The sequence below is a fragment of the Streptomyces sp. NBC_00019 genome, assembly GCF_045041015.1.
Taxonomy (GTDB): Bacteria; Actinomycetota; Actinomycetes; order Streptomycetales; family Streptomycetaceae; genus Streptomyces.
This window is the reverse complement of the sequence record NZ_CP108302.1, coordinates 1356672-2262930: the sequence shown is the minus strand read 5'-3', so window position 1 is coordinate 2262930 and position 906259 is coordinate 1356672. Positions and strand designations below refer to the sequence as shown.

The following is a 906259-nucleotide window of genomic DNA, read 5'->3' as shown; positions in this document are numbered from 1 at the left end:
TCCTCGCGGGCCGCCCCCGCCTGGAATCGGCCCTGGAGGGCGCTCCTCTGGAAGCGCTGCTGGTGGTCTGAGTCCGACACAGTGCTTCAGGTCTCACAAAAACGGCCGTCCCGGTAGATCCGGGGCGGCCGTTTTCGTTGCCCACAGCGGCGCCGAGCCCCCTCCGGAATGCCGGCGGCAGCCCCTCATGTTTCTCCGGTAGACGGTCCTCACATCGGCCTGAAGGCGATCCTGAGCCGCAGGATCGCTACCATGGGGTCTCCGGAGCCTGATCGGGGGACCCGGATCGCGCACGAGGAGTCCTCTTGCCAGACGAGGCCCAGCCACTGACCGCCGCCAAGCCCGAGCCTTCGGCAGGCGCCGCGGCCACGCCCGCGCCGAGCGCGAAGAACGCCGCGCAGGGCTCGGTCGAGCACGCCCAGTCCGCGCCCGTCGACAAGTCGGCCGAGCAGCCGCGCCCCAAGCCGGCCGCGCCCGAGCGCCCCGCGCCCGCGTCCACGCCCGCCGCGGTCCGCCCGCCGGCCGGCCAGCCCGCCCGCTCCGGCTCCTCCAACCGCGTCCGCGCCCGTCTGGCCCGCCTCGGCGTCCAGCGCTCCAACCCGTACAACCCGGTCCTGGAGCCGCTGCTGCGGATAGTGCGCAGCAACGACCCGAAGATCGAGACCGCGACCCTCCGCAAGATCGAGACGGCCTACCAGGTCGCCGAGCGCTGGCACCGCGGCCAGAAGCGCAAGAGCGGCGACCCGTACATCACGCACCCCCTCGCGGTGACCACCATCCTCGCCGAGCTCGGCATGGACCCCGCCACGCTCATGGCGGGCCTGCTGCACGACACCGTCGAGGACACCGAGTACGGCCTGGACCAGCTCCGCCGCGACTTCGGCGACTCGGTCGCCCTGCTCGTCGACGGCGTCACCAAGCTCGACAAGGTCAAGTTCGGCGAGGCCGCCCAGGCCGAGACCGTGCGCAAGATGGTCGTCGCCATGGCCAAGGACCCGCGCGTCCTGGTCATCAAGCTCGCCGACCGCCTGCACAACATGCGCACCATGCGCTATCTCAAGCGCGAGAAGCAGGAGAAGAAGGCGCGCGAGACCCTCGAGATCTACGCGCCACTCGCCCACCGCCTGGGCATGAACACCATCAAATGGGAACTGGAGGACCTCGCCTTCGCGATCCTCTACCCCAAGATGTACGACGAGATCGTCCGGCTCGTCGCCGAGCGCGCCCCCAAGCGCGACGAGTACCTCGCCATAGTGACCGACGAGGTGCAGCAGGACCTGCGCGCGGCCCGCATCAAGGCGACCGTCACCGGCCGCCCGAAGCACTACTACAGCGTCTACCAGAAGATGATCGTCCGCGGCCGTGACTTCGCGGAGATCTACGACCTGGTGGGCATCCGCGTCCTCGTGGACACGGTCAGGGACTGCTACGCGGCCCTGGGCACCGTCCACGCCCGCTGGAACCCGGTTCCGGGGCGGTTCAAGGACTACATCGCGATGCCCAAGTTCAACATGTACCAGTCGCTGCACACCACGGTCATCGGCCCCAACGGCAAGCCCGTCGAGCTCCAGATCCGGACCTTCGACATGCACCGCCGCGCCGAGTACGGCATCGCCGCGCACTGGAAGTACAAGCAGGAGGCCGTCGCCGGAACCTCCAAGGTGCGTTCGGACCAGCCGAGGACCACCGGCAAGGACGACCACCTCAACGACATGGCGTGGCTGCGCCAGTTGCTCGACTGGCAGAAGGAGACCGAGGACCCCGGGGAGTTCCTGGAGTCCCTGCGCTTCGACCTGTCGCGCAACGAGGTCTTCGTCTTCACCCCCAAGGGCGACGTGATAGCGCTGCCCGCGGGCGCGACACCCGTGGACTTCTCGTACGCGGTCCACACCGAGGTCGGCCACCGCACCATAGGGGCGAGGGTCAACGGCCGCCTCGTACCGCTCGAATCCACCCTGGACAACGGCGACTTGGTGGAGGTCTTCACCTCCAAGGCGGCCGGCGCGGGCCCGTCCCGCGACTGGCTCGGGTTCGTCAAGTCCCCGCGGGCCCGCAACAAGATCCGGGCCTGGTTCTCCAAGGAACGCCGCGACGAGGCGATCGAGCAGGGCAAGGACGCCATCGTCCGCGCGATGCGCAAGCAGAACCTGCCGATCCAGCGCATCCTGACCGGCGACTCCCTCGTGACGCTCGCCCACGAGATGCGCTACCCCGACATCTCCGCGCTCTACGCGGCGATCGGCGAGGGCCATGTCTCCGCGCAGAACGTCGTGCAGAAACTGGTCTCCGCGCTCGGCGGCGAGGAGGCGGCCACCGAGGAGATCGACGAGTCGGTCCCGCCGTCCCGCGGCCGTGGCCGCAAGCGCCGTTCCAGCGCCGACCCCGGCGTCGTGGTCAAGGGCGTCGACGACGTGTGGGTCAAGCTCGCCCGCTGCTGCACCCCCGTACCCGGCGACCCCATCATCGGTTTCGTCACACGCGGTAGCGGCGTATCGGTTCACCGCAGCGACTGTGTGAACGTGGACTCACTGTCCCGCGAGCCCGAGCGCATCCTCGAGGTCGAGTGGGCGCCCACCCAGTCCTCGGTCTTCCTGGTCGCCATCCAGGTCGAGGCCCTGGACCGCTCCCGGCTCCTCTCCGACGTCACCCGCGTCCTGTCCGACCAGCACGTCAACATCCTCTCCGCGGCCGTCCAGACCTCCCGCGACCGCGTCGCCACCTCCCGCTTCACCTTCGAGATGGGCGACCCGAAGCACCTCGGCCACGTCCTGAAGGCGGTACGCGGCGTGGAGGGCGTCTACGACGTCTACCGCGTGACGTCGGCGCGCGCCCGGGCGTAGGGCAGACCACGAGAAGGGCCCCGTACCGAGGTACGGGGCCCTTCTCGTGGTAGCAGCAGTCGAACCGCGCCTGGTGTCAGCCGCCGAACTCCTGCAGACCCTTCAGCGCCTGGTCCAGAAGCGCCTGGCGGCCCTCCAGCTCGCGCTCGAGCTTGTCGGCGCGGGCGTTGTTGCCCTGGGCGCGGGCCTGCTCGATCTGGCCCTGGAGCTTGGCCACGGCGTCCTGGAGCTGGCCGGTGAGACCCGCGGCACGCGCGCGTGCCTCCGGGTTCGTCCGGCGCCACTCGGTCTCCTCGGCCTCCTGGATGGCCCGCTCGACGGCGTGCATCCGGCCCTCGACCTTGGGACGCGCGTCGCGCGGGACGTGGCCGATGGCCTCCCAGCGCTCGTTGAGCTGGCGGAACGCGGACCGCGCCGCCTTGAGGTCGGTGACCGGGAGGATCTTCTCGGCCTCCCCGGCCAGCTCCTCCTTGAGCTTCAGGTTCTCCGTCTGCTCGGCGTCGCGCTCGGCGAAGACCGAGCTGCGGGCGGCGAAGAAGACGTCCTGGGCGCCGCGGAAGCGGTTCCACAGGTCGTCCTCGTGCTCGCGCTGGGCACGGCCCGCGGCCTTCCACTCCGCCATCAGCTCGCGGTAGCGGGCGGCCGTCGGACCCCAGTCGGAGGAGTTGGACAGCGCCTCGGCCTCGGAGACCAGCCGTTCCTTGGTCTTACGGGCCTCCTCGCGCTGTGCGTCGAGCGAGGCGAAGTGGGCCTTGCGACGCTTGGAGAACGCCGACCGGGCGTGCGAGAAGCGGTGCCACAGTTCGTCGTCGGACTTGCGGTCCAGCCGCGGCAGACCCTTCCAGGTGTCCACCAGGGCCCGCAGCCGCTCACCGGCCGCCCGCCACTGGTCGGACTGCGCCAGCTCCTCCGCCTCGACGACCAGCGCCTCCTTGGAGTGCCGGGCCTCGTCGGACTGCTTGGCGCGCTGCTGCTTGCGCTCCTCGCGACGCTTCTCGACCGTCTCCACGAGCTTGTCCAGACGCACCTTGAGGGCGTCCAGGTCACCGACCGCGTGGTGCGCGTCCACCTGCTCGCGAATGTGGTCGATGGCGACCTGTGCGTCCTTCGCCGACAGATCGGTGGTCTTCACTCGCTTCTCGAGGAGGCCGATCTCGACAACCAGGCCCTCGTACTTGCGCTCGAAGTAGGCCAGCGCCTCCTCAGGGGAGCCGGCCTGCCAGGAACCGACGACCTGCTCGCCGTCGGCCGTACGCACGTACACGGTCCCCGTCTCGTCGACGCGGCCCCACGGGTCGCTGCTCACAGCGCCTCCTCCACATGATGCCTGCATGGGGCTTCAGCACCCCCGGGCATCGTCCACAGTTTCGTCACGGCCAACATAGGCGACCGGCGGGTTGCCTGTCCGCATCCCGCGCGACCGAAATTTCGCTGTTGGGGGTCAGGATTTGGTGACAGTCGCCTTGTTGATCACGACCGTTGCGTTGGGAGCGCCATCGCCCGCTCCGGTGCTCTCACCCGCGGCCGCGATCTTCTTCAGGACCGTCATACCGGATTCGGAAACGGTACCGAACGGCGTGTAGCTCGGCGGCAGCTGACTGTCCTGGTAGACGAGGAAGAACTGGCTGCCTCCGGTGTGCGCCTTCCCGGTGTTCGCCATCGCGATGGTGCCCGCCGGGTAGATGTTGTCCTTGAGGCTTTTGTCCTTCAGGTTCTCGTCCGGGATCGTGTAGCCGGGACCACCGCTGCCGCTGCCCGTCGGGTCGCCGCACTGGAGCACGTAGATGCCGTTGGTGGTGAGCCGGTGGCACTTGGTGTGGTCGAAGTAGCCCTTGGCCGCGAGGAAGTCGAACGAGTTGACGGTGTGCGGGGCCGCCTTCGTCTTGAGCGCGATGTCTATGTCACCGCACGTCGTCGCCAGCTTCATCGTGTACTTCGCCGACTTGTCGATCGTCATCGACGGCTCCTTCTTCCAGGTCGCCGTCTTGACCTTGCCCTCCGCGGCCTTCTTGCACGGGTCGGCGATCGCGCTGGGCGTCGGCGACGGCGTGGCCGCGGCGGCGTCGGACTTGTCGTCGTCGCCCTTGAGGACGTCCGACGTATAGAGCGCCAGACTGCCCACCAGGATCACGCCGAGCACCGACGCGATCACGGAGTTGCGCATGCGGGCCTTGCGCCGCGCGGCCGTGCGCCGCTGCTGCTGCCGCAAGAACTTCTCCCGGGCGAGCTGCCGCTTCCGCTGTTCCTGGGTGACCACCGGGTTCTCTCCTCATGCGTCTCGTATGTCTGCTGGGACGCCTGCGTCTTGTGAGCCGACCGCGTGCGTGTGCCCCGTACCGTATATGGGTTCGCTGAGGAAACGGCAGCGCCGGTAGGCTCTGACCACAGGCGCAGCCGTTTTTTAAGCCCACCCTTATCGACACAACGAAGGACGATCGTGCTCATTGCCGGGTTCCCCGCCGGGGCCTGGGGGACGAACTGTTATCTCGTCGCCCCCGCCGCCGGTGAGGAGTGCGTGATCATCGACCCGGGCCATCAGGCCGCCCAGGGAGTCGAAGAGGCACTGAAGAAGCATCGGCTCAAGCCCGTCGCCGTCGTCCTCACCCATGGCCACATCGACCATGTGGCCTCGGTCGTCCCGGTCTGCGGAGCGCACGACGTACCCGCGTGGATCCACCCCGAGGACCGGTTCATGATGAGCGACCCGGAGAAGGCGCTCGGCCGCTCCATCGGGATGCCGCTCATGGGCGAACTGACCGTGGGGGAGCCGGACGACGTCAAGGAACTGACCGACGGCGTGAAGCTGGAACTGGCGGGACTGGAGCTCACCGTGGCGCACGCGCCCGGCCATACCAGGGGGTCGGTGACCTTCGGCCTGCCCGAGGTGGCGGACATTCCTCCGCTTCTCTTCTCGGGCGACCTGCTGTTCGCCGGCTCCATCGGACGCACCGATTTCCCCGGTGGCTCCATGGACGACATGCTCGAGTCCCTGGCCCGCGTGGTCCTGCCTCTCGACGACTCGACCGTGGTGCTGCCCGGCCACAACGAGCACACGACCATCGGCCGTGAGCGTGCCACCAACCCGTATCTGCGGCAAGTGGCCGCAGGCCGCCAGGATCACAGCGCGCATGTCGACGCTCCCCGACGAGGAATGTGACGAGACTTTCCGTGAGCACCTTCAAGGCCCCCAAGGGCACGTACGACCTCATCCCGCCGGACAGCGCGAAGTTCCTCGCGGTGCGCGAGGCGATCGCGGCTCCGCTGCGCAACTCCGGCTACGGCTACATCGAGACGCCCGGTTTCGAGAGCGTCGAGCTCTTCGCGCGCGGTGTCGGTGAGTCCACCGACATCGTGACCAAGGAGATGTACGCCTTCGAGACCAAGGGCGGCGACAAGCTGGCCCTGCGCCCCGAGGGCACGGCCTCCGTGCTGCGCGCGGCGCTGGAGGCCAACCTCCACAAGGCGGGCAACCTCCCCGTCAAGCTCTGGTACTCGGGCTCGTACTACCGCTACGAGCGCCCGCAGAAGGGCCGTTACCGCCACTTCTCCCAGGTGGGCGCCGAGGCGATCGGTGCCGAGGACCCGGCGCTGGACGCCGAGCTGATCATCCTGGCCGACCAGGCGTACCGCTCGCTGGGGCTGCGCGACTTCCGGATCCTCCTCAACAGCCTGGGCGACAAGGAGTGCCGTCCGGTGTACCGGGAGGCGCTGCAGAACTTCCTCCGGGGGCTCGACCTCGACGAGGAGACGCTGCGCCGCGCGGAGATCAACCCGCTGCGCGTCCTGGACGACAAGCGCGAGGCGGTCCAGCAGCAGCTCGGGGACGCCCCGCTCCTGCGCGACTACCTCTGCGATGCCTGCAAGGCGTACCACGAGGAGGTCCGCGAACTGATCACCGCGGCGGGCGTCGCCTTCGAGGACGACCCCAAGCTGGTGCGCGGCCTGGACTACTACACCCGGACGACCTTCGAGTTCGTCCACGACGGTCTGGGCTCGCAGTCCGCGGTGGGCGGCGGTGGCCGCTACGACGGCCTGTCCGAGATGATCGGCGGCCCCGCGCTGCCGTCGGTGGGCTGGGCGCTGGGCGTCGACCGCACCGTGCTGGCGCTGGAGGCGGAGGGCGTGGAGCTCGAACTCCCCTCCACGACCAGTGTCTTCGCGGTCCCGCTGGGCGAGGAGGCCCGTCGCGTCCTCTTCGCCAAGGTGACGGAGCTCCGGAAGGTCGGTATCGCGGCCGACTTCTCCTACGGTGCCAAGGGCCTCAAGGGCGCCATGAAGAACGCCAACCGCAGCGGCGCCCGCTACACGGTCGTCGCCGGCGAACGCGACCTCGCCGAGGGCGTCGTCCAGCTCAAGGACATGGAGTCCGGTGAGCAGACGGCGATCGGCGTGAACGAGATCGTGGCGGAGCTGGAAGCACGGCTGGGCTGAGTGTTTCTCGCCCCCGCCGCCCCTACCCGTCCCATCTCTGGGGGCTGCGCCCCCAGACCCCTGCTTCGGCCCTGAAGGGGCCTCGTCCTCAAACGCCGGGCGGGCTGGTTGGTCAGCCCTTCCGGCGTTTGAGGAGCGGGGGTCCAAGGGGGAGCCCCCGTGGGTGCGGGGTTGAAGGGGCGGCAGCCCCTGGGGATGGGAATGGGTAGGGGCGGCGGGGGCGAAGACCTCAGTCCAGCAGCCCGAACCGCATCGCACTCGTCACCGCCGCCGTCCGGTCGTCCACCCCCAACTTGCCGAAGACCCGCAGCAAGTGCGTCTTCACCGTGGACTCCCCGATGTACAGCCGTCGCCCGATCTCCGCGTTCGTGCACCCCTCCGCCACCAGCCGCAGTACAGCCGTCTCGCGCTCGGACAGATGTGGACGTTCCGGCCTGGTCCGCAGTTGGTCCACCAGGCGAGCCGCCACCGACGGCGCCAGTACGGTCTCGCCGCGCGCGGCCGCCCGTACCGCTTCCGCCAACTCCCCGCGGGGCAGGTCCTTGAGCAGGTAGCCCGCCGCTCCCGCCTCCACGGCCCGCAGGATGTCGCGGTCCGTCTCGTAGGTGGTCAGCACGATCACCCGGCAGCCCAGTCCGGCCGCGGTCATCCGCTCGATCGAGTCCACGCCCCCGCCACCGGGCATCCGCAGGTCCATCAGCACGATGTCGGGGCGGAGCTCCGCCGCCAGCGCCTCCGCCTGGGGGCCGCTGGACGCGTCGGCGACCACCTCCAGGTCCGGCTCCGCGCTCAGCATGGCCCGCAACCCCTCCCGTACGACGGGGTGGTCGTCGGCCAGGATGATCCGGATCACGATGAGCTCCTCACAGGCGGTACAGGCAGCCGGACGGTGACCGTCGTGCCGGTGCCGGGGGCGCTGTCCACCCGGGCGGTCCCGCCGACCTCGGCGGCCCGGGCGCGCAACCCCGCCAGCCCGTAGCCGTCGGTCACGGTCGAGGGGTCGAAACCGCAGCCGTCGTCCCGTACGAACACGGTCAGTGTCTCCTCGGCGTACGCCAGGGCGATCCCGACGGCCGCCGAACTCCCGGCGTGCTTACGGGCGTTCGACAACGCCTCCTGGCAGGAGCGCAGGGCCACCACCTCCGCCCCGGCAGGCGACGGCCGCACCGGTCCCGTCACCTCCAGCGTCGCCGCATGGCGGGCGGCGAGCCGACGCAGCGCGTCGGGGAGCGCGGCGCCGTCCAGGTCCACCGGTGCCGCCCCGGCGACCAGGGCGCGTGCCTCGGCGAGATTCTGCCGGGCCGTCCCCTCCATGAGCGCCAGATGCCGGCGGGCCTGCGGCACGTCGCACTCCAGCTCGGCCTCGACCGCCTGGACGAGCATCAGCAGGCTGGTGAAGCCCTGGGCGAGCGTGTCGTGGATCTCCCGGGCCATCCGCTCCCGTTCGGCCAGCGCCCCGTGCGCCGCCGACAGCCGCGACACCTCGTGCCGGCTCGCGTCCAGCTCCGCGATCAGCTCGGCCCGGTCCTGGCTCTGCTCGATGATCCGGATGATCCAACTGCCGATGGCCGCCGAGAAGACGAAGGTGACGACCGCGAACGTCGAGTTGAAGAAGACGTCCTGGTCGCTCGGCCACCACAGAAGAGCCCAGCCCACCACGGGCACGAGGTTGATGACGGCCACGGCCCCCATCGCCCACCGGACGCGCAGCGTCATGAAGCACGGCGGTACCAGCGCGAACGTCATCAGCCGTGTCTCGCCGACCAGCACCGCCGACGGCAGGAACAACGCCATCATGGCCGCCAGAAAGCCCAGCGCCCGGCGCTCGTCCGGCGGATCGCCCCGAAGGATGGGGCGGCCGACGACGACGTACAGCGGGATCAACGGTACGAGCAGCGCCGCCGCCGTGACCCGGACCGGCCACCCCGGGAAGTCCGTGCCCAGCACGAACACCAGGGTGGCCAGCCAGATCAGCGCGAAGTACGTGTCCCAGAGCCGGAACGAACGGTCCCAGGTGTACGCGCCGACGAGCCCTGCGGGGATCCTCATCCGTCGCGCCGGTTCTTCCACCGGAAGGTCAGCAGGCACAGCACCAATCCTCCGATGCACCAGGCCCCCAGGACCAGCGCGATACGGCCGAACTCCCAGCCGCCGGCCTGTTCGAGGACCTGCGCCGAGTCCGGCAGGAACACCCCGCGCAGACCCTGGCACATCCACTTCAGCGGGAACAGGGCACCGATGTTCAGCATCCAGTCGGGGATGGTGTCGATCGCGATGTACACCCCGGAGATGAACTGCAGGACCAGGAAGGGCAGTACGACCACGGAGGTCGCGCTCTTGCCGGACTTCGGGACCGAGCTGATCGCGATGCCGAGCAGGGCGCACGCCGTCAGTCCGAGGACGAAGATCCAGGTGAAGCGGAACCAGTGCGTGGCGTCCGAGGGCAGATCGACGTCGTACAGCGTCGTGCCGACGAGCAGCAGGATCGCCGTCTCCATCAGGCCGGTGACCAGAACCAGCCAGATCTTCCCGAGGAAGTACGAGGCCGGCGGCATGGGGGTGCCCCGGAGCCTGCGCAGCACCTTCTCGTCGCGCTCGATGGCGATCGAGATGCCGAGGGACTGGAAGCTCGTCGACATGATGCCGGCGGCCATCATCGCGGGGACGTAGAGCTGCGAGGCCGTGATGCCGGCGCCCTTCACGTCGTCGCTGAAGATCGACGCGAACAGGAACAGGAAGACGACCGGGAAGGCGAAGGTGAACACCACCTGGTCGCGCTGGCGGAAGAACTGCCTGAGTTCCAGGGCGCCCCGCTGGAGGCCGATGCCGAACGCGCCGGGCAGCCGCTCGGCGACCGCGTCCGCGCGTGTCCGTACGACAGTCGTGGTCATCGTGCGTCCTCCTGTCCGGTCAGCCGGAGGTAGACGTCCTCCAGCGTGGGGCGACTGACCCGCAGCCCCGGGATCTCGCCGTCGAAGCGGTGGGTGAGCTCGGCGACCGTGCGGGTCGGAGTGAGTGTCCGCTCGGTGCGCGGGGTGCCGTCCGGCTCGGTCCACGCGACGGTGGCCTCGGTGCCGTACCGGTCCCGCAGGGCGGCCGGGCGGCCCTCGGCGACGATCCGCCCCGCGGTCACCACGGCGAGGCGGTCGGCCAGGGCCTCCGCCTCCTCCAGGTAGTGCGTGGTGAGGAGGATGGTCGTGCCCTCGTCCGCCAGGGAGCGGATCAGGTCCCAGAACTGGCGTCGGGCCGCCGGGTCGAAGCCGGTCGTCGGTTCGTCCAGGAGCAGCAGCTCGGGACCGCCGATCACGCCGAGCGCCACATCGAGGCGGCGGCGCTGCCCGCCCGACAGGGCCTTGATCCGGCTGCCCGCCTTCGCCTGAAGACCCACCAGACCGATGACCTCCTCAGGGTCACGCGGCTTCGGGTAGTAGCGGGCGAAGTGCCGTACGGTCTCGCGGACCGTCAACTCCGCGGGTGCCGATTCGTCCTGCCAGACGATTCCGACATGTGAGCGCCACGCACGCGTGCCCTTCGCCGGATCCGCGCCGAGCACCCGGACCTCGCCCGCGTCCCGGCTCCGGTTGCCCTGGAGGATCTCCAACGTCGTGCTCTTGCCCGCGCCATTGGGCCCCAGCAGGCCGAACACCTCGCCCCTGCCGATGCCGAGATCGATACCGTCGACCGCGATCACGTCGCCGTACTGCTTGCGCAGCCCCCGTACGTCCACCGCGAGTTCGTTCGCGTGTGTTGTCATGCCCTCGAGCTTCGACCGGAACCGAACGCTCAGGGACGACCAGGCGTACTTCCTTATGTCCACCGAACGGTGGACACGGGCCCGTGTACGGCACAATGGCCCCTGCCCGAAGAAGGTCCAACTCCCAAGCAGACGGAATCGGCGTGATGAGCAAGACCACAGTCAAAGACGTCTCCACCGAGCCCGAGCCCGAGCCGGAGCGGACGGCCGCTGAGCCACGGCTGGTGGGTGGCAGTCGTGCCTTCGCCATCATGCTGCTGCTCACCGGAGCGGCCGGCCTGCTCGCCGCGTGGGTCATCACGATCGACAAGTTCAAGCTGCTCGAGGCCAAGGTCGCGGGCACGAGCTACACCCCGGGTTGCAGTCTGAACCCCGTCGTCTCCTGCGGCAGCGTCATGGAGTCCAAGCAGGCCGCCGTCTTCGGGTTCCCCAACCCGGTGCTCGGCCTCGTCGCCTACGGCATCGTCATCGGCGTCGGCATGAGCCTGCTGGCCAGGGCCCGCTTCCCGCGCTGGTACTGGCTGACCTTCAACGCCGGCACCCTCTTCGGCGTCTCTTTCTGCGCCTGGCTGATGTTCCAGTCGCTGTACCGGATCAACGCGCTGTGCCTGTGGTGCTCCCTGGCCTGGGTCGCGACGATCATCATGTTCTGGTACGTGACCTCGTTCAACGTGCGCAACGGCTTCCTGCCCGCCCCGCGCTGGCTGAAGAGCTTCTTCGGCGAGTTCACCTGGGTGCTGCCGGTTCTGCACATCGGGATCATCGGCATGCTGATCCTGACGCGCTGGTGGGACTTCTGGACCAGCTGACCCGGCCTGCACAGGCGCCGGCGGGATTGTCAGTGCGGTGAATTAGGGTTCTTGACGTGGAGCCCGACCTGTTCACCGCAGCCGCCGAAGAGCGCCAGGAGAAGGACCCCGCCGCGAGTCCCCTGGCGGTGCGGATGCGCCCGCGCACCCTCGACGAGGTGGTGGGCCAGCAGCATCTGCTGAAGCCCGGCTCGCCCCTGCGCCGCTTGGTCGGCGAGGGCACGGGCGGCCCGGCGGGCCCGTCCTCGGTGATCCTGTGGGGTCCGCCCGGCACCGGCAAGACAACCCTCGCCTACGTCGTCTCCAAGGCCACCAACAAGCGCTTCGTCGAACTGTCGGCGATCACCGCGGGCGTCAAGGAGGTCCGCGCGGTCATCGAGGGAGCCCGCCGCGCCACCGGTGGGTACGGCAAGGAGACCGTCCTCTTCCTCGACGAGATCCACCGCTTCAGCAAGGCCCAGCAGGACTCCCTCCTCCCGGCCGTCGAGAACCGCTGGGTCACCCTGATCGCGGCGACCACCGAGAACCCGTACTTCTCGGTGATCTCCCCGCTGCTGTCCCGCTCGCTCCTGCTGACCCTCGAACCCCTCACGGACGACGATCTGCGCGGGCTGCTGCGAAGGGCGCTCGGCGACGAGCGCGGCCTCAAGGACGCCGTCACCCTTCCCGAGGACACCGAGGACCACCTCCTGCGGATCGCCGGTGGCGACGCCCGCCGGGCCCTGACGGCCCTCGAGGCCGCTGCCGGGGCCGCGCTCGACAAGGGCGAGGCGGAGGTCTCCCTCACCACGCTCGAGGAGACGGTCGACCGCGCGGCCGTGAAGTACGACCGCGACGGCGACCAGCACTACGACGTCGCCAGCGCCCTCATCAAGTCCATCCGGGGCTCGGATGTCGACGCCGCGCTGCACTACCTGGCCCGGATGATCGAGGCCGGCGAGGACCCCCGCTTCATCGCCCGCCGCCTGATGATCTCCGCCAGCGAGGACATCGGCCTGGCCGATCCCCAGGCCCTGCCGATCGCGGTCGCGGCCGCCCAGGCCGTCGCCATGATCGGCTTCCCCGAGGCCGCCCTGACCCTCAGCCACGCCACCATCGCCCTCGCGCTGGCCCCCAAGTCCAACGCCGCGACGATGGCGATCGGCGCCGCCATGGAGGACGTACGCAAGGGACTGGCCGGATCCGTGCCGCCCCACCTGCGCGACGGGCACTACAAGGGCGCCGCCAAGCTCGGCCACGCGCAGGGGTACGTGTATCCGCACGATCTGCCCGAGGGCATCGCCGAGCAGCAGTACGCCCCGGACGCCCTCAAGGACCGCGAGTACTACGCGCCGACCAGGCACGGCGCCGAGGCGCGGTACGCGGACGCGGTGGAGTGGACGAGGAACCACCTCGGTCGCAAGCGGTCCTGAGCGCCCTGTAGAATCCCTCGCAGTGCTGCGTCCTGTGCAGTCAGAACAGGACAGTCAGCCGGAGCCAGTCAGAGGACCCAGTCCTCGGATCGGCTCCAGGAGCGTCGCGCACCGTTCGATTGGTGTCGCGGGCAGCCCACCACCACTCGTCGTATGACGGGACCGGTCGGTGGGCCACTCGCGTGCTGCACGTATGTGCCCAGACCAGGGGAGCGGCTGCCCATCAGGCCCGGCAACGGACCCGGAGGGTTTCCCCGGCTGCGGATGCGACCTCCCTCAACCCTGACAAGCCGAACACTGAGAAATGAGAGATTGTGGCGAACCAGTCCCGCCCCAAGGTCAAGAAGTCGCGTGCCCTCGGCATCGCGCTGACCCCGAAGGCCGTCAAGTACTTCGAGGCCCGTCCCTACCCCCCGGGTGAGCACGGCCGTGGCCGCAAGCAGAACTCGGACTACAAGGTCCGTCTGCTCGAGAAGCAGCGGCTGCGTGCGCAGTACGACGTGTCCGAGCGCCAGCTCGTCCGCGCCTACGAGCGTGCCTCCAAGGTGCAGGGCAAGACCGGTGAGGCCCTGATCATCGAGCTCGAGCGCCGTCTCGACGCGCTGGTCCTGCGTTCGGGCATCGCCCGCACGATCTACCAGGCCCGCCAGATGGTCGTCCACGGCCACATCGAGGTCAACGGCGGCAAGGTCGACAAGCCGTCGTTCCGCGTCCGTCCCGACGACGTCGTGATGGTCCGCGAGCGCAGCCGCAGCAAGACGCTGTTCGAGGTATCCCGTGCCGGTGGGTTCGCCCCCGACGGCGAGACCCCGCGCTACCTCCAGGTGAACCTCGGCGCCCTGGCGTTCCGCCTGGACCGCGAGCCGAACCGCAAGGAGATCCCGGTGATCTGCGACGAGCAGCTCGTCGTCGAGTACTACGCCCGCTGATCACCAGCCGGACGTAGGACACGCACCACCTCAGCCCGCCGTCTCCCCACCCTTCCGGGTGGGCGAGGCGGCGGGTTGCTGCATGGCGACGCCACCCTGAGCGTGCCGAGCCGCTCCGCGCGGTGCGGGCAGTGCCTTTGGACTCCGCCCCAGCGCCCGGGCCACGGCCGCGTCCCGACCGAGCCGGCCCCCTGTCCGCACGCACTCCGCGTACCGCTCGCCGCCCAGGTTCTCGCGGGCCGTCGCCTCGCACAGCTCGTGCGGCGCGTTGTAGTAGGCGGAGCCGAACAGCGGCAGGCCCACCGAGGGCCACATCGAGGCGGCTGCGCCCTGCAGGACCGCGGCCTCCGCCGAGTCGCCCTGGGCCGCCGTGACCAGGGCCAGCAGTTCGATCGTCAGCACCGAGCCGAGCAGATCGTGAAAGGCGTGGGCGGCGCCGAGACAGTCGGTCAGCAGCGTGCGAGCCGCCGCCGGATCGCCCTCGCTCCAGGCCGCGTACGCCAGCACATACAGCGCATACGACCTGGTCCAGCCCTCGCCGTGGTCCTCGCAGACCCGACGGACGTCCTGGCACAGCCGCACCGCCTCCGGCAGGTCGCCCTGGAACGCCCGCGTCATCGCCAGCTCGACCTGACCCATCAGGACGTTGCTGTTGAGCTCGCCGATCTCCCGGTAACGCTCCAGCGCCGAGCGCAGCAGCGTCTCCGCGCGGGCCATGTCGTCGCTGACCAGGGCCAGACAGCCGGTGCGGTGCTCGGCGTACGCCACCGCCGTTGGGTTCGCGGAGCGCTCCGCCTCCTCCCGGCACTCGTGGAGCGCGGCCAGCGCCGGCACCGTGTCGCCCTGCAGGATCGCGACGTAGCCGAGCACCCACAGGGCCTTGAGCCGGGACAGTTCGTTGTCGGACTCCAGCCGCACGGCCTGCTCCACCCAGTGCCGCCCCTCCGACAGCCGTCCGCAGCCGACCCAGTAGAACCAGAGCGAACCCGCCAGGTACTGGCCCAGATGCGCCTCGTCCGGATCGCCGAGGCAGTGCTCCAGAGCGCTGCGCAGATTCGGCAGCTCCGCGTCGATGCGGGCGGCCACCTCGGCCTGCCGCGGGGAGAACCAGTCCAGCTCGCACCAGGTCGCCAGGCCCAGATACCAGTCGCGGTGCCGTCGCCGCAGCCGCTCCGCGTCCCCGGTCGCCTCCAGCCACTCGGCGCCGTACGCCCGGACCGTGTCCAGCATCCGGTAGCGCACACCCGTCGCGGTCTCCTCCCGGCCGACCACGGACTCAGTGAGCAGCTCCGTCAGCACGTCGAGAACGTCCTGCTCGGCCAGCCCGTTTCCGCTGCACACGTACTCCACGGCCTCCAGGTCGAACGGCCCGGCGAACACCGAGAGGCGTGACCACAGCAGCCGCTCCCGCGGCGTGCACAGCTCATGGCTCCAGCCGATCGCCGTACGCAGCGTCCGATGCCGGGGCAGAGTGTCCCGCCCACCGCCGGTCAGCAGCCGGAACCGGTCGTCGAGCCGCTCCAGCAACTGACCGGGGGACAGGGCCCGCAGCCGCCCGGCGGCCAGTTCGACGGCGAGCGGGATGCCGTCGAGGCGCCGGCACAGTTCCCGTACGTCGGGATCGGCGGCGACGGACACGCCCTGCCGGCCCGCCCGGTCCACGAAGAGCTCCACGGCCTCGGCCTCGGCGAGCGGCTCCAGCGCGAACACCCGCTCGCCCGCCACGGACAGCGGACGGCGGCCCACGGCGAGCACCCTGAGCCCCGGCGCCCGGTGCAGCAGATCGGTCACCAGCTCGGCGCAGACGTCCACCAGGTGCTCGAACCCGTCGAGAACCAGCAGGAGTTCACGCCCAGGCCGCGCCAGGTGCGCGAGCAGGATCTCGCGCGGCAGCCGTGTGGTGTGGTCGGCCAGCCCCAGCGCCTCCACGACCGCGAAGTCGACGAACTCCGGATCGCGCACCGACGCCAGCTCGACCCGCCACGCCCCGTCCCGCAGCGCCGCCCGTGCCGCCAGCCGGGACTTGCCGATGCCGCCGGCGCCGGTCACGGTCACCAGCCGAGAGCTCTCCAGAGCCAGCGAGAGTGCGGCGAGTTCGGCCGAGCGGCCCACGAACGCGTCCAGTTCGAGGGGGAGGTTGCCGTCGCAGAGCCGATCGTCACGCATGGAACACGGAGCGTACTGAAGCGTGTTCGGTCCGTACAATCGCCCCGTGCGACGCGGCCCTCGCGCGCACGGTAATCCGGTGCTGAGGCCCGCCCGCGGCGCGATAGGCTCACCGCACGACTTTTTCGATGTTCAGGCACGTACAGGGAGCGGGTGCGCGGTGTCCGGTGGCGAGGTGGCCGGGATCCTGGTGGCCGTCTTCTGGGCGATCCTGGTCTCCTTCCTCGCCGTCGCGCTGGCGAGGCTGGCCCAGACGCTCAGGGCGACCACCAAGCTGGTGGCGGACGTGACCGACCAGGCCGTCCCGCTCCTGGCGGACGCCTCCTCGGCGGTCCGCTCCGCGCAGACCCAGATCGACCGGGTGGACGCGATCGCCTCGGACGTCCAGGAGGTCACCTCCAACGCCTCCGCGCTGTCCACCACCGTCGCCTCCACCTTCGGCGGCCCCCTGGTCAAGGTCGCGGCCTTCGGGTACGGCGTGCGCAGGGCGATCAGCGGCCGCAAGGACGACGTGCCCGCCGAGGCACCCCGGCGTACCGTGATCGTGGGCCGCACCGTTCCGGCGTCACGACGGAGCAAGCGGAAGAAGGACTGAGACCTAGCGATGTTCCGCCGTACGTTCTGGTTCAGCACGGGCGTCGCCGCCGGTGTGTGGGCCACCACCAAGGTCAACCGCAAGCTGAGGCAGCTGACCCCCGAGAGCCTCGCCGCGACCGCGGCGAACAAGGCGCTCGAGGCCGGTCACCGCATCAAGGACCGCGCGGTGGGCTTCGCGCTCGACGTCCGCGACAACATGGCCCAGCGCGAGGAAGAACTGGGTGACGCACTCGGGCTGAACGCCCCGGTCGACCCCGAACTCCCCGCACCCCGGCGGCACGCCGCCATCGAGAACCGCAACAACCCGAAGTACGTCGAGGGATCGACGTACCGGACGTACCCGTACAACCGAAACGAGGACCACTGATGGAGTCGGCCGAGATCCGCCGCCGCTGGCTGAGCTTCTACGAGGAGCGCGGTCACACCGTCGTCCCTTCGGCGTCGCTCATCGCGGACGACCCGACTCTGCTCCTGGTCCCCGCCGGCATGGTCCCCTTCAAGCCCTACTTCCTCGGTGAGGTCAAGCCGCCATGGGCGCGCGCGACCAGCGTGCAGAAGTGCGTGCGCACGCCCGACATCGAAGAGGTCGGCAAGACCACCCGACACGGCACGTTCTTCCAGATGTGCGGCAACTTCTCCTTCGGCGACTACTTCAAGGAAGGCGCCATCAAGTACGCCTGGGAGCTGCTCACCAGCCCCCAGGACAAGGGTGGTTACGGCCTGGAGCCGGAGAAACTCTGGATCACCGTCTACCTCGAGGACGACGAGGCCGAGCGCATCTGGCACGAGGTCGTCGGGGTGCCGAAGGAGCGCATCCAGCGCCTCGGCATGAAGGACAACTACTGGTCCATGGGCGTCCCCGGACCCTGTGGCCCCTGTTCCGAGATCAACTACGACCGCGGCCCCGAGTTCGGCGTCGAGGGCGGCCCCGCCGTCAACGACGAGCGGTACGTGGAGATCTGGAACCTCGTCTTCATGCAGTACGAGCGTGGCGAGGGCATCGGCAAGGACAACTTCGAGATCCTCGGCGAGCTCCCCAGCAAGAACATCGACACGGGCCTCGGCCTCGAGCGACTCGCGATGATTCTGCAGGGCGTGCAGAACATGTACGAGATCGACACCTCCATGGCCGTCATCAAGAAGGCCACCGAGCTGACCGGCGTGGCCTACGGCGACGCCCACGACTCGGACGTCTCCCTGCGCGTGGTCACCGACCACATGCGGACGTCCGTGATGCTCATCGGCGACGGCGTGACCCCCGGCAACGAGGGCCGCGGTTACGTCCTGCGCCGCATCATGCGCCGCGCCATCCGCAACATGCGCCTCCTCGGTGCCACGGGTCTGGTTGTCAAGGACCTGATCGACGTGGTGATCGAGATGATGGGCCAGCAGTACCCGGAGCTCGTCTCCGACCGCGAGCGCATCGAGAAGGTCGCCCTGGCCGAGGAGAACGCCTTCGTCAAGACGCTGAAGGCCGGCACCAACATCCTCGACACCGCCGTCACCGAGACCAAGGCCTCCGGTGGCAGGGTCCTCGCCGGCGACAAGGCGTTCCTGCTCCACGACACCTGGGGCTTCCCGATCGACCTCACCCTCGAGATGGCCGCCGAGCAGGGGCTGTCCGTGGACGAGGACGGCTTCCGCCGTCTGATGAAGGAGCAGCGGGAGCGCGCCAAGGCCGACGCGCAGGCCAAGAAGACCGGCCACGCCGGCGCCGGCGCCTACCGCGCGATCGCGGACAAGGCCGGCGAGACCGAGTTCATCGGCTACGCGGACACCGAGAGCGAGTCCACGATCGTCGGCATCCTCGTCGACGGCGCCTCCTCCCCGGCCGCCACCGAGGGCGACGAGGTCGAGATCGTCCTCGACCGCACCCCGTTCTACGCCGAGGGCGGCGGCCAGATCGGTGACACCGGCAAGATCAAGGTCGACTCCGGTGCCGTCATCGAGATCCGCGACTGTCAGAAGCCGGTCCCGGGGGTGTACGTCCACAAGGGCGTCGTGCAGTTCGGCGAGGTCACCGTCGGTGCCAAGGCCCAGGCCTCGATCGACTTCCGCCGCCGCACGGCCATCGCCCGCGCCCACTCGGCCACCCACCTCACCCACCAGGCCCTGCGCGACGCGCTCGGCCCGACGGCCGCCCAGGCCGGTTCCGAGAACCAGCCCGGCCGTTTCCGCTTCGACTTCGGCTCCCCGTCCGCCGTTCCCACGGCCGTGATGACCGACGTCGAGCAGAAGATCAACGAGGTGCTCGCCCGCGACCTCGATGTGCACGCCGAGATCCTGAGCCTCGACGAGGCCAAGAAGCAGGGCGCCATCGCCGAGTTCGGCGAGAAGTACGGCGAGCGCGTCCGCGTCGTCACCATCGGCGACTTCTCCAAGGAGCTGTGCGGCGGCACCCACGTGCACAACACCTCGCAGCTCGGCCTGGTCAAGCTGCTCGGTGAGTCGTCGATCGGCTCGGGTGTGCGCCGTATCGAGGCCCTCGTCGGCGTCGACGCCTACAACTTCCTCGCCCGTGAGCACACCGTCGTCGCCCAGCTCCAGGAGCTGATCAAGGGGCGCCCGGAGGAGCTCCCGGAGAAGGTCTCCGCCATGCTCGGCAAGCTGAAGGACGCCGAGAAGGAGATCGAGAAGTTCCGCGCCGAGAAGGTCCTGCAGGCCGCGGGCGGTCTCGCCGAGTCCGCCAAGGACATCCGCGGTATCGCCCTCGTCACCGGTCAGGTCCCGGACGGCACCACCGCCGACGACCTGCGCAAGCTGGTCCTCGACGTACGCGGCCGCATCCAGGGCGGCCGGGCCGCGGTCGTGGCGCTGTTCACCACGGTCAACGGCAAGCCGCTCACGGTCATCGCCACCAACGAGGCCGCCCGTGAGCGTGGCCTCAAGGCCGGCGACCTGGTCCGTACGGCCGCCAAGACCCTCGGTGGCGGCGGTGGCGGCAAGCCGGACGTCGCCCAGGGCGGCGGCCAGAACGCGGCCGCGATCGGCGAGGCCGTCGAGGCCGTCGAGCGTCTGGTCACGGACACCGCGAAGTGACGATGCGCAGAGGCCGCCGACTCGCCATCGACGTCGGGGACGCCCGGATCGGGGTCGCCTCGTGCGACCCCGACGGGATCCTCGCCACTCCGGTGGAGACGGTCCCCGGCCGGGATGTCCCGGCCGCCCATCGAAGGCTGAAGCAGATCGTCGAGGAGTACGAGCCGATCGAGGTCGTGGTCGGACTCCCTCGCTCCCTCAAGGGGGGCGAGGGCCCGGCCGCGGTCAAGGTCAGGGCCTTCGCCCAGGAGTTCGCCAAGGGCATCGCGCCGATACCGATTCGCCTGGTCGACGAGCGGATGACGACCGTGACGGCCAGCCAGGGACTGCGCGCCTCGGGCGTGAAATCCAAGAAGGGCCGCTCCGTCATCGACCAGGCCGCCGCTGTGATCATCCTCCAGCAGGCGCTCGAATCCGAACGGGTGTCAGGTAAAGCACCCGGAGAGAGCGTCGAAGTGGTCATCTGATCGCGATACGGTAACGTTCCGCGCGACTGCGGCGCTGTTCGAACAGATGCCGCACAGAGAGAGGCGGAACTGATGCCGGGCCACAAGCCGCGCGACCGCCGCCTCGCGGCTCTAGGGGATCGATGACTGAGTATGGCCGGGGCCAGGAAGGCTCCGAACCGTGGCATCCGCAGGACCCGTATTACGGGGACGGCGGATGGGAAGGGCAGCAGGGCCACGTCGGCCATCAAGCTGCCTACGGCGGCCAGCCGCAGCACTATCCGCAGCAGCCGCAGCAGCAGTCGGAGTACGGCGACTGGGGCACGGGCCAGCAGGGCGATTACGGTCAGGCGCAGCAGCAGTACCCGCAGCAGTACGACCAGCAGCAGTACGACCCGAACCAGAATTACGACCAGCAGCAGTACACGCCGCAGCAGCACCAGCAGCAGTACGACAACAACGGCTGGGGCACCGGGACGCACACGCACGTCCAGTACACGGACCCGTCGGACCCCTACGGTCAGCAGGCCGCCGCGTACGGCACCGGGGAGCAGCCGGACTACTACGGCGCCCCCGACGCCTACCCGCCGCCGGAGCCGCCGAGTCGCCGCCGCACCGAGCCGGAACCGCAGCGGGCGGACTGGGATCCCGGCCCCGACCAGGGCGAACACGCCTTCTTCGCGGGCGGCGGTGACGACGAGGACGATGCCGAGGACACCGACGAGGGCGGACGCGGCGACCGCAGGGGCCGCGGCGGCAAGAAACCGAAGAAGCGGCGCAGTGGGTGCGCCTGCCTGGTGGTCCTGCTGGTGTTCGGCGGCGGAGTCGGCGGAGTCGGATATTTCGGCTACCAGTTCTACCAGGATCGTTTCTCCTCGGCTCCGGACTTCGCGGGCGACGGAACGAGTGCGACGGTGGCCGTCAGCGTCCCGAAGGGTGCCAACGGCGCGGAGATCGGGCGGCTCCTCGAGAAGGCCGGCGTCGTGAAGAGCGTGGACGCGTTCGTGTCCGCGTTCACCCAGAACGACAACTCGGGCAGCATCCAGGCCGGCTCCTACCTCCTGAACAAGGAGATGTCCGCCGAGAGCGCCGTGGCGCTGATGCTCGACCCCAAGAGCAAGAACAACCTGATCGTCACCGAGGGCCAGCGCAATTCAAAGGTCTACGAGGCGATCGACAAGCGCCTCGACCTCGACAAGGGCACCACGGCGAAGGTCGCGAAGCAGAAGTACAAGGAGTTCGGGCTCCCCGACTGGGCGCTCGGCCACTCCGAACTGAAGGACCCGCTCGAAGGGTTCCTCTACCCCTCCGCCTACGCGGCCAGCAAGGGGCAGAAGCCGGAGACCGTCCTCAAGGAGATGGTCTCCCGGGCGAACGACACGTACGAGGCCCTCGGCCTGGAGAAGAAGGCCGAGGGCCTGGGCCTCGACGGTCCCTGGGAGCTGCTCACCGTGGCGAGTCTCGCGCAGGCCGAGGGCACCAGCCACGACGACTTCCGCAAGATGGCCGAGGTCGTCTACAACCGGCTCAAGCCCGGGAACCCGCAGACGTACGGCTCCCTGGAGTTCGACTCCACGTACAACTACGTCAAGAACCAGAGCAAGATCGACCTGACGATCGCCGAGCTGAAGCAGTACAACAACCCGTACAACACGTACTACGTCAAGGGACTGCCCCCCGGGCCCATCGACAACCCCGGTGCGGAGGCCCTCAAGGGAGCGCTCAACCCGACGAAGCAGGGCTGGTACTACTTCATCTCGCTGGACGGCAAGACCAGCAAGTTCACCAAGACGCTCGCGGAGCACGACAAGCTGGTCCAGCAGTTCAACGCGTCGAGGAACGAGGACTGACAACGGTCGGGCCCCGCGGCGGAAGTCCGCCCTGGGGCCCGACCGTTCGGCCGATCCGTCAGCCGCACCAGCACAGCGGGCTCGTGTACGTGTCGGTGTACGGAGACGAAGAGCTCCACCAGCGGGTCGACTCCATGTACTGGACGCACTTGCCCGCGGCCTTCACGCGCACGGGACCGGCGTAGGAGTTGTAGAGCAGGTAGACGATCGCCTGTGGACCGCCCGTCTCCAGGTAGAGGCCCAGTTCGTGGGAGGACTGGTGCCCAGGGCGGCGCAGATCGCCACGACCGCTCTCAGAACGTGTCTCATGGTGGTGTGGGGTGTCCTCACCGACAAAGGATCAAGACGCGAGGGACGATACGATCCCGAAGGGTCGTCAGACAGCGGGTTTCCGGATGCCGAGTGGCGATTTCCGGATAATTGTTCGACTGAGGGCCGATGTCGGGACACGGACCGAATCCGCAGGCGCCGCAGGGCGGATTCGCGAGGCTCAAGGACAGGTTCAATGACAGCTCGGGCCACTGACGCCCGCCGGGCCGCCGTGCTCGGTTCGCCCATCGACCATTCCCTCTCGCCGGTGCTGCACCGCGCCGCGTACGAGAAGCTGGGGCTTACGGACTGGTCGTACGACCGGTTCGACGTCGATGAGGCCGCGCTGCCCGGGTTCGTCGCGGAACTGGGGCCTGAGTGGGCCGGGCTGTCGCTGACCATGCCGCTGAAGCGGGCCGTCATCCCGCTGCTCGACGAGGTCAGCGAGACCGCCGCCTCGGTCGAGGCGGTCAACACCCTCGTGTTCACCGAGGACGGCCGCCGCGTCGGCGACAACACCGACATCCCCGGGATGGTCGCCGCCCTGCGTGAGCACGGCATCGAGCAGGTGGACTCCGCCGCGATCCTCGGCGCGGGCGCCACCGCGTCCTCCGCGCTGGCCGCGCTGGCCCGCGTCTGCACCGGTGAGGTCGTCGTCTACGTCCGCAGCGAGGCCCGGGCCGCCGAGATGCGGCAGTGGGGCGAACGTCTCGACGTCGAGGTGCGTACCGAGGACTGGACCGACGCCGCCGACGCGCTGCACCACCCCCTGGTGATCGCCACCACCCCGGCCGGCACGACGGACGCCCTGGCCGCCGCCGTACCCGAGCGGCCCACCACCCTCTTCGACGTGCTCTACGAGCCATGGCCCACTGAGCTCGCGGCCCGCTGGTCCATGTTCGGCGGCGCCGTGGTCGGTGGACTCGACCTGCTGGTGCACCAGGCGGTGCTGCAGGTCGAGCAGATGACGGGCTGTGCCCGGGCCCCGCTGGCGGCCATGCGAAAAGCGGGCGAGCACGCGCTGTCCGGCCGCTAGGATCCTGCGGGTTCCGCAGGGGGCGGAACCGGGAGGGGAGCACAGACGTGTCCGCAGGCATGCAGCTGGCATCTGGCAAGAGCGAGATATTCGAGGCCGTACTGAAGTTCATGCCCGACTGGGTGCAGATCACGGTGATCGCCCTGGTCGTGCTCGTGGTGCTCGTGTCCTGGGGCGTCAAGCTCAAGCGCAAGATCGACTACCGGCGTGCCGTGCGCAACGGGCAGCCGGTCCACGCGGCGGCGCAGTACGGGCAGCGCAGCGGCGCCGACTATCTCGGTGCGTACGCGCCCCAGCAGCCGCCTGCCCCGCCTCAGCCGGCGCCCGTCCAGCAGAGCGGTGCCGACTTCCTGGGGGCCTACGCGCCGCAGAACCGGCAGGGGAACGGTTCAGTCTGAGCCGTTCCGGTGTGCATCCGTCCGTCCGCCTGATGGACCAGCGGCGGGAGGAGCGTGCCGGGCATGGGAGGATCGAAGGTGGCGGGCCGGGGCCGCGCACCCGGTCGCGCCATTGCCGTACGCGAGGACGCGTGTACGCAGGGCAGTACGAGGGCGCGAGCACTGAGGAGCACCGTTGAGCAGGTTGCGCTGGCTGACCGCGGGGGAGTCCCACGGTCCCGCACTCGTGGCGACGCTGGAGGGCCTTCCCGCCGGTGTGCCGATCACCACGGAGATGGTGGCGGATCACCTGGCCCGGCGCCGGCTCGGTTATGGCCGCGGTGCGCGGATGAAGTTCGAGCAGGACCAGGTCACCTTCCTCGGCGGCGTCCGGCACGGTCTCACTCTCGGCTCGCCGGTCGCGATCATGGTGGGTAACACCGAGTGGCCCAAGTGGGAGCAGGTCATGGCTCCCGACCCCGTCGACCCGGAGATCCTGGCCGGACTCGCGCGCAACGCCCCGCTGACCCGGCCGCGGCCCGGCCACGCCGACCTGGCGGGCATGCAGAAGTACGGCTTCGACGAGGCCCGCCCGATCCTGGAGCGTGCCTCCGCCCGCGAGACCGCGGCGCGTGTGGCGCTGGGCGCGGTGGCCCGGTCCTACCTCAAGGAGACGGCCGGTATCGAGATCGTCTCGCACGTCGTGGAGCTGTGCTCCGTGAAGGCCCCGCAGGGTGTGTACCCCACGCCGGCCGACGTCGAGAAGCTGGACGCCGACCCGCTGCGCTGCCTCGACGCGGATGCGTCGAAGGCGATGGTCGCCGAGGTGGACCAGGCTCACAAGGACGGCGACACCCTCGGTGGTGTGGTCGAGATCCTGGCCTACGGCGTCCCGGTGGGCCTTGGCTCGCATGTGCACTGGGACCGCAAGCTGGACGCCCGTCTGGCCGGTGCGCTCATGGGGATCCAGGCCATCAAGGGCGTCGAGCTCGGTGACGGTTTCGAGCTGGCGCGGGTGCCCGGCTCCCAGGCGCACGACGAGATCGTCAACACGCCCGAGGGCATCCGCCGCGTCTCCGGCCGCTCCGGCGGCACCGAGGGCGGTCTGAGCACGGGCGAGCTGCTGCGCGTACGTGCCGCGATGAAGCCGATCGCGACCGTCCCGCGCGCCCTGCAGACCGTGGACGTCACCACCGGCGAGGCCGCCCAGGCCCACCACCAGCGCTCCGACGTCTCCGCGGTGCCCGCCGCGGGCATCGTCGCCGAGGCCATGGTCGCCCTGGTCCTCGCGGACGCCGTGGCGGAGAAGTTCGGCGGCGACTCGGTGCCCGAGACCCGTCGGAACGTCCGGTCGTACCTCGAGAACCTGGCCATCCGATGACCCGTCCGCAGGTGGTGCTGGTCGGCCCGATGGGCGTGGGCAAGTCCACCGTCGGACAGCTGCTGGCCGCACGGCTGGGTGTCGGCTACCGGGACACCGACGACGACATCGTCGCCGCGCAGGGCCGGACCATCGCCGAGATCTTCGTCGACGAGGGCGAGCCGGTCTTCCGGGCGATCGAGAAGGCCGCCGTGCGCCGGGCGCTCGCCGAGCACGACGGTGTTCTCGCCCTGGGCGGCGGCTCGATCCTGGACGCGGACACACGGGCGCTCCTGGCCGGGGAGCGGGTCGTCTACCTCTCGATGGACGTCGAGGAGGCGGTCCAGCGCACCGGCCTGAACGCTGCCCGTCCGCTGCTCGCGGTCAATCCGCGCAAGCAGTGGCGCGAGCTGATGGAGGCACGGCGGCACCTGTATGAGGGGGTCGCCACGGCGGTGGTCGCCACGGACGGCCGTACGCCCGAAGAAGTCACCCAAGCCGCCCTGGACGCACTGGAGTTGAAGGAAGCATGAGCGAGGCAGCGACGCGGATCCAGGTCGGCGGCACCGCGGGCAGTGAGCCGTACGAGGTCCTGGTGGGCCGTCAGCTCCTGGGTGAGCTCGGTGCGTTGATCGGTCCCAGGGCCATGCGGGTCGCGGTCGTCCATCCCGAGGCGCTCGCCGAGACCGGTGAGGCGCTGCGGGCCGACCTTGCCGAGCAGGGCTTCGAGACGGTCGCCATCCAGGTGCCCAACGCCGAGGAGGCCAAGACCGCCGAGGTCGCCGCCTACTGCTGGAAGGCGCTGGGCCAGTCCGGCTTCACCCGTACCGACGTCGTCGTGGGCGTCGGCGGCGGCTCGACCACCGACCTGGCCGGTTTCGTGGCCGCGACCTGGCTGCGCGGCGTGCGCTGGATCGCGATCCCCACCACCGTCCTGGCGATGGTGGACGCGGCCGTCGGCGGCAAGACCGGCATCAACACCGCCGAGGGCAAGAACCTCGTCGGTGCCTTCCACCCGCCGGCCGGTGTGCTGTGCGACCTGGCCGCGCTGGACTCCCTGCCGGTCAACGACTACGTCTCCGGACTCGCCGAGATCATCAAGGCCGGTTTCATCGCCGATCCGGTGATCCTGGACCTCATCGAGTCCGACCCCGAGGCCGCGCGCACCCCGGCGGGCCCGCACACGTCCGAGCTGATCGAGCGTGCCATCCGGGTCAAGGCCGAGGTCGTCTCCGCGGACCTGAAGGAGTCGGGGCTGCGGGAGATCCTCAACTACGGTCACACGCTGGCCCATGCCATCGAGAAGAACGAGCGGTACAAGTGGCGGCACGGCGCCGCCGTCGCCGTGGGCATGCACTTCGCGGCCGAACTCGGCCGTGTCGCGGGCCGGTTGGACGACGCCACGGCGGACCGTCACCGCACGGTCCTGGAGTCGGTCGGCCTGCCGCTGCACTACCGCTACGACCAGTGGCCCAAGCTGCTCGAGAACATGAAGGTCGACAAGAAGTCCCGCGGCGACCTGCTGCGCTTCATCGTCCTGGACGGACTGGGCAAGCCCACCGTCCTGGAGGGCCCCGACCCGGCCGTGCTGCTCGCCGCGTACGGCGAGGTGGGCGAGTAGTCCGTACAGGAGCCATCCGTCCGATTTGCCTTACGGGCACGGGCACTTAGGGCCGTCCCCGGCCGTTCACCAAACGGCGGCCGGGGACGGTACCGTTCGGTAAGGAGCGGGGTTCGAACCCTGCTGCCAGCGCCAATTGCCTGTACGAGACGGAGTGGCACCGGATGCAGCACGCAGTGGGTTCTCCGCTGCCGCCGCCCCACCAGCCGGGGCACGGACCGGCCGTCGGCTGGTCGCCGGCCGCACACCACCCGGGTTCCCACCACCCGGGTGCGCACCAGGCTTCCGCCTCGGTGCCCCCACCGCCCCCGGCCCCGGGCTTCGCCCCACAGCCTCCCCACCCGCCGGTCCCTCCGCCCCCGGACACCACCGGCCATGTGCCGCTGCCCCCCGGCGGCCCCGTCGGATTCCCCGCGACCCCGCCCGCCACGGTCGCGCCCGACCCCGCCGGCACGACCCTCGCGGTGCTGCTGATCGGCCCGGCGGGCGCCGGCAAGACGAGCGTCGCCAAGTACTGGGCGGACCACCGCCGGGTTCCCACCGCCCACATCAGCCTCGACGACGTCCGCGAATGGGTCCGCTCGGGCTTCGCCGACCCTCAGTCCGGCTGGAACGACCACTCCGAGGCCCAGTACCGCCTCGCCCGCCGCACCTGCGGCTTCGCCGCCCGCAACTTCCTCGCCAACGGCATCTCCTGCATCCTCGACGACGCCGTCTTCCCCGACCGCCCGGTCGTGGGCCTCGGCGGCTGGAAGCGGCACGTGGGTCCGGGGCTGCTGCCGGTGGTCCTGCTGCCGGGCCTGGAGATCGTCCTGGAACGCAACGCGGAACGCTCCGGCAACCGCCGCCTCACCGACGAGGAGGTCGCCCGCATCCACGGCCGCATGGCGGGCTGGTACGGCTCGGGCCTGCCGATCATCGACAATTCACAGTTGGACGTACCGCAGACGGCGCAGGTGCTGGACGACGTACTGGCACGATCGATCGCAAGCCCCCCGAGCTGGTAATCAGGGGTGCCCGGACCCACCCAGGGGGCGCGGGGAACTGCGCGACCAGCCCCCACGCACCGTCGGTCGGCACACAACCTGTAGAGGCACCCCGTCCCCCGAACGGCACCCTCCCAACCGGCACAAACCAGACACGGCTCCTACGCTCGTGTCATGTCAGAGGTCTACGCGGCCCGCCGCACCAGGCTGAGGGAACGCTGCAACGCGGTCGGCAGCACGTCGGCCCTCATCTCCCGCCCCGCCAACGTGCGCTACCTCGCGGGCGCAGCCCCGCATGGCGCCGTCCTGCTCCTCGGCAAGACCGAGGACCTGCTGGTGTGCTCCGGCCCACCGGACGACCGTCCCTCGGACGGCCGCCCGGACGAGGCGCTGAGGTTGCACACACTCACCGGCGCCGGAGGCGATCCCGCCGTCGCGGCCGGTGACCTCGCCGCCGCTCAGGGCGGCGACTCCCTCGCGGTGGAGGAGCACCATCTCACCGTCGCCCGGCACAGAGCCCTCCGCTCGGTCGTCCCGCGCCTGCGGCTCAACGACCTCGGCGGAGCCGTCGAGCAGCTCCGGATCATCAAGGACGAGGAGGAGATCTCATGCCTCCGGATCGGCGCGGAGATCGCCGACCAGGCCCTGGGGGAGCTCCTGGAGTCCATCCTCGTCGGCCGCACCGAACGGCACCTGGCTCTGGAACTGGAACGGCGCCTCGTGGATCACGGCGCCGACGGCCCCGCTTTCCCCACCTCCGTCGCCACCGGCCCGAACTCCGGCCGACGGGCTCACCGCCCCACCGACCGCCGCGTCGAGGAAGGCGACTTTCTCTCCGTGTGCCTCGGGGCGACGTACCGTGGCTACCGCTGTGAGATCGGCCGTACGTTCGTGATCGGTACGTCGCCGGCGGACTGGCAGATCGAGCTGTACGACCTCGTCTTCGCTGCCCAGCGGGCCGGACGGGAGGCTCTCGCACCCGGCGCGGCCTACCGCGAAGTGGACCGTGCGGCACGGCAGGTACTGGACTCCGCGGGGTACGCGGAGGCCCTTCCGGTCCTGACCGGACACGGCGTGGGACTCGAAATCGACGAGGACCCGCAGCTGGCCCCCGCAGCCATGGGTAAACTGGACGCTTGCGTGCCGGTCACCGTCGAACCGGGGGTCCACCTCCCGGGCCGGGGCGGTGTCCGGATCGATGACACGCTCGTCGTACGCCCCGAGGCGGACGGCGGACCCGAGCTACTCACCATCACGACCAAGGAGCTGCTCGCCCTCTAGTCAGGTGCGTGCGCCGGGGTCGTCCACGTCAGTCCAGGAGATTCCGCAACCGTGGCTTCCACGAACGACCTCAAGAACGGCCTTGTGCTCAAGCTCGAAGGCGGCCAGCTCTGGTCCGTCGTCGAGTTCCAGCACGTCAAGCCCGGCAAGGGCCCGGCCTTCGTGCGCACCAAGCTCAAGAACGTGCTGTCCGGCAAGGTCGTCGACAAGACGTTCAACGCCGGCGTCAAGGTCGAGACGGCCACTGTCGACAAGCGCGACATGCAGTTCTCGTACATGGACGGCGAGTACTTCGTCTTCATGGACATGGAGACCTACGACCAGCTCATGGTCGACCGCAAGGCCGTCGGCGACGCCGCCAACTTCCTGATCGAGGGCTTCACGGCGACCGTCGCGCAGCACGAGGGCGAGGTGCTCTTCGTCGAGCTGCCGGCCGCCGTCGAGCTCGTCGTCCAGGAGACCGAGCCGGGCCTGCAGGGTGACCGCTCCACCGGTGGCACCAAGCCCGCCACCCTGGAGACCGGTCACCAGATCAACGTGCCGCTCTTCATCACCACCGGTGAGAAGATCAAGGTCGACACCCGCACGAGCGACTACCTCGGCCGGGTGAACAGCTAACCGTGGCTGCCCGCAACACGGCCCGCAAGCGCGCCTTCCAGATCCTCTTCGAGGGCGACCAGCGCGGCGTCGATGTCCTGACGGTCCTCGCGGACTGGATCCGGCTGTCCCGGGACGACACCCGGCAGCCGCCGGTCAGCGAGTACACGATGCAGTTGGTCGAGGGCTACGCGGAGCACGCGAAGCGCATCGACGAGCTGATCGCGCAGTACTCGGTCGGCTGGACGCTCGACCGGATGCCGGTCGTGGACCGCAACATCCTGCGCCTCGGCGCGCACGAGCTGATCTGGGTCGACGCGACCCCTGACGCCGTCGTGCTGGACGAGATGGTGCAGCTGGCGAAGGAGTTCTCCACGGACGAGTCGCCGGCGTTCGTGAACGGCCTGCTGGGCCGTTTCAAGGACCTGAAGCCGTCTCTGCGTCGCGACGAGGCGTAGGAGCCGCCAGGTCGCCAGAGGTACGACATGCCAGAGGGCCCGCAGCGTGACTGCTGCGGGCCCTCTGGCATCCCGGTGCCCCTGAGGCCCCCGAGGGCCGCAGAAAGCCGCCGGGGTGGCCGGAACCGTGAAGTTCCGGCCACCCCGGCGGCACGTTTCTGCTGAGGCTGGAAGCGGCTCAGCCCTCGTCGTGGGAGACCGCGCGACGCGCGTCGGCGTCCAGGACGCCCCAGCTGATCAGCTGCTCGGTGAGGACCGAGGGCGACTGGTCGTAGATGACGGCGAGTGTGCGCAGGTCGTCCTGGCGAATCGAGAGCACCTTGCCGTTGTAGTCACCGCGCTGCGACTGGATAGTCGCGGCGTAGCGCTGCAGGGGGCCCGCCTTCTCGGCCGGCACATGGGCCAGCCGCTCCAGGTCGAGGACCAGCTTCGGCGGCGGCTCGGCGGCTCCGCCCGGCGTGGTGCCCGGCAGCAGCTCCTGGACGGGTACGCCGTAGAAATCCGCCAGCTCGGCGAGACGCTGCACGGTCACGGCACGGTCGCCACGTTCGTACGAACCGACCACGACCGCCTTCCAGCGTCCCTGGGACTTCTCCTCGACACCGTGGAGGGAAAGGCCCTGCTGGGTGCGGATGGCCCGGAGCTTGGCCCCGAGCTGTTTGGCGTATTCGCTGGACATATAGCTCCCCGGACACTGGATCAACGCGACTGGGGTTGTTTCCTGCCGCGCGTCTGGTAACTCACTGTGAGGTTACGCAGCGTGACTCTTGTGCGTCAAGCCGAATGGTCCACACCGACTCTTCCGTGCGCGTGGTGGCTGATTAGGCCAAGGGGGTGAACGGGGTGGTCGTCCCGGCCTGCTACCGTGGATGGCGCAATTCCGACGTCCTTTAAGGTCCGTCCCGTGAGGCGGAGAAGGAGGTCCGTTTCATATGGACAACCAGCACGACAACCAGCAGGACGCACCGTCCGATGCCGCCCGGCCCGTTCTCGAAGGCCCCGACATCGCACGCGTGTTGACCCGCATCGCCCACGAGATCGTCGAACGCGCCAAGGGCGCTGACGACGTGGTGCTCCTCGGCATCCCGACCCGCGGCGTCTTCCTCGCCCAGCGGCTCGCCGCCAAGCTCGAGGAGATCACCGAGCGCAAGATTCCGGTCGGTTCGCTCGACATCACCATGTACCGGGACGATCTGCGCATGCACCCGCCGCGTGCGCTGGCCCGCACCGAGATCCCCGGTGACGGCATCGACGGCCGTCTCGTCGTCCTCGTCGACGACGTGCTCTTCTCCGGCCGCACCATCCGCGCCGCCCTCGACGCCCTGAACGACATCGGGCGTCCGCGCGCGGTGCAGCTCGCGGTCCTCGTCGACCGCGGCCACCGCGAACTGCCCATCCGCGCCGACTACGTCGGCAAGAACCTCCCCACGTCGTTGCGGGAGACGGTCAAGGTCCTGCTCGCCGAGGAGGACGGTCGCGACACCGTGCTGCTCGGCGCCAAGCAGACCCCGTAGCGAGACGGCGAGGGACGCCTGACTTCGGCGTGCCCGCACTTGCCCGTAATCTCCCGAACTTTCCTACGGAGCCTGACAGATGCAGCGTCATCTCATCTCGGCCGCCGACCTCACCCGCGACGACGCCGTCCTGATCCTCGACACCGCCGAGGAGATGGCCCGGGTCGCCGACCGGCCGATCAAGAAGCTGCCGACCCTGCGCGGCCGCACGATCGTCAACCTGTTCTTCGAGGACTCCACGCGCACGCGTATCTCCTTCGAAGCCGCGGAGAAGCGCCTGTCCGCGGACGTCATCAACTTCACGGCCAAGGGGTCGAGCGTGTCCAAGGGCGAGTCCCTCAAGGACACCGCCCAGACCCTGGAGGCCATGGGCGTCGACGCCGTCGTCATCCGGCACGGCGCCTCCGGAGCCCCGTACCGGCTCGCCACCTCCGGCTGGATCGACGCCGTCGTGATCAACGCCGGCGACGGCACCCACCAGCACCCCACCCAGGCCTTGTTGGACGCCTTCACCATGCGCCGCCGCCTCATCGGCAGGGACGCCGGCCTCGGCCAGGACCTGTCCGGCAAGCGCATCACGCTCGTCGGCGACGTCCTGCACAGCCGGGTCGCCCGCTCCAACGTCGACCTGCTCCACACCCTCGGCGCCGAGGTCACCCTCGTCGCCCCGCCCACCCTGGTGCCGGTCGGCGTCGGGTCCTGGCCGTGCGAGGTGTCGTACGACCTGGACAGCACGCTCTCCAAGTCCGACGCGGTGATGATGCTGCGCGTGCAGCGCGAGCGTATGAACGCCGCGTTCTTCCCGACCGAGCGCGAGTACTCGCGGCGCTACGGCCTCGACGGCGAGCGCATGGCGAAGCTGCCCGAGCACGCCATCGTGATGCACCCCGGGCCGATGGTCCGCGGCATGGAGATCACCGCCGAGGTCGCCGACTCCGACCGCTGCACCGTCGTGGAGCAGGTCGCAAACGGAGTCTCCATCCGGATGGCCGTTCTGTACCTGCTGCTGGGTGGCAACGAGCCCGCCGTCAGCCACACCCGTATCGAGGAGAAGTAAGAGACATGAGCAAGATCCTGATCCGTGGTGCGAAGCTGCTCGGCGGCGAGCCGCAGGACGTCCTGATCGACGGTGGCGTCATCGCCGAGGTGGGCAGCGGTCTGTCGGACGAGGGCGCCGAGGTCGTCGAGGCGGCCGGCAAGGTCCTCCTGCCGGGCCTCGTCGACCTGCACACCCATCTGCGCGAGCCCGGTCGCGAGGACTCCGAGACCGTCCTGACCGGCACGCGCGCGGCGGCCACCGGTGGCTACACGGCCGTCTTCGCCATGGCCAACACCTTCCCGGTCGCCGACACCGCCGGCGTGGTCGAGCAGGTCTACCGGCTCGGCCAGGAGCACGGGTACTGCGATGTGCAGCCCATCGGTGCCGTCACCGTCGGCCTGGAGGGCCGCAAGCTCGCCGAGCTGGGAGCCATGTACGAGTCGGCGGCCGGTGTGACCGTGTTCTCCGACGACGGCAAGTGCGTCGACGACGCGGTGATCATGCGCCGGGCGCTGGAGTACGTGAAGGCCTTCGGCGGGGTCGTCGCCCAGCACGCGCAGGAGCCGCGGCTGACCGAGGGCGCCCAGATGAACGAGGGCGTCGTCTCGGCCGAGCTGGGGCTCGGCGGCTGGCCCGCGGTGGCCGAAGAATCGATCATCGCCCGGGATGTCCTGCTCGCCGAGCACGTCGGCTCCCGCGTCCACATCTGCCACCTGTCGACCGCCGGCTCCGTCGAGATCGTCCGCTGGGCCAAGTCCCGCGGCATCGACGTCACCGCCGAGGTCACCCCGCATCACCTGCTCCTCACCGACGAGCTGGTGCGCACCTACAACCCGGTCTACAAGGTCAACCCGCCGCTGCGCACCGAGCGCGACGTGTTCGCCCTGCGCGAGGCGCTGGCCGACGGCACGATCGACATCGTCGCCACCGACCACGCCCCGCACCCGCACGAGGACAAGGACTGCGAGTGGGCCGCGGCCGCCATGGGGATGGTCGGCCTGGAGACCGCGTTGTCAGTGGTGCAGGAGACCATGGTGGACACCGGGCTCCTCACCTGGGCCGGAGTCGCCGACCGCATGTCCTTCAAGCCCGCGCAGATCGGGCGGGCCACCGGGCACGGCCGCCCCGTCTCGGCAGGTGAGCCCGCCAACCTCACGCTCGTCGACACGGAATACCGTGGGGACGTGGACCCCGCAGGCTTCGCCTCGCGCAGCCGGAACACCCCGTACGAGGGGCGTGAGCTGCCGGGCCGTGTGACGCACACCTGGCTGCGGGGCAAGGCCACGCTCGTCGACGGGAAGCTCACGTGACACCTGTAATCCTGCTGGCCGCCGAGCAGAAATCGGCTGAGGTCACCGACTGGGCCGCCCGGGTCGGGTGGCTCGTCGGACTCGCGCTGTTCGTCGCGCTCATCTACTGGCTGATGCGCGAGGGCTGGAAGTGGCGCGGCACGCTCCAGGGCGACCTGCCCGAGCTGCCCGCCGCGCCGTCCGAGCCCGGTGCGGCGAAACTGACGATGAGCGGCCGCTACCACGGCTCCACCACCGCCGGGCAGTGGCTCGACCGCATCGTGGCGCACGGCCTCGGCACCCGCAGCCGGGTCGAGCTCACGCTGACGGACGCGGGACTGGACGTCGTACGCCCCGGCGCGGCCGACTTCTTCGTCCCCACCGCCGCACTGCGCGAGGCCCGGCTCGACAAGGGCATCGCCGGCAAGGTCCTCACCGAGGGCGGGCTGCTGGTCGTGACCTGGGAGCACGGCGACCGGCTGCTCGACTCCGGGTTCCGCTCCGACCGCGCGGCCGAGCACAACGAGTGGGTCGACACCATTAACTCCATGATCAACAAGACGGAAACGGAAGGCGCACGATGACGACCTCCACGAAGGGGACCGCCTCGCAGAGGAAAGAGGTGTCTCCCGCGGTACTCGTCCTGGAGGACGGCCGGATCTTCCGTGGCCGTGCCTACGGGGCCGTGGGGGAGACCTTCGGCGAGGCGGTGTTCTCCACCGGCATGACCGGCTACCAGGAGACCCTCACCGACCCGTCGTACCACCGCCAGGTCGTCGTGATGACCGCCCCGCACGTCGGCAACACCGGCGTCAACGACGAGGACGCCGAGTCGCAGCGGATCTGGGTCGCCGGCTACGTCGTGCGCGACCCCGCGCGCGTGCCCTCCAACTGGCGCTCGCGCCGCTCCCTGGACGAGGAGCTCGTCCGGCAGGGTGTCGTCGGGATCTCCGGCATCGACACGCGCGCGTTGACGCGCCACCTGCGTGAGCGCGGCGCCATGCGCGTCGGCATCTTCTCCGGCAACGCGCTGCCCGACGACGGCACCATGCTCGCCGAGGTCCGCCAGGCCCCCGAGATGAAGGGCGCGAACCTCTCCGCCGAGGTCGCCACCAAGGAGACGTACGTCGTCCCCGCGATCGGCGAGAAGAAGTTCACCGTCGCCGCCGTCGACCTCGGCATCAAGGGCATGACCCCGCACCGCATGGCCGAGCGCGGCATCGAGGTGCATGTGCTGCCCGCCACAGCGACCGTCGAGGACGTGTACGCCGTGAACCCGGACGGCGTGTTCTTCTCCAACGGCCCCGGCGACCCGGCCACCGCCGACCACCCGGTCTCCGTCATGCAGGCGGTCCTGGAGCGCAAGACCCCGCTCTTCGGCATCTGCTTCGGCAACCAGATCCTGGGCCGCGCCCTCGGCTTCGGCACCTACAAGCTGAAGTACGGCCACCGCGGCATCAACCAGCCGGTGCAGGACCGTACGACCGGCAAGGTCGAGGTCACCGCGCACAACCACGGCTTCGCCGTCGACGCCCCGCTCGACAAGGTGTCCGACACCCCCTACGGCCGCGCCGAGGTCTCCCACGTCTGCCTCAACGACAACGTGGTGGAGGGCCTCCAGCTGCTCGACCAGCCGGCCTTCAGCGTGCAGTACCACCCCGAAGCGGCAGCGGGCCCGCACGACGCCGCCTACCTGTTCGACCGCTTCGTATCTCTGTTGGAGGGCCAGCGTGCCTAAGCGCACCGATATCCAGTCCGTCCTGGTCATCGGCTCCGGCCCGATCGTCATCGGCCAGGCCGCCGAGTTCGACTACTCCGGCACCCAGGCGTGCCGCATCCTGCGCGCTGAGGGCATCAGGGTCATCCTGGTCAACTCCAACCCGGCGACGATCATGACCGACCCGGAGATCGCCGACGCCACCTACGTCGAGCCGATCACCCCGGAGTTCGTCGAGAAGATCATCGCCAAGGAGCGCCCCGACGCCCTGCTGCCCACCCTGGGCGGTCAGACGGCCCTCAACACGGCGATCTCGCTGCACGAGTCCGGGACGCTGGAGAAGTACGGCGTCGAGCTGATCGGCGCCAACGTCGAGGCCATCAACAAGGGTGAGGACCGCGACCTCTTCAAGGGCGTCGTCGAAGCGGTGAACGCGAAGATTGGGCACGGCGAGTCCGCCCGCTCGGTCATCTGCCACTCCATGGACGACGTCCTCAAGGGCGTCGAGACGCTCGGCGGCTACCCGGTCGTCGTCCGCCCGTCCTTCACCATGGGCGGCGCCGGCTCCGGCTTCGCCCACGACGAGGAGGAGCTGCGCCGCATCGCGGGCCAGGGCCTCACGCTCTCCCCGACCACCGAGGTGCTCCTGGAGGAGTCCATCCTCGGCTGGAAGGAGTACGAGCTGGAGCTGATGCGCGACAAGAACGACAACGTCGTGGTCGTCTGCTCCATCGAGAACTTCGACCCCATGGGCGTCCACACCGGCGACTCGATCACCGTCGCGCCCGCGATGACGCTGACCGACCGCGAGTACCAGCGCCTTCGTGACGTCGGTATCGCGATCATCCGCGAGGTCGGCGTCGACACCGGCGGCTGCAACATCCAGTTCGCGATCGACCCGGTCGACGGCCGCGTCATCGTCATCGAGATGAACCCGCGCGTGTCGCGCTCCTCGGCCCTCGCCTCCAAGGCGACCGGCTTCCCGATCGCCAAGATCGCGGCCAAGCTCGCCGTCGGCTACACCCTCGACGAGATCCCCAACGACATCACGCAGGAGACCCCGGCCTCCTTCGAGCCGACGCTCGACTACGTGGTCGTGAAGGCCCCGCGCTTCGCCTTCGAGAAGTTCCCGCAGGCCGACTCCACGCTGACCACGACCATGAAGTCGGTCGGCGAGGCCATGGCCATCGGCCGCAACTTCACCGAGGCCTTCCAGAAGGCGCTGCGCTCGCTGGAGAAGAAGGGCAGCCAGTTCACCTTCGTCGGCGAGCCCGGCGACAAGGAGGCGCTGCTGACGGAGGCCGTCCGTCCCACCGACGGCCGGATCAACACCGTCATGCAGGCCATCCGCGCGGGCGCCACGCCGGAGGAGATCTTCGAGTACACGAAGATCGACCCCTGGTTCGTCGACCAGCTCTTCCTCATCAAGGAGCTCGCCGACGAGCTCGCCGAGGCGCCGAAGCTGGACCCCGACCTGCTGGCCGAGGCCAAGCGGCACGGCTTCTCCGACCAGCAGATCGGCGAGATCCGCGGTCTGCGCGAGGACGTCGTCCGCGAGGTCCGGCACGCGCTCGGCATCCGCCCGGTCTACAAGACGGTCGACACCTGCGCCGCCGAGTTCGCCGCGAAGACGCCGTACTTCTACTCCTCCTACGACGAGGAGACGGAGGTCGCCCCCCGCGAGAAGCCGGCCGTCATCATCCTCGGCTCCGGCCCCAACCGCATCGGCCAGGGCATCGAGTTCGACTACTCCTGCGTCCACGCCTCCTTCGCGCTGAGCGAGGCCGGGTACGAGACCGTGATGGTCAACTGCAACCCGGAGACCGTCTCCACGGACTACGACACCTCCGACCGCCTGTACTTCGAGCCGCTGACGCTGGAAGACGTGCTGGAGATCGTCCACGCGGAGTCCCTCGCGGGCCCGATCGCCGGTGTCATCGTCCAGCTGGGCGGCCAGACCCCGCTGGGCCTGGCCCAGGCGCTGAAGGACAACGGCGTCCCGATCGTGGGCACCCCGCCGGAGGCCATCCACGCCGCCGAGGACCGCGGCGCCTTCGGCCGCGTGCTCGCCGAGGCGGGCCTCCCTGCCCCCAAGCACGGCACCGCGACCACCTTCGCCGAGGCCAAGGCCATCGCCGACGAGATCGGCTACCCGGTCCTGGTGCGGCCGTCGTACGTCCTCGGCGGACGCGGCATGGAGATCGTCTACGACGAGAGCCGCCTCGCGTCCTACATCGCCGAGTCGACCGAGATCAGCCCCTCCCGGCCGGTCCTGGTCGACCGCTTCCTCGACGACGCCATCGAGATCGACGTCGACGCCCTCTACGACGGCGAGGAGCTCTACCTCGGCGGCGTCATGGAGCACATCGAGGAGGCCGGCATCCACTCCGGCGACTCGGCGTGCGCGCTGCCTCCGATCACGCTGGGCGGCTTCGACATCAAGCGCCTGCGGGCCTCCACCGAGGCGATCGCCAAGGGCGTGGGCGTCCGCGGCCTGATCAACATCCAGTTCGCGATGGCCGGCGACATCCTCTACGTCCTGGAGGCCAACCCGCGCGCGTCCCGCACCGTCCCCTTCACCTCGAAGGCGACCGCGGTACCGCTGGCCAAGGCCGCCGCCCGGATCTCGCTCGGCGCGACCGTCGCCGAACTGCGGGCCGAGGGGCTGCTTCCGGCCAACGGCGACGGTGGCGAGCTGCCGTTCGACGCGCCGATCTCCGTCAAGGAGGCCGTCATGCCGTGGTCGCGCTTCCGCGACATCCACGGACGCGGCGTCGACACCGTCCTCGGCCCGGAGATGCGCTCCACCGGCGAGGTCATGGGCATCGACTCCGTCTTCGGCACGGCGTACGCCAAGTCGCAGGCGGGCGCCTACGGTCCGCTGCCCACCAAGGGCCGCGCGTTCATCTCGGTCGCCAACCGTGACAAGCGCTCGATGATCTTCCCGGCACGTGAGCTGGTCGCCCACGGCTTCGAGCTGCTCGCCACCTCCGGCACCGCCGAGGTCCTCAAGCGCAACGGCATCAACGCCAGGATCGTGCGCAAGCAGTCCGAGGGCACCGGCCCGAACGGCGAGAAGACCATCGTCCAGCTCATCCACGACGGCGAGGTCGACCTCATCGTCAACACCCCGTACGGCACCGGTGGCCGCCTCGACGGCTACGAGATCCGTACGGCGGCCGTGGCACGGTCGGTCCCGTGCCTGACGACGGTCCAGGCGCTCGCCGCCGCCGTCCAGGGCATCGACGCCCTCAACCACGGTGATGTGGGCGTCCGCTCACTGCAGGAACACGCGGAACACCTGACCGCCGCCCGCGACTAGCAGCCCTGAGGGGGACACCGGAAACGGTGTCCCCCTCTTCATGAGGACACCATGTACAAGATCTTCTTCCAGCTCGTCTTCAAACGCATGGACCCCGAGAAGGCCCACTACCTCGCCTTCCGCTGGATCCGCCTCGCCGTCCGCGTCCCGGTGCTCCGCACCTTCGTCGCCGCCGCGCTCGCCCCCCGCCACGAGGAGCTGCGCACCGAGGCCTTCGGACTGCGCATGCACGGCCCCTTCGGGCTCGCCGCCGGCTTCGACAAGAACGCGGTCGCCGTCGACGGCATGTCGATGCTCGGCTTCGACCATGTCGAGATCGGCACGGTCACCGGGGAGCCGCAGCCCGGCAACCCCAAGCAGCGGCTGTTCCGGCTCGTGAAGGACCGCGCGCTGATCAACCGCATGGGCTTCAACAACGAGGGCTCGCTGGCCGTGGCGGCCCGCCTGGCCTCCCGTACGCCCGTCTTCAGGACCGTCGTGGGCGTCAACATCGGCAAGACCAAGGTCGTACCGGAGGCCGAGGCCACCGCCGACTACGTGAAGTCGACCGAGCGGCTCGCGCCGTACGCCGACTACCTGGTCGTGAACGTGTCGTCGCCGAACACGCCCGGGCTGCGCAATCTGCAGGCCACCGAGGCGCTGCGGCCGCTCCTGAGCGCCGTGCGCGAGGCCGCCGACCGTACGGTCACCGGCCGCCGCGTCCCGCTCCTGGTGAAGATCGCGCCGGACCTCGCCGACGATGACGTCGACGCCGTCGCGGACCTGGCCGTGGAGCTCGGCCTGGACGGGATCATCGCCACGAACACCACCATCGCGCGCGAGGGGCTCGGCCTGAAATCCGAACCCTCACTGGTGAAGGAGACCGGAGGCCTGTCCGGCGCCCCGCTGAAGGCGCGCTCCCTGGAGGTCCTCAGGCGCCTCTACGCGCGCGTGGGCGACCGCATCACCCTCGTGGGCGTCGGCGGCATCGAGGACGCCGAGGACGCCTGGCAGCGCATTCTCGCCGGTGCCACGCTCGTCCAGGGCTACAGCGCGTTCGTCTACGAGGGGCCCTTCTGGGCCCGAGCGATCCACAAGGGGCTCGCCGCCCGCCTCCGTACGAGCCCGTACGCCACTCTCGCCGACGCGGTCGGCGCCGACGTAAGGAAGCCGGCATGAGCTCTCTCGCACCCTTCGGCGCACGTCTTCGTCACGTCATGGACGAGCGCGGCCCGCTGTGCGTTGGCATCGACCCGCACGCGTCCCTGCTCAGCGAGTGGGGTCTGAACGACGACGTGGCCGGACTGGAGCGGTTCAGCCGCACGGTCGTCGAGGCCGTGGCCGACCGGGTCGCTGTCCTCAAGCCGCAGAGCGCGTTCTTCGAGCGCTTCGGGTCGCGCGGTGTCGCCGTCCTGGAGAAGTCGGTCGAGGAGGCGCGGGCCGCCGGCGCTCTGGTCGTCATGGACGCCAAGCGCGGCGACATCGGCTCGACCATGGCCGCGTACGCCGAGGCCTTCCTGCACAAGGACTCCCCGCTGTTCTCCGACGCGCTCACGGTCTCGCCGTACCTCGGCTACGGCTCGCTCTCGCCGGCGGTCGCGCTGGCGCGGGAGAGCGGCGCCGGCCTGTTCGTGCTGGCGCTGACGTCCAACCCTGAGGGCGGCGAGGTGCAGCACGCGATCCGCGCGGACGGCCGTGACGTCGGTGCGACGATGCTGGCGCATCTGGCGGCCGAGAACACGGGGGAGGAGCCCCTGGGGTCCTTCGGCGCCGTCGTGGGTGCCACGCTGGGCGATCTGTCGTCCTACGACCTGGACATCAACGGTCCGCTCCTCGCGCCCGGCATCGGCGCCCAGGGGGCCACTCCGGCCGACCTGCCGAAGGTGTTCGGCTCCGTGGTGCGCAATGTCGTCCCCAACGTCAGCCGGGGGGTCCTGCGGCACGGTCCCGACGTCGGCGCGCTGCGGGCGGCCGCGGAGCGGTTCGCGGAGGAGACCAGGGCCGCCGTGGCGTGAGACCGACGGCGCCATGGCGGTCGTATGACGGTCGTCCGAGGCGTTCGAGACGCTCGTGCGAGACCTCCGATGAGTGTTTCCAGGACGACTTGAGGCTGAATACATTCTCAAATCCAGGGCAGTATGCCTTAAATGTCCGGCCTGACGGAGGCTGACCAGGACTTTTCCGCTGTTCTCGCTGACTCTGGCGGAGTTGGCCGCTAGTCTCCGACGCAGAGTGAACGGGCAAGCGTGTTGCTCGTGGCTCCCCAGGTGTGGGGCGACTAGGTTCCTCACCGGTCCGTATCCGACAGTTCAACATCCGAGGTGACGTAGGCGTGGCTCTTCCGCCCCTTACCCCTGAACAGCGCGCAGCCGCGCTCGAAAAGGCCGCCGCGGCTCGCCGGGAGCGGGCCGAGGTCAAGAATCGACTCAAGCACTCCGGCGCCTCTCTTCACGAGGTCATCAAGCAAGGCCAGGAGAACGACGTCATCGGCAAGATGAAGGTCTCCGCCCTGCTCGAGTCGCTACCCGGCGTGGGCAAGGTCCGCGCCAAGCAGATCATGGAGCGTCTGGGCATCTCCGAGAGCCGCCGTGTGCGTGGTCTCGGTTCGAACCAGATCGCTTCTCTGGAGCGTGAGTTCGGCAGCACCGGTTCCTGAGTCCGGCACAGTCCGGACCGGGAGTCCCGGGCACTCCGGGATTGCTGGAATAATCGCTGCATGAGTGAACGTCCGCGGCTGACCGTGCTCTCCGGCCCCTCAGGGGTCGGCAAGAGCACGGTCGTCGCCCATATGCGCAAGGAACACCCCGAGGTCTGGCTCTCGGTGTCGGCGACGACCCGCAAGCCCCGCCCCGGCGAGAAGCACGGTGTCCACTACTTCTTCGTCAATGACGAGGAGATGGACAAGCTGATCGCCAACAGTGAGCTGCTGGAGTGGGCCGAGTTCGCCGGCAATCGCTACGGCACCCCGCGCAACGCGGTGCTGGAGCGGCTGGAAGCGGGCGAGCCGGTTCTTCTGGAGATCGATCTCCAGGGCGCCCGGCAGGTCCGCGAGTCCATGTCGGAGGCCCAGCTGGTGTTCCTGGCTCCTCCCTCCTGGGAGGAGCTCGTGCGCAGGCTCACGGGACGTGGCACCGAGCCGCCCGCAGTGATCGAACGCCGTCTTGAGGCGGCGAAGGTCGAGCTGGCGGCCGAGCCCGAGTTCGATGTGACCTTGGTCAACACCTCCGTCGAGGACGTGGCGCGTGAGCTGCTAGCCTTGATGGAAGTTGTGTGATCGTGCCTGATCGTTGAGGCTTGATCGTTCACACTGATTCTTTCCCACCCATCGGAAGGCAGAGCGTGTCCTCTTCCATCACCGCGCCCGAGGGCATCATCAACCCTCCGATCGACGAGCTTCTCGAGGCCACCGACTCGAAGTACAGCCTCGTGATCTACGCGGCCAAGCGTGCGCGCCAGATCAACGCGTACTACTCGCAGCTCGGCGAGGGCCTCCTCGAGTACGTCGGTCCGCTCGTCGACACCCACGTGCACGAGAAGCCGCTCTCGATCGCGCTCCGCGAGATCAACGCGGGTCTGCTGACGTCCGAGGCCATCGAGGGCCCCGCGCAGTAATCCAGCATTTTCGGCTTTGAGCTGGCTTGTCCACAGGCCCGGCAGCGCGACTGTCGGGCCTGTGGTGTGTCATGGAGTCGTCGGTTCGAGGGATGGGAGACCTGGTGGACAAGCCGAGGGTCGTGCTGGGGGTCAGCGGTGGCATCGCCGCCTACAAGGCCTGTGAGCTGCTGCGCAGACTGACGGAGTCGGGCCACGACGTACGCGTGGTGCCCACCGCCTCCGCGCTGCACTTCGTCGGTGCCGCCACCTGGTCGGCCCTCTCCGGCAATCCCGTCTCGACCGAGGTGTGGGACGACGTCCACGAGGTGCCGCACGTCCGCATCGGGCAGCACGCCGACCTGGTGATCGTCGCCCCGGCCACGGCCGACATGCTCGCGAAGGCGGCCCACGGCCTCGCGGACGACCTGCTCACCAACACGCTGCTGACCGCCCGCTGTCCGGTCGTCTTCGCCCCCGCGATGCACACCGAGATGTGGGAGCACCCGGCCACCCAGGAGAACGTGGCGACGCTGCGCCGCCGGGGCGCGGTCGTCATCGAGCCGGCCGTCGGGCGCCTCACCGGCGTCGACACCGGCAAGGGCCGGCTGCCCGACCCGGGGGAGATCTTCGAGGTCTGCCGCCGCGTCCTCGCCCGGGGCGTCACCGAGCCGGACCTGAAGGGACGGCACGTCGTCGTCAGCGCCGGCGGCACCCGTGAGCCCCTCGACCCGGTCCGCTTCCTCGGCAACCGCTCCTCCGGCAAGCAGGGCTACGCCCTCGCCCGCACCGCCGCCGCCCGCGGCGCCCGCGTCACGCTCATCGCCGCGAACACCGGGCTGCCGGACCCGGCGGGGGTGGACATCGTCCCGGTCGGCACGGCCGTACAACTGCGTGAAGCCGTCCTGAAGGCGGCCGAGGACGCCGACGCGGTCGTCATGGCCGCCGCGGTCGCGGACTTCCGGCCGGAGACATACGCCGCCGGGAAGATCAAGAAGAAGGACGGCCAGGATCCGGAACCCATCGTTCTGGTGCGGAATCCGGACATCCTGGCGGAGATCTCGGCCGACCGGGCCCGCCTCGGGCAGGTGGTCGTCGGGTTCGCCGCCGAGACGGACGACGTGCTGGCCAACGGCCGTACGAAGCTCGCCCGGAAGGGCTGCGACCTCCTCGTCGTCAACGAGGTGGGGGAGCGTAAGACTTTCGGGGCGGAGGAGAACGAGGCGGTGGTGCTGGGGGCCGACGGCACCGAGACGCCGGTCCCGCACGGACCGAAGGAAGCATTGGCCGAAATCGTGTGGGACCTGGTGGCTCGGCGCATGAAGTGAATGTTTCATTCGCTTCACTGCGCTCTGTCACCTCGGTAATAGAGGCGTGGCGGGCCTGGCCAAGCCCGCTCGGGATTGGGCAGAATGCCCGTGCCGCAGGTCACAGGGCTCCCGACCAGCGAGACGGGTGAGCCTGTGACGGAGCACGACCGATAAACTGTTCTCGGACGATGCCGGGCGCAGCCCCCGAGCCCGTCCGCCCATGATCAGCCAGCAGCCGCTGCAACCCCAGGGAGCGTTGTGTCCCGTCGTCTGTTCACCTCGGAGTCTGTGACCGAGGGTCACCCCGACAAGATCGCTGACCAGATCAGCGACACCATTCTCGACGCGCTCCTGCGCGAGGACCCGACGTCCCGGGTCGCGGTCGAGACCCTGATCACGACCGGCCTGGTGCACGTGGCCGGTGAGGTCACCACCAAGGCCTACGCCCCGATCCCCCAGCTCGTACGGGACAAGATCCTCGCGATCGGTTACGACTCCTCGAAGAAGGGCTTCGACGGCGCCTCCTGCGGCGTCTCGGTGTCCATCGGCTCGCAGTCCCCGGACATCGCGCAGGGTGTCGACACCGCCTACGAGAAGCGGGTCGAGGGCGACGAGGACGAGCTCGACAAGCAGGGCGCCGGCGACCAGGGCCTGATGTTCGGCTACGCGACGGACGAGACGCCGACGCTGATGCCGCTGCCGATCTTCCTGGCGCACCGACTGTCGAGCCGCCTGTCCGAGGTCCGCAAGAACGGGACGATCCCCTACCTGCGCCCCGACGGCAAGACCCAGGTCACCATCGAGTACGACGGCGACAAGGCCGTCCGTCTCGACACCGTCGTGGTCTCGTCGCAGCACGCCTCCGACATCGACCTCGAGTCGCTGCTCGCCCCCGACATCCGCGAGTTCGTCGTGGAGCCGGAGCTGAAGGCGCTCCTCGACGAGGGCATCAAGCTGGAGACCGAGGGCTACCGCCTCCTGGTCAACCCGACCGGCCGCTTCGAGATCGGCGGCCCGATGGGTGACGCGGGTCTGACCGGCCGCAAGATCATCATCGACACGTACGGCGGCATGGCCCGCCACGGTGGCGGCGCCTTCTCGGGCAAGGACCCGTCCAAGGTGGACCGTTCGGCCGCGTACGCGATGCGCTGGGTCGCCAAGAACGTCGTCGCCGCGGGCCTTGCCTCCCGCTGCGAGGTGCAGGTCGCGTACGCGATCGGCAAGGCCGAGCCCGTCGGCCTGTTCGTCGAGACCTTCGGCACCGCCAAGGTCGACGCTGAGAAGATCGAGAAGGCCATCGACGAGGTCTTCGACCTCCGCCCGGCCGCGATCATCCGCGACCTCGACCTGCTGCGCCCGATCTACGCCCAGACCGCCGCGTACGGCCACTTCGGCCGTGAGCTGCCCGACTTCACGTGGGAGCGCACGGACCGCGTGGACGCGCTGCGCAGGGCGGCGGGGTTGTAAGGCCAGGCTCCACGGTTCTTTCCGAAGCCCGGCGTCCCTTGGGGGATGCCGGGCTTCGGTGCGTTCGGGCGGCTTCGGATGTCAGTGGGGTTTGGTAAGAATGCAAGGGTGAGCAGCGAGGATGAGCAGGTCGGTGGTGGGGGCGAGGGGGCGCCGCCCGAGCAGCTTGCGTTCATTCGGGAGAGTGTGCGGAAGGCGAAGGTGCCGCGGGCGAAGCCGCGGACCTGGCGGGGGGCTGCGCTGGCCAAGGAGTTGCCCGTCGCGCGGGTGCTCGTGGACAAGGGCGTGCTGCACCTTGATCGGTACTTCGACTACGCCGTGCCCGAGGAGCTCGATGCCGAGGCTCAGCCCGGGGTGCGGGTTCGGGTGCGCTTCGGCGCCGGGCGTGGTCGGGTGCGGGACGGGCGGCGTGAGGGTGGCGGGCTGATCGACGGGTTTCTCGTCGAGCGGCTGGCCGAGTCCGACTACTCCGGGCCGCTGGCCGCGCTGGCCCAGGTCGTGTCGCCCGAACCGGTGCTCGGCCAGGAGCTGTTGGCGCTCACCCGGGCTGTGGCCGACCGGTATGCCGGGAGCCTTGCCGATGTGCTGCAGCTTGCCGTGCCGCCGCGGAGTGCCCGGGCCGAGCAGCGGGCTTCGACGGAGCCGCTTCCGCCGCCCGGGGTGCCTGAGGCCGGGTCCTGGAGCCGGTACGAGCGGGGGGCCGGCTTTCTTGAGGCGCTCGCCTCGGGTGGGGCGCCGAGGGCCGTCTGGAACGCGTTGCCCGGGCCCGAGTGGTGTGACGAACTGGCTCGGGCCGTCGCCGCCACGCTGGCCTCCGGTCGCGGGGCGCTGGTCGTGGTGCCGGACGGGCGGGCCGTCACGCGGGTCGATGCCGCGCTGACCTCCTTGCTGGGGGAGGGGCGGCATGCCGTGCTCACCGCCGACGCGGGGCCGGAGAAGCGGTATCGGGAGTGGCTGGCCGTGCGGCGGGGGGCCGTGCGGGCCGTGGTGGGGACTCGGGCGGCCATGTTCGCGCCCGTACGGGATCTCGGGCTGGTCGCCATCTGGGACGACGGGGACGACAGCCACAGCGAGCCGCACGCGCCGCAGCCGCATGCCCGTGAGGTGCTGTTGCTGCGGGCCGCCCAGGACAAGTGCGGCTTCCTGCTGGGGAGCTGGAGTTGCACCGTGGAGGCCGCGCAACTCGTCGAGAGCGGGTGGGCGGGGCCGATCGTCGCCGCGCGTGAGCAGGTGCGGGGTGCCGCGCCGCTCGTACGGACCGTGGGGGACGGGGATCTGGCCAGGGACGAGGCCGCGCGGGCCGCTCGGCTGCCGACCCTTGCCTGGCAGGCCGTCAGGGAGGGGCTGAAGCAGGGACCCGTGCTCGTGCAGGTTCCGCGCCGCGGCTATGTGCCTCGGATGGCGTGTGCCAACTGCCGGGCGCCCGCGCGGTGTCGGCACTGTTCCGGACCGCTGGAGGCCCAGGAGGGTGTGGATGCCCTGCGGTGCGGGTGGTGTGCGCGTGAGGACGGCGCCTGGCACTGTCCGGAGTGTGGCGGCTTTCGGCTGCGGGCCCAGGTCGTGGGTGCCCGGCGGACCGCGGAGGAGTTGGGGCGGGCGTTTCCTGCCGTCCCGGTGCGGACCTCCGGGCGGGAGCATGTGCTGGACACCGTGCCGGGGGCGCCCGCGCTCGTCGTGAGCACGCCGGGGGCCGAGCCGGTGGCCGAGGGCGGGTATGCGGCCGCGCTGTTGCTGGACGGCTGGGCCATGCTCGGGCGGCCCGACCTGCGTGCCGGTGAGGATGCGTTGCGCAGGTGGATCGCCGCAGCGGCGCTCGTGCGGCCGCAGGGGGCAGGAGGCACCGTGGTCGTCGTTGCCGAGCCGACGTTGCGGCCCGTGCAGGCGTTGGTGCGGTGGGATCCCGTGGGGCATGCGGTGCGGGAGCTTTCCGAGCGGGCCGAGTTGGGGTTTCCGCCGGTGTCGCGGATGGCGGCCGTGTCGGGGGTGGGGGAGGCCGTCGCGGCGTTTCTCGGGGCTGTGGAACTGCCGGGGGAGTCGGAGGTGTTGGGGCCGGTGCCGATGGCTGTCACGGGTGTGCAGGGGCCGCGGCGGGTGGGGGCGCCGCCGCCGGGGGAGCAGTGGGAGCGGGTGTTGATCCGGGTGCCGCCGGGGAAGGGGGCGGTGCTTGCGTCCGCGCTCAAGGCTGCGCAGGCCGCGCGGATGGCTCGGGGGAGTGGTGAGCCGGTGGTGCGGGTGCGGATCGATCCGCCTGATATCGGGTGACGGGTTCGTTGTCCGGTGCGGGTGGCCCCCCTGTGGGGGGCTGAGCGCCGTCGGCGGCCGACGGTGGCTGTAGTCGGGCGCATGCGCATGCGGATGCCCTCCCAGGGGTCCCGGGAGGGCATGAGGTGGGATCGGTCAGCCGTTGCGCGGGCCGGGGAAGGCGGTGGGGCGTACCTCTTCGCGTAGGGCCGGGCTGCCCGCCGTCGGCTGGGTCGGCATGGAGCGGGCCGCGGGGACCGTCGGTACCGAGGGGATACCGGTGTTGACGCTGACCGTGTGGGTGCTCGGCGCTTCGGCGGTGCGCTCGGCCTCGGCGGCCGCCTGGGTCACGGCACGGCGTGCGCCGTAGCGACGGTGGACCGCCTGCTTGGTGACCCCGAGCGCGGAGCCCACCGCGTCCCACGAGAAGCCGAGCGAGCGGTCGAAGTCGACCGCGGCCGTCACCAGGGTCTCGACGCTGTCCCGCAGCTCCTGCGCGAGACGGACCGTCGGCGCGGGGGCGCGTCCGTAGACGACGAAGCCCGTGGAGGGGCCGGAGCGGCGCGGGCGGTAGACGTTCCCCAACTGGGCGGTGAGCGTGCGCAGTGCGTCCACCTGCCGGCGGACCCGCTCGATGTCCCGCACCAGCAAGTGCAGGCTGGCCCGAGCCTGGGCGTCGTGGGTTGCGTGGTCGGCCATGAACAAGCCTCTCGAACCGGCGATGAAAAGGATCGGGCCGCTACAGCGGCCCGTTGTGGTCAACTCTTTCTTGACCAACGCGTGGACGCTCCGCTGGTCACGCAGTGGGGGCGTAGCGGCATATGCGTGCGCCCCGGGAGGGGGGTTCGCGCCTCGATTCCCACACGGTCCACTCCGTCGGCGGTATTTCTTTCCGTGGTCATAGACTTGTGCGTTGCCCGCACAACCCCCGCCCGAGAGGCCCGAACCCACCCATGAAGCTCGTCTTCGCCGGTACCCCCGAGGTCGCCGTTCCCGCTCTGGACGCTCTGATCGCCTCCGGGCGGCACGAGGTGGCCGCCGTCGTCACGCGGCCCGACGCGCCGGCCGGGCGTGGGCGCAGGCTCGTCGCGAGCCCGGTGGCCGAGCGGGCCGTGGAGGCGGGCATCGAGGTGCTGAAGCCCCTCAAGCCGCGGGACCCGGAGTTTCTGGAGCGGCTGCGGGAGATCGCCCCCGACTGCTGTCCCGTCGTCGCCTACGGGGCGCTGCTGCCCCGCGTGGCCCTCGACATCCCTGCCCACGGCTGGGTCAACCTGCACTTCTCGCTGCTGCCCGCCTGGCGTGGGGCCGCGCCCGTGCAGCACTCCATCATGGCGGGCGACGAGATCACCGGGGCCTCCACCTTCCTCATCGAGGAAGGCCTCGACTCAGGGCCCGTCTACGGCACCGTGACCGAGGAGATCCGGCACACCGACACCAGCGGCGACCTGCTGACCCGGCTCGCCTTCGCCGGCTCCGGACTGCTCGCCGCGACCATGGACGGGATCGAGGACGGCACCCTGAAGGCCGTACCGCAGCCCGCCGACGGCATCACCCTCGCTCCGAAGATCACCGTCGAGGACGCACAGGTCGACTGGCGCACCCCGGCTCTCCGGGTCGACCGGGTGGTGCGCGGCTGCACGCCCGCGCCCGGCGCCTGGACGGTCTTCCGCGGTGAGCGGCTCAAGCTCATCCAGGTGCAGCCCGCGCCCGAGCGCACCGACCTCGCCCCCGGACAGCTCGCCGTCGGCAAGAACAACGTCCACGTGGGCACCGGCTCCCACGGCGTGGAGCTGCTGTGGGTGCAGGCCCAGGGCAAGAAGCCGATGAGGGCCGCCGACTGGGCGCGCGGGGTGCGGATCGGCGAGAGCGAGAGCCTGGGCGAGTAGCACGGGTGCCGACGGCGGGGCCCCTCGGCGGGTAACGCGCGCACAGGTGGGACGTACGCTTGGTGCGTATCCCGCCAACACATCCGGAGCACCTTTTTCGTGAGCGACCAGTCCCGTGGGCCCCGCCCGTCCGGCAAGCCCTACCGTCGGCCCAAGAAGGACCCCGTCCGCTTCCTCGCCTTCGAGGCCCTGCGGGCCGTGGACGAGCGGGACGCGTACGCCAACCTCGTGCTGCCGCCGCTGCTGCGCAAGGCGCGGGAGAAGGAGGGGCCCGACAAGTTCGACGGACGGGACGCCGCGCTGGCCACCGAACTCGTCTACGGGACGCTCCGGCGCCAGGGGACGTACGACGCCGTCATCTCCGCCTGTGTCGACCGGCCGCTCCGGGAGGTCGACCCGCCGGTCCTCGATGTGCTGAGCCTCGGGGTCCATCAGCTGCTCGGGACGCGGATCCCCACGCATGCCGCGGTGTCCGCCTCCGTCGAGCTCGCGCGTGTGGTGCTCGGGGACGGGCGGGCCAAGTTCGTGAACGCCGTGCTGCGGAAGGTCGCGCAGGACGATCTGGACGGATGGATCGCGCGCGTGGCTCCGCCGTACGAGGACGACCCCGAGGAGCATCTCGCCGTCGTGCACTCGCACCCCCGCTGGGTCGTCTCGGCGCTGTGGGACTCGCTCGGCGGCCCGCGGGCCGGGATCGAGGAGTTGCTGGCGGCGGACAACGAGCGGCCCGAGGTGACGCTGGTCGCCCGGCCCGGACGGTCCGGCACCGACGAACTGCTGCGGGAGGAGGCCGCCGTCGCCGGGCGCTGGTCGCCGTACGCCGTGCGGCTGGCCGAGGGCGGCGAGCCCGGGGCCATCGAGGCCGTACGGGAAGGCCGTGCCGGCGTGCAGGACGAGGGCAGCCAGCTGGTGGCCCTGGCGCTCGCCAACGCGCCTCTGGAGGGGCCGGACGGGAAGTGGCTCGACGGGTGTGCGGGGCCCGGTGGCAAGGCCGCGCTGCTCGCCGCGCTGGCCGCGGAGCGGGGTGCCGTGTTGCTGGCCTCCGAGAAGCAGCCGCATCGGGCCGGGCTCGTGGCGAAGGCGCTGCACGGGAATCCGGGGCCGTATCAGGTGATCGCCGCGGACGGGATCAAGCCGCCGTGGCGGTCGGGCAGCTTCGACCGGGTGCTGATGGATGTGCCGTGTACCGGGCTGGGGGCGTTGCGGCGGCGGCCCGAGGCGCGGTGGCGGAGGCGGCCGGAGGATCTTGAGGGGTTCGGGCCGTTGCAGCGGGGGCTGCTGAAGACCGCGCTGGACTCCGTCCGGGTGGGCGGGGTCGTGGGGTATGCGACCTGTTCGCCGCATCTTGCCGAGACGCGGGCGGTGGTTGAGGACGTGCTCAAGCAGTGGCCGGAGGCCGAGTTGATCGACGCGCGGCCGTTGCTGCCCGGTGTGCCGGCGCTCGGTGAGGGGCCGGATGTGCAGTTGTGGCCGCATGTGCATGGGACGGACGCGATGTATCTGGCGTTGATTCGTCGGACGGGGTGAGGCTCGCCTCTTCGCCGTAGGGGTTCGGGTTGTGGCGCGAGTGCCGGTGAGTTGTGGCTGGTCGCGCAGTTCCCCGCGCCCCTAGCGGCGTTGGCCTGCCGTCGGCTGTTCAGCGACCTGGGTCGCCGTGCCGTCCTCCCGCGCCAGCTTGTGCGGCCACCACATCTTCGGGCCCACGTCCAGGAACAGGGCCGGCACCAGTACCGAGCGGACGATGAACGTGTCCAGGAGTACGCCCAGCGCCACCGCGAAGCCGATCTCGGCGAAGGCGACCATCGGCAGCGTGCCCAGGGCGGCGAAGGTGCCGGCCAGGACCAGGCCCGCGGACGTGATGACCGCGCCCGTCGCCGCCAGGCCCATGACCACGCCTGGGCGGGTGCCTTGGCGGGCCGCCTCCTCGCGGATGCGGGTGGTCAGGAAGATGTTGTAGTCGATGCCGAGGGCCACCAGGAAGACGAAGACGAAGAGGGGGAAGTCCGTCGTCTCTCCCGCGTAGTCGAACAGATACCTGAACGCGAGCGCGCTGATTCCCAGGGCCGCCGCGAACGACAGGATCACCGTCCCGATCAGCAGCAGCGGTGCGATCAGGGCGCGCAGCAGGGCGCACAGGATCAGCATGACGACGATCAGGACCAGCGGGATGATCAGCATGTTGTCGTGCGTGGTCGCCTCGTCCATGTCGAGCAGGGAGGCCGTACCGCCGCCGACCTGGGCGTCGGCGTCGGGTACCTCGTGGACGGCGTCCCGGACCCGTTCGACGGTCTGCTTCGCCGCCTCGCTGTCGGCCGGGTCGGTCATGGTCGCCTCGAAGAGGACCTTGCCTTCGTACGACGGTTTCGTGCCCGGTGGCAGGCCCAGCGACTCGGGGACGACGCCGTCGGTGGCGGCCACCGCCTCGCCCACCTGCTGCGCCTGCGCCTGGTTGCTGATGATGACCAGGGGATCGCCGCTGCCCGCCGGGAAGTAGCGTGCGGAGACCTCCTGGCCGACGATCGAGTCCGGTTTCCCGGTGAACGCGTCCGCGTTGCTGATGCCCTCGGCGCGCAGCTGGATCAGGCCCAGCGAGCAGATGGCGAGGATCAGTGCGGTGGCGGCCCACACCATGCGCGGGCGGCGGGCGATACGGCGGCCCATCCGGGCCCACAGGCCCCGCTCGATGCGGTCGGGGTCGCCGAAGTGCGGGATCGCGGGCCAGAAGATCCAGCGGCCGCAGATCACCAGCAGAGCGGGGAAGAGGGTCATCATCGCCAGCAGGGCCACCGCCACGCCGATCGCCGCCACCGGGCCGAGGCCGCTCGTCGAGTTCATCTCCGCGGCCAGCAGCACCAGCATGCTCAGCACCACGGTCGCGCCGGACGCGACCACGGCCGGGCCCGCGCGGTGCAGGGCCAGGGCCATCGCCTCGTGCCGGTCCTCGTGGTGGTGCAGTTCCTCGCGGTAGCGGGCGACCAGCAACAGGGCGTAGTCCGTCCCCGCGCCGAAGACGAGGACCGTGAGGATGCCCGCGCTCTGGCCGTTGACCGTCAGGCCCGCGTGCTCCGCGAGCAGGTAGATGAGGGCCTGCGCGGTGAACAGGGCGGCGATGACCGAGAGCAGGGGGACCAGGAGCAGGCTGGGGCTGCGATAGGTGATCAGCAGCATCACGATGACGACGCCCATCGCGGACACCAGCAGGGTCGAGTCGATGCCCTCGAAGGCCTCGGAGAAGTCGGCGGAGGTGCCGCCCGGGCCCGTGATGTGCACGGCGAGACCGTCGCCGCCCTCGCCGACATCGTCCCGGATGGCGTCGACCGCGGGGGCGATCTCCTCCCAGCCCTTCTCGTCCATCGTGATCGGTACGAGGATCTGGGCCGCACGCGGATCCGTCTCACGGTCGAAGACCGGGCCGCGGGTCTCCGCGCCGCGGATGCCGTGGTCGCGCAGTTCCTTGAGCTGCCGTGCGTCCTCCTCGATCTGCGCCCGGTCCTGGGCGGTCAGACCGTCGGGACGGGCGTAGACGACGACCGCGGGGATCTGCTCGGGCCTGAAGTCCTCGGAGAGCTTGAGGACTTGGGTGGATTCGGCGGAGCCGGGCAGCCAGGAGGCGGCGTCGTTGTCCTGGGCGTCGGTGAGTTTCTGGGCGAAGGGCGCGGTCAGGAACAGCCCGACGACCCACAGCGCCAGGACGACCCACTTGGCGCGCCGTCCGCACACCAGATGCCCGATGCCTTGCTTCCCGGTCATGGCCACCCCCGCAGCCCCGATGCCTCACGGTCGGCCGCCCAATATGGCACGTACCGTCCCGGAACAACATCCGATGAACGGCTGAGGTCTGGACCGGCGCGAACATTCATGGCCGGACATGGCAGGCTTGGGCTATGGCCGCGCAGATCAACCCCAGCATTCTGTCCGCAGACTTCGCTCGCCTCGCGGACGAGGCGAAGGCGGTGGAGGGAGCCGACTGGCTCCACGTCGACGTCATGGACAACCATTTCGTCCCGAACCTCACGCTCGGTGTGCCGGTCGTAGAGTCCCTCGCCCGCGCGACGGACACCCCGCTGGACTGCCATCTGATGATCGAGGCCCCCGATCGGTGGGCGCCCCAGTACGTAGAGGCGGGGGCCGGTTCCGTCACCTTCCACGTCGAGGCGGCCGCCGCTCCGGTCCGGCTCGCCCGCGAGATCCGGGCCAAGGGCGCCCGCGCCTCCATGGCGCTCAGGCCCGCGACGCCCATCGAGCCGTACGAGGATCTGCTCCCCGAGCTCGACATGCTCCTGATCATGACGGTCGAGCCGGGCTTCGGGGGACAGGCGTTCCTCGACATCATGCTCCCGAAGATTCGCCGCACCCGCGAGTTGATCAGCAAGCACGGCCTCGAACTCTGGCTCCAGGTCGACGGCGGAGTCTCGGCCTCCACCATCGAGCAGTGCGCCGACGCCGGCGCCGATGTGTTCGTCGCCGGCTCGGCCGTCTACGGCGCATCCGACCCGGCCGAGGCGGTACGTGCACTGCGCACCCAAGCCGAGGAGGCGACCGCCAAGGCGAGCTGGGCATGCGGCCACTGAGCCACAGGAACGTGAACGGCTCCCATCAGGGCTGATCAAGTCCGCCGGATCTGCAAGGATGAACGGCGAATCCAGAGTGTGAACAGCAGTGAGGAGATGGCCGTGTCGGGTATGTCGGCGGGCCGGTCAGCCATGCGGATGGGACCCGCTGAGCTGGTGCAGGCGGCGGCCATGGCCCGCCGCTTCTACCTCGAGGGCAAGTCCAAGATCCAGATCGCCGAGGAGTTCGGCGTGAGCCGCTTCAAGGTGGCCCGGGTTCTGGAGACCGCCCTCGAGAGGGATCTCGTACGCATCGAGATCCGTGTGCCTGCCGAACTGGACGCCGAGCGCTCGGACGCGCTGCGCGCCCGGTACGGACTCAGGCATGCCGTCGTGGTGGAGTCGCCTGCCGAGGCGGAGGACTCGCCCGACCCCGAGAACCTCGGGGAGACGGCCGCCGACCTGCTCGGCGAACTGGTCAACGAGGGCGACGTCCTGGGCCTGGCCTGGGGCCGGTCCACGATTCACATGGCGGCGGCCCTCGACCGGCTGCCACCGTGCACGGTGGTGCAGCTGACGGGGGTGTACGACGCCGGGACCGCCGAGCGCGGTTCGGTGGAGGCGGTACGGCGGGCCGCGCAGGTCTCGGGCGGCGACGCCCACCCGATCTACGCCCCGATGCTGCTGCCGGACGCGGCCACCGCGGCGGCGCTGCGCAACCAGACGGGGATCGCCCGGGCCTTCGAGTACTTCGACAAGGTCACGGTCGCCTGTGTCTCCATCGGCTCCTGGGGGCCGGGTGTCTCCACGGTGTACGACATGCTCAGCGAGGAGGAGCGGGCGCACTACTCGACCCTCGGCGTCGCCGCGGAGACCTCCGCGCACCTCTTCGACGCCGACGGGCGCCGGGTGGGCCGGGATCTGGGCGAGCGGTGCATCACGGTCAAGGCGGACCAGCTCCGCCGTATCCCCGAGGTCGTCGCGATCGCGGGCGGGGCGCGCAAGGCGATGGCGATCGACGCCGTGCTGCGGTCCGGGCTCGTCACCAGCCTGGTGACGGACACCTCGGCGGCGGACGTGCTGCTGACGGCAGGTCAGACGCCGAAGCCGGCGCTGAACCGCTCTGACCCGGACGGCCCCTGACCGAAGGTCATGAGGGGGCGGCCGTGGCAGCGTGGACAGCATGCTGCTGCGGTTCGTCCCCCGGGTGCTGGCCTGTCTCCTCGTCGTCCTGCTCACGGGGTGTGCGTCGAGCGAGGCCGGTGAGGCCACTCCGTCGTGGGCCGAGGGCATGGCCACCGTCCAGGAGTCGCGGCTGCCCGCCCAGGCCCGCCGGACGCTCGACCTCATCGATGCCGGTGGCCCCTTCCCGTACGAGAAGGACGGCAGTGTCTTCGGGAACTTCGAGCGGCGGCTGCCCGCCCACAAGCGCGGTTACTACCACGAATACACCGTCCCCACGCCGGGCTCGCGCGATCGCGGGGCCCGGCGCATTGTCACCGGGCAGGGCGACGAGATCTACTACACCGATGATCACTACGACTCGTTCAGGGCGGTACTGAGATGACGGCGGTCGTGGCCACGCTGGACCTCGACGGGGTCACGGACAAGGCGAGCCTGATGGAGCGCTGTGTCCGGGACCTGCGGTTGCCGGACTACTTCGGGCGCAACTGGGACGCGCTGGCCGACGTCCTCTCCGACCCGGGACTGTGGCCCGAGGACACCGTCGGGGACAGATTCGTCGTCGTACGGAACTGGGAGCGGTACGCCGAGGCGCGGCCGGGCGAGTGGGCGACCGCCCGTGAGGTGTTCTCGCAGGCGTCCGCGCTCACGGTGACGCTCGCGCTCGGAGGATCCTCCTAACGCGCCTCTGACCTGCCTGGATGATCTGCCCGGGCATCGCATTCCGGTGGACATGGGACAATGAAGTACGTGCTCTTCCCCCTGGCTGTCCTGTCCGGGGGCCACCTCTGATCGACTGGGATGTGCAGCACGTGCGTTTCCTCAATGGCATCCAGCCCGCGTACGACCTGACGTACGACGACGTCTTCATGGTCCCGAGCCGCAGCGCGGTCGGCTCGCGTCAGGGTGTGGACCTCAGCGCCCCCGACGGCACGGGCACCACGATCCCGCTGGTCGTCGCCAACATGACCGCCATCGCCGGGCGCCGTATGGCCGAGACGATGGCCCGGCGCGGTGGCCTGGTGGTCATTCCGCAGGACATCCCGATCGAGGTCGTCACCGAGGTCGTCTCCTGGGTGAAGAGCCGCCACCACGTCCTGGACACCCCGATCGTGCTGGCCCCACACCAGACCGTCGCCGACGCGCTGGCCCTGCTGCCCAAGCGGGCGCACAACGCCGGTGTGGTCGTCGACGAGGAGGGCCGGCCCGTCGGTGTCGTCACCGACCAGGACCTGACCGGCGTCGACCGCTTCACGCAGCTCGAGGTCGTCATGTCCAAGGACCTGCTGCTCATCGACGCGGACATCGACCCGCGCGAGGCCTTCAACCGTCTGGACGCGGCCAACCGCCGCTATGCCCCCGCCGTGGACAAGGACGGCCGTCTCGCCGGCATCCTCACCCGCAAGGGCGCGCTGCGGGCGACGCTGTACGCGCCGGCCGTCGACGCTCAGGGCAAGCTGCGCATCGCCGCCGCCGTCGGTATCAACGGCGATGTCGCGGGCAAGGCCAAGCAGCTGCTCGACGCGGGCGTGGACACGCTCGTCATCGACACGGCGCACGGCCACCAGGAGTCGATGATCAGCGCGATCAAGGTCGTGCGGGCCCTCGACCCGCAGGTGCCGATCGTCGCCGGCAACATCGTGGCCGCCGAGGGTGTGCGGGATCTGATCGAGGCCGGTGCCGACATCATCAAGGTCGGTGTGGGCCCCGGCGCCATGTGCACCACCCGCATGATGACCGGGGTGGGCCGGCCGCAGTTCTCGGCCGTGCTGGAGTGCGCCGCCGAGGCGAAGAAGTACGGCAAGCACGTGTGGGCCGACGGCGGTGTCCGGCACCCGCGTGACGTCGCCATGGCACTGGCGGCCGGTGCGTCCAACGTGATGGTCGGCTCGTGGTTCGCGGGCACGTACGAGTCCCCGGGCGACCTTCAGCAGGACGCCAACGGGCGGCTCTACAAGGAGTCGTTCGGCATGGCGTCCGCGCGGGCCGTGGCCAACCGTACGTCCGACGAGTCGTCGTACGACCGGGCCCGCAAGGCGCTGTTCGAGGAGGGCATCTCCACCTCCCGCATGTTCCTCGACCCGTCCCGTCCCGGCGTCGAGGACCTGATCGACTCGATCATCGCGGGCGTCCGCTCCTCCTGCACCTACGCCGGTGCGGGCTCCCTGGAGGAGTTCGCCGAGAAGGCGGTCGTGGGCATCCAGAGCGCGGCCGGCTACGCGGAGGGCCAGCCGCTGCACGCCAGCTGGAGCTGAGTCGCCCGTGCACGGCCTCCGTGGAAAATCGGGGGCCGTTCGCGTTCCCGCGCCCTACCGTCGGGTGCATGGAGATCACCGTCTGCCGGGCCGCCGATGTGGCACTGCTCGACCGTTACATGGGCTCACCCGGAGCCACGTCCTTCCACGCCCGGAGGTTCGCGCGTCAGGAGGCGGGGGAGTGCACGTATCTCGTCGCGTGGCTGGACGGGCGGCCTGTGGGGCACACGGAGATGCGCTGGATCGGCTGTGCGGCGCCCGAGGTCGCTCTGGAGTGCCCGGAGATCGGCGGGCTCGCCGTCTGGCCGACGGAGCTGCGCTCGCGAGGGATCGGTACGGCGTTGATCCAGGCCGCCGAGGTGCTGGCGGGGCAGCGGGGGCTGGCAGCCGTCGGTATCGGTGTCGGGCGCGACAATCTGCGCGCCGCCGCCCTGTACGCCCGGCTCGGGTACCGGCCGGTGGCGCACTACCTCGACCGGTACTCGTACGAGGAGCACGACGGCACGACCCGGGAGTGCGTGGACGCGTGCACATTCCTCACCAAAGAACTGCAGGTGGAGCGCTGATCCAGGCATGCGCAACGAACATCCGCCCCCTTGCGATGAACGCAACGATCTTGCGGATACGCGCAAGGTTGCTGCATTACGACCGTGATGCCCTGACTCATAGGGTGCTGCGCTGTACTCGATTGCCATGACGAAGGAGTCAGCGCGTGCTCGACCAAGGCGCACCCCCGCAACAGCGCACATCACGGTCCCCGGGAGTCGGTGCGCGTCTTGTGCGGCGCAAGCCGGTGGAACGCCTGGTCGCCGAGGGAGGGCAGGGCGAGGGCGGCAGTCTTCGGCGCTCCCTCGGGCTCTGGCAGCTGACCATGATCAGCATCGGTGCCACGCTCGGCACCGGCATCTTCGTCGTCCTCGGCGAGGCCGTGCCCAAGGCCGGTCCGGCCGTCACCCTGTCCTTCGTGATCGCGGGTCTGACGGCACTGTTCTCGGCCCTGTCCTACGCCGAGCTCGCGGGCACGATCCCGGTCGCCGGGTCCTCGTACTCGTATGCGTACGCGACGATGGGCGAGCTGGTCGCCTGGGTCTGCGGATGGTGTCTGATCCTGGAGTACGGCGTCTCGGTCGCGGCCGTCGCCGTCGGCTGGGGCGAGTACCTCAACGAGCTGCTCGACGGGACCATCGGTGTCACCATCCCGGACGCCCTGTCCGCCCCGCCCGGCGACGGCGGAATCTTCAACCTGCCGGCGCTGATCGTCGTACTCCTGGCCATGGCCTTCCTGCTCGGCGGAGCGAAGGAGTCCGCGCGGGCCAACACCGTCATGGTCGTCGTGAAGATCGCCGCGCTGGTGCTGTTCTGCGCCATCGGCGTCCAGGGCTTCCGCTCCGGCAACTACGAGCACTTCATGCCGCTCGGCATGGCGGGCGTGAGCGCGGCCGGGGCGACGCTGTTCTTCTCGTACATCGGCTTCGACGCCGCCTCCACCGCCGGTGAGGAGGCCAAGAACGCGCAGCGTGACCTGCCGCGCGCGATCATGCTGTCGCTGGTCATCGTGACGGCCCTGTACGTCCTCGTCGCGGCCGTCGCCGTCGGTGCGAAGCCCTGGCAGCGGTTCGGGGACTCGGAGGCGGCACTGGCCCAGATCATGCGCGAGGTGACCGGACAGACCTTCTGGGGGACGCTGCTGGCCGGCTGTGCCGTCATCGCCATCGCGAGCGTCGTGCTGACCGTGCTCTACGGCCAGACGCGCATCCTCTTCGCGATGTCCCGGGACGGGCTCGTGCCGAAGGTGTTCTCGCGCGTGCACCCCAAGACCGGCGCGCCCCGTGTCAACACGGTCATCGTGTCCCTGTTCTGCGGTGTCCTCGCCGCCGCGATCCCGCTGGGCCAGCTCGCCGACGCCACCAGCATCGGCACGCTCTTCGCCTTCGCGCTGGTCAACATCGCCGTCGTGGTGCTGCGCCGGAGCCGTCCGGACATGCCGCGTACCTTCCGGGTGCCGCTGTCGCCGGTGCTGCCCGCGCTGGGGCTCGGGTTCTGCCTCTGGATGATGGGCAGCCTGTCGTCCGTCACCTGGGTGGTCTTCGGAGTCTGGATGGCCGTCGGGCTCGTGTTCTACTTCGTATACGGCTATCGCCGCTCCCGACTCGCAACACCTGAGAGCTGATCCACCCCCGTGCTCAACGATCTCGACGAACGCATCGTCCACGCCCTCGCCGAGGACGCCCGCCGCTCCTACGCGGACATCGGGCAGATCGTCGGCCTCTCCGCGCCCGCCGTGAAACGGCGCGTGGACCGGCTCCGCGCCACCGGAGCCATCACCGGCTTCACGGTACGGGTCGACCCGTCGGCCCTCGGCTGGGAGACCGAGGGGTTCGTCGAGATCTACTGCCGGCACAACACCTCGCCGGACACCATCCGGCGGGGCCTGGAGCGCTACCAGGAGGTCGTCGCCGCGTCCACCGTCACCGGGGACGCGGACGCGGTCGTCCAGGTCTTCGCCTCCGACATGCGGCACTTCGAGCGGGTCCTGGAGCGGATCGCGGGGGAGCCGTTCGTGGAGCGCACCAAGTCCGTGCTGGTGCTGTCGCCGCTGCTGCGGAGGTTTTCTTCGGGGGCGCCCGGGTGAGGGGTGGTGCGGTCGTGGTGCGGGTGCGGGTGCGTCGTGGCCGTTCGCGCAGTTCCCCGCGCCCCTAAGAGCACGTCACCTGGTCCCACCTCAAGGGGCGCGGGGAACTGCGCGACCAGCCGAAGACGGCCCGCACCCGGCAATGGCCCCTGCCCCCGAGCTCTACTCCGCGGTCTTGCGGGCCAGCGCGTTGTTGTCCATCGAGTTGTGCACGCTGAAGCTCACCGCGTCCGAGCGGTAGCGGTCGTCCGACCACTCCACCGGGCGCCCTTCGCGGGTCGTCGTCACCCGGCGCACGCGCAACAACGGACTGGTACGGCGCACGAGCAGCAGCTCCGCATCCTGCGCGCCCGCCGCGACCGCGTCGATGACGTGCTCGCCGTACGCGAAGACCAACCCCCTGTCGTCGTACAGGCGTTGGGTCACCGACGGACAGTCCGGCTCGATGGGCTCGACGGCGGGGGAGATCCAGTCCGCGTACACGGTCCGCTCCAGCAACACCGGTTCGCCGTCCAGGCCGCGCACCCGCAGGACGTGCAACACCTGCGTGCCGGCGCGTAGTTGGAGACGTATCGCGTCCTCCTGGGTCGCCGGACGGTACTCCTGGGCGACCACCCGCCCCGTCGCCTCGCGGCCCATCGCCCGCGCCCACTGCGCGAAGCTGCGCAACTCGGCGAAGCTCTGGCTGCGACGGCTGGCCAGGACCACGCGGCGGGCGCCCTGGCGGGAGCCGATGAGGCCCTCGGCGGTCAGCGCGGCGACCGCCTGGCGGACCGTGCCGCGCGAGACGTCGTACTGGGCCGCGAGGTCCGTCTCGGCGGGGAGTCGACTGCCGACTGTGTACTCCTCGCGGTCGATCGCCCGGCGCAGTGCGTCGGCGATCTCCTCGTGTCGCGCCGGCATGCTTCCCCTCCGAGTCGACTGCTGTGCACAGCGTGACCAGCCTAGACGACATCCGGCAGGGATCCGAGGGGCGCGTGATCGTCAGGGAACACAGGGGTCACTGTTTCGCCAGTGTTTACGGAATCGATACCGGCAGCAGCCTTACTGAGGCCAACTTGTTCAGACAAGTTATCTGACACAAGTTCTCTCGCTCCTTCTCTCCTCCTCTCCGTTCGACTCCTGCACCCTCGCGCGTCCCCTGGAGAAGCCGTGACCGTGTCCCTGCCGAGAACCGCCGCCCTCGGCGTCCTCGCCGCCCTCGCCCTGAGCGCCTGTGGCGCCGCCCCCGAGAACTCCTCGACCACCGCCGACGGCAAGAACGCCGCCACCGCCACCTCCGCCGCCGACTTCGGCGGACTCGACGCCCTGGTGAAGGCGGCCAAGAAGGAGGGCAAGCTCAACGCCATCGCGCTGCCCCGCGACTGGGCCAACTACGGCGCCCTCATCGACGGCTTCGAGAAGAAGTACGGCATCAAGGTCGCCGTCGAGAACCCCGACGGCGCCAGCCAGGACGAGATCAACGCCGTCACCTCGCGCAAGGGGCAGGACCGGGCCCCCGACGTGCTCGACCTCGGCAGCTCCTTCGCCATCAGCGCGGCCGAGCAGGGGCTGCTCGCGCCGTACAAGGTGGCGTCCTTCGCCGACATCCCCGGCGAGCAGAAGGACACACAGGCACGCTGGTACAACGACTACGGCGGCTACATCTCCATCGGCTGCGACGCCAAGCGCGTCAAGACCTGCCCCACCACCTTCGCCGATCTCCTCAAGCCCCAGTACAAGGGCCAGGTCGCCCTCAACGGCAACCCCACCAAGTCCGGTTCGGCCTTCGGCGGCGTCTGGGCGGCCTCGCTCGCGAGCGGCGGTTCCTTCGACGACATCCAGCCCGGCCTCGACTTCTTCAAGAAGCTCAAGAGCAACGGCAACTACACGCCCGTCGAGTCGACGCCGGCCACCGTCGAGAAGGGCGAGACGCCCATCAGCATCGACTGGGACTACCTGAACGCCGGGTACGCCGAGGAGTTCAAGTCCAAGGGCGTCGACTGGACGGTGTCGGTCCCCGGCGACGGCAAGTTCTCGCAGTACTACTCCCAGGCGATCAACAAGGACGCCCCGCACCCGGCGACCGCCCGCCTGTGGCAGGAGTACCTCTACAGCGCCGAGGGCCAGAACCTGTGGCTCAAGGGGTACGCCCGCCCGGCCCTGATGACCGCCATGGAGAAGGCCGGCACCCTCGACAAGACCGCCGCGGCCAAGCTGCCCGAGGTCTCCGGCACGCCGAGCTTCCCGACCGAGGCCCAGCAGAACAAGGCCAAGACGGTGCTCGGACAGGGCTGGGCGAAGGCCGTCTCCGGATGACGGCCACCGCCGTACGAGTGGACTCGGCGCCGACCGTCGCGGTGAAGCGGCGGCGCCGGTCCCTCGGCTGGCTCGCCGTCGTCCCGCTGCTCGCCTTCACCGCGGTGGCCTTCGGGCTGCCGGCCTGGGCCATCCTGGACGGGGCGTTCACGGTGAAGACCACCGGCGGGTTCGGCACGGCCAACCTGACCGCCTCGTTGCAGGGCGCCTACCTCACCGCTCTCCTCGGCAGCGTCAAACTGTCCGCGGTGTCGGCCGTGCTGGCCGCCCTGTTCGGGCTGCCGCTCGCCCAGGCCGTGGTGACATCCCGGCACCGGGCGCTCCGCGAGGCCGTCCTCACCGCCTCCGGCGTCCTCGCCAACTTCGGCGGCGTCCCGCTGGCCTTCGCCTTCGTCGCCACCCTCGGCAACGCCGGGGTGCTGACCCGGCACCTGGGCCTCACGGACAAGGGCTGGGACCTCTACAGCTTCTGGGGACTGGTGATCGTCTACCTGTACTTCCTGATCCCGCTGATGGTCCTCACCATCACCCCGGCCCTGGAGGGGCTGCGCGTCCAGTGGCGCGAGGCCGCGCAGAACAACGGGGCGACGACCACGCAGTACTGGCGCCATGTCGCCCTGCCCGTCCTCGCGCCCTCACTGCTCGGCGGGCTCGTGCTGCTCTTCGGCACCGCCTTCGCCGCGTACGCCACCGCCGCCGCGATCGTGGGCAGCTCCATCCCGCTGATCACCCTGCAGATCGCCGACGCGCTCTCCGGCAACGTGCTCGTGGGCCAGGAGAACGTGGCGCTCGCCCTCAGCCTCGACATGGTCCTCATCGCGGGCCTGGTCATGGCCGTGTACCTGCCCCTGCAACGACGGAGCGCGCGATGGCTCGCCTGAACCTGTGGCGGTGGGGCGTCTACGGCCTCGCCGGGCTGTACTTCCTGGTGCCGCTCGCCGCGTCGATCGTCTTCACGGTCGACGTGCCCGGGCAGGGCCTCACCTTCGACGCTTACACCCAGATCTTCTCCACCGGCGGCTTCGTCAGCAGCCTGCTGCTCTCGCTGGAACTGGCCCTCGCGACGATCGTCGTCGTGCTGCTCCTGATGGTGCCCGCGACGGTGGCGCTGCGGCTGGGGTCGCCCCGGCTGCGGCCGGTCGTCGAGGTGGTGTGTCAACTGCCCTTGGTGGTACCGCCGATCGCACTTGTCGCCGGCATCATCACGGTCCTGAAGTGGGGGCCCGAACACCTCTCCCGCACCCCGCTGTTCCAGACGTTCGTGGCGATCCAGAACCCCGACTTCCCCGTCATCCTCGTCCTGGCGTACGTCGTGATGGCCCTGCCGTTCGTGCATCGCGCCCTGGACGCCGGACTGCGCGCGGTCGACGTCCGCACCCTCGTCGAGGCCGCCCGCAGCTGCGGGGCGAGCTGGCCGCAGGCGCTGGTCCGGGCCGTACTGCCCAATCTGCGGGGCGCTCTCCTCAACTCCTCCTTCCTCACGCTGGCGTTGGTGCTCGGTGAGTTCACGGTCGCCCAGCTGCTCGGCTTCCAGCCCTTCGCCGTGTGGATCGTGAACGTCAGCGGCTCGCAGGCCCAGCTCTCCGTCGCCGTGTCCGTGCTCAGCCTGCTCGTGACGTGGGTGCTGCTCCTCGTCCTGGCCGGCTTCGGCGGACGCGCCCGTACTACTTCCCGGGGATGACCATGAAGACGCTCGAGAAAGCGGCCACCGTCGAATTCCGGGGCCTGCGCAGGGAGTTCGGTCCGACCGTCGCCCTCGACGGACTCGACCTGACCGTCCGGCCCGGTGAGCTCCTCGCCCTGCTCGGCCCGTCCGGCTGCGGCAAGACCACCGCGCTGCGCATGCTCGCGGGCTTCGAACACCCCGACTCCGGCGAGGTGCTGGTGGACGGCGAGGACGTCACCCGGGTGCCGGCCCACCGCCGTGACGCCGGGATGGTCTTCCAGTCGTACAGCCTCTTCCCGCATCTCGACGCGATCGACAACGTGGCCTTCGGACTGCGGATGCGGAAGGTGCGCACGGCCGAACGACGGGCGCGTGCCGTCGAGTTGCTGGAGCTGGTCGGCCTCGCCGACAAGGGCGGGCGCTTCCCGCACGAGCTCTCCGGCGGTCAGCAGCAGCGCGTCGCCCTGGCCCGTGCACTCGCCCTGCGGCCGCGGGTGCTGCTCCTCGACGAGCCGCTGTCGGCGCTCGACGCCAAGGTGCGGCTCAGCCTGCGCGAGGAGATCCGGCGGCTCCAGCAGGAGCTCGGGATCACCACGCTCTTCGTGACCCACGACCAGGAGGAGGCCCTGTCGATGGCGGACCGGGTCGCGGTGATGCACGCCGGGCGGCTCGAACAGTGCGCGGCCCCGGCCGAGTTGTACGGCCGTCCGGCCACCGCCTTCGTCGCGGAGTTCGTCGGGACGATGAGCCGGATACCGGGACGGCTGGCCGACGGGTCCGTCGATGTGCTCGGGCAGCGGCTGCCCGTGGACGGCCCGGTGCCCTCTGCGGCCGAGGTGGACGTGCTGGTGCGGCCCGAGGCCGTACGCGTGCGGGCCGACGACGAGGGGAAGGCGAGCGTCGTCGCCACCTCCTTCCTGGGCGCCGCCGTCCGTGTCACCGTCCGGCTCGCCGACGGCACCGACGTGAAGGCCGACCTGCCCGCCCACGAGGCGGCCGGGCTCGGGGCGGGGGCCACGGTGAGCGTGGCCTTGCCGGAGCGGCCGGTGCTCGTCGCCGAGCGGAGCGCGCCGTGAGCCGACTCCCGCTCCAGGCCGTCCTGTTCGACATGGACGGCACGCTCGTCGACACCGAGCGGCTGTGGTGGGGGACGGTGGAACAGGTGGCCGGCCGGACCCTGACCGAGGCGGACCAGCCGGAGGTGCTCGGCCGCGCGGTCGAGGACACCGCCGCTTGGCTGTCCGCGGCCACGGGCACCCCGGCCGGCGACCTGGCCGACGCACTCCACCAGGAGTTCGCCGACCGCGTCCGCACCGGCATCGTGCCCCGCCCCGGTGCGCTCGACCTGCTGGGTGCCCTGGCCCGCGAGGGAGTGCCCACGGCCCTGGTGACCGCGTCCCCGAGGGCGGTCGCCGACACGGTGCTCGAAGCGCTCGGGGCCGAACGCTTCGCCGTCTCCGTGACCGCCGACGACACACCCCGCACCAAGCCGGCCCCCGATCCCTACCTCGCCGCCTGCCGGGCCCTGGGCGTCGACCCCGCCGCCTGCGTGGCCGTCGAGGACACGGAGACCGGGGTCGCCTCCGCCGAGGCCGCCGGGTGCGCGGTGCTCGCCGTGCCCTCCCTCGCGCCGATCGAGGCCGCGCCGGGCCGTACCGTCCTGGCCGGCCTGGAGGGGGTCACCGTCGACAGGCTCCGCTCCCTGCTGCCGTACCGGCTCCGCGTCATGACCTGGAACCTCTGGTACGGCGGCACCGAGGTCCATGACCACCGGGCCAAACAGCTCAAGGTCATCGCCGAGACCGAGGTGGACGTGGTCGGTCTCCAGGAGACGTACGGCACCGCCGCGCAGGAGCTCGCCGAGGCCCTCGGCTGGTACCACCACCGGGCCGGAGTGAACCTCGGCGTCATCAGCCGCCACCCGATCACGGACACCTTCGGGGACCCGGAGGTGGGCTTCTACGGCGCGGCGGGTGTCCGGGTCCGTGTCGCCGAGGGCGCCGAGGCGGACGTATGGACGGTCCACCTGGACTACGAGTCGTACGGGCCCTATGTGCCGTCGGCCGCCCACGAGGGGGTGCGGCTCGCCCAGCTGAGAGATGCGCTGGGCAGGATCGACGAGACCGTGCCCGTCGCGCTCGTCGGTGACTTCAACACTCCCTCGCACCTGGACTGGCCGGACATCGAGTGGCCGGTCACGAAGGCGGCCGAGGAAGCGGGCTTCGTCGACTCCTACCGTCAGGCCCACCCCGACCCCGTGGCGGAGCCCGGTCACACCTGGTCGCCGGTCCAGGCCGCGCCGGAGCCGCAGGACCGGATCGACTTCGTTCTGCACCGAGGGCTGCGGGTGCTCGACTCCCGGACGTACGTCAGCGGCACCCCCCGGACCTGGCCGGACGTCGCGGACAACGACTGGCCGTCCGACCACGCGGCGGTGATCACCACATTTTCGCTGGGCAGCGGGGCCGGGACTGTCTAGCATCGGTGTCATGACCTGGCGACATTGATCCACCAGCCGTGCCTCCCGAGGGCCGCCTCGGACGCCGTACCCACGACGTCCGAATCGCCCTTCCGGGAAGGCCTCATGACACTCTCACCCACACGTGTGTCCACGACCGGCATCCGCCGGCTGACGACCACGCTGTACGGCTACGCGTTCCTCGACGACTTCGTCCTGCTCTACCCGGTGTACGCGCTGCTCTTCGCCGACACCGGGATGTCGCTGTGGCAGATCTCCTCCCTGTTCGCCCTGTGGTCGATCACCGCGGTCGTGCTGGAGGTCCCCTCCGGCGCCCTGGCCGACGCGGTCTCCCGACGGCTGCTGCTGTGGATCGGCCCGTTGTTCAACGCGGTCGGCTTCGCCCTCTGGGTGATCGTCCCCGCGTACTGGGCCTTCGCGCTCGGGTTCGTGCTGTGGGGCGTCGGCGGCGCACTCTGCTCCGGTTCCTTCGAGGCGCTGGCCTACGACGAGTTGGACCGGCTCGGCGCCGCCGACCGGTACGCGCGCGTGATGGGACGGGTACGCGCGGCGCGGCTGGTGGCCACCATGGCGGCGATCGGTCTCGCCGGGCCGGTGTTCGCGCTGGGCGGCTACCCGATGGTGGGCGCGGGCAGTGTGCTGGCCTGTCTGCTGGCCGCCGCGGTGGCGACCCGGCTGCCGGAGCACCGGACGCGGCCGGAGACCGGGGGCGACGGCTGGTGGACGACCCTGCGGACCGGACTTGCCGTGGTCCGAAAGGACCGTTCCGTACGTGGAGCCCTGCTGCTGGTCCCGGCCGTCGCCGCGGTGTGGGGCGCGCTCGACGAGTACACGCCCCTGCTGGCCCGCGACACCGGTGTGGCGGAGACGACGGTGCCCTACCTGATCCTGCTCGTGTGGACGCTCGTCACGGCGGCGAGCCTGCTGACCGGACCGGCCGAACGCCTGAGCACCACCGGGACGGCGTGGCTGCTGGCGGGCTCCGCGCTCGCCCTGGCCGTCGGTGCCTCGTCCGGGACCCCGGCCGGCATCGCGCTCGTCGGCCTCGCCTTCGGCGGGTTCCAGCTGGCCGAGGTGCTCGCCGACGTCCGCCTCCAGCACCGTATCGACGAGTCCCGCCGGGCCACCCTCACCTCGGTCGCGAGCCTGGGCACGGAGCTGGTCACGGTCGCCACGTTCGGCGCGTACGCGCTGCTGGGCACGACCGCGGCCCACAGCACGGTCTTCGCGGTGCTGGCGGTGCCGTACCTGGTGACGGCGCTGGTGCTGGCCAGAAGCCGGGCAGCCACGGCACGACCGTGAAGTCCTCCGCCCCTTTTTTGACCTTCTTGAAGGGGGCGGAGGTGACGCACTTCGGCAGGTCCTTCGGGCCCAGGTCCTCGGTCCCGCACCGCGTACGCCTCCAGGTGGACAGGAGGCGCGCAACGAATCACCGCTCCGCCCGGCACGGACGCAACAAACCGCTTACCGGCACGCAACGGCTCCTTCTTGTCCGCCTTGGTCAGCCCGCCGTACCGTCTAGGTGGCCCCCACATCCACCCTTTCGCCCCGGTGAGGACACGCATGCGTACCGCCCTGCTCCAGAGCTCCGGTCGCCCCGGCTCGGTCGTCGAGAACCTCAAGGTCCTCGACGAGGCCGCGGGCCGTGCCGCCGCCGCGGGCGCCGGGCTGCTGGCCGCGCCGGAGATGTTCCTGACCGGGTACGCGATCGGCGACGACATCGCCCGCCTCGCGGAGCCGGCCGACGGGGACAGCGCGGACGCGGTCGCGGAGATCGCGGCGAGGCACTTTCTCGCCATCGCGTACGGCTATCCGGAGCGCTCCGGGGACGCGGTCTTCAACTCCGCCCAGCTGATCTCCGCCACGGGCGACCGCCGGGCCAACTACCGCAAGACCCATCTCTTCGGCTGCTTCGAGCGGGACCACTTCACACCGGGGGAGCAGCCGGTCGTCCAGGCCGAGCTCGGCGGACTGACCGTCGGCCTCATGATCTGCTACGACGTCGAGTTCCCGGAGAACGTCCGCGCCCACGCCCTCGCCGGCACCGACCTCCTGGTCGTGCCGACCGCGCAGATGCACCCCTTCCAGTTCGTCGCCGAGTCGGTGATCCCGGTGCGCGCCTTCGAGAACCAGATGTACGTCGCGTACGTCAACAGGGTCGGCCAGGAAGGGGAGTTCGAGTTCGTCGGGCTCTCCACCCTCGCCGGTCCCGACGGGGTCGCCCGCACCCGCGCCGGACGCGGCGAGGAGCTGGTGTTCGCGGACGCCGACCCCGTCTCCCTCGCCGCCTCCCGCGAGGCGAACCCGTATCTGCACGACCGCCGCCCCGGGCTCTACGGGTCCCTGGTCTGAGCTTCCCCCTTCTTTCGCAGTCGCTAGGAGTCCGTACCCCATGACGTCCACGGTGCCCAACGCCGTCCAGCACGCCGACGAGCAGCAGCCGCCGATCACCATGTTCGGCCCGGACTTCCCGTACGCGTACGACGACTTCCTCGCCCATCCGGCGGGCCTCGGCCAGATACCGGCGACCGAGCTCGGCACCGAGGTCGCGGTGATCGGCGGCGGGCTGTCCGGCCTCGTGGCCGCGTACGAGCTGATGAAGATGGGCCTGAAGCCGGTCGTGTACGAGGCCGACCAGATCGGCGGACGGCTGCGGACCGTGGGCTTCGACGGCCCGGGCACCGACGGCCTCACCGCCGAGATGGGAGCGATGCGCTTCCCGCCGTCCTCCACGGCGCTCCAGCACTACATCGACCTGGTGGACCTGAAGACGCAGCCCTTCCCCAACCCCCTTGCGGAGGCGACCCCTTCGACGGTCGTCGACCTCAAGGGCGAGTCGCACTACGCCGAGACGATCGACGACCTGCCGCAGGTCTACCGTGATGTCGCCGCGGCCTGGAACAAGTGCCTCGAAGAGGGCGCCGACTTCTCCGACATGAACCAGGCCATGCGGGAGCGGGACGTCCCGCGCATCCGCGAGATCTGGGCGAAGCTCGTCGAGAAGCTCGACAACCAGACCTTCTACGGCTTCCTCTGCGACTCCGAGTCCTTCAGGTCCTTCCGGCACCGTGAGATCTTCGGCCAGGTCGGCTTCGGCACCGGCGGCTGGGACACCGACTTCCCCAACTCCATCCTGGAGATCCTGCGGGTCGTCTACACCGAGGCCGACGACCACCACCGCGGCATCGTCGGCGGCTCCCAGCAACTGCCGCTCAGGCTCTGGGAGCGCGCGCCCGAGAAGATCGTCCACTGGCCCTACGGGACCTCGCTGGCGCGGCTGCACGTGAACGGCGAGCCGCGTCCCGCGGTCACCCGTCTGCACCGCACCGCCGGCAACCGGATCACGGTGACCGACGCCGACGGCGACATCCGCACCTACCGGGCGGCGATCTTCACCGCCCAGTCCTGGATGCTGCTGTCGAAGATCGCCTGCGACGACTCGCTCTTCCCGATCGACCACTGGACGGCGATCGAGCGCACCCACTACATGGAGAGCTCCAAGCTCTTCGTGCCCGTGGACCGGCCGTTCTGGCTGGACAGGGACGAGGAGACGGGGCGGGACGTCATGTCGATGACCCTCACCGACCGTATGACGCGCGGGACTTACCTCCTCGACGACGGTCCCGACAAGCCGGCCGTCATCTGCCTCTCGTACACCTGGTGCGACGACAGCCTGAAGTGGCTGCCGCTGTCCGCGAACGAGCGGATGGAGGTCATGCTGAAGTCGCTCGGCGAGATCTACCCGAAGGTCGACATCAGGAAGCACATCATCGGCAACCCGGTGACGGTGTCGTGGGAGAACGAGCCCTACTTCATGGGCGCGTTCAAGGCCAACCTGCCCGGCCACTACCGCTACCAGCGGCGCCTGTTCACGCACTTCATGCAGGACCGGCTGCCCGAGGACAAGCGGGGCATCTTCCTCGCGGGCGACGACATCTCCTGGACGGCCGGCTGGGCCGAGGGCGCGATCCAGACCGCGCTGAACGCGGTGTGGGGGGTCATGCACCACTTCGGCGGGGCGACCGACGCGACGAACCCGGGCCCGGGGGACGTCTACGACGAGATCGCGCCGGTGGAACTGCCGGAGGACTGAGCCGGTCGACGGCGCAGGCCCGAGGAGACCGCCGTCCCGAGGGCCAGTACGCAGAGCACCAGGCCGCCGTACACGACCGGGTTCACCCAGCCCGGCACCAGTTCGGTTCCCTCGCCCTTCCAGGTGACGCACTGCACGCTGACCGGCAGGGTCGGCCGCGTGACCACGTGGTCGCCGCGCGCTCCGGCGGCCGCGCACATCTGGTCCGGGTCCAGGATGTAGAAGCCGCGCGTCACGCCGTACGCGTACGCGCCGAAGGCGGCCGCGCCGCCGAGCACGGCCACCGGGGCGCACGACGCGGCATCGGGCAGACGCGGCCCGCTGCCGAGCTCCCGGTCGTAGGTCCGCTTGGCCAGTGCCAGGGCGGCGCCCGCGACCACGAACGACGTCACGAGTGGTGCGAGGGTCAGGGCAAGGAGGAGGAGAACCGCCACGTGTGCCCAGACAGACTCGGGGGACGTTCGGTTCCTCGGGTGTCGGTGCGGGCGGGCCGGTTCAGTCCGGCAGCGGTGTGAGCAGCATCCGTCCCGCGAACCCCACCGCCGTGTCCAGCCGCTCCGTGAACTCCCCGGCGACATCGGGCAGTCCGCGCAGCGCCCACAGTGCGCGAGCCGCCGTCCAGGTGGCGTCCCGGGCCCGCTCCAGACTCCACGCGCCGAGCAGATGGGTCAGCGGGTCGGCGATCTGGAGGAGGTCGGGGCCCGGCATCAGATCTTCGCGGATGCGTTCCTCCAGCGAGACGAGGAGATCGCCCACGCGGTCGAACTCGTCCTCCACGTCGACGGGTTCGCAGTCGAGCGTACGACAGGTGTCCACGACGGCCAGTGCGAGATCGTGCCCGATGTGCGCGTTGATGCCCGCGAGCGCGAACTGCAGCGGACGTACGCCCGGATGGCGGCGGTACTGGAACAGGGGCCGCCAGCACGCGGGTGGGCGGCGCTCGTCGGTCACCGTCTCGACCGCCCGCAGGTACCGCTCGGCGAACCGCACGTCCAGCGTGATCGCGGCGCGTGCGTCCGTGAACCGGCCCGCGTCGATGCCCCGGTCGACGGCCTCCGTGACGGCGAGGTAGACACGGTTGAAGACCGCGATCCCGTCCCGTTCCGGAAGCGCCTCGTCCAGGGCGCGCATCCGTGAGACGACGGCGTCGACGGGGGTGACGAACTGTTCCAACTGGGGCATGGAGGCAGGGTCCCAGGCCTAGGCTGGCCGAGGTGTCGGCGGGCCCGGTGCTTCCCCAGAACGGGGGAACGCCGCCGCCGAAGGGGGAGGGGATCAGCAGGTGCCAGGCCAACGCGCCCATCGCCTGGCCGAACGCAGGGCCGAGCGCAGACGTGCCGCCCGGCGGGGCGGCATGGTCGCGGCGGCCTCCGTCGTGGTCGCCGTGGGCACCGCGACCGGGATGATGTCCGCGCTCGACGACGGGCGGGGCTCCGACGAGGCCCGCCCCGAGGTGACGGACTCCCCGACCCTGGATCTCCGGCCTCCCGCACCCTCGCCGTCCCCCTCGGCCACCGAGTCGGCTTCTCCGTCCGCCTCTCCGAAGAAGAAGTCGGCGAGCCCGACGCCCTCGCCGACGAAGACCGAGAAGAAGCAGGAGGCCGCAGCCGTCTCCACCCGTCTCTACCGCCACCCCGACTCGCAGGTCCTCGAATGGGTCCGCGACAACCCCGGCGACGCACGCCAGGACGTCATACAGGACCGTATCGCCGACCAGCCGGCGGCCGTGTGGTTCGCCGACTACACGCCGGACACCATCACGGCACGCGTGCGTGCGGTCACCTCCGGGGGCGCGGCGCAGGGCCGGGTGCCGGTGGTCGTGGCGTACGGGATCCCGGACCGCGACTGCGGCGGGGCCTCCCAGGGCGGGGCGCCGGACCTCGACGCCTACGACGCCTGGATCGACCGGTTCGCCGCCGGGCTCGGCTCCGGCGAGGTCGTCGTGATCCTGGAGCCCGACTCGATAGCGCAGACCGACTGTCTCTCCGCCGGCCAACGGGCCGACCGTTTCGCCTCGTTGGCCCGTGCCGGGCGGACCTTCAAGGACGCGAACCCGAAGGCCCGGGTCTACTTCGACGCCGGCCACTCCGGCTGGCACCCGGCGGCCAAACAGGCCGATCTGCTACGACAGGCGGGCGCCGGCTCGACCGCCTCCTCCGACGGAGTCTTCAGCAACGTCTCCAACTTCCACCGCACCGCCGACGAGATCGCCTACGACCGACGGGTCCTCGACGCCCTCGGCGGCCCGGCGGGCCTCGGCGCCGTCATCGACACCAGCCGCAACGGCAACGGCGCCCCGCCCGACGGCGAGTGGTGCGACCCCGACGGCCGCAAGCTCGGCCGGGCCCCGACCCTGAACACCGGCGAGGCACGCATCGACGGCTATCTGTGGGTGAAGCTGCCGGGGGAGTCGGACGGCTGCAAGGGCTCGCCCGGCACGTTCACACCGTCGTACGCCTACGACTTGGCGCGCTGAGCCGCTTCGGCCTCGACGTACGAGGACGTGCCCTCGTCCAGCAGCGGCTCCTGCGTCTTCAGGTGGGCCGGTGCGAACGCCCGCAGCGCGTGATAGCCGGTGATGACTCCACTTCGACGATCTGGACGCCCTCGGACTGCTGCACAACGCCCGCTACCCGCTCAAGGTCGAGCAGGCCTGGACCGAGCTGTGGCAGGAGCACGGCATCCACTTCGACGGCGACTGGGTCGCGGCCGGCGACGCCTGCAACGCGGTCAAGGAGCTGAGGGTCGGCTACGAGGCCCCGGTCACCAGGACCGGCACCTACGCCGTCCACCTGTGGCTGGAGCGGCTCGGCACCACCGGTCTGACGTACGGCTTCCGCTTCTGCTCGCAGGACGGCTCGGTGACCTACGCGCGGGGCGCCCGTGTTCTGGTGCGGCTGGACTTCGAGACGATGCGCCCCGCGCCGTGGAGCGAGCGGTTCAGGGCTGCCGGTCGGGAACTGCTGCGGCCGGCCGGCTGACCTTCGGACGGTCGCGGTCGCCGGCGCGCAGCACTCCGGCGAAGGCCACGAGTCCGCTCGCCAGCACGGTCACCAGGACGAACGACACCAGCAGGCTGGTCGCCTGGGCGATGGTGCCGATCGCGCTCGGGGCGATCAGGCCTGAGGTGTACGTGATGGTCGCGACACCCGCGATGGCCAGACTGGGGTTGGACCCGCTGCGGCCCGCGGCGGCGAAGCACAGTGGCACGACCACCGCGATCCCCAGCCCCATCAGCGCGAACCCGGCCATCGCCACCGCCGGATGGTTCGCCACGACGATGAGCAGCCCGCCGAGCACGGCGAGGACACCGCTGCTCCGGACCGTGCGCACGGAGCCGAAACGGTCCACGATCCGGTCGCCGGCGAGCCGGGCGATCGCCATGGTGAACGTGAAGCCCGTCGTGCAGGCGGCCGCAAGCCCCGCCGAGGCCTCCAACTGGTCCCGCAGATACACCGCCGACCAGTCCAGGCTGGCGCCCTCCGCGAACACCGCGCAGAAGCCGACGGCACCGATGAGCAGGGCCGACTTCGGGGGCAGCGCGAACCGCGGCGGCGGCTCCTCGTCCTCGGTGGGCTGCAGGTCCAGCACCCAACGGCAGGCCAGCAGGCCGAGGAAGGTGAGCACGGCCGCAGCCAGCGCGTGGTGCAGACGCGCGTCCGAGCCCAGATGGGCGGCGAGTGTGCCGGCCGCCGAGCCGACCAGGGCGCCCGCGCTCCACATGCCGTGCAGGCCGGACATGATCGAGCGGTGGAGGCGGTTCTCGATCTCGACGCCGAGCGCGTTCATCGCCACGTCCGCCATGCCGGCGGTGGCGCCGTAGACGAAGAGGGACAGGCACAGGGTCAGCAGATTCGGGGACAGGGCGGGCAGCACCAGGGCCAGCGTCCACAGGGAGATGAGGCCGCGCAGGGCGTTCCGCGCACCGAAGCGGTGGCTGATACTCCCCGCCAGCGGCATGGCCACGGACGCGCCGAGCGCGGGGAACGCGAGGGCGAGGCCCAACTGGCCGGCGCTCACCGAGGCGTGGTCCTGGATCCATGGCACACGGGTGGCGAACGAACCGGTGACGGCGCCGTGCACGGCGAAGACCGCGGCCACGGCGTACCGGGCGCGCTTCACCTGGCCCTGGTCGTACTCCACTTCGCTCATTCTCCCGCCCCTTCGCGGTCTCCGATCCCCACCGGCGACGTAAACTATCAGGGTCCCTGCCTGATAGATAGTCGATTGAAGGCCGCCCTCGCGCCGACCTGAGGGCCCGGCCGATCTGGAAGGATCCCGGCATGCCCGCATCCCCCAGCACCGCCCGGGCCATCAACGACCGGCTCGCCCTGCGACTGCTCCAGCAGGAAGGCCCGTTGACGGCAGGACAGCTGAAGCAGCTGACCGGTCTGTCCCGCCCCACCATCGCCGACCTGGTGGAACGCCTCATCGCCGCCGATCTGATCGAGGTGGTCGGGGAGTCGGGCGAGCAGCGCCGCGGACCGAACGCGAAGCTGTACGGCATCGTCGCGGACCTCGCGTATCTGGCGGCGCTCGACGTCCGCACGGAAGGCGTCTCCGTCCTCGTCTCCGACCTGCTGGGGCGTGTGCTGGCCGAGGCGTCCGTGCCGATCGGCGACGACACGGGGACGGGGCCGGCGGTCGAGCAGGCGGTGACGCTGGTCGAGCGCACGGCCAAGGAGGCGGGCGTGGACCGGCTCCACACCATGGGTATCGGCGCGCCCGGCCTGATCGACCCGGTCACGAGCGAACTCCGCAACTCCACCGGCCTGCCCGAATGGCACCGCCGTCTGGTCGCCGCCCTCCAGGAACGCCTCCCGGAGGCCCGTGTCCACGTCGAGAACGAGACCAACCTCGCGGCGCTGGCGGAACAGCGGGACGGGGCGGCGCGGGACCGGGACACGTTCGTGCTGCTGTGGCTGGGGCACGGGACGGGGGCGGCGGTGGTGCTGGACGGTTCGTTGCGCCGGGGCGCCTCCGGGGGGACGGGGGAGATCGGGTTCCTGCCGGTGCCCGGGACGCGGGGGCTGCCCTCGGCGACGGGGTGCGACGGGGGGTTCCACTCGCTGGCGGGGTCGGCGGCGATCGTGGAGCTGGCGGGGGAGTACGGGGTGGTGGGCGCCGCGTCCGGGGCCGAGCCGGTGGCGGCGGTGCTGGTGGGAAGGGCGGTGGCGGAGGGGGCGGACGGCTTCCTGGGTGCGCTGGCGGACCGGCTCGCTGTCGGCGTCGCGTCCGTCGTGGCCGTCCTGGACCCCGGGTGTGTGGTTCTCGGTGGGGAGGTCGGGCAGGCGGGCGGGGAGGAACTCGCCGCGCGCGTGGAGCGGCGAGTCCGCCGGATGTCACCCCTGCCGACCGAGGTACGTCCCAGTGGTCTCGGCGGTGGGGCTGTCCTGCGCGGTGCTCTGCTGACGGCACGGGACCGGGCGCAGGACGACCTCTTCGCGCCCCGATAGGGGCAAGGGCTGTGTCAGCCGTACTCAGCCCTTGCCGCCGGACCTCCGCGCCAGATACTCCTCGAACGTCCTCTTCCCCACGGCCTGTTCCGGCGCCAGATGCCCACCCGCCCGGAAGCCGCGGTACGCCTTCCCCGCCAACGGCACGTTCACCACAGCCCGCCGGCGCCCCGTCGCCTTCACATAAGCCCGAGCCAGCGACTCGAACGACCGCACCTCGGGCCCACCCAGGTCCGCCACCCGCCCCGCGGGCGACCCGGCCGCCAACTCGGCCAGCCGGTCCGCGACTTCGGCCACCTCGACCGGCTGGTCGCTCACACCCGCGGGAAGCATCATGACCGGGGACTTGGCCATCGCCCGGAACACCCTCACCAGCAGATCGTGGAACTGGGTCGCCCGCAGCACGGTCCACCCCAGCCCCGACTCCTCGACCTGCTTCTCCACGGCGAGCTTGGTCCGGTAGTAGGCGAACGGCACCCGGTCGATGCCGACGATCGAGATGTAGACCAGATGTCCCACCCCGGCCCGCCGCGCCGCGGCGATCAGGTTCGCGGCCGCCTTCTCGTCCCCGCCGGTCGGTGTGGTCGCACAGTGCACGACCGTGTCCACGCCCTCGACGGCCACGTCCAGCGCGGCACCCCCCTCGCGCAGGTCGACGGCGTACGGCTGGGTGTGCCGGCTGAGCACCCGCACCTCGTGTCCGTCCGCCCGCAGCCGTTCGGTGACGAGCCGGCCGAGCGTTCCGGTACCGCCGGTCACCAGGATCGTGGTCATGCTGTTCCGTCCCTTCGGAGGCCGGACGCTCCCTGGTGGAGCGCCCCTCGCCAGCTGAGACCACGTACCCCCGGCGAAATGTGACAGGCCACTACGGGTGGGCGAGCTGACCGCGTACGAATTCCAGTTTGTCCGGGTTCAATACGGCCCGCATGTCGCTGATCAGTCCGTCCCGCACGTCGAAGGTCACCAGGGCGGCGAGCGCCTCGCCCGCCCACATGGCGACCCCGGTCCCGCCGTTGACCTCAACCGTCGTGAACCGCAGGGTCCGGCCCCACTTCTCGAACGCGCCCAGCAGGAAGCGGATGACCTTCTCCCGCCCTTCGACCGGCCGCAGGGCCGCAGACACCTTGCCGCCGCCGTCGCTCCACCAGGTCGCGTCGGCCGCGAGCAGTTTCTCCAGAGCGGAGAGATCGCCCTCCCGGGCCGCGGCGACGAACGAGGCGACCAGTTCCTCCCGCCGCTCGGGCGCGGCCTCGAACCGCGACTCGGGCTCGCCCACCCGCTGTGCCGCCCTGCGGTGCAACTGGCGGCAGTTGGCCTCGCTCAGATCGAGTACGTCGGCGATCGCCCGGTATCCGTAGGCGAACGCCTCCCGCAGCACGTACACCGCTCGCTCGGTCGGCGTGAGCCGCTCCAGCAGGACCAGCACCGCCATCGACACCGCGTCGCGCTGTTCGGCGGACTCCAGCGGGCCGAGCGTGCCGTCCGAGGTGACGACGGGCTCCGGCAGCCAGCTCCCGACGTAGGTCTCGCGCCGCGCCCTGGCCGAGGTCAGCCGGGTCAGACAGAGATTGGTGACGACCTTCGCCAGCCAGGCCCCGAGGCGCTCGATGCCGTCCCGGTCGGCGCCGGTGAAGCGCAGATAGGCGTCCTGGACGGCGTCCTCGGCCTCTTCCGCCGAGCCCAGCAGGCGATAGGCCAGGCCGAACAGCCGCGGACGATGGCTCTCGAACTCGTCGGCGATCGCACTCGTCATGCCTGTCACCCTGCCATGCCCGGGTGGTGAGGGACCCGGCGGCGGGCAAGGGCCGTCGTCACCGCCGCCGGGCCGTCTGTGGAGATCCAAAAAGGACTAGACCAGAGGGTCCAACAGGTCGGGCGGGTTGAGAAGTCCAGCGACACCACCTGTGAGCCACTCCACATCACTCACCCGTATGGACCTCGATCAGCCGTGGCACACTGGCTCTGTACCTTAAAGCAGCGCACTCCGGGGTCGGTGAAAGTCCGAACCGGCGGTTACAGTCCGCGACCCGGTCACTTCCAGTGACCGGTTGACCAGGTGAAATTCCTGGACCGACGGTTAGAGTCCGGATGGGAGGCAGTGCGCGGCGGGCGGGCATTCGTGCGCGCCGCCGTATCTACTCGTCCGTCTGGGCGGGTCTGTCCGGCGTCGCCCCCAGTGCTCCTGCTCGTTCATTCTGTCGTCATCGACAGCCCCGGAGTCCGTGCCCCGATGTGGCAGGAGGACCCGGGAAGTGTTCACCGGAATCGTCGAAGAGCTGGGCGAGATCACCGCCGTCGAGAACCTCGGCGATGCGTGTCGCTTCCGCCTGCGAGGCCCCGTCGTCACCGAGGGCGCGAAGCACGGTGACTCGATCGCCGTCAACGGCGTCTGCCTCACCGTCGTCGAGCACGAGGGCGACGAGTTCACCGCGGACGTCATGGCCGAGACCCTCGACCGCTCCAGCCTCGGCGCCCTCGCCGTCGGCTCCCGCGTCAACCTCGAACGCCCCACCGCCGTGGGCGCCCGTCTCGGCGGACACATCGTGCAGGGCCATGTCGACGGCACCGGCCGGGTCCTGGAGCGCAAGCCGTCCGAGAACTGGGAGATCGTCAAGGTCTCCCTCCCCGCGGACCTCTCGCGCTACGTCGTGGAGAAGGGCTCCATCACCGTCGACGGCATCAGCCTCACCGTCGTCGACGCCGGCCCCGACTACTTCACCGTCAGCCTCATCCCGACCACCCTCGACCTGACCACGCTCGGCCACAAGCAGCCCGGCGACCCGGTCAACCTCGAGGTCGACGTCGTCGCCAAGTACGTCGAGCGGCTGCTCGCGAGCACCCAGGGAGCGGGCCGGTGAACTGGCTGAACTCCGAGGCGTTCACCGCCTTCGACCAGCACATCCTCTGGTCGGACATGATCGGCAACATCACCGGCCTGGTCGCCCTCGCCCTCGGCTGGCGGCGCTCCATCTGGAGCTGGCCCGTGCAGTTCCTGGCCGGCCTCATCCTCTTCGGCGCCTTCTACGGCCATCTGACCGGCAGCGCGGGCAAGCAGGCGATCGTCATGGTCGTCGCCCTGTACGGCTGGTGGCAGTGGAACCGGAACAAGGGCCACGGCGGCGACGGACACATCGCCCCGCGGTTCGCCACCTGGACCGAGCGCGCGGTGATGGTCGGCGCGGCCGCCGCAGGCACCGTCGCGGTCGCCCTGATCTTCCAGGCGTACCCGAGTCTGTCCTGGGATCCTTGGCCGGACGCCTACATCTTCGTCGGCACCATCGTCGCCATGTACGCCCAGGCGCGCGGCATGGTCGAGTTCTGGTTCGCCTGGCTCCTGGTCGACCTGGTCGGCGTCCCCCTCAACTTCGCCAACGGCTACGCCTTCTCCGGCTTCGTCTACGTCATCTACGGCGCGCTCGTCCTGTGGGGCATGCGCGACTGGTGGCTGCGCTCCCGCCAGGGCACGCGGCCCGCTCTGGAAGGAGCGCCGGCATGAGCACGGCACCGATCCTGTACAGCACCGACGGTCTGGAAGACCTCACGCTCGACCCGATCGAGCAGGCCATCGCCGACATCGCCGCCGGCCGCCCGATCGTCGTGGTCGACGACGAGGACCGGGAGAACGAGGGCGACCTCGTCATCGCCGCCGAGAAGGCGACCCCCGAGATCGTCGCCTTCATGATGAGCGAGTGCCGTGGCCTGATCTGCGCCCCCATGGAGAGCGAGGAGCTGGAGCGCCTCGAACTGCCGCAGATGGTCGCGGACAACACCGAGTCGATGAAGACCGCGTTCACCGTCTCCGTGGACGCCTCCGCCGCCCACGGGGTGAGCACCGGCATCTCGGCCGCCGACCGCGCGACCACGCTCCGGCTGCTGGCGGGCGGTGACGCCGAGCCCACCGACTTCGTGCGCCCCGGCCACGTCTTCCCGCTCCGCGCCAAGGCCGGCGGGGTCCTGACGCGCAACGGCCACACCGAGGCCGCCGTCGACCTCGCCCGGCTCGCCGGCCTGCGTCCGGCCGGCGCCATCGTAGAGATCGCCGGCGAGGACGGCCGTATGCTCCGGCTGCCCGAGCTGATTCCGTTCGCCCGCAAGCACGGCCTGACGATCATCTCCATCGAGGACCTGATCGCCTACCGCCGGACCGCCGAGCCCACCGTCCGCCGCGAGGCCGAGGTCCACCTTCCCACCTCCCACGGCGAGTTCACGGCGTACGGCTACCGCTCCACCGTCGACGGCGTCGAGCACGTCGCCCTCGTCCACGGCGAGATCGGCGACGGCGAGGACGTCCTGGTGCGCATCCACTCCGAATGCCTGACCGGCGACATCTTCGGCTCCGCGCGCTGCGACTGCGGACCCCAGCTGGACGCCTCCCTGGCGCGCATACAGGACGAGGGCAGGGGAGTGGTGGTCTATCTGCGCGGCCATGAGGGGCGCGGCATCGGCCTGGTCTCCAAGCTGCGCGCGTACGAGCTCCAGGAGCGCGGCCGCGACACCCTCGACGCCAACCTGGAGCTCGGCCTGCCCGCCGACGCCCGGGACTACGGCGCGGGCGCCCAGATCCTCGAGGACCTCGGCGTGCGCAGTGTGCGTCTGATGACCAACAACCCCGACAAGTCCGAAGCCCTTCTGCGCCACGGCCTCAAGGTCAACGGACGGGAGCCGATGCCGGTACAGGCGGGCGAGCACAACCTCACCTACCTGCGGACCAAGCGGGACCGGATGGGACACGACCTGCCCTGGCTGGACACGGCCGCGGCGGCATCGACGTCCACCTGCAGCAACCAGTAACGAGGAGATCAGAGAACGTGAGCGGCAAGGGTGCACCGGAGCTGTCCGTACGCAACGTGGGTGACCTGCGGGTCGCCGTCATCGCGGCGCAGTGGCACGAGAAGGTGATGGACGGTCTGGTGGACGGCGCCCTGCGCGCCCTGCACGACCTGGGGATCGACGAGCCGACCCTGCTCCGGGTCCCCGGCAGCTGGGAGCTCCCGGTCGTCGCCAAGGTCCTCGCGGGCCGCGGCTACGACGCGATCGTCGCCCTCGGCGTCGTGATCCGCGGCGGCACTCCCCACTTCGAGTACGTGTGCCAGGGCGTGACCCAGGGCCTCACCCAGGTCTCCGTCGACACCGGGGTCCCCATCGGCATGGGCGTGCTGACCTGCGACACCGAGGAGCAGGCCCTGGACCGGGCGGGCATCGAGGGCTCCAACGAGGACAAGGGGCACGAGGCGGTGACGGCGGCCGTGGCGACGGCGGCCACCCTCCGCTCAGTATCTGAACCGTGGCGCTGACGGAACCCGGGTGTGGCATAGGCTGAGCGTCACCATGTCCAATAAGACGTTCGAGGAGCTCTTCACCGAGCTCCAGCAGAAGGCCGCCACCGGCGACCCCGCCACTTCCCGCACCGCAGAGCTGGTCGGCAAGGGCGTCCATGCCATCGGCAAGAAGGTCGTCGAAGAGGCCGCAGAGGTCTGGATGGCCGCCGAGTACGAGGGCAAGGAGGCGGCCGCCGAGGAGATCTCGCAGCTGCTGTACCACGTCCAGGTGATGATGGTCGCCCGCGGCATCTCCCTGGACGACGTCTACGCCCACCTGTGAATCCGTCAGTTCCGCACCCACCCCGTCACGCGAAGGAAGCCGACCTCATGCTGCGCATCGCCGTCCCCAACAAGGGTTCCCTGTCAGGCCCTGCGGCGGAGATGCTGCATGAGGCCGGGTACCAGCAGCGCCGGGAGTCCAAGGAGCTGCGGATCGTCGACCCGGTGAACGAGGTCGAGTTCTTCTACCTCCGCCCCCGCGACATCGCGATCTACGTCTCCTCCGGCCGCCTCGACATCGGCATCACCGGCCGTGACCTGCTGATCGACTCCGGCGCCAAGGCCGAGGAGATCCTCCCGCTCGGCTTCGCCCGCTCCACGTTCCGCTTCGCCGCCAAGCCGGGCACGGCCGGCGGCGTCGAGGACCTCAAGGGCAAGACGGTCGCCACCTCCTACGAGGGCATCGTCGAGGGCCACCTCGCCGACAGCGGCGTCGACGCCTCCGTCGTCCACCTCGACGGCGCCGTCGAGACCGCCATCGAACTCGGTGTCGCCGAGGTCATCGCGGACGTCGTCGAGACCGGCACCTCGCTGCGCAACGCGGGCCTGGAGGTCTTCGGCGAGCCGATCATGAAGTCCGAGGCGGTCGTGATCCGCCGCGTGGGCGCCGACACCTCCTCGGAGAACGAGCCCAAGGTGCAGCAGTTCCTGCGCCGCCTTCAGGGCGTTCTCGTGGCCCGGACGTACGTGATGATGGACTACGACTGCCGGGTCGAGCAGCTCGAGAAGGCCGTGGCGCTCACGCCGGGCCTGGAGTCCCCGACCGTCTCCCCGCTGCACAACGAGGGCTGGGTCGCCGTCCGTGCGATGGTCCCGGCCAAGGAAGCGCAGCGGATCATGGACGACCTGTACGACATCGGCGCGCGGGCCATCCTGACGACGTCCATCCACGCCTGCCGTCTCTGAGGGGCCGCGCAGCCATGTCCGACGTTCCCACCCTCCCCGTCACCTTCCGGCCGGGCCGCACCAGGGCCGTCCTGCTCACCGCCGCCGTCGCGCTCTTCGTGGTCATCACGGCGATCGCGCTGCTGCTGGAGAAGCTCGGCCCGGGCGAGCGCCTGAGCTTCATCTTCACCGCGGCGCTCCTGGCCGGTGTGCTGGCCCTGCTCGCCCGAGTGAAGGTGGTCGCCGACGATTCCGGCGTCACCGTCGTGAACATCGCCGGCAAGCGGCATCTCGACTGGGCCGAGATCGTCCAGGTCAATCTCCGGCCGGGCGACCCCTGGGTGTTCCTCAACCTCACCGACGGCACCAGCCTGCCCGCTCTTGGCATCCAGCCCGGTATCGCCAAGCAGCAGGCCATCGCCGACGCCCGCGCACTGCGGTCGCTCGTCGAGTCCCACGGCCCGGGGGATCTGCCGTAGAGGGCCATGTCTTGATTAATCTGTTGGCGGAGGCGTTTTCGTGGCGCCTCCGCCGCTGATGTTCCCCCCGGTCTTCAGAGGCCCACTGCTATCCGAGGAGTGATTCCCTCCAGCGATGGACGGATCGTCCTGTAGTACCTGCGCCGCCCCCTCCCGGCATACCGAGGCGGCGGCATGACCATCCCCCTGCTGCTCCTGGCAGCTGCCTTCCTGCTGATTCTCGCCAACGGCTTCTTCGTGGCCGCCGAGTTCGGCCTCGTGACGGTCGAGCGACCGGACGCCGAGAAGGCCGCCGCCGAGGGCGACAAGCGAGCCCGTACGGTCGTCGAGTCGCTCAAGGAGCTCTCCTTCCAGCTCTCCGGCACCCAGCTCGGCATCACCATCACCTCCCTCGTCGTCGGCATGCTCGCCGAACCGGCGCTCGCGGAGCTGCTGCACGGTCCGTTCACCGCGGTCGGTGTCCCCGAGGGGGCCGTCTCCGGTGTGACCGTGGTCGTCGGCATGCTGCTGGCCTCCGCCGTGCAGATGGTGATCGGCGAACTCGTGCCCAAGAACTGGGCGGTGTCCAAGCCCCTGCAGGTCGCGCGTTTCGTGGCCGGCCCGCAGCACGCCTTCGCGCGTCTGTTCCGCCCGGTCATCGCCGCGCTGAACGCCGTCGCCAACCGTCTCGTCCGCGCCATGGGTGTCGAGCCCACCGCGGAGCTGGCCTCCGCCCGCACCCCCGGCGAGCTCGTCTCCCTGGCCCGGCACTCGGCGCAGGCCGGCGCCCTGGAACAGGACACGGCCGACCTCTTCGTACGGACCCTGTCGCTGGCCGAGCTGACCGCGCAGCACGTCATGACCCCGCGCGTGAAGGTCAGTTCTCTCCAGGCGTCCGCGACCGCCGAGGACGTGGTCAACCTGACCCGCGCCACCGGCCTGTCCCGCTTCCCCGTCTACCGCGAGAAGATCGACGAGATCGTCGGCATGGCCCACCTCAAGGACGCGCTGGCCGTCCCGACCCACGACCGGCTGCGCACCCCGGTCGTCAGGATCGCCCGCCCGGCCCTGCTCGTGCCGGAGACCCTTCCGGTCCAGCCGCTGCTGGCCCGGCTGCGCAGCGAGCAGCCCATCGCCGTCGTCGTCGACGAGTACGGCGGCACGGCCGGTGTGGTCACCCTGGAGGACATCGTCGAGGAGATCGTCGGCGAGGTCCGCGACGAGCACGACGGTCTGGACGTGCCCGAACTCGCCGCCGCCCCGTCGGAGGACGGCAGGCCCGCCTGGGACGCCGACGGCAGCTGCCGTGTCGACATCCTCCAGCGCATAGGCCTCGACGTGCCCGAGGGACCGTACGAGACGGTCGCAGGGCTCGTCGCCGACCTGCTCGGCCGGATCCCGGCCGTCGGCGACCGGGCCGAACTTCCCGGCTGGCGGCTCTCGGTACGCCAGGTCGGGCACTACCGCGCCGAACGCGTACGACTGGTCAGGACGGCCCCCGCGGTTGTGGAGGCCGCCCGATGAGCGTGCTCCAACTCCTGTTCGCCGCGCTGCTCGTGCTCGCCAACGGCTTCTTCGTCGGCGCCGAGTTCGCCCTCGTGTCCGTCCGGCGCAGCCAGATCGAGCCGCTCGGCACGGCCCGGTCCCGGCAGGTGCTGTACGGCCTGGAGCGGCTGCCGCAGATGATGGCCGCGGCCCAGTTCGGCATCACCATCTGCTCGTTGACCCTGGGCGCGGTCGCCGAGCCGACCGTCGCCAAGCTGCTGGAGCCGGTCTTCGAGTGGATCCGCATGCCGCACGGCGTGATCCACCCGCTCGGCTATGTCATCGCCCTCGCCGCGGTGGTCTTCTTCCACCTCGTCATCGGCGAGATGGTCCCGAAGAACCTCGCGATGGCTGCCCCGGAGAAGGCCGCGCTGTGGCTGAGCCCCGGGCTGGTCGCCTTCGCCCGCGTCTGCAGGCCGATCACCATCGCCCTCGGCGCCTGCGCCCAGGGCATCCTGCGCCTCTTCCGCGTCGAGCCCAAGGACGAGGTCGAGGCGGTCTTCACCAGCGAGCAGCTCAACCGGCTCGTGGAGGACGCCGGCCAGGCCGGCCTCCTGGACCCCGAGGAGCAGGAGCGCCTGGAGGACGCCCTGGAACTGGGCTCCCGCCCGGTCACGGACGTCCTGCTGAAGCGCGAGTCACTGGTGACGGTGGGGCCCTCGGTCACACCCGGCCAGGTCGTGGAGCTCACGGCCCGCACCGGCTACTCCCGCTTCCCGGTCGTGGCCGACAACGGCGCCTTCATGGGCTACCTGCATGTGAAGGACGTACTGGACCTGGAGGAATCGGAGCGGGCGGTACCCCAGCAGCTCTGGCGCCCGATGACGACCCTGCGGTCCGAACTCCCCCTGGACGACGCCCTGACGGTCATGCGCCGAGCGGCGACGCACCTCGCCCAGGTGACGGACGCGTCGGGCAAGGTCCTGGGCCTGGCGGCGCTGGAGGACGTACTGGAACTCCTGGTGGGCGAGGTGACGGACCCGGCACACCGGGAGACGCCGCCGCTGCCGAGGGCGGCCGAGCAGAAGGAAACGGTACCGAGCTGACGCAGGCCGCACCCCGCGCCCCTCAGGGGCGCGGGGCTGTATTGATTTGCGGCTCCGCCGCGTGGGCGCGAGCAACCACGAATTACTCGCACCCGCCGACGAACCACGAGCTCCCGGGTTCGTGGGCATCCCCTACATCGCCGACGGATCCTGGGGCCCGCGCCCGGACAGCACTTCCCCGTACGCCTGCATCAGATCCGGCAGCCGCACTGTCGACAAGTCGTCCCGCGTCAGCATCCCCGGATAGGTCGACAACCGCAGATCCCGGTACGCGCAGCTCTTCTCGTACAGCGTCCGCAGGAACCGCCCGTTCCCCAGCTCGTCGATCCACCCCTGGTCCACCACGTGCCCGGCGATCGACCGCAGCTCGTCGAGGGCCTCCTCGTCCCACACGTCACCGTTCTCATGGGCCAACACCTCGCCGATGGAGGTGAGTTCGAGGGGGCGGTACGAGGGGAAGTCCACCCGGGTCGTGAAGCGCGACGACAGTCCGGGGTTGGCGGCCAGCAGCCGGTCCATGCCCTCGGGATAGCCGGCGAGGATCACCACGAGGTGGTCCCGGTTGTCCTCCGCCCGCTTCAGGAGCACCTGGAGGGCCTCGTCGCCGTACGCGTCGCCCTTGCCGTAACCGGAGTTGGAGAGCGAGTACGCCTCGTCCACGAAGAGCACCCCGCCGATCGCGGAGTCGATGAGCTCGTTGGCCTTCACGGCGGTCTGCCCGAGGTACTCGCCGACGAGGTCGGCGCGCTGGGCCTCCACGAGGTGGTCGCCGCCGAGCAGCCCGAGGGCGTAGAAGACGCGGCCCAGGATGCGGGCGACCGTGGTCTTGCCCGTGCCCGAGGGGCCGGAGAACACGAAGTGCCGCTTGGGCGGCTGGACCGGCAGGCCCTGCCCGGCGCGCAGCCGCGCCATGTTCAGCTGGGCCGACAACGCCTTGACCTGGCGTTTCACGGGTTCCAGGCCCACCATGCGCTCGAGTTCGGTGAGCGCCTCCTCCAGTAAGACGGGGTCGGTGGGGCCGGCCGGCAGCGCCTGCGTCGGGACGATCTTCTCGCGCACCGAAGGGTCGGTCACCGAGGGCAGCGGGCCGACGGGCGGCAGGTCGGGGTCGGAGAACTTGAGGTCACGTCCGTCGGTGCCGCCGAAGAGCGGGTCGAGGCCGTCCGGTCCCTCCAGGACGTCCTGGGCGCCGGAGAGCGCGATCGAGGCGAGGTCCGCCGCGGCGTCGTCGTAGCCGTCGCCCTCGGCGATCGCGGCGAGCCGGGCCGAGGTGTCCATGAACGCCGGGTCGACGCGGTGCACGGCCCGGTAGAGGGGGAGGGCGGCGGCGGAGCGGCCGGTGCCCTCGTGCGCACGGGCGAGCCAGTAGCGCAGCTCCTTGCGCTGGGGCTGTTCGCTGCGACAGCGCATCAGGGCCGCCGAGAGAAGTGGCTCGGCCTGTCCGAACATCTCCAGGCGCACCCGGGCCATGCCGCCGAACAGACCCGCCTCGATGCCCAGCAGGGAATCGTCGATCAGCGGGTCGGTGTGCCGGACGAGCTGGTCCCAGTCCTTGACCAGATAGGAGCGACAGGCGTGCAGGAAGCGCACCTGGGCGTCGGTGTCCACGGGCGGCAGGCTCGCGAGGGCCCGGTCCAGCTCCGGGACATGGCGTCCGTCCAGCCAGTGCGAGGCGTGCGCGAGCAGCAGGTCGCGCGGGCTCTCCAGCACGGGCTGCACCCACCAGCCCAGCCAGTACCAGGAGTTGAGGGTGCGACGATGCCGGGCCCGCTGTTCCCCGAACCGCTCCCGGTGCCGGAACATCCGCAGCAGCGCGGTCGTCGTGTCGACGCGCAACGCGTGCAGCCCGAGCCAGCCGTCGGCCATCCCCGGGTCCATCCGCACCGCGGCGCGGAACTCCTCCTCCGCCTGCGGATAGGCGCCCATCGTGTAGGCATCCACACCTCGCAGCCAGGCGAGGTCGGCCGGGGCCTGCGGGCCCTGCGTGCCGAAGTCCATCACGTCCCCCACAAACCGTGCCCCCGTTGGTTGGTCACCGGGCCGTCGCCCGCCGACCGCCTTGATCGAACCGCCTTGCTGCGGACCGGAGTTGCAACGGTGCGCAGAGCTGCCCGTCCGTAGGTCGCACCGAGGGCATCGTACCTGCGGGGGTGCGGCCGCCGAAGGGTGCCGCACAGGCCGTTTGGCGAGGTGGGAGCAGACGGGGCGCACACGGAATGGTGACCGAGGGTGAGCGAATCACGGCTCGTAGCGCCGGGAAAAGGAGCTGAGGGCAGAACGAAGCCCCCGATCACGGGGGAACAACCGGGGGCTTCGCGTCTGAGGGCGGCTGCGAAAGGCCGCACATTCAGAACGTAAGTCCTGTACGGCCCCCCGGTCAAGCCGAGTTGAGGCACTCCAGGAAGTTCGGAAGCAAGGGTCTTCACAAGTTCAGCACACAGCGGATGGCCCGTCACCCAGAGTGATTTTGTGGTCCGGTCCAACCGTCCCGGCAGGCCCCGGGAGTACCTCGTACCCCTTCTGTCCCTGCCGAACCAGAAGGTCGGCGTAGGGGCGCGAAGGGTCCCCGGCGAAGTGTTCGGCCTCGGCCCGGACCCACCCGGCCCAGAACTCCCGCTGTTCCTCCCCGTCCCGCGACCGGCCACGCGTCCAGGACTCCTCGCGGGGCAACTCCATCCACAGCAGCCGCGCCAGGTGCGGGCGCAGTGCGCGGCGGCCCGCGCCGACGCCCTCGACGAGGACCACGGGTGCCGCCGGGAGGGCACGGGGCGGGCCGAAGCGGCGGGTCTGCCAGTCGTAGGGGGCGTAGTGCGCGCTCTCGCCGCGGCTGAGCGGCTCGATCACCTGGGTCAGCAGTCGGCCGGTCCAGCCGAACAGCTCGTCGTGGCTCGCGATGTCGTCGAGGTGCATTACCGGCGCGTCACCCAGCGCGGCGGCCAGCTGTCCGGCGAACGTGGACTTTCCGGAGCCGGCGTGACCGTCGACGGCGATCAGGCGGACCGGGCCGCAGGACGGCGGGAGGGCGCGGAGGCGGTCGGCGAGGGCGCGCATGGCCGATTCCTGGAGCTTTCACGAGTCCGACAGGGAGCGATCAGTACTCTAGCGGCGGTGCGGGGGTACGCCGTCGCAGGTCATGTCAGTGGTCCAGTCCCATATTCGTGGGCGTGCCATGGCCCGAAGTGCTGGCAGGACGGTGCGGCTTTGGCCATAGTTGGCGCACAACCGTGCAGTGGACCTGCCCAGACTCGGACAACTTGGGGGTCATTCCGCCCATGAGCAGAGCCGAACAGCCGTCCCGCAGAACCGTCCTGGCCGCCGCGGTCGCCGCAGCGGTGGCCGGCGCGGCGAGCCCGGCGGCCGCCGCCGACGGCGCGACCGACGCAGCGGACACCGACCGGGCGCAACGCCGCCTCGTCGACAACCGTTTCTGGACCACATACGCCGACTGGCGCGGCGGCAGCGCGAAGGGCGCCCGTGCCGTCGCCGGTCCCCGGCCGGGCGTGGTGATCGGCGCCGCCGCAGGCAGCGTCGACTACACGGACCCGCACACCGGGAAGACGGCGGCCTGGGAGTACGCCACCTGGACGTCCCCCGTCCACAAGCTCGCCGTCCCCTCCACCGAGGCGATCGCCTCCTGGAACGCGCACACCCCCGACGGCACCTGGCTCCAGGTCGAGCTGAAGGGCACCTACTCCGACGGCACGGACACCCCCTGGTACGTCATGGGCCGCTGGGCCGCCGGCGACCAGGACATCAGGCGGACCTCGGTCGACGACCAGACCGACGACAAGAGCAGCATCTGGACGGACACCTTCGCCGTCGACGACCCGGCGACGGGCCTGCGCCTCACCTCGTACCGTCTGCGGCTGACCCTCTACCGCAAGCCGGGCACCAAGAAGACCCCCACCGTGTGGCGGCTCGGCGCGATGGGCTCCGACATCCCGGACCGCTTCACCGTCCCGGCCTCCACGCCCGGCCTCGCCCAGGAGCTGATCGTCCCGCGCTACTCGCAGGAGATCCACGCCGGCCAGTACCCGGAGTACGACAACGGCGGCGAGGCCTGGTGCAGCCCCACCTCCTCGCAGATGATCATCGAGTACTGGGGCGGCCGGCTCACCCCGGAGCAGCTCGCCTGGGTCGACCCGACCTACGCCGATCCGCAGGTGTGCCACGCGGCCCGGTACACGTTCGACCACCAATACGCGGGCTGCGGAAACTGGCCGTTCAACGCGGCCTATGCGGCCACCTTCAAGGACCTCCAGGGCGTGGTCACCCGGCTCGGCTCCCTCACCGACCTGGAGACGCTGATCGCGGCCGGTATCCCGGCCATAACGTCCCAGTCCTTCCTCAAGGAGGAGCTGACGGGCGCGGGTTACGGCACCTCCGGCCACTTGATGACCGTGATCGGCTTCACCGCCGACGGCGACGTGATCGCCAACGACCCGGCCTCGCCCAGCGACGAGGCGGTGCGACGGGTCTACAAGCGGGCCGAGTGGGAGAACATCTGGCTCCGTACCAAGCGGTACAACGCCAGTGGCAAGGTCGTCTCCGGCACCGGCGGCGTCTGCTACCTCTACTTCCCGGCGAAGCCGACCGCACGGCAGTGCAAGGCCCTCGCGGCGGTGGGTGTGCGCTGAGTCACACACCAAGCGGGTCAAGGCCCCGGGAAACCGGGGCCTTTCCCCTGTGACCGACGTCTCTGCCGCAAAAGCCCTGGTCGGTGGCAAGGTGGACACATGACTGCGAACTCAGCCACCGCCACCCGTGTCCGCACCGGCGGGCCCAAGGAAGACGGCCCGAAGGCCCTCGAGCACGTCATGGGCTGGACCCTCGTCGTGGTGGTCGCGATGCTCGTGACCCAGCTCGGCCTGCTGTGACCTGATCCATAGTTGACCTGACATACTGCGGGTGTCCCGCCCCGTTGAGACCAGGGTCGAAATTGAATATCAGCCAGCAGCGTGACGGCGCTCGTCCCAAGGCGCGCGGAACTGATCGTTCGGTTGCGCGCCGAGCCGAACTCATCGCGATCGGGCGGAGGTTGTTCGCCGACACGTCCTACGACGCGCTCTCGATGGACGACATCGCCCGTCAGGCGCATGTCGCCAAAGGGCTGATCTACTACTACTTCCAGTCCAAGCGCGGCTACTACCTGGCCATCATCCAGGACTCCGTCGCCGACCTGGTCACCTTCGCTGCGAGCGGCCTCCAGCTGCCCCAGGTGGACCGGGTCCAGCGCACGATCGACAGCTATCTGCGTTTCGCCGAGCACAACCAGGCCGCGTACCGCACCGTCGTCAGCGGGGGAGTCGGCTTCGACGCCGAGGTGCACGCTATCCGGGACAGTGTGCGTGAGGCGATCGTCGCGACCATCGCCGACGGGGCGTACGGCCGTACCGACATCTCACCGCTGGCCCGCATGGGCCTGTTCGCCTGGGTCTGCAGCGTCGAGGGCGCCACACTCGACTGGATCGACCGCCCGGCCCAGCTCACCCGCGACACCATGCGCGAACTCCTGGTGAAGACGCTCGGCGCCACCATGCGCGCGATCGAGGAGCTGGACCCCTCCTTCCCGGCCCCCGCCCCGGCCCGCCGCGACACCTGACGCCGGACGACGCAGAGGGGCGGAGGGCTCGTGGTCCCCCCGCCCCAAGTCCCGCTCGGGCCCGACTAGTTGATCGCCTTGATCAGCTCACCGCCCGTGGTGTCCCCGCTCAGCTCCCAGAAGAACGTGCCGCCCAGCCCCTGCTGGTTCTTGTACGTCATCTTCGTGGCGATGGTCGACGGGGTGTCGTAACTCCACCAGTTGTTCCCGCACTTGGCGTACGCCGTGCCACCCACCGTGCCGGTCGCCGGGCACTTCGACTTGAGCACCTTGTAGTCCTCGAAGCCCGCCTCGTACGTCCCCGCCGCCGGGCCGGTCGCCGTGCCGCCCGGTGCCGACTGGGTGACGCCGGTCCAGCCCCGCCCGTAGAAGCCGAGGCCGAGCAGCAGCTTCGAGGCCGGGATGCCGAGGCCCTTGAGCTTCGCGATGGTCGCCGACGTGTAGTAGCCCGCCTGGGGGATACCGCTGTACGAGTTGAGCGGCGAGTGCGGGGCCGTCGGCCCGGTCGCCGCCCAGGCGCCGAAGTAGTCGTACGTCATCGGGTTGTACCAGTTGACGTACTGCGCCGCTCCCGCGTAGTCCGCCGCGTCGATCTTGCCGCCCGGGGTGGCGTCGGCAGTGATCGCCGCGGTGACCAGGTTGCCGGAGCCGAACTTGGCCCGCAGCGCCGACATCAGGTTCTTGAAGGCCGCCCGGCCGCTGGTGTCGCAGGTGTTGCCGCAGGCGTTCGGGTACTCCCAGTCGATGTCGATGCCGTCGAAGACATCGGCCCACTTGGAGTTCTCGACCAGGTCGTAGCAGGACTGCGCGAACGCGGCCGGGTTCTTCGCGGCCTCCCCGAAACCGCTCGACCAGGTCCAGCCGCCGAAGGACCAGATGACCTTCAGGCCCGGGTGCTTCTTCTTCAGTTCCCGCAGCTGGTTGAAGTTGCCGCGCAGCGGCTGGTCCCAGGTGTCGGCGACACCGTCCACGGACTCGGCGGCGGTGTAGGTCCGTTCGGTCGCCGCGTAGGAGTCGCCCATCGCGCACTTGCCGCCGGTGACGTTGCCGAAGGCGTAGTTGATGTGCGTGAGCCTCGCCGCGGAGCCGGAGGTCTCGATGTTCTTGACGTAGTACTTGCGGTCGTAGGTGCCCCATTCGGTGAAGTAGCCGACGACCTTGGAGCCGGCCTTCACTGCGGGCTTCGCCGCCGGTTCGGCGGTCGCGGTGCCCGCGCCGACGAGCAGTCCGGCACCGAGGACCGCGCAACACGCGGCGGACATAAGCGCCCGGAACCGGGCGCGGGGACGAGGGGAGTCGTGCATCGAGTGTCTCCTCGTGGGGGGTGAGGGAACGGTCGCCGATTGGCATGGACGCGGTAAAGCGTTGGTTCGGAACAGTAGGAGGACTAGACCAGTCCGTCAATGGTTCGGACCAATTTCGAGGAGCGCTGGATTCCGGGTAGGTTTCCTGAAGTAAGCGGTCGTTAACTGGTGACTCGATGGCTCCGATCGGGCATACTCACAGCGCAGAGCCGCTGGTCAACAGCTTCCGAGACCCGAAAGTGCGACCATCGGCCAAGCCCTCAGCAAGACCCGGCGGAGCCGCCCCCATCCAAAGGCGCACGCCGATGTGCCCTACACAGGGAGGAGAGCGTCCCCATGCCTGACCGCGCCCCGCAGCCGGTGGATCGTCAACTGCCCACGGACGAGGCCCGGGAGCTGATCTCGCTCGTCCGCGACATCGCGCAGCAGGAGATCGCCCCGAAGGCGGCCGAGGAGGAGGACGCCGGACGTTTCCCGCGCGAGGTGTTCACCCTGCTCTCGCGGTCCGGACTGCTCGGACTGCCCTACGACTCCGAGTACGGTGGCGGCGACCAGCCCTACGAGGTCTACCTCCAGGTCCTCGAGGAACTCGCCGCGGCCCGTCTCACCGTCGGCCTCGGTGTCAGCGTGCACACGCTCGCCTCCTACGCACTCGCCGCCTACGGCTCCAAGGAGCAGCAGATCGAGCATCTGCCCGCCATGCTCGGCGGCGGACTCCTCGGCGCGTACTGCCTCTCCGAGGCCTCGTCCGGCTCGGACGCCGCGAGCCTGCGCACCAAGGCCGTGCGGGAGGGTGACGACTGGGTCATCACCGGTACCAAGGCCTGGATCACCCACGGCGGTATCGCCGACTTCTACACCGTCATGGCGCGGACCGGCGAGGAGGGCGCCCGCGGGATCACCGCGTTCCTCGTGCCCGGTGACGCCGAGGGGCTGAGCGGGGCGGTGCCGGAGAAGAAGATGGGCATGAAGGGCTCGCCCACCGCCCAGGTCCACCTCGACGGCGTCCGGGTCTCCGACGACCGGCGCATCGGCGAGGAGGGTCAGGGCTTCGCGATCGCCCTGTCCGCGCTCGACTCCGGGCGGCTCGGCATCGCGGCCTGCGCGATCGGTGTGGCTCAGGCGGCGCTGGACCACGCGGTGGCGTACGCGACCGAGCGACGGCAGTTCGGCAAGCCGATCGCCGACTTCCAGGGGCTGCGCTTCATGCTCGCCGACATGGCGACCCAGATCGAGGCGGGCCGCGCGCTGTACCTGGCGGCGGCGCGGCTGCGGGACGCCGGCCGGCCCTTCGCCAAGCAGGCCGCGATGGCCAAGCTGCACTGCACCGACACCGCGATGAAGGTCGCCATCGACGCCGTCCAGGTCCTCGGCGGATACGGCTACACCGCGGACTTCCCGGTCGAGCGCTACATGCGCGAGGCCAAGGTCCTCCAGATCGTCGAGGGCACCAATCAGATCCAGCGGATGGTCATCGCCCGTCACCTAGCGGGTCCGGAGACGCGCTGAACTGACCCGGCCTGACCTGCGGTGCCGCGAGCCGGACCCACTCCGGGTCGTGGCGCCCGGGCAGGGTCCGGCCCCGGTCGGCCCAGGTGCGCATCAGATCCCGGTAGATGGGCGGGTCCTGCGGCGGCGGAACCGATTCTGCGGGCGGCGGGACGAACACTCGGCGCTGACGCCCGGTCGCCGTATATGTGGGGGTCATACCAGGGCAACGCGGTGACGGCCGGACAGGTCACCCGCCGACGGAATCGACCGTGAGTTCGCGGACGTCGTGCAGCACGGTATCTGGCCACCTACCGCGGTCTGACGTACCGTCAGCCCAGCCGCCTGCAGGGAGGTTTGCCGTGGCCGACGACCGTCCCGTACCGCTCGACGAGTACCCGGTGCACCAGGTGCCGCTCTCCATGAAGCACGTGGCGACGGGGGACCGGAATGCCTACGACCGCTGCATCTTCCATGTCCTCGACCACGAGGGGCGGGCGCTGCTGATCGTGGGGCTCGGGGTGTACCCGAACCTGGGGGTGATCGACGCGTACGCGACGCTGCGGGTGGGGGACACCCTGCACGCGGTGCGGGCCTCGGACGCCCTCGGCGAGGACCGGATGCGGCTCACGGTGGGGCCGCTGAGGATCGAGGTCGAGCAGCCGCTGCACCGTCTGCGCCTCGTCTGTGACGACGACTCGCTGTCGTACGACCTGACCTGGACCGCCGCCTTCCCCGCACTGTGGGAACCCCACCATGTGCAGCGCCGGGGCGGTCGACTCACCCTGGAAGGGCGTCGCTTCGTACAGGCGGGCGACGTGGCGGGCACTGTGCGCGCCGGAGGCGAGGAGTTCCACGTCACCGCCACGGAGTGGACCGGCACCCGCGACCGCAGCTGGGGTGTGCGCCCCGTCCCCGGCGAGGAAGGCGGCCGCCTCGCCGAGGAGCACCCCACCGAGGGCTTCCACTGGCTCTGGTGCCCCGTCCGCTTCGAGGACCGCTTCCTGATGGTGATCGTCCAGGAGGACGCCGACGGCTACCGCGTCCTCAACGACGCCACCCTCGTCCGCCCCGGCCACCCCGACCGCCAACTCGGCTGGCCCCAGCCCGAGATCACCTACCGCCCCGGTACCCGCCACCCCGAACGCGCCCTCGTCCACCTCGGCGACGTGCGCAAACCGCAGGAGCTCGAGGTCGAGATCCTCACCTCCTCCCCGCTGGCGATCGGCGCCGGCTACCCGCCCGCCGACGACTGGCAGCACGGCACCTGGCGCGGCCACGGCTGGACCGACCGGCGCACCTACGACCTCACGCAGCCGCACACCCTGGCCGCGTACGGGGTCACCGACCACGCCGCCCGCTTCCGCCTCGACGGCCGGATCGGCCACGGCATCTTCGAGCACGGCTCGTTCGGACGGCACGACCCGAGCGGGTTCACCGGCTTCGACTCGGTCGCACCGTAAGTCGGGTGCACCACAAGGGGGTTGACCACATGACGACGGCGCCTCGTCCGCGCACCAGCACCCGCGACCCGGAGGACATCGCCCGCCGCCTCACCGCCTGGCTCGGCACCCGCCTGCCCGGCGCCAAGGCCGTCGGCGTCACCGCCCCCGCGTCCAACGGCATGTCCAGCGAGACCCTGCTCTTCGACATCGAGCACCCCGAACCCCCACTGCGCGCCTGCGCGTTGCGGCTCGCGGCGGACCCGGCGGCGTACACGGTCTTCCCGGTGTACGACATGGTCCGCCAATACCGCACGATGCGCGTCGTGGGCGAGCACTCGGACCTGCCCGTGCCGAAGGTGCTGTGGCTGGAGGAGGACCCGGGCCCGCTCGGCGCGCCCTTCTTCGTCATGGAGCGCGTCGAGGGGCGGGTGCCGCCGGACGTCATGCCCTACACGTACGAGGGCAACTGGCTGCACGCGGCGAACGACGCGGAGCGCGAGCACCTGGAGGCGGCCTCGGTGGGCCTGTTGGCCCGGCTTCACGAACAAGTGCCGCTGCGGGACGCCGAGTTCCTCGCCCTCCCCGGCGAGGGTGACGCCCTGCGCCGTCACGTCGCCGCCCAACGCGCCTACTACGAATGGGTCGTTGACGGCGTCGCCCGCTCACCCCTCATCGAGGACGCCTTCGACCGGCTGGAGCACCTCTGGCCCGCCGATCCGGGCACGCCCGTCCTCAACTGGGGTGACGCGCGCATCGGGAACGTCGTCTACGACGGATTCGAACCCGCGGCCGTCCTCGACTGGGAGATGGCGGCACTCGCCCCGCGCGAGGTGGACCTCGGCTGGACGATCTACCTGCACCGCTTCTTCCAGGACCTGACGGTCGGCTTCGGACAGCGCGGCCTGCCGGACTTCTTCCGCCGCGACCGGGTCGAGACACGCTACGCCCGACTGACCGGCCACACACCGCGGGACATGGACTTCCACACGCTGTACGCCGCCCTGCGGCACGCCGTCGTCATGCTGCGTGTCGCCTATCGGCAGGTGTACTTCGGCGAAGCCGTCGTCCCGGCGGACCCGGACACACTGATCCTGCACCACGACAGCCTGCGAGCCATGGTGCAGGGCAGCTACTGGGATTGAGCGACGCGGTCCGCGCTACTGGGATGCGCTCAGGCGGCGTGGCGCCGCATGACGGGGACCCTCATCGGGCGCGAGCCCGGTCCGCCGACGTGCGAGAAGGGCTGGGTCCTCCAGTCGAGCCCCTGAGGGAGTGTCAACAGCAGGGCGGTGTCCTGCTCCTGGGGCTCCAGGTCCTCGTCCGCGGCACGCGCGTCGGAGGCGCGGCGGCCGGTGCCGGCGCAGACCGTGAGCCCGAACGGGTTCCAGGGCGAGATGCACAGCGCGTGCTCCGGCAGGACCTCCTCGTCCGCCAGCAGCGCGATGGGCTGCGCACAGTCCGGGCAGACCACCCGGAACATCTCGAAGGTGTCGTACGCGTCGAGTTCGTCGTCGAGAGCGTCGGGTTCGACGCCCTCCGGCTCGGGCTCGACGACCGCCTGGAGTCGCTTGGGTGCGGTACGACCAGGGCGCTTAAGACTCTGCATTGGGTTCTCCCCCTCGGGCTGGGCCGTGAAGGCGCTGCGGCCTCGACCACAGCAAGCACTTCCCGCCCCGTCTCGGCGGTAATCACGAGAACATCACGGAGAGCGTTCGGGCGCTGTGGCGTTCGTCACATGCCGCTTGCAGATGCCCGGGGCGGCCGCTTTGTCCCTCAGATGGCTCACAGGTCGCTCTCGGCCACATCACGAACCGGGTATGACCTGCGCCGCTCAGGTATCCGAGGAGATCAAGGGCACTGTAGGTTCTTGCGCCATGGAGGAGCTGGACCGTCAGATCGTGCAGCTGCTCGTCAAGGACGGGCGGATGAGCTACACAGACCTCGGCAAGGCCACGGGCCTGTCCACGTCGGCCGTGCACCAGCGGGTGCGCCGGCTGGAGCAGCGTGGCGTCATCCGTGGGTACGCCGCCGTCGTCGACCCCGAGGCCGTCGGGCTGCCCATGACCGCGTTCATCTCGGTGAAACCGTTCGATCCCAGTGCGCCGGACGACATCGCCGAGCGCCTCGCGGGCGTGCCGGAGATCGAGGCCTGTCACAGCGTTGCGGGCGACGAGAACTACATCCTCAAGGTCCGGGTGGCCACGCCGCACGAGCTGGAGGAGTTGCTGGCTCGGCTGCGGTCGCTGGCGGGGGTGTCGACGCGGACGACTGTGGTGCTGTCGACCCCGTACGAGGCTCGCCCTCCGAGGATCTGAGTGGTGTTCCGTCGGCGGGTGCGGGTCGGTTGTGGCTGGTCGCGCCCACGCGGCGGTAGCCGCAAATCGACACGGCCCCGCGCCCCTGAGGGGCGCTGAAGGCGCCCCCTGTCCCAGACCGTCCGGACAACACGCGAGACTGTTCCCCATGAGTGAGTCCAGCCCCGCGCCCAAGACTGTCCTGCTCCGTCGAGGAGAGGTCCACAGCCCCGCCGATCCCTTCGCCACCGCGATGGTCGTCGAGCGTGGCCAAGTCGCCTGGGTCGGTTCGGAAGGGGCCGCCGACGCCTTCTCGGACGGGGTCGACGAGGTCGTCGATCTGGACGGTGCCCTGGTCACGCCCGCGTTCACCGACGCGCATGTGCACACCACCTCCACCGGGCTCGCCCTGACCGGCCTGGACCTGTCCGACGCACCCTCCCTCGAAGCGGCCCTCGCCCTTGTACGGGACTTTGCCGCGGACCGCCCCGGCGACCGGGTCCTGCTCGGTCACGGCTGGGACGCCGCCCGCTGGCCCGGCGGACGGCCGCCCACGCGCGCGGAGCTGGACGAGGCCACCGGAGGCCGCCCGCTCTATCTGTCCCGTATCGACGTCCACTCGGCGGTCGTGACCACGGCCCTGCTCGACATGACGTCCCTGGGGCGCCCCGACGGCCCGCTCACCGCCGACGCCCACCACGCCGTACGCGCCACCGCCCTGGCCGCGATCACCCCGGCCCAGCGCATCGGGGCGCAGCGCACCGCGCTCGCCCGGGCCGCCTCCCTCGGCGTCGGCTCGGTCCACGAGTGTGCCGGCCCCGAGATCTCCTCCGAGGACGACTTCACCGGCCTGCTGCGGCTCGCCGCCGAGGAGGCCGGGCCGCGGGTCGTGGGCTACTGGGCGGAGCAGGATGTCGACAAGGTGCGGGAGCTGGGCGCTCTGGGCGCGGCCGGCGACCTCTTCGTCGACGGCGCCCTCGGCTCCCACACCGCCTGTCTGCACCAGCCGTACACCGACGCCGGGCACACCGGCACCGCCTACCTGGACGCGGCCGCCGTGGCCGCACATGTCGTCGCCTGCACCGAGGCGGGCCTCCAGGCGGGCTTCCACGCGATCGGCGACGCCGCCGTGACCGCCGTGGTCGAGGGCATGCGCGCCGCCGCAGAGAAGGTCGGCCTGGCCCGTGTCCGCGGCGCCCGGCACCGCGTCGAGCACGCCGAGATGCTCACCCCCGAGACCATCGCCGCCTTCGCCGACCTGGGCCTGACCGCCTCCGTGCAGCCCGCCTTCGACGCGCTGTGGGGCGGCGAGGACGGCATGTACGCTCAGCGCCTGGGCGTGGAGCGGGCGCGCGCCCTGAACCCCTTCGCGGCCCTCCTGAAGGCCGGCGTGCCGCTCGCCTTCGGCTCCGACAGCCCCGTCACCCCGCTCGACCCGTGGGGCACGGTCCGCGCCGCCGCCTTCCACCGCACGCCCGAGCACCGCGTCTCCGTGCGCGCCGCGTTCACGGCCCACACGCGGGGCGGCTGGCGGGCGATCGGCCGAGACGACGCGGGTGTCCTGGTGCCGGGTGCGCCCGCCGACTACGCGGTGTGGCGCACGGACGAGCTCGTCGTCCAGGCTCCCGACGACCGGGTCGCCCGCTGGTCGACCGACCCTCGCTCCGGCACCCCCGGCCTGCCCGACCTGTCGCCGGGCGCCGACCTCCCGGTCTGCCTGCGCACCGTGGTGGGCGGCCGGACCGTGTTCGTACGGCCGGGCGAGTGATCTCCCGGGGTGGCGCGGCTCCGATCGGGCGCCGCCGCCCGTCGCGCGACCTGCGTATCCTCCCCACTGACCAGGGCTTTGAGTGAAGATGCGCAGGTCAAACAGCTGTTGACAGCCGACGGCAGGGGGCCGGTAGGTTCGGCCCAGTCCACCACCGGACGCCCGACCGGGGAACGTCCGTCAACTCGTCGCCGCGCCGCTGGGTCAGGGACGGTGTGCCGCACCGGGCACCGCCACTGGCAGCCAGGCTCAGCGCCCGCGCTGCCGCGAGGGAACGTTCCGGCCGGTCGGGGAGGTGTGACCCGGGTGGGGCCCGGGCGCTCAGTAGACAACGGCTTTCGGTCGATCCGCAGCCAGCGGGTCCCAGGTCGGCCCGAAGGGCGCCGGGCCCCCATCCGCAGTACGCACAGCTGCCGAGAAGCGCATTCTTACCCCGCTTTTGTTAAAACGACACCACCATACGAACGTCCTGTCACGTCGGCCCAGGCGGCGACCACTATGGTGGACGCCTGCGTACGAACCTGAAGGGGCAGCAGTGAACGACGGCGACGGGACCCTCGCGGCACAGGGCCACGGGAGGCAGTTCGGCCCGCTCGGCACCGCCTTGGTGATCATTCCGACCTACAACGAGGCGGAGAACATCAAGGCGATCGTCGGCCGGGTGCGCAAGGCCGTCCCCGAGGCGCACGTCCTCGTCGCCGACGACAACAGCCCCGACGGCACCGGCAAGCTCGCCGACGAGCTGGCGGCCACCGACGATCATGTCCAGATCCTGCACCGCAAGGGCAAGGAGGGCCTCGGCGCCGCCTACCTCGCGGGCTTCGCCTGGGGCCTGGAGCACGGTTACGGCGTCCTGGTCGAGATGGACGCCGACGGCTCCCACCAGCCCGAGGAACTGCCCCGCCTGCTGACCGCCCTCAAGGGCGCCGACCTGGTCCTCGGCTCCCGCTGGGTGCCAGGCGGCCGGGTCGTGAACTGGCCCAAGTCCCGCGAGTTCATCTCCCGCGGCGGCAGCCTCTACTCGCGCGTCCTGCTCGACGTTCCGATCCGGGATGTCACCGGCGGCTACCGCGCCTTCCGCCGCGAGACCCTCGAAGGCCTCGGCCTCGGTGAGGTCGCCTCGCAGGGCTACTGCTTCCAGGTCGACCTGGCCCGCCGAGCGATCAGGGCCGGCTACCACGTCGTCGAGGTCCCCATCACCTTCGTCGAGCGCGAGCACGGCGACTCCAAGATGAGCCGCGACATCCTCGTGGAGGCCCTGTGGCGGGTCACCACGTGGGGCGTGGGGGAGCGGGTCGGCAAGGTGCTGGGCCGCGACAAGAAGGCCTGACGGCAGCCGTACGGCCGCACAGGCCCCGCTGATCGTCCCCTTATCCCGCGCTGAGCCGTGCCCAGGCACACTGGACACATGACGACTGGCGCTCCGACCCCGACGTACCCCGCCCGGCCCCCGCGCTCCCGGCTGCGCACCTTCCTGCCGCTGGGGATCGCCGCGTGGCTGGTGCTGGAGATCTGGCTGCTGACCGTGGTGGCAGGCGCCACGAGCGGGTTCCTGGTGTTCCTGCTGCTGCTCGGCGGCCTCGTGCTCGGCGCGGTGGTCATCAAGCGGGCCGGCCGACGGGCCTTCCAGAACCTCAACGAGGCCCTGCAGCGTGGCACGGCCCCCTCCGGCGGCGGTGGCAACGGTCTGCTGATGCTGGGCGGGCTGCTTCTCATGCTCCCCGGTCTGGTCTCGGACGCGGTGGGCCTGGTTCTGCTGATCCCGCCGGTCCAGAAGGTCATCGCCCGCCGTGCGGAGCGCACCTTCGAGCGCAAGCTCCGCGAGGCCGGCCCGGGCACCCTGGGCGACGCCTTCCAGCAGGCCCGTATGCAACGCCCCGACGGCAAGGTCGTCCAGGGCGAGGTCATCCGGGACGAGCCCCGGGACGCGCCCCAGGAGCCGCGTCCTCCGCTGATGGGCTGAGCCCCGCTCGGCTCGCGCCGAACGCACGAGACCGCGGGCGCCGTACAGGAAGTACGGCGCCCGCGGTCTCGATATTGCGTTGTGTTCCGCCCAAACCGCGGCGGGACTACGCGGACTTGCGGCTGTCCCTGGGGTGAATCGCGATGTTCATCGCCCCTGAGCGCAGAACGGCCAGGCGCTCCTCGAGGACCTCTTCGAGTTCCTCGCGGGTGCGCCGCTCCATCAGCATGTCCCAATGCGTACGCGCGGGCTTGGCCTTCTTTTCTTCAGGGCCGTCGCCGTCCACGAGGAGTGCTTGGGCCCCGCAGACCTTGCACTCCCACTCCGGCGGGATCTCCGCCTCGACCGAGAAGGGCATCTCAAAGCGATGTCCCTTCTCGCATGCGTACTCCACGGCCTGGCGCGGGGCCAGGTCGATGCCGCGGTCCGTCTCGTAGCTGGTCACCACGAGGCGCGTGCCGCGAAGAGCTCGCTCACTCATGAATCGTGCCTCCCGGGCTTGTCGCCCACAGGACAGGTGTCGCTGTCGTCGTCATCCGGTCAACGTCCGGTCGGCAGTAAAGATTCCCGTTCCGGGTCATGCGTCGCCGTCGTAGCCGCCCCTTGTTGTACCCACCTGCGCCCGGTTTGTCACATCTGCTAGCAGGTGTCACCCAGCGTTTCGCCATCTTTGACGCGCAGTAACGGTACGCCTGGCAGGCCAAACGCGTACACTACCGCCCTTTCGCGCTGAACGCTAAATCTTCTCAGGAACGGGATTGCCCGCGTCGCTGATCGCCTGGCGCACCGGAACCCGTGCGAGCAGGCAGAACCCCAGAATGAAGAAGATCACCAGCGAGATGATCGCGTCCCGATAACTTCCGGTCAGCTGGTAGGTGAGCCCGAACAGAAGCGGGCCCAGCCAGCTCATGCCGCGGTCGCTCATCTCGTACGCCGAGAAGTACTCGGCCTCCTTGCCCGGCGGGACGAGGTGGGAGAACAGGGAGCGGGACAGGGCCTGGCTGCCACCGAGGACCAGACCGATTCCGGCAGCCAGTACGAAGAACCACACCGGTGCCCCGGCGGGCAGGAAGTAGCCCGCCGCCAGGGTCAGCGTCCAGGCCACCAGTGAACCGAGGATCGTGCGTTTCGCACCGTACACGCGGGCCAGCCGGCCCATGCCCAGTGCGCCCGCCACCGCCAGCACCTGGACGAGCAGGACGGCACCGATGAGCGTCGACTGGCCGAGGCCGAGTTCCTCGGAGCCGTAGACGGACGCCTGGGAGATCACGGTCTGGATGCCGTCGTTGTAGACGAGGTACGCCAGGAGGAAGGAGAGCGTCAGCGGATGGCGGCGCATGTCGCGGACGGTGGCCGCCAGTTGGCGGAAGCCGGGCGCGGTCGCCTCCTGCTGCGGCATCCGGCGGTCGTGCAGCCTTCGGAGCGGTACGAGGGTGAAGGCACCCCACCACAGCCCCGCCGACGCCAGGCAGATCCGTACGGCCATGCCCTCGGAGAGCCCGAAGGAGTCGTGGGTGGTGTAGAGGACCAGGTTCACCACCAGCACCAGCGAGCCCGCCGCGTAGCCGAAGGCCCAGCCCCGGGAGGAGACCGCGTCGCGTTCCTCGGGCGGGGCGATCTGCGGGAGGTAGGAGTTGTAGAGCATCGCCCCGACGGCCGACGCGGCGTTCGCGACGATGAGCAGGACGCCGCCCAGCAGATAGCGGTCGCCGCCGAGGAAGAACATGGCCGCCGTCGCCGTGGCCCCGGTGTAGGCGGCAGCCGCCAACAGAGGTTTCTTGCGGCCCGTGCGGTCGGCTGCCACGCCGACCAGGGGCATCACCAGCACGGCCACGATCACGGACAGGGACACCGAGTACGCGAAGAAGGCACCGGCCCGCACCGGAATGCCCAGGGGGTGGACGTATCCGTCCGCGTCGGCGGCCTTCTCCGCCACCGAGGTCAGATACGGGCCGAGGAACACGGTGAGCACGCTCGTCGAGTAGACGGAGCACGCCCAGTCGTAGAAGTACCAGCCGCGCTGTTCGCGCCGTCGCTCGGCGGCCTCGTCGGCGTCCGTTGTCCGTATGGCGTCGGTGCCCAACCCGGCCCCCTTGGTGGTCCCGCGCCCAGTCCGCGGTTCCAGGGGAGCGAGGGCTGTCAGACCCAGACGCCCCGGTCCTCCATGACCTTGCGCAACGTGTCGATGTGATCGGTCATGATGCCATCCACTCCCAGGTCCAGGAGCCGGTGCATGGCATCGGGATCATTGATGGTCCACACGTGCACCTGCAGCCCGCGCGCGTGGGCGGTCCGCACGAAGCGGTGGTCGACGACCTGGATGCCGTTCTGGGCCTCGGGCACCTGGGCGGCGACCGCGGAGCCGCGCAGCACGGCCGGCACACCCCAGGAGCGCAGCCGCAGATTGAGGACGCCCCGGGTGCCGTACGAGGTCGCCAGACGCGGGCCGGCCAGGCGCTGGGCGCGAAGGACCCGGGCCTCGGAGAAGGAGCCGACGCAGATCCGGTCCCAGGTGCCGGTGCGCTCGATCAGCTCCAGGAGAGGGTGGAGCGCCGGCTCGTCCTTGATGTCGACGTTCCAGCGGGCCTCGGGGAACGTCTCCAGGAGCTCCTCGAAGAGCGGCACCGGCTCCTTGCCCGCCACGCGCGCGTGCCGCACGTCCGCCCAGGGCAGGTCCGTGATCCGGCCCGCCCCGTCGGTCATCCGGTCCAGGGTGCTGTCGTGGAAGGCGACGAGCTTCCCGTCCGCCGTGGCGTGGACGTCGGTCTCCAGGTACCGATAGCCGGTCTCGACCGCCCGCTGAAACTGGAGCAGGGTGTTCTCCAGACCGTCCGCCGCCCCGCCCCGATGGGCGAAGGGGATCGGGCCGGGGTGGTCGAGGTAGGGGTGGCGTATCCGGGTGCTCACCGACGCAGTATCGCGCGCCGGGGTTGCCCGGTGGCAACGATCGTGCTGCTGTCCGATGCCGAAGGGACGTCGAACAGCCGGAGGAAGAGCTGGGCGAGCGGGCCGATGGACACCGCGTAGAGCACCGTGCCGATGCCGATGGTGCCGCCGAGGGCGAAGCCGGTGGCCACGACCGCGATCTCGACGGCCGTCCGCATCAGTCGGATCGAGCGGCCGGTGCGCTGATGCAGGCCGGTCATCAGACCGTCCCGGGGTCCCGGCCCGAAACGGGCGGAGATGTAGAGACCGGTGGCCACTCCGTTGAGGAGGATGCCCGCCAGCAGAAGGGGGATCCGCACGGTCAAAGTGTGGGCATCGGGGATCGCTGCGAGCGTTCCGTCCATGGCGATGCCGACCACGAAGACGTTGGAGACCGTGCCGAGGCCCGGGCGCTGGCGCAACGGGATCCACAACAGGAGTACCGCCGCGCCCACGAAGATCGACACGACGCCGATCGTGAGGCCCGTCAGCTCGGCGAGGCCCTGGTGCAGCACGTTCCAGGGCTCCAGTCCCAGGCCCGCCTCGACGAGCAGTGCGGAACTCGTTCCGTAGAGGGCGAGACCGACGTACAGCTGGATCAGCCGACGCCCGAGCCGGCTCTGTGCGGACAAGTGGTGCCCCCTGTGGTCGTGGTGGCCTGGTGCATGACACCCTGTGGCTTGGGTGGAAGCATCATCCATGGCCAATTCGGGGAAGGTGGACTGATTTTCATGGCGCAGTGGACCTCGGCGGTGGGAGCGGCGCAGCTCGCCCGGCTGCTCAACTCTCAGCAGGACCGTCCCGCGGGCCCCGGCACGCGCCGCCCGCCCGCCTACCGGGCGCTCGCCGACGGTATCCGGCTGCTGGTGCTCGAGGGCCGTGTCCCGGTGGCCGCGCGGCTGCCCGCCGAACGCGAGTTGGCCCTGTCCCTGTCCGTCAGTCGTACGACGGTGGCGGCGGCGTACGAGGCGTTGCGCGCCGAGGGCTTCCTGGAGTCGCGGCGCGGAGCCGGCAGCTGGACCGCCGTTCCGGCCGGCAACCCGCTGCCGGCGCGTGGCTTGGAGCCGCTTCCGCCCGAGGCGCTCGGCTCGATGATCGACCTGGGCTGCGCGGCGCTTCCCGCGCCCGAGCCGTGGCTGACCCGTGCCGTCCAGGGCGCGCTCGAGGAGCTGCCGCCGTACGCCCACACCCATGGCGACTACCCGGCGGGGCTGCCCGCGCTGCGCTCGATGATCGCCGACCGGTACACCGCGCGCGGGATCCCGACGATGCCCGAGCAGATCATGGTGACGACCGGGGCGATGGGCGCCATCGACGCGATCTGCCATCTCTTCGGTGGCCGCGGCGAGCGCATCGCCGTCGAGTCGCCGTCATACGCCAACATCCTCCAGCTGATGCGTGAGGCCGGCGCGCGGCTCGTGCCCGTCGCGATGGCCGAGGGGCTGGCCGGCTGGGACATGGACCGCTGGCGGCAAGTGCTGCGGGACGCGGCGCCGCGGCTCGCGTACATCGTCGCCGACTTCCACAACCCGACCGGCGCCCTCGCCGACGACGACCAGCGGCGCCAACTGGTGGACGCGGCCCGGTCGGCGGGGACGGTACTGGTCGCCGACGAGACGATGAGTGAACTGTGGCTGGACGAGGGGGTCGAGATGCCGCGGCCCGTGTGTGGGTTCGATCCCGCCGGGTCCACGGTGATCACGGTCGGCTCGGCCAGCAAGGCCTTCTGGGCGGGCATGCGCATCGGATGGGTGCGCGCGGCTCCGGACATCATCCGCAGCCTGGTCGCGGCACGCGCGTACGCCGATCTCGGGACGCCCGTGGTCGAGCAGCTGGCCGTGAACTGGCTGTTCAGCACGGGGGGCTGGGCGCAGGCCGTGGACATTCGGCGTGGACAGGCACGGGAGAACCGGGACGCCCTGGTCGCGGCGGTGCGCCGGGAACTGCCGACGTGGGAGTTCGAGGTGCCCAGGGGTGGGCTGACGTTGTGGGTGCGCGCCGGAGGTCTGTCCGGGTCCCGCATTGCCGAGGCCGGCGAGCGGGTGGGGGTTCGGGTGCCGTCCGGGCCCCGGTTCGGGGTGGACGGCGCCTTTGAGGGGTATGTGCGGCTACCGTTCACCGTGGGGGGAGCGGTGGCGGAGGAGGCGGCGGCGAGGCTGGCTGCCGCGGCTCGGATTGTGGAGAGCGGGGGGACCGGAGGCGGCGAAGTGCCGCGCACATTTGTGGCATGACGGCGCCTGGATCCGCCTAGGGGCGCGGGGCTGTATCGATTTGCGGCTACCGCCGCGGGGGCGCGATCAGCCCCCATGCACCCGCAGTCGCACGACTACCGCAACCACCTACGGCGCGTCGGCGACCACCGCTTCCACGGGGACCGAATCCGCCGGCGTCGTCCGCGGCGGCAGCAACGCCAGCACCGCCTGCCGGGCCGCGTCGCTCGTCGCCTCGTCGTGCGGGTCGGGCGTCGCCGGTACCTGAAGGCGATGGACGGGCCCCGTGCCCAGGCGGGCGTAACCACGGCCGGGCGGGACGTCGGCGGCCGGAGTCGTGCGCGGGGGAGCGCCCAGGACCGCGGCCAGCTGCTCCGGCGTCGCCGGGCCCAGGACGACACGCGCGCGTGTGTGCTGGCGTACCGCGTCGCTCAGCGCGTCCGCGCTGTCGAACTGGTCGGCCACGACCACCGTGACACCCGCCGCCCGGCCGTGCCGCAGGGGGACCTGGAGGAGGGACTGCGGGTCGCGATGGCCGTCGCCGGCGGCCAGGTGTGTGAACGCGCTCGGGCGGTCCAGGAGGATCCACAGCGGACGCTTCGTGTCGTCCGGTGGCTGGTGGCCCGCCTGGCGCGCCTGGTTCATGGCGATCAGGCGCCGCTCCGTCTCGGTGGCGGCCCACTCCAGGCTCGCCAGCGCCCCGGTCAGCCCGCACTCGACCGCCAGGACGCCGTCCCGGCCGGTGAGACAGGCGTACTCACCGGTGCCGCCGCCCTCGACGATCACCACGTCGCCGTGGAGGAGCGCCTGGAGCGCGATGGAGCGCAGCAGGGTCGAGGTACCGCTGCCCGGCTGGCCCATGACCAGCAGGTGCGGCTCGGTGGAGCGGACGCCGGTGCGCCAGACGACCGGGGGTACGTCGCGCTGCTCCTCGCCGTAGGTGAGCGGGAGCGTGCGCTGGACCTCGGTGGGATCGGTGAAGCCGAGGACCGTCTCGCCGGGGGACGTGACGAAACGCTGGGCGGCGATGTCGGTCGGCAGCGGCGGCAGGACGGTGACGGAGAGCTGGTTGCCCTCCTCGTCCCATGCGAAGCGGTACTCACGGCCGCGGCCCGACTTGGCGTGCAACAACTGCTCGATCCGCGCGCGGGAGTCGGCCTCGCCGTCCGTGAAGTACGCGGGGTAGCGGATCACGAGCTGTGTGATCCGCCCCGTCTCGTCGAACTCGTACACCGGGAACGCCTTGTCCCACTCGCCGCCGTGGGTGAAGAGGGGATCCGGGTCCTCGGCGGTCGAGAAGTACGGCACCAGAGCCTCGTACAGAGACCGCAGACGCTGTGTCTGCGACTCGTCGGGGCCCTCCGGGGCCGCTGGGGTGCGGTCCCGGCCCTGCCAGGCTGCCGCCGCCATCAGGGTGATGACGGCGAGCAGCGGCCCGTACGGCACGAGTGCCACGACCAGGACCACCGACGCCACCAGGAAAAGCAGCGGGCCGCGCTTGTCCTTGGGGGTGTCGGCCCACCTGCGCCGCCCGGCCGAAGCCAGCCGGCGCAGACCGCGAGTGATCGTGATCAGCGGGTGGAGGACGTCGGTGGCGCTGTCGGCCGCCGTCCGGGCCAGCTCCCGGCTCCGGGCGATCTGCGCGCTGCCTGTGCTCAGGATGCGGGGGAGGGGGCGCCGGACCACTGCTGTCTCCTGGAGGTGCGTACGGACGGGAGGAACGGCGTCAGAACTTGATGCCGCCGAGGAGGCTCGCGAGGCTCTCGCCGCCTGCCTTGATGCTGGGGGCGATGGCCGTGCTTGCCAGGTAGAAGCCGAACAGGGCGGCGACCAGGGCGTGCGACGCCTTGAGGCCGTCCTTGCGGAAGAAGATGAAGACGACGATGCCGAGCAGCACGACGCCCGAGATGGAGAAGATCATGTGAGTGCTCCTGGTTCAGGTGGGGACAGTCACCATGAGTACTTCCAGGCTCACAGCATGTATCCATACGATAAAAGGTGCAACTGGGTGAATTTCTATTGATTTCACTCGCTCGGCGGGGTCGGCTTCGGCCGGATGAGCAGGGGACTTGCGTCCGACCGGGTCAGTGGTGATCTTTACCTCCGGCACATCGGGTCATGTGCCGCGCGAGCCAGTACCCTGGCGATTCACCTGAACGGTTGTATGAGAGGCGGTCCGGCCGATGACTGAAGCCCCCGACCCCGAGGTCGTGGAGCTGGCGACCAAGATCTTCGATCTGGCCCGCCGGGGTCAGACCGAGGCGCTCGTGGCGTATGTCGACGCGGGTGTTCCGGCCAACCTCACCAACGACCGTGGCGACTCCCTCGTGATGCTCGCCGCCTATCACGGCCACGCCGACGCGGTCCGCGCGCTGCTCGACCGGGGTGCCGAGGCCGACCGGATCAACGACCGGGGCCAGACCCCGCTCGCCGGGGCCGTCTTCAAGGGTGAGACGGAAGTCATCAAGGCTCTCCTGGAGAGCGGTGCCGATCCGGCCGCGGGGACCCCGTCGGCGCTCGACACCGCTCGGATGTTCGCCAAGACGGAACTGCTCGACTTGTTCGGCGCACACTGATCCGTATGTTCTGACCAGTAAAAACACGGAAAACGGGGGAGGCGGTACAGGGCCGCCGAAATTTCGGTCGCGGCAGATGTAAGTGCCGAGTCATCATGACGTCGTGATTCACGGACGCGATGGCTGGGCAGGTGTTGCCGCACCGCGCGGGCCGTGATGCGGTCCGCATGGGCCACCGACGAGAGGCAGAGGAAGATGGTCTACAGCAAGCAGGAAACGGCGGGCGCCCCGACGTGTTGTCACGCGGCCAGGTAAAGCAAGATCCCGGTTGCGTCGACGCTTGATGTGAGGCTGTTTCCCATGTTCGAACCGGTCATAGCGCCCAGCGGTACGCTGCTCGGCCTCCTCCAGAGGGGCCGCGGCGACGGCACACTGCACGCGCTCACCGCACCGCGCGCCGAGGCGCTCGCGGCTCTGAACCACTGTGTGCTGCGGGACCCCCGCCACGACTGGCAGGTGGAGAACCGCTCCCTTTACTACGCCCGTCTCTACCTCGATCTGAGCGGCGAGCTGGACGAGATCGAGGCCCATCTCTTCGACGTCGAGGACCACTTCGACGACGACGAGTGCCGTACGGGGCTCGCCCTGGCGGTCCTCGGGCACCTCGCCTCCTACGGCAGGCGGGACGCGCTCGAACTGCTGCGCAGGTACGCCGCCTCGGGCTCCAACTGGGCCTGGGCCCTGGACGAGCTCGCACTCAGGGACGACGACGCCGGGCTGCGCGCCCTGGCCGCCCCCGTGCTGGCCCGCTTCGGCACCGACGCCGAGGGCGAGGCCGAGCTGGCCGCCACCGTGCGCGATGCCTTCGAACCACGGCCGTGGCGGCTGTGGGCCGAGGATCCGCGCGAATCCATCGCCACACGCGTGCGTGCCGCGCAGGAGACCGGCTGCTTCGACCGCTGGCAACGCCAGATGCGACCTACCGGGCCCCGTCCGGGGTGGAGCGTGCAGGCGGTCTTCGAGTGGGCCGAGCAGGGCGTCGAACGCGGCGTCGCGCGCCATGTGCCCGCCGCCCGCTGCCTCATGGCCGTCGCCGGACCCGAGGGCCGGGCCGAGATCGTCGCCGCCGCCAAGGACGGCACCGAGGGAGCCCGCTGCACCGCGCTGCGCTACCTCGCCGACGGCAATGATCCGGATGCCCTCGATCTGATCGAGGCGGCCGTGGTCACCGGCTCGGCGCCGGTCGTGGAGGCCGCCGTCGACGCCTTCGAACGTATGCGCAGTGTCGCCGCCGTCGACCGGGCCCGCGGCTGGGTCCACCGCCCCGATCCGCTGGGCGCCGCCGCCGGACGCATGCTCGCCTGCCGCGGTGGCATGCAGGACACGGACCTGGTGCTCGCGGCCCTGCGCGAGGCCGTACGAGGCGAAGGGCCGGACGCACCGACCCTGTGGACCCTCGTCGACGGCACCGGACGGCTCGGCATCGCCTGCGCCGCCCCCGTGCTCCGCCACATCTACCGGGAGACGGCCTCCTCCCATCTGCGCGGCCGGGCCGCCCGGGCCCTCGCCGCCACCGACCCCTCCTACCCCACCGGCTTCGCCGTCGAATGCCTCTGGGACTGCGAGGAGACCACCCGCGAGATCGCCGCCCGGCACGCCGAGACCGGTGACGCCAGGGTCGTCGAACAGCTTCGCCGCCTCGCCGCCGATCCGGCCGAGGAAGCAGAGGTCCAGACAGCCGTACGCAGCCGGATCGGACCGGACGCCACCATGATGTGAAGGCCTGCCCTCAGGGTGAACTCGGGGTGACCCGCGGGTCAGGCGCGCATGGACACGGCCTGACCTGCACGGGGGCGCGAGGGAACGCTCATGGGACGTTCCTCGTTCGGAAAGATCGACGTTGACGCGAGCACGTCCAGCACGGCGACAACACCCTTATGCGTGTCGTCATCGTGACCGAATCCTTTCCCCCCGACGTGAACGGCGTGGCCCACTGCGCGCTCCAGACCGCCCGGCACCTCGTAGATCGCGGTCACTCTCCGCTCGTCGTCGCACCGGCCACCGCGGCCGGCAGCGGGCCCGGCGCGGACACCCTCGCGCCCTGCCCCGTCATCCGTGTCCCCTCCCTCCCCCTCCCCGGCTACCCCCAGGTACGCGTCGCCCTCCCCAGCCGACGCGTCGCCGCGGCCCTCGCCGAGCACCGCGCCGACATCGTCCACCTGGCCAGTCCCTTCGTCCTCGGCGTCCGCGGCATGGCCGCCGCCGCCCGGCTCGGCATCCCCGCCGTGGCTGTCTACCAGACCGACCTCGCCGGATACGCCCGTACCTATGTGCACGCGGGCGAGGCGGCCGCCTGGCGCCGCATCCGCTCCGTCCACGCCGCCGCGAACCTCACCCTCGCCCCGTCCAGCGCCGCCCTGCACGATTTGGAGACCCACGGCGTCCCCCGGGTGAAGCTGTGGCCGCGTGGTGTGGACACCGTCCGCTTCCGCCCCGAGCACCGGGACGAGGCGCTGCGCCGCGAACTCGCCCCGAACGGTGAGCTGATCGTTGGCTACGTCGGGCGGCTCGCCCCCGAGAAGCAGGTCGAACTGCTCGCCGGTGTGTGTGGCCTGGAGGGCGTGCGGGTCGTGGTTGTGGGCGACGGGCCGAGTCAGCCCGGGTTGACGGAGGCGCTCCCGGGCGCGGTCTTCCTCGGCCGTCGGACCGGCGACGAACTCGCCCGGATCTTCGCCTCGTTCGACGTCTTCGCGCACACCGGCCCCTTCGAGACCTTCTGCCAGACCGTGCAGGAGGCCATGGCCAGCGGGGTGCCCGTGGTCGCGCCCGCCGCCGGCGGCCCGCTGGACCTGGTCGCCCACGGGCGCACCGGCCTGCTGGTCCCGCCGCGCGACGCGGCCGCCGTACGGGACGCCGTGTGGGCCCTGGCCGCCGACCCCGGGCTGCGGGCCGCGTACGGCACCGCCGCGCGCGCCATGGTCGAGGGGCGCACCTGGGCGGCTGTCGGCGATCAGTTGATCGGCCACTACGCGAGCGTGCTCGCCACGCGGCGGACGGCGGTGGCGGCATGAGTGTGTCGCGTATCGACGGTGGCGTGGGCGCTGCCCCGTTGCGGATCGTCCGCCTCGCCAACTTCGTGGCGCCCGCCTCGGGAGGCCTGCGCACCGCGCTGCGCGAGCTGGGCAAGGGATACCGGGCGGCCGGACACGAGTCCGTGCTCGTCGTGCCGGGCGAGCGGGTCAGTGACGTCGAGACCGAACAGGGACGCGTGATCACCCTGCCCGGCCCGCTGCTGCCCGGCACCGGCGGCTACCGCGTGCTCGCCGACAAGCGGCGGGTGGCCCGGCTGCTGGAGGAACTGGCCCCCGACCGCCTTGAGGTCTCCGACCGTACGACGCTCAGGTGGACCGGCAGGTGGGCGCGGCGGGCCCGGGTACCCGCCGTGATGGTCTCCCACGAGACCGCCGACGGTGTCCTGCGCACCTGGGGTGTCCCGGAGGGCGCGGCCAGGCGAGCAGCGGACGCCCTGAACGTCCGGACGGCACACATGTACGCGCGCGTGGTGTGCACCACCGAGTTCGCCGAGCGGGAGTTCGTGCGCATCGGGGCGCGCAATGTCGTACGGGCGCCGCTGGGTGTCGATCTGGTGGAGCGGCACCCCGCGCTGCGCGACCCGGGGGTGCGTTCCCGGTACGCGCGCGTGGACGAGACGCTGCTCGTGACGTGCACCCGGCTCTCCGTGGAGAAGCGGCCCGGCACGGCGCTGGACGCCCTGGAGGCGCTCGTACGGCGTGGGCGGCGGGCGGTGCTGGTGGTGGCCGGGGACGGTCCGCTGCGGGCGCGGCTCGAACAGCGTGCGCGCGGGCTGCCGGTCGTCTTCCTCGGGCATGTCTCCGACCGTGGGTTGCTCGGGGCACTCCAGGCCTCCGCCGACGTGTGCCTGGCGCCCGGACCGGCCGAGACCTTCGGGCTGGCCGCGCTGGAGGCGATGGCGTGCGGGACGCCGGTCGTGGCGAGTGCGTCATCGGCGCTGCCCGAGGTGATCGGTTCCGCGGGGGCCGTCGCGGCGGACCACGGGGGTGCCTTCGCGGACGCCGTGGAGATGCTGCTGGAGCGGCCCTCCGCCGCGCGCCGGGAAGCCGCACGCACGCGTGCGGAGTGCTTCGGATGGCGTACGGCGGTGGAGGCGTTCCTCGCCGCGCATGACGCGCCTGTCTCCGTGCCCGGGGGCGTCCGATGAGACCGGTCCGGTTGGTCGCTCTCGGTGACTCGCTGACCGAGGGCGTCGGCGATCCCGTCGGCGAGGGGTGGCGCGGCTGGGCCGCGCTGCTCGCCGGCGGGCTCGGCGAGTGCGTGGAATTCACCAACCTCGCGGTCAGCGGTTCGCAGACGCGGGACGTGCTGGAACGGCAGCTGCCCGCCGGGCTCGCGCTGCGTCCCGACGTCGTGTCCGTCGTCGTCGGCGTCAATGACACCCTTCGCTGCACCTTCGACATCCATGCCGTGGCCTCGCGGCTCGACGCCGTGTACGCCGCCTTCGCCTCACAGGGTGCGGTGGTGCTCACGGCGTGTCTGCCCGACCCCGGCGCGATGTTGGGGCTGCCGGGGGCGTTGGCGCGTCCGCTGGCTCGACGGCAACGGGCGGTCAACACCGTGGTGCACGCGCTGTCCGAGCGGTACGGGGCGGTGCATCTGCATGCTGCCGAGGGGGCGTGGCTCATGGATCGGGCGATGTGGAGCGCGGATCGGCTCCACCCGGGGGAGCGGGGGCATCGGCAACTGGCCGTGCGGTTCCATGCGTTGCTGGCGGAGGCGGGACTGGCGACGGGGGGCGCGCCCTCGCCCGAGCCGGAGTTTCCGGTGCCGACCAAGTCGGCGAGTCTGTGGTGGCTGGCCACGGCGGGTACGGGGTGGGTGGCTCGGCGGTGCACCGATCTGTTGCCGCAGTTGTTGAGGCTTGCGGCCGACGAGGTCGGGCACCGGGCTCGGGGGACGAGTGGGCGGCTTGATCTTCGGGCCGCGCATGCGGTGTCGATGGCGTTGTCCGCGTTGTCTGCGGACATTGCTTAGCGCGGCCGTCATCTGCGGGTTCGTTGTGGCTGGTCGCGCCCACGCGGCGGAGCCGCAAATTGATACAGCCCCGCGCCCCTTACGGGGCGCTCAGCGGCGGCGTACTTCCAGGAAGCGGACCGGCGTGCCCGGCACTGCCTGGGCCGCCGCCGCCAGGTCCTCGGTGCGGACGACCGCGATCACTGGGTAGCCCCCCGTCGTCGGGTGGTCCGCCAGGAACACCACCGGGCGGCCGTCCGGCGGGACCTGGACCGCGCCCAGGACCATGCCCTCGCTCGGGAGTTCGCCCGGGACGGCTCGTTCCAAAGGCGGCCCCTCCGTGCGCAGGCCGATGCGGTTGCTCGCGGAGGACACCCGGTACGTGCGGGACGTGAAGGTCTGTACGGCCTCCCGGGTGAACCAGTCGTCGCGCGGGCCCGGCGTCACTCGCAGGACCAGTTCCGCCGGAGGCGCCGGCTGCGGGGCGGCGTCCACGCGTGTGTGGAGGTGTGTCGGGGTGCCCAGGGGGAGGACCGCGCCGTCCGTGAGCGGGGGTGGGCCGAGGCCCGACAGGAGGTCCGTGGAGCGGCTGCCGAGGACCGGGTCGACGGTGATGCCGCCGGAGACGGCCACATAGGTGCGCAGACCGGCGACGGCCGTGCCGACGTTCAGGAGGGCGCCCGCGGGGACCGGTACCGGGGCGCCCCAGGGGACCGGGCGGCCGTCCACCGTCACCGGGCAGGGGGCGCCGCCGACGGCCACGAGGATCGCCGAACGGGGGCGTACGGCACAGCCGTTGAGCGTGGTCTCCAGGACGGCCGCGTCCCGGGCATTGCCGACCAGGCGGTTGACGAGGGCCGCGGCGGGGCCGTCCAGCGCCCCCGAGAGGGGCACGCCCAGGTGGGCGTGGCCCGGACGGCCCAGGTCCTGCACGGTGGTCAGCGCCCCGGACCGGACGACGGCGAGTGCGCGGTCGGTCATGCCGCGCCCACCGGCACGAACCTCACGCACGTGCCCGGCGACAGCAGTGCCGCCGGCACGCGCGCGTGGTCCCACAGAACCGTGTCCGTCGTGCCGATCAGCTGCCAGCCGCCCGGCGACGAGCGCGGGTACACGCCCGTGTACGGGCCCGCGAGCGCCACCGAACCGGGCGGGACGGCCGTGCGCGGGGTCGCTCTGCGCGGGACGTCGTACTCCGGCGGAAGGCCGGTGAGGTAGCCGAAGCCGGGGGCGAACCCGCAGAACGCGACGGTGAACTCGGTGGCCGCGTGGATGCGGGCCACCTCGTCCGGTGCGACGCCCCAGTGCGCGGCCACGTCGGTCAGGTCCGGACCGTCGTAGCGCACGGGGAGCTCGACGACGTCACGCGCGCGTGGGGGAGACGGCGGTACGGCGGAGGCGGTCAGCTCGGAGGCCAGCCGGGCCGGGTCGGCCAGGCCGTCCAGGAGGACGGTGCGGGCCGCGGGGACGATCTCGGCCACGGTCAGCGAGCCCTCCGCGCGGCGGCGCAGCAGCTCCGCGTGGAGCGACTGCGCCTCCTCGCCCGAGGAGACCTCGACGAGCAGCGCGCCGTCGCCGACGGGCAGCGCCCTCATGCGAAGGCCGCCACGAGGACGCCCGACGCCGTCAGCCGCTCCCGGACCCGGCGGGCCAGCTCCACGGCGCCCGGGGTGTCCCCGTGCAGGCACAGCGAGCGTGCCCGCACCTCGATGCGCGCGCCGGAGTGCGCGGTGACCGCGCCGTCCCGGGCCAGCCCCACCGACCGCTCCACGACGGTGTCCGGATCGGTGACGACCGCGCCCTCCTCGCCACGCGGCACGAGCGTGCCGACGTCGGTGTACGCGCGGTCCGCGAACGCCTCCGTGACCGTAGGCAGGCCCGCCTTCGCGGCCAGTTCCAGCAGACGCGAGCCCGGCAGACCGAGGACGGGCAGGGTCGCGTCCGCGAGGAGTACACCGTCGACGACCGCGCCGGCCTGCTCGTCGTCGTGCACGACCCGGTTGTAGAGCGCGCCGTGCGGCTTGACGTACGACACGCGCGTGCCCGCCGCGCGCGCGAAGACCTCCAGGGCACCGATCTGGTACGCCACCTCGGCCGCCAGTTCGGCGGGCGGCACGTCCATCGCGCGCCGCCCGAACCCGGCCAGGTCCCGATAGGAGACCTGGGCGCCGATCCGTACGCCGCGCTCGGCCGCCTGCTCGCACACCCGCCGCATGGTCGCCGCGTCCCCGGCGTGGAACCCGCAGGCCACGTTGGCGCTCGTGACGACGGACAGCAGCTGTTCGTCGTCGGTGAGCTGCCAGCGGCCGAAGCCCTCACCGAGGTCGGCGTTCAGATCGATCGAGGTCATGGAATTTCCGAGTCTCCTTCCGAGGCCACTTCTCAGGCCACTCGGTACTGCTGGTCGCGGGCGTCCGTGAGGAACATCTGGCCGGGCGCGTGGGTGATGGCGAACGGCGGGCGCGAGGCCATCACCGCGGCCTGCGGGGTCACGCCACAGGCCCAGAACACCGGGATGTCGTCCGGCTCGATGTCGACCGGGTCCCCGAAATCGGGGCGATCGAGGTCATCGATGCCGAGGGTCGACGGGTCGCCGCAGTGTACGGGGCCGCCGTGCACCGCCGGGAGCAGACTGCTCTCCCGGATCGCCGCCGACAGGTGCTCCGGCGGCACGGGACGCATCGACACCACCATCGGGCCGTGCAGCCGTCCCGCCGGCCGGCACTGCCAGCTGGTCTCGTACATCGGGACGTTGCGGCCCTGCTCCAGATGACGGATCGGGACGCCGGCCTCGGTCAAGGCCCACTCGAAGGTGAAGCTGCAGCCGATCAGGAACGACACCAGGTCGTCGCGCCAGTGCGCGCGCACGTCGGTCGGCTCGTCCACCAGCAGGCCGTCCTGCCACACCCGGTAGCGCGGCAGATCGGTGCGCAGGTCGGCGCCGTCGGCCAGGACGGTCGTGGGGGAACCGGCGTCCGTGACGTCGAGCACCGGACACGGCTTCGGATTGCGCTGGCAGAACAGCAGCATGTCGTACGCCCAGTCCGCGGGCACCGAGATCAGGTTGACCTGGGTGTGGCCCGCGGAGACCCCGGAGGTGGGGCCGGTCAGGCCCGCGCGGAAGCGCATCCGGGCGTTGCGCGGGCTCCACGCGTGCGCGTGCTCGTCGACGAGGGTCAGGGGGCGGTCTTCCGTGCGGTTCACTCCAGTTCCTTCCCGCGGGTCTCCGGCAGGCCGAAGAGCGCCAGTGCGGCGATGCCGTAGCCGATCGCGCCGAAGACCAGCGCGCCGCCCACACCCCAGCTGTCGGCCAGGAAGCCGACCGTGGTCGGGAAGACGGCGCCCACCGCGCGCCCGGCGTTGTACGTGAAGCCCTGTCCCGTGCCGCGCACCGCCGTCGGGTACAGCTCGGCCAGGAACGACCCGAAGCCGCTGAAGATCGCCGACATGCAGAACCCGAGCGGGAAACCGAGCACGAGGAGCAGGGTGTTGGAGCCCTCCGGGATGTTGCCGTACGCCAGGATGCAGACGGCCGACAGGAGCGCGAAGAGCCAGATGTTGCGGCGGCGGCCGAGACGGTCGGTGAGGTAGCCGCCGGTGAGATAGCCGAGGAAGGCGCCGGAGATCAGGAACGTGAGGTATCCGCCGGTGCCGACGACTGACAGGCCGCGATCGCTCTTCAGATACGTCGGAACCCAGGTGGCGAGGGTGTAGTAGCCGCCCTGGACACCGGTGGAGAGCAGGCCCGCGAAGATCGTCGTACGCAGCAGGCCGGGCTTGAAGATCGCCGTGAAGGAGGTCTGCCCGGCGCTCTTCTCGCGGACCGCGATGGCCTCGGGCGCGTCCTGCACCCGGCGTCGCATCCAGACGACGAGCAGCGCGGGCAGCGCGCCCGTCCAGAACATCACGCGCCAGGCCACGTCGTCGTCGAAGACCGAGAAGACCAGCGTGTACACGATCACGGCCAGGCCCCAGCCGACGGCCCACGAGCTCTGGATCGCGCCGAGCGTGCGGCCCCGGTGCTTCGCGCTCGCGTACTCGGCGACCAGGATCGCGCCGACCGCCCACTCGCCGCCGAAGCCGATCCCCTGCAGGGCACGGAAGACCAGCAGTGATTCGAAGTTCGGGGCGAAGCCGCAGGCCACGGTGAAGACCGCGTAGGTGATCACCGTGATCATCAGGGCCCGGACCCGGCCGACGCGGTCGGCCAGCACGCCCGCGAGGGCGCCGCCGAGCCCGGAGGCCAGCAGCGTGACGGTGGTGAAGAGGCCGGTCTGGCCGCTGTCCAGGCCGAAGTACGCGGCCAGCGCGACCATGCTCAGCGGGAGCGTGAAGTAGTCGTAGGAGTCGAGGGCGTAGCCGCCGAACGCGCCGGCGAAGGCGCGGCGGCCGCGCGGACCGAGGGCGCGGAACCAGCCCAACGCCCCGTCGTCGGCGGGGCGTTCGGTCGTCGTGGGCTCAGCGGTCATGGCCTGTGGTGGGGGAGTTGTGCTCATGTGCACCTCGCAGTGGGAGGACGGAGGGTGCGGGATTGAGCCGTGCGGTGAGCAGCAAGGTAGAGGATTGTTCAACGATCCTTCAATACCCGTGTTGTTTCGTTCTCGTGTCTGCGGTTGAATTCCGGGCATGGCAGAGCAGCTGACCGGCCTGGCCGACGACCGTGCCCTCCTGGGCCGCACCAGCACGGCGGAGCGGGTCTCGGACATCCTCAGAAGCCGTATCGCCGAGGGCTACTTCCCACCCGGCACCCGGCTGTCGGAGGACAGCATCGGAGGCGCGCTCGGGGTGTCCCGCAACACCCTGCGGGAGGCGTTCCGCCTGCTCACCCATGAACGTCTGCTCGTCCACGAGCTGAACCGGGGCGTCTTCGTCCGGGTCCTGACGGTGGAGGACGTCGAGGACATCTACCGCACCCGCCGCCTCGTCGAGTGCGCCGTCGTGCGCGGGCTGGGTGAGCCGCCGTACGCCAAGGAAGGGCTCGCCGAGGCCGTCGCCGCCGGGCAGCGGGCGGTGCGTGAAGGTGACTGGAAAGCGCTGGGCACCGCCAACATCCACTTCCACCGGGAACTGGTCGCGCTCGCGGGCAGTGAGCGCACCGACGAACTGATGCGCAGCGTCTTCGCCGAACTGCGGCTCGCCTTCCACGTGGTGGACGACCCGAAGGCGCTCCACGAGCCGTACCTGGCCCGCAACCGCCAGATCCTCGGGGCCCTGCAGGCCGGGGACCGCCAGGAGGCCGAGAAGCTGCTCGCCGTGTACCTGGACGACTCGCTGGAGCGGGTGGTCGAGGTGTACCGGCGACGGGTCGGCGAGGACGGCTAGCGTCCCGCTCGCTGTGACGCGGGGTCGCTTCTGTGACGTTTGGGCCGTTGTCAGACCGAGGGCCTAGTCTGTGCACCGTGACTTCGCCTGCAACGACGGACAGCGTTCCGCCCCAGCTCAGCGCGGGGCCGCGCCCGGCACCGGGCCCGGCCGCCGACGAGGGGCTGGCGCGGCGGCTGCGCGCGCTCGCCTGCACCGCGCCGCTGCACGACCTCGACGCGCGCAAGGCCAACCTGGCAGGCGAGTACTCGGTGTACGGCATGGCGGAGGTGGCCCTCTCGGCCATCGACCTGGTCACCCTGAACATGGACTTCGACACGGGCGCCGACCACGACCAGATAGTCGCCCGCCTCATCCCGCGCATCGCCGCCCAGGCCCCGCAGCGGCCCGTCGTCGAGCACGAGCGGGTGGCCCGTTGGGTCCTGGAGAACCTGATCAACGTCGGCAGCGTGGACCGTGGATTCCGGGCGGTCTACGGCACTTTCGCGACGGATGGCACCTATGTCCGGCGTGACTACGACTTCAAGCTGATCGAGGAGGTCCCCGGCCCCGGCGGCTCGGTATATCTCCGTACGACGGACGAGGCCGTCAACGTCCTGGTCGGCGCCCTCGACACCGACGTCACCAGCGCCCAGATCGCCGCCGAGGTCAAGCTGGAGGTGCTGATCAGCCGCGGCCGCCTGGCCGACGCCCAACTCGCCGCCGAGCAGGCCCGCTACCGGACCGTGCAGTACTCGGAGACGCTGCGCCGAGCCCTGGACGCCACCCGGCGCAACGTCCGCGCGGTGGACTGGCTCAACGCCGTGCCCGACATGATCACCGAGGCGCTCGACCACGTCGCCGACCGCTACCGCCACGAGAACGCGATTCTCACCAACATCCGCAAGGCCCGGGACGAGTCCGAGGACCCGGAGCAGAAGCGGCGGGCCGCCGAGCTGGTCGACATCGTCAAGGACTGCATCCGCCGCCACACGCAGCTGCAGTCCCGGCTGCTGGAGGCGGGACCGCTGTTCCGCGCCGAGCAGGACCGGCAGGCCTTCGCCACACCCATGACGACGTCGGGGATCGACCTCTACGGGCATCTGGTCGCGCCCGTGCTCCCGCTGCCCCTGGAGCAGGCGGTCCGGGTCACCGACGCGTTCTTCGCCCGCGGGACCGGACTGCGTACGCCGGTGTCCGTGCGGGTCGGTGACCTCGTCGACATACTGCTGACGCCGCCGGTGGAGCGTGAGCACCTCGGCGCGGAGATGCCCGAGCCGGACCTCATCGCCACGCCGGACGACAGCCGGTTCAGCGAGGAGCAGCTGGCCTCGGCGATGGAGCTGCTGGATCTGCCCGCCGACGCGCCGCGTCGGTTGTCGGGGCTACTCGCGGAGGCTCGGCGACAGGATCCCGAGCTGCCTTATCTGGTGGCCCTGTTGGCGGTTCACGCGGCCAGTCCGGCGGTGGGGACCGCGTATCGGCAGGGCGAGGAGAAGTTGTTGTTCGCCGTGGACGACGGGGCCGAACTGGACGATCCCGAGTTCGGCGGGGCCGACCTGATCGTGGGGACGGCCCTGCTGGACGCGGCGGGGATGGCCGCGGACAGGACAGAAGCAGCATGAGCCGAGTGACAGTGCAGCAAGGAGACCGACCGTGACCGAGCACGTCGAGTGGAGTGAGCCGGAAACCGGACCAGCGCCGGTCGCCGCCGCCATCACGCCCGCCGACGCCGCCGACGCCGCTCGGCTGGTCGCCTTCGGGCTGCAGCCCAAGCTGCAGCCCGCGCGGGACCAGGAGTACACCGAGCTGCTGCGGCGCTACCGCGAGGACCCGGCGTTCGCGCGGCTCGCCGACGCGGTGGCCGCCGGGCTCGGGCTGGTCGTGCTGGAGGTCTCCCCGCGCGCGGGGATGGCGGTGACCGCTGCCGAGGACTCCGTGTTCGCCGTGCGGATGGGCGACTACGCGCGACGCACGTCCGCCGACGGCTCGGACCGGTTCCTGCACGGGCTGGCCCATCTCGCCGTCGCCGCCATGGCGTTCCCGCGGCCCGAGGACCTCGCCGACGACGGATACATCGGGCGGGTGAGCGTCAACGGCGTCGACGCGTTCGTCCGGCAGACCTGCCGGCGCCTGGAGGAGCGAGCCGACGAGCTGGGCGAGAACACCGACCCCGCCACCGACGCGCCCGGGCTCGAGGCCGCCTGGCGGATCTGGGTGAGACGCAGCGCGACCGGTGCGACGAAGGACGCGCGCAGACTCGCGGGTTCCACGACCGGCATCGTCGGCAAGGCCGTCGCCTTCCTCACCGACTCCGGGTTCCTCCAGCGCACCGGCGACGACAACGGCGGCACGTACCGCACGACGGCCCGCTACCAGCTCCAGGTGCGGGACATGGCCGGCAGCGCCGCCATGGCCGAGCTGCTGGAACTGGGCGTCGTCCCGGTCACCGACGGCACGCCGACGCTGCTGCCCGCCGAGGACACCGCCGACGAGCTGGTGGCCGACGCCGGACTGCCGTTCCACTCCTGAACTCCCCCCGCCTGCCGAAGACTTACGAGAGTCCGCCATGTACGAGCTGTCCCGGGTCCGCCTCTACTCCATCGGCCCTGCCGGTGCGCGCTATGCCGACACCGTGCTTGACCTGCGCGGTGTCGGCGCGGAAGTGCCCGACCCCGCCCCCACCCAGGCGGAGTTCTTCGAAGACGAGCCCGTCGGGCCGCCGCGCCGCCCCGCGCCCGCCGGCGTGCTCTTCCTGGAGAACGGCGGCGGCAAGTCCGTACTGCTCAAGCTGATCTTCTCCGTCATGCTGCCGGGCCACCGCAACACCCTCGGCGGCGCCAGCTCCGGTGTGCTGCGCAAGTTCCTGCTCGCCGACGACTGCGGGCACGTCGCGCTGGAGTGGCAGCACACGCTGACCGGCGAGTGTGTCGTCGTCGGCAAGGTGAGCGAGTGGCGGGGGCGGCAGGTCTCCAACGACCCGCGGAAGTTCGCCGAGGCCTGGTACTCCTTCCGGCCCGGGCCCGGACTGTCCCTGGACAACCTGCCCGTCGCCGAGTCCACCGCCGTACGGCCGGCCGTCGAGGGCGTCTCCGGAGCACTGGGCCGACGCCGCACCATGAAGGGCTTCCGGGACGCCATCACCGAGGCGGGCAAGGCGTATCCGCACCTGGAGGTGCACTGGGAGGAGATCCACGACCGCTGGATCGAGCACCTCGGCGACCTCGGCCTCGACCCCGAACTCTTCCGCTACCAGCGGGAGATGAACGCCGACGAGGGTGAGGCCGCCGGCCTCTTCGCGGTCAAGAAGGACTCCGACTTCACCGACCTGCTGCTGCGGGCCGTGACCGACACCCGGGACACCGACGGGCTCGCCGACCTCGTCAGCGGCTTCGGCAACAAGCTGGGCCGCCGGGCCGAGCTGATCGCCGAACGGGACTTCACCGCCGGGTCGGTGGACCTCCTCGGGCGGATCGTCGAGGCCGCCGAGGCACGCTCACGCGCGCGTGACATCCACACCGGTGCCGAACGCCGTACGCGGACACTGGCCCGCAGACTCTCCGCTCGCGGCGGCCGGGAGCGGGTGCGCGCCGCCGACCTCGCGCAGCGGGTCACGGCCGCCGCGTACGCGGTCACGCATGCCGAGGGCTCGCGGGAGCGCAGTGCGCTGATCGCGGCCGAACTCGCCTTCCGGCACGCCTCGTTGGCGCTGGCCGCCACCGAGAAGTCCGCCGCCGCGCAGAAGCGTGAACTCGCCGATGCCCGCACCCTGCACTCGGCCTGGCAGGCCGCCGAGGCCGTACTGCGGCATCGTGCCGCCGCCGACCGCGTCGCGCGCGTGTCCGCCGCGATCCAGGAGGCCGAGCGGGACGCGGCCCCCGCGCTGGCCGCCCGGGCCAGGGCCGCCGTCGATCTCGTACGGGCCCTGCACGCGGCCGCGGAGAGCGCCGAGACCCTCGCCAACGAGGGAGAGGAGCGGTCCGCCGCCCTTCAGGAGGTCGGCGAGGCCGCGCACCGGGACGCCACCGTCGCCGCCACCGAGGCGCAGCGCGCCCGCAGCGAGGTCGGGCACCTGCGGCAGCGGCTGACCGAGGTCGAGCAGGAGACCACCGAGGCCGTACGGGCCGGCTGGCTCGACGACAGTGCGCCCGACGCCGACCCGGCGCGCGCCGCCCTCGCGGCCAGCGACGCCGAGAAGACGGCCGTCGCCGCCTGGGACACCGCGCGCGAGGCCTCGCACCGTGCCGGCGAGCACGCGCGCGAAGCGGGCTCCGCGGAGTCCCGCGCCGAGCTGACGGCAGCACGGGCCGCGGACGCGGCCACGGCAGCCGAGCGGTCCTACGAGGCCGAGAAGCGGCTCGCCGAGGCGCTGGCGGCGGAGCCTCGACTCGCGGAGCTGCTCAGCCTGACCGGGGCCTCCGATGCCGGGCACGGGGGAGTGCCGATGCCCCGGGCGGGCGCCGACGGTGCGCAGAAGGACGGTCCGGCCGGGCGCGACGGGGCTGGGGAAACCCTCACCCCCGAGGAACTCGACCGGTTCGCCGACGAGTTGCGCGAGCTGCTCGACGACGCCGTCTCCGCCGCCGAGCGCCACCTCTTCGAGCTGCGCACCGCCGCCGCCGACGACTCCCGGATCCTCGGCGCCCTCGGTGACGGCGGACTGCTGCCGCCGGGCCCGGACGTGCTGGCCACCGTGGAGTTCCTCGGGGAGCACGGCATCCCGGCGCTCCCCGGCTGGCGCTATCTCGCCCAGGCTGTCGACCCCGCCGACCACGCACGCGTGCTGGCCGCCCGGCCCGAGCTGGTCGACGGCGTGATCATCACCGACCCGGACACGCACGCACGGGCCCGCGAGACGCTCAGCGAGGCGGCACTGCTCCCGCGGTCCGCAGTCGCCGTCGGTACGGCCGCCGCCCTGCTCGCCCCGACTCCGGCGCCCGGCACCGGGAGCGAGGCCGTCTTCCTCGTACCGCCGAACCCGGCCATGCACGACGAGCACGCCGCCGACGAGGAGCGACAGACACTGCGGGCCCGGGCGACCGAGCGCGACGAGGAGATCCGCTCGCTCGCGGCGCGGCTTGCCAAGGACCGGGAACTGGCCGCACGGCTGGCCTCCTGGCGTACCGGCTGTCCGGCCGGGCGCCTGGTCGAACTGGCGCAGACCGCACACGACACGCGCGCGTTCGCCGAGGAGTCGGAGGCCGAGCTGGCCGAGGCGCGGACCGTACGGGCCGAGGCCGACGAGACCGCGGCCGAGTGCCTGCAGGTGCGCGACGAGCGCCAGGAGGCCGCCCAGAAGGCCCGGCGTGCCGCCGACGCCCTCGCCGGGCTCGCCTTCCGGCTGCGTGAGCGGGCCGGCTGGCAGGTCAAGCTGCGCGAACTCGCTGACGAGGCCACCGAGTCGGAGGCCCGCGCCCAGACCTGCCTGGAGCGCGCCCGGGCCGCCGACGAGGACCGGCGTGCCGCTCAGCGGGCCGCCGACGACGCCCGGCGCACCGCGCGTGCGCTGCGCGCCGAGCGCTCGGAGATCGCGGGCGCCCCCGACGACGTGCCGGAGAGCGACGCCGACGATCCGAAGACCTCGCTGCCCGCCCTGAGAGAGGCCTATCGGGCCGCCTCACAGCTGTACGAGAAGGTCGGCGTCGGCGCCGACCTGCGGGCCGAGCAGGCAAGGGCGGAGAGCGAGTCCAGCGCGGCCCTGGCCGACCTGGACCGGCTGAGCAACAAGGTCCGCACCCGCGCCGAGCAGCTCCTGCAGTCGCCCGACGGTTCCGACGGGCCGTCCCGGCAGGCCGCCGCCGCCCGCGCCGAGGAGCTGGTGCAGCTTCTCGAGACGCGGATGTCCACCGCGAGCGAGCAGCTCGGACGGTTGCGCGGTGAGGCCGAGCGGCACGCGCCCGAGGACGGTGAGACGCACACCGAGCTGTCCGAGGAGCTGGAGCCCCGCAACGCCGAGCACGCACAGGCACTGCTGCGCACGGCGACCGCCGAACTCGCCTCCCGCACCGAGGCGTTGACGCAGGCCAGGGAGGCGCACGCCGAGCTCCTGGACGCCCACCGTGCCGCCGAGGACGCGGCCGGCGGCTTCGACGAGATCGCCGCGATGCTGCGCGACCTGCTGCGCGAGCACACCCCCGACGAGGACCAGGAGGAGCCGGAGGCGTACCCGGGCAGCCCGGAGGAGGCCCGGCAGTCCGCCGCCGAGGCCCGCCGGTCGCTGCGCGGCTGCGCCGCCGACCTGTCCGCCGCCGAGGCCGCCGTACGCGAGGCGAGCGACATCCTCGTCCGGCACGCCAACTCCACGCGCTACGAGCAGGTCCGCACCCCCGCGCGCCAGCAGATCCGCGAACTGCCCGCGTCCGCGCTGCCCGAGCACGCCCAGAAGTGGGCGGACGCCTTCGCGCCCCGACTGCGGGTCCTCACGGACGAGTTGGCGCAGCTGGAGCGGAACCGGGACTCGATCGTCGACCGGTTGCGCGGGCTCGTCGAGTCGGCGCTCGCGACCCTGCGATCCGCCCAGCGGCTGTCCCGGCTGCCCGAGGGGCTCGGCGAGTGGTCCGGGCAGGAGTTCCTGCGGATCCGCTTCGAGGAGCCCGACCAGGCGACGCTGACCGAGCGACTGGGCGAGGTCATCGACGAGGCCACGCGCGCGGCGGTGAAGAAGAACTCCGATCTGCGGCGCGACGGAATGTCCCTGCTGCTGCGGGGAGTCGGGGCCGCACTGCAGCCCAAGGGGATCGCCGTCGAGATCCTCAAGCCGGATGCCGTGCTGAGGGCCGAGCGCGTGCCGGTCGGGCAGATGGGCGACGTGTTCTCCGGTGGCCAGCTGCTCACGGCGGCCATCGCGCTGTACTGCACCATGGCCGCGCTGCGGTCGAACGACCGGGGCCGCGACAAGCACCGGCACGCGGGCACGCTCTTCCTGGACAACCCGATCGGTCGTGCCAACGCGACCTATCTGCTGGAGCTCCAGCGGGCGGTCTCGGATGCGCTGGGTGTCCAACTCCTGTACACCACGGGCCTGTTCGACACCACGGCACTCGCCGAGTTCCCGCTGGTCATCAGGTTGCGCAATGACGCCGACCTCAGGGCGGGCCTGAAGTACATCAGCGTGGAGGAGCACCTCCGCCCGGGACTGCCGCAGCAGACTCGGTCGGAGGAAGCGGGCCACAGCGAGATCACGGCGACACGGATGTTCAAGCGGCCGACGCCGACGACGTCCTGAGGGCAGGGCCGGTGCGTGGGCCGGTGTCGCCTCTCAGGAGTGCGACAACTGCCCCGCGCCGCCCCGCCGCTGTATCCGGGCCTGTGCCCGCTCCGCGGACCGCGCCTGGCGCCGGGCCCTGCGCCGCTCGCGTCGCAGGGCCCGGGCGGTGCTGCTCGGGGCCGACACGACGCCGTTGCGCTGGTTCCACACCTGACGGGTCACCCAGATGTCCAGGGCGCCCCACGTGGCCACCACGGTGCTCGCCACGCTGCTGAGGACCATCGGGAACGCCAGCCAGGATCCGGCCAGTGTGCACAGGAACGCCACCATCGCCTGGACCAGCGTCACGGCGATGATCAGGACCGCTCGCACCGCCGACCTGCGCACGGGATCGGGCATCCGACGCCGCGGCGCGGCCTCGTCGATCCACAACGGCCGGTAGTACGGCTCCTCTTCCGGCGTGGCATGTTCGGTGGTCCCGGACCCGGTCCGGCCCTCGTGCGCTGGAATGTCGCGATCCAGTGCCTCGGGACTCCGCTCCTCCGCCAAGTGCGCCGCAGCGCCGTCCACGAGCGCCTCTTGCCGCTCCGCCGTGCCCATCAACGTGTCACTCCCCACCGCCAGCAGACCCCTCGCTCCGTGTGCGAACACACGTCTCCCCAGTGGCTGCCCGGCTTGCGCTGTTTTACGCCGCCCGGGTGCGGGATGCGGCTCGTGTGGCCGATTCTGCACCCATTTCCCGAAGAGTAGGACGAACGAGACGCTCTGAAGATTCCCAAGAAACGAAAAATTCTGGCCAACTGGTCAGCCGTTACGGCCGGATCCGTATGAGCCGTCGACGCGTGTTTCGGGGAGGCAATCTCCCGCAATGCCCGGACAACTCACCATCTCGCTTCACCGGTGCGGAAGTTCGCCTTCCGGACGGGTCTTCGAGTTAACTGCGTGACGGTAGTAGGCTCGCGCCGTTTGTTGACGTACATGTGTACCCCCGGCCGGCGGGGGTCGAGCTGGGGGAGGCCATGCGCTTTCGCGGGAAGTCGATCCGCCGGAAGATCGTGGCGCTGCTTCTCGTGCCGCTGGTGTCCCTGACAGCGATCTGGGGCTTCGCCACGGTACTCACGGGACGGGCGGTCGCCCAGCTTTTCCAGGTGTCGACGACTGTCGAGGACCTCGGCTATCCCACCGAGGACACCGTCCGTGTCCTGCAGCAGGAACGCCGCCAGACCCTCGTCTATCTGGCCGACCCACGGGCCTCGGACGCGCTCGCCGCGCTCCGCGAGACCCGCACGGCCACCGACGACGCCATCGCCAAGATCCGTCAGAGCGCGAAGGACCCCGACGTCCGCGACGGCATGGACCAGGACGACGAGGAACGTCTCACCGCTGTACTGGACGGCTTCGACGGCGTGGACTCCCTGCGGCGCAGCGTCGAGGAGGACGCGGTGAACCGGGCCCAGGCCCTCGAGCGCTACAACCGCCTCGTGGACCCCTGCTACGCCCTGCTGGCCTCCATCGACGGGGTGGACAGCGTGGAGATGGACAAGCAGGCCCGCGCCCTCGTCAACATCACCCGTGCTCGCGAACTCCTCTCCCGCGAGGACGCCCTGCTCGGCTCCGCCCTCGTGGTCGGCGATCTGACGCATGGAGAGATTCGCGAGGTCTCCGACCTGATCGCGCAGCGCACCGTGCTGTACGACATCAGCGTGCCGGTGCTGCCCGCGGCGGAACGCGAGCGCTACGACCGATTCTGGAAGAACGCGTCCACCGCGTCGCTGCGCTCCGCCGAGAAGATCGTCGTCGACTCCGAGCCCGGCACCCCCCGCTTCATCACCGCCAAGAGCTGGGACGCCACCGCCGCCAGCGTGCTCGAATCACTCGCCACCCTCAACGACCAGGCGGGCGACCGCTATCAGGACCGGGTGCAGCCCGTCGCGATGGGCGTCATCATCAAGGCGGCCGTCGCCGGCGTCCTCGGGCTGCTCGCCCTGCTCTTCTCGGTCGTCCTCTCCGTGCGCATCGGCCGCGGTCTCATCCGCGACCTGCGGCAGCTGCGCCTCGAGGCCCACGAGGCGTCCGGCGTACGGCTCCCGAGCGTCATGCGCAGGCTGTCCGCGGGTGAACAGGTCGACGTGGAGACCGAGGTCCCGCGTCTGGAGTACGACAAGAACGAGATGGGCGAGGTCGGTCAGGCCCTCAACACCCTGCAGCGCGCCGCCGTCGAGGCCGCCGTCAAGCAGGCCGAACTCCGCGCCGGGGTCTCCGAGGTCTTCGTGAACCTCGCCCGCCGCAGCCAGGTACTCCTGCACAAGCAGCTCACCCTGCTCGACACCATGGAGCGCCGGACCGAGGACACCGACGAACTCGCCGACCTGTTCCGCCTCGACCACCTGACCACCCGTATGCGCCGCCATGCCGAGGGCCTGGTGATCCTCTCCGGCGCCGCCCCCTCCCGGCAGTGGCGCAAGCCCGTCCAGCTCATGGACGTCGTACGCGCCGCCGTCGCCGAGGTCGAGGACTACGAGCGCATCGAGGTCCGCCGGCTGCCGCGGGTCGCCGTCACCGGTCCGGCCGTCGCGGACCTCACCCATCTGGTCGCCGAACTCCTGGAGAACGCGACGGTGTTCTCCCCGCCGCACACCGCCGTCCAGGTGCTGGGCGAGCGCGTCGCCAACGGCTTCACCCTGGAGATCCACGACCGCGGCCTCGGCATGGCGGCCGACGCCCTCCTGGACGCCAACCTCCGGCTCGCGGAGACACCGGAGTTCGAGCTGTCCGACACCGACCGGCTGGGCCTGTTCGTGGTCAGCCGGCTCGCCCAGCGGCAGAACGTCCGGGTCTCGCTCCAGCCGTCGCCCTACGGCGGCACGACGGCCGTCGTGTTCATCCCGAACACCCTGCTGACGGACGACATCCCGGACACCAACGGCCTCGGCTTCCGCCTGGACCGCCCCCAGCCCTCCAAGGAGGCCGAGCTGGAGGAAGCCCGCCGGGCCCAGCTCGCCCACGTGGCGGTGCCGCTGCCCGGCCTCACGGGAGGGCTCCTGGACGGTCCCGTCGAGCTGGAGGCGCCCGTCGACCTGGACGCCATCGACGAGTTCCCCGGCGCGCTCGACGACGAGGACAGCGAACGCGGCGGACTGTTCCGCCCGCGCCGCTCCCTGGTCCCCACGGACGCCACCCAGGGCGAGGACCGCCACGACGCCCCCGACCACGACCTGAACGCCCCGGTGCCGCTGTCCCGCCGCCACACGCCCAAGCTGGTCAGCTCGCACGGCCGTCCGGTGACCGAGCAGCGGGAGCAGAGCGACGACGAGGCCCCTGCGGGCCCGAACCGGTCGCTCCCCCAGGAGGATCCGCCGCTGCCCGCCCGCAGGCGCACGACGGGGCCGCAGCGCCGCGCCACCGGTGTCGCCGACCGCCTGGACGAGCAGCGCGCCGAAGCCCCGACGACCACGGGGCGCGAACTCGGCGGAGCGCCGCAAGGCACTCCCGCCCTCCCCAGGCGCACCCGGCGCGCCGAGATCGCGTCGAGCGGCGCGAGCGAGTCCTTCACGGCCGCTCCAGAAGGCGTCGCACCCCACCAGGGCGGCCCCGGCGCCGCCCTGGAGCGGACCGGCTCCCGCCCCGCGCCACAGGAGACCGGTGCCGAGGCCACGCCCCAGCCGATCGGACGCGGCGCCACGCCACGGGAGACCGCCCCGGGCACCGGCCCGCTGCCCCGCCGCGTACGCCAGGCCAACCTGGCCCCGCAGCTGAAGCAGAGTCCGGCCGGGCGCCGCACCGACGACAGCACGGGGGTCGACGAGAGGGACGCCGACCAGGTACGCAGCCGTATGGCATCGCTCCAGCGCGGCTGGCAGCGCGGCCGTGCGGAGAACGACGCCGCGGGCGATGACACCCACAGCGGCACAGCACCACGAGGAACTAAGGGGGACGGTCGATGACCGGCCACAGCACAACCAACTCCGGCGAGCTCAACTGGCTCCTGGACGATCTGGTCGACCGCGTCGCAAGCATCCGCAAGGCCGTCGTGCTCTCCGGCGACGGACTGGCGACGGGGGTGTCCAAGGACCTGACGCGGGAGGACGGCGAACACCTGGCCGCCGTCGCCTCCGGCTTCCACAGCCTCGCCAAGGGCGTGGGCCGCCACTTCGAGGCGGGCAACGTCCGGCAGACGGTCGTCGAGCTCGACGACGCCTTCCTGTTCGTGACGGCCGCCGGCGACGGCAGCTGCCTCGCCGTCCTCTCCGACGCGGACTCCGACGTCGGCCTGGTCGCCTACGAGATGACGCTCCTGGTCAAGCGGGTCGGTGTACATCTGGCATCCACTCCGCGCACCGATCTGCCTCAGGGCGGGTAGTGAGATGACATGAGCACAGACGGTCAGGGAAGAAGTCACTGGTTCGACGACGAGGCCGGACCGGTCGTCCGTCCGTACGCCATGACGCGTGGCCGCACGACCAGTGCGGCCCAGCACCGCCTCGACCTCATCGCGGTGGTCGTCGCGGAGGCCCAGGCGGACGACCCTGAAGGCGACCACACGCTGTCCCCGGAGCACGTGGACATCGTCGACCTGTGCCGCGACGCCCCGCAGTCGGTCGCCGAACTGTCCTCCGAACTCGACCTGCCCATCGGCGTGGTACGGGTCCTCGTGGGCGACCTCGTGGATGCGGAGTTCGTCCATGTGAACCGGCCTGTGCCGCCCGCCGAGCTGCCGGACGAGAGCATTCTGCGCGATGTGATCAACGGCCTCCGGGCGCTCTGACCGAGTGCCCCGCCCACGAAGGCGGCCGTTCCCCCGGCGCCGCGAGCCGCTCACGGACGGCCCTGGGGAACGCGGCCGCATGCCCGCCTTCCGGCCGAGCGGACCGGGCGACGCAACTGTGCTCCCGATATGATCTGACTGATCGTCGACCACCATCCGCAGACGGTCTGCCGCCACTCTGCGGATACGGTGCCGAACAGCGCGATCGGGGAGACGGACGTGACGACAGGCTGGCAGTTCTGGGTCGACCGGGGCGGCACCTTCACGGACATCGTCGCGCGTCGCCCGGACGGCCGACTGCTCACGCACAAACTGCTCTCCGACAACCCGGCCCGCTATGCCGACGCGGCGGTCACCGGAGTCCGTGAACTGCTGAACGGCTCCCAGGACCCCGTGGAAGCCGTCCGCATGGGCACCACCGTCGCCACCAACGCCCTCCTGGAACGCAAGGGCGAGCGGACCCTCCTGATCGTCACCCGCGGCTTCCGCGACGCCCTGCGCATCGCCTACCAGAACCGCCCCCACATCTTCGCCCGCCGCATCGAACTCCCCGAGCTGCTCCACGAGCGGGTCGTGGAGGTCGACGAGCGCATCGCCGCCGACGGCACGGTCCTGCGCGCCCCCGACCTGGACGCCCTCACCGGCCCTCTCCAGGAGGCGTACGACGACGGGATCCGCGCGGTCGCCGTCGTCTTTATGCACAGCCACCTCCACCCTGCCCACGAACAGGCCGTGGGACAGCTGGCCGCCCGGATCGGCTTCCCGCAGATCTCGCTGTCCAGCGAGGTCAGCCCGCTCATGAAGCTGGTCCCGCGCGGGGACACCGCCGTCGTCGACGCCTACCTCTCGCCCGTGCTGCGCCGGTACGTCCAGCACGTCGCCGACGAACTCCACGGCGTACGGCTGATGTTCATGCAGTCCAACGGCGGTCTCGCCGAGGCCGGTCAGTTCCGAGGCAAGGACGCCATCCTGTCCGGTCCCGCCGGCGGGATCGTCGGCATGGCCCGGATGTCGCAACTCGCCGGCTTCGACCGCGTCATCGGCTTCGACATGGGCGGCACCTCCACCGACGTCTCCCACTTCGCCGGCGAGTACGAACGCGTCTTCACCACACAGATCGCCGGCGTCCGGCTGCGCGCCCCCATGCTCGACATCCACACCGTCGCGGCGGGCGGCGGCTCGGTCCTCCACTTCGACGGCTCCCGCTACCGCGTAGGGCCGGACTCGGCGGGCGCGGACCCGGGCCCCGCCTGCTACCGCGGAGGCGGCCCGCTGGCCGTCACCGACGCCAACGTCATGCTCGGCCGCATCCAACCCGCCCACTTCCCCATGGTGTTCGGGCCCGACGGCGACCAGCGGCTCGACGCGGAACTCGTCCGCGACCGCTTCGCCGCCCTCGCACGCGAGATCCGCGAGCGGACCGGCGACGAGCGCACGCCCGAGCAGGTCGCCGAGGGCTACCTCCAGATCGCGGTCGCCAGCATCGCCAACGCCGTGAAGCGGATCTCCGTCCAGAAGGGCCACGACGTCACCCGCTACGCCCTCACCACCTTCGGTGGCGCCGGCGGCCAGCACGCGTGCATGGTCGCCGAGTCGCTGGGCATCCGCACCGTCCTCGTGCCGCCCATGGCCGGTGTCCTGTCCGCACTCGGCATCGGCCTCGCCGACACCACCGCCATGCGGGAACAGTCCGTCGAGGCCCCCCTGGAGGCCGCCGCGATGCCGGGCGTCCTCAAGACCGCCGACGACCTGGAGAGCGCCGCCCGCGCCGAACTCCTCGCCGAGGACGTCCCCGACGACCGCATCCGCATCACCCGACGCGCCCAACTCCGCTACGACGGCACCGACACCACCCTCACCGTCGAGTTGACCGAGCCCGGCGAGATGCACCAGATCTTCGAAGCACGTCATCGCGCTACGTACTCCTTCACGCTCGACCGCCCGATCGTCGTCGAAGCCCTCTCCGTCGAAGCCACCGGCATCACACAACCCCCCGATCTCTCGGCCCTGACCCCGTACCAAGGCCGCACCGCCGCTCCCGGAACCGTCCGCCTCCACACGGGCGGCGCCTGGCGCGACGTACCCCTCCACCGCCGCGAGGACCTGCCGCCCGGCGAGATGGTCACCGGCCCCGCGATCATCACCGAGGCCGGCACGACGACCGTCGTCGACGACGGCTGGCAGGCCGTTTCGCGAGACGACGGGCATCTGGTCATGGAACGCACGGCGGTTACGGAGAGTTCCGATCTCGACACGAAAGCCGACCCGGTTCGTCTCGAGGTCTTCAACAACCTCTTCATGTCCATCGCCGAACAGATGGGCGCCCGCCTCGAGTCCACGGCCCAGTCCGTCAACATCAAGGAGCGCCTGGACTTCTCCTGCGCCCTCTTCGACCCGGACGGAAACCTGGTGGCCAACGCCCCGCACATCCCCGTCCACCTGGGCTCGATGGGTACCAGCGTCAAGGAGGTCATCCGGCGGAGGGGCGCGGGGATGCGGCCGGGGGACACCTACGCGGTCAACGACCCGTACCACGGCGGAACCCATCTGCCGGACGTCACGGTGATCACCCCGGTCTTCGACACCGAAGACACGGAGAGTGACCGGGAGCTCCTCTTCTACGTGGCCTCCCGAGGCCACCACGCCGAGATCGGCGGCATCGCTCCGGGCTCCATGCCCGCGAACAGCCGCACCATCGAGGAGGAGGGAATCCTCTTCGACAACTGGCTGCTCGCCGAGAACGGCCGCTTCCGCGAGGACGAGACGCGCCGCCTCCTCACCGAGGCGCGTTATCCCTCCCGCAACCCGCGGACCAACCTCGCCGACCTGCGCGCCCAGATCGCCGCCAACCAGAAGGGCGTCGACGAAGTCGCCCGCATGATCGAGAACTTCGGCCTCGACGTCGTCCAGGCGTACATGCGACACGTCCAGGACAACGCCGAGGAAGCCGTACGCCGGGTCATCGACGCCCTCGACGACGGCGAGTACGCCTACGAGACCGACTCGGGCGCTGTCATCCGCGTACGCGTGCGCGTGGACCGCGACAGCCGCTCCGCCACCGTCGACTTCACCGGCACGTCGGGCCAGCTGGACAGCAACTTCAACGCCCCGTTCGCGGTGGTCAACGCGGCTGTCCTGTATGTCTTCCGGACCCTCGTCGCCGACGACATCCCCCTCAACGACGGCTGTCTGCGCCCCCTGAGGATCGTCGTGCCGCCCGGCTCCATGCTCGCTCCGCAGCCGCCGGCCGCCGTCGTCGCCGGCAACGTCGAGACCTCTCAGGCCATCACCGGCGCCCTCTACGCGGCGCTCGGCGTCCAGGCCGAGGGCTCCGGCACCATGAACAACGTCACGTTCGGCAACGCCCGCCACCAGTACTACGAGACCGTCGCCTCCGGATCCGGCGCGGGCGACGGCTTCCCCGGAGCGCCCGTCGTCCAGACCCATATGACCAACTCGCGCCTCACCGACCCCGAGGTCCTGGAGTGGCGACTGCCGGTCCGGCTCGACGAGTTCGCCGTACGGCAGGACAGCGGAGGCGCCGGGCGGTGGCGCGGCGGGGACGGTGCGGTACGCCGCATCCGGTTCCTGGAGCCCATGACCGTCTCCACCCTCTCCCAGCACCGCCGGGTGCCGCCGTACGGGATGGCGGGCGGCGCACCCGGCGCGCTGGGCGCCAACCGCGTGGAGCGCGCGGACGGCACGGTCACCGACCTCGGCGGCAGCGACACGGCCGACGTCGGCCCCGGCGACGTACTCGTCATCGAGACCCCCGGCGGCGGGGGCTACGGCCCCCCGTCGCCCCACCCCCACCAAGCAGGAGAAGAGACCGATGATCTTCGGGCGTTCTGAGCGCGGCAAGCCCCCGGTCGAGCCCGTCACGTTCAAGATTTTGGTGGCCGGCGGCTTCGGCGTGGGCAAGACCACGCTCGTGGGCGCGGTCAGCGAGATCCGGCCGCTGCGCACCGAGGAACTGCTCACCGAGGCCGGACGCCCGGTCGACGACATCAGCGGTGTCGAGAGCAAGAGCACCACCACCGTGGCCATGGACTTCGGGCGCATCACGCTCCGCGAGGACCTGGTGCTGTACCTCTTCGGGACGCCCGGGCAGGAACGGTTCTGGTTCATGTGGGACGAGCTCTCCGAGGGCGCGCTCGGTGCCGTCGTGCTCGCCGACACCCGTCGCCTGGAGGACTGCTTCGCCGCCGTCGACTACTTCGAGCGGCGCTCCATCCCCTTCGTGATCGGCGTCAACTGCTTCGAGGGCTCTGCCCGTTACCCCGTCGAGGAGGTCCGCCAGGCTCTCGACCTCGACGAGGACGTACCGCTCCTGCTGACCGACGCCCGCGACCGCGCGTCGGTCAAGGAGGTCCTCATCGGCGTGGTCCGGCACGCGATGGCCTACGCGGCGGAGCGTCGCCAGACCGCCGTCACGACCTGACCCACGGGTACGGCCCGTACCCCCGCCGACCGGGGTACGGGCCGCGTTTCATGAGCACCACGCGCGCGTGCGGTCGTTGCAGCGCACGCACGCGTGCCGCTAGTTCTCCCCGTCCTCCTGCCAGCCGAAGCTCTTCTCCACGGCCTTGCGCCAGTTGTGGTACTCACGGTCCCGCACCGAGGACTCCATGGCGGGCGTCCACTCGACGTCCTTCTGCCAGTGCGACTTGAGCTGGTCCAGGTCGTTCCACACGCCCGTGGCCAGCCCGGCCGCGTAGGCCGCGCCCAGGCAGGTCGTCTCGGAGACCTTCGGACGGACCACCGGCACATCGAGTACGTCCGCCTGGTGCTGCATCAGCAGGTTGTTCTTGGTCATGCCGCCGTCGACCTTCAGGGTCGTGATGTGCACCCCGGAGTCCTGGAACATGGCGTCCACGACCTCCCGCGTCTGCCAGCTCGTCGCCTCCAGCACCGCGCGCGCGAGGTGTGCCTTCGTCACGTACCGGGTGAGCCCGGTGATGACACCGCGCGCGTCGGAGCGCCAGTAGGGCGCGAACAGACCGGAGAACGCGGGCACGATGTACGCCCCGCCGTTGTCCTCGACCCCGGCCGCCAGCGACTCGATCTCGTCGGCGGTGCGGATGATGCCGAGCTGGTCCCGGAACCACTGGACGAGCGCGCCCGTTATGGCGATAGACCCCTCCAGGCAGTAGACCGGCGCCTCACTGCCGATCTTGTACCCCATCGTCGTCAGCAGTCCGCTCTTCGACGGCACCGGGCGGTTGCCGGTGTTGAGCAGCAGGAAGCTGCCCGTGCCGTAGGTGTTCTTCGCCGTGCCCACGTCGTAGCAGGCCTGTCCGAACACGGCCGCCTGCTGGTCGCCGAGGGCCGAAGCGACCGGCACACCGGCGAGTTGGCCGACAGCGGTGCCGTACACCTCGGCCGAGGACCTGATCTCGGGCAGCACCGCCTCGGGGATGTTCATCGCGGAGAGGATGGACTGGTCCCACTGGAGGGTCTCGAGGTTCATCAGCATGGTGCGGCCGGCGTTCGTGACGTCCGTGACGTGCCGTCCGCCGTCCGTGCCGCCGGTGAGGTTCCAGATCAGCCAGGAGTCGACGGTGCCGAAGGCGATCTCGCCGTTCTCGGCACGCGCGCGGAGGCCGGGCACGTTGTCGAGCAGCCAGGCCGCCTTCGGGCCGGAGAAGTACGTGGCCAGCGGCAGCCCGGTCTGCTCACGGAAGCGGTCCTGCCCGTCCGAGCCGCCGAGTTGTTTGGTCAGCGCCGCGGTGCGGGTGTCCTGCCACACGATCGCGTTGTGCACGGGCTTGCCGGTGGCGCGGTCCCACAGGACCGTCGTCTCGCGTTGGTTGGTGATGCCGAGCGCGCTGAGCTGGTCGGCGCGCAGCCCGGCCTTGGCGATCGCCCCGGCCACCACGGCCTGCACCTTGGACCAGATCTCGGTGGCGTCGTGCTCCACCCAGCCGGGCTTGGGGAAGATCTGCCGGTGCTCGCGCTGGTCGACGGCGACGATGGCGCCGTCCTGGTTGAAGATGATGCAACGGCTGGAGGTGGTGCCCTGATCGATCGCGGCGACGAACTTGTCCGTCATGACGTCCCCTTCGTCGGATGCTTCAGAACGCTGCGTTGAAGATGACCCCGGACAGAGCTCCGCCGATCAGCGGCCCCACCACCGGGATCCACGCGTAACCCCAGTCCGAGGTGCCCTTGTTGGGGATCGGGAGCAAGGCGTGGGTGATGCGCGGGCCCAGGTCACGGGCCGGGTTGATGGCGTACCCCGTCGGCCCGCCGAGCGACAGACCGATGCCGACCACCAGGAACGCGACGATCAGGACCGTGGTGCCCGACGTCCCCAGACCCTCGGTCAGACCGAAGGCGAGGATCGGCAGCACCAGGCCGACGGTCGCGATGATCTCCGTGATGAGGTTTGCCACGGGATTGCGGATCGCGGGTGCGGTCGAGAAGATCCCCAGCGTCGGCTGCGCCTTGTCCTCCTCGGCGTTGGCCTGGAACTGCGCGTAGTAGACCAGCCAGCACAGCACCGCGCCGAGAACGGCGCCGACCATCTGTCCGGCGATGTAGATGTGGACCTGGTCCCAGTCGCCCGTGTCGATGGCGATCCCCAGCGTCACCGCCGGATTGAGGTGGCCGCCGGACAGCGGCGCGGCGGTGTAGGCCCCGGCCAGCACGCCGAAACCCCACCCGAACGCGATGACCACCCACCCCGCGTCCTTCGCCTTCGAATAGTTCAGTACGACGGCGGCGACCACTCCCGCGCCGAAGAGGATCAGGATCGCGGTCCCGATGATCTCACCGAGAAATACGTCTCCGTTGCTCATGGCGGCTCCTAGGCCCTGGCCCGGGGTGATCGACCCCGGTCCTCCGTGCAGGGTGCGTTTCCCATGGCGACTTCAGCCGAAGGCAGGGAGATCCCGCGCCCCGCTCGGCGTCCGTGACGAGCGTGCCGTTGCAGCCGAATCGCCCGTGGGGGAACGGACCTTGACTTCTGGGGGCCCGCGCAGCGCAGTGCGTGGATACGCCGAGAATGTACGACGATGTCGACTGACATCGGAAGTGTTCACCGGTGTCCAGGGGGCGTCAAGGATGCGGACGGCAACGGTTGGAGGCACGAGCCCTCTTCGTGGCGAGCCGCTCAGCCCGGGCCGGGCTCCGCCGCCCCGCATCCCGCGGTCGCGGCGGACGCCTCCGCCCCACGCCGGACCTCGTGCCCGGGCAGGCCCGCACGGCCCAGCACCCAACTCGCCCCACCGATCGACTTCGCGGCCTTCTTCAGCGGCGCCAGCCAGGCCGCCGCCTGCCGGTGGTCCGTGACACTGCCCGGCGCACACAACACCGTGGCCAGGGACAACGACACCGGACGCCCGCCCGCGGACCAGGGCGCGTCCAGCACCGAGGCGGCCACCGGATCCAGCCCGTCCGGATCGGCCAGCACGAGGAAGTCGTCCCCACCGATGTGACCCACGTGAGTGCTGCCCGAGGCCGCATGCTGCAGCGCCCGCCCCACCGACCGGATCAACTCGTCGCCCGCCGCGAACCCGGCCCCGTCGTTGACCTGCTTGAAGTGGTCCACGTCCAGCCAACTGAGCGCGAACGTCCGCCCGTCCGCGATCCGCCGGTCCACCTCACCGGTGATCGCGTCCGAACCGGGCAGCCGCGTCAGCGGATTCAGACCGGCGGCCTCCTCCACCCGGGACTCGGCCAACGCCCGTACGAGGTCGGCGAGACGTACGACGCCGACGCACCGGCCGTAACGGTCGACGACGGCCACGTCGTCCGAGGTGCGGTCCCGGTCACCGACCGCCACCACGTCCAGCACCTCCCACGCGGTGGCGTCGATGCCCACCGTGCGCGGCGGATCGCCCAGCTTGGCGGCGGGGCGATCGGCGTAGAGGGCGTGCCCGTAGCGCCCCGACATCGACAGCAGGAACCGGGAGCGGTGCACCGACCGGACCGGAACCCCGTGCGGGTCCACGAGCAGTACCCCGGACACCTCCGGCGACCCGGTCAGCAGCGCCCGCACACGGCCCGCGGACGCGGTGGCGGCCAGCAGCGCGGCGGGCCGTACGAACTGCCGAACCGACGGCCCCGACCGTGACGGTGCGGCGGCGCCGGCGGAGCGGGGCGGAACGTACACGTGCGCGGCGGGCAACCGGGCCGGGGGAGCGAACAGGTTGCCCTGTGCCAGCTGCGCGCCCGCCGACACCGCGGCCGCACACTGGAGTTCGGTCTCCACGCCCTCGACCGACAGCAGCGCCCCCAACTGGTCGCACAGCGTCCGCATCGCCCGCACCGCCGCGGGCCGGGCCAGCAGCGAGGCGTCGAGCTTCACCAGGTCGGGCGCCAGATCGGTGAGCAGTCGCAGGGGTACGTCCCCGTCGCCGACGCCGTCCGCGCCGATGCGGAAACCCTGGCCGCGCAGCGCGCCCACCCCCTCCAGCAGCGCCTGCTGCGGCACATGCGTGTACGGCGGCCCGACGTCGATCGTCACCTCCCAGGGGAGCCTGCCCGCCGCACGCACCGCGGAGTGCAGCGGGGTGAGCCCGCCGAGGTCGGCGAGGGTGCCGGCGAACACGTTGAGGTGCAACGGCAGCAGCGTTTCCCTGCGCGCCGCCGCCCGGACCGCCGACACGGCCAGCCTGCCGTCGAGCTCCGGATCGCGGCGGGCCTCGGCCAGGATGTCGCCGGTCTCCGGTCGGGCGAGTATCTCCAGCGCCGCGACCCCTCCCGTCGTCAGGTTGACCACCGGCTGGAAGGCGAAGCGGAGAGTGTCCGTCCAGGAGTGCACGGCAGCATGATGGCGCCGCGGACGCCCGCCCGAGCGCAGTTCATGAGACGTTCACGCAGGATTCCCGAGCGGTCACGGAGCGTACGGGAAAGCCCTTGCCCCGCCCGGAGGCCCGATGAGCCTCACCGCACCGCGACCACGGCCGAACCGTGCCCGAACAGCCCCTGGTTCGCGGAGATCCCCACCCGCGCCCCGGCCACCTGCCGGTCACCCGCCGCACCTCTCAACTGCCAGGTGAGCTCGCACACCTGGGCGATCGCCTGCGCCGGCACCGCCTCCCCGAAGGAGGCGAGCCCGCCACTCGCGTTCACGGGTATGCGGCCGCCCAGAGCCGTTGCGCCCTCCCGCAGCACCTTCGCCCCCTCACCCTCGCCGCACAGCCCGAGGTCCTCGTACCACTGCAACTCCAGGGCGGTGGACAGGTCGTAGACCTCGGCGAGGGATACGTCCTCGGGCCCGACACCCGCCTCCTCGTAGGCGGCCCGGGCGATCGACTCCCGGAATGTGTCGTCGCCGGGCTCCACCGCCACCGCGGAGTCCGTGGCGATGTCGGGCAGGTCCAGCACCGTGCTCGGGTATCGCGGCGTCACCGTCGACACCGCCCGGATCCGCACCGGCTCCGCCGTCCCGTGCCGCCGCGCGAACTCCATGCTGGAGAGCACCACAGCCGCCCCGCCGTCCGAGGTCGCGCAGATGTCGAGCAGCCGGAGCGGATCGGCGACCACGGCGGAGGCGGCGACCTCCTCGGCGGTGACCCGCTTGCGGTAGCGCGCGTTCGGATTCAGCGCTCCCATGGCGGCGTTCTTCACCTTGACCTGCGCGAAGTCCTCCGGTGTATCCCCGTGCACAGCCATCCGCCTGCGCGCGTACAGGCCGAAGTACGTCGGATTGGTGGCTCCGAGGACGCGGAACCGGAGCCAGTCCGGATCGTCGGGCCGGTCGCCGCCCGCCGGCCGGAAGAATCCCTTGGGCGCCGCGTCGGCACCCACCACGAGCACCACGTCCGCGAGCCCCGAAAGGATCTGTGCCCGCGCGGTGCTGACGGCCTGCGCCCCCGACGCGCACGCCGCGTACACGCTCGTGACCCGGGCCCCCTGCCAGCCCAGCGCCTTCGCGAAGGTCGCCCCGGCCACATACCCCGGATAGCCACCGCGCACCGTGCCAGCCCCGACGATCGAACCGACGTCCCGCCATTCCAGCCCGGCATCGGTGAGCGCCGCGCGGGCGGCCGCCACTCCGTACGCGACGAAGCTCCGACCCCACTTGCCCCACGGGTGCATGCCCGCTCCGAGCACCGCCACCTCACCCGTCATGCCGTCACCCCCGTCGTCGGCCGCCACTGCCACGTCGTCCACACCGTCTCCGCGTCCTCATGGAGCACACCGGGAACGATCTCCACCTCCATGCCCACCGCCAGATCGGCGACAGAGAGCCCCGGAACACCCTGTCCCAGCACCACGATCCGCTCGGCCTCCAGCTCCACAGCGATCAACGCGTACGGCTCCCACGGAAGTTCCGGATCGGTCACATAGGGTGACGGAGGCCGGTACCGGCCGTCCGTGTAGGACCACACCCGCCCGCGCCGCGACAGCGGAAGCTCCTCCAGCTCGCCCCCGGGGCACGCGGGATTGCGGCAATTGGTGTCCTCGCGAGGGAAGAAGACCGAGGCGCAGGCCGAACAGCGGGTGCCGAGGAGATGGAAGTCGCCCTCCTCGCCGGCGAACCAACCAGCCACCACGGGCGTTCGCGCACGTGACACAGTTCCTCCCGGGCATAGGATCTGACGGAACGTCAGAAGTGTGTCACGGGAGGCCGGGGATGGGCAGAGGCAGAGGCATGACAAGACTCTCCAGCGCAGTACGCGGCCTGGTCACCACGCTCGCCGCCCTGCTGACCGTGACCACCGCCGCCACGGCCGCCCGGGCGACACCGGAACCCAAGGCGCCGAAGGACTTCGTCGCGCTGAGAACCGTGGACCCCACGATCGTCCAGGAGATGCGCTACTTCACCCCGCACAACTTCGTGGGGGAACGCATCGACGGCTACGCGCAGCCGATCTGCATCCTGACCAAACCCGCCGCCGAGGCCCTCCACCGAGCCCAGATGAAGCTGCTCCGGCAGGGCTACACCCTCAAGGTCTACGACTGCTACCGACCCCAGCGCGCGGTCGATCACTTCGTCCGCTGGGCCAAGGACCTCGACGACCAGGCCATGAAGGCCGAGTTCTACCCGAACGTCGACAAGACCCGTCTCTTCACGGACGGTTACATCGCCGAGAAGTCCGGCCACAGCCGCGGCTCGACCATGGACCTCACCATCGTGAAGCTCCCCGCGAAGCCGACGCGGCCCTATCGTCCTGGCGAAACCCTCGTCCCCTGCTACGCGCCCCAGGACGAGCGCTTCCCCGACAGCTCCGTCGACATGGGCACCGGATTCGACTGCTTCGACACCCTCTCCCACACCCTCGACCCCCGCATCCAGGGCGCACAACGAGACAACCGGCTCCTGCTCAAGACCACCCTGGAAGACCTCGGCTTCGTGAACCTGGCCGAGGAATGGTGGCACTACACGTTCAAGCCGGAGCCCTACCCGGACACCTTCTTCGACTTCCCGGTGTCCTGGAAGTCCCTCACGAGCAAACACTGAGCAGCCCCCGGAAGACGCCCTTCCTGTGATCGGATACAGTCCGCCGCGTGTCCGAAACCCAACACCCCACCCCCAACTCCGCGCCCGACTCCCACTGTTCGAGCTGCGGAGCGCCCTACGGAGAGGGCGTCTCCGGTTGGCCCCGCACCTGTCCCGCCTGCGCCACCGTGGCCTACCGCAACCCGCTGCCCGTCGCGGTGGCACTCCAGCCGGTGTACGACACCAAGGGCGCCGCCCTTGTCGTCGTCACCCGAACCATCGCTCCCGCGCGCGGGGGCATCGCACTGCCCGGCGGTTACATCGACGACCGGGAGGACTGGCGCCAGGCCGTCGTCCGTGAACTCAAGGAGGAGACCGGCATCGACGCGGCGAGCCGCGACGTACGCCTCGTCGACGCCATGAGCTCCCCCGACGGCCACCTCCTGCTGTTCGGGTCCCTTCCGGAACGCCCGGCGGAGGGCCTGGCCGCTTCCGTCGCGACGGACGAGACGGAGGGCTGGCATCTCCTGCGCAGGCCCGAGGAGCTTGCCTTCCCCCTGCACACACGTGCCGTACGGGCCTGGTTCGAGGGCCGGTACATCTGACCTAGCGCTCCCCGAGCCCCCGCACACGCACCGGGTGAGGCGGCGCACTCACGCCGTCCTCACCCTCCCTCTCGACGACCACCCGCCGGCCCTGCCAGCGGGCCACGTACCGCTCGATCTCAGGCTCGTCCCACCCGTCACCCGCGTCGTGCACGACCAGCCCCCCGCCGGTCCGTCCCCGGGCCGGCGCCCACACCTCCAGCTCCAGCCCGCCGTCCTCCCCGCGCACGGGAAGGACGGCACCCGCGCGCGCGAGCACCGGGATCCGCGACAAGGGGGCGTCCACGAGGACCTGCCCCGGCCCCTGATACGCCCGCTCCGTCACGGTGTCGTACCAGCGCCCCCGCGGCAGCTGCACCGCACGCCGGTCCGCTCCCGGGTCGAGCACCGGCGCCACCAGCAGACTGTCGCCCAGCAGAAACGCGTCCTCGCAGTCACGCAGCGCCCGGTCCTCGGGCGCCCCCCACCACAACGGCCGCACATACGGCGTTCCCGTACGCCTCGCAAGATGCGCCAGCGTCACGAAGTACGGCAGCAGCCGCCGGCGTTCCAGAAGCGCCACGCGCGCGTGCTCCAGCACCTCGGGACCGAACTCCCACGGCTCCCGGCGCCCCGCCCGCAGACTCGCGTGCGTACGGAACAACGGCAGATACGCGCCCAGCTGGAACCAGCGCAGATACAGCTCGGGCGACGGACTCCCGTCGAAGCCGCCCACGTCCGGCCCCGAATAGGGCACCCCGCACAGGCCGAGCCCCATCACCAGCGACAGCGACGCCCGCAGCCCCGGCCAGCCCGTGGCCACGTCACCCGACCACGTTCCCCCATAGCGCTGCATGCCGGCCCACCCGGAGCGCGAGAATACGAACGGGCGCTCCTGGGGAGCCAGTTCCCGCACGCCTTCGTGCCCCGCACGGGCCATGCAGAGCGCGTACAGGTTGTGCGCCTCGCGATGGTCACCGCCCTGCCCGTCCAGCTGATGCCGGGCCGAACGCGGCAAGGTCGACTCCCCGAAGGCCGCGAACGAGGTGGGCTCGTTCATGTCGTGCCAGAAGCCCGAGAACCCCTGAGCGAGCCGCTCCTCATAGAGGCGACCCCACCACTCACGCACACGCGGGTGCGTGAAATCCGGGAAGACCGCCTCGCCGGGCCAGACGACTCCCCGTACGAGCCGCCCAGAAGCGTCCCGTACGAACGCGTCCTCGGCGACACCACTGTCGAACACGGCATTGCCCGGCTCGGCCCTGACCGCCGGGTCGACGATCGACACCAGCCGGATCCCGTCCCGCCGCAGCTCTTCGGCGAGCTGGGGCAGCTTGGGGAAACGCTCCTGGTCGACAGTGAACACCTGGTGCTCGTCATAGTGGTCGATGTCCAAGTGGACCGCGTCCAGAGGCAGGCCGCGCTCCTGATAGCCCGCGACGATCCGCCGCACCTCCTGCTCGCTCCCGAACCCCCACCGCGCGTGATGGTGGCCCAGCGCCCACGCAGGCGGCAGCGCGGGCGCACCGGTGAGCGAGGCCCACGCGAGCAGCACGCGCGCGGGGGTGCCCACCATCACCCAGCAGCGCAGCGGACCACCGGTCATCCGCAGCTCGCACGTACCGGCCCGGTCGTGCCCGGAACCGGCACCCTCCTCGCCCTCCCGCAACGTCACCGTGCCGTCCCACGAGGTGTCGTGGAATGCCAGATGCGTGGCCGCGTCGGACACCACGAACTGCACCGGCATCGTGATGTACAGCGGATCGTCGGCGGGACCGAAGGACCTTCCGGGATCGGTGTTCCACAGCCGGTACGTCCCGTTCCTCAGCCGGGGCCCCGAAGCCCGCCCGCCGAGCCCGAAGAAGCGCGCGTCCGCAGGCACTTCCGACCGCTGCATCCAGCGCGCCGCACCACTGCCCACCGGCTCCCACCACCGCGGCGGCAGATCCCGGCGCACGGTCACTCCTCCGGGCGTACGCACCTCGATCGCACCGTGCCGCGAGACGACGACCGTCGCCCGTTCGGCCACCACCCGCCAGCCGCCGTCCTTGTCCGGCTCCAGCACCGCGCGTGGATCCGGCTCAGGACAGCGCCCCGCCAGCGCGTACGACGGCTCGGGACCCGCGCCGTCCCAGCCCCAGAAGACCGCCCCGTTCACCATGACCGTGATCCGCAGCTCGGAACGGCTGAACCGGACGACCCCGCCGCCGGGCCCCGGCTCCACATCCCGCACCGGCCCGGGCACCCGAGCCCGCTCGGCCCCCCGCGGCGGCAGCCCGGCGGCATCCGCTCGCCGCATACGCCACGAGGCCCGTACGGAACGCAACCCCTGGGCCGCCCCCGCCGAACCGACCGTCTTTATCGAACGCACCAGGTCACGACCGTTCATGCTGCTCACCCTGCCACTGACCGCCCCACACGCGTGTGTCGTTCAACTGCCGTTCACCCGTGCCGGGACCACATCTTCACGACACGGACTATGTGGGGCGCGCCCTGGTGTGGAAGTCGATCACATGGCATCGTCCGTGTCATCCGCGTCGCGCGCACACCCCAGCCCGTGCGCGGGAGACGCACACGACGCGCACAGTCCGGGAGCCGCCCCATGTCGACCGTGAACCCCCAGCCGCTCTGGCAGCCAGATCCGGAACGCATCGCACAGGCGCAGGTCACCAGGTTCCACGCCTGGGCGGCCGAGCACCACGGCGCCCCGGCCGAAGGCGGCTACCCCGCCCTGCACCGCTGGTCCGTCGACGAGCTGGACACCTTCTGGAAAGCCGTCACGGAATGGTTCGACGTACGCTTCTCGACCCCCTACGCGCGCGTACTGGGCGACCGCTCGATGCCCGGCGCCCAGTGGTTCCCCGGGGCGACCCTGAACTACGCCGAACACGCTCTGCGCGCGGCCGCCACCCGCGCGGACGAACCGGCCCTCCTGCACGTCGACGAGACCCACGAACCACGCCCCGTCACCTGGTCCGAACTGCGCCGCCAGGTCGGTTCCCTCGCCGCCGAGCTGCGCACCCTCGGCGTACGCCCCGGCGACCGCGTCAGCGGCTACCTCCCCAACATCCCGCAGGCCGTCGTCGCCCTCCTCGCCACGGCCGCGGTGGGCGGCGTCTGGACGTCCTGTGCCCCCGACTTCGGCGCCCGCAGCGTCCTGGACCGCTTCCAGCAGGTCGAACCCGTCGTCCTGTTCACCGTCGACGGCTACCGCTACGGCGGCAAGGAGCACGACCGTCGCGACACCGTCGCCGAACTCCGCCGCGAACTGCCCACCCTGCGTGCCGTCGTCCACATCCCCCTCCTCGGCACCGACGCCCCGGAAGGCGCCCTGGACTGGGAGGCCCTCACGAGCGGAGACGTCGAACCCGCCTTCGAGCAGGTGCCGTTCGACCACCCCTTGTGGGTGCTCTACTCCTCCGGCACGACCGGCCTCCCCAAGGCCATCGTCCAGTCGCAGGGCGGCATCCTCGTCGAGCACCTCAAGCAACTCGGCCTGCACTGCGACCTCGGCCCCGACGACCGCTTCTTCTGGTACACGTCGACCGGCTGGATGATGTGGAACTTCCTTGTCTCAGGCCTCCTCACCGGCACCACGATCGTCCTCTACGACGGCAGCCCCGGGTACCCGGACACCGGCGCCCAATGGCGCATCGCCGAACGCACCCGGGCCACCCTCTACGGCACCTCGGCCGCGTACGTCATGGCCTGCCGCAAGGGGGGCGTGCACCCCGGCCGCGACTTCGACCTCTCCTCGGTGCAGTGCGTGGCCACCACCGGATCACCGCTGCCGCCCGACGGCTTTCGCTGGCTCCACGACGAGGTCCACGACGACCTCTGGATCGCCTCGGTCAGCGGTGGCACGGACGTCTGCTCCTGCTTCGCGGGCGCCGTACCCACCCTCCCCGTCCACATCGGCGAACTCCAGGCCCCCGGCCTCGGCACCGACCTGCAGTCCTGGGACCCCAGCGGCAAGCCCCTCACCGACGAGGTCGGCGAACTCGTGGTCACCAACCCCATGCCGTCGATGCCGATCCACTTCTGGAACGACCCCGACGGCAGCCGTTACCACGACAGCTACTTCGACACCTACCCCGGCGTATGGCGCCACGGTGACTGGATCACCGTCACCTCCCGCGGCTCCGTCGTGATCCACGGCCGCTCCGACTCGACGCTCAACCGCCAGGGCGTACGCATGGGGTCCGCCGACATCTACGAAGCGGTCGAACGCCTCCCCGAGATCAAGGAATCCCTCGTCATCGGCATCGAACAGCCCGACGGCGGCTACTGGATGCCCCTCTTCGTACACCTGGCCCCCGGGGCCGTCCTCGACGAGACCCTGCTCGGCCGCATCAAGCAGATCATCCGCGAGCAGCTCTCCCCACGGCACATCCCCGACGAGATCATCGAAGTCCCCGGCATCCCGCACACGCTCACCGGCAAGCGCATCGAAGTCCCCGTCAAGCGCCTCCTGCAGGGCACCCCCCTCGACAAGGCCGTCAACCCGGGCTCCATCGACAACCTCGACCTGCTCCACTTCTACGAGGACCTGGCCCGCAAGCGCGCCTGACCGGCTCGGCCGCCGACGCAGTCAGCGTCCCCATCACACTGCGTCGGCATCGCCCACCACTCTGCCCAGCCCCCGTTGTCAGTGCCCCCGGTTACTGTGAGTGAGCATTGATCGACAGCGCACAGGGGGAAACATGGCGCACACCGACCACCAGACCATGCGACGCGTTCTGCGCCGCGAGATCGCCGGCACCATCGGCCTGCTCACCGACGAGCACGACTTCCGGAGCATGCGGAGCTACCGCAGCTTCACCTTCGACGACCACTCCCTCTATCTCCAGCAGGTGGAGGAGCTCCTCAAAACCCGCGCATCCCAGGGCACTCACACCGCGGTAGCCCTCTTCGACCCACAGGAGTACGCCGACTACTGCGCCGACACCGGCCTCGAACCCGACATCCCATCCAGTCGCACCCGCTTCACCGCCGAACTCGCCACCACTGGCCCGACCATCCCGTACGACGGACGCCCCTTGGCGGAACTCGTCCCCGACCTGATCGACGAAGCAGTACGGCAAGCCACCTGGGAGTACGCCTCCACACTCCTGGCACGCCTCGGCGCCTGCGCCTCCTGCGGGGAGGACATCGGCCGAGCCGCCTTCGCCCGAGCCTCCGGCCTTCTCGTCCGCATCCTCGACACGGCCCATCCAGGCAACCGGCACCTCGTCTGCAGCGTCACGGCAACACCGGAAACACTCGTCTCGGTCCTCCACGCCGAGATCAACGCTGACGGCACCACGCAACTCGACGACGCCGAAGCCCTCGAATTCGCCACGGTCCTGGCTCTCGGACTGGCGACCCAAGCCCCCGGCGGACTCGTCATGCGGACCAGCGTTCCCGGAACCACCGACCGCATCTACGGCTGGCGCCTGCGCGGAGAAGGACTGGAACCCCTCACCGCGGGCGAGGTCTTCGACGCGTACTGCACCGACATCGAATCCGGAGACCTCATCTCACCGGAATCCGGCGTCGACTACTGCGTACCGCCCGACCTCGGGCCGGACGGCCCGACGCCGGGACACCACCACTGAACGCAGGAGGGGCGCCCCACCCGCAGGTGGAGCGCCCCTCAAGAAGCACCGACGACCGGTACGGCCGACTACTCGCCGGACAGCACCGCCTGAGCGGCGCTGCGCGCCTCATCGGCACTGTCCGCCGCCCGAGCGGCCGCCGCGGCACGCTCGCACTGCGCCAGCGTGTACTTCGCCAGAGTCGCCCGCACATAAGGAATCGACGCCGCACCCATGGAAAGGGAGGTGACACCCAGACCGGTCAGCACACACGCCAGCAGCGGGTCGGACGCGGCTTCACCGCAGACACCACAGCTCTTGCCCTCGGCCTTCGCCGCCTCGGCGGACAGCGAGACCAGGTCGAGCAGAGCCGGCTGCCAAGGATCCTGCAGTCGGGACACCGCACCCACCTGACGGTCCGCAGCGAAGGTGTACTGCGCGAGGTCGTTCGTCCCCAGCGACAAGAACTCGACCTCCTGCAGAACCGAACGCGCCCGCAGGGCGGCCGACGGAATCTCGACCATCGCGCCGAACTTCGCCCGCAGTCCCGCCTCACGGCACGCGTCGGCGAACGCCTTGGCATCCGCACGGTCCGCCACCATCGGAGCCATGACCTCGAGGTAGACCGGCAGCCCCTCAGCGGCCTTCGCCAGGGCCGTCAGCTGCGTACGCAGCACGTCCGGGTGGTCGAGCAGCGTCCGCAGACCCCGCACACCCAGCGCCGGGTTCGGCTCGTCGCCCGGCGTCAGGAAGTCGAGCGGCTTGTCCGCACCCGCGTCCAGCACACGTACGACGACACGACCCTCGGGGAACGCCTCGAGAACCTGTCGGTAGGCCTCGATCTGCTTCTCCTCGGAGGGAGCGTTCTTGCTGTCGTCGAGAAAGAGGAACTCGGTACGGAAGAGACCGACACCCTCCGCACCAGCCTCGACAGCGGCCGGAACGTCCGCAGGACCGCCGACATTCGCGAGCAGCGGCACCTTGTGGCCGTCGGCCGTGGCACCCGGCCCGGTCGACGCCGAGAGCGCGGCCTTGCGCTCGGCGGCGGCAGCCTCCAGCTGTGCCTTCTTCTCCTCGCTCGGATTCACGAAGATGTCGCCGGTGCTGCCGTCCACGGCGATCACGGTGCCTTCGGCGAGCTCACCGGCACCCGGCAGCGCCACCACAGCGGGGACACCGAGTGCTCGCGCCAGGATCGCGCTGTGGCTGGTCGGCCCGCCCTCCTCGGTCACGAAGCCGAGCACCAGAGTGGGGTCCAACAGAGCCGTGTCAGCGGGCGCGAGGTCACGCGCCACAAGGACGTACGGCTCGTCGCTGTCCGGAATGCCCGGCATAGGCACCCCGAGCAGCCGGGCGACGATACGATTCCGCACGTCGTCGAGGTCCGCGACGCGTCCTGCGAGGTACTCACCGGCACCCGCCAGGAGCTCGCGGTACGCGGCGAACGCGTCGTACACAGCCCGCTCGGCCGTGCTGCCGACGGCGATGCGCCGGTCCACATCTGCCATCAACTCGGGGTCCTGGGCCATCAAGGCCTGCGCCTCGAGCACCGCCTGTGCCTCGCCGCCGGCCAGATTGCCGCGCGCCATCAGGTCGGCCGCCACAGCTTCCACTGCCTTACGGGCGTTCCCCTGTTCACGCTCCGCGTCCTGAGCCGGGATCTGCTTGGCAGGCGGCTCCAGGACCGCCGTCCCCATGTGCCGAACCTCGCCGATCGCCACACCATGGCTCACGCCGACGCCTCGCAGCGTTGTCTCCATCTCACCCGTCTCCGATAGTGCGGCGGGTCCCGCCGCCGCGATGGTTGCCACTACTTGCCGTCCCAGGACGGAGTTGAACTCACTTCCAGGCGAAGAGACTGTCGCCGGCCTTCACATCGCCGTCGTCAAGCAGTTCGGAGAGTGCTTCGACCGTGGCTTCGAGTGCCACGATCGGGCAGACCGGGGACTTGCCGGCAGCCTCCACGGCGGCCGGGTTCCAGCGCACGATGCTCTGACCGCGCGTCACGGTGTCGCCCTTGTTCACCAGCAGCTCGAAACCCTCGCCGTTGAGCTGGACGGTGTCGATACCCAGGTGAGTGAGCACACCGTGACCCTGATCGTCGACAACGACGAAGGCGTGGGGGTGGAGCGAGACGATGACGCCGTCAACGGGCGCGACAGCCTCAGAGGCCTCGCGCACCGGGTCGATCGCCGTACCCGGGCCGACCATGGCCCCGGAGAAGACCGGATCGGGCACAGCTGCCAGTCCGATGGCGCGTCCTGCCAGCGGGGACGTCACGGTGGTCATGGGAAACCTCCCAGGGGTGGAGATCGATATGCGTCGTCACTGCCTGTCCTGGACGGCGCACTGTGAGCAGCGTATGTCATATGAACTGACGGTTCCGCATGGAAGATACCGCGTAGTGGTCTAGACCACCAGTCCAATCGATTTGCACGCTCTTCAGGGCCGCGTGTACAGTCGTACTCCTGCTTGAGGCCGAGCGGCGCTAGTAAGCGTCCTTGCTCAGCAGCACCCAAACTCGTCAGATCTTATCTCGGGGTCACCTTCTGCATGTCCGCAGGAGAGTGGTCAGGGAGTCGGAAAAACACTGATAGAGTTTGGAACACCGAAGGGAAGCGCCCGGAGGAAAGCCCGAGAGGGTGAGTACAAAGGAAGCGTCCGTTCCTTGAGAACTCAACAGCGTGCCAAAAATCAACGCCAGATTAGTTGATACCCCGTCTCCGGCCGTCATGGTCGTAGATGAGGTTCCTTTGAAGAAATACACAGCGAGGACGCTGTGAACCATCGGCTTATTCCGCCGGTGGTTCCGCTCTCGTGATGTGTGCACCCGATTACGGGTAAACATTCACGGAGAGTTTGATCCTGGCTCAGGACGAACGCTGGCGGCGTGCTTAACACATGCAAGTCGAACGATGAACCACTTCGGTGGGGATTAGTGGCGAACGGGTGAGTAACACGTGGGCAATCTGCCCTTCACTCTGGGACAAGCCCTGGAAACGGGGTCTAATACCGGATACCACTACCGCAGGCATCTGTGGTGGTTGAAAGCTCCGGCGGTGAAGGATGAGCCCGCGGCCTATCAGCTTGTTGGTGAGGTAATGGCTCACCAAGGCGACGACGGGTAGCCGGCCTGAGAGGGCGACCGGCCACACTGGGACTGAGACACGGCCCAGACTCCTACGGGAGGCAGCAGTGGGGAATATTGCACAATGGGCGAAAGCCTGATGCAGCGACGCCGCGTGAGGGATGACGGCCTTCGGGTTGTAAACCTCTTTCAGCAGGGAAGAAGCGAAAGTGACGGTACCTGCAGAAGAAGCGCCGGCTAACTACGTGCCAGCAGCCGCGGTAATACGTAGGGCGCAAGCGTTGTCCGGAATTATTGGGCGTAAAGAGCTCGTAGGCGGCTTGTCACGTCGGGTGTGAAAGCCCGGGGCTTAACCCCGGGTCTGCATTCGATACGGGCTAGCTAGAGTGTGGTAGGGGAGATCGGAATTCCTGGTGTAGCGGTGAAATGCGCAGATATCAGGAGGAACACCGGTGGCGAAGGCGGATCTCTGGGCCATTACTGACGCTGAGGAGCGAAAGCGTGGGGAGCGAACAGGATTAGATACCCTGGTAGTCCACGCCGTAAACGGTGGGAACTAGGTGTTGGCGACATTCCACGTCGTCGGTGCCGCAGCTAACGCATTAAGTTCCCCGCCTGGGGAGTACGGCCGCAAGGCTAAAACTCAAAGGAATTGACGGGGGCCCGCACAAGCAGCGGAGCATGTGGCTTAATTCGACGCAACGCGAAGAACCTTACCAAGGCTTGACATACGCCGGAAAGCATCAGAGATGGTGCCCCCCTTGTGGTCGGTGTACAGGTGGTGCATGGCTGTCGTCAGCTCGTGTCGTGAGATGTTGGGTTAAGTCCCGCAACGAGCGCAACCCTTGTCCTGTGTTGCCAGCATGCCCTTCGGGGTGATGGGGACTCACAGGAGACCGCCGGGGTCAACTCGGAGGAAGGTGGGGACGACGTCAAGTCATCATGCCCCTTATGTCTTGGGCTGCACACGTGCTACAATGGCAGGTACAATGAGCTGCGATACCGTGAGGTGGAGCGAATCTCAAAAAGCCTGTCTCAGTTCGGATTGGGGTCTGCAACTCGACCCCATGAAGTCGGAGTTGCTAGTAATCGCAGATCAGCATTGCTGCGGTGAATACGTTCCCGGGCCTTGTACACACCGCCCGTCACGTCACGAAAGTCGGTAACACCCGAAGCCGGTGGCCCAACCCCTTGTGGGAGGGAGCTGTCGAAGGTGGGACTGGCGATTGGGACGAAGTCGTAACAAGGTAGCCGTACCGGAAGGTGCGGCTGGATCACCTCCTTTCTAAGGAGCACTTCTTACCGGGTTCGCTCGGTCAGAGGCCAGTACATCGGCGAATGTCTGATGCTGGTTGCTCATGGGTGGAACGTTGATTATTCGGCACTCTCAGTCATCTCGGGCTGCAAGTACTGCTCTTCGGAGCGTGGAAAGCTGATCACGAGTGGCGAGGGTGCCGGGCACGCTGTTGGGTGTCTGAGGGTATGGCCGTATCGGCTGCCTTCAGTGCCGGCCCCAGTGCACTCGAACCGGATGGTTCGGGGTGATGGGTGGCTGGTCGTTGTTTGAGAACTGCACAGTGGACGCGAGCATCTGTGGCCAAGTTTTTAAGGGCGCACGGTGGATGCCTTGGCACCAGGAACCGATGAAGGACGTGGGAGGCCACGATAGTCCCCGGGGAGCCGTCAACCAGGCTTTGATCCGGGGGTTTCCGAATGGGGAAACCCGGCAGTCGTCATGGGCTGTCACCCATACCTGAACACATAGGGTATGTGGAGGGAACGCGGGGAAGTGAAACATCTCAGTACCCGCAGGAAGAGAAAACAACCGTGATTCCGGGAGTAGTGGCGAGCGAAACCGGATGAGGCCAAACCGTATGCGTGTGAGACCCGGCAGGGGTTGCGCATTCGGGGTTGTGGGATCTCTCTTTCACAGTCTGCCGGCTGTGAGACGAGTCAGAAACCGTATGGATAGGCGAAGGACATGCGAAAGGTCCGGCGTAGAGGGTAAGACCCCCGTAGCTGAAATCTGTACGGCTCGTTTGAGAGACACCCAAGTAGCACGGGGCCCGAGAAATCCCGTGTGAATCTGGCGGGACCACCCGCTAAGCCTAAATATTCCCTGGTGACCGATAGCGGATAGTACCGTGAGGGAATGGTGAAAAGTACCGCGGGAGCGGAGTGAAATAGTACCTGAAACCGTGTGCCTACAAGCCGTGGGAGCGTCGCGCATTGAGTTTACTCAATGCGTCGTGACTGCGTGCCTTTTGAAGAATGAGCCTGCGAGTTTGCGGTGTGTTGCGAGGTTAACCCGTGTGGGGAAGCCGTAGCGAAAGCGAGTCCGAATAGGGCGGTATAGTAGCGCGCTCAAGACCCGAAGCGGAGTGATCTAGCCATGGGCAGGTTGAAGCGGAGGTAAGACTTCGTGGAGGACCGAACCCACCAGGGTTGAAAACCTGGGGGATGACCTGTGGTTAGGGGTGAAAGGCCAATCAAACTCCGTGATAGCTGGTTCTCCCCGAAATGCATTTAGGTGCAGCGTCGTGTGTTTCTTGCCGGAGGTAGAGCACTGGATAGGCGATGGGCCCTACCGGGTTACTGACCTTAGCCAAACTCCGAATGCCGGTAAGTGAGAGCACGGCAGTGAGACTGTGGGGGATAAGCTCCATGGTCGAGAGGGAAACAGCCCAGAGCATCGACTAAGGCCCCTAAGCGTACGCTAAGTGGGAAAGGATGTGGAGTCGCAGAGACAACCAGGAGGTTGGCTTAGAAGCAGCCACCCTTGAAAGAGTGCGTAATAGCTCACTGGTCTAGTGATTCCGCGCCGACAATGTAGCGGGGCTCAAGCGTACCGCCGAAGTCGTGTCATTCCAGCATGAGGGCCAACGCCCGCTGGGATGGGTAGGGGAGCGTCGTGTGCCGGGTGAAGCCGCGCCGGAAGGCAGTGGTGGACGGTTCACGAGTGAGAATGCAGGCATGAGTAGCGATACACACGTGAGAAACGTGTGCGCCGATTGACTAAGGGTTCCTGGGTCAAGCTGATCTGCCCAGGGTAAGTCGGGACCTAAGGCGAGGCCGACAGGCGTAGTCGATGGATAACCGGTTGATATTCCGGTACCCGCTGTGAAGCGTCAAACATCGAACCCATTAATGCTAAGGCCGTGAAGCCGTTCCGGACCCTTCGGGGAAAGGAAAGTGGTGGAGCCGCCGAACCAAGGTGGTAGTAGGTGAGTGATGGGGTGACGCAGGAAGGTAGTCCAGCCCGGGCGGTGGTTGTCCCGGGGTAAGGGTGTAGGCCGAGTGGTAGGCAAATCCGCCACTCACTAGGGCTGAGACCTGATGCCGAGCCGATTGTGGTGAAGTGGATGATCCTATGCTGTCGAGAAAAGCCTCTAGCGAGTTTCATGGCGGCCCGTACCCTAAACCGACTCAGGTGGTCAGGTAGAGAATACCGAGGCGTTCGGGTGAACTATGGTTAAGGAACTCGGCAAAATGCCCCCGTAACTTCGGGAGAAGGGGGGCCATCACTGGTGATCCGATTTACTCGGTGAGCTGGGGGTGGCCGCAGAGACCAGCGAGAAGCGACTGTTTACTAAAAACACAGGTCCGTGCGAAGCCGTAAGGCGATGTATACGGACTGACGCCTGCCCGGTGCTGGAACGTTAAGGGGACCGGTTAGTCCGATTTCGGTCGGGCGAAGCTGAGAACTTAAGCGCCAGTAAACGGCGGTGGTAACTATAACCATCCTAAGGTAGCGAAATTCCTTGTCGGGTAAGTTCCGACCTGCACGAATGGCGTAACGACTTCTCGACTGTCTCAACCATAGGCCCGGTGAAATTGCACTACGAGTAAAGATGCTCGTTTCGCGCAGCAGGACGGAAAGACCCCGGGACCTTTACTACAGTTTGATATTGGTGTTCGGTTCGGCTTGTGTAGGATAGCTGGGAGACTGTGAACTCTGGACGCCAGTTCAGGGGGAGTCGTCGTTGAAATACCAGTCTGGTCGTGCTGGATGTCTAACCTGGGTCCGTGATCCGGATCAGGGACAGTGTCTGATGGGTAGTTTAACTGGGGCGGTTGCCTCCTAAAGAGTAACGGAGGCGCCCAAAGGTTCCCTCAGCCTGGTTGGCAATCAGGTGTTGAGTGTAAGTGCACAAGGGAGCTTGACTGTGAGACCGACGGGTCGAGCAGGGACGAAAGTCGGGACTAGTGATCCGGCGGTGGCTTGTGGAAGCGCCGTCGCTCAACGGATAAAAGGTACCCCGGGGATAACAGGCTGATCTTCCCCAAGAGTCCATATCGACGGGATGGTTTGGCACCTCGATGTCGGCTCGTCGCATCCTGGGGCTGGAGTCGGTCCCAAGGGTTGGGCTGTTCGCCCATTAAAGCGGTACGCGAGCTGGGTTTAGAACGTCGTGAGACAGTTCGGTCCCTATCCGCTGCGCGCGCAGGAATATTGAGAAGGGCTGTCCCTAGTACGAGAGGACCGGGACGGACGAACCTCTGGTGTGCCAGTTGTTCTGCCAAGGGCATGGCTGGTTGGCTACGTTCGGGAGGGATAACCGCTGAAAGCATCTAAGCGGGAAGCCTGCTTCGAGATGAGTATTCCCACCCCCTTGAGGGGTTAAGGCTCCCAGTAGACGACTGGGTTGATAGGCCGGATCTGGAAGCACGGTAACGTGCGGAGGTGACCGGTACTAATAGGCCGAGGGCTTGTCCTCAGTTGCTCGCGTCCACTGTGTTGGTTCTGAAACCACGAACAGCCCCATACCCGTAAACCGGGTGTGGTGCGGCATAGTTCGACAGTTTCATAGTGTTTCGGTGGTCATAGCGTGAGGGAAACGCCCGGTTACATTCCGAACCCGGAAGCTAAGCCTTACAGCGCCGATGGTACTGCAGGGGGGACCCTGTGGGAGAGTAGGACACCGCCGAACTCCTTTTATAGCTCTGGCTCTTGGGTATACCGCCCAGGAGTCAGAGCTTTTTTGCGTTGAGGTAGGGTCAGGGGGCATCGTTGGCACGTTTCCCACAGGAGGCCCCCGGGTGGAGGTCCAGGAGACTCGCGTCCAGACGGAACGAGTCCTCACCATCCCCAACATCCTCAGCATGGCGCGCCTCGTTGGCGTGCCTGTCTTCCTGTGGCTGATTCTCAGGCCCGAGTTCGGAGGCCCCGAGAGTGACGGCTGGGCTCTTCTGGTGCTCGCCTTCAGCGGAGTCAGCGACTACCTGGACGGCAAGCTCGCGCGGCGTTGGAACCAGATCAGCAGCCTCGGCCGGCTCTTGGATCCCGCGGCAGACCGGCTCTACATTCTCTCGACTTTGGTCGGGCTCACCTGGCGTGAGATTCTGCCAATTTGGTTGACCGCTGCACTTCTGGCGCGTGAGCTGGTCCTGCTGGTGATGGTGGGTATCCTCAGGCGCCATGGCTATCCGCCTCCGCAGGTGAACTTCCTCGGCAAGGCTGCCACGTTCAACCTGATGTACGCCTTCCCGCTCCTGCTGCTCAGTGACGGACATGGCTGGCTCCCGTCACTCGCTGCTATTTTCGGATGGGCGTTCGCCGGATGGGGTACAACGCTGTACTGGTGGGCAGGAGTCCTCTACGTGGTACAAGTCCGCCGCCTCGTCCGTGCGGACACCATGGCCGATTGAACTCGTCGATAGGCGCGGCCGACAGCGGCTCGATGGCCCGTGGCGAGAAAGTGCGGGACAATCAGTGCGGGTGAAGTCGGCTAGACCGTCGTCTCTTAGAGGAGGACGCTTCCGACATGAAGGCCGTCGTGATGGCCGGAGGTGAAGGCACACGCCTTCGCCCTATGACCTCAAGCATGCCCAAGCCGCTCCTGCCGGTGGTGAACCGCCCGATCATGGAGCACGTGCTACGGCTGCTCAAAAGGCATGGTCTCAACGAGACCGTCGTAACTGTCCAGTTCCTGGCCTCTCTGGTCAAGAACTACTTCGGTGACGGCGAAGAGCTCGGAATGGAGCTCTCGTATGCCAATGAGGAGAAGCCACTCGGTACCGCCGGAAGCGTCAAGAACGCCGAAGAGGCGTTGAAGGACGATGCTTTCCTTGTTATTTCCGGCGATGCCCTGACCGACTTCGACCTCACCGAGCTGATCAATTTTCACAAGGAGAAGGGCGCGCTGGTCACTGTCTGCCTGACGCGCGTACCCAATCCTCTGGAATTCGGCATCACCATCGTCGATGAGGAAGGAAAGGTCGAGCGTTTCCTTGAGAAGCCGACCTGGGGTCAGGTTTTCTCCGACACGGTGAACACCGGCATCTATGTGATGGAGCCCGAAGTCTTCGACTATGTCGAAGCCGATGTGCCCGTCGATTGGTCCGGCGATGTCTTCCCGCAGCTGATGAAGGAAGGCAAGCCGATCTACGGCTTCGTGGCCGAGGGGTACTGGGAGGACGTGGGTACCCACGAGAGCTATGTGAAGGCGCAGGCCGATGTCCTGGAGGGCAAGGTCGACGTTGAGATCGACGGCTTTGAGCTCTCGCCGGGGGTGTGGGTGGCCGAGGGTGCCGAGGTGCATCCGGATGCCGTTCTCCGTGGTCCCCTCTACATCGGGGACTACGCCAAGGTCGAGGCGGGCGCCGAAATTCGCGAACACACCGTCGTGGGCTCCAACGTGGTCGTGAAGAGCGGGGCCTTCCTGCACAAGGCGGTTGTGCACGACAACGTGTACGTCGGGCAGCAGAGCAATCTGCGGGGCTGTGTCGTCGGTAAGAACACCGACGTCATGCGCGCGGCCCGGATCGAGGACGGCGCCGTCATCGGCGACGAGTGCCTCATCGGTGAAGAATCGATCGTGCAGGGCAATGTAAAGGTCTACCCGTTCAAGACCATCGAGGCCGGCGCCTTCGTCAACACCTCGGTCATCTGGGAGTCCAGGGGCCAGGCGCATCTCTTCGGCGCCCGTGGGGTGTCCGGCATCCTGAATGTGGAGATCACGCCCGAACTCGCCGTACGCCTTGCCGGGGCCTATGCGACGACGTTGAAGAAGGGCTCCACCGTCACCACGGCCCGCGACCACTCCCGTGGTGCGCGTGCGCTGAAGCGGGCGGTCATCTCGGCGCTGCAGGCCAGCGCCATCGATGTACGGGATCTGGAGAACGTACCGCTGCCCGTTGCCCGGCAGCAGACCGCGCGGGGCAGTGCGGGCGGGATCATGATCCGGACCACGCCTGGGGTGCCGGACTCCGTCGACATCATGTTCTTCGACGGGCGCGGTGCCGACCTGTCGCAGGGCAGTCAGCGGAAGCTGGACCGGGTGTTCGCGCGGCAGGAGTACCGACGTGCGTTCCCCGGCGAGATCGGGGATCTGCACTTCCCGGCCAGTGTCTTCGACTCGTACACCGGATCGCTGCTGCGGAATGTCGATACGACGGGGATCGCCGAGTCCGGTCTGAAGGTCGTCGTCGATGCGTCGAACGGCAGTGCCGGGCTGGTGCTGCCCAGTCTGCTCGGGAAGCTCGGTGTGGACTCGCTGACCGTCAATCCCGGTCTGGACGAGTCGCGGCCGACGGAGACCGCGGATGTGCGGCGGTCGGGGCTGGTGCGGCTCGGTGAGATCGTGGCGTCGTCGCGGGCCGCGTTCGGTGTGCGCTTCGACCCGGTGGGTGAGCGGCTGTCGTTGGTCGACGAGAAGGGGCGGATCGTCGAGGACGATCGGGCGCTGCTCGTCATGCTGGATCTCGTGGCGGCGGAGCGTCGTAGTGGACGCGTGGCGTTGCCGGTGACCACCACGAGGATCGCCGAGCAGGTGGCGGCCTACCACGGCACGCAGGTGGAGTGGACGACCACGTCGCCCGACGACCTGACACGGGTCGGGCGGGACGAATCGACCATTTTCGGCGGTGATGGCAAGGGTGCCTTCATCGTGCCGGAGTTCAGCAGTGTGTTTGACGGCACGGCGGCGTTCGTACGGCTCATCGGGCTGGTGGCGCGGACGCAGTTGACCCTCAGCCAGATCGATGCGCGGATTCCGCGGGCGCATGTGCTCAAGCGGGATCTGGCGACTCCGTGGGCGGTCAAGGGTCTTGTGATGCGGCGGGTCGTGGAGGCCGCCGGGGATCGCTTTGTCGACACGACTGATGGTGTGCGGGTCGTGGAGACCGACGGGCGGTGGGTGATGGTGTTGCCCGACCCCGCCGAAGCCGTCACCCATTTGTGGGCTGAAGGGCCGGACGACGTGTCCGCGCAGGCGCTGCTCGACGAGTGGGCGGCGGTCGTGGACAGCGCCGGCCGCTGAAAGACGCAGCACGCGTGCGTGCCGGACAGGTGTCCCCAAGGGGGCCTGTCCGGCACGTCGGTGGGGCCATTCGGAGGTAGTGGGCGCGACGTGCGACGATGTGCGGCATGCCGCAGCAGCCCCCCGTTCGGAGCGCCCCTACGCGCCCCTCACGCCCGGACGCGTCCATGTCGCTGCTCACCAACGTCATGGACCACAGCCTCGACGACGGGTACGCCGAGGCGGCCGCCCGGAAGAAGGCCGCGGGCGACAGTGGTATGCCGAAGACGCTCCGGGCGAAGCTCGGGCTGGCCGGCGGGCTGGTACTCGCCGCGCTGGTCGTGACCGTCGGGGCGGCGCAGGCGCGGGTGGCGGCGCCCGTCGTGGCCAAGGAGCGTGAAGAGCTCATCGACCGCATCGACCGTGAGACGGACGCGGCGGACAAGCTCGAGGACAGCGTGGACGAGTTGCGCGACGACGTGAGCGCGCGCCAGCGCGAGGCGCTCAGGGACAGCGGCGGCAGCGGCCAGGCGGACCTGGTGGGCATCCTGTCGGGGGCCACCGCGGTGCACGGCCCCGGAGTGAAGCTGGTCGTGAACGACGCCAAGGAAGCCACCACCGGCGGCGACGGCGACCCGCGCGAGACCTCCGGGTTCTCCGACACCGGCCGGGTGCGGGACCGGGACCTGCAGCGCGTGGTCAACGGACTGTGGGAGTCGGGCGCCGAGGCCGTCTCCATCAACGGGCAGCGGCTGACGGCGCTGTCGGCGATCAGGGCCGCGGGTGACGCGATACTGGTCGACAACAAGCCGCTGGTACCGCCGTACACGGTGCTCGCGGTGGGGGACGGGCAGCGGCTGAGCACCAAGTTCCAGAACAGCGCCGACGGGCTGTATCTGCACGCCCTGCAGGAGAACTACGGCATCCGGACGAGCATCTCCACGGAGGGCGACCTCCGGCTGCCCGCGGCGCCGAGTGTGATCGTACGTACAGCACAGCCGAGCATCGAGAAAAGCGAGAAGGGCACATCGTGATCGCCGTACTGGGCCTCGTCGTGGGAGTCGTGGCCGGCCTGTTGGTCCGGCCCGAGGTTCCGGCGGTCGTCGAGCCTTATCTGCCGATCGCCGTCGTGGCGGCGCTGGATGCCGTCTTCGGCGGGCTGCGGGCCATGCTCGACGGCATCTTCGACGACAAGGTCTTCGTGGTGTCGTTCCTGTCCAACGTGGTCGTCGCCGCGCTCATCGTGTTCCTGGGCGACAAGTTGGGCGTGGGGGCCCAGCTGTCCACGGGTGTCGTGGTCGTCCTCGGTATCCGCATCTTCTCCAACGCCGCGGCCATCCGCCGACACGTGTTCCGGGCGTGAGGCCGATGAGCAACCAGGATGAGACGTCGGAGAACAGGCTGCGCAAGGAGCTGCCTGAGGAGGTGCCCTCGACGGACACCGAGGCCGCCGAACCGGCCGGGAAGCAGGAACCCGGGCTCACCGGCCGCCAGCGGCTGGCGCAGGGCCTGTGGCCGCCGCGGCTGACCCGGGCCCAACTCATCGTCGCCGTGCTGCTGTTCGGCCTCGGCTTCGGTCTGGCCGTGCAGGTGGCGTCGAACAGTGACGGTGACAGCGCTCTGCGTGGTGCGCGTCAGGAAGATCTTGTTCGCATCCTCGATGAACTGGATGACCGCACTCAGCGTCTTGAAGACGAGAAGGCGGGCCTCGAGAAGCAGCGTGACGAACTGGAGAACAGTTCGGACCAGGCCGAGGAGGCCCGCAAGCAGACGCTGGAGAAGGAGAGGCAGCTCGGGATCCTGGCGGGCACGGTGGCCGCGCAGGGGCCCGGTATCACGATGACCATCGACGACGCGAAGGGGACGGTCGAGGCGGACATGCTGCTCGATGCGATCCAGGAGCTGCGTGCGGCCGGTGCCGAGGCGATCCAGGTGAACGGCGTACGCGTGGTCGCGGGCACGTATCTGACCGACTCGGGCAAGAGCGTGAGTGTCGATGGGAACAAGATCAACGCTCCCTATCGTTTCAAGGTCATCGGCAAGCCGCAGGATCTCGAACCGGCGCTCAACATTCCTGGAGGCGTGGTGCAGACTCTTGAGAAGGAGCAGGCCACCGTTACCGTCGAGCGGTCGACCAAGATCGTCGTGGACGCCTTGCGAGCGGCGAAGCAGCCTGACTACGCTCGGTCGTCCTCCCAGTGAACCGCGGGTGCATGGGGGACGTCCGGCCAGGGCATGAGGTTGCGGGGGGTCGGCGCACCGATTGGGTGGTGCGTGGTGGAAACTGTCAGGTGGATACGGACGTTGTGAGGATGTCCGGGTCGGCCGGTGTATGCAATCAGGGTTCGTCCTGCCCCACGGGCGGGTCTGTTTCGGTCAAGGGGAATCGCCCGTGAAGTTGTTTGCGAAGTTGTTCGGCAAGAGCGCGCGAGAGGGTAGCGACAATGCGAACGCGACCGCTCGTCATCGCGCACAGCCAGACGCGGAGGGCCAGCGCCCGCTGTTCCGGGACCAGCTGGGCGGCGACGTTCCCGGAGGTCAGGGCGCGCCGTCTGTTGACCCTGCCCAGTCCGGCGGCATAGGTTTCGGGCAACCGTCAACCTCGAGTACGGGTGGAGAGTTTTCCATGTCGGCCCTGGTCTGTACGAGGTGCGGTAACCGCAACGCGGAGAACAGCCGCTTCTGCTCCAACTGTGGTGCGCCGCTGCGGGGTACGCCCGAGCGCCCGTCGGAGACGACCTCCACGATCTCCATCTCCGGCCTCGAGGCCTACGACGCCGAGGTCACCGGCCAGACGCAGATGCCCATGCTCTCCCCGGAGGCACAGGCGGCCGTCGACGCGCTGCCGCTGGGCTCCGCGCTCCTGGTGGTGCGCCGCGGGCCGAACTCGGGCAGCCGCTTCCTGCTGGACGGCGAGCTGACCACGGCCGGACGTCATCCGCAGAGCGACATCTTCCTGGACGACGTGACGGTGTCTCGCCGGCATGTGGAGTTCCGTCGCCAGCCGGACGGCTCGTTCACCGTCGCCGACGTCGGCAGCCTCAACGGCACGTACGTGAACCGTGAGCGGATCGACTCGGTGCCGCTGCACAACGGCGACGAGGTGCAGATCGGCAAGTACCGGCTGGTCTTCTACGCGAGCCAGCGGGGCTACTGACCCGCCCCCGGGCTCCGTCCGGGGGGACACCCCCAGGGAAGGTCCATGCTTCAAACACCGAGCGGCGGTGCCCGGGACGGTGCCGCCGCCGCGGACAGTGGGCTGATGAGCATCGGCACGGTGCTGAACGCGCTGCGTGACGAGTTCCCCGAAGTCACCATCTCCAAGATCCGCTTCCTGGAGTCGGAGGGGCTCATCGAGCCGCAGCGGACCCCCTCGGGGTATCGCAAGTTCAGCCCGGAGGATGTCGAGCGCCTCGGACACGTGCTGAGGATGCAGCGGGACCACTATCTGCCGCTGAAGGTGATCCGCGAGCACCTGGACGCGATGGGGCGGGGCGAGGCCGTCGCGCTGCCCGTCGTGGGGCGTCAGCGCGACGGTGAGGCGCTGCCCGACCCCTTCGAGGCGCCCACCGCCGTACGGATCGGGCGGGCCGAGCTGCTTGTCGCGGCCGAGATCGGCGAGCGGGAGCTCGAGGAGTGGGAGTCGTACGGGCTGATCGCCGCGCTGCCGGACGGGGCGTACGACGCCGAGACGGTCACCGTGGCGGCGCTCGTCGTCGAGCTGGGGCGGTTCGGGATCGAGCCGAGGCATCTGCGGGTGATGAAGGCCGCCGCCGACCGGGAGGCCGGCCTGGTGGACCAGGTGGTGGCCCCGTTGAGGCGGCACCGCAATCCGCAGACGCGGGCGCACGCGGAAGCCCGTACGAAGGAACTGGCGGGGCTCACGGTGAAGCTGCATGCGGCGCTGGTGCAGACCGCTCTCGGTGTGCGGCTGCCCTGAGGGCCTCGTACGCCGGATCCGTCCCCCGTTTCCTGCCCGACTACCCAAACGTCCCGGGCACGGCCTAGGGTTGCTGTGTGAACGAGCTCGATGTCGTAGGTGTCCGGGTCGAAATGCCCTCCAACCAACCGATCGTGCTCCTGCGTGAAGTGGGAGGCGACCGCTACCTCCCGATCTGGATCGGGCCGGGGGAGGCGACGGCGATCGCCTTCGCCCAGCAGGGCATGGCCCCCGCGCGACCGCTGACCCACGACCTGTTCAAGGACGTGCTGGAAGCCGTCGGTCAGGAGCTCACCGAAGTACGCATCACGGATCTGCGTGAGGGCGTCTTCTACGCGGAGTTGGTCTTCGCCAGCGGAGTCGAGGTGAGTGCCCGGCCTTCCGATGCCATAGCGCTGGCGCTGCGTACCGGGACGCCGATCTACGGCAGCGACGGTGTGCTCGACGACGCGGGCATCGCCATCCCGGACGAGCAGGAGGACGAGGTGGAGAAGTTCCGCGAGTTCCTCGACCAGATCTCGCCCGAGGACTTCGGTACCAGCAGCCAGTGAGGCATGGGCGGACTCGCGGTCCAAGACGGGGCGGCCGTGTCCGGTGACCACTGAAATGCTGGCATTTGCCAGCGGCGAGTGAGAGCGTCCTGCGGCCCGTCCCGAGCGCATTCGGCTAGCCTTTCCCCGCGGTGGGGTACGGCAAACCACTCCTAGGGTGATTATCACTCGGCGTGCCGAGTGTGGCGATCGTTGACGCACCCCGGGTGACTGCCTACCGTCGAGAAGGCAGGTCAAGGACGGAGGTCGGCGTGAGAAGCAGCGGCGACGGTACGGCTGGGGGTGCTCCCGGACGCAGTCCGGGGGCGAGCGGCCCGTACCCGCTTCACAGCAGCGCGGCCGATCACGCTCCGCAGCGACCGGCGGTCGTGCCGAGCAGCGGCGGAGGGGCGACGTCCATGGCGTCCGAGGAGATCGGCTACCGCGGTCCGACGGCCTGTGCGGCTGCCGGCATCACCTACCGGCAACTGGACTACTGGGCGCGCACCGGGCTCGTGGAGCCGAGCGTGCGGCCCGCCCACGGGTCGGGGACGCAGCGCCTGTACAGCTTCCGGGATATCGTCGTCCTGAAGATCGTCAAGCGGTTCCTCGACACCGGGGTGTCGCTGCAGAACATCCGCACCGCCGTGCTGCACCTGCGTGAGCGCGGGTTCCGGGACCTGGAACGCATGACGCTCATGAGCGACGGCGCCACGGTCTACGAGTGCACCTCGCCGGACGAGGTCCATGCGCTGCTCCAGGGCGGTCAGGGGATCTTCGGCATCGCCGTGGGCGTCGTGTGGCGGGACGTCGAGAGCGCCCTGTCGCAGCTGCACGGGGAGCGGATCGACACCGGCGAGACCCTCGTCGGGCACAACCCGGCGGACGAGCTGGCGCGGCGGCGCAACCGGGCGGTCTGAGGGCCGCTCCACGCTTGCGGCGGGGCATTGTCAGTGGCGTAGGGCAGCATCGGAGATGTGAGAACCGCGCCCACGATCCTGCATCTCGACATGGATGCCTTCTTCGCCTCGGCGGAGCAGGCGTCCAAGCCGAGCCTGCGAGGGAAGGCCGTCGTGGTGGGCGGGCTCGGGCCGCGTGGGGTGGTGGCCACGGCGTCGTACGAGGCCCGGGTGTTCGGTGTTCATTCCGCGATGCCCATGGCCCAGGCGCGGCGGCTGGTGCCGAACGCCGCGTATCTTGTGCCGCGCTTCGGGTTCTACCGGTCGATCAGTGAGCAGGTGATGGGACTGCTGCGGGCGCTGTCGCCCCTTGTGGAGCCGCTCAGCCTCGACGAGGCGTTCGTGGATCTGGAGGCCGGGGGAACAGCCTGGGACGAGGAGTCGGCGCGGCTGGCCGGAGTGAAGCTGCGCACCGAAATACGTGCCGTCACGGGGCTCACGGGGTCGGTGGGGCTCGCCGCGTCCAAGATGCTCGCGAAGATCGCCTCCGAGCAGGCCAAGCCGGACGGGCTGGTGCTGATCGAGCCGGGGACCGAGCGGGCGCTGCTGGGGCCCAAGTCGGTGCGGATCCTGCCGGGGGTGGGGCCGGCGACGGGGGACCATCTGCGGCGGGCCGGGATCCACACGGTCGAGGAGATCGCGGAGGCGGGGGAGGACGAGCTCGTACGGCTGTTGGGGAAGGCCCATGGGCACGGGCTGTACGCGATGGCGATGGCGTACGACGAGCGGCCCGTGGTGGCCGAGCGGGAGACCAAGTCCGTGTCGGTCGAGGACACGTACGACGTGGACATCCATGACCGGATGCGGGTCGGGTTGGAGGTGCAACGGCTGGCGGATCGGTGTGTGCGGAGATTGCGGGGGGCCGGGCTGTCGGGGCGGACCATTGTGCTGAAGGTGCGGCGGTACGACTTCTCCACGTTGACCCGGTCCGAGACCTTGCGGGGGCCTACCGATGACGTGGCGGTGGTGCGGGAGGCCGCGGCGCGGTTGTTGGACTCCGTGGACACGACGGGTGGGGTGCGGTTGCTGGGGGTCGGGGTGAGTGGGCTTGCTGATTACACGCAGGAGGATCTGTTCGCTCAGGCTGCGGGGGAGCGTGCCGAGCTTGCGGAGGAGGAGCACCGGGTCGAGGTGGCTGAGGAGTCGCCAGTGGTTCCTGTCGAGCGGCGGTGGGTCTCGGGGCACGATGTGCGGCATGACGAGTTCGGGCATGGGTGGGTGCAGGGGAGTGGGCTGGGGAGGGTGACCGTGAGGTTCGAGACGCCGGATTCCGCGCCGGGGCGGGTGCGGACGTTTTCGGTGGAGGACCCTGCGTTGGTGGTGGCTGAGCCGTTGCCGTTGGTGCCGGTCGTGTGTGCGGGTGGCCCCGGTGGGGGCTGAGCGCCGTCGGCGGCTGTCGGTTTCGTGAGCCTGCGGCGCGTGCTTACCCCGCCTGTCGTTCGCCGCTGTGTCAGGTTTCCGCGTCCTCCGTGCCTGCCAGCTTGCCGAAGTCGCGGTCCGGGAAGGGGGGCGGTGGGGCCACGTCCAGGCCGTAGTGGTGGTAGAGCTGGAGTTCCTGTTCGGGGGACAAGTGGCGGCCTACGCCGAAGTCCGGGGCGTCCTTGATCAGGGCTCGTTCGAAGGGGACTCGGAGGGCGCCTTCGAGGAGTTCGCTGGGCTCCAGGGGGACGAAGGCGTCCCTGCTGAAGAGGCCGGTGCGTATGGCCGCCCATTCCGGTACGCCGGTCGCGTCGTCGAGGTAGACCTCGTCGATCGTGCCGATCTTGGTGCCGTTGCGGTCGAAGGCCTTGCGGCCGATCAGGTTCCGAGGATCGATATCGGTCTGCACGGGCCCTCCACTAGGTCGCGACTCGCAACTCATCCGTAAGCACTACGAAAGAGCACATTGGGGGAGGTGGCCACTCGAGGGGATCTCGAGGGATCCGCGTCGACCTCGCTGCTAGGCTGACAAGCGGCTGCCGACCCTGTGCGGGAGAGTCCTCCGAACACCGTTCGGAGGCGCCGAAGGAGCAAATCCTCCCCGGAATCTCTCAGGCACACGTACCGCATGGACGAGGCCACTCTGGAAAGCAGGGCGGGAGTACGGCTTCCGCTCTCACCGACGGTGAAAGCCGGGAGCCCTCGGGCGCCCCGGTGAAGCTCTCAGGTTGAGATGACAGAGGGGGAGGCCGTCCGGGTACCCGTGCCGTGGTGCCCCTCGCAGGTCGTGTCAGACCAGGAGGCCTCCGTAATGACCGCCCACCGCACTCCGCTCACAGAGCTCGAGCAGGGGATCCCCTTCGAGCAGCGCCACATCGGGCCCGACCAGGAGGCGCGGGCCAAGATGCTCGCGCAGGTCGGCTATGGCTCGCTGGACGAGCTCACCGCCGCCGCGGTGCCGGATGTGATCAAGAACGCCGATGACCTTGACCTGCCGGGTGCTCGCACCGAGGCCGAGGTGCTTGCCGAGCTTCGCTCGCTCGCCGATCGGAACCAGGTGCTCGGCTCCATGATCGGACTCGGGTACTACGGGACCTTCACGCCGCCCGTCATCCTGCGCAATGTCATGGAGAACCCGGCCTGGTACACCGCCTACACGCCGTACCAGCCCGAGATCTCCCAGGGACGGCTCGAGGCCCTGCTCAACTTCCAGACCATGGTCGCCGAACTGACCGGACTGCCCACCTCCGGTGCCTCGCTGCTCGACGAGGGCACGGCGGCCGCCGAGGCGATGTCCCTGTCCCGGCGCATGGGCAAGAACAAGAAGGGGCTGTTCCTGGTCGACGCGGACGCGCTTCCGCAGACCATCGCCGTGATCGAGACCCGTGCCGAGCCGGCGGGCGTGGAGGTCGTGGTCGCCGACCTCAGCGACGGCATTCCGGCCGACGTCGCCGGTCGTGAGATCAACGGCGTGCTCGTCCAGTACCCCGGCGCCTCCGGTGTCGTACGGGACATAAAGCCGCTGATCGAGCAGGCCCACGAGCTCGGAGCGCTCGTCACCGTCGCCGCGGATCTGCTCGCGCTGACGCTGCTGAAGTCGCCCGGTGAGCTCGGGGCCGACATCGCGGTCGGAACCACACAGCGCTTCGGTGTGCCGATGGGCTTCGGCGGGCCGCACGCCGGCTACATGGCGGTGCGCGAGAAGTTCGCGCGCAGCCTGCCCGGGCGGCTCGTGGGTGTGTCCGTGGACGCCGACGGGCACAAGGCGTACCGGCTGGCCCTGCAGACCCGTGAGCAGCACATCCGCCGGGAGAAGGCGACCAGCAACATCTGTACCGCGCAGGTGCTGCTCGCCGTGATGGCCGGGATGTACGCCGTCTACCACGGGCCCGAGGGGCTGAAGGACATCGCGCGGCGGACCCACCGCTACGCGGGCATCCTCGCCGCGGGGCTCACCGCCGGTGGTGTCGAGGTCGTGCACGGCACCTACTTCGACACGGTGACCGCCCGGGTGCCGGGCAGGGCCGCCGAGATCGTCGCCGCCGCGCGCGAGAACGGCGTCAACCTGCACCTCGTGGACGCCGACCGGGTCTCCGCCTCCTGCGACGAGACGACCACGCGGGCCCAGCTGAGCGCCGTATGGTCGGCGTTCGGGGTCGGTGGCGACATCGAGGCGCTCGACGCCGCCACCGAGGACGCCGTGCCGGCCGCGCTGCTGCGGAGCGACGAGTTCCTCGCGCACCCGGTCTTCCACCAGTACCGCTCCGAGACGGCGATGCTGCGCTACCTGCGCCGGCTCGCCGACCGGGACTACGCGCTCGACCGCGGCATGATCCCGCTGGGTTCCTGCACCATGAAGCTCAACGCGACCACCGAGATGGAGCCGGTCACCTGGCCCGAGTTCGGTCAGCTGCACCCCTTCGCGCCCGCCGAGCAGGCGCAGGGCTATCTCACGCTCATCCGTGAGCTGGAGGAGCGGCTCGCCGAGGTCACCGGATACGACAAGGTGTCGCTGCAGCCCAACGCCGGTTCGCAGGGCGAGCTGGCCGGACTGCTCGCCGTACGCGGATACCACCGGGCCAACGGGGACGAGCAGCGGACCGTGTGTCTGATCCCGTCCTCCGCCCACGGGACCAACGCCGCCAGCGCGGTCATGGCCGGGATGAAGGTCGTCGTCGTGAAGACCGCCGAGGACGGCGAGATCGACGTCGAGGATCTGCGGGCGAAGATCGAGCAGTACCGCGACGAGCTGTCGGTGCTGATGATCACGTACCCGTCGACGCACGGTGTGTTCGAGGAGCATGTCGCCGACATCTGCGCGCAGGTGCACGAGGCCGGCGGGCAGGTGTACGTCGACGGTGCCAACCTCAACGCCCTGGTGGGGCTTGCCAAGCCGGGCCACTTCGGCGGGGACGTCTCGCACCTGAACCTGCACAAGACCTTCTGCATCCCGCACGGCGGTGGCGGTCCGGGCGTCGGGCCGGTCGGTGTGCGTGCGCACCTGGCGCCGTATCTGCCCAACCACCCGCTGCAGCCGGCCGCCGGGCCGGAGACGGGTGTCGGGCCGATCTCGGCCGCGCCGTGGGGATCCGCCGGGATACTGCCGATCTCGTGGACGTACGTCCGGCTCATGGGCGGTGAAGGACTCAAGCGCGCCACGCAGGTTGCGGTCCTCGGTGCCAACTACATCGCCAAGCGGCTCGAACCGCACTACCCCGTGCTCTACACCGGCCCCGGAGGGCTGGTCGCGCACGAGTGCATCATCGATCTGCGGCCGCTGACCAAGGCGACCGGAGTGAGCGTCGACGACGTCGCCAAGCGGCTCATCGACTACGGGTTCCACGCGCCGACGATGTCGTTCCCGGTGGCGGGGACGCTGATGATCGAGCCGACCGAGTCCGAGGACCTGATCGAGCTCGACCGGTTCTGCGACGCGATGATCGCGATCCGCGGGGAGATCGAGAAGGTCGGCGCCGGCAAGTGGCCCGCGGACGACAACCCGCTGCGGAACGCGCCGCACACCGCCCGGGCGCTCGGCGGGGAGTGGGAGCACGCGTACACGCGCGAAGAGGCCGTGTTCCCGGCCGGAGTGTCGGTCGCGGACAAGTACTGGCCGCCGGTGCGCCGGATCGACCAGGCCTTCGGTGACCGGAATCTGGTGTGCTCCTGCCCGCCGCTGGACGCCTACGAGGACTGAGCCGGCTGTTGAAGATGGGCCCCGCTTTCGGTGGGGCCCTTCTTCATGTCCCGGGTGGCTCACTCGGTCGCGAGGGAGACCTCGGTCGACTTGATCAGGGCCACGACGGGGGTGCCGGCGGCGAGGGCCAGGTCCTCGGCGGCGTCCTTGGTGATGGCGGCGGTCAGGTCGGTGCCGTCGACCGTCACCTTGACGGCTGCCATGGCGGGGCCGGTGGTGACGCCGGTGACCGTGCCGGGGAGCCGGTTGCGGATCGAGAGGCCCTCGACGGGGCCCGTGGCCAGGGAGATCTCCGTCGACTTCACGAGGGCGCGTACGGCGGAGCCCGCCGTGAGGGCCAGCTCCTCGGCCGCTTCCCTGGTGATCGCGGCGGTGAGGTCCTGGCCGCCGGAGAGCCGGACCTTGACCGTGGCCATCACCTCGCCGGGGGTGACCTCGGTGACGGTGCCAGGGAGTTGGTTGCGGATGCTCAGAGTCATGGCATCAAACTTAGAGCTGCGTACGGCTTACGCCGGGTATGCATGCGTTTGCGTCGCCTTCACCGTGGCCCAGACCTCCGCGCCCGGGTGTAGATCGAGTTCGGCCGCGGCGACCGTGGTGAGGTCCGCGGCGAGGGGGAGCTCGCCGGTGAGGTCGGCGCGGATCTGATTGCCGTGGGTCTCCAGGCCGGCCACCTCGCAGCGCCAGAGATTACGGGCGCTGGAGCCGGTGGGGCGGTCGCCGTAGAGGGTCACGGCGGACGGCGGGAACGCGACGAAGGCCTCTCCCGTGAGGTCCTCGGTGGTGGTGATGTCGGGGCCGGCCTCCAGGTGGACCGTGTGGCCTTCTGACCGGCCCTTGTAGAGGTTCAGGCCCACGAGCTGGGCGATGTAGTCCGTACGGGGATGGCGGGCGATGTCGGACGGGGTGCCCTCCTGCACGACCCGGCCGTGCTCGATCACGACCAGGCGGTCGGCCAGGACCATCGCGTCCAGGGGGTCGTGGGTGACCAGGACGGCGACCGCCTCGAAGTCGGCCAGGTGGCGGCGGAGTTGGGAGCGGACCTCCAGGCGGGTGCGGGCGTCCAGGGCGGCGAGGGGTTCGTCGAGGAGGAGCAGGCGGGGGTGGGTGGCCAGGGCGCGGGCCAGGGCGACGCGTTGGGCCTGGCCGCCGGAGAGTCTGCGGGGTTTGGCTGTGGCGTGGTCGCTGAGACCCATGCGGGTCAGCCACTCCGTTGCCTGTTGGCGGGCCTCTGCCTTTGTCGAGCCCTGGCAGCGGGGGCCGAACGCGACGTTGTCCAGGGCTGTGAGGTGGGGGAAGAGGAGGTAGTCCTGGAAGACGACGCCGACGGGGCGGGATTCGGGGGGTGTGCGGTCCAGGTCGGTGCCGTCGAGGCGGAGGTGGCCGGCGGTGAGGGGGGTGAGACCGGCGAGGGCGCGTAGGGCGGTGGTCTTGCCTGCGCCGTTGGGGCCGAGGAGGGCCACCACCTCGCCGGGGGCTGCCGTGAGGGTGATGTCGAGGTGGAAGGTGGGGTGGGTGACGATCAGGTGGGCGTGGAGGCCGTTGGTCGGGTGCGGGGGTGTTGTGGGCATCCGGCCTTCGGCCGGATTTGTTTTCCCACCCGCACCATCCGTGGCGCTTTCGTTGTCAGGTGCGGATGGCCCCTGTGGGGGCTGAGCGCCGGCGGCGGCTGCGCGGCGAGTGTTCGTCATGACGCCGTCATCCAGCGGTCCCGCAAGCCCGCCAGTACCGCGATCGATACCGCCAGGAGCACCAGGCTCAGGGCGATCGCCGCTGCAGGGTCGCTCTGGAGGGCCAGGTAGACCGCGAGGGGCATGGTCTGGGTGCGGCCGGGGAAGTTGCCGGCGAAGGTGATCGTGGCGCCGAACTCGCCCAGGGCTCGGGCCCAGGCGAGGACGGCGCCGGCGGCGATGCCCGGGGCGATCAGCGGGAGGGTCACGCGGCGGAAGGCCGTGAAGCGGGAGGCGCCCAGGGTGGTGGCCGCCTCCTCGTAGCGAGGGTCAGCCGCGCGCAGGGTGCCCTCCACGCTGATGACCAGGAACGGCATCGCCACGAAGGTCTCCGCGACGATGACGCCTGCCGTGGTGAAGGGGAGCGTGACGCCGAACCAGGAGTCCAGCCAGCGGCCCACGATGCCGTTGCGGCCCAGTGCCATCAGGAGGGCCACGCCGCCCACCACCGGAGGGAGGACCAGGGGGAGGGTCACCAGGGCGCGGACCAGGCCCCGGCCGGGGAACTCGGTGCGGGCCAGGAGCCAGGCCAGGGGGACGCCGATCAGGAGACTGAGGGCGGTCGCGGCCGTGGCGCACACCAGGGACAGACGTAGCGCCTGCCATACCTCGGCGCTGGTCAGCTGTTCCGGGAGGGTGCTCCAAGGGGCCCGGACCAGCAGGGCGACCAGGGGGAGGATCAGGAACGCCAGGCCCAGCAGGGCCGGGAGGAGCAAAGGAAGCGGTACACCCTTGAACGGCTGCCGGGCGCGGCGGCGCCGCGGACCGCCCTTGAGGGTGTCCGCGGCGCCGGTCCTGTCGAGGGACGTCACGGCTTGAGGAACCCGGCCGAGGTCAGGACCTTCTGGCCCTCGGCGGACTGGACCAGCTCGATGAACGCCTTCGCCGTGGCGGCGTTGGGGGCGTCCTTGAGCAGGGCGATCGGGTAGTCGTTGACGGCGTCGGCCGACTCGGGGAAGTCCACGCCCTCCACCTTCTCACCCGCGGCCTTCACATCGGTCTTGTAGACCACCGCGGCGTCGGCCTCCTTGAGCTCCACCTTCGTCAGAGCGCTCTTGACGTCCTGCTCGTAGGAGACCGGGGTGAGCTTGAGGCCGCCGGCGTCGAGGGCCTTCTGGGCGGCGGCGCCGCAGGGGACCTCCTCGTCGCACAGCACGACCTTCAGGCCGGACTTGGTGAGGTCCTTGAGGGAGGAGATCTTGTCCGGGTTGCCCGGCAGGGTGGCGATCTCCAGCTGGTTGCGGACGAAGGTGGCGGGCGTGCCCGTGGCGCCCCCCGCGTCCGTGACGATCTTCATCGTCTTGGGGCTGGCCGCGGCGAACACGTCGGCGCCGGCGCCGCTCGTGATGCTGGCGGCCAGGGTGTCGCTGCCGCCGAAGTTGAAGGTGACCTCGGTGCCGGGATGCGTCTTCTCGAACTCCTTGCCCAGGGTCGTGAAGCTCTCCTTCAGGGAGGCCGCGGCGAAGACGTTCACCGTGCCGGACAGCTTCGCCGACGCGGAGGCCGAGGTGTCGGAGCCCGCGGAGTCGGAGTCCGAGTCTGAGTCGGAGGAGGAGCAGGCGGTCAGGGCCAGCAACGCGGCGGTTCCGGCACCGGCCAGCTGCAGGGTCCGGCGGGTGCGACGGGTCCGGCGAGCGGAACGGGTCATCACGGTCTACTCCTTCATGTCTTCGGGCTTGGGCCGCTGGGGCCCGGCAGCGGCCTCTCGAGGACCCTGCGGCGATGATACTGCCGCATATGCAAGGCGTAAGTCTCCTGTTGCATCGCATGATCCGGCCCCATGGCGGGGTGGGGTGCGCATGTGCGTTTGTACGGGACTGCCTTGCGGGTGCGGTCCTGCCGGAGGTGGTGTCCCATGAAGCAGCTGGTTGCCGAACTGGCCCTGAGCGGGGATCTCGCCCGTCCGGCCCGGCTGACCATGCCGGACCTGCTGCGCTGGCTGAAGCACCGGGCGTTCTCCGGTGGCCGACGCGGACGGGCATCGCGCGCTGTTGTCCTGGGCCGAGATCGACCCGGACTTCGCCCATGCGCCCGTGCTGTTGGCGGTGAGCATCGACGAGGCCCCGCTCGACCGGGCCGGACCTCAGCTCGTGTTGCCGCAGGACCGGTGCGGGGCGCGCCATGTCGGCGGGGTCACCGGGATACGGGTGGACGGTGGGTACGAGGGCTGGGCCGGTCAGACCCGGGTCTGACCGGCCCTGGTCTGAGCGGTCTGTGGGCTTCTCAGGTGCGGTCGATGTGTACGTTTGTCGACTTCACGCGGGCCGTGGCCTCCATTCCGACCTCCAGGCCCAGTTCCTCGACGGCCTCGCGGGTCAGCAGGGAGACCAGGCGGTGCGGGCCGGCCTGGATCTCGACCTGGGCGGCGACGTCGCCGAGCTTGATCGCGGTGACGATGCCGGGGAAGGCGTTGCGGACCGAGGTGTACGACGGCTCTTCGTCGCCGGTGTCGCTCCTGGCCAGCTCGACGGAGAACGCGGCCAGGTCCCGGCCGTCGATGAGCCGGCGCCCGCCCTCGTCGCGGTGGGTGGCCATCCGGCCCGCGTCAGCCCAGCGGCGCGCGGTGTCGGGGCTCACGCCCAGGAGTCGGGCCGCCTGGCCGATCGTGTACGACTGCATGCGGATCACGATAGGGGCATCAACGGTGAACGGAGGGTGCGGGGTTGAGCGTTGGGTATAACGCGATATAGCTTTTGGTTCGGCACCTGGGATCGGAGTGAGGGCATGTCGGGTGAGTTGGCGCGGGGTGGCGGGGACGCACCGGTCGAGCTGAGGGCCTCGCATGCGGACCGGGACCGGGTCGTGGACATGCTGCGTATCGCGGCGGGGGACGGCCGGCTGACCGCTGAGGAACTCGACGAGCGCCTGGAGACGGCCCTGTCCGCCCGCACCCTGGGGGAGCTGGCCGGGCTGACGGCGGACCTTCCGGTGGACGGGGTCGGCGAGGTCAAGGACGTCGTCCGGATCGAGCAGCAGGGCGGGTCGGCCGTGCGCGGCGACGGGTGGGCGGTACCCCGGCGGCTGGAGGTCCAGTCCACCTGGGGTGACGTGACGCTCGACTTCACCGACGCGGTGATCACGTACGACACGCTCTACGTCGACCTCGACATGCGGGGCGGGACGCTGCGGCTGGTGACGCGGCCCGGCGTCGTGGTGGAGACCGACTCGCTCGTCGTCGAGTACGCCCAGGTGAAAACGCGTCCTGCCGGCGACTCGGGCACACCTGTCGTGCTGCGGGTGGAGGTCGGCGGGCGGCTGAGGTACGGCAAGGTCGTGGCCCGGGGGCGGCGGGGGTTCCTCAGGAGATCCCGGACGCCCTGAGCACCGACAGGGCGGCCTCGTCTTCGATCTCCTGGCCGAGGTGGCGTAGGGCGTCCGTGCTCTGGCGCAGAGTGCCGTGTGCGAGCGAGTGGCGTACGCCCGTGTCCAGTTCGTGCCAGAGAAAAGGATTGGCGATCAGGACACGGGGGTCGCATTCCAGGCGGTTGCCGTGGGTGTCGCGGAGGATCAGGTGCGAGGAGATCTGGCCGTAGAGCTGTACTGAAACCAGGGCGTCCGTGTGGACCCGGTGGTGGCCTGCGAGGCCCTGTACTTCCAGCCAGCCCGGTCCTGCGGTGATGCGTTGGGGGAAGAGGACCGCGAAGACCGTGGCGGACAGGGTGAGCCAGAGCAGGGCGCGGGTGAGGGTCAGGGTGCCCATGTCCCAGTCGACGAACAGGGTCAGGGCGCCGAAGGTGAGGGCGAGGCCTGCCGCCAGCCGGACGGTGCCGCGCCAGTGGCGGTCGCCGGTGGGGTGTGGGGGGTTGCTCCGTCCGCTCGGTCGCATGAGTCGACGGTAGGGCGAGACGGGGGTGGGGGTGCTGCCACTGACAGTGCTCTGACGTCGTTCCGTTGAAGATTGACGCGATTTCTACGGCGGTCCGTCTGCGGGCGCGGGTAGGCCCTGTGGGGGCTTGGAGCCGTCGACGGGTCGGATGCGCGTGCGGCCTGTTCGTCCGTCAGCCCGTGTGCACCCGCGGGCGGCGGGCTCTGTCCGGTTCTGCCTCGCGGAGGACCTCTCGGGTGACCGGGGCCACCTCGCCCTGGCCGAAGAGGAAGAAGCGGAGGAAGTTGGTGAACGGGTTGCCCTCGGTCCACTCGAAATAGATGTGGGGAGTGCAGCCCGTGGTGTCGCGGACGTGGAGCAGCAGCGCGGCCAGGGCGTTGGGGATGGAGGAGGATTCCAGGGTCAGGACGCGGTAGCGGTTGTGGAGGACCTCACCGCGCACCGTCAGGCCCGCCTCGAACTCCGAGGGGTCCAGGACCGTGACCTCTACGAAGACGAAGTCCTCCTGGCCGGGGATGTCGTTGTCCTCGCGGATCTGCTCGATCTTGTCGCGGTACTCGGCTTTGTCGCGCTGGTCGGGCTCGTTGGCGATGAAGCGGATCTTGCGGCTGGCGATGTCCCTGATGAAACGTTCCGCCATGGGGTCGAGGGTCACGCTCGTCACGCGGAGCTCGAAGGCTCGGGCCAGGCGGGAGAGCAGGGAGACCAGGATGATGCCGGCGATGAAGCAGGCGCCGATCTTCACGCCGTCCGGGCGCTCGATGACGTTGACGACCGTCGTGTAGAGGAACACCGCCGAGATGACGGCGAAGCCGACGGTCCAGTTGCGCTGGCCGGCCTTGCGGGCGGCGATGGTCACCGCGATCGCGGCGGAGCTGATCAGGACCAGAACGCCGGTGGCGTACGCGCCGCCCTGGGCGTCCACGTCGGCGTCGAAGATCCAGGTGACCAGGAAGGCGATCAGGGTGAAGACGATGACCATCGGGCGGACGGCCCTGGCCCAGTGCGGGGCCATGCCGTAGCGGGGCAGGTAGCGGGGCATCAGGTTCAGCAGGCCGGCCATCGCGGAGGCGCCGGCGAACCACAGGATGGCGATCGTCGAGACGTCGTAGACCGTGCCGAAGGCGCCGCCCAGGTACTCGTGGGAGAGGAAGGCGAGGGCGCGGCCGTTGGCCTGGCCGCCGGACTCGAACTCCTTCTCCGGGATCAGGAGGGTGGTGATGAAGCTGGTGGCGATCAGGAAGCAGCTCATGATCACGGCGGCGGTGGTGAGCAGCTTCTTCGTGTCGCGGATCCGGCCGGCCGGGTTCTGATCGGTCTCGCCGGGCTCACCCTTGACGTGCGGCATGACGGCGACGCCGGTCTCGAAGCCGGAGAGGCCGAGGGCGAGCTTGGGGAAGACGATCAGGGCCACGCCGATCATCACGAAGACGTTGCCGTGCTCGTTGGTCAGGGCGGTCGACCAGTCGGTGACCACGTGTCCGGCGGTGACGACGTGCCAGAGGCCGACGATCACGACGACGACGTTCAGCGCGAGGTAGATGCCCACCAGGACGACCGCGACGCCGATCGCCTCCAGGAAGCCCTTGAGGAACACCGCGCCGAGCAGGGCGACCAGGATGAGGGTGATCAGGAGCTGCTTGTCGTGCAGGGCGCTGTTCAGGTGCGGGTTCTCGACGAGGTGGGTCGAGGCGTCGGCGGCCGACAGGGTGATGGTGATCAGGAAGTCGGTGGCGGCGAAGCCGAGCAGGGTCAGGACGAAGAGCTTGCCCTTCCAGAAGGTGAGCAGGCGCTCCAGCATCGCGATCGAGCCCTGGCCGTGGGGGCTCTCCTCGGCCACGCGGCGGTACACGGGCAGTGCGCCCGCCAGGGTCACGATCACCAGGACGATGGTCGCGATCGGGGAGAGCAGGCCGGCCGCGAGCGCCGCGATGCCGGGCTGGTAGCCGAGGGTCGAGAAATAGTCGACGCCGGTGAGACACATGACCCGCCACCACGGCTGGCCCTCCGGCTCCGGCTTGGACTCGGTCGGCTGGGCCGGCCGGCCGTGGTTGCCCTTGCCCATGTCGGACAGGCCTTCCAGCATCCATGCGCGCAGCCGACTGGGCGGCGCGTGTTCGGTGGTGGCCATCGGGGCTCCTGTGTGCGGCTCAGCGTGTGTTTCCGGCCATCGCCTGGACGGCCGCATCAGCGTAAGCGGAGAGTGACGTCAGGGCCCACGGATGAGGGGGCTGGGGGCGTCAAGCTTCCGTTAAGACTCGCTTTGGGGATGTCCGCGGCACGGCAAGTGGGGAGTGTAGGGACTGATTCGGGGTGGATCGCGTCGGAGTGGGGACTGAGGGGGCGGGGCGGCGGCAGTGGACACCCAGCGTCATGTCGTACGTCGGTGCGCGGAGCGATTCTTGGCGGCACGGCAGCGGCGTCGGCCGCCGACGTCCCGTACGCCGTGAGGCCCTGGACGGCATCCGCGGCCGGGGCGTGGGTCTGTGGCCCCGGTGTCTTGTCGCCGGCCCCCTGGCCACCTACAGTGCGACTCCGTAACGTTCGCCAGATCATCCGAAAGTTTCGCCAAGGTGCTGCTGGAGGGCCCGCTTCCGGTGTGGTCCGGGTCGGGCATGCAGGACCCTGAGGCGCCGCACCTCTACCGCATCGGTGAGTGGTGGTACCTCCTGGTCGCCGAGGGCGGTACGGCCCATGGGCACAGCGTCTCGATCGCCCGGGCGAGGTCGCCGCGCGGGCCCTATGAACCGGCCCCGGACAACCCGATCCTGACCCACCGCAGCACCGGTCTGCCCATCCAGTGCACCGGTCACGCCGACCTGGTGGAGGCGGCCGACGGCAGCTGGTGGATGGTGCTCCTCGGTACCCGTCCGCGCGGGTACTTCCCGTCCTTCCATGTGCTGGGCCGCGAGACGTTCCTGACCCCGGTGGAGTGGGTCGACGGCTGGCCGAGGGCGGGGCTGGTACGGGAGCGACACCCGGCGCCGGCCGCCTGGCACGCCGTCGAAATACCGCCCGCACGGGACGACTTCGACGCCGCCGACCTGGCCCCGCACTGGATCTCCCCGCGCCGCAGGCCGGACGGCTCGTGGTCGCTGGGGGAGCGGCCGGGATGGCTGACCCTGCGGGCGACGGGGACCAGCCTCGACCGGCCCGGGCACACCTTCGTGGGGCGCCGTCAGCAGCACCACGACTGCCGGTTCGCGGCCCGGCTGGACCCCGGGGCGGGGCGCTCCGGACTCTCCGTCCGCCTCGACGAGGCGCATCACTACGACATCGAGGTGGCTGGGGGAGAAGCGGCCGTGTTCGCCCGGATCGGCCCGGTGCGGCAGTGCCTCGCGCGACGGACGGTGGAGTCGGGGCCGGTCACGCTCACCGTGGAGGTCCGTACGGACTCGCCGGTGTCCCCAACCGGGCAGGAGGAGCCGGGAGTTCGCGCAGGAGGCCCCGACGTGGTGGCGCTCGGGGTCGACGGCGTACGGCTCGCCGAGCTCGACGGCCGTTATCTGTCCACGCAGGTCGCCGGTGGCTTCACCGGGCGGGTGGTCGGAATGTACGTCACCGAGGGCAGCGCGGCCTTCGACTGGTTCGAGTATGTGCCCGAGCCGCAGGCGTAGTTCCGGAAAGCGTCGGAAACTCTCGGTCCGGGCCGATCGGTGCCAACCGGCCCGGACACCGGGGAAGTCGGCCGCAGATTCACCGCGTACAAGGGGTTGCCACCGTTTGGCAGCTGTCTCTAGGGTGCGGCATCAACGAACCTTTCTGGATCAACTCCGAAACTTTCGGTCCAGCGGACGGGCGTAGACGCCCCGTCCCGTACCCAAGGAGCACACCATGGGCGACCCGGCACTGTCCCGCCGCGGCTTCCTGGCGGCGTCCGCCGCGGCCGGTCTGGGCATGACCGCACTGAGTGGCTGCGGTGACTCGGATGATGAGGGGTCGTCCGACGGGACGACCACCATCGAATGGTGGAACATCTCCACCACCGAGCCGGCCAAGAGCGTCTGGGCGGCCCTCGCCAAGAAGTTCGAGGCCCAGAACCCCAAGGTCAAACTGAAGATCGTGCAGCTGGAGAACGACGCCTACAAGTCGAAGATGACGGCACTGATCGCCTCCGGGAAGCTCCCCGACATCTTCCACACCTGGGGTGGCGGCGTCCTCAAGCAGCAGGTCGACGCGGGTCTCGTCGAGGACCTCACCGACCGGACGAAGCCATGGGCCGACAGCCTGCTGAAGGTGTCGAAGGAGGCCTACCTCCTCGACGACAAGGTGTACGGCATCCCGTTCGACATCGGCATGATCGGCTTCTGGTACAACAAGGCGCTCTTCAAGCAGGCCGGCATCAGCGAACCCCCCACCACCTGGGGCGCGTTCCTCGAAGCCGTCAGCAAGCTGAAGTCGAAGAACATCACCCCCATCGCCCTCGCGGGCAAGGAGAAGTGGCCCGGCATGTACTACTGGGCCTACCTCGCGATGCGCACCGCCGGTGCGAGCGCCCTGCAGAAGGCCTATGACGACAAGGACTTCACCGGCGCCGAGTTCATCCAGGCGGGCGCCCACCTCAAGACCCTCGTCGATCTCGAGCCGTTCCAGAAGGGCTACCTCAACGCCGCCTACTCCACCCCGACCGGCCAGGCGGCCTCCGTCGGCAATGGCAAGGCGGCGATGGAGCTCATGGGCCAGTGGGCCCCGAGCGTGCAGGCCGACTCCGGCAAGGGCCTCGGCAAGGACCTGGGCTTCTTCCCGTTCCCCGCGGTCGAGGGCGGCAAGGGCACCATCACCGAGGTGTTCGGCGGCGGCGGTGGGCACGCCCTGCGCCGGGGCGCCCCGCAGGCGGCCGTCGACTTCCTGAAGTTCTTCGCCTCCGAGGCCACCGACCTGGAACTGGTCAAGAAGACCGGCACCCTCCCGGTGGTCCCCGGCGCCGAGAGCGCGATCGCCGACCCCAACATCAAGGCCGTACAGACGCAGCTGAACGCCGCCACCGGCTTCCAGCTCTACCTCGACCAGGCGTACGCCCCCGCGGTCGGCCAGGAGGTCAACGACAGCGTGGCCGCGCTCATCGCCGGCTCCAAGTCTCCCGAACAGGTCGCCCAGTCGATCACGAAGTCCGCGAAGGAAGAGCAGTAGCAGGCGATGACCTCCACGTTCCTCGCAGACAAGCGGAGCGGCCCCGGTGCCGATGCCCCGCCCCCGGACACCGTCAGGGCCCGGGGGCGGGCCCGGCGGCGCGTCCTCAACTGGCTCACGGCGATGGGCTTCCAGCTGCCCGCCCTGGTCCTCTTCACCGGGCTCGTGCTGCTGCCGATGCTGTTCGCGCTGTACGCCGCCTTCTTCCGCTGGGGCGGCTTCGGGATGCCCGAGGACTACGTCGGTGTCGACAACTTCACCGACCTCTTCGACAACCCGGTCTTCCTGGGCGACCTGTGGCGCTGCCTCGTCCTGGTCGTCCTCACGCTCGCGCTCCAGCTGCCGTTCGCGCTCGCCATGGCGGTCCTGCTCAACCAGCGGCTGCGCGGCCGGGCCGTCTACCGGATGCTGTTCTTCGCGCCCTACGTGCTGTCCGAGGCCATCACCGGCGTGCTCTTCAGCATGGTGTTCGCCCCGGACGACGGACTGGCCGACCATCTCCTCGGCAGCATCGGCCTCGACAGCCTCGGCGGCGAGTGGTTCGCCGATCAGTCGTATGTGATGGCGACCCTGTTCATCGTCATGACCTGGAAGTACTTCGGCTTCCACATGATGCTCCTGCTGGCCGGACTCCAGTCCGTCCCCCGGGAGCTGACCGAGGCGGCGCTGATCGACGGTGCGGGCGCCTGGCAGCGCTTCCGCAGCGTCACCCTGCCGCTGCTCGCGCCCACCATCCGCATCAGCATCTTCCTGGCCGTCATCGGCTCGATCCAGCTCTTCGACCTGGTGTGGGTGATCACCCAGGGCGGCCCCGACCACCACTCCGAGACCATGGCCGTGACCATGTTCCAGTACGGCTTCAAGCGCTACCAGGTCGGCTACGCCAGCGCGATCAGCGTGGTCATGTTCGGGATCTGCCTCGTCTTCGCCCTCGCCTACCAGCGGTTCGTGCTGCGCCGCGACCTCGAAGGGGCCACCACCACGATGAGGGGGGCCGGGAAATGAGCCGCAGGAACGCCCGCACGTTGCCCTTGCACCTCATCCTCGTCGCCGTCGGCGTCGTCATGCTCGTACCCCTGGTGTACGCCGTCCTGTCCGGCTTCAAGTCCACCGACGAGCTCTCCAGCAACCCCTTCGGACTGCCGAAGCGCTGGCTGGGGAGCAACTACACCGACATCCTCGGCGGAAGCGACTTCTGGAAGCTGCTCGGCAACAGCACGCTGATCGCGGTCGCCACGACCGTGCTCGTCGTCGCGGTGTCCGCGCTCGCGGCCTTCTCCTTCGCCCGGTTCGCCTTCCGGGGCCGGGAGGTGCTGTTCACCTTCTTCACGATGGGGCTGATGTTCCCCTTCGCGGTGGCCGCCCTGCCCCTGTTCCTGCTGCTGCGCTATCTCGATCTGCTCGACAACCCGCTGGGCGTGATCCTGCCGCAGGCCGCGTTCGGGCTGCCGATGACCATCATCATCCTGCGCGCCTTCTTCCGGGAGATCCCGGGCGAACTGGAGGAGGCGGCCACCCTCGACGGGTGCAGCTCCTTCGGCTTCTTCTGGCGGGTGCTGCTGCCCATGGCCCGGCCCGCTCTCGGCACCGTCTCGGTGCTCGCCGTCGTCACCAGCTGGAACAACTTCATGCTGCCGCTGCTGGTGTTCACCGACAACACCTGGTGGACGCTGCCCATCGGCGTCCAGCAGTTCCAGGGCCAGTACTCCGCGGAGTACGCCCGCGTCTTCGCCTATCTCGTCCTCGCGATGGTTCCCGCCCTCGCCTTCTACTCGGTCGCCGAGCGCCAGCTCGTCGGCGGCCTCACCGCCGGCGCGACGAAGGGATGACCAGCGCCGGACGTTCGTACGGCTCGCCCACACACCCGCACGTGAGGAGTCGCACCATGCGCAAGAACCGTCTCAGACTCGTCGGCGCCCTCGCCGTCGCCCTGATGGCTGCCGGAGTCGGTACCGGTGTGCCCGCCCAGGCGCACGACAAGCCGACCACACTCGCCGACCTCGCCCAGCGGCACGGCCGCTACTACGGCAGCGCCACCGACAACCCCGAACTCGTCGACGAGCCCTACAAGGCGGTCCTCGGCAGCGAGTTCGACATGATCACCCCCGGCAACGGCCAGAAGTGGTACGCCACCGAGCCGCAGCAGGGTGTCTTCGACTTCTCCAAGGGCGACGAGATCGTGAACCTCGCTCGCGCCAACCACCAGCGGGTACGCGGCCACACCCTGGTCTGGCACAGCCAGCTGCCCGACTGGCTGACCAGCCGCGAGTGGACGGCGACCGAGCTGCGGGCCGTGCTGAAGAAGCACATCCAGACCGAGGTACGGCACTACCGCGGCAAGATCTACGCCTGGGACGTCGTCAACGAGGCCTTCAACGAGGACGGCACCTACCGCGAGACGGTCTTCTACAAGACGCTCGGCCCCGGCTACATCGCCGACGCGCTGCGCTGGGCCCACCAGGCCGACCCGAAGGCCAAGCTCTACCTCAACGACTACAACGTGGAGGCGGTCGGCCCCAAGAGCGACGCCTACTACAAGCTGGCCAAGGAACTGAAGGCACAGGGCGTCCCCCTGCACGGCTTCGGCCTCCAGGCGCACCTCGCGCTCCAGTACGGCTATCCGACCACCCTCGAGGACAACCTGCGGCGCTTCGCCAGGCTCGGCCTGGACACCGCGCTCACCGAGGTCGACATCCGGATGATCCTGCCCGCGGACGAGACCAAACTGGCCACACAGGCCCAGTGGTACCGGGACCTGACCGAGGACTGCCTCGCGGTGCGCCGCTGCGTCGGCATCACGCTCTGGGACTACACCGACAAGTACTCCTGGATCCCGGCGTTCTTCGAGGGCCAGGGCGCGGCGCTGCCGTGGGACGAGCAACTGCAGCCCAAGCCCGCCTACTTCGCGATCAAGGAGGCGCTCAAGAAGTAGCGGTACGGCGGTGAGACGCCCGGCGGCTGGGCAAGGAGGGGAGTCCGCCGGGGTGCGGCCCGGCCCGGCGGTGTGGCTCACCGCCGGGCCGGTGCCGGGTCAGCGCGCCGGGGGTGCGGTGCTCGCGCGGACCACCAGTTCCGTGCCGAGCTCCACCCTCGGCGAGTCCGGCTGCTCGTCGCGGGCCAGCTTGAGCACCGTGCGGACGGCCAGCTTGCCCATGTCGGCGAGCGGTTGACGGACCGTGGTGAGCGGCGGGGCGGACCAGCGGACTTCCGGAAGGTCGTCGAAACCGACCAGGCTCATGTCCTCCGGGACCCGGAGCCCGCGTCTGCGCAGTGCCTCGATCGCGCCGAGCGCCATCTGGTCGCTGGCCGCGAAGATCGCCGTCGGCGGTTCGGGCAGGTCCAGCAGCGCGTTGCAGCCCTCGAAGCCGGACTCGGGGTGGAAGTCGCCGGGGACGACGAGGGAGTCGTCGACGGTGAGCCCCGTGCCCTCCAGGGCGGCGCGGTAGCCGTCGAAGCGGGCTCGGGAGCACAGCAGCCGGGGCGGGCCCGAGATCAGACCGATCCTGCGGTGGCCCAGCGACAGCAGATGCTCGGTGGCCGCCATGCCGCCCGACCAGTTCGCGGCGCCGATGGTGGGGGCGTCCAGCGCGGGGGAGCCCGCCGGGTCGACGACGACCAGCGGGACGCCGAGGATGCGCAACTCCTCGTGCAGCACCGGCTCCAGGACCGACGTGACCAGGATGACGCCGTCGGAGGCGCGGGCCCGCAGATTGCGCATCCACTCGCGGGCGTCGCCGGAGCGGCCGTGGATCGCCGAGACCACGGTGCCGACGCCGGCCGCGTGCGCCACCTCCTCGACCCCGCGGATGATCTCCACCGCCCAGGGGCTGTCGAGGTCGTTGAAGACCAGGTCGAGCAGGGCCGCACCGCTGGCGGAGGTGCTCGGGCGCTTGCGGTAGCCGTACTGGCGGAGCAGTTCCTCCACGCGGGCCCGGGTCCTGGGCGACACGTCGGAGCGGCCGTTGACGACCCGGGAGACGGTCGGCACGGAGACGCCGGCCTGTCGGGCGATCTCGGTGATCGTGACCCGGCCCCCGGTCTCGGGCGCCCCCTCGGTGTCGACCTCGTGTGCTGCCAACTCCCCACCTCCGTCGACGGATCGAAACTTCCAGAAGTCTTCCGGAAAACCGGTGCCCATGGGAAGTGCGTCAGGGAGAAGAGCGCATTCCGCATGGGGAACTACAGGGAGTGATCGCCCCCGGACATGCGTCGGGGCCGGTTCGCAGCGCAGGTCTGCGGGCCGGCCCCTCAAGTCACCGGGCGGTCGGTCCCACCGCCCGGTAGTGCCTCAGGCGGCGGTCATCACCTGTTCGGTGCCCATGGGGCGGTGCGGGGCGATGATCTTGCCGTCGGGCAGGAGCTCACCGGTGTCCTCGAATTGCAGAACGCCGTTGCACAGCAGGCTCCATCCCTGCTCCGGGTGGTGCGCCATGAGGCGGGCGGACTCCCGGTCGGCGGATTCGGCTGTCGGACACGGCGGCTGGTGCTGGCACATTGGTGGGATCTTTCGCTTTGTCGTGGTTTTCATCGCTGCCCCCGTTGTGATAAGTCGGTCGGCACCAGTGTTGCCCCACGGGCGTCAATCCGCAGGGATTTGGCAGCACCGCTACTCACAGGTTCATGACGCATCACCCGCGCGGACGGTTCATTCCAACTGCACTGTCTCTTCGGGTGGTTCGGGATGGTCGGATGGGGCTAGTCCGGACGGGGTGCGGGCATGAAAAGGGCTCGTACGAGCTGCAATTCGCTCGTACGAGCCCCATAATCGAAGATGTCAGGCGAGCTGTCCCAGAAGCGGGGCCGGAGTCGCCCGGTGGGTCAGGACCGGGAGCAGTTCGGCGACGCGGTGCGGCCGGTGGGCCGCGATACCGGGCGGGGCGGGCGCCAGCGGGACGAGTAGATCGGTGGCGGCGGGGTGGCCGGTGGCGCCGTCCGCCGTGATGTCGCCGTGCAGCCAGAGGGTGAGCATGTAGAGGCCCGGGACCGACAGCAGGCGGGGCTGATAGGGCTGTTGCATGGTCTCGGCCTGGCGCAGCGCACGCTCGGTGGAGGCGATGTAGGGGCCCTCGAAGAAGTGCGAGAAGGCCCAGCCGTCCGGGGTCAGCCGGGTCTCGGCGGCGGCCACCGCGCGCTCCTGGCAGCGGATCAGGAAACGCCACCCGGTCAGTCGGGTGGCGGAGGCGCCCGCGGCGGTGATCTCGTCAAGTACGTGTACAGGCAGTGGGAGTTCGGGTGTCGCGGGTCCCTGGGCGGTGCGGAGGGAGGGAGTCCGGGCCTCGCGGACGGCGGTGGGCGAACCGAGCGCGGTGAGGACGGAGCGAAGTGCGGGCGCGGGAGCCGGGGGGACATGCAGCGGCATGGTGGGTCGCCTCTCATTCGACAGGCACAGTGGCGCGAGGGCGTGGGCGGACGGCGCTGTCAGCTCGCGGGGTCAGAGAGGCGGGGGCCGGGTCATGGATGCGTGGGCTGTGCGTGAGACCTGCCGTACGTCACCTCGACGACAGGATCAACAGACCGTCGGCGCCAACCTTCTGCCTCGTTCGCGGAGTTTATACGACACGTGTTCAGACGGTGTTTCATCTACCCGTTTCCGACGTGAACAGCAAGGGGTCATTCAGTCGGCGATACGTGGGAATCATCCCGATTTTCGGCGACGGTACGGCGATGACCTCGATGAATACCGTGGGTGCGGTCGGCCAATTCTCGTCGGCGTTTTTCACGAGGCGTGTGGGGAACCCGAAACTGCACAGTGCCGCATGCCCGGTGAATGTGCCGCCGGTCTCCTCCAACAGCGTAGCGGGCACCGAGGCCGCGCGGGACGTTATCGATCGTCTCCACTGGGCATCATCCCACGTGACCCGACACCGGCGGCCGGATCTTCGGTCCGCACATCCAAGGAGGGACGCTCGATGGGGGAGAAGGTCGCGGCAGGTCGGTTCGACCTGTCCGATCGGCAGCTCTACCGCGGCAAGCTCCGCAAGTGCCTGACGGGACTGGAGCGGCTGCTGGCGGAGAAGCGGTTCGATCGCCCGAAGAACCTCATGGGGCTCGAGATCGAATTGAATCTCGCCGGTGCCGACGGTATGCCGAAAATGTTGAATGCGCAGGTTCTCGAGCGTATCGCAAGCCGAGATTTCCAAACAGAACTCGCCATGTTCAACCTGGAAGTAAACATAGCCCCACATCCGTTGGGGGGCCGGGTATTCGATCGGCTCGCCGAAGAACTCCGCACCTCGCTGGCATATGCCCATCGAAAAGCGGGAGAGCTCGACGCGGGAATCGTGATGATCGGCATTCTGCCGACGCTCGACCGGGACGACCTGGTTTCCTCCAACCTCTCGGACGTCGACCGTTACGCGCTGCTCAACGAACAGATCGTGGCCGCCCGGGGCGAGGACTTCGTCCTGGACATCGACGGCGTCGAGCATCTCGTCTGCACCTCGAAGTCCATAGCCCCGGAAGCCGCCTGCACCTCCGTGCAGTTGCATCTCCAGGTCACCCCGGGCCGCTTCGCCGACGTGTGGAACGCGGCGCAGGCCGTCGCCGCCGCGCAGATCGCCGTAGGAGCCAACTCCCCCTTCCTGTTCGGGCGTGAGCTGTGGCGCGAGTCGCGGCCGCCGCTGTTCCAGCAGTCCACGGACACCCGGCCGCCGGAGCTCCAGGCGCAGGGTGTGCGGCCGCGGACCTGGTTCGGGGAGCGGTGGATCTCCTCGGCGCACGACCTGTTCGAGGAGAACCTGCGCTACTTCCCGGCGCTGCTGCCGATCTGCGACGACGAGGATCCGCTGCGGGTCCTGGACGAGGGGGGCGTCCCCTCGCTCGCCGAACTCGTCCTGCACAACGGCACCGTGTACCGCTGGAACCGGCCGGTGTACGGCATCGCCGACGGTGTCCCGCACCTGCGGGTGGAGAACCGGGTCCTGCCCGCGGGGCCCACCGTCACCGACGTCATCGCCAACGCGGCCTTCTACTACGGCGTGGTCCGCGCCCTCGCCGAGGACTCCCGGCCGGTGTGGACCCGGCTGCCCTTCGAGGCAGCCGCCGCCAACTTCGACGCGGCCTGCAAGCACGGCATCGAGGCCCGCTTCGACTGGCCGCGGCGCGGACGGTACGGCGGCGGGCTGACCCAGGTCGACGCCGTCACCCTGGTACGCGACGAACTGCTGCCGCTCGCGTCGGCGGGCCTGGACGCGTGGGGGGTCGAACCCGCGGACCGGGACCTGTACCTGGGTGTGATCGACGAGCGGTGCCGGCGGCGGGCCAACGGGGCGACCTGGCAGGCCTCGACGTTCCACCGGGCCCTGGAGTCGGGCCTCGACCGCGACGCCGCACTCGCCGCGACGACCCGCCGGTACGCCGAGCTGATGCACCTCGGTGAGCCGGTGCACACCTGGCCGGTGGGGTTGCCGGAGCCGGTGCCGCTGGGGTGAGCGGCGAGGGAAGGTACTCGGGGAAGGGCACGGCCGGATGGGCCCCCTTCGCCCGCTCAGCCCTGCCCGCTCCCCTCCGCCCCCGCCGCCACGATCGCCTTGAGGATCACCTCGTGGATCTGGGAGGGGTCGGAGACCTCCTGGCCGGTGCCGCCGGTGGACTTCGCTATCTGCTGGGCCTCCTCGCGGTCGGCGTCGGGGCCGACGGCGATCATGATGAGCGGGACCGGGCGGTCGGGGTCGGTGAGTTCCTGCAGACGCCTGATGAGCGTGGAGCGGGAGATGCTGCCGGGGTCCTGGTTGACGCCGTCGGTCAGCACGACCAGGGCGTTGAACTTGCCCTTGGCGTAGGAGGCGGTGGCCTCCGTGTACGCGGCGAGCGTGGTGTCGTACAGGCCCGTCGCGCCGTTCGGGACCGGAGCCAGTTCGCTGAAGGCCGCCGACAGCTTGTCCCGTTGGGTTCCGCCGTCCTTGCTGTCGCCGAGGCGTCCGGTCGGGACGAGGACGCGGTAGTCCTTGTCGCCGTCCAGCTTGGTGGAGAACTGCCACAGACCGATCTCGTCCTCCGGCGTGAACGTGGCGAGCGCCTGGAGGAGAGATGCCTTGGTCACGTCCATGCGTGACCGGTTCGTGCCCGGGACCAGCTCGGACATGGAGGAGGACGCGTCGACGACCGTGGTGACCCGTGCGTTCTGCACCGTGATCGTCCATGTGCCGAGGGCTTCCTGGAGGGCCGCCTCCGAGGCCGGCTTGAGGGCGTCCTGCGCGTACGGCTGCGGCTTGCTGCCGCCGGCCCGCGTCACCAGCGTCTGCGCGACCTCGTCGGTGGAGGTGCGGAACCCGTACTTCTCCATGAGCCGGCGCTGCTCGGGCTTGCGCAGATAGTTCATGAACTTCAGCGCCGCCCGGCTCTCGTCGGTGCTCAGCGCCGTCTGGTCGACCAGCGAGTACGGGTAGTCGAGCCGGGGCGAGCCGTCCTTCGGGTAGAAGAGGTCGAGGCCCTCGCCGTCGGCCGCGGTGTTGTAGGTGAACGCCGCCTGCTCGCTGAGGATCAGCGCCTGGTTGCGCTTCGGGTTGCCCTTCTCGGTGCCCGAGGCGTCGCGCGGCAGGGTGTCCAGGACCTGGGTGTCGCTGTCCGAGGTGCGCTGCGACAGGGTCTTCATCATGGCCGCGGCCTGGGTGTCCCCGCCCTTGATCTCGGCGGCGCCGGAGCCCAGCTGGGTGAGGGCGAGCAGTCCGGTGGCGCTGCGCGAGGGGTCGGCCGCGCCGAGCTTGAGGGAGTCGTCCTGCATCGTGGCGCCGACCAGCTCGATCCAGCTGTACGACTTCTTCGGCCACCCCAGCGACTTGGCGGCCTCCGGGACCATGGCCACGCCGACCGGGCTGGAGGCGAAGCTGCCGACCGGGGTCACCTCCGTCGCCTTGGTGTCCGCCGCGATCCGCTGGACCCACAGCTCCGAGTCCGGTACCCACACCTGGACGTCGGTCTGCCTACCTGCCAGCAGTGTGTCCGTGAGCTTGTACGAGTCGTGCGCGGTCACCTCGACGTCGACGCAGTGCCCGTCGGAGGTGAGGCTGATGTCACGGGCCCGCTTCGCGGCGGCGCGCAGGGCAGGGGCCATGTCGGGCGAGGCGGCGAGCTGCAGGTCCACCGCGTCGTCCTGACAGGTGGAACCGAAGGAGAGCAGTCCGCTCTGGACGGCGGCCGCGGTGCCGCCCGCGACGGTCAGGACGAGCACGGTCGCGATGGCCACCGTACGGCGGCGGGTGTGTGGGCGGGGGTCGCTGCCGCCCGCCCCATACTGATCGGGCAAGCTGTGACGTCCCATGACTGTGGTGCCCCTCCCTGTTGTTACCTTCTGCCGGTCTCACGGCCGTATGGCATGCAGAGGGGAGGTCAGCCCCGTACGGTGTCCGTCCCCCAACGGCCAGTCGCGCACGATCTTCGCAACTTCTTTCGAGACCCTAGCGGGGCGGCGATGGGGATGGGACGGGATTACTGAATTGGAGTCAGGTGTGCAGGGAGAGGCGGGCCGCGTGGCCGATTCTTTTCCAGAGGAGGGGTCTTCGCGGCGGATCTTCCGGGATGAGACGATGCTCGTTCTGGGGCTTTCGCTCGGTGCGAGCGGAGTGTCCGCCCTGATCAGCTTTGTCGGATCGGTCACCAAACCGGGCGGCCTCAAGGACCAGGCGGCCACCCTCAACGCCTCGGCCGCGCCGGGCCGCCCCTGGCTCGATCTGGCCTGGCAGCTCTTCGGGATCGCCTCGTCCCTCGTGCCCGTCCTGCTCGTCGCGCACTTCCTGCTGCGTGAGGGCGGAAGCCTGCGCACCCTCGGCTTCGACCGCACCAGACCGTGGCCCGACCTCGGCCGCGGGGCGGCGGTCGCCGCGGTGATCGGCAGTACCGGCATCGCCTTCTACCTGGCCGCACGCGGGCTGGGGTTCAACCTCACGGTGGTGCCGGAGGCGCTGCCCGAGGTGTGGTGGAAGTACCCGGTGCTGATCATGTCCGCGATGCAGAACGCGATCCTCGAAGAGGTCATCGTCGTCGGGTATCTGCTGCGTCGGCTGGGCCAGTTGGGCTGGACGCCCGGGTCCGCGCTGATGGCCAGTTCCGTACTGCGTGGCTCGTACCACCTCTACCAGGGCATCGGTGGCTTCATCGGCAACATGGTGATGGGCGTGGTGTTCGTCTACCTCTACCGCCGGTGGGGGCGGGTGGGCCCCCTGGTGGTGGCGCATTCGCTGCTCGACATCGGGGCGTTCGTCGGCTACGCGCTGCTGGCCGGGAAGGTGGGCTGGCTACCGACGGCGTGAGCCGCCGACAGCCGGCCCGCGAGGGTCATACGAGCAACTCGCCCTCGATCGTCGTGACCGCCCGGCCGGTGAGGAGCGTGCGGTCGCCGGCCAGCCGGGTGCGGACGCGGCCGGAGCGGGGCGAGGCCTGCAGACCGGTGAGTTCGGTACGGCCCAGCCGCTCGGACCAGAAGGGCGCCAGGGCGGTGTGGGCACTGCCGGTGACCGGGTCCTCGTCGATGCCGACGTTGGGGAAGAAGCAGCGGGAGACGAAGTCGTGGCCGAGCGCCGGGTTCTCGGCGCGGGCGGTGGCGATGATGCCGCGCTCCGAGTAGGCGCCGAGGGCCTTGTGGTCGGGGGTGAGGGCGTGGACGGTCTTCTCGTCGGCGAGCTCGACGAGGAGGTCGCCGACGTTCGGACCGGTGTCGAAGGCGATGAGCGGCTCGGCGCCGAGGGCTGTCGCGACCCCCTCCGGAGGCTCGACCGGGGTCAGCGGCGCGGTCGGGAAGTCCAGGGTGATCGACCCGTCCGCACCGGGCGTCGCGATGAGCACACCGCTCCGCGTGGCGAACCGCACCGGCCCCTCGTGGGCGCCGGTGGTGTGCAGCACATGGGCCGTGGCCAGCGTCGCGTGCCCGCACATGTTGACCTCGGCGGCCGGCGTGAACCACCGCAGCGCCCAGTCTGCCTCGCCGCCCTCGGGAAGACGGTGGGCGAACGCCGTCTCGGCGTGATTGACCTCGACGGCGATGTTCTGCAGCCGGTTGTCGTCCGGGAAGGCGTCCAGCAGCAGGACCCCGGCCGGGTTGCCGGCGAAGGGCCGGTCGGTGAAGGCGTCGACTATTCGGATACGCATGACGCCGACGCTAGGCCGACCACGAAGCCGCAGGCCAAGGCCAATTCCGGGTCACTGGACCGATTTGGCGACATACGGGGAGCCGCGGCCTCTGGACGAGCTCGTCGATGCGGTGCGACTGTCGTCAACGCGTCTCGCGCACACGACAGTTCAGGAGGCCGTCATGTCCCAGCCGTCCGTCCTCGCCGCGCTGATGTCCGGGCTGCGGAGCGGTGCGATCGAAGTTGTCGATCTCACGTCGCCCCTGTCGTCGCAGACGCCGGTGATCCGGTTGCCCGAAGGGTTCGGGCAGACGCAGGTGTTCGAGTTGGAGGAGATCAGCCGGTACGACGACCGGGGCCCGGCCTGGTACTGGAACAACTTCCGTACGGGTGAGCACACCGGTACGCACTTCGACGCGCCCAACCACTGGGTGACCGGCAAGGACCTCGCGGACGTGGCCTCCGTACCGGCGAGCCGGCTCATCGCGCCCGCCGCCGTGCTGGACTTCTCCGCACTCGCCGCCAAGGACCCGGACTTCCTCGTCGAGGTGGACCACATCAAGGCCTGGGAGGCGGAGAACGGCCCGTTGCCCGAGGGCGGGTGGCTGCTGCTGCGCACCGGCTGGGACGCGCGCTCGCACTCGCAGGAGGAGTTCCTCAACGCCGACGACAACGGCCCGCACACCCCGGGCCTGTCCGCGGAGTGCGCCCGCTGGGTCGCCGAGGAGTCACCGGTGATCGGCCTCGGCACCGAGACGGTCGGCACCGACGCCGGAGGCGCCCACTCCTTCGACCCGGCCTTCCCGTGCCACTCCCACCTGATGGGCAACGACAAGTACGGCCTGACCCAGCTGCAGAACCTCGCGGAACTGCCCGCCACCGGTGCCGTCGTCATCGCCGGCCCGCTGCCGATCCTCAACGGCTCCGGCTCACCCGCCCGTGTCCTCGCCCTCGTGGAGCGGTCATGAAGGTCGCCGAAGCCGTCGGCCGGGCACTGACCGCGGCCGGCGTGGACCATGTGTTCGGCGTGGTCGGCTCCGGCAACTTCCACCTCACCAACGCCATGGTGGCCACCGGGGCCCGCTACGTCGCCGCCCGCCACGAGGGCGGAGCGGCCACCATGGCCGACGCCCACACACGGATGACCGGGAAGGTCGCCGCACTGAGCGTGCATCAGGGGCCCGGGCTGACCAACGCCCTGACCGGCATCGCGGAAGCCGCCAAGAGCCGCACGCCCCTCCTCGTGCTCGCGGCCGAGGCGACCCGGCCCACCTCCAACTTCTACGTCGACCAGGAGGCGTTGGCCCAGGCCGTCGGCGCGGTCACCGAGCGCGTGGCGTCCCCTCACTCCGCGGTCGAGCAGGCCTGCGACGCCGTACGACGTGCCCTGCACGAGCGCCGTACGGTACTGCTCAACCTCCCACTGGACGTGCAGGCCCTGGACCTGCCCGACACCGCCGCCATCGCCGCCGCCCCGCCACCCGCGCGGGCCGCCGTCGAGCCGTCCGAGTCCGATGTGGCGGCCCTGGTGGCGGCCCTCGAACGCGCCCACCGCCCCGTCTTCGTGGCAGGGCGGGGCGCCCGCTCACCCGGCGGCCGCGACGCCCTCACCGCGCTCGCCGAGCACCACGGCGCGCTGCTCGCCACGTCGGCCGTGGCCCACGGTCTGTTCCACGGCGACCCCTGGTCGCTCGGCATCTCCGGCGGCTTCGCGTCCGACCTGACGGCCGAACTGATCCAGGGCGCCGACCTGATCGTCGGCTGGGGCTGCGCCCTGAACATGTGGACCATGCGGCACGGCCGCCTCATCGGCCCGGACGCCACCGTCGTCCAGGTCGACGACGACGCGTCCGCCCTCGGCGCCCACCGCGAGGTCCACCTCGGTGTCGTCGGCGACGTGGCCCGCACCGCCCGGCGCGCACTCGACGCGGGCGGCGCGCGGCGGAAGGGGTACCGCGCGGAAGGCCTCGGCGTGGGGGTGCGCCGACGGGACGTGCCGTACGAGGACGAGAGCACCCGGGACCGCATCGACCCGAGGACGCTGAGCATCGCGCTCGACGACATCCTCCCGGCGGAGCGGGTCGTCGGCGTGGACTCCGGGAACTTCATGGGTTACCCGAGCGCCTATCTGTCGGTGCCCGACCAGGACGGCTTCTGCTTCACGCAGGCCTTCCAGTCCATCGGCCTGGGCCTGGCGACCACGATCGGCGCGGCCCTGGCCCGGCCCGACCGGCTGCCGGTGGCCGTGCTCGGCGACGGCGGCGCGCTGATGGGCGCGGCCGAGCTGGACACCGTACGCAGGCTGGGGCTGCCGATGGTGGTGGTCGTCTACAACGACGAGGGCTACGGGGCGGAGGTGCACCACTTCGGGCCGGACGGTTTCCCGCTCGACACGGTCACCTTCCCGCCGACCGACATCGCCGCCATCGCCCGCGGCTACGGCTTCGAAGCGGTGACCGTGCGGACGCGCGCCGATCTCAAGGCGGTCGAGGACTGGGTGGCGGGGCCGCGGTCGGCGCCGCTGCTGGTCGACGCCAAGGTGGCGGGCGAGCACGGGGCCTGGTGGCTGGAGGAGGCCTTCCGAGGGCACTGAGGGCCGGCCGAACTGTTCGGGGCCGTCAGTCGAGCTGGATGAGTCCGCGGCGCGCGGCCTCCGTCACGGCGGCCGCGCGGTTCTCCACCTTCAACTTGCGGTAGACGCGCACCAGGTGGGTCTTGACGGTCGCCTCGCTGAGGAACAGGGCCTGGGCGATGGCCCGGTTGCTCAGACCCTCCGCCGCCAGCCGTACGACCTCGACCTCGCGCCCGGTCAGATCCACGTCGGGGCTGACCACCTGGCCGACGAGCTCGCCGACGACCTCGGGGGCGAGGGCCAGGGCGCCGGCGGCGGCGCCACGGACCGCCCGGAAGAGCTCCTCGGGCGGCCCGGCCTTGAGGACGTATCCCCGGGCGCCCGCCTCCAGTGCCCGCACGACGTCGGTCCGCCCGGAGAAGCTCGTCAGCATCAGCGCGGGCACGGCCGGGGCCTCGACGGTCAACCGACGGACCGCCTCGATGCCGTCGACGGCGGAACCGGCGAACCGGAGGTCCATCAGCACGACGTCCGGCTTCAGCTCCGCGGCGAGCCGTACGGCCTCCTCGCCGCTGCCCGCCTCCGCGATCACCTCGAGATCCGGTTCCCCGTCCAACAGGGCCCGCAGCCCTGCGCGTACGACGGCGTGGTCGTCCGCGATCACCAGCCGTACGGTCATCCGGCGGTCGCCGGGGTCAGACGGGGAGCCGCCGCCGGCAGCACGGCCCGGACCCGGGTGCCCCGGCCGGGCGCGCTGGTGACCCGCAGGTCGCCGCCGCACTCGCGGAGCCGGGCGCGCGCGGCGGGCAGGCCGAAGCCGCGGGTCGGACGGGCGAGAGCCCCTGCGCCCGCCGGGTCGAAGCCCACTCCGTCGTCCTGTACGTCGAGTTCGATCCGGTCCGCCTCGTGGTGAAGGGTGACCAGGACGTTCACCGCGCGGGCGTGCTCGCGGACATTGGCCAGCGTGCCCTGCGCGATCCGGAACAGGGTGGCGGCCGCCTGCTCGTCCAGGACGGGACGGGGCTCGCCCGCGGACCGGAACCGCACCTGGGCGGCCGACCCCTCCCGCTCCGCCTGGGCGCACAGCAGCCGCAGCGAGCCTTCGAGCCCCTCCTCGGCGACGGCGGACGGTGTGAGGTCGTGGATGATCCGGCGGGTCTCGGCGAGATTGCCGTCCAGGCCGTCGGCCACCGCGCGCACCCGGGTGCGGGCCGCGTCCGGCCGCCGGTCCCAGTCCCGCTCGGCCGCCTGGAGCAGCATCAGGCTGCCCGCGAGTTCCTGGGCCAGGGTGTCGTGCAGGTCGCGGGCGATCCGGGTGCGTTCGGCCAGCACGCCGGCCTGGCGCTGCTGTTCGGCGAGGTTGTCGCGGGTGCTCCGCAACTCGTCGAGGAGGCGCTGGCGTTCGGCGGCGTCCCGCTGCTGTGTCCGGTAGAGGGCCACGGTGCCCCAGACCGCCGCGACCGGGATCAGCGCCATCTCCAGGTCGAGCCGGCCGGTCGAGCCGACCAGCCGCCAGCCCAGTACGACGGAGATCGCGGCCACCGCGACCAGCGCCGCCCGCTTCCCCAGAGCCCGCAGGGCCGCGCACGCCAGCGGTACGCCGCACCAGGCGTACGCCCAGGTCACCGGCGCCTCGACGAGGAACAGGAGGAAGCTCCAGAGACCGATCAGCGTCGTGATCCAGGCGAGCCGGAGGGCGGGGCCGAGCCGGCTCCACAGGCCCAGACCCGCCCCGTACACGACGGCCAGCAGCCCGCTGAGGCTGACCATGTGCCAGCACAGCGGGCTGTTGAGATCGACGAGCCGCACGGCGGCGGCGCCGACCACCAGGAAGAACACGAAGTGCGGGGCGTGTTGCAGGGCGTGTCGGGTGCCGCGGACGGGAGCGCGGTCGGTCACGGCAGATCCCCTTGGACTCACTGATCCACTTGGACAGGGCGTCCGAGTCTATCCGGGGGCTGTATGACCGATGTGAACGGCTGGGCGCGCTGTCCGCCCCTACGCGCCGGGGTGCAGGCCCGGCCAGCCGGGCGTGGGGTCGCCCTTCACCTCGCCGAAGTACAGGGCGAAGGTCTGCTTCCAGCGCTCGATCGCGGCACGGTCGGCCATGAAGCGGGGGAAGCCGTCGAGGTGCGCGTTCGGGTACTCCCAGACCGGCTTCAGGCCTGCCGGGGGAGTGACGTCGGTGCGCACGGACCAGCCGTTGAAGGACCCCTGCTGGGTGGCGAGCGACAGCTGCCAGTTGAGGTACAGCTTGGCCGCGGTCGGGTTCGCGGCCTGCTTCAGGATCGCCGCGCGCTGGCCCCACGCCATGAACGGGGCGCTGTCCGGGACGACCCACTTCACGGGCCCGGTGGCGAGCGGGGCGCCCGAGCCGCCGACGCCGATCGCGTGGGTGCCGGCGCGGACCGCGTCGCCGGGGGAGTTGCTGCCGCGCGCGAAGCGCACGTCCTGGGCGGCGAGTTTGGCCACCCACTCCCAGCCGTACTTCTGGACGTAGAGCGAGTAGAGGTAGAGGACCGCGTCGTCGTCGTGCGGGTAGGAGGAGGCGATCCGGCCCTTCCACTTCGGGTCGACCAGGTCCAGCGGGGTGCGCGGGGCGCCCGAGCCGACCGCCGAGGTGTCGTACATGAAGCTGAAGCCGATCGCCCCGATGGCGACCCAGGCACCGTGCGGGTCCTTGAACTTGTCGTACACCTTGGAGAACCCGGCCGGCTTGTAGCGCAGGAGCCTGCCCTGCTCCTTCCAGCGCGTGAAGTCCTGGAGGGTCTGCAGTTGTACGACGTCGGGGACGAGGGTGTCGGTCGCGAACTGGTTGTCGACGCGGACGTCGTGGTACTTGCTGTAGTCCACGACCAGGGTCAGGTCGATGTCCGGGAACCGCTTGAGGAACGCGGCCTTGGTGAAGTCCTGCTGGGTGGGGGTGTCCCCGCCGGCGTAGAGGACGAGCTTCCCGCCCTCCGCGAGGGCCGCCTTGTAGAGCTCGTCGAGGGTCCTGGTCTCCTCGGATCCGGTGGTACGCGCGGCGGGGGCGGCCTGGGCCGGGTTGGCGCCGAGCGCACCGATACCGATGGCCGCACCGGCGCCGGTGGCGAGGACACGTCGTCTGCTGGGGAAGCTGGACATGCTGCGGGGGCCTCTCTGCTGGGGGGTGAGGTACGCAGCTTGTTCGTTCAGGGCGGGTGTTCGCGTCCGCCGGGCGGAGCGAGGGGCGCGCTGGAGTGGTATCCGCGATTCAACCGAACGGTTGACCAGGCCTTTCGGCAGAGGCTTGCTATGCGAAGTATTCCGATATATCGTTGACGCATCGCGACAGATCAACGATGGATGGAGTGATTGCGATGCGTTCCCATGGATTCGAACGTGGACACGGTGGACCCGGCCCCCGCGGCGGCCGAGGCGGCTTCGACGGACGGCGTGGTGCCTTCGGCCCCTTCGGGCCGGGCGGCGGCCCCGGTGGTTTCGGCGGACCGGGCCCCTGGGGGCCTCGAGGGCGTGGCGGACCGAGGGGGAGGGCGCGGCGCGGCGATGTACGTGCGTCGATCCTGGCCCTGCTCAGGGACCGGCCCATGCACGGGTACGAGATGATCCAGGAGATCGCCGAACGCAGCGGCGGGGCGTGGAAGCCCAGCCCGGGTTCGGTGTACCCCACCCTCCAGCTGCTGGAGGACGAGGGCCTGATCGCCAGTGAGAGCGAGGGCGGCAAGAAGCTGTTCGCGCTCACCGAGGCGGGCCGCACCGCGGCCGAGGAAGGTCCGGACGCGCCCTGGGAGGAAGCCTCCCGCGGCGTCGACTTCGAGGCGCTGAACGAGATCCGCCAGGCCGGTTTCGGGCTGATGGAGGCTTTCGGCCAGGTCTGGAAGACCGGTAGCAAGGAGCAGCGCGAGAAGGCCCTCGCGGTCATCACCGATGCCCGCAAGAAGCTGTACCTGATCCTCGCCGACGAGGACTGACGGTCGCAGAGCCGTGAAAAGGCGCCCCGCGGAGCGATCCGCGGGGCGCCTTCGTGTCTGCTGCCGGGCTGTTGTCAGGTCACCAGCCCGGCCAGCTTGCGCAGCGACTCGTTTAGCGCGGCGGTCGCAGAGTCCTTGAGCTTGCCCGCCATCAGCGCCACCGCGGCGCCCGTGAACTCGCCGTCCATACGGACCGTCGTCGCGTCGCCGTCCGGGGTGAGGGTGTAGCGGTTGGCGACGGTCACCGCCATCGGGCCCTTGCCGCGGATGGCCAGCACCCGAGCCGGCTCCAGTTCCTCGATGGTCCACTCGACCTCGGCCGGGAAGCCCATCAGCTTCATGTTCTCCTGGAACGTGGCGCCCACCTCGAGAGCCGTGGGGCCGCCCTGCGGGAAGCTGGTGTGGGTGGCGTTCCACTCCCCGTACGCGGGCCAGTCCGTGAGCTGCGCCCACACCTTCTCGGCCGGTGCCTCGATGTGTGCCTCCGCGCTGACTTCGGCCATGCGACCACCCCTTCGACTCGGGCTACGGTGTCGCGGAACGTAGCCGCAGGGCCTGAAACATTCAATGCTGATGAACCGTCAGAAAGTGTGGAGACCCCGGAGCCGGGGTGCCGCTCAGGCCACGAGCCGTATCACCGCCGCGTCGAACAGGTCCCACGCCCGGGGGAAGGCGCTCTCGTCGTGGCAGTGCCACGCCTCCCAGAACAGGTCGGCGAGCAGCGCGTCCTCCGGGGCGTACACCCGGTACACGTACTCCCTGCCGTCGATGGCCGGCAGAGCCACCAGCCAGTACCTGCTCTCCATGTCCGTGTTGGACGAACGAGGGAGCACGGTGGTTGCGTGCGGGGCGCGGGGCAAGGAGGCACGCGCCGCTGCGGGGTGAACGGCCTGATCTCATCCGTAAGGAGGAGATTCCGGCCACCGGGGTCCACTCTGTGTGGGACGCGAAAATGGTTCCCTCCGGGGATGACCCGGGTCGGCGTGGCTGATGAGGTGGGGGATGTGCCACCCCGTATCCCCCGGCAATCCGTGAACGAGCCGGGCAGCAACCGCGCGGACATCGATGCCAGGCTCGGCGAAGAGCTGGCGACGGTGGTCTCCGGAGCGCGCCGCCGATCGGTCCGGGACGGGGACCGGCAGATCGACACGGCCCATCTGCTGCACTCGCTCCTGGAGTACGACCCCGAGGTGCGCGCCGTCTTCGAGGACGGCCCGCAGCTCGCGCGGTTGCTCGGCTATCTCGTGCAGCGCAGCATCGGCTACGGACTGCGCTGGCAGGGCAGCGTCGAGGACTCCGGCGCGGTCCCCGTGGTGACCGAGGCGGACGGCCTCTCACCGCTGGCCGCGGGGGCGATGGAGTACGCCGGTGAGCGCGCCGTCCACCGCGGCGCCGACCGTGCGAACGGGATGGACCTGCTGACGGCCCTCGTCATCGACCCGCAGGCCCGCGCTGTCGAGGTCCTCACCCGCGCGGGCATCGACGCGGGTGCGGTGCTGGGCCGGATCGAGAGCCGGGCGCAGAGCCCTTCCTGAGCTCGACGCGGCACCCCCTCGGTGTGCCCGCGGGCGCCCCCTCGTCCCACCCGCGCGCCACCCCCTTGCCCCAGGGTGTGCCGGTCCAGCCGCTGAGACAGGTGTCATCGGGGGTGACGCTCCTGTCATCGCCTGTCATCATGTGTCGGTGCATACGACTGACAGCAGGGGCGGCAACCGCGGAAAGGGCGTCGGGCTCGGACTCGCGCTCGCGTCGGCGGTCGCCTTCGGAGGATCCGGTGTCGCGGCCAAGCCGCTGATCGAGGCGGGGCTCGACCCGCTCCATGTGGTGTGGCTGCGCGTGACCGGCGCGGCGCTCGTGATGCTGCCGCTCGCCGTCCGGCACCGTGCGCTGCTGCGCAGTCGCCCCGCGCTGCTCGCCGGGTTCGGCCTGCTGGGCGTGGCCGGCGTCCAGGCGTTCTACTTCGCCTCGATCTCCCGCATACCCGTCGGCGTCGCCCTGCTCGTCGAGTACCTCGCCCCCGCCCTCGTCCTCGGCTGGGTCCGCTTCGTGCAGCGGCGGCCGGTCACGCGGGCCGCCGCGCTCGGGGTGGTCCTCGCGGTCGGCGGGCTCGCCTGTGTCGTGGAGGTCTGGTCGGGGCTGAGCTTCGATGCCGTGGGCCTGCTCCTGGCACTGGGTGCCGCCTGCTGCCAGGTCGGCTACTTCGTCCTGTCCGACCAGGGCAGCGACTCCGGTGCCGACGCCCCCGATCCGCTCGGCGTCATCGCGTACGGCCTCCTCGTCGGCGCCGCCGTGCTCACCGTCGTCGCCCGCCCCTGGACGATGGACTGGTCCGTCCTCGGCGGCACCGGGGACATGAACGGCACCCCGGTCGCCGCCGCCCTGCTGCTGTCCTGGATCGTCCTCATCGCCACGGTCGTCGCCTACGTCACCGGCGTGGTCTCCGTGCGCCGCCTCTCCCCGCAGGTCGCCGGCGTCGTCGCCTGCCTCGAAGCGGTCATCGCGACCGTCCTGGCCTGGGTCCTGCTCGGCGAGCATCTGTCCGCCCCGCAGATCATCGGTGGCGCGGTCGTCCTGGCCGGTGCCTTCATCGCGCAGTCCTCGGCCCCCGCGCATCCCACCCCGGAACCGGTGGCGAGCGGCGGCCCGGAAAGGGAGTTGTCGGCTCGGTCGAGCGCCTCCTAGGCTGCCGATCATGCATTCGCACCGCGTCATCCTCGCGCCGCCCGCCGCCTGAGGCGGGCCCTCCGGAGATCACGCCCGGCTGTGCGCCGGGCGGAACGGTGCTGCCCGCGGACGAAGTCCACGGATCCCGCTGAGCCGGGTTCCTCACTTCTCCATGTCTGCGGAGACGACAAGTGTCGAATGCTGCTTCCGGCCTGCCCATCGGGCGAGGCCTTCTCTATCTGATCATCGCCGGTGCCGCCTGGGGCACCGCGGGCGCGGTCGCCGCGCTGGCCTACGGGGTCAGCGACCTGGGACCGGTCGCCCTGTCCTTCTGGCGCTGCGCTTCCGGGCTCGTACTGCTCACCGCCGTACGCCTGGTGCGCCCGCGGCCCCGGACCGCCGTACGGGAACCGCTCCGTCGCAAGGGACTGCGGGCGGGTGCCACGGGTCTTGGGCTCGCCGTGTTCCAGACCGGCTATTTCGCGGCGGTGGAGTCCACCGGACTCGCCGTGGCCACGGTCGTCACGCTCGGCGCGGGTCCCGTCCTCGTCGCGCTCGGCGCACGACTGACCCTGGGGGAGCGGCTCGGGCGCGGCGGGGCCGTCGCCGTCGTCGGCGCGCTCGCCGGTCTCGGGGTGCTGATGCTCGGCGGCGAGGGTTCCACCGTCCGCCCGTCGGGCGTTCTGCTCGGGCTGGTGTCGGCGGCCGGAGGGTCGTCGATGACGCTGCTCACGCGCCGCTGGGGTCGTGACGGCGGGGCGGACGCCGCCAGCACGTCCGTCGGGGTGTTCGCCGTCACCAGCGTGCTGCTGCTGCCGTTCGCCCTGGCCGAGGGCCTGGTGCCGCACACCGCGCGACCCGGCCTGCTGCTCCTGCTGCTGGTCTACCTCGCGGCCGTTCCCACGGCCCTCGCCTACGGCCTCTACTTCGCGGGCGCGGCCGCCGTACGGTCGGCCACCGTGTCCGTGATCATGCTGCTCGAGCCGGTCGGCGCGGCGGTACTCGCCGTCGTCCTGCTCGGCGAGCGGCTGACGACGCCGACCCTCGCCGGCACTCTGCTCATGCTCGGGGCTGTCACGGGGCTCGCGGTGACGGAGGCGCGCGGAGCGCAACGGCCGGTGGTCTGACGCCGGGGGGCCCTCACCTTGTGGTGAGGGCCCCTTCGCTCAGACTCCGCGGCGGCGGAGCAGATGCTCGCGCGCCGCCGCGTCACCCGGCCCGGACCGTTCCGTCAGCCTCTCCACGATCCGGTCCTGCACCTGCGGCGTCCGATGGTTCGCGTACTTGAACTTCGCGCGTACACCGGTGACTTCGAGCCGCACACCCCGCAGACCGGAGAGCAGTCGGCCGTACGGCGCCTCGCCGGCCGCCACCTCGGCGGAGCCACCTTCCGGCTGGAAGTGGCCGACCTGGCGGTTGAGCAGCGCGGCCTTCTCCGCCGGGTCGTCCACGACATGGGCCCGGCAACGGAGTTGGACCGCCGCGTAGAAGCTGGTCGGTGTGCCGTGCTCGGGTGGGCTGTCCGGGGGCGCCTGCCAGGGGCCGGGGATGTACGCGTAGTCGTCGACCACGCTCAGCACGACCTCCGGGTCCGCCAGCAGCGCGGCCCACATCGGGTTCGGCCGGGCCAGATGTGTCAGGACCACTCCGCGCGGGGCGTCGTACGTGAAGTGCAGCGGCTGGGCGTACGGCGGCTCGCCGTCCAGGCCGTTGACGACCAGCGTGCCGAAGTCGTGCACGGCCAGCCACTGTTGCCATTCGGCGTCGTCGTGGGGCGCGTCCCAGGGGTGGATCAGCATCACAGTGCCCCGAGGTAGTCGGGCAGTTCGGTCCCGGGGGCCAGGAGCGGGTCGGCGACCGGGGTCTCGTAGCCCTTGCGCAGCGGGACCACTCCGGCCCAGTGCGGGAGGTCGAGGTCCTCGGGCTCGTCGTTGACGCCACCCGTGCGGATCTTCGCGGAGACCTGGTCCAGGTCGAGCCGGATCACGGCGGTGGCGGCCAGCTCCTTCTTGTTGGCGGGCCGGGAGTCCTTGGAGCGGCCGGCCACGACCTGGTCGACGAGCGCGTCCAGGGCGAGGAGCTTCTCCTCGGGGTCCGTCACGTCGTACGCGGTGCCGTGCACCACCACGGACCGGTAGTTCATCGAGTGATGGAAGCCCGAGCGGGCCAGGATCAGCGCGTCGACATGGGTCACCGTCAGGCACACCGGCAGCCCCGGGTCGGCCTGGCCGGTCATCCGCAGCGGACGCGAGCCCGTCGAGCCGTGCACATAGAGCCGTTCGCCGATCCGGCCGAAGAGCGTGGGCAGCACGACCGGCGCTCCGTCCCGGACGAAGCCGAGATGGCAGACGCAGGCCTCGTCGAGTATCGCGTGCACGACCTCCTTGTCGTACGAGGCCCGGTCCGCGGAGCGGGTGGGGACCGTGCGGTCGGTCGCCGGGTAGGCGGTCGGCTGAGGCGTCGGCTGCTGGGTCCCCTGCATGACTCTCTCCATTTGCGGTCCGTGTTGCACTAGTGCATAATCTGCTTTGTGCTAGGAGGATACAAGATCCAGGGGCGTCGCGCAGCTGAGATCGCGGCGAGCGTCGAGCGTGCGGTGGGTTCCGGCGAGCTGGAACCTGGCCAACTGCTGCCGCCCATGAGGGAGTTGGCGGTCGAGCTGGAGGTGAATCCCAATACCGTCGCGGCCGCCTACCGGATCCTGCGGGAGCGCGGGGTCATCGAGACCGCGGGGCGCCGGGGCAGCAGAGTGCGGCCCCGACCGGCCACGACCGGGCGCGAGGCCGTCCGGGTGGATGTGCCCGAGGGGGTGCGCGACGTGGCGAACGGCAACCCGGACCCGGGGCTGCTGCCACAGCTGGGGAAGGTGTTCGCGGCGGCGGCCGAGCGGAACGACCGGGAGCCGGTCCTGTACGGCGACGCCGCCGTCGAGCCGGAGCTGGCGCGCCTGGCGCGGGCCGCGCTGGACGCCGACGGCGTTCCGGACGGGCCTGTCCATGTCGCCTCCGGTTCGCTCGACGTGGTCGAGCGCGTCCTCGCCGTCCACCTCAAGCCCGGCGACACCGTCGCCGTCGAGGATCCCGGCTGGGGCAGCCTGCTCGACCTCGTCCCGGCGGTCGGGCTGCGCACGGCTCCCGTCCGCGTCGACGACGAGGGGCCGCTCCCGGACGATGTGCGTCGGGTGCTGGGAGCGGGGGCGCGGGCGCTGATCGTGACCGACCGGGCGCAGAATCCGACCGGGGCGGCGGTGAGTGCTGGGCGGGCGAAGGCGTTGCGGGCGGTACTCAAGGAGTACCCGCAGGTGCTGCTCATCGAGGACGACCATGGGCACGGCATCGTGGATCTGCCACTGCATCCCTTGGCGGGTGTCACTCACAGCTGGGTGTTCGTGCGGTCGGCGGCCAAGGCGTACGGGCCGGATCTGCGGTTGGCCGTGTTCACCGGCGACGCCGTGACGGTCGACCGGGTGCGGGGGCGGCAGCGGGTGGGGCCCGGTTGGGTGAGCCGGATCGGTCAGCGGGCCCTGGCGGGGTTGTGGGCCGAGGGCGCGGTGGACACCAGGGCCGTGTCGGCGGCGTATGCCGGGCGGCGGGACGTGCTGATCGGGGCTCTGGCGGATCGTGGGATCGCCGCGCACGGCCGCAGTGGCATGAACGTGTGGATTCCGGTGCCGGACGAGACCGGAGCGGTGGCGCGGCTGCTGCACGCGGGGTGGGCGGTGGCCCCCGGGGCCCGCTTCCGGATGGGTGCGGGCCCCGGGATCCGGGTCACGGTGTCGACGTTGACGCAGCGGGAGGCGGTGTCGCTGGCGGAGGCCATCGCCGCGGCCGTCGAGGCCGGGCCGGTGCGGGGGTATGCCTAGCGGGCCGCGAGGTCGTGACGGGGGTGCGACTCGGCGTGGGCCGGTCGCGCCCCGCGGCGGAGCCGCGCGACGATACGGCCCCGCGCCCCTGACGGGGCGCTGTGGCGCACCTGGGTCAGAGCCGCGCCCGCCAGGACGATCACCGCTCCCACCGGTGTCGACCAGCTCAGCGACTCGCCGAGGATCGCGACGCCCGCGGCGGTGGCGATGACCGGGATGAAGTACGTGACCATCTGAGCGGTCGTGGGGCCGACCTCCGCGACCAGGCCGTACTGGATGAGGAGGGCCAGACCCGTCCCCAGGGCGCCCAGGGCGGCGATCGCCAGCAGGGGCGTCACGGCGAAGCGGCTGGGCAGGTCGGTGAACAGCGGGGTCACGACCGCCAGTTGCAGTGTCGCCAGCAGCAACTGGGCGCCGGCCATGGAGAGATGGGAATGGCCGACGCCGGCCAGCGTGCGACGGAGGTAGATCCAGCCGATCGGGTAGCTCAGCGAGGCCAGCAGGGCCATCGCGGTGCCTCGCGCGTCCAGACCGTGGAAGCCCTGCCACGCGCCCAGGACCGTCAGGACGCCGAGGAAGCCGAGGCCGAGACCGGCGACCCGGGTGCGCGTGGGGCGGTCCTCCGACAGGGCGACCAGCGACAGGGCCATCCCCCACAGCGGCGAGGTCGCGTTGCAGATGCCCGCGAGCGTGGACGGGATCGTCAGCTCCGCGTAGGCGAAGAGCGAGAAGGGCAGGGCGTTCAGCAGGAACGCGGCCACCGTCAGATGGCCCCAGGTGCGCGCCCCGCGCGGCAGCCGCTCCCGCTTCACCGCCATCGCCGCCGCCAGTACCGCCGTCCCGAACAGCAGCCGGCCCAGCGTGACCTGGAAGGGCGCGTACCCCTCGGTACCCACCTTGATGAGCAGGAAGCTGAAGCCCCAGATCAGCGAGAGGGCGGCGAAGCGCAGACGCCAGTCGAGGGTGCGGGTCCCGGTGTGGATGGCGGTGGTCATGGGACAACCCTGGCGCCGAACACCGCGTAGCACAATCGAGATTTTTGCCCCGGTATCTCGTAGCATTGCTTACATGTTGAACCTGGAGCGCCTGCGCACCCTCGACGCCCTCGCCAGGCACGGCTCGGTGAGCGGCGCCGCCGAGGGGCTGCACATCACGACCTCGGCCGTCTCGCAGCAGATGTCCAAGCTGGAGCGTGAGGTCGGCCAGCAGCTCCTCGCCAAGAACGGCCGGGGGGTGCGGCTCACGGACGCCGGCCGGCTGCTCGCCGAGCACGCGGCCCGCATTCTGTCTCAGGTCGAGCTCGCCCAGTCCGATCTGGAGGCCCAACGCGGGCAGGTCGTCGGTGAGTTGAGGCTCTCGGCGTTCCCGACCGCCGCGCGCGGACTGTTCCCCGCCGCACTCGCCGCCCTCAAGGCGGAGCACTCCGCGCTGCGGGTCCGCTCGTGCGAGCTGGAGCCGGAGCTCGGCATCGCGGGGGTGGTCCGCGGCGACCTCGACCTCGCCGTGGTCCTGGACTGGTACAACAAGCCGATGCCGCTGCCGGACGGCCTGGTCAAGGCGTCCGTCCTGGACGACCCGGCGGATGTCGCGATGCCGGTCGGGCACCGGCTCGCCGACCGTGACGAGGTGGACCTCGCCGAGTTCGCCGGCGACGAGTGGATCACCTGGGGACAGGGCGAGTTCTGCCACGAATGGCTGATGTTCACCCTGCGCTCCAAGGGCATCGAGCCCATCGTCGGCCACCGAGCCGCCGAGACCCACACCCAACTCGGGCTCGTCGCCGCCGGGTTGGGCATCTGTATCGCCCCGCTGCTGGGCCGGCACCCGATGCCCGACGGAGTCGTCACCGTCCCGCTCAAGCAGCGGGTCCGCCGGCATGTGTACGTCGTCTGGCGCGCGGACGCCGACCGCCGCCCGTCGATCAGGGCGGCGGTCGAGGCACTGCGCGAGGCCGCGGCGAAGGTCGGCTGAACTGCCCTACAGGACGGCGAGCTTGCGGAAGTCCCAGGACACGATCTTGTCCGGCGTCAGCCGCATCCACGCATGCCGTCCGTCGTGCGGCATCTCGTCCAGCCCGAAGTTCTTGCGCGCGAACAGCGTCTCCGGGACGTCGAGTTCGGCGTACAGATCCCCGACGCGCGGGGCCTCGCCCACGAAGTCCACGGCCCCGGACAGCTCGACGCCGCGCAGCTCGTCGTACTCCTCACCGGTGTCGATCACGATCGCGACCCGAGGATCGCGGCGCAGATCGGTCCAGCGCTTGCTCTTCAGCACCGAGTACAGCCACAACGAGGTGCCGTCCCAGGCGAACCAGAGCGTGCTGACATGCGGGGCGCCACCCGTCGACACGGTGGCGACTCGGCAGGTGCGCTGGCTGGTGAGGAACTCGTCCAGCTCGCCCGGCGTCATCATGATCTTCCGGCCCCGGCGCTGAGTGACGGTCATGCGGCCCCCTCTTCCTTCTCCCACGTCGTGCCAGAGGAGAGATCCTCTGACATCACGTCAGAAAAGGATGCGGCGTCTTCCGTCCCCACGCAATGGTGGCTACGCTCCCGGCTCCACCGCCGGCGACCAGGGGGCGACCGTGCCGTCGAACGAACAGCTCAGCGAGCTCCTCGAACCGCACTCCACGGTGCTGCTCACCGTCGAGTGCCAGCAGGGTGTCGTGGGCCCGGACAGCGCACTGCCCGAACTCGCCAAGGAGGCACGGTCGTCGGGCGCCCTCGCCAACGTCGCCCGGCTGGTGGCCGCCGCCCACGAGAGCGGGATCCAGGTGATCCACGCCCTCGCCGAACGCCGCCCCGACGGCCGCGGCGCCAACCGCAACGCCCGGCTGTTCCGCGCCGCCGAACGGCTCCCCGTCCAGCAGCTGTCCGGCACCACCGCGGTCCGGATCGCGGCCCCGATCGAGGTCACCGAGGAGGACTTCGTCGTACGACGACTGCACGGGCTGTCGCCGATCCAGGGCACCGACGTCGACCCGCTGCTGCGCAACCTGGGCTGCCGCACCCTCGTCGTCACCGGTGTCTCCGCCAACGTGGCGATCCCCAACGCCGTGTTCGACGCGGTCAACCGCGGCTACACCGTGGTCGTCCCGACGGACGCGATCGCCGGGGTGCCCTCCGACTACACCCCCGCGATGATCCGCAACACCCTCGCCCTGGTGGCGACCCTGGCGACCACGGCCGACGTGGTGGCCTGTCTCACGCGAGCGCGATCGAGTCGCCGCTCACCGTGATCTTCTGCTCGGGCAGCGGCTGGGTGGCGGGCCCCTTCTGCACGCTGCCGTCGGACACCGAGAACTCGCTCTTGTGGCACGGACAGGTGATGACCCCGTCGGAGATCCCCGTCACCGCGCATCCCTGATGGGTGCACTTCGACGAGAAGGCCTTGAACTCGCCCGCCGCGGGCTGGGTGACCACCACGCCCGCGTCCTTGAAGATCTTGCCGCCGCCCTCGGGTATGTCCGACGTCTTCGCGAGCGCGGTGCCGGAGGCGGCGGCGGACCCGTCGTCGTCCGACCCGCACGCGTTCAGCGTGAGGGCGAGCCCCGCCGCCCCCACCGCCGCCACGACGGTGCGCCGACTCGGTGCCGAGGTGGGATGAAGCGATTCGCTGGACATGGTCACGTCCCCTTCCACGGATATCTCGTGAACTGCCCAGGGGTACGGACCCGGCGTGCCCGTTGTTCAGACACCCCTCGGTAACCTGGGGCGATGCTCAAGGAAGCCATCGCGACCCGCTTCATCACGCCCCTGCGTGAGGGCGGCTCGCTGCCGGGGCTCGTCGAGGCCGACGATCTCGGGACCTACGTCATCAAGTTCACCGGCGCCGGGCAGGGCCGCAAGACGCTCGTCGCCGAGGTCGTCGTCGGTGAACTCGCCCGCCGTCTAGGCTTCCGGGTACCCCGGTTGGTGACGCTCGCCCTGGACCCGGTGCTCGGCCTCGGTGAGCCCGAGCAGCAGGTCCAGGACCTGCTCCGCGGCAGCGGCGGCGCCAACCTCGGCATGGACTTCCTCTCCGGCGCCCTCGGCTTCGACCCGCTCGCCTTCACGGTGGACCCGGAGGAGGCCGGCCGGATCGTCTGGTTCGACGCGCTGGTCAACAACGTCGACCGCTCCTGGCGCAACCCCAACCTGCTGATGTGGCACGGCGATCTGTGGCTCATCGACCATGGCGCGACCATGATCTGGCACCACAACTGGCCCGGGGCCGAGGCCTCCGCGGCCCGCCCCTACGACGCCTCCGACCACGCCCTCGCACGCTTCGGGCCGGACGTCGAGGCCGCCGCCGCGCACCTGGCACCCCTCGTCACCGAGGACCTCCTCGCCGAGGTCACCGCCGAGATCCCGGACGTCTGGCTGGCCGACGAGCCCGGCTTCGACACCCCGGAAGACCTCCGCCGCGCCTACGCCCGCCCGCTGCACGCCCGTGCCGCCGTCATCCACGACCGCATCAACGGCATCGAGGGAACCAAGTGACCGAGCGCCACATCATCCGGGGGAGCGAGCGCAACGACCGGGACGTCTACGAGTACGCGCTGCTGAGGGTCGTCCCCCGCATCGAGCGCGGCGAGTGCATCAACGCCGGGGTGCTCGTGTACTGCCGTGCCAAGGCGTACGTCGGCGTCCGCACCCACCTCGACGAGGCCAAGCTGCTGATCCTCGACCCGGACGCGGACGTGGCCGGCGTGCGGGCCGCACTGCGTGCCGTCGAGAGCGTGGGTGCCGGCGGCGAAGAGGCGGGTCAGGCCGCGTCCGACGACGCCGGGCGGCGCTTCCGCTGGCTGATCGCGCCCCGCTCGACGGTTGTCCAGCCCGGCCCCGTGCACACCGGACTCACCGCCGATCCGACGGCCGAGCCGGAGCGCCTGCTCAACCTCCTGGTGAGGTAATGGATCACACTCGGCTCATGTGACGTTGACACCGGGTGCCAGGGCTTCTAGCGTCACGTCTGCTGAAGGTACTAAGCGGTCGCTCACCAGATGGGCGTCCTTCTCGAGGGCGAGGAGAACCAGCAATGTCCACCACTGAGCAGCGGGTCGCCGTGGTCACCGGCGGAGCGCGGGGCATCGGCGCCGCCACCGCCGTACGACTGGCCGCCGAGGGCCGCGCGGTCGCCGTGATCGACCTCGACGAGGCCGCCTGCAAGGACACCGTGGAGAAGATCACCGCGGCGGGCGGCAAGGCGATCGCGGTCGGCGCGGACGTCTCCGACGAGGCCCAGGTCGAGGCGGCCGTCGCCCGGGTCGTCGCCGAACTCGGCGCCCCGACGATCCTCGTCAACAACGCGGGCGTGCTCCGCGACAACCTGCTGTTCAAGATGAGCGTCGCGGACTGGGACACCGTCCTCGGCGTCCACCTGCGTGGCTCCTTCCTGATGACGAAGGCCGTTCAGAAGCACATGGTCGACGCCGGCTTCGGCCGCGTGGTCAACCTGTCCTCCTCCTCGGCGCTCGGCAACCGCGGCCAGGCCAACTACTCCGCGGCCAAGGCCGGTCTCCAGGGCTTCACCAAGACCCTCGCCATCGAGCTCGGCAAGTTCGGCATCACCGCCAACGCCGTCGCCCCCGGCTTCATCGCCACTGACATGACCGCCGCCACCGCGGCCCGCGTCGGCATGGGCTTCGAGGAGTTCAAGGCCGCGGCCGCCACCCAGATCCCCGTCGCCCGTGTCGGCTACCCCGAGGACATCGCCAACGCGATCGCCTTCTTCACCGACGAGGCCGCCGGCTTCGTCTCCGGCCAGGTGCTGTACGTGGCCGGCGGACCGCTCGACTAGGGATCACGGACATGACTGAACTTCCTGAGCTCTCCGGCAAGGTCGCCCTCGTCACGGGCGCCAGCCGCGGTATCGGCTACGGCGTCGCCGAGGCGTTCGTCGCCCGCGGCGACCGCGTGATCATCACCGGCCGCAACGAGGACGCCCTGAAGGAGGCCGTCGAGCAGCTCGGCGCTGACCGGGTCGTCGGCGTCGCCGGCAAGGCCCACGACGAGGAGCACCAGGCCGTCGCCGTCGCGCGTGCCATGGAGGCCTTCGGCCGCGTCGACTACCTGATCAACAACGCCGGTACCAACCCGGTGTTCGGGCCGATCGCCGACCTCGACCTGAACGTGGCCCGCAAGGTGTTCGAGACCAACGTGATCTCGGCGCTCGGCTTCGCGCAGAAGACCTGGCACGCCTGGCAGAAGGACAACGGCGGCGCGATCGTCAACATCGCCTCCGTCGCGGGTGTCGCGCCCTCGCCCTTCATCGCCGCGTACGGCGTCAGCAAGGCCGCCATGATCAACCTGACCGCGCAGCTCGCCCACGAGTTCGCGCCCAAGGTGCGGGTCAACGCGATCGCCCCGGCGGTCGTGAAGACCAAGTTCGCGCAGGCCCTGTACGAGGGCCGGGAGGCCGAGGCCGCCGCGTCCTACCCGCTGGGCCGGCTCGGTGTGCCCTCCGACATCGGCGGCGCCGCGGCGTTCCTGACCTCCGCGCAGTCCGACTGGATCACCGGCCAGACGCTCGTCGTCGACGGCGGCATCTTCCTCAACGCCGGCGTCGGCTGACCGGCCTCGCACGCATCACGGGCGCCACTGGACACCAGTGGCGCCCGTGTCCATGTACACCACGTGCACAGGCCCTCGACAACGCCGACACAGCAGCGCCTCCTGTCCACACGCCGGAGGACCCGGTTCAGGTCGGGTAAAGCTGCGGTATGGTCTGCCAACCCTTGGTATGGCAGCTCGAGGAGCGTGCGCGTGTTCAACCGGATCAGAGGCCTTCGGCGGATAGCAGCCATCGCATCCATATCGTCGCTGGTGGCCGGATGTGGTGTGTTCTCCTCGGATTCCTCCGATGGCGGGGACCCGATCGTCGTCGGAACCACCAGTGCCCCGGCCACGCTGGACCCCGCGGCTTCCTGGGACAACTCCTGGGAGCTGTTCCGCAACGTCTATCAGACGCTCCTGAACTATTCCCCCGGTGGCACCGACCCCGAGCCCGACGCCGCCGAGAGCTGCGAGTTCACGGACACGTCGAGCACCGAGTACAGCTGCACGCTGCGCGAGGGCCTGAAGTTCTCCAACGGGCACAGACTGGACGCCAAGGCCGTCAAGTACTCGATCGACCGGATCAAGAAGATCAACGTCAACGGCGGCCCCGCGGGCCTGCTGGGCACTCTCTCCCGTGTGCAGGTGAAGAGCGATCTCGAGGTCGTCTTCCATCTCAGCCAGCCCGACGCCACGTTCCCCCTGGTGCTCACCACGCCCGCCATGTCGATCGTGGACCCCGAGGAGTACTCCGCGACCGAGATCCGTAAGGACGGCGAGATCAGCGGCTCGGGGCCCTACACCCTCGACGCCTACGACGAGGGCAAGAAGGCCGAACTCGTCGGCAACGACAACTACAAGGGCATTGCGGATCCCAAGAACAGCGCCGTCACCATCCGCTACTTCCCGCAGTCGGACGACATGGTCGACGCCCTCAGGAGCAAGGAGATCTCGGTCGTCTACCGCGGTCTCGCCGCCTCCGACACCGTGGACATCGAGGAGAACCAGCGCAAGGAAGGGCTCCAGCTGGTTGAGAACGCCACCTCCGAGATCAGTTACCTGGTGTTCAACCCCAGCGACCCGTGGGCCGCGAAGCCCGCGGTCCGCAAGGCCGTCGCCCAGATCGTCGACCGCGCGGCGCTCGTGCACAAGGTCTACAAGGACACCGTCCAGCCGCTGTACTCGATGGTCCCGGCCGGACTCACCGGCCACACGACGGGCTTCTTCGACGACTTCGGAAGCCCCAGCGTGGCCAAGGCCAAGCGGCTCCTCACACAGGCGGGGATCACCGAGCAGGTCCCGCTGATCCTCTGGTACACCACCGACCGCTACGGCTCGACGACCAAGCCCGCCTTCGAGGAGCTGAAGAAGCAGCTGGAGGCCTCCGGCCTGTTCACGATCACCCTCAAGAGCCGCCCGTGGAAGACCTATGTCGAGGGCTACCAGAAGGGCGAGTACCCGGTGTTCGGGCGCGGTTGGTTCCCCGACTTCAACGACGCCGACAACTTCATCGCACCCTTCGTGGGTGAGCAGAACGCGCTCGGCACCCCGTACGACGCCCCCGAGATCACCGGGAAGCTGCTGCCGGAGTCGCGCGCGGAGAGCGACCGCGGGGCCGTGACCCAGCAGATCGAGGACGCTCAGCAGATCCTCGTGGACGACGCACGGCTGCTGCCGCTGTGGCAGGGCAAGCAGTACGTGGCCGCGGACGAGGAGGTCGGCGGTCTGGAGAACGTCATCGACCCGGCGACCATGATGACGATGTGGGAGCTGTACCGGAAGACCAGCTGGTAGCGGCGCGATGTCAGTGGTCGCCTGTAGGTTCTGAGACCTGAAGTGACCGCACGACATAAGGACGTTGACGTGACCGACATCGCCATGCTGCCCGAGTCCTGGCGCGGGGTCCTGGGCGACGAGCTCCAGCAGCCCTATTTCAAGGAGCTGACCGAGTTCGTCGAGGAGGAGCGGGCGAAGGGTCCCGTCTATCCGCCGCGCGAGGAGGTCTTCGCCGCGCTGGACGCGACGCCGTACGACGGGGTGAAGGTCCTGATCCTCGGTCAGGACCCTTACCACGGCGAGGGCCAGGGTCACGGTCTGTGCTTCTCGGTGCGCCCCGGGGTGAAGACCCCGCCCTCGCTCCGGAACATCTACAAGGAGATGAAGGAGGAGCTGGGCACGCCGATCCCGGACAACGGCTATCTGCTGCCGTGGGCCGAGCAGGGTGTCCTGCTGCTCAACGCGGTGCTCACCGTCCGGGCCGGCGAGGCGAACTCGCACAAGGCCAAGGGCTGGGAGAAGTTCACCGACGCGGTCATCCGCGCGGTGGCCGACCGGCCCGACCCGGCGGTCTTCGTGCTGTGGGGCAACTACGCCCAGAAGAAGCTCCCGCTGATCGACGAGAGCCGGCACATCGTGGTCAAGGGCGCGCACCCCTCGCCGCTGTCGGCGAAGAAGTTCTTCGGCTCCCGTCCGTTCACGCAGATCAACGAGGCGGTGGCGCTCCAGGGCCACGAGGCGATCGACTGGACGATCCCGAACCTGGGCTGACTGCCGCCGGGCCGGTTCCCCGCCGGACCGGCCCGGTGCCGCCTGACCGGGATTGTCGGTGGGGGCCGTTAGCGTCGGGTGGTATTGACCGACGAGTGCCCGGAGGACGCGGTGGCGGAGCGACAGGAGCAGACGGCGCCCGATGCCGTGATGACGCGGATCGGGCAGGTCGTCATGCTGCATCACGCGGGGGACCGCGAAGAGGCCCGGCACCGCTTCCTGGACCTGTGGGCGGAGATCGGCGAGGACGGCGACCCGCTGCACCGCTGCACCCTCGCCCACTACATGGCCGACGCCCACGACGACCCCTCGGACGAACTCGCGTGGGACCTGAGGGCGTTGACGGCCGCCGAGGAACTCACGGACGACCGTCTCGCCGAGCACGAGAGCGCGCTCGCGGTCAGGGCGCTGTACCCCTCGCTGCATCTGAACCTGGCGGCCGACTATGTGAAGCTCGGCCGCTCCGACGCCGCCCGCACGCATCTGCGCCGGGCGCGAGGGGCGGCGGAATCACTCGCCGACGACAGCTACGGCGACGGGGTACGGGCGGCCATCAGCCGACTGGAGCTGCGGCTCGGGGAAGACGGTTCCTCCGGCACCGGAGGGTGGCGGCCGCCGCGACAGCGGCCCTGAGACGGGGACTGGGCGGCGTGGCCGGTGGGGCGGCTGAGGGCGTGGCCGGTGAGGCAGCAAGCCGATGGGTCGGCACCCCCACGACCCTCGCCCGGCACCCCCACGCCCCCTTGCCCGGCACCTCGCGGCGCCCAGGCCAGCACCGTCGCGTGGCTCGGCAGATGCCCGCCGGCACGTCTGGCGGGGACGCCCGCCACGCGGCCTCGGCTAACGTCCGCCACGCGGCTGACGTCCGCCACGCAGGCCCGGCTAACGCCCGTACGTCCGTTCGCAGATCACCGCCTCCGGGCTGTCCTTGCGCCACCCGCCGTACTGCTTGCCGAGCTTGCAGACGTCCGGGTGCTTCGGGACCTGGGCGGTGACGTCGGGAATCTCGACGTGCGGGCGCGGGGCCTCGGGGTGTCCGGTATGGGGATGGGCCGGCCGGGCGTGCGGCTGTGCGCGCGGCGCCTGTTGCCCGGGCGCCGGTGCGGCGGCGGAGGAGGAGGGTGCCTCCTTCGGTCGGGGCGCACTCCGTCTCGACTTGCGGGACGACTCGATCAGCTGCAGGGCCTCCTGGGCCGGTGCCTGCACGACCTGCGGCTCCGCCCGGCCGTCGGGCCGGGGCGCCGCCGGCTGGGACGGCACCACCGGCGGGCCCGGGGCGACGGATGGGTGCTGGACGGTCACACAGCCGGAGAGGGCCGAGACGGCCACGGTGACCAGGAGCGTTGCGGTCGTCGTCGTTCGATGCACCCGCGCAACTCTGCTGGGTCGCAGCGGGTTTGGGACAGCGGACGAGCGGAGGTTGCCCCGCACGGGTGATCTCCGGCCCCGTACGGAGGGCGGGCCCTCCGCGAGGGTGACGTCAGTCGCCGGTCGCGCCGTCGAGGCGCTCGCGGATCAGGTCGGCGTGGCCGTTGTGCCGGGCGTACTCCTCGATCATGTGGGTGTAGATCCACCGCAGGTTGAAGCGCTCGCCGGTGCGCCGGTGCTTGCCCGCGGACATGTCGTCCAGCCCGAAGCCGGCCGCGTTGCGCCGGGCGACCTCGATCTCGGCCTGCCAGGTGGCGTGGGCCTCCTCCCAGGTGTCCGCCTCGGTGAGATGGAACTCGCCGTCCGGGTCCTCGTCGCTGTAGTAGAGCGGCCCCTGATCGTCGTCGGCCAACACCTTGCGGAACCAGCCCCGCTCGCACTCCGCCAGATGGCGCACCAGTCCCATCAGGGACAGCTCCGAGGGCTCCACGGCGGCGGTCCTGAGCTGTGCGTCGGTCAGGCCCTCGCACTTCCAGGCCAGGGTCTGCCGGTGGTAGTCGAGCCAGCCCTCCAGCATGGTCCGCTCGTCGGCGTCGGTCGCGGGTTCACTTCGCTGCGTCGTCATGCCCGCATCGTGTCCCAATCCACCAGGTCCGGCCACGTATTTCAGGCGCCGAGCATCCCGTCGAGCAGTTCCCGCAGCCCCGCCCGCACCTCCTCCGGCCCCGGCACCCGCGTACTGAACGACCCGGCCACGCAGGAGAACATCAGCCCGTCCGCCCAGGCCACCAGGGACAGCACATGCCGGTCCGGTGCGGTGGAGCCCATGGCCGTGAGGAGGACGGCGAGCTGGTCCCGGAAGCGGGCGCCGGTGGCGTCGAAGTAGGCCCGCAGCTCGGGGCGGCGCGTGGCCTCCAGGGCCAGTTCGTAGCGGGCGAGGGTCAGTTCGCGGTGGTGGGTGAGGGCGCGGTGCGTCGCCAGCGCCAGCGCCTCGACCAGCGCGGGGAGGCCGGCCTGCGGGTCCGGCATCTCGTCGAGCGCCAGCACCTTCGCCTCGCGGTCGGCCAGCCGGCGCACCGCCAGCTCCAGCAGCGCCTGTCGGGTGCGGGCGAGATTCGACGTGGAGCCCTGGGGCAGCGCGGCCACCTCGTCGACGGCCCGGTGGGTGAGCCCGCGCATTCCGCGCTCGGCGAGCAGGGCGAGCGCGGTGTCGGCGACGAGGTCGGTACGGGAGGCCGGGGCCGGTTCGGTGCGTACGGGCATGGAGCTCAATCTACCCGGCGCACTACAGCTGTAGTACGGTTGGTGTGGAACTACACCTGTAGTGAGGAATGGTCATGACACAGACCCGGCGCGTAGTCGTCATCGGCGGCGGCATAGGCGGCCTGGCCGCGGCCGCCGCCCTGCACCTGAGCGGCCGGCAGGTCACCGTCCTGGAGCGGGCCCGCTCCCTGGAGCCGGTCGGTGCCGCGATCTCCCTGGCCCCCAACTCCCTGCGCGCCCTGGACGTCATCGGCATCGGCGACGAGATCCGCGACCTCGCCGCCTGGACGGGCGACGGCGGCCTGCGCACCCCCGGGGGGCGCTGGCTCTCCCGATCCAGCGCCGCCGCAGCGGCCGAGCGCTTCGGCGGCCCGCTCGTGCTGCTGCACCGGGCCACCCTCATCAACAGCCTGGCCGCACTGCTCCCACCCGACGCCATCCGCACGGCAGCCGAGAGCACCCTCGTCGACCCCGGCGACGCCCGCCGCCCGGCCCGTGTGCGGACGCCCGACGGCGAGCTGGAGGCCGACCTCGTCGTCGCCGCCGACGGCGTCCGCTCCGCCGTACGCGCCACGCTGTTCCCGGACCACCCCGGCGCCGTCTACTCCGGATTCACCACCTGGCGCGTGGTGATCCCCGTGCCCGCCACGGAGTTCGCCTCGCACGAGACCTGGGGCCGGGGCCGCATCTGGGGCACCCACCCGCTCAAGGACGGCCGGGTCTACGCGTACGCCGCCGCCCTGGCGCCCGCGGGGGAGCGGGCCCCGGACGAGAGGGCCGAACTCGTCCGCCTATACGGCGACTGGCACGACCCCATCCCCGCCGTGCTCGTCGCCGCCCGCCCCGAGGACGTCCTGCGCCACGACGTCCACCACATCGCCGAACCCCTGCCCGCCTTCCACCGCGGCCGGGTCGTCCTCCTCGGCGACGCCGCGCACGCCATGCCCCCGACCCTCGGCCAGGGCGGCAACCAGGCCATCGAGGACGCGGTCGTTCTGGCACACCATGCGGACGACCTGGCCGCCTATTCGGCGGCACGCCTTCCCCGTACCACCGCCATGGCCCGCCAGGCCGTCAGGATCGGACGCCTCAACATGACGCCGAGCCGCGCCCTCGTGGCCGTACGCAACTCCGCGATCGCCGCACTCTCCCTGGCCGGCCCGGCCCTCTTCCTGCGCGGATTCGACGGCATCGCCGACTGGCGGCCGCCGCAGCCGCCGTATGCTTCGGTCGTGTCGGACGCGGGCAAGCGGTAGGGAGAACCCAGTAGTGAAGGTCGGCTGCATCGGACTCGGCGACATCGCCCGGAAGGCCTATCTGCCGGTGCTCGGCGGTCTGCCCGGCGCCGAACTCCATCTGCAGACCCGCACCCCGGCCACGCTGGCCCGGGTCGCCGACGGCCTCCATCTGCCCGGGGCCCGGCGCCATCAGGACCTCGACTCACTTCTCGCCGTCGGGCTCGACGCGGCCTTCGTGCACGCGCCCACCGTCGTGCACCCCGAGATCGTGACGCGGCTGCTGGAGGCGGGCGTACCGACGTACGTCGACAAGCCGCTTGCGTACGAACTCGCCGACTCGGAGCGGCTGGTGGCCCTCGCGGAGGAGCGGGAGGTGTCTCTCGCGGTCGGCTTCAACCGGCGCTACGCGCCCGGGTACGCACAGTGCGCCGACCATCCGCGCGAGCTGATCCTCATGCAGAAGAACCGGATCGGGCTGCCGGAGGAGCCGCGGTCCATGATCCTCGACGACTTCATCCATGTCGTCGACACCCTGCGCTTCCTCGCTCCGGGCCAGGTCGACGACGTCACCGTGCGCGCCCGCGTCCAGGACGGGCTGCTCCATCACCTGGTGCTCCAGCTCTCCGGCGACGGCTTCACCGCGCTCGGCGTGATGAACCGGCTCAGTGGCTCGGCCGAGGAGATCCTGGAGGTGTCCGGGCAGGACACCAAGCGTCAGGTGGTCAACCTCGCCGAGGTCATCGACCACAAGGGGCAGCCGACCGTGCGGCGGCGCGGGGACTGGGTTCCGGTCGCCCGGCAGCGGGGCATCGAGCAGGTCGTCATGGCCTTCCTGGACGCGGTGCGCGCGGGGAAGGTGGTCAGCGCCCGGGATGCGCTGGCGACCCATGAGCTGTGCGAGCGGGTGGTACGCGCGGTCCAGGAGCGGGCCACCTGAGCCGCAGGGCCCGGGCTCCCTGCCCCGCGCACCAGACGGCGACGATGAGCAGCGCCGCGTGGGGCATCCAGTCGCCGAAGCGGACGTACGGCGTGACACCCGTGGCCAGCGGTACCTCATAGACCGTCGTCGCGCTCGCGCTCGTACCGAGCCATGAGCCGATCCGCTCTCCCTCCGGGCCGTAGACGGCCGAGACACCGGTCAGGGTCGAGTGGACCATCGGGCGGCCCGTCTCGGCGGCGCGCAGGGCGGCGAGCGAGGCGTGCTGGTCGGGGGCCCAGCTGTGCTGGAAGGTCGACGTCGACGACTGGGCGATCAGCACCTCCGCACCGTCCTCGGCGAGATGCCGGCTCATGTCGGGGAACGCGGACTCGAAGCAGACCATCGGACCGACCCTCAGCCCGTGGCCGACGTCCATCACGACCTGTTCGGAGCCCTGCCTGCGGTTCTCGCCCGCCGCCTTGCCGACCGAGGTCGCCCAGCCGAGCAGTGAGCGGAAGGGGATGTACTCACCGAAGGGCACGAGCCGCATCTTGTCGTAGCGATCGCCGGTGAGGCCGTCGGGGCCGACGAGCACCGAGCTCTTGTAGATGCCGGGCTTGTCGGAGCGCCGGGCGTCCACGTTGACGAGGATGTCGGCGCCGGTCTCGCTCGAGAGCGCGGCGAGCCTGCGGGCGAGGTCGGGCCGGTCGACGAGGTCGAAGCCGACACTGCTCTCGCCCCACACGACCAGGTCGACGTCCTGCCCGGCCAGTTGACGGGTGAGCTGTTCCTCGCGGACGAAGCGCCGGTCGCCGCCCTCGATGACACCCGGCTGTACGACGGCGATCCGTACGCCGCCGTCGGCGTCCGGGCGCGGCGACCACAGCCAGGCCGCCGAGGTGGCGGCGGCCGTGGCCACGAGAGCGGCCAGCGCGGGAACGCGGGACTGCCGGACGGTGATCAGCACGGCGACCGCGACGTTCACGGCCACCACCAGGAAACTGATCAGCCACACCCCGCCCACCGAGGCCAGCCGCAGCGCCGGCTCCACCTCCCACTGACTGGCGCCGAGCATCCCCCACGGCCCGCCGAGGCCCTGCCAGGAACGGACGAGCTCCACCAACAGCCAGCCCGAGGGCAGGACGAGAAGGGCGCCGCAGATCCGGCCGCGCGAGGGCGTCCCGGCGAGGAAGCGGCGGACCAGCCATCCCCAGGGCGCCCACAGTGCGCCGAGGAGGGCCGCGATGACGAACGTGAACACATGCAGGCTCGGCAGCAGCCAGTGGTGCATGGCCAGCATGAAGCCGAGCCCGCCGAACCAGCCGTCGTACGCCGCCCTCTTCGCGGTCGGAGCGGAGCGGACCAGGGCGATCCAGGGGACCAGGGCGACGTAGGCGAACCACCACAGGGACGGGGCGGGAAAGGCGAGCACGGGCAGGGCGCCGGACAGCGCGACGACGGTGGAACGCCGCCAGGGGGAGGTGAGCCAGTGGCCGAGCGTCTTCATACGGCGCCTCCTACCCCGTGCGTCCCTCCAGTGTGCGTGGTGCGGACGCCCCGGGGACAGAGGGCGTCGGATCAGTTGATCATGGACGTGGGGCGGGGGCAGGGAGGCGCCGCCACTTCTCCTGCACGACGACCTCGCGGAGCCGCCAGCCGTCGTGCGTGCGCAGCAGCCCGAAGGCGTAGCGGCCGCCGCAGATGAAGTCCGGGGCCGCACCGGCTCCGTCGCCGTCCCGGTCGATGCGCATCGGATTGACGTAGTCGGCCTGCACGCGGGCCGTGTCGCCCGTGTCGTGGTCCCACTGGCCGAAGGTGATACGCCGGTTGACGATCAGATGCTGCCGCATCGAGAACACCCGCAGGCTCTCCGTGAGCCAGGTGGCGACCTGCCCGGCGTCTCCCTCGACACCGCCGGCCGAGCGGTAGTCCGCACGTCCGTCCGGGGTGAACAGCTTTCGGTACCCCTCCCAGTCGCCGTCGTCCACGGCCACCGCGTACTCGGTGATCAGTTCGTCGACGGCCAGCCGGTCCATCACGGTGGCGAGCTCCACACGCTGAGTCATCGGCTCAGTGTTGGGCATGGGGCGGGCGGGGCCAAGAGGCGTGCGGTGACATTCGGGTGGTGGGCCGGATGACGACTCACTGCGCCGCCTGCTCGTCGAGGACGTCGGCCGCCCATGCGGTCGCCACCGGCAGGAACTCGTGTTCGGCAGCGTGCGCCGCCATCCGGGCGTTCCGCGCCCCGGCCTCGGGCCCGTCCGGCAGGTGGAACTCGTTGCCCGCGTGCGCGGAACGGGCCTGCATCCGCGTGGCGGTGGCCAGCCGGCGGCGTACGTACCGGTCGAGCGCGGCGGGTACGTCGGCGGGGTCCGTGTCCGTGAGGCAGTCGCCGAGCACGGCCGCGTCGAGGATCGCCTGGGCCGCACCCTGGGCCTGGAACGGCACCATCGCGTGGGCGCTGTCGCCGAGCAGGGTCACCCGTCCGGAGTTCCAACGGGCGAGCGGGGTACGGGTGTAGATGCCCCAGCGGTACATCCGCCCCGCGCGTTCGAGGACCCGGACGATCCGGGGATCCCACCCCTCGAAGGCGTGCAGCGGCTCTCCGGGCTCCGCGAGGGCGGTCCACGACTCCCGTGCCGTCTCCGTCCCGAACACGGCCACGATGTTGAGGAGTTCGCCGCGGCGCACCCGGTAGTGGACGAAGTGCCGGCCGGGGCCGAGCCAGATCCCGGTGTCGGGCAGGTCCAGATCGGCGACCTGCTCGGCCGGGAGGAGCGCACGGTACGCGGCGGTCCTGGAGAACACCGCCTCGTCCGCGCCGAAGAGCCACTGGCGGGCCGCGGAGCGGATGCCGTCCGCGGCCACGACGAGGTCCGCGGTCAGTCGCTCGCCGCCGGCCGTGATCACCTGGGCGGACCTGTCGTCCTGGAAGATTCCCACGACCTGGGTGCCGAGCCGCACCGACTCGGGCGGCACGGCGGCGGCCAGGGCCTGTTGCAGATCGGCCCGGTGCAGTTGCAGATAGGGCGCCCCGAACGCGTCGTCGACCTCGCGGCCCAGCGCGTAGTGGCAGATCTCCGTCCCGTCGGACCAGGTGCGGAAGCTCAGCGGACCGGGCGGGGCGGCCTGCGCGGCGACCGCGTCGAGCCGGTCCAGACGGCGCAGCACCCGCGTGGCGTTGGGCGCGAGCTGGATCCCGGCGCCGGCCTCGGTGAACCGCGGCAACTGCTCGACCAGCGTGACCTCGTGCCCGGCCCGGCGCAGACTCAGTGTCGCGGCCAGCCCTCCGATGCCTGCGCCTATGACGATGGCTCGCATGGCACGACGGTAGCGAAGAGAACTCCGGTGCCGTACGAGGGATTTCGGGCGTTGGTGCGACCACGGCCGAGGGCCCGCGGTACGCCGGCCTCCTGCCCCCAGCGGCGAAGCCGTCTCCATCATCACAGGTCGGAGGACCGGTGACCCGGCAGGTCAGAGGAGCACACGCAACCGCTCGAACGCCGTCGGTGCCGGGCGGTCCGGCAGGAACTCCTTGATGCGCAGGGCGCATTCCCGCGGGGTGGCGCTGTCGGTGTCGCACTCGATGTCGTAGATCCCGTGGGAGTGCACCTGCTCCAGTTGGCCGGCCGCGAGCCCGGGTGGCCGGTCGCCCCGCTCACGCTCCCGGCGCGCCAGCTCCAGGGGCGGGCAGTGCACGCCGACGAACACCACGTCCCGGGGTGCGAACAGCGACAGGCAGTCGTGGAGCCGCCACTGGGCGCTCAGCACATGGTCGACGACGACGTTGTTCCCCGCGGCCGCCATCCCCGCGACCGCGCGGTGGAAGCCCTGCCAGGTGCGGTGCAGCAGGGTGCCCTCCTGGTCCGGCGGCACGGGGACACTCGACCGCATCGCGTGGAACGCGTCCACGGGCATGTGGAACCAGGGTTCGTCGAGGATCGACAGCAGCTCGGTCGCGATGCTCGACTTGCCCGAACTGGAGGTGCCGTTCAGGAAGATGACGAGGCCCTGGCGCGGGGGGACGCTGTCGAGATGTTCCATGGGGTGGATCTTAGGAGGCGCTTCGGCGACCGGTGAGGGATCATCGTGCGATGACGCATGCCGCTGACTTCCGCCACCAGTTCTGGTCCGGCGGCTCCTACGAGTTGGGCATCGAGGTCGGTTCGACGGACGACGCCGGTCTTCAGGCCGTCCTGGGCGCGGTGTGGGCCGCGGCAGGCGTGCAGGGGTGCTACGGGCATGGGGACCGGGAGCCGGCGGAGCAGGAGGTCGTGTCCTGCACGGTCGCCTCGCTGGAGGAGTTCGGGCATCTCCTCGGGCGGGTGCGGCTGCCCTCGGGCGACCTCGTCGCATGCGGGGTCATGGCGGTGCGTGGTGGTGACGACAGCAGTGACTGGCTGGACTTCTATGTGCCGGAGAGTGCGCTGGACGCCGCCGGAGTCGCCTACTGGGACGGTCGGCCCTTCTACCGCTCTGCCCTGATCGACGACTGGCTGGCCGCCATCGCCATCGAGGCATTCCGCAGCGTGCCCTTCAGCTGTGCCGCCGTCGGATGGGAGGTCTCCGGATGCATCGACGCGGCGTCACTGGCCGGTGAGCTGCCGGAGAAGCGGGGCATCGGGTATCTGGTGCCCCGCGACGGTGTCCTCCGCTACGGCCCCGCCAACGACTGAGCCGCAGGCCTTGGTTCAGGCCGCCTTGATGACGGCCCCACGGATCGCGGCCGCCCACTCGACCACCAACAACTCGTATTCCTTGCGCTCCTGGGCCGACAGGGATCCGCCTGCTCGCATCCACAGCGCACGGATCTGCTCGTTCACTTCGGCAGCAGACCGCACGGAACCAGAGGCCACGGAATAGGGGGGCATGCGGACAAGCCTAAGCGCAGGAACTGACACTGCGCTACCGAACGGCTACACACAACGTATGTGATGGGTCACGGTGTTCGCTGTGTGAACGTGTTGACTCCGCTGTCGTGGGTGTCAGCCGGCCGACTCCGCCGCGTGCGGGCTCAGCCCGCCGAACGTCACCAGCAGGATGATCACGATGCCGAGTGCGATGCGGTACCAGACGAACGGCATGAAGCTCTTGGTCGAGATGAACTTCATGAACCATGCGATGACCACGTATCCGACGACGAACGCGATGATCGTCGCGAAGATCGTCTGGGGCCAGTCGACGTGGCCGCCCTCCATCGCATCCTTGGTCTCGAAGAGGCCGGACGCGAGGACCGCGGGGATGGCGAGGAGGAAGGAGTAGCGGGCCGCGGACTCGCGCTTGTAGCCCATGAAGAGGCCGCCGCTGATCGTGGCGCCGGAGCGGGAGACGCCCGGGACGAGGGCGCAGGCCTGGCAGAGGCCGAAGATCAGGCCGTCCCGTACGCCCAGGTCCTCCAGGCCCTTGCGCTGCTTGGCGGCCCGGTGCTTGCCGCCGCTCTCGTCGCGGGCCGCCATCCGGTCGGCGATGCCGATGATGATGCCCACCACGATCAGCATGGTCGCCGTGATCCGCAGATCGCGGAACGGCCCCTCGATCTGGTCCTTGAGCGTCACGCCGAGCACCCCGATGGGGATCGAGCCGACGATGACCAGCCAGCCCATCTGGGCGTCGTGGTTGCTCCGCATCTCCTTGTTGAACAGTGACCTGGTCCACGCCGAGATGATCCGCCCGATGTCCTTGCGGAAGTAGATCAGTACGGCCGCCTCGGTGCCGATCTGCGTGATCGCCGTGAAGGCCGCGCCCGGGTCCTCCCATTCGGCGAACGCCGCGGTCAGGCGCAGATGCGCGCTGGAGGACACGGGGAGGAACTCGGTCAGCCCCTGGACGAGTCCGAGGATGAAGGATTCAAACCAAGACATGAAGGTAGGGAGTCCAAGCGCTGATCGGAGGAGGAGCGACGGGCACACCGAGCCGTCCGGGCGCGGTGATCACAGGTGTGGGGGGCAGCCTAGCGGCCTCGGATGACAGGCCTGGCACAGGGTGCGGGCCGAGCGCCGGTGAGCAGGGCATCCGCGCTGTTGACCGGCCAGGGTGCGGCCGCTTAGGTTGCTGCGGAGAGAAAGCGCTTGCTGCTCCTATGGCAGGTGTCGGCGCTGTCCGCCGTTCGTTCGAGGAGTGCTGATCGCGTCCATGTCACCCACCACTCCCTACGACGGCCGTCGCATCCGGGCAGCCGTCATCGGTACCGGCGCCATCGCCCGGGGCTCCCACCTGACCGCGCTCGGCGTGCTCGCCGAGGAGGGCGAGGTCGAGGTGGTCGCGGCGGTTGACATCGATGCCAAGGCCGTTGAGGAGTTCTGTGCGGCGGGCGGTGTCCCGCACGGGTACACCGACCTGGACCGCATGCTGCGCGAGCAGCGCCCCGACCTCGTCAGCATCTGCACCCCGCCGACCCTGCACCGCGACCAGACCGTCGCCGCGCTGCGCGCCGGGGCCTGGGTGTGGTGCGAGAAGCCGCCGGTGCCGACGCTCGCCGACTTCGACGCCGTGGAGGCGGAGGAGGGCAAGGAAGGCGGCCCGTACGCCTCGATCGTCTTCCAGCACCGCTTCGGCTCCGGCACCCGGCATGTGCGCCGGCTGCTCGACGGGCAGGACCTGGGCCGCCCGCTCGTCGCGCACTGCCAGACCACCTGGTACCGCGACACCGCGTACTACGCCGTGCCCTGGCGCGGTCGCTGGGAGACCGAGGGCGGTGGCCCGGCGATGGGCCACGGCATCCATCAGATGGATCTCCTCCTCGACCTGCTCGGTCCGTGGAGCGAGGTGCGCGCCATGGCCGGGCGGCTGGTGCACGACGTACAGACCGAGGACGTCTCCACCGCGCTGGTCCGCTTCGAGAACGGTGCGCTGGCCACCGTCGTGAACAGCGTGCTGAGCCCCGACGAGGTCAGCCGCATCCGCATCGACTGCGAGCGCGCGACCGTCGAGCTCACCCATCTGTACGGTCACAGCAACGAGAACTGGGCCATCACCCCGGCGCCCGGCGTACCGGACGAGCAGGTCGCCGCCTGGCGGGACTTCGGCGCGGACGTGCCCAGTTCCCACACGGAGCAGCTGCGCGAGCTGGTCGCCGGCATGCGCGCCGGGGAGCGGCCGCGCAGCAGCGGTGCCGACGGACGTGGCAGCCTGGAGCTGGTCGCCGCGCTGTACAAGTCGGCCTTCACGGACGTCACGGTGAGGGCGGGCGAGATCGGCCCGGGCGACCCGTTCTACACGGCCATGCACGGGAACGCGCCCGGCTGGGCCCCCGTCGTCAGCGAGGAGGTGCCCGTATGACCGGGCTGCGCATCGTCCACGCGCACGGCGACCGCATCACCGTGACCGACCCGGCCACCGGCGTGGAGCTGCTCTCCTACGTCTACCGGCCGGAGTCGGCCTGGGAGGCCCCCAAGCCGTACATCCACCCGCTGCGGACCCTGGCGGGCGACGTCGTCACCGACTACCGGCCCAACGACCACCGCTGGCACAAGGGCCTGTCCCTGACCGCCTCGCACCTGTCGGGCGCCAACCTGTGGGGCGGCAACTCGTACGTGCACGGCGAGGGCTACCTCGAACTCCCCGAGCGCGTCGGCTCGATGGCCCACGTCGGCTTCGACGAGGTCTCCGCGGACGGCGACCGGGTCGTCATCGCCGAGCGGCTCACCTGGCACCCGTACAGCGGCGAGCTGTGGGCCGACGAAGTGCGCCGGATCGAGATCCACGACGTCGACCAGGAGTCCCGCTCCTGGGCGCTGACCTGGACGAGCGCCATCACCAACCGGCGCGACGAGCCGCTGGTCTTCGGCAGCCCCACCACCGCCGGGCGTGAACTCGCCGGGTACACGGGCCTGTTCTGGCGCGGCCCGCGCGCCTTCCGCGACGGCCGGATCCTCGCGCCGGACGCCGAGGGCCCCGGCCTCCTGGGCAAGCAGGCCCCCTGGCTGGCCCTCTCCGGCGAGCACGACGGCACGGACGGCCACGCCACCCTGGTCTTCGAGCACGCCCCGGAGAACGACCAACTCGGCACCGAAGGCGCCCACCCGGCCCACTGGTTCGTCCGCAACGAACCGTGGGCCGGCGTGGCCCCCTCCTGGGCCTTCTACGACGAACTAGTACTCGCCCCCGGCGACACCCTCACCCGCCGCTACCGCGTCGTCGTCGCCGACGGTGCCTGGGAGCGGGAGGAGATCGCCAAGTACCTGGAGGCACACCCGTGGTGACCGCCTTCGAGGGACTGCCCGGCGGGGTCGCCGTCTCGCATCTGTGCGTGTACGACTGGCCCGCCGCCGACGGCGTCTCCGGCGGAACACCCCATATGCACCTGACCTGTTCGGAGGCGTACGTCGTCACCGGCGGCCGGGGTTCGGTGCAGACCCTCACGACGTCCGGGTACGAGGTCACGCCCCTCGTACCCGGCACGGTCGCCCGGTTCACGCCGGGCACCGTCCACCGGCTGGTCAACGAGGACGATCTGCGCGTCACCGTCCTGATGCAGAACAGCGGGCTGCCGGAGGCGGGGGACGCGGTGCTCACGCTGCCCCCGGAGTACCTGAGCGACCCGCGGACGTACGCCGCCGCGACCGCCATCCCCGCGGACGCGCCCGAGGCCGAACGGGAGCGTGCCGCACGAGCCCGCCGCGACCTCGCCCTGGAGGGCTATCGGACGCTGCGGGAGGCTCCCGAGGGGCTGGCCGACTTCCATCGCGCGGCCGCCGCGCTCGTACGGCCGCGACTGGCCGAGTGGCGGGAGCGCTGGCGCAACGGTGCGGCGGCCGCCGCCGCGGCGACGGGGGAGCAGCTCGACCGCCTCGAACAGGGCGATCTCTCCCACCTCACCGACGCCGTCGTGCGGTCCGAACAGCCCTCGGAGCACGGCAGGTTCGGGATGTGCGGGCGGCTGGACGTCTACCAGGGGGTCTGACCCGGCTGTTCCGCCGCGACACCAGGGGCGGAGGCGCCTAGCCTGGAGCCATGGCCACGGTGCAGGTGGGCGACCTCGAGATCGCCTACGAGCGCGTCGGACAGGGGCCACCGTTGGTCCTCGTGCACGGCGCGGCCGTCTACGCGCGCATGTGGCAGCCGCAACTCTCCGGGCTGGCCGATGAGTTCACGGTCGTGGCCTGGGACGAGCCGGGGTCCGGACGGTCCTCGGGCATCCCTCCCGGGTTCGGCCTCGCGGACTACGCCGACTGTCTCGCCGCGCTCATCGACGGGCTGCGGCTCGGCCCGGCCCACGTCGCCGGTCTCTCCTGGGGCGGGACGGTCGTGCTGGAGCTGTACCGCCGTCATCCGGCACTCGTCAGGACGCTGCTCCTGGTCGACACCTACGCCGGCTGGAAGGGCTCCCTGCCCCCGGAAGAGGTGGCGGCCCGCGTCGCGGGGGCGAAGCGGATGCTCGCCGTGCCCCGGGATCAGTTCGATCCGACGCTGCCGGGACTGTTCGCCGGGGACCCGCCCGCCGAGTTCGTGCCGCTCCTCGACGCCATGGCGCGGGACGCGCGCCCGGAGACGCTCGGGGCGCAGCTCGCCATGATGGCCGAGACCGATCAGAACGACCTGCTGCCCGGGATCACGGTGCCGACGCTGCTGCTCTGGGGCGAACTGGACGCGCGCTCACCGCTGAGCGTCGCCCACGCGTTCCACACGGCGATTCCGGGCGCCGAGCTGGTGGTGCTGCCCGGCGCCGGGCATGTCAGCAACCTGGAGCGCCCGCAGGACTTCAACCGGGAGGTTCGCGCGTTCTGCCGCGCGCACGGCTGACCGGCCCGCATACCCTTACGCCGCCGAAGGCCCCGCAACCGTCCAGCCGGGTGTCTGCGGATGGGCCGTGAGGTCCTCGTGGCGGACCTGGTCGCCGCATGCCGTGCAGGTGACGAGCGGGGCCAGTTCGTTGCCGCAGGCGTGCTCGACCACCATGGGGCGGTCGTCGTCCTTGCGGAGGTGGCGGTCGCCCCAGGCCATGAGGGTGATCAGGACCGGCTCCAGTTCGAGTCCCGCCGGGGTGGGCCGGTACTCGAAGCGCTGCGGCCGCTCGCTGTAGGCCCTCTTGGTGAGGATCCCGGCGTCGACGAGCCGGCGCAGACGCGTGGCGAGGACGTCGCGCGGGGCGCCGATGTTGCGCACCAGCTGGTCGAAGCGACCGTTGCCCAGGCAGACCTCGCGCAGGACGAGCAGGGAGTACTTCTCGCCGACGAGCGCCAGGGTGTCGGCGATGGAGCAGGGGCGCGGGTCTTTGGTGGCGGCCATGGGGCTAATCCTAGGGGAGGGTTTGAATTTCCAACCTACGGAGCTATGGTGAGTTTGGATTTCCTACTGACCGGTAGCGCCCGGATTCCTAGTGTTGGAGGCCGTCCATGCGTGACGCAGTCATCGTCGAAGCCGTACGCACCCCGATAGGCAAGGGCAAGCCGAACGGTGCCCTCGCGCACGTCCACCCCGTCGAACTCCTCGCCCACACCCTGCGGACCCTCGTCGAGCGGTCCGGCGTCGACCCGGCCCTCATCGACGACGTCATCGGCGGCACCGTCGACCAGGTCGGCGAACAGGCCATGAACACCACCCGCTACGCCCTCCTGTCGGCAGGCTTCCCGGAGACGGTCCCGGCGACCACCGTGGACCGCCAGTGCGGCTCCTCCCAGCAGGCCGTGCACTTCGCGGCCCAGGGCGTCATGTCCGGCGCGTACGACCTCGTCGTGGCCTGTGGCGTCGAGTCGATGAGCCGGGTCCCGATGTGGTCCAACGTGCCGCCCGGCAAGGACCCCTTCGGCCCCGGCGTCGCCGAGCGCTACCCGGAGGGGCTCGTCCCGCAGGGCATCAGCGCCGAGCTCATCGCGGCGAAGTGGTCGATCGCGCGCGAGCAGATGGACGCGTTCGCGGTGTCGTCACATCTCAAGGCGGCCGAGGCCTGGGAGAAGGGACTGTTCGACGCGGAGGTCGCGCCGTTGGAGGGTGTGGTGCGCGACGAGTGCGTACGGCCGTCCAGCACGGCCGAGGTCCTCGCCGGGCTCAAGCCCGCTTACTACGACCCGGCCTTCGCCGAGCGCTTCCCGCAGATCGAGTGGAACGTCACGGCGGGCAACGCGAGCCCGATCAACGACGGTGCGTCGGCTGTGCTGATCACGTCGAGCGAGACCGCGGCCCGGCTCGGACTGCGGCCGCTGGCCCGGCTCCACAGTTTCGCCGTCACCGGGTCCGATCCGATGCTCATGCTGACCGGCGTCATCCCGGCCACGGAGAAGGTGCTGCGGAGGGCTTCACTGACCCTGGACGACATCGACCTGTTCGAGGTCAACGAGGCGTTCTCCAGCGTGGTCCTGGCGTGGCGGCAGGAGACCGGTGCGGACCTCGACAAGGTCAATGTGCACGGGGGTGCCATCGCAATCGGGCATCCGCTGGGGGCGAGCGGTACGCGACTGACGACGACACTGGTGCATGCCATGCGGGAGCGCGGGGCGCGGTATGCGTTGCAGACCATGTGCGAGGCGGGTGGGCTCGCCAACGCCATGGTGCTTGAGCGTGTGTGAGCGGCCGCGGGCCGGTGGGGGCTGGTCGCGCCACGCGGCGGAGCCGCAAATCGATACAGCCCCGCGCCCCTTCGGGGCGCGTCCCTAACCGGCGTTTTTCAGCGTGCCCGGAGGTGGTGGCGCTTGCGCCAGGCCACCACCGCTCCCACCAGCGCCGGGACCGCGATCGCCGCCATCGCGATCAGGAACGCCGGGGACGTCGGTGTCGACGCACGGGCCCCTGCCACGACGTACGCGGCGGTGTTCGGGATCGAGCCGAGCGCCGTCGCCAGCAGGAACGGCACGTAGCCCATGCGTGAGACCGCGGCGCAGTAGTTGGCGGCGGCGAACGGGACGCCTGGGAACAGCCGGATCGCCAGCATCGAGCGGAAACCGTGGCGGCTGAGCTGGCCGTCCGCGCCCTGCAGCAGACGACCGCGCAGCAGCGGGCGGAGGGCGTCCTGGCCCAGCACCCGGCCCAGCGTGAAGGCCATGCCGGCGCCGAGCACCGTGCCCGCCAGCGCGGCGCCGAGACCCAGCTGCGAGCCGAAGAGAGCGCCTGCGGCCAGGTTCAGCAGCGGGCGCGGCACGAACGCCACCGAGCACAGCCCGTACGCCACCGCGTACACCAGGGCGGCCGCGGCCCCGCCGAGCTCCGGTGGCCAGCCGTCGGCCAGCAGCCGCTGTGGCTCAAGGAGCAGCACGGTCGCCCCGGCCGCCACGAGGAGCGCGACGAGCAGGGACAGCCGTGACCAGGGCGAGAGCAGCACTCTCGAGAAGCGGGCGGCGAGACCGACCGTGACGGGTGCCGCGAGGGCGAGCTCCGTGGCGGTGGCCGGGGGAGCGGCCGTGGCGGTGCCCCCAGAGCGGGTGGTGGCATCGAGCATCCGGTGACACTAACCGACCAATGTGTGTGATCGCCGTATGGTTCGTCTCATGAGCGTCACAGGTGTGGGATCTCCCTCACTGCCGCAGAGCACCCTTGCGGACACCGTCCTGGATCGGCTCACCGCCGTCTACGGCGCCGCGGCCGACCCCGGGCGGGCCGAGCCCATGCGCGCGTACATGAAGGACGTCGCCCCCTTCCTCGGCCTCACCACGCCCGTGCGTCGCGCTCTGTCCCGCACCGTCCTGGAGGGCACGCCCCGCCCCGACGAGGCCGACTGCACCGCGATCGCCCTCCGCTGCTGGGAGCTGCCCGAGCGCGAGTACCAGTACTTCGCCGTCGACTACTTGCGCCGCCACGCGCGCGTGCTCCCGTCCGGCTTCCTGCCGGTGGCCCGGCACCTCGTCTCCACGGTCCCCTGGTGGGACACCGTCGACCTGCTCGCCGCGCACGTCGTCGGCGCGAGGGTGACCGCCGACCCGAAGCTCACGGCCGACATGGACGCCTGGATCGTGGACGACGACCTGTGGATCGCCCGCACCGCCCTGCTCCACCAACTGCGTTACAAAGAACACACCGACGCCGACCGCCTCTTCACCTACTGCCTGCGCCAGTCCGGGCACGCCGACTTCTTCATCCGCAAGGCGATCGGCTGGGCGCTGCGCGAGTACGCCAAGACCGACCCGGAGGCCGTACGGGCCTTCCTCGCCCGGGAGAAGGGCCGCTTCGCGCCGCTGTCGGTGCGGGAAGCACTCAGGAACATCGGCGCCTGACGTCCCGTAGCTCGAAAAACCATTCGACGCAGGGCGGGGCGTCGGCAATGATCGGCCTCATGTTCCGGCACGCCTTCCTCTTCGCAGCATCCGCAGTCGCGGATGCACCGAAGGCTGCCGTTGAAATCTTCCTGGCTGCTGTCGACGGCGCCCGAAGCTGACCCTCTCCGGATTGTCCGGCGGACCCCGCAGGGGGAGGGTCGGCCAGTTCCCCGGGGTCCCCGCCACCAACGAAGAGGCTTCGAGGAATCGCCATGCCCAAGACGGCATACGTGCGCACCAAACCGCATCTCAACATCGGCACCATGGGCCACGTCGACCACGGCAAGACCACCCTGACCGCCGCCATCACCAAGGTCCTCGCCGACCGCGGCACCGGCACCTTCGTCCCGTTCGACCGCATCGACCGGGCCCCCGAGGAGGCCGCGCGCGGCATCACCATCAACATCGCGCACGTCGAGTACGAGACCGACACCCGGCACTACGCGCACGTGGACATGCCGGGCCACGCCGACTACGTCAAGAACATGGTCACCGGCGCCGCGCAGCTCGACGGGGCGATCCTCGTCGTCTCCGCGCTCGACGGGATCATGCCGCAGACCGCCGAACACGTGCTGCTCGCCCGGCAGGTGGGCGTGGACCACGTGGTCGTCGCGCTGAACAAGGCGGACGCGGCGGACGACGAGCTCGTGGAACTCGTCGAGCTGGAGGTCCGTGACCTGCTCACCACGCACGGGTACGGCGGCGACGCGGTGCCTGTCGTACGGGTCTCCGGGCTCAAGGCGCTCCAGGGCGACCCGCGGTGGACGGCGTCCATCGACGCGCTGCTCGACGCCGTGGACACGTATGTGCCCATGCCGGAGCGGTACTTGGACGCGCCGTTCCTGTTGCCGGTGGAGAACGTGCTCACCATCACCGGCCGCGGGACGGTCGTCACCGGTGCGGTGGAGCGGGGCACGGTCCGGGTGGGCGACCGGGTCGAAGTGCTCGGGGCGGAGGTCGAGACCGTCGTCACCGGGCTCGAGACCTTCGGCAAGCCCATGGACGAGGCGCAGGCCGGGGACAACGTGGCGCTGCTGCTGCGGGGCGTTCCCCGGGACGCCGTACGGCGTGGGCATGTGGTGGCCGCGCCGGGCAGCGTGGAGCCGCGACGGCGGTTCTCGGCGCAGGTGTACGTGCTGTCCTCGCGTGAGGGCGGTCGGACGACGCCGGTGTCGACGGGGTATCGGCCCCAGTTCTACATCCGTACGGCGGATGTGGTCGGGGACGTCGACCTGGGTGAGGTGGCTGTCGCGCGGCCGGGGGAGACGGTCGGGATGACCGTTGAGCTGGGCCGTGAGGTGCCTCTGGAGCCCGGGCTCGGATTCGCCATCCGTGAGGGTGGCCGGACCGTCGGTGCGGGGACCGTGACAGCCGTCCAGTGAGGGTGGCTGATGTGTGTGGGGGACTGCGGGGCCGTTGTGGCCGGCCGCGCAGTTCCCCGCGCCCCCTTCGGGGCACGTCCCTGCCGGCGCGGGACGGAAAGGTCACCGGCACAATGACGGGGTGACCGAGCCAATCCCCGTCGCCCGTGCCGTCGATCACGGGTTCGCCAAGCTCATGCCCGACGTCGACCGTGCGCGGGCCTGGCTGCTCACCGTCGACGGGGCGCCCCAGTCGTACGTCGATCTGGACGAGCCGACGCACCTGGAGTTCGAGTACGCCCGTCGGCTCGGGCATGTGCTGGACACCGTCGCGGAGGCGGGGCGGCCCTTGGACGTGCTGCACCTCGGGGGCGGGGCGCTGACCCTGCCGCGCTACCTCGCCGCCACCCGGCCCGGGTCCCGGCAGGATGTCGTGGAGGCCGATCAGGAGCTGTTGCGGTTGGTCGCGGAGCATCTGCCGCTGCCCGACGGGGCCTCGATCGCCCTGCACGGGGCCGATGCGCGGGCGTGGCTGGAGGCGGCTCCGGCCGACTCCGCGGACGTGCTGGTCGCCGATGTCTTCGGAGGCTCGCGGGTCCCCGCGCACCTCACGTCCCTGGGATACGTCCGGGAGGCCGACCGGGTGCTGCGCGACGGGGGCGTCTATCTGGCCAACCTCGCCGACGCGGCGCCCTTCGCCTTCCTGCGGTCCCAACTGGCCACCCTGGGCACGGTGTTCCCGGAGCTCGCGCTGATCGCCGAGCCGGGGGTGCTGCGGGGCCGGCGGTTCGGGAACGCCGTGGTGGTCGCCGCCCGGGAGCCCTTCGACACGGCCGCGCTCGCCCGGCTCACCGCCTCCGACGCCTTCCCCGCCCGTGTCGAGCACGGGGCCGCCCTGCGGGACTTCACCGGCGGTGCGCGGCCTGTGCGGGACGAGGACGCCGTGCCGTCACCCGAGCCCCCCGACGGGGCGTTCGGTATCGGCTGAGCCGACTGCGGCGGACCGTGCCACCGGTTTGCTGCGCCGCCTGAGGTTCCGCACGTCCGGTACGCACAGCACCGCCGCGGTCACCACCACGACCAGCGCCGCGCAGCCCCACAGCGCGTTGGAGCGGCCGAACGCCGACTCCGCCGGACCGGCCAGCGCGGTCGCCAGCGGCACCATGGCGACGGAGCCGAACCAGTCGTAGGCCGAGACCCGGGAGAGCTTGTCCTCCGGGATCTCCTGATGGAGGGATGTCATCCAGCTCACCCCGAAGACCTCCACCGTCACGCCGGTCAGGAACATCACCGCGCACAGGACCCCGGCCGACGTGGGCACCGCGAGGGCGGCCGAGGGGAGGGCCAGGGGGAAGATTCCGAGGGTGCCCCAGAGCAGCAGGCGGCGTGGCTTCCAGCGGGTCATCAGCAGGGCACCGGCGACCGTGCCCGCGCCGAAGAAGCCCAGGGCCAGGCCCCAGGGGCCCGCCCCGCCCAGATGGTCGCGGGCGACCAGCGGGCCGTAGACCGCGTCGGCGGCGGCCACGACCGCGTTCGCGATCGAGAACTGTACGACGATGCCCCACAGCCACGGCCGGCTGCTGAACTCCTGCCAGCCCTCCCGGAGGTCGGCGAGCAGGCCGTCGCCCGGTGTGCGTGGCGCGATATGGCTCACGTCCAGGAAGGAGCGCAGGGCTCCGGCCACCGCGAACGCCACCGCGTCCGCCGCCAGCACCCAGCCCGGGCCGATCGCGGCGACCATCGCGCCGCCCAGCGCGGCCCCGCCCACGGTCGCACCCTGCATCGCCATCCGGAACACCGCGAAGGCCCGGCTCACCTGCTCGCCGGAGACCGAGGACATCAGCATGCCCTCGGCCGCCGGGCTGAAGAACGCCTGGCCGGTGCCGCCCAGCGCGGTGAGCAGCATCATCTGCCACAGCTGCGGATCCCCGGCGAGGACGAGCACCGCGAAGACGCCCTGCGACACGCAGTTGAGGGCGTTCGCCGCGACCATCACCCGGTGCCGGGGGAGCCGGTCCGCGATCGCGCCGCCGATCAGCAGGAACACCACCAGCGGCAGCGTCCGCGCGGCGGCCACGAGTCCCACGTCACCGCCGTCGCCACCGGTCTCCAGGACGGCGAACGCGGCGGCGATCAGCGCGCCGTGGCTGCCGAGGTTGGTGACGACCGCCGAGGCGGTCAGCAGGCTGTAGTTGCGGCCGGCCCAGTCGGGTCTGCGGCGGCGTATCGGGGCGTCGGCGGAGGTCACCGGCCGACTATCCCCGTACCGCCCACGACTTGCCAAACCGATTCCGGCCTTTGACCTGCTGGTCAGCCCGTGGGTTCGCCGTGCAGCCGGACCGTGCTGAGGATCTTCTGGACGGTCGCGTCCGGCACCTCGTCACCGGTGCCCTTGACCCCGTGGAAAGTCCAGGAGACGAAGTCACCCGTGGAGTTCTTGAACGCGAACGTCGTCGCCTTGCCGTTCGTGTCGCACTTGTCCGTCTTCGGCACGCCCGTCGAGTAGGTCGTGGCGACGCTGCCCTCGATGCCCGAGGCCGTGGTGTACGCCTTCGCCTTGCCGATGGTGAGCAGTTTCTTGGAGGCGTCCTTCTGGTCGGTGTATCCGCCGAACACCCACCAGGCCGAGTCGTTGCGGGCGACGTCGGCGGTGTTCTTGGCGCCGTTCTGGCCCTTGGTGCCGGCCGTGCCGAGCGCCTTGTCGCTGGTGGTGCCGTCCTTGTCGGAGTCGGAGGTGCACCACTTCTCCTGGACGTAGGCCGGTGCGGACATGCCGATGAGGGCCGAGCCGTCGCCCTTCTTCTCGTCCTCGTAGCCGATGAACACGCCGGGCGACTCGACCTGCCAGTCCGCCGGGACGTCGAAGGCGGTGCCCCACTTCGGGTTGACCACGACCTTCCAGCCGTCGACGGTCGCCTTCGCCCCGTCACCGCCCCGCGGATCGTCCTCGGTGCTCGGGCTCGCCGAGGTGGGCGCCGGGGTCGTGGCGGTCGGGGTCGGGTCGCCGCCCTCGTCCGCCTTGTCGTCCTTGTCACCGCCCAGGACGAGGAAGCCGGTCACACCGGCGGCCACGACGACGGCCAGGGCGGCCACGATCGCCGTGATCTTCGTACGGTTGCCACCGCCGCCACCGGGGCCTCCGGGCTGCGGTGGCTGGGGTATGTCCCACTGGGGCTGCTGCCCGTAAGGGGTGGGTTGCTGATAGCCGGGCTGTTGGTACGGATTCGGTTGCTGGTACCCGGGCTGCTGGTACGGGTTGTGCGGGTTCTGCTCGCCCCCGGGCGGCTGCTGTTCTGGCCACATGGCCGACAACCTTAGGGGGGCGGGGAGGCCGGTGCCGTGCACATCCGGCAAGCGGCCGGCCTCCCCACGGCTCAGCCCGTCGGCTCGCCGTGCAGCCGGACCGTGCTCAGGATCTTCGTGATCGTGGCGTCCGGGAGCTCCTCGTCGACGCCCGTGGCCCCGTACAGGCTGAACGCCACGAAGTCACCGGCGGAGTTCTTGAACCCGAACGTGACCGCCTTGCCGTCGCTCGCGCACTTGCCCTTCTGGGGCGTGTTCTTCGAACGGGCCCAGGCGATGCTGCCCTTGACGCCCGACGTCGTCGTGAACGCCTTGGCCTTCTCGTCGAGGGTGATGCTCTTCTTGTCCGGCTGCGTGTAGCCGCCGTACACCCACCACGCGACCTGGTTGAGGGCGACCTCGTCGGTGTCCTTGGCGCCGTTCGCACCCTTGGTGCCCGCGGTGGCGAGGGAGGTCTCCTCCTTGTCACCGTCCTTGTCGTCGTCGGAGGTGCACCACTGTTCCTTGAGGTACGCCGGCGCCGACATGGTGATGATGGGCTTGTCGCCGGCCTTGGCGTCGTCCTCCTCGAAGCCGATGAGCATGCCCGGCGACTCGACCTGCCAGTCCGCCGGGACGTCGAAGGCGGTGCCCCACTTGGGGTTGATGACGACCTTCCAGCCGTCGATCGTCGCCTTCTCCTCCTCGCCGCCCCGCGGGTTGTCGTCCGAGCCGGAGGCCGACGCGGACGGATCGGTCGAGGCGGACTTCGACGGAGGCGCGGACCGGCCGGTCTGCTTGTCCGAGCCGCCGTCCGCCTCGTCGTCCTTGTCACCGCCCAGGACGAGGAAGCCGGTCACACCGGCGGCCACGACGACGGCCAGGGCGGCCACGATCGCCGTGATCTTCGTACGGCTGCCACCGCCGCCGCCACCGGGACCTCCGGGCTGCGGCGGCTGGGGCGTGTCCCACTGGGGCTGCTGCCCGTAGGGGCTGGCCTGCTGATAGCCGGGCTGTTGGTACGGATTGGGTTGCTGGTACCCCGGCTGCTGGTACGGATTGTTCTGGTCCTGCGGGTTCTGCTCGCCCCCGGGCGGCTGCTGTCCTGGCCACATGGGCAGTCACCTTAGTGGCGTCGGTGCATCGATTCGGTCACCGCCCCTTGTCAGGGACGTAGCAAGTCAGGACTCCTCGGGCGTGAACACGCGTACCGTGCTCAGGATCTCCTCGACCGTGGCCTGCGGAACCTCCTCGTCGACGCCCGCGGCGCCGAAGAACGACCACGACGCGAAGTCGCCCTCGGCGTTCTTGAAGGCGAAGGTCGTCGCCTTGCCGTCCGTGTCGCACTTGTCCTGCCGCTCGACCCCGGAGGACTCCGACGTGGCGACGCTGCCGGTCAGGCCCGACGCGGTGGTGAAGGAGGTGGCTTTCGCGGTGGTCACCTTCTTCTTGTCCGGCTGGGTGTACATGCCGTAGACCCAGGCCGCGGAGTCGGCGCGGGCGATCTCCTCGGTGCTCCGCGCGCCGTTGTTGCCCCGTGATCCGGCGCTCGCCAACGGGGTGTCGTCGGTCGTGCCGTCCTTGTCGTCGTCGGAGGTGCACCACTGCGCCTTGAGGACGGCGGGTCCCTTCATGGCGACCAGCGGTGTCTCGCCGGGATCGTCGTCCTCCGCTACGTAGGACACCCAGTCCCTCGACTCCAGCGCCCAGTCCGCCGGAACGTCGAAGGCGACGCCGAGGTCCGTGTTCACCACGACCTTCCAGCCGTCCACGGTCGGCTTCTGGCCGTCGGCCGTGCGCGGGTTGCCGGACGCGGACGGCGATGCCGAGGAACGCGTCGGGTCCGGTGCCGCCTCGTCGTCGCTGCCGCCCCGGAGGAACACGGCGCCGGTCACCAGGGCGGCGACCACGACGGCCGCGGTCGCGGCGAGGGCGACGGTTCTCGTACGCCGGTTCCCGCCGTCCGGCGCGGGCGGCGGTTGCGCGGTGTACGGGTTGGGCTGCTGATATCCCGGCTGCTGATAGGGGTTCGCGTCCTGCTGCGGATTAGTTCCGCCCCCCGGCGGTCGCTCTCCTGGCCACATGGGCGGTAAGGATACGACGATCACCACACCGACCTGGCCATGCGAGGCTACTCGTGGGTAACATGCCCGTCATGAGCGCAGACCAGATGTCGATCGGCGAGATGCTGTCCGCCACCGTCCCCATGGCCCGGACCCTGCACCTCGAGTTCCTGGAGACCACGCCGGAGAAGGCCGTGGTGTCCCTGCCGGACCAGGGCGAGTACCACAACCACGTGGGCGGCCCGCACGCCGGCGCGATGTTCACGCTCGGCGAGACCGCCAGCGGCACCATCGTTCTCGCCGCGTTCGGGGACCAGCTCTCGCGAGCCGTGCCGCTCGCCGTCAAGGCCGAGATCGCGTACAAGAAGCTCGCGATGGGAGCCGTCACCGCCACCGCGACCCTGGGCCGCCCTGCCGCCGACGTGGTCGCCGAACTGGACGCGGGGGAGCGCCCCGAGTTCCCGGTGACGATCGAGATCCGCCGTGCCGACGGGGCGGTGACCGGTGAGATGACCGTGGTCTGGACCCTGCGTCCCAACGGCTGAGCCGCGCGTCCTGACGAGGCCCCGGCCGTCGGTCGGGGCCATGGTGTGTGATCAGGCCGCGAGCCGCCGGCGTTCGGCTCCGCCGTTCTCGGCCGCCGTGACGAACTCCTTGAGCCAGGCGAGGAATTCGGGCCCCAGGTCGGGCCGGTCGCAGGCCAGCCGGACCACCGTGCGCAGATAGTCCGCCTTGTCGCCGGTGTCGTAGCGCAGTCCTTCGAAGACGACCCCGTGCACCGTGCCGCCCATGGCGAGTTCCTGGAGGGCGTCGGTCAGTTGGATCTCGCCGCCGCGGCCGGGAGGGGTGCGCTCCAGGGTGTCGAAGACCGCGGGGTCGAGGACATAGCGGCCGATGACCGCGTAGGTGCTGGGCGCGTTCTCGGGCGACGGCTTCTCCACGAGCCCGGTCACGCGGACGACATCCTCGGCACCCGTTTTTTCCACGGCGGTGCAGCCGTAGAGATGGATCTGTTCGCGGGGTACCTCCATCAGCGCGACGACGCTCCCGCCGTGCTCGTCACGGACGTCGAGCATCCGGCTGAGCAGTGTCTCGCGCGGGTCGATGAGGTCGTCGCCGAGCAGGACGGCGAACGGCTCGGCGCCGACGTGCCGACGGGCGCACAGCACCGCGTGGCCGAGGCCGAGGGGTTCGCCCTGCCGGATGTGGTGGATGTTGGCGAGGCGGGCCGGGTCGCGCACGGCGTCGAGGCGGACCGTGTCGCCCTTCGCCGCGAGGGCCTGCTCCAGCTCGAAGGCGTGGTCGAAGTGGTCCTCGATGGCCCGTTTGTGGCGACCGGTGATCATCAGCACGTCGTCGAGACCGGCCGCGGCCGCCTCCTCCACGACGTACTGGATGGCCGGCTTGTCGACGACCGGCAGCATCTCTTTCGGCGTCGCCTTGGTCGCGGGCAGGAAGCGCGTGCCGAGCCCTGCGGCCGGGACGACCGCCTTGCGTACGGGGCCGCCGGGGGAGGAGGGCGCGGGGTCGATGGGGTTGTGGGGGACGATCATGCGGCCCATGCTGGCCGACGGGAATGAGAGCTTCCAGGGAGAGACATGGGAGCGCGCTGTGTGTCGGGCCCGAGGTCGCGAAAGTTGGAGATTTCGTGTGTCAACTGTCTTTGGTTGCACACAACTTGGGGTCGGCCGGTTCGGGGCTTCGAATGCGGGTGCGGATACCGCCGGTAACTTATCTGAATTCATTGCGTTTTGAACCTTGGTCACTCGAACTTCTTGTTTCCCATGATTCACGTGTGCGAAAGTGACCGCCCCGAATGACCGCACCGTACCTGACGCGGCATAGGTATGCACCAATCACGCACCTGCTTTCCGGCGGACGCGCAATAGCCATGCCGTCCTGCGGCTTGGAAGGAAATGGTTCAGTGCAATCCCCTTACCCCCCAAGGCCCCCCTATCAGCCGCGACCCGGAGCCACTCCGGGGGAGACCGACCGAAATCTCGTCGCCCAATTGGGCGGTGCCGAGGGCGGTGAACGGGCTGTCGCGCTGCTGATGGCCCGGCACTGGCGGGCCACCCATGACTACGCCGTCATCTGTCTGGCCTCCTCGTCCGGTTCGGCGGAGCTCGTGGCCGCCGCGGCGTTCCACCGGGTGCTCGGACGGGCGGGCGGGGGTGCGGTGCGGCCCCAACTCCTGACCGCCGTACGGGACACGGTGAAGGAGTGGGCCGCACAGGACCGCATTTCCGCGGCGCTGCCGGAGCTGGGCAAAACCACCGGCGGCCGCGGACTGCGCGCCGCACGGGGTGCCACCCCCGAAAGGCGACAGCTCGCCGAGCGCGCATTCCAGGCCCTTCCGGGTGCCTCCCAATGCCTGTTGTGGCATGTCGAGGTCGAGGCCGAGCACATATCCGTACCGGCCGGTCTGCTGGGGGTCGACATCCCCCAGGCGGCGGACGGGTTGGAACGGGCACGCGACCAATTCCGGGAGGGCTGTGTACGAGCCCACCGGGAACTCGCGCCCTCCAAGGACTGCCGCTTCTACAACCGCCTCCTCGACGTCCCGATTCGCCGTGGCGGCGCCCTGCTCCCCGATGTGCAGCAGCATCTGATGGAGTGCCGCCACTGCCGGCACGCCGCCGAACAGCTCAGCCATTTCGAGGGCGGCCTCGAGGCGCTGCTCGCCGAGACGGTGCTCGGCTGGGGCGCCCGGCGCTATCTCGACTCCCGGCCCGGGCGCGGTGGTTCGAGCCAGTCTTCGGCCGCCCGTCCGCGCGGCGGCCGGCACCGGCCCACTCGTGTCGCCGCACCGAGACGGCACACCAAGGCGGCGATGGTCGTGGGCCTGACCTCCTTCGCCCTGCTCGCGACCGTCCTCGTCGCCAAGGGCTGGTCCGATGACAACGGTGTCCCCGACCCCGGTGTCACCTGGGGTGCGCCCAGCGGCAACAACATCGTGCCCAGCCCCGACTCGGTGCCCTCGTCCGACGGCTCCCCGTCGGCCGCCTCCGCGAGCGAACCCGTGGAGATCGGCCAGGGCCGACTCCGCAGCCGCGCCGCCGACCTCTGCCTCGACATCCGTGGGAACAAGGCCGAGGCCGGCTCCGCGACGGTGCTCGCGGCCTGCTCCCCGGCGCTGTCCCAGCAGTGGTCGTACCAGGACGACGGTCTGCTGCGCAGCCTCGCCGATCCCACACTCTGTCTCGGCGCCGACACCGATGACGGTTCGGTCGTCCTCGCCGGATGCCTGGTGCACGCCGGGGAGGTCCAGTACGACCTCACCGTCCGCGGTGAACTCCTGCTGCGCTGGGGCAAGGGGCTGGTCGTCGCACCCGACAAGGACCTCGACGTCGTAGTGGTCGAGCGCGACGGATCCGCGGACCAGGGGTGGCTGTTCGAGACGGCGGACACGCCCACCGCGGAGACGCGGAAGAAGGGCGAGACGGAAGAGAGGGAAGACGGGACGGAGAAGACGGAGAAGGGCGGGACGAAGGAGAAGGGGGAGAAGGAGGAGGGCGAGGATCGCCAACTCCCGGACACCACCTCGAAGTCACCCACCGCCGCGCCGGTGCTCCCCGAGGAGCCCGACGGCCACGCTCCGGGCGAGGCGGGTGAGTACGAGCCGCGCGCGGCCCAGGTCGACCACCGGGACGGACCCGAGGATCCGGGCGTCCTCCAGGACGTGCCGGTCGAGGGAACCGTCGTCACCGCGGTCGGATTCCTCCTTCACTGACCCTGGGGCCGCCTCGTCGAGGCGGCCCCTCCTTCGGTTCTTGTCGGCATCCGGCCGCTTCTTGTTCAACTCATTGACACGAGTCACCAACGGTCATAGTTTTCCCGCCGCGCCCATGGCGTTTCCCACCGGATGTGTTCACAAAGTCGTGCCCGCACACCGAAGGAGTGACGGCTCATGACCGACACCGTCTCCCGGCGACCGGCCCTGCGTCCGCTGGGCGGGGCGATCGCCGTCGCCCTGACGGCACTCGCGGCCGCGCTGACCCCCGCACCCGCTCGGGCGGTCGGCACGTCCGACCCCGTCGTCCGTACGGAAGCGGGTCTCGTACGAGGTGAAGTCACCGCCGAGGGACGGCAGTTCCTCGGCATCCCGTACGCCGAGCCGCCCGTCGGCGCGCTCCGCTGGAAGGAACCGAGAGCGGTCCGGCCGTGGCACGGGGCGCGTACAGCACAGGACTTCGGCAACAAGTGCGTCCAGGCGTCGAGTTGGGACCCGGGGTACGAGCAGCCCTCGCACACCGAGGACTGCCTCGACCTCAATGTGTACGTCCCCGAGGGCGCCGGACACCGCCCGGTCATGGTCTGGTTCCACGGCGGCGGGCTCACCGCCGGGGCCGGACAGGACATCGTCCCCGACACCTTCGCCCGGCAGACCGGCACGGTCGTGGTCACCATCAACTACCGCCTGGGCGCGATGGGTTTCCTCGCCACCGCAGGTCTCGACGATGAGGCCCGCGACGGGGTCTCCGGCAACTTCGGCATGCTCGACCAGCAGACGGCGCTGCGCTGGGTCCGAGCCAACATCGGCCGCTTCGGCGGCGATGCGGGCCGTGTCACCATCGCCGGAGAGTCCGCGGGCGGCCGCTCGGTCTGCACCCAGCTCGCCTCGCCCACGGCGAAGGGGCTGTTCCGGGCGGGCGTCATCGAGAGCGGGGCGTACGACGACTGCGCCGCCCGGACGCGGGAGACGGCCGTGAGCCAGGGAGCCGCGTTCGCACGGCAGCTCGGGTGCGAGACGGTCGCCTGTCTGCGCGGCAAGACGGCCGCCGAAGTCCTCGCCGCACAAGGGGAGTTCGACTGGGGGCCGGTGGCCGGCGGACGCTTCCTGCCCACCCAGCCCTCGGACGCCTTCGCCCGGGGGGCCGCCGCCGGGGTGCCGGTGATGAACGGGGCGAACCAGGACGAGGGCCGGCTCTTCGCCTTCGCCCGCTTCGACCTCGGCGGGAAGCCCCTCACGGCCGAGCAGTATCCGACGGTCATGCGGGAAGAATTCGGCGAGCAGGCGCTGCGGCGCTACCCGGTCTCGGCGTACCCGACCCCCACGATCGGCTATGCCACGGCCCTCGGCGACCGGCTCTTCGCGTGCAGCGCGCTACGGCTCGACGGCGTGCTCGCCGGTCGCGGACCGGTCTACGGGTACGAGTTCGCCGACCGCACCTCCCCGCCGTTCGCCTCACTGCGCAATCTGGGGACCGACTTCGACTTCGGGGCCACCCATGTCAACGAGTTGCAGTACCTCTTCAAGCACTTCGGCCTCCGGTCCCCGCTGAACACCGAGCAGAAGGTGCTGGCGCGGCAGATGGTCCAGTACTGGGGATCCTTCATCCGCGGAGGAGCGCCGCGGGCGGACGGACAGCCCTCGATGCCCGGCGGGACGGGGACCGTGCTCTCGCTGCGGACGGCGTCCGCCGGGGGTAACGCCTTGAGTGCGACCGTGCACCGTGAGCACCGGTGCAACCTGTGGGACTCCGCCACCGTCCCACTCAACGGGTAGGCTGCCCCGGCGCACGCTCGCGTGGAGCGTGCGCCGGAAACACAGGACAACGGGAGGAACCGGCGGTGCACGTCCAGGAGTGGCTCGAGACCGTACCCGCGGTCAGCATCTATCTGCTGGTGGGCCTGGTCATCGGCCTGGAGAGCCTGGGCATTCCGCTGCCCGGCGAGATCATCCTCGTCTCGTCCGCGCTGCTCGCCTCCCAGCACGGTGAGATCGACCCGTTCATCCTCGGTGCCTGCGCCAGCGCGGGAGCGATCATCGGCGACTCGATCGGCTACGCGATCGGCCGCAAGGGTGGTCGGCCGCTGCTGGCCTGGCTGGGCAGGAAATTCCCCAGGCACTTCAGCGAGGGGCACATCGCCACGGCGGAGCGGTCCTTCGAGAAGTGGGGCATGTGGGCCGTCTTCTTCGGCCGGTTCGTCGCCCTGCTGCGGATCTTCGCGGGGCCGCTGGCGGGTGTGCTGCGGATGCCGTACTGGAAGTTCCTGATCGCCAACGTTCTCGGTGGGATCCTGTGGGCGGGCGGTACGACGGCCGTCATCTACTACGTGGGGATCGTCGCGGAGTCGTGGCTGAAGCGGTTCTCGTGGCTGGGGCTGGTGCTCGCCGTGCTGATCGGGCTCACGTCGATGCTGGTGCTCAAGCGCAAGGCCGCGAAGGCGCAGAGTGCGGTGCGTGAGGCTGAGACCGTAGGGGCTTCTGACTGACGTCGGGCGCGGGTGGTCTGTGGCCGGTCGCGCCCACGCGGCGGTAGCCGCAAATCGACGCAGCCCCGCGCCCCTCAGGGCGTCGGTCTAGCCGTGGATTTCTCCGTGAGCCTTCGCCAGGTCCGAGTACAGGGTGCCGTTGAGCGTCACTCCCTGCTTCTCCTCTTCCGTCAGCTCACGCCGCACCTTCGCCGGTACGCCCGCCACCAGTGAACCCGGCGGTACCTGCATCCCCTGCGGGACCAGTGCCTGTGCCGCCACCAGCGATCCCGCGCCGATCACCGCGCCGTTCAGCACGGTCGCGCCCATGCCGATCAGACAGTCGTCCTCGACCGTCGCCCCGTGCACCACCGCGTTGTGCCCCACCGACACCCGCTCGCCGATCGTCACGGGGAATCCCGGGTCGGCGTGCAGGGTGCAGTTGTCCTGGATGTTGCTCTGCGCGCCGACGGAGATCCGCTCGACGTCGCCGCGGACCACGGCCCCGTACCAGAGGCTCGCCCCCGCCTCCAGCGTCACGTCGCCGATCACCGAGGCGGTGGGGGCCACGAAGGCCTCGCCGTCGATCTTCGGTTCCCGGCCGCCGATGCCCGTGATCAACGCCTTGTGCGTCATCGCCTTCTCCTCGTCGTCGTTGACACCGGCACCGTACGCCACGCGCGTGGGGCGAAGATCACAGGCCCGGTCGACCAGCGCCCCACCTCACCCTGAGTACGGTGACCTCGTGCCGAAGAAGAACACGTTCTCATCCTGGTGTCGCAGCCTCACCCAGCGTGCCGTCCACGCGGGCTGGGCCTGGGTGCAGCGCACGGGTTCCGTGACCGCCGAGCACCCGGGACGGTTCCGCTTCGGCGCGCTGGGCGAGCACTCGCGGCTCGCTTTTCCGCTCGGCACGGTCTTCGGGGAGCCGTGGATCACGCTGGGTTCGCACTGCATCGTCGGTGAGCAGGTCACCCTGACCGCCGGTCTGATGCCCGACCTGGACCTCGGTCCGGAGCCGATCCTGCGGATCGGGGACGGTGTCGTCCTCGGCCGTGGCAGCCATGTCATCGCCGACACGACGGTCACCATCGGCAGCGACTGCTACTTCGGGCCCTATGTGTACGTCACGTCCACGAACCACTCCTACGACGATCCCCACGAGCCCATCGGCAAGCAGTGGCCGCGGATGGAGCCGGTGGAGATCGGCCCGGGCTGCTGGATCGGCACCGGTGCCGTGATCCTGCCGGGGGCGCGGATCGGGCGGAACGTCGTCGTGGCGGCCGGCGCGGTGGTGCGCGGTGCGGTGCCCGACCACGCCGTGGTGGCGGGGGCGCCCGCCAGGGTCGTACGGCGATGGACTCCCGAGGACGGCTGGCAGCCGCCGCTGCGGACCCCGGCGCCCCGGCCGATCCCCGAGGGGGTCACACCGGAGCAGCTCAACGCGCTGGCCGGGATGGACGAGGCGACCGCGGCGAAACTCGCCGAGCTGGACTGACCCGGGACGGCTCAGCCGGTCGCCAGCAGCAGGGTGCCCACCAGGGCCAGGCCGGCGCCGGCCGCCTGGACCGTCCGCAGCCGTTCGCTGAGGAAGCCGCGTGCGGCGAGGGCGGTCACCACGGGGTAGAGGGAGGCGAGCACCGCCGCCACGGTGACCGGGCCCAGCCGGGCGGCGATCGCGTAGGTACCGTTCGCCGCGACGTCCGCGAGGCCGACGAAGGCCAGCGCCGGGAGCGAGGCCCAGGGGAAACCGCCCGCCGGGAGCGCGGGGACGCCCTTGCGGACCGAGACGTACAGGGCGCCGCCGCCCACGGCGACATTCACCACGCGCTGCACGAAGAGGGCGAGGAACAGGCCGGTGACCGTCGTGGACGCCTCCGCGATCAGGGCGAACACCGTGCCGAAGCCGAAGGCCGCGACCAGGGTGAGCAGGATGGTCTGCCGCTGCACGGGGGCGCCCCTCAGCTGCGGGCCGCCCGCGAGGACGACACCGAGGACGGCGACCCCGATCCCCGCGAACTGCACCAGACCGGGGCGCTCACCGAGGAAGAGACCCACACCGACCGGGACGGCCACGCCGAGGGTGCCGAGCGGGGAGACCACGCCCATCGGGCCCAGGGCGAGCGCCTTGTAGAAGCAGATCAGGGCGACGGGGCCGACGAGTCCGGCGGCGACCGCGAACCACAGCCGCGGCCCGGCCTCGCTCCAGCCGCCGGTGGCGACCACGATCACACCGAGCACGACCGTCGCGATCGCCTGCGAGACGACCACCACCGTGAGCGCGGGGGTGCGCCGGGTCAGCAGTCCGCCGCCGAAGTCGGCCAGCCCCCACAGGAGGCTGGTGGCCAGGGCGAAGAATGCTGTCACGGGGTGCCTCGCAGTACAGTTCGGTGAACGATCGGGTGCACCTCACCGTAGTTCAATCGGGTGCACTGTGTCATACAGAATATTGGACGTGATGTGTCGGACCTCGATCTGCTGACCCAGTCCCTGGCGCGCAATGTCAAGCGCTGGCGGACCGAACGCGGCTTCACCCTGGACGCGCTCGCCGCACGCGCCGGAGTCAGCCGCGGCATGCTCATCCAGATCGAACAGGCCCGGACCAATCCGAGCATCGGCACGGTCGTGAAGATCGGCGACGCCCTCGGCGTCAGCGTCACCACCCTGCTCGACTACGAGCAGGGCCCGAAGGTGCGTATCGTCCCGCCCGAGCAGGTCGTCCGTCTGTGGCACACCGACGCGGGCAGCTACAGCAAGCTCCTCGCGGGCACGGAGGCACCCGGCCCACTGGAGATGTGGGGGTGGAAGCTGATGCCGGGTGAGAGCAGCTCCTCCGACCCGCACCCGGTCGGCACGGTCGAGATCGTGCATGTCACGGTCGGCGAACTGACCCTCACCGTCGACGGCGTCGAGTACCGCGTCCCGGCCGGCTCCAGCGTCACCTTCGAGGCCAACGCCTCGCACACCTACGGCAATCAGGGTGACGTCCCGATGGAACTGCTGCTGGCCATCTCGGTGCCGGCCGCGCCCTGAGCGGCTGTTAGCGTGCGGCCATGGACGCACCCATCGGACACTTCGACAACGCCCGGCCCGCCCCCGACTGCCTCGACGAACTGACCGCCCCCGTCGCGGACGCCGTACGCCGCTGGAGCGGCAGCGTCCCCGCCGAGCAGATCGTCTACGTCGAGACCGACCCGCAGTGGGCCGACACGGCCGTCTTCGTGCAGCACTACGGGCAGGAGCTGCTCGAACAGTCCGCGAACTGCGTCGTCGTCGCGGGCAAGCGCGGCGGAGAGTCCCAACTGGCCGCCTGTGTCGTCCTGTCCACCACCCGCGTCGACGTCAACGGCGTGGTGCGCCGCCAACTCGGCGCCCGCAAGGCCTCGTTCGCCTCGATGGACACGGCGACGGGGGAGAGCGGCATGGAGTACGGCGGCATCACCCCCGTGGGACTCCCCGCCGACTGGCCCGTGCTGGTGGACTCGGCCGTCGTCGACCTGCCCTACGTCCTGGTGGGCAGCGGACGGCGGCGCGGCAAGCTGCTGGTGCCGGGGAAGGCGTTCGCGGAGCTGCCGGGTGCGGTGGTGCTGGAGGGGCTCGGGATCGTCTGAGCCCTTGAGCTCAGGCCGCGGTGTGATGGGCGAGGGTGTGATGCGCGACGACCGGCCGGTTCGCGACTGAGAGGGCTCAGTACCCGGATCCCTTGCCCAGGTACTGCTCCGCGAAGGCCGACGCCGCGGACGGGGAGCCGAAGAGGCGGCGGAGGCGGGCCAGGGTGGTGCCCGCGCGGTAGGGGTCGTCGGAGGAGGTGCCGTGGTAGATGTCGGAGAGCCACTGGGAGAACTCCTGGTAGTCCCAGACCCGGCCCAGGCACGCGGCCGAGTAGCCGGACAGGCCCGTGCCGTCGCCCTTGCCGAGTTGTGCGATCAGCGCGTCGCCGAGCAGGAACGCGTCGTGCAGGGCGAGGTTCATGCCCTTCGCCGCGATGGGCGCCGTGAGGTGGGCGGCGTCGCCGGCGAGGAAGAGGCGGCCGAAGACCATCGGTTCGACGACATAGCTGTGCATGTCGAGGACGCGCTTCTCGATCAGCCGGCCCTCCGTGAGGGGCGGTGCGCCCGCCGCTCCCAGGCGCTCCCGCAGCTCCGACCAGACGCGGTCGTGCGACCAGTTCCCCGGGTCGTCGCCCGGCGGGCACTCCAGGTAGTAGCGGGTCACCTCGGGGCTGCGGGCCATGTGGCCGGCGAAGCCGTTCGGGTGCATGCCGAACACCATGCAGTCGTTGGAGGGCGGGGCCTCGGCGAGCAACGCCAGCCAGCCGATGCCGTAGTCGTAGCGGGAGATGTGCGCGCGGTCCGGCGTCAGCACGGCGCGGGTCGCGCCGCGCGCGCCGTCGCAGCCCGCGACGAAGCCGCAGTGGATCAGCACGCGTTCGCCCGACTCCGGGTCCGTGTACGACACCGACGGGCGGTCCGTGTCCAGGTCGTGCAGCTCCACGTCCCGCACGCCGAACCGTATGTCGCCGCCGCGCACGTCCGCGTACTCGCGCACCAGGTCGGTCACCAGCAACTGCTGTGGGTAGATCCAGTGATGATGTCCCGTCAGCTCGGCGTACTCGAACCGGTACCGCTCCCCGCCGAACCGGAACTCGCACTCGGCGTGCCGCTGCGCCCGCTCCAGCAGGTTCACCGCGAGGCCCCGCTGCTCGAGACCGCGTACCGCCCACTCCTCCAGAACCCCGGCCCGGGGCCGCTGTTCGATGAACTCACGCGTCTCGATCTCCAGGACCACGCAGTCGACGGAGGCGGCCCGCAGAATGTTCCCGATGGTCAGCCCCGCGGGCCCGGCGCCGATGACGACGACCGGACTGCGCTGCGCAGCACCGGAGTTGGAGTGGGGGGTGGGGGAAGTCATCCGAGCATTATGTCCGCGCCCTGTGGCAGCCGGGAACCGAGTACCGTGGAAATCCGGGTGACCGTGCGGTGCTCGTGAGCGGGGTGATGGGTTGGACGGGGCGATCGCTTGGGTACCGGCCGACTTCTACCGTCCCGTCGACGGTGGCCTTCAGTGCACCCTCTGCCCCTTCCGCTGCCGGCTGCGCGACGGTGACACCGGCGCCTGCAAGGTGCGCCGGCGGGAGGGCGACCGGGTCCTGACCGCCACCCGGGGCACCACCGTCGAGCACTGGTCGTCGGTCGAGCGCAAGCCTCTCTACCACTTCCGGCCCGGCCTGCCGCTGCTGACGCTGGCCCCGCCGGGCTGCTCGTTCCGCTGCGACTACTGCGTCAACCACCGTGTCTCCCAGTACGGCAGGGACCCCGCCAGCCGCGTCGCCCCGCGCGACACCGACCCCGAGGCACTGGTGCGGACCGCGGCCGAGCGGGGCGGCGGCATCGCCCTGTCGTACTCCGAGCCCTCCCTCGCGGCCGAGCTGACCCTCGAACTCGGGGCGCACGCGCGGACGTCGGGGGTCCCGGTGGTCTGGAAGAGCAACGGCTTCCTCACCCCCGAAGCCGTGGAGCGCGTCGCGCCGGTCCTCGCCGCCGTCAACATCGACCTCAAGGCGGCCGACGAGGAGGAGCACCGACGGCTCACGGGCGCACCGCTCGCCCCGGTCCTGGAGACGGTGCGGTCGATGAAGGCCGCGGGGGTGTGGGTCGAGGTCAGCACACCGCTGATCCCCGGGACCAGCGCCGAGGACGAACAGCTCGCGAGGATCGCCGAGTTCGTCGCCGGGATCGGCCCCGACACCCCCTGGCATCTGCTGCGCTTCACCCCGACCTACCGGATGCACCGCCAACGGCCCACCTCACCGGAGCGGTTGGGGCGAGCGGCGCGTATCGGACGGGACGCGGGACTGCGGTACGTGTACGTCGAGCGGGCGCTGGGCGCCGACGGACGCGCCACCCGATGCCCGGGGTGCGGTGCCGAGGTGGTGTCGCGCGGGGTGTGGGGGCAGGCCGAGAGCCGCCTGCGCGACGGGGGCTGTCCCGGGTGCGGGGAACGGATCGCGGGTGTGTGGAATGACGTCGAGGAGAGCGAGGGGAGCCGAGGATGAGTACCGAGTACCGCTTCGTGGAGGACCTGCCGGACCTGATCGACGCGTCCGAGTACGACGAGCACCCCGAGGGACGGCTCGTACGGCTGCGGATCACCTGGGACGAGCAGGGCGTTCAGGTGCTGGGCGACGCCTTCCGACCGGACCTGCTGGAGGCCCTGCTGGAGAAGATGGGGCCGGACGAGGTGGAGCAGATGCTCTGCGGGTGACCTGGGGCCTGCTCCACCGGACAGACCCTAGAGCCGGCCCAGGATCTGCGTGAGCACCCGCTGCAGCTCCTCCCCGCCCGGTTCCGGCGCCAGCACCCACGCGTCCGGGCCCTCGGGCGGCACCGGGTGGTGCGGATAGTGGACCCGCAGGGTCAGCGGACCGGGCACGGGCAGCGGGGGCTCGTGGGCATGGGTCAGCAGCAGGGTGCGGGGCTCGCCCGAGTCCACCGCGGCAAGGCCGCGCGCCGCCTCGCGGGCCAGGGCCGTCGCACGCACCGGGGCGGCGGGTTCGGGCATGACCGGCGTCCACAGCCGGCGCAGATCCGCCGCCGACGTCAGCCGGTCGGGCGGGCCGAGCCCGTCGAGACGTACCAGCGCCACCGCCCGCTCGGCCTCCAGCAGCGCCGCCGCCAACAGGTGGGCGCACAGCCGCAGACAGCTGCCGACCTGCCCCAGCGCAGCGGCCCCCGTGTCGAGGACGAGCACGGCGTCCCGCTCGGTCCACGGCAGCCGGCCGCGCCGCGTCCGGTACAGCAGGGCGTCCTGGGCCCACAGGGCGTTCAACAGGGGTGCCGGGAGCGCCATCTGACCCGGCACCATACGGTCCGGCGGGCCGTGCCGGGCCCACTGGGCCGGGGCCCCGGCGGTGGTCGGGCCGGGCACGTCGTCGCCCAGCGGCACCGGCAACCGCGACGGCAGGCCGGGCAGCCGGGCGGCGGCCTCCGCGGCCGAGGCCCACGGCCCTTCCGCGAGCCGCAGCGGCAGCGCCGGGTCCTGGCACACCGCGTCCGGACCCAACAGGGCCAGCAGCGGCAGGAGTTCGCGGTGCACCCGGTCGAGGGCCGCGGCCAGTCCGTCCGCCGTCACCGAGCGCCGCTCCGGCTGCTCACCGCTGCCGCGCAGCCCCCACTCCAGCGTCGTCCGCAGCTCCTGCAGCGGGATGCCCGGCGGTGGGACGTACCGCGGGTCCGGCGGCAGACGCGACGCCACCACCGCGCTCAGCGCCGGATGCGCGGCCCGCGGCCAGCCGAGCTCGCGCAGGGCGCGGGCGGCCCGCCCCTGGTGCAGGAGCCGCCGTCCCGCGGGCGCCGCCGGTCGCAGCAGTGCCGAGATGTCGGCGAGCGCGTCCAGCGGGACGGCGGCGTCGACCGCGGCGGCCATGGTGCCCAACTCGGCGAGATACTCGGGTGATTCGGGCAGCGTCGGGCCGGGCTCCGTGGTCTCCTCGGAGGTCAGCACGTCCCACAGGACCGCGCGGCCGCCGCTGTACGTCGTCGCCAGGCGGCGTCCGTCGGGGGACCACCGCACGGACCACACGGGACCCGGCGGAGGGCCGTCGGGTTCCAGGGCCATCGCGACCGTGCCCCGGGCCACGTCCCACACCTCGACCACCGAGGTCGCCTCACCGGGACCCGGTGCGGCGAGCAGCGATCCGTCCGGCGACCAGGCCAGGGCCGGCGCCCAGCCGCGACCGCCGGGCGTGCCGAACTCCCGCTGCACCCGCCAGGTCAGCGTCGACCACACCACCGACGGCCCCTGGCCCGCGGGCGGTGTCGCGGCCAGCCGGCTGCCGTCCGGCGACCAGGCGACCCGGGTGGCGAACGCGCCGGAGGGCAGGGCCAGTCGGCGGGCACGCTCCAGACGCGGCATGTGCCACAGCACCACCGCGCCCGCGGTGCCGGCCGCGAGCAGCGTCCCGTCGGGGGACCAGGCGGGGCGGCCCGTGCCCTGGGGCAGATGCACACTCCTGGGCCGCTGCGCGGGGGCGCCCCGGGCGTCGAGGGTGTGCACGTAGAGGTGGGTGGGCGCGAGCCCGGGCTCGGGCACCGCGAGCGTCGCCGTACCGTCGCGGGGCGCCGGGCACCACGCTGGCGCCTGGCCGCCCTGGAGTACGGCACGCGTCTCACCGCTGTCCGGGTCGAGGACCGTCAGTCCCGTCTGCCCGTCGCGAGAGGCGCAGGCGAGCAACTCGGGGGACCCTGGGGAGAGTTCGAGGTCGTGGGCGCCGCCCGGTCCGGTGGCCGCAGTAGCTGTCCAGTCGGTGCCGGGCCGACCCGGGGTCCGGGCGGCGAGGGTGCCCGGTTCCGTCTCCAGTACGCAGCGGCCGTCGCGCGCCGACCAGGCGACCGCGGGGGCCCACAGCCGGTCCCCGCCGTCGTGGAGCAGCGTCGGCCCGGCGATCCGGGGCGCGCGGTCGCGCAGCGACGGCAGCGCACGGCCGACGGACCGGCACATCGCCGCGGCCCAACTGCGCAGCAGCACCCCGACCCGGCGCTCCGCGGGGTACGGGGCCGCGTCCGGCAGCTCCCACAACTCCGGTCCCGCCAGCACCCGGCCGGTGGGCGACACGCTCAGGTCGCGGGCCGAGCCCGCCCGCGCGGGGAGGTGGGCGACGGGTTCCAGCGCACGGTCCAGGACGAGCAGCGCCCCCTGGTCCGTGGCGGTCACCAGGAACCGTCCGGTACGGCTGAAGCCCAGCCCGAGCACGGCACCGGACACCGCGGCGTCCGCGAGCGCACGGCCCGTGGCGCGGTCGACCAGGTGGACGCCGGTCGCGTCCGCGAAGGCGAGCGCGTCCCGGTCGGGGGACCAGGCGAGGGCGGTGACGGCCGTGCGGCCGGTGCAGGGGGCGAAGTCCATCCGGACCGGGGAGACGCTCCACAACTGCAGCGCGGTGGCGGTGGCCAGACAGAGCTGACGGCCCTGTGGATCCCAGGCCAGCGCGACCACGGGGTCCACGGTCGGCAGCGCGGACGAGGCGAGGGTGCCCCGGTGATGGAGCAGCACTCCGCTGCCGGCGCAGGCCACCCACAGCCCGTCGGGCGACACCGCGAGCGTGTGCGCGCCCGCCGGCACCGCGAACCCGTCGTCGGCGAGGGCCCCGCTGTCCCCGTCGTACACCTCCACCCGTCCGCCCCGCAGCACGAACACCTCACCACCGTCAGGGCCCCACGCCACCGCCTCCGGCACCCCCTCGCCGGGCGCCGACCACAGCACCCGCCCGGTGTCGTCACGGCAGGTCAGCGCACGATCCGTGAGCTGGAGGAACGCGGTCCCGTCACGGGAGAGCCCGGCACACGGCCCGTCGCCGGTGAGGGCGAGGAGACGGCGGGGGGTGGGCGGCGCGGGGGCGTCGGGGGCCGCGGTCATGTCCGCCCCGGGGCGCGGTGAGGGGCTGGTCGACGTCGTACGGTCCCGGCTCGGCGCGGCGCGTCCGGTGCGTCCGGTGCGGACGTGCCGGACGGACGGCGTTCTTCCGGTACGACGGTGAGGGCGCCCGGCGTGGCGCCGTCCCGGGACGCCGACGCGGCATCCCTCAGGTCCGGCGCGACCGCGCTCACTGTTCCTCCGTCGCGTCCAGCGCCGCCGCCTCGTACAGTCTCGCCGCCTCCAGGAGGTCCCCCGCGGAGCGGTACGCCTCGGCCGCGCCCTCGTGGTCGCCGAGGGCGCGCAGGCGGGTGGCGCGTTCCAGGGCCTCGCCGGGATCGTGGAGGGTGGTCGGGTCGGTGGGGTGGGGCGAGGTGGTCGTGCCCGCCAATGTCTCCAGGGCGTCCAGGAGTTCGCGGCCCGCTTTGGAGAGGCCGCTCGACACCTCGACCGGGTCCGGTGGGGTCCACAGGGTCCAGACGGGAACCATCGGGGTCAGGGGGAAACGGTGTCGGCCGCCGTGCCAGCAGACCACCGCGGACATGCCGTCCAGGGCGAAGAGGCGGGCGCGGGCCGACGGCGGCAGCGGGGGTGCCAGGGTGTGGCCGGACTCCAGGAACAGGCTGCCGGGGCCGAGTCGGCGCAACGGTGTGCCGAAGGGCAGATCCCGGGCCAGGCCCGCCGGTTCGAGGAGCAGGTGGCAGCCGGGGCCCGGCAGCAGGAACCCGGCCTCGCCCAGCGGGCGGCCCGGCAAGTAGCGGCGCAGCAGGGGGAGTTCGTCGTCGTGCAGCAGCACCGCGTCGACCGCGGTCTCCGCCCCCGCATCGGCCACGACCCGGACCTCCACCGAGGGTTCCCGCGCACCCTCCGGCAACTCCCGGGTGGAAGCGAGCGGTTCGGGCGGGACCCCCACCAGTTGCGCCGGCACCGGTGCGGGCGAGCCGAGCGGCTCCAGCCGCAGCGGAGGCCACTCCTCCCGGTCGCCGACCAGCCACAACTCCCCTTCCGGCACCGGGGAGTACAACAGCGCGTCGGACACGGGAGGGTGCAGTCGTACGTCCAACAGCAGCCGCTCGCAGGACACGACCGGGCGGCAGACCGCGGTCCGGGGGAGGGCCGACAGTGCCACGGTCAGGGCGTGCGGGAGCGCGTCGGAACCCTCCAGGGACACCAGCGTCGTCTCCCGTTCCGTCGGGTCCGCCTCCAGGGAACGCACGCGTACGGCGAGCGTCGACACCTCCACGCCGAACGCGAGCGCCTGGCGGACGACCGAGGGGAGCAACTGCGGGGCGGTGAGCACATGGAGCGTGCGGCGGACCGTGCTGCCGGGTGGGGCGAGCGGCAGCCGGGAGACCAGGTCCACCACGTCGAGCCGGGGCCAGGACAGAACGTTGCCCAGCTGTCCCGGGCCGCCCCCGAGCGCGCCGTGCGGGAGGACCGGCAGGGCCTCCGCGCCGTGCAGGGTCAGCAGTTCGGCGCCGACGGCCGGTCCGATGACGCTGAGCAGCCAGACCGCCCCGCCGCCGGGCTCCGCGTGGCAGCTCCACTCCGCGGCCCCCGCGCTCTGCAGCGCCTCGAGCGCGCCGAGCGCGCCGAGCGCCCGGTGCGCGGCGGGGAAACGGCCGGCGACCCGCCAGTCGACGGCCGGGGGCGGTGAGTACGGCACCGGCGGCACCGGTGCCGGGGCGTCCTCGTCCGGGGGGCGTGCCGGACGCACGCTGAAGCGGATGCCGTGGTCGGAGCCACCGCCCGGCTGACGCGGCGGATACGCCGGGGGATGGGCGGGCGGTGTCGGCGGGGGAGCGCCACGGGTCGCGGGCCGGGCCACGAACGGGGTCGGCGGGCTGCCGGCGGTGCCGTTCTCCGAGCTGATGCGGTTGAGCAGACGGCGCAGCGGGCTCTCGGGGCGGTCCATCGGTCAGGGGCCCTCCGCCCGGCCGGTGTCCGTCTCCGCGGGCGGTCCCAGCGGCGGTCGGGTCGTGGGGGCGAGGCGGTTCGCCGTTCGGTTCTGCGTCCGGTCGGCGTCCGTGCCGGTGGTGGGTTCCGACGGGAGCCAGGCCGCGGAGCCGAGGCGGTCCGTGGCCCAGTTCCGCCAGCGGTTCAGGACATCGGCGCCGCCCGGGGCGTCGTACGCCGCGCGGAACAGCCGCGCGCCCCAGTCGAACCGCTCGACACGGTCCGCGGCCTCCACGGCCCAGTCCAGCATCAGCCGGCGCTCCGTGCGGGCGGCCAGTGACGGCAGCCGGGCCTCGATGCGGGGGAGGAGGTCGAGCAGTGGGCCCGCGGGGCCGCCGTCGAGGCGGTCGGTGAGGGCGCGGGCGAGTTCGAGACGCAGCTGCTGCGGACCCTTGCCGATGGCGTCGGCGCCGGCCAGCAGCTGCCGGGCCGGGGTGATCTCACCCGCGAGGAGCAGCTCCCAGGCGGCCTCCAGGCGGCGGCCCCGCTCCTGCCAGCAGCGGGCGGCGAGTTCGGGCCGGCCGAGGAGGCGGTAGCAGCGGGCCGCCTGCTCCGGGTGCCCGGCCTGGCGGTAGGTGCGGGCCGCGTGCTCCAGGTCGCCCGCCCGCTGGTAGGCGTCGGCCGCCGACCACTGCCAGCCCAGGAGGTCGTAGCAGCGGGCGGCCTCGGTGTGGGCCTGGGCCTCGGAGTAGCAGCGCGCGGCCTTGAGCAGCAGCCGGGTGCGCCGGCTCATGATCTCTCCTGTTCACCCGAGGTCTCGGTCTCCTCGTCCTCGGATCGCAGCTGGGCCGTCGGCTGCGGGTCGTGCCGCCACCGCGGCGGTTCCTCGAACGGAGTGACCTCCTCGACATCGGGCCTGCGGGCCAGTACCTGCCCCAGTTCGGCGCTGATCCGGTCGTGCTCGGCATCGTGCTCGGGGCCGGAGCCTGAGCCGATGTCGTCCACCTGGAACAGCTCGACCTCTCCGGTCTCCGTGTTGAACCGGAACCGCACACGCACCCGCATCGGTCAGTTCTCCATCCCGAGATCGAGCTCGAACTCGATGTCGATGCCGTCCTCGGATTCCTGCTGGCGGACACCGGTGGCGCCGTGCTGCCGGGCGAAGTCGAGCAGGGCCCTCTGATAGGCGGTGGCCAGGACGCCGTTGACCGCGCGGAGTCCGTCCCGGCCGAGTGCGGTGATGCGTTCCCGGTTGCGGGTGTCCAGGTCGGCGCGCACCCGTTCCCGCTCCTCGGCCAGCCGGGTCCGCGCGTCGGCGTCGGCGGCCTCCTGCAGCCGGGCCTCCGCGGCGGCGGCGGCCGTCGCCGACTCCCGGTCCGCCTGCATCCGCAGCCGGCCGGCCAGCTCGAGGGCCCGCTGTACCGCGTCGGCCTCGGCCGCCACGTGTGCCTCGCGCTCGGCCACCTCGCGGGTCCGCCCGGCGAACCCGTCGGCGTAGTACCGCCCTTCGGCGCTGCCGGTGGCCTGCTCCCGCACCGCGCCCCGCAGCGTCTCGGAAGCGCGGCCCTCGGCGGTCACCGAGTCCTCGAGGCGTGCGGTGACGACGAGTTCGCCGGTGCCGGGGTCGTAGCGGACCTGACCGTCCGGCAGGGTCAGCACATGGCCGCCCTGTTCCACGTGCCATTCCTCGGCCGTGGCGAGCGTGCGCTCGAAGACGAGGCGGGTGGCCTGTCCCAGGGTGCCGCCGAAGGGATGGCGCACCTCCAGCTCGCTGACCACGGAGTCGCTCGCGCTGGCGCGGCGTTCCAGGGCGAGTTCCCACGCCTCGACGACGTCCCGGGTGGCCTCGACACGGACCCTGCGCGGATTGCACATGTAGCTGGTGTCCCCCTCATTCCGCAGCGGGGCGCGCGCGGAGCGCGCCCTTCGGTGTGCGTCAGCCCTGGTCCAGCAATTTCAGAGTCTCGTCAATGATACGCGCGACCTCCCCTTCGCCCTCTCGGTTGCCGGGAACCGCGCGCCTCAACTCCAGTCTCAGGGCGTTGAGTTGCCGCAACACCCGTTCGACCGCGGCGGGCGGCGAACCGGCGTCGACCTGGCGCCTGAGGATCCGGGCCTCGGAGACCAGGCGCTGCATGGTGCGGGCCGGCTCGTCGGGGTCCTCGCCAGGCCGGCCGGTGCGGCGCCGCACCGCGTCCCGCACCACCGTCGCGTGGGCCGGGTCGGACCAGAAGTGCTCCAGCGGCCACAGGTCGGCGGGTTCGGCCCGTACCCGCTCGGCACGCAGGGCGGCGGCCGCCACCAGGCGCTGTCCGCGGATGATCCGGCGGTCCGACAACGTCACGCCCTGGCCCAGGAGTTCACGGACCAGCTCGGCGTACTCGGGGGTGACCGCGCTCAGATCGGTGTGCGCCAGCTGACGGCCGAGCCGGCCCAGCGCGGCGGGGTCGATCCAGCTGTGCCCGTCGCCTTCGGCCGGGGTGCCACGTGCGGCCCCCTTCGCCAGCAGCTCGTCCAGCCGGTTGCCGGCCACCGGCGGGATCGTCAGCCGCAGCAGGAACCGGTCGGCGAAGGCCAGCAGCGACGGGTCCTGCGGCAGGCTGTTGGCGGCGCCGACGAGGGTGATGAGCGGGACGGACTCGATGTCGTGGCCGTTGTGGAAGACCCGCTCGTTCATCACCGTCAGCAGGGTGTTGAGGATCGGGCTGCCGCTCTGGAAGATCTCGTCGAGGAAGGCGACCTGTGCCGTGGGCAGCATGCCCTCGGTGCGGAACCGGTACTGGGCGCCGCTCTGGAAGGCGGGCACGTCCACCGGACCGAACAGCTCGGCCGGCTCGGTGAACCGGGTCAGCAGCCGCACGAAGGGACGGCCGCCGAGGCCCGCGGCGAACCGGCTGACCAGGTCCGTCTTGCCGGTGCCGGGCGGGCCGAGCAACAGCACGTGCTCATGCGCGATCACCGCGACCTCCAGCAGATCCAGAGCGAGCCGCCGCCCCACGAAGTGCTGCTCCACACTGCGGCCGAGCGCCTTGAGCCGCCGCACGGCCGAGAGGTCCTCGTCGCTCCATGTGGTGGTGGCGGTGGTCATCGGCGCTCCGGGGAAGTCGCGAGGGTCATCGGCGCTCCGAGATCATTTCCAGGCGCCCCTGCTGGAGTCGGCCCACCAGCCAGCCCAGCCGGCGCGCGTCCGGTTCGATGCCGTGCATGTGGCGGCCGACGAACGCGTCCCGCATGAGCGAGCGCAGTTCGTCGCCGTTGCGGCCCGCGGTGGCCTCGGCGATCAGTTCCAGGACCTCGTCGTCCAGGGAGATGTGATAGCGGCCGGCGTGGTGGCGCAGGATCGCCCGGCGCGCTGTGACGTCGGGCAGCGAGATGGCGATCGAGCGGAACCGGCTCGGCCGCAGCAGCGCCTTGTCGATGATGTCGATGCGGTTGGTGGTGCCGATCACCAGCATCGGCACCTCGGGCCGGAAGCCGTCCATCTCGGTGAGGATCTGCGCGACCACGCTGTTGCCGGCCCGGGTGCCACCGTCGGGGCGGCTGCTGCGCTCCATGGTGATCGCGTCGATCTCGTCGAAGACGATGACGGAGGGTGCGCTGCGCCGCGCCGACGCGAAGATCTCCCGCACCTTGCGCTCGCTCTCGCCGACGTACATGTCGGTGACCTCGGGCCCCGACACCACCTGGATGGTGGCGTTCATGCCGTTGGCGATGGCCTTGGCGAACAGGGTCTTACCGGTGCCGGGCGGGCCGTAGAAGATGATGCCGCGCGGGACGAGTTCGGAGCGCACCTCCTCCATGTCGTCCGGCAGGCTCTGGGCCCCGCTGATGATGGCCAGGGTCCGCCGGATCTCGTCCTTGACCTCCTCGTAGCCGCCGATGTCGTCCAGCGTCACGTTGGGCACCTCGAAGTGGGAGGACTGCTGTGCCTTGAAGGTCAGCAGGGTCTCCCGCAGGTCCTGGAGCGTGGCCCGGTTCGACTGCTCGCGGTGCTGTTCGTGGGCGTACCGCATGGCCTGCCGCAGCCGTACGGGGTTCATGCCGGCCACGTGCTTGTAGAACTCGCGCGGCTGGAACCCCTCGAAGGTCCCGGCCTCCTCCCGGGTCACCAGGGCGACCCCCAGCAGGCTCTCCTCGTGCTCCGGTGTCCGGACCTTCGGCGGCAGACCGCTGAGGGTGACCCGGGCGCTGAACCGCTCGGCCAGCACGTCCGGCAGCGGCAGGGTCGGGTCGGCGAAGGCCAGGACCAGCTGGTCCGGGAAGGCGTACAGCAGCTCGACCAGCTCGCGGGCCTCGGCGTGCCGGCCCAGGTCGGCGCTGCCGGCCAGCAGGTCGAGATGGGTGAGGACGATGACGTCGCCCTCCTTCAACTCCTCCAGCTGGGCGCGGAGTCGGGCCAGCCGCCGCTGGCGGGTGTTCATCGACGCGCCGGACATGTCCGCGACCGGATCGTCGGAGGGGCGGCCGCCACTGTCCTCGGGGGAGTCGTCGTCGAGGCGGATGCCGCGGCACTCGGCGAGGGTGACCATCTCCTGCCACAGATGGGTCACGACGAGCTTCTCGCTGATGACGAGGACGGGCAGTCCGCTGCGCAGCAGGGAGGCGACGGCCTCGATGTGCGGGTAGTAGGCGAGCCGGACGGCCTCGGCGTCGGTGATCTTCTCCGGGTGGGCGGCCGGTTCGGGGCCGGTGGGGGACTCGACGCCGGTGGCCGGGCCGGAGCCGGCGGGGGACTCGACCCCCGTGGCCGGCGGTGGCGGTTCGTCCTTGACGAGTGACGGTACCCCCGGCGGCGCGAACAGCGGTGTCTCCGGGGCGAGTTCGGTCCGCAGCCAGACGTCCGGACCGAACTCCGACCAGGGCCGCTCCAGCAGCTCCGTGTCCAGCGGATCGAGGAGCCACACCTCGCACGAGGCCAGCACCTCCCGCAGTGTGCGGTCGCCCGGGGCGCCGAGCAGGTCCATCCGGCCGTCGTGGTCCGCGGCGGCCAGGCGCAGGGGTCGGGTCATCGGTCCAGCACCTCGCGCAGTCCCTCGAACTCCCGCACCCGGCCGTAGACACGGTGCAGTCCCACGCCCGCGCGATACCCCTCGAGCATCCTGCGGCGGCGCAGTTCCTCGGGGTGGCGCCGGGCCAGGACGGCCAGGGGTTCCCACCAGTCGAGCGTGGCCCGCGCCCACTGTCCGCGCGTGTCGTCCTCCAGCAGCCGGGCCGGGCTGTCGCGCACCAACTGCCGTATGTCGTCGGTGAGTCGGTGGTAGTGCGCACCGTGGTGCAGCAGCGCCGTCTCGTACACCTCGTACACGACTGTTCTCTCCCCCGGGGTGAAGCGGAACCGGCGCAGCAGCGCCGCGCGGTGGCGGGCGGTCTCGGGTGAGGACGGCGGTGCCGCGAGGGCCGCGACCGCCGTGCGCCGGCCCTCGGGGTGGTCGAGGAACCGGTCGAGGAGCTGCCCGCACTGCTCCCGCATGCCCGGCGGAGGAAGGTCGAAGAGCGCGGTGACCGGGGAGGCGCGCAGCAGCTCCGCCCGCAGCTCGGCGTCGACCGGTGTCGCCGACAGCGCACGCCCCACCAGGCCGTGACGGCACATCAGATCACGTGCGGTTCCTGTGCCGTTCACCCCGAACACCGCCTGGCGGGCGGTCGCCGGGTCGTCCCTCAGGGCCAGCGCGGCGGCGACCATCAGCGGCTCCAGACCGGTCGGCCCGGGGTCGCCGAGCGGCGGGTCGGACAGCCGCAGCCGGGCCGCCGTGACCCGGGCCAGCCGCTCCAGCAGGGCGACGGGATCGTCCGCGGTCCCGTGCGGCCGGGCCGAGGTCGTCGGGGGCGGTGCGGGTGTGCCGCCGGGCGCCGGCTCAGTGATGGCCCAGTGAAGGATGCGTACTACGGTGCTTGTCAGCGTCGTCATCGAGGTTCCGGATCGGACAGGGGGCCATCCAGTCGTCGGAGGAGGCGTAGCAGGTCAGCACCCGCCGGCGCGAGGTGAGGTTGATGAGGGCGGCCACCTGCCAGGGGCGCCGGAAGGTGTCCCGGTGCAGGTCGATGTCGGTGCGGGAGAGGCCGATGGTGCGTTCGGTCTGGAACAGGTGCGTGTGGTACCAGCCGACCAGCTGCCGGTCACCGAGGGTCCGGTTCATCGCGCCGAACGAGTCCCCGGTGAACGTGAAGTGCATCAGCGAGGCCCCCGAGTGCTCGGCCGGGAGCACCTCGTCGACGATCACCGCGTGCAACTCCGGGACGTCCGCCCGCCGGAAGGCCCGACCGACCAGGAACCCGCCCTCCTCGATCTCGGTCGACAGCTCCATCTCCATCAGCCGCCGCTGCACTCCGGAGCCGAGCAGCACGGTCACCGGCGCCTCGGTGTCGGTCAGTTCGATCCCGTACTCGGTCAGGTCGAGCAGCGGGATCTGGGGTTCGGCCGCCGGGCGGATGCCGAACGCCAGCCGGGTGGAGCGGGAGGTGTCGATGTCGTCCGTGCCGTCCACCACCGGGGGCAGCCGCTGGGCCGAATCGTCGTCCTCGGGCGAGGGCAGCCCCGCGATACGGAACGCCCACCGGCGCTCCTCGGGGGCGAGTTCGCGGGCCAGCCGGGTGAGGATCGGGCCGACGAGACTGTTCACGGAGTAGGGCTTCTGGTGGACCACGCGTCCCTCCATGTGGATCTTGACATGGATGTACCCGAAGTCGGCACGGAGATTGGTGAGGCGCGGGTCTCCCTCGTAGGTGTCGGGGCCCGGGTCGTTGCGCAGCATCAGGGTGAAGCGCGCGCTGCCCTTGAAAGGTGCCGTCTCCGCCGCGAAGGCCGGCTTCAGCAGCGAGATCAGGGACTCGGTGCGCACCAGTTGCCGTGACTCGCCCTGGAACAGCTCGACGTCAAGTGCCATCGGCCACCCCGTCCGTGGGCCTTATCCGCAGGGCGCCGACGCGCAGGGCGCCGTCCTCGGGAGGCGGCGCCGCCACCGGCGGCTTGCCCCCGATGGCCTCGATCATGGCCGCACCCTCCTCGGTCTGGGCCCAATATGCCGCGATCGGGTTGAAACTGTCCGTGATCTCGTAATTACGATACCCAGCCATGTCCACGAGCATCTGGCACAGCTGGCCGAAGTCCAGGGCCGGACGCCAGGAGTGGGCCAGCACGCCCAGGCACACGGCCCCTTCGGCCTGGGGGTACTGCGGATCGGGCCCCTTGATGTTCGGGTGGAAGATCGGGCTCAGCCAGAAGACGGCCGGGGCGACCAGCGGGAAGTCCGGGCCCAGCAGGATCAGCGCGTTGTGCCTGTCCTGCCGATCCGGGCGCGGGAAGGTGTTCGCGCTCTGCTGGTCGGGGAGGCGCAGACCGGATCCCTTGAAGCGGATCTCGTAGTCGGTGGGGAACTCCGGGTCGTCCGTGTCGACGATCTCGAAGTCCGCGTGCTGGTCCGCGTAGCGCTGCATCTCCTCCCGGACCCGGATGATCGCCTGCATCCGCAACTGGGCGTTGCCGGCGGTGGCTTCGGGATAGACGTTGAGGGTCTCGCCCTCGCGCACCCCCGCTTCGTGCAGGGACTGCGCCGGGTCGAGGCGGCGGAAGCTGCCGTCCGGCTGCTGGTGGTCGACGACGGTACGCGGGCGGCGCCCCATGCGGCCCTCGTAGTGGGCCAGCACGGCGGCGGCGATGTCCCGCACCGGCGTGATCGAGGGCACGCCCGCCAGGTCGTAGGGCTGCTGGTCGGGGCCGTTGACCCGGAGCGCCTCCAGCAGATAGGGGCGGTGGTCGTAGACCTCCTGCAGGAGTTCCAGGTCGGCCGGCGCGCCCGCGTCCACCAACCGCCTGTGCAGCTCGTCGATCTGACCGGGCGCCAGTTCGTACGTCAGCGACATCGCGATCTGCCCGACCTGGGCCTCCTCGCCCTGACTGACGAAGAACATCTCTGCCTGGGGGTCGACTTCGCGCACCTCATGGATGAACGCGGCGTGATGTGTGCTGCACACGAAGACCAGCGTGGGATACCGCTCCGCAGCGGACGGGCCCGCCGAGCCCGAGTGCGTGGCGTGCGGCTCGGCGCGGGGCGGCGTCGGCGGTTCGGTGACGGGCTCCAGCGCCTCGACGGAGGCCCGGAACAGGGCGTTGCCCGGGTACTCGTTGTGCACCGCGCGGGCCAGCTGGGCCTCGCCTTCCACGAGCACGCCCGCGTCGATCAGACGGCGCGCCTCGGACCAGTAGACCCGTGAGGTCGCGTCCACCGACGGCAGCCGGCTCTCCGGGAAGCCGATGGTCCGCAGGATGATCTCGCCCTCCCGGGGGTTGATCACCCGCTCCAGCTCGTTGTACAGCTCGTCCCTCACCGGGCACCCTCCGTTGTCGCGCGGCGTTCCTGGGCCGACTCGCCCGGTGCACCCACCGGTTCACCCGCTTTCGCGGCCAACTCGACGTACCGCAGCCCCGATCCGTCCCGCCGGGCCACGGGCAGCACTTCGCGCGGCGCCACCCCCAGTGCGCTCAGCCGCGCCGAGGCGGGCGCGGACCGCAGCCGTGAGGTGACGGCGGGCACCGCCGCCCGCCGCCGCACCGGCCTGCTGAATCCTGCCCAGGTGAGAGGCTCTTCGCCCATGTCCACGTGGTCCAACAGCTCGGCCACCGTGGCCCCGTGGTCCAGCGGCAGCACCGGGACCCCGTCGGGAAGCCGCTCGTGCAGCGGGCAGTCGGGGTCGGGCCGGTCGCGCGGCGCGGTCCCGGACAGCGGTACGGCGAGACCGGCGGCGTCGATCCGCAGCGGCGCGTCCGGCACGGACAGCCCGAGCAGCAGTCGTACGGCGAAGTCGGCCAGCCAGGTGCCGACCAGCGCGGACACCGGGGCCGAGGCGCCCACGGCACCGGCCGGATCGGGTGCCGCGCACGACCAGGGGTCGTCCTGCACCGCCCGCTCGGCCGGCCCGAGGCCGCACGCCCAGCAGCGTCCGCCGGGCGGGAACCAGGAGACCTCGCCGCCCCACGCGTGCGTGCCGCCGTCGAGCATGCCCGTCCCGGCGAGCGTGCACCGCCCGGCCAGCGCGATCCGGGCCGCCCGGCTGTCCAGCGCGCCCACCACCAGGTCGGCCGCGCGCAGTTCGGCCAGCCCGGCACCCGAGAGGTGCGGCGCCTCGCGTGCGTCCACCACCGTGTCGGGAGCCAGGTCCGTCAGCGCCTCAGCGAGGACGCGCGCCTTGGGCCGGCCCACGTCCGCCGCGCGGAACAGCGGACAGCGGCTGAGGTTGCTGACGGCGACCGTGTCCGGGTCGCACACCACCAGCCGGCCCAGACCGGACAGGGCGAGCGTCTGAGCCACCGTGTTGCCCAGCGCCCCGGCGCCCGCCAGCACGACCGTCGCCCCGGCGAGCCGCTTCTGGTCCCAGCCGGGGATCAGGGCGTGCCGCGCGAACCGGTCCCCGGTCACCGGGTGTCCCGCAGGGAGTTGAGCATCAGACAGGGGACCCCCGGATGCTGCGCCTTCCAGTCGTCGTAGCAGACCAGGCCGTGGTCGGGGTCCCGGTGGACGGCGCTGGCGCAGGTCGGCGCGTGCGGCGAGCAGGTGCAGTGGATGACCACCTCGTCCGGGCGGAAGGTGTGGCCGCACACCCAGCACCGGTGGCGGCTGGGCGCCCCGTCGCGCGGACCGGGGTGGAGCCGCAGCAGGGGGTGGTCGCTCTGCAGCCGTACGGTGGACAGCTCCGGTGGCGGCGGGTTGGCCTCGTCGAGCCCCGAGTGGAACAGCGCGGCCGTCGCGGTGGTCTGCGCGCCGGCCTCGGGGTTGAGGCAGTCGAGCAGTCGGCTGCGGTGCTTGAGCACGACCCCGGGGCCGGTCTCCGCCCGCTCGATGGAGATCTGCTCGCCCAGCCGGAAGGAGTGATGGCAGACGGGGCAGGTGGTGCCCGCCGAGCCGAGTTTGCGCAGCAGTTGCGAGGTGACGACGGTGATCTCCTCGCCGGGCTCGTCGTCCCAGCCCGGCAGGGCGTCCGACTCGCGGCTCCCGCCCGCCTGGCCGAGCAGGAAGTCGTACGCCGCCGGGCTCGGTCCGCCGACGGTCTCCGCCTGCGTCTGGGCGCGCTCCCGTTCCTGGCTGCGGCGGCGCCGCTCGGCTACGTTCACGCCCTGGGGGACGTGCACGCTCACGGTGCGGGGCCGCGGGTCCGTCATACCGTGTCGCCCTCCCGGGCTCGTACCTCGCGTCGCAGGTCCGGCAGCCCTCGCGGGCCCAGGCCGACGCCCGCCCGGCCCCGGTCGAAGGCGTCCTCCCAGGACGCACCGAGGGCCAGCGCCGCGTAGTAGTCCCGGCAGAAGGCCAGCGCGTCCTGGTCCGCGAGCCGCTCCGGGGAGCCGATGACCTCCTGTGCGTGCGGGGCGAGCACCTCCGCGTAGCGGCCCAGATGACAGGCGTTGAGCACGACCACGGTCACTCCGCCCACGGCGTCCAGGACCGCGGCGAGGGCCTCGGCGCCGACCGGGACGACCGAGCCGTCGTCCTCCTCGAGGAGCAGCTGGCCGCTCGGCGCGCCGTGCCCGCCGAAGTGCAGGACGTCCGGCTTGTGTTCGGTGAGCGCCGGGATCACGTCCCGGCGCCGGGTCGCCGCCGACAGCCGGATGTCGAGAGCGCGTCGGCTGCCCCGGCGGGCGGCCTCCTCGATGGTGCGGTATTCCAGGCGCAGTTGGAGCCGCGACGCCTCCTTCGGCCCCGCGAGCAGGCAGAGGACCGTGAGTTCGTCCGGCGGGGCGAGGAGGACCGACTCGTCCGGTGGGGTACCGGGACCGGCCGTCACCGAGCGCAGGACCGGGTTGCCCGGATAGTCCTGCGCGGCTTCCGCGAGCAGGTCCTCCAGGGTGAACCGGAACGCCCCGTTCTCGATCATCTGGCAGACCGCGAACCAGGTGTTGAGCGGTGCCTGGGCGCCACCGAACGGCGGCAGCCGCGACGGGTCCGCGCCCAGGCGGTACAGGAGCTGTTTGGCCTCAGTGGCGTCGTCGTAGAGGGTGGCGACGACACGCAGCACCCCGTCGCGGTGCAACTGCACAGCCGTCAGTGCCGCCATGGACGCCCCCTCCCGTCGTGCAACGACTGTACCGGCCGGGTGCGATCTCCGACTTGGCTTCTGCCAACCGAAGTTGATCAGCCGTCAGGAAGGTGTGGAGGGCTGGTGCACTCATTCAGATGCTCTGCCTGAAGCAGGGCCCGACCGGGCAACGTTCTGTGATAGTTGGTCTTCCACGCGGTTCAACGGGGAGGAGACGCGGGGGTGGTGGAGTTCCGGGGGCGACGGCCCGGCTCCGGAGACGGAGAAGAGGCGGTCTTCGACCTCGAGGCGGGTACGGGGGAACACGCCCGGTTCGAGCTGCCTCCCTTCCGGGTGCGGCGCTACCGCCGGATGCCCGGCCGGCATCCGGTCATGGTGCAGGAGGCGATAGGGCCCGAGGCCGAGCGGCAGATGCGCCGCCACGCCGAACTCTTCGGCAGCGTGGTCGACTTCCACGGGCCGCAGGTGCCCCGGCAGCTCGCCCACGTCCTCGCCCATGACGACTCCGAGCGCCCGCACAAGCTGATCCTCGACTGCCGCGGTGAACGCCTGGCCGACTTCGCCTCCCCGGACCGGCTGCACGGACCGAGACTGCGCATGGTCGTCCGGGACCTGTTCGAGGCCGTCGCCGCGCTGCACAAGGCCCGGCTCGTGCACGGCCGGATCAGCCCCGAACACCTGTGGTGGGACGAGGCCGAGGGTCTCCAACTGGCCGGTCTGGAGGGCGCGGTGTACGCCACCGAACCCCTGCCCGACCGACCGGTGACCGACTGGGACGCGCCCGGCTTCCGGCCCGGTGTGCTCGCCGCCGCCGACCAGGACGTGCTCAGTGCCGCACTGGTGGCGTTCTGGATGGCCACCGGCGAGACCCTGCCGCGCGGAGTCTCCAACGCGCGCGTCCACAACATGGTCGCGCAGGGCCACGAGGACTGGCTCCAGGGCCTGCTCCGCTCGGCGTTCCCCCTGGGCTCCACGGTGACCCCGCCCGCCCGCGAGCTGGCCCGCCGGCTGGCCGAAGGCGACGCCCCGCAAGGACTGCTGGAGCGGCCGCTCGCGGAGCGGGAGCGGGCGCGCGAGATTCACGCCCGCGAGGAGTTCCGCGCCCTGCGCGCCCGCCAGGGGACCGGCGCCGGAAGCCTGCGGGCCAAACGGCATGCCACCGCCGCCGCAGGCCCACCGGTGTGGTGGCGCCGGGTGGGGCAGCGCCTGCGGATCCTGCCGGACCGCCCGCACCTCGCCCTCGGCGCCGTCGAATGCCCGATGTGCCTGCGAGCGCTGAACTGGGACACGGCCGAGCGGGTGGTCCTCGACGCATCCGGTGAGATGGTGCCCGAGCGGGATCTGCCCGTCCACTCGGACGCCGAACGCAACGCCCAGCTCGCCCGCACCTACGTGGTCTGCCCGGGCAACGACGACGTACCGCAGCACGAACTCCCCGACCGCTACCCGATGTTCGGCACCGAGCCGGTACGCATCGGGCTGGTCGGCGCCTCCTCCACCGGCAAGTCCCACCTGCTCGCCGCCATCATCGACCAGGCGCGCAAGACCACCGTGATGCGGCGCTACGGGCTGCGCGTCGAGGCGCTGGACCCCCAGCGCTACCACCACTATCTCAACGAGGTCGTCGCGCCCTTCATCGACCGCCGCGAGGAACTCCGGGCCACCGCCGACCGGCCCGAACTGCGCTATGCCACCGGCCTCGTCGTCACCGACGAGCACTCCGGCAGATCGCACAGCGTGATCTTCTTCGACGTGGCCGGCGGCCGGCTGGAACGCCCCGGCCGGGAGGCGGACTTCCTCAACCGGCTCAGCGCCCTGCTGTGCGTCGTCGACCCCACCCGCATCCCCGGACTGACCTCGCACGGCGGCGCGACCGGTCGCGACCCGGCGTTCGAGCACGTCCGCCAGCGGCTGCGCCAGCAGGCCGACCCGTCCGTCCCCTTCCTGCCGGTCCCGTGCGCGCTGGCCGTGACCAAGAGCGATCTGCTGCGCTTTCGCGGATATAAGGAGATCGACGACTGGCTGCACGAGAAGCCGGACGCCGAAGGCGACTTGAGCACAGTTCAGCAGGAGAGCGAGGACGTGTACGCCTTCCTCGCCGCCCGCGGGGGCGGCGACTGGCTGCAACTCGCCGGCGAATGCCTGGGCTCCACCCTGCACCTCGCCTCCGCCACCGGCACCGGACCCCGCGAACAGGGCGACCGGGCCGCCGCGCGCCGCTTCGACGAGACGCTGTTCCGTCAACACCGGGTGCTGCGACCGCTGTTGGCGCTGTTCGCGATGAAGGGCGTCATGACCGGACCGGCCGCGGACGCCCTGCTGCGCGGAGGGGGCCACGGCACATGAGCCTGCCCGCGCACGGCGGTCCGCTCGCCGACATCACCGTCTACCGCTGGTCCGAGCGCTCACTGACCGGACGCGGCGACGTCGGCCCGGTCACCACCTCCCTCGACCGCGAGGCGCTGCTGCGCTGGAACAGCCGTATAGAGAACATGGTGTGGGCCACCCAGGAGCACCCCGGGGACACCGCCCCCGGCTACGTCTACCTCCGCTACGGCCCCGAGGCCGCCGTCCTGCGCAAGCTCCCGGTGCGTGACCCGCACGGCCGCGCCGGCTCCACCCTCACCCACGTCCTGACCGGCCCGGCCGCCGGCATCGACCTCCACCTCGCGCTCGCCGCGTGCCGCAGCGACTGGGACGACTGGCTGCCCCCGCAGGTCCGCCAGGACGCCCTCCTCGACGGGAAGGCACCGCGGGAGACCGCCTCGGAACCACCTCAGCGGGTTCCCCTGGACCTGGTCCGCCGGCTGCTCCTGGAGGAGAAGCGGCTCCTCGACGCCCTCGACACGGCCGCCGCCGACCTTCCCGACGAGTTCCTCCTCCGGCTCGCCGAGGCGCTGATGGAGGAGCCCGGAGCGCCCCTCACCGTGCTCGGCTCGCCCGTCGACGGCGAGGTCGTCATCCACGTCCTGGCCGGGCTGCTGGGCCGGGTCGTCGCGGGCAGCTGGAGCTTCGCCACCCGCGAGGAGAACGACGGGGCCAAGGACCTGCCCCAGTTCGTCTTCGTACGACGTGACAGTGCCGGCTCTCTCCAGTCGGCGCGGCGCCGCATCGACGCCGAAACCGCCCCGGGACCCGGCGGCCCCCTGCGCGACCAGGCCGCTCGGCTGGTCGCCTTCCACCGGCGCCGCGGCGCGGACGCGCTGACCCGGCTGGTGCCCGCGCAGCCGATGGGCACCTCGGCGCAGATCCGCGACTGGGCGGCGGGACACCAGGTGGCCCCCGGGCTGATGAGCGACGTCACGAGTCTGCTGGAGGCCGCCCCACGCGGCGACCTGTCGCAGAAGGAGGACGCGTATCTGCGCAGCCCGACCTCGCTGCCGCGGGTGCAGCTGGAACTGGACCGGTTGACCGACGGTCAGCTGGCCCACCTGGTGGCCCTGTGGCGGACGGACACCCCTGAGGCCGGGCCCTACCGGCACCTGAGGCCCGAGATCCACACCTGGGCACTGCACCGCTGCCTCGACGCGGGAGCCCACGGCGGCGCCCCCGACCTGGCGCGCGAGCTCGCCGTGCGGCCGCCCGAGGATCAGGTGGTGCTGCGCGTGCTGCACGAACGGATGGAGCGCGCCGCGCACCGGCGCGCCAGTTTCGACGTGCTGCCCCTGCTGCGGACCGCGCAGGAGATCGGCGTCACCCGGAAGGCGCTGGACGACCTGATGAGGGTGATGGTGGAGCGCTTCGCGATGGCCGACCTGCTCAGCGAGGTCGACCGGATCAGCCGGATCGCACCGGACCAGGCCCGCACCCTGCTGGAGAACTGCATCCGGCGCCGCGACGCCGGCCGGGAACGCCGCGACCCCTTCGACGTACTGCGCCGCACGGGGTTCCTCGCCGAGGCCGTGGACCGGATGGCGCCCCAGAGCCCCTGGCGGGCGGTGCATCTGTACCGGCTCCTTCTGCTGTGCACGGTGGGGGAGTCGGTGGGCCAGCGCGAGGTGCTGGACGTCCTGGACGCGGCGGGCCGCACGCCGTCGCCGTATCTGCTCCAGGCGTTGGCGGACAGCTGCCGCCGGGGCAAGGCACAGGACACCGTCTTCGCCGCCGTCGTCCAGCAGTACTTCCGGGAGCATCTGCCCGCCCGGCCGGACGACGGGCACGACCGCGATTCGTCCCGCCGCGACACCTGGTACTGAGGAGAGGTTTTGGCCAGCAGGAAACCCATCCGGCACCAGCCCGCGCCACCCGTCCCGGAGCCCTCGCCCGATTCCCCCGCCCCGGAACCCGCGCCGCCCGCCCCCGAGCCCTCGGACACGCTGCGCACGGCCGCCGACCGGCTGGCGGAGCTGGCCGGCGAGTGCCCCGAGGACAGCGCCGGGCGCTCCGTGCTGACCTGGATCGCCGACGATGCCCGGGCCGGCGGGCGTGCCCTGTCCGGCGTCAATCTGCTGCACGCCTATCCGCCCGACACACTGGTGCCGGACGAGCCGGCGAGCAAGAGCGGGCTCATAGCCATCGTGTCCACGCTGCGGGACGTGGCGGTCTTCCTGCCCATCGTCCTGACGTGGTTGTCCCTCTGGTTCGCGTTCCGGGACTTCGAGGACGCGCCGGAGGGCACCAACTTCCTGACGCTGTGGTCCTCGGGCCTCGGCGGTACCGCGGTGCTCCTCGTCGTCGTCCTCATCGGCGGGGTCGTCCTCGCGACCCTGTGGCTGCAACGCCTCGAATGGGCGGCCGAGCGCGACGCCTCCCACGAGCGGCTGCGCGGGCGGGTCGCCGGACAGCTGGCCGTCCTCACCATGGAGCTCGCCAAGTACGCCGTCCTGGAGGCGCAGGCGGTACCCGCGGGCCAACTCGTCGGCATCGCACGGGACATCACCCGCAGCACCGCCGAACTCTCCCGCACGATGTCGGACAGCGCCGACCGGATGGAGAAGATCTTCGAGCCCGGCCCGGAGAGCAGATTCGTCACCGCGATCGACAAGTGGACCGAGTCGGCGAGCGAGTTGGGCGCGATGGGCCGCTCCCTGACCGTGCCGCACCAGCTGCTGCGCGACTTCGCCCGGATGCGCGATGACCTGCGCGCCGACGAGACGGCGACCCGCGAGGCCCTCACCCGGCTGCTCGCCGAACTGCGCAAGGCGGCCGGCAGCTCCCAGGAGGCCAACCGGGTGCACGCCACGGTCGCCGACGAGGTCTCGGAGACCACCCGCAAGGTCGGCGTGGCCATGCAGCTCCTGAGCGACAACAGCGAGCGGATGTACTCCTACATGGACGCCCTGGAACGGGTCCTCGCCCTGCTCCAGAACGACCGGCCGGGCGGCTACGGCCCCCTGCCGATGTCGAACTCCGACGGCCTGTCGAACGGCGCCTACAACGGCGGACGGGGGAACGGCCATGGCGGCGGCCCGCAGCCCCCGTCCGAGACTCCCCGGCCGGACGGCGGGGCCGGGACACCGCCGCCCCGCCGTCCCGGCGACGACTGGTACGGACAGGACCAGGGATGAGGAGGCGCCCGAGGGGCACCGGCGTCGCCCCGCGCCACCTCGCGGGCTGGCTCTTCGCGGACCTGTTCCTGGTGCTGTTCCTCGTCGTGCTCGGCATGGTCGCCTCCGACGGCACGGACGAGGCGTCCGGCACCGGCAAGAGCCCGAAGCCGTCCGTCTCGCCCTCCGGCGCCTCGCCCTCCCCGTCCCGAACCGCCAAGGGCCCGCTGGGACTCGACCCCCAACGGCACACCTTCGCCGTGTCCCTGTCCTCGGGGGCGACCGGGCGCGCCTCCGGCAAGGGCACCCTGAACGCGGCCGACCGGAAGAAGGTCGTCGCGGCCCTGGACAAGGAGATCCGCAAGAGCGGCGACGATCGCCGCATCGGCATGGTCATCACCTTCGGAGTGGCCCCGCAGGCCCAGCTGGGGGCGGCGACGGACCTCGCGGAGGACGTGAACCGCATCCTCAAGTCCGAGCGCCCACAGGCCTTTTGCGGGGGGAACGTCGGCACGCGACCGTTCTGGTCCGGGGGTTCGGCGGACCGGGTGGAGATCGAGCTGTACTACATCAACGCGTGTGAGGGGCAGGGGTAGTCAGGAACTCCGTGCGCAACGGAAACCCGTGTGACCACTAGAGCTGTCCGGGGTGTTGGCGCTGCGGGCGGCGACCCGGTAGCGGTTGCAGTAGGACTTGTGGCACATGTACGAGCCACCGCGGATGACCCGGGCGGCGTTTTCACGGCTCCACCGGTCGGCGCACCATTCCCACACGTTCCCGGACACGTTGTGGAGCCCGAACCCGTTCGGTTCGAAGGCGTCCACCGGAGCCGTGCCGCGATAACCGTCGGCGGCCGTGTTCCTGGTGGGAAAGGTGCCCCGCCAGATGTTGCAGCGGTACTCGCCGCCGGGGTCGAGTTCATCGCCCCAGGGATACCGCCGCTGCTCCAGTCCGCCCCGGGCCGCGTACTCCCACTCCACCTCCGTGGGCAGCCGCTTGCCGGCCCAGGCCGCGTAGGCCGCGGCGTCATGCCATGACACATGGACGACCGGATGGCCGGCCCGTTCCCCGACCGAACTGCCGGGGCCCTCCGGCCGGTTCCAGAACGCTCCCTCGACCCCGCACCACCAGGGCGTGTGCTCGGGCCGCGCTGCGCCGCGGCGCAGCGCGGCGGGCAGGAAGCCGGCGAAGACGTACGACCATCCGAGGCGCTCGGCGTCGGTGGCGTACCCGGTGTCGGCGACGAACTCGGCGTACTGCTCATTGGTCACCGCGAACGCGTCGATCCGGAAGGGCTCGACCCGCACCGCCCGCACCGGCCCCTCCCCGTCGGCGGGGAACCCTTCCACATCCTGCGCGCCCATCAGGAACTCGCCACCGGGCAGCGCCACCATGGCGCCGTCCGGACCCCGGGGAGCCCGCGACGGCGGTACGACTCGCGGCTCCTCGCTCGGGCCGCCTCCCGACGGCATGCAGCAGCGGGCGGGCGACGGCGACTCGTGCATCCCGCGAGGCTAGGCGACGTTCCTGTGCGGCCGGTCAGCCGAGCCGGGGGATCTCGATGGCCGGGCAGCGGTCCATGACCATCTCCAGACCGGCGGCCCGGGTGCGCTCGTACGCGGCCTCGTCGATCACTCCGAGCTGGTACCAGACGGCCTTGGCGCCCCTCGCGACGGCCTCGTCGGCGACGGCACCGGCGAGGTCGCTGTTGACGAACACGTCCACGACGTCGACCTCGAAGGGGATCGCCTCCAGCGAGGGGTAGCCCTGCTCGCCGTGGACGGTCTCCGCCTTGGGGTGCACGGGCACGATGCGCTTGCCGTACCGCTGCAGCACGTCCGCGACGCCGTAGGCCGCGCGCCGCTGGTTCGACGACAGGCCCACGATCGCCCAGGTGTCGCCGCTCTCGGTGAGGATCTTGCGGATCGTTGCTGGGTCGCCGTACACGCTCGGCCTCCTTGAAAGTCCTGCCAGGGCTGATGTGCGCGACAACAGCGGGCCGGGCACCGGGATTCCCACGGCTCTCCCGGAACGCCGAGGGGCAGCGACCGGGCCGATGGTTCATGACCACGAGACGCACTCCACGACGGGAGGGGCGGACCTCCACCAGCTGGACCTGCTGGACCTCGTCGCCGGGCTCCCCGTCACCACAGTCGTCGCCCTGCACACCGGCCGCGTGCACTCCCGCGGTGCGTCCGGGGACGTGCTGACGGAGGAGCTCATCGCCGAGGTGTACGGCGTGCGGGCGGCCGTGAGCAGGGAGGGAGCGGAGGGGCGGCCGCGCGTACGGTTCCTGGGGACGCTGCTCTGAACACCTGTTCGGCCGACCGGTCGCGAGGTACCGTGCGGGCAGTCCGCGCACAGGGGGTGGCCGATGTCCGGACACGTCACGCGCGCCGTGCCTGCCGTCCGGCTCCGCCATCCTGACCGGAATCCGCGCCACCTGCCTGCGCACGACCCCGACCCCGCCTACGCTCACCTCGTGCTGCACATCATCGACGCCCGAACCGGCGACCCCGTCCCTGCCCGCCGTGGCCCGACCCGCGTCGAGGCACATGTGCCGGGGTACGACGGCACCGCCCTGCGCGTGCTGCTCGTCGCCGACCTCCTCGCACGCGCCCTGGAAATCGGTGGCACACCCGTCTGGTCACTGCTCAGCGCCGAACGGGACCGGGCGGAGCTTCGGGCCGGTGCCGCGGCCCTCGGCATCCGGCCCTTCGAGGACGGCCGGGACAGCGGCCCGGGGACAGGCGGGTCCCAGGTCGTCCACGTGGCCGGCGAGGGCGGGGCGACACCCGACGGGGTGCGGGTCGCCGTCGCGCCGGTCGCGGGTGCCCCGGAAGGAGCCGACCCCGGTGTGCTCCGTCTGGCGTTGCTCTCCAGCCGCCATGGCCTGCCCGTACGGCTCGACGCGGCCGCCCTGTCGGAGGCCCACGACACGCTCGCACGCTGGCGCCGAGCCGTCGCCGCATGGGCGCGCGAACCGTCGAAGCCGGTCCCCGAGGACGTGCGCGGAGAGCTGCGTACCGCCTGGGAGGACGATCTGGACGTCCCCGGGGTGCTGCGCGTCCTGCGCCGGGTCGAGACCTCCGACCTCCCGGAGGGCGCCCGCTTCGAGACGTACGCCTACGCCGACCGGCTCCTCGGCCTGGAACTGACCCGCGACCTGGGGACCTTCGCGTGATCGCGCGCGCCGGAGCGGGCCCGCTGCGCCGCCTGGTCGTGCTGCGGCACGCCAAGTCCGCCTGGCCCGAGGGCGTCCCCGACCACCAGCGCCCACTGGCCCCGCGCGGCCGCCGGGACGCACCCGCCGCGGGCCGCGCGCTCGTCGAGGCCGACTTCCTGCCCGACCTCGCGCTGTGCTCCACCGCCGTCCGTGCCCGTCAGACCTGGGACCTGGTCTCCGCCCAGTGGGGCACGCCGCCGCCGGTCCGGCACGACGGGCGCCTCTACGGTGCCGACGTGGCCGAACTCCTCGAGGTCGTGCACGAGGTGCCCGCCGAGGTCGAGACGCTGCTGCTGGTCGGCCACAACCCCGGTCTGGAGGAGCTCGTGGTCGATCTGGCGGGCGACGGCCTCGACGACACCCTGGAGCGGGTCCACGTGAAGTTCCCGACCGCGGCCGTCGCCGTGCTGACCTGGCGCGGCACCGGGTGGGAGGCCCTGCTCCCCGGCGCGGCACTGCTGACCGCGGTGACGGTGGCGAGGGGCAAGAAGGAGTGAGCGCGGCCAAGCGGTACGTCTTCCTCGACCCCGACGGCACCGGAACCGATCAGGGCTGGATGTTCGTGGTCGTCGCGGCGCCGACCGGCGTGATCTACCAGACCCAGGGCGGGGGTCACGGCTGCGTGCCCTACGAGCAGGAGGGCTATCTGCTCCCCGTGTTCGGGCGGGACCTCGACGACGAGCTGAAGCAGATCTTCGTGCGGGAGCTGAAGGGATGGGGTTCGCGCGGCCTGGACTGGCCGGAGGAGCTCCTGGCCAGGCTCAGGAAGGCGGTCGCCGTCCACCTCTACGGCTCCGCCGACCGCGAGGACACCTGGCCCAGCCCCCTCGTCCTGGACGAGTCCCGCCTCGCCGAGGCCGACGAGGCGTGGGTCCCCGTGCTCACCCCCGACGGACCCGGCTTCCTGGCCTGGGAGAACTCCGACTAGCCGACGTGCACCCGCGGCCGTAGTTCCGGGTCCGGCTCGGCCCGCCGCAGCACCTCGCGGGTGACCGGGGCGACCTCGCTGTCACCGGAGACCAGGAACCGGACGAGGTGGCTGACCAGGAGCCCGGCCGCGAGCGCGGCGATGCCGGGCTGGTAGCCGAGGGTGGAGAAGTAGTCGACGCCGGTGAGACACATGGCCCGCCACCACCTGTGCCCCTTGTCCCCCTCCTCGGGGGTGGCGTGCGGCCCGGGTGCCGGGCCGTCTGCTCGCTCAGCCCCTCCAGCAGCCACTGCCGGCAACGGGCCCTGGCATGGCCCTCCGAGCCCACCGCCTGCGTGCCGGTCATGCGGTGATCTCCCTGCGGCGCGATCTTCACCACATCGTCGCCCGCACCTCCTGGTCGGGCGAGCCGGGACGGTACGCATAGGGTGGCCGGATGCCGGACGAGTACCGCACAGTCGCCCACGCGGGCGTGCACGAGACCGAGGTCAACCGCTCCCGCTTCCTGTGCGCCCTCGCCCCCGCGGCCACGGAGCAGGAGGCCCAGGACTTCATCGCGTCCGTCCGCAAGGAGCACACCGACGCCACCCACAACTGCTTCGCCTACGTCATCGGCGCCGACGCCGCGATCCAGAAGGCGAGCGACGACGGCGAACCCGGCGGCACCGCCGGCGTCCCCATGCTCCAGATGCTGCTGCGCCGCGACATGCGGTACGCCGTCGCCGTCGTCACCCGCTACTACGGCGGCGTCAAACTCGGCGCGGGCGGCCTCATCCGCGCGTACGGCGGAGCGGTCGGCGAAGCCCTGGACGTCCTCGGCACGATCACCCGCCGCCGCTTCCGCCTCGCCACGGTCACCGTCGACCACCAGCGCGCAGGCAAGCTCCAGAACGACCTCCGCTCGACCGGCCGCGAGGTACGCGACGTGCGCTACGCCGAGGCGGTCACGATCGAGATCGGCCTGCCGGACACGGACGTCCCGGCCTTCGAGGCCTGGCTCGCCGATGTCACCGCCGGGACGGCCGGGTTCGAACTGGGTGGAGAGGCCTATGGCGATGCCTGAAAGGCCGGTAACCGCCCGTGATGTCAGACCCGGCCGTTAGTCTCGGGGATCATGCGACTGCTGCACACTTCCGACTGGCATCTCGGCCGGGCGTTCCACCGGGTCAACATGCTCGGGGCGCAGGCCGAGTTCATCGGCCATCTCGTCACCACCGTGCGTGAGCACGCCGTGGACGCCGTGGTCGTGTCGGGAGACGTGTACGACCGGGCGGTGCCGCCGCTCGCCGCGGTCGAGCTGTTCGACGACGCCCTGCACCGGCTGGCCGACCTCGGTGTGCCCACGGTGATGATCTCCGGGAACCACGACTCCGCCCGTCGACTGGGCGTGGGAGCCGGCCTCATCGACCGCGCGGGCATCCATCTGCGGACCGAGCCCGCGGTGTGCGGGACACCGGTGGTCCTGGCGGACGCCTTCGGTGACGTGGCCTTCTACGGGCTGCCGTATCTGGAACCCGCTCTGGTGAAGGACCAGTTCGGCGTGGACAAGGCCGGTCACGAGGCCGTGCTCGCCGCCGCCATGGACCGCGTCCGCGCCGACCTCGCCGCACGCGCGCGTGGAGAGAAGAAGACGCGGTCCGTCGTCCTCGCCCACGCCTTCGTCACCGGCGGCGAGGCCAGCGACAGCGAGCGGGACATCACGGTCGGCGGAGTGGCCGCCGTACCGGCCGGGGTCTTCGACGGCGTCGACTACGCGGCGCTGGGACATCTGCACGGCTGCCAGACCATCACCGAGCGCGTGCGCTACTCCGGCTCCCCGCTGCCGTACTCCTTCTCGGAGGCCGACCACCGCAAGAGCATGTGGCTGATCGACCTGGACGCCGAGGGCGCGGTGAGCGCCGAGCGCATCGGCTGCCCGGTGCCCCGCGCGCTGGCCCGCATCCGCGGAACGCTGGAGGACCTGCTCGCCGACCCCGAACTCACCCGCCACGAGGATGCGTGGGTCGAGGCGACCCTCACCGACGCGGTGCGCCCCGCCGACCCCATGGCCCGGCTCACCGAGCGCTTCCCGCACACCCTCAGCCTCGCCTTCGACCCCGAGCGGGCCCCGGACGACCCCGACGTGTCCTACGCCCAGCGGCTCGCGGACCGCAGCGACCAGGAGATCGCCGAGGACTTCGTCGCCCATGTGCGCGGCGCGGGGCCCGACGAACACGAACAGAGTGTGCTGCGGGACGCGTTCGACGCGGTCCGGGCGGACGAGGCGGTACGGGAGGTGGCGCGGTGACTCCGCGCGCGACGCAGACAGAGGAGGGCGCCCGGTGAGGCTGCACCGTCTGGACATCACCGCGTTCGGGCCCTTCGGCGACTCCCAGAGAGTCGACTTCGACGCACTGTCGACCGCCGGTCTCTTCCTTCTGCACGGACCGACCGGCGCGGGCAAGACCTCCGTCCTCGACGCCGTCTGCTACGCGCTCTACGGCTCCGTGCCGGGCGCCCGTCAGTCCGGCCAGGGCATGACCCTGCGCAGCGACCACGCCGCTGCCGCCACCCGCACCGAGGTCCGCCTCGAACTGACCGTCGCCGAACGCAGGTTGGAGATCACCCGCCAGCCGCCGTGGGCACGGCCCAAGAAGCGTGGTTCGGGCAGCACCCTGGACAAGGCACAGAGCTGGCTGCGCGAGTACGACGCCCAGGCCGGCACCTGGAAGGACCTCAGCCGCTCCCACCAGGAGATCGGCGAGGAGATCACCCAGTTGCTCGGCATGAGCCGCGAGCAGTTCTGCCAGGTCGTGCTGTTGCCCCAGGGCGACTTCGCCCGCTTCCTGCGCGCCGACGCCGAGGCGCGCGGCCGGCTGCTGGGCCGGCTCTTCGACACCCACCGCTTCGCCGAGGTCGAGAAGCGCCTCGCCGAACGCCGCCGCGCCACCGAGACCCAGGTGCGCGACGGTGACACCGAACTCCTCGCCGACGCCCACCGCATGCAGCAGGCGGCCGGTGACGCCATGCGACTCCCCGACACTGCACCGGGCGAACCGGGCCTCGCCGACGCCGTCATGGGCGCCGCCGCGATCGCCCGCAGCACCGCCCGTGAACAGCTGACCATCGCCCACAGCCGCCTCACGGCCGCCGAGTCCGCCCAGGCCGCCGCCGAACACACGCTGGCCGATGTACGCGAACTGGCGCGACTGCAACAGCGGTTCACACAGGCGCGGGACCGGGCCGCCCTGATGGAGGAGCGCTCCGACGGCTACCGGCAGGCGCAGGCCCGCATGGAGCGGGCGCGCAAGGCGGAGGCAGTGGCGCCCGCGCTGGAGCTGCGGGAGGCCGCCGACGCCGAGCACGGCAGAGCGGCCGTCGCACAGTCACGCGCGCGTGCCCTGCTGCCGGAGACCTTCGCGGGCGCCGGTGCGGCCGGGCTCGCGGCCGCCGCCCGCCGGGCCGCGGAGGAGCTGGGCGGGCTGGAGTCGGCGCGCCGCGGCGAGCAGCGGCTGGCCGAACTCGTCGCCGAGCGGGCAGGGCTGGACCGTCAGGAGCGTGCGGACGAGGACGTTCTCCAGGAGGCGGAGGCGTGGCTCGCCGGGTGGGAGACGATCCGCGCCGGGCTTCAGTCCCGCATCGACTCCGCGCAGGAGGCCGCGACGCGGGCCGAGCAGTTCGGCGTGCAGCGCGAGCCCGCGCAGAAGCGGCTCAACGCCGCACGGATGCGGGACGAGTTGGCCGGCGACACCGACACGATCGCCGATCGCGTCCGCCTCGCCCAGGAGGATGCGCTCGCGGCCAAGGCGCACTGGCTAGACGTCAAGGAACAGCGGCTGAACGGCATCGCCGCCGAGCTCGCCGCGCAACTCGCGGACGGTGAACCCTGTGCCGTCTGCGGTTCGACCGACCACCCGGCCCCGGCCCGCAAGGACGCCGGGCACGTCGACCGGGAGGCCGAGGAGCGCGCGCTGGCCGCCTACCAGCAGGCGGACGAACGGCACATCGAGCAGGAACGGCGCCTGGGCACCGTACGCGAGGCGCTGGCGGCCGCCACGGCAGAGGCGGGGGACACCCCCACCGAGCAACTCGCCGTAACGTCCGAGGAGTTGGAGCGACTGTACGCCCAGGCCCACCGGGACGCCTCGGATCTGCACCCCGCGCGCGAGGAGCTCCGCCGTGCCGAGGTCGAGCAGGGGCAGCGGACCACCGCACGGCAGCAGGCCGAGGTCCGGGCGGCCTCGCGGGTGGGGCACCGGGAGCGGTTGGACCAGGAACGGGTCCTGCTGGAGAAGGAGTTGACCCAGGCGCGCGGCCCCGCCGACAGCGTGGCCGCGCGGGCCGCGCAGCTGGAGCGGCAGACCGCCCTGCTCACCGACGCCGCCGACGCCGCCCGCGCCGCCGAGGACACCGCCCAGCGGCTCAAGGACGCCGACGCCCGGCTCGCCGACGCCGCCTTCCGGGCCGGTTTCGAGACACCGCAGGCCGCGGCTGACGCCCTCCTCGACGACGCCGCCCACCGTGACCTCCAACGGCGGCTCGACGCCTGGCAGTCCGAGGAGGCCGCAGTGCGGGCCGTCCTCGCGGAGCCCGAGACCGTGGATGCCGCCCGGCAACCGTCCGCCGACCTCGCGTCGGCCGAGCGGGGAGCCTCCCTCGCGGCCCAGCGGGTGCGCGACGCCGCCTCCGCGCGCGACGCCGCGGCCCGGCGCTGCACCGACCTCGACCGGCTCTCCGCGCGTGCGACCGGCTCGGTGCGACGGCTCGCACCGCTGCGCGAGGAGTACGACCGCGTCGCCCGCCTCGCCTCGCTCGCCGCGGGCACCTCGGCGGACAACGAGCGCAAGATGCGCCTGGAGTCGTACGTCCTGGCGGCCCGTCTGGAGCAGGTCGCCGCGGCCGCGACCGTACGGCTGCTGCGGATGTCCTCCGGCCGCTACACCCTTGTCCATTCCGACGACCGGGCAGGACGCGGCCGCAGCGGGCTCGGGCTGCATGTCGTCGACGCCTGGACCGGCCGTGAGCGGGACACCGCCACGCTGTCCGGCGGCGAGACGTTCTTCGCCTCCCTCGCCCTCGCCCTCGGGCTCGCGGACGTCGTCACCGACGAGGCCGGCGGGGTCCGTCTGGACACCCTCTTCATCGACGAGGGGTTCGGCAGCCTCGACGACCAGACCCTCGACGAGGTCCTCGACGTCCTCGACTCGCTGCGCGAACGCGACCGCAGCGTCGGCATCGTGAGCCATGTCGCGGACCTGCGGCGCCGCATCCACGCGCAGCTGGAGGTCGTGAAGGGACGGGCCGGGTCGGCGCTGCGGCAGCGCGGCGCGGGGTGAGTCAGCGGCCCAGCGGGCGGCGGGGGAGCGGCGAGGAGTAGACGACGCTCGTGGTCACCGAGCCCAGCGAGCCGATCTTGCCCGACACCTCCTCCAGATGCCGCATCGAGCGGGCGGCGACCTTGATGACAAAGCAGTCGTCGCCCGTGACGTGGTGCGCCTCCAGGATCTCCGGAGTCACCTCGACGAGGTCGTGGAACGGCTTGTAGTTCCCGTTCGGGTACCGCAGCCGCACGAACGCCAGGATCGGCAGCCCCAGCCGGTCCGGGTCGACCACCGCGGAGTACCCCCGGATCACCCCCGCCTCCTCCAGCCGGCGCACCCGCTCGGTCACCGCGCTCGGGGACATGGAGACGGCACGGGCGAGCTCGGCGAAGCTGGCCCGGCCTTCCCGCTGGAGGACTTCGAGAATGCGCCAGTCGGTGGCGTCCGGGGAAAACGCGGTCATGTCCGAGAGATAGCAGGGGATTCACCGGCCGATCAAGCCGAAGGCCGGGGATCGACACTTCTGGATCATGATCGTCGGCCGTAGATTTCTGGTCGTGGAGCCACACCACGAGAACCGCCAGGGAAAGGCCAGAGCATGAGCACCAGCACCGCCGTCGTCAACCCCGTCCTGCGGGTCGCCCCCGCGGCTCCGGCCGAGGCCGCCGCCTACTTCCGTGCGAGCCTCGTCTTCCACGCCGACGTGTCCGACGTCGCGGCCGCCCTCGCCGCCGACGGCGACCCCGGCTTCGTCGTCCTCGACTCCCGTTCCACCGAGGCCTGGGACCAGGGACACATCCCGGGCGCCGTCCACCTGCCGACCGCGCTCATCCCCGAGCAGGCCGAACAGCTCCTCGACAGGAACGTGCCGGTCGTGACGTACTGCTGGGGCCCGGGCTGCAACGGCGCCACCCGCTCGGCCCTCGCCCTCGCCGAACTCGGCTACCAGGTCAAGGAGATGCTCGGGGGCTTCGAGTACTGGGCGCGCGAGGGCTTCGAGTTCGAGACCTGGGAGGGCGCGGAGCGCCGGGACGCCGACCCGCTGACGGCGCCGGTGGGCGCGGAGAACTGCGGGTGCTGAGCCTGGCGCTCCGCCGCAGGGTCAGGTTGCTGAGCCTGGCGTTACGCCGTGGGTCCGTGGTGCTGAACCGGATGCTCCGTGGAGCGGGGCGATAGCTGAATCCGATGTTCCGCTTTTTGGTATCCGCCGACGCGAGCTGTCATGCACGCGGTAGATTCCGCGCCATGGTGCGATACGCGGAGCCGGGCGCGGCGGAGTGGGTCGAGTCGGGCGGCGGGCCGCTGATAGCGGTGCCGGAGACGGTGCTTCCGTTCTGGGCGGGCGCCGACGGCGACGAACTGGCCTCGGACTACGACCGGGCCTGCGAGGTGGACGGATACGTCGGGCTGCTGCCCGTCGGGGACAGCGCGGCGCTCGTGCTCGGCGACGAACCCGCCTCCACCACGTACCTGCCGGACCGCGGCATCTTCGTACGGTGGTCCGCGGGGGAGTCCGAGGAGCGGCTGCTGGCCGAGGTGCCGGCGGCGCTCGACACCGCGGTGTGGGGGCCCGAGGTCACCTGGAACGTGCCAGGACCGGTGCTGCTGTTCGACGCCGCGTGGCCCGGGAACGACTCGCTGCGCACCGATCATGTGTGGATCGCGCTGGACCCCGGCCGTTACGCGGTGCGTGCGGCGCATGTGCGGCCCGGTCCGGAGACGTGGCTGGGACTCGTACAACTGAGGCCGCTGGCGCACGAATAATCACGTGCGCCGCAGAAGCGCCCTGACCATCATGGTCGCCCATGCCCCGACTTCCGCACCCCGCACCCGAATCGCTCCGCCGCGACCCGCTGCCCCTGCGTGGTCGCACCGCCCTGGTCACCGGCGCCAGCAGACGCGGCGGCATCGGGCACGCGGTGGCCCGCCGGCTGGCCGCGTACGGGGCGAGCGTCTATCTGCACCACCATGTGCCGCACGACGCCGCCCAGCCGTGGGGCGCCGACCGCCCCGAGGACGTGCTCGCCTCCGTGCGCGCGGCACAAGGCGATCCACAGGCCCGGATCGCGGCGGGCCCCGGTGACCTGTCCGACCCGGCCGCCCCCGCCGAACTGATCGACACCGCGGTCTCCGCGCTCGGCGGCCGCCTCGACATCCTGGTCGCCAACCACGCCCTCAGCGGCAGTGACGGCACCCTCGACGAGATCGACGCGACCATGCTCGACGCGCACTGGGCGGTCGACACCCGCTCGGTACTGCTGCTCGTGCAGGCCTACGCGCGCCGCCGCTCGGACACCCCGGGCGGCCGGATCGTGATGATGACCTCCGGCCAGGACATCGCCGGCGGCATGCCGGGCGAGATCGCCTACGCCCTCCAGAAGGGCGCCCTGGCCTCCGTCACCCGCTCGCTGTCGACGACCCTCGCCGAGCAGGCGATCACGGTGAACACCGTCAACCCCGGCCCTGTGGACACGGATTACCTGACCGGCGAGGTGTACGAGGCCGTCGCGGCCCGCTTCCCCGCCGGCCGCTGGGGCATGCCGGACGACCCCGCCCGCCTCATCGCCTGGCTGGCGACGGACGAGGCGGGCTGGGTCACCGGGCAGGTGATCGACTCGGAGGGCGGATTCCGGCGCTGACTCCGAGCGCGTTCCCGCGCTGGCTCAGAGCGCGGAGAGCTCGTCGACCAGGTCGTCCAGGCCGAGGGAGCCCTGCGAGAGCGCCGCCATGTGCCACGCCTTGAGGTCGAAGGCGTCGCCGTGGCGGCGCTGCGCGTTCTCCCGGCCCAGCAACCAGGCCCGCTCGCCCAGCTTGTAGCCGATCGCCTGCCCCGGGATCGTCAGATAGCGGGTCAGCTCGCTCTCCACGAAGTCCGCCGGACGGCTGCTGTGCGCCCCGAAGAACTCCTGCGCCAGATCCGGGGTCCACGGCTCACCCGGGTGGAACGGCGAGTCGGCCGGGATCTCCAGCTCCAGATGCATGCCGATGTCCACGATGACCCGCGCGGCCCGCATCATCTGCGCGTCGAGATAGCCGAGCCGCTGCTCCGCGTCCGTGAGGAACCCGAGCTCGTCCATCAGCCGCTCCGCGTACAGCGCCCAGCCCTCGGCGTTGGCACTGACGATGCCGACCGTGGCCTGGTAACGGGAGAGGCTGTCGGCGACGTGCACCCACTGCGCGAGCTGGAGGTGATGGCCCGGGACGCCCTCGTGGTACCAGGTCGACACCAGGTCGTACGCCGGGAAGCGGGTCTGGCCCATCGTCGGCAGCCAGGTGCGGCCAGGACGGGAGAAGTCCTCCGACGGGGGCGTGTAGTACGGGGCCGCCGCGCCGCCGGGCGGCGCGATGCAGGACTCCACCTTCCGTACCCGCTCGGCCAGTTCGAAGTGCGTGCCGTCCAGCGACTCGATCGCCTGGGTCATCAGAGCCTGGAGCCAGTCCCGGACCTCGTCTACGCCCTCGATGTGCTTGCCGTGCTCGTCGAGGTGCGCGAGCGCCACCCACGGCGTCTCGGCGCCGGGGAGGATCTTCTCGGCCTCCTTCTTCATCTCGCCGAGCAGCCGGTGGTACTCGGACCAGCCGTACGCGTACGCCTCGTCCAGGTCGAGGTCCGTGCCGTTGAAGTAACGCGACCAGTGGGCGTAGCGCTCACGGCCCACCGTGTTCGGCGCGCCCTCGATCGCCGGCACGTACACGTCCCGCATCCAGTCCCGCAGCTCGGCGACGGAGGCGGTCGCGGCGCGGGCCGCCTCGTCGAGATCGGCGCGCAGGGCCTCGGGACCGTCCGCCGCGAAGTCCTCGAACCAGCCGCGGCCCTCACCCGTGTCCGCCCACTCGGTGAGCTGCTCCACGAAGGTGGCCGTGGGGCGCGGGGACGCGTACAGCTTGCGTTCCAGACCGAGCGCGAGGGACTCGCGGTACCCGGCGTACGCGGCCGGCACGGCCCGCAGCCGCTCGGCGATCGCCGCCCACTCCTCCTCGGTCCCGTTCGGCGTCACGGTGAACACCTCGCGCACCGAGTGCGCCGCCGTCGCCATGTTGCCGACCGAGCGCAGCCCCTCGTCCGCCTGGTGCACCGCGAGCTCCGCGGTGAGCCGCTCGCGCAGCAGCCGGGCGCAGCGGCGCTCGATGTCACTGTCCGCACCGGGTTGCCGCTCGGCCTCGTCGAGCCTGGCGAGCGTGGCCCGCTGCAACTGCGCGAGCGCCTCCTGGCCCGCCGGCGAGGTGTCGGGCAGCCTGCTCGAACTCTCCTTCACACCGAGGTACGTACCGGTGATCGGATCGAGGGCGATGAGGTCGTCGACGTAGGTGTCGGCGACCTCACGGGGCAGCGGGCTCTTGGTCTCTGACATGCGGTCCATCCTCATACGAGGGGCCGCGCGCGTCACGCGGATTGAGCCGAGGGCGTAGGCGGCAGCAGCGGTCCGCAGTCCCACTGCTGGAAGATCAGACGCGTCTCCACCCGGGCCACTTCACGATGAGCGGTGAACTCGTCCAGGACCAGCCGCTGCAGATCCGTCATGTCCGCGACCGCGACATGAACCAGATAGTCGTCCGGGCCGGTCAGATGGAAGACGGTCCGCGACTCCGGAAGCGCCCGGATGCGCTCCACGAACGGCCCCACCAGCTCCCGCCGATGCGGCCTGACCTGCACGGACAGCAGCGCTTCCAGGCCGCGCCCCAGCTTCGTCGGGTCCAGTCGCAGCTGATGGCCGAGGATCACGCCGGCGCGCCGCAGCCGGGTCACCCGGTCCAGACAGGTCGACGCCGCGACCCCGACCTGGGCGGCGAGGTCGCGATAGGTGGTCCGGGCGTCGTTCTGCAGCAGCCGCAGAAGATGAAGGTCCACCGGATCCAGTACGACAGATTCGGCCATTGGCCGAACGTAGCACGGTGTTCGCCTTCCTCAGTCCGGTCGGTGTTCACTCTTGCCCGCATGGAGACGACGCCTGTGCCCATGAGAGCCCTGGCCACCGAAGCCGTTCACGCCGGCCGCGACGACCTCGCCCGGCAGGGACTGCACGCCCCGCCCATCGACCTGTCGACCACCTACCCCTCGTACGACAGCCGAGGCGAGGCCGCCCGTATCGACGCCTTCGCCACCACCGGCGCCGACCCGGACGGCCCGCCCGTCTACGGTCGTCTGGGCAACCCGACCGTCGCCCGCTTCGAGACGGCCCTGGCTTGTCTGGAGGGCACCGAGTCCGCGGTGGCCTTCGCCAGCGGCATGGCCGCGCTGAGCGCGGTACTTCTCGTACGGGCCTCCCTCGGCCTGCACCATGTCGTCGCCGTCCGCCCGCTGTACGGCTGCAGCGACCACCTGCTCACCGCCGGACTCCTCGGCTCCGAGGTGACCTGGACCGACCCGGCGGGCATCGCGGACGCGCTGCGCCCCGACACCGGCCTGGTCATGGTCGAGTCCCCGGCGAACCCCACGCTGGCCGAGGTGGACCTGCGGGCGGTGGCCCATGCCTGCGGCTCGGTCCCGCTGCTCGCGGACAACACCTTCGCCACGCCCGTGCTCCAGCGCCCTGTGGAACAGGGCGCACGGCTGGTGCTGCACAGCGCCACCAAGTACCTCGGCGGGCACGGTGACGTGATGGCGGGGGTGGTGGCCTGCGACGAGGAGTTCGCCGGACGGCTGAGGCAGGTCCGTTTCGCCACGGGTGGCGTACTGCACCCGCTGGCCGGTTATCTGCTACTGCGCGGCCTCTCCACCCTGCCGGTCCGCGTCCGCGCCGCCTCCGCCAACGCCGCCGAACTGGCCCGCCGCCTTGCCGCCGACCCCCGGATCGCCCGTGTCCACTACCCGCGCATCGGCGGCGCGATGATCGCCTTCGAGGTCCACGGCGACCCGCACGAGGTGATCGCGGGTGTCCGCCTGATCACCCCGGCGGTGAGCCTGGGCAGCGTGGACACCCTGATCCAGCACCCGGCGTCCATCAGCCACCGCATCGTGAACGAGGGTGACCGACGGAACGCCGGGGTGAGTGACGGCTTGCTGCGGATGTCGGTGGGGCTGGAGGACGTGGAGGACCTCTGGACGGATCTGGACAACGCGCTGGGCAGGACGCCGCCCGGGGGCGCGGGGAACTGCGCGACCAGCCACAGAGCGCCCGCACCCGCCGACGGTCCTGCGGTAGCTACGGCGCTTCTGCGTTCGTCACGCTGACCATGCCCTCCGCCGACGCGGCGACCCCGTCCAGCCGCGCAGTGATCACCAGGGTCCCCTCCTCGATCTGATAGTCGAGGGGGAGCCCCAGCCCCCGCATCGCCGCGACCATCCCCGTGTTGGACGCCTGCGTCACGGCGTACACACTGTCGCACCCGGCCTCAAGAGCCATCCCCACCAACCTGCGGAGCAACTCCGCACCGATACCGCGCCGCTGCCACTCGTCCTCGACGAGCAGCGCGACCTCCGTCTCGTCCCCGTCCCACAGCAGATGACCCAGGCCGACCAGTCGACCCGACGTCGTCTGAACGGCCACGGTCCGCCCGAAGCGCGGGCTGAGCAGGTGGTTCAAGTACCGGTCCGCGTCGCCCACCGGCCCGTGATAGCGCAACGACAACGTCCGCTGCGAGCAGCGCTCGTGCATCGCCTTCGCCGCCTCCAGGTCGCCGACGTCAGCCCGGCGCACGGTGATGTCGTTGCCCTCGGGCAGCGTCAGTACGTCCTCGCTGCGCGGCACCCGGGGACCGAGCACCGCGTCCAGCTCCACCAGGGCCCGCGCCCGCGCGAACTCGGTCGGGGTGAACGGCAGATAGGGCCGCTCCACGGTGATCACTCCGCCTTCCGGCGCCCGCAGCCTCATCACGGTGTCCTCCAGCGCGCCTTCAGTGGGCACGGTCTCGGGCCCCGCACCCGCGGGTGACTGCCGGATCGTGCACCGGCCCAGCAACTGCCGCAGCGTCAGCGGAAGTTCCGCCGCGTCCAGCGCGGTACGGGTCGCGAGGCCGAGCACCCGGGTCGGCGCGTCGACCAGGTCATGGGCGTCGGCCCGCTCGATCCAGGTACCGGAACCGCCGGCCAGCGAGACCGCCCGGGTGATGCCGGACGCCTCGAGCGCGCCGGGCGCCCGCAGCAGGAACTCGTCCACCGTGCCCTCGGCCAGCGGATGCGTCTGCAGGCTGAGGATGTCGACCCGGTGACCGGCGAGCGCCGTGCACAGCGCGGCCAGCGATCCCGGCTCGTCCTTCACCGTCGTCCGCATCCGCCACAGCGTGCTCACCCCGGCCTCGGCCGGCGACTGCTCGGACGGCCCGGCCTGCTCCGGGGAGAGCGGCCGGGCGTCGATATCGGTATCGCCGACCGGCGGTGCGTGACCGTGGTGTCGTGCCCACCATGTGTGGAACGCCGCCGTGGCGACCAGCGCGACCGCCGAGATCAACAGCAGCACCGGACCGTCGGGACCGTGCCCGACCAGGTTCGCGACGGCGTCCGCCACCGCGACCGCCGTGAAGAGTGCGGCGAGTTCGATGACGTCCCGCCGCCAGTGGTGGACCGGACGACCATGCCTCGCACGCGTCACATCAGACATTTCTCGTTTCATACCGCCACTGTGAAGGAACGGTGTTGCGTGATCACGAACGCTTTGTGACCGGGCGGTAAAGACTAGATCTGCACTATTTGTGGCTGTTCTTACGTTTGCGTTGCGGCAGACGGTGCAGTGGGGCGAGCGTCAAGCGGCCACCTCCAGAGCCAGCGCGCTGTGCAACCGCCGGGCCTGCGTGACCAGTCGGGACGAGCCACGCCGGTCCGCTGTCCGTGCCAGATGCGGCACCTCGCCCCGTGCCCCGGACCGCTCGGCGCACTCCGCGGCCACGGCGAGCAGTTCACCGAGGCCCCGGACCTTCGCGGCCTGTCCGTCCGGCCCGCCGGTGGCGAGGTCGGCGAGCAGCACGGGCAGGGTGTGCCGCAGCAGTCCCCAGATGGTGGCGTTCGCCCCGGTCGCTGCCGCCGCTCGCACCGACTCCGCCAGCCGCAACGGCTTCACGGCCCCGCGCCGCACCAGCTGCCCGAGATCCGCGCCCAGCAGAGATGTGTCGAGCTGCCCGCGCGCCGCGAGCACCAGCAGGGCGTCCACGGCGGCGAGTCGATCCTCCTCGTGCCGGGCCCCGAGCCCGTACGCCAGGCACAGATGCACGGCGTCATCCGCCTCGCCGCCGGACTCGGCGAGCAGCGGAAGTATGGCGGCGGCTCCTCGGGTGTCGTCGACGGCGACCGTCGAGATGTCACGCAGGAGGCGGGCCGCGATGAGTTCGCGGAGCTCGGGGAGCAGAGCGAGCCAGTGCCGGCGAGGGGCGTCGTCCCAGTGGTAGCAGTGCCAGCGGTCCTTGTACACACTTACCGGCCGGCCCAGGTGACGGAACTCGCGGCCGAAGTCCTCCTGCAGCTCCGGGAGTTCACCGAGCTCGACCAGCAGGCGCGCTCCCGCGGTCCGCCGCCGGTACGTGGGCAGCGCCGACGGCCCCGCGGCGAGCCACCGGGCCAGGCGCTTCCCCTCCGACGTGCCGAGCCCTGCCGCCTTCTCGGCCGCCGCCGCGGACGCCGACTCGTCCGTGCGGCGCACGCGGAGCAGCGCCTGGTCGAAGTCCGCCGCCGACACCCGCGCACCGAGGCGCCGGTACTCGTCGAGGCGGGCCACCAGCTCGTCGGGCTCCAGCAGCCCCGTGCTCCAGGTGGGTGCGGACAGCAGGAAGGGCAGCGGGTCGGTGGCGAGCCGGTACGCGACCTCCGCGACGCGGGCGTTGAAGGCCTGCGCCAGTGGGCTGTGTACGCAGGCGTGCGCCGACGTCCCGTGCTGGACCGCGCTGTGGAGCGTGTCTGTACGCACCTTGCCCAGCAACGTCGCCAGCACCACTTCGAGGGAGGACAGACGGCCGCCGAAGGCGTACTGCCCCTCATGCCCGGGGTCTCCGACGACCCACCACAGGCGTGCCACCACCGGCCCGAGCGCCCCGATCAGGGACTCCCGGTCCTGGTGGGCATGGCGCACGAGCCCGTCCAGGGTGCGCTCGAACGTCGCCACATCCCCACCGGACGCCAGCAACACCCCGACCTCCTCGGCGAGTTCGGCGGCCGCCTCGGGCGCAGGAGCGAGACGCACCGGCTCCGGCACCGGCGGCAGCACCTCCTCGTGGACCACGGTCTGCGATGCCGCCGGTGCCGCACCCAGCACGGCGACCGCCCGGGCGCGCAACGCCGGGATCAACTGCTCCGCCGCGAAGCCCAGTTCGTCGCGCACCCCGGCGCCGGCCTTCTCGACGTGCCGCTCGACCAGCTTCAGCGCCCGCTCCTGCACATCCGAGTCCTCGTGCCCGAACGCATGGGCGGCGCCCGGCAGCAGCTCGTCGACCGTGCCGGCGTCCCGTGCGAGCACCTTGCCCAGCAGGACGAGCTGGGCCCGTACCAGCTTCTTCTCCGTACGGAACAGCACCGCGCCCGACATCTCGGCGAGCCGGCGCACGGGCAGGTCGCCGTCCAGGGCCAGCGCGCCCAGCACCGACTGTGCGTGCGAGGCGACCGTCGACGTGGCGTCCGCGGCGAGGGCCAGCCAGTCCGCCGTCCGTTCGCGCTCTTCGTCGCGAGCGAGGTCCAGTGTCTTGAGGAGGCGGAGGAACACCCGGTGATCGGCGGGCCGGCCGCCCCGCAGGAGCCGGGCGACACACGCGTCGACCATCGTCCGCCGGTCGAGCGTGCCCTCGGCCGTGAGCCCGGCCAGAGCCCCGGTCCAGCTGTTCGGCCCGTCACCGGACAACCACCCCAGCAGGGAGCCCACGTCGTCCGTCTCGAAGACTGCGGCCACCAGCTGCGCGAGATGCGGCTCCCGACGCAGCCGGTCCTGCACGGTGCCCTCTCGATGCCAGGTGGTGCCGATGTGGAGCAGCCAGCCCCGGACGTACGCGTCCGTCGTCGGCACCGGACAGCCCGAGAGACGCACCAGGCCGGACATCAGCTCGTACGCCACGTCGGCACCGGCCGGACGCTGTGCCAGCCGGTGCGCCACGTCCGCCAGCCATGCGGGATCGCGGTCGCCCAGCACATCGATCAGTACCGCCGGCTGCGCCTGCCACCAGCTCATGTCGGAGGCCCCGAGCCAGCTCGCCACCGCCGCCGCACCGGTCTGGCAGGCCGCGCCCGCCACATGCAGGGCGGGGTGCGCGCGCCGCGTGGCCGCGCCCCAGCGATCCGCCCGGAGCTCCTTGCGCAGCTCCTTCAACTCGGGGAAGGCCGCCCGCCGTTCCGCGTCCGTCATCCCGTCCAGCAGACTCAGCACCTCGGCCGTCCGCCCGCCCCGCACCGCATCGATGAGCTCGCTCATCGCACACCCCCGTCGACCCGAACCGTCTCCCGCTCCACCGCGGCACCCCGCCGCACCATGCGCACCGCCAGCGCGTGCTTGCACGGCCCGCGCCCGCCCCGGTACTTCGCCCACCACAGGCAACTGCAGCTGAGCACCCCCGCCTCGTCCCGCACCCGGTGCACATGTCCGTCCTCGGCCGTGACCGTGCCGTCCAGGGCGACCGCGCCCGCCGCCACCAGCGCCCGGGCCGACCGCAGCCGCGGGTTGTGGCGCTCCACGCGCTCGGCGTCGTAGGGCAGCTCCCGGTGGAAGTAGGCCGCCTCCGCCGTGTCGTACCCGACGCGGCCCGAGGTGCCCAGGCGGACCAGGGCCGCCCGGACCCGGTCGGCCGTGAGGCCCGCCGCGGCCGCGAGGTCGGCGACGTCGACGCGGGGCTCCCATGCCAGGAGCACAGAGATCAGCTCGGCATCCTCCGCGGCCTCGTCGGTCGCGAGCGCGTCGAGGACACCGCCCTCGCCGGAGAACCCGCGCGAGGCGTCGGGCGACAGCGTCAGGGTGAGCCGCATGCCCGGCAGGACGGCCTCCCAGGCGCCGGCCGTGGCGGCGCTGCCGGAGCCCGGGGCGACCGCCGGGCCGTACACCCGCAGGGCCGTCGCGTGCCGCAGCACCCGCTGGAGCGCGACCAGCCGCTCCGGCCCCGGCAGACACACCGCGCCCGGCACCGCGCGGGTGGTCGGCCGCAGCGTGCCGCCCGCCGGCACCACCCACCGCGGGGCGCCGCGCCCTCCGCCGCGAGGCAGCGCCCGCAGGAACCGCACGGCCTCGGCGGCGGGCAACTCGGCCCGCAGGTCGAAGCCCGCCGCGATCACCTGGGCCTCCGCGAAGCCGCGCAGCCAGCGGTCGGGGAGCGGCACCTTCTTCTCCACGACCGGGCCGTCGAGCGTGGTCACGGCCAGCTCCTCGGGGCCGACCCGCAGATGGAGCGGGTCGTCCGCGCCGATCCGCGAGAGCGCCTCGCGCAGCGGGTTGTTGACGTCGACGTTCGTCGTGCCGTGCCCCACCTCGCCGCCGTCCAGGCCGGGCGCCAGCACGTCGAGGCGGGCGTAGACCCCGCCGCAGCCGGAGAAGGACTCGAAGCGCAGCCGGTCGCCGTTGCCCGTCACCACCGGGTCCAGCGAGGCGCGCAGCTGCGGCTGGAAGTAGCGCGCGGCCGCGACGTCGGCCACCGCGAGCAGTCCGGCGGAGGCCACCTGAGGAGACGTCAGGAAGCCCGCGAAGAACCGCGGATGGTCCTCGGCGCCCGAGGGCGTCGCACCCCGTGAGGTCTCGAGCCCCAGGCGCTGTGAGCCCGCTGCGGACTCCAGCACGGAGGGTCGGCGATAGGCCACGGCCTGCAGAGATCGCGTCATGGAAAAACCGTAGAGGCGACCACTGACAATCGACCTTGACCTGCGAAAACACCCTGGGTGAGGGGGAGTTCGCAGGGTCATCGGCCAGAAAATACGCAGGCCGCGCACCGGGGGATGACGCCGGGACGCGGCCCGCCTACGAGGGTACGGGAGTCACTGGCCCACGCGGCCCGGTTGGAGCACCTGCGTGAACAGCACGGTGCCGTCCGACTCCCGCAGCCGGACCGTCAGCTCCCCGCTGCCGCCGTCGATGTCGACCTCGCCGAAGAACTGGTAGCCGCCGGCGGGCGAGACGTTCGCGGTCGGCGGCGCCTTGACGAACACCCGCTCCGGGCCGAACGTGCCGTCCAGCGTGTTGGCCTGGAAGGCGCCGGCGTTGAGCGGCCCGGACACGAACTCCCAGAACGGCTCGAAGTCGGTGAAGGCGGCCCGGGACGGCTGGTAGTGCTGGGCCGAGGTGTAGTGCACGTCGGCGGTCAGCCACACCGTGCCGGTGATCCGCCGGTGCTTGATGAACCGCAGCAGCTCCGCGATCTGCAGCTCACGCCCGAGCGGCGCGCCCGGGTCGCCCTGGGCGACGGCCTCGATGTTGGGCTTGCCGTCCGTGCCGTCGGGCACGACCAGACCGAGCGGCATGTCCGAGGCGATCACCTTCCAGACCGCCCGGGAGCGTGCCAGCTCGCGCTTGAGCCACGCCAGCTGCTCGGCGCCGAGGATGCCCTGCGGGTCGGTGGCCTGGTCGTCCGGCGAGTTGGCGTTGCGGTAGGTGCGCATGTCCAGCACGAACACGTCGAGGAGCGGCCCGTGGTTGACCACCCGGTACACCCGGCCGTCGGGGCGGCGCAGGGTCGAGACCGGGAAGTACTCGGAGAACGCCTGCCGGGCGCGCGCGGCCAGCACGTCGATGTTCTTCTCGGTGTAGCGGGAGTCGGCGAGGATCTCGCCGGGGAACCAGTTGTTGGTCACCTCGTGGTCGTCCCACTGGACGATCGAGGGGACCTGGGCGTTGAACCGCCGGAGGTTGTCGTCGAGCAGGTTGTAGCGGAAGTTGCCGCGGAACTCGGTCAGGGTCTCGGCGACCTTGGATTTCTCCTCGGTGGTGACATTCCGCCAGGTGCTGCCGTCGGGCAGGGTGACGGACGCCGAGAGCGGGCCATCGGCGTAGATGTTGTCGCCGCTGCAGACGAAGAAGTCGGGGTCCAGGGCGGCCATCGCGTCATAGATCCGGTATCCGCCGCGGTCCGGGTTGATGCCCCAGCCCTGCCCGGCCAGATCGCCCGACCAGACGAAACGCACGCCGTCGCGCCTCCTGGCCGAGGCCGTGCGGAACGTGCCGGGGACCGGCTCGCCGTTACGGCGCGGGTCGTCGGGGTCGGCCAGCAGCACGCGGTAGTGGATCTGCTCGCCGGGCGGGAGGCCGCGCAGCCGGGTCGTGCCGGTGAAGTCGGTGTCCGCGCCGAGCAGCGGGCCGTGCCAGCGGCGCGGGTTGCGGAACGACTCGGTCGCCGACGTCTCGACGATCATGCGCGCCGGACGGTCGGACCGCACCCACACCAGCCCCGAGTTCGAGGTCACGTCGCCCGTCTGTACACCCCACCCCGCCGCGGGGCGCCCGGACAGGGCGAACGCCGGTGCCGAACCGGCAGCGGCGGGCAGGGCCAGGGCCGCCGACGCGACCAGGGAGCCGCGCAGGACGGTGCGGCGGTCGGGGAGCGGACGATGTGACATGGATGCGCCTCCAAGGACGGGATCCGGCCAGTGTGCGATGCCACAACTACTCGTGCGCCGCAGCGCACACGCAAACCACAAGTGAACAACTGACCGCGGGCGTAAGGGAACCGGTGTGCGATTCGCGGACACGACGAGGTACGGCGTCCCTCATCCGGAGCCCGCCTCGGCCATCAGCCGTACGCCCGAACGGATCCGCGCGGGGGACAGATGCGCGTATCCGACCACGAGCCGGGTCTCCGCCGGGCCCTCGGCACGCGCGTGCGTGCAGTCCGACAGCGGACGGACCGCCACCCCGGCCGCGGCAACGCGCGCGAGGAAGCGCTCCTCGGGCCCGTAGCGCTCCGGCAGTGTGGCGATGACGTGCAGCCCCGCGGCGATCCCGGACACCTTCGCGCCGGGGAAGTACTCCTCCAGAGCTGCTACGAGTGTGTCGCGCCGCTCGCGGTAGGCGCGCTGGCAGCGGCGCAGCTGGCGGTCGTAGTCGCCGCGCTCCACGAAACGGGCGAACAGCGCCTGGTCGAGGGCGGGATGGCCGAGGTCCATGGTCCGTTTGCGCTCGATCACCTCGTCGGCGAGCGACTCCGGTACGAGCAGCCAGCCCAGCCGCAGCCCCGGGGCGAGGGACTTGCTGACGGAGCCCGCGTAGGCCACACGGTCGGGATCGAGACCCTGGAGCGCGCCGACCGGGGCCCGGTCGTAGCGGAAGTCGCCGTCGTAGTCGTCCTCCAGGACGAACCCGTCCACGGACCGCGCCCAGTCGAGCAGTTCGGCACGGCGGCGCGCGGAGTACGCGATCCCGGTGGGGTACTGGTGGGCGGGCGTGGTCACGACGGCCCGCACGCCCGACGCCCGCAGGGGCCCGACGGCCAGCCCGTCCTCGTCCAGCGGCACGGGTACCGCGGTGACGCCCGCCGCGGCGTACAGGCCGTCGTGCTGCGGACTGCCCGGATCCTCCACGCCCACCTCGCGCAGCCCGCGCGCGTGGAGGGCGAAGCCGAGCAGGGTCGACGCCTGGGCCACCCCGGACACCACCACGATCCGCTCCGGGTCGGCCACCACCCCACGGCGGCGGGCGAGGAGTTCGGCCAGGGCGGTGCGCAGCCGGGGCAGCCCGCGCGGATCGGGATAGCCGAGCTCGTGGTGCGGCAGCTCCGCCAGCACCCCGCGCTGTGCCGCGGCCCAGGCGGCGCGCGGGAACAGGGACAGGTCGGGCGTCCCGGGCACGAAGTCCGCGCGGGCGCCGGGGGGACGCGGCGCGAGATCGCGCGCGCGTGGCTCGGCGGAACGCACGGCGCCGCCCACCCAGGTCCCCGCCCCCCGCCCGCTGCGCAGATACCCCTCGGCCGTCAGCTGCTCGTACGCCTCCGTCACGAGCCCGCGCGACACACCGAGGTCACCGGCCAGGTCCCGGCTCGACGGCAACCGGGTCCCCGGCGGGAGCCTCCCCGACCGGACCGCCGCCCGCAGCGCCGCCTGCAGCGAACGTCCACGCGTGCGTGCGGGCGCGGAGCCGAGCGGGAGAAGCAACTCCCAGGCAGCGGAGCCGGCCCGATCACCCGAGGCGAGGGCCGCCCTCCGACCGCCGGACGCGGAGCCTGCCAGCTCCTTCGGCGCGGACGTCCCCCGATTGCCCGACGCGGTGCCGGCCCCGTCCTCCGACGCGGACACCCTCCGACCGCTGGGCGCGGAGCCGCTCCGATCCTCCGGCGCCGAGCCTGCCCCCTCGCCCGACGTCCTGGCTCGCTTCCGATTGGTCTCCGATGACGTCATGGGAATGGACCTTAATGCGGGCCACCCCGCTCCCTAGCGTCGTTCCCATGAACGCCACCACCACCCGCGGAGCGCTCCTCGCCGCATTCGCCTGCGTCCTCGTCGGCGCGTCCTTCACCGCCAACAGCGTCCTGGGCGACTACCCGTACGCGGGCGGCCAGTTCCTGCGCTACGGCCTCGCCTGCCTGCTGCTCGTGCCGCTGGTGGGGCGCGGCGCGGCGGCCCGGCTGCGGACACTCGCGCCCCGGCAGTGGGCCCGCCTCGCGCTGCTCGCGGCCGTCGGCATGGTCGGCTTCAACATGGCCGTCATCGCGGCGGAACGTACGGCCGAGCCCGCCGTCCCCGGTGTCCTCGTCGGCTGCGCGCCGGTCGTGGTGGCCGTTGTCGTGCCCCTCGTCGACGGGCGTCGCCCCCAACGTGCGGTCCTGTACGGGGCGTTGCTGGTGGCCCTGGGCGCCTTCACGGTCCAGGGCTGGGGGCGGACGGACGGCGCGGGCCTGGCGTTCTCCGTGTGCGCGCTGGCCGGAGAGGTCGGTTTCGCGGTTCTCGCCGTGCCCGTGCTGCGGCCCCTGGGGCCACGGCTGCTGTCGGCGACGGTGTGCGGGATCGCCGCGCTCGAGTCCCTGGCGGCCGGACTGGTCGTGGACGGCACTGCGTGGCTGCGCCCGCCCGACCGGACCGAGGCCGCCGCGCTGCTGTGGCAGGCGGCGGTCGTCACGGTCGTCGGGTTCGTGTGCTGGTACATGGGCATGCAGCGGATCGGCGCGGAGCGCGCCACGCTGTTCTCCGGTCTCATCCCGGTCGCCGCCGCCTGCACCGCCCCGCTCGTCGGAACGGGCTCCTACGGCGTCGCCCAGGCCGTCGGGAGCGCCGTCGTCGGCGCCGGAGTCGCCCTCGGGTCCCGCGCGTCGAACAGGTCAGCGGCTGCCGTCGAGGATCACGCGCGCGACAAGCGCCGGGTCGTCGCTCATCGGGCAGTGGCCGCAGCCGGGCAGCCGCACGAGGCGGGCCTTGGGGATGATCTGCTTGGCGCGGACCCCCTGCCGGCGCAGGAGCAGACGGTCCTTGCTGCCCCAGGCCACGGTGACCGGAACACCGGGGATGTCGTCGACGAACCGCACGGAGCCACCCGCGCGGAGGGTCTCGGCGAAGCCGGTCGCGTTCACCAGCGCGAGCGTCTCGGCGACGACGGCCTCGGGTGAACGGCGGGCCGGGCGGGCGTAGATGGTGCTGGTGAGCGCGGTGCGGCCGGCCGCCGAGCGGGACAGTCGCTCGACCATCGGCCGGGGCATCCGCAGGGCTATGCCGCGCATCGTGAGCAGCACGGCGAACGCGTAACGCCGCTCCGCCTCCGACCAGAACCCCGCAGGGGAGAGGGCGGTGACGGACCGTACGAGCTTCTCCCGGCCCAGTTCCAGGGCGAGCAGGCCGCCGAGCGAATTGCCCGCGACATGCGGCCGGTCGAGCTCCAATGCCTCACAGAAGGCGCCGAACACGGCGGTCGTGGTGGCGAGGTCGTAGGTCAGTCCGTCCGGCAGCCCCGGGGACGCCCCGAAGCCGGGCAGGTCCACGGCGATGACCTCGCGCTCGGTCGCCAGGATGTCCACGACCGGGTCCCAGGCCTGGCGGTGGTGACCGATGCCGTGCAACAGGAGCAGCGGTTCGCCGCTGCCCACGCGCGCGTAGTCGACGGTCACGGTCCGCGGGCCGTGCGGGGAAGGGACCTTGAACGAGACGGTGGCGGCCATGTACGTGTGCTCCTCGTCTGGGACTCGCAGCCGGACGGCGTGTAGACAGCTTGTCAGCAATTGCTACCGGCGGGTAGCCCCCTTTGTGCGGCACGTGCCGGACTCGCCTGGACAGCACGCGGCACGTCGGCTGGGATGGTGTCGTGAGCACCGACACCGTGACCGACGTATTCGAAGAGCACCGCCCCGTCCTGGTGGGCGTCGCCTACCGCATGCTGGGGCGGGTGGCCGACGCGGAGGACGTGGTCCAGGAGGCCTGGCTGCGCTGGTCCGGCGCGGACCGCAGCGAGGTGCGCGAACCGCGCGGCTATCTGGTGCGTGTCACGACCCGCCTGGCCATCGACCGGCTGCGCCAGGTCAAGGCGCGCAACGAGGCGTATGTCGGCCCGTGGCTGCCGGAGCCGTACGTCACGGACTTCGGGGAGATGGTCCCGGACACCGCGGAGCGCGCCGTCCTCGCCGACTCGGTCTCCCTCGCCGTCCTTGTCGTCATGGAGTCCCTGTCGCCGCTGGAGCGGGCGGTGTTCGTGCTGAGGGAGGCCTTCGGCTACCCGTACGCGGAGATCGCCGCCATGCTCGACCGCGGTGAAGCGGCCGTGCGCCAGCTCTCCGGGCGGGCCCGCAAGCATGTCGAGGAACGACGGCCCCGCCACGACGTCGACCCCGTCCAGCGCCGGGATCTCACCGAGCGCTTCCTCGCCGCCGCCGCGGAGGGCGACCTCCAGGGGCTCATGTCGATGCTGGCCCCGGACGTCCGCCTCGTCGGCGACAGCGGCGGCAAGTCCAGGGCGCCGCTGCGCGTCATCGAGACGGCGGACAAGGTGGGCCGTTTCCTCGTCGGCGCCGCACGCAAGGGCGTCCCGGACATGTCCTTCCGCTTCCTGGAGCTCAACGGCGGCCCCGCGTTGCTGTTCCTGTCGGGCGACAAGCCCGACTCGGTCTTCCAGCTGGACGTCGTCGACGGCCGGATCCAGTCGGTCTACGTCGTACGCAACCCCGACAAACTGCAGTCGCTCGCCGCGTAGCGAACTCCAGCGCGAAGCCCCCGTCCCGCGACGGGGGCTTTGTCGTCATCAAGGATTGGTCTTGACCAAGGGTGGGGGCCGCCCTATGGTCGCAGAGAAGTGAAACAACCTTTAATAAACAAGGGCGCTAAAACGCCGCCGGACCACGGCGATTGCGGAGGACAGGGTGGGGACCACGCAGCTGGAAACGGTGCCGGAACCGAAATATTGGCATCTCAAGACCGTGCTCACTGAGGCGCTGGACTCCGAGTTCTCGGTGGGGGAGATCCTGCCCAACGAGCGCGACCTCGCCGCCCGGTTCGGCGTCGCGCGCGCCACGCTCCGCCAGGCACTGGAGCAACTCGAACTGGAAGGCCGGCTGCAGCGCCGCCGCGGTGTCGGTACGACCGTCGCCCCGCCCCGCGTGGGTGTCGCCGTCGGCACGGAACAGCATGTCTGGCCGGGCACGGCCCCGGACGCCTGGCAGTCCGTCGACAGCACGCTGGACGTCCCGTCGGCAGCCGTCGCCGGGGCACTGGAAACCGGCCACGACGAAGCCGTGCACATCGTCCGCCGCTCCCGTATGACGCACGGCCAGCCCGTCGCCGCGGAACTGCTCTACATCCCGCAGTCCTCGGTGCCCGACCTCTCCGCCATAGACGCCCCGTCCGGTGCGGCACGCGCGCGTGCCGTGCTGCGCGAGCTGCAGCGCCTGGGGCTGGAGGGTCAGGACAGCGCCGTGGAACTGGGCTCGGCCCGCGCCGACGACGCCAAGCAGCTGGACCGGCTGCCCGGGGCGCCCGTCCTCGTGGTGACGACCCGCTTCTTCTCGCAGGGCCGCACCGCCGCGCTGTCCGTCGCCACGTACCGCGCCGACACCTGCCGGCTGACCTTCGGCGACTCCGGCGGCGTGGAGATCCACGAGGACCCGGAGCGCCGGGCGTCCTGACCGCCGCAGCGCCCCACGCCTCGCGCCCCGGAGCGACTCCGGGGCGCGAGGCGTTTCAGCAACAGCAGCAACATGAGCAGCAGCAGCCCCTCAACGCCGCGCCGTCACCGTGCCCTCCACCGCGAAGAGCTGCTCCTCCACATGGTCCAGCGCCAGCCGCAGCGCCCCCGTCGCCACGGCGGCCTCGCCGAGGAGCGACAGCGTCACCTTCGGCGGCCGCAGACAGTAGCGCGCCAACTCCAGCCGCAGCGGCTCCAGTACGTCGACGAGACCGGTCGCCCAGCCGCCGATGACGACCAGCTCGGGGTCGAGGGCGAGGGACAGGGCGGCCACGTCGTGGACGAGCCGCTGGATGAAACGGTCGACGGCCGCCCGGGCCCGCTGGTCGCCCTCGCGTGCCTGCGCGAAGACCTCGGCGACGGCCTGCTCGTCGAGCGGGTGCAGCGGCTCGTCCGTGGTAGACAGCAGCTTCTCCGGCGTCACCTCGCGTCCGAGCAGATGCAGCGCGCCGATCTCGCCCGCCGCCCCGCCGTACCCCCGGTGTAGCCGCCCGCCGATCAGCGCCCCCGCGCCCGGACTCAGCCCCGCCAGCACGAACACGACGTCGTCGGACTCGGTGGCGGCACCCTTCCAGTGCTCGGCGACCGCCGCGGCGTTGGCGTCGTTCTCCACCAGGACCGGGCACTTGAAGGAACGGCTCAGCCGCTCACCGAGGCGCAGCCCCGTCCACTGGGGCAGCGCGGCGCACAGCCGCACGGTGCCGTCCGCCTCGACGATCCCGGGCGAGGCGACCCCCACCGCCCGCAGCGACTCGCGTGCGACGCCGGCCCGGCGCAGCAGCTCGGCCACCGCGGTGCGCAGTCGCTCCAGGCGCTCGTCGGCCGACGCCGTCTCGGAGACGTCCTTGGCGACGGCGCCGAGCACCCGGCCGTCCAGGTCCGACAGAAGCGCGGCGACCCGGTGGGGCCCGATGTCGAGGCCCAGCAGATGCCCGGCCTCGGCCCGGAACCTGAACCGCCGCGCGGGCCGCCCCTGCCGTCGTACGACACTCTCGTCGGCCGCCTTCTCGACGACGTACCCCGCCTCGATGAGCCCCTCGACCACGCCCTCGACGGTCGGCCGGGACAGGCCGGTCACCCGCGTGATCTCGGTCAGCGTCGCGCAGTCCGTGGCGCGCAGCGCGTGCAGCACCACCGCGGAATTGATCCTTCGCAGCAGCGAGGGATCCCCGCCGGTCAGCCGCCCCAACGTCCGTCCTCCCAGCTCGTGCGCGTGTTGGCCGGATCGTACTCGTAGGGACGGTGCCGGGCGAGTGCGGGGACCCGAGAGATCGTGAGCGGGTCCCGGTCAGCCGGGCGCCACGAATCCCGACTCGTACGCCGCGATCACCGCCTGCGTGCGATCCCGCACCCCGAGCTTGGCCAGTACGCCGCTGACGTGGGACTTCACCGTCTCCGTCCCGACGATCAGCCGCTCGGCGATCTCCGCGTTGGACAGCCCGCGGGCCATCAGCCGCAGCACCTCGGCCTCCCGCTCGGTCAGCTGGGCCCGCTCCATCGCCGCCCGGGCCGCACGATTCCCGCCACCCTCGCCGTACTCGGCGGCGAGCTGCCGCACCGACGCCGGGAACAGCAGCGACTCACCCTCGGCCACCAGCCGTACCGCGTGCACGATCTCGGCCGGCCGGGCCCGCTTCAGCAGGAACCCGTCGGCTCCGGCCCGCAGCGCCTCGTACACGTACTCGTCGTTCTCGAACGTCGTCACCACCAGGATCTTCGGCGGCACGTCGATCGTCCGCAGCACCGCGCGCGTGGCCTCGATCCCGTCCATCAGCGGCATCCGTACGTCCATGGCGACCACGTCGGGCCGCAGTTGCCGCACCAGCGGGATCACCGCGGCCCCGTCCGCCGCCTCCCCGACGACCTCGATGTCGGGCTGCGCCTCCAACACGGCCCGCAGACCCGCGCGTACGAGGGGTTCGTCGTCGACGAGGAGAACGGTGACCGGCATCCGGCCAGCGTAGATCAGCGCAGCGGCAGCTCCACCCGCACCTGCCAGTCGCCCCGGTCGGGGCCGGTGTGCGCGCTGCCGCCCAGCAGGGCCGCGCGCTCGCGGATGCCGCGCAGACCGCTGCCCCGGCCCGGGCCGGGTATGTCGGCCGTCAGTGGATTGCGGACCTCCAGAGCGAGGCTGTCCTCCACGACCGCGATGCGCACCCGGACGGGGACGGCCCCCGCGTGCCGCAGCACATTGGTCAGCGACTCCTGGAGGATGCGGTACCCCTCGCGGGAGACCGGTGCGGGCAGCGTGTCGACGGGCCCGGTCAGCTCGGCGTCGACCTTCGCGCCGGAGGCGCGGGCGGACTCCAGCAGACGGTCGCAGTCCGTCAGCGTCGGCCGGCCGCTGACCGGCCGCTCGGACTCGCGCAGGATCCCGAGGACCCGTTCCAGGTCCTCCAGGGCCGCCCGGCCGGTCTCCTCGATCGCGCCCAGGGCACGGTCGGTGAATTCGGGATCACCGGCCGCGCGGGCGGCGCCCGCCTGGACGACGGCCACGGTCAGCGCGTGGCCGATGGAGTCGTGGAGCTCGCGGGCGATGCGGGTGCGCTCCAGGAGCTGCTCGGTGCGCTCCTCCAGGGCGGCCATGCGATCGGCCGGAGAGGGGCCCAGGAGACGGCGGGCGAGCGCGGTGATGAGCCGGCCCGAGCCGACCACCGTCACCGCCAGCGTGATCAGCGCCGGGGGCACGAGCAGGACGTGCCACCAGGCGTGGCCGTGGAGCGGGACCAGCAGGCCCTCCCCGACGTCACGGCCGAACGCCGACGCCACCAGGTCGACGGAGGCGATGAGCAGCTGGACGGTGAACACCGAGGTCGCGCAGCCGATCAGCAGCCGCGCCTCCAGCCATACGACGACCCGCCCCCGGTCGCCCCAGGTGGCGGACGGCGAGACGACGATGTCGGTGCCCGCGCTGTCATGCCGGTGACCGGTCAGCAACAGCCGGGCCTGCAGACCCTCCACGGTGCGCATCGCGGGCACCAGCCCGGCCGGAGCGAGGACCACGGCCGCCATCACCCAGGTCCACCACGCCTCCTGGATGAACAGCCACATGCTCGGCCACACGATCGCGATGAACAGATGCAGCAACCGTGTGTACGTCACCGCCCGGCCGAACGGGCGCAGCAAACGGACCATTCCGTCATCGTGCCAGCCGCCACTGACAGCGAGCCTCCCCCGCACGGGGGAGACGATCTCCACCCGCGGGGGAGGCCCCGCCCCCGCCCCACCGGCCAGGCTGCAGCCATGACCAGCATCGAAGTCCAGAACCTGACCAAGGAGTTCGGCACCCGACGAGCCGTGGACGACCTCACCTTCACCGTCCTCCCCGGCCGTGTCACCGGCTTCCTGGGCCCCAACGGAGCCGGAAAGTCCACCACCATGCGGCTCGTGCTCGGCCTCGACCGGCCGACGTCCGGCACCGCCACGATCGGCGGCCGCGCCTACGCCGGCCTCGGCGAACCCCTGCGCCACGTCGGCGCCCTGCTCGACGCACAGGCCGCGCACGGCTCCCGCACCGGCCGCGACCACCTGCGCACGCTGGCCGCGAGCAACCGCATCCCGGACAGCCGCGTCGACGAACTGCTGGAGGAGACCGGCCTCGCCCCGGTGGCCCGGCGCCGGGTGAAGACGTACTCCCTGGGCATGCGCCAGCGGCTCGGCATCGCGGCCGCGCTGCTCGGCGACCCCGAGGTGGTCATGCTGGACGAGCCCTCCAACGGCCTGGACCCCGAAGGCATCATCTGGATCCGCGGCCTGCTGCGCCGGCTCGCGGGGGAGGGGCGCACCGTCCTGGTCTCCAGCCACCTCATGAACGAGACCGCGTCCTTCGCCGACCACCTCGTGGTCCTCGGCCGGGGCAGGCTCCTCGCCGACACCCCGATGCGCGGGTTCATCCACGCACGCGTGCAGCCGCGGGTACGGATCCGCACCACGGACCCCACCACCCTCAAGGCCGTCCTGGCCGAACACGGTCACGACGCCGCCGAGCACGAGGACGGGCACTGGACCGTGCACCACGCGCGCGTGGACGAGATCGGCCGCCTCGCGTCCGCCGCGGGCATCCCGATCCTCGAACTGACCGCGGAGGAGGGCACGTTGGAGCAGGCCTATCTGGACCTCACCTCCACCGAAGCCGAGTTCACCGCACAGCCGCAGGAGGCCTGACATGTCCTACGCACCCGTTCTGCACGCCGAGTGGCTGAAGATCCGTACGCTCCGCTCGCTCCTCGGGGCGCTGTTGGCGCTGTTCGCGGCGACCACGGCGTTCTCCGCGCTCGCCGGCGCCTCAGAGACGTCCGACCCCGACTTCGACCCGCTGTTCACGGCGTTGTCCGGGGTCGCGCCCGGTCAGATCGCCGCGATCTCCTTCGGCGCCATGGCCGTGTCCTCGGAGTTCCACGGGGGCGCACTGCGGCTATCGCTCGCCGCGGTGCCGCGGCGCGGACGGTGGTACGCGGCCAAGCTGACCGCGATCGCCGTACCGACCCTGGTCGTCGGGCTGATCACCGCCCTGGCCGCGCTCCTGGTCGCGAAGGCGGGCCTGGGCGACGCGGCGAGCGGTCTGACCGCCGGTGAGCAGACACGCGGCGTAGTGGGCTGCGGCCTCTACCTCATGCTGATGGCGCTGCTCGCGGCCGGCCTCACGGCCCTGCTGCGCAGCGGGGTGGGCGCGCTCTCCCTGCTGATCCCGTTCGTCCTCGTCGTCTCGTTCGTGATCGGGGACGCGGTGGGCGGCGCGACGGACTTCCTGCCGGACCGGGCGGGGCAGGTGGTCCTGTACGAGACCTACGACGGTCGGATGGGGCCGTGGGCGGGGCTGGGGGTGACCGTGCTGTGGACGGCGGCGGTACTGGTGGCGGGCGCGTGGAGCGTGCGGCACAGGGACGCCTGACGGCACGCCAGTTGTCAGTGGGACCCGGTTTACTGGATCACATGGACATCGCGAAGGACCTCGCCCTGATCGACGCGCTGTGCGCCCGGGACTTTCCCGCGGGGCACAGTGGCTACCACGCCGCGTGGTTAGGGCCCGGGGACTGGCCGGACGCGAGTGATTGCTACGCCTACGAGGCGGCTGTCGTCGAACGGTTGACGCACAGGTGGGGGGAGCCGTCCCGCTGGGGGTCGGTCACACTCCAGGAGCGCATCGCACGGGGTGAGGTCATACCCGAGCCCTGGGCGAGGCTCGCTGCCCTGGCGGTCGACCTGCGTACGTGGGACATACCCGGCAGCGACCGCCGGGTCACCTTGGCGGTGGCCGACCGGAACGGCGAGGATCAGCCTCAACTCCGGGTGTTCGTCACAGACATCGACCCACCGTGACCCATCAGGCCTGCGCCGCCACCCGCAACCGCCCGAACTCCTCCGCCATCGTCGCCGCCGTCCAATGCGCGTTCAGTCCGCTCGGATTCGGCAGCACCCACACACGCGTGTCCCCGAACGTCCGCTCCTGGGGACCCACCTGGGCCTTCTTGTCGTCGAACGCCGCCCGGTACGCGGTGACCCCGACCACCGCCAGCCAGCGGGGCCGCAACCCCGCCACCTTGAGCGCCAGTTGCCGCCCGCCCTCGCGATACTCCTCCGCGCTCAGCTCGTCCGCCCGCGCGGTCGCCCGTGCCACGACGTTCGTGATGCCGAGCCCGTACGACAGCAACTCCTCCTGCTCCGACGGCTTCATCAGGCGGGGCGTGAACCCGGACAGGTGCAGGACCGGCCAGAAGCGGTTGCCGGGGCGGGCGAAGTGATGACCCGTGGCGGCAGTCATCAGACCCGGGTTGATGCCGCAGAACAGCACGTGGAGACCGTCCGCGACGACGTCCGGTACCAGACGGTCGCGGGCGGCCTCCAGCTCCGCGGGGGTGAAGCGCGTCATGCCGTGCGGCGGATCAGAGGATCGCGCCGGGCGTGTATCCGGCGGCCTCCGGGTGCTGCTTCACGATCTCCTCGATCCGGCCGACGACCACACCGACCTGGTCGGCCGCGGCGCCCGTGAAGGACAGCTTGTCCGCCATCAACGCGTCCAGCTGCGCCCGGTCGAGCGGGATGCGCTCGTCCGCGGCCAGCTTGTCGAGGAGCTCGTTGCGCTCGGCGCCCTGCTCGCGCATCGCGAGCGCGGAGGCGACGGCGTTCTCCTTGATCGCCTCGTGCGCGACCTCACGGCCGACGCCGGCACGCACCGCGCCCATGAGTACCTTGGTGGTGGCGAGGAACGGCAGGTAGCGGTCCAGCTCGCGGGCGACGACCGCCGGGAAGGCGCCGAACTCGTCGAGGACCGTCAGGAACGTCTCCAGCAGACCGTCGAGCGCGAAGAACGCGTCCGGCAGCGCGACCCGGCGCACCACCGAGCAGGACACGTCGCCCTCGTTCCACTGGTCGCCCGCCAGTTCGCCGGTCATGGACGCGTAGCCGCGCAGGATGACCATGAGGCCGTTGACGCGCTCGCAGGACCGGGTGTTCATCTTGTGCGGCATCGCGGAGGAGCCGACCTGGCCCGGCTTGAAGCCCTCGGTCACCAGCTCGTGCCCGGCCATCAGCCGGACCGTCTTGGCCAGCGAGGACGGCGCCGCCGCCAGCTGCACCAGCGCGGTCACGACCTCGTAGTCCAGGGAGCGCGGGTAGACCTGGCCGACCGAGGTGAACGCCTGCGAGAAGCCCAGGTGCCGGGCGATCCGCTGCTCCAGGTCCGCCAGCTTCGCCGCGTCGCCGCCGAGCAGGTCGAGCATGTCCTGCGCGGTGCCGACCGGGCCCTTGATCCCGCGCAGCGGGTAGCGGCCGAGCAGCTCCTCGACCCGGCCGTGGGCGACGAGCAGCTCGTCGGCGGCGGTCGCGAAACGCTTGCCGAGGGTCGTGGCCTGCGCGGCGACGTTGTGTGAGCGGCCGGCCATGACCAGCTCGCCGTACTCGCCGGCCAGCTTGGCCAGACGGGCCAGGACGGCCACCGTACGGTCGCGCATCAGCTCCAGCGAGAGCCGGATCTGCAGCTGCTCGACGTTCTCGGTGAGGTCGCGCGAGGTCATGCCCTTGTGGACGTGCTCGTGCCCGGCGAGGTCGTTGAATTCCTCGATCCGCGCCTTCACGTCGTGCCGCGTGACCTTCTCGCGCTCGGCGATGGAGGCCAGGTCGACGGTGTCCAGGACACGCTCGTAGTCGGCGATCGCCGCGTCCGGCACCTCGATGCCGAGGTCCTTCTGGGCCCGCAGCACGGCGAGCCAGAGCTGCCGCTCCAGCTTCACCTTCTGCTCGGGCGACCAGAGCGTGGCGAGCTCGGCGGAGGCGTAGCGTCCGGCGAGGACGTTCGGGATGCGGGGCTTGGCGGGAGCGGAAGTCACGTGTACGGATTCTACTGGCGATTCGTGCAGGCCAGCGCCACGGATAACTTCGGCGGAACCTACGAGACCTGCGTCACGCCGAGTTACGCGGCCGGCCCCTCGTAGGGCAGCAGGTCGGGCCGCTTCGCCGGCAGTCCGTCGCCCGAGGAGCGGCCCGTGAGACGGCGGCCGATCCAGGGGAGCAGGTACTGCCGGGCGAACCGGGCGTCCGCGACCCGTCGCGCGGCCCAGCCCGGCGGCAGCGTGGCCGGCATCGGCGTACGCCACTCGGTGTCCTCGGGGTCGTAGCCCAGTGTCTGCCAGACGGCCTCGGCGACGCGGCGGTGGCCCTCGGCCGTGAGGTGCAGCCGGTCCACGTCCCACAGGCGCGGATCGCCGAGGGACGGCGCCCCGTACAGGTCGACGACGATCGCGCCGTGCTTCTCGGCCAGCCCGTCGACGCACTCGAAGAGCTCTTCCATGCGCGGCCGGAAGCGTGCCAGGACCGGCCCCTGGCGGCCCGGGCTGCGCATCAGCACGAGCTGCTCGCAGGACGGGGCGAGCCGCTCCACGGCCTCGGTCAGCAGAGCGCGTACACGCCCCATGTCGCACTTGGGCCGCAGGGTGTCGTTCAGCCCGCCCACCAGCGTGATCACGTCGGGCCGCATGGCCACTGCTACATCGACCTGCTCCTCGACGATCTGCTGGATGAGCTTGCCGCGCACCGCGAGGTTGGCGTACCGGAAGCCGGGCGTCACCGCGGCCATCCGGCTGGCCAGGACATCGGCCCAGCCCCGGTAGGAGCCGTTCGGGAGCCGGTCCGACATGCCCTCGGTGAAGGAGTCGCCGAGGGCGACGAGGCTGGTGTGTGTGGGGTTCTTCTCCATGGCGGAGAAAATGCTAACCCGTTCACATACCCGGCGGTCGGTCGGCCTCCCCGGACCTCCGACCGGGCCCCGCCCGGACCCCCGCCCAGACCCCCGGCCGGGCCCTCACGCCCGCTGCCCGAACAGCTCCCGCAGCACGTCCTCCATCGTCACCAGCCCCGCCAGCCGCCCGTCGCCCCCCAGCACCGCCGCGACATGCGTACGACTGCCCCGCATCGCCGTCAGGACGTCGTCCAGCGGCGTGCTCTCCCGCACGCGCGCGATGGGCCGCATGTCCCGGACCTGGAACGCCAGATCCCGCGGGGAGGCGTCCAGCGCGTCCTTCACATGCAGATAGCCGAGGATGCGCCGTCCGTCGTCCACCACCGGGAACCGGGAGAACCCGGACTCGGCCGACAGTCGCTCCAGCTGCTCCGGAGTGACGCCCACGCGCGCGTAGACGACCCGCTCCAGCGGGAGGACGACATCGCGCACCGGTCGGCGGCCCAGTTCCAGGGCGTCGTGCAGCCGCTCCCGGGTCCGGTCGTCGATCAGGCCCGCCTCGTCGGAGTCCTTGACCAGCCGGGCCAGCTCGGCGTCCGAGAAGGTCGCCGTGACCTCGTCCTTGGTCTCGACCCGCAACAGCTTCAGCAGGGCGTTGGCGAAGGCGTTGATCGCGAAGATCACCGGGCGCAGGCCCCGGGACAGGGTGACCAGCGGCGGGCCGAGCACCAGCGCGCTGCGCACCGGCTCCGCGAGCGCGATGTTCTTCGGCACCATCTCGCCGAGCAGCATGTGCAGATACGTCGCCGCGGCGAGCGCGATCACGAACGACACCGCGTGCCCGGCGCCCGTCGGCACACCGAGCGCGTGGAACACCGGCTCCAGCAGGTGCGCGATCGCCGGTTCGGCGACCACACCGAGGATCAGCGTGCACAGGGTGATGCCGAGCTGCGCCGCCGCCATCAGCGCGGACACATGCTCCAGACCCCACAGCACGCTCTTGGCGCGCCGGTCGCCCTCCTCGGCATAGGGCTCGATCTGTGAGCGCCGTACGGAGATCAGCGCGAACTCGGCGCCCACGAAGAAGGCGTTGACGACGAGGGTCGCCAGACCGATCAGCAACTGGATCGCGGTCACTTCCCGGCCTCCCCTTCGAAGGATTCGGATGTGTCGTCGAGCGGAGCGTGCAGCAGCACGCGCGCGGCCCTGCGCCCGGAGGCGTCCACCACGTCCAGCCGCCATCCGGCGACCTCCGCGGTGTCGCCGACGACCGGGATACGGCCGAGCTCGGTCGCCACGAGGCCGGCCAGGGTCTCGTAGGGGCCCTCGGGTGCCCGCAGGCCCACGCGCGCGAGGTGGTCGATGCGTGCCGAGCCGTCGGCCGAGTACAGGACGCGGCCCTCGTCGTCGGTTCCGGCCGTGGCCAGGTCGGGTGTCTCGTGCGGGTCGTGCTCGTCACGGACCTCGCCGACGACCTCCTCGACGATGTCCTCCAGCGTGGCCACTCCGGCCGTACCGCCGTATTCGTCGATCACCACGGCCATCGTGCGTTTGCCGGACAGCCGGTCGAGCAGCCGGTCCACGGTCAGCGACTCGGGGACGAGCAGCGGCTCGCGCATCAGCTCGGAGACGGGGACGCGGGCCCGGCGTTCGGCCGGGACCGCCAGGACGTCCTTGATGTGCGCGGTGCCCACGACCGAGTCGAGGTTGCCGCGGTAGACCGGGAACCGGGACAGGCCCGTCGCGCGCGTGACGTTCGCGACGTCCTCGCAGGTCGCCTGGGCGTCCAGGGCGATGACCTGCACGCGCGGCGTCATCACGTTCTCCGCGGTCAGGTCGGAGAGGTTCAGGGTGCGTACGAAGAGTTCGGCGGTGTCGGCCTCCAGCGCGCCCTCCTTGGCGGAGTGCCGGGCCAGGGCGGCGAGCTCCTGCGGCCCGCGCGCGGCGGCCAGCTCCTCCGTCGGCTCCACGCCGAAGAGACGCACGATCCGGTTCGCCGTGTTGTTGAGGTGGGTGATGAAGGGCCGGAACGCCGCGCTGAACCAGCGCTGTGCGTTGCCCACCCGCTTGGCCACGGCCAGCGGCGAGGAGATCGCCCAGTTCTTCGGCACCAGCTCGCCGACGACCATCAGGACGACGGTCGACAGAGCCGTACCGAGCACCAGCGCGACCGACGAGGCCGCCGAGCTGGAGATGCCCAGCGACTCCAGCGGACCGGCGATCAGTTTGGCGATCGACGGCTCGGCGAGCATGCCGACCACCAGGTTGGTGACGGTGATGCCGAGCTGTGCCCCGGAGAGCTGGAAGGTCAGATTGCGTACGGCCTTCAGGGCGCCCGACGCGCCCCGCTCGCCGCGCTCCGCGGCCCTTTCCAGGGCGCCCCGCTCGACCGTGGTCAGCGAGAACTCGGCGGCGACGAAGGCACCGCAGGCGAGCGAGAGCAGGATCGCCACGAGCAGGAGGAGCACTTCGGTCATCGGGTCACCTCCGTCCCATGATCGGACAGGGTGCGGGGTATCGCGCGATCTCGCGTACTACTGGGAGGCTCGCCCATGGGCGGACGCTCACACCTTTCATCGGAGGACCGAGTGGTCCCCCAATGTTAAAGGACCGGCAAAGGGGGGGGGCGGACGGTGAGGCGCCGCTCCGACCAGGCGTGGGGCGCGTTCCCCGATCAGGCGGTGAGGTGCTTCACCCAGCGCCGCCACTTCTCCTCGGGCGCGTACCCGGAGGCCCGCCACGCATGCTGCCCCGTCTCGTTGCGCACCAGCACCATCGCGTCCGCCCGGCGCCCGCCGAGCCGTACGAACCGCTCCTCCGCGGCCGTGAGCAGCGCCGAGCCGATGCCCTGGCGGCGCCGCTCCGGGTGCACCGCCAGCCGGTACAGATGGCAGCGCCAGCCGTCGAAGCCCGCGATCACCGTGCCGACCAGCTCCCCGTCCCGCTCGGCCAGGATCAGCGCCTCGGGGTCACGCGCCACGAGCCGCTCCACGCCGTCCCGGTCGTCGCTGATGCTCGTGCCCTCGGCGGCGGTCTTCCAGAAGGCCAGTACGGCGTCGAGGTCCGCGGGCGCGGCGGCGCGAATGTGCAGTGCAGTCATACGGCGATCCCATCACGCACGCCGGACGGATATGCGCCGAATTTCAGCATGCGGACGGTCACTTGCCGCCGAGCTCCGCGACGACCGGAGCGAACGCCTCCATGTACGGCTCCAGGACGGTCAGGTAGGTGAAGCCGTACGCCTCGCGCTGGGCCAGCACCTGCGCGGTGATCTGTTCCAGGGTGCCGACCAGGAGGATGGGCAGCTCCAGCGCCTGCTCCACGGTCGCGTCCGGCACCCGTTCCACGAGCGGTGCCACGGCGGCCGCGCGGTCGTCGGTGACGGCCACCAGCTGGATGAGGAGGTTCAGCTCGGCCGGTTCCTTGCGGTCGGACGCCAGCTCCTTGTACCGGGCGAGACGTGCCGCGAAGTCCGCGTTGGCCATCGGCACCAGCTTTCCCTCGGTGCTTCCCGGCACCAGGATCGCTCCCGTGAAGGCCGCGATGTCGGCGTGCTCGGCGGCGAGCCCCAGCATCCGCTCGCCGTTGCCGCCGAGCATCAGCGGCACCTCCGAGTCCAGCAGCCGCCCCAACTCCTCGACGGTGCGCTGAAGATGGTCCACGCGCGCGCGTGGCGAGCCGAAGGGCAGCCCGGCCGCGTCGTGCTCCGCCTGTACGTACCCGGTGCCGAGCCCGAGTTCGAGGCGCCCGCCCGTCAGCGCGTCGGTCGTGGCCACCTCGCGCGCGAGCAACGCCGGGTTCCAGAAACCCGCGTTGAGCACGAACGTGCCCAGCCGCGGCCGTTCGGTCGCCCCGGCCGCCGCGACCAGCGCCGGGAACGGGGCGGGCATGCCCAGATGGTCGGGGACCAGGATCACGTCGTACCCGAGCTCCTCGGCCCGGCGGCACTTGGCCCGCCACTCCTCGGCGGGCGCGGGATCGGTGAAGCTGACACCGAAGCGGAACGGACGCGGCATGAACTCTCCTCGTTCGCGGGCGACTTGAGATCACACCGATTCCATCACCCGCCGGCGACGGCCGCCACCGCGCTCCTCACTCGTGCGCGATGGCCGCCAGCACGTTCATCCGTGACGCCCGCAGCGCCGGCAACAGCGCCGCCACGACACCCACCACCGCCGAGCCGACCACGACCGCGACGATCGTGCCCCAGGGGATCGCCAGCGCCGACATGCCCTGCAACGCCAGCACCTGCTGGACGCACACCCCCCACACCAGGCCCAGCGTCAGCCCGAGGACCGCGCCGAACACCGCGATCACCACCGACTCCAGACGGATCATCCGGCGCAGCTGACGCCGGGCGAGCCCGATGGCGCGCAGCAGCCCGATCTCCCGGGTGCGCTCCACCACCGACAGGGCGAGGGTGTTGACCACGCCGAGCACGGCGATCACGATCGCGAGCCCGAGCAGTGCGTACACGAGGTAGAGCAGGACGGCGATCTGGTCGTGGACCAGGTCCTTGTAGTCGGCGATGTCACGCACCTGGACCTGCGGATACGGGTCGAGCGTCTTCTCCAGGTTCGCGCGCAGCTTGTCCGAGCCGGTGCCGGAGGCGGCGTTCACGTAGAGCCCCGAGTCCTGCCCGCCGGGCGCGTACCGCTGGAGCGTGTCCAGGCCGAAGTAGATGCCGCCCTGCGTCCCGAAGCCCTCGGCGGACTCCTGGTCGGTGAGGGCGCCCACGGTCAGCTCGGCCGTCTTCCGGTTCTGGAACTCCACGGGGATCGTGGAGCCGATCCGCACGTCGTGGTCGCGCGCGAAGTCCGCGTCCATGGCGATGCTTCCGGAAGCGAGCGCGGCCGCGGTGTCGCCCTGTGCGTACTTGATGTTGGCCACGTCGTCGAGCTGCGGGTCGTAGGCCGCCGCGGTCGTCTTGACGCGGTCGCCGTCCGGCAGGCGTACGGCGACCGGGGCGAACTGCGAGCGGACCACGAGCCCCACGCCGTCCGTGTCGCGGACCCTTTCGGTGACCTCCTGCGGGAAGGGCACGAAGTTGCTGTTCTGGATGACGAAGTCGGCGCCCAGCGTGTCGTCGATCTGCTGGTCGAAGGACTTGGTCATGGAGGCGCTGGCGACGGACATCCCGCCGACCAGGGCGAGTCCGACCATCAGCGCGGCCGCGGTGGCGCCGGTGCGGCGAGGGTTGCGCAAGGCGTTGCGCTGGCTCATCCGGCCGATCGAGCCGAACAGCGCGGGGAACGCCCCGCCGAGGACACGGATCACCGGGCGCACGAGCAGCGGTCCCGCGATCACGGTGCCGATCAGCGTCAGAACGACACCGAGGCCCAGCAGGGACGCCGCCGACGACGTGTCCGAGGAGAGGACACAGCCCAGCAGGGCTGCCGCGCCGGCCCCGAAGACGACGCCGCCCACCAGGGCGCGCACCTTCAACGGCCGTCCCACGCCCGCGATCTCGGCGTCCGCCAGCGCGGCCATGGGCGAGACACCGGCCGCGCGCCGGGCGGGAAGGTACGCCGCCACGAAGGTGACGCCCACGCCGACGACGTACGCGGCGACCGGGGTACCCCAACCGATCACCATCTCGCTCGACTTGATGTTCATACCGAGCGTGTTCATCAGCGCGATGAGCCCGGCGGCGAGCCCGATGCCGGTCGCGAGCCCCAGCGTCGAGCCGACCACACCGAGCAGCATCGCCTCGGTCAGCACCGAGCGGCGCACCTGACGCCGATCGGCGCCCAGCGCCCGCAACAGGCCCAGTTCCCGGGTCCGTTGGGCGATGAGCATCGAGAAGGTGTTGACGATCAGGAAGACACCGACGAGGACGGCGATGCCCGCGAAGCCGAGCATGACGTACTTGATGACGTCGAGGAATCCGCCCAGCGACTCGACATCGGACTTGGCCTGCTCGTCGGCGGTCCGGATCTCGTAGTCTCCGGTGCCGACCGCGGCGGCCACGCGCTGCTTCAGCTGCGCGTCGCTCACGCCGTCCTTCGCGTCCACGGAGATGCCGGTGGCCGCGTCCGCGTCGCCCAGCAGCTTGGTCTGCGCGGTCGGGGTGTCCAGGAAGAGCAGGGTCGCCCCGGGGTTGGTGGTGGTGAACGTGGCGATACCGACGAGCCGGACCTTGAAGGTGCCCTGCGGTCCGATGACACTGAGCGTGTCACCGATCTTCAGGTCCTTGCGATCGGCGGACTCCGAGTCGAGCAGGGCCTCGCCCGCGCCGTGCGGGGCATGACCCGAGGTGAGCTCGACCGGACTGCGCGGACCCGGGCTCCAGTCGGTGCCGATGGTGGGGGCGCCGGTGGTCGAGCCGACCGCCTCGTTCTTGCTGTCGGCGACGGTGATGTTCTGGACCTCGGCCTCCAGACGCGCGTCGGCGACCCCGTCGATCCGGGACACCCGGTCCAGGAGCGAGGCGGGCAGGGTGGCCGTCATGCCGGAGGGGATCGCCTCGTCCAGCTCCTCGCGCGGGCTGACCGTGACATCGGGCGCGGTCGAGGCGAAGAGCCGGTCGAAGGTGCGGCTGAGCGTGTCCGAGAAGATCAGGCTGCCCGCGACGAACGCCACGGACAGGACGACGGCCAGCGCGGACAGCAGCAGCCGTCCCTTGTGGGCGAGGAAGCTGCGGAGCGTCGCCTTCAGCACGGCCTCAGTCCTTGTCGAGGGAAGGGGCGTCCGAGGGCGCGGCTCCCGGTGGCGGGCTCTCCTCGTGGTGCCCGCGGATCCCGTCGAACCGCTTCATGCGTTCCAGGACCGCCTCCGCCGTGGGCCGCACCATTTCGTCCACGATCCGTCCGTCCCCGAGGAAGAGGACCAGGTCGGAGTGGGCGGCGGCGCCCGGGTCATGGGTGACCATGACGACGGTCTGGCCCAGTTCGTCGACGGCCTCGCGCAGGAAGCCGAGGACCTCCAGACCGGCCCGCGAGTCCAGGTTGCCGGTCGGCTCGTCCGCGAAGATCAGCTCGGGCCGGGAGGCCAGTGCCCGGGCACACGCCACGCGCTGCTGCTGGCCGCCGGAGAGCTGGGCGGGTCGGTGCTTGAGCCGGTCCCGCAGCCCCAGGCTGTCGATGACCTGGTCCAGCCACTTCTCGTCGGGCTTCTTGCCCGCGATGTCCATGGGCAGGGTGATGTTCTCGGCCGCGTTCAGGGTGGGGATCAGGTTGAACGACTGGAACATGAACCCGATCCGGTCCCGGCGCAGCCGCGTCAGATCACGTTCCTTCAGCCCCGTGATCTCGGTGTCGCCGAGCCAGACCTGGCCGGCCGAAACGGTGTCCAGCCCGGCCAGGCAGTGCATCAGCGTGGACTTCCCGGACCCCGACGGACCCATGACCGCGGTGAACCGGCCGCGCGCGATCTCCACGTCCACCGAGTCCAGGGCGATCACCGATGTCTCGCCCGAGCCGTACGCCTTGGTCAGACCGTGGGCGCGGGCCGCGATCCCGTCGGCCGACGCACGGCCCGGGGCGTGCTCCGCAGCAGGTGTGGACAAGGCCGCCTCCTCAAGGACATGCCGACTCCTCGGTCCCGGCCGAGGATAGTGTGATCCACCCCACATCCGAAATCCTCCTGGGGTGCCGGTCGCTCTCCATCGCAGGTCGGGTCCTTGATTTCCGTGTAAGGGGCATACTTAAGGGGTGGGCTCCGGCGGACGTGCCCTTGCCGTTGCTAGCGCTCCGGCGCTAGCGTCGAGGTATGGCGAAGACCCAGCTGAACGTACGAGTGGACGAGGGCACCGCCCGCGCCGCTCGCGAACGCGCCCTGGCCCGCGGGATGAGCGTCAACCGCTACATCGAAGAACTCGTCAAGCAGGACACCGGGGAGGTCGGCCACACCTTCGTGGAGGCCGCCGCCGACTTCATGAAGCAGTACGAGAACGTCTTCGCCGAGGAACTGGGCGGGGAACGCGAGGGCTCGCGCGAGGGTCGTCACTGAACCGTTGAGCCACCTCAGGATCGACCTCGCCTGGCTTCTCATGCTCGCCGACCAGAAGACCCCGGGAGACCCCCAGGTCACCGACTGGGGCGCCCTCGTCGCCGCCGTCGCGCGCCACGAGGCCGAGATCTTCGACGTCCCGGTCTACGACAGCCCGCACGCCCGGGCCGCCGCCCTGCTCCAACTCCTGATCCACGTCCCGGCGTTGGAGCGCTCCAACGCCCTGTTCGCCTCCGCCGTCGCCTACGCGTATCTCGTGGCGAGCGGCCTCAAGGTCGTCACCTCGCCCGAACAGGTCCGGGAACTGGCCCGACTGGTCAAGAGCGGTGAGGCGTCCGTGCACGACATCGCGCAGGAACTGCGCCAGTGGAGTCTGTGATCAGCTCTCGGCGGGGCGCCAAGCGGTGCCCAGCACGCAGTAGGAGGAGGGGAGCTTCGGCCCCTTCTCCGGCATCAACACCTGCCGATAGGGGCCGAGTTCGAAGCCGGCCTCCCGCAGGGCCGCGATCGGATCGCGGGACAGATGGCAGCCCCCGCTGAGGGGCGGCCACACGGTCCGGTCCAGGGTGCGCTGGGTGAGACGCATCGCCTGCCCGCCGCCCCGGCCGTGCTCGAAGAACCGCACGACACCGCCGGGCCGCAGCACCCGCCGTATCTCCGCCAGGGCCCGTGGCAGGTCCCGCACGCTGCACAGCACGAGCGAGACCACGACGGCGTCGAAGGCCTCGCTCTTGACCGGCAGCGCCTCCGCCGCACCCGGTACGACGTCGACGGGCACCCCGGAGCGCAGGGCGGCGTCCACCGCCAACCTGCGCAGCGTGCGTTCCGGTTCGATCGCCACGACCTCCGAGACCGTCCCCGGATAGTGGGCGAAGTTCAGCCCGTTGCCCGCGCCGATCTCGATGACCCGCCCGGACAGTCCGGCGAGCAGTCGTTCCCGCACGCCGGCCATGCCGACGCGGGTCTCGGCGGCGACGCTGACACGGGCGTAGTAGCGGGCGAAGAGCGGGTGGTGCACGGGATCGCGCGGCAGCTTGCCGGAACCGGCGGACCGTAGCGGCATGACGACCTCCCGGACGGGACAGGGTCTACCTCGATTGTCCCCCGGATACGCCCCGCGCACCCTCGCTCGCGCGCTACGCGACGAAGTTGCGCACCTGCTCGTACACGCCGTGGTCGTTGTTCATGTCGGTGTGCGAGACGCACCCGACCTCGACGTTGGTCGCACCGCTCAGGATCGCCGTGGTGTCCGGGGTGAGCGCGTCGTCGCAGTTCGACCAGTAGCTCGCGTACGAGACGCTGCCCGGAGTCTCGTCACCGGAGTTGAGCGAGGTCAGGAACGAACTGCCCGTGTACATCTGGGCACACGACGTGTACAGCCACGAGCACCAGGAGGCGGTCGTCGTGCCGTGGTTGACGCCCGCGGTCGACACGAAGTCGTCCACGTACGACGTCCCGCCGAGGTTCTTGAGGTAGTAGCGGGAGTTGAGCGCGCCCATGGAGTGGACGACCAGGTCGACCTTCGAGGCGCCGGTCTGGGAGAGCACGCTCTGGATCTTGGCGGACAGTTGCTGGGCGGTGGTGACGTTCGACTGCGTCCAGTCGTACGACCACGCGAACAACTCGGACGAGGAGTAGCCGTCGGCCTTGAAGTCGGCGATCCAGTCGTCCCAACTGCTCGCGTCACTGCTCAAGCCGTGGACGAAGACGATCGGATTGTGGGTCGCGGCCTGAGCGGGGGCCGCGGAGAGGGGGAGCGCCAGAAGGAGCGATGACACGACGGCCGAGACGGCCGCTGAAATGCGACGCTGGGAGCGTTGCATGATGCCTCCTGAAACGGGTGGGGTTGTCAGGAGTGTCAGGCGGGGTCTACGCGCGCCGCATCGGCGAACTCGCCGGTCTTTACGTGTCAATTAACTCGCCAGTAACGTCAAAGGTGTGCTGACTCCTGTAACCCCACCGCCCCTCGAGGGCACTTCGTCACCGCAGCTCGCGGAGGCGTGGCAGGACCTGGCCGCCGGGCTCCCGGAGGGCGTCCGGGTGCGGCTGCTGCATGCGGTGCACGGCGATCCGCGCGCGGCCGCCGAAGCCGTACGGCTGCTCGGCGCACGTCAGTCGGCGGGCCTGGACCCGCTGCCGGCGGAACCGGCGGAACTGGCCCCGGCGTTGCTGCGCGCACACCGTGCGCAGATCAGGAAGCTGCCGGACGACACCCGGCTGTTGCTGCTCCTGGCCGCGGCCGACCAGTACCCCGTCGCCACCCACGCCTTCCTGCGTGCCGTCGCCGCCGCCCGGCTCGACACCCGGCCCCTGGAGGCCGCCGAGGCGGCCGGGATCGCGCACGCCTCGGCGACCGGGGTCGTCTTCCGCGACACATGGACGAGGATCGCCGCGTACGAGTCGGGGTCCCCGGCGGACCGCCGCGATGTCCACCGGCTGCTGGCCCGGGTCCTGCGCACCGGTGGTGAAACGTCTCTGCGCTCCTGGCACCGCGGCGCGGGAGCGCTCGGTCCGAGCACCCGGCTGGCGGCGGAACTGGGAGCGGCCGCGACCAGGTCCCGCGACGCGGGCCGCCTCCAGCAGGCCCGCGCCCTCGCCGAACGCGCCGCCGCGCTGAGCCCCGGCCGCTCCGAACAGACCCTTCTGCTGGCCCGCGCGGCGGCGTACGCCTGGCAGGCCGGGGACGGGGACCGGGCCCGCAGGCTGGCCGCACCGGCCGACGGCGACGCGCTCACCGGGGTGCTCGCGCTGCGGGCCGGCAACGCGGCGGAGGCGTTCGACGCACTGCTGACGGCCGTGATGGCGGAAGAGGACGGGGGCGGCGGAGAGCCCGGGGCGCAGGAGACCATCCCCCGAGGCGCGGGGCATGTCACTCGCGCGGCGCCCTACCCGATGCCCGTGCGGACACCGGGCCGGCCGAACGTCCCGGCCTCGCCGTCCGCCGATCCTTCGGCCCTCTCGCCCGCACCGCGCCCCCGCATCGCGGTCCTCGACGTCCCCGACCCCGCCCTCCATCTCCTCGCCCGCGCCACCGAGGCCGCCATCTACACCGGTGACCTGCGCCGATGTCGGGACGCGGCCCTGGTCGCCCGGCGGATGGGGATCGTGCCGCCGGGCACGCTCGGCGGGCTCGCGGCGGCGTTCGAGGGGCGGTACGAGGACGCGCGGGACCTTCTCGCGGCGGCGGCCGGACGGTGCGGGCCCGGCGGCGACCCCACCCTCCTCGTCCACGCCGGCATCGCCGCACTCCTGCTCGGCGACCACACCCTCGCCGCCGCCGCGACCGTCCGCGCGGCCGCCTCGGCCCGGGTGCGCGGCGCGACGGTCGTCGTGGCGCAGGCCATGGAGTTCCGTGCCTACGCCGACTTCTGGACCGGACGCCCGCGCGCCGGAGAGGCCGCCGCGACGGACGCCCTCTGGCAGGCGTACGCCACCGGCCAGGACAACGGCGCCTGCCATCTGCAGGCCGCCCTCGCCATGTTCGCGGCGCTGACCGGCGACGCCGAGGTCTGCCGTGAACGCGCCGCCACCGCACGGTCGTACGCCCGCTCCCACGGCCTCGGCCTGCCCGCCGCCCTCGCCCAGTGGGCGCTCGCCTATCTCGACCTCAGCAGTGGCCGGTTCGCCGCCGCGGCGGCCCGGCTGCGCGCCCTCGCCGGCTTCGGCCCGGGCCACGGCCACCGGGCGATCCGCCACATGGCCACCCCGCACTACGTCGAGGCGGCCGTCCGCACCGACGACACCCGGGTCGCCCGTGCCGCCCACGCCGACTACCACCGCTGGGCGAGCGCCGTACGCAGCCCCGACGACCTGGCGCTCAGCGCCCGCTGCCGCGCCCTGCTCGCACCCGGCGCCGAAGCGATCGAGCACTACCGCACCGCACTCGACCTCCACGCCCGTGGCACCCGCGACTTCGAACGCGCCCGCACCGAGCTGCTGTTCGGCAGCGCACTGCGCCGACTGCGCCACCGCACGGAGGCCCGCGACCGCCTGCACAGCGCCCTGGAGGCCTTCGAGCACTTCGGCTCCCCGCACTGCGCCGCCCAGGCCCGCACCGAACTCCGCGCCCTCGGCGCCCCCGCGACCCCCGCGCCGGGCGCCCCGGACGACCCCACCGTCCGCCTCACGGCCCAGCAGCTCATGGTCGCCCGCATGGCCGCCGAGGGCGCCACCAACCGCGAGATCGCCACCCGCCTCGCCCTGAGCCCGCGCACCATCGACCACCATCTGCGGGGTGTGTTCACGCGGTTGGGGATCCGGTCGCGGATCGAGCTGGTGCGGTTGCTGGGCGAAGGGGAGGGGCGGTGACGACGGAGGGACCGGCGGCGATGCGGGAGTCGACGCAGAAAGCCGGACCCCGCTGACGCCGACCGCATCCGGTCAGTCGGCCGCGTGCTCCCGGAGCACCTGCGCGTCCCACACCCCGTCCAGCCGCGGCGCCAGCCAACTCGGCGCCGTCGCACGGAAGTCGGCGGGGGCCAGCGACCCCGCGCCCACGGGCAGCGCGCCGAGCAGCGGCGCCCCCGACACCTCCGGCAGATCCGCCACGTTGCAACGCGACGCCAGATCAGGGGAGTCGGGCCAGCTGCCGATCAGGACACCGAGGAAGTCCAGGTGCCGGGCGCGGAGTTCACGGGCCGTCAGTTCCGTCGTGTTCAGGGTGCCCAGGCCCGCCGACGCCACCACGAGTACCGGCGCCCGCAGCAGTTCCGCCGCGTCCGCCAGTGTGCCGCCCTGCTCGTCGAACCGTACGAGCAGTCCGCCGGCCCCCTCGACCAGCACCAGGTCGTGCTCGGTGGCCAGCTTGGCGGCGGCCTCGGCGACCTCCCGCGGGTGCACCGGCGGGAGCCCGGCCCGCCGGGCCGCCGTCGCGGGGGCCAACGGCTCCGGGTAGCGGGCGACTTCGGCGGTCGTCACCGGCCCGGCCAGCCGCGCGACCTCCTGCGCGTCCCCGGGCTCGTCCGGCCGTACGCCGGTCTGGGCCGCCTTGAGCACGGCCACGGACCGCCCTGCCGCCACCGCGGCGGCAGCGATCGCGGCGGTGGCGACGGTCTTGCCGACCTCCGTGCCCGTACCCGTGATCACCAGTACCGACATGTCATCCTTCCCGGGCCGCCGCGCACACCGCGCGCGCGATCCGTGCCACATCCGCGTCCCCCGTGACATACGGGGGCATCGTGTAGACCAGGTCGCGGAACGGCCGCAGCCACACGCCCTCGCGCACCGCCGCCTCCGTGGCGGCCTTCATGTCCACCGGGTGGTCGAGCTGGACCACGCCGATCGCCCCGAGGACCCGTACGTCCCGCACCCCCGGCAGCTCCCGGGCCGGCGCCAGCCCCTCCCGCAGGCCCGCCTCGATCCGCTTGACCTCGGCGAGCCAGTCCTGGCCGAGCAGCAGCTCGATCGAGGCACAGGCCACGGCCGCGGCGAGCGGATTGCCCATGAACGTGGGGCCGTGCGCGAGCACCGGGACCTCGCCCTGCGAGATGCCGTCGGCCACCTTCGATGTGCACAGCGTCGCCGCCATCGTCAGATAGCCGCCGGTCAGCGCCTTGCCCACGCACATCACATCCGGCGTCACCGCCGCGTGCTCCGCCGCGAACAGCGCGCCCGTACGCCCGAAGCCGGTCGCGATCTCGTCGAACACCAGCAGTACGTCGTGCGCGTCGCACGCCTCCCGCAGCACCCGCAGATACGCGGGGGAGTGGAACCGCATCCCGCCCGCGCCCTGCACGACGGGCTCCACGATCACCGCGGCCAGCTCGTCGGCATGCCGTGCGATCGCCGAGCGAAGCTCCTCGGCGTACGACTCCTCGTACTCGACCGGCGGAGGCCCCACGAACACCTGGCGCTGGAGCACGCCGGTCCACAGCTCGTGCATCCCGCCCTCGGGATCGCACACCGACATCGGCTGCCAGGTGTCGCCGTGATAGCCGCCGCGCCAGGTCAGCAGCCGTTGCTTGCCGGGGCGGCCCAGCGACCGCCAGTACTGCAGGCACATCTTCACCGCGACCTCGACCGACACCGATCCGGAGTCGGCGAGGAAGACATGCTCCAGACCGTCGGGCGACATGTCGACAAGGAGCTTCGTGAGCCGTACGGCGGGCTCATGGGTGAGCCCGCCGAACATCACATGACTCATGCGCCCCAGCTGCTCGCGCGCGGCCTCGTTGAGCACCGGGTGGTTGTAGCCGTGGATGGCCGACCACCAGGACGACATGCCGTCGACGAGTTCGTCCAAGCCGTCCGCCATGCGCAGCCGCACCCCGCTCGCCGACTCCACGACGAGCGGCTCGGCGCGGCCGGGCATCGGGCCGTACGGATGCCAGACATGCCGCCGGTCGAGCTCCAACAGCTCGGACACGGGCAGCTCAGGCATTGGGCGCGAGATCCGTTCCGGCACCACGACGGCGTACGGCGACCAGGTCCGTACGGGGCTCACTCACCGCAGGCTCGCTCACGGTCGGCTCGGGAGCCGAACCGCAGACGGAGCCGCACCCGGCACTCTCGTGGGAGCCGCACCCGGCGCCCTCGTGCGATCCGCAGCCCGCGCTCTCGTGCGATCCGCACCCGCCCGCGGCGGCGGCCACGTCCGCCCGGTGCTGCGGCAGCGTCACCTCGCCCGCGCCCTCCACCTCGAACCCGGCGTCCGCGATCATGTCCAGGTCGGCCTTGCCGGCCTGGCCCTCGCTGGTGAGGTAGTCGCCGAGGAAGATCGAGTTGGCCAGGTTCAGCGCGAGGGGCTGCATGCTGCGCAGATGGACCTCGCGGCCGCCCGCGATGCGCACCTCGACGTCCGGGCAGACGAACCGGACCATCGCCAGGATGCGCAGACAGCGCTGCGGGGTGAGGTTCCACTCCTTGGCCAGCGGGGTGCCCTCGAAGGGGATCAGGAAGTTGACCGGCACCGAGTCCGGGTCCAGTTCGCGCAGCGAGAAGACCACGTCGATCAGGTCCTCGTCCGACTCGCCCATACCGGCGATGAGACCCGAGCACGCCGACAGACCGGCCGCGTGCGCCTTCTGCACGGTGTCCACGCGGTCGGCGTAGGTGTGCGTGGTCGTGATCTCGCCGTACGTCGCCTCGGACGTGTTCAGGTTGTGGTTGTAGGCGTCGGCGCCCGCGTCGCGCAGCCGCTCGGCCTGGCCGTCGGAGAGCAGACCGAGGCAGGCGCACACCTCGACGTCCTCGTTCTGGTCCTTGATCGCCTTGATGGTGTCGGAGACCCGGTCCACGTCCCGGTCCGTCGGCCCGCGGCCGCTCGCCACCAGACAGACCCGCTTGGCGCCGCCCGCGAGTCCGGCCGCGGCGGCCTTGGAGGCCTCGTCCGGTTTGAGCCAGGTGTACTTCAGGATCCCGGCCTTCGAGCCGAGGCGCTGTGAGCAGTAGGAGCAGTCCTCGGGACACAAGCCGGACTTGAGGTTGACGAGGTAATTCAGTTTCACCCGTCGGCCGAACCAGTGGCGGCGCACCTTTCCGGCCGCGGCCACCACATCGAGCAGGTCGTCGTCGGAGGTGGCGAGGACGGAAAGTGCTTCCTCGCGGGTCGGCAGCTCGCGCCGAAGCCCTTTGTCCACCAGCGTGTTCAGCAGGTCCATGAAAACTGATCCTGTCCTAAGGAGCCGTCTCGGGCCAAGGAGAGTTCGCACAACAGAGGCCATTCACTGTGTGGGTATTGCCACACAGTGGGTGGCTGCTCATCCCATTAGTGTCTGTTCGCTGCCTACAAAACCTTCGGAGGACCCATGGCGTTCGGCTGGATCGACGAGCAGGCGCTGCTGCGCCGTCGCGCCGGACTCGTACGCACCCTCAGGCCCCGCCCCGCCGACTCGCCGCTCCTGGACCTGGCGAGCAACGACTACCTGGGGCTGGCCCGCCACCCCGAGGTCACCGAAGGCGCCGCGCGGGCAGCTCGGACCTGGGGCGGAGGCTCGACCGGATCCCGACTCGTCACCGGCACCACCGAGCTCCACAGTCAGCTGGAACTCGAGCTGGCCGAATACTGCGGTTTCGAGGCGGCCCTCGTCTTCTCCTCCGGCTATGCGGCCAACCTCGCCGCGGTCACCGCACTGGCTCCGCACGGCTCGCTGATCGTCTCCGACGCCGGCAACCACGCCTCACTGATCGACGGCTGCCGGCTGGCCCGCGGCACGACACAGGTCGTCGGCCATGCCGATCCCGAGGCCGTGCACAAGGCACTCCAGACGCACGAGGGCCCCGCGGTCGTCGTGTCCGACACCGTCTTCTCGGTGGACGGCGACGCCGCACCCCTGGCCGGGCTCGCCGAGGCATGCCGGGAGCACGGCGCGGGACTGCTGGTCGACGACGCCCACGGCCTCGGTGTGCTCGGCGACGGTGGCCGCGGCGCCCCGCACGCGGTGGGACTCGCGGGCGCCGACGACGTCGTCGTGACGGTCACGCTGTCCAAGTCGCTCGGCAGCCAGGGCGGCGCCGTCCTCGGCCCCGCCCGGGTGATCGACCACCTGGTCAACGCGGCCCGGACCTTCATCTTCGACACCGGACTCGCCCCCGCCGCGGCGGGAGCGGCCCTCGCGGCATTGCACCTGCTGCGCCGCGAGCCCGCGCGCGCGACGCGGGCCCGCGAGGTGGCCGCCGAACTGCACGCACGGCTGACCGCCGCGGGTCACGAGGCGGTACGCCCGGACGCCGCGGTCGTCTCCGTGCGCGCGCCGTCCCCGGAGGAGGCCGTGCAGTGGGCGGCGGACTGCCGTACCGCGGGTCTGGCCGTGGGCTGCTTCCGTCCCCCTTCCGTGCCCGACGGCATCTCACGGCTCAGGCTGACCGCCCGCGCGGACCTCTCCGAGGCGCAGATCGAACGCGCTGTACGTGTGATCGGTGAGACACGACCATGAGTCGGCGTGACACGGCCGTGCCCGGGGCGGAAGGGATCAGAACGCGGCCGTGAACTCCGCCCAGCTCCCGGGGGAGAAGAGCAGCGCGGGTCCGGACGGGTTCTTGGAGTCGCGCACGGCGAGCAGCCCGGTCCCTGGACCGGTGTGCGGCCGAGCCGTCTCGACACAGTTGTTGGCTCCTGTGCTGTAGCTGCTGCGCAGCCACCGCACAGTGTGCAGATCAGTACTGGAAAGTACGTTCCGAGGCATTGCGGACATGGTGCCTCCTTACGCGCCGTCACCTATCCCGGCGATGTAATCCAACGAGTCCTCGGGCGAAAGGGCGTGGATCTGAAGAGCGTTGAAGGCCTCGGTATAGGCCTGGAGGTCTTCTTTCCGCTCGAGGTAGAGGCTACTCGTCAAGTGGTCGAGAACAACCACGTCCAGATCAGATGTGTTCGAAAATGAGAAGATTACGAAAGGCCCTGTGATGCCGATGTGGGCTCCTGCGGCGAACGGCAGCACCTGAATCCGGACTTGGGGCAGCTGGGCCGCCTCCATGAGCCGCCGCAGTTGTCGCGCCATGACGTCGGGCCCGCCGATGTCCCGGCGCAGTACCGCCTCGTCCAGCACCGCGCTCAGCTTCAGCGGCGGCTCCGCCCGCAGCACGTCCTGCCTGGCCAGCCGGACCTCCACCAGCGCGTCGAGCCGCTCGTCCGGCTCCGTGCCGAGCCCGTTCACCGCGGCCCGGGTCACCGCACGCGCGTACTCGGGCGTCTGCAACAGCCCGGGCACCACGGAGGTCTCCAGCGTGCGCATCGCGCCGGCCTGGGACTCCAGACTGATGAAGTCGCGATACGTCGGTGGCAGTACCCCGCGGTACTGGTGCCACCAGTGGTGCCGTCCGCCGCCCTCGTCGGAGCCCGCCAACACCAGGAGCAACTCCCGCAGTTGGGTATCGTGCACCGCGTAGGCGTCCAGCAGTAACCGCACGTCGGCCGGTTTCACGCCGCTGGCGCCGGTCTCGATCCGGCTCACCTTCGACTGGTGCCAGCCCACCAGCCGGGCCGCCTCACCACTGGTGAGCCCCGCACTGGTGCGCAACGCACGAAGTTCGGCGCCCAGTTTCCGGCGGCGTACCGCGGGACCGTGCTGCATGGGCTACTCCTTACTCCTTCCGGGCCACCCAAATACGGTCTTCCGTCGGAGAGTTCACCGCTTCGAGCGACAGATATATGCATATCTTGGTGGATCGGCACCGTGACCGGCCGGGTAATGGCAGTCTGGCGATGAAGCACCAGTCCGGGACCGTACTCGAACCATCCGCTCCGTGTCGGACTGCGGTCCCGTGGGAAAGGGACGACGTCGCCATGGCAGACCATCTGGAAGCATCCGTCACTCTGCCGAGCGATCCCGCCTCGGTCTCCACGGCCCGCACCTATGTCATCGCCACGCTGGCGGAATGGGGTCTGCCGGCGGACACGGAGGCAGCCGAGACGATCCGGCTCATCGTCTCCGAACTCGCCACCAACGCCGTGCAGCACACTTTCGGGCAGTCACCCACCTTCACGGTGGACATCCAGCTCGACCGTGACGAACAACTGCGCATCGGGGTCACCGACAGCCATCCGCGGTTCCCGAAGCGGCTGCCGGCCGCCGTCCAGCAGGACAACGGCCGTGGCATGGTCATCATTCGCTGGCTGACCGCGGAGTGCGGCGGCAAGCTGAGAGTCCGGCCCACCCGTGAGGGCGGCAAGACCGTCTCCATCGAACTCCCGTGGACGGTACCGGCCGAGCCGGTCTCCGCGGCGGGGCAGCAGGAGCCGTAGAGAGGCGCCTCCGAAGTCGGAGGCGCCTCTCAGGGCGTCACGGCCGGACCCGCGAGGGTGACGGCAGGTCAGGTCGCCATCACCCGCACGGGGTGGGTCACTTGACCCGGCCGTACCAGACGCTCTTGGTCCAGATCTTCTGCAGCTTCACGACCTCCCCGCTCTTCGGGGAGTGCCAGATCTTCCCCTTCCCGGCATAGATGCCGACGTGGTACACGCTGGAGCCGGAGTGGAAGAACACGAGGTCTCCGGACTTGCGGTTCCCCGCGGAGATGTGGCGGGTCTTGTTGTACTGCTGGGCCGCCGTACGAGGCAGGCTTTTGCCCGCCTTCTTGAACGAGTACAGCGTGAGCCCGGAGCAGTCGAACCGGTGCGGCCCCGCGGCGCCCCACTTGTAAGGGGAGCCCTTTTTGGAGGCAGCGACCTGGAGTGCCTTCGTCGCCGGTGTCGCGGCCTCGGCGTCGGATGCGACGCCCGGGACCACGAGAGAGCCGCCCACTGCGGCGATGGTGAGAGCCGAGGCCGTACCGGCCCGGGCCATCAGCGACGGGACACGATTGAGCGCAGACATGCGCAACCCTTCGTCAGCCGCCTGTGAAGGATGACCTGTCGGATTCGGGCTGGCGAAGTTGCCCGGCCGCGTACTGCGGCTTCACCCCAAGGGCTGCTCGGAACGGCTGTTGACGGCCGATCCGGCGACCCGTCGTGCCTGGGTCCTCCACTCCTGCCGATCCACTCCTGTCGACCGGTCATCCGGACGGCGGCAGGACTCGGCGTCCGCCCGGATCGCCCCGCCGCTGCGGCGGGGTCTTGTCGTCAGAAAGGGATCTTCACGTACTCCACGCCGAAAAACCCAATGGAATCGGGGATTTGTGGCGTTACTCACCACTCACCCGTTCGGGTGGACACTCGTCTGTTCGAGGGAGCGTCGACAGGGTCGAGGACCCCCGGACCAGCGACGGAGGTACTCATTCCGGAGTCGGGCTACGCGCGTTGCGCAACCTTGGCGGCCCTGTCAAAGGAGAGGTGTCTACTCCAAACGGGGGTACGCCGTTTGGTCCGTTTGAACGCCGGTCCGGACGCCTCGCCACGCGGTCGGGCGCGCCGGGCCGGTTGCCGTCACGTCAACTGTCGGAGTGCGGCGGCACCGTGACCCGGGCCGTGCGCCGCTCGCCGTCGAGCACCCGCAGCGCCCGCGCCAGGGTCATGGCGTGCACCTCGGTCTCGCCGCGCTGATGCATGGTCGCCAGCGCGTCGCGCAGCTCGGCGGCCTTCGCCACCAGCGCCTGGGCGGCCCGCAGTCCGCGGTAGGTGTCACCGTGGTGCGCCGGGTTGATACGGCCGAGCAGGTCGACGGCCTCGAGATAACGGTCGATCAACTCGCCCTCGGCGCGCGTCAGGGCGGGCAGCGGCGGAAGCTCCGGTGGCAGCATCGCTTGCTCACCGGGCGCCGGGCGCGGTGAGCGACGCCTTGCGGCTGGGGATGATCTGGTCCACCAGGCCGTACTCCACGGCTCCTTGCGCGTCCAGGATCTTGTCCCGCTCGATGTCCGCGGTGACTTGCTCGTGGGTGCGTCCGGTGTGCCGTACGAGCATCTCCTCCAGGCGGGACCGGATGCGCCCCAACTCCTCCGCCTGGATGGCCAGGTCGCTGGCCTGCCCCTCCACCGGCTGGGGCAGGGACGGCTGGTGGATCACCACGCGTGCGCCGGGCAGGGCGAACCGCCTGCCCGGGGTGCCCGCCGCCAGCAGCACCGCGGCGGACGAGCCGGCCTGCCCCAGGCAGATCGTCTCCACGTCGCAGGTGACGAACTGCATCGTGTCGTAGATCGCCGACATCGCGCTGAACGAGCCGCCGGGGGAGTTGATGTAGAGGGAGATGTCCCGGTCCGGATCCTGGTACTCGAGGTGCATGAACTGGGCCATCACATCGTTCGCCGACGTGTCGTCGACCTGTGTCCCGAGAAAGACGATCCGCTCCTCCAGGAGCTTCGAGTACGGGTCCATCGTCTTCGAGCCGGAGCTCGTGCGCTCCGTGAACTCGGGCAGCACATAGCGGGCGGACGGTCGGGTCATGAGGCACCCCTCCTTCGTGTCTGTAAAAAATGTACAGGATGTACGTGACGCTAGAATGGGGTCATGGCCTACGAGATTCCGGTGACGCAAGCCAGAGCTGAACTCGCCGACCTGATCAACCGCGTGGTGTACGGCGGTGAGCGCGTCGTCGTGACCCGCCACGGCAAGCCCCTCGTCGCCCTTGTCTCCGCCGCTGACCTGGAACGACTGGAGCTGCTCGCGGAGCCCGTCGGGCCGGCCGAGCTCGCCGAGGAGCAGGTGATCACCGCGGTCTCCGCCGTCCGGGAGGTCGCGTCCGCTCCCCGCGAACAGCAGCGCTTCGGCATCACGGCGCACCACCGGGGGACCGGGGCCTCCTGAGGCACGGAAAAGACCGTGCACCCACAGGGGTGCACGGTCATGGTCGCGGGGCGGTCCGTCAGCCGACCGGCGCGAGCTCTCGCTCCGACACCAGGGGCTCGACGCTCTTCTTTCGGTCCTTGAGCGCGCTTCCGAGCAGGACCGCGCCGAGGCCGAGCGCCGCCCACCAGGCCAGGGTCAGCGCGGGGCCCGTCGCTGCCGCGCCGTCGAGGTACGCCACCGAGCGGGTCAGGGTCGCGCTGGCGCCCGGCGGCAGCCACTGGCCGATCATGCCGGCCGGCTCGGGCAGCATCTGCGGCGCCGAGGCCGCGCCGGACCACGGGTTGCCGAACAGCATGACCACGCCGGCGACGATGCCCACGCCGGCGGTGCCGAACAGGGCGGCGAGACCTGCGACGGCGCCGCACACGGCCAGCGCCGCCAGTGCGAACACCCCGGCCTCCGCCCACCAGTCGCCCGCGATCACTCCGAGCCAGCTGTCCGCGACACCGGCGGCGGCCACGCCGACCAGCGCGGAGGTGCCGACCAGGACGATCACGGCACGCGCCCCGCGCAGCCCGCTGAAGGTCACCACCCCGCCCGCCGCCATACCGGCCAGGGCCAGCGGCAGCACGCTCGCGGTGAGGGCGGCGCCGCGCGGGTCCGCGGCCGGGGCGGCCACGACGTCGACCGTCCTGACCTGTGTGCCGTCGGCGGCGGCCTGCTCCGCCACCGCCTGCTGGAGCAGCTGGGCGACGACCGGGCTCGCGGCCGAGGCGGTCAGCAGCCGGGGACCGTCGGCGGTGACGACGACCGCCCCGTATACGGTCCGGTCCTCGATGGCGTCCCGGGCCGCGGCCTCGTCCTTGTAGTGGTGGAGCTCGAACGCTCCGTCGTGCTGTGCCAGTTGCTTCTCCACCTGGGCGGTCGCGGCGGCGGGCCCGGCCACGCCGAGCGGCAGGTCGCGGGGCGCGGTGCGGGCGGCGGGCCAGGCGAAGGCCCACAGGGCGAGCGCCGCGATGACCGGGACGAGGAGGGCGACCGCGATCATGCGGCGGGCGTTCCCGGTGGGGGCGGTGGACATGGCGTGTTCCTTCCGAGCGGAATTCAAAAAGAAGGATCGTTCGTTTTAGTTGTGTCACCACCGTCCTGCCGTCGCCGCCTCTTGTCAAGAAGGAACGTTCGTTTTAAGTTGGGGACCATGGCCCGCGTATCCCAGGAACACCTCGACGCCCGTCGCCGGCAGATCCTCGACGGCGCCGCGGTCTGCTTCGCCCGCAACGGCTTCCACGCCACGTCCATGCAGGACGTGCTGAAGGAGGTCGACCTGTCGGCCGGAGCGGTGTACCGCTACTTCAGCGGCAAGGAGGAGCTGATCGCCGCGGTCGTCGGAGAGGTGCTCGACTCGGTCCGCACGGCCTTCGAGGAGGCGTCGCACCAGAGCCCGCCCCCGCCGCCGGATGACCTCATCACCCTGGTCATGGGCCGGACCCTGGCCGCCCGGGAGAACCTGACCGTCGACGGCGAGCCCGCCTTCCCGCGGCTCGTCATCCAGGTGTGGGGGGAAACGCTGCGCAACAAGGAACTGGCGGTCGTGCTGCACGACGGATACGCCGGGGTGCGTCAGGCCTGGACGCGGATCGTCGAGGGCTACCAGGACGCCGGGATGATGAGAGCCGACGTACCGTCGGACCACGTGGCCCGCACGATGATCGCGGTCGCGGTCGGATTCCTCGCCCAGCAGTCCCTCTTCGGGCCCGCCCCGGTCGAGGTCCTCCGCGACGGTCTACGGGCGTTGATGAGCATGCCGGACCCGCGCACCGCAACCGGTGGATCACAGCTCGGTTAACTTGCTTGAAATGCGGTCCAACTAGCCTGCCGCCACGCCACCAGGGACTTTGCCCCGGGGCTGAGGCAACCGGACCCCGCACGGTCCGGAGCGAGGACTGTGAGGTGGGACGTGCAACTGACCCCGCACGAGCAAGAGAGGCTGCTCATCCACGTGGCGGCCGACGTGGCCGAGAAGCGCCGGGCCCGGGGGCTCAAGCTCAACCACCCCGAGGCGGTCGCCCTCATCACGTCGCACATCCTCGAAGGCGCCCGTGACGGCCGTACGGTCGCCGAACTGATGGCCTCCGGACGCAAGCTGCTCACCCGGGACGACGTCATGGAGGGCATCCCCGAGATGATCCACGACGTCCAGGTCGAGGCGACCTTCCCGGACGGCACCAAGCTCGTCACCGTCCACGACCCGATCGTCTGACGGGGGCTGCCGTGATTCCCGGAGAGATCCTTTTCGCCGAGGGCCCGATCGTCTACAACGAGGGCCGTGAGGTCACCCGCCTCACCGTCCTCAACGCCGCCGACCGGCCCGTCCAGGTCGGCTCCCACTACCACTTCGCCGAGGCCAACCCCGGCCTGGAGTTCGACCGTGCCGCCGCGCGCGGCATGCGGCTGAACGTCGCCGCCGGCACCGCCGTGCGCTTCGAGCCCGGGATCCCCGTCGACGTCGAACTCGTCCTGCTCGCCGGCGCCCGGATCGTGCCCGGACTGCGCGGGGAGACCGGAGGTGCCCTCGATGCCTGAGATCTCGCGTGCCGCGTACGCCGACCTGTTCGGCCCGACGACCGGCGACCGCATCCGGCTCGCCGACACCGACCTGATCGTCGAGATCGAGGAGGACCGTTCCGGCGGACCCGGACTCGCCGGTGACGAGGCGGTGTTCGGCGGTGGCAAGGTCATCCGTGAGTCCATGGGGCAGTCGCGTGCTACGCGCGCAGACGGCACCCCGGACACCGTCATCACGGGCGCGGTGATCATCGACCACTGGGGGATCGTCAAGGCCGACGTCGGCATCCGCGACGGCCGGATCACCGCGATCGGCAAGGCCGGCAACCCGGACACGATGGACGGCGTCCACCCCGACCTGGTCCTCGGCCCCGAGACCGAGATCATCGCGGGCAACGGGCGGATCCTCACCGCCGGCGCGGTCGACGCGCACGTCCACTTCATCTGCCCGCAGATCGCCGACGAGGCGCTGTCCGCCGGTGTCACCACGCTCGTCGGCGGCGGCACCGGACCCGCCGAGGGTTCGAAGGCGACCACCGTCACCCCCGGCCCCTGGCACCTCGCCCGCATGATGGAGGCGATGGAGCAGTACCCCCTCAACATCGGCTTCCTCGGCAAGGGCAACACCGTCTCGCACGAGGCGATGCTCTCCCAGATCCGCGGCGGAGCACTGGGGCTGAAGCTCCACGAGGACTGGGGCTCGACCCCGGCCGTCATCGACGCCTCGCTGACGGTGGCGGACCGGACGGGTGTCCAGGTCGCCATCCACACGGACACCCTCAACGAGGCCGGATTCGTCGGCGACACGCTCGCCGCGATCGCCGGACGCGGCATCCACGCCTACCACACCGAGGGTGCGGGCGGCGGGCACGCGCCGGACATCATGACCGTCGTCTCCGAGCCGCACGTCCTGCCCAGCTCGACCAACCCGACGCGGCCCTTCACCGTCAACACCGCCGAGGAACACCTCGACATGCTGATGGTCTGCCACCACCTCAACCCGGCGGTACCGGAGGACCTGGCCTTCGCCGAGTCCCGGATCCGGCCGACGACGATCGGCGCGGAGGACATCCTCCACGACCTCGGCGCGATCTCGATCATCTCGTCCGACGCCCAGGCCATGGGCCGCGTCGGCGAGGTCATCATGCGGACCTGGCAGACCGCCCACGTCATGAAGCGCAAGCGGGGCGCGCTGCCCGGGGACGGCCGCGCGGACAACCACCGGGTGCGCCGGTACGTCGCCAAGTACACGATCAACCCGGCGATCGCGCAGGGCCTGGCCCGGGAGGTCGGGTCGGTGGAGACCGGCAAGCTCGCCGACCTCGTGCTGTGGGAGCCCGCGTTCTTCGGGGTCAAGCCGCATCTGGTCGTCAAGGGCGGGCAGATCGCCTATGCGCAGATGGGCGACGCCAACGCGTCGATCCCCACCCCCCAGCCGATCCTGCCGCGGCCGATGTTCGGCGCGATCGGGCGTGCGCCGGCCTCCAACTCGTTCAACTTCGTCGCCCCGCTGGCGATCGAGGACGGGCTGCCGGAGCGGCTTCAGCTCGGGAAGCGGTTCGTGGCGATCGAGTCGACGCGCGGGGTCACCAAGGCGGACATGCGCGAGAACGACGCGCGGCCTCGGGTGCAGGTCGATCCCGACAGCTTCGCCGTGCACATCGACGGGGAGCTGGTCGAGGCCACGCCCGCCGCCGAACTGCCCATGGCCCAGCGTTACTTCCTGTTCTGATGTCCAGGGGAGCACTTCTCGTCCTGGCCGACGGCCGCTTTCCCGCCGGGGGGCATGCGCACTCCGGCGGGGCCGAGGCGGCCGTCAAGGCCGGGCGGATCACCGGGGCGGCGAGCCTGGAGGCGTTCTGCCAGGGGCGGCTGCAGACGGCGGGGCTGGTCTCCGCGTCGCTGGCTGCTGCGGCCGTACTGGGAGTGGATCCCGTGGAGTTGGACGCGGCCGCGGATGCCCGTACGCCGTCGCCCGCGCTGCGGGTTGCCGCGCGGAAGCTGGGGCGGCAGTTGATGCGGGCCGCGCGGGCCACCTGGCCGTCGAATGAACTCGACGCCCTGGCACGGGAGTTCCCCAAGGGGGCGCACCAGCCCGTGGTGTTGGGTGTCACGGCTCGGGCGGCCGGGCTCGATGCGGTCGACGCGGCCTACTGCGCGGCGTACGAGAGTGTGAGTGGGCCGGCTTCGGCGACGGTGCGGTTGCTGAGTCTCGATCCGTTCGACGCCACGGGGGTGCTGGCCCGGTTGGCGCCGGAGCTGGACCGTGTCGCGGATCAGGCGGTGGAGGCCGGTCGCAGGGCGCGGGATGAGGGTGTGGGTGCCTTGCCCGCGGCTTCCGCGCCGTTGCTGGAGATCTCGGCGGAGTTGCATGCGGCTTGGCCGGTGCGGCTGTTCGCGTCGTAGGGGTTTGGTTTGATCGCCCCCGCCGCCCTTACCCGTTCCCATCCCCAGGGGCGCTGCCCCTTCGACCCCGCTGCCCCTTCGACCCCGCCGGGGCTCCGCCCCAGACCCCGATCGGCCCTGAAGGGGCCTCGTCCTCAAACGCCGGACGGGCTGAATTGCCCAGACCCGCCGCTGACCTGTGAAACGCGTCCAGGTCACCCACCCAGGGGCGCGGGGAACTGCCTGACCAGCCCCCACGAACCCGCACCCGACCACTACGTGTAGGAGCCGTACATGCACCTCGACCACCACCACGACGGCCCCGCCGCCCTCAGCGCGGACGCGCACCGTCCCGACGGCTCGCGGCGTGCTCTGCGTATCGGGCTCGGTGGGCCCGTCGGATCGGGCAAGACCGCCACCGTCGCCGCGCTCTGCCGTGCCCTGCGTGACGAGTTGTCCCTCGCGGTCGTCACCAATGACATCTACACGCGCGAGGACGCCGAGTTCCTGCTGCGTGAGGCCGTGCTGCCGCCCGAGCGGATCACCGCCGTGGAGACGGGCGCCTGTCCGCACACCGCGATCCGGGACGACATCTCGGCGAACCTCGAAGCGGTGGAGGATCTGGAGGACGAGATCGGGCCGTTGGATCTCGTGCTGGTCGAGAGCGGTGGCGACAACCTCACCGCGACCTTCTCCAAGGGGCTCGTGGACGCACAGATCTTCGTGATCGACGTCGCCGGCGGGGACGACATCCCGCGCAAGGGCGGCCCTGGTGTGACCACCGCCGATCTCCTCATCGTCAACAAGACCGACCTCGCCCCCTACGTCGGCTCGGATCTCGCGCGGATGGCGGCGGACGCGAAGGCGCAGCGGGCCGAACTGCCGGTCGTCTTCCAGTCGCTCAGGAGCGAGGCCGGGGTGGCGGACGTCGCCGCGTGGGTGCGTGCGCGGCTGGCCGCGTGGACCGCATGACGGCGGGCGTGAAGGCCACCGCGCGGATCGGGGCGCGGGACGACGGACGCGGCGGTACGTCGCTGCCGGTGCTGGAGGGCGACGGGCCGCTGGCGTTGCGGCGGACCCGGGGGAGTGCCGACGAGGCACGGGTCATGCTCGTCGGTGCGATGAGCGGGCCGCTCGGTGGGGATCACTTCACCGTCGAGGCCGATGTGGCGGACGGGGCCCGGCTGCGGGTCGGGTCGGCCGCCGCCACCATCGCACTGCCGGGACAGGCCAAGGGGGAGGCCCGGTACGACGTACGGCTCACCGTCGCCGACCGGGGCGAACTGCACTGGCTGCCGGAGCAGTTGATCTCCGCGCAGGGCAGCGAGCTGTACGTCACCACACGGGCCGACGTGGCGGCGACCGGGCGGCTCGTCCTGCGTGAGGAGCAGGTTTTGGGGAGGGCCGCCGAGCAACCCGGCCGGCTCACCAGCCGTCTCACCCTGTGTGTGGCCGGGCGTACCGTCCTCGACCAGGAGTTGGCCTGCGGGCCCGGGGCGCCGGCCGGCTGGGACGGTCCCGCCCTGCTGGCGGGTCATCGGGCCGTGGGGCAACTGATCGTCGTACGGCCGGAGTTCGCCGTGGAGCCGGTCGCCGCGCGCGTGCTCGGGGACGGTGCCGTGGTCGTGCCGCTCGCCGGGCCGGCCGTTCTGGTGAGCGCAGTGGCGCCGGACGCGCTGAGGCTGCGCAGGCTTTTGGACGAGGCGCTGGCCTCGCTCGGGTAGCGAACGCCCCTCTCCGTTTATCGGATTGGTAAAGAAGAGGCGGCCACCCCTGTTCTCAGGCAACGCACAGCCGCGAGGATCCCCTTGTCATCAACGACATAGGGGAGTTCCAGTTGAGGCACCACAGATCGACAAGGCGGGCCGCGGCGTTCGGCTCGGCCGGAGTGCTGGTCACGGCGACCCTGATAGCGGGGGCCGTCACGGCACCCACCGCCAGCGCGAGTGCGGCCGGCCGCCACGGCCAGGACCGTGAGGCGCGTGGCGCCGCCATCGCCGCCGCCCGCGCCGAGAAGGCCGGGATCGACTGGCAGGACTGTCCCGCCGACTGGGGGCTCGAGAAGCCGATCCAGTGCGGCTGGGTCAGCGTGCCGCTGGACTACGCGAAGCCGGGCGGCAAGCAGATCAAGCTCGCCGTCGACCGGATCGGCAACACCGGGACCAAGGCCGAGCGCCAGGGCGCGCTCATCTACAACCCGGGCGGTCCCGGCGGCTCCGGCCTGCGCTTCCCGCGCCGGGTCACCACCAAGGCCCCGGTGTGGGTCAACACGTCCAAGGCGTACGACTTCGTGGGCTTCGACCCGCGAGGCGTGGGCCATTCGGCGCCGATCTCCTGCATCGACCCGCAGGAGTTCGTGAAGGCGCCCAAGGCGGACCCGGTGCCCGGCTCCGAGGCCGACAAGCTCGCCCAGCGCAAGCTCGCCCGTGAGTACGCGGAGGGCTGTGCCGAGCGCAGCGGCGAGATGCTGCCGCACATGACCACGCCGAACACCGCGCGCGACCTGGACGTCATCCGCGCCGCGCTCGGCGAGAAGAAGCTCAACTACCTCGGCGTCTCTTACGGCACGTACCTCGGCGCCGTCTACGGCACGCTGTTCCCGGGCCACGTCCGCCGCATGGTCGTCGACAGCGTCGTCAGCCCGTCGCGGGAGAAGATCTGGTACGAGGCCAACCTCGACCAGGACGTCGCCTTCGAGATGCGCTGGAAGGACTGGCAGGACTGGGTCGCCGCCAACGACGCCGCCTTCCACCTCGGCACCACCCGTGCCGAAGTCCAGGCGAAGTGGCTGGAGTTGCGTGCCACGGCCAAGAAAAGCCCCATCGGTGGCGTCGTCGGCCCCGCCGAGCTGATCGGCTTCTTCCAGAGCGCCCCGTACTACGACTCCGCGTGGGTCTCGACGGCCACCGTGCTCAGCAAGTACTTCGCCGGTGACACCCAGGCGGTCGTCGACGCGGCCGCGCCCGACCTGTCGGACACCGCGGGCAACGCCACCTCGGAGAACGGCAACGCCGTCTACACGGCCGTCGAGTGCACCGACGCCAAGTGGCCCACCAGCTGGAAGAAGTGGGACCGCGACAACACCCGGCTGCACAAGGACTACCCGTTCCTCACCTGGGCCAACGCCTGGATGAACCTGCCCTGCGCGACCTGGCCGGTCAAGCAGCAGACCCCGGTGGACGTCAGGACCGGCAAGGGACTGCCCGGTGTGCTGATCGTCCAGTCCGAGCGTGACGCGGCGACCCCGTACGGCGGTGCGGTCGAGCTGCACAAGCGGTTCAAGGGCTCCCGCCTGATCACCGAGAAGAACGCCGGCTCCCACGGCGTGACCAGCCTGGTCAACCCGTGCATCAACGAGCGGGTGGACTCCTACCTGCTCAGCGGCAAGCTGGACGCCTCCGACGTCACGTGCGGACCGCACGCGACGCCGAAGCCGTAACACCCGAGGGGCGGCCCCGGTCGGGCCGCCCCTCTTTCATGCCGTGAACCAGGCGTCCTCCGCCGCGTAGTCGAAGAGGTCGCCGTACGACTGGGCCATCTTCGGGTAGGCCTCCCGCCAGTCCCGCCCGGCCAGGTGTCCCTCGATCCAGGCGACGGTCTCGGGCAGCGTCTGCGCGTACCGGACCACCGCCCGGTACCCCAACTCCCGTTCGGCGGCGGTCATGTCGCAGACGACGGGCACCGGCACCGACCACGGGGTGCCCCCGACCGTGGGCGAGGGCGGTGGCCCGTCGACGAGCACGTCCTCCCGCTCCACGCCCATCACGGCGTCGATGGCCCGGGCGATCTCCGCCACCGTCGGCGCGTCCGGGTCCACGGCGTTGAGCACCCGGGTCCCGGGCCGCGTGGCGGCCAGCCGGACCAGCTCGGCGATGTTGTGGACGCTCGCCGGATGGAACCGGCTCCGGCCGCCGTAGGCGAGGACGCGCCGGGCCCTCCCGTCCAGGTTCCGCTTGACGAACCAGAGCTCGCGCGGTGTCCGGCAGTGCGGCCCGTGGATGGCACCCGCCCGCAGCAGTGTGGTGGGCAACCGCTCGCCGGCGCCCAGCAGTTCGCGCTCCAGCGCGGCCTTGCGGGTGCTGTACGACAGGTCTCCCGGTTGAACGGTTCGCTGGTCCTCGGTGATCCACACCGGGTACTCGGGAAAGCCGTCCGGCTCGTCCTGGGTGTCGAAGTTACGGCCCTTGTCGTCCTCGTACACCGACACGCTGGAGATGACGACGGCGGACCCGACGCGATCGGCGAGGCCGGTCAACTGCCGGGCGTGCGCGGCCCCGTAGGCCACCATGTCGACCAGCACATCGCATCCGTCACCCACCGCGGCGGCGAGCGCGGTGTCGTCCTCGCGATCGGCGCGGGCGACCCGTACCTCCCCGGGCCAGCTCTCGTCCCGCCCGCCGCCCCTGGAGACGGCGGTCACCTCCCACCCGTCGCGGGCCAGCGCACCCACCGCCGCCCGGCCGATCTGCCCGGTCGCCCCGATCACCACAGCACGTCGCGTCATACGGCGACAGTACGACCGTCGACTCGGGGCGTTCCAGGGCCTTCTGCCGACAGCAGAGGTCAGCGCAGGGGGATCCGCGGGAACCGGCGTTCCTTCTCGGAGCGCTTCGCGGCTTCCGCGGCCTTCGCGACGGCCGCGTACTCGTCGACGTACTCCTGCCCGGAGAGGTTGAGGATGGCGTAGATGATCTCGTCGGTGATGGCGCGCAGGATCGCCTTCTCGTTCTCCATGCCTTCGTAGCGGGAGAAGTCGAGGGGTTCGCCGAAGCGGATGGTCACGGGGTGGATGTTGGGGATGACCTTGCCGGGCGGCTGGGCCTCGAAGGTGCCGATCATCGCGCAGGGGATGACGGGCACCCCGGCCTTCAGCGCCATCACCGCCACACCGACCTTGCCCTTGTAGAGCCGGCCGTCGTGCGACCGCGTGCCCTCCGGGTAGATCCCGAGCAGCTCGTCCTTGCCCAGCACCCCGAGACCCTCACGGATGGCGGCCTGGCCGGCCTCCTTGCCGGTGCGGTCGACGGGGATCTGCCCGGCGCTGCGGAAGAAGAACGCGGTGAGCCGGCCCTTCACACCCGGGCCCGTGAAGTACTCCTTCTTCGCGAGGAAGGTGATGCGGCGCTTGAGGATCGCCGGCATCAGGAAGTGGTCCGCGAAGGACAGGTGATTACCGGCGACGATGGCAGCCCCGCTCGCCGGCACGTGCTCGAGCCCCTCGATCCGTGGCCGGAAAACCAGCCTCAGCAGGGGTCCCAACAACACGTATTTGAGCAGGTAGTAGAACAACTGGACGCTCCTCACTCCGGCATATCGGCTCAACCGCCGCGTTCCAGCAGGTCAACCGGCGTGTCGTGGGGGTGCCAGTGTATGTGCATGCGGGGGCGCGCGGAACTGGGTCGCGAACGGCGGGGAGGCGACCGCGGGATCAGCCTGGTGCTACTGGCGGGTAGGCGGCAGTGAGATCGCTCAGCATGACGGATTCCCGAGCATGGGTGGCGGAGAGGGAGGTCTTGCGTCCCGGCGCGATGAGGGGCGTGTGCTTCGACCGGGGACAAGGACGGGGCAGGCTCCCCGTGACCGTCCGGGAACGGTCGCGGGGAGCCTGCCCCTCGCCGGGTACTCAGCCCCGCGTCAGCACCTTCTCCAACGTCCCGAGCGCACCGGAGAGTTCATCCCCCGTGATCGTCAACGGCGGCGCCAGCCGGATCGTCGACCCGTGGGTGTCCTTGACCAACACGCCTTCCCGCATCAGCCGTTCACTGATCTCCCGCCCGGTCCCGAACACCGGGTCGATGTCGACGCCCGCCCACAGCCCGCGGGCACGGAAGCCGAGGACGCCCTTGCCGACCAGCTCCGAAAGACCGTCCCGCAGCACCACGCCCAACTCGGTGGCCCGGCGCTGGAATTCGCCCGTCTCCAGGAGCTCGACCACGGCCGTGCCGACCGCGGCCGCGAGCGGGTTGCCGCCGAACGTGGAGCCGTGCTCACCCGGTCGCAGCACGCCCAGCACATCCCGGCGGGCCACCACCGCGGACACCGGGACGATGCCGCCGCCGAGCGCCTTGCCGAGGAGCAGCATGTCCGGGACGACCGACTCGTGCTCGACGGCCAGCGTGCGGCCCGTGCGGCCGAGACCGGACTGGATCTCGTCCGCGATGAAGAGACAGCCCTTGCGGCGGGTCAGTTCGCGTACGCCGGTGAGGTAGCCCTCGTCCGGGATCACGACCCCCGCCTCGCCCTGGATGGGCTCCAGGAGCACCGCCGCCGTCGTGTCGTCGACCGCCGCCTCCAGCGCCGCCAGGTCGTTGTACGGCACGATCCGGAAACCGGGGGTGAACGGACCGAAGCCCGCGCGGGCCGTCTCGTCGGTGGAGAACGACACGATCGTCGTCGTACGGCCGTGGAAGTTCTCCGCGGCGACCACGATCGTCGCCCGGTCCGCGGGGACGCCCTTCACCTCGTACGCCCACTTGCGGGCCACCTTGATGGCGCTCTCGACCGCTTCGGCGCCGGTGTTCATCGGCAGCACCATGTCGAGACCCGTCAACCGGGTCAGGCGCTGGGCGAACTCGGCCAGCTTGTCGTTGTGGAAGGCCCGTGAGGTGAGCGTCAGACGGTCCAGCTGGCGGTGGGCCGCCTCGATCAGTGCCGGGTGGCGGTGGCCGAAGTTGAGGGCCGAGTAGCCGGCCAGCATGTCCAGGTAGCGGCGGCCCTCGACGTCCTCCACCCAGGTGCCCTCGGCGCGGGCGACGACCACGGGCAGGGGGTGGTAGTTGTGCGCCAGGACCGGTTCCTCGGCGCTGATCAGATCGGCGGAGGAGCGCGTGTGTACGGCAGCGGTCATGAGCGGATCTCCTGGGTGCAGCACTTGATGCCGCCGCCGGCCTTGTGGAACTCGGAGAGGTCGACGGGGACGGGGACATAGCCGTGGTCGTCGAGGCGCGCGGCCAGCGCCTCGGCCTGCGGTGCGATGAAGACATGACGGCCGTCGGACAGCGAGTTCAGTCCGAAAGCCATCGCGTCGTTCCGGGTCGCGAGCACCGCGCGGGGGTACAGCCGTGCGAGTACCTCGCGGCTGCCCGGTGAGAACGCCTCCGGGTAGTACACGATGTTGTTCTCGCCCTCGGAGTCGTCCAGGACGAACAGTGCGGTGTCCAGGTGGTAGAAGTGCGGGTCCACCAGCGTCAGGCTGATCACCGGGTGGCCGAAGAACTCCTGCACCTCGCGGTGGGCCTCCCGGGTCGTCCGGAAGCCGGTGCCGGCCAGTACGTACCGGCCCGTCCAGACGAGGTCGCCCTCGCCCTCGCAGACGGACGCCGGGCGGTGGACCTCGTAGCCCGCCGTCTTGAACCACAGGTCGTAGTGCGTGGACTCGGGGCGCCGCTCGGGCGCGTGGAACAGCGAGCCGAAGACACGGCCGCCGACGACGACCGCCGAGTTCGCGGCGAAGACCATGTCCGGGAGACCGGGGACCGGGTCCAGGGCGTCGACGGCGTGGCCGTGGGAGCGGTAGGCGCCGATCAGCGCCTGCCACTGCTCCTGGGCCAGGTCCACGTCGACGTGCGTGTCGGGATGCATCCAGGGATTGATCGCGTACTGCACGGCGAAGTGTCTGGGTTCGCAGACGAGGAAACGCCGTCGGCGCTGCACACGGGAGTCGGACACAGAGGGGTTCCTCCGCTTCCTGCGGTGTCTACTGAGGGTTGACACCAAGGTAAGAAGTGGCGGTCACGCCCGACAAGCAACAAGAATTGCGTGTCTGCGCAGGAATGCTGCGTCTTTCTCCGGTTCAACGCAGCTCTGATGCGCGCTGCGAGGTTTCGGCCGGTGCGGGCTGGCTCGCCCCCGCCTCCGGGCTCTCCGGGATCAGATGGGACAGCACCATCACACTGATCGTCTTGCGGATGAAGGGCTCGATCCGGATCCGCTCCAGCACCTCCTCGAAGTGCTCCACGTCCCGCGCCCGCACATGCAGCAGCGCGTCCGCACCGCCCGTCACGGTCATCGCCGCGGTGATCTCCGGATGGTTGCGCACCACCTCCGCGAGCCGCCGCGGCGGCGCCGCACCCTCGCAGTACACCTCGACGTACGCCTCCGTGCGCCAGCCCAGCGCCGACGGCTGCACCGTGGCCGTGAACCCGGTGATCACGCCGGTCTCGCGCAACCGGTCCACGCGCCGCTTGACCGCCGTGGAGGACAGCCCCACGGCCGTGCCGATCTCGGCGAAGCTCGTCCTGGCGTTCGCCATCAGAGCGGCGATGATCTTCCGGTCGAGCTCGTCGAACGGTGCGGGCGCGCTGTGCATGTCGGCACTGTATCCAGCGGGAACGTCCATACCTCGGCACGTGTGCAGACGTGCGAATTGCTCCTACACTCCGGGTTCATGCTGCGCGCCCTGGCTGTCGACGACGAACGCCCCTCGCTGGAGGAACTTCTCTACCTCCTGAACGCCGACCCCCGGATCGGTACCGCGGAGGGCGCCGGCGACGCGACCGAGGCGCTGCGCCGCATCAACCGGGCCCTGGAATCCGGGCCGCACGGCCCCGAGGCGATCGACGTCGTCTTCCTCGACATCAACATGCCCGGCCTAGACGGCCTCGACCTGGCCCGGCTGCTCACCGGATTCGCCCGGCCGCCGCTGGTCGTGTTCGTCACCGCCCACGAGGACTTCGCCGTACAGGCCTTCGACCTCAAGGCGGTGGACTACGTCCTCAAGCCCGTCCGCAAGGAACGCCTCGCGGAGGCGGTCCGTCGCGTCGTCGAACTGCGCGCCGCCGAGATCCGCGGCACCACCCCGCGCATCCCCGTCAGCGAGCCCGACCCCGACCACATGCCCGTGGAACTGGGGGGCGTGACCCGTTTCGTCAGCGTCGAGGACATCACCCACGTCGAGGCCCAGGGCGACTACGCCCGGCTGCACACGACCAAGGGCAGCCACCTCGTCCGCATCCCCCTGTCCACCCTGGAGGAGCGCTGGCGCTCCCGCGGATTCGTCCGAATCCACCGCCGCCACCTCGTCGCCCTGCGCCACGTCGGCGAACTGCGCCTCGACGCCGGCACCGTCAGCGTCCTGGTCGGCTCCGAGGAACTCCAGGTCAGCCGCCGCCACACCCGCGAACTGCGGGACCTGCTGATGAGGAGGCCGTGACGGTGCCCCAGAACCAGAACCCCGCCGAACGCCGGGTCGTCGTCACCGGCCCGCCCCGGCAGACCCGCCGCGTCCCCGGCTACTACCGGCCCCGCACCGAGATCGACGAGCAGACCACCCTCGGCCACACCTACGTCCGCTCCCTCATGCGCACCCAACTGCGCGCCGCCCTCACCGTGTTCGCCGTCCTCGGCCTGCTCGTCGGCCCGCTCCCGCTGCTCTTCGCCGCGATGCCGGACACCCGCCGCGTGGAGTGGGCGGTCCTCGGCTTCGGCCTGTACGTCCCGCTGGTGCTCCTCGCCCGCTGGTACGTGCGGCGGGCGGAGCGCAACGAACGCGACTTCGTACGCCTAGTAGAAGACCGATGAACTCCAGCTACGCCGTTCCGGCCGTCGCCCTCGTCGTGGTCGCCACCGTCCTCGTCGGCGCCTTCGGCCTGCGGATCTCCCGCACCACGTCCGACTTCTACGTCGCCTCGCGCACCGTCGGCCCCCGTCTCAACGCCGCCGCCATCAGCGGTGAGTACCTCTCCGCCGCCTCCTTCCTCGGCATCGCGGGCCTGGTCCTGGTCCAGGGCCCCGACATGCTCTGGTACCCGGTCGGCTACACCGCCGGCTACCTCGTCCTGCTGATCTTCGTCGCCGCCCCGCTGCGCCGCTCCGGCGCCTACACGCTGCCCGACTTCGCCGAGGCCCGGCTCGCCTCCCAGGCGGTACGACGGCTCGCGGGGGCCTTCGTCGTCGGCGTCGGCTGGCTGTATCTGCTGCCCCAACTCCAGGGCGCCGGGCTCACGCTGACGGTCCTGACCGGGGCACCCGACGGGCTCGGCGGAGTGATCGTCGCCGTCGTCGTGGTCGCGACCGTCGCCGCGGGCGGCATGCGCAGCATCACCTTCGTGCAGGCCTTCCAGTACTGGCTCAAGCTCACCGCCCTGCTCGTCCCCGCCCTCTTCCTCGTCCTCGCCTGGCAGGGCGACGGCGCCCCCACCCACGCCTTCGAGGAACCGGCCACCTTCCGCGAACAGCGGGTTGTCCGCGTCGACGACAGCCTCGACCTGAAACTCGACCGCCCGCTGACCGTCACGGTCGACGGCACCGTCGACGGCCGCGCCCACGAGGACACCGAACTCCGCCTCCCCGCCGGCACCCGCCACATCGACGCCGGCACCCGGCTGACCTTCGCCCAGGGCGCCCCCGTCCCCGAGGCCGACCGCAACGGCGGAGCCGGCCTGTCGCCCTCCCAGGCCGAGACCCGCGGCGAACGCCCGCTGTACGCCACGTACGGACTGATCCTCGCGACCTTCCTCGGCACCATGGGCCTGCCGCACGTGGTGGTCCGCTTCTACACCAGCCCGCACGGCGTCGCCGCCCGCCGCACCACCGTCGCGGTCCTCGGCCTGATCGGCGCCTTCTACCTCCTGCCGCCGGTCTACGGCGCCCTCGGCCGCCTGTACGCCCCCGAACTCACCCTCACCTCGAACGCGGACGCCGCCGTCCTGCTGCTGCCCGACCGGATGATCGGCGGCCTCGGCGGCGACCTCCTCGGCGCACTGGTCGCCGGGGGAGCCTTCGCCGCGTTCCTGTCGACCGCCTCGGGGCTGACCATGGCGGTGGCCGGCGTGCTCACCCAGGACGTCCTCCCCTCCCGCGGCGTACGACACTTCAGGCTCGGCACGGTCCTCGCCATGGCCGTGCCGCTGGCGGCGAGCGTTCTGGTCGGCGGCCTGCCGGTCGCCGACGCGGTCGGGCTCGCCTTCGCGGTGTCGGCCTCCTCCTTCTGCCCGCTGCTCGTCCTCGGCATCTGGTGGCGCCGTCTGACCCCGCCGGGCGCGGCCGCCGGGATGCTGGTGGGCGGCGGCTCCGCCCTGGTCGCCGTGGCCGCGACGATGGCCGGTTTCCCCGGCACCGGAGCACTCCACGCCCTGCTCGCCTGGCCCGCCCTCTGGTCGGTACCGCTGGCCTTCCTCACCATGGTCCTGGTGTCCCTGGCCACCCCGGGCCGGGTCCCGGCCGGAACGGCGGCGATCCTGGCGCGTTTCCATCTGCCGGAGGAACTGCGGGCGGAGGCGAAGGCATGAGGACATCCCTGACGAGCCTGAACGGGGCGGTCGTATGAGCGGCTTCCTCGCCGGCCTCTGTGTCGCCATCCTCCCCCTGCTCGCCGCCGGCTTCTGGCTGGGCCGCCGGACCGCGCGCCCCGAGAGTCTGCGTGGCCTCGGCACCCCCGTCGAGCACGCCACCTTCGAGACCCTGCACACCGCCTCCCTCGCCGCGCCCCCGCTCAGGGCGGGCCTCACCGAGGAGACCGCCGGCAAGTCGGCCCGCCGGCTGCGCACGCTCCTCGGCACGGACGCCCTGTGTCTGACCGACCAGAAGGCGGTACTGGTCTGGGACGGCATCGGCGGCCACCACCGCGCCCAGATCATGGAGCGACTCGCCGGACCCCTGGAGACCGGCCGCGGCGAGGCCTTCCCGCTGACCTGCGACCACCTCGACTGCACGGTCCGCTGGGCCGTCGTGGCACCACTCACCGTCGACGACCGGATCCACGGAACCCTCGTCGCCTTCGGGCCCCACGAGTCCGCCGTCCTCGTCCGGGCCGCCGGGGAGGTCGCCCGCTGGATCTCCGTCCAGCTCGAACTCGCCGACCTCGACCAGTCCCGCACCCGCCTCATCGAAGCCGAGATCAAGGCCCTGCGCGCCCAGATATCCCCGCACTTCATCTTCAACTCGCTCGCGGTGATCGCGAGTTTCGTCCGCACCGACCCCGAGCGCGCCCGCGAACTGCTCCTGGAGTTCGCCGACTTCACCCGCTACTCGTTCCGCAGGCACGGCGACTTCACCACCCTCGCCGACGAACTCCACGCCATCGACCACTACTTGGCGCTGGTACGGGCCCGCTTCGGCGACCGCCTCTCCGTCACCCTCCAGATCGCCCCCGAGGTGCTGCCGGTCGCCCTGCCCTTCCTCTGCCTGCAACCGCTCGTCGAGAACGCCGTCAAGCACGGCCTGGAAGGAAAGGCTGTGTCCGCCGGCAAGGCCCACATCAGCATCACCGCACAGGACGCCGGCGCCGAGGCGCTCGTCGTCATCGAGGACGACGGCACGGGAATGGACCCCGCCGTGCTGCGCCGCATCCTCGCCGGAGAGGTCAGCCCCTCGGGCGGCATCGGACTGTCCAACGTCGACGACCGGCTCCGCCAGGTCTACGGCGACGACCACGGCCTCGTCATCGAGACCGCCGTAGGGGCGGGAATGAAGATCACCGCCCGGCTGCCGAAGTACCAGCCGGGCGTGCACTCCGCCGGGCGCCTGAGTCGCGAATAGGGCTCAGGTACCGCGCGTGGCCCTCAGGTACTGCGCGTGACGACCATCCCGAGGGTGATCAGGCCCAGCACGACCCAGCCGAACCACAGCCAGCCGTTGCTGCCGAGCGCCACCGTGTAGGCGGTCACCACGACGAGACCGCCGACGGTGAGCACCCCCATCGTTCTGGTCGAGCCATCCGTAGAACCGGTACCGGGCATCGCAACACCCTCCTCAGGATTGGTCTCCCTCCATGGTGCCCCCGTTCTGCTTCCTGACGGTGCAGACGACGAAATGAGTGCCCGCCTTCCAGGGACCTTCGCTCGTCCATGAGCCCGCCGTGTACACCGACGGATCGAAGCCGTAGTCCCGTGGCGGCACCTCCCGCCCACACGCCACGTCCGACTCGGTACGCGCCTCATCGAGCGTGACATCGGCACCCAACCGGGTGAACCCGAGCACCTCCTCGTCGTGTGCCCCCGCACAGGACACCAGCCGGGCGGACCGGTTGGACCGCACGTCCAGACAGTCCCGCTTCTGCATGTTCGACACGTCGGAGAACGCGGAGCCGGGCTCGCGGTGGTCGCCGAGCGGCCCGTACACCGGCCCGTGCGCGCCCAGCACCAGACAGGCCGTGCGCCTCCCGGCGGCCACGAAACCCGCCTCGGTCGGTACGACGGCGACGCTCCGCACGTCCGCCAGCCGCCCGCGGAGCTCCGCGGTCCGCTCCTCGCACCCCGCCGGGCCCTTCTCCCGGGCCTCGGCGGCGGACGCGGCCCCGACGAAGGCCAGCACCTGCCCGTCGGCCCCGCTGCCGCAGCCGGACTCCAGACGCAGCCGCGGAGAGCCCTTGAAGGCGCCTGTGTCCCCCCAGTCGGCCAGCACGCAGTCGCCGTCCTTGAGGGGCTGGGAGAGCCCGATCCGGGTGCCGTACGGCTGTGCGCTCCCGCCCTCCTTCCCGTCGGCGGGCGGCTGCTGGGCCACGGCGTACCAGACCCCGCCCCCGGCGATGGCCAGCCCCAGCAGACCGGCGAGGGCGGAGTGCAGGGCCCGGGGGCGGGTGCGCCGCCTGCTGCCGCCCGACGTGACCAGGGGCCCGAAGTCCTCGGGGACGGCCGGCGGCGACGGCACGGGTACGGGCGGTGGCGGCATCGGCCGGGCCCAGGGCGGCTGTGATCCGAGGTCGGTCTGGGTCCGGGCGTGGGCCTCCGCCTGCGACGCGACGAGCTGCGACAGCGCCGCCTCCGTCTGGGCCGCGGTGATCCGCCGTCCCGGGTCCTTGACCAGCATCGCTTCGAGTACGGGGCCCAGGGCGCCGGCCCGCTGCGGTGGCCGCGGCTCGTCCATGACGACCGCGGTGATCTCCGCGAAGTGCGACTCACGGTCGAACGGACCGCGGCCCTCCACGGCGTGGTACAGCGTGCAGCCGAGCGAGAACAGGTCCGCGGCCGGGGTGGGCGACCCGCCTGTGGCGCGCTCCGGCGCCAGATAGCCCGCTGTGCCCACGAGCACGGACGTCAGCGTGTACCGCGTCTCGCCGGCGTCCGGCTGCACGGAGATGCCGTAGTCGGTGAGCAGGACACGGCCGTACGGCGCCCCGGAGCGGTCCGGTGCGAGCAGGATGTTCGCCGGTTTCACGTCCCGGTGCATGACGCCCCGCTGGTGCCCGGCGGTCAGCGCGTCCAGCACGGCCAGGCCGACACGGGCGCACTCCGCGGGCTGCAGCGAGCCACGCCGGGCGACCAGGTCGCGCAGGTCCACCGCGCCCGCCACGTACTCCATGACGATCCATGGCAGCCCTTCGTGCTCCAGCACGTCGTGCACGGTGACCACGTGCGGATGGCCGCGCAGCCCCGCCGCGTACCGGGCCTCCGCGCGGGCCCGCGCCACCCGGGCCTCCCGCTCGTGGCCGGCTTCCACGGCGTCCCGGAAGACGATCTCCTTGAGCGCGACCTCACAGGCGAGTCTCTGGTCGTGGGCGAGCCAGACATGGCCCATGCCGCCGCTGCCGAGCTGGTTCAGCAGCAGATAGCGGCCGGCGACGACCCGGCCCACTCCCGACGTCGATGGTCCTGAAGGCATCCGGTGACTCCCGGGGTCTGCGGGGCGCGGCGGAGCCGCACTGGACTTCGGCGGCCCCGCTCAGACGGTGGCGCTTTCCGTGGGCTCCTCGGTGGCGGGCTCGCTGGTGGGCGGCCCGCTCGTGGCCGGGGCGCTGGCGGTCTCCGGCGGCGGTGGCGCGCTGCTCGTCGTCTCCGGGGGCGCGCTCGTGGTCACCGGGGGAGGCGGTGATGTGCTGGTCGTCACCGGAGGCGACGTGGTCACGGCCGGGGGCGAGTTCGTCGCCGGTGGTGACGGGCTGCCGCTCGACGGCGGGGGCGAGGAGCTGGGCGGCGGACTGGACGAGGGCGGGGCGGACGACGGCGGTGGTGGTGAGCCGCTGCCGGAACCGGAGCCCGGAGTCGACGGCTCGGAGGTCGACGACTGCGGGGGTGTGGTGGTCGTGGGCGGGGGAGTGGTCGTGGACCCGCCCGAGGAGCCGGAGTCCCCGGCCACGCTCAGCATCACGTACTGCCCGAACCCCAGCGCGGTCCCGGCCGGCGGATCGGTCGCCGTGACCCGGGCGTCGTCCGGCGGCAGCCCCTTGCTGTCATAGCCGACCGCGAGCCCCTTGTCGGTCAGCGAGCGCCGCGCCTGGCCGAACGTCGCCCCGGCGAGGTTCGGCACCGCGCGCTTCTCCCGCGTGTCGAACGCGGCGTCCTTCGCTCCCGAGGTGCCGACCGGCCGGTTGATACCGCGGTCGGTGTCCTCGACGTCGACGAGGGCGATCTTCTCCAGGGGCCGGGGCGCGGGCCGCACCGCGACGACGGAGGAACGGTCGTAGCCCTTCCACTCCTGGTTCCCGTCCTCGAACTTGACCGAGATACGGCTCGTGTCACCCGCGAAGGGCCGCAGCGGATTTCCGCACGAGCACTTCACGGCGGGCCGGCCTTGCGCATCGACCAGAATCGCGATTCCGGCCTGGAGCAAGGAGTCGTAGGGAACAGCCGTTCCCTTTTTGTAGTCGTGGTTCTTCACGAGAGTGTCGTGACGCAACAGGACGGGTGTGAGCCGGTCGAGATAATCCGGTATCCGATCCGTGGAGATTTTGAGGGCACGCGCCCATGCCTGTGCCTTCTGGTCGTTCCTGGGATCGGTGAGGAATTGCTCGAGCCTGTCGACGTCACAGACGGTCGGCTGCTTCGAACCCCCGTACAGACCTGGGGTGTCGCCCTGCTGCAGACTGCCCCGCACGGGCCGCGACGCGACCTGCGCGTCCTTCCCCAGCCCGCTGTTCTCGTCGAAGAAGGGATCGAGCGCGGGCACACCCGCGGCGATCGCCTTCACCAGCGTCAAAGGCGTCTCGCGGTCGCAGCCGCTGAGCGCCAGTACACAGACCAGCAGCACCGCGATCCGGTGGATCGAGGATTTCCCGGCCCTTTGCAGAAAAACGCGAATTGTCATCACCGCTCCCCCCGGCGGTTACCCAACGCGTTTCATGCTAACGAACGGAAATGCATTCCCGACGGATTGAGGACAAAGAGCGGACTGAGGGGAAAGAGGTGTCAGCGGCCCTGTGCGTTGAGTGAGGCCAAATAGGCGTTGTACGCCTCGAGTTCCTTGTCCCCGTCCCGGTCGGCGGCCCGGTCCTGGCGCTTGGCCTGCCGCTGCTCGGAGCCGTACCACTGGAACAGCAGCGCGATCAGCACCAGCACGGACGGGATCTCGCTGAACGCCCAGGCGATACCGCCCGCGGCGTTCTGGTCGGAGAGCGCGTCGATACCGAGTGAGGCGGGCGGGTTCTCGAACGTCTTGACCATCGGGGTGGACGCCATCATCAGCGCGATCCCGAAGAACGCGTGGAACGGCATGCCGGCGAACAGCTCCAGCATCCGCATCAGATAGCCGGGCCGGGCGGGCCCGGGATCGACACCGATGATCGGCCAGAAGAACACCACGCCCACGGCGAGGAAGTGCACCATCATCGCGACGTGCCCCGTCTTCGATCCCATCAGGAAGTCGAAGATCGGCGTGAAGTACAGCGCGTACAGGCTCGCGATGAACAGCGGGATGGTGAACGCCGGGTGCGTGATGATCCGCATGTACCGGCTGTGCAGCAGGGCGAGGAGCAGCTCACGCGGCCCCTTGCGCCCCCTGCCCGCGACCGGCAGCGCACGCAGCGCCAGGGTCATCGGGGCGCCGAGCAGGATGAGGATCGGCGACAGCATGCTGATGATCATGTGCTGCACCATGTGCACGCTGAACATGACCATCCCGTAGTCGTTCAGCCTGGTGCACATCACCAGCCCGATGGACAGCACACCGGCGACATACGACACGGTCCGCCACACCGACCAGGCGTCCCCCCGCCGCCTGAGCCGCACGACCCCCCACACGTACAGCACCAGCCCCACGAGGCAGGCGACCAGAAAGAACGGGTCGGCCGACCACTGGAGACCCCGCCCCAGCGTGAACGGCGGCAGATCCATGGTCATGCCGTGCCCGCTGTGATCCATACCGCCGGCTCCTGATTCGTGGGGGTTGTGCAAGTCTGTCCGTCACAGACTAGAACCGCCCCCGGCGAACATTGTCACCGGGGGCAAGTGCCACCCACCCAGGGGCGCGGGGAACTGCGCGAGCAACCACGAACGACCCGCACCCGCCAGACGGCTAAAGCACGCACTCCGCTTCGGCGTACCGCTCCTCAGGCACCGTCTTCAGCGTCTCCACGGCCTCCGCGAGCGGCACCATCACGATGTCCGTCCCCTGGAGAGCGGTCATGTGACCGAACTCGCCCCGGTGCACGGCCTCGACGGCGTGCCAGCCGAATCGCGTCGCGAGAACACGGTCGTACGCCGTCGGCGTACCGCCCCGCTGCACATGCCCCAGGATGACCGGCCGCGCTTCCTTCCCCAGCCGCTGCTCCAGCTCGATGGAGAGCTGCCGGGCGATCCCGGCGAACCGCTCGTGCCCGTAGATGTCCTTCGCGCCCTCGTCGAACTCCATGGACCCGGCGGCCGGCTTGGCCCCCTCCGCGGCGACGACGATCGCGAACCGCTTGCCCGCCTCGAACCGTTCGCCGACCCGCTTGGCCAACTCCTCGATGTCGAAGGGCCGTTCCGGTACGACGATGGCGTGCGCGCCGGCCGCCATGCCCGAGTGCAGCGCGATCCAGCCGGTGTGCCGCCCCATGACCTCGACGACGAGCACCCGCTGGTGCGACTCGGCGGTGGTCTTGAGCCGGTCCAGGGCCTCCGTGGCCACACCCACGGCCGTGTCGAAGCCGAAGGTGACGTCCGTGACCGCGATGTCGTTGTCGATGGTCTTGGGCACGCCCACGATGGGCAGACCGGCGTCCGACATCAGCCGGGCCGCCTTCAGCGTGCCCTCGCCGCCGATCGGGATGATCGCGTCGAGACCGAGGTCCTGGACATGCCCCCTGGCCCGCTCGACCCCGTCACGCAGATGGGAGGGCTGGACCCGGGAGGAGCCGAGGATGGTGCCGCCGCGGGCGAGGATGCCGCCCACCGCGTCGAGGTCGAGCTTGATGTAGTCGCACTCCAGGAGGCCCTTCCAGCCGTCCCGGAAGCCGATGACCTCGTCGCCGTGGTCGACGACGGCACGGTGCACGACGGACCGGATGACGGCGTTCAGGCCGGGGCAGTCGCCGCCGGACGTGAGGACACCAATGCGCATAGCCCGAAACAACCTTCTCAACGTGGGCCGGGGACCGGACCACGCTGTCCGGCTCGATCCCCGCCACCCTAGCGGCAGGAGGGGGCGGGGCCGTACCGTGCGTCCGCCTGCTGGACGACCCCGCTCAGGTGTGCGGACCCATCGTCAGACGGGCTGGTAAAAGCTGCCTGGAGCGCAGGTGAACTCGCAGCTCAGGCAGGTTGCTGGGCAGCGGCGATGCGCTCGGTGCGCAGCGCCTCGTACCACCGGTCGTCGGTGGGCGGCAGCGCGTTCACGTCGAGCGCCAGCTTCAGCAGCAGGTCGGCGATGAGCGGGTTGCGCGCCAGCACCGGGCCGTGCATGTACGTACCGAAGACGGTGTCGTTGTACGCGCCCTCCGTGCCGTCGCCCGTGCCGTTGCCGTTGCCGAACTTGACCCGGGCGAGCGGGCGGGCCGTCGGTCCGAGGTGGGTGATGCCCTGGTGGTTCTCGAAGCCGGTCAGCGGGGGCAGGCCGAGCCGCGGGTCGATGTCGCCGAGTACGTCGCCGACGCACCGCGCGCCCTCGCCGCGTACCGAGACCACGTCCAGCAGCCCGAGGCCGGGCTCCCGCTGGCCGAGGTCGTTGATGAACTCGTGGCCGAGGATCTGGTAACCGGCGCACACCGAGAAGACGATCGCGCCGTTCTCCACGGCCCGGTGCAGTCCGCCGTCCCGGCGCAGCCGCTCGGCCGCGAGCCGCTGCGGACGGTCCTCGCCGCCGCCGATGAGATAGATGTCCCCGGAGGTCGGGATCGGCTGGTCGCTGCGTACGTCGAGACGGGCCACGTCGAGGCCGCGCTGTCGCGCCCGGCGCTCCACGACCAGGACGTTGCCCTGGTCGCCGTACGTGCTGAGCAGGTCGGGATAGATCCAGACGATCCGCAGCTGGTTGTCGCTCACAAAAGTCCCCTGAGTGTCAGTTGCCGACGCGGCGGCGGAGGTCCTGGAAGGCGGTGTAGTTCGCGATGACCTCGATGCGGCCGGGCGGGCACATCTGGACGGCCTGGTCGAGGTTCTCGCAGACCTGGAAGTGCTGGTTCGCGACTTCCAGGCGCACCGCGAGGTCCAGCTTCCGGTCGCCGACGACGCAGATCGGGTGCCCCGTCAGCCGCGTGTAGTCGACGTCCCACAGCCAGGAGGTGTCGGTGCCGTCGGCGCCGCGCGCGTTCACGGAAAGGATCACCGGGGTGGGCGGCGGATCGATCAGGCTGAACGTTTCGAGCCAGCCCGCGGGGTTCTTCGCGAGCAGCAGTCGCAGGTCCCGCTCCTGGAACTGCACGACGTCGTAGCGTCCGGCCACGGCCTGCACCTGGTACATGCGTTCCAGGGCGACCTGCGGCGGCACCCCGAAGACGGCGGCGACGGCGGCCGAGGAGGCGGCGTTGGCCTTGTTGGCGCGGCCGGGCAGCTGGAGATGGATGGGCCACGCGGAGCCGTGCGGGTCGAGCACATGGTCCCCGGACAGCGCCCAGCTCGGCGTGGGCCGGCGGAAGCCGCACTCACCGCAGAACCAGTCGTCGCCCGGCCGCTGCATCACACCACCGCAGGACGGGCAGGACCAGGCGTCGTCCTTCCACATCTGTCCCGCGGCGACCCAGATCACATTGGGGGAGGAGGAGGCCGCCCACACGACGAGCGGGTCGTCGGCGTTGGCGATGATGACGGCCTTGCTGCCGGCCAGTCCCTCGCGCCAGTTCTCGGCGAGCATGCGGGTCTCGGCGGCCCGGTCCAGCTGGTCTCGGGAGAGGTTGAGCAGGGCGATGCACTTCGGGTCGGTGTCGCGGGCGACACCGGCGAGGTACTTCTCGTCGACCTCGATCACGCCGTACCGCGCCTCTGAGCTGCCGGCGAGGGCCGAGGTGATGCCGGCCGGCATGTTGGCGCCGAGCGCGTTGGAGACGACGGGCCCGGCGGCGCGCAGTGCCTCCGCGATGAGCCGGGTGGTCGTGGTCTTGCCGTTGGTCGCCGACACCAGGACGACGTCCAGGTTCTGGGCGAGCCGGGCGAGAAGGTCGGGGTCGAGTTTGAGTGCCACCCGGCCGCCGATCACCGAACCGCTGCCGCGCCCCGCGGCGCGCGATGCCGCTGCGACCGCCTTACCGGCGGTCACGGCGATCTTGGCCCGCGGCGTGAGCGGGTCCGAGTTGCCTGCCATCAGTTCTCGATCCTCCTTGCGTACGCGCCGCGCCTGACGGCAACGTGGTGGTGGTCAGCCTATCGAGATCCATTCGCACTCCCGAATCCGTACCCTTGCCGACATGCGACACGGTTTGATTCCGGGCACCCGCGGACGCGTGCGGCCGATGACTCTCTTCGGCGATCCGGTACTGCACTCCCCCTGCGAGGACGTCACCGACTTCGGTCCCGAACTGGCGTCCCTGGTCGAGGATCTGTTCGCCACGATGTACGCCGCCCAGGGCGTCGGCCTGGCCGCGAACCAGGTGGGCGAGTCCCTGCGGGTCTTCGTCTACGACTGTCCGGACGACGATGACGTACGACACCTGGGTCATGTGGTGAACCCACGGCTGGTCGAGGCCGACGGTGTGGTGCTGCGGGGCCCGGAGGGCTGCCTGTCGCTACCGGACCTGGAGGCGGGAACAGAACGGTACGACCACGCGGTGGTCGAGGGCTTCACGGTCACGGGGGACCGGGTACGGGTCCACGGCACAGGGTTCTTCGCGAGGTGCTTGCAGCACGAGTGCGACCACCTGGAGGGCCGGGTGTACGCGGACCACCTGACGGGCTGGCGCCGACGACGCTTGATGAGACAGGTGTCCCGAGCATCTTGGCGCCGGAGCAGCTGACCCGCCTCAGGGGCGCGGGGCTGTATCGATGTGCGGCTCCGCCGCGTGGGCGCGACCAGCCCCCACCGGCCGGTGGCCGACATACGGCCGTCAGAACCCCGGACCGCCCACTTTGTCCCCAGCCGCCGCAAGCCGCCCCCACAAGAGGTCGGCCAGACTCCGCACCAACTCGGCCCGGGAGCACGGCCGTTCCCCGAGCCACCAGTCCCCGGCCGCGTGCATCATCCCGACGATCCCGTGCCCCCACACCCGAGCCAACTGCTGCCCCCCGGGCCCGAGATCCAGCCGGTCCTCGATGACCTGAGCCAACTCCTCGCCCATCCGTCGAAGCAACGGCACGGAGTGCTTCCCGACGTCGAACCCGGGGTCTCCGACCTGCCCACCGTCCGCCGGATGCATCAGGAACCGGTACACCTGAGGCCGCGCCTCGATCGCCGCGAGATACGTGTCGAGCGTGGCCTCCACCCGCTCCCGCCGTTCCGCCGGAGCGTCCAGCGCGGCCCGCAGAGAATCCAGCAACGCATCCGTATGCCTCTTGGCCAAAGCCGCGTAAAGTCCCCCCTTGTCACCGAAGTGACGGTAGAGGATCGGCTTGGTGATGCCCGCTTCCGCGGCGATCGCGTTCATGGAGGCCTGTGGTCCGTCACGCAGGACTACTCTGTCCGCGGCCTCCAGCAGCTCGCGGCGACGGCGGTCGGCGGACCTTTGCTGATCGGTCCGCTGCGTGGTGTCCATGAGCTCTCCCCACCCGTGCTGATTCGGTGACGCCTGCGCAAACTAACACTCAACATGCCCCACGCATCGAACGGGCTGCCGAGCGGTCATCAGGAGTTGACTTTTCCTACCGACCGGTAACAGACTCGGGTTACCGCTAGTAACATGCACGTGCGCCGCCGCTGGAGGGGACATGGCCGAGTTCACCATGGAGCTCAACGACGAACAGAAGGAGGTCCGGGACTGGTTGCACGGCTTCGCGGCCGATGTGATCCGGCCTGCGGCCGCCGAATGGGACGAGCGTGAGGAGACCCCCTGGCCGGTCATTCAGGAGGCCGCCAAGGTCGGGATCTACTCACTCGACTTCTACGCCCAGCAGTACTTCGACTCCACCGGCCTCGGTATTCCGATGGCCATGGAGGAGCTGTTCTGGGGTGACGCGGGCATCGCCCTGTCGATCGTCGGCACCGGTCTGGCCGCCGTGGGCGTCCTCGCCAACGGCACCGAGGAGCAGATCGGCACCTGGATCCCGCAGATGTACGGCGACGCGAACGACGTCAAGGTCGCCGCGTTCTGCTCCTCCGAGCCCGACGCCGGCTCGGACGTGGCCTCGATGCGCACCCGCGCGGTGTACGACGAGGCCAAGGACGAGTGGGTGCTCAACGGCACGAAGACCTGGGCGACCAACGGCGGTATCGCCAACGTCCACGTCGTCGTCGCGGTCATCGACTCCGAGCTCGGCTCCAAGGGCCACGCGTCCTTCATCATCCCGCCGAACACGCCCGGCCTGTCCCAGGGCCAGAAGTTCAAGAAGCACGGCATCCGCGCCTCCCACACCGCCGAGGTGGTGCTGGAGAACGTCCGCGTCCCGGGCTCCTGCCTCCTCGGCGGCAAGGAGAAACTGGACGAGCGTCTGGCCCGGGCCCGTGAGCGCGCGAAGGCGGGCGGCGAGCGCGTGAAGAACGCGGCGATGGCCACGTTCGAGGCCTCCCGCCCGGCCGTCGGCGCGATGGCGGTGGGCACCGCCCGAGCCGCGTACGAGGTCGCCCTCGACTACGCCAAGACCCGTGAGCAGTTCGGCCGCCCGATCATCGACAACCAGGGCGTCGCCTTCCAGATCGCCGACATGCGCACCTCCATCGACGCCGCCCGTCTCCTGGTCTGGCGCGCCTCCTGGATGGCCGTCAACGGCAAGCCGTTCACCGCGGCCGAGGGCTCGATGTCGAAGCTCTTCGCGAGCGAGACGGCGAAGAAGGTCACGGCCCAGGCGGTCCAGATACTCGGCGGCAACGGCTACACCCGGGAGTACCCGGTGGAGCGGATGCACCGCGACGCCGCGATCTACACGATCTTCGAGGGTACGAGCGAGATCCAGCGCCTGGTGATCGCCCGCACCCTGTCGGGGATGCCGATCCGATAGCGCCACAGGGGGCGTCGGCACGTCAGTCGGCGCCCCTACCCGATGTTCACCACCCGGGCCCAGTCGGGCGGGGAGTCCGGCACGTAGTCGGGATCGTCCTCGTCCCAGGAAGCGGACCGGGGGAAGAGTCCCACCACCGTCCGGCACGGTGGCCGGGTGTCCGGCCAGGGTGTCTGGCCGTCGGTCAGGACCACGACGACATCGGGCTTGGGACGCGCCCGCAGCGCCCTGGCGAAGCCCGTACGCAGATCCGTGCCCCCACCGCCCATCAGCGGGATGCCCTCGCCGCGGCAGAGCGGATGGATGAACTGGGCCGCCGCGTCGCACGGCAGCACCGAGACCAGGTCGCGCCGGCCGCCCACGGCACGCGCGATGGCGGCGACCTCCAACAGCGCACTGCCCAGTTCGGCATCGCTGACCGACCCGGACGTGTCGATCACCACGGAGACCCGGGGCGGTCTGCGCCGCAGGCTCGGCAGCACGGCGCCGGGCACGGAGGCCGAGCGCCGCGAAGGGCGGCCGTACGTGTAGTCCTCGCCCACGCCGGGGCCGGAGGCAGCCGAGCGGACCGCCGCGCCCAGCAACTCCCGCCACCGCTGCGGCGGATGGAACGCGTCCTCCGCCCACCGCTGCCAGCCCTGCGGGGCCGTCCCCGGACGCGCGGTGATGCCCTGGGCCACCCGGAACCGGACCGCGTCCCGTTCCTGCTCGCTCAGGCCGTGCGCGCCCTTCGGCCCCAGGTCCCACTCCCGGTCCAGTCCGTCGGCGCCGCTGCCGCGGTCCAGCCAGGAGAGATCCTGCGTCAGCGGCCCGAGCCGGAACTGGCGCAGGTAGTCCTCCATGAGCTGCCCTGCGGGCAGGCGCAGGGACTCCGGGTGGACCGCACCCTCGGGCCGGACCAGGCCGTCGCCGAAGGCGTCGTCGTTGATCTCGCAGTCCGCGGCGATGTTCATCCGCAGCCGTTCCCCGGCTCCGGTCAGCCCGCGTTCCCGTGCCACCCGGTCCCCGCGCCCGTGATGGTCGCGCAGCAGGTGCGACACCTCGTGCACCCACACCCCGGCCAACTCCTCGACGGGCGTCCGGTCCACGAACCCCGGTGAGACATAGCACCGCCAGTGCCGGTCGACGGCCATGGTCGGCACCCTTGCTGACTCGACGGTGTGCAGGGCGAACAGGGCCGTCGCGAGATAGGGCCGGGCCCGCGCGGCCTGCAGCCGGGCCGCGAAGAGCTTGTCGAGATCCAGCGCCCCGCGCGCGTCCCCGCTCAACGGCCCGCCCTCACCGCGGCCTTGGCGCGCGACGCAGCCTCGTCGGCCCGCCGGGACAGGGTCACCACCCCGGCGAGCTGCTCGATCGACGGAGGCACGTCCCAGTCCTCCTGCCGCAGCGAGGCGAGCGTGCTCGCGGGCACGACCACCAGGTCGGGCGCCCCGGTCTCCACCGCCCGGACCAGCAGCGCCCACGCGGCGTCCCAGCGGGCCCGGTCCGGACGTGCGCGGACCGCCGCCACCACCCCGTCGAGCGCGGCCTGCCGCAGATCACCCCGCTCGGGCAGCACGGCCCCCGTCGGATCGGCGAGCAGCAGCTCGGGGTCGGGCAGATCCATCCGGTCGATGCTCGCCAGCAGTTCGAGCCCCGGCCCGTCCCCCACGGTCCCCCGGACCAGCAGGGACAGCACATCCCGGGAGGAGCCGGCCGCGGTCGCGAAGGCGATCAGGCTCAGCGTCATGTCCCAGCTGCGGGGCGAGGGCCAGGGGCCGCCCCGGCGGGTCTCGCTGTTGGGCAGCCGGTGCACGAGCCCGGGGCGGGCGGTGAGGAGCCCGCACACCGCACGCCGTGCGAAGTCCACGGCCTCCGGCAGCTTCTCCGGGGCGAGTCGCGGCAGAGTCGCCCGGGGCCAGGTCCCGCCGAGACCGCGTACGACGACCTCGTGGTCGTGGGTCCACTGCAGATGGACGAACCGGTTGGCCAGCGGCGGGCTCAGCTCCCAGCCGTCGGCCGCCGAGGACCGCGGGTTGGCGGCGGCCACGATCCGGACCCCGGGCGGCAGCCGGAGGGCGCCGATCCGCCGTTCCAGCACGAGCCGGAGCAGGGCGGCCTGCACGGCCGGCGGCGCGGTGGACAGCTCGTCCAGGAACAGCAGGCCCCGGCCGGCCCGGACCAGGCGTACGGCCCAGTCCGGCGGGGCCATCGGGACGCCCTGTTCCGCGGGGTCGTCGCCTACGACGGGCAGCCCCGAGAAGTCGGAAGGCTCGTGCACGCTGGCGATCACCGTGGTCAGCGGCAGCTCCAGGGCCGTGGCGAGCTGGGTCAGGGCCGCGGTCTTGCCGATGCCGGGCTCGCCCCACAACAGCACGGGCAGATCCGCGGCCACGGCCAGGGTCAGGGCCTCCAGCTGGATGTCCGGGCGCGGCTCGGTGGTGGTGTCGCGGAGCAGGGTCAACAGGTCGCCGGCGACGTCGAGTTGGGAGACAGAAGTACAAGTGGGCATATGTCATCACCTTTGGTGGCAGAGAGAAGTGCGAGGAAGGGGGTGCGGCGGTCAGCCGCGGGTGGTGAGGCGCGGGCGCGAGCGATGGGCGCGCGGACGAGGCTCGGCCCGGGGGAGGCGACGGGGTCCGGGGCCGATGAGGTCGGCCCTGAACAGCCCGTACACGATCCGCTGTTGTGCGGCCGCCTCCAGCTCGTCCCGCAGCGCACCGCCGCGCAGCACCGCGTCAGGGCCGAGCAGCCCCTCCACGACGGCCAGCGCACCGGAGACGTCCCCGTGGGCGAGGCGTTCTCGGACGTCGTCGAGGCACTCCGGATGCCGGTGCGTCTCGTCGATGACCCGCAGACAGGGCAGCGGCGTGCCGCTCAGCGCGGCCAGCAGTTCCTCCCGCCGGACCTCGGCCGGATCGTGGTCCAGCGGGGCCAGCACCCCGTCGACCAGGCCGATCCGGTGCAGGGCGCCCCGGCAGTCGACGAGCCGAGGCTGTCCCGCCGGATCCGGCACCGCAGCCGCGGCATCCGGCACATATCCCGGTACGAGGGCGGCGGCGACCAGCGGATGCAGCCGGTCGGCCTCGATGGCACCGGTGCGGAGCAGCTCCAGGTCGGGCAGCACCCAGGTCGCCGCGTCGGGCAGGAGCGGCAGCGCGGAGGCGCCGCCAGATGCGGACGCCTCGGTGATCCGCATCGTCGGCGGCCCGTCCCGGTTCGCGACCAGGTCCAGGACCAGCCGATGCCGGGCTCCGCACCGCACGCCCACGCGACCGTCGGACCGGCCCTCGGCGCGGAGCAGGATCGCGGCCTCGGCCGCCCACCGGTCGACGGCACAGCGGCGCTGCGGCACCAGCGCCAGGACAGCCGGATCCGTGACGGGAGGGTCGTCGACGCCTGAGCGGACGCGCAGCTCATCGGCCCTGCGCGCGTCCCACAGGTGACGGTGCAGGTCGAGCCGGTACCGCCGGTGGGGCGGGGGATGCGGATGGCGGCCGCCACCGGCTCCGGAGCCGGACGATCCGTCCCACAGCGCGAGACTGATCCGCTGCCCGGAATCCGCCCAGGCGGGCGGGGTCCGCACCACGAGGTGCACCGGCCGCTTGCCGTCACTGTCGTAGCGGGCCAGCGTGAGGGTCACGCCCGGGCGCAACAGCCCGTCGGGAGCGATCCTCGGCATGTGCCAGCGCAGCAGGTCGGGAGCCAGATGCCGGAGATCGGCCCGGACCCGGGCGGCGAGCTCCGCGCCATGGACACGCGCCACGGAACGCAGCTGGAGATCGACATCGAAACCCGCGGCGGCACAGGCCCCGCCCCAGTCACCGGCGCGGCGACGAGCGGTCGCGGTCTCGATCATGGAGGGCGGCACGGCGAACTCGCGCACGCGCAGCCAGAAGGAAAGGCGGGAATCCCCGGTCACGGGCGAAGTGAGCATCAGCACTCACCTTGCGCGGACGGGTCCCCCAATCTGTGAACGGAGTGAATGGTCATCGAGCCGATCGTAGCTTCAACTCCCACCGTGTCAACGGTGTTTCAGCGGCGTCAGCTGCTCGATGTCGTACCGTCCGCGCAGTTCCTCGATCGCCGCGTCGTCCGGCGGACCCCCGTCGCCGAGGATCTCCAGGAGCTCCTCGAAGTACCGCTCGTGGTCCGGCGGCGGGGACGCCTGGAAGAACATCTTGGCGGGGGAGTCCGTCGGGTTCGCGAACGCGTGAGGACAGCCGGGCGGTACGACGATGACCGTCCCCGGCGTCGCGCGTACCACCCGACCGCCCGAACTCGACTCCCAGCGCTGCCAGTTGTCGGAGGTGCGGATCCGCGGCTCGAAGGCGAGGACGTCCAGCTCGCCCTCGAGGACGTAGAACAACTCCTCGCTGCGGGTGTGCACATGGGCACCCACATCGAAGCCGGGCGGCACGATCACCTCGAAGGTGGACGCCGCCCGGGAGTGCGAGCCCGTCACCTTGAAGGTCACGTGCTGGGCCGGGGTCCGGACGACCCGGCCGTGCCCCGGCGGCACCAGGAGCCCTTCGGTAGCCGTCACCACGTCACCGGAAGGGCCTCGGGACCACGGATCAGCGCGCCCTTCTTGAAGGGGACCTGCTCCCGTGGCACCGCCAGCCTCAGACCCGGAACACGGTCCAGCAGAGCGTCGACCAGCAGCTCGGACTCCAGCCGGGCCAGCATGCCGCCGGGGCAGTAGTGCGGGCCGAAGCCGAAGGACACATGGGGGTTGGGGCTGCGGGAGAAGTCGATCGTCTCCGGGTAGGGGAAGACACTCGGGTCGCGGTTCGCGGACAGGTACGACACGTAGACCGCGTCGCCCGCCCGGATCCGTACGCCCCGGATCCCGACGTCCTCCAGGGCGATCCGGGACAGACCGACCGCGTTGCGGTGCGGGATGTAGCGCAGCAGTTCGTCGATGGCCTGGGGGCGGATGTCCGGCTCGGTGCGCAGCCGGTCGGCGAGGTCCGGGCGGGTGAGCAGCAGGTAGAACATCTGGCCGCTGTTGTTGGTCACCGCCTCGCCGCCGATCTGGAGCAGGACCGCGAGGCCAACCGCCTCCTCCAGGGTCACCTCGCCGCGTCCCACGGCCGCCCCGAGCAGGGACGCCACGTCCTCGCCGGTGCTGCCCTCCCGGAGCCCGATGAGGTCGGCGAAGTAGGCGCCCATCTCGTTCCTGGCCTTCTCGCTGACGTTCTTGCCGTGCGAGGAGGACAGGATCAGCTGGGTCCAGGTGTGCATGCCGTGCCGGTCGGCGGCCGGGACGCCCATCAGCTCGCAGATCACCGCGATGGGGAACGGCGTCAGGACGGTGGCGGTCAGATCGGCCGGCGGGCCGTCCTGCAGCAGTTCGTCGACCAGCTCGTCCAGCATCCGCCGGGACTTCTCGCGGATCCGCTCCACGCCCTTCGCGGTGAACGCGGCGGCCACCGAGCGCCGCAGCCGGGTGTGGTCCGGCGGATCCAGGAAGCCCACCGCGCCGCGGGCCGGGATGAAGTGCGGGGCGAGCCGGGTGACCTCGGGCTGGTCCATGACGGCCTCACGGCTGAAGCGGGGGTCGTTGGTCACCATCCGTACGTCCTCGTACCGGGTGACCAGCCAGGCCCAGCCCTCGCCGTTGGGCAGCTGGATCCGGGTGACGGGGCCCTCGCGCATCAGCTCGGTGAGCACCGGGTCGAAGTCCACGCCGTTCAGGTCGAGCGCGGGCCAGTGCCGGATGGGGGGCAGGATCTCGGTGATCGTCTCTTCGGTCATCTCATGCCGTCTCTGCGTAGCGCTGCCAGCGGCCCAGGGCCATTTCCGCGGTGATGCCGCCGAACCCGGCGAGCAGCCCGCGCGCCCGGTCGTGCGCACCGCCCTCGTCGAACAGCCGGCGCAGCGCGTCCAGTACGACGGCGCTGGCGATGTTGCCGTACTCGGTGAGGGTGGCCCGGCTGAAGCGGAAGGCGTCCGGGTCGACCTGAAGGAACTTGCTGAGGTCGTCGAGTATGCGGGGTCCGCCCGCGTGGACGATGTAGAAGTCCAGGTCGGCGGCGTCCCAGCCGTGCAGCCCCGCGAGGTCCCGGAGCGCGGGCGCGAGCGGCTCCATGGTGGTCGGCACCCGCTTGTCCAGCTGGAAGTGGAATCCGGTGGCCCGGACGTCGTACATGATCCACTCCTCGGTCTTGGGGATCAGATACGACCCGTTGCGCTCCAGCGAGATCCCCTCGCCGCCCCGTCCGCGCACCACGGCGGCGGCGATCCCGTCCCCGAACAGTCCGTTGGAGAGCAGGTTCCCGATGCCGAGGTCGGTGGGCTGGTAGCACAGCGAGCAGAACTCACAGGCCACGATGAGGGCGTTGGCCTCGGGGTAGGTCGTGCAGAAGTCGTGCGCCCGGTTGATCGCGGCCCCGCCGGCCGCGCAGCCCAGCTGGGCTATGGGGAGCTGCCGGGTGGTGCTCTCGAAGCCCATCTCGTTGATCAGCCAGGCCGTCAGCGAGGGCATCATGAAGCCCGTGCAGGACACGTAGATGATGACATCGATGTCGCTGGTCAGAAGCTCGGCGTCGTCGAGCGCCCGCTGCACCACGGCGGGCACCCGCGCCTTCGCCTCGGCCACGTAGACCTTGTTGCGCTCCTCGAAGCCCGGGTGCTTCAGCGTCTCCTCGATGGGCTGCACGACGTGGCGGGTGCGCACCCCGGTGTTCTCGATCAGCCGGAGGGCCAGAGCCAGTTGGGGATGGTCGGAGTGCCGGGAGCGAGCCAGCTCCAGCGTCTCCTCCATCGTGATCACATACTCCGGGACGGACACCGAGGATCTGCACAACGTCGCCATGAACCGTGCCTGCCTTCACCTCAGGAGGTGGTCCAGTCCACGATCACCTGAGAGTCCGACGACTTCGCGCGGGACTACTCCAAACGCGCGACCACTGGACGCGCCCCAAAGGGGCGCGGGGAACTGCGCGAGCAACCACGGACAACCCGCACTCGGCAACGAAACAGGAACCCCTACGGCGCGCTTCCGCTGCTGTGCGCAATGCACGCCACATCAATACGGTCGGCAAGCTTCGCAAGCTCGATCGTCAGTGTGGCAACCGTATCCTCGTCCAGCCCTTCCTCACCGGCCTCGACCAAGTGCAGCCATCGTCCGCCAACCGTGCGGAGCAGCTTGCTCACATCGGCCGCGGACACCTGCAAGGTGCCCCGGTCATCGACGATCAGAGGCAGAGTCACTTCACGGTTCACACCCGGGATCGTAGCTGCGCAAGTGTCACGCTCCGTGCCAAACCGTCGTGATGTTGCAGAACTCGCGGATTCCGTGCCCGGACAGCTCACGCCCGTACCCGGACCGCTTCACCCCGCCGAACGGGAACGCCGGATGGGAGGCGGTCATGCCGTTGAAGAACACGCCGCCCGCCTCCAGATCCCGTACGAACCGGTCGACCTCGGCCTCGTCCCGGGTCCACACGTTCGAACTCAGCCCGAACGGTGAGTCGTTGGCGATGAGCACGGCCTCGTCGAGGTCGCCCGCGCGGTACAGCGTGGCGACCGGCCCGAAGGCCTCCTCGCGGTGGATCCGCATCTCGCGGGTGATGTCGGCGAGCACGGTCGGCGGGTAGTACCAGCCGTCCCCGTCGGGCCGCTCTCCGCCACACAGCACGCTCGCGCCACTGCGCCTGGCGTCGTCGACCAGCTCCTCCAGGTCCGCCCGCCCCTGCTCGCTCGACAGCGGACCGACGTCCGTCTCCTCCTCCAGCGGATCGCCGACCTTCAGCGCCTTCATGCCCTCGACGAACCGTTCGGCGAAGGCGTCGTACACGTCCGTGTGGACGATGAACCGCTTGGCGGCGATGCAGGACTGCCCGTTGTTCTGGACACGCGCCGTGACCGCGATCTGCGCGGCCCGGTCGATGTCGGCGGACGGCATGACCACGTACGGGTCGCTGCCGCCGAGCTCCAGCACGGTCTTCTTCACCATGTCCCCGCACACCGACGCGACCGCCCGTCCGGCGGGCTCGCTGCCGGTGAGCGTGGCCGCCTTGACGCGTTCGTCGCGCAGGATCTCCTCGACCTCGCCGGAGCCGATGAGGAGGGTCTGGAAGGTGCCCTCCGAGTAGCCCGCCTGGTGGAAGAGGTCCTCCAGGAAGAGGGCGGTCTGGGGGACGTTGGAGGCGTGCTTGAGGAGACCGACGTTGCCGGCCATGAGCGCGGGCGCGGCGAACCGGATCACCTGCCAGAGCGGGAAGTTCCACGGCATCACCGCGAGCACCGGGCCCAGTGGGCGGTAGCGCACGTGGGCCCGGGACGCGCCCGAGTCCTTGACGTCGTCGTCGGCCGGCTCCTCGTCGGCCAGCAGCGACTCGGCGTGCTCGGCGTACCAGCGCATCGCCTTGGCGCACTTGGCGGCCTCCGCGCGGGCCTGCTTGACCGGCTTGCCCATCTCGGTGGTCATGACCCGGGCGATCTCCGGCTGGATCTCGTCGAGCAGACCGGCGGCCCGGTGCAGCAGACGGGCGCGTTCGGCGAAGGGCGTCGTCCGATAGGTGCGGAACGTGGCCTCCGCGAGCTGGAGCCTGCGCTCGATCTCCTCGGGGCCCATGGCCTCGTATGTCTTGAGCGTCTCGCCGTTCGCCGGGTTCACCGTCGCGATGGGCATGGCCGACCTCCTGGGCAGCGGACTGTGTTCCGACCTTCCCGCGCGGCGGCGCCCGCCGCAACGTGTCAGGGCGAGTGCTCCGCCAGCCGGTCGAGAAACGTGGTCTGCGCCTTGACGATCACGGTCCGGGCCCGGTCCAGGGCGAACCACTCGACGCGGTCCAGTTCGGGGAACTCCTGCTCCTGGCCCGACTTCGGCGGCCACTCCATCCGGAAGGTGCCCGGCACGACGGTCGCCGGATCGAGGTCCGCCTCGATCGCCCACGCCGTGACGACCTTGCCGTTGGTCTGTTTCACCTCGCCGAGGGCCAGGGCCTCCCCGGCGGGCGGCGGCAGGCCGAGCTCCTCCTGGAACTCGCGCCGGGCGGCGTCCCAGGCCGGTTCCTCGTCGGCTACGTACTCGCCCTTCGGGACGGTCCAGGCCCCGGCGTCGCGGCGCGAGAAAAACGGGCCGCCCATATGGCCCAGCAACACCTCGAGGCCGTCGTCGGTGTGCCGGAACAACAGCAGGCCGGCGCTCGTCCTCACGGCCTCACCTCGGGATGCTTCACGGCTTCATTCCAGGGTGTGCGGCCAGCAGCGTCTCCACCGTGTCGGCCTCCTCCGGCCGTTTGTCCTCCCGGTAGCGGACCACGCGGGCGAAACGGAGCGTGACACCGGCCGGGTAGCGGGTGGACCTCTGGAGACCGTCGTAGGCGATCTCCACGACGAGTTCGGGGCGTACGGTCACTACGTAGCCGTCGGTGTCGACGGCCAGCTCCTGGAGCCGCTCGGTCTGCCAGGTCAGCATCGCGTCGGTCATGCCCTTGAAGGTCTTGCCGAGCATCGCGAAGCCGCCGTCGGCGGTGCGGGCGCCGAGGTGGAGGTTGGAGAGCCTGCCGGTGCGGCGGCCGTGGCCCCACTCGGCCGCCAGGACGACCAGGTCGAGCGTGTGCACGGGCTTGACCTTCAGCCAGGACGCGCCCCGGCGGCCCGCGCTGTACGGGGCGTCGAGGGACTTCACCACCGCCCCCTCGTGGCCGCGCTCCAGCGTCTCGGCGAGGAAGGCCTCGGCCGCGCCGACGTCCTCCGGACCGGACACCAATGTCCGGCGCACCCGCATCGGCTCGGGGACCAGCCGTGCCAGCTCCGCGTGCCGCTCGACGAAGGGGAGGTCCAGCAGGTCGCGGTCGTCGACGGACAGGGCGTCGAAGAAGACGGGGGAGACGGGGACCTCGGCGGCGGCCGTCGTCACGTCCACCCGGGAGCCGACGCGGCCGGCCGTCTCCTGGAAGGAACGCGGTCGCCCTTGCGCGTCGAAGGAGATGACCTCCCCGTCCAGAATGAAACGCCCGCCCCTCAACTCCAGGGCGGCAGCCGCCAGTTCGGGCAGTCGGTCGGTGATCTCGTCGAGGGTGCGGGTGTAGATGCGTACGTCGTCGCCGCTGCGGTGCACCTGGACACGGATGCCGTCCAGCTTCTCCTCGACCACGCACGCGCCCAGCTTCTCGACCGCCTCGGCCACCGAGGACGCGCTGTGCGCCAGCATCGGCAGGACCGGGCGGCCGACGGTGAGCCGGAAGCGGTCCAGGGCGGCGGGGCCGTCCGCGAGCAGGGCCTCGGCGACCCTCTGGAGGGAACCCGCGAGCATCACCGCCCGGCGGACGTCGGCCGGTGGTGCCTGCGTCGCCTGCGCGAGCCCCTCCGTGGCGACCGCGTCCAGCGCGCCCTGCCGTACCTCGCCGCTGATCAGCCCGAACAGGAACCGCTGCTCGTCCTCGGTGGCCGCGCCCATCAACTCCCCGACCAGCCGCGCCCGTTCGGCCTGCGAGCCGGTGCCCGAGACCTTGCCCAGCTCGGTGAACAGGGCGTCCACGTCACGGACGGCCAGGCTCGGCGCGGCGGCCGGGGCGACCGGGCGGCTCAGCACCTTCCAGCCCACCCCGAGCCGCCCCTGCGGCAGCCGTCCCGCCAGATACGGGATGACGACCGGTACGTCGTCCGGCTCGGCCTCCCGGAACAGCTCGGCGAGCAGCGCGATCTTCTTCGAGCGCGCCGAGGTCGCGGCGACCTCCTGGGACACCTGGGCCAGCCGGGCAAGCAGCATGCATCCAGGGTGCGACACGCTTTGCCGGATTACACGCCGAGTGATGGGTTGCGTTTCGTCCGCGGGCTCGTTGTGGCTGGTCGCGCCCCGCGGCGGAGCCGCTGATCGACACAGCCTCGCGCCCCTAGGGCGTTGCGTCGAGGTCCGCCATGAGCAGGTCGCCGTTGATCGTGGCTCCGGCACGGTAACCGCCCGCCGCCGCGTTGATCACCTGTTCCCCGAAGCCCATCGCGTTGCCGACGGCCCAGACGCCGGGCACGGTCGTCTGGCCGGTCGGGTCGACGACGGGGTACGAACCGAAGGGGGTCTCGTTCAGCTTCGCGCCGAGCCGCGCGAGGAGATCCGTCTGGGGGACGGCCCGGGGGGCGGTGAAGACGATCTCGCGCGCGAACGTCTTGCCGTCCTTCAGTCGTACGGCCGTGAGGCGGTCCTCGGCCACCACCAGCTCGGCGACCTCGCCGGGCACGACCTTCACGCTCGCGGCGGCGAGCCTGCGCAGGTCCTCGGCCGACAGGTCGGTCTCCGGGAGCTCGTGCAGGAAGAACGTCACGTCCTTCGACCACTGCGACACCATCAGCGCCTGGTGGACGCTCAGCGGGGTGGTCGCGAGCACGCCGAAGGCCTGGTCGCGGACCTCCCAGCCGTGGCAGTACGGACAGTGCAGCACGTCCCGGCCGAAGCGCTCGGCGACGCCGGGCACGGGCGGGAGCTCGTCCTTGAGGCCGGTCGCGATCACGAGGCGACGGGCCTGGACCGTGCGGCCGCTCGCCAGTGTCACGGTGAAGTCCGCGGTGACATCCACCGCGCTGTCCTCCACGAGCTCCACGCCGTACCGCGCGATCTCCTCCCGGCCGAGCGCCAGGAACTCGGCGGGCGGCATGCCGTCCCGCGTCAGATAGCCCTGCATGTGCGCGGCGGGCGCGTTGCGCGGCTCGCCCGCGTCGATGACGAGGGTGCGGCGCCGGGCCCGGCCCAGGACGAGAGCCGCGGACAGGCCCGCCGCGCCGCCGCCGATCACGATCACTTCGTAGGTCTCGCTTGTCTCCGTCATACCGACACGGTCGTCCCGTGGGTGCGGTATTGACAAACTTCTTTGCTGATTCTGCAATACGTGACATGACTACGGATGACGTTCTCGCGGAGGTCGGGCCCCGGCTGCGACGGATCCGGAAGGACCGGGAGGTGACGCTCGCGGCGCTCTCCGAGTCGACCGGGATCTCCGTGAGCACCTTGTCCCGGCTGGAGTCCGGCCTGCGCAAGCCCAGCCTGGAGCTGCTGCTGCCGATCGCGCAGGCCCATCAGGTGCCGCTGGACGAGCTGATCGGGACACCCCCGGTGGGGGATCCGAGGGTCCGGTCCAAGCCGCTCGTGCGGCACGGGCGCACCTACTGGCCGCTCACCCGGCAGCCCGGCGGCCTCCAGGCGTACAAGGTGCTGGTGCCACAGGGCCGGGAGGAGCCCGAGCCGCGTACCCATGAGGGCTACGAGTGGCTGTACGTGCTGGCGGGCCGGCTGCGGATGGTGCTGGGCGAGCACGACGTGGTGCTCGCGGCCGGGGAGGTGGTCGAGTTCGACACGCGCGTGCCGCACTGGTTCGGGTCGACGGGGGAGGGGCCGGTGGAGTTCCTGAGCCTCTTCGGTCCGCAGGGGGAGCGGATGCACGTACGGGCGCAGCCCCGGAGGTCGTGACGCCCGCGTGATGCCCGCTACTGTTCCGCGGCGGGCTGTTCCCTGATGGGCAAGCGACCGCTTAGTATGCGATGGACCCCGTCAGACGATGCAGTCGCGTGGAGGCACCGCATGCAGGCATGGCAAGTGCACGAGAACGGCGAGCCGAGCGAGGTGATGCGCCTCGAGGAGGTGGCGACACCGACGCCCGGCGACGGCCAGGTCCTGCTGAAGGTGCGTGCCGCGAACATCAACTTCCCCGATGTGCTGATGTGCCGCGGCCACTATCAGGTGCAGCCGCCGCTGCCCTTCACGCCGGGCGTGGAGGTCTGCGGCGAGACCGAGGACGGGCGCCGCGTGCTCGCCAACCCCGCGCTGCCGTACGGCGGTTTCGCCGAGTACGCCGTCGCCGATGCCGCCGGGCTGCTGCCCGCGCCGGAGTCGCTGGACGACGCGGAGGCCGCCGCGCTGCACATCGGGTACCAGACGGGCTGGTTCGGTCTGCACCGGCGGGCCCGTCTGGAGGCCGGTGAGACGCTGCTCGTCCACGCCGCCGCCGGTGGGGTCGGCAGCGCCGCCGTGCAGCTCGGGAAGGCGGCCGGAGCCACCGTGATCGGTGTCGTCGGCGGTGCCGACAAGGCCGCGGTGGCGCGGGAGCTGGGCTGCGACGTCGTGATCGACCGGCGTGCGGAGAACGTCATCGGCGCCGTGAAGGAGGCCACCGGCGGCCGGGGCGCCGACGTCATCTACGACCCGGTCGGCGGCGAGGCCTACACGCAGTCCACCAAGGTCGTCGCCTTCGAGGGCCGGATCGTGGTGGTCGGCTTCGCCAGCGGGACCATCCCCAGCCCGGGCCTCAACCACGCGCTGGTGAAGAACTACGCGATCCTCGGCCTGCACTGGGGCCTGTACAACACCAAGAACCCGAAGCTGATCCAGCACTGCCACGAGCAGCTCACCGAACTCGCCGCCCGGGGCGCCATCAAGCCGCTGGTCAGCGAGCGGGTGCCGCTGAGCGAGGCCGCGGCCGCGGTCCAGCGGGTCGGTGACGGGGTCACGACCGGCCGGGTCGCCGTCGTCCCGTCTCTCCGGAACGGAGCCGCCGCATGACCGACGCAGCCGAACTCAAGCGCCGCACAGCGCAGTTGCTGGCCGCACACCCGCCGGCCACCACGGACCGCCTCGACTTCCTGAGGGCCCGCTTCGACGCCGGCCTCGCATGGGTGCACTACCCCGAGGGCCTCGGCGGCCTCGGCGCCGCGCGCTCCCTCCAGGCCGTCGTGGACGCCGAGCTGGAGGCCGCGGGCGCCCCCGACAACGATCCGCGGCGCAACGGCATCGGCCTCGGCATGGCCGCGCCGACCATCCTCAAGTACGGCACCGACGAGCAGAAGCAGCGCTTCCTGCGCCCCCTGTGGACCGGTGAGGAGGTCTGGTGCCAGCTCTTCAGCGAGCCCGGCGCCGGCTCCGACCTGGCCGGACTCGGTACGCGGGCCGTCCAGGAGGGCGACGGGTGGGTGGTGAACGGCCAGAAGGTGTGGACGTCCAGCGCGCACAACGCCCGCTGGGCCATCCTCATCGCCCGCACCGACCCGGACGTGCCCAAGCACGCGGGCATCACGTACTTCCTGTGCGACATGACCGACCCCGGCGTCGATGTGCGGCCGCTGCGCCAGATCACCGGCGAGGCCGAGTTCAACGAGGTCTTCCTCACCGACGTCCGCATCCCCGACTCCCGCCGCCTCGGCGAGATCGGCGACGGCTGGCGGGTCGCGCAGACCACGCTCAACAACGAGCGCGTCGCCATCGGCGGTATGCGGCTGCCCCGCGAAGGAGGCATGATCGGCCCGGTCTCCAAGACCTGGCGCGAGCGCCCCGAACTGCGCACCCACGATCTGCACCAGCGCCTGCTGAAGCTGTGGGTCGAGGCCGAGGTCGCCCGTCTCACCGGCGAACGCCTGCGCCAGCAGCTCGCCCTGGGCCAGCCCGGGCCCGAGGGCGCCGGCATGAAGCTCGCCTTCGCCCGCCTCAACCAGGAGATCAGCGGCCTGGAGGTGGAACTCCGCGGCGAGGAAGGCCTGTTGTACGACGACTGGACCATGCGCCGGCCCGAGCTGGTGGACTTCACCGGCCGGGACGCCGGCTACCGCTACCTCCGCTCCAAGGGCAACAGCATCGAGGGCGGGACCAGCGAGGTCCTGCTGAACATCGTCGCCGAGCGCGTCCTGGGCCTGCCCTCGGAACCGCGCACCGACAAGGACGTCGCCTGGAAGGACCTGGCCCGATGACCGACCTGCTGTACTCGGAGGAGGAAGACGCGCTGCGGTCCGCCGTACGGGACCTGCTCGCCGACCACTGCGACGCCCCCGGCGTCATCGCCCGCACCGAGTCCGACGCCCCGCATGACATGGCGGCCTGGAAGGCCCTCGCGGACGGCATGGGCCTCGCCGGACTCCTGGTGCCGGAGGCGCAGGGCGGCCAGGGTGCCACGCACCGCGAAGTCGCTGTCGTGATGGAGGAGTTGGGGCGCGCGGTCGCCCCGGTGCCGTACCTCACCAGCGCCGTCGTCGCGACCGAGGCGCTGCTGGCCTGTGGCACCGAGGACCTGCTGGCCGAGCTGGCGTCGGGACGGAGGATCGGCGCCCTCGCCGTCTCGCTGCACGTCGCCGCGGGCGGCGCCTACAAGGTCGTACGCCATGAAGACGGCTCCCTGCACGGGGAGTTGACCGGCATCGCGGACGCCGTGGCCGCCGATGTGCTGCTGATTCCGGCGGACGACGGCGGGCTGTACGCGGTGGACGCTTCCAGCGCGACCGTCACTCCGCAGGTGTCCCTGGACCTGACCCGGCCGCTCGCGACCGTGACCCTGGACGGTGCGCCCGGTCGTCTCCTGGGCGACGCCGAACCCGCCGTACGGCGGGCGTTGCGGTCCGGTGCCGGGCTGCTCGCCTCCGAGCAACTCGGGCTAGCCGAATGGACGTTGACCGAGACCGTGCGCTACCTGAAGGAACGCAAGCAGTTCAACCGGTCCGTCGGCGGGTTCCAGGCACTCAAGCACCGGCTCGCCCAGCTGTGGCTGGAGGTCGTCAACCTGCGCGCCGCGGCCCGCAACGCGGCCGACGCGCTGGCGACCGGTGAGGAGGCCGATGTGGCGGTCGCCGTCGCTCAGGCCTACGCCGCCTCCGTCGCCGTGCACGCCGCCGAGGAGGCCCTGCAGCTGCACGCCGGCATCGGTATGACGTGGGAGCACCCGATCCACCTGTACCTCAAGCGGGCGAAGGCCGACTCCATCGCCTACGGCACCGCGGGCGCCCACCGTGCCGCACTGGCCGAACTCGTGGACCTCCAGGCCCCCTGACGTTCACCAGGAAAAGCCCGTCCCACCTGGGGCGGGCTTTTTCGTGCGCCCCGCGCGGAGGCGATGAACAGACGGCGGCAGTCCGGCCAACTCCTGTCACGAGCATGCCCTTTGAGGGACCGGCGACCCCATACTCGCCGGTGTCCCGTACCGCCCTCAAAGGGAGGCAGGCATGGCCCTCACCACCCGCCGCAGAGCCCTCACCACCCTCGGCGCCGCCCTCGCGGGCGCCGTCGCCCTGCCCGCCACCGACGCGTTCGCGGGTGAACACAAGCACCGCCCGCGGCCGTTGTGGCGGGCCCACGCCCACAACGACTACGAGCACCCCCGCCCCCTCCTCGACGCCCTCGACCACCGCTTCGGCAGCGTCGAGGCCGACATCTTCCTCGTCGGCGACCAGCTCCTCATCGGCCACACCGCGGACGACCTCGACCCGACCCGCACCCTGGAGTCCCTCTACCTCGACCCGCTGGCCGCCCAGGTGAGGGCCAACCACGGCTCGGTGTACCGGGGCCACCGCAAGCCCCTCCAGCTGCTCATCGACATCAAGACCGAGGGCTCCTCGACGTACCTCGAACTGGACCGGCATCTGCGGCGCTACAAGCACCTGTTCACCACGTACGCCCACGGCCGTGTCCTGCCCGGCCCGGTCACCGCCGTCATCTCCGGCGACCGAGCCGCCCGTGCGCCCATGGAGGCGCAGACCGTACGACGGGCCTTCTACGACGGTCGCCTCGCCGACCTCGGCAGTTCGGCGCCCGCCTCCCTCATCTCGCTGATCAGCGACAACTGGACGCTCAACTTCACCTGGCAGGGCGTGGGGGCCTTCCCCGACGTCGAGCGGCAGAAGCTGCGCGGCATCGTCCGGGCCGCCCATGCGCGTGGGCAGAAGGTGCGCTTCTGGGCCACGCCGGATCTGGCGGGTCCCGCGCGTGACGCGCTGTGGGGCGAGCTGCTCGCCGCCGACGTCGACCACCTCAACACCGACGACCTCGCCGGCCTCGAAGCCTTCCTGGACGCTCACCGGCCGGCGTAGACACCACACGTTCGGCGGACAGGTCAGCCGCCCGGACGAACCCTCCGCTACGCCACACTTGCGGCCGAACGCCGTGAACCGGGCGTACTGGCGTGGCGGAGGAGGCCGACGATGGCGATTTCCATCTCTGTGGTGATGTTGCTGCTGCTCCTGGCGGTGATCTTCCTGCGCAACGGCGGGCTGAAGGTCTCGCACGCACTGGTGTGCGCACTGCTCGGCTTCTACATGGCCAGTACGAGCATCGCCCCGACCATCCACAGCGGCCTCACGGCGACGGCGGACATCGTCAGCAGCCTCCGGCCCTGAGGTTCATCCGGTCGAGAAGACCCCGATGCCGTTCGGCACCGGGCGTTCGGCGCCGCCGGTGGGGTGGTTGCGCACCGAGACGGCGCTCGTCCCGGGATCGCGGGCGACCAGCGTCGACGATCCGCCGCCGTCCAGGCTGAAGGCGTCGACCATGCCCAACCCCTTCATGGTGTCCGCCACTTCGGCGACGGTCAGACCCGTGCGGTACGCGGCCGCGCCGTCCACCGTGAGCAGCAGCACCCGCCGGCCGTCGTCCGCGATCCCCACGGCGGTGCGCACGGCAGCGGTCGTGCCGTCCAGGCCGGGCAGCGGCTGTCCGTTGTCGAGGACCGGGTAGCCGCCGACGGCGAAGCGGTACGGGATCCGGGTCGCGGAGGGGACCAGGCCGTGCCGGATCCGTACGTGCTCGCCGACGGAGAGCTTCCGTAACTGCCGCGCGCCCTCCTCCCGGCCGACGAGGACGGTGGTGCCCGCGGCGACGGGGCCGCCGCCCGGGCTGTCGGCGGCCGCCACGACCCGGCCTTGGCGGACCGTCACCTCGTAGGTGTCCGTGCTGCACGGGGCGGCCCGGTCGGTGTCCGTGCCGCAGGTGGCCCGTACCCGGGAGGCGCTTCCCCAGGCGCTGGTGAAGGCGCCGACGGAGTTCACCGGCAGCGCGTACTGATTGAGCCCGCCCAGCGGCAGCCGCGTCCAGGGAGTGCGGACGGATCCGGCCAGGGACAGGCTGTCGAGCCGGGCCCGTCGGTCGACCCCCATGCCGAGCACGTTCCTCGTGGACGTGCCAGGTGGCATCGCGGGGCCGAAACGCTGGCCGTCGGGCACCGCCGCCTTGAGCGTGCGGCCGCCCGCGATCGCCGGGCCCACGCTCGCGCCGGTCGCCTCGACGCCCGGGTGCTGGGTCTCGGTGATGTTGAAGAAGTCGCCGTTGACGCCCGCGACCGCGCCCTGGGTGTCCGCCAGTTGCGAGACGGGCGCCCGCGCGGCGACCGCTCCCGGATGCAGCAGGTCGAGCCGGACGTGCGGATCGCGCAGGTCGACGGTGAGGACATGGATGCGCGTGGGGCCCTTGGCGGCCTGGATGTCGTACTGCTGGTACGTGACGCCCGACGCGATCGGGACGGCGGCCTGCGCGGCGCCGGCCGGTGCCGCCCCCGTCAGGGCCGCACCGGCCAGCGCACCGCATGCCGTGAGGAACGTCAGTACCGCTCTGCCTGCTCGGAACCTGTTCTGACGAAGCGTCACAGCCCCCCCCTGAGGTCTCGTCAACTGTCCCAGGACTCAGAGGAAGTGCACCAGACGGCAGTCTGTCTAGGAGCCGAGAAGACGGGAACGGATCAGGAAACGCACTCCTTCGGGTGCTTCGAGCGAGAAGCCGCTGCCCCGCCCCTCGACGACGTCGACGATCAACCGGGTGTGGCTCCACACCTCGAACTGGCTGCGCGACATCCAGAACGTCACCGCCTCCCCGACGCCCTCGACCTCCAGCTCCGCGAGCAGCACGTCCGAGCCGCCGGTGCGGAACTCGCCCGCCGGGTAGCACATGGGGGCGCTGCCGTCGCAGCAGCCGCCGGACTGATGGAACATCAGCGGGCCGTGCGCCTCGTGCAGCCGGCGCAGCAGATCGGCGGCCGCGGGGGTGAGCTCGACGCGCGGGGTCTCCTCATACATGCGCCCCAGCGCAGCACGCGCCACGTTGCGAGAAGGTTGCACCCCGGAGCAGGGTGGGGCCATGTACTCGACCCGCGTCTCCTGTCGTGTGAACGCCCCGCGTGCGGCCGTCTACCGGATGCTCGTGGACGCCGACGCGCTGGCCAGGTGGCGGGTGCCCGAGGGGATGAGCAGCGAGGTGCACGCCTTCGACGCCCGGGAGGGCGGCGCGTTCCGTATCTCGCTCACCTACGACCTGCCGACCGGCACCGGCAAGTCCGGCTCGCACACCGACACGTACCACGGCCGGTTCCTGCAGCTCGTGCCGGACGAGCGGGTGGTCGAGGAGTTCGAGTTCGAGACCGGGGACCCCGCCCTGCGCGGCACGATGACGATGACGACCACGCTCACCGACGTGGCGGGCGGGACCGAGGTCGTCGTCCTGCACGAAGGGATTCCCGACGCCGTGCCGGCGGACCAGAACGAGGAGGGTACTCGGATGGCGCTGGCCCATCTCGCGCGGCTGGTCGAGGGCTGAGCGTCAGACCTCGCCGACGTTGGCGGTGAGCAGGCGGAGCAGCTGCTTGGCCGTGGCGTCCTGTTCGGGGGTCAGGCCCATGGCGTCCCCGATGGCCCCCGGAACCGTATGCGCCCGCTCGCGCAGTTCGGCTCCCGCGTCGGTGAGGGTGAGGGAGACCGAGCGCTCGTCCTCCGGGCGGCGTTCACGGCGCAGCAGGCCGTTCGCCTCCAGGCGCTTCAGCAGCGGGGAGAGGGTGCTGGACTCCAGCTGGAGCGCGGTGCCCAGATCGCGTACCGAGATCGAGTCCTGCTCCCACAGCACGAGCATCACCAGGTACTGCGGGTAGGTCAGCTGCAGCGCGTCCAGCAGGGGCCGGTAGCGGGCGGTGACCGCGCGGGAGGCGGCGTAGAGGGCGAAGCACAGCTGATCGTCGAGGAGCAGGGAACCGTCGCGCTCGGGTTCGGCAGTGCTCATGGCCTGGCTCCTTTGATTGAGTCCTCTCGATTCTATCGAGCCATAAACAGTCGCGAAATAGATAGTCGTGCTTGATTAAGTTGTGCACGACTAAATCGAGCGCTACAGTCATGGGTGTGCCGCCGCTCCTGACGAACAGCGTCGACGGAGCGCGCCCGCGGCCACCCCTTCCGAGGAGATCGCCATGTCCGACCAGACCGGCACCCGCCCCGTCCTCGAGCCCGCAGCCCAGGCCTTCGTCGAGGCGACCGCGAACCCGCCGTACCTCTTCGATCTCGGCCCGGTCGAGGGCCGTAAGACGGTCGACGAGGTGCAGTCCGGGGACATCGCCAAGCCCGCCGTCGACGAGGAGTGGATCACCGTGTCCGGCGGACCCACCGGCAGCGTCCGCGCCCGGATCGTCCGCCCGGCCGGCGCCCAGGGCACCCTCCCCGTGATCCTCTACATCCACGGCGCCGGCTGGGTCTTCGGCAACGCCCACACCCACGACCGCCTGGTACGCGAACTCGCCGTCGGCGCCAACGCCGCGGTCGTCTTCCCCGAGTACGACCTCTCGCCCGAGGCCCGCTACCCGGTCGCCATCGAACAGAACTACACCGTCGCCCAGTGGATCGTGCAGGAAGGCGCGTCCAAGGACCTGGACGCCTCCCGGATCGCCGTCGCCGGGGACTCCGTCGGCGGCAACATGGCCGCCGCACTCACCCTGATGGCCAAGCAGCGCGGGGATGTCCCCCTGGTCCAGCAGGTGCTCTTCTACCCGGTCACCGACGCCGCCTTCGACACCGCCTCCTACCACCAGTTCGCCACCGGCTACTTCCTGCGCCGCGACGCCATGCAGTGGTTCTGGAACCAGTACACGACCGACGAGGCCGAACGCGCCCAGATCACCGCGTCCCCGCTGCGGGCCACCACCGAGCAGCTCACCGGCCTGCCCCCGGCCCTGGTCATCACCGGCGAGGCCGACGTCCTGCGCGACGAGGGCGAGGCCTACGCCAGCAAGCTCCGCGAGGCCGGCGTCCCCGTCACCGCCGTCCGCTACCAGGGCATCATCCACGACTTCGTCATGCTCAACGCCCTGCGCGAAACCCACGCCGCCCAAGCCGCGATCAACCAGGCCATCACCATCCTGCGCACCACGCTCGGTACGGCGTGACCGTGTGACCCGCCGCCGGCGTCGTGGCCCGTCTCAGGCGGGCTGCGGCGTCAGGCGGCCGTGGCCCTTGCGGTCGTAGTAGGCGGTCATCGCGAAGCCGAAGAGGATGGCAAGGGCGGCGCCGATCGCGGTCATCGTCCAGGCGCGGGTGAGGCCCGCGTCGCCCCGTGCATCGAAGTAGAGGATCGCGCGGACGCCGTCGCCGAGCTGGCGCATGGGCTCGAAGTGGGACAGGAAGCGGTAGAAGGCCGGCACCGCCTGGAGCGGGACGGTGGCGCCCGAGGACGGCAGGCCCAGGACGATGAACACGAACATCGACACGAGCTGTCCGATGCCGCCGAACGCGGCGTTGATCGCCTGCACACCCAGGCCGACCGCGAGCGACGCGCAGTACGAGTAGATCCACAGCAGCGGGAGATGGGTGGCGTCCATGCCCAGGATCGTGACGCAGGCGAGCATCACCAGGGAGACGGTGAGCACGGTGATGCCCGCGGTCATCGCCATCTTCAGCAGCAGCGTCTGGGTGCGGCTGATCGGCACGGTGGGCAGCCGGGTGTGCCAGGGGCCGATCTCGTTGTCGGCGTAGCCGAGTGCGGTGTCGACGCCGTTGCTGACGATGTTGCCGCCCATGAAACCGGCCAGGACGAGCAGCAGCGTGTAGTAGAAGGCGGTCAGCCCCAGGCCGCTGTGGATGCCGACGGGGTGGCCCACCTCGGTGGCGACGGCCACGGGGTCGGCGAGCAGCAGCTTCTGCGTGGCGTCGGCCCGCGGGGTCGACCGGGTGAGCTGCTTGCCGATGGTCTGCGAGGCCTGGTGTGCCGTCTGCGTGCTGATCTGACTGGCGAGGGAGGAGCCGAGGCTGCCCTTGCCGGGGTTGGTGAGCACGGTGAGCGTGGGCCGTGCGGTGGCGCCGGTGCCGGTGAGCGCGCCGACGGAGGCGGTGAAGTCGGCGGGGATGACGAGGGCGCCGTAGACCTTGCCCGAGTCCAGCTCGTCCTGGGCCTGCGTCCGGGTGAGTTGTCGCCAGTCGGCCTTGTCGCTCGACGTGTCCGACATGATCGCCGCGGCGATCTGCGTCCCCAGGTTCTGCTCCTGCCCGGCCGGCGGCTTGCCGGTGTCGGAGTTGACGAGCGCGATCGGCAGGTCCTTGAGGTCGCCCTGCGGATTGACGATGCCGCCCATGTACAGCAGCGACAGCAGCAGGGCGAGCAGTCCGCTCAGGAGTGTGGGCACCACCCACAGCTTGGGGCGGCCGAGCAGCGCGGAGGCACGGGCCTGGGGAGCGGGGTCGGTCATGGCTCTCCCTGGGGTGGGCGGCGACGCGTTCCTCCCAGTCGTACGCGACCCCCGCCCATCCCGCACGCAGAGCGGCTCACGCGGCCAGGCGCGCCAACGTCTCCCGGAACGACACCGCGCCCACGGCCCGCCGGTTGTACGGCAGCCGGCCCAGCAGGGATGCCATGCCGCAGGTGTTGGTCACGGCGGAGAAGAACAGGCCGCCGCCGATCAGCCCGGACAGCCAGTGGGCGGGCGGCCAGCCAGACCTGCGACGAAGCCGGCCGCGCGCCGGGTGCGTGACCGGCCCGGAACTCGGCGCCGGTGCAGCTGGTGGACGGGGAGGTGGACGCTGCCCTCGATCCAGCCGTCCGCGCGTTCGCCGTCCCGGCGCACGTCGACCACGACCACGTCCTCACCGCGCGCCCGGGCGGCGGCCAGGTCGGCGAACGTGCCGCGCGGGAAGGAGGCCGGACGGGCCCCGTCCGCGAGCCAGTCGGCCGGGCCGCCCACGGCCGCCGCGGCCGGGCGGTCGATGCCCACCCGGGTCAGCTCCCGCTGGGCGCGCCCGACGACCTCGGCGCTCTCCGCGAGCAGCGTCACGGGCCTGCCCCACGGGATCATCCACGCGAGATACGTGGCCAGCTGTCCGTCGGCCTCGAAGTTGAGCGACCCGGCCACATGCCCGGCGGCGAAGGCCACCCGGTTGCGCAGGTCCACGACCCACTCGCCGGCCGCGAGCCGCCGGGCGATCTCGTCGGCGTCGGCGGGCCGCGGGGCCGTGAGGTCCACCGGAGCGGGGCCGCCGGCGTTGGCCGGACCCATGTGGGCGTAGTACGCGGGGACGTCGTCGAGCCCGGCCAGCAGGTCCTTGACGAAGCTGTCGACGTCCTGGACGAGCGCGGGGTTGGAGGCCTTCTCGGTGCCGATGGTGCTGTGTGTCCCGTCCGCCCGGGACGAGGAGCAGAAGCTGCCGAAGCCGTGCGTCGGCATGACCGCCACCTCGTCGTCCAGCTCCGTGGCCAGCCGGTGCACGGAGGCGTGCTGCGCTCGGGCGAACTCCTCGGTGAGCCGGGGTTCGACGAGGTCGGGCCGGCCCACGCTGCCGATCAGCAGCGAACCGCCGGTGAAGGCGGCCACCGCGCGTCCCGCTTCCTCCAGCACGTACGAGGTGTGGTGCGGGGTGTGCCCGGGAGTGGCCACGGCCCGCAGCACGAGACCCTCGTCGACGGGCTCCACGTGTCCGTCGGCGACCGGCACGCGCGCGTACGCCACCTCGGCCCCCGCCGGCACCAGATAGCGGGCCCGGTGAGCCGGGCCAGCTCCAGACCACCGCTCACGTAGTCGTTGTGCACATGCGTCTCGGCGACGGCCACGATCCGCACTCCGCGCCGGGCCGCCTCCGCGAGCACGCGGTCGATGTCCCGCGGCGGATCCACGACCACCGCGGCGCGGGTCCCGCCGGCCAGGTGGCTGCGGTTGCCCAACCCCGCCGTCTCCAGGGCGTCGACAAAGAACACGGCTGACTCCTTCGTAGAAATTACCCCCGGGGGTATCTGACTTTTACGGTAACAGAGATACCCCGGGGGGTATTTTGCGGCGTGTTTCGTGCGCTCCCGTGTATGAGGACGGCAGGTCAGGCAGTTGACGTAGGAATCGACGAAGAGGTGAACTCCGCGCGGTTCAGCCGGAGTCCGGCCCGCCGGGCAGCGGCAGTTCGAACCAGACCACCTTGCCCGTGCTCACCCTGGTCGCCCCCCAGCGCTGTGACATCTGGTCGACCAGGAACAACCCCCGGCCGCCCTCGTCGCTCAGCTGCGCGTGCCGCATTCTCGGTACCACGGTCGAGTCGTCCTCCACCTCGCAGCGGAGCACGTGCGTGCGCAGCAGGCGCAGGGTGATCGGCCGGCCGGCGAACCGCACGGCGTTGGCCACCACCTCGCTGACCAGGAGCTCGGTGGACTCCAGCAGGGACTCCAGGCCCCATTGGCGCAGTGTCCTGCGGGTCAGCCGCCGGGCCTGGCCCGCGGTCTGCGGACGCGGAGCCAGGTACCAGTACGCGACGGTGTCCGGCAGGATGCCCTCGAACCGGGCGGCGAGCAGCGCGATGTCGTCGTCCCGGTCGCCCGCCCCCAGTGTCCCGAGTGCCTGGTCGCACAGCTCCTCGAGCGACGGGGCCGTGGTTCCCGAGGCGCCCGCCCGCAGCCGCGCGCACAGCTGCTCCACCCCGGTCATCACATCCGAGTCGCGGTCCTCCACCAGACCGTCCGTGTACAGCAGCAGGGTCGCGCCGGCCGGTGCGTGCATCTCGACGGACTCGAAGCCACCGCTGCCGACACCGATCGGCGCCCCGGGCGGCACCTGCACGACCTCCGTGCTGCCGTCGGGATGCAGGAGCACGGGCGGCGGATGGCCGGCGTTGGACATCAGCAACCGGTGCAGCACGGGGTCGTACATGGCGTACAGGCAGGTCGCCGTGTGCTCGCTGCCCAGCCGCTCGGCCTGCTCGTCGAGGTGGTGAAGGATCTCGTCGGGGGAGAGGTCGAGTCCGGCGAGGGTCTGCACGATGGTGCGCAGCTGGCCCATGATCGCGGCCGACGTCATGGAATGGCCCATCACGTCGCCGATGACCAGTGCGACACGGTTGCCGGGCAGCGGGATCGCGTCGTACCAGTCGCCGCCGACCTGCGCGGTCCGTGAGGACGGCAGATAGCGGCTGGCCAGCCCGACTCCCGTCGGCTCGGGCAGGGACGCCGGGAGCATGGTGCGCTGCAACGCGTCCGCGACGGCCGCCTCGCGCGCGTAGAGCACCGCCTTGTGGATGCCGAGAGCGGTGTGGGTGGCGAGCTGGGAGGCGACGAGGAGGTCGTCGTAGGTGAAATCCGGCCGCCCGGGGCCGCGGATGAGGACCACGCTGCCCATGACATGGCTACGACCGTGCAGCGGAGCGATGATCAGCCGCCGTCCGGGCGGCACCGCGCCCGGCGCGTTCGCCACCCCCAGCAGCTCGGCCACCACGGAACGCAGCCCCGGAGTGTTCCCGAACACCGGCCGCCCGGCTTGGAGCAGCTTGGTGAGCAGACCGTCCGCGGCCGGCTGTACGGCATCGGCCGCCTGGACGGTGGCGGCGTCCGGGGCGGGTGCCGTGGTGTGCAGCCGCAGGACGCCGGGGTCGGCGGTGCTCTCGTCGCCCACCGGAAGCGGCGCGTACAGATGGACGAACGCCGTGTCGGCGAAGGCCGGGACTGCCGCCCGGCACAGTTCGCCCAGGGTCTCGTCGAGGTTCATGCCGCGGGCGATCTGCCGGGTCGCCGCGTCGAGATAGCGGAGCCTGTCGGTCTGCGGCGCGGAGGCGATCGGGCGTCCGGCGGGCGCTTCCGGGGGCGGTGGGCGCATGGCTGTGCCACCCGCCGCGCCACCCTCCTCGGAGCCCTTGGCCGCGTGTGCTTTGCCGGACTTCGAGGAGGAAGCGGGAGGCTCGGGCCGACGCGGGGCACCGGAAGGCTCGTGCACGCCGGCCGCCTGCCCTCCGGTGCCGCCATCGGCTCCGAGCTGCTTCGTCACGCGTGTCCTTCCGGCCGTGCGGGCCCGCGCGGAGCGGGCTGATCAGTAGCGGTCAGCTACGTCGTCGGCAGCGCAGGAAGATCTGCACCTCGGGCGGCACGTCCACGGACGCCGGAGCGTACGAGAACGAGGACTCCTCGGCGATCTCGAAGCCCTCCGCCTCCACGACCTCGCGCAGCTCGTCCCGGAGATAGCCGGAGACCCGGATGGTGCTGCCGATGAACGGGATCGAGAAGTCGTCCACATCGGCCTCCACCATCGACAGGGCGAACAGGCCGCCCGGAACGAGCAGGTGGTGGATGGTCCGCACGGCGAGGGGGATCTCGGCCCGCGGCAGCATGAGCAGGGAGAAGAAGGCGGCCACCGCGTCGAAACGACCGAGGTCCCGGGGGCCGTCGGGCCGCAGGTCCGCGATGTCGGCACGGTGGAACGTCCCGGTGGGCACCTGCTGCTGGGCGAGCGTGACCATCCGGTCCGACAGGTCGACCCCGACGACGTCCAGGCCGCCCTGCGCCAGCTGGCGTGCGGTCGGGATCCCGGTGCCGCAGCCGAGGTCCAGCACGCGTGACCCGGCCGGCAGGGACCTGATGAGCCACTCGGCGGACGCGACCTGGCCCTCCTTGTGCGGGAAGGCCTCGTCGTAGCGGTCGCCGATGGCGTCGAAGGCCTCGGCCTGGCCGGTGCGGTCGAGCCGCATGCTCCCGTAGCCGAGCTCGTCGGCGGGGCTGCTCACGAGGGTTCTCCTTTGATGTCGTATGGGTAATTTTTTCACAGTTATGCAGACTGGGGCGCGGCCTGGCAGCTGATCACACCGGCCGCGATGGTCATGATGCCCCGCACCCCCGCCGACGGGCGGTGGTTCGGCGGAGGTGCGGGGCGGATTCCCGGTCCCTCTCGGCCTTCTCAGTCGCAGGAGCCGGTGAAGACGTCGATCCGGTCGTCGGCGCTGCTCGCCACCACGAGGTCCTGAGTGCCGTCGGAGGTCAGGTCGGCGACGTTCACGGAGACCGGCAGGGCGGACGTGGTGTAGGCGACGGAGGCCTCGAAGGTGCCGTCGCCGTTGCCCGTGAAGATCTCCAGGATGTTGGAGCCGTTGCTGACGGTGGCCAGGTCGGTCTCGCCGTCCCCGTCGATGTCGCCGGGAGTGATGGAGTACAGCCAGGCGACGCTGGCGTACTGCGTGACGTCGCCGAAGGTGCCGTCGCCGTTGCCCAGCAGGACCGGCACCGCGTCGGCCTCGTTGTCCCCCGCGCCGACGTCCGCGTTCCCGTCGCCGTCGAGGTCGCCGGTCACCACGTGCCGGGGGTTGTCACCGACCGCCGCCGGCGTGTCCGACCCGGTGAAGGTGATGGCGGACGAGCAGACGGCGACGGCGGTCGTGCTCGGTCCGGTCGCCGAGGCCATGGCCGCGACGCTCGCCCCGAAGGCTAAGGCGCCGACCGTACCCACAGCGCCGGTTCGGCGCGCCGCGTCAGGGTCCCTTCGAAGTACGTCCAGTCGGTCGCCCCGGGGTCGGAGACGTGGAGCAGGTTCTCCAGGGCGTCGTAGTGCGTGGTGGGGTAGCGGACGACGCGGCGGACCACCTCCTTGAGGATGTGCAGGCTGCTCAGGTTCTCCTCCCCCGTGAGCAGAAGGATCTCTCCCTCGCCGCCGGTGAGGTAGGCGGTCAGATCGCCGGCGAGCCGGGTGTAGTGGGTGTTGTACGCGTAGAGGCCGAGGACGTCCCGGTGGGTGAAGCGGCGCCGGGCGCGCTCGGCGACGGTGAAGCCGAGCGCGCCCGCCATCCCGAGGATCAGCCCGGCCGTCTCCGTGGGACCGTGTCCGGTGAGCGCGGGGGAGTGCAGGAGGTCGGTCAGCCGGCTCAGGCGTTCCTGCCGGGACCGCAGCTCCTTGTCGTACCAGCCCCGGGCCGCGGTCTTGCGGTCCACGTTGCGCCGGGCCCAGCGGACGGCGCCGTCGGATGTCTCCACTTCGTACGGTCCGGGCGGCCGCCCGGCGTACAGGTCGACGAGTCCGCGGACGGCGTCCCTGGCGAGGGGACGCGGGCACACGGCGAACGGGCCGTCCAGCACGTCCGGCTTGAGGATCATGAGGGCGTCGGAGCGGGGGGTCATCGGCCCTCCTGGTCAGGGTCCGTGGCGTGCGCCATGCGGGCCACGAGGAAGTCGAGCAGGCCGAGCAGGCGCTCGATGTCGGCGGTGCGCAGGGAGTCGTACAGGCCGATGCGGAGTGCGCACGGGTCGGCGGGGTCCGTGAGGCCGTACGCCAGATGGGCGGACTCCAGGAACCGGCCGAGCTCGGCGACGGTGCCCGGCGGCAGGGCGGTGACCAGTCTGACCGTCAGCGCGTCGCCCGCCCCAGCCGTGGGGGCGGTGACCCAGTCGCGGGTGGCCGCCCACTCGGCGACCAGGGCGCGGCGGGCCTCGCGTCCGGCTGCCGCGCGCTCGGCGTCGCTCTCCGCCATGGCCCGCACCGCGTGCGCGAACATCACCAGGTCACCGGTGCCGACGGCGGCGCCGGCCACGTCGAGTGCGCGGGTCAGCCCCGGTGACGCGGACACGGCCCGCGGCGAGAGCACGGCCACGGTGAGGCCGACGCCGACACCGAGCAGTCCGCTCGGACAGAGGAACGCGACGTCGGCGTCGCGGACACCCCGGCCGGTGAGCACCTCGGCGGTACCGGTGAGCTCCGCGACCCGCCAGGCGCCTGCCGGGGCCGCCTCGAGCCGCTCCCGCCAGGCGGGATCCTCGTCGGCCACCACGGCGAGGGGGGTGGGGGCGGGGGTGTGTGGACCGAGGGTTTCCCACGCACCTGCCGGATTGGCCGGGTCGGTGGCGCTCCGCGGACCCGGCCCGGTGGCTGGACCGGGAGTTTCCCGTGCACCTGTCGTGGTGACCGGGAGGGCGGCGGCGCCCCATTCGGCTGTGGTGGTGGCCAGGTCGGCCGTCGTGGTGGCCGGGCTGCCGGTCTTCGGCGTACCCGGTGCGGCGGCTTCTCGCACCGCCGCTGTGGCGGTCCGCCAGTCGGTGGCGCGTGGGCCGGTCCCTGTCACCTTCAGGCCCGTGGCCCAGGATTGGGCGGCGGCGAGGTGGCAGAGTTCCGCCGGTCGGGCCGCCACGACGGTGAGGGCGTGGTCGTCCGGGACCTGGAACAGGGCGCGGGTCTCGGCGATCACCGACGCCCGGAACTCCCTGAGGTGGAGGTCGTCCGGCCGTCGGCCCAGGAGCACCGTGCCGGTGCTGCTCAGCGCCGCGAGTCGCGCCGCGGGTACGGGCACCGCCGCGCCGCCGAGCCGGGGTTCCTCCGGGACGAACGCCTCCGGTATCTCGTGCAGGGCCAGGCCCGGAAGTCCGAGGACAACGGTCATGTCAGCCCAGCTTCCGGATCACGCGCCACGTGTACGGCCCGACGACCGTGCCGGGGGCGAGGTCGACCGTGCTCCGCAACAGCCCCTTGACCTCGGCGACCGCCGCGGGCAGGTCCTCCTCGGACTCGGTGAGCAGCTGGGCCAGACGGGACCGCAGCCGGGGGTCGGGGCCACCGAGCTCCAGCAGTCTGACCAGCCACTTGGGCGCCGGGTTGGTCTCTCCGTCGAGGGCGAGCACCAGCCGGGCGAAATGGGCGACGGCCTCCCGGAACATCCAGCACGCCGACGCGTCGTTGCTCTCGGCGAGTTCCCCCTCCACATCGGTGAGCCGGTTGACGGCGGCCACCGCCTGGACGTTGACGTGGTACTCGGCCAACCGGTGCGTGCCCGTCGACGCCCGCAGCTTCTCGAGCCGCTCGGCACCGCGCAGCGGGACGCCCGTACGGATGCGGTGCAGCACCTTGAGATCGTTCTGGCTCTCCAGCTGGACGATCCCGCCGCCGTCGGACAGCGCGGCCAGACAGTCCTGGAAGGAGCGCGTCAGCTCCTCGACACCGGCGGGCTCCAGGATCGAGAGGCTCACCTCGCGCCCGTCGAGCTCGCCGATGGTGCCGCTCTTCTCGCCCTTGCGGACGGTGGTGTCGGCCCCGACGACCGCGGCCCCGTCGCCGCCCAGGAAGTAGACGTCCAGGTCGGAGTTGCGGTTGGCCAGTCCGTCGACGACCGACCCGGCGACGAACAGCACGCCGTCCGCCGGGTCCGCGACGGCGCCGAGCGCCAGCTCGGCCACGGAGTCGAGGAAGGGCCCGGACAGGTTCAGCACGACTTTCTCTTCTCTCTGCGCAGACGACAGTGCCGCCCGAAGGATTCCAGGATGGTCCGGTTCAGCGTGCTGTCCCCGGTGTGCTGCTCGAAGTGCCACTGGATACCGAGGACATACCGTGCGGGATGGCCGACACTGATCGCCTCGGGCACACCGTCGGGCGCCACGGCCTCGACGCGTACGTCGTCCGGGAGCGCGCAGACCACCTGAGAGTGCTGGGAGTTGACGGGTACGGCGGTCCCGGCGAGCTCCCCGGGGAGCCCGGCGAGCAGTCCGCCCGGCCGGATGTGCACGGGGTGCGCGTCGGCCCAGCGGTCGCCGCCCGCCGGACGCGGCGTGAAACGGTGGACGGCGGTCTCGGCGCCCTCGGTGTCCCGCAGCGCCGCCCCGGCCGCCACCCCGATCTCCTGCATGCCCCGGCAACTGCCGAGCACTGGCAGATCCGGCAGCTCACGGGCCCGGCGCAGCAGGGCGAGCGCGGCGGCGTCGCGGTCGGTGTCGTACTCCCGCCCCTCGGTCTCCGCGCCGGCCTCCGCGGTGAAACGGGGGTGGACGAAGGAGCCGCTGCCGGGAAGGACCAGCCCGTCGAGATCGTCCAGGGCCGCGGCACCAGCCTCGTCGGGCGGAACGACGAGCGGCAGCACGCGCGCGTACCGCAGCAGGCTGTCGGTGAGGACGTCGTTGACCCGGGAGTAACTGGTGCCGTTGGCGCGCTGCTTGCGGCAGGCCAGGACGCCGACGACCGGGAGGTCCGGCGGGTGCGCGGAGTTCGCACGGTCCGGCACGCGGGCCTACCGTCCCGTCCGGCGGCGCAGGTCCTCGAGGATCGCCGGGATGGTGTCCGGGTCCTGTGCCGTCACCACCACGACGACCTCGTCCTCGGGGGAGGGCCACTCGGCGGCGACCCGCACGGCCGGGTGCTCCGCGAGACGGGACAGCAGCGCCGGGAGGTCGGCGTCGGTGGGCACCGGCAGCAGGTGCATCGCCGCGGTGGTCACGAAGGGGGCGGGGCGGGGCAGTTCGCCGTCCGCGAGGGTCTCGACGAGCGAGCGGTACGGGTCTGCCGCGCCGTCGGTGGCGAGGGGCACGAGATGGGAGTTGATCAGGTCGCCGCCGAGCCGTGCGCCGATCTCCAGGACGATGGGTCCCTCGGCGGCGTAGCGCAGGTCCACGTGGAAGCCGCCGGTCTCGATGCCCACGGCGCGCACCGCGCGCTCGGCCGCCTCATGGACCCGCACGACCTGCTCCGCGGTGAGCGCGGAGGGGACGACCGTGGTGGTCGTACGGAGTTCCCCGGGGGCCAGGTACTTGTCGGACACGGCGAGGATCACCACCTCGTTCCCGTGTACCAGCCCGGAGACCGAGTGCTCGCTGCCGTCGACGAGCTCCTCGACGAGGAAGGCGTCGGAGTCCTCGTAGTTGAGGGACGTCAGCTTCATCAGCTCGCCCGGTTCCGTGTCCGCGTCGAGCACGACGGAACCGCGGCCGCCCGAGGAGTGGGCGAGCTTGAAGATCAGGGGAAGGCCGAGCTCGCCGACCGCGGCCTTCAGCTCGTCGGCCGTGGTGCCGGTGCGCCAGCGGGGGTTGAGACCGTGCGGTTCCAGCGCCCGGCGCTGCGCCGCCTTGTCCAGGCACACGGCGGCCGCGGCGACCGAGGGCCCGCGCAGACCGAGCGCCTGCGACACCCTGGCGGCGATGTCCACGTACCGGTCGCCCCAGCACAGCACCGCCGAGGGCCGGTGCCCGGCGTCCTGTGCCTGCCGCAGGGCGCGGGCCGCCACGTCCTCGGCGGGCTCCGTCCGGGTGAAGGCGGCGATCCGGTCGTCGGGCAGCCCGAGATGGCCGAGACCGGTGTCGGAGTGGACGTAGACGGCGTGGCCCAGCTGTGCGGCGGCGTCGATCTCGGGCTGCCACTCCAGGGGGGAGCGGCGCAGGCCGAGGTGGAGGACGGAACGGTCGGGGGACATGGGAGGGCCTTCCTGGGGTCGGTGTGCGGGCGGGAGGTGGGAGGGGACGGGAGCGGAGGCGGGGGTCACAGCGCGGCCGCGGCGGGCGCGTGGCGCCGCTGGTACCAGGTGTTGCCGAAGTCCGAGACGACCAGGGCGGGTCCGGTGCGCTCCGAGCGGTCCGCGTGCGCCTGGTAGACGCTCTGCAGGACACGTCCGATGGCGATGGCCGCGCGCAGCTCCGGGACGCCGTACGTCTCGCCGTCCGTGCGCATCAGACGGAAGTCGTGGATTCCCGGCCGGTGGACGCCGGCCAGGGTCAGGCCCAGCGGGACCCGGATGGCGTGCCGGACTCCGTTCGCGACATGGCCCTGGTGATGGTGCGAGGTCCACTCGGTCATGTCGGGCATGGTGGGAGCGTAGAACCAGTCCCGGTCCGCGAAGCTCGGGTGGTCGCTCACACCGCTGGCGTGCGGCATGAAGTGCCAGCCGTTCCAGCGCATCCGGGCGGCGATCGCCCTGACGACCTGCGGCAGTTCCTCCGGGGCCCGGTCGAAGCGCCGGGTGAAGTCCTGGCCGGGCACCACACAGCAGTAGTAGTCGCTGGTCTTCCAGTGTCCGGGGTTCGGGCTGCCGGCGGCGACGAGTGCGGACAGGGTCGTGATGTCGCGGGGGCCGCGGGACATGCCGACATGGGACCCGGTGGACTCCGTGCCCGCCTCGACCAGCCCGTGGATCACTTCCTCGAGGCCGGTGGTGAACGCGTCATCGGTCGTGGGGCCGTGCAGTGCGGGCATCAACTGCGCCCAGGCCGCCACCAGGTGGTCCCGACGGTCGAGGTCCGCCGCCGGCAGCAGCTCCGTCACCTTCGCGGTGAAGGCGGCGGGCAGATCGGCGGAGGTCACCGGGCGATCGAGGAACTGCTCCTGCTTGTTGATCGTCATGGCCTGGACCGTGCGGTAGATCTGCGGCCCCCGTTCGAGCTTGCCGGGGCGCAGCCGCCTGGCGTGCGCCGCGAGCGCGAAGAGCCGTTCCACGAGCGGAAGTTGCTCCGTCGCGGCAGTCACCTCACCGTCGTAGGAGGTGATCTTGGCGCGTATGAAGGCCTCCAGGCGTCCGGCGGTCAGCTGGGTGCCGCTGAACTCCTCGGTCCTGGAAGGGGTTCCCGAGGCGATGAGCGCGGACATGCAGACGACGAAGACGGCGTCGTGGGCCGTCCAGCGCTCGACCGGCACTCCGTCGATCCCGTTGAGTCGGCACTGCTCGGAGCCGGCGGAGAGCGACTTGCCCACCAGATTGCTGTGTTCCCGGCCGAGGTTCGTGTAGCAGCGGTCGCCGATGTACACACGCATCGGCCCGACATGGGTCAGGGTCCGGCGCAGGTCCGCGACCATGGTGTCCACCGTGTCGGCCGGGCGGGCGCGCAGCCATGCGTGCAGGCTCAGCGACTCGGCGCCCTCGGCGTGCTGTTGCTCGTCCCAGCGCCGGTCGAGGTCCGCGGGGCGGCCGCCGGCCCAGTCGACGCGGCCGATCTCCAGCACACCTTCCGGCGCCGGCTCGCCGTCGCGGAGAACACGCAGGCGTCCGGTGCCGGTCAGCACCAGGCGCTCGCCCACCGTGTCCTGCACCAGGGGGAGATGGCGGCGGGCGCCGGTGTTCCGCAGCTCATCGAGCGCGACCGACTCGCCGCGGCTCAGGGCGCCGAGGCCGACCTCGGCCTTGAGCCGGCCGCCGAGCGTCGCGGCGTGCAGGGCCGCGGTGTACGCCGAATCCAGCGTGTCGGACTCCTCCGCGACGAGCTCCAGAAGCTTCGTGAATCCCTCTGTACGAAGGAGACCCAACGTAAGACACCTCGTTCCAGTGCGGTGACAAACAGTAAGAAAAGTGGAGATAAGGGGTGGTGAGAGGCAGTCGTGTGCCCGGGGTTGTGGGGTGTGGTCAGGACTGCGGGGCTCTCGACCGCGTCAGCGCGCGACCGGGACCGAGGCCGGGGCCGGGGCCGGGACCGGGGTTCGGGAGGCGAGGAACGGCAGGGCCGCACCGGTGGCGGAGAGCAGGACGGCGAGCCCGGCCCAGCCGGCCCAACCGCCCTCCAGACAGGCGACGACAAGGACGTACGGGGCGACGATCTCGGCCACTCCCATGCCGAGCCCGAACACGCCCTGGTACTCGGTCATCCGCTCCTCCGGGGCCAGCCCGTAGCTGAGCTCGGAGGCGCCCGCGGCGTGATACAGCTCGCCGACCGTGTGCAGCCCGACGCCCGCCACCAGCAGGAGCACGGCGGGCACCGCGGCCACCTGCCCGGCGAGCAGCAGTGCGGTCAGGCTGACCAGGAAGAGAGCCCCGGAGACCCGTACCGCGCGGGCGGCCGTCGCGATCGTGCGGGCCCGCCGGCTGACCCGGATCTGGAAGAGCGCCACCAGCAGCATGTTGAGCGCGAAGAGGACGGGCACGACGGCTCGGGGCGCCGAGGTGTGCTCGACGACCCACAGCGGGAGGACCAGCGTGATGACGAAGTACTCCAGGCACATCACGCCGTCGGCCAGCGTGACCGCCCCGTAGCGGGAGTCCCGCAGCGCCGAGCCGTAGCGGCTCCGCCCGGCCGCGGCCAGCCGGCCCGCGCTCCGTACCGCAGGCACCAGTGCGGCGGCGAGCAGAAAGGTCACCGCGTCGGCGTAGACGAGGAGTTCGTAGGCCCGGTCGGTGCCGCTGACCACGGCCGCCGAGGACAGCAGGGCCCCGCCGGCGGTTCCCAGGTTGTTCACGGACCGCGAGACGGCCCGTACGTCGGCCCGGCGGGCGCCCGCCACCTGCCCGATGAGCGCGTTGTTCACCGCGCGGGCGCTCTTCTGCCCGGCGGCTCCCAGGGCGAGGACGGCGACGAGGACCACGAACGACCGGGCCGTCGGCAACAGGGCCATGGCCACGGCCTGGACCATCAGCAGCGCACCGTAGGCGGCGCGCAGTGAGCGGCCGTCCAGGGCCCGGGTCACCGGCACGCTGGCGGCGAGCCCGAAGGCGGCGGCGACGGCCAGGCCCACCCCCATGCGGAGCGGCGACAGATCCAGGACCTGGACGAAGAACAGCGTGCCGGCGACGGTGAAGAGGCCGTTGCCGAGGGCGTTGACGAGCGTGACGGTGTGCAGGACGAGTTCGGCCCGCCGGGGTCCGCGCGCCACCGCGGCCCACCGGGAAACGCGGGTCACGGCGCCTCCAGCGGAGCGGAGAACACGTCCAGGCGGGCGGCCGTGGTGTTGCTGAAGCCCGCCTTGAAGTGGCCGATCGCCCGGAACTTCTCCGGCAGGTCGGGATACATGCCCGGGTAGAGCTGTTCACCGAGTTCGAAGTGGACACAGCCCAGAGCGCGGGCGTGTTCCATGGCCCGCCACAGCACCCGGTGGCTGAGTCCGCTGCCGTAGCTGTCGGCGTCGTTGACGCCGGAGGCGTAGAGGCAGTAGCGGTCCGACACCGCGAAGTAGGCCATCGCCACCGGCCTGTCGTCCTGGCGGCCGATCACCATGAACCCCTCGTCGGCCCGGACCGAGGCCAGGATCGAGTCCCACGAGGCCCGCGTCCGCAGGGTCTTGCCGAAGAACTCCAGATGGAGCCGGACGAAGTCGTCCAGGTGCGCCCGGGTCACGTCGCGTGCGGTGACCACGTCGAGTGCGAAGCCGCCGCGGTCCCTGCGCAGGATCTTGCGGAAGTTCTTGCGCAGTTCGGCGAAGCGCTCCTCGGCGGGCGGGCGCAGATCGACGGTCTGGGTGAAGTGGTGCCGGCTGACGCCCCCGTGCCGGAGCAGCACCTCGGTCAGGGGCGAGATCTCCCCGCCGACCAGGTAGTCCCTGGCGTGGTAGCGCTCGGCGCCGTAGCGCTCGGTGAGCTCCTGGATCCGGGTGTGGATCGCGGCGGCGGCCTGTCTGCGCAGCCGTGCGGGTGCCGTACGGTCCTCGACCAGCATCAGCGGCCGCCCGTAGGCGGACAGCCGGTGCCGTCCGGGGAGCACCTCGACGGTGAGCGCGAGTCCGGCCACCGGGCCGTCGGGGCCGGACGCCAGCAGGTGGTGCGGAACGAACCGCTCGGCGCACGGCCGGTACTCGCTGACGTCGCGTTCGGCGGGGAGGTAGTAGAGGCGGGTGTAGTGGGCGGCGCCGACCGCCAGTGAGGTGACGGTGTAGTTGGCGTGCTGATGGTCGTCCGCCCGCCACAGCCGCAGCCACTCCTTGTCGGCGCCCAGGTCGTCGACCTCGGTGAGGATCACCGGCGCTGCCCTCCTCGCGGGTGTCCGACCCCGTCCACGACGTCCTCGAGCTCCGCCATGAGCGCCTCGGCGCGTCCCGGGGCGACGAGGCCGGGCAGGAAGGCGAGTTCGAGCGCGATGTCGGCGCCGTTGTCGCCGGCCCGGAGGCCGAGGGCGAAGGACGGCGTCAGCGCGATGTCGACGCGGACCGCCCGTGAGGTCACTCCGTCGAGCTCCAGCCGGTCCAGGCCCGAGCGGTCCTGGCTGCGGACGTTCAGGAACGCGTAGCGCGCGCTGCCCGCGAGGTCCTCGTGGCCGGGCAGCATCGAGGCGAGCCAGAACGGGAAGGGCACGGCCTCCCGCTGGGCGGCGCGGCCCACCTCGCGGGCGGCGCGGACGATCATCTCGGCTGGCGACAGACCGGCGGCGCGGCCCAGGAACACCGGGACGTTGTTGGCGAAGAAGCCCACGGAGCGGTCCGCGTCCGGGATGGTCCGGTTGGCGAACGTCGAGACCAGGGCGACCTCGTCGCGTCCCGACCAGCGGGCGAACGCGGTCGCGTAGAGCGCGGTGAGCACGGAGCCCATCGGGTGCCCGGTGGTCCGGGCGAGCTCGTGCACGGCCGCCGTGCGGTCCGCGTCGAGCCGTCGGCGGATGAGTGTCTCGCGGGCGTAGTGCGCGGGCGGGCCGGGCTCGATCGCCGGGTAGAGCAGGGCGGCGGCCGGGTCCTCGGGCACCCGGGGCTGCCGGCCGAAGTCCGCGCGGAGGGTGGCCGCGAGGTCCTCGCCCAGCCAGGCGTTCTCCGCGCGGGCCCAGTCGAGGAACCGCAGGTCGGGCTCGGCGGACGGGGGCGCCTCGCCGCGCAGGGCCGCGCGGTAACAGACGGCCAGGTCCTCGTTGAGCACCCCCACCGACCAGCCGTCGAACACGATGTGGTCGGCGCACAGGAACAGGTGGTGCTCCCGCTCGGCGATCTGGATCAGCGTCGCCCGCAGCAGTCCGTCGTACGCCGTTCCGCCCCGGACGAAGGGGCGCTCGGCGTCCTCCTGGACAAGGGCCAGCGCCCGCTCCCGGGCGGCTTCGGCGGACAGCCGCGAGTCGAGCCGCACGGTGCGCAGCGTGGGCGTCCAGTCGGTGAGCCGCTGGCGGTGCGCGCCCGGGGTCTCGTCGATCTCCAGGGCGAGCGCCGGGTGCCGGGTGACGAAATGCCTCAGCGCGGTCTCCAGGGCACTTGCGTCCAGGGCCCCCTGAAGGTGGTACGCCATGGGGACGTTACTGATGCTCGGCAGTCCGTGCCGGGCCCGCCAGGCCTCGCGGTTCATCCGGTGCGCCTGGGTGAGCGCGACCGGCAGCCACGCGCCGCGCTCCGCGTCACCGGCGGCGGGACGGGGCCGGAAGTCGTCGTTCGCCTCGGTGGCCTCGAAGAAGGCGACACACGCGTCGAACTCGGGGCGCAGCAGCAGATCGCCGACGGAGATCTTCCGCGCGAAGTGCTTGTTGAGCTCGACGACCAGGCGGACCGCGGTGAGCGAGTCGCCGCCCACGTCGAAGAACCGGGCGCCGTCGGGCACTGTCCTGCCCAGGGCCCGCTGCCACACCGCGCGCACGGTCTCCCTGGCGCCCAGGGGCGGGCCGTCCTCGCCGGCCGGTGCGGGGGTGGCCCGAGCGGCGAGAGCGCGCCGGTCCACCTTGTTGGTGGCGGTACGGGGCAGCGTGTCGGCCGGCAGGAAACGCCGGGGGACGGCGTGTGCGGGCAGCAGCCGCGCCGTGAAGGCCCGCAGCCCGTCCTCGTCCGGCGTCGTTCCGCGGCGTGCCACCACGAAGGCCACCAGGTGCCGGGTGCTGGGGCCGTCCCCGACGGGGACCACCGCCACCTGGCCGACCTCCGGGTGTGCCGAGACGGCGGCCTCGACCTCGCCCATCTCGATGCGGTGTCCGCTGATCTTCACCTGGTCGTCGCGCCGGCCCCGGTAGAGCAGGACGCCGTCCTCGACGATCCCGAAGTCTCCCGTGCGGTACAGCCGTCGGATCCCGTCGATATGACCGGCCGCGACGAATCTGCCGCGGGTGCGGTCGTCGTCGACGGCGTATCCGTCGGCGAGGGAGATCCCCGCGATGCAGATCTCCCCCTCGGTGCCCTCGGGCACGGGCGTCAGGGAGTCGTCGAGAAGCAGGACCGAGCAGTTGTCGAGGACCTCGCCGAGCGGCGGCACCCGCGGCCAGTCCCGCGGCGCGCCGCGCAGCACGCTCTGCGTCGCCGCATGGGTCTCGGTCGGGCCGTACTGGTTGGCGAGGGTGGGGTTGCCGGTGAGTTCGACGAAGCGCTCCAGGGCGGGGGTGACGATCGGCTGCTCACCCGCGGTGATGATCTCCGTCAGACGCGGCAGGTCCTGGTCGCCGTCGAACGCCCAGTCCGCCATGGACTGGAGGACGGCGAAGGGCACGAAGATCCGCTGTACGCCGTGGTGGTGGGCCAGCTCGAGGACCCGGGCCGGGTCACGCCGGTCCTGTTCCCCGATGAGCACCAGTTCCCCGCCGCTGCACCAGGTCGAGAAGATCTCCTGGAAGGAGACGTCGAAGCCGATCGGCGCGAACTGGAGGGTGCGGGTGCCGACGCCCGCGGTCGAGGAGGCACGCTGCCACTCGATGAGGTTGACCAGCGGACGGTGCGGCATCACCACACCCTTGGGCCTGCCGGTGGACCCGGAGGTGAACAGCACGTACGCCTCGGACGAGGCCTGCGGGCGCCACCGCCCCGGGCCCGTCTGGACGCTCTCCCCGGCCAGCCGCGGCGCCGCGATCACGGCGCCCGGCGGCCGCGGGCCCGTGTACGCGTCGTCGCTCACCAGCAGTTTCAGCCCGGCGTCGTCGATCATGCCGCGCAGCCGCTGCTCGGGCAGTGCCGGATCCAGCGGCACATAGCAGCCGCCCGCCATGAGGATGGCGAGGACGGACACCATCTGCGGAATCCCGCGCCGGGTGGCGAGACCCACGCGCAGACCGGCCCCCACCCCGTGACCGTCCGCCAGCGCCGTCGCCATCGAGGCGGCGGCCGCAAGGAGTTGGCCGTACGTCAGTGCCCGGTCGCCGTGGCGAACGGCCACCGACTCCGGATGTTGCTCGGCCTGCCGCACCACCAGCTCCACGACCGTGTCCGCCGTGAGCCGCCGGTGCGCTCCCGCTCGTACGGATGCTGTCGTCGTCATCGCCTGTCCCCCCGTCAGAACCGGTCGCCGCCGGCCAGAACTGCCTTCATCACCGAGCCGCCGGCGACGGCCGCCAGCGCCTGCCCGTGGTCCGCCAGCGCGTACTCCGTCACGAGGTCCGCCAACGCGAACCGGCGCGTCAGGGCGGGCAACAGCCGTACGTACTCGACGAGATGGGCGCCGGTGAACGCCCAGGAACCGACGACGTCGAGCTGCCGGTACACGATCTGGTGCGGATTGATCAGGGTGTCGCCGCTGTCGGTGTACTGGCCGACGATCAGGTACGAGCCTCCGCGCCGGGCCAGCCCGAGGCCCTGCCCGACGGCTCCGGGCACTCCGGTGCACTCGACGACGAGGTCCGCGCCGGCCCCGCCCGTGAGCCGACGGACCTCCGCGAGCGCCGTGTCGGTGTCGGCGGCCTCGACCAGATTGACGTGGTGGTCGCCGATGCCCGCCCGTGCCGCGAGCTCCAGCCGCTGCGCGGGGCCGCCGACGAGGATCACCCGGGCGGCTCCGGCGAGTTGGGCGAGCGCGGCGGCGGCGAGACCGACGGGACCGGATCCCTGGACGACGACCGTCTCACCGACGCGGACCGGCCTGCGCTCGTAGAAGGCGTGCACCATGGTCGGTCCCGCGCAGGCCAGCGACATGGCGGCCAACGCCCCCACCCCGTCGGGGACCTTGACCACGGTGGTACCGGGGTGCAGCACGATGTGGTCGGCCCAGGACCCGGCGAGCGGATACGCGCCGGTCGCGGGCCGGTTCACCCCGTAGGTGCGGCGCCGCTCGCACAGTGTTGGCTCGCGGTGCAGCCGGCAGGGCGGACAGGTGCCGCAGGCGAGCGAGGACGCCCACATCACCTCGTCGCCGGGCGCGAGTGGAGCGCCGGAGGCGTCGAGATGGGTGCCGGGGGAGAGGGTGTGCACGGTGCCGAGCCCCTCGTGGCCCAGGACCAGGGGCACCGGTACCGGCAGGTGCCCCTGCTGGAGGTGCAGATCCGTACCGCAGACCCCGCCGTACCGGCCGGCGACGACCATGCCGCCCTCGGGCGGTCGCGGCAGCTCGAAGTCGCGCAGGGCGAGCGGGTGTCCGAACTCCTCGAGCACCACGGCACGGCTGCGTCCGCGCTCGGTCACACCGCCTCCCCGACGCCCGCGAGAACGGGTGCGTCGTCGAGGACGCGCAGGGGGGTGGTGTCCCGGCAGACGACATAGTCCGGCCGGGGCTCGCCCAGCGGCCGGGGCTCGTTGGTCACGTCGTTGTACGTGAGGATCAGCAGCCTGCGGTCGAACGGCGACATGTTGGGCGCGGAGCCGTGGACGATCTCGGGATCGAAGAAGATCACCGAACCCGCGGCGCCCTTGGGGCTGTCCATGCCGTGCTCGGCGGCGAGCGCCACCATGTCGGCGGGCTTGAGCGCGATGTCGTCGGGGTCCAGGTGCTGTGCGGACCTGGCGTCGGACTGCGTGCGGCCGCTGCGCACGAGACCGGCGCGGTGCGAGCCGGGCACGAAGATGACCGGGCCGTTGAACTCCGTGACGTCGTCGAGGAAGACACCCACGTTCACCAGGCGCGGTGCGGGCAGGTTGTCGGCGATGCGCCAGGCCGCGAAGTCCTGGTGCCAGGCCCAACCGCCGCCACCCATCGCCGGCTTCGCGTTGATCTTGAATTGGTATATGTAGACCTCCGCCCCCAGCAGCCGGCGCACGGGCCCCAGGACTGCCGGGTGCCGCACCAGGGCCGCGAACTCCGGCTGCCGTCGGTGAGAGGCGTACACCGCGCGGACAGCGCGTCCGTCGTCCTCGACGATGCGGTGCTCGCCGGGTATCTCGCCGTCCCGGCGGAAGGACTCGCGCAACGACTCCACCTCGTCCGGGGTGAACAGGGAGTCGACCACGACGAATCCCCGGTCCCGGTATTCTCTTTCCTGCTCTTCACTGAGAAGCATCTGTCTCCCGCCCCACATTCATTTTCTCCTCGTCCCGGTGCGCTTCGTGGTGTCAGGGCGTGGGCGCCGGCCACGAGGTGTCGAGCAGAACGGCCGACGGCTGGGCGGCCCGTACGTCGGTCGCGGCGGAGGATCCGGAAAACGTCGGAGTGGCCACGGCGAAAATGGCCAGAGCGAGCCCGAAGGCCGCCATCCACGCCGACTTCTTGCTGTTGTTCTTGGTGCGGCTCTTGCACTGATCCACGGCAGGCGTCCCTTTGTCTGTCGTACGAATCTTTCGCTCGAAATGCTGGCCGACCGCCGCATCCGCGTCCAGGGATTCGGGTTGACCTCGTGCGGCCATGGCCACTCCAGGTCACCCCTGCCTTTGATGGCCGGCGCGCATACGGAAGACCCCGGCGACCCAGTGGGCCGCCGGGGTGCGGCGGAGGTGAGAGGAGGTGGCGGGGGAGGGGAGGTGAGCGCGCGTCAGTCGTGCGGGGCGGCGTCCAGCCAGCCGCGGGCCGTGGCCTCGACACCGGCCTGGAAGCGGCTCTCGCAGTCGAGCCGACGCATCAGGTCGGCGATGAGCCTGCGCAGCGTACGCGGTGAGACGCCCAGGTCGCGGGCGATGGCCTCGTCCTTGAGGCCCTTGGCCATGAGCCGCAGCAGGGCCTGCTCGCGGCCGGTCAGCCGGTCGCCGCCGCTCTCCTCGTCCACCTCGTCCTCCCCCTCCACGGCGCCTTCGACGGCAGGAGTGAGAGGGACGGCCTCATGGTCCCAGAGGTGATCGAAGAAGCGGGTCAGGATCTCCAGGAAAGCGCCGCATTCCAGACGTAGGGCGGATCCTGCCTGTTCCATGGAAGGGGTCGACACCAAAGCCACCCGCCGGTCCGCGATAACCAGCCGGGCGGGAAGTACCGCGGCGATACGGACATTTGCCCCCGCGCTCTCCAGATCCCGCAGATGGGCCGGTCCGAACGAGGTGCGCAGCATCGCCGTCAGATGCATGGAACGCATGGCGACACCGCGGTCCAACAGTTTCTTGTTCCGGACCCGGCCTTCCGCGAGCCGTTCCGGAGAAATGGGAATGCCGGGATGCATTCCGATCACCTCGGAACGGGCCAGACCCACTGCTTCTTCCAACGCGCGGGATATCTCCGCCGAACCGTTCAGAACGGTCGCCTGGGCCGGATCCGGCTCGCCGACGCGGGCGACCGCCAACTGCTCGACGATTTCGGAGAAGAGGCTGCGCGCGTGCTGCACTTCCGAGAAATGCCGTTCGAGAGAACGCTGTTGGGAGTCGAGCATCTCCCTGAGGGCCACTTCGGGGGACGGGACCACGTTGTCCTGACACGCGTCTGTGCAGTTCTGTCGGTGCATGTCCGCCCCATCGCCGAGCCCCCCAGCTCACGGCGACGGTGACGTGATGCTCCGTGGGCCCGGCTGCCTCGCCAGGCCCTGCGTAACCATAGGGTTGCCCCCAGGCATCCTCAAGGGGTCGTCTTGTCATACGAGATGGAACGTGTCACTCCGGCCCTGACGATCATCTTCCCTGGCCAGACGGCCTTCGCGGGTGTGGCGCATGCGGCTTGAGCACCGTGTCCGGACCTTGAAGCAACGGTGAAAACCCTGTGGAAGCGGTGTCGGTGGGGCCCTTTATGCTGCACCGGACGATCACGCGGGACCAGGGGAGGGCGCGGCATGTTGGGCAAGCTGTTCGGGAGAAGTACGGAGAGACAGGCGCACCCGCATGCCCTTCCGCCGCGCAAGCAGAAGCACGGGACGTACGCGTTGCGCGCGCTGGGGGACGCTCGGGTGCTCGCGCTGGTCGAGGCGGCCGACGCGGGTGACTGGGCGGCGGTCAAGGCGGCGCTGGCCCCCTTCGACCTCGGCCGCGAGCAGGCGGTCCTGGGGCAACTGACCGATGTGGACGGTGTGGAGGAGTGGATCGTCCGGGCCGCCGAGGAGGACAAGGACGACGAGGAGCTCCGGGCGACCGCCCTGCTGATATCGGGTGCGCGCCATGTCGCCTGGGGCTGGGAGGCACGCACGTCCGCCCGTGCCGTGGACGTGGGCCGCGAGCAGTGGCAGACCTTCTACGAGCGGTTGCGCATCGCCGAGGAGCATCTGCTCGAGGCCGCCGAGCTGAGGCCCGGCTGGGTCACACCGTGGCGCCATCTGCTCACCTCGGGACGCGGCATGTCCGTCGACGACAGTGTCCAGGAGGCCCGGCTCGCGGCGGGTCTGCGCCGTGATCCGCTGAACCTGGACATCCATCTGGAGTGGGTGTCGCACCTGCAGCCTCGCTGGGGCGGAGAGCCGGGCCAGGCCCTGGAGTTCGCCCAGAAGGCCTTCGCCGCCGCGCCCGACGGGCACCGTCTCGGCTGTGTCATCGCCATGGCACGTATCGAGGAGTGGGTGGAGTCCGATGACCGCGAGTGCCTGCAACAGCCGCGGATCCGGGCCGAGTTGAGAGAGGCCGCGGAGCGCAGCGTCCTGCATCACGCGTACGAGCGCCGCCTGGGCTGGCAGGGCGACTACAACATCTTCGCCATGGCCCTCTCGCTGGCGGGCAGCAGCACGGCCTCCAATGTCTTCCGCGAGCTGGAGGGTGTGATCACCCAGTGGCCGTGGACCTTCATGTCGGACCCCGAGAAGGCGTACGCGCGCTTCCGCAAGGCCTTCTGAGCCACCGGCCATACCGGCTGCACCGGCCACGCCGTCAACGCCCGTCTCCGGCCGGTCCCGCGGACCACCGCCCACCTCTGCCGCCCCCTCGACCCCGGACTGCCTCATGCCCCTGCGCGACACCTCCGCCCACCAAGCCGCCACCGACCGCACCTTCCAGGTCGACCTCCGCGGCCTGGTGGACCTCCTCTCCCACCACCTCTACTCCAGCCCCCGCGTCTACCTGCGCGAACTCCTGCAGAACGCGGTCGACGCCCTCACCGCACGGCACGCCATCGACCCCCACGGCGCCTTCGGCATCCGCCTGTACGCGGACGGCTCCGTCGTACGTGTCGAGGACGACGGCGTCGGTCTCACCGAAGACGACGTGCACACGTTCCTCGCCACCATCGGGCGCAGCAGCAAGCGTGCCGAGCGGATCGCCGAGCAACGCGCCGACTTCATCGGTCAGTTCGGCATCGGGCTGCTCTCCTGCTTCCTGGTCGCCGACGAGATTCATGTCCTCAGTCGCTCCGCCCGCACTCCCGACGCCCCCGCCGTGGAGTGGCGAGGCCGTGGAGACGGCAGCTACACCGTCCGCACCCTGCCCGCCTCCGCGCGTCCCCGGCCCGGCACCACCGTCACACTGACGCCGCGCGCCGATGCGGGAGAGTGGACCCGCCCGGCCCAGGTGCACGCCCTGGCCCGGCACTTCGGTTCCCTGCTGCGCCATCAGGTGACCTTCGACGACGGCACGGGAGGCGAGAGCGCACCGGTCAACCCCGAGCCCGCGCCCTGGTCGCGTACGTACCCCACACCGGGAGCCCGCTCCCGCGCCCTGGCCGCGTACGGCGAGGAGGTATTCGGCTTCACGCCGCTGGACACCATCGAACTGGACCTGCCAGCCGTGGGTCTGAAGGGCATCGCGTGCGTGCTGCCCGAGGCGGTCCCGGCCGGGCGCCGGCACGGCCACCGGGTGCACGTCAAGGGCATGCTGCTGTCCGAGCAGGCCGAGGAGATCCTGCCCGAGTGGGCGTTCTTCGTCCGTTGCGTCGTCGACGCCGAGAGCCTGCGCCCGACGGCGTCCCGCGAGTCCCTGTACGAGGACGACACGCTCGCCGCCGTCCGTGACGCCCTCGCCGAGCGGCTGCGCGCATGGATCGCCCGGGCCGCCGCCAGCGACCCGGACCTGCTCCACCGCTTCCTCCAGGCCCACCACCTGGCCGTGAAGTCGCTCGCGGTGCACGACGACGAGATCCTGCGGATGCTGCTGCCCTGGCTGCCGTTCGAGACCACCGACGGTCACTGCACTCTCGACGAGTTCGCGCGCACCCACCGCACGGTGCTCGTGACGTCGAGCGTGGAGGAGTTCCGACAGGTCGCGGCGATCGCCTCGGCGGCCGGACTGGGCGTCGTCAACGGCGGCTACACCTACGACCGTGAACTGGTCCACCGGCTGCCCGAGATCAGGCCCGAGGTCAGCGTCGCCGACCTCGACCCGGCGACCCTCACCGCTCATCTCGACCCCGTCGACCGGGAGACGGAACTGGCCGCCGCGGCCTACCTCGCCCAGGCCCGCGACGCCCTGTCCGTCTTCGACTGCGACGTCGCGCTGCGCACCTTCCAGCCCGCCTCCGCACCCGCCCTGCTGGTGGACAGCCGCGAGGCCCGGCACGAGCGCACCCGCTCCCAGCTCGCCCGGGAGCAGGAGGGCGGCCTGTGGGGCGACATCCTCGGCGCCCTGCGCCAGGAGGCGCCGCGGGCCCAGCTGATCCTCAACCAGCTCAACCCGCTCGTCCGCACCGCCGTCACCATCGACGAGCCCGAGCTGGCCCGCACCAGCGCCGAAGCCCTCTACGGACAGGCCGCGATGCTGTCCCGGCGTCCGCTCAGGCCCGCCGAGTCGAGCCTGATCAACCGCTCCTTCCTCGACCTTCTCGCCCACGCCCTGCGCAAGGACAGCTGACGATGCCGACCGCACCCCTTCCCCAGAACACGGACGAACTGTTCCAGGCGCTCCAGGAGAACGACCGGCGCCCGTACGGCCGTACCCGCACCGTCACCGCCGAGGAACTCGTCGACGCCGCCGAGCAGTTCGATGACCCCGCCGTCCTCGTCCACGCCCTCCTCGAACTCCAGGAGGCGTACACCTACGGCTCCGAACCCCGGAAGTCGCCCGTCGTCTTCGCGCGTCTGCTCACCCTCTTCGACGAGCAGCCCGACGTCTTCGACGAGCGCCTGCGCCACATGCTGTTCTGGCGGTTCAAGTGGGTGGCCCACGCCCTGCGCCAGCTGCCCGAGATACCCCTGACCAGCCTGCGCCAGTGGCTGACGGAGATGCGCGACCGGTACGAGAAGGCCGACCTCGGCCTCCAGCCCTACTACGGACAGGCGTACCAGCTCGCCGTCCACGTCGGCGAGGACACCACCCTCGCCCACGAGTTGTGGGCGAGCCGCACCCGCACCCGGCTCAGCGACTGCGAGGCCTGCGAGATCTGCCAGCGCGCCCGGTACCACCTCAGGGCGGGCGACGACGAGCGGGCCCTGCGCGCCTGGGAGCCCGTTCTGGCCGGGAAGGAGTCCTGCAAGGAGGAGCCGGCCCGCTCCGCCTCGTACGCGCTGCTGCCCCTGCTGCGTACCGGCCGCACCGACCGGGCCCGCGAACTGCATCTCGTCGGCTACCGCGCCTGCCGCCGCAACCCCTCGATGTCCGAGGAGGTCGGCCGGCACCTGGAGTTCTGCGCGCTCACCGGCAACGAGGCACGCGGTCTGGAACTGCTCGCCGAAAACCGGAACCTGTTCGACGAGGTCGACTCGCCGCTGGACCAGTTCGGCTTCCTCACCGGCGTGGAGGTCCTCCTCCAGCGCGTCGAAGTCCTCGGCCACGGCGAACTGCCCACCGTCGGATACGCGGGCCGCACCTGGACGGTGTCCGGTCTGCGCGCCGAGGTCCGCAAGCGTGCCGACGACCTGGCCGCCCGCTTCGACACCCGTAACGGAACCACGGCCCACGGCGACCGCCGCAGGGCCCGTCTCGACCAGGCCCCGCTCCTGGACGCGCTGGAACTGACCCTGCGCCCCCGCAGCCTCGACGACGCGGCCCCGGCCGCCCTGGTCACCGCGCCCGTCGCCCGTACGGCCGCCGCCGTCCCCGACGCGCTGCCCGAACTCATCCTCAGGGCGCGAACGGCGGAGGAGGAGGGGCACCCGGACGCACATGCCTGCTGGGCGCGGCTGCGCACGCTCGCGGCCGCACGTGACTACACCCACCCCGACGACCCGGCCGTGGGCTCGCTCGTGCGCCTGCGCGCGGACCTGCTGGCCGACGAAGGGAACCGGGCGGGCGAGAAGGACGAGTTCGCCGACGCCGCCGCCCTCCACGAGGAGGCCGCGGCGCTGTACGACGACGCCGGACTGCCGGGTCACGCGGCGCTCGCCCGCGCCTGCGCCCTGCTCGCCACCGCCGAGATCCCCGCGGAGCGGGCCGAGGGGGAGAGCGACGAGGGGGAGAGCGCCGACGGAGCCGAGGCGAAGGCCGCGGCGCTGACCGCCGCGCACGCGTCCATCGTCCGCCTCCATGAGGAGACGCCCGGACTCGCCCCGTACCAGGAGGCCCGCGTGCTGCGGCTGCGGGCGACGGCGCTCGCCCTGCGTCTGCAGACGTCGGGCAGCGAGGACCATGTCGCACCGGTCTTCGCCGAGGTGGACGCGCTGCACGCGTTCGCCACCCGGCACGCCCTCGACGGGCAGATCTCCGGCGCCCTGCTGCTGCGGGCCAGCACCCACGCCATCTCCGGCAGCCTGCCCACCGCGGTCACCGAGATCGACGCGCTCCTCGACCGACTGAAGGCGCAGGGCCCCGCCTGGCACCTGCCCCGCACGCTCGGACTGCGCGGCCGGTTCCAGTTCGGCCTCCAGGACGCGCAGGCCGCGCACACGGACCTGTCCGAGGCCCTGCGACTGGCCGCCGAGTGGCCCGCCGACACGGTCGACACCGCCCGCCTCCACGGGGATGTGGCCCAGGCCTGTATGTACCTGGGCCGCCCCGACGAGGCGCTGCGGCACCTGACGCGCTCCGCGGAGCTGGAACTTCGCCGCGGCAGCCGGACGGACGCGTTCTGCACCTACAGCAACGCCGCCCAGCTCAGCCTCGACCTGGGCCGTGTCGAGGACTGCATCGCGCTGCTCGACTCCCTGCTGGCCGAACCGGACGTCACCGGCGGCGAGCTGAACGACCGGATCGTCGCCCAGCTGCGCCTGACCCGCGCCCGCGCGCTGCACACGGGGGAGGACCTCAAGGCCGCCACGGCGGAGTTCGTCACCCTGTCCGCCGAGTCCGCCGGATGGGACGACGACCCGGGGAGCCACGCCATGATCGCCGCGGAGACCGCCGTACTCCTCGGCGAGTCCGGCGAGTTCGAGCGGGCCCGCGAAGTCGCGGACCAGGCACTCGCCGCCCACGCCCGGGCCCCGCGCTTCGAGCACCTCAGCAACTCCCTGCGCGAACTCGCCCGCCTCCAGGCCCAGCAGCAGGGCCCCGACGGCCTGACCGACGCGCTCGCCTTCCTCACCGACGCGGGCCGCGTCGCCGACGAGGCCCGCGCCGCCGCGTACGAGACCCAAGGCCGCTCCCTGGACACCGCCCTGGCCTACGAACACGGCCGGGTCAACGCCTACGCCGGCGAGTACGACGACGCCCTCATCGCCCTGGACAAGGCCCTCGCCCTGCTCGGCGAGCCGGGACGGGACGACGACGCCGGCGAATGGGCCGAGTGCGTCCGCCTCGCGGGCGCCGTGGAAGGCCTCTACCTGGAACGCCCCGCCCCCGCCCTCACCCGCCTCGACGCGGCCGTCTCCCACCTGACCGCCCTGGGCCACACCGAGGAGACCGAGTCCTTGACGTCCTTGGTGGCCCGGCTGCGCGACGAGGAGTGACGCGAAGGGCGCCTGCCGGGGGAATCTTCCCGGGGCAGGCGCCCTTGCCGGTCGTCTCTTCGCCGCCCGCGTGGTGGCGGCTGTCCATGAACCACGCGCCTCGCGTCGGCCGGCCGGATCGAGAGAGATGGCCGGCCCGGCCCGAACCTGGGATCGGTAGGAGTCCCGGCAGCGAGAGCCTCGCCGCATGGACCTGCAGAAGATGCTCGGGCTGTGGTGGACGGTGCCCGCGGGGCTGGCGTTGGTGGGTTATGCGTGTTCACTGGCCGGGCTGACCCGGCCGCAGCGGGCGGTGTGGGTGACGGCTCGGGTCGTGGAGGTGCATCCGCCGGGACACGGTGAGTCGGGGAACCACGGGATACCGGTGACGATCGTGTACCAGGACCCGGGCACCGGGCGGGAGTTCAGGCTGCGGCACGAGAACAAGCGTGGCGACCGGGTGCAAGTGGCCTGGGTGGGGCAGGAGTTCCCGGTCCGGTTTCCGCGGCGGCGGCCGGAGAGGTTCTATCTCATGCTGGACAGCGAGGGGCGGATGTCCGGGACAGGTGGGCCGACCTGCATGGTTTTCCTGCTGGTGTTGGGACTGGTCGTCCAGTCGTTCTTCGTGTGGGGCTGGCAGTGGGGGCTGATCTGCGTCGGTGGCCTGTCGCTCCTCGTCGCCGCGCTGAGCCGGGACGGCGAGGTCGCCCGCGCCCGCGCCGCCCAGCTGGCCGAGGGCGTCACCGTCCAGGGCCGCGTGGTCGCCGTCACCAGGGACCTCTACTCCGACGGCGAAGGCGGCGAGAGCGTCAGCCACGCTTCCGTCGTCGCCTTCACCACCCACGAGGGCGTCGAGGTCACCGCGCTGTGTGCGCAGGGCATCCGGGACGTCGCCAAGTCCCTCGGCCGTGACATCCCCCTCCGTTACGCGCCCGCCGACCCGTCCCTCCTCACCGCCGAGCCCGACCACGAACGCCGTGAGCGCACGTCGCAGATCAGGTTCATCGCCACCCTGCTGGTCACCGGGATCGCCGCGATCGGGGTGGGCGGTTACTGCCTCCACCACCCCTGGCCCCTCACCTGACGATGCAGGTCAGGGCCGCCCAGAGGAGGGGCGAGTGCTCGATCCGGCCGTCGGCGCGCCACTGGTCGAGCTGCTGTCGCTGCCAGGCACCGAGATGGCGGACCGGGTCGTGGTCCTCGTGGGCCGCGTCCACGGCGACCACGGCCTCCGTGAGTGGCCGTACGGACTGAGGCAGACCGGCCAGACGATGGAAGGCGAAGCTGGTGGGGAGCACCCAGCGGGTGGCGGTGACCAGTTGGGCGCCGTTGTGGATCATCGCCGTCGCCAGGCCGAAGGACTCGGCGAAGCGGAGATCGCCGCCGCTCTCGCAGGCGATCAGCGCGACGCGCGGCGGTGCGGGCCAGAGTTGAGCGCCCGGCACGCCGTCCGCGCGCAGCGGGAGCGTGCCCAGGAGAAGGTCCTTGGCGGACAACGGGCGGTGGGTGCGCACCGGTTCGGTCATCCCCGTGGTCTCCGGGCCGCAGCACAGGTGGAGGGTGACGTCCTCGCTCTGCCCGCCCTCGACGGGGGCGCCGCTGACATGACCGACGTACAGCAGGCGACTGGCACCCTTGCGCAGCGCCTCCCCCAGCCAGTCGCGGTCGAGGTCGGTGCGGCGGAAGGCCTCGGCGGGGCTGGCGACGGACGGTACGACGGTGCCCGCGTCGAGCCTTCGCTGTACGAGGGACAGCATCGCCGGGTCCGAGCCGGGCTGCCCCAGGACCGAGCCGAGCGGGGAGTCGGCGCGGAAGCCGGGGACGCGGGGGTCCAGGACGAGAACCACGGCGTCCGAGTCCGGGTCCTGATCGGTCGGGGTGGTGCCTGCCCGTCGTAGCGATGCCGGTGCCGTGGTGGCGATGTCCACGAGGTCGATCAGCCGTACGTCGCTGTCCTCACCGTCCACGACGAGCAGCTCCCACGGGACCTGGGCGACCCGGGGCGACGGCTGGAGCCGCATCAGCGGACGGCCCAGGTGGGCGGATACCTGGCGGATCTGGTCGGTCAGGCCCGGCGGCCACAGCACCTCGGCCAGCATGCGGGACAGGCGGCGCTCTTCCTCGTACGTGGCCAGCGCGCCGGACTCGAACACGCGCCGCATGCCTTCCGTGCCGCCGCCCGGCAGTTCGGCGGCCAGCGCGCGGATGGCCTCGTCCACGTCCTGCCCCGGGGTGTATCCGGTGCCGAAGCCGCGGGCCCCACGGGCCCACGTCCAGGTCATGTGCAGGTCACCGGCGTCGGCGAGGCGGACCTGGACCACCGGACGGTTCGGGTCGGTCAGATCGTCGGCGGACAGAACGGCACCTCTTCCTCGCTCACGATCCGCCGGTGATAGCGGAATTGGGCTGCCTGGACATACTCCTGGAGCGCGGTACGGCCGCCCGCCTCCGCCGACATCACGATCTTCGGTGGCGGTGCGACCCGCAGGCCGACGGAGGCGGCGGCCTCGGCCGCGATGCCGCCCAGCGTCAGGGGAGCGCCGTCGTCGGGGGCGTACGTCTTCATGGCGGCGTCCGGGAAGATCGCCGCCGTCTTGTCGGCGGTGGACGTACGGCTCAGCGCCAGGGAGGCGCCCGCGCACCGGTGTTCCACCAGCTCGAAGATCAGCCCTTGGTCGTTGCTGCGGAGGGCCAGGCGGAAGACCAACTGCATGGCTTCGTCGGCCAGTTGGAGCCACTGGCTGCGGGCGTGGGCGGTGGCGAAGTCGTAGCGGGCCGCTTCCAGCGTCAGGGCGGCGGGCAGGGCGAGGGAGAGCGCGTCGGCGAGCGAGGTGCGTTCGTGGACGCCGTGGTCGGTCCGGTTCAGGTTGTCCTCGAGGGTTCGCGCGAGCATCAGGTCCACCTGGGCGCACCGCTCGTACACCCCGCGCTCCTGGTACACGTCCCGCGCGCCCTGGGCGAGCCGCTTCATCTCGTCGATGTCGCCCCGCTCGTACGCGTGCCGGGCGCCCATCAGCATGGTGTCGGCTGCGGCGATCGCGGCACCGACCTGCTGGAAGCGGGCCAGGCTGGACGCCGTCAGAGCGGCAGCGCCGGCCGCGTCCCCGCGGTGTGCGGCGATGGCGGCACGGGCTTGTTCGCAGACCGCCAAGTCCTCGGCCTGGCCCTGCCGTTCGAAGATCTCGGCGGCCTCCGCGTACAACTCCTCCGCGCGGTCGAGGTTGCCGGCCTGTAGCGCCGCGTACGCCCGGTGGGAGAGCACCTGTTGGCGCCCCGCGTGGTGGCCCAGCCTCAGATAGGCCTCCTCGGCGCGGGCGAAGTAGTCCTCCGCCTGCTCGAACCGTACGGTCGAGGCGCAGACGACTCCCAGACAGTCCAGCAGATACGGCTCGGCGAGCGGCGCGTCGGTCAGCAGCGCGGAGGCCAGTTCCTCGGCCGCGCCCCACGCGCTGCGGTCCATCAGCAGATGCACCCGGCTCAGGCCGATCTCGGCGGTGCGCAGCCCTTCGAGGTCGTCGAACTCCGACAACAGGGCCGTCGCCTCGTCCATCGCCTCCTGCGCCTCGTCGAACTGCCCGGTCCTGCGGAGCAGTTCGACCCTGGCCAGCAGTGTTTTCAGCAGGACCTCCTGCCACAGCCGGCGGCCGTTCGGTCCCATCGGCACGGACGCGATGCCCCGCACCAGGTCGAGGGACCGCCCGATGGACAGGGCCGCCCCGGGCAGATCCGTGGCCGCGAGCTGAACCGTCCCGATGTCGGACAACAGGTGCCCGCGCAGAAGTCGTACGTCGGGAGAGTCCTCGAACGACTCGGCCAGGGCGAGGAGTTCGCCGTAGACAGCCAGCGCTGCCGGGAGATCCGGCGTGAATTGATGGCGTTCGGCGCGCGCGAAGCCGCTGTCGAAGGGCTCGCCGTAGCTGAGCCCCGCCGCCTGTTCTTCCTGTTCCGCTGCGTCTTGCGGGTCTTCCAGGTCTTCCGGCATGGGCTAGAAGTCCTCCTCCACGGCAGCGGCAGCCGCGATCTCGGCGAGGAACGGGTCCGGGTGTGCGGCCTCGCTGTCGTGCGGTGCCGCCGCGACGCTGAGCCGGTGCCGCGCCAGGGCTCGTACTGCCTCACGTGCCGCAGCGTCATCGGCGCCCGGTCCCGGGTCGAACCCCGGCAGCAGGATGCCGACTTCGATGTCCGGTGTCGTCGAGGCCGGGATGTCCAGGTCCGCCCGGCCGGTCCACATGTCGTCCCGCCTGGCCAGCGGAACGCGGTTCGGCGGGCCGCCGTCCACGTGGACCTCCGCCGCGAGGTGCACCCCGCCCACGGGGGCCGCGATGTCGGCGACGACCTCGACCTCGATCCGCCGCCCGGCGCCGAGCGCGTACGCCGTCCAGGACACGGCGTCCTCGGCCGCGTCGACGAAGCCGGGAGGATAGCGGCACCAGTCGTTGGTCCCCGAGCCCCGGGCGATCACGCGGCCGGTCGCGGTGCGGTGACTACCTGCCGCGAGGGCGAACTCCTGTTGCCGTACGAAGAGTTCGGCGAGGTCGAACGGCGTGGCGGTCGGCCTCTGGTCCCGTTCCAGGGCCGACCGGAGGCGCCGTAGTGCCTCCCCGTCCAGCCCGACGCTGTCGGCCGCGTCGTCGATCAGCCGTAGGACACGGTCCAGTTGGCGAGGCGGGGCCGGCAACTGCCGCCAACGGAGCAGCGGGTCGAGCGCGGCCAGGTGCTCCTCCAGCAGTGCGGTACCCTCCAACTCCCCTGACTCGTCGAGGAGTTGCTGGCATTCGTGGGTCAGTGCGGCCAATTCAAGGCCCAGCACGTCCGGTTCGAGCGCGGGAATCCCGTCCAGGTACGACGTCGGCCACCAGCGGGCCGCCCAGTGCCCGAGGGCGAGGCGGGCGGCACTTTCGGCGAGGGCGGTCGACTGCTCGGACAGCGTCAGCTCGGCGGCCGGGGTTCCCGACGCGACGGCGTCGACTACGGCGGCCGTGTGCTCGCCGTAGACCGTCCACAGCCACTGCTGGGCCTCCCCCACGTCGTGGATCTCCGCTGTCGGCAGACCTGTCGGGCCGAGGACGGGCCAGGTCAGGACGGCCCCCGCGACGTCGAGAACGGCCCGGGTGAAGGGGGGACCGGCGGAGGGTCCCGCGATGCGTACGGTGCCGTCCTCGGCTCGCGTGATGACACAACGCCGTTCAGGCATCACGCACTCCTCGGCTCGGCGGCGGGCTCGGCGGCCACCGACAGGGTGCGCAGTGCCGTACGGACTCGTGCGCGGTGGTCCATCATCACCGAGCGGGTGACCCCGTCGAGCACGCCCCAGGCCGATGCCGCGTCGGGCAGTGCCGCGTCGCGGACGTCGCGCCCGTGCAGCCGTACCCAAAGGCGCCGCATGTAAGCGGCCCAGGGGGTGCGCAGGTCCTGGGCGAGGGCGTTCAGCACGCCGCCGTCCGGATCGGGGCGGGGGGAGACGGTCATCCTGCGGGCTCGGAGGACCGAAGCCTCCCGCTGCCAGCGGCTGTTGACGATGCGGTGTGCCGCCGTCGACCCCGCCACGGAGGTCCCGGCGCCCAGCGGATCGAGGCCCACCGCGAGGCGGCCGCCGAGCACGACGGTGACGCGCAGGCTCTCGTCGTACAGGCCCAGCGGGGCGCAGCTGCGGTCGACCTCCCGCCGGACGAGCTCCGGCACGGTCGGCAGTTGCTCGCGGTGGGCCGACGCCTGGAGCACGGTGAAGAGCCGTTCGAAGAGCGTGCGGTCGAACGGCGCGGGGAGTGTGGCGGTCGAGGCGCTCCGGCCGACCTCGGGGCGCGGGGGCACGCGGTGCGCGGTCAGTCCGAGGTGCGGGGGTACGTCGGCGCGGTCCCAGACGTCGGCCGGGTGCGCCGCCCACAGGGCTCGCCCGAGCAGGCCGCCGTGCCCGGCCCGGACCATGGCGGCGAAGGCCGGCGCATCAGCCCCCGCCGCACCGCAGGCCTCGAGAACCTCTGTCGCCAGGCCCGTATCGGCGGCGCCCGGTACCGCCTCGCGTCCGTCCCACGCCGCTGCCAGCTCGGCGTCGAGCCGGGCGCGCCGGGCGGTGTCCGCCAGATGCTCCTTCAGCGCCTCCACCGTCCGTCCGCCGTAAGCGTCCACGACGTCTTCGAGTACCGCCCTCGCCACCGCGTCCGCGCCGGGTCCCGGCGCCCCGTGCTCGGTCGCCAGCTCGAAGCACCGCTGGAAATACAGGTCCTGGGGGTTGCCCGCCACGATCCCCAGTGCCCGGCGGGTCTTCTTCAGCAGCGTGAACCACCGTGCCGTCGCTTCCAGAACCGCACCGGACTCCCGTATCAGCGCCTCGAGTTGCTCCGCCTCCCGCGCGTCGAGGAAGTCGGCGGCGAGCTCCGGACGCAGCGCGGGCCGGACGATCAGCGGCAGCACGATCAGCTTGACCGTCCGGGTCAGCGGCGCGCCACCGGGCCCGCTCAGCGCCTGGGGGCCCGGCCCGAGGCCGCGCCAAGCCCTGTCGATGACCATGGCGCGCGGACGGCGCTCGCCGGTCGACGGCCGGCTCGGGATCGGCATGGGCAGAGCGTACGTCTTGGGGGAACTGGTGGTCGAACCTGGGATCGGTAGGCGCTGCCCGCCTCCTAACGTCCACACCACCAGGCAGAACGGACCGGAAGGGCAGGCACAGCATGGGAATCTTCGGCAAGGGCAAGAGCCGCTTGGAGAAGGCCGCCAAGATCGTGGAGCAGGTGGCCGGCGGCAAGGGTTTCTACGGCCGTATGACGCGCGCGACGCTCGGCGGCGAGGACTACGCCAAGCTCCAGCAGTCGCTCGGCGCGTACAACTCCGGTGCCACTGTGCGGCAGTTGCTCGCCATGGGCGTACCGACGGTCCCCGCCGTCGTCGTGTCGATCAGCGATACCGGCAAGCTGGTCAACTTCGACCCGGTCGTCGACCTGGTCCTCCAGCTGGCCGGGGTCACCGCCGACCCGTTCACGCTCCAGACCATCGTTTCGAAACTGCGCATCCCCCGCGCCGGTGATCAGGTACTACTGATCGCGGACCCCGCCAACCCCGGTGGTTACCTCTACGCGGGAGACGGAGAGACGCCGTGACGACACCGCGTACGAGGTGTTGCCGCCACTCCTCGCCCTAGGACCCGGAGCGGCTCGACGCCTTCGGGGTTCCGGCGATCGCGGAGATCACCGAGCTGACCGAATGGGACACCGGGGACGACGGCGGTGCCGTGGTCGTCCTGCGGGTCAGCGGGCCGGGCTTCCCGACGTTCGAGGCCACCTGGAAGCGCTCGCAGCATCCGGCCCTGCGTGTGGGGCTCCGCCTCGACGCCGTGGTCGACCCGTCCGGGGGCCTGTTCCGTGTCGTGCTGTGAAGCCACTGATCCGGCGGACCTCCACGGGACGCCACATCGTGTCGGGTTGCCCGGAGCGCAACGATGCCTCCAGGCAACCGACTTCCGGCTCTAGAAGAACCCGAGTTTCTTCGGACTGTAGGAAACGAGCAGGTTCTTCGTCTGCTGGTAGTGCTCCAGCATCATCTTGTGTGTCTCGCGGCCGATCCCGGACTGCTTGTAGCCGCCGAAGGCGGCGTGTGCCGGGTAGGCGTGGTAGCAGTTGGTCCAGACGCGGCCTGCCTGGATGGCGCGGCCGGCGCGGTAGGCGGTGTTGATGTCGCGGGTCCAGACGCCTGCTCCGAGGCCGTACAGGGTGTCGTTCGCGATCTTGATGGCGTCGTCGAAGTCGTCGAAGGAGGCCACGGAGACGACCGGTCCGAAGATCTCCTCCTGGAAGATCCGCATCCGGTTGTCGCCCTCGAAGATGGTCGGCTGGACGTAGTAGCCGCCCTTCAACTCGCCGTCGTACTCGATGCGTTGGCCGCCGGTGAGGATCTTCGCGCCTTCCTGCCGGCCGATGTCGAGGTAGGAGAGGATCTTCTCGAGCTGGTCGTTGGAGGCCTGGGCGCCGATCATCGTGTCGGTGTCCAGAGGGTGGCCCGGCTTGATCAGTTCGGTGCGGGCGACCGCCGCCTGAAGGAACTCGGCGTAGTTGCCGCGCTGGACCAGGGCCCGGGACGGGCAGGTGCACACCTCGCCCTGGTTGAGGGCGAACATGGTGAAGCCTTCGAGGGCCTTGTCGCGGAAGTCGTCGTTGTGCGCCCATACGTCGTCGAAGAAGATGTTGGGCGACTTGCCGCCGAGTTCGAGTGTGACCGGCTTGATGTTCTCGGAGGCGTACTGCATGATCAGCCGCCCTGTCGTGGTCTCGCCGGTGAAGGCGACCTTCGCGACGCGCGCGCTGGACGCGAGCGGCTTGCCCGCCTCCACGCCGAAGCCGTTGACGATGTTGACCACGCCCGGCGGCAGCAGGTCGGCGATCAGGCTCATCCAGTAGTGGATGGACGCCGGGGTCTGTTCGGCCGGCTTGATGACGACCGCGTTGCCCGCGGCGAGGGCGGGGGCGAGCTTCCACACCGCCATCAGGATCGGGAAGTTCCACGGGATGATCTGCGCGACCACGCCGAGCGGTTCGTGGAAGTGGTACGCCACCGTGTCGTCGTCGACCTCGCCGAGCGAGCCCTCCTGCGCGCGGATCGCCCCCGCGAAGTAGCGGAAGTGGTCGATGGCGAGGGGGATGTCGGCCGCCAGTGTCTCGCGCACCGGCTTGCCGTTCTCCCAGCTCTCCGCGACGGCCAGCGGCTCGAGATACGCCTCCATACGGTCGGCGATCTTCAGCAGGATGTCGGAGCGCTCGGTCACCGACATACGGCCCCACGCCGGGGCGGCCGCGTGTGCCGCGTCGAGCGCCCGCTCCACGTCCTCCGCCGTGCCGCGCGCGACCTCGGTGAACGGCTGCCCGTTGACCGGCGAGGGGTTCTCGAAGTACTGCCCACGGGCCGGCGGTACGTACTCGCCGCCGATGAAGTGGTCATAGCGCGCCTGGTAGGAGACGATCGCGCCCTCGGTGCCGGGCGCCGCGTAACGGGTCATGCTGGTCTGCCTCCCTGCAGCAGCGCTGCCCGCCGTTGGGCAGCTCTCTGCGCGAGGCTAGGGACGCGGACGTTGCAACTACGTTGCCGTCGGCCTCAGGGGCGAGGCCGGAGCGCCTCCGTTGCCGTCGGCCTCAGGGGCAGGGCCGGAGTGCCTCCGGTGCCGCAACTCCCCGGCGTCGTACGCCCGGTGCCGACAGCTCCGACTCCAGGGCCGCCAGGCGCGAGCGCACCGCCGCCGTCGGACGGGCCGCCACCAGGGCCCGCCACACCTCGAAGTCGTCCTCGCCCCAGGGCGTGTGCGCCCAGTCCGCCAACAGGTCCGGGTCGCGGCGGGCGATCAGCGCCGTACGGAGGCCGTCGGCGAGCCGGCGCCTGAGGCGCACCACCGACGGGGCCTGGGAGGCGGGCAGCAGCGGACCGGAGTACGCCGTCGCCGCCGCCGTGACCGCACCGGTCTCCAGCCGCCGCTCCACGACGGAGACATCGGACTCGACCGGCACGGTGAGCCGGTAGGGGCGCGAGGCCAGCAGGCCGGGGCCGAGCACCCTGCGCAGCCGGGCCAGTTCGGCGCGCAGTGTCACCGGCGTCACCGACTCGTCCTCGTACAGCGCGCACAGCAGCTCGTCGCCGGTCAGCCCCTCCGGATGGCGGGTCAGCAGCACCATGATCTCGCTGTGTCGGCGGCTGAGCCTGATCCGGCGGCCTCCGGTGAGCAGCTGGGCCTCGTCACGGCCCAGCGCGGTCAGCTCGGGGAGGTCGGCCGCGGGCATCTCCGGGGCGAGCAGCGCCAGATGGGACTCCGCGGCCCGGGCGACCGCCTGGACGAAGCCCAGACTGTGCGGATGCGCGAGCCCGTCCCCGCCGGTGATGTCCACGGCACCCAGCACCCGCCCGGTACGGGGATCGTGCACCGGAGCCGCCGCGCAGGTCCACGGCTGGACCCGCCGGATGAAGTGCTCGGCGGCGAACACCTGCACCGGCCGGTCGAGGGCGACCGCCGTCCCCGGCGCGTTGGTCCCGACCGCGGTCTCCGCCCACCGCGCCCCCGGCACGAAGTTCATCAGCCCCGCCTGCCGCCGGGTCGACGCATGCCCTTCGACCCACAGCAGCCTGCCGTGCGCGTCGCACACCGCGAGCAGATGCTCCCCGTCGGCCGCGAACGTGCCCAGCAGTTCACGGAACAGTGGCATCACCCGGGCCAGCGGATGCTCCGCCCGATAGACACCGAGGTCGCCGTCCATGAGCTCGACGCTCGCGCTCCCGTCGGGCCCGACACCGGCCCGCGCGGAACGCCGCCACGAGTCCGCCACCACCGGGCGCACCGGCCGCGGCACGGTACCCGCCTCGGTGAACGTCTCGTGTGCGCGGCGCAGCATCCGCGCACGCTCGGCGGGGTCGGCCCCCGGCTCCAGGGCCACCCACGGATCGGTCACTCGGCCTCCCCGAAAGGCGATGCGGCTGGAGACATCGTCACTCCCGGTACGCGCGCGGACAACCGTTTCGACCGGCGTCACCCGAACGACATCACTGCCCGGCGCGCTCGACCAGCCTCATATAGCGCTCCCAGTCCCAGTGCGGTCCGGGGTCGGTGTGGTCCGAACCCGGCACCTCGTGGTGCGCGATGATGTGCGCCCGGTCCTTCGGGATCGTGTACTTGGCGCAGATGTCGGCCGTCAGCCGCGCCGACTGTTCGTACAGGACGTCGGTGAAGTACGCGGGGCGGTCCACCCACCCCTCGTGCTCGATGCCGACACTGCGCGTGTTGTGGCCCCAGTTCCCCGCGTGCCAGGCGATGTCGGCCTCACGGACGCACTGCGCGATGTTGCCGTCCCGGGAACGGACCACGTAGTGGGCGGACACCTGCTTCTCGGGACTCCGGAAGACACCCAGGGTCTTGCGGTAGCTCGTCTGCGTCACATGGATGATGACGAGGTCGATCGGGTGGCTCGTCGGGCGGTTCGCCGAGGTGTAGTTGGCGGACGTCGCCGGCTGCCACTCGGCGAGCGGGTGGTCGACGGCGTGGGTGTCCGCCCCGGCGCGCGCCTCCGGCAGCAGCGCGTACGGGACGGCGGTGAGGGCGGCGCCCTTCAGGAGCCGTCGCCTGCTCGGCAGCGGTCTTGCCCGGTCCATGGACGATCGCCTTTCGGTGGTGCGGTGTTGATCGAGACGCGAGTCAGGGACGGACGGTTGCCGCGGTCTCCCTCAGCCGCGCGTGCACACCACGGTGCGTCTCCCGCGCGGGCAGCCACTGCTTGCGGATCTTCGCCACGCAGGTGTAGTTGGTGTCGCACACATTGGCCAGCGGCGACTCGACGGCCTGGGTCGCGAACTGGTACGCGTCCAGCTCGCTGAACCCGTAGTCGCGCACCAGCCACTGCACCAGGTCGAGTTGGGATATCCGGAACGCGTCTTCGAGCGGGCGCGCCGACCCCGTCGAGATGATGTGGGTGTCCGACTCGATGCGTGGCCAGGGTGTCGCGATCCCCTTCAGCAGCTCCACGATCACGACGGTGTTCATCGCGCACTCGACGGCGACCCCGCAGGTCTCGCCCTCGCCCTGCCGGGCATGGCCGTCGCCGAGGCTGAGCAACGCGCCCTCGACGTTCACACCGAGGTAGCAGGTGACGCCGGCCCGCATCTCCGGTGTGTCCATGTTCCCGCCGTGCGCGTCGGGAACCAGCGCCGAGCGGACCTCCAGGTTGGCGGGGGCCACTCCCACGGTGCCGTGCATCGGGTCCATGGGCAGCTCGGCCTCGAAGTCGCTGTCGTGTGCCCGGAACAGCGCGGTGCGGCGGGTCCGGTCCAGCTGCCAGATCCAGACGGTCTCCGGGAGGGGCGGCTGCAGGGTGGCCGTGGTGTGGGTCGAGGTGAGCGCGCCGAAGAGGGGGACGGTGGTGGACGCGGCCCAGTCCCGGGCCGGCTCGATCGACACGAAGTGCACGGCGACCGTGTCGCCCGGCTCGGCGCCCTCCACGTGGAAGGGACCGGTCTGAGGGTTGAGGAACGGGAACTCGCACACTTCGGAGACCAGGTCCTTCTCGGACCGCACCCGTCCGGCGAAGCAGTCCTCGGTGTACAGGTCGAGAACCGTGCCGGGCGCGATGCGCGCCACGGGCGGCGCACCGCCGAACGTCCAGGCGTACTCGCCCGGTTCGGGCCGCACGGTCAGGATCCGGGGGTCGCTCATGGCTGCACTGCTCCGTTTCGCGGAAGGCCGGTGGGGGAGGGCTCCTTGACGTGGACGCGGGTCGTTCTGGCCATACGTCCCGGGTGACGTCGTATCAGGACGATCACATGGGAGGCGGGTGCCGCACCGGCTCGAGCGACTCGCGTGAATCACGGTACGTCGCTTGCGGGTTGGGCAGAAGGACGCAGCGTGTTTCGGTGGACGGCCTGCGACCTGTGGAAAACTCGCTCACTCAGCCGAGTGAACAAGGCCGGCGGACCGGACCGAAGTCGCCCTGCGGTCAGTTCCGTTCGGCCACAGCGGCAGGGTCGTCGAGGACAGCCCGCACCACCGAGTGCGCGGCCCCCAGCAACGGCCCCTCGGGACCCAGCCGCGACACGGACACCGGGCACGGCGGTCCAGCCGTCCGCCGGGCCAGCTCGGCCTCCAGCGAGGGCAGCAGCCACGGCGCGAGCCCGGACAGCTCACCGCCCAGCACCACGTTCTCGGGGTCCAGCAGATTGACCGCCCCGGTCAGCGCGACGCCGAGCGCCCGCCCCGCTTCCCGAAGGGCACGACGTACGTCCTCGTCCCCTTCGGCGGCACGCGCCGCGAGCAGCCCGACCCGGTCGCCCCCCGGCTCCAGACCGGCCGCACGCAGCACGGCCTCCTCACCGGCGTACTGCTCCAGGCATCCACGCCCACCGCAAGGGCACTGCGGCCCCTCGGGTTCCACCGGTACGTGCCCCAGCTCGCCCGCGAAACCGCGGGTCCCGCGCAGCAGACCGCCTGCCACGACGACGGCCGCACCGATGCCGATCTCCGCCGACACGTGCAGGAAGTCGAGCGGGGTGCCGTCGCCGAGCCAGAGTTCGGCGAGGGCGCCGAAGTTGGCCTCGTTGTCCACGGTCAGCGGGAACGCCGTGGGCAGCAGGGCGCCGAGGTCCGTGTCGTGCCAGTCGAGGTTCGGGGCGCGCACGACCGTACGGCCGTCGCGCGCCACCAGGCCGGGCACGGCCACGGCGAGCCCCGTCGGCCACAGGCCCTCGCCCTCCGCCTCGGCGACGACCCGGTCGATCAGCTCGGTGAGTTCCTCGATCACCGGCGCGGGGGAGCGGCCGCGGTTCGCACCGTGCCGTACGGCACGGGCCCGCACCTGGCCGCGCAGGTCGACCGCGCAGACCGCGAGGTGGTCGACGCCGACCTCGGCGCCGATCCCGGCGGGACCGTGCGCGCTGACGGCGAGCGCCGACCCGGGGCGGCCCACCCGGCCCGGCCGCTCGGGGCCGAGCTCTTCGAGCAGGCCCGACCGTATGAGCTCGTCGACGAGGGTCGACACGGCCGCACGGGTCAGCCCGATCCGCGAGGCGACGGCGGCACGGGAGAGCGGTCCCTCGGCGCTGACGGTGTGCATCACCCGGGCCAGGTTGCGGCGGCGCATGCCCTGCTGGGTGTCGGGCAGCGCGCGCCCCGGTCCGGCCGGGTGGGCGTCGTGCAGCGGTGCGGTCATGCCTCCGTCAGTCCTCTGGTGATCGATACGGTTCGCCGCGAGCCCGGCAGGCGGTGGCGACCTCGGCGGGCCGCCGTGCGCCTGCCCGGCGGCGGACGTCTCAGCCGGTCTCCGTCGGCCTGTCCAGCAGCGGAGCCGCGTCGGAGAGTACCCCGGAGATCCGCGCCATCGTCGCCTCGTCCCGCTCCACGGCCTCCAGCACCGGGCCGGCGGTCGTGTTCCAGCGCCGGGCGACCGCGGCCGGGTCCTCGCCGGTCAGCAGACCCGCCGCCTGGGCGGCCGCGCCGAGTGCGACGAGCTCCTTGGCCTCGGGGATCTGCACGGGACGGCCCGAGAGCCGGCGTACGGTCTCCTGCCAGGCCCTGCCCCGGGCGCCGCCGCCGATCAGCAGCAGCGGGACCGAACGGTCCGCGTCCTCGTCGAGGACCAGGTCGAGCGCGCCGAGCAGCGCGTGGACGGCACCGTCGTAGGCGGCCTGGAGGAGCTGACCGCCGGTGGTGTCGTGCCGCAGGCCGTACAGGAGTCCGGAGGCGCCCGGCAGCGCGGGGGTGCGCTCGCCGTCCAGGTAGGGCAGGAGCGTGACACCGGTGGTGGGCTCCACGGCCTCCCGGTCGAGGCCGAGCAGGGCGGCGACGCGGTCGACGGCGAGCGTGCAGTTCAGGGTGCAGGCCAGCGGCAGCCAGTCCCCGTGCGCGTCGGCGAATCCGGCCACGGTGCCGGTCGGGTCCGCGGGACGCCTCTTGGAGACCGCGTACACCGTGCCCGACGTGCCGAGGCTGAGCACGGGGGTGCCGGGGCGCAGTCCGAGGCCCAGTGCGGCGGCCGCGTTGTCGCCGGTGCCCGGGGCGACCAGGGTGCCTTTGGAGAACGGCAGGTCGTGGCGGTCGCGCACGGTCCCCGCCACCTCACCAGGGCGGACCACGCGGGGCAGCAGGGCGGGGTCGAGACCGACGTGCGCGAGGGTCTCCTCGTCGTACGCCTCGGTCGCCGATGCCCACCATCCGGTGCCGGAGGCGTCGCCGCGGTCGGTCGTGCCCTGGCCCGTGAGGCGCTCGGTGAGGTAGTCGTGCGGGAGGCGCACCGCCTTGGTCGCGCGGATCGCGTCCGGCTCGTTCTCGGCGAGCCACGCCCACTTCGTGACCGTGAACGACGGGCCCGGCACGCTGCCGGTGCGCTCCGCCCAGGCCTTCGGTCCGCCCAGCTCCTCGATGAGCCGGGCGGCCTGCGGCGCGGAGCGCACGTCGTTCCACAGCAGGGCGGGGCGTACCGGCTCGCCCTGCGCGTCCAGCGTGACGAGGCCGTGCTGCTGCCCGCCGATCGACACGGCGGCGGCCTCGCGGGCCGCGTCACCGCACTGGTGCAGGGCCTCGCCCAGCGCGCCCCACCACTGACGCGGGTCGCTCTCGCGCCCCGCCCCGGAGGAGACGGTGTGCGACGCCTGTCCGCTCGCCACCACCCTTCCGGTCGACGCGTCGACGACCAGGGCCTTGGTGGACTGCGTGGACGTGTCCACGCCGACGACGAGCGGACCCTCGGCAGCTGACATCGGGCTCTCCCTTTTGCGTGCTCAAGCGGCTCGTGTCTCCGTCCGAAGACCGTCGGAGACATCTTGTCTCTTCCCAGAGACGCGATCGCATACTAATTTGTAAACGGCCATGACGAAATAGTCGCAAGCGAGCAAGGAGCCGCGACATGAACTACCAGCCCACCCCCGAGGACAGGTTCACCTTCGGCCTGTGGACCGTCGGCTGGCAGGGAAGGGACCCGTTCGGCGACGCCACGCGGCGTGCCCTGGACCCTGTCGAGACCGTGCGGCGCCTGGCCGAGCTCGGCGCTCACGGTGTGACCTTCCACGACGACGACCTGATCCCCTTCGGGTCCTCGGACACCGAGCGCGAGGGCCACGTCAAGCGCTTCCGGGAGGCCCTCGACGCGACCGGCATGAAGGTGCCGATGGCCACCACCAACCTCTTCACGCACCCCGTCTTCAAGGACGGCGCGTTCACGGCGAACGACCGTGACGTGCGCCGCTACGCCCTGCGCAAGACGATCCGCAACATCGACCTGGCGGTCGAGCTCGGCGCCGAGACCTACGTCGCCTGGGGCGGCCGCGAGGGCGCGGAGTCCGGTGCCGCCAAGGACGTACGCGTGGCCCTGGACCGCATGAAGGAGGCCTTCGACCTCCTCGGCGAGTACGTGACCGAGCAGGGCTACGACCTGCGCTTCGCGATCGAGCCCAAGCCGAACGAGCCGCGCGGCGACATCCTGCTCCCCACGGTCGGGCACGCCCTGGCGTTCATCGAGCGCCTGGAGCGCCCGGAGCTCTACGGCGTCAACCCGGAGGTCGGCCACGAGCAGATGGCCGGGCTGAACTTCCCGCACGGCATCGCGCAGGCCCTGTGGGCGGGCAAGCTCTTCCACATCGACCTCAACGGCCAGTCCGGCATCAAGTACGACCAGGACCTGCGCTTCGGCGCGGGCGACCTGCGGTCCGCCTTCTGGCTGGTCGACCTGCTGGAGACCGCCGGTTACGCGGGTCCGAAGCACTTCGACTTCAAGCCGCCGCGGACCGAGGACTTCGACGGTGTCTGGGCGTCGGCCGCGGGCTGCATGCGCAACTACCTCATCCTCAAGGAGCGTGCGGCCGCCTTCCGTGCCGACCCGCAGGTCCAGGAGGCGCTGCGGGCCGCGCGTCTGGACGAGCTGGCACAGTCCACGGCGGCGGACGGCCTGAAGTCGCTGCTCGCGGACCGTACGGCCTTCGAGGAGTTCGACGTGGACGCGGCCGCCGCGCGCGGTATGGCCTTCGAACAGCTCGACCAGCTGGCGATGGACCACCTGCTGGGCGCCCGCGGCTGAACGCACGCGTGCGTGCGTGTGTGATCGGTCTCCGCGTTTGATCGGCCCCCGTGCGGAATGCTCCGGAACGATGCCATCCATGGCATGAGTCGGTATCAACTTCCGTGCGGGGGTCGCGCCGTGCCCCGCGTACGGCGACCCTGGACGGTATGGCCATGCCGCCCGTACCGCCTCAGCCGCCCGGGCCGCCGGACGACACGCCGCCCTACGGCGGCGGCTTCGGCCCTCCTCCTGAAGGCTTCGGCTCCTCGGGAGGGGGCTATGGGCCTCCGGGCGGGTACGGCCCGCCTCCCGGAGGCAACGGACCGCCCTCGTACGGGGGATGGGACCCGCCGCCTCCGCCGGAACCGCCCGGTGGGCCGGGCCGGGGCCGCAATCCGTTGTTCATCCTGCTCACCGTGCTCGTGGTCGGTGCCGCCGTCGCCGCGATCGTGCTGATGGCGTCGGGCAACGACGACGACTCGCCGGGCGACAAGCCCAGTGCGAGCGCGAGCAGCTCGCCCCGCCCCACGCTGAGCCTGCCGACCGGACTGCCCAGCGAGCTCCCGACGAAGCTGCCGACCCGACTGCCCTCGCAGTTCCCCACCGACCTGCCGAGCGAGTTCCCGAGCGGCCTCGAATCGCTGATCCCGTCCTTCGCGTCCGACGAAGTGCCCTACTACATGCTGCGGACCGGCGACTGCTTCGACACCGACGGCGACCGGCCCGGGCAGGCGGCGAAGCGCTCCTGCGGGAAGCCGCACGACGCCGAGGTCGTGAAGATCGCGGAACTTCAGGGCGACTACACGACCGACGCGGCCCTGAAGAAGGCCGCGTCGGACCTGTGCGAGCGGACCCTCGACAGCAAGGCGGCGGACCAGCCCGGCGGGACGGTGCGCGGCATCCTGGTGCAGTACCCGGACCCCGCCGGCTACCGGCTCGGCATCGACAGCGTCGCCTGCAGCCTGGCCGCCGACACCCAGGGCACCCGCAAGCTCACCGCACCCCTGACGTGATCAGATGCCGCGCGGCAGCCGCACGTACGTCACCGTCGTCTCCACCCCGCTGTCGACCAGCCGGCCCTGGGCGTCGAACGCGCCCGTGCCGTCGGTCATCCCGAAGTCGTTGTCGTTGATCAGGGCGAGCGTGTCGCGGTCCACGCGCGCGACGCCCTCGATCTTCCCCGGCACCCCGTCGACCGTGCCCAGGTCGACGACCAGGCGCTTGGCGAGCACCGGCACACCCGAGGCGGCCGGATCGTCGAGCTGCTCCAGCGACGGGGCCGTCGTGTCGTCGTCGTAGGGACCGCCGAGGATGTTCGCCGCGCGGTCCAGGTGGACGAGCTGGAGCCGTGCCGCCTTGTCGGTGCGCTCCTCGATCAGCAGACGGTCGCCGCCCACCGCGACCACCGAGGAGATCTTCAGCTCCGAGGTGTCGTCCTCGCTCGGGTCGACGACGTCCACAGAGTCGAAGCGGTACGCGTACTCGGCGGTGACCGCCTTCTTCCTGGGCGAGAACCGCAACAGACGGGTCGTCCGCGACGCCTCACCCGCGTCCGTGTCCGGCAGGGACAGTGGACTCTGCACGGCCAGCACCAGGTCGCCGCCCGGCAGTTGGGCGAGCCCCTCGAAGCCGCGGTTGGTCTTCCGGTGCAGCAGGACGGCGGGCAGCGCCTCCACCCCCGGATAGCCGGCGCCGGTGAGGTTCAGCCCCTCGGGGACGTAGCGCGTCAGCACCTTCCCGCGCGCGGAGACATGGACCAGCGAGGGCCCGTACTCGTCGACGAGCCAGAAACTCCCGTCCGCGGCCCGCACGATGCCCTCGGTGTCCAGCCCGCTCGGGTTGTACGTCAGAGGCGTCCTCGCGTCATAGGTGTACGGCGCCTCGTCGCGCCCCTCCTGGTTCGACAACCCGGTGACCGGCTTGCCGGAGGAGGTGGTGATCGGGATCGCGTCCAGCACCTTCACCGTGTCGCCCGACACCTTGATCCTCACGATCGCCGGGTCGAATCCGGGCACGGGGAACGTACGGCGCTTCGTGCCGTCGACCTTGATCTGACCGTTGGGCCCGCGATCGGTGACGGTCCAGAACTCGCCCTTGCGGCCCGCCGGGTAGATGTCGCTGCCGATGCCGCCGAGGTCCACGCCCCGGTCGTCACCCACCGTGCCGGGCAGCAGCGCGTTGCTGAACGCGCCCAGCGGGATGTCCCCGAGGGTCGCCGTGCGGATGACATGCGGTTCGCCCGACGAGGCGCCCTCGGCCGGGGACGCGGCCACGAGCGCGGCCAGCACGGCGAAGGGCACGCCCGCCGCGAGGGAACGGTGGACGCGGCGCCGGCCGGTGGCAGACGGGGACATCGGGCCTCCTGGGTGAACAAGTTCACTGACAGCGGCCAGATTTGGGCCCCGTGTCGAACGCCGTGCGACCGACAGGTGAACGACGGGTGGCAGGGGCTCGTCGAGCGTGGGTGAGGATGGGTCGCATGACACAAGAGGTACTGGAAGTCGTGGCGGCCGCGATCGTCCGCAGGGGGCGGCTCCTGGTGGTGAGCAAGCAGGCGGCTCCCGAGGTCTTCTATGTGCCGGGCGGCAAACCGGACCCGGGCGAGGCGCCCCTGGAGACCCTGTACCGCGAGCTGGACGAGGAGTTGGGGGTACGGCCCCTGGAACCGCGGTTCCTGGCCGATGTCGAGGCCGTGGCGGCCCTCGAAGGCGTGCCCATGCGGATGTCCCTCTACGGCGCCCGCCTCGCCCAGGTGCCCCGCCCCGCCGCCGAACTCGCGCATCTGCGCTGGATCACCGGGCACGAGGACGACATCCGGATCGCGCCCGCGGTCAGGGACCACGTCCTGCCCATGCTGTGGCAGGGCCGCCTCACGGAGTCGTAGCAGCCCTGGCGGGCGCCAGGAACACGACCACGTCCGTCTCCTGGCCGGGCAGCGGTTCGGGCTCCGTCCAGCCGGTGCGCCGGTAGAACGCGAGCGTGTCGTGCGCCTGGTCCCAGGTCAGCAACCACGCCCGGCCCTCGGGCACGGTGGCGGTGAGGGCCGACAGCAGCCGACGGCCCAGACCCGTGCCGCGGGCGCGCGACCGTACGCCCAATTCGTCGACCTCGAAGGCACCGACCAGCAGCTCGCCGACCCGGTCGGCGCCCAGCCGTCGAGTGACCTTGCCGTACGCGCGGTCGCTGCGGAAGGGAGACCGCGTCGTCCAGCCCGTGACGAAGCCGTCCACCCCACCGCTGTCCGAGAGCGCCAGGACGGCGCGGAAACCGGGGCGGTGCGCGTCCGTCTCCAGCCGCTCCCGGAGCGCCGAGCGGGTCTCCTCGGCGTTCCGGTGGTCCCAGGGCGGGGCGGTGAAGATCTCGACGTACGCCTCGGTGAGCTCGTCCGCGACGGTGAGGATGTCCTGGCCGAAGTGCCTCATGGCACGTCAACCTATCTCCAGGGCCTCCTGAGCCGCAGCCAGCGCGGTCGCGGGATCCTGGACGGCGCCCCCCGCGGGCACCCAGCGGCCCCGCTCCTTGCGGTACGGCCACCAGCGGCCGTCCCGTCCGAGGCGCAACTGGCTCGAAGAGCCCACGACCGTCCACCGGTTGCCCCTCGCCCGCAACGACGGCCGCTCCTCCTCGTCCCACGCCGAGTCGAGCGCGGCACGCGCGCGTGCGAGGGTTTCACCCCCGACCGTCCATTCCTCCTCGAGCACGTCCAGCGCGGCAACGCCTCCGTCCCGCCACGCGCGCAGGGCCGGCGCCAACTCCTCCATGGTGCGCCCCGAGCCCTCCGACAGCCGCTCCAGCACGGCCGTCCCGGGAGCGCCCACCGCGAGGCGGACGGCGTCCTGGGCGACCGTCAACTCGTCGTCGGAAGCGTCCCGTTCGGCCAGCAGACGGTGTGCCTGCGCCGCGGTCCGGGCGGCCAGGTACTCCAGGGCGCCCGGATCGACACCGGAGGGGGCCGGCGTCTCGGTGTCCAGGGAGGGCGGTATGCCGGGCTCCTCGGGGAGTTCCGGCAGTGCGGGCAGCGGCGGAAGGATGTCCCCGGCCGCGTACGCCTCGGCGGCGTCCACCCCCTCCTGCACCTGGAGGGGCGGCGCCTCATCGGGTGCGGCGGTGCGGTCCTGGAGGGCGTCCAGCAAGGCGCGTTCACCGCGGCCCCGCATCAGCAGCAGGACGAAGGGGTCCTCGTCCAGCAGCCGCGCCACCAGGTAGCAGAGCGCCGCCGTGTGCCCGCAGTGGTCCCAGGCGCCGCAGTCGCACTCCGGCTCCAGATCGCCCATCCCCGGCAGGAGTTCGACACCCGCCGCCGCCGCGTCCTCGACCAGGTGCGGAGGCATGTCGCGGTCCAGGAGAGCCGCGACATGGCCTGCGCGCTCGACGGTCATGTCCAGGAAGCGGTCCCACTGGTCCTCGGACAGCTGCTCCAGCAGCACATCGGCCCGGTGCGGGGTGCGGTCGCGGTCCTGGACGACGGCCGTGATGCGCCCCGGCCGTACCGACACCGCGCCGACGGCTCCCGCGCGCGCGAGACTTCGGCCGGTCTTCACCTGCGCGGAGTCGAGCGCGGTGTCCTCCAGCGCCTTCAGCCAGGCCTGGCCCCACCAGCTCTGCGCGAAGCCCCTCCCGTGCGCGGGAGGCAACGCGGCGAACGTGCGCTCCGTCTCGTCACTCATCGTGTGCCCCCTCGCAGTTCGACCAGATCCGCCAGCTCCGCGTCCGTCAGTTCCGTCAGCGCCGCCTCCCCGGCGCCGAGCACCGCGTCGGCCAACTCCCGCTTGCGGCTCAGCATGTCGGCGATGCGGTCCTCGATGGTGCCCTCGGCGATCAACCGGTGCACCTGCACCGGCCGGTTCTGCCCGATCCGGTACGCACGGTCGGTGGCCTGCGCCTCCACGGCCGGGTTCCACCAGCGGTCGTAGTGCACGACATGCTCGGCCCGGGTGAGGTTCAGCCCCGTACCCGCCGCCTTCAACGACAGCAGGAACACCGGGACCTCACCGTCCTGGAAGTGCTGGACCATCGCCTCCCGGCGAGCGACGGGCGTGCCGCCGTGCAGGAACTGGGAGGGCACCCCGCGGGAGGCCAGGTGTCGCTCGATGAGGCGGGCCATCTGCACGTACTGCGTGAAGACCAGCACGCTCGCCCCCTCGGAGAGGATGGTGTCGAGCAACTCGTCCAGGAGCTCCAGCTTTCCGGACCGTCCGACGATCCTCGGCCGGTCCTCCTTGAGGTACTGCGCCGGGTGGTTGCAGATCTGCTTCAGCCCGGTCAGCAGCTTCACGATCAGCCCGCGCCGCGCCATGTTGTCGGCGCCGGAGATCTCCGCGAGCGTCTCGCGCACCACGGCCTCGTACAGACCCGTCTGCTCCTTGGTGAGCGACACCGCGCGGTCCGTCTCCGTCTTCGGCGGCAGTTCCGGAGCGATGCCCGGATCCGACTTGCGGCGGCGCAGCAGGAACGGGCGCACCAGCCGCGACAGCCGCTCGGCGGCCCTCGGGTCCCGGCCGCCCTCGATGGCCTGCGCGTACCGCGCGCGGAACGTGCCGAGGCGGCCCAGCAGGCCGGGAGTCGTCCAGTCGAGGATGGCCCACAGCTCCGACAGGTTGTTCTCCACCGGGGTGCCGGTGAGCGCCACGCGTGCGCGTGCGCCGATGGAACGCAGCTGCCGTGCCGTCGCCGAGTACGGGTTCTTGACATGCTGCGCCTCGTCCGCCACGACCATGCCCCACGACACGTCGGCCAGCCGGTCGGCGTCGAGCCGCATCGTGCCGTACGTGGTGAGCACGAACTCCCCGTCGGCCAGGGCGTCCAGGTCCCGTCGCGGCCCGTGGAAGCGGCGCACGCGCGTGCCGGGGGCGAACCTCTCGATCTCGCGCTGCCAGTTGCCCATGAGGGAGGTCGGGCACACCACGAGCGTGGGACCGGCGGTGGAGGCATCCGTCTGCCGGTGCAGATGCAGGGCGATGAGCGTGATCGTCTTGCCGAGTCCCATGTCGTCGGCGAGACAGCAGCCCAGCCCCAAGGAGGTCATCCGCGCCAGCCAGTTGAGGCCGCGCCGCTGGTAGTCCCGCAGCGTGGCCGCGAGCTCCGCGGGCTGCTCGACCGGCTGTTGCGCCTCGGGGTCCGCGAGCCGTTCCCGCAGGGCCGCGAGCCATCCTGTGGGGTGCACCTCGACCCGGTCGCCGTCGATCTCCGTGGAGCCCGTGAGCGCGGCGCCGAGGGCGTCGACGGGGGTGATCTTGCGGTCCTGCTGGGCTCGGGCCCGGCGCACCTCCTGCGGGTCGATCAGGACCCACTGGCCCCGCAGCCGCACGATGGGGCGGCTCGACTCGGCCAGCCGGTCGAGCTCCTCGCGGGTGAGCTGCTGGTCGCCGAGTGCGAACCGCCAGTTGAAGGCCAGCAGCGCGTCGGCGGAGAGGAACGACGGGGCGTCCGAAGAGAGTCTGCCGGGCTCCGACGCGTCGTCCGGCGGACCGACCACCGCGCGGGCCGTCAGTTCGCGGGCGAGCTCCTTGGGCCAGTGCACGTCGACGCCGGCGACGGCGAGGGTCCGGGCGCCGGCCGAGAGGAGATCGATGATCTCGTCGTCGGCGAGTTCGAGCGCGTCCGGCACGGCCGCCGAGAGCAGGGGCGCGAGCGGCGGCCAGGCGCGGGCCGCGCGGCGCAGCGCGAGCAGGGCGTCCATCCGCGCACGAGGGCCGAACGCCCCGCCCGGCCCTGCCCACACCTCGGCGGCGTCCGCGACCAGTGCCGGATCGCTCACGTCGTGCACCTGCAGCACGGCCCGGAACGCCGGGGCGGCCTCGTCCTGCGCGGCGGTCGAGAGACCGGGTACCTCGATCCGCAGCGACAGCCGTACGCCCGCGTCGTGGCCCGCGGCCACATCGGCCGCCCAGGCCCGGTGCCCGGGCACGTGCTGCGGTTCCCGCGCCGCGTAGGAGGGACCGCCGGTCACGAGCGACGCGGCGGGGGAGCGGGGCAGCGTGTCGGCGATCGCGTCGAGGAAGGCGCGCAGCAGCCGCTCGGGATCGGGCAGCCGCAGCGGTGCGCCCCCGTCGAGCGGTACGGCGTGTGCCTCGGGCGGCATCGCCGCGGCCAGCGCCCGGACGCGCTCGACGTCCTCGGGGCGCAACGGACCCACGCGCCAGGCGTCGTGGTCGCCCTCGGACAGGCCGGGCAGCAGCAGCCCGCGGGCCGCGAGCTGCAGGGCGTGCACGGCGGCCGTGCCCCAGAACACGGTCGCCCGATGGCCGTGCGTGGCGGCACGCGCACGCGTGAGGACGGGCAGGGCCGCCCGCACCGGCAGCAGCACGGCCGGCACGGTCACCGTCTCCACCCCCTCCTCGCCGGGCACGACGACGGTCAGGTCCTCGACGGACCCCGACGCGACGGCCGGCGGTGCGTCGCCATCGGGGTCCCAGAAGGCGACGGAACCGGTGCGGGCCGGGTCGCCGGGGACGAACACGGCACAGCAACGGGCCAGTTCAGAGATCTCGGACGGTGTTGCCGCGGGAATCCTCGGCACAGGAATGCGACACTCCTCAAACTTGACTACTCAGCGCGGAGTGGCCGAGGGTACAGCACTTGCCCGGCTGGCCCGGAATGGCCGGGCCGTGATCTGGGTCACCTCATGGTGGGGATGGGTATCCCTGTCTCAGGGACGCCTAGGGGTAGCGCCTCAGGGACGTCTCAGGGTCGTGGTGCGGAACCGTGGAGAGCGCGGGCCCGTTCTCAGGACAGAGAGCGGCAGTGGCCGCGGAGGAGGCGACACACATGTCGAAGAGAGCGAAGATCGCCGCAGGAGGTGTGGCGGTCGGCATCCTTCTGCTGATCTGGCTGCCGTGGTGGGCCGCACTCCTGATCGTCCTGGGAGTACCGGCCGCCGCGTACCTCACGCTGGACCCCTCGCAGCGGCGCAGGTTGCGCCGTGTCACACGCAAGGAGCTCGGTCGCTGAGAGCCTCGGGCTACCGGGCCGCCTCGGCCCGGCCGGCCAGAGTGCAGGAGTCGACCACGTCGCCGCTCGCGGGCCTGCTCACGGCATGGTCCGCGGGCGGCGGTGTGCCCCGCTCCACCCATGACACCAGCGCGTCGAAGGCCGACCGGTAGCAGGGCAGGATCGGCCGCAGCCGGTCCGGATAGGTGTCGTACAGGCCGTCGACGTGCGTGCCGCCCTCGACCGTGTAGTAGCGGTGCAGACGGCCCCTGCCGCTCGCGTCGATCATGCGCGCGTACACATCGGAGTCGGCGGCCTCGGGCAGCAGTGCGTCCAGGTCGCCGTGCAGGGTGATCAGCGGTCGGCCGATCCGTCCGGTCAGCGCCACCCGGGCCACGGCGCGATGGACGGACGCCGGGCGTGCGGCGTAGTCGTAGACCGCGTCGGTGGCACAGGGCGCCAGCACCTGCTCCGTGGTGGTCCCCGCGGTCGGGCCGGGGCAGGCGGGGTCGTAGGCCGGGTCGAACTCGGCGCGGTAGATCTTCTGCGTGACTCCCCAGTAGGCCTTCTCGTGGTACGGCCACAGGAACTCCGAGCCGCGCGCGAAGCCCACCGCGTACAGGTCCTCGTCCCGCGCCGAACCGGTCGTACGGGCCACGGCCGCGGGCAGCGAGGTGAGCAGATTCGGGCCGTCCGCGGTCCACAGCGCGCCCTCCCAGTCCACGCCGCCGTCGTACAGCTCCGGATGGTTCTCCAGCTGCCAGCGCGTCAGATAACCGCCGTTGGAGATGCCCGTCATGTACGTCCGCCTCGGCGCGTGCCCGTAACGCCGGGCCACCGCACGCTTGGCCGCGCGCGTGAGTTGGGTGGTGCGCGCGTTCCACTCGGCGACCGCGTCACCGGGGCGGATGCCGTCGCGGTAGAAGTCGGCGCCGTTGTTGCCCTTGTCGGTCGCGGCGTAGGCGTAGCCCTGCGCGAGCACTTGGTCGGAGATCGCCGTGTCCGTGGCGTACTGCCTGCGCGTACCCGGTGCGCCGGTGACGACGAGTCCGCCGTTCCAGTGGTCCGGCAGCCTGATGACGAACTGGGCGTCGTGCTGCCAGCCGTGGGTGGCGTTGAACCGGGAGGAGTCCGGGAAGTAGCCGTCGACCTGCACACCGGGAACCCCGGACGGGGTGCGGGTCGCCCTGGCCGTCAGCCCCGCCTGGTCGGCCGTGTCGGTGTACGGGGTGCCGGCCAGCCCGGTGGTCGTCAGATCCGTGAGGCACGCGCTCCGTTGGAAGGCCGCGCCCGGTACGTGGACGCGGTCCTGTCGTGCGCAGTGACCATCTGCCGTACCTGCGGCGGGACTCGGCCAGGTGAGGGCCGTCGCCACCAGTGCGGCGGCGAGGAGCGGGACGCCTAGGGACAGGTGCATGAGGGCCTCCAGGACGGGTCGGGGAGTCGCGGGCTGCCTCATGGTGCGAGTGCTGTAGGACGCCATCCATGGGTCGGGGCCACATGGAATGAGCTCGCCGTATGTGAAGTGCCGTGCGGAGGAAGGAGATCGAGGAGGCGCGAGAAATCCGTTTGCGCAGGTGATCGGCGGCACCCCACCATGGCCGACATGACTTCTGGAAAGGGGGCCCAGCGACTCCACGGTGAGCGCTGATGGCCGCATACGAGGCGTCCCCGACGCCGTCCCGACAGTCCCAGAACCCGCCGGCGCCCCTGACGCCCGCCTGGCTGAGGGCCCACTTCGACACCCTGCCCTTCCCGGCCCGTACGAGCGCCCTGGCGCGGTACGCCCGCACCCTCGCTCCGGGCGCCTACGAGACGCTGCACCACGTCCTCGACCACGGTGATCCCGCCGACCGGCACACAGCTCTGTTCCTCGCGGTGGCCCGCCGCGACCTGGAACGGGTGACGGAGGCTCTCGCGGACCCGCTGCTGGGACGCCGGGCCCGCTCGGCGGCCATCCGGCTGCCCGTACCCGAACAGGCCTTGGAACGCCTGGCCCTGAGCGACATCAGGGCCGTACGCCACGACACCTATCGACTCCTCAAGCTGAGCCGCCGCACGGCACTGGCGGCCAGGCTGCTGCCGCGGATCCACGAACGCCACGGCGGCCGGGAAGCCGCCGCGCTCCTGCCCGCCTGCCCACCCGAGACGGTGGCCGCATGGCTGCCCCGCGTCGAACCGGCACCCGGCGTCCTCAACTCCCTGGCCCGCACCGCCCCCTACGCCGTCGCCGCACACGTGACGGCTCAATGCGCCCACCGGCCCCAGCACTCGACCCGCCAGTTCCGTGCCGTCGCGTCGCTCGCAGCCCGGCGCGACCCGCACGCGGCGCTCCTGTTGCTGGACCGGACACCGCTGCTGCTCACTCCCGCAGCCGTCCTCTCCGCCCTGACCCGGCCCGCCGAAGCACTGGCCGTGCTGCGCACACCACCCCCCGGCCCCGGCGACCGCACCCGTGAGCGCCTCGTCCCCGTGGGCCCACTGCCGCCCTCGCTGCGCCGCATGCTCCTCGCCCTGCCCGCACACGACCTGGTGGAACTCGCCGAGCACTGCCGCTGCACCGGACGCCGGCCCACCGCCCCGGGCCGCACCGACGTCACCCCGGACGGCCTGCTCGGTCTCCTCCCACCCGCCGAGCGGCGCCGCATCGTCGAGAAGCACACCAGCACGACGTCACGGCCCGTCCCGGCACTGGTGGGCGCGCTGGCCGCACTCGAACCCGCCGACCGGGCAGATCTGGTCCGCCCCTCGGCGGTGGGTAGCGAACGCCGCCCATGGGCCCTGGTCCGAGCGGCACAGGCGCTGCCGCTCGCCGAGGGCGAACCGTTGCTGAAGGCGCTCGCGGACAACCACCGCGCCCAACACCGGTCCCTGGCCTGGACCGCCCTGCTGGTCTGCGCCGAACTCGAAGGCGACCCCGAACAGTTCGCACGCGTCGCCGCCGACTGCGAACGGGCCTGGCACGACCAGGACGCCGTGCGCCGCCCAGCACTCGAACAACTCGCGGGCGCCGCCGGTCACTTGCTCGCCGCCCTGCCCGAACGCGTCCTGCGTGACGCCGTCCTCACCACCGTCCAGGCGCGCGACGCGACGGAAGGCACCGTCAGGGCCGCGCGACGGCTGCTCCACCGGGTCGTCGAGCGGGCGGCGGCGACCGGCCGACCGGACCGGGCGGCCTACGCGGCCGGACTGCTCGGCGAACTCGTCACGCGGCCGGAACAGACCGAGGCGCTGCCCCCGTTGCACGTCGGCGAGACGACCGCCCGGGCCATCTGGACGGCGATCGCACCGACGGCCCTGCGCCGGCCCGAGGTGGGCACCGCCCTCGCCGAACTCCTCGCGACACACCTCACCGCGCTGCCGGAACTCGACGCCGAGGCGCGACGGCTCGCCGTGGAGTGCGACGATCCGCACCTCGCGGCGCGTGCCGCGGCGGCATGGGTCCGGCCGCCGCGGCTGCGCGAACAGCGCTGCGCCGAACTGATCGCCCTGGACCCGACCTTCGTCACCGTTCCCGTCGTCCTGCGGACCGTCGCCACCCGACGCACCGATCTGCTCGACCCCGTCCTGGCCGCCGCACGCGAGGGCCTCACGGGCCGGCTGCGGACCCGCCGTACCGCTTGGACACCGCACCTCGCGCCTGGGATCGCCGGAAGGTGGCTGCCTGCCCAGCGGGACGCCTGGGAAGAGCATCACGCGCGCGTGGTGCTCGACGAATCGGCTCCGCTGCGCGTGCGGACCGATGCGGCGCGGCTGCTGAGGGACCCCGAACGTCTGACGGCGCTCGCGCAGGACGCCCCACAGCCGGTGGCAGCGGCGGCACTCGTGGCCCTCGGCGACGTCCCGGACCGCGATCCCGTGGCCCTCCTGCTGCGGCACGCGGGAACCGGGGGCGTGCGCGGCCGTGCCGCGATGGCCTCGGTGCGGCGGCTGATCGCACGGCTGCCGGACGACGACGCGGTACCCCTGCTGGCACCTGTGGCGTGCGCCGCGGACAGCCCGGTGGGCGCCCGCAAGGAAGCCGTACGGGCACTGGCCGACCTCCCACGGCAGGACGCCTTCCAAGCCCTCCTGGCGGCCTGGGACGTGCCGGGCCGGCATCGGGACGTGCGCGCCGTCCTCGCCCGCGTCCTGCTGCCGGCGATCGACCACCGGGACGTGGCCGACCGTCTGGCGGGGGCCGTCCATGAGACCGCCGTACGCGACGAGGTCGTGCACGCGCGCGTGCGCCTCGGGCTCACGGTTCCCAGGGAGGCGTACGCCGCCTTCCTGGTGCGGCTGGTGGAGACGGGCGACGAGGACACCGTGGTCGCGGCGTGCCAGGTGCTTCCGACGTGGCTGGTGCCCGGTGGCGCCGACGGTGCCCATGCGCTCGCGGAGGCCCTCGCGGCCCCGACCCGTCCGCGCAAGGTGTGGGACGCGGCCGCGCGGCAACTCGTCCGGCTGCCGCCCGGTCCGATGACCGAGTCGGCGTTCCGAGGCGCCTTCGACGCCCTGGCCGCACGAGCCGTGGACCCACGCGCGCGTGCCGACGCGCTGCGGCGGCTGCACGCGTGCGCCGAGTACTCGGATCCAGGAGGCGGCGAGGAGCCGCCGGCGGTGCTGGACGCGCTCGCCGACACACTGGAGGCCGTGGGACTCCACGCCGACGCCGCGCGTGTGAGCTGGGACAGCGCCATGGTGCTCGTAGGCAACGGCGAACACGACGAACACCGGTGGGAGCGAGTCGCGCGGCAGTGCGAGACGGGGGCGGGACGGCTGCCGACGCGGCACTCCGTACCGGCCGATCTGCACCGGCCACGCGTGCGTGCCGCCCTGCTCGCCGCCGCGCGGACCCTCCGTGCCCGAGGCTCCGCCGTGACCGGCCGCCTCGCGCTGGACCTCGTCCGGGCCGGCGGCCGGGCGGCGTCCTGGGACGAACCCTGGCGCGCCGAACTCGACGCGCTCAGGGCCCACCAGGACGCGGACACCGTCGTGGACGCCCTGCTGGTGGACCCGGACGGCTGCGGCCGTCGATGACCCGGTTCAGCTGGGACGTACGGCCATCTTGTCGAGCGCCTCCAGCAGCCCCGGCAGCTCCGGGCCGCGGCCGACCGGCAGAACCTCGCCGGGCTCGTCGTCGAGCAGCACGAACGCGATGTCGTCGGTCCTGGCCACGAGCGACCAGCCGGGTCCGTCGGCGCGCAGGGTGCGGGCGTCGCCCGGCGCGAAGGAGGACCGGACCCGACCCAGGGGCGGCGGCGTGTCCACGTACCCGCGGGCCTCCGCGAGGACACGCCGGATGCCGCTGTGGCCCTTGGGAGCGTCCTCCTCGCCCTTCTCGGCGGACTCGACCGGTTCCGGCACCGGGAAGTCTGCGTCGTCGATCTGCTCACGCCACGTGGCCCACTGGAGGGCGATCTCGTCGGCCCCCAGCCGGCGCTGAGCCGGCCCCCACGTGCTGGTGTCCGGCGGTGTCAGCGGGGGGCCGTCGACCTCCGGCGCGGGATCGTGCGGCGCGGGCACGTTCGGAGCCGCGACGGCGACTGCGAGAGGCCAGCCCGGCAGGGCGGCCACGACCGTGCGTTCGTCGGGCGACAGGTCGTACTCCATGCCGCAGTCCCAGGACGCGATGGCGACGGCGACCAGCGAGACGTCGTCGATGACGACCGTCCAGCGGGAGCCGTCGCCGTCCTGGCCGAGCACCAGGCCGTACCCGTCGGCGAGCGGCGCGAGACCGAGCGCCGCACAGGCCTCCGGATAGTCGTCGCCCAGCACGCTCGGGAACTTCGCCGGCGTCAACAGCACCGCCGTCAGCACATAGAGCGCGTCGTCCGCGGCGGCGACGGTGTCCTCGTCCGTCCCGGCCATCCCAGCCTCCCCATCGGTATGTCCAACGGCGCGCACCCTAGTGTGCGCGGAAGCCGCTTGTCACGACTCCCCAGCCCACCCGGAGCTGCTGTTTTCCGGCCGGACAGGGCGAATCGGCCTCTATGGACCGTCGATCAGGCCGCCGGAAGCCCCAGGAGGGCACGGGCCACGGTCTGCGGCGACTCGTCGCGCTCCCGCGCGAGCGCGATGACCGCCCGGCACGCCAGCTCGCTCACCCCGAACGACAACGCCTCCGGAGACACCCAGCCGGCGGCCTCGTCGATCTGGTCCTGGTCGTCCTCGGCACAGGCCGAGACGTAGGCCGCCGCGGCCTCGAACAGGTTGTGTGTGCGTTTGTCCCGGCCGTTGTCCGTATCGGAACGCACGGTGTTGAAGAATCTGGCGAAGGACTTGCGGACCCTGCCGAACATGCTGACCACCTTCCCCCTGCGTGGTTGGCTGACCGATCGTTCATCTCCCCCTACTCAACGTAGGGTTGGATCTCCGGCGACAGAAGGGGCGGCGCGTCTCCCGCTGGCGGACAGGCCCTCACAGGATGGCGGGTTCGAGACGCCCTGAAGGGCCGGAACACGGTCAACGCTCCTTGCGGCGAAGGATACTTGTGCCTTCTCACCACATGGCGACCAAGGGAGCGGATCGGTGAACTCTGCCGTAGGAACGGGCCGTGGGAGCGAGGGCGGCGGCCGGGGCGAGCGGCATGCGGTCGTCGTGGGCGGCAGCATCGCGGGGCTCCTCGCGGCGCACGTCCTGGCCGGGCACTGCGACCGGGTGACCGTCGTCGAGCGTGACCGGTTCCCGGAGGCCACCGGGTCACGGCCCGGCGTACCCCAGGGCCGGCATCCACATGTCCTGCTGGAGGGCGGACAGACAGCCCTGGAGTCACTGCTGCCGGGCTTTCTGACGGAACTGGAGGAGGCAGGGGCGCCGCGGGTGGGGATGCCGTCGGACATGGTGCTGTGGCAGAACGGCCGCTGGCTTCGCCGGTGGCCCGCGTCGACGCACATATACACCGGCTCCCGCGCGCAGCTGGAGGAGCTGATACGGCGGCGGGTTCTCGCCAATCCGGTGATCGGCGTGATGGAGGGGGTCGAGGCCGTCGGGCTTCTCGGTGACGCCTCACGCGTACGGGGCGTACTCCTGCGGGAACGTTCCGGCGACGTCGGCGCGGAACGCCGGGCCCTGGAGGCCGACCTGGTCGTCGACGCCTCCGGCAGCGGCACCAAGGCGCCGCAGTGGCTCGCGGCGATCGGCGCCGAGACCGCGCACGAGGAGACCATCGACACCGGGCTCGCCTACGCCTCACGCGTCTACCGCGGACGGAAGGGCACCCTCGACGGCGAGACCCTGGGCCACTACGTCTATCCCGGGCTCGACCAGGTCAACGGCGGCGGTGCGCTGCCCCTGGAGGACGGCAGCCATCTGGTCATCGTCTCGGGGCTGCGCGGCGACGAACCGCCCACGGGCGACGACGAGTTCGAGACGTACACCAAGCGACTGGCGCATCCGCTCCTGGACCGCTGGCTGGACGAGGCCGAACCGCTCTCGCCGGCGTTCGGCTACCGGCGGACCGCGAACACCCGGCGCCGCTACGACCTGCCCGGCCGCCGCCCCGCCGGATTCCTCGCCACCGGCGACGCCCTGTGCACCTTCAACCCGATCTACGGGCAGGGCATGGCCATCGCCGCGATGAGCGCGGTCGCCCTGCGCGACACGCTCGCCGACCGGCGCCGCACCCCCACCACGCGCCGCGTGCAGCAGGCGCTGCTCGCGGCATCCCGGCAGGCGTGGGACATCTCGGCCGGAGCGGACCGAGGGATGCCGGGCGCGGTCGGCACCGCGGTCGCAGCCGGCCCCGCGGACCGCGTCGCGGGGTGGTACCTGCGCCGGGTCACGGAACGGTCGCCGGGCGACCCCGTCGTGGGGCGCGCCTTCCGTGCCGTGCTGGTCCTCGCCGAGCCCGTCACCGCCCTGTTCGCCCCCTCCGTCGCCCGGGCCGTCCTCTTCAGCCGGCCCGGGCCGACGCCCGCCGAGCCGCCGGCGACACCGGAGGAACAAGGGCGCTGAGCGTCAGAGTCCGGTCTCGTCGCGGCGGCAGTACAGGAAGAGATGGGGCTCGGGCTCTGCGCTGGGGTGGTCCGGGGTGAAGGTGAGGCTGTGCCGGGACAGCACCGTCAGCCCGGCCGTTTCCACCATGCCGATCACGTCGTCCTCGGCGAAGCTCGTCGCGCGGACCGGCCGGCCCATGAAGACCACCTCGAGGTCCTCCACGTCCGCGGGCACGGTGGCCAGCACCAGATGCCCACCGGGCCTCAGTGCCCGGGCCAGGCGTCGCATCAGGGCCGACTGCTGGGCGCGGGTCATCTGCAACAGGGAGAAGAACACGCACACGCCGTCCAACGAGTCCGCGTCGAGCGGGACATCCCGGATGTCGGCACTGCGGAACTCGGCCTCGGGGACCTGACGGGCGGCGAGTTCCACCATGACGGGGGAGACGTCGACGCCCAGCACCGAGTGTCCCGCCCCGACGAGCGCCGCCGCGGTGGGCCGCCCGGTGCCGCTGCCCACGTCCAGCGTCCGCGCGGCGGGCGGCAGCCGCTCGATCAGCCACTCCAGTGCGGACAGATGCGCGGGGGCATGGGCGAACGCCTTCTCGTAGTCGGCGCCCAGTGCGTCGAACAGCACGGCGGCGGGTGGCCGTTGGTCCTCGTGCGTCACGTCGGTGTCCCTTCGCTCGCCGACCCGCATCGTCGCATCCGTCGTACGCGTGCCACAACGGTCGCCCGGTGCGCGTCCCGGCATCCCGGACAGGGGAGAATGGGGCCGTACCCCACGGTCGACTCTTGCGGAGGAGCGGGCACATGCAGGACGCGCGAGCGGGACAGGTCGCCGGGCCCGAGGACCTCATCGATGTGGCCCGGCTGGTCACGGCGTACTACGCGCTGCACCCGGACCCGGCCGAGCCCGGGCAACGAGTGGCGTTCGGTACCTCCGGACATCGCGGCTCGTCGCTCGCGGCGGCCTTCAACGAGGACCACATCGCCGCCACCAGCCAGGCCATCTGCGAGTACCGCGCCGCCCAGCGCACCGACGGCCCGCTCTTCCTCGGCGCCGACACGCACGCCCTGTCCGAGCCCGCGCGGATCACGGCGCTGGAGGTGTTCGCCGCCAACGACGTGGCCGTCCTCATCGACCAGGCCGACGGCTACACACCCACCCCGGCGGTCTCGCACGCCATCCTCGCCCACAACCGGAACCGCGCCTCCGGCTTCGCCGACGGCGTGGTGGTCACCCCCTCGCACAACCCGCCCGCCGACGGCGGCTTCAAGTACAACCCGCCGAACGGTGGCCCCGCGGGTTCCGAGGCGACGTCCTGGATCCAGGACCGCGCCAACGAGATCATCACCGGCGGCCTGAAGGACGTACGGCGCATCCCCTACGCCCGTGCCCTGGCCGCGTCCGGCACCGGCCGTTACGACTTCCTCGGCACCTACGTGGCCGACCTGCCGAACGTGCTGGACCTGGACGCGATCCGGGCCGCCGGCGTGCGGATCGGCGCCGACCCGCTGGGCGGTGCCTCGGTCGCCTACTGGGGCCGGATCGCCGAACAGCACCGGCTCGACTTGACGGTCGTCAACCCGCTCACCGACCCCACCTGGCGCTTCATGACGCTGGACTGGGACGGCAAGATCCGCATGGACTGCTCCTCGCCGTACGCCATGGCCTCGCTCATCGAGCAGCGCGACCGGTTCGACATCGCCACCGGCAACGACGCCGACGCCGACCGGCACGGCATCGTCACGCCGGACGGGGGCCTGATGAACCCCAACCACTATCTGGCGGTGGCGATCTCGTATCTGTTCTCGCACCGCGACCAGTGGCCCGCGGGCGCCGGGATCGGCAAGACCCTGGTGTCGTCCAGCATGATCGACCGGGTCGCGGCGGACGTCGGCCGGCCGCTGGTCGAGGTCCCGGTCGGCTTCAAGTGGTTCGTGGACGGCCTCTCGGACGGCTCGCTCGGCTTCGGCGGCGAGGAGTCGGCGGGCGCGTCCTTCCTGCGCCGGGACGGCTCGGTGTGGACCACCGACAAGGACGGCATCATCCTGGCCCTGCTCGCCTCCGAGATCACGGCGGTCACGGGCCGGACCCCGTCGCAGCACTACGCCGGTCTCACGGACCGCTTCGGCGCCCCCGCCTACGCGCGCGTGGACGCCCCGGCCTCCCGCGAGGAGAAGGCGCTGCTCGCCAAGCTGTCGCCGCGCCAGGTCACGGCCGACACCCTCGCCGGCGAGCCGGTCACCACGGTGCTCACCGAGGCCCCCGGCAACGGCGCGGCCCTCGGCGGCATCAAGGTCGCCACCGCCAACGCCTGGTTCGCGGCTCGTCCTTCGGGCACGGAGGACGTCTACAAGATCTACGGGGAGTCCTTCCTCGGCGCGGACCATCTGCGCCAGGTCCAGAAGGAGGCCAGGTCCGTGGTGCTCGCGGCGCTGGGCGCGTGACGCGCACGACCGACGGCGAGGTGTCCTCAGCCGTCCAGTGAGGCGAGGGTGTCCCGCAGCCAGGTGAGTTCCGCCTGGGACGTGGCGCGCGCGATCGTCAGGATTCCGCGCCGGAAGGGATCGTCCAGCTCCTCGGCGCGCAGCGGCCGGTCACCCTCGTAGAAGAAGCTCGCGGGTTCCTCCAGGAACGCCAGCCTGCGCCGCAGTACGGCGGCCTGCGCCGCGGCGTCGTCCAGGTGCCGGAGGAACGCGAGCAGGGTGAACCAGCGGTTCTCGTCGGTGATGTCGCGGTGTACGGGCTCGGCGAGCCGGCGGCGCAGATCGCGGCGGCCGTCCTCGGTGAGCGTCAGGACGTGTCGTGGCGCGGCGACGGAACCGGGCTCCGTCGCGCGCTCCAGCAGCCCGGCCTTCTCCAGGCGCTTGATCGCCGGATAGAGGGTGCTCTCCGCGATGGGCTTCACGTGCCCGGTCAGCGCCGCGATGCGTTTGCGCAGCTCGTAGCCGTGCAGGGGGGCGTCGTACAGGAATCCGAGGATGGCGAGCTCCAGCATGCCCGCATTCTGCCGTACGTCCGGTGTACATCGCCCGATGAATACATCGCCTTCTGTATACCTCGTAACCGATGTATTGTCGGGGTGATGGTTCGCAAGGGCGGCTCGCGAGGACGCCGCCAGGGACGCCACCAAGGGCGCCGCTCAGGGAGGACGCGATGAAGCAGGCCGAGTTCGACGGCAAGGGAAGCTGCATCCGTTGGACGGAGGTGTCCGGCGCGGAACCCACGCGCGTGTACGTGCACGGACTGGGGTCGGTCTCGTCGGTGTACCACGCCCATATCGCGGCCCGGCCCGAACTCGCGGGCAACCGAAGCCTGTTCGTGGACCTGCCCGGACACGGCATCAGCGACCGGCCCGAGCACTTCGGTTACACACTCGACGACCACGCCGGCGCGCTGGCGGCGGCACTGGACGCGGCGGGTGTCACGGGTGCCGAGCTCATCGCGCACAGCATGGGCGGCGCCGTCGCCCTGGTGCTCGCCCACCGGCGTCCCGAACTGGTCTCCCGCCTGGTACTCACGGAGGCCAACCTGGACGCGTTCCCACCGCCCGCCGCGGGCAGCAGCGGCATCGCCTCCCACGAGGAGGAGGCCTTCGTCGACGGTGCCTACGCGCGCGTGCTGGAACAGGTCGGACCCCTGTGGGCGGCGACCATGCGACTGGCCGACCCGCGCGCTCTGCATCGGACGGCCGTCGGGCTGCGGCGCGGATCCGACCCTGTCATGCGCACCATCCTCGAAGATCTCAGCGTGGAGCGCGTGTACCTGCAGGGCGAGTTGAGCGGTGAACTCGAGGGCAGGGGTGACCTGGAGGCCGCGGGGGTGCGCGTGGTGACCGTGCCCGATGCCGGTCACAACGTCATGTTCGACAATCCCGACGCCTTCGTGGCGGAGGTCGCCGGGCGGCGCTGAAGGGGCGGTGCCGCGGGTCAGCCGTCCCGCACGGCCAGCGCCAGGAACCGGGTGTCCTCGTCGGCGTACGACGTCAGACGCCACCCGGAACCGGCCAGCAGAGGCCGGAGGTTGGGTTCGCCACGCAGGTCGTCCGGCGTGATCTGCCGACCCTGTCGTGCCGCGAGCGCCGCCCTGCCGATCGGGTGGAAGAGCGCCAGCGTGCCGCCCGGACGCACCACACGCGCCAACTCCCGCAGGTTCTCGGCCGGATCGGGCAGATGGGAGATCAGTCCCGCCCCGAACACCGCGTCGAGCGACTCCGCACGCAGCGGCAGCGCGGCCACGTCGGCCAGCAGCAACTGCCCGTCCCGGTCCCGTCCGGCCCGTACGGCGGCCTGGAGCATGGCCGGGGTCAGATCGGCCCCGAGGACCACTCCCGAGGGTCCCACGGCCGCACGCAGGGGCGGCAGGGCGCGCCCGGTGCCGCAGCCGGCGTCGAGCACGCGATCCCCCTCGCGCAGCCCGAGGTCGGCGACCGCGGCGGCGTAGGCGGGACCGTCGTCGGGAAAACGGGTGTCCCAGTCGGCGGCTCGGGCGCCGAAGAACTCCTGGACATGTGTGTGGTCGTCGCTCATGTTCCGCATGATCTCTCACCGACAAGGATGATGCTCCTGCGCACACGTTCGAGCGCGCCGCGATCGTTCAGGTGCATCTCTGCGTCATATTCCAACACCTTTCGAACTGCGCCCCCTTTGTGCGCCCATGCCCCGACTAGCGTCCCGGAGCCATGGGACACCTGGACCACGCCGCACTCGGCTGGCTGACCCCCGTGCTGTCGTACGTGATGGCCTGCATCGGCGCCGCCCTCGGGCTGCGCTGCACCGTCCGCGCGCTCGGCGCCACGGGGCGTTCACGCCGCAACTGGCTCATCACCGCCGCCTCCGCGATCGGAACCGGCATCTGGACCATGCACTTCGTGGCCATGCTCGGCTTCAGCGTCAGCGGCACCGACATCCGTTACGACGTGCCGCTCACCATCGTGAGCCTGCTCGTCGCCATGATCGTCGTCTGTGCCGGCGTCTTCGCCGTCGGCTACAGCAAGGACCGTGGGCGGGCGCTCTTCCTGGGCGGGCTCACCACCGGACTCGGCGTGGCGAGCATGCACTACCTGGGTATGGCCGCCGTCCGTCTGCACGGCGACGTGAAGTACGACCCGGCCCTCGTCGGACTGTCCGTGCTGATCGCCGTCGTCGCCGCGACGGCCGCCCTGTGGGCCGCGCTCAACATCAAGTCGCCCGTCGCCGTCACCGTCGCCTCGCTCATCATGGGAGCCGCGGTGAGCAGCATGCACTACACCGGGATGTTCTCGGTGAGCGTGCACGTCAGCCCCTCCGACGCGGCCCTGCCCGGGGCCACCGCGATGCAGTTCATCTTCCCCCTCGCCGTCGGCCTCGGGTCCTATCTCTTCCTGACCTCCGCCTTCGTCGCGCTGTCGCCGACGTCGGGGGAGCGCGAGGCGTCCGCCTCGGCTCAGCGGCCGGTCGAGAGCGTCGCCCGCTGACGGGCCGCCGGGCCCGCCCACCGACCACTTCCGAGGCAGGAGGCCATGCGTACATCCCGTAGGACCCCCACGAACGGCGCCGAGGCGTCGGCACAGTCCCCCGCCCGCGGCCGCCGCGCCCACGCCGGACCACCGGCCGACGAACGCCTGGACGATCCGGTGGGCGCCGTACCGGACGAGATGCCCACGCGCGCGGGACGGTGGCTGATACGCCCGCGCACCGTGCGCGCCAAGATCGTCTGCCTGCTGATGGTGCCGGTCGTCTCGCTGCTGGCTCTGTGGGCGTACGCCACCGTCACCACCGCCCAGGACGTCTCCCGGCTGCGGCAGTTGCAGCGGGTGGACGCCGAGATCCGGTCCCCGGTCGCGGTCGCCGTCGCGGCCCTCCAGGCGGAACGTGCGGCCGCGGTGCGCTATGCGATCGCCCCGACCGGCGGCCGCGGCGCAGACCTCAAGGCCCTTGCGGAACGCACGGACAAAGCCCTGGACAAGCTCCGGCTCGGCGACGACAACACCGTCGCCGACGGCGAGGAACTGCCCGCCGGAGTGGCCCAGCGCCTCGAGACCTTCGTGACCGGCGGTGAGCAACTGCGCTCCGTGCGGGCCGCGGTGCTCGACCGCCGCGCCGGCTGGGACGAGACGTACGGGCGCTATACACGGACCATCGCCACGGCCTTCGGCGTGGGCGGCGCCCTCACCGGCATCCAGGACGCCGAACTGGGCTCCGACGCGCGCGTGCTGCTCGAGTTCTCCCGCGCGGGAGAGGCGTTGGCCCAGGAGGACGTCCTGCTGACCGGCGCACGTCTCGCCGGGCGCATCGACGGCGAGCGGCTGAGGCTGTTCACCGGCGCCGTCGCAACCCGCCGAACCCTCACCGAATCCGCCGTCGCCGACCTGCGCGGCCCCGAACGCGCCGTCTGGCAGGACCTCGCCGACGGCAGCGACTACGCGGCCGTGGGCACCGTCGAGGACAAGGTCCTCGCGAGCCGCGCGGGCGCGTCGGCGATCGCCGCGGCGCCCGAGGCCACCTGGAACAAGGCACACGCGCGCGTGCAGGACGGGATGCGGACCATCGAGGAGGACGCCGGACGCGGCGTCGCGGACCAGGCGGACCCGTTCACCCGCGGTCTGCTCACCCCGGCCGGTGCCGCCGTCCTGTTCGGCCTCGCCGCCGTCGTCGCGTCGCTGGTCATCTCCGTACGCATCGGACGCGGCCTGGTCATCGAGCTGGAGGGCCTGCGCAACCTCGCCCTGGAGATCGCGCGGCGCAAACTCCCCGAGGCGATGCGGAAGTTGCGCGCCGGAGAGGAGATCGACGTCCAGGCCGAGGCACCGCCCGGACCGCCCTCGGAGGATGAGACGGGGCAGGTCGCCGAGGCCCTGGGTACCGTGCACCGCGCCGCGCTGAGGGCCGCCGTGGAACGCGCCGAACTCGCCAGCGGCATCTCCGGCGTGTTCGTCAACCTCGCCCGCCGCAGCCAGGTCCTCGTGCATCGCCAACTGAGCCTGCTGGACAACATGGAACGCCGCTCCGACGATCCCAACGAGCTGAGCGACCTCTTCCGGCTCGACCACCTCACCACCCGTATGCGGCGCCACGCTGAGAGCCTGATCATCCTCTCCGGAGCGGCACCCGGCCGGGCCTGGCGCATGCCGGTCTCCCTGACCAACGTGGTGCGCGCGGCCGTCTCCGAAGTGGAGGACTACGCGCGCGTGGAGGTACGACAGCTCCCCGAGGCTTCCGTCATCGGCGGGGCCGTCGCCGACGTCACCCATCTCCTGGCCGAGATCGTCGAGAACGCCGCGCAGTTCTCGCCCCCGCACACGCGCGTGCGCATCACCGGCGAACCGGTGGGCAACGGCTACGCGGTCGAGGTCGAGGACCGGGGGCTGGGCATGGGCAAGGAGTCCCTCGCCGAGGCCAACCACCGTATCGAGCAGTCCGAGGCGCTCGACCTGTTCGACAGCGACCGGCTCGGACTCTTCGTGGTCAGCAGGCTCGCGGCCCGGCACGGCATCAAGGTCCACCTGCGCACCTCGCCCTACGGCGGCACCACGGCCGTCGTCCTCCTGCCCACCGCCCTGCTGCACAGCGGTTCGGAGGAACGTTCCCCCCGCAAGGCCGTGGACCAGGAACACGTGTACGCGCGCGTGCCCGGCGCGGCCAGGCCGCAGGAGTCCGTGCACGCCTCGGCCGACCGTCCGGCACTGGTGGCCCCCGCACCGGTCGCCGCGGAGGCCAGGGCGGAGGTCGCGGCGTCGGCGAGGGCGGAGTCCGGGTCCGACAGCCCACCTCCCGGAGTCACCACCTTGCGACTGCACCGTCCCCCGGACGACTCCGAAGCATCGGACGACCTCCCGCGTCGCGTCCGGCAGGCGAACCTCGCCCCTCAGCTGCGCGAACCACGTACGGAGGAACGGGAACCACACTCCGACCCACGGGATGAGGACCGGCGCACCCCCGAACTCGTACGGGACCGGATGGCGGCCTACCGCGACGGCTGGGCACGCGGCGGCGGCCGCCGGCCCGGCCGCGGCGCCACCCCGGATTCCGCCGCGGTCAGCGACAGCAGCGAAGGAGACCCCGCATGATCCAGGACCCCAGCATGAGGGCCGCCCAACGGTCCGGTGAACTCGACTGGCTGCTGGACGACTTGGTGCTGCGCGTCAGCGCGGTACGGCACGCCGTGGTGCTGTCCAACGACGGTCTGGCCGTGGGGGCGTCGACCGATCTGCGCCGTGAGGACGCCGAGCACCTGGCCGCGGTGGCCTCCGGTTTCCACAGCCTGGCCAAGGGTGCCGGCCGCCACTTCGGGGCGGGCGGAGTGCGCCAGACCATGGTCGAGATGGACGACGGCTTCCTGTTCGTGGCCGCCGCCGGTGACGGCTCCTGCCTCGCCCTGCTCACCGCCGTGACCGCCGACATAGGCCTGGTGGCCTACGAGATGGCACGGCTCGTCAAGCGGGTCGGCGAGCACCTGTACACGGCGCCGCGCGTCGCCGCGCGGCCTCCCGCCGGATGAGACGAGAAGGGCGGTCCACGCTCATGACGGAGGACATGACGGACGTCCCGCGGGAGCAGGGCAGTCAGTGGTACGACGGTGAGGCGGGGCCTCTCGTCCGCCCGTACGCCATGACGGGCGGACGCACCAAACCCGGCCCCACCGGGGTGCGTTTCGACCTCATCGCCCTGGTCACGCTGGACGCTGCCGCGCCCGGGGTCGACGACGACACCGCGCTCGGACCGGAGCACCGGGCCCTGATCGAACTGTGCCGTATCGAGACCCAGTCGGTCGCCGAACTCGCCGCGGACGCCGACCTGCCCGTCGGCGTGGTCAGGGTGCTGCTCGGCGACCTCCTGGAACTCGGCTGCGTCACCGTCAGCCGCCCCGTACCGCCCGCGCAGCTTCCTGACGAACGGATTCTGCGCGAGGTGATCGAAGGACTGCGGGCACTGTAGATGAAACTTCGTAAGCGAACGCGCGCGAACCGGCCGCATCGGTCAAATAGCGGTGTAACCCCTCGAAGGGGTACCGCAGTTGTCATCATGCTGACTTCGCACACCTGCACCGTCGGCCGTTACCGGTACTCCCGAGAGAAGTGATCAATGGTCTCCGAGACTTCCGATGCCCAGGGCGGCGAGTCGACCGCGCTGGCGTTGAAGATACTGGTCGCCGGTGGATTCGGCGTGGGCAAGACCACCCTGGTGGGCGCGGTCAGTGAGATCAGGCCACTGCGCACCGAGGAACTCCTCAGCGAGGCCGGTCAGTTGGTCGACGACACCGGCGGCGTGGACCAGAAGGTCACGACCACGGTCGCCATGGACTTCGGCCGCATCACCATCCGCTCCGGTCTCTCCCTCTACCTCTTCGGCACCCCCGGACAGGACCGCTTCTGGTTCCTGTGGGACGAGTTGTCACAAGGCGCCCTGGGCGCCGTGGTCCTCGCGGACACTCGGCGCCTGGAGGACTGCTTCCCGGCGGTCGACTACTTCGAGCACCGGCACATCCCGTTCGTCGTGGCCGTCAACTGCTTCACGGGCGCCCGCACTTACGGCGCCGCCGACGTCTGCCGCGCCCTCGACCTCGACCGCGGCACTCCCGTGGTGCTCTGCGACGCCCGGGACCGTGACTCCGGCAAGGAAGTGCTGATCCGGCTCGTCGAGTACGCGGGACGGATGCACACCGCCCGACTGCTCGACTCCGTGGGATGACCCCGGTAACCGTGCAAAGGTTCGGCCATCTTCCGCGGCTTGGCCCGTCCTCCTTGCCGAGGCACTGGCCGTCGGGAAGGGTGGCCAGGAGATCCTCCGGCCAGGGGGAGACGTCACACGGGGAGACGGAATCATGGCGCAGAACCAGGGGCTCGGCTGGTTGCTGGACGACTTGACGGAGCGTGTCGACCACGTACGGCACGCACTGGTCCTGTCCAACGACGGGCTGGTGGCGGGTGCGAGCACGGGGCTGCGCCGCGAGGACGCGGAGCACCTCGCCGCCGTCGCGTCCGGACTGCACAGCCTGGCCAAGGGGTCCGGACGCCACTTCGGCGCCGGCAGAGTGCGCCAGACGATGGTCGAGTTCGACGACGCGGTGCTGTTCGTCACCGCGGCGGGGACCGGCAGCTGTCTGTGTGTGCTCAGTGGCGCGGAGGCCGACATCGGGCAGATCGCCTACGAGATGACACTGCTCGTCAATCGCGTGGGCGAGCACCTCGGCGTGGATGTCCGCCGACCCGAACAGAGCTCGGCCATGGACCTCTGACCTGCTCCTTCTTCCTCCCCCGCGGAGTTATCCACAGGCTCACCAGGAGATCCGCCGGACCGGTTACGGTTTTTTCACGGCGAGCGCACACAGCGTGAGCGACCGACTCCACGGGGGAGTACGACCATGTCAGGCAGCACCGTCACCGCAACCCACCAGCTCTCCTGCGCGCCGAGCCGCGCGGCACGGGAACTGGGGCTCAAACGAAGCGAGTTCGACCTCGCCGTCCACCTCGGCCACATCTGGACCGTCCCCGACGAAGGCGGTGGAGGCCGCCGCGTCACCCGCTCCGAGATCGACCGGTTGCGCACGGAGGACGGCTTTCCCGAAGTGCTGCAGGAACGTGTGCGGGTCGTGGGCACCACCGAGGGCGCGGCCGTCATGGATGTGCCCGTCAGCAGGTTCACGCGCCTGGCGCGATTGGGAGTGGTGGCGCCGGTGCGCTTCTACCTCAACCGGTACCGGGCGGTGGTCTGGCTGTATCTGGCCGAGGAACTCCGGCTGTTCGCGGCCGACGAGGAGAACTCCCCACTGCTGAACGCCCGTCGCACGCCCGAGGGGATGCGTGACCTGCTGGACGCGGGGCTGGACCTGAGGGCGCGCAACTGGCGCGGGCGTCACCGGGAGTTCCTGCTGCGAGTGGCCGACGGCCCATGGGAGAGCGCCGGGGCCCTGGCCGCGTTCCTCGACCCCGTCCAGATCTCGGAGATCGTCCCGGACCCCTATGAACGCTCGCATCTCATGCGCTTCCGGCCGGGCCCGCCGACCCAGGGCGCGCAGGGTTCCCCCGCCGCCTACCTCGCCGAGAGGATCATGACGGCGGACGACCCGGACGAGATCAGCCGGCTGAGGGCCGATCTGACCCGGACGCTGGAGGACGCCCGCAGGCTCCGGCCCGCGCCACGACCCGCTGCGAAGCAAGCGCCTCCCGAGCCGGAGCAGAGGTCCACCGCCTGCGAGCAGCCGTCCGCCGCCCTCCCCGAGCAGCCGTCCCGTGGCCTGCTCGGCTGGCTGCGTCGCAGAAGCGCGTGATCCGCCGCAGAGGCCGAGTGACCTACAGCGCCCGGAACAGCCCTTCCTGGACGACGGACACCAACAGCCGCCCCTCCGCGTCGTAGATCCGCCCGCGGGCCAGCCCCCGGCCGCCCGTCGCGACGGGCGACTCCTGGTCGTACAGGAACCACTCGTCCGCGCGGAACGGCCGATGGAACCACATGGCGTGGTCCAGCGACGCGATGTCGAAGCTCCGCGGGCCCCACAGAGGTTCGACCGGGATACGGACGGCGTCCAGGAGGGTCATGTCACTGGCGTAGGTCAGCGCGCAGGTGTGCACGACCGGATCGTCGCCGAGCGGCCCGACCGCGCGCATCCACACCGCGCTGCGCGGCTCGGCGTCCTTGACCTCCTCGGACGTCCAGCGCAGCCGGTCCACATAGCGGATGTCGAAGGGCTGGCGGCGCGCCATCCGCTCCAACTGTTCGGGCAGCGTGCCCAGATGCTCCCGGATCTCGTCCGTGACCGACGGCAGCGACTCCGGGTCCGGGACCTTGCGGGCCGGCGGCAGCTGGTGCTCGAAGGAACCTTCCTCAGGCTTGTGAAAGGAGGCGGTGAGATTGAAGATTGTGCGGCCCTGCTGCACCGCGGTGACCCGGCGGGTCGTGAACGACCTGCCGTCCCGCACCCGTTCGACCTGGTACACGATCGGCACACCCGGCCGGCCAGGGCGCAGGAAGTACGCGTGCAGCGAGTGCACCGGTCGGTCGCCCTCGGTGGTGCGGTTGGCGGCGACCAGTGCCTGGCCCGCCACCTGGCCGCCGAAGACCCGCTGGAGGGACTCGTTCGGGCTCAGGCCGCGGAAGATGTTGACCTCGATCTGCTCCAGGTCGAGCAGGTCGACCAGCTTTTCGGCCGGGTTCGTCATGGGTGGGATTCTCCTGTGCTCACAGCTGACCGACATCGGAGACGCGGATGACCGCGCGGCCCTCCGCGTCGGAGGCCGTCAGATCGACCTCCGCGCTGATGCCCCAGTCATGATCGTCGTTCGGGTCGTCGAAGATCTGGCGGACCCGCCACAGACGGTTCTCCGGCTCCTCCTCGATCAGGAGCAGCTTGGGGCCGCGGGCGTCGGGACCGGTGCCGAGGTCCTCGTACTCGTCCCAGTACTTGTCCATCGCCTCACCCCAGGCGTCTGCGTCCCAGCCGGCCTCGGCGTCCAGCTCGCCCAGCTCCTCGACGTGGTCCAGGGCGGCGAGCTCGACACGGCGGAACATGGCGTTGCGGACGAGGACCCGGAAGGCGCGCGCGTTGGTGGTGACCGGCTTGACCTCGTCGGCCTTCTCCTGGGCCTCCTCGGCGGTCATCTCCTCCGGGTTGGCGAGCTGCTCCCACTCGTCCAGCAGACTGGAGTCGACCTGGCGCACCATCTCGCCGAGCCACTCGATGAGGTCCTGGAGGTCCTCCGACTTGAGGTCGTCCGGGATGTTGTGGTCGAGCGTCTTGTAGGCACTGGCGAGGTACCGCAGGACAATGCCCTCGGTGCGGGCGAGCTCGTAGAAGGACACCAACTCCGTGAAGGACATGGCCCGTTCGTACATGTCCCGGATGACGGACTTCGGGGAGAGCGGATGGTCGCCGACCCAGGGGTGGCTCTTGCGGTACGTGTCGTACGCGTGGAAGAGCAGCTCCTCCAGAGGCTTCGGGTAGCTGATGTCCTGGAGGCGCTCCATGCGCTCCTCGTACTCGATGCCGTCCGCCTTCATCGCGGCCACGGCCTCGCCCTTCGCCTTGTTCAGCTGGGCGACGAGGATCTGGCGCGGATCGTCCAGCGTCGACTCGACGACGGAGACCATGTCCAGCGCGTAGGACGGCGATTCGGGGTCGAGGAGTTCGAACGCGGCGAGCGCGAAGGTGGACAGCGGCTGGTTGAGCGCGAAGTCCTGCTGGAGGTCCACGGTGAGGCGGACGATGCGGCCGCTGGCGTCCGGCTCGTCGAGCTTCTCGACGATGCCGCCGTCCAGCAGCGAGCGGTAGATCGCGATCGCCCGCCGGATGTGCTTCAGCTGCTGCTTGCGCGGCTCGTGGTTGTCCTCCAACAGGTGCCGCATCGCATCGAAGGCGTTGCCGGGACGGGCGATCACCGACAGCAGCATCGTGTGCGTGACCCGGAAGCGGGACGTCAGCGGCTCGGGGTCGGAGGTGATGAGCTTGTCGAAGGTGTTCTCCGTCCAGGCGACGAAGCCCTCCGGAGCCTTCTTGCGGACCACCTTGCGGCGCTTCTTCGGGTCGTCGCCCGCCTTGGCGAGCGCCTTCTCGTTCTCGACGACGTGCTCGGGCGCCTGTGCGACGACGAAGCCCGCCGTGTCGAAGCCGGCCCGCCCGGCACGTCCGGCGATCTGGTGGAACTCACGGTTGCGCAGGGTGCGGACGCGGTTTCCGTCGTACTTGGTGAGAGCCGTGAACAGCACCGTGCGAATGGGGACGTTGACGCCCACGCCGAGCGTGTCCGTACCGCAGATGACCTTCAGCAGACCGGCCTGAGCGAGCTTCTCCACCAGACGCCGGTACTTGGGCAGCATGCCGGCGTGGTGGACGCCGATGCCGTGCCGCACGTAACGGGAGAGGTTGCGGCCGAACTTGGTGGTGAAGCGGAAGTTGCCGATCAGGTCGGCGATCTGCTCCTTCTCCTCCTTCGAGCACATGTTGATGCTCATCAGCGCCTGCGCCCGCTCCACGGCCTGCGCCTGCGTGAAGTGCACGATGTAGACCGGCGCCTGCCTGGTCTGGAGGAGCTCGGTCAGGGTCTCGGTGAGCGGGGTGAACTTGTACTCGTAGGACAGCGGCACCGGACGGGTCGCCGAGCGGACCACCGCCGTGGGGCGGCCGGTGCGCCGGGTGAGGTCCTCCTCGAACATCGAGACATTGCCGAGCGTGGCCGACATCAGGATGAACTGCGCCTGGGGCAGCTCCAGGATGGGGATCTGCCAGGCCCAGCCGCGGTCCCCCTCCGCGTAGAAGTGGAACTCGTCCATGACGACCTGGCCGACGTCCGCCTGCTTACCGTCGCGCAGCGCGATCGAGGCGAGCACCTCGGCGGTGCAGCAGATGACGGGGGCGTCGGCGTTGACGGACGCGTCGCCGGTCAGCATGCCGACGTTCTCGGTGCCGAAGATCTTGCACAGCTCGAAGAACTTCTCCGAGACCAGCGCCTTGATCGGCGCGGTGTAGAAGGTGACCTCGTCCCGGGCCAGCGCGGCGAAGTGCGCGGCCGCCGCGATCATGCTCTTGCCGGAGCCGGTGGGCGTCGACACGATCACGTTCGCACCCGAGACCACCTCGATCAGCGCCTCCTCCTGATGGGGGTAGAGCGTGAGCCCGCGCTCCCCGGCCCACGACTCGAAGGCTTCGTAGAGGGCGTCGGGGTCTGCGGTCTGCGGCAGCTGATCGATGAGGGTCACCCACCCATCTTGCCTGCCCTTCTGCCCCATAGGGGAATCGGATGCGGCGGCGAAGATCACGAGCAGTACGCTGTGTCGCCGACAGAGCGTCAGCACGGCCGTTCAACTGGACAGCGGCACAAGAGGAATGGGGCGGGCAACGGCGATGATGGGACCAGCACACTCACTGTCGGGGGCTGCCGCCTGGCTGGGCGTCGGAGCCGCGGCCGCCGCGGCGGGCCACACGATGCCCTGGCCGGTCCTGCTGGCCGGCGCCCTGATCTGCGCGGGGGCGGCGCTCGCCCCCGACCTCGACCACAAGGCGGCCACCATCTCGCGGGCCTTCGGCCCGATCTCACGGGGCCTGTGCGAGATCGTCGACAAGCTCTCGTACGCCGTCTACAAGGCGACGAAGAAGCAGGGCGACTCCCGTCGCTCCGGCGGCCACCGCACCCTCACCCACACCTGGCTGTGGGCCGTGCTGATCGGTGCGGGCGCCTCGGTCGCGGCGATCACGGGCGGGCGCTGGGCGGTCCTCGCACTGCTCTTCGTGCACATGGTGCTGGCCATCGAGGGTCTGCTGTGGCGGGCGACCCGCGGCTCCAGCGCCGACATCCTGGTCTGGCTGCTCGCCGCGACCAGCTCGTGGATCCTCGCCGGTGTCCTGGACAAGCCGGGCAACGGCTCGGACTGGCTGTTCACGGCGCCGGGCCAGGAGTACCTGTGGCTGGGCCTGCCCGTCCTGCTGGGCGCGCTGGTCCACGACATCGGGGACGCGCTGACGGTCTCCGGCTGCCCGATCCTGTGGCCGATCCCGGTGGGCCGCAAGCGCTGGTACCCGATCGGGCCGCCCAAGGCCCTGCGGTTCCGGGCGGGCAGCTGGGTCGAGCTGAAGGTGCTGATGCCGGCGTTCATGCTGCTCGGCGGGGTGGGCTGCGCGGCGGCGCTGAACTTCATCTGAGGAAGGCGCCGGGAGCAGATGACCGAGGCGGCTTCGAGGGGCGCTCGCCCCGTACCGCCCCGGCCCGTCTCGGCCGACGCTCACCCCTCGGCGTTCTGCCCCGTCCCACCGCCGTACCGTCGCTCGAACTGCGCGACCCGTCCCTCCGAGTCCACCGCCCGGGCCTTGCCGGTGTAGAAGGGGTGGCTCTCCGAGGAGATCTCCACGTCCACGACGGGGTAGGTCTCGCCGTCGTCCCACTCGATGGTCCGGTCGCTCGTGGCGGTGGACCGGGTCAGGAAGGCGTAACCGGCGGCGCGGTCGCGGAAGACGACCTCGCGGTAGTCGGGGTGCTTGTCCTGCTGCATGTGTGCTCCTCGGGGTCAGCCGGACAGGGCGTCCTCGTCGACGATGTGCATCGCGGCCTCCTCGGCCGACGCCGCCGCACCGTCGATGCCCACATCCGTGGCGATCAGACCGCTCTCGTCGTCCTCATGGGCGCCCTCGTCGGGGGCCACGAGCCGGCCGGAGCGGCGGGCGCCGACCTCGTTGTCCAGGAGTTCGCCGTCGCTGCCGTCGCAGTCGCCGAGGCCGTCACCGTCGGGTACGGGGGTCTCCGGCAGCTCCTCGGCGAGCCGCTGGTCCAGGGTCTCGCGTTCGGCCGCCGTCACACCGGTGTGCTCGACCGCCCAGGGACGCTCCGGAGGAGACCAGCCCCGGTCGAGGGGGTCGCCGACACCGTCGTCGTCGAGGGTGTCCTCCGCGTCCAGCAGGCCCGCGTCGTCCCGGACCTCGGACCCGTCGGGCTGGTAGACGTCGTCTCCCCATCCGTCGGCGCTGTTCACGGATACCTCCAGGTGGTGGGGCCGGGCCCGTGGCCACCGCGGCCGTCCGCGGTGCGGGCACAGGCTGCGTCCGGCGCGAAACGCGTGGTTTCCGGACGCTCCCCGAACCGGTGCCGCTCTCCAGCCTTCCACCCCTTTTCACCCCGGCGCAACGGCACGGAGCGCGAAGGGGCCGCGAAGCACGGGGCTCGGGTCACGTCGCGCCTGGTCGGTGGCGGGCCCGGACCGCCGGGACGGGCCAGGCCTGACCAGGCCGGCGGAGGGTCCGAGGCCCGGGGACGGCGCGCTGCCTCGCACCGGAGCGGCGCACGGACTCCGGACCGAGAGGACGGCGACTCCGTCACCGGATCGGCCTTGCGGCTAGCACCGCCCGGGCCGCGCCCCACCCCGTCGGCCGACGCCGACGAGGGGGCGTACACGCGCACCGAACGGCGAAGGAGCCGCCGCACCGGAGTGCGACGGCTCCCGAGACCGGCCGGGTGGCGGTGTCACCCGTGCCACGACCTCCACAGCGACGCGTACGCCCCGTCCGCCGCCACCAGCTCGTCATGGCTGCCCAGCTCGCTGATGCGGCCGTTCTCCACGACCGCGATGACATCCGCGTCGTGGGCGGTGTGCAGACGGTGGGCGATGGCGACGACCGTGCGGCCGTCGAGGACCCGGGCCAGGGACCGTTCCAGGTGCCGGGCCGCGCGCGGGTCCAGCAGGGACGTCGCCTCGTCGAGGACCAGCGTGTGCGGGTCGGCCAGCACCAGACGGGCCAGCGCGATCTGCTGCGCCTGGGCCGGGGTGAGGGCCAGGCTGCCCGAGCCGACCTCCGTGTCCAGCCCCTCGTCCAGGGCCCGCGCCCAGCCGTCCGCGTCGACCGCGCCCAGCGCCGCCCACAGCTCGGCCTCGACGGCGGAGGTGCGGGCCAGGAGCAGGTTGTCGCGGAGCGAGCCCACGAAGACGTGGTGCTCCTGGTTCACCAGGGCCACGTGCGAGCGGACCCGCTCGGCCGGCATCCGGGACAGTTCCGCACCGCCCAGGGTGATCCGGCCGTCCCGGGGCGCGTAGATCCCCGCGAGCAGCCTGCCCAGGGTGGACTTGCCCGCCCCGGACGGGCCGACCAGCGCGAGACGGGTGCCGGGGGCGACCTCCAGGGACACCTTGCGCAGCACGTCCACGCCCTCGACGTAGCCGAAGTGCACCCGGTCCGCGTGCACCTCGCGCCCGTCGGGACTCACCGAGTCGTCGCCGGCGTCCGGCTCGACGTCCCGGACGCCGACCAGCCGGGCCAGCGACACCTGGGCCACCTGGAGCTCGTCGTACCAGCGCAGGATCAGCCCGACCGGGTCGACGAGCATCTGCGCGATCAGCGCACCGGTCGTCAGCTGACCGACGTCGATCCAGCCCTGCAGGACGAACACACCGCCGACCATCAGGACCGAGGAGAGGATCAGGACGTGGGTGACGTTGATGAACGGGAAGAGCACCGACCGCAGATAGAGCGTGTAGCGCTCCCACGCAGTCCACTCCTTGATCCGCTGCTCCGACAGTTCGACGCGGCGCGCGCCGAGGCGGTGTGCCTCGACGGTGTGCCCGGCGTCCACGGTCTCGGCGAGCGCGGCGGCGACGGCCGCGTACCCGGCGGCCTCCGAGCGGTAGGCGGACGGCGCCCGCTTGAAGTACCAGCGGCACCCGACCACCAGCACCGGCAGCGCGAGCAGCACGGCGGCGGCCAGCGGCGGCGCCGTGACGACGAGCCCGCCGAGCAGCAGGACGACCCACACCACGCCGATCGACAGCTGCGGCACGGCCTCGCGCATCGCATTGGCCAGCCGGTCGATGTCGGTCGTGATCCGGGACAGCAGATCACCCGTGCCGGCCCGTTCCAGGACACCCGGCGGCAGCCCGACCGACCGCACCAGGAAGTCCTCGCGCAGGTCGGCCAGCATCCGCTCGCCGAGCATCGCGCCGCGCAGCCGTACCTGCCGTACGAACAGGGCCTGGACGACGAGCGCGAGCACGAACAGCCCGGCGGTCAGCTCCAGATGAAGTTCACGAGCCTCCTCCGAGACCCGCTCCACGAGCCCGCCGAGGAGCCACGGCCCCACCATCGACGCCAGCACGGACACCGTGTTGACGGCGATCAGGACCAGGAAGGCGCGGCGGTGCCGGCGGAACAGTTCGGTCACGTACGCGCGCACGGTCGCGGAGCCCCCGACGGGCAGGGTGTTAGCCGTCGTCGGGGCCGCCGGGTCGTACGCCGGTGGCGCCACGCCGATCATGCCGTCTCCTCGATTTCTTCCAGTACGCCCGTCAGGGCGTCGTCGTCGGTGGATTCGGTCTCGCGGGTCACGACCGCGCGGTACCGGGGTTCCTTGTGCACCAGTTCGCGGTGCACGCCCACGGCCACGACCTCGCCCTCGTGCACCAGCACGACCCGGTCCGCACGGTCCAGGAGCAGCGGCGACGAGGTGAAGACCACGGTCGTACGGCCGGAGCGCAGGTTCCGGACGCCCTCGGCGATCCGCGCCTCGGTGTGCGAGTCGACGGCGGAGGTCGGCTCGTCCAGGACCAGCACCTCCGGGTCCGTGATCAGCGACCGGGCCAGGGCGAGCCGCTGGCGCTGGCCGCCCGACAGGGAGCGCCCGCGTTCGGTGATCCGGGCGTCCATCGGGTCCTCGGCGCCGAGCGAGCCCTGGACGAGCGCGGCCAGGACGTCGTCGCACTGCGCCGCCGTCAGCGCCTCCTCCGGGTCGATGTCACCCGAGGCGGGCACGTCGAGCAGCTCGCGCAGCGTGCCGGACAGCAGGACCGGGTCCTTGTCCTGGACGAGGACGGCGGTCCGCGCGACCGAGAGCGGCAGCTCGTCCAGCGGCACCCCGCCCAGCAGCACGGACGTCGCCTCTTCGGCGGGGTGGCCGCCGAGACGCTCCGCCAGCTGTCCCGCCGCGTCCGGGTCGCCGCAGACCACGGCGGTGAGCCGGCCGGACGGCGCGAGCACACCGGTCGCCGGGTCGTACAGGTCCCCGGACGGCGCGTCACCGGCCAGCGAACCCTCCTCGGACGTGGCGCGCTCCAGCGACAGCACCCGTGCGGCCCGGCGGGCCGACGGACGCGAGAAGGAGTACGCCATGGCGATCTCCTCGAAGTGCCGCAGCGGATAGGTGAGGATCATGACCGAGCTGTAGGTGGCGACGAGCTCGCCGATGGTGATCCGGCCCTCGCGGGCCAGCCCGACGCCGTGCCAGACGACCGCGATCAGCAGCAGCCCCGGCAGCAGCACCTGGATCGCGGAGATCAGGGACCACATGCGGGCGCTGCGCACGGCGGCATGGCGCACCTCCTGCGAGGCGCTGCGGTAGCGGTCGAGGAAGAGCTCCTCGCCGCCGATGCCGCGCAGCACCCGCAGTCCGGCGACCGTGTCCGAGGCCAACTCGGTGGCACGGCCCGCCTTCTCCCGCTGGAAGTCGGCACGCCGGGTGGCGCGGGGCAACAGCGGCAGTACGGCGACCGCCAGCACCGGCAGGCCCACGGCGACCACGACGCCGAGCGCCGGCTGGTAGACCACCAGGCCCACGCAGACGATCACGATGGTGAGCGCCGCGGCGGTGAACCGGGAGACGGCCTCCACGAACCAGCCGATCTTCTCGATGTCACCCGTGGAGACGGCCACCACCTCACCGGCCGAGACCCGCCGGGTGAGCCCCGAACCCAGCGAGGAGGCCTTGCGAGCCAGCAGCTGCTGGACGCGGGCGGCGGCGGTGATCCAGTTGGTGATGGCGGTGCGGTGCAGGAAGGTGTCGCCGATCGCGCTGCCGGCGCAGGCCAGCGCCAGCAGCCCGCCCGCGAGGGCGAGCCGGCTGCCGGACCGGTCGACGACGGCCTGCACGGCGACGCCCACACAGAACGGCAGGACGGAGACGGACACGAAGTGCACCAGTCCCCAGGCCAGGGATCTGAGTTGCCCGCCCAGCTGATTCCGGAAGAGCCACCACAGGAATCGGGGACCCGAGCGCGCGTCCGGCACACCCGGGTCGGGATACGGAAGGTCGTGAATCTGCATGACGGATGACGTCCCAGTGGCTCGTGTCAGGGGGTGGAGGGACCGCGGACGGCGGTAGCAAACCGTGAAAGGTTCGCGTCATCGCAGGGTCGGAGGCAAACGGTTTTCCGGTCGGACGGATGCGACCATGGCGGGGTGGCGAGCGATGTACGACGTGCGGTGGCCTGCGGGATCCTCCTGGCGGCCCTGGCCGCCTGCGCGAGCCCCCGGACCGAACCGGCGAAACCCGCGGCGAGGCCCGCGACAGCCGCCCCCGCCCCCGCGCCCACAGGCGTCCCGGACATCGGCGACCGCTTCCGACACCGCATCCCCGTCGACTCCCGCCAGGTCGTCGCGGTCTACGGCGACGGCAGGAACTCGCCCGATTCCACGGTCGTTCTCCACACGAAGCACGGCTCCGCCTGGGAGCGCACCCGCAGTTGGCCGGCGCACAACGGCAAGAAGGGCTGGACCACCGACCATCGCGAGGGCGACAAGCGCAGCCCTGTCGGCGTGTTCACCCTCACCGACGCGGGCGGGGTCCTCGCCGACCCCGGCTCCAGGCTCCCGTACACCCGGTCCGCCGCCTTCGCGGCCCCGCGCTGGTGGGCCGAGTCCCACTGGCACGACTTCGACTACGTCATCGCGATCGACTACAACCGGGTCAAGGGCACCCCGCCGAACGACCCCACCCGACCCGGAGGCGATGCCAAGGGCGGCGGGATCTGGCTCCACATGGACCACGGCAGCGGTACGTCCGCCTGCGTCAGCCTGTCCGGATCGGCGATGCGGTACCTGCTGCGCACGCTCGACCCGGACCAGCATCCTGTGGTGGTGATGGGGGACAGGGCCGACCTGGCGAGCTAGCACTCGCAGGGGAGGCCTCATTGCGGAGAGCGCCCAACTCGCCGTAGAACACCGGCCATGAAGAGACGGATCATCATGTCCATGTTCGCCGGAGCGACCCTCGTGGCGAGCACCCTCCTCGGGGCGACCCCCGCCCAATCGACCGACCCGCTCGTCCGGTCGAGCGACGCGTCCTCTCAATCCGCCGACGTCCCCGCCGAGTTCGGTTCCGACTGGCACGATCCCATCACCGCCGCCCCGCCCGTCACCAAACCCTCCGGCCCGTCCTGCGAAGTCACGCTCGCCGAGGCGCAGTTCCGTGACTTCACGCCGTACAAGGGCACCTACACCCCGCCCGACGGCTGCGGCGACCGCTGGAGCAAGGTCGTGCTGCGGATGGACGGCAAGGTGAAGGGGCGTCAGTACGACCGGCTCGGCTATCTGCACGTCGGCGGGATCGAGATCTTCCGCACGTCGACCCCGCAGCCGTCGCCCGACGGGATCGAGTGGTCGGTCGAGAAGGACGTCACGCGCTACAGCGACACCTTCCGCGCCGGCCACGACGTCGAGATGCTCATCGGGAACGTCGTCGACGACACGTACACCGGCATCATCGACGTCAAGGTCACCCTGACGTTCTACGCCGGCCGCCCCGCCACGACCCCCGACCGGGTCCTGACCCCGACCGACGGCACGATCACCACCCCGCGCAACAGCGAACGCATCGTCGCCGAGGTGTACGCCACCGGATCCGGCGGCGGCTGCGAGGAGTACTGGTATCTGACGGTGCCCGACGAGGCGCCGTACTCCTGCAAGGCGACGGGCGGCCCCTACCGCGAGGTGCAGATCAAGGTCGACGGCCGGCTCGCCGGGATCGCCGCGCCGTTCCCGCACGTGTGGACCGGTGGCTGGTCCAACCCCTTCCTCTGGTACGTCGTTCCGGGACCGCGCGCCTTCGACGTCAAGCCGATCGAATACGACCTGACGCCGTTCGCCGGGATTCTCAACGACGGCCGTCCCCACCGCATAGAGGTCGACGTCGTCGGCGTCCCCGCGGGACAGACCGGCTGGAGCGCCCCCGTGAACGTCCTCGTCTGGCAGGACGCGAAGAGCACGCGGGTCACCGGCAAGCTCACCACGCACACCGTCGGCGACCTCGCCAACTCCTCGACGTACACCCCTGGTTCGGAGCACCGCCTGGACACCGAGGGCGCGCACCGGCTCACCGTCGCCGGATACGTCGACACCTCCCACGGCCGTGTGACCACCACCGTCCGGCGCGCGCTCACCAACACCTCCGCACACCGCTGGACCGACGGCGAGAACTTCGACGCTCTCCGGGCCACCTGGGCGGACGACGAGTCGGTCACCGTCGACGGACGGGGCCCCGCCCGCACGACGCGCACGCATCGGACGTACACCATGGACGGCACCACCACGCTCGGTACGGACGACCGGCTGCGGACCGTGCTGACGCTCGGCGACCGGGCCACGGCCACCGTCACGCGCGATGGCCGCCGAACAGTGTGGTCGCGGCTCGACGACACCTACACCGGCGACGCCACCTGGACCGTCAACGTCCCGCGCGACCAACGGCACGCGGTCGGCACGACGAGCGAGCGCTACCGGCTGTACGGATCGGACGGCTGCCACGACCGCTCCCTGACCAGTGTTCAGGGGGTGCTGACCGAGGATCGCCGAGGCTGCTGAGGGGAGTTGTGTGCGATGCGTCACTCGGGGCGTGATTTACGCGGCTGAAACACGGCGGTCTTGCGGGAGATCAACGGCGCCTTCAAAGTGATCGCCACGGAAGCCGCTTTCCGTATCGCAGAAGTCCCCGACGCCCCTCGGGGCCTCTGTGCACCGACGTCCCCCACAAGGAGTGCCCGTGCCGCCGTCCGTCCCGTCCCTGCCGCGACGCGTCGCACGCATACTGCGTACCTCACTCTTCGCCCAGGTCGCCGTCGCGCTGGTCCTCGGCATCGTTGTCGGAAAGCTCTGGCCCGACTTCGCCTCCGACCTCCAGCCGCTCGGCGACGGCTTCACCCGGCTCATCAAGACGATCATCTCGCCGCTCGTGTTCTGTGTGGTCGTCGTCGGTATCGCCAAGGCCGGTGACCTCAAGGCCTTCGGCCGGATCGGGCTCAAGGCCCTGATCTGGTTCGAGGTCGCGAGCACGCTGGCCCTGATCATCGGTCTCCTCGCGGCCAACCTCGTCCAGCCGGGCTCGGGGATGAACGTCGACCCGTCCACGCTGAACAGCGCGGCGGTCGACGCGAAGACCGGCGGCGGCTCGCTGCCCACGACGACCGAGTTCATCGTCAACGCGATCCCCACCAGTTTCATCGGCGCCTTCGCCGAGAACGAGCTCCTCCAGGTGCTCATCCTGGCCTGTCTGGTGGGTGCCGCGCTGCTCCACCTCGGCCACACCAAGGTGCCGAAGGTGCTGCCCGCCATCGAGCAGGCCCAGGAGATCATCTTCGCGGTCGTCGGCTTCATCATGCGCCTCGCCCCGATCGCGGTGTTCGGCGCGATGGCCGTCCTGATCGGCCAGTACGGCCTCGGTGTCATCGAGACCTACGCCAAGCTGATCATCCTGTGCTACGCGGCCGCCGCGCTCTTCATCGCGCTGCTCGCCGTCGCCCTGAAGATGGTCACCGGGCTCAGCCTCTGGAAGTTCCTGCGCTACATCCGCGAGGAGATGCTGCTCGCCCTCGGCACCGCGTCGACCGAGTCCGTCATGCCGCGCGTGATGCAGAAGCTGCGCAAGGCCGGCGCCCGCGACGACGCCGTGGGCCTGGTGCTGCCGACCGGCTACTCCTTCAACCTCGACGGCGCCTCGCTCTACCTGTCCATCGGCACGCTGTTCATCGCCCAGGCGGTGGGCGTCGACCTCAGCCTCGGCCAGCAGATCACCGTGGTCCTGGTCCTGATGCTGACCAGCAAGGGCATGGCGGGCATCCCCGGCTCGGCCTTCCTCGCCCTGTCCGCGACCGCCTCCTCGCTGGGCGCGATCCCGGCCGGTGCCGTTGCCCTGCTGCTCGGCGTGGACCGCATCATGGACTCGATGCGCGTCGTGACGAACCTGCTCGGCAACTGTGTCGCCGTCTTCGCGGTGTCCCGCTGGGAGGGTGCGCTGGACCTGGACAAGGCGAAGAGGGTGCTGGACGAAGGGAAGGCCGCCCCCGAGCCCGACCCCGCCACCGAGCCGGAAGAGGCCGAGGAGCCGATCGCCGCAGTACCCACCCAGAAGGCCAAGGAGACGGCCTCCGAGGCCAGTTGACGGCAACTGCACGAAAAGAAGAGGGCCGCGGCGACCAGCCGCGGCCCTTCTTTCATGCCCTCAACAGCGCTTCCCCGGCTCGGGCACGGCCCCGTCCACCAAGGTGTCCAGCAACCCGCCCAGCACCTCGCGCTGCTCCTCCGTCAGCGGCGCCAGGATCTCGGCCGCCGCCGACCTCCGAGCCCCCCGCAGCTCGCGCAGCGCCTTGCGCCCGTCGTCCGTGAGCTCGATCCGGATGACCCGCCGGTTCGTCGGATCCGGCACCCGTCGCACCTTGCCGCTCGCCTCGAGACCGTCGACCAGCGACGTCACCGCGCGCGGCACGACCTCCAGGTGCTCGGCCAGATCGGCCATGCGCGGCGCCGAGCCGTAGTGCGCGAGGGTGCGCAGCAATCGCAACTGGGCAGGAGTGACGCCCAGACCGCTCTGCTCGATGTGCCGCTTCTGGATGCGGTGCACACGCCGCGTGAACCGCAGCAGCTGCTCGGCGAGCGGGCCGTCGGAATCGGGGGTGGTCATACGGGAACAATAACAGGACCATGTTCATTGTGAGTATAGGTAACAATGAGCTAAGGTCCGTAAGTCTCTCACGACGAGTCTCCCGAAGGAGCCCATGCACCCCGACAACGAACCCGCCAGGCCATTGCCCGGCGACTCCGAGGAGCAGCCCCGGCAGGTGCGCCGCATCCTGAAGCTGTTCCGCCCCTACCGCAGCCGGCTGGCCGTGGTCGGCCTCCTGGTCGGCGCCGCGTCGCTGGTCTCGGTCGCCACTCCTTTCATGCTGAAGGAGACGCTGGACGTCGCGATCCCCGAGGGCCGCACCGGCCTGCTCAGTCTGCTCGCGCTCGGCATGATCCTCAGCGCCGTGCTGACCAGCGTCTTCGGCGTCCTGCAGACCCTGATCTCCACGACGGTCGGCCAGCGCGTCATGCACGACCTGCGCACCGCCGTCTACGACCGCCTCCAGCGCATGTCGCTCGCGTTCTTCACGCGCACCCGCACCGGCGAGGTCCAGTCCCGTATCGCCAACGACATCGGCGGCATGCAGGCGACCGTCACCTCCACCGCCACCTCGCTGGTCTCCAACGTCACGAGCGTGGTCGCCACGATCGTCGCGATGATCGCCCTCGACTGGCGCCTGACCGTCGTCTCCCTGCTTCTGCTGCCGGTCTTCGTGTGGATCAGCCGCCGGGTCGGCAACGAACGCAAGAAGATCACCACCCAGCGCCAGAAGCAGATGGCCGCGATGGCCGCCACGGTCACTGAGTCCCTCTCGGTCAGCGGCATCCTCCTCGGCCGCACCATGGGCCGCTCCGACTCGCTCACCCAGTCCTTCTCGGACGAGTCCGAGCGCCTGGTCGACCTCGAAGTCCGCGCGAGCATGGCCGGCCGCTGGCGCATGGCCGTGATCACGATCGTCATGGCCGCGATGCCCGCCGTCATCTACTGGACCGCGGGTCTCGCCCTCCAGATGGGCGGCCCGGACGTCTCCATCGGCACGATCGTCGCCTTCGTCTCGCTCCAGCAGGGCCTGTTCCGCCCGGCGGTCAGCCTGCTCGGCACCGGCGTCCAGATCCAGGCCTCGCTCGCGCTCTTCCAGCGCATCTTCGAGTACCTCGACCTGCCGATGGACATCACCGAGCGGGAGCGCCCGGTCCACCTCGACACCATCAAGGGCGAGGTCCGCTTCGAGGACGTCGAGTTCGGCTACGACGACAAGGGCGGCCCCATCCTCGACGGCATCGACATCACCGTCCCCGCGGGCGGCAGCCTCGCGGTCGTCGGCCCGACCGGCGCCGGCAAGTCGACGCTCGGCCACCTGGTCCCGCGGCTGTACGACGTGACGGGTGGCCGTGTCACCCTCGACGGGATCGACGTGCGCGACCTCGACTTCGACACGCTCGCCCGTGCGGTCGGCGTCGTCTCCCAGGAGACGTACCTCTTCCACGCCACCGTCGCCGACAACCTGCGCTTCGCCAAGCCCGACGCCACCGACGAGGAGCTCCACGCGGCGGCGAAGGCGGCCCAGATCCACGAGCACATCGCCGGTCTGCCCGACGGCTACGACACGGTCGTCGGCGAGCGCGGCCACCGCTTCTCCGGTGGCGAGAAACAGCGCCTGGCCATCGCCCGGACGATCCTGCGCGACCCGCCGGTCCTGATCCTGGACGAGGCGACCAGTGCCCTGGACACCCGCACCGAAGCGGCCGTCCAGGACGCCATCGACGCCCTGTCCGCCAACCGCACCACGCTCACCATCGCGCACCGGTTGTCCACCGTCCGAGGCGCCGACCAGATCGTGGTCCTGGACTCCGGGAGCGTGGCGGAGCGCGGCACGCACGAGGAACTGCTGGAGAAGGACGGACGGTACGCCGCCCTCGTACGCCGGGATGCTCAACTGGAACCGACAAGCTGAAGATATGCCGGGTTCATAACGATATGGGGGTTACCGTGCCCGCATGTACCAGAACACTCCGTCACGGAGCTCGATTCGACTGACCCGCCGGGGCCGCCTCGTCCTCATCGCGACCGGGGCCGTCGTGGCCGGCACCGCCGTGGCGGTGCCGCTGCTGGGCCTGGACAGCGACAAAGACGCCAAGCCCACTTCGCTGGTGATCCCGGAGGGCTGGCGCGCGAGCCAGATCTACGACGCCGTCGACAAGGTCCTCGCCCGCCCGGCCGGCACCACCAAGAAGGCCCTCGCCAAGGCGAACCTGAAGCTGCCGACCGACGCCGAGGGCAATCCGGAGGGCTACCTCTTCCCGGCGACGTATCCGCTGAACGACAAGTCCACGCCCGAGGCGCTGCTGACGTTCATGGCCGACACGGCCCACCAGAAGTTCAACGGCGCCCCGATCGCCGCAGGCGCCCAGCGCAACGCCATGAATGTCTACCAGGCCGTCACCATCGCGAGCATCGTCCAGGCCGAGGCCGCCACCAAGGCCGACATGGGCAAGGTGGCCCGGGTGATCTTCAACCGCCTCGAGCGCGGGATGCCGCTGCAGATGGACTCCACCATCAACTACGCGCTGGGCCGCTCCACGCTCAGGACGAGCGAGGCGGACACCCGGATCGACAGCCCTTACAACTCGTACCAGCGCATGGGCCTGCCCCCGACCCCGATCGACAACCCGGGCGAGGAGGCCGTGCGCGCGGCGGTCACCCCGACGCCCGGTGACTGGCTGTACTTCGTCACGGTCAAGCCGGGCGATACCCGCTTCACGGCCAACTACGAGGAGCACCTGCGTAACGTGGCCGAGTTCAACGCCCAGCAGAAGAGCGGCAGTTCATCCGCCTCGCAGCAGCCGCCGAAGTGACCCGGCGGGGCGTCAGGCGGCGACCGGTTCCCCTTCCAGCAGCCGCCTGATGTCCCGTACGGCAGCGCGGCCCGCCCGGTTGGCGCCGATGGTGCTGGCCGACGGGCCGTAACCGACGAGATGGATACGGGGGTCGGCGACCGCACGCGTCCCCTCGACGCGGATCCCACCGCCCGGCTCGCGCAGCTTCAGTGGCGCCAGATGATCGACGGCGGCCCGGAAACCGGTCGCCCACAGGATGACGTCGACGTCCGCACGCCGCCCGTCGTCCCACTCCACACCGTCCGGAGTGATCTGGTCGAACATGGGCTGCCGGTCCAGCACCCCGTCCTCGATACCCTGCCGGATCGCGTCGTTGAGCGGCAGCCCGGTCACCGAGACCACGCTCTTGGGCGGTAGCCCCTGCCGCACCCGTTCCTCGACGAGCGCGACGGCCTCCCGGCCGATCTCCTCGGTGAACGGGCCCTCGCGGAAGACCGGCGGGCGCCGCGTGACCCATGTGGTGGAGGCCGCGTACGGGGCGATCTCCAGCAGGTGCTGGGTGCCCGAGGCGCCCCCGCCCGCCACGAGGACCCGCTGCCCCGCGAACTCCTCGGGCCCCGGGTACTGCGCGGTGTGCAACTGCCGCCCCCGGAACGTCTCCTGGCCGGGATAGCGCGGCCAGAAGGGCCGGTCCCAGGTGCCGGTCGCGTTGATCAGCGCCCGTGTCGCCCAGGTCCCGGCCGAGGTCTCCACGAGGAGGCGTCCGTCCGTGCCCTCCCGCACCGCGTGCACATCGACGGGCCGTCGCACGCGCAGGTCGAAGGTGCGCTCGTAGGTGTCGAAGTACTCGGCGATCACCTCGGAGGACGCCCGCGAGGGATCGGCGTCCTTGAGCTCCATGCCCGGCAGCGCGTGCATTCCGTGCACCTTGCCGTATGTCAGCGAGGGCCACCGGAACTGCCAGGCGCCCCCGGGGCCGGGGGAGTGGTCGAGGACCACGAAGTCGCGCTCGGGCTCGAAACCGGTCCGGCGCAGGTGATAGGCGCTGGACAGACCTGCCTGACCAGCGCCTATGACGACGACCTCGATGTTGTTCACGCTTCTATCAACTGTGCCGGGGTCGCAGATCTTCCCGGCCGTCGGCCTACGACTTCTCGCCGCGCGCGGGGGTCGTGGACGGCGGCAGATCCGCGTTGAAACGCGTGTCCACGAAGTCCGCGAAGTCGACCTTGTTCGGGATCAGCTTCAGCTCGGTGAAGGCGTCCGCGATCTCCTGCTCGGAGGCGATGAGCGGCTTGTCGACCGCGACCGAGATCCGGCTGGCGTTGGTGCGCTGCACCGAGGCCAGCGCCACCTCGTACGGCAGGCCGGTGTCCTTCGCCCACACCTCGGCCCACTCCTCCTGATGGTCGTACACCCACGCGGTGGCCCGGCGCAGCCGCTCCAGGTAGTCCTTGATCGCGGCGGACTTCTTCTTGTCCTGCAGTGCGCTCGGCGCCGCCACCTGGAAGGTGAGGCCGTTGGTGATGCCGTCGCCGGTGGTGAGGACGCGGCCCTGCTTGCCCTGGAGGATCTGGGAGGTGTACGGGTCCCAGACCGCCCAGGCGTCGACCTTGCCGGAGGTGAACGCGGCCAGCGCGTCGGCCGGCTGGAGGTACTTCACCTTGACGTCGCTCAGACTCAGACCGGCCTCCTTGAGGGAGGCGACCAACTGGTAGTTGGCGGAGGACCCCTGGGCCACGGCGACCGACCTGCCCTTGAGCTGCTCGGCCTTCGTCAGCTTCGAGTCGTTCGGTACGAGGATGGCGTCACCCTTGGACGTGCCGTGGAAGGCGGCCACGACCTTGATCCTGGAGCCGGCGCCGGCGGCGAACACCGGCGGGGTGTTGCCGACGCCGCCGATGTCGACGGCCTTGGCGTTGACGGCTTCCAGCAGGGGCGGGCCGGAGGTGAACGTCGACCACTTGATCTTGTAGTCGAGGTTCTTGAGTTCGCCCGCGGCACGCAGGATCGCCTCCGAACCGCCCTTCTGGTCACCGACGTCGAGGGTGAGGGAGCCCTGGCCGTCGGTGTCGGTCCCCGTACCGGCGGTCGCGTTCCCGCCGCAGGCGGCGAGCAGGAGTGCGAGGGGGAGGAGCAGTGCGGCGGGGGCGAGGCGTCGTCGCATGGGGGTTCCGTTCTGTGGTGTCGCTGTGGTCGTGGGGGGTTTCAGGCGGCTTCGGCGGCGGTGTCGACGCCCAGGCGTTCCAGGAGGCCGGCGCGCAGCTCGGCGAACCGGGGGTCGGTGATGTCGCGCGGGCGGTCGAGGTCGATGCGCTGCTCGTGGGCGATGACCCCGTCGTCCATCACCAGGACACGGTCGGCGAGCAGGACGGCCTCCTCGACGTCGTGCGTGACGAGCAGCACGGCGCAGCCGCGGCGCTGCCACAACTCGCCCACCAGACGCTGGGCCTTGATACGGGTGAGCGCGCCGAACGGCTCGTCGAGCAGCAGGAGATCGGGCTCGCGCACCAACGCCCGGGCCAGTGAGGCGCGTTGGGCCTCACCGCCGGAGAGGGTCTTGGGCCAGGCGTCCGAGCGGTGGCTCAGTCCGACCTCTTCCAGGGCCTTGTCGGCGACGGTCCGTGCGGGTTTGCCCGGCAGGCCGAGCAGGACGTTGCGCCACACCTTCTTCCATGGCATCAGCCGGGGTGCCTGGAAGGCGACGGCCTTGCGGCGCGGCACGAGGACGGTGCCCTCGATGTCCCGGTCGAGGCCGGCGAGGATGCGCAGCAGGGTGGACTTGCCGCAGCCGCTGCGGCCGAGGAGGGCCACGAACTCGCCCGGCCGGACGTCGAGTTCGAGGTTGTCGATGACGGCACGGCCGTCGAAGGAGCGGGTCAGCCCCTTGACGCGGACCGCGTGCGGGGCGCGGGGAGCCGGGGGCGTGTCCGACCCCTTGGTGATCACCGGCCGGTGAACGTCGGTCGCCATTGCAGCAGCAGCCTTTCGAGGGAGCGGACGATGAAGTCGGTGAGCAGGCCGAGGAAGGCGTAGACGATCAGGCAGACCACGATCACGTCGGTCCGCAGGAAGTCCCGTGCCTGGACCATGAGGAATCCGATCCCGGAGTCCGCGTTGACCTGCTCGGCGAAGACGAGCGCCAGCCAGGCGATGCCGAGGGAGTAGCGCAGACCGGTCAGGGCGCCGGGCAGTGCCCCCGGCAGCACGACGTGCCGCACCAGCCCCCATCGCGAGAGGCCGAGGGACTCGCCCGCCTCGATCAGCTGGGCGTCGACGCCGCGGATACCGGCGTAGCCATTGAGGTAGAGCGGGAAGGTCACACCGAGCGTGATGATCGCGACCTTGGGCGCCTCGCCGATGCCGAACCAGATGATGAACAGCGGGATGAGACCGACGAACGGCACGGTCCGCAACATCTGGACAGGGGCGTCCACGAGGTCCTCGCCGAACCGGAACAGGCCCGAGACGAGGGCGAGTCCGGTGCCGACGAGGGTGCCGAGGAGCAGACCGGCGGCGACGCGATGGAGCGAGATGGTCATGGCGGAGGCCAGCGAACCGTCGGAGATCAGATCGCTCGCGACCTGCGCGATCCGGCCCGGTGAGGCGAGGACGTCGGAGGCCAGCACGCCTGTGGCGCTGAGGAGTTGCCAGAGCACCAGCAGGAGGACCGGGCCGGTGGTGCGGCGCAGCCAGCGGGGGACGCGGGTGCGCCGGGAGGAGGCGGGGACGATGGGTTCGAGGTCGAGAGGGGCACCCGACTCGGACTTGACCGAAATATCGGGTTCGTGGGGGTGTGGCGGGGCATGGCTGATGCTCATGAGTGCTCCACGGAGGAGAGAGCGGCCGATGAGGGGGAGTTGGGGGGCCGCGACCGTGTGCCGTCGTCTCAGGCATGCACCGGGGCGAGGGGGTGCGCGCGGATCAGACGTGCGGGCAGAGCGGACCGCAGGCGCGAGGGGGTGTGAAAAAGGGCGTCAGCAGCCGCGGCGACACGCGGCGGAGGCCACCCGCAGCAGGTCGATGTGACCGCGCGTGGTGAGCAGAGCTGAACGCAACATGCCGCCGAAACTAGCCAGATGGGGTGGCCATGGTCAATGGCGTCTCGCGGAGTGGACCTGCCGTATCAACGGTCGGTCGGCTGGTCGCTCGCGACACCGGGCGAATGGGCGAGGATGGGCGTATGTCAGATGCGTTCACCACCCGGGTTCTGAACATCACTTCCGGTTCGACGGAGCGGGTCGTCGACCTGACCGCCGACTGCGAGGCGTTCCTGCGGGAGGCGGCCGCCGGTCGCGACGGCCTCCTCAACATCTTCGTCCCCCATGCCACCGCGGGCATCGCGATCATCGAGACGGGCGCCGGCAGCGACAACGACCTCCTCGCCGCCCTGCACACCCTCCTCCCCTCCGACGACCGCTGGCAGCACCGCCACGGCAGCCCCGGCCACGGCCGCGACCATGTCCTCCCCGCGTTCGTACCGCCACACGCGACACTGCCGGTGGTGGGCGGGCAGCTGGAGTTGGGGACGTGGCAGTCGGTATGCCTGGTGGATACAAATCGGGATAATCCGGACAGGGTGGTTCGGTTGTCGTTCCTTGGGTGAGGCTCGAGGTGCGACGACTGTAGGTGTGGATGTCCGGCCACTCCAAGTGGGGTGTGTCTATGGGCGGTTGTGGCGGTGAGGATTCTCCCCGGGCACGGTCTGCCCGGCGTCTGGGGTGGCCTGGGTGGCCGGGCTGTAGAGGCTTCTGACCTGGGTAAGTATCGGCTTGTAGGGAAAACGGTCGGGCTTTGGCCCGAGCGTGGTCCGGATCTTGCGGGGCGATGAGATCTTCTTGAAGTTGGCTACCAGGTGGATCGGCGCCTTCCGTGCTGGTGACGTCGAGTTCGTCGTCTTCGGTCAGTGCGAGGGCAGCAACCGGATCGGTCGCGTCCGGGCCATCGGCGGTCTCCGCCGGGTCCGCTGCCAGATCTTCGTTGGAGGAGAGGTCGAGAGGGGTCCACTGCACTCCGGGGGACGCGGAAACTGCATGAGACTGGTCGTCGGCGCCGCCGAACGTGGCTGGACGGATGCCAAGCCGGTTCAGTTCCTCCCACAGGCCGGTCAGGGCATCGTCGGGGTCGAACCGGAACTCGCTTTCGGGGATGCGCCAGAACGTCCAGCCGACCCGTTGGAGTTCGCGGTCACGCTGCTGGTCGTGCCGGACCTGCAATGGTGTCGGGGCGGGACGCGAAGGGCGTGCCTAACAGCCATCAGCGTCCCCGCACTGTGATCAACGCGGCCGGACTGGTCGAGGTCACAGCCCCGCGCGTGTGAGCGGCAAGCGGGTGGATATGGCCAGCGGGGGGCGGATGCGTTTCTCCTCGATGACCTGCCGCCGTGGGTGCCGCCGTGGTGCCGCAAGTCGCCCAAGGTCACCGAGGTGCTGCCGCTGCTCTACCTGCACGGGCTGTCCTCGGCGGCCCTGGGCCGGAGTCGCACCCGAACGAAGTGGCCGCCCCAAGTCAGCGTCTGGCCATTAGCGATCTGCTCGTACTCTGCAAGCAGGAGTTGGCGGACGTCGATCACCTTTGTTCATTTGTCAGCCGGGACAATTGGGCTTCGAGGCCGATGAGTCCCGTTCTCTCAGCGCCGCCGCGGAGCCGGGACAGTTCGGGGACCTCCAGACGCAGTTGGAGGGCCAGGCGAGCGACGAGTTCCTCTGCTTCCTGTCGAGTGATGTGCCGACGTGAGCCCATGCGTTGGTCCAGGCGGTCAAGGAGAGCGAGCTTGCGCGATGTTTCCTCTGGGCACCACACGCGGAAGAAGCGGCTGCCCGCCATGCGATAGCTGCCGATACGGGACACCGGGATTCCCTCGTCGCCGAAAGCGCCGGCGGGCAGCGAGACCGACCAGGTGCCGTCGTTGTCCCGTTCCGGCGAGACTGAGTCAAGGCCCTGGTCGCGCAGCCACTTCCGGGCGGACCGGAGGACGCGCTCGTCCGCCTGCTCGCCTGTCTCTTCGTTGTCGAGTGCGCTGATCAGCTCTGGAGCACGGGTGCAGAGTTCGCTGAGCACCGGGTCGTGTGCGGTCCCCGCCTCGGCTTGGCCGTAGACCAGGAGTCCCCTCTGTCCGCGCACCAGGTAGACGGGCAGGAAGACGAGTGTCTCCCCCAGGCTCTGAAGCGCGTCGAGAGCAACGGGCAGATTGAACCGGGCCCGGTCCTTTCGGTCCTTGAGGCGGTCCAGGGCTGAGCGATCGAAGCCGGATGTCACAGTGATGGGGGTGAAGCGCGGGTAGTGGTCGCTCCGTGTCACCCGGGTCAGTTCGTCGGCGGGCAGAAGGGTCACGACCTCCTCGTCGTAATGGGCTTGGGTCAGCGGGGTGCAGCTCAGAGCCTCGAAGTACAGTTTGCGGCGGTCCTGACGGGTGACCACGTAGCGGATGTCGTCGTCCACGGAGCGCTGCCCCAGCGGCGTCAGGGACAACCGGCCTCCGGACTCCTCCCGCAGGTGGCCGATCGCGGTCAGGAAACGTACGGCCTGTGCGACCAGGGCACGGTCCAGGGCGAAGAACGTGGCGAGTTCGTCCACGGTGTGCAGGGCGCCATGGCGCAGCCCGCGCTCCAGGAAGCGGTCGATGAGGAAGAAGTCCTCGCCCTCGGTGACATCGGCGCGGATCTCCACCTGCCAGACGGGCAACAGCAAGGCGTAGAGCCGGGTGGGCACGATGCCCTGGCCGAAGGCGGCGTCCTCCAGGACTCGTTCTTCGGGGAACCTCATCAGGCGGGGAGCGGTCGTCACGGGCGGCCTCCTTCCGCGTACAGGTCGGCGGTTCCGCCCGAGTCCGGCTCGGCTTCGTGAAGGGCCGCCATGACATCCCGGTAGTCCCTCAGGTCGCCACAGTCGAGCAGATGCCGGTGCAGGGCGTCGATGAGAAGGCGGAAGCCGGGATCGTTCGCACGGATCAGAGTGCTCAGGTCGCCGGTGAGGACCAGCTGGCTCTTGGCGCGAGTGAAGGCGACGTTGGCGCGGCGCAGCTCCTTGAGAAAGCCGATCCGGCCTTCCGGGTTGCTGCGCGTGAAGCCGTACAGGACGACGTCGCGTTCCCCGCCCTGGTAGGAGTCGACGCTGCCGACCGAGGCGTCAGCCAGCTGAGAATCACCGATCAGCGGGGTCAGGTGGCGGACGACCTCCAGGCGCTGCGCGAGGTAGGGGACGATCACCACCCACTCGGAACCCCGGCTGTGGTAAAAGGCGGCGAGCCTGGCCAGGAGACGTGCTTCACAGGTGTTGAACGGGCCCTTGAGGCCGCGGCCCTCGGCACGACGGCTCCCCGACTCGCGACGTACGCGGTCGGGCAGCGCGGCCGTGTCCACGAAGGCCATCGGACTCACGAACAAGGGGTCGGTGTGCCGGTGGTCCTTCTCTGTGAGCAGTTCTCCCCGGTAGAACGCGGCCGAGATGAAGTCGGCGATCTCGGCGGGCATCCGGCGTTGGCGGGTCAGTTGCACGACGTGGGAGGAGGGCAGTCCGGCACGCAGACGTTCCAGAGCGCTCTGAGACATCAGCCGGACCAGTTCGGGGTCGCCGACGTCTTGGGCCCACTCGTCCACCTCGGGGTCGCGGAAGGGAGGCAGTTGTCGGTCGTCACCGACCAGAACACCACGGCGAACCCGGGTCAACGGCACCAACGTGTCCGCGACGCCGATCTGGCCGGCCTCGTCGACGATTCCCAAGTCGAACTCGACGCCGGACAGTTCAGCGCGGGACGCGGCGCCGATGCAGGTGGCGCCGACCACCTGGGCGTAGCGCACGAGTTCGGGAACCAGCTGGCCCGGGTCCTGGCCGATGGCGGCTTGCCACTGCCGGGCGAGCTCCTCGCGTTGCGAGAGGAGCGGCAGCCACGCCTCCAACTGCCGGTGCAGGGTGTGCAGCGCGGCCATCGCATCGGCCGGATCCCGCAGCCGAGCAGCTGTGGGCACGCCTGGCACGACTGTTCCCAGTGCCTGGACGGCGACGTCCGCGGCTTCATAGGCAGACTGAAGGCTCTCGCCGATCCGGCGTTCTGCCAGCTGACGTGTAGTCCGGGCCGCGCTGACAGCAGCGTCCTCGCGGACCGCACGCTCGGCCTCGGCGCGCGCTGCTTCTGCCTGCCGACGCAGTTCGGGGCCGAGTCCCGTGAGCCGTTGAATCTCGGCCCCCACCGTGGTGAGCTCTTCATCCCAGCGGCGAGCCCGCGAGCGGTGCAGGCGACCGGTGAAGAGGGCGTCGGAGCGCAGCCGTGCGTACCGCGCTTTCTCCTGGAGCCATGAGGCGCGCTCGATCAGCGGCTGCAGAGCCGACTCCCTTTCCTTCTCCTCCTGTTGGAGCGCCGCCAATCGTGCGTGGGCCGGTGCGGCGGCCGTGTGGACCGCATCCTGTAGACGCAGGGCCGCGGTCTTCGCTTCCTGGACGAGGCCGTCGACCTGGTGGAGGCGAGTGGCGAGTTCGGCGGTCCACGGCTCGACGGCCGCTGCCTCTCGGTAGGCCTGTGTGCGCTGGGTCATGGCGTGTCGGATGCCCTCGGAGAGGTTCTCCGACTGTTCCTCCAGGAGCAACGGTTTGACGTCGGCGTGGACCTTGCTCTCGTCCCCGACCCGGATCACCACGAGATCCCGCGGCAGCCGGGCCAGGACGTTGTCCACGGCGCGGTTGGTGTGGGAGGTGACGAGGACACGGCCGCCACCGGCCGTGGCCGTGGTCGCGGCGGTGTGGGCGATCTCGGTGATGGTCCGGGTCTTGCCGGTGCCGGGCGGCCCGAGCACCACCAACAGGTCCTCGGTGGTCAACGCCTTCTGAAACGCGTCGAGTTGTTCGGGGTCGAGTTCCTCGTGCGGCTGTGCGGTGGTGGCTGGGATCGCGCGCACGTGGTGCTCGACCACTGCCGGGAGGAGGCCCGCGTTCTTGGTGCCCCGCGTGCGGAGGCTCGCCACGGCCTGTCGCTGCTTGTTGAAGATTACGTTGCTCGGGATGAGTTCCAGTGCACCGCGCCCCGACAGCCGTTCCCACGACACGGGCTGATCGAACCGCACGGTGACGGAACTTCCCGCCGCCCGGTTCACCTTCCCACGGGTCTCGGTGTCTCCCTGTACGCGGACAAAGGCGCCGAGCGGGGGCAACTCCGGACCGATGATGTGGAATTCGTAGGTCGACTGCGGAGTGCTGTTGCGCTTGCCACCTGTGGCCGAGAGGCGCTGATACGGAAATGGGGCGGCCTCTCGTTCTTCCCGGGTGGTGATCTCCTCGGTCGCGTCGATCAGCCGGTCTACCGTGTCGAGGAACTCTGACTGGGCTTCGCTGACGAGTGGGGTTTCCCGCTGCTGCGGCTGCGTCTGGATGAGACTCTGCCAGGCCTTTTCGAGGTCCTGCCACTGGGCGTCCGACCCCTCGGGCACGGCCTTCAGTTCGAACACCATCCGCCAGGCGGGCGGGCGCACCAGGAGACAGGACCGGGCGAGGCGCGCGTGGTCGGCGAGGCGCAGCGGATCGACGTGCTTGACGAAGTAGCCGGTACCCCGGTTCGTAGCCTCAAGGCGTAGGCGATACGTACGAGTGTGAACCAGCAAGGACGGTTTGTACTTGCCGTTCGCCGGGCTGACGCTCACGGCGGCGCCGCCTTCGAGCTGGTTCAGATCGTGGACGATCTGTGAGATGTACGGCGGCAGTCCTGCGCTGGATTCAGCCTTTGTGCGGAGCTGCTCGTCAAGGCCGAGCCCTGGGACGAGCACCAGTGGAGCGCGCAAGGCGATGGTGGAGACTGACATCGACGACGCTCCTCAGTGCTGGGGCGGGACTGACGCCAGCTCGCGTGCGGCGGCGAGCAGAGCGAGGCGGAGCGTACGGACACCTGGGCGGGCGCCTGGGTCCTCCCGCAGTGCTCCGGCGACTGCGTGGACGAGACCGTCCGGTACCGAGGCCGGGCCGCGGTAGGGAGGCAGCCCGGGCTCGGGAATGCGGCCGGTCAGCGCGCGGTACAGCATCGCGCCCAACTGGTAGACGTCGGTGGCGGGCCCCGGGAGGGCGCCGGAGCCATAGCGCTGCTCCGGTGCCTGATACGGACCGGGGTTCTCGCCCGGGCGGGGTGACACGGTGGCGAGACCGAAGTCGCGCAGTGCCATGTGCGGCCGGTGCATCACGACTGCGGTCGGCCGGAGTGCCCGGTGCGAGAGCCGTTCACTGCTCAGCCGCTCAAGGATCTGGGCAACGTCGGCGAGCCCCTTCACGATCGACCACAGGCGCAGTGGGTCCGTCGGCACCGCCGGTTCGGGCAGCAGCTCGTGGAGGGTCTCCACGGGGCGGCCGAGCTTCGGGTCACCCGGCCAGGCCAGGGCGAGAGTGACGGTGTTCCCGCTACGGGTCAGCTGTAGGACATCGGGGCCGCGGAGGCCCAGGCACAGCCGGGACTCCTGTTCGAGCGCGGCCAGGGGGTCGAAGCGGCCCGGGCCGGGCGGGGGCCGTGTCCACTCGACTTGGCGCAGCCAGGCGTACGTGCCGCGAGTGCTGTCGCTGTCGGACACCACACGCGCCACCGCCTGACGTCGCAACACGTCACCGTCCCGCGACTCGTGAAGGAGGTCTCCAGGGCCTTCGTAGAGCAGGTACTCCTGTCCCTCGATCCTGACGACAGGCCGACTGTCCCAGGCCGCTGGGCCGGGGGAGCGGTCGGGGCCGGACACCACGACGGTGGCGGGCCCCGGAGGCACCTCTCGGGCTGGCCACCCAGCGGGGCGCAGGTCACGCAGTACCCGCAGTGCGAAGGCGGCGGCGTTCCGAGCCGCGGTCTCTTGAGAGCCAGCGGCGTCGCGTGTGGTCTTGTCCGGGTCGGCGAAGTCGCTGATGCCGCGTATGCAGAGAGTCCGTACCGCGCGGTTCATCTTGGCCGCGTGGGTGACGCCGTGGCTCTCCATGTCGATGGCCACGGCGTCGTTGTAGTGCCGGCGGATCCGGCGGACCGTCTCGGAGGCACGGAAGCCGATCAGCACATCGCCCGAGGCGATCGGCTCGAAGTGAACCCGAGGCAGTATGGCGGGCCGGGTATCCGGGGCGAGGAAGGCCCATGGCTCGTTGCGTCGGGCGGAGCGCACCAACTGGTCCACGTCGTACGCCGGTTCCCAGGCGTCAGGCCGGGCGGAGAACCCGTCCACGCTTTCGCGTCCGCCGTGATAGCCGTAGACCTTCCTGGCGACGACGACATCACCGAGACGGACATCGTCCTTGAGCGCGCCGGCGACGCCGACGAAGAGCACGGCCTCGGCGTCGAAGTACTCGATCGTGGACTGCGTGACGAGGGCGGCACGGGTGTTGGTAGGGCCCGTCTCTGCCAGTGCTACGTCCCAGTTGAGGCCGGGTATTCGGCCGACGTCGATGAGGGTGCCCTGCGGCAGTTCAGCCTCGCGGACGTCCTGCAGGTGGCGACGTACTGCCTCGTACTCCACCTGTAAGGCGGTGAGCACGACCACGGTGGGCCGCCGCCTTCTCGCTCCCCCCAACGGAACCCCTCACATGAAGTGGCAGGAGGAATCACTCTAGCCCGGACGCAATGCAGGCCAACTCTCAACGCACATGAGCATGGCAGTACGGGCTCACCGGTGCTGGTGGGAGCGTGCTCGAGATCCGCAGGGTGACGCCAGCCAGTCACAAACGGTGGGCGACGTGGACTGGGGTTGCTTTCGAGCCGCTGAGCCGCACCGATCTTCGTCATGCGGTCGTCGAAGGCGTCGATGTTCGAGATGACGTATACAGGGTTGCCCTACCGTAGTTCGGTGGAGCCCGAGCCGGGGTCGGCCGTGTTCGGAGGCGGTGTGGTGGTGAAGCAGATCCCGGAGAAGTCGCGGCCCTGGATCACGGGTGCGGAGAATGTGCCACCTGAGATTTGGTTCCGGACCTCGCTGCCGTCAGCGTTCACCGAGACGGCCAGGTGGTGCCATCGCTCCAGACCTGTCTCAAAGTCCCTGTCCATGCCGGCGCGCATCGTCAGGGCGTTACTCAGGGCTTGCGCGCGTCCAGCATCGGTGGGGGATGCCTCCATCAGGATCAGCTCTGCCTCCCCTGAACCGGCTGTCGAGGCGCTCGAGTCGGTAGACCGTCGGAACGGGCGTCGTATGAGGGAGGACAGTTGCGCCCAGGCTTCTCGGCCGGCCTCTCCACCGGCCCCGCCGGCCAAGGCTGCCAACAGTGCCGCTGATATGGGCTCCACATCCGCACCGCCCTCTGTCTGTGAGGGGCCCAGGTCTCATCCTGTGCCGGTCGCTCTCCCCCACTGTGAGGTGCGTCGGTCGAGGCTTCAAGGCCTCCTGGCGGGGTTGAAGGGTGTCGGCCGGAATGTCGGGCCGGCGGGTGGCGCGGTCCGTGGGTGGGGTGGCCTGTGGCGCCACCCCGGTGTGGGTTCCCGGATAGGGAGTTCGGCTTTGGTCAGGGGTGTGACCTGTGGGGAGAACCGGTAGGCGGTGTGTGCCTGGCTATGCGGGAGTGGCGATGATGATGCATCTGTTCGCGCTGACCGCTGTGGTCGAAGCGGGTTCGGCGGCTGCGGCGGTCGGTGCCGCGAGAGCGAGAGCACCCAGGGTGACGACGATCGTCACTCCGACCGCTCGGAGGCGCATTTTGTGCACGTGCACGTTCCCTTTCCTCGTTCGAAGAGGCTTGCGAGGAGTGAACGTACCAGCCCCGGACGATCAGTTCGAATTCGTTGAACTTGAGTCACCGATTCGAGTGTTGGACGACCGATCGTTGCCTATTGTATTACCTCGGACTCGCCGCAGATGTCCGCGAGGCGGGCGCGGATTGATTCGGCCTCTCCCCGGTGGCGAGTTCGCGTAATTTCGAACGCCTGTTTAAGTGAAGCCTGTGCGGCAGCGGGGTCGCCCGACGCCAATTGCGCCTCGGCCAGAGCCCGTTGCGCTTGCACCGTTTCGTCCGCGTCGTGCATGCGCTCGGCAAGGGTGGTTGCGGCGCTCAGGTGACGGATCGCGGAGCTGAGGCGACCTGCGGTGAAGTGGGTCTGGCCCAGGCGCCGTCGGGCCTGGGCTTCTTGGTGGGTCGCGCCGATGCGTTGCGCGATGTCGAGCGCGTCCGTGAGGTGTCGGACTGCCTCTACCATGTCCCCCGCTCTGCGGTGTGCTTCGCCAAGTCCGATGAGTGTGTCCGCCTGGCTCTTTTGGTCTCCAAGCGCCCGGAATTCGACGAGCGTTTCTTGGTAGAGTGCCGCGGCGGCGTCCATCTCGCCCAACTCGATGAGGGCGTCGGCCAGACTTCCGTGCACGGTCGCTCGGTCGTATCGGTTTCCGGACCGCTCCAGATAGATGAGTGACTTCTCGAAAGAGCGGCGAGCAGACTCCAGGTCCCCGACTCGCATGTGCAAGTCGCCGAGGTTGTTGAGGGCTTTCCCCAGAGATGTGTGGTCGCCCGCCTCCGTGAATCCTGTAAGCGCTTTCTCGAAGTGTTCGCGCGCTCGGTCGTGCTCTCCCAGGAACAGGAGTGTCACCGCGATGTTGTTGTAGCCGCGGGCTCTGTCCCACGGATCGCCGGAAAAGGCTGTGAGGCCGAACGATTTCTGGAAGAGGACGAGAGCGGCGCGGTGTTCGCCCAGGTGCCAGTGGAGGGTGCCGAGCGTTCGCAGGGCCTCCCCCTCAGCCTCCACGTCTGCGGTCGCGCGGGCGATTTCCAGGGCGCGCTCCCCGGTTTCCGCGGCCTCCGGGTAGCGGCCGGCATGTGCGTGCAGGGTGCTCAGATGCGACAGGGCGCGGCACAGGGCGGCCGAGTCGTCGGTGTGGGACCAGTGCTCCACGGCGGGGCGGAGGACGGCGTGCGCGTCGTGCCAATGGCACTCCGCATTGAGGAAGCCGGCCATGGCGTAGGCGAGTCGTGCGGCGGTTCCCGGTTGGTCGTGGCCTCGGGCGTACGCCTCCACGGCCAGGAGGTTGGTTCGTTCGGCGACGAACCACGAGCGCGCGGTATCGGCGTCGGGCCAGTGCGGCATCCTGTGCCGGGGGAGGTCATGCGGCGGGGCTGACCGCGTACGACGGGGGTAGGCGAGACGGTCGGCGCCGTCGGCTGCTGCTGCGTAGAAATCGATCAGGCGGTGCAGGACGTCGGACCGCTCCTGAGTGGTGTCGTCGAGGACGGCTCTGGAGCGTCCGTACTCGCGCAGCAGGTCGTGGTACTGATACCGGTCCGGTGTCGGCTCGCGAATGAGATGCGCGGCCAACAGCGACTCCAGGGTGCGTTCCACAGCTGCCGGCGGCAGGTCCAGTGAGGCGGCGGCCACCTCCGTCGTGAAGTCCTGGCCGGGGTGCAGACTGAGGCGACGGAACGCCGTGCGGTCTTCGGCGGCAAGCGTCTGGTACATGAGGTCGAAGACATGCTTCACCTCGTGATGATCCGCATCCCGGATCTCATCGAGCCGGCCCTCGGGACGGGCAAGACGGTCGGCCAACGTGGTGAGTGTCCAGGACGGGTGGGCGCGGAAACGGCTCGCCACCAGTTCGATCGCGAGGGGCAGACAACCGCATTGCCGGATGATTCGGGTGATCTCCTCGACGTCGTTCGTGCGTTCCGATCCTGCGAATGCGCGGAACAGGGCGACGGCGTCGTCGTCGGGTAACACATCGAGCGGAATGTGCCTGGCGTGTGGGAGGCCGGTGAGGTGGCGCCGACTGGTGATGATGGCCAAGGAAGCGGAGCTGCCTGGCAGTAGAGGCCGGATCTGATGGACGCTCACTGCGTCGTCGAGGACGATGACGGCCCGGCGGTCGGCCAGCATGGTCCGCCACAGGGCTGTGCGGTTCTCGAGTTCGAGGGGAATGGTCTCCGCGGGAGCTCCGAGCAGCCGGAGAAGCGTGGCCAGGGCGGTGCCGGGGTCCAGTGGGTCCTCGACGGGGGAGTGGCCGCGAAGGTCCAGGTACAGCTGCGCATCGGGGTATTTCTCGGCGAGCCGGTGTGCCCCGTGCACGGCTACGGCGGTTTTGCCGACCCCGGCCATGCCGCTGAGTGTGCTGAGGGACTCCAGGCTGATCACGCAACCGTCCGGCGTCGCTGTTTCGGCTACTGCGCCCAAGGCCTGGAGTTCCGTCCGGCGGCCCACGAGCGGGGGCTGGTGGGGAAGGTTCCGAGGTGGGTGTGGGGCTGTGCGCGACGTTCGGTCTGTTGTCGGGCGTGATGTCGAAGCAGTGCGGACTGGTGATCCCCCGCCCCGGACGATGTCGACGGCCGGCAGGCGATCGAGGATCCCGCTGTGGATACGGTTCAGTTCGACGCCGGGACGGGAGCCGAACTGTGTCATCAGGAACTGACGGATCTCCTGGTGGACGCGGAGGGCTTCGGTGTAGCGGTCGGTGCCGTAGTACGCCAGCATCAACTGGCCGCCCAGCGTCTCGTCGCCTGGGTGCAGTTCGACGAGGGCGGCCAACTCGGCGGTGAGTTCCGCGAACCGGCCCAGCCGCAGAGCGGCGGCGAACCGGGAGACGGTGGCCCTGAGCCGTCGTTCTGTCAGCGTTCTGCGCACGGTTTCGGCCCACAGCCCGGGCAGACCGGCCAACGCGTCGCCCTGCCACAGCTGTTCGGCTCGGTCGAGGAAGGCGGCCGTCCGCTCGTCGTCCCCCTCGGACACCAGGCCGCCGCCCTCTGCCACGAGCTGCTGGAACCGGTGCCAGTCCACGGATTCGGGGGTGGTCTCAAGCGTGTATGTGTGGGCGCGATTGGTGATGCCGGGTGCGCCTCGGGATGAGGGGGCAGCGGGACGCAACTGCCGACGGATCCTCGACACGTAGGTGTGCACGCTCTCGCGAGCACGCGGCGGCGGGTCGCCGTCCCACAGCCGGTACATGAGTGCGTCGAGCGCGACCGGACGGCCCACCTCGAGTGCCAGCGAGGCCAGGACAACTCGCTCTCGGTCCGAACCGAGTTCCGCGCGCCGACCGTTCAGCCGGAGGCCCACTGGGCCCAATAACTGGAATTCCATCCGTGCCTCCCGCGGGCCTGGGCCATTCGACGAACACGCTGGCGGGGCAAAGGACTTGGTGACGGAGGAATGAGCATGACAGGAAGGGTAGGGCGTTGCCAGATGTGCCTTCGTGCTGGCTGAATCGTTTCTCTCCGGGCCGTGCTTGCTTGCTTCCTGCATCTTCAGGCCGAGGGCAGGGGTAGGACACCTCTGATCGCTACAGAGGGACAACGGCCGGGAGGGGAAAGGCGGACGCATGTCTGCGGCGCGAGATGATGACCGGGGCAGCGTCGGCAACGTCATAGGCGGGGCGGCCCACTTGTACGGCCCGACCATCCAGGCGCGCGACGTCCATGGCGGCGTTCACTTCCAGGTTCCGCTACCTCCGCGACCACCCAGGCCCCGTCAACTGCTGCCGGTGCCAGCTCACTTCACCGACCGTGTGGAGGAACAGGCCGCTCTCGATGAGCTGTTCAGGACGCGTGCAGACGGCGGTGACCCACAGCCGCTGATCGTGATCAATGGGCCCGCGGGGATCGGCAAGACGACGTTCGCCTCCCGCTGGCTGCGCACCCACTCGTCGGCCTTTCCCGACGGACAGCTCTATGCCGACCTGCGCGGACACGTCGCGAACGGCCCGGCAGGCCCGGGAGAGATCCTCGGTCAGTTTCTGAGAGCGTTCGGTACCCCTGCGGTGCCGGGCGACCTGGCGGAGCAGGCCTCTCTGTGGCGTTCCGTGACGGCGGACCTGCGGATCGCGGTCATGCTGGACAACGCGTTCACCGCGGCACAGATCCGGCCGTTGTTACCGGGCGGGCCCGGTGGGCTCGTCGTCGTGACGAGTCGCCACAGGCTGACCGGGCTGGGTATGGACGGCGCCGAGTTCCACCGTCTGCGCTCGCTTGGTGTCACGGCTGGAGTGGAGTTGTTCATCCGCGGCGTCGGCGAGAACCGTGTAGCCGGTGAACTCTCCGCGGTACGTGAGGTCGTCTCTCTCTGCGCGGGTCTGCCACTCGCGGTGTGTCTCGCCTCCGCACGGCTCGCCGCCCGCCCTGGCCAGCCGGTCACCGCGCTGGCCGAGGCGCTCACCCCGGACGAGGGTCGCCTGACACTGCTGGAGGTGGAGGGAGAAGGGACAGTGCAGAACGCCCTGGACGCGTCGTACGCGGTGCTCAGTCCGCAGTCCGCCCAGCTCTATCGGGCACTCGGCCTCTTGCCGATGCCCGCCTTCGACGCACGCACCGCGGCCGCGGCCTGCGCGCAGTCGCCGGCCTGGGCGGAACGACAGCTGGACGAACTCGTCGAGGCCAACGTGCTGGAGGACATCGGCCCGGACACGTACCGCTTCCACGATCTGGTACGAGTCCACGCCCATGACTGTGCCTCGACGACGGAGACCGCGTCGGCCTGCGAGCGGATCCAGCGCCGAGTCGCCGACTGGTACCTGAACACCGCCACCGAGGCACAACAGCGGATCACCCCCATCCAGTTCACCCTGCCCCGCACCTATGCGCACCCGCCCCAGCTGACCCTGCCCTTCACCGACGACATCGCGGCCCTCGGCTGGTTGGACGCCCGGCGCCTCCACCTGATGGCCGTACTGCGCATGGCCGCCGAGCGCGGCTGGCACGCCACGGCCTGGCAACTCGTCGACGCGATGTGGCCGTTGTTCCTCCGTCTGCGCCACTACGACCTGTGGATCGAGGCGCACCGGATCGGGCTGGACGCCGCCCGGAACGACGGACACCGCGAAGCCGAACGGCAGATGCTCAACTCCGGAGCCATCGGCCTGAGTGCGGCGCACCGTACCGCGGAGGCCGTCGAGTGGTACGCGGCATCCCTTCGGGCTGCTCGCGAGGCAGGTGACCGGCGCGATGAAGGGCAGGCACTGCTGGGCCTGGGCGGTTGCTACATCCAGGAGGGGCGACTTGCCGACGCCGTGCCCGATCTCGATCGGGCAGTGGAGACATGGGCGGAGTGCGGATATCCGCGTGGGGTGGCTCTTGCGAGGATCCTGCTCGGCGAGGTGGCACTGGCCGAGCAGGACCTCGGCCGGGCCGTCACCTGTTTCACCCTCGCCCGGGACGGTCTCCTGGCCGTGTCCGACCCGCACGACGCGGCCAGGGCTCTCGCCTTCCTGGGCCGGACCCACGCGCGCGGCGGAGACCACACTCAGGGCGTGTCACAGATGCGGGAGGCTCTTGAGACGTTCACCTCTTCAGGTGCCGCACACTGGCAGGCGCGCACCCTGGAGATGCTCGGCGACAGCGCTCGGGAGCGCGGCGACGACGTGGCGGCCGGGGATTTTCGGGCACAGTCTCTCGCCCTGTACGAGGTGACCAGCCCGGCGGACGCGCGCCGACTCCGCTGACAGCCGGTGCGCCAGGACTCGTGTGAAAGGGGCGGAGCCAGGGCTCACTCCCGCCGCAGCACGTGGATGTCGTGAAGGGTCCGCACCTGATGCCTCGCCACCAGCCAGGCGTGCAGGCAGGACGCCAGCAATGGCTGGTCCGCGGGTACCCAAGGAGCCAGGAAAACCGCCCTCCGGTTCGTGCCGTCGAATATCGCCCAGCCGCCTTCGGTCAAGGGTGCCGCTGCGAGCCGACACCCTGGATACGCGGCTGCGACGTCCGTCAGCCAGCGCACCGCGTGAGCCGACGGCCGCACGCGGCTTGCGTAGAGCACGTCCGAGCAGCTCAGCCAGCAGTGTTCGTGGCAAGTGTCGGCGTCGGCCGCGAAGTGCTCGTCGGCGTCGGCTGATCTGGTGTTGTCCGCGAAGCCGACCTGTGCCGTGAACTCGTAGGCGCGTTCGGCCGAGGTGCCTCGAAGGACCAGGGCGCTGCCGGAGCCCGTCCGTTGCAGGAGACCCTTCGAGTGGAGTGCCGAGGCCGCTTCGGATTGCCGAAGCACGACGGTGACGAGGCGCCTCATGCTGGAACTTGCCGTCGGCCTTGCGCCCAGCTGTCCAGGGCAGGCGGATTCGGCAGAGGGACGGTCACTGGTTCGTGAGCGGGTTGACCCAGCCCCAGCAACCGGTACATGAGTCGACGCATGTTCCGGTTGAACCGCCCTGGTTCGGAGGTGATGCGCTCCGCGATGGCCGCGTACTCCGCGGGCCGATATTCGGCGGTGGCGTAGTCGAGTTGGGAGACCAGCGGGTGTGCGGGCGAGAGGGCGGGCGCGGCCATGGCGAGCGCGGCGGCGGGAGACAAGACGTTGATCTCCTGCTCCGGTGAACTGGCCAGCAGAATGGGCGCCTTGGTGAGCGTGCCGTACAGCGTGACGGATCCGTGGTCCCCGATTATGTGGTCTGCGGCGATGAGGACGGCCCGCCAGTCCGCCTCGGGTGCAAGGACTGTGATGCCCGAGTGGGCACAGCGCGCCAGCCAGGAGCGCACCTGCCATGAGCCGTGCCCCGACCACACGTTGGGATGCACGAGGATGACCGAGCGGAATCGTCCGGCAGGCAGTTCGGCCATAAGCCGGGGAAGCAACGACTCTAATCGCCCGAAGGACGAACGCGCGCCCCACGTCGAGGCGACGACGACTAATTTCTCCTCGCCCGCAAGACCTAGCGCCCGGCGGTACACACTACGCAGCGGTCGGCTCGCCACGATCCGGTCGTGTGCGGGATCACCGACCACGTGTGCGAGGGGCAGTGCCTCCGGGCAGTGCTGCTTGAGAACGGAAAGTTCTGCGTGATGGGGCACGGCCACGGCAGCGGGCAGCCTGCCGCCCGGCGCGAGGTCCTGCCTGCGCAGGCCGGCCACACCCGGATGCGACCCCGTGCTCAGTCGTTTGAGGTAACCGGCTCCATGCGGCAGCGTCAGCAAAGGAGCGGAGATCTTCTCCACGCCCCGTGGACCAGCAGCCAGTGCGAGGTCGAACTTCATTCGAATCGCTTCGTCCCACGGCAGTACCGCTCCCCCCAAACTCTGGAGGAAGAACGGGACTTCATCGCCGAAAACGTGCGGCGGAGCTGTGAACACCACCTGGACCCTGAAGTCGGCCTCCAGCAGCGACAGAATGTCGAGCAGTCGCTTTCCGTAGGCCAGGGTGTGGACGACGGCCAGTACGGTTTTGCGTTCGACCATGGTCAGCCACTCGCGTTCGGCGACCAATGGATCTGTGCTCGTGCTCAACGCCGACATGGCGTTCCCCCGTTGTCCGTTGGGGCCCGGACAGGCCCTCGTACCGTGAGTCCTGCCCGCGGCTGCAGACGGAAGCCTTGCGTCGGCCTTGCGGAAACCTTGCGGGGCACTGCCGAGGATGGAGGAGTCCTCGGGTTCACCCAACTCTGGACAGTTCGCGACTGGTCCCTCCCCTCGTAGCGTGAAGACCTTGACTGCAGGGGAAGTTGGAAGCCATGGCGGAGAGGCGGCGGAAGTTCGAGCCGGAGTTCCGTGAGGGGGCGGTACGGATCGTGACGGAGACCGGGACGTCGATCGCCGAGGTCGCGAAGGACCTGGGGATCTACGAGACCACGCCGGCCAACTGGGTGTCCCGGGCTCGGCAGACCGGCGCGGCGCTGGCTGGCGGGGGTGACGAGGCGGAACGGCTGCGGCGGGAGAACGCCCAGCTCAAGCGGGACGACAACCGCAGCGTGCTGCCTGTGCCCTGGAGCGCGGACAGGCCGGCGGCCAGCGTCTTTCCGCTCGGGCTGAAGGCCACGCAGGTGGCGTAGCCGTCGGGGACGGTGAACACGACCTTGCGGGGCGCGGCCTCCTGGGCTCTCGACTCGATCACCGCGAGCGGGACGGCGACGGCGGGCACGCCGAGCGCGGCGAGCAGCAGGGTGCGGCGCCGCACCCTGGCGGGGGGGTTTCACCGACGGTCCGCCGGATCGCGGTTGCGGTCGCGTCCCACCGGCCGCCGCGGCGGGGGCGTCGATCTCTGCGGGTTCGACGGAGTCCATCCGCGCACACCCACTCCCTGTGGAGGAAGTGGAGGAAGCGAAGGGAGACAGGGGCTCACGCCGACCGAACGGCCCCTGCGACAAGGGCTGTTGCGGCGTCCGCGCAGCCCCAGGACAGGGTGACTCCGGCGCCTCCGTGGCCGTAGTTGTGCACCACCCGCCGCACCCGGCCGTGCGGACGGGGGTCGGTCTCCAGGCGGACGCCCCCGTCTCGATGGGGCCGCAGGCCCACCTGGTGGCCGAGGACCGGGGCACCTGCCAGTTCCGGGAGCAGTTCGGTGCAGCGGCGCAGGATCGCGGAGGCGGTGGCCGGTGACGGGGTGGTGTCCCACTCGCCGATCTCGAAGGTGCCGCCGAGGACGATGTCGGTGCTGCGGGGGTGGACGTAGGTGCAACCGTCGACGTTGTCCTCGTCGCGGACGGACGTGTGCAGCCCGGGGTTGGCGACGAGGACCAACTGTCCTCGCACCGGCCGCACTTCGGTGTCGCCGCACAGGGCGCGGGCGCCCAGGCCGGAGGCGTTCACCACCACGGGAGCCCATACGCCCGCCTGTTCCAGGGCGTCGATGCGGCGATGGATCAGCGTGCCGCCCGCCGCGGAGAAGGTCTGCTGGAGCCAGGGCAGGTAGCGGGACATCTCCACGGTCGGAACGGTGAACGCCCAGCCGCCGCTGAACGGGGCCTGTACCTCGCCGCTGCGCAGGGCGCGCAGGTCGGCAAGGGCCGAGGCCCACCAGGGGACGTCGGGGGCTTCGCCGCGCAGCAGCATCCGGGTGGGGCGCATGACCACGCCGGGTACCCCGTTCGCCGCCTGGCGGGCGAACTCGTCGAAGGTGCGGGTGGCCCAGTCCATGACACGAGGCTCGAACCGGGTGCGGGTCGGGTACCAGACGGCCGCGGCCACGGAGGACGTCGTCGCGTCCGACGGCTCGGCCGTGACCACGGCGACTCGGGCACCGGCCTGCTGCAGGCGCAGTGCGGTGGTGAGCCCGATGGCCCCGGCGCCGACGACGACCGCGTCGAACCTGTCGCCCATGTCTCCCCCTTGATCGCGGAACCGTGTGATTCTCACTGTCGGCGGGGAGTTGACGACCTGTCCAAGACCAGTCATGTTCAATGCCATAAGCCGCGCTTATAGTTGGCGGATGGACCTGCGGCGGCTGCGGTACTTCCTCGTGCTGGCGGAGGAGTTGAACTTCACGCGGGCCGCGCACCGGCTGCACATCGCCCAGCCCGCTCTGAGCCAGCAGATCAGGGCGCTGGAAAGGGAGATCGGCGCCCAACTGCTCGAACGCGGCGGCCGGAGCTGCCGGTTGACCGTCGTCGGTGAGGTCGTGGCCCGCGAGGCCGGCGAACTGTTGGCCCATGCGGCCGCGTCGCAGGAACGGATCCGTGCGGCGGTCGGCGGACGGCAGGGGCAGCTGCGCCTGGCCCTGACCAGGTCCGCCCGCGGCGGCCCCGTCGACGCCCTCCTCGCCGCGTTCCGTACCCTCCATCCGGACGTGGATCTCGTCGTACGGACCGGGTGGACCGCGCACAACATCACCGAGCTGCTGGCCGGCAGGCTGGATGCCGCCTTCGTACGGCCTCCGCTGGACGGCGAGGGCCTGGAGTGCCGGCACATCGCCCGCGAGGAACTCCTCGTGGCCGTCCCCGCCGGTCATCGCCTCGCCCGTGAACGCAGGGTCACCCGCGCACGCATCGCCGCCGAACCCGTGATTCTCTGGCCGCGCGAGAACGCCCCCGGAATGCACGACCTGATCACCCGGCAGCTGTGGCCCGACGGCGCGCGCATCGTGCGGGAAGAACCCGACGACGAGCAACTCCTCCTCAGCGTCGCCGCGGGCACCGGCATCGCCCCGGTGCCCGAGGGGCGTGCTCGCGCGCTGCGCATACCCGGGGTGCGGCTCAAGCATGTGACCGCGCCCATGCCCACCGTGGACCTCGCCCTGGCCCACCGGCCGGCGAGCACCGCGCCGGCACTGCGAGGACTCCTCGGTCTCATCGACACCTTGCCCGGCCCGACGGCCGACTGACGCCGGCTGCCACGGATGCCTTGGGAATCCGCTGTGGGGTGGACGTGGAGGCGAGCCACCCCGGCGCGGCCTCAGCGGATGTGCTTGGCGGGCTTGGTGGCGGCGTTGAGCAGGTACTCCAGGGGGCCGCGGCGGAAGAAGCGGGACCAGACCGCGGCGAACACGATCGCCCCGAGGACGAACATGATCAGCGTCACCCAGGACTCCTCGTCGTTGGTCGCGCCGAACCGGGGCAGCCAGCCCTGTATGACGAAGTGGCCGACGTAGGCGGTCAGGGACATGGTGCCCACGGCGACGACCGGTGTGGCCAGGCGGCGCAGTCGCGGGAGGCGGTCCATCGCCACCGTCGCGCCCACGATCATGAGGATCGCGACTCCCACGCTGCCGATGATGTCGAACGTGGTGCCGCTGTGCGGCCCGGCCGTCAAGAGCGACGACGCGTGGGACTGGAGCGACCCGCTGTCGAGGGGCATCGACCCTGAGCCGCCGGACGACGACCCGTCTTCCGCCGTGCTCCGCAACGCGTCCTTGCCGGCCAGCAGCAAGGACATGCCGTACGCGGCCACGGTGAGGGCGGCGCCGAGCGCGGCCAGGCGCCACTGGACGGCGGTCGCGGACAGGTCGAGTCGGGCCAGCGCCATACCGGCGATCACGAACGGAATCCATGTGATCGTCGGGTAGAAGCCGGTGAGCAGCAGATCGAGCACTCCCACGTCGCTGAGCCGGTGGAGCGGGTCGTAGGCGTTGATGCTCTGCCGGATCGGCTCGGTCAGCAGCGAGTTCAGGGCGAACGCCAGCTGTGGTGTGACGAGGGCGAGGGCGGCCGCGGTGATCGCGAGTGTCCTGGCGCGCAGTCGCACCAGGGGCAGGGCCAGCAGGAAGTAGACCCCGTAGAAGGCGAGGATGACCACTGACCCGTATTCCATCGCCATCACGGTGCCCAGCGCCAGCAGGATGACGGCCCGGATCGCGATCCGGGCCTTCGCCTGCCGGCCGGCCAGGCCGGTCTTCGGCTCCCGGCGGCCGGCGAGCAGCATCAGTGAGAACCCGGCGAGGGTGGCGAACAGGACCGACGAGTGACCGTCCGCCAGGTACCGGATCCAGCTGGCGACGCCGTCCGTGGCCGACAGCGGGGGTCCGATGTGTACGACGTACATGCCGAACACCGCCAGCGCGCGGGCCAGGTCCACGCCGACGAGGCGTCCCATCGAAGGACCGGTCGAGGCCGGCACGGCGGACTCGGGGGAGGTGCGGGGCTGCGGAGGTGAGTTCTCCTGCGGGGCTGAGGTCTCCCGCAGCGGTTGCGACTGTGTCATACGGAGAATCTCGCGCGGACATCCGGAGGCGGACCATCCGGCAGGCTTCGGTAACGGCCCCGCCGATCGGCGGGTACCACCCTGCCGACCGGCGGTGTCGCGCCCGAGCGGTCCGGCGCGACCGGACGGCGGTCTTCTCCAGCCACTCGGCGGGGGCGGACCCGACGGTTGCCGGATGGGGCGCGGAGTAACCGGGCTTCCAGGCTGGAGGCATGACACACCGTGGGTGGCGCAAGGAGCGCGAGGACCTCCTCGGATCATCGGCCGACGCACCGAGCCGTGACGCGGTCCCTGACAGGGGCGAGTTCTTGGAGTTCCTCGGCCTGACGCTGACGGCGGGCGCCTTCGTCCTGTTCGTCGTGCGGCCTGAGACAGCCGAAGCGTTGGTGCACGCCCTCGTCACCGGGGCAGCCACATTCGTCCCCTGATCCGACAGATGTCCACGCCCCGGTGCACCGGCCCGCTGACGCGGTGCCCCGAAGACTGCAGAAGAAGAGGAATCTCGTGAACACCGCATCCGCCCCGACGACGGACGAGACGTCCCTGTCCGCCCGAGAGACGGTCAAGGCACTGTGCGCTTATGTCCGGCCGCACCGGTGGGCCGTCGCTCTCGGCCTGCTGTGCGCCCTGGTCGGGGCCGCCGGGGGACTGCTGCAACCGCTGGCCACGAAGGCGCTGGTGGACCGGCTGGCGACCGGGGAGACCATCGCCGGGATCCTGATCGCGCTGACCGTGCTGGTGGTGCTGGGCACGGCGGTTGAGGCGTTCGGCGCGTATGTGCTGGAGCGGACGGCGGAGTCGGTGATCCTGGCCGCGCGGCGCACCCTTGTGGGGCGGTTGCTGCGGCTGCGGATCGCGGAGTGGGAGCGGATACCGCCGGGTGATCTGATGTCCCGGGTCACCTCGGACACCACACTGCTGCGGGCGGTCAGCACCCAGGCGGTCGTCTCCGCGGCCACTGGTGCGGTGGCCTTCGTGGCGGCGATCGTGATGATGGCGTTCCTGGACGTCGTGCTGCTGGGTGTGACGCTCGGCGTGGTCGTGCTGGTCGGCGGGGCCGCCGCTCTGGTGATGCCGCGGATCGCGCAGGCCACCGAGCGGTCGCAGGAGGCGGTCGGAGAGATCTCCATCGCGTTGGAGCGGGCCTTCGGGGCGTTTCGCACGGTGAAGGCGTCCGGTGCCGAGGAGCGGGAGGCCGCCCGGGTGGAGGCCGCGGCACAGCGGGCGTGGCGGCACGGGGTGAACAGCGCGAAGTGGGAGTCCGTGGCAGGCTCGGCGGACGAACTCGGCGTACAGCTGGCCTTTCTGGCGGTCCTCGGGGTCGGCGGGGCGCGGGTGGCGTCCGGGGAGATCCCCGTGTCCACCCTCATCGCCTTCCTGCTGTACCTCTTCTATCTGATCGAGCCGGTGTCCAAGCTGGTCGACGCCGTGTCCCACTATCAGGAGGGGGCGGCCGCGATCTCCCGGATCGCGCAGGTGGAACGCCTCTCGACGGAGCCGACCGCCCGGCACAAGGGCGCCCGGCTCGGGGCGGGGGAAGCAGTCCCGGGTGCCGTATCGGTCCGCTTGGAGGACGTGTCCTTCCGCCACCGCCCGGAGCTGCCGTACATCCATCAGCAGGTGAGCCTTCAGATACCGGCTGCCGGCATGACGGCCTTGGTCGGTCCCTCCGGTGCGGGCAAGTCGACGGTGTTCGCACTCATCGAGCGGTTCTACGAGGCCACCGGCGGCCGGGTCCTGATCGACGGCAAGGACGTACGGGACTGGTCCCTGTCCGAACTACGGTCCGCCATCGGATACGTGGAGCAGGACGCTCCGGTGCTGGCCGGCACACTGCGCGAGAACCTGGTCCTCGCGGCGCCCGACGCAACGGACGACGCCATCCGCGACGTTCTGGCCCGGACGAAGCTCGACACCCTCGTCGACCGCCTTCCCCACGGCCTGGACACCCAAGTCGGGCACCGCGGCTCGAAGTTGTCGGGCGGCGAGCGGCAGCGCATCGCCATCGCCCGCGCACTGCTGCGCAAGCCCAGGCTGCTGCTGTTGGACGAGGCGACCTCGCAGCTCGACGCCGTCAACGAACTGGCCCTGCGGGACGTCATCGCGGACGTGGCCCGGGAGACCACCGTGCTGGTGGTGGCCCACCGCCTGTCGACGGTGACACGCGCCGACCGGATCATCGTCATGGACGCCGGACGAGTACGGGCCGTGGGCACCCACGAGGAACTGGTCGCCCAGGACCGGCTGTACACGCAACTGGCGGCCACCCAGTTCCTGGCCCCCACGCCATGACCCACCGCACCCCGGGTCTCGCGAGCCGGCGCAAGCCGACTTGACGGCACGAGGCCCTGGCCGGTCAGTCCGCACTGAGCGGAATCCGCAGCCGCACCCGGTAGCCGCCCTCCACGGTCGGCCCCGCCTCCAGGGTGCCGTGCAGGATGTCGGCCCGTTCCCGCAGACCGACCAGACCCTGCTGTGAACCGGGCAGGGCCAGGGAGGGACGCGTGGGCGCGGTGTTGGCGACGGTCACTCCGACGTGGTCGCCGTCCTGCCACAGCTCGACGCGGGCCGTGGCGCCGGGGGCGTGCTTGCGGACGTTGGTCAACGCCTCCTGGACCGTGCGGTAGAGGGCCCGCTGCGCCGGTGTGCCCACGGCGGGCGGAAGCTCACCCGACAACTCCGCGTGAGTGCCGCTCGACTCCACCAGCTTGCGCAGGTCGGCCAGGGTGGGCTGAGGAGTCAGCTCGGTGGCTTTGCCGCCGGAGGCGCGCAGCAGCGTGACCATGGTGCGCAGTTCGTCGAGTGTGGTGACGCTCAAGGAACGGATCGTGCGGGCGGCCTCCTTGGCGTCCGCGTCCTTGGCGGCGACCTGGAGGGCTCCGGCCCGTACGGCGATCAGGCTGACCTGGTGGGAGACCACGTCGTGCATCTCGCGGGCCAGCTGGGCGCGTTCGCGGGCGAGCACGGCCTGGGCGTGCAGGGCCCGCTCGTGTTCCCTGGCCTCCTCGATCTCGGCCAGCCGCCGCGCCAAGTCCCGTTGCGCCTGCAGAAGCTGGCCGAACAGGACGGGGGCCGCGGCGGTCGCGAAGCTGTAGACGAAGTTGACCAGCGTCATCGTCCGGTCGACGTCGGCCAGGGGCCACGGAGTGCTGCCTGCGACGGCGGTCAGGGCGATGCACGCCACCAGGAGACGGCGGTCGCGGGAGCGTTCGGCCAGGGTGAACAGCGCCACGAGCACCGCGACGGCGATGTCCTGCATCAGCGCGATGGGCAGGGTGAGCAGGAAGACCGCGAGCGGGAACCTGCGCCGGAAAGCCAACGCGGCGCAGCCGAGCGCGGCCAGAGCGACACCGAGGCGCGTGTGCTCCCACATGTTCAGCCATACGTCCACGGCCGCCACCGCCACCAGGACGAGATCGACGACCGGAGCGGGAAGCCGCTGCAGGGGGACGCGTGCGCGGTTCATCGTCCGGCCCCGGGCCGTGGGCGCTCGTCCAGCAGTCCGGCCCGCTGCGCCAGTAGCGCGGCCTGCACCCGGCTGCTCACCCGCAGCTTCGTGAGGATCGCGCTGACGTGGTCCTTCACCGTGCCGGCACCCAGGTGGATGCGCGCCCCGATATCGGCGTTCGACAGCCCCTCCGCCACCAGGACGAGAACGTCGCGCTCGCGGGCGGTGAGCAGCCGGACTCGGGCCGCCTCCTCGTCGACGACGGCCTCGGTGCCGGGGTGGCTGTGCAGCAGGGTGCGCGACGCCTTGGGGGACAGCACCACGCCGCCCGCGGCCAGGGTGCGCACCAGGTGGGCGAGCTGCTCCGGTTCGGTGTCCTTGAGCAGGAAACCGGCCGCGCCGCAGTGCAGCGCGGTCAGGATGTACTCGTCGGCGTCGAACGTCGTCAGCATCGCCACCACCGGGGCGTCCGGCTTCGTCCGCAGCTCGCGCAGCACGGTGAGCCCGTCGACGTCGGGCATCCGGATGTCCAGCAGCACCACGTCGGGCCGCTCACGGCGGACGGTCGCCACGGCGTCGCCCCCGCTCGCGGTCGCGACGACCTCGATGTCCTGCGAGGCGCCCAGAATGAGTTCGAAGCCCGAGCGGACCAGTGCCTCGTCGTCCACCACCACTACCCGGATCACGCGCGCTCCGCCTCACCTTCATCCATGCTGTCCGACCCATGCCGACTCGACCCTAAAGCCCCACGGAGTCCCCGCTGCCCGACGAGCGGCAGGTCCAGCCACACGGCGGGGTATCACCCTCCGGTCGGCAGGGGCACCGCAGCCTTCTGCCGGATACTCCATGATCGGCCCGGCCTCCAGCCTGATCGGCATGACACCTCCCACGGACTCCCCGCTGCCCACGACCGACGCAGCGTCCCCTGCACGCGAGCGAGGTGAGCCCTCGACCGGCGCGCCCGGCGTGGGCCGACTGATCGGGCTGGACCTCGCCCGCGGCCTGGCCGTCTTCGGCATGTACGCGGTCCATGTGGGCCCCGCCCCGGGCCAGGACGGTGTGATCGGCTACCTGATGGAGCTGGCGCAGGGCCGCTCCTCCGCCCTGTTCGCCGTCCTGGCCGGCTTCGCGGTCGCCCTCATCACCGGGCGCCGCACACCGAAGACCGGGTCGGCCGGCCGCCAGGCCGTCGCCAAGGTGATCATCCGGGCCGTGATCCTGATGGCCCTGGGCACCGCCCTGACCCTGACCGGCACCCCGGTCGTGCCGATCCTCGCCTTCTACGGACTGTTCTTCCTGATCGTGCTCCCGCTGTACCGGCTGGGCGCCAAGCCGCTGGCGCTGATCGCGGCAGGCTGGGCCCTGGTGGGCCCGCAGCTGCTGTACGCGCTGAAGCCGGTGTTCGGCGGCCGCGTGTTCCTCTCCTACGGCCAGGCCGACGGCCCCGTCTCGCTGTTCTTCACCGGCGGCTATCCGGCCCTGACCTGGGTCCCGTTCGTCATCGCCGGCATGGCGGTCGCCCGCTGCGACCTGGCCGCCACGGCTGTCCGGATACGCCTCGCCCTCACCGGAGTCGCCCTCACCGTCACCGGCTACGGCGGCTCCTGGCTGGCGCTGCGTCTCGTACCCGGTGCCGCCGAAGCCGTCCGGAAAGCCGAAGAGGGGCCGGGCATGTCGTCCGTGTCGTCCGTATCGCCCGACAGCATCGGCATCTTCGGCGACACCCCCGCCGGGATGCTGGCCTCCGCGCCGCACAGCGAGGCGACCCTGTCCATCGTGGCCGCCACCGGCGTGGCGATCCTGGTGATCACCGCGTGCCTGGCCGCCGTGGACGCCTTCCCCGGGCTGCGCCGCCTGGCCGGGCCCGTCATCGCGGTCGGCTCGATGTCGTTGACGGCGTACGTCTACCACATCGTCGCCATCTGGCTCCTGGACACCGAGGGAGCGGCCGTTCAACCCCTGTACGTCCTGCTCGGCTTCATCGCGTCCGTCACCGTCCTCGCCACCGTCTGGTCCCGCTTCTTCCGGCGGGGGCCGCTCGAATGGCTGATGGGCAGGGCGACCGGGATCGCCCGGCGCATCCTATGAGACACACCCGACGGCCCTGGTCTCAGTTGGGCGCGCCCGGCGGCAGCCGCGGGGGCGGGTCGAGGCGGACGGAGTCCGGGTCGGTCAGGTACGCGGTGAGGAATTCGGCGCCCTCGTGGTGGTGGTCGCCGTCCTTCTGCCGTAGGTCCGTGGCGAGTTCGCGCAGGGTGGACCGGAGCTGGGACCGGACCGGGGCGTGCAGGGTGTCGGTGTCGAGGGTGCGCAGTGCCTGGTGGAGGAGGGCCCAGTCGGCGGTGTGCTGGACCGCTGTGCCCGCCGGGACGTCGGCGGGGACCGGGTCGTCCCGGCGCCAGGTGGCGGTCAGGAGCTCGGTGAGCAGGTCCGCGACGCCGGGCACGGCCGGATCGGTGGCGTGCTGCCAGGCCAGACGGTTGAGGCGGGCCGGGTCCAACAAGGGCTCCGTCACCAGGGTGGCCGCGGCCCGGACCGCGGCGAAGGGGTCGAAGACACGGCCCGCCCCGGTGTCGAAGTACTGGTCGGTACGTCCGGAGCGGATCGCGGGCGGCGTGAGGGCGTCCAACACCGCTGTGGGCAGGGCGAGTTGTTCGGCATGCAGCAGTGCGGAGAGCCGGGTCAGGGCCCGTCGCTGGGTGACGGCGTCGACGGGCACGGTGCCGGTCCCGGCGTCGCCCGCCAGGCCGTACGCGTACCGCACACCGCCGATCAGCCGGGCCACCGCCGTCACCTCGTGGCGGTGCAGCAGATGCAGCAGCACGGCCCGCTCCTCCAGCTCGCCGGTCTGCCGGTCGGGCGGCAACACGCCGCGGGAGAAGCCGGACAGGGCGATCCGGCGTACCCGCAGGATCGTCTCCAGCGCCTGGAGGGCGCCGCCCGCCGTGACCCACGGGACGCCGTCGGCGTGGGCGGCTTCGGGGCCGTGTCCGTCCTCGTCCGTGACGTAGACCAGCCCTGCCTCGGCGGCCGTACGGCGAAGGGCGGCGAGCTCGTGTTCCTCGTCCGGGAACCGGCCGTAGGCGTGGGCGATCAGGAAGTGGTCCCAGGGGCCGAGGCCCGTGGCGTACGCGCCGGAGAGGTCCAGGCGCCCGTCCTCAGTGACCGCGATCCGCGCGTGCGGGTAGTCCATCACCGATGGCTCGGAGTGCTGTGTGCTGGCGTAGTTGTGCATGAAACCGAGCGCGTGGCCGATCTCGTGCGCGGCGAGCCGGCGCAACCGGGCGAGCACCAACTCCTCGACAGCCGCCAGGCGTTGAGTCTCCTCGGGGTGTCCGTAGGGAGCCAGCAGCGCCTCGCCGAGGGCGCGGACCTGTTCGACGCGCTGGGAGCCGAGCCGCACCCGGGCATGCAGGACCTCTCCGGTGCGCGGATCGGCCAGGCCCTGTCCCAGGGACCAGCCGCGTCCCGCGCGGTGCACCCACACCACGCCGTTGACGTCGGGGTCGTACGGGTCGAAGTCCGCGCCGCCCGCCTCGACCCGGTACGCGTCCGGGAAGCCGATGGCGGTGAAGGCCTCCTGCCACCAGTTGCCGCCCTCGACGACCGCCGACCGCAGCGGTTCGGGGATCGCCGGGTCGACCTGGAAGACGATCGCGGGGGCATCGGGGCCGACCCGGAAGCGGGGCTGGAACCTGACCTGGGTACCGGCTCGTCCGATCAGGCCGTGGTCCGCGTAGCCGATGCCGTAACCGCCCGACGCGGGGTGGTAGCGGCGGGCGGGCATGGGCCGTTCGGGCAGCCGGAGGAAGGTCAGCTGCTGGACGAGGGTGAGGGCGCGCGGGTCGGCGGCCACCGCCCGGACCGCCGCTCCTCTGCCGGGGCCGCGGAAGGTCAGCAGCGCCGGGAGGCGCGTGCCGCGGGGGCCGGTGCGGCTGTCGGCCACGAGCGGCAGGCTGGCCGAGGGATCGATCCGGTAGTCGCCCTGCTCCCGCTCGTGGAGGTGCTCGGCGACGTGGTCGTGGTCGGCGACCACCAGTTCGGTCGCGTCGACGATCACCAGGCCGTCCTCCTCCCGCAGTACCGGCCCGCTCCAGAGAACGGACAGGGCGAAGGACTCGTCACCGGCCCGTACGGCGGCGGGGTCGCCCAGGGTCAGGAAGTGCTTGTTCCGTACGACGAAGAGCACCCGGTCGCCGACCCGGCGGAACTCCGCGAGCCGGGCCTTGCCCACCCGTCCCCGGTCGAGCCACAGGTCGCTGGAGCCGAGGCCCTGGGAGAGGGACACGGTGAGCAGGAACGGCTCGCCGAAGTGGCGGATGCCCAGCAGCAGGCGGTCCTGCGCGGCGGGGTCGGGTATGAGGTCGAGGAAACCGGGCGGGCTGATCTCTTCGGTGCGCATGGCGGGCTTCTCTCGACGAGGGCGGGCGAGGACGTCGGGGGCGTGCGAGCCATTGTGACCGCGCTGATCAACCCCCTGCCCTCGCCGGCCGCGTCGCGGTCAGTAGACCGACAGCCCGTAGGCGCTGAGCGCTTCCTGGATGGGCTGGTAGAACGTGGTCCCGCCCACGGTGCAGTTGCCGGAGCCGCCGGAGAGGATGCCGATGACCTTGTCGCCGGCGTAGAGCGGGCCGCCGCTGTCGCCGGGCTCGGCGCAGATGTTGGTCTGGATCAGGCCGTATACGACGTCTCCGCTCCCGTAGTTGACGGTCGCGTTCAGCGCGGTGACCCTGCCGCAGTGGACGCCGGTGGTCGCTCCCCGACGGCAGACGGTCTGGCCGACGTAGGCGGTCGCGGTCCCCGTGATGTCGACGGATCCGATGGTGCCGGGGTGCGGTACGGCCGGGTTGGTGTACCGGACGACACCGAAGTCGTTGCTGGGGAAGCTGGTGGCGGTGGTGGAACCGATCGTCGTGGTCTGGGCGGAGCCGGTGTACCAGGTGGTCGCGCCGTCGGTGCAGTGGCCCGCGGTGACGAAGTAGTAGGTGGATCCGCTCTGCACGTTGACCCCGGCCGAGCAGCGCCAAGCGGACGTGTAGATGCCGTCGCCGCCCGAGAGAAGGGTGCGGAGCGGGCCGTCGAGCCGTTCGAGGCGCGCGGCACCCGGGAAACGCCCGGTGGTGCGCCGCAGTTGTGCCAGATCGGTCTCCGCGACCGTGGAGTCGGCGAGCACCCGCAACGTCCCGGTGCGCTCGTCGACGGCCCAGCTCGTCCCCGCAATTCCCAGGGAACCGACGGCCGAGGCCGCGTCGGACACCGAGGTGGCGGACGGCGCGGCGCCGGCCGTGGGCTCCGTGGCCGCGCCGGCGTCGGACACCGCGAGAGCGGTCACGACGAGCAGGCTCAGCACCGAGGCGATCAGCCGTGGACGTCTGGTGGTGGTACGGCGTGCTCTGATCACCGAAGTCTCCCCGAGGTCGGTAGGTCGGGTTCGCGGCAGGCCCGAACGGTCGTCGGGCGTGCCGTACTTCCGTGCGTGGTGCTCCCGGCGCCGTGGTGCGGTGTGCGAGTGCTCAGGGCGCGGTCGTGGCGGGACGCGGCCTCAGTGTGCCCGGCCGCGCCCGGCGGGGGTAGGCGGTCGTCGGCCGACCTGGATCCGAGAGGTCAGCCGGCGGTCCGGAGGTGTTCGAGCAGCAGACGGTTCAGCGACTCGGGTGCCTCCTCGGGGATCCAGTGGCTGACACCTCGCAGGGTCTCGAACCGGTACGGCCCCTTGACCCACTGCGCGGTCTCCCGGGCGGCCACCGGTCCGAACGCGGTGTCCGCCGTGCTCCAGACGTACAGCGTGGGTACGTCGATGACGCCGATGGCGCGTTCGGGGCGGCCGGCCCGGTACCAGTTCAGCGCCGCCGTGAGGGCGCCCGGTCGGGACAGATGCCGTACGTAGGCCTCGGCACTGGCCTGCGGGACCTTTCCGGCGTAGAAGGCGCGCAGCTTCTTGGCGTCATGGGCCAGCATCTCGTTCTCGGTGGCGGGAGTCTCGCGCCAGTCGATCATGTAGCGCGACCGCGCACGCTGGTCGTCGTCGGTGCGCAGGGTGTGGGCGAGGGCGCCGGGGTGCGGGGTCGAGACGACCGTCAGTGTGCGTACGCGGGCGGGATGGGTATCGGCGGTCCACCAGGCCACCGCGCCTCCCCAGTCGTGGCCGACCAGGTCGAACGTCGTCCAGCCCAGTTGCTCCGCGATCGCGACGACGTCGTCGACCAGGATGTCGACGCGATAGTCCTCGGGGCGCTCGGGGCGGACCCCGGGGGAGTAGCCGCGCTGGTCGGGCGCGACCACGCGGTGGCCGTGCGCGGCCAGTGCCGCGATCTGGTGCCGCCACGCCGACCTCGTCTGCGGGAAGCCGTGCAGGAGCAGTACCGGGCGACCGTCCGGCGGGCCCGCCACGGTGGCGTCGAACGTGCCCGCGGGAGTGGGGATGCTCAGCTCGGTCACGGCCGACTCCTTCATACCGACTGGTCGGTCAGCCTTCTGTCGTAGGGCCGGAATGTCAAGGCGGAAGGGGCCGAGCGACAGCATGGACTCACGCCGAGGCCGGTCGGGCGGCCCCTCTGCCGAAGGCGGGCCGCTGCGACTACCGGGACGTCGCCGGAAGGCGGGGAAGGGTCTCGCCGAACGACAAGGGCAGGAAGCGCTCGGCCATGCGGGCATAGCCGGCCGCGTTCGGATGCAGGCCGTCGGGGAGGTCGGCGATGTCCTCGGGCCCGAACAACGCCGTTCCGTCGATGAGTCGGAGTCGGTCGTCGCCGTCCTTGCGGCGCTGTTCGACGTGCTGTGCGAGCAGCTCGCGGATGCGGGTGAGGGTGAGCGCCCCCATGGCGAGTTCGGCGGGGCGGTCGACGGTGTGCACGCGCAGGTCGGGGCCGACGAGGGTGGGGCCGGGCCGGCCCTCGGCGACCGGGCAGACGATGGGGGTGATGATCAGGATCGGGGTGTCCGGGTGCCCGTCACGGATCGTGTCGAGGAATCCGTGGAAGGCCGCGACGAAGGTGCGCTCCCGCATGCTGTCGGCGTTCAGCACGTTGATGCCGAGTTCGAGACTGATCGTGTCCGCGGGCAGGTCCCGGATGGCGCGGGCCATGAAGGGATCGAGATGGCACTGCCCGCCCAGACCGAGGTTGAGCAGGGACAGACCCGCGGAACGGGCGACGATCGCCGGCCACGTGCCGGTCGGCCGGTCCGCCTCCGCGCACTGGCTGATCGAGCTGCCGTGATGCACCCACAGCGGACCGCTCGCCGGAGCCGCGCACACCGACGCCCCCTCCGGCACGCGTACGTCGAGCAGTTCGAGCGTCGAGGCGACAGGGAGCCAGATCTCGACATGGCGCTCACGGGAATCGGGACCGAGAGGGAAGCGGACGGTGGCGGGTTCGGCCGGCCGGTTCTCCAGGTCCCCGGAGACGGGGTCGAGGAAGATCAGGGACTGTCGCGTGGCCACGACCGGTTCCCGCAGTTCGCCGTCGACCACCAGGTCGAAGACAGTGCCGCCGGCCGGCATGCCCGGCGGCAGGACCACGGTCAGCCGGACATCGAGCTCGATGTCGGTGGCGTCGGTGAGCAGGTCGAACCGGACACCCGAGGGCACGGCACTGTTGAATTCGAAGGCGCTGTCGGCCAGTTGGGCACGGCCCGCGTCCGGTGACCGGTGCAGGGTCACTCCGGACGGGCCGGTGGTCCTCCCGAGGGCACCGACGACACACACGAGCGCGGAACCGAGGACGGATTGCACAGCTGGGCCCTTCGGTCGTGGTCCTCGATCCGCCGGGTCACCACGGGACGGTGGCGTCCTCGCCGGGCGGCACGGTGACCTCATCGGCCACCGTGTTCCCCGGGACGCCGCGGACAATCGTGAATCCTCACCGACCTGTGCCGGTCGGGCGCGGGGGAGCCGTCGAGGCACGGACGACGAGGTCGACCGGCGGGGCGCTCGCCGGCAGGGGGTCGGCGTCCGGGTTCTCGATGGCGTGCACCAGCCGCTTGAGCCCCTCCTGTGCCACGGCGTCGAAGGGCTGCCGCACCGTGGTCAGGGGCGGAGTGACGTAGGCGGCGACCGGAACGTCGTCGAAGCCCACCACGCTGACGTCCTCGGGCACGTGCCGCCCGGCCTCCGTCAGTGCGCGTACCAGCCCGATCGCCATGTCATCGTTGGCGGCGAACACGGCGGTGACCTCGGGGTCCTGAGCGAACGCGCGGCCCGCCGCATACCCGGACGCGGCCGACCAGTCGCCCTCGACGACGGGGGCCACATCCCTCCCGTGCGAGATCAGCGTGGTCCGCCACCCCTCCAGCCGGTCCTGGGCGGCGAACCACCGCTGCGGACCCGCCAGATGATGGACCGTCACATGACCGAGCCCCAGCAGGTGTTCGGTGGCGGCACCGGCCATCAGATCGGCACCCCCGCCCGCGGTCAGCACCGCCGGGGAGGTGAGAGGCGGCGGCGGAGCACCGATGACGAGGACCGGGACGCCGACGCGGAGGGGTCCGGCTTCGCCGCCGCCCGGCTCGTCGATCGGCTCGGAGACGACGATGCCGTCCACGCCCTGGTCGAGAAGCGAGTCCACGGCACCGGCGAGCCCGGCCGGGTCGCCCTCCATCGTGTTGACCACGCGCAGCGCGTACCCGGTGTCCCGGACGACCCGCTCGACGCCCATGAGGAGGGACGCGGGCCCGTACAGGGCGGTGCCGAGCGTGATGACACCGATCGAGCGCGTCCGTCCCGACGCCAATGCCCGGGCGGCGTTGTTGCGCCGGTAACCGAGTTGCTCCGCGGCTTCGAGGACGCGTCTGCGTGCCTCGGCGGAGACATAGGGCTCTTCGTTGAAGACTCTCGACACCGTCTTCTGGGAGACCCCGGCGAGACGCGCCACATCCACACTGTTCGGCGCCGCGGAGCTGCCGCTCCGTCCTGTGCCTCGCTTCATGGTGTCTCCCGATGACCACACGATCGAGCCGCAATGATGTCAGACGCCACCGCCCGACCGCGGAGACGTCGTACCGGCGCAGGACCCGGCGGCCCGGACACGTACTGCGGTTTCAGTAGAGGGTCCTCCGGATGCGGTGGTCGGGAGTGCCAGTAGCCGCACGACGACGGGAGGGGGTCCGCCAGGACAGCCTGATCGGGTAAACGAGAGCAGATGCGGAGTTCCCTGACGTGGCTACTTTTCTGTATCGACTGGGCCGGCTGGCCTTCCGGCGGCGCGGTTACGTCGCCTTGATATGGCTGGCGGTACTGACCGCCGTCGGACTGGGTGCCCTCCAGGCGCCAGCAGCCTCCGACGAGGAGTTCTCGATGCCGGGCATCGAGTCGCAGAAGGCGTACGACCTGATGCAGGAGCGCTTCCCCGGAGCCGCCGCCGACGGCGCCACCGCCCGGGTGGTGTTCGTCGCGCCCGCTCCTCGCCGCCACCGCCACGATCTGCGACGACCCCGAACTGACCGGCACCCGGGTGCTGGTCCTGACCATGTTCGAGACCGACGAGTACGTCGCCAAGGCACTGCGCGTCGGTGCCAGCGGTTTCCTCGGCAAGTACGTCACCACCGACGCCCTCCTCGCGGGCATCCGCACGGTGGCCGCGGGCGAGGCCCTCCTCTCACCCGGCGCCACCCGTGCTCTCATCACCCGCTTCCTCACCGCCCCGGCCCCCGGCGCCCTCCTCGCACCCCCGGACCGCCTGAACGACCTCACCCCCCGCGAACGCGAGGTCACCTCCCTCGCCGCCCGAGGCAGGTCCAACGACCAGATCGCCGAGGAACTCGTCCTCAGCTACCAGACCGGGCTCGTACGGCCTGCGTCCCCCTCGCGGCCCGGCAGGCAGGAGACCGGCCAGGGCCCCGCAGCGTGAGGGCGTTCACGGCTTCACGGAGTCCTGGTCGACGAGCGTCCGAACCCTATGCTCGGGACCCCACCCCCAAGGGAAGTTGACGTCATGAACGACAAGCTCACCGTGAGCGTCCTCGGCACCGGAATCATGGGCGCCGCGATGGCCCGCAACCTCGCCCGCGCAGGACACACCGTCCGCGCCTGGAACCGCAGCCGCGCCAAGGCCGAACCGCTCGCCGCCGACGGCATCGCCGTCGCCGGCAGCCCCGCCGAGGCCGTCGAGGGCGCCGACGTCGTCCTGACCATGCTCTACGACGGTCCCGCCGCCCTCGACGTCATGCGGCAGGCCGCCTCCGCGCTGCGCCCCGGCGTCGCCTGGGTGCAGTCCACCACCGCAGGTATCGAGGGCGTCGCCGACCTGGCCGCCTTCGCTCGCGAGCAGGACCTCGTCTTCTACGACGCCCCCGTGCTCGGCACCCGCCAGCCCGCCGAGGCCGGACAGCTCCTCGTCCTCGCCGCGGGGCCGGTGGACGGACGGCGGAAGGTGACGCCCGTCCTCGACGCCGTCGGCGCCCGCACGGTGTGGACCGGCGAGGACGGCGCCGAAGGCAGCGCCACCCGGCTGAAGCTGGTCGCCAACAGCTGGGTCATCGCGACCACCAACGCGATGGGCGAGGTCCTGGCCCTGTCGAAGGCGCTCGACGTCGACCCGCAGAACTTCTTCGACGCCATCGCGGGCGGCCCGCTGGACATGGGCTACCTGCGCGCCAAGTCCGCGCTGATCCTCGACGAGCGGCTGTCCCCGCCCCAGTTCGCGGTGTCGACCGCCGCCAAGGACGCCCGACTGATCGTCGAGGCCGGCGAACGGGGCGGCGTCCGGCTCGACGTGGCCGCCGCGAGCGCGGAGCGCCTGGAGCGAGCCGCCGCGCAGGGCCACGGCGACGAGGACATGGCCGCCGCGTACTTCGCCAGCTTCGACGAGAAGGCCTGAGAGAACGTACGTGAGCCGGGCACGGACACCTCGGCCCGGGCAGCTCGTGCGGGTCACTTCCAGTCGTAGGCGTACGCGGCGACCCAGGTGATGTCGAGTTGGGCGCTGCTGCCCGGAGCCGCGCCGGCGCCCTGCAGGGCACTCTCGTTCTGGAGCACCCAGGACAGGGGCTGTCGGGGAACCTCGCGGGTGTCGTGCCCCACCTGCCGTCCGTCCACGAAGAAGCGCACATGGCCGGGCGTCCACTCGGTCGAGACCGTGTGCCACCGCGTCCAGTCGTCGCTCCCCGGGAAGTAGCCCTGTTCACCCCCGCCGCACGGATGGTGGAAGGCCGTGAGGTCCCCGGTCCACTCGCCCTCGGGATGGTCCATCTCGCAGCCCCCGCCGTAGTGCAGCCAGGCCGACTTGTAGCCCGGCGCGAGTGCGGTCACCTTGATACGGGCGCTGTACTTGCCGTACTTCATCTGCATGACGGCACGAGGTACCACTGCCGCAGCGTGCACGGGACCCCCGTCGGCGGGCCGCCACATACGGATGAACATCCTGCCGTCGCCGTTCTCCGCGGGACCCACGCTCACGGTGTCCTCCGGGTGGTAGACACCCACGACCTGCCGACTGCGGTCATTGGCCGTGTCACGCCAACCGGTCGGATAGGCCCACCAGTTGTCACGGTACGCACCGCGCAGGCCCCCGCAGTACGCGGCGGAGGTGTCGGCGTGGTGGTCGCAGTCGCTGAACCCGCCCAGCGGCACCCGGTCACCGTTGAAGTCCTCGGCGAGGACCTGCCAGAACGGCCCGCAGTCGCCGCGGGGCAGTTCGGTGCCGGTGGTGCGGCAGGCGTCGGCCGCACCGGCTTCCCCCGCCGCTCCGTCGGCACGGGGGACGCCTAGGACGGCGGCCAGGAGCACGAGCCCCATGGACACCAGCAGAGCGCGCTTACGACCGTTCGGTGCTGCGTGTGATCCCATCCGGAGGCCCTCCGGTCCTCGGTGCGCCGATGTCGTACGACGGGAAGTGCCGCGCGAGGGAGCATCCTCGCCGCGGGCCGGTGCGAACACCATCCCCGGAACGGCTGGAGTACCGGAGTGTCGGCTTCCAGTCGCGTTGCTTCGGGGCCGTCCGCTCGTTGATCTCTCCACGCGGTGAGCGATGATCGGAGAGCCCTGTGCGCATGACCGACCTCCAGCGGTGCGAGATCCGGCCCGGAAAGCTCGTGGAGTGGACCCTGCATCCGGCGTCGGTGGGCGCGGCGCGGGCGTTGCCGGACGACGCGAGGCCACCGGCGTACGTCCAGGAGTCCCACATCCGCACGGCACGGACGGTGCGGGAGGACGGGCTGTTCGTGCCGACCTGGCTCGGTACCGCCTTCGACATCCCCGGGCGGGTCGAACTCGACGTTCTGCAGGGCGCGTTGGAGGCCTGGATGCTGCGGCACGAGACGCTGCGCAGCGGGTTCAGATGGGCCGGCGACGAGATGCGGCGGTTCACACTCGACTCCGAGGCCGTCGCCCTGCACCGCGAGGACATCGGCGAGTTCGCGGACACGGTGACGCTGACCCGATACCTGCAGGACCGTTTCGACGTCGCCGCCGAGGCGCTCACCTGGCCCAACTTCCTGTTCACGGCCGTCGTACGGGACGACGGAGCGAGTGTGTACATGGCGTTCGACCACAGCAACGTGGACGCGTACTCGATCCACCGCATCACCGCCGAGATCCACGAGCTGTACGCGGCCGGCCTCGACGGGCGGGTCGTCGCGCCCGAACCGGTCGCCAGTTACGTCGACTTCTGCGCCGACGAACGCTCGGACGCCGACCGGATCGACGACACCCACCAAGTTGTCGGCCGCTGGCGGGAGTTCATCGCGCGCTGCGACGGCAGGCTGCCGAACTTCCCCGTCGATCTCGGCCTGGACCCCGAAGGCCCGCTGCCCGAGCAGAGGTTCGTCCAGGAGATGCTCGTGGACGCCGCGGACGCGTCGGCCTTCGAAGCGTACTGCCGTCCCTACGGCGGCAGTCTGGTCGGGATCGTCGCGGCCGTCGCGCTCGCCGCCCGCGAGATCAGCGGTCTGAGCGTGTACCGCACCGTCGTGCCCTTCCACACCCGGGTCAAGTCCCGCTGGGCCGACTCGGTCGGCTGGTACGTGGGCGGGGCGCCCGTCGAGATCCCGGTGGAAGGGGCCGTGGACTTCGACGCCGCCCTGGAACTGGTCCGCGCCGCACTGCGCGACACCCGGGCGCTGTCCCGGATGCCCCTGGCCCGCGTCCTGCGCCTCCTGGGCGCGGACTTCCGGCCCACCTCACCGGACCTGTACTCGATCGTCTCGTACGTCGACTCGCGCGCTATCCCCGGTGCCGAGCGCTGGCAGGAGCTGAAGGCGTACGGGCTGATCAGGGTGTCGTACGGAGACCAGGTGTGCGCGTGGGTCACCCGGGTCCCCGAGGGCCTGCAGTTCGCCTGCCGACTGCCGGACACGCCGGCCGCCGACAAGAACATGCGCCGCTGTGCGGAGCTGCTGCGGGCGCGGATCGTCGCGGTGGCGCGCGAGACCGGGACCGTGGGCGCGGGAGCGGCGGCCCGTCAGGGGTAGAGCCTTCGGCAGGTCCGCGTCCCGGGTCAGCGGGGCGTCGAGGCGGTGAGGGTGGCGAGGGCGCTGCGGAGCGCGTCGTCGGCGGGTGGGCCGTCGGGCCGGCGGGCCGCGATGTGGCCGTCGGGGCGGACGAGCAGGGCTCCGTGGGCGCACGGAAGCGCGATCGACTCGCTGGCCGTGGGCGGGGCCACGACGTACGTTCGGGTGCGTGAACATCGACAGCCGAGAACGAGCAGAGCGTTTCGTCGAGTTGCATCGAGAGGGGTGCTTCCTGCTCCCCAACGCCTGGGACGTGGGAAGCGCCCGGATCCTGGAGTCGGCCGGCTTCCCCGCCGTGGCCACCACGAGCGCGGGAATCGCCTTTTCGCTCGGGCGCCCGGACCACGATTTCCACGACGAGAAGACGTCGGACGGGCGGATCGACCGCGACACCACGATCCGCCGGGTCCGGGAGATCGCGGACGAGCTCCGGGTGCCGCTGAGCGCCGACCTGGAGGACGGGTTCGGTGAAGCGCCCGAGACCGTGGCGGAGACCATCTCGATGACCCGCGCGGCAGGCGCCGCGGGGGGCAACATCGAGGACTTCACCGGCGACCGCGCCCGGCCCCTGTACGAGGAGTCGCTCGCGGTGGACCGTGTCCGCGCCGCCCGCGCCGCCGTGGACGCCGCCGACGATCCGTTCGTCCTGGTCGGCCGGACGGATGTGCTGCTGGTCGGCGGCTCGCTCGACGAGGCCGTACGGCGGGCCAACGCCTATCTGGCGGCCGGCGCGGACTGCGCGTTCGTGCCGGGCGCCGCCGACGCCGAGACCATCGGCACCCTGGTACGGGAACTCGACGGCCCGCTCAATGTCGTCATGGGACTCACCGGCAACGCGCTGGCCCTGGACGACCTGCGCGAACTCGGGGTGCGCAGGGTCACGGTCGGCGGCAGCATCGCCCGTGCGATGTACCGTCACCTGCTGGACGCGGCAAGGGAGTTGGCGGACCGGGGCACCTTCTCCTACGCCGACGGCCAGCTCGCCCAGACGGATCTGAACGACCTGTTCCGCCAGGACTGACGCTCACCGCGGAGGCGGCGCGGGTGCCGGTTCTCACGCGGAGATCTCTTCCGTGCGGGGGACGGAGGGGCGGGCGGTGGAGTCGTCGAGGGTGCTGCGGTTGGTCTCGCGGACGAAGCAGACGGTCACCGCGGTGACGGCGGCGCCGCCGCAGAGCAGCAGGGCGACGGGGGTGCTGGTGCCGCTTCCGGCCACCAGGCTTCCGGCGATCATGGGGGAGAAGCCGGCGCCGACGAGGGTGGCGCCCTGGTAGCCGAGGGAGGCGCCGGTGTAGCGGACCTTTGTGCCGAACATCTCGGTGAGCAGCGCGCCCAGCGGGCCGTACATCGTGGACTGGGCGATGCCGTGGCCGAGGACGACGGCGAGGATCAGCAGCCCCGGCGACTTGGAGTCGACCAGCGCCAGGACGGGGAAGGCGAGCGCGGCCGAGGCGATGGCTCCGGCGAGGACGACCGGACGGCGGCCGATCCTGTCGGAGAGCGCGGAGGCGCAGGGCAGCACGACGAGCGCGACGCACGCGGAGACGGTGAGGGCGTTGAGCACCTGCGGCCGGGCGTACCCGATGCCGGTGGCGTACGCGATCATGTAGCTGGTCAGCAGCGACTGCGCGGTGAAGGCGCCGATGCCGACACCGCAGGCCAGCAGTACGGGGCGCGGGTTGCGCAGGACGTCGAGGATGGGCAGCCGGGACTCGGCGCGGTCCTTCTTCACCTCGGCGAAGAGCGGGCTCTCCACGACCTTGAGCCGGACGAAGAGGCCGACGCCGAGCAGGGCGACGCTGAACAGGAACGGCACCCGCCAGCCCCACGCCGCGAAGTCGTCCTTGGGGAGGGTGACGACGTACGCGACGACGGCGGTGGACAGCAGGGAGCCGAGCGGGGCTCCCATCTGCGTGAAGCTGGACCACAGGCCGCGGCGCCGCTCTCCGGCGTGCTCGACGACCATCAGGGTCGCGCCGCCCCACTCACCGCCGATGGCGACGCCCTGGACGACGCGCAGGGCGATCAGCAGGACCGGAGCCCACACACCGATCGTGTCGTACGTGGGCAGCAGGCCGATGAGGAAGCTGGCGCCGCCCATCAGACCCATGGTGAGCAGCAGCATCGACTTGCGGCCGAGCCGGTCGCCGAAGTGGCCGAAGAGGATGCCGCCGAGCGGTCGGGCGACATAACCGGCGGCGAAGGTGCCGAACGCGGCGATCGTGCCGACGGCCGGATCGGCGCCGGGGAAGAACAGTTCGCCGAAGACGAGCGCGGCGACCGTGCCGTAGACGAGGAAGTCGTAGAACTCCACGGCGGTGCCGAGCAGGCCGGAGGCGGCGACCAGGCGCAGCTGCCGGGTTCGCTCGGCGGCCGAGGACGGTGGTGCGACGGGGGACGAGGGCATCGCGGTCTCCCTTGAGCGGGGGAAGGACACCGCGAAAGTAGGCTCTCACATGACTGCAGTCAATAAAGTGCACAACATTAGGTGTGGAGCGGCCCGATACGCCTCACCCGGGTTCAGTGACTCTCGCCGGTCAGCAGCCGCCGGGGGTTCGCGATCCGGAAGGCGTGGGCAGCGGCCCCGCCCAGACCGAACCCGGGATGCTGCGGTGGCTCCGCATACGGCCGGTCCGAGCCCTGGACGACGGCGTCCGTCCCGAGGGCGCGGACCACGGCGTCCACGGAGCGCGGACCGTAGGAGGACGTCTCGACGAAGACCTCCGGATCCGCCGCCGCCGAGCCGTCGCCGCGGGCGGCGAAGCGCTCCCCGTGCAGCGGGGCCAGCCCGGCGAGCAGCGCGAAGCACACCCGCAGGCGAGGGTGGCGGGGGCGGCCGAAGGCGTGGAAGGCGAACCAGGCGGCGTGCATCTGCTGGACATAGGGCACCATCGCGGGCCACCAGCCGGGCCCCTCGGATCCGCCCGGTGCGGGCCCGGGGTGGACGAAGAGCGGCAGGTCGCGCTCCTCCAGCTGATCCAGCAGCGGGGCGCAGCGCGCGTAGCCGGTGGCGTCCACCAGGGCGTCGGCCGGGAGCTGGAGCCCCACGAAGCCCCCGTCGAGGTCCTGGGCCGTCGTCTTCGCGTCGATGTCCCGCACGCATGCGGCGGCCCAGGCGCCGAACGGCTCGGGGAGGGCGGCCGCACCCTCGTGGTAGGCGTCGAGGAGCGGGCGGGCCTCGGCCGACGGCAGCCACTCCACGCCGATCGGGGCCGACATCGAGACGAGCGCCCGCCCCAGACCGTCGGCCCGGGCGAGTTCGGCGCGCCGGGCGATGTCGTGGTCGGCGGGCGGGAGGTCGTACGGCGGCTCCCCGTCCAGGTACAGGGTCCAGCCGTCCAGACGCGGCGGCTCACGGCGTGAGCGCAGGGCCGCCACCAGGGACGGGGTCCACAGATGCTGGTGCACGTCGACGTTCATGACACAGGATCTCGCGGGCCCCCGCCACCATGTCCACCCCGCGGCGGACCGAACTGAACGCCCGCCGCGTCGCACCCGTACCTCCCGGCATACGTCCGGCCGACGTCCCGAAACGGAGAGGTACGTGTCCCAGCGCGCCCGCAGTCCGCTCACCGCCCGCCTGCTACTGGCGGGCGGGCTGACCCTGCTCACCCTGGTCACGGGGTGCGGCGCAGGGTCGGACGAGTCCAAGGTGAGCAGCAGTACGGAGGTGACGGCCGCTCCTTCCGCCGGTGTCGTGGCTCCCGCGAAGGTGGAGGTCATCGCCGGGCTGGTCGGCTGCAAGGTCAAGATCCGCACGGATGCCGACGAGTTGAGGGAAGGCGTGTGCCACGGCAAGGACGGTGACTTCCTCATCACCACGTTCCCCGAGGAGCGGTTCAAGCTCACCTGGCTGGACGCCGCCTCCATCTACGGCGGCAAGTACCTCGTCGGCACCCGCTGGGTGGTCAGCGCCCCGGAGGCGCTGCTGAAAAAGTTCCGCCCCGAACTCGGCGGGAACATCCAGCAGTTGTAGGGCTAGCCGACGGCCGGTTCGTAGTCGGTGATGTCGTAGCGGACCTCGTCGTCGATGGCGTTCTTCTCCCCGTCGATCTCGATGCGCGTCGGATGCCCGTCCGCCGCGTACCGGGCCTCCGCCGTGTCCGCGTCGTCGCCCCGTGCCTGCTCCAGCTCCTCCAACAGCGCGCCCAGGGTGGGTACTTGGTCGGGCAGTTGCCGTACGACCCGGCGCGCGCTGTCGTCGAGGCCGACCGCCTTCGTGACCTCGCCGCCTCGGACGGTGATCCGGAAGGTGCCGATGAGGGCCCGTTCGCCCTCGCTCGACGTCAGCGTGTACGTGTACGAGGCGGGCTCCTCCCAGGCGGGCGCGGCCGTCTCCGCCTCGTCACCGCAGGCGGCCAGGCCGCCCACCAGCACGGCCACAAAGAAGAGCGAGCGTACGACGGTCATGGCGGCCCCTTCGAAGACGGTTACTGCTACGACGCCGGCCGGCCCCAGGACGTTCGGGGCCGGCCGGCGCTCGTACCGTCAGAAGCGCCTCAGGACGACTGGGCCGTCTGGTACAGGTTCTGTGCGTCCGCGCCGAAGTACGGGCCGTACATCGCGTTCGGCAGGAAGTTGTACTTGAAGCTGTTCACCGAGGACTGGAGTCCGGTGCCGGTGGCCTCATTGAACTGGGTGAACCAGGGGCCGCCGCTGGCGCCGCCGGTCATGTTGCAGGTCAGACCGTGGTCACCGGAGAGCAGGAAGTCGCGGTAGGTGGTGCCGCTGCAGTAGATGAACTTCTGGCCGTCGTACGGGGCGGCGGCGGGGAAGCCGAAGGCGTACATCGCCTTGCTGTAGCCGGTGTTGAACGCCAGGCCCTGACCGCCGACGACATCGGTGAGCAGTTGCCCGTTCAGCGGGGCCACCACGGCCGCGCCGACGTCGTAGTTGATGTCCTCGCTCGCCGTCCACTGCGGGGTCGAGAGGGTCTTGGACGCCGACCAGGTGCCGTACGGCGTCTGCCCGTCGTGGTAGCCGGGCGCGAACACCCAGTTGGTGTGCCAGGCGCCCTCCAGTTTCACGCAGTGCCCGGCGGTGAGGACGGTGGACTTGTTGGCGCTGGTGACGGCGTTGCCGGAGCAGGAGGCGGTACGGCCCTGGTAGGTGAAGAACACCCGCCCGGCGGTCTGGACGACCGCTCCGCCACCGGTCCATGCGCCGCCGCCGTTGGGAAACGCCAGCGTGCCGACGGACGAGCCCGGCGCGCTGGGTGCGATGAGCATCCTCCTGCCCCTGCGAGGCTCGGATGCCGTCACCTCGGAGCGGTCGACGGACAGGACGTCGAGCGGAGTCGCCTGGCGCATCCGCTCCGGGGTCCAGAAGGCCTGGGTGCGTTGCTGCGCCGTGAGCGACACGGTTCCCGGGTCGGGGGCGGCGCCGGCCGGCGTGGTGAGGACGCCGGCGGTCAGCAGTGCGGCTGCGCCCACCAGGGCGGCACGAAGTCTGCCTATCACGCGGTCTCCTTCTGCGGTGGGGGTCGGAGGGTGTGACCGTTCTGCGCGCAGAGTGCCACCGATGGCCCTATTTGGGCAGGTGCACGTCAGAATGATGGCCGAAAAGGCACACTCCCTCTCCCGCGCCGACACAGGGGGCGATCTCGCCGCCACCGGGAGGATGGGGTTGACTGCGAGCCCCGGCCCGGAACCACGACAGGAGCCCTCCGTGACGTACGACATCACCGCCCTCCGCTCCCAGTTCCCCGCCCTGACCGCCGGAACGGCCCACTTCGACGGCCCGGGCGGCACCCAGATGCCCCGGCCCGTGATCGACGCCATCGCCGACGCGCTGGCGCACCCGCTGTCCAACCGGGGCAGCGTGACGCTGGGGGAGCGCAACGCGGAAAGCCTCGTCACCGAGGCCCGCCGGGCCATGGCCGACCTGCTGGGCGCGGACCCGAGGGGGATCGTCTTCGGCCGCAGCGCCACACAGCTCACCTACGACTTCTCCCGCACCCTCGCCGACACCTGGTCGCCCGGTGACGAGGTCGTCGTCACCCGCCTCGACCACGACGCCAACATCCGCCCCTGGGTCCAGGCCGCCGAGCGGGTCGGTGCCACCGTGCGCTGGGCCGACTTCGACCCGGCCACAGGCGAGTTGACCCCCGACGACATCGGCGCCGTGCTGTCCGACCGCACGCGTCTGGTCGCCGTCACCGCCGCCTCCAACCTGATCGGCACCCGCCCCGACATCGCGGCGATCTCCCGACTCGCGCACGAAGTGGGCGCGTTGGTGTACGTCGACGGTGTCCATCACACCGCTCACAGCCTGGTCGACCTGGAGTCGCTCGGCGCGGACTTCTTCGTCTGCTCCCCGTACAAGTTCCTGGGCCCCCACCACGGAGTCCTCGCCGCCGCTCCGGAGCTGCTGGAGACCCTGCGCCCCGACAAGCTGCTGCCCTCCACCGACGTGGTCCCCGAGCGGTTCGAACTGGGCACCCTGCCCTATGAGTTCCTCGCCGGGACCAGGGCAGCGGTCGACTTCATGGCCGGCCTCGACGCGACGGCGACGGGCACGCGGCGCGAGCGTCTGGCAGCGGCCTACGCGGAGCTCGAAGCGCACGAGCACACCCTGCGCACCCAGCTCGACAAGGGCCTGGCCGCTCTCCCCGGCATCACGATCCACTCCAGGGCAGCCGACCGCACCCCCACCCTGCTGCTGACCTTCGAGCACCACGCCACGACCGACGCCTACGGCTTCCTCGCCGAGCGCGGCATCCAGGCCCCCTCCGGCTCCTTCTACGCCATCGAGGCCTCCCGCCACCTGGGCCTCGGCGACACCGGCGGCCTCCGCGTCGGCCTCGCGCCCTACAACGACTCGGAGGACGTCGACCGGCTCCTGGCGGGGCTGGGAGAGTTCCTGGCACGCTGACGGGCCGTTCGCCCTGTGCGTTCCCCTCCGTCAGGGCTGTCCGCCCCGCTCCAACGGGATCCGTTCGCCCGCCTCGACCGCGACCGGCAGCCGGTTCTCCGTCGGCGGCAGCGGGCAGGTGGCCAGGTCGGTGTAGGCGCAGGGCAGATTCCCGGCGCGGTTGAAGTCGAGCGTGACCTTGCCCTCGGCGTCGGGAGCGGCGATCTGCAGGGAGCGGTTCGCCGTGTACGTCGTCACGCCCGAGGTCCTGTCCGTGAACAGCACCATCAGCGCGCCGGGCCCCCTGCCGTTGAACGCCGTGAGGCGGTGCCGCACGCCGTCCAGCTCGAACTCGACCTGGCCGGGGGAGTCGTACACGTGCTCAAGGCCCTCGACGGCGGCACCCACGGTCACCGGGCGCGGCTCGGCGAAGGGCAGGAAGCGGCCGGAGACCACCCAGCGCGGGTCGGGGGCGTAGGCCGGGGTCCGGGTGAAGGACGTACGCAACGGGTTGTCGGGATGGCGCGGGCGCACGATGTCGTGTCCGCCGCGCCTGGCGACCTCGATGACCGCGTCGCCCGCGCCCACGTACACGCTGTCCCGTTCCGCGACGACACCGAAGTCGTACCGGCCGCGCACCGGCTCCCCGTCGACGGTCAGCTCCTCGCCCTCGTCCAACTCGACCACCACCCCTTCGGCGGTGCTCGACCAGGCTCCGGGCGCGTCCTCGAAGCGCTCCGGTTCCGGGCCCAGCCAGTGGAGGCCGGTGATCGCGAGGAAGCCGTGCGGGCCGGAGAGCACGGCCTCCTTCTGCCGGTGCCACTCCTGCCATTCCTGTGCGAAGCTCACTCGGTCGACGTCCTGGACGGTCATGTCCACTCCCTCGCGCTGCGGTGGTGGTGCTCCGTGCAACCGCCGTACCGTCGCAGATCATCCCCAAACGGCAATCCGCGCGTGACCCGGCTCTCATGGCACGACGGAGACAATGCCGAGACGATGGTGGGCGTCACAGGCAGGCCGAAGGGATCCGGAATGCTCCGCAAGGTACTGGTAGCCAACCGTGGTGAGATCGCGATTCGTGCGTTCCGAGCCGGTTATGAGCTGGGCGCGAGGACGGTTGCCGTCTTCCCCCACGAGGACCGCAACTCGCTGCATCGGCTCAAGGCCGACGAGGCGTACGAGATCGGCGAGCCGGGACACCCGGTGCGGGCCTATCTCTCCGTCGAGGAGATCATCCGGGCCGCCCGTCAGGCGGGCGCCGACGCCGTCTACCCGGGCTACGGGTTCCTGTCCGAGAACCCCGAGCTCGCGCGGGCCTGCGAGGAAGCCGGCATCACCTTCGTCGGGCCCAGCGCGGAGATCCTGGAGCTGACGGGCAACAAGGCCCGTGCCGTGGCCGCCGCCCGCGCGGCCGGCGTGCCGGTGCTGGGCTCCTCCGAGCCCTCCAGCGACGTGGACGAGCTGGTGCGGGCCGCCGAGGACATCGGGTTCCCCGTGTTCGTCAAGGCCGTCGCCGGTGGTGGCGGGCGCGGTATGCGCCGGGTCGAGGAGCGCGCACAGCTGCGGGAGTCCATCGAGGCGGCGGCCCGTGAGGCGGCCTCCGCGTTCGGCGACCCGACGGTGTTCCTGGAGAAGGCCGTCGTGAACCCCCGCCACATCGAGGTGCAGATCCTCGCCGACGGCGAGGGCAACGTCATCCACCTCTACGAGCGCGACTGTTCCCTCCAGCGCCGCCACCAGAAGGTCATCGAGCTGGCTCCCGCGCCGAACCTCGACCCGGAGCTGCGCGACCGGATCTGCGCCGACGCCGTGCGCTTCGCCCGCGAGATCGGCTACCGCAACGCCGGCACCGTCGAGTTCCTGCTCGACCCGGCCGGCAACCACGTCTTCATCGAGATGAACCCGCGCATCCAGGTCGAGCACACGGTCACCGAGGAGGTCACCGACGTCGACCTCGTCCAGTCCCAGCTCCGCATCGCCGCCGGCGAGACCCTGGCCGACCTCGGACTGTCCCAGGAGACGGTCGTCCTGCACGGCGCCGCACTCCAGTGCCGTATCACCACCGAGGACCCCGCCAACGGCTTCCGCCCCGACACCGGCCGCATCAGCGCCTACCGGTCGCCCGGCGGCTCCGGCATCCGCCTCGACGGCGGAACCACCCACGCCGGTACGGAGATCAGCGCGCACTTCGACTCGATGCTGGTCAAGCTCACCTGCCGGGGCCGGGACTTCGGCACCGCCGTCAAGCGCGCCCGGCGTGCCGTCGCCGAGTTCCGGATCCGCGGTGTGGCCACCAACATCCCGTTCCTCCAGGCCGTCCTCGACGACCCGGACTTCCAGGCGGGCCGTGTCACCACGTCGTTCATCGAGCAGCGCCCGCACCTGCTGACCTCCCGCACCTCGGCCGACCGCGGCACGAAGCTGCTCACCTACCTCGCCGACGTCACGGTGAACAAGCCGCACGGCGACCGCCCCGAGCTGATCGAGCCCACGACCAAGCTCCCGCGTCAGACCGCCGAGGTGCCCCCGGCCGGCTCGAAGCAGCAGCTCACCGAGCTCGGCCCCGAGGGCTTCGCCCGCTGGCTGCGCGAGTCCCCGACCATCGGCGTCACCGACACCACGTTCCGCGACGCCCACCAGTCGCTGCTCGCCACCCGCGTCCGCACCAAGGACCTCCTCGCGGTCGCCCCGGTCGTCGCGCGCACCCTGCCCGAGCTGCTGTCCCTGGAGTGCTGGGGCGGCGCCACCTACGACGTCGCCCTGCGCTTCCTCGCCGAGGACCCGTGGGAGCGGCTCGCCGCGCTGCGCGAGGTCGTCCCCAACATCTGCCTCCAGATGCTGCTGCGCGGCCGCAACACCGTCGGCTACACGCCGTACCCGACCGAGGTGACCGACGCCTTCGTGCAGGAGGCCGCCGCCACCGGCATCGACATCTTCCGCATCTTCGACGCCCTCAACGACGTCGGCCAGATGCGTCCGGCGATCGAGGCCGTACGGGAGACGGGCACCGCGATCGCCGAGGTCGCCCTCTGCTACACCTCCGACCTGTCGAACCCGGACGAGCGGCTCTACACCCTCGACTACTACCTGCGTCTGGCCGAGCAGATCGTCGAAGCGGGCGCCCACGTCCTGGCCGTCAAGGACATGGCCGGACTGCTCAGGGCCCCGGCCGCGGCGACCCTCGTCTCCGCCTTGCGCCGGGAGTTCGACCTCCCCGTCCACATCCACACCCACGACACGGCGGGCGGCCAGCTCGCCACCTACCTGGCCGCGATCCAGGCCGGTGCCGACGCTGTCGACGGGGCGGTCGCCTCCATGGCGGGCACCACCTCGCAGCCCTCCCTGTCGGCGATCGTCGCCGCGACCGACTACTCCGCCCGCCCCACCGGCCTCGACCTGCGGGCCGTCGGCGACCTGGAGCCGTACTGGGAGAGCGTCCGCCGGATCTACGCCCCCTTCGAAGCGGGCCTCGCCTCCCCGACCGGCCGCGTCTACGACCACGAGATCCCCGGCGGCCAGCTCTCCAACCTGCGCACCCAGGCCGTGGCCCTGGGCCTCGGCGACCGGTTCGAGGACATCGAGGAGATGTACGCCGCCGCCGACCGCATCCTCGGTCACCTGGTGAAGGTCACCCCGTCCTCCAAGGTGGTCGGCGACCTCGCCCTGCACCTCGTCGGCGCGGGGGTCTCCCCACAGGACTTCGAGGCGACGCCGGACCGGTTCGACATCCCCGACTCCGTGATCGGCTTCCTCCGCGGCGAGCTGGGCACCCCGCCCGGTGGCTGGCCGGAGCCCTTCCGCAGCAAGGCACTCGAGGGCCGCGCCGATGCCAAGCCCGCACCGCAGCTGACCACGGAGGAGCGCGACGGACTGGAGAAGGACCGGCGCGTCACCCTCAACCGCCTGCTCTTCCCCGGCCCGACGCGCGACTTCGAGACGCACCGCCAGTCCTTCGGCGACACGAGCGTCCTGGACAGCAAGGACTTCTTCTACGGCCTGCGCCCGGGGAAGGAGTACGCCGTCGACCTCGAACCCGGCGTCCGTCTCCTGCTGGGCCTGGAGGCCATCGGTGAGGCCGACGAGCGCGGTGTGCGCACGGTGATGTCCACCCTGAACGGCCAGCTCAGGCCCATCCAGGTGCGCGACGCGGCCGTCGCCTCGGATATTCCGGTCACCGAGAAGGCCGACCGCTCCAACCCCGGCCATGTCGCCGCCCCGTTCGCCGGAGTCGTGACGCTCGCGGTCGTCGAGGGCGACGAGGTCGCGGCCGGCGGCACGATTGCCACCATCGAGGCGATGAAGATGGAGGCCGCGATCACCGCCCCCAAGGCGGGCAAGGTCTCCCGGCTCGCCATCAACCGCATTCAGCAGGTGGAGGGCGGCGATCTGCTCTTCGTGATCGGCTGACGGCCGCACGCGGTAGGGCGAGGACTCCGGAACCCGTGATCCGGGTCCTCGCCCCTAGCGCGCCGCGTCGCCGGTGTTGTCAACGTGCTCGTGCGACAGTCCCTCGGACAGATAGGTACCTTGACATAGGTATCTCTGCATACCCATAATCATGCGTGCCCCCGTCCAGCGCCTCCGCCCAGGAGATCGACCGCGTAGCCGCCGATCTCCTGCTGTGCCTGCCCGCGCTGCACCGGGCCATGGACCGGCGTATCGGCCAGGACTTCCCGCACCCCAAGCCGCCCGAGGCTCAACTGGCCCTGCTGTGGCATGTGCAGGCGAATGAGGGCGTCACGGTTCGCGAGGCCGCCGAGGCCCTGATGATGAAGCCGAACAACGTCAGCGCCCTGGTCTCGCAGCTCACCCAGCAGGGAGAGCTGGAGCGTCGGCAGGACACCGCCGACAAGCGGATCGCGCACCTGTATCTGACGGAGACCGCCCGGGAGCGGATCGCCCAGGTCGAGCAGCTCATGAGCGTCCATCTCGTGGACGCGCTCAAGGCGTTGACGGACGGGGAGCGCCGAGCGCTCGGTGCGGCGACGGGCGCTCTCAGTGCCTTGACCGGTCACCTTCGCGCCGCCCAGGGCTGACGTCCCGGGCGGCCTGCCCGTCTGTCCATCTGTCCCTGCCTTCTTCGCTGACTTCCTCCTTCTTCAGCATGATCTAGCGAGGAACCCCGGGCGTTCACGCCCGGGAGGAATCGCTTCTCTCGGCTGCTTTGACCCGCGCGGGCGCACGGGTCTGCGCTGTTGACCTCAGTCAGGACGCTTCTGGTTCGCGATGTACTCCTTCACCAGGGCGAGCGGTGCGCCGCCGCATGATGCGGCGAAGTAGGACGGAGACCAGAAGTGCTCGCCCCACAGGTACCGGCGGATGTGGCCGGGGAACTCCTGGCGCAAGCGGCGGGCGGAGACGCCCTTGAGGCTGCCGACGAGTCGGGAGATGGCGACCTTCGGTGGGTAATGCACCAGCAGGTGTACGTGATCGCGCTCGCCGTTGAACTCGCGCAGGTCCGCGCCGAAGTCCGCGCACACATCCCGCATGACCTCTTCGCAGCGCTTGAGGATGTCGTCGGTGAACGGTCCGCGCCGGTACTTGGGGGTGAAGACCAAGTGCGCATGAAGGGTGTAGACGACGCTACGGCCCCTGCGGATATCGGGGTTTGGTTCCCATCGAGGTGACATAGAGCAATGCTATATTCGTCCCCGTGAAGATCGTCGTGCAGGTGAAACTCGTGCCGGATGCCATCCAGGCGTCGGTACTCGAGTCGACCCTGCGCACGGTCAACGACGCCGCGAACTGGGTGTCGGAGGTGGCGTTCGAGCACGGTGTTCCGCGTGAGTACGAGTTGCGCAAGCACACCTACGCCGAACTCAAGGCCCGGGGCTTCGGGGCGCAGGCCGCGCAGCACACCATCAAGAAGGTGCGCGACGCCTACACCACACTCAAGGCCAACGTTCGGGCCGGGAATCTTGGGAAGGAAGGCTCCAAGCGCCGCCGTAAGGCGGAGTCCAAGCCGATCGTCTTCCGGCCCGAGGCCGCCCAGGCGTACGACGACCGGTGCCTTTCCTGGCAGTACGACCAGCAGACCGTGTCCATCTGGACCACTTCCGGACGGCTCAAGAGCGTCCGCTTTGTCTGCTCCGCCGACGCGCTCAAGACGCTCCGGGCGCACCGGCAGGGAGAGTCCGACCTCATCGAGCGTGACGGCGTCTTCTACCTGATCGCCACCTGCGAGGTACCCGAGGCCGAGCAGTACGGGCCGGACGGCTTCATCGGCGTGGACCTCGGCATCGCCAACATCGCCACCACGTCCACCGGCTACCTCGCCGCCGGGCGGGGGCTGGGCAGGTACCGCAAGCGACAGCTTGTCCTGCGTGCCAAGCTCCAGAAGAAGCGCACCAAGAGCGCCAAGCGGCGACTCAAGGCCCGTGCCCGCAAAGAGGCGCGGCACGTCGCCAACCAGAACCACATCATCTCCAAGACGATCGTGACCGAGGCTGAACGCACCGGGCGCGGCCTGTCCCTCGAAGAACTCAAGGGCATCCGCTCCCGGGTACGGCTCCGCAAGCCCCAACGGGTCGCACTCCACTCCTGGGCGTTCGCCCAGCTCGCAGACTTCATCGTCTACAAGGCCAAGCGGGCAGGCGTGCCCCTGGTCTTCGTCGATCCCGCGTACACGTCGCAGACATGCGCCGCGTGCGGCCACGTCGACAAACGCAACCGTGTCGACCAGGGGCTTTTCATCTGCCGGGGGTGCGGGGTCGTTGTCCACGCCGACCGGAATGCTTCCCACAACATCGCCACCCGTGGCGAGAGCGTGTGGAACGCGGGGCGTGAGTCACGCGTCCCTGCCACCCGATAGGGGTGTCTGGACGGAGGAGTCCAACCCGGCAGCCAGCCGGGCACTACCTCCAAGCCCGGTCCTTCAGGGCCGGGTCAAGTTGACAACAAGGACCTGGCTTCCCCATGCCCTCTTCCACCGCCGTCCCGGTCGGCGTGCCCGCGCGCCCCGACGAGGTCCGCCGCAGCCCCCGCTCCAACCCCTGGCTGACCCTGACAGCCGTCGCCTTCGGCCTGTTCATGGTCGGCCTCGACGGCTCGGTCGTGGCGATCGCCAACCCCGAGATCGGCCGCGACCTCAACGCCTCCACCGCCGACTTCTGTGGGCACCTCCCACGCCCTTAAGGCAGTGGGGGAGGGTCACCAACTCCTACCTGCTGGCCCTGGCGGCCGCCCTGATCCTCGGCGGCAAGCTCGGTGACCGTCTGGGACGGCGCACCTTCTACCTGATCGGCGTCGCCGGCTTCACCCTCGCCTCCGTCGCGATCGGGCTTGCCGGCTCGATCGAGGGCGTGATCGTCTTCCGCGCGGTCCAGGGCTTCTTCGGCGCCCTGCTGATGCCCAACACCCTCGGCCTGCTGCGCGCGGTGTTCCCGCCGAGGAAGTTCGGCATGGCAGTCGGCATCTGGGCCATGGTCTCGTCCGTGTCCACCGCGCTCGGCCCCATCGTCGGCGGTCTGCTCGTCCAGCACGTCAACTGGGAGTCCGTCTTCTACATCAACGCCCCCATCGGGGTGATCGCCCTCGTCTACAGCGCGCTCGTCCTGCCGCAGAGCAAGAACACCGCGGCCACGGGGGAGAAGTTCGACATCCCCGGCGTCGTCCTGCTCGCCGTGGGTCTGCTCGCCGTCGTGTTCGGCGTGGTCAAGGGCGAGACGTGGGGCTGGACTTCGGCCGGCACCCTCGGTGCGATCGGCGCGGGCGCGGTCGTCCTGCTGGTCTTCGGCCTCTACGAGACCCGCGTCGCCCACCCGCTGCTGCCCATGCGGCTGTTCCGCAACCCGGCCCTCACCGTGGGCACGGTCATCACCGCCGGTTCAGCGCCCGGTTCACCATGCCGCTGGGCATGCTGCTCCAGGCCGCCGCCATGTTCACCATGCTCACCTGGAGCGCCGACTCCTCGTACGCCACCATGTGGCCGCCCTTCATCGCGATGGGGCTGGGCGTCGGCATGGTGATGTCCGCCTCCTCGGAGGCCATCGTCGGCAACGCCCCGGTGCGGGACGGCGGTGTGGCCGGAGGTCTTCAGGCCACCGCGCTGCAGATCGGCGGCGCGCTCGGCACCTCGGTCCTGGTCTCCGTCATCAGCAGCCGGGTGGGGTCCACCCTCACCGGCGAACTGACCGACGCCGGGGTGCCCGCGCGGACGGCACAGGGGCTGGGCGAGGCCGAGGACGCGGTGGCCATGGGGGTGGCGCCCGTCTCCGACGCGATGCCGGTACAGCTGAAGGCCGCGGTGGTCGAGGGCAGCCACGGCGCGTTCATGAACGGTGTGCATACGGCGGTGCTGGCGACCGGGGTCCTCGCGGTGCTGGGTGCGATCGCGGCGGCGATCGGGGTGCGGCGGGCTCCGGCCGTGGAGCAGGGAGTATGATGCTTTAAGTCTCAAACACCTAGTGTGTCCCCGGATCGAGGTCCCCCCATGCACGTCGTCATCAGCGGTTCTTCGGGATTGATCGGCGGCGCCCTGGCCGCGTCGCTGCTGGACGACGGGCACCGGGTGACCCGACTGGTCCGCCGGGAGCCGCGGTCCCGCGACGACGGCAGCGCGGAGGCGCGGTGGGATCCGCAGGCGGATCTGCTGGATCCCACCGTGCTCGAAGGCGCGGACGCGGTGGTCGGGCTGGCCGGGGCCGGCGTGGGGGACCGCCGCTGGACACAGACGTACAAGAAGCAGATCCGTGACAGCCGCGTCCTCGGCACCACCGCCCTGGCGACGGCGATCACGGCCTGCGAGAAGCCGCCGCCGGTGTTCGTGTCCGGTTCGGCGGTCGGCTACTACGGCGAGACCGGCACGGCCGAGGTCGACGAGTCGGGCGCGCCCGGCCGGGACTTCCTGTCCGGCGTCTGCCAGGAGTGGGAGTCGGCCGCACAGGGCGCCGGCGCGGTCGGCACGCGGGTCGTGAACACACGCTTCGGCATCGTCGTGTCGCCTCGCGGCGGAGCGATGGGACGCTTGCTGCCGCTCGCCCGCGCGGGCCTCGGCGGGCGCCTCGGCAGCGGGGACCAGTACTGGAGTCACATCTCCCTGACCGACGCGGTCCGCGCCCTGCGCCACATCGTCGCCACGGACGGCATCACCGGACCCGTCAACATGACGTCCCCGCACCCCGCCACCAACCGCGACGTCACCGCCGCCGTCGGCAGGGCCCTGCACCGGCCGACCGTTCTCGCGGTGCCGGGCTTCGCCCTGCGGCTCGTCCTGGGCGAGTTCGCCGACGGCATCCTGATGAGCCAACGCGTGGTGCCGGGCGCCCTGCAGGCCTCCGGCTTCACCTTCGAGCACCCGACCATCGACGCGGCGCTCGCTTCCGCGGTCGGTCGAGAGGGAGTGGGCTGATCGAGTGGTGACGTTCTTGAGGCAGGCGTACGGTCGAACAGTGGACGCCACCGTTCACTGAAAGCGCGATATCTCATGACCAGCAACCCCCAGCCGACTTCCGCAGCTCAGGCCACCACCGGGAAATCAGGCGGTGGCGGAAACGGCATGGCGCTGCTGGTCATCGCCTCGTGTCAGCTGATGGTGGTCCTCGACATCACCATCGTGAACATCGCGCTGCCCGACATCCAGCGCTCCCTGGACTTCTCCACCACCAGCCTTGCCTGGGTGGTCAACGCCTACACCCTCACCTTCGGCGGTCTGCTGCTCCTCGGCGGCCGCGCCGGTGACATCCTCGGCAGACGGCGGGTCTTCATCTGTGGCGTCCTGCTCTTCGTCCTGGCGTCCCTGCTCGGCGGGTTCGCGCAGAACGAGGCCCAACTCCTGTCCGCGCGCGCCCTCCAGGGCGTGGGCGGCGCCATCGCCTCCCCGACCTCCCTCGCCCTGATCAGCACGACCTTCCGCGAAGGCCCGGAACGCAACCGGGCGTTCGGGGTGTTCGCCGCGGTCTCGGCGGGCGGCGGAGCGATCGGACTGCTCGCCGGAGGCATCCTCGTCGAGTATCTGAACTGGCGATGGGTGCTCTTCGTCAACGTCCCCATCGGACTGCTCATCGCCCTCGCCACGCCCCGCTGGATCAAGGAGTCCGAACGCCACCCGGGCCACTTCGACATCACCGGCGCACTGACCTCCACCGTCGGCATGGTGCTGCTGGTCTACGGGTTCATCAGAGCCGCCCAGGAAGGCTGGCGGGACGCGCTCACGCTGGCCTCGTTCGGCGCGGCCGTCGTCTTCCTCGCGCTGTTCATCATGGTCGAACGGCGTTCCCGGCAACCGATCACACCGCTGCACATGTTCGCCGACCGCAACCGCGCGGGCACCTACGGCATCATGCTGTGCCTCGCCGCCGCGATCTTCGGCATGTTCTTCTTCCTCACCCTGTTCGTGCAGAACGTCCTGGACTTCAGCCCGTTGGCCACCGGGTTCGCCTTCCTGCCGGTCAGCGCGGTCATCGCGGTCGGCGCCGGGCTGGCCTCGCGGTTCCTGCCCGTCTACGGGCCCAAGCCGTTCATGGTGGTGGGCGCGATCCTGGCCGCGACGGGACTGGCCTGGCTGACCCTGACCGATGTCCACTCCACCTACGCGGGCAGCGTCCTCGGACCGATCCTCGTCTTCAGCCTGGGCATGGGCATGGAGTTCGTCTCGCTCACCCTGATGGCGCTCTCCGACGTGCCCGTCCAGGAGACCGGCGCGGCCTCCGGACTCCTCAACGCCACGCAACAGGTGGGCGGTTCGCTGGGACTGTCCATCCTGGTCACGATGTTCGGCACGGCCAGCACCAACGAGGCGGAGAAGCAGGTCCCGCTCTTCCTGGAGCAGGCCACCCCGGCCGAACTCCTGCAGTTCAAGCGCACCGGGCAACTCCCCGGCCACTGGGGCGACGAGGTCCTGACCTCCGGAGTCTCGGCCGCCTTCGTCGTGGCGGCGATCTTCACCGTCGCCGCCGCGCTGATCGCCGTCTTCGCCATCCAGGTCCGCCCGTCCGACCTGGAACGCCTCAAGGGCGACGGCGTGCCCTCACCCCCGTGAGGCCGGCGTGGGGACAAGACCCAACCGCTGGGCGCGCAGCACCGTCCCGAGCCGGTCATGGGTGCCGAGCTTTCGGTAGACGTTCGCGACATGCTTGTGCACCGTCCGCTCGGATATGCCGAGGCGGCGGCCCATGGCGGCGGCCGTCAGCGCGTCGCCCAGCAGGAGCAGCACGGTCGACTCCCGCGGTGTCAGCCCCACGTCGTCGCCACTCGGCACGACCACCCGCTGCAGGAGCTGGCGTTGCTGCTCTATCCCCGCCAGCAGCGGCTGAAGCCGCCCCGCGACGACGACTTCCTCATCGGTGAAGTCCCGCCCGGAGCGGTAGACGATGCAGCCGGTGATCGGCGCCCTCGACTGCGGCAGCGGAATCCCCAACGCGTGGTCCACGTCCATGATGTCGTCGAGCAGCCGCGCGGTCGGGCTCGCGGACCACTCCCGCCCGGCCGCCCGACGCGCCGTCACCGGAGCCCGGTCCGGGCTCGCCTCGTAGCGCTCCGCGAGGGGATACCCGGCGCGCAGCAGCCCCATGGCCTCGTCCCCGAGCGCGTCGAACTCCGGGGCCACGCCCGGCGACAGACCCAGCGTGCCGCCGCTTTCGCTCCAGTCGTCCAGCTTGTAGATCAGGACCGGCCTCGATGAGGTCATCAGTCGGATTAGCTAACCGTAGTGGTTCCGTGGCAGAGTGTGACGCGCACGCCCGGCGCCCAGGCGACGTCGGGCACCCTCCCCGGTCAGGGCCTGCGTGTCTGGCCGGCCAGCGTCCGGAGGGACGTGCCACGCGGGCCGACGGACTCGTTCGTCGACACCAGGGCGCGAAGGCGATTGGCCTACATTCCTGAGCAACACCGGGAATCATTAAGCCAATCAGAGACGCTCGGAGGGGATGCCTTGTTCTCTCCTTTTCTCCGTGCTGACCGCCGGTACGAGGGACCGGCGGTCCGCACGGAGCTTCTCCTAGGGCCCGTCCGGCCGCACGGCGTCCGAGATGGACTTGACGCCACCGTGAGCCGTGAGACCGCCGTCCACCGGAATGTCCGTCCCGGTGATGAACGAGGACTCGTCGGAGATCAGGAAGACCACCAGCGGGGCGATGTCGTCGGCCCGGCCGCTGCGCCCGAGCGGCGTCTCGCGGATCGTCGTCTCACGGAACGCCTCGGTGGCCGCGGCCGTCATCTCCGTCTCGATGTAGCCCGGATGGATCGTGTTGACCCGGATGCCCCGCGGCCCCAGCTCCATCGCCGCGATCCTCGACACCCCGCGCAGCGCCCACTTGCTGGCCGTGTACGCGACCGGGTAGTAGCCGGTCAGCGCGGCGGACGAACCGACGTTGACGATCGACGAGCCCGGCGGCATCAGCGGGGAGAGCTGCTGGATGCCGAGCAGGGGACCGGTCGTGTTGACCGCCTGCACCTGCGCCATGTCCTCGGGGCTGACCTCCCCGAGCCGCCCGCGCTGGATGACGCCCGCGTTGTTGACCAGGCCGTGGACATGGCCGTACGTCGCTCTCAACTCGGCGGCCAGCTCGGCCCAGTCGGTCTCGTTGCTCACGTCGAGGCGACGGCAGCCGTCGCCCTCCGGCCGTACGTCGGTGGCGATCACCTCGGCCCCGGCCCGGGCCAGGGCGGCCGCCTCCGCGGCGCCCTGACCACGGGCCGCACCCGTGACGACCACGACTTTCCCGGACAGCCGGGATGTGCTCTCACTCATGCGGGCAACCTACTGCCCCGGCACGTCCAGCCCCGGCTCGTAGACGGGCTCGGGGTTGAACACCGGGTGATAACTCTCGGGCGGAGCAAGGTAACTGACGGGCAGCCCACCGGTGTCCACGACGATCTGATCCACGGCGATCGCCGCGTCCACCATGAAGATCCGCAGAATGTGGTCACCGGCTTCGGCGACGGTCACGTTCGCCGTCAGCTTCTCGACGCCGTCCTCCACCTGACGCGCCCATGCGTCCCCCCGGTTGCCGGTGGCGACCGACTGCCCGCTGAGAACGGTGGCCGGCCCGTCGTCGAGCGCGACGGCCACCCGGCGTTGGCCGCGCTCGTCGAGGGAGGGCAGCCGGAACACGGTGACGGGGAAGGTGCCCGTGCTCGCGAACCGCACCCGGTATCTCAACTCCGGTGCCCGGTCGGCGAAGTCCTCGGTGACCGAGGCGGCCGTCGACGGGATCGCCTCCATCGCGCCCGTACGACGACCGAGTCCCGGTACGACCCGCCAGCGCGCCCCGCCGCGCGCCACCTGCTGCGCGAAGTGAGCGGCGTCGATCGACACGAACCCGTTGGCCTCGACGAACCCCCGGGCTCGCCGCAGGGCCCGCTCCCCGTCGTTGACCACCCGCACCGGCACCTCGGCACGCTGTCCGGCCCCGGCGAAGGTGACCGTCGTGTCGAGCGTGCCCTCCGGTGCCCGCGCCCAGTCGATCTCGACCCACACCCGGGTCTGCTCGGTGAGGGATCCGCCCGCCGAGCTGAGCCGGAGCCAGGAGGCCCCGGGCTCGGCCGTCCAGTCCAGGGCGAGGAAGCCGGTGTTGAAGACGTCCACGAACCGACGGTCGCGGGTGGCGGAGGAGAAGGACAGCGGCCGGGCCGCCCCGGTCTCGTTCCCCTCGGCCGCTACTCCCAGCCCCGAGGTCTCGCGGCGGGCGACCCTGGCGACGCTCGGCCGCCCCGGTGCCTTGGGGATCTGCGAGGGGTACGGGTTCACGATCCCGTCCCACTTCCCGCCCGCCACCTCGGTGTTGTACCGCTTGGTGAGCGCCACCTCCTGGGCGTGGGCGGCCTCGGCCAGGTCCGCGAACCGGTTCGTCCCCGCGCCGCGCCCCTGCGTCACCGCCAGCCCGTTCCGGTCCGCCCAGTAGTACTTCAGGTTCATCAAGTAGGCACCGTGGACCGGGTATTCGACCAGCTCGTAGAACGCGTCCCGGTACGCCTCGGGCAACTCGGCGCCCACCGCCCGCACCCGCCCCAGCAGCCGGTCGTACGCACCCAGCCGGCGCCCCGCCTCGTCGCCGTGGTGGATCACGGACAGGATGCCGCGGGCGATGAACTCCGGCCGCAGCTCCGCCGCCAGCCGGTAGTACTCGGTGCGGATCGCCGCGATCTCCCGCCGGTGCAGGCGCCCGAACTGCCGCCCGGCCCACTCGGCGAGGAAGTCCTCGACGTCGTCGGCGTCCCACCGGTCCACGTCCCAGGCCATGTCCATGGAGAAGGACAGCCCGGTCTCGATCGACTTGAGGTCACCCACGTTGAAGATCCACATGCGGTCGACGCCGTGCTCGTACACACGGCGCAACTCCTGCCAGACCTTGGCCAGTTGAGTGGTGTCCAGCCACAGATAGCTCTTCGGGCGGCCCCAGTAGGAGAGGTGGTAGTAGATGCCGTTGCCGCCCGGGCGGGCACGCTCCGTGTCGTTCGGCAGCTGGCGCATGTTGCCGTGGTTGTCATCCGGCCAGATCAGTGTCACGTCCTCGGGGACCTGGACGCCCGCGTTGTAGAGGTCCAGAACCTCCTTGTACGGGATGAAGATCTGCGGCTCGGCCGCCGGACCGACCTCCTCGGTCAGGGTCCGGCGCTGGTCGGCGATGATGTCGTTCATCACGACGACCTTCTCGGGGATCGTCGTCGCGTACTTCGTCTCCAGCGCGCTGTCGTGCAGCCCGCGCATACCGAGCGTCCAGCTGCTCTCGTACGCCGCGTTCTGTCTTGCCCGGGCCCGCCAGTAGTCGGAGATGACCGCGGGGTTCACGGTGTAGTCGTACACCGGCGGGGTGCCGTCCGCGTTCGGGTGCTCGGCGGCCCACGGCTCCCACTCGTGGACGCCGTTGCGCAGCAGTGCCTCGGGGTGGCTGGAGCCGACGACGATGCCGTAGCGGTCGGCCAGTTCGGGGTTCTCGCGGTGCTTGTTGAAGAAGTCGGAGTAGGGGTGCATGGCCGGCCACAGGTAGTTGGCCTTGAGCCGGAGCAGGAGCTCGAAGACGCGCTTGTACGTCTCGGGGCCGATGTTCTTGTCGGTCTCCTGGGTGCGGTGCGACCAAGTGGTCAGGTTCTGCTCGTCGTTGATGAAGATGCCGCGGTAACGGACGGACGGCTCACGCCGTTTGAAGGTGTCTGCCGGGAGTGTCACGGTGTCACGGCGCTCGACCGGCACGTCGGCCCACCAGTACCAGGGCGAGACCCCGATGCGCTCCGAGGTGTCGTAGACGCCGTAGACGGTGCCCCGCCGGTCGCTGCCCGCGATGACCAGGGCGCGCCGCACACCGGGTACCGGGCGCTCCACCACCTGGGTCACGGAGGCCTCCCAGCGCCCCCGGACCCCGGAGACGTCGAGCCGCCCGGCCTCGACGAGGCGGTCGATGACGGGACTCGAGCCGATCGTGCCCACCAGGACCAACCGGTCCGCGTTCGTGGGCAGTTCGTGCAGCAGCCCCGGCCGCACTCCGCCGACCCGCTCGATGTCCGCCTGCAGATCGCCGGCGGCGCGGATCACGGCGGGGTCGTCGACGGCGTCCACGAACACGTCGACGGCGGCGCCCTCACCCACCAGGCGGAAGTCGGGCCGGCCGGAGTCCGCGGCCAGGGCGGTCGCGGCGGGCAGCAGCCCGGGAAGCAGGGGAGCCGCTCCTGCTGCGGCCATTCCCCGCAGGAAGGACTTACGGGTCCAGGACGTTGGCTGGCCGTTCGGTTCGTGGTGCGGCACGGAACGCTACCTTTCCGCGCCGGTCCGCGTCGGCTCGCGCACGGAACTGTCGGCGGAGCTCGGCGCATGACGGACTGGCTGGCTGCTTAGAAAGCGCTTGCTGTGCAGCCTAGGCCAGGGTTTCCCGGGGCGTCCAGAGTGGTGCGTGGGGTGACTTGGGAGGGCGGCCACTGTCGCGGACACGTGGCGGGGAACGCGGCGGCGGCCCTCCGGGACATGGAGGGCCGCCGCCGGGTGGCTGTGCCGGGGATCAGGGGCAGCTGATGCGGATGTCGCCCGTGTCGGTCGTGCAAGTGTCCGTGTTGAAACCGCCGTTGGCGGTGTCGTTGCCGGAGACGCTGTCGACGGTGTTGAGGTTGTCGGTGCCGTAGTTGCCGATCAGGTTGTCGTTGCCGGGGCCGCCGTTGAGCGTGTCGTTGCCGAACTGGCCGTCGAGGCGGTCGTTGCCGTATCCGCCGTGGACGGTGTCGTTGCCGTAGCTCGCGTTGACGGTGTCGTCGCCGCCGAGGGCGCAGATCACGTCGTTGTTGTAGGTGCCGGTGAGGGTGTCGTTGCCGCTGGTCCCGATACGGGTGCAGCCGCGGGCGTTGTTGACGGTGGTGGTCCTGGTGGCCGTGTTGTTGGCGGCGGCCGGGTCGGTCGTGGTGGCGGTGACCGTGGCACGGTCGGTGAGGGTGCCGGTGGCGCGGGGTTCCACGACGATCGTCACCGTGGCGCCGGGGCCGGCGGCGGAGACGCTGCCGAGGGCACAGGTGGCACCGGTGGCGGTGATCGTGCAGCTGCCCTGGGTGGTGGTGGCGGAGATGACCGAGGCGGCGAGTCCGCTGAGCGTGTCGGTGAGGGTGACGCCGGTCGCCGTGGTGCCGGCGGTGGTGTTGGTGACCGCCACGGTGTAGGTGGCACGGTCACCGATGCTCACCGTGCCGGTGCCGCTCTTCGTGACCGAGAGGTCCGTGCCGCTCGGAGGCGGTGGCGTGCTGCCGCCGCCCTGGAAGCGGGCCAGCGTGAAGTCGCTGTTCGGACCGCCCGAGCCGGCCGCGACGATTCTGCCGGCGGAGTCGAGCTTCACGCCGCGTGCCACGTCGACGCCGTCGAAGTCCGCGGTCGCCTGACCGGCGGTGCCGAAGCCGCTGTCCAGGCTGCCGTCGGTGTTGTAGCGCAGGACGGAGAAGTTGCTGCCGCCGGTGCCGGCGGCGACGATCCGTCCGTCCGGCTGGAGCACCACGTCGGCGGCACCGGCCGTGGGCGTGAGGACCCGGCCGTCGCCGTCGAAGCTCGTGTCCAGGCTGCCGTTGGCGTTGTAGCGGGCCAGCGCGGCCCGGCCGTCGCTGCCGCCCGCCGCGACGATCTTGCCGTCGGGCTGGACAGCCAGCGACTCCACACCGTCGTAGCCGCCGAAGTCGGTGCGGGCGATGCCGTCGCCGTCGAAGCTCGTGTCCACGCTGCCGTCGGTGTTGAAGCGCATCAGGGCGAAGTCGAAGCGGGTGGAACCGACCTCGCCCCCGACGACGATCTTCCCGTCGGCCTGCAGGGCCAGGGCACGGCCGTCCCCGCCCTCCTGGAGGTCCGGTCCCGCCGGATTGGCGGTCACCGTGCCGTCCCCGCCGAACGTGCTGTCCGGGGTGCCGTCGCCGGTGAGGCGCAGCACGGCCATGCGGCCCCCGGTGTAGCCGGCCGCGACGATCCTGCCGCTGGAGTCGATCGCCACGTCGAGGGCCTCGGTCGGGCCGGCGATGTCGGCGAAGACCCGGCCGTCGCCGCTGAAGGTGTCGTCCAGGGTGCCGTCGGCGTTGTAGCGGACCACCACGAACCAGCAGCAGTTCTCGTACTCCCGCCAGCTGCTGCCCACCACGACGATCTTGCCGTCGGCCTGGAGCACCACGGCGTGGGCGTCGCTCCACTGGAAGTTCGTGTCCATGTTGTTGACGGCGGTCGTCACCGTGCCGGCGCTGTCGCCGTCGTGGCCGCCGAAGCCGGTGTCCAGGGTGCCGTCGGCGTTGTGGCGGGTCAGCGCGAAGCGGCTCTCCAGCACCGACTCGTCGGTGGAGGTGCCGACCGAGACGATCTTTCCGTCGGCCTGCAAGGCCACGTCATTGGCGTGATCGTCGTCGGCGAAGCCGGTCAGGACCTTGCCGTCGCCGCTGAAGCCGGGATCCAGGTCGCCCGGGGCCGCGAGGGCGGTGCCCGGAAGGGTCAGGACGAGTGCCAGGACGGTGATCGCGACGGTCCCGGCCCGGGCCAGGAGGGACCGGCGGCGACGTCCGTCGTGTCGGCGCCGTGCTGACCGCACATGAGGTGTGAGCATGCGCGACAGCCTTCCGTCGCCCGCACACACAGGCGGCCACCACGAGCGGCGTTGCACTCACCGGACGCGGGAATCCATCCGAGCGGCGGAGCGCGGGGGCACCTGAGGTCAGTCGCGCTCGGCCTTCTCCGCCTCCTCGGCGTGCTTCTTCTTGATCCGGACCGTCTCGGTGCGGACCTCGGCCTGGGTGGCGCGCTCCTTGGCCAGCCACTCGGGCTGCTCCTGCTTCAGCGCCTCGATCTGCTCGGTGGTGAGCGGCTCGGTGACACCGCCGCGCGCCAGGCCCGCGATGGACACGCCGAGCTTGGCCGCGACCACCGGACGGGGGTGCGGGCCGTTGGCACGGAGATCCTGGAGCCACTGGGGCGGATCGGCCTGGAGCTCGGTGAGCTGTGCCCGCGAGACGACACCCTCACGGAACTCGGCGGGGGTGGCCTCGAGGTACACACCCAGCTTCTTCGCCGCGGTCGCGGGCTTCATCGTCTGGGTGCTCTGGTGCTGCGTCATGGAGTCAAGGGTATCGACTGGGTGAACGTCCGCCGACCACGGCCGGTAACCTGGCCAGGTGACAGGCTCGGAAGAACCCCCGCAGTTCCGGCTCGCCTACGTCCCGGGCGTGACCCCGTCGAAGTGGGTGCGGATCTGGAACGAGCGGCTGCCCGACATCCCGCTGACCCTTCTCCAGCTCTCCGTCGCCGAGGCGCGCGACGCGCTGCGGGGCGGGGCCGCGGACGCCGGTCTCGTACGGCTGCCGGTGGACCGTACGGTGTTCAGCGCCATCCCGCTCTACGACGAGACCACGGTCGTCGTCGTCCCGAAGGACCACGTCGTGGCCGCGGTCGACGAGGTCACCACCGAGGACCTGGCCGACGAGATCGTGCTGCACCCCCTGGACGACGTCCTGGAGTGGTCGCAGGTGCCGGGACAGCCCGCCTTCGAGCGTCCCGCGACCACGGAGGACGCCGTCGAACTGGTCGCGGCCGGCATCGGCGTCCTCGTCGTCCCCCAGTCGCTCGCCCGGCTGCACCACCGCAAGGACCTCACCTACCGGCCGGTCACGGACGCCCCCGTGTCCTCCATCGCGCTGTCGTGGCCGGAGGACGCGACCACGGACATGGTCGAGGACTTCATCGGCATCGTCCGCGGCCGCACGGTGAACAGCACCCGCGGCCGCCCGGCCACTCAGGACAAGGCCAAGGCGAAGGCCGAGCCGAAGAAGCAGCCCAAGCGTCCCGACGCGGCCGGCGGGCGACGCAAGCCGCCCGCCGCCAAGAAGACCCAGGGCGCCAAGCGCGGCAAGCCCCGGCGCCGCTCGTAGGACTCAGGACACGTAGGTCGCCTGCCCCGCCGTGTCGATCACCACCTGGCCGTTGGCCTGGGAAAGCAGTCCGGCGGACACCCAGGCGTTCACGGTGCTCGTCACCTTGGTCACGAGCGCGCTCTTGCTCGCGAACGGCGCCCCTGCCCATATCTCGTCGAGCAGCGTGGTGCCGTCGGATTTCGCGGGGTTGGCGATCCCGGAGTCGAGGGTGCCGAAGACGACCTTGGGCTCCGCGCGCCGGAAGTAGGCATGCGTCGGATTCTCCGTCCCCTCCAGGAACGGTGCGAACTCCGTGCCGTTGAGGGTGTAGTGGAGGGGCTTGCCGCTCACCGGGGCGAGGGTGGGCAGCAGGTCGCCGGACAGGGCCGCGTTGGCGTAGAGACCGAACGACAGGTAGCTGGTGGCCGAGTTGCGGGCGACCAGGTTGACCGGCCCGTAGAAGAGGGTCTGCAACGTCGGGTCGTCCAGGGCCTTTTCGACGCGCAGCCGGAACGGGACGGTGATCCGGACGACGTCGCCCGCCTTCCAGGTCCGGGACACCGTGAAGTAACTCCCGGCGGCCGGAGTCCCGCTCGCCGCACTGCCGTTGACGGTCACACGGAATCCGGACGTGGCCCACGACGGAACGCGCAACTTCAGGGCGAAGGCCGCGCTGCCGCCGCCGAAGGTGAGCGTGGTGCCCTGCTCGCGCGGGTAGTCGGTGGCCTGAGTGACCGTCACCCCCTTCTCGGCCCAGGTCAGTTGGGAGGGGCTGTAGAGGTTCACATAGAGCGCGCCGCCGTCGGCGGCCTTGAAGTACACCGAGTCCTGGTACTTGGTGGCGCTCTCCATGCCGGTGCCCTCGCAGCAGGTCGTTCCCTGCTTGGGCGTGTAGTCCCGCACATGACCGGGCGTCAGGCCGATGAAGTAGGTGACGAGCGGCTTCTCCGCGTCGGCCTTGTCCTGCTTGGAGCCGAGTACCTGGTTGAGCAGCGCCCGCTCGTAGTAGTCCATGTACTTCGGGGTCTGCTCGTGGAAGAACAGCGTCCGGCTGAGCTTGAGCATGTTGTACGCACAGCACGTCTCGGCGTTCGTGTCGCTGATCGTGCCCGCGATCAGCCCGGAGGCCTTCCAGAACTCGCCGGTGCTGGTGCCGCCGATGCCGTACATGCGGTTCGGTACGACCATGCCCCAGAAGTTCCGCGCGGCGGTCAGGTAACGCGTCTCGCCCGTCGCGTCGTACAGCCGCAGCAGACCGGTGAAGATCGGTATGTGCTGGTTGGCGTGCAGCCCGCCCAGCGTGTCGGTGTTCGCGGCGCAGGCGTCGATGAGGGAGTCGAGGTCGAACAGCCTGGCCAGCGCGAGGTGTTCGGCCTTCCCCGAGGAGGAGTGCAGGTCGACGATCGCCTCGACGATGCCGCCGAACTCGCCGCTGGAGAACAGCCCCCACATGCGCTGGAGTGTCGCCTCGGGCAGCACGGACAGCCGGGAGTACATCCAGTCGCCCATGCCGGACGCGAGGTCGAGGGCGCGCGCGTCGTCCGTGGCGGTGTACGCGTCCAGCAGACCCCGCAGGATCTTGTGCGCGGTGTAGTGGGGCGCCCACACCTTGGTGTAGTCGCTGGCGGTCCTCGTCTCCAGGTCGATGAACTGCGTCTCCGGGTACGCCGCCAGGAACCCGGGGTGACTCGGCCCGCCCCAGGTGCGGCGCAGGGTGGCGGTCAGCCCACGGCCGGAGGCGTCGGAGAACGTGCCGCCGCCGGTGGTCTGGAACCAGTACGAGGCGAGGTTGCCGAGTCCCGCCGTGGAGAGCTTGGCCTCGTTGGTCTGGAGCGAGGTGATCTCGGCCTGGGTCAGCGCGCGTGACCAGACGTTGAACTCGTCGTAGGCGCCCGCGTACACGGGGTCGCCCGCGTAGTTGGAGCGGCCGAGCCAGTTGTTGGCAAGGGTGCCGAGCGTCGCCGGGTTGAGGGTCATCGCGGTGTTGGTGGCGACGGCCGTGCCGTTGACGTACAGCGTGCCGGTGCTGCCGGAGATCGTGACCGCCAGATGGCTCCACTGGTTCAGCGGCAGCGCGGCCGTGCCGTTGAGGGCCTGCTCGCCGCCCGCGCCGTTGGTCGTGATGGCGAACCGGGGCACACCGCTCGCGTTGCGGGTGGCCAGGTACATGTACCGGGTGGTGTTGTCGCCGAAGTCGAAGGCGCGCTGCCAGTTGGCGTCGTGGGTGGGCTTGAGCCACACCGACAGGGTGATCGCGGAGGCGCCGCCGAGGACCGCGGCGGGCAGGTCGACGTACTGGTAGGAGCCGCGCACGTTCTCGTGTGCGGCGCCCCACTTCCCGGTGACGGCGAGCATCTTCGGGTCGGTGCGCAGGGCGGCGCGGGACTCGGTCAGTGCGGTGATCATGGTCGTGATCTTGTCCGCGAACACCTGCTCGCCGGTGCTCGCGTACGCCTGCGACAGCATGGTCAGGAAGTGGCCGGTGTAGTGCCCGCGCAGATTGCCGTTGGCCTCGCCGTCCAGGCCCTCCCAGCCGCCGGGTGCGACCGCGCCGCCGGTGGAGAGGCCCGCGTTGGCGCGGAAGACCTGGAGGAGCCGGTTCACGTCGTAGCCGCGCGCGTGGTCGAGCATCAACTGCCGCTTGTCGGCGAAGACACCGGGCTTGAGGGCCACCTCGTCGAGCGCGAAGGGCTGCACCGTCCAGGCGGTGGGCGCGGCTGCTGTGGCGGCGGTGGCGGACGTGGCCGCGGTGGCCCGGCCGCTCGCCGCGTACGAGATCGCGGGTGCGGCCGCGGCGAGGGCGGCTGCCTGGAGGAGGTTTCGTCTGGAGAGGGGCGGTGCCATGTGTGCTCCTCTATCGGTGTTCTATATTTCGAACGCCATTCGAATAGTCGACCAGACGATAGGGAGGGGGCGGGTGAGCGTCAACGGGTCTGGAGCGATCAGTTCCGGCCGTTCGGTCAAGAAGTCACTGCTCGCCGGTCACCAGGTCGTGGCGGGCGGAAGGCGCGGAGGCGGGGTCCGTCCGGTGCCGCGGTGGCAGAATCTGGCGCGTGGATCGGTGGCTCCTCGAACGCGAGCCCGAACTGACGCGACTGGCCGCGGCCGCACAAGAGGCTTCGGACGGCGCCGGTTCGGTGGCGCTCGTCTTCGGCGAGGCGGGAATCGGCAAGTCGAGTCTGGTGAAGGCGATGCCGGAGCGGCTGCCCGAGCGGGCACGCGTCCTGGTCGGACAGTGCGACGACCTCGCCACCCGGCGCCCCCTCGGCCCGTTCCGCGACCTCGTCGGCAGTGTCGGCGCCGAGCTGGCACGGGCCGTCATGGAGGGCGGCGACCGGCACCGTGTGTACGAGGCCCTGCGCGGCGAACTCGCAGGCACCCCGCATCCGGCGGTCCTCGTCGTCGAGGACGTCCACTGGGCCGACGAGGCCTCTCTGGACGCCCTGCGCTTCCTGGTCCGGCGCATGGAACAGCTGCCCGCCCTCCTCGTCCTCACCTACCGCGACGACGAGTTGAGCCGCGACCACCCCCTGCGCCACCTCCTCGGCCAGGTCTCCCGTACGTCCCGGGTGCACCGGCTGCCCCTCGCCCGGCTGTCCCTGGACGCGGTCCGCACACTGAGCGCCTCCCGGCGCCTCGACGCCGCCCAGGTGTACGAGGTGACCTCGGGCAACCCGTTCTTCGTCGCCGAGATCATGGCCGCCGGCGGCACCGGGGGAGTGCCCCCGACCGTCGTCGACGCCGTCCTCGCCCGGCTGCGCGGACTGGACGCGGCCACGCTGGACGCGCTGGAGCAGCTCGCCGTCGTCCCCTCGGCCGTCGAACGCCCGCTGGTGGACGCGCTGCTGGCCGACGGTGTGGCCGTACTGGCGGAGGCCGAGCAGCGTGGACTGCTCGCCGTGGCACCGGAACGCGTGGCGTTCCGGCACGAGCTGATCCGGCGCGCCGTCGCAGACTCCCTGCCCGCCGCCCGCCGTATCGAACTCAACCGCAACGTCCTGGCCGCACTCGTCGCCCGGCCCGGCTCCGACGCCGCCCGCATCGTCCACCACGCCGACCACGCCGGCGACCAGGACGCCATCGCCCGCTACGGCCCCGACGCGGCCAAGGACGCAGCCGGCGCCGGCGCCCACCGCGAGGCCGCCGCCCAGCTCCGCCTCGTGCTGCGCCAACGCCACCGCTACGCCCCGGCCGAACTCGCCGACCTGCTGGAACGCCACGCCGTGGAGAGCTACACCATCGCCGACTCGGCCACCGCCGTCACCGCCCAGCGCGAGGCCGTCGCCCTGCGCCGCTCCCTCGGCGACACCCTCGCCCTCGGAGCCGACCTGCGCTGGCTGTCCCGTATCCACTGGTGGGCCGGGGACGCCAACCAGGCCCAGGAGGCCGCCCGGGAGGCCGTCACCGTGCTGGAACACGCCGGCGACGACCGCCTCCTCGCCCTTGCCGTCAGCAACACCGCCCAACTGCGCATGCTGTCCGACCGCTACGACGAGGCCGTCGAACACGGCGAACGCGCCATCGCCCTGGCCCGCAAGGCGGGCGACGCGGCGATCCTGTCCCACGCCCTCAACAACGTCGGCTGCGCCCGCTGGCGCGGTGGGGACCCCGACGGGCGGTGGCAGCTGGAGGAGAGCCTCGACGTCGCGCTCGTCGCCGGCGAGGTCGAACACGCCTGCCGGTCCTACGCCAACCTGATCTGGACCCTCCTCGACAACCTCCGGTACGACGAGGCCGACACGTTCCTGGTCCCGGCGATGGACCTCGCCGACCGCGCCGAACACCTCGGCTTCCTCAACTACCTCCACGTCGAACTGGCCATACGGCGGCTCGCCGCCGCCGACTGGGACGACGCCGAGAAGCACGCCGAGTACGGCATGCACGACTTCGTGCCCGCCCGCTGCCCGGCGCTCACCGTGCTCGCCCGGGTCCGCACCCGCTGCGGCCGGCCCGGCGCCGCCGAACTCCTCGCCGAGGCCTGGCAGATCGCCGCACGGACCAGGGAACTGCAACGCACCGGCCCGGTGGCCGCGGCCCTCGCGGAGGAGGCGTGGCTGCGCGGCGACCTCGCCGCCGTCGTCGCGGCGGCGGGGCCCGTCCACGCCCAGGCCGACCGTCTGCCCGGCGTCCCGTACCGCGCCGAGCTCGGCTACTGGCTCACCAAGGCAGGGCACCGCGTGTCGCTGGACGACTCGGACCATCCGTACGCGCTCCAGGCCCGCGGCCAGTGGCGCACGGCCGCCACCCTGTGGGAGGCGGCGGGCTGCCCCTACGAACACGCCGTCGCCCTTGCCGAGAGCCCGGACCCCGCCGACAAGCTCACCGCGCTCGCCGCCCTGGACGCCCTGGGTGCCGAGCCCCGGGCCCGTCTGCTCCGCACCGAACTGCGGCACCTCGGCGTCCGTCACATCCCGCGCGGCCCCCTGGCCGAGACCCGCGAGAACCCCGCGGGCCTGACCCGGCGCCAGCTCCAGGTCATGCGGCTGCTCACGGAAGGCCTGACCAACGCCGAGATCGCGGCCCGGCTCTTCGTGTCCGTGCGCACGGTCGACAACCATGTACGCGCCGTCCTCGACAAACTCGACGCGCCCTCCCGAAGGCACGCCGCCGACCGCGCGGCGCGGCTCGGGCTGCTCCCGGAACGTGAAGCTTCGGTTCCCGGCGAAACGTAGGTACCCGCAGGCCCCGAGCTGGGTGACGGCCACGGATGTCCGCTGTGATGCGACGCGAGTAGAATATACGAATTGACCCGTTTCACCCGATTCCTGAACGGGGGACCGCATGACCACCACGATCGCTCAGGCGGCACGCAGGGAACTGAACGGATTCACCGGGGAGTTGATCGGCCCCGACGACACCGCCTACGAAGAGGCCCGGACCGTCTACAACGCCATGATCGACCGGCGTCCCGCGCTCATCGCCCGCTGCGCCGACGCGGACGCCGTCGCCGGCGTCATCGCCTTCGCCCGCGCACACGACCTGCCCCTCGCCGTCCGCGGCGGCGGCCACCACGGCGCCGGTCTCGGCACCGTCGACGACGGGGTGGTCCTCGACCTGTCACCCCTGAAGGACGTCCAGGTCGACCCCGACGCCCACACCGTACGGGTCGGCGGCGGCTGCGTCTGGGGCGAGGTCGACCGCGCCACCAACGCGCACGGTCTCGCCACCCCCAGCGGCATCATCTCCACCACCGGCGTCGGCGGCATCACCACCGGCGGCGGACTCGGCCATCTCACCCGCAAGTGCGGGCTGACCATCGACAACCTGCTGGAGGCCGACGTCGTCCTCGCCGACGGCCGCAAAGTACAGGCCAGCGGCTTCGAGAACAGCGACCTGTTCTGGGCGATCCGCGGCGGCGGAGGCAACTTCGGTGTCGCGACGTCCTTCCTGTTCCGGCTCCACGAGATCAGCACCGTCGTCGCCGGACCGACCTTCTGGGCCGTCGAGGACAGCGCCGAAGTCCTCGCCGCCTACCGGGACTTCCTGCCGAACGCGCCCCGCGAGCTCAACGGCTTCTTCCTGCACGGCACCGTGCCGCCGGCCCCGCCGTTCCCCGAGGAGATCCAGCTCCGCAAGACCGCGGGTGTGGTGTGGTGCTACGCCGGCGCCGACCCCGAGGCGGCCGCCCGCGAGATGGCCCCGCTGCTCGACGCCCTGCCCCAGCCGCTGCTGCACGCTCCCATGCCCATGCAGCACCCCGACATCCAGTCCGCGTTCGACGGGCTCTACCCGCCCGGCCACCAGTGGTACTGGCGTGCCGACTTCGTCGAGGACATCCCGGACGAAGCCGTCGAACTCCACGCCAAGTTCGGCGCCGAGGTCCCCACCATGCAGTCGACCATGCACCTCTACCCGATCGACGGCGCAGCCCACGACGTGGGCCAGGACGACACCCCCTGGGCCTACCGCCACGCCCGCTGGGCGTCGGTCTACGCCGGCGTCGACCCCGACCCGGCCAACGCCGAGCTGATCAAGCGGTGGACGGTCGACTACTTCGACGCGCTGCACCCGTACTCGGCGGGCGGCGCCTACGTGAACATGATGATGGACGAGGGGCAGGAACGCGTCCGGGCCAGCTACCGCGGCAACTACGACCGGCTGGCCCGCGTCAAGGCCGACCGCGACCCGGACAACGTCTTCCGCCTCAACCAGAACATCCAGCCGGCCCCGAAGCCCTCGCACGAGGCGCGGCCGTAGCGCCTCACCAGGTATCGACGAACGGGCGGTGCCCCGGCTGCGGGACGGGGCACCGCTGAAGTGCCGCAAGGATCCAGTCCCGCGACCCGGCCGGGTCGATCACCGCGTCGATCTCCAGCGCCGCCGCCGTGTTGACCGCCTTCCCGCGCTCGTACAATTCGGCGACCCGCGCCTCGAAGGTGCGCGTCCGCTCGACCGGGTCCGTGATCGCCGCCAACTCCTTGCGGTAGCCCAGCCGGACGGCACCCTCCAGCCCCATGCCGCCGAACTCCCCACTGGGCCAGGCGGCGGTGGCCAGGGGAGCACGGGTCGAGCCGCCCATCATCGCCATCGCCCCGAGTCCGTACGCCTTGCGCAGCACCAGACTCACCAACGGCACCCGCAGATTCGCGCCGGTCACGAAGAGCCGCGCGAAGTGCCGTACGGTCGCGGTCCGTTCGGCGTCCGGTCCGACCATGAACCCGGGGGTGTCGCACAGCGAGACGACCGGCAGCCCGAACGCGTCGCACAACTGGAGGAAACGCGCCGTCTTGTCGGCCGCGTCCCGGTCGATCGCCCCGCCCAGATGCGCCGGATTGCTCGCGATCAGCCCCAGCGGACGCCCCTCGATCCGCACCAGAGAAGTCAGCACCCCGATGCCGAACCCGGCCCGCAGCTCCAGCACGGACCCGCTGTCGGCCAGCCCGCGCACCACCGCCCGCACGTCGTACGCCCGCCGCCGGTTCTCGGGGATCGCATGACGCAACAACCGCTGGTCCGGCGCCTCCCAACTCCCCTGCGGCCCTTGGAAGTACGACAGATACCGCCGGGCGACCCGCACCGCCTCCGCCTCGTCCGCCGCGGCGATGTCGACCACACCGTTGGGGACCTGCACCGACAGCGGTCCGACCTCCTCCGGGCGGTACACACCGAGCCCACCGCCCTCGATCATCGCGGGCCCGCCCATCCCGATGCTCGCCTCGGGCGTCGCGATCACCACGTCACAGCAGCCGAGCAGCGCCGCATTGCCCGCGAAGCACCGGCCCGAGACGACACCGACGAGCGGAACGAGCCCGCTGAGCCGGCCCATCCGCTGGAAGGTGGTCACATCGAGCCCGGCCACGGCGGTCGTGTCCGTGTCCCCGGGCCGGCCCCCGCCACCCTCCGCGAACAGCACGACGGGCAGCCGCCGTTCCTCCGCGAGCTCCAGCATGCGGTCGGTCTTGCGGTGGTTCTGCAGGCCCTGGGTACCGGCCAGGACGGTGTAGTCGTACGACATCACCACGCACGGTTCGTCGCCGACGCGCGCGGTGCCGGTGACCATGCCGTCCGCCGGCGTCGACCGGATCAGGTCGTCCAGTGAGCGGCGCCTGCGCTGGGCGGCGACGGCGAGCGCGCCGAACTCGGTGAACGAGCCCGCGTCGCACAGGTCCTCGATGTTCTCGCGGGCCGTACGCCGGCCCAGGGCATGCCGCTTCGCGACCGCCTCGGGCCGGTTCTCGTCCAGTCCGAAGGAGTGCCGGTGCCGGACCTCGGCCAGGTCGGGGCGCTCGGCGTCCGGATCGACGGCCTGCGGGGACACCTCCTCCTCGGCCTCCCCGGACACCTCGTCCAGAGCCACCAGCAGCTGCCCGTCGCCGACCGTCGCCCCCACACGCGCGTGCACCGCACCCACGAGCCCCGCACCGGGCGCCCGCACGACGTGTTCCATCTTCATGGCCTCGATCACCAGCAACTGCTGCCCGGGACGCACCGGTTCGCCGTGGGCGACGTCGACGGACACGACCGTCCCGCTCATGGGAGCGGTGACGGCCCCGCCCACAGGAGCCGTGAGCTCCTCCTCGGGCAGGGGCCGCGTCCAGCACCGAGGTTGCGCCAGCACCTCCCGCAGCAGCGGTATCCCGGTCCGCACCCCCTCCACGGCGAACTCGCCCAGCGCCCGCCGCAGCCGAGCGCAGGCCGCCTCGACATCGCCGTTCGGGACGTGGGCGACGACCTTCGCGAGCAACGGGTCGTACCGGACGCCGACCTCGTCCCCCGGCCGCACCGCCGTGTCGACCCTGACCCCCGGCCCGGTCGGCACGTCGAAGCGGGTGACCCGCCCCAGTCCCCGCGCACTCACCCGCCCCTGCACGGCGAACCCGCGCGGCGGCGCCGGCGGCCCGGCCAGCCCCAGCTCCGCCAGCGTGCCACCGGCCGCCAGCCGCAGCTGCACGGCGACGAGATCGACACCCGTCACCTCCTCGGTGACCGTGTGCTCCACCTGGAGCCGCGGGTTGGCCTCGATGAAGTGGAACCGGTCGTCCAGGACCAGGAACTCGAAGGTGACGAGACTCGAACAGCGGGCTGCCGCGGCCATCCGCAGGGCGCTGTCGAGGATCTTCTCCCGTACCGAGTCCGGGAGTTCGGGCGCGGGCGCGATCTCGATCACCTTCTGGTGGCGGCGCTGGACGCTGCAGTCCCGGTCCCACAGATGACCGAGGGCACCCGAGGTGTCCCCGATGACCTGCGCCTCGACATGCCGGGCCCCCTCCAGTAGCCGCTCGACGTACAACTCGCCCCGGCCGAACCCCTGCAGCGCCTCCGAACGGCACCGCTCCCAGGCCTCGTCCAGTTCCTCGGCCCGTCGCACGACCCGCATCCCGCGCCCGCCGCCCCCACCGACGGCCTTGACCATCACGGGCCCGCCGGCCAGGAACACCCGCGCCTCCGCCAGGCCGCCCCGCACCCCGGGAAGCACGGGAACCCCTGCCGCCACGGCGAGTTCACGCGCACGCACCTTGTCCCCGAAGACGTCCAGCACCTCCGGGGAGGGCCCGACGAAGGTGATCCCGGCGTCGCGGCACCGCCGCGCGAAGTCCGCGTCCTCGCTGAGGAAGCCGTAACCGGGATGGAGGAAGGAGCAGCCGGTGCGCACGGCGGCGTCCACCAGGGCGTCCGCGTCCAGGTATCCGCTCAACGGCACGGCCTCGTCGGCCAGCCGCAGATGTGCCTCGTCGCCCTCCTCGTGGACGGCGACCGTACGCATCCCGGCCTCGGCGGCGGCCCGTAGGACCCGTACGGCGATCTCCCCGCGGTTGGCGACGAGTACGGCACCCATCTGTGAGCCTCCAGGACGTCATCGACCGGCCCCGTCATGCTCATTGACATTGACATTGACGTCAACGTCAATATGCTCGCCGCGTGACCCGCACACAGAAGCCCTGGGCGGTCCGCACCGCCCGCGACCGCACCGAGGCACCGGCCCGGGCACGCCTCCTCGACGCCGCCGAGACCGTCTTCGCCCGGCTCGGCCACGGCCCGGCCACCGTCGCCGACATCACCGCCGAGGCGGAGGTGTCCAGGGCGGGCTTCTATGTGTACTTCGCGTCCAAGGAGGAGATCTTCCGCGTCCTCGCGGCACGCGTACGGGACACGTTCCTCGCCGCCCAGGACGTACCGGGCGTCGACACGGACGACACCCGTGCCGTCGCCGAGGCGTCCGTCGGCGCCTTCATCACGGCCTATGTACAACACCTGCCGCTGCTGGGCCTGCTGGAGCAGCAGGCCCGTACCGACGCGGACATGGGCGCGCTGTGGGAGGAGATCAGGGAACGGCCCGTCCACCGCCACGCCCGCTACATCGGTCGCCTGGTCGAGCAGGGGCGTGCCGCTCCGGCCGCCGAACCGCTGATCCTGGCGCGGGCGGTGGGCGGCATGTGCGTGGAGTTCGCGCGCGTGACCGCCGAGCGGCCCGACCGGTACGACGACGCGGTCCGCGAAGTCACCGCCCTCTACCTGCACCTGCTCGGAGTGCCGGGAGGAACCGCGCCATGACGCCGGATCAGGAGGACGGGTCCGAGCGCACGAGCCAGTCGTACGCGGACCGCGCCGTGAACTCCGCCTGACCGCCACGCAGCAGCAGACTCGCGGTGGTGAACTCCGGGGCGTCGGCCTGCGCGGCGACGTACGGGATCGCGATGCAGCGCATCCCGGCCGCGTGTGCGGCGGCGGCACCCGGGGCCGCGTCCTCCAGGACCACGCAGTGCGCCGGGTCCGCGCCCAGCCGGCGGGCCGCCTCCAGGAAGACGTCCGGGGCGGGCTTGCCGCGCTCGACCTCGTCGGCGGAGACGACGGTACGCAGACAGGCGTCGAGGCCGGTGCCCTGGAGGATCGCGTCGATGGCTTGCGGTGACGAGCCCGAGGCCACGGCCATCGGTACGCCCTCGGAGGCCAGCAGTTCCACGAACTTGCGCATCTCGGGGTAGGCGGGGGTGTTCGCGCGGGCGAGCTCCAGATAGCGGCGGTTCTTGGCGGCGAACAGTTCCTCGACGGAGGCGTCCAGGTCGTACTCCCGCTTCCAGAGCCCGACCGTCTCCAGGGTGCTGATGCCTACGTACCGCTCGTGCTCGGCCCAGGTGAAGTCCGGTACGCCGTGCTCGGCGAGGATCTGGCGGCCCGCCTCGTAATAGTTCGGCTCGCTGTCCACGAGCGTTCCGTCGAGATCGAAGATGACCGAGAGGGTGCCGGGATTGCTCATGGTGTTCAGGATGTCAGGTACGGACGGAGCGGCCGATCGACTCCACCAGCGGCAGCAGCCGGTGCGGCACCCGCTCGCGCAGCGCCACCTCCGTACGGGTGCGGACCACGCCCGGCAGACTGATCACCTTCTGGATCACGTCCTCGAGATGTGCGTTGTCCCGCGCCACGACCCGGGTCAGCAGATCTCCGCCGCCCGCGATCGAGAAGGCCTCCACGATCTCCGGTACGGAGGCCAGTGCGTCGCCCACGTCGTCGAGCCGGCCCTGGGTGACCTCGATGTGCACGAAGGCCAGCACCGGGTGGCCGAGGGCCGCGGGGGAGAGGGCCGGACCCGTGCCGGTGATCACACCGTCGCGCTCCAGACGGTCGAGGCGGGCCTGGAGCGTGCCGCGGGCGACGCCGAGGACACGGGCGTACTCGCGCACGCTCGTACGGGGCTGTTCCAGGAGCAGCCGCAGGATGCGGGTGTCGAGCTCGTCCACGGCCATGGTGCGCGGCCTCTCCTCGTCCGTGGTCCGTTGGCCCGCTGATGGACGGCCAGGAACCGTTTCTGCTGTACCAATGGCCCAGCATATTCGACGCCACTTGAGCCAGTCGCGGCTGTGATGCTGCAATGAGCCTGTCGATGGCGCTGCGGATCCCGCGGCGCCTTTTTCATGCCGGGATTCAGGCCGGGATTTCAGTAGGGGGCGGACAGCAGTGCTGAAGAGGGTGTTCATGGCCCCGGACCCGGGGCACGTACGGCTGCGCTTCGCCGCGCGGGCCGTGCTCGGCATCGGGCTCGCGGTCGTCGTCTGCGGCCTCGCCGGTCACTCCCTGGTCGGCGCGGTCACCGGCGGGCTCGCCGCGCTGCTCGCCCTGTTCACCGTCACCGACGCCACGGTCCGCGGGCAGGCGGTGACCACCGCGCTGCTGCCCGTCGTCGGACTTCCCGTGCTGGCCGCCGCGGCCGGGCTGCACGATCAGCCCGTCGCCCGTGACCTCACCTTCCTCGCCGTGATCGGCGCGGGCGTGTACGCGCGCCGCTGGGGCCCGCGCGGGCACAGCCTCGGCGTGTTCGCGTTCATGACGTTCTTCGTGGCGCAGTTCCTGCGAGCGACCCCGGACCGGCTGCCCGAGCTGTACACGGCCGTCCTGCTGTCCGTGCTGATCGCCGCCGTGGTGCGCTTCGGCGTGTGGCGCTACGAGCGCCGACTGCCTCCGGCCCCGGTGCCCGCCCCGCCCGCGGGCACCGGCCTCGCCCGCGTGACCACCCGACAGGCGGTCCAGGCGACCGCCGGCGCGGCCTTCGCGCTCGTCGTGGGCCAGCTGGTGTCCCCGGAACGCTGGTACTGGGCCGTCGGCGCGACCTGGTGGGTCTTCGTCAACACCACCTCGCGCGGGGAGACCCTCGTACGCGGCTTCCGGCGGGTCCTCGGCACGGTGATCGGCATCGGCCTCGGCCTGCTCGTCGCCGTTCCGGTGGCGGGGTCGGCGGTGCCCTCGGCCGTGCTCCTCGCCGTGTGTGTCTTCGGGATCTTCTACACGGCCGCGGTCTCGTACACGTGGATGATGCTCTGCGTCACCGTCCTCGCCGAGCTGCTCTACGGCCTCCTGGGCCTGCTCACCCCCGGTCTGCTCGCCCTGCGCCTGGTGGAGACCGGTATCGGGGCGCTCGGCGCGATGCTCGCCGTGCTGTTCGTGCTGCCGGTGAGCACCCACACCACCACCGACGCCTGGATCCAGCGCGCCCTGCGCTGCGTCCACGCCTGCACCGCCGAGGCCGCCGCCCGCCTGCGCGACGTGGCGGGCGCCGACCCGGCCCCGCGCGTGGCCGAACTGGAGCAACTGCTCGGCCGGGTACGGCTCTCCGTCGCACCGCTGGTGCACCCGCTCAACCCGATGCTCGGCCGCAAGCGGCGCGCCCGCCGGGTGCTCGCCCTGCTCGACGACTGCGCCCGCGAGGTCCGCGGTCTGGTCGCCGTCGCCGCCGACCCCGAGGCCTCGCACGACGCCCGTCTGGCCGCCGCCTGCTGGCGGGTGGAGGCGGCGGTGGAAGCGCTCACCGGTGGAAGGCTCGAGGACGTGGCGCGGGTGGACGGTCCGCCCGCCGCGGAGCCCGCGCTGGCCCATCTCCACGGTCTGGAGCGGGCCCTCGCCGAGCTGGCCACGCCGCTGCGGACACCGTCCGGGTCGCCCTTGGTCGGAGCCTGAACCCCTGCCCGGGGGCAACCGGAAGAACCACTTTTACGCGCCATCTACAGGGTGGATCAGGCCACGCGGCGGGTAACCCCGCGGCTATCGACGCACGGAAACCCCGCGGGCCGTGCGGGAGCGGTCCGCGGGCGAGCCGCCTGGGGGTGTGCCATGCGGAACTTCCCACGCAGCAACGGACACCGGACACCGGTGCCGGACGGGTCTGCCGTCCCACGGCGCGATCCACCGTCGTACGAACTCCTCCGCGCCGCAGCTGACTTCCTCACCCTGCACCACTCCGAGGAACGGCTCGGCGACCCCGCCCACCGGATCGCCGCCATCCGCACCGAGATCGCGGGGACGGGCACGTACCGCCACACCACGGAGGAACTCGTCTTCGGCGCCCGGGTGGCGTGGCGCAACGCCAACCGGTGCATAGGGCGCCTGTACTGGCGTTCCCTGCGCGTGCGCGACCTGCGGGGGGTCCGTGACGGGCACGACGTGGCCGAGGCGTCCGCCGACCATCTGCGGGAGGCGAGCCGGGACGGCCGTATCCGCGCGCTGATCTCGGTCTTCGCACCGGACGGACCGCGCCGCCCTGGACCGCGCATCTGGAACGAGCAGCTCGTCCGCTACGCCGGTTACACCCGCCCCGACGGCGGCGTCACCGGCGACCCCCGCAACGCGGGCCTCACCGGGCTCGCCCTGCGCCTGGGCTGGCCCGGCGGTCCGGGCACCCCCTTCGACGTGCTGCCCCTGGTGGTCCAGGGCGGCGGCGACGAGGGGCCCGCCTGCCACGACCTGCCGGACGACGCCGTACTCCAGGTGGAGCTGACGCACCCCGAGTACACCTGGTGGCGCGCGCTGGGGCTGCGCTGGCACGCGGTGCCCGCACTCGCCAACATGTGGCTGGAGATCGGCGGGACCCCGAGTCGCTGGCCCGCGCCCGCGGCGAGAGCGTCACCGCTTCCGTCGCGGGTCCGTGAAAGTCGCGGAAAGTCGACGAGATCGTCCCCCATTTGGTCTAGACCGTTGGTGATCCACTGCTACGGTCGCCCCGAACGGCACAGGACCGAGAGGGGACAGCGGTGGCAGAACGGCAGCGAAGGGCGTTCATCGGGTCGTTCACGGCGGCCGGGGGCCCCGGCATCGTGACGGCGGCAGTGGACCCGGACAGTGGCGCCCTGACGCCCCTGAGCAGCGTGGACCGCGTACCCGACCCCTCGTATCTGGCCCTGGCGCCCGACGGGGGCACGCTCTACGCCGTCAGCGAGACCGCCGACGGCGCGGTGGCCGCGTACCGGGTCACCGGCGACAAGCTCGAGCCGGCCGGCGCGCGGGTGCGGGTCGGCGGCGACGGGCCCACCCACCTGGGCCTCTACGACGGGCACGTGCTGACCGCCAACTACGGCTCCGGCAGCGTCACGGCCGTGCCCGTCCGCCCCGACGGCACCCTCGCCTCCGCCGCCTCCGGCGTACTGCGGCACACCGGCTCGGGCCCGCACGTCCGCCGCCAGCAGGGCCCGCACGCCCACCACGTCCAGGCCGACCCCAGCGGGCGGTGGGCCGTCAGCCTCGACCTCGGCACGGACTCGGCGCGGGTGTGCACGCTGACCGGCGGCAGCCCGGTCCTGCATCGCGAGATCGCCCTGCGCCCCGGCTCCGGACCCCGCCACCTGGCCTTCCACTCGGACGGCACATACGCCTACGTGCTCAACGAACTCGCCCCGACCGTCACCGTCTGCCGCTGGAACGCCGCCGAGGGCCTCCTGGAGCCCCTCACGGAGGCCCAGGTGCTGCCGGGCGCCCCGGCCGGCGACGCCTACCCGTCGGGCATCGTCGTCGCACCCGACGGCCGCTTCGCATGGACCGCCACCCGCGGCGAGGACGTCCTGTCCACGTTCGCCGTCGAGGGAGAGCGACTGCGGCTCATCGGGTCCGTGCCGTGCGGAGGCCACTGGCCACGGGCGCTCGCCGAGTCCGACGGCTTCCTCTACGTCGCGAACGAACGCTCCGGCGACGTGACCTGGTTCGCGGTCGACCCGGACACGGGACTGCCACGCAGGAGCGGGTCCACCGAACTGCCCGCGGCGTCCTGCGTGGTCCTCGGCTGAGCCCCACCGGACCTCTCGACAACGCCGAAGGGCCCGCTCCCGCGCCGGGAGGGGCCCTTCGGCATTTCTTACGGTGATGAGGCGCGACGTCAGCGCGTCGGCGCGCCCTGGGGCTGCTGCGGCGCGATACCCAGCGCCGTCGTGTACTTGGCCAGGGCCAGCTTGCCGATCGCCGGGTAGGGGCCGAGCGCCTCGGCGGCGGCGCAGCCCGCCTCCTTGGCCGCCTCCTCGATCAGACCCGGGTCGATCTCCGGCCCTATCAGGTACGGCGCCAGCGCCAGGTTCTGCGAGCCGGAGCCGCGCAGCTGGTCGGTCACCGAGGCGATCGAGCCCTCCTGGTCGAGCGCGGCGGCCATCACCGGCACGGCGAGGCGCGCGGCGAGCAGCATGCCGGTGATCCCGGCCGCCTGCACCGCCTCGTCACCGCCCACGGAGGCCAGGATGATGCCGTCCGCGGCGGTCGCCACGGTGAACAGCCGGGCCCGGTCGGCACGGGCCAGACCGGCCTCCGACAGACGCACGTGCAGCGCCTCGGCGAGCAGCGGGTGCGGGCCGAGGACGTCGGTCAGGTCGGCCGCGACACGGCTGTCCATGACGGCCTGGCGGACGACCCGCAGCAGCGCGCTGTCCGGACCGGCCAGCAGCGGCACGACGACGGCGACGGGGCCCTCGGGCTCCTTGACGTCCACACCGGCGGCCCTGGCCTGCTCGTAGCGTGCGGCGCGCTCCTGGGCGGTGTGCGTGAGTACCGACTGGAGTGTGGGGAACTCCGCGTCGTCCCCGTCGAGGTACCCGATCCGTGCGTCCAGGCCGGGGAGCTCGGAGCGGGCGATGCTCACGACCTCTTCGGCGAGGCTGCGCGTGGCGGCGCTGGGCGTTCCCGGCACCGCGAGAACAAGCGCGGGCGCGCCCTCGGGAGCCGCCAGAGGCTCGGGACGGCGGTGCCGTCCGGGCTGGCGGGGGCGCGGCATTCGTACTGGCAGGCCGGCGGGCCCAGTGGGGGAGCTCATGGCGCCGCATGTTACTGGCTTACTGGGCTTCCCTGTTCGGGGAGGGTGCAGGTGAGCGGTATCCGTCCGGTTTTGTCTGATGAGTTACGTACGGATCGGAAGCGGGGGCCGTGTCTGGATCAGTCGCTCGATCCGGTCACCACGTACAGCATCGCCCTGTCACCCGGCAGAGTGAGCGTCCCGGTCGCGAGATCGACCGCGATCCGCACGGACCCGTGCAGCGGATCTCCGGCCGGCGGCACCCGGCGCGTGTGGGGCAGCAGTCTCGCCAATTCCTCCTCCAGGGGTACGAGAAGGGGGGCGCCGATCTTGAACAGGCCACCGGTGAGGGCGACATCGGGCGTTCCCTCGGCGGGACAGACGGCGGCCGCGGACTCGGCCATGTGCCGGGCGGCGGTACGCAGGATGTCCGCGGCGACGGGGTCGTCCGGGGCGCAGGCGGCGACCTGGGGAACGAAGGAGGCGAGGACGGCCGGACGGTCCGGACGCGGATAGAGCCGGCCGGGCAGTCCGGGCATCGCTCCGAACAACTCCTCGGCGGCGGTCAGCAGTCCGGTCGATCCCCCCGGCCGCCCGTCGTAGGCACGCAGCGCGGCCTCCAGGCCGGCCCGTCCGATCCAGGCACCGCTGCCGCAGTCGCCGAGGAGATGGCCCCAGCCGTCCGCACGGCGCCACCGCGTCAGATCCGTCCCGATGGCGATCAGACCGGTGCCGGCGGCGACGACGGCACCGGGTGTCGACCCGAGGGCGCCCGCGTAGGCGGTGACGGCGTCGGCGACGAGAGCGACCTGCCCGACCCCGAACTCCCGCTCCAGGGCGCCCGGGAGCTCGGCACGCAGGGCCTCGCCGAGGGTGCTGAGACCGGCGGCGCCGACGACGGCGGTATGCAGCCGGGCCACATCCGTCTGTGCGGTCAACGTCCGCACCATCGGCACCAGTTGTTCCATCAGATGGGCGGGGTCGATGCCCCGCGCCCCGGTGCGCACCGGTTCCCGTGACTCCCGCTGCGCCAACGCCCCGCGCTTCACCGTCCCCACGACGGCCCGCAGACCGGAGCCACCCGAGTCGACGGCGAGAAATCCGGAGTCGTCGACGGGGAGAGCCACGGGGGACGCCCCCGCCCCGATCACGGCAGGCGCCAGTCCACCGGCTCTCCGCCCTGCCCGACCAGCAGGTCGTTGGCCCGGCTGAACGGGCGGGAGCCGAAGAAGCCGCGGTCGGCCGACATGGGGGAGGGATGGGCGGACTCCACGGACGGGAGGTTGCCGAGGAGCGGGCGGAGGTTGCGGGCGTCGCGGCCCCACAGGATGGACACCAGCGGCCTGCCGCGCGCGGCCAGCGCCCGTATCGCCTGTTCGGTGACCTCCTCCCAGCCCTTGCCGCGGTGCGCGGCCGGCTTGCGCGGGGCCGTGGTGAGCGCCCTGTTGAGGAGCAGCACGCCCTGCTGGGTCCACGGCGTCAGATCGCCGTTGGACGGCTGGGGCAGGCCCAGGTCCGTGTTCAGCTCCCGGTAGATGTTGATCAGGCTGCCGGGCAGCGGCCGCACCTCCGGCCCGACCGAGAAGCTCAGCCCCACCGCGTGTCCCGGCGTCGGATAGGGATCCTGTCCGACGATCAGGACGCGGACGTCGTCGAAGGGCTGCTGGAAGGCCCGTAGGACGTTCGGCCCGGCCGGGAGATAGGTGCGTCCCGCGGCGATCTCCGTCCGCAGGAAGTCACCCATCTCGGCGACGCGTCCGGCGACGGGTTCGAGGGCCTTCGCCCAGCCCGGTTCGACGATTTCATGCAAGGGTCGTGGAGCCACGGCGTCACCCTACTGCCGTACATGCAGCGGTGATCAACCGGTGGCCAAAGCCCGACCGTCCCCCCTCGTGACTCATCCGACCACCGCGGCCCGCACACACAGCACGTCCGGCAGATGCGAGGCGAGCTGCTGCCAGCTGTCGCCGTCGTCGGCCGATGCGAACACCTCGCCGTTGCGGTTGCCGAAGTACACGCCCGCCGGGTCCGCGTCGTCGGTGCACAGCGCGTCCCGCAGCACCGTGCCGTAGTGGTCCTCCTGCGGCAGCCCCGCCGAGAGCGGCTCCCAGCTCTTGCCCGCGTCCGCCGTGCGGAAGACCCGGCAGCGGTGGTCGGCCGGGACCCGGTCCGCGTCGGCGTTGATCGGGAACACATACGCCGTGTCGCCGCGGTGCGGATGCGCTGCCGCCGCGAAACCGAACGTGGACGGAAGCCCCTCGCCGATGTCCGTCCAGTGCGCGCCCGCGTCGTCGCTGCGGTACACGCCCCAGTGGTTCTGCAGATACAGCCGGTCCGGGGTCGCCGCGTCTTGGGTGACCTTGTGCACGCACTGGCCGAACTCGGGGTTCGGATCGGGCAGGAACACCGCGGAGACACCGGAGTTGGAGGGTGCCCAGCTCGCGCCGCCGTCGGTCGTCCTGAACACCCCGGCCGTCGAGACGGCGACCGTCACGGCCTGCGGGTCCCGCTTGTCGGTCAGGACCGTGTGCAGCCCCTCACCGCCGCCGCCCGGCACCCACTTGGACCGCGTGGGGTGCTCCCACAGCGGGCGGACCAGCTCGAAGGTCTCGCCGCGGTCCTCGGAGCGGTACAGCGCGGCCGGTTCCGTGCCCGCGTACACCACGTCCGGCTCCGCGGCCGCCGGGTGCAGCTGCCAGACCCGCTCCAGCGAAGCCCCGGTGTCCTTGGGGAACTTGACGGCCGGCTGGGCCGGCTCGGTCCAGCTGCGCCCCAGATCGTCGGAGTGGAACACGGACGGACCCCAGTGCGCGCTGTCGCCACCGGCCAGCAGCCGTGGTCGCTCGCCGCGGGTGTCGATCGCGACCGAGTACACGGCCTGTGCGTTGAAGTAGGGACTCTCGTCGAACTCCCAGGTCCCACCCTGCCTGCGCCCGATGAACAGACCCTTGCGGGTGCCCACGGCGAGCAGTATCTCGGTCATGCCGACCACCTCCATGACGTCGTTGTCCCGGATATCGGCCAGTCTGCACCCAGGCACTGACAGTCACCCCCGGAAACCGCTCCGCCGCAGGTCAGGGGCGAGTCAGAGCGGGGACGGCAACCGCTTGCGGGGAGCTCGGGCCGCTTGCGCATGTCGCGGCCCCGGGGGGTGTGACCCGTGCGACGGTCGTGCCGGCGGTCGGACCCTGAGCACCGAGGGGCCGTCCCCCGTATGGAAAGGCGGTCCGGCAGGTTCGCGCGTTCATGAGGAGGAAGCCTTCGATGGCGTTCCGTGGTTCGAAGGTGTGGTCATGGCGCTGGCGGCGCAATCCGCTCAAGCGCCGCGCCGACAAGGTGGAGGCCTGGATCGTGCTCGGGGCCTGGCTGCTCACCGCCCTCACCGGGGTGCTCGCCGGTATGGGCGCCACCCGCTCCGTCGAGCACAGCCTGGCCCGCGAGCGCGTCGAGTGGCGGCAGGTCGAGGCGCAGCTCGTGGAGGAGGCGCCCGGGACGTTCGCCGGGCAGACCGGGACGGCGAGCAGCGACCAGGTGTGGGCGAAGGTGCGCTGGGCGGCGACGGACGGCACGACCCGCACCGGCCAGGTCCGCGTCCGCCCCGGCAGTCCCTCGGGCACCACGGTCAGCGTGTGGACGGACCGGGAGGGCCTGCTGGTCACCCGTCCGGCCACCGCCTCCCAGGCCGCCCTGCGCGCCTCTCTGATCGGCGGCCTGGTCGGCGCGAGCGCCGCCTTCGTGCCCTTCGCCGCCGGCCGCATGCTGCGCGGCCGCCTGGAATGCCGCCGCATCGACCAGTGGGACGCCGAGTGGGAGCGGTTCGGGCCGATGTGGAGCGGGCGACGGGCCGAGGGCGGCTCGTGGTGAGGAGGCCGCGCCTACGCGTCCGTCAACGTCTCCCGGCACACGTCCAGCAAGCGCTCGTCGGTGAAGACGTCGTGCATTCCGTATCCCTCGGGCGCCGTGTGCCGTCGCGGGGCGGCCAGTTCGGTCCGGAGCAGGTCATGCAGTGCGACTCCTTCCGGGCCCATGGCCGCGATGCACTCGGCGATGGGGACGCGGGTGCGCACGTTCTCCGCCCACGCGTCGCGCAGCACCGGAAGGGCGAGCTCCGTGTCGCCCGCGATCCGCCACAGCGCGCACGCCACCGACTTGCGCTCCCACAGGTGCGAGGCTCCGATCCGCCGCCGCAGCCCGTCGACCGCGGGCTCGGCCACCGGCCCCATCCGGGCCAGCACGTCGGCCGCGGCCCCGAGCCGACCGGCGCCATCGCCCTCCAACGCCCGTATGAGCACAGGCAGGACAAGCTCGGCATCCCCCTCGATCGCCCACAGTGAATCCGCCGCGGCGACCGCGCTCCCGCCCTCCAGCAACCTCCGGACCACTGGTGTCGCCTCGCGTGCCGCGGCCCCCAGCGCCCCGAGCGTCCGGAGCCCCGCTTCCGCCAAGGCGTCCCTCGACCGGTAGTCCTCCGGCACCCCGAGCAGCAGCCGCAGCACCAGCGGCACGCTGTCCCGGTCGCCGAGTTCCCCCAGCGCCGTCATCAGCGGCGCGGCACGGTCGTAGACGTCCGACGTGTCGAGGGGGACGCTCGCGAGCCTTTCCCGCAGCGCGGGCACGAGCGGCGCCGCGGTCTGTCCCAGGTGCCGGACGACCCGGCCCAGCTCGTCGGGCACGTCGGACCCCGCGAGCACCTCGCCCAGGACCGGCACCGCTCGTGGATCCCCGCACCTGGCCAGCGCCTTGAGCGGCCCGCCCAGCCAGAACACGCCGCGCTCCACGGGCTGCACCCACAGATCGGGGCGCCGCGTCACCAGCGAGGCGAGGTCGTCGGCGGCGGGCAGGGCCAGTTCGAACAGACCCTCCAGGACGGACGTCGCTGCCTCGAGCAACCGGCCCTCCTCGGTGCCCAGTTGGGCCCCGATCAGCGCGACGGGTTCGCTGTGGTCGCCGCGCCACTCGCCGATCAGCCCCATCGACATCCACACGGCGTTGCACCGGTCGGTCGGGTCCGGGCTGGTCAACTGTCCGTTGAGCAGGGCGATCCGGTCGTCCACCCGGTCGCCCAGCGCGGTGTGCAGGGTGCGCAGCAGCTGAGATCCCTCCTCGTCCGAAGGGCGCAGCCGCCGCAACCGGCCGACCAGCGTGTCCGTGTCCGGACGGTCGGGTTCGCAGGGCGCGACAGGCCGGTGCTCGGACCGCTCCCGGAGCAGCCGGACGACCGTGGGCACCAGGTCGGCCGGGAGCCGGCCGGGAGCACAGCCCGCGAGCTGTCCGAGCGCGGCCAGCCGCAGCCCGGGGCCGAACGGCGGTGCGCTCTGGGCCTCCAGGAGGTCGACGGCCTCCGTCGCGTGCCCGGGGTGGTGGCGGGCGAGGAACCCGAGCCCCTCGGCCAGCGCGAGCAGCACCCGGTCGTCCCGCTCCACCCTGATCCGCTCCCGCAACAGGCTCAGCACATGTGCCGGATCGTCGAGGAACCGTACGACGGCTCGCGCGGCCGCCCCGCGCACCGCGGCGTCGGCGTCCCCGGTCAGCCGCTCGAAGACCTCGGCACCCGACCGCACGGCAGTCCTGGCCATGGCGTACGCACCGTCCTCGGGCACCTCGCCGTCCCCGCCGATGCTGACCAGGAGCTCCACGATCTCGCCCCGCTCCGGCACCTCCGCCCGTGCGACGAGCGCGAAGAGGAACGGCACACAGGCGAGTGTCGAGTCGTACACGTCTCCCTGGTGGTGCACGGCCCCGTACATCCCGTCGAGCGCGATCTCCCGTTCGGCGGCGTCCGCGGAGGCCAGCCCCCTCAACAGGCCGGGCACGTCCTCCGCACTGCCGTACGCATGCCGCATCGAAGCCCAGTCGACCTCGTCGATCCCCGTGAACACGCTGTCCTCCCCCATGCGAAACGCCAACTGATCGGAGTCTGCACCACGGCACTGACAACGAAGCGGAATCGCGGGGTGACTGTCTGCCAACGGCCCTGCGGTGGCCGGTCGTTGCTCTCTCGGTCAGTCCTCCCCGGGCAGCGCACGGCCCAGGATCGCGCCGAGGTCGGCCGTGTCGGGAAGCGTGCCGAACGCATGTCCCCAGTCCCCGTCGAGCCGGGTCGCGCAGAAGGCGTCGGCGACCGGGGCCGGGGCGTGGCGGACCAGCAGGGAGGCCTGAAGGGTCAGCGCCATCTGTTCCACCAGCCGTCGGGCGCCGGTCTCGGACGCCGATGCCAACAGTCCCCGCAACCGGGTCACGGCCGCGTCCAGGCGGGCGTCCGCCCCCTGCGCCAGGGCGAGTTCGGCGAACAGGGCGTCCGCCGTGCCGGGTTCCTTCACCAACGCCCGCAGCACGTCGAGGGCGTTGACGTTCCCCGAGCCCTCCCAGATCGACAGCAGGGGAGCCTCGCGGTAGTGGCGCGGCATGCCCGAGTCCTCCACATAGCCGTTGCCGCCCAGGCACTCCAGGGCCTCCGCGGTGAAGGCCGGGCCCCGCTTGGTGACCCAGTACTTGCCCACGGCCGTCGCGATGCGCCGGAAGGCCTGCTCGCCCTCGTCGCCGCGCACCGCCCGGTCGGCCGCCCCGGCCAGCCGTAGCGTGAGCGTCGTCGCGGCCTCGGACTCCAGGGCCAGATCGGCGAGCACGTTGCGCATCAGCGGCTGGTCGGCCAGCCGGGCACCGAACGCGCTGCGATGGCGTGCGTGGTGGCCCGCCTCGACGAGCGTCTTGCGCATCAGCGTCGCCGACATCATCACGCAGTCCAGACGCGTGCAGTTGACCATGTCGATGATCGTCTTGACGCCCCGCCCCTCGGGCCCGACCAGCCAGGCGACGGTCCCGTCGAACTCGGGCTCGGAGGAGGCGTTCGACCGGTTGCCCAGCTTGTCCTTGAGCCGCTGGATGCGGAACGTGTTCCGGCTGCCGTCGGGCAGGATGCGCGGCACCAGGAAGCACGACAGCCCCTCCGGCGCCTGTGCCAGCACGAGGAAGACGTCGCACATCGGGGCCGACGTGAACCACTTGTGCCCGCGGAGCGTGTACACGCCGGGCTCGGCGGTCGGGGTGGCTGTCGTGCTGTTCGTGCGGACGTCGGAGCCGCCCTGCTTCTCGGTCATCCCCATGCCCGCCAGCAGACCGCGCTTCTCGGTCGGTACCCGCAGGACCGGGTCGTACTCCCGGGCGGTCAGCAGCGGTTCGTAGACCTTCGCGAGCTCCGGCTGGTGCCGCAGGGCCGGGACGGCGGCGTACGTCATCGAGGTCGGACAGCCGTGTCCGGCGTCGGTGTGTCCCCAGGCCAGCCCGCCCGCGGTACGTGCGACATGGGCGCCCGGCCGGTCGTCCGCCCAGGGCGCCCCGGCCTGCCCCTCGGTGACAGCGACCCGCATGAGGTGGTGCCAGCTCGGATGGAACTCGACCTCGTCGACGCGATGCCCGTACCGGTCGTGCGTGCGCAGCACGGGCTCGTGGCGGTTGGCGAGCTCGGCCCACTCCTGGGCCTCCGCGCTCCCGGCCAGCCGCCCGAGCCGCCGTAGGTCCTCCTCGGCCCAGCCGGCACCCTCGCGGCGCAGCCCTTCCAGGAGTGCCTTGTCCTCGGACGCGTCGTACGGGGCCAGAGGAGGGGGCTGATTGGTGACGTCGTGCGTCGCGCTCGTGGAGTCCATGGACCGAGTGTTGCACTATCGCTGCGATCGTAGCAATCATGCAATACGACATACAGTACGTGACCATGCGGACGAACATCACGGTGCAGCGCGACGAGCCGGAACTGCGCCCGCTCTCCGCACGCTCGGTCGTGCTGAGCCTGCTGCTGGGGGTGCATCCGCCCGAACTGCCGGTGAAGGAGCTCGTACGCCGCGTGGAGCCCTTCGGCGTCGGCGGCTCCGCCGCGCGGGCCGCGCTCAGCCGGATGGTCGCGGCCGGTGACCTGCGGCGCACGGACACCGTGTACCGGCTCAGCGACCGGCTGCTGGAGCGCCAGCGGCGCCAGGACGACGCCGTGCATCCACGCACGCACGCGTGGAGCGGCGACTGGGAGATGCTCGTGATCACCGCGACGGGACGCGGCCCCGCCGAACGGGCCGACCTGCGCACCCGGCTGACCGCCCTGCGGCTCGCCGAACTCCGCGAGGGGGTCTGGCTGCGCCCCGCCAACCTGCGCCGCCCGCTGCCGGACGGCCTTGCGCAGGTGGCCGAGCGGTGCACCGCCCGCCCGGACCGCCCCGCGGGCGAACTGGCCGCCGCCCTCTGGCCGCTCGACGTCTGGGCGGCCACCGGCCGGGCCCTGCTCGCCCACGCGGCCCGCGCGGATGGCCCCGCGGAGCTCTTCACCGCTTTCGCGGCGGTCGTACGACACCTGCTCGCCGATCCCGTCCTGCCCGACGAACTCCTGCCCGACGGCTGGCCCGGGGAGGCCCTGCGTGCCGCGTACGCGAACTACCGGCGGGAGCTGGGCACATGATGCGGCGGCCGTGCGAAGCGCCGTGCGGGGGGCGCTTCGTACGGCCGCCTTCACCGTGGGGGGCGGGGGGCTACTTGTAGGTGATGTCCGAGGTCGCGTACTTGCAGTACGTGCCGTCGGGGTTGGTGCCGTTGGTGGTCGGCTCCTTGCCCGAGTTGTTGCCGATGTACTTCTGGCACGGGATGATCTTCTTGCTGGTGTCCCCGACGATCGTGATACCTCGCAGGGTCGCGCTGTCGCCGTAGTTGGTGTTGATGCCGACGAGCTTGCTGCCCTTGTAGGTCGCCTCAATGGTGTTGAGGTTGATCGTCCGCTTGTACTGCGTGGAGCAGTTGCCGCACGAGCGGACGAAGGTGCCGAAGTTCTTCACGGCGAAGTTGGAGACGTTGAGCGTCCCGGCGCCGTTGAACTGGAACACCTTGTCGCTGGCTTCCTTCGCGCCGCCGCCGGAGATGGTGTAGACGTTCGACGACGAGGAGCCGCGGAAGGTCGCCGCGTCCTCGCCGACGTCCTCCCACCAGACGTTCTGCAGCGTGCAGCTGCCCGAGCAGTGGATGCCGTCCGCGGCGGGGGCGCCGATGATGACGTTCTTCAGGACGGTGCCGGCCGCCAGCTCCAGGATCGGGCCCTGGTCCTCGTCCTGGTTGTCACTGCCCAGGGCGCCCGAGCCGTACAGGCGCTTCATCCCGTAGTCCTTGGTGCCCGACAGCTGGATGGTCGAGGAGACGGCCTGGCTGCCGTTCGCCGTCGGCCATGTCGCGGCACTCGCCGTCGGCGTACCCATTGTCGTGATCATGACAGACGAGAGGCCGAGTGCGGTCAGCGCGCCGGTCAGTGCGCGCCTGCGGGTGCGCGGTAGTGCTGGTGAAGTCATGTCCCGATGCCTTCTTCCAGTTGGGGGGTTGTCAGAGCTTTCCGGCGCCCGCGCCGGACGTCACCGAGGCGACGACCGTCGAGGCGGACTCCGGGGTGTAGCTGTACGGCGGGCTGGTGAAGCTGCCCGTCCGGGAGATCTCGGTCGCGGCCCCGCCGAGATCGTTGCCGCGCAGATTCGCGTAGCCGTCCACGTCACTGCTGCGGTTCGTGGTCACAGCGACTCCCGTGTTGCGGAAGACGTTGTTCTCCACGAGCATCTGGGCGCCCATGCGCGAGTGGCAGGCGGTCTCCGCGCCGTCCACGTAGTTGTTGTAGAAGTGCCCCGTCCCGAAGCGCAGGCTGGGGATGCGCGAGTAGACGTTGCTGAACCGGTTGTGGTGGTACGTCACCCTCAAGTGGCCGGTGTCCTCGCCGGCGTTGTTGTCGCTGTGGCCGACGAGTGAACCCTTGAAGTGCTCCCTGAAGGAGTTCCACGACACCGTGACGTTGTCGGCAGCGTGGTTGATGTCCAGCAGGCCGTCGTAGTAGTCCTTGTCGTGACTCCGGTCGGCGGAGAAGGAGTTGTGGTCGATCCACACCTTCGTCGACGCCTGTACCTCGATGCCGTCGGCCGGCGCGAGGGGCTTGCTGATGTTCAGGTTGCGGACGACGACGTTGGTGACCTTCTTCAGCCGCAGCCCGCCTCCGGTGAACCCGGACGACGAACCGACGCCCAGGACCGTGGTGTTGGAGCCGACGTCGACCTGACCGCTGAGCGATATCAGTCCGTTGACCCGCACGACCTTGGCCGTGCTGCCGGTGACGGCCGCCTTGAAGGCGGCCAGGCTCGAGACGGTGACCGCGGTGGCGCCGCCACCGCCGGTGGTGCCGGCGCCGAATCCGACGGGGGAGGACTCGGCGGCACCGGCGGGCACTGTCGCCGCCGCCAGGGCGGTGACCGCGGCCAGCATCACCGTGGTTCTTTGCGCATGTGTACGTGGGGGGCGAGTACGCATGGGGGATGCGTCCCTTCGGAAGGGCTTTACTCGAACATGTACCTGAACGCCGTTCGTCAACCTGAACAAGAATGTGCGGACATTGCGACCATCAGGGCTTCTTGTTCAGCCTGTTGGACACGCTGCTGAACGGAACGTAGGGGGCAAGCGCTTTCTAGTCAACGCTTTGCGCACAACGGATTGAGTCGGCAACAGGGTGCGTGGGAGCGCTTCCATGACGGCCATGTGCATGTCACCATGCCTGTTGCTCCCCTCAGCGATGCCCCCACGAGCCGCCATCACGAAGGGACCCACCGTGTCCGCCACTGCCGGCACCCCCGCGAGGAGACCGCTGCGCGCGGTCCTCGTCGCGCTCCACGCACTGCTGGTGGCGTTACTCGCCGCCACCGTCCTCGCCGCCCCGCAGGCCTCCGCCCGCGAGGAGGCCGCCCCGACCGCGACGCTCACCGAGATCACGAACTTCGGTACGAACCCCAGCAACCTGCAGATGTACCTGTACGTCCCCGAGAGCGTCACCGAGAACCCGGCGATCGTGGTCGCGGTCCACTACTGCACCGGTTCCGGCCCGGCGATGTACTCGGGCACCGAGTACGCCTCGCTCGCCGACCAGTACGGATTCATCGTCGTCTACCCGTCGGTCACCCGCTCCAGCAAGTGCTTCGACGTCGCCTCGCCCCAGGCGCTGCGGCGCGGCGGAGGCAGTGACCCGGTCGGCATCAAGTCCATGGTCGACTGGACGGTCGACGCGTACGACGCCGACACCAGCCGGATCTTCGCCACCGGCATCTCCTCCGGCGCGATGATGACCAACGTCCTGCTCGGCGACTACCCCGACGTGTTCGCCGCGGGCGCCGCCTTCTCGGGCGTGCCGTTCGGCTGCTTCGCCACCACCGACGGCTCCGAGTGGAACAGCGCCTGCGCCCAGGGCACCGTGACCCACACCGCACAGGAGTGGGGCGACATCGCCCGCGCCGCCTATCCCGGTTACACGGGACCCCGGCCGCGCATGCAGGTGTGGCACGGCACCGAGGACGACGTGCTGCGCTACCCCAACTTCGGTGAGGAGATCAAGCAGTGGACGAACGTCCGCGGCGTCAGCCAGACCCCGGCGGCCACGGACACACCCCAGTCCGGCTGGACCCGCACCCGCTACGGCGGCACCGGTGACCAGGCCCCGGTGGAGGCCATCAGCCTCCAGGGCGTAGGCCACAACCTGTACGCCTGGGGCATGGCGGCCCGGGTCCTCACGTTCTTCGGTCTCGACAGCGACGGCCCCGCACCCCAGCCCCCGGCCGGCCCCTGCAAGGCGACCGTGACCACCAGCGCCTGGAGCACCGGGCTGACCGCCTCGGTGACGATCACCAACACCGGCACCACCACGCTCAACGGCTGGCAGCTCGGCTTCACCCTGCCCGCCGGCCAGACCATCACCAACGGCTGGAACGCCGCCTATGCGCCGAGCTCCGGCGCGGTGACGGCGACGAACGCCTCGTACAATGCCACGCTCGCCCCGAGCGCGAGCGTCAGCATCGGCTACCAGGCGACGCACACCGGCAACAGCGCGGCGCCGGGCGCGTTCACCCTCAACGGAACGGCCTGCACGACCGGTTGACGTCCCCAGGGCGGCCGGAACTCTCCGGCCGCCCTTCGGCGGTTCAGTACGGCAGCAGGCGCCCCGAAGGTGTCCTGCGGTCGATCTTCTCGTCCCGGGGTGCTGCGGGGCGGCGGCTGACGCGGATGCGGATGCGGATCTGGCGGTTCATGGCGCCCTCCTCACGTTCGATGCGGCCAGCCTTGTCGTCGGGAGCCCCCGGCGCATCGTGCCTGTGGAGGCATCGACCCCGACCTTCCGGGAGTACGTGCCGGGGGTGCCGTACTCCGGAGGGAGGATCACGGGACTAGGTCACAGGTGCCGGTCCGACCGGGGCCGTGGACCGATCCGCCGGGGGCGGGCCGCTGGCTAGCGTCACGGCATGCGTATAGGACTGCTCGGCACCGGCAATGTCGCCCGCGCACTGGCCCACGGCTGGAGCGCCGCGGGACACGATGTGCTCCTCGGTTCCCGAAGGCCCGAGGAGCGTTCCGACCTCGGCCTGCCCGTGACGGATCTCGGTGGGGCGGCTGCACACGCGGAGGTACTGGTCAACGCCACCCCGGGGACCGTCTCCCTGGAACTGCTGCGCTCCATCGGGGCCCCGGCGCTGGCCGGCACCCTGTTGATCGACGTCGGGGTCGGCCTCTCCGACGACTACACCGAGCTCTCGCACCCCAACAGCAGCCTGGCCGAACAGATCCAGGTGGCCTTCCCTCTGACACCCGTAGTCAAGACCCTCTGCACCATGGACTCCACGGCGATGATCGCCCCGGACGGGCTCGACGGCCCGAGCACCGTCTTCCTCTCCGGCGACGACACCGCAGCCAAGCGGACCGCCGGTCTGCTGCTCACCGACCTCGGCTGGCCCCCGTCGTCCCAGCTGGACATCGGGGGCATCGCCACGGCACGGGGTCAGGAGCACTTCGCCCTGCTCTTCATGGGCATCGCGGGAGGGCTGGGGGCCCACACGTTCAACATCAAGGTGGTGCCCCGCCGCCCCGCGTGAGGCTCAGACCGACCGGTGGTACTGGTCCGGCACATGCACGTCCGCGCCCAGATCCCGCGCCGCGTGCCGCGCCCACGAGGGGTCGCGCAGCAGCTCACGGCCCAGCAGTACCGCGTCCGCCTCGCCGTTGACCAGGATCTTCTCGGCCTGCTCGGGCTCGGTGATCATGCCGACCGCGGCCACCGGCAGCGAGGTCTCCGCCTTCACCCGGGCGGCGAAGGGGACCTGGTAGCCGGGGCCGGTGGGGATGCGGACGCCGGAGGCGTTGCCGCCCGTGGAGACGTCGAGGAGGTCGATGCCATGGGCCCGGAGGTCGGCGGCGAAGCGGACCGTGTCGTCCGCCGTCCAGCCGCCCTCCTCCAGCCAGTCGGTCGCCGAGATACGGAAGAACAGCGGCTTGTCGTCCGGCCACACCTCCCGTACGGCGTCCACGACCTCGAGGGCGAAGCGGGTGCGGTTCTCGTACGAGCCGCCGTAGGCGTCCGTGCGGTGATTCGAGTGCGGGGAGAGGAAGTTGCTGATCAGATAGCCGTGGGCACCATGGATCTCGGCGACTTCGAACCCCGCGGCGAGGGCGCGGCGGGCCGCGTCCGCGAACTGGCCGACGATCTCCCGGATCTGAGCGTCCGTCAACTCGGTCGGCACCGTGTGCCGTTCGTCGAAGGCGAGCGGGCTCGGACCCAGCGGCTGCCATCCGTACCCGTCCGTGCCGAGCGGTGCACCGCCCTTCCACGGCCGGTCCGTGGCTGCCTTGCGGCCGGCGTGTGCGAACTGGATGCCCGGTACCGTGCCCTGGGACACCAGGAAACGGGTGATCCGGCGGAACGCGTCGACCTGGGTATCGTTCCAGATCCCCAGGTCGTACGGCGAGATCCGGCCCTCGGGGCTCACCCCCGTCGCCTCGACGATGATCAGGCCCGTGCCGCCGGCCGCGCGCGCCGCGTAGTGCGCGAAGTGCCAGTCGTTGGGCGCCCCGGTCTCCGGGCCCTCGGGTGCCGCGGAGTACTGGCACATCGGCGGCATCCACACCCGGTTGGGGATCGTCAGATCGCGCAGGGTGTAGGGCTCGAAGAGGGCACTCACGGCGGGCTCCAATCGTCACGGGACCGAGCGGTCGACTCGTACGATAGGCATCGTAGTACGGAGAGTGTCAAACTACGAGAGGTCTCGTACAATGGGGTTCCCGAAGAGTCTGGAGCCGTCGTGACCTCTCCCGCCGTCAGCACCCGCGATCTTCCGCACCCGGCGCGCGAGGAGATCCGCCTGGAGCCGATCCTGCACGCGCTCTCCGACCCGATGCGGCTCCAGATCGTGCGAGAGCTCGCCGCCGTGGGCGACGAGCTCTCCTGTTCGCAGTTCGAGCTGCCGGTCACCAAGTCCACGACCACACACCACTTCCGGGTGCTGCGCGAGGCCGGGGTGATCCGGCAGATCTACCGGGGCACGGCCAAGATGAACGGTCTGCGCAAGGACGACCTAGACGACCTCTTCCCGGGACTTCTCGACAGTCTCCTCGGTGCCGCCTCCCGCCAGGCCGGCCGCCTCGGGAGCGACTGAACCGGCCTTCGAGGGAAGGTGGTTGAACAGCAGGTTGAGCACGATCGCCGTCAGACAGCCCGCGCTGATGCCGCTGTTCATCACCGTCTGGAACCAGTCCGGGAACTTCTCGTAGACCGTCGGCACCCCGACCGGCAGCATGCCGATGGCCACCGAGACGGCCACCACCGTCAGGTTGTTGTTGCCCTTGAAGTCGACCTGCGTGAGCGTCCTCAGTCCGCTCGCCGCGACCGTCCCGAACATCACCAGACCCGCACCACCGAGCACCGGCGCCGGTATGGCGGCCACGACCGCGCCCAGCTTGGGCAGCAGGCCTAGCAGGACGAGGATGCCGCCCGCCGCGGCGACGACCCAGCGGCTGCGGACCCGGGTCATGCCGACAAGGCCGACGTTCTGCGCGTACGCCGTGTACGGGAAGGTGTTGAAGACGCCGCCGAGGACGGTGGACAGGCCGTCGGCGCGCAGACCGTCCGCGAGGGATCGGGGCTCCACCTTGCGGTCCGTCATCTCACCGACCGCGATCAGGTCCCCGGTCGTCTCGGTCATCGTCACGAGCGCCACGACCAGCATCGAGACGATCGCCGAGAACTCGAAGGTGGGCGCACCGAAGTGGAACGGCGTGCTGATGCCGAGCCAGTCCGCGTCGCCGACCCCGCCGAAGTCCGTGAACCCGAACGGAACCGCGACCGCGAGCCCGACCACGATGCCGATCAGGACGGCGATCCGGCTCAGGAAGGCCGGCGCGAACCGCTGTACACCCACCACGACGAGCAGCACGAACGCGGCGAGCCCGAGGTTCTTCGGCTCCCCGAAGTCGGCCGCACCGACGCCGCCCGCGGCCCAGTTGCCCGCGACCGGGAGCAGCGACAGTCCGATGATCAGGATCACGGTGCCCGTGACCAGCGGCGGGAAGAAGCGCAGCAGCTTCCCGAACACCGGTGCCAGCAGCATGATCGCGAGTCCCGCGACGATCACCGAGCCGTAGATCGCGGGCAGTCCGCCGCCGGTGGTGCCGATCAGCACCATGGGCGACACGGCGGCGAACGTACAGCCCTGCATGATCGGCAGGCGCACGCCGAAGCGCCAGAACCCGATGCACTGGATGAGCGTCGCTATGCCGCACACCAGGAGGTCGGCGGTGATGAGGTACGCGAGGTCGGCGGCCGACAGTTTCATCGCGCTGCCGACGATCAGGGGGACGGCCACGGCTCCGGCGTACATCGCGAGGACGTGCTGGAGGCCGAAGGCGGCCAGTTGGCGTACGGGTGGGACTTCGTCGACGGGGTGCACGGGAGCGGTTGTCGTCATGAGCGAGACCGTAGGCTCCTTGAACAGTTTGTTGATTTCCGAGCTGTTGCCGCTGTGTGTCATGCCCACCCGGACGCATTCCACTCTGCTACGAGGTGCTCCTCCGCGCCGCGGCCAGCAATGATTCCCAGTCCGGCAGCTTGACCACACTCCGCCCGAGTGCGACCCCCAGCTCCGCCTCGGCCCGTTCGATGGCGCACCACCCCGTCCACTCGACGGGCTCGATCCCGTCCGCCCTCAGCGCCGCCGTCGGATCGCCGGACAACTCCCTGCGCACGAGAACGGCGGCATCCTCCAGCAACGACGTCACCGTCTCCTTCGCACAGGGCCGATTCGTGCCGATGACTCCCGTCGGGCCCCGCTTGATCCAGCCGGCCACGTACTCGCCCGGCGCGACGATCCCCTCGCGCAGCACCCGCCCGGCGAGATGCGGCACCGTACAGGTCGCGGGGTCGAACGGCAGCCCCTCCAGCGGCACCCCGCGATAACCCACCGACCGCAGCACCAGCTGCGCCGCGATGTCCTCGTACCGGCCCGTCCCCGCCACGCCGCCCTGTCCGTCCGGCACCGTCCGTTCGAAGCGGACCGCGGCCACCCGTCCTCCCCCACTCTCGGCTTCGCTCGAGCGGGAGGTGCCCCCACCGGCGAGGAGTTCGACGGGACGCAGGAAGAAGCGCATACGGATCCGGCGCGCGGCGGACCGCCCGGGAGCGGTGGCCCAGCCGCGCAGCACCTCCACATTGCGGCGCGGTGCGGCGGGCAGCGCGGAGGGGTCGAGGCACGCCGGGTCCAGCGCCAACTCCTCCGGATCCACCGTCACTTCCGTGTCCGGCAGACCGCCCAGCTCACGCAGCTCCTTGGTGGTGAAGCGGGCCTGGGAGGGGCCTCGCCGGCCCACCATGTGGACCTCGGTCACCCCGCTCGCGGCCAGCGCGGAGAGCGCCGCCTGCGGCATGTCCGTGGGACTCAGCTCCGCGGCACCCCGGGCCAGCATCCGCGCCACGTCGACCGCGACGTTCCCCACGCCGATGACCACGGCCGAGCGGGCGTCGCGGACGAATCCGTCGTCGACGGCGTCCGGATGGGCGCTGTACCAGGAGACGAACTCGGTCGCCGACCAGCTGCCCGGCAGGTCCTCGCCGGGAACACCCAGGTGCCGGTCGGTGGCGGCCCCCACGCAGTACACGACAGCGTGGTACAGCTCCCGCAGCCGGGCGGCGGGCACCCCGTCCTCGCCCACCCGCACCCCGCCGAGGAAGCGCACCCGCTCGTGCTCCAGGACCGTGCGCAGATTGTTCTGGAGGGACTTGATCTTCTCGTGGTCCGGCGCCACCCCGTAGCGCACCAGGCCGTACGGGCACGGCAGCCGGTCCAGGACGTCGACGTGGACCGAGGAATCCAGCTGGACGAGACTCTGGGCGGTGTAGCACCCGCTCGGCCCGGAGCCGATGACGGCGACACGAAGCACGGCGGTACTCCTTACCCGAGGGATCAGAGGAGATCGCTGATGTCTCCAGCATCGCACCGTCGCTGCTGCGCTGACAGGGTGCTGTACGGGTCCGTGGACGCGTGTCCGTTGGTATGGAATGTGATCATGCGGTTACTTTGCGCGTGTGCTAGAAGCATCGTTTCTTAATCTTTCTGATCGTTGCCCGACGGACGGTGCGGTGTCCGTGTGGCCCGCGTGGGAAGTGCAGGAGGGCGGGGGCGCGACAGCCTGGTTCAACGTCCGGCTGGCGTTCACCGACGGCGCCCGGGTCGACGCGCTCGCCGTCGTGGCCGAGGGGCAGGTCTCGATCGAGGACGTCCGCGCCCAGCCGGCGCTCTCCCTGGACGACCTAGCGGTGTTCGCCGACTGGATCGAGGGCCCGCTCTTCGAGGCGTGCGGTGCCGGACCGGCGGAAGGGGACGACGAGCCGACCGGATCGCGGCGCGCCCGGCCGGCCTGGCCGCGGGGCGTCGAGGGCCGCTGGTTGCTCGCCCAGGAGTACCGGGCGGCCCAGGAGGACGGCGTCGACCCGGTGCTCGCGGTGATGTGCGCGACCGGTCACAGCCGCCGCAAGTCGCTCAGGATGATCGCGCAGGCACGCGACGCCGGATACCTGACGCCGCGTCACGTCCGACGCTGAGTACGGATGTTGGGGTCGGCGAGGGCCTTTACATCATGTCCCGCATCCGGGAGATCTCGGCCGTCTGCTGGGCGACCACGTCGTCGGCCATCTCCTCGATCCGGATGTTGTTGCCCTGTCCCTTCACGTCGGTGGCCATGGTGATCGCCCCTTCGTGATGCGTGATCATCAGAGTGAGGAAGAGCTGGTCGAAGGCCTTGCCCTTGGCGGCCCGCAGCTTGTCGATCTGCGCCTCGGTGGCCATTCCGGGCATCGAGGCGTGGTCGTGCGCGTCGCCGCCCTGGGTCTCCTCCTCCTTGTCGTACGTCTTCAGCCAGCTCCGCATGGCGGCGATCTCCGGCCCCTGGGCCGCCTTGATCCGCTCGGCCAGCTTCTCGACCTTCGTGGACTCCGCGCGATCGGGGGCGAGTTCGGTCATCTCCAGTGCCTGTGTGTGGTGCTCGATCATCATCCGGGCGTACGAGACGTCCGCCGAGTTGGGGGAGTCGTCCTCGGCGCGCTGGTCCGCGGCCTCGTCGGCGGAGAGGGTGCGGTTCGCCTCGCCGGGCTTGCCGGGCACGAGCACCGACGGTCCGCTCGGGGCCGGTTCCGCGTCCGAGGCCGTGTCGCAGGCCCCAAGTCCCAGCATCGCGAGGGCGGTGAGGGTCACCGGGGCGAAAAACTTCATTGCGATCTTGTTGCCCCCTGTTGATATGTGCATGGCGAAGACAATACTTCGGTGGTGCGTGACCCGTTCCGAGGTGAACGGAACTAGGGAGGAAACAGTGATCCTGTTGAAGAATCCCCGAACCCGGCACAGACGTCTGGGAGTTGCCGCAGCCGCGGCCGGGCTCCTGGCGGCGATGCTGACGGCGGGACCCGCGGCCGCGACCCCCGACCCCGGGGACGGCCCGACCGTGGGCGAGGAAGTGTCCCGGAGCACCGAGGCCGAGGTCCGGGCCGCGATAGCCGACGGGGAGATACCCGGCAAGGACGAGATCGTCCACTCCGACAACATCGAGCACGTGGCCAACTCGCCCAAGGCCTTGGCGAGTCTCAACTCGGACCTGACGTTCCAGGGCAAGTACGCCTTCTCCGGCAACTTCGACGGCTTCGTCATCTACGACATCAGCAACCCGAAGGCACCGAAGACCGTTTCCCAGGTCCTGTGCCCCGGTTCCCAGAACGACATCTCGGTCTCCGGGAACCTGCTCTTCCTGTCGACCGACTCCTCGCGCACCGACAACAGCTGCAACAGCACCACGCAGCCCGCGACGGAGAAGTCCTCCTGGGAGGGCATCAAGGTCTTCGACATCAGCGACAAGGCGAACCCGAAGTACGTCGCCGCCGTCGAGACCGCGTGCGGCTCGCACACCCACACGCTGGTGCCCGAGCGCAAGAACGTCTATGTCTATGTCTCCTCGTACTCGCCGAACGCCGCCTACCCCGACTGCCAGCCGCCGCACGACGGCATCTCCGTCATCAAGGTGCCGCGCAACTCCCCCCAGAACGCGGCGGTCGTGAGCTTCCCGGTGCTGTTCCCGGGTGAGGGCCCGGACGGCGGCGGCAACCCCGGCGGACCCACCAACCCGGGCGTTTCCAAGACCACCGGCTGCCACGACATCACGGTGCTGCCCTCGAAGGACCTGGCGGCGGGCGCCTGCATGGGCGACGGCATCCTGTTCTCCATCAAGGACCCCGAGAACCCGAAGGTCATCGACCGGGTGCAGGACAACGTCAACTTCGCGTTCTGGCACTCGGCGACCTTCAACCAGAAGGCGAACAAAGTCGTCTTCACCGACGAGTTGGGCGGTGGCGGCGCGGCCACCTGCAACGCGGCGATCGGTCCGAACCGCGGCGCCGACGGCATCTACGACATCGTCGGCAAGGGCGACAAGCGCAAGCTCGTCTTCCGCAGCTACTTCAAGATCCCCCGCTACCAGGCGGACGTCGAGGTCTGCGTGGCCCACAACGGCTCGCTGATCCCGGTCAAGGGCAAGGACATCATGGTCCAGGCCTGGTACCAGGGCGGCGTCTCCGTCTGGGACTTCACCGACTCCTCCAAGCCGAAGGAGATCGCCTACTTCGAGCGCGGCCCGGTGAACACCGAGCAGCTCACCACCGCCGGTCCCTGGTCGGCGTACTACTACAACGGCTACATCTACTCCAACGACATCGCCAAGGGCTTCGACGTCCTGAAGATCAAGGACCGGCGCACGGACCCGGCGAAGTGGGTCCGGCTGGGCGAGCTCAACGTCCAGACGCAGCCCGACTACTTCGACTGACCGGCCGCGGGATCCCCGGTCGCGAAGAAGCGCGACAGATCGGTCTCGTACGTCCCGTCGGACGCCTCATCGGTGTCCGGCGGGACGCCCAGCTCCCAGTCCAGCCGGTAGCGCCCGAACAGCTCGGCCCGCAGCACCGGGATCGCCATCGGGACACCGGGCACCAGGGCCGCGTAGACCGAGCCCATGAGCAGGGCGCGCAGCATCGGATAGTCGGCGTCGACGTCGTCCGAGCCGTTGCGGGCGACGGTGTCCCGTAGCAGTTCGGCCAGGCGCCGCTGTTCCGGGCACGGCATGAAACCCTCGGCGTGCAGCAGTCCGGCCATGTGCTGGCGCATCAGCACGGGCCGCTCCCGGGCCAGGCCCAGGATCGCGTCGATGGCCCGCGCCATCCGCTCCTTGCCGTCGTCGGTGCGAGGTTCGCGCTCCAGCGCCTCCTCCAGCGTGCGGTGCATCAGCCGGTGCACGGCGGACTGCACGAGCTGGCGTTTGCCGGGGAAGTAGTACGACGTCAGCCCGCGCGCCGAGCCGGCCCGGTCCGCGATGTCGCCGAGGGTCGTCGCCTCGTAGCCGTGCTCGGAGACCAGCTCGACGGCCGCCTGCAGCAGCCGCTCCCGGGAACGGCGGCGCAACTCTTCATTGACCGAGGCGCTGCGCGGGGACATGCTGTAACTCCTGCGTTGACTGGTTACCAGCCAACTATACTCAGTACGTCCGGACCGGCCGGTGAAACGGCTGGTCAGGGCTGCCGTCTGTCTCGGGCGACGCGGGGGATCGCCCGAGGCGGGCGGTTCTTTGCCCCAGTGGTGGCCTGAGGCTACTTACCGGCGGCGTTCTCCCGTGCCCCGTCCACGAGATCCAGCACCGCCAGCAGCCCGTCCGGGCGCTCGGTCACCGGCAGATGGTCCACGAGGTGCAGCCCGCACCCCAGCGCGGCCGCACCGCCGTCGGCCCGCCGGTCGTCACCGACCATCAGGGTCCTGCGCGGATCGGCCCCGAGGCTCTCGCAGGCGAGGGCGAACAGCCGCGGATCCGGCTTCTGGACGCCGTGCTCGTAGGACAGCACATACGCGTCGACGTACGGGTCGAGGCCGTGCTCCCGGAACACGGGCCGCAGGTCCCACCCGATGTTGCTCACGATCCCGACGCCGATCCCGCGCTCGCGCAGCGCCCGGAGCACCTCGGCGGCGTCCGGGTAGGGCTGCCAGGCGGACGGCGACCGGTGCCGGTCGTAGAGCCTGTCGTGCAGCCGCGGATCGGGCAACGGCACCTGCCGGGAGAGCCCGGTGTAGGTGGCCCGGTGCAGCTCGGCGCTCTCGTCCCGCGTCGCCCACCGGTCGGCCAGTTCCTCGGGCACCCGCACCGGATTCGCCCCGCCCGGCAGCGCCCCCGCCACCTCCAGCGACTTCGCCGCCGCGGTGATCTCGGCCTCGGGGAGCGCGATCCCGGACTCCGCGAGCGTGCCGCGCAGCCAGGACTCGGTGGACTCGATGCGGAACAGGGTCCCGGAGAAGTCGAACAGCACTGCGATCATGCCGAGATCCTACGAGTCGACGTTCCACTCGACCGGAAGATCACTGCCGCAGAACACGCACACGAACTCGCCCTCACGCACCACGGAACACTCCCGGCACCGCTCACAGCGACGGAACACCACCTCGTGGGTGAAGCTAGCGGGATGGCCGACACCGGCGGCCTCCAGGGCACGGGCGACCGCGTGCCACGACGTGAGGTCCGGGCAGTAGCCGGTCGACAAGTTGCTGATCTCGTGGGCCGCCCACTGCCCGGACGCGCGGCTGAAGGCCATCTCGCCCGCCGCCAGTACGGAACCGCCGCCCGCGCAGGCCACGTGCTCGCTGCGCCGCGGCGCGAGCCTCAGCCGGCCGTCCGGGTCCACGACGAAGGTGTACGGCTCCTGCGCCTCGGCCTCGCCGCGCTCGGTCACCCAGGCGCCCAGGTCGGCCGGTGAGCCGATGGCACGGCCCTCGGAGCCGGGACGGACCGCCGCCCGGATCTCCGCCGGTCCCACGTAGCGGTAGCTCACGTACTTCGCCGTGCGTGCACGAGCACCGCCACGGCCACCACCAGCACCCCCAGCAGCCAGCCGCCCACGACGTCCGAGGTCCAGTGGACGCCGAGCCAGATACGGGTGACGCCGACGCCGACGACGGAGACGAGGGAGACGGCCAGGACCGTGCGGAAGACGCGGCGGTCGGCGCCGTGGTGGTGCAGGAGCCACAGCAGGAGGCCGCAGACGACCGTGGCGGTCATGGCGTGGCCGGAGGGGTAGGCCGCGTAGTGGGCCGAGTCGACGGGGTCCGGCCAGACCGGGCGGGGGCGGTCGACGGCGGTCTTGAGTCCCTGTTGCAGCAGGGTGCCCAGCAAGCACGTGATCCCCAGCCACAGGGCCGTCCACCACGCCTGACGCCGCCACATCAGCCACAGCGCCACCACCGCGCACAGCAGTCGCATCGTCCACGGGTCCCACACCCAGTCCGTGAGAATGCGGAAGGCGTGACTGAGCCCTGACTCGTCCACCGCCCAGCGGTGCGTGGTCGTCGCGATGTCCTCGTCGAGACTCATCAGGGGGTGCCACCGGACCGCGACCAGGGTGAGCAGCAGTACGGAGCACACGGTCAGGGCACCGGCCGAGCGGAGGGCGGTGCGCTGGTCCTGCGGGCGGGACGGGGCGTCGACGGGCGGCGAGTGCATACTACGATCCTCGCCGACCGGCGGGGCAGGAGGCGAATTCCGCCGGACAGGCCCTAGCTGAGCGCCCGCAATCCCGGCACGAACGCCACCAGCACCGGAACGACCGGCACCAGTGCCGCCGTCGCCGTCAGGCGCAGCCGGCGGGCCGCCGTGAGCCGGTCCGGGGGAGTGAGCAGCCGGTTCACCCGCTGCGGGACCTGGGCCTGCGGGGTCGGGCAGGGGCCGAACACCCCCCGGTCCTCGTTGAGTTCCACCAGCGCCAGCGCCGTCGTCAGACGTCCGAAGCGGCGGGAGGCCATGTCGTCCGCGGCGAGCTCGACGAGCCGGTGCATCTCGTCGCGGAACGCGGCGAACACCGGAACCTGCGGAAACCCGCCCGCCAGCGCGCCCGAACTGTGCAGCAGCCAGTCGTGCCGGGCCTGCGCGTGACCCTCCTCGTGGGCCAGCAGAGCGTCCAGCTGCCGCCCCTTCAGGCGGCGCAACGCGGCCGTGGTGATGACCAGTTGGGGCGCCGACCCGGGCAGCCACCACGCGTCGGGCCGCTCGCCCTCCAGGACCACGAGACGACCGGCGCCCCGCTCCTCGCCGGGCAACATCGGGGCCCGCACCAGGAGTTCGGCCCTGCGCAGCCGACGCCGCGCACGCGCCCGTACGACCTCCCGGACCAGCATCGCCGCGCTCCACACCCCGCCCAGCGCCAGCGTCACCGCGGTCGTCGCCGCCCAGCTGCCGCCCCTGCCCAGCGCGTACGCCTCCACGACCCCGGACGGTGCCGGCGCGAAGACATGGCCGCGCACCGCCTGCCAGGCCGCTGCCGCGCTGAGCGTCATCGACAGGGCGCAGCACAGGAGTACGGCCGCCACCGCGCACTGCCACACCCACAGGGCGACCACGGGTTCACGGTCCACCCAGTCGACCCGGGCGAGCAGCCGAGGGGCGAGGACGGCGGTCAGCGCGCCGAGCAGCAACAGTGCCGCGGGGACCATCATGGGAGCACCCTATGAGCGGCTCACCGCCCAGGGGTACGGCCCACGAGGGCAAAGTGACGCAGGACACGGAGGCGTTCAGAGCGTCGCCAGCATCGCGACCATGGCGATGCCCATCGACAGCCGGCACGCCCGCGCCAGCTCCGGCCGGTCGCCCCAGCCGACGGTCCCGCCCCCGGCGGCCACGGGCACCAGCCGCACCCCGGACAGCAGGACGTACCCCACGAAGTAGAGGAGCAACACCCCGGTCAGCAAAGGGATCCCGGATCCCGCGTGATGCCCGGGCGAGGCGGCCATGACGACCGCCATGTAGACCATGGCCGACGCCCCCACCAAGTGGTGCAGATGGTGGGTGCTCGCCCGTGCCGCCCACAGGGCTCGCACGGCCGCCGCGCCGAACACGAGGGCATAGGCCGACCAGGCCCACGACGGCGGGGTGAACACCGCCGCCGGTACGGCCATCGCGGCCATGCCGAAGCCCATGAGCGCCTCGCCGCCCGCCGCACGGCGCTGCTCCTCGACCTCGCTGCGCATCCGCAGCAGACAGTAGGCCCCGGTCGCCGCGCACAGCGTCACCAGCAGCCAGCCGGGCGAAGCCGGTCCGTGCACACGCACCTCCCCGCTCGACGGTCGTTCAGGGATGCGATGCCCCGCTCCCGTGGCGCGCACGCGGGCGCAAGGGTGTACACGGGGAGCATTCGACGGAGCACGGCAGGTCAGCGAATGCCCGCCAAAATCCTTTACGAGTAAAATACCTGCTAAGGTTATGGGTATGAGCAGCGCGACCCCACGTCTCCCCCTCGCCGGCGTCCTGCGCCTCGGCCGACCCTCGGACATCTGGTTCAAGCCCGCCCTGAGCGTGGTCGTCGCGGTCGCCCCGCCCAACCTGACCCTGCTGGCGCTCGGCCGCCTCGACCTGGCGATGTACACGATGGCCGGGTCCCTGTGCGCGCTGTACGCCCACAACCGTCCCTACGCCGCCCGGGCCCGCGCCCTGACCTGGGTCGTGCTCGGCATGCTCACCGGCCTCGCCGTCGCCCTCGTCGCCGCGTCGCTCACCACGAGCGCCGTGGCACTGGTCACGGTCGGCGCCCTCCTGGCCGCGGCGCAGAAGGCACTGTGCGACGCGGCCCGCATCGGCCCGCCGGGCAACGTGATCTTCACCTTCATCAGCTCCGCCGCCCTGTTTGCCCCGCAGACCCTCGCCCAGGTCCCCGGCCACCTGGCCCTCGCCGCCGCGGCGGGCGTCTGGGCCTGGCTCATCGGCATGGCACCCGGCCAGATCCGCCCGCACGGCCCGGAACGCCGGGCCACCGCCCACGCCCTGCGCACCGCCGCCGCGTACGCCGAGAAGCCCGACGACCCCCGTGCCAGGGCCGCCGCTGCCGCCGCCGTCCAGGCCGCCTGGCAGGCGCTGCTGTCCGCCGGCGCGCGCACAGAGCCCCGCCGCGCCCTCGACCGCCTCGTCGTCCGTGCCGAGGTCGCCCTCGCCGCCCCCGCCGACGCCGACCCGGAGCGGTTGCGGGCCTGGGCGCGCGACCTGCGCGGCAACGGACCGGTTCCGCGGACCGAGGACCGGGGTGAACTGCTCGGCATCGACGCCGAACTCAGCCTTGAGAGCGTCCCGTTGTGGCGCCGGCTCGGCCCTCTGGCCCCGCTCGCCCTGCGCACCGCCCTCGGGTGCGCCCTCGCCGGATACGCCTCCCTGGCTTTCGGTGTCGGCCGCCCGTACTGGGCCCTGGTCACCGCCGCCTCCCTCTACCAGGCCAACCTCACCCTGACCTGGAGCCGGGGAGTCCAGCGCGTCGTCGGCAACCTCGCCGGCGTTCTCCTCTTCGCCGCCGTCGTCCCGCTCGCCCACCTCGGCCCGGCCGCCCTCGTCCTGTGCTGCCTCGCCTTCAACTTCGGCGCCGAGGCGCTGATCAGCCGCAACTACTGGCTCGGCAGCGTCTGCGTGACCCCGATGGCGCTGCTCATCACCGAGTTCGCCGGCTTCCAGGAGCCCGGTCGGCTGATCACCGAGCGGGTCGTGGACACCGTCGTCGGCGCCCTGGTCGGCTTCGTCGCCGCGCTCGCCGTCACCAACCGGCGCGCCGGCGACCGCATCGAGCACGCCCTGAGCGCCGTCGACCGCGCCCGCGAGCGCACCGCCCGCCTCCTCGCCGAGCCGTACCCCGCCCCCGCCCCCCTGGAGTCGGTACGCCGGACCCTGGCCGCCGCCCTGGTCGAGCTGCGTGCCACCGTGGACGCCGCATCCGGCGAATGGTGGCAGCGCGCCCTGCCCCAGGAGCGGGTCGTGCTCGCCGAGCAGGCGGGACACCGTACGCTCGCCGCGACGACACGACGGCTGACCAGCGCGACGACGGAGGACGTACGGCCATGACGGCGGAGACCAGCGGGGGAGACGGCCCGAGGACGGACACGGTCGCGGCGGTCGTCCGGCAGTGGCAGACCGTCCATCCCGGCCTCGACACCGGACCCATGGAGATCATCGGCCGCATCAACCGCTCCGCCGCCCTCCTCCAGCAGGCCGAGGACGCCCCCCTGCGCCGGGCCGGTCTCAGTCGCCCCGAGTTCGACCTGCTCGGTGCGCTCCGCCGCACCGGCCATGAGCTGACCCCCGGCGATCTGGCCCGTGAGACCTTCTCCTCGGGCGCCGCCGTGACCAAGCGCCTCAAGCAGCTCACCGAGCGCGGACTGGTCGAACGCCGCGGCGACACCCGCGACCGCCGGGTGGTCCACCTCCGCCTCACGGACGCCGGCCGCGATCTCGTCGACGGGATCCTGCCCGAGCAGCTCGCGTACGAGACCGCGGTGCTGTCCGTGCTGGACGGGGAGAAGCAGGGAGAACTGGCCTCACTGCTCGGCGAGTTGCTGACGCAGCTGGAAGGCCGCCTCGGAGCGCTCCGCGTCTGACCGGCCGCTTCGGAAATTTCGGAAGCGGCCCCTCCATTGACGTGATCCAACCCGCTCCCTAGGTTCGGTTCGATTCGCCGACTCATGAGCGAAATACCGGACGAAGGAGAGATGTCGTGGCAGCCGAAACGCTCACCGTCGACCTCGGCACCGAGACGGGCCCCTTCCATGGCGGCGCGAGCGGCACGCTCTACGGCCTCTACGGCGACGGTGTGCCCAGCCGTGCCGTCGTCGAGGGCATGTACGTCCGCACGGTCGCCACCAAGGCCCAGGACGGCATCCAGCACCCCGGCGCGGACGCCCTGGAGATCCTGCCGTCCTTCGTCGCGGCCGGCGGCCAGGACGTCTACCTCTACATGCCGGACATCCTGCGCGGCTTCCCCTACGAGTGGCCCGGCGCCACCGGCGAGGAACGGCTGGCGGGCTTCACGGAGAGCATCCGCAAGCAGGTCGAACAGGTCCTGACCATGGGCGAGTTGAAGTCCCACGTCGTCTACGTCCCGTTCAACGAACCCGAGGGCAACATGTTCGGCGACGGGGAGTGGAGCTACGACGGCATCTCGTGGCACACCGACCCGAGGCGCTACTTCGCCGCCTGGCGGGACATCTACCGGCTGATCAAGGGCCTCGACCCGGACGCCCGTATCGCCGGACCCAACACCTGCATCCTGTACCCCGAGGTCAAGGGCTTCCTCGCGTTCGCCAAGGAGCACGACGTCCTGCCCGACGTGATCACCTGGCACGAACTGTCCTCGCCGGACGAGGTCCGCACGAACGTGGCCAAGTACCGTGAGTGGGAACGGGAGTTGGGCATCGGGCCGCTGCCCGTCAACGTCAACGAGTACGCCCACAACTACCACCTGTCCGTCCCCGGGCAGATGATCCAGTGGATCGCCGCGATCGAGGAGTCCAAGGTCGACGCCGACATGGCGTACTGGAACATCGCCGGCAACCTCAACGACTCGGCCGTAGAGGCCAACAAGGCCAACGGGCAGTGGTGGCTGTTCAACGCCTACGGCCAGATGACCGGGAACACGGTCGCGGTGACCGCGCCCCGGCCCAACGTTCAGTACACGCTCCAGGGTGTCGCCACGCTCGACCGGGAGAAGCGGCAGGCGCGGGTGCTGTTCGGTGGGTCGAGCGGTTCCGCCGACATCGTCGTGGAGCGGCTCGACCTCTTCGGCGCGACCGTCCGCGCACGGCTCCAGGAGATCCCCTGGACGGGCCAACTCGGTGCCTCCGCCCAGCCGCTGATCCTGAAGGAGGAGGAACTCCCGGTGGTGGACGGCAGGGTGACGCTGCCCCTGACCGGACTCGACGAGATGTCCGCCTACCAACTGATCCTGTCGCCCGGCGGCGACGGACCTGTCCGCCCGCAGCCGCCGGCGGGCTGGCGGAGGACCTACGAGGCCGAGGACGCCGTCTACACGGGCGGCGGCTACTCGAAGAACGGCCCCGAGGGGTCCCCGGCGGACGTCGACAAGTTCGCCACCTCCGGCGGCTACCACGTCGGCGGACTGCGCACCGGCTCCGACGGCGTGCTCGCCTTCGACGTCGAGGTCCCGCGGGACGGGACGTACGAGGTCCGTGTCTACGCCAATGCGCACAACCTCGCCGAACCGGTGCGGGAGCACGGTCCCACCAACGTGTTCCTGCGCGTCGACGGCGAGGACCCGCGCGAGCTCCTGCTGCCGCTCGGCTACAAGCGGGCCGTCTGGGGCCACACCGACACCGAGGTGGAGCTGACCGCGGGCCGTCACCTGATCACCCTCGCGGCACGGGACCCCGACCTCGGTGCCACCCGGGGCGACGCGGTCGTCGACCGGCTGGACCTGGTCCTGCGCGACACGGAGAGGGTCGCGCGGTACGACGCCGGGTACGCGGCCCTCGCCGACGGAGCGCGCGTGAGCGGCCCCGCCGCCGTGCTTTCGCGCGGTGGAAGCGCGACCTTCTGGGTGCACGCGGCCGGTGACGGGGAGGCGACCGTCGGCCTCCGCGGAGAGGGCGAGGGACTGCTGACGGTCAACGGGGAGGAGATCGGGCGGATCGGAGCCGCGGACCTCCCTGTCTTCCTCGCCGGGGGCGTCAACAAGGTCACGGTCGCGGCGACTTCGGAAGAGCTCTTCGCGGAACAGCTGACCGTCGGTCCGTCGCGCGGGCTGCTGCCCACCACGACGTACCCGGCGCAGGAGGGCGTGCTCACCGGCACCGCGAAGGTGACCGCGTTCTCCTACGCCACCGGCGGCAAGGCCGTCGACGGCATCGGCCGCGGCCCCGCCAACGCGCTCACCCTGACGGTGACGGCGGACCGCCCTGGTCGCCACGCGCTGACGATCCGCTACTCCAACGGCGAGCAGCCGCCGAGCACCCACTACAACCCGGACCCGGTCTGCCGTCGCGCGGACATCACCGTCAACGGGGACGACACACGCCGAGTCCTGTTCCCCACCACCTTCCACTTCAACAACTTCTGGCAGCTCTCCGTCCCCGTCACCCTCCAACAGGGCGCGAACACCGTCACGTTCACCGCCGACGAGCTCCCCGACTTCGACGGCGCCGGCACGAACGCCCACGGACAGCGCTCCGCCCACGCCCCGGTCCTCGACTCGGTGACGGTGACGCCGCTCACCTGACGACCGCCTCCCGGACCAGGCCTAGGTCCGCGGCCCTCGTTCCCGGCTCCGCCGAGATCGTCCGGAGGCCCGATGCCGCCGCCCGGGGGCGCGAGCGACCCTTCCGGTGGAGACCTGCCAGAAGGAGCGCACCATGTCCTACCCGGAACAACTCCCGTACCCGGAGCCCCGCTACCACGGCGACAAGGGTGAGGTGAACGCCGTCTTCCGCCCCGCCGACACCCCCGCGGATGTCTCCTCGCCCGGCGGTTCGACCCACTACCTCGCCACCCACGACTCGACCGGTGGCGAGTTCGGCCTCTACAAAGCGGAGTTGGGTCCACGGTCCGCCGGCGCCAGAACCCACTTCCACAAGGCGATGTCGGAGTCCTTCTACGTCCTGTCGGGCGAACTGGAGCTCTACGACGGCGAGAAGTGGGTCACGGGCCGCGCGGGCGACTTCCTGTACGTGCCGGTCGGCGGCCTGCACGCCTTCAAGAACGTGACCGACGAGCCGATGTCCATGCTCATGCTCTTCTCCCCGGGCGCCCCGCGCGAGGAGTACTTCGAGCGGGTCGCGGAGATGACGCGGCGCGGTGGCGAGGAACTCGAACAGTTCCGCGTCCGGCACGACAGCTACTTCGTGGACTAGAAGCGACTGGAGGGGACTAGAGGACGTCGGTGGCCGTACGCCGGTACCCGGAGCGTCGGTCGTCGATGTCCGCCCAGCGGTCGCCGTAGATCGTCCGGACGACGTCCGGGTCCCGTACGAAGTCGTGCGGGAAGCCCAGCGACACCGCGCTCACCTCGTCCAGGCGGGTGACCGCGTCGGCGTCGAGGCGGACGTCGACGCTGCCGAGGTTGTCGGCGAGCTGGTGCTCCTTGGTGGCCGCGATGATCGGAACGATGTTGCCGGGCCGCTGGAGCAGCCAGGCCAGCGCCACCTGGGCCGGGCTCCAGCCGCCCTGCTCGGCGATCTCCAGGACGGCGGTGACGACCTCTTCCTCCTGTGCGCTCGGCTTGCCGCCCCAGGAGTCGAGCCGGCCCGACTCGCCCCGCCGGTACTTACCGGTCAGCTTCCCGGCCGCCAGCGGCGCCCACGCCAGCACCGCCTGGCCGAACGCCCGTGCCTGCGGCAGCAGTTCACGCTCCGGCGTCCGCTCCAGCAGGTTGTAGCGCAGCTGTGAACCCCTGAACGCGGTCCAACCCCGCAGCTCCGCCAGGGTGTTGGCCTGGGCGATCTCCCAGGCGGGCCAGTCCGAGACACCGACGTACAGCACCTTCCCGGTCCGTACGAGGTCGTCGAGCGCCCGCATCACCTCGTCGACCGGGGTGAAGTTGTCCCGCGCGTGCACCCACAGGACGTCGAGCCGGTCGGTGCGCAGCCGCTCCAGGCTCGCCTCCACCGACTGCACCAGGTTCTTGCGGTGGTTGCCGGCCGCGTTGACATCCCCCGCGCGTGTGCCGCACGTGTACTTGCTGGCCAGCACGAACTCCTCGCGCCGCCCCTCCAGCAGCTCGCCGAGGATCCGCTCCGAGCTGCCGCCCGAGTAGATGTCGGCCGTGTCGATGAAATTGCCACCCGCGTCGGCGTAGGCGTCGAGGAGCTTGGTGCTGGTCTCCTTGTCGGAGCCGGTGCCCGGGTCCTCACCCATCACCATCGTGCCGAGGCTCAGCTCGCTCACGCGCAGACCGGTCCTGCCGAACAATGTGTAACGCACGCTCAGTTCCCCCTCCGGACGGTTCGTGCGGCCGACGCTATGAGCTGGAGCGCACTTCAACGCAAGCGTGTTTCGGGGACACCGGGAATCCGTCCCCTCAGGTCTCAGTGCTCCGCACCCGCCAGATACACCCCGAACATCGCCCCTTGGGGATCCCGCAGCACCGCGAGGCGCAGACTGTCGGGCACCGTCGTGGGCTCCATCAGGACCGTGCCGCCCGCCTCCGTCGCCGTGGCCGCGCTCGCGTCCACGTCCGCCACCGCGAAGTACGGCAGCCAGTGCGGCGGCACCTCGGGCGGGAACTTGTCGTCCATCGTCACCATGCCGCCGAAGTCGGCGCCGTCGAGGCCCCACTGTGTGTAGTGTTCCGAGGCGTTGACACTCCAGCCGAACACCGTGGTGTAGAAGTCCACCGACCGCTCGGGCTGCCTGCTCATCAGCTCCACCCAGCCCAGCGAGCCCGGCTCGTTGAGCAGCCCCGCACCTTCGAAGCCCTCCGCCTGCCACACATGGAAACCGGCGCCCTGCGGATCGGCGACGGACGCGAAGCGCCCCATGCCGGGAACGTCCCCGGGCTCGAACACCACAGTGCCACCGGCCGACTTGATCTTCTCCACCGTGGCGTCGACGTCCGCCACGGCGAACGTCACGAACCACGTGACCGGCTGCGGCTCCTCGCCCGACGGCACGAGCGCGGCGACGGGGAGATGACCCACGTACGCGATCGTGTAGCCGCCCATCTCCGCGCGGGAGTCGGTCTCCGTCCGCCAGCCGAAGAGCTCGCCGTAGAAGCGCCGGCCGGCCTCCAGATCGGGGGTTCCCACCTCGGCCCAGCAGGGCCCACCGGCCACCGGCTTGTCGAGTTTCATGGCGTCACGGCCTTCCTGCCGACGCGGGCGTCCCCTTTCGCACGCTAGCCCCGCTCGACCGCCCCTGCCATCCGGCGTCGCGCTCCGGCCCCAGGCGCTCGCCCTGCCGACCGCAGCCGGCTTCCGAGAACCCGCCGGCCGCTCTCTGCGCGATGGTCGTCAGATGCCTGGGCGGAAGCGGATCGGGTGGTCCTCGGGTACCTCGACGAGGACGATCCTGCAGCCGTCCGGATCGGTGATCCACATCTCGATCAGCCCCCAGGGCTCCTTCACCGGCGGCCGTGCGATCTCTACGCCCTTCGCCACCAGCTCCTCGTGTGCGGCCGTCACGTCCGCGACCTGCATCCACAGCTGCACTGCCGCGGACGGGGGCGTCTCGGAGCGCCCCGAGAGCTCCAGGAAGCCTCCGCCGAGGAAGTAGACGGTGCCGCGCTCGGGCCCCGTGCCGAACTCGCGGTAGACGCCGAGGCCGAGCTGCTCGCCGTAGAAGACCCGGGAACGCTCGGGGTCGGTGGGGTGGAGGAGGGTCCGGCCGCTCAGTACATGCACCATGCAGCGGAGCCTAGTGGGAGCGCTACGCTCGTCCGTGCCCGTGCCGTGCCCGAGAGCGGAGAGACGCCTCATGACCGCTGGACTCACTTTCCGCGATGCCGTCGACACCGATGTGGACGCCCTGGTCGCGCTGATCGAGTCGGCGTACCGCGGGGACTCCAGCCGGACGGGGTGGACCACCGAGGCGGACATCCTCGAGGGGCAGCGGACCGACCCCGAGGGCGTTCTCGAGGTCATCAAGTCGCCCGAGAGCCGACTGCTCGCCGTCGAGCGCGACGGCGAGATCGTCGCCTGCTGCCAGCTCGAGCACCGCGGGACCCACGCCTACTTCGGGATGTTCGCGGTCAGCCCGAAGCTCCAGGGCGGCGGCCTCGGCAAGGTGATCATCGCCGAGGCCGAGCGCCGGGTCCGCGAGGAGTGGGGCGCCACGGAGATGCAGATGACGGTGATCTCCGTACGTGACGACCTGATCGCCTGGTACGAGCGCCGCGGCTACCGCCGTACGGGCCGGATGACCCCGTTCCCGTACGGCGACGAGCGCTTCGGTGTTCCGCAGCGCGACGACCTTCAGTTCGAGCTGCTGGTCAAGCCGCTGGTGTGACGTTCATGCAGAGGGCTATGCGGTGAAGCGGGCCGTGCGTTTGATCTCCGGGTAGTCGGTGGTCGCGCCGTCCAGCTGCAGGGCCCGTACGAGCCGCAGATGGTCCTGTGTGTTCACCACCCAGCCGATGATCCTGAGATCCGCCTTGCGGGCAGCCTCCACGACCTCCAGCGTGATCCGGCGGATGTTCAGACAGACGGTCGCGGCACCGGCCTCGACGGCACGGTCCACGATGTCGGTGCCGTACCGGCTGGCGATCAGCGCGGTCCGTACGCCCGGCACCAGGCGGGAGATCTCGGCGATCGCCTCGTCATGGAACGAGGACACCTCCACCCGGGTGACCAGATCCCGCCTGAGCATGACCTCGGCCAGTGCCCGGGCCGCCTGCATGTCCTTGATCTCGGCCTGGAGCGGCGACCGCACCGCGTCCAGGACCTCCTCGAAGACGGGCACGCGTTCACCGCGGCCCGCGTCCAGGGCGCGTAGTTCGGCGAGGGTCTTCTCGGCGATCGGACCGGTCCCGTCGGTCGTGCGGTCCACGTCCGTGTCGTGCATGACGACCAGGGCACCGTCCTTGCTCAGGTGCAGGTCGAGTTCGATGACGTCGAGGCCGGCCTGTTGGGCGGCCACGAAGGAACGGAGGGTGTTCTCGGGTTCGAGACCCATGACCCCGCGATGACCGATGGTAAGGAAGTTCAAGGTACAACTCGCTTCCGTCGACGGCGGCTCGGCGTCCGCGCGGACCGGAGCGGACGATCGCGCGGGCAGATCCGCAGCCTAGTGCGCCCGGCCGGTGATGTACCCGCGCGTACACGGGGGATCGGGGTGACACCAGGGGCGGACCTGCCCGGTACGGCTCCGGGTGGTCACCCTGGGGTGGGCGAGTCCTTCGGGCATTGACCACGCAGGTCTGCCGAGAGACCCACGTATACCCACCTGAGTGGCCCTCAAGGCATCCGGCAGGAAAAAGTTTCGTGACCATGCGGGCGCGCAGGATAATTTCCCGAGTCTGCACTTGCTGGAAGGAAGCCCATATGCATACGGTGTCCTGACGCGAGGTTCTCCCGTGGAGGATGGGACATGACGGAAATTCTTGTGCAGGCGGCGACGGGGGAGCAGGCTCCTCCCGTGACCAGGGTGGTGGAGCACCCGGCTTGGCCCGTGCTCAAGGATGCCGTGGAGCGGATCCGGCCCTGGCAGGCCAAGGACGGGTCCATCGACTTCACCGCCGAGGGCGCCCCGGCGCGCGCGGACGCCGAGGCCGTCGTACGGCAGGTCGTCGACGCCGTGGAGGAGCTGGCCCCGCTGCTCCCGCACGACAGCGCCTACCACGAGGCCCTGGTCAAGGACCTGAAGCGCTGGGCCGACGGTGGCTTCGAGGTGCCCGACTTCCTCGACTCGCTGCTGGCCTTCCAGCCCGCGAAGGGGCGCGCGGACGGTCTCCAGCACCTGGTCGTCTTCCCGATGTACACGCAGAACGGCAACCCCGACCGCAATCTCGAAGCGGTCGTGCTGCGCATGGTCTGGCCCGAGTGGCTGGCCGAGCTGGAGCGCACGCGCTACGACAACCCGCTGTTCTGCGGCATCAAGTTCGAGGACTTCACGGCCGGCTACGACACCAACTCGGCCGTCCTCTTCCCGGAGACCATCGCCGTGCGCGAGGCGCCGGAACGATTCTCCTGGGGTGGCATCTTCTGCGACCGCGAGGCCGCCCGCTTCCGCCGGGTGACCGACGCCGCCGTCGGCATCCTGGGCCTGGAGCTGCCCGAGGACGTCGCCGCGATGGTCCATGACCAGACGCGCTGCGAGGAGGCCTTCGTCCTGTGGGACATGGTCCACGACCGCACCCACAGCCACGGCGACCTGCCCTTCGACCCCTTCATGATCAAGCAGCGCCAGCCGTTCTGGATGTACGGCCTCGAAGAGCTGCGGTGCGACCTCACCGCCTTCAAGGAGGCCGTGAAGCTGGAGGCGGAAGGCGTCTCGCAGGCCCGCGACGTGCAGTTCGCGGTGCTCTTCGACCGCATGTTCCGCTTCCCGGTCACCGGTGAGCGCGTCCGCAACTACGACGGCCTCGGCGGCCAGCTGCTCTTCGCCTACCTGCACAAGCACGAAGTCGTCCACTGGACCGACAACAAGCTGCACATCGACTGGCAGCGCGCCCCGCAGGTCACCAACCAGCTGTGCGCCGAGATCGAGGACCTCTACCGGGCGGGCATCGACCGTCCGAAGCTCGTCCACTGGTTCGCCGCCTACGGCCTGGTCTCGCAGTACCTCGCCCCGCACCCCGGCTCCCGCTGGGCCAAGGGCCCCGACGCCCTGGACCTGACCCAGCCACCGCGAAAGCTCGTCGATGACGTGCTTCCGGACGAGTTTCCGCTGAGCATGTTCTATGAGGCCCTCTCCAAGAAATTGAAGACGGTGATCGCCTCGACCCGGGGCATTACCGCGGAGAGCGCCGAGCGGATCGCCGCGTGAGCGTTCGCGGCACCGAGAACACTGCACAGCAAGCTCAGGAGGCGAAGATCATGGCGGGGAACGGAGCTCTCAGCGGTGCGGTGATCGCGGTGGCCGGCGCGGGCGGTCCCGCGGGCCGCGCGACACTGCTGCGTCTCGCCGAGGCCGGGGCGACGGTCGTCGGTGCCGACAACGACCCCGAGCGCCTCGCGGAGGCCGTGGACGCGGCCCGCTACAGCGCCGGTGGCGCCACGGTCACCGGTGAGCCGGTCGACCTGCTGGACCTGGAGTCCACCCGTGACTGGGCCACGCGTATCGAGAAGGACTTCGGCGGCGTCGACGGCGTGGTCCACCTCGTCGGCGGCTGGCGCGGCAGCGAGACCTTCATCAAGACGAGCCTGGACGACTGGGACTTCCTGGAGCTGCTGCTCATCCGCACCGTGCAGCACACCTCCCTCGCCTTCTCCGAGGCACTCCAGCGCAGCGACCGCGGCCGCTACGTCCTGATCAGCGCCGCGGGCGCGACCAAGCCCTCCGCGGGCAACGCCGCCTACGCCGCCGCCAAGGCGGCCGCCGAGGCCTGGACGCTCGCCATGGCCGACTTCTTCCGCAAGGCGGGGGGCGGTGAGGAGCTCACCTCGGCCGCCACCATCCTGGTGGTGAAGGCGTTGGTGCACGACGCGATGCGCGCCGAGCGACCCAACGCGAAGTTCGCGGGCTTCACGGACGTCAAGGACCTCGCGGAGGCCATCGCCGACGTCTGGGAGAAGTCCGCCGGGGAAGTGAACGGAAACCGTCTGTGGCTCACCGAGAAGCCGTGAACCCTCCGAAGACCGACGCCCGCCGGCACCACGACCCGGACAGCCGGGGCTTCGCCAGCGACAACTACGCCGGCGCCCACCCGGAGGTGCTCGCCGCCCTGGCCCTGGCCAACGGCGGGCACCAGGTGGCCTACGGCGAGGACGACTACACCGAGAACCTCCAGACGATCATCCGCAGCCACTTCGGCGCCACGGCCGAGGCGTTCCCCGTCTTCAACGGCACCGGCGCCAACGTCGTCGCCCTCCAGGCGGTCACCGACCGCTGGGGCGCGGTGATCTGCGCGGAGAGCGCGCACATCAACGTCGACGAGGGCGGCGCCCCCGAGCGCATGGGCGGCCTCAAGCTGCTCACGGTGCCCACGCCGGACGGCAAGCTCACGCCCGAGCTGATCGACCGGCAGGCATACGGCTGGGACGACGAGCACCGTGCGATGCCGCAGGTCGTCTCGATCACCCAGAGCACGGAGCTGGGCACCCTCTACACACCGGACGAGATCCGCGCCATCTGCGACCACGCCCACGCGCACGGCATGAAGGTGCACCTGGACGGCTCCCGCATAGCCAACGCGGCCGCCTCCCTGGACGTCCCGATGCGGACGTTCACCAACGCGGTCGGCGTCGACATCCTCTCGCTCGGCGGGACCAAGAACGGCGCGCTGTTCGGCGAGGCCGTCGTGGTCATCAACCAGGACGCCGTCAGCCACATGAAGCATCTGCGCAAGCTGTCCATGCAGCTCGCCTCCAAGATGCGTTTCGTGTCGGTCCAGCTGGAGGCGCTGCTCGCCAAGGATCTGTGGCTGCGCAACGCCCGGCACTCCAACGAGATGGCCCAGCGGCTCGCGGAGGGTGTCCGTGCCGTGCACGGCGTGGAGATCCTCTACCCGGTGCAGGCCAACGGCGTGTTCGCCAAGCTCCCGCACGAGGTGAGCGTGCGCCTGCAGAAGCGGTTCCGGTTCTACTTCTGGGACGAGACGGCGGGCGTGGTGCGCTGGATGTGCGCCTTCGACACGACCGAGGAGGACGTGGACGCGTTCGTCGCGGCGCTGAAGGAGGAGATGGCGCACTAGCGGCCTCTCGATCTATGCATAGATATGCGGTCACCCGAAAAAGCATTGACTCTCGGGTGATCGCATTCCTATGCTCTGCGGTCATGGAGCTTATCCAGAACACCCCTGACCTGTCCGCGTACTTGGCCGCCGACGAGGTCATCGACCATGACCATCCACGGGTACGCGAGACAGCCGCACGCCTCGCCGCGGAGGCCGCGGACTCGTATGCCTATGCGCAGCTGGCTTTCGAGTTCGTGCGCGACACCATCCCCCACTCGCAGGACTCCGGCGACATGCGCGTCACCTGGCGGGCCTCCGATGTGCTCGAACAGGGCACCGGCATCTGCTACGCCAAGGCCCATGCGCTGGCCGCGCTGCTACGGGCCGAGGACATCCCGACCGCGCTCTGCTATCAGCGGCTGGCGGACGACGACGGGGACGGACATGTCGTGCACGGCCTGGTCGCGCTGCGGTTCAACGGGGCCTGGCACCGGCAGGACCCGCGTGGCAACAAACCTGGGGTGGACGCCCGGTTCTCCCTCGAAGGGGAGCGGCTGGCGTGGATTCCGGACCCGCAGTCCAATGAGGTGGACTACCCGGTGCTGTACGCTGAACCACATCCCACCGTGTTGAGTGTCCTGCAGGCCGCCCCCGACCGGCCCTCCCTGTGGAAGACGCTCCCTTCCGCACTCTGAGGCAGTCGATGACCTTCTCCCTGACCGTGTCCGACGAGGTGCGCGCGCTCGCGCCCGGCTTCACGCACGTCGCCGTCGAGGCGCACGGCCTCGTCAACGGACCGAGCACCGACGCGAGTTCGGCGCTGCTCGACGACGCCGCCCGCCGTCTCGCCGTACGCCTGGACGGGCGGGCCCCGCACGAGGACCCGCACATGGCCGCCTGGCGCGAGGCCTACACGGCGTTCGGATCGAAGCCGTCGCGCACCCGCAACTCGGCGGAGGCGCTGGCCAAGCGGGCCCTGGCGGACGGTGGGCTGCCCCGGATCAACCTGCTCGTCGACCTCTACAACGCCATCAGCGTCGCCCGTCTGATCCCGGTCGGCGGCGAGGACATCGACCGCATCGAGGGTGGGATGCGCCTGGTGCGGGCGACCGGGGACGAGGACTTCGTGACCGTCGCCGGCGGCGAGGAGGCCGTCGAACACCCCGACGCCGGCGAGGTGGTCTGGCGCGACGAGCGGGGTGTGACCTGCCGACGCTGGAACTGGCGCCAGGGGCCGCGGACCCGGCTCACCGAGGAGACCGTCTCCGGCATCTTCCTGCTGGAGAGCCTCGCACCGATGCCGGTCCCCGAGGTGGAGGCGGCGGCCGCCGAACTCGCCGAGCTGCTGGAGAAGTTCAGCCCCGGGGCGCGTATCGAGGTGCACGACGCCGACCCGGTGCGCGGCTGATCCGTCGCAGTCGCTAATCTCCCGGCATGCGTGATGGGGGAGCAGTGGACGACGGCACGAGCGTGGACGCGGAACAGCCGGCAGGGCCTCTCGCCCGGCTGAGGAAGCACTGGCTGCTCACCTCGGCCGTGGCGCTGGCCGTGGTGGCGACGGCCACGGCCGTACCGGTCGTCCTCGCGGACTCCGGGGACGACCCCCCGTGCCAGGAGATCCCCGCGTCGACCCGCGCGCTCGCGAAGGACCCGGCGGCCGCCACCCGGGCCCTCGACCCGGGCGACGAACTGACCCTGTTCGGTGCCGTGCGCGACCTCCTGGTGCACGAGAACCCCTGCGGGGACGGCGGCAAGGTACTCGGCCAGGTCGTCGACGCGGCCACCCGTGCCCCGGCCGACGGCACGCCCCACACCCTCGCCCAGGCCCGCAGCGCCTACGCGGTCGTGGCCGCCTTCGACGACAAGGACGTGCCCGCCGGGACGGCACCCGGCCTGGCCCGCCTGCTCGCCGAGTACGTCGTGGACGCGAACCGCTATCTGAGCCCCGACGACGAGTCCTACACCCCCGCCGCCGACGCCACGTCGGCCGCACCGGACGACACCGGCTGGACGCCGTACGGCCGCTTCCTCGCCCCCGGTGAGGCGCACGCCGACTTCGAGCACGCCCAGCAGTATTCGTCCGTACACGCGGACCCGGAAGCCCTGATGGCCGAACTGGCCAAGAACCCCGAGGCGTTCGCGATCCTCTACGACGCCCAGCGCGCGTACCTCGCGTACTACCTCGAACGTCTCACCCGGGCGGGCGCGGACCCCGACTACCACCCGGAGCCGGACAAGGACGGGACAGCCCGGCCCACCGACACCTGGGTCGACATCGACCTGGAACACCTCAGCGACCGTGTCGGCACGCTGATGAACCTCCGGGCGCGCTACGCCAGGGAGGGCACCATCCCCGACCTGGCGGCCTTCGACAAGGCCGTACGGCAGCACACGCGCGGTGCCTACCAGGCGGCCGCGCGGCAGCTGAGCAGCCGGCCGCCGGTGGGGGACATCGCCGAGCGGCAGGTCTCCGGACCGGTCGGAGGGGATCTGATGGACGGGCGGCACCAGTTGTTCACCGCGCTGGACTCCTGGACGAAGGCGCGGAACGTGCCGCGCGAACGCGCGGCAGACATGCGGCAGTTGATGGACGACCGGTACGTCAGGGCGCTCTGGATGACGTTCTGAGCGGACTCAGCCGCCGAGCCGGAGATCGGTGCAACCCCGCTGCCGCACCTGCTCGCGGGCGAAGGCCGCGAGCAGCTTCAGCTTCCCGGCCTCGTCGACCCCGGGAGCGTCCTTGGCGGCGCTGAGGGCGAAGTTGGCCGCCTCGCCGTCGCAGCGGGCCGTCGCCGTACGGGCCGCGGGCAGGCGGCCGTCCTCGGCGATCAGACGGCCGCTCCAGTCGCCGTACCAGGCGGCGAAGGTCAACTGGGGCCGCATGTCGCCGGAGTCGGCGTCCCGCGCGTACAGGTCGCAACGTCCCACCGGACCCGCGTCGTTCATCAGCGTCGCGACCTGCCACTGGGACGACTTGAGCAGTCCGGACTTGAGGGCCCAGCCGCAGGCGGTGTCCGCGGACCTGTCGAGAGACACCGTCTTCGGCTCCTTTTCCGGGTCCACCGGTGCGGCATCACCACCGGGTGCCTTCAACGGCTCGGCGCCGCAACCGAGCCGCTCGGACGCGGAGTTGGTGAGGGTCACGGCCGTCTCGTAGGCGGCGGGCGTGCCCCACAGGGTGTCCCGGCCCAGCCGGGTGCGCACCAGCAGCTTGGGCTGCCGGCCCTCGTCGTCCTTCTCGAGGGCCGGACAGGGCACCAGGAGCTGCAGATCGCCGAACTTGTCGATGAAGCCCGGCATTCCGTCCGGCATCGGCGCCATGGTGTCGAACCCCGTCTCCGGGAAGACCGTCATCAACTCCCGGTCCAGGTCGTCCCGTCGGGTGTACGCCTCCATCATCAGCAGGCGGTCGCTGCGCAGTTCGTCGCCCTCGAAGTCGAGGGAGCAGCCGTAGTCGCCCAGCTCTTCGTGGGAGGCGGACGTCGCATCCTTGAAGTGCGAGCCGCTGCGTCCGAGTTCACGCACCGCGTCCACGGGCAGCGCCCCGTCGCAGGCGGTACGCAGCAGCCACCAGTCGTTGACGTACCGGGTGGCGACCCAGCCGCCGATCCCCAGCACGACCGCAGCCGTGACCGACACCTTGACCCAACGCCGCATGTACAGCCCCCGTAGCGAACCCCGGACACCTGGCTTCCGGTTATGTCACGGACTCTATCGACACAGCCCCACGCCCCAAAGGGGCGTGGGGCTGTGTCGATATGCGGCTCCGTCCCGGGCGCGACCAGCCATCACCGGCCCGCAGCCGTAGGACGACCGAATCCCGGCGAGCTCTCAGCGAGCTTCCGCCGCCTTGACTTCCTCGGGCGTCGGCGCGGTCCCACCGAGATGCGCCGGCATCCACCACGTGTCGTTCGCGTCCTTCGGCCGCACCGGGTACGCCCGCTGCGCGGCCTCCAGCATCTCCTGGACACGCTCGCGCAGCTGACGGGTGATCGCGCCCGCGTACTTGTCCTTGGACGCCTCGATCGCCTCGCCCACCCGGATCGTGATCGGGATGTGGCTGCGCTTGAAGTTCTTGGGGTGGCCCTTGGTCCACAGCCGCTGCGTGCCCCACACCGCCATCGGGATCAGCGGGACGCCCGCCTCCTGGGCCATGCGCGCGGCACCCGACTTGAAGGACTTCAGGGTGAACGACTGCGAGATCGTGGCCTCCGGGAAGACCCCGACGATCTCGCCGGAGCGCAGCGAATCCAGCGCGTGCTGGTACGCGGTCTCACCCTGCTTGCGGTCCACGGGGATGTGCTTCATCCCGCGCATCAACGGTCCGGAGATCTTGTGCCGGAAGACGGACTCCTTCGCCATGAAGCGAACGAGTCGTTTCTGCGGGAGCGCCGCCAGGCCGTCGAAGATGAAGTCCAGGTAGCTGATGTGGTTGCTCACCAGCACGGCGCCGCCCGAGCGCGGGATGTTCTCCGACCCCTGGCAGTCGATCTTGAGGTCCCACGCCTTGAACAGCGTGCGCGCGAGGCCGACAGCGGGTCGGTAGACAAGCTCTGCCATGGACGGGGTGGACCCTTCCTTCTCTGCTGGGAAAGACGGCTCCCGGCGGGAAAGCTACGGCGCCGTAGGTTTACGGCATCTCGCAGATCGTGCCCCAAGAACGGACCGGGGGCCAGTCCTCGTGCCCGTGAACGGCGAGATCCTTGTCACGTCGCCTGCTTGATCCACCTCGTGCTTTTACGCCGCCTTTACTGCGCGCGTACCGTCACCCGCCGTACGAGCAGGTACATCTCGCAGCCCAGGCAGTACCCGAACGCGGAATTGAGGAAGGCGGCCGCGAGCGCCGCACCGGTCGCGGCGAGTCCCAGCCACGTCGGTCCGAGCGCGTAACCGACGAGCCCCACGGCGGCGAACGCGAGCCCGACCGCCTGAGCGAACCGCGGCGGCTCCGGCGCCTCGAACTCGGCCGGCGGGCCGAGCCGGGGCCGAACGGCCTTGCGGAACAGCCAGCCGTACGGCGAACGAGCCACTCCGCCCGCCGCGCCCAGCGCGAACGCCAGGGTCTGCCAGGCCAGGAGCCACACGCTGCCGGTGATCAGTACGACCGCCAGTACTAGGGTCGTCACGGCCGCCCCGAAGCGCGGCCCCCTCACGTCGATGTCCATGAATCAAGCATTCCGCATGGGGAGCGGTCAGTGGCGCCGGGAATCTTTGCAGTCTTGTGAACGCTGGAGCTGGGTGATGGCCGGAGTTGTGGTGTGTGTGGTGGTGCTCGTCGCCGCGAGCGCCTACGGAGTGCTGCACAAGCGGCGGAGCGGGAGAGTACGCGTGCGCGGGAGGGACGACGGCAAGCGGCTCGGCGCCGCCGAGCTGGGCGGGGAGTTGGGGGAGCGCGCCACGCTCGTCCAGTTCTCCAGCGCCTTCTGCGCGCCCTGCCGTGCCACCAAGCGGATCCTGGGCGAGGTGGTCGAGTTGGTGCCCGGAGTCGCCCACATCGAGATCGACGCCGAGGCCCATCTGGACCTCGTGCGCGAACTCGACATCCTCAAGACGCCGACCGTGCTCGTGCTGGACGCCGACGGTCGTGTCGTGCGGCGGGCCAGCGGGCAGCCGCGCAAGGCGGATGTCATCGCGGCGCTGGGGGAGGCGGTTTGACAGGGCTCACGCGGACGGTGAGGCATCTCCCATATGCCGGGACGTACTTGACTGTGCGCGCCACCTATCGTCAGCCTGACCGTATGCCTTCGGAACTCCTTCTCTTCGGGCGGGTCCACGTCGACCTCGCCCGCACGGCGAGCGCGTGCTGTCCGGGTTGTTGAGCACCCACGGACCCTCTCGCCCCTCCTTGCCGAAGGATCACTCCATGACGGCCTCGCCGGAACTCCGTACCCCTCAGCTCGCTTCCGCCGACCTCCTGCGCTCCGTCTTCCGGCGGCACGCGGCGGGGGTCGCCGTGATCACCGCCGGTGGTGAGGGGGGTCCGGTCGGCTTCACCGCCACCTCCCTCACCTCGGTCTCCGTCGAGCCTCCGCTGCTCTCCTTCGGGATCGGTGTCGGCGCCTCCAGCTGGCCGGCGATATCCGAGGCCGACCATGTCGGCGTGCACATACTCGGCGAGCACCAGCAGGAGCTGGCCGCCACGTTCGCCCGTAGCGGCGCCGACCGCTTCGGCGCACCGACGGCCTGGCGGGAGGGCCCCGAGGGCGTTCCCGTCCTCGACGACGTCCTGGCCTGGCTGGTGTGCCGGGTCGTCGCGCGGGTGCCCGCCGGGGACCATCGCATCGTCCTGGCCGAGGTGCTCCTCGGCGATCCGGCCGGTGCCGGCCGTCCGCTCGTCTACCACCAGGGCCGGTTCGGCGGTCTGCGCGACTGACGCCCCTTCTGCGCAGCGGTCGAGTTCCGATTACGCTGCGTTGCGAAGGTCACAGTTCAAAGCGCTTGCTTAGCGGGAACGAACTGGGTGTACTGACGAGTAATATTTCGTTCGGAGCGCGGGTCGCCCCGATCGGGATCGGCCGCTTGGGGCGCCTATGCTGCCTGCAAGTAGGCAGCAGAGAAATGTCGACGCAGCAGTAGGAGAGCCGGCGTGAGCTTGAGGATCGTTGTCACCGTGAAGTACGTGCCCGACGCCACTGGCGACCGGCACTTCGCCGATGACCTGACCGTCGACCGTGACGACGTGGACGGTCTGCTCTCCGAGCTGGACGAGTACGCGGTCGAGCAGGCGCTGCAGATCTCGGAGAACTCGGACGACGACGTCGAGGTCACCGTCCTCACCGTGGGTCCCGAGGACGCCAAGGACGCGCTGCGCAAGGCGCTGTCCATGGGCGCGGACAAGGCGGTCCACGTCGAGGACGACGACCTGCACGGCACGGATGCGATCGGTACCTCGCTGGTGCTGGCGAAGGCGATCGAGAAGGCCGGCTACGACCTGGTGATCTCCGGTATGGCGTCCACGGACGGCACCGCGGGCATCGTGCCGGCGCTGGTCGCCGAGCGTCTGGGCGTCCCGCAGGTCACCCTGCTGTCCGAGGTCTCCGTCGAGGACGGCACGGTCAAGGGCCGTCGCGACGGCGACTCCGCCACCGAGCAGCTGGAGGCATCCCTCCCGGCGGTGGTGTCGGTCACCGACCAGTCGGGCGAGGCGCGTTACCCGTCCTTCAAGGGCATCATGGCCGCCAAGAAGAAGCCGGTTCAGTCCTGGGACCTGTCCGACCTCGACATCGAGGCCGAAGAGGTCGGTCTCGAGGGTGCCTGGACCAAGGTCGACTCCGCGGCGCAGCGCCCGGCGCGTACCGCGGGCACGATCGTCAAGGACGAGGGCGAGGGCGGCAAGCAGCTCGCCGAGTACCTCGCGAGCCAGAAGTTCATCTAAGGCTCACCCCCCTTACCGCCCCTGAAGACTTCGCAATTCGCAGGAGAGCATTCCCATGGCTGAAGTTCTCGTCTACGTCGATCACGTGGACGGCGCCGTCCGCAAGCCCACCCTGGAGCTGCTGACCCTGGCCCGCCGCATCGGCGAGCCGGTCGCCGTCGCGCTGGGCAACGGCGCCGCCGACACCGCCGCCGCGCTCGCCGAGCACGGCGCCGTCAAGGTCCTCACGCATGAGGCCGCCGAGTACGCCGACTACCTGGTCGTCCCGAAGGTCGACGCCCTGCAGGCCGCGTACGAGGCCGTCTCCCCGGCCGCGGTGCTGGTGCCGTCCTCCGCGGAGGGCAAGGAGATCGCCGCCCGTCTCGCGCTGCGGATCGGGTCCGGCATCATCACCGACGCCGTCGACCTGGAGGCCGGTGACGAAGGCCCGGTGGCCACCCAGTCGGTGTTCGCCGCCTCCTTCTCCACCAGGACCCGGGTCGTCAAGGGCACCCCGGTCATCACCGTCAAGCCGAACTCCGCCGCCGTGGAGGCCGCCCCGGCCGCCGGCACCGTCGAGGCCCTCACGGTCTCCTTCGGCGCCCTGGCCACCGGCACCAAGGTCACCGCCCGCACCCCGCGTGAGTCGACCGGGCGTCCGGAGCTGACCGAGGCCGCGATCGTGGTCTCCGGCGGCCGCGGGGTCAACGGCGCGGAGAACTTCGCGCTCATCGAGTCCCTCGCCGACTCCCTCGGCGCGGCCGTCGGCGCCTCGCGTGCCGCGGTGGACGCGGGCTGGTACCCGCACACCAACCAGGTCGGCCAGACCGGCAAGAGCGTGTCCCCGCAGCTGTACATCGCCTCCGGAATCTCCGGCGCGATCCAGCACCGGGCCGGCATGCAGACCTCCAAGACGATCGTGGCGATCAACAAGGACGCCGAGGCCCCGATCTTCGACCTCGTCGACTACGGCGTCGTCGGCGACCTCTTCGACGTCGTCCCCGCCCTCACCGAGGAGATCAACACCCGCAAGGGCTGATCGCACTGAGGCGTGACGAGGCCCCCGTGGCCGCTCTCCGAGCGGTTCGCGGGGGCCTCTCTCATGCCAGGGTGAGTGAGGCCTGCACCGGCAGATGATCGCTGGGGAACTGTCCGTCCCGCGCGAAGGTGTTGATCCGGGCGCGGTGGACGGTGGCGCCGGACGTGGCGAGGATCCAGTCGATGCGCTCGCCGCCGGGAGTGAGCGGCTTGTAGCCGTGGAAGGTCGCGTACAGCTCACCGCGCTCGGCCGCGGCGTCCCAGGTGTCGACGAGTCCGGCGGCCAGGAGCGTGTCGTAGGCCTGGTTGTTCCCGGCCGCCGCGTTGAAGTCGCCGGTCACGACGACCGGGGAGGAGCGGGCGAGTTCCGCGATCCGCTCGGCGACGAACGACGCGGAACGCTCACGCGCGTACTGGCTCACATGGTCGAAGTGGGTGTTGAGGACGTGGAACTGGCGCCCGCCACGGGCGCGTTCACGGAAGCGGACCCAGGTGACGATCCGGGGGAGGGCGGCTCCCCAGGTGTTCGAGCCGATGCTCCTGGGGGTGTCGGAGAGCCAGTACGTGTCGTGCTCGACGGGGGACAGCCGGCGGGTGTCGTAGAAGATCGCCGTGGACTCGTCGTGGCTGCCGCCCTCGCGGCCGGTGCCGATCCAGTCGTAGTGCGGGCCGAGGTCGGTGTGGATGTCCCGCAGTTGCTGGTAGAGACCCTCCTGGGTGCCGATGAGTGTGGGCGACTCGCGGCGTAACAGCTCGCGCATCACCGGGCGGCGGGCGGCCCAGCTGTTGGGTTCGGAGGTGCTCGCGAAGCGCAGATTGAACGTCATGACCTCGATCCGGCGGTTGCCCGACCTGGCGACGGAGGCCGGCATCGAGGCCATCAGCGGCACGGCGACCGCGGCGGCCACCACGGTTCTCAGACCCATGCGGCGCGTCATCCTGTTGGTGTGCGACATGTAATCCCCTCCCGACGGGTCAGGATGAATGCCCGAACCGGAGTGCGAAAGAGGGCGTCTGGAATGACTGTGGTGACTCATGCTGCGGACGGGTGTTGACCGGCAGGAACTCCACGGATAACTTCGTTCTACGGATTGTTGATTCCGTAGAGCGGAAAATAGGAGGGTGTGGCATGGGTCAGGGCCAGCAGGAGCAGGTGGCGACGAGCCTCGCGGGTGCCGTCAGCGAGGAGATCAGTGCCTCCCTCGCGCCGGTCGACGCCGAGCTGGAGCGCCGCTACCCCGGTGACCCCGGCACCCGCCAGCCCGTCCACACCGTCTACGTCCCCGGCGACGCCTTCGCTGCCGACACCCTGCGCTCCTGGGGCGACCAGGCACTCGCCGCGCTCGACGAACACGCCCCGGACGCCGCGTCCTTCGCCGCCGTACTGGGACTGTCCGACGAGCTTGCCGAGCCGGTGTATTCCCGGGTGCGGGCCAAGCTGGCGCGCGAGCCCATCGAGGACCTGCGGGTGGACTTCGAGGACGGCTACCAGGGCAAGGACGAGGACCAGGACGCGGCCCGTGCCGCCCGCCTGATCGCCGAGGCGTACCGGGACGGCACGGCGGCCCCGTACATGGGCATCCGCATGAAGTGCATGGAGACGGCGGTACGCGACCGCGGCATCCGCACCCTGGACATCTTCCTCACCGGGCTGATGGAGGCCGGTGGCCTGCCCGAGGGGCTCGTCCTCACGCTGCCCAAGGTGACCTACGCCGAGCAGGTCACCGCCATGGTGCGCCTCCTCGAGGAGTTCGAGAAGGCGCGCGGCCTCGAGCCCGGCCGGATCGGCTTCGAGATCCAGATCGAGACCAGCCAGTCCATCCTCGCCACCGACGGCACCGCCACGGTCGCCCGTATGATCCAGGCCGCCGAGGGCCGCGCCACCGGTCTGCACTACGGCACCTTCGACTACAGCGCGTGCCTCGGCGTCTCCGCCGCCTACCAGGCCAGCGACCACCCGGCCGCCGACCACGCCAAGGCGATCATGCAGGTCGCGGCCGCGGGCACCGGCGTACGCGTCTGCGACGGCTCCACGAACGTCCTGCCGGTCGGCCCGACCGCGAAGGTCCACGACGCCTGGCGCCTGCACTACGGCCTCACCCGCCGTGCCCTGTCGCGCGCCTACTACCAGGGCTGGGACATGCACCCCGGCCACATCCCGACCCGGTACGCCGCCGTCTTCGCCTTCTACCGCGAGGGCTTCGAGCAGGCCGCCGCCCGTCTCGCCCGCTACGCCAACCACACCGGCGGCGACGTCATGGACGAGCCCGCCACCGCCAAGGCCCTCGCCGGCTACCTGCTGCGCGGCCTGGACTGCGGCGCCCTCGACATCGCCGAGGTCGCCCGCCTGACCGGCCTGACCAGGGCCGACCTGGAGGCCTTCGCGGCACCCCGGCGCGGCGACCTGACGATCTCCGGCCAGTAGGGCCCGTAGATTGCGGCCATGACGCTCGCACCCGATGACGAGATACGCACCCGCGAGGAACCGGCCGCGTTCGTCCGCGCACTGCACGAGGAGTGCCTCCAGCGCGGTGACGAGTGGGAGAACCGCACCCTCGACACCTTCCTGGAGGCGCTCTCGGCGTGGATCGACTCCGCGCCGGGCTGGTACCGGAACTTCGACAAGGACCTTCCCGCCGGGGGCGACTGGACCTTCCTGGCCCGGGCGCTGCGTGCGGCGACCGACTACGAGTGACGGGCGGCAGCCGAGGAGCCGTGCGTGACGGATTAGTCTGGGCGACACGCACGGACGGGTCACAGGAACGGGGCAACGGTGTCATCGGGGGAGAACGGACGGACGGACGAGACCGGCCGAGTGCTGGCCGGGCGCTATCGCGTCGTGGCGCAGCTCGGCCGGGGCGGCATGGGCGTGGTCTGGCGGGCCGTGGACGAGGTCCTCGGCCGTGAGGTCGCCGTCAAGGAACTGCGCACCTACACCGACTCCGAGGGCCCCGAGCTCGCCGGCCTGCGGCTGCGCATGCAGCGCGAAGCCCGCGCAGCCGCCCGGGTGCGCCATCCCGGTGTCGTCGCCGTCCATGACGTGACCGAGGTCGACGGCCGCCCGCTGATCGTCATGGAGCTGGTGGACGGACCCTCCCTGGACGACGTCCTGCGCGAGCGCGGCACCCTCGACCCGGCCGAGGCGGCCGGGATCGGCGCCAAGGTCATGGACGCGCTGGCGGCCGCCCACCGCGTCGGCGTCCTGCACCGGGACGTGAAGCCCGGCAACATCCTGCTCGACCGGTCGGGGCGGGTGGTCCTCACCGACTTCGGCATCGCGACGATGGAGGACCCGGGCGACGGCTCCGCCACCCACCTCACCCACAGCGGCGAACTCGTCGGCTCCCTCGACTACTTGGCACCCGAACGTGCCCAGGGCGCCGACCCCGGCCCGGCCTCCGACATCTGGGCCCTGGGCGCCACGCTGTACGCCACGGTGGAGGGCTCCTCGCCCTTCCGCCGTACGTCCACCTTCTCCACCCTCACCGCGATCGTCACCGAGCCGCTCCCGGAACCCGGTCGCGCGGGAGCGCTCGGGCCCGTGCTCCGGCGGCTGATGGACAAGCGGCCCGAGGGCCGCCCGGAGGCGGAGGAAGCGCGGGAACTGCTGCAGGCGGTCGCGGACGCGGGCGGCACGGATTCACCGACGACGACATTGCGGGGTACGCCGGGGGCGGTGTCGGAGGAGACGGAGCGCGGTGTGCCGTCGGTGCCGCCGGGGTTCGGGCCGGTGCCGCCGGTCGCTCCGGCAGGACAGGGCTTTGCGACGGGTGGACCGGGCTCGGAGGGTTTCGGTCCTCCCGGCCAGGGCGTCCCCGCCCCGCAGGGCTACGGTGCTCCCGGCCCCGCGGGACCGCCTCCGCACGGCTTCGGGACAGCCGCCCCGGGATCGCAGGACCCGGCCGTCACCGGACCCGTGGACGCCACCCGGCCCTCCCGCCGCACAGGCCGCGTGCTCCTCGCCGCCGCGGCCGTCACCGTCGTCCTGGCGTCGGCCGGCGTCACCGTCGCCCTGCTGAACAACGGCGGCGACAAGGAGACCGACGCGCGGCCTACGGCGTCCGCCACCGGCATCGAGGCCACCTCCTCGGCGAGCGGCCGTGGCGGCGCCGTCCGCACGGACGACCCGAAGCCCACCGAGCAGGGGGACGAGAAGACCCCGACGGCGACCGGGACACCGAGCCGCACGACCGAGAGCACCCCCACCGGCCGAGCCACCACGCCCTCCCCGACGAAGACCTCGGGCGGCGGCGAAGGCGGGACCTCGGGCGGTGGTGGCGGCGAGACGACCCCCGCCCCGGCCTGCTATTCGATAGGCGGCGGCAAGTACAACTGCACGGTCTGGAAGACCGCCGCCTCCTACACCGCCTCCGGCACCGAGGTCGGCATCCTGAAAGCCGGCACCAACTACTTCTACTGCCAGCAGAATTTGGGCCGCCGCGAGACAGACGGTGAGTGGACCAACGTCTGGTGGGCCAGGACGGACGACGACAGCGGCAACACGAACGTCTACGTCAGCGACGTCTACGTCAAGGGCGGCGACAACGACGAACCGGTGCCGGGGCTCCCGGTCTGCTGAGCCCGCACGTGGCGCTCCAGGCCGGAGGAGGTCACCAGCTTCTCCTCCTTGAAGAGCCGCGTGCCCTGCCGGCACAGTCCTCGGTCGGCCCGCGCCCGGGCACAGAACTCCTCGGGCGTGATCCCGAACAGTTCCCTCAACCGGGCGGAGCCGATGAGGAGTTCGGTGAGCAGGGCCCGCTGTCCCGGGTGGGTGCGGGGGGCGCCGGTGCCGTCGTGGAGGACGCCGTGGCGATTGACGTACACGTACACGCCCGGGAGGTGCGTGCCGTCCCCCAGCTCGATCCGTACCTCGGGGGAGGGCAGCCAGGCGCGCTGGTAGTTGCCGGTCGGCAGCGGTACCCCCTCGCTCGCGTCGACCACCGCCAACTGCTCCGCGTCGAGCCAGGTCACGAACAACTCCCGTACGGCAGCGGGTGCGTCGACCGGCGAGGCGGACACATACCCCAGCAGGCTCACATGCGCGGAGACGCCGACGTCGATACCTGTGACACGGGTCCGCACCATCGGGATGGGTGAGGTGATCCCGTACTCGGCCATCTTGTGGCGCAGTTGGGCGGGGCTGGCGTTGGAGCCGACGGCGAGGACGGGGACGCGGTCCTCGTGCAGCAGCCGGTCCAGGGGCAGGAGGCGGTCCCCGTCGAGGAGCCCGGAGTCGGCCGGCCAGGCACCTGGGTAGAGCAGCGGATGATCACGCGGCGCCTCGGCCAGTCCCAGGGCCTCCAGGGTGCGGGCCTCCGCGACCGGCTCGGAGCCTCGTACGCCGCTCCAACGGTCGGCCGCGAGCGGAGACGGCCAAGAGGGAGCCTCCGAGGCCGGACCCGGCTGTGACGGACCGTCCGCGTATCCGTCCAGGGCCGGCTCGGACTGCCGCGGATCGTCATCCGAGACCTTGGGCGCCGGTCCGCCCGCGTGTCCGCCCGACGTCGGAAACGGCTGCCAGGGATCAGCCGCAGAAGCTCGCGGTACCGAGCCCGGCTGTGACGGACCGCTCGCGGGTCCGTCCGGGGCCTGCTCAGGCTGCCGTACCCCGTGCGTGCGTTCCTCCATCGGCCGCTCAGTCCGCCGGCGGCAGTTCGCCCGAGCCGCGGGTGATGAGGCGGGTGGGCAGTTCGATGCGTTCCGGGACGACCAGGGTGCCGTCGAGCTGGCGGAAGAGGCGCTCGGCGGCGGTGCGGCCGAGGGCTGCGGCGTCCTGGGCCACGACGGTGACGCCGGGCTGGAGCAGGTCGGCGAGCTCGATGTCGTCGAAGCCGACCAGGGCGACGCGGCGCGGATGCTCGGCGAGGACGCGGATCACGGTGACCGTCACCCGGTTGTTGCCCGCGAAGACCGCGGTGACCGGCGTCGGTCCGGAGAGCATCTGCTCGGCCGCCCGGCGCACCCGCTCGGGGTCCGTGACGCCGAGGGACATCCAGGCGTCCTCGACCGGTATGCCCGCGTCCTCCATGGCGGCCCGGTAGCCGCGCAGCCGCTCGGCGGCGGTGTGGATGCGGGGCATGTCGCCGATGAAGCCGATCCGGCGGTGCCCGTGGGCGATGAGGTGGGCGACGCCGTCGCGGGCGCCGCCGAAGTTGTCGGAGAGGACGACATCGGCGTCGATCTGTCCGGCCGGACGGTCCACGAACACCGTGGCGACGCCCGCCTTCAGCTCGGGCTCCAGATACCGGTGGTCGTCACCGGCCGGGATGACCACCAGCCCGTCCACGCGCCGTGCGCAGAGGGCCAGGACCAACTCCTGCTCACGGTCCGGGTCCTCCGCGCTGGAGCCGTTGATCAGCAGGGCGCCGTGAGCACGGGCCACTTCCTCGACGGAACGGCTCAGCGGACCGTAGAAGGGGTCCGCGAGGTCCTCCAGGACCAGCCCGATGCTGGCGGTGCTGCCCTTGCGCAGCACCCGCGCGCTGTCGTTGCGGCGGAAGCCGAGCGCGTCGATGGCCTCCTGGACCCGGCGCTCGGTCTCCGGTGTGACGCCGGGCTCGCCATTGACCACACGGGAGACCGTCTTGAGGCCGACCCCGGCGCGCGCGGCCACGTCCTTCATCGTCGGACGGTTGCCGTAACGCGAGGCGGAGAGGCGGTCTGCGCGGCGGGTGGAGTCGGGCACGATGCGGCGTCCTGTTCCTGTCGTCCGAGAAAGGTGCGGCGTCCATGATTTTGTATGAGGATGTGGCGTCGAGCATAGAGCCTGGACAACGTTGTCAGATGCAGGGGACACTGTCCACCGCAATCTCCGGTTCCGTGCCCCCACCCCGGGATCGGCCCACACTCGCTCATGGTTGACCGGGAGATCACACACTGATGCACACCGACCTCGTGGCCGCGCTCGACATCGGCGGTACCAAGATCGCCGGAGCGCTGGTCGACGACCAGGGCCGGATCCTGGTGCGAGCCCAGCGCGCCACGCCCGCCAAGGAGGACGGCGAGACCGTGATGGGTGCCGTCGAGGAGGTGCTCGGCGAGCTCACCACGTCGCCGCTGTGGGGACGTGCCTCCGCCCTCGGCATCGGCAGCGCGGGACCCGTGGACGCCTCCGCGGGCACCGTGAGCCCGGTGAACGTGCCCGGCTGGCGCGACTATCCGCTGGTCCGGCGGGTCCGGGAGGCGATCGGTGGGCTGCCCGTCGAGCTGATCGGCGACGGCGTGGCGATCACCGCGGCCGAGCACTGGCAGGGCGCGGCCCGCGGCCACGACAACGCGCTGTGCATGGTCGTCTCGACGGGCGTCGGCGGCGGTCTGGTCCTGGGCGGCCGTCTGCACCCCGGTCCGACGGGCAACGCGGGCCACATCGGCCACATCAGCGTGGACATCGACGGCGACCCGTGTGCCTGCGGTTCGCGCGGCTGTGTGGAGCGCATCGCGAGCGGTCCGAACATCGCCCGCCGGGCCGTCGAGAACGGCTGGCGCCCCGGCCCCGACGGCGACACCTCCGCGGCTGCGGTCGCCGCCGCCGCCCGGGCCGGCGACCCGGTCGCCATGGCCTCCTTCGCACGGGCCGCCCAGGCCCTCGCCGCCGGCATCGCCGCCACGGCGACGCTCGTCGAGATCGACATCGCCGTGATCGGCGGCGGTGTGGGCAAGGCGGGCGACGTCCTCTTCACGCCGCTGCGCAAGGCCCTGACCGACTACGCCACCCTGTCCTTCGTGCAGCGTCTGGTGGTCACACCGGCCCAGATGGGCACCGACGCGGGTCTGGTGGGTGCGGCGGCGGCCGCGCTCGCGAAGCGGACGGACGCGGCCCCGGTCTGACCGGTCCTCGGCAGGAACGTGAGATCCGGCAGACCACGGGTGCCCGGGCCGAGGCGCCGCCGCGCGCCGGGCCCGGGCACTCGCGTACGTCCGCCGGCCGCTTTCGTCGGTGTTCCCGTGACTCCGGGTCGCCCGCGCCGTTGATCCGGGCATGAAGAAGCGCACCATGCTCGCCATCGCCACCATGGCCACCGGTTTCGTCGTCGCCGCGGTCACTCCGTCGCACGCGCTCGGGGGCGACCTGCCCGACCTCGACGTGGACAAGACCGTCAGCACGCTCGGCGACACGATCGCCAGCGACAGCCTCTCCGTAGACGACACCGCCCTCGGGCAGAACGGCTGAGGCCGACCGGAACACGGCGCCGGTGCCCCTTGCGTCAGGGGGCGCCGGCGCCGTCCTATGCGCCCCCTCAACTGGGGCTGGTTTCCGTGGCAGGGTGAAGCGGGCAAGCCTCAGGGGGCCAACAGAAGAGGGGGAACCGTGATCGTCTGGATCAACGGTGCGTTCGGTGCGGGGAAGACCACCACCGCACGAGAACTGATCGAACTGATCCCGAACAGCACGCTCTTCGACCCCGAGGTCATCGGCGGAGCGCTGACGCACCTGCTCCCGCCCAAGCACCTCGCCGAGGTCGGCGACTTCCAGGACCTGCCGATCTGGCGACGTCTCGTGATCGACACGGCCGCCGCCATGCTGGCCGAACTCGGCGGGACCCTCGTGGTCCCCATGACCCTGCTGCGCCAGGAGTACCGCGATGAGATCTTCGGTGGCCTCGCCGCCCGCCGGATCACGGTCCGGCACCTCCTTCTCGCCCCGGCCGAAACGATCCTGCGGGAGCGAATAGCCGGGCGGGAGATCCCGCCTGACCTGCCCGACGGCGACATACGGATACGGCAGTGGTCGTACGACCACATCGAGCCGTACCGCGCCGCCCTCGCCTCCTGGCTGACCGCCGACGCCCACCCCGTCGACAACGGCGCCCTCACCCCGTACGAGACGGCCGTCCGCATCGTGGAGGCGGTCGGATCCGGTTCCGTACCCGTCTGCGACATCGTGCAGACCCCCGAACCGATCGCCGAGACCCTCGCCGCCGGAGTCCTCCTCTTCGACGAGCAGGACCGGGTGCTGCTCGTCGACCCCACCTACAAAGCCGGCTGGGAATTCCCCGGCGGCGTCGTCGAACCCGGTGAGGCCCCCGCGCGGGCCGGTATCCGCGAGGTCGAAGAGGAGACCGGGATACGGCTGGAGGACGTGCCGCGGCTCCTCGTCGTCGACTGGGAGCAGCCCCGGCCGCCCGGCTACGGCGGTCTGCGCCTCCTCTTCGACGGCGGCCGCCTCGACTCCGCGCAGGCGGGGCGGGTGCTGCTGCCCGGGCCCGAACTGCGGGACTGGCGCTTCGTCACCGAGCAGGAGGCCGCCGACCTGCTGCCGCCCGTCCGCTACGAGCGGCTGAGGTGGGCGCTGCGGGCCCGGGAACGCGGGGCGGCGCTCTATCTGGAGGCGGGCATTCCGACGGCCTGAGCGGCGGCGTGCAGCGCCTCGCCCGGATAGGGGGTCAGCCTGCTCTCCTCGCACAGCCGACGGACGAAGTCGTCCATCACCGCCGTCGGTCGGGCGTAGCGGGTGATGATGTCGGCCGCGGCCCGGGGGATCCCGCCCTCGGGCCGCTCACCGTCGGCCCACGCGCGGATGAAGGCGTCCCGCTCCTGCCCGCGATGCCCGTAGAGGGCGGTGACGAGCCAGATCACCAGGTGCCTGGTGGTGTAGTCGCGGTCGTAGTGCCGATGCCGGTCGAAGAAGGCATGCTCCTGCGGGGTGAGGCGGAAGCGGGTGGAGAGGGAGAGGCCGTAGTCGGCGAGATAGAACTGCCGGCCGTCGGTGAGGATGTTCTGGAAATGGGCGTCGAAGTGCAGGAGTTCGCTGCTGCCGAGGAAGTCGGTGAGCTCGCCCAGCTGTTGTTCCACCAAGGCGCACGCGGCGTCGGCGTCGTCCGTGCGCAACCGGGCGTCGAACCAGTCGTGGAGGGTGTGCGGCACGTACTCCAGGAACAGCGCCAGGCTCGCGGACGCCGTCCGCAGCCCCTCGAGGCGCTCACGCACCGCCGGGCTGCCGCCCCAGTAGGTGACGACACTTTCCACGTCCGCGAGTTGGGCGGGGAGGGGCTGCGGGGTGTCGGGCAGGACCCGCCAGTGGTGCATCAGCGGGAATCCCGGGAAGCGGTCCGCCAGCACCCAGTTGGTCGTCATCGTGTGGACGGCGAGTTCCCGCCACGCGCCCAGCCCCGGGCTCCCGATGCCGTAGTGGAAGTACGGAGGCACCTGGAAGAGGTTCGCCGTGGACCGGACGTTCTCCGGCCTCCGTTCGAGGTCGGTGAGCGGTACCCGCTTCACGAAGACCCGTCTGCCGTCCACCTCGACGAGCACCGCACGTCCGCCGATTCCGGTACCGAGCGGTGACCCCGATTCCACCAGCGCCGCGAGCTCGATGTCGCTGAGGAGCGCGAGGGACGTGGCGATGTCGGCATGGGCGGTGCGGCGCTCGGTGCGGGACATGGAGTCATTCTCGGTCGGACACCGCGTATGTGTCCGCCGATCTCCGCAGCGCCGCCGAGGCTTGGCCGGTCACGGGATCCCCGTGGCCGAAACAGGCCACCTCCGCGTCGAGCGCCGCCAGGCGGCGGAAGGAACGGACGGCTCGGTCCCGGTCGACGTTGAACACCCCGAGCATCACCGACCCGTCCAGCGGCGACGCGGCGATGGCGTCACCCGTGAACAGCACGCCGCGGCGAGGGAGATGGAGGGCGATGCTGCCATGCGTATGGCCGGGAGCATGGACGACCCGGGCACCTCCGCCGAAGCCGAGGACATCGCCGTCGTTCAACTCCGTGACCTTCGCGGGGCGTTCGAAGTCGCCTTGGGGGAGATGCCTGGCGGCCTCCGCGTGGAGGGGCCGCTCCCAGTCCTCGAACACCGGTGGAGGGCCCGGCACGTCACCCCGTACGACGGGTCCCTCCAGGGTGTGAGCCAGCACCTCGGCACCCGTCGACGCGGCCAACTCGCCCGCCCCGCCCGCATGGTCCTCGTGGAAGTGGGTCAGCACGATCCGCCGTACGTCCTCCGGCTGCCGTCCGAGAGCTGCGATCGCCTCGCGGACAGGGGTGCCCGAGCCCGGCGGACCGGCGTCGATCAGCGTCAACCCGGTGTCGTCGCACCAGAGATAGGCCTGGCCGACCGGAAAGCGCAGGAGGTGGAGGCGGGGGAGGAGCTCGATGACGTCCATGGGACGACCGTAGAAAGGCCCCCGTCCGTGGACGAGGGCCTTCTGCTGACGGCAGAGCCGGTCAGCCCGCCGCGTAGTTGCTCAGGAACAGTGCCTCCGCGACCGAGAGACGCTCCAGCTCCTGCGGGGACACGCTCTCGTTCACCGCGTGGATCTGGGCCTCTGGCTCGCTCAGGCCGATGAGGAGGATCTCGGCGTGCGGGTAGAGGGCGGCGAGGGTGTTGCACAGGGGGATGGAGCCGCCCTGGCCTGCGTACTGCATCTCCTGGCCCGGGTAGGCGACCGACATGGCCTCGGCCATCGCCGTGTACGCCGGGCTGGTCGTGTCGGCGCTGAAGGCCTGGCCCTGGCCTGTCTGCTCGGTGCGGACCCGGGCGCCCCACGGGGTGTGCGCCTCCAGATGGGCCTGGAGCAGCTTGGTCGCCTCGGCGGCGTCGACGCCCGGCGGCACCCGCAGGCTGACCAGGGCGCGGGCGCCCGCCTGCACGGACGGGGTGGCGCCGACGACCGGCGGGCAGTCGATGCCGAGGACTGTGACGGCCGGGCGCGCCCAGATGCGGTCGGCGACCGTGCCGGAGCCGATCAGCTCGACGCCATCCAGGACCTTCGCGTCCTTGCGGAACTGCTCCTCGTCGTACTGCAGGCCGTCCCACCCGGTCTCGGGGGCCAGGCCGTCGACCGTCGTCGAACCGTCCTCGGCGCGCAGCGAGTCCAGTACGCGGATCAGCGCGGCCAGCGCGTCGGGCGCCGCGCCGCCGAACTGGCCGGAGTGCAGGTTGCCCCGGAGCGTGTCGACCTGCACACGGACCAGGGTCATGCCGCGCAGGGTGGAGGTGACCGTCGGCAGACCGACCCGGAAGTTGCCCGCGTCGCCGATGACGATGGTGTCGGCCTCCAGGAGGTCGGGGTGCTCCTCGGCGTACCGCTCCAGACCGCCCGTGCCCATCTCCTCGGAGCCCTCGGCGATCACCTTGACGTGCACCGGCACGCCGCCGTTCGCCTTCAGCGCGCGCAGGGCGAGCAGGTGCATGATCACGCCGCCCTTGCAGTCGGCGGCACCGCGTCCGTACCAGCGGCCGTCGCGCTCGGTCAGCTCGAACGGCGGAGTGGTCCAGGCGGCCTCGTCCAGCGGCGGCTGCACGTCGTAGTGCGCGTAGAGCAGAACCGTCTTCGCGCCGGCGGGGCCGGGCAGGTAGCCGTAGACCGACTGGGTGCCGTCCGGGGTGTCGAGCAGGGCCACGTCCTGGAAGCCCTCGGCGCCGAGCGCGTCGGCGACCCAGCGGGCGGCACCCTCGCTCTCGCTCCTGGGGAACTGGTCGAAGTCCGCCACCGACTTGAATGCCACCAGTTCGGTGAGCTCCGCCCGCGCCCTGGGCATCAGCGAGGCGACGGTCTCGGCGACCGGATTCGACGACATGGGCACGCTCCTTGTAGGTGCGACGTTGTACATGTGGGTTTGGAGATCCTCCCACAGTGGCCTGCGGCGATGACGGTCGTAGGATGCGGGAGGCAGGTGCGGCAACGGGCTTGATCGGAGCAGTAGACCATCGTGACCAGCGAGAACTCTTCGGCGGACGACGCGCAGCAGGTGTGGGACGTCGTCGTGGTGGGTGCGGGGCCGGCAGGTGCCTCGGCCGCGTACGCGGCGGCGGTGGCCGGCCGGCGTGTGTTGTTGCTGGAGAAGGCGGAGCTGCCCCGCTACAAGACGTGCGGCGGCGGCATCATCGGACCCTCGCGCGACTCGCTGCCGCCCGGCTTCGAGCTGCCGCTGCGGGACCGGGTGCACGCGGTGACCTTCTCGCACAACGGGCGCTTCACCCGGACGCGTCGCTCCAAGCAGATGCTGTTCGGGCTGATCAACCGGCCCGAGTTCGACCACCAGCTCGTCGAGCACGCCCAGAAGGCCGGCGCCGAGCTGCGCACGGGCGTCGCCGTCCAGCGGGTCGAGCAGCACGGGACGGCGGTGCCGGACCGGCGTACCGTCGCCGTGGTCCTGCAGGGCGGTGAGACGGTGCTCGCGCGGGCGGTCGTGGGCGCGGACGGCAGTGCCAGCCGGATAGGAGCACATGTCGGGGTGAAGCTCGACCAGGTGGATCTGGGCCTCGAGGCGGAGATTCCGGTGCCGGAGACCGTCGCCGAGGACTGGCAGGGGCGGGTGCTCATCGACTGGGGGCCGATGCCCGGCAGTTACGGCTGGGTCTTCCCCAAGGGCGACACCCTCACGGTCGGGGTGATCTCGGCGCGCGGTGAAGGGGCCGCGACCAAGCGGTACTTGGAGGAGTTCATCGGGCGGCTCGGCCTCGCCGGGTTCGAACCGAGCATCTCCTCCGGTCACCTGACCCGCTGCCGGGCCGACGACTCGCCGCTGTCCCGTGGCCGGGTGCTGGTGTGCGGGGACGCGGCGGGACTGCTGGAGCCGTGGACGCGCGAGGGCATCTCGTTCGCGCTGCGTTCGGGGCGGCTCGCGGGGGAGTGGGCGGTGCGGATCGCCGAGGCGCACGACGCCGTGGACACCCGGCGCCAGGCCCTCAACTACGCGTTCGCCATCAAGGCGGGGCTGGGTGTGGAGATGAGCGTCGGCAAGCGGCTGCTGATGGCGTTCGAGCGCCGCCCCGGTCTCTTCCACGCGGCGCTGACCGGGTTCCGGCCGGTCTGGAGGGCGTTCATGGAGATCACGCGCGGGTCCACGACGCTGGGTGAGCTCGTCCGCGGCCGCCCCATGGCCCAGCGTGTTCTGGCCACGCTGGACCGTCGGCAGGTACCGGACGGCGACGAGGTCACTTCCTGACGGTGATCCGGAAGACGGGGTGGTCCTGGGCCGCCGCGACGATCTCCTCGTCGGAGGACTTCGCGGTGACCCCCTGGAAGTACTGGTTGACCTCCCAGCCCCACTTCTCCAGGTAGGTCCGCAGGATCGGGAGCTTCTCCGCGTCGGGAAGCTCCACCGCGGTGAACTCGCGGACCTTGCGGCCGATCCGCAGCTCCCCGCCGCCGGCCACGCGCATGTTGCGCACCCACTGGGAGTGGCCGCGTGCCGAGACCAGGTACTGCTCGCCCTCGTACGTGTGCGGGTTGACCGGGATGCGCTGCATCTTGCCGCTCTTGCGGCCGCGCACCGACATCTCCGCCATCCCGGCCAGGCTGAGGCCGTGCCGGGCCAGCCAGCCGAAGACGCTGTTGAAGCGGACGTTGAGCGGGCTGCCCTTGAGGTAGTACGGCTGCGACATGGTGACCCCCATCGGATGGAGAGCGGTGCTCTCGCTGTGCCCTCAGTCTGCAGCAGAACGGTGCTCCAAAGCAAGAGCAGTGCTCTCTTATTTGTTCACCGCTCTCGTTTGTGTGCACTGCTCTGTGTTCGTGGGACACTGGCTCCCATGAGCACCGCACACGGCGCCCGTGCCCGGGCCAGGATCGAAGTCACCGCGGCCATCAAGGACGCGGCGCGCAGACAGCTCGCCGCCGACGGTGCCGCGAAGCTCTCGCTGCGGGCCGTTGCGCGTGAGCTCGGCATGGTCTCGTCCGCGCTCTACCGGTACTTCCCGAGCCGTGACGACCTGCTCACCGACCTCATCATCGACGCCTACAACTCCGTGGGCGAGAGCGCGGAGGCGGCGCACGACAAGGCCGCGGGCGCCGGGCCGGCCGAGCGCTGGACCGCGGCGTGCGAGGCGGTACGCGGCTGGGGACTGCGGCATCCGCACGAGTACGCGCTGATCTACGGCTCGCCGGTGCCCGGCTACACCGCGCCCGACACCACCGTCCCGGCCGCCTCCCGCGTCGGCCTCGTCTTCATCGGCATCGTCCGCGACGCCCACCAGGCGGCCGCCCTGACCGAGCCCCCGCTGTCCGCCGAACTGCGCCCCGAAGCCGAGCGGCTGACCGCCGACCTCGCCCCGGACCTGCCGCCCGGGTCGGTGGCGGCGCTCGTCGCGGCCTGGGCCCAGCTGTTCGGGCTGGTGGGGTTCGAGCTGTTCGGGCAGTTCAACCGGGTCGTCGAGGACCGCGACACGTTCTTCCGGCAGGCCGCGACCCGACTCGCCCACGGGGTGGGGCTGGCGGCTCAGCCGACCGGCACCGCCGGTGAGGGCGACGGCAGCAGTTCCGGGTCCTGACGCAGCACCCGCGCATGCAGGGACCGCAGCGCCGGTCCCGGGTCCGCCCCCATCGCCTCCGCGAGCCGCTGCCGGGCGCCCTCGTAGGCGGTGAGCGCGTCGGAGGGGCGGCCGAGGCGGCACAGGGCGAGCATCAGCAGCTCGACCAGACGCTCGCGCAGAGGGTGCGTCGCCACGAGGCGGACCAGCTCGTGGACGTACTCGAAGGAACGGCCGAGCGCGATCTCGCCCTCCAGCCGTGCCTCCAGGACGGTGAGCCGTTTCTCGGCCCAGCGCAGCCGCTCCGCCGCCAGCCAGGGTGCCCGCAGGCCTTCCGCGAAGTCACCGCGCCACAACTCCTCGGCCCGACGCGCCAGTTCGACCGCCCGCCGCACCTCACCGGTATCCCGCGCGGTGAGCGCCTCGTCCACCAGGAGCCGCCGTTCGGCCAGGTCGCCGATGGCGGCGCCGGTCAGCCGGTACCCCGCGCCGGCCCACTCCAGCAGCACACCGTCCCCGAGCGCGCGGCGCAGCCCGGAGACGTACTTCTGCACGAGGTTGCGTACATGCACCGGCGGTGCCCCGCCCCACACCGCCTCGACCAGCCCGTCGTACGACAGGGTCCGCCCCTCCTGGAGCAACAGCACGGCGAGAACCGCGCGCTGCTTCGGTGGGCCCAGCGGGATCTCGGCGCCGTCGCTCAACGCCCGTAGCGGGCCCAGCAGTTCGAAGCGCACGGTCCCGGCCGTCCCATCACCCATGCGTCGAGCCTAGACCTTCGGGCAGGACTCGACGGAGACGGCGTCCGTGCGCACGAAGGCGGCACAGCTACCCCTGCGCGTCTTCCAGCGGATCTTCCAGCGGGCCTTCCAGCGAGCGGGCGGACGGTGAGCGGGTCACTCGATCCGGAACTCCCCTGGAAGGGCTGCCCCATGCTCACCCGGCTCGGCCGTCTGGCGGTGCGGCGCAGTCGCGCCGTGCTGACCGGCGCACTTCTCGTCCTGCTCGGTCTCGGCGCCTACGGCGCGGGCGCCCAGGAGGACCTCGATCTGTCGCGCTGGAGCGCGCCCGGCACCGAGTCGGTGCGTGCCGGGGACCTGCTGCGCGACGACTTCCGCACCGGGAACCCCAATCTCGCCCTCCTGGTCACGGCACGCGACGGAGACGTGGACAGTGCGCGCACCGAGCGGGCCGCGCGTGAACTCCTCGCGGAGGTCGAGGAGTTGCCGCTGGTCATGGACGTGACCTCCTACTGGGACGCCGACAGCTCCGCCCTGCGGGGCGAGGACGGGCGGCGCGCCCTGATCCTCGTGCACCTGGCCGGCGACGCGACCGAGACCCGCGAGGAACTCGCCACCCTCTCACCCCGGTTGACCCGCACCACCCCCGAGCTCGACGTCCGCGTCGGCGGGCAGGAGGAGATCTCCCGGCAGGTCGGCGAGGAGGCCCGCGCCGACTTCCTGCGGGCGGAGGCGTTCGCCCTGCCGGTCGTGGTGCTTCTGCTGATCCTGGTCTACCGGCGCACCGCGGCCGCCCTGCTGACCGTGGCCGTCGGTCTGTTGTCCGTCCTCGGCGCGCTGGCGGGGCTGCGCCTGCTGGCGCAGTTCACGGAAGTGTCGACGTTCGCGGCGAATCTGGCCCTCGTGCTCGGCCTCGGACTGGGCGTCGACTACGGCCTGTTCGTCATCAACCGCTACCGCGAGGAGCGCGGCGCTGGCCGCGACCGGGAGGCGGCCGTCCTCGCGGCGACCGTCACCGCCGGCCGCACGGTCGTCAGGCCCGTATCAAGGAGGAGCACGAGCGGACCGGTGACACCGAGCGCGCCGTCGGTGAGGGCATCCGGCACAGCGCGCCGCTGATCACCGCCGCGGCCGGGATCCTCGCGCTGTCCTTCCTGTCGTACGCCACCGGAGGCGTCGTCTTCCTCAAGGAACTCGGCGTCGGGACGGCCCTGACGATCCTCGTCGACGCCACCCTCATCCGGGTCGTCCTGCTGCCGGTGACGATGCGGCTCGCGGGGCGGGCGAACTGGTGGGCGCCGAACCGGCTGCGGCGGCTGCGGGTCAGGGAGGGCGACGTACTTCGCGGGGAGTACGTGTGATGACCACGCCCGGCTGACGTCCCGGGCGGCGGGCGGCGTCTAGCGTGGCGGACATGGATGAGCAGCGGGTTTCCGGAGGTCTGTGGTGGCGGCACGGGCCGCCGTGGTGGCACCGCTGGGACGAGGCGGAGCGCGCTTCGCGGTGGCCCTGGCTGTCCACCGTGCTGATCACGGTCTTCGTGCTGGGCGGATCCCGCTTCGCCGCCGAGCAGCAGGTGCACGAGCGGGCCCCGCTCGACACCTTCGCGCGCGTGCTGCTCGTCGTGGCGGCCGGACTGCTGCTGTGGCGCCGGCGGTATCCGGTGGCCGTGGTGTTCGGCACGGCGGCCGCCACGATGCTCTACCTGGGCGCCGGGTACCCCTACGGACCGGTCTTCGTGACCTTCGCCCTGGGCTGCTTCAGCGCCATCGTCGCGGGACATCGCAAGGCCGCCTGGACGGCACTCGGCCTGCTCTGGACCGGGCATGTCCTGGTGGCCCACTGGCTCTACCAGTGGCTGCCGCCGGCCGGGGACGAGGCGGCCTCCTGGGGCTCGGAGGGGGTGGTGGGCGCCTGGGGTGTCGCCATCGTGGCGCTTGCTGAGCTGGCCAGGACCCGCCGCGAGCAGTGGGCGCGGGAGCGGGCCGAGCGGGCGCAGGCGGCACGACGGCGCGCCGACGAGGAGCGGCTGCGGATGGCCCGCGAACTCCACGACGTGCTCGCGCACAGCATCTCCGTGATCAATGTGCAGGCCGGCGTCGGCCTCGCTCTCCTCGACAGCGACCCCGAACAGGCACGCACGGCGCTCACCACGATCAAGGCCGCCAGCAAGGAGGCGCTCGGCGAGGTCCGCCAGGTCCTCGACACCCTGCGCACCCCCGGGGACGCGCCCCGCGCGCCGGCCCCCGGGCTCGACCGGCTGCCGGAACTGGTGGAGCAGGCGGCGAGCGCGGGACTGACCGTGGAGATCGAGGGGGAGGCCCCGAAACTCGCGCCGGGTACGGATCTCGCCGCGTTCCGCATCGTCCAGGAGGCGCTCACCAATGTCGTACGGCATTCGGGATCGCGGCACGCACGCGTGCACCTCGCTCATGACGACGGGACGACGCTACGGCTCCGTATCGACGACGACGGGCCCGCGACCGGCGCCGACGTGGGCGGCAGCGGCAACGGGCTGGCCGGAATGCGGGAGCGGGCCGCGGCCCTGGGTGGCACGATCGAGGCCGGGCCGCGTCCCGACGGAGGCTTCCGGGTGCTCGCCGTACTGCCCCTCACAGTGAAGGAGAACCGGTGATCCGCGTACTGCTCGCCGACGACCAGTCGCTTGTCCGGGCCGGATTCCGGGCACTGCTCGACGCGCAGCCGGACATCGAGGTGGCCGGCGAGGCCTCCGACGGTGAGGAGGCGGTGCGCCTGGTGCGCGAACTGGGTCCGGATGTCGTCCTGATGGACATCCGGATGCCGGTGCTCGACGGTCTCGCCGCGACCCGCCGGATCACCGACGACGAGCGGCTGTCGGACGTCAAGGTGGTCATGCTCACCACCTTCGAGCTCGACGAGTACGTCTTCGAGGCGATCCGCTCGGGCGCCTCGGGGTTCCTGGTCAAGGACACCGAGCCGGAGGAACTCCTGCGCGCGGTCAGGGCGGTGGTGGAGGGAGACGCGCTGCTCTCGCCGGGGGTGACCCGGCGGCTCATCGCCGAGTTCGCGGCCCGTTCCAAGGAGCCCGCGACGGCCGACGCGCTGGCCCGGCTCACCGAGCGGGAGCGGGAGGTGATGGCGCTGGTCGGCATCGGCCTGTCCAACGAGGAGATCGCCCGGCGCCTGGTGGTCAGCCCGCTCACCGCGAAGACCCACGTCAGCCGCACGATGGTGAAGCTGGGAGCCCGTGACCGGGCCCAACTCGTGGTGCTGGCCTACGAGTCGGGGTTGGTGCGGCCGGGCTGGCTGGGCTGAGCCACGCCGTCCTCGGGCCGGAAGCGCAGCAGCACACTGAGGACCCGGGCCACGAACAGCACCGGCGCCACTGCGAGGGCCACGTGCGTCAGGAGCTTCTCCACCGTCTGCGGCAGCTCGAAGAGCAGCGCCGGGCCCGCGAGCGCCCCGAAGACGACCGCCGCCGCGAACGCCGCGCTGAACAGCGCGTATCCGATCTCGACGGTGATCGCGTCCCGCGCGGCCTGATCCCGTCGTCCCCCGTAACCAGTCATACGACGAGTGTCACAGCCGTGCGCCCGACGGAGCAAGCACTCCGCCGGGCGCACGACAGGGGAGGCGTCCCCCTCTCAGTCGCGCACGGTCACGCGCTCCGCCTCCTCCTGGGATGTGGACTTGACGACCACGACGGTCTTCTGACGGGGCCGGACCCGCAGTCCGGTCAGCGAGATCAGCAGACCCGCGACCGCGACGCCGGTGACCACCGTCAGGCCGGGGAGATAGCTGTCGAGGACGGCCTGGGGTGAGGCGTTCTCCGCGGGGGCGTTCGCCGTCAGCACCGCCGTGACCACGGCCAGGAAGAGCGCGCCGCCCAACTGGACCGAGGTGTTGAGCAGACCCGAGACCATGCCCTGCTCGTGTTCGTCGACGCCGTTGGTGGCCTGGACGTTGAGGGAGGGGAAGGTCAGTGCGAAGGCGGCGCCGACGAGCAGCATGGTCGGCAGGATCACCGACGCGTAGACCGGGTCGAGGTCGATGCGCAGGAACAGCAGATAGCCGACGACCATCAGCGCGAAGCCGGCCACGATGAGCCGCGGGGTGCCGAACCGGTCGATGACCGTGCCCACCTTGGTCGCGGACAGCGCCACCAGTGTGCCCGCCGGCAGGAAGGCCAGCGCGGTGTGCAGCGCCGACCAGCCGAGCAGCTGCTGCATGTAGAGGGTGACCAGGAACTGGAAGCCGATGTAGCTGCCGAGGAACGTCAACGCGCCGAGCTGGGCCCGGACCTGTGGGCCGGAACGCAGGACGCCGAGCCGGATCAGCGGGCTGGGGCTGCGCCGTTCGACGGCCACGAAGGCGGTCAGCAGGACGGCGACGGCCAGGAAGGACAGGATCGTGCGGGCGGAACCCCAGCCGACCTCCGCCGCCTGGACGACGGTGAACACCAGCAGCAGCATCGAGGTGGTGCCGAGGACGGCGCCCGGGATGTCGTAGCCGCCGGTGCTCTTTTCACGTTCGCTGCGCGGCAGCAGCTTCAGGCCCGCGATCAGGGCGATCAGCGCGACGGGGGCGGGCAGCAGCATGGTGTAGCGCCAACTGGCCTCCGTGAGCAGGCCGGAGAAGACCAGGCCCATCGAGTAGCCGGTGGCGCCGCAGGTGGTGTAGATCGACAACGCGCGGTTGCGGACGGGTCCTTCGGCGAAGGTCGTGGTGATGATGGACAGGCCGGCGGGCGCGGTGAACGCGGCACTCAGGCCCTTGATGAACCGGCTGGCGATCAGCAGCGGCCCGGAGTCGACGAGCCCGCCGAGCAGCGAGGCGACCGCGAAGACGCCGAGGGCGACGAGGAACACCTGGCGCCGGCCCAGCAGGTCGGCGGCGCGACCGCCGAGCAGCAGCAGGCCGCCGTACCCGAGGATGTAGCCGCTGACGATCCATTGCAGGGTCGAGGTCGACAGACCGAGGTCGGCGCCGATGGACGGCAGGGCGACGCCCACCATCGACACATCGAGCGCGTCCAGGAACATCGCGGCGCAGAGCACCAGCAGCGTGCCCCACAGTCGGGGAGTCCAACGTCCTTCGGACGTCGGGGTGTTGAGCGGAGAGGTCATGCCGGAGACACTACATGCGCATGCATTGAATGCAAGAGAATTTAATTACGATGCAATTATTTCTGCTCTCTGCTACGGTGCGCCCATGGCGGCGAAGAAGGCCGAGCAGACGCTCGTGGACCAGTGGCGGGACATCCTGGCGCTGCATGCGCGCACCCAGTGCGAGCTGGACCGTGCGCTCCACCAGCACGGCCTGTGCGCCAGCGACTTCGAGGTGCTCGACGTCCTCGCCGACGTACGGCGCGCCACAGCCGGCGACTGCTCCTATCGCGTCCAGGAGATCTCCGAGCGGGTCCATCTGAGCCAGAGCGCGCTGTCGCGGCTGATCGCCCGGCTGGAGAAGGACGGACTCGTCGAGCGCGGCATGTGCTCGGAGGACCGGCGGGGCGTCCGGGTGGCGCTCACGTCGAAGGGGCGCACGCTGCACGGCGAAGTGCTGCCGCTGCAGCGTGCGGTGCTGACGAAAATGCTGGCCTCGGACTGATCGGGGCCGGGTCTCAGATCCCGGACGTCGTGCGCCACAGTTCGGCGAGAGAGTCGTCACCGGTCACGCCGGGGAACGGCACGCGATTCCACAGCGACAGGTACAACTGCGCCGCGGGACCGGTGATTTCACACTCCGCGTCCCCCTGCGCGGTCCGCTCGGCCGCGGGCGGCTCCTGGGACAGGCGTACGGTCCACACGGCACCCTCGGTGTCCGTGGCCCGCACCCGCAGCACCCGGGGCCGCTCGCTGCGCACCCTGCTCCTGGTGCGGGCGTGGAAGCCGGTCAGCAGCTCGTCGATGCCGTCGGCGGCGAACTCCGGCGCGATGCCGCTCGGCGTGCCGCCCCGCGCGGACTCCGCGTCGAAGCGGTGCACCGCGGTCTCGTGCGCCTGCCTGCGCGCCCAGAACGCGAGCGGTGAGGGCGCCGGCAGGAACTGCCAGCACTGCGTGTCCGGATCGGCGGAGGTGAGGGTGTCCACGAGGCGCCGGTGCCCCTCACGGAACCACGCCAGGAGCTCGGCACCGTCGAGGTCCGGCGAGCCTCCGAAGGGGCGGGGGGAGGTGTGCGCCTCGGCGACGTGCGCCCCCGCCCAGCGGTGCACCGCCCCCGTGTGTCGCACCAGATCCCGCACCTGCCACTCCGGGCAGGTCGGCACCTTGGCCCCCGTACCGGCCTGTTCGGCGGCCGCGGCGAGCAACCGGCCCTCCTGGTCGAGGATGCGGACGAACTCGGCAGTTTCCATGGAGGTGAGTGTGCCGCATGGAGCGCGGTCGAAGGGGCAGTCCGGCGGAGCGTGCCGGAGCACTGGGCAAGTGGGTTGAGTCCCGAGGGAGTTGCGGCGAGGAATCGGTCGGCGTCCGGCACCTCACCGGACCCGGCCCACGGGCGGGCGGCCCTCAACCATGACGTCGTGTGAGGAATCCGATCACGGCTGCCGTGGCGGCGAGGACGGCCACGCTGGTGAGGGCGATGGGGAGGGAGAACCAGTCCGCCATGAAACCGATCGCGGGTGGGCCCAGGAGCATGCCGCTGTAGCCGAGGGTGGAGGCGGTGGCGACGCCGGTGGGGCCGGCGAGCGTTCCGGCGCGTTCGATGGCGACGGGGAAGAGGTTGGCGAGACCGAGTCCCGCGATGCCGAAACCGAGGAGCGCCGCCCACAGCTCGGGGGCGAGCGCGCCGAGCAGCATGCCGGCCGCCGCGGTGGATCCGCCGACGATCACGGTGCGGGTGCGGCCGAGACGCTCCAGCAGTGTCGTGCCGGTGAGCCGGCCGATGGTCATGGTGAGGGCGAAGCAGGAGAAGCCGACGGCGGCGACACCGGGGGAGGTGTGGAGGTCCTCCTGGAGATGCAGCGCGCTCCATTCGGCCATGGCTCCCTCGCCGTACGCCGTGCAGAGGGCGATCAGCCCGAAGACGACCACCAGCCCACGGGTCCGCCGGTCCAGGCGACGCGGGGCGGTGCCCGCTCGCGGTTCCGTCCGCTCGGGCGGCGCGGGCGGTTCGATCCTCAGCAGCGCGCGTCCGGCCACGGCCGTCACGAGCAGACCGATGACGGTGAGGCCGAGCAGATGACGGGTGGGGGAGAGATGTGCGGCGACCACTCCGCCGAGGCCGGCACCGACCATGCCGCCGAGGCTGAAGGCCGCGTGGAAGCTGGGCATGATGGGGCGCTTCAGGGTGGTGACCAGGTCGACGGCGGCGCTGTTGAAGGCGACGTTGATCCCGCCGTACGCACTGCCGAAGAACAGCAGTACGGCGCCGAGGGCCGGTGCGGAGTGGGTGAGCGGGGGCAGGGCCACGCTGAGGGAGAGGAGCACGGCACAGACGACGGTGACCTGGTGGTTGCCGTAGCGGCGGCACAGGCGGCCGGTGAGCGTCATCGTGATGACGGCACCGGCGGAGACGCCGAGGAGCGCGAGGCCGAGGGTGCTGGCGGTGGCGTGGGTCTGCTCCTTGATGGCGGGGATGCGGACGACCCAGCCCGCGAAGATGAAGCCGTCGAGGGCGAAGAAGGCGGTCAGGATGATGCGGAGGCGGGTGAGGGCGTTCTCCTTGTTACCCGGCACGTCGTTGTGCGTTCGGGTTTTGTTTATTGGCGGCACAAAGTCAGGCTAGGTGGGCCGGCGTGCCGGGGCAAGGGCATGGGGTTCGGCTTCCACTCCCGGTGTGCGACGGTGGCGGATGGTTGCCATGGTGGTGCCATGTGCTGGAGTGCGACGGCCGATCTCGTTGCCGGTGCCGGGATCGTCGGTGTCGGTGTGGCCTGCGTGGCTCGGGTACGCAGGGTCGGGGATCTTCCGATGGCCTCGGTGCCGTTGCTGCTCGGTGCGCATCAGCTGGTCGAGGCCCGCGTCTGGCAGGTCGGGGGCGGGACCGGGCCCGCCACGGTCGTATGGGCGGTGATCGCCCTTCCTTTCCTGGCGGCGTGGGTGCCGCTGGCCGTGGTGTGCGCGGTACCGCGGCGGGCGTGGGGCCGGCTGGCGGTTCCCGTGGTGTGCGGTGTCGTGACCGCCTGCGTGATGGCGTACGCCATCGCCACCCGGCCCGTGCGTGCGGAGATCCGCGGTCATACCGTCGGCTACGTCCTCGGGCTGCCCCACACCGAAGTGCTCATCGCGGGCTATCTGCTCGCCACGGTCGGCGCCCTGCTGCTCTCCGGCGACCGTTGGCTGTTCGGATTCGGAGTCCTGGCCGCGGTGGGTGTGCTGGTGTGCTGGGCGCTGTGGCGGCTGGAGTTCGCCTCGACCTGGTGTGCGTTCGCGGCGGTGTGCTCGCTGGTGGTCTTCGGGTGGGTGCGTGGGCGGTCCGCGTATTCCCCTTGAGCGTGGTGGTGTTGCTACCGGGATCGGTGGTCCTGCCAGCGGGAGAGGGCTGGTCGGTCCTGGCGCCCGTGGCGCAGGGTGGGTTCATGAACAACGGTGAGCCGTCACAGCTCCGCAGCCGTGTGACACCACTGCGCTGCCTCAAGGAAGACATCTACGTACCGAGCAGGACCGGTCAGCGGCCCGCCGCTCTCGCCAGAGCCGCTTCGGCCTCGGCGGCCAGGGTGGATACGAGTGCGGTCGCGGGAGGCAGATCGGTGACGAGGTCGACGGCCTCGCCCGCCCAGACAGGCGACGGGGGCACGGCTCCGCGTTCCACGTCGGCGGCGTAGGCCCGGCGGGCAGCCGCGGGATCCGCGGCGAGTTCGGCCTCGCGGCCCCGCCATCGGTCGAGGTAGGTGTGTCCGAGGGTGCGAGCCGTGTAATTCGAGGGCCATTGGGAGCTTCGGGCGATGTCGAGGATGCGGTTGCGTTCGGTGTCCTGCCCCCGTCCCCGGACCAGGGCCTCGGCGACCGAGGGATCGACGAGCGCCTCGGCCGTGGCCTGGAAGCGGGTTCCGATCAGCGCCCCGGCGGCCCCCAGGGCCAGGGCGGCGGCCACCCCCCGGCCGTCGGCGATGCCACCGGCCGCCAGCACCGGCACCGGTGCCACCAGATCCACCACGACCGGTACGAACGGCAGCGTGGACCGCCCGTGCCGGGCGCCGTGGCCACCGCTCTCGGTGCCCTGCGCCACGATGACATCGGCGCCCAGGTCCACCGCCTGCCTGGCCTCCTCCAGATCGGTGACCTGGAGGAGCACCGCCACACCGGCCCCATGGACCCGGTCGACGAGCGGGCTCGGGTCGCCGAAGGAGAACATCACCGCGGCGGGGTGGTGTTCCAGGACCTGATCGACCGCGCGCAGCTCGGTCGCCCAGGTCTGGAACCCGACGCCCCACGGTTCCTCGACATCCGCCAGGATCGGCAACTCCCTGGCCAGCAGCTCCGGATGCCCACCTCCTGCCCCCAGCAACCCGAGCCCGCCACCGCGCGAGACGGCCGCGGTGAGCGCACCGCCCGCCGAACCGCCCATGGGAGCAAGGGCGATGGGATGCCGCACACCGAACAACTTCGTGAAAGCCGTCGACAACGTCATGCGCGGCATCGTCCCATCCACGCACCGCCTCCCTAGGAGGCGAGCTCCTTCGTGATGCGGTCGAGCATGAACGCCGAGGACTCGTGGGCGCGTTCCTCCCAGGCGAAGACGCAGGCGGTCGCGACGCCGTCGAAGTTCAGGTCGCGCAGGATGCCGAAGAAGGCGTCCCAGTCGACCTCGCCCTGACCGATGTCGAGGTGCTGGTGGATACGGGCGGCGGTGCCGGGCGGGTTGAGGATGTAGCGAAGCCCGCTGGAACCCTTGTGGTTGAAGGAGTCGGCGATGTGCACATGCTGGAGCTTGTCGCCGGCGTAGCGCATCATCGCCGCGATGTCGGCGGTCGGATCGGCCCCTGACAGATGGAAGGAATGCGGCGCGCAGTACAGGTAGTTCACCCAGGGCTTGTTGAGGGCGCGGACCAGGTCGACCGCGGGGGTGTTCTCCTCGCAGAAGTCGTCCGGGTGGGCCTCCAGGTTCAGAGCGATGCCTTCCCGCTCGAACACCGGCAGCAGCTCCTCCATCGAGCGCCAGAACGCAGCCTCGCTCTCCGCGGCGCGCTCGGGGCGGCCGTTGAACTCCGAGTTCATCAACGGGCATTCGAGGTCGGCGGTGATCTCGATCATCCGCTTCCAGTAGCGGACGGCCGCCTGACGCTCGGTCTCGTCCGGTGACGACCACTTGTAGAGCGGCAGGACCGAGGACAGCTGAACGCCATGCGTCCGCAGGGAGTTCCTGAGCTCGGCGATCCGCTCGTCGTCGGCCCGCGGGTGCAGGAAGAACGGCATGAAGTCGTCGCGGGGCGACAACTCGATGTAGTCGTAGCCGAGTTCGGCCACCGTGCGCACCATGTCGTCGATCGGCAGGGCGCGGAACATGTACGGGTCGAGGGCGATCTTCACGCGGCACCTCCGTAGAAGGCGGGACGGGGCTTGAGGTCGGTGGCGACGACATGGCCCGACTCCAGGGCCTCGACGGTCGCGCCGGTGATGACGGTGGCCGCGTAGCCGTCCCACGCCGAGGGACCGGTGGGCTCGACGCCGACGGCGATGCCCGCGATCCACTCACGGAACTCGGTGTCGAAGGCGTCCGCGAACCGGCCCACCCAGTCCGTGAGCACCTCCGTGCTGTGCCGGCCCGCGCTGCGCAGACCGACCGCCGCCGGGTCCGGCAGCCGGACCAGACCCTCCTCGCCCACGGTCTCGCACTGGATGTCGTATCCGTACTGGCAGTTGACGAAGACCTCCAGATCGATGCGTACGCCCTTGGCGGTCTCGAAGAGCATGATCTGCGGGTCCTTGAGATGCGCGAACCGCTTGCTCGTGGCGCGTGGTGTGACCACCTGGGTGGAGACGATCTCGTCGTCCAGCAGCCAGCGCAGCACGTCCACCTCGTGCACCGCCGTGTCCAGGGCGGCCATCGAGGAGGTGTACGACTCGGAGACGGTCGGATTGCGGTGGGCGCAGTGCACGATCAGCGGCTCGCCGATGCGGCCCGAGTCGATGACCTGCTTCATCCGCCGGTAGCCGGCGTCGTAGCGGCGCATGAAGCCGACCTGGACCAGGCGGCGGCCGTGGGCCTGTTCCGCCTCGATGATCCGCAGACAGTCCTCGGCGCCGGTGGCGAGGGGCTTCTCGCAGAACACCGGCTTGCCCGCGGCTGTCGCGTTGAGCACGTGCTCGGCGTGGGTGGGCCCCCACGACGTCACGAGGACGGCGTCCACCTCCGGAGAAGCGATCAGGGCCGCGCCGTCGGGCAGCACCTGGGCGCCGACCGGTGCCGCCGCCTCCGCGGCGCGGGCGGCGTCGATGTCGGTCACCGCGGTGACCCGGGCGCCCGTGACGGTCTCGGTGAGACGCCGGATGTGCTCCTTGCCGATCCAGCCGGCGCCGATGACACCTACACGTACAGTCATGATCGTTTCCTAACTGGCCTTGAACCAGGAGCGTCCCTTGGTCTCGGGGACGTAGAGCTTCAGGGCTGGTTCCCCTTACCTGCCGCGCTCTACTAGCGCGCTCTAGTGCGAGTACGATGACCTCTGTCCAAATGTCATGTCAATAGCTTGTCGCCGGGGGATTTCTCGGGAGCCCATTAAGGTGGGCGCCGTCGGAGGGTGGGTTCACAGGTGGATGCATCGGGCAGGCAGCGGCCCACGATGGCGGACGTCGCCGAGAAGGCGGGCGTCTCCCGGGCGCTGGTCTCGATCGTGTTCCGGAACCAGCCGGGGGCGAGCGAGGAGACCCGGCAGCGGGTGCTGCGGGTCGCCGACGAGATCGGCTACCGGCCGGACAGCGCGGCCCGGTTGCTGGCCCGGGGGCGCAGTCGCACCATCGGCGTGATGTTCACCGTGCACCAGACCTTCCAGACGGATCTCATCGAGGGGATCTACCCGGAGGCGGAACGGCTCGGCTACGACGTGCTGCTCTCCGCCACCGCCCTGGGCCGCAGCGAGGAGAAGGCCGTCGAGGCGCTGCTCGGCCATCGCTGCGAGGCGCTGATCCTGCTGGGCCCCGACGCCGAGCCCGCCTATCTCGAAGAGCTGGGGCAGCGGGTGGTCACCGTCTCGGTGAGCCGCAGGGTGCCGCGGGCCCGTGTGGACTTCGTGCACAGCGCGGAGGGCAAGGGCGTACGGCAGGCCATGGATCATCTGGTGGAGCTGGGCCACCGGCGGATCGTGCACATCGACGGTGGCCGTGGCCCCGGGTCGGCCGACCGGCGCCGTTCCTATCGGGCGGCGATGCGCCGGCACGGGCTGGAGGCGGAGGCACGGGTCGTCCCGGGCGAGCACACCGAGCAGGCCGGCATCGAGGCCGGCCGGCTGCTGGTGGCGGAGCGCGACCAGGGTCTGCCCCTGCCGACGGCGGTCCTCGCGGGCAACGACCGGTGCGCCATGGGCCTGTTGATGGCGCTGACGCGGGCCGGTGTGGAGGTTCCGCGCGACATGTCCGTCGTCGGCTACGACGACAGCCACCTCTCACATCTCATGCCGATCGGGCTGACGACCGTACGCCAGGACGCCGTGCTGATGGCGGAGCACGCGGTGCGGTTCGCCGTGGAACGGCTGGAGAGCCCGGAGCTGGAGCCACGGGAGGCGGTGCTGGATCCCAAGCTGGTGATCAGGGGGACCAGCGGACCCGCCCCGCGGGGGTAGGGCGGGCTGACCGGTCTCGCTCAGCCCTGCGGCTCGCTGATGTTGACCATCCACGGGATGCCGAAGCGGTCCGTGCACATGCCGAACACATCGCCCCACATCTGCTTGTCGAGCGGCACGGACACCGATCCGCCGGCCGAGAGCTTCTCCCAGTAGCCGCGCAGCTCCGCGTCGTCCTCGCCGCTCAGGCTCACGGAGAAGTTGGTGCCGGGGGTGTGTTCCATGCCGGGCGGGGAGTCGGCGCCCATGAGGGTGAAGCCGCTCGGGGTCTCCAGCATGCCGTGCATGATCTTGTCGGCCTCGGGGGAGTCCGGCTGGCCGAAAGCGCCGTAGGTGTTGAGCGCGAGCGTGCCGCCGAAGACCTCCTTGTAGAACTCCAGCGCCTGTCGGGCGTCTCCGTCGAAGCTGATGTAGGGATTGAGTCGCGAGCCCATGAAACCCTCCCGGAACGGGGCAAAGAATCGGTAGTCCGGAGGTTAGCCCGGGGCACTGACAACGGCATTCCGGGCGGGCGGGCCGGGCTCCCTGCGGTGCTCCCTCGCTCCTTGACTGTCCGGGGCGCGTCCGAAGTGCGACGCTGGGACGAGAGACATCCGCCGAGGGGACTCGGAGGGCACGATGGGACGTGATGTGCCGGCCCTGGTGTTCACGCGGGAGGACCGCCGTCGGTACCGGGACAAGATGCACACCTGCCTCGATGTGCTGGCGCAGATGCTGCGCGAGTCGGGGTTCGAGAGCGAGCGTCCGCAGGTCGGGCTGGAGATCGAGCTCAATCTGGTGGACGACGACGGGCTGCCGGCGATGCGGAACACCGAGGTGCTCCAGGCGATCGCCGACCCGGCCTGGTCGAGTGAGCTGGGGCGCTTCAACCTGGAGATCAACATCCCACCCCGTGAGCTGACGGCCGGCGGCCCCGGTGCCTGGGAGCAGGCGATCCGTGACGCGCTCAACCACGCCGAGGAACGTGCCTCGGCGGTGGGCGCGCATCTGATCATGATCGGCATCCTGCCCACCCTGGGCGAGGCCGACGTCGGCGAACACGCCCTGTCCGGCGATCCGCGGTACCGGCTGCTCAACGAGCAGATCTTCGCGGCACGGGGCGAGGACCTGCGGATCAAGGTGGACGGCGTGGAACGCCTGGCGATGTACGCCGACGCCATCACGCCCGAGGCCGCCTGCACCAGCACCCAGTTCCATCTGCAGGTCGCGCCGAAGGAGTTCCCGGACTACTGGAACGCGGCTCAGGCCGTCGCGGGCGTACAGATCGCCCTGGCGGCGAACTCGCCCTACCTCTTCGGCCGGGAGCTGTGGCGCGAGACCCGTATCCCGCTGTTCGAGCAGGCCACCGACACCCGCCCGCAGGAGATCAAGGCGCAGGGAGTGCGGCCCCGGGTGTGGTTCGGCGAGCGGTGGATCACCAGCGTCTTCGATCTCTTCGAGGAGAACGTGCGCTACTTCCCCGCTCTTCTGCCGGTGTGCGACGAGGAGGACCCGCAGGAGGTGCTGGACGGCGACGGAGTGCCGGAGCTGGGGGAACTGACGCTGCACAACGGCACGATCTACCGCTGGAACCGCCCCATCTATGCCGTCACCGACAGCGGACCGCATCTGCGCATCGAGAACCGGGTCCTGCCCGCCGGACCCACCGTGGCCGACATCATCGCCAACGGCGCCTTCTACTACGGCCTGACCCGCGCGCTGGTCGACGAGGACCGGCCGGTGTGGACGCGGATGTCCTTCTCGGTCGCCGAGGAGAACCTCCACGCGGGGGCCCGCGACGGCATCGACGCCCGTCTGTACTGGCCAGGCGTCGGCGAAGTCCCGGTCACGGAACTGGTGTTGCGACGACTGCTGCCCCTGGCCCACCGGGGCCTGGAGCTGGCCGGCATGGACGCGGAGTGGCGCGAACCGCTGCTGGGCATCGTCGAGCAGCGCTGCGTCAGCGCCCGCAACGGCGCCCTGTGGCAGGTGGAGACGGTCCACCAGATGGAGAAGGAAGGCATCCACGACCGCCAGGAGGCGCTGCGGCGGATGACCTCGACCTACATGGACTACATGCATCTCAACGCGGCGGCGCACACCTGGCCGGTGGACTGAGAGCTTCTCAGCTCCTCCATTCCCGGGCGGGCGTCAGCGGAACGGGGGCGGGGGGCCGCGTCGAAGTGGTCAGCTCGATGCGCCGGCCCTCGGCCGACGAGCGGAGCAGTGCGGTCATGGTCTCCAGTACGTGCAAAGCGAGTTCGCCGTTGGCGCGGGGCGCCCGCTGTTCGTCGGCGGTGACGAAGTCCAGCAGGCCGATGCCCCGCGAGCCGTCGACGTAGCCCGCCGACGGCGGGAGGGTGCGCCACTCGGTGCCGCCGAGTTCGAAGAGGCGTACCTCGCCGTCGAAGTGGTTCGGGTCCGGCACCGTGAGGGTCCCGGTCTCGCCGTGGACCTCGATGGGTGCCGCGGTCGTGGTCACGCCGTCGAAGCTCGTCGTGATCGTCGTCAGCGTTCCGTCGGTGTGTTCGAGCACTCCGGAGACATGGCTGTCGACCTCGACCGGTATCCGCTCGCCCGCGCGGGGGCCGGAGGCGATGACGCGCTCGGTGCGCAGTCGGCTGGACGCCCCGGTCACGGCGCGCACCGGGCCCAGGAGATGGACCAGGGAGGCGAGGTAGTACGGGCCCATGTCCAGGAGGGGACCGCCTCCGGTGGTGTAGTAGAAGTCCGGGTGGGGATGCCAGCGTTCGTGCCCCGGGGTGATCATCACGGCCGAGGCGAACAGGGGGCGTCCTATGCTCCCCGCCGCGACGGCCGCCCGAGCCGTCTGGATTCCGGTGCCCAGGACGGTGTCGGGTGCGCACCCCACCCCGACCCCCGCCTTCGCGGCGGCCTCCAACATGGCGTGGGCGTCGGCGAGTTCGGCGGCCAGCGGCTTCTCCCCGTAGACGTGCTTGCCGTTCGCGATCGCGCCGAGGGCGATCTCGGCGTGGGCCGCGGGGACGGTGAGGTTCAGGACCGTGTCCACGTCCGGGCTGCTCAGCAACTCCTGGACGGTCAGCGCCCGGACGCCGGGGAACTCGGCGGCGACCGCGGCCGAGCGGGCGGCGTCCAGGTCGGCGACCGCGGTGACACGGACGGCGGGAAGGCCGATCAGCGTGTCCAGATAGGCGCGGGAGATGACGCCGAGACCTACGACGCCGATGCGGTGCGCGTCGCCCACAGCATGCCCCTCTCGATGACGGTACGGACGTTGGGGTTCTCCAGCACGTCGAGGCTGTGCCCCGGCGTCGTCACGACGATCCGCCCGGCGCCCCACTGCCGGGTCCAGACCGCCGGTGCGGTGACCGGCCGGTGCCAGGGCTGCCAGGGCCGGGCCGGATGGGTGGTGGTGGCCAGTACGTCGATCAGGTCGTCGTGGAGCACCCAGTACTGCTCGGTGGTCAGCTCGAAGTCCTCGATGCCCGCGGTGACGGGGTGTTCGCGGCCGAGTTCGGTGAGGGTGACGGTGTGCGGCAGGAAGTTGTCCGACTCGTCACCCCGACGCTCGCACGGCTCCTTGCCGGGGTGGGTCGCGAACTGGCCGCCCACCAGGTGGAGATAGTCGGAGGAGGCGCGGAAGGAGTCGGCGATGCCGCCGTGCCAGCCGGTGAAGCCGGTGCCGGCCACGACCGCCGCACTCAGCCCCGCCAGTTGCTCGGCGGTGATCTCCGACATCGTGACGCACTGGACGACGAGGTCGGTGTCGGCCAACTCGGCGGTGTCGGCGTAGACGTCGGTCGACTCCTCGACTCGAACGGCGTATCCGTTGCTTCGCAGGAAGGGCACGAACAGCTCCGTGGCCTCGACCGGCCGGTGCCCCTCCCATCCGCCTCGGACCACCAGGGCTTTCTTCTGTGTCATCTCGATCCTTTGCCCGGCCGTTGAACAGCGCCTTCACTATGCGCCAATCGCCCGCTCCTACGAAAGAGTTGCCGAGTTTCGCGAAACTTTCGGCGGGTGGGCGCCGGGAAGGGTACTGGTCTGCACCAAACCCTTGACATGTCCATACCTCACTTCTTAAATCACGCAGTGAACTAAGTCGCCGCCCCCCACCAGAAGCGGATGAAGACATGCTCCGACGACTCCCGAGACCATCCGTCGCTCTCGCGGCCACGGCCGTCATCGCCTCGACGCTCACCGTCCTGCAGCCCACCGAGGCGGTCGCCGCTGTGCCGACCGGCTGGACCACGGTGGTGAACAGCGGCAGCGGCAAGTGCCTGGACGCCCGGTCGGCCGCGACCGTGAACGGCACCGCCGTGCAGCAGTACGCCTGCAACAACAGCACCGCCCAGCAGTGGAGTTTCACACCGACCAGCGACGGCTACGTACGGATCAACAACCGCAACGACGCCGCGCAGGTCGTGGACGTCAGCGACGTGTCCACGGCGGACAACGCGGCCGTGCACCTGTGGACGTACGGCGGCGGTAACAACCAGCAGTGGCAGGCCGTCGACGAGGGCGGCGGCGCGTACCACTTCGTCAACCGCAACAGCGGCAAGTGCCTCGACGTCCCGTCCGCCTCCACGGCCGACAGCGTCCAACTCGTGCAGTACACCTGCAACGGCACGGCCGCCCAGCGCTTCCAGGTCGCACCCGTGAGCACCGCGCCCGGGGACGTCGACCTCGGCCCCAACGTCGTCGTCTTCGACCCGTCGATGCCGTCGGCCACGATCCAGAGCCGACTGAACCAGATCTTCCAGCAGCAGGAGACGAACCAGTTCGGCTCCCAGCGCTACGCGGTCATGTTCAAGCCCGGCACATACAGCAACGACGTCAACGTCGGCTTCTACACCCAGGTCCTGGGCCTCGGTCAGTCACCGGACTCGGTCACGATCAACGGCGCCGTGCATGTGGAGGCCGACTGGTTCCCACCGCAGAACGCCACCCAGAACTTCTGGCGCGGCGCCGAGAACCTCTCGGTCAACCCCACCGGCGGAACGGACCGTTGGGCGGTCTCGCAGGCCTCCGGCTACCGGCGTATGCATGTCCGCGGCAACCTGGAGCTGAGCGACGGCGGTTGGTCCAGCGGTGGCTTCATGGCCGACAGCAAGATCGACGGCCAGGTCCGCTCCGGCACCCAGCAGCAGTGGCTGACCCGCAACTCCCAGCTCGGCAGCTGGACCGGCGCCAACTGGAACATGGTCTTCGTCGGCAGCCAGGGCGTCCCCGGCAACAGCTTCCCCAACCCGCCCTACAGCACGGTGAACCAGACCCCCACGGTCAGGGAGAAGCCCTTCCTGTACGTCGACGCGGCGGGCGCCTACAAGGTGTTCGTCCCCTCCGTACGCACCAACTCCTCGGCCACCACCTGGGCGAACGGCAACGCCGCGGGCGCCTCGCTCGGCATCGACCAGTTCTACGTCGTGAAGCCGGGCGCGACCGCCGCGCAGATCAACGCCGCCCTGGCCGAGGGCAAGAACCTCCTGGTCACCCCCGGCGTCTACCACCTGAACCAGACCCTGCGGGTGACCCGCCCCGACACCGTCGTCCTCGGGCTCGGCCTCGCCACGTTCATCCCCGACAACGGCATCACGGCCATGACGGTCGCCGACGTCGACGGAGTGAAGCTCGCGGGCGTCCTCTTCGACGCCGGCACCACCAACTCGCAGACCCTCGTGGAAGTCGGCCCGTCCGGCGCGGCCGCCGACCACTCGGCGAACCCCACCTCGCTGCACGACGTGTACTTCCGAGTCGGCGGCGCGGCCGTGGGCAAGGCGACCACCAGTCTCGTCGTCAACAGCGACGACGTCATCGGCGACCACATGTGGATCTGGCGCGGCGACCACGGCAGCGGCATCGGCTGGAACTCCAACACGGCGGACACCGGGCTGGTGGTCAACGGCGACGACGTGACGATGTACGGCCTGTTCGTCGAGCACTACCAAAAGCACCAGACCATCTGGAACGGCAACGGCGGCCGGACGTACTTCTACCAGAACGAGATGCCCTACGACCCGCCCAACCAGGCCGCCTGGATGAATGGCTCCACCCAGGGCTACGCCGCCTACAAGGTCGCGAACTCGGTCACCAGCCACCAGGCCTACGGACTCGGCAGCTACTGCTACTTCAACGTCAACCCGAGCGTCACCGCGGAGCACGCCTTCGAGGTGCCCAACAACCCCAACGTCCGCTTCCAGAACATGGTGACCGTCTCCCTCGGCGGCACCGGCACCATCCGGCATGTCATCAACGACCGGGGAGGCCCCTCCAACTCCTCGACCAATGTGGCGAACCTGGTCAGCTACCCGTGAGGGGAACGCCGGTTCCGGGCCGTTCGTTCACCATGCGAGATGCCTGGGTCCCGAGCTCGTAGCGCCCTCCTCACCGGTACCGGCATCGCCCTGCTCCTCGGCTGCTCCGGCGGCGGGGGAGCGGGCGATGAATCCACGACGGACCGGGGAGCGGCACCACCTGTGACCAGCCCGGCGGAGTCCCCACCGACCTCGGCACCTCCGACACCTCCGACGCCCCGACCCGCATCGCTCACCATCGCGGCCATCGGTGTCGAGAGCCTTCGGGTCATCCCGTACGAGGGCACGACGGACGACTGGCCGGGTACGAGGATCCAGAACCGCGGCCTCGCCGCCAGCCCCTACGGCGAACAAGGCGGCGTCGGCCCCGGCGAGATCGGCAACTACCTCGTCACGGCCCACCGCCTCTCCAACGGTGGCCCGCTGCGCCGGCTCCCCGACCTCGACGAAGGAGACTCGGTCCTGGTGAGCGCGGGCGGCACGGTCCACGAGTACGAGATCACCGGCACCAGGACCACCTCCTTCCGCTCCGCACGCTCCCTCGCCGAACAGCGGGCGGCGGTCCCGGGGTTCCCCGGCAGACGCCCCACGCAGGCCGTGATCACGATCTCCACCTGTCTGACCCTGGAGGACAACGCGGCCGGCAACTACTGGCGCGACGACCGCGGAAACCCCGAGCACCGCGTCGACAAGCTCGGCGTGCTGTCGGCCGCGCGTCAGCCCCGATAGCCGCGCAGTTTCCGGTACAGGGTCGCCCGGCCGATGCCCAGGGCCGTCGCCGTCCGGGCCTTGTTGCCGCCGTTGAGGCGGAGGGCCTCCAGGATGGCGGCGCGCTCGGCACGTTCCATCGGCGTGAGGGGGCGGGGCGCGGGTCCCTCGCGTACGGGGTCGGGGAGTTCGGTACGCCGGACCGGTCCCGTCGAGCGGCGACCCTCGGCCAAGGCCCGTACCAGGTGGGCGAGTTCGGTGATGTTCCCGGGCCACGGATGCCGCTCCAGAGCGCGCAGCGCGTCCAGGGTCCAGGTGAGCGGGGGGTGTCCCGGTGTCGGCCCGGGGGCCAGGGACGTGAGCAACTCCCGGATGTCGTCCGGGCGTTCACGCAACGCGGGGAGGGTGACCGAGCGGGCCGCCAGCGTGTCCAGAAGCCGTTGGAGACACGGGCCCGGCGCCGCTCCGGGGGTGTAGGTCACCAGCAGAGGCACGCCCGGATGTGTGTCGAGGAGCGAGTTGAGGGTCGCCGTGTCGGACGGGGCGAGACGCTCCACGTGACGGACGAGGAGCGGGCGGCCCTCCACCAACTCTTCGAGGTCGGCGCCGAGTTCACCCTCGGCCGCATCCACGGTCACCGGGTCGGTGACCAGCTCCCGGGCGAGCGAGGTCTTCCCGCTGCCGCGCTCGCCGACGATCAGCAGCGGTTCCGGCGACGCGGCCAACTCCACCGCTCGGCCGACGGCATGCCGCCAGGGCAGCGAACGTCCGGCCAGCCCGACGGCGGTTCGGGACGTCGCCGACATGATCGTGTGGCCGGCCGGCTCCAGCACGGCGACCGCTCCGATGGCCGAGCCCTGGTGGGGGACGAGAGTGACGGTGGCGACGCTTCCCGGACCGTCGGACAGACGTATGCGCGTCTCCGTTCCTTCCCGTACCAGTGCCACCACTCTCTGCTCCAGTGTCTCCAGCCCTTCCGGCGACAGCAGCTGTCCCGCCGCCTCGCTGACGAACCGGTTGCGACCGTCGAGGGCGACCACCGCACGCCCCTGCTGCCCGGCGGCCCGCAGATACGCGTCCAGCAGCACCCGCTCCGCCGCCCGTGACCGCGACAGGAGTTCCGCCTCCACGGCGATCACCGCGGCCTCGGCGACCGGCGCACCCGGATGTGGACCGCACTCGGCGCACAGCCCGCAGGACACGGTCACCGTGCCCAGCAGCCGGCCGGTCTCCGGCTCCCGCACCGGCACACTGACCCCGGAGACGTCCTGCCACAGATCGAGGAAGTGCTCGGGCCCGTGCACCTCGGCCCGACGCCGGGTGTGCAGGGCGAGGGCCGCGCTGTTGTGGCCGACCGCCTGCTCGGAGAGGTCGTGGTGGGGGTGGTCCGGGGCGGATCCGGTGGCCCAGAGCACCCGCAGCCGGTCATCGGTGAGGACGAGCGTGGTCTGCCCGCTGTCGAGCGTGGGGGCGATGCGCTCCAGCACGGGACGGGCAGCCGCCAGCAGAGGCGACCCGGTCGGTGAAACGGTGGGCGCCGATTCCCGTACGTCATGTCGTACGCCGAAGAACCGGGCACGCTTCCACGCGGCGACCACCTCTTCCGGTACCCCGTCCGGCAGCTGGTGCCCGCGCAGGAACAGCTCGCGGGCCCTGCGCAGCGAGGCGAGGGCGGGGCGGGCGGTGGGGCGCTCTGCGGTGGTCACGGCACGGCTCACCCTACCGGGAACGGTTGAACGGGCAACAATCCCGCCACTCCCCGGCACTCTGTCTCGAATTGAGACACCCGCGCTCCCGCACCCTCGTACATGATCTTGAACGTCGGTGCCTGATCTCATTCCCTGGAGCGTCCCCGTGCACACCGTCGAGCCCGATGTCGTGACCGACGTACTCATCGTCGGCAGTGGTCCCGCGGGCGGCGCCGCCGCGCTCGCCCTGAGCACCTACGGCGTGCCCAACATCGTCGTCACGCGCTACGCGAGCCTCGCCGACACGCCCAGGGCGCACATCACCAACCAACGCACCATGGAGGTGCTGCGCGACCTCGGCGTCGAGGACGAGGTCGTGGCGAAGGCCACCCCGCAGCATCTGATGGGCAACACGACCTTCTGCACCAGCCTCGCCGGCGAGGAGCTCGGCCGGGTCCGCTCCTGGGGCAACGACCCGCTCGTCCAGGCAGCGCACGAGCTCGCCAGCCCCACCCGTATGTGCGACATGCCCCAGCACCTCATGGAGCCGGTGCTCATCGACGCGGCGGTCTCGCGCGGGACGAACCTGCGCTTCAGCACCGTCTACAAGTCCTTCGTCCAGGACGCCTTCGGGGTCACGGTCACCGTCGAGGACCGGCTGCGCGGCGACGAGTACACCATCCGCGCCAAGTACCTGATCGGCGCCGACGGCGGCCGCTCGCAGGTCGCCGAGGACGCCGGGCTGCCGATGGGCGGCCAGATGGGAGTGGCCGGCAGCATCAACATCGTCTTCGACGCCGACCTGTCGAAGTACACCGCCCACCGCCCGTCCACGCTCTACTGGGTGCTCGCCCCGGGTGCCACCGTGGGCGGCATCGGCGCGGGGCTCGTGCGCTGTGTGCGGCCCTGGAACGAGTGGCTGATCGTGTGGGGCTACGACGTGAACGCCGGCGCCCCCGACCTGACCACCGAGTACGCCGAGTCCGTCGTACGCAAGCTGGTCGGCGACGACGACATCCCGGTGACCATCAAGTCGTCCTCCGCCTGGACCGTCAACGAGATGTACGCCGAGACCTACTCCGACGGCCGGGTCTTCTGCGCCGGTGACGCCACACACCGCCACCCGCCGTCCAACGGCCTGGGCTCCAACACCTCCGTCCAGGACGCCTACAACCTGGCCTGGAAGCTCAAGCTCGTCCTCGACGGCACCGCCTCCCCGAAGCTGCTCGACACCTACACCGCCGAACGCGCACCGATCGGCAGGCAGATCGTCACCCGCGCCAACAAGTCCATCGGCGAGACCGCCCCCGTCTTCGAGGCGCTCGACGGGCTCTCCCCGCAGACCCCCGAGCAGCTGTGGGCCAACATCGCGGCCCGCAAGGAGGACACCGAGGCGGCCGAGAAGCAGCGGGCGCGGCTGCGGGAGGCGATCGCCTTCAAGACGTACGAGTTCAACGCGCACGGCGTCGACCTCAACCAGCGCTACACCTCCACCGCGATCGTCCCCGACGGCACCGACGACCCCGGCTTCGACCGCGACCCCGAGCTGCACCACCAGCCCACCTCCCGCCCTGGCGCCAAGCTCCCGCACGCCTGGATCACCTCCGGCACCCGCACCCTCTCCACCCTCGACACCGTCGGACAGGGCCGGTTCACCCTGGTCACCGGCATCGGCGGCGCCGACTGGGTACGGGCGGCCGGGGCCCAGGACCTGGACATCGCCACCGTCGTCATCGGGCCCGGCCAGGAGTACGAGGACCCGTACGGCGACTGGGCGCGGCTGAGCGAGGTCGCCGACGGGGGCGCGCTCCTCGTACGGCCGGACGGGTACGTCGCCTTCCGGCACGCGACGGCGGCTGCTTCCGGTGCGGACGCCGAGCGCGTACTCACCGACGCCGTGCGGCGCGTCCTCGGGCACGCCTGATGGGCGCCGAACTCACCGAGGCCGTGGTCGACAGCTTCCACGGCACCACGGACCCCCGGCTGCGCACACTGCTCGCCGCCCTCACCCGCCATCTGCACGCCTTCGTCCGTGAGACCGAGCCGACCATGGCGGAGTGGGAGCAGGCCGTCGACTTCCTGACGGCGACCGGGCAGACCTGCACGGACACCCGGCAGGAGTTCATCCTGCTGTCGGACGTGCTCGGCGTCTCGATGCTGGTGGAGACGCTCAACAGCGACGAGGGCGGTACCGAGAGCACGGTCCTGGGGCCCTTCCACATGACCGAGTCACCGGTCCGCGCACTCGGCGCGGACATCGACCTGGTAGGCGGCGGCGAGCCGTGCGTGGTCAGCGGGCGGGTGCTGTCGGCGGACGGCACCCCGCTGCCGGGTGCGCTCCTCGACGTCTGGCAGGCCGACGGCAACGGCTTCTACGACGTCCAGCAGCCGGAGGTCCAGCCCGCAGGCAACGGACGTGGGCTGTTCACGGCCGACGACGAGGGGCGCTTCTGGTTCCGCACCTGTCTGCCGAGCCCGTACCCGATCCCCACCGACGGTCCCGTCGGCAAGCTGCTGCGGGCCACGGGCCGGCATCCCTACCGTCCGGCCCACATCCACTTCATCGCCACTGCCGACGGGCACGAGCCGGTCACCACGCACATCTTCGTGGCGGGCAGCGACTACCTCGACTCGGACGCGGTGTTCGCGGTCAGGCGGAGCCTCGTCCAGGACTTCACTCCTACCGACGACCCGTCCCTGGCAATGGAGTTCGCCGTCCCGAACCCGTTCCGCCACGCCCGCTTCGACCTCGTGCTCAACTCGGTGGACTCGTGAAGGAGTTCGCGTACGAGGCGCAGCCGATGCGGGTCGTCCTGCGGCCCGGGGCCTCCGTGACAGCGGTCCCCGACGAGGTCGAACGGCTCGGGTTGCGCCGGGTGTTGGTGGTCAGCGGGCCGCGAGGCGCGGAGACGGCCCGGGCCGTCGCGGAGGCGCTCGGCGGTGTCTGCGCGGGGCTGCACGCCGAGGCCCGGATGCATGTGCCTGTCGAGACCGCCGACCGGGCCGTGGAGGTGGCGCGGGCCGCAGGGGCCGACGGCTGTGTGGCCGTGGGCGGCGGTTCCGCGATCGGCCTGGGCAAGGCGATCGCGCTCCGCACCGGACTGCCGCTGGTCGCCGTGCCCTCCACGTACTCCGGCTCCGAGATGACCCCCGTCTGGGGCCTGACCGAGCACGGGGCCAAGCGCACCGGCCGCGATCCCTCGGTCCTGCCGCGCAGTGTCGTCTACGACCCCGAGCTCACCGTGTCCCTCCCGGTGGGCCTCTCCGTGACCAGCGGCGTCAACGCCCTCGCGCACGCGGCCGAGGCCCTGTACGCGCCGGACGCCTCGCCGCTGGTGTCGCTGATGGCCGAGGAGGGCGTACGGGCCATGGCCGGTGCCCTGCCCGCGCTGGCCGTCGCTCCGCGGGACCTGGACGCCCGCGGCCGGGCCCTGTACGGGGCCTGGCTCTGCGGTGCCGCGCTCGGCGCGACCACCATGGGGCTGCACCACAAGCTCTGCCATGTCCTCGGCGGCACCTTCGGCCTGCCGCACGCCGAGACCCACACCGTGGTCCTGCCCTACGCCCTCGCGTACAACGCGCCCGCCGCACCCGAGGCCATGGCGGCGCTCGGCCGGTCCCTGGGCACGGCCGACGTCCCGGGTGCGGTGCGGGACCTCACCGGAGGGACCGGCGTAGCTCGCTCGCTGGCCGAACTCGGACTGGCCGAAGCCGATGTGGCGGTGGCGGCACGCATGACGGCCGAGCAGGCGTACCCCAACCCGCGGAAGGCCACCGCGGAGGGCGTGCTGGCCGTGCTGAGAGCGGCGTACGCCGGCGACCGGCCGCGCAGAGATTTCTGAACAACCGGAACGGAAAGGTGAACCCCATGCCCCTCGGACTGCTCCGGCGGCGACTGAAGAATGCCTCCGGAGGTGCCGCGGGCCTCGCACTGCCGGTCCCGGCCGGCGCGGGCGTCGTCTGCCGCGAGGTCCTCGACCCGGTGAACCAGCCGCTCGGCGGTGCCGATGTCACGGTGACCGAACTCCGCAGCCACCAGGTCGCGGCGCGCGGCACCACGGATCCGTACGGACTGTTCCTGGCCGCGCTGCCACCGGGCGGCTACAGCCTGATGATCGTGGCCGAGGGACTGGAACCGCACCGCGAGAGCATCGACGTCGTCGCCGACGCGGGCCTGTCGTCCCAGCGCGTCCGGCTCCAGCCCGCCCGGCAGGCCGAACTCCCGGTCCCCGGCACCTGGCTCTTCGACCCGCCGCACACCGCGATCCGGTTCATCGCCAAGCACGTCGGCATGGCCCATGTGCACGGCCGGTTCGAACGGTTCGAGGGCGGTATCCAGGTCACCCAGGACATCGGTGACTCCCGTGTCCATGTGCGCATCGACGCGTCGAGCATCACCACCGGCAACAACACCCGGGACGCGCACCTGCGGTCCGCCGACTTTCTCGACGTCGAGCACTTTCCGTACATCGACTTCAGGAGCACCCGCTTCGCCTACCGGGGTGGCAGCAGGTGGTCGCTGCTGGGCACGCTGACCATGCACGGCGTGAGCCGGTCGATGTCGCTGGACACCAACTACCTCGGCATGGTCAACGGCGGTTACGGCGAAGAGCTCCGGTGCGCCGCCCTCGCCAAGGCCGAACTGCACCGGGAGGACTACACCCTCAACTGGCGTTCCATGCTGGCTCGTGGGATCGCCGTGGTCGGCCCGACCGTCCAACTGGAGCTGGACGTCCAGGCGATGTACCGCACACACGACACACCTACGCCGCCCGAATAGGTCACTCGGCGGAGTCGCACGGCACACCCTGCACATGAATTCTTCACAGCGTCGAGAGTAAGAGGATGTCCAAAACTGAAGCGTTGGGCGTAGGGTCCGATCATGGACGGCCCCAACAACCACAATTCCTCCCCCCGCCTCGCTGATCTGGCGCAACTCGTCCGTCTGCCCGCAGCGTTGAGCGTGCCCGGTGATGTCCTGGCCGGTGCCGCCGCGAGCGCCGGGACACCACCGCCCCGCATCCTCGGCACGATGGCCTCGTCCATCGCCCTCTACTGGGCCGGGATGGCGCTCAACGACTACGCGGACGCGACCGTCGACGCGGTGGAGCGGCCCCAACGCCCCGTACCCTCCGGGCGAGTCGAGCGCCGCACCGCGCTCGCCACCGCCTGCGCACTCACCGCCGCCGGGCTCGGCCTCGCCGCCCTGACCGGCGGGCGGCGGGCGCTGGGTGTGGCACTGCCGCTGACCGGACTGGTCTGGGCCTACGACCTCGGCCTCAAGTCCACCCCGGCCGGCCCCGCCGCCATGGCGGGCGCGCGGACGCTGAACGTCCTGGCCGGAGCCCAGCCGGGACACAGGGCGTCCGCACTGCCGGCCGCCCTGCTGGTCGGCGCGCACACCTACACCGTCACAGCGCTGAGCCGTCACGAGGTGTCCGGCGCCCCGCGCGAGGTGCCCGCCGCCACGCTGGCCGGCAGCACCGCAACCGCCGTCGCCGCCGCGGCACTTCCGGGCCTGCGAAAGCACGGCAGGACGGCCCGGATCGGCGCGGCCGTGGGAGCGCTCGCCTACCTCGCCTCCTACGGCACCGCCCAGGTCCGCGCGGCACGCGAACCGTCCGCGACGAACGTGCGGAACGCCGTAGGCACCGGGATCATGTCGCTGATGCCCCTCCAGGCCGCGCTCACCGCGGGCGGCGGCAGGGCGGGGCTCGCCGGAGTCCTGGCCGCGGCGCATCCGCTGGCGCGCAGACTCGCGCGGAAGGTGTCGCCGACGTGACCCCGATATCCGGGCCTTCGGACCGGCTCCGGTACGGGTTCGGCACCAACGGCTTCGCCTGCCACCGCCTCGACGACGTACTGACCGTCCTCGCCGACCTGGGCTACGACTCCGTCGGCCTCACCCTGGACCATGGACACCTCGACCCGTACGCCGCCGACCTGCCCCGCCAGGTCGACCGCCTGGCACGGCGGCTGGATCAGCTCGGTCTCGCCGTCATGGTGGAGACCGGAGCGCCGTACCTCCTGGATCCGTGGCACAAGCACCACCCCACCCTGATGTCCGATTCCGACGCCGAACGGCGCGTCGACCTGCTGGCGCGCGCGGTGCGCATCGCGGCCGGTCTCGGCGCCCCGGCCGTCCATCTGTGCAGCGGCCCGGCGCCGCGGGACATGCCCGAGGACGAGGCCTGGAAGCGGCTGACCGCGGGCTGCGAAGAGGTCCTGGAGATCGCCGGTGAGCACGGTGTGGCCCTGGGATTCGAGCCCGAGCCGTACATGTTCGTCGACACCGTGCAGCGCGTGCTGGACCTGCGGCGACGGCTCGGCGATCCCGACCTGTTCGGCATCACCCTGGACATCGGGCACGCCCACTGCGTCGAGGAGCCTTCGCTGCTCGACTGCGTCGCGGCGGCGGCGCCGCACCTGGTGAACGTGCAGATCGAGGACATGCGGCGCGGGGTCCACGAGCACCTCGAACTCGGCGCGGGCGAGATCGACTTCCCGCCCGTGCTGGCCGCGCTGAAGGCCTCCGGCTATCGCGGGCCGGTCTCGGTGGAGATCCAGGGCGCGTCCCTGGACGCGCCCGACGTCGCCCGCCGCTCCCTGGAGTTCCTGAAGGCCGCCGAGCCGTCCTGAGGCCGCGCCTTCCTCCGACATCAGCGCACCCGAACAGGAGAACTGTGCCGTGGACTCGCACATATCCGCTGCCCTCGACCGACAACTCACCCCCGACGCGCAGCTCTGGCTGACCGAAGCCGTCGCCCGCGTCGGACAGGACCCCACAGCCGTACGCACCGTCTTCCCGGCCGTCGGCCGACGCTGCGGGCGCGGCCCCCTCGTCCCCGGCTGGACGGTGGCCGACGCCGCCCGCGCCCGACTGCTCGCGGCCCTGCCACTGCGCGGAGCCGAGCTCGCCGAGGAGGTCACCGCCCTCCACCGGTACGGGGACGCCGCCGAACAGCGGGCGGTACTGCGTTCGCTGGCCCTGCTGGAGAAGGTGGATCCCTCCTTCGCCGGCCTGGGGCTGCCGCTCGTCCACACGGCCCTGCGCGGCAACGACACCGGCCTGATCGAGGCGGCCCTCGGCCCGTACGCCGCACGCCACCTGGACTACGACGGCTACCGGCACGCCGTACTGAAGTGCGTCTTCTGCGAGATACCCCTCGACCGGATCGCCGGACTGGCCGAGCGCGCGGATCGTGAACTCGCCCGCATGCTCGCCGACTTCGCCCATGAGCGGGTCGCCGCCGGCCGGGCCGTCCCCGCGGACGTCTGGCCGATCCTGCGGGCCCACCCCGGCACGCTGGAGGCCTCCGGGCTGCCCGCCGAAGCCGACTCACCCGTCCCCGCCCGCCGAACCGCCGCCGAACGGGCCCTCGCCGCCTTCACCGGAGCCGCATGATGCGCATCCTCGATCCCCATATCCACATGACCTCACGCACCACCGACGACTACGAGGCCATGTACGCCGCCGGCGTCCGCGCGGTGGTGGAACCCTCCTTCTGGCTCGGCCAGCCCCGCACCTCGGTGGAGAGCTTCACCGACTACTTCGACGCACTGCTCGGCTGGGAGCCGTACCGCGCCGCACAGTTCGGCATCCAGCACTACTGCACCATCGCCCTCAACCCGAAGGAGGCCAACGACCCGCGCTGCACCGGCGTGCTGGACGTCCTGCCGCGCTACCTGGCCAAGGACCGCGTGGTGGCCGTCGGTGAGATCGGCTACGACTCCATGACCCCCGAGGAGGACGAGGCCCTGGCCCGCCAGCTCCGACTCGCCGTCGAGCACGAGCTGCCCGTGCTGGTCCACACTCCGCACCGCGACAAGGCCGTCGGCACCCGCCGCACCCTCGATGTCGTGCGCGAGTCCGGCATCCCGCCCGAGCACGTCCTCGTCGACCACCTCAACGAACTCACCGTGGGAATGGTCGCCGACAGCGGCTGCTGGATGGGCTTCTCCATCTACCCGGACACCAAGCTGACCGAGGACCGCATGGTGCGCATCCTCCAGGAGCACGGCACCGAGCGGATGCTCGTCAACTCGGCCGCCGACTGGGGGCGCAGCGACCCGCTCAAGACCCGGAAGACCGCCGACGCGATGCTCGCCGCCGGCTTCGACGACGACACCGTCGACCAGGTCATGTGGCGCAACCCGGTCGCCTTCTACGGGCAGAGCGGCCGACTCGACCTCGAGGACGTCAAGGCCGACGACACGGCCCTCTTCGAGGGCAACTCGATCAAACGCGGCGGAGAGTGACCCCGCCGTGCGCTTCGGACACCCCGACGGCACCACCGTCCACCTCGCCTATTGCAGCAACGTCCACCAGGCCGAGGATCTCGACGGAGTGGTGGACCAACTCGCCGCGTACGCCGAGCCCGTACGGGAGACCCTCGGCGCCGACCTGCTCGGCATCGGCCTGTGGCTGGCCCGCGACGTGGTCACCGAACTGTCCGCCGCTCCCGACGCCGTACGCCGCCTGCGGGCCGAACTGACCGCGCGCGGCCTGGAGACGGTCACCCTCAACGCCTTCCCCTACGGCGGATTCCACCGCGAGGTCGTGAAGAAGGACGTCTACCTGCCCGACTGGGCCGACCCCGCCCGGCTGCGGTACACGGTCGACTGCGCCCGGGTCCTGGCGGGTCTGCTGCCGGACGACGCCCGGCGCGGCAGCGTCTCGACCCTTCCGCTGGCCTGGCGTACACCGTGGCCGGTCGAGGCGCGGGACTCCGCACGGCGGGCTCTCGACCAACTCGCCGGACAACTCGCCGAGTTGGCGCGGGAGAGCGGCCGTAAGATCCGGATCGGGTTCGAGCCCGAGCCCGGATGCGTGGTGGAGAACACCGTCCAGGCCGCCCGGGAACTCGGGGGAGTGGACCCCGAGTGGCTGGGGATCTGCCTCGACACCTGCCATCTCGCCGTGCAGTTCGAGGAACCGGCCGCCGCAGTGCGCCGGCTCGCCGACGCCGGGCTCCCGGTCGTCAAGGTCCAGGCGTCCAGCGCGCTCCAGGCCGCCGACCCCGCCGACCCCGAGGCGCGGCGCGCCCTCGCCCGGTTCGCGGAACCCCGGTTCCTGCACCAGACGCGCACCGCCCCGAACGGCACCGTCACCGGCGTGGACGACCTTCCCGAGGCACTGGCCGGCGGCCTGGACCCCGGCTCGCCCTGGCGGGTGCACTTCCACGCGCCCCTGCACGCCGCGCCCGAGCCGCCGCTCAGCACCACGGCGGACGAACTGACCTCGTCTCTATGCGTGTTGCTCGGCGGCCCGCAAGCCGTGAGCGACCACATCGAGGTCGAGACCTACACCTGGTCGGTCCTTCCCGAACACCTCCGCCCGCAGGACCGCGAGGGCCTCGTCGCGGGTCTGGCCGCCGAACTGGCGTGGACCCGCGACCGGTTCGAGGAGCTCGGCCTGAAGCCGCATCTCGACGTGACACCTCACTCACCCAAGGAGCCCGTCTCATGACCCGACTGGTCGTCCTCGACATCGTCGGCCTCACCCCCCGCATGCTCCGCCACATGCCCGCCGTCTCGGCCGTCGCCGAACAGGGCTTCCAAGCCCGCCTCAACCCGGTGCTGCCCGCCGTGACCTGCTCCGTGCAGTCCACCCTCCTCACCGGCGCACCGCCCTCCGAACACGGAATCGTCGGCAACGGCTGGTACTTCCGGGATCTCGGCGAGGTCCTGCTGTGGCGCCAGCACAACGCCCTCGTCGGCGGGGAGAAGATCTGGCACACCGCCCGCAAGGCCGAGCCCGACTACAAGGTCGCCAACGTCTGCTGGTGGTACGCCATGGGCGCCGACGTCGACCTCACCGTCACCCCCCGCCCGATCTACTACTCCGACGGCCGCAAGGAACCCGACTGCTACACCTGGCCGCCCGCCCTCCACGACGAACTCACCGACAGGCTCGGCGACTTCCCCCTGTTCACCTACTGGGGACCCAACGCCGGCCTGCCCTCCAGCCAGTGGATCCTCGCCGCCGCCCGCCAGATCTTCGACGAGCACCGCCCCGACCTGACCCTGGTCTACGTCCCGCACCTCGACTACGAGCCCCAGCGCTCCGGCCCCGGCTCCCCGCAGACCGCCCGAGAGGCCCGCCGCCTCGACGACGCCCTGCGGCCCCTGCTGGAGCACTTCCGGCGCGAGAACGCGACCGTCGTCATCCTGAGCGAGTACGGCATCGCGCCCGCCTCCCGCCCCGTCGACATCAACCGCGCCCTGCGCCGGGCCGGACTGCTCGAAGTGCACACCCAGGACGGCATGGAGTACCTAGACCCCTGGACGTCCCGCGCCTTCGCCGTCGCCGACCACCAGATCGCCCACGTCTATGTCCGCGACCCGGCCGACACGGCGGCGGTGGCGAAGATCGTCGCCGAACTCCCCGGAGTCGACCAGGTGTTGGACGCGGAGGGCAAGGCGGCCCACGGCCTCGACCACGAACGCTCGGGAGAGCTGGTCGCCGTGGCGGAGTCCGACGCCTGGTTCACGTACTACTACTGGGTGGACGACGACCGCGCCCCGGACTTCGCCCGCCAGGTGGAGATCCACCGCAAGCCCGGCTACGACCCTGCCGAACTCCTCTACGACCCCACCGTCTCCGCCGTGAAGGCCCGCGCCATCGGCCAGGTCGCCCGCAAGAAGGCCGGCCTGCGCTACCGCATCCAGACCGTCCCGCTGGACCCCTCCGGCGTACGCGGCAGCCACGGCCGTCTGCCGCAGGACCCGCAGGACAGCCCCGTACTGCTGTGCTCGCGGCCCGACAACGCACGCGACGAGATCGACGCGACCGACGTCAAGAACCTCCTCCTGACGCTGGCCGGCATCACCACCGACTGAACGACCGGCCTGGGGACGCAGCCGAGGGCACCGGCCGCCTGGTGCGGCCGGTGCCCTCCAGTGGGCAGTGGCGAGTCGTCGCCCTACTTCGGGTCGCGGTCGAAGAGCGACTTGGACCAGAAGTAGCCGAGCACCGTGAGACCCAGGCACCAGGCCACGGCCAGCCAGCCGTTGTGGCCGATCTCGGTGCCGAGCAGCAGTCCGCGCAGGGTCTCGATGGCCGGGGTGAAGGGCTGGTACTCGGCGATGGGCCGGAACCAGCCCGGCATCGCGTCCACCGGGACGAAGGTGCTGGAGATCAGCGGCAGGAAGATCAGCGGCATCGCGTTGTTGCTTGCCGCCTCCGGGTTCGGGCTGGAAAGGCCCATGCCGACCGCGATCCAGGTGAGCGCCAGGGCGAAGAGCGCGATCAGCCCGAACGCGGCGATCCATTCCAGGACGGTGGCGTCGACGGAGCGGAAGCCGATGGCCAGCCCGACGACCCCGACGAGGACTCCACTGGCGATGCACTGCAGCACGCTGCCGATGACGTGCCCGATCAGTACCGACCCGCGGTGGATCGCCATGGTGCGGAAGCGGGCGATGATGCCCTCGTTCATGTCCATGGAGACGGACACCGCGGTGCCGATCGTGGTGGAGCCAATGGTCATCAACAGAATGCCGGGGACGAGATACGCGATGTACTCGGAGCGGTCCGCCCCGCCGCCCCCGATGCCGGCGCTCATCGCGTCGCCGAAGATGTAGACGAAGAGCAGCAGGAGCATGACCGGGGTGAGCAGCAGGTTCAGGGTCATCGACGGGTAGCGGCGGGCGTGCAGGAGGTTGCGCCGCAGCATCGTGGACGAGTCGCGGACGGCGAGGGACAGGGTGCTCATCGGACGGACTCCTTGGGCTTGTCGGTGTCGCCGGTGAGGGCGAAGAACACGTCGTCGAGGTCGGGGGTGTGCACCGTCAGTTCGTCGGCCTCGATGCCGGCCGCGTCCAACCAGTCGAGGAGGGAGCGCAGTTCGCGCTGGCTGCCGTCGCTGGGGATCTGCAGGGCCAGAGCCTCGTCGTCCCGGGTGACCTCACGCAGAGCGCCGGCGGCGTTCTGGTAGGCGTCCGGATCGGTGAAGCGGAGCCGGACGTGACCGCCGGGGATGAGCCGCTTGAGTTCCTCGGCGCTCCCCTCGGCGGCGATCCTCCCGTCGTTCAACACCGCGATGAGATCGGCGAGTTGGTCGGCCTCCTCCAGGTACTGCGTGGTGAGGAAGACGGTGACCCCGTCCGTGACCAGCTCGCGGATGATCTGCCACATGTTGTGGCGGCTGCGCGGGTCGAGGCCGGTGGTGGGTTCGTCGAGGAAGATGATCCGCGGACTGCCGACGAGGGTCATGGCGATGTCCAGGCGGCGCTTCATGCCGCCGGAGTAGGTGGAGGCGGGCTTCTTCGCGGCCTCGGTGAGGTCGAAGCGCTCCAGGAGTTCGGCGGTGACCCGGCGCCCCTCCTGCTTCGGCAGGTGGTGCAGGTCCGCCATCAGGAGCATGTTCTCCTCGCCGGTGATGAGCCCGTCGACGGCGGAGAACTGCCCGGTGACACCGATGGCGGCCCGCACCCCGTCCGGCGACGTGGCGACGTCGTGGCCCGCGACCTGGGCCTGTCCGCCGTCGGCGGTGATCAGCGTGGACAGGATCTTCACGGCGGTGGTCTTGCCGGCGCCGTTCGGCCCGAGCAGCGCGAACACCGAACCGGCCGGGATGTGCAGATCGATGCCGTCGAGGACGATCTTGTCGCCGTACGACTTGCGCAGACCGATGGTGGAGACGGCGGCCGGCGACACGTGACCGTCGCCCTGCCTGGGCGTGGGCATGACAGAAGAAGGCATGGGCCCTCCGATCGAAGGCTGAAGGAGAACGAGCTGAAGGAGAACGAGGCGAGGGGCTGGTGTGGCAGGCCGGGCAGGTGGCCGTCAGGCCTTGGCGCGGAGGACGTCGATGTTGCCCCAGTTGGTCCGCGCGCGGACCTTGACGGTGTCCTCGGTCTGCTCCGGAGCATCGGAGGCGGCGAGCGTGTTGCGCACCTGCCCGCGGTTGGAGCTGACGTCGAGCCAGGCGGCGGTGCCCTGCCGGATCCCGATCTCGATGGCGCCGTTGGAGGTCTCCAACTGGACCTCGCCGCGGGCGACTTCGGCGACACGAAGGTGGCCGTTGGTCGTGGTGCCGGTGACCGAGGCCTCGGCGCGCGCGATGTCGATGCCGCCATTGGCGCCGTTCACCCGCAGCTCGCCGGTCACGGCCCCGACGGTCGTGATGCCGTGTGTGTTCTTCAGGACGGCGGGTCCGTCGACGAGGCCGACGCGCAGGTTGCCGGAGCTGGTGGTCAGCTCGGCCTCGCCCTCGACCCGGTCGACGGTGATCGAGCCGTGCGACACGTTCAGCTGGAGCGGCCCCGTGGTGTCGAGACGGACGTCACCGGTGGAGGTCTTCACACGGACCTCCCCGAGCCGGCCCTCGCCGAGCACCTGGATCCAGGAGCCGGTCAACTCCACGCTCGAGTCCGTGGGCAGGTCGACCGTCACGTCCACGGCGCCGCTGGGACCGACGAGGCGGCGCTCCTTCGTCCTGACGGTCAGGACGCCGCTCGTGAACACGACCTCGGTCTGTTCGGCGGCCCGTACGTCCTTGTCCTTCTTCGGGTCGCGGGGCCGCACCTCCACGACGGTGTCGGGGCGGTCGCCCGCGGTGAGCTGGATGGAACCGGCCCCCACGTGCGCGGTGACCGAGATCGGTTCGGAAGTGTCGAAAGAAGGCATGGCTGTCCCGTCCTCTTGGGTCTTCAAGGCGTCCCCGCTGGTGGGACGTGGTGTGGGTGCGGTGTCGATTTCCTGGGGCCGGGTGCTGCTGCGGTCAGCGCACCCAGCCCGTGAAGCTCTGTCCGAGGGTCTGGGTCTTCTCCGTCGTACGCGGCCGGGTGCCGCCGTCGACCGCGGCCGACACGGCGCGCACCAGCCACGCGTTGACCGACAGGCCCTCGCGGCTCGCGGCCTCCTCGGCGCGCGTCTTGAGGTGGGCCGGCAGCCGCAGATTGATGCGGGCGGTACCGCCCTCCTCGCCGTCGGCCGGGGTCCTGAGCGGTTCGGCGGGCGCGGCCGGCTCCGCGGTGGCGCCGCCGTAGGCGGGCGGCGGTGTCACCACGAAGTCGGGGTCGAGCCCGCGCAGCCGTACGTCGACCGAGCCGGGAGCGAGATCGCGGGTGATCTCGTCCATCGCGGCGGAGAGCACGTTGAGCATGGTCAGCCGAGTCGCCGACTCCAGGGGGGCGGTGAGTCGCTCCGCCAGCTCGCGGGCTTCGTCGCCACCGGCTTCGGCGGCCACCGCGAGTTCGCGGCGGAGGCTGTCGACATACGGGGTGAGGTCCATGACGCCATCATGGCACCACAATGGCGCCATGTGCAAGCCGTTGGGTGGCGCCAGTGGTGTCACCTCGCGGTCTAGCGGGTCTGACCTGCGAAAACGCAGTGATGCCTATCTGGCTGACGATGGTGCCATGCGCGCTCAGATGTCTCTGCAGGCGCGGAATGGTGCCAGGTGGTGCCATGTGGTGCCACGGCACGCGTCACCTGAGGAAGAGCAGAAGCAGGACGACCGCGACCGACACCGTCAGAAGCCCACCCCCGGTGACGGCCCAGCCGGCCCCGAACGAGGCCCCCACCACACCGTGCGCCAGGTCGCCCAACCGCGGCCCGCCCGCGGCCACCACCGTGTCGATCCCCTGGAGCCGGCCCCGCATCCCGTCCGGCACGGCCGTCTGCAGAACCGTCCGACGGAAGACGCCCAGCACGAGAAGTGCGCCGCCCGCCAGGGTCAGCCACCCGGCCGCCGCGACCAGCGAGCCGGTCACACCGAACCCCGTGACGGCCAGACCCCAGACGCCCGCCGAGACCGCGACCGCGACGCCGTGCCGGTCCACGCGGGTGAAGGCCCCGGAGAAGAGCCCGGCCAGCACCCCGCCCGCCGAGAGCGCGGCGTACAGGACGCCGATGTCCGACGGTTCGAAGGTCTCCCGGGCCAGTTGCGGGAAGAGAGCCGTGGGCAACCCCAGGAACAGCGCGGCGAAGTCGGCGACATACACCAGCAGCAGTACCTGACGCCGCGCCACGAACCGAAAGCCGTCAGCGATCTCCCGGACACCGGCCCGCTTCCTCCCGGCGCGGTCGAGGGGAGGGAGCGGGGGCAGCCGCCACACCGCCCACACCGTCGCGCACACGGCGACGGCATCCGCCAGATACAGCGTCCGCGCACCCACCACCGGCAGCAGCACCCCGGCCAGCAACGGACCCGCGATCCCGGCGGACATGACGACCGTCGACTGCAGTGCGTTGGCGGCGGTCAGCGACTCGGGTGGCACCAGACGGGGAACGACCGCCCGTCCCACCGCGGCATTGGTGCCGAACAGGGCCTGCTGTACGCCCACCAGCACCAGCAGCACACCGGCCGACCGCAGACCCGCGAGGGCCTGGGCCCACAGCAGCAGCGAGGTCACACCGATCCCGGCCGTCGTCACCAGCAGCACCCGCCGCCGGTCCCGCACATCGGCCAGCGCACCTCCCCACAGCGCGGCCGCGGCCATCGGCGCGAAGCCCACCAGCCCGGCCAGTCCGACGTAGGCGGACGACCCGGTGAAGCCGTAGAGCTGCAACGGCACCACGACCGCGGTGAGTTGAGCTCCCAGACCGGTCACGAGCCCGGCCGCCCACAGGCGCCTGAAGGCGCTCCCGCGCAACGGCCGTACGTCCACCAGCACCCGCGCCCCCTCGCCCGTCCGATCCCTGAACCGATGCTGGGGGCTCCCCTTGGGGCAAGGTCAACGAGCGCATTCACATGCTTGTCATGTGCGAGCAGGAATGCCCGTCCCGCGCCCGCCGGTTGCCCGGGGTATGACCATCGGTGTAGCACTCACTCTCCAGAACCGGATCGATCCCACGGTGCAACTCGCCCGGGAAGCCCATGAGTTCGGGCTGCGCTCCGCGTGGTTCGGGCAGACCTTCGGGTACGACTCGCCCTCGCTCGCCGCGATCGTGGGCCGCGAGGTGCCCGGACTGCATGTCGGAACCGCCGCGATCCCCGTCTTCGGCCGCCATCCGCTGCTCGTCTCGAGCCAGGCGCAGACGGCCCAGGCCGCCACCGGAGGCCGGTACCACCTCGGGCTCGCCCTCGGCACCAAGCACCTGACCGAGACCGGCTTCGGTATCCCGTACGAGCGCCCGATCGCCCGGCTCCGCGAGTTCCTGACCGCCCTGCGCCGGCTGACGGAGACCGGCGATGCCGACTTCCACGGCGAGCTGCTGACCGCCACCACACCGCTGCCCGCGTCGGTGCCCGGCGGCGCCGAGCCTCCGGTGCCGCTCCTCGTCGCCGCCATGGCCCCGCAGGCCCTGCGCGTCTCCGGTGAACTCGCCGACGGCATCCTCCCGTTGCTGGCCGGACCGCGCGCCCTCGCCGAGCACATCGTCCCGGCCGTCACCGCGGCGGCCGAGGCGGCGGGGCGACCGGCGCCCCGGATCGTGGCTTTCGTGCCCGGCGTGGTCACCGCCGACGTCGAGGCGGTCCGGGAGACGGCGACCGAGTCGCTCGCCTTCTACGAGCAGTTCCCCTCCTACCAGCGGGTCATCGGCCTCTCCGGTGCCGCCCGCGCCGCCGATCTCGCCGTCATCGGCGACGAGGAGACCGTCGCCGCCGAGGTGCGCCGCTATCGGGAGGCCGGGGCGACGGAGGTGGTGTTCACCGCGACGGACCTGGGCGGCGAGGAGGACCGGCGCCGAACCTGGAAGCTGCTGGGGGAACTGGCGGTCACGCCTTGACCCAGGACAGCCCGTCCGACGTCACGGCCAGGCCGTCGGGGCCGGCCGGGCCGGGGTCGTCGAGCGGACCGCCGTAGAGGGCCTGCTCCTGAAGGTCGTTGCCGGTCCGGAAGGTCTCGCCGACGACCGGTGCGGACAAGAGCGGGTTGATTCGGCCGTCCGAGGTCGCCAACTGGCCTACCGCGCTGTCGAGTTGGGCCGCCGAGGTGTGCCAGTCCGTACGGACGACCGCGGTGTCGCGGGACACCAGTCCGCCCGCCAGCTCGGCGAACGCGGCTGCTTCGCCGAGCTCCACCTCGGTGATCTTCTTCGCCGACCAGAAGTACGAGTTCTCGTTGCGCTCCATGTCGTAGAAGGAGATCAGGAAGTCGTAGAACACGCGGTACTCGCGGCGGTAGCGGGCCTCGAACTCGGCGAAGCCCCGTTCCTCGGGCACGCTGCCGTCCAGCGCGGAGTTCACCGAACGGGCGGCGAGCAGGGCACCGTAGGTGGCCAGATGGACGCCGGAGGACAGCACCGGGTCCACGAAGCACGCGGCGTCGCCGACCAGCGCCATGCCCGGAGTCCAGAAGGACTTCTTCCAGTACGACCAGTCCTTGCGCACCCGCACCTGGTCGTACGGCGGCTCGGTCGCCTCCGGTACGCCCCCCACCAGCCGGCTCACCTCGGGGCAGGCCGCGATCATGTCCCGCCACGCGGCCCGCGCGTCACGCTGGACGGCCGGCGTGTGTTCGGGGGAGATCACCGCGCCGACACTCGTCAGATCGTCGCGCAGCGGGATGTACCAGAGCCAGCCGGCGTCGAACGCGGCGCAGAAGATGTTGCCGCTGTTCGGCTCGGGCAGCCGGGCCCCGCCCGCGAAGTAGCCGAACACGGCGAGGTTGCGGAAGAAGTCGGAGTACACGCGCCCACCACCGACCCCGCCGTGGATCCGGCTGGTGTTCCCGGACGCGTCGATGACGTAAGGGGCGTGTGCCGTACGGGAGTTGCCGTCGGCGTCGGTGTACTCGACGCCCCGCACCCGCTCGTCGTCGGCGACGACGCGCCGCACCGGGCTGCCCTCGCGGACCTCGACGCCGGCCCGTCGGGCACCGCCCAGCAGGATCTCGTCGAACCGTGAGCGCTCCACCTGGAAGGCCGTCGCGGTGGGCTCGGGCACGCGCGGAGTCATGGCGAAGGAGAACTGCCACGGCTCGGGGTCACGGCCCCAGCGCAGTGTCCCGCCGCGCTTGAGGGTGAAGCCGGCCTGCTGCACCTCGTCGGCGACGCCGAGGATGCGGCACAGGCCGTGGACCGTGGCGGGCAGGAGCGACTCGCCGATCTGGTAGCGCGGGAAGGTCTCCCGTTCCAGCAGCAGGACCCGGTGTCCGCGCTTGGCCACGACGGTCGCGGCGGTCGATCCCGCGGGCCCGCCGCCGACGACGATCAGGTCGTACTCCTGGGTCATACGGCAACTCCTGTTTCCCTGGTGCGATGTCGGTGGATCATGCCGTCAGCCAGGCGCGCATCGCCGCGGCCGTGGTGTCGGCGTCGTGGTGGACGAGGGTGTAGTGGTCGCCGGGGACGTCCGCGGTGTCGTGCGGCAGGGGCCAGTGCGGCAGCCACTCCCCGTCGGGGTCGATGCGGCGCATCTGCGCGGTCGGCCGGCCACGCACCAGGAGAGTCGGGACCGGTGACGGTTCGGGGTCCCAGTTCTCCAGCACGCGCGCGTAGCCCCCGCCGGCGATCAGCAACGAGTCCTCGAACTCGGCGACGACGTCGTCCGGCAGCTCCGCGCCGGCGGTCATCAGCGCCAGCGCCCGTTCGTCGTCCCGGCGCAGCACGCCCGCATGGGCGTCGAGCAGGATCAGCCCGGCCGGCGGCCGCCCCGACCGTGCGAGCTCCCGCGCCACGGCGTGCGCGATCGCGCCCCCGGCGCAGTAGCCCACGAGGACGACCGGCCCGTCGGACGACAGAGCGTCCACCGCGTCGACGTGCGCCCGCACGACCGCGGCCGCACTGTCCGGCACGGCCTTGCGGGCACCGAGGCCGGGGTGCTCCAGCAGGAACAGGTCGCGCTCGCCGTCGAACTGCTTGGCCAGGCCGGCGGGGACGCGATGGTACGGCGTGAGGTAGTCCGGGATGTACGCCAGCGTGGTGCCCGCACCCCGGGCCAGCCGGACCGGGTCGACCGCGTACCGGCCGTGCTCGCCGGCGGTGAAGGACGGGAGGGCGTGGGACGCCAGGTAGCGCAGGCCCATCGCCTCCAGAGGGCCGCGCTCGCGCAGGACCTGGTGGTACAGGGGTCCGAAGCGGTAGGAGGACGGCTCGACCCCGCCGTTTCCGCCCTCGGCACCGCTCCCGGGTTCGGCTTCGGCGTCCGGAAGGGCTTCGCGCAGGGCGTCGTGGACGTGCGCGGCCAGCGAATGCAGCGTCGGATGGTCGAACACGATCGTGGACGCCAGCCGCACGCGCGTGAACGCGCTGAGCCGGTTGCGGAACTGCACCGCCATCAGCGAGTCGAAACCGAGCTCCCCGAAAGCGCGGTCGGTGGGGAGCGCGGCCGGGTCCTCGAAGCCCAGCAGCAGGGCGAGTTCGTCGCGGATCAACTCGACCAGCACGGCCTCCCGCTCATGGGCCGGAACGGAGGCGAGCCGCTCGCGCCAGGCGCCGGGTGCCTGCGCGACGGCGGCCGGGGCGGCGGCCGGACGCTTCGGCACCAGGTCCGTGAGGACCGGCGGTGTGGCCGGACCGCCGAGCGCCCTCAGGTTCAGAGGGATCGGCACCAGTACCGGCTCAGGGGTCCGCAGCGCCCGGTCGAGCAGACCGATGCCCTCGTCCTCGTCGACCGACAGGACACCGCCGTCGCCGAGTCGGTGCGCCGGGACCTGGGCCGCCATGCCGTCGTCCTCGGCCGTGATCCACGGGCCCCAGGCCAGGGCCTGCCCGGGCAGGCCCTGCGCGACGCGATGCCGGGCGAGCGCGTCGAGAAAGCCGTTGGCGGCCGCGTAGTTGGCCTGTCCGGGGCGGCCCAGCACGCCCGCGGCCGAGGAGTAGAGCACGAACGCGGACAGCCCGAGATCCTTGGTGGCCTCGTGCAGATGCCAGGCGCCGCCCGCCTTCGGCGCGAGCACGGTCGCCAACCGCTGCGGGGTCAGGCCGTCCACGACGCCGTCGTCCACGACCCCGGCGAGATGGAACACCGCCGTCAGTGTCGGACGACAGGACGCGACCAGGGCGTCCACGGCGGCGCGGTCGCTGACCTCGCAGGCCGTCGTGCGCACGGTCGCGCCGAGTTCGGCGGCCCATGCGGGCGTACGAGCGCTGCGGTTCACCAACAGCAGGTGGCGCACCCCGTGTTCGGCCACCAGATACCGGGCGAGGCTCGCGCCGAGCGCACCGGTGCCTCCGGTGATCAGTACCGTCCCCTCGGGATCGAGGGCGGGTGCCGCTGCCTGGGGCCGCACCGCGGTCAGCCGGGGTGCGAGAACGGCGCCGTCCTCGAGAGCGACCTGGGGTTCGCCGGTGCGCAGCGCCGCGTCGAGGTCCGCCGGGGACGCGGGGCCACCGCGGCGGTCGACCAGCACGATCCGGCCGGGGTGCTCGGACTGGGCGCTGCGGACGAGTCCGGCGACCGCGGCCTCCGCCGGGTCGGGATCGTCTCCGGTGGCGTTGTGGGTGAGCACCAGGAGCCGCCCCGGCCGCGCGTCGGCGATCCAGTCCCGTACGCCCGCGAGCGTGGCGGTGAGCAGCCTCAGTGCCCGGTCGGGCAGGGCGGTTTCGGCGTCCGGTCCCGTCAGGTCGAGCAGTTCGTGCCGTGTGTCGCCATCGCCGCGCGCCGTGACGGGCCGCCATGTCAGACGGTACAACTCGGCCTCGAAAGCGGGGCGTTGGGCGGGCAGGACCCGCGTGACCAGGGACTCGACCGTGGCGATCGGCTGTCCGGCGTGGTCGGTGAGCGCGACCTGGAACTCGTCCGGACCGAGCCACTCCAGCTGGGCCCGGGCGGAGGTGGCGCCGGTGGCGTGGACCGTCAGTCCGGCGCAGGTGAGCGGGACCCGCGCCTCGCCCGGGCCCTCGGCCAGGAGGGCGGCGTGCAGCGCCGCGTCGAGGAGTGCGGGATGCAGGGTGTACGAGCCGGCGGTCGCCGCTTCCCGGGGCGGCAGGGCCAGTTCGGCGAACAAAGACGTCCCCCGGCGCCACAGCGCCGTCACCGCACGGAAGGCCGGACCGTAGTGGTGGCCGTGCGCGGCGAGCCGGTCGTAGTCGACCGGCAGCCGCTCGGCACCGGTGGGCGGCCATGTCCCGCGCGGAACGACGGGCGCCGCGGCGGCCGGGGCGATGGTCGCGGTGGCGTGCCGCGTCCACGCGTCGCCCGCCCGCGCCCAGACGGTGACCGGCCGGTTTCCCGCCTCGTCCGGACCGTCGGTGACGACCTGAAGGCGCACCGGCTCCGACTCCGGCAGGACCAGCGGCTCCCGGAAGGCCAGTTCGGTCAGCCGGACCGGACCTGATGTCCCGGCCGCGTGGCAGACCAGCTCGGCGAACGCCGACGCGGGTACCAGGACCCGGCCGCCGATCGCATGGTCCGCGAGCCAGGACTGGCGTACGACGGACAGCACCCCGGCGTGCCGCACGCCGGGTCCGTCGGCGTCCGGCTGCGGCTCGCCCAGCAGCGGATGCCCGGCCGGGGCGGCGTGCCGTACCGCGTCCAGCCAGTACCGCTGCCGCTGGAACGCGTAGGTGGGCAGCGGGCGACGACGGGCATCGCTGTCCGCGTACACCGACCGCCAGTCGACCGGGACGCCGTGCACATGGAGCGCGGCCAGCCCCGCGAGTGCGCGCCGTGCGTCGGCGCACGGCGTGAACACCGCGTCCGCGTCCGGGGCGACACAGTCCTCGGCCGCCACACTGAGCGCGGCGGCCGGACCGGCCTCGACGAACGCCGTCACGCCCGCCTCCGCCAGCCAGTTCACCGCGTCGGCGAACCGGACCGTCTCGCGCACCTGCCGTACCCAGTAGTCGGCGGTGGCGAGGGCCTCGGGCTCGGGGCGGCCGGTCACCGTGGACACCACCGGTACCGACGGCCGGTGGTAGGTCACGGTCTCGGCGACCGCCCGGAACTCGGCCAGCATCGGGTCGAGCAGCGGCGAGTGGAAGGCGTGACTCACCCGCAACCGGGTGCTCCGGCCGCCGAGCGAGTCGGCCAGCGCGGTCACCGCGTCCTCGTCACCGGACACCACGACGGAAGCCGGCCCGTTGACCGCGGCGATCGTGACGCGGCCGCGCGCCTCGCCCAGCCGGCGTGCCACCTCGGCCTCCGGTGCCCGCACCGCGATCATCGCGCCACCGGCGGGCAGCGCGGCCATCAGCCGCCCGCGTGCGGCGACCAGTCGGACCGCGTCGCCGAGCGAGAACACACCGGCGAGATACGCGGCCGCCAGTTCGCCGATCGAGTGACCGACCAGGTAGTCCGGTCGCACGCCCCAGTCGGCGAGCAAGGTGTGCAGGGCGACCTCGAAGGCGAACAGCGCGGGCTGCGCGTAGTCGGTGCGGTCCAGCAGGTCGCTGTCGGGTTCGTCGATCACTTCCCGCAGCGGCCGGTCCAGCAACGGCCCGAACCACTCGCACACTTCGGAGAAGGCCGCGTCGAACACCGGGAAGGCCGCCGCGAATTCACGGCCCATGCCGGTCCGCTGCGTGCCCTGGCCGGCGCAGAGCAGCGCCAGCCTGGGGGTGCCGCGCACGGTGTTCCTGAGCAGCGCCGGACCGTCCTCGCCGGCCGCCAACCGCCGTAGACCGGCGAGCAGTTCGGACACGTCGGAGCCCAGTACGGCCGCGCGGTGAGGCAGAGGAGCCCTGGTGGTCGCCAGTGAGTACGCGATGTCCAGCGCGGCTTCGCCGGTCGGGTCCGAGGCGGCGTCCGTGTCCGCCAGTGTCGCCGCGAGTTTCCCGGCGTTTGCCCGGAGACCGGCCGCGTCGCCGCCGCTCACCAGCCAGGAGGCCACGGGCAGTCGACGCGTCGCCTCGGCCGTGGCGTCCGCCTCCGAGGGCTGCTCGATGATCACATGCGCGTTGGTGCCCCCGATCCCGAACGAGGAGACCGCCGCCCGGCGCGGCCGGTCGCGCCGCGGCCACGGCCGCGCCCGGTCGAGCAGTCGCACCGCTCCCGCGGACCAGTCCACGTGCGGCGACGGCCGCTCCGCGTACAGCGAGCGGGGCAGTTCGCCGTGGTGCATCGCCTCGATCATCTTGATCACGCCGGCCACCCCGGCCGCGGCCTGCGAGTGCCCGAGGTTCGACTTGACCGAGCCCAGCCACACCGGGTCGGCCCGGTCACGGTCCTGCCCGTAGGTGGCCAGCACGGCACCCGCCTCGATCGGGTCGCCGAGCGCCGTGCCCGTGCCGTGTCCCTCGACCGCGTCCACGTCGGCCGGGCCGAGACCCGCGTCGGCCAGCGTCAGCCGGATCAGCTCGCGCTGCGCCTCGCCGTTGGGGGCCGTCAGCCCGTTGGACGCGCCGTCGGAGTTCACCGCGGACCCGCGCAGCACGGCCAGCACCGGATGGCCGTTGCGCCGGGCGTCCGACAGCTTCTCCAACAGCACCAGGCCCACGCCCTCGGCCCACGCGGTGCCTTCCGCGTCCGCCGCGAACGACCGGCACCGGCCGTCCGCCGACAGCCCGCGCTGCCGGCTGAACGCGATGAACGGCTGCGGGCTCGACAGCACCGTGACCCCACCGGCCAGCGCGAGCGTGCACTCGCCCGCCCGCAGCGCCCTGGCCGCCAGGTCCATCGCGACCAGCGACGACGAACAGGCCGTGTCGACGGTCATCGTGGGGCCGCGCAGGCCCAGGACGTACGAGATCCGGCCCGAGGCCACACTGCCCGACGACCCGATGCCGATGTGCGACTCCAGCTCGTGCGGCGAAAGGCCGGTGCCGTAACCGGCGTGCATCAGACCGACGTACACCCCGGTGCCGGAGCCGCGCAGCGACGGTGCGGGGATGCCGGCGCGTTCCAGCGTCTCCCAGGCGACCTCGAGGAGCAGCCGGTGCTGGGGGTCCGTGGCCAGCGCCTCGCGCGGGGAGATGCCGAAGAACAGCGGGTCGAAGTCGGCCACACCGTCCAGGAAGCCGCCGCGCCGGGTGTAGGTCGTGCCGAGCCGGTCGGGGTCGGGATGGACGAGGGTGTCGATGTCCCAGCCGCGGTCGGTGGGGAAGTCGCTGGTGGCGTCCACGCCCTCGGAGACCAGCCGCCACAGGTCCTCGGGCGAGTTCACGCCGCCCGGGTAACGGCAGCCGACGGCCACGATCGCCACCGGTTCGGCCTCCGGGCCGCGGCGCGCGGCGGTCGTCGCGGGAGCGGGTGAGGACGCGGGAGCGGTGGTGTCACCGCTCATCCGGCTGTCCAGGTAGGCGGCGACCGCGGCCGGGTTCGGATGGTCCCAGACCAGCGTCGCCGGCAGCCGCAGTCCGGTGCGCAGACTGAGCCGGTGCCACAAGGTCATGGCGTCCAGCGAGGTCAGGCCGAGATCGGCGAACGCGGTGCCGGGATCGGCCGCCGAGCCCCGGATCGCCTCGGCCTGAGCACACACCAACTCCGTGAGCGCGGTGCGTCGTTCGCCGGCCGTGAGACCGGCCAGCCGGGCCAGTTCCGGCGCCGGCGGACGTTCGGCGAGCGTCTCGCGCAGCACCGCCCGCCGGGGCTTGCCCGCCGCCGTGCGCGGGACGGCCGGCGTGAACAGGACCTCCTCGGGCACCTTGTGCGCCGACAGCACCTCGGCGCACCCCCGCAGCAGATCGGCCGGGTCGAGCGACTGCTCCGCCGGCACCACGAACGCCACCGGGACCTCGCCGAGCAGCGGATGCTCCCGTGCCACCACGGCCGCGTCCCGCACCCCCGGCAGAGCGCGCAGCACCCGCTCGACCTCGGCCGGGTCGACGTTCTCGCCGCCGCGCACGATCCGGTCGCCCAGCCGGCCGGTGACGGTCAGACCGCCGTCCGCCCCTAGCCGGCCCAGGTCGCCCGTGCGGTACCAGCCGTCGCGCACGGCATCGGCGCTCGCCTCGGGCCGATTGTGGTAGCCGAGCATGACACCGGGGCCGCGTACCCAGATCTCGCCCTCGCCGCCGACCGAGTCCTCGTCGCCGACCGCGTCCAGTCCGCTGTCGGGGTCGACCAGGCGGACCTCCATTCCGGGCACCGGAGTCCCGCTGCCGCCCCGCGCCCGCGGCCCGCTCACCGCCTCCATGGCGATCTTGCCGCAGGTCTCGGTGGAGCCGTAGCCGTCCAGGAGCGGCGCGCCGAACCGCCGCTCGACCTCTTCCCGCAGATCCGCGTCGCTCGGTGCCCCCGCGGTGACGCACACCCGCAGCGAGGGCACCGCGCCCAGCCCGCTGTCGAGCAGCTGCCGGAAGGTGAGCGGCACGCCGCCCACCACGGTCGGCTCGAACTCGTCGATCAGCCGGACCAGTCGGGCCGGGTCCGGCGCCGAGGTGATCCGCGCGCTCGCTCCGGCCACGGTCGTGCCCAGCACACAGAGGGAGTGGGCGTAGGTGTGGGCCAGGGGCAGCGGCCAGAGCACGCGGTCCGTGTCCGTGAGCCCCAGCCGCGGCAGATAGCAGGCGAACGAGGACCAGAGCGCGGACCGCTGGCTGGACACGGCCGCCGTCGGCGTCCCGGAGGTGCCGGAGGTGTAGAGCAGCCACGCCGGTTCGTCCAGCCCTAGATCGTCGCGAGGAGCGACCGGGCCTTCGGCCCCGAGACGGCCCTCGGCTCCGAGACGGCCTTCGGCTCCGAGACGGCCTTCGGCCTTGAAATCACCCCCAGCCCCGAGACCGTCCCCGGCCAAATACGCGCCCCCGGCGATGAGTTCGTCGATGTGCGAGGCGTCGTCCGGCACCTCGCCCTCGCCGGTCACCACCAGACGCACCGACCGTCCGGCGACCATTCCGGCGATGCGCGGCAGACGCCGCTGATCGGTGACGACCACGGCCGGATCACAGTCGGCCAGCAGGTACGCGAGTTCGGCATGGGTGGCGCGTGGGGGCAGCGGTACACCGATCGCCGCGGCACGGACGGTGGCCAGCAGTCCCTCGACCAGCTCCACACTGTTGTCCAGGCAGAACGCCACCCGGGTACCGCGCTCGACCCCGAGTCCGGCCGCCAACCGGGCGGTCCGACGGTCCAGTTCGGCCCAGCTGACACCGCGTCGGTCGTCGGCGAACGCGAGCTTCTCGCCGTGCCGTACGGCGTTCTCCGCGAGCAGCTCCGCCACCGGCCGAACCACGACCGCTTCCGCCAAACCCATCGGGCCTCCTGTCAGGGGGAGTCCGCTCCGCGGCGGATCTTGAAGAGCGTACGTCGGTGCATCACAACCATGGCCGAAACCCGGCCAGTTGACCGGGAGGGGGCGGTCGGAAGCGGGCCGTCCGTTGGTATGGACCTGTTCGTGATCGGCCGCTAGGCTCTGCCGCGCCACACCCCTGAGAGCGCTCTCAGCGATCCACTGCTCCTGCGGTTCCACCCCACTCCACTGGAACGACGAAGGGCAACCCCCATGAGACGCACCAGATTCACGCATGCCGCCCTGGCGGCGCTGCTCACGCTCGGCGCCGGGCTCGCCGCGGGCGCCACCCCCGCCTCGGCCGGCGATTCCGCCGCGAAGGCACCCGCTTCCGCCGGTCTCCTCACCGCCATGCAGCGCGACCTGAACCTCTCGAAGGCCGAGGCCGAGGAGAGGCTCGCCGCCGAGCGGCGGGCCACGGCCCTGGAGCCCAAGGTCCGCCGGGACGCCGGGACTTCCTTCGGCGGCACCTGGTTCGACGCCACCGCCGGCCGGCTGACCGTCGGCCTCACCCCGGACGCGACGCCGGCGACCCTCCGGGACGTACGGGCCACGGGCGCCGCCGTCCGCACCGTCACGCACAGCGCGCGCGAACTGGCCGCCACCCAGGCACGGCTCGACAAACTGCTCGCACCCGCGGGAGTGAGCAGCTGGCACGTCGACCCCGAGGCGAGCACGGTCGTCGTGAACGTCGTCGCGGGCGAGCAAGCCGACAACGATGTCCGGCAGTTCACGGCCCGGGCCCACCGCGCGGGCCCCGTCACCGTCCGGCACGTCTCCGCCGCGCCGCAGACCCTTGCGGCCGGAACCGTCGGCGGCGACCCCTACTACACCGGCAACGTCCGCTGCTCCATAGGGTTCTCGGTGCACGGCGGGTTCATCACCGCCGGGCACTGCGGGCAGCCGTCCGCCGCCGTCTACGGCTGGGACCGCAGCTACATCGGCAACTTCCAGGGCTCGTCGTTCCCGGAGAACGACTACGCCTGGGTCAACGTGGGCAGCGGCTGGTGGACGGTGCCGGTCGTGCTCGGCTGGGGCACCGTCTCCGACCAGCTCGTGCGCGGCTCGAACGTGGCGCCGGTCGGCTCCTCGATCTGCCGCTCGGGCTCGACCACCCACTGGCACTGCGGCACCGTCCTCGCCATGAACGAGACCGTCAACTACAGCCAGGGCGCAGTGCGTCAGATGACCAAGACCAGCGTCTGCGCCGAACCCGGCGACTCCGGCGGCTCGTTCATCAGCGGCGACCAGGCGCAGGGCGTCACCTCCGGCGGCTGGGGCAACTGCAGCGGCGGGGGCGAGACCTGGTTCCAGCCCGTCAACGAGATCCTCAACCGGTACGGCCTGACACTGCACACCGCCTGACCCGTGGGGGCCCTGGGGGCCCGGCCCTGTTCGGCCGGGCCCTCACACGTCCAGCAGCATCGTCTTGCCGCTGCCGGGAGCGCCGAGGACGACGAGACGCCGGGTCGGCACCCGGCACCCGACCTGGAGGAGGGCCGGTCCGCGACCGCCGCCGGGCCGTCACCCTGTGCCGTCTCCCGCCGGCTCGGCCCGGAAGGTCGCCCAGGACAGATACGTACCGCCCAGGGAGGGCAGCAGTGCCGCCACTCCGCAGGTCGAAGCGGACCGTCACTCACACCGCCGTGGCCATGCCGCCGACCGACAGCAGGAGAGGGAGCAGACCGACCCGGACGAGTGACAGTCAGCCCCGTGGGGGTGCGGTGCTCTGTCTGAGCACCAGTCGGGTCGGGACCAGGTCGGTGCCCGGCCGGGAGCCGCCCCGGGTGCGGATCTGCTGGAGCGCCTTCTGCACACAGCGGTGGCCCACCTCGGCGAAGTCCTGGTGGACGGTGGTCAGGGGCGGCACGAAGAACCCGGCCTCGGGGATGTCGTCGAAGCCGACCACGCTGATGTCGTCGGGGACGGCGCGGCCACGCTCGTGGAAGGCGCGCAACAGCCCCAGCGCCATCTGGTCGTTGGCCGCGAACACGGCCGTGCAGTCGGGTTGTTCGGCGAGCGTGAGTCCGGCCGTGTACCCCGACTCGGCCGACCAGTCGCCGTGCAGCGCCGGTGGCACCGGACGTCCGGCCTCCTCCAGCACCGTGCGCCACGCCTGCGTCCGGCGCTGACCCGAGAAGGAGGACTGCGGACCGGTGACATGCCATACGGTGCGATGGCCCAGGTCGAGCAGATGCTGTACGGCCTTGCGCGCACCGTCCGCCTGGTCGGTGTCGACCACGGTGTAGCGGTCGCCGGCGTCGGAGTCCACGACCACGGCGTGGACGCCGGGCGGGAGTTGGACGGTGCCGGCGTCGAGGAGACGGATCTCCATGATGACGATGACGGCGTCGACGGCCAGCTCGCCCATGCGCGTGAAGGCCCCCAGCACATTGTCCTGCGTGGGGACGTCGATGGGGATCAGGGTGATCGCGTAGCCCTCGGCCGCCGCGTGGGTGGCGATCGCCTCCACGGTACGGCTGTTGCCGGTGGAGGAGAGGCTGAAGAGGATCACGCCGATGGTGTTGAACTGGCCGTAACGCAGGGCGCGGGCCGCACTGTTGGGCCGGTAGCCGAGCTCCCGCATCGCCGCGAGCACCTGCTCCCGCGTCGAGTCGATCACCCCGGGCTGGCCGTTGGCGACTCGTGAGACCGTCTGGGACGAGACGCCCGCGAGCGCGGCGACGTCGGCCATGGACACCCGCTGCTTACGGCGCCCGCCGGGCACGTCGGAGCCACCCCGTTCCACCACTGATGCCTCCTTCGATCCGGTGTGAGCGCTGTTGCGCGGCGCTTCGGATGTTACGTGTGGGAAACCTTGACGGCTGCTGGGGCGGATGTCACGATTCCGGCGCCGTCATGTTTACGTAAACATGCTGTCGTCCTGGAAGGGCTCGTCGATGCGCAAGACCCCTGTGAGTACCCGCCTCGCCCCCCGACTGCGTACCACTTTCGCCGCGGTCGCGGTCGCCGCCGTCACCGGCGCCACCCTGGCGGGCAGCCCGGCCTCCGCCGCACCGAGCACCGACACCACCCAGTTCAAGGGCGTCAACTGGGCCGACCCCCGCGACAATTTCGCCGACGACCTGCTCCAGCTGTCCGGCCTGTCGACCTCGGACAGCTACCGGGAGACGTACACCAAGTCGAGCCGGATCATCGCGGCGTTCCGCGCGAACATCGGCGCCAACACGGTCCGGCTGCCGATCAACCCGTACACCGTCAACGGCTCGTACTGGAAGTCGTACCGCGGTGTCATCGACGCGGCGACGGCGCAGGGCTTCAAGGTCATCGTGTCCTACTGGGAGGGCACGGGGGAGCGCAAGGACGGCTACATCGACGACACCGCCACCTACTGGCCCATGTGGGACACCGTGGTGAAGGCGTACAAGAACAACTCGAAGGTCTACTTCGAGCCGATGAACGAGCCCCACGGCTACACCGACACCGAGTGGGCCGACATAGCGGCGAAGTGGCTCCAGACCTACTCGAAGGTGCCGCGCAACCGGGTCTTCGTGAGCGGCGCCGGCTACAACGACCACGTCACCTCGGTCTGCGCCGACCCGCGCCTCAAGGGCACGTACCTGTCGCTGCACCACTACGGCTTCTGGAAGTCGTACGCCACCTACGACGAGTGGGTCGCCGACCTCAAGGTGCGCATCGGGGACTGCGCGAACCGGACCGTCGCGGACGAGTTCGGCGCCCCGATGACGACCGGCCTGAACTACAACGTGCCGACCCCGGACGACAACTACGTCAACTTCATCCAGGCCGTCACCGACACCTTCCGCGAGCTGAAGATGGGCTCCGTGTACTGGCCGGGCCTGCGGACCGACGACACGTACTCGATCCAGAAGCTGACCGGTACGCCGGCCAAGCCCTGGCTGGCCACCACCAACCAGTCCGGCGCAGACCGCCTCGCCTGGGCGTGGGGCCGGGGCAAGCCCGTCCAGGACTGACCCTCTCCGACGTGATCGGCCGCGGTGCGCTCGCACCGCGGCCGACAGCTGTTCGGTACCTCTAGGCGACGCGGGCCCGGTGGCGGCGGACGGCGTCGCGGTTGGCGCAGCGTGGGGAGCAGTAGCGCTGTCTGCCCGTGCGTGAGGTGTCGGCGAAGATCGTGGTGCACTCCGTCACGGCGCAGCGCCTGAGGCGGTGCACGCCGCGTCCCGCCAGGTGGAGTGCGGTGCCCACGGCGATCAGGGAGAACAGCACGCCGCCGAGCGACTGTCCCTCGTCGCGGTAGTGCAGATGCCAGCCGGTGCCGACGTGGTTGGTCATCCGAGGGTAGGCGGCGGCCGTGGCCAGCATCCGGTTGACCAGCTCGGCGCGCTCGTGCTCGTCCGTGGTGTCGACGACCTTCTCCCACGCGTCCAGTACCTCCCCCGTGCGCTCCAGGTCCTCCGGCGTGGCCGGGCCCTCCACCACCAGACCGGCGGCACGGCAGCGGTCGGCGAGTTCCCCGGCGCTCGCCGGGCGGCGGTTGGCCAGGTCGGCGGCCAGATTCACGGCATCCTCGCCGTAAGGGTTGAGGTGCATAAGGTCATTACATCAGGGTCATGGTCATGGAACAACGCACCGGACCCCGATCCGACGTACGCCAGGCCGTGGAGTACGACCTCGTCGAACTCGTCCGCCTGCGGATTCTGTTGTTCGAGCACCTCGGAGGCGACTTCTTCGACCCCGCGGCGGCGGACGACGGCTGGCTGGACGCCCTGGCCGTGGTGCTCAAGGAGCAGCTGACCGCGGACGGCGTACGCATCCTCGTCGTGGACGGCGCCGACGGCGGCCTCGCCGCCTGCGGGATCGGCACCATCGAGCAACGGCTGCCGGGGCCGCATCTGCACAACGGCCGGATCGGGCAGGTCATCGGCGTGATCACCGACCCCGCGCACCGGCGGCGCGGACACAGCCGCGCGCTCATGCGGGGCCTGCTCGACTGGTTCCGGGACCGCGAGGTCGCGCGCGTGGACCTGTACGCCTCCGCCGAGGGCGAACCGCTCTACCGCGAGCTCGGGTTCACCCCGCACCCCGACCCCGCCCTGTACCGGCGCCCGTGAGACGCCGTTCTCCGGCCGTCACCCGGCCGTCCGCAGATACGCGCCGAGCCGGGCGATCGCCGAGGGATTGCGCGGGCTCTCGACCAGGTCGACGTAGTCGAGCGTGAAGATCCGCCGGTGCTTGACGGCGGAGACGTTGCGCAGCGGGGGGTAGGAGAGCAGGAACTTCTTCTTCTGCTCCGCGCTGACGTCGCCGTAGTCGCAGATCACGATGGTGTCGGGGTTCCGCTCCACGACGCTCTCCCAGCCGACCGTGGTCCAGGAGTCCTGCACGTCGTGCATGACGTTGACACCGCCGGCCTCGCCGATGATCTGGTCGGGGGCGGCGTAGCGGCCGGAGGTGAAGGGCTGGTCCTGGCCGCTGTCGTAGAGGAACACCGTCGGCTTCTTCGCCGGTGCCTCGGCACGGACGTCGGCGACCTCCTTCTTGAACCCGGAGATCAGCGTGGCCGCGCGCTTCTCGACGCCGAACAGCTTCCCGAGGTTGGTGAGGTCGGTGTAGAGGGCCTCCAGCGGCGGCATGATGCCGCGCGAGGTCTTCGTCCGGCCGTTGCGGCAGGACTCGGTGAGGATGTACGAGGGGATGCCGAGTTTCTTCAGGGCGTCGGGGGTGAAGCCGGCGTCCTCGCGGAAGCCGTAGTTCCAGCCCGCGAAGACCATGTCGCCGCGGGCGTCGAGGACGTTCTCCTTGGTGAGCTGGTCCTTGGAGAGCCACTTGACCTTGTCGTAGCCGTCCTTCCACGGGACACCGCCGAGGTCGCCCTTGTCGTCGGGCATGGCGAACCCGGCCATCCGGTCATCCAGACCGAGCGCGAACATCAGCTCGGTGATCCCGACATCGTTGGTGACGACGCGCTCGGGGACCTTGTCGAACGTCACCTTCTGGCCGCAGTTGGTGAGAGTGACCGACGAGGACCTGGCGTCCTTCGGCGTCGTCTCGACCGACGCACCGCATCCGGTGGCGGTCGCGGCGAGACACAGGGCGGCGGCGAGCAGTTTGCGCATGGGGGTCCTCAAGGTCTCTACGGGAGCAGGTCGAACAGAAGCTGGAGGGCACCGGTCTCCGGATGCCGTACGGGATGCGCGCGCACCCCGAACACTTCGGCGAGCAGGGCCGGTTGAAGCACGTCGTGCGGCGGGCCGGACGCGACGACCCGGCCGCCCGCGATCACGTACAGGACATCGCAGTGCGCGGCCGCCAGGTTGAGGTCGTGCAGGGCGGCGAGCACGGTCACGCCGCTGGCGCGCACCAGGGACAGCACGTCCAACTGGTGGGCGATGTCGAGGTGGTTGGTGGGTTCGTCGAGGACGAGCACCCGGGGCCGCTGGGCGAGGGCCCGGGCGATCAGGACGCGTTGCTTCTCACCGCCGGACAGGGCGAGGAACCCCCGCCCGGCGAGATGCTTCACACCGGTCCGCCGCATGGCCTCCGCGCAGATCTCCGCATCGGAAGCGGCCGTACGGTCCCGGTGCGGCAGCCGCCCCATGGCGACCACCTCGGCGACGGTGAAGTCGAACTCCGCCGACGACTCCTGGGGCAGCGCCGCCAGCACCCGGGCAGTGTCCCGGGCCGGCATCGTGTGCACGTCCTCCCCGTCGAGCCTGATCACGCCCCCGGCTGGCCGCAGCGCCCGGTACACACAGCGCAGCAGCGTCGACTTGCCGCTGCCGTTGGGGCCGACCAGCCCGACGAACGCCCCACTGTCCACGGCCAGTCGGAGATCGTCCACGATCCGGACCCCGGCGATCTCGACCGTCACATCCTCGATGTCGAGCCTCATCGTCAGCGGCCTCCGAACGCATAGCCGCCGCGCCGCATCAGCAGCAGGAAGGCGGGCACACCCACCACGGCGGTGATCACTCCGACGGGCAGCTCGGCGGGCGCCAGCAGCAGCCGGGACAGCACGTCCGCCCACACCAGCAGGACGGCCCCGGCGAGCGGTGCCACGGCCAGCACCCGCCGGTGGTCGGCGCCGACCAGCATCCGTACGACATGCGGCACCATCAGCCCGACGAACCCGATGGCCCCGCTGACCGCGACCACGGTCCCGGTCACCGCGGCGGTCACGAGGAACAACTCCCGTCGCAGCAGGGTCGGACGGACGCCGAGCGCGGCCGAGGTCTCGTCGCCCATGGCCAGCGCGTTGAGCGACTCGGCCCGCCACCGCAGCCACGCCCACCCGGCCGCCACGGTCACGGCGACGAGCGGCACCTGCGCCCAGCTCGCCCCGCCCAGACTGCCGAGCAGCCACATCAGCGCCGACCGGGCCGCCTCACCGCGCGCCGCGCCGAACACCATCACCGTGGTGACCGCCTCGAAGCCGTACGCCAGCGCGGTACCGGTGAGAACCAGCCGCAGCGGGGTCAGCCCGTGCGGAGTCCGGGCCGCGGCGTAGACCAGCACCATCGCCGCGAGCGCCGAGCCGAACGCCGCCACCGACAGCGCCCAGATCCCGAGTCCGGCGAACGCGCCGAGCAGGATGACCGCGTTGGCGCCCACCGCGGCGCCGGAGGAGATGCCGAGCACGAAGGGGTCGGCGAGCGCGTTGCGGACCATCGCCTGCACGGCCACCCCGACGGCCGCGAGCCCCGCCCCGACGACGGCACCGAGCACGACCCGCGGCAGCCGGATCTCCCAGACGATGGTGTACGCGGCGACGTCGTCGGCGTGCACGGTCCCGCCGGTCAGCCCGGCCCACAGGAAGCGGAAGACCTCCGCCCAGCCGATCCCGGCGGCCCCCAGCCCCACGCCGCCGACCAGGGACACCAGAAGGAGCAGTGCCGCCCCGATCACCAACGGGGACAGGGGTATTCGGCTCGGGACGGGACTTCGGCGCACGGTCGGGGCGGTCCTTCGAGTGGGGCCGCCTGATGAACGTCAAGGAGCCGGCCCGTACGACCCGGGGCCGTGCGGTCCCCTCTCGCAGTCCTCGGCGAGCAGTCAACGGGTCGCACCACCCACGGGCGATCGGGCTCACGCGACACACGGTCGCGCACACCGTTGCGGGTCAGCGCCGGACTCTCACCGGACTTCCCCCGCGGGAGGCTCGGGGAGCGTAGCAAACAGGGGTGCCGACCGGCCGTGGGGGTAGGCGCAGTTGTGCCCTGTCCGGTGTCGGGTGGTCTGTGCTGTCATGGGAGGGGCGGGGAGGTGAACACCCATGCGAATCGGGGACCGGTACCGGCTGGGGGAGCGGGTCGGGCAGGGCGGCATGGGACGGGTGTGGCGGGCGCGGGACGAGATGCTCGAACGGCCGGTCGCGGTCAAGGAGTTGTGGCTCGACGGCCCGGACGCGGGTGAGGACCTGGGCACCCGTCGGGAGCGGGCGCTGCGCGAGGCCAGGGCGAGTGCGCGCATCGACCACCCGGGCGTGGTCCGCGTCTACGACGTGGCCGAGGAGGACGACCGGCTGTGGATCGTCATGGAGCTAGTCGAGGCGCCCTCGCTGGAGCGGTCGGTCGCCGAAAACGGCCCGCTGGGCGTCCGGGAGACGGCACGGATCGGTCTCGCGCTCGCCGAGGCGCTGCGCCGGGTGCACGCCGCCGGGGTGCTGCACCGTGACGTCAAACCGGGCAACGTGCTGCTCGGCCCCGGCCGTCGCGTCGTCCTGACCGACTTCGGTATCGCCGCCCTCCAGAACGCCCAGGGCCTGACGAAGGGCGGCATGGTGATCGGCTCCCCGGAGTACATGCCCCCGGAGCGTGCCACCGGCCGTGACCCGGGACCCGCCTCCGACTGGTGGTCGCTCGGCGCCACTCTCTGCACGGCCCTGACCGGCCACTCCCCGTTCACCAGGCCCTCGATGCCGGCGACGCTCCTCGCCGTGGTGTACGAGGAGCCCGAACTTCCCGGCGCCGACTGCCCGTTGACGCCCCTGCTGCACAGGCTGCTCGCCAAGGACCCGGCCCTGCGGCCCGGCGCGGACGAGATCGTGGCGTTCCTGACCGCGGTGGCCGCACGGCCCGAGCCGGTGCGGGAGCAGCCGCGCGACCCGCGCTCCCGGCTGCTCACGGCGCTCGTCCTGATCGCCGCGGCCGCTGTGGCCGTGGTGATGATCATCACCACGATCCCGTCGGGCGGCGAGACCCGGCTGCCGGAGGTCACTCCGCCGCCCACGGTCGCGGGCACCTCACGGCCGCCGTCCTCGCCGGCCACCACTCCGGCGCCGCGCTGAGCCTCATGCGCGCAGGACGACACGCTCCCGGGTCCGGTCGCCGCGGAAGGCCCACTTCAGGTCCGGCTCCATGACGAACCGGAACGTCCTGCGCACGGGCGGTGTGCACAGCACGGTCACGATCACGGCCGCGACGACGGTGACGACGATCTCGCCGAGCGGCTCGTACAGCCAGGCGGGGTCGTACCAGCCCCAGTACTTGGAGCCCTGGGCGACGAAGCCGTGCAGCAGATAGCCGTACAGCGTGCCCGCGCCCAGCGCCGTGAACCACATCCGCCGCCCGGGCACCCAGGAGAGGAAACAGGCCACCAGCAGCGTCGAGCAGGCGAAGACGACCAGGGTCATGAACGGGCCGTACCAGGCGGGCGCACCGAGTTCCTGGGCGCTGTCCCGGTGGTAGAACCAGGCGCCGCTCATCCGCGGCACCGCCCAGTACGCCGCCGCGAGCGCGCCTGCGAATACCGGGACCGCGGCGATCCGCACCTTCCAGCGCCGGATCAGCCGGAAGTGTTCCGGCTTCAGGCACAGGCCGAGCACGAAGTACGGCAGGAACTGCAGGGTGCGTTGGAGATCGAAGTCCTCGCCGATGGAAGGTGCCGTGGTCGCCAGCATGGCGACGGCGAGGGCGAGCGGCAGCGGCCACCGTACGGAGCGCCACACCGGGGTGGTCAGCCGCCAGATGAACAGCGCGGCCAGGAACCACGTCAGATACAGCGGCTCCTGGAGGCTGACCGGGCGGTCCGGCACCCCGTCGGTCCACCGCGTGTAGAAGGTGTACGCCGTCTCGAAGACGACGTAGGGGACGGCGACCCCGGTCACCAGCCGCCTGAGCCGCTGCGGGCTCGCGTCGAAACTCCGGGAGAAGTAGCCGGCGATCACGATGAACGCGGGCATGTGGAAGGCGTAGACGAGCATGTAGAGCGCGGAGACGGTCCTGCTGCCGTCGCGCAGCGGCTCCCACGCGTGCCCCGTCGCCACCAGCACGATCGCCAGATACTTGGCGTTGTCGAAGAACGCGTCCCGCTGCTTCACCGGCTCGGTCCGCGGTGCCGTGTCCTGCCGGGGTGTCCTGGGCGGAACGTCCGTGTCCGCGCTCACCACACCGCCCCCTGCGCACCGCGCAGGAAGTCGGCCGATACGTGTCTGACGGAAGTGACTGCTGTGATGAGTACCTGGGACATCCCACGCGCCTGACCACTTCTCGGCGCGGCAAACCTCTCAGGCCGCCGGACGCACCAGCCCGGACTCGTAGGCGAAGGTCACCGCCTGGACGCGGGCGCGTCCGCCGATCTTGGCGAGGATGTGGCTGACATGCGATTTGACGGTGGTCGGCGCGATGGACAGCCGCGCGGCGATCTCGGCGTTCGACCAGCCGGAGGCGACGGCGGTCAGGACGTCGCGCTCCCGCTGGGTGAAGGTGTCGATCCCCACGCCCGACGCGCTGGGGCCGAGGGGTTGCAGCTGCCGGACCGTGTCGATGAGGGCGCGGGTCAGATGGGGGGTGATGACCGAGTCCCCGGTGGCGACGACGCGGATGGCGGCGATCAGTTCGTCGGGGGTGGCGTCCTGGGGGAGGAAGCCGCCGGCTCCGGCGCGCAGGGCGGCGTAGGCGTGGCCCTCGTGGCTGGTGGGGGTCAGGACCAGGACGCGTGCCGGGCTGACGGGCTGGTCCGACACGGCGAGGGCCGGGGGCCGGGTGATCCGGCGGATCACCTCGGTGCCTTCCGTCTCATGGCTACGGCCGTCCAGCAGGACGACGTCCGGGCGCAGCACGGCGGCCAGCCGGACTGCCTCGGTTCCGCTGCGGGCTTCACCGGCAACGGTCAGATCGGGCTCGGCGGCAAGCAGGATGCGCAGGCCGTGGCGTTGGAGGGACTGATCGCTGGCGATGAGTACGGAGGTCATGCCGGCTCCTTCTAAACGAAACCGTTTCGTTCACCTGGACCTCAGAATACCCCTCCGTCATCGAAACGGAGCCGTTTCCTTTGTGGTCTCGATCACCTCCTCCGCTCAGAGGAACGGCGTGCCCGGGTCCAGCCCGGCGAGGACCCGTCCGTACAGCTCCAGATTGGTCGCCGGATTGACGAACGAATGCAGATTCAGCGCCTGCACATCCCGCACGGCCCGCTGGATCGGCACCTCCCGATGCAGGGAGGAGGCCCCGGAGGCGGAGGCGACGAGATCCACGGCCTCCTTGGCCAGCCGTGCCGCAAAGCCGGTCTGCGCGCGGATCTTCGCCCGCTCCTCGGTCGTGAACGGCTCACCGGCCTCGATCCGGGCGACGAGGTCGCTCGTCAGCAGCTCGGCGCAGGAGACCTTCATCGCGGCCTCGGCCGACTGGAGATGGGTGACGGCGGCCTCGTGCTGCCGCTGGTGGAAGGTGTACGTGATGCCCCGCCGATGGATGCGCTCGGTGAACCCCGCCAGGGCGCCCCGGGCCACACCGAGCGCGTGGGACGCGGTCCAGACGCAGAACATCAGCAGGACGGGCATCCGGTAGAAGGGGTCGTCGGCATTGGCCTTCGAGGGGAACTCGCCCGCCAGCAGCGGCCCGACGGGCAGGACCCGGTGCGCGGGCACGACGACGTCGCGCGCGACGACGCTGTTGCTGCCGCTCCCGGCCAGCCCCGAGACGTACCAGTCGTCGAGAACCTCCAGCTCCGCCATGGGCACGGCGGTCCAGAGCACCTCGGGCGGCCCCTCACCGGACTCGACCCGCGCCGTCAGCAGATGCCAGTCGGCGTCCTGGCAGCCGGTGGCGAAGCCCGAGGTGCCGTTGACGACATAGCCCTCGTCCGTCGCGACCGCCGTGGCGTCCGGGATGAGAGTCCCGCCGACCCGCACGTCGGGGCTCGTGAAGATCTCGTCCTGCGCCTCGTCGGGAAAGAGCGCGGCGATGAAGGCGCAGCCGGCCTGGATCAGCGCCGTGAACCCGGCCGAACCGCACGCGGCGGCGACCTCGGCCAACGCGTCCACCTGGGTACGCGGCCGGCTCTGATAACCGCCGTACCGCCGGGGCACGTTCATCCGGTACACCCCGGCGTCCGTCAGCGCGGCGACGACCTCGGCGGTCACCCTCCGCTGCTCCTCGGCGCGCAGCGCGTGCTCGCTGATCAACGGCCGGAGCGCGTGGACACGCGCGACGAGGTCCGCGTCGGAACGGGGTGCTGGCATGGGCGACCTCCGGGGCCTCGCGGGGACCCACACGGTTACGCGGATTGCCTCCATCGTCAATGCCCGTCCCAGCAAAGGGAGTTGAGGGACTCATTCCGTCAGTGGGTAGTGGCAGGCGGCGAGTCGGCCCGAAGGCGTCGCCGTGAGCCGGGGGCGTTCCTCGGCGCAGCGCTCGCGGGCGTACGGGCAGCGGGTGCGGAACGGGCAGCCCGTCGGTTTGTCCACCGGGTTGGGCACCTCGCCGGTGAGGACGATGCGCTCCCGGACCGGCGCGTCGGTGCCGTCGTCGATGTCGGGCACCGCCGACAACAGCGCCTGTGTGTAGGGGTGGGCGGGGGACTCGTACAGCTCCTCCGTCCCAGCCAGTTCGACGATCTCACCCAGATACATGACGGCGATCCGGTCCGACACATGCCGGACCACACCGAGGTCGTGCGCGATGAAGACGTAGGTGAGCGCGAACTCCTCCTGGAGATCGGCGAACAGGTTCAGGACCTGCGCCTGGATCGACACGTCCAGCGCGGACACCGGCTCGTCGGCGACGATCAGCTTCGGGTCCGTGGCCAACGCACGGGCGATGCCGATGCGTTGCCGCTGACCGCCGGAGAACTCGTGCGGATACCGGTCCAGATGCGCCCCCGCCAGCCCTACGATGTCGAAGAGCTCGGCGACCCGGCGGCGGACCGCGGCCGCGTCGCCGTAGCGGTGCACGAGCAGCGGCTCGGCCACGATGTCCCCGGCGCGGCGGCGGGGGTTGAGCGAGGCCTGCGGGTCCTGGAAGACCAGCTGCATGCCCGGGCGCACGGGGCGCAGCCGGCGAGCGGACAGACCGGAGATGTCCTGACCGTCGAACTCGACCCGTCCCCCGGTGAGTTCGGTGAGCCGGACCAGACAGCGGCCCAGGGTGGACTTGCCGCAGCCCGACTCGCCGACCACGCCGAGGGTCTCCCCGGTGCGCACCTCCAGGGACACGCCGTCGACGGCACGCAGCACCTTGCGGCCCAGGGGGTAGTGCTTGGTGACGTCCTTGGCGCGCAACAGGACGTCACCCGTCCCCGCGATGTCCTGTGCGGTCACGATGCCGCCTCCGTGTCGATGCCGGTTCTTGTCGTCAGGCGCAGTGACTCCCGGTCGTCCGGCGGCAGCCAGCACGCGTCGCGATGCGTTTCGCCGGCCAGTGCGGGCCGCTCCTCGCACCGCTCGTGCCGCAACCGGCAGCGTGGCGCGAAGGCGCACCCCTCCGGGACGGCACCGGGCGACACCGGCATGCCCGCGATGGTGGGCAGCCGCCGCAGCCGGGGTCCGCCGACGCGGGGCACCGAGTCGAGAAGCCCCCAGGTGTACGGGTGCCGGGGTCCGTGGAAGACCGCCCGGCGCGGACCTTCCTCCGCTGCCCGGCCGCCGTACATGACCAGGACCCGGTCGGCGATCTGCGAGACCACGCCCATGTCGTGCGTGATGAGGACCACCGCCGAGCCGCGGGTGTTCAACTCGCGCATCAGGTCCAGGATCTGGGCCTGCACCGTGACGTCCAGCGCCGTGGTCGGCTCGTCGGCGATCAGCAGCGCGGGACTGCACGAGAGGGCCATCGCGATGACCGCGCGCTGGCGCATACCGCCGGAGAACTCGTGCGGATAGGCGTGCACCCGCGAGGCGGCGTCGGGGATGCCGACGTCGGAGAGCAACCGGACCGCGCGGGCCCGTGCCTCCTTGCGGGACACCAGCTCGTGCGCCCGGATCTGCTCGGCGATCTGCCAGCCCACGGTGTAGACGGGCGTCAGCGCGGTCATCGGGTCCTGGAAGACCATCGCGATCTCCCGGCCGCGCACCGCACGCATCTCCTTGTCGGGCAGGGCGAGCAAGTCGCGCCCACGGAAGCGGACTTCGCCGGTCACCGTCACGTTCGGGTTGGTCAGCAGCCGCAGCCCGGCGAGCATGGACACGCTCTTGCCGGAGCCCGACTCGCCCACCATGCCCAGCACTTCGCCCGGGGCGACCGAGAAGGAGAGCCCGTCGACGGCCGTGACCGGGCCGGAGCGGGTGCGGAAGGAGACCCGCAGATCCCGTACGTCCAGGAGAGGTTCAGGCATGGCGGGCCCTCGGGTCGAGTCGTGCGTACAGGATGTCCACCAGGGCGTTGGCGAGGACCACGAAGAACGCCGCGTACAGGACGGTGCCCATGATCACGGGCAGGTCCAGGTTCTGCAGGGCGTCATAGGTGAGCTTGCCGATGCCGGGCAGGCCGAAGACCACCTCGGTGAGCAGGGCGGCACCGCCCACGAGGGCGCCGAAGTCCAGGCCGAACAGCGACACGATCGGGATGAGCGAGCAGCGCAGGGCGTGGCGGACGAGGATCCGGCGCTCGGAGAGCCCCTTGGCGCGGGCCGTGCGGACGTAGTCCTCGCCGAGGGCGCTGACGACCTCGCCGCGCAGCAGACGAGCGTAGATCCCGGCGTACAGCAGGGCCAGGGTCAGCCAGGGAAAGAGCAGGTGCAGAGCCCACTGGCCGGGATCGTGGCCGAGATCGACGTATCCGGGCGGTGGCACCCAGGAGAACACCGAGTCGTGCAGCTGCTTCTGGGTGATGAGGTTGACGACCTCGCCGAGCCAGTAGGCCGGGAGCGAGACGCCGACGACCCCGACCAGCATGATCAGGGGGTCGGCGGCCTTGCCTCGCAAGGTCGCCGCGGCCGTGCCCATGAGGATGCCGGCCGTCATCCAGATCAGCGCGGCGCCGATCACCAGCGACAGGGTCACCGGGGTCGCCTGCACGATCTGCGGGATGACCCGGGAGCCGCGGTTGACGAAGGACTCCAGGTCCCGGTCGATCAGCAGGTGGCGCATCATCAGCAGATAGCGGATCGGCAGCGGCCGGTCGAGGCCGAAGGAATGGCGGACCTGGGCGAGGGTGGCCGGGTCGGCGTTGCGGCCCGCGATACGGGCGGCCGGGTCGACGCCCGGGGTGGCGAAGAAGATCAGGAACACCAGCACACTGATCGCGAACATCACCAGCAGGGCCGAGGTGAAGCGCTTGAGGGCGAACTGCAGCATGGAGGTCACACCCCTCCGCGCAGCCGGGCGCCCGGGTCGAGGGCGTCGCGCACCCCGTCGCCCAGGACGTTGAGGGCGGCCGTGGCGAGGGCGATGAGCAGGCCCGGGGCGATGGTGACGGTCGGCCGGGTGTAGAGGAGTCCGAGTCCGTCCTGGATGATCGTGCCCCAGCTGGCGTCGGGCGGCTGCACGCCGACGGACAGGAAGGACAGGGCCGACTCGGTGAGCATGGCCAGCGCGGTCATCAGAGGGAAGAAGACGATGGCGGTGGGCACGACGTTCGGCAGCACCTCGCGGCGCAGGATGCGCAGGGTGGGCGCGCCGGAGCCGACGGCCGCGTGGATGAACTCCTTGTTGCGCAGCACCAGGACCTGGCCGCGCAAGGGGCGGGCGACGTAGGGCACATAGATCGCCGAGATGATCGTCACGGGCAGCCAGAGGCTTCCCGCCTCGACCGTGACCGGGCCCAGTTTCAGTCCATCGGTCAACAGGACCACCGACAGGCAGATGGCCAGCAGATATACCGGGAACGCCCAGATCACGTCCAGGATCCGGGAGATGACCGAGTCCACGACACCGCCCGCGTACCCGGCGACGACTCCGACGGCCGTCCCCAGCGCACAGGTCAGCAGGGCCGCGGTGACGCCGATGAACAGGCTCGTCCGGCCGCCGTAGAGGAGTCGGGCCATGACGTCGCGGCCCTGGTTGTCGGCGCCGAGGAAGTAGTGGGCGGGGTCCCAGGTCGGGCCGATCGGGGTGACACCGAGGCCGAGACCGGTGCTGCTCGGGGTGAGCACCGGCACGCTCTTGCCGTCGACGACCGTGGTGCCGGAGACATGGGACTGGAAGGGGTCGGTGTGGGCGATGTGGTCCGCGTAGAGCGGGGCGCACAGGCTCGCCAGCACCACGAGCAGCAGGGCCGCGGCGGCGACCAGCGCCGGCCTGTTGCGCAGCAGGGCGCCGGCGGCCGTCCGCCAGGGACCCGGCGAGCGCCGGGTCCCGAGCGGCGGGAGCGTGATCACTTGACCCACAGCTGCCCCACCAGCATGTAGAACTGCTTGCTGAACCGGTAGTTGCCGACCCGCGCCGAAGTGAAGTCGACGATCTTCGGGTTGATCAGCGGCAGCACCGGGGACTCGGCCATGATCGCCTGGTCGATGGCGCCCCACTGCTTGTCCGCGCCCTGAGGGTCGGTCTGGGCCGTCTTCAGCGCCGTCTGCATCTTGGCGTCGATGCCCTTGTCGCAGAACCCGGAGATGTTGATGCTGGAGTCGCTGCCCGGGTGGTAACTGGCGCAGGACAGCAGCACGTTGAGGAAGTCCGAGGCGGCCGGATAGTCCTGGTACCAGGAGGTCAGCGCCAACTGCACCTTGTTCTTGGTGTTCTGGATGTAGGTGAACTGGATGTTCGCCGACAGCGGCTTGAGCGTCGCCTTGTAGCCGAGCTGGGTGAGCAGGCTCTGCAGGTACTGCCCGATCGACTTGTTGACGTCGTCGTCCTGAACGACGATGCCGACCTCCTGACCGGCCGTACCGGACTTCTTCACCAGCTCCTTGGCCTTGGCCAGGTCAGCGGCCTTCCAGGTGGTGCCGCCGCCCTTGGTGTAGTCGCAGGAGTCGACGTGTCCGGGGAAGCCCGGCGGCAGGATCGTGCACGCGGGGGAGGCGAGGTTCTTGCCGCCGTACAGCCGCACCACGGCCGAACGGTCGACGGCGTAGTTGATCGCCTGACGGGCCAACTTGTTGTCGAAGGGCGCCATGTTGACGTTGAGCGTCGCGTACCAGAACGCGGTCAGCGGGTTCACATGGGCCTGCGAGGCGTACTTGGTGCCGATCTCGTTGAGCCGGTCGGCGGGCGGCGGGTCGTACATCCAGTCCGCCTGGCCGTTCTGGACGGCGGTGACCTCGGACTCCACGGTCTGTCCGAAGGTGTAGTCGATGACGTCCGGATAGCCCTGCGGCTCCGCGTCCCGCGACCACTGGCTGAAGTGCGGGTTGCGCACCAGCTTCAGCGCCCGGTTCGGGTCGTACGAGGCGGCCATGTACGGGCCGGTCGTCGGCAGCGGCTTGGTGCCGGAGTCCTTGGTGGGCGAGTCCTTCGGTACGACCACGGCGTGCGGGACGGCCAGTTTGTACGGGAACTCGGGGTCCGCCGCGGTGAGGTTGATGGTGACCGTGTTGTTCTTCGCGTCCCCGACGACGCCCTTGTCCAGCGTGCAGGAGGCGGGCTTCTCGAGACAGGCGTCGGCTCCGACGATGCCGTTGTAGAAGGTGCCGGCGGTGGGGCTGGAGACCTTGAAGATGCGCTGGAAGGACGCCACCACGTCGTCCGTGGTCACCGCCTTTCCGTTGGAGAAGGAGATGCCCTTGCGGAGCGTGAAGGTGTAGGTTCTGCCGCTGTTGGTCACCTTCGGCATCGACGTGGCCAAGTCGGGGACAACGGTGAACGACTGCTGTCCGCCGACCTTCTTGAACGCGAGCAGCCCGTCGTACATGGACTGGTACAGCTGCCAGTACTGGAGCGTGTAGTTGACCTGCGGGTCGAGGGTGCCCGCGGCCGCGTGGGCGACGAGCTTCAGGGTGCCGCCCTGGTGCTGCGGCTGGAAGGCGGAGGTGCCGGAGCCGGACGAGGAGGAGCTCGGGCCGGAGGAGGAGCCCGGGTCGGAGGACGAACAAGCGGCGGCGGTGAGACCGAGCGCGACGGCGGCGGCGGTCAGCGCGCCTCGTCTGGCGTTACGGGGCAGGGGCACGGACATGGCGGGCAACTCCCGGGATCAGTCGGTGGAGTCGAGGAACTCGCCGACGACCCGGAGGTAGAGCTCCTCCTCCTCGACGTGCGGCATATGGCTGGAGTGCTCGAACATGTGCCAGCGCACGTCGGGAATGTGGTCGGCGAAGGGCTTGACGGTTTCCGGGGTCGCCTCGTCGTACCGTCCGGACACCAGCAGGGTCGGTGCCTCGATCAGGTGGAGCCGGTCGATGACGGACCAGTCCTTGAGGGTTCCGACGACATGGAACTCGTTCGGTCCGTTCATCGTGTGGTAGACCGTCGGGTCGGCCGCGATGTTGTCCCAAGTGGCCTGTACTTCGGGCGGGTTGGGAGACAGTCGGCACACATGGCGGTCGTTGAAGACCTGCTCGGCGGCCCGGTAGCCGGGGTGGTCCGTGGTCCCGGCCGTCTCGTGGGCGAGCAGGGTCTCCTGGATCTCGGCCGGAAGCCCGGCGCGCAGTTCGGCAGCCCCCTGGAGCCACAGCTCCATGGACGCGGGGGAGTTGGCGATGACCAGGCCGCGCAGTCCTGGCGGCCGCCGTACGGCGTGCTCGGCGGCGAGCATGCCGCCCCACGACTGGCCGAGAACGTGGTAGCCGTCGGCGATGCCCAACTCCTCGAGGAGGTGGTCGAGTTCGTCGAGGAAGAGCTGGACGGTCCAGAAGTCGGGTCCCTTGTCGGGCAGGTGGGTGGAGCGTCCGGTGCCGAGTTGGTCGTAGTGCACCACGGGGCGGCCCTGCTGGGCGATGTTCGCGATGCTGAGCGTGTAGTCGTGACCGGCGCCGGGTCCGCCGTGCAGGACCACCAGGGGTGTCCTGCCCGGTTCGCCCGTGAGCCGGTACCAGGTGGACCAGCCGTTGAAGTCGACGGTGCCGGTGTGGTTCGGTTCGGGGATCGCCACGGTGAGGCCTCCCAGGCCGGCCGGAAAGCGCCGGCCGCTGTCTGAAACTCGTTGGGTGTGACGGGGATGGATGAGATAGTGATTGGGCAAAAGGTCAGCGCACAAGACCTTTTAGTGGCGCCTGGGGAAGACGTAACGACACATTCACGTGGGCCGCACGCGTTAACAGAAGCGGCGATCCGGAGGAGGACAACTGACATCCGCACCTGAACCGGGGGACGAGTTCTCCCGGGTGCTCGACCGGGTACTGCTCGGCGGCAACGCGTCGTCGGCACTGCGCCCGGTGCGCGTGGCCTCGGCGGTCGACGAGGTCTCCGACCGGCTGCTCACCGCGATCGCCGTCGGCGACTTCCTGCCGGGCGAACGGCTGCCCGCCGAGCGCGAACTCACCACACTGCTGCACGTCAGCCGGCCCACCGTGCGCGAGGCCGTCGGACGGCTGCAGGCCCTCGGCGTCATCGAGATCCGCCGGGGGCGCAATGGGGGAGCCTTCGTCCGTGGCAGCTGGAGCGAGTCCTCCGGCGCCGCGGTCCGCCGTACGCTGCTGCCCCGGTGGGAAGAGTTCGAGCAACTCTTCGATCTGCGCGGGCTGGTGGAGGGGATGGTGGCCGCGACGGCTGCGCGGCGTCGGCGCCCCGAGGATCTGGAGCCGATGCGGGAGGCGCTGGACGCGCATCTGGCGGCCCGCACCCCCCGCGCGGAGCAGGCCGCCGACAGCGCCTTCCATCAGGCGATCTGCGCGGCCACCCACAATCCGCAGATCGCCCTGCTCAGCCGGGACCTGCTCACCCGGATCAGCCTCGGCTTCCCGATCGAACCCTGGGGCAAGGGCGAGCGGTCCCACCACCACCGGGCCGGCAAGGGGCACACGGCCCTGTACGAGGCCATTGCGGCCGGGGAGCCGGAGCGGGCGGCGGAGATCGCCCGCGAGCACTTCATGATCAGCGCCGAGATGATTCGAGACGTGCTGGCGCGGGTGCGGGCCGGGGAGTCGCCCTGAGCCTGCGGCCGCGTCGGGTGAGGCCCCAGGGCTTGAGGACCGAGATCACCGTCATGAAGACGTAGGCGGACAGGGACACGATCGGCCCGAACAGCACGTCACCGGCGTCGGGCAGCGGTCCGCCCGCGGCGACGGCCGCGACCGCGGAGTCCACCCCGGGGCGCAGGGCGAAGACCGTGGCGGTGGTCGTGGCGAGCGTCAGCCAGAACTTCGTCCAGACCCAGCGATGCCGCGCCAGACCCCACTGCGTGCCCAGCGAGAGCAGCAGGCCGCTGAGGAGCGTGAGGAACGCCAGCGGGAGCAGCAGCCAGTCCGCGAACAGCTTCATGGTCCGGACGGAGGCTTCGACGGTCACCGCCGACCCGGTGGTGGTCGCGGTGATCCCCAGCGCCAGCAGCCCGAGCGTGAGCCCGAGCCAGCCGGCGGAGGCGGTGACATGGACGACGAGGGAGGCCCGGCGAGCGGGACGAATCAGCTTCACCCGAGCCACGGTGCCGGGCCGGGGCTCCCGGGGCGTCTGACGGCGGGGGTAACCGCGCGTACTTGCCTCGGAGTACGGAACCGACACTCAGCCCTTCGGCAGATACGCGCTCAGGGCACTGATGAGCGCGTCGAGGGGCGGTTGCTCGGCGGAGCGGTCCGTGTGGACGGTGCGGCCGTCGAAGCGGACTTCGTACTGGAACATGTCCGCGGCGCTCATGTTCATCGTGAAGTCCGATACGTCGTCCAGCGCCGGATCGCCGAGGAGCAGACGCAGCTCTTTGAACTCGGCCGCGGTCGTCCGTCGCACAGTCGAGCCCTTGCGGTCGTCCCTGGCGTGCACCGTGCCGTCGCCCCGCAGGACCACCGACTGGCCGACCCCGGCGAAGCCACCGCTGACGTTCATGGACACCAGCGTCTGCTCCGGACTCCTGACGGGCACCGGCGTCGGGGACGGGCTCGCACCCGGACTCACGCTCGGACTGGCACTGGGACTCGTGCTCGGGGACGCGGAGACCGGCTCGGACGGCGAGGCGGGCGTGGACGCGGCGCTCGCCTCGATCTCCGTCGCCTCGGCAGCCGTACTCCCGCCGCCCTCGAAAGTGCAGCCCGCCAGCGCCAGTACGCAGACCACCACCACAGCCGTCGAAACCCTGCCGAACACGGTGCCCCCACCTGTCGATCGTCGCAGCTGCAGAGTCCATATCACGGAATCCCGCACTCCGACCCGGAAGAGGCCCGCACGCGACGACGAGCGGCGTACCGTCGTAAGAGTGGACGTCACCGCGGACCGTCTCGTGTCCCGGGCCGCGCACGCACTGAGCCGGGCGGCGGACGGGCTGATCCGCGACGTCGAGGAGTGTCTGCGCGGTGAGGTCCCGGAGCTGTGGGACGACCCCGAGGCCATGGCCTCGGCGAACATCGCCCACCATGTCGTCGCCGTACTGGACGGCCTGGAGTACGGAGCCGAGCCGAGCCGCATCGAACCGTCGGCCGAGGAGATCGAACGGGCCCGCCGGTTCGCCCGGCACGGCATCCCCGTCAGCACGCTGCTGCGGGCCTTCCGCCTCGGGCAGGGCGTCGTCCTGGACCGGCTGCTCCAGGAGCTGCCGCGGCTCACCGGCGACGCCCAACTGATCAGCGCCGCGACCCGCGAACTGCTGGCGACGGCGACCGGCTATGTGGACCGCACGTCCGAGTACGGCGTCCTGGCCTACCAGGAGGAGCGGGAACACCGGCTGCGGTCACGGCTCTCCCTGGTCAACGAGGCGGGCCTGCGCATCGGGACCACGCTGGACATCACCCGCACCACCCAGGAACTGGCGGACCTCGCCGTCGAGCACTTCGCCGACCGCGTGACCGTGGACCTGCTCGACTCCGCCCTGCACGGACACGACGTCCCGATGGCGGACCCGCCCGTCCTGCGCCGGATGGCCCAGCGACCGCCCGCGCAGGAACCGCGGCTCCACACCTGCCCGGACGGATCGCCACCGGCCCGGGCCCTGGCCACCGGAGAGCCCTCCCGGGACCGTTCGACCCTGGTCGTGCCGCTGCGCGCCCGCGGCATGACCCTCGGCGTCGCCCAGTTCGTCCGCGACCGCACCGCCGACCCCTACGACGACGAGGACCTGCTGCTCGCCCAGGAGATCGCCGCGCGGGCCGCGGTCGCCGTCGACAACGCCCGCCGCTACACCCACGCCCGCGCCACCGCCCTCACCCTCCAGCGCAGCCTGCTCCAGCAACACATGCCGCAGCAGTCCGCAGTAGAGGTCGCCTGCCGCTATCTGCCCGCCGGCGACCGGGTCGGCGTGGGCGGCGACTGGTACGACGTCATCCCGCTGTCGGGCGCCCGGGTCGCCCTGGTGGTGGGCGACGTCGTCGGCCACGGCATCCACGCCGCCGCCACCATGGGCCGGCTGCGCACCGCCGTACGCACGCTCGCCGACTTCGACCTGCCACCCGACGAACTCCTCACGCACCTCGACGACATCGTCATCCGCCTGTCCGCCGAAGCCGCCGAAGCCGCCGGAGACCCGGACGGTGAGCCCGCCGGAGACATCGGCGCGACCTGCCTCTACGCCGTCTACGACCCCGTCTCCCGGCGCTGCACCCTGGCCCGCGCGGGACATGTGCTGCCCATCCTGGTGACCCGCGACGGCACCGTCGACCTTCTCGACCTGCCGCCGGGCCCGCCGTTGGGACTGGGCGGCCTGCCCTTCGAGGCGGCGGAGGTCGACCTGGCCGAGGGCAGCCTCCTCGCCCTCTACACCGACGGACTGATCGAGGCCCGCGACCACGACGTCGAGGTGGGCCTGGACCTGCTGCGCGGCGCCCTCGCCCGGGCCGGCCCCTCCCTGGAGGCCACCTGCGACACCGTCCTGGAGGCCCTGCTGCCGACTCGCCCGGACGACGACGTCGCCCTCCTCCTCGCCCGCACCCACGCCCTGGGCGTCCGTCAGGTCGCCACCTGGGATCTGGAGGCAGACCCCGCCGCCGTCGGCCGGGCCCGGGCGGACGTCGCCCGGCAATTGCGGATCTGGGGTCTGGGGGAGCTCGACTTCACCACCGAACTGGTCGTCAGCGAACTGGTCACCAACGCCATCCGCTACGGGCGGCCCCCCATCCAGCTGCGTCTCATCCACGACCGGGGCCTGCTGTGCGAGGTCTCCGACGCCGGCGGCACCACCCCGCATCTGCGCCGGGCCCGCACCTTCGACGAGGGCGGCCGCGGACTGTTCCTGGTCGCCCAACTCGCCGAGCACTGGGGCACCCGCCACGCCTCCCACGGCAAGACGGTCTGGGCCGAGCTCAACGAGTCCGACGAGGCGCTCGAGACGTTGCTGAAGGTCACCGTGCCAGAATGAACGCCCGTCCGGCCCGCATCGATCGACCGAGGTAGTTCCCCGTGACCGAGCCCGTGGCCCGCGTGCCGCAGCGTCGCAACGCGCGGTCCAACCGGGCGCGCATCCTGGCCACGGCCCGCCGGGAACTCGGCCGCAACCCGGACGTCACCCTGGAGGAACTGGCGCGCGCCGCCGGTGTCGTACGACGCACGCTGTTCGGTCACTTCCCCGAGGCTAGCCGGAGCGCAAGGGGATGGTTAGCCTTACCTAAGTTTTTCTGAGGCTGGTCGGCCCCGAAGCGAAGGAATGCCCATGCGCCCCTCCCGAAGAGCAGCGCGGTTGATCTCCGCGCTCGCCTCCGCCGCGCTGCTCCTCGGTGCGGCCACCGCCTGCGGCGGCGACTCGGACTCCGGCGCACCCGCGGCCGACGCGAAGCCGGGTGCCTCCGGCGGGTCGGCCTTCCCGGTCACCCTCGCGCACAAGTACGGCAGTACGACGATCAAGTCCGAGCCCAAGCGGATCGTCACCGTCGGACTCACCGACCAGGACGCGGTCCTCGCCCTCGGCAAGGTCCCCGTCGGCTCCACCGAATGGCTCGGCGGCTACAAGGGGGCCATCGGTCCCTGGGCACAGGACAAGCTCGGCAGCGCCGAAGCGCCGACCGTGCTCAAGGACACCGGCACCGGACCCCAGGTGGAGAAGATCGCCGCACTGCGGCCGGACCTGATCCTCGCCCTCTACGGCGGACTCACCAAGGACCAGTACGAGTCCCTGTCCAAGTTCGCCCCGGTCGTCGCCCAGCCGAAGGAGTACAACGACTACGGCATCCCCTGGCAGGAACTCACCCAGAAGGTCGGCCAGGCGCTCGGCAGGTCCGACCAGGCCGCCACGGTCGTGAAGGACACCGAGGCGAAGATCACCGCCGCCGCGGCGGAACACCCCGAGTTCAAGGGGGCGAGCGCCGTGATGGCGACCCCGTACGAGGGCATGTTCGTCTTCGGCAGCCAGGACCCGCGCTCGCGTCTCCTCACCGACCTCGGCTTCACCCTCCCCAAGGACCTCGACAAAGCCATCGGCGACCAGTTCGGCGCGAACATCAGCAAGGAGCGCACCGACCTCCTCGACCAGGACGCCGTCGTCTGGATCGTCGGCGACGTCACGAAGGACGCCGCGAAACTCCACGGCGACGCCTCCTACGGGGACTTGAAGGTCGCGACCGAGGGCCGCGAGGCCTTCGTCCCCGAGACGAGCGACTACGGCAACGCCACGTCCTTCGTCTCCGCCCTCAGCCTGCCGTACGTCGTCGAACGGCTCGTGCCGCAACTGGCCGCCGCTGTCGACGGCAAGCCCGCCACGAAGGTGGAGCAGCCCGCATCTTGAGAGCAGCCCGCATCCCGAGAGGAGCCGGGGTTCCGGTGGCGCACGTGCCGAAAGGCCCGCGCGCCGCCCTCCTGCTCGCCCTGTCCATAGCAGTACTGGTGCTGCTGTGCGCCCTGTCGATGACGTTCGGCGCCCTGAGTGTCCCGCCCGGTCAGGTCTGGGACACGCTGCTCGGCAACGCGCCCAACGCCCGCACAGACAACGTCATCTGGTCCGTACGCCTGCCCCGCACCGCCCTCGGTCTGGCGACCGGCGCCGCACTGGGCCTGTCGGGCGCGCTGATGCAGGCGCTGACCCGCAACCCGCTGGCGGACCCGGGCATCCTGGGCGTCAGCGCGGGCGCCGCCTTCGCCGTGGTCGTCTCCGTCGGTGTCCTCGGCATCGGATCCGCCTACGGCTACATCTGGTTCGCCTTCGCCGGCGCCCTCGTCGCCAGTGTCCTCGTCCAGGTCCTGGGCGGACTGGGCCGGTCGGGCAGCACGCCGGTCAAACTCGCCCTCGCCGGGGTCGCGGTGACCTCGCTGCTGTTCTCGCTGACCAGCGCCGTCGCCCTGACCGACCCGGACGCCCTGAACCGCTACCGGTTCTGGTCGGCGGGTTCGCTGGCCGACCAGGACACCCAAGTCCTGCTGCGGGTCCTGCCGTTCCTCGCCGTCGGCGCGGTTCTCGCCCTGGCCTGCGCTCCCGCGCTGAACCGCCTGGCGCTCGGCGACGACGTCGCGAAGTCCCTGGGGCTGAGGATCGGACTGGTCCGCACCCAGGGCGTGGTGGCCGTCACGCTGCTCACCGGAGGCGCCGTCGCGGTCATCGGACCCGTGGTCTTCGTCGGCCTGGTCGTGCCGCACATCGCCCGCGTCCTGGCCCAGTACGCCGGCCTCGGCCCCGACCACCGCTGGCTGCTGCCCCTGTCGGCCGTCCTCGCACCCTGTCTGCTCCTGGCCGCCGACATCGCCGGACGCCTCATCGACCGGCCCGTCGAGATCCAGGCCGGGGTCCTCGTCGCCTTCATCGGCGGGCCGTTCTTCATCGCGCTGGTCCGGCGCCGACGCCTCGCGGAGGTGTGAGTCCATGACGGCCCAACTCGACCGCCTGACCTACCGGTTCACCGCCCCGCCCGTCTCCGGTGTGCTGAACCCCCGACTGCTCGGCGTGTGCGCGGGCCTCGCGGGCGCCGCCTTCCTGGTGTTCTGCGTGGAGGTCTCCGTCGGGGACATCTCCCTCCCACTCACCGACGTGCTCCAGGCCCTGTTCGGCGCCGGCGACCCCGGCACGCAGCTCATCGTCCACGAACTGCGCCTGCCACGCGCCCTGGCGGGACTCCTCGTCGGCATCGCCTTCGGCGTCTCCGGCGCCCTCCTCCAGACGCTGACCCTCAATCCGCTGGCCAGCCCGGACATGATGGGCATCACACAGGGCGCCGGCACCGCGGTGGTCGCCGGGATCGTGCTCGGCTGGGACGCGGGACTGAGCACCCAATCCCTCGGCCTGATCGGCGCGTTGTCCGCCGCCGCGCTCGTGTACGCGCTGGCGTGGAAGCGGGGCGCGACCGGCTACCGCATCGTCCTCGTCGGGATCGGTGTCGCCTGGATCTGCACCAGCGCTACCGACTACCTCATGGCCCGCGGCCAGCGGTTCCAGGCGCAGGCGGCGCTCGGCTGGCTCGTCGGCAACCTCAACGGCCGTACCTGGGACCAGATCGGCCCGCTCGCGACGGCCGTGGCGGTGCTGGTCCCCGCCGCCCTGCTGCTGGGACGCCAGCTGCTGATCCTGCAACTCGGCGACGACGTCGCCCGGGGCCTGGGGTCACGGGTGCAGACCGTACGGGTGGCCGTGCTGCTCGCCGCGGTCGGCCTGGTCGCCTTCGGCACCGCGGCCGCAGGTCCCGTCGCGTTCGTGGCGCTCGCCGCCCCGCAGGTCGCCCAGCGGCTGGCGGGCACCGCGTTCCCCCCACCCGTGGCCGCCGGGCTCACCGGCGCCGTCATGGTCCTCGTATCCGATCTCGCCGCACGCAAGCTGATCCCGGACACCGAGCTTCCCGTCGGGATCGTCACCGGCGTGCTCGGCGCGCCCGTGCTGCTGTGGCTGCTCGCCCGCGCCAACCGCGCCGGCTCAGGAGGCTGACCCGTGTCATCCAAGCGTGAAGCTTCCTCCGCGGGGCCCGAGTTGAGGGCCGAAGGGCTGCGCCTCGCGTACGACGAGCGGGTGGTGGTCGAGGACCTCGAGGTGGTGATCCCCACCGGGCGCATCACGGCGATCGTCGGCGCGAACGCCTGCGGCAAGTCCACCCTCCTGCGTGCGCTGGCCCGGCTGCTGACCCCCAAGGCGGGCGCCGTCCACCTCGACGGCCGCTCGGTGCACTCGATGCCGACCAGGGTCCTCGCCCAACAGCTCGGCATCCTGCCGCAGTCGCCCCTCGCCCCCGAGGGGCTCACCGTCATCGACCTGGTGGGGCGCGGCCGTTCACCGCACCAGACGTGGTGGCGGCAGTGGTCGTCCGCCGACGAGGAGGCCGTGCGGGAGGCGCTGCGGGCCACCGAGATGACCGACCTCGCACACCGGGCCGTCGACGAACTCTCCGGCGGACAGCGCCAACGTGCCTGGATCGCCATGGCCGTCGCCCAGGGCACCCCGGTGATGCTGCTGGACGAGCCGACGACGTATCTCGACCTGGCCCACCAGATCGACGTCCTGGACCTGATCACCGACCTCAACCGGCAGCAGGGCCGCACGGTCGTCATGGTGCTGCACGACCTCAACCAGGCCTGTCGGTACGCCGATCACGTGATCGCCATGAAAGCCGGCCGGATCGTCGGCGAGGGCGCCCCCGCCGAGGTCGTCACGGCCGCGACGGTGGAGGACGTCTTCGGGCTGCGCTGTGTCGTGGGCGAGGATCCGGTCAGCGGGACCCCGATGGTCGTTCCGATCGGACGGCACCACGAAGGCGTCGATCAGTCGGGGGCCCGCACCTTGAGCACCTGATCGTCGACGTAGAGGACCTCCAACTGGCGGTCCGCGCCGGGGACGCTGAGCGCGAGCCGGTGGCCCTCCGTGTCCGCCGTCGCCCAGCGGCCGGTGCGACGCCCGGGTGCGTCGGCGGGGCCGAGGGGGCGGTCGGTGAAGGTGCCGTCCGCGGCGAACTCCAGCCCACGGCGGCCGCGTGCGGGCGGCAGCGGATAGCCCGCCGGGCGGTACACCGTGACGCCGGGGGAGTCCTCCTCGTACGCGTGGACCCATGTTCCGATCAGTTCCTGCGGCGGATCGCTCATGGCCTGGCACCTCCTGATCTGTGGCAGGTTGAACCGATACGGAAGGCAACGCCGTACTTACGGCGGAATTTGCGATTCTGCTTACCGTGTCCGTTCCGTCGCCCTACGGTAAACCTCAACGGGCCCGCTCCACCCTCACCTCCGCACCGTTGCGGTGCGGCCATCTCCAGGCGGTGCAGCGTGCCCGAGAACGAGACCGACGAGACCACCCCCGCCCCCGTACACCGTGTCTGCGGCACGATGCCGGTGCACCGGCGGCTGCTGACCGAGGACCCCTCGTACGCCATGGCGCGGGACGAGGTGGAGAACCGGGCCTTCGCCTTCGAGGAGGGTCTGGAGGCGCCGGCCCGCGTCGGTGTGACGGTGATCCCCGTCGTGGTGCACGTCATCCACCACACCTCCGAGCAGGACATCGGCGACGACCAGATCGCCAGCCAGATCGACGTCCTGAACCAGGACTACCGGATGCTCAACCCGGACGTGTCGCAGGTGCCCGCGGTCTGGCAGCCCCTCGCCGCAGACTGCCGTATCGAGTTCCGGCTCGCCTCCCAGGACCCCGAAGGGCTGCCCACCAGCGGCATCACCCGCACCCGGACCGAGACGGACACCTTCGGGATGGACGACGCGATCAAGTTCACGGCGGGCGGCGGACAGGACGCCTGGCCCGCCGACCAGTACCTCAACTTCTGGGTGGCTCCGCGCCTCGAAGACCCCACCGTCGGCGAGATCCTCGGTTACGCCCAGTTCCCGGGCGGCCCGCCCGCCACTGACGGCGTCGTCATCGCCCACACCTTCGTCGGTACGACGGGGACCGCGAGGGCCCCGTTCGACCTCGGTCGCACGGCGACCCACGAGGTGGGCCACTGGCTCAACCTGTTCCACATCTGGGGCGACGACGGGCAGGGCTGCAGCGGCAGCGATTTCGTCGCGGACACCCCCAACGCGGGCGGCCCCAACTTCGGCACACCCAGGTTCCCTCATGTGACGTGCAACAACGCGCCCGACGGGGACATGTTCGTGAACTACATGGACTACACCGACGACGTGGGGATGTTCATGTTCACGCAGGGGCAGCTGGCCCGCATGGACGCCACTCTCGAGGGCCCGCGCTCGTCGTTCCTCAAGCTCTAGCCCTCAGTCTCGGGCGGCCCTCAGCAGGTGATCGCGGACCAGGGCCACATGAGGATTGCCCGAGGCGCCCGGGCGCTGCACGAGGAAGCCGGTGTTGATGGGCGGGTCGTCCGGATCGTGGAGCAGGACGAGCGCGCCCGAGGCCAGCTCGGCCGCGCACAGATAGCGGGGGAGCACCGAGAACCCCGCACCGCCCATGACCGCTGCCTTCACCGCGTTCAGGTCGGGCATCGTGACCGCGGGATCGCGCGCCAGACGCTTGCCGAAGACATGGCGCCAGTAGCGGCGCACGATGGGCAGGTCCTCGGCATACGCGACCAGGGGGACGCCGTGCAGCGCGGCCGCCCCCTCCGCCGTGATCCGGGCCGGAGAGCCGATCCGCTCCGCCCGCTCGGGGGCGGCGACCAGCACGAACTCCTCGTCGTTGAGGGGCACCGACGTCAGGGTGCGCCCGCGGGGCCGGAAGGTGGCGATCACCAGGTCGTGGCGGCCCGCGCGCAGATCCTCCAGGAGCGGCTCGGTCAGACCCGGGGTCACGCGCAGCCGTACGCCCGACTCCACCAGCGGCGCGATACCGGGCAGGACGGAGACGGTGAGGAACTCGGCCGGGCCGGCGAGGTGCACGGGCTCGGCCGGGGCGTCGTCCGCGCCCATGACCGTGGCGAGCGAGTCCAGGGGGTCGACGATCCGGGTGGCGAGCTCGTCCGCGTAGGGCGCGGGCGCGACACCGCGGGCCAGCCGCTCGAACAGCTCGCGGCCCAGTTGCCGCTCCAGGGCGCGGATCTGGGTGGTGACCGTGGGCTGGGAGAGGCCCAGGAGCCGGGCGGCGGCGGTGAAGGAACCGGTGCGGTACACGGTCAGGAACGTGCGGAGCTGATTCAGGTCCAGCGGTGCCGCGACCGGGTGGTGATTGGATTCCCTATCTCTCACATACGTGAGCCTATTGGATTCCTATGGGTGGATCGACTTACCGTCGGAGCATGGCAAAGATCCTCTTCGTAATCACCGGCGTCGACCACTGGACGCTGGCCGACGGCACTCAGCACCCCACCGGCTTCTGGGGCGAGGAGGCCGTCGCCCCCTATGAGGCCTTCAAGGCCGCCGGTCACGAGATCACCGTGGCCACCCCCGGTGGCGTCGTCCCCACCGTCGACAAGGGCAGCCTCGCCGCCGAGGTCAACGGCGGTCAGGAGAACGCCGACCGGATCGCGGGCGTCATCGCCAAGGCGACCGAGATCCAGAACCCGATCCGCCTGGAGGACGTGCACCTGGACGACTACGCCGCCGTCTTCTACCCCGGCGGCCACGGCCCCATGGAGGACCTCGCGGTCAACACCGACTCCGGTGAACTGCTCACCAGCGCCCTGGAGTCCGGCAAGCCCCTCGGCGTCGTCTGCCACGCCCCGGCCGCGCTGCTCGCCGCGGTCAAGGCCGACGGAACCAACTCCTTCGCCGGATACAGGATCGCCGCCTTCACCAACGCCGAGGAGACCCAGGCCGGCTTCGCCGACAAGGCCAAGTGGCTCCTCCAGGACCGGCTGACCGAGGCCGGCGTCCAGGTCCAGGTGGGCGAGCCTTGGGTGCCGAACGTCGTGGTCGACCGCAACCTGGTCACCGGCCAGAACCCGGCGTCCTCGGCCCCGCTGGCCGTGGAGCTCCTGAAGAAGCTCGGCTGACCTGAACCGGAGTGCCGGACCACCGCGGTGGTCCGGCACTCCGCTCACTCGGCCGCCCGGAACGACCGCAGCCGCAGCGAGTTCCCCACCACGAACACCGACGAGAACGCCATCGCGGCCCCGGCCAGCATCGGGTTCAGCAGCCCCGCCGCGGCCAGCGGCAGCGCGGCCACGTTGTAGGCGAAGGCCCAGAACAGGTTGGACCGGATCGTGCCGAGGGTCCGGCGGGCGAGCCGGATCGCGTCCGCCGCCGCGCGCAGGTCGCCGCGGACCAGGGTCAGGTCACCGGCCTCGATCGCCGCGTCCGTGCCCGTGCCCATGGCCAGCCCCAGGTCCGCCTGGGCGAGCGCGGCCGCGTCGTTGACGCCGTCGCCGACCATCGCGACCGAACGGCCCTCGCCCTGAAGCCGCTTGACGACATCGACCTTGTCCTGCGGCATCACCTCGGCGATCACGTCCTCCGGCGCGATACCGACCTCACGGGCGACGGATCGCGCCACCGCCTCGTTGTCACCGGTCAGCAGGATCGGGGTCAGACCGAGCGCCCGCAGCCGCGTGATCGCCTCCGCGCTGGTCTCCTTCACCGCGTCGGCCACCTCGAGGACCGCCCGCGCCTCGCCGTCCCAGGCCACCGCGACGACCGTACGACCGGACGCCTCGGCCTGCGCCTTCAACCGGGCAAGCTCCACGGGCAGTTCCATCGCCCACTCGGCCAACAGCCGCTCCCGGCCGACGAGTACCGCGTGGCCTTCGACGATGCCCTGCACGCCGAGCCCCGGCACGTTCGCGAAGTCCTCGGGCGCGGGCAGCGCACCCAGCTTCTCCAGCGCCCCGTCGGCCACCGCCCGGGCGATCGGGTGCTCGGAGGCGTGCTCCAACGCGCCCGCCAGCCGCAGGACTTCGGCCTCCTCCATGCCGGCCGCGGTGTGCACGGCCAGCAGAGTCATCCGGCCCGTGGTGACCGTGCCCGTCTTGTCGAGGACGATGGTGTCGACCTTGCGCGTGGACTCCAGGACCTCCGGACCCTTGATGAGGATCCCGAGCTGCGCGCCGCGCCCCGTGCCCACCAGCAGCGCGGTCGGCGTCGCCAGTCCCAGGGCGCACGGGCAGGCGATGATCAGCACGGCGACCGCGGCGGTGAAGGCGGCCGTCAGACCGGCCCCGTTGCCGAGCCAGAAGCCGAGGGTGGCCAGCGCGAGGGCGATCACGATCGGCACGAACACGGCGGAGATCCGGTCCGCCAGCCGCTGAGCCGCGGCCTTCCCGTTCTGCGCGTCCTCGACCAGCTTCGCCATCCGCGCCAGCTGTGTGTCCGAGCCGACCCGGGTCGCCTCGACGACGAGCCGTCCGCCGACGTTGACCGTGGCACCGGCGACCGCGTCACCCTGAGCGACCTCCACCGGCACGGACTCGCCGGTCAGCATCGACGCGTCCACCGCCGACGAGCCCTCGACAACTGTCCCGTCGGTCGCGATCTTCTCGCCCGGGCGGACGACGAAGTGGGTGCCGACCTTCAACTCGCCCACCGGAACGGTCTGTTCGCTGCCGTCGGCGCGTAGCACGGTGACGTCCTTCGCGCCCAGCTCCAGCAGCGCCCGCAGCGCCGCACCCGCCTTCCGCTTGGACCGCGCCTCGAAGTACCGCCCGGCCAGGATGAAGGCGGTGACACCCGCGGCGGCCTCCAGGTAGATGTTCCCGGCACCGTCGCCGCGAGCGATCGTCAGCTCGAAGGGGTGCGTCATCCCCGGCGTCCCCGCGGTCCCGAGGAACAGCGCCCACAGCGACCAGCCGAACGCGGCCAGTGTGCCGACCGAGATCAGCGTGTCCATCGTCGCCGCACCGTGCCGCGCGTTGGTGAACGCCGCCTTGTGGAAGGGCCATGCGGCATACGTCACCACGGGCGCGGCGAGGGTCAGCGAGAGCCACTGCCAGTACTCGAACTGCAGGGCCGGGATCATGGCCATCGCGACGACGGGGACGGCGAGGAGCGCCGCGGTGACCAACCGCTCGCGCAGCGAACGGAGTTCGTGGTCCATCGGCTCGCTCGAGGGTTCCTCCGGCACGGGTTCCTGTGCGGTGTACCCGGTCTTCTCGACGGTCGCTATCAGGTCCGGCACGGTGACCTCGCCGCTGTAGCTGACCTTCGCCTTCTCGGTGGCGTAGTTGACGGTCGCGGTCACCCCGGCCATGCGGTTCAGCTTCTTCTCGATGCGCGCGGCGCACGAGGCACAGGTCATGCCGCCGATGGCGAGCTCTACCTCGGCAGGGGCTCCGGTCGCGGTGGTGGTCATCGCTGCTCCTTGGGTAATACGGGGCGGGGGTATCTGTGCCACGTATCCCTGTATACCTATGGGGGGTATCGAAGGCAAGCGGTTCGAAGGGGTTGACTTCATACCCCCTAGGGGTATCGTCAGCTGCATCGAGGCCTCGTGTCCAAGGCGGAGGCCGTGTTCTCGAGGAGCTGGCCATGCACGCAGGACTCAAGATCTCCGCGTTCGCCGCGGCGCTGGCCGCGACGTTCGGTACCGCGTACGGCGTGGGCAAGGGCATCGACCCGGTCGTCACGGAGAGTGCGCCCGCGAGCCATGAAAGTCACGAAGAGTCGCCGGACGGTGATGGCGACGCGGGTGGCGGAGGCGGCAGCCACACGCCCGGGGGACTGCAGATCTCCGAAGGCGGCTACACCCTCGACCTGAAGACCCCGAGCGTCGTCGCCGGACAGCGAGCCGAGCTGCGGTTCGCCGTACGCGACGCGAGCGGCCGTGCCGTCACCGCGTACCGGCGTGAGCACGAGAAGGAACTCCACCTCATCGTCGCCTCACGCGACCTGGTCACCTACCGCCATCTGCACCCCACCCGCGCCGCCGACGGCACCTGGAGCATCCCCGTCGAGCTGCCCCGCGCCGGCGGCTACCGCGTCTTCGCCGACTTCACCCCGGCGAAGAAGGGCGTCGAGAACCTCACCCTCGGCGCGGACCTGGCGGCCTCGGGCTCCTACGCGCCGCAGCGGCTTCCGGCGCCGAACCCCACAGCAGAGACGGACGGCTACGAGGTCGAGCTGAGCGGTGGCCTGCGCCCGGGCGGCGAGAGCGAGGTCAAGCTGACGGTCTCCCGTGACGGCAGGCCCGTCACCGACCTCCAGCCCTACCTCGGCGCCTACGGCCACCTCGTCGCCCTGCGCTCCGGTGACCTCGCCTACCTCCATGTCCACCCCAACGGCGAACCGGGCGACGGGAAGACCGCGTCAGGCCCGGGCATCTCCTTCACCGCCACGGCGCCGAGCAAGGGCGCGTACCGTCTGTTCCTGGACTTCAAGCACGAAGGCCAGGTGCACACGGCGGCGTTCACGGTCAGGACCGGAGCGGAGGCCGGCACGCATGCCGACGAGGGCGGTCACGGCCACTGACTCGGATCCGAGCAACGCGCCACGACCGGAAGGCTGATGCCGGTGCCCGCCTGTGACACCGACTCGGCGGGCACCGCCCCTCCGGCCGCCTGTTCCAGGGCGGGCGACACCTTCGGCGAGGAGCAACCCTGAACTTCTGGCGGCGCGTTCTGTCGTGACCGTGGTCAGCCCAGTGCGCGATCCAGGTTGAACGCCGCGCTGATGAGCGCGAGATGCGTGAACGCCTGCGGGAAGTTGCCCTGTTGTTCGCCGGTGTGGCTGATCTCCTCGGCGTACAGGCCCAGATGGTTGGCGTACGTCAGCATCTTCTCGAAGGCGAGCCGTGCCTCGTCGACCCGGCCGGCGTGCACCATCGCCTCGACGTACCAGAAGGAGCAGATGGAGAACGTGCCCTCGTCGCCGCGCAGTCCGTCGGGGCTGGCCAGCGGGTCGTAGCGGTAGACCAGGGAGTCGGAGACCAGCTCCTGGGTGAGCGCGTCCAGGGTGGACAGCCACTTGGGGTCGGTCGGGGCGATGAACTTCGTCAGCGGCATCATGAGGACGGCCGCGTCCAGCACGTCGCCGTCCTCGTGCTGCACGAACGCCTTGCGGGTCTCGGACCAGCCCCGGCTCATGATCCGCCGGTAGATCGTGTCGCGGCACTCCAGCCAGCGCGGCAGATCGGCGGGCAGACCGCGCCGGTTCGCCATGCGGATCGCCCGCTCGATCGCCACCCAGCACATGAGGCGCGAGTACAGGAAGTTCTTGCGGCCGCCCCGGGTCTCCCAGATCCCCTCGTCGGGCTGGTCCCAGTGCTCGCACACCCACTCCACCAGGGCGCACACATCGTCCCACTGGTCGCTGGAGATCGGCTTGGCCCACTTGTCGTAGAGATAGATCGAGTCGATCAGCGCGCCGTAGATGTCCAGCTGGAGCTGGTCCGCCGCGGCGTTGCCGATCCGCACCGGCGCGGAGCCCTGATGCCCTTCGAAGTGGGGGAGTTCGGACTCGGTGAGGTCGGTGCGGCCGTCGATGCCGTACATGATCTGCAGCGGTCCGGAGGGTTTGCCGTCGCCCGGACTGACGTGCTTGGTCACGAAGTTCATGAACGCCTCGGCCTCGCCGGTGAAGCCGAGCCGCAGCAGGGCGTACACACAGAACGCGGCGTCCCGCACCCACACGTACCGGTAGTCCCAGTTGCGTTCCCCGCCGAGCTGTTCGGGCAGGCTCGTGGTCGGCGCGGCCACGATCGCGCCGGTCGGCGCGTAGGTGAGCAGCTTGAGGGTGAGGGCCGAGCGGTGCACCATCTCCCGCCACCGGCCACGGTACTTGGAGGCGGAGAGCCAGCGGCGCCAGTAGGCGACCGTGCTGTTGAACTGTTCCTCGGCCTCGGTGCGGGCGCACCGGCGCGGGGTCACCTCACCGCCGACCTGGTCCAGCGCGAACACCGCCGACTCGCCCTCGGCGAGCTTGAAGTCGGCGCGGGCGTCGTGGCCGTCGGTCTCCAGCGGCACGGTCGCGGTCAGGCCGAGCGACAGCTGCGCGGAGTCGAAGACGGCGACGTCGCCGACCATGCGCACGGTGTGCGGCTGCCTGCCGTAGTCGAACCGCGGGGCGACGCGGGTGCGGAACGGGATGGAACCGCGCACGCACACCACCCGCCGAATCAGCCGGTGCCGCTCGGACTCGGCCGACTCGCCGTCGACCGGCATGAAGTCCTGCACCTCGCCGACGCCGTCCTCGGTGAAGAAGCGGGTGATCAGCACATTGGTGTCGGGGAAGTAGAACTGCTTCGTCTTCGCCGGCACCGACGCAGCGAGCTCGAAGGACCCGCCGCGCTCCGCGTCGAGGATCGAGGCGAAGACGCTGGGGGCGTCGAAGGCCGGGCAGCAGTACCAGTCGATCGTGCCGTCCGTGCCCACCAGCGCCACGCTCCGCAGATCGCCGATCAGTCCGTGCTCGGCGATCGGCAGATACGGCTGGTCCGGCTGGTCCATAGGTGTTGCGCTCATCGCGGCCTCCCGGGAACCAGCCTAGGTCGGTTCGGCCCCGCAGGTGCCGCGAACGGACTCAGACCGCGACGACCCGGATCCCCGCCTCCTCGAAGCGCCGCACGGTGTCCTCGTCGGCCGCCGTGTCCGTGACCAGCGTGTCCACCGCGTCGGCCGCGCAGATCCGGGCGAACGCCCGCTGCCCCAGCTTGCTGGAGTCGGCGGCCACGATCACCCGCTCGGCACGCTCGCACAGCAGCCGGTTGATCGCCGCCTCGGCCTCGTCGTGCGCGGCCGCACCATGCGTGACGTCGAAGGCGACCACACCGAGCACCGCCACATCGATGGTGATCTGGCTCAGCACCCCGTCGGCGAGCGGCCCGATGAGCTCGTACGACTGCGGACGCGCCACCCCACCGGTCACCACGATCTTGAACTGCGGGCGTACGGCCAGCTCGTTGGCGATGTTCAGCGCGTTGGTGACGACGGTGAGCGCGGGGGAGCCGGATGCCAGGTCGGGGCGGACGGCCAGGGCGCGGGCCACCTCGGTGGTGGTCGTGCCGCCGGTGAGGCCCACAGCTGTGCCGGGGGTGAGGAGACCGGCGACGGCCTTGGCGATGCGCTGCTTCTCGGAGGCGTGCCGGGCCGTCTTGTAGCGCAGCGGCAGCTCGTAGGAGACCCCGTGCACGACGGCGCCGCCCCGGGTGCGCACGAGCATCTGCTGCTCGGCCAGCTGGTCGAAGTCGCGGCGGATCGTGGCGGACGAGACCTCCAGCTCGGCGGCGGCCTCCTCGACGTCCAGCCGGCCGCGCTCCACGAGCAGTTCCAGCAGCGCCTTCCAGCGGGCGTCGCGGGACATCCGCGCCCTCCATTCCTCGATCTCTCCGTGACCCTAGCGCACCCCGATGTCACTCGAATGCTTGATTCTGCTCGAAAGTTCGCTATATCTTGCAGAAACAATCACCGCGGTGTTCGTTGACGGGGAGGGGCCGCGACATGACCCATGTCGAGGACGAGCTGGTCAGTCAGCCCGAGTGCTGGATCCGCGCGGCGGCCGAGGCGCCGGAACATGCCGCCGTGCTGCCGGCGCCGGGGGAGCGGGTCGCGATCGTGGGGTGCGGCACCTCGTACTTCATGGCGCAGTCCGTCGCGGCGCTGCGCGAGGGGGCGGACCAGGGCGAGACGGACGCCTTCGCCGCGTCGGAGTACCCGCACGGCCGCCCGTACGACCGTGTTCTCGCCCTCACCCGCTCAGGCACCACCACCGAAGTGCTCGAACTGCTGGAGCAGTTGAAGGGCCGTACCCGGACCACGGTCCTCACCGCAGACCCGCACACGCCGGTCATGCAGGCAGCCGACGACGTCGTCGTCCTCGACTTCGCGGACGAACGGTCCGTCGTGCAGACCCGGTTCGCGACCACCGCCCTGACCCTGCTCCGGGCCCACCTCGGCCTGCACACCGACACGGTCGTCGCCGACGCCCGCACCGCGCTCGCCACCCCGCTGCCGGACGGACTCGTCGGCTGCGCGCAGTTCACCTTCCTCGGCCGCGGCTGGACCGTGGGGCTGGCCAACGAGGCCGGTCTGAAGATGCGCGAGGCGGCACTGTCCTGGACCGAGGCCTACCCGGCGATGGAGTACCGGCACGGCCCCATCAGCATCACCACCCGGGGGACCGCGACCTGGATGCTCGGCGAGGCGCCCGAAGGGCTGGCCGAACAGGTGCGGGAGACCGGCGGACTGTGGGTCGCGGGCGGTCTCGACCCGCTCGCCGAACTGGTCAGCGCCCAGCGGCTCGCCGTGGCCGTCGCCGCGGCCCGGGGGCTCGACCCGGACCGGCCGCGCCATCTCACCCGCTCCGTGATCCTCGCCGGTTCGTAGGAGCAGCCGTGCCTCTGGTGACCACCGGCGAGCTCGTCACGCGGGCCGCCGCCGCACACCGCGCCGTCGCCGCGTTCAACGTCGTCACGCTCGAACATGTCGAGGCGGTCGTCGCCGGCGCCGAGTCGGCGGAAGCCGCCGTCGTCCTCCAAGTCAGCGAGAACGCCGTCAAGTTCCGCCTCGGACGACTGCAACCCCTCGCCCGCGCCGCCGTCGCCGCGTGCGAACGCGCGGCCGTCCCCGTCGCGTTGCACCTGGACCACGTCCAGAGCGACTCCCTCCTGAGGCAGGCCGCGGACGCCGGATTCAGCTCCGTGATGTACGACGCCGCCCGCCTGCCCTACCCGGAGAACCTCGCCGCCACCCGTGCCGCCACGGACTGGGCCCATGCCCAAGGCCTGTGGATCGAGGCGGAGTTGGGTGAGGTCGGCGGCAAGAACGGCGAGCCGCCGCTCGACGCCCACACGCCCGGCGCCCGCACCGACCCCGCCGAGGCCCGCACCTTCGTGACCGACTCCGGTGTGGACGCCCTCGCCGTCGCCATCGGCAGCTCGCACGCGATGACCACCCGCACCGCCACCCTCGACCACGCCCTCCTCGCACGCCTCTCCGGCGCGCTGGACGTACCGCTCGTCCTGCACGGCTCGTCGGGCCTGCCGGACGACGAACTGACCGCCGCCGTCGCGGGCGGCATCACCAAGGTCAACATCGGCACCGCCCTCAACATCGCCATGACCGGCGCGATACGCGAGTTCCTCACCGCCCACCCCGAGGCGGTCGACTCACGCAAGTACCTGGGGGTGGGGCGGGCGGCGATGGCGCGGGCCGTGGCGGGGATCATCCGGGTGCTGGGCTGACGCGACTACTTCCTGACAGCCCTCAACACCACGAACTTCGGGTCGCTGGCCACCAGTTCACTGTTCCCGAACAGCCGACGCAGCTTGGCGTGGTAGCCCAGGTGACGGTTGCCGATCACCCACAGCTCGCCGCCCGGCCGCAGCGCGCCGTGCGCGCCCGTGAACATTCGCCAGGCCGTGGCGTCGGTGGTCGTCTGATGGGAGTGGAACGGCGGATTGTTGAGCACGAGATCGGCACTCCCGTCCGCCACTCCGGCGAGCCCGTCCCCGACCCGGAACTCGGCATGCCCCGGAACGCCGTTCGCCTTGTACGTCGACTCCGCCGAGGCCACGGCCTGGAACGACTCGTCCACGAACAGCACCTCGGCCTCGGGATTCGCCAGCGCCACCGCCGTTCCGACCACCCCGTTGCCACAGCCCAGGTCCACGACCCGCTGCGCACCCTTGCTGTCCGGCAGATGCTGGAGGAAGAACCGGGTGCCGACGTCGAGCCGGTCGGCACAGAAGACACCCGCGTGATTGACCACGGTGCGCCCCGAGACCGCGCCGACGCCGTCGGGCAGCTCATAGCGGTACGGCCACGGGCTGGCGGCCGTGCGCGTCGCCGGCCCGGGAGTGCAGAAGATGAGCCGCGCCTTCTTCTCGGCGAGCGAGGTGCGGGTCGGTCCGAGGATCCGCTCGAACAGCTTCAGCGTCGAGGTGTGGATCTCCTTCACCATCCCGGTCCCGACGACGACCGTGCCCTCGTGCACCGCGGGCGCCAGCCGCAGCAGCTGGTCCTCCAGCAGGGCGAGGCTCTTCGGCACCCGCACCAGCAGGACGTCGATCCGGCCGGGCGGCGGGTCCTGGGTGGTGAGGAGCCGCACCGCCCCGGTCTCGACACCGCCCCGGACCATGTTCGCCCGGGTCGCCTCCTGGGAGAGGTAGGAGTCGGTGATCTGCACCGGCCGGTGTACGGCCAGCGCCGTGGACAGCGCTCCCCAGCGGTCGCCCAGGACCACGACCGTGCCGGACAGCGGGACCGCCTGTTCGGCCAGGTGCGTCAGGAGGTACTCGTCCGAGGCGTCCCAGGCACGCAGCCTGTCACGCGGGTCCTCGGGGAAACGGGCCAGCGCGAGCTGGCCCCAGGGCGTCGCCATACGGTCGTTCATCGTGGGTCCAGGCTATCGGAGCCGCAGCTCAGGCCTTGTCGGGCAGGATGGCCTCATGAATGCCGAGCTGTTCCCCAGGCCCCGCACGGAGGTCGCGCCGGGCGCGGTGCACCTGCCGGACTGGCTCGACACGAGCCGGCAGCACGAGCTGCTGGAGGCCTGCCGCGAGTGGGCCCGCCCCCCGGCCGGCCTGCGCTCGGTCCGCACCCCCGGCGGCGGCACGATGACCGCCCGGCAGGTCTGTCTGGGCTGGCACTGGTACCCGTACGCCTACGCCCGCACCGTCGTCGACGGCGACGGAGCCCCGGTCAAGCCGTTCCCCGAGTGGCTGGGGGAGCTGGGCCGAAGCGCGGTGCGGGACGCGTTCGGGGCACCCTCTCCCACGGCGGGCAGCGCACTCGGGGCGACCTCACCGTCGTACGACATCGCACTGATCAATTTCTACGAGGGCGACGCCCGCATGGGCATGCATCGCGACAGCGACGAGACGGCGGACGACCCGGTGGTGTCCCTGAGCCTCGGCGACACCTGTGTCTTCCGGTTCGGTAACACCCATACGCGGACGAAGCCGTACACGGACGTCGAGCTGCGCAGCGGCGACCTGTTCGTGTTCGGCGGGCCATCGAGGCTCGCGTACCACGGGGTGCCGAAGGTGTACCCGGGTACCGCGCCCCCGGAGTTGGGGCTGGCCGGGCGGCTGAACATCACGCTCAGAGTCAGTGGCCGGTAGGACGGCGGTACAGCGGATCATGGGAGACTCGGCCTCATGAGCGGCAAGGCGGACCCCCGGCCGACGGGGGAAGGAACGACCTCGAGGACGCGGTTGGACCGGGGACGCGGTGCGCTCGGGCCCGCTCTGGAGCTGGTCCACACCGGACGCGCCCCCACCCGCGCCGTGCTCACCGCCGAACTCGGAGTGACGCGCGCCACGGCCGGCGCGGTCGCCGCCGAGCTGGAGGCGCTCGGGCTGATCCGGGTCGACGCCCGGCCCGGCGCGGCCGCCGGTTCGCAGGGCCGGCCCTCGCACCGGCTCGCGATCGCCGAGGAAGGGCCCGTCGTCCTCGCCGCGCAGGTGCACGCCGACGGATTCCGGGCGGCGCTGGTCGGCCTGGGCGGCCGGATCGTCGCCACCGCACCCGGCTGCGAGACCGTCGACGCCGACCCGGCGAAGGTCCTCGCCTCGGTCGTCGAGGCGGGCGCCGAACTGCTGCGCACCACCGGCCTGCGCTGTGTGGGCGCCGGTCTCGCGGTCCCCTCCGCCGTCGCCGAGCCCGACGGGACCGCGCTGAACCCGCTGCACCTGGCCTGGCCCGTGGGCGCCCCCGTACGCCGGATCTTCGCGGAGTGCGTCCGTGCCGCCGGTATCGCCGGACCGGCCTTCGCGGGCAACGACGTCAACCTCGCCGCGCTCGCCGAGCACCGGCACGGCGCGGGCCGCGGCGCCCGCGACCTGCTGTGCGTGGCCACCGGGCACCGGGGCGTCGGCGGGGCGCTGGTCCTCGACGGCCGTCTGCACACCGGCAGTTCGGGCCTCGCGCTCGAAGTCGGCCACCTGACCGTCAATCCCGAGGGCCGTCCCTGCCACTGCGGCAGCCGCGGCTGCCTGGACGTCGAGGCCGACCCGCTCGCCTTCCTCGACGCCGTGGGCCGCGAGCCCGGACCCGAGGTGTCCCTGCTCCAGCAGTCCAACGAACTGATCCGCGACCACTACGACGACCCGGCCGTCCGCACCGCCACCGAGGCCCTCATCGACCGCCTCGGACTGGGCCTCGCGGGCCTGGTGAACATCCTCAACCCGGACCGCATCATCCTCGGCGGCCTGCACCGCACCCTCCTCGACGCCGACCCGCACCGGCTGCGCGCGGTCGTCGCCGACCGCAGCCTGTGGGGGCAGAGCGGCGGTGTACCGATCCTCGCGTGCACCCTCGACCACAACAGCCTGGTCGGTGCCGCCGAGTTGGCGTGGCAGCCGGTGCTGGACGACCCGCTGGGCGCGCTAACCCACCAGTGACTGGATGCCGAGCACGGAGACCAACTCCAGCTTCTCGGCGGCCTCGGTCCCCGGCTCGGCCGAGTAGACGAGGATGTGCAGATCGTTGCCCTCCACCCGCAGCAGATCGCAGTCCAACGTCACCAGGCCCACCTGCGGATGCTCGATCGTCTTGCGCGAAGCCTCCAGCCGGCCGACCACACCCGCGTCCCACAGCTCGGCGAACCGCTCACTCCCCGCCCGCAACTCCGCGATCAGGCGCCGCAGTTGCGGATCGGCGGGATACCGCGAGGCGGTCGACCGCAGTTCGGCGACCATGGCGGCCTCGAAAGCGCGCCGCTCCTCGGGAGTGTGCCGGACCCGGCCGGGTGCGCCGAGGAAATTGCGCCACACCCCGTTGCGCTCGAAGCCGCGCAGACCGGAGGGGTCGCCCATCAGCGCCGCGTACATCGGATTCGCCACGAGCAGGGTCATCGCCGCGTCGGAGACCCCGACGGGGGTGCCCACCAGCCGGTCCAGCAGCCGCTGCACGCTCGGCGTGATGTACCCGGGCACCGTCTCGGGACCCGGCGGCACCAGCCCGGCCAGCCGGAACAGATACCCCCGCTCGTCCCGCGACAGCCGCAGCGCCCGCGCCAGCGCCTCCACGACCTGCCTCGACGGACTGGCCGCCCGGCCCTGTTCGAGACGGGTGACGTAGTCGACCGAGATCCCCGCCAGCAGCGCCAGCTCCTCACGCCGCAGCCCGGCCGCCCGCCGCTGACCACCGGCCGGCAGCCCCGCGGTCTCGGGGGCGACCCGGTCGCGCCAGCGCCGCAGCGCCTGCCCCAGTTCCGTCGTCGTCATGCCTCCAGTCAACCGCGTCGGCCGACACCGTGCCTGGTACTGCGAGTCCCAGGAAGAACGGTCTTCTGGCTGTCCCGCCGGTCCGGCAGGACGGTGGAGCCATGACTACGACACTCATCACCGGAGCCAACAAGGGCCTGGGCCTCGAGGCCGCCCGTCAACTCGTCGCCGCAGGTCACACCGTCTACATCGGCGCCCGGAACGCCGAACGCGGCCGCAGCGCCGCCGAACGGCTCGGAGCCCGGTTCGTCCAGCTCGACGTCACCGACGACGCCTCCGTCCAGGCCGCCGCGAAGATCATCGAGGCCGAGGGCGGGCTCGATGTCCTGGTCAACAACGCCGGCATCGAGGTCCGGGGCGAGAACAACGCCATCCCGGCCGCCGCCGACACCACCGCCGACGAGATGCGCACGGTGTTCGAGACCAACGTCTTCGGCGTCGTCCGTGTGACCCACGCCTTCCTGCCGCTGCTCCAGCGGTCCGCGGCCCCCGTCGTCGTGAACGTGAGCAGCGGCCTGGCCTCGCTGTCCCGGCTGTCCGACCCGGACTCACCGGCGCACTTCTACCAGGCACTGGCCTACCCGTCGTCCAAGACCACGGTCAACATGATCACCGTGCAGTACGCGAAGGCGTTCCCGGCCATCCGGATCAACGCGGTCGAGCCCGGCTTCACCGCGACCGACCTCAACGGCCGCACGGGCACCCAGACAGTCGAACAGGGCGCCGAGATCATCGTCCGCATGGCCCGGCTGGGCCCCGACGGCCCGACCGGCCGCTACGTCGACGTCGACGGCTCGCTGCCCTGGTGATCCTCGGCGGTCTCCAGGATCCGCGTCCGAGGCGCCCCGGCCAGCGCCGGGGCGTTCCCGGGCGAGCCCCACACTGTTGACTTCAGGAATCCCAGGAACCGCTCGGCACCCGCCACGTCGTCGAAATCGAGGTCCACGACGACGTAGGCGGGGTCGTCGACGGGCCGCTGGACGCGATGGCGCCGTACGCCCGCGTCGGCACGCGCGCCCGCGAAGCGGTCGAAAGCCGCCTTCCAGGTGGCGAAGTCCGTGATCGGATGCTCGATGTGCAGGGTCGGCATGATTCCTCCTCGGCGCTCGTCACCAGGCTGCGCCGGACCGCACGGTGCCGTACATCCCAGAAATGTGGGGATACGCTCGGGCCATGTCCGGACGGGACCGCGTCGTGCGGCTGTGCGAGGCGGGCGGCGACGCCCGGGAACTGCGCCTGCGGCTCCTCGACGAGCTCCGCGCCACCATCGGGTTCGACGCGTACGCCTTCCTCCTCACCGACCCGGAGACCTCGGTCGGCTGTGCCCCGATCGCCGACGTCCCCGTCCTGCGGGAGCTGCCCCGGGCGATCCGCCTCAAGTACCTGACACGGGCGAACCGTTGGACGGAGCTGCGGGACACCGCCCTGCTCAGCGACCTCCCCGACCGCTCGGTGAGCCCGCTCTGGAACGAGCTCCTGCGCCACCACGGCATCCGCGACATCGCCTCGGCGGTCTTCCGGGACCGCCACGGCACCTGGGGCTTCCTCGACCTGTGGCGCCGCGACCGCGACTTCACCCCGGCGGAGGCGGCCCGCCTCGCCGACCTCACGGCGCCGATCACGACGGCGCTGCGCCGCAGCCAGGCTGCCACCTTCGTCGTACGACCGTCCCACGAGCCCCGCTCCGAACCCCTGGTGCTGGTGCTGTCGCCCGACATGGGAGTCGTCGGCCAGACCCCGGGCACCCACGCCTACCTGCGTGTCCTGGTCCCCCCGGAGCACGGCCGCCCGACCGTGCCGGCCGGCGCCTACAACGTGGCCGCCCAGCTCCTGGCCGTGGAGGCCGGGGTCGACGACCATCCGCCGCGGGCCCGCGTGCACCTCGCCGACGGACTCTGGCTGACCCTGCGCGCCGCACGTATGGAGAGCGCCGTCGCCGTCACCATCGAGGAGTCCGCACCCGCCGAGCGGCTGTCCGTCTTCTGCCGGGCCCACGCCCTCAGCGCCCGGGAGACCGAACTCGTCGGCCTGCTCGCCAAGGGCGGCGACAGTCGTAAGGTCGCCGCCACCATGTACGTCTCCGAGCGCACCGTGCAGGACCACCTGAAGTCGGTGTTCGCGAAGACGGGCACCCACAACCGCCGCGACCTGCTCGCCCGCGCGCTCGGCGCGTAGGCTCGGGGCCATGCGGATCTCCGTCTCCTCGGACATGGACGAACCCGTGGCCCGCGGCCTCGTCGCCGAGCTGCGCGCACGCGGTCACGAAGTGGTCGCCCACGGGGCGTTGCACCCCGGCTCCGACCCCCGGTGGGCGGCCTGCTCGGAGTCGGCGGCCCGGGACGTCGCCACCGGGGCGGCGGACCAGGCGGTCGTCTGCTGCTGGACCGGCACGGGCGCGTCGATCGCCGCGAACAAGGTCCCGGGCGTACGGGCCGCCCTGTGCACCGACGCCTACACCGCGGACGGCGCCCGCCGCTGGAACGACGCCAACGTCCTCGCCCTCAGCCTGCGCCTGACCTCCGAGCCGCTGCTCAAGGAGATCCTCGACGCCTGGTTCACCGCCGAGGCCAGCGGGGACGCCGAGGACCGGGAGAACGTGGCCCGGATCGGGCGCCTGGACCGCAGGGAGCCATGATTCCGGGCGGGCTCATGGAGCCGTGAGGCTCCACAGCGCGGCCACCAGCGGTCGGCGCAGATCGGCCCGCCGTACGCACAGCCCGATGGGAAACGGCTCCGGCGCGGGATCCGCCGCGACCACCGACAGCCGGTCGCGCACCGCACTGTGCTCCAGTACGAGACGGGGGACCACCCCCGTGCCGCAGCCGAGGGCGACGAGCGTCAACAGCCCTTCGTGGCCGTCCGGTTCGCAGGCCACCTCGGGCGCGGTGCCGCGGGCGCGGAACCAGCGGTCGGCGGCGTCGCGCACCAGGCCGCGGTGGGGGAGGACGAAGGGTCCGGCGAGGTCCGGGTCGGGCCGGTCCCGGGCCGTGACCAGGACCAGCTCGGTGACCGCGACCGTCCGGCCCACCAACGGCTCCGGCAGCCGCGCCGGGATCCCCGCCACGGCCACGTCCACCTCGCCCTCGTCCAGCCGGGCCAGCGCCGCCGCCGCGTCACCGGTGCGCAGGTCGAGCCGTACCTGAGGGTGCGCGGCGCGGAACGGGGCCAACAGGTCCGGCAGCAGCGCCTGGCAGGCGGTCACCGTGGCGAACACGGCCAGCCGGCCGGTGAGTTCGGCCGGATCGGGGTGCTCCTCGCGGTAGGAGCGCCACAACTCCAGTGCCTCGACGGCGTAGGCGCGGAACCGGTGCCCCTCCGCCGTCAACGACACCCCGCGCGGGCCCCGATCGAGCAGCCGGTGCCCGAGCCCGGCCTCCAGCCGCTGCACGGTCCGCGTGAGCGTCGCAGCGCTGACGTGACAGTCGAGACTGGTCCGCCCGAAGTTCAGCGTCTGCGCCAGATGCAGGAAAAGCCGCAAGTCCCGATGGTCTTCACGCATACTGTGACCTGCGTCTTTCATTTGATGCAACACCCCGCTTCAGATGTTGTGCTTGCCGCAACACTCGTCCGGAGCCTACAACTCGACCATGACCTCGACCACGTACAGCTCCCGTGTCTTCTCCCTCGAGACGATGGACGTGCCCGGCGGCACCGAGACCATCCTGCGCGGCGGCCGGCACCTCTTCCCGCTGCTTCCGCAGGCCTTCGCCGGGGTCCGCCGCATCGGTGTCATCGGCTGGGGCCCGCAGGGCCGCGCCCAGGCACTGAACCTGCGCGACTCGCTCGCCGGCACGGACATCCGGGTGGCCGTCGGACTGCGCCCCGGCTCGCGCTCGGCCGCCGACGTCCGCGCCCTCGGCTTCACCGAGGAGGACGGCACCCTCGGTGACTGGCTCACCGTCACCGCCGACAGCGACCTGGTGATCCTGCTGATCGCGGACGCCGCACTCGCCGCCCACCACCAGGAGATCTTCGCGGCCCTCAAGCCGGGCGCCGCCATCGGCCTCTCGCACGGCTTCCTGCTCGGCCACCTCCGCGAGACCGGCGGCGACTTCCCGCCGGGACACGCGGTGATCGCGGTGTGCCCCAAGGGCATGGGCGACTCGGTGCGGCGGCTCTACCAGCAGGGCGCCGAGATCAACGGCGCCGGGATCAACAGCAGTTACGCGGTCCACGCCGACCCCGACGGCCGGGCCGTCGACCTCGCGCTGGGCTGGTCGGTGGCGCTCGGCTCGCCGTACACCTTCCGCACCACGCTCGCCGGCGAGTACCTCTCCGACATCGTCGGCGAACGCGCCATCCTGCTGGGCGCCGTCCACGGCATCGTCGAGAGCCTGTTCACGCGCTGCCGCCTCGCCGGGGACGACGAGGTGACGGCGTACGAACGCTCCTGCGAGAACGTGACCGGCCCGATCGCCCGCACCATCTCCCGAGCCGGTCTGCGGGCGGTCCGCGAGAACCTCGACGCAGCCGCCCGTGACGTGTTCGACCGCGCATACACGGCGACGTACGGCCCCGCCCGCGAGATCGTCGCGGAGATCTACGACGAGGTCGCCGACGGCACGGAGCTGCGCAGTGTGATCCTGGCCGAACGGCGGCTCGGTGCCCGCGAGATGAGCCGGATCGGGGGCTCGCCGATGTGGTCGGTGAGCGACCGGGCGCACGCCCGCCGGGCCGAACGCGACCTGCCCGTGGACCCGTTCACCGCCGGGGTCTTCGTCGCCACCATGACGGCCCAGATCGACGAGTTCGCCGATCGCGGCCACCCCTGGTCCGAGATCGTCAACGAGTCCGTCATCGAGGCCGTGGACTCGCTCCTGCCCTACATGCACGCCCGCGACGTCGCCCACATGGTCGACAACTGCTCCCGCACGGCCCGCCTCGGAGCCCGCCGCTGGGGCCCGCGCTTCCAGAGCGCCTACGAGCAGATCGCCTTCCCGGCCGCCGGACTCCCCGCGGACACCGCCCTGTTGGCCGCCTTCGACGCCCACCCGGTGCACGAAGCCCTGGCCGCGGCGGCCAAACTGAGGCCGTCGGTGGACATCTCGGTGGCGTAGGAAGAAATGGTTTGCCGCCGGTGATCCCGGTCGGATAGGAAGCCTGCATGCTCAAAGGCGCCAAGGTCGGGCTCAGGGCCCGCCACGAGGACGACATCCCGATCCTGCGGACCGAGCTCTACGACGACGTGGCCAACTCCGCGCGGGCCGAAGGCCGGCCGTGGCGGCCGATCACGCCGGGCTCGAAGGACTCGCGGCTAGTGGTGGACGACAAGGAGGAAGGGCACGTCCCGTTCTCCGTGGTGGAGCTGGACGGCGGCACCCTGGTCGGCACCGCGACACTGTGGGGCATCGACAACCACAACCGGTTCGCGCACATCGGCCTCGGCCTGCGGCCGTCCGCTCGCGGCAAGGGCTACGGCACCGACGTGGTCGCGGTGCTGTGCCACTACGGCTTCATCGTGCGAGGTCTGCAGCGGCTCCAGATCGAGACGCTGTCGGACAACGCCGCGATGCTGCGCTCGGCCGAGCGCAACGGCTTCGTCCGCGAGGGCGTGCTGCGCTCCTCGGCCTGGGTGATGGGCGAGTTCATGGACGAGGTGTTGCTCGGGCTCCTCGCCCGGGACTGGAAGCCCGCGACGGCCACCTGATCCGCCGCACAGGCCCTACTCCCCGGGCTCGTGCTGCGGCGGAGTGTGCCGTTCACGCCGTCATGGCCGGTCAGTACCTGGAACCGGTCGTCCGGGGGGGGATGCCGATCGTCTCCACCATCGCCTCGTGCACGGCACGGCCCAGGGCGTCGAGCCGGCCGGGGTCGGTGCCCAGGGTGTCGATGCGGACGAACGGCATGTCCGTGGTTGTCCTTTCAGACGCGACGCGGCCGGGGGACCAGTTCGCCGCCGCAGTTGGGGCAGATGCCCCGCATCGCCTCGGTGCAGGGCACACAGAAGGTGCACTCGTACGAGCAGATCCGGGCCGGGGCGTCCGGCGGCAGTTCGGCCGTCTCACAGCGTTCGCATCTCACGCGCATCTCCAGTGCCATCCGTACTCCCGCTTTCTCTTCCGGTCAGTGCCACTCGACGCCGAGGGCCCGCCCAGGATTCTCGCCCATGATGCGTTCGACCAGTTCAGCGCCCAGTTCCGCCGCCAACCGCGGCCGCACCCGACGCAGCAGATACGGCATCCCGGGACCGCCGTTGACCGAACGTGCCGCCGCGGTCGTCGTGTCGCCGCCCAGGAGGAGCCGATCGCCGTGGCCCGCCTCGGACAGGGCCCGTACGGCGTCCGGCATCCGCCAGTCCGTGGCGTGGTTCGCACGTGAGGGTCCGTCGAAGGCCAGGTAACAGCCGGACGCCGCGGCCTGCCGGTGCACCACGAGGTCGGGGGAGCGGTTCAGATGGCCCAGGACCACCCGGTACGGCGCCACGCCCAACTCGCCGCACAGCAGGTCCAGTGCGTCGAGCGCGCCGGTGCCCAGCTCCAGGTGGACCGCGATCGGCGCACCGGTCGCGTGGTGCGCCTCGGCCGCCGCGGTCATCGTCCAGCGGGCGTGTGCGTCGAGGGCGTGGAAACCGCCGGCGACCTTGATGAGTCCGGCGCGGACCCCCGACGTGCCGATCCCGTCGGTCAGTTCGGCGACGAAGACCTCGGCGAGCCTGCCGCGCAGTTCCCTCAGGGTCCGGTCGTCGTAGTGGACGGCCTGGTGCAGCCCGGTCGCGGCCACCACCAGCACCCCCGTCTCCCGGGACAGCGGCGGCAGATCGGCGGCCCGTCTCCCCAGCCCGTACGGCGTCCACTGCACCACGCTGTGTCCGCCCTGGGCGCGGAACGCCGCCAACTCCGCGCGGGCCGCGGACACGTCCCGCAACTCCTGCCCGGGCAACTGAGGGCTGCCGAAGAACAGATGGTCGTGCGCGTCGCACACACCCAGCCGTTCCGGTCCCACATCCCCGACAACCGTACGGACCGCGCTCACCACTGGCGTCCCCGCTCCAGCCCGGCGAGCCCCGGCGCCGACAGGTGCAGCACCTGGAACACATCGCCGTCGGCCTTGGGCGTGTCATGGGTCCAGAGCGAGAAATGGAGCAACTCCCAACGGCTGGAGTCCACGACGGCCGCCGCCAGCACCGCCCCGTCCTGTGCCGCCAGCCGCCCCGCCTCACGCACCGCGTCCCCCATGACCTCCGCCAACTCCACCCCGTCCGGCACCGGTTGCCGCCTCCGTACGGCGACCCGTGCCGGCGAACCGGCGGCGCCGCCCTCCTCGTGGGCCAGCCCCGTCCACTGCCGGACCGACGGCCGCCCGAAGTCATCGCTCAGCCCCTGGAAGGCACCTCCCCACAGGAAGGAGTTCATGCCCGCCACGGTGTCCCAGAGGTAGAACGGCGCGTACTGGTTCACCGGCGAGCCGTGCACCCCGCGCTCACGCATCAGGTACGCCTTCAGTCCGAGGCCCTCCCACGCGTCGAGCAGATGCCCGACACGGGCCACACGACCGCGGATCACGCCCATGTCGTAGTCGGCGGGCAGGGTGAGTTCGTACTGCATGGCATGCATCGCGTGCCTCCTCAGGCGGGGTACTCCGCGGTGTCGACGTGCGCTTCCCAGTGCGTGGTCGTGCCGTCCTCGGTGGCCTCCACGACCGCGAGGTGGGTCATGAAGGTGCGCGGTCCGGCGCCGTGCCAGTGCCGTTCGCCCGGCTCGATCCACACGGTGTCGCCCGCCCGGATCGGCTCGACCTCGCCGCCCTCCCGCTGCACCAGCCCCTCGCCCTTCAGGACATGCAGGACCTGTCCGTGCGGATGACGGTGCCAGGCAGTGTGCGCACCAGGGGCGAAGTGGACGTTGAACATCCGCAGCCGTGAAGGGGGTTCGGGCGCGGCGATCTCGTCCAGCCACACCGTGCCGGTGAAGTTCTCCGCCGGACCCTGCCACGTGTCGGGACGCTTCCTCGTGATGTGCACGTGCCTGAACTCCTAATGCCGTGGTGAGAGAAGGGAGAGCAGTCCCCGGACGCCCGCGTCGAAGGCGGTGGGGGAGCCCGAGGCGCGGGCGAGGACATAGCCGCCCTGCACGGTGGCGACGACGGTCGCCGCGATCGCCTCGCCGTCGAGCGAAGCCGCGAACTGCCCCTGTTCCTTGCCCTCCTCGACGATCCCGGCGATCCGTTCACGCAGCCAGTCGAGGGTCTCGTCCACCGGCTCGCGCAGCTCGTCGCTCGCGATGACGTCCGGATCCATCGTCAGCCGTCCGACCGGACAGCCGCGCAGCACATCACGCTCGCGCAGCAGGTACGCCTCGATGCGCTCGTACGGCGTTCCGGGGCCGCCGAGTACTCCCTCGGCGGTAGCCCGCAACTCCGCGGCCGTGCGCCGGATCGCGGCCAGCGCGAGGTCGGGCTTGCCCTTGAAGTGGTGGTACATGCTGCCCTGCCCGGCGCCCGAACGCTCCAGGATGGCCTTGGGGCTGGTGCCCACGTAACCGCGCTCCCACAGCAGCTCTCGGGTGGACTCGATCAGACGCTCCGGGGTGCTCATACTCGCACTGTACATACTAGTAGTTACAGAAGTCGAGCCCTCACGGAGCAGCCGGAACGGCCCTTCGTACTCCCTGGGAGGTACCCGCACTGCCGCTGGCCGTACGACGACCCGCACCCCTCCCCGGGGCCAGTCTCGAGACATCACCCGAACCCACCACTAGGGAGATGACCCGAGATGCAGACCCTGGCGCACTGGGACGGCGGGCCCGGCCCGTGGATCCTTCTCTTCCCGCTGATCTGGGCGGCCGTCGTGGTCGGCGCCGTCACCGTCCTGCGCCGCACCGGCCTGCGCGGCCGCCGTGGCCCGTGGCGCGCGACGGCCGACACCGGTCCGTCCGGCGACTCGCCCATCGCCATGCTCGGCCGCCGCTTCGCCTCCGGCGAGATCGACGAGGACGAGTACTGGCGCCGGCTGTCCGTCCTGGACGAGCAGTTCGGCCGCACGGGCAAGGGCGGTGCGGCATGACGACCACGACCGCCGTCCGGTCGGCCGCCCGGGTGGTCGACGCCGTGAAGGTCTACGGCACCGGCGACACCGGCGTGAGGGCCCTGGACGGGGTGAGCGTCGACTTCCCGGTCGGCCGCTTCACCGCGATCATGGGGCCCTCGGGCTCCGGCAAGTCCACCCTGATGCACTGCGCGGCCGGTCTCGACACGCTCACCTCGGGCACCGCCCACATCGGCGACACCGAACTGGGCTCCCTCGACGACCGCCGCCTGACCCTGCTGCGCCGCGAGCGTGTGGGCTTCGTGTTCCAGGCGTTCAACCTGGTGCCCACCCTGACCGTCGAGGAGAACATCACGCTCCCCCTCGACCTCGCGGGCGGCAAGGGCGACCGCGAGTGGATCGACGCACTCGTCGACGTCGTCGGCCTGCGCGACCGCCTCCACCACCGCCCCTCCGAACTCTCCGGCGGTCAGCAGCAACGCGTCGCCGTGGCAAGGGCGTTCGCCGGCCGGCCGGACGTCGTCTTCGCCGACGAACCGACCGGCAACCTGGACTCCCGCTCCGGCGGCGAGGTCCTCGGCCTCCTCGGCCGTGCCGTACGCCAGACGTCCCGCACGGTCGTCATGGTCACTCACGACCCGGTGGCCGCCGCCCACGCCGACGAGGTCGTCTTCCTCGCGGACGGGCGCCTGGTCGACCGTATGACCGCACCGACCGCCGACAAGGTCCTGGACCGCATGAAGGCCTTCGACACCACCTCATCCCTCGGAGGGCCGTCATGAACGCCTCCGTCCGCCTGAGCGTGTCCTCTCTGCGCGCCCACAAGCGCCGCTTCGCCGGAACCTTCCTCGCGGTGTTCCTCGGCGTCGCCTTCCTGGCCGGCACGCTCGTCATGGGCGACACCCTGCGCGCCAGCTTCGACACGATGTTCGGCAGGGCGACCAGCGGCACGGACGCCGTGGTCCGCAGCGCCGACGCCATCACCACACCGGGCGAGAGCGAGGGCGTGCGCCAGCCGGTCGCCACCGACCTGGTGAAGACCGTCGAGCAGGTCCCCGGCGTGGCGGCCGCCGCCCCCAGCATCCAGGGCGCGGGCCAACTGGTCGGCGCGAACGGCGACCCCATCGGCGGCCAGGGTCCGCCCACCCTCGCGGGCAACTGGATCGCCGACCCCGAGCTCAACGCCTACCAGCTCGCCGAGGGCCGCGCCCCCGCCAAGTCGGGCGAGGTCGTCATCGACCGGGGCACCGCCGAGCGCGGCGACCTGAAGATCGGCGACACGACGACTCTGCGAACGCCGGACCCGGTCGAGGTGACGATCGTCGGCCTGGCGACCTTCGGCGGCGAGGACGGCATGGCCCAGGTGACGTTCGCCGGCATGACGCAGGCCGACGCCGAGAAGTACCTCACCGCACGGCCCGGCGAGGCGGCCACCATCCAGGTGCGCGCCGGTCCCGGCGTCAGCCAGCAGGAGCTCGTCGACCGGCTGACTCCCGTACTGCCCAAGGGAGTCGAGGCGATCACCGGTCAGAAGTCGGCCGAGGAGAACACCGAGATGATCTCCAGCCAGTTCCTGACCATCTTCACCCTCTTCCTCCTCGTCTTCTCCGGCGTCGCCCTGCTGGTGGCGACCTTCTCCATCCACAACACCTTCGCGATCGTCGTCGCCCAACGCACCCGCGAGAACGCTCTGTTGCGAGCCCTGGGCGCCTCCCGCCGCCAGGTCACCGTGTCGACCCTGGTGGAGGCGACCGCGGTCGCGGTGACGGCCTCGCTCGCGGGTCTGGCGGGTGGCATAGGCATCGCCGCGGGTCTCCAGGTCCTGTTCCCGGCGATCGGATTCCCGTTCCCCGAGGGTGACTTGGTGGTCAGTGCACTGTCCATGCTGCTGCCGCTCGCGGTCGGCATCGTGGTCTGCCTCGGCTCCGCGCTCCTGCCCGCCGTACGGGCGGGCCGCACCGCCCCCATGGCGGCACTGCGTGAAACCGCCGTCGACGCCTCGGGCGCCTCCCGCGTCCGCGCCGTCACCGGTATGGGCCTCGTCGCGCTCGCCCTCGGCGTGACGATCAGCGGCGTCCTCGTCTCCCCGTCCCTGTGGCTCGCGGGCACCGGTGCCGTCCTGGCCCTGGCCTCGTTCGTGGTCCTCGGCCCGGTCGCCTCCACCACAGCGGTACGCGCCCTCGGAGGCCCCCTCGACCGGCTGCGCGGAGTCACGGGGGGCCTCGCCCGCCGCAACGCCCTGCGCAGCCCCAAGCGCACGGCCGCCACCGCCAGCGCCCTGATGATCGGTGTCGCGGTCGTCTCCCTGTTCACCGTGTTCGCCGCGTCCCTGAAGGCGACCATGGACCAGACCGTCTCCCGCTCCTTCGCGGGTGACATCGCGGTGAGCACTCCGGCGTTCGGCGCGGGCGGCAGCGGCCTGAGCCCTCGTCTGGCCGACGCCGTCGACAAGCTGCCCGAGGTGGACACGGCCGTCGGACTCGGCCGCGGAGTCGCCGAAGTCGACGGCAAGGGCAGGGCGTTGACCGTCACCGACCCGCTGGCGCTGGAGCGCACCTTCGACCTGGGCACGGTCAAGGGGTCCCTGAGCGGTCTCGGCACGGACGGCATCGCCATCACCGAGAGCGAGGCCGACAAGCAGGGACTGAAGACCGGCGACACGACCCGGCTGACGTTCACCGACGGCAAGAAGGAGACCTTCACGGTCCGTGCCGTCTACGGCCGGTCCGAACTCGCGGGGGAGTACGTCATCACCCGCGCGGCCTGGGAACCGCACCGCACCCAGGACTCCGACACCCTCGTCGCCGTGTCCTTCAAGGACGGCGTGAGCACGGACACCGGCAAGGCCGCGGTGGAGAAGGTGGCCGAGAGCTACGGCAACCCCGAGGTGCAGACCCGGGACGAGTACGCGCAGTCCTCGGCGGGTGGCATCGACATGATGCTCACCCTGGTCTACGCCCTGCTGGCCCTGGCGGTCCTCATCGCACTCCTCGGCATCGCCAACACCCTGACCCTGGCGATCCACGAACGCACCCGGGAACTGGGCCTGCTGCGGGCGGTCGGCCAGACCCGCTCCCAGCTGCGGGCCATGGTCCGCTGGGAGTCGGTCCTGGTGGCCGCGTTCGGCACGGTCGGGGGCCTGGCGCTCGGCGGGTTCCTCGGCTGGGTCCTGGTCAAGGCCTCCGACGGCGCGAGCGACAGCGACTTCGCCTTCGCGATGCCGCCGCTGCAACTCGCGATCGTGGCCCTGGTGGGCCTGGCGGCGGGCGCCTTGGCGGGCCTGCGCCCGGCCCGTCGCGCGGCACGCCTGGACGTACTGCGGGCGATCGCCACCGAGTGAGACGGGGGCTGCTGCAGGATGTCACCGCCCGGTCAGCCGACAACGGCCGACCGGGCGGGAGCATGTTCGGTCCTGAGGGCGTCGACCTCGGCGAACACCCGAGGTGTCTTCTCCGCGACACGCCGCGGCGGACGTGCCGCCCCGGCCTTCACGGCAGCCGGCGCGGAAAGCGCGAACCACACGACCTTGCCCGCCTCCCCGTCCGGCCGCACGCCCCAGCTCTCGCTGACGGCGGCCACCATGGCGAGACCTCGCCCGCGGGTGGCGAGCGTGTCGGCTTCCAGGAGGTCGTCGGGCATGTCCTCCACGACCGGCAGACGCGGGTCGTGGTCGTACACCGAGACCATGAGTCGGTCGAGGACCACCTCGATCTCCACGGTGCACATCTTGTCGGGCTGGGCGTGCCGGTGGACGTTGGTCAAGAGCTCCGTCACACCGAGCGCCGCCCGGTCTATGAGGGGGTCGAGATGCCAGTAGCGCAACTGCGCAGAGACGATTCTGCGGACCTGGCCGATCCGCGACGGCAGGGCTTGGAGCTCCACCGTGCAGTGCCTGCTTGGGTGACTGATCACGGCTGCGACTCCCCGACTGAAGAGGTCCGGAAGAACACGGAGTTCGGATCGATCCAGCAAGGCGCCTGGTGAAACGGCTGCCTGCTGCCATGCCCGGCGGGCTGGTTCGCAGCGTTATCGCCGGTAAACCCAGAGTGACGTGAGAACAGCGTGACTCAGGGGGTGGGGTCCCGCAACTCGCGGTGCCTCACCCGTTACGTCCCGCGGCCCTCCGTACGGCCTCGATGAACCGGCGTGCCGCGGGTGGACCCGGCTCGCCCGGCGCTGGGTCGTGATCGCCGAGGGTCAGCAGATACCGCTTGCCGTTGAGGTCGGCGAGTGCCCGGTCGTCGGCCGCGAACCAGGGCTTGGACGCCCGCACCGCCTGCACCGGTGCGCTGTCGATCTCGCTGCCGTAGCTGGTGAGCAACTCCAGCCTGCCGTCGCTGATCCGGACCTGTCCGGCCCGGGTGAGCGAACGCAGCCGCTTCCCGATCCGCACGCCCGTGGCCGTGAACTCCGGCTCCGCCATGCTCCCCGCCCCCTAGTGCGTTCTCGGTGTGCCGGCCCATGATCCGGCTCGTTACGTGATCCAGTGTGCGCCCCCGTCCGGGACCGGCGCGCCCCGTTCGGAGCAGTCTGCCCGCACCCGGCGTCGAGCACCAGTGCGCATGCGACCCCCGGTACGGGAGCCCGGAGCACTCGTCCGAATGCGCCCCCATGGCCTTGCGGAGCCCGGCCCCCAGGGTGGCCTTTGGGGTGCTCAAAGGTGTGTTTATGCAGGTGAGAAGCGTGCGGAAGGTGCATATGATCGATGCGTCGACAGCGCGATCCGCCGTCGGCGCGAAGCCTAAGGAGCCCCGCCGTGAGCACCCCCCAGCAGATCCGGACCGGCGCCACCCTCGACGTCGACCACAGCGACGCCGCCTACCGTGCCTGGCTGAAAGAGGCCGTACGCAAGGTCCAGGCCGATGCCAACCGCTCGGCCGACACGCACCTCCTGCGCTTCCCGCTGCCGGAGAAGTGGGGCATCGACCTGTATCTCAAGGACGAGTCGACCCACCCGACCGGCAGCCTCAAGCACCGTCTCGCCCGCTCCCTGTTCCTCTACGGTCTGTGCAATGGCTGGATCCGGCCCGGCCGCCCGGTGATCGAGGCGTCCAGCGGCTCGACGGCCGTCTCCGAGGCGTACTTCGCCGGACTGATCGGCGTGCCCTTCATCGCCGTCATGCCGCGCACGACCAGCGCCGAGAAGATCCGCCTCATCGAGTTCCACGGCGGCCAGTGCCACTTCGTGGACGACTCGCGCAGGATGTACGAGGAATCGGCCCGGCTCGCGGTGGACACCGGCGGCCACTACATGGACCAGTTCACCTACGCGGAACGGGCCACGGACTGGCGCGGCAACAACAACATCGCCGAATCCATCTTCCGACAGCTGGAGTTGGAGCGGTTCCCGGAACCCGCGTGGATCGTTGCCACGGCCGGCACCGGCGGCACCTCGGCGACCATCGCCCGTTACGTCCACTACACCCAGCGCGACACCCGCATCTGTGTCGCCGACCCGGAGAACTCCTGTTTCTTCGAGGGCTGGACCACCGGCGATCCGGACGTCACCTGCGACTGCGGCTCCCGCATCGAGGGCATCGGCCGGCCGCGCATGGAGCCGAGCTTCGTGCCCGGCGCCGTCGACCGGATGATGAAGGTCCCCGACGCCGCCAGCGTCGCCGCCGTACGGGCGCTGGAACAGGCCATCGGCCGCAAGGCGGGCGGCTCGACCGGCACCGGTCTGTGGAGCGCGCTGAAGATCGTCGCCGAGATGGTGGCCGAGGGACGGCGGGGCAGCGTGGTGACGCTGCTGTGCGACCCCGGGGACCGGTACCTCGACAAGTACTACTCGGACGCGTGGCTGGCCGAACAGGGTCTGGACATCCAGCCGTACGCGGCGGCGATCGAGTCGCTGCTCGAGACGGGCGTCTGGCCCTGCTAGGCAGCGATACGCCGGTCCAGTGCGGTGACCGCGCGCCGGAACGCCCGCCCCAGCCCGGCACGTCCGAGCTTCGCCGTGAAGCGGATCGGGGCCGTGCCGTCCAGGGCGAAGGTCCAGCGCACCAGAGTGCCCGTTCCCGAGGGGGTGAGCCGCCACTCCTCGGCGAAGGCGTGGATGCCGGGGGTGTTCGCCACGTCGACGCGGTAGGCGTACACCTCGGGTTCCTTCGCCGCGATGATCGTCTCCTGGAAGCGTCCGCCACCCCTGAGACGGATCTCGCGCGTCGAGCCGTCGCCGGTCGGCCGGGCGTGGGTGACCGCCGAGAACCACTCCGCCCAGCCCGGCACATCATCGGCGAGGGCCCGGTAGACGGCCTCCGGGCCGGCGGACATCTCCCGGGCGAAGACCATGCGCACGGGAGCGACCTCGATGAAGTCGAGCCCCACGGTGCGCAGTTGGTGAGCCACGGTCACACCCCCAGGTGACGACAGAGGGGTGACACCCTAACTGACGCTCAGTCAGCTGTCTGTAGCCCCACCGGGCTCACCGGCCACCACCAGCCGCCGCAGATGCTCGCCGACCTCCTCGCGCGCCGCCTCCGGCAGCCCCGCGTCCGTGACCAGCGTGTCGACCTGCTCCAGCGCCGCGAACGAACTCAGGCCCACCGTGCCCCACTTGGTGTGGTCGGCGACCACCACGACACGCCTCGCCGACTGCACCAGACGGCGGTTGGTCTCCGCCTCGGCGAGGTTCGGTGTGGACAGACCGGCCTCGACCGATATCCCGTGGACCCCGAGGAACAGCACGTCGAAGTGGAGCGCCGCGATCGCCTGGTCGGCCACCGGGCCCACCAGTGAGTCGGACGGCGTACGCACACCACCGGTCAGCACGACCGTGGCCGCACCCTGGCGGGGGCCCGTGGTGCGCTGCGCGGCGTGGAAGACGTCGGCCACCCGCACCGAGTTGGTGACGACCGTGAGGTCCGGCACGTCGAGCAGATGGTGGGCGAGCGCGTATGTCGTCGTGCCGCCCGAGAGGGCGATCGCGGAGCCCGGGGCGACCAGTTCGGCCGCCGCTCGCGCGATGTCCTCCTTGGCGGTCAGCTCCAGGCCCGACTTGGCCTCGAAACCCGGCTCGTGCGTGCTCGCCTCGACCACCGGGACCGCGCCGCCGTGCACCTTCTCCAGGACGCCCTGCCGGGCGAGCGCGTCGAGATCACGACGCACGGTCATGTCCGACACGCCGAGCTTGCGGGTCAGCTCGTTGACCCGGACGCCGCCGCGACGCCGGACCTCGTCCAGGATGAGGGCGCGCCGCTGCTCCGCGAGGAGGTTCTGATTCTCGCTCACGTACGCTCCGGTCCTTTCGCCTCAACCCGTCCGACACGCCCCGTGCACCTGCTCCGACGAGGACATTTTCCCCGTTCCAGGTGCATGGACGCCCCATCCTCGCACGGCACGGTACCGGTCGCGCCACCGACCGTCACGACGCGCGCATGTCACTTCGGCCTTATCCTCCGCCCCGACCGTCACACAGAACGGGGAGATTCCGTGACGAGAGGTGTACGGCGCGGCCTCAGCGGAGATCCTTGAGCCCGCACCGACATATGCGGACGGCGCGTCACGGGGGAAGAGCGAAACAGTGGAACATGTGCAGGAACGTGCCTCGACGGGCGGGCCGGAGGGCTCCGCGCTGGAGCTGCTGGTCCACGGGGTGGGCGGTACGACGCCCGAGAAGATGCTCGACGATCCGCGGACGGTGCGGATCACCGGCGACGACACGGCGGCCGTGTTCCGGCGCGCCGAGGACGCCGGGACCGACACCGGACCCGACAACCCCCGGCGCGAGCCGGTGCCCGAGGCGTACGTCTGGTGCAACCTCACCTCCGGCAACGCCTCGCGCGCCCTGTGGCTGCTGCTGCTCCCGTTCATGGTGGTCAACCTCGCCCACTGGATGCGCCCCGCCGCCCGCGGCCGCACCCGCACGGTCCGGCTGTACGGGCTGCTGGTGCGGCTGGCGGGACTGTCCCTGACGGTGCTGCTGGTCGCGGCCGTCTGCGAGGTGGCCCTCGATCTCACGGCATGGCAGTGCGCGGGCTCACGCGCCTGTGCCGACCGGCACTCCTGGCTGGGCTTCCTGTCGCCGACCGTCTCCGACGGCGGCTGGTGGAGCCGCCCCGGCCGCAGGCTCGCCCTCGCCGCCCTGCTCCCCGCCGTGCTCACCTGCCTGCTGTGGTACCTGTCCCACCGCACCTGGAACGCCTACGAGTCGCAGGCGCCGATGTCCCGCCCGGCCGAGCCCGACGAGGACACGGCCCGCACCGCCCTCGGCCGTCCCGGCTTCTGGTACGGACGCCGGCTGGTGGCCCGGCTGCGCGCCGCCCACACCGCCGCCGCCCTGCTCACGGTCGCCGCGGCCGTCGGCTCCGCGGCGGCCCGCTTCGACCGTCGTCCCGACGGACCCGCTCTGCTCGACGCGCTGGGCCGGCTCCTGATCGTGTCGCTGGCCGGCGGCGCGATCATGGTCGTCTGGGTGGTCTGCCGCCGCGGCCGCAGCGAGAACCGCCTCGACCGGGAGCTCGACGAGCATCTCGTACGACGTCTGCCGCTCGCCGCGCTCGGTCTGCTCACCCTGACCATGCTGTACGCCGGCTGGGAGCGCCCGGGATGGGAGTCGCAGGGGCGGCTGCCGGGCGACGCCACGTTCGGCGGCATCGCCCTGGTCCAGGGACTGATCGTGATCGTCATGGCCGTCGTGGCCCATACCCTGCACCGCACCCACCCCGACCCGCGCGCCGCCATGCGCGGCCTGGGCGGTCCCGCCGTCGCGATGCTCGCCTGCGCCCTCGGCGGGGTGATGTCCGGCGGTGTGTCCCAGCGTGTGGCCGACTGGCTGGACGGCACCGGAACCACCATGACCGGTCCACCCGTCCTGCTGACCTGGCAGGCGTCCGTGATCCCGCCGCTCCTCGTCGTCCTGCTGGTGCTGTGCGGGTGGCTGGGACGGCGCACCTGGCAGCTGCGCCGCACCGAGCTGGCCGGCGTGGACACCGCCTACCCGGACAAGCCCAAGGACCGGGCCCGCACCCGGCGTATCGCCAACGCCCGCGCGCTGGCCACACTCACCGACCGGGCCCCGCTGATCGTCGCCGTCACCTCCGCCACGACCCTGCTCCTGGGCGCCGGCGCACTGGTGGGCGCCCTCGCCACGGGCAAGACACCGGGCGAGACGGCGGACAGGACGTACGCCTTCGTCCAGGGCGCCGCCGAGACCGCGCAGGCGCTCGGCTCCTGGCTGATCGGGTTCGGCTTCATACTGTTCGTCACCTGGGGCCGACGCGCCTACAAGGACCCCTCCGCACGCCGCACCATCGGCATCCTGTGGGACGTCGGCACGTTCTGGCCGCGCGCCGCCCACCCCTTCTCGCCGCCCTGCTACGCCGAGCGCGCTGTCCCCGACCTGACCTGGCGGATAGCCACCTGGACGCGCGCCACCGGCGGCCGCCTGGTGATCTCCGGACACTCCCAGGGCAGCGTCCTCGCCGCCGCCGCGGCCTGGCAGCTGACACCGGCCGACCGCAGGCGGGTCGCGCTGCTGACATACGGCTCACCGCTCGAGCGGCTCTACGGACGCTGGTTCCCGGCCCACTTCGGGCCGGCCGCGCTCAGCGCCCTGCACCACGACGTCGCCTGTTGGCGCAACCTGTACCGGCCCACCGACCCCATCGGCGGCCCGGTCCGGCTGTCCGGCGAATGCGGCCCCGAGGTCGACCACGAACCCCTCAAGGACCCGCTGGCCTACGGTCGCACCGAGCAGCACCCGTTGCCCACGCCGATCCTGGGCCACTCCGACTACCAGGCCGACCCGGCCTTCGCCGAGGAGCGGGCGAAGTTGCTGGGCCGACTGCGTCCGGACGTACCGGCGCAGCGGTAGCCGCTCGGGTCAGGGAAGTTCCGGCAGGTCCTCCGCGTACAGCAGCGTCAGATCGTCCGTGCTGGGCTCCGCGACCTGGGCGACGCGGCTCGCGTGCCGCTCGACCATGGCCTCGAAGGTCTGGCGGGCGGTGCGGCCGTTGCCGAAGGCGGGGCCCTTGGGGATCGCCGTGAAGTACTTGAGGAGGGCCTCCGGCGTGCCCGACGCCAGTCGGTACTCGTGCTCGTCGGCCTGCTGCTCCACGATCCGCAGCAGCTCGTCGGGCGCGTAGTCGCCGAAGGTGATGGTCCGTGAGAAGCGGGACGCCACACCGGGGTTGACCGAGAGGAACCGCTCCATCTCGGCCGTGTAGCCGGCGACGATCACCACGACCGCGTCCCGGTGGTCCTCCATGAGCTTCACCAGGGTGTCGATGGCCTCCTTGCCGAAGTCGCGGCCGGAGTCCTCGGGGGAGAGCGCGTACGCCTCGTCGATGAACAGCACACCGCCGCGCGCCTTGTCGAAGGCCTCCTGGGTGCGGATCGCGGTGGAGCCGATGTGCTCGCCGACCAGGTCGACGCGGGACACCTCGACGAGATGTCCCTTCTCCAGGACACCGAGGGAGGCGAGGATCTCGCCGTAGAGGCGGGCGACCGTCGTCTTGCCGGTTCCGGGGGAGCCGGTGAAGACCAGGTGGCGTTTGACCGAGGCCGCCTTGAGGCCGGCCTGCAGGCGGCGCCGGCCGACCTCGATCATGTCGGTGAGGGCCCGCACCTCGCGCTTGACGCTGTCCAGGCCCACCAGGGCGTCGAGTTCACCCATGACGGCCTTGGAGGTGCGCGAGGGCTGCTCCGGCGCGGCGGGGGCGCCAGGCTGCTCCGGCTCGGTGGTGCGCTGCCCGGGGATCGCGCCGAGCAGACCGGGGGACTGGCTCGCCGTCTGCACGACGGGCTCCGGGTCGGCCGACGGGCGCAGCCCCGCGCTCTCGTCGCTCGTGCAGTCCTCGACGACCGGGCCGACGCCGGATCCCGTGTCCGGGCCGGCGTCCGCGAACTCGTACCCGCCCCGTGCGCACCGCTCCGTACGGCACTTCTTGAGTGTCGTACGGGAGCCGTCGATCACATGGAAGCCGTAGCCGCCGCTGCCGGTGACCCGGCAGTTGAGGAAGCTGCCCCGGCCGCCCGCCGACACGTAGAAGCCGGCCTCGGCGGGGGAGTCCACCGTGCACCGCTCGATCGTCGGGTCGGCGCCCTTGGTGACGATCACGCCGGTCTGAGTGCCGTCCACCGTGCAGTTGTTGAGGGTGCCGCCACTGCCGTGGTCCCGGAACCAGGCGCCGGTGGCCGCGTCCCGGATACGGCAGTCGTCGAGCTGAGCGGTGGCTCCGTCGCTCACCGACACCGCGGTGTTGCGCACCTGGGAGAGGTCGCTGTCGACGACGTCCGCGCGGGAGCCGCGGTCCAGGACGAACAGCGCGTCCGGCACGTCGTGCACCCGGCACGAGTCCAGCACCACCGTCGCCCCGTCGCTCACCCACACCGCGGGATAGTCGCCGGTGCTGTCGAAGATCTCGCACTGGTTGGCGTCCACGCGCGTGCCCGGATCCCACACCGACAGGCCGTTGCGTCCGAACTGACGCACCGTCGTGCGGGTGAGGGTGAGGACGGAACGCGACCTGAGGTCCACCGCGTTCTCAGGAATGTCGTGGATGCTGCAGTCGGCCAGGGTCAGCACGGCGTCCGTGTCGAGCGTGACGCCGTCCCCGGTGGTGCGGTGCACATCGCAGTCGGTGAGATGCGCGGTGGCCTTGTTGGTGATCTGGACGCCGCTGCCACGGACCTCGTAGACCTCGCAACCCACCGCTTCCAGCGCGGAGTTCTCACCGGTCACGGACAGGCCCACACCCGACGCGTGATGCACCCGGCAGCGCTCGAGGCGCGGATGGGCGCCGCCGCGGACCGCGACGCCGGCCTGACCGGCCGCCACGACCTCGCACTCCTCGAACACGCCGCCCCCGTCGTCGAGTACGGCGATGCCGATCCCGGCCGGGTTGTCGACGGTGCAGCGCCGCACGGTCGGCCGGGCGCCGCCGCGCACCTCGATGCCGGCCGCGGACCGGGTGACGATCCGGATGTCCGTCAGTTCGGGGGTGCCCTCCTCGACGAGGAGCGCCGGCGCGGCCGCGTCCTGGCCCTCCACGTGAAGGTCCTGGACCACCGCCGAGGCGCGCACAGTCAGCGGCACTCCGTCGAGGGGCGCGATACGCACCGAGCCGGGGGAGCCCTCGGGCCCGCGCAGGGTCACCGCCCGCTGGACGACGAGGTTCTCCCGGTAGGTGCCGGGGGCGACGGTGAGGACATCGCCGTCGGCCGCGGCCTCCAGGGCGGCGGCGAGCGATGCGTACTCACCCGTGCGGCGCCGCCACCGCGAGGTGCCGGTGTGCGTCACCTGGACCGTGCCCTGTGCCATGGCGTTGCCGTGCCCCCACTTTGCGGTACTCATGGCTCGCGGGCCGTCGGGACACCGGTACCGACGTCAAGTGCCCGACACCGGCACGTCCCTGCAGCTCGCTCGCTCGCGGGTTCGTGCTGCCGAAGAAGTTCGGCCGGTCCACCGTAGCGTGCGCGCAGGCGGTGGGTTGACCAGAGCCGGAAGGCTGTCAGCTGCCGGTGCCGGTCCTGCCCCAGTCCGGGCCCGCCCGGTCCCAGGCCTGGTCCCAACGGGCGTACCGGCGACGGACCATGCGCCAGACGATCAACCGGCGGGCACTCTCGACGAGTCCGATGCCGAGCAGGGCCGCGCCGAACCCGGCGAGTACGGCATGTGTCGTGGCGGTCGCGGAGTCCAGCGGCCGGGCCACTATGCGGCCCTGGGCATCCGTCCATATCGTGAAGTGGTCGCCCTGGTGCGGTTCCTCGAGGTTCGCCAGGACCGTGCCGTGCTGAGCGGTGCCGTCCGGCGCGGTCCAGTCGGCGAGGACACGGGTGCGCATCTCCCGCCCGGTGGAGGTCTCCGGATCGGCGTCCAGTGGGGACCGGTCCAGCTTGCGGGTCACGGTCGCCGTCACCACATGACGGGCGACGCGCTGGTTGCGGACCGATTCCTGGAGGGAGTCCTGGGCCAGACCGCCGACGACGAAGCCGGCCACCGGCGCGACGACCAGGATGAGCACCATGGCCGCGAGGGCGACCCAGGCCTCGGCCAGATCGGTCGCACGGCGCAGCGGATTGTGCCGCCAGCGCCAGAGTCCGCTCATCGCTCGCACCGTCCGCACCCCCTTCCCGCTCCGTGATAATCCCTGGCGGAGATGTTCACGCGCAGGCCCGGTCAAAGAGAGAGCGAAATCACCAGCCGGACCTCTCATGAACTTCTCACGATTATCAACGCGCGGTCCCCCGCGGTGGGTTCCCGCACATCAGGCGTTGAGCGGGTCTCTACCGATCGAGGATCGTGACGGGGTCGCCGACGCGGATCGTGCCACGGGACCGGGCCACCAGGTTCTGCCCGAAGACCAGCTTTCCGCCCAGGCGACGGTGGCGTCCCAGGGTGTGCAGAGGTTCCCTGCCGCGGGCGGCGGTGGACTGGTCGGTGGTGGTCACGACACAACGCCCACAGGTCTTGGCGACCCGGAAGACGACCTCGCCGATCGCGAGCCGCGACCAGTCGTCCTCGGCCCAGGCGTCGGTGCCCGACACGACCACGTTGGGCCGGAACCGGTCCATGGGCAGCGGGCCCTCGTCGGCGTGATCACCCTGCGCGATCAGGGAGTTGAGGGCGTCGAGCGAGGCCGCCGTGGTGAGCAGCAGGGGAAAGCCGTCGGCGAAGGAGACGGTCTCGCCCTCGAAGGCGTACTCCGGATCGACGGGCCTGCGTGTGGCGGGATCGTCCATGTGCACCAGACGGACGTCCGCGCCGAGATAGTCGCTGCACCAGGCGTGCGCGGCCGCGTCCTCGGCGGGCACCGCCTCCACCTTGTCCCGGAAGATCGCCACCGGCACGGTGCCGACCGGGCGCGGCACGGGGACCTCCAGCGGCTCCATGCCGGGCGCGGACAGCCGGACGCCGCCGCCGGGCAGCAGCTCGGCGGCGGCAAGCGCGACACGCGGCTCCCGGCGTTGCGAGACGACCTTTCCCCCGTCGTCGATCAGCGCCCAGCGCCTGTCCCCGGCCAGCCCCCAGGGCTCCACGTCGGCCTCCCCGGGCGCGAGGCCCCGGAACGCCTTGACCGGATGGACATGAATCGACTGAAGCCGCGCATTACCCATGAACCCATCGTGCCAGCAGGCACGGGGTGTCCAGGGGTCGGCTCAGTAGCCGCGGTACTGCTGGTTGTTGTACGGATCCTGGTACGGAGCCGGAGCGGGGCGGGGAGCCGCGGGGCGCATCGCCTCGTAGCCCATGCCCTGCGCCGCCGCCGGACGTGGCTGCTGCGTCTGCGGGCCGGGATAGCCGCGCGGGACACCGGCCTGCTGCGGGATGTACGCGGCGGGCGCCTGCTGCAGCGGAGCCGGCTGCTGCGCCTGCGGGTAGCCGTAGGAGGGCTGGGAGGGACCCGCCGGGAGGGCGGGCAGTGCCGACGGCAGCGCGGGCAGGTTGCTGCTGCTCGGCATGGCGTACTCGGCCGGGACCCGGATCGGGGCGATCTGCGGGGTACCCCGCTCGGCCACGAGCGAGTCGTAGATCGGAGTGTCCGGGAAGGAGGCGGAGTAGTAGCCGCCGCCATAAGTGGAGCGGGGGGAGGTCATGGCACATAAGTTAAGCCCACGATGTGCTGGTTGGGGAGACCGATAAGAGGGTTGTTTTCCGTGTCGGCAGTGACCTCGGATCCCCAATGCGAGCGAAGGTGGGGAAAAGGGGCAGCGGCAGGGGTTCGGATCCTGTAAAGGCCGAGTTCCGAGCGGGTTACCCAGGGTTGGCGGGCGATCTCCCTGTGCATCGGATGGGAGTTCGCTGTCGCGGGGAATAGGTTGGCCCTGTAGGGAACCAATGGGCTGCCGGGACATGCCGGCGCGGTGACACGTGATGGGGGCGGACATGTCAATGTCGAAAGGGTCCAATGCTCCGGTGCCGACGACGGCACTGCGGGTCGAATTGGGCTGGAGTTCCGGACCGGGCGTACCCGACGCGGATGCCTCGGCGCTGCTCCTCGTAGGCGGAAAGGTCCGCTCCGACGGCGACTTCGTCTTCTACAACCAGCCGGCGCACACCTCCGGCGCGGTCCGCCACGAGGGCAAGCAGAACGCCGGTGGCCGGGTGGTCGACACACTTCTCGTCGACCTCGCGCGCGTGGAACCCGCCGTCGAGACCGTGGTCCTGGCCGCCTCCAGCGACGGCGGGTCGTTCGGACAGGTGCCGGGCCTCTACATCGAGGTCAAGGACGCTGCCCAGGGCACTGTGATCGCCCGCTTCGACAGCACCGGCGCCAGCGTCGAAACCGCTTTCGTCCTCGGCGAGTTCTACCGCCGCCAGGGCAACTGGAAGTTCCGTGCCGTCGGCCAGGGCTACAGCAGCGGGCTGGAAGGGCTGGCCACGGATTTCGGCATCACCGTGGACGAACCGCAGCAGGCCGCCCCGCCCGCACCGGTGGCCCCTGCGGTCACCGCCCCGCCGGTGACCGTGCCGCCTGCGCCGGCCGCGCCTCCGGCACCCCCGGCGCAACCGGTCCGCCTCACCAAGGTCACGCTCACCAAGGCGTCCCCGTCGGTCTCACTGACCAAACAGGGCGGCACCTCGGGCGCGATGCGTGTGAACCTCAACTGGGAGGTCCGCAAGCAGTTCTCGGGCTGGGCGAGCAAGCTGGGCCGCCCGGTCGCGACGCACAACGACCTCGACCTGGACCTGTGCGCCCTGTACGAGCTCACCGACGGCAGCAAGGGCGTCGTCCAGGCCCTCGGCAACGCCTTCGGCGCCCTGCACCAGCCGCCGTTCATCCACCTCGACGGCGACGACCGCACCGGCGCCGTCGCGAGCGGCGAGAACCTCACCGTCAACCTCGACCACAAGCAGGCCTTCCGGCGCATCCTCGTCTTCGTCACGATCTACGAGGGCGCACGCTCCTTCGCCGACCTGCACGCCACCGTGACCCTGCAGCCGCAGTTCGGCGCCGCGATCGACTTCTCCCTCGACGAGTGCACCGTCCCCTCGACGGTCTGCGCGCTCGCCCTGATCACCAACACCGGCTCCGACCTCGTCGTCCAGCGCGAAGCCCGCTACCTGGTGCCCGAGCGCGGGGTGAGCCCGCAGCGGACCGTCGACTACGCCTACGGCTGGGGCATGAACTGGACCCCCGGCCGCAAGTAGCGGGTCAGCCCTTGTCGGGCACCGTGTCCGGACGTGCGTAGGTGCGGCCCTTCCAGGCCGCACCGCGCCCCCGGTAGTGCTGGACGGCCGAGTCGACCGTCATCAGGAGATAGAGGAACGCCGTGAACGGCAGCAGGGGAGCGAGCCACAGCGCCTGCCGGTAGTAGCGGAGCATCGGGACGTACGTCCCCGTCATCACCAGCCACGCGAGCCCGCCGAGGACCGCGGTCGCCGTACTCCCCGCGACGAGCCCCGCCACCAGGGCCACGGGCGGCACCAGGTAGATCAGCGCGAGCCCGGCCACCGTTCCGGCCAGCAGCGGAAGGCTGTGCCGCAATTGCGCGTACGCGCTGCGCGAGACCATGCGCCACAGGTCGTGCAGCCGCGGATAGGGCCGCACGCTGTCCACCCGCTCGGCCAGCCCCAGCCAGATGTGACCGCCCCCGCCCTTGACCGCGCGCGCGAGCGCCACGTCGTCGATGACGGCGTGCCGGATCGCGTCCGGGATCCGCGCCCGCTCGGCGGTCTCCGCGCGCAGCAGTACGCAGCCGCCCGCGGCCGCCGCCGTCCGGGACGCCTTCTTCCCGATACGGCGGAAGGGGTACAGCTGGGCGAAGAAGTAGACGAAGGCCGGCACGACCAGCCGCTCCCACAGGCTCTCCACCCGCAGCCGGGCCATCTGAGACACGACGTCGAAGCCGCCGGTGCGCGCCGCCGCGACCAGGGCGCGCAGACTCTCCGGCTCGTGCGCGATGTCCGCGTCCGTGAGCAGCAGGTACTCGGGGTCACGCGCGCGTGCCAGGCCGATGCCATGGCGCACCGCCCAGAGCTTGCCCGTCCATCCGGCGGGCGGTTCGCCGGGTGAGCCCACGGTGAGCGGCAGTCCGCCGTACCGCCGCGACAGTTCCCGGGCGAGCTCCGCGGTGCCGTCCGAGCTGCCGTCGTCGACGAGGAAGACCTCGGCCGTCCCGGGGTAGTCCTGGGCCAGCAGCGACGGGAGGCTGGCGGACAGGACGGCGGCCTCGTCGCGCGCGGGGACGACGACGCAGACGGACGGCCACTCGTCGGGTTCCCGCCGCTCGGGCAGTCTGACGTCCGTACGCCAGAAGAAGCCCTGGCAGAGCAACAGCCACAGCCAGGCGGCGAGGGAAGCGGCGGCGGTCCACGTCATGGCGCTCACTCGCGCAGTGTCCCCCACCGGACCGGCCCGCAAGGGCTCATCGTCTATCGTGGCCGGGTGAAGATCGCGCTCATGGACTCCGGAATCGGCCTGCTTCCAGCCGCTGCCGCGGCACGCCGGCTCAGGCCCGACGCGGATCTCGTCCTGTCCTGGGACCCCGACGGGATGCCCTGGGGGCCGCGCACACCCGAGGACATCACGGAACGGGCGCTGGCCGTCGCCGAGGCCGCCGCGGCGCACCGTCCCGATGTGCTGATCGTCGCCTGCAACACCGCGTCGGTGCACTCGCTGCCCGCGCTGCGGGCCCGTTTCGAGCCGGACCTGCCGATCATCGGCACCGTTCCGGCGATCAAGCCGGCCGCCGCGGGCGGTGGCCCCCTCGCCATCTGGGCGACCCCCGCCACCACGGGCAGCCCCTACCAGCGCGATCTCATCGAACGGTTCGCCATAGGTGTGGACGTCGCCGAGGTGCCGTGCCCCGGGCTCGCGGACGCCGTGCACCATGCCGACGAGCCGGCGATCGAGGCCGCGATCGCCGCCGCCGCGGCACGTACTCCCGCCGACATCACGACCCTCGTCCTCGGCTGCACCAACTACGAACTGGTCGCCGAGCGCATCCGCGCGGCGGTGCAACAGCCGGGCCGGGCGCCGCTCATTCTGCACGGCACCGCCGGAGCGGTGGTCGCCCAGGCGCTGCGCCGGATCGGCGAGCTGCCCGCTCCCGAGGCATCCGCCGACGGCAGTCTCACCGTGCTGCTCAGCGGACGTGAGGCCGAGCTGCCCGGGACCGCGCTCACGTACGCGGAAGGCCGCTTCCTCTCGGCGGTCAGCCCCGCCCGCTGACCGAGGGTGACGAAAGAGGCCCCGCTCAGTCGACCGGCCCACTCACCCTCCGCCACGAGGTACCCGCGCAGCGAAACCTGAGTAACCTCATATGCATGAGGGACCACCCCCACGGCGTGAACGCGCCGCATCCCGAGGTCTGGACCGGACGCGCCACCAACCGGGTCCAGTGGCTGCTGGCGCTCGTCGGCGCCGCGTGCATGGCGCTCGGCATCGAGCTGGCCGTCGACTCGGCGTGGACCTCGGGCATCGCCCCGCTCGCCATGGCGGTCGTCGGGTGCATCGCGGCCGGCCTGCTCGTCCTCTTCGGCACGCTGGCGTTCGTGCATGTCGCGCTCAAGGTCGACGAGGAGTCCCTCGAGGTGCGCTGCGGCCACATGGGCCTGCCGCGCCGCCGCATCCCGCTGTCGCACGTGGCGGGTGCCGAGGTCGACCATGACGTCACCCCGCGCCACTGGGGCGGCTGGGGCTACCGCTGGCGGCCCGAGAAGGGCACCGCCGTCGTCGTACGCCGTGGCGAGGGCATCGTGCTGAGCCTGTGGGACGGGCACACGTTCACGATCACCGTGGACGACGCCGAGGCCGCCGTGCAGATCATCAGGGACCGGCTGCGCTCGCGCGCGCACGGCGGGGCGCACTAGGTCACGGAGTCAGTCGGTCGTCCCGGGGGCGGCTCTCGTCCGTATCGCGCCGTGCCGACTCGTCGGCCAGCGGGCGGGCCGTGGCCAGCCCCGCCAGGAGGCCGGCGCCCACCGACACCGTCGTGAAGCTGAGCGCGTTGCCGACCGCGGCGATCGCCGCGAGCGCGGTGAGCGCCGCACCCGCGGTGAGCGCGACCGGCGTGGGGCGTGGGGAGCGCCAGAGGGTGTAGAGCAGCCAGCAGAAGGCCGCGGCGAGCAGGACCACGCCCACGACTCCCTGTTCGGCGGCCTGCTGGAGCGGCGCCGAGTGCGGTTTGCCGTCCGGCAGCAGCGTCTGGGCCGCCGTCGTGCTGAGCTCGCCGAAGCGGCCGGGGCCGACGCCCAGGGCGGGGTCCCCGTGCGCCATGTGCAGCGCGTCCTGCCACAGCTCGATGCGATGCCGGGTCAGCTGGCCCTCCAGCGACACGGCGAGTCCCTCCGGTACCGCCTTTCCGGCGGCCGCCCAGGTCAGCCCGGTCACCAGGGCCGCCGTCAGGACGAGCCCGGCGAAACCCGCGCCGCGGTGGTCTTGCATTCGGCTCGCGGCGAGCGAGCACAGCAGTACCGCGGCACAGGCGACACATCCGCTCGCCGAACCCAGGACGGCGGCGGTCACCACGATCCCGACGGCCGACGCCCGCAACACGAGCCGCCAAGCAGGCGCCCGCACGGCCCACGCGGCACAGCACACGGCACCCGTGGACAGGGTCAGCACGGCGGCGGTGGAGCCGGCGTGGCCCAGCGGTGCGGCGATCTCGGGCCCGGCGGAAAGATGGGGAGCGGCGGCGGTGAGGCCCACCCCGGCGGCCGCCGCCGTACAGAGCGCCGCGACCGGCAGGATCGCTCCGCAGATCCGTCCCGCCGCATAGCCGGCGGCGACGGCGAGGACGGCGAGGAGCACGCCTTCGGGACGGCCGTGGTGCACGGCCGCCGTGATCAGGGACCAGGTGGCGCAGGCCCCGAGCACCACCACGCCCGTCGCGTCCGAAACGTTTCGTCTGTCGCCGTCCTCGGCCTGACCGGCCGCAGACGTCATCCCCGTGGACCCCACCCGACCCCCCGAACCGGCCGCCCCCGCGACCTGTGCCGGGCCCCCGCCGTACGACCGCCTGACCGGCGGTACGACAAAGGCTCCGGCACACGGTAACGGCTGATGGACGGTTTGTGGACGAGTTGCGCAGGAAGGATGCGTCAGGAGCGTTCACCGGAGCCCCGTGCTGCCGTACGGACCGCGCTGTCGGCGCCAAGGTCAACCGCCGTACACTCCCGGAGTGACCGTCACCGCAACATCCGTGGACGAGTCGGACCAGAAGCAGCCGACCGAGCCCGCCTCGCGCACGGCCCGCCTCGCGCGCTTCGTCCCGGCTCTCGCCGCCGCACTCTCCGGAGTGCTGCTCTACGTCAGCTTCCCGCCGCGCACTCTGTGGTGGCTCGCCCTCCCGGCGTTCGCCGTCTTCGGCTGGGTACTGCGTGGCCGCAGCTGGAAGGCGGGCCTGGGCCTCGGCTACCTCTTCGGCCTGGGCTTCCTGCTGCCGCTGCTGGTGTGGACCGGTGTGGAGGTCGGGCCCGGCCCCTGGCTTGCGCTCGTGGTGATCGAGGCGGTCTTCGTCGCGCTGGTCGGCGCGGGTATCGCGACAGTGTCGAAGCTGCCCGGCTTTCCGCTGTGGGCGGCCGCCCTGTGGATCGCCGGAGAGGCGGCACGCGCGCGTGTGCCGTTCAGCGGCTTCCCCTGGGGCAAGATCGCGTTCGGTCAGGCCGACGGCGTCTTCCTCCCGCTCGCCGCGGCGGGCGGGACCCCGGTGCTCGGCTTCGCGGTCGTCCTGTGCGGCTTCGGGCTGTACGAGGCCGTCCGGCTGGGGGTGGAGAAGCGCCGCTCCCGAGAGGTACGACGGTCGGCTGCCGTGGTCGCCCTGCTGAGCGTGGCCGTTCCCGTGGTGGGGGCCGTCGCCGCCCGCCCGCTGGTCAGCGACAAGGCCGAGAACGGCACCGTCACCGTCGCGGCCATCCAGGGCAACGTGCCCCGTGCGGGCCTCGACTTCAACGCCCAGCGACGGGCCGTGCTCGACTACCACGCGCGCGAGACAGAACGGCTGGCCGCCCAGGTCAAGGCCGGCAAGATGCCCAAGCCCGACATCGTGCTGTGGCCCGAGAACTCCTCCGACATCGACCCGTTCGCCAACGAGGACGCGCGCGCCGTCATCGACGCCGCCGCCAAGGCCATCGACGCGCCGATCTCGGTCGGCGGAGTCGTCGAGCGGGACGGCAAGCTCTACAACGAGCAGATCCTGTGGGACCCGGCCAAGGGACCGACCGACACCTACGACAAGCGCCAGATCCAGCCGTTCGGCGAGTACCTCCCGCTGCGCTCGCTCATCGGGGCGATCAACAGCGACTGGACGTCCATGGTCCGCCAGGACTTCAGCCGCGGTACCGAGCCGGGCGTGTTCACGATGGCCAACGCCAAGGTCGGTCTCGTCACCTGCTACGAGGCGGCCTTCGACTGGGCCGTGCGCTCCGAGGTCACCGACGGAGCCCAGCTGATCTCCGTGCCGAGCAACAACGCGACCTTCGACCGCAGCGAGATGACCTACCAGCAGCTCGCCATGTCCCGGGTCCGCGCCGTGGAGCACAGCCGGACCGTCACGGTGCCGGTGACCAGCGGCGTCAGCGCGATCATCATGCCGGACGGGAGGATCACCCAGAAGACCGGCATGTTCGTCGCCGACTCCCTCGTCCAGAAGGTGCCGCTGCGCTCCTCCGAGACACCGGCCACGAAGCTCGGCATCCTGCCGGAGATGCTGCTGGTGCTGGTCGCGGCCGGTGGACTGGGCTGGGCGATCGGTTCGGGCCTGCGCAACAGGCGGGCGGGATCTGCCGGTTAGGGTCGGAGTATGCCTACTCCTGACTTCATCCGTGATATCCGGGCCTCCGCCGGGCACCAGCTGTTGTGGCTGCCCGGCGTCAGCGCCGTCGTCTTCGACGACGAGGGGCGGGTCCTGCTGGGGCAGCGCGCGGACAACCACGAGTGGACGGTGATCTCGGGCATCCCCGACCCCGGGGAGCAGCCCGCGGCCGCTGCCGTGCGGGAGGTCCACGAAGAGGCGGGCGTGCACTGCGTCGTCGAGCGGGTCGTCCTGGTCCGGTCGGGGAACGAGGTCGTCTACCCCAACGGCGACAAGTGCCAGTTCATGGACATCACCTTCCGCTGCCGGGCCGTCGGCGGCGAGGCACGGGTGAACGACGACGAGTCCCTCGCGGTCGGCTGGTTCGAGGTGGACGCGCTGCCCCCGATGGGCGAACGCCAGCTGTTCCGGATCAAGCAAGCACTGTCCGATGAACCCACATGGTTCGAGCCCATGAGTTCCGAATGAAGTATGGGCGCTGACCACATGGGGTGAGTCAGGGGCGCTGCTTAGGGTCGAGCCATGACCCCGCCCAGCGCCCTCTCGGCCCCCCACGCCTCTCCGCTCGACCTCGGCGGCCGCACCGCCCTCGTCACCGGCGCCGCCGGTGGCATCGGCCGCGCCTGTGCGCTGCGGCTCGCCGCCGCCGGGGCGAAGGTGAGAGCGGTCGACCGGGACGCGCGGGGGCTGGAGGAGCTCGCCGACGGGGCCCGGAACCTCGCGGGCGCCATTGAACCGCACGTCCTCGACCTGACCGACCTGGACGCCGCCGAGCTCGCCGCGGCCGGCACCGACGTCCTGGTCAACAATGCAGGGCTCCAGCTGGTGCGCCCCATCGAGGAGTTCCCGCCCGATGTCTTCCACACCGTGCTCACCGTGATGCTGGAGGCGCCGTTCCGGCTCATCCGCGGCGCCCTGCCCCACATGTACGGGCAGGGGTGGGGCCGGATCGTCAACGTGTCCTCGGTCCACGGGCTGCGGGCCTCGGCGTTCAAGTCGGCGTACGTGGCCGCCAAACACGGCCTGGAGGGACTCTCCAAGACGGCCGCCCTGGAGGGCGCGCCCCACGGCGTCACCTCGAACTGTGTGAACCCCGCCTATGTGCGCACCCCCCTGGTCGAGAAGCAGCTCGCCGACCAGGCGCAGGCGCACGGCATCCCCGAGGAGCGCGTCCTTGCCGAGGTGCTGCTCCAGGACAGCGCGGTCAAGCGGCTCATCGAGCCCGAGGACGTCGCCGAGGCCGTGGCGTATCTGTGCGGCCCGCAGGCGTCCTTCGTGACCGGCACGTCGCTGGTGATGGACGGGGGCTGGACGGCGCACTGAGCCGCACCCCGGCGGGGTTGTCCACAGGGCTGACGAGGTGACGGTGCGATGAGGAATCCTGTGAGCATGTCCCGCGATCACGTGCAGTCCGCCGAGCGCTCCGCAGCCAGCGCCGAGGCACCGTTCCTCGAGCTGCTGGCCAGGGGCGCGTCCGCCGACGCCTACGAGCAGCCGGTGCTGGTCGCCCGCGCCGAGGGCCGGCCGGCCGAGCGGATCGCCGCGCTGGAGCAGGCCAAGCTGGTCGCGCTGCGCGTGCGCTCGGAGCTGGAGGGACGGCGCCGGCGCGAGGCCGAGCTCTCCGCGCTCTTCGAGACCGCGCACGACCTGGCGGGACTGCGCGACCTGGACGCCGTGCTCCAGGCGATCGTGCAGCGCGCCCGGTCACTGCTCGGCACGGACGTCGCCTACCTCAGCCTGAACGACCCGGCCCGCGGCGACACCTACATGCGCGTGACCGAGGGGTCGGTCGCCGCCCGCTTCCAGCAGCTGCGGCTCGGCATGGGCGAGGGGCTCGGCGGCCTCGTCGCCCAGACGGCCCGGCCCTACGTCACCGACGACTACTTCAAGGACGAGCGCTTCCAGCACACCCGCACCATCGACGGCGGCGTACGGGACGAGGGCCTGGTCGCCATCCTCGGCGTGCCGCTGATGCTGGGGCACCACGTCATCGGGGTGCTGTTCGCCGCCGACCGGCGCGCCCGGGTCTTCGAGCGGGAGCAGATCGCCCTGCTCGGCTCCTTCGCCGCCCTGGCGGCCGCCGCCATCGACACCGCGAACCTGCTCACCGAGACCCGCTCGGCCCTCGCCGGCCTGGAGCGGGCCAACGAGATCATCCGCGACCGCAGCGGCGTCATCGAGCGCGCCTCCGACGTCCACGACCGGCTCGCCGAACTCGTGCTGCGCGGCGGCGGGGTGCACGACGTGGCGGCCGCGGTCGCCGAAGTCCTCGACGGCAAGGTCGAGTTCACCGAGGCCGCCGCCACGCCCGCCAAGGCACTGGAAGCCTCCCGGGCCGAAGGACACGCCGTACGGCACGGCGACGACTGGATCGCGGCAGTCGCCGCCGGCGGCGAACTGCTCGGCGCCCTCGTGCTGCACGGCCACCCCGGACTCGACCCCGTCGACCAGCGCACCCTGGAGCGCGCCGCGATGGTCACCTCGCTGCTGCTGCTCGCCAGACGCTCGGCGGCCGAGGCCGAGCAGCGCGTGCGTGGCGAACTCCTGGACGACCTCCTCGACGCCCGCGACCGCGACCCGCGCCTGCTGCGCGAACGAGCCTCCCGGCTGCACGCCGACCTCGACGCCACCCATGTCGTCCTCGCCGCCCGGCTCGACGGCACCGCGGCCGACGCCGAGCAGGAGGCGGACGCCCGCAGACGTCTGTGGTCCGCCGCCTCCCACCTCGCGGCCACCCGGCACGGACTGGCCGCCGCCCGCGACGGCGGCACCGTCCTGCTGCTGCCCCTGAGACCCGGCGACACCGCGACCGCCCTGGCGCGCCGCACGGCACGCCACCTCGGCACGGCCGTCCACGAGGCCGTCACCGTCGGCGCATCGGGCCCGGTCGAGGACCTGGCCACCCGCCCGGACATCGTGGCCGCCGCCTACGAGGAGGGCCGCCGCTGCCTCGACGCCCTGCGGCTCCTGGGCCGTTCCGGCGACGGGGCGGCCGCCGAGGACTTCGGGTTCCTCGGACTGCTCCTGGCGGGCGACCGGGACATCACGGGCTTCGTCGACCGCACCATCGGCCAGGTCGTCACCTACGACGAACGACGCGGCACCGATCTCCTGCGCACCCTCGACGCGTACTTCTCCTGTGGCATGAGCCCGGCCCGCACCAAGGACGAACTGCACGTCCACGTGAACACGGTCGCCCAACGCCTGGAGCGCGTCGGCCGTCTCCTCGGCGACGACTGGCAGAGCCCCGCACGCGCCCTGGAGATCCAGCTCGCCCTGCGCCTGCACCGGTTGTCCGCACCGACACAGCACTGAGCGTTCGCATCGGCACGGCACCGGCCCCCGCACGCACGAGCGCACGGGGGCCGGTCGGGGGAGATCAGACGGTGCGGGCGTCCGCGGTCGCGGCCTTCGCCGGCTCCGTCTCCACGGGGGCGTCGACGTCGGCGAGGTCCCGGTTGCGGGTCTCCTTGGCCACTCCCACCGCGATGAGGGTCAGGACGGCCGCGGCGATGACGTACAGGGCGATCGGGGTGGAGCTGCCGTAGTCGTCCAGAAGAGCAGTGGCGATCAGCGGCGCGGGCGCTCCGGCGGCGACCGAGGCGAACTGGGCACCGATGGAGGCACCGGAGTAGCGCATCCGGGTCGCGAACATCTCGGAGAAGAAGGCGGCCTGGGGCGCGTACATCGCCCCGTGCAGCACCAGGCCCACGGTGATGGCGAGGATCAGGTTGCCGAAGCTGCCCGTGTCGATGAGGGAGAAGAACGGGAACATCCACAGCCCGATCCCGGCCGCGCCCAGCAGGTACACCGGCCGCCGCCCGACCCGGTCCGACAGGGCGCCCCACATCGGGATCACCGCGAAGTGCACGGCGGAGGCGATCAGTACGGCATTCAACGCGGTCTGCTTGGAGACGTCGGCCGCGGTGGTGGCGTAGACGAGGATGAACGCGGTGATCACGTAGTAGCTGATGTTCTCGGCCATGCGCGCGCCCATCGCGATGAGCACGTCGCGCCAGTGATGGCGCAGTACGGAGACGATCGGGAGCTTCTCCGCGGCGGCCCCCTGCTCGGCCTTGCGGGCCTGGGCGTGGGCCAGGGCCTGCTTGAAGACGGGCGATTCGTCGACAGACAGACGAATCCACAAACCGACCATCACGAGGACGCCGGAGAGCAGGAACGGGATCCGCCAGCCCCAGCTGGTGAAGGCGCTGTCCGAGAGGACGGCGGTGAGCAGGGACAGCACACCGGTGGCCAGCAACTGCCCCGCGGGGGCGCCGGTCTGCGGCCAGGAGGCCCAGAACCCGCGCCGCCGGGCGTCCCCGTGCTCGGACACCAGCAGCACGGCCCCGCCCCACTCGCCGCCCAGCGCGAAGCCCTGGACGAGACGCAGCACGGTCAGCAGCACGGGAGCGGCCGAGCCGATCGTCGCGTGCGTGGGCAGCAGCCCGATCGCGAAGGTCGCCCCGCCCATCAGCAGCAGGCTCAGCACCAGCAGCTTCTTGCGTCCCAGCCGGTCGCCGTAGTGCCCGAAGACGAGGGCACCGATCGGACGGGCGGCGAAGCCGACGGCGTACGTCAGGAACGACAGCAGGGTGCCGACGAGCGGGTCGGAGCCCGGGAAGAACAGCTTGTTGAAGACGAGGGCCGCGGCGGATCCGTAGAGAAAGAAGTCGTACCACTCGATGGTCGTGCCGATGAGGCTGGCGGCGACTATGCGCTTCAGGTTGTTCGGCGACGGTGGAGCGGGTGCTGCGGAGGCCATGTGCGCCACTTCCTCGTGTGCGGTGGGGACGGGTACGTGTCGGCACACCGTAGGAAGAGGCAGGTCAGGCGGACATGTGGTGGGAATACATAGTTCGGGGGTGGAGTATGCGTGCGCCCCCTATGCCTTCACTTCGAAGTCCGAGTGAGGAGTTTTGTACCCAGCACGTAGCGTCACGACGGTACTGGGCAGGCCTGGGCTTTGTGCGCGGCCGGCCTTTGTTCAGGCGTCGTACGCGTAGAAGCCGCGGCCGTTCTTACGGCCGAGGTGGCCTGCGGCGACCATGCGGCGCAGTAGTGCCGGCGGGGCGTACAGCGGTTCCTTGAACTCCTCGTACATCGACTCGGCGACGGCTTGGGCGGTGTCCAGGCCGATCAGGTCGAGCAGGCGGAGCGGGCCCATGGGGTGGGCGCAACCGAGTTCCATGCCTTGGTCGATGTCCTGGGGCCGGGCGCCGCCGGACTCCACCATCCGGACCGCGCTGAGCAGGTAGGGCACGAGGAGGGCGTTGACGACGAAGCCGGAGCGGTCGGGTGCCTGGATGGGCTGCTTGCCGAGTTGCGTGGCCAGGTCGCGGGTGCGCTGCACGGTGTCCGGGCTGGTGGTGAGGGCGGGAACGAGCTCGACCAACCTCTGTACTGGAACGGGGTTGAAGAAGTGCATGCCGATGACCTGGCCGGGCCGCTCGGTGGCGACTGCGAGATCGACGACGGGGATGGAGGAGGTGTTGGTGGCCAGGATCGCCGCGGGGTCTTCGACCGCCTTGTCCAGGGAGCGCAGGACGTCGGTCTTGATCTCGCGGTTCTCGGCGACGGCCTCGACGACGAATTGACGGTCGGACAGGTCACTGAGGTCGTGGGTGAACGAGAGCCGGGCGCGGGCCTGGTCGCGCTGTTCCTCGGTGATCTTGCCGCGCTGCACGCCTCGGTCGAGGGAGGCGGTTACTCGACGGCGGCCTGCCTCGACGGCGTCGGGGGTGGCTTCGGCGACACGGACGTCGAGGCCGCCCAGGGCGGCGACTTCGGCGATGCCGGAGCCCATGAGGCCGCAGCCGACGACGCCGAGACGGGTGACGGATTCCATGTGATGTCCTGTCCGGTCAGTGGTAGTGGTCAGACGTTGCGGCGGTACTGGCCGCCGACCTCGAAGAAGGCGTCGGTGATCTGCTGCAGCGAGCAGACGCGGGCGGCGTCCATGAGGACGGCGAAGACGTTGTCGCCGCCCACCGCCGCGTCCTTGAGGGCAGCCAGGGCAGCGTGGGCCGGCTCCTGGTGTCGGGCCTGGAAGTCCTGTACGCGCGCCAGTTGGGAGTGCTTCTCCTCCTCGGTGGCGCGGGCGAGTTCGATGACGCCGGGCTCGGCGATGTCGGCGTGGGGGTTGCGGAAGGTGTTGACGCCGATGAGGGGCAGGGTGCCGTCGTGCTTGCGCTGTTCGTAGAGCATCGACTCGTCCTGGATACGGCCGCGCTGGTAGCCGGTCTCCATCGCGCCGAGCACACCGCCGCGCTCGCTGATCCGCTCGAACTCCTCCAGGACGGCTTCCTCGACCAGGTCGGTGAGTTCGTCGATGATGAACGAGCCCTGGAGGGGGTTCTCGTTCATGGCCAGGCCCCATTCCCGGTTGATGATCAACTGGATGGCCAGGGCGCGGCGGACCGACTCCTCGGTGGGGGTGGTGACGGCCTCGTCGTAGGCGTTGGTGTGCAGGCTGTTGCAGTTGTCGTAGATCGCGATGAGGGCTTGCAAGGTGGTGCGGATGTCGTTGAAGTCCATCTCCTGGGCGTGCAGCGAGCGGCCCGAGGTCTGGACGTGGTACTTCAGCTTCTGGCTGCGCTCGCCCGCGCCGTACTTCTCCTTCATCGCGACCGCCCAGATACGGCGGGCCACGCGGCCGAGAACGGAGTACTCGGGGTCCATGCCGTTGGAGAAGAAGAACGACAGGTTCGGGGCGAAGTCGTCGATGTGCATGCCCCGGGCGAGGTAGGCCTCGACGTAGGTGAAGCCGTTGGCCAGGGTGAAGGCGAGCTGGCTGATGGGGTTCGCGCCGGCCTCGGCGATGTGGTAGCCGGAGATGGACACCGAGTAGAAGTTGCGGACCTTCTGCGCGATGAACCACTCCTGGATGTCGGCCATCATCCGCAAGGAGAACTCGGTCGAGAACAGGCAGGTGTTCTGGCCCTGATCCTCCTTGAGGATGTCGGCCTGGACTGTGCCTCGCACGTTCGCCAGCGCGTGCGCCCGCAGCTCGGCCGCCTCCTCGGGCGACGGTTCGCGGCCCTCGGTGGCCCGGAAGCGGTCGAGTTGCTGGGCGACGGCGGTGTTGAGGAAGAAGGCCAGGATGGTCGGCGCGGGCCCGTTGATCGTCATAGACACCGACGTCGTCGGCGCGACCAGGTCGAAGCCGTCGTAGAGCGCCTTCATGTCCTCCAGCGTGGCCACCGAGACGCCGGAGGTGCCGACCTTGCCGTAGATGTCCGGACGTTCATCGGGGTCGCGGCCGTAGAGGGTGACGGAGTCGAAGGCGGTGGACAGGCGGGTGGCGGGCTGGCCCTCGGAGAGCAGCTTGAAGCGCCGGTTGGTGCGGAACGGGTCACCCTCGCCGGCGAACATCCGCGCCGGGTCCTCGCCGTCGCGCTTGAAGGGGAACACCCCGGCGGTGAAGGGGAAGTGGCCGGGCAGGTTCTCCCCGCGCCAGAACCGCACCAGCTCCCCGTGGTCGGTGAAGCGGGGCAGGGCGACGCGGGGGATCTTGTTGCCGGAGAGGGACTCGCGGGTCAGCTTGGTGCGGATCTCCTTGTCACGGACCTTCACGACCTGCTCGTCGCCGGAGTAGGCGGCGATGACGGCGGGCCAGTTCTCGATCTGCTCGCTGATGTCGTGCGGGAGCCGCCTGCGGGCCTCGTCGAGCAGCGACTGCACGTTCTCGGCGTCGGAGCCGGCCTCGACGAGCTCGCCCCGGACCGCGTCCAGGCGCTGCACCCGCCGTGCCGCCTCGGCCAGTTGGGCGGTCTCGCCGTGGTAGGCGCGGACGGTGTCGGTGATCTCGGCGAGGTAGCGCACCCGGTCCGCGGGAACCACCTGCCGGATGCCGGAGGAATGGCGAATGTCGACCGGGGCCAACGCGCCCTCCGACAGCGGCAGTCCCTTCTCGGCCAGGGCGGCCTTCAGGTGCTGATGCAGCGCGGTGACGCCGTCGTCGCTGAAGGTCGCCGCCGAGGTGCCGTACACCGGCATGTCCTCGGGCCGCATCCCGAACGCCTCGCGGTTGCGGACCAGTTGGCGGCCCACGTCGCGCAGGGCGTCCTTGGCGCCGCGCCGCTCGAACTTGTTGATCGCAACCACGTCGGCGAAGTCGAGCATGTCGATCTTCTCGAGCTGCGAGGCGGCGCCGAACTCCGGCGTCATCACGTACATCGAGGTGTCGACGAACGGCACGATCGCCGCGTCGCCCTGGCCGATGCCCGGCGTCTCCACGATGACCAGGTCGAAGCCGGCTGCCTTGACGACGTCGACCACGTCGGACAGATGCTCGGGCAGCTCGCGGCTGCCGCGGGTGGCCAGGCTGCGGAAGAAGACCCGGCCGCCGTCCAGGGAGTTCATCCGGATCCGGTCACCTAGCAGGGCGCCGCCGCCGCGGCGACGGGTCGGGTCGACCGCGATCACCGCGATCCGCAGCTTGTCCTGCTGGTCGACACGGAACCGGCGCACCAACTCGTCGGTCAGCGACGACTTCCCCGAACCACCGGTGCCGGTGATGCCGAGCACCGGAACCGACCCGGCGGCAGCCGTGGCACGCAGTTGTGCGAGGAACTCCGGGGGCAGTTTGCCGAGTTCCGCACCGGTGATGGCTCGGGCGATCGCGAACCGGTCACCGGCCAGTACGGCGGGCGCGTCGGCCGGCTTGCCGTCCCAGAGGTCGAAGTCGCAGTCCCGCACCACCGAGTTGACCATCCCGGCCAGGCCCATCCGCTGGCCGTCCTCCGGGGAGAAGATGGTCACCCCGCTGTTGCGCAGCCGGGCTATCTCGTCGGGCACGATGACGCCCCCTCCGCCGCCCACCACGCGGATGTGGCCGGCGCCCTGCGCACGCAGCGACTCGACCAGGTACTCGAAGTACTCGACGTGCCCGCCCTGGTAGGATGAGACGGCCACGCCGTGTGCGTCCTCCTCCAGCGCCGCGTCCACGACCTCCCGCACCGAGCGGTTGTGGCCCAGGTGGATCACCTCGGCACCCTGGGACTGGAAGATCCGCCGCATGATGTTGATCGACGCGTCGTGCCCGTCGAACAGAGCTGAAGCGGTGACCAGGCGAACAGGGTGCACGGGCCGGTGCAGATCGCTCATGAGGGCCTTCCCGGACGGAGCGGGGGTATTGCTGACGCCAGAGATGCTAGGACGTCCTAGTAAATTGCTGGAGGTGATCGCCGTCACAGGTCGAGGACCAGGCGAGGCCCGCACGAGCGGGAGACACAGATGAGCATGGTGTCGCCGGCGGCCCGCTCGTCCTCGCTCAGCAGCGAGTCGCGATGGTCGGGTTTGCCGTCCAGTACGTCCGTCTCACAGGTGCCGCACGTGCCTTCCCGGCACGAGAAGTCCACCGCGACGCCGGCCTCCTCGATCGTTTCGAGTACCGAGCGGTCCGGCGCCACGGTGAGGGTGAGCCCGGAGCGGGCGAGCTCCAGCTCGAAGGCCTCGGCCGGTCCGGACCCCATTGTCTGCGCGGGGGCGAATCGTTCGATGCCCAGCGTGCCGGGGGGCCAGCCCGCGCACTGCTCCTGCACCGCTCGCAGCAGGGGTTCGGGACCGCAGGCGTGCACCAGGGTGCCCTCCTCGGGTGCGCCGAGGTGGGCGGCGAGGTCCAGCAGGCCGTACTCGTCCTGCGGACGGATGAGCACGCGGTCCCTGTGCGGGGCGAGGCGGTCGAGGAACGCCATGGAAGTGCGGGTGCGGCCGCCGTACAGCAGAAGCCAGTCGGCTCCCGCGGCCTCGGCGGCCTCCACCATGGGAAGGATGGGCGTGATGCCGACGCCGCCGGCGATGAACAGATGGCGTGCCGCGGGCCGCAACGGGAAGTTGTTCCGCGGTCCGCGGACCCGCACGGTGGTGCCTTGGCGCAGATGGTCGTGGACGTACGCGGAACCGCCCCGGCCCCGCGGCTCGCGCAGCACGGCGATCTGCCAGGCCGCATGCTCGGCCTGGTGGCCGCACAGGGAGTACTGACGGATCAGGCCGCCCTCTTCACCGTCGTCGCCGTCCAGGAGCACGTCGATGTGGGCACCCGGAGCCCAGGCGGGAAGCACACCGCCGTCGGGGCGGCGCAGGGTGAGGGAGACGACGCCGTCGGCGGCGGGGGTGCGGGTCGCCACGGTGAGGGTCGTCCAGGCGAGCAGTTGGTCGTTCATGGTGAGTCAGCTCCGGGGGTCAGGCCTGCGTCGGCACATGAAGCAGCAGCGCGTCGCCCTGGCCGCCGCCCCCGCACAGGGCCGCTGCTCCGCTGCCGCCTCCGCGCCGTCGCAGTTCGGTCGCGACGGTCAGCACCAGCCGGGCTCCGGTCATGCCGACCGGGTGCCCGAGCGCGATCGCGCCGCCGTTGACGTTCACCTTGTCCAGAGGGATGTCCAACTCCCGTACGGAAGCCAGAGCCACTGAGGCGAACGCCTCGTTGATCTCGAACAGGTCCAGATCGGCGCACTTCAGCCGGCCGTCCCGGGACAGGGCGTCGCGGACCGCGCCGGCCGGCTGGACGAGCAGCGAGGGGTCGGGGCCCGCGACCGTGCCGTAGGCGCCGATCTCCGCGAGCGGGGTCAGGCCCTCCCGGCGGGCGCGCTCCGCGCTCATCACGACGACGGCTGCGGCGCCGTCGGAAAGCTGTGACGAGTTGCCCGCGGTGATCGTGCCCGCCCCCGAGAAGGTCGGCCTGAGCCGCCCCAGGCCCTCTGCGGTGCTCCCCGGCCGTACGCCTTCGTCGGTGTCGACCACCGTCTCGCCCCGGCGCCCGGCCACGGTGACCGGGACGATCTCCTCGGACAGCGCACCTGACTCCTGCGCCTGGGCGGCCCGTTGATGGGACAGCGCGCTGTACTCGTCCTGCTCCTCGCGCGTCAGGGCGTACGGCTGCTGATAGCGCTCGGTGGCCGCTCCCATGGAGACGCCGTCGAAGGCGCAGACGAGGGCGTCACGGTCGAGGGCGTCCTCCACTGTGGTCGAGCCGTACTTCCAGCCGGTGCGTGATCCGCGCAGCAGGTGCGGGGCGCCCGACATGGACTCCATGCCACCGGCCATGACCACGTCGTGACGGCCGGAGGTGATCACGAGGTCGGCCAGGGCGATGGCGTGCAGACCGGACAGGCAGAGCTTGTTGACGGTGCTCGCGGGGACGGAGAACGGAATGCCGGCGCGGATCGCGGCCTGCCGTGCCGGGTTGGGGCCGGCCCCGGCCTGCACGACATGGCCCATGACGACGGCTTCCACGGCTGCCGGGTCCAGGTGCACGGCGGCCAGCGCCGCCCCGATGGCGTGGGCGCCGAGGTCGACGGCGGACACCGTGCTCAGGGCGCCCATGAGTCTGCCGATGGGCGTCCTTGCTCCGGCGACGATGACGGATCCGGGCATGGCCGGGACCTCCTGGGGAGTGGGACGGGGTCAGGCGGCCGCGTCGACGGCACGTCGGGCGATCATGTGGGCCGTCTCGTTCACCGAGTGCAGAACGATCCGGCCGCCGGGCATGCGCCGCACCCGGCTGACGGAGGTGTAGCCGGGATGGAACCAGAACATCGTCGGCAGGCCGAGCACCGTCGCCAGGTAGGTGTTGGTGATCCCGCCGTGGCACACGACCGCAACCCGCCCGCCGGGATGGGCGTCGAAGATGGTGTCCATGGCGCGTACGGCACGCGCACGGAAGGCGTCCCAGTCCAGATCGGGCACGAAGTCCTCGTAGCGTCCCTCGGCGAGTGCCGCCCCGCGGGGGTCCTCCGCGCCGATCTGCTCCGGTGGCATGTAGGGGTGGGAGACGTCGGTGTCCCACTCGCGCAGGTCGTCGAGGACGGTGGCGGTCATGCCGGTGAGCCGTTCCAGGGGAGCCACCGTCTCGCGGGCACGCAGGAACGGGCTGGTGTACAGGGCGTCGACGTCCTCGTGCACGAGCCAGGCGGCGAGACGCTCCGCCTGGGCGCTGCCCTCCGGCGACAGCCCCGGATCGAACACGCCCGCCAGGGGGAGGCCGTGCCGGACGAGGAGGAGTTCGGTCATGGGTGATCCTTCGTACGCGTGAGGGACGGGCGGGTCGGCTCAGCCGGCGATGGTCCGTTCCGAGCTCCAATAGGGGCGCCGCATCGCACGCTTGTCGAGCTTGCCCATCGCGTTGCGCAGCAGCTCGGGGACGAACTCGTACGACTTCGGGCACTTGTAGGCGGCGAGGCGGTCGCGGCAGAACCGGTCCAGGTCCTCGGTCGGCGGCTCGTCGGCCGCGGCCACGACCAGCGCCCGCAGCGACTCGCCGAAGTCCGCATCGGGCACGCCGATGACCGCGACCTCGGCGATCGCCGGGTGCTGCCGCAGGACCGCCTCGCTCTCGGCCGGGTACAGGTTCACGCCGCCGGAGACCACGACGTCCGCGGCCCGGTCGGTGATGAAGATGTAGCCGTTCGCGTCGACGTAGCCGATGTCGCCGAGCGTGAAGACGCCGGGGGAGAGGTAGGCGGACCTGGTCTTGTCCGGGTCCGCGTGGTAGCGGACGCCCTGGTCCCCCGGGGCCCGGAAGGCCAGCAGTCCTTGTTCGCCGGGCGGCAGTTGCCGCCCGGCGTCGTCGGTGACCAGGACCTCGAACGGGGGCCGGACCCGCCCGACCGAGCCCGGGTGCGCCAGCCACTCGGCGCTGCTGATGCGGGCGACGGTTCCCGCTTCGCTGGCGCCGTACGACTCGGTCAGCACCGGGCCGAACCACTCGATCATGGCTCGCTTCACGTCCGGCGGGCACGCGGAGCCGGTGTGCGAGACCTGCCGCAGGCTGGAGACGTCATAGCGGGCGCGGACCTCTTCCGGGAGGGCGAGGAGCCGTTGGAAGTGGGTGGGCACCATCACCGTCGAGGAGACCCGCCACCTCTGCACCCGGCTGAGGAACGTCTCCGCGTCGTATCTGTCGAGGACGATGACCGGCTGACCGGCCGCCAGGTGACGCAGTGAGGTCAGCGGCGCGTGGTGCTGCAGCGGGCCGCACACCAGGTGCGGTCCCGGCGGGAATCCCGGCCGGGAGGCCATCGCGGCGAGGTAGGCGGAGCTGTCGGCGACCGGGCCGCTCACCCAGCGCACCTCGGTGCCGCGCGCCCGTCCGGTGGTTCCCGAGGTGTAGACGAGCGGAGGCCGGGCGGGCCGGTCCGTCGGGGCCGTGCGCCCGGCGGGCGCGGCCGCGAGCCATGCGTCCCAGGCGAAGGCGTGCCCGACCGCCGGGGTTCCGTGCATCACGACCGGAAGGCCCAGTTCCCGGGCCGCGTCGAGGGCGGCACCCGCGCCCACCGGTCCGGCGATGATTCCGGTCACGCCCGCGTCGATGATCTGGTCGCCGAGTTCGCCCGACGTGAGGTTCCGGGAGGTGGCCACGGTCCCCACTCCGGCACGCAGGCCGGCCAGATGGGCCACCAGCGTAGGGATCGCGTTGTCGCCGAGGACGGCGACCCGGTCGTCGGGGCCGGGCGCGAGCTCCAGCAGCCGCGTCGTCGCCCGCGCCACCTGGTCGGCAAGGCCCGACCAGGACAGCACGCCCAGGTCGTCCGCCAGGGCGGGCTCGTCGGGTGTCTCCTGGGCGCGACGGTCGAGTGGCAGCAGCGACATGGCTCCTCCGGCGGCTCCTGGGCCTCTCCCGATTCGAAGGGAGAGGAGATGCGGAGACTGTAGCGTTTATCAAGAAAGTACGGAACACTCTGGTTCCAGGTGGAGTCATTTCCCCAAGTTTCAGAGGTGGGGGCGGTGTACTCCCGATCACCGTTACTCAAACTGCCGTCTGGTAAGTATTCGAGGAGGAGCCATGTCCCAGCCCGATCCGGACGCATGGCGCACACAGGTCCGGCAGTGGCTGGCCGGCGTGCTCGAATCGGCGCGGGCGCCGCAGTCCGCCACAGGGGCGGCCGACCTCGCCGTGTTCCACAACCTCCCGGAGGACGAGGAACGCCGGCTCCTGGAGCGCTGCCGCGTCTACCAGCGCGCCCGCTTCGACGCCGGGTACCAGGCACTGACCCTCCCCGAGGACAAGGGCGGCGCGGGCCTGACCGCCGCCCACGTGGCGGCCTTCGCCGAGGAGGAGTCCGCCTTCGAGGTGCCGCCGTCCACCGAGCTGATCAGCGTCACGGTGCGCCTTGTCGGCATGGCGGTCTCCCTGTTCGGGATGGCCGAGCAGCGTGACACGTACGCGCGCGCGTTCCTGCGCACCGACCTGCTGGCCTGCCAGCTCTTCAGCGAACCCGGTGCCGGATCCGACCTCGCGGCCCTGCGCACCCGTGCCCGCCAAGAAGGCGACGAGTGGGTGATCGACGGTCAGAAGGTGTGGACCTCGGGCGCCCAGTTCGCCGACTACGGTCTGCTGCTCGCCCGCACCGACCCGGACGTGGTCAAACAGGCCGGCATCACCGCCTTCCTGGTCCCGATGGACGCCACCGGCGTGGAGGTGCGCCCCATCCGTCAGATGAGCGGCGGCGCCTCCTTCAACGAGGTCTTCCTCAGCAGCGTCCGTGTTCCGGACCGGCTGCGGATCGGGCGACCGGGCCAGGGCTGGGAGGTCGCCACCACCACGCTCGCCTTCGAGCGGACCGCCTCCGGCGGCGGCAACCGTCGCAAGGGCGGCACGTTCGCGGACGTCCTCGCACTCGCCCGCTCCCTCGGCCGCACCGAGGACCCGCTGGTCCGCCAGCGCCTCGCCGACCTGTACGTACGCGCCGCCCTGCGCGCGGCCACCGTGGACCGCGTCGCCAGGACGAGCGCCGCCGGCGGTCGGCCGGGACCGGAGGCGTCGCTGACCAAACTCATGGCCTCCGACCTGCTCACCCGCACAGGACAGGTCGCCGCCGAGCTGATGGGCGCGCGAATCAGCGCCGACACCGGGGAGGCGGGCACCTTCGCCTGGGCGCAGCACCTGCTCGGCGCCCCCGGCTACCGGCTGGCCGGAGGCACCGACCAGATCCAGCGCAACCTGATCGGCGAACGGGTGCTGAAGCTGCCGCCGGAGCCGCGGGTGGACCGCATGCCGTTCTCGCAGCTTCCCGGCAACTGAGGCGCAGGGTCCTCTTCAACAGCAGCATTCGGCAGTCACATACGGCAATGGCATTCGGCAGTCGCGTTCGCCAATCACAAAGGAGTGACATCGATGGATCTGGGACTGACAGGCGCGAAGGCGCTGGTGACCGGCGCGAGCCGGGGCATCGGCCGGGCGATCGCCATCACCCTGGCGGCCGAGGGCTGTGCCCTGGCGCTGTGCGCCCGGGGCGAAGAAGGACTGGCCAAGACCGCCGCCGAACTGCGCGGCGAGGGGGCCACGGTGTTCGCGGAACCGGTCGACGTCACCGACCCGGCCGCGCTCGCGGGCTTCGTGCAGCGCGCGGCCGGTGAACTCGGCGGCCTGGACCTGCTGGTGTCCAACGTGTCGGCGGGCAACGTGAAGGGCCCCGAGTCCTGGGAGGCCAGCCTGCGCGGCGACCTGATCCCGTTCGCGGGACTCGTCGAGGCGGCCCTGCCCCACCTGGAGGCCTCCGACCGGGCCGCCGTCGTCGCCATCGGCACCACCAACGCCTCCGACACCGCGCGCCCGGCCGGAGCGAACTCGTACTCCGCGCTCAAGGCAGCCGTGGTCCAGCACGCCTCGGCCCTCGCGCACGCCCTCGCGCCGAAGGGCATCCGCGTCAACACCGTCTCGCCCGGCCCGATCGACTTTCCCGGCGGCGCCTGGGAGACCATCCGCACCAGCCGCCCGGAGGTGTACGAGGAGGTGCTCGCCAAGCTCCCGATCGGCCGTTACGGCACCGCGCAGGACGTGGCCGCGGCGGTGGCGTTCCTGCTCGGGCGGACCGGCTCCTTCTGCGTCGGGGTCAACCTCGTGGTGGACGGCGGGCTGCTCACCCGCGTCCAGTACTGAGCCGTGGCGGGCCCGGCCGGCCGCCTGGACGCCGTGCTGGTCTGCGGCGGACGCTGGCACGACTTCGACTACGCGCGGCTCCGGCTGCTGGAGCTGCTCGGTGAGCATCCACGGGTCCGGACGAGCGTGTATCAGGACTACGACTGCCTGACCGCGCTCGACAAGGCCGACCTGCTGGTCACCTACACCTGTGACGTCCGGCCCCGCCCGGCACAGCGGGCCGCGCTGGCACGGTTCGTCGAGCGGGGCGGGCGCTGGCTCGCCCTGCACGGCACCAACTCGGTGATCGAGCCGTCGGCGAGTGACGGACCGCGGGTGTTCACGACCCCGCGGCTCCTGGGGGAACTGGCGCCGGTGCTGGGCAGCCAGTTCCTGGCCCATCCGCCGATCGAGCCGTACGAGGTGCGGGTGACGCGGCCCGAGCATCCGCTGGTCGCCGGGGTCGGCCCGTTCACGGTGACCGACGAGCTCTACGTGTGCGAGCTGCACGGGGAGTTGGAGGTGCTGCTGCATGCCGAGTACACGGGGCCGTGCCGCGGTTTCGCCGAGGGCGACACGGCGGCCCTCGACGCCGCGCCCCGACCGGTGCTGTATCTCAAGCGGCACGGTCTCGGCGAGGTCTGCTACTTCACCCTCGGGCACTGCAGGGGCCGTTACGACGTACAGGACCTGGGCGTGGACGACACCGGCCGGGTGGATCGCGGGCCGTGGGAAACGCCGGAGTTCATGACGGTGCTGCGGCGGTGTGTGGGGCGGACGGTGAGTGGGCGAAACCCGGCAGAGGAGCGGGCCGGCACCTGAGCGAGGCTCGGGCGCCGGCCCTGCACGGGGTCGCGGCTCAACCGTGCGGCAGTACCACCGCGCGGCCGTTGATGTCGCCGGCGTGCAGACGCTCGTAGGCCGTCGGCGCCTCGTCGAGTGTGAAGGTCTCGACGTGGGAGGAGACCAGCCCCTGTCGCGCCAGCTCGACGACCTCCATGAGTTCCGGGCGGCTGCCCCAGTAGGGGAACGAGGCGGAGACCTCGAACGGCAGCCCACCGCCGAAGCCGACCGCCAGGGTGCCCCCACCGATGCCGACGATCGTCACGTCGCCCTCCACCGCTACCGACGCCGCGGCCACCGCGAGCGTCGCCTCGGCTCCCACGAAGTCCAGCACCACGTCCGCTCCCGTCCCGCCGGTGAGCTCCCGCACCCGTGGGGCCGCCGCGCCGTCGGAGAGGAGCGGCTCGTGGGCGCCGACGGTGCGTGCCAGCTCGAGTTTCTCCTTGCTCACGTCCAGGGCGACCACCCTGGCCGGTGTCAGGGCGCGGAGCAGCTGTACGGCGAGGTGACCCAGACCGCCGACCCCGATCACCACCGCCGTGCTGCCCGGGACCAGCTTGGGCAGTGACTTCCTGATCGCGTGATAGGGCGTCAGCCCCGCGTCGGTGAGCGGGGCGGCCTGCACCGGGTCCAGTCCGTTCAGCGGCACCAGGTGGCGGGGCGAGTCCACCAGCATGTACTCGGCGAGCGCACCGGGGGAGCCGAGTCCCGGCGGCAGGATCCCGAGCCCGGCGGCGCGCGGGCAGCAGTTCTCCTTGCCCTGGGCGCAGTTGTGGCAGCGCCCGCAGCCCCACGGGCCGTACACCGCCACGTCGTCGCCTTCCGCCACTGCCGTGACCCCGCTGCCCACGGCCGCGACCGTGCCGACACCCTCGTGGCCGAGCGTCATCGGCAGCGGGTAGGGGAACTGCTCCTCGGGCCAGCCCATGACCGCCAGGTCGGAGTGGCACAGCCCCGCCGCCGTCACCTTCAACAGCACCTGGCCCGGGCCCGGTTCGGGCACGGGAACCTCGACGACCTCGGGGGCGTGTCCCACCCTCCGGTACTGCACAGCCTTCATGGTCGGATCTCCTTGCTGGTGGCAGGCAGGGCGCCGCTCTCCGTGGGAGTCCCGGCGCCGGCAAGCGAAGGGCTTCCCTTCCGGCGGCGCAGCACGGCAGGCAGGGTGATCCGGCCACCCGTGAGGACCAGCGCCACGATGAGGACCGAGCCGGTGAACAGGCTTGCGGCCCACTGCGCGCTGGTGGCGAGCCCGAGTCCGGTGATGCCCGTGCCGAGCAGGAGGACCGCGAGCACCGTGCCCCAGGCGTTGAAGCGGCCCGCCCGCAACTGGGTCGCCCCGACGAAGGCGGCGGCGTACGCCGACAGCAGATACGGGGTGCCCGCGGTCGGCGAGCCGGATCCGACCGAGGACGCGAAGACGATGCCGGCGAAGCCGGAGAGCAGCGCGGAGGCCACCAGGGTCAGAAAGCGCAGCCGGTCGGTGCGCACGCCCTGCAGCCGGGCCGCGTCGGCGTTGAAGCCGGTCGCGTACAACCGGCGCCCGGTGGCGGTGTGTTCCAGCAGGAACCAGATGGCGAGCGCGGCGAGCAGCAGGTACAGCACCGGCAGGGTGATGCCGCCCGCGTCCAGCTGGGCGATGCTCGCGAACGGCTTGGCGAGCAGCTGCACACCGGTGATGGAGCTGTCGTTGGTGACCATGGTGATCAGCGACTGGATCAGCGCTCCGGTGGCCAGGGTGGCGATGAACGAGTCGACGCGCAGGACCACCACCACGATTCCGTTGACGACTCCGATCAGCAGCGCGGCGGCCATCGCCAGGGTGATCGCCGCGCCGGGACCGAGTCCGGCGGAGACCAGGAAGCGGGCGGTCAGCACGCTGGTGAGCGACATGGTGTAGGCGACCGAGAGGTCGAAGACGCGTGCGGCCAGTGGCGGTACGACGCTGAGTGCCACCAGGCCGGCCACGGCGTTGCCGTTCAGTACCTGCTTGACCGTGATGATGGTCGGGAACGTGTCCGGCGCCCACACGGAGAAGAGCACGACGATGACCAGCCACACGTATACGGCGCCGATGTTCCGGAACGACAGGGCGGTCACCGCCCGCCGGCCCAGTGCCCCGGGGACGAACACCGCGGACCTTTGCGGTGCGGACGGCGGCAGCTGTGCCGCCCGGGTCGGTGTGGATGTCATGTCAGAGGGTCCCTTCCAAGGCTCATGTCACTCGGTTCCTTCCATGGCGTGCACGAGCGCGGACTCGGTGACGTCCCGGCCACTGATCTCCCGTGCGATCCGGCCGTCGCGCACTACCAGGACACGGGTGCACAGAGCGAGCAGGTCCTGCGTGTCGGAGGAGCACACGATGACGCCCATGCCCTCGTCGGCCTGACGCTCTATCAGGTCGTACAGCTGCAGGCGGGTGGCGACGTCCACGCCCGCCGTGGGCTCGCACAGCGCCAGCACCGGCGGGCGCTGTGCCAGACAGCGAGCCATGACGACCTTCTGCTGGTTGCCGCCGCTCAGGGTGGTTATCCGCGCCCCGGGTCCGGCCGTGCGCACCCCTACCCGCCTGATCCAGTCCTCCGCCAGGGCGGACTCGCGGCGCCGGTGCAGTCGCCCCGCCCGGGCGCGCAGTCGGTGCAGGAGCGGGAGGGTGAGGTTCTCGCCGACCGAGAAGTCGCCGATCACTCCCTCGCCCGCCCGGTCCGCCGGGACCAGGGGAAGGCCCAGGGCGCCGGCGTCACGCGCCTCGGTCCACCGCTCGGAGCGTTCCAGCAGCCGCAGCCTGCCGCTCACCGGCCCGGCATGGGCCCCGCACACGACGTACGGCACGACCTCGTGGCCGGAGCCGACCAGGCCGGTGATGCCCAGACGCTCGCCCCTGGCCAGGTCGAGGTCGACTCCCCGCAGGGGCCCGGCCCACAGGTCACGGACCTCCAGTACCGGGTCGGCGGGACCGGCGGAGGGCGCCGGGCGGTGGTCGGTCTCCGTCTCCTCGCCCGCCATCAGTTCCGCCAGCGAGCGCGGAGTGAGCTCGGCGACCCGGCGTGTGGCGATCCGTATTCCGCCGCGGATGACGGTGACCCGGTCGGCGAGGGCGAAGATCTCGTCCATCCGGTGCGAGACGTACAGGACGCCGGCGCCGGTGTCGCGGACCTCCCGCACGATGTCGAAGAGGCGGGCCACCTCGCCAGGTGGCAGCACGGCGGTGGGCTCGTCGAGCACCAGGACACCGCGGCCGCCGTCCCAGCCCTGCAGCGCGGCGGCGATGGCCACCACCGCGCGCTGCACGGGGGTCGCCGCCACCAGGGGACGGCGTACGTCGATGCCGAGACCGAACCGTTCGACGAGGGCGGTCGTGCGTCTCTCCATCTCCGGCCAGCGGATGTTGCCGAAGGCCGTGCGGGCGAAGCCGTGACTGAGCGCCAGGTTGTCGATGGCGCTCAACTCGCCCACCAGCCCCAGCTCCTGGTGGACGAAGCGGAGCCGGTCGTGGCGGGAGGCCGTGACATGGCCGAGGTCGAAGGGCTCGCCGTCGAGTTCGGCCACCGCACCCGGCTCCGCGTGGTGGAAGCCGGCGAGGATCTTGATGAGGGTGGACTTGCCGGAGCCGTTGGGCCCGATGAGGGCGTGGATCTCGCCGGGCGCGACCTCGAGATCCACGTCCCTCAGTGCCTGGGTACCGCCGAATCGCTTCGACAGGGCGGCCACCCGCAGTACCGGCCCGGTCAACTCAGGCCCCAGAGCGCCTTGAACTGCTTCTGGTAGCTCTCGACGATCGGGAAGTCACCGTCGGCGGAAGGCAGGTTGTCCTTGGTGACGAGCATGTTGGGCAGCGACGCCTTCTGGTCCACGGCCATGGACTGGCCGGTGAAGTGCCGGGCCAGCGCGTCGACCTGGAGCCAGGCCGTCTCATGGGAGTTCAGCGCCATCGCGCCGTCGGTGAGACCGCTCTGGATGTACTGGTAGTTCTGCGCGTCACCGACGTTGACCACGATGTGCTTGCCGGTCAGGCCGGCCGTCTTCAGCGCGGCGGGCACGCCCACGTTGAGCAGGCCCAGGGAGAAGACGACATGGGTCACCTTCGGGTGTGAGCGGAGATACGACACCACGCGGTCCGGCATGTCCTTGCCCACCGCGGTGATCGGCACGTCGACGTTGTCCAGCGCGCAACCGGCGCACCACTTCTTGTAGTTGGCCGCGAAGGAGTCCTTGACGGGCTTGAGGATCGTGTACGCCGGCAGATCGAAGTACACGGTGTTTGCCTGGGCGCCGCTGTTCGACACCACCCATGAGGCGAGCATCCGGCCCTGGATGCCGACGTCCTTCGGCCCGTTCTTCAGCAGGGAGATGCCGTCGCCCACCACGTCGTCGGCGTTCGACTGGATGACGGGGACACCGGCCGCCTTCAGCTGTGCCAGCTGCTTGGCGTAGACGGCACGGGGGAAACCGGAGGCGACGACGGCGTCCGGCTTGTCGCGTACGGCCTGTTCGTAGGCCGCCTGGACGGACTCCGGCGTGCCCTGGGTGGCGATCTGCTTCACCTTCCAGCCGAGTTGTCCCGCGGCACCGGTGAAGAAGTCGGCGAGGTCCTTGCAGGACTGGACGCCGCAGAGGATGAAGTCGATCTTCTTTCCCTTGGGAATCTTCTTGCCGACCGGCTGGGTGACGGAGATCGCGGCGGGGCGCTGCGCATACGTCTTCAGAGCCGCACGGGCCGCCGTCAGGCCGGGCGATCCGGGCGCCGCCGCCTGCGAGGAGTCGGCGGCCGGGGTCGTGCCGCTGCCGCACGCCGTCAGGGTGAGCAGGGCAGTGACGGGGACGATCGCGGTGAGGGCGCGGCGGACCGCGCGACCGGGTCTGGAACTCATCGTTGAGTACTCCCGTGGTGTGGCGCACGCAAGAGGTGCTGGGGAATGCAGGGCTGCGTCGATCGCCGACGTGGGGTACGGCGCGGGCCACCGGGGTGAGAGCCCCGGGGCGCTGGGTCCGGGACGGGCAGAAGACCGTTCCGGAACGGAGAAACTTATGAGGCACTACAGCCTCAAGTGGGTCGGAGTGTGACATGCCCCGGCGTGCTTGGGGAGAGGGTCGCCGCAAGAAAATCCAGGATCTCAAGCTGATTCCGCGATGACCTCGGCAGATGCGGGCGCGTTCACCGTCGCGAGTGTTGCTCCAGACCGCAACCGGTAACTACACTCACTCTAAAGTTTCTGCCGGAGGAGAGATGATGGACGAAACATCGGAGCTGGGCACGGCGCGGTGCCCCGGGCCCAGCGTCCAGGACTACCTCGACCAGGACAGCCGCCCTGTTCCCCCAGCCCTGAGGTACGAGCGGAACGACCACCTGGGCAGCGAGGACATCGACACCGCCCGCTTCACCTCCCGCGAATGGGCCGAACGCGAGATGCGGCAGGTGTGGCGCCGTGTCTGGCAGTTCGCCTGCCTGGAGAGCGAGATTCCCGAGGTCGGGGACCACGAGGTCTACGAGATCGGCGACGACTCGCTCATCGTCGTGCGCACGGCCCCCGACGAGATCCGCGCCTTCGTCAACGTCTGCCTGCACCGCGGACGCAAACTGCGCACCGGCGGCGGCAACGTCAGCGAGTTCCGCTGCTCGTTCCACGGCTTCGCCTGGAACCTCGACGGCACGATGCAGACCCCGCCCTGTGCCTGGGACTTCCCGCACGTCACCCCGGAGAAGTTCGCCCTCCCCGAGGCCCAGGTGGCCACCTGGCGCGGCTTCGTATTCATCAACATGGACCCGTACGCGGAGTCCTTCGACTCCTACCGCGGCACCTTCGACGACTACTACATCTGGCCACTGGAGATCCGCTACAAGTCGCTGCACATCGCCAAGGTGCTGCCCTGCAACTGGAAGATCGCACAGGACGCCTTCATCGAGTCCTTCCACGTGATCGCCACTCACCCGCAGATGCTGCCGTGGCTCGCCGACGCCAACTCCCAGTACGACGTCATGGCGGACCAGCCGAACTGGAACCGGATGATCAACATCCAGGGTGCGCCCAGCCCGCACGTGGCGGAGTCCGTCACGGAGGAGGACGTCCTCGAGACGTTCTACGACTCGCGCGCGTTCTACGCCGCGGCCCAGGGCCGCGACCTGGTGATGCAGGAGGGCGACGAACTGCCGGCGATCCCGCCGGGCGGCACCGCCCGCCAGGTCCTCGCCGAGCGGATGCGTGCGCAACTGGCGGCCACCTCGCGCCAGGACTTCTCGCAGACCGCCGACACCGAACTGCTGGACGCCATCAACTACTTGCTGTTCCCCAACTTCAACCCCTGGGGCGGCGCCAAGTCCAACATCATCTACCGGTTCCGGCCCAACGGCCTTGACCCGGACTCCTGCACCGCGGAGATCATCTTCATGTCGTCCCCGAAGCAGCCCGGCGAGATGCCGCCCCCGGTGAAGATCCGCTGGGTGCCGGAGGACATGCTCTTCGCCGACATCCCCGAACTCGGCGTCCTCGGACCCGTCTTCGACCAGGACTGCGAAAACCTCCCCTACGTCCAGCAGGGCCTCAAGGCGATGCGCAAGCCGGGCATCACCCTGGCCAACTACCAGGAGAGCCGCATCCGCCACTTCAACCGGACGCTCGACCAGTGGATGGACCGGTGACCCACCGCGTGGCGGTCAGACCCCTGGGCGTCGAGCTCGAAGTCCTCGACGGCGAGGACCTGTTCACCGCCGCCCGGCGGCTCGGTTACCGCTGGCCCACCGTCTGCGGCGGCAAGGGCACCTGCCGCACCTGCTTCGTCCAGGTGGAGGACGGCGCCGAGAACTGTTCCCCCGTGGGCCCGTTGGAACGCGAGGGCATCGAGGCCCTGCGCAGGCCGGTGGACGGCCTGACCCGGCTCGCCTGCCGGCTGCGGGTCGAGGGCCCGGTGACCGTGACCAAGCGCGGCGTGCGCCGCCGAGTGCAGGAGTGAGGCCCCCATGTCCAAGCAAGTGATCCACCCGCTGACCGGGCATGTGTACCGGCTCACCGAGGACGGACTCGTCGAGGTGACCGACCCCAGGACCGGGGCACAGGGCGTCTTCGACTTCCAGGCCCGGTGGCAGTCGGGCGAACTGCGCCACGCCGACCTTCAGATGGCCGGCTGGGTCGGCCGCCTCGCACAGCGGCGCACCCCGCCTCGGCCGGAGGGGTGACGCCGTGTCCCCGCGCACCACCCGCGTGGTCTGCCTGGTACGCCGCCCCGAGAAAGAGCCGGCCCCCGGTGACTTCGCCGTCGAGGAACGCCCCCTGCCACCCCTCGGTGAGGGCCAACTCCTCGTCCGCAACCTCTACATGAGCGTCGATCCGTCCATGCGCGGGCGGCTGGAGAGCACCGAGAAGCACTACACGCACAACTTCACCCCCGGGTCACCGCTCGACGGCCGGGCCCTCGGTGTCGTGGAGGAGAGCCGCTGTCCCGGCGTGCCGCCCGGTGTCTACGTCCGCCACCAACTCGGCTGGCGGGAGCTGGCCGTGCTGGACGGGGCGGACACCGACGGAGCCGATCGCATCGACCCGCAACTCGCCCCGCTGCCCACCTGGTTGGGGCTGCTCGGCCAGACCGGATTCACCGCGTACGTGGGCCTGGCCCGGATCGCGGCGCTGCGACCCGGCGACACGGTCTTCGTGTCGGCGGCGGCCGGGGCCGTCGGCACCGCCGCCGGCCAGTTCGCCCGCCTGCTGGGCGCGGATCGAGTCGTCGGGACCGCCGGCGGGCCGGACAAGTGCGCCCTGCTGGTCAAGGAGTTCGGCTACGCCGCCGCCGCGGACTACCGTGCCGAGCCGGTGCGCGACGCCCTGGCGCGGATGGCACCCGACGGCATCGACGTGTACTTCGACAACGTCGGCGGAGAGCAGCTCGCCGCCGCCCTGCACGCGCTGCGGACCGGTGGCCGGGTCGCCCTGTGCGGCATGATGTCGCAGTTCGGCGGCGCCCGACGGACCGTGGACATCAACCAGTTGATCCAGGCGGTCCTCAAGCGGCTGACGCTGTGCGGTTTCATCGTCCGCGACCACGACGACCTGCGGCCGGAGTTCGAGCAGCGGGTCGCGGGCTGGCTCGCCGAGGGCCGGATCACCGTGCGCGAGACGGTCGTGGACGGTCTGGAGAACGCCGCGGGCGCTCTGCTGTCCCTGCTCGGCGGCGGAAACGTCGGCAAGATGCTGGTCCGCCTGGGCGATTCCGGCTGAAACGGCACCCCTTCCGGCAGGCTGAAACGGCGCCCCCGGGCGGGGGCGCCGTTTCAGCGCATGGGGTTTGACGCGGCGACGGTGTGGGCCGTCAGGGAGACCCCGACTCGGGTCAGCCCCGCCACGGCCGCCCGGAAGTCCTTGATGTGCGGGGTGGAGAAGTGCTCGTCCAGGGCCTGCCGGGAGGTCCAGTGCTCGTACACCCGGATACGCCGCTCGTCGGTGGGATCGGCGGTCATGGCATAGTCCAGACAGCCGGGTTCCTGCTCGCGGGTATGCCGGCCCAGCTCGACGAGGGCCTTCAGCATGCCGGCGCGGTCGTCGGGCTCGTAGTCCATCCAGCCGGCGACGATGATTTCCTCAGCCACGGGATTCCTTTCGCGGTCGTGCCCGCGGGCCCGCCGCCCCGGTGCAGGAGAGCGACGGGCCCGCGGTGCTTCAGATGCCCAGCGGCGCCGGGACGCTGTCCACGGTGACGGTCCCCTGGTCACCGTCGACCGTGATCACCATTCCGTCCCGCAGGCGCTGTGTCCCGCCCTCGACGGAGATGACTGCCGGGATGCCCAGTTCGCGGCAGACCACCACGGCGTGGCTGTTGAGCGCGCCCACGTCCACCACGGCGGCTCCGGCGACCAGGAACAGCGGGGTCCAGGCCGCGTCCGTGATCGGTGCGACCAGCACCTCCCCGGGCTCCAGCGCCTCGCACGAGGCCGGGTCGGTGACCACCCGCACCCTGCCGGTGTAGGTGCCGTGGCTGCCGCCCACACCGCCGAGGACATCACCCTCGCCGGCCGCCTGTGTCCGCTCCTCGGCGCGTCGCGGCCAGGTGCCGATGTCGGTCTGCGCGTCGTCCGCGACGAAGAACGGCGGTTCCAGGTCGTGCAGGGCGGCGTACTCCTCGAGCCGCCGCGCGATGACGGGACCGAAGGACTCCGGGGCGGCGACATAGTCGTCGAGCTCGGTGTCCAGCAGCATCATCACGTCCTCGGGCCGGGCGAAGAGGCCCGCCTCGACGCCGCGGCGACCGAGCTCCCGTACGGTTATGCGGATCTCGTTGATGACGGTGACGCAGTTCGCCTTGGTGCGTTCGCGGGCCGGGATCCACACCTGGGAGGCGTGCATGCCGGCGTCGAACATGGGCTGTGTCTCCTCGGGCAGCGCGGCCCGGATCTCCTGCGCCGTCTGCTCGCGCTGTTCGGTCAGACGTGTCCGGCGGGCGGCGGGGGAGTCGTCGTCGGGACTGTGGCGGATCCGGTCGACCAGGGCCAGTGCCTGGACGGGCGCCGCCTCCCAGGACAGCGCGTGGATGTCCCACTCGTTGGGGCCGCGGTCGCCGGATTCGGCCAGGAACTCCTCGAAGGCGTCGCGGAACGTCTTCACGTCGCCGGTCGCCCCGTCGAGGGCCTGCCCCACGGCGGCCGGACCCCGGTCGAACAGCGCGCTCAGTTCGGCCGAGGCCGCCACCTGGCGGGACAGTGTCCACAGCCCGGTCGAGGGGGACGCGGAGTCGACGCCGCCGAGACCGCCGATCAGGTCGAGCATGGCGCCGGGGCGGTCCACGCTCGCGCACAGCGGGCCGAGGATCGCCGGTCCCACGGACGCGGGCAGCGAGGACTCGACGTGCCGCTGGAAGGTCGTCTCCACCTCGTCCAGCAACGACCGTGCGTACGCCACCAGTTCGGCCTCGGACAGCCGCGTCAGGTCGGGCCGCGAGCGCCGCAGTGCCCGCAAACGCTGCCGGTCGGCGTCGGCCTCCGGGAAGCCGCTCTGGCCGAGCATCCGCTGAAGCGTCCCGCCCGCCTTGGTGGTCAGCTCCTCGTCCTGGTCGTCCGGGTGCGCCACGTACACCGGAGTGTCGGAGCGCTGTCCGACGAAGGCAGCGTCGATCTGGTCCGCCGTCTGGCCCATACGGATGCCGAACAGCCGCATGTGGGACAGGTTGAGGTAGAAGTGGCCGCCGAACATGCCGACGAACGGCGGTCGGGGGCCGGCCACCTCCTCCTCGCGGTAGATGCCGAACCCGACGAAGCCGCGACGCCAGCCCTGCAGGCCCTGCCCCCACACCAGGGTCCAGCCCAGCGGGCTGGCGGGTTCCGGCAGGGTCTCGCCCGCGTTGGCGCGGGTGTAGTGCGGCAGCCGCTCACTGCGCTGCCAGTCCGTGATCCAGCTCTTCATGGCCGAAATCTCCCGCTGTCCGTACCCGCGCCTACCACTGCGCCGTTCCGCCGTCGACACTGATCAGTGCGCCGGTGATTCCTGCCCCGGCCTCGCTCGCGAGCAGCGAGGAGACCGCCGCGATCTGCTCCACCGTGGTGATCTTCTTGGTGGCGGCGTGCTCGGCGAAGCGGCTCAGCCACTCCTCGTAGCTGATGCCTTCGGCCTCGGCAGCGGCCGGCCCCGCGGCGCGCATCAGGTCGGTGTCGACGGCGCCGGGGCAGATGGCGTTGCAGGTGATGCCCTGGGTGCCGTACTCGAAGGCGGTCGCCTTGGTGAGGCCGTGGATCGCGTGCTTGTTGGTGATGTAGTGGCTGATCCCCGGCTTGTTGGCCTGCTTGCCCTCGACGGAGGAGATGTTGATGACGCGGCCCCAGCCGTGCTCCAGCATCTTCGGCAGCGCCCGGCGGGTGCCGTAGAAGTAGCCGTTGACGTTCAGCTTGAGGGCGTCGTGCCACGCCTCGTCGCTGAGCTGGTGGATGGGGGCGAAGCCGGAGCTGCCGCCGACGTTGTTGACCCAGATGTCGAGCCGGCCGAAGCGTTCGGCGGCGAAGTCGGCGAGGCCCTCGATGTCCTCCTGGCTGTTGGCGTCGCAGGGGTGGAAGACGGCCCGGTCCCCGGCGCCCATCTCCTCCAGGGCCTGCTTGCCCTTGATCTCGGATCGGCCGCTGATGACGACCGTGGCGCCGTCGGCCACGAAGGCCTCGGCGATGGCGCGGCCGATGCTGCGCGTGCTGCCCGTGATCACTGCGACACGTCCGTCGAGGCTGCCCGTAGCCACCATGCTGTTCTCCCGCGAGTGTTGTTGGTTCGTCACCTGGTGGCTCTGGCGGCGTGGGTGCCGTCTTCCAGGTGTTGGTGGATGGTGCGGTGCAAGTGCTGGAGTCCGGGCTCGTTGCGTCCGAAGACGAAATCGGTCCCGTCGAGGGCCTTGAGACCCTGCTGGACTCCGTAGGTGGTCGCGTAGTCCTCGTCGCGGACCACCTCGTGGAACCACTCGCCGAATTGGTCGGCGGCCTGGCGCTCCTCCTCGGTGACCGCCGGTTCCCGCAGCAGGATGATCTGCTGGGTCACCGACTCGGTGGCCGTCCGGGGGAGCACCAGGGAGACGGCGATCTTCTGGCGCCAGCCGCCGGCGATCGCGAGGCCCGGGAAGAGCCAGTAGATGGGCCCGACGCAGTCGCCCGGATCGCGCTGGTCCGGGGGCAGTTCGACCGCCTGCGCGATGGGGCGCAGGGCCGGTGCGATGCGCTGGTGGGGGCCCCAGGTGTCGTGGGCCATCATGTTGGAGAGGTTCGTCTCGAACACCGTCTTCGGGTGCAGCGAGGCGAAGTGGTACGTCTCCAGATATCCGTCGAGGGTGACCTTCCAGTTGGGACTGGTCAGCTCGCTGGTGGCGTAGTGGTGGCACTCCGCCAGCCGCATACCCTCGAGGAGCGGCTGCAGATCGCCCAGCCAGGCGTCCAGGTCGGGCTTGGCCGCCGGGTCCAGCGAGACGAAGACGATCCCCGCCCGCTCCCCGGCCGGAAGTCTGACCAGGCTGCGCCCCTCGCGTGGAACGTCGCCGAAGGTCTTCTCGGCGTAGACCCCCCGCAGTTCGCCGGCCAGGTCGTACGACCACGAGTGGTACGGGCAGGTGAGCCGCCTCGACACCCCGCAGCCGGGCTCGAGGAGCTTGGCCCCCCGGTGCCGGCAGGCGTTGATCATCGCGTGCACGGCGCCCTGGCGGTCCCGGGTGATCAGCACGGGGATGCCGAGCACGTCGATCGCCTTGTAGGTGTTCGGACCGGGCAGCTCGCAGGACATGGCGAGTGGCAGCGGGACGCTCCGGTGGACGGCGTCCGTCTCGCGTTGCCAGCGGTCGGCGTCGAGGTAGTTGGCGACGGGTTCCGTCCACTGGCCGTCCGCCTCGTGCGTCGTGTTGGCGCGGTAGTGCGCCATCACGCGCTCGACGAGTTCGGCGGCCTCCCGCCGCATCGTCAGGGATGCGGCGTCGGTGGACCGGTCCTGGCTGATCCACGAGGAGTATGCGGGGGCCGAGGGCGGGTTGCGGTCGGCGTCTGTCTCCCGGATCTCCGGCGAACTGGTCTGGACCACGATGTCCTCACAATCCTCCCAGCCGCGAGCCGAGACCGGCTTCGGAATGCGACAGCTGGGCTGTGTCCGAAACTGCAACAGGACTTAGTGTGGTCTGTCAATAGAAAGTGGCGAAGTTGCGGCTCGGTCTCCCGTAGGGGTGGGTGCGATGGTCATGGTCCGACCGTTCGAGGTGGGCCTGGTGGTGCGGGACTTGGGGTCGATGGAGCGCTTCTACCGCGACGTGATCGGTTGTCGCCCCGTGCGCCGCTCGCGCGTACCGGTGGCCGTCGGCGGCCCGGCCGGACTGGGCGGCGAGCTGGACGTCGTCTGGCTGCAGGTGCCCTCCGGGGGGTGCGTCAAGCTGATTCTTCCCTCGTCGCCCGCGGTGCCGGCCCTCGTGGCGCATCCGCTGGCCGGACGTGCGGGGCTGTCGTATCTCACCTTCCGTGTTGACGACGTGGACCCCGTGGTGGCCGCACTGAGGGCTGCGGGCGCCAGGCCCCTGTCGGACCCGGTCGTCGTCCGCGCGCACGGTCGGCGGATCACCTTCTGGACGGATCCGGAGGGCAATGCGGTGGAGCTGGTGGACGACCGGGGCGAAGAGTCGGGTCCGGGGCGTAGTAATTAGAGAACCTCTTCAGTAAGGTGCGTGGCGCTGGTTACTGTAGAGCGATACTAGAAAGTCCACTTCCGTGGCACACCTCCCTCGGGCGAAGGGGCGGACGATGGCTCAGAAGAAGTCGGCCGATGTGGCCGCACACCAGGTATCCGCGCAGGTCATCAGGGATCTGCACGAGCGCATGGTGCGCATCCGGCTGTTCGAGACCGAGGCGGGCAAACTCATGGAGGCTGGCAAGCTGCCCGGCTTCCTGCACCTGTATGTCGGCCAGGAAGCCGTGGCCGCCGGCGTGATGGCGGCCCTGCGCGACGACGACCAGATCACCTCCACCCACCGGGGCCACGGGCACGCCGTGGCCAAGGGCGTCGGCCTCCGCGAGATGTACGCCGAGCTGTACGGGCGGGTCACCGGCGCCTGCCTCGGCCGCGGCGGCAGCATGCACATCAACGACCTCACCCGCGGCATGCTCGGCGCCAACGGCATCGTCGGGGCGGGCGTACCGATCGCCGTGGGTGCCGCCTTCGCCGCCCGGTACAAGGGCGAGGACAGCGTCGCCGTGACCTTCTTCGGCGACGGCGCCACCAACATCGGCGCCTTCCACGAGGGCGCCAACATGGCCGCGATCCTCGGCCTGCCCGTCGTCTTCGTGTGCGAGAACAACGGCTACGCCGAATTCACGCCACAGTCGAAGCACATGTTGATCAACGACGTGGCCGAGCGGGCCGCCGCCTACGGCATGCCCAGCGTGATCGTCGACGGCATGGACGCGCTCGCCGTCCATCGCGCCGCCGCCGACGCCGTCGAACGGGCCCGGGCCGGCGAGGGCCCGATGATGATCGAGGCCAAGACCTACCGCTACTTCGACCATCAGGGCGTCAAGGGCCTCCGGCACCCGTACCGCTCGGACGAGGAGGTCGCCGAGTGGAAGGCCCGCGACCCCATCGACCTGCTGGAGACCCGGGCCGTCGCCGACCGCGCCGCGACCCGCGCGGAGCTGGACGACGTATGGCAGCGCACCCGCGACGAGATCGCCGAGGCCATCGCGTACGCCGAGACCAGCCCACTGCCCGACCCCGCCGACCTGCTGCTCAACGTCTACTCGGGATGACCGCCATGACCACCACCACCGAAGCACCGGCCGTCGCCCCGAACGCCGCGGCCCGCAAACTGACCTACGTCAAGGCCTTCAACGAGGGACTCGCCCAGGCCATGCGCGAGGACGAGAACGTCTTCGTCGCCGGCGAGGACGTGGCCGGATACGGCGGCGTCTTCCGCATGTTCGACAACCTGCTCGACGAGTTCGGCCCCCGCCGCATGATCGACACCCCGATCTCCGAAGCCGCCCTCGTCGGCCTCGGTGTGGGCGCCGCCGCCCGGGGCCTGCGCCCCGTCGTCGACCTCATGTTCATGGACTTCATCGGCGTCTGCCTCGACCAGATCGTCAACCAGGCAGCCAAGATGAAGTACATGTTCGGCGGCGCGCTGTCCGTGCCGCTCACCATCACCACCGCCTCCGGAGCCGGCCTCGGCGCCGCGGCCCAGCACAGCCAGAGCCTGGAGGCCTGGCTGGCCCACGTGCCCGGCCTCAAGGTCGTCATGCCGTGCGACGCGTACACCGCCAAGGGCCTCACGGTCTCGGCCATCCGGGACGACAACCCGGTCGTCGTCATGCTCAACAAGGTCCTGCTCGGCAGCACCAGCGAGGTGCCCGAGGAGATCTACGGCATCCCGCTGGGTCAGGCGCACATCGCGCGCCAGGGCAGCGATGTCACCGTGATCGCCCTGGGCCGCATGGTGGGGGAGGCCCTCGCGGCGGCCGACGAACTCGCGGCCGAGGGCGTCGAGATCGAGGTGATCGACCCACGCACCGTGCAGCCCCTGGACACCGAGACGATGTTCGCCTCCGTCCGCCGCACCAACCGGGTGCTCGTGGTGCACGAGGCCGTCACCTTCGGCGGGCTCGGCGCGGAGATCGCCGCCCAGATCCAGGACGCAGCCTTCGACCACCTGGACGCGCCGGTGCTGCGCATCGGCGCCCCCTTTTCGCCCGTCCCCTTCTCCCCGGTCCTGGAGAAGGCATACGTCCCCGATCGCACCCGGATCGCCCAGGGCTGCCGGCGTCTCCTCGAAAGGTCGTGACCGACGTGGCGGTCGAGGTTCTGCTGCCGAAGATCGGCCTGACCATGCAGGAAGGCACGATCGACGAATGGCTCGTGCCCACCGGCGCCGCCGTCGCGGAGGGCGACGCCCTGCTGCGGCTGGCCACCGACAAGGTCGACGTGGACGTCGAGGCGGAGGCCGGGGGACTGTTCCACCCGGTGGTCGCGGCCGGGGCCACCGTCCCGGCCGGGGCCCTCATCGGCTGGCTGCTGGCCGAGGGCGAACAGCCACCGGACCCGGCGGGCACGCCCACGCCGGTCGGGTCGGGGACCACTGCGCCCGCTCCCGACGCCGGCGCGGCGCCCTCCGTGAACGGCACAGGTGAGAAGGGCGTCGGTGACCGGCTTCTGTCCTCTCCGAACGCCCGGAGGGTCGCCGCGGCTGCCGACGTCGACCTCACCGCCGTACGGGGCACCGGTCCCGGCGGACGGATCGTCTCCGAGGACGTGGAGGACTTCCTCGCGGCCGTGCCCGGCGACCTCGTCACCCTCGTCCCGTCGGGCGACACCCCCGCCTCACCGCTGGTCCGCAAGCTGGCGAAGGAGCGGGGCATCGATCTCTCCGAGGTGAACGGCACCGGGCCCGGCGGCCGGATCCGCAGGGCGGATCTGGATGGCGTCACTCCGGTACCCGAAGCCACTCCCGCTCGTCCCAGCAAGGTCATCCCACTCACCGGGATGCGCGGCACCATCGCCCGCAGGATGCACGCCAGCCTCCAGGAGATGGCACAGCTGACGCACGGCTACGAGGTACGGATGGACGCCGTGGTGTCCCTGCGGGACCGGCTCAAGGAGGAGTGGGCCGACAGCGATCTGCCGGTCCCCAGCATCAACGACTTCCTGCTGAAGGCCGCGGCCCTGGCCCTGCGCGAGCACCCGCTGCTCAACGCGACGGTGCGGGAGGACGCCATCCATCTGCTCGACGAGGTCCACCTGGGCTTCGCGGTGGCCGTTCCGGGCGGCCTGATGGTCCCCGTGATCGAGGACGCCGTGGCGCTGCCACTGCCCGAGGTCGCCCGCCGGTCGAGGTCACTGGCCCAGGCTGCCCGCGAAGGGCGGATCTCGCCCGCGCAGCTGGAAGGGGCCACCTTCACGGTCACCTCGCTCGGCGGATACGGCGTCGACTTCTTCACCCCCGTGATCAACCCCGGCAACGTCGCCATCCTCGGCGTGGGCCGGCTCAGGGACGGCGTCGAGTGGGTGGACGACCGGCCACTGCGCACGCGGGTGCTCACCCTCAGCCTCACCTTCGACCACCGTGCCGTCGACGGGGCACCCGCCGCCGAATATCTGCGCACCGTAGGTGAGTTGTTGAGCAAGCCCCTCCGCCTGCTGGTGTGATCCGTGGCCTATGTGGCCGGGTCGGCGATCCGCTCCGCGAGGTTGCCGACCTCGCGGACGAAGGAGCGGTGCCCCAGAGACCGGTAGACGTCGTCACCCCGGACCTGCGAGATCGCCGCGGTCTCGAGCAGCGCCAGCAGGCCCAGGCCGATCACCGCCGCCTCGGCGTCGGAGACCGGCCCGTCGGCCTTGCGGACCAGCCGCACCAGTTCGTCCAGCAGTTCGGTACGGCTCTCCTGGCGCAGTGCCTCCGCATCCTGGCTCATGCCGGCCGACGACACGAAGAAGACGGTGGCGGCGGACCGGTGTTCGCCCAGCCAGGCCAGCAGCGAGGTGATCGCCGCGCCGATGTCCGAGCCGGGTTCGTGGGCCTGAGTGAGTGCCTGCAACTGCTCGCGCAGCGCGGCGGCGAACACCCGCATCCCCTCCGCCAGGACCTGGTCCTTGGAGGAGAAGTGGTAGTACACCGCTGCCGAGGTCATCTCCGCACGAGCGGCGATGTCGGCCACCGTCACCTCGTCCGGCGGCTGGGTGGCGAACAGCTCCGTGGCTGCGTCGATCACCCACTGCTTGCGCGACGGACGATGAGCGGCGCGGGTTCCGGATGTCGTCATGGTGTCAAGTATGCCGGGAGCCCGGTGCTCCGGAGGTGCTTGTGTAGCAGGAATTATGCCGTCGGGCGGGACTAGTAACTGGATACAATGGTCAGTACGCAGGGCCCACGAACGCGGGTTCACGGCAGTCGGCAGGGAGCATGATGGCCACCACGAAGAACGGCAAGCAGCCCGCCCACCGGCCCTCGCGGCGGCAGCACATCATCTCCGCCGCCGTGCGGGTGTTCGGCCGCAACGGATTCGCGGAGACCAGCATCCAGGACATCGCGGACGAGGCACAGGTGGTGCCCACCGCCGTCTACTACCACTTCGACGGCAAAGAGGAGTTGCTCGAACTCGCGATGCGACGGGTCTTCGACCAGCTGAACGCGGTCGTGGAGGCGGCGCGTCCGGAGTCCGAGCCGGGTGATGCGGAGGGCCTGGTCCGCGTCATCGACGCGGTGTGGGACTGGGTGGAGCAGAACCCGGACGAGGCCCGTCTGTACCAGGTCCAGGTCGCCTCCGCCAACGGCAGCGTCAAGGTGCTGCGGGACGAGTTCGAGCAGCGGCACATCCAGCGTGGCTACGACTATCTGCCCGAGGGCACGACTCGCAGCCCCCGGGCGGCGAAGGCCCGGCACGCGGGGCAGGCCCTCGCGGTCCGCACACTGATCAGCACGACCATGCTCGTCACGGCGCTGCGGGCGGAGGGCGGACCGCTGTCCCAGTTGCCCTCCCGGTCCGTGCTGGAGGCGGTCAGGGCGCTGGCGCTGCGCATCGTCGGCGCCGAGGAGAGGCCGGCCCCATCCCGGACCTGAGGCGGTTCACCACGGCAGCGGCCTGCGGTCGGCGAACAGCCCGCCCGTCGTCTCGTCGCCTTCGGGAAGGGGCGCCAGCCAGACCGGGGTGTCCGCCCCTTCCGCTGCGGGTCCAGCCGGGGTCGGCGGCGTTGACCAGTACGTCCGTGCCGGACAGCTCGGCGGCGAGCATACGGGTCAGGGCGTTGAGCGCCGTCTTGGAGATCCGGTAGGCGGGGTGCCGACCGGAGTCCGTCAGCGCCAGCGAACCGTAGGAGCTGGTGACGTTCACGACCCGCCCGTAGCCGGCTTCCACCATGCCCGGGACGACGGCCTCGGCAACCCGCCAGGCGCCGGTGAGGTTCGTGTCCAGGGTCGCCCGCAGGATGTCCTCATCGACGTTCGGGGGCCGCAGTTCCCGGTCCAGGGACACGCCCGCGTTGTTCACCAGCACGTCGATCCCACCGGTCAGCCCCGTCGCCTCCCGGACCGCTTGCGTGACGCTCTTCGCGGACGTCACGTCCAGGGCCAGCGCCGCCGGGCCGATGACGCGGCACGCCTCCTCGGCGGCCTCCCGTCCTCGTGCCCCGACCAGAACCCGCAGCCCCTGATCGGCGAGCTGTCGGCACATCTCCAGGCCGATGCCGCGTGCCCCGCCGGTCACCAGCGCCGTTCTCCCGCCGTGCCGCATGCTTCGCCCGCCGCCTCTCACACCGTCAGAACCGAGCACGCGCTGATCCCGGGCGCCCCGTACACATGGGTGAAGCCCACCCGGGGGGCACCCGGCACCTGCACACCGGGCGCCCGGCTCTGCAACTGCCGTACGACTTCATGGAACTGCCGCAGCCCGGAGGCGCCGACGGGCTCTCCGCCGGCCAGGCAGCCGCCGTCGGTGTTGACCGGTATCCGGCCCGTCGGATCGGTCTCCCCGGCGGACAGCAGCTCCTCCTGCTCGCCGTGACCGCACAGCCCGGTCTCCGCCAGGTGGATCAGCTCCGAGCCGCTGTCGGTGTCCTGCAACTGGGCGACCTGCACGTCCGCGGGCCGCACCCCTGCCGCGCGGAAGGCCGCCTCCGCGGCGTCGACGCTGGGGCTGTGGTGGGGTCCCGGCGGCAGCCAGGGGGAAAACACCTCGAACGAGCCGAACCGCCGGGTCCGGAAGGCCAACGACGCCAGCTTCACCGGCCGTTCGCACAGGTCGAAGGCGCGGTCGCCGCGCGCCAGCACCAGCGCGGCCGCGCCCTGACCGGGGGAACAGAACATGTACTGGGTGAGCGGGGGACTGACCTCGGCGGAGTCTAGGATCTCCGGTTCCGTCAGCGGCTTGCGCCGCCAGGCCAGGGGGTGGTGCGAGCCGTTGCGGAAGGCCCGCGCGGCGACCATCGCCAGCGCCCGCTCCGAGATCCCGTGCTCGTACAGGTATCGCTGGGTCTTGAGGGCGAAGAACTGTGTGGTGAGCATCATGCCGGTTTCGGCGTACCAGTCGCCCAGACCGTAGCGGGCCGCGGAGACGTGGAACGCGCCCCGCTCGTGCTTGTCGAACCCCACCGCCAGTCCGAGCGAGGCCTCGCCCGCGCGCAGCGCGTTGGCCACCGCGAGCACGGTGGAGGCGCCGGTCGCGCAGCCGTTCTGCACATTGACGAAGGGCACACCGGTCAGGCCCAGGCGGCCCACCAGCGTGTCGGGCTTGCCGGACACGTCGGAGCCGCCGGCCGCGTAGCCGATGTCCTCCCAGGCGACACCGGCGTCGGCCAGCGCCTCGCGTATCGCACGCTCGGCCATGTCCATGCCGGTGAAGCTCTCGTCGCGGCCGAAGGGATGCATCCCGCACCCGACCACGTACACCTCGTCGGTCCGGCTCATCGCTCCCCGCCCAGGTCCGGACGGAACGCGAAGGTCACAACCTCGGTCCCGTCCTCGTCCTGGTACGCGGGCACCGTGGTGAGCCGCACCGGCAGACCGATCCGTATCTCCGCGCGGGGAACCGCCAGCAGTGCCTCGACCAGCACCTCACCGAGATCCACATAGCCCACGTGGTACGGCCGGTGGCCGCCGGACGGCGGGCGGTACGGCGGCTTCGGCGCAAAGGCCTGGAGTGTCCACGACCACACGCGCCCGCTCACCGGCAGCACATGCGTGGACATGGCCCCGTTCGAACACTTGGGGCACGAGTCCTGCCGGGGGAAGACGACGGTGCCGCATCCGGAGCAGCGCGCGCCCGCGAGGCGCGGTGGATCCCCTCTGTCGAACAACACCTCGTCGATGAGTCTGGTGGTCATGCCGTTCCGCCTTCCACGTCACCAGCCCAGCAGCCCGGCCAGCCGTTCCCGATGGTGTGCGGCGCCGCCCAGCAGGACGGCGTCGGACTGGGCGCGCCGGAAGTACAGGTGTGCGTCGTGCTCCCAGGTGAAGCCCATGCCGCCGTGCAGCTGCACGCACTCGGCGGCGACGGACACGAACGCCTCGCCGCACCACGCCTGTGCCACCGCAGCCGCCTCGGCCAGCGCCTCGGGCGAGCCGGCCGCCCGCACCGCGCGCACCACGGCCGACCGCGCGGCCTCGACCTGGAGCAGCATGTCGGCACAGGTGTGCTTGACCGCCTGGAAGCCGCCGATCGCCCTGCCGAACTGGGTACGGTCGCGCACATGGGCCACCGTCATGTCCAACGCGGCCTGCGCTCCGCCCAGTTGCTCGGCGGCCAGAGCCACCAGGGCCACGTCCAGGGCGCGGGAGACGAGGTCCGCCCCCTCGCCTCCGGCGGTCAGCGCCCGGGCCCGGGCGTCGGAAAAGGTGACCACCGCCTGGCCCCGGCTGAGGTCCAGGGTCGGCACCCGGCGCACCGTGACCCCCGGCTCGCGCGGGTCGACGAGGAAGAGGTCCACGCCGTCGGCGCCGGCCGCGGCCACCACCAGCGTTTCGGCGTCGGCGCCGTCGAGGACGAACGGCGCGGTGCCGTCGAGCAGCGGCACGCTGCCCTGCCAGGAGACGGCCACCGGCACGGCGTCGGACCGCCATGCTCCGTCGGGGGCCGCCACCGCCAGGGCGTGCACCGTGCCCTCGGCCAATTCGGCCAGTGCCCTGTCGGCGGTGCCGCAGCCGGCCAGCACCTGGCCGGCCAGCACGGTGGAGGACAGCAGCGGTACCGGCGCCAGCGTCCTGCCCAACTCCTCGCAGACCACGGCGATCTCGGCGAGCCCGCCGATGCCGCCGGCCGGCTCGGGCAGCCCGAGGGCCGCGAGGCCGACTTGTCGGCCGAGGGTGTCCCACAACTCGGCGTCGACGCCGGGGAAGTGCTCGGACATGCGGCGTGCCGCGGCGGTTCCGCCGGCGTCCGCGCACACCGACCGAACTGTCTCGCGCAGGTCGTCCAGTTCGGTGTCCGACAGCGCTGCGCCGTCTGTCATGGTGCTCGTCATCGTGTGCTCCCGCTCTCGTCGCGCCGCTCCCGCAGGGCACTGTGCGCGGCCGCCATCCGGGCCACCGGCACGCGGTGCGCGGAACACGAGACGTAGTCGAGGCCCAGGTCGTCGCAGAACGCGATCGACTCCGCGTCACCGCCGTGCTCGCCGCACACGCCCAGCTTGATGGCGGGCCGTACGCTCCGGGCCCGCTGTGCCGCCAGGTCGATCAGGGCGCCCACCCCGTGCGGGTCGAGCCGGGCGAACGGGCTGGCGGTCAGGAACCCGCGCTCCTGGTAGTTGGCGAGCACCTGGCGCTCGACGTCGTCCCGGGAGAATCCGTAGGTGAGCTGAGTGAGGTCGTTGGTGCCGAAGGAGAAGAACTCGGCGTGCTCGGCGAGTTCGCCGGCCAGCAGTGCGGCCCGCGGGGTCTCGATCATCGTGCCCAGCCGGTACGGGACCTCCACTCCGGTCCGGGCGGCGACCGCGTCGGCGGCACCGCGCACGTACGCGGCCGCGGCGGCCAGTTCCTCCGGCAGGCTGACGAGCGGGATCATCACCTCCAGCTCCGGGCGGACTCCGGTGGCGGCGACATCGGCCCAGGCGGTGAAGAGCGCCTCGGCCTGCGCCGGGTAGAGCCGCTCGTGCAGCAGCGCCAGCCGCACTCCGCGCAGCCCGAGCATCGGGTTCGCCTCGCGCAGCGCGGCGGCCCGCTGCTCCTCGGCCGCGTCCCGGGCCTGTCCGGGGGCGGGCAGGAACTCGTGCAGCGGGGCGTCCAGCAGGCGCACGGTCACCGGGCGGTTTCCGACCGCCGACAGCAGAGCCCTGAAGTCCTCGTGCTGGGCGTGCTCCAGCGCCAGCAGCGCCTCGTCGCGGGCCGTCGGGTCAGCGGCCAGGATCACCCGGCGGATCAGCGGCAGCCGCTCGCCGAGGAACTGGTGTTCCGTACGGCACAGCCCGACACCCTCCGCGCCCAGGGCGACGGCGGTGCTCACCTCCGCGGCCGTGTCGGCGTTGACCCGCACACCCAGCCGGCGCATGCCGTCCGCCCACTCCAGCAGGGTGGACAGTTCGGGCGGCGGTCCGGCGACACTGACGCTCAGCGTCCCCGCGTAGACGGCGCCGGTGCGGCCGTCCAGAGAGACGGGGTCGCCCTCGCGCAGCACCCGGTCCCTGATCCGCACCGTCCCGGCGGCCCGGTCCACGCGCAGCCCCTCGGCGCCGCACACCGCGGGCTTGCCAGCGCCCCGCGCCACCACGGCGGCGTGCGAGGCGATGCCGCCGCTGCCGGTCAGCACGGCGACGGAGGCCAGCATCCCGGGGACGTCCGCCGGGTTCGTCTCGGCAGCCACGAGCACGACCCGAGTGCCGTCCGCGGCCAGTTCGAGGGCACGCTCGCTGGACAGCGCGACCGCTCCGGTCGCCGCTCCCGGGGATGCGGGCAGCCCCCTCACCAGGAGTTCCTCCCCGCCGGTCAGCCGGAGTTGGGGGTGCAGCAGTTCCTGCACCTGCGCGGGGGTGATGCGCCGTACGGCCTCCTCGCGGCCGAGCGCCCCGTCCCGGGCCAGGTCCGCGGCCAGGCACACCGACGCCCGAAGCGGCGGGCGCAGTTGCGCCGAGGCGGCGAGCAGGGAGATCTCGTCGTCGCGCACTTCGAAGTCGACCGACACCGGCGCGTGCAGATGACGCTCCAGGGTGAGCAGGGAGTGCTCCAGCAGGGCGCTTCCCCCCGCGAGCCGCTCCAGCGGTTCACCGGTGTGGGGCGGCGGGGCGCTGCGGCGCACCCCACGGAAGAAGGAGCCCTGGGGGGAGAGGCGCCCGGTCTCGGGGTGCCGGCTGACCGCCGTGCCGTGGCCCGAGTGGTCCGCCGGGCCGATGCGCAGCGCCTGCACGTGCAGGGCGACGGCGAGATCGGCGGGGAGGCGCTGGGCTCGACGGGACCTTTTCGCACGCGGCGAGTCCCATCGGCAGAGGAGGGCGCGGGCGGCCAGTGCGAGCTGTTCTGCCGGGTCGTCGGGGAAGGGCTCGGAGCCGTGCTGCGCCACCAGCGACAGCAGCGCTTCGACCCGTGCCCGCGGCTCGGGCGTGTCGAGGAGGGCGTCGTCGAGCACCGCACCCGGGACGTCGAGGGCGTACTCGGCGATCATCCGCACGGTGGCGGTCCACACCTCGTGCAGTGCCTCCGCGCGACCGATGACGGCGCACAGGTCGCCCGCATTGCCGGGCGTCACGCCGAGACACGCAAGGTCGGGCGGTAGCCCGGCGATCTCGGTCGGAGCACTCGCCGACAGGCGCAGCAGCAGCGGCCGGGTCGGGTCGCCGATCCGGCGTCCCGAGAGTTGTTCGACCAGTTCGACTGCGGATCTCGCGGTGTCGGGTTCGCACAGGGACGCGGAGGCGTCGGCAGGTACGGTGATGCCCGGCACGACCGGCAGCCCGAGGGCCACCAGCCGGTCCATCGCCGCGCCGTGCGCGCCCAGTTCAGCGGCGTCGAGGCCCCTGATCCGACCCTGCCCGTAGGGCACCAGGCTCCGGCCGGGGGTCTCGGACGGTGTACGGGAGGCCTCGGACTGGGCGAGCGGGCCTGCCTCGCGGTCGGTGACGCTCAACCCCGGCTCCTTGTGACCAGCTCTTCTTCGCGGGCCTCGTCCTGGGCCCGGCTGATGCCGAGAACCAGCAGCAGCTCCTGGTGCAGCCGCATCCACACGGTGTGGTACGAGTCGCACAGCGGTGAGGCCAGCCATTCGAGAGCGCCCTCGTCGAAGTGGTCGAGGGCTTCTTCCAGGGCCGTGAGGTAGCGTCCGCTGCCCGCCAGCACCCGTTCCAGCCTGCGCAGCACGGGCTGGATGGCCTCGTGCACGTCTTCCAGCGACTCGCGCACCTCGGCGTCGTAGCCGCTGTCGGAGTGGTCGTTGGCGGTGCCGTCGGGGCGGCACTGCCATGCCGTGCACACGTCGCGGATCTTCCGGTTGACCGGCAGGAAGGCCTCGTACGCCGCGGTGATCCGCTCCTCCTGCTCGGATCCCGCGGCAACCCGCAGGATCCGCGAGGCGGTGGCCTTGGCACGCTCGGTCGGCAGCACCACCGGACCCTTCACCATCGCCAGCCCCGCGTCGACCAGGGAGCGGTGCTCGGACTCGGGCCGGCCGCGCCACATGCCACGCAGAACGAGGTCGACGACGGCTTCGGTGAGGGTCTCGTCGGGAGCGTCCGGAAGGTCCACGGCAGCAGATTGCATCGCCACACCTTTTCCCCGGTTCAGTGGTGACCGGTTCCTCGGTTCTGTGTTGCCCGGAGGTTACGCTCCGGGTGGGGGGTTAGTGAAGAGGGATTCAAGAAACACTTTCGGGCTCCCTGGCCCCGGTCCCGCTGTCGCCCGCCTCCGAGCGGCCCCGGGCGGCGAGGAACGACGCCATACGGTCCTGTGCCTCCCCGCCGTCCGCCAGCAAGGCGATCAGCCGCGCCTCTTCGGCGAGGTGACGGCGCAACTCCTCCCCGGCGCCGACGCGCAGCAGGCCCTTCGCGGCGCGCAGCGCGTCACCGGCGCCGGCGGCCAGACCGGCGGCGGTCCGGCGGGCCGCGTCGTCCAGTTGCCCGTCGTCCACGGACCGGGAGACCAGGCCCAACCGTTCGGCGTCGTCGCCGGTCAGGACCCGGTTGGTGAGGATCAGGTCCGCCGCCAGGCGGGGACCTGCCAGGCGCGGCAGGAACCATGAGGCCCCGCAGTCCGGGGTGAGCCCGATCGCCGTGTACGCCAGCCGGAAGCGCGCGGACCGCGCCGCCAGGACGATGTCGCCCACGAGGGCGAGGCCGATCCCGCCGCCCGCGGCCGCGCCGCGCACGGCGGTCACGAGGGGCACCGGCAGGTCGTGCAGAGCCTGTATTGCGGCGTGCGCAGCGGTCGCCACGGCGTGCACATAAGCGCCGGTCTCGGCGCCGCGACCGGCGAAGGCGCGCAGGTCACCGCCTACGCAGAAGCTGCCGCCCGCCGCCCGCAGCAGGACCGCGCCGCCCGGGTCCGCAGCCACCTCGGCGGTCGTGTCCCGCAGTGCCTCCGAGGTCCTGAGGTCCAGGGCGTTGCCCCGCCCGGGATCGTCCAGTCTCAGCTCGACGACACCGTCGGGGTGGCGCACGATCCGGACCGGCTCGGCGCTCGTGGGGAGGCTCATGGCTTTCTCCTGTCGTCTTCCCGTCGCCGGGTGCCTCCCGGCAAGATACTGAAGACGCTGTACAGTTTCTAGGACGCGACGGGCGCCGATGCCCGTACGCCTGTCGGCGGGAGGTCCCGTGCCCATCCAGTTCGATGTCGATCCGCCTGTTGCCCAACTCGCAGCGTCCACCGCCGAGTTCGTACGCGAGGTGGTGATTCCGGCCGAGCGTGAGTGCGGCGGATCCGTGCACGACGCTCCCGAGGCCCTGCGGGAAGCCCTGCAGAAAGGTGCGCGTGAGGCGGGTGTGTTCGCTCCCCATGTGCCGACACGGTGGGGCGGACACGGGCTCGACCTGCGCGGACAGGCGGTGGTGTTCGAAGCCGCGGGCTACTCGCTGCTCGGACCACTGGCGCTGAACTGCGCGGCCCCGGACGAGGGCAACATGCACCTGCTGGAGAAGGTGGCCACCGAAGAGCAGAAGCAGAAGTACCTGCGGCCGCTCGCCGCAGGCGAGACACGGTCCTGCTTCGCCATGACCGAACCGGCGCCCGGGGCGGGCGCCGATCCCCGCTCCCTGCGGACCACCGCGACCCGGGTTCCCGGTGGCTGGCGCATCGACGGCCACAAGTGGTTCATCACCGGGGCCGACGGAGCCGGCTTCGCCATCGTCATGGCCCGCACCTCCGGCAGCCCCGGCGACCCGGGCGGCGCCACCATGTTCCTGGTCGACGCCGACACCCCCGGCATGCGCATCGTCCGGACCATCGAGACCCTGGACGAGTCGCTCTTCGCGGGGCACAGCGAGATCGTCTTCGAGGGGTGCGTGGTGGGGGAGGAGCAGGTGCTCGGCGCGGTGGACCGCGGTTTCGACGGCGCCCAGGTCCGGCTGGGTCCCGCCCGGCTGACCCACTGCATGCGCTGGCTGGGAGCCGCTCGCCGCGCCCAGGACGTCGCATTGGAGAGGGCGGGCAGCCGGACCGCGTTCGGCTCGGTGCTGGGAGACCTCGGCATGGTCCAGCAGATGCTGGCCGACTCCGAGATCGATATCGAGGCGAGCCGCGCGCTGATCCTCCGTACCGCCTGGGAGTTGGACACCGGCTCCGCCGCCGCCTCGCAACTCACCTCCGTGTCCAAGACCTTCGTGGCGGAGGCGGTGAACCGGGTGGTCGACCGGGCGGTGCAGATCTGCGGAGCGCTCGGCATCTCGGCCGCCGACGCCCCGCTGGCCCGTCTGCTCAGGGAGGTGCGGCCGTTCCGGATCTACGACGGCCCTTCGGAGACGCACCGTTTTGCCATTGCACGCCGAGCGGTGCGGCCCTACCGACAGCCGCGAACAGGTGCCGCCGACGGCTCATGACGGCGTCGCCGTGGGAGGCGTTCCGGGCCTGTCTCGCCCGGGATCCACGGGTCAGGCGATGTCCCGCCGCGCAGCCCGGACGTATACCGCGTGGTTCTGTGCGCCGGACGGGCCGTCGACAGCTCGCGACTACGTCGAGTGAAGCCGTGAGTCGGCGCGGTTCGGTGCCGGTGCTGGTCTGGTGCTGACTTTCAGGCTGCCCGGGAGGCAAATCCGCAGGTCCTAGCTCCGATCGGATGAGTCGTCGTACCACTCGATGGTCGTGCCGATGAGGCTGGCGGCGACTATGCGCTTCAGGTTGTTCGGCGACGGTGGAGCGGGTGCTGCGGAGGCCATGTGCGCCACTTCCTCGTGTGCGGTGGGGACGGGTACGTGTCGGAACACCGTAGGAATCCGCACGTCAGGCGCACATGTGGTGGGACAACATACTTCGGGGCCGGAGTGTAAGCCCGGCCTCCACGTCCAGTTGGAGCGCGAGGCCGGCGACCTGCAGCAGGGGTATCGCGCTCGCCACGTGATAGGCCGGTCCCAGCCGTTGCGGCACCTGGCCGTGGCGCCGCGCCTTCTGCACTTCGCGTACGAACGCGTGCACGCCGATCAGGCGCATCCCCGCGGACGCCGCGAGGATGCACCAGCAGCCCGATGCGGAGATCGAGCGAGGTGAACGGGGGTCAGCTGATGCAGACCAGCCCGAGCAGGCAGAGCCCCGAGGGCGAGGTCGACGACGAGGACTCGGACGGTGAGGGAGTCGCCGCCGATGTGTCCGTGCTCGACGTGTCGGTGCTGTCGTTGGCGGAGGGAGTGGGCGAGGTCGACGTCTGCGTGGCCGAGTCCGTGGTGTCGGACACCGTGGAGGCGGCCTGTGACCCGGCGGAGGACACCGCTGGGTTCAGCGAATCCGTGACGCTGTCCCGCTGGACCGCCTCGGTCGTGGGCGTGGCCTGGGGCGTGGTGGCCGTCTGCTCGTGGGGTGCGTTCGCAGCGGACGAGCGCTTCGTGGACGAGGTGCCCGTGGACCGGTTCGTGTCGGCCGGCGTCGCCGATGCCGGAACCGGTACCGCGGCCTGCTCCTCCGCGATGCCCATGGCTTCCCTGTCCGGCGCGGAGGCCGCCTGAGTGCGGTCCGTGGACTGGCGGTCCATCGAGGTGACGGTCAGACCGCCGCCGACCAGGGCGACCGCGGTGGCCACCAGGGCCCTGCGCTGGGTCTTCTTCCAGCGTTCCCGCTGGCGCCGCCGTGCCGCCCTGCCGGTCGGCGTGGGGGACGGGGCGTCCGGACTGTCGTACGGGTGCTCCTGCGGTGCCTCGCCGCCTTCCTCGGCACCGGAACCCTGGTCGTGCCACAGGTGGCTCGGGGATTGCCACGTCGGCGCGACCGGGTCGGGGGCCGGTGCGGTCGTCCCGACGGTGAGGGGCGCGATGTCCGGGGCGTAGGCGCCGCACCCGGGGCATACCAGGGCACCGTTGAGATGCCGACGGCATGTGGAGCAGTAGTCCATCTGCGGTCTTCCTGTGTTCACTTTTCGCACGGGGGAGCGAGTCGCGAGCAAAGGTAGCGACGCTTTCGAAGGGGTGTGTGCAGCCTGTGTGACATCCCTGCGCAGATGTGCCCGGGGCGTGACCGCACAACGACACATCCGGGCCTTGTTTCCGTTGGTTGCAGGGTGTTTGGCCTGCTTCCCGGTCAGGCTGCGTGCTTGTGCATCACGCTGAGGTAGTGACGGTCCTGGTGCAGCACGCGGCTCCCCCGGCCCGGGAGGGTGAAGACCGCGCAGACGCCGGCGGGTCGGGTGAGGATGCTGGACTGCCGGTCGAAGGTGAGGCGGTCGTTGAGGTGGTGCTCACAGCCTGCGGTGTCGAGGGCCGTGAGCAGTTCCTCGCGGACCACGCCGGCCTCGAACGACTGCGATTCGGGCAGGACGAGAGAGGGAAGGTCTGCGGCCGAGCCGGGTGAGAGCCTGATCGAGATACCGCTGACCGCGTGCCGGGTGACTTCAAGCTGCAGCCCGTTCCAGAAGTACGGGTAGCCGTCGGTGTCGGGCCCCAGCAGGCGGATGGCGGGGTGCGGCTGCCCAGGACCGAGGAGGTTCTCGGCCTCGCTCAAAGCCATCCCGCAGCGCAGCGGTCCGATCCGGCCGGTGCGGGCGAAGTCGACGAGGACGTCCATCAAGGTCACAGCAGCGACTGTGGCACGGCCCCGGGCGGGTTCGCACACCGATATCACGGCAGCGGGGCGGACGTTCGTCGAAGCGGGACGGGATGCGGCGCCTGGCTGCCCGAAGGCGACTGCGTTCGCTTGAGCCGCTTCAAGCCCCCGACTCGGCGTCCTGGCGGCGCACCATCTCGGAGATCCAGACGGGGGCGAACGGGGATGTGCAGCCGGGGGAGGTCGGGTAGTCCTTGAGGACCTGTAGGTGTTCGCCGATGGAGATGGCGCGGGTGCGGTGGGCCCGGTGGTCGATGCCGATCTGGGCGAGGCAGTGGTTCATTGCCCATTGCAGGCGGTCCGGGGCGTCCTTCATGTCGGCTTCGATGATGTCGAGCAAGCCCGTGAGATCGAGGCCGTCGGGCTTCTTCGTGACGCGCTCGGTGGTCAGTGCCCAGCCGGCGCTCGCGACCACGGGATCCGGATCGGTGAACCAGGCCTGGCGCAGTTCTTCGGAGTGCGGGTTCTTCTTCACCACGTGGTTCACGAGCCAGTCGTGCACCTTGGGTGTGCGTGCCGTGCGCAGCATGGTGTCCAGCTCGTCACGCTCGAACGCCTTCGGGCGGCAGATCAGGGTCGCCAGCAGCTTCGCCGCGGTGTCGCCGGTCTCCCAGAGCCGCTGCGAGAGTTCCCGCTGTGTCCTGAGCCGCTTCGCGAGCGCGCGCAGCTTGCCGAGGTTCACACCGTGATCGTCACCGTGTCTCTCGTTGACCTCGCGCGCCTTCGGGTCCTCGAGCCCGGCCAGCTCGGCCATCACCTCGGCCACCGTCGTCCCGGTCACCTCAGCCTCCTGTTCCTGACCGCCTGGGCCTCCCGTCCGTCACGAGCGGGATTCAGCCTACGAGGGAAGTCATGGGCCGGCGGCCACCGTCGCGTCGGATGTCAGAGCCCGCAGGTCGGCGAGTACCTGTGCGTCCGTTCCCTCCAGGGCGGACAGGGCGCTGTGCCATCGGCGCCGGGCCGTGTGTTCGTCGCCGAGTGCGCTGAGGACGTGACCGAGTTCGTGCTCGGTGAGGCCCCGGCCGTAGGAGTCGCCGCGTGCGGTGGTCTCCTGGAGCAGGGCCGTGCATGCTTCCTCGGCCTGTTCGAGGCGGCCAAGGGTCCGGAAGGCCTGGGCGCGGCCCAGACGGGTTTCGCGCTCCGCGTTCCAGTGCGCTCCGCCGGCCGCCATGACCTGGAGTGCCTCGTCGAAGCTCCGCAGGGCCAGGGCGGGCTCGCCGATATTCAGATGGGTACGGCCCGTGTTGCAGAGGGCGATCTGCTCACTCGGCGGCTTCGGCGGTGCGGGCCTGCTCATCCGGCCGGGCGGCCATTTCCCTGGCGAAGTCGCGGACCAGGTCGTGCAGGACGAAGCGGCCCCAGCTCACCTCCTGGAGCAGAGCCACTTCGACCAGGCGGTCCAGGGCCTGCTCGGCGCTGTGCTCCGTGCGGTTCATGGCGGCGGCCATCAGGGGAACCCCGTACTCGGGCAGGTCCAGCGCCCCGACGAGGACCAGGGTCGCGGCCGCTTCGCCGTCGCGCGGGTCGGCCGAGCCCAGGAGTGCCTCGTGGGCCGCCAGGAGGGACCGGCGGACACTGAGGTCCTCCAGTTCGAGGTGGTCGAGGCGGTCGGCTTGGCGGGCGAGGCGTTCCACGAGTCTCTCCACCGGAAGGGTCCGCCGGCTCCTGAGACGGGCCGCGGAGACCCGTAGCGCCAAGGGCAGTTGGCCGCACAGGGCGACGAGCCGGGCGACCGGTTCGGCGTCGGAAGCGGCCCAGGTCCGGCCCGAGGCCCGCTCCAGAAGGAGAGCGCCGTCCTGTGGGGAGAGGGGGTCGAGCCGGACGTGCGTGGTGGTCTCCAGGGTGGCCAGGGGGCGCCGGCTCGTCAGGAGCACGGCGCAGCCGGCGCCGGCCGGCAGCAGCGGACGCACCTGACCGACCGAGGCCGCGTCGTCGAGGACCAGCAGCGTCCGGGTGCGGGCGAGCGCGGAGCGCAGCAGGGCGGAGGCGGCCGCCACGTCGTACGGGACGCGCCGGGTGTCCATCCCGAGGCCGTGCAGGAGGACGGCGAGGGCGTCGGCGGGTTCGAGTGGGGCGACGCCGGGGGTGGCTCCGTGGAGGTTGAGATAGAGCTGGCCGTCGGGGAACGCCTCCCGGAGCTGTTCCGCGATGTGCAGGGCGAGCCCCGTCTTGCCGACGCCCGGCATCCCGCTGATGACGGCGAGCGCGGTGCGGCCGCGAGGGGCCTCCAACTCCTTGCGGATGTCGGCGATGTGCTCGTCGCGGCCGACGAAATCAGCGGGTGCGGAGGGGAGTTGGGACAGTGGTACCGAGGCGGCAGGGCTGCGGAGCACCTCACGGTGGGCCTCCTGAACGGCGGGGCCGGGCTCCACTCCGAGCTCTTCGACCAGCGTCCGGCGCAGTGACCGGAACAGCGCGAGTGCTTCGGCCCGGCGGCCGGTGCGGCCGAGGACGAGCATCAGCTGGCGGTGCAGGGCCTCCCGGAACGGATGCTCCCTGACCAGGGCGCCCAGTTCGGCGGCGAGCCCGTCGAGGCGGTCGAGGTGGAGGAGGGCCTCGAAGCGGCATTCCAGCGCCTGCACCCGTTGCTCCTGGAGGAACATCACGGCGGGGTGGTCGGCGAGGGCGGGTACGTCGGCGAACGGTGTGCCGCGCCACAATGCCAGAGCGGCACCGGCGTCCTGCTCCGCGGCCTCCCAGTCCTCCCCGTCGCGGGCCTCCTGTGACCGGCGTATCAGCCCTTCGAACACGTCACGGTCCAACTCGTCGTCACCGACCCGAAGTTGGAGTCCGTGGGTCATGGTGCGCAGTCGCGTACCACCGGCGTCGTGGAGGCGTCGCCGCGGCCGGGCCACGTGATTGTGCAGCGAGGCGGTGGCCGTCGGCGGCGGTCTCTCGCCCCACAGGACCGCCATCACCGTGTCCAGGGGCACCGTGCGGTTCGGTTCGAGGAGCAGTGCGGCGAGCAGTGAGCGGGGTTTCGATCCGCCGAGAGCGAGGGCCGTGCCGTCGTCGTCGACCGTCGTCACCGGTCCCAGTACCGCGAACCTCACCGCCACCCCCGTAAAGAAGCAACCTGCAGAACCCGCCCCAGTTCGAGCCCGGTACCTCCTGGAAGTACTCCAACACCAACTACCTCCTGCTGGGCCTGATCATCGAGAAGCTGACCGGCAGGCCCTACGCCGACGAGATCGAGCGCCGCGTCACCAGGCCGCTCGGGATGCGTGCCACGTACTTCCCCGGCACCGACCCGCACGTCCCGGCACCCACCCCGGCACTACTCCACCTTCACGGAGGACCCGGGGAGGATCCACGACGTGACCGAGCTCAACCCGTCCTGGGCCTGGGCGGCGGGCGAGATGATCACCAACGCCTCCGACCTCAACCGTCTCTACGCCGCCCTCCTCGGCGGCAGGCTGCTGCGCCCCGCCCAGCTCGCGCAGATGACGACCACTGTCTCGACCGAGGGGAACCTGGCACGCCAGCGCTACGGCCTGGGGCTCATCGAGTACGAGACTACCTGCGGGATCAAGGTCTGGGGCCACTCCGGCGGTATCCACGGCTCCTCGACCCAGGCCTTCGGCACCAAGGACGGGCGGCACATGATCACGCTGAACTTCAACGGCGACTGGGTGGGTGGCGGCAAGAACGTGGTCTCGGCCGAGTTCTGCTGACCGGGCCCAGGGGCGCCCGCCCTCGTACACTCGGAGTCGATGATGGTCAAAAGCCGACACGGGATTCCCGAGATCCCCTTCGCCGCCCCGGCCGGCACACCTGCCGGGATCGAGGTCATGTCGTTGGCCGAACTGCGAAGGCGGGCACCCGGGGACGTCCTGGCCCGTCCGCAGCGCCCCGACTTCCACCACCTGGTGACCCTCACGTCGGGCGAGCTCCACCACACCGTGGACTTCACCGTGCACACCCTCCGGCCGGGCTCCTGGCTGTGGGTGCGCCCGGGGCAGGTGCAGCAGTGGGGTGACCTCACCACGGCCGAGGGCACGGTGGTCCTGTTCCGGCAGGACGTCCTGGACGCCGCCACGGCGACGGCCGCCCGCCTCGACGACCCGCACGCGCCGGTCCTCAGCACCCCCGTCGCCGAGGACGCCGAGGCCCTCGACCTGGCCGCGGAGCACCTGCGCCGCGAGTTCGACGCGCTCGGCCATCTGCCCCTCGAGGTGCACATGGCGGCCCTGCGGCATCTCCTGGCCGTCCTCGTGCTGCGGCTGGCCCATCTCACCGTCCCGGAAGGCGCCCCCGCGCCTGTTCCCGACGAGACGTACATCCGCTTCCGTGACGCGGTCGAGCGGAACTTCACCCGCACCCGGCGGGTGGAGGACTACGCCGACCTGCTCGGGTACTCCGCCCGCACCCTCGCCCGGGCCACCCTCAACACCGCCGGGATCAGCGCCAAGGAGTTCGTCGACCGCCGGGTCGTGCTGGAGGCCAAGCGGCTGCTGGCACACAGCGAGCGCACCGCTGCCCAGATCTCGGACCGGCTCGGCTTCGCCAACGCCTCGCAGTTCAACAAGTACTTCACGCACCGGGTCGGCGAGTCACCGATCGACTTCCGCGACGCGGTGCGAGGGCGCGCCCGTCAGGAGGCGTCCAAGGCACGCCGGTAGGCCGTCTCGTCGTTCTCGCCGAAAACGGTGAACACGATCCGGTCGAACCGTCCGGGGTGGGCGCCCAGCCAGTCGGTGACGGTGCGCAGGGCGACGGGGGCGGCCTCGTCCCTGGGGTAGCCGAAGACGCCGGTGCTCACCGCGCAGAGGGCGAGGGTCCGGATGGTCTCCACCTCGGCGGCGAGGTCCAGACAGGAACGGTAGGAGGAGGCCAGCGCCTCCGCGTCACTCGCGCTCGGCCGACCGTCGATCACCGGACCGACGGTGTGCAGGACGTACCGGGCCGGCAGGTGATAGCCCCGGGTGATCTTCGCGGTACCGGTCGGCTCGGGGGAGCCCCGCAACGTCATGACGGTGGCGCAGTCGTCCCGGAGGCGGGGCCCGGCGGCGTTGTGGATGGCGTTGTCGATGCACGCGTGCAGGGGTTGGAAGCAGCCGAGCAGGGCGCTGTTGGCGGCGTTGACGATCGCGTCCACCGCGAGGGCGGTGATGTCGCCCCGCCACAGCGAGACCGGAGACTCCGGTGCGATTGTGGGCAGTTGACGTGCCGGCACGGTCGGTCGCAGGGCGCGCTCCGCGCCGAGTACCGCGTCGACCGCCTCCGCCGCACCGCCGGGCAAGGGGCCCGGAGCGCGGACGGTCAACAGCGCGCGCAGCGCCCTGCGAGCCGTCGTCGCGTCCACGTCCCCGAGATCCCGCAGCCCGAGCCGTACCGCGGCCGGATCGGCGGCGAGCAGCCCGAGCGCCGAGCGCACCTGCTCGGCCGGCCGATCGGCGGGCGCCGCCGATGGCCGGAAGGGTTCGTCCAGCGCGATCGCGGCACGGTAGGCGGCCAGAGGCAACATCGAGACTCCTTGTCAGCGGGGCGGCATACCGCGCACGACGTCGGCGAGGCTCGTGGCGGGACGCCCGGTGAGACGGGGAATGGCATCGCTGACGCCGTCGAGCTGACCCGCCGCGATGGCCGTGTACGTGGACACCCAGGCGTCGAGTTCCCACTGCGGGGCACCGTAGGAGGCCCGGGAGGCGTACGCCTCCTCGATCGTCTCCGGGTGATAGGTGACCGTACGGCCCTGCACCTCGGACAGCACGGCCGCGGCCTCGGCCAGCGACAGGGACTCCGGTCCGGTCAGGTCGTAGACCGCACCGGCGTGCTCGGCCGGCCGGTTCAGGACCGCGGCGGCCGCATCGGCGATGTCGTCCTGGGAGACGAACGCGGCTCGCCCCTGCCCGGCCGGGCCGCGGATGACACCGTCAGCACCGGCCAGATCGGGCACGAACTCGGCGTAGAGGTTGTCGCGCAGGAACGTGTACGCCAGCCCGGTGGCGCGGATGTGCTCCTCGGTGTGGAAGTGGTCGCGGGCCAGGGTGAACATGGCGTCGGGTGCCGCACCGAAGAAGGAGACGTACACCAGGTGCCGTACGCCGGCCTCGACGGCGGCGTCCACGAAGGTCCGGTGCTGGGCGAGCCGGTCGGCGCTCTCGGAGGCGGACACCATGAGCACCGTCTCCGCGCCGGTCAGGCCGCGTACGACGGCCTCGTGGTCGTCGTAGCTCGCGCGGACGGGTGTCGCCCCGGGCAGCCGCGGCGCCCGCTCGGGGCTGCGCACCAGCAGCCGCTGCGGCACCTCCCGCTCGGCCAGGCGGCGGGCGACGCGTCCGCCGAGGCGGCCCGTGGCTCCGGTGACCACCACTGTCGAATCGGACATGATCCAGATCACTTCCTTACACGGTCAGTGCGTTCAGGAGCCGGTCCGCCCCGAACGGCACGGACAGCGCACGGGCTCCGAGGTCGGCGGGGACGTCCGGGTGGACGGGGTTGACCCGCACCAGACGCGCCCCGGGGGTGTGGCGTACGAGATTCTCCATCGGCCACCGGATCACGCCCGGGGTATTGAATCCGGCGCCGAACTCCAGGACGAGCAGGCGGACATCGCCGGGCGCGTCGCCGAGCCACCCCGACAGCCGGTCCCCGGCCGCCGTGTAGGCGCCGTCGACGAACTCGGGGCCCACCCGCACATTGGGGAAGACCTCGGCGCCGCAGTTGGGGCACACGGGAAGGGCGGCCGGGTCGGTCACCCGTCCCGTGTCACGGTCGTACGCGGCGAGGATCCGGTCGAGAAACGGGCGGGAGTCCCACGTCTCCTGGGTGCACGGCACGGTGCACTGGAGCCGGCCGTAGTCGCCCTGGGGCGTGAAGATCCGGTCCGTCTCGAAGCCGTTGCGGGCGAAGAGCGCGTCGACGTTGGACGTCAGCACCCAGTGGTCGCGGTCCCCGACCAGTGAACGCAGCTCCCGGTAGAGGGGGTTGGGCTCGGTCCCGAAGCGGATGTCGTCGATGTGGACGGCCCAGTAGCCCCACATCATGTCGGCCGGCAGCGGCACGCCCAGCAGATAGCGGGAGCGCAGCCCGAGCCGGTACAGCGCCGGGAGGAGCTGCCGGAACCGCTCGGCGTCGCCGTAGTCGTATCCGGCCGCCGCGCTCAGCCCGGCGCCGGCCGTGACCAGTACGCGGTCGGCTTCGTCGAGCCAGGTACGGAGTGTGTCCGTCTCCCGCATGGCCTCCTCCTCCGGCTGGGTGTCCCGGCCCCGTGGCAAAGGCCGACGGCCGAAGCGGAACGGCCGAATCCCAACGTAGGAGGAGGAAGCGCACACGGCGGAGCCGGATCACGACTCTCGATGGTCAGAATCCGACAATCTACTCCCCGGAGGGTGCGGTCAGCGGGACACCCAGGGCCACCGGAGTGCCGAAATTGGGTGTGCCGTCCGCGTTCCAGGTGAACTTCTGCGCCCGGGTGGTCCGGTTCATGTCGCACCCGCCGCTCGTGGAGTTGTTGGCGTGGTAGACGATCCAGTCCTCGGTGCCGTCGGGCGACTTGAAGAAGCCGTTGTGACCGGGGCCGTACACACCGTTGGCGTTGGACCGCTGGAAGACCGGGTCCGGGGACTTGACCCAGGAGGCGGAGTTCAGCGGGTCACCGCCGTTGTAGGTGAGCATGCCCAGCTTGTAGTCGGGTGTGGAGCAGTGACTGGCGGAGTAGACGATGAACGTCCTCCCGTTCCGCTGGAGGACCTCCGCGCCCTCGTTGACCGCGCCGCCCACCGTCTCCCAGCTGTAGGTCGGGGTGGACAGGATCCTGCGGGTGCCGCTCGCGGTCCAGGGGTTCGACAGCGGCCGGATGAACATCGGCTGCGAGCCGTTGTAGAAGGTGCCCAACAGATAGAGCTGGCCGTTGAGTTGAAGGATGCCGGGGTCCAGCTCCCAGGTGTTGTCCTGGGTCGGGTCGAGCAGGTCGGCCTTGAAGCTGTACGGCCCCATCGGGTCGAGGCCGGCGCTCTCCAGGACGTGGATGCGCTGGGTTCCCAGGTCGTACGGCTCCCGTCCGGCCGTGTAGTAGAAGTACCAGCGCTTGCCGTTCGGGCCGTCGAGCAGATGGAACTCCGGCGCCCACATCGTGCCCGCCCCGTTGGGCCGGGTCAGATTGAAGATCACCTGGTCGGTGGCGGTGGCGAGACCGGCGAGCGTGTCGGCCTTGCGCATGGTGATCGTCGAGTTCCAGGTGGTCGTGGCGAGGTAGTAGTAGCCGTCGTAGTACGTCAGCCAGGGGTCGGGTCCGTGCTGGGAGAGCGGGTTGGTGAACGTACCGGGGGTCGTGCCGCCGCCGGTGAAGCCGGGCAGCCGCCACACCCTGCCGTTCGCGGTGGAGCACGGCAGCTGCACCAGGTTGGTGTTCGAGGCGGACGAACCGCCGCTCGGGGCGACGCACTTGCCGGTGCCGACGGAGACCAGGTTGAACGTCTTGTCGGTACCGGCGACCGTCACCGGGACGAGTCGCCACTGCTGGTTCGTGCCGCTGTGGCAGGGCCACTGGATGATCGCCGCGTTGTCCGCCGTGGACGCGCCGTACACGTCGACGCACTGACCGGACTGGGTGGTGATCGTGTAGATGTCGGCCGAACCCGACACAGGGGTGAGGCCGAGGTTCTGGTTCGCGGCCGAGTTGCAGGCGAAGGCGCGCAGTTGAGCCCCGGCCGTCGTCGAACTGCCCGGCAGATCAAGGCAGTTGCCACCGTTCTGGTTCACCGCCGTCGAGGTGAAGGCGACGGCGGCGGAGGCGGGCGGTGCCACGAGGAAGGCGACCGCCATGGTGAGTGCGGCGAGGAGCGCGGAAAGGCATCGGGAACGGGTCACGGGCCGTACACCTTTGCTTCGAGGAGGCCGACGGAATCGGTGCCGTTGCTCGTGAGCAGCACCCGTAGTCGTGTGGTGCTCGTCGCGGTGAACGTGACGGTGTTGTACTGGTTCTTGGTCAGCGTGTACGCGCTGGCGCCAGGGACGTCGACGTAGGCGCTGCCGTTCCAGTACTGCAGCTTCCAGGCGGACGGCATGTCGATGCCCTGGTCGTCGTCGAAGAAGTAGACGTCCGCCTTGTTGAGGTTCCTCGCGGACGGCCAGGTCAGTTCGGCCCACTGCTGGCCGGTCTCCGGCCAGGTTCCCCAGCGCGGGTTCACCGTGTCGTTGGAGGACGGCGGGTCGATCCCGTCGTTGACCGCGGCGACGGCCTCCCAGGGGGACGTGTACGAGGCGGTCGCGGCGGCGGATCCGGCCTGGTTGACCGGTGGTTGGGCCCCGCCCCGGTTGAACACCTTCATCTCGGTGAGGCCCGTCTTGGCGCCGGAGGCGTTGGTGGCCAGGACCCGGACGCGCTGGGCGCTGACCACCGGGAACGTCACCAGGTTGTAGTTGGCGCGCGGGGCGGCCGGACTCCTGGTCTGGCTCGGCACGTTCACCCACGAACTGCCGTCGTAGTACTGGATGGTGTACGCCGACGGCGCCCGGTAGGTCGTGCTCGCCGGGCGGCTGTCCTTGAAGTACAGGCGCACCTCGTTGAGCGTGCGGGCCGTGCCGAAGTTCAGCTCGTACCAGTCCTGGCCGTTGGGCGAGGAGCCGGCGCCCCAGAAGGGCTCGTTGGTCGGGTAGCCGTCGACCGCGCCGGACGCGGTGCTGCCGGACCCGGTGTGGGAGGCGGACACGGTCGCGCCGGAGGCCAGGTTGGTCAGGTCGGCGGTGAGGTCGACGCCTGCCTTGGCGAGCATGTCGACCATCCGGGGACTGCTCTGCACGACCTGGTTGGGCGCCTTGAGACCGGAGACGGCCGTGTGGTGGGTGACCGTGCCGTTCGTGGTCACGTCGCCCGTGGCCGGGTCCCAGGTGAACGGCACCAGGGTGCTCACCGTGGCGGCCCGGCTGCCGTTGACATAGATGGAGTAGCCCTCCGGGATGCCCGGGTAGCGGACCACGCCGTCGGCGGGGTCGTCCCAGACGACCGACAGATCGGCGCCCCGGTAGCGGAGGTTGTTGACCGTGAAGTGGCTCCACCCGATGTCGATGGGAGAGAGCTCGACCTTGGCGTCGTTGCGCGGCCGCAGCCCGGCGACGTCCTCGATCACGGTCCAGTTGCCGCTGCCCAGGATGTTGTGGTGGATCCAGGAGCGGTAGTCGATCGAGCTGCCGTTCCAGTCCGCCCAGAACTCGTTGGCGTCGGGCCACTGGGTGTTGCCGCCGATGTACTGGGCCCAGGTGTTCCAGTAGAGGAGCTTCTTGTAGTCGGTCGCGTTCATCCAGGAGTTGGGGTAGTTGCGCAGGACCGAGGAGTAGAGCCGGAACTGGACGGTGGAGTTGATGGTGGAGAAGTTGTTGGAGCCCGGGTTCCCGGCGTCGGCCGCGGCCTGCTTGTCGACCTGGTTGGCCGTGTAGAAGGGGAAGACCGGGTACTGGGCCGGGTCGTCGTACAGACGCAACGCCTGCCTGTACGTGGCCGTGTTGGGCACCGCGCCGACCGAGAACGGGTAGTAGTTGTTGATCTCCTTCCAGGGCACCCACTCGTTCGTCGACTTCAACCGGTGCTCGAACAGCTGCCGGTTGGGGTTCCACAGCACGCTGACGATCGCGTCCTTGATCTGCGTCGCGAGCGTACGCATCTCGGTGGCCTTCGCCGTGTTGCCGATCGCCTCGTACGCCTGGGCGGCGGCGAGCGCGCCGCTGTACTGGTAGGCGGACTCGGCGCGGTCCATGTTGCCGGGCTTCCAGTGGAAGGAGACGGCGTCGGCGTCGTTGCCGGTCAGGGCGCCCCAGTCGTACTCGATCAGCTTGTTGTTGTCGTGGTCGTAGTAGGCGAGCTGTCCCTTGACGTCGCCCTCGGCGTAGCGGGCCAGGTTGGCGGCGATGCCGGGCTGGCCGCCGTGGATCTGGTAGCTCTTCCAGGCCGCCTCGGCGATGTACTGGGTGTAGCTGTTGGACCAGTTCTCCGGGTCGCCCGGGTTGTCGAGGAACCGGCCGCCCTTGGAGACCTGGCCGACGCTCAGCCAGTCCCCGTACGCGTAGGACGGGTCCCGCAGGTACTTGAGGTCGTCGATGTGCATCGGCTGGGTCAGCGCGATCGCGTTGTTGTAGCCGAGGACGCCCTCGGTGGAGGTCGGGAACTGGAAGGTCTGCCCGGGGATGTCGGCGTCGAGGTTGTTGAAGCGCATCAGCCACCAGCGGTAGTAGATGTTCTTCTTGATCGCCGGTTCGGGCACGTCGATGTAGGGCACGTTCTGCGCCCACCACTGGTTGTAGGCCCGGACATGGGTCGCGAAGGCGGTGGCGTTGGAGTGACCGGCGTAGGCGTTGTACTCCGTGAGCGAGGCCGGGATCTCGTCGGTGACGAAGCCCATCACGACCTTCGCGGTCGCCGTGGCTCCGGCTGCGATGGTCACCGAGCGGTTGAGGCCGCCGCCGGAGACGCTGAAACCGTCGCCGGTGAGCCGGGGACGCAGCGTGGTCAGGTTGTTGTACGCGTTGACCTGGCCGGTCAGCTCACTGCCGCTGCCCGTGGTGGCGTACGGCGACGTCGCGCGCAGCTGGAGGGTGGTGGACCCGCTGCCGTTGTTCTTGATCGACAGGTTCGTCACCGCGACGTTGTTGTCGGTGATGAACTTGGTCTGGGTGACCGCGATCGACCCGCTGGAGTGCACGCTCCTCCAGTGGCTCGGCGCCTGCCACCGCTGGGAGACCTGTTCGGTGAAGGTGCCCGGGCTGATCGCGATGCTGTAGGCGTTCTGGTCGTTGACGCTCTCCCAGTAGGCGACGTTGCCGCCGAAGCCGAGCACCGCGGGGTTGTGGGTCTTCATGAACAGGGCACGCCCCCGGCTCATCAGCCAGGGGCCGGCCGGGTCGTCGCCGGAGCGGGCCAGCAGACGGTCCATCCAGAAGTCGGTGCCCGAACTCTCGGCGTCGTAGATCGCCTTCATCATGTCGCCGGGTGTGTGGGCGACGGGCGGGGCCGGGATCGCGGGGCCGCTGAAGGTGGGGAAGCCGATGGTCTGGGCGGCACGAGCGGGGGTGGCGGTGAGGACGGAACAGACGAGGAGCGCCAGGACGATCAGGAGGCGCTGTAAGACGGGCTCGGTTCGTCTTCGCATCGGATGCTCCCCTTGGCTGAAAAGACCTAAAAGGTTTTCGCAACGTAGGAGCGAGCTGATGGAGTGTCAAGGGAGCTCGGAGAGGCTTGAGTTGGCGGACCGTACGGTTCAGGACAGTGGGGCGGTGGAGCCTCGGATCACCACCCGGCAGGGGAGCGCCTCGATGCCGGAGTCCGTCGCACCGCCGATCGCGCCGAACAGCGCCTGCGCCGCCGCCCGGCCGACCTGCTCCAGGTTCATGTCGACGCTGGTGAGCAGCGGGCGCGAACCGGACGTCAGGACCTGCCAGTTGTCGAAGCCCATGACCGCCACGTCCTCCGGCACCCGGTGGCCACGCTCGCGCAGCACGTCCATGACGCCCCGGGCGATCTGATCACTGCCGCACAGCACGGCGTCCACGTCCGGATGCCGGTCCAGCAGCAGCGCCGTGGCCGCCCGCCCCCACCCCTCCGACCAGGCACCGAACCGCGGTTCGCCGACCGGGACGACCCCGGCGTCGGCGAGCGCGGCCCGCGCGCCCTCGGCCCGGTCGTGCGCGGCGGCGTAGCCGGGATCCCCGGTGATGTGGGCGATCCTGGTGCGGCCGCAGGCCAGCAGGTGCTGCACCGCGATCCGGCCCGCGTCCACGTTGTCCGGGACGATGGACAGGTCCGCCGGATCGTCCGACGGCGCATACGCGTAGACCACGGGAACGGCCAGGTCACGGCCGAGCGAGGGCCGGGGATCGGTCCGGCTGCCCACCACGATGAGGCCGTCCACCCGGCGCCCGAGCAGCGCGCGGACATGGTGCTGCTCGCGGATCGCGTCCCCCCGGGCGTCGCACAGGAACACCGCCACCTCGCCCGCCCCGAAGGCGTCCTCGGCGCCCATCAGTATCGGGATGCTGAACCGGCCCTCCAGATCACTGGTGAGCAGACCCACCGTCCCCGTCCGCCCGGCGAGCAGACCGCGGGCCAGCTGGTTGGGGCGGAACGACAGTCGCTCGGCGGCCTCGATCACCCGCTGCCGGGTCTCGGCGCGCACCTGGCTGCGCCCGTTGAGGGCCTTCGAGGCGGTGGCGACCGACACCCCCGCCAGCCGGGCGACGTCGCTGAGGGTGGCGGTGCGCGAACGAGCGGGGCCGGTGGCTGGTGTCATGCGTGTCTCCTGTCTCGCATCACGTCCGTAAACCGTACGCGAGAACTTTCGGCCTGCACCTGAAAGTCCGTTCGTACGCGAGGGATTGACGGGCTTTCAGCTCGGCTCTAGCTTGGCGAAAGCCTTTTCGGCCTGTTTCTTCCCGGTGTTCGTCGCGGAGGGAGATCGTCATGGGGAGCCCCACCGGATCGCACGGACGTGCCCGCCGCCTCGTCACGGCCGCGGTCCTTCTCACCAGCCTGGGACTGGCCACGGCATGCGGGTCGGGCGACGGAGATGCGGACGACGGAGGCGGCGGGGGAGGGGGAGGGGGCGCGGCGGCGAACGCCACCGGCGTCGACGATGGCGCCGAGCTGACGATGTGGACGCGTGCGGCGACCCGGCCGCAGAGCGAGGCCCTCGTCAAGGCGTACAACGCGAGCCACAAGAACCAGATCAGACTCACCGTCATCCCCACCGACGACTACCAGGCCAAGGTCGGTGCCGCCGCCGGCTCCCGCGACCTGCCGGACCTGTTCGCCTCGGACGTCGTGTTCGTGCCCAACTACACCAGCAGCCGGCTCTTCGCCGACATCACCGCCCGCATCGACGCCCTGCCCTTCGCCGACGACCTGGCCCAGTCGCACATCAAGGCCGGCACGTACGAGGACAAGAAGTACGTCGTGCCGCACACCCTCGACCTGTCGGTGCTCTTCTACAACAAGGACCTCTACCGCAAGGCGAAGCTCGACCCCGAGAAGCCGCCCACCACCCTGGCGGAGTGGGACGAGCAGGCCCGCGCCGTGGACAAGCTCGGCGGTGGCGTCAACGGCACGTTCTTCGGCGGCAATTGCGGCGGCTGCGGTGTCTTCACCTGGTGGCCGTCCATCTGGGCCGCCGGGGACGAGGTGCTGAACGCGGACGGCACCGCGGCGACGCTCGACTCCGCCACCGCGAAGAAGGTCTACGGCACCTACCGCGGCTGGGTCGACGACGACATCGTGGCCCCCGGCGCCCGCGACGAGACGGGCGCCACCTGGACCGGGCTGTTCCCGAAGGGGCAGATCGGCGTGATGCCGATGCCGTCGACCACCCTCGGTCTGATGCCGAAGAACCTCGACCTCGGGGTCGCGCCCATCCCCGGTCCCGACGGCGGCAAGGCCACCTTCGTCGGCGGTGACGCCATCGGCATCTCCGCCACCAGCAAGTCGGCCGACCAGGCCTGGAACTTCCTCGCCTGGTCCGTGGGCGACAAGGCCCAGGTCGACGTGGTCGCCGCGCACAAGGACGTGGTGGCACGCACCGACCTCGCGTCCAACAAGTACTCGGACGCGGACCCGCGCCTGGTCACCATCAACGAGCTGGTGGCGGACGGCCACACCCCGTACGCGCTGAAGTTCGGCCAGACCTTCAACGACCCCAACGGGCCCTGGCTGACCATGATGCGCAACGCCGTCTTCGGCGACGGGGGTTCCGTCGACAAGGACAACGACGAGGTGAGCGCCTCGCTGGCGGACTGAGCCCACCGAGCCGACCGACAGGAGAGCCATGCAGGTGAAGGCGCCCGACCGAGCGGCGGCCGAGCACCGGGTACGGCCGCAACGTCCGGCACGCCGACCCCGTACAGCCAAGTCCCTGTGGCGCTCCCGCAAGGTGCAGGGACTCGGATACGCGGCACCCACAGCCGTGTTCGTCGCCGTCTTCTTCGTGTGGCCCCTGCTCCTGGTCGGCCGGATGTCCCTGAACGACTGGCCGCTCCTCGCGGGCGACCAGGGCCGCAACGCCCCCGAGAACTACACCGACATCACCGACAGCCCCCTGTTCTGGCCCGCCGTCCGCTTCACCCTCCTCTACACCGTGATCGTCACGGTCGTCCTCCTCGGACTCGCGCTCCTGCTGGCCCTGCTGGTCCAGGAGTCCCGCCCCGGTGCCGGCTTCTTCCGCACCGTCTACTTCCTCCCCGGCGCCCTCGGACTGGCCTCCGCCTCCCTGCTGTTCTGGGGTCTGTACAGCCCGACCACCGGACCGATCAGCAGCACCCTCGAGCACCTGGGCCTGGTCGACGAACCGGTGTCCTTCCTCGGCACCTCGACCAACGCCCTGCTGTCGACAGTGTTCCTGGTGGTCTGGAAGTTCGCCGGGTTCTACATGCTGATCCTGCTCGTGGGTCTGCAACGCATCCCCCACGAGCTGTACGAGGCGGCCCGCATGGACGGCGCGAGCCGCGGCCAGATCTTCCGCCGCATCACCCTGCCGCTGCTGCGACCGTCGCTCGCCCTGTCCCTCCTCCTCTGTGTCACCGGATCGCTGCTCGCCTTCGACCAGTTCTTCGTCCTCACCAAGGGCGGCCCGGACAACAGCACCGTCACCATCGTGCAGTTGATCTACCGCGAGGCGTTCCAGCGGCTCGACCTCGGCACCGCGGCGGCCCTGTCGATCATCGTGCTGGGAGCACTGGTGCTCCTCAACGTCCTGCAGTTCCGCGGCCTGCACCGCTCCGACGAGTCGTAGGAAGGGGGGACCCGCCATGCTCAACCGAGCCCAGGTCCTCGGCCGGACGCCGTACTACGTCGTCGCCGGAGGACTGGCCGTCATCTTCCTGTTCCCCCTGGTGTGGAACGGCTGGGCCTCGGTCAGTGAACAGCCCGGCACCGCACAGGACTCCGGCTACGGCCTCGGCAACTACCGCACCCTGCTCGACTACGACGCCGGCCTGTGGCAGTACCTCCTCAACAGCACCGTCGTCTCGGCGCTCACTGTGGTCCTGACCCTCGGGGTGTCCCTGCTCGGCGGCTACGCCTTCGCCCGCTTCCGGTTCCCGGGCAAGAACCTGCTGTTCCTGCTGACCCTGGCCATCCTCATGGTCCCGTACGCCACGCTCCTCATCCCGCTGTACGTGCTGCTCGGCAGACTCCATCTGCAGAACTCGCTGATCGGGCTGAGCCTGGTACTGGCCATGTTCCAGCTTCCGTTCGCCACCTTCATGATGCGGATCTCCTTCGAGGCGGTACCCCGCGAACTGGAGGAGTCGGCCCTGGTCGACGGCTGCGGCACGGCGGGCGCACTGCGCCGGGTCCTGCTCCCGGCGGTGCGGCCGGGGCTGATCACCGTGGGACTGTTCGCCTTCCTCGCCGCCTGGAACGACTTCATCGCACCCCTGATCCTCATCTCCGACAGCGAGAAGGCGCCCCTGCCGCTGGCCGTGGCCAATCTGCGGCAACAGAGCATGGGCGCGGTCGACTACGGCGCCACCGAGGCGGGGGTCGTGGTCCTCGCCGTGCCGTGTCTCCTCGTATTCCTGCTGCTGCAACGCCATTACGTGCGGGGCTTCATGTCGGGCGCCCTCAAGGGCTGAGTCCGACGTCCTCAAGGGCTGAAAGGACGAAACGAAGGCATGAACAAGGAGCTGTCCACTGTCCTGCCCGTGGCACCGACCCGGGGACGGTTACGCCCGCTCGGCCTCGACGAGGTCAGGATCACCGGTGGTTTCTGGGCCGGACGCCGGCATGTCAACGCGACGGTCAGCCTCGACCACTGCCGCGACTGGATGGAACGCGTCGGCTGGACCGGCAACTTCCGTGCCGCGGTCGAGGGCCGCATCCAACGCGACCGGCGCGGACGGGAGTTCGCCGACTCCGACGTCTACAAGCTCCTGGAGGCCATGTCCTGGGAGACCGGATACGACGTCGACCCCGCCCTCACGGATGCCATCGCCGCCGCCCAGGAACCGGACGGCTATCTCAACACCGCCTACGGCCGCCCCGGCCAGCAGCCCCGCTACAGCGACCTCGAATGGGGCCATGAGCTGTACTGCTACGGGCACTTGATCCAGGCGGGCGTGGCCCAGGCCAGGGCGCGCGGCGAGGGCGAGCTGACGAAGATCGCCCGCCGCGCAGCCGACCATGTGTGCGCCCTCTTCGACGCCAGAGGCACCCAGGGTGTCTGCGGGCATCCGGAGATCGAGACGGCCCTGGTCGAACTGGCCCGGCTCACCGGCGAGCAGCGCTACCTCGACCAGGCCGCGCTGTTCATCGACCGCAGGGGCCAAGGCACCCTCGGTGACGGCGAGTTCGGCCGCGCCTACTTCCAGGACGACATGCCCGTGCGGAAGGCGGCCGTCCTGCGCGGCCACGCCGTCCGCGCCCTCTACCTCGCAGCCGGTGCCGTCGACGTGGCCGTGGAGACCGGGGACGAGGACCTGCTCGCCGCCGTCGTACGGCAGTGGGAGACCGCGGTCGCCCGGCGCACCTATCTCACCGGCGGCATGGGCTCGCACCACCGCGACGAGTCCTTCGGCGACGATTTCGTCCTCCCGCCCGACCGTGCCTACTCCGAGACCTGCGCCGGCGTCGCCTCCGTCATGCTCAGCTGGCGCCTCCTCCTCGCCACCGGCGAGCCACGCTTCGCCGACCTGGCCGAGCGGACCCTGTTCAACGTGGTCGCGACCTCCCCGGCCGAGGACGGCCGGTCCTTCTTCTACTCCAACACCCTGCACCGGCGCCGCCGCGGCACCGTCCCTGCGGCCGACGTCCAGATACCGCGCGCCGAGTCGAGCCTGCGCGCACCCTGGTTCGCGGTGTCCTGCTGCCCGCCCAACGTGGCACGGACCCTGGCCCTGCTGCCCGGATACCTGGCGACGACCGACGACCACGGCCTCCAGCTCCACCAGTACGCCGACGCCGAGATCACCACGGGCGGCATCGCGCTGCGGATCCGTACCGACTACCCCTCGGACGGGCGCGTGACCGTACGCGTCGCCCGGTCGCCCACCCACCCGTGGACCCTGTCGCTGCGCGTCCCCGCATGGGCGGAGGACGCCACCGCATGGCTCGTCGACCCGGACGGGGGGCGCCGTGCGGTGACCCCGGGCACGGCCGAGATCACCCGTGTCTTCCGGCCCGGTGACGAGACAGTCCTCGAACTGCCCGTGCGGCCTCGCTGGCTCGGGGCCGACCCGCGCGTCGACGCGATACGCGGCACCGCGGCCGTCCAGCGCGGACCGCTGGTGTACTGCGCCGAGTCCGTGGACCTGCCGCCCGGCCACGAGGTCGACGCGCTGCGCGTGGATCCGTCCGCCCCGCCGGAGGGGAGGGCGGACGGATCCGTCGTGGTCGCGGGCGAGATCAGCGCCCCGGGGGACCGACCGTGGCCGTACCCGCCGTACGACGCCCCGCCGACGGCCGGCGACGGCACGGGCATCGTCCTGGTCCCCTATCACTCCTGGGCGAACCGGGGGCCCTCGACGATGCGCGTGTGGTTGCCGACCGTGGACTCAGCGTCGTAGGAGCGTGAGGCGGTACGTCGTCGTCCGTGACCCGTCCTCGCTGGTCACGGTGACCACGGCGCGCCCACGGCTCCGCTCGACGTCGACCGTCGCGTAGGGGTCGCGGGCCCTCGCCGTGACCACCGCGTGGTTCGGATCGGCGGTCCGGACCCGGTAGTCGGTCGTGCCGGGGGCGAAGTCCGCGACCGGCACGCCGGCCACCTCGATCGACGCGGCGGCCGCGTCCGGGGAGACGCCGGGAGCCTTGGCGTACACCTCGACCTCGCTCATCGTGATGTAGCCGCCGGACCGGGCGGTCATGACCAGCCGCACGCCGGTCGCCGGGCCCGCTTCGATCGGCACGTCGACCACCGGCGTGCCCTCGGTCCCGACCGTGATCTCCTCGCTCGCGTCGACCCAGGTGCCGTCCGCCGCGCCGCGCACCTGCGCCTTGAGGCTCGCGGGGAAGGAGACGTTGCTCCCGTCCCGGTAGAAGTGGGCCACGACCCGGTCGAGGTCCCGTGCCGTCGGGAGGGTGAAGGTGATCGTGTCGGACGGGTTCTTGGTGCCGGACCGCCAGTTGGACCAGCCCTTGTCGGAGGTGTCGCCGTTGCGCAGGCGCTCGGCGGAGTAGCCGCTCTCGGTGTACGTGGCCGCGACCGAGACGCCGGCGTCCGAGGCGATGTCGGTCTGCGTCGGCTGGGTGACCTGCACGCGTACCGACGCGTCGACGGTGCTGCCGTCCACCACCCGTGCGGTACCGCGCAGGGTCACCACGCCGGTCTCGGCGAACACGCCCTCGGGGGCCGCGTCCCAGGTCACCGGAAGGTCGGTGCGGCCGCCGTGCGCGCCGACGCCGACGACCGTGTCCGGCAGGCCGGGACTTCCGCCGACGTAGGTCTTGGCGCGGCCGGGCACCGTCGAGGCGATGGTGTCGACGGTGACGACCGCCTTCGCGCGGATCTCCCGACCGAGCGGATCGGTCGCCGTGCCCTTGACCCGTACCGTGCCCGGATCGGCCCACGCGTCGTCCGACGGCGGGTCCCAGACGACCGGCAGCGCGCCACGGGCACCGTCCCGGTAGACCGGCGTCACCGTCTTCGGGAGCGCCGGTGTCCGACCGGGCACGGTGAACACCTCGGCCTTCTCGGTGCGCAGTACGGTTTCGTCGCTCACCGTCCAGCGTTGGTTCGCCGCCGAGGTCGGGGTGTACGTCGACACCTTGGCGCCGTCCGCCGACGACTGTCCGCCGACGTCGAGCAGTCGGCCGGTGGCGGCGTTGACGAACGTCCACGTGTCGTCGCCGGTCGTCGACAGGATCCACTGCGCGGCGTCGCTGTCCGACGGATCCTCCAGAACGGCCTGGTTCTCGCGTACGGCGAGCTGCTTGCCGCTGGTGGCACTGGTGAGGGCGTAGCGCTCGCGATGGTCGGTGCCGGGCGTCAACTGGCTTACGGACCAGAGCTGTCGGTCGCTGCTCGCGTCGTTCGTGCGGATGACGACGCCGGTGCCGTCGTCCGAGGGGGCGAGCGACTTGCCGCTCTGTGTGCCCTTGAGCCGGTAGACATGGCCGGGCTGGACGAGCGCGGCGTCCTTCGCGACGCCGCTGACGCCCTTGACGAGGAAGCTGGTGACCGACTTCGCGGGGACGGTGAGGGTGGCCGACCGGTCGGTGACGCGGACCGGGGCGCCCTGGACGAGGGCGCCGTCCGTGCTGGTCACCACGGGGGTGACGGTGGCGCCTCGGGTGACCTTGCCGAAGCGGGACAGGTCGAGGGTCACGGAGCGGGCGGTCGTACCGCCGTTGACGTGCACCACCGTCGCGGAGCGGCCGGACTTGCCGACGGCGGCGACGCTGGAGGTGTCGTCGACCTTCACGAAGCGGTCGCCGGGGCGGATGTAGTGGGTGAAGTTCCGGATGGTGTGGAACTTCGAGTTGGCCTGGATCGGGCAGCTCTCCAGGGTGTCCTCGGCCGTGCAGTTGAACGGGACATGGATGCTGCCCCAGTTCTTGCCGGCGGCGGCCTGCGGGATGGAGTCCTCGATGGGCTGCCAGAACACCCAGGCGGAGGGCTCCAGTTCACGCATGTCGTCGACCATGCGGGTGGCGATGCCGAGGCCCGGCTCCATGCTGGTGAAGTCGGTGCCGGTGCCCCAGGTGCCCTCGACCTCGCTCATCCACAGCTTCTTGTCCGCGCCCTTGGCGATGTCGCGGGCGCTGGTGCGCTGACCGGTGCCGTAGGTGTGCACGTTGAGCTGGTCGACGGTGGCCCGGGCCTGGGCGGTGTAGGCGTTCCAGTTCGTCGTGAAGATGCCGGGGTTGGTCTCGTCCATCGCGGAGACCTCGGCCTTGGTCGTCGCGCCCTCGAGGGCCTTGTCCAGGGCGAGGATCACCTTCTGCTGGAGGGCGGGCCCGGCGTGCGCGCCTTCCTGCCGGCCGCCCGTGGGTTGCCCGTCGGCGCCCAACTGGGTGCCCCAGTAGGTGGTGTTGGGCTCGTTGAGCGGGTCGATGGTGTCGAAGGTGATGCCGTGTTCCTTCTCCATCTCCTCGCTCACGCGGACGAGGTAGGCGGCGAAGTCGTCGACGCGGTCGGCGCGGATCTGGTCGGCGCCGGAGTCGAAGCCGCCGGACACGTACCCGCTGACCGTCTGGAACCAGGGCGGCGAGTTGCTGAACGCCTCCCACTTGGTGACCTTGTCCTTGACCTGGTCCACCCACCACCGCTGGTTCGCGTCGGCGTTCCAGTCCCAGTGGTCCGCGTTGTCCGGGTCCCACCAGTCCATGTCCTTCTGGGTGGTGCCCTCGGGCGCCTTCCAGAAGCCCTCCATGGTCGCGCCGGCCTTCATGTAGTCCTTGCGGACGTCAGGGGCGTTGCCGCCACCGATGTTGTAGCGCGCGATGTTGAGGGCCAGCCCGTCCTCGCCGAACAGCATGTCGACGAGCTGTCTTCGGATCGGTTCCGGATAGCCGCCCGTGGCGTTGGCGAACCAGACGAGACTCGTCCCCCAGCCCTCGAACTCCTGCTGCTGGTACGACGGATCGACCCGTACCGTCACCGAGCTGAGGGGTGCCGCCGTGTCCGCGGCGGGGGCGGGGGTGGCGGTGACGAGTCCTGCGGCGAGCGTGAGGGGGATGGCCGGCGTCAAGGCCCGGACGATGCGGCGTCGGCTGGACACGGAGCTCCCTTCCGGAGCGCGGAGAGGCACAAGCACGAAGAGGAACAGAATCAACCAGAAGCGATCAGGCTCAAGGCATGCTCATCGACGAAAATGAACACGTCAAGACACTGCGCACGCCGGGCACTTATCAGGTCAAGCGTCCCGGACTATTGACTCGTAACTCGCCAGTAGCCATCCTCGTCGAACAGATTGCGCCGGTCATGACAAACTCATGGGGCGCCGACCGAGGGGCGTGGTATCGACCATGACTCGATGTTCGTATCGCAGGCGCAAAGACGTGACCGTCGTGTCGCTGCTCCTCTTCGTCCTGGCCATCGCCCTCGGCCCGACGCCGAGTTCGGCGGCCGCCAGCGACTGGTGGAACCCGAGCGCGCGTCCTACGCCGGACTCCCAGATCAACGTCACCGGCGAGCCGTTCACCGGCACCAACTCCGCAGGTGAGGTACGCGGGTTCGTCGACGCGCACAACCACCTGTTCTCCAACGAGGCCTTCGGCGGCCGGCTGATCTGCGGCAAGGTCTTCTCCACCGCGGGCGTCGCCGACGCGCTCAAGGACTGCCCCGAGCACTACCCGGACGGCACCCTCGCGATCTTCGACTACATCACCCACGGCGGCGACGGCAAGCACGACCCGGTCGGCTGGCCGACGTTCAAGGACTGGCCGGCGTACGACTCGATGACCCATCAGGCCAACTACTACGCCTGGATCGAGCGCGCCTGGCGCGGCGGGCAGCGGGTGCTCGTCAACGACCTCGTCACCAACGGCATGATCTGCTCCGTCTACCCGTTCAAGGACCGCAGTTGTGACGAGATGACCTCGATCAGGCTGCAGGCCAAGCTGACCTACCAGCTCCAGGACTACGTCGACGCGATGTACGGCGGCGCGGGCAAGGGCTGGTTCCGGATCGTCACCGACACCGCGCAGGCCCGCCAGGTCATCCAGCAGGGCAAACTCGCCGTGATCCTGGGCGTCGAGACCTCCGAGCCGTTCGGCTGCAAGCAGATCCTCGACATCGCGCAGTGCAGCAAGGCGGACATCGACAAGGGGCTCGACGAGCTCTACGACCTCGGTGTGCGCAGCATGTTCCTGTGTCACAAGTTCGACAACGCCCTGTGCGGCGTCCGCTTCGACGAGGGCGGCCTCGGAACGGCCATCAACGTGGGCCAGTTCCTGTCGACCGGCACCTTCTGGAAGACCGAGAAGTGCACGGGCCCCCAGCACGACAACCCCATCGGAACGGCCGCGTCCGAGGCGGAGGCGGATCTGCCGGCGGGCACCGATGTCCCGGAGTACGACGAAAACGCCCAGTGCAACGTCCGCGGGCTCACCGACCTCGGTGAGTACGCCGTCCAGGGCATGATGAAACGCAAGATGATGCTCGAGATCGACCACATGAGCGTCAAGGCGACCGGCCAGGTCCTCGACATGTTCGAGGCCGCCTCCTACCCCGGCGTGCTCTCCTCGCACAGCTGGATGGACCTCAACTGGACCGAGCGGGTCTACTCCCTCGGCGGTTTCGTCGCCCAGTACATGCACGGCTCCGAGGGCTTCAGCACGGAGGCGAAGCGGACCGACGCGCTGCGTGCCAAGTACGACGTCGGCTACGGCTACGGCACCGACTTCAACGGCATCGGTGACCATCCCGCCCCGCGCGGCGCCGACGCCACGAACAAGGTGACGTATCCCTTCAAGAGCGTCGACGGCGGCTCCGTCATCGACAAGCAGACCGTCGGCTCGCGCACCTTCGACTTCAACACGGACGGCGGCGCCAACGTCGGCCTGATCCCGGACTGGATCGAGGACATCCGGCACGTCGGCGGCCAGGACGTCGTCGACGACCTGTTCCGCGGTGCCGAGTCCTACCTCGACACCTGGGGCGCCTCCGAGCAGCACCAGGCCGGCGTCAATCTGGCCAAGGGCCGTACCGCGACCGCGAGTTCGTCCGAGTCCAACCCGTTCACCAGCTACCAGCCGGGGCGCGCCGTGGACGGCGACGGCGACAGCCGCTGGGCCAGCGACTGGAGCGACGACCAGTGGTGGCAGGTCGACCTCGGCTCCACCAACCTGGTCTCGCGCGTCACGCTCGACTGGGAGCGCGCGTACGGGAAGTCGTATCGCGTCGAACTCTCCACGGACGGCACCAACTGGCAGACCGCCTGGTCCACCACCTCCGGCGACGGCGGCCTGGACACGGCCAAGTTCGCCGGCACACCGGCCCGTTATGTTCGTGTCCACGGCCTCGACCGCGGCACCGACTGGGGATACTCGCTCCACGAGGTCGGCGTGAACAGCGCCTGACGAGCACGGGGGAGCCGCACATGGCACGGATGCCGTCGATCGAACGGCGTCGGCAGCTGACGGAGGCGGCGATCAGGGCGATGGCCCGGGACGGCGTGGCCAAGACCACGACCCGGTCCATCGCCGCCGAGGCGGGCGTCTCCCTGAGCGTCTTCCACTACTGCTTCGATTCCAAGCAGGAACTGATCGAGTCCGTCATCACCACCATCACCGACCACTATGTGATCATCGTGAAGGAGGCGCTCAAGCCCCGGGAGACCCTCGAGGAGACCGTCCGGGCGGGCTTCCAGGCGTACTGGGACCATGTGCGCGCACACCCCGACGAGCACATGCTGACCTACGAACTCACCCAGTACGCCCTGCGCGAGCCGGGGTTCGAGCAGCTGGCGCGGCGGCAGTACGAACTGTACGGCGAGCTCTACACCGAGCTCATCGAGCAGCTGTGCCAGGACATCGACTTCCGGCTCCGGGTGCCCGTCTCCGCGCTGGCCCGCTATCTGGCCGCCATGACCGACGGGCTCACCCTCAACTACCTGGTACTCGGCGACGAAGGGGCCTGGACCGACATCCTCGACACCGTCACCGCCCATATCGCGGGGCTGGTGACGGCGGAGGGCTAGGCCTTGAGCGGGTTGGACCTCGCGGCCGCCAGCAGGTACCAGGCGGTGGCGCCGGTGTGCCGGTACGGGTAGTAGCCGAATCCGAAACCGGTGTCGAGCGGGCTGCTCGCCGACACGACCCCGGACCTGGCGGCCACGCCCTTGCCGCCGAACGTCTGGTCGGCGCCCAGCAGATCCTGGGCCCGCTCGATGGAGGCGATCAGGCGCCGGGCGCGCTTCTCGTCCCCGGAGTCCTGGCGGTGGCGCAGGGCGAGCGCCAGATGGGCCGTGCCCTCGAACCACACTCCGTTGCGGTCCGGCCGGGGCTGGCCGTCGGCGATCGGGGCGCCCTCGTTGGCCAGCAGGCTCGCGGAGCTGAAGGTGACGCCCTCGTACGACTGGCCCGCGGGGACCGTGCTGTTGGGGCGCTCGGGCGTGTCCAGAACGGCCAGTTCGGTGGCGGCCCAGTCCAACGAGCGGCCGTACACGGGGGAGTTGAGGGCGAGGTGTGTCCAGGTCTGGGTGTCCTCGGGGATCGGCGACTTGTTGATCGTCGCGCCGTCGTTGGTGCCGGTGTAGAAGAAGCCCCCGTCCGGCTCCCACATCTTCTTGACGAACGCCCCGGCGGCCGCACGCCGTTCCCGCCACACCCGGTCCCCGGTGAGCCGGGCGAGCTGACCGAACAGGCCGATCAGGTCGGTGTTGTGCTCGGTCGAGGTGAACGGCAGCTTCACGTTCGCCCCGTCGACCCCGAACTTGAAACCGCCGAGCGGTTCGTCGGTGCGGCCGATGCGGTCGATCCACTCGCCGATCCGCACGGCACCGGCGAGGAAGCGGCGCTCCCCGGTCCGCCGGGCCAGCGCCGCGAGGGCGATGCCGGCCCAGGCCATGTCGCCCACGGCGGTGCCCGTGAAGCCGAACTGCCAACCCATGTTGGCCTTTCCGTCCGCCCGCACGAACCCGTCGGGCTGGAGGGTGCCGTCGTAGAAGGTGTACGGCCCCACGTTGTAGGCCTGCCGGAGTCGGCCGTCGTCGTGGTCGGGGTCGTTGGCCTGTGCGTAGAGAAGAGCGTCGCCGAGTGTTGCCGCGCGGGATCTGCCGCCCTTGGTGTCGCAGGCCAGGTTCGCCAGGATCGCGAGGGCGTTGTCGTAGGTGAACGCCGTGCTGAACAGGCCTGCCTGGTCGGTGTAGCTCTGGGCGAGGCGGATCGTGCCGTGGTCCGGGTAGGCGTCCATGGCGGCGGCGAGGAAGGCCTGGGCCCGGCTCCGGGCGGAGGCCGTGGCCCGCTCCGACGCGCGGGCGGTGCCCGAACCGGCGGCGAGGACGACCGCGGCACCGAGTCCGGTTCCGATGAGTGCGCGGCGATTGAACGCGGGGCGGCCTTGGCTGCCGGTCATGGGTCTCCTCGAATCGAAGCGGCGGGCGCGTTTGAGAGCGCTCTCAGGAGTGCGCGCTCATTCTGCTGTCGCCTCAGGTCCGGGTCAACGGCTGGGAGGGGTGGAGCAGTTGGGGTGTCAGTTCCGCGGACCGTCGCTGTTCGGGGGACGGGAGGCTCCGGGCGCCAGGGGATCGGGGGGTTGGACGGTCGGCGGGCCCGCCGCACCGGAGCGGAGCCGCTCGAAGACGAGGTCGAAGGTGAAGCCCGCGGTGAAGCCGAGCGGGATGGTGAAGAACAGCAGACGGCGTACGTCCAGGTCGTCGAGGAGAGCGGGGACGGTCAGCAGCTGGGAGGCGAAGTAGAGCAGGACGGAGACCAGCCCGGCACCCAGGCCCCGCACTGCGGCCCGCCCCCAACGCACATCGCTCTCGAAGGAGTTGCGGAGGATGGCCCCCGCGGCGGAGGCCACCAGCGGTGCGCCCACCAGGACCAGCAGATCCAGGGCGCCCGCCTGCCGCGACTGCTCGGCCGTCACCAGCGCCGCGAGAGAGGCGAGCATGCACACGGCCGCCACGGTGAGCCCCCGGGCCGAACGCCGAGCCGCCGTACGCTCTCCCTGTGCGCGCTCCGCGATGTTCTGCAGCCTGCGCTCGCGCTGCCGCAGGAGACAGGCGATCAGCCGCGCGGCGGACACCGAGGACCAGTTGTCGCCCATCAGGCGGATGTCCGAGTCGTCCGCGTCGTTGCGGACCTTGTCGAAGTTGATCCACACCTGGCCGGCGCCGCCGCCGAACGCCGCCACAGACACCAACGGCAGACGCTGTGCCAGGGCGATGATCCCGGCCACCCGGGTGGACTGGCCCCCACCCATGAGCAGCACACCGTCGCAGGTCAGGAGGGTGTGGTAGAAGGCCACCTCCCACTCGCCGCTGCTGTCGCGGAGGATCTCCATACGGACATGGGCATCCGGCGGCAGAGCGAAGTCGACATCGCTGTGGCGTGGCGGGAAGGCCGCCACCCGGCCCGGCTCCGCCTCGGTGCAGGCGTCCGCGTATCCGGCCACGACGTCCGTCTCGATGTACTCGGGGCTGCTGGAGAAGACGGCCAGATCGCAGCCGGCCCGTGCGAGTTCCCTGCCCAGCTGTCGGCAGGCCTCGGGAGCGAGATCGGCGGACCTGAGGGGATGGGTGAAGGAGCGGTGGGGGTCGGTGCTGCCGATGACGGCTATGAGCGGACGCGCGAAGTGCGGCGAAGTCATGTACCAGTCTAGGCAGTTGGCCGCTATTCTCCTCGACCGGTTCTGCTCGGTTTCACCGGATTTCTTGGCGTTCGGGGTGTAGCCGGGGGCGTGCGGGGGGATAGGTGAGCCGACGGTGGGGAGAAGTGATGGCGGGCGTCAGCCGAATACCGGCCTACTTCAGTCACAGCTACTGGGCCGAGGACCGCGAGCTGAACGAGCACTTCTGGAAACTCTTCTGGGACGAGGGCTTCACCTTCGCGGTCGACCCCAAGACGAACCCCCTGTCTCCCACCCATCTCGAACTGATGATGGATCAGAGTGCCTGTTTCGTCGGTGTGGTGACGCATCGTCAGGAAGAGCGCTGGTACCGTGCCTCGCCCTTCATGGTGTACGAACACGACTTGGCCCTGCAGGCGAGGAAGCCAAGGCTCGTGTTCATGGAGTCAGGGGTGTCGGCGGGCTTCTTTCCGGCCGCCGACGAGGAGCGCGTGGCGTTCAACCGCCGTCAACTGCCGGACGCGGACAGGGTGAAGTCCGCCATCGGACGCCTGGCCGGGCGGAGCGGGCCGGCCGATGACGCCACCCGAGGCCTCCTCGGCACGGTCGGACTGATCCTGCCCGACGACTCCGCCTACCGCGCCGCCGAACCGCACATACGGCGGGCGGTCGAGGACGTCGGATACCGGGCTCGCACGATCAGCCTGGAGTTCCGGGACTCGTTCGAGTTCCTGCTCGCCGTCGACGAATGCGACTTCATCGTGGTCGACGTCGCCTCCCCGTTCGCTGAGCCCTGGGTCTTCCCCCAGCTCAGTGGACGCTTCAGGCCTACGCTCAAGCTCATCCACGAACCCCCGGACGGCCGCTACCAACCCCAGCCGTCGAAACTGCTGAGCGGAGAGGCTCTGCGGGCGGCCGAACCGGCGGACCGTATCGCCGTCCACTGGAGCGACCCGGAGGAACTCGCGGACCGGTTACGGGACTTGGTGGCCCGGTTCTACCAACCTCGGCTGGAGTTCGAGACCTACGACGAGGGCGTCGGATACTTCCACAGCCTCGGGCGGGCGCAGGGCAGCGTCTTCTTGAGCAACGCCCGCGGCGACGACTCGCTCGCTCAACGAGTCGGCCGCAGCCTCGAACTGCACAACGTCTCGTACTTCCACTACCTGCGCCGCAACACCATCGAACTCGGCGCGGACTGGCGCAGCCAGCTGTACGCGAACGTCGCCGCGTGCCGGCTGTTCCTGCCGCTCATCAGCCAGCACTACTGGGCGAGCGAGTACTGCCGGGAGGAGTACAACATCGCCGAACGGCTGCGCGCCGACGGCCGGTTGGTGATCCTGCCCTACTTCCTGGGGCCGGGCGTGGCACGGCAGGTCACCTTCCAGGGGCGCGCCATCGGTCACCTCTCCCAGGACGAACAGGTCGCGGTCATCAGCGACGACGTGGACAACGAGTTCGTCGGGCGCCGCAGACTGGAGGAACGCGGCGGCACGCCGGGGGAGTCGGCCGCCGCGCCCGGACGCCGGTGCGACATCGCGATCGTCACGCTGCTGCCCGAGGCCCACGACGCACTGCGCCGGCATCTGGAGAGCTCCGGCTCGCTCACCGAGACCGAGCGGCACGGCACCGGATGCGAGTGGATCCGTACGAGCATCGAAGCGGTGGGCCGCAGCAGTGCCTACGAGGTGGTCGTGGCACAGCCCTGCGGCGGCCCGGACGGCGTCGCCAACGCCGTCGCCGCCACGATCGAGGAGCACCAGCCCGAGACGGTGGTCTTCGTCGGAGCCTGCTGGGGCATCGCGCCCGACCTCGTGCCGGGCGACGTGGTGATCTCCAACCGGCTGTACGGCTACGCGTATGACGAGCTGGAACAGACCTGTCTGCCGCGAACCGACCGCAGTCACCTGGCGCACGAGGGGGTGGCCGCGCTCGGCGACAGCATGCGCCTCAACTACACGTACTGGACCGAGAGGATCTTCGAGCGGCCACCAGGCGGCCCCCGGAGCGACAGCCCGCGTGTCGTGGTCGGCCCCGTCGCCTCGGGTGACGCCGCCGTCGACGGCAGCGGGGACCCGGCCCTGCGCCCGGTGCTCGTGGAGTGGCCCGGGCTCGCGGCCGTCGAGCTCGGCGGTGCGAACGCGGCACGTGCCGTCACCCAGGCCCGCAGGGCGGGCCGGACCCAGGTGTCGTTCTCGATGGTGTGCGCGGTGGCCGGAACCGCGACCGACGGCATCTCCGTCAACTCGGCCCGTCCGGAACAGGAGAAGCCCTGGAAGCAGTACGCGGCCGACGTCGCCGCCACCCTGGTCGTGGAAGCGATCCGGTTGGCCTGGCCCAGCCCGCCCAGGCGAGCGGGATGAGGCGACGGGCCAGGCGGCAGCCCTGGACGCCCCCACCCCCCAGCACTCTGGACGTGAAGCTTCCCGACAGCCTGCACGCCCTGATCGAGATCCTCGCGGAGGAGGCCCACGACAACTGGGCCCGCCAACGTCTGTCCGAGGGCTGGCGGTACGGCCGCCGTCTGAGCCGTCGCAGGAAGACCCACCCGTTGCTGGTCCCGTACTGCGAACTGACCCATGAGCAACAGGAGGCGGACCGTGTGGTCGCCATGGGCTCGCTGAAGGTGATCCTCCGCCACGGCTACACGCTCCAGGAGCCCGCCGACCGCTGAGAGGGGTGCTCCATGACGACGATCGCGGTGACCGGGCACATCGACCTCACGGCGGAGACCGCCGTCCTGGTGCGCGCGGCCCTGGACGAGCTCCTGCGGCGTCACGCCGGCGACGGAGAGCTGGTCGGGGTCTCCTGTCTCGCCAGGGGTGCCGACACGCTGTTCGCGGAGGCCGTGCTCGCCGTCGGCGGACGGCTGGCCGTCGTCATCCCCTCCCGGGACTACCGCCGCGCCCGGGTGCGGCCCGACCACGCACCCGTGTTCGACCACCTGGTCAAGGCCGCCGAGGACGTGGTCGTTCTGCCGATCGAGACCGCCGGCCGAAAGGCCTACGAGGCGGCGAACAGCGTTCTCGTCGAACGTGCCGACCGGCTCGTGGCCGTATGGGACGGCACTCCGCCCACCGGCAGAGGAGGCGGTACCGCCGACACGGTGCTCGAGGCCCGGGCGGCGGGCGTCCCCGTCGACGTGGTGTGGCCGGAGGGATCCGCCCGCAGCCGCCGGGAGCGCCGCGAGGGCGCCGCCGACGGGTGCGCCGGGATCAGACCGCCGTCGCCGGGAAGGTCGGGTACTCCACCCCGGAGACGTGCTGGACGACCCGGATGACCTGGCAGGAGTAGCCGAACTCGTTGTCGTACCAGAGGTAGAGGATCGCGTTGTCGCCGTCGACCTTGGTGGCGCCGGCGTCGACGATCGAGGCGTGGCGGGAGCCGACGAAGTCCATGGAGACGGCGTCGGGGGCCGTGGTGAAGTCGATCTGGCGCTTCAGCGGCGAGTTCAGGGAGACGTCCCGGAGGTAGTCGAGGACCTCCTCGCGGCTGGTCTCACGGCCCAGGCGCAGGCTGAGGATCGCGATCGACACGTCCGGCACGGGCACCCGGATCGAGCTGCCGGTGATCGGCGCCTTGAGGTCGGGCAGTGCCTTGGCGACGGCCGAGGCGGCACCCGTCTCGGTGATCACCATGTTGAGCGGCGCCGAGCGGCCGCGACGGTCGGCCTTGTGGTAATTGTCCAGCAGGTTCTGGTCGTTGGTGAACGAGTGCACCGTCTCCACGTGGCCGCGCAGCACACCGTACTCGTCGTCCATGGCCTTCAGCGGCGGCACGATCGCGTTGGTGGTGCAGGACGCGCAGGACAGGATCTGCTCGTCCGGCTTCACGCTGTCGTGGTTGACGCCGTGCACGATGTTCGGGACGTCGCCCTTGCCCGGCGCGGTCAGGACGACCTTGTCGATGCCGGGGCGCAGGTGCTTGGACAGACCCTCGCGGTCACGCCACTTGCCGGTGTTGTCGATGAGGATGGCGTTCTTGATGCCGTGCGCCGTGTAGTCGACCTCGGACGGGTCGTTCGCGTAGATGACCTTGATCGCGTTGCCGTTGGCGGTGATCGTGTCGGTGGCCTCGTCGACGGTGATCGTGCCCTGGAACTGACCGTGGATCGAGTCGCGGCGCAGCAGCGAGGCGCGCTTGACGAGATCCTCGGAGGCCCGCCCGCCGCCCCCGCGCACGACGATGGCGCGCAGCCGCAGTCCGTTGCCGGAGCCGGACTTCTCGATCAGCAGCCGGGCGACGAGCCGGCCGATGCGGCCGAAGCCGTACAGGACGACGTCACGGCCCTCGCCGCGCTCGATCTTGTTGGCGCCGGTGGCGCCGGCGACGGCCTCCGCGGTGAACGCCTCGACCGACAGACCGCGGTCGTCGGCGCGGTAGGTCGCGGCGAGCATGCCGATGTCGATCTGGGACGGGCCCAGGTCGAGGGTGGTGAGTGTCTGAAGGAAGGGCAGCGTCTCGACGACCGACAGCTCCTCGCCGGCGATCTGCCGGGCGAAGCGGTGGGTCTTGAGGATGCTGACCACCGACTTGTTCACCAGGGAGCGGCTGTGCAGCAGAACGGTGACGTCCCGCTCGCGGTGCAGCTTCCCGATGATCGGGATCATCGACTCCGCGATCTCCTCGCGAGTCTTCCAATTGGTGAACGAGTCCTCATTGACAGTCACAGATCTATCTCTCGATCGAGCTAGGCGGCGCTCATATGCTAACCCCATGGTCGTTTGGCCCCTCGAACGGGGTCGCCACTAGGAGCTGCGCAGCATGCCGTCGGTGACCGGCAGGGGTGCCCCGGCGAGTTCGGGCCGGCACAGGACCAGGGTCAGGTCGTCGGCGGGGAGCCGTCCGATGTGGGCGGTCAGCCGGGCGTGGAGGGCGTCGAGAGCCTGCTCGGGGAGCGGGTCGCGCAGGGTGTGGGCCGCCTCGTCGAGAAGACGGAAGGGTGTGCCGTCGCGGTCGCGGGCCTCGGTGAGGCCGTCGGTGTAGAAGAGGATCCGGTCGCCGTCGTCCAGGCGGTGACGGTACTGGGACGGCCTTGGCCCCAGACCGAGCGGGGGCGCCGACTCGCCGGGTTCCAGCAGGTCGAGACCGGCCCCGACCCGCAGCGGGGCCGGGTGGCCGCAGTTGACGAGCCGGAGCTCGCCGGGCGCGAACTCGGCGAGCACGACGGTGACGAAGTCCTCGGGTCCCAACTCGGGACCGAGGCGCGCGTCCAGGTCGGCGGCGAGGCGGGGGAGATGCGGAGCGAGGGGGCGAGTCGCGGAAGGCGGCGAGGGTGGCCGCGGCGAGCCGCAGGGAGCCCAGGTCGTGGCCGCGGACGTCGCCGACCAGGAGACGCAGTCCGTACGGCGTCACGGCGACGTCGTACACATCGCCGCCGAGGTCGGACTCGCGGGTGGCGGAGTGGTAGCGGGTGCACACGAGGGTGTCGGCGAGGGTCGCGGAGACAGGGCGGAGAAGGGCGCCCTGGGTGGCACGGGCCACCTCCCGGGAGCGGTTCAGTGTGGTCCGCAGAGCAGCGTGCCGCCGGGCGCCCTGTATGGCGAGTACGCAGCCCAGGAACAGCCCGGACCACCGTACGGCGAAGTCGGGAGCGAGGAGATCGCCCTCCGTCGCACCGAGCACCAGGCCGAGGAGCAGGGCGACGCCGCAGACCAGAGCGGTGGGGCGGGCGCCGAGCCGCGCACTGGCCAGGAACGGGCCGACGAGCAGCAGCGCGACGAGCTGGTCGACCGTGTCGAACAGCAGGTCCAGTGCCGTGACCAGCAGACACGCACCCAGCGACGGCAACAGTGCCAACGGTGTACGGCAGGACGGCGGCCGGCGTCCCGTGCCGCGGGTGGTCGTCATGTGCGTCTCTCCATCAAGACCTCAGGCCATGAACGTCGCCACTGTTCCGCCCCGGCCGCGAGGCTCATGCGAAGTGATCGCAACACGCTCCAAAGTGAGCAGGAACTTACGTTTCCGTCCACGGTGGCGTAAGCCTCCCGAGCCGGCATCGAGAAGACCGGGCCTCCCACGCGTATCTGCGGGCAAGGGGCCGCGCGCTCCGGGACCACGCCATCGATCCAAGGGACGGACCTCATGAACGCAAGCGCAGCCATCGGCGTCACCGGACTGGGCGTGATGGGCCGCAACCTGGCGCGGAACTTCGCCCGCCACGGGGTCGCCGTCGCCGTCCACAACCGGTCCGCAGGCCGCACCCGCGCGCTCGTCGAGGAGTTCGGCCACGAGGGCAGTTTCGTCCCGGCCGAGTCGCCCGAGGAGTTCGTCGCCGCGCTCGAGCGCCCGCGCCGGCTGATCATCATGGTGCAGGCGGGCGCCGCCACCGACGCGGTCGTCGAGGAGTTCGCCCCGCTCCTGGAGCCCGGCGACATGATCGTCGACGGCGGCAACGCCCACTACGCCGACACCCGGCGCCGCGAGGCCGCCCTGCGCGCACGCGGTATCCACTTCGTCGGCACCGGCATCTCCGGTGGCGAGGAGGGCGCGCTCCACGGTCCGTCGATCATGGTGGGCGGGTCGGAGGAGTCGTACAGCCTGCTCGGCCCGCTGTTCGAGACGATCAGCGCCAAGGTCGACGGCGAGCCGTGCGCCGCCCATATCGGCACCGACGGCGCCGGGCACTTCGTGAAGATGGTCCACAACGGCATCGAGTACGCCGACATGCAGCTCATCGCCGAGGCGTACGACCTGCTGCGCCAGGTCGCCGGATACACCCCGGCCGAGATCGCGGGCGTCTTCCGCCGGTGGAACGAGGGCCGGCTCGGCTCCTACCTCATCGAGATCACCGCCGAGGTCCTCGCCCACACCGACCCGGCCACCGGCGCGCCCTTCGTCGACATCGTCGCCGACGCCGCCGGACAGAAGGGCACCGGCCGCTGGACCGTACAGACCGCCCTCGACCTGGCCTCCCCGGTCACCGCCGTCGCCCAGGCCACCTTCGCCCGCGCCGCCTCCGGCCAGGGCGAACTGCGCGCCGCCTACCGGGGCCTGCCCGGCGGCACCACACCCCCGCTCAGCCGCACCGAGGCCGAGCGCTTCACCTCGCAGGTGGAGCAGGCGCTGTACGCCTCGAAGGTCGTCGCCTACGACCAGGGCTGGACGATGATCCAGGACGCGGCCGCCGAGTACGGCTGGAAGATCGACCTCGGCTCGGTCGCCCGGATCTGGCGAGGCGGCTGCATCATCCGCGCCTCCTTCCTCGACCGCATCCGCGCCGCCTACGCCGCCGACCAGGATCTGGTGAGCCTGCTCGGCGAGATGGAGTTCGCCATGGAGATCACCGACGCGCAGGTGCCCTGGCGCGAGACGGTGGCCTCCGCCGCCCGCCGCGGCATTCCCGTGCCCGCGATCTCCGCGGCCCTCGCCCACTACGACACCCTGCGCGCCGACCGCCTCCCCGCCGCGCTGCTCCAGGGCCAGCGCGACTACTTCGGCGCCCACACCTACCGGCGCACGGACCGGCCCGGCACCTTCCACACCCACTGGGCGGCGGCGGGGAGGCCTGAGACGTCGGAGTGACGGGAGAGCCCCCGGCCGCGTGTCGCATTCCTGCCGGGGGCCTCACATCGCCGTGGCGGGACTCGTGTTTCGTTTTAACGTTCAAACGAAAACCCGATAAGGTGTAACCATGTCCACGACGCCACGCTGGCTCAACGCCGAGGAGCGACGGGCCTGGCTCGCCTACATCGACTTCTCCACGCTGCTCAATGACCATCTGAACCGCCAGCTGCGGCGTGACGCCGGTATGACGCACGCCGACTACAGCCTGCTGGCCCACCTCTCCTCCGCTCCCGACCAGGCCCTCGGCATGTCCGAGCTCGCCCAGCGCCTCAAGATCACCCGCAGCCGGCTCACGCATGCCGTGAACCGGCTGCGCGAGGCAGGTCTCGTGGACCGGCGCGAGGATCCGGCCGACGGGCGCGGGCAGCTCGCGGTGCTGACGGACAGAGGGCAGTCCCTGCTGGAGGAGATCGCGCCCGGCCATGTGGAGGCCGTACGCCGGGCCGTCTTCGACGCGCTCACCCCTGAGCAGGTGTGTCAGTTCGCCGAGATCGGGGAAGCGGTGAGTGACGCGTTGCACCGGGCGGAGGCCGCGGAGACGGACCCGACGGTGCTGCCCTGGCGTCGCCGGTAGGCGCTCAAGCCGGGGGCCGCCCCGCCCACTTGCCCAGGACCGACCCCGGCCACACGCAACCTCACCTCCCTCCACGCCCTCCTATCAGGCACACACAGGCCGTCCACAGAGGAGTGCGCGTTGGCAGAGCTGTCCCGCCGCAGATTCATGGTCTACACACTCGCCGCGTCCACCCTCACCGTCGCCGCACCTCTCGGCTGCGACGCCTCGGAGGCGGAAGGAGCCACGCGCCCGCGCTCCGACACCGTCGTGACCGGCACCGACGACGAGATGCTCGTCCTGGAGGTCACCCGGGAGAACAAGGTCGTCGTACGGCTGCCGCGCGTCGAGGTCGGCCAGGGTGTCACCACCGCGGTCGCCATGATGATCGCCGAGGAGCTCGACGCCCGACTCGTCGACGTCGACATCCCGCTCGCCGACGCCCGCCGCCGGGGCAACCAGTTCACCGGCGGCTCCAGCTCGGTGAGTTCGCTCTACGACCCCGCCCGCAACCTCGCCGCCACGGCTCGCGCCCGCCTGATCACCGCGGCCGCCCAGCGCTGGCGCCTGCCCCCGCGGGTGCTGCGTACCCGGGACACCATGGTCGTCGCCCCGGACGGACGCAAGGCCACCTTCGGATCGCTGACCGAGACCGCCGCACGGATACGCCGGCCGCGTGTGTCCAGCAAGCCCAAACCGGCGTCCCGGCACCGGGTGATCGGGAAGCCGACGACGCGGATCGACGCACGGGACATCGTCACGGGCCGGGCCCAGTACACCGGGGACCTGACGGCCGCCGGGGCGAAGCCGACCGTGGTGGCCCGGCCGCCCACGCTCGGCGGGAAGGTCGTCTCGGTCGACGACCGCGCGGCCCGCGCCCTGCCCGGGGTCCTCGAAGTCGTCAGGGTTGCCGGGGGAGTCGCCGTCGTCGCGGACTCCTTCCACCACGCCTTCAAGGCCCGGGACGCCCTGAAGATCACCTGGAAGGCGGGGCCGCTCGCGGGAGTGTCCGACGCCCAGATCCGCTCCCGGCTCAAGGCCGCCGTCCCCGCGCTCGGCAGTCCGCCGCGCGGATCGACGCAGATCGAGGCCCGGTTCGAGTTCGCGTTCGTCAGCCACGCCCCGATGGAGGTGCTGACCGCCGTCGCCGACGTACGGGCCCACCGCGCCGAGATCTGGTTCTCCTCCCAGACACCCATGGACGCGCGCGAGAGCATCGCCCAGGCGGTCGGGCTGCCCGGGTCCGCCGTCAAGGTCCATGTGGTGCGGGGAGGGGGCTCGTTCGGACGCCGGCTGAACCACGACGCGGCGATCGAGGCGGCCCTCATCTCCAAGGCGGCGGGCCGCCCGGTGAAGCTGATGTGGAGCCGCGCCGACGACATCCGGCACGGCCGGATGCGCCCGGCCACCCAGCACCGGATCCGGGCCAGCCACGCTCAGGGCAGAGTCGTGGCCTTCGCCCACGCGACGGCCTCGGTGAGCGAGTCGTACAGCGGGATCACCACCGCCTCCTTCCGCGCGGCCGCCCCGCTGCCCAGCGACAGCGGCCTCTACAACTTCGGGAAGCTGTCCGGGGATTCGGGCTCGGTCGAGCTGGCCGCGATACCCCTCGGCGCCTGGCGTTCCGTGGACTCCGGGACGGTGCGGACGGCCGAGGAGATCGTCGTCGACGAGATCGCCCGGGGCCTGTCCAGGGACCCGGTCGCCTTCCGTCGTACGACACTCAGGAGCAAGGCCGTCAAAGCGGTGCTCGACAAGGTCGCGGCCGCCGGGCACTGGGGCCGCACCATGCCCGCGGGGCAGGCCCAGGGGGTGGCCGTCCACGAGGAGTACGGCTCCTGCGTGGCCTGCCTGGTCGAGATCGACGCCGCCGATCCGAAGAACCCCCGGGTGACCAAGGTGGTGATGGCCGCCGACGTCGGCACGGCCGTCAACCCGCGCGGCCTGGAGGCCCAGCTCATGGGCACGGCGATCGACGGGATCTCCACGGTCCTGCGGGCCGGCCTCCACATCGACAAGGGCGCCGTCCGCGAGGACAGCTACGCCGACTTCCGCTACGCCCGGCAGCGGCACGCCCCGCTCCACTTCGAGGCGCACATCCTGCCCACCGGCGGAGAGCCGGGCGGGGCGGGCGAACTCGGTGTCCCGGCGGCGGCCGGCGCCGTCGCGAACGCGTACGCCCGCGCGACAGGTACCAAGCCCCGCCGCTTCCCGATCAACTTCTGAGAAGGTGCAGATGCCGTCCTACTCCTTCGTCCTCAACGGCAAGCCCGTCACCGTCGAGGCCCCCGCCGACATGCCCCTGCTGTGGGTACTGCGCGATCTGCTGCACGTCACCGGCCCCAAGTACGGCTGTGGCGTCGGTGTCTGCCGCGCCTGCACCAGCCACCTCGACGGTGAGGAGATACAGCCCTGTGTCGTGCCCGTCGCAGACTGCGCGGAGCGGAACGTCACCACCATCGAGGGCCTCGCCGACGGAGACATCCTGCACCCCGTCCAGAAGGCCTGGCTGGAGTGCGACGTCTCCCAGTGCGGCTTCTGCCAGCCGGGCCAGATCATGGCCGCCGCCGCTCTGTTGAAGAAGACGTCCCAGCCCACCGACGCCGACATCGACCGCATCGAGAACGTCTGCCGCTGCGGCACGTACTCCCGCATCCGCGAGGCGATCAAGAAGGCGGCCGACGCCTGACCTCGTGACCAACCCCAGGATGCGGTCGTTCCGGTTGCATGATCCACATGAAGCGCGGACTCACCACGGCCGCCCTGGTGTTCGCCGGACTCGCGGGCCTCGTCGCCCCCGCCGCCCACGCCACCGACAACGTCCCCTGTCACAGCCCCACCACCAGGGACCTGACCGACCCCCTGAGCGGCCGCCTCTGGCCGCGCACGCAGGTCAGGTTCTGCAACCTCACCCGCGGCCATGTGCCGGTGTACGCGAACCGCTCGCCCGGCGCCGCCGTCGTCGGCCACCTCGAACAGGGCGGCGCCGCCAACTGGTTCGTCACCGAGATGCGGGGCGAGACCTTCCGTGACGGATCCGCAGAGAACCACTGGTGGGGCAGCACCCTGGCGGACAACGGCCGCTGGGGCTGGGTGCCCGAGGTCTACTTCGCGGGCGGCGAGAACAACGAGGACGACGCGGGCCTGCTGATGCCCGGCGGCTACACCTGCGCCAACACCTGCCCGCCGCTGCCCTTCTGGGCGAGGTGACGCGGGGCACCGGGGTGCTTGACGCCCCGGTGCCACCCACTTAGCGTCACCTCGACACGTACGGACCAGGGAGGACGACGATGACGGACGCCCAGGACTCCCTCGACCCTCTCGGTCACCTCGACAACAGAGCCAGACAGCTCCAGGTGGAGACGCACGGCCTCGACGTGATCGGCGACGCCGAGCGCAAGGGCACACCGCGGACGCTGTTCTGGCCCTGGTTCGGCGCCAACGTCTCCGTGCTGGGGCTGAGTTACGGGGCCTTCGTGCTCGGCTTCGGCATCTCCTTCTGGCAGGCGCTGGTCGCCGGGATCATCGGCATCGTCTTCTCCTTCCTGCTGTGCGGCTTCGTCGCCGTCGCCGGCAAACGCGGCTCGGCCCCGACGATGGTCCTCAGCCGGGCCGCCTACGGGGTGCGCGGCAACCGTCTCCCCTCGGTGATCTCCTGGGTGCTCACCGTCGGCTGGGAGACCGTCCTGTGCGCCCTCGCCACCATGGCCACCGCGACCGTCTTCGGCCGGCTCGGCTGGGGCGGCGGCACCGGGACACAGGTGGTCGCCCTGATCGTGGTCGCCGGACTCACCGTCGTCGGCGGAGTGATGGGCTTCGACCTGATCATGCGGCTCCAGACCGTGATCACCGTGGTCACGGGCGTGCTCACGATCGTCTACATCGCCCTTGTCGCGGACCACATCCACTGGAGCACCGTCAGCGCCGTCCCGGCGGGCTCCGCACAGGAGTTCATCGGCGCGCTCGTCTTCATGATGACCGGCTTCGGCCTCGGCTGGGTCAACGCCGCCGCCGACTACTCCCGCTATCTCCCCCGCACCTCGTCGAGCCGCGGTGTGATCGGCTGGACCACCTTCGGCGCCTCCGTGGCCCCGCTCCTGCTGCTGGTCTTCGGACTGCTGCTCGCCGGGTCCTCCAGCACCCTCAACGAGGCCGTCGCCGCCGACCCCATCGGTGCACTGACCACGATCCTGCCCACCTGGTTCCTCGTCCCGTTCGCCGTCGTGGCCGTACTCGGCCTGGTCGGCGGCGCGGTCCTCGACATCTACTCGTCCGGACTCGCCCTGCTGTCGGCGGGCATCAGGATCCCCCGCTACCTCGCCGCGCTCGTCGACGGCGTCCTGATGATCGCCGGCGCCATCTACATCGTCTTCTTCGCCGACGACTTCCTCGGCCAGTTCATGGGCTTCCTCACCACCCTCGGCGTCCCCATCGCCGCCTGGTGCGGCATCATGCTCGCCGACCTGCTGCTGCGCCGCCGCGACTACGACGAGGGCGACCTCTACCGCCCGCACGGCCGCTACGGCGACCTCGCCCTCACCCCGCTGCTCCTCACCCTCGCCGCCACCGCGCTCGGCTGGGGCCTGGTCACCAACTCGGCCGCGAGCTGGCTGGAGTGGCAGGGCTACCTCCTGGACCCGGTCGGTCTCGGCGGCAAGTCCGGCTCCTGGGCGTACGCCAACCTCGGCGTCCTCGTGGCCCTCGCACTCGGCTTCCTCGGCACCCTCGCCCTGCGCCGCGGCCACGTCCGGGAGCAGGAGGCGCGGGACCCGAGCCCGGCGGAGGTACCCGCCGTATGACGACCGGCCGCCTGACCGTCATCGACATGCAGCACGTCTTCGCCGACCCGGACAGCCCCTGGGCCACGCCGCGATTCGCGCAGGCCGCGGAAGGCGTACGACGCCTGCTGCCGGCCTTCGAGGACCGGGCCACCTTCACCCGCTTCCTGGCCCCCGACCGCCCCACCGGCGCCTGGCGCGCCTACTACGAGCAGTGGCCCTTCGCCCTGCAACCCCCGCACGCGCCCCTGTGGCGGCTGACGGACGAGTTCGCCGCCGAGGCGCACCACGTGCTGGACGCCCCGACCTTCGGCAAGTGGACGCCCGAACTCGCCTCCCTGGTCGGCCCGGAGGGCCGTCTGGTCCTCGCCGGAGTCAGCACCGACTGCTGTGTGCTGTCCACGGCGCTCGCTGCCGCCGATGCCGGAGTCGAGGTCGTGGTCGTCGCCGACGCCTGCGCCGGCGCGGACGACGATTCGCACGCCAAGGCGCTGTACGTCATGGACCTTTACCGGCCGCTGATCAGGGTGACCACGGTCGCGGAGCTTCTCGACAGGGCAGAGTGAGACAAGAGTGACCGCTCCCGGAACCGTCGTGACCGCCGATGAGATCCACGCGTATCTGGTCCGGCAGTTGAACCGTGCCCTGCGGCACCCCGAGGGGTTCGGGGGCGAGTTGGCGCTCTTGCTGCTGTGCGACCACCTCCTGTTCACGGAAGGCCGGCCCGACGCCTGGCGTGAGGCTTCGGAACGGCTGCGGGAGAGCGGTGCCTGGACCGCCATCGGGGCCAGGGGCGCGTACCGTGAACTGATCCGGGGCGACGACTCGTCCGGCATGGCCTCGGTGCACGCGGAGTTCGCCCATCGGCGTGGCTGGCTCGCGACGGACCGGGTCCTCGACGCCCGCACGCACCAGGCCCTTCTGGGCAGGGTCCGCCAGTGGGCAGGGGACGACCGGGTGTGGGCGGATGTCCTCGCCGAGTTCGGTGCGCCCTCGGTGCTGCTCGGCGATGACGACCCGCGCTACGGCAAGACGCTCGGGTACGTCAGCGAGGACCCCGACCGGCCGATCGTCTTCTTCCACCTCTGGAACGGAAGCCTGGACGAGGGCGCCCCCGTGGGGAACCGGGCGTATCCGGAACCGGTTCTGTGGGCTGTGCGCTTCGGCGACGGACCGTTCCGCGAGAGCTTCACCTTCACTCCCGAGGGACGGCGACTCCAGCCCTCCTGATCCTCGCCCTCCACCATGACCTCTCTGTACAGAATCCTTTACGTGGCTGTCATGTCCCTGTAGCTTCCGCGAAGCCGCAAGAACTTTCAGGAACTTGCCGGTTCTTCTTGCAAGAGCCCGCCTTCCGGCCCGTATTGGAGTCGCCATGAGATCCGCACCCCCACGCCTGCCAAGACGCCCCCTCGTGGCGTTCGTGGCGGCGACCGGGCTGCTCGGACTGCTGTCCGCAGTGCCGGCTAGCGCGGATGGTGTGTTCCTTACCCGTGGCGGGGAGCGTCGCGGCCGTCCCCGCGGAGCCGGGCGATGCTCACACGGGCCGGTTCTGCTGTTCGTACTGCTTGACCACGGAGAGCAGGGCGCCGCCGACGGTGCCGGCGAAGTAGGAACCGGACCACAGCTTGTTGGCCCGCCGGTAGCGGCGTACCAGGTCGGGGAATTCCTGGCGCAGGCGGCGGGAGGAGACTCCCTTGAGGGAGTTGACGAGCTTGGTGACGGCGGCCTTGGGCGGGAAGTTCACCAGGAGGTGGACGTGGTTGGTCTCACTGTTGAACTCCACCAGCTCGCACGCGAAGTCCGCGCACACCGACCGCATGATCTCCTCCATCCGCCTCAGATGAGCATCCGTGAACACCTTATGCCGGAATTTTGTCACGAAGACCAAGTGCATATGCATCACGAAAGCACAGTGCCGACCTGTTCTGATCTTCTGCATATCGCCCATAACCTACGTATGTATCGTGGCCGTCATGCAGCTTCGGTACGCCTTCAGGTTGTACCCGGACTCCGGCCAACGCACCGCACTGGCCAAGGCGTTCGGGTGCGCCCGCGTCGTCTTCAACGACGCGGTGCGCGCCAGAGAGGACGCCCGCACAGCGGGCCAGGCGTTCCCGGCGGCCGGCGTGCTGTCCAGAAAGCTGATCACCGAGGCGAAGCAGACCGACGCACGGGCCTGGCTGGGCGAGGTCTCCTCGGTGGTGCTCCAGCAGTCCCTGCGCGACGCGGAGGCCGCCTACAAGAACTTCTTCGCCTCCCTCAGGGGCGAGCGCAGGGGCACGAAGACGGGTGCCCCCCGGTTCAAGTCCCGCAAGGACGACCGGCAGTCGATCCGCTTCACCGCCAACGCCCGCTGGTCGATCACCGGCAGCGGGCGGCTGAACCTCGCGAAGATCGGCGCGGTGAAGGTGACGTGGTCACGCACCCTGCCCGCACAGCCCTCCTCGGTCACCGTGATCAAGGACGCGGCCGGGCGGTACTTCGCCTCCTTCGTCATCGACACCGACCCGGCGGCCGACGCCGCCCGGATGCCCGGCACCGACCACACGATCGGCATCGACCTCGGACTCACCCACTTCGCCGTTCTCTCCGACGGCACGAAGATCGACTCCCCGCGGTTCCTGCGCCGCGCGGAGAAGAAGTTGAAGCGAGCCCAGCGTGAGCTGTCCCGCAAGCAGAAGGGATCCAGGAACCGCGAGAAGGCCCGCCTCAAGGTCGCCCGCGCCCACGCCAAGGTGGCCGACGCCCGCCATGAGTTCCACCACCGGCTCTCCACCCAGCTGATCCGCGACAACCAAGCGATCGGCGTGGAAGATCTGGCGGTCAACGGACTCGCACGCACCAGGCTGGCCAAGAGTGTCCACGATGCCGGATGGTCGGGATTCGTCTACATGCTGGAGTACAAGGCCGCCCGGTACGGCCGGACCCTGGTCAAAATCGGCCGGTTCGAGCCGACCTCCCAGACCTGCTCGGCCTGCGGCACAAAGGACGGACCCAAACCCCTGAACGTCCGGGAATGGACCTGCACCGCCTGCGGCACCCTCCACGACCGGGACCACAACGCCGCGATCAACGTCAAGAAGGCCGCCGGACTGGCGGTATCAGCCTGCGGAGCGCCGGGAAGACCAGGACTCGTCCCGGCACGGCGCGAAGAAACAGGAAGCCGCGGATTCCCGCCCGAAACTTGTGCCGCGTAGCGGCACAGCAACGGACGAGAAGGCCAGAATCCTCGGGCTTCAGCCCGAGGAGCAAGTCAATTCCGGGACGCGGCCACCTACTGGACCCATGTCGGCCCGAGCATGGCCGAGCCGTTGTTCCGCCGGGTCGGCTGCGACCGGCTGGGGCTGCCCTCGGAGCACATCGCGCTCATCCCCTGAGTCCCCTGGATCCTCTGGACCCCCGAGGGAATGCTCGCGTCCGGATCGGGTACGCGAGCAGGGCCGCTCCGGGGCCGAGTACGCCCCGGGTCGACCGCAAGACCGCCGCTACCAGGGGATTCGCCATGCAGACACCCGCGAACGACAACTCCACCACACCGGCCCGGCGGGCGCTGGACGCGCTCGCCGAGAACACCGAGGACACGGTGGCGCTGGACAGGCTCGCGAGCAGCGATGTCCTCGTCCCCGTGCCCGACGACGCCAGCGACGAGGACGCCGCCGATCCCACGGCGGTGGCGCTTCCCGTGATCGAGCAGCCCGGCGGAGCGCCGGTGGTGCCCGTGTTCACGTCGGAGTCCGAGCTGGCCGGGCTGCTGCCCTATGTCTCGCGCTACCGGCTGGTGCCGCTGGGCGCGCTCGCCTCGGAGTGGCCGACGGACGATCTGGCGCTCACCATCGACGCCGCCTCCGAGCACCCGCTCACCCTCACCTCGGAGGGGGTGCGGACACTGCTGGGCCGGCCGCACGGCTGACTCGGGAGGGGCGCTGGGGGGAGGAGCGGCGCCGACTCCGTTCCTCCCCGGACGCCCACGATCGACGTGCCCCGACGATAGGACCGCACAGCCGTCCCGTCGCTCCGCGATACGCGGCAACTGTCCGCAAAACGCGGCGGATCGGGGCGGATGGCTTCACGCGCCGCGCAGCGTCTGCGAGGGAGCCTCGCCGAACCGCTCACGGTAGCGCCGCGCGAACCGGCCCAGATGGACGAACCCCCACCGGTGCGCCACGGCGGACACGGTCGTCGACCCCGGCGCCGAGACCCGCAGCTGGTCGTGCACCCGCTGCAGGCGGACGTCGTACACGTACGCCATCGGCGACATGCCGACGTGACTGCGGAAGGCCTCCTGCAGGGTCCGCAGGCTCACCTGCGCGATCCGGGCCAGCCGAGCGGCGTCGTACGTGTCGGCGGGCCGCTCCTGGATGACGTCCATGACCCGCTTGACCGCGGCGGGCCGCATGGGTGGCGCCGGGACCTCCAGCTCCTGGCGGAAGGTGTGGTCGGTCGCCAGCAGCAGCCCTTCGAGCAGGATCTGCTCGATGCGGCCGCGGATGAGCGGACGGCGCAGCAGCCCGAGCGAGGTGTCGTTCTCCAGCAGACTCCACATGGCGAGCTGCGCCCAGCTGCGGCCGGGCCCGCTCCGCACGTCGACGGACGGCCCGAAGACCGGCGGGCAGGACAGCTGCCGGTCGAGCAGGGCCTCCAGAGCCTGGTGCAGGGCCCCCTTGTCCATCTTCACGGTGAGGGCCCGGCACTGGGGCGACCAGGCGTCGATACGGACGTACTGGGCGGGATCGAAGAACACGGCGTTGCCCGTCGTCGCGAACACGACGTCCCCGCGCCCCTGCTGGACGCTGAAACAGCCGCTCACCGGCACGGCCACGTGGTAGGCGCCCGGCGCGGCGAAACCGGTGCGGATCTCGGTGCCGAAACTGACCTCGCCCACGGTCAGCGATCCGAGGTCGAGCACGCTCAGGCGGGTCGACAAGTCCTCGGCGGGTCCCACGAGGCTCAGACGCATGTCGTAGTAGTGCGCCGCGAGCGCGTCGTGCGTCGCCTCGAGGGAACGCGTCGCATAGCTGCTGAATTCTGCGGTCCGGTCCCGCTGAACGGCCACGGCGAGGTCTCTCCCTCCTGCACGGGGTGTCCGCCTTCAACATGGCCATGCGCGGGAGGGGTCATGCCCCGGTCTCTTCCGGTTCCTCACAGGCTCTTCCCAGGATTGAGAATTCCACGAGGATCGAACACCTCCTTCAGCCGCCGCTGCAGTCCGTGCGCGGCGGGTCCCAACTCGTCGGCCACCCACTGCCGCTTCAGTGTCCCCACCCCGTGCTCGCCGGTCAGCGTCCCGCCGAGCCGCAGCGCCAGCGCGAAGATCTCACCCGCCGCCTCCCAGGCCGCCTCCGGAAGCCGGCCCAGGGACGGGTCCACGACGATGATCGGGTGCAGATTGCCGTCCGCCGCGTGCGCGATGGTGAACACCGGCACGTCATGGCGCGCGGAGATCGCCCGGATCTCCCGCACGGCCTCGGCCAGCCGGGAGCGCGGCACCGCGATGTCCTCGATCAGCGGCCTGCCCAGCCGCTCCAGCGCGGGAAGAGCCCCGCGCCGGGCCGCCAGCAGCACCTCGGCCTCGGCGGGGTCCTCGGTCGTCTCGACGGTGACGGCCAGCGGTGCGAGCAGCCGCGCGACCGTCGCCGCCTCGACCGCGGCGCCCGCGCCGTCGCACTGCACGACCAGCAGCGCCGCCCCGCGCTCCCGCAGCACCGGATCGACGGCCTCCAGCACGGGCCCGTCGACCAACTCGGCGAGCGCGGGCTCGACGCCGGCCCGGCCGATGGCGTACGACGCCTCGGCGGCCGCCTCGAAGGTGGTGAAGTGGGCGGCGAGGGTGGCGGTGGCCACCGGAACGGGCCGCAGCCGCAGGGTGGCCGAGGTGATGACCGCGAGGGTGCCCTCCGAGCCGGTGAGCAGGGCGGTGAGGTCGTAGCCGGTGACGCCCTTGACCGTACGGCGGCCCGTGCGCACCACCGTCCCGTCGGCCAGCACCCCCTCGAGGCCGAGCACGCTGTCGCGGGTCACCCCGTACTTGGCGCACCGCAGTCCGCCCGCGTTGGTCGCGATGTTGCCGCCGATGGTGGAGAGGGCCGCGCTCGCCGGATCGGGCGCGTACCGCAGTCCGTGCGTACCGGCCGCCCGGTCCAACTCGGCGGTGATCACGCCGGGTTCGACGACGGCGAGCTGGTCGTCCGCCGAGAGCTCCAGGATGCGGTTCATCCCGGACAGGTCCAGGACCAGGGAGCCCTCGCCCGCCGTCGCCCCGCCCGACAGGCCGGTGCCCGCACCGCGCGGCACCACCGGCATCCTCAGGGCGTGCGCGTGCCGGAGCGTGACGGTCACGTCCTCCGTCCGCCGGGCGTGCACGACGGCGAGCGGCTCGCCGTCGGGCCTCGCACCGGAGCGGTCGGTGGCGTGCGCGGCGAGCACGGCCGGGTCGGTGGTGAGCCGGTCGGGCGGCAGATCGCGGGCGAGCAGGCCGAGGAGCTGGGCGGAGACGGTGGTCTCCGGGGCTGCGGTCACAGGTCGAGTGCTTTCGTTCCGACGGCGAGCAGGGAGATGTCCGCCTGGGGTGCGTGCACCGGGGCGCACTGGATGTCACGGAAGTGCCGCTCCAGGGGGTTGCCCCGGGCCAGCCCCGGGTTTCCCAGCAGCCGCACGGCCAGCTCGACGGCCCGTACGCCGTGCCGGTCGGCCAGCACGCGCGCGCCGAGGGCCTGTTCCGGGGTGTACGACGTGTCGCCCGCGTCGAGCTTGGCGGCACCGTCGAACACCAGCTGCTCGGCGGCGGCCAACAGCATCTCGATCTCCCCGGCGGTCCGCCGGAAGCGTTCCGTACGGGCCACCGGATGACCGAGGTTGGCGGGCACGCGCGTGTGGGCGAACGTGTGGAAGAACGCCTGCGCGGTCCGGGCGACACCCAAGTAGAGCGCGGCCAGCGGGAGATGGAGGGCCGCGCCCGCCCGGTTGTCCTGCTCGGCGGCCCGGCCGTGCGGACCGAGCCCGATGACGTGCTGGTCGGGGATCTCCACCTCGTCGAACGTCACGTCGTGACTGCCGCTGGCCCGCAGCCCCAACTGGTCCCAGTTCCCGGCGATCTCGATGCCGGGTGATCCGCCGGGGACCAGGAACGTGCCCACGCGCGGCTCGGGTTCGTCGGTCGTCGCCCACACCAGGAACCAGTCCAGCCCCTCCGCGCCGGTCACGAACCGCTTGGTGCCGCTGACCGCCCATCCGTCGGCGGTGCGCCGGGCCCGGGTGGCGGGCAGTCCGCCCCGCGCGGGGGAGCCCAGGTCGGGCTCCACGCGCGCGTGGTTGACGAGAACGGGACGTGCGAACGACTCCTTGACCACGCGCGCGTACAGCTCCTCCGGCCAGTGCGGCTGCGCGGCCTGCCGGGCGTGGTTGGTGAGCGTCATCGCCGCGATCAGGGCGACGGAGGGATCGCCCTGCCCGAGCCGGTGCAGGATCCGCGCGGTCTCCCGCACGCCCGCGCCCCGGCCGCCGTAACGCTCCCCGACGGTGGCGGTGAGCAGCCCGGCCTCGTGCGCGAGCCGCAGGGACTCGGCCGGGAAGGCACCCGACCGGTCGTGTTCGGCGGCGAGTTCGGCGATGCGGCCGGTCACAGGGCCTTCCTCAGCTCGGTGTTCAGAGCGGTGCTCCAGAACGACTTCACGTCCAGCTTCGACTTCAGCGCTCCGAGTTCGGTGAACACGTCGGCCACCTTCTGCTGGGAGGCGATGGTGTCGTCGCCGACGGTCCGGGCCTCGGTCGGGCGCTGGGTCTGTGCGGCGACGAGGTCCTTCCTCGCCTGGGCGAGCGGCTGGTGGGTGGCGTCGGCGGTGACCTCGGCGAAACCGTCCAGGTGCCCGTCACGGACGTAGGCGTACGCCTTGGTGATCCGGGCGATCAGATCGGCGGCCGCCGCCTTCTCCTGCGGGTTCTTCAGGACGCTGTCGCGGGCCGACCAGAGGAAGTTGCCCGACAGGATGTCCTTGCCGGAGCCGACGGTCGTGGCGCCCTGCTGGTGGGCGGTGATGACCGAGGTGCCGTAGGAGGCGAAGGCGTCGATGCTGCCGCCGTTGAGGGCGGCCAGCCCGTCGTTGGGCAGCAAGGGCTTGGCGTCGATGTCGGACCACTTCAGGCCCGCCTGCTTCAGCAGCTCGTACAGGAAGTAGTGGGCGGTGGTGTTCTGGACGTAGCCGACCTTCTTGCCCTTGAGGCCGGCGATGCCGGTCACCTTCGAACCCTTGGGGACGACGACCTCCTGGTTGAGGGTGGCGCCGCGCTGCACGGCGACGACCTTGAAGTTCGGGGTGCCGTCGGCGGCGGCGAAGAGCGGGGGGATCTCGCTGGAGGAGGCGAGGTCGAGGGCTCCGGCGCGGATGGCCTGGAGCTGCTGGTCACCGCCCTGGAAGAGGCTCCACTTCACCTTGTAGGGGGTGTCGTCGAGGCCGGCGTACTTGAGCACGGCCTCCTCGGTCTTCCAGCCGGTGGAACCGACTCTGAGGGTGACGTCGGCGGGTGAGTCGGCCTGGGCGTCGCCTCCGCAGGCCGCGGCGAACGGGAGCAGCAGGGCGAGCAGGGCGGCGGACGAGCGCAGGGTACGGCGGAACAACACGGGCTCTCCATCAGGCGGCGTGGGTGGTGGTGGCGCGGTGGGCGAGCTCCTGCCGGACCAGCGGCAGGACGTGGCGGGCGTAGTCGACGGCGTCGTTCAGCGGGTCGTAGCCGCGGATCGACAGCAGGTCGCAGCCGATGTCGACGTAGTCGAGCAGCGCCTTCGCGACCGTCTCGGGTGTGCCGACCAGCGCGGTCGAGGCACCGGCGGCGTTGGTGGCGACGGCGGGCGCGGTCCATAGGCAGCGGTCGTGGACCTCGCCGCGCTCGGCGATGTCGAGCAGCCGCTGGGAGCCGACGTTGGCCGGACGGCCGGTGGTGCGGTAGTGGCGGAGCAACTCGGTGTTCCGCGCCTGGTCCTTGAGGACCCCCAGGGTGCGGTGCGCCTTCTCCCAGGCCAGTTCCTCGGTCGGCGCGATGATCGGGCGGAACGACACCCAGATACGGGGGCGGGGGCGCCCGGCGGCATCGGCGACCGCGTTCACGGCGGCGATCTGCTCGGCGGTCTCCTTCAAGGGCTCGCCCCACAGACCGAAGATGTCGCCCTGCTGACCGCCGACCCGGTACGCGTCCTGCGAGGAGCCGCCGACGGAGATCGGCACGAGCCCGTTCACCGGCTTCACGTCCGAGTAGTAGCCCTCGAACCGGAAGTACTTGCCTTCGTGCGAGACCGGCCCGTCGGCCTGCCACACCTTGCGCAGGATCTGGATGTACTCGTCCGAACGCTCGTACCGCTCGGCCTTGTCGAGGTAGTCGCCCTCCCGGCGCTGCTCCTCGTCGCTGCCGCCGGAGATGATGTGCAGCGTGAGCCGGCCGTTGCTGATCTGGTCGAGGGTCGCGAGAGCACGGGACGCGTGGGTGGGGAAGACGACACCCGGCCGGTGCGCCAGGATCGGGCGGATGCGCTCGGTGTGCGTGGCGACGAACTGGGCGATCTGGAAGGCGTCCGGCGAGGCCGAGTGGTAGGCGACCAGGGTGTGGTCGAAGCCGCCGTCGTCCAACGCGCGGGCGTACCTGCGCAGATGGTCGGTGTCGAGGCCGGTCCGGCTGGAGGCGGCGGGACCGGACGCCCCGGCGTCGGTGTGGACGGCGCTGATGAACTCGACAGGCATGAATGACTCCCGTGATTACTTGAGAAGGGACGTGTCGGCCGACTTCGCGACGTCGACGTTCGGGTCCAGCACACCGATGCCGTTCATGAGGTCGGCCACGCCCTGGACGGTCGTGTTGATGTCCGGGGTGATCGGCAGCACCTGGCTGTACGCGGCCGAGGCGAGCGTCTTCGCCACCGACGCGTCGGCGCCGTTGCGCTCCTCGATGGCCTTGGCGTAGGCGTCCTGGTGGGTGCTGGTCCACTTCAGGCCCTTGCCGAGACGCTTGAGGAAGTCGGCGAGCGCGACCTTCTTCTTCGTGTCGGCGAGGGTCTCCTCGGAGGCGTTGACGAAGCCGATACCGCTCACCCGGCCGTCCGCGCCGTCCACGAGGAGCTTGCCGCCCTGCTCCAGGGCGACGGCCTGGTAGACCCCGAAGATCGCCCAGGCCTTGATCCTGCCGGAGGCGAACGCGGCCTGCGCGTCCGTCGGCAGCAGGTACTGGACCTCGACGTCCTTGTAGCTGAGCCCGTTCTGCTTCAGCACGTTGGCCAGCAGATACTCCGAGACACTGCCCTTGGCCGAGGACACCACGACCTTCTGGCCCTTGAGGTCCTTCACACTGCCGATGCCGGAGTCCTTGCGGACGACGATGCCGACGTGGGTGCCGTCGTTCTTGAGCGCGGCGACGTTCTTGACCTTCACCCCGCCGCTGAGTGCCTGGAGCGCGGGCAGGTCGGCGGAGTAGCCGGTGTCGGCGGCGCCCGCCTGGACGGCCTGGTAGAGCGGGGCGGCGCCCTCGAACTCGGCCCACTTCACCTTGTACTTGGCGCCCTTCAGCGCGTCCGACGCGGCGACGATGGTCTGGAGGGTCTTGGCCTGGTCGCCGATGGTGAGCGTGACCTGCCCCGAGGACGAGGCCTCCGCCGAGGAGTCCGCGCCGCAGGCGGTCAGCGCCAGCAGGGAGGTCATGCTGAGTGCGGCGGCTGCGATTCTGCGGATCACGAGGGGATTCCTTCCAGGGTGTGGGTCACGCCGAGCCAGTTCAGGAGGCGGGCGCGCAGGTTCACGAACTCGGGGGCGGTCAGATCTCGGGGGCGGGGCAGGTCGACGGTCACCTCGTGGGCGATACGGCCCTCGTCCATCACCAGGACCCGGTCGGCGAGCAGCAGTGCCTCCTCCACGTCATGGGTGACCAGGAGGATCGCGCAGCCGTGCCGACGCCAGAGTTCGGCGACGAGTTGCTGCACCCTGCCCCGCGTCAGGGCGTCGAGGGCGCCGAACGGCTCGTCCAGGAGCAGGAGTTCGGGCTCACGCACCAGGGCGCGGGCGAGCGATACGCGCTGGGCCTGGCCGCCGGAGAGCGTCTTGGGCCAGACGTCGGCCCGGTCCGCGATGCCGACCTCGTCGAGCGCCTTGAGCGCCGGCGCCCTGTCGGGACGGCCGGGCAGCCCGAGGACCACGTTGCGCCACACCTTCAGCCACGGCAGCAGCCGCGGCGACTGGAACGCGGCGCTGCGCCGGGCGGGCACGGTGACCTCGCCGCCGATCTCGTCGTCGAGCCCGGCGAGGATCCGCAGCAGCGTCGACTTGCCGCAGCCGCTGTGTCCGAGGAGGGCCACGAACTCGCCCTCGCGGATGTCGAGATCGAGTTCGTGCAGGACGGTGTTGCCGTCGAAGGCCCGCGAAAGGCCCCGTATCTCCACGCTGTTGGGCATCTCTAGGCCTCACCCTCGAAGTTGGCCCGCCAGGTCAGCAGCCGGCGCGACAGGATCCGCACGGCGAAGTCGCAGGCCAGGCCGAGGAGCGCGTAGACGACGAGGCAGAGCACGATGACGTCCGTACGGAAGTACTGCTGGGCGTTGCTCATCAGATAGCCGAGCCCCGCGTCCGCGTTGATCTGCTCGGCGAAGACGAGCGCGAGCCATGCGGTGGACAGCGCGTACCGGAGTCCCACGAGTGCCCCGGGCAGCGCGCTGGGCAGGATCACGTACTTGATCAGCCCGAGGCGACCGAGCCCCATCATCCGCGCGGCCTCGACGAGTTGGGCGTCCGTGGAGCGGATGCCGCCGTAGATGTTGAAGTACAGCGGGTACGTCACACCGAGGGCGACCAGCGCGATCTTCGGGGTCTCCTCGATGCCGAACCAGACGATGAACAGGGGGATCAGGCCCACCCAGGGGATCGCCCGGAACATGCCCATCGAGGAGTCGATGACGTCCTCGCCGAGCCGGAACAGGCCGGCCAGCAGGGACAGGGTGAGGGCCACGCTCGCACCGATCAGGAAGCCGATGGCGGCGCGGCGGCCCGACGCGGCGATGGCGCTGGGGAGTTCACCGTTCCGCGTGAGCTCGACCGCCTGCTTGATCACGTCGACGGGGGAGGCGAGCACGGACTCCGGGAGGAGACCGGTGGCCGAGGTCAGGAACCACAGGAGCACGAGTCCCACGGGGCCCGCGGCCCGGCGCAGGGAACGCGGGACGGAGAAGCTGTGGCGCGTCTTGGCGGTGCCGCGGATGGTGACACGGGTGGGTGCCTGTTCGGCCGGGACCACCGCGTCCAGTGAAGCCGTCACGGCTGGTCCCCCTTCACGGCCGGGCGGGACGGATCCGCGGACCACGCGGACCAGGAGCCGGGGAAGAGAGCGGCCTCGAAACCGGCGATCTCCAGCGCGGCGATCTGATGGGCGGCCGTGACACCGGAGCCGCAGTACACGCCGATCCGCGCGGCCGAAACCGCGCCCTTCTCCTCGAACCGCTTGCGCAGCTCGTCGGCGGGAAGGAACGTCCCGTCCGCCGCGAGGTTCTCTCCGGTCGGCGCGGACACCGCACCCGGGAGACTCCCGCGTGCCGCAGCAGCCACCAGGCCCGTGCCGCGGCGGTGTTGCCCAAGTCGTCGTGGACGACGACCGGTCGGCCCGAGCGGATGCCCCACCTGCGTGCGGCGGCCTGCAGAACGTCGATCGGCGGCAGCGGATGCCGTCCGCCCTCCGGGCTCGGCGGCGTGGCCAACTCGCTGTCCAGGTCGACGTAGACCGCACCGGGGATGTGTCCTTCGGCGTAGTGGTCGCGGCCGTGCGGATCGCCCAGGGCCCAGCGGACGTCGAGGACGACCGGAGGGTGATCGGAGTCCAGCAGGTCACGCAGCTCGCTGACCGTGGTCGTGACGCTCATGCCGGTCCCTCCGCGATCGCGGGCAGCTCGGGGGACAGGCGCAGCCGCTCAAGGAAGAGCACGACGGTGGCGGCGGCCGTGCGGTGCAGCGCGTCGTTCAGGACGTCGTGGCGGCCGCCGTGGAAGGTCACCAGCCGTACGTCCGAGCCGGCGTAGGCCTCGCGTGCCGTCTCCAGAGGGCTCACCGTGTCGTCGGTGCCGTGCAGGGCCAGTACCGGGACGGTCACCCGGTCGAGGCGCAGGGCGGGCAGCTGGGGGTTCTCGGCGAGTGTCCCGCGCCGGAAGTCCGGGTCGGCGGCGAGGCGGCCCTGGTGGGTGGGGCAGGCGGTGCGGGCCTCGACCTCCTCCTCCCAACTCCCCGACGTCCAGGGGGAGGTGGGCAGGCCCACGAGGATCAGCGCGTCGGCGTCCGCGGCCAGCCGGGCGGCGTAGTGGGCGCCGGTGTCCGAACCGACCACCACCTTCGGACCCGGCAGCGACTCGTCGGCGAGCAGCTTGGCCGCCTCGTCGAGCACGGACGGATCGGTGGTCGGGTCGCCGAGTGCGCGTACCCGGTAGGCGTCGAAGGCGAGTCGGCGGCCGAACCGCTCGTACACACCACCGTGCTCGCCCCGCCCGGACAGCACGATCAGCGTGCCGCGCGCGGCGAGACCTTCGGGTTCGTTCCAGGAGAAGGAAGAGGGCATGAGGGGACAACTCCCGTTTCAGGGCAGCGGAAAGCCAGGGGAAAGGGCAGGCCGGAACGGCTGTCACGTGTCAGCCGGAGGGGAGGCGCGCGGCGTCAGAGGGCAGGCGCGGGCGCCCCGGGGCGATGAGCGGCAGAGATCAGCGACAACGCGCGCTGCACGCCACGCCGAAGTCGATGACTCGGCGCTGCGTCAGAAGGGCAGCAGTAGCGGTCGCGTGCAACATGAGCCCATCATGACCGCCGGCGACCGAACACGTCCAACGATGATTCCGCATCGAAACCGATCAGGGATCGCGATCGATCGCGGTGAGCGGATACTGTCACGGCATGTCCCGACCCGTCCTCGACATCGTGGCTCTGCGCAGTCTGACCGCGGTCGCCGACTGCGGCGGGTTCCACCGTGCCGCGCAGGCGCTCTCGCTCAGCCAGTCCGCGGTCAGCCAGCATGTCCGCAAGCTGGAGAAGACACTGGGCCGCCCGGTCGTCGAGCGGGAAGGGCGCGGCACCCGGTTCACGACCGAGGGCCGGCTGTTGCTGGAACAGGCGCGCCGCGTCCTCGCCGTCCACGACGAGGCCGTACGCACCCTGCTCGGCTCGGACGGCGACACCGTCACCGTGGGCTCCACCGAGCACGCCGCCGACCAGTTCCTGCCCCGGCTGACCGCCGCGGTTCAGGCGGTGCGCCCCGGCTGCCGGGTCCGCTTCCGCATCGACCGCTCCGCCCGGCTCGTCGAGGCCGTGGAGCGGGGGAGCGTCGACGTGGCGGTGTATGTCACCGAGGCGGCCGCCACCGAGGGCGTCTCCGTCGGCGGACTCCCGCTCACCTGGCACGCGGTCCCCGGCTGGGAGCGGCCGACCGCGCCCTCACCGGTGCCGTTGGTCGCGATCGAGGACCCGTGCGCGATCCGCCGCCGGGCCATCGCGACCCTCGCCGCGCACGGGGTGCCCGCCTCGGTCGTCGGCGACGCCGGCTATCTCGCGGGCGTCCTCGACATCGCCCGCACCGGCCAGGGCGTCGCCCTCCTCGCCGCGGTCGGTCCCGCCCCCGACGGCCTGACCCCGTACAACGGACTGCCGCCCGTCCCCCCGATCCCCATGAGTGCCCTGGCCCGCCCGGGCGCGGACCCGGCGACGGCGGAGGCCGCCTTCAGCGCCGTACGGGATCTGCTGCGCCCGTGATGCCGTAGTCCCGCATCCCGCCCTCCAGCAGCGAGAACGCCTGGGCGGCGAGCCGGTGTACGTCGGCGGCGAGCGAGGCGGGGTCGTCGTCCGCCAGGACCCGCTCCCGCACATGCTCGATCAGGGCGCGGTGGACGCCGAACAGGGCATCCGCCACCACCCGGGCCAAGAGGTCGCCGCCCAGCGTCTCGGCCAGTGCGTCGGCGCAGGTGGCGAGGGCGCGCTGCTCGCGGGAGCGGAGTGCCGGACTGTCCGCGATCAGTCCGTTGACCGTGCGGAGTTGGTCGAGCGCGTCGGCGTCCCCCGCCGCGACCCGCGCCAGCAGTCCCCCGGAGTCCAGGAGTCGCCTCCGGAAGGCGGCGAGGGCGGAGTCACCGGACGGGCGGGTGCGGACGGCCTCGACGAGCCGCTCCCCGAAGGCCTCGAAGCGGGAGGAGAAGAGGTCCTCCTTGGTCGGGAAGTAGTTGAAGACCGTGGCCTCGGAGACCTGCGCGGCACGGGCGACCTCGACGACGGTGACCCGGTCGAAGCCCCGCTCCGTGAACAGCCGCCACGCGGTCTCGGCGATCCGGTCCCGCATCTGCCGCTTCTTCTGCTCCCGCAGGCTCAATGACCCCTCCGGTTTGGGGTGACTCTAATATTAGAGCTACCCTAGCATTCTGCGATCGTCCGACAGGCCATGACCAGGGGGTCATCCATGGCGGCACAGACAGCAGTCCTCGACCTGATCCACGACTGGACGGCGGGAGAGGAGGGGAACGACGCCGAGCGCCTCGACGCCCTGCTCACCGACGACTTCGCCGGGGTGGGCCCGCTGGGGTTCGTCCTCGGCCGCAAGCAGTGGCTGGAGCGGTTCCGCAAAGGCCTGGAGAACCACAAGTTCGCGGTGGAGGAACCGCAGGTGCGCGACTACGGCGGCGCCGCGGTCGTCGTCGGGGTCCTCGCCCAGGAAACCAGCCTCAAGGGCGAGGACAAGTCGGGACGCTTCAGCGTCACACTCGTCGCGGTGCGACCGGACGACCGGTGGCGGCTCGCCCACCTCCACATCGGCGTCCTTCAGGAGGTGAGCAGCCGATGACGTCCCGCACCTACCTCAAACCACCCTGGATGCAACGGAACATCGGCAACCGGCTGGCGCCGATCTTCGGCAGGTCCGTCGTGTCCCGGCTGTCCGTGCGGGGGCGCCGGAGCGGGCAGTGGCGCACGGTGCCCGTGGCGGTACTGGAGCACGAGGGCGAGCGGTATCTCGTCTCCTATCGCGGCCTCAGCGACTGGGCCCTCAATCTGCGGGCGGCGCCCGACTGCCGGCTGACCGTGCGGGGCCGTGCCGAGGAGATCACGACGGAGGAGGTGCCCGAGTCCGAGCGTCCGGCGCTGATGGCGGCCTATCGGAAGAAGTACGGCGGGATGCCGACGGTCTCCGACGTGCTCACCGCGCTCCCCGACCCCGCCGACCATCCCGTCTTCCGTATCCGCGCCCACGACTGAGGGCCGTCAGCCGCCCAGCATCCGCTCCAGCGCATCCCGCTGCAGCGGCAGCACCTCGGCGTGCAGATCGCGGCCCTTGCGGGTCAGTGTCACCCACACACCGCGCCGGTCCTCCATGCACACGGACCGCTCCACCAGACCGTCCTTCTCCAGCCTGCCGATGAGCCGGGACAGCGCGCTCTGACTGAGATGGACCCGCCCGACCAGGTTCTGCACCCGGCACAGGTCGCCCTCCGCGGGCGCCTCGGCCGCGAGGATGTCGAGCACCTCGAAGTCGCTCGCGCCCAGTCCGTGCGGGTGCAGCACCCGGTCGATCTCGCACATCGTGCGCGCGTGCGTCCCCAGGATGTCCCGCCACTGTTCCTCGAGCCGGGTGCCGGCCGCGTTCACTGCCATACACCGAATGTTAATGCGCGTGCATCGACACCCGGCCTGGGCGTGTGCCCTCAGCTGTCCTGGGTGATCCCCACCAGGTTGCCGTCCGCGTCCTTCACGGAGGCGATCAGCTTGCCGCCGCCGACGTCCGTGACGTCCTGGAGCAGTTCGGCGCCCGCGTCGAGCAGCGCGGCGAGACGGGCCCGGATGTCGGTGACGTGCCAGTAGGGGACCGGGCCGGTCATGCCCCGGGAGTGACCGTTGGGGTCGAGGCCCACGTCCTGGCCGGCGTCCTTGAAACCGACGTAGTAGGGCTCGTCGGCATACGGCTCGGTCTCCAGCAGCGCGCTGAACAGGGCCTTCGCCCGGGCGATGTCCTTGACGGGGTAGATGATGGTGTTCAGTCCTGCGGTCATCGGGATGCTCCTCCGTGGGTTCCTTCTTCGGTGGCTTCACCGTAGGACGGGGGAGTGCGACGCGGCTTCTCCGATCCTGACCGCCTGCCGTGCGAGGCCGCGCCGGAAGGTCGGGCACTGCAGCAGATCCTCGTGCGGACAGTTCGCCCCGCCCTCGAGCATCTCCAGGGCGGCCTGCGCCGCGGCGATCCGGGCCCGCAGATCCTCCGCCTCGCGGCGCAGCATCGCACGCCGTCGCTCGGCGTCGCCCGTGACCATCAGACGGATCGCCTCCAACGACAGCCCCGCCTCCTTGCCGCACAGCACGAAGGCGACCCGCTCCAGATCACCGGCACCGTAGCGGCGCCGGCCCGCCGTGTCCCGGTCCGGGGCCAGCAGTCCCACCGACTCCCAGTGCCGCAGCACATGCGGCTCCAGACCGAAGCGCCGGGCGAGCGCACCGATGCTCAGAGTCTCCTCGCTTGACCTCATGCCGACATTAAGTCGCAGCCTGGTGCCCATGACCAGGACACCGGAGGAAACCGACCGGCTGATCGCCCTGCTCGACGGCGTGGAGCGGATGCCGGGCGCACACGAACTGCGCCTGCTCTCCTACGACTTGCTGGGGGCCGCCGAGGCGGTCGTGGACGTCGGCTGCGGCGGGGGCAGGGCCGTCGCCGAGCTGACCGAGCGGGGCGTCGAGGCCGTCGGCGTCGACCCGGACGAGCGGATGCTCGCCGTCGCGCGCACCCGCCGGCCGGAGGCCGACTTTCGCGCCGGCGACGCGTACCGGCTGCCGCTGCCCGACCAGGCTGTGCACGGTTACAGGGCCGACAAGGTGTTCCACGTACTCGCCGAGCCGCAGCGGGCGTTGGCCGAGGCCCGCAGGGTCCTCGCACCCGGCGGGCGGATCGTCCTCCTCGGCCAGGACTGGGACACGATGGTCATCGACTCCGACGACCCCGCGCTGACCCGCGCGCTCGTGCACACCCGCGCCGACCGGGTCACCGCGCCACGCGCCGCGCGGGCCCACCGCAACCTGCTGCTCGACGCGGGCTTCGAGGACGTGCACATCGAGATCCGCGCATTCGTCCTCACCGGGCCGCAGGCACTCCCGGTGCTCACCGACCTCGCAGGCGTCACGGACGAAGGGCGCGCCGCCGGCTGGATGGCCGAGCAGCGCGCCCGCGCGGAGAAGGACCGCTTGTTCGTCGCCGTACCGATGTTCGTGGCGGCGGCGACGGCACCCGTCAGGTCGAGTCGCGCTTGACCAACTCGGTGGGCAGTATGACCGCGGCCGAGTCCTCGCCGCCGATCTGGGCCAGCAGCACCCGGACCATCTCGGCGCTGATGCGGTCATAGGGCTGGCGGATGGTGGTGAGCTGGGGACGGGCGGAGAGGGCGGCCGCCGAGTCGTCGAAGCCGCCGACCGAGACGTCCTCCGGCACCCGCCGTCCCGCCCGCTCCAGCGCCGCCAGCACTCCCTGCGCCATCAGGTCGGACGCGACGAACACCGCGTCCATGTCCGGGGCTTGGGCAAGCAGCTGTTCGGCGCCCGCCTCACCGCTGGCCCGGCTGTAGTCCCCGGAGGTCACGAGCCGCTCGTCGATCTCGATGCCCGCTTCGGCGAGCACCTCCTTGTAGCCGGCGAGGCGGTCGACGCCGCCCGGGGAGTCCAGCGGACCGGTCACGACGCCGATGCGGCGACGGCCCAGCGACAGCAGATGGCGCACCATGTCGCGGGCGCCGTCCCGGTCGTCCGCGGCCACGTAACTCACCTTGGAGCCGGGACCCATGGGCTTGCCGCACTGGACCAGGGGGACACCCGCCTCGTGCAGTTCCTTGGCGACCGGGTCGGCGGAGTGGCTGGACACCAGCAGCACACCGTCGACATGCCCCGCCGTGATGTACCGGGTTATGCGCCGCCGTTCGTCCTCGGTGCCGGCCAGCATCAGCAGCAGCGGGATGTCGTGCGCGGCCAGCGCCTGGGTGCAGGCCCGCAGCAGCACGTTGAAGTTGGGGTCCTCGAAGAACCGCTCCTGGGGTTCGGTCAACAGGAAGCCGACCGAGTCCGAGCGTCCGGTGATCAGTGAACGGGCGTGCCGGTTGACGACGTAACCCGTCTTGCGGATCGCGGCGTTGACCGCCTCCTGGGCGGCCGGGCTGACGTAGTGCCCGCCGTTGAGGACGCGTGAGACGGTGCCCCGTGAGACCCCGGCCTCGCGGGCCACGTCGTGGATCGTCGGCGGTCGGCGCCGGCCCCCCGTATTGCTCATGGTCATGACTTTACGGCTCCGGAGAGCAGATCGAGGCTCCAGAACCGCTGGATGACCAGGAAGAGTGCGACGAGCGGGATGATCGCCAGGAACGCGCCGGTGATCACCAGTGTGTACAGGGCCGGGGTATTGGCGCCCTGCTCCAGCAGCGTGTACAGACCGAGCGTGATCGGGAACTTCTCGTCGTCGCTCAGCATGATGTACGGCAGCAGGAAGTTGTTCCAGATCGCCACGAACTGGAAGAGGAACACCGTCACCATGCCGGGCACCATCATCGGCAGCGCGACGCGGGTGAAGATCCGCCACTCGCTTGCGCCGTCCATCCGTCCGGCCTCGACCACGTCGGCGGGGACCGCGGCGCCGGCGTAGATGCGCGCGAGGTAGACGCCGTACGGCGACAGGATCTGCGGGAGCAGCACCGACAGGTAGGAGTCGGTGAGGTCCGCCTGGGCCATCAGCAGGTACTGGGGGACCGCGAGGATGATCGGCGGCATCAGCACACCCGCGAGCAGGATGTTGAACATCGTCTCGCGGCCGCGGAAGCGGTAGGTGGCGAGGGCGTAGCCGCTGAACGCGGACACGACCGTCGACAGGAGGGCGCCCAGCCCGGCGTAGAGGGCGGAGTTGGCCATCCATTCCCAGTAGACGCCGTCACGGTAGGCGTTGAGGTCCTTGATGTTGTCGACGAAGCCCGATCCCGGCAGGAACGTGAACGTGGAGAACAGCTCCGTGCCGGACTTGGTGGACGCGATCACCACCCACGCCACCGGCAGCAGCGTGTAGAGGGCCCCGATCAGCAGCGTCACCGTCGGGACGAGCGAGATCCGGCGGCGCAGCGGCGGGCCCTGGGCCGCGCCCGGCGTGGTGCCCGCGGCCGGCTCGGTCTTGCGGACGGCAAGAGAACTCATCGTGCTGCCTCCTGCTTCTGACGACGGTTCGCGGCCCGCAGGAACCCGAAGGACAGCAGCAGCGTGGCGAGCGCGATGATCACGGCCTGGGCGGCCGCCGCGTAGATGTCGTTGGTGCCGAACGCGTCCCGGTACACCTTCATGAGCGGGCTCCACGTCGTGGACACCGAGTTGGTGAGCGGCTTGAGGGTGGTCGGCTCGTTGTACACCTGGAGCGTGGCGATGATCGAGAAGAAGAAGGTCAGCACCAGCGAGGGCGCCACCATCGGGATCTTGATCCTCAGTGCGATCTGCGTCGGGGTGGCGCCGTCCAGCTTCGCCGCCTCGTACACCTCGGCCGGGATGGACCGCAGCGAGGTGTAGATGACGATCATGTTGAAGCCGGTGCCGCCCCAGACCGCGATGTTCGACAGGGCGAGATACAGCGGACCGCCGTCCAGCAGGTCCGGCTGCGGCAGACCCAGCTTCTCCAGCACGTAGTAGAAGGGGCTGACGTCCGGCAGGTACAGGAAGCCCCACAGCATGGCCGCCACCACGCCGGGTATGGCGTACGGCAGGAAGATCGCGAGCCGGGTGAACGGGGTGAACCTGACCTTGTCGGAGTCGAGCATCAGCGCGAACAGCAGGGCCAGGCCCAGCATCACCGGGACGACGATGCAGCCGTACCCGAGGACGCGCAGCGCGCCGTGGATCAGCTCGCTGTCGGTGAAGGCGTCGGTGTAGTTCTCTAGGCCGGCCCAGACCTCCGAGCGGGCGCCCTTGCCCAGGCCGAGCCCGGAGACGTGCACCTTGCGGAAGCTGAGCCAGACCGCGTACCCGATGGGCAGCGCGAAGAACAGCGCGAAGAGGATCGTGGCGGGGATGAGGAAGGCGTACGGGGCCCCCTTGACCCCGTACGACTTCCGGCGTGCACTCGTCACTCGGAGACTCCGAAGCCCTGCTTCTTCAGGTCGGCGACGGTGGCGTCCTGCATCTTGTCCAGGGCGGCGGCGAAGTCCGACTTGGTCTTGGCGGCGGCGCCGAACGCGTCGTTGAAGGTCGTGTAGGCGACGTTCACATTCGGGCCCCAGGCCGAGGGCGCCGTGGTCTTCGCGATCTCGGCGGCCTTGGTGTAGAAGTCCGACTGGTTCGAGAAGTAGTCCGGCGGGGTGGTGAAGGCGCCGCTGGTCTGGGCGTTCGTGGCGGCCGGGTAGATGCCGCTCTCCTTCGCCAGGGCCTGCAGGGCGGCGTCGTCGGTGTTGAGCCAGGCGGCGAACTTGGCGGCGGCCTCCTGGTGCTTGGAGTCCGTGGTGACGGCGGTGGAGGAGCCGCCCCAGCTGCCGGTCCTGTTCTCGCCCGCGGTCCACTGGGGGAGCGGGGCCATGGCCCACTTGCCCTTGGTGTCGGGAGCGGCGGTGGTCAGGGTGCCCGGCGCCCACACGGCGGAGACCCAGGCGATCTGCTTGCCGGTGTTGAGCGCCTTGTTCCAGGCCGGCGTGTACATCGGCTGGTTGTCGATGGCGCCCTCCTTGACGAGGCCGCCCCAGAAGTCGGCGACCTTCTTGGTTGCCGTGTCGTTGATGCCGACCTTCCACTTGTCGCCCTCGGTGGTCCACCACTGGGCGCCGGCCTGCTGGGCCAGGCCCGCGAAGAGGCCGGAGTCGTTGGCGGAGAAGGTGGTGAGGTCCGTGCCGGGGGACTTCTTCTTCAGCGCGCGGGCCGTCTCGGCGAACTCGTCCCAGGTGGTCGGGACGGTCAGGCCGTACTTCTTGAAGAGGTCCTGGCGGTAGTAGAACATCATCGGGCCGATGTCCTGCGGGACCGCGTAGACGGCGTCCGTGCCCAGCGTGGTCTGCTGCCAGACACCGTCGGCGAACTTGCTCTTGGTGTCGCCAACGTTCTTCGAGATGTCCGCGAGCGCGTCATTGCTGACCAGGGTCGGCAGCGCCTGGTACTCGGCCTGGACCAGGTCGGGAGCCTTGCCGGCCTTGTGCGCGGTGAGGATCTTGGTGATCAGCGTGTCGCCGGACGCCTGCTTCTTCACCGTGACGGTGATCTGGTCCTTCTTGCCCTGGCCCTTGTTCCAGAGGTCGACGACCTTGTCCATGCCCGGCGTCCAGGTCCAGTACGTGAGCGAGACCGGACCGGAGTCGGCCTCGCTGTCCCCGTCGGACGAGCCGCAGGAGGCGAGTGCGCCGGCGCCGAGGGCGACGGCGATGGTGGAGGCTGCCACTCGACTGAGCCGGCTGCGCTTCGTGATGGGCATGGATCTCTCCCCTGACCAGGGCCCCCGCCTGCTGCGGAAGGCCTGCCATGCGTCTGTGAGCGTTCACAGTAGAGAAACATCCCGGACACTTGTCAATGGTTGTTGCCATGCGGTTATCTTGGCCTCGCACCGCTGATCGGCTGTGTGCACGTTCCCAAAAGATCGACCACAACGGGAGAAATCCATGCCGGAAGCCACCCCCAGGGGCCTCACCAGGCTCGCCTTCGGTGGGGACTACAACCCCGAGCAGTGGCCGGAAAGCGTCTGGCAGGAAGACGTCCGGCTGATGCGCGAGGCCGGCGTCACCATGGTGAGTGTCGGAATTTTCTCCTGGGCGCTCCTGGAGCCCTCACAAGGGGTGTACGACTTCGGCTGGCTCGACCGTCTGATCGACCTGCTGCATGAGAACGGCATCCGCGTAGACCTCGGCACCCCCACCGTGGCGCCGCCGGTCTGGTTCTACCGGACCCACCCCGACGCCCTGCCGGTGTCGCAGGAGGGCGTGCGCTACGAGTTCGGCTCGCGCGGCGCCATCTGTCACAGCAACGCCGACTACCGCGCGGCCGCCGCGAACATCACCACCCGGCTCGCCGAGCGCTACGGCGACCACCCGGCGCTGGCGATGTGGCACGTGCACAACGAGTACGGCGTCCCCGTCTCCGCCTGCTACTGCGACTCCTGCGCGGCCCACTTCCGCCGCTGGCTGGAGACGACGTACGACACGGTCGAGGCCGTCAACGAGGCCTGGGGCACCGCGTTCTGGGGCCAGCGGTACGCGGAGTTCGGGGACATCAACCCGCCGCGCCTCGCCCCGACCGTCGGCAACCCGGCCCAGGCGCTGGACTACAAGCGCTTCGCCGACGCCACCATGCGCGAGAACTTCGTCATGGAGCGGGACATCCTGCACCGCCTCGCATCCGGCGTCCCGGTGACGACCAACTTCATGACCGCCCTCAGCCAGTGCGACTCCGTCGACTACTGGGCCTGGGGCCGTGAGGTCGACATCGTCACCAACGACCACTACCTGATCACCGACGGCCGCCGCACCCACGTCAACCTCGCGATGGCCGCCGACCTCACCCGCTCGGTGGCCGGGGGAGCGCCCTGGATCCTCCTGGAGCACTCCACCTCGGGCGTCAACTGGCAGGCCCGCAACCCCGCCAAGGCCCCCGGCCAGATGGCCCGCAACTCCCTCGCCCACGTGGCGCGCGGCTCCGAAGGCGCCATGTTCTTCCAGTGGCGGCAGTCCCGCCGCGGCGCCGAGAAGTTCCACTCGGCGATGCTCCCGCACGGCGGCACCGACACGCGCGTGTGGCGTGAGGTCGTCGAACTCGGCGCGTCCCTCGACTCGTTGAGCACCCTGCAGGGCACCCGCACCCAGGCCGACGTGGCCGTCCTGTGGGACTGGCACTCCTGGTGGGCGCAGAACCTCGCCTGGCGCCCCAGCGAGGACCACGACCCGCGCGAGCGCGCCGACGCCTTCTACGAGGCGCTCTACGACCGGCACCTCACCGTCGACTTCGCCCACCCGGAAGCCGACTTGTCGAGGTATCCCCTTGTCGTCGTGCCCGCCCTCTACCTGATGACGGAAGCGGCCGGGAACAACCTCAAGGAGTACGTGGAGAACGGCGGCACCCTCGTCGTCTCCTTCTTCTCCGGCATCGTCGACGAGCACGACGCCGTGCACGAGGGCGCCTACCCCGGCGCGCTGCGGGACGTCCTCGGCCTGACGGTCGAGGAGTTCTCACCGTTGCTGCAGGGCGAGAACGTGCGCATCACCGGACCCGACGGCTCCGAGCTCAGCGGCGACGTGTGGACCGAGTTCGTGGTGCCGCGCGGCGCGGAGACGGTGTGGACGTACGCCGAAGGCCTCACCGAGGGCCGGCCGGCGGTCACCCGCCACCGCCTCGGCCAGGGCACCGCCTGGTACGTCTCCACCCGCCTCGGCGCGGAGGGCCTCGACGCGCTGCTCGGCTGGGCGATCGAGGACGCGCAGGTCGCGGCGCGTGTCGACCTGCCCCGCGACGTCGAACTCGTGCGCCGCACCGGCGAGTCGGGGACGTACCTCTTCGCGATCAACCACACCGCGTCGGACGCCAAGGTACCGCTGGAGGTCTCCGGCACCGAGCTGCTGACCGGTGAACGTGCCGCGGGCCGCATCGAGGTCCCCGCGGGTGCCGTCCGGGTCGTACGACTCGACGGCTGAGCCGAGGCCCCACCGGCCGAACCGACTCCCCTCCGCCCGTGCGAGCCGCTCGTGCCGCGGGCGGAGGGGCCCTTCGCCGGCCCCGGCGAGGGACATCCCCACCCCATTTGTCGAAGGGACGACGGACGAAGATGTTCCATCCCAGACGCACCCTCCGGGCCCTGCTCCTCCCGCTCACCGCGGGGCTCGCCCTCACCGCCCTGCCCGCGCAGACCGCCCAGGCGGCCGGCACGCTCACCAACGGCGGTTTCGAATCGGACGGCGCGGGCTCGGCAGCCCCCACCGGCTGGTCCGAGTACGGCTCGACCGGCGCCTCGTACAGCGAGTCCGGTGGCCACGGCGGCAGTTACCGCCTCAGCCACTACTCGTCCTCCGCCTACAAGGTGGAGACGTACCAGTACCTGTCCGGGCTGACCAACGGGAACTACACCCTCACCGCCTGGGTCCGCTCCGGTGGCGGGCAGAACTCCGCGTACATCTCGCTGAAGAACTGCGGCAGTTCCGAGCAGCGCACCAACCTGCCGGTCTCCGCCAGCGGCTGGATACGTGTCGTCACCTCCGTCGCGGTGACGAACAACCAGTGCACGATCAGCATCAACTCCGATGCCAACGCGGGCAACTGGATCAACGTCGACGACCTGACCTTCGCGTCGGGCTCGACCGGCACGTCCATCAAGGGCTCGGACGTCTCCTCACTCGCCAAGAGCGAGGCCCTCGGCGGTACGTACAGGACCAGCTCCGGCACGACCGGTGACGCGCTCGCGATCCTGAAGTCCGCCGGGCAGAACTACGCCCGCGTCAAGGTCTGGGTGAGCCCGAAGGACGGCTACAACACCAAGACGCAGGTCCTGGCGCTGGCCAAGCGCATCAAGGCGCAGGGCATGAAGCTGCTGGTCGACTTCCACTACTCGGACACCTGGGCCGACCCGGGCGCGCAGACCGTGCCGTCCGCGTGGTCGGGACACAGCTACAGCCAGCTGAAGACGGACGTCTACAACCACACGTACGACGTCCTCAACGCGCTGAAGGCGCAGGGCACCACGGCCGACATGGTCCAGGTGGGCAACGAGATCAACGGCGGCATGCTGTGGAACGTGGGCTCCACCTCCAACTGGTCGCAGCTCGCCGGTCTGCTCAACTCCGGCTACGACGCGGTCAAGGCGGTCAGCTCCTCCACCCAGGTGGCGCTGCACCTCGCCAAGGGCGGTGACCTGACCGGCACCCGCTGGTGGTTCGACAACGCGGTCTCCAACGGCGTGAAGTTCGACGTCATCGGACTGTCCTACTACGGCTACTGGCACGGCTCGCTCGCCGACTTCCAGACGACCCTGGACGACGCGGCCGCCCGCTACGGCAAGCCGGTCTTCGTCGCCGAGACGGCCTACCCCTTCCGTCTGGACAGCGACGACTCCTACGAGAACATCATCGACCTCTCCAGTGAACTGGTCTCCGGCTACCCGGCCACGACGGCCGGCCAGACCCGGTGGATGAACGACGTCGCCGGCATCGTGGAGGCCGTTCCGAACGGCCGCGGCCTCGGCGTCTTCTACTGGGAGTCGACCTGGACCGCGGTCACCGGCAACGGCTGGGACCCGACCGACGCCACCTCCGGCAACGGCTGGGAGAACCAGGCGCTGTTCGACTACGACAACAAGGCGCAGCCGGCGATGGCGTGGTTCAGCCACCGATAGTCCCGTGAGACGCGCAGTTCCATGAGACGGGGGCCCGGCCGCACGGCCGGGCCCCCGTGTGCCGTACGGCCGTACTGGTTCACCGGGCGCCCGAGAAGCATTGCTCGTCGGCGCGCGGAGTCGCCGGGGCCCGGCTGCGCCGGCGTCAGTGCGCGGGCGCGATGTTCTTGTTGTGGCGGAGCAGGTTCTGGGGATCCCACGCCGCCACGCCTCGCCCTGGTCCTCCGTGAGGTTGATGTAGGCGTTGGGCAGGGTGTGCGGCCGCAGGGCGGCGGCGGTCGTCTCGGCCCAGGCGTCGTAGGCCGCGTCCTGTTCCCGGTCCGTGGCCGCGTTCCTCACCCTCCAGCTGCGTGAACTCGCCTCCCTGGCAACGGAACTGGACCTTCCCGACGAGGCCGACCGCTGGTCCCGCACCGCCCAGGCGACCCAGGCCGCCCTGCTCGACGAACTGTGGACGGGGGGGCGGTTCGTGACGCGGGGCGCCGACAGCGGCGACACCTGGACCAGTTCCAGCCTCCTCGACCTGATGCCGATCGTCCTGGGGGAGCACCTTCCCGAGCACATCGGCAAGACCCTGGCCACCCGGATCGAGGCCCACCTCACCCCGTACGGCCTCGCCACCGAACTGCCCACCTCACCGCACTACCGCGCCGACGGCTACTGGCGCGGCCCCATCTGGGCACCCGCGACCGTCCTCATCGAGGACGGTCCGCGCCGCGCCGGTCACCACCGGCTCGCCGACGAGATCGGCGCCCGCTTCCGGACCCTGTGCGAGACCCACGGCTTCGCCGAGAACCAACGACCGGATCGCCCATAGGTACACAGACGTTCCTCGCAAGTCCGTTCGATATCGGACAAGCCGTGTGAAGTCCGTACACGGTGGCCTGGACTGCGGGACAGTGGGAACACGCGGTACGAGGAGGCCGGTCCGGAGGGGGACGACATGCTGAGGACTCCCGTCAGTGAGCGACGGCTGGACATTCTGGAATGGCTGAAGGATCCGGCCGCGCACTTCCCGTCGCGGCGTCGCCGCGATCCGACCGAGGACGGTGTCACCGCGGACGCCGTGGCCGCCAAGCTCGGGGTGCGCCGCAAGGTCGCCGACACCCACCTCGAACTGCTCACGGACATCGGCCTGTTGCGCGCCAAGCGGATCCGGCGGCGCACCTACTACCGACGGGACGAGGCGCGGATAGCCGAGGTGGCGCGCATGTTCGAGAAAGGCTGGTAAGAAAGGCTCTCGGGCCGCGAAAGGCTCCGAGGCGACGAAGGGCGGATGTCCGTGGAGCGTGCACAGGTGCTGGTCCCGCGCAGGTACGTCGCGATCGGCGGCCGCGGCCCCGAGGACGTCGTCGCCGACAGCCGGGGCCGTGTGCTGACCGGCGTGGAGGACGGCCGTATCCTCCGCCTCGACGGTCTCGCCGACCCGGCCACGACCCGCGTCGAGGTGCTCGCCGAGACCGGCGGCCGGCCCCTCGGCCTCGAACTCCTCGCCGACGACACCCTGTTGGTGTGCGACGCCGAACTCGGGCTGCTGCGCGTCGACCTGAACACGGGTGTCGTGCGCATCCTCGCCGACTCGGTGGCGGGGGAGCGGCTGAGGTTCTGCAGCAACACCGTCGCCCTCTCCGACGGCACCGTGTACTTCACGGTCTCCAGCCGCCGCTACCCCCTCGACCAGTGGATCGGCGACCTCGTCGAACACACCGGCACGGGCCGGCTCCTGCGCCTCGCACCCGGCAGCGAGACACCCGAAGTCGTCCTGGACGGGCTCCAGTTCGCCAACGGTCTCGCCCCGAGCGGCGACGAATCGTTCCTCGTGGTCGCCGAGACCGGCGCGTACCGCCTGACCCGCCACTGGCTCACCGGCCCGGACGAGGGCCGCTCCGAACCCTTCGTCGAGCACCTCCCCGGCATGCCCGACAACATCTGGCGCGCCCGGCCCGACGGACCGATCTGGGTGTCCCTGGCCGGACCCCGCGTCCCCCCGCTGGACCTTCTGCACCGCGCCGGCCCGGCCGCCCGCCGTACCGCCGCCCGGCTGGCCGTGCACGCCCCCTTCCGCCCCACGGGCACGATCGGCGTCCTCGCGGTCGACGACCACGGCGAGATCGTCCACCACCTCACCCGCCGCCACTCCGGTTTCCGCATGGTCACCAGCGTCTGCGAGGCGGCCGGCCACCTGGTCCTGGGCAGCCTCCGGGAGCGGGGCGTGGCCCTGTGCGAGCCGCCCGCGCCCAAGTGAGCCCGGCGTTACCCTGTTGACGGCCGTGATCAGGCCGTCCAGGCAGGAGACGTACGACCATGACAGCCCCGGAGACCGAGACTCTCCGCGTCCCCACCCCCCGGCAGCCGGTCCTGCGCGGCCAGGGACCCGTGGTCGCCGTGGTCGCGCTCGGCGGTGCCCTCGGTGCCACGGCCCGGTACGCACTCTCCCTCTGGTGGCCCCCGCAGCCCGGCGGATTCCCCTGGGCGACCTTCTGGACCAACGTCGTCGGCTGTGCCGTGATCGGTGTGTTCATGGTGGTCATCACCGAGATGTGGGCCGCGCACCGCCTGGTCCGCCCCTTCTTCGGCACCGGCGTCCTCGGCGGCTTCACCACCTTCTCCACGTACGCCGTCGACGTGCAGAAACTCCTCGACTCGGGCCACCCCGGCACCGGCCTGGCCTACCTCGCCGCGACCCTGATCGCGGCCCTCACGGCGGTGTGGCTCGCCGCGACGGCGACCCGCCGCGTCCTGAAGCGGAGGCGACCATGACGAGGCTGACCGGCAACGCCCTGCGGGTGACCGTGTTCATCGGCGAACACGACACCTGGCACCACAAGCCCCTCTACAGCGAGATCGTGCACCGCGCCCACGCGGCGGGTCTCGCGGGCGCCAGCGTCTTCCGGGGCATCGAGGGCTTCGGCGCCTCCTCCCGGATCCACACCTCACGGCTGCTGTCCCTGAGCGAGGACCTGCCGGTCGCGATCGTCATCGTCGACACCGAGGAGCGCGTACGGGCCTTCCTGCCACAGCTCGACGAACTCGTCACCGAAGGCCTGGTCGTCCTCGACGACTGCGAGGTCATCAGGTACGTCGGACGGGGTGAGGAATCCGGCGAATCGGACGCGAACGGTAAGAGGTCGTTGTGAACTGGCTGCTGGTCGTCGCGGGCGCCACGGTCGGTGCCCCGCTCCGCTATCTCACCGACCGTGCGATCCAGTCCCGCCACGACTCGGTCTTCCCGTGGGGCACCTTCGCCGTCAACGTCACGGGCTGCCTGATCCTCGGCCTGCTGACCGGCGCCGCCGGGTCCCACCACCTCCAGCTCCTGCTCGGCACCGGTCTGTGCGGCGCCCTGACCACGTACTCGACCTTCTCGTACGAGACCCTGCGGCTGACCGAGACGGGCGCGGGACTGTACGCCCTCGCCAACGTGGGCGGGAGCCTGGTCGCCGGTCTGGGAGCGGCGTTCGCGGGTGTGGAACTGGCGGGCGCCGTCTGGGCGTAGGGCTTGGGGACATATCCGCGTGTAGTAAGACTGTCCCCGCCGAACCCCCTCCCCGCCGGAAGAACTGGAACCCATGAGCGTCATCAGCGTCGGTCAGGCCGTCGTCCTCGGAGCCGTCGAGGGGGTGACCGAGTTCCTGCCCGTCTCCTCCACCGGCCATCTGAAGATCGCCGAGGGGCTCATGAACATCCCCGTCGACGACGACGCCGTCGTCGGTTTCTCGGCCGTCATCCAGGTCGGCGCGATCGCCGCCGTGCTCGTGTACTTCTTCAAGGACATCGTGCGGATCGTCACCGCGTGGGGCCGTGGGCTGCGGAACAAGGAGGAGCGCTACCACCACGACTACAAGTTCGCCTGGTGGGTCATCTACGCCACCATCCCGATCGTCGTCGTGGGCCTCGCCGCCAAGCCGCTCATCCAGGGCCCGCTCGCCTCGCTGTGGGTGGTCGCGGGCTCCCTGATCGTGGGCAGTGGCGTGATGTGGGCGGCGGACCAGATGGGCCGGCACAAGCGCGGGGAGGACGACACCTCGTTCAAGGACGCGATGCTCGTCGGAAGCTCCCAGATCCTCGCCCTGCTCTTCCCCGGCTTCTCCCGCTCGGGCGCCACCATGTCGACCGCGCTCATGCTGGACCTGGACCGCGTCGCCGCCACCCGCCTGTCGTTCTTCCTGGGCATCCCCGCCCTGACCGGCGCCGGAATCTACGAGCTCAAGGACGCGCTCGGCACCGGCGCGGGGGCGGCCCCGCTGGCCGTCGGCACGGCCGTCTCCTTCGTCGTCGCCTACGCCTCCATCGCCTGGCTGCTGAAGTTCGTGGCCAAACACTCCTTCAACGCCTTCGTCATCTACCGGATCGTCGTGGGCGTGCTGCTGTTCGGCCTGCTGGCGACGGGTGCACTGAGCAGCTGACCGGACGCCGGGGGGTGTGAGACGGCTTTCATGTCCCACACCCCATGAAATTCTCCATTCGCACGCCTTGACAGCACCCTCCCGGGGCCCGGAGTATCACTCCCGTGAACCTGTCAGACAGCCGGACAGCCGGACAGCCACCGCGACGCGTCAGTGCCATGGAAGCGGTGCTGGGGTATCTGCGTGGCGCCATCGAGCGCGGGGAGTACGCCATCGGCGACAAGCTCCCCTCCGAGGCCGAGCTCTGCCGCACCCTGGAGGTCAGCCGGCCCGTCCTGCGCGAGGCCCTCAGGGCCCTGCAGACCATGGGCCTGACCGTCTCCAAGACCGGCAAGGGCACCTTCGTCGTCGCCAACGCGGTGGAAGATCCCACCTTCGGCGACTACGCGGCCAGCGACCTGCTGGAAGTGCGCCGCCACGTCGAGATCCCCGTCGCCGGGTACGCGGCCGTGCGCCGCACCCCGGAGAACCTCGACCACCTGGCCCATCTCCTGGACCGCATGGAGCGGGAGACGGACACCACGGCGTGGGTCGCGATGGACACCCTCTTCCATCTCGCCGTGGCCGAGGCCGCCCAGAACCCGGTCTTCCGCCGGGTCATCGAGGAGATCCGTGACGCACTGGCGCGTCAGTCGGCCTTCCTCAACGAGCTGGGCGGCCGCCGGGAGCAGTCCAACCGGGAGCACCGGGCGATCGTCGAGGCGCTGATCGACGGTTCCGAGCTCGACGCGGTGGAGGCCATGTCCCACCACCTCGACCGCGTCGAGACCACCCTCACCGACATCGTGCGTTCCCCTGGCAAGGGCACGGACACCCCCACGGAAGGCAACCCCCAGGCGTGAGCGAGCAAAGCCTGCACGACGGTGTGCAGAAACGTTCCGGCCATGTCGACGCCGGAGACGAGGGCTACAGCAAGTCGCTGAAGTCCCGGCACGTCAACATGATCGCCATCGGCGGCGCCATCGGCACCGGCCTCTTCCTCGGAGCCGGCGGCCGCCTCGCCGACGCCGGGCCTTCGTTGTTCATCGCCTACGCGGTCTGCGGAATCTTCGCCTTCCTCGTGGTCCGAGCCCTCGGCGAACTCGTCCTGTACCGCCCGTCCTCCGGCGCCTTCGTGTCCTACGCCCGGGAATTCCTGGGCGAGAAGGGCGCCTACATCGCGGGCTGGATGTACTTCCTGAACTGGGCCACCACCGGCATCGCCGACATCACCGCCGTGGCCGTCTACACCCACTACTGGGGCATGTTCTCCGACATACCGCAGTGGGTGATCGCGCTCATCGCGCTCGCCGTCGTCCTCACCGTGAACCTCATCTCGGTGAAGATGTTCGGCGAGCTGGAGTTCTGGTTCGCCATCATCAAGGTGGGCGCGCTCGTGGCGTTCATGCTGATCGGCATCTTCCTGCTGGTCACCCAGCACGAGGTCGGCGACACCACCCCCGGCCCGGCCCTGATCACCGACAACGGCGGCGTCTTCCCCAACGGCCTGCTGCCCATGCTGCTGATCCTCCAGGGCGTCGTCTTCGCCTACGCCTCCGTCGAACTGGTGGGCGTCGCGGCCGGTGAGACCGAGAACCCCGAGAAGATCATGCCGAAGGCGATCAACTCGATCATGTGGCGCGTCGGCCTCTTCTACGTCGGCTCGGTCGTCCTGCTCTCGATGCTGCTGCCGTGGAACAAGTACACGGGCGGCCAGAGCCCCTTCGTCACCGTGCTCTCCAACATCGGCGTCCCGGCGGCCGGCGGAGTGATGAACCTCGTCGTCCTCACCGCGGCCATGTCCTCGCTCAACTCCGGCCTCTACTCCACCGGCCGCATCCTGCGCTCCATGGCGAAGTCCGGCTCCGCGCCCAAGTTCACCGGCGTCATGAGCCGCAGTCAGGTCCCCTACGGCGGCATCCTGCTCACCAGCGGCATCTGCGTTCTCGGTGTCGGCCTCAACTTCGTGGTGCCCGCCGACGCGTTCGAGATCGTGCTCAACTTCGCCGCGATCGGGATCCTGTCCACCTGGGGCATGATCATGCTCTGTCACCTGCTGTTCTGGCAGAAGACCGAGAAGGGCGAACTGACCCGCCCGGACTACCGACTGCCGGGATCCCCCTGGACCGAACTCGTGACGATGGTGTTCCTCGCCTCCGTCCTGGTCCTCATGTACGCCGACGGCGGCGTCGGACGCACCACCGTGCTGTGCCTGCCGCTGATCGCCGGCGCACTGGTCGCCGGGTGGTACGCCGTCCGCGGCCGGGTCGCCCGCACCTCCACCGAGACCGAATCCACCGCTGCCGACGCGTGACCCGCGTGGCGCACCCTTAGAAGCAGGAAGTGATGTACAGCAGTCTCGTCGCGGACCCACCCCTGATCCGCGAGCCCCTCCACGCCCCCGTCGCCCACCTCATACGCGGCGGGGTCGTGGAGGGCATCCACTACGGTTCCGTCGTCGTCCTCGGCGCGGACGGGCAGGTCCGGTTCCAGCTCGGCGACATCGAGGCGGCGTTCTATCCGCGCTCGGCGCTGAAGCCGGTGCAGGCCGTCGCCATGGTCCGGGCCGGGCTCCCGCTCGACGGTGAGGTGCTGTCACTGACCGCGGCGAGCCACTCCGGCGAGGAACGTCACCTCGCCGGTGCCCGGCGGATCCTGGAGCTGGCGGGCGTGGGCGAGGACGCCCTGCGCAACGTCCCGGACATGCCGTACGACCCGGTCGTACGGGATGGATGGGTGCGGGAGTCCCGACCGCCGTCGCGGCTCGCCCAGAACTGCTCCGGAAAGCATGCGGCGATGCTCTACACGTGCGTGCTGAACGACTGGCCGCTCGAGGGTTATCTGGACCCTGGCCACCCGCTTCAGCAGGCGATCGCCGAGATCGTGGAGGACCTCACGGGACAGCGGATCGCCCAGGTGACGGTGGACGGTTGCGGGGCGCCCTTGTTCTCCGTGTCCCTGCACGGGCTTGCCCGGGCTGCCGCGCGGATCACCTCCGCGGCGCCGGGTACGCCCGAGGCCCGGGTCGCCGACGCGATGCGGACGCATGCCGAGATGGCGTCCGGGGCGGGGCGGGATGTGGCGGCGCTGATGCGGGCCGTGCCGGGGCTGTTGGCCAAGGACGGGTTCGAGGGCGTTCAGGTTGCTGCCCTTCCGGACGGGCGTTCTGTTGCCGTGAAGATCGCTGACGGGGCGAACCGGGCGCGGGTGCCGGTCGCTGCGGCGGCGTTGGCGTGGGCCGGGGTCGATCCGTCTGTGCTGGCCGAGTTCCAAGGGGAGGCGCTTCTTGGGGGTGGCCGGGAGGTCGGGCGTGTGCGGCCCGTTCGGTCGCTGGAGCCGGTAGCTGTTTCGGCCTGCGCCTAGGGATCTGCCTCGATTTCTTGTTGTGCGGCTGCGGGCCGGGTGTGGCTGGTCGCGCAGTTCCCCGCGCCCCTGAAGGGGCGCGTCACCCTCAACCTCTCCGAAAGAGGATCCGTTTCTCATGATCGCCGTCGTCACTCGCCGCGAGCACGATCTGCTCGGTGACCGTGATGTTCCCGCCGACGCCTACTGGGGTGTGCACACCCTGCGTGCCACCGAGAACTTTCCCATTACCGGCATGCCGATCTCCGCCTACCCCCACCTCATCGACGCCCTCGCCGCCGTCAAGGAGGCCGCCGCGCTCGCCAATGAGGAGCTCGGGCTGCTGGAGCCGCGGAAGGCCGCCGCGATCGTCGAGGCCTGCCGGGAGATTCGTGAGGGGAAGCTGCACGACCAGTTCGTGGTGGACGTCGTGCAGGGCGGCGCCGGTACCTCGACCAACATGAACGCCAACGAGGTCGTCGCGAACCGGGCGTTGGAGCTGCTGGGGTTCGAGAAGGGGCAGTACCGGCATCTGCACCCGAACGAGGACGTCAACCTCGGTCAGTCCACCAACGACGTCTACCCGACCGCGGTGAAGGTCGCGACGGTCTTCGCGGTGCGGGGACTGGTCAAGGCGATGGCTGTACTGCAGGACTCCTTCGCCCGTAAGGCGGTCGAGTTCCGTGATGTGCTCAAGATGGGCCGTACACAGTTGCAGGACGCGGTGCCGATGACTCTCGGTCAGGAGTTCTCCACGTTCGCCGTCATGATCGACGAGGACCGCAACCGTCTTGACGAGGCCGTCCAGTTGATCCATGAGATCAACCTGGGCGCCACGGCGATCGGCACCGGGCTCAACGCTCCCGCCGGGTACGCCGAGTCGGCCCGCCGCCATCTCGCCGAGATCACCGGGCTGCCGCTGGTCACCGCCGTCAACCTGGTCGAGGCGACCCAGGACTGCGGGGCGTTCGTCCAGATGTCCGGCGTGCTCAAGCGGGTCGCGGTCAAGCTGTCCAAGAGCTGCAACGATCTGCGGCTGTTGTCGTCCGGCCCCCGTGCGGGGCTCGGTGAGATCAACCTGCCGCCGGTACAGGCCGGTTCGTCGATCATGCCGGGCAAGGTGAACCCGGTGATCCCCGAGGTGGTCAACCAGGTCGCCTTCGAGGTGATCGGCAACGACGTGACGATCACGATGGCCGCGGAGGCGGGGCAGCTCCAGCTCAACGCGTTCGAGCCGATCATCCTGCACTCCCTGTCGGAGTCCATCACACACCTGCGCGCCGCCTGCCTCACGCTCGCCGAGCGGTGCGTGGACGGCATCACCGCCAACACCGAGGTGCTGCGCGCGAGCGTGGAGAACTCTATCGGCCTGGTGACCGCGCTCAACCCGCACATCGGGTACACGGCCGCCACCGACATCGCCAAGGAGGCCCTCGTCACCGGCCGAGGGGTGGCCGAACTAGTCCTGGAGAAGGGGCTGTTGCCCGCCGAGACCCTCGCCGACCTGCTGCGGCCCGAGGTCGTCGCGGGCACCGGCCAGGCCCTGGCCTGACCCGTCCCGACCTGCTGATGCGCGCCCCGACCGGCCCGGAGGCACAATGGTGATCATGACTTCGTCCTTGACCTTCGAGCCGGTCCTGGCACGCATCGCCGAGGAGATCGAACGCACCCCGGGGCGCGGCCGGCCCGCCGACTACATCCCGGCGCTCGCCGCCTGCGACCCGCGCCGTTTCGGCATGGCCGTCGCGGAACTGGACGGCACGGTGTACGGCGTCGGTGACTGGCGGCAGCCGTTCTCCACCCAGTCCATCACCAAGGTCTTCACCCTCGCCCTCTCCCTGGCCCGCGAGGGCGACGCACTCTGGGAGCACGTGGGCCGCGAACCCTCCGGCAACCCCTTCAACTCCCTGGTCCAGCTGGAGTACGAGAACGGCATCCCGCGCAACCCGTTCATCAACGCGGGCGCGCTCGTCGTCACCGACCGCCTCCAGACCCGTACCGGAGACGCCGCCGGAGAACTCCTGTCGTTCCTCCGCGCCGAGAGCGGCAACCCGGGCCTGGACTTCGACGAGGGGGTCGCCGCCTCCGAGTCCGCCCACGGCGACCGCAACGCCGCCCTCGCCCACTTCATGGCGGCGTACGGCAACATCGACAACTCCGTCCCGGTCCTGCTCGACCAGTACTTCCGCCAGTGCTCCCTCCCGGCGTCCTGCGCCGACCTGGCTCTCGCCACCTCCTTCCTGGCCCGCCACGGCATCCGCGCCGACGGCACCCGCCTGCTCACCCGCAGCCAGGCCAAGCAGGTCAACGCGGTGATGCTGACCTGCGGTACGTACGACGCGGCGGGGGAATTCGCCTACCGGGTCGGTCTGCCGGGCAAGAGCGGGGTCGGCGGCGGGATCATCGCGGTGGTGCCGGGCCGCTGCACGCTGTGCGTGTGGAGCCCGGGGCTGGACGAGCGGGGCAACTCGGTGGCGGGAGTGGCGGCGCTGGACAGGTTCACGACGCTCACGGGGCTGTCGGTGTTCTGAACACACGGCGGTCACACGGCCGCCGTCGTGCCGAGGGCGCCACGTCAGTTTCCGGCCACCCGGCGTTGACACGCTTCGCGAGTGTTGGCCATGGCTTTCCCCGTCGATCTCCGCCGCTGTCAGGTTCTGGGCCTGGCCGGAACCGCGTGCCTCGCCCTGGGCGGTGACACGGCCGGCGCCCTGCCCGTACGGGAGCTCCTGGCCCCCGCCAACGTACGGGTCGCCCTCGGCCTGGTCGGCGTCTACTTCGGCGTCGTCCTGCTGATAGCCGCCTGGCTGCTGCTGGGACGCCTCGTCCGCGGCTCCGCACCACCCAGCCCGCGCGCCCTGCTGCTCGTCCTGGCGATCTGGGCGGCCCCGTTGCTGCTGGCCCCGCCCCTCTTCAGCCGTGACGTCTACAGCTACCTCGCCCAAGGCGCCATGGTCGACGCCCACATGGACGTGTACACCCACGGTCCCGCCCAGCTCGGCGGCCCGCTCGCCGCCGAGGTCGCCCCGATCTGGCAGCACACCGCGGCGCCGTACGGGCCGGTGTTCCTCGCCGTCGCCTCCGCGCTGGCCGGACTGACCCGGGGCGAACTTCCCGCCGGTCTGTTCGGGATGCGGCTCGTGGCGCTGTGCGGGGTGGCCCTGATGGCGGCCGCGCTGCCCCGCCTGGCCCGGCACAGCGGCGCCGACCCGGCCGCCGCGCTCTGGCTCGGCGCCCTCAACCCGCTCGTGCTGCTGCACCTGGTGGCGGGAGCCCACAACGACGCCGTCATGCTGGGCCTGCTCGGCGCCGGTCTGGTCGCGGCGCTCGGCCGGTGGCCGGTGCTCGGTGCCGTCCTCGTCACCCTCGCGGCCCTGGTCAAGGCACCCGCCGCGCTCGGCCTCGCCGCGGTCGTCGTCCTCCAGGTCCGCGCGGGCCGCGGCCCGGTGACGGCGGTCGCGACGACAGGGGCCGCTGCCGCCGCCACGACCGTCGCGGCGACCGCCGTGGCAGGCACCGGATACGGCTGGATCGGGGCCCTGAACACGCCCGTGTCACCGCAGAACTGGGCCCTCACCAGCCTCCTGGGCCGCGCCACCCGTGCCCTCCTGGAACACCTCGGCAGCGACCTCGCACCCCTGGCGATACCGGCCTGGCACGCCCTCGGCATCGCGGCCGCGGGGCTGACCATCCTGGTCATATGGCTGCGGCTGCGCCCGCGTCCCGTGTACGCGCTCGGTCTGAGCCTGGTCACGGTCGCCGCCCTCGGTCCGGCGATCCGCCCCTGGTACGCCCTGTGGGGACTGTTCCTCATCGCGGCGGCGGCCCCCAGCACCTCGGTACGGCACCGGACGGCCGCCGTGACCGGTGTGCTCGCGCTGGCCACCCTGCCCAGCGGCGGGCCGGCGGACACCGGGCAGCTGGTCCTGGCCGTGTGCGGCGGCGCGCTCGCCGTGGTCGTCCTGTGGCAGGCCCACCAGACGGCCCAGGCACCGGCGTCGGGCCGCACCGCATGAAGGCGCCCCGCACCGACCGCGGCCGACTCCTGCTGGTCCTCGCCCTCGCCGCCGCCGTCACCGCCTTCACGGCGACCGTGCCGCTGCTGCGCGACTGGTTCGACCTGCGCGTCTACTACGGGACCGTCGACAGCTGGGTCCACCACGGCGGACGGATCTACGACTACCGGGTGCCCGGCACGACGTACGGCTTCACCTACCCGCCCTTCGCGGCCGTCGCCATGCGGCCGATGGCCCTGTTCCCGCTGCGCGTCGTGATCGTCGTCGCGCTGCTGCTCAACCTGGCGGCCCTCGCGGTGATCGTGCGACTCCTGGCCGGACGGTCCTGGCGACGCCACGGCTGGTTCGGCTGCGCTCTGGGGGCCTGTCTGCTCGCCCTGTTCGAGCCACTGCGGGACACGTTCAGCTTCGGGCAGGTCAACCTCCTGCTGATGGCCCTGGTGCTGACGGACGGATGGCTGCTCGCCACGGGGCGGGGGCGCCGGGCCGGCGTGGGAATCGGTCTGGCGGCGGCGGTCAAACTCACGCCCGCGCTCTTCATCGCGCTGTTGCTGCTCGCCGGGCGGCGGCGGGCCGCGGCCGTGGCGGCGTCGGTGGCGGTGGGCGCGACCGCGCTGGCCGCCTTGGTGGCCCCCGACGCCTCGCGCTTCTACTGGACGCAGGCGATGTGGGACACGACGAGGGTGGGCCGCCTGGACTACGTCTCGAACCAGTCGCTGCAAGGGATCCTGGCCAGGCTGGGCGAACCGGACCGCGTGTGGTGGGCGGCCGCGGTGCTGCTGGTGCTGGCCGTCTGGGCCGTGCGGGCCCGCCGGGCGACGGCCGCGGGGGACTGGCCCGCCGCGATCGCCCTCACCGGGCTGACCGCCTGCCTCATCAGCCCGATCACCTGGGTGCACCACCTGGTGTGGCTGCTGCCGGCGTTCGCCGTACTGGTGCGCGCAGGGCACCCGCGCGTGGCGGGTGCCCTGTACGCGGTGCTGTGCTCCAGCGTGGTGTGGCTGTGGTTCGACGACGCGTCCGGCGTCGACGGATTCCTCGGCGGCAACACGTACACCTGGATCACTCTCGGTCTGCTGCTGTGGCTGCCGGCCGGTCAACCCCGGGGCGGCCGCCCGGCCTTGGCCCGCAGGACGAAGGCGACGACGCCCGCACCGAGCCCGGCGGCGCCCGCGATCGCCCCCGTCCGCGGCCAGCCGGACCCGTCGTCCGGGACGGGCGCGGCGGCCACGGGCGCCGAGTCGGGCCCCGTCCGCGGCCTGACCCGCAACGCGTCCAGCGAACCCACCGGATCCACCCGCCCCGCCGCGTCGAAACCCCAGTCGAGCAGCTCGCGCGCCTCCTCGTACACGGCGAAGTCGCCGCCCGCCTGAGGGTTCATCACGGTGACGACGAGCCTGCGACCACCCCGCTCGGCGGCGGCGACGAGCGTGTTGCCCGCGTTGCTGGTGTAGCCGTTCTTGACCCCGACCAGCCCGTCGTAGGGCTCCACCCCGTCGGCGCCGGTGAGCAGCCGGTTGGTGTTCTGGATGTCGTACGACCAGCCGCCGCCACCGGGGAACTTCGCCTCGACCGTGCCGCAGTACCGGGCGAAGTCCGGGTTGTGCAGCCCCGCTCGCCCGAACACGGCGAGGTCGTACGCGGACGAGACCTGGCCGGGTGTGTCGTAGCCGTCGGGCGAGCGGACGTGGGTGTCGAGGGCGCCGAGCGCTCGGGCCTTGGCCTGCATCCGGGTGGCCGTGAAGCGCCAGCCGCCGCTGAGCCGGGCCAGCACGTGCACGGCGTCGTTCCCGGAGTTGAGGAACACCCCGCGCCACAGATCGGCGACCCGGTACGTCTGCCCTTCCCGCACTCCGACGAGGCTGCTGCCGGCCCCGACGTCCGCCAGCTCCTCGTCCCCGACCTTGTGCCGGATGCCACCGGGCAGGGTGGGCAGCACGGCCAGCGCGAACAGCGTTTTCAGCGTGCTGGCGGGCGGCAGCTTGCGATGCGCGTCGTGCGCGGCGAGCACCTCCCCGCTCTCCGCGTCGGCCACGACCCACGACAGCGCGGAGACGTCCGGCACCCGGGGCGCGTCCCGGTGCGGGCGGACCTGTGTGCCGGTGCGATACAGCAGTGCGGGCCGCGCGGCCACGGCCCGCGGGCCGCCGGGCGCATCGGGGTCGGAGCCCGTGCGAGCGACCGCCGAGACGGGGGCGAACGCCAGCAGGCCCGCCGTGCACAGGGCACAGGCCGACACGGCAACCCGGGAGGTAGATCCGATAGTCATACCGCAAACCTAGGAATGGACCCGCCCTGCGCCCCGCTGGCCGGGCCGTGCGGGGCGCGCGAGCACCCGGACGGGGGAGTGCGTCAGCCCGCGGGCAGCGTCGGCAGGACGCGGCGCAGGAATGTCGCGTTGTCCGGGGTCTCGCGCATGCGCTCCAGGAGGGTTTCCAGGCTGGGCTGGCCGTCGCGGGTCTGCAGGGCCCGGCGCAGGCCGCGTACGGCGGTCAACTCGGCCGGGGGCAGGAGGAGTTCCTCGCGGCGGGTGCCGGAGGGGTTGATGGCGACGGCCGGGAAGACGCGGCGGGAGGCGAGTTCGCGGTCGAGGCGGAGCTCCATGTTGCCGGTGCTCTTGAGCTCCTCGAAGAAGTAGTCGTCGGCCCGGGAGCCGGTCTCCACCAGGGCGGTGGCGAGGATGGTGAGCGAGCCGCCCTCCTCGGCCGTCCGGGCGGCGCCGAAGAACCGCTTGGGGCCGATGAGCGCGGTCGCGTCCACGCCGCCGCTGAGGGTGCGGCCTCCGGCGGCGGCCGCGTTGTTGTGGGCCCGGCACAGCCGGGTCAGGGAGTCGAGCAGGATCACGACGTCCTCGCCGTCCTCGACGAGCCGCTTGGCCCGCTCGATCACGAGGTCCGCGAGTGCGATGTGCTGCTTGGGTGTGCGGTCGAACGTGGAGGCGTACACCTCGCCGCGCACGGAGCGCCGCATGTCGGTGACTTCCTCGGGGCGCTCGTCGAGCAGCACGACCATCAGCCGGCACTCGGGGTGGTTGCCGGCGACGGCCGCCGCGATCTGCTGGAGGAGGACCGTCTTGCCGGTCTTGGGCGGGGCGACGATCAGACCGCGCTGACCCTTGCCCACGGGGGTGATGAGGTCGGTGACCCGGCCGGTCAGACCGGACGCCGGGTGTTCGAGGCGGATGCGCTCGCTCGGGTGCAGCGGCGTCAGGTCGCGGAAGTGGCGGCGGCCGCGCAGGTCGTCGGGGGCGTGGCCGTTGACTCGGGCGACCTCGGTGAGGGCGCGCTGGGTGCCGCGTACGCCGTCGACGACGTCGCCCTTGCGCAGACCGTACTTGCGGATCAGCGCGGGGGAGACCTGGAGGTCGGACGGCAGGGGCAGCATGCTCTCGGCGCGCAGATGGCCCTTCCCGTGCGCGTCGATGTCGAGGACGCCGGTGGCGGCGCGGACCGGGAGCTGCTGGACAGGGGGGTGTTCGAGTGTGGTGGTCATGGTGGTCGGTCCTTTCGAGGACACAGGGCATGGGACATGCGCAAGGAAGGGGAGTGCCGCGGACTTCGGGAAGGCGGACGGAAGGCCTTCGGGCGGCGAAGAGAACACCTCAGGTACGGGGAGAACCGTCGACTGCGAGGTGGTGAGAGAGCCGGTACGACGACCGGCGAACTGAAGGTGAATCAGCACCGGCGCCCAGGACCGGGCGTACACAGGTGCTAACAGGACGGTACCACGGTGGTTCAGCGTGTGGCGAGGAGTCCGTAGAGAAGCGGGATCCTGGGCTCGGGCAGACGCCACCAGCCGGACGGGGTGAGGACCATCTGGGGCCAGCGCGGCCAGGGAAGCTCGTCGCTCTCCCGGAGCCGCCGAATGGCCAGTCCTGCCCCGGTCAACGCATTGATGACCTCGTCTATTCCGTGCATCCACTCATAGCTGTCGGTGGCGTCCGCCACGGCCGGCCCGTCGGTGTAGGTGTGGGTCGCGTCACGGTGCACGGCGTCGCCCCCGCCCAGATAGTCGTGCCGGAGCAGCAGCTCGGGCCCCTCGTCCGGGGCGGGCTTCGGTCCCAGCGAGTTGAGCAGCGGATGGAACTCGACGACGTACAACCGCCCGCCCGGCCGCAGCAGTTGAGCGACGACATCCGCCCATCGCTCCAGGTCGGGCAGATAGCACAGGGCGCCCTTCCCGGTGTACACGACGTCGAACTGCCGCCCGCCGAGGGCCTCGACGGCGTTGTACACATTGGCCTGTACGTACGCGACGTCCAGCCCCGCGCTCCCCGCGATGTCCCGCGCGGCGGCCACCGATGCCGCGGAGAAGTCCAGGCCGGTCGCCCGGGCCCCACGCCGGGCGAAGGCGATCGTCTCGGTGCCGAGATGGCACTGGAGGTGGAGCACGTCGCGGCCGCTGAGCTCGCCGAGATCGTCCCACTCGAAGCCGGCGAACCAGCGGGCGGGATCGAGGTCCTGGTCGAGACCGTAGAAGCGGCTCGCGAGGTGGACGGGGGTACGGGCATCCCAGTTCGCCTGGTTGGCCCGCATGAACCGCGCGTGCTCGTCGGTCGTCATGAGGTCATCCAACCGGAAGAGCCCGCACCCTGAGCCGTATACCAGCCATACGAACCGCCATGGCGGTTTGCTGACGCATTTCGTGTCGTCGTCACGCTGACCGTCGACGGGACGCGGACGTCCCGCACGCCCGGCGCGACCTGCACGGGTGCCCTCATCCGCACCGTGGCGTGACGTCAGGAGGCGGAGCTCGCCTCCGCCTCCTTCGCGATCCGCTCGAACTGGGCGCCCATGGCCTCCGCGAGGGCCTGGGCGCCCGACAACGGCCGCACCATGACCGTGAGTTCGTCGATCAGACCGTCCTCATTGAGATGGATGAAGTCGCAGCCCGTCAGCGCGCGATCGCCCACCCGGGCGGCGAACACCAGGGCATGGTCGCGGCCGTCGGCCCCGGTGAGCTCGCGCTCGTACCGGAAGTCCTCGAAGACCCGGGAGACGCCCCGCAGGATCGCCGCCGTGATCGCCTTGCCGGGGTACGGCTTGAAGACGACCGGGCTGGTGAAGATGACGTCCTCCGCCAGCAGCGCCTCGACCGCATCGAAGTCCCACGCCTCGACGGCCTCACGGAAAGCGCGCATACGACCTCACCCCATAGTCAATTAGTTGAGTATTCGTGCCCTACGGTATGCCTCGGCCTGCGGCGTGTCCATGGGGGTGCTCCCCTAAGCTGACGCGATGTTCAGCCCAGAAGGCCCGAGCCTCCGCGAACTCGCCGTCCAGGCCCTGTCCTCCGTGGAGCGTGGCTATGACCTCCTCGCCCCCAAGTTCGACCACACGCCCTTCCGGACCCCGGACTCGGTGCTCGACTCCGTCGCGCGGGCACTGAAGCGGACCGGGCCCTTCGACGCCGGGCTCGACCTGTGCTGCGGCACCGGGGCGGGGGTGGACGTGCTCGCGAGGGTCTGCCGGGAGAGCGTCACCGGCGTGGACTTCAGTGCCGGCATGCTCGACGTCGCCCGCGAGCGGGTGCGGCCCGCCGGGCCCCGGGTCGACTGGGTCCGTGCGGACGCCCGCGCGCTGCCCTTCCGGCCCGCCTTCGATCTCGTCGTCAGCTTCGGGGCCTTCGGGCACTTCCTGCCGGGCGAGCTGCCGGGACTGTTCGGCCAGGTCCGCTCCGTGCTGCGGCCGGGTGGCTGCTTCGCCTTCCCGGTCGTCGCACCGCCCCGGCCCGGATCGCTCGGCTACTGGATGCTGCTGGGCTTCGACATGGTGATGCGCGTGCGCAACGCGGTGTGGCGCCCGCCGTTCGTCATGTACTACCGCGCCTTCCGGCTCGGGGATGTGCGTGGAGAGCTGGGGCGTGCCGGTTTCCGCGTCGAGCTGATGGCGCTGCCCGAGTTCGGCCACCGGGGCGACGGCAGCCCGCGCGTCCGTATGGTCGTGGCGCGACTGCCGCACTGAGGTGCGGAGTTGCTGAGCGGGGCCCCGCTGCTCGTCGGCTCGGCCCTCGTCCGAAGGGGAGGAGGCCGGTATCGGTGGCCTCCTCGGGTTAGAAGTCCTCCCCGGTACCGACTCCACCCAGCGCCAGTCCGATCGCCGCCTCCGGCCCCAGTTCCCCGCCCTCGCGTACCGCTTCGGTGAATCGGGCGTCGCCCAGGGAGGCGCGCAGCCGGCGTTCGTACTCGCGGTGGAAGACGGTGGTGTCGGGTCTGCCCAACTGCGGCAGCCCCGCCGTGCGCCACAGGCTTCTGCTGACGCCCAGCAGGCGTGCCGCCAGCTCGTCCTCGCCCCGGGCGGCCTGCGCCGCGACCAGCAGGTCGGCGACCGCGGCGGCGCCGAGCCGGTCGTGCACCCGCCACTTCGCGGTCAGCGCCTCGCGGGCCGGGCGCAGCGCCTCGTCCGGTCGGCCGAGGCCGATCCCGGCGAGCGAGACGAAGAAGTCACCCCAGGCCCGCATCCACAACTCGCCCCGCGTCTCGCACTCCTGGCGCAGCCGCTCGGCGACCGAGGCACAGCGCTCGAACGCGGCCTGACCGGCCAGGAGATACGCCTGCAGGGCGAGCGTCATCAGCTGGAAGAACTCGGCGCCACCGTCGCCCCCCGGGGCCTGCCGGGTGCTCCCGTACAGCACCGCCGAGCGCGCCGACTCGCCCCGCACGGCCAGGCTAGCCCCGGTCAACGGCAGCGCGGGAACGGGGAGATGGCGCTCCTCGGCCAGCCACACATAGGCGGTGCTCACCGACTCGGCGGCCTCCAGGTCGTCCGGTACGAGGGTGACCAGCCGGTGCGCCCACACGGCGAGGGTGTGCTCGGGTCCGCCGCCCTCGGAGGCGCGGCGGAGCGCCTGCTCCAGACAGCCCCGGCCCTCCTCCGCGAACCCGCAGGCGAACCAGAAGTACCAGAGGCTGCCCGTGAGCTCGAGCGCGGTCTCCGGCTCGGGCGCCGCCAGACACTCCTCGACCGCCAGCCGCAGATTGGCGTGCTCCGCGGTCAGCCGCTCCGCCCACATCCGCTGGCCGGGCCCCAGCCACTCGGCCTCGCCCTGACGGGCGATCCACCGGAAGTAGTCCCGGTGGCGGCGCCGTACCGCCTCCTCCTCGCCGAGCCCGGCCAGCCACTCGGCGCCGAACGAGCGGACGGTGTCGAGCATCCGGTAGCGTCCCGCTACGCCCTCGCCGTCCCGTGTCACGATCGACTTCTCGCTGAGCGAGGCGAGCAGCGCGAGGACGTCCTCGGCGCTCAACGGGCCGCCGTGGCACACGAACTCGGCCGCCTCCACGTCCCAGCCGCCGACGAACACCGACAGCCGGGCCCACAGCAGCCTCTCCAGCGGTGTGCACAGCTCGTGGCTCCAGCCGATGGCCGTGCGCAGCGTCTGATGCCGGGCCGGCCGAGGCCGGGCGGACGAGACGAGCAGGTCGAAACGCGAGCCCAGCCCTTCCAGCAGCCGGTCGAGAGGGAGGCCCCGCAACCGTACGGCGGCGAGTTCCAGGGCCAGCGGGATCCCGTCGAGGCGGGCGCAGACCGCCGCCACACCGGCCCGGTTGGCCTCGGTGAGCGCGAACGACGGCACCGCGGCCGCTGCCCGGGCCGCGAACAGCGCCACCGCGTCGTCCCGTTCGCCCAGCGGCAGCGGCGCGACCGCCAGCAGCTGCTCGCCCGGTACACCCAGCGCCTGACGGCTGGTCGCCAGCACCCGCAACTCCGGTACCTCGGCCAGGAGTTCCTGCACGACGCGCGCACACTCCTCCAGGACGTGCTCGCAGGTGTCCAGGACGAGCAGCAGCGGCGGCCCGGCGAGGTGCTCGCACACGGCCCCGAGGAGCGGCCGCAGGGTCTGCTCGGTCAGCCGGGTCGCCTGCGCCACCGTGTTGGTCAGGAGGTCCGGATTCCTGAGCTCCGAGAGCTCCACCAGCCAGGTCCCGCCACGGAAGGCCGGCTTCGCGACATGCGCGGCGCGCAGCGCGAGCCGGGACTTTCCTACACCTCCCGGCCCCGTCAGCGTCACCAGGCGCGCTGCCCCCAACAGCCCCGCCATTTCGGCGAGTTCGAGCTTGCGGCCGATGAACTCGTTCGCCTCGGCGGGAAGGTTGCCGGTCCTGCCGTCCTGCACAGAGGCCGCCATCGTCCCCCCTCACCGCAACCCGACGGTAGGTCACCCTAGCCCCTGACGGGGAAACGGAATCCGGCGTAGCGTGGAAGCGGTGTCGCCCCGTCGAGGGAGGCGTGCGATGGCCCTCGCATCCGCTGTGACGACCGTGGGCCAGATGCGCCACGGCGACCATCTGCTCCTCGGCTACGACACGGACGAGGAGCGCGAGACCGTCCTCGCCGCGTTCCTGCTCGACGGCCTGGCCAGCGGCCACCGCGGGCTGCTCCTGCCGCCGGCCGACATGCCCGCGGGCGTCGCCCTGTCCTTCCTGGAGGCGCACGGCTGCCGGGTCGACGAGGAGGTCGCGGCCGGCCGGCTGTGCGTCGACGCCCATCTCGCCGCCCCCGAGGGGTTGTGGGACCTGGACGAGATGATCCGCCGCGAGACGCGCCGCGCGGTCGGCGACGGCTTCCTGGGGCTGCGGGTGTGCACGGAGATCCTGCGCGCGCAGGCGGGGAGGGGACTCAAGACACTCCACGACAGCGAACTCCTGCTCGACCCCGTGTTCGCCGCCTTACCGGTGCTCGGCATCTGCCAGTACGACAGCCGGGTCTTCGACGAGACCGAACTGGCCCCGCTCGCCGGGCTCCACCACGGACTGGTGGGCGCCGACCACGTGTGGCGCGACGACCTGCTGTCCATCACCCGCACCTTCGCACCCCCCGGACTCGCCCTCGCGGGGGAGGTGGACGACTCCAACGTCACCGCCGTCGCCCGCGCCCTGCACGCCGAACGGGCCCGCCCCGCGAGTGGCGCCCGCATCCGACTCGACCTGCACGAACTGCACTTCATCGACGTCGGCGCACTGCGTCTGCTGGTCTTCTGCGCTCTCGCCCTCTCCGCGGAGGACGGCACCCTCGTCCTGTCGGGAGTCGCCCCGCACATCCAGCGGGTGATGCGGGTGACCGGCTGGGACCGCGTTCCCGGCCTGCGCTTCGAACCGGACGGAGACACACCATGACCCGCACCCGCTTCGTCCACCAGGCCCTCCCCTACGGCTCGGACGCCGAGTTCCTCGCCGTCACGGCCGACTTCGTCACCGAGGGCCTCGGCGCCGGCGACGCCGTCCTCGCGGTGGTGAGCCCGCACAACATCACCCTGCTCGCCGAGGCGCTCGGCGACCGTTCCCGCGAGGTCGAGTTCGTCGACGCCCACGACTGGTACGACTACCCGTCCCGCACCCTGGGCCGCTACCACGCCTACTGCGACCGGCACGGCACCGAGCGACGTGTGCGCGTCATCGGCGAACCCGTCTGGGCGGGCCGCAGCGCCTTCGAGACCCGGGAGTGGATGCGCTACGAGTCCCTCCTGAACGTCGCCTTCGCCGGTACGGGCCACTGGATCCTCTGCCCGTACGACACCCACGCACTGCCCGCCGACATCGTCCGCACCGCGGCCCGCACCCACCCCGAACTCACCGACGGAACCGCCGACTTCACCGACCCCACGGACTTCTGTGCGGAGTGCGACGCGCCGAGGCCTGCCCGTCTGCCCGCGGGCCCGGACGACCTCCCCTTCGCCCGCGGTGGCTCGGCCGCCGTGCGCCAGGGGCTCGCCGCGTACGCCCGCCGCTTCGGTCTGCCGGAGCAGCGGACGTACGACCTGGTGGCGGCGGTGCACGAGAGCGTCGTCAACGCCCTGCGCTACGGCGGCGGACGGGGCGTCGTACGGCTGGGCAGCGACCCCGAGTACGTCATCTGCGAGATCCGGGACGAGGGAACGCACACCTCGGCGCCCCGACCGCCCTTCCCCGGCCATCTGCCGCCCGAGCCGCGCGCCCCGGGCGGCCACGGGATGTGGCTCGTGCGGCAGTTGACGGACCTGGTCACCGAGGACCTGGACCCGACGGGCTCCGCCGTGCAGCTGTACTTCCGTCGGCCGGCAGCGTGAACTCGTAGACCAGCGCCTCCTGTCGGGCGTCCAGTACGAGGTCGGTGATCTCGAGGGGACGGGCGTACTGGTCGTGCACCCGGCGGGTGACCCGGACCGAGGGGGTGTCCGCGAGCGGGGTGATGGAGTCGCGGTGGTGCAGGGTCAGGCCCGCCTTGCGCATCCAGTCGTAGGCCCGCCGCAGCTGCGCCGACGCGTTGCCGTCGGCGCGTCCGCGATACCGGCCCAGCTCCTCGACCTCGGCGAGTGCCACGGCGGAGAAGGAGGTCACGGCCGTACGCCGGCCCGACTCGTAGCGGTGCATCAGGGTCGGCCGGTGCGGGGCGAGCCCCAGCGCCTCGGCGTGTTCCGGCGGGGGAGTCTCCCAGGTGACGGTCGCCCGGTCGGCCGCACCCGGCCCAGCGGTGTCGGCGCCGACCGGAAAGGCGAGCGTGGACGGAGCCTCGACCGGCGTCGCCGGCAGGGCCGCATGGCTGCCCCGCCGGTCGGTGGCGACCAGACCGTCGCGGCGCAGCACCTGGAGCGCCTGCCGGACGGTCTCCCTGCTGACCCCGAAGTGCTCGGCCAGCTTCCGCTCACCCGGCAGCCGTTCACCGGGTGGGACGGTGCCGTCGCGCAGCTCGCCGAGCAACTCCGTGGCGATCCTCCAGTACAGGGGTTGATCCTCGTGCGGGGTGGTGGTGCGGGCCATGCCGCGCCTCCTGTCGGTGACGTGCCGTAGCCGTGCGGGCTCATTGCGCCACCAGATCTAGCATTGGTCTAAACCACAAGGGAAGGGCGGCCTGTGGGATCGACCGAAACCGGCCCACCCGTCACAGGGCCTCGTAGAGGGCGTCGATCAGCGCCATCTTCCGCGGGTCGTCGGCGATATGAGGCCCCATCCGGTTCATGACGTAACCGAGCGACACCTCCGCCTCGGGGTCGGCCAGCCCACAGGAACCGCCGAACCCGTCGTGCCCGAAGGCCCGGGGATTGGGCCCGTACGACGCGTTCGCCCCGCTGAGCCACAACCCCAGCCCGATCTCGGTCTCGCTCTCGAAACCGGCGCCCAGCACCAGGTCCCGGCAGCTGCCCTGCCCCTCGCGCACCCGCTCGGCCGCCTCGGGCGACAGGATGCGACGGCCGTCCCACGTCCCACGTCCCGCGAAGACGCCGTACAGCTGGGACACGGCACGGGCGGTCCCGTGGCCGTTGACGGCGGGGATCTCGGCGGCCCGCCACTCGGGTGTGTTCGCCTCGGTCGCACCGGCCGGCGGGTTGGCCAGCGCCGCCAGCGCGAGGGGCGCCAACTGGCTGAAGATCGCGGCCTGTTCACTGCTCGACGCGGCCGGCGGATGGACCAGCTCGGCCGCGCGCCCGTACTCCTTCTCCGGCAGCCCCACGGTGAAGTCGATGCCGAGCGGCCCGGTCACCTCCCGCTCCAGGAAGGCTCCTGGAAGCAGCCCCGACACCCGCCGCACCACCTCGCCGACCAGGAAGCCGTACGTCAGCGCGTGGTACCCGGACCGCGAGCCCGGTTCCCACCAGGGCTCCGTCTCCGCGAGCCGCCGCGTCGTCAACTCCCAGTCGTAGAGCTGCTCCAGCGAGTGCGGCTCCCGCGGTCCGGACAGCCCCGCCCGATGCGACAGCAGATGTCGTACGAGCACCTTCTCCTTGCCCGCCGCGGCGAACTCGGGCCAGTACACGGCCACCGGCGCGTCGAAGTCCAGCAGCCCCCGGTCGGCGAGGATGTGCGCGCACAGGGCCACGGGCCCCTTCGAGGTCGACCACACATTGACCAGCGTGTCCCGCTCCCACGCCCGCGTGCGCGCGGCGTCCGCCCACCCGCCCCACAGATCCACCACGGTCCGCCCGCCGACCGTGACGGCAACCGCCGCCCCCAGCTCGCCCCGCTCCCGGAAGTTCTCCTCGAACGCGACACGCACCGCCGCGAAACGCTCGTCGCAGTGGCCCTGAACGCGGGCTTCGTGCTCGGACATGGCTGGCCTCCGTCGTCCGCCGAAAGCCCGGACCGCGACACTGCGGTCCGGGCCCGATGAACGTACCGACTGGTCGGACTGGAGGGAAGACCCGGTTCCTCAGACGTACGAGCGCAGCCAGCGCAGCTTGACGGCCTGCTGGTAGGGGCCGCCGCCCTCGTGGTCGTTGAAGTCGTAGACCTCGATCTCCTTGTCCTCGTGCGCCCAGGCGTTGAACGCGGCGAAGACCGTCGAAGGCGGGCAGGTCTGGTCCTCCAGGGCCGTGGAGAAGAGGGCCGGGGCGCGGCCGCGGGTGGCGAAGTGGACGCCGTCGAAGTAGGACAGGGTGCGCAGGGCGTCCTCGGTGCGGCCGCGGTGGGTCTTGAGGAACAGGCCGATCTCGCGGTACGGGTGACGGTCCGTCAACTTCGCCGCTCGGGGGTAGTCGCACAGGAACGGCACGTCCGGCGCGACGGCTACCAGGTCCGGGACCAGACCGCCCACGGCGATCGTGATGCCGCCGCCCTGGCTCGTGCCGAGCACGACCGTGCGGGAGGCGTCGGTCGAGGGATGCGAACGGGCCGCCTCGACGGCGCGCACCCCGTCCGTGAACACCCGGCGGTAGTAGTAGTTCTCGGGTGCGTCGATGCCACGCGTCATGAAACCGGGGTAGGCGGGCGCCCCGCCCACCGGATCCGCCGTGCCGCCGCCCCCGCCCCACGCGCTGCCCTGGCCGCGGGTGTCCATCACGAAGTGCGCCCGGCCCGTGGACGCCCACAGCAGATGCTCGTGCGGCAGCCCGCGCCCGCCTCCGTACCCGATGAACTCCACGACCAGCGGCACCGGTTCGGCGGCCCCGGCGGGCAGCGTCAGCCAGCCCTTCACCGGGTGCCCGCCGAACCCCGCGAACGTCACGTCGTACACCTCGACCGTCGTCAGACCGGTGTCGACGAGTTCGAAACGGGCGTCCAGATCGTGCCCACGGGCCTCCTGGAGGGTCTTGGACCAGAACGTGTCGAAGTCCTCGGGCTCGACGGACGCGCTGCGGTACTCGTGGAGCTCGTCGAGGGGGAGGTCGAACAGGGCCATGTAGGACCGCCTTTGAAGAGGGCCGGTGATGATCACACCGTACGTGTGACGTCCGACGACTCGCCAGGCCTTTGGCCAGGTACCTGTCTACGATGACGCCATGACGTCAGCCGTGGATCTGCTGGTCAAGGACGCCGGACTGCTGGTCGTGGACGGGGACCGGGAGATCCCCGGCGGCTGGGTCGCCGTCGCCAATGGTCGGGTCACCGCCGTGGGCACCCCGGGAAGCGAACCCGAGGCCGCGACGAGCGTCTCCGCGGCGGGACGGCTCGTCACCCCGGGCCTGGTCAACACGCACCATCACATCTACCAGAACCTCACCCGCTCCTACGCGCCCGCCGTGAACGGCACGCTCTTCGACTGGCTGACCACGCTCTACCCGCTGTGGGCCGCCCTCGACGAGGAGGCCGCGTACGTCTCCGCGTACGTGGGCATGGCCGAGCTGCTCATGGGCGGCTGCACGACCTCCTCGGACCATCTCTACGTCCACCCGCGGCCACGCCTGGTCGACGCCGAGATCAGCGCCGCCCGAGACATCGGCTTCCGCTTCCACGCGACGCGGGGCTCGATGACCCGGTCCGTCGAGGACGGGGGACTGCCGCCGAGGAGCGTCACACAGACCACGGACGAGGTGCTCGCCGACAGCGAGCGTCTGATCAAGGCCCACCACGACCCGGCGCCGGGCGCCCTGATCCGCGTCGCGCTCGCTCCCTGCTCGCCGTTCTCGGTCACCAAGGACGTCATGACGGCCACGGCCGAGCTCGCCGAGCGCCACGACGTACGCCTCCACACCCACCTGGCCGAGGACCACGACGAGGACACGTACTGCCTGGAGACCTACGGTTGCCGGCCCGTGGAGTACTTCGAGGACTGCGGCTGGATGAGCGACCGGACCTGGGTCGCCCACTGCATCTACCCGAACGACGACGAGATGCGGCGCCTCGCGGCCGCGGGCGTCGGCGTGGCGCACTGCCCCAGCTCCAACATGCTGATCGGCGGCGGCACGGCCCGGGTCCGGGAGATGCGCGAACTCGGCCTGCCCGTCGGCATCGGCTGCGACGGCTCGGCCTCCACGGACCACGCCTCCCTCTGGATGGAGACCCGGAACGCCCTGCTGCTCGGCCGCTACCGCGGCGGCCCCGGTGCGATGACCGCGCGGGACGCCCTCGACATGGCCACCCGCGGCTCGGCTCGCTGCCTCGGCCGCGACGAGGAGATCGGCCATCTGCGCCCCGGCGCCTGCGCCGACCTCGTCGTCTGGGACCTCCACGAGGTCGCCCTCGCGGGCGCGCTCAGCGACCCGGTGGAGGCCTGGCTGCGCTGCGGGCCGGCCCGGGCATGGACGACGGTGGTCGGCGGGCGGGTCCTCGTCGACCGCGGGGAACCGGTGCTGCCGGGACTGGCGGGGGCGTTGCGGGACCACGGGCGGATCGCCCGGCGGATGCAGGGGGTGGGCTGACGCAGGACCGCGGCCGCTCACGTGGGCGGGCTTACGCCCACCGCCACCGCGACCACTCCGGCTCGGTGCGCGCCCACTCCTCCTCCCACTCCGCCAGCCGGTGCCGCGTGGCCACATGCCGTACGGCGGCACGGCCCAGGAGGATCAGAGCGGCCGCGCCGCCCGTGGCGCAGGCGCCCATGGTGAGGGTGTACTGCCAGACGGAGAAGCCGTCCGGGGGCGGCTTGACGTTGCGGCCCCGGGAGTCGAACCACACCTCGACCACCTCACCGTCGCGCGTACCGCCCGGGACCCGCGCCGTGGTGGTCCGCTCGCGCCCGCCCGGCTCCGTCCAGCGGACCGTCGTGAGGTACGTGTGCTGTCGGGCTCCCTGCATCGTCGGCGGCGAGCCGGGATCCACGCCGACCACCTCGGCCCGCACGCTGTGCCGCTCCGCACGCTGGGACGCCGCGGTCGCCTGCGCCTCGGAACGGGCCCATCCGGCCGCGGCCACCCCGGCGAGCGGCGCTCCCACGAGCAGCAGCACGGCGACGGCCAGCGCTGTCCACGCCTCGACGACGTCCGACCGGCGCCGCAGCGGATTCCGCCGCCACCGCCAGCCGCGCACCCGGGTTCGCATGTCGACCTCCGCACCGCGTACGCCTGCGAGTGGCCACACAGAACCAGTACCCGCTCACAGCCTCGCTGCACAGGAGTGCCCGGCAGTGTTGCCGTGAAACGGAGGGATGGCGGGGAGGGTCAGCCGAACCGTTCGATCCGGATCCGCTCCACCGGCTGTCCCGCCGCGACCAGCAACCGCGACGCGTGCTCCGCGAAGGCATTGGAGCCGCACACATAGGCCTCCCACCCACCGGGAGGCTGCTCGGCCAGGAGCGGCTCCACATGTGCGGCCGCCATACGTCCCACCGGTACCCCTTGCGGCGCCCTGCGAGTGAAGACGGGCGTCGTCTCGGCGTCGAACTCGCCCGCGTAGATGAGCTCCTCGGGACTGCGCGCCGACACCAGGAGCCGCAGCGGTACGGACAGGCCCTGTGCCCGGTGGTGCCGCACCATCGACATCAGCGGGACGACCCCGGAGCCGGCGCCGATCAGCAGCGCGGGCCGGTCGCCGGGCCAGGCGAAGAAGCCGCTGAGGGGGCCGCGCACCTCGACCTCGTCACCGGGCTTGGCGACGGCGTGGAACCAGCCCGACACCTCGCCGCCCTCGACATGGTCCAGGGTCAGTTCGATGTGCCCCGCATCGTCGGGCGCGGACGCGATCGAGTAGTGGCGCTGTGCCACATAGCCGTCCTCGGCGGTCAGCCGCAGCATCAGATGCTGACCGGGCAGATGCCCCGCCCAGGCGGGCACCGCGAACCGGAAGGTGGCGGCGTGCGGAGTCTCCCGGCGGATCTCGGTGAGCGTGGCGGTCTGCCACAGCGCGGCGGCCCGGTTGCTCACGGCGATGCGCCCGGGTACGGCGAACCGCGTCGGGGGAGTGAAGGAAGGCGTTTCCATGGCCTGCTCAGTCACCGGAGTACCTCTGCTCCTCCCACGGGTTGCCCCGCGCGTGATAGCCGTTCTGCTCCCAGAACCCCGGCTCGTCCTGGTCGAGGAGCCGCAGGCCCGCGATCCACTTGGCGCTCTTCCAGAAGTACAGGTGGGGTACGAGCAGCCGCGCCGGCCCTCCGTGCTCGGGGGACAGCGGCTTCCCGTCGAACTCCCAAGCGATCCACGCCTTGCCGCCGGTCACGTCGGCCAGCGGCAGGTTGGTGGTGTAGCCCGTGTGGGAGTAGGCGACGACATGGGTGGCGGACCCATGGGGGCGCACCGCGTCCAGGAACGCGTCCAGGGACACGCCCCCGAACCGCACCCCGAACTTCGACCAGCTCGTCACACAGTGGATGTCACCCTCGTACACCGAACCCGGCAGCGCGTGCGCCTCGTCCCAGTCCCAGGTGTGCGGTTCCTCGACCAGCCCGTCGACGCGGAAGGTCCACTCGGCCGGCGACAGCTCCGGTGTGACCTCCGCGGACAGCACGGGCCAGTCGTCGCCCGCGTCGTACTGGCCGGGAGGCAGCCCGGCGTTGAGGACGCGGGGGCGTCCGGTGAAGCCTCGGGTGACGTTCATGGTTCAACCGTACGCTGTGGTCGGCGGTGCTCCGTCCCTGGTCAGGACGGCGATCATTGCGGCCGTATGAACACTCCGCCGCCCTGGGAATAGCTGTTCGCCGATCTTCCTTCCGACTGGTGCCCGGCGCGAGCGAAGGAGAGTGGGAGCCATGCCCAAGGCGTACGTGTTCACGCGGTACGGCGGTCCGGAGACCGAGGCACTCGTCGAGGTCGAGCGGCCCGTGTCCGGACCCGGACAGCTGCTGGTCGCCGTGCGTGTCGCCGGCGTGAATCCGGTCGACTGGAAGCTGCGGACCGGATATCGCCGGCCCACCGGCACCGGCGAGCGCGTGTTCCCCGCGGTCCTCGGCAGCGAGGTCTCCGGTGTCGTCGAGGCGGTCGGCGACGGCGTCGACGGGTTCGCCGCCGGGGACGAGGTCTTCGGCAACACCCTGACCGGCGGCTACGCCGAGTACACCCTGGTGCCCGTCGCGCTGGCCGCGCGCAAGCCCGCCGGGCCGGCCTTCGCCGACGCCGCGACCCTGCCCGTGGCCGCCGCGACGGCGTACGACGGGGTGCGTCAGCTGGATCTGCCCACGGGGGCGACCCTGCTGGTCACCGGCGCGGGCGGCGGGGTCGGTGCCGCGGCCGTGCAGATCGCCCGGGCGCTCGGAATCCGCGTGGTGGGCGTCGCGAGCACGGGCAAGAAGGACTTCGTCGAGTCGCTGGGCGCCGTCCACGTCCCGTCGGGACCGGGCTGGTCCGACCGGGCGCGGGCGGCGGCACCGGACCGCGTCGACGGGGTCTACGACCTCGTCGGCGGCGAGGTGCTGACCGAGGCGGCGAAGCCGCTGACCGACCGGACGAAGCTGATCACCGCAGGGGCGTCGGAGCAGGACGTGGAGCGGCTGGGCGGCGCCCGGGTGACCCGGGCCCGTGGCTCCGCCGTACTGGACGCCGTGGCGCGGCTGGTGGTGAAGGGCGATCTGGACCCACATGTCGTGCGGCGGTTCCCGCTCGCCGAGGCCGGCGAGACGTTGCGCACCGTCGAGGACGGTCATGCGCGCGGCAAGGTCGTGATCGAGGTCGCCGGATGAGCCACGGCACGACGCCGGCGGGCACGCCCCGCCCCGGCACACCCCACATCCTCGACGACCCCGCGCTCGCCTCCCTGACCGGGCCGCACGCGCACTTCGCCGAGCGCCGCGGACGCGTCGTGCGCTATCCGCTGGACGTCTCGCCCTGGCTGGCCCTGCCCGACGAGCCGGACGCCGATGACTGGGCCGACCTCGCGGCGCTCGCGGGTCCCGGCGCCGAGGTCCCGCTGCCCGGCTACCGGGGCGAGGTGCCGGACGGCTGGGAGATCACGGCCCGCATCGACGGCGTACAGCTCGTCGACGACGGGGTGGCCGCCGCACCGGAACCGGAAGCCGTGCGCCTCGGCCCCGCCGACGTGCCCGAGATCCTCGACCTGGTCGAGCGCACTCGCCCGGGGCCGTTCCTGCCGCGCACCATAGAGATGGGTACCTACCTGGGCATACGCCGGGACGGTGCCCTCGTGGCCATGGCGGGGGAGCGGCTCCACCCGCCCGGGTGGACCGAGATCAGCGCGGTCTGCACCGACCCCGCCTTCCGCGGCGAGGGCCTGGCGACCCGGCTGATCCACGCCGTCGCGTACGGCATCAGGGAGCGCGGCGAGACGCCGTTCCTGCACACGGGCGCGGGGAACACCGGTGCGATCCGGCTGTACGAGTCCCTGGGCTTCCGGCTGCGTCGTCAGACCGCGTTCGCCGCGGCACGGGCCCCGGAGCGGCTGGTGGCCGTGTCCTAGGAGTTCAGTCCTCCTGCGGGCCCGGCCCGGCGTTGTACCGCACGAGGTAGTCGGCGAACCGCGCGAGATCCTCCTCCGGCCAGTTCGCGAGCCGCTCCTGGAAGGCGGCCCGGCGGCTCACGGTGACCTGGGCGAGGATCCGCCGGCCGGTCTCCGTCAGATGCAGCACCTGGACACGGTGGTCCTCCGGGTCCAGGCGCCGCTCGACGAGCGCGGCGCGTTCCAGCGCGGTCACCTGGCGGCTGACGGTGGACTTGTCGAGGGCGTAGTGCGCGGCGAGGTCGGTGGCCCGGCAGCCGTCGCGCTCCTCCAGGTGCCCGAGCAGCGTGTACGAGACCAGCGACAGCTCGGGGTGCATACGGCCTGCCGAGGCCCGGGCCCGCCGGGCGAAGATCGTCATCTCGCGCTGGATGCTCTCGACGGCCTCGGTTGCGTCCATGGGACCTCCTCCACGGTTCTGGTTGCATAGTACAACTTGAGGGTGTTGTGTATGCCGACCAAGGGAGATCGTGAACGGGTAGGGTTGCTGCTTCCATGACTTCCACTTCTGCCTCCTCGCGCGACTCCGTCGTGGCGGCACTGCGCGCCGCGGGCTGTGTCTTCGCCGAGGACGAGGCCCAGTTGCTCCTCACCGCCGCCCGCACCCCGGACGAACTCACGGCGATGGTGGACCGCCGCGCCTGCGGCGCCCCCCTCGAACTCGTCGTCGGCTGGGCCGAGTTCCGCGGGCTGCGCATCGCCGTGGAACCCGGGGTCTTCGTGCCCCGCCGCCGCACCGAGTTCCTGGTCGAACAGGCCCTCGCCCACGCCCCGGACGCCTCCGTCGTCGTGGACCTGTGCTGCGGCTCGGGCGTCGTGGGAGCGGCCCTCGCCGACGCGCTCGGCGGCGCCGAACTGCACGCCACCGACATCGACCCGGCCGCGGTGCGCTGCGCGGGCCGCAACATTGCCCCCTTCGGCGGCCACGTCCACGCGGGCGACCTCTACGAGGCGCTGCCCGAGCGACTGCGCGGCCGCGTCGACATCCTCGCGGCGAACGTGCCGTACGTCCCCTCCGACGAGGTCGCGTTCCTGCCTGCTGAGGCACGCGAACACGAGCCGCTGGTCGCCCTGGACGGGGGCAGCGACGGTCTGGACGTGCTGCGCAGAGTCGCCGCCGAGGCCTCCAAGTGGCTTGCGCCCGGCGGCTGTCTGCTCGTGGAGACGAGCGAACGACAGGCGCCCACGGCCGTCGACGCCTTCGCCCGCGGTGGACTGACATCGCGGGTGGTCGTCTCCGAGGAGTGGTACGCCAACGTCGTGATCGGCGTCAGGTCGTAGCGCCGCCGCCGGAGGGGCTCGGTTCGGGCCTTTCGCGGTGGCCGTGGCCCGGGAGCCCGTCGCGCCAGTTCTCGGGGCCCTTGCGCTCCCAGGTGCCGGCGACGGCATGGGAGGCCGTCCGGGTGCCGCCGTCGGACCGGGTGCCGGCCACGTAGACCGTTTCGTCCTGCTTCAGGTCGTCGGCCCCGGAACCCTTGGCGCCCTCACGCAGGACGGTCGTGTCCGCGTTCACGGTCCACGTCCACCGGGCCCCGTCCTCGCTCTTGACGGTCACCTGGTCGCCGTCGACCTTCTCGACGGTGCCGCGCTGCCATACCCGGACGACCCACTCGCCGGTGTCCCGGTCCTTGACGGTGGTCTCGCCGTGCACGGCCTCGCCGCCGGCGCCGAACCTCCAGCCGGGGCCGTGCCGTTCGCCCGGTGCGTGCGGGGAGGAGGAGGGCGAGCCGGAGGCGGCGGGCGTCGCCCCGCCGTCCGAGCCCGACGAGGTGGCGGCGTAGGCGACCACGGTGCCGCCGAGGGTGAGGGCCGCGACCGCGGCCGCCGCGGTCACCGCCCGTGCGCGCACGGACCGACGTCGCCAGCGGTCCCGTAGCGGAGTGTCCTCGCCCGGCCCGACGAGTACCTCGGGCGGTGTCGCTTCCTGATCCGGACCGTGCGTCATGGCTCGCTCCCACCCGGCATCCCGATGTCACGCCTTGCTGAGATTGTGAGGGGCGGCCGATAAGAAGCGGGTAACGAGTTCCTGTGAATCGGGAAGGTCAACTCGGCGTCTGGGCGCGGGCGATGAGCAGCGCCACGTCGTCGGAGTTGTCCGGCTGGTGCAGCGTGCGCAGCAGGAGGTCGCACACCTCCTCCAGCGGGCGGTCGGGGCCGTCGAGGAGGTCCAGGAGCGCGTCCAGGCGTTCGTCGAGGGGGTGTTGGCGGGTCTCGACGAGACCGTCCGTGTAGAACACCAGCCGGTCACCGGGTTCCAGGTCGACGGTCGTGGTGGAGAAGGCGACCCCGCCCACGCCCAGCGGCGCCCCGGTGGGCAGGTCGAGGAGTTCCGGCTTGCGTCCCGCGCGGAGGCGGACGGGCGGCAGATGCCCGGCGTTGGCGATCCGGCACTGGCGCAGATGCGGGTCGTGGATGGCGTAGACGCAGGTGGCGATGGAGTCCTTGAGGTCCTGGGTGATCCGGTCGAGGTGCTCCAGGAGCCGGGCCGGTTCCAGGTCCAGGGAGGCCAGGGTGTTCGTCGCGGTGCGCAGCCGGCCCATGGTCGCGGCGGCGTTGATGCCGCTGCCCATCACGTCGCCCACGACCAGCGCTGTCTTGCAGCCGTCGAGGGGGATCACGTCGAACCAGTCGCCCCCGACCTCGGCGGTCGCTCCCGCGGGCTGGTAGCGGGAGGCGACCTCCAGGCCGCCCGTCACCGACGGATGGCTGGGCAGCAGACTGCGCTGCAGGGTCAGGGCGGTGTCGCGGGCGTTCTGGTACCAGCGGGCGTTGTCGATCTGCACGGCCGCGCGGGCCGCCAGCTCCCGGGCCAGCAGCAGGTCGTCCTCGCTGAACGGCAGCGGGTTGCGGGTGCGTTTGAGGTCGAGGGCGCCGAGCACCTCGCCGCGCGCGATCAGCGGCACGGCCAGATACGAGTGGACGCCCGCGCGGGCCAGCTGTTCCGCCGCCTCGGGGGAGCGGGCGATGCGGGGCAGGTCGGCCTCCTGGACCTCGGCCACCATGACCGGCCGGCCCGTGCGCACGCACTCGGTGACGAGACGGTCGGCGCCGTACCGGGCGACCTGTCCGGGCGGGTCGGCGGCACTGAGGGCCTCCGAGGGGTGGTCCGCCTGGACGGCGAGGGCACGGATCACGGCATCCTCGGTGGGGCCGAGGATGCTGCGTCTGCCCTCCCCCACCGCGTCCAGCAGATCCACGGCGGCGATGTCGGCGAGCTCCGGCACGGCGACGTCGGCCAGCTCACGGGCCGTGCGGTCCAGCTCCAGGGTGGTGCCGATCCGGGCGGAGGCGTCCGCGATGACGGCGAGGCGCCGCCGGGCCGCCTCCGCCGCTTCGGCCGCCCGATGCTGCTCGGTGATGTCCACGACCGAGGAGGCGACGCCCAGCACGGTGCCGACCGCGTCCTCCAGCCGGTAGAGCGAGATCGACCAGGCATGGTCCTCGTCCGGGTCGGCCGGGGTGCGGCCCAGGGTGTGCTGGTCGACGAGCGGGCGACCGGTCTCCAGGACCCCGCGTGCCGCGGCCTCGATGCCGTCGACGTCGATCTGCGGCAGGACCTCGCCCATGGTCCGGCCGATGTGCTCCTCGGCCGGGACGCCGTTGAGCCGTTCGAGTGCCGGGTTGACCGAGACGTACCGCAGATCGGTGTCCAGGACGGCGAGCCCGATGGGGGACTGGGAGATCATCCGCGTCGACAGCGCCACGTCCCGTTCCAGACCGCGCACGGTGTTCTGGTCGGCCGCGAGCCCCAGCGCGTACACGTCCCCGCGGTCGTCGAGGAGCCGCATGTTGCGGAACTCCACCAGCCGCGTGCTGCCGTCCTTGCGCCGGATCGGGAAGGCACCGGCCCAGCCCTCACCTGTGACCATGACGTCGGCGAACAGCTTGACGACCAGGTCGAGGTACTGCTCATGGACCATGATCCGGGCGGCGAACTGCCCCAGCGCCTCGCGTGCCGAGTAGCCGAACAGCTCCTCGGCCTGCGGACTCCACAGCACGATCTTCCCCTCGGCGTCCAGGACCACCGAGGCCACACCGAGCACGTCGAGCAGCCCGCTGGGCCCTACCGCCCCGCGCACCGGCCCGTCGCCCTCGGCGACCGGAGACCCGGTTGCACTCATCGCACGCACCGCCTTCGACCGTCCACACGGCACGTCGTCCCCCGTGCCGACTCCCCTGTTGTACCGCGCTCAACCGTCGCCGGAGCGCCTCTGGCGCCCTCTTCCACCATCCCTCAACACACCGCAGAGCGTCCGGCGACGTTAGCAGTACGGCGCCTCCCCCCTTTGGTCTGTACATGACCACGAAGCCCCGCCAGACTGTCCGCCGAGCACGCCCACCCCCACAGAGGAGTCGCCCGCCATGGCCCTGTGCGCCCGGCAACGTTGTCACGCCGTCCTCACCGGACTCGTCGCCCTCGCCGCCGTCCTCTCCGCCACCCCGCCCGCGTCGGCCGCCGACACCTGGACCGAGGTCGGCTCGGACCGCGCCGACCCCCTCACCGAGAGCCAGGGCCTGACCTCGGTCGAGGTCCCGGCCGGCAGCGCCAACCGCTACACCGGGATCGGAACCATCCCCGCCTCCGTGTCCAGCCGCGGCTGGAACCACGTCGGCGACCCGGACGCCTCGTACGACGGCTACTACATCGAGCCGTACCAGGCCGACTCGGGCACCGCGAAGATGTTCCGGGTGCAGGCGCCGGGCGGTGCCTGGTCGGAGTACGTCCACACGCTCGGCAGCGGGGAGGCGCTGAACAACTCCTGGGTCGCCATCGCCCCCGCCGGCCAGTGGATGCTCGCGGGTGAGTACGGCACCATGAGCCGGCTGCTGGTCTTCCCGACCCCCGGCGTCAACACGAGCACCTCGCCCTCCGCGAATCTCCCGCAGGCGGCCACCGTCGATCTCGACCACGCCGTACGGGACGTACAGGGCTGCGACTTCGTCACCGCGACCCGGTTGCTGTGCTCCTCCGACGACCCGGCGGGCACCCTCTTCGGGATCACCAAGCCGCTGCTCCAGATCGACCTCTCCGCCGCGCCGAACGGCACGTCGAACGTCACCGGGCATGTGACGGCCCTGCGGCAGCTCCCGTTGCGCAGCGGCTGCTCGGGGGCGTTCGAGGCGGAGGGCATCGACTACGACCGCCGGAACGGGACGCTGCGGGTGATCGTCGTGTCGCCCGGGTTCTGTGTGCTGACCGACAGCAAAACGTACCGGTTCACGAAGAGCTGAGGTCTTCACTGGTCCCGTCGGCACAGTGGTGCTTTTCTGGGGATGTGGCGCGGTTCGCGGGGAACCCGTGGCTACCGCGCCACTGCCACGAGAGGAGCCATCGTGATGGACCGATCGCATGAGGAGCCCGTCTCCGTCGAGATCAGCGGATGCAGCAAGGAGGACGCCCGGATCGTGTTCGACACGCTGGCCACGTGCTTCGAGTCCGACCGGGGTGCCGACGAGGTGCCGCAGCAGCTTCACGAGACGCGGCCCATGGTGTGGCTCGGGACGTTCGAGGTCACCGACACGCACGAGTGTCCGCCGCCCGCGAGGCTGTCGTCCTCCGTGGAGGCCGACGCACAGGGTGGCTACTGGGCGATCGAGCGGTTGCGCACCACGCTGGACTCCATGTTCACGGTGCGTGATCTGTCGTCGGCGTCCGGGGACCAGGAGCGCGAGCTGCATGTTCGTCTGGAGAGCCGCTGAGTGTGGGGTTGTCAGTTGTCTGCGGGGCAGCAGTGGGGGCTGGTCGCGCAGTTCCCCGCGCCCCTTTGGGGCGCGAGTAGGTGCCGTACGGCCTCCCGGTACACGGCGTGAACTGTCCGCAGGTCCGCCAGGCACGCCCGTTCGTCCGTGCTGTGCAAACCCTCGTACCGCACGCCGAAGCCCGCCGTGGCCGGGATGCCTTCCGCCGCCAGCAGGTTGCCGATGTTCGACGGGCCTGCCGTCTTCGCCCGGACCGTCAGCCCCGCACGGGCGGCCGCGTCCAGGAGTGCGGCGGCGGGCTGCTCGTCCTCGGCGAGACGGAAGGGTGGCCAGGAGGCCACCGGAGTGACCGTGGCCGGTGTGCCCAGCTCTGCCGTTGCCGCGCGGACCAGGGCCTCCGCCGCCCGGGCGTCGAAGGTGGGCGTAGTGCGGATGTCCACGCCCACCTCGCAGCGGTCCGGCACCACCGAGAAGCCCTCGCCGCCCCGGATCGAGGTCACCGTCAGCTTCGGCGGCAACGGGAACTCCCCGTGGGCGCCCGGTAGTTCGCTCTCCTCCAGGAGCCGTACGAGCCGCGCCGCACGGGACACCGCACCCGGCGTCGTACGCCTCGCCCCCGAGTGCCCCGACTCCGCGTGCACCGCGATCGTCGCCCGCCAGAACCCCCGCCCGCCGACCACCACCTCGGCCGGTCCGGGGTAGCCGATCATCACCCCGGCCGGGCGCACCGCCGCCGGATCGGCCAGATAGGCGCGGGCGCCGCCGAAGCCGCCGGTGTGCTCGTCGACGTCCAGCAGGACCGCGAGCCCGCCGTGAAACGTACGGCCGTGCAGCTTTGCCGCGATGTCGCAGAACATCGCCGCCGCGAGCTTGGAGTCGGCCGCTCCCCGCCCCCGCAACCAGCCGTCCACGACGTCCCCGCAGTCCGGCGGGAACGACCAGGCGCCCTCGTCGCCGTAGGGGGCGGTGTCCACGCAGGCGTCCAGCGCCCACCACGGTCCGGGCAGGCCGCCCGAGACCTCCACCAGCAGGCCGGTGAGGCCGCCCCCTTCGCCGTACAGGCGCCGATGCGGCAGCTCGCGCGTGGTCAGCCAGTCCTCCAGAACGCCCAGGACAGGGGCGTAGTCGTCGATTCCGCCGCGACTCGGGCGGCGGATCAGCTGCTGGGCGAGTTCGACGATCTCCGCGGTCATGGGGCCACTGTGCCCGAGGGTGTCCCGTGTCACGCATCCTCGATTATGCAACTAGTTGCAAAAAGCGCCCGGTGTCCTCTACAACAGAAGTCACGACACCCGCGCACGGAGGGCCCCATGAGCCGTTACCCGCACCTGCTGAGCCCGCTGGACCTGGGCTTCACCACGCTGCCCAACCGGGTCCTCATGGGCTCCATGCATGTCGGCCTGGAGGAGGCCGAGCGCGGCTTCGAGCGGATGGCGGCGTTCTACGCGGCACGCGCGCGTGGGGGAGTGGGCCTGATCGTCACCGGCGGTATCGCGCCCAACGAGGCGGGACGGCCGTACGACGGCGGCGCGAAGCTCACCACCGAGGCGGAGGCCGAGCAGCACCGGGAGATCACCGAGGCCGTGCACAGCGAGGGCGGCCGCATCGCGATGCAGATCCTGCACTTCGGCCGGTACGCCTACCACGAGGGCCTCGTCGCGCCGAGCCCGATCCAGGCGCCGATCAGCTGGTTCCCGCCCCGTGAGCTCACCGACGCCGAGGTCGAGCAGACCATCGACGACTACGCCCGCGCCGCCACTCTGGCCAGGCAGGCCGGTTACGACGGCGTCGAGATCATGGGCTCCGAGGGTTACCTCATCAACGAGTTCATCGCCACGCAGACCAACCACCGCACCGACCGCTGGGGCGGGTCGTACGAGAACCGCATGCGGTTCCCCGTCGAGATCGTGCGGCGGGTGCGCGAGGCCGTCGGCGAGGACTTCATCATCATCTATCGCCTGTCCATGCTGGATCTCGTCCCCGGTGGCTCCACCCACGACGAGGTCGTCACGCTCGCCAAGGCCGTCGAGGCGGCCGGCGCGACCATCATCAACACCGGCATCGGCTGGCACGAGGCCCGTATCCCCACCATCGCCACGTCGGTGCCGCGCGGCGCCTACACCTGGGTGACCAAGAAGCTCATGGGCGAGGTCGGCATCCCCCTCGTCACCACCAACCGCATCAACACCCCCGAAGTCGCCGAGGAGTTGCTCGCCGACGGGTACGCGGACATGGTGTCCATGGCCCGCCCGATGCTCGCCGACCCCGACTTCGTCACCAAGGCCGCGGCGGGCAGGCCCGAGGCCATCAACACCTGCATCGGCTGCAACCAGGCCTGCCTCGACCACACCTTCAGCGGTCAGATCACCTCCTGCCTGGTCAACCCGCGCGCCTGCCACGAGACCGAGCTGGTGCTGTCGCCGACCCGGCTGCGCAAGCGGGTCGCGGTCGTGGGTGCGGGCCCCGCGGGACTGGCCTGCGCCGTCTCGGCGGCCGAGCGCGGTCATGACGTGACGCTCTTCGACGCCGCGAGCGAGATCGGCGGCCAGCTCAACGTCGCCCGCCAGGTCCCCGGCAAGCAGGAGTTCGACGAGACCATCCGCTACTTCCGCCACCAGCTCGACCGGCACGACGTCGAGGTACGGCTGAACACCTGGGTCGCCGCCGAGGACCTCTCCGCCTTCGACGAGGTCGTCGTCGCCACCGGCGTCACCCCGCGCACCCCCGACATCCCCGGTGTCGACCACCCGAGCGTCGTCGGCTACCTCGACGTCCTGCGCGACCGCGTTCCCGTCGGCCGGCGGGTCGCCGTCCTCGGCGCGGGCGGCATCGGCTTCGACGTCGCCGAGTTCCTCACCGACGGCGGCGACAAGGCGCACGAGGACCCGGCGACGTACTTCCGTCTCTGGGGCGTCGACATGGACCACACCGGCCCCGGCGGACTCGCCGCCCCCGAGCGCCCCGCCCCGCCGCGCGCCGTGCATCTGCTCCAGCGCAAGACCACCAAGGTCGGCGCGGGGCTCGGCAAGACCACCGGCTGGATCCACCGCACCGAACTCAAGCACCGCGGCGTCACCATGGTCCCGGGCGTGCGCTACGACCGGATCGACGACGCCGGACTCCATGTCACCGTCGGCGAGGAGAGCACGGTCCTGGAGGTCGACACCATCGTCCTGTGCACCGGACAGGAGCCGCGCCGCGAGTTGTACGAGGCACTGGTCGCCGCCGGTGTGAGCGCCCACCTCATCGGCGGTGCCGACGTGGCCGCCGAACTGGACGCCAAGCGGGCCATCAAGCAGGGCACCGAGGTCGCGGCCGCCCTCTAGGGGGCCGTCCCTAGGATGACTCCATGTCACTCCCGCACGCGATCCTCACCGCCCTGCTGGAACGGCCGTCCTCGGGGCTGGAGCTGACCCGCCGTTTCGACAAGTCGATCGGCTACTTCTGGTCGGCGACGCATCAGCAGATCTATCGCGAGCTGGGAAAACTCGAGGCGGAGGGCCACATCCGGGCCCTTGCGTCGGAGCAGCCGGCCCGTGGGCAGAAGAAGCGGTACGAGGTGCTGCCGGCGGGCCGGGACGAACTGGCCCGCTGGACCGCCGCGTCCCAGGACCCCAAGCAGTACCGCGACAGCCTGTTTCTGCGGCTGCGGGCGGCAGCCGTGGTCGGCACCGAGGGCATCGAGGCCGATCTGCGCCGCCATCTGGAGGTGCACGGCAAGCTGCTGGCCGAGTACGAGGAGATCGAGAAGCGGGACTTCCCGCCCGGGAAGGACAGCCCGCAGGACCGGTTGCAGCGCCTGATCCTGCGGGCGGGGATCGATCTGGAGACCTTCTGGACGCGGTGGCTCACCCACGCGCTGGAGGAGTTCGCCGAGCTGCCCGATCAGAGCCGGTAGGGCTTGGCTCGACGGCGCAGGAACCAGGCCGCCGCGATACCGCCGATCCCGACGAGGGCGGCGCCGGCACCCAGGGTGAGCGGACCGTAGTCCTTGGCGGCACCGCCGAGGCCGCCCATGACGCCGCGCGACGGGGAGGCCGTGGCGGAGATCGTGGGGGTGGTCGTCGTCGAGACGATGACCGACTGGGTGCCCGCCGTGCTGTTGTTCGAGCACATGACGATGACGGTGTAGGTACCGGGGCTCACGTTCGACCAGGCGGCGGACTGCAGGGAAGTCGTCCCCGACAGCGTCACCTGACGGCCCTGGGCGAAGTTCGCCTGGCTGCTGTTCAGGAGCGAGGCGGTGCCCCAGCTGCCGTTCACCTGGGTGCAGGCACTGGTCGTGACGGACACCGTGGATCCGGTGGTGCTGACGGAAATCCCCGAAGCCGCGACCGCCGGTACAGCGGCCAGCGCGACGGCGGCGGCAGCGGTCAGGCCGGAGCGGAGGAGAAGCTGAGTAGTACGCATGGACTGCCCTCCGGCGGCACGGTTGGCGGTACATCCGTAGCGCCGCCGAGGTCGGGAATCACCCGTGCGCCTCAGGGGCAGCCAATGTGCCCGCGGCCCGGCGCGCACCCGGACCGCCTCCGGGCAGGTGACGGATTCCTTCGTACGGCCCAGACATGAGGTGCCGTCACGGCTCCCCGGCGCCGGTCTTCACCGTCCGCTCCGCCGAGAATCCGCCCCAGGTCCCGTCGGGCAGCCTGGCCCGGATCCGCACCCGATGGGTGACCCCGGCCTCCCGGCCCACATAGAAGTCGTACGTCGCCCGGCCGCTCGGCGGGTTCCCGCCGAACACCAGCGAGGTGGCCGGACGGCCGTCCAGATGGACCTGGTACTCCGTGACCACCCCGTCCGCGAGAGGCGGGACCCAGGAGAGGTCGAGGTAGTACGCCCCGTCGTCGGCGAGACGCGTCGTCGCGCGGAAGTCGGTGGGTGCCGTGCCGCGGCCCTCGTCGGTGCCCGGCGCGGTGGTGAGGCGGACGGTGTCGCTCGCCGGGGAGACGTTGTCGGCCGCGTCCCGGGCGCGCACGGTGAAGACGTAGCGGGTGCCCGGCCGCAGCCCCGTCAGCACCGTCGCCGTCTGGTTTCCGCCCACACTGTGGATCTTCGTGGCGCCCTGCTGGATGTCGTACGACAGCACACCCCGGTCGTCCGAGGACGCGGACCAGGACAGCTGTACGGCCCGGCTGCCGATCACCCGGCCCCGCGGCCTCCCGGGTGCCGTCGGCGCCGAACCGTCCGCCGTCACGGCCGCCGGGGTGGTGGCGCGGACCTCCCGGCTGCTCGGGCCCACCTGCCCGTCGGTGTCCCGAGCCCGCACGGTGAAGACGTATGTGGTGGACGGCCTGAGCCTGGTGACGTCCACCATGTGCTCGGCACCCGGTACCTCCTTCACCTTCGTGGTGCCGCGATACACCTCGTAGGCCTTGACGTCCCCGTCGGCCGCGTTCCACATGACGTGCACGCTGGTCGCGCTGCCGGCCGCGGCGGTGATGCCCACGGGTGCCGCGGGGAGCCGGCGGGTCTCGCCGTCACCGCTCCAGGCGCAGGAGGCGAGGAGCGTGAGCGCTCCGCAGAGCGTTCCGCGGAGGGCGAGGGCACGGCGCATGGGACGGCCTCCCCGGGACGGTATTGGTCCGGACCAATATGGCGCCGTCGGTGGGAGAACATCAAGAGGGCCGTCGTGGGTGACCGGACGGAACGGTTACGTATGCTGAAGCTCCTCACGGTCGAACTCCCCTTGAGGGATCGGGAGTTCGTGCCGTTGGCGCGGGCCGCTGTCGTCGCTGTTCCCGTGCCGGACGCGGGCGGCCGGGCGGCCGGAGCCGACGTGGGCTCAGGCGCCCGGCCCCTGTCGGCAGTTCGGGGGCATGTGCCACCGACCATCGGTGTGCACCGTCCGGCCCCCTATCGGTGGCCGCTCGATCGGAACGGCAGCAGATTTGGCTGAGTGTCCGTCAATGTCCCCCAGGAGAGGGTCCCTCATCGTGCGTGTCCAGTCACTGACGCTGGCCGCGGCAGGCGCCGCCCTGCTCGCCGCTCCGACGATGTCGTCCCCTGTCGAGCCGACGGCCCGGCAGGAGCCGGTGGCCGCTCGGCACGAGGGCGACGTCCGTGCCGCCGACCTGCTGGCCAAGGTGCGTGACTGCACCCAGGTCTCCCGCGGCCGTTACCGCAGCGACGACGGCCGGCCCGCCACCATCCCCGTCTGCGGCACCCGGGAGGCCGTCTTCTGGAAGGCGGACATGGACATCGACTGCGACGGACAGCCGGGCCTGCGCTGCAACCGCGGTACCGACCCGTCCTTCACCGACGCCACCGCCTACCAGCAGTCCAACGGCCGCCAGCTGAACGCCGAACGCCTCCCGTACATCGTCGTGCCCACCCCGAGCACCCTCTGGGACTACCGCGCGAGCGGCGTCCGCGGCGGCTCGGTCGCCGCCGTCATCCACCGGGACCGGGTGCAGTACGCGGTGGTCGGCGACGTGGGTCCGCGCGACATCATCGGCGAGGCCTCCTACGCCAGCGCCGAGGCGCTCGGCATCGATCCCGACCCGCGCGCCGGCGGCACGGCCTCCGGGGTCACCTACATCGTCTTCAAGGACTCGCAGGTGAAACCCATCGAGGACCATGCCGCCGCCATCGCGACGGGGGAGCGGCTGGCGCGCCTCTTCGTGCGCGGCAGCTGACCTCAGGTCTTGCGGTAGGTGTACGCCTCCGCGGCCGCCGCCTCCACCGCCGCCAGGTCGGCGCCCGTCGCCGCGGTGACCACCGCCGCCACCGCGCCCTCCACGAACGGAGCGTCCACCAGGCGGGTGTTGTCCGGGAGTTCGTCGCCCTCGGCGAGCAGCGCCTTCACGGTGAGCACCGCGCTGCCGAGATCGGTCAGGACAGCGACCCCGGCACCGCGGTCCACCGAGGCGGCGGCCGCGGCGATGAGCTCCGAGCTCGTGCCCAGCTCGCCGCCCTCGGTGCCGCCGGCCGGGGCGACGGGTACCGCGACACCACGGCCCGCCAGCCCCTTGGCGAGCTCCGCCACCGACGCGGCGACGTCCGCGCTGTGCGAGACCAGCACGATCCCGACGAGCTTGCCGTCACTCACCGTCGGCCTCCACGAGCCCGGCGATCAGCAGAGAGGCCGAGGTGGCCCCGGGATCCTGGTGCCCGATGCTGCGCTCACCGAGATAGCTCGCCCGCCCCTTGCGGGCCTGCAACGGCGTCGTCGCCAGCGCGCCCTCCTCGGCGGCGGCCCGTGCCGCGACGAAGCCGTCGCCGAGCGCGTCCACGGCCGGCACCAACGCGTCGATCATGGTCTTGTCGCCGGGCGCGGCACCCCCCAGCGCCATCACCGCGTCCACCCCGGCCCGCAGCGCCTCGGCGAACCGGTCCGCACTCACCTCCGCGTCCTCCCCGAGCGCCTTGCCGGTCCGCCGCAGCAGCGTGCCGTACAGCGGCCCGGACGCCCCGCCGACCGTGGAGATGAGCTGCCGTCCGGCGAGCGTCAGCACCGCACCCGGCGTATCCGGCGTCTCCTTCTCCAGCACCGCCGTCACGGCGCGGAACCCCCGCAGCAGATTGCTGCCGTGGTCGGCGTCCCCGATGGGCGAGTCGAGGTCCGTCAGCCATTCCGCCTCACGTTCGACGGACGCGGCGGTCGCTGTCATCCACCGGCGGAAGAAGTCGGCGTCGAGCACTGGATCTCCTTGCGTGGTAGGTACGTTGACTGCCCGTTGCCGTGGGCTCACATGCCCCAGCGCAGCCCCGCGGTCCTCACCGGCTCGTCCCACAGTCGCAGCAGTTCCTCGTCGATCTGGCACAGGCTGACCGAGGCGCCCGCCATGTCGAGGGAGGTTACGTAGTTGCCGACCAGCGTGCGGGCCACGGCCACGCCCCGGGCGGTGAGCACGCGCATCACCTCGGCGTTGAACCCGTACAGCTCCAGCAGCGGGGTCGCGCCCATGCCGTTGACCAGCAGCAGGACGGGGTTGCGCGGGTTCATGTCCTCCAGGATCGCGTTCACCGCGAAGTCGGCGATCTCGCCCGAGGTCATCATCGACCGCCGCTCCCGGCCCGGTTCGCCGTGGATGCCGATGCCCAGCTCCAGCTCCCCGTCGGGCAGGTCGAAGGTGGGGCTGCCCTTGGCGTACGTGGTGCACGCGCTCAGCGCGACGCCGAAGCTGCGGGAGTTCTCGTTGACCTGACGGGCGATCGACTCCACCCGCTCCAGCGGCTGGCCCTCCTCCGCCGCGGCGCCCGCGATCTTCTCCACGAACAGCGTGGCGCCCGTGCCGCGCCGGCCGGCCGTGTACAGGCTGTCGGTGACCGCCACGTCGTCGTTGACCAGCACCTTGGCGACCTGGATGCCCTCGTCCTCGGCGAGTTCGGCGGCCATGTCGAAGTTGAGGACGTCACCCGTGTAGTTCTTCACGATGAACAGCACGCCGGCCCCGCTGTCCACGGCGGCGGCCGCCCGCACCATCTGGTCCGGGACCGGGGACGTGAACACCTCACCGGGGCACGCCGCCGACAGCATGCCGGGGCCCACGAAACCACCGTGCAGCGGCTCGTGCCCGGAGCCGCCGCCGGAGATCAGCCCGACCTTGCCGGCCACCGGGGCGTCCCGCCGTACGATCACGCGGTTCTCGACATCGACGGTGAGCTCTGGATGGGCGGCCGCCAGGCCTCGCAGGGCGTCCGCGACGACGCTCTCCGGGACGTTGATCAACATCTTCATGAGGACCTCCTGGTGACCGAAAGGCTGCTCCTGGCAGTATCGGTGTTCAGAAGGCGCGGGTCACGGGGGCGGCTGGTCCCGGGTGCGTCGTACGGCGTGCGGTACGGGGGTCAGCGGCCGCCGGGTCCGCCGCTGCCGAAGGAACCGCCGCTGCCCTCGCTCCACTGGGCCCGTTCCTTCTCCGGGCCGGTCCGGGTGGGGGAATTGCCGAACGCGGGCGACTGGTGCGGGGTCATCCGGCGATCGCTTCGGGGCACCTCGTCGGGTTCCCGGTTCTCCACGACCTCGCGGACGGGGCCGCCCTCCGGCAGCCGTGGCTGCTCCTCGGGGGTCGGCGGGGGGAGCTCGCGGCGCCGTAGGCGGGCACCCAGCCAGAAGGCACCGATCAGCAACGTCACGACCACGACACCCGCCACGATCAGCCCGACGCCGAGGGCGCCGCGGCCCGCGGCCACGTCCATCCATGCAGTAGTCATGGCACGCGAGTACCCCTGGCGTCCCGCATGAACCAAAACGGAAAAATCGGCCGGACCCCTGGGGAACACCGGGTTTGACACGATCCACCGCGGCTACCCGCGCGGTGTGACAACGACGACGACGCAGCAGGAGCTCTTCCGATTCCTGGAGGACCGCTTCGCGTGTGCGCAGGCGTGCACCGAGTGCGCCCGGGCGTGCGCGCTGCGGGCGAGCCTCGTGGATCCGGACGGGACCGAGCAACAGGAACTCGTACGACGCAAGGGCATCATGTGCGCGGAGGTCTGCGACGCGACCTGCCGGCTGCTGTCCGAGCAGAACCGTTTGGACGAGAACGGCATCCGCGTCCAACTGGAGTGGTGCCGGACCGTGTGCCTGGAGACCGCGCACGCCTTCGAAGGACTGCCGGGCGGCGAAGAGGGCGCGAAGGCCTGCCGGACGTGCGCACAGGCCTGCACGGACTTCATGGTCACACTGCACTGACCAGGTTCAGCCGCGGCCTCAGCCTCAGCCGAGGGTGTGTCCCAGGCGTACGTTCCAGCGCCCTGCCCTGCCGCTGAGCTCGACCGCCGTCAGCGGCGGGACATCCGTACGCCAGAACGCCGACTCCGGTGCGCCGAGCGCCCGGACGACCGCCGCGCGCACGATCTCGGGCTCGGCCACGGCGACGGTGCGCCCCTCCTGTCGGGCCGTCGTGTCCAGCCACGAGCCGACCCTTTCGCACACCGCGCGCACCGATTCGCCGCCGTGCGGCGCGGCCTCGGGGTCGGACAGCCAACGCGCCAGAGCTTCCGGCTCCTCGGCGCTCACCTCGGCCAACGTCGAGCCGCGCCACCGTCCGGCGTCCAGAGCCGCCAGCAACACGGCGTCCGTGGCGTCGAGTCCGAGCGCGGCGGCCGTCTCGCGGCAGCGCACGGTGGGGGAGCAGGCGACCCGTTCCGCCCCCGGGAGCGAGCCCGCGGCGGCCTGGGCGAGGCGGCGGCCGGACGCGTCGAGAGCGCAGCCGTCATCGAATCTGGCTTCCCGGAGCGCCTTGGTGATCGCCGGTGAGATCAACGTCACTCGGCTCGTCATACGCCCGTTCCCCCGCTCAACAGCCCCTCCAAGATCGGTACTTGACGGGCCGAACGGCCCTGGGCGGGCGCTCGGGGTGCTCCCGTGCGCTCTTGGCCGCACCTCTCCCACGCGGTACCTTCTCGTCGATATCGACGACGGTTCGGTGGAAGCCGGTGGGATTCCGGCACGGTCGCGCCACTGTATGCCGGGAACGCCCTTCGGGTGCGGGCCGGGTGAGTCAGACCCGCCCCGTCGTCCTGTGCACCACTGACATGGGACGCGAGTTCCCCCAGGAGGTACCTGCCATGGCGCAGTCCGTCGCCCCGCCGACCACCGGTTCCACCGCGGTACCCGCAAAACTGCCGATCGGCGCCATCGCCCCCTGGGCGGTCTTCTTCGGCGTGCTGATGCTGGTCCTGCTCTACTTCGTCGGCGCCGAACAGGGCGCCACCTCCCTCATCTCCGGTGAGGGGGTCCATGAGTGGGTGCACGACGCCCGCCACCTGCTCGGCTTCCCCTGCCACTGACAGCGACGAGGAAGCCCCCTGCGCATGAACTCCGCAACTGTCAGAAACCTGCTGGTCCGCGGCATGATCGCGGGCCTCGCCGCGGGCCTGGCCGCTCTCGTCGTCGCGTACTTCCTGGGTGAACCGCGCGTCGACCAGGCCATCGCCTTCGAGGAGGCCCACGCCCACGAGCACGGCGGCGAGGAACTCGTCAGCCGCACCCTGCAGTCCACCGCGGGCCTGTCCACCGGCGTCCTCGTCTACGGGGTCGCCTTCGGCGGCATCGCGGCGCTCGCGTACTGCTTCGCGCTGGGCCGGATCGGTCGCTTCGGGCCGCGCGCGAGCGCGCTGCTCCTGGCTGCGGCCGGACTGGTCTGCGTCTACGTCGTCCCGTTCCTGAAGTACCCGGCCAACCCGCCGGCCGTGGGCGACCCCGACACCCTCAACCAGCGCACCGCGCTGTTCTTCCTGATGATCGTGCTCAGCGTGCTGCTGGCGATCGGTACGGTCATCCTGGGCAAGCGCCTCGCGCCGCGCCTGGGCAACTGGAACGCCACCCTCGCGGCGGGCGCGTTCTTCATCCTCGCGGTCGGTCTGGCGTATGCCTTCCTGCCGTCGTTCAACGAGGTCCCGGAGCACTTCCCGGCGGGCCTCCTGTGGCAGTACCGGCTCGCCGCCCTCGCCGTCCAGGTGACCCTGTGGACCTCCTTCGGGCTGGTCTTCGGGCTGCTGGCGGAGCGGCTGCTGGCGCCCAGGACGGCTACGGAGAAGGCCGCCGCCGCGCGGCCGACTCCCCTGGCCCACTGAGCGGTTCAGGCGCCACCGCACCGACGAAAAGGGCTCCCGGTACTCCGGGGGCCCTTTCGTGTGCCCTCGCCATTCCCAATTTCTGGAACACGTTCTACCGTGTGCGCCGACAGGACCGGTCCCGGGGAGCCTGGAGGCGCCGTGCATCTCGAATACACGCCCGAGCAGCAGCGGCTGCGCACCGAACTGCGCGCCTACTTCGCCGAGCTGGTCCCCGAGGACTCGCTCGCCCGCCACGGCGACCGGCGTGAGCAGAAGCGCTACTACCGCGACATCATCCGGCGGCTCGGCGCGGACGGCTGGCTCGGCGTCGGCTGGCCCAAGGAGTACGGCGGACGCGGGCTGAGCGCGATCGAGCAGTTCATCTTCTTCGACGAAGCCGCCCAGGCCGGGGTGCCGCTGCCGCTCATGGCCCTGAACACCGTCGGACCGACGATCATGCAGTTCGGCACGGACGAGCAGAAGGCGTACTTCCTGCCCAAGATCCTCTCCGGCGAGATCGACTTCGCGATCGGCTACAGCGAGCCCGACGCGGGCACGGATCTGGCGTCCCTGAAGACCCGAGCGGTGCGCGACGGCGACGAATATGTCGTCAACGGTCAGAAGATCTGGACGACCAACGGCGACACCGCCGACTGGGTATGGCTCGCGACCCGTACCGACCCGGCCGCCCCGCCCCACAAGGGCATCAGCATGCTGCTGGTGCCGACCACCGACCCCGGTTACTCCTTCACCGTCATCAACACCCTCGCCGGCCACGACACCACGGCCAGCTATTACGAGGACATCCGCGTCCCCGTCACCCGCCGCGTCGGCGCCGAGAACCAGGGCTGGCGGCTGATCACCAACCAGCTCAACCACGAACGCGTCACCCTCGCCGCCCACGGCACCATGGCGATCCGCGCCCTGCACGACGTCCAGCGCTGGGCCACGGAGACCAAGCTCGCCGACGGCCGCCGCGTCGTCGACCTGCCCTGGGTGCGCCGCCTTCTCGCCCGGACCCACACCAGGCTGGAAGCCCTCAAGCTCCTCAACTGGCAGATGGTCAGCGCGGTCCAGGACGGCACCCTCACCCCGCAGGACGCCTCCGCGGTCAAGGTGTACGGCTCCGAGGCCCGCCGCGACGCCTACGCCTCGCTGATGGAGGTCGTCGCCGCGGCGGGCGCCCTGAAGGAGGGCTCGGCGGGCACGGTGCTCCACGGGGAGCTGGAACGCGGCTACCGCTCGGCCGTGATCTTCACCTTCGGCGGCGGCAACAACGAGATCCAGCGGGAGATCATCTCGTGGATCGGTCTGGGGATGCCGAGGGTACGGCGTTAGCCTTCGAGACATGGGTGATCCCGGACTGTTCACACCGAAGTCGGTGACCTGGCAGATGCACGGCGACCCGATGATGTGGGTCGCCGGTGTCCGCGCGCTCTATTTCCAGGCCCTGCACCCGCGTGCGGTGCGCGGGGTCATGCAGAACTCCGACTTCCGCAAGGACGCCTGGGGCCGGCTGATGCGTACCGCGAACTTCGTCGGCACCATCAGCTACGGCACCACCGAGGCGGCGGAGAAGGCGGGTGCTCGCGTCCGGAAGATCCACACCATGCTGTCGGCCGTCGACCCGGACACGGGGGAGCGGTACGGCGTCGACGAACCCGAGCTGCTGCTGTGGGTGCACTGCGCCGAGGTCGACTCCTATCTGCAGGTCGCGCGCCGCTCCGGATTCCGGCTCACCGACGAACTGGCCGACCGCTACATAGCCGAACAGCGGGTCGGCGCCCGCCTGGTGGGCCTCGACCCGGACGCCGTACCCGCCGACCAGACCGAGATGGACGCCTACTTCGAGAAGGTGCGCCCCGAACTGGCCGTCGGACCCGAGGCACGCGCCGTGGACGACTTCCTGCTCCGCCCGCCGACGCATCCCCTCCTCGTCCCGGCGCGTGAGGTGCTGTGGCGGCGCGTGGCACAACTGGCGTACGCCGCTCTGCCGCCGTACGCCCACGAGCTGTACGGCAGGCCGGCCCCGAAACCCGCCACCGTCACCCGCCAGTTGCGTGCCACAGGCACCCTCTTGCGCTGTGTTCCCGCACGTCTTCGCTGGCAACTCCCGCCCAAACACATCCTCCGGGCCATGTCACGGCTCGGCCCCGGCTCGCGCCCGGTCCCATACAAAGTGGGTAGATAGCTCGCCATACTGGACGGGCCAGGGGCGGGGCGAGACCATCGGGGGCGATCGCAGCAGATGGGGGACAGCAAGCTGATCCAGGGCCGCTACCGGCTGCTCGATCTGATCGGGCGCGGCGGCATGGGCGAGGTGTGGCAGGCGCGCGACGAGTCGCTGGGCCGTCGTGTCGCCGTGAAGTGCCTCAAACCGCTGGGTCCGTCCCATGACCAGTCCTTCACCCGGGTGCTGCGCGAGCGGTTCCGCCGCGAGGCCCGGGTGGCCGCCGCCCTCCAGCACCGCGGGATCACCGTCGTCCATGACTTCGGAGAGTCCGACGGAATCCTCTACCTCGTCATGGAGCTGCTGGAGGGCCGCAACCTCAGCCAGCTCCTGGAGGACAACAAGCATCACCCGCTGCCCGTCGCCGACGTCGTGGAGATCGCCGACCAGGTGTCAGCCGCTCTCGCCTACACCCACCAACAGGGCATCGTGCACCGCGACCTGAAGCCCGCGAACATCATGCGGCTCACCGACGGCACGGTGAAGATCTGCGACTTCGGCATCGCCCGGCTCGGCCACGACATCGGCTTCACCTCCCGGCTCACCGGCACCGGCATCGCCATGGGCACCCCGCACTACATGTCGCCGGAGCAGATCGGCGGCTCCGAGGTCGACCAGCGCAGCGACCTGTACTCACTGGGGTGCGTGCTGTACGAGATCGCCACCGGGGTACCCCCGTTCGACCTCGACGACGCCTGGGCGATCCTCGTCGGCCACCGCGACACCCCGCCCCGCCCGCCGCGCAGCCACCGCGCGGAGGTGCCCGCATACTTCGAGAAGATCATCCTGGACCTGCTGGCCAAGCTGCCCGAACAACGCCCGCACGACGCCCGCGAGTTGGGCCGCCGCATCAGCCTGGGGCGCACGACACCGGCGTACGTGCCCACCGTGGTGACACCCCAGCCGACGCTCCGGCCCGAGCCCACCGCCCGCGCGGCCCGTCTGCCGTCCTGGACCCGTGGCATGACCACCGGCCACAAGGCCACCGGCGCCGGCCTCGGCACCACGCCACCGGACGCCGGAGCGGGGCTCACCGGCGAGTGGATCCCCCGGCCCACCACCGGACGGCAGGTCGAGGAATCCAGCCCCGACGAATCGGCCGCCCCGACGCCGGAGGCCCTCACCGCCCTGACCGGACGGCACAACGCGGGGCTCAGCCTGGGCCGGCTGGGCCGCTGGTCGGAGGCCGGTGAGGTGCACCGCGCGGTGGCCGCCGAGCGCGAGCACCTGCTCGGCCCCGACCACCCGGACACCCTCGCCAGCCGCTACGAGGTCGCCTTCACCCTCAGCCGCACCGGCCGCGCCGCCGACGCCCTGCGCGAGTACAAACACGTCGCCCGCAGCCGCAGTCTCTCCCTCGGCCCGGACGACCCCGACACCCTCGCCGCGCGTCAGGAAATGGCGTACGTGCTGGGCCAGTTGGGCCGTCACTTCGACGCCCACCAGGTTTACACGTCCGTCCTCGCCGCCCGCGAGCGCACCATGGGTCCCGACCACCCCGACACCCTGCGCTGCCGCCACAACCTCGCCTTCAACCTCAGCCGGCTCGGCCGCCTGGAGGACTCCTACCGCATGGCATGCGACGTCGCGGCGGCCCGCGCCCGCGTCCTTGGACCCGCCCACCCCGACACCCTGGTGACCCGCTACGAAGTCGCCTACGCGCTGGGCCAGTTGGGACGCTGGCCGGAAGCCCTGCAGACCTACCACGAGGTCGCCGAGGCCCGGGCCCAGGCTCTCGGGTCCGACCACCCCGACACCCTCGCCGCCCGCTATGAGGTCGGCATCAGCCTCGGCCGCCTCGGCCGCAGCACGGAGGCGCTCCAGCTCTACCGCGACCTGATCGACGACCGCACCCGCGTCCACGGCCCCGCCCACCCCGAGACCCTCCGCGCCCGCCACGGCCTCGGCGTCAACCTCGGCCGCCTCGGCCGCTGGGAGGAGGCCCTCGCCGAGTCCCGCGACGTGTGCGCCATCCGCGAGCGCGTCCTCGGCCCGGAACACCCCGACACCCTCGTCAGCCGCCGCGAGGTCGCCGTCGGCCTGGGCTGGCTGGGTCGCTGGGCCGACGCCCTCACCGAGTACCGCAGAGTGGCCGCCGCCCGCGAACGCGTCCTCGGCGCCGACCACCCCGACACCCTCGCCAGCCGCAACGACGAGGCCCACTGCCTGGAACAGCTCGGCCGTGGCGCCGAGGCCGTGGAGCTGTACCGGCGGGTGGCGGTGCTGCGTCAGCAGCGGGCGTCCCAGGGCCCCTGACCCCGTCGCCGTACCGCCGTACACCCCTGGCCGCCGACGATCATCGCGTGTTACGAAGAGACATGCCTGCACTCGAGGGACACACGTACGACGCCGTGATCGTCGGCGGGGGTCACAACGGCCTCGTCGCCGCCGCCTACCTCGCCCGGGCCGGACGCTCCGTCCTGGTCCTGGAACGCCTCGACCACACCGGCGGCGCCGCGATCTCCAGTCGGCCCTTCGCCGGCGTCGACGCACGGCTGTCGCGCTACTCGTACCTGGTCAGCCTGCTCCCGAAGAAGATCGTCCGGGATCTGGGCCTGACCTTCCGGGTCCGCAAGCGCACCATCTCCTCGTACACCCCCGTCGAACGCGACGGACAGCCCACCGGCCTCCTGGTGGGCGGCGGCGAGCGACGCACCCGCGAGGCCTTCGAGCGCCTGACGGGCGGGAAGCACGAGTACGAGGCCTGGCAGCGCTTCTACGGCATGACCGGCCGCGTCGCCGAACGGGTCTTCCCGACCCTCACCGAACCGCTGCCCACGCAGGATGAGCTGCGGCGCCGGGTGGACGACGAGGAGGCCTGGCGGGCGCTGTTCGAGGAGCCGATCGGCGTGACGGTGGAGGACCGATTCGCTGATGACCTGGTCCGGGGTGTCGTCCTCACCGACGCGCTGATCGGCACGTTTGCCGACGCGCATGATCTTTCGCTGAAGCAGAACCGCTGCTTCCTGTACCACGTGATCGGCGGCGGCACCGGTGACTGGGACGTCCCCGTCGGCGGCATGGGCGCCCTCACCGACGCCCTGGCCGCCGCCGCGCGCGACGCGGGTGCCGTCATCGCCACCGGGCACGAGGCGGTGCGGATCGCCACGGACGGTCGTATGGCGGAGGTCGCGTTTCGGACGGCCGAGGGGGAAGGGGCGGTGGCCGCCCGGCACGTCCTGGTGAACGCCTCCCCGCAGGCACTGGCGGACCTGACCGGCGACGAGCCGCCCGCCCCCGCGGAGGGTGCGCAGCTCAAGGTGAACATGCTGCTCAAGCGGCTCCCCCGGCTGCGGGACAGCTCCGTCGACCCACGCGCGGCCTTTTCCGGCACCTTCCACATCGCGGAAGGGTACGAGCAGCTCGCCGCCGCCTACACCCAGGCCGCAGCCGGTGAGCTGCCCGCGGCCCCGCCGTCGGAGATCTACTGCCACTCGCTGACGGATCCGACGATCCTCGGCCCGGAGCTGGTGGAGCAGGGGTACCAGACGCTGACGCTGTTCGGCCTGCACACGCCTGCGCGGCTCTTCGAGGGCGACAACGACGCCGTCCGCGAGGAGTTGCTGAAGTCGACGCTCGCCCAGCTCGACGCCCAGCTCGCCGAGCCGCTGGCCGACTGTCTCGCCGTCGACGCGGAGGGACGGCCCTGCATCGAGGCGAAGACCCCGCTCGATCTGGAACAGGACCTGCGGCTCCCCGGGGGGAACATCTTCCATCGGGATCTGTCCTGGCCGTACGCCCAGGAAGGGGCTGGGCGGTGGGGCGTGGAGACGCGGCACGGGAACGTGCTGCTGTGCGGGGCGGGTGCGGTGCGCGGGGGTGGGGTCAGCGGGGTGCCGGGGCACAATGCGGCGATGGTGGTGTTGGAGGGGGCGGACGGGGGCTAGGTGGGGGTGCTGACGGACGCATTCAGTCGGCGGCCGGCACCCATCCCGCAGCGGCGATCCGTTCGGCGTCACTCGAGCGCGCCTCGTCGAAGAGGACGCCGTCGGAGGCCCCCACGCGCAGCCCGTCGACGTACGCTCCACGGCCCACGTACAGCCGATCGGTCGTGTACCGCCAACGCAGGGCCAGTTGAGGGTGCGCCGGCAGGTCCGCCGTGAGCCGGTGCCACGCACGGCCCGACCAGCCGGTGACCGTGCCCGTGGGATGCGCCTCGTCGGGGCGTGTGGTCGCGAACGGGACCGGATGCCATGTCGCGCCGCCGTCCGTCGTCGCCTCCAACGCGAGGGTGTCCGCCTGGGGTTCGGTGTCCCACCACAGTGCGCACCGCAGCCGTGCGCCGCCCGACGACGTGTCGAGGACCGGCAACGTGAGCGTGGCCGTCGTGGCGCTCGCCATGCCGGAGAACCAGGCGCTGCGGCCGTACCGCGGACGCACCGGAACGGCGCGCGCCAGGTTGTTCGCGGCGGCCACCCGGGGAGCGGAGCCGGAGCGCCAACTCCGCACCGGGTGCACCGAGTTGCCCAGCACGATCAGGAACGAGTCCGTCGTCGGGTCGAGGACCAGCGACGTGCCGGTGAAGCCCGTGTGTCCGGCCGTGCGCGGTGTCGCCATCGCGCCCATGTACCAGTGCTGGTAGAGCTCGAAGCCGAGCCCGTGTTCGTCCCCCGGGAACGCGGTGTTGAAGTCGGTGAACATCAACTCCACGGACTCGCGACGCAGGATGCGGACCCGGCCGTAGGAGCCCCCGTTGAGCAGCGTCCTGCCGAGCACTGCCAGGTCCCAGGCGCAGGAGAAGACGCCCGCGTGGCCCGCGACTCCGCCCAGGCTGAACGCGTTCTCGTCGTGCACCTCACCCCACACCAGTCCTCGGTCAAGGCCGGACCAGGGCTTTCGCGCGTCTTCTGTCGCCGCGATCTTCGGTTTCCAGGAGGCGGGCGGGTTGTAGCGGGTGCGACGCATGCCGAGCGGGGCGGTGATCTCGTCCTGGAGGAGTGTGTCCAGGGTGCGGCCGGTGATCTTCTCCAGGACCAGTTGGAGGGAGATCAGGTTGAGGTCGGAGTAGAGGTACTTCGTACCCGGCGGGTTGAGAGGTGCCTCGTTCCAGATGAGCTGGAGCTTCTCCTCGTACGTCGGCGCGTTGTACAGCGGGATCCACGCCCGGAACCCCGAGGTGTGCGTGAGGAGCTGACGGATCGTGATGTCCTGCTTGCCCGCGCCCGCGAACTCCGGGAGATACGCGGCGACCGTGCCCTCCAGCTCCAGCGCGCCCCGCTCGATCTGCTGCACCGCCAGGATCGAGGTGAACAGCTTGGACACCGAGGCCAGGTCGAAGACGGTGTCCTCGGCCATGGGGATCTGGTCCTCGGGTGCGAACTCGACGCCGGCGTCGGTCTTCTCGTCGTACGCCGAGTAGCGCACCGCCATGCCGATCGGCCGGTGCAGCGCCACGGTGCCGCCGCGTCCGGCGAGCAGCACGGCGCCCGCGTACCAGGGGTGCTTGGGGAAGGGGGCGAGGAACGTCTCCGCGTCGGTGACGAGTTGGCGCAGGTGGGCGGAGAGGAGGCCGGCCTGCGCCGGGGTGCCGTGGCGCAGTGTACTGCGGCTGGTGGACGCGGCCGCGGGTCCTGCGGGAAACGGGGCGATGGCCAGCGCGCCCCCCACGGCGAGGGCTCTTCGGGTGATTTGACGGCGGGTCAGTCCGGTGGACACCTCATCAGTCATCGTGGAACTCTAACGCGGCAACCGAATCTGACGGAGCATCAGAAAACCCCTTCCGTCCTCCGGAGGACTGCGGCATCCTGCGCCCATGCAGACGGAGCTGAGCAAGAAACTGGGAGTCGAGCACGCCATCTTCGGCTTCACGCCGTTCCCCGCCGTCGCTGCGGCCATCAGCCGGGCCGGCGGCTTCGGCGTGCTCGGCGCGGTCCGCTACACCGCCCCCGACGATCTCAAGCGCGACCTCGACTGGATCGAGGCCCACGTCGAGGGCAGGCCGTACGGACTGGACGTCGTCATGCCCGCCAAGAAGGTCGAGGGGGTGACCGAGGCCGAGGTCGAGGCCATGATCCCCGAGGGGCATCGGCAGTACGTCAAGGACACCCTCGCCAAGTACGGCGTACCCGAACTGGCCGAGGGGGAGGTGTCCGGCTGGCGGATCACCGGGTGGATGGAGCAGGTCGCCCGCACCCAGCTCGACGTCGCCTTCGACTACCCGATCAAGCTGCTCGCCAACGCCCTCGGCTCACCGCCCGCGGATGTCGTGGAACGCGCCCACGACCGGGGCGTGCTCGTCGCCGCGCTCGCGGGCAGCGCCCGGCACGCCGTCAAGCACAAGGAAGGCGGCATCGACATCGTCGTCGCCCAGGGCTACGAGGCCGGCGGACACACCGGCGAGATCGCCTCGATGGTGCTGACCCCCGAGGCCGTCGACGCCGTCGACCCGCTGCCGGTACTGGCCGCGGGCGGCATCGGCAGCGGACGGCAGGTGGCGGCCGCGCTGGCGCTCGGCGCCCAGGGTGTGTGGCTGGGCTCGCTGTGGCTCACCTGCACCGAGGCCGAGATGTCCTCGCCCGCGGTGACACGGAAGCTGCTGGAGGCCGGTTCCGGCGACACGGTCCGCTCGCGCGCCCTGACCGGGAAACCCGCACGTCAGCTGCGGACCGAGTGGACGGACGCCTGGGACGACCCGAACGGCCCCGGCACCCTGCCCATGCCCCTCCAGGGCCTGCTCGTCGCCGATGCCCTCACGCGCATCCAGAAGTACGAGGTCGAGCCCCTGCTCGGCACCCCCGTCGGACAGATCGTCGGCCGGATGAACAGCGAACGCAGCGTCCAGGCCGTCTTCGACGACCTCACGCGCGGTTTCGAGCAGGCCGTCGACCGCGTCAACCGCATCGCCGGAAGGAGCGGCCAGTGACGAGCACACCCCCCGCGGGCTTCTGGGCCCAGGCCACCGCCGACCCCGACCGCACGGTCCTCGTCGCCCCCGACGGCGAGAAGTGGACCGCCGGCCGGCTGCACGCCGCCGCCAACCGTCTCGTGCACGGCCTGCGCGCCGCCGGCATGGAGCGCGGGGACGCCTTCGCGGTCGTCCTGCCCAACGGCGTCGAGTTCTTCACCGCCCATCTCGCCGCCACCCAGGCCGGGTTCTACCTCGTCCCGATCAACCACCACTTCGTGGGCCCGGAGATCGCCTGGATCGTCGCCGACTCCGGCGCCAAGGTGTTCCTCGCCCACGAGCGCTTCGCCGGCCCGGCCCGCGAGGCCGCCGACGAGGCGGGCCTGCCCGCCACCCACCGGTATGCGATCGGCGAGGTCGAGGGCTTCCGCCCGTACGCCGAACTCCTCGAAGGACAGCCGGAGTCGGCGCCCGAGGACCGCACGCTCGGCTGGGTCATGAACTACACCTCGGGCACCACAGGCCGCCCCCGCGGCATCCGCCGGCCGCTGACCGGCAAGCTCCCCGAGGAGGCCTACCTCGGCGGCTTCCTCGGCATCTTCGGCATCAGGCCGCACGACGGCAACGTGCACCTCGTCTGCTCGCCGCTCTACCACACGGCGGTGCTCCAGTTCGCGAGCGCTTCCCTGCACATCGGTCATCGCCTGGTGCTGATGGACAAGTGGACGCCCGAGGAGATGCTCCGCCTGATCGACCGGGAGCGATGCACCCACACGCACATGGTCCCGACCCAGTTCCACCGCCTGCTGGCGCTGCCGGAGGGCATCAAGGCGCGCTACGACGTCTCCGCCATGCGGCACGCCATCCACGGCGCGGCGCCCTGCCCCGACCATGTGAAGCGGGCGATGCTCGACTGGTGGGGCCCCTGTGTGGAGGAGTACTACGCGGCCAGCGAGGGCGGCGGCGCCTTCGCCACCGCGGAGGACTGGCTGAAGAAGCCGGGCACGGTCGGAAAGGCCTGGCCCATCAGTGAGTTGGCGATCTTCGACGACGACGGCAACCGGCTGCCTCCCGGTGAACTGGGCACCGTGTACCTGAAGATGAACACCGGCGGCTTCTCGTACCACAAGGACGAGACCAAGACGAAGAAGAACCGCATCGGCGACTTCTTCACCGTCGGTGATCTCGGCCTCCTCGACGAGGACGGCTATCTCTTCCTCCGCGACCGCAAGATCGACATGATCATCTCGGGCGGGGTCAACATCTATCCCGCCGAGATCGAGTCCGTCCTGCTCCAGCACCCCGCGGTCGCCGACGCCGCCGCCTTCGGCATCCCGCACGACGACTGGGGCGAGGAGGTCAAGGCGGTCGTGGAACCGGCCCCGGGCCACGAACCCGGACCTGACCTGGCCGCCGACGTCCTCGCCCACTGCGCCGGCCGGCTCGCCGGCTACAAGTGCCCCAAGACGGTCGACTTCATCACCGAGATGCCCCGCGACCCCAACGGCAAGCTGTACAAGCGACGGCTGCGGGACCCGTACTGGGAGGGCCGTGTCCGCCCGGTGTGAACCCCTGTAGCAGGGGAGTTCCCCGAACCCGACGGTGTCGTCCAGCTCTCGCCGGAGAGCTGGACGACACCGTCGGGTTCGGCTACGCCCTGGCGACGGGAGCCTCAGCGTTCGCGCACATGGACCACCTTCAGTCCCGGCGACGTCAGGATGTCCCGCTCACAGAAGCGGGACGTCACCCACTTCTCCTGGGAGTACAGCCGGGTCTGGTCGCTGTAGTGCGGCGAGTTCGGGTTCGAGGACTGGGAGTACGACAGGAGGGTGCGGGCCACCGGGCAGCGGCTGCCGTCCCAGCCGACCGCCTGGATGTAGCTGGAGCCGGTGGTCACCTCCGTGTAGCCCCCCTGAGCCGGGTCCCACACCGGCTCGACCTTGTTCCAGATGCCCAGGGACTCGGTGCCGCCCGAGACCGCGATGCGCCGGCCG

The 906259-nt window shown here is 71.2% G+C and carries 817 protein-coding genes, 3 rRNA genes, 17 pseudogenes and 5 riboswitches (2 of these 842 only partly in view); of the genes and pseudogenes, 424 read left to right on the top strand and 413 right to left on the bottom strand.

Features of this window, described 5'->3' with window-relative positions:
* Together OHU89_RS10850 and OHU89_RS10845 are read left to right on the top strand one after the other, a co-directional pair.
* Nucleotides 1–71: the final stretch of an adenine phosphoribosyltransferase gene (locus tag OHU89_RS10850; RefSeq protein ID WP_266894990.1), read on the top strand. 469 nt of this gene lie to the left of the window's left edge; 71 of the gene's 540 nt are visible here — the last part of the coding sequence; the start codon falls outside the window, past its left edge; it ends in the stop codon at nucleotides 69–71.
* A gap of 234 nt (nucleotides 72–305) precedes the next feature.
* Nucleotides 306–2840: a RelA/SpoT family protein gene (locus OHU89_RS10845; protein ID WP_405642001.1), complete on the top strand. Its 2535-nt coding sequence runs from the start codon at nucleotides 306–308 to the stop codon at nucleotides 2838–2840.
* A gap of 76 nt (nucleotides 2841–2916) precedes the next feature.
* Here OHU89_RS10845 and OHU89_RS10840 read toward each other — a convergent pair whose 3' ends face one another.
* Entirely contained in the window at nucleotides 2917–4146 is a 1230-nt protein-coding gene (locus OHU89_RS10840; RefSeq protein WP_405641999.1) for a DUF349 domain-containing protein, read from the bottom strand.
* Between the two features lie 135 nt (nucleotides 4147–4281).
* Nucleotides 4282–5097, bottom strand: coding sequence for a peptidylprolyl isomerase (locus OHU89_RS10835; protein WP_266894996.1), 816 nt, complete (start codon nucleotides 5095–5097; stop codon nucleotides 4282–4284).
* A 180-nt stretch (nucleotides 5098–5277) separates the two neighbouring features.
* Between OHU89_RS10835 and OHU89_RS10830 the strand changes: the two genes are divergently transcribed.
* Both OHU89_RS10830 and hisS read left to right on the top strand, forming a co-directional pair.
* Complete coding sequence (locus OHU89_RS10830; RefSeq protein ID WP_405641997.1) at nucleotides 5278–5997, top strand: MBL fold metallo-hydrolase; 720 nt, start codon at nucleotides 5278–5280, stop codon at nucleotides 5995–5997.
* Between the two features lie 11 nt (nucleotides 5998–6008).
* A complete protein-coding gene (gene hisS, locus OHU89_RS10825) occupies nucleotides 6009–7271 on the top strand; it encodes a histidine--tRNA ligase (RefSeq protein WP_405641996.1) in 1263 nt (420 codons plus the stop codon).
* 229 nt (nucleotides 7272–7500) lie between these two features.
* Here the strand turns inward: hisS and OHU89_RS10820 are convergent, their stop codons facing one another.
* The 4 genes from OHU89_RS10820 to OHU89_RS10805 are packed head-to-tail and all read right to left on the bottom strand — an operon-like array spanning nucleotide 7501 to nucleotide 11025.
* A complete protein-coding gene (locus OHU89_RS10820) occupies nucleotides 7501–8124 on the bottom strand; it encodes a response regulator (RefSeq protein ID WP_405641994.1) in 624 nt (207 codons plus the stop codon).
* Nucleotides 8121–9320, bottom strand: coding sequence for a sensor histidine kinase (locus tag OHU89_RS10815; RefSeq protein WP_405641992.1), 1200 nt, complete (start codon nucleotides 9318–9320; stop codon nucleotides 8121–8123). The genes OHU89_RS10820 and OHU89_RS10815 overlap by 4 nt, the downstream gene beginning before the upstream one ends.
* Nucleotides 9317–10162: an ABC transporter permease gene (locus tag OHU89_RS10810; protein WP_405641990.1), complete on the bottom strand. Its 846-nt coding sequence runs from the start codon at nucleotides 10160–10162 to the stop codon at nucleotides 9317–9319. The genes OHU89_RS10815 and OHU89_RS10810 overlap by 4 nt, the downstream gene beginning before the upstream one ends.
* Nucleotides 10159–11025, bottom strand: coding sequence for an ABC transporter ATP-binding protein (locus tag OHU89_RS10805; protein WP_405641988.1), 867 nt, complete (start codon nucleotides 11023–11025; stop codon nucleotides 10159–10161). Before OHU89_RS10805 ends, OHU89_RS10810 begins: the two co-directional genes overlap by 4 nt.
* Nucleotides 11026–11171: 146 nt before the next feature.
* Between OHU89_RS10805 and OHU89_RS10800 the strand changes: the two genes are divergently transcribed.
* The 3 genes from OHU89_RS10800 (at nucleotide 11172) to rpsD (ending at nucleotide 14175) form a co-directional block, all read left to right on the top strand.
* Nucleotides 11172–11834: a vitamin K epoxide reductase family protein gene (locus OHU89_RS10800; RefSeq protein WP_405641986.1), complete on the top strand. Its 663-nt coding sequence runs from the start codon at nucleotides 11172–11174 to the stop codon at nucleotides 11832–11834.
* 56 nt (nucleotides 11835–11890) lie between these two features.
* Nucleotides 11891–13246: a replication-associated recombination protein A gene (locus OHU89_RS10795; RefSeq protein WP_405641984.1), complete on the top strand. Its 1356-nt coding sequence runs from the start codon at nucleotides 11891–11893 to the stop codon at nucleotides 13244–13246.
* Nucleotides 13247–13560: 314 nt separating this feature from the next.
* Nucleotides 13561–14175, top strand: coding sequence for a 30S ribosomal protein S4 (gene rpsD / locus OHU89_RS10790; protein ID WP_046260069.1), 615 nt, complete (start codon nucleotides 13561–13563; stop codon nucleotides 14173–14175).
* A gap of 30 nt (nucleotides 14176–14205) precedes the next feature.
* Here the strand turns inward: rpsD and OHU89_RS10785 are convergent, their stop codons facing one another.
* Nucleotides 14206–16341, bottom strand: coding sequence for an ATP-binding protein (locus OHU89_RS10785; RefSeq protein WP_405641982.1), 2136 nt, complete (start codon nucleotides 16339–16341; stop codon nucleotides 14206–14208).
* Between the two features lie 160 nt (nucleotides 16342–16501).
* Here OHU89_RS10785 and OHU89_RS10780 point away from each other — a divergent pair, with 160 nt between their 5' ends.
* From OHU89_RS10780 to nusB, 14 genes are all read left to right on the top strand, one after another.
* Entirely contained in the window at nucleotides 16502–16936 is a 435-nt protein-coding gene (locus tag OHU89_RS10780) for a DUF948 domain-containing protein (RefSeq protein ID WP_266895014.1), read from the top strand.
* Between the two features lie 9 nt (nucleotides 16937–16945).
* Nucleotides 16946–17305 carry a hypothetical protein gene (locus tag OHU89_RS10775; RefSeq protein ID WP_046260066.1) on the top strand — a complete coding sequence of 120 codons (360 nt, stop codon included), beginning with the start codon at nucleotides 16946–16948 and terminating at the stop codon, nucleotides 17303–17305.
* Complete coding sequence (alaS, locus tag OHU89_RS10770) at nucleotides 17305–19977, top strand: alanine--tRNA ligase (RefSeq protein WP_405641980.1); 2673 nt, start codon at nucleotides 17305–17307, stop codon at nucleotides 19975–19977. Before OHU89_RS10775 ends, alaS begins: the two co-directional genes overlap by 1 nt.
* A gap of 2 nt (nucleotides 19978–19979) precedes the next feature.
* Nucleotides 19980–20444, top strand: coding sequence for a Holliday junction resolvase RuvX (gene ruvX / locus OHU89_RS10765; protein ID WP_266899739.1), 465 nt, complete (start codon nucleotides 19980–19982; stop codon nucleotides 20442–20444).
* Nucleotides 20445–20566: 122 nt separating this feature from the next.
* Nucleotides 20567–22273, top strand: a complete 1707-nt coding sequence (gene mltG / locus OHU89_RS10760) for an endolytic transglycosylase MltG (RefSeq protein ID WP_405641978.1) — start codon at nucleotides 20567–20569, stop codon at nucleotides 22271–22273.
* Between the two features lie 505 nt (nucleotides 22274–22778).
* Entirely contained in the window at nucleotides 22779–23618 is an 840-nt protein-coding gene (locus OHU89_RS10755; RefSeq protein ID WP_405641976.1) for a shikimate dehydrogenase, read from the top strand.
* Nucleotides 23619–23665: 47 nt separating this feature from the next.
* Complete coding sequence (locus OHU89_RS10750) at nucleotides 23666–24016, top strand: hypothetical protein (RefSeq protein WP_405641975.1); 351 nt, start codon at nucleotides 23666–23668, stop codon at nucleotides 24014–24016.
* Nucleotides 24017–24191: 175 nt separating this feature from the next.
* On the top strand, nucleotides 24192–25376 hold the full coding sequence (gene aroC / locus OHU89_RS10745) for a chorismate synthase (protein WP_405641973.1): 1185 nt from the start codon (nucleotides 24192–24194) through the stop codon (nucleotides 25374–25376).
* A complete protein-coding gene (locus tag OHU89_RS10740; protein ID WP_405641971.1) occupies nucleotides 25373–25888 on the top strand; it encodes a shikimate kinase in 516 nt (171 codons plus the stop codon). The genes aroC and OHU89_RS10740 overlap by 4 nt, the downstream gene beginning before the upstream one ends.
* Entirely contained in the window at nucleotides 25885–26976 is a 1092-nt protein-coding gene (aroB, locus tag OHU89_RS10735) for a 3-dehydroquinate synthase (protein ID WP_405641970.1), read from the top strand. Before OHU89_RS10740 ends, aroB begins: the two co-directional genes overlap by 4 nt.
* Nucleotides 26977–27140: 164 nt before the next feature.
* Entirely contained in the window at nucleotides 27141–27983 is an 843-nt protein-coding gene (locus OHU89_RS10730; protein WP_405641968.1) for a Pro-rich N-terminal domain-containing protein, read from the top strand.
* A gap of 153 nt (nucleotides 27984–28136) precedes the next feature.
* On the top strand, nucleotides 28137–29243 hold the full coding sequence (locus OHU89_RS10725) for an aminopeptidase P family protein (protein WP_405641966.1): 1107 nt from the start codon (nucleotides 28137–28139) through the stop codon (nucleotides 29241–29243).
* Between the two features lie 51 nt (nucleotides 29244–29294).
* Complete coding sequence (gene efp / locus OHU89_RS10720; RefSeq protein WP_020128856.1) at nucleotides 29295–29861, top strand: elongation factor P; 567 nt, start codon at nucleotides 29295–29297, stop codon at nucleotides 29859–29861.
* A 2-nt stretch (nucleotides 29862–29863) separates the two neighbouring features.
* Nucleotides 29864–30298 (top strand): transcription antitermination factor NusB, encoded by a 435-nt coding sequence (gene nusB, locus OHU89_RS10715; protein WP_046260054.1) that lies wholly within the window; start codon nucleotides 29864–29866, stop codon nucleotides 30296–30298.
* Between the two features lie 178 nt (nucleotides 30299–30476).
* On the opposite strand, the gene bldD is transcribed toward nusB, so the two are convergent.
* Nucleotides 30477–30977, bottom strand: coding sequence for a transcriptional regulator BldD (bldD, locus tag OHU89_RS10710; protein ID WP_067366005.1), 501 nt, complete (start codon nucleotides 30975–30977; stop codon nucleotides 30477–30479).
* A 253-nt stretch (nucleotides 30978–31230) separates the two neighbouring features.
* Here bldD and pyrR point away from each other — a divergent pair, with 253 nt between their 5' ends.
* The 14 genes from pyrR to OHU89_RS10640 all read left to right on the top strand — a co-directional run bounded on the left by pyrR (nucleotide 31231) and on the right by OHU89_RS10640 (nucleotide 47788).
* Complete coding sequence (gene pyrR, locus OHU89_RS10705) at nucleotides 31231–31812, top strand: bifunctional pyr operon transcriptional regulator/uracil phosphoribosyltransferase PyrR (RefSeq protein WP_267017939.1); 582 nt, start codon at nucleotides 31231–31233, stop codon at nucleotides 31810–31812.
* Nucleotides 31813–31891: 79 nt separating this feature from the next.
* Nucleotides 31892–32869, top strand: a complete 978-nt coding sequence (locus tag OHU89_RS10700) for an aspartate carbamoyltransferase catalytic subunit (protein ID WP_405641963.1) — start codon at nucleotides 31892–31894, stop codon at nucleotides 32867–32869.
* 5 nt (nucleotides 32870–32874) lie between these two features.
* Entirely contained in the window at nucleotides 32875–34161 is a 1287-nt protein-coding gene (locus OHU89_RS10695) for a dihydroorotase (protein ID WP_405641962.1), read from the top strand.
* A complete protein-coding gene (locus tag OHU89_RS10690; RefSeq protein WP_405641960.1) occupies nucleotides 34158–34724 on the top strand; it encodes a hypothetical protein in 567 nt (188 codons plus the stop codon). Before OHU89_RS10695 ends, OHU89_RS10690 begins: the two co-directional genes overlap by 4 nt.
* Complete coding sequence (carA, locus tag OHU89_RS10685) at nucleotides 34721–35878, top strand: glutamine-hydrolyzing carbamoyl-phosphate synthase small subunit (RefSeq protein ID WP_405641958.1); 1158 nt, start codon at nucleotides 34721–34723, stop codon at nucleotides 35876–35878. Before OHU89_RS10690 ends, carA begins: the two co-directional genes overlap by 4 nt.
* Nucleotides 35871–39179: a carbamoyl-phosphate synthase large subunit gene (gene carB, locus OHU89_RS10680; protein WP_405641956.1), complete on the top strand. Its 3309-nt coding sequence runs from the start codon at nucleotides 35871–35873 to the stop codon at nucleotides 39177–39179. The genes carA and carB overlap by 8 nt, the downstream gene beginning before the upstream one ends.
* Before the next feature lie 51 nt (nucleotides 39180–39230).
* Nucleotides 39231–40337, top strand: a complete 1107-nt coding sequence (locus tag OHU89_RS10675; protein WP_405641954.1) for a quinone-dependent dihydroorotate dehydrogenase — start codon at nucleotides 39231–39233, stop codon at nucleotides 40335–40337.
* The gene (gene pyrF, locus OHU89_RS10670) at nucleotides 40334–41173 is read left to right on the top strand and encodes an orotidine-5'-phosphate decarboxylase (protein ID WP_405641952.1); all 840 of its coding nucleotides are present in this window, start codon (nucleotides 40334–40336) and stop codon (nucleotides 41171–41173) included. Before OHU89_RS10675 ends, pyrF begins: the two co-directional genes overlap by 4 nt.
* Nucleotides 41174–41490: 317 nt before the next feature.
* Nucleotides 41491–41814 (top strand): integration host factor, encoded by a 324-nt coding sequence (locus OHU89_RS10665; RefSeq protein ID WP_003977346.1) that lies wholly within the window; start codon nucleotides 41491–41493, stop codon nucleotides 41812–41814.
* A 60-nt stretch (nucleotides 41815–41874) separates the two neighbouring features.
* A complete protein-coding gene (gene gmk / locus OHU89_RS10660; RefSeq protein WP_405641950.1) occupies nucleotides 41875–42432 on the top strand; it encodes a guanylate kinase in 558 nt (185 codons plus the stop codon).
* A gap of 65 nt (nucleotides 42433–42497) precedes the next feature.
* Nucleotides 42498–42770, top strand: a complete 273-nt coding sequence (rpoZ, locus tag OHU89_RS10655; protein WP_005319902.1) for a DNA-directed RNA polymerase subunit omega — start codon at nucleotides 42498–42500, stop codon at nucleotides 42768–42770.
* Between the two features lie 104 nt (nucleotides 42771–42874).
* Entirely contained in the window at nucleotides 42875–44077 is a 1203-nt protein-coding gene (gene coaBC, locus OHU89_RS10650; protein ID WP_405641948.1) for a bifunctional phosphopantothenoylcysteine decarboxylase/phosphopantothenate--cysteine ligase CoaBC, read from the top strand.
* 240 nt (nucleotides 44078–44317) lie between these two features.
* The gene (metK, locus tag OHU89_RS10645) at nucleotides 44318–45526 is read left to right on the top strand and encodes a methionine adenosyltransferase (RefSeq protein ID WP_266895057.1); all 1209 of its coding nucleotides are present in this window, start codon (nucleotides 44318–44320) and stop codon (nucleotides 45524–45526) included.
* Nucleotides 45527–45634: 108 nt separating this feature from the next.
* Nucleotides 45635–47788 (top strand): primosomal protein N', encoded by a 2154-nt coding sequence (locus OHU89_RS10640; RefSeq protein ID WP_405641945.1) that lies wholly within the window; start codon nucleotides 45635–45637, stop codon nucleotides 47786–47788.
* Nucleotides 47789–47923: 135 nt separating this feature from the next.
* On the opposite strand, the gene OHU89_RS10635 is transcribed toward OHU89_RS10640, so the two are convergent.
* Nucleotides 47924–48466: a hypothetical protein gene (locus OHU89_RS10635; RefSeq protein ID WP_266895061.1), complete on the bottom strand. Its 543-nt coding sequence runs from the start codon at nucleotides 48464–48466 to the stop codon at nucleotides 47924–47926.
* A gap of 254 nt (nucleotides 48467–48720) precedes the next feature.
* On the opposite strand from OHU89_RS10635, the gene fmt reads away from it, so the two are divergent.
* Entirely contained in the window at nucleotides 48721–49653 is a 933-nt protein-coding gene (fmt, locus tag OHU89_RS10630) for a methionyl-tRNA formyltransferase (RefSeq protein WP_266895063.1), read from the top strand.
* Nucleotides 49654–49752: 99 nt separating this feature from the next.
* Entirely contained in the window at nucleotides 49753–51180 is a 1428-nt protein-coding gene (locus OHU89_RS10625; RefSeq protein WP_405641943.1) for an RsmB/NOP family class I SAM-dependent RNA methyltransferase, read from the top strand.
* A gap of 81 nt (nucleotides 51181–51261) precedes the next feature.
* Here OHU89_RS10625 and OHU89_RS10620 read toward each other — a convergent pair whose 3' ends face one another.
* The gene (locus OHU89_RS10620) at nucleotides 51262–53403 is read right to left on the bottom strand and encodes an MMPL family transporter (RefSeq protein ID WP_405641941.1); all 2142 of its coding nucleotides are present in this window, start codon (nucleotides 53401–53403) and stop codon (nucleotides 51262–51264) included.
* Between the two features lie 134 nt (nucleotides 53404–53537).
* Here OHU89_RS10620 and rpe point away from each other — a divergent pair, with 134 nt between their 5' ends.
* The 8 genes from rpe to OHU89_RS10580 all read left to right on the top strand — a co-directional run bounded on the left by rpe (nucleotide 53538) and on the right by OHU89_RS10580 (nucleotide 60272).
* Nucleotides 53538–54224 carry a ribulose-phosphate 3-epimerase gene (gene rpe, locus OHU89_RS10615; protein WP_405641940.1) on the top strand — a complete coding sequence of 229 codons (687 nt, stop codon included), beginning with the start codon at nucleotides 53538–53540 and terminating at the stop codon, nucleotides 54222–54224.
* A gap of 78 nt (nucleotides 54225–54302) precedes the next feature.
* Complete coding sequence (locus OHU89_RS10610) at nucleotides 54303–55346, top strand: sugar-binding transcriptional regulator (RefSeq protein WP_266895071.1); 1044 nt, start codon at nucleotides 54303–54305, stop codon at nucleotides 55344–55346.
* Between the two features lie 40 nt (nucleotides 55347–55386).
* Nucleotides 55387–55770 carry a ribonuclease domain-containing protein gene (locus OHU89_RS10605; RefSeq protein WP_405654416.1) on the top strand — a complete coding sequence of 128 codons (384 nt, stop codon included), beginning with the start codon at nucleotides 55387–55389 and terminating at the stop codon, nucleotides 55768–55770.
* A complete protein-coding gene (locus OHU89_RS10600) occupies nucleotides 55767–56066 on the top strand; it encodes a barstar family protein (protein ID WP_046260036.1) in 300 nt (99 codons plus the stop codon). The genes OHU89_RS10605 and OHU89_RS10600 overlap by 4 nt, the downstream gene beginning before the upstream one ends.
* A gap of 131 nt (nucleotides 56067–56197) precedes the next feature.
* Complete coding sequence (locus OHU89_RS10595) at nucleotides 56198–57640, top strand: GuaB1 family IMP dehydrogenase-related protein (protein ID WP_405641937.1); 1443 nt, start codon at nucleotides 56198–56200, stop codon at nucleotides 57638–57640.
* Nucleotides 57641–57708: 68 nt separating this feature from the next.
* Nucleotides 57709–58206 (top strand): GNAT family N-acetyltransferase, encoded by a 498-nt coding sequence (locus OHU89_RS10590; RefSeq protein ID WP_405641936.1) that lies wholly within the window; start codon nucleotides 57709–57711, stop codon nucleotides 58204–58206.
* Between the two features lie 146 nt (nucleotides 58207–58352).
* Nucleotides 58353–59810 (top strand): amino acid permease, encoded by a 1458-nt coding sequence (locus tag OHU89_RS10585; protein ID WP_405641935.1) that lies wholly within the window; start codon nucleotides 58353–58355, stop codon nucleotides 59808–59810.
* 9 nt (nucleotides 59811–59819) lie between these two features.
* Nucleotides 59820–60272 carry an Lrp/AsnC family transcriptional regulator gene (locus OHU89_RS10580; RefSeq protein ID WP_046260034.1) on the top strand — a complete coding sequence of 151 codons (453 nt, stop codon included), beginning with the start codon at nucleotides 59820–59822 and terminating at the stop codon, nucleotides 60270–60272.
* A gap of 162 nt (nucleotides 60273–60434) precedes the next feature.
* Here the strand turns inward: OHU89_RS10580 and OHU89_RS10575 are convergent, their stop codons facing one another.
* Complete coding sequence (locus tag OHU89_RS10575) at nucleotides 60435–61175, bottom strand: GntR family transcriptional regulator (RefSeq protein WP_351689629.1); 741 nt, start codon at nucleotides 61173–61175, stop codon at nucleotides 60435–60437.
* A gap of 249 nt (nucleotides 61176–61424) precedes the next feature.
* Here OHU89_RS10575 and OHU89_RS10570 point away from each other — a divergent pair, with 249 nt between their 5' ends.
* The 8 genes from OHU89_RS10570 to OHU89_RS10535 all read left to right on the top strand — a co-directional run bounded on the left by OHU89_RS10570 (nucleotide 61425) and on the right by OHU89_RS10535 (nucleotide 70808).
* Nucleotides 61425–62570 carry an ABC transporter substrate-binding protein gene (locus OHU89_RS10570; RefSeq protein ID WP_405641933.1) on the top strand — a complete coding sequence of 382 codons (1146 nt, stop codon included), beginning with the start codon at nucleotides 61425–61427 and terminating at the stop codon, nucleotides 62568–62570.
* On the top strand, nucleotides 62567–63451 hold the full coding sequence (locus OHU89_RS10565) for an ABC transporter permease subunit (RefSeq protein WP_046260031.1): 885 nt from the start codon (nucleotides 62567–62569) through the stop codon (nucleotides 63449–63451). Before OHU89_RS10570 ends, OHU89_RS10565 begins: the two co-directional genes overlap by 4 nt.
* Nucleotides 63439–64251 (top strand): ABC transporter permease, encoded by an 813-nt coding sequence (locus OHU89_RS10560; RefSeq protein ID WP_266895087.1) that lies wholly within the window; start codon nucleotides 63439–63441, stop codon nucleotides 64249–64251. Before OHU89_RS10565 ends, OHU89_RS10560 begins: the two co-directional genes overlap by 13 nt.
* Before the next feature lie 2 nt (nucleotides 64252–64253).
* A complete protein-coding gene (locus OHU89_RS10555) occupies nucleotides 64254–65312 on the top strand; it encodes an ABC transporter ATP-binding protein (RefSeq protein WP_405641931.1) in 1059 nt (352 codons plus the stop codon).
* On the top strand, nucleotides 65309–66715 hold the full coding sequence (locus OHU89_RS10550) for an HAD-IA family hydrolase (RefSeq protein WP_405641930.1): 1407 nt from the start codon (nucleotides 65309–65311) through the stop codon (nucleotides 66713–66715). The genes OHU89_RS10555 and OHU89_RS10550 overlap by 4 nt, the downstream gene beginning before the upstream one ends.
* A gap of 105 nt (nucleotides 66716–66820) precedes the next feature.
* A complete protein-coding gene (locus OHU89_RS10545; RefSeq protein WP_405641928.1) occupies nucleotides 66821–68017 on the top strand; it encodes an MFS transporter in 1197 nt (398 codons plus the stop codon).
* A 261-nt stretch (nucleotides 68018–68278) separates the two neighbouring features.
* Nucleotides 68279–69067 carry a carbon-nitrogen hydrolase family protein gene (locus OHU89_RS10540; RefSeq protein ID WP_405641926.1) on the top strand — a complete coding sequence of 263 codons (789 nt, stop codon included), beginning with the start codon at nucleotides 68279–68281 and terminating at the stop codon, nucleotides 69065–69067.
* 40 nt (nucleotides 69068–69107) lie between these two features.
* Nucleotides 69108–70808: a flavin monoamine oxidase family protein gene (locus OHU89_RS10535; RefSeq protein ID WP_405641924.1), complete on the top strand. Its 1701-nt coding sequence runs from the start codon at nucleotides 69108–69110 to the stop codon at nucleotides 70806–70808.
* Here the strand turns inward: OHU89_RS10535 and OHU89_RS10530 are convergent.
* Nucleotides 70769–71200 carry a hypothetical protein gene (locus OHU89_RS10530; RefSeq protein WP_405641922.1) on the bottom strand — a complete coding sequence of 144 codons (432 nt, stop codon included), beginning with the start codon at nucleotides 71198–71200 and terminating at the stop codon, nucleotides 70769–70771. The genes OHU89_RS10535 and OHU89_RS10530 overlap by 40 nt on opposite strands.
* A gap of 103 nt (nucleotides 71201–71303) precedes the next feature.
* Nucleotides 71304–71990, bottom strand: a complete 687-nt coding sequence (locus OHU89_RS10525) for a DUF5995 family protein (RefSeq protein WP_405641920.1) — start codon at nucleotides 71988–71990, stop codon at nucleotides 71304–71306.
* A 172-nt stretch (nucleotides 71991–72162) separates the two neighbouring features.
* Between OHU89_RS10525 and OHU89_RS10520 the strand changes: the two genes are divergently transcribed.
* Nucleotides 72163–73284 (top strand): glycoside hydrolase family 6 protein, encoded by a 1122-nt coding sequence (locus OHU89_RS10520; protein ID WP_405654413.1) that lies wholly within the window; start codon nucleotides 72163–72165, stop codon nucleotides 73282–73284.
* A gap of 106 nt (nucleotides 73285–73390) precedes the next feature.
* Nucleotides 73391–73789: pseudogene (locus tag OHU89_RS10515) on the top strand (acyl-CoA thioesterase); the annotation flags it as partial.
* Here OHU89_RS10515 and OHU89_RS10510 read toward each other — a convergent pair.
* Complete coding sequence (locus tag OHU89_RS10510; RefSeq protein WP_405641918.1) at nucleotides 73749–74960, bottom strand: MFS transporter; 1212 nt, start codon at nucleotides 74958–74960, stop codon at nucleotides 73749–73751. The pseudogene OHU89_RS10515 and the gene OHU89_RS10510 overlap by 41 nt on opposite strands.
* Before the next feature lie 131 nt (nucleotides 74961–75091).
* Here OHU89_RS10510 and OHU89_RS10505 point away from each other — a divergent pair, with 131 nt between their 5' ends.
* Nucleotides 75092–76264, top strand: coding sequence for an ROK family transcriptional regulator (locus OHU89_RS10505; RefSeq protein ID WP_405641916.1), 1173 nt, complete (start codon nucleotides 75092–75094; stop codon nucleotides 76262–76264).
* 24 nt (nucleotides 76265–76288) lie between these two features.
* On the opposite strand, the gene OHU89_RS10500 is transcribed toward OHU89_RS10505, so the two are convergent.
* Both OHU89_RS10500 and OHU89_RS10495 read right to left on the bottom strand, forming a co-directional pair.
* Complete coding sequence (locus OHU89_RS10500) at nucleotides 76289–77038, bottom strand: SDR family oxidoreductase (RefSeq protein WP_405641914.1); 750 nt, start codon at nucleotides 77036–77038, stop codon at nucleotides 76289–76291.
* Between the two features lie 91 nt (nucleotides 77039–77129).
* The gene (locus tag OHU89_RS10495) at nucleotides 77130–78017 is read right to left on the bottom strand and encodes an RNA polymerase sigma-70 factor (protein WP_405641913.1); all 888 of its coding nucleotides are present in this window, start codon (nucleotides 78015–78017) and stop codon (nucleotides 77130–77132) included.
* A gap of 222 nt (nucleotides 78018–78239) precedes the next feature.
* Nucleotides 78240–78370, top strand: a riboswitch (FMN riboswitch).
* 146 nt (nucleotides 78371–78516) lie between these two features.
* On the opposite strand from OHU89_RS10495, the gene OHU89_RS10490 reads away from it, so the two are divergent.
* The 9 genes from OHU89_RS10490 to OHU89_RS10450 all read left to right on the top strand — a co-directional run bounded on the left by OHU89_RS10490 (nucleotide 78517) and on the right by OHU89_RS10450 (nucleotide 85798).
* Entirely contained in the window at nucleotides 78517–79122 is a 606-nt protein-coding gene (locus tag OHU89_RS10490; RefSeq protein ID WP_405641911.1) for a riboflavin synthase, read from the top strand.
* On the top strand, nucleotides 79119–79760 hold the full coding sequence (locus tag OHU89_RS10485) for a nicotinamide riboside transporter PnuC (protein ID WP_405641909.1): 642 nt from the start codon (nucleotides 79119–79121) through the stop codon (nucleotides 79758–79760). The genes OHU89_RS10490 and OHU89_RS10485 overlap by 4 nt, the downstream gene beginning before the upstream one ends.
* Nucleotides 79757–81055, top strand: a complete 1299-nt coding sequence (locus OHU89_RS10480; RefSeq protein ID WP_267017922.1) for a bifunctional 3,4-dihydroxy-2-butanone-4-phosphate synthase/GTP cyclohydrolase II — start codon at nucleotides 79757–79759, stop codon at nucleotides 81053–81055. Before OHU89_RS10485 ends, OHU89_RS10480 begins: the two co-directional genes overlap by 4 nt.
* Nucleotides 81056–81072: 17 nt before the next feature.
* The gene (gene ribH / locus OHU89_RS10475) at nucleotides 81073–81558 is read left to right on the top strand and encodes a 6,7-dimethyl-8-ribityllumazine synthase (protein WP_086764975.1); all 486 of its coding nucleotides are present in this window, start codon (nucleotides 81073–81075) and stop codon (nucleotides 81556–81558) included.
* Nucleotides 81559–81592: 34 nt separating this feature from the next.
* Nucleotides 81593–81865, top strand: coding sequence for a phosphoribosyl-ATP diphosphatase (locus tag OHU89_RS10470; protein WP_018534786.1), 273 nt, complete (start codon nucleotides 81593–81595; stop codon nucleotides 81863–81865).
* 47 nt (nucleotides 81866–81912) lie between these two features.
* Entirely contained in the window at nucleotides 81913–82770 is an 858-nt protein-coding gene (gene hisG, locus OHU89_RS10465) for an ATP phosphoribosyltransferase (protein ID WP_267017921.1), read from the top strand.
* 14 nt (nucleotides 82771–82784) lie between these two features.
* Nucleotides 82785–83228, top strand: a complete 444-nt coding sequence (locus tag OHU89_RS10460) for a PH domain-containing protein (RefSeq protein WP_405641906.1) — start codon at nucleotides 82785–82787, stop codon at nucleotides 83226–83228.
* A 174-nt stretch (nucleotides 83229–83402) separates the two neighbouring features.
* Entirely contained in the window at nucleotides 83403–84731 is a 1329-nt protein-coding gene (locus OHU89_RS10455) for a hemolysin family protein (RefSeq protein ID WP_266895125.1), read from the top strand.
* Nucleotides 84728–85798 carry a hemolysin family protein gene (locus OHU89_RS10450; protein WP_405641904.1) on the top strand — a complete coding sequence of 357 codons (1071 nt, stop codon included), beginning with the start codon at nucleotides 84728–84730 and terminating at the stop codon, nucleotides 85796–85798. Before OHU89_RS10455 ends, OHU89_RS10450 begins: the two co-directional genes overlap by 4 nt.
* Before the next feature lie 132 nt (nucleotides 85799–85930).
* Here OHU89_RS10450 and OHU89_RS10445 read toward each other — a convergent pair whose 3' ends face one another.
* Together OHU89_RS10445 and OHU89_RS10440 are read right to left on the bottom strand one after the other, a co-directional pair.
* Complete coding sequence (locus OHU89_RS10445; protein WP_405641903.1) at nucleotides 85931–87796, bottom strand: AAA family ATPase; 1866 nt, start codon at nucleotides 87794–87796, stop codon at nucleotides 85931–85933.
* A gap of 432 nt (nucleotides 87797–88228) precedes the next feature.
* Nucleotides 88229–88849 carry a uridine kinase gene (locus OHU89_RS10440; protein ID WP_405641901.1) on the bottom strand — a complete coding sequence of 207 codons (621 nt, stop codon included), beginning with the start codon at nucleotides 88847–88849 and terminating at the stop codon, nucleotides 88229–88231.
* 221 nt (nucleotides 88850–89070) lie between these two features.
* Here OHU89_RS10440 and OHU89_RS10435 point away from each other — a divergent pair, with 221 nt between their 5' ends.
* The 3 genes from OHU89_RS10435 (at nucleotide 89071) to OHU89_RS10425 (ending at nucleotide 91400) form a co-directional block, all read left to right on the top strand.
* Complete coding sequence (locus OHU89_RS10435) at nucleotides 89071–90435, top strand: peptidase C39 family protein (RefSeq protein ID WP_405641899.1); 1365 nt, start codon at nucleotides 89071–89073, stop codon at nucleotides 90433–90435.
* Between the two features lie 99 nt (nucleotides 90436–90534).
* Nucleotides 90535–90675, top strand: coding sequence for an SCO1431 family membrane protein (locus OHU89_RS10430; protein ID WP_266895135.1), 141 nt, complete (start codon nucleotides 90535–90537; stop codon nucleotides 90673–90675).
* Between the two features lie 62 nt (nucleotides 90676–90737).
* Nucleotides 90738–91400 carry a TetR/AcrR family transcriptional regulator gene (locus tag OHU89_RS10425; RefSeq protein WP_266895137.1) on the top strand — a complete coding sequence of 221 codons (663 nt, stop codon included), beginning with the start codon at nucleotides 90738–90740 and terminating at the stop codon, nucleotides 91398–91400.
* Nucleotides 91401–91465: 65 nt separating this feature from the next.
* On the opposite strand, the gene OHU89_RS10420 is transcribed toward OHU89_RS10425, so the two are convergent.
* Nucleotides 91466–92704: a glycoside hydrolase family 18 protein gene (locus OHU89_RS10420; RefSeq protein ID WP_405641897.1), complete on the bottom strand. Its 1239-nt coding sequence runs from the start codon at nucleotides 92702–92704 to the stop codon at nucleotides 91466–91468.
* 336 nt (nucleotides 92705–93040) lie between these two features.
* Here OHU89_RS10420 and OHU89_RS10415 point away from each other — a divergent pair, with 336 nt between their 5' ends.
* From OHU89_RS10415 to OHU89_RS10405, 3 genes are all read left to right on the top strand, one after another.
* Nucleotides 93041–94213, top strand: a complete 1173-nt coding sequence (locus OHU89_RS10415) for an acyl-CoA dehydrogenase family protein (RefSeq protein ID WP_405641895.1) — start codon at nucleotides 93041–93043, stop codon at nucleotides 94211–94213.
* A 341-nt stretch (nucleotides 94214–94554) separates the two neighbouring features.
* Nucleotides 94555–95655, top strand: a complete 1101-nt coding sequence (locus OHU89_RS10410; protein WP_405641893.1) for a hypothetical protein — start codon at nucleotides 94555–94557, stop codon at nucleotides 95653–95655.
* A gap of 29 nt (nucleotides 95656–95684) precedes the next feature.
* Nucleotides 95685–96779: a phosphotransferase family protein gene (locus OHU89_RS10405; protein ID WP_405641891.1), complete on the top strand. Its 1095-nt coding sequence runs from the start codon at nucleotides 95685–95687 to the stop codon at nucleotides 96777–96779.
* Nucleotides 96780–96808: 29 nt separating this feature from the next.
* On the opposite strand, the gene OHU89_RS10400 is transcribed toward OHU89_RS10405, so the two are convergent.
* On the bottom strand, nucleotides 96809–97243 hold the full coding sequence (locus OHU89_RS10400; protein ID WP_266895147.1) for a hypothetical protein: 435 nt from the start codon (nucleotides 97241–97243) through the stop codon (nucleotides 96809–96811).
* A gap of 268 nt (nucleotides 97244–97511) precedes the next feature.
* On the opposite strand from OHU89_RS10400, the gene OHU89_RS10395 reads away from it, so the two are divergent.
* From OHU89_RS10395 to fxsA, 4 genes are all read left to right on the top strand, one after another.
* Nucleotides 97512–97952 carry an Lrp/AsnC family transcriptional regulator gene (locus OHU89_RS10395; RefSeq protein WP_030677853.1) on the top strand — a complete coding sequence of 147 codons (441 nt, stop codon included), beginning with the start codon at nucleotides 97512–97514 and terminating at the stop codon, nucleotides 97950–97952.
* A gap of 148 nt (nucleotides 97953–98100) precedes the next feature.
* Nucleotides 98101–99699 (top strand): amidohydrolase, encoded by a 1599-nt coding sequence (locus tag OHU89_RS10390; protein ID WP_405641889.1) that lies wholly within the window; start codon nucleotides 98101–98103, stop codon nucleotides 99697–99699.
* Between the two features lie 535 nt (nucleotides 99700–100234).
* A complete protein-coding gene (locus tag OHU89_RS10385; RefSeq protein WP_266895153.1) occupies nucleotides 100235–101029 on the top strand; it encodes a polyprenol monophosphomannose synthase in 795 nt (264 codons plus the stop codon).
* A 78-nt stretch (nucleotides 101030–101107) separates the two neighbouring features.
* Nucleotides 101108–101662, top strand: a complete 555-nt coding sequence (gene fxsA, locus OHU89_RS10380) for an FxsA family membrane protein (RefSeq protein ID WP_405641887.1) — start codon at nucleotides 101108–101110, stop codon at nucleotides 101660–101662.
* A 106-nt stretch (nucleotides 101663–101768) separates the two neighbouring features.
* Here the strand turns inward: fxsA and OHU89_RS10375 are convergent, their stop codons facing one another.
* The 4 genes from OHU89_RS10375 to OHU89_RS10360 form a co-directional block, all read right to left on the bottom strand.
* A complete protein-coding gene (locus tag OHU89_RS10375) occupies nucleotides 101769–102143 on the bottom strand; it encodes an RNA polymerase-binding protein RbpA (protein WP_010046329.1) in 375 nt (124 codons plus the stop codon).
* Nucleotides 102144–102398: 255 nt separating this feature from the next.
* Nucleotides 102399–103745 (bottom strand): MFS transporter, encoded by a 1347-nt coding sequence (locus tag OHU89_RS10370; protein WP_405641885.1) that lies wholly within the window; start codon nucleotides 103743–103745, stop codon nucleotides 102399–102401.
* A 56-nt stretch (nucleotides 103746–103801) separates the two neighbouring features.
* Nucleotides 103802–104569: a glycerophosphodiester phosphodiesterase gene (locus OHU89_RS10365; RefSeq protein WP_405641884.1), complete on the bottom strand. Its 768-nt coding sequence runs from the start codon at nucleotides 104567–104569 to the stop codon at nucleotides 103802–103804.
* A complete protein-coding gene (locus OHU89_RS10360) occupies nucleotides 104566–105219 on the bottom strand; it encodes a YitT family protein (RefSeq protein WP_405641882.1) in 654 nt (217 codons plus the stop codon). Before OHU89_RS10360 ends, OHU89_RS10365 begins: the two co-directional genes overlap by 4 nt.
* A gap of 99 nt (nucleotides 105220–105318) precedes the next feature.
* Here OHU89_RS10360 and OHU89_RS10355 point away from each other — a divergent pair, with 99 nt between their 5' ends.
* Nucleotides 105319–106818, top strand: coding sequence for a PLP-dependent aminotransferase family protein (locus tag OHU89_RS10355; RefSeq protein WP_405641881.1), 1500 nt, complete (start codon nucleotides 105319–105321; stop codon nucleotides 106816–106818).
* 108 nt (nucleotides 106819–106926) lie between these two features.
* Here OHU89_RS10355 and OHU89_RS10350 read toward each other — a convergent pair whose 3' ends face one another.
* Both OHU89_RS10350 and OHU89_RS10345 read right to left on the bottom strand, forming a co-directional pair.
* Entirely contained in the window at nucleotides 106927–108483 is a 1557-nt protein-coding gene (locus tag OHU89_RS10350) for an ABC transporter ATP-binding protein (protein ID WP_405641879.1), read from the bottom strand.
* A 40-nt stretch (nucleotides 108484–108523) separates the two neighbouring features.
* Nucleotides 108524–108718 (bottom strand): hypothetical protein, encoded by a 195-nt coding sequence (locus OHU89_RS10345; RefSeq protein ID WP_046262076.1) that lies wholly within the window; start codon nucleotides 108716–108718, stop codon nucleotides 108524–108526.
* 262 nt (nucleotides 108719–108980) lie between these two features.
* Here OHU89_RS10345 and OHU89_RS10340 point away from each other — a divergent pair, with 262 nt between their 5' ends.
* The 5 genes from OHU89_RS10340 (at nucleotide 108981) to OHU89_RS10320 (ending at nucleotide 114383) form a co-directional block, all read left to right on the top strand.
* Nucleotides 108981–109373, top strand: a complete 393-nt coding sequence (locus OHU89_RS10340; protein WP_405641877.1) for an ankyrin repeat domain-containing protein — start codon at nucleotides 108981–108983, stop codon at nucleotides 109371–109373.
* Nucleotides 109374–109673: 300 nt separating this feature from the next.
* A complete protein-coding gene (locus OHU89_RS10335) occupies nucleotides 109674–111092 on the top strand; it encodes a HEAT repeat domain-containing protein (protein WP_405641875.1) in 1419 nt (472 codons plus the stop codon).
* 158 nt (nucleotides 111093–111250) lie between these two features.
* Entirely contained in the window at nucleotides 111251–112384 is a 1134-nt protein-coding gene (locus OHU89_RS10330; protein WP_405641873.1) for a glycosyltransferase family 4 protein, read from the top strand.
* Nucleotides 112381–113553: a glycosyltransferase gene (locus OHU89_RS10325; RefSeq protein ID WP_405641872.1), complete on the top strand. Its 1173-nt coding sequence runs from the start codon at nucleotides 112381–112383 to the stop codon at nucleotides 113551–113553. The genes OHU89_RS10330 and OHU89_RS10325 overlap by 4 nt, the downstream gene beginning before the upstream one ends.
* On the top strand, nucleotides 113550–114383 hold the full coding sequence (locus OHU89_RS10320) for an SGNH/GDSL hydrolase family protein (protein ID WP_405641870.1): 834 nt from the start codon (nucleotides 113550–113552) through the stop codon (nucleotides 114381–114383). Before OHU89_RS10325 ends, OHU89_RS10320 begins: the two co-directional genes overlap by 4 nt.
* A 90-nt stretch (nucleotides 114384–114473) precedes the next feature.
* Here OHU89_RS10320 and OHU89_RS10315 read toward each other — a convergent pair whose 3' ends face one another.
* From OHU89_RS10315 to OHU89_RS10295, 5 genes are read right to left on the bottom strand one after another with little or no spacing between them, the layout of a single operon-like run.
* A complete protein-coding gene (locus OHU89_RS10315; protein ID WP_405641868.1) occupies nucleotides 114474–115343 on the bottom strand; it encodes a biotin-dependent carboxyltransferase family protein in 870 nt (289 codons plus the stop codon).
* Complete coding sequence (locus OHU89_RS10310) at nucleotides 115340–115957, bottom strand: allophanate hydrolase subunit 1 (RefSeq protein WP_405641866.1); 618 nt, start codon at nucleotides 115955–115957, stop codon at nucleotides 115340–115342. The genes OHU89_RS10315 and OHU89_RS10310 overlap by 4 nt, the downstream gene beginning before the upstream one ends.
* The gene (locus OHU89_RS10305) at nucleotides 115954–116712 is read right to left on the bottom strand and encodes a LamB/YcsF family protein (protein WP_405641864.1); all 759 of its coding nucleotides are present in this window, start codon (nucleotides 116710–116712) and stop codon (nucleotides 115954–115956) included. Before OHU89_RS10305 ends, OHU89_RS10310 begins: the two co-directional genes overlap by 4 nt.
* A gap of 32 nt (nucleotides 116713–116744) precedes the next feature.
* Entirely contained in the window at nucleotides 116745–117566 is an 822-nt protein-coding gene (locus OHU89_RS10300; RefSeq protein ID WP_405641862.1) for a putative hydro-lyase, read from the bottom strand.
* Nucleotides 117563–118858, bottom strand: coding sequence for an MFS transporter (locus OHU89_RS10295; protein ID WP_266895183.1), 1296 nt, complete (start codon nucleotides 118856–118858; stop codon nucleotides 117563–117565). Before OHU89_RS10295 ends, OHU89_RS10300 begins: the two co-directional genes overlap by 4 nt.
* 130 nt (nucleotides 118859–118988) lie before the next feature.
* On the opposite strand from OHU89_RS10295, the gene OHU89_RS10290 reads away from it, so the two are divergent.
* The 4 genes from OHU89_RS10290 to OHU89_RS10275 all read left to right on the top strand — a co-directional run bounded on the left by OHU89_RS10290 (nucleotide 118989) and on the right by OHU89_RS10275 (nucleotide 126888).
* On the top strand, nucleotides 118989–119684 hold the full coding sequence (locus tag OHU89_RS10290) for a GntR family transcriptional regulator (RefSeq protein WP_405641860.1): 696 nt from the start codon (nucleotides 118989–118991) through the stop codon (nucleotides 119682–119684).
* Nucleotides 119685–119761: 77 nt separating this feature from the next.
* A complete protein-coding gene (locus tag OHU89_RS10285; RefSeq protein ID WP_266895187.1) occupies nucleotides 119762–121288 on the top strand; it encodes a hypothetical protein in 1527 nt (508 codons plus the stop codon).
* Between the two features lie 31 nt (nucleotides 121289–121319).
* Complete coding sequence (locus OHU89_RS10280; protein WP_405641858.1) at nucleotides 121320–122195, top strand: hypothetical protein; 876 nt, start codon at nucleotides 121320–121322, stop codon at nucleotides 122193–122195.
* 37 nt (nucleotides 122196–122232) lie between these two features.
* Nucleotides 122233–126888, top strand: coding sequence for a hypothetical protein (locus tag OHU89_RS10275; RefSeq protein ID WP_405641856.1), 4656 nt, complete (start codon nucleotides 122233–122235; stop codon nucleotides 126886–126888).
* Nucleotides 126889–126921: 33 nt separating this feature from the next.
* Here OHU89_RS10275 and OHU89_RS10270 read toward each other — a convergent pair whose 3' ends face one another.
* Nucleotides 126922–127470, bottom strand: a complete 549-nt coding sequence (locus tag OHU89_RS10270) for a hypothetical protein (RefSeq protein WP_405654411.1) — start codon at nucleotides 127468–127470, stop codon at nucleotides 126922–126924.
* A 419-nt stretch (nucleotides 127471–127889) separates the two neighbouring features.
* Between OHU89_RS10270 and OHU89_RS10265 the strand changes: the two genes are divergently transcribed.
* The 5 genes from OHU89_RS10265 to OHU89_RS10245 all read left to right on the top strand — a co-directional run bounded on the left by OHU89_RS10265 (nucleotide 127890) and on the right by OHU89_RS10245 (nucleotide 136076).
* Nucleotides 127890–130814: a nitrate- and nitrite sensing domain-containing protein gene (locus OHU89_RS10265; RefSeq protein WP_405641854.1), complete on the top strand. Its 2925-nt coding sequence runs from the start codon at nucleotides 127890–127892 to the stop codon at nucleotides 130812–130814.
* Entirely contained in the window at nucleotides 130811–131230 is a 420-nt protein-coding gene (locus OHU89_RS10260) for a roadblock/LC7 domain-containing protein (RefSeq protein ID WP_266895195.1), read from the top strand. Before OHU89_RS10265 ends, OHU89_RS10260 begins: the two co-directional genes overlap by 4 nt.
* 9 nt (nucleotides 131231–131239) lie before the next feature.
* Nucleotides 131240–131635, top strand: coding sequence for a DUF742 domain-containing protein (locus tag OHU89_RS10255; RefSeq protein ID WP_046262092.1), 396 nt, complete (start codon nucleotides 131240–131242; stop codon nucleotides 131633–131635).
* 219 nt (nucleotides 131636–131854) lie between these two features.
* A complete protein-coding gene (locus OHU89_RS10250) occupies nucleotides 131855–135487 on the top strand; it encodes a hydantoinase B/oxoprolinase family protein (protein WP_405641852.1) in 3633 nt (1210 codons plus the stop codon).
* Nucleotides 135468–136076, top strand: coding sequence for an ATP/GTP-binding protein (locus OHU89_RS10245; protein ID WP_046262093.1), 609 nt, complete (start codon nucleotides 135468–135470; stop codon nucleotides 136074–136076). Before OHU89_RS10250 ends, OHU89_RS10245 begins: the two co-directional genes overlap by 20 nt.
* A 99-nt stretch (nucleotides 136077–136175) precedes the next feature.
* Here the strand turns inward: OHU89_RS10245 and glpK are convergent, their stop codons facing one another.
* From glpK to OHU89_RS10220, 5 genes are all read right to left on the bottom strand, one after another.
* The gene (gene glpK, locus OHU89_RS10240) at nucleotides 136176–137687 is read right to left on the bottom strand and encodes a glycerol kinase GlpK (protein ID WP_405641850.1); all 1512 of its coding nucleotides are present in this window, start codon (nucleotides 137685–137687) and stop codon (nucleotides 136176–136178) included.
* Nucleotides 137688–137709: 22 nt separating this feature from the next.
* A complete protein-coding gene (locus OHU89_RS10235; protein WP_046262095.1) occupies nucleotides 137710–138435 on the bottom strand; it encodes an MIP/aquaporin family protein in 726 nt (241 codons plus the stop codon).
* Between the two features lie 314 nt (nucleotides 138436–138749).
* Entirely contained in the window at nucleotides 138750–140402 is a 1653-nt protein-coding gene (locus tag OHU89_RS10230; protein ID WP_405641848.1) for an EAL domain-containing protein, read from the bottom strand.
* A 122-nt stretch (nucleotides 140403–140524) separates the two neighbouring features.
* Nucleotides 140525–141715 carry a lipid-transfer protein gene (locus tag OHU89_RS10225; protein ID WP_405654408.1) on the bottom strand — a complete coding sequence of 397 codons (1191 nt, stop codon included), beginning with the start codon at nucleotides 141713–141715 and terminating at the stop codon, nucleotides 140525–140527.
* Nucleotides 141712–142140, bottom strand: coding sequence for a Zn-ribbon domain-containing OB-fold protein (locus OHU89_RS10220; protein WP_405654406.1), 429 nt, complete (start codon nucleotides 142138–142140; stop codon nucleotides 141712–141714). The genes OHU89_RS10225 and OHU89_RS10220 overlap by 4 nt, the downstream gene beginning before the upstream one ends.
* A gap of 98 nt (nucleotides 142141–142238) precedes the next feature.
* On the opposite strand from OHU89_RS10220, the gene OHU89_RS10215 reads away from it, so the two are divergent.
* Both OHU89_RS10215 and OHU89_RS10210 read left to right on the top strand, forming a co-directional pair.
* Nucleotides 142239–143048: a M15 family metallopeptidase gene (locus OHU89_RS10215; RefSeq protein ID WP_405641846.1), complete on the top strand. Its 810-nt coding sequence runs from the start codon at nucleotides 142239–142241 to the stop codon at nucleotides 143046–143048.
* A gap of 47 nt (nucleotides 143049–143095) precedes the next feature.
* Nucleotides 143096–143632 carry an NUDIX domain-containing protein gene (locus OHU89_RS10210; RefSeq protein WP_405641844.1) on the top strand — a complete coding sequence of 179 codons (537 nt, stop codon included), beginning with the start codon at nucleotides 143096–143098 and terminating at the stop codon, nucleotides 143630–143632.
* Nucleotide 143633: 1 nt separating this feature from the next.
* Here the strand turns inward: OHU89_RS10210 and OHU89_RS10205 are convergent, their stop codons facing one another.
* Entirely contained in the window at nucleotides 143634–146000 is a 2367-nt protein-coding gene (locus tag OHU89_RS10205) for a glycoside hydrolase family 31 protein (protein ID WP_405641842.1), read from the bottom strand.
* A 213-nt stretch (nucleotides 146001–146213) separates the two neighbouring features.
* Between OHU89_RS10205 and OHU89_RS10200 the strand changes: the two genes are divergently transcribed.
* Nucleotides 146214–148181 (top strand): acetoacetate--CoA ligase, encoded by a 1968-nt coding sequence (locus OHU89_RS10200; RefSeq protein WP_405641840.1) that lies wholly within the window; start codon nucleotides 146214–146216, stop codon nucleotides 148179–148181.
* Nucleotides 148182–148314: 133 nt separating this feature from the next.
* Nucleotides 148315–149208, top strand: a complete 894-nt coding sequence (locus OHU89_RS10195) for a hypothetical protein (RefSeq protein ID WP_405641838.1) — start codon at nucleotides 148315–148317, stop codon at nucleotides 149206–149208.
* Nucleotides 149209–149276: 68 nt separating this feature from the next.
* Here the strand turns inward: OHU89_RS10195 and ptsP are convergent, their stop codons facing one another.
* Nucleotides 149277–150947: a phosphoenolpyruvate--protein phosphotransferase gene (gene ptsP, locus OHU89_RS10190; RefSeq protein WP_266895215.1), complete on the bottom strand. Its 1671-nt coding sequence runs from the start codon at nucleotides 150945–150947 to the stop codon at nucleotides 149277–149279.
* A gap of 79 nt (nucleotides 150948–151026) precedes the next feature.
* Nucleotides 151027–151476 (bottom strand): PTS glucose transporter subunit IIA, encoded by a 450-nt coding sequence (locus OHU89_RS10185; RefSeq protein WP_405641836.1) that lies wholly within the window; start codon nucleotides 151474–151476, stop codon nucleotides 151027–151029.
* A 558-nt stretch (nucleotides 151477–152034) separates the two neighbouring features.
* Here OHU89_RS10185 and OHU89_RS10180 point away from each other — a divergent pair.
* The 13 genes from OHU89_RS10180 (at nucleotide 152035) to OHU89_RS10120 (ending at nucleotide 167324) form a co-directional block, all read left to right on the top strand.
* Nucleotides 152035–153560, top strand: a 16S ribosomal RNA gene (locus tag OHU89_RS10180).
* A 310-nt stretch (nucleotides 153561–153870) separates the two neighbouring features.
* A 23S ribosomal RNA gene (locus OHU89_RS10175) occupies nucleotides 153871–156993 on the top strand.
* Nucleotides 156994–157089: 96 nt separating this feature from the next.
* Nucleotides 157090–157206, top strand: a 5S ribosomal RNA gene (gene rrf, locus OHU89_RS10170).
* Together the 16S, 23S and 5S rRNA genes form the textbook arrangement of a ribosomal RNA operon.
* 109 nt (nucleotides 157207–157315) lie before the next feature.
* Nucleotides 157316–157924, top strand: coding sequence for a CDP-alcohol phosphatidyltransferase family protein (locus tag OHU89_RS10165; RefSeq protein WP_405641834.1), 609 nt, complete (start codon nucleotides 157316–157318; stop codon nucleotides 157922–157924).
* A gap of 116 nt (nucleotides 157925–158040) precedes the next feature.
* Nucleotides 158041–160536 carry a sugar phosphate nucleotidyltransferase gene (locus OHU89_RS10160; RefSeq protein WP_405641833.1) on the top strand — a complete coding sequence of 832 codons (2496 nt, stop codon included), beginning with the start codon at nucleotides 158041–158043 and terminating at the stop codon, nucleotides 160534–160536.
* 167 nt (nucleotides 160537–160703) lie between these two features.
* A complete protein-coding gene (locus OHU89_RS10155) occupies nucleotides 160704–161549 on the top strand; it encodes a DUF881 domain-containing protein (RefSeq protein WP_405641831.1) in 846 nt (281 codons plus the stop codon).
* Nucleotides 161546–161878: a small basic family protein gene (locus OHU89_RS10150; protein ID WP_003988855.1), complete on the top strand. Its 333-nt coding sequence runs from the start codon at nucleotides 161546–161548 to the stop codon at nucleotides 161876–161878. The genes OHU89_RS10155 and OHU89_RS10150 overlap by 4 nt, the downstream gene beginning before the upstream one ends.
* A gap of 5 nt (nucleotides 161879–161883) precedes the next feature.
* On the top strand, nucleotides 161884–162717 hold the full coding sequence (locus OHU89_RS10145; RefSeq protein WP_405641829.1) for a DUF881 domain-containing protein: 834 nt from the start codon (nucleotides 161884–161886) through the stop codon (nucleotides 162715–162717).
* Between the two features lie 61 nt (nucleotides 162718–162778).
* On the top strand, nucleotides 162779–163672 hold the full coding sequence (locus OHU89_RS10140) for an FHA domain-containing protein (RefSeq protein ID WP_095046465.1): 894 nt from the start codon (nucleotides 162779–162781) through the stop codon (nucleotides 163670–163672).
* A gap of 45 nt (nucleotides 163673–163717) precedes the next feature.
* Nucleotides 163718–164455 (top strand): MerR family transcriptional regulator, encoded by a 738-nt coding sequence (locus OHU89_RS10135; RefSeq protein WP_266895227.1) that lies wholly within the window; start codon nucleotides 163718–163720, stop codon nucleotides 164453–164455.
* Between the two features lie 77 nt (nucleotides 164456–164532).
* Complete coding sequence (locus tag OHU89_RS10130; RefSeq protein ID WP_004002801.1) at nucleotides 164533–165006, top strand: bifunctional nuclease family protein; 474 nt, start codon at nucleotides 164533–164535, stop codon at nucleotides 165004–165006.
* Between the two features lie 251 nt (nucleotides 165007–165257).
* Nucleotides 165258–165905 (top strand): MerR family transcriptional regulator, encoded by a 648-nt coding sequence (locus tag OHU89_RS10125; RefSeq protein ID WP_405641827.1) that lies wholly within the window; start codon nucleotides 165258–165260, stop codon nucleotides 165903–165905.
* A gap of 57 nt (nucleotides 165906–165962) precedes the next feature.
* Complete coding sequence (locus tag OHU89_RS10120) at nucleotides 165963–167324, top strand: DNA polymerase IV (protein ID WP_405641825.1); 1362 nt, start codon at nucleotides 165963–165965, stop codon at nucleotides 167322–167324.
* 70 nt (nucleotides 167325–167394) lie between these two features.
* On the opposite strand, the gene OHU89_RS10115 is transcribed toward OHU89_RS10120, so the two are convergent.
* Nucleotides 167395–167772: a PRC-barrel domain-containing protein gene (locus OHU89_RS10115; RefSeq protein ID WP_405641824.1), complete on the bottom strand. Its 378-nt coding sequence runs from the start codon at nucleotides 167770–167772 to the stop codon at nucleotides 167395–167397.
* 131 nt (nucleotides 167773–167903) lie between these two features.
* Nucleotides 167904–168000: riboswitch (glycine riboswitch) on the top strand.
* A gap of 174 nt (nucleotides 168001–168174) precedes the next feature.
* Here OHU89_RS10115 and gcvP point away from each other — a divergent pair.
* Nucleotides 168175–171060 carry an aminomethyl-transferring glycine dehydrogenase gene (gene gcvP, locus OHU89_RS10110; RefSeq protein ID WP_405641822.1) on the top strand — a complete coding sequence of 962 codons (2886 nt, stop codon included), beginning with the start codon at nucleotides 168175–168177 and terminating at the stop codon, nucleotides 171058–171060.
* A gap of 59 nt (nucleotides 171061–171119) precedes the next feature.
* On the opposite strand, the gene OHU89_RS10105 is transcribed toward gcvP, so the two are convergent.
* From OHU89_RS10105 to modA, 4 genes are all read right to left on the bottom strand, one after another.
* The gene (locus tag OHU89_RS10105; protein WP_405641820.1) at nucleotides 171120–171539 is read right to left on the bottom strand and encodes a molybdopterin-binding protein; all 420 of its coding nucleotides are present in this window, start codon (nucleotides 171537–171539) and stop codon (nucleotides 171120–171122) included.
* Between the two features lie 27 nt (nucleotides 171540–171566).
* Nucleotides 171567–172631: an ABC transporter ATP-binding protein gene (locus tag OHU89_RS10100; RefSeq protein ID WP_405641818.1), complete on the bottom strand. Its 1065-nt coding sequence runs from the start codon at nucleotides 172629–172631 to the stop codon at nucleotides 171567–171569.
* Between the two features lie 116 nt (nucleotides 172632–172747).
* Nucleotides 172748–173602, bottom strand: coding sequence for an ABC transporter permease (locus tag OHU89_RS10095; RefSeq protein ID WP_405641816.1), 855 nt, complete (start codon nucleotides 173600–173602; stop codon nucleotides 172748–172750).
* The gene (gene modA / locus OHU89_RS10090) at nucleotides 173599–174438 is read right to left on the bottom strand and encodes a molybdate ABC transporter substrate-binding protein (RefSeq protein WP_405641815.1); all 840 of its coding nucleotides are present in this window, start codon (nucleotides 174436–174438) and stop codon (nucleotides 173599–173601) included. Before modA ends, OHU89_RS10095 begins: the two co-directional genes overlap by 4 nt.
* Before the next feature lie 207 nt (nucleotides 174439–174645).
* Between modA and OHU89_RS10085 the strand changes: the two are divergent.
* Nucleotides 174646–174982 (top strand): annotated as a pseudogene (locus tag OHU89_RS10085) (hypothetical protein).
* A gap of 31 nt (nucleotides 174983–175013) precedes the next feature.
* On the opposite strand, the gene OHU89_RS10080 reads toward OHU89_RS10085, so the two are convergent.
* The gene (locus OHU89_RS10080; RefSeq protein WP_266895244.1) at nucleotides 175014–175409 is read right to left on the bottom strand and encodes a molybdopterin-binding protein; all 396 of its coding nucleotides are present in this window, start codon (nucleotides 175407–175409) and stop codon (nucleotides 175014–175016) included.
* A gap of 105 nt (nucleotides 175410–175514) precedes the next feature.
* Between OHU89_RS10080 and OHU89_RS10075 the strand changes: the two genes are divergently transcribed.
* Nucleotides 175515–176111, top strand: coding sequence for a DUF1707 domain-containing protein (locus OHU89_RS10075; RefSeq protein ID WP_405641813.1), 597 nt, complete (start codon nucleotides 175515–175517; stop codon nucleotides 176109–176111).
* Here OHU89_RS10075 and OHU89_RS10070 read toward each other — a convergent pair.
* Entirely contained in the window at nucleotides 176089–176616 is a 528-nt protein-coding gene (locus tag OHU89_RS10070; RefSeq protein ID WP_405641811.1) for a hypothetical protein, read from the bottom strand. The genes OHU89_RS10075 and OHU89_RS10070 overlap by 23 nt on opposite strands.
* Nucleotides 176617–176788: 172 nt before the next feature.
* Nucleotides 176789–178747, bottom strand: a complete 1959-nt coding sequence (locus OHU89_RS10065) for an APC family permease (RefSeq protein WP_405641809.1) — start codon at nucleotides 178745–178747, stop codon at nucleotides 176789–176791.
* A gap of 445 nt (nucleotides 178748–179192) precedes the next feature.
* Between OHU89_RS10065 and OHU89_RS10060 the strand changes: the two are divergent.
* From OHU89_RS10060 to OHU89_RS10040, 5 genes and pseudogenes are all read left to right on the top strand, one after another.
* A pseudogene (locus tag OHU89_RS10060) lies at nucleotides 179193–180233 on the top strand (family 43 glycosylhydrolase); the annotation flags it as partial.
* A gap of 217 nt (nucleotides 180234–180450) precedes the next feature.
* Nucleotides 180451–181746, top strand: a complete 1296-nt coding sequence (locus OHU89_RS10055; protein ID WP_405641807.1) for an extracellular solute-binding protein — start codon at nucleotides 180451–180453, stop codon at nucleotides 181744–181746.
* A gap of 6 nt (nucleotides 181747–181752) precedes the next feature.
* A complete protein-coding gene (locus OHU89_RS10050) occupies nucleotides 181753–182751 on the top strand; it encodes a carbohydrate ABC transporter permease (protein ID WP_266895256.1) in 999 nt (332 codons plus the stop codon).
* Complete coding sequence (locus OHU89_RS10045) at nucleotides 182748–183575, top strand: carbohydrate ABC transporter permease (RefSeq protein ID WP_266895258.1); 828 nt, start codon at nucleotides 182748–182750, stop codon at nucleotides 183573–183575. Before OHU89_RS10050 ends, OHU89_RS10045 begins: the two co-directional genes overlap by 4 nt.
* Nucleotides 183576–183631: 56 nt before the next feature.
* A complete protein-coding gene (locus tag OHU89_RS10040; RefSeq protein ID WP_405641805.1) occupies nucleotides 183632–184678 on the top strand; it encodes an endo-1,4-beta-xylanase in 1047 nt (348 codons plus the stop codon).
* Between the two features lie 99 nt (nucleotides 184679–184777).
* Here OHU89_RS10040 and OHU89_RS10035 read toward each other — a convergent pair whose 3' ends face one another.
* The 3 genes from OHU89_RS10035 to OHU89_RS10025 all read right to left on the bottom strand — a co-directional run bounded on the left by OHU89_RS10035 (nucleotide 184778) and on the right by OHU89_RS10025 (nucleotide 187105).
* Entirely contained in the window at nucleotides 184778–185824 is a 1047-nt protein-coding gene (locus OHU89_RS10035; RefSeq protein ID WP_405641803.1) for a LacI family DNA-binding transcriptional regulator, read from the bottom strand.
* 210 nt (nucleotides 185825–186034) lie between these two features.
* On the bottom strand, nucleotides 186035–186241 hold the full coding sequence (locus OHU89_RS10030; RefSeq protein WP_046258677.1) for a DUF5999 family protein: 207 nt from the start codon (nucleotides 186239–186241) through the stop codon (nucleotides 186035–186037).
* A 279-nt stretch (nucleotides 186242–186520) separates the two neighbouring features.
* The gene (locus OHU89_RS10025; protein ID WP_266895264.1) at nucleotides 186521–187105 is read right to left on the bottom strand and encodes a hypothetical protein; all 585 of its coding nucleotides are present in this window, start codon (nucleotides 187103–187105) and stop codon (nucleotides 186521–186523) included.
* Nucleotides 187106–187655: 550 nt separating this feature from the next.
* Here OHU89_RS10025 and OHU89_RS10020 point away from each other — a divergent pair.
* Nucleotides 187656–189176: a glutamate-cysteine ligase family protein gene (locus OHU89_RS10020; protein ID WP_405641801.1), complete on the top strand. Its 1521-nt coding sequence runs from the start codon at nucleotides 187656–187658 to the stop codon at nucleotides 189174–189176.
* 56 nt (nucleotides 189177–189232) lie between these two features.
* Here the strand turns inward: OHU89_RS10020 and OHU89_RS10015 are convergent, their stop codons facing one another.
* Nucleotides 189233–191005: a substrate-binding and VWA domain-containing protein gene (locus tag OHU89_RS10015; RefSeq protein WP_405641800.1), complete on the bottom strand. Its 1773-nt coding sequence runs from the start codon at nucleotides 191003–191005 to the stop codon at nucleotides 189233–189235.
* Nucleotides 191006–191192: 187 nt separating this feature from the next.
* Between OHU89_RS10015 and OHU89_RS10010 the strand changes: the two genes are divergently transcribed.
* Nucleotides 191193–191993, top strand: a complete 801-nt coding sequence (locus OHU89_RS10010) for a CPBP family intramembrane glutamic endopeptidase (protein WP_405641798.1) — start codon at nucleotides 191193–191195, stop codon at nucleotides 191991–191993.
* Nucleotides 191994–192018: 25 nt separating this feature from the next.
* Here the strand turns inward: OHU89_RS10010 and OHU89_RS10005 are convergent, their stop codons facing one another.
* Nucleotides 192019–192828 (bottom strand): PhzF family phenazine biosynthesis protein, encoded by an 810-nt coding sequence (locus OHU89_RS10005; protein ID WP_405641796.1) that lies wholly within the window; start codon nucleotides 192826–192828, stop codon nucleotides 192019–192021.
* Nucleotides 192829–192991: 163 nt separating this feature from the next.
* Between OHU89_RS10005 and OHU89_RS10000 the strand changes: the two genes are divergently transcribed.
* Together OHU89_RS10000 and OHU89_RS09995 are read left to right on the top strand one after the other, a co-directional pair.
* Entirely contained in the window at nucleotides 192992–193777 is a 786-nt protein-coding gene (locus OHU89_RS10000; protein WP_405641794.1) for a cyclase family protein, read from the top strand.
* Nucleotides 193774–195402 carry a thiamine pyrophosphate-binding protein gene (locus tag OHU89_RS09995; RefSeq protein ID WP_405641792.1) on the top strand — a complete coding sequence of 543 codons (1629 nt, stop codon included), beginning with the start codon at nucleotides 193774–193776 and terminating at the stop codon, nucleotides 195400–195402. Before OHU89_RS10000 ends, OHU89_RS09995 begins: the two co-directional genes overlap by 4 nt.
* Nucleotides 195403–195427: 25 nt before the next feature.
* On the opposite strand, the gene OHU89_RS09990 is transcribed toward OHU89_RS09995, so the two are convergent.
* From OHU89_RS09990 to OHU89_RS09980, 3 genes are all read right to left on the bottom strand, one after another.
* A complete protein-coding gene (locus OHU89_RS09990) occupies nucleotides 195428–196060 on the bottom strand; it encodes a response regulator (protein ID WP_405641790.1) in 633 nt (210 codons plus the stop codon).
* Nucleotides 196057–197280, bottom strand: coding sequence for a sensor histidine kinase (locus tag OHU89_RS09985; protein ID WP_405641788.1), 1224 nt, complete (start codon nucleotides 197278–197280; stop codon nucleotides 196057–196059). The genes OHU89_RS09990 and OHU89_RS09985 overlap by 4 nt, the downstream gene beginning before the upstream one ends.
* A gap of 99 nt (nucleotides 197281–197379) precedes the next feature.
* Nucleotides 197380–198507, bottom strand: coding sequence for an ABC transporter substrate-binding protein (locus OHU89_RS09980; RefSeq protein WP_405641786.1), 1128 nt, complete (start codon nucleotides 198505–198507; stop codon nucleotides 197380–197382).
* 215 nt (nucleotides 198508–198722) lie between these two features.
* On the opposite strand from OHU89_RS09980, the gene OHU89_RS09975 reads away from it, so the two are divergent.
* A complete protein-coding gene (locus OHU89_RS09975) occupies nucleotides 198723–199334 on the top strand; it encodes a PadR family transcriptional regulator (protein ID WP_405641784.1) in 612 nt (203 codons plus the stop codon).
* Nucleotides 199335–199408: 74 nt separating this feature from the next.
* Here OHU89_RS09975 and OHU89_RS09970 read toward each other — a convergent pair whose 3' ends face one another.
* Nucleotides 199409–199837 (bottom strand): SRPBCC family protein, encoded by a 429-nt coding sequence (locus tag OHU89_RS09970; protein WP_266895286.1) that lies wholly within the window; start codon nucleotides 199835–199837, stop codon nucleotides 199409–199411.
* 114 nt (nucleotides 199838–199951) lie between these two features.
* Nucleotides 199952–200167: a hypothetical protein gene (locus OHU89_RS09965; protein ID WP_405655101.1), complete on the bottom strand. Its 216-nt coding sequence runs from the start codon at nucleotides 200165–200167 to the stop codon at nucleotides 199952–199954.
* Nucleotides 200168–200338: 171 nt separating this feature from the next.
* Here OHU89_RS09965 and OHU89_RS09960 point away from each other — a divergent pair, with 171 nt between their 5' ends.
* The 3 genes from OHU89_RS09960 (at nucleotide 200339) to OHU89_RS09950 (ending at nucleotide 203125) form a co-directional block, all read left to right on the top strand.
* Entirely contained in the window at nucleotides 200339–200869 is a 531-nt protein-coding gene (locus tag OHU89_RS09960) for a Clp protease N-terminal domain-containing protein (RefSeq protein WP_405654404.1), read from the top strand.
* Nucleotides 200870–201011: 142 nt separating this feature from the next.
* Complete coding sequence (locus tag OHU89_RS09955; protein ID WP_405641783.1) at nucleotides 201012–202016, top strand: EamA family transporter; 1005 nt, start codon at nucleotides 201012–201014, stop codon at nucleotides 202014–202016.
* 173 nt (nucleotides 202017–202189) lie between these two features.
* Nucleotides 202190–203125, top strand: coding sequence for a DMT family transporter (locus tag OHU89_RS09950; RefSeq protein WP_405641781.1), 936 nt, complete (start codon nucleotides 202190–202192; stop codon nucleotides 203123–203125).
* Nucleotides 203126–203164: 39 nt separating this feature from the next.
* Here OHU89_RS09950 and OHU89_RS09945 read toward each other — a convergent pair whose 3' ends face one another.
* Both OHU89_RS09945 and OHU89_RS09940 read right to left on the bottom strand, forming a co-directional pair.
* The gene (locus tag OHU89_RS09945; RefSeq protein ID WP_405641780.1) at nucleotides 203165–203797 is read right to left on the bottom strand and encodes an FMN-binding negative transcriptional regulator; all 633 of its coding nucleotides are present in this window, start codon (nucleotides 203795–203797) and stop codon (nucleotides 203165–203167) included.
* Nucleotides 203797–204480 carry a pyridoxamine 5'-phosphate oxidase family protein gene (locus tag OHU89_RS09940; RefSeq protein ID WP_405641778.1) on the bottom strand — a complete coding sequence of 228 codons (684 nt, stop codon included), beginning with the start codon at nucleotides 204478–204480 and terminating at the stop codon, nucleotides 203797–203799. The genes OHU89_RS09945 and OHU89_RS09940 overlap by 1 nt, the downstream gene beginning before the upstream one ends.
* 48 nt (nucleotides 204481–204528) lie before the next feature.
* Between OHU89_RS09940 and OHU89_RS09935 the strand changes: the two genes are divergently transcribed.
* Nucleotides 204529–205860, top strand: a complete 1332-nt coding sequence (locus tag OHU89_RS09935) for an aminotransferase class I/II-fold pyridoxal phosphate-dependent enzyme (protein WP_405641777.1) — start codon at nucleotides 204529–204531, stop codon at nucleotides 205858–205860.
* Here the strand turns inward: OHU89_RS09935 and OHU89_RS09930 are convergent.
* On the bottom strand, nucleotides 205857–206855 hold the full coding sequence (locus OHU89_RS09930) for a DMT family transporter (RefSeq protein ID WP_405641776.1): 999 nt from the start codon (nucleotides 206853–206855) through the stop codon (nucleotides 205857–205859). The two genes, OHU89_RS09935 and OHU89_RS09930, sit on opposite strands and share 4 nt — an antisense overlap.
* Before the next feature lie 73 nt (nucleotides 206856–206928).
* On the opposite strand from OHU89_RS09930, the gene OHU89_RS09925 reads away from it, so the two are divergent.
* Nucleotides 206929–207831, top strand: coding sequence for a LysR family transcriptional regulator (locus tag OHU89_RS09925; protein ID WP_405641774.1), 903 nt, complete (start codon nucleotides 206929–206931; stop codon nucleotides 207829–207831).
* Nucleotides 207832–207837: 6 nt separating this feature from the next.
* Here the strand turns inward: OHU89_RS09925 and OHU89_RS09920 are convergent, their stop codons facing one another.
* On the bottom strand, nucleotides 207838–208305 hold the full coding sequence (locus OHU89_RS09920) for a pyridoxamine 5'-phosphate oxidase family protein (RefSeq protein ID WP_266895302.1): 468 nt from the start codon (nucleotides 208303–208305) through the stop codon (nucleotides 207838–207840).
* Nucleotides 208306–208444: 139 nt separating this feature from the next.
* Here OHU89_RS09920 and OHU89_RS09915 point away from each other — a divergent pair, with 139 nt between their 5' ends.
* Complete coding sequence (locus OHU89_RS09915) at nucleotides 208445–209098, top strand: cysteine hydrolase (RefSeq protein WP_405641772.1); 654 nt, start codon at nucleotides 208445–208447, stop codon at nucleotides 209096–209098.
* On the opposite strand, the gene OHU89_RS09910 is transcribed toward OHU89_RS09915, so the two are convergent.
* A complete protein-coding gene (locus OHU89_RS09910; protein WP_266895305.1) occupies nucleotides 209064–209483 on the bottom strand; it encodes a Rieske (2Fe-2S) protein in 420 nt (139 codons plus the stop codon). The two genes, OHU89_RS09915 and OHU89_RS09910, sit on opposite strands and share 35 nt — an antisense overlap.
* Before the next feature lie 93 nt (nucleotides 209484–209576).
* On the opposite strand from OHU89_RS09910, the gene OHU89_RS09905 reads away from it, so the two are divergent.
* From OHU89_RS09905 to OHU89_RS09875, 7 genes are all read left to right on the top strand, one after another.
* The gene (locus OHU89_RS09905) at nucleotides 209577–210341 is read left to right on the top strand and encodes a HipA family kinase (RefSeq protein WP_405641770.1); all 765 of its coding nucleotides are present in this window, start codon (nucleotides 209577–209579) and stop codon (nucleotides 210339–210341) included.
* On the top strand, nucleotides 210338–210754 hold the full coding sequence (locus tag OHU89_RS09900; protein WP_266895309.1) for a DUF3037 domain-containing protein: 417 nt from the start codon (nucleotides 210338–210340) through the stop codon (nucleotides 210752–210754). The genes OHU89_RS09905 and OHU89_RS09900 overlap by 4 nt, the downstream gene beginning before the upstream one ends.
* A gap of 125 nt (nucleotides 210755–210879) precedes the next feature.
* Nucleotides 210880–211641 (top strand): 3-oxoacyl-ACP reductase FabG, encoded by a 762-nt coding sequence (gene fabG, locus OHU89_RS09895; protein ID WP_365407650.1) that lies wholly within the window; start codon nucleotides 210880–210882, stop codon nucleotides 211639–211641.
* 11 nt (nucleotides 211642–211652) lie between these two features.
* Nucleotides 211653–212414 carry an SDR family oxidoreductase gene (locus OHU89_RS09890; RefSeq protein ID WP_405641767.1) on the top strand — a complete coding sequence of 254 codons (762 nt, stop codon included), beginning with the start codon at nucleotides 211653–211655 and terminating at the stop codon, nucleotides 212412–212414.
* Nucleotides 212415–212606: 192 nt separating this feature from the next.
* On the top strand, nucleotides 212607–214190 hold the full coding sequence (locus OHU89_RS09885) for an ABC transporter substrate-binding protein (RefSeq protein WP_405641766.1): 1584 nt from the start codon (nucleotides 212607–212609) through the stop codon (nucleotides 214188–214190).
* A gap of 69 nt (nucleotides 214191–214259) precedes the next feature.
* Nucleotides 214260–214943, top strand: coding sequence for a uracil-DNA glycosylase (locus OHU89_RS09880; protein WP_266895314.1), 684 nt, complete (start codon nucleotides 214260–214262; stop codon nucleotides 214941–214943).
* Between the two features lie 111 nt (nucleotides 214944–215054).
* Nucleotides 215055–215576 carry a hypothetical protein gene (locus OHU89_RS09875; protein ID WP_405641764.1) on the top strand — a complete coding sequence of 174 codons (522 nt, stop codon included), beginning with the start codon at nucleotides 215055–215057 and terminating at the stop codon, nucleotides 215574–215576.
* A 249-nt stretch (nucleotides 215577–215825) separates the two neighbouring features.
* Here the strand turns inward: OHU89_RS09875 and OHU89_RS09870 are convergent, their stop codons facing one another.
* The 3 genes from OHU89_RS09870 to OHU89_RS09860 all read right to left on the bottom strand — a co-directional run bounded on the left by OHU89_RS09870 (nucleotide 215826) and on the right by OHU89_RS09860 (nucleotide 217574).
* The gene (locus OHU89_RS09870) at nucleotides 215826–216311 is read right to left on the bottom strand and encodes a hypothetical protein (protein WP_405641762.1); all 486 of its coding nucleotides are present in this window, start codon (nucleotides 216309–216311) and stop codon (nucleotides 215826–215828) included.
* A gap of 112 nt (nucleotides 216312–216423) precedes the next feature.
* Nucleotides 216424–216936 (bottom strand): DinB family protein, encoded by a 513-nt coding sequence (locus OHU89_RS09865; RefSeq protein WP_266832673.1) that lies wholly within the window; start codon nucleotides 216934–216936, stop codon nucleotides 216424–216426.
* A 41-nt stretch (nucleotides 216937–216977) separates the two neighbouring features.
* Nucleotides 216978–217574 (bottom strand): TetR/AcrR family transcriptional regulator, encoded by a 597-nt coding sequence (locus OHU89_RS09860; protein WP_405641761.1) that lies wholly within the window; start codon nucleotides 217572–217574, stop codon nucleotides 216978–216980.
* A gap of 74 nt (nucleotides 217575–217648) precedes the next feature.
* On the opposite strand from OHU89_RS09860, the gene OHU89_RS09855 reads away from it, so the two are divergent.
* Nucleotides 217649–218830: an FAD-dependent monooxygenase gene (locus tag OHU89_RS09855; RefSeq protein ID WP_405641759.1), complete on the top strand. Its 1182-nt coding sequence runs from the start codon at nucleotides 217649–217651 to the stop codon at nucleotides 218828–218830.
* Between the two features lie 13 nt (nucleotides 218831–218843).
* A complete protein-coding gene (locus tag OHU89_RS09850; protein WP_405641757.1) occupies nucleotides 218844–219749 on the top strand; it encodes a Gfo/Idh/MocA family protein in 906 nt (301 codons plus the stop codon).
* Here the strand turns inward: OHU89_RS09850 and lnt (OHU89_RS09845) are convergent.
* The 4 genes from lnt (OHU89_RS09845) to OHU89_RS09830 form a co-directional block, all read right to left on the bottom strand.
* Nucleotides 219673–221238, bottom strand: coding sequence for an apolipoprotein N-acyltransferase (gene lnt, locus OHU89_RS09845; protein ID WP_405641756.1), 1566 nt, complete (start codon nucleotides 221236–221238; stop codon nucleotides 219673–219675). The two genes, OHU89_RS09850 and lnt (OHU89_RS09845), sit on opposite strands and share 77 nt — an antisense overlap.
* Nucleotides 221239–221317: 79 nt before the next feature.
* Entirely contained in the window at nucleotides 221318–221797 is a 480-nt protein-coding gene (locus OHU89_RS09840) for a nuclear transport factor 2 family protein (RefSeq protein ID WP_405641755.1), read from the bottom strand.
* A 76-nt stretch (nucleotides 221798–221873) separates the two neighbouring features.
* Nucleotides 221874–223052, bottom strand: coding sequence for an FAD-dependent monooxygenase (locus OHU89_RS09835; protein WP_405641754.1), 1179 nt, complete (start codon nucleotides 223050–223052; stop codon nucleotides 221874–221876).
* 153 nt (nucleotides 223053–223205) lie between these two features.
* Nucleotides 223206–223775, bottom strand: coding sequence for a chloramphenicol phosphotransferase CPT family protein (locus OHU89_RS09830; protein WP_405641753.1), 570 nt, complete (start codon nucleotides 223773–223775; stop codon nucleotides 223206–223208).
* Nucleotides 223776–223825: 50 nt separating this feature from the next.
* Here OHU89_RS09830 and OHU89_RS09825 point away from each other — a divergent pair, with 50 nt between their 5' ends.
* Complete coding sequence (locus OHU89_RS09825) at nucleotides 223826–224407, top strand: hypothetical protein (RefSeq protein ID WP_405641752.1); 582 nt, start codon at nucleotides 223826–223828, stop codon at nucleotides 224405–224407.
* 15 nt (nucleotides 224408–224422) lie between these two features.
* On the opposite strand, the gene OHU89_RS09820 is transcribed toward OHU89_RS09825, so the two are convergent.
* On the bottom strand, nucleotides 224423–224602 hold the full coding sequence (locus OHU89_RS09820) for a hypothetical protein (protein WP_266895342.1): 180 nt from the start codon (nucleotides 224600–224602) through the stop codon (nucleotides 224423–224425).
* A 114-nt stretch (nucleotides 224603–224716) separates the two neighbouring features.
* Nucleotides 224717–225592: an undecaprenyl-diphosphate phosphatase gene (locus tag OHU89_RS09815; protein WP_266895344.1), complete on the bottom strand. Its 876-nt coding sequence runs from the start codon at nucleotides 225590–225592 to the stop codon at nucleotides 224717–224719.
* 271 nt (nucleotides 225593–225863) lie between these two features.
* Here OHU89_RS09815 and OHU89_RS09810 point away from each other — a divergent pair, with 271 nt between their 5' ends.
* The 4 genes from OHU89_RS09810 to OHU89_RS09795 are packed head-to-tail and all read left to right on the top strand — an operon-like array spanning nucleotide 225864 to nucleotide 229472.
* Complete coding sequence (locus OHU89_RS09810) at nucleotides 225864–227009, top strand: Gfo/Idh/MocA family protein (RefSeq protein WP_405641749.1); 1146 nt, start codon at nucleotides 225864–225866, stop codon at nucleotides 227007–227009.
* Nucleotides 227006–227932 carry a PmoA family protein gene (locus OHU89_RS09805; RefSeq protein WP_405641747.1) on the top strand — a complete coding sequence of 309 codons (927 nt, stop codon included), beginning with the start codon at nucleotides 227006–227008 and terminating at the stop codon, nucleotides 227930–227932. The genes OHU89_RS09810 and OHU89_RS09805 overlap by 4 nt, the downstream gene beginning before the upstream one ends.
* A complete protein-coding gene (locus OHU89_RS09800) occupies nucleotides 227926–228633 on the top strand; it encodes a cupin domain-containing protein (RefSeq protein ID WP_405641745.1) in 708 nt (235 codons plus the stop codon). Before OHU89_RS09805 ends, OHU89_RS09800 begins: the two co-directional genes overlap by 7 nt.
* A 50-nt stretch (nucleotides 228634–228683) precedes the next feature.
* Nucleotides 228684–229472 carry an alpha/beta fold hydrolase gene (locus tag OHU89_RS09795; RefSeq protein ID WP_405641743.1) on the top strand — a complete coding sequence of 263 codons (789 nt, stop codon included), beginning with the start codon at nucleotides 228684–228686 and terminating at the stop codon, nucleotides 229470–229472.
* A gap of 15 nt (nucleotides 229473–229487) precedes the next feature.
* Here the strand turns inward: OHU89_RS09795 and OHU89_RS09790 are convergent, their stop codons facing one another.
* Nucleotides 229488–229958 (bottom strand): winged helix-turn-helix transcriptional regulator, encoded by a 471-nt coding sequence (locus tag OHU89_RS09790; protein ID WP_405641741.1) that lies wholly within the window; start codon nucleotides 229956–229958, stop codon nucleotides 229488–229490.
* A 107-nt stretch (nucleotides 229959–230065) separates the two neighbouring features.
* Between OHU89_RS09790 and OHU89_RS09785 the strand changes: the two genes are divergently transcribed.
* On the top strand, nucleotides 230066–231235 hold the full coding sequence (locus OHU89_RS09785) for a thiolase family protein (protein WP_405641740.1): 1170 nt from the start codon (nucleotides 230066–230068) through the stop codon (nucleotides 231233–231235).
* Between the two features lie 98 nt (nucleotides 231236–231333).
* Here the strand turns inward: OHU89_RS09785 and OHU89_RS09780 are convergent, their stop codons facing one another.
* Nucleotides 231334–232101, bottom strand: a complete 768-nt coding sequence (locus tag OHU89_RS09780) for a TVP38/TMEM64 family protein (protein WP_405641738.1) — start codon at nucleotides 232099–232101, stop codon at nucleotides 231334–231336.
* 49 nt (nucleotides 232102–232150) lie between these two features.
* On the opposite strand from OHU89_RS09780, the gene OHU89_RS09775 reads away from it, so the two are divergent.
* From OHU89_RS09775 to OHU89_RS09765, 3 genes are all read left to right on the top strand, one after another.
* Entirely contained in the window at nucleotides 232151–232873 is a 723-nt protein-coding gene (locus OHU89_RS09775) for a DNA alkylation repair protein (protein WP_405641736.1), read from the top strand.
* A 254-nt stretch (nucleotides 232874–233127) separates the two neighbouring features.
* On the top strand, nucleotides 233128–234297 hold the full coding sequence (gene tuf / locus OHU89_RS09770) for an elongation factor Tu (RefSeq protein ID WP_405641735.1): 1170 nt from the start codon (nucleotides 233128–233130) through the stop codon (nucleotides 234295–234297).
* A gap of 121 nt (nucleotides 234298–234418) precedes the next feature.
* Nucleotides 234419–235264 carry a spermidine synthase gene (locus OHU89_RS09765; protein WP_405641733.1) on the top strand — a complete coding sequence of 282 codons (846 nt, stop codon included), beginning with the start codon at nucleotides 234419–234421 and terminating at the stop codon, nucleotides 235262–235264.
* On the opposite strand, the gene OHU89_RS09760 is transcribed toward OHU89_RS09765, so the two are convergent.
* The 4 genes from OHU89_RS09760 to OHU89_RS09745 form a co-directional block, all read right to left on the bottom strand.
* Nucleotides 235226–236524: an MFS transporter gene (locus OHU89_RS09760; RefSeq protein WP_405641731.1), complete on the bottom strand. Its 1299-nt coding sequence runs from the start codon at nucleotides 236522–236524 to the stop codon at nucleotides 235226–235228. The two genes, OHU89_RS09765 and OHU89_RS09760, sit on opposite strands and share 39 nt — an antisense overlap.
* Before the next feature lie 62 nt (nucleotides 236525–236586).
* Nucleotides 236587–237579 (bottom strand): hypothetical protein, encoded by a 993-nt coding sequence (locus OHU89_RS09755; protein WP_266895365.1) that lies wholly within the window; start codon nucleotides 237577–237579, stop codon nucleotides 236587–236589.
* A gap of 71 nt (nucleotides 237580–237650) precedes the next feature.
* Complete coding sequence (locus OHU89_RS09750; protein WP_405641729.1) at nucleotides 237651–238673, bottom strand: hypothetical protein; 1023 nt, start codon at nucleotides 238671–238673, stop codon at nucleotides 237651–237653.
* A gap of 66 nt (nucleotides 238674–238739) precedes the next feature.
* The gene (locus tag OHU89_RS09745; RefSeq protein WP_405641727.1) at nucleotides 238740–239642 is read right to left on the bottom strand and encodes a hypothetical protein; all 903 of its coding nucleotides are present in this window, start codon (nucleotides 239640–239642) and stop codon (nucleotides 238740–238742) included.
* 71 nt (nucleotides 239643–239713) lie between these two features.
* Between OHU89_RS09745 and OHU89_RS09740 the strand changes: the two genes are divergently transcribed.
* Nucleotides 239714–240166 (top strand): DUF4442 domain-containing protein, encoded by a 453-nt coding sequence (locus OHU89_RS09740; RefSeq protein WP_405641725.1) that lies wholly within the window; start codon nucleotides 239714–239716, stop codon nucleotides 240164–240166.
* Nucleotides 240167–240217: 51 nt separating this feature from the next.
* Here OHU89_RS09740 and galU read toward each other — a convergent pair whose 3' ends face one another.
* Nucleotides 240218–241174, bottom strand: coding sequence for a UTP--glucose-1-phosphate uridylyltransferase GalU (galU, locus tag OHU89_RS09735; RefSeq protein WP_405641724.1), 957 nt, complete (start codon nucleotides 241172–241174; stop codon nucleotides 240218–240220).
* Nucleotides 241175–241512: 338 nt separating this feature from the next.
* On the opposite strand from galU, the gene OHU89_RS09730 reads away from it, so the two are divergent.
* The 3 genes from OHU89_RS09730 to OHU89_RS09720 all read left to right on the top strand — a co-directional run bounded on the left by OHU89_RS09730 (nucleotide 241513) and on the right by OHU89_RS09720 (nucleotide 245840).
* Entirely contained in the window at nucleotides 241513–243354 is a 1842-nt protein-coding gene (locus OHU89_RS09730) for an RICIN domain-containing protein (RefSeq protein WP_405641722.1), read from the top strand.
* A 177-nt stretch (nucleotides 243355–243531) separates the two neighbouring features.
* Entirely contained in the window at nucleotides 243532–245130 is a 1599-nt protein-coding gene (locus OHU89_RS09725) for a carboxylesterase/lipase family protein (protein ID WP_405641721.1), read from the top strand.
* Between the two features lie 65 nt (nucleotides 245131–245195).
* A complete protein-coding gene (locus tag OHU89_RS09720) occupies nucleotides 245196–245840 on the top strand; it encodes a DedA family protein (protein WP_405641719.1) in 645 nt (214 codons plus the stop codon).
* Between the two features lie 87 nt (nucleotides 245841–245927).
* Here OHU89_RS09720 and OHU89_RS09715 read toward each other — a convergent pair whose 3' ends face one another.
* Entirely contained in the window at nucleotides 245928–246455 is a 528-nt protein-coding gene (locus OHU89_RS09715; protein WP_405654402.1) for a gamma carbonic anhydrase family protein, read from the bottom strand.
* Between the two features lie 109 nt (nucleotides 246456–246564).
* Here OHU89_RS09715 and OHU89_RS09710 point away from each other — a divergent pair, with 109 nt between their 5' ends.
* Nucleotides 246565–247317, top strand: a complete 753-nt coding sequence (locus OHU89_RS09710) for an acyltransferase (protein ID WP_405641718.1) — start codon at nucleotides 246565–246567, stop codon at nucleotides 247315–247317.
* An 11-nt stretch (nucleotides 247318–247328) separates the two neighbouring features.
* On the opposite strand, the gene OHU89_RS09705 is transcribed toward OHU89_RS09710, so the two are convergent.
* On the bottom strand, nucleotides 247329–248186 hold the full coding sequence (locus OHU89_RS09705) for an EamA family transporter (protein ID WP_405641716.1): 858 nt from the start codon (nucleotides 248184–248186) through the stop codon (nucleotides 247329–247331).
* A 93-nt stretch (nucleotides 248187–248279) separates the two neighbouring features.
* On the opposite strand from OHU89_RS09705, the gene OHU89_RS09700 reads away from it, so the two are divergent.
* On the top strand, nucleotides 248280–248852 hold the full coding sequence (locus OHU89_RS09700; RefSeq protein ID WP_405641714.1) for a helix-turn-helix domain-containing protein: 573 nt from the start codon (nucleotides 248280–248282) through the stop codon (nucleotides 248850–248852).
* A gap of 20 nt (nucleotides 248853–248872) precedes the next feature.
* Nucleotides 248873–249430, top strand: a complete 558-nt coding sequence (locus OHU89_RS09695; RefSeq protein ID WP_405641712.1) for a YbaK/EbsC family protein — start codon at nucleotides 248873–248875, stop codon at nucleotides 249428–249430.
* A 76-nt stretch (nucleotides 249431–249506) separates the two neighbouring features.
* Here the strand turns inward: OHU89_RS09695 and OHU89_RS09690 are convergent, their stop codons facing one another.
* Nucleotides 249507–250730 (bottom strand): 4-hydroxybenzoate 3-monooxygenase, encoded by a 1224-nt coding sequence (locus OHU89_RS09690; RefSeq protein WP_405641710.1) that lies wholly within the window; start codon nucleotides 250728–250730, stop codon nucleotides 249507–249509.
* A gap of 91 nt (nucleotides 250731–250821) precedes the next feature.
* On the opposite strand from OHU89_RS09690, the gene amrS reads away from it, so the two are divergent.
* A complete protein-coding gene (amrS, locus tag OHU89_RS09685) occupies nucleotides 250822–251874 on the top strand; it encodes an AmmeMemoRadiSam system radical SAM enzyme (protein ID WP_405641709.1) in 1053 nt (350 codons plus the stop codon).
* Nucleotides 251871–252083 (top strand): radical SAM-modified peptide, FtsH ternary system-associated, encoded by a 213-nt coding sequence (locus tag OHU89_RS09680; RefSeq protein ID WP_405641707.1) that lies wholly within the window; start codon nucleotides 251871–251873, stop codon nucleotides 252081–252083. Before amrS ends, OHU89_RS09680 begins: the two co-directional genes overlap by 4 nt.
* Before the next feature lie 27 nt (nucleotides 252084–252110).
* Here the strand turns inward: OHU89_RS09680 and OHU89_RS09675 are convergent, their stop codons facing one another.
* The 13 genes from OHU89_RS09675 to OHU89_RS09615 all read right to left on the bottom strand — a co-directional run bounded on the left by OHU89_RS09675 (nucleotide 252111) and on the right by OHU89_RS09615 (nucleotide 268169).
* Nucleotides 252111–255233: a hypothetical protein gene (locus tag OHU89_RS09675; RefSeq protein ID WP_405641705.1), complete on the bottom strand. Its 3123-nt coding sequence runs from the start codon at nucleotides 255231–255233 to the stop codon at nucleotides 252111–252113.
* Between the two features lie 187 nt (nucleotides 255234–255420).
* A complete protein-coding gene (locus OHU89_RS09670; protein ID WP_405641704.1) occupies nucleotides 255421–257145 on the bottom strand; it encodes a hypothetical protein in 1725 nt (574 codons plus the stop codon).
* A gap of 3 nt (nucleotides 257146–257148) precedes the next feature.
* Nucleotides 257149–257919, bottom strand: coding sequence for a hypothetical protein (locus OHU89_RS09665; protein WP_405641702.1), 771 nt, complete (start codon nucleotides 257917–257919; stop codon nucleotides 257149–257151).
* Nucleotides 257916–258191, bottom strand: a complete 276-nt coding sequence (locus OHU89_RS09660) for a hypothetical protein (RefSeq protein ID WP_405641700.1) — start codon at nucleotides 258189–258191, stop codon at nucleotides 257916–257918. The genes OHU89_RS09665 and OHU89_RS09660 overlap by 4 nt, the downstream gene beginning before the upstream one ends.
* 3 nt (nucleotides 258192–258194) lie before the next feature.
* Nucleotides 258195–259001 carry a hypothetical protein gene (locus tag OHU89_RS09655; protein WP_405641699.1) on the bottom strand — a complete coding sequence of 269 codons (807 nt, stop codon included), beginning with the start codon at nucleotides 258999–259001 and terminating at the stop codon, nucleotides 258195–258197.
* A gap of 61 nt (nucleotides 259002–259062) precedes the next feature.
* Entirely contained in the window at nucleotides 259063–260214 is a 1152-nt protein-coding gene (locus tag OHU89_RS09650) for an AAA family ATPase (protein ID WP_405641698.1), read from the bottom strand.
* Nucleotides 260215–260239: 25 nt separating this feature from the next.
* Nucleotides 260240–262135: an ATP-binding protein gene (locus OHU89_RS09645; protein WP_405641696.1), complete on the bottom strand. Its 1896-nt coding sequence runs from the start codon at nucleotides 262133–262135 to the stop codon at nucleotides 260240–260242.
* A complete protein-coding gene (locus OHU89_RS09640; RefSeq protein WP_405641694.1) occupies nucleotides 262132–263034 on the bottom strand; it encodes a hypothetical protein in 903 nt (300 codons plus the stop codon). Before OHU89_RS09640 ends, OHU89_RS09645 begins: the two co-directional genes overlap by 4 nt.
* The gene (locus OHU89_RS09635; RefSeq protein WP_405641692.1) at nucleotides 262982–264010 is read right to left on the bottom strand and encodes a JAB N-terminal domain-containing protein; all 1029 of its coding nucleotides are present in this window, start codon (nucleotides 264008–264010) and stop codon (nucleotides 262982–262984) included. Before OHU89_RS09635 ends, OHU89_RS09640 begins: the two co-directional genes overlap by 53 nt.
* Nucleotides 264000–265451: a ubiquitin-conjugating enzyme E2 gene (locus OHU89_RS09630; RefSeq protein WP_405641690.1), complete on the bottom strand. Its 1452-nt coding sequence runs from the start codon at nucleotides 265449–265451 to the stop codon at nucleotides 264000–264002. The genes OHU89_RS09635 and OHU89_RS09630 overlap by 11 nt, the downstream gene beginning before the upstream one ends.
* Nucleotides 265448–266539: a HesA/MoeB/ThiF family protein gene (locus tag OHU89_RS09625; protein WP_405641688.1), complete on the bottom strand. Its 1092-nt coding sequence runs from the start codon at nucleotides 266537–266539 to the stop codon at nucleotides 265448–265450. The genes OHU89_RS09630 and OHU89_RS09625 overlap by 4 nt, the downstream gene beginning before the upstream one ends.
* The gene (locus OHU89_RS09620; protein ID WP_405641686.1) at nucleotides 266536–267279 is read right to left on the bottom strand and encodes a hypothetical protein; all 744 of its coding nucleotides are present in this window, start codon (nucleotides 267277–267279) and stop codon (nucleotides 266536–266538) included. Before OHU89_RS09620 ends, OHU89_RS09625 begins: the two co-directional genes overlap by 4 nt.
* Nucleotides 267276–268169, bottom strand: a complete 894-nt coding sequence (locus OHU89_RS09615; protein ID WP_405641684.1) for an effector-associated domain EAD1-containing protein — start codon at nucleotides 268167–268169, stop codon at nucleotides 267276–267278. Before OHU89_RS09615 ends, OHU89_RS09620 begins: the two co-directional genes overlap by 4 nt.
* A 204-nt stretch (nucleotides 268170–268373) precedes the next feature.
* Here OHU89_RS09615 and OHU89_RS09610 point away from each other — a divergent pair, with 204 nt between their 5' ends.
* The 4 genes from OHU89_RS09610 to OHU89_RS09595 are packed head-to-tail and all read left to right on the top strand — an operon-like array spanning nucleotide 268374 to nucleotide 274233.
* A complete protein-coding gene (locus OHU89_RS09610) occupies nucleotides 268374–270497 on the top strand; it encodes a hypothetical protein (RefSeq protein WP_405641682.1) in 2124 nt (707 codons plus the stop codon).
* Nucleotides 270494–272347, top strand: a complete 1854-nt coding sequence (locus tag OHU89_RS09605) for a hypothetical protein (protein WP_405641680.1) — start codon at nucleotides 270494–270496, stop codon at nucleotides 272345–272347. The genes OHU89_RS09610 and OHU89_RS09605 overlap by 4 nt, the downstream gene beginning before the upstream one ends.
* Nucleotides 272348–272356: 9 nt before the next feature.
* Entirely contained in the window at nucleotides 272357–273658 is a 1302-nt protein-coding gene (locus tag OHU89_RS09600; protein WP_405641678.1) for a hypothetical protein, read from the top strand.
* A complete protein-coding gene (locus tag OHU89_RS09595) occupies nucleotides 273655–274233 on the top strand; it encodes a hypothetical protein (protein ID WP_405641677.1) in 579 nt (192 codons plus the stop codon). The genes OHU89_RS09600 and OHU89_RS09595 overlap by 4 nt, the downstream gene beginning before the upstream one ends.
* Here OHU89_RS09595 and OHU89_RS09590 read toward each other — a convergent pair whose 3' ends face one another.
* Complete coding sequence (locus OHU89_RS09590; protein ID WP_405641675.1) at nucleotides 274234–275142, bottom strand: formylglycine-generating enzyme family protein; 909 nt, start codon at nucleotides 275140–275142, stop codon at nucleotides 274234–274236.
* Between the two features lie 34 nt (nucleotides 275143–275176).
* Nucleotides 275177–275584 carry a CoA-binding protein gene (locus OHU89_RS09585; RefSeq protein ID WP_405641673.1) on the bottom strand — a complete coding sequence of 136 codons (408 nt, stop codon included), beginning with the start codon at nucleotides 275582–275584 and terminating at the stop codon, nucleotides 275177–275179.
* 157 nt (nucleotides 275585–275741) lie between these two features.
* On the opposite strand from OHU89_RS09585, the pseudogene OHU89_RS09580 reads away from it, so the two are divergent.
* The 4 genes and pseudogenes from OHU89_RS09580 to OHU89_RS09565 all read left to right on the top strand — a co-directional run.
* Nucleotides 275742–275948: pseudogene (locus tag OHU89_RS09580) on the top strand (ABC transporter ATP-binding protein); the annotation flags it as partial.
* A gap of 171 nt (nucleotides 275949–276119) precedes the next feature.
* Entirely contained in the window at nucleotides 276120–276821 is a 702-nt protein-coding gene (locus tag OHU89_RS09575) for a hypothetical protein (RefSeq protein WP_405654400.1), read from the top strand.
* On the top strand, nucleotides 276818–277360 hold the full coding sequence (locus OHU89_RS09570) for a SixA phosphatase family protein (RefSeq protein WP_405641672.1): 543 nt from the start codon (nucleotides 276818–276820) through the stop codon (nucleotides 277358–277360). Before OHU89_RS09575 ends, OHU89_RS09570 begins: the two co-directional genes overlap by 4 nt.
* A complete protein-coding gene (locus OHU89_RS09565) occupies nucleotides 277357–277791 on the top strand; it encodes a DUF6210 family protein (protein WP_405641671.1) in 435 nt (144 codons plus the stop codon). The genes OHU89_RS09570 and OHU89_RS09565 overlap by 4 nt, the downstream gene beginning before the upstream one ends.
* Nucleotides 277792–277907: 116 nt before the next feature.
* On the opposite strand, the pseudogene OHU89_RS09560 reads toward OHU89_RS09565, so the two are convergent.
* Nucleotides 277908–278137, bottom strand: a pseudogene (locus tag OHU89_RS09560) (amino acid transporter); the annotation flags it as partial.
* 90 nt (nucleotides 278138–278227) lie between these two features.
* On the opposite strand from OHU89_RS09560, the gene OHU89_RS09555 reads away from it, so the two are divergent.
* From OHU89_RS09555 to OHU89_RS09545, 3 genes are read left to right on the top strand one after another with little or no spacing between them, the layout of a single operon-like run.
* A complete protein-coding gene (locus OHU89_RS09555) occupies nucleotides 278228–278854 on the top strand; it encodes a YigZ family protein (RefSeq protein WP_405641670.1) in 627 nt (208 codons plus the stop codon).
* Between the two features lie 51 nt (nucleotides 278855–278905).
* Nucleotides 278906–280078 (top strand): exonuclease SbcCD subunit D, encoded by a 1173-nt coding sequence (locus OHU89_RS09550; RefSeq protein ID WP_405641668.1) that lies wholly within the window; start codon nucleotides 278906–278908, stop codon nucleotides 280076–280078.
* Nucleotides 280079–280112: 34 nt separating this feature from the next.
* The gene (locus OHU89_RS09545; protein WP_405641666.1) at nucleotides 280113–283106 is read left to right on the top strand and encodes an AAA family ATPase; all 2994 of its coding nucleotides are present in this window, start codon (nucleotides 280113–280115) and stop codon (nucleotides 283104–283106) included.
* Between the two features lies 1 nt (nucleotide 283107).
* Here the strand turns inward: OHU89_RS09545 and OHU89_RS09540 are convergent, their stop codons facing one another.
* Complete coding sequence (locus OHU89_RS09540) at nucleotides 283108–283554, bottom strand: Lrp/AsnC family transcriptional regulator (RefSeq protein ID WP_405641664.1); 447 nt, start codon at nucleotides 283552–283554, stop codon at nucleotides 283108–283110.
* Nucleotides 283555–283689: 135 nt separating this feature from the next.
* Between OHU89_RS09540 and OHU89_RS09535 the strand changes: the two genes are divergently transcribed.
* From OHU89_RS09535 to OHU89_RS09525, 3 genes are all read left to right on the top strand, one after another.
* Complete coding sequence (locus OHU89_RS09535) at nucleotides 283690–284172, top strand: rhodanese-like domain-containing protein (RefSeq protein ID WP_266895435.1); 483 nt, start codon at nucleotides 283690–283692, stop codon at nucleotides 284170–284172.
* 164 nt (nucleotides 284173–284336) lie between these two features.
* Entirely contained in the window at nucleotides 284337–284855 is a 519-nt protein-coding gene (locus tag OHU89_RS09530) for an immunity 21 family protein (protein WP_405641662.1), read from the top strand.
* 41 nt (nucleotides 284856–284896) lie between these two features.
* On the top strand, nucleotides 284897–285730 hold the full coding sequence (locus tag OHU89_RS09525; RefSeq protein ID WP_405641660.1) for an SDR family oxidoreductase: 834 nt from the start codon (nucleotides 284897–284899) through the stop codon (nucleotides 285728–285730).
* A gap of 24 nt (nucleotides 285731–285754) precedes the next feature.
* Here the strand turns inward: OHU89_RS09525 and OHU89_RS09520 are convergent, their stop codons facing one another.
* Both OHU89_RS09520 and OHU89_RS09515 read right to left on the bottom strand, forming a co-directional pair.
* Nucleotides 285755–287443, bottom strand: a complete 1689-nt coding sequence (locus OHU89_RS09520; protein WP_405641658.1) for a DUF885 domain-containing protein — start codon at nucleotides 287441–287443, stop codon at nucleotides 285755–285757.
* A 32-nt stretch (nucleotides 287444–287475) separates the two neighbouring features.
* Nucleotides 287476–287967, bottom strand: coding sequence for an Lrp/AsnC family transcriptional regulator (locus tag OHU89_RS09515; protein WP_307033663.1), 492 nt, complete (start codon nucleotides 287965–287967; stop codon nucleotides 287476–287478).
* A gap of 60 nt (nucleotides 287968–288027) precedes the next feature.
* Here OHU89_RS09515 and OHU89_RS09510 point away from each other — a divergent pair, with 60 nt between their 5' ends.
* Nucleotides 288028–289263 (top strand): trans-sulfuration enzyme family protein, encoded by a 1236-nt coding sequence (locus OHU89_RS09510; protein WP_405641656.1) that lies wholly within the window; start codon nucleotides 288028–288030, stop codon nucleotides 289261–289263.
* Here the strand turns inward: OHU89_RS09510 and OHU89_RS09505 are convergent.
* From OHU89_RS09505 to OHU89_RS09485, 5 genes are all read right to left on the bottom strand, one after another.
* The gene (locus OHU89_RS09505) at nucleotides 289235–290629 is read right to left on the bottom strand and encodes a GNAT family N-acetyltransferase (protein WP_405641655.1); all 1395 of its coding nucleotides are present in this window, start codon (nucleotides 290627–290629) and stop codon (nucleotides 289235–289237) included. The two genes, OHU89_RS09510 and OHU89_RS09505, sit on opposite strands and share 29 nt — an antisense overlap.
* Nucleotides 290630–290770: 141 nt before the next feature.
* Nucleotides 290771–293413 (bottom strand): DUF6493 family protein, encoded by a 2643-nt coding sequence (locus tag OHU89_RS09500; protein ID WP_405641654.1) that lies wholly within the window; start codon nucleotides 293411–293413, stop codon nucleotides 290771–290773.
* Nucleotides 293410–294804: an SWIM zinc finger family protein gene (locus OHU89_RS09495; RefSeq protein ID WP_405641652.1), complete on the bottom strand. Its 1395-nt coding sequence runs from the start codon at nucleotides 294802–294804 to the stop codon at nucleotides 293410–293412. The genes OHU89_RS09500 and OHU89_RS09495 overlap by 4 nt, the downstream gene beginning before the upstream one ends.
* A 153-nt stretch (nucleotides 294805–294957) precedes the next feature.
* Nucleotides 294958–296532 carry an alkaline phosphatase D family protein gene (locus OHU89_RS09490; RefSeq protein ID WP_405641650.1) on the bottom strand — a complete coding sequence of 525 codons (1575 nt, stop codon included), beginning with the start codon at nucleotides 296530–296532 and terminating at the stop codon, nucleotides 294958–294960.
* Nucleotides 296533–296682: 150 nt separating this feature from the next.
* Nucleotides 296683–298137, bottom strand: coding sequence for a PLP-dependent aminotransferase family protein (locus tag OHU89_RS09485; protein ID WP_405654398.1), 1455 nt, complete (start codon nucleotides 298135–298137; stop codon nucleotides 296683–296685).
* A gap of 158 nt (nucleotides 298138–298295) precedes the next feature.
* Between OHU89_RS09485 and OHU89_RS09480 the strand changes: the two are divergent.
* Nucleotides 298296–299141: pseudogene (locus OHU89_RS09480) on the top strand (DMT family transporter); the annotation flags it as partial.
* An 81-nt stretch (nucleotides 299142–299222) separates the two neighbouring features.
* On the opposite strand, the gene OHU89_RS09475 reads toward OHU89_RS09480, so the two are convergent.
* On the bottom strand, nucleotides 299223–300053 hold the full coding sequence (locus OHU89_RS09475) for an alpha/beta fold hydrolase (RefSeq protein ID WP_266895446.1): 831 nt from the start codon (nucleotides 300051–300053) through the stop codon (nucleotides 299223–299225).
* Nucleotides 300054–300196: 143 nt separating this feature from the next.
* On the opposite strand from OHU89_RS09475, the gene OHU89_RS09470 reads away from it, so the two are divergent.
* Nucleotides 300197–301078, top strand: a complete 882-nt coding sequence (locus OHU89_RS09470; RefSeq protein WP_405641649.1) for an RNA polymerase sigma-70 factor — start codon at nucleotides 300197–300199, stop codon at nucleotides 301076–301078.
* Nucleotides 301079–301244: 166 nt separating this feature from the next.
* On the top strand, nucleotides 301245–302006 hold the full coding sequence (locus OHU89_RS09465) for a GntR family transcriptional regulator (RefSeq protein WP_266895448.1): 762 nt from the start codon (nucleotides 301245–301247) through the stop codon (nucleotides 302004–302006).
* A 90-nt stretch (nucleotides 302007–302096) separates the two neighbouring features.
* Here OHU89_RS09465 and OHU89_RS09460 read toward each other — a convergent pair whose 3' ends face one another.
* From OHU89_RS09460 to OHU89_RS09450, 3 genes are all read right to left on the bottom strand, one after another.
* Nucleotides 302097–303254 carry an ROK family protein gene (locus tag OHU89_RS09460; protein WP_266895450.1) on the bottom strand — a complete coding sequence of 386 codons (1158 nt, stop codon included), beginning with the start codon at nucleotides 303252–303254 and terminating at the stop codon, nucleotides 302097–302099.
* A 99-nt stretch (nucleotides 303255–303353) separates the two neighbouring features.
* Nucleotides 303354–304016 (bottom strand): response regulator, encoded by a 663-nt coding sequence (locus OHU89_RS09455; RefSeq protein WP_405641646.1) that lies wholly within the window; start codon nucleotides 304014–304016, stop codon nucleotides 303354–303356.
* A 14-nt stretch (nucleotides 304017–304030) separates the two neighbouring features.
* The gene (locus OHU89_RS09450; RefSeq protein WP_405641644.1) at nucleotides 304031–305200 is read right to left on the bottom strand and encodes a sensor histidine kinase; all 1170 of its coding nucleotides are present in this window, start codon (nucleotides 305198–305200) and stop codon (nucleotides 304031–304033) included.
* Nucleotides 305201–305308: 108 nt separating this feature from the next.
* Here OHU89_RS09450 and OHU89_RS09445 point away from each other — a divergent pair, with 108 nt between their 5' ends.
* Genes OHU89_RS09445 through OHU89_RS09435 form a run of 3 tightly spaced genes read left to right on the top strand, consistent with a single transcriptional unit; the run spans nucleotide 305309 to nucleotide 307384 of the window.
* Complete coding sequence (locus OHU89_RS09445) at nucleotides 305309–306229, top strand: ABC transporter ATP-binding protein (RefSeq protein WP_405641642.1); 921 nt, start codon at nucleotides 305309–305311, stop codon at nucleotides 306227–306229.
* A 1-nt stretch (nucleotide 306230) separates the two neighbouring features.
* Entirely contained in the window at nucleotides 306231–306956 is a 726-nt protein-coding gene (locus OHU89_RS09440; RefSeq protein WP_405641640.1) for an ABC transporter permease, read from the top strand.
* A gap of 41 nt (nucleotides 306957–306997) precedes the next feature.
* A complete protein-coding gene (locus OHU89_RS09435) occupies nucleotides 306998–307384 on the top strand; it encodes a hypothetical protein (protein WP_405641639.1) in 387 nt (128 codons plus the stop codon).
* A gap of 4 nt (nucleotides 307385–307388) precedes the next feature.
* Here OHU89_RS09435 and mug read toward each other — a convergent pair whose 3' ends face one another.
* The 9 genes from mug to OHU89_RS09390 all read right to left on the bottom strand — a co-directional run bounded on the left by mug (nucleotide 307389) and on the right by OHU89_RS09390 (nucleotide 317745).
* Complete coding sequence (mug, locus tag OHU89_RS09430; protein ID WP_405641637.1) at nucleotides 307389–307934, bottom strand: G/U mismatch-specific DNA glycosylase; 546 nt, start codon at nucleotides 307932–307934, stop codon at nucleotides 307389–307391.
* A gap of 13 nt (nucleotides 307935–307947) precedes the next feature.
* Entirely contained in the window at nucleotides 307948–309390 is a 1443-nt protein-coding gene (gene purB / locus OHU89_RS09425) for an adenylosuccinate lyase (RefSeq protein ID WP_365405743.1), read from the bottom strand.
* A gap of 83 nt (nucleotides 309391–309473) precedes the next feature.
* Nucleotides 309474–310256 (bottom strand): SGNH/GDSL hydrolase family protein, encoded by a 783-nt coding sequence (locus OHU89_RS09420; RefSeq protein WP_405641635.1) that lies wholly within the window; start codon nucleotides 310254–310256, stop codon nucleotides 309474–309476.
* A gap of 105 nt (nucleotides 310257–310361) precedes the next feature.
* Nucleotides 310362–311375: a hemolysin family protein gene (locus OHU89_RS09415; RefSeq protein WP_405641633.1), complete on the bottom strand. Its 1014-nt coding sequence runs from the start codon at nucleotides 311373–311375 to the stop codon at nucleotides 310362–310364.
* Nucleotides 311372–312715 carry a hemolysin family protein gene (locus OHU89_RS09410; protein ID WP_405641631.1) on the bottom strand — a complete coding sequence of 448 codons (1344 nt, stop codon included), beginning with the start codon at nucleotides 312713–312715 and terminating at the stop codon, nucleotides 311372–311374. Before OHU89_RS09410 ends, OHU89_RS09415 begins: the two co-directional genes overlap by 4 nt.
* Before the next feature lie 197 nt (nucleotides 312716–312912).
* Nucleotides 312913–313338, bottom strand: coding sequence for a GNAT family N-acetyltransferase (locus OHU89_RS09405; RefSeq protein ID WP_405641629.1), 426 nt, complete (start codon nucleotides 313336–313338; stop codon nucleotides 312913–312915).
* 58 nt (nucleotides 313339–313396) lie between these two features.
* Nucleotides 313397–314254, bottom strand: a complete 858-nt coding sequence (locus OHU89_RS09400) for an LLM class F420-dependent oxidoreductase (protein WP_405641627.1) — start codon at nucleotides 314252–314254, stop codon at nucleotides 313397–313399.
* Nucleotides 314255–314330: 76 nt separating this feature from the next.
* The gene (locus OHU89_RS09395) at nucleotides 314331–316898 is read right to left on the bottom strand and encodes an ABC transporter permease (RefSeq protein WP_405641625.1); all 2568 of its coding nucleotides are present in this window, start codon (nucleotides 316896–316898) and stop codon (nucleotides 314331–314333) included.
* A 4-nt stretch (nucleotides 316899–316902) separates the two neighbouring features.
* Nucleotides 316903–317745: an ABC transporter ATP-binding protein gene (locus OHU89_RS09390; protein WP_405641624.1), complete on the bottom strand. Its 843-nt coding sequence runs from the start codon at nucleotides 317743–317745 to the stop codon at nucleotides 316903–316905.
* 203 nt (nucleotides 317746–317948) lie between these two features.
* Between OHU89_RS09390 and OHU89_RS09385 the strand changes: the two genes are divergently transcribed.
* Nucleotides 317949–318188: a hypothetical protein gene (locus OHU89_RS09385; RefSeq protein WP_046263397.1), complete on the top strand. Its 240-nt coding sequence runs from the start codon at nucleotides 317949–317951 to the stop codon at nucleotides 318186–318188.
* A 4-nt stretch (nucleotides 318189–318192) separates the two neighbouring features.
* A complete protein-coding gene (locus tag OHU89_RS09380; RefSeq protein WP_267017840.1) occupies nucleotides 318193–318567 on the top strand; it encodes a fic family toxin-antitoxin system, toxin component in 375 nt (124 codons plus the stop codon).
* On the opposite strand, the gene OHU89_RS09375 is transcribed toward OHU89_RS09380, so the two are convergent.
* Both OHU89_RS09375 and OHU89_RS09370 read right to left on the bottom strand, forming a co-directional pair.
* Complete coding sequence (locus tag OHU89_RS09375; protein WP_267017839.1) at nucleotides 318568–319251, bottom strand: class I SAM-dependent methyltransferase; 684 nt, start codon at nucleotides 319249–319251, stop codon at nucleotides 318568–318570.
* A 73-nt stretch (nucleotides 319252–319324) separates the two neighbouring features.
* On the bottom strand, nucleotides 319325–320011 hold the full coding sequence (locus OHU89_RS09370) for a triacylglycerol lipase (protein ID WP_266895485.1): 687 nt from the start codon (nucleotides 320009–320011) through the stop codon (nucleotides 319325–319327).
* A 115-nt stretch (nucleotides 320012–320126) separates the two neighbouring features.
* Here OHU89_RS09370 and OHU89_RS09365 point away from each other — a divergent pair, with 115 nt between their 5' ends.
* Nucleotides 320127–322496, top strand: coding sequence for a LuxR C-terminal-related transcriptional regulator (locus OHU89_RS09365; protein WP_405641621.1), 2370 nt, complete (start codon nucleotides 320127–320129; stop codon nucleotides 322494–322496).
* A gap of 72 nt (nucleotides 322497–322568) precedes the next feature.
* Here OHU89_RS09365 and bioD read toward each other — a convergent pair whose 3' ends face one another.
* The 3 genes from bioD to bioB are packed head-to-tail and all read right to left on the bottom strand — an operon-like array spanning nucleotide 322569 to nucleotide 325786.
* The gene (gene bioD, locus OHU89_RS09360) at nucleotides 322569–323285 is read right to left on the bottom strand and encodes a dethiobiotin synthase (protein ID WP_405641619.1); all 717 of its coding nucleotides are present in this window, start codon (nucleotides 323283–323285) and stop codon (nucleotides 322569–322571) included.
* Between the two features lies 1 nt (nucleotide 323286).
* On the bottom strand, nucleotides 323287–324567 hold the full coding sequence (locus tag OHU89_RS09355; protein ID WP_405641617.1) for an adenosylmethionine--8-amino-7-oxononanoate transaminase: 1281 nt from the start codon (nucleotides 324565–324567) through the stop codon (nucleotides 323287–323289).
* On the bottom strand, nucleotides 324560–325786 hold the full coding sequence (bioB, locus tag OHU89_RS09350) for a biotin synthase BioB (RefSeq protein WP_266895495.1): 1227 nt from the start codon (nucleotides 325784–325786) through the stop codon (nucleotides 324560–324562). The genes OHU89_RS09355 and bioB overlap by 8 nt, the downstream gene beginning before the upstream one ends.
* A gap of 147 nt (nucleotides 325787–325933) precedes the next feature.
* Here bioB and OHU89_RS09345 point away from each other — a divergent pair, with 147 nt between their 5' ends.
* Nucleotides 325934–327061 (top strand): 8-amino-7-oxononanoate synthase, encoded by a 1128-nt coding sequence (locus OHU89_RS09345; protein ID WP_405641615.1) that lies wholly within the window; start codon nucleotides 325934–325936, stop codon nucleotides 327059–327061.
* A gap of 36 nt (nucleotides 327062–327097) precedes the next feature.
* Here OHU89_RS09345 and OHU89_RS09340 read toward each other — a convergent pair whose 3' ends face one another.
* Both OHU89_RS09340 and OHU89_RS09335 read right to left on the bottom strand, forming a co-directional pair.
* A complete protein-coding gene (locus OHU89_RS09340) occupies nucleotides 327098–327319 on the bottom strand; it encodes a DUF397 domain-containing protein (RefSeq protein ID WP_405641614.1) in 222 nt (73 codons plus the stop codon).
* A 9-nt stretch (nucleotides 327320–327328) separates the two neighbouring features.
* Nucleotides 327329–328198 carry a helix-turn-helix domain-containing protein gene (locus OHU89_RS09335; RefSeq protein WP_405641612.1) on the bottom strand — a complete coding sequence of 290 codons (870 nt, stop codon included), beginning with the start codon at nucleotides 328196–328198 and terminating at the stop codon, nucleotides 327329–327331.
* A gap of 212 nt (nucleotides 328199–328410) precedes the next feature.
* On the opposite strand from OHU89_RS09335, the gene OHU89_RS09330 reads away from it, so the two are divergent.
* Entirely contained in the window at nucleotides 328411–328869 is a 459-nt protein-coding gene (locus OHU89_RS09330; protein WP_365405791.1) for an ATP-binding protein, read from the top strand.
* A 97-nt stretch (nucleotides 328870–328966) separates the two neighbouring features.
* Here the strand turns inward: OHU89_RS09330 and OHU89_RS09325 are convergent, their stop codons facing one another.
* The 3 genes from OHU89_RS09325 to OHU89_RS09315 all read right to left on the bottom strand — a co-directional run bounded on the left by OHU89_RS09325 (nucleotide 328967) and on the right by OHU89_RS09315 (nucleotide 330945).
* On the bottom strand, nucleotides 328967–329440 hold the full coding sequence (locus OHU89_RS09325) for a C40 family peptidase (protein WP_046262964.1): 474 nt from the start codon (nucleotides 329438–329440) through the stop codon (nucleotides 328967–328969).
* Between the two features lie 3 nt (nucleotides 329441–329443).
* Nucleotides 329444–329655, bottom strand: a riboswitch (cyclic di-AMP (ydaO/yuaA leader).
* 338 nt (nucleotides 329656–329993) lie between these two features.
* A complete protein-coding gene (locus OHU89_RS09320) occupies nucleotides 329994–330302 on the bottom strand; it encodes a hypothetical protein (protein WP_046262963.1) in 309 nt (102 codons plus the stop codon).
* 7 nt (nucleotides 330303–330309) lie between these two features.
* Nucleotides 330310–330945 (bottom strand): ATP-dependent Clp protease proteolytic subunit, encoded by a 636-nt coding sequence (locus OHU89_RS09315; protein WP_405641610.1) that lies wholly within the window; start codon nucleotides 330943–330945, stop codon nucleotides 330310–330312.
* A 63-nt stretch (nucleotides 330946–331008) separates the two neighbouring features.
* On the opposite strand from OHU89_RS09315, the gene OHU89_RS09310 reads away from it, so the two are divergent.
* Nucleotides 331009–331305, top strand: a complete 297-nt coding sequence (locus OHU89_RS09310) for a type II toxin-antitoxin system Phd/YefM family antitoxin (protein WP_405641608.1) — start codon at nucleotides 331009–331011, stop codon at nucleotides 331303–331305.
* A gap of 58 nt (nucleotides 331306–331363) precedes the next feature.
* Here OHU89_RS09310 and OHU89_RS09305 read toward each other — a convergent pair whose 3' ends face one another.
* Nucleotides 331364–332368, bottom strand: a complete 1005-nt coding sequence (locus tag OHU89_RS09305) for an ABC transporter permease (protein ID WP_405641607.1) — start codon at nucleotides 332366–332368, stop codon at nucleotides 331364–331366.
* A gap of 117 nt (nucleotides 332369–332485) precedes the next feature.
* Between OHU89_RS09305 and OHU89_RS09300 the strand changes: the two genes are divergently transcribed.
* The 8 genes from OHU89_RS09300 (at nucleotide 332486) to OHU89_RS09265 (ending at nucleotide 339676) form a co-directional block, all read left to right on the top strand.
* Nucleotides 332486–333133 carry a TetR/AcrR family transcriptional regulator gene (locus tag OHU89_RS09300; RefSeq protein ID WP_405641605.1) on the top strand — a complete coding sequence of 216 codons (648 nt, stop codon included), beginning with the start codon at nucleotides 332486–332488 and terminating at the stop codon, nucleotides 333131–333133.
* A gap of 111 nt (nucleotides 333134–333244) precedes the next feature.
* Nucleotides 333245–333547, top strand: coding sequence for an urease subunit gamma (locus tag OHU89_RS09295; protein WP_010355509.1), 303 nt, complete (start codon nucleotides 333245–333247; stop codon nucleotides 333545–333547).
* Nucleotides 333548–333558: 11 nt separating this feature from the next.
* The gene (locus OHU89_RS09290) at nucleotides 333559–333870 is read left to right on the top strand and encodes an urease subunit beta (protein ID WP_405641602.1); all 312 of its coding nucleotides are present in this window, start codon (nucleotides 333559–333561) and stop codon (nucleotides 333868–333870) included.
* On the top strand, nucleotides 333863–335584 hold the full coding sequence (locus OHU89_RS09285; protein ID WP_405641600.1) for an urease subunit alpha: 1722 nt from the start codon (nucleotides 333863–333865) through the stop codon (nucleotides 335582–335584). Before OHU89_RS09290 ends, OHU89_RS09285 begins: the two co-directional genes overlap by 8 nt.
* On the top strand, nucleotides 335584–336258 hold the full coding sequence (locus OHU89_RS09280) for an urease accessory protein UreF (protein ID WP_405641599.1): 675 nt from the start codon (nucleotides 335584–335586) through the stop codon (nucleotides 336256–336258). Before OHU89_RS09285 ends, OHU89_RS09280 begins: the two co-directional genes overlap by 1 nt.
* A gap of 273 nt (nucleotides 336259–336531) precedes the next feature.
* On the top strand, nucleotides 336532–337209 hold the full coding sequence (gene ureG / locus OHU89_RS09275; protein WP_362406298.1) for an urease accessory protein UreG: 678 nt from the start codon (nucleotides 336532–336534) through the stop codon (nucleotides 337207–337209).
* Nucleotides 337206–337961, top strand: coding sequence for an urease accessory protein UreD (locus OHU89_RS09270; protein ID WP_405654396.1), 756 nt, complete (start codon nucleotides 337206–337208; stop codon nucleotides 337959–337961). Before ureG ends, OHU89_RS09270 begins: the two co-directional genes overlap by 4 nt.
* Nucleotides 337962–338074: 113 nt before the next feature.
* Nucleotides 338075–339676 (top strand): alpha/beta hydrolase, encoded by a 1602-nt coding sequence (locus OHU89_RS09265; RefSeq protein WP_361493147.1) that lies wholly within the window; start codon nucleotides 338075–338077, stop codon nucleotides 339674–339676.
* Between the two features lie 36 nt (nucleotides 339677–339712).
* On the opposite strand, the gene OHU89_RS09260 is transcribed toward OHU89_RS09265, so the two are convergent.
* From OHU89_RS09260 to OHU89_RS09240, 5 genes are all read right to left on the bottom strand, one after another.
* Nucleotides 339713–340726 carry an NAD-dependent epimerase/dehydratase family protein gene (locus OHU89_RS09260; RefSeq protein WP_405654394.1) on the bottom strand — a complete coding sequence of 338 codons (1014 nt, stop codon included), beginning with the start codon at nucleotides 340724–340726 and terminating at the stop codon, nucleotides 339713–339715.
* Between the two features lie 74 nt (nucleotides 340727–340800).
* A complete protein-coding gene (locus OHU89_RS09255; protein WP_405641597.1) occupies nucleotides 340801–341526 on the bottom strand; it encodes a lysophospholipid acyltransferase family protein in 726 nt (241 codons plus the stop codon).
* A gap of 334 nt (nucleotides 341527–341860) precedes the next feature.
* A complete protein-coding gene (gene rocD, locus OHU89_RS09250; protein WP_405641595.1) occupies nucleotides 341861–343084 on the bottom strand; it encodes an ornithine--oxo-acid transaminase in 1224 nt (407 codons plus the stop codon).
* Nucleotides 343081–343905, bottom strand: a complete 825-nt coding sequence (ddaH, locus tag OHU89_RS09245) for a dimethylargininase (RefSeq protein WP_266895524.1) — start codon at nucleotides 343903–343905, stop codon at nucleotides 343081–343083. The genes rocD and ddaH overlap by 4 nt, the downstream gene beginning before the upstream one ends.
* A gap of 124 nt (nucleotides 343906–344029) precedes the next feature.
* Complete coding sequence (locus tag OHU89_RS09240) at nucleotides 344030–344545, bottom strand: Lrp/AsnC family transcriptional regulator (protein WP_405641592.1); 516 nt, start codon at nucleotides 344543–344545, stop codon at nucleotides 344030–344032.
* A 78-nt stretch (nucleotides 344546–344623) separates the two neighbouring features.
* Between OHU89_RS09240 and OHU89_RS09235 the strand changes: the two genes are divergently transcribed.
* The 4 genes from OHU89_RS09235 to OHU89_RS09220 are packed head-to-tail and all read left to right on the top strand — an operon-like array spanning nucleotide 344624 to nucleotide 348714.
* Nucleotides 344624–345388, top strand: coding sequence for a LytR/AlgR family response regulator transcription factor (locus OHU89_RS09235; protein ID WP_405641591.1), 765 nt, complete (start codon nucleotides 344624–344626; stop codon nucleotides 345386–345388).
* Nucleotides 345385–345756 carry a hypothetical protein gene (locus OHU89_RS09230; RefSeq protein ID WP_405641589.1) on the top strand — a complete coding sequence of 124 codons (372 nt, stop codon included), beginning with the start codon at nucleotides 345385–345387 and terminating at the stop codon, nucleotides 345754–345756. The genes OHU89_RS09235 and OHU89_RS09230 overlap by 4 nt, the downstream gene beginning before the upstream one ends.
* The gene (locus tag OHU89_RS09225; RefSeq protein ID WP_405641587.1) at nucleotides 345753–347465 is read left to right on the top strand and encodes a cation acetate symporter; all 1713 of its coding nucleotides are present in this window, start codon (nucleotides 345753–345755) and stop codon (nucleotides 347463–347465) included. The genes OHU89_RS09230 and OHU89_RS09225 overlap by 4 nt, the downstream gene beginning before the upstream one ends.
* Nucleotides 347466–347499: 34 nt before the next feature.
* Nucleotides 347500–348714, top strand: coding sequence for a sensor histidine kinase (locus OHU89_RS09220; protein ID WP_405641586.1), 1215 nt, complete (start codon nucleotides 347500–347502; stop codon nucleotides 348712–348714).
* 23 nt (nucleotides 348715–348737) lie between these two features.
* Here OHU89_RS09220 and OHU89_RS09215 read toward each other — a convergent pair whose 3' ends face one another.
* From OHU89_RS09215 to OHU89_RS09185, 7 genes are all read right to left on the bottom strand, one after another.
* Nucleotides 348738–348914: a hypothetical protein gene (locus OHU89_RS09215; RefSeq protein ID WP_046262943.1), complete on the bottom strand. Its 177-nt coding sequence runs from the start codon at nucleotides 348912–348914 to the stop codon at nucleotides 348738–348740.
* Nucleotides 348915–348927: 13 nt separating this feature from the next.
* On the bottom strand, nucleotides 348928–350775 hold the full coding sequence (locus OHU89_RS09210) for a protein kinase domain-containing protein (protein WP_405641584.1): 1848 nt from the start codon (nucleotides 350773–350775) through the stop codon (nucleotides 348928–348930).
* 60 nt (nucleotides 350776–350835) lie between these two features.
* Entirely contained in the window at nucleotides 350836–352197 is a 1362-nt protein-coding gene (locus OHU89_RS09205) for a DUF6777 domain-containing protein (protein ID WP_405641582.1), read from the bottom strand.
* Nucleotides 352198–352298: 101 nt separating this feature from the next.
* On the bottom strand, nucleotides 352299–353249 hold the full coding sequence (locus OHU89_RS09200; protein ID WP_266895531.1) for a cytochrome c oxidase assembly protein: 951 nt from the start codon (nucleotides 353247–353249) through the stop codon (nucleotides 352299–352301).
* A 154-nt stretch (nucleotides 353250–353403) separates the two neighbouring features.
* Nucleotides 353404–354429 (bottom strand): 6-phosphofructokinase, encoded by a 1026-nt coding sequence (locus OHU89_RS09195; RefSeq protein WP_405641580.1) that lies wholly within the window; start codon nucleotides 354427–354429, stop codon nucleotides 353404–353406.
* A gap of 191 nt (nucleotides 354430–354620) precedes the next feature.
* A complete protein-coding gene (locus tag OHU89_RS09190; RefSeq protein ID WP_327715642.1) occupies nucleotides 354621–355349 on the bottom strand; it encodes a glutamine amidotransferase in 729 nt (242 codons plus the stop codon).
* A 16-nt stretch (nucleotides 355350–355365) separates the two neighbouring features.
* Complete coding sequence (locus OHU89_RS09185) at nucleotides 355366–356604, bottom strand: MurT ligase domain-containing protein (protein WP_046257292.1); 1239 nt, start codon at nucleotides 356602–356604, stop codon at nucleotides 355366–355368.
* A 103-nt stretch (nucleotides 356605–356707) separates the two neighbouring features.
* Between OHU89_RS09185 and def the strand changes: the two genes are divergently transcribed.
* Nucleotides 356708–357253, top strand: a complete 546-nt coding sequence (def, locus tag OHU89_RS09180) for a peptide deformylase (protein WP_405641578.1) — start codon at nucleotides 356708–356710, stop codon at nucleotides 357251–357253.
* A 90-nt stretch (nucleotides 357254–357343) separates the two neighbouring features.
* Here the strand turns inward: def and OHU89_RS09175 are convergent, their stop codons facing one another.
* Nucleotides 357344–357988 carry a TetR family transcriptional regulator gene (locus OHU89_RS09175; protein ID WP_405641577.1) on the bottom strand — a complete coding sequence of 215 codons (645 nt, stop codon included), beginning with the start codon at nucleotides 357986–357988 and terminating at the stop codon, nucleotides 357344–357346.
* A 172-nt stretch (nucleotides 357989–358160) separates the two neighbouring features.
* On the opposite strand from OHU89_RS09175, the gene OHU89_RS09170 reads away from it, so the two are divergent.
* Nucleotides 358161–359387: an acyl-CoA dehydrogenase family protein gene (locus OHU89_RS09170; RefSeq protein WP_266895537.1), complete on the top strand. Its 1227-nt coding sequence runs from the start codon at nucleotides 358161–358163 to the stop codon at nucleotides 359385–359387.
* A 35-nt stretch (nucleotides 359388–359422) separates the two neighbouring features.
* On the opposite strand, the gene OHU89_RS09165 is transcribed toward OHU89_RS09170, so the two are convergent.
* The 11 genes from OHU89_RS09165 to OHU89_RS09115 all read right to left on the bottom strand — a co-directional run bounded on the left by OHU89_RS09165 (nucleotide 359423) and on the right by OHU89_RS09115 (nucleotide 371143).
* Nucleotides 359423–360655, bottom strand: coding sequence for a DUF2201 family putative metallopeptidase (locus OHU89_RS09165; protein ID WP_405641574.1), 1233 nt, complete (start codon nucleotides 360653–360655; stop codon nucleotides 359423–359425).
* Nucleotides 360652–361878, bottom strand: coding sequence for an AAA family ATPase (locus OHU89_RS09160; RefSeq protein ID WP_405641573.1), 1227 nt, complete (start codon nucleotides 361876–361878; stop codon nucleotides 360652–360654). The genes OHU89_RS09165 and OHU89_RS09160 overlap by 4 nt, the downstream gene beginning before the upstream one ends.
* 51 nt (nucleotides 361879–361929) lie before the next feature.
* Complete coding sequence (locus OHU89_RS09155; RefSeq protein ID WP_405641571.1) at nucleotides 361930–363303, bottom strand: hypothetical protein; 1374 nt, start codon at nucleotides 363301–363303, stop codon at nucleotides 361930–361932.
* A gap of 87 nt (nucleotides 363304–363390) precedes the next feature.
* Complete coding sequence (locus tag OHU89_RS09150) at nucleotides 363391–363912, bottom strand: cupin domain-containing protein (protein ID WP_405641569.1); 522 nt, start codon at nucleotides 363910–363912, stop codon at nucleotides 363391–363393.
* Nucleotides 363909–365126 carry a cytochrome P450 gene (locus tag OHU89_RS09145; protein WP_405641568.1) on the bottom strand — a complete coding sequence of 406 codons (1218 nt, stop codon included), beginning with the start codon at nucleotides 365124–365126 and terminating at the stop codon, nucleotides 363909–363911. The genes OHU89_RS09150 and OHU89_RS09145 overlap by 4 nt, the downstream gene beginning before the upstream one ends.
* Nucleotide 365127: 1 nt before the next feature.
* Nucleotides 365128–366186 carry a type III polyketide synthase gene (locus OHU89_RS09140; RefSeq protein ID WP_405641566.1) on the bottom strand — a complete coding sequence of 353 codons (1059 nt, stop codon included), beginning with the start codon at nucleotides 366184–366186 and terminating at the stop codon, nucleotides 365128–365130.
* A 173-nt stretch (nucleotides 366187–366359) separates the two neighbouring features.
* Nucleotides 366360–366596 (bottom strand): DUF6213 family protein, encoded by a 237-nt coding sequence (locus tag OHU89_RS09135; RefSeq protein ID WP_405641564.1) that lies wholly within the window; start codon nucleotides 366594–366596, stop codon nucleotides 366360–366362.
* A 25-nt stretch (nucleotides 366597–366621) separates the two neighbouring features.
* Nucleotides 366622–368007, bottom strand: coding sequence for an NADP-dependent succinic semialdehyde dehydrogenase (locus OHU89_RS09130; RefSeq protein ID WP_405641562.1), 1386 nt, complete (start codon nucleotides 368005–368007; stop codon nucleotides 366622–366624).
* 65 nt (nucleotides 368008–368072) lie between these two features.
* The gene (locus OHU89_RS09125) at nucleotides 368073–368534 is read right to left on the bottom strand and encodes an NUDIX domain-containing protein (protein WP_405641561.1); all 462 of its coding nucleotides are present in this window, start codon (nucleotides 368532–368534) and stop codon (nucleotides 368073–368075) included.
* Between the two features lie 19 nt (nucleotides 368535–368553).
* Nucleotides 368554–370092, bottom strand: coding sequence for an ATP-dependent DNA ligase (locus OHU89_RS09120; protein ID WP_405641560.1), 1539 nt, complete (start codon nucleotides 370090–370092; stop codon nucleotides 368554–368556).
* A 124-nt stretch (nucleotides 370093–370216) separates the two neighbouring features.
* The gene (locus tag OHU89_RS09115) at nucleotides 370217–371143 is read right to left on the bottom strand and encodes an NAD(P)/FAD-dependent oxidoreductase (protein WP_405641558.1); all 927 of its coding nucleotides are present in this window, start codon (nucleotides 371141–371143) and stop codon (nucleotides 370217–370219) included.
* Between the two features lie 65 nt (nucleotides 371144–371208).
* Between OHU89_RS09115 and OHU89_RS09110 the strand changes: the two genes are divergently transcribed.
* The 6 genes from OHU89_RS09110 (at nucleotide 371209) to OHU89_RS09085 (ending at nucleotide 376460) form a co-directional block, all read left to right on the top strand.
* Nucleotides 371209–371781 (top strand): helix-turn-helix domain-containing protein, encoded by a 573-nt coding sequence (locus OHU89_RS09110; protein WP_266895560.1) that lies wholly within the window; start codon nucleotides 371209–371211, stop codon nucleotides 371779–371781.
* A 111-nt stretch (nucleotides 371782–371892) separates the two neighbouring features.
* On the top strand, nucleotides 371893–372870 hold the full coding sequence (locus OHU89_RS09105; RefSeq protein WP_405641555.1) for an NADPH:quinone oxidoreductase family protein: 978 nt from the start codon (nucleotides 371893–371895) through the stop codon (nucleotides 372868–372870).
* Nucleotides 372867–374048, top strand: coding sequence for an acyl-CoA dehydrogenase family protein (locus tag OHU89_RS09100; protein ID WP_405641553.1), 1182 nt, complete (start codon nucleotides 372867–372869; stop codon nucleotides 374046–374048). The genes OHU89_RS09105 and OHU89_RS09100 overlap by 4 nt, the downstream gene beginning before the upstream one ends.
* The gene (locus tag OHU89_RS09095) at nucleotides 374045–375118 is read left to right on the top strand and encodes an acyl-CoA dehydrogenase family protein (protein ID WP_405641552.1); all 1074 of its coding nucleotides are present in this window, start codon (nucleotides 374045–374047) and stop codon (nucleotides 375116–375118) included. The genes OHU89_RS09100 and OHU89_RS09095 overlap by 4 nt, the downstream gene beginning before the upstream one ends.
* Nucleotides 375119–375290: 172 nt before the next feature.
* Nucleotides 375291–376154 (top strand): phosphatidylinositol-specific phospholipase C/glycerophosphodiester phosphodiesterase family protein, encoded by an 864-nt coding sequence (locus OHU89_RS09090; RefSeq protein ID WP_405641550.1) that lies wholly within the window; start codon nucleotides 375291–375293, stop codon nucleotides 376152–376154.
* 111 nt (nucleotides 376155–376265) lie between these two features.
* Nucleotides 376266–376460: a hypothetical protein gene (locus OHU89_RS09085; protein WP_405641548.1), complete on the top strand. Its 195-nt coding sequence runs from the start codon at nucleotides 376266–376268 to the stop codon at nucleotides 376458–376460.
* A 3-nt stretch (nucleotides 376461–376463) separates the two neighbouring features.
* Here the strand turns inward: OHU89_RS09085 and OHU89_RS09080 are convergent, their stop codons facing one another.
* Nucleotides 376464–377702: a phosphodiester glycosidase family protein gene (locus OHU89_RS09080; protein ID WP_405641547.1), complete on the bottom strand. Its 1239-nt coding sequence runs from the start codon at nucleotides 377700–377702 to the stop codon at nucleotides 376464–376466.
* 66 nt (nucleotides 377703–377768) lie between these two features.
* Complete coding sequence (locus OHU89_RS09075) at nucleotides 377769–378128, bottom strand: DUF779 domain-containing protein (protein ID WP_362406221.1); 360 nt, start codon at nucleotides 378126–378128, stop codon at nucleotides 377769–377771.
* Between the two features lie 61 nt (nucleotides 378129–378189).
* Here OHU89_RS09075 and OHU89_RS09070 point away from each other — a divergent pair, with 61 nt between their 5' ends.
* Nucleotides 378190–378645 carry an SRPBCC domain-containing protein gene (locus OHU89_RS09070; protein WP_405641545.1) on the top strand — a complete coding sequence of 152 codons (456 nt, stop codon included), beginning with the start codon at nucleotides 378190–378192 and terminating at the stop codon, nucleotides 378643–378645.
* Nucleotides 378646–378648: 3 nt separating this feature from the next.
* Here the strand turns inward: OHU89_RS09070 and OHU89_RS09065 are convergent, their stop codons facing one another.
* Nucleotides 378649–379101 (bottom strand): MarR family winged helix-turn-helix transcriptional regulator, encoded by a 453-nt coding sequence (locus OHU89_RS09065; RefSeq protein ID WP_405641544.1) that lies wholly within the window; start codon nucleotides 379099–379101, stop codon nucleotides 378649–378651.
* Nucleotides 379102–379285: 184 nt separating this feature from the next.
* Between OHU89_RS09065 and OHU89_RS09060 the strand changes: the two genes are divergently transcribed.
* Nucleotides 379286–380254: an alpha/beta hydrolase gene (locus tag OHU89_RS09060; RefSeq protein ID WP_405641542.1), complete on the top strand. Its 969-nt coding sequence runs from the start codon at nucleotides 379286–379288 to the stop codon at nucleotides 380252–380254.
* A gap of 33 nt (nucleotides 380255–380287) precedes the next feature.
* On the opposite strand, the gene OHU89_RS09055 is transcribed toward OHU89_RS09060, so the two are convergent.
* On the bottom strand, nucleotides 380288–381550 hold the full coding sequence (locus tag OHU89_RS09055) for a YhgE/Pip domain-containing protein (protein WP_405641540.1): 1263 nt from the start codon (nucleotides 381548–381550) through the stop codon (nucleotides 380288–380290).
* Nucleotides 381551–381847: 297 nt separating this feature from the next.
* Nucleotides 381848–382950: pseudogene (locus OHU89_RS09050) on the bottom strand (MBL fold metallo-hydrolase); the annotation flags it as partial.
* Here OHU89_RS09050 and OHU89_RS09045 point away from each other — a divergent pair.
* A complete protein-coding gene (locus OHU89_RS09045) occupies nucleotides 382885–383055 on the top strand; it encodes a hypothetical protein (protein ID WP_405655099.1) in 171 nt (56 codons plus the stop codon). The pseudogene OHU89_RS09050 and the gene OHU89_RS09045 overlap by 66 nt on opposite strands.
* Before the next feature lie 157 nt (nucleotides 383056–383212).
* On the opposite strand, the gene OHU89_RS09040 is transcribed toward OHU89_RS09045, so the two are convergent.
* The 16 genes from OHU89_RS09040 to OHU89_RS08965 form a co-directional block, all read right to left on the bottom strand.
* On the bottom strand, nucleotides 383213–385093 hold the full coding sequence (locus tag OHU89_RS09040; protein WP_405641538.1) for a SpoIIE family protein phosphatase: 1881 nt from the start codon (nucleotides 385091–385093) through the stop codon (nucleotides 383213–383215).
* 52 nt (nucleotides 385094–385145) lie between these two features.
* On the bottom strand, nucleotides 385146–385790 hold the full coding sequence (locus OHU89_RS09035) for a class I SAM-dependent methyltransferase (protein WP_266899762.1): 645 nt from the start codon (nucleotides 385788–385790) through the stop codon (nucleotides 385146–385148).
* 206 nt (nucleotides 385791–385996) lie between these two features.
* On the bottom strand, nucleotides 385997–386497 hold the full coding sequence (locus OHU89_RS09030; RefSeq protein ID WP_405641536.1) for an FG-GAP repeat domain-containing protein: 501 nt from the start codon (nucleotides 386495–386497) through the stop codon (nucleotides 385997–385999).
* Between the two features lie 23 nt (nucleotides 386498–386520).
* On the bottom strand, nucleotides 386521–387207 hold the full coding sequence (locus tag OHU89_RS09025; protein WP_405641534.1) for a hypothetical protein: 687 nt from the start codon (nucleotides 387205–387207) through the stop codon (nucleotides 386521–386523).
* Nucleotides 387204–388460, bottom strand: coding sequence for a hypothetical protein (locus OHU89_RS09020; RefSeq protein ID WP_405641532.1), 1257 nt, complete (start codon nucleotides 388458–388460; stop codon nucleotides 387204–387206). The genes OHU89_RS09025 and OHU89_RS09020 overlap by 4 nt, the downstream gene beginning before the upstream one ends.
* Before the next feature lies 1 nt (nucleotide 388461).
* Nucleotides 388462–389283, bottom strand: coding sequence for a hypothetical protein (locus OHU89_RS09015; RefSeq protein ID WP_405641530.1), 822 nt, complete (start codon nucleotides 389281–389283; stop codon nucleotides 388462–388464).
* On the bottom strand, nucleotides 389277–390068 hold the full coding sequence (locus OHU89_RS09010) for a gamma-glutamyl-gamma-aminobutyrate hydrolase family protein (RefSeq protein WP_405641528.1): 792 nt from the start codon (nucleotides 390066–390068) through the stop codon (nucleotides 389277–389279). The genes OHU89_RS09015 and OHU89_RS09010 overlap by 7 nt, the downstream gene beginning before the upstream one ends.
* A 6-nt stretch (nucleotides 390069–390074) precedes the next feature.
* Nucleotides 390075–391250: an acetyl-CoA carboxylase biotin carboxylase subunit family protein gene (locus OHU89_RS09005; protein WP_405641526.1), complete on the bottom strand. Its 1176-nt coding sequence runs from the start codon at nucleotides 391248–391250 to the stop codon at nucleotides 390075–390077.
* 65 nt (nucleotides 391251–391315) lie between these two features.
* A complete protein-coding gene (locus OHU89_RS09000; protein ID WP_405641524.1) occupies nucleotides 391316–393070 on the bottom strand; it encodes a hypothetical protein in 1755 nt (584 codons plus the stop codon).
* A 123-nt stretch (nucleotides 393071–393193) separates the two neighbouring features.
* Nucleotides 393194–394435 (bottom strand): MFS transporter, encoded by a 1242-nt coding sequence (locus OHU89_RS08995; RefSeq protein WP_405641523.1) that lies wholly within the window; start codon nucleotides 394433–394435, stop codon nucleotides 393194–393196.
* Nucleotides 394432–395487 carry a GNAT family N-acetyltransferase gene (locus tag OHU89_RS08990; RefSeq protein ID WP_405641522.1) on the bottom strand — a complete coding sequence of 352 codons (1056 nt, stop codon included), beginning with the start codon at nucleotides 395485–395487 and terminating at the stop codon, nucleotides 394432–394434. The genes OHU89_RS08995 and OHU89_RS08990 overlap by 4 nt, the downstream gene beginning before the upstream one ends.
* On the bottom strand, nucleotides 395484–398672 hold the full coding sequence (locus OHU89_RS08985; protein WP_405641521.1) for an amino acid adenylation domain-containing protein: 3189 nt from the start codon (nucleotides 398670–398672) through the stop codon (nucleotides 395484–395486). Before OHU89_RS08985 ends, OHU89_RS08990 begins: the two co-directional genes overlap by 4 nt.
* Before the next feature lie 14 nt (nucleotides 398673–398686).
* Complete coding sequence (locus OHU89_RS08980) at nucleotides 398687–399808, bottom strand: zinc-binding dehydrogenase (protein ID WP_405641519.1); 1122 nt, start codon at nucleotides 399806–399808, stop codon at nucleotides 398687–398689.
* Entirely contained in the window at nucleotides 399805–400620 is an 816-nt protein-coding gene (locus OHU89_RS08975) for a phytanoyl-CoA dioxygenase family protein (protein ID WP_405641517.1), read from the bottom strand. The genes OHU89_RS08980 and OHU89_RS08975 overlap by 4 nt, the downstream gene beginning before the upstream one ends.
* 52 nt (nucleotides 400621–400672) lie before the next feature.
* Nucleotides 400673–400864 carry a hypothetical protein gene (locus tag OHU89_RS08970; protein ID WP_405641515.1) on the bottom strand — a complete coding sequence of 64 codons (192 nt, stop codon included), beginning with the start codon at nucleotides 400862–400864 and terminating at the stop codon, nucleotides 400673–400675.
* Nucleotides 400865–401088: 224 nt separating this feature from the next.
* Nucleotides 401089–401982 (bottom strand): LuxR C-terminal-related transcriptional regulator, encoded by an 894-nt coding sequence (locus OHU89_RS08965; RefSeq protein ID WP_405641513.1) that lies wholly within the window; start codon nucleotides 401980–401982, stop codon nucleotides 401089–401091.
* Between the two features lie 321 nt (nucleotides 401983–402303).
* On the opposite strand from OHU89_RS08965, the gene OHU89_RS08960 reads away from it, so the two are divergent.
* From OHU89_RS08960 to OHU89_RS08945, 4 genes are all read left to right on the top strand, one after another.
* Nucleotides 402304–403290, top strand: a complete 987-nt coding sequence (locus tag OHU89_RS08960) for a hypothetical protein (protein ID WP_405641511.1) — start codon at nucleotides 402304–402306, stop codon at nucleotides 403288–403290.
* A 106-nt stretch (nucleotides 403291–403396) separates the two neighbouring features.
* Complete coding sequence (locus OHU89_RS08955; RefSeq protein WP_405641509.1) at nucleotides 403397–405235, top strand: HSP90 family protein; 1839 nt, start codon at nucleotides 403397–403399, stop codon at nucleotides 405233–405235.
* A gap of 2 nt (nucleotides 405236–405237) precedes the next feature.
* A complete protein-coding gene (locus OHU89_RS08950) occupies nucleotides 405238–408204 on the top strand; it encodes a hypothetical protein (protein WP_405641508.1) in 2967 nt (988 codons plus the stop codon).
* Between the two features lie 187 nt (nucleotides 408205–408391).
* On the top strand, nucleotides 408392–409267 hold the full coding sequence (locus OHU89_RS08945) for a DUF3592 domain-containing protein (RefSeq protein WP_405641506.1): 876 nt from the start codon (nucleotides 408392–408394) through the stop codon (nucleotides 409265–409267).
* Here the strand turns inward: OHU89_RS08945 and OHU89_RS08940 are convergent.
* From OHU89_RS08940 to OHU89_RS08925, 4 genes are read right to left on the bottom strand one after another with little or no spacing between them, the layout of a single operon-like run.
* Nucleotides 409260–410504 carry a CHAT domain-containing protein gene (locus OHU89_RS08940; RefSeq protein WP_405641505.1) on the bottom strand — a complete coding sequence of 415 codons (1245 nt, stop codon included), beginning with the start codon at nucleotides 410502–410504 and terminating at the stop codon, nucleotides 409260–409262. The genes OHU89_RS08945 and OHU89_RS08940 overlap by 8 nt on opposite strands.
* A gap of 17 nt (nucleotides 410505–410521) precedes the next feature.
* Nucleotides 410522–412165, bottom strand: a complete 1644-nt coding sequence (locus OHU89_RS08935; RefSeq protein ID WP_405641504.1) for a hypothetical protein — start codon at nucleotides 412163–412165, stop codon at nucleotides 410522–410524.
* A 3-nt stretch (nucleotides 412166–412168) separates the two neighbouring features.
* Entirely contained in the window at nucleotides 412169–413377 is a 1209-nt protein-coding gene (locus tag OHU89_RS08930; protein WP_405641503.1) for a hypothetical protein, read from the bottom strand.
* A complete protein-coding gene (locus OHU89_RS08925; protein WP_405641501.1) occupies nucleotides 413377–414738 on the bottom strand; it encodes a hypothetical protein in 1362 nt (453 codons plus the stop codon). Before OHU89_RS08925 ends, OHU89_RS08930 begins: the two co-directional genes overlap by 1 nt.
* Nucleotides 414739–414851: 113 nt before the next feature.
* On the opposite strand from OHU89_RS08925, the gene OHU89_RS08920 reads away from it, so the two are divergent.
* Entirely contained in the window at nucleotides 414852–415277 is a 426-nt protein-coding gene (locus OHU89_RS08920; RefSeq protein WP_405641499.1) for a hypothetical protein, read from the top strand.
* A 131-nt stretch (nucleotides 415278–415408) separates the two neighbouring features.
* The gene (locus OHU89_RS08915; protein WP_405641497.1) at nucleotides 415409–415552 is read left to right on the top strand and encodes a hypothetical protein; all 144 of its coding nucleotides are present in this window, start codon (nucleotides 415409–415411) and stop codon (nucleotides 415550–415552) included.
* Nucleotides 415553–415642: 90 nt separating this feature from the next.
* Here the strand turns inward: OHU89_RS08915 and OHU89_RS08910 are convergent, their stop codons facing one another.
* The 6 genes from OHU89_RS08910 to xylB all read right to left on the bottom strand — a co-directional run bounded on the left by OHU89_RS08910 (nucleotide 415643) and on the right by xylB (nucleotide 423390).
* Entirely contained in the window at nucleotides 415643–417166 is a 1524-nt protein-coding gene (locus tag OHU89_RS08910) for an aldehyde dehydrogenase family protein (protein WP_405641495.1), read from the bottom strand.
* Nucleotides 417167–417299: 133 nt separating this feature from the next.
* A complete protein-coding gene (locus tag OHU89_RS08905; protein ID WP_405641493.1) occupies nucleotides 417300–418601 on the bottom strand; it encodes a GAF domain-containing protein in 1302 nt (433 codons plus the stop codon).
* Nucleotides 418602–418692: 91 nt separating this feature from the next.
* Nucleotides 418693–419298: an N-acetylmuramoyl-L-alanine amidase gene (locus OHU89_RS08900; protein WP_405641491.1), complete on the bottom strand. Its 606-nt coding sequence runs from the start codon at nucleotides 419296–419298 to the stop codon at nucleotides 418693–418695.
* A gap of 43 nt (nucleotides 419299–419341) precedes the next feature.
* Nucleotides 419342–420355 carry an acetamidase/formamidase family protein gene (locus OHU89_RS08895; protein ID WP_266895642.1) on the bottom strand — a complete coding sequence of 338 codons (1014 nt, stop codon included), beginning with the start codon at nucleotides 420353–420355 and terminating at the stop codon, nucleotides 419342–419344.
* A 280-nt stretch (nucleotides 420356–420635) separates the two neighbouring features.
* Nucleotides 420636–421844 carry an ROK family protein gene (locus OHU89_RS08890; RefSeq protein WP_405641488.1) on the bottom strand — a complete coding sequence of 403 codons (1209 nt, stop codon included), beginning with the start codon at nucleotides 421842–421844 and terminating at the stop codon, nucleotides 420636–420638.
* 100 nt (nucleotides 421845–421944) lie between these two features.
* Nucleotides 421945–423390, bottom strand: coding sequence for a xylulokinase (gene xylB / locus OHU89_RS08885; RefSeq protein ID WP_405641486.1), 1446 nt, complete (start codon nucleotides 423388–423390; stop codon nucleotides 421945–421947).
* 146 nt (nucleotides 423391–423536) lie between these two features.
* On the opposite strand from xylB, the gene xylA reads away from it, so the two are divergent.
* Both xylA and OHU89_RS08875 read left to right on the top strand, forming a co-directional pair.
* Complete coding sequence (gene xylA / locus OHU89_RS08880; RefSeq protein ID WP_405641484.1) at nucleotides 423537–424703, top strand: xylose isomerase; 1167 nt, start codon at nucleotides 423537–423539, stop codon at nucleotides 424701–424703.
* 398 nt (nucleotides 424704–425101) lie between these two features.
* Nucleotides 425102–425698, top strand: a complete 597-nt coding sequence (locus tag OHU89_RS08875; protein WP_405641482.1) for a hypothetical protein — start codon at nucleotides 425102–425104, stop codon at nucleotides 425696–425698.
* Here OHU89_RS08875 and OHU89_RS08870 read toward each other — a convergent pair whose 3' ends face one another.
* The gene (locus OHU89_RS08870) at nucleotides 425699–427039 is read right to left on the bottom strand and encodes an esterase-like activity of phytase family protein (protein ID WP_405641480.1); all 1341 of its coding nucleotides are present in this window, start codon (nucleotides 427037–427039) and stop codon (nucleotides 425699–425701) included.
* 125 nt (nucleotides 427040–427164) lie between these two features.
* Here OHU89_RS08870 and OHU89_RS08865 point away from each other — a divergent pair, with 125 nt between their 5' ends.
* Nucleotides 427165–427569 (top strand): NUDIX domain-containing protein, encoded by a 405-nt coding sequence (locus OHU89_RS08865; RefSeq protein ID WP_405641478.1) that lies wholly within the window; start codon nucleotides 427165–427167, stop codon nucleotides 427567–427569.
* Here OHU89_RS08865 and OHU89_RS08860 read toward each other — a convergent pair.
* From OHU89_RS08860 to OHU89_RS08850, 3 genes are read right to left on the bottom strand one after another with little or no spacing between them, the layout of a single operon-like run.
* Nucleotides 427556–428107, bottom strand: a complete 552-nt coding sequence (locus OHU89_RS08860; RefSeq protein ID WP_405641476.1) for a GNAT family N-acetyltransferase — start codon at nucleotides 428105–428107, stop codon at nucleotides 427556–427558. The genes OHU89_RS08865 and OHU89_RS08860 overlap by 14 nt on opposite strands.
* Before the next feature lie 6 nt (nucleotides 428108–428113).
* On the bottom strand, nucleotides 428114–429352 hold the full coding sequence (locus tag OHU89_RS08855) for an SWF or SNF family helicase (RefSeq protein WP_405641474.1): 1239 nt from the start codon (nucleotides 429350–429352) through the stop codon (nucleotides 428114–428116).
* Nucleotides 429349–432204, bottom strand: a complete 2856-nt coding sequence (locus OHU89_RS08850; protein WP_405641472.1) for a DEAD/DEAH box helicase — start codon at nucleotides 432202–432204, stop codon at nucleotides 429349–429351. The genes OHU89_RS08855 and OHU89_RS08850 overlap by 4 nt, the downstream gene beginning before the upstream one ends.
* Nucleotides 432205–432452: 248 nt before the next feature.
* Here OHU89_RS08850 and OHU89_RS08845 point away from each other — a divergent pair, with 248 nt between their 5' ends.
* Nucleotides 432453–432635, top strand: coding sequence for a hypothetical protein (locus tag OHU89_RS08845; protein ID WP_327715584.1), 183 nt, complete (start codon nucleotides 432453–432455; stop codon nucleotides 432633–432635).
* 10 nt (nucleotides 432636–432645) lie between these two features.
* Here the strand turns inward: OHU89_RS08845 and OHU89_RS08840 are convergent, their stop codons facing one another.
* Complete coding sequence (locus OHU89_RS08840) at nucleotides 432646–434031, bottom strand: tannase/feruloyl esterase family alpha/beta hydrolase (protein ID WP_405654392.1); 1386 nt, start codon at nucleotides 434029–434031, stop codon at nucleotides 432646–432648.
* 233 nt (nucleotides 434032–434264) lie between these two features.
* Between OHU89_RS08840 and OHU89_RS08835 the strand changes: the two genes are divergently transcribed.
* Nucleotides 434265–437633 carry a hypothetical protein gene (locus OHU89_RS08835; RefSeq protein WP_405641470.1) on the top strand — a complete coding sequence of 1123 codons (3369 nt, stop codon included), beginning with the start codon at nucleotides 434265–434267 and terminating at the stop codon, nucleotides 437631–437633.
* A gap of 6 nt (nucleotides 437634–437639) precedes the next feature.
* Here OHU89_RS08835 and OHU89_RS08830 read toward each other — a convergent pair whose 3' ends face one another.
* Together OHU89_RS08830 and OHU89_RS08825 are read right to left on the bottom strand one after the other, a co-directional pair.
* Nucleotides 437640–438464 carry a hypothetical protein gene (locus OHU89_RS08830; RefSeq protein WP_266895666.1) on the bottom strand — a complete coding sequence of 275 codons (825 nt, stop codon included), beginning with the start codon at nucleotides 438462–438464 and terminating at the stop codon, nucleotides 437640–437642.
* Between the two features lie 134 nt (nucleotides 438465–438598).
* Complete coding sequence (locus OHU89_RS08825; RefSeq protein WP_405641468.1) at nucleotides 438599–438895, bottom strand: hypothetical protein; 297 nt, start codon at nucleotides 438893–438895, stop codon at nucleotides 438599–438601.
* Nucleotides 438896–439193: 298 nt separating this feature from the next.
* Here OHU89_RS08825 and OHU89_RS08820 point away from each other — a divergent pair, with 298 nt between their 5' ends.
* Nucleotides 439194–440549 (top strand): NAD(P)/FAD-dependent oxidoreductase, encoded by a 1356-nt coding sequence (locus OHU89_RS08820; protein ID WP_405654390.1) that lies wholly within the window; start codon nucleotides 439194–439196, stop codon nucleotides 440547–440549.
* A 3-nt stretch (nucleotides 440550–440552) separates the two neighbouring features.
* Here OHU89_RS08820 and OHU89_RS08815 read toward each other — a convergent pair whose 3' ends face one another.
* Complete coding sequence (locus OHU89_RS08815) at nucleotides 440553–441230, bottom strand: class I SAM-dependent methyltransferase (protein WP_405641466.1); 678 nt, start codon at nucleotides 441228–441230, stop codon at nucleotides 440553–440555.
* A gap of 113 nt (nucleotides 441231–441343) precedes the next feature.
* On the opposite strand from OHU89_RS08815, the gene pgm reads away from it, so the two are divergent.
* Complete coding sequence (pgm, locus tag OHU89_RS08810) at nucleotides 441344–442984, top strand: phosphoglucomutase (alpha-D-glucose-1,6-bisphosphate-dependent) (protein WP_405641464.1); 1641 nt, start codon at nucleotides 441344–441346, stop codon at nucleotides 442982–442984.
* A gap of 26 nt (nucleotides 442985–443010) precedes the next feature.
* Here pgm and OHU89_RS08805 read toward each other — a convergent pair whose 3' ends face one another.
* Complete coding sequence (locus OHU89_RS08805) at nucleotides 443011–443535, bottom strand: PadR family transcriptional regulator (RefSeq protein WP_405641462.1); 525 nt, start codon at nucleotides 443533–443535, stop codon at nucleotides 443011–443013.
* A 158-nt stretch (nucleotides 443536–443693) separates the two neighbouring features.
* Between OHU89_RS08805 and OHU89_RS08800 the strand changes: the two genes are divergently transcribed.
* On the top strand, nucleotides 443694–444449 hold the full coding sequence (locus OHU89_RS08800; protein WP_405641460.1) for an alpha/beta fold hydrolase: 756 nt from the start codon (nucleotides 443694–443696) through the stop codon (nucleotides 444447–444449).
* A 17-nt stretch (nucleotides 444450–444466) separates the two neighbouring features.
* On the opposite strand, the gene OHU89_RS08795 is transcribed toward OHU89_RS08800, so the two are convergent.
* Nucleotides 444467–445066 (bottom strand): class I SAM-dependent methyltransferase, encoded by a 600-nt coding sequence (locus OHU89_RS08795; RefSeq protein ID WP_405641458.1) that lies wholly within the window; start codon nucleotides 445064–445066, stop codon nucleotides 444467–444469.
* A 152-nt stretch (nucleotides 445067–445218) separates the two neighbouring features.
* On the opposite strand from OHU89_RS08795, the gene OHU89_RS08790 reads away from it, so the two are divergent.
* From OHU89_RS08790 to OHU89_RS08760, 7 genes are all read left to right on the top strand, one after another.
* The gene (locus OHU89_RS08790) at nucleotides 445219–445992 is read left to right on the top strand and encodes an MHYT domain-containing protein (RefSeq protein ID WP_365405696.1); all 774 of its coding nucleotides are present in this window, start codon (nucleotides 445219–445221) and stop codon (nucleotides 445990–445992) included.
* Nucleotides 445993–446037: 45 nt separating this feature from the next.
* Nucleotides 446038–448584: a nitrate- and nitrite sensing domain-containing protein gene (locus OHU89_RS08785; protein ID WP_405641456.1), complete on the top strand. Its 2547-nt coding sequence runs from the start codon at nucleotides 446038–446040 to the stop codon at nucleotides 448582–448584.
* A complete protein-coding gene (locus OHU89_RS08780; protein ID WP_405641455.1) occupies nucleotides 448581–449015 on the top strand; it encodes a roadblock/LC7 domain-containing protein in 435 nt (144 codons plus the stop codon). The genes OHU89_RS08785 and OHU89_RS08780 overlap by 4 nt, the downstream gene beginning before the upstream one ends.
* Nucleotides 449016–449038: 23 nt before the next feature.
* On the top strand, nucleotides 449039–449452 hold the full coding sequence (locus OHU89_RS08775) for a DUF742 domain-containing protein (RefSeq protein ID WP_405641454.1): 414 nt from the start codon (nucleotides 449039–449041) through the stop codon (nucleotides 449450–449452).
* Nucleotides 449453–449599: 147 nt separating this feature from the next.
* Nucleotides 449600–450205, top strand: a complete 606-nt coding sequence (locus OHU89_RS08770; protein ID WP_266895684.1) for an ATP/GTP-binding protein — start codon at nucleotides 449600–449602, stop codon at nucleotides 450203–450205.
* Between the two features lie 133 nt (nucleotides 450206–450338).
* On the top strand, nucleotides 450339–450752 hold the full coding sequence (locus OHU89_RS08765; RefSeq protein WP_171139844.1) for a roadblock/LC7 domain-containing protein: 414 nt from the start codon (nucleotides 450339–450341) through the stop codon (nucleotides 450750–450752).
* A 126-nt stretch (nucleotides 450753–450878) separates the two neighbouring features.
* The gene (locus OHU89_RS08760; RefSeq protein ID WP_405641452.1) at nucleotides 450879–451784 is read left to right on the top strand and encodes a DUF6397 family protein; all 906 of its coding nucleotides are present in this window, start codon (nucleotides 450879–450881) and stop codon (nucleotides 451782–451784) included.
* A 22-nt stretch (nucleotides 451785–451806) separates the two neighbouring features.
* On the opposite strand, the gene OHU89_RS08755 is transcribed toward OHU89_RS08760, so the two are convergent.
* Together OHU89_RS08755 and OHU89_RS08750 are read right to left on the bottom strand one after the other, a co-directional pair.
* Nucleotides 451807–452673: an acyl-CoA thioesterase gene (locus OHU89_RS08755; protein WP_405641450.1), complete on the bottom strand. Its 867-nt coding sequence runs from the start codon at nucleotides 452671–452673 to the stop codon at nucleotides 451807–451809.
* Nucleotides 452674–452692: 19 nt separating this feature from the next.
* Nucleotides 452693–455206, bottom strand: a complete 2514-nt coding sequence (locus tag OHU89_RS08750) for a DEAD/DEAH box helicase (RefSeq protein WP_405641448.1) — start codon at nucleotides 455204–455206, stop codon at nucleotides 452693–452695.
* 145 nt (nucleotides 455207–455351) lie between these two features.
* On the opposite strand from OHU89_RS08750, the gene OHU89_RS08745 reads away from it, so the two are divergent.
* Nucleotides 455352–456146, top strand: a complete 795-nt coding sequence (locus OHU89_RS08745) for a metal-dependent hydrolase (protein ID WP_266895694.1) — start codon at nucleotides 455352–455354, stop codon at nucleotides 456144–456146.
* 80 nt (nucleotides 456147–456226) lie between these two features.
* On the opposite strand, the gene OHU89_RS08740 is transcribed toward OHU89_RS08745, so the two are convergent.
* From OHU89_RS08740 to OHU89_RS08725, 4 genes are all read right to left on the bottom strand, one after another.
* Nucleotides 456227–456493: a type B 50S ribosomal protein L31 gene (locus tag OHU89_RS08740; protein ID WP_405641446.1), complete on the bottom strand. Its 267-nt coding sequence runs from the start codon at nucleotides 456491–456493 to the stop codon at nucleotides 456227–456229.
* A 15-nt stretch (nucleotides 456494–456508) separates the two neighbouring features.
* A complete protein-coding gene (locus OHU89_RS08735) occupies nucleotides 456509–456970 on the bottom strand; it encodes a DUF5709 domain-containing protein (RefSeq protein WP_405641444.1) in 462 nt (153 codons plus the stop codon).
* 488 nt (nucleotides 456971–457458) lie between these two features.
* A complete protein-coding gene (locus OHU89_RS08730) occupies nucleotides 457459–459240 on the bottom strand; it encodes an ABC transporter ATP-binding protein (protein ID WP_405641442.1) in 1782 nt (593 codons plus the stop codon).
* Nucleotides 459237–461021: an ABC transporter ATP-binding protein gene (locus OHU89_RS08725; protein WP_405641440.1), complete on the bottom strand. Its 1785-nt coding sequence runs from the start codon at nucleotides 461019–461021 to the stop codon at nucleotides 459237–459239. Before OHU89_RS08725 ends, OHU89_RS08730 begins: the two co-directional genes overlap by 4 nt.
* A gap of 135 nt (nucleotides 461022–461156) precedes the next feature.
* On the opposite strand from OHU89_RS08725, the gene OHU89_RS08720 reads away from it, so the two are divergent.
* The 3 genes from OHU89_RS08720 to OHU89_RS08710 all read left to right on the top strand — a co-directional run bounded on the left by OHU89_RS08720 (nucleotide 461157) and on the right by OHU89_RS08710 (nucleotide 465129).
* Complete coding sequence (locus OHU89_RS08720; RefSeq protein ID WP_405641438.1) at nucleotides 461157–461867, top strand: L,D-transpeptidase family protein; 711 nt, start codon at nucleotides 461157–461159, stop codon at nucleotides 461865–461867.
* 57 nt (nucleotides 461868–461924) lie between these two features.
* Nucleotides 461925–463556 carry a peptide-N4-asparagine amidase gene (locus OHU89_RS08715; protein WP_405641436.1) on the top strand — a complete coding sequence of 544 codons (1632 nt, stop codon included), beginning with the start codon at nucleotides 461925–461927 and terminating at the stop codon, nucleotides 463554–463556.
* Nucleotides 463557–463734: 178 nt separating this feature from the next.
* Nucleotides 463735–465129: a cation:dicarboxylate symporter family transporter gene (locus OHU89_RS08710; RefSeq protein ID WP_405641434.1), complete on the top strand. Its 1395-nt coding sequence runs from the start codon at nucleotides 463735–463737 to the stop codon at nucleotides 465127–465129.
* Nucleotides 465130–465189: 60 nt separating this feature from the next.
* On the opposite strand, the gene OHU89_RS08705 is transcribed toward OHU89_RS08710, so the two are convergent.
* Entirely contained in the window at nucleotides 465190–465648 is a 459-nt protein-coding gene (locus OHU89_RS08705) for a MarR family winged helix-turn-helix transcriptional regulator (RefSeq protein ID WP_266895710.1), read from the bottom strand.
* A gap of 94 nt (nucleotides 465649–465742) precedes the next feature.
* On the opposite strand from OHU89_RS08705, the gene OHU89_RS08700 reads away from it, so the two are divergent.
* Both OHU89_RS08700 and mltG (OHU89_RS08695) read left to right on the top strand, forming a co-directional pair.
* Nucleotides 465743–467545, top strand: a complete 1803-nt coding sequence (locus tag OHU89_RS08700) for an ABC transporter ATP-binding protein (protein WP_405641431.1) — start codon at nucleotides 465743–465745, stop codon at nucleotides 467543–467545.
* A 43-nt stretch (nucleotides 467546–467588) separates the two neighbouring features.
* Nucleotides 467589–468446, top strand: coding sequence for an endolytic transglycosylase MltG (gene mltG / locus OHU89_RS08695; RefSeq protein WP_405641429.1), 858 nt, complete (start codon nucleotides 467589–467591; stop codon nucleotides 468444–468446).
* 12 nt (nucleotides 468447–468458) lie between these two features.
* Here the strand turns inward: mltG (OHU89_RS08695) and OHU89_RS08690 are convergent, their stop codons facing one another.
* The 5 genes from OHU89_RS08690 to OHU89_RS08670 form a co-directional block, all read right to left on the bottom strand.
* The gene (locus tag OHU89_RS08690; RefSeq protein ID WP_405641427.1) at nucleotides 468459–469526 is read right to left on the bottom strand and encodes an NAD(P)-binding domain-containing protein; all 1068 of its coding nucleotides are present in this window, start codon (nucleotides 469524–469526) and stop codon (nucleotides 468459–468461) included.
* A gap of 46 nt (nucleotides 469527–469572) precedes the next feature.
* On the bottom strand, nucleotides 469573–470595 hold the full coding sequence (locus OHU89_RS08685) for an ABC transporter substrate-binding protein (protein ID WP_405641425.1): 1023 nt from the start codon (nucleotides 470593–470595) through the stop codon (nucleotides 469573–469575).
* 41 nt (nucleotides 470596–470636) lie between these two features.
* The gene (locus OHU89_RS08680; protein ID WP_405641423.1) at nucleotides 470637–471401 is read right to left on the bottom strand and encodes an ABC transporter ATP-binding protein; all 765 of its coding nucleotides are present in this window, start codon (nucleotides 471399–471401) and stop codon (nucleotides 470637–470639) included.
* Nucleotides 471374–472249, bottom strand: a complete 876-nt coding sequence (locus OHU89_RS08675) for an ABC transporter permease (RefSeq protein ID WP_405641421.1) — start codon at nucleotides 472247–472249, stop codon at nucleotides 471374–471376. The genes OHU89_RS08680 and OHU89_RS08675 overlap by 28 nt, the downstream gene beginning before the upstream one ends.
* A 156-nt stretch (nucleotides 472250–472405) precedes the next feature.
* Nucleotides 472406–472489 (bottom strand): putative leader peptide, encoded by an 84-nt coding sequence (locus tag OHU89_RS08670; protein ID WP_349817350.1) that lies wholly within the window; start codon nucleotides 472487–472489, stop codon nucleotides 472406–472408.
* 122 nt (nucleotides 472490–472611) lie between these two features.
* On the opposite strand from OHU89_RS08670, the gene OHU89_RS08665 reads away from it, so the two are divergent.
* The gene (locus tag OHU89_RS08665; RefSeq protein ID WP_405641419.1) at nucleotides 472612–473034 is read left to right on the top strand and encodes a YjbQ family protein; all 423 of its coding nucleotides are present in this window, start codon (nucleotides 472612–472614) and stop codon (nucleotides 473032–473034) included.
* 427 nt (nucleotides 473035–473461) lie between these two features.
* Complete coding sequence (locus OHU89_RS08660) at nucleotides 473462–473704, top strand: hypothetical protein (protein WP_405641417.1); 243 nt, start codon at nucleotides 473462–473464, stop codon at nucleotides 473702–473704.
* Nucleotides 473705–473996: 292 nt separating this feature from the next.
* On the opposite strand, the gene OHU89_RS08655 is transcribed toward OHU89_RS08660, so the two are convergent.
* The 5 genes from OHU89_RS08655 to OHU89_RS08635 all read right to left on the bottom strand — a co-directional run bounded on the left by OHU89_RS08655 (nucleotide 473997) and on the right by OHU89_RS08635 (nucleotide 484107).
* A complete protein-coding gene (locus OHU89_RS08655; RefSeq protein WP_405641415.1) occupies nucleotides 473997–475214 on the bottom strand; it encodes a hypothetical protein in 1218 nt (405 codons plus the stop codon).
* Nucleotides 475211–478216, bottom strand: a complete 3006-nt coding sequence (locus OHU89_RS08650) for a DEAD/DEAH box helicase (protein ID WP_405641413.1) — start codon at nucleotides 478214–478216, stop codon at nucleotides 475211–475213. Before OHU89_RS08650 ends, OHU89_RS08655 begins: the two co-directional genes overlap by 4 nt.
* Before the next feature lie 12 nt (nucleotides 478217–478228).
* Nucleotides 478229–479905, bottom strand: a complete 1677-nt coding sequence (locus OHU89_RS08645; protein ID WP_405641411.1) for a hypothetical protein — start codon at nucleotides 479903–479905, stop codon at nucleotides 478229–478231.
* Nucleotides 479906–480201: 296 nt separating this feature from the next.
* Nucleotides 480202–480411, bottom strand: a complete 210-nt coding sequence (locus tag OHU89_RS08640; RefSeq protein ID WP_405641409.1) for a hypothetical protein — start codon at nucleotides 480409–480411, stop codon at nucleotides 480202–480204.
* 774 nt (nucleotides 480412–481185) lie between these two features.
* Nucleotides 481186–484107, bottom strand: a complete 2922-nt coding sequence (locus OHU89_RS08635) for an ATP-binding protein (protein ID WP_405641408.1) — start codon at nucleotides 484105–484107, stop codon at nucleotides 481186–481188.
* Nucleotides 484108–484810: 703 nt separating this feature from the next.
* Here OHU89_RS08635 and OHU89_RS08630 point away from each other — a divergent pair.
* Nucleotides 484811–486763 (top strand): regulator, encoded by a 1953-nt coding sequence (locus tag OHU89_RS08630; RefSeq protein WP_405641406.1) that lies wholly within the window; start codon nucleotides 484811–484813, stop codon nucleotides 486761–486763.
* Nucleotides 486764–486807: 44 nt separating this feature from the next.
* Here OHU89_RS08630 and OHU89_RS08625 read toward each other — a convergent pair whose 3' ends face one another.
* Complete coding sequence (locus tag OHU89_RS08625) at nucleotides 486808–487323, bottom strand: hypothetical protein (protein ID WP_405641404.1); 516 nt, start codon at nucleotides 487321–487323, stop codon at nucleotides 486808–486810.
* Nucleotides 487320–488543 (bottom strand): hypothetical protein, encoded by a 1224-nt coding sequence (locus OHU89_RS08620; RefSeq protein ID WP_405641402.1) that lies wholly within the window; start codon nucleotides 488541–488543, stop codon nucleotides 487320–487322. Before OHU89_RS08620 ends, OHU89_RS08625 begins: the two co-directional genes overlap by 4 nt.
* 215 nt (nucleotides 488544–488758) lie before the next feature.
* On the opposite strand from OHU89_RS08620, the gene OHU89_RS08615 reads away from it, so the two are divergent.
* On the top strand, nucleotides 488759–489076 hold the full coding sequence (locus OHU89_RS08615; protein WP_405641400.1) for a transposase: 318 nt from the start codon (nucleotides 488759–488761) through the stop codon (nucleotides 489074–489076).
* Nucleotides 489077–489362: 286 nt separating this feature from the next.
* Here OHU89_RS08615 and OHU89_RS08610 read toward each other — a convergent pair whose 3' ends face one another.
* Nucleotides 489363–490343 (bottom strand): FAD-dependent oxidoreductase, encoded by a 981-nt coding sequence (locus OHU89_RS08610; protein ID WP_405641398.1) that lies wholly within the window; start codon nucleotides 490341–490343, stop codon nucleotides 489363–489365.
* A 109-nt stretch (nucleotides 490344–490452) separates the two neighbouring features.
* Between OHU89_RS08610 and OHU89_RS08605 the strand changes: the two genes are divergently transcribed.
* Nucleotides 490453–491343: a LysR family transcriptional regulator gene (locus OHU89_RS08605; RefSeq protein ID WP_405641397.1), complete on the top strand. Its 891-nt coding sequence runs from the start codon at nucleotides 490453–490455 to the stop codon at nucleotides 491341–491343.
* Between the two features lie 71 nt (nucleotides 491344–491414).
* Here the strand turns inward: OHU89_RS08605 and OHU89_RS08600 are convergent, their stop codons facing one another.
* On the bottom strand, nucleotides 491415–492659 hold the full coding sequence (locus tag OHU89_RS08600) for a DUF418 domain-containing protein (protein WP_405641395.1): 1245 nt from the start codon (nucleotides 492657–492659) through the stop codon (nucleotides 491415–491417).
* Nucleotides 492660–492871: 212 nt separating this feature from the next.
* Between OHU89_RS08600 and OHU89_RS08595 the strand changes: the two genes are divergently transcribed.
* The gene (locus OHU89_RS08595; protein ID WP_405641393.1) at nucleotides 492872–493087 is read left to right on the top strand and encodes a hypothetical protein; all 216 of its coding nucleotides are present in this window, start codon (nucleotides 492872–492874) and stop codon (nucleotides 493085–493087) included.
* Nucleotides 493088–493163: 76 nt separating this feature from the next.
* Nucleotides 493164–494951, top strand: coding sequence for an ABC transporter ATP-binding protein (locus tag OHU89_RS08590; protein WP_405641391.1), 1788 nt, complete (start codon nucleotides 493164–493166; stop codon nucleotides 494949–494951).
* A gap of 64 nt (nucleotides 494952–495015) precedes the next feature.
* Here the strand turns inward: OHU89_RS08590 and OHU89_RS08585 are convergent, their stop codons facing one another.
* Together OHU89_RS08585 and OHU89_RS08580 are read right to left on the bottom strand one after the other, a co-directional pair.
* Nucleotides 495016–496125: a sensor histidine kinase gene (locus OHU89_RS08585; protein WP_405641389.1), complete on the bottom strand. Its 1110-nt coding sequence runs from the start codon at nucleotides 496123–496125 to the stop codon at nucleotides 495016–495018.
* Nucleotides 496122–496781: a response regulator gene (locus tag OHU89_RS08580; protein ID WP_405654388.1), complete on the bottom strand. Its 660-nt coding sequence runs from the start codon at nucleotides 496779–496781 to the stop codon at nucleotides 496122–496124. Before OHU89_RS08580 ends, OHU89_RS08585 begins: the two co-directional genes overlap by 4 nt.
* A gap of 202 nt (nucleotides 496782–496983) precedes the next feature.
* Here OHU89_RS08580 and OHU89_RS08575 point away from each other — a divergent pair, with 202 nt between their 5' ends.
* Nucleotides 496984–498195 (top strand): DUF418 domain-containing protein, encoded by a 1212-nt coding sequence (locus tag OHU89_RS08575; RefSeq protein ID WP_405641387.1) that lies wholly within the window; start codon nucleotides 496984–496986, stop codon nucleotides 498193–498195.
* 22 nt (nucleotides 498196–498217) lie between these two features.
* Here OHU89_RS08575 and OHU89_RS08570 read toward each other — a convergent pair whose 3' ends face one another.
* From OHU89_RS08570 to OHU89_RS08550, 5 genes are all read right to left on the bottom strand, one after another.
* A complete protein-coding gene (locus OHU89_RS08570; protein ID WP_405641385.1) occupies nucleotides 498218–500509 on the bottom strand; it encodes a zinc-dependent metalloprotease in 2292 nt (763 codons plus the stop codon).
* Nucleotides 500510–500608: 99 nt separating this feature from the next.
* Complete coding sequence (locus OHU89_RS08565; RefSeq protein ID WP_405654386.1) at nucleotides 500609–501505, bottom strand: S1 family peptidase; 897 nt, start codon at nucleotides 501503–501505, stop codon at nucleotides 500609–500611.
* 206 nt (nucleotides 501506–501711) lie between these two features.
* Nucleotides 501712–502545 carry an alpha/beta fold hydrolase gene (locus OHU89_RS08560; RefSeq protein WP_405641383.1) on the bottom strand — a complete coding sequence of 278 codons (834 nt, stop codon included), beginning with the start codon at nucleotides 502543–502545 and terminating at the stop codon, nucleotides 501712–501714.
* A 139-nt stretch (nucleotides 502546–502684) separates the two neighbouring features.
* Nucleotides 502685–503839: an SGNH/GDSL hydrolase family protein gene (locus OHU89_RS08555; RefSeq protein ID WP_405641381.1), complete on the bottom strand. Its 1155-nt coding sequence runs from the start codon at nucleotides 503837–503839 to the stop codon at nucleotides 502685–502687.
* A 127-nt stretch (nucleotides 503840–503966) separates the two neighbouring features.
* Nucleotides 503967–505031 carry a LacI family DNA-binding transcriptional regulator gene (locus OHU89_RS08550; RefSeq protein WP_405641380.1) on the bottom strand — a complete coding sequence of 355 codons (1065 nt, stop codon included), beginning with the start codon at nucleotides 505029–505031 and terminating at the stop codon, nucleotides 503967–503969.
* Nucleotides 505032–505261: 230 nt separating this feature from the next.
* On the opposite strand from OHU89_RS08550, the pseudogene OHU89_RS08545 reads away from it, so the two are divergent.
* The 3 genes and pseudogenes from OHU89_RS08545 to OHU89_RS08535 all read left to right on the top strand — a co-directional run.
* Nucleotides 505262–505504, top strand: a pseudogene (locus OHU89_RS08545) (MMPL family transporter); the annotation flags it as partial.
* 1 nt (nucleotide 505505) lies between these two features.
* Nucleotides 505506–505952: pseudogene (locus OHU89_RS08540) on the top strand (LuxR C-terminal-related transcriptional regulator); the annotation flags it as partial.
* 84 nt (nucleotides 505953–506036) lie between these two features.
* Nucleotides 506037–506921, top strand: coding sequence for an NAD(P)-dependent oxidoreductase (locus OHU89_RS08535; RefSeq protein WP_266895781.1), 885 nt, complete (start codon nucleotides 506037–506039; stop codon nucleotides 506919–506921).
* Nucleotides 506922–506974: 53 nt separating this feature from the next.
* Here the strand turns inward: OHU89_RS08535 and OHU89_RS08530 are convergent, their stop codons facing one another.
* Nucleotides 506975–507838: a glycoside hydrolase family 16 protein gene (locus OHU89_RS08530; RefSeq protein WP_405641378.1), complete on the bottom strand. Its 864-nt coding sequence runs from the start codon at nucleotides 507836–507838 to the stop codon at nucleotides 506975–506977.
* A gap of 254 nt (nucleotides 507839–508092) precedes the next feature.
* Between OHU89_RS08530 and OHU89_RS08525 the strand changes: the two genes are divergently transcribed.
* On the top strand, nucleotides 508093–509511 hold the full coding sequence (locus OHU89_RS08525; RefSeq protein WP_405641376.1) for a condensation domain-containing protein: 1419 nt from the start codon (nucleotides 508093–508095) through the stop codon (nucleotides 509509–509511).
* Nucleotides 509512–509537: 26 nt separating this feature from the next.
* Here OHU89_RS08525 and OHU89_RS08520 read toward each other — a convergent pair whose 3' ends face one another.
* Complete coding sequence (locus OHU89_RS08520; protein WP_405641374.1) at nucleotides 509538–509702, bottom strand: hypothetical protein; 165 nt, start codon at nucleotides 509700–509702, stop codon at nucleotides 509538–509540.
* Between the two features lie 17 nt (nucleotides 509703–509719).
* Between OHU89_RS08520 and OHU89_RS08515 the strand changes: the two genes are divergently transcribed.
* The gene (locus OHU89_RS08515; RefSeq protein ID WP_405641372.1) at nucleotides 509720–510571 is read left to right on the top strand and encodes an isocitrate lyase/phosphoenolpyruvate mutase family protein; all 852 of its coding nucleotides are present in this window, start codon (nucleotides 509720–509722) and stop codon (nucleotides 510569–510571) included.
* Between the two features lie 33 nt (nucleotides 510572–510604).
* On the opposite strand, the gene OHU89_RS08510 is transcribed toward OHU89_RS08515, so the two are convergent.
* Entirely contained in the window at nucleotides 510605–511957 is a 1353-nt protein-coding gene (locus OHU89_RS08510) for an MFS transporter (protein ID WP_405641370.1), read from the bottom strand.
* Between the two features lie 113 nt (nucleotides 511958–512070).
* Nucleotides 512071–512970: an amidohydrolase family protein gene (locus tag OHU89_RS08505; RefSeq protein WP_405641368.1), complete on the bottom strand. Its 900-nt coding sequence runs from the start codon at nucleotides 512968–512970 to the stop codon at nucleotides 512071–512073.
* A gap of 124 nt (nucleotides 512971–513094) precedes the next feature.
* Here OHU89_RS08505 and OHU89_RS08500 point away from each other — a divergent pair, with 124 nt between their 5' ends.
* Nucleotides 513095–513526: a hypothetical protein gene (locus OHU89_RS08500; protein ID WP_266895790.1), complete on the top strand. Its 432-nt coding sequence runs from the start codon at nucleotides 513095–513097 to the stop codon at nucleotides 513524–513526.
* 2 nt (nucleotides 513527–513528) lie between these two features.
* Here OHU89_RS08500 and OHU89_RS08495 read toward each other — a convergent pair whose 3' ends face one another.
* Together OHU89_RS08495 and OHU89_RS08490 are read right to left on the bottom strand one after the other, a co-directional pair.
* Entirely contained in the window at nucleotides 513529–513960 is a 432-nt protein-coding gene (locus OHU89_RS08495; RefSeq protein ID WP_405641365.1) for a DUF6174 domain-containing protein, read from the bottom strand.
* Nucleotides 513961–514049: 89 nt separating this feature from the next.
* A complete protein-coding gene (locus OHU89_RS08490) occupies nucleotides 514050–515009 on the bottom strand; it encodes a trypsin-like serine peptidase (RefSeq protein ID WP_405641363.1) in 960 nt (319 codons plus the stop codon).
* 208 nt (nucleotides 515010–515217) lie between these two features.
* On the opposite strand from OHU89_RS08490, the gene OHU89_RS08485 reads away from it, so the two are divergent.
* Nucleotides 515218–516423, top strand: coding sequence for a cysteine desulfurase-like protein (locus tag OHU89_RS08485; RefSeq protein ID WP_405641361.1), 1206 nt, complete (start codon nucleotides 515218–515220; stop codon nucleotides 516421–516423).
* A 30-nt stretch (nucleotides 516424–516453) separates the two neighbouring features.
* Here OHU89_RS08485 and OHU89_RS08480 read toward each other — a convergent pair whose 3' ends face one another.
* Nucleotides 516454–517275: a DUF1684 domain-containing protein gene (locus OHU89_RS08480; RefSeq protein ID WP_405641359.1), complete on the bottom strand. Its 822-nt coding sequence runs from the start codon at nucleotides 517273–517275 to the stop codon at nucleotides 516454–516456.
* Nucleotides 517276–517434: 159 nt separating this feature from the next.
* Between OHU89_RS08480 and OHU89_RS08475 the strand changes: the two genes are divergently transcribed.
* Nucleotides 517435–520809, top strand: a complete 3375-nt coding sequence (locus tag OHU89_RS08475; RefSeq protein WP_405641357.1) for a pyruvate carboxylase — start codon at nucleotides 517435–517437, stop codon at nucleotides 520807–520809.
* A gap of 155 nt (nucleotides 520810–520964) precedes the next feature.
* The gene (locus tag OHU89_RS08470; RefSeq protein WP_405641355.1) at nucleotides 520965–521438 is read left to right on the top strand and encodes a MarR family winged helix-turn-helix transcriptional regulator; all 474 of its coding nucleotides are present in this window, start codon (nucleotides 520965–520967) and stop codon (nucleotides 521436–521438) included.
* A gap of 165 nt (nucleotides 521439–521603) precedes the next feature.
* On the opposite strand, the gene tnpA (OHU89_RS08465) is transcribed toward OHU89_RS08470, so the two are convergent.
* The gene (gene tnpA, locus OHU89_RS08465) at nucleotides 521604–522032 is read right to left on the bottom strand and encodes an IS200/IS605 family transposase (RefSeq protein WP_266898953.1); all 429 of its coding nucleotides are present in this window, start codon (nucleotides 522030–522032) and stop codon (nucleotides 521604–521606) included.
* A gap of 11 nt (nucleotides 522033–522043) precedes the next feature.
* On the opposite strand from tnpA (OHU89_RS08465), the gene OHU89_RS08460 reads away from it, so the two are divergent.
* The 4 genes and pseudogenes from OHU89_RS08460 to OHU89_RS08445 all read left to right on the top strand — a co-directional run bounded on the left by OHU89_RS08460 (nucleotide 522044) and on the right by OHU89_RS08445 (nucleotide 527380).
* The gene (locus OHU89_RS08460) at nucleotides 522044–523213 is read left to right on the top strand and encodes an RNA-guided endonuclease InsQ/TnpB family protein (protein ID WP_405654383.1); all 1170 of its coding nucleotides are present in this window, start codon (nucleotides 522044–522046) and stop codon (nucleotides 523211–523213) included.
* Nucleotides 523214–523317: 104 nt separating this feature from the next.
* Nucleotides 523318–524785, top strand: a pseudogene (locus tag OHU89_RS08455) (MFS transporter).
* Between the two features lie 48 nt (nucleotides 524786–524833).
* Nucleotides 524834–525751: a TIGR01777 family oxidoreductase gene (locus tag OHU89_RS08450; RefSeq protein ID WP_405641353.1), complete on the top strand. Its 918-nt coding sequence runs from the start codon at nucleotides 524834–524836 to the stop codon at nucleotides 525749–525751.
* Nucleotides 525752–525826: 75 nt separating this feature from the next.
* Nucleotides 525827–527380 (top strand): MFS transporter, encoded by a 1554-nt coding sequence (locus OHU89_RS08445; RefSeq protein ID WP_405641351.1) that lies wholly within the window; start codon nucleotides 525827–525829, stop codon nucleotides 527378–527380.
* Here the strand turns inward: OHU89_RS08445 and OHU89_RS08440 are convergent.
* From OHU89_RS08440 to OHU89_RS08420, 5 genes are all read right to left on the bottom strand, one after another.
* On the bottom strand, nucleotides 527369–528028 hold the full coding sequence (locus tag OHU89_RS08440) for a response regulator transcription factor (RefSeq protein ID WP_405641349.1): 660 nt from the start codon (nucleotides 528026–528028) through the stop codon (nucleotides 527369–527371). The two genes, OHU89_RS08445 and OHU89_RS08440, sit on opposite strands and share 12 nt — an antisense overlap.
* 309 nt (nucleotides 528029–528337) lie before the next feature.
* The gene (locus tag OHU89_RS08435; RefSeq protein WP_405641347.1) at nucleotides 528338–529090 is read right to left on the bottom strand and encodes an SDR family NAD(P)-dependent oxidoreductase; all 753 of its coding nucleotides are present in this window, start codon (nucleotides 529088–529090) and stop codon (nucleotides 528338–528340) included.
* A gap of 9 nt (nucleotides 529091–529099) precedes the next feature.
* The gene (locus tag OHU89_RS08430; RefSeq protein WP_405641346.1) at nucleotides 529100–532018 is read right to left on the bottom strand and encodes a glycosyl hydrolase 115 family protein; all 2919 of its coding nucleotides are present in this window, start codon (nucleotides 532016–532018) and stop codon (nucleotides 529100–529102) included.
* Nucleotides 532019–532331: 313 nt separating this feature from the next.
* Nucleotides 532332–534386 (bottom strand): calcium-binding protein, encoded by a 2055-nt coding sequence (locus OHU89_RS08425; protein WP_405641344.1) that lies wholly within the window; start codon nucleotides 534384–534386, stop codon nucleotides 532332–532334.
* Nucleotides 534387–534494: 108 nt separating this feature from the next.
* Entirely contained in the window at nucleotides 534495–534893 is a 399-nt protein-coding gene (locus OHU89_RS08420; protein ID WP_266895802.1) for a DUF5997 family protein, read from the bottom strand.
* A gap of 58 nt (nucleotides 534894–534951) precedes the next feature.
* On the opposite strand from OHU89_RS08420, the gene OHU89_RS08415 reads away from it, so the two are divergent.
* Nucleotides 534952–535704 carry a LysR substrate-binding domain-containing protein gene (locus OHU89_RS08415; protein ID WP_405641342.1) on the top strand — a complete coding sequence of 251 codons (753 nt, stop codon included), beginning with the start codon at nucleotides 534952–534954 and terminating at the stop codon, nucleotides 535702–535704.
* 3 nt (nucleotides 535705–535707) lie between these two features.
* Here the strand turns inward: OHU89_RS08415 and OHU89_RS08410 are convergent, their stop codons facing one another.
* Nucleotides 535708–538530, bottom strand: coding sequence for a beta-L-arabinofuranosidase domain-containing protein (locus OHU89_RS08410; RefSeq protein ID WP_405641340.1), 2823 nt, complete (start codon nucleotides 538528–538530; stop codon nucleotides 535708–535710).
* A gap of 209 nt (nucleotides 538531–538739) precedes the next feature.
* Here OHU89_RS08410 and OHU89_RS08405 point away from each other — a divergent pair, with 209 nt between their 5' ends.
* Both OHU89_RS08405 and OHU89_RS08400 read left to right on the top strand, forming a co-directional pair.
* Nucleotides 538740–541358, top strand: a complete 2619-nt coding sequence (locus tag OHU89_RS08405) for an ATP-binding protein (protein WP_405641338.1) — start codon at nucleotides 538740–538742, stop codon at nucleotides 541356–541358.
* Nucleotides 541359–541467: 109 nt separating this feature from the next.
* Entirely contained in the window at nucleotides 541468–542883 is a 1416-nt protein-coding gene (locus tag OHU89_RS08400) for an FAD-binding oxidoreductase (protein WP_405641336.1), read from the top strand.
* A gap of 4 nt (nucleotides 542884–542887) precedes the next feature.
* Here the strand turns inward: OHU89_RS08400 and OHU89_RS08395 are convergent, their stop codons facing one another.
* The gene (locus OHU89_RS08395) at nucleotides 542888–545962 is read right to left on the bottom strand and encodes a carboxyl transferase domain-containing protein (protein WP_405641334.1); all 3075 of its coding nucleotides are present in this window, start codon (nucleotides 545960–545962) and stop codon (nucleotides 542888–542890) included.
* An 83-nt stretch (nucleotides 545963–546045) separates the two neighbouring features.
* Between OHU89_RS08395 and OHU89_RS08390 the strand changes: the two genes are divergently transcribed.
* Nucleotides 546046–546678, top strand: coding sequence for a TetR/AcrR family transcriptional regulator (locus OHU89_RS08390; protein WP_405641332.1), 633 nt, complete (start codon nucleotides 546046–546048; stop codon nucleotides 546676–546678).
* 7 nt (nucleotides 546679–546685) lie between these two features.
* On the opposite strand, the gene OHU89_RS08385 is transcribed toward OHU89_RS08390, so the two are convergent.
* Nucleotides 546686–547381, bottom strand: a complete 696-nt coding sequence (locus tag OHU89_RS08385) for an HAD family hydrolase (protein WP_405641330.1) — start codon at nucleotides 547379–547381, stop codon at nucleotides 546686–546688.
* A 13-nt stretch (nucleotides 547382–547394) separates the two neighbouring features.
* Nucleotides 547395–547871, bottom strand: a complete 477-nt coding sequence (locus OHU89_RS08380) for an Lrp/AsnC family transcriptional regulator (RefSeq protein ID WP_046257178.1) — start codon at nucleotides 547869–547871, stop codon at nucleotides 547395–547397.
* Nucleotides 547872–548082: 211 nt separating this feature from the next.
* Here OHU89_RS08380 and OHU89_RS08375 point away from each other — a divergent pair, with 211 nt between their 5' ends.
* From OHU89_RS08375 to OHU89_RS08365, 3 genes are all read left to right on the top strand, one after another.
* The gene (locus tag OHU89_RS08375; protein ID WP_405641328.1) at nucleotides 548083–549576 is read left to right on the top strand and encodes an FUSC family protein; all 1494 of its coding nucleotides are present in this window, start codon (nucleotides 548083–548085) and stop codon (nucleotides 549574–549576) included.
* Nucleotides 549577–549729: 153 nt separating this feature from the next.
* A complete protein-coding gene (locus OHU89_RS08370; protein WP_405641326.1) occupies nucleotides 549730–550713 on the top strand; it encodes a nitric oxide synthase oxygenase in 984 nt (327 codons plus the stop codon).
* Nucleotides 550647–551672 (top strand): lactonase family protein, encoded by a 1026-nt coding sequence (locus tag OHU89_RS08365; RefSeq protein ID WP_405641324.1) that lies wholly within the window; start codon nucleotides 550647–550649, stop codon nucleotides 551670–551672. The genes OHU89_RS08370 and OHU89_RS08365 overlap by 67 nt, the downstream gene beginning before the upstream one ends.
* Nucleotides 551673–551761: 89 nt before the next feature.
* On the opposite strand, the gene OHU89_RS08360 is transcribed toward OHU89_RS08365, so the two are convergent.
* The 4 genes from OHU89_RS08360 to OHU89_RS08345 all read right to left on the bottom strand — a co-directional run bounded on the left by OHU89_RS08360 (nucleotide 551762) and on the right by OHU89_RS08345 (nucleotide 555644).
* Complete coding sequence (locus OHU89_RS08360; RefSeq protein ID WP_405641322.1) at nucleotides 551762–552682, bottom strand: sirohydrochlorin chelatase; 921 nt, start codon at nucleotides 552680–552682, stop codon at nucleotides 551762–551764.
* 119 nt (nucleotides 552683–552801) lie between these two features.
* Nucleotides 552802–553788: an N-acetylglucosamine kinase gene (locus tag OHU89_RS08355; protein WP_405641321.1), complete on the bottom strand. Its 987-nt coding sequence runs from the start codon at nucleotides 553786–553788 to the stop codon at nucleotides 552802–552804.
* A 20-nt stretch (nucleotides 553789–553808) separates the two neighbouring features.
* Nucleotides 553809–554486, bottom strand: a complete 678-nt coding sequence (locus OHU89_RS08350; protein WP_266895815.1) for a uracil-DNA glycosylase — start codon at nucleotides 554484–554486, stop codon at nucleotides 553809–553811.
* Nucleotides 554487–554558: 72 nt separating this feature from the next.
* Nucleotides 554559–555644 carry a WD40/YVTN/BNR-like repeat-containing protein gene (locus OHU89_RS08345; RefSeq protein ID WP_405641318.1) on the bottom strand — a complete coding sequence of 362 codons (1086 nt, stop codon included), beginning with the start codon at nucleotides 555642–555644 and terminating at the stop codon, nucleotides 554559–554561.
* A 281-nt stretch (nucleotides 555645–555925) separates the two neighbouring features.
* Here OHU89_RS08345 and OHU89_RS08340 point away from each other — a divergent pair, with 281 nt between their 5' ends.
* Entirely contained in the window at nucleotides 555926–556525 is a 600-nt protein-coding gene (locus tag OHU89_RS08340; RefSeq protein WP_405641316.1) for a hypothetical protein, read from the top strand.
* Between the two features lie 11 nt (nucleotides 556526–556536).
* On the opposite strand, the gene OHU89_RS08335 is transcribed toward OHU89_RS08340, so the two are convergent.
* Both OHU89_RS08335 and OHU89_RS08330 read right to left on the bottom strand, forming a co-directional pair.
* Nucleotides 556537–558540 (bottom strand): HEAT repeat domain-containing protein, encoded by a 2004-nt coding sequence (locus OHU89_RS08335; protein ID WP_405641315.1) that lies wholly within the window; start codon nucleotides 558538–558540, stop codon nucleotides 556537–556539.
* Nucleotides 558541–558663: 123 nt separating this feature from the next.
* Nucleotides 558664–560304: a DNA alkylation response protein gene (locus OHU89_RS08330; RefSeq protein ID WP_405641313.1), complete on the bottom strand. Its 1641-nt coding sequence runs from the start codon at nucleotides 560302–560304 to the stop codon at nucleotides 558664–558666.
* Nucleotides 560305–560369: 65 nt separating this feature from the next.
* Between OHU89_RS08330 and OHU89_RS08325 the strand changes: the two genes are divergently transcribed.
* Nucleotides 560370–561101 carry a PaaX family transcriptional regulator C-terminal domain-containing protein gene (locus tag OHU89_RS08325; RefSeq protein WP_405654382.1) on the top strand — a complete coding sequence of 244 codons (732 nt, stop codon included), beginning with the start codon at nucleotides 560370–560372 and terminating at the stop codon, nucleotides 561099–561101.
* 70 nt (nucleotides 561102–561171) lie between these two features.
* Here OHU89_RS08325 and OHU89_RS08320 read toward each other — a convergent pair whose 3' ends face one another.
* Complete coding sequence (locus tag OHU89_RS08320; RefSeq protein ID WP_405641305.1) at nucleotides 561172–561975, bottom strand: pectate lyase; 804 nt, start codon at nucleotides 561973–561975, stop codon at nucleotides 561172–561174.
* 31 nt (nucleotides 561976–562006) lie between these two features.
* Complete coding sequence (locus OHU89_RS08315; RefSeq protein ID WP_405641302.1) at nucleotides 562007–562972, bottom strand: polysaccharide lyase family 1 protein; 966 nt, start codon at nucleotides 562970–562972, stop codon at nucleotides 562007–562009.
* 295 nt (nucleotides 562973–563267) lie between these two features.
* Between OHU89_RS08315 and OHU89_RS08310 the strand changes: the two genes are divergently transcribed.
* Nucleotides 563268–564584 carry a PHB depolymerase family esterase gene (locus OHU89_RS08310; RefSeq protein ID WP_405641300.1) on the top strand — a complete coding sequence of 439 codons (1317 nt, stop codon included), beginning with the start codon at nucleotides 563268–563270 and terminating at the stop codon, nucleotides 564582–564584.
* A gap of 361 nt (nucleotides 564585–564945) precedes the next feature.
* The gene (locus OHU89_RS08305) at nucleotides 564946–565572 is read left to right on the top strand and encodes an NADPH-dependent F420 reductase (protein WP_405641298.1); all 627 of its coding nucleotides are present in this window, start codon (nucleotides 564946–564948) and stop codon (nucleotides 565570–565572) included.
* Nucleotides 565573–565575: 3 nt separating this feature from the next.
* Here the strand turns inward: OHU89_RS08305 and OHU89_RS08300 are convergent, their stop codons facing one another.
* Complete coding sequence (locus OHU89_RS08300; protein ID WP_405641296.1) at nucleotides 565576–566655, bottom strand: NADH:flavin oxidoreductase/NADH oxidase; 1080 nt, start codon at nucleotides 566653–566655, stop codon at nucleotides 565576–565578.
* Nucleotides 566656–566775: 120 nt separating this feature from the next.
* Here OHU89_RS08300 and OHU89_RS08295 point away from each other — a divergent pair, with 120 nt between their 5' ends.
* Nucleotides 566776–567129: a helix-turn-helix domain-containing protein gene (locus OHU89_RS08295; protein WP_365408249.1), complete on the top strand. Its 354-nt coding sequence runs from the start codon at nucleotides 566776–566778 to the stop codon at nucleotides 567127–567129.
* Here the strand turns inward: OHU89_RS08295 and OHU89_RS08290 are convergent.
* Nucleotides 567049–568437: a nucleobase:cation symporter-2 family protein gene (locus OHU89_RS08290; protein ID WP_405641294.1), complete on the bottom strand. Its 1389-nt coding sequence runs from the start codon at nucleotides 568435–568437 to the stop codon at nucleotides 567049–567051. The genes OHU89_RS08295 and OHU89_RS08290 overlap by 81 nt on opposite strands.
* Nucleotides 568438–568525: 88 nt before the next feature.
* Nucleotides 568526–569905, bottom strand: coding sequence for an FAD-dependent oxidoreductase (locus tag OHU89_RS08285; protein WP_405641292.1), 1380 nt, complete (start codon nucleotides 569903–569905; stop codon nucleotides 568526–568528).
* A 199-nt stretch (nucleotides 569906–570104) separates the two neighbouring features.
* Here OHU89_RS08285 and OHU89_RS08280 point away from each other — a divergent pair, with 199 nt between their 5' ends.
* Nucleotides 570105–570566: a DUF6214 family protein gene (locus tag OHU89_RS08280; RefSeq protein WP_405641290.1), complete on the top strand. Its 462-nt coding sequence runs from the start codon at nucleotides 570105–570107 to the stop codon at nucleotides 570564–570566.
* Between the two features lie 28 nt (nucleotides 570567–570594).
* On the opposite strand, the gene OHU89_RS08275 is transcribed toward OHU89_RS08280, so the two are convergent.
* Nucleotides 570595–571233 carry a DUF305 domain-containing protein gene (locus OHU89_RS08275; protein ID WP_405641288.1) on the bottom strand — a complete coding sequence of 213 codons (639 nt, stop codon included), beginning with the start codon at nucleotides 571231–571233 and terminating at the stop codon, nucleotides 570595–570597.
* Between the two features lie 97 nt (nucleotides 571234–571330).
* Between OHU89_RS08275 and OHU89_RS08270 the strand changes: the two genes are divergently transcribed.
* Nucleotides 571331–572830 (top strand): LVIVD repeat-containing protein, encoded by a 1500-nt coding sequence (locus OHU89_RS08270; RefSeq protein ID WP_267017732.1) that lies wholly within the window; start codon nucleotides 571331–571333, stop codon nucleotides 572828–572830.
* Here the strand turns inward: OHU89_RS08270 and OHU89_RS08265 are convergent.
* The 6 genes from OHU89_RS08265 to OHU89_RS08240 form a co-directional block, all read right to left on the bottom strand.
* The gene (locus OHU89_RS08265; protein WP_266895836.1) at nucleotides 572818–573495 is read right to left on the bottom strand and encodes a TetR/AcrR family transcriptional regulator; all 678 of its coding nucleotides are present in this window, start codon (nucleotides 573493–573495) and stop codon (nucleotides 572818–572820) included. The genes OHU89_RS08270 and OHU89_RS08265 overlap by 13 nt on opposite strands.
* 152 nt (nucleotides 573496–573647) lie before the next feature.
* Complete coding sequence (locus OHU89_RS08260; RefSeq protein WP_405641286.1) at nucleotides 573648–574364, bottom strand: HAD family hydrolase; 717 nt, start codon at nucleotides 574362–574364, stop codon at nucleotides 573648–573650.
* Between the two features lie 9 nt (nucleotides 574365–574373).
* Nucleotides 574374–574874, bottom strand: a complete 501-nt coding sequence (locus OHU89_RS08255) for a hypothetical protein (RefSeq protein WP_405641284.1) — start codon at nucleotides 574872–574874, stop codon at nucleotides 574374–574376.
* On the bottom strand, nucleotides 574871–575542 hold the full coding sequence (locus tag OHU89_RS08250) for a phosphatase PAP2 family protein (RefSeq protein ID WP_405641282.1): 672 nt from the start codon (nucleotides 575540–575542) through the stop codon (nucleotides 574871–574873). Before OHU89_RS08250 ends, OHU89_RS08255 begins: the two co-directional genes overlap by 4 nt.
* A 53-nt stretch (nucleotides 575543–575595) precedes the next feature.
* A complete protein-coding gene (locus OHU89_RS08245) occupies nucleotides 575596–576531 on the bottom strand; it encodes a M56 family metallopeptidase (protein WP_405641280.1) in 936 nt (311 codons plus the stop codon).
* Nucleotides 576532–576606: 75 nt separating this feature from the next.
* Nucleotides 576607–577137, bottom strand: coding sequence for a DUF5134 domain-containing protein (locus tag OHU89_RS08240; protein WP_266895846.1), 531 nt, complete (start codon nucleotides 577135–577137; stop codon nucleotides 576607–576609).
* Between the two features lie 163 nt (nucleotides 577138–577300).
* On the opposite strand from OHU89_RS08240, the gene OHU89_RS08235 reads away from it, so the two are divergent.
* The 4 genes from OHU89_RS08235 to OHU89_RS08220 all read left to right on the top strand — a co-directional run bounded on the left by OHU89_RS08235 (nucleotide 577301) and on the right by OHU89_RS08220 (nucleotide 582708).
* A complete protein-coding gene (locus tag OHU89_RS08235; protein WP_405641278.1) occupies nucleotides 577301–578911 on the top strand; it encodes an FUSC family protein in 1611 nt (536 codons plus the stop codon).
* Nucleotides 578908–579444, top strand: a complete 537-nt coding sequence (locus tag OHU89_RS08230) for a MarR family winged helix-turn-helix transcriptional regulator (protein WP_405641277.1) — start codon at nucleotides 578908–578910, stop codon at nucleotides 579442–579444. The genes OHU89_RS08235 and OHU89_RS08230 overlap by 4 nt, the downstream gene beginning before the upstream one ends.
* Nucleotides 579445–579560: 116 nt before the next feature.
* The gene (locus tag OHU89_RS08225) at nucleotides 579561–582077 is read left to right on the top strand and encodes a cellulosome protein (protein ID WP_405641275.1); all 2517 of its coding nucleotides are present in this window, start codon (nucleotides 579561–579563) and stop codon (nucleotides 582075–582077) included.
* 133 nt (nucleotides 582078–582210) lie between these two features.
* Nucleotides 582211–582708 carry a cupin domain-containing protein gene (locus tag OHU89_RS08220; protein ID WP_405641273.1) on the top strand — a complete coding sequence of 166 codons (498 nt, stop codon included), beginning with the start codon at nucleotides 582211–582213 and terminating at the stop codon, nucleotides 582706–582708.
* Nucleotides 582709–582724: 16 nt separating this feature from the next.
* On the opposite strand, the gene OHU89_RS08215 is transcribed toward OHU89_RS08220, so the two are convergent.
* The 3 genes from OHU89_RS08215 to OHU89_RS08205 all read right to left on the bottom strand — a co-directional run bounded on the left by OHU89_RS08215 (nucleotide 582725) and on the right by OHU89_RS08205 (nucleotide 585198).
* A complete protein-coding gene (locus tag OHU89_RS08215) occupies nucleotides 582725–583777 on the bottom strand; it encodes an aldo/keto reductase (RefSeq protein WP_405641271.1) in 1053 nt (350 codons plus the stop codon).
* A gap of 104 nt (nucleotides 583778–583881) precedes the next feature.
* Complete coding sequence (locus tag OHU89_RS08210; protein ID WP_405641269.1) at nucleotides 583882–584646, bottom strand: VOC family protein; 765 nt, start codon at nucleotides 584644–584646, stop codon at nucleotides 583882–583884.
* Between the two features lie 159 nt (nucleotides 584647–584805).
* Nucleotides 584806–585198, bottom strand: coding sequence for a VOC family protein (locus tag OHU89_RS08205; protein WP_405641267.1), 393 nt, complete (start codon nucleotides 585196–585198; stop codon nucleotides 584806–584808).
* A gap of 70 nt (nucleotides 585199–585268) precedes the next feature.
* Here OHU89_RS08205 and OHU89_RS08200 point away from each other — a divergent pair, with 70 nt between their 5' ends.
* Nucleotides 585269–585799: a GNAT family N-acetyltransferase gene (locus OHU89_RS08200; RefSeq protein WP_405641265.1), complete on the top strand. Its 531-nt coding sequence runs from the start codon at nucleotides 585269–585271 to the stop codon at nucleotides 585797–585799.
* Between the two features lie 15 nt (nucleotides 585800–585814).
* Here the strand turns inward: OHU89_RS08200 and OHU89_RS08195 are convergent, their stop codons facing one another.
* Nucleotides 585815–586498, bottom strand: a complete 684-nt coding sequence (locus OHU89_RS08195) for a glycerophosphodiester phosphodiesterase (protein ID WP_405641263.1) — start codon at nucleotides 586496–586498, stop codon at nucleotides 585815–585817.
* A gap of 381 nt (nucleotides 586499–586879) precedes the next feature.
* Here OHU89_RS08195 and OHU89_RS08190 point away from each other — a divergent pair, with 381 nt between their 5' ends.
* The 6 genes from OHU89_RS08190 to OHU89_RS08165 all read left to right on the top strand — a co-directional run bounded on the left by OHU89_RS08190 (nucleotide 586880) and on the right by OHU89_RS08165 (nucleotide 592754).
* Nucleotides 586880–588277 carry a DUF6421 family protein gene (locus OHU89_RS08190; protein ID WP_405641262.1) on the top strand — a complete coding sequence of 466 codons (1398 nt, stop codon included), beginning with the start codon at nucleotides 586880–586882 and terminating at the stop codon, nucleotides 588275–588277.
* 50 nt (nucleotides 588278–588327) lie between these two features.
* A complete protein-coding gene (locus OHU89_RS08185) occupies nucleotides 588328–589077 on the top strand; it encodes an SDR family oxidoreductase (protein ID WP_266895867.1) in 750 nt (249 codons plus the stop codon).
* Nucleotides 589074–590144, top strand: coding sequence for a threonine aldolase family protein (locus OHU89_RS08180; protein ID WP_405641260.1), 1071 nt, complete (start codon nucleotides 589074–589076; stop codon nucleotides 590142–590144). The genes OHU89_RS08185 and OHU89_RS08180 overlap by 4 nt, the downstream gene beginning before the upstream one ends.
* An 83-nt stretch (nucleotides 590145–590227) precedes the next feature.
* Nucleotides 590228–590821, top strand: coding sequence for a transglutaminase domain-containing protein (locus OHU89_RS08175; protein WP_405641258.1), 594 nt, complete (start codon nucleotides 590228–590230; stop codon nucleotides 590819–590821).
* Between the two features lie 8 nt (nucleotides 590822–590829).
* Nucleotides 590830–591534 (top strand): B3/4 domain-containing protein, encoded by a 705-nt coding sequence (locus OHU89_RS08170; RefSeq protein WP_405641256.1) that lies wholly within the window; start codon nucleotides 590830–590832, stop codon nucleotides 591532–591534.
* 26 nt (nucleotides 591535–591560) lie between these two features.
* On the top strand, nucleotides 591561–592754 hold the full coding sequence (locus tag OHU89_RS08165; protein WP_405641254.1) for a hypothetical protein: 1194 nt from the start codon (nucleotides 591561–591563) through the stop codon (nucleotides 592752–592754).
* A gap of 6 nt (nucleotides 592755–592760) precedes the next feature.
* On the opposite strand, the gene OHU89_RS08160 is transcribed toward OHU89_RS08165, so the two are convergent.
* The 3 genes from OHU89_RS08160 to OHU89_RS08150 all read right to left on the bottom strand — a co-directional run bounded on the left by OHU89_RS08160 (nucleotide 592761) and on the right by OHU89_RS08150 (nucleotide 595291).
* Entirely contained in the window at nucleotides 592761–593783 is a 1023-nt protein-coding gene (locus tag OHU89_RS08160) for a hypothetical protein (RefSeq protein WP_405641252.1), read from the bottom strand.
* Nucleotides 593784–593957: 174 nt separating this feature from the next.
* Nucleotides 593958–594686 carry a 1-acyl-sn-glycerol-3-phosphate acyltransferase gene (locus OHU89_RS08155; RefSeq protein ID WP_266895873.1) on the bottom strand — a complete coding sequence of 243 codons (729 nt, stop codon included), beginning with the start codon at nucleotides 594684–594686 and terminating at the stop codon, nucleotides 593958–593960.
* Nucleotides 594687–594874: 188 nt separating this feature from the next.
* Nucleotides 594875–595291 carry a DUF4395 domain-containing protein gene (locus tag OHU89_RS08150; RefSeq protein WP_405641250.1) on the bottom strand — a complete coding sequence of 139 codons (417 nt, stop codon included), beginning with the start codon at nucleotides 595289–595291 and terminating at the stop codon, nucleotides 594875–594877.
* A 76-nt stretch (nucleotides 595292–595367) separates the two neighbouring features.
* Here OHU89_RS08150 and OHU89_RS08145 point away from each other — a divergent pair, with 76 nt between their 5' ends.
* The 4 genes from OHU89_RS08145 to OHU89_RS08130 all read left to right on the top strand — a co-directional run bounded on the left by OHU89_RS08145 (nucleotide 595368) and on the right by OHU89_RS08130 (nucleotide 598519).
* Nucleotides 595368–595781 carry a TlpA family protein disulfide reductase gene (locus OHU89_RS08145; protein ID WP_405641248.1) on the top strand — a complete coding sequence of 138 codons (414 nt, stop codon included), beginning with the start codon at nucleotides 595368–595370 and terminating at the stop codon, nucleotides 595779–595781.
* Between the two features lie 208 nt (nucleotides 595782–595989).
* A complete protein-coding gene (locus OHU89_RS08140; protein ID WP_266895879.1) occupies nucleotides 595990–596499 on the top strand; it encodes a flavin reductase family protein in 510 nt (169 codons plus the stop codon).
* A gap of 213 nt (nucleotides 596500–596712) precedes the next feature.
* Complete coding sequence (locus tag OHU89_RS08135) at nucleotides 596713–597501, top strand: electron transfer flavoprotein subunit beta/FixA family protein (RefSeq protein WP_405641246.1); 789 nt, start codon at nucleotides 596713–596715, stop codon at nucleotides 597499–597501.
* A 55-nt stretch (nucleotides 597502–597556) separates the two neighbouring features.
* Nucleotides 597557–598519, top strand: coding sequence for an electron transfer flavoprotein subunit alpha/FixB family protein (locus tag OHU89_RS08130; protein WP_405641244.1), 963 nt, complete (start codon nucleotides 597557–597559; stop codon nucleotides 598517–598519).
* Nucleotides 598520–598580: 61 nt separating this feature from the next.
* On the opposite strand, the gene OHU89_RS08125 is transcribed toward OHU89_RS08130, so the two are convergent.
* Nucleotides 598581–599444, bottom strand: a complete 864-nt coding sequence (locus tag OHU89_RS08125) for an endonuclease/exonuclease/phosphatase family protein (protein ID WP_405641243.1) — start codon at nucleotides 599442–599444, stop codon at nucleotides 598581–598583.
* 203 nt (nucleotides 599445–599647) lie between these two features.
* On the opposite strand from OHU89_RS08125, the gene OHU89_RS08120 reads away from it, so the two are divergent.
* From OHU89_RS08120 to OHU89_RS08110, 3 genes are all read left to right on the top strand, one after another.
* Nucleotides 599648–600943 (top strand): DUF6986 family protein, encoded by a 1296-nt coding sequence (locus OHU89_RS08120; protein ID WP_405641242.1) that lies wholly within the window; start codon nucleotides 599648–599650, stop codon nucleotides 600941–600943.
* An 18-nt stretch (nucleotides 600944–600961) separates the two neighbouring features.
* Nucleotides 600962–601213: a hypothetical protein gene (locus OHU89_RS08115; RefSeq protein WP_405641240.1), complete on the top strand. Its 252-nt coding sequence runs from the start codon at nucleotides 600962–600964 to the stop codon at nucleotides 601211–601213.
* Between the two features lie 78 nt (nucleotides 601214–601291).
* Nucleotides 601292–603097, top strand: coding sequence for a serine/threonine-protein kinase (locus OHU89_RS08110; protein WP_405641239.1), 1806 nt, complete (start codon nucleotides 601292–601294; stop codon nucleotides 603095–603097).
* Here OHU89_RS08110 and OHU89_RS08105 read toward each other — a convergent pair.
* Together OHU89_RS08105 and OHU89_RS08100 are read right to left on the bottom strand one after the other, a co-directional pair.
* Nucleotides 603043–603822: a hypothetical protein gene (locus OHU89_RS08105; protein ID WP_405654380.1), complete on the bottom strand. Its 780-nt coding sequence runs from the start codon at nucleotides 603820–603822 to the stop codon at nucleotides 603043–603045. The two genes, OHU89_RS08110 and OHU89_RS08105, sit on opposite strands and share 55 nt — an antisense overlap.
* A gap of 331 nt (nucleotides 603823–604153) precedes the next feature.
* Nucleotides 604154–605203, bottom strand: a complete 1050-nt coding sequence (locus OHU89_RS08100) for a LacI family DNA-binding transcriptional regulator (protein ID WP_266895891.1) — start codon at nucleotides 605201–605203, stop codon at nucleotides 604154–604156.
* Between the two features lie 194 nt (nucleotides 605204–605397).
* Between OHU89_RS08100 and OHU89_RS08095 the strand changes: the two genes are divergently transcribed.
* From OHU89_RS08095 to OHU89_RS08085, 3 genes are all read left to right on the top strand, one after another.
* The gene (locus tag OHU89_RS08095; RefSeq protein ID WP_405641237.1) at nucleotides 605398–606345 is read left to right on the top strand and encodes an ROK family protein; all 948 of its coding nucleotides are present in this window, start codon (nucleotides 605398–605400) and stop codon (nucleotides 606343–606345) included.
* A gap of 151 nt (nucleotides 606346–606496) precedes the next feature.
* A complete protein-coding gene (locus OHU89_RS08090) occupies nucleotides 606497–606688 on the top strand; it encodes a hypothetical protein (protein ID WP_266895895.1) in 192 nt (63 codons plus the stop codon).
* A gap of 138 nt (nucleotides 606689–606826) precedes the next feature.
* Nucleotides 606827–607867 (top strand): NUDIX domain-containing protein, encoded by a 1041-nt coding sequence (locus OHU89_RS08085; RefSeq protein WP_405641235.1) that lies wholly within the window; start codon nucleotides 606827–606829, stop codon nucleotides 607865–607867.
* Here the strand turns inward: OHU89_RS08085 and OHU89_RS08080 are convergent.
* The 3 genes from OHU89_RS08080 to OHU89_RS08070 form a co-directional block, all read right to left on the bottom strand.
* The gene (locus OHU89_RS08080) at nucleotides 607837–608898 is read right to left on the bottom strand and encodes a protein kinase family protein (RefSeq protein WP_405641233.1); all 1062 of its coding nucleotides are present in this window, start codon (nucleotides 608896–608898) and stop codon (nucleotides 607837–607839) included. The genes OHU89_RS08085 and OHU89_RS08080 overlap by 31 nt on opposite strands.
* Before the next feature lie 4 nt (nucleotides 608899–608902).
* Entirely contained in the window at nucleotides 608903–609625 is a 723-nt protein-coding gene (locus tag OHU89_RS08075) for an MBL fold metallo-hydrolase (protein ID WP_405641231.1), read from the bottom strand.
* 61 nt (nucleotides 609626–609686) lie between these two features.
* Nucleotides 609687–611042 carry a dipeptidase gene (locus OHU89_RS08070; protein WP_405641229.1) on the bottom strand — a complete coding sequence of 452 codons (1356 nt, stop codon included), beginning with the start codon at nucleotides 611040–611042 and terminating at the stop codon, nucleotides 609687–609689.
* 132 nt (nucleotides 611043–611174) lie between these two features.
* Between OHU89_RS08070 and OHU89_RS08065 the strand changes: the two genes are divergently transcribed.
* Nucleotides 611175–612413, top strand: a complete 1239-nt coding sequence (locus OHU89_RS08065; protein WP_266895905.1) for a geranylgeranyl reductase family protein — start codon at nucleotides 611175–611177, stop codon at nucleotides 612411–612413.
* On the opposite strand, the gene OHU89_RS08060 is transcribed toward OHU89_RS08065, so the two are convergent.
* Nucleotides 612403–612852 carry a nitroreductase/quinone reductase family protein gene (locus OHU89_RS08060; RefSeq protein ID WP_405641227.1) on the bottom strand — a complete coding sequence of 150 codons (450 nt, stop codon included), beginning with the start codon at nucleotides 612850–612852 and terminating at the stop codon, nucleotides 612403–612405. The genes OHU89_RS08065 and OHU89_RS08060 overlap by 11 nt on opposite strands.
* A gap of 147 nt (nucleotides 612853–612999) precedes the next feature.
* Here OHU89_RS08060 and OHU89_RS08055 point away from each other — a divergent pair, with 147 nt between their 5' ends.
* On the top strand, nucleotides 613000–613737 hold the full coding sequence (locus OHU89_RS08055; RefSeq protein WP_405641225.1) for a TetR/AcrR family transcriptional regulator: 738 nt from the start codon (nucleotides 613000–613002) through the stop codon (nucleotides 613735–613737).
* Here the strand turns inward: OHU89_RS08055 and OHU89_RS08050 are convergent.
* On the bottom strand, nucleotides 613686–614477 hold the full coding sequence (locus OHU89_RS08050; protein ID WP_405641223.1) for a BTAD domain-containing putative transcriptional regulator: 792 nt from the start codon (nucleotides 614475–614477) through the stop codon (nucleotides 613686–613688). The genes OHU89_RS08055 and OHU89_RS08050 overlap by 52 nt on opposite strands.
* 126 nt (nucleotides 614478–614603) lie before the next feature.
* Between OHU89_RS08050 and OHU89_RS08045 the strand changes: the two genes are divergently transcribed.
* Genes OHU89_RS08045 through OHU89_RS08030 form a run of 4 tightly spaced genes read left to right on the top strand, consistent with a single transcriptional unit; the run spans nucleotide 614604 to nucleotide 617753 of the window.
* Complete coding sequence (locus OHU89_RS08045) at nucleotides 614604–615575, top strand: MMPL family transporter (protein WP_405641221.1); 972 nt, start codon at nucleotides 614604–614606, stop codon at nucleotides 615573–615575.
* Nucleotides 615500–615817, top strand: a complete 318-nt coding sequence (locus tag OHU89_RS08040; RefSeq protein ID WP_405654378.1) for an MMPL family transporter — start codon at nucleotides 615500–615502, stop codon at nucleotides 615815–615817. The genes OHU89_RS08045 and OHU89_RS08040 overlap by 76 nt, the downstream gene beginning before the upstream one ends.
* Before the next feature lie 53 nt (nucleotides 615818–615870).
* Entirely contained in the window at nucleotides 615871–617091 is a 1221-nt protein-coding gene (locus OHU89_RS08035) for a sensor histidine kinase (RefSeq protein ID WP_405641219.1), read from the top strand.
* Nucleotides 617088–617753: a response regulator gene (locus OHU89_RS08030; protein WP_405641217.1), complete on the top strand. Its 666-nt coding sequence runs from the start codon at nucleotides 617088–617090 to the stop codon at nucleotides 617751–617753. The genes OHU89_RS08035 and OHU89_RS08030 overlap by 4 nt, the downstream gene beginning before the upstream one ends.
* On the opposite strand, the gene OHU89_RS08025 is transcribed toward OHU89_RS08030, so the two are convergent.
* Nucleotides 617714–618007 carry a DUF6332 family protein gene (locus tag OHU89_RS08025; RefSeq protein ID WP_405641215.1) on the bottom strand — a complete coding sequence of 98 codons (294 nt, stop codon included), beginning with the start codon at nucleotides 618005–618007 and terminating at the stop codon, nucleotides 617714–617716. The genes OHU89_RS08030 and OHU89_RS08025 overlap by 40 nt on opposite strands.
* 75 nt (nucleotides 618008–618082) lie before the next feature.
* Nucleotides 618083–619564: an MFS transporter gene (locus OHU89_RS08020; protein ID WP_405641213.1), complete on the bottom strand. Its 1482-nt coding sequence runs from the start codon at nucleotides 619562–619564 to the stop codon at nucleotides 618083–618085.
* An 85-nt stretch (nucleotides 619565–619649) separates the two neighbouring features.
* Between OHU89_RS08020 and OHU89_RS08015 the strand changes: the two genes are divergently transcribed.
* Nucleotides 619650–620048, top strand: coding sequence for a MarR family winged helix-turn-helix transcriptional regulator (locus tag OHU89_RS08015; RefSeq protein ID WP_266895925.1), 399 nt, complete (start codon nucleotides 619650–619652; stop codon nucleotides 620046–620048).
* Between the two features lie 13 nt (nucleotides 620049–620061).
* On the opposite strand, the gene OHU89_RS08010 is transcribed toward OHU89_RS08015, so the two are convergent.
* Nucleotides 620062–620793: a maleylpyruvate isomerase family mycothiol-dependent enzyme gene (locus OHU89_RS08010; RefSeq protein WP_405641211.1), complete on the bottom strand. Its 732-nt coding sequence runs from the start codon at nucleotides 620791–620793 to the stop codon at nucleotides 620062–620064.
* 154 nt (nucleotides 620794–620947) lie between these two features.
* Nucleotides 620948–622153 (bottom strand): MFS transporter, encoded by a 1206-nt coding sequence (locus tag OHU89_RS08005; protein ID WP_405641209.1) that lies wholly within the window; start codon nucleotides 622151–622153, stop codon nucleotides 620948–620950.
* Between the two features lie 99 nt (nucleotides 622154–622252).
* Here OHU89_RS08005 and OHU89_RS08000 point away from each other — a divergent pair, with 99 nt between their 5' ends.
* Nucleotides 622253–622873: a DUF6629 family protein gene (locus OHU89_RS08000; protein WP_405641207.1), complete on the top strand. Its 621-nt coding sequence runs from the start codon at nucleotides 622253–622255 to the stop codon at nucleotides 622871–622873.
* 175 nt (nucleotides 622874–623048) lie between these two features.
* Here OHU89_RS08000 and OHU89_RS07995 read toward each other — a convergent pair whose 3' ends face one another.
* Genes OHU89_RS07995 through OHU89_RS07985 form a run of 3 tightly spaced genes read right to left on the bottom strand, consistent with a single transcriptional unit; the run spans nucleotide 623049 to nucleotide 625923 of the window.
* A complete protein-coding gene (locus OHU89_RS07995) occupies nucleotides 623049–624011 on the bottom strand; it encodes a nitronate monooxygenase (protein ID WP_405641205.1) in 963 nt (320 codons plus the stop codon).
* A gap of 32 nt (nucleotides 624012–624043) precedes the next feature.
* Nucleotides 624044–624910: a sugar phosphate isomerase/epimerase family protein gene (locus tag OHU89_RS07990; RefSeq protein ID WP_405641203.1), complete on the bottom strand. Its 867-nt coding sequence runs from the start codon at nucleotides 624908–624910 to the stop codon at nucleotides 624044–624046.
* Nucleotides 624907–625923 carry a Gfo/Idh/MocA family oxidoreductase gene (locus OHU89_RS07985; RefSeq protein ID WP_405641202.1) on the bottom strand — a complete coding sequence of 339 codons (1017 nt, stop codon included), beginning with the start codon at nucleotides 625921–625923 and terminating at the stop codon, nucleotides 624907–624909. Before OHU89_RS07985 ends, OHU89_RS07990 begins: the two co-directional genes overlap by 4 nt.
* A gap of 240 nt (nucleotides 625924–626163) precedes the next feature.
* On the opposite strand from OHU89_RS07985, the gene OHU89_RS07980 reads away from it, so the two are divergent.
* Entirely contained in the window at nucleotides 626164–627159 is a 996-nt protein-coding gene (locus OHU89_RS07980) for a LacI family DNA-binding transcriptional regulator (protein ID WP_405641201.1), read from the top strand.
* Between the two features lie 20 nt (nucleotides 627160–627179).
* On the opposite strand, the gene OHU89_RS07975 is transcribed toward OHU89_RS07980, so the two are convergent.
* Nucleotides 627180–627593 (bottom strand): VOC family protein, encoded by a 414-nt coding sequence (locus tag OHU89_RS07975; RefSeq protein ID WP_405641199.1) that lies wholly within the window; start codon nucleotides 627591–627593, stop codon nucleotides 627180–627182.
* Nucleotides 627594–627777: 184 nt separating this feature from the next.
* On the opposite strand from OHU89_RS07975, the gene OHU89_RS07970 reads away from it, so the two are divergent.
* Complete coding sequence (locus tag OHU89_RS07970) at nucleotides 627778–629256, top strand: glutamate--cysteine ligase (protein WP_405641197.1); 1479 nt, start codon at nucleotides 627778–627780, stop codon at nucleotides 629254–629256.
* Nucleotides 629257–629263: 7 nt separating this feature from the next.
* On the opposite strand, the gene OHU89_RS07965 is transcribed toward OHU89_RS07970, so the two are convergent.
* Entirely contained in the window at nucleotides 629264–630364 is a 1101-nt protein-coding gene (locus tag OHU89_RS07965) for a Gfo/Idh/MocA family protein (RefSeq protein WP_405641196.1), read from the bottom strand.
* Nucleotides 630334–631044 carry a ThuA domain-containing protein gene (locus tag OHU89_RS07960; protein WP_361492348.1) on the bottom strand — a complete coding sequence of 237 codons (711 nt, stop codon included), beginning with the start codon at nucleotides 631042–631044 and terminating at the stop codon, nucleotides 630334–630336. Before OHU89_RS07960 ends, OHU89_RS07965 begins: the two co-directional genes overlap by 31 nt.
* A gap of 209 nt (nucleotides 631045–631253) precedes the next feature.
* On the opposite strand from OHU89_RS07960, the gene OHU89_RS07955 reads away from it, so the two are divergent.
* Nucleotides 631254–633434 (top strand): RICIN domain-containing protein, encoded by a 2181-nt coding sequence (locus OHU89_RS07955; protein ID WP_405641193.1) that lies wholly within the window; start codon nucleotides 631254–631256, stop codon nucleotides 633432–633434.
* 39 nt (nucleotides 633435–633473) lie between these two features.
* The gene (locus OHU89_RS07950; protein ID WP_405641191.1) at nucleotides 633474–634163 is read left to right on the top strand and encodes a class E sortase; all 690 of its coding nucleotides are present in this window, start codon (nucleotides 633474–633476) and stop codon (nucleotides 634161–634163) included.
* Here the strand turns inward: OHU89_RS07950 and OHU89_RS07945 are convergent.
* A complete protein-coding gene (locus OHU89_RS07945) occupies nucleotides 634151–635848 on the bottom strand; it encodes a sigma-54-dependent Fis family transcriptional regulator (protein ID WP_405641189.1) in 1698 nt (565 codons plus the stop codon). The genes OHU89_RS07950 and OHU89_RS07945 overlap by 13 nt on opposite strands.
* A gap of 148 nt (nucleotides 635849–635996) precedes the next feature.
* Here OHU89_RS07945 and OHU89_RS07940 point away from each other — a divergent pair, with 148 nt between their 5' ends.
* From OHU89_RS07940 to OHU89_RS07895, 10 genes are all read left to right on the top strand, one after another.
* Nucleotides 635997–637754 (top strand): FAD-dependent oxidoreductase, encoded by a 1758-nt coding sequence (locus tag OHU89_RS07940; protein WP_405641187.1) that lies wholly within the window; start codon nucleotides 635997–635999, stop codon nucleotides 637752–637754.
* Nucleotides 637754–638605, top strand: coding sequence for an intradiol ring-cleavage dioxygenase (locus OHU89_RS07935; protein ID WP_405641185.1), 852 nt, complete (start codon nucleotides 637754–637756; stop codon nucleotides 638603–638605). Before OHU89_RS07940 ends, OHU89_RS07935 begins: the two co-directional genes overlap by 1 nt.
* 26 nt (nucleotides 638606–638631) lie before the next feature.
* Nucleotides 638632–639672 (top strand): maleylacetate reductase, encoded by a 1041-nt coding sequence (locus tag OHU89_RS07930; protein ID WP_405654376.1) that lies wholly within the window; start codon nucleotides 638632–638634, stop codon nucleotides 639670–639672.
* Nucleotides 639673–639698: 26 nt separating this feature from the next.
* A complete protein-coding gene (locus OHU89_RS07925; protein WP_405641183.1) occupies nucleotides 639699–640610 on the top strand; it encodes a YceI family protein in 912 nt (303 codons plus the stop codon).
* A 102-nt stretch (nucleotides 640611–640712) separates the two neighbouring features.
* Complete coding sequence (locus tag OHU89_RS07920; protein ID WP_405641182.1) at nucleotides 640713–641612, top strand: SCO3242 family prenyltransferase; 900 nt, start codon at nucleotides 640713–640715, stop codon at nucleotides 641610–641612.
* On the top strand, nucleotides 641609–642469 hold the full coding sequence (locus OHU89_RS07915; RefSeq protein ID WP_405641180.1) for a sugar phosphate isomerase/epimerase family protein: 861 nt from the start codon (nucleotides 641609–641611) through the stop codon (nucleotides 642467–642469). Before OHU89_RS07920 ends, OHU89_RS07915 begins: the two co-directional genes overlap by 4 nt.
* A 49-nt stretch (nucleotides 642470–642518) precedes the next feature.
* Nucleotides 642519–643235 (top strand): EboA domain-containing protein, encoded by a 717-nt coding sequence (locus tag OHU89_RS07910; RefSeq protein WP_405641178.1) that lies wholly within the window; start codon nucleotides 642519–642521, stop codon nucleotides 643233–643235.
* Nucleotides 643235–644089 (top strand): TatD family hydrolase, encoded by an 855-nt coding sequence (locus OHU89_RS07905; protein ID WP_405654374.1) that lies wholly within the window; start codon nucleotides 643235–643237, stop codon nucleotides 644087–644089. Before OHU89_RS07910 ends, OHU89_RS07905 begins: the two co-directional genes overlap by 1 nt.
* 7 nt (nucleotides 644090–644096) lie before the next feature.
* Entirely contained in the window at nucleotides 644097–645299 is a 1203-nt protein-coding gene (eboE, locus tag OHU89_RS07900) for a metabolite traffic protein EboE (RefSeq protein ID WP_405641176.1), read from the top strand.
* The gene (locus OHU89_RS07895; RefSeq protein ID WP_405641174.1) at nucleotides 645296–646672 is read left to right on the top strand and encodes an alkaline phosphatase family protein; all 1377 of its coding nucleotides are present in this window, start codon (nucleotides 645296–645298) and stop codon (nucleotides 646670–646672) included. Before eboE ends, OHU89_RS07895 begins: the two co-directional genes overlap by 4 nt.
* A gap of 83 nt (nucleotides 646673–646755) precedes the next feature.
* Here the strand turns inward: OHU89_RS07895 and OHU89_RS07890 are convergent, their stop codons facing one another.
* From OHU89_RS07890 to OHU89_RS07870, 5 genes are all read right to left on the bottom strand, one after another.
* The gene (locus OHU89_RS07890) at nucleotides 646756–647547 is read right to left on the bottom strand and encodes an ABC transporter permease (protein ID WP_405641172.1); all 792 of its coding nucleotides are present in this window, start codon (nucleotides 647545–647547) and stop codon (nucleotides 646756–646758) included.
* On the bottom strand, nucleotides 647544–648536 hold the full coding sequence (locus OHU89_RS07885; protein WP_405641170.1) for an ATP-binding cassette domain-containing protein: 993 nt from the start codon (nucleotides 648534–648536) through the stop codon (nucleotides 647544–647546). The genes OHU89_RS07890 and OHU89_RS07885 overlap by 4 nt, the downstream gene beginning before the upstream one ends.
* Before the next feature lie 84 nt (nucleotides 648537–648620).
* On the bottom strand, nucleotides 648621–649463 hold the full coding sequence (locus tag OHU89_RS07880) for a DUF4097 family beta strand repeat-containing protein (RefSeq protein WP_405641168.1): 843 nt from the start codon (nucleotides 649461–649463) through the stop codon (nucleotides 648621–648623).
* A 94-nt stretch (nucleotides 649464–649557) separates the two neighbouring features.
* Nucleotides 649558–650070, bottom strand: a complete 513-nt coding sequence (locus OHU89_RS07875; RefSeq protein WP_405641166.1) for a toxin-antitoxin system HicB family antitoxin — start codon at nucleotides 650068–650070, stop codon at nucleotides 649558–649560.
* Nucleotides 650071–650266: 196 nt separating this feature from the next.
* Entirely contained in the window at nucleotides 650267–651454 is a 1188-nt protein-coding gene (locus OHU89_RS07870) for an MFS transporter (RefSeq protein WP_405641164.1), read from the bottom strand.
* Between the two features lie 133 nt (nucleotides 651455–651587).
* Between OHU89_RS07870 and OHU89_RS07865 the strand changes: the two genes are divergently transcribed.
* A complete protein-coding gene (locus OHU89_RS07865) occupies nucleotides 651588–652511 on the top strand; it encodes an LLM class F420-dependent oxidoreductase (RefSeq protein ID WP_405641162.1) in 924 nt (307 codons plus the stop codon).
* On the opposite strand, the gene OHU89_RS07860 is transcribed toward OHU89_RS07865, so the two are convergent.
* Nucleotides 652501–653958 (bottom strand): tryptophan 7-halogenase, encoded by a 1458-nt coding sequence (locus tag OHU89_RS07860; RefSeq protein ID WP_405641160.1) that lies wholly within the window; start codon nucleotides 653956–653958, stop codon nucleotides 652501–652503. The genes OHU89_RS07865 and OHU89_RS07860 overlap by 11 nt on opposite strands.
* 37 nt (nucleotides 653959–653995) lie before the next feature.
* Complete coding sequence (locus OHU89_RS07855) at nucleotides 653996–661801, bottom strand: SDR family NAD(P)-dependent oxidoreductase (RefSeq protein WP_405641158.1); 7806 nt, start codon at nucleotides 661799–661801, stop codon at nucleotides 653996–653998.
* Nucleotides 661802–662050: 249 nt separating this feature from the next.
* Here OHU89_RS07855 and OHU89_RS07850 point away from each other — a divergent pair, with 249 nt between their 5' ends.
* Nucleotides 662051–663202 carry a S1 family peptidase gene (locus tag OHU89_RS07850; RefSeq protein WP_405641156.1) on the top strand — a complete coding sequence of 384 codons (1152 nt, stop codon included), beginning with the start codon at nucleotides 662051–662053 and terminating at the stop codon, nucleotides 663200–663202.
* 340 nt (nucleotides 663203–663542) lie between these two features.
* Here the strand turns inward: OHU89_RS07850 and OHU89_RS07845 are convergent, their stop codons facing one another.
* Entirely contained in the window at nucleotides 663543–664589 is a 1047-nt protein-coding gene (locus tag OHU89_RS07845; RefSeq protein ID WP_405641154.1) for a LacI family DNA-binding transcriptional regulator, read from the bottom strand.
* 148 nt (nucleotides 664590–664737) lie between these two features.
* On the opposite strand from OHU89_RS07845, the gene OHU89_RS07840 reads away from it, so the two are divergent.
* Nucleotides 664738–665793, top strand: a complete 1056-nt coding sequence (locus OHU89_RS07840; RefSeq protein WP_405641152.1) for a glycoside hydrolase family 5 protein — start codon at nucleotides 664738–664740, stop codon at nucleotides 665791–665793.
* 61 nt (nucleotides 665794–665854) lie between these two features.
* Here OHU89_RS07840 and OHU89_RS07835 read toward each other — a convergent pair whose 3' ends face one another.
* Nucleotides 665855–666373, bottom strand: coding sequence for a CGNR zinc finger domain-containing protein (locus OHU89_RS07835; protein ID WP_405641150.1), 519 nt, complete (start codon nucleotides 666371–666373; stop codon nucleotides 665855–665857).
* Nucleotides 666374–666399: 26 nt separating this feature from the next.
* Between OHU89_RS07835 and OHU89_RS07830 the strand changes: the two genes are divergently transcribed.
* Nucleotides 666400–666894: a GNAT family N-acetyltransferase gene (locus OHU89_RS07830; protein WP_405641148.1), complete on the top strand. Its 495-nt coding sequence runs from the start codon at nucleotides 666400–666402 to the stop codon at nucleotides 666892–666894.
* 18 nt (nucleotides 666895–666912) lie between these two features.
* On the opposite strand, the gene OHU89_RS07825 is transcribed toward OHU89_RS07830, so the two are convergent.
* The 3 genes from OHU89_RS07825 to OHU89_RS07815 are packed head-to-tail and all read right to left on the bottom strand — an operon-like array spanning nucleotide 666913 to nucleotide 669733.
* Entirely contained in the window at nucleotides 666913–667899 is a 987-nt protein-coding gene (locus OHU89_RS07825) for an ABC transporter substrate-binding protein (RefSeq protein ID WP_405641147.1), read from the bottom strand.
* Nucleotides 667900–667916: 17 nt separating this feature from the next.
* The gene (locus tag OHU89_RS07820; RefSeq protein ID WP_405641145.1) at nucleotides 667917–668675 is read right to left on the bottom strand and encodes an ABC transporter ATP-binding protein; all 759 of its coding nucleotides are present in this window, start codon (nucleotides 668673–668675) and stop codon (nucleotides 667917–667919) included.
* A gap of 2 nt (nucleotides 668676–668677) precedes the next feature.
* Nucleotides 668678–669733 carry a FecCD family ABC transporter permease gene (locus tag OHU89_RS07815; protein ID WP_405641143.1) on the bottom strand — a complete coding sequence of 352 codons (1056 nt, stop codon included), beginning with the start codon at nucleotides 669731–669733 and terminating at the stop codon, nucleotides 668678–668680.
* 123 nt (nucleotides 669734–669856) lie between these two features.
* A riboswitch (cobalamin riboswitch) is annotated at nucleotides 669857–669931 on the bottom strand.
* Nucleotides 669932–670055: 124 nt separating this feature from the next.
* Between OHU89_RS07815 and OHU89_RS07810 the strand changes: the two genes are divergently transcribed.
* Nucleotides 670056–671069, top strand: a complete 1014-nt coding sequence (locus OHU89_RS07810; protein ID WP_405641141.1) for a serine/threonine-protein kinase — start codon at nucleotides 670056–670058, stop codon at nucleotides 671067–671069.
* 3 nt (nucleotides 671070–671072) lie between these two features.
* On the opposite strand, the gene OHU89_RS07805 is transcribed toward OHU89_RS07810, so the two are convergent.
* The 9 genes from OHU89_RS07805 to OHU89_RS07765 form a co-directional block, all read right to left on the bottom strand.
* Entirely contained in the window at nucleotides 671073–672167 is a 1095-nt protein-coding gene (locus tag OHU89_RS07805) for an acyltransferase family protein (protein ID WP_405641139.1), read from the bottom strand.
* Between the two features lie 120 nt (nucleotides 672168–672287).
* On the bottom strand, nucleotides 672288–672974 hold the full coding sequence (locus OHU89_RS07800; protein WP_405641138.1) for a LuxR C-terminal-related transcriptional regulator: 687 nt from the start codon (nucleotides 672972–672974) through the stop codon (nucleotides 672288–672290).
* A gap of 105 nt (nucleotides 672975–673079) precedes the next feature.
* The gene (locus OHU89_RS07795; RefSeq protein ID WP_405641136.1) at nucleotides 673080–674243 is read right to left on the bottom strand and encodes an acyl-CoA dehydrogenase family protein; all 1164 of its coding nucleotides are present in this window, start codon (nucleotides 674241–674243) and stop codon (nucleotides 673080–673082) included.
* A gap of 90 nt (nucleotides 674244–674333) precedes the next feature.
* Nucleotides 674334–675323 (bottom strand): ABC transporter ATP-binding protein, encoded by a 990-nt coding sequence (locus tag OHU89_RS07790; RefSeq protein WP_405654373.1) that lies wholly within the window; start codon nucleotides 675321–675323, stop codon nucleotides 674334–674336.
* The gene (locus tag OHU89_RS07785; RefSeq protein WP_405641134.1) at nucleotides 675317–676333 is read right to left on the bottom strand and encodes an ABC transporter ATP-binding protein; all 1017 of its coding nucleotides are present in this window, start codon (nucleotides 676331–676333) and stop codon (nucleotides 675317–675319) included. The genes OHU89_RS07790 and OHU89_RS07785 overlap by 7 nt, the downstream gene beginning before the upstream one ends.
* Entirely contained in the window at nucleotides 676326–677294 is a 969-nt protein-coding gene (locus OHU89_RS07780; protein ID WP_405641132.1) for an ABC transporter permease, read from the bottom strand. Before OHU89_RS07780 ends, OHU89_RS07785 begins: the two co-directional genes overlap by 8 nt.
* 5 nt (nucleotides 677295–677299) lie before the next feature.
* Nucleotides 677300–678325, bottom strand: coding sequence for an ABC transporter permease (locus tag OHU89_RS07775; protein ID WP_405641130.1), 1026 nt, complete (start codon nucleotides 678323–678325; stop codon nucleotides 677300–677302).
* Nucleotides 678313–680049 carry an ABC transporter substrate-binding protein gene (locus OHU89_RS07770; RefSeq protein ID WP_405641128.1) on the bottom strand — a complete coding sequence of 579 codons (1737 nt, stop codon included), beginning with the start codon at nucleotides 680047–680049 and terminating at the stop codon, nucleotides 678313–678315. Before OHU89_RS07770 ends, OHU89_RS07775 begins: the two co-directional genes overlap by 13 nt.
* 18 nt (nucleotides 680050–680067) lie before the next feature.
* Nucleotides 680068–680964 (bottom strand): proline iminopeptidase-family hydrolase, encoded by an 897-nt coding sequence (locus OHU89_RS07765; RefSeq protein ID WP_405641126.1) that lies wholly within the window; start codon nucleotides 680962–680964, stop codon nucleotides 680068–680070.
* A gap of 232 nt (nucleotides 680965–681196) precedes the next feature.
* On the opposite strand from OHU89_RS07765, the gene OHU89_RS07760 reads away from it, so the two are divergent.
* Nucleotides 681197–681964 (top strand): FadR/GntR family transcriptional regulator, encoded by a 768-nt coding sequence (locus OHU89_RS07760; protein WP_405641124.1) that lies wholly within the window; start codon nucleotides 681197–681199, stop codon nucleotides 681962–681964.
* Here the strand turns inward: OHU89_RS07760 and OHU89_RS07755 are convergent.
* Complete coding sequence (locus OHU89_RS07755; RefSeq protein ID WP_405641122.1) at nucleotides 681906–682445, bottom strand: DUF2269 domain-containing protein; 540 nt, start codon at nucleotides 682443–682445, stop codon at nucleotides 681906–681908. The two genes, OHU89_RS07760 and OHU89_RS07755, sit on opposite strands and share 59 nt — an antisense overlap.
* Before the next feature lie 87 nt (nucleotides 682446–682532).
* Nucleotides 682533–682850 carry a hypothetical protein gene (locus OHU89_RS07750; protein WP_405641120.1) on the bottom strand — a complete coding sequence of 106 codons (318 nt, stop codon included), beginning with the start codon at nucleotides 682848–682850 and terminating at the stop codon, nucleotides 682533–682535.
* Nucleotides 682851–683217: 367 nt separating this feature from the next.
* Between OHU89_RS07750 and OHU89_RS07745 the strand changes: the two genes are divergently transcribed.
* The 6 genes and pseudogenes from OHU89_RS07745 to OHU89_RS07720 all read left to right on the top strand — a co-directional run bounded on the left by OHU89_RS07745 (nucleotide 683218) and on the right by OHU89_RS07720 (nucleotide 689646).
* Entirely contained in the window at nucleotides 683218–685308 is a 2091-nt protein-coding gene (locus OHU89_RS07745; protein ID WP_405654371.1) for a SpoIIE family protein phosphatase, read from the top strand.
* A gap of 41 nt (nucleotides 685309–685349) precedes the next feature.
* A pseudogene (locus OHU89_RS07740) lies at nucleotides 685350–685517 on the top strand (helix-turn-helix domain-containing protein); the annotation flags it as partial.
* An 82-nt stretch (nucleotides 685518–685599) separates the two neighbouring features.
* Nucleotides 685600–686667: an iron-siderophore ABC transporter substrate-binding protein gene (locus OHU89_RS07735; RefSeq protein ID WP_405641118.1), complete on the top strand. Its 1068-nt coding sequence runs from the start codon at nucleotides 685600–685602 to the stop codon at nucleotides 686665–686667.
* Between the two features lie 44 nt (nucleotides 686668–686711).
* Entirely contained in the window at nucleotides 686712–687731 is a 1020-nt protein-coding gene (locus tag OHU89_RS07730) for a FecCD family ABC transporter permease (protein ID WP_405654368.1), read from the top strand.
* A gap of 4 nt (nucleotides 687732–687735) precedes the next feature.
* Entirely contained in the window at nucleotides 687736–688788 is a 1053-nt protein-coding gene (locus tag OHU89_RS07725; protein ID WP_405641116.1) for a FecCD family ABC transporter permease, read from the top strand.
* 3 nt (nucleotides 688789–688791) lie between these two features.
* A complete protein-coding gene (locus tag OHU89_RS07720; protein ID WP_405641114.1) occupies nucleotides 688792–689646 on the top strand; it encodes an ABC transporter ATP-binding protein in 855 nt (284 codons plus the stop codon).
* On the opposite strand, the gene OHU89_RS07715 is transcribed toward OHU89_RS07720, so the two are convergent.
* The gene (locus tag OHU89_RS07715) at nucleotides 689616–689933 is read right to left on the bottom strand and encodes a hypothetical protein (protein ID WP_405641112.1); all 318 of its coding nucleotides are present in this window, start codon (nucleotides 689931–689933) and stop codon (nucleotides 689616–689618) included. The genes OHU89_RS07720 and OHU89_RS07715 overlap by 31 nt on opposite strands.
* Nucleotides 689934–690113: 180 nt before the next feature.
* Between OHU89_RS07715 and OHU89_RS07710 the strand changes: the two genes are divergently transcribed.
* Nucleotides 690114–691064, top strand: a complete 951-nt coding sequence (locus OHU89_RS07710) for a zinc metalloprotease (protein ID WP_405641110.1) — start codon at nucleotides 690114–690116, stop codon at nucleotides 691062–691064.
* A gap of 3 nt (nucleotides 691065–691067) precedes the next feature.
* On the opposite strand, the gene OHU89_RS07705 is transcribed toward OHU89_RS07710, so the two are convergent.
* A complete protein-coding gene (locus tag OHU89_RS07705) occupies nucleotides 691068–691994 on the bottom strand; it encodes a LysR family transcriptional regulator (protein ID WP_405641108.1) in 927 nt (308 codons plus the stop codon).
* Between the two features lie 50 nt (nucleotides 691995–692044).
* Here OHU89_RS07705 and OHU89_RS07700 point away from each other — a divergent pair, with 50 nt between their 5' ends.
* The gene (locus OHU89_RS07700) at nucleotides 692045–692740 is read left to right on the top strand and encodes a type 1 glutamine amidotransferase domain-containing protein (RefSeq protein WP_266896045.1); all 696 of its coding nucleotides are present in this window, start codon (nucleotides 692045–692047) and stop codon (nucleotides 692738–692740) included.
* A 44-nt stretch (nucleotides 692741–692784) separates the two neighbouring features.
* On the opposite strand, the gene OHU89_RS07695 is transcribed toward OHU89_RS07700, so the two are convergent.
* Nucleotides 692785–695031: a heavy metal translocating P-type ATPase gene (locus OHU89_RS07695; RefSeq protein WP_405641106.1), complete on the bottom strand. Its 2247-nt coding sequence runs from the start codon at nucleotides 695029–695031 to the stop codon at nucleotides 692785–692787.
* A gap of 176 nt (nucleotides 695032–695207) precedes the next feature.
* Here OHU89_RS07695 and OHU89_RS07690 point away from each other — a divergent pair, with 176 nt between their 5' ends.
* Entirely contained in the window at nucleotides 695208–696146 is a 939-nt protein-coding gene (locus OHU89_RS07690) for a hypothetical protein (RefSeq protein ID WP_405641104.1), read from the top strand.
* A 164-nt stretch (nucleotides 696147–696310) separates the two neighbouring features.
* Here the strand turns inward: OHU89_RS07690 and OHU89_RS07685 are convergent, their stop codons facing one another.
* Together OHU89_RS07685 and OHU89_RS07680 are read right to left on the bottom strand one after the other, a co-directional pair.
* On the bottom strand, nucleotides 696311–698137 hold the full coding sequence (locus tag OHU89_RS07685; RefSeq protein WP_405641102.1) for a glycoside hydrolase family 15 protein: 1827 nt from the start codon (nucleotides 698135–698137) through the stop codon (nucleotides 696311–696313).
* 58 nt (nucleotides 698138–698195) lie between these two features.
* Nucleotides 698196–698975, bottom strand: a complete 780-nt coding sequence (locus OHU89_RS07680; protein WP_405641100.1) for a DeoR/GlpR family DNA-binding transcription regulator — start codon at nucleotides 698973–698975, stop codon at nucleotides 698196–698198.
* A gap of 137 nt (nucleotides 698976–699112) precedes the next feature.
* Here OHU89_RS07680 and OHU89_RS07675 point away from each other — a divergent pair, with 137 nt between their 5' ends.
* Nucleotides 699113–699997: an SIS domain-containing protein gene (locus tag OHU89_RS07675; RefSeq protein WP_405641098.1), complete on the top strand. Its 885-nt coding sequence runs from the start codon at nucleotides 699113–699115 to the stop codon at nucleotides 699995–699997.
* 8 nt (nucleotides 699998–700005) lie between these two features.
* Nucleotides 700006–700854, top strand: coding sequence for a ketose-bisphosphate aldolase (locus OHU89_RS07670; RefSeq protein ID WP_405641096.1), 849 nt, complete (start codon nucleotides 700006–700008; stop codon nucleotides 700852–700854).
* 5 nt (nucleotides 700855–700859) lie between these two features.
* On the opposite strand, the gene OHU89_RS07665 is transcribed toward OHU89_RS07670, so the two are convergent.
* Nucleotides 700860–701993: a methyltransferase gene (locus OHU89_RS07665; RefSeq protein ID WP_405641095.1), complete on the bottom strand. Its 1134-nt coding sequence runs from the start codon at nucleotides 701991–701993 to the stop codon at nucleotides 700860–700862.
* Nucleotides 701994–702060: 67 nt separating this feature from the next.
* Here OHU89_RS07665 and OHU89_RS07660 point away from each other — a divergent pair, with 67 nt between their 5' ends.
* Nucleotides 702061–702735 (top strand): alpha-ketoglutarate-dependent dioxygenase AlkB family protein, encoded by a 675-nt coding sequence (locus OHU89_RS07660; RefSeq protein ID WP_405641093.1) that lies wholly within the window; start codon nucleotides 702061–702063, stop codon nucleotides 702733–702735.
* A gap of 36 nt (nucleotides 702736–702771) precedes the next feature.
* Nucleotides 702772–704016: an ROK family protein gene (locus tag OHU89_RS07655; protein WP_405641091.1), complete on the top strand. Its 1245-nt coding sequence runs from the start codon at nucleotides 702772–702774 to the stop codon at nucleotides 704014–704016.
* Here the strand turns inward: OHU89_RS07655 and OHU89_RS07650 are convergent.
* Entirely contained in the window at nucleotides 704002–704841 is an 840-nt protein-coding gene (locus tag OHU89_RS07650) for a helix-turn-helix transcriptional regulator (RefSeq protein ID WP_405641089.1), read from the bottom strand. The two genes, OHU89_RS07655 and OHU89_RS07650, sit on opposite strands and share 15 nt — an antisense overlap.
* A 101-nt stretch (nucleotides 704842–704942) precedes the next feature.
* Between OHU89_RS07650 and OHU89_RS07645 the strand changes: the two genes are divergently transcribed.
* Nucleotides 704943–705650 carry an SDR family NAD(P)-dependent oxidoreductase gene (locus tag OHU89_RS07645; protein ID WP_405641087.1) on the top strand — a complete coding sequence of 236 codons (708 nt, stop codon included), beginning with the start codon at nucleotides 704943–704945 and terminating at the stop codon, nucleotides 705648–705650.
* On the opposite strand, the gene OHU89_RS07640 is transcribed toward OHU89_RS07645, so the two are convergent.
* On the bottom strand, nucleotides 705617–705931 hold the full coding sequence (locus OHU89_RS07640; protein ID WP_405641085.1) for a hypothetical protein: 315 nt from the start codon (nucleotides 705929–705931) through the stop codon (nucleotides 705617–705619). The genes OHU89_RS07645 and OHU89_RS07640 overlap by 34 nt on opposite strands.
* Nucleotides 705932–706014: 83 nt before the next feature.
* On the opposite strand from OHU89_RS07640, the gene OHU89_RS07635 reads away from it, so the two are divergent.
* Nucleotides 706015–707016: a helix-turn-helix transcriptional regulator gene (locus OHU89_RS07635; RefSeq protein ID WP_405641083.1), complete on the top strand. Its 1002-nt coding sequence runs from the start codon at nucleotides 706015–706017 to the stop codon at nucleotides 707014–707016.
* Nucleotides 707017–707026: 10 nt separating this feature from the next.
* Nucleotides 707027–707476 carry an RpiB/LacA/LacB family sugar-phosphate isomerase gene (locus OHU89_RS07630; RefSeq protein ID WP_405641081.1) on the top strand — a complete coding sequence of 150 codons (450 nt, stop codon included), beginning with the start codon at nucleotides 707027–707029 and terminating at the stop codon, nucleotides 707474–707476.
* Nucleotides 707477–707488: 12 nt separating this feature from the next.
* On the opposite strand, the gene ilvY is transcribed toward OHU89_RS07630, so the two are convergent.
* A complete protein-coding gene (ilvY, locus tag OHU89_RS07625) occupies nucleotides 707489–708340 on the bottom strand; it encodes an HTH-type transcriptional activator IlvY (protein WP_361489320.1) in 852 nt (283 codons plus the stop codon).
* Nucleotides 708341–708428: 88 nt separating this feature from the next.
* Between ilvY and OHU89_RS07620 the strand changes: the two genes are divergently transcribed.
* Nucleotides 708429–709898 carry a ketol-acid reductoisomerase gene (locus tag OHU89_RS07620; protein ID WP_405641079.1) on the top strand — a complete coding sequence of 490 codons (1470 nt, stop codon included), beginning with the start codon at nucleotides 708429–708431 and terminating at the stop codon, nucleotides 709896–709898.
* Between the two features lie 47 nt (nucleotides 709899–709945).
* On the top strand, nucleotides 709946–710488 hold the full coding sequence (locus tag OHU89_RS07615; protein WP_405641077.1) for a GNAT family N-acetyltransferase: 543 nt from the start codon (nucleotides 709946–709948) through the stop codon (nucleotides 710486–710488).
* Nucleotides 710489–710508: 20 nt separating this feature from the next.
* On the opposite strand, the pseudogene OHU89_RS07610 reads toward OHU89_RS07615, so the two are convergent.
* The 6 genes and pseudogenes from OHU89_RS07610 to OHU89_RS07585 all read right to left on the bottom strand — a co-directional run.
* Nucleotides 710509–710687, bottom strand: a pseudogene (locus OHU89_RS07610) (tautomerase family protein); the annotation flags it as partial.
* A 16-nt stretch (nucleotides 710688–710703) separates the two neighbouring features.
* The gene (locus OHU89_RS07605; protein ID WP_405641075.1) at nucleotides 710704–710880 is read right to left on the bottom strand and encodes a DUF1272 domain-containing protein; all 177 of its coding nucleotides are present in this window, start codon (nucleotides 710878–710880) and stop codon (nucleotides 710704–710706) included.
* A 24-nt stretch (nucleotides 710881–710904) separates the two neighbouring features.
* On the bottom strand, nucleotides 710905–711813 hold the full coding sequence (locus tag OHU89_RS07600; protein ID WP_405641073.1) for a phosphotriesterase: 909 nt from the start codon (nucleotides 711811–711813) through the stop codon (nucleotides 710905–710907).
* On the bottom strand, nucleotides 711810–712394 hold the full coding sequence (locus OHU89_RS07595) for a DUF4865 family protein (protein WP_405641072.1): 585 nt from the start codon (nucleotides 712392–712394) through the stop codon (nucleotides 711810–711812). Before OHU89_RS07595 ends, OHU89_RS07600 begins: the two co-directional genes overlap by 4 nt.
* Nucleotides 712395–712405: 11 nt before the next feature.
* Nucleotides 712406–712801 (bottom strand): cupin domain-containing protein, encoded by a 396-nt coding sequence (locus OHU89_RS07590; RefSeq protein ID WP_405641070.1) that lies wholly within the window; start codon nucleotides 712799–712801, stop codon nucleotides 712406–712408.
* Between the two features lie 12 nt (nucleotides 712802–712813).
* Nucleotides 712814–713374, bottom strand: coding sequence for a TetR/AcrR family transcriptional regulator (locus tag OHU89_RS07585; protein ID WP_405641068.1), 561 nt, complete (start codon nucleotides 713372–713374; stop codon nucleotides 712814–712816).
* Nucleotides 713375–713551: 177 nt separating this feature from the next.
* Here OHU89_RS07585 and OHU89_RS07580 point away from each other — a divergent pair, with 177 nt between their 5' ends.
* From OHU89_RS07580 to OHU89_RS07570, 3 genes are read left to right on the top strand one after another with little or no spacing between them, the layout of a single operon-like run.
* Nucleotides 713552–713842 (top strand): SHOCT domain-containing protein, encoded by a 291-nt coding sequence (locus OHU89_RS07580; RefSeq protein ID WP_405641066.1) that lies wholly within the window; start codon nucleotides 713552–713554, stop codon nucleotides 713840–713842.
* Entirely contained in the window at nucleotides 713839–714606 is a 768-nt protein-coding gene (locus OHU89_RS07575) for an ABC transporter ATP-binding protein (RefSeq protein WP_405641064.1), read from the top strand. The genes OHU89_RS07580 and OHU89_RS07575 overlap by 4 nt, the downstream gene beginning before the upstream one ends.
* Entirely contained in the window at nucleotides 714603–717164 is a 2562-nt protein-coding gene (locus tag OHU89_RS07570; RefSeq protein ID WP_405641062.1) for an ABC transporter permease, read from the top strand. Before OHU89_RS07575 ends, OHU89_RS07570 begins: the two co-directional genes overlap by 4 nt.
* Before the next feature lie 32 nt (nucleotides 717165–717196).
* On the opposite strand, the gene OHU89_RS07565 is transcribed toward OHU89_RS07570, so the two are convergent.
* Together OHU89_RS07565 and OHU89_RS07560 are read right to left on the bottom strand one after the other, a co-directional pair.
* On the bottom strand, nucleotides 717197–717736 hold the full coding sequence (locus tag OHU89_RS07565; protein ID WP_405641060.1) for an ATP-binding protein: 540 nt from the start codon (nucleotides 717734–717736) through the stop codon (nucleotides 717197–717199).
* Nucleotides 717737–717923: 187 nt separating this feature from the next.
* Complete coding sequence (locus tag OHU89_RS07560; RefSeq protein WP_046258139.1) at nucleotides 717924–718247, bottom strand: hypothetical protein; 324 nt, start codon at nucleotides 718245–718247, stop codon at nucleotides 717924–717926.
* A 333-nt stretch (nucleotides 718248–718580) separates the two neighbouring features.
* Here OHU89_RS07560 and OHU89_RS07555 point away from each other — a divergent pair, with 333 nt between their 5' ends.
* Nucleotides 718581–719705 carry a PLP-dependent cysteine synthase family protein gene (locus OHU89_RS07555; protein WP_405641058.1) on the top strand — a complete coding sequence of 375 codons (1125 nt, stop codon included), beginning with the start codon at nucleotides 718581–718583 and terminating at the stop codon, nucleotides 719703–719705.
* Here the strand turns inward: OHU89_RS07555 and OHU89_RS07550 are convergent.
* Complete coding sequence (locus tag OHU89_RS07550; protein WP_405641056.1) at nucleotides 719702–720172, bottom strand: SRPBCC family protein; 471 nt, start codon at nucleotides 720170–720172, stop codon at nucleotides 719702–719704. The two genes, OHU89_RS07555 and OHU89_RS07550, sit on opposite strands and share 4 nt — an antisense overlap.
* A gap of 51 nt (nucleotides 720173–720223) precedes the next feature.
* Entirely contained in the window at nucleotides 720224–721054 is an 831-nt protein-coding gene (locus tag OHU89_RS07545; RefSeq protein ID WP_405641054.1) for a DeoR/GlpR family DNA-binding transcription regulator, read from the bottom strand.
* Nucleotides 721055–721346: 292 nt separating this feature from the next.
* Here OHU89_RS07545 and OHU89_RS07540 point away from each other — a divergent pair, with 292 nt between their 5' ends.
* Nucleotides 721347–723638 (top strand): hypothetical protein, encoded by a 2292-nt coding sequence (locus OHU89_RS07540; protein ID WP_405641052.1) that lies wholly within the window; start codon nucleotides 721347–721349, stop codon nucleotides 723636–723638.
* Between the two features lie 9 nt (nucleotides 723639–723647).
* On the opposite strand, the gene OHU89_RS07535 is transcribed toward OHU89_RS07540, so the two are convergent.
* The 4 genes from OHU89_RS07535 to OHU89_RS07520 form a co-directional block, all read right to left on the bottom strand.
* Nucleotides 723648–726086 (bottom strand): right-handed parallel beta-helix repeat-containing protein, encoded by a 2439-nt coding sequence (locus tag OHU89_RS07535; protein WP_405654366.1) that lies wholly within the window; start codon nucleotides 726084–726086, stop codon nucleotides 723648–723650.
* Between the two features lie 190 nt (nucleotides 726087–726276).
* Complete coding sequence (locus OHU89_RS07530) at nucleotides 726277–726882, bottom strand: hypothetical protein (RefSeq protein ID WP_405654364.1); 606 nt, start codon at nucleotides 726880–726882, stop codon at nucleotides 726277–726279.
* Between the two features lie 169 nt (nucleotides 726883–727051).
* Entirely contained in the window at nucleotides 727052–727882 is an 831-nt protein-coding gene (locus OHU89_RS07525; protein ID WP_405641050.1) for an MOSC domain-containing protein, read from the bottom strand.
* Between the two features lie 42 nt (nucleotides 727883–727924).
* Nucleotides 727925–728362 (bottom strand): DUF6643 family protein, encoded by a 438-nt coding sequence (locus OHU89_RS07520; protein WP_405641048.1) that lies wholly within the window; start codon nucleotides 728360–728362, stop codon nucleotides 727925–727927.
* A 295-nt stretch (nucleotides 728363–728657) separates the two neighbouring features.
* Between OHU89_RS07520 and OHU89_RS07515 the strand changes: the two genes are divergently transcribed.
* The gene (locus tag OHU89_RS07515; RefSeq protein ID WP_405654362.1) at nucleotides 728658–729917 is read left to right on the top strand and encodes a TerD family protein; all 1260 of its coding nucleotides are present in this window, start codon (nucleotides 728658–728660) and stop codon (nucleotides 729915–729917) included.
* 4 nt (nucleotides 729918–729921) lie between these two features.
* On the opposite strand, the gene OHU89_RS07510 is transcribed toward OHU89_RS07515, so the two are convergent.
* Nucleotides 729922–731088, bottom strand: coding sequence for a glycosyltransferase (locus tag OHU89_RS07510; RefSeq protein WP_405654360.1), 1167 nt, complete (start codon nucleotides 731086–731088; stop codon nucleotides 729922–729924).
* A gap of 66 nt (nucleotides 731089–731154) precedes the next feature.
* Between OHU89_RS07510 and OHU89_RS07505 the strand changes: the two genes are divergently transcribed.
* Together OHU89_RS07505 and OHU89_RS07500 are read left to right on the top strand one after the other, a co-directional pair.
* The gene (locus OHU89_RS07505; protein ID WP_405641046.1) at nucleotides 731155–731940 is read left to right on the top strand and encodes a glutamate racemase; all 786 of its coding nucleotides are present in this window, start codon (nucleotides 731155–731157) and stop codon (nucleotides 731938–731940) included.
* Between the two features lie 95 nt (nucleotides 731941–732035).
* Nucleotides 732036–732581, top strand: coding sequence for a hypothetical protein (locus OHU89_RS07500; protein WP_405641044.1), 546 nt, complete (start codon nucleotides 732036–732038; stop codon nucleotides 732579–732581).
* Nucleotide 732582: 1 nt separating this feature from the next.
* Here the strand turns inward: OHU89_RS07500 and OHU89_RS07495 are convergent, their stop codons facing one another.
* The gene (locus OHU89_RS07495) at nucleotides 732583–733656 is read right to left on the bottom strand and encodes an O-antigen ligase family protein (protein WP_405641042.1); all 1074 of its coding nucleotides are present in this window, start codon (nucleotides 733654–733656) and stop codon (nucleotides 732583–732585) included.
* Between the two features lie 235 nt (nucleotides 733657–733891).
* Here OHU89_RS07495 and lnt (OHU89_RS07490) point away from each other — a divergent pair, with 235 nt between their 5' ends.
* The 4 genes from lnt (OHU89_RS07490) to OHU89_RS07475 all read left to right on the top strand — a co-directional run bounded on the left by lnt (OHU89_RS07490) (nucleotide 733892) and on the right by OHU89_RS07475 (nucleotide 738838).
* Nucleotides 733892–735502 (top strand): apolipoprotein N-acyltransferase, encoded by a 1611-nt coding sequence (gene lnt, locus OHU89_RS07490; protein ID WP_405641040.1) that lies wholly within the window; start codon nucleotides 733892–733894, stop codon nucleotides 735500–735502.
* 9 nt (nucleotides 735503–735511) lie between these two features.
* Nucleotides 735512–735991 (top strand): NUDIX hydrolase, encoded by a 480-nt coding sequence (locus OHU89_RS07485; RefSeq protein ID WP_405641038.1) that lies wholly within the window; start codon nucleotides 735512–735514, stop codon nucleotides 735989–735991.
* Between the two features lie 54 nt (nucleotides 735992–736045).
* Nucleotides 736046–736846 carry a 3-hydroxybutyrate dehydrogenase gene (locus OHU89_RS07480; RefSeq protein ID WP_266896110.1) on the top strand — a complete coding sequence of 267 codons (801 nt, stop codon included), beginning with the start codon at nucleotides 736046–736048 and terminating at the stop codon, nucleotides 736844–736846.
* A 66-nt stretch (nucleotides 736847–736912) separates the two neighbouring features.
* The gene (locus OHU89_RS07475) at nucleotides 736913–738838 is read left to right on the top strand and encodes a helix-turn-helix domain-containing protein (protein WP_405641036.1); all 1926 of its coding nucleotides are present in this window, start codon (nucleotides 736913–736915) and stop codon (nucleotides 738836–738838) included.
* Between the two features lie 64 nt (nucleotides 738839–738902).
* Here the strand turns inward: OHU89_RS07475 and OHU89_RS07470 are convergent, their stop codons facing one another.
* The 7 genes from OHU89_RS07470 to OHU89_RS07440 form a co-directional block, all read right to left on the bottom strand.
* The gene (locus OHU89_RS07470) at nucleotides 738903–740288 is read right to left on the bottom strand and encodes an MFS transporter (protein ID WP_267017666.1); all 1386 of its coding nucleotides are present in this window, start codon (nucleotides 740286–740288) and stop codon (nucleotides 738903–738905) included.
* 222 nt (nucleotides 740289–740510) lie between these two features.
* Complete coding sequence (locus OHU89_RS07465; RefSeq protein WP_266896116.1) at nucleotides 740511–741371, bottom strand: 3-hydroxybutyryl-CoA dehydrogenase; 861 nt, start codon at nucleotides 741369–741371, stop codon at nucleotides 740511–740513.
* Between the two features lie 29 nt (nucleotides 741372–741400).
* Nucleotides 741401–744631, bottom strand: coding sequence for a fused isobutyryl-CoA mutase/GTPase IcmF (gene icmF / locus OHU89_RS07460; RefSeq protein WP_266896118.1), 3231 nt, complete (start codon nucleotides 744629–744631; stop codon nucleotides 741401–741403).
* 83 nt (nucleotides 744632–744714) lie between these two features.
* The gene (locus OHU89_RS07455; protein WP_266896120.1) at nucleotides 744715–745689 is read right to left on the bottom strand and encodes a PDR/VanB family oxidoreductase; all 975 of its coding nucleotides are present in this window, start codon (nucleotides 745687–745689) and stop codon (nucleotides 744715–744717) included.
* 19 nt (nucleotides 745690–745708) lie between these two features.
* Nucleotides 745709–746899, bottom strand: a complete 1191-nt coding sequence (locus OHU89_RS07450) for an acetyl-CoA C-acyltransferase (RefSeq protein WP_405641032.1) — start codon at nucleotides 746897–746899, stop codon at nucleotides 745709–745711.
* 30 nt (nucleotides 746900–746929) lie between these two features.
* Nucleotides 746930–747535, bottom strand: coding sequence for a histidine phosphatase family protein (locus tag OHU89_RS07445; RefSeq protein WP_266896124.1), 606 nt, complete (start codon nucleotides 747533–747535; stop codon nucleotides 746930–746932).
* Nucleotides 747536–747574: 39 nt separating this feature from the next.
* Nucleotides 747575–749113 (bottom strand): AMP-binding protein, encoded by a 1539-nt coding sequence (locus OHU89_RS07440; RefSeq protein ID WP_405641031.1) that lies wholly within the window; start codon nucleotides 749111–749113, stop codon nucleotides 747575–747577.
* A gap of 193 nt (nucleotides 749114–749306) precedes the next feature.
* On the opposite strand from OHU89_RS07440, the gene OHU89_RS07435 reads away from it, so the two are divergent.
* The 3 genes from OHU89_RS07435 to OHU89_RS07425 all read left to right on the top strand — a co-directional run bounded on the left by OHU89_RS07435 (nucleotide 749307) and on the right by OHU89_RS07425 (nucleotide 752204).
* Nucleotides 749307–750545 carry an acyl-CoA dehydrogenase family protein gene (locus OHU89_RS07435; RefSeq protein ID WP_266896128.1) on the top strand — a complete coding sequence of 413 codons (1239 nt, stop codon included), beginning with the start codon at nucleotides 749307–749309 and terminating at the stop codon, nucleotides 750543–750545.
* A gap of 93 nt (nucleotides 750546–750638) precedes the next feature.
* Entirely contained in the window at nucleotides 750639–751403 is a 765-nt protein-coding gene (locus tag OHU89_RS07430) for an SDR family NAD(P)-dependent oxidoreductase (RefSeq protein WP_266896130.1), read from the top strand.
* A 3-nt stretch (nucleotides 751404–751406) separates the two neighbouring features.
* Nucleotides 751407–752204 carry a ThuA domain-containing protein gene (locus OHU89_RS07425; protein WP_405641029.1) on the top strand — a complete coding sequence of 266 codons (798 nt, stop codon included), beginning with the start codon at nucleotides 751407–751409 and terminating at the stop codon, nucleotides 752202–752204.
* A gap of 37 nt (nucleotides 752205–752241) precedes the next feature.
* Here the strand turns inward: OHU89_RS07425 and OHU89_RS07420 are convergent, their stop codons facing one another.
* Genes OHU89_RS07420 through OHU89_RS07405 form a run of 4 tightly spaced genes read right to left on the bottom strand, consistent with a single transcriptional unit; the run spans nucleotide 752242 to nucleotide 757096 of the window.
* Complete coding sequence (locus OHU89_RS07420) at nucleotides 752242–753285, bottom strand: NAD(P)-dependent alcohol dehydrogenase (protein ID WP_266896134.1); 1044 nt, start codon at nucleotides 753283–753285, stop codon at nucleotides 752242–752244.
* Nucleotides 753282–754418 (bottom strand): ABC transporter permease, encoded by a 1137-nt coding sequence (locus OHU89_RS07415; protein ID WP_267017663.1) that lies wholly within the window; start codon nucleotides 754416–754418, stop codon nucleotides 753282–753284. The genes OHU89_RS07420 and OHU89_RS07415 overlap by 4 nt, the downstream gene beginning before the upstream one ends.
* A gap of 27 nt (nucleotides 754419–754445) precedes the next feature.
* Nucleotides 754446–755957 carry a sugar ABC transporter ATP-binding protein gene (locus tag OHU89_RS07410; RefSeq protein WP_266896138.1) on the bottom strand — a complete coding sequence of 504 codons (1512 nt, stop codon included), beginning with the start codon at nucleotides 755955–755957 and terminating at the stop codon, nucleotides 754446–754448.
* Complete coding sequence (locus tag OHU89_RS07405) at nucleotides 755954–757096, bottom strand: substrate-binding domain-containing protein (protein WP_266896140.1); 1143 nt, start codon at nucleotides 757094–757096, stop codon at nucleotides 755954–755956. The genes OHU89_RS07410 and OHU89_RS07405 overlap by 4 nt, the downstream gene beginning before the upstream one ends.
* A gap of 359 nt (nucleotides 757097–757455) precedes the next feature.
* Here OHU89_RS07405 and OHU89_RS07400 point away from each other — a divergent pair, with 359 nt between their 5' ends.
* Genes OHU89_RS07400 through OHU89_RS07385 form a run of 4 tightly spaced genes read left to right on the top strand, consistent with a single transcriptional unit; the run spans nucleotide 757456 to nucleotide 760432 of the window.
* On the top strand, nucleotides 757456–758862 hold the full coding sequence (locus OHU89_RS07400) for an aromatic ring-hydroxylating dioxygenase subunit alpha (protein ID WP_266896142.1): 1407 nt from the start codon (nucleotides 757456–757458) through the stop codon (nucleotides 758860–758862).
* A gap of 8 nt (nucleotides 758863–758870) precedes the next feature.
* Entirely contained in the window at nucleotides 758871–759173 is a 303-nt protein-coding gene (locus OHU89_RS07395; protein ID WP_266896144.1) for a 2Fe-2S iron-sulfur cluster-binding protein, read from the top strand.
* A gap of 7 nt (nucleotides 759174–759180) precedes the next feature.
* Nucleotides 759181–759396 (top strand): transposase, encoded by a 216-nt coding sequence (locus tag OHU89_RS07390; protein WP_190152981.1) that lies wholly within the window; start codon nucleotides 759181–759183, stop codon nucleotides 759394–759396.
* A gap of 4 nt (nucleotides 759397–759400) precedes the next feature.
* Nucleotides 759401–760432: an NADP-dependent oxidoreductase gene (locus tag OHU89_RS07385; protein WP_266896148.1), complete on the top strand. Its 1032-nt coding sequence runs from the start codon at nucleotides 759401–759403 to the stop codon at nucleotides 760430–760432.
* A 53-nt stretch (nucleotides 760433–760485) separates the two neighbouring features.
* Here the strand turns inward: OHU89_RS07385 and OHU89_RS07380 are convergent, their stop codons facing one another.
* The 4 genes from OHU89_RS07380 to OHU89_RS07365 all read right to left on the bottom strand — a co-directional run bounded on the left by OHU89_RS07380 (nucleotide 760486) and on the right by OHU89_RS07365 (nucleotide 764743).
* On the bottom strand, nucleotides 760486–760800 hold the full coding sequence (locus tag OHU89_RS07380; RefSeq protein ID WP_266896150.1) for a putative quinol monooxygenase: 315 nt from the start codon (nucleotides 760798–760800) through the stop codon (nucleotides 760486–760488).
* Nucleotides 760801–760870: 70 nt separating this feature from the next.
* The gene (locus tag OHU89_RS07375) at nucleotides 760871–762607 is read right to left on the bottom strand and encodes a PEP-utilizing enzyme (RefSeq protein ID WP_405641023.1); all 1737 of its coding nucleotides are present in this window, start codon (nucleotides 762605–762607) and stop codon (nucleotides 760871–760873) included.
* A 31-nt stretch (nucleotides 762608–762638) separates the two neighbouring features.
* Nucleotides 762639–763430 carry an SDR family NAD(P)-dependent oxidoreductase gene (locus OHU89_RS07370; protein ID WP_266896154.1) on the bottom strand — a complete coding sequence of 264 codons (792 nt, stop codon included), beginning with the start codon at nucleotides 763428–763430 and terminating at the stop codon, nucleotides 762639–762641.
* A 29-nt stretch (nucleotides 763431–763459) separates the two neighbouring features.
* Nucleotides 763460–764743: an aromatic ring-hydroxylating dioxygenase subunit alpha gene (locus OHU89_RS07365; protein WP_405641021.1), complete on the bottom strand. Its 1284-nt coding sequence runs from the start codon at nucleotides 764741–764743 to the stop codon at nucleotides 763460–763462.
* A gap of 154 nt (nucleotides 764744–764897) precedes the next feature.
* On the opposite strand from OHU89_RS07365, the gene OHU89_RS07360 reads away from it, so the two are divergent.
* The 4 genes from OHU89_RS07360 to OHU89_RS07345 all read left to right on the top strand — a co-directional run bounded on the left by OHU89_RS07360 (nucleotide 764898) and on the right by OHU89_RS07345 (nucleotide 768844).
* A complete protein-coding gene (locus OHU89_RS07360) occupies nucleotides 764898–765353 on the top strand; it encodes a VOC family protein (protein WP_405641020.1) in 456 nt (151 codons plus the stop codon).
* Between the two features lie 97 nt (nucleotides 765354–765450).
* Entirely contained in the window at nucleotides 765451–766452 is a 1002-nt protein-coding gene (locus tag OHU89_RS07355; RefSeq protein ID WP_266896160.1) for a thiamine pyrophosphate-dependent dehydrogenase E1 component subunit alpha, read from the top strand.
* A gap of 5 nt (nucleotides 766453–766457) precedes the next feature.
* A complete protein-coding gene (locus OHU89_RS07350) occupies nucleotides 766458–767483 on the top strand; it encodes an alpha-ketoacid dehydrogenase subunit beta (RefSeq protein WP_266896164.1) in 1026 nt (341 codons plus the stop codon).
* A 5-nt stretch (nucleotides 767484–767488) separates the two neighbouring features.
* Nucleotides 767489–768844: a 2-oxo acid dehydrogenase subunit E2 gene (locus OHU89_RS07345; protein ID WP_405641017.1), complete on the top strand. Its 1356-nt coding sequence runs from the start codon at nucleotides 767489–767491 to the stop codon at nucleotides 768842–768844.
* Nucleotides 768845–768852: 8 nt separating this feature from the next.
* Here the strand turns inward: OHU89_RS07345 and OHU89_RS07340 are convergent, their stop codons facing one another.
* Nucleotides 768853–769458: a TetR/AcrR family transcriptional regulator gene (locus OHU89_RS07340; protein ID WP_266896168.1), complete on the bottom strand. Its 606-nt coding sequence runs from the start codon at nucleotides 769456–769458 to the stop codon at nucleotides 768853–768855.
* Nucleotides 769459–769598: 140 nt separating this feature from the next.
* Between OHU89_RS07340 and OHU89_RS07335 the strand changes: the two genes are divergently transcribed.
* Nucleotides 769599–770255 carry a TetR/AcrR family transcriptional regulator gene (locus OHU89_RS07335; protein WP_361298361.1) on the top strand — a complete coding sequence of 219 codons (657 nt, stop codon included), beginning with the start codon at nucleotides 769599–769601 and terminating at the stop codon, nucleotides 770253–770255.
* Here the strand turns inward: OHU89_RS07335 and OHU89_RS07330 are convergent.
* The 7 genes from OHU89_RS07330 to OHU89_RS07300 all read right to left on the bottom strand — a co-directional run bounded on the left by OHU89_RS07330 (nucleotide 770194) and on the right by OHU89_RS07300 (nucleotide 777801).
* A complete protein-coding gene (locus OHU89_RS07330) occupies nucleotides 770194–770898 on the bottom strand; it encodes an SDR family NAD(P)-dependent oxidoreductase (protein WP_405641015.1) in 705 nt (234 codons plus the stop codon). The genes OHU89_RS07335 and OHU89_RS07330 overlap by 62 nt on opposite strands.
* Nucleotides 770899–770942: 44 nt before the next feature.
* Nucleotides 770943–772097, bottom strand: coding sequence for a thiolase family protein (locus OHU89_RS07325; protein WP_267017658.1), 1155 nt, complete (start codon nucleotides 772095–772097; stop codon nucleotides 770943–770945).
* Entirely contained in the window at nucleotides 772094–772513 is a 420-nt protein-coding gene (locus OHU89_RS07320; protein ID WP_266896176.1) for a Zn-ribbon domain-containing OB-fold protein, read from the bottom strand. The genes OHU89_RS07325 and OHU89_RS07320 overlap by 4 nt, the downstream gene beginning before the upstream one ends.
* An 18-nt stretch (nucleotides 772514–772531) precedes the next feature.
* Nucleotides 772532–773638 carry an acyl-CoA dehydrogenase family protein gene (locus tag OHU89_RS07315; protein WP_267017657.1) on the bottom strand — a complete coding sequence of 369 codons (1107 nt, stop codon included), beginning with the start codon at nucleotides 773636–773638 and terminating at the stop codon, nucleotides 772532–772534.
* Between the two features lie 8 nt (nucleotides 773639–773646).
* The gene (locus tag OHU89_RS07310; RefSeq protein WP_405641013.1) at nucleotides 773647–776241 is read right to left on the bottom strand and encodes a putative PEP-binding protein; all 2595 of its coding nucleotides are present in this window, start codon (nucleotides 776239–776241) and stop codon (nucleotides 773647–773649) included.
* Nucleotides 776238–776870 carry a hypothetical protein gene (locus tag OHU89_RS07305; protein ID WP_266896182.1) on the bottom strand — a complete coding sequence of 211 codons (633 nt, stop codon included), beginning with the start codon at nucleotides 776868–776870 and terminating at the stop codon, nucleotides 776238–776240. Before OHU89_RS07305 ends, OHU89_RS07310 begins: the two co-directional genes overlap by 4 nt.
* Before the next feature lie 94 nt (nucleotides 776871–776964).
* Nucleotides 776965–777801, bottom strand: a complete 837-nt coding sequence (locus OHU89_RS07300) for an enoyl-CoA hydratase/isomerase family protein (protein WP_266896184.1) — start codon at nucleotides 777799–777801, stop codon at nucleotides 776965–776967.
* 118 nt (nucleotides 777802–777919) lie between these two features.
* Here OHU89_RS07300 and OHU89_RS07295 point away from each other — a divergent pair, with 118 nt between their 5' ends.
* The 3 genes from OHU89_RS07295 (at nucleotide 777920) to OHU89_RS07285 (ending at nucleotide 780574) form a co-directional block, all read left to right on the top strand.
* Complete coding sequence (locus tag OHU89_RS07295) at nucleotides 777920–779140, top strand: acyl-CoA dehydrogenase family protein (protein WP_266896186.1); 1221 nt, start codon at nucleotides 777920–777922, stop codon at nucleotides 779138–779140.
* A 678-nt stretch (nucleotides 779141–779818) separates the two neighbouring features.
* Nucleotides 779819–780256: a hypothetical protein gene (locus tag OHU89_RS07290; protein WP_405641010.1), complete on the top strand. Its 438-nt coding sequence runs from the start codon at nucleotides 779819–779821 to the stop codon at nucleotides 780254–780256.
* Complete coding sequence (locus OHU89_RS07285) at nucleotides 780257–780574, top strand: hypothetical protein (protein ID WP_405641008.1); 318 nt, start codon at nucleotides 780257–780259, stop codon at nucleotides 780572–780574.
* Nucleotides 780575–780824: 250 nt separating this feature from the next.
* Here the strand turns inward: OHU89_RS07285 and OHU89_RS07280 are convergent, their stop codons facing one another.
* From OHU89_RS07280 to OHU89_RS07265, 4 genes are all read right to left on the bottom strand, one after another.
* Nucleotides 780825–781316, bottom strand: coding sequence for a hypothetical protein (locus OHU89_RS07280; protein WP_405641006.1), 492 nt, complete (start codon nucleotides 781314–781316; stop codon nucleotides 780825–780827).
* 130 nt (nucleotides 781317–781446) lie between these two features.
* On the bottom strand, nucleotides 781447–782100 hold the full coding sequence (locus OHU89_RS07275; RefSeq protein ID WP_405654357.1) for a DNA alkylation repair protein: 654 nt from the start codon (nucleotides 782098–782100) through the stop codon (nucleotides 781447–781449).
* A 96-nt stretch (nucleotides 782101–782196) separates the two neighbouring features.
* Nucleotides 782197–782643, bottom strand: coding sequence for a hypothetical protein (locus tag OHU89_RS07270; RefSeq protein ID WP_405641004.1), 447 nt, complete (start codon nucleotides 782641–782643; stop codon nucleotides 782197–782199).
* Nucleotides 782609–784399, bottom strand: coding sequence for a BTAD domain-containing putative transcriptional regulator (locus tag OHU89_RS07265; protein ID WP_405641002.1), 1791 nt, complete (start codon nucleotides 784397–784399; stop codon nucleotides 782609–782611). Before OHU89_RS07265 ends, OHU89_RS07270 begins: the two co-directional genes overlap by 35 nt.
* Before the next feature lie 23 nt (nucleotides 784400–784422).
* On the opposite strand from OHU89_RS07265, the pseudogene OHU89_RS07260 reads away from it, so the two are divergent.
* The 3 genes and pseudogenes from OHU89_RS07260 to OHU89_RS07250 all read left to right on the top strand — a co-directional run.
* Nucleotides 784423–784599: pseudogene (locus tag OHU89_RS07260) on the top strand (serine hydrolase domain-containing protein); the annotation flags it as partial.
* A gap of 64 nt (nucleotides 784600–784663) precedes the next feature.
* A complete protein-coding gene (locus tag OHU89_RS07255) occupies nucleotides 784664–785020 on the top strand; it encodes a serine hydrolase (protein WP_405641000.1) in 357 nt (118 codons plus the stop codon).
* A 39-nt stretch (nucleotides 785021–785059) separates the two neighbouring features.
* On the top strand, nucleotides 785060–785968 hold the full coding sequence (locus OHU89_RS07250) for a helix-turn-helix domain-containing protein (RefSeq protein WP_405640998.1): 909 nt from the start codon (nucleotides 785060–785062) through the stop codon (nucleotides 785966–785968).
* Here OHU89_RS07250 and OHU89_RS07245 read toward each other — a convergent pair.
* The 6 genes from OHU89_RS07245 to OHU89_RS07220 form a co-directional block, all read right to left on the bottom strand.
* Nucleotides 785941–786813, bottom strand: a complete 873-nt coding sequence (locus tag OHU89_RS07245) for a protein-ADP-ribose hydrolase (protein ID WP_405640996.1) — start codon at nucleotides 786811–786813, stop codon at nucleotides 785941–785943. The genes OHU89_RS07250 and OHU89_RS07245 overlap by 28 nt on opposite strands.
* A 12-nt stretch (nucleotides 786814–786825) precedes the next feature.
* On the bottom strand, nucleotides 786826–787677 hold the full coding sequence (locus tag OHU89_RS07240) for an SDR family oxidoreductase (RefSeq protein ID WP_405640994.1): 852 nt from the start codon (nucleotides 787675–787677) through the stop codon (nucleotides 786826–786828).
* Nucleotides 787678–787693: 16 nt separating this feature from the next.
* A complete protein-coding gene (locus OHU89_RS07235) occupies nucleotides 787694–788527 on the bottom strand; it encodes an NAD-dependent protein deacetylase of SIR2 family (protein WP_405640992.1) in 834 nt (277 codons plus the stop codon).
* A gap of 139 nt (nucleotides 788528–788666) precedes the next feature.
* Nucleotides 788667–790160 (bottom strand): family 43 glycosylhydrolase, encoded by a 1494-nt coding sequence (locus OHU89_RS07230; protein WP_405640990.1) that lies wholly within the window; start codon nucleotides 790158–790160, stop codon nucleotides 788667–788669.
* A complete protein-coding gene (locus OHU89_RS07225; RefSeq protein ID WP_405640988.1) occupies nucleotides 790157–793432 on the bottom strand; it encodes an MGH1-like glycoside hydrolase domain-containing protein in 3276 nt (1091 codons plus the stop codon). Before OHU89_RS07225 ends, OHU89_RS07230 begins: the two co-directional genes overlap by 4 nt.
* 108 nt (nucleotides 793433–793540) lie before the next feature.
* Nucleotides 793541–794569, bottom strand: a complete 1029-nt coding sequence (locus OHU89_RS07220; protein WP_266896210.1) for a LacI family DNA-binding transcriptional regulator — start codon at nucleotides 794567–794569, stop codon at nucleotides 793541–793543.
* Between the two features lie 170 nt (nucleotides 794570–794739).
* On the opposite strand from OHU89_RS07220, the gene OHU89_RS07215 reads away from it, so the two are divergent.
* From OHU89_RS07215 to OHU89_RS07200, 4 genes are read left to right on the top strand one after another with little or no spacing between them, the layout of a single operon-like run.
* Nucleotides 794740–796068 (top strand): ABC transporter substrate-binding protein, encoded by a 1329-nt coding sequence (locus OHU89_RS07215; RefSeq protein WP_405640985.1) that lies wholly within the window; start codon nucleotides 794740–794742, stop codon nucleotides 796066–796068.
* Nucleotides 796069–796096: 28 nt separating this feature from the next.
* Nucleotides 796097–797059, top strand: coding sequence for a carbohydrate ABC transporter permease (locus tag OHU89_RS07210; protein ID WP_405640983.1), 963 nt, complete (start codon nucleotides 796097–796099; stop codon nucleotides 797057–797059).
* A gap of 16 nt (nucleotides 797060–797075) precedes the next feature.
* The gene (locus OHU89_RS07205) at nucleotides 797076–797903 is read left to right on the top strand and encodes a carbohydrate ABC transporter permease (RefSeq protein ID WP_405640981.1); all 828 of its coding nucleotides are present in this window, start codon (nucleotides 797076–797078) and stop codon (nucleotides 797901–797903) included.
* Nucleotides 797904–797942: 39 nt separating this feature from the next.
* Nucleotides 797943–799832, top strand: a complete 1890-nt coding sequence (locus OHU89_RS07200; RefSeq protein WP_405640979.1) for a glycoside hydrolase family 127 protein — start codon at nucleotides 797943–797945, stop codon at nucleotides 799830–799832.
* On the opposite strand, the gene OHU89_RS07195 is transcribed toward OHU89_RS07200, so the two are convergent.
* Nucleotides 799821–802988: an RICIN domain-containing protein gene (locus OHU89_RS07195; RefSeq protein ID WP_405640977.1), complete on the bottom strand. Its 3168-nt coding sequence runs from the start codon at nucleotides 802986–802988 to the stop codon at nucleotides 799821–799823. The two genes, OHU89_RS07200 and OHU89_RS07195, sit on opposite strands and share 12 nt — an antisense overlap.
* Before the next feature lie 77 nt (nucleotides 802989–803065).
* Between OHU89_RS07195 and OHU89_RS07190 the strand changes: the two genes are divergently transcribed.
* Genes OHU89_RS07190 through OHU89_RS07180 form a run of 3 tightly spaced genes read left to right on the top strand, consistent with a single transcriptional unit; the run spans nucleotide 803066 to nucleotide 805910 of the window.
* A complete protein-coding gene (locus OHU89_RS07190) occupies nucleotides 803066–803239 on the top strand; it encodes a hypothetical protein (RefSeq protein WP_266896222.1) in 174 nt (57 codons plus the stop codon).
* Nucleotides 803236–805290 (top strand): discoidin domain-containing protein, encoded by a 2055-nt coding sequence (locus OHU89_RS07185; protein WP_405640974.1) that lies wholly within the window; start codon nucleotides 803236–803238, stop codon nucleotides 805288–805290. The genes OHU89_RS07190 and OHU89_RS07185 overlap by 4 nt, the downstream gene beginning before the upstream one ends.
* Before the next feature lie 20 nt (nucleotides 805291–805310).
* A complete protein-coding gene (locus tag OHU89_RS07180; protein ID WP_405640972.1) occupies nucleotides 805311–805910 on the top strand; it encodes a TetR/AcrR family transcriptional regulator in 600 nt (199 codons plus the stop codon).
* On the opposite strand, the gene OHU89_RS07175 is transcribed toward OHU89_RS07180, so the two are convergent.
* Nucleotides 805907–807286, bottom strand: a complete 1380-nt coding sequence (locus tag OHU89_RS07175) for a Tat pathway signal sequence domain protein (protein WP_405640970.1) — start codon at nucleotides 807284–807286, stop codon at nucleotides 805907–805909. The genes OHU89_RS07180 and OHU89_RS07175 overlap by 4 nt on opposite strands.
* 117 nt (nucleotides 807287–807403) lie before the next feature.
* Nucleotides 807404–808525 carry a hypothetical protein gene (locus OHU89_RS07170; protein WP_405640968.1) on the bottom strand — a complete coding sequence of 374 codons (1122 nt, stop codon included), beginning with the start codon at nucleotides 808523–808525 and terminating at the stop codon, nucleotides 807404–807406.
* 128 nt (nucleotides 808526–808653) lie between these two features.
* On the opposite strand from OHU89_RS07170, the gene OHU89_RS07165 reads away from it, so the two are divergent.
* From OHU89_RS07165 to OHU89_RS07155, 3 genes and pseudogenes are all read left to right on the top strand, one after another.
* Nucleotides 808654–810867 (top strand): TIR domain-containing protein, encoded by a 2214-nt coding sequence (locus OHU89_RS07165; RefSeq protein WP_405640966.1) that lies wholly within the window; start codon nucleotides 808654–808656, stop codon nucleotides 810865–810867.
* Nucleotides 810864–811178 carry a RyR domain-containing protein gene (locus OHU89_RS07160; protein ID WP_405640964.1) on the top strand — a complete coding sequence of 105 codons (315 nt, stop codon included), beginning with the start codon at nucleotides 810864–810866 and terminating at the stop codon, nucleotides 811176–811178. The genes OHU89_RS07165 and OHU89_RS07160 overlap by 4 nt, the downstream gene beginning before the upstream one ends.
* 12 nt (nucleotides 811179–811190) lie before the next feature.
* Nucleotides 811191–811673 (top strand): annotated as a pseudogene (locus OHU89_RS07155) (hypothetical protein); the annotation flags it as partial.
* Between the two features lie 46 nt (nucleotides 811674–811719).
* Here the strand turns inward: OHU89_RS07155 and OHU89_RS07150 are convergent.
* Both OHU89_RS07150 and OHU89_RS07145 read right to left on the bottom strand, forming a co-directional pair.
* Nucleotides 811720–813174, bottom strand: coding sequence for a glyceraldehyde-3-phosphate dehydrogenase (locus tag OHU89_RS07150; protein ID WP_266896232.1), 1455 nt, complete (start codon nucleotides 813172–813174; stop codon nucleotides 811720–811722).
* Nucleotides 813175–813252: 78 nt separating this feature from the next.
* Entirely contained in the window at nucleotides 813253–813696 is a 444-nt protein-coding gene (locus tag OHU89_RS07145) for a PP2C family protein-serine/threonine phosphatase (RefSeq protein ID WP_405640962.1), read from the bottom strand.
* Nucleotides 813697–813811: 115 nt separating this feature from the next.
* Here OHU89_RS07145 and OHU89_RS07140 point away from each other — a divergent pair, with 115 nt between their 5' ends.
* The 9 genes from OHU89_RS07140 to OHU89_RS07100 all read left to right on the top strand — a co-directional run bounded on the left by OHU89_RS07140 (nucleotide 813812) and on the right by OHU89_RS07100 (nucleotide 822631).
* Nucleotides 813812–814486: a hypothetical protein gene (locus OHU89_RS07140; protein ID WP_405640960.1), complete on the top strand. Its 675-nt coding sequence runs from the start codon at nucleotides 813812–813814 to the stop codon at nucleotides 814484–814486.
* Nucleotides 814487–814588: 102 nt separating this feature from the next.
* Nucleotides 814589–816028 carry an NADP-dependent phosphogluconate dehydrogenase gene (gene gndA, locus OHU89_RS07135; protein ID WP_405640958.1) on the top strand — a complete coding sequence of 480 codons (1440 nt, stop codon included), beginning with the start codon at nucleotides 814589–814591 and terminating at the stop codon, nucleotides 816026–816028.
* A 109-nt stretch (nucleotides 816029–816137) separates the two neighbouring features.
* Entirely contained in the window at nucleotides 816138–816644 is a 507-nt protein-coding gene (locus OHU89_RS07130; protein ID WP_405640956.1) for a MarR family winged helix-turn-helix transcriptional regulator, read from the top strand.
* 147 nt (nucleotides 816645–816791) lie between these two features.
* The gene (locus OHU89_RS07125) at nucleotides 816792–818849 is read left to right on the top strand and encodes a molybdopterin cofactor-binding domain-containing protein (protein WP_405654355.1); all 2058 of its coding nucleotides are present in this window, start codon (nucleotides 816792–816794) and stop codon (nucleotides 818847–818849) included.
* Nucleotides 818850–818859: 10 nt separating this feature from the next.
* Nucleotides 818860–819312, top strand: a complete 453-nt coding sequence (locus OHU89_RS07120; RefSeq protein ID WP_405640954.1) for a (2Fe-2S)-binding protein — start codon at nucleotides 818860–818862, stop codon at nucleotides 819310–819312.
* A gap of 47 nt (nucleotides 819313–819359) precedes the next feature.
* Complete coding sequence (locus tag OHU89_RS07115; RefSeq protein ID WP_405640953.1) at nucleotides 819360–819833, top strand: hypothetical protein; 474 nt, start codon at nucleotides 819360–819362, stop codon at nucleotides 819831–819833.
* Nucleotides 819834–819913: 80 nt separating this feature from the next.
* Complete coding sequence (locus tag OHU89_RS07110) at nucleotides 819914–821422, top strand: purine-cytosine permease family protein (protein ID WP_405640951.1); 1509 nt, start codon at nucleotides 819914–819916, stop codon at nucleotides 821420–821422.
* The gene (locus OHU89_RS07105) at nucleotides 821419–821967 is read left to right on the top strand and encodes a cysteine hydrolase family protein (protein WP_405640949.1); all 549 of its coding nucleotides are present in this window, start codon (nucleotides 821419–821421) and stop codon (nucleotides 821965–821967) included. The genes OHU89_RS07110 and OHU89_RS07105 overlap by 4 nt, the downstream gene beginning before the upstream one ends.
* Nucleotides 821968–821974: 7 nt before the next feature.
* Nucleotides 821975–822631: a hypothetical protein gene (locus OHU89_RS07100; RefSeq protein WP_405640947.1), complete on the top strand. Its 657-nt coding sequence runs from the start codon at nucleotides 821975–821977 to the stop codon at nucleotides 822629–822631.
* A gap of 307 nt (nucleotides 822632–822938) precedes the next feature.
* On the opposite strand, the gene tnpA (OHU89_RS07095) is transcribed toward OHU89_RS07100, so the two are convergent.
* Nucleotides 822939–823352, bottom strand: a complete 414-nt coding sequence (gene tnpA / locus OHU89_RS07095) for an IS200/IS605 family transposase (protein WP_405640946.1) — start codon at nucleotides 823350–823352, stop codon at nucleotides 822939–822941.
* A 25-nt stretch (nucleotides 823353–823377) separates the two neighbouring features.
* Between tnpA (OHU89_RS07095) and OHU89_RS07090 the strand changes: the two genes are divergently transcribed.
* Nucleotides 823378–824601 carry an RNA-guided endonuclease InsQ/TnpB family protein gene (locus tag OHU89_RS07090; protein WP_405640943.1) on the top strand — a complete coding sequence of 408 codons (1224 nt, stop codon included), beginning with the start codon at nucleotides 823378–823380 and terminating at the stop codon, nucleotides 824599–824601.
* Between the two features lie 305 nt (nucleotides 824602–824906).
* Complete coding sequence (locus tag OHU89_RS07085) at nucleotides 824907–825314, top strand: SseB family protein (protein ID WP_405640941.1); 408 nt, start codon at nucleotides 824907–824909, stop codon at nucleotides 825312–825314.
* Nucleotides 825315–825470: 156 nt separating this feature from the next.
* Here OHU89_RS07085 and OHU89_RS07080 read toward each other — a convergent pair whose 3' ends face one another.
* The 10 genes and pseudogenes from OHU89_RS07080 to OHU89_RS07035 form a co-directional block, all read right to left on the bottom strand.
* A complete protein-coding gene (locus OHU89_RS07080) occupies nucleotides 825471–826457 on the bottom strand; it encodes an AraC family transcriptional regulator (RefSeq protein WP_405640939.1) in 987 nt (328 codons plus the stop codon).
* Between the two features lie 86 nt (nucleotides 826458–826543).
* Nucleotides 826544–827920 (bottom strand): FAD-binding oxidoreductase, encoded by a 1377-nt coding sequence (locus OHU89_RS07075; protein ID WP_405640938.1) that lies wholly within the window; start codon nucleotides 827918–827920, stop codon nucleotides 826544–826546.
* The gene (locus tag OHU89_RS07070) at nucleotides 827917–829023 is read right to left on the bottom strand and encodes an acyl-CoA dehydrogenase family protein (RefSeq protein ID WP_405640937.1); all 1107 of its coding nucleotides are present in this window, start codon (nucleotides 829021–829023) and stop codon (nucleotides 827917–827919) included. The genes OHU89_RS07075 and OHU89_RS07070 overlap by 4 nt, the downstream gene beginning before the upstream one ends.
* Nucleotides 829020–830018, bottom strand: a complete 999-nt coding sequence (locus tag OHU89_RS07065) for an ABC transporter substrate-binding protein (protein WP_405640935.1) — start codon at nucleotides 830016–830018, stop codon at nucleotides 829020–829022. The genes OHU89_RS07070 and OHU89_RS07065 overlap by 4 nt, the downstream gene beginning before the upstream one ends.
* A gap of 10 nt (nucleotides 830019–830028) precedes the next feature.
* Nucleotides 830029–831129, bottom strand: coding sequence for an LLM class flavin-dependent oxidoreductase (locus OHU89_RS07060; protein WP_267017635.1), 1101 nt, complete (start codon nucleotides 831127–831129; stop codon nucleotides 830029–830031).
* A gap of 15 nt (nucleotides 831130–831144) precedes the next feature.
* On the bottom strand, nucleotides 831145–832113 hold the full coding sequence (locus OHU89_RS07055) for an ABC transporter substrate-binding protein (RefSeq protein ID WP_405640934.1): 969 nt from the start codon (nucleotides 832111–832113) through the stop codon (nucleotides 831145–831147).
* Nucleotides 832110–832826 carry an ABC transporter ATP-binding protein gene (locus OHU89_RS07050; RefSeq protein ID WP_405640932.1) on the bottom strand — a complete coding sequence of 239 codons (717 nt, stop codon included), beginning with the start codon at nucleotides 832824–832826 and terminating at the stop codon, nucleotides 832110–832112. Before OHU89_RS07050 ends, OHU89_RS07055 begins: the two co-directional genes overlap by 4 nt.
* Nucleotides 832827–832828: 2 nt before the next feature.
* Complete coding sequence (locus tag OHU89_RS07045) at nucleotides 832829–833683, bottom strand: ABC transporter permease (RefSeq protein WP_405640930.1); 855 nt, start codon at nucleotides 833681–833683, stop codon at nucleotides 832829–832831.
* Nucleotides 833680–834281 (bottom strand): annotated as a pseudogene (locus OHU89_RS07040) (sulfurtransferase). The gene OHU89_RS07045 and the pseudogene OHU89_RS07040 overlap by 4 nt, the downstream one beginning before the upstream one ends.
* Entirely contained in the window at nucleotides 834278–834967 is a 690-nt protein-coding gene (locus tag OHU89_RS07035; RefSeq protein ID WP_405640928.1) for an alpha/beta hydrolase, read from the bottom strand. The pseudogene OHU89_RS07040 and the gene OHU89_RS07035 overlap by 4 nt, the downstream one beginning before the upstream one ends.
* Before the next feature lie 329 nt (nucleotides 834968–835296).
* Here OHU89_RS07035 and OHU89_RS07030 point away from each other — a divergent pair, with 329 nt between their 5' ends.
* Nucleotides 835297–836148 carry a LysR family transcriptional regulator gene (locus tag OHU89_RS07030; protein ID WP_405640926.1) on the top strand — a complete coding sequence of 284 codons (852 nt, stop codon included), beginning with the start codon at nucleotides 835297–835299 and terminating at the stop codon, nucleotides 836146–836148.
* Here OHU89_RS07030 and OHU89_RS07025 read toward each other — a convergent pair.
* Nucleotides 836117–836758, bottom strand: coding sequence for a TetR family transcriptional regulator (locus OHU89_RS07025; RefSeq protein ID WP_405640924.1), 642 nt, complete (start codon nucleotides 836756–836758; stop codon nucleotides 836117–836119). The two genes, OHU89_RS07030 and OHU89_RS07025, sit on opposite strands and share 32 nt — an antisense overlap.
* 87 nt (nucleotides 836759–836845) lie before the next feature.
* On the opposite strand from OHU89_RS07025, the gene OHU89_RS07020 reads away from it, so the two are divergent.
* Entirely contained in the window at nucleotides 836846–837226 is a 381-nt protein-coding gene (locus OHU89_RS07020; protein WP_405640922.1) for a DUF4440 domain-containing protein, read from the top strand.
* Nucleotides 837223–837636 (top strand): nitroreductase family deazaflavin-dependent oxidoreductase, encoded by a 414-nt coding sequence (locus OHU89_RS07015; RefSeq protein ID WP_405640920.1) that lies wholly within the window; start codon nucleotides 837223–837225, stop codon nucleotides 837634–837636. The genes OHU89_RS07020 and OHU89_RS07015 overlap by 4 nt, the downstream gene beginning before the upstream one ends.
* Nucleotides 837637–837642: 6 nt before the next feature.
* Here the strand turns inward: OHU89_RS07015 and OHU89_RS07010 are convergent, their stop codons facing one another.
* From OHU89_RS07010 to OHU89_RS07000, 3 genes are read right to left on the bottom strand one after another with little or no spacing between them, the layout of a single operon-like run.
* A complete protein-coding gene (locus OHU89_RS07010) occupies nucleotides 837643–838032 on the bottom strand; it encodes a MarR family winged helix-turn-helix transcriptional regulator (protein WP_266896277.1) in 390 nt (129 codons plus the stop codon).
* Nucleotides 838033–838082: 50 nt separating this feature from the next.
* On the bottom strand, nucleotides 838083–838427 hold the full coding sequence (locus tag OHU89_RS07005; RefSeq protein WP_171140046.1) for a VOC family protein: 345 nt from the start codon (nucleotides 838425–838427) through the stop codon (nucleotides 838083–838085).
* A gap of 36 nt (nucleotides 838428–838463) precedes the next feature.
* Nucleotides 838464–838898, bottom strand: coding sequence for a MerR family transcriptional regulator (locus tag OHU89_RS07000; protein ID WP_405640917.1), 435 nt, complete (start codon nucleotides 838896–838898; stop codon nucleotides 838464–838466).
* Between the two features lie 28 nt (nucleotides 838899–838926).
* Here OHU89_RS07000 and OHU89_RS06995 point away from each other — a divergent pair, with 28 nt between their 5' ends.
* A complete protein-coding gene (locus OHU89_RS06995; protein WP_405640915.1) occupies nucleotides 838927–839676 on the top strand; it encodes a methyltransferase domain-containing protein in 750 nt (249 codons plus the stop codon).
* Here the strand turns inward: OHU89_RS06995 and OHU89_RS06990 are convergent.
* Genes OHU89_RS06990 through OHU89_RS06975 form a run of 4 tightly spaced genes read right to left on the bottom strand, consistent with a single transcriptional unit; the run spans nucleotide 839657 to nucleotide 843835 of the window.
* Nucleotides 839657–840688, bottom strand: coding sequence for a LacI family DNA-binding transcriptional regulator (locus tag OHU89_RS06990; RefSeq protein WP_266896512.1), 1032 nt, complete (start codon nucleotides 840686–840688; stop codon nucleotides 839657–839659). The genes OHU89_RS06995 and OHU89_RS06990 overlap by 20 nt on opposite strands.
* Nucleotides 840685–841590, bottom strand: a complete 906-nt coding sequence (locus OHU89_RS06985) for a carbohydrate ABC transporter permease (RefSeq protein WP_267017632.1) — start codon at nucleotides 841588–841590, stop codon at nucleotides 840685–840687. The genes OHU89_RS06990 and OHU89_RS06985 overlap by 4 nt, the downstream gene beginning before the upstream one ends.
* Nucleotides 841587–842510: a carbohydrate ABC transporter permease gene (locus OHU89_RS06980; RefSeq protein ID WP_405640913.1), complete on the bottom strand. Its 924-nt coding sequence runs from the start codon at nucleotides 842508–842510 to the stop codon at nucleotides 841587–841589. Before OHU89_RS06980 ends, OHU89_RS06985 begins: the two co-directional genes overlap by 4 nt.
* Nucleotides 842507–843835 (bottom strand): extracellular solute-binding protein, encoded by a 1329-nt coding sequence (locus OHU89_RS06975; RefSeq protein WP_405640911.1) that lies wholly within the window; start codon nucleotides 843833–843835, stop codon nucleotides 842507–842509. Before OHU89_RS06975 ends, OHU89_RS06980 begins: the two co-directional genes overlap by 4 nt.
* Nucleotides 843836–844019: 184 nt before the next feature.
* Between OHU89_RS06975 and OHU89_RS06970 the strand changes: the two genes are divergently transcribed.
* The 16 genes and pseudogenes from OHU89_RS06970 to OHU89_RS06895 all read left to right on the top strand — a co-directional run bounded on the left by OHU89_RS06970 (nucleotide 844020) and on the right by OHU89_RS06895 (nucleotide 860848).
* A complete protein-coding gene (locus OHU89_RS06970) occupies nucleotides 844020–846041 on the top strand; it encodes a beta-galactosidase (RefSeq protein WP_405640909.1) in 2022 nt (673 codons plus the stop codon).
* Nucleotides 846042–846172: 131 nt separating this feature from the next.
* Nucleotides 846173–847732, top strand: coding sequence for a glycosyl hydrolase 53 family protein (locus OHU89_RS06965; protein ID WP_405640907.1), 1560 nt, complete (start codon nucleotides 846173–846175; stop codon nucleotides 847730–847732).
* A gap of 322 nt (nucleotides 847733–848054) precedes the next feature.
* A pseudogene (locus tag OHU89_RS06960) lies at nucleotides 848055–848528 on the top strand (MGH1-like glycoside hydrolase domain-containing protein); the annotation flags it as partial.
* A 147-nt stretch (nucleotides 848529–848675) separates the two neighbouring features.
* Nucleotides 848676–848963 (top strand): ArsR family transcriptional regulator, encoded by a 288-nt coding sequence (locus OHU89_RS06955; protein ID WP_405640906.1) that lies wholly within the window; start codon nucleotides 848676–848678, stop codon nucleotides 848961–848963.
* Between the two features lie 45 nt (nucleotides 848964–849008).
* Complete coding sequence (locus OHU89_RS06950) at nucleotides 849009–849977, top strand: SMP-30/gluconolactonase/LRE family protein (RefSeq protein WP_405640904.1); 969 nt, start codon at nucleotides 849009–849011, stop codon at nucleotides 849975–849977.
* Between the two features lie 59 nt (nucleotides 849978–850036).
* A complete protein-coding gene (crcB, locus tag OHU89_RS06945) occupies nucleotides 850037–850492 on the top strand; it encodes a fluoride efflux transporter CrcB (RefSeq protein ID WP_405640903.1) in 456 nt (151 codons plus the stop codon).
* Nucleotides 850489–850869, top strand: coding sequence for a DUF190 domain-containing protein (locus OHU89_RS06940; RefSeq protein ID WP_405640901.1), 381 nt, complete (start codon nucleotides 850489–850491; stop codon nucleotides 850867–850869). Before crcB (OHU89_RS06945) ends, OHU89_RS06940 begins: the two co-directional genes overlap by 4 nt.
* Nucleotides 850866–851228, top strand: a complete 363-nt coding sequence (gene crcB, locus OHU89_RS06935) for a fluoride efflux transporter CrcB (protein ID WP_405640899.1) — start codon at nucleotides 850866–850868, stop codon at nucleotides 851226–851228. Before OHU89_RS06940 ends, crcB (OHU89_RS06935) begins: the two co-directional genes overlap by 4 nt.
* A gap of 73 nt (nucleotides 851229–851301) precedes the next feature.
* A complete protein-coding gene (locus OHU89_RS06930; protein WP_405640897.1) occupies nucleotides 851302–852138 on the top strand; it encodes an undecaprenyl-diphosphate phosphatase in 837 nt (278 codons plus the stop codon).
* A 158-nt stretch (nucleotides 852139–852296) separates the two neighbouring features.
* On the top strand, nucleotides 852297–852980 hold the full coding sequence (locus OHU89_RS06925) for a FadR/GntR family transcriptional regulator (protein WP_046262048.1): 684 nt from the start codon (nucleotides 852297–852299) through the stop codon (nucleotides 852978–852980).
* Nucleotides 852977–854431, top strand: coding sequence for an amino acid permease (locus OHU89_RS06920; protein ID WP_405640895.1), 1455 nt, complete (start codon nucleotides 852977–852979; stop codon nucleotides 854429–854431). Before OHU89_RS06925 ends, OHU89_RS06920 begins: the two co-directional genes overlap by 4 nt.
* 32 nt (nucleotides 854432–854463) lie before the next feature.
* Nucleotides 854464–855480 (top strand): asparaginase, encoded by a 1017-nt coding sequence (locus OHU89_RS06915; RefSeq protein ID WP_405640894.1) that lies wholly within the window; start codon nucleotides 854464–854466, stop codon nucleotides 855478–855480.
* Nucleotides 855481–855598: 118 nt separating this feature from the next.
* Nucleotides 855599–857011 (top strand): aspartate ammonia-lyase, encoded by a 1413-nt coding sequence (gene aspA / locus OHU89_RS06910; protein ID WP_405640892.1) that lies wholly within the window; start codon nucleotides 855599–855601, stop codon nucleotides 857009–857011.
* 46 nt (nucleotides 857012–857057) lie between these two features.
* Complete coding sequence (locus tag OHU89_RS06905; protein WP_405640890.1) at nucleotides 857058–857990, top strand: glutaminase; 933 nt, start codon at nucleotides 857058–857060, stop codon at nucleotides 857988–857990.
* 90 nt (nucleotides 857991–858080) lie between these two features.
* Complete coding sequence (gene mptB, locus OHU89_RS06900) at nucleotides 858081–859475, top strand: polyprenol phosphomannose-dependent alpha 1,6 mannosyltransferase MptB (protein ID WP_405640888.1); 1395 nt, start codon at nucleotides 858081–858083, stop codon at nucleotides 859473–859475.
* Nucleotides 859472–860848, top strand: a complete 1377-nt coding sequence (locus tag OHU89_RS06895) for a glycosyltransferase 87 family protein (RefSeq protein WP_405654353.1) — start codon at nucleotides 859472–859474, stop codon at nucleotides 860846–860848. Before mptB ends, OHU89_RS06895 begins: the two co-directional genes overlap by 4 nt.
* Before the next feature lie 59 nt (nucleotides 860849–860907).
* Here the strand turns inward: OHU89_RS06895 and OHU89_RS06890 are convergent.
* From OHU89_RS06890 to OHU89_RS06875, 4 genes and pseudogenes are all read right to left on the bottom strand, one after another.
* Nucleotides 860908–861744, bottom strand: a pseudogene (locus OHU89_RS06890) (D-alanyl-D-alanine carboxypeptidase family protein); the annotation flags it as partial.
* Between the two features lie 83 nt (nucleotides 861745–861827).
* Complete coding sequence (gene rho, locus OHU89_RS06885; RefSeq protein WP_405640886.1) at nucleotides 861828–862967, bottom strand: transcription termination factor Rho; 1140 nt, start codon at nucleotides 862965–862967, stop codon at nucleotides 861828–861830.
* 242 nt (nucleotides 862968–863209) lie between these two features.
* Nucleotides 863210–864037, bottom strand: a complete 828-nt coding sequence (locus tag OHU89_RS06880; protein WP_405640884.1) for a class I SAM-dependent methyltransferase — start codon at nucleotides 864035–864037, stop codon at nucleotides 863210–863212.
* A gap of 176 nt (nucleotides 864038–864213) precedes the next feature.
* Nucleotides 864214–864615: a nuclear transport factor 2 family protein gene (locus tag OHU89_RS06875; protein ID WP_405640882.1), complete on the bottom strand. Its 402-nt coding sequence runs from the start codon at nucleotides 864613–864615 to the stop codon at nucleotides 864214–864216.
* Nucleotides 864616–864712: 97 nt separating this feature from the next.
* On the opposite strand from OHU89_RS06875, the gene OHU89_RS06870 reads away from it, so the two are divergent.
* Nucleotides 864713–865438 carry a class I SAM-dependent methyltransferase gene (locus OHU89_RS06870; protein ID WP_405640881.1) on the top strand — a complete coding sequence of 242 codons (726 nt, stop codon included), beginning with the start codon at nucleotides 864713–864715 and terminating at the stop codon, nucleotides 865436–865438.
* 88 nt (nucleotides 865439–865526) lie between these two features.
* Here the strand turns inward: OHU89_RS06870 and OHU89_RS06865 are convergent, their stop codons facing one another.
* Complete coding sequence (locus OHU89_RS06865) at nucleotides 865527–867602, bottom strand: ATP-binding protein (RefSeq protein ID WP_405640879.1); 2076 nt, start codon at nucleotides 867600–867602, stop codon at nucleotides 865527–865529.
* A gap of 106 nt (nucleotides 867603–867708) precedes the next feature.
* Between OHU89_RS06865 and OHU89_RS06860 the strand changes: the two genes are divergently transcribed.
* Nucleotides 867709–868590, top strand: coding sequence for an MEDS domain-containing protein (locus OHU89_RS06860; RefSeq protein ID WP_405640877.1), 882 nt, complete (start codon nucleotides 867709–867711; stop codon nucleotides 868588–868590).
* On the top strand, nucleotides 868587–869519 hold the full coding sequence (locus OHU89_RS06855; RefSeq protein WP_405640875.1) for an anti-sigma factor RsbA family regulatory protein: 933 nt from the start codon (nucleotides 868587–868589) through the stop codon (nucleotides 869517–869519). The genes OHU89_RS06860 and OHU89_RS06855 overlap by 4 nt, the downstream gene beginning before the upstream one ends.
* Here OHU89_RS06855 and OHU89_RS06850 read toward each other — a convergent pair.
* The 3 genes from OHU89_RS06850 to OHU89_RS06840 all read right to left on the bottom strand — a co-directional run bounded on the left by OHU89_RS06850 (nucleotide 869455) and on the right by OHU89_RS06840 (nucleotide 872566).
* Complete coding sequence (locus tag OHU89_RS06850) at nucleotides 869455–870210, bottom strand: GntR family transcriptional regulator (protein WP_405640873.1); 756 nt, start codon at nucleotides 870208–870210, stop codon at nucleotides 869455–869457. The genes OHU89_RS06855 and OHU89_RS06850 overlap by 65 nt on opposite strands.
* Before the next feature lie 121 nt (nucleotides 870211–870331).
* On the bottom strand, nucleotides 870332–871498 hold the full coding sequence (locus tag OHU89_RS06845) for a serine hydrolase domain-containing protein (protein WP_405640871.1): 1167 nt from the start codon (nucleotides 871496–871498) through the stop codon (nucleotides 870332–870334).
* 99 nt (nucleotides 871499–871597) lie between these two features.
* Entirely contained in the window at nucleotides 871598–872566 is a 969-nt protein-coding gene (locus OHU89_RS06840; protein WP_405640870.1) for an acetylxylan esterase, read from the bottom strand.
* Nucleotides 872567–872666: 100 nt separating this feature from the next.
* On the opposite strand from OHU89_RS06840, the gene OHU89_RS06835 reads away from it, so the two are divergent.
* The gene (locus OHU89_RS06835) at nucleotides 872667–874025 is read left to right on the top strand and encodes an 8-oxoguanine deaminase (protein WP_405640869.1); all 1359 of its coding nucleotides are present in this window, start codon (nucleotides 872667–872669) and stop codon (nucleotides 874023–874025) included.
* A gap of 31 nt (nucleotides 874026–874056) precedes the next feature.
* Here the strand turns inward: OHU89_RS06835 and OHU89_RS06830 are convergent, their stop codons facing one another.
* The 3 genes from OHU89_RS06830 to OHU89_RS06820 form a co-directional block, all read right to left on the bottom strand.
* Nucleotides 874057–874644 carry a hypothetical protein gene (locus OHU89_RS06830; RefSeq protein ID WP_405640867.1) on the bottom strand — a complete coding sequence of 196 codons (588 nt, stop codon included), beginning with the start codon at nucleotides 874642–874644 and terminating at the stop codon, nucleotides 874057–874059.
* Nucleotides 874645–874763: 119 nt separating this feature from the next.
* Nucleotides 874764–875522 (bottom strand): ferredoxin reductase, encoded by a 759-nt coding sequence (locus OHU89_RS06825; protein ID WP_405640865.1) that lies wholly within the window; start codon nucleotides 875520–875522, stop codon nucleotides 874764–874766.
* Between the two features lie 7 nt (nucleotides 875523–875529).
* Nucleotides 875530–876135 (bottom strand): sulfite oxidase-like oxidoreductase, encoded by a 606-nt coding sequence (locus OHU89_RS06820; RefSeq protein WP_405640863.1) that lies wholly within the window; start codon nucleotides 876133–876135, stop codon nucleotides 875530–875532.
* 151 nt (nucleotides 876136–876286) lie between these two features.
* Between OHU89_RS06820 and OHU89_RS06815 the strand changes: the two genes are divergently transcribed.
* Complete coding sequence (locus OHU89_RS06815) at nucleotides 876287–877213, top strand: NADP-dependent oxidoreductase (RefSeq protein WP_405640861.1); 927 nt, start codon at nucleotides 876287–876289, stop codon at nucleotides 877211–877213.
* Nucleotides 877210–877947, top strand: coding sequence for a GNAT family N-acetyltransferase (locus tag OHU89_RS06810; RefSeq protein WP_405640859.1), 738 nt, complete (start codon nucleotides 877210–877212; stop codon nucleotides 877945–877947). Before OHU89_RS06815 ends, OHU89_RS06810 begins: the two co-directional genes overlap by 4 nt.
* A gap of 4 nt (nucleotides 877948–877951) precedes the next feature.
* Here the strand turns inward: OHU89_RS06810 and OHU89_RS06805 are convergent, their stop codons facing one another.
* On the bottom strand, nucleotides 877952–878386 hold the full coding sequence (locus tag OHU89_RS06805; RefSeq protein WP_405640857.1) for a MarR family winged helix-turn-helix transcriptional regulator: 435 nt from the start codon (nucleotides 878384–878386) through the stop codon (nucleotides 877952–877954).
* A gap of 95 nt (nucleotides 878387–878481) precedes the next feature.
* Between OHU89_RS06805 and OHU89_RS06800 the strand changes: the two genes are divergently transcribed.
* Complete coding sequence (locus OHU89_RS06800) at nucleotides 878482–879267, top strand: putative protein N(5)-glutamine methyltransferase (protein WP_405640855.1); 786 nt, start codon at nucleotides 878482–878484, stop codon at nucleotides 879265–879267.
* Here OHU89_RS06800 and OHU89_RS06795 read toward each other — a convergent pair.
* Together OHU89_RS06795 and OHU89_RS06790 are read right to left on the bottom strand one after the other, a co-directional pair.
* A complete protein-coding gene (locus OHU89_RS06795; protein ID WP_405640853.1) occupies nucleotides 879257–879931 on the bottom strand; it encodes a hypothetical protein in 675 nt (224 codons plus the stop codon). The two genes, OHU89_RS06800 and OHU89_RS06795, sit on opposite strands and share 11 nt — an antisense overlap.
* 97 nt (nucleotides 879932–880028) lie before the next feature.
* Nucleotides 880029–882107, bottom strand: coding sequence for a SpoIIE family protein phosphatase (locus tag OHU89_RS06790; RefSeq protein ID WP_405640851.1), 2079 nt, complete (start codon nucleotides 882105–882107; stop codon nucleotides 880029–880031).
* Nucleotides 882108–882348: 241 nt separating this feature from the next.
* On the opposite strand from OHU89_RS06790, the gene OHU89_RS06785 reads away from it, so the two are divergent.
* Both OHU89_RS06785 and OHU89_RS06780 read left to right on the top strand, forming a co-directional pair.
* Entirely contained in the window at nucleotides 882349–883218 is an 870-nt protein-coding gene (locus tag OHU89_RS06785; protein ID WP_405640849.1) for a hypothetical protein, read from the top strand.
* A 105-nt stretch (nucleotides 883219–883323) separates the two neighbouring features.
* Nucleotides 883324–883686: a hypothetical protein gene (locus OHU89_RS06780; RefSeq protein WP_266896576.1), complete on the top strand. Its 363-nt coding sequence runs from the start codon at nucleotides 883324–883326 to the stop codon at nucleotides 883684–883686.
* 11 nt (nucleotides 883687–883697) lie between these two features.
* Here the strand turns inward: OHU89_RS06780 and OHU89_RS06775 are convergent, their stop codons facing one another.
* Nucleotides 883698–884879, bottom strand: a complete 1182-nt coding sequence (locus tag OHU89_RS06775) for a M20 family metallopeptidase (protein ID WP_405640847.1) — start codon at nucleotides 884877–884879, stop codon at nucleotides 883698–883700.
* A gap of 117 nt (nucleotides 884880–884996) precedes the next feature.
* On the opposite strand from OHU89_RS06775, the gene OHU89_RS06770 reads away from it, so the two are divergent.
* Entirely contained in the window at nucleotides 884997–887012 is a 2016-nt protein-coding gene (locus OHU89_RS06770) for an FAD-dependent oxidoreductase (RefSeq protein ID WP_405640846.1), read from the top strand.
* 23 nt (nucleotides 887013–887035) lie between these two features.
* Complete coding sequence (locus OHU89_RS06765; protein ID WP_405640844.1) at nucleotides 887036–887584, top strand: PadR family transcriptional regulator; 549 nt, start codon at nucleotides 887036–887038, stop codon at nucleotides 887582–887584.
* Here the strand turns inward: OHU89_RS06765 and OHU89_RS06760 are convergent.
* The gene (locus OHU89_RS06760; protein ID WP_266896584.1) at nucleotides 887572–888096 is read right to left on the bottom strand and encodes a hypothetical protein; all 525 of its coding nucleotides are present in this window, start codon (nucleotides 888094–888096) and stop codon (nucleotides 887572–887574) included. The two genes, OHU89_RS06765 and OHU89_RS06760, sit on opposite strands and share 13 nt — an antisense overlap.
* A 166-nt stretch (nucleotides 888097–888262) precedes the next feature.
* The gene (locus OHU89_RS06755; protein ID WP_405640842.1) at nucleotides 888263–889240 is read right to left on the bottom strand and encodes a fibronectin type III domain-containing protein; all 978 of its coding nucleotides are present in this window, start codon (nucleotides 889238–889240) and stop codon (nucleotides 888263–888265) included.
* Between the two features lie 379 nt (nucleotides 889241–889619).
* On the opposite strand from OHU89_RS06755, the gene OHU89_RS06750 reads away from it, so the two are divergent.
* Entirely contained in the window at nucleotides 889620–890321 is a 702-nt protein-coding gene (locus OHU89_RS06750) for a glycoside hydrolase family 75 protein (protein ID WP_405640840.1), read from the top strand.
* Nucleotides 890322–890323: 2 nt separating this feature from the next.
* Here the strand turns inward: OHU89_RS06750 and OHU89_RS06745 are convergent, their stop codons facing one another.
* The 4 genes from OHU89_RS06745 to OHU89_RS06730 all read right to left on the bottom strand — a co-directional run bounded on the left by OHU89_RS06745 (nucleotide 890324) and on the right by OHU89_RS06730 (nucleotide 892842).
* Nucleotides 890324–890734: a PTS-dependent dihydroxyacetone kinase phosphotransferase subunit DhaM gene (locus tag OHU89_RS06745; RefSeq protein ID WP_267017611.1), complete on the bottom strand. Its 411-nt coding sequence runs from the start codon at nucleotides 890732–890734 to the stop codon at nucleotides 890324–890326.
* Nucleotides 890727–891326, bottom strand: a complete 600-nt coding sequence (gene dhaL, locus OHU89_RS06740; protein ID WP_405640838.1) for a dihydroxyacetone kinase subunit DhaL — start codon at nucleotides 891324–891326, stop codon at nucleotides 890727–890729. Before dhaL ends, OHU89_RS06745 begins: the two co-directional genes overlap by 8 nt.
* A gap of 47 nt (nucleotides 891327–891373) precedes the next feature.
* Nucleotides 891374–892366 carry a dihydroxyacetone kinase subunit DhaK gene (gene dhaK, locus OHU89_RS06735; protein ID WP_405640836.1) on the bottom strand — a complete coding sequence of 331 codons (993 nt, stop codon included), beginning with the start codon at nucleotides 892364–892366 and terminating at the stop codon, nucleotides 891374–891376.
* Between the two features lie 110 nt (nucleotides 892367–892476).
* A complete protein-coding gene (locus OHU89_RS06730; RefSeq protein WP_405640834.1) occupies nucleotides 892477–892842 on the bottom strand; it encodes a DUF6479 family protein in 366 nt (121 codons plus the stop codon).
* A gap of 106 nt (nucleotides 892843–892948) precedes the next feature.
* Here OHU89_RS06730 and OHU89_RS06725 point away from each other — a divergent pair, with 106 nt between their 5' ends.
* Nucleotides 892949–893323, top strand: a complete 375-nt coding sequence (locus tag OHU89_RS06725) for a ferredoxin (protein ID WP_405640832.1) — start codon at nucleotides 892949–892951, stop codon at nucleotides 893321–893323.
* A 24-nt stretch (nucleotides 893324–893347) separates the two neighbouring features.
* On the opposite strand, the gene OHU89_RS06720 is transcribed toward OHU89_RS06725, so the two are convergent.
* Nucleotides 893348–893914 (bottom strand): histidine phosphatase family protein, encoded by a 567-nt coding sequence (locus OHU89_RS06720; RefSeq protein WP_405640830.1) that lies wholly within the window; start codon nucleotides 893912–893914, stop codon nucleotides 893348–893350.
* Nucleotides 893915–894009: 95 nt separating this feature from the next.
* Nucleotides 894010–894163: riboswitch (cobalamin riboswitch) on the top strand.
* Between the two features lie 38 nt (nucleotides 894164–894201).
* Here OHU89_RS06720 and OHU89_RS06715 point away from each other — a divergent pair.
* The 6 genes from OHU89_RS06715 (at nucleotide 894202) to OHU89_RS06690 (ending at nucleotide 901308) form a co-directional block, all read left to right on the top strand.
* Nucleotides 894202–894423 carry a CbtB-domain containing protein gene (locus OHU89_RS06715; RefSeq protein WP_266896598.1) on the top strand — a complete coding sequence of 74 codons (222 nt, stop codon included), beginning with the start codon at nucleotides 894202–894204 and terminating at the stop codon, nucleotides 894421–894423.
* A 24-nt stretch (nucleotides 894424–894447) separates the two neighbouring features.
* Nucleotides 894448–895209: a CbtA family protein gene (locus tag OHU89_RS06710; RefSeq protein WP_405640828.1), complete on the top strand. Its 762-nt coding sequence runs from the start codon at nucleotides 894448–894450 to the stop codon at nucleotides 895207–895209.
* A 141-nt stretch (nucleotides 895210–895350) separates the two neighbouring features.
* Entirely contained in the window at nucleotides 895351–896529 is a 1179-nt protein-coding gene (locus tag OHU89_RS06705) for an acyl-CoA dehydrogenase family protein (protein WP_405640826.1), read from the top strand.
* A 10-nt stretch (nucleotides 896530–896539) separates the two neighbouring features.
* Nucleotides 896540–897382, top strand: coding sequence for an oxygenase MpaB family protein (locus OHU89_RS06700; protein WP_405640824.1), 843 nt, complete (start codon nucleotides 896540–896542; stop codon nucleotides 897380–897382).
* 57 nt (nucleotides 897383–897439) lie between these two features.
* The gene (locus OHU89_RS06695; protein ID WP_405640822.1) at nucleotides 897440–899677 is read left to right on the top strand and encodes a tetratricopeptide repeat protein; all 2238 of its coding nucleotides are present in this window, start codon (nucleotides 897440–897442) and stop codon (nucleotides 899675–899677) included.
* A gap of 62 nt (nucleotides 899678–899739) precedes the next feature.
* Complete coding sequence (locus OHU89_RS06690; protein ID WP_405640821.1) at nucleotides 899740–901308, top strand: phytoene desaturase family protein; 1569 nt, start codon at nucleotides 899740–899742, stop codon at nucleotides 901306–901308.
* A 22-nt stretch (nucleotides 901309–901330) separates the two neighbouring features.
* Here OHU89_RS06690 and OHU89_RS06685 read toward each other — a convergent pair whose 3' ends face one another.
* Entirely contained in the window at nucleotides 901331–903088 is a 1758-nt protein-coding gene (locus OHU89_RS06685; RefSeq protein WP_405640819.1) for a serine hydrolase, read from the bottom strand.
* A gap of 85 nt (nucleotides 903089–903173) precedes the next feature.
* On the opposite strand from OHU89_RS06685, the gene OHU89_RS06680 reads away from it, so the two are divergent.
* A complete protein-coding gene (locus tag OHU89_RS06680; protein ID WP_405640817.1) occupies nucleotides 903174–904283 on the top strand; it encodes an NAD(P)H-dependent flavin oxidoreductase in 1110 nt (369 codons plus the stop codon).
* A complete protein-coding gene (locus OHU89_RS06675) occupies nucleotides 904280–905833 on the top strand; it encodes an acyl-CoA synthetase (RefSeq protein WP_405640815.1) in 1554 nt (517 codons plus the stop codon). The genes OHU89_RS06680 and OHU89_RS06675 overlap by 4 nt, the downstream gene beginning before the upstream one ends.
* 104 nt (nucleotides 905834–905937) lie before the next feature.
* Here OHU89_RS06675 and OHU89_RS06670 read toward each other — a convergent pair whose 3' ends face one another.
* Nucleotides 905938–906259 carry the 3' end of a penicillin acylase family protein gene (locus OHU89_RS06670; protein ID WP_405640813.1) on the bottom strand. It continues 2072 nt past the right edge of the window, so the window shows 322 of its 2394 coding nt (coding positions 2073–2394); its start codon lies off the right edge, out of view — the gene reads right to left on this strand; the stop codon is at nucleotides 905938–905940.

What these genes read in the sequence shown, in the direction of transcription:
- OHU89_RS07465 (WP_266896116.1), bottom strand. Translation starts at nt 741,371, where the DNA reads ATGGAATCCGTCACCCGTCTCGGCGTCGTCGGCTGCGGCCTCATGGGC.
- OHU89_RS10575 (WP_351689629.1), bottom strand. Translation starts at nt 61,175, where the DNA reads ATGCCGGCGCGACACGAGGAGATCGCCGACGCACTGCGCCGGGCGATC.
- OHU89_RS10415 (WP_405641895.1), top strand. Translation starts at nt 93,041, where the DNA reads ATGCCTGACCGCGCCCCGCAGCCGGTGGATCGTCAACTGCCCACGGAC.
- OHU89_RS06930 (WP_405640897.1), top strand. Translation starts at nt 851,302, where the DNA reads ATGAGCGTCATCAGCGTCGGTCAGGCCGTCGTCCTCGGAGCCGTCGAG.
- OHU89_RS08480 (WP_405641359.1), bottom strand. Translation starts at nt 517,275, where the DNA reads ATGACCGTCCAGGACGTCGACCGAGTGAGCTTCGCACAGGAATGGCAG.
- ureG (WP_362406298.1), top strand. Translation starts at nt 336,532, where the DNA reads ATGCACCTCGACCACCACCACGACGGCCCCGCCGCCCTCAGCGCGGAC.
- OHU89_RS09155 (WP_405641571.1), bottom strand. Translation starts at nt 363,303, where the DNA reads ATGCTCACTTCGCCCGTGACCGGGGATTCCCGCCTTTCCTTCTGGCTG.
- OHU89_RS09990 (WP_405641790.1), bottom strand. Translation starts at nt 196,060, where the DNA reads ATGACCGTACGGCTGGTGATCGCGGACGACCACGCCGTCGTACGCGCA.
- OHU89_RS10635 (WP_266895061.1), bottom strand. Translation starts at nt 48,466, where the DNA reads ATGGCCGACCACGCAACCCACGACGCCCAGGCTCGGGCCAGCCTGCAC.
- bioB (WP_266895495.1), bottom strand. Translation starts at nt 325,786, where the DNA reads ATGGACCTGCTGAACACGCTGGTGGACAAAGGGCTTCGGCGCGAGCTG.
- OHU89_RS09675 (WP_405641705.1), bottom strand. Translation starts at nt 255,233, where the DNA reads ATGACCGCGGCCCCCGACGCCCCCGCGCCGCCCACCCCCCGCCGTCTC.
- OHU89_RS06915 (WP_405640894.1), top strand. Translation starts at nt 854,464, where the DNA reads ATGTACAGCAGTCTCGTCGCGGACCCACCCCTGATCCGCGAGCCCCTC.
- OHU89_RS09785 (WP_405641740.1), top strand. Translation starts at nt 230,066, where the DNA reads ATGCGTGACGCAGTCATCGTCGAAGCCGTACGCACCCCGATAGGCAAG.
- OHU89_RS07995 (WP_405641205.1), bottom strand. Translation starts at nt 624,011, where the DNA reads ATGACGTTGTCGACGGCTTTCACGAAGTTGTTCGGTGTGCGGCATCCC.
- OHU89_RS10000 (WP_405641794.1), top strand. Translation starts at nt 192,992, where the DNA reads ATGTCCCAGCCGTCCGTCCTCGCCGCGCTGATGTCCGGGCTGCGGAGC.
- OHU89_RS08505 (WP_405641368.1), bottom strand. Translation starts at nt 512,970, where the DNA reads ATGAACGTCGACGTGCACCAGCATCTGTGGACCCCGTCCCTGGTGGCG.
- OHU89_RS09535 (WP_266895435.1), top strand. Translation starts at nt 283,690, where the DNA reads ATGAGCACCAGCACCGCCGTCGTCAACCCCGTCCTGCGGGTCGCCCCC.
- OHU89_RS08825 (WP_405641468.1), bottom strand. Translation starts at nt 438,895, where the DNA reads ATGTTCGGCAGGGTCCGCAAGTCCTTCGCCAGATTCTTCAACACCGTG.
- OHU89_RS08115 (WP_405641240.1), top strand. Translation starts at nt 600,962, where the DNA reads ATGACGCTCGCACCCGATGACGAGATACGCACCCGCGAGGAACCGGCC.
- OHU89_RS08785 (WP_405641456.1), top strand. Translation starts at nt 446,038, where the DNA reads ATGCGTACATCCCGTAGGACCCCCACGAACGGCGCCGAGGCGTCGGCA.
- OHU89_RS07390 (WP_190152981.1), top strand. Translation starts at nt 759,181, where the DNA reads ATGTCCAAGCAAGTGATCCACCCGCTGACCGGGCATGTGTACCGGCTC.
- OHU89_RS08550 (WP_405641380.1), bottom strand. Translation starts at nt 505,031, where the DNA reads ATGAAGCGAGGCACAGGACGGAGCGGCAGCTCCGCGGCGCCGAACAGT.
- OHU89_RS08320 (WP_405641305.1), bottom strand. Translation starts at nt 561,975, where the DNA reads ATGACTTCACCAGCACTACCGCGCACCCGCAGGCGCGCACTGACCGGC.
- OHU89_RS09780 (WP_405641738.1), bottom strand. Translation starts at nt 232,101, where the DNA reads ATGCTCGATGCCACCACCCGCTCTGGGGGCACCGCCACGGCCGCTCCC.
- OHU89_RS10155 (WP_405641831.1), top strand. Translation starts at nt 160,704, where the DNA reads ATGTCGCTGCTCACCAACGTCATGGACCACAGCCTCGACGACGGGTAC.
- crcB (WP_405640903.1), top strand. Translation starts at nt 850,037, where the DNA reads ATGACAGCCCCGGAGACCGAGACTCTCCGCGTCCCCACCCCCCGGCAG.
- OHU89_RS10815 (WP_405641992.1), bottom strand. Translation starts at nt 9,320, where the DNA reads ATGAGGATCCCCGCAGGGCTCGTCGGCGCGTACACCTGGGACCGTTCG.
- OHU89_RS09840 (WP_405641755.1), bottom strand. Translation starts at nt 221,797, where the DNA reads ATGACTCAGCGTGTGGAGCTCGCCACCGTGATGGACCGGCTGGCCGTC.
- OHU89_RS07785 (WP_405641134.1), bottom strand. Translation starts at nt 676,333, where the DNA reads ATGCCTGAACCTCTCCTGGACGTACGGGATCTGCGGGTCTCCTTCCGC.
- tuf (WP_405641735.1), top strand. Translation starts at nt 233,128, where the DNA reads ATGCCCAAGACGGCATACGTGCGCACCAAACCGCATCTCAACATCGGC.
- OHU89_RS06895 (WP_405654353.1), top strand. Translation starts at nt 859,472, where the DNA reads ATGAAGGCGCCCCGCACCGACCGCGGCCGACTCCTGCTGGTCCTCGCC.
- OHU89_RS07875 (WP_405641166.1), bottom strand. Translation starts at nt 650,070, where the DNA reads ATGGACCTCACCCCGTATGTCGACAGCCTCCGCCGCGAACTCGCGGTG.
- glpK (WP_405641850.1), bottom strand. Translation starts at nt 137,687, where the DNA reads ATGACGGACAAGTTCGTCGCCGCGATCGATCAGGGCACCACCTCCAGC.
- OHU89_RS10525 (WP_405641920.1), bottom strand. Translation starts at nt 71,990, where the DNA reads ATGCCCCAGTTGGAACAGTTCGTCACCCCCGTCGACGCCGTCGTCTCA.
- OHU89_RS07190 (WP_266896222.1), top strand. Translation starts at nt 803,066, where the DNA reads ATGCTCATCGACGAAAATGAACACGTCAAGACACTGCGCACGCCGGGC.
- OHU89_RS07690 (WP_405641104.1), top strand. Translation starts at nt 695,208, where the DNA reads ATGCACGCAGGACTCAAGATCTCCGCGTTCGCCGCGGCGCTGGCCGCG.
- OHU89_RS08760 (WP_405641452.1), top strand. Translation starts at nt 450,879, where the DNA reads ATGTCAGGCAGCACCGTCACCGCAACCCACCAGCTCTCCTGCGCGCCG.
- OHU89_RS07160 (WP_405640964.1), top strand. Translation starts at nt 810,864, where the DNA reads ATGAGGCGACGGGCCAGGCGGCAGCCCTGGACGCCCCCACCCCCCAGC.
- OHU89_RS07495 (WP_405641042.1), bottom strand. Translation starts at nt 733,656, where the DNA reads ATGACGTCTGCGGCCGGTCAGGCCGAGGACGGCGACAGACGAAACGTT.
- OHU89_RS10755 (WP_405641976.1), top strand. Translation starts at nt 22,779, where the DNA reads ATGACAGCTCGGGCCACTGACGCCCGCCGGGCCGCCGTGCTCGGTTCG.
- OHU89_RS08095 (WP_405641237.1), top strand. Translation starts at nt 605,398, where the DNA reads ATGCACACCGACCTCGTGGCCGCGCTCGACATCGGCGGTACCAAGATC.
- bioD (WP_405641619.1), bottom strand. Translation starts at nt 323,285, where the DNA reads ATGTCGGTACTGGTGATCACGGGTACGGGCACGGAGGTCGGCAAGACC.
- OHU89_RS06995 (WP_405640915.1), top strand. Translation starts at nt 838,927, where the DNA reads ATGACCAGGACACCGGAGGAAACCGACCGGCTGATCGCCCTGCTCGAC.
- OHU89_RS07250 (WP_405640998.1), top strand. Translation starts at nt 785,060, where the DNA reads ATGATGGTCAAAAGCCGACACGGGATTCCCGAGATCCCCTTCGCCGCC.
- OHU89_RS09075 (WP_362406221.1), bottom strand. Translation starts at nt 378,128, where the DNA reads ATGTATGAGGAGACCCCGCGCGTCGAGCTCACCCCCGCGGCCGCCGAT.
- icmF (WP_266896118.1), bottom strand. Translation starts at nt 744,631, where the DNA reads ATGAGCGATCTGCACCGGCCCGTGCACCCTGTTCGCCTGGTCACCGCT.
- OHU89_RS06950 (WP_405640904.1), top strand. Translation starts at nt 849,009, where the DNA reads ATGTCCGTGGAGCGTGCACAGGTGCTGGTCCCGCGCAGGTACGTCGCG.
- hisG (WP_267017921.1), top strand. Translation starts at nt 81,913, where the DNA reads ATGCTGCGCATCGCCGTCCCCAACAAGGGTTCCCTGTCAGGCCCTGCG.
- OHU89_RS08765 (WP_171139844.1), top strand. Translation starts at nt 450,339, where the DNA reads ATGGCGCAGAACCAGGGGCTCGGCTGGTTGCTGGACGACTTGACGGAG.
- OHU89_RS08035 (WP_405641219.1), top strand. Translation starts at nt 615,871, where the DNA reads ATGGATGAGCAGCGGGTTTCCGGAGGTCTGTGGTGGCGGCACGGGCCG.
- rocD (WP_405641595.1), bottom strand. Translation starts at nt 343,084, where the DNA reads ATGACCGCTGCCGTACACACGCGCTCCTCCGCCGATCTGATCAGCGCC.
- OHU89_RS07980 (WP_405641201.1), top strand. Translation starts at nt 626,164, where the DNA reads ATGGCGGACGTCGCCGAGAAGGCGGGCGTCTCCCGGGCGCTGGTCTCG.
- OHU89_RS07205 (WP_405640981.1), top strand. Translation starts at nt 797,076, where the DNA reads ATGCTCAACCGAGCCCAGGTCCTCGGCCGGACGCCGTACTACGTCGTC.
- carA (WP_405641958.1), top strand. Translation starts at nt 34,721, where the DNA reads ATGACGACCTCCACGAAGGGGACCGCCTCGCAGAGGAAAGAGGTGTCT.
- OHU89_RS08740 (WP_405641446.1), bottom strand. Translation starts at nt 456,493, where the DNA reads ATGCAGCAGGACAAGCACCCCGACTACCGCGAGGTCGTCTTCCGCGAC.
- OHU89_RS09070 (WP_405641545.1), top strand. Translation starts at nt 378,190, where the DNA reads ATGTACTCGACCCGCGTCTCCTGTCGTGTGAACGCCCCGCGTGCGGCC.
- OHU89_RS09945 (WP_405641780.1), bottom strand. Translation starts at nt 203,797, where the DNA reads ATGCTGATCCACCCCTGGGACGCGCCCCACGACGACGCCGAATGGCAA.
- OHU89_RS07240 (WP_405640994.1), bottom strand. Translation starts at nt 787,677, where the DNA reads ATGTCCGATTCGACAGTGGTGGTCACCGGAGCCACGGGCCGCCTCGGC.
- OHU89_RS09405 (WP_405641629.1), bottom strand. Translation starts at nt 313,338, where the DNA reads ATGACTGCACTGCACATTCGCGCCGCCGCGCCCGCGGACCTCGACGCC.
- OHU89_RS08920 (WP_405641499.1), top strand. Translation starts at nt 414,852, where the DNA reads ATGGGAATCTTCGGCAAGGGCAAGAGCCGCTTGGAGAAGGCCGCCAAG.
- gmk (WP_405641950.1), top strand. Translation starts at nt 41,875, where the DNA reads ATGAGTGAACGTCCGCGGCTGACCGTGCTCTCCGGCCCCTCAGGGGTC.
- OHU89_RS08410 (WP_405641340.1), bottom strand. Translation starts at nt 538,530, where the DNA reads ATGGCACCGCCCCTCTCCAGACGAAACCTCCTCCAGGCAGCCGCCCTC.
- gcvP (WP_405641822.1), top strand. Translation starts at nt 168,175, where the DNA reads ATGACCGCCCACCGCACTCCGCTCACAGAGCTCGAGCAGGGGATCCCC.
- OHU89_RS08245 (WP_405641280.1), bottom strand. Translation starts at nt 576,531, where the DNA reads ATGATGGTCCCCGCGGCACTGTTGCTGCTCGGCGCGCTGACCGCCGTC.
- OHU89_RS06865 (WP_405640879.1), bottom strand. Translation starts at nt 867,602, where the DNA reads ATGGCGGCCTCTGTGCAGGACGGCAGGACCGGCAACCTTCCCGCCGAG.
- OHU89_RS07180 (WP_405640972.1), top strand. Translation starts at nt 805,311, where the DNA reads ATGGCACGGATGCCGTCGATCGAACGGCGTCGGCAGCTGACGGAGGCG.
- OHU89_RS10445 (WP_405641903.1), bottom strand. Translation starts at nt 87,796, where the DNA reads ATGGACTTCGGCACGCAGGGCCCGCAGGCCCCGGCCGACCTCGCCTGG.
- OHU89_RS08210 (WP_405641269.1), bottom strand. Translation starts at nt 584,646, where the DNA reads ATGAAACTCGACAAGCCGGTGGCCGGTGGGCCCTGCTGGGCCGAGGTG.
- OHU89_RS06715 (WP_266896598.1), top strand. Translation starts at nt 894,202, where the DNA reads ATGGCGCAGTCCGTCGCCCCGCCGACCACCGGTTCCACCGCGGTACCC.
- OHU89_RS07665 (WP_405641095.1), bottom strand. Translation starts at nt 701,993, where the DNA reads ATGGCGACGCCCTGGGGCCAGCTCGCGCTGGCCCGTTTCCCCGAGGAC.
- OHU89_RS10185 (WP_405641836.1), bottom strand. Translation starts at nt 151,476, where the DNA reads ATGACCACCGTGACGTCCCCGCTGGCAGGACGCGCCATCGGACTGGCA.
- OHU89_RS10460 (WP_405641906.1), top strand. Translation starts at nt 82,785, where the DNA reads ATGTCCGACGTTCCCACCCTCCCCGTCACCTTCCGGCCGGGCCGCACC.
- OHU89_RS10320 (WP_405641870.1), top strand. Translation starts at nt 113,550, where the DNA reads ATGAGACCGGTCCGGTTGGTCGCTCTCGGTGACTCGCTGACCGAGGGC.
- OHU89_RS10375 (WP_010046329.1), bottom strand. Translation starts at nt 102,143, where the DNA reads ATGAGTGAGCGAGCTCTTCGCGGCACGCGCCTCGTGGTGACCAGCTAC.
- OHU89_RS08120 (WP_405641242.1), top strand. Translation starts at nt 599,648, where the DNA reads ATGGGTCAGGGCCAGCAGGAGCAGGTGGCGACGAGCCTCGCGGGTGCC.
- OHU89_RS07835 (WP_405641150.1), bottom strand. Translation starts at nt 666,373, where the DNA reads ATGCACCTCAACCCTTACGGCGAGGATGCCGTGAATCTGGCCGCCGAC.
- OHU89_RS07655 (WP_405641091.1), top strand. Translation starts at nt 702,772, where the DNA reads ATGAGCGGCAAGGCGGACCCCCGGCCGACGGGGGAAGGAACGACCTCG.
- OHU89_RS07375 (WP_405641023.1), bottom strand. Translation starts at nt 762,607, where the DNA reads ATGAAGAGCTGGATCACGGACTGGCAGCGCAGTGAGCGGCTGCCGCAC.
- OHU89_RS09980 (WP_405641786.1), bottom strand. Translation starts at nt 198,507, where the DNA reads ATGTCCAGCTTCCCCAGCAGACGACGTGTCCTCGCCACCGGCGCCGGT.
- OHU89_RS09515 (WP_307033663.1), bottom strand. Translation starts at nt 287,967, where the DNA reads ATGGCCGAATCTGTCGTACTGGATCCGGTGGACCTTCATCTTCTGCGG.
- ilvY (WP_361489320.1), bottom strand. Translation starts at nt 708,340, where the DNA reads ATGCGTGAAGACCATCGGGACTTGCGGCTTTTCCTGCATCTGGCGCAG.
- OHU89_RS09795 (WP_405641743.1), top strand. Translation starts at nt 228,684, where the DNA reads ATGGCCACGGTGCAGGTGGGCGACCTCGAGATCGCCTACGAGCGCGTC.
- OHU89_RS07485 (WP_405641038.1), top strand. Translation starts at nt 735,512, where the DNA reads ATGCCTACTCCTGACTTCATCCGTGATATCCGGGCCTCCGCCGGGCAC.
- OHU89_RS10290 (WP_405641860.1), top strand. Translation starts at nt 118,989, where the DNA reads ATGGCAGAGCAGCTGACCGGCCTGGCCGACGACCGTGCCCTCCTGGGC.
- OHU89_RS08510 (WP_405641370.1), bottom strand. Translation starts at nt 511,957, where the DNA reads ATGCCCTCGTCCCCCGTCGCACCACCGTCCTCGGCCGCCGAGCGAACC.
- OHU89_RS09310 (WP_405641608.1), top strand. Translation starts at nt 331,009, where the DNA reads ATGGCCTACGAGATTCCGGTGACGCAAGCCAGAGCTGAACTCGCCGAC.
- OHU89_RS08790 (WP_365405696.1), top strand. Translation starts at nt 445,219, where the DNA reads ATGGGACACCTGGACCACGCCGCACTCGGCTGGCTGACCCCCGTGCTG.
- OHU89_RS08130 (WP_405641244.1), top strand. Translation starts at nt 597,557, where the DNA reads ATGGCTGAAGTTCTCGTCTACGTCGATCACGTGGACGGCGCCGTCCGC.
- OHU89_RS08075 (WP_405641231.1), bottom strand. Translation starts at nt 609,625, where the DNA reads ATGGACGTCATCGAGCTCCTCCCCCGCCTCCACCTCCTGCGCTTTCCG.
- OHU89_RS07615 (WP_405641077.1), top strand. Translation starts at nt 709,946, where the DNA reads ATGCTCAAAGGCGCCAAGGTCGGGCTCAGGGCCCGCCACGAGGACGAC.
- OHU89_RS07935 (WP_405641185.1), top strand. Translation starts at nt 637,754, where the DNA reads ATGGGCGCCGAACTCACCGAGGCCGTGGTCGACAGCTTCCACGGCACC.
- OHU89_RS09450 (WP_405641644.1), bottom strand. Translation starts at nt 305,200, where the DNA reads ATGGTCCGTTTGCTGCGCCCGTTCGGCCGGGCGGTGACGTACACACGG.
- OHU89_RS07515 (WP_405654362.1), top strand. Translation starts at nt 728,658, where the DNA reads ATGTCGAAAGGGTCCAATGCTCCGGTGCCGACGACGGCACTGCGGGTC.
- OHU89_RS09690 (WP_405641710.1), bottom strand. Translation starts at nt 250,730, where the DNA reads ATGACTTCCCCCACCCCCCACTCCAACTCCGGTGCTGCGCAGCGCAGT.
- OHU89_RS07010 (WP_266896277.1), bottom strand. Translation starts at nt 838,032, where the DNA reads ATGGCAGTGAACGCGGCCGGCACCCGGCTCGAGGAACAGTGGCGGGAC.
- OHU89_RS09595 (WP_405641677.1), top strand. Translation starts at nt 273,655, where the DNA reads ATGAGGAGGCGCCCGAGGGGCACCGGCGTCGCCCCGCGCCACCTCGCG.
- OHU89_RS10775 (WP_046260066.1), top strand. Translation starts at nt 16,946, where the DNA reads ATGTTCCGCCGTACGTTCTGGTTCAGCACGGGCGTCGCCGCCGGTGTG.
- OHU89_RS10785 (WP_405641982.1), bottom strand. Translation starts at nt 16,341, where the DNA reads ATGCGTGACGATCGGCTCTGCGACGGCAACCTCCCCCTCGAACTGGAC.
- OHU89_RS09835 (WP_405641754.1), bottom strand. Translation starts at nt 223,052, where the DNA reads ATGCGAGCCATCGTCATAGGCGCAGGCATCGGAGGGCTGGCCGCGACA.
- OHU89_RS07015 (WP_405640920.1), top strand. Translation starts at nt 837,223, where the DNA reads ATGACGTCCCGCACCTACCTCAAACCACCCTGGATGCAACGGAACATC.
- OHU89_RS09100 (WP_405641553.1), top strand. Translation starts at nt 372,867, where the DNA reads ATGACCGACGCAGCCGAACTCAAGCGCCGCACAGCGCAGTTGCTGGCC.
- OHU89_RS09815 (WP_266895344.1), bottom strand. Translation starts at nt 225,592, where the DNA reads ATGTCTTGGTTTGAATCCTTCATCCTCGGACTCGTCCAGGGGCTGACC.
- OHU89_RS10340 (WP_405641877.1), top strand. Translation starts at nt 108,981, where the DNA reads ATGACTGAAGCCCCCGACCCCGAGGTCGTGGAGCTGGCGACCAAGATC.
- OHU89_RS07360 (WP_405641020.1), top strand. Translation starts at nt 764,898, where the DNA reads ATGGTCCGACCGTTCGAGGTGGGCCTGGTGGTGCGGGACTTGGGGTCG.
- OHU89_RS08910 (WP_405641495.1), bottom strand. Translation starts at nt 417,166, where the DNA reads ATGACCCGTTACGCGGCGCCCGGCACCGAGGGCGCGATCGTCTCCTAC.
- OHU89_RS08000 (WP_405641207.1), top strand. Translation starts at nt 622,253, where the DNA reads ATGTGCTGGAGTGCGACGGCCGATCTCGTTGCCGGTGCCGGGATCGTC.
- OHU89_RS10075 (WP_405641813.1), top strand. Translation starts at nt 175,515, where the DNA reads ATGTCGGGTGAGTTGGCGCGGGGTGGCGGGGACGCACCGGTCGAGCTG.
- OHU89_RS07620 (WP_405641079.1), top strand. Translation starts at nt 708,429, where the DNA reads ATGACCTCGACCACGTACAGCTCCCGTGTCTTCTCCCTCGAGACGATG.
- OHU89_RS08585 (WP_405641389.1), bottom strand. Translation starts at nt 496,125, where the DNA reads ATGAACCGCGCACGCGTCCCCCTGCAGCGGCTTCCCGCTCCGGTCGTC.
- OHU89_RS09505 (WP_405641655.1), bottom strand. Translation starts at nt 290,629, where the DNA reads ATGTCTGATGTGACGCGTGCGAGGCATGGTCGTCCGGTCCACCACTGG.
- OHU89_RS06965 (WP_405640907.1), top strand. Translation starts at nt 846,173, where the DNA reads ATGTTCCATCCCAGACGCACCCTCCGGGCCCTGCTCCTCCCGCTCACC.
- OHU89_RS08160 (WP_405641252.1), bottom strand. Translation starts at nt 593,783, where the DNA reads ATGCGGCGTTGGGTCAAGGTGTCGGTCACGGCTGCGGTCGTGCTGGGG.
- OHU89_RS09370 (WP_266895485.1), bottom strand. Translation starts at nt 320,011, where the DNA reads ATGCAACGCTCCCAGCGTCGCATTTCAGCGGCCGTCTCGGCCGTCGTG.
- OHU89_RS09400 (WP_405641627.1), bottom strand. Translation starts at nt 314,254, where the DNA reads ATGCCGCGTCCGTTCCGCTTCGGTGTCAGCTTCACCGATCCCGCGCCC.
- OHU89_RS07335 (WP_361298361.1), top strand. Translation starts at nt 769,599, where the DNA reads ATGATGGCCACCACGAAGAACGGCAAGCAGCCCGCCCACCGGCCCTCG.
- OHU89_RS08895 (WP_266895642.1), bottom strand. Translation starts at nt 420,355, where the DNA reads ATGAGCGACCCCCGGATCCTGACCGTGCGGCCCGAACCGGGCGAGTAC.
- OHU89_RS09730 (WP_405641722.1), top strand. Translation starts at nt 241,513, where the DNA reads ATGCCGTCCTGCGGCTTGGAAGGAAATGGTTCAGTGCAATCCCCTTAC.
- OHU89_RS10305 (WP_405641864.1), bottom strand. Translation starts at nt 116,712, where the DNA reads ATGACCTCGATCGATCTGAACGCCGACCTCGGTGAGGGCTTCGGCCGC.
- OHU89_RS07035 (WP_405640928.1), bottom strand. Translation starts at nt 834,967, where the DNA reads ATGCCCTCTTCCTTCTCCTGGAACGAACCCGAAGGTCTCGCCGCGCGC.
- OHU89_RS10800 (WP_405641986.1), top strand. Translation starts at nt 11,172, where the DNA reads ATGAGCAAGACCACAGTCAAAGACGTCTCCACCGAGCCCGAGCCCGAG.
- OHU89_RS09860 (WP_405641761.1), bottom strand. Translation starts at nt 217,574, where the DNA reads ATGCCCGTACGCACCGAACCGGCCCCGGCCTCCCGTACCGACCTCGTC.
- OHU89_RS06685 (WP_405640819.1), bottom strand. Translation starts at nt 903,088, where the DNA reads ATGACTGATGAGGTGTCCACCGGACTGACCCGCCGTCAAATCACCCGA.
- OHU89_RS09975 (WP_405641784.1), top strand. Translation starts at nt 198,723, where the DNA reads ATGCGTTCCCATGGATTCGAACGTGGACACGGTGGACCCGGCCCCCGC.
- OHU89_RS09455 (WP_405641646.1), bottom strand. Translation starts at nt 304,016, where the DNA reads ATGCCGGTCACCGTTCTCCTCGTCGACGACGAACCCCTCGTACGCGCG.
- OHU89_RS06815 (WP_405640861.1), top strand. Translation starts at nt 876,287, where the DNA reads ATGCCCAAGGCGTACGTGTTCACGCGGTACGGCGGTCCGGAGACCGAG.
- OHU89_RS07955 (WP_405641193.1), top strand. Translation starts at nt 631,254, where the DNA reads ATGCTCCGACGACTCCCGAGACCATCCGTCGCTCTCGCGGCCACGGCC.
- OHU89_RS09605 (WP_405641680.1), top strand. Translation starts at nt 270,494, where the DNA reads ATGAGCCTGCCCGCGCACGGCGGTCCGCTCGCCGACATCACCGTCTAC.
- OHU89_RS09970 (WP_266895286.1), bottom strand. Translation starts at nt 199,837, where the DNA reads ATGGCCGAAGTCAGCGCGGAGGCACACATCGAGGCACCGGCCGAGAAG.
- OHU89_RS07645 (WP_405641087.1), top strand. Translation starts at nt 704,943, where the DNA reads ATGACTACGACACTCATCACCGGAGCCAACAAGGGCCTGGGCCTCGAG.
- OHU89_RS09285 (WP_405641600.1), top strand. Translation starts at nt 333,863, where the DNA reads ATGCCTGAGATCTCGCGTGCCGCGTACGCCGACCTGTTCGGCCCGACG.
- OHU89_RS07510 (WP_405654360.1), bottom strand. Translation starts at nt 731,088, where the DNA reads ATGACGTGGACCGCCGCCGCTTCCCTCGCCGCCTGGCTGTGGCTGTTG.
- OHU89_RS07050 (WP_405640932.1), bottom strand. Translation starts at nt 832,826, where the DNA reads ATGCCCAACAGCGTGGAGATACGGGGCCTTTCGCGGGCCTTCGACGGC.
- OHU89_RS08680 (WP_405641423.1), bottom strand. Translation starts at nt 471,401, where the DNA reads ATGGCGACCGACGTTCACCGGCCGGTGATCACCAAGGGGTCGGACACG.
- OHU89_RS09510 (WP_405641656.1), top strand. Translation starts at nt 288,028, where the DNA reads ATGGAGACGACGCCTGTGCCCATGAGAGCCCTGGCCACCGAAGCCGTT.
- OHU89_RS10400 (WP_266895147.1), bottom strand. Translation starts at nt 97,243, where the DNA reads ATGCAGAGTCTTAAGCGCCCTGGTCGTACCGCACCCAAGCGACTCCAG.
- OHU89_RS08315 (WP_405641302.1), bottom strand. Translation starts at nt 562,972, where the DNA reads ATGCGTACTCGCCCCCCACGTACACATGCGCAAAGAACCACGGTGATG.
- OHU89_RS10105 (WP_405641820.1), bottom strand. Translation starts at nt 171,539, where the DNA reads ATGACTCTGAGCATCCGCAACCAACTCCCTGGCACCGTCACCGAGGTC.
- OHU89_RS09440 (WP_405641640.1), top strand. Translation starts at nt 306,231, where the DNA reads ATGTCCTACGCACCCGTTCTGCACGCCGAGTGGCTGAAGATCCGTACG.
- OHU89_RS07105 (WP_405640949.1), top strand. Translation starts at nt 821,419, where the DNA reads ATGACGACCGGCCGCCTGACCGTCATCGACATGCAGCACGTCTTCGCC.
- OHU89_RS06760 (WP_266896584.1), bottom strand. Translation starts at nt 888,096, where the DNA reads ATGCGTACTACTCAGCTTCTCCTCCGCTCCGGCCTGACCGCTGCCGCC.
- OHU89_RS09670 (WP_405641704.1), bottom strand. Translation starts at nt 257,145, where the DNA reads ATGGACCGCCCCGAGAGCCCGCTGCGCCGTCTGCTCAACCGCATCAGC.
- OHU89_RS07215 (WP_405640985.1), top strand. Translation starts at nt 794,740, where the DNA reads ATGGGGAGCCCCACCGGATCGCACGGACGTGCCCGCCGCCTCGTCACG.
- OHU89_RS06770 (WP_405640846.1), top strand. Translation starts at nt 884,997, where the DNA reads ATGAGCCGTTACCCGCACCTGCTGAGCCCGCTGGACCTGGGCTTCACC.
- OHU89_RS10725 (WP_405641966.1), top strand. Translation starts at nt 28,137, where the DNA reads ATGTCAGAGGTCTACGCGGCCCGCCGCACCAGGCTGAGGGAACGCTGC.
- OHU89_RS09145 (WP_405641568.1), bottom strand. Translation starts at nt 365,126, where the DNA reads ATGACCGAAGAGACGATCACCGAGATCCTGCCCCCCATCCGGCACTGG.
- OHU89_RS10420 (WP_405641897.1), bottom strand. Translation starts at nt 92,704, where the DNA reads ATGCACGACTCCCCTCGTCCCCGCGCCCGGTTCCGGGCGCTTATGTCC.
- OHU89_RS08305 (WP_405641298.1), top strand. Translation starts at nt 564,946, where the DNA reads ATGCGTATAGGACTGCTCGGCACCGGCAATGTCGCCCGCGCACTGGCC.
- OHU89_RS09810 (WP_405641749.1), top strand. Translation starts at nt 225,864, where the DNA reads ATGTCACCCACCACTCCCTACGACGGCCGTCGCATCCGGGCAGCCGTC.
- OHU89_RS07355 (WP_266896160.1), top strand. Translation starts at nt 765,451, where the DNA reads ATGGCTCAGAAGAAGTCGGCCGATGTGGCCGCACACCAGGTATCCGCG.
- OHU89_RS08535 (WP_266895781.1), top strand. Translation starts at nt 506,037, where the DNA reads ATGAACGACAAGCTCACCGTGAGCGTCCTCGGCACCGGAATCATGGGC.
- OHU89_RS09315 (WP_405641610.1), bottom strand. Translation starts at nt 330,945, where the DNA reads ATGACCCGACCGTCCGCCCGCTATGTGCTGCCCGAGTTCACGGAGCGC.
- OHU89_RS09445 (WP_405641642.1), top strand. Translation starts at nt 305,309, where the DNA reads ATGACCAGCATCGAAGTCCAGAACCTGACCAAGGAGTTCGGCACCCGA.
- OHU89_RS09300 (WP_405641605.1), top strand. Translation starts at nt 332,486, where the DNA reads ATGGCCCGCGTATCCCAGGAACACCTCGACGCCCGTCGCCGGCAGATC.
- OHU89_RS07560 (WP_046258139.1), bottom strand. Translation starts at nt 718,247, where the DNA reads ATGGCGGAGCCGGAGTTCACGGCCACGGGCGTGCGGATCGGGAAGCGG.
- OHU89_RS08265 (WP_266895836.1), bottom strand. Translation starts at nt 573,495, where the DNA reads ATGTCCCCGCGCAGCGCCTCGGTCAATGAAGAGTTGCGCCGCCGTTCC.
- OHU89_RS08795 (WP_405641458.1), bottom strand. Translation starts at nt 445,066, where the DNA reads ATGAGCGACGACCACACACATGTCCAGGAGTTCTTCGGCGCCCGAGCC.
- OHU89_RS06990 (WP_266896512.1), bottom strand. Translation starts at nt 840,688, where the DNA reads ATGACCATGAGCAATACGGGGGGCCGGCGCCGACCGCCGACGATCCAC.
- OHU89_RS09235 (WP_405641591.1), top strand. Translation starts at nt 344,624, where the DNA reads ATGCTGCGCGCCCTGGCTGTCGACGACGAACGCCCCTCGCTGGAGGAA.
- OHU89_RS08235 (WP_405641278.1), top strand. Translation starts at nt 577,301, where the DNA reads ATGAGCAGCGCGACCCCACGTCTCCCCCTCGCCGGCGTCCTGCGCCTC.
- OHU89_RS08060 (WP_405641227.1), bottom strand. Translation starts at nt 612,852, where the DNA reads ATGTCGCAGCCGTACTACCTCAAGGGCAGCCCGCTCAACGTCCGCTTC.
- OHU89_RS07640 (WP_405641085.1), bottom strand. Translation starts at nt 705,931, where the DNA reads ATGCCGACCCTGCACATCGAGCATCCGATCACGGACTTCGCCACCTGG.
- OHU89_RS08985 (WP_405641521.1), bottom strand. Translation starts at nt 398,672, where the DNA reads ATGACGACGACAGCATCCGTACGAGCGGGAGCGCACCGGCGGCTCACG.
- OHU89_RS07130 (WP_405640956.1), top strand. Translation starts at nt 816,138, where the DNA reads ATGTCCACGACGCCACGCTGGCTCAACGCCGAGGAGCGACGGGCCTGG.
- OHU89_RS07855 (WP_405641158.1), bottom strand. Translation starts at nt 661,801, where the DNA reads ATGGGTTTGGCGGAAGCGGTCGTGGTTCGGCCGGTGGCGGAGCTGCTC.
- OHU89_RS10145 (WP_405641829.1), top strand. Translation starts at nt 161,884, where the DNA reads ATGAGCAACCAGGATGAGACGTCGGAGAACAGGCTGCGCAAGGAGCTG.
- OHU89_RS07820 (WP_405641145.1), bottom strand. Translation starts at nt 668,675, where the DNA reads ATGAGGCTCGACATCGAGGATGTGACGGTCGAGATCGCCGGGGTCCGG.
- OHU89_RS08625 (WP_405641404.1), bottom strand. Translation starts at nt 487,323, where the DNA reads ATGAGGCGCCTCGTCACCGTCGTGCTTCGGCAATCCGAAGCGGCCTCG.
- OHU89_RS08675 (WP_405641421.1), bottom strand. Translation starts at nt 472,249, where the DNA reads ATGAGCATCAGCCATGCCCCGCCACACCCCCACGAACCCGATATTTCG.
- OHU89_RS09925 (WP_405641774.1), top strand. Translation starts at nt 206,929, where the DNA reads ATGTTGAACCTGGAGCGCCTGCGCACCCTCGACGCCCTCGCCAGGCAC.
- OHU89_RS09330 (WP_365405791.1), top strand. Translation starts at nt 328,411, where the DNA reads ATGGCAGACCATCTGGAAGCATCCGTCACTCTGCCGAGCGATCCCGCC.
- OHU89_RS09540 (WP_405641664.1), bottom strand. Translation starts at nt 283,554, where the DNA reads ATGACCGCGTTTTCCCCGGACGCCACCGACTGGCGCATTCTCGAAGTC.
- OHU89_RS09520 (WP_405641658.1), bottom strand. Translation starts at nt 287,443, where the DNA reads ATGTCAGAGACCAAGAGCCCGCTGCCCCGTGAGGTCGCCGACACCTAC.
- OHU89_RS08150 (WP_405641250.1), bottom strand. Translation starts at nt 595,291, where the DNA reads ATGGACATCGACGTGAGGGGGCCGCGCTTCGGGGCGGCCGTGACGACC.
- OHU89_RS09615 (WP_405641684.1), bottom strand. Translation starts at nt 268,169, where the DNA reads ATGGCGGCACTGACGGCTGTGCAGTTGCACCGCGACGGGGTGCTGCGT.
- OHU89_RS09140 (WP_405641566.1), bottom strand. Translation starts at nt 366,186, where the DNA reads ATGGCGACGTTGTGCAGATCCTCGGTGTCCGTCCCGGAGTATGTGATC.
- OHU89_RS09750 (WP_405641729.1), bottom strand. Translation starts at nt 238,673, where the DNA reads ATGTGGCCAGGACAGCAGCCGCCCGGGGGCGAGCAGAACCCGCAGGAC.
- modA (WP_405641815.1), bottom strand. Translation starts at nt 174,438, where the DNA reads ATGACCCGTTCCGCTCGCCGGACCCGTCGCACCCGCCGGACCCTGCAG.
- OHU89_RS07060 (WP_267017635.1), bottom strand. Translation starts at nt 831,129, where the DNA reads ATGCCTGTCGAGTTCATCAGCGCCGTCCACACCGACGCCGGGGCGTCC.
- OHU89_RS08340 (WP_405641316.1), top strand. Translation starts at nt 555,926, where the DNA reads ATGGCGTTCCGTGGTTCGAAGGTGTGGTCATGGCGCTGGCGGCGCAAT.
- OHU89_RS08435 (WP_405641347.1), bottom strand. Translation starts at nt 529,090, where the DNA reads ATGAGTGAGAGCACATCCCGGCTGTCCGGGAAAGTCGTGGTCGTCACG.
- OHU89_RS09060 (WP_405641542.1), top strand. Translation starts at nt 379,286, where the DNA reads ATGTCCGACCAGACCGGCACCCGCCCCGTCCTCGAGCCCGCAGCCCAG.
- OHU89_RS08835 (WP_405641470.1), top strand. Translation starts at nt 434,265, where the DNA reads ATGGCCGCATACGAGGCGTCCCCGACGCCGTCCCGACAGTCCCAGAAC.
- OHU89_RS10015 (WP_405641800.1), bottom strand. Translation starts at nt 191,005, where the DNA reads ATGGGACGTCACAGCTTGCCCGATCAGTATGGGGCGGGCGGCAGCGAC.
- OHU89_RS10495 (WP_405641913.1), bottom strand. Translation starts at nt 78,017, where the DNA reads ATGACGAGTGCGATCGCCGACGAGTTCGAGAGCCATCGTCCGCGGCTG.
- OHU89_RS10590 (WP_405641936.1), top strand. Translation starts at nt 57,709, where the DNA reads ATGGAGATCACCGTCTGCCGGGCCGCCGATGTGGCACTGCTCGACCGT.
- OHU89_RS07920 (WP_405641182.1), top strand. Translation starts at nt 640,713, where the DNA reads ATGGACGGCCCCAACAACCACAATTCCTCCCCCCGCCTCGCTGATCTG.
- OHU89_RS10430 (WP_266895135.1), top strand. Translation starts at nt 90,535, where the DNA reads ATGACTGCGAACTCAGCCACCGCCACCCGTGTCCGCACCGGCGGGCCC.
- OHU89_RS07115 (WP_405640953.1), top strand. Translation starts at nt 819,360, where the DNA reads ATGAAGCGCGGACTCACCACGGCCGCCCTGGTGTTCGCCGGACTCGCG.
- OHU89_RS09790 (WP_405641741.1), bottom strand. Translation starts at nt 229,958, where the DNA reads ATGGCCGCCACCAAAGACCCGCGCCCCTGCTCCATCGCCGACACCCTG.
- OHU89_RS07005 (WP_171140046.1), bottom strand. Translation starts at nt 838,427, where the DNA reads ATGACCGCAGGACTGAACACCATCATCTACCCCGTCAAGGACATCGCC.
- dhaK (WP_405640836.1), bottom strand. Translation starts at nt 892,366, where the DNA reads ATGAAGATGTTGATCAACGTCCCGGAGAGCGTCGTCGCGGACGCCCTG.
- OHU89_RS07575 (WP_405641064.1), top strand. Translation starts at nt 713,839, where the DNA reads ATGACGACCACGACCGCCGTCCGGTCGGCCGCCCGGGTGGTCGACGCC.
- ptsP (WP_266895215.1), bottom strand. Translation starts at nt 150,947, where the DNA reads ATGGAGACAACGCTGCGAGGCGTCGGCGTGAGCCATGGTGTGGCGATC.
- OHU89_RS09435 (WP_405641639.1), top strand. Translation starts at nt 306,998, where the DNA reads ATGGACATCGCGAAGGACCTCGCCCTGATCGACGCGCTGTGCGCCCGG.
- OHU89_RS08400 (WP_405641336.1), top strand. Translation starts at nt 541,468, where the DNA reads ATGACCACCACGATCGCTCAGGCGGCACGCAGGGAACTGAACGGATTC.
- xylB (WP_405641486.1), bottom strand. Translation starts at nt 423,390, where the DNA reads ATGTCAGCTGCCGAGGGTCCGCTCGTCGTCGGCGTGGACACGTCCACG.
- OHU89_RS08670 (WP_349817350.1), bottom strand. Translation starts at nt 472,489, where the DNA reads ATGTTGCGTTCAGCTCTGCTCACCACGCGCGGTCACATCGACCTGCTG.
- OHU89_RS07085 (WP_405640941.1), top strand. Translation starts at nt 824,907, where the DNA reads ATGCAGACACCCGCGAACGACAACTCCACCACACCGGCCCGGCGGGCG.
- OHU89_RS07110 (WP_405640951.1), top strand. Translation starts at nt 819,914, where the DNA reads ATGACGGACGCCCAGGACTCCCTCGACCCTCTCGGTCACCTCGACAAC.
- OHU89_RS10455 (WP_266895125.1), top strand. Translation starts at nt 83,403, where the DNA reads ATGACCATCCCCCTGCTGCTCCTGGCAGCTGCCTTCCTGCTGATTCTC.
- OHU89_RS09375 (WP_267017839.1), bottom strand. Translation starts at nt 319,251, where the DNA reads ATGCCGCTACGGTCCGCCGGTTCCGGCAAGCTGCCGCGCGATCCCGTG.
- OHU89_RS09995 (WP_405641792.1), top strand. Translation starts at nt 193,774, where the DNA reads ATGAAGGTCGCCGAAGCCGTCGGCCGGGCACTGACCGCGGCCGGCGTG.
- OHU89_RS09130 (WP_405641562.1), bottom strand. Translation starts at nt 368,007, where the DNA reads ATGCCCATCGCGACGGTGAACCCGGCGAACGGCGAGACGCTCAAGACA.
- OHU89_RS06790 (WP_405640851.1), bottom strand. Translation starts at nt 882,107, where the DNA reads ATGAGTGCAACCGGGTCTCCGGTCGCCGAGGGCGACGGGCCGGTGCGC.
- OHU89_RS07630 (WP_405641081.1), top strand. Translation starts at nt 707,027, where the DNA reads ATGCGGATCTCCGTCTCCTCGGACATGGACGAACCCGTGGCCCGCGGC.
- OHU89_RS08725 (WP_405641440.1), bottom strand. Translation starts at nt 461,021, where the DNA reads ATGCAGATTCACGACCTTCCGTATCCCGACCCGGGTGTGCCGGACGCG.
- OHU89_RS06905 (WP_405640890.1), top strand. Translation starts at nt 857,058, where the DNA reads ATGGTGATCATGACTTCGTCCTTGACCTTCGAGCCGGTCCTGGCACGC.
- OHU89_RS08260 (WP_405641286.1), bottom strand. Translation starts at nt 574,364, where the DNA reads ATGATCGCAGTGCTGTTCGACTTCTCCGGGACCCTGTTCCGCATCGAG.
- OHU89_RS10555 (WP_405641931.1), top strand. Translation starts at nt 64,254, where the DNA reads ATGAAGACGCTCGAGAAAGCGGCCACCGTCGAATTCCGGGGCCTGCGC.
- OHU89_RS08395 (WP_405641334.1), bottom strand. Translation starts at nt 545,962, where the DNA reads ATGGGTGCCGTACTCGTCGCCAACCGCGGGGAGATCGCCGTACGGGTC.
- aroB (WP_405641970.1), top strand. Translation starts at nt 25,885, where the DNA reads ATGAGCGAGGCAGCGACGCGGATCCAGGTCGGCGGCACCGCGGGCAGT.
- OHU89_RS08935 (WP_405641504.1), bottom strand. Translation starts at nt 412,165, where the DNA reads ATGCCGGAAGACCTGGAAGACCCGCAAGACGCAGCGGAACAGGAAGAA.
- OHU89_RS10310 (WP_405641866.1), bottom strand. Translation starts at nt 115,957, where the DNA reads ATGAGGGCGCTGCCCGTCGGCGACGGCGCGCTGCTCGTCGAGGTCTCC.
- OHU89_RS07455 (WP_266896120.1), bottom strand. Translation starts at nt 745,689, where the DNA reads ATGAACGACCAACTGCTCGCCTGGACGACCCTCACCGTGGCGACCCGC.
- OHU89_RS10510 (WP_405641918.1), bottom strand. Translation starts at nt 74,960, where the DNA reads ATGAGCGAAGTGGAGTACGACCAGGGCCAGGTGAAGCGCGCCCGGTAC.
- OHU89_RS09355 (WP_405641617.1), bottom strand. Translation starts at nt 324,567, where the DNA reads ATGCCTGAGCTGCCCGTGTCCGAGCTGTTGGAGCTCGACCGGCGGCAT.
- OHU89_RS09325 (WP_046262964.1), bottom strand. Translation starts at nt 329,440, where the DNA reads ATGTCTGCGCTCAATCGTGTCCCGTCGCTGATGGCCCGGGCCGGTACG.
- OHU89_RS07275 (WP_405654357.1), bottom strand. Translation starts at nt 782,100, where the DNA reads ATGGCCGAGCTGGCCGGGCTCGAGGACCCGAAGGCGCGCGAGGTCAAC.
- OHU89_RS10535 (WP_405641924.1), top strand. Translation starts at nt 69,108, where the DNA reads ATGACGTCCACGGTGCCCAACGCCGTCCAGCACGCCGACGAGCAGCAG.
- OHU89_RS10245 (WP_046262093.1), top strand. Translation starts at nt 135,468, where the DNA reads ATGATCTTCGGGCGTTCTGAGCGCGGCAAGCCCCCGGTCGAGCCCGTC.
- OHU89_RS10200 (WP_405641840.1), top strand. Translation starts at nt 146,214, where the DNA reads ATGTCGACCGTGAACCCCCAGCCGCTCTGGCAGCCAGATCCGGAACGC.
- OHU89_RS08945 (WP_405641506.1), top strand. Translation starts at nt 408,392, where the DNA reads ATGGACCTGCAGAAGATGCTCGGGCTGTGGTGGACGGTGCCCGCGGGG.
- OHU89_RS10395 (WP_030677853.1), top strand. Translation starts at nt 97,512, where the DNA reads ATGGAGGAGCTGGACCGTCAGATCGTGCAGCTGCTCGTCAAGGACGGG.
- OHU89_RS07235 (WP_405640992.1), bottom strand. Translation starts at nt 788,527, where the DNA reads ATGCGGGAGACGGACACACTCCGTACCTGGCTCGACGAAGCCGACCGC.
- OHU89_RS10045 (WP_266895258.1), top strand. Translation starts at nt 182,748, where the DNA reads ATGAGCCGCAGGAACGCCCGCACGTTGCCCTTGCACCTCATCCTCGTC.
- OHU89_RS08165 (WP_405641254.1), top strand. Translation starts at nt 591,561, where the DNA reads ATGCGTGATGGGGGAGCAGTGGACGACGGCACGAGCGTGGACGCGGAA.
- OHU89_RS09095 (WP_405641552.1), top strand. Translation starts at nt 374,045, where the DNA reads ATGACCGACCTGCTGTACTCGGAGGAGGAAGACGCGCTGCGGTCCGCC.
- OHU89_RS07605 (WP_405641075.1), bottom strand. Translation starts at nt 710,880, where the DNA reads ATGGCACTGGAGATGCGCGTGAGATGCGAACGCTGTGAGACGGCCGAA.
- xylA (WP_405641484.1), top strand. Translation starts at nt 423,537, where the DNA reads ATGAACTACCAGCCCACCCCCGAGGACAGGTTCACCTTCGGCCTGTGG.
- OHU89_RS09025 (WP_405641534.1), bottom strand. Translation starts at nt 387,207, where the DNA reads ATGACCCCCCGCTCCGACGCCCTCATGATCCTCAAGCCGGACGTGCTG.
- fabG (WP_365407650.1), top strand. Translation starts at nt 210,880, where the DNA reads ATGTCCACCACTGAGCAGCGGGTCGCCGTGGTCACCGGCGGAGCGCGG.
- OHU89_RS06985 (WP_267017632.1), bottom strand. Translation starts at nt 841,590, where the DNA reads ATGAGTTCTCTTGCCGTCCGCAAGACCGAGCCGGCCGCGGGCACCACG.
- rpe (WP_405641940.1), top strand. Translation starts at nt 53,538, where the DNA reads ATGGCCGCGCAGATCAACCCCAGCATTCTGTCCGCAGACTTCGCTCGC.
- OHU89_RS07675 (WP_405641098.1), top strand. Translation starts at nt 699,113, where the DNA reads ATGACCCATGTCGAGGACGAGCTGGTCAGTCAGCCCGAGTGCTGGATC.
- OHU89_RS07435 (WP_266896128.1), top strand. Translation starts at nt 749,307, where the DNA reads ATGTCCCAGCCCGATCCGGACGCATGGCGCACACAGGTCCGGCAGTGG.
- OHU89_RS08685 (WP_405641425.1), bottom strand. Translation starts at nt 470,595, where the DNA reads ATGCGACGACGCCTCGCCCCCGCCGCACTGCTCCTCCCCCTCGCACTC.
- OHU89_RS09715 (WP_405654402.1), bottom strand. Translation starts at nt 246,455, where the DNA reads ATGACGCACAAGGCGTTGATCACGGGCATCGGCGGCCGGGAACCGAAG.
- OHU89_RS09420 (WP_405641635.1), bottom strand. Translation starts at nt 310,256, where the DNA reads ATGGAGAAGAACCCCACACACACCAGCCTCGTCGCCCTCGGCGACTCC.
- OHU89_RS07570 (WP_405641062.1), top strand. Translation starts at nt 714,603, where the DNA reads ATGAACGCCTCCGTCCGCCTGAGCGTGTCCTCTCTGCGCGCCCACAAG.
- OHU89_RS09240 (WP_405641592.1), bottom strand. Translation starts at nt 344,545, where the DNA reads ATGCACAGCGCGCCCGCACCGTTCGACGAGCTCGACCGGAAGATCATC.
- OHU89_RS06690 (WP_405640821.1), top strand. Translation starts at nt 899,740, where the DNA reads ATGCCTGCACTCGAGGGACACACGTACGACGCCGTGATCGTCGGCGGG.
- OHU89_RS08965 (WP_405641513.1), bottom strand. Translation starts at nt 401,982, where the DNA reads ATGCACCGACAGAACTGCACAGACGCGTGTCAGGACAACGTGGTCCCG.
- OHU89_RS07315 (WP_267017657.1), bottom strand. Translation starts at nt 773,638, where the DNA reads ATGACAGACGGCGCAGCGCTGTCGGACACCGAACTGGACGACCTGCGC.
- OHU89_RS08200 (WP_405641265.1), top strand. Translation starts at nt 585,269, where the DNA reads ATGACCGCTGGACTCACTTTCCGCGATGCCGTCGACACCGATGTGGAC.
- OHU89_RS06800 (WP_405640855.1), top strand. Translation starts at nt 878,482, where the DNA reads ATGACTTCCACTTCTGCCTCCTCGCGCGACTCCGTCGTGGCGGCACTG.
- OHU89_RS08640 (WP_405641409.1), bottom strand. Translation starts at nt 480,411, where the DNA reads ATGGACAGGGACTTTGAGACAGGTCTGGAGCGATGGCACCACCTGGCC.
- OHU89_RS09555 (WP_405641670.1), top strand. Translation starts at nt 278,228, where the DNA reads ATGCCGGACGAGTACCGCACAGTCGCCCACGCGGGCGTGCACGAGACC.
- OHU89_RS10025 (WP_266895264.1), bottom strand. Translation starts at nt 187,105, where the DNA reads ATGCCGCTGCATGTCCCCCCGGCTCCCGCGCCCGCACTTCGCTCCGTC.
- OHU89_RS07270 (WP_405641004.1), bottom strand. Translation starts at nt 782,643, where the DNA reads ATGAGCAGGCCCGCACCGCCGAAGCCGCCGAGTGAGCAGATCGCCCTC.
- OHU89_RS07770 (WP_405641128.1), bottom strand. Translation starts at nt 680,049, where the DNA reads ATGTCCGTGCCCCTGCCCCGTAACGCCAGACGAGGCGCGCTGACCGCC.
- OHU89_RS06785 (WP_405640849.1), top strand. Translation starts at nt 882,349, where the DNA reads ATGGCCCTGTGCGCCCGGCAACGTTGTCACGCCGTCCTCACCGGACTC.
- mug (WP_405641637.1), bottom strand. Translation starts at nt 307,934, where the DNA reads ATGACGCGCTTCACCCCCGCGGAGCTGGAGGCCGCCCGCGACCGTCTG.
- OHU89_RS07445 (WP_266896124.1), bottom strand. Translation starts at nt 747,535, where the DNA reads ATGACCGAACTCCTCCTCGTCCGGCACGGCCTCCCCCTGGCGGGCGTG.
- OHU89_RS09120 (WP_405641560.1), bottom strand. Translation starts at nt 370,092, where the DNA reads ATGCTGCTTGCCCGGCTGGCCCAGGTGTCCCAGGAGGTCGCCGCGACC.
- OHU89_RS07750 (WP_405641120.1), bottom strand. Translation starts at nt 682,850, where the DNA reads ATGAACGTCAGCGGTGGCTTCGCCGGGGTCGGCCAGTCGGTGGTCCTG.
- OHU89_RS07400 (WP_266896142.1), top strand. Translation starts at nt 757,456, where the DNA reads ATGGACGAAACATCGGAGCTGGGCACGGCGCGGTGCCCCGGGCCCAGC.
- OHU89_RS08570 (WP_405641385.1), bottom strand. Translation starts at nt 500,509, where the DNA reads ATGCGCACCGAAGAGATCAGCCCGCCCGGTTTCCTCGACCTCATACCC.
- OHU89_RS07175 (WP_405640970.1), bottom strand. Translation starts at nt 807,286, where the DNA reads ATGACCGGCAGCCAAGGCCGCCCCGCGTTCAATCGCCGCGCACTCATC.
- OHU89_RS08700 (WP_405641431.1), top strand. Translation starts at nt 465,743, where the DNA reads ATGCACCCCGACAACGAACCCGCCAGGCCATTGCCCGGCGACTCCGAG.
- OHU89_RS08610 (WP_405641398.1), bottom strand. Translation starts at nt 490,343, where the DNA reads ATGGGCGACAGGTTCGACGCGGTCGTCGTCGGCGCCGGGGCCATCGGG.
- OHU89_RS09490 (WP_405641650.1), bottom strand. Translation starts at nt 296,532, where the DNA reads ATGTCACATCGTCCGCTCCCCGACCGCCGCACCGTCCTGCGCGGCTCC.
- OHU89_RS08715 (WP_405641436.1), top strand. Translation starts at nt 461,925, where the DNA reads ATGAAGAGACGGATCATCATGTCCATGTTCGCCGGAGCGACCCTCGTG.
- OHU89_RS10560 (WP_266895087.1), top strand. Translation starts at nt 63,439, where the DNA reads ATGGCTCGCCTGAACCTGTGGCGGTGGGGCGTCTACGGCCTCGCCGGG.
- OHU89_RS07950 (WP_405641191.1), top strand. Translation starts at nt 633,474, where the DNA reads ATGCCTGGGTCCCGAGCTCGTAGCGCCCTCCTCACCGGTACCGGCATC.
- OHU89_RS07535 (WP_405654366.1), bottom strand. Translation starts at nt 726,086, where the DNA reads ATGGCACAGGGCACGGTCCAGGTGACGCACACCGGCACCTCGCGGTGG.
- OHU89_RS08015 (WP_266895925.1), top strand. Translation starts at nt 619,650, where the DNA reads ATGGCGGCGAAGAAGGCCGAGCAGACGCTCGTGGACCAGTGGCGGGAC.
- OHU89_RS07680 (WP_405641100.1), bottom strand. Translation starts at nt 698,975, where the DNA reads ATGTCCCGCGACGCCCGCTGGAAGGCGCTGCTGGAACTGCTCGTGGAG.
- OHU89_RS10330 (WP_405641873.1), top strand. Translation starts at nt 111,251, where the DNA reads ATGCGTGTCGTCATCGTGACCGAATCCTTTCCCCCCGACGTGAACGGC.
- OHU89_RS09185 (WP_046257292.1), bottom strand. Translation starts at nt 356,604, where the DNA reads ATGGCAGGCAACTCGGACCCGCTCACGCCGCGGGCCAAGATCGCCGTG.
- OHU89_RS10065 (WP_405641809.1), bottom strand. Translation starts at nt 178,747, where the DNA reads ATGGCCACCACCGAACACGCGCCGCCCAGTCGGCTGCGCGCATGGATG.
- OHU89_RS08070 (WP_405641229.1), bottom strand. Translation starts at nt 611,042, where the DNA reads ATGTCGTCGAATCCGGTCGCCGAGACCGTCGCCTCGCTGATGCCCAGG.
- OHU89_RS09665 (WP_405641702.1), bottom strand. Translation starts at nt 257,919, where the DNA reads ATGAGCCGGCGCACCCGGCTGCTGCTCAAGGCCGCGCGCTGCTACTCC.
- OHU89_RS08020 (WP_405641213.1), bottom strand. Translation starts at nt 619,564, where the DNA reads ATGACCTCTCCGCTCAACACCCCGACGTCCGAAGGACGTTGGACTCCC.
- OHU89_RS07305 (WP_266896182.1), bottom strand. Translation starts at nt 776,870, where the DNA reads ATGCAATCTGCTGCCGTGGACCTTCCGGACGCTCCCGACGAGACCCTC.
- OHU89_RS08950 (WP_405641508.1), top strand. Translation starts at nt 405,238, where the DNA reads ATGCCGACCGCACCCCTTCCCCAGAACACGGACGAACTGTTCCAGGCG.
- bldD (WP_067366005.1), bottom strand. Translation starts at nt 30,977, where the DNA reads ATGTCCAGCGAATACGCCAAACAGCTCGGGGCCAAGCTCCGGGCCATC.
- OHU89_RS10505 (WP_405641916.1), top strand. Translation starts at nt 75,092, where the DNA reads ATGCCCGCATCCCCCAGCACCGCCCGGGCCATCAACGACCGGCTCGCC.
- OHU89_RS09215 (WP_046262943.1), bottom strand. Translation starts at nt 348,914, where the DNA reads ATGCCCGGTACCGGTTCTACGGATGGCTCGACCAGAACGATGGGGGTG.
- OHU89_RS10500 (WP_405641914.1), bottom strand. Translation starts at nt 77,038, where the DNA reads ATGACCACGATCCTGGTGACCGGCGGTACCGGAACGCTCGGCCGGCTC.
- OHU89_RS09865 (WP_266832673.1), bottom strand. Translation starts at nt 216,936, where the DNA reads ATGACGACGCAGCGAAGTGAACCCGCGACCGACGCCGACGAGCGGACC.
- mptB (WP_405640888.1), top strand. Translation starts at nt 858,081, where the DNA reads ATGGCTTTCCCCGTCGATCTCCGCCGCTGTCAGGTTCTGGGCCTGGCC.
- OHU89_RS06870 (WP_405640881.1), top strand. Translation starts at nt 864,713, where the DNA reads ATGTTCAGCCCAGAAGGCCCGAGCCTCCGCGAACTCGCCGTCCAGGCC.
- OHU89_RS09530 (WP_405641662.1), top strand. Translation starts at nt 284,337, where the DNA reads ATGGTGCGATACGCGGAGCCGGGCGCGGCGGAGTGGGTCGAGTCGGGC.
- OHU89_RS09020 (WP_405641532.1), bottom strand. Translation starts at nt 388,460, where the DNA reads ATGACCGTTGTCCTCGGACTTCCGGGCCTGGCCCTGCACGAGATACCG.
- OHU89_RS07350 (WP_266896164.1), top strand. Translation starts at nt 766,458, where the DNA reads ATGACCACCACCACCGAAGCACCGGCCGTCGCCCCGAACGCCGCGGCC.
- OHU89_RS10080 (WP_266895244.1), bottom strand. Translation starts at nt 175,409, where the DNA reads ATGCAGTCGTACACGATCGGCCAGGCGGCCCGACTCCTGGGCGTGAGC.
- OHU89_RS09085 (WP_405641548.1), top strand. Translation starts at nt 376,266, where the DNA reads ATGGCGATTTCCATCTCTGTGGTGATGTTGCTGCTGCTCCTGGCGGTG.
- pyrF (WP_405641952.1), top strand. Translation starts at nt 40,334, where the DNA reads ATGAGCTCTCTCGCACCCTTCGGCGCACGTCTTCGTCACGTCATGGAC.
- OHU89_RS08220 (WP_405641273.1), top strand. Translation starts at nt 582,211, where the DNA reads ATGTCCTACCCGGAACAACTCCCGTACCCGGAGCCCCGCTACCACGGC.
- OHU89_RS09210 (WP_405641584.1), bottom strand. Translation starts at nt 350,775, where the DNA reads ATGCCTTCAGGACCATCGACGTCGGGAGTGGGCCGGGTCGTCGCCGGC.
- OHU89_RS10275 (WP_405641856.1), top strand. Translation starts at nt 122,233, where the DNA reads ATGTACGAGCTGTCCCGGGTCCGCCTCTACTCCATCGGCCCTGCCGGT.
- OHU89_RS10040 (WP_405641805.1), top strand. Translation starts at nt 183,632, where the DNA reads ATGCGCAAGAACCGTCTCAGACTCGTCGGCGCCCTCGCCGTCGCCCTG.
- OHU89_RS07595 (WP_405641072.1), bottom strand. Translation starts at nt 712,394, where the DNA reads ATGCATGCCATGCAGTACGAACTCACCCTGCCCGCCGACTACGACATG.
- OHU89_RS08900 (WP_405641491.1), bottom strand. Translation starts at nt 419,298, where the DNA reads ATGGACCGGGCAAGACCGCTGCCGAGCAGGCGACGGCTCCTGAAGGGC.
- OHU89_RS09340 (WP_405641614.1), bottom strand. Translation starts at nt 327,319, where the DNA reads ATGTCCGCAATGCCTCGGAACGTACTTTCCAGTACTGATCTGCACACT.
- OHU89_RS07480 (WP_266896110.1), top strand. Translation starts at nt 736,046, where the DNA reads ATGACCCCGCCCAGCGCCCTCTCGGCCCCCCACGCCTCTCCGCTCGAC.
- OHU89_RS10270 (WP_405654411.1), bottom strand. Translation starts at nt 127,470, where the DNA reads ATGGGCACGGCGGAGCGGCAAGAGGCGCTCGTGGACGGCGCTGCGGCG.
- OHU89_RS09280 (WP_405641599.1), top strand. Translation starts at nt 335,584, where the DNA reads ATGTCCAGGGGAGCACTTCTCGTCCTGGCCGACGGCCGCTTTCCCGCC.
- OHU89_RS08975 (WP_405641517.1), bottom strand. Translation starts at nt 400,620, where the DNA reads ATGCTTCTCAGTGAAGAGCAGGAAAGAGAATACCGGGACCGGGGATTC.
- OHU89_RS08745 (WP_266895694.1), top strand. Translation starts at nt 455,352, where the DNA reads ATGATGGGACCAGCACACTCACTGTCGGGGGCTGCCGCCTGGCTGGGC.
- OHU89_RS08870 (WP_405641480.1), bottom strand. Translation starts at nt 427,039, where the DNA reads ATGTCCCCGTCTGCCACCGGCCGGCGCCGCGTCCACCGTTCCCTCGCG.
- OHU89_RS10605 (WP_405654416.1), top strand. Translation starts at nt 55,387, where the DNA reads ATGCTGCTGCGGTTCGTCCCCCGGGTGCTGGCCTGTCTCCTCGTCGTC.
- OHU89_RS09830 (WP_405641753.1), bottom strand. Translation starts at nt 223,775, where the DNA reads ATGGAACATCTCGACAGCGTCCCCCCGCGCCAGGGCCTCGTCATCTTC.
- OHU89_RS08290 (WP_405641294.1), bottom strand. Translation starts at nt 568,437, where the DNA reads ATGACGACAACCGCTCCCGTGCACCCCGTCGACGAAGTCCCACCCGTA.
- OHU89_RS07650 (WP_405641089.1), bottom strand. Translation starts at nt 704,841, where the DNA reads ATGACGACGACGGAACTGGGGCAGGCGCTGCGGCGCTGGCGCGACCGG.
- OHU89_RS08730 (WP_405641442.1), bottom strand. Translation starts at nt 459,240, where the DNA reads ATGATCGGCGTGGCGCCACCGGCGTACGACCCGGCGGCCCCGACGACG.
- OHU89_RS07520 (WP_405641048.1), bottom strand. Translation starts at nt 728,362, where the DNA reads ATGACCTCCCCCCGCTCCACTTATGGCGGCGGCTACTACTCCGCCTCC.
- OHU89_RS08125 (WP_405641243.1), bottom strand. Translation starts at nt 599,444, where the DNA reads ATGGGTCTGAGAACCGTGGTGGCCGCCGCGGTCGCCGTGCCGCTGATG.
- OHU89_RS10565 (WP_046260031.1), top strand. Translation starts at nt 62,567, where the DNA reads ATGACGGCCACCGCCGTACGAGTGGACTCGGCGCCGACCGTCGCGGTG.
- OHU89_RS09635 (WP_405641692.1), bottom strand. Translation starts at nt 264,010, where the DNA reads ATGGCACTTGACGTCGAGCTGTTCCAGGGCGAGTCACGGCAACTGGTG.
- OHU89_RS06855 (WP_405640875.1), top strand. Translation starts at nt 868,587, where the DNA reads ATGACCCGCACCCGCTTCGTCCACCAGGCCCTCCCCTACGGCTCGGAC.
- OHU89_RS09590 (WP_405641675.1), bottom strand. Translation starts at nt 275,142, where the DNA reads ATGCACGAGTCGCCGTCGCCCGCCCGCTGCTGCATGCCGTCGGGAGGC.
- OHU89_RS07290 (WP_405641010.1), top strand. Translation starts at nt 779,819, where the DNA reads ATGCAGACCAGCCCGAGCAGGCAGAGCCCCGAGGGCGAGGTCGACGAC.
- OHU89_RS08530 (WP_405641378.1), bottom strand. Translation starts at nt 507,838, where the DNA reads ATGGGGCTCGTGCTCCTGGCCGCCGTCCTAGGCGTCCCCCGTGCCGAC.
- OHU89_RS10070 (WP_405641811.1), bottom strand. Translation starts at nt 176,616, where the DNA reads ATGCGACCGAGCGGACGGAGCAACCCCCCACACCCCACCGGCGACCGC.
- OHU89_RS10545 (WP_405641928.1), top strand. Translation starts at nt 66,821, where the DNA reads ATGACACTCTCACCCACACGTGTGTCCACGACCGGCATCCGCCGGCTG.
- OHU89_RS08925 (WP_405641501.1), bottom strand. Translation starts at nt 414,738, where the DNA reads ATGCCGATCCCGAGCCGGCCGTCGACCGGCGAGCGCCGTCCGCGCGCC.
- OHU89_RS10205 (WP_405641842.1), bottom strand. Translation starts at nt 146,000, where the DNA reads ATGAACGGTCGTGACCTGGTGCGTTCGATAAAGACGGTCGGTTCGGCG.
- OHU89_RS06755 (WP_405640842.1), bottom strand. Translation starts at nt 889,240, where the DNA reads ATGCGCCGTGCCCTCGCCCTCCGCGGAACGCTCTGCGGAGCGCTCACG.
- OHU89_RS07120 (WP_405640954.1), top strand. Translation starts at nt 818,860, where the DNA reads ATGCCGTCCTACTCCTTCGTCCTCAACGGCAAGCCCGTCACCGTCGAG.
- OHU89_RS10345 (WP_046262076.1), bottom strand. Translation starts at nt 108,718, where the DNA reads ATGATCTTCTCCATCTCGGGCGTCGTGCTGCTCGGCATCGTCGTCTTC.
- OHU89_RS09905 (WP_405641770.1), top strand. Translation starts at nt 209,577, where the DNA reads ATGCTCAAGGAAGCCATCGCGACCCGCTTCATCACGCCCCTGCGTGAG.
- OHU89_RS06810 (WP_405640859.1), top strand. Translation starts at nt 877,210, where the DNA reads ATGAGCCACGGCACGACGCCGGCGGGCACGCCCCGCCCCGGCACACCC.
- OHU89_RS09385 (WP_046263397.1), top strand. Translation starts at nt 317,949, where the DNA reads ATGGCGAAGACCCAGCTGAACGTACGAGTGGACGAGGGCACCGCCCGC.
- OHU89_RS07695 (WP_405641106.1), bottom strand. Translation starts at nt 695,031, where the DNA reads ATGACCACCACCGCGACCGGAGCCCCTGCCGAGGTAGAGCTCGCCATC.
- OHU89_RS08930 (WP_405641503.1), bottom strand. Translation starts at nt 413,377, where the DNA reads ATGCCTGAACGGCGTTGTGTCATCACGCGAGCCGAGGACGGCACCGTA.
- OHU89_RS06925 (WP_046262048.1), top strand. Translation starts at nt 852,297, where the DNA reads ATGGAAGCGGTGCTGGGGTATCTGCGTGGCGCCATCGAGCGCGGGGAG.
- OHU89_RS08650 (WP_405641413.1), bottom strand. Translation starts at nt 478,216, where the DNA reads ATGTCAGTCTCCACCATCGCCTTGCGCGCTCCACTGGTGCTCGTCCCA.
- OHU89_RS06695 (WP_405640822.1), top strand. Translation starts at nt 897,440, where the DNA reads ATGGGGGACAGCAAGCTGATCCAGGGCCGCTACCGGCTGCTCGATCTG.
- OHU89_RS07200 (WP_405640979.1), top strand. Translation starts at nt 797,943, where the DNA reads ATGAACAAGGAGCTGTCCACTGTCCTGCCCGTGGCACCGACCCGGGGA.
- OHU89_RS09495 (WP_405641652.1), bottom strand. Translation starts at nt 294,804, where the DNA reads ATGACGCGATCTCTGCAGGCCGTGGCCTATCGCCGACCCTCCGTGCTG.
- lnt (WP_405641756.1), bottom strand. Translation starts at nt 221,238, where the DNA reads ATGAAGACGCTCGGCCACTGGCTCACCTCCCCCTGGCGGCGTTCCACC.
- OHU89_RS08050 (WP_405641223.1), bottom strand. Translation starts at nt 614,477, where the DNA reads ATGGGTGATGGGACGGCCGGGACCGTGCGCTTCGAACTGCTGGGCCCG.
- OHU89_RS09940 (WP_405641778.1), bottom strand. Translation starts at nt 204,480, where the DNA reads ATGCAGGGGACCCAGCAGCCGACGCCTCAGCCGACCGCCTACCCGGCG.
- OHU89_RS10265 (WP_405641854.1), top strand. Translation starts at nt 127,890, where the DNA reads ATGCGCTTTCGCGGGAAGTCGATCCGCCGGAAGATCGTGGCGCTGCTT.
- OHU89_RS08155 (WP_266895873.1), bottom strand. Translation starts at nt 594,686, where the DNA reads ATGGCAGAGCTTGTCTACCGACCCGCTGTCGGCCTCGCGCGCACGCTG.
- OHU89_RS09910 (WP_266895305.1), bottom strand. Translation starts at nt 209,483, where the DNA reads ATGTCCAGCGAATCGCTTCATCCCACCTCGGCACCGAGTCGGCGCACC.
- OHU89_RS07420 (WP_266896134.1), bottom strand. Translation starts at nt 753,285, where the DNA reads ATGAAGGCTGTGCAGTACCGGAGGGTGGGACACGCCCCCGAGGTCGTC.
- OHU89_RS07475 (WP_405641036.1), top strand. Translation starts at nt 736,913, where the DNA reads ATGTCCCGCGATCACGTGCAGTCCGCCGAGCGCTCCGCAGCCAGCGCC.
- OHU89_RS10325 (WP_405641872.1), top strand. Translation starts at nt 112,381, where the DNA reads ATGAGTGTGTCGCGTATCGACGGTGGCGTGGGCGCTGCCCCGTTGCGG.
- OHU89_RS07840 (WP_405641152.1), top strand. Translation starts at nt 664,738, where the DNA reads ATGCGCAAGACCCCTGTGAGTACCCGCCTCGCCCCCCGACTGCGTACC.
- OHU89_RS07865 (WP_405641162.1), top strand. Translation starts at nt 651,588, where the DNA reads ATGACCATCGGTGTAGCACTCACTCTCCAGAACCGGATCGATCCCACG.
- OHU89_RS06955 (WP_405640906.1), top strand. Translation starts at nt 848,676, where the DNA reads ATGCTGAGGACTCCCGTCAGTGAGCGACGGCTGGACATTCTGGAATGG.
- OHU89_RS08385 (WP_405641330.1), bottom strand. Translation starts at nt 547,381, where the DNA reads ATGAGCAATCCCGGCACCCTCTCGGTCATCTTCGATCTCGACGGAACG.
- OHU89_RS08960 (WP_405641511.1), top strand. Translation starts at nt 402,304, where the DNA reads ATGTTGGGCAAGCTGTTCGGGAGAAGTACGGAGAGACAGGCGCACCCG.
- OHU89_RS06680 (WP_405640817.1), top strand. Translation starts at nt 903,174, where the DNA reads ATGCAGACGGAGCTGAGCAAGAAACTGGGAGTCGAGCACGCCATCTTC.
- OHU89_RS08890 (WP_405641488.1), bottom strand. Translation starts at nt 421,844, where the DNA reads ATGACCGCACCGCTGCACGACGCCCACCCGGCCGGACCGGGGCGCGCG.
- OHU89_RS08475 (WP_405641357.1), top strand. Translation starts at nt 517,435, where the DNA reads ATGCTCCGCAAGGTACTGGTAGCCAACCGTGGTGAGATCGCGATTCGT.
- rho (WP_405640886.1), bottom strand. Translation starts at nt 862,967, where the DNA reads ATGACCACCACACTCGAACACCCCCCTGTCCAGCAGCTCCCGGTCCGC.
- OHU89_RS10695 (WP_405641962.1), top strand. Translation starts at nt 32,875, where the DNA reads ATGAGCAAGATCCTGATCCGTGGTGCGAAGCTGCTCGGCGGCGAGCCG.
- ruvX (WP_266899739.1), top strand. Translation starts at nt 19,980, where the DNA reads ATGCGCAGAGGCCGCCGACTCGCCATCGACGTCGGGGACGCCCGGATC.
- OHU89_RS10235 (WP_046262095.1), bottom strand. Translation starts at nt 138,435, where the DNA reads ATGAGCAACGGAGACGTATTTCTCGGTGAGATCATCGGGACCGCGATC.
- OHU89_RS07325 (WP_267017658.1), bottom strand. Translation starts at nt 772,097, where the DNA reads ATGAGCCGGACCGACGAGGTGTACGTGGTCGGGTGCGGGATGCATCCC.
- OHU89_RS07975 (WP_405641199.1), bottom strand. Translation starts at nt 627,593, where the DNA reads ATGGGCTCGCGACTCAATCCCTACATCAGCTTCGACGGAGACGCCCGA.
- OHU89_RS08055 (WP_405641225.1), top strand. Translation starts at nt 613,000, where the DNA reads ATGAGCACCGCACACGGCGCCCGTGCCCGGGCCAGGATCGAAGTCACC.
- OHU89_RS07885 (WP_405641170.1), bottom strand. Translation starts at nt 648,536, where the DNA reads ATGCCTTCTTCTGTCATGCCCACGCCCAGGCAGGGCGACGGTCACGTG.
- mltG (WP_405641429.1), top strand. Translation starts at nt 467,589, where the DNA reads ATGTACCAGAACACTCCGTCACGGAGCTCGATTCGACTGACCCGCCGG.
- OHU89_RS07210 (WP_405640983.1), top strand. Translation starts at nt 796,097, where the DNA reads ATGCAGGTGAAGGCGCCCGACCGAGCGGCGGCCGAGCACCGGGTACGG.
- OHU89_RS07735 (WP_405641118.1), top strand. Translation starts at nt 685,600, where the DNA reads ATGCGCCCCTCCCGAAGAGCAGCGCGGTTGATCTCCGCGCTCGCCTCC.
- OHU89_RS10315 (WP_405641868.1), bottom strand. Translation starts at nt 115,343, where the DNA reads ATGACCGACCGCGCACTCGCCGTCGTCCGGTCCGGGGCGCTGACCACC.
- OHU89_RS10050 (WP_266895256.1), top strand. Translation starts at nt 181,753, where the DNA reads ATGACCTCCACGTTCCTCGCAGACAAGCGGAGCGGCCCCGGTGCCGAT.
- OHU89_RS06840 (WP_405640870.1), bottom strand. Translation starts at nt 872,566, where the DNA reads ATGGCCCTGTTCGACCTCCCCCTCGACGAGCTCCACGAGTACCGCAGC.
- OHU89_RS06835 (WP_405640869.1), top strand. Translation starts at nt 872,667, where the DNA reads ATGACGTCAGCCGTGGATCTGCTGGTCAAGGACGCCGGACTGCTGGTC.
- OHU89_RS10135 (WP_266895227.1), top strand. Translation starts at nt 163,718, where the DNA reads ATGCTTCAAACACCGAGCGGCGGTGCCCGGGACGGTGCCGCCGCCGCG.
- OHU89_RS10435 (WP_405641899.1), top strand. Translation starts at nt 89,071, where the DNA reads ATGAGCAGAGCCGAACAGCCGTCCCGCAGAACCGTCCTGGCCGCCGCG.
- OHU89_RS10260 (WP_266895195.1), top strand. Translation starts at nt 130,811, where the DNA reads ATGACCGGCCACAGCACAACCAACTCCGGCGAGCTCAACTGGCTCCTG.
- OHU89_RS07905 (WP_405654374.1), top strand. Translation starts at nt 643,235, where the DNA reads ATGCGCATCCTCGATCCCCATATCCACATGACCTCACGCACCACCGAC.
- galU (WP_405641724.1), bottom strand. Translation starts at nt 241,174, where the DNA reads ATGATCGTCCCCCACAACCCCATCGACCCCGCGCCCTCCTCCCCCGGC.
- OHU89_RS07500 (WP_405641044.1), top strand. Translation starts at nt 732,036, where the DNA reads ATGAGGGACCACCCCCACGGCGTGAACGCGCCGCATCCCGAGGTCTGG.
- OHU89_RS10540 (WP_405641926.1), top strand. Translation starts at nt 68,279, where the DNA reads ATGCGTACCGCCCTGCTCCAGAGCTCCGGTCGCCCCGGCTCGGTCGTC.
- OHU89_RS10805 (WP_405641988.1), bottom strand. Translation starts at nt 11,025, where the DNA reads ATGACAACACACGCGAACGAACTCGCGGTGGACGTACGGGGGCTGCGC.
- OHU89_RS10700 (WP_405641963.1), top strand. Translation starts at nt 31,892, where the DNA reads ATGCAGCGTCATCTCATCTCGGCCGCCGACCTCACCCGCGACGACGCC.
- OHU89_RS07810 (WP_405641141.1), top strand. Translation starts at nt 670,056, where the DNA reads ATGCGAATCGGGGACCGGTACCGGCTGGGGGAGCGGGTCGGGCAGGGC.
- OHU89_RS08440 (WP_405641349.1), bottom strand. Translation starts at nt 528,028, where the DNA reads ATGACCTCATCGAGGCCGGTCCTGATCTACAAGCTGGACGACTGGAGC.
- OHU89_RS09805 (WP_405641747.1), top strand. Translation starts at nt 227,006, where the DNA reads ATGACCGGGCTGCGCATCGTCCACGCGCACGGCGACCGCATCACCGTG.
- OHU89_RS09065 (WP_405641544.1), bottom strand. Translation starts at nt 379,101, where the DNA reads ATGAGCACTGCCGAACCCGAGCGCGACGGTTCCCTGCTCCTCGACGAT.
- OHU89_RS09755 (WP_266895365.1), bottom strand. Translation starts at nt 237,579, where the DNA reads ATGTGGCCAGAACAGCAGCCGCCCGGGGGCGAGCAGAACCCGCACAAC.
- OHU89_RS08140 (WP_266895879.1), top strand. Translation starts at nt 595,990, where the DNA reads ATGACGGCCTCGCCGGAACTCCGTACCCCTCAGCTCGCTTCCGCCGAC.
- OHU89_RS06970 (WP_405640909.1), top strand. Translation starts at nt 844,020, where the DNA reads ATGCCGGAAGCCACCCCCAGGGGCCTCACCAGGCTCGCCTTCGGTGGG.
- OHU89_RS08805 (WP_405641462.1), bottom strand. Translation starts at nt 443,535, where the DNA reads ATGCTGGAGCTCGCCATCCTCGGATTCCTGTACGACGCCCCCCTGCAC.
- OHU89_RS07000 (WP_405640917.1), bottom strand. Translation starts at nt 838,898, where the DNA reads ATGAGGTCAAGCGAGGAGACTCTGAGCATCGGTGCGCTCGCCCGGCGC.
- gndA (WP_405640958.1), top strand. Translation starts at nt 814,589, where the DNA reads ATGAACGCAAGCGCAGCCATCGGCGTCACCGGACTGGGCGTGATGGGC.
- OHU89_RS06830 (WP_405640867.1), bottom strand. Translation starts at nt 874,644, where the DNA reads ATGCGAACCCGGGTGCGCGGCTGGCGGTGGCGGCGGAATCCGCTGCGG.
- OHU89_RS10225 (WP_405654408.1), bottom strand. Translation starts at nt 141,715, where the DNA reads ATGACGGGTGAGGTGGCGGTGCTCGGAGCGGGCATGCACCCGTGGGGC.
- OHU89_RS09525 (WP_405641660.1), top strand. Translation starts at nt 284,897, where the DNA reads ATGCCCCGACTTCCGCACCCCGCACCCGAATCGCTCCGCCGCGACCCG.
- OHU89_RS09820 (WP_266895342.1), bottom strand. Translation starts at nt 224,602, where the DNA reads ATGCCCCCCTATTCCGTGGCCTCTGGTTCCGTGCGGTCTGCTGCCGAA.
- OHU89_RS09035 (WP_266899762.1), bottom strand. Translation starts at nt 385,790, where the DNA reads ATGCGGCTCGACCGCACCGGCCAGGCCGAGGCCTTCGACGCCATCGGC.
- OHU89_RS08955 (WP_405641509.1), top strand. Translation starts at nt 403,397, where the DNA reads ATGCCCCTGCGCGACACCTCCGCCCACCAAGCCGCCACCGACCGCACC.
- OHU89_RS08185 (WP_266895867.1), top strand. Translation starts at nt 588,328, where the DNA reads ATGGCGGGGAACGGAGCTCTCAGCGGTGCGGTGATCGCGGTGGCCGGC.
- OHU89_RS10215 (WP_405641846.1), top strand. Translation starts at nt 142,239, where the DNA reads ATGACAAGACTCTCCAGCGCAGTACGCGGCCTGGTCACCACGCTCGCC.
- fmt (WP_266895063.1), top strand. Translation starts at nt 48,721, where the DNA reads ATGAAGCTCGTCTTCGCCGGTACCCCCGAGGTCGCCGTTCCCGCTCTG.
- OHU89_RS07405 (WP_266896140.1), bottom strand. Translation starts at nt 757,096, where the DNA reads ATGAGTTCCAGACCCGGTCGCGCGGTCCGCCGCGCCCTCACCGCGATC.
- OHU89_RS06710 (WP_405640828.1), top strand. Translation starts at nt 894,448, where the DNA reads ATGAACTCCGCAACTGTCAGAAACCTGCTGGTCCGCGGCATGATCGCG.
- OHU89_RS09890 (WP_405641767.1), top strand. Translation starts at nt 211,653, where the DNA reads ATGACTGAACTTCCTGAGCTCTCCGGCAAGGTCGCCCTCGTCACGGGC.
- OHU89_RS09175 (WP_405641577.1), bottom strand. Translation starts at nt 357,988, where the DNA reads ATGGACACCACGCAGCGGACCGATCAGCAAAGGTCCGCCGACCGCCGT.
- OHU89_RS08175 (WP_405641258.1), top strand. Translation starts at nt 590,228, where the DNA reads ATGGAGCTTATCCAGAACACCCCTGACCTGTCCGCGTACTTGGCCGCC.
- OHU89_RS09200 (WP_266895531.1), bottom strand. Translation starts at nt 353,249, where the DNA reads ATGGATCACAGCGGGCACGGCATGACCATGGATCTGCCGCCGTTCACG.
- OHU89_RS09320 (WP_046262963.1), bottom strand. Translation starts at nt 330,302, where the DNA reads ATGCTGCCACCGGAGCTTCCGCCGCTGCCCGCCCTGACGCGCGCCGAG.
- OHU89_RS08840 (WP_405654392.1), bottom strand. Translation starts at nt 434,031, where the DNA reads ATGCACCTGTCCCTAGGCGTCCCGCTCCTCGCCGCCGCACTGGTGGCG.
- OHU89_RS08330 (WP_405641313.1), bottom strand. Translation starts at nt 560,304, where the DNA reads ATGGACTCCACGAGCGCGACGCACGACGTCACCAATCAGCCCCCTCCT.
- OHU89_RS08250 (WP_405641282.1), bottom strand. Translation starts at nt 575,542, where the DNA reads ATGCACTCGCCGCCCGTCGACGCCCCGTCCCGCCCGCAGGACCAGCGC.
- OHU89_RS10600 (WP_046260036.1), top strand. Translation starts at nt 55,767, where the DNA reads ATGACGGCGGTCGTGGCCACGCTGGACCTCGACGGGGTCACGGACAAG.
- OHU89_RS09345 (WP_405641615.1), top strand. Translation starts at nt 325,934, where the DNA reads ATGGCGTTCGGCTGGATCGACGAGCAGGCGCTGCTGCGCCGTCGCGCC.
- OHU89_RS07970 (WP_405641197.1), top strand. Translation starts at nt 627,778, where the DNA reads ATGGGACGTGATGTGCCGGCCCTGGTGTTCACGCGGGAGGACCGCCGT.
- OHU89_RS08445 (WP_405641351.1), top strand. Translation starts at nt 525,827, where the DNA reads ATGACCAGCAACCCCCAGCCGACTTCCGCAGCTCAGGCCACCACCGGG.
- OHU89_RS09550 (WP_405641668.1), top strand. Translation starts at nt 278,906, where the DNA reads ATGCGACTGCTGCACACTTCCGACTGGCATCTCGGCCGGGCGTTCCAC.
- OHU89_RS08775 (WP_405641454.1), top strand. Translation starts at nt 449,039, where the DNA reads ATGACGGAGGACATGACGGACGTCCCGCGGGAGCAGGGCAGTCAGTGG.
- OHU89_RS06775 (WP_405640847.1), bottom strand. Translation starts at nt 884,879, where the DNA reads ATGACCGCGGAGATCGTCGAACTCGCCCAGCAGCTGATCCGCCGCCCG.
- OHU89_RS08605 (WP_405641397.1), top strand. Translation starts at nt 490,453, where the DNA reads ATGGACCTGCGGCGGCTGCGGTACTTCCTCGTGCTGGCGGAGGAGTTG.
- OHU89_RS07880 (WP_405641168.1), bottom strand. Translation starts at nt 649,463, where the DNA reads ATGCCTTCTTTCGACACTTCCGAACCGATCTCGGTCACCGCGCACGTG.
- OHU89_RS07320 (WP_266896176.1), bottom strand. Translation starts at nt 772,513, where the DNA reads ATGACCACCAGACTCATCGACGAGGTGTTGTTCGACAGAGGGGATCCA.
- OHU89_RS08090 (WP_266895895.1), top strand. Translation starts at nt 606,497, where the DNA reads ATGAAGAAGCGCACCATGCTCGCCATCGCCACCATGGCCACCGGTTTC.
- OHU89_RS10355 (WP_405641881.1), top strand. Translation starts at nt 105,319, where the DNA reads ATGGCGCAGTGGACCTCGGCGGTGGGAGCGGCGCAGCTCGCCCGGCTG.
- OHU89_RS10160 (WP_405641833.1), top strand. Translation starts at nt 158,041, where the DNA reads ATGAAGGCCGTCGTGATGGCCGGAGGTGAAGGCACACGCCTTCGCCCT.
- OHU89_RS10055 (WP_405641807.1), top strand. Translation starts at nt 180,451, where the DNA reads ATGGGCGACCCGGCACTGTCCCGCCGCGGCTTCCTGGCGGCGTCCGCC.
- OHU89_RS09270 (WP_405654396.1), top strand. Translation starts at nt 337,206, where the DNA reads ATGACGGCGGGCGTGAAGGCCACCGCGCGGATCGGGGCGCGGGACGAC.
- OHU89_RS06845 (WP_405640871.1), bottom strand. Translation starts at nt 871,498, where the DNA reads ATGTCCGAGCACGAAGCCCGCGTTCAGGGCCACTGCGACGAGCGTTTC.
- OHU89_RS09650 (WP_405641698.1), bottom strand. Translation starts at nt 260,214, where the DNA reads ATGACCACCGCCACCACCACATGGAGCGACGAGGACCTCTCGGCCGTG.
- OHU89_RS08230 (WP_405641277.1), top strand. Translation starts at nt 578,908, where the DNA reads ATGACGGCGGAGACCAGCGGGGGAGACGGCCCGAGGACGGACACGGTC.
- OHU89_RS08665 (WP_405641419.1), top strand. Translation starts at nt 472,612, where the DNA reads ATGTCAGATGCGTTCACCACCCGGGTTCTGAACATCACTTCCGGTTCG.
- OHU89_RS07185 (WP_405640974.1), top strand. Translation starts at nt 803,236, where the DNA reads ATGACTCGATGTTCGTATCGCAGGCGCAAAGACGTGACCGTCGTGTCG.
- OHU89_RS08755 (WP_405641450.1), bottom strand. Translation starts at nt 452,673, where the DNA reads ATGACGAACCCGGCCGAAAAGCTGGTCGACCTGCTCGACCTGGAGCAG.
- OHU89_RS09660 (WP_405641700.1), bottom strand. Translation starts at nt 258,191, where the DNA reads ATGCGGGTGCGTGTGCGGTTCCGGTTCAACACGGAGACCGGAGAGGTC.
- OHU89_RS06720 (WP_405640830.1), bottom strand. Translation starts at nt 893,914, where the DNA reads ATGACGAGCCGAGTGACGTTGATCTCACCGGCGATCACCAAGGCGCTC.
- OHU89_RS08345 (WP_405641318.1), bottom strand. Translation starts at nt 555,644, where the DNA reads ATGACCGAGATACTGCTCGCCGTGGGCACCCGCAAGGGTCTGTTCATC.
- OHU89_RS09695 (WP_405641712.1), top strand. Translation starts at nt 248,873, where the DNA reads ATGGACGCACCCATCGGACACTTCGACAACGCCCGGCCCGCCCCCGAC.
- OHU89_RS08865 (WP_405641478.1), top strand. Translation starts at nt 427,165, where the DNA reads ATGACACAAGAGGTACTGGAAGTCGTGGCGGCCGCGATCGTCCGCAGG.
- OHU89_RS07660 (WP_405641093.1), top strand. Translation starts at nt 702,061, where the DNA reads ATGAATGCCGAGCTGTTCCCCAGGCCCCGCACGGAGGTCGCGCCGGGC.
- OHU89_RS09645 (WP_405641696.1), bottom strand. Translation starts at nt 262,135, where the DNA reads ATGACCCGACCCCTGCGCCTGGCCGCCGCGGACCACGACGGCCGGATG.
- OHU89_RS08615 (WP_405641400.1), top strand. Translation starts at nt 488,759, where the DNA reads ATGGCGGAGAGGCGGCGGAAGTTCGAGCCGGAGTTCCGTGAGGGGGCG.
- OHU89_RS09930 (WP_405641776.1), bottom strand. Translation starts at nt 206,855, where the DNA reads ATGACCACCGCCATCCACACCGGGACCCGCACCCTCGACTGGCGTCTG.
- OHU89_RS10255 (WP_046262092.1), top strand. Translation starts at nt 131,240, where the DNA reads ATGAGCACAGACGGTCAGGGAAGAAGTCACTGGTTCGACGACGAGGCC.
- OHU89_RS08800 (WP_405641460.1), top strand. Translation starts at nt 443,694, where the DNA reads ATGAAGCAGGCCGAGTTCGACGGCAAGGGAAGCTGCATCCGTTGGACG.
- OHU89_RS08370 (WP_405641326.1), top strand. Translation starts at nt 549,730, where the DNA reads ATGCGGAACTTCCCACGCAGCAACGGACACCGGACACCGGTGCCGGAC.
- OHU89_RS07030 (WP_405640926.1), top strand. Translation starts at nt 835,297, where the DNA reads ATGTCCCGACCCGTCCTCGACATCGTGGCTCTGCGCAGTCTGACCGCG.
- OHU89_RS06860 (WP_405640877.1), top strand. Translation starts at nt 867,709, where the DNA reads ATGGCCCTCGCATCCGCTGTGACGACCGTGGGCCAGATGCGCCACGGC.
- pyrR (WP_267017939.1), top strand. Translation starts at nt 31,231, where the DNA reads ATGGACAACCAGCACGACAACCAGCAGGACGCACCGTCCGATGCCGCC.
- OHU89_RS07635 (WP_405641083.1), top strand. Translation starts at nt 706,015, where the DNA reads ATGTCCGGACGGGACCGCGTCGTGCGGCTGTGCGAGGCGGGCGGCGAC.
- OHU89_RS07245 (WP_405640996.1), bottom strand. Translation starts at nt 786,813, where the DNA reads ATGTTGCCTCTGGCCGCCTACCGTGCCGCGATCGCGCTGGACGAACCC.
- OHU89_RS07370 (WP_266896154.1), bottom strand. Translation starts at nt 763,430, where the DNA reads ATGGTGGCTACGGGCAGCCTCGACGGACGTGTCGCAGTGATCACGGGC.
- OHU89_RS09475 (WP_266895446.1), bottom strand. Translation starts at nt 300,053, where the DNA reads ATGGCCGCCACCGTCTCGTTCAAGGTCCCTTCCCCGCACGGCCCGCGG.
- OHU89_RS09055 (WP_405641540.1), bottom strand. Translation starts at nt 381,550, where the DNA reads ATGACCGACCCCGCTCCCCAGGCCCGTGCCTCCGCGCTGCTCGGCCGC.
- OHU89_RS08010 (WP_405641211.1), bottom strand. Translation starts at nt 620,793, where the DNA reads ATGGAAACTGCCGAGTTCGTCCGCATCCTCGACCAGGAGGGCCGGTTG.
- OHU89_RS09825 (WP_405641752.1), top strand. Translation starts at nt 223,826, where the DNA reads ATGACGCATGCCGCTGACTTCCGCCACCAGTTCTGGTCCGGCGGCTCC.
- OHU89_RS06975 (WP_405640911.1), bottom strand. Translation starts at nt 843,835, where the DNA reads ATGCCCATCACGAAGCGCAGCCGGCTCAGTCGAGTGGCAGCCTCCACC.
- OHU89_RS08855 (WP_405641474.1), bottom strand. Translation starts at nt 429,352, where the DNA reads ATGAGTGACGAGACGGAGCGCACGTTCGCCGCGTTGCCTCCCGCGCAC.
- OHU89_RS09680 (WP_405641707.1), top strand. Translation starts at nt 251,871, where the DNA reads ATGAGTACCGAGTACCGCTTCGTGGAGGACCTGCCGGACCTGATCGAC.
- OHU89_RS08705 (WP_266895710.1), bottom strand. Translation starts at nt 465,648, where the DNA reads ATGACCACCCCCGATTCCGACGGCCCGCTCGCCGAGCAGCTGCTGCGG.
- OHU89_RS10020 (WP_405641801.1), top strand. Translation starts at nt 187,656, where the DNA reads ATGGGGGAGAAGGTCGCGGCAGGTCGGTTCGACCTGTCCGATCGGCAG.
- OHU89_RS07225 (WP_405640988.1), bottom strand. Translation starts at nt 793,432, where the DNA reads ATGCGAAGACGAACCGAGCCCGTCTTACAGCGCCTCCTGATCGTCCTG.
- OHU89_RS09045 (WP_405655099.1), top strand. Translation starts at nt 382,885, where the DNA reads ATGCGTCTCGGCGACGGCCACGATCCGCACTCCGCGCCGGGCCGCCTC.
- OHU89_RS09170 (WP_266895537.1), top strand. Translation starts at nt 358,161, where the DNA reads ATGGCCGAGTTCACCATGGAGCTCAACGACGAACAGAAGGAGGTCCGG.
- OHU89_RS10480 (WP_267017922.1), top strand. Translation starts at nt 79,757, where the DNA reads ATGAGCACGGCACCGATCCTGTACAGCACCGACGGTCTGGAAGACCTC.
- OHU89_RS06795 (WP_405640853.1), bottom strand. Translation starts at nt 879,931, where the DNA reads ATGACGCACGGTCCGGATCAGGAAGCGACACCGCCCGAGGTACTCGTC.
- OHU89_RS07780 (WP_405641132.1), bottom strand. Translation starts at nt 677,294, where the DNA reads ATGCTGCAGTTCGCCCTCAAGCGCTTCACCTCGGCCCTGCTGGTGATG.
- OHU89_RS08830 (WP_266895666.1), bottom strand. Translation starts at nt 438,464, where the DNA reads ATGGCCGGGACGGACGAGGACACCGTCGCCGCCGCGGACGACGCGCTC.
- OHU89_RS07890 (WP_405641172.1), bottom strand. Translation starts at nt 647,547, where the DNA reads ATGAGCACCCTGTCCCTCGCCGTCCGCGACTCGTCCACGATGCTGCGG.
- OHU89_RS06850 (WP_405640873.1), bottom strand. Translation starts at nt 870,210, where the DNA reads ATGGCCCGCACCACCACCCCGCACGAGGATCAACCCCTGTACTGGAGG.
- OHU89_RS07090 (WP_405640943.1), top strand. Translation starts at nt 823,378, where the DNA reads ATGCAGCTTCGGTACGCCTTCAGGTTGTACCCGGACTCCGGCCAACGC.
- OHU89_RS10450 (WP_405641904.1), top strand. Translation starts at nt 84,728, where the DNA reads ATGAGCGTGCTCCAACTCCTGTTCGCCGCGCTGCTCGTGCTCGCCAAC.
- OHU89_RS07960 (WP_361492348.1), bottom strand. Translation starts at nt 631,044, where the DNA reads ATGACACAGAAGAAAGCCCTGGTGGTCCGAGGCGGATGGGAGGGGCAC.
- OHU89_RS08595 (WP_405641393.1), top strand. Translation starts at nt 492,872, where the DNA reads ATGACACACCGTGGGTGGCGCAAGGAGCGCGAGGACCTCCTCGGATCA.
- OHU89_RS08275 (WP_405641288.1), bottom strand. Translation starts at nt 571,233, where the DNA reads ATGAAGTTTTTCGCCCCGGTGACCCTCACCGCCCTCGCGATGCTGGGA.
- OHU89_RS10440 (WP_405641901.1), bottom strand. Translation starts at nt 88,849, where the DNA reads ATGCGCGCCCTCGCCGACCGCCTCCGCGCCCTCCCGCCGTCCTGCGGC.
- OHU89_RS08525 (WP_405641376.1), top strand. Translation starts at nt 508,093, where the DNA reads ATGACCGACCTCCAGCGGTGCGAGATCCGGCCCGGAAAGCTCGTGGAG.
- OHU89_RS07430 (WP_266896130.1), top strand. Translation starts at nt 750,639, where the DNA reads ATGGATCTGGGACTGACAGGCGCGAAGGCGCTGGTGACCGGCGCGAGC.
- OHU89_RS08380 (WP_046257178.1), bottom strand. Translation starts at nt 547,871, where the DNA reads ATGGCCGTGGACGAGCTCGACACCCGCATCCTGCGGCTGCTCCTGGAA.
- OHU89_RS07440 (WP_405641031.1), bottom strand. Translation starts at nt 749,113, where the DNA reads ATGTCGCTGCTGCCACTCGACCGTCGCGCCCAGGAGACACCCGACGAG.
- OHU89_RS08190 (WP_405641262.1), top strand. Translation starts at nt 586,880, where the DNA reads ATGACGGAAATTCTTGTGCAGGCGGCGACGGGGGAGCAGGCTCCTCCC.
- OHU89_RS07700 (WP_266896045.1), top strand. Translation starts at nt 692,045, where the DNA reads ATGGCAAAGATCCTCTTCGTAATCACCGGCGTCGACCACTGGACGCTG.
- OHU89_RS09090 (WP_405641550.1), top strand. Translation starts at nt 375,291, where the DNA reads ATGGCCCTCACCACCCGCCGCAGAGCCCTCACCACCCTCGGCGCCGCC.
- OHU89_RS06805 (WP_405640857.1), bottom strand. Translation starts at nt 878,386, where the DNA reads ATGGACGCAACCGAGGCCGTCGAGAGCATCCAGCGCGAGATGACGATC.
- OHU89_RS10740 (WP_405641971.1), top strand. Translation starts at nt 25,373, where the DNA reads ATGACCCGTCCGCAGGTGGTGCTGGTCGGCCCGATGGGCGTGGGCAAG.
- OHU89_RS10675 (WP_405641954.1), top strand. Translation starts at nt 39,231, where the DNA reads ATGTACAAGATCTTCTTCCAGCTCGTCTTCAAACGCATGGACCCCGAG.
- OHU89_RS10390 (WP_405641889.1), top strand. Translation starts at nt 98,101, where the DNA reads ATGAGTGAGTCCAGCCCCGCGCCCAAGACTGTCCTGCTCCGTCGAGGA.
- OHU89_RS09195 (WP_405641580.1), bottom strand. Translation starts at nt 354,429, where the DNA reads ATGCGCATTGGTGTCCTCACGTCCGGCGGCGACTGCCCCGGCCTGAAC.
- OHU89_RS07825 (WP_405641147.1), bottom strand. Translation starts at nt 667,899, where the DNA reads ATGCGCAAACTGCTCGCCGCCGCCCTGTGTCTCGCCGCGACCGCCACC.
- OHU89_RS07895 (WP_405641174.1), top strand. Translation starts at nt 645,296, where the DNA reads ATGACCCGACTGGTCGTCCTCGACATCGTCGGCCTCACCCCCCGCATG.
- OHU89_RS09640 (WP_405641694.1), bottom strand. Translation starts at nt 263,034, where the DNA reads ATGACGACGCTGACAAGCACCGTAGTACGCATCCTTCACTGGGCCATC.
- tnpA (WP_266898953.1), bottom strand. Translation starts at nt 522,032, where the DNA reads ATGTCACCTCGATGGGAACCAAACCCCGATATCCGCAGGGGCCGTAGC.
- OHU89_RS09410 (WP_405641631.1), bottom strand. Translation starts at nt 312,715, where the DNA reads ATGACCGAAGTGCTCCTCCTGCTCGTGGCGATCCTGCTCTCGCTCGCC.
- OHU89_RS10295 (WP_266895183.1), bottom strand. Translation starts at nt 118,858, where the DNA reads ATGAGCACAACTCCCCCACCACAGGCCATGACCGCTGAGCCCACGACG.
- aspA (WP_405640892.1), top strand. Translation starts at nt 855,599, where the DNA reads ATGATCGCCGTCGTCACTCGCCGCGAGCACGATCTGCTCGGTGACCGT.
- def (WP_405641578.1), top strand. Translation starts at nt 356,708, where the DNA reads ATGCGACACGGTTTGATTCCGGGCACCCGCGGACGCGTGCGGCCGATG.
- OHU89_RS10730 (WP_405641968.1), top strand. Translation starts at nt 27,141, where the DNA reads ATGCAGCACGCAGTGGGTTCTCCGCTGCCGCCGCCCCACCAGCCGGGG.
- OHU89_RS10520 (WP_405654413.1), top strand. Translation starts at nt 72,163, where the DNA reads ATGGTCGCGGCGGCCTCCGTCGTGGTCGCCGTGGGCACCGCGACCGGG.
- OHU89_RS07580 (WP_405641066.1), top strand. Translation starts at nt 713,552, where the DNA reads ATGCAGACCCTGGCGCACTGGGACGGCGGGCCCGGCCCGTGGATCCTT.
- OHU89_RS09115 (WP_405641558.1), bottom strand. Translation starts at nt 371,143, where the DNA reads ATGACGGAGACAAGCGAGACCTACGAAGTGATCGTGATCGGCGGCGGC.
- OHU89_RS10405 (WP_405641891.1), top strand. Translation starts at nt 95,685, where the DNA reads ATGACGACGGCGCCTCGTCCGCGCACCAGCACCCGCGACCCGGAGGAC.
- OHU89_RS09205 (WP_405641582.1), bottom strand. Translation starts at nt 352,197, where the DNA reads ATGACAATTCGCGTTTTTCTGCAAAGGGCCGGGAAATCCTCGATCCAC.
- OHU89_RS08495 (WP_405641365.1), bottom strand. Translation starts at nt 513,960, where the DNA reads ATGACCGTCGTACGCTCGCTCTTCTTTGTGGCCGTGCTGGTGGGCGGC.
- OHU89_RS06820 (WP_405640863.1), bottom strand. Translation starts at nt 876,135, where the DNA reads ATGAACGTCACCCGAGGCTTCACCGGACGCCCCCGCGTCCTCAACGCC.
- OHU89_RS10470 (WP_018534786.1), top strand. Translation starts at nt 81,593, where the DNA reads ATGTCCAATAAGACGTTCGAGGAGCTCTTCACCGAGCTCCAGCAGAAG.
- pgm (WP_405641464.1), top strand. Translation starts at nt 441,344, where the DNA reads ATGCAGGACGCGCGAGCGGGACAGGTCGCCGGGCCCGAGGACCTCATC.
- OHU89_RS06700 (WP_405640824.1), top strand. Translation starts at nt 896,540, where the DNA reads ATGGGTGATCCCGGACTGTTCACACCGAAGTCGGTGACCTGGCAGATG.
- OHU89_RS09655 (WP_405641699.1), bottom strand. Translation starts at nt 259,001, where the DNA reads ATGTGCAATCCGCGCAGGGTCCGTGTCGAGGCCACCCGGGACGTCGTC.
- OHU89_RS10005 (WP_405641796.1), bottom strand. Translation starts at nt 192,828, where the DNA reads ATGCGTATCCGAATAGTCGACGCCTTCACCGACCGGCCCTTCGCCGGC.
- OHU89_RS07340 (WP_266896168.1), bottom strand. Translation starts at nt 769,458, where the DNA reads ATGACGACATCCGGAACCCGCGCCGCTCATCGTCCGTCGCGCAAGCAG.
- OHU89_RS08025 (WP_405641215.1), bottom strand. Translation starts at nt 618,007, where the DNA reads ATGACTGGTTACGGGGGACGACGGGATCAGGCCGCGCGGGACGCGATC.
- OHU89_RS09105 (WP_405641555.1), top strand. Translation starts at nt 371,893, where the DNA reads ATGCAGGCATGGCAAGTGCACGAGAACGGCGAGCCGAGCGAGGTGATG.
- OHU89_RS08080 (WP_405641233.1), bottom strand. Translation starts at nt 608,898, where the DNA reads ATGTCCCGCACCGAGCGCCGCACCGCCCATGCCGACATCGCCACGTCC.
- OHU89_RS07685 (WP_405641102.1), bottom strand. Translation starts at nt 698,137, where the DNA reads ATGAGCGCAACACCTATGGACCAGCCGGACCAGCCGTATCTGCCGATC.
- OHU89_RS07850 (WP_405641156.1), top strand. Translation starts at nt 662,051, where the DNA reads ATGAGACGCACCAGATTCACGCATGCCGCCCTGGCGGCGCTGCTCACG.
- OHU89_RS08325 (WP_405654382.1), top strand. Translation starts at nt 560,370, where the DNA reads ATGCGGACGAACATCACGGTGCAGCGCGACGAGCCGGAACTGCGCCCG.
- OHU89_RS09775 (WP_405641736.1), top strand. Translation starts at nt 232,151, where the DNA reads ATGAGCGTCACAGGTGTGGGATCTCCCTCACTGCCGCAGAGCACCCTT.
- OHU89_RS07165 (WP_405640966.1), top strand. Translation starts at nt 808,654, where the DNA reads ATGGCGGGCGTCAGCCGAATACCGGCCTACTTCAGTCACAGCTACTGG.
- OHU89_RS08845 (WP_327715584.1), top strand. Translation starts at nt 432,453, where the DNA reads ATGTCGAAGAGAGCGAAGATCGCCGCAGGAGGTGTGGCGGTCGGCATC.
- OHU89_RS06730 (WP_405640834.1), bottom strand. Translation starts at nt 892,842, where the DNA reads ATGACTACTGCATGGATGGACGTGGCCGCGGGCCGCGGCGCCCTCGGC.
- OHU89_RS08780 (WP_405641455.1), top strand. Translation starts at nt 448,581, where the DNA reads ATGATCCAGGACCCCAGCATGAGGGCCGCCCAACGGTCCGGTGAACTC.
- OHU89_RS07830 (WP_405641148.1), top strand. Translation starts at nt 666,400, where the DNA reads ATGGAACAACGCACCGGACCCCGATCCGACGTACGCCAGGCCGTGGAG.
- OHU89_RS09110 (WP_266895560.1), top strand. Translation starts at nt 371,209, where the DNA reads ATGACTACGGATGACGTTCTCGCGGAGGTCGGGCCCCGGCTGCGACGG.
- OHU89_RS09030 (WP_405641536.1), bottom strand. Translation starts at nt 386,497, where the DNA reads ATGGCCTCGGCGACCGGACCGAGCACGACCGCCGTCGCCGTCTGCTCG.
- OHU89_RS08425 (WP_405641344.1), bottom strand. Translation starts at nt 534,386, where the DNA reads ATGCTCACACCTCATGTGCGGTCAGCACGGCGCCGACACGACGGACGT.
- OHU89_RS09620 (WP_405641686.1), bottom strand. Translation starts at nt 267,279, where the DNA reads ATGACGGACCCGCGGCCCCGCACCGTGAGCGTGCACGTCCCCCAGGGC.
- mltG (WP_405641978.1), top strand. Translation starts at nt 20,567, where the DNA reads ATGACTGAGTATGGCCGGGGCCAGGAAGGCTCCGAACCGTGGCATCCG.
- OHU89_RS08145 (WP_405641248.1), top strand. Translation starts at nt 595,368, where the DNA reads ATGGCCGGAGTTGTGGTGTGTGTGGTGGTGCTCGTCGCCGCGAGCGCC.
- OHU89_RS07125 (WP_405654355.1), top strand. Translation starts at nt 816,792, where the DNA reads ATGGTCTACACACTCGCCGCGTCCACCCTCACCGTCGCCGCACCTCTC.
- OHU89_RS09745 (WP_405641727.1), bottom strand. Translation starts at nt 239,642, where the DNA reads ATGTGGCCAGGAGAGCGACCGCCGGGGGGCGGAACTAATCCGCAGCAG.
- OHU89_RS06880 (WP_405640884.1), bottom strand. Translation starts at nt 864,037, where the DNA reads ATGACGACCGACGAGCACGCGCGGTTCATGCGGGCCAACCAGGCGAAC.
- OHU89_RS07415 (WP_267017663.1), bottom strand. Translation starts at nt 754,418, where the DNA reads ATGACATCCACACCGACCCGGGCGGCACAGCTGCCGCCGTCCGCACCG.
- OHU89_RS07525 (WP_405641050.1), bottom strand. Translation starts at nt 727,882, where the DNA reads ATGGGTAATGCGCGGCTTCAGTCGATTCATGTCCATCCGGTCAAGGCG.
- OHU89_RS07925 (WP_405641183.1), top strand. Translation starts at nt 639,699, where the DNA reads ATGCCCCTCGGACTGCTCCGGCGGCGACTGAAGAATGCCTCCGGAGGT.
- OHU89_RS08430 (WP_405641346.1), bottom strand. Translation starts at nt 532,018, where the DNA reads ATGGCCGCAGCAGGAGCGGCTCCCCTGCTTCCCGGGCTGCTGCCCGCC.
- OHU89_RS10335 (WP_405641875.1), top strand. Translation starts at nt 109,674, where the DNA reads ATGTTCGAACCGGTCATAGCGCCCAGCGGTACGCTGCTCGGCCTCCTC.
- OHU89_RS06940 (WP_405640901.1), top strand. Translation starts at nt 850,489, where the DNA reads ATGACGAGGCTGACCGGCAACGCCCTGCGGGTGACCGTGTTCATCGGC.
- OHU89_RS09225 (WP_405641587.1), top strand. Translation starts at nt 345,753, where the DNA reads ATGAACTCCAGCTACGCCGTTCCGGCCGTCGCCCTCGTCGTGGTCGCC.
- tnpA (WP_405640946.1), bottom strand. Translation starts at nt 823,352, where the DNA reads ATGGGCGATATGCAGAAGATCAGAACAGGTCGGCACTGTGCTTTCGTG.
- OHU89_RS06875 (WP_405640882.1), bottom strand. Translation starts at nt 864,615, where the DNA reads ATGCGCGCTTTCCGTGAGGCCGTCGAGGCGTGGGACTTCGATGCGGTC.
- OHU89_RS07220 (WP_266896210.1), bottom strand. Translation starts at nt 794,569, where the DNA reads ATGACACCAGCCACCGGCCCCGCTCGTTCGCGCACCGCCACCCTCAGC.
- OHU89_RS08860 (WP_405641476.1), bottom strand. Translation starts at nt 428,107, where the DNA reads ATGAGGCACTTCGGCCAGGACATCCTCACCGTCGCGGACGAGCTCACC.
- OHU89_RS09160 (WP_405641573.1), bottom strand. Translation starts at nt 361,878, where the DNA reads ATGCCCACTTGTACTTCTGTCTCCCAACTCGACGTCGCCGGCGACCTG.
- OHU89_RS09920 (WP_266895302.1), bottom strand. Translation starts at nt 208,305, where the DNA reads ATGACCGTCACTCAGCGCCGGGGCCGGAAGATCATGATGACGCCGGGC.
- OHU89_RS07725 (WP_405641116.1), top strand. Translation starts at nt 687,736, where the DNA reads ATGACGGCCCAACTCGACCGCCTGACCTACCGGTTCACCGCCCCGCCC.
- OHU89_RS07795 (WP_405641136.1), bottom strand. Translation starts at nt 674,243, where the DNA reads ATGCCAGCACCCCGTTCCGACGCGGACCTCGTCGCGCGTGTCCACGCG.
- OHU89_RS08205 (WP_405641267.1), bottom strand. Translation starts at nt 585,198, where the DNA reads ATGGTGCATGTACTGAGCGGCCGGACCCTCCTCCACCCCACCGACCCC.
- OHU89_RS06780 (WP_266896576.1), top strand. Translation starts at nt 883,324, where the DNA reads ATGGACCGATCGCATGAGGAGCCCGTCTCCGTCGAGATCAGCGGATGC.
- OHU89_RS09005 (WP_405641526.1), bottom strand. Translation starts at nt 391,250, where the DNA reads ATGTCCCCCGACCGTTCCGTCCTCCACCTCGGCCTGCGCCGCTCCCCC.
- OHU89_RS08420 (WP_266895802.1), bottom strand. Translation starts at nt 534,893, where the DNA reads ATGACGCAGCACCAGAGCACCCAGACGATGAAGCCCGCGACCGCGGCG.
- OHU89_RS07470 (WP_267017666.1), bottom strand. Translation starts at nt 740,288, where the DNA reads ATGGCCTCCGCAGCACCCGCTCCACCGTCGCCGAACAACCTGAAGCGC.
- OHU89_RS07860 (WP_405641160.1), bottom strand. Translation starts at nt 653,958, where the DNA reads ATGACCCAGGAGTACGACCTGATCGTCGTCGGCGGCGGGCCCGCGGGA.
- OHU89_RS06825 (WP_405640865.1), bottom strand. Translation starts at nt 875,522, where the DNA reads ATGGAAACGCCTTCCTTCACTCCCCCGACGCGGTTCGCCGTACCCGGG.
- OHU89_RS08620 (WP_405641402.1), bottom strand. Translation starts at nt 488,543, where the DNA reads ATGTCGGCGTTGAGCACGAGCACAGATCCATTGGTCGCCGAACGCGAG.
- OHU89_RS07450 (WP_405641032.1), bottom strand. Translation starts at nt 746,899, where the DNA reads ATGCCCGGATCCGTCATCGTCGCCGGAGCAAGGACGCCCATCGGCAGA.
- OHU89_RS08815 (WP_405641466.1), bottom strand. Translation starts at nt 441,230, where the DNA reads ATGCGGGTCGGCGAGCGAAGGGACACCGACGTGACGCACGAGGACCAA.
- OHU89_RS08170 (WP_405641256.1), top strand. Translation starts at nt 590,830, where the DNA reads ATGACCTTCTCCCTGACCGTGTCCGACGAGGTGCGCGCGCTCGCGCCC.
- OHU89_RS09740 (WP_405641725.1), top strand. Translation starts at nt 239,714, where the DNA reads ATGAGCGCAGACCAGATGTCGATCGGCGAGATGCTGTCCGCCACCGTC.
- OHU89_RS07715 (WP_405641112.1), bottom strand. Translation starts at nt 689,933, where the DNA reads ATGAGCGATCCGCCGCAGGAACTGATCGGAACATGGGTCCACGCGTAC.
- OHU89_RS08450 (WP_405641353.1), top strand. Translation starts at nt 524,834, where the DNA reads ATGCACGTCGTCATCAGCGGTTCTTCGGGATTGATCGGCGGCGCCCTG.
- OHU89_RS09220 (WP_405641586.1), top strand. Translation starts at nt 347,500, where the DNA reads ATGAGCGGCTTCCTCGCCGGCCTCTGTGTCGCCATCCTCCCCCTGCTC.
- OHU89_RS10030 (WP_046258677.1), bottom strand. Translation starts at nt 186,241, where the DNA reads ATGTGCCAGCACCAGCCGCCGTGTCCGACAGCCGAATCCGCCGACCGG.
- fxsA (WP_405641887.1), top strand. Translation starts at nt 101,108, where the DNA reads ATGACGACTGGCGCTCCGACCCCGACGTACCCCGCCCGGCCCCCGCGC.
- OHU89_RS07585 (WP_405641068.1), bottom strand. Translation starts at nt 713,374, where the DNA reads ATGAGCACCCCGGAGCGTCTGATCGAGTCCACCCGAGAGCTGCTGTGG.
- OHU89_RS09305 (WP_405641607.1), bottom strand. Translation starts at nt 332,368, where the DNA reads ATGTCCACCGCCCCCACCGGGAACGCCCGCCGCATGATCGCGGTCGCC.
- OHU89_RS09855 (WP_405641759.1), top strand. Translation starts at nt 217,649, where the DNA reads ATGACACAGACCCGGCGCGTAGTCGTCATCGGCGGCGGCATAGGCGGC.
- OHU89_RS09500 (WP_405641654.1), bottom strand. Translation starts at nt 293,413, where the DNA reads ATGAGCGAGCTCATCGATGCGGTGCGGGGCGGGCGGACGGCCGAGGTG.
- OHU89_RS09335 (WP_405641612.1), bottom strand. Translation starts at nt 328,198, where the DNA reads ATGCAGCACGGTCCCGCGGTACGCCGCCGGAAACTGGGCGCCGAACTT.
- OHU89_RS07170 (WP_405640968.1), bottom strand. Translation starts at nt 808,525, where the DNA reads ATGACTTCGCCGCACTTCGCGCGTCCGCTCATAGCCGTCATCGGCAGC.
- OHU89_RS10810 (WP_405641990.1), bottom strand. Translation starts at nt 10,162, where the DNA reads ATGACCACGACTGTCGTACGGACACGCGCGGACGCGGTCGCCGAGCGG.
- OHU89_RS07300 (WP_266896184.1), bottom strand. Translation starts at nt 777,801, where the DNA reads ATGAGCCTCCCCACGAGCGCCGAGCCGGTCCGGATCGTGCGCCACCCC.
- OHU89_RS08600 (WP_405641395.1), bottom strand. Translation starts at nt 492,659, where the DNA reads ATGACACAGTCGCAACCGCTGCGGGAGACCTCAGCCCCGCAGGAGAAC.
- OHU89_RS08770 (WP_266895684.1), top strand. Translation starts at nt 449,600, where the DNA reads ATGGTCTCCGAGACTTCCGATGCCCAGGGCGGCGAGTCGACCGCGCTG.
- OHU89_RS09725 (WP_405641721.1), top strand. Translation starts at nt 243,532, where the DNA reads ATGACCGACACCGTCTCCCGGCGACCGGCCCTGCGTCCGCTGGGCGGG.
- OHU89_RS10195 (WP_405641838.1), top strand. Translation starts at nt 148,315, where the DNA reads ATGGCGCACACCGACCACCAGACCATGCGACGCGTTCTGCGCCGCGAG.
- OHU89_RS06765 (WP_405640844.1), top strand. Translation starts at nt 887,036, where the DNA reads ATGTCACTCCCGCACGCGATCCTCACCGCCCTGCTGGAACGGCCGTCC.
- OHU89_RS07800 (WP_405641138.1), bottom strand. Translation starts at nt 672,974, where the DNA reads ATGACCTCCGTACTCATCGCCAGCGATCAGTCCCTCCAACGCCACGGC.
- OHU89_RS07930 (WP_405654376.1), top strand. Translation starts at nt 638,632, where the DNA reads ATGCGGGTCGTCCTGCGGCCCGGGGCCTCCGTGACAGCGGTCCCCGAC.
- OHU89_RS07020 (WP_405640922.1), top strand. Translation starts at nt 836,846, where the DNA reads ATGGCGGCACAGACAGCAGTCCTCGACCTGATCCACGACTGGACGGCG.
- OHU89_RS08660 (WP_405641417.1), top strand. Translation starts at nt 473,462, where the DNA reads ATGAGACTGGTCGTCGGCGCCGCCGAACGTGGCTGGACGGATGCCAAG.
- OHU89_RS08575 (WP_405641387.1), top strand. Translation starts at nt 496,984, where the DNA reads ATGACACCTCCCACGGACTCCCCGCTGCCCACGACCGACGCAGCGTCC.
- OHU89_RS10100 (WP_405641818.1), bottom strand. Translation starts at nt 172,631, where the DNA reads ATGCCCACAACACCCCCGCACCCGACCAACGGCCTCCACGCCCACCTG.
- OHU89_RS07985 (WP_405641202.1), bottom strand. Translation starts at nt 625,923, where the DNA reads ATGACTGTACGTGTAGGTGTCATCGGCGCCGGCTGGATCGGCAAGGAG.
- OHU89_RS08360 (WP_405641322.1), bottom strand. Translation starts at nt 552,682, where the DNA reads ATGAGCTCCCCCACTGGGCCCGCCGGCCTGCCAGTACGAATGCCGCGC.
- OHU89_RS10620 (WP_405641941.1), bottom strand. Translation starts at nt 53,403, where the DNA reads ATGACCGGGAAGCAAGGCATCGGGCATCTGGTGTGCGGACGGCGCGCC.
- alaS (WP_405641980.1), top strand. Translation starts at nt 17,305, where the DNA reads ATGGAGTCGGCCGAGATCCGCCGCCGCTGGCTGAGCTTCTACGAGGAG.